Genomic DNA, 891,909 nt, shown 5'->3' with positions numbered 1-891,909 from the left:
CATCGGCTGCCCGTACGCCGGGCCGGAGACCGGCGGCGCGGACATCGGCTGGCCGTACGCCGGACCGGAGACCGGCGGCGCGGACATCGGCTGGCCGTACGCCGGACCGGAGACCGGCGGCGCGGACATCGGCTGGCCGGCGTAGGGCGGGGCGCTGGCCGGGTAGCCCGGCGTCTGCGGGGTTCCGTACTGCGGCTGCGTGGGCGCGGCGGCACCGTACTGCGGCGCGGCCTGACCCGGCGCGTACTGCTGCGGCGGCGTCGGCTGGCCTGGCACGTACTGCTGCGGCGGCGTGGGTTGGCCCGGCGCGTACTGCTGCGGCGCGGGCTGCCCGGCCGGGTACCGCACGGTCGGGTCGGTGCCGGCCGCGTGCTGCACCGTCGCGTCGGTGCCGGCCGCGTGCTGCACCGTCGCGTCGGGGTCGGGCGAGCCGGCCGGCGGAGTCGGGGTGGCGGGCGGGAGACCCTCCGGCCCGGTCGGTGGCTGGGACATGTTCTTCCTCCAGGTGAGCAGGTCCTCCGCCGGTAGGCGCGACGGACCAGGTGCAGCGGCGGGATCGTCCGGGACCGAGGACCCGGATGGGTCGGGGACGGCCGGGGCGGCCGTCAGGCGCGAGCGGCCGGGGAGGCCGTCGGTGGCGGGAGCGGCCGGGCGGCCGTGGGTGGCGCGAGCGGCTGGGGCCGCAGGTCAGCAGATCTTGAAACCGTCGCAGGCGACCTTGATCGGGATGGCGAGCCCGATGCCCTCGGCGTCACGAGCCTTGGCGGTGGCGATGCCGACCACCTGCTTGCTGCCGTTGATCACCGGGCCGCCGGAGTTGCCGGGGTTGATCGGGGCGTCGAACTGGATGGCCGGTCCGGAGCCGCCCTGCGCGGCGCGCAACGCGCTCACCACACCAGTCGTGACGCTGTCCTCCAGGCCGAGCGGAGCACCGACGACGATGATCTGCTGCCCGGACTTCACGGCGCTGGGCGCGGTGACCAGGCCGGCGAACTTGCCGGTCGCCCGCAGGTGCGCCACGTCGTTGGCCTTGTCGACCTTGACGATGGTGGCCGGGAAGCGCTGGTCCGTGCGCTCCAGGAAGACCTGCCGGCCGCCGCTCTCCCAGATCGACTCGACCACGTGGAAGTTGGTGAACAGGTTGGTGCCGCCACCGGCGGCCGGCTTGCCCACCGCGAACGCGGTGCCGGTGAACTGGCCGGCCCGCACCCGGAAGACGCTGGGCAGCACGGCGCTGGCCACCGCCTCGGGGTTGAACGCCGCCCCGGCCTGCTTCTCCAGCGCGTCCGTGCGCTGTTCCAGGCCGTCGAGGCGGGTGCCGTCGCCGTCCTGGGCCTGGGCCAGCCGGCGGTCGGTCGCGGCGAGCCGGTCGCCGAGCCGGTCGAGCTGGTACGCCTGCAGGCCGGCCACGGCGGCCAGCGCGACGACGAGCAGCACGGCGAGCACCACCGGCCAGCGACGCCGGGTGGATCGCGCAGGCGGGGTGACGCCCGGCCAGCCGGGCTGACCGGGGTGACCCGCGGTCGGGAACGGCGGTGCGCTGGCCAGGTCACCGGCGGGCGGATAGCCGCCGGCGCCGTAGGCCGTGGGAGCGCCCGGGGCGTACGGTCCGGCGCCGTACGACGCCGGACCTGCCGCGTACGGCGCTGGCCCAGGTGCGTACGGCGCGGCCGTGCTGTGTCCAGCGGCGGGGCCCGGCGCAGCGGCCGTGGTGTGCGGGCCGGCCGGCACGGGCCCCTGGGGCGCCGCGCCCCACTGGCCGGCGTTGGGTGGGGCCGCCCAGCCGGCACGGGGTGCCGGGACGGCGGCGGAGGGCTCGGCCCCGGGGCCCGGTGCACCGGCCCAGGTGGCGCCGACCTCCGGGTGCGGTTCGATGCGCGGCGGCAGGGGGCCCGGCCGTTCGGCCGCCCGCCCGCTCACGTCGTCAGGCTCGGCGCCCGTTGGCCGTGCGTCCCCCGCACCGAAGCCAGCCGTCATGATCGTCTTGCCCTTCCCCGTGGTCGTGCGCTTGCGGCCACGGCCCAGGATCACCCGAGCGGGGCCGGCGGCTCGATGGACCGTACCTGCGCGAACGGGCTTTGTCTCCCCCAATGTCCGGCATCCGAAGGGACACCTTGCGGACACCTGACCGACACACGCCGGACCGGCTGCACACGCCGGATCACGGCGCGCACTAGGGTTGGCAGGTGACCGACGAACCACCCCTGCGCCGTCGGCCCACCGAAGAACTCCCGGGACACGCACCCCAGCACCCGCCGTCGGCCCAGCCGCAGCCGGCGGGCGAGGGGCCCGACCCGACCGACGGTGGGCCCGTTCCGCTGACCGCCCCCCGCGACGGCACCCCTGATCCGGTGACCACCCCGGCCGAGCTCGCCGAGGTCGTGGCCCGGTTCGCGGCGGGCACCGGCCCGGTTGCCCTGGACGCCGAGCGCGCTTCGGGGTACCGCTACAGCCAGCGCGCGTACCTGGTGCAGCTGCGCCGCGAGGGCGCCGGCACAGCGCTGATCGACCCGCTGCCGCTGCCCGACCTCAGCACGCTGGACGCGGTGATCGGCGAGGCCGAGTGGGTGCTCCACGCGGCCAGTCAGGATCTGCCCTGCCTGGCCGAGGTGGGGCTGCGTCCGCGCCGGCTGTTCGACACGGAACTGGCCGCTCGGCTGGCCGGGTTCGAGCGGGTCGGCCTGGCCGCGCTGACCGAGCAGCTACTCGGATTCACCCTGGAGAAGCATCACTCGGCGGCCGACTGGTCGAGTCGACCGCTGCCCGAGTCGTGGCTGACCTACGCCGCGCTCGACGTGGAGATGCTCACCGACCTCCGCGACGCGCTCGACGCCGAGCTGGCCCGGCAGGGCAAGTCGGCCTGGGCCGCCGAGGAGTTCGCCGCCCTGGTCCGGACCGGCGCCCGGCCGCCCCGGGTCCGCGCGGAACCCTGGCGGCGCACGTCGGGCATCCACCGTGTGCGCGGGGCGCGGGCCCAGGCCCGGGTCCGCTCGTTGTGGTACGCCCGGGACCAGATCGCGGCCCGGCGGGACGCCGCGCCCGGCCGGGTGCTGCCGGACTCGGCCATCGTCGCCGCGGCCGAGCTGGACCCGAAGGACGAGAAGACGCTGCTGACGCTGCCCGGCTTCGGGGGGCGGTCGGTCCGTCGGCTGGCCCGTACCTGGCTGGCCGCGCTCGACGACGCCCGGGAGCTGCCGGACGACGCGCTTCCGGTCATCCCGGCGGTGGAGGGCCCACCACCACCGCACCGGTGGGCCGAGCGGGACCCGGTGGCGGCCGGTCGCCTGGCCCGCTGCCGGGAGGCGGTGGTCCGCATCGCGGGCGAGCACAACCTGCCCCCGGAAAATCTGATCACCCCGGATTCGGTACGCCGTCTGGCGTGGAGCCCGCCGGAGGAGGTCATCGAGGACACGGTGGCGGAGTCCCTGCGCGGCTTCAACGCCCGCGAGTGGCAGATCGCCCTGCTGACCCCCGACCTGACCCAGGCCCTGGCCCCCAACCCCATCCCCTGACCTGCCCCCGCTCTCTGGTGTGGGGTGTGCCACAGCGGGGGGCGGGCGGCAGGTTGGTTACTGGCGAGTAGCATCCGGGGTAACGTGCCCGTTCGGCTAGGAGGCTCAAGTGCCCCGTGAAGTTCGGGATGTCGTCTTCGTCGACGGCGTCCGTACCCCGTTCGGCAAGGCGGGTGGCATGTACGCCAACACCCGCGCCGACGACCTGGTGATCCGCTGTATCCGTGAACTGCTGCGCCGCAACCCGCAGCTGCCGCCGGAGCGGGTCGAGGAGGTCGCCATCGCGGCCACCACCCAGATCGGTGACCAGGGCCTCACCATCGGCCGTACCGCAGCGCTGCTGGCCGGTCTGCCCAAGACCGTTCCCGGCTTCGCGATCGACCGGATGTGCGCCGGCGCGATGACCGCCGTGACCACCGTCGCGAGTGGCATCGCCATGGGCGCGTACGACGTCGCCATCGCCGGTGGCGTCGAGCACATGGGCCGCCACCCGATGGGTGAGGGCGTCGACCCCAACCCGCGCATCATCGCGGAGAAGCTGGTGGACCCGTCGGCGCTGGTCATGGGCGCCACCGCGGAGAACCTGCACGACCTGGTCCCGCACATCACCAAGGAGCGCACCGACGCGTTCGCGCTCGCCTCGCAGCAGAAGACGGCGAAGGCGTACGCCAACGGCAAGCTCCAGGACGACCTGGTGCCGGTGGCCATCCGCGACGCCGAGGGCGGCTGGGGTCTGGCTGGAGTGGACGAGGCCCCCCGCGACACGTCGCTGGAGAAGCTGGCCACCCTGAAGACCCCGTTCCGCCCGCACGGCAAGGTCACCGCGGGCAACGCGGCGGGCCTGAACGACGGCGCCACCGCGAGCCTGCTCGCCGACGAGGCAACCGCCCGCGAGCTGGGCCTGCCGGTCGCCATGCGGCTGGTGTCGTTCGGTTTCGTCGGGGTGGAGCCGGAGGTGATGGGCGTCGGCCCGATCCCGTCGACGGAGAAGGCCCTGCGCCTGGCCGGCCTGACCATCGACGACATCGGACTGTTCGAGCTGAACGAGGCGTTCGCCGTGCAGGTGCTCGCCTTCCTCGACCACTTCGGCATCGCCGACGACGACCCGCGGGTCAACCCGTGGGGCGGCGCCATCGCCATCGGCCACCCCCTCGCCTCGTCCGGCGTACGGCTGATGACCCAGCTGGCCCGCCAGTTCGCCGAGCACCCCGAGGTCCGTTACGGCGTCACGGCGATGTGCATCGGCATCGGCATGGGCGGCACGGTCATCTGGGAGAACCCGCACTGGACGGAGGGCGACAAGTGAAGGCGCCGAACGAGGTCGTCACCAGGGCGCTGCTGCGCTCGGTGACCGTACCGGGGCTGGACCGACCCGCCGCCCTGATCACCCTGGACAACGGCTTCGACCACACGAAGCCGAACACCTTCGGCCCGGCCGGTCTGACCAGCCTGGACGAGGCCATCACGGCCGCGCTCGCCGCCGACCCGGCGTTCATCGCGGTCACCGGCAAGCCGTACATCTTCTGTGTGGGCGCGGACATCGTCGGCCTGCCGCAGCTCGCCGACCGCGCGCAGGCGCTGGAGATCGGCCGGCTCGGCCACCGGGTCTTCGCCCGGCTCAAGGACAGCACCGTGCCCACGTTCGCGTTCGTCAACGGCGCGGCCATGGGCGGCGGCCTGGAGCTGGCGCTGCACTGTCACTACCGGACGCTCTCCGGCGGCGCGGCGGCGCTCGCCCTGCCCGAGGTCTCCCTCGGTCTGGTGCCCGGCTGGGGCGGCACCCAACTGCTGCCGAACCTGATCGGCATCCCCGCCGCCACGCAGGTGATCATCCAGAACCCGCTCATGCAGAACAAGATGCTCAAGCCGAAGCAGGCCGCCGAGCTGGGCATCGCGGACGTGCTGCTGGAGCCGGCCGACTTCCTGGAGCGGTCGCTCGAATGGGCCGCCGGCGTGGTGCGCGGTCAGGTCACCGTGACCCGGCCCGAGGTCGACAAGGACATGTGGGCGGGCGTGCTCTACTTCGCCCGGGAGACGCTGAACCAGCGGCTGCACGGCGCGGTCCCGGCCGCGTACAAGGCGCTCGACCTGTTGGAGACGGCGAAGGACGGCGACTTCGCCGCCGGCACCGCCGCCGAGGACGAGGCCCTCGCGAACCTGGTCTTCTCCGAGGAGCTGCGCAGCGGCCTGTACGCCTTCGACCTCGTGCAGCGGCGGGCCAAGCGGCCGGCCGGCGCACCGGACAAGGGCCTGGCCCGCCCGGTCACCAAGGTCGGCATCGTCGGCGCCGGCCTGATGGCCAGCCAGTTGGCGCTGCTGTTCGCCCGCCGCCTCCAGGTGCCGGTCGTCATGAGCGACCTGGACCAGGCCCGGGTGGACAAGGGCATCGGCTACGTGCACACCCAGATCGAGAAGGCCGTCACCAAGGGCCGGATGGACAAGGGCACCGCCGCCAAGCTGTACGGCCTGGTCAGCGGCACGGTCGACAAGGGCGCCTTCGCGGACGCCGACTTCGTCATCGAGGCGGTCTTCGAGGACCTGGGCGTCAAGAAGCAGGTCTGGGCCGAGCTGGAGAAGATCGTCTCCCCGGAGGCGGTGCTCGCCACCAACACCAGCTCGCTGTCCATCACCGAGATGGCCGCGGAGCTGGAGCACCCGGAGCGGGTGGTCGGCTTCCACTTCTTCAACCCGGTGGCCGTGCTGCCGCTGCTGGAGATCGTGCGGGGCGAGCGGACCGACGACGCCACCCTCGCCACCGCGTTCGCGGTCGGCAAGCAGCTCAAGAAGTCGAGCGTGCTGGTCAAGGACGCCCCGGCGTTCGTGGTGAACCGGCTGCTCACCCGCTTCCTGGGCACCGTCTTCGCGGCCGTCGACGCCGGCACGCCGCTGGACGTGGCGAACAGCGCACTGGACCCGCTGGGCCTGCCGATGCGCCCGCTCGCCCTGCTCCAGCTGGTCGGGCCGGCCGTGGCGTACCACGTGGGCGGCACCCTGCACGAGGCGTTCCCGGACCGGTTCGGGGTCAGCGAGAACCTCAAGCGGATCGCCGACTCGGGCCAGCCGATCGTGGTCGACGACCAGGTCAACGACGAGGTGGCCAAGCTGCTCGTCGTCGGTGACCAGCCGCTGACCGCCGAGCAGGTACGCCAGAACGCGCTCGACGCGCTCGCGCAGGAGATCCGGCTGATGCTGGACGAGGGCGTGGTCGCCGAGGCGCAGGACATCGACCTGTGCATGATCCTGGGCGCCGGTTGGCCGTTCCACCTGGGCGGCGTCACGCCGTACCTGGACCGGACCGGCACCAGCGAGCGGGTCACCGGCCGGCGGTTCCTGCCGCTCGGAGCGGCGAGCCTGCCCGCCTGACACGACCCCAGCACCACCGTCGCGGTGGCCGGACCGTCCCTCGTGGACCGGGCCGGCCACCGCGCTCGTTGGTGACCGGCCCGGGAGCGTGCGGGACCTGCGCGGGGGCAACGCCGGGGGCGGTCGCCGGGTTACGATCACGCGCTTTGCACACCCATCCTGGAGCTGACTGATGTCCCAGCCGCCGGCCAACCCCTTCGGCCCGCCGCACGATTCCCCTCCCCCGCCGCAGCAGCCGGGCCAGCCGGCCGTGCCGCAGCAGCCGGGCCAGCCGCAGCAGCCCGGCGGTTGGCCGCCGCCGCAGCAGCAGGGCTTCCCGCCGGCTCAGCCGGGGCAGCCGTACGGCGACCCGAACCAGTTCGGCGGCCCGCCACCGGCGAAGAAGTCGAACGTCGGCAAGATCATCCTGATCGTGCTGGCCGTGGTGCTCGTGCTCTGCCTCGGCGGCGCGGCGATCACCTGGTTCGCGGTCAAGGACGAGGTGGGCGACGTCGTCGACGCCACCAAGACCCGGGTGGTCGCGCCGGCCACCCTCGCCGGCCGGGCGAAGAACACCGACCCGCAGTTGCAGACGGTCGCCGACCAGATGGTCACCGAGATGAAGACCGAGGTGCAGAACGAGACAAGCACGATCGGCGCGTTCTACGGCGACCCGGCCAAGCAGGACCTCATCATGATCACGGCGGTGTCCGGCGTGATGGCCGACCCGAAGAAGGAGCTGGACGAGGCCGTCACCGGGCTGTCCAGCGAGCTGTCGGTGACCAACATGGCGGTGGTCGAGGCGGGCCCGCTGGGCGGTGACGCGCGCTGCGGCGACGGCAAGACCGAGGGCGTGCCGCTCGGCGTCTGCGTCTGGGCCGACCGGGGCAGCGTGGGCCTGGTGGTCATGTACTTCAAGTCGGCCGAGGAGACGAAGGCCGAGTTCGTCACCATCCGGGGCCAGATCGAGCAGCGCTCCTGACCCGTGCACGACCGGGACCCCGGCCACCTCACGGTGACCGGGGCCCCGCCGTACGTCACGGACCGCTCAGGCTCCGGCCACCGGGAAGTACGCGTTCAACTTGCTCCGCAGGTGGGCCGCGTAGATGAAGCCGAGCGCCGGATTGCCGCGGTACGCGCTGGCCCTGCCGCTGCCGGCGTCCACCGCCACCGGACGGGCCACCGCGGCGAACTTCATCTGCTGGCCCCCCTGCGCCCACGCCGAGGCCGCCGGCTCGACCTGAGTGCCGACCAGGGCGGGGAACACGGCCACGCCGTTCTGAAAGCCACGCAGCTGCCCCTTGCGGGCCAACACGTAGTCCATCGCCGTGGCGGTGAACCTCTGCAGAGCGTCCGCCGTGACCAGCGTCGTCGGCGCGGCGACCGTGAACAGGTGCAGCTTGGTCGCCATCCACCGCATCCTGAAGTCGCCCCGGTAGCCGATCAGCACCGGTACGCCGCCCCAGTCCTCGGTCCGCACCTCGCAGCCGTCGGCCCGAAGCCGCTCGCCGGTCGCGGTGAGGTACGCCTGCACCGGCTCGGTCGCCGTCGTGTCCATATCTGCCCACACATCCTTCATCTGGCTGCTGTGGTCGTTCATCCAACACCACGCCAACCTGTTACGCCGTCCCGTGGATCATGGCGACGCGACAGGATCCCCGGTGGCCGTCTCCAGCGCCTGGACCGGCTCGACGTCACCCGTCGCCGCGACGCCCGCCGGTGACGCGGCCCGCTCGGCCGCGCTGCGCAGCACGCAGAACTCGTTGCCCTCCGGGTCGGCGAGCACCACCCAGCCGGAGCCGTCCGGCCGGATCTGGTCCGCGACGTGCACCGCGCCGATGCCGAGCAGCCGCTCGACCTCGTCGGCCCGCGACCGGTCGGCCGGCTCCAGGTCCAGGTGCAGTCGGTTCTTCACCGCCTTGCCCTCGGGCACGGCGATGAACAGCACCTCCGGCCCGCCCGGCGGCAGGAGCATCGCCTCCGGGTCGCCCGGAAAGTCGTCGGGCTGCCGGGGGCAGTCGAAGACCTGCGACCAGAAACCGGCCAGGGCGTACGTGTCTCGGCAGTCGAAGCTGATGTTGTGGATCGTCGAGCTCACGGTTGGTCCTCCACAGTGGTGATGGCGACACGTTCCCCGGCGCTGCGCAGCACGCAGAACTCATTGCCCTCCGGGTCGGCCAGCACCGCCCAACCCGTCCCGTCGGCATGCCGCCGGTCGGCGACCATCGTGGCGCCGAGGCCGAGCACCCGCTCGATCTCCTCGTCGCGGATTACCGCCTCCGGATCACCCGGGACGTCCTCGCTGTGCCGGGCGTAGCCGAGCACCGCCGACCAGAAGCCGGCCAGGGAGTACGTGTCGTGGCAGTCGAAACTGATGTTGCGGATCCGTGGATACACGGGTGGTCCCTCCATGCGCGGATGGGGACGCTCCGCTGCCCGGGGTCAGCCGGCGACGACCCGGGGTGCGGAGCCCTGACTGGTGGACATCGACGCACCCCCTTCGCCTCCGAGCTGACGCCGTGATCTTGCCACCGGCCGAGCGCCGTGTGCAACCCCGTTCAGCCGGTGGTGGTCACCGCACCGGGCACCGCCGGGGCGTCCGCGGTCGGCAGGGTGACCGTCACCTCCAGGCCGCCGCCGGGCTGGGCGATCACCCGGACGGTGCCGCCGTGCGCCTGGCAGACCGCCCGGACGATGGACAGGCCCAGGCCGGAGCCGCGCGCCCCGGTGCGTTCCCGGCCACCGCGGCGGAACGGCTCGAACAGTCCGGGCACGTCGGCCTGGTCGACCTCGAAACCGGTGTTGCCCACCACCAGCCACGAGCGGTCGCCGTCGGTGCCGGTACGCACCCAGAGCCGACCGTGCAGGTGGTTGTAGCGGACCGCGTTCTCGATCAGGTTGCCGGCCAGCCGGTCGAGCAACCCCGGGTCGCCGACCACCGGCGCGGATTCCAGCGACGTCTGCACGCGCAGGCCGATCCGCTCCACCTCGCGGCGCATCGCCGACAGCGCGTTGGCGGTGCCCGTCGCGAGGTCGCACTCGGTACGCCGGCCCAGCCGCCGCCCGGCCTGCGCCTCGCTGCGGGCCAGCACCAGCAGCGCGTCCACCAGGCTGTTCGCCCGCTCCGAGGCGTCCCGGACGACGGTCGCCATCCGGCGGTACTCGGCGGCGTCCGCGTCGTCGTCGCTGAGCGTCACGTCGATCTCGGTCCGCATCACGGCGAGCGGGGTCCGGAGCTCGTGCGAGGCGTTGGCCACGAAGCGCTTCTGCGCCTCGAACGCGGACGCGATCCGGTCCAGCATCGCGTCGAACGTCTTGGCCAGCTCGGCGACCTCGTCGTCCGCGCCCGAGTAGCCGATCCGCTGGTCCAGCGTCGCCTCGCCGAGCCGCTGGGCGGTCGCGGTCACCTGGTGCAGGGGCCGCAGCGCCCGGCCGGCCACGGCGTACGCGCCGGCCACCCCGACCACGCTGATCGCCAACAGCGCGACCAGGCCCTTGGCCAGCAGCTCCCCGGAGGCGGCGTCGACCAGCTCCCGCTGCCACTGGGCGGCGTCCATCCGCCCACCGTCGGAGAGCAGCACCGTCGTGCCGGGCAGCAGCTCGTCGGTGGGCCGCAGCGCGTCACGGACCAGCAGCCAGGCCAGCAGCACCAGGATCGCGCCCGCGCCGACCAGCAGTACCCCGTTGAGCAGCGTCAGCCGCAACCGCAGGGTGGGTCGCAACCGCCCCGGCCGGCTCACGGCAGGACCTCGGCCGTGCGGTAGCCGGCCCCCACCACCGTCTCGATCAACGGCGGGTCGCCGAGCTTTCGACGCAGCGTCATGACGGTCACCCGGACGATTGTGGTGAACGGGTCGGTGTTGGCGTCCCACACCCGCTCCAACAGCTCCTCGCTGGACACCACCGCGCCCCGGGCCTTGAGCAGCTCACTGAGCACGCCGAACTCCTTGTTCGTCAGGTCCATCGGCACACCGGCGCGGGTGGCGACCCGGCGGGCCGGGTCCAGCACCAGGTCCGCCAGTTCGAGAACCGGCGGCGCGGCCGGGGTGGCCCGCCGGCCCAGTGCCTGCACCCGGGCGACCAACTCGTCGAACGCGAACGGCTTGGGCAGGTAGTCGTCCGCCCCGAGCTGCAACCCCTCCACCCGGTCGGCCACCGTGCCGCTCGCGGTCAGCATCAGCACCCGGGTCAGCGCCCCGGAGGCGGCGAGGTCGGCGCAGATCTGGTCGCCGTGCACGCCGGGCAGGTCGCGGTCGAGCACCACCACGTCGTACCGGGTGACGAACGCCGCCTCGTGGCCGGCGTCGCCGTCGTACGCCACGTCCACCGCCATGCCCCGCTTGCGCAATCCACGCGCGATCGCGTCGGCGAGGTTGCGTTCGTCCTCCACCACCAGTACCCGCATCCCGGCCTCCTCGCTGCTGACCACCGACAACCTAGTGCCGGCGGGCAACAATCCTCCCTCGCCGCCCACACCGACCCGGCGGTGGTCAGCCAGGCAACCGCCACAGCCCGTACGCGCTGTCTCGGCGCCGGCAGAGCAGTCGCCCGGTGAGGGCCTGACAGTCCCCGGTCGCGTCCCGCAACACGTCCAGCATCCGTGCCCGGCCACCGGCGACGTCCAGCTCGGCGACGAGCAGGCCCCCGTCGGGATGGCGGCGTACGCCGATCAGCGGGTCGCCGAGGGCGAACCGGGCCAGCTCCCACCGACCCAGCTCGGCCAGCACCCGGCCGGTCGGTGGATCGAGCACGACGAGTTCCTCCGCGCCCGGCCCGGCGCTGCTCACCGTGGTGGCCACCAGCCGACCGGCGTAGGGCCAGACCCACCCCCAGCGGTCGCTCCCCCAGAGGTCCCGACCGGTGGCGGCGTCGAGCGCCCGCAGCCCGCCGGAGCGGGTCTGCACGCAGATGACGACGCCGCAGTCCGACGCGTACAGCGCCTCGCCGGCGGGCACACGCCACCGCTGGCGCAGGTCGTCGAGCCCATACGCGGTGATCGTGGCCGACGGACCGCCGATGGTGAGCAGCAGGTCGTCCGCCAGTTGCACGGACAGGCTGGACCCACCGCCGGAGGCGCCCAGGTCGGTGCGGGCCAGCACCGCGCCGGTGGTCGCGTCGCGGACCTCGGTCGACCCGCGCAGGCGGACGACGACCACGCGGTCCACCCCGTGCTCGCCGTCGTGAAAGACGAACTCACCGCCGGGGCTGATCGGCACCTGCCAGCGCACGGTCCCGCAGCACGGGTCGACCCCGCGCAGGGTGCCCCCCTGGTCGTCGCTGCCGGCGGACCACATGAGGATGTTGCCGTCGGGAAGCGCGGCGGGGTTGCCGGGCTGCTGCCAGCGGTACGCCCCGGTCCGGCGGTCCAGCGCCATCGTGAGCGTCCCCTGACTGTCCGGGCCGACCTCGTGGCCGGTGACCAGCAGCGTCTCGCCCTGCTGCGCGACTCCCCAGTACCGGCCCTCGGTCGGCAACGGCACCTGCCAGGCCGGCTCGCCGCCGGGCAGCCAGGTGGCGGTGATCCGCCGCTGCCCCGTGCGGCCGAGCGGCTCGACGAGGACGAAGAGGTCGTCGGAGACCAGCGCGTCGGCGCCGAGCTCGGCCTGCACCGTCACCACCTCGCGTCGGTGCAACGGCCCCGAACCGGCGAGGCCGGCGAGCACCAGCAGCAGGACCAGCGCGCAGCGCAGGGGCCGCTGCCGGGCCAGCGGCGGGCGGGGCAGCCGGACGGTGTCGGGGTCCGGCCCGTGCCGCAGCTCCCCGAGATCGATCACCGGACCGGTCACCGGGGCAACCGCCACAGCGCGGTCGAGCCGTCGAGGCGGCGGCAGAGCAGGACGGGCAGCGCCGCCTGGCACCCACCGACCACGCCCGGCAGCACGTCCAGGATCCGCGTCCGACCGGCGGTGAGGTCCAGCTCGGCGACGACGAGCCGGCCGTCGGGAGTCGGCCGTACGCCGATCAGCGGGTCGTCGCGGCGTAGCTGGTCCACCAGCTGCCACCGGCCCAGCTCAGCGCGTTCCCGCCCGGTCTGCGCGTCCCGCACCGCGTACCGTTGCTCGGGCGCGGCCACCAGCAACATGTCCCGCCGGACGTCGACCAACGTGTCCGGCCCCGGGTCCGACCAGCGAACGGCGCCGGTGGCGGGGTCGATGGTCTGGATGGCGCCGGTCTGCTGGACCGTACAGAGCAGGTCCGCACACGGGACCGCCCAGGCCACCAGCGGCACCGACGACGTCCACACCCGGTCCAGTCCGGGCAGCCGGAAGGCGACCAGCCCGGTGCTGCCGGGCGGGACGAGCAGCACGAGGTCGTCCACGACCTGCACCCGCTGGAACGCCGACCGGGCACCGGGCAACGTGTCGACGCTGCGCAGCAGGTCGCCGCTGCCGGCGTCGTACACCTGCAGCTCACCGGTCGGCTGGACGAACACGATCTGGTCGACCTGACCCGCCGGCCCGTGGTAGTCGGGGCTGCCGGACGGGATGGGCACCGACCAGAGCACCCGGCCGGTGTCGGGCACCACCCGGCTCACCGTGCCCGGCCCGTCGCCCAGGTCGTTCGCGAGGAGCAGGCCCCCGTCGGCCGTTCGCCTGGCGATTCCCGGCTGGCGCCAGCGCCGCTGGCCCGTCCCGGCGTCGAAGGCGGTGGTCTCCAGCACCCCGTTCGCGGTGCTGGCACCCACCGCCAGCAGCATCCCGCGGTCGCCCCAGACCGCCAGGAAGTCGCCGCTGCGTTCCAGCGGTGCGCGCCACCGGCGCCGCACGCTGTCCCCGCCCCTCGGCCCGGGACGGCCGTAGGCGGTCAGGTACCGGTCGCCGATGGGAGTCGACGTGTCGACCACGACGATGGCGTCCTCGGTGAGGTACACCGAGGCGCCCGGCGAGGCCGGCACCGACGTCACGATCCGTTGCCGCACCGGGGTCGCGCTGGCCAGCGCGACGAGGGCCAGCAGCAGCACCGCCGCGCTGCGCAGCCGACGGCCGGCGGCGCGCGGTCGGCGGGCCGTCGCCCGCGACTCGGGCTCGTCCCGGACCTCGCCCAGCTCGATGATCGACAACGACCGTCCCTCCATCGCCGGTCGGGTCGGCCGGGGGCGGCCCCGGCAAACCGGCCGTGGGCGTACCGGCCCGGCAAAAGCGACGCATCCTCGCCTGTACGATGGCGCGTCGTGGCTGTGCCGGTGGTAGACCCCTCGCTGAATCCCGTGACCGACGCCGAGCCGGCCGAGGCCGAGCCGACACGGCGGCCTCGACGCCGTCCGGCCCGAGCCGACCTGTTGGCCCTCGGAGCCTATGTGGTGCTGGGCGTCTTCGTCTGCCTCCACTACTGGGGGGACGTGACCGGCCGGGTGTCCTCGCACCTGCCCACCGACCACAGTTGGTTCGAGTGGCTGTTCGCGCACGGCGCGTACTCGGTGCGGCACCTGGAGAACCCGCTGTTCACGGCCCGGCAGAACGCCCCGGACGGGGTGAACATGATGGCCAACACCTCGCTGCTCGGGGTGACCCTGCCGCTGTCGCCACTGACGATGCTGTTCGGTCCGCAGGTCACGTACGCGCTCTACCTGGGTGGCGCTCTGGCGGCCACCGCCGGCACCGCCTACTGGATGCTCTCGCGGCACCTGGTGCGCTCCCGGGCGGCAGCCTTCGTCGGCGGGGCGTTCCTCGGCTTCGCGCCGGGCATCATCCACCACGCCAACGGCCAGCCCAACTTCGTGTCCAACTTCCTGCTGCCGTTGATCGTGGTGCGGGTGCTGCGGATGGGCGAGCCGGGCCGGTGGCGGCGCAACGGGCTGGCGCTCGGGGTGCTGGTGACCTACCAGATCTTCATCAACGAGGAGATGCTGCTGCTCACCGCGCTGGCCTGCCTGGTCGTCGTGCTGGCGTACGCGGTGCAGCGGCCACGGGCGACGCGCGCCGCGGCCGGGCCGTTCCTCGCCGGGATGGGCGTCGCCGGTGGGCTGGCGCTGCTGCTGGCGGCGTACCCGATCTGGTTCCAGTTCAACGGCCCGCAGTCCTACCGCGGGCTGCAGGGTGGCGTGTTCCACAACTGGGGCGAGGACCTGGTCGCGTTCGTGACCTTCGCCCGGGACACCTGGGCGGGCGACCCGGCGGTGGAGCAGACGATCGGCATGACCGAGCAGAACACCTGGTTCGGCTGGCCGCTGGTGCTGCTGTCGGTGGTGGCCCTCGTGCTGCTGGTGCGCCGTTCGCTGGCCGCCCGGATCGTCGCGGTGCTGATCGTGGTCTTCACGGTGGCCGCGATCGGGCCGCGGGTGCGCTTCGACGGCGTGGAGACCGGGGTGCGCGGCCCCTGGTCGTACGTGCCGGACGACCTGCCCCTGGTCGAGATGATGATGCCGACCCGGTTGACCCTGGTGGTCGCCGCCGCGGTGGGCGTACTGCTGGCGCTGACCTGGGACGCGGCGCACCGACAGGGCCGCCCGGTGGCCGCGCCGGGCCGCGTGCCGGCACCGCGCGCCGGGGAGCCGGCGACGTCCGACGAGCCGGCCGCGACCGCGCTGGCCGCGCCGCGGCGCCGGTGGCTGCGCCCGCTGGGGTACGCGGCGGTCGCCCTCGCCCTGCTGCCGCTCTTCCCCCGGCCGCTGCCCGCCCAGCAGATCGACCCGCCGCCGCACTTCATCACCGCCGGCGGCTGGCGACCGTACGTGCCGGAGGGCCGGACCCTCGTGCCGGTGCCGATCCCGAGCAACGTGCACGGCCTGCCCACGCTGCGCTGGAGTGCCCTGACCGGGCAGGAGTTCCCCGTCCCGGGCGGCTACTTCATCGGCCCCAACGAGCTGGGCGAGGGCGTCTTCGGCGCACCGAACCGGCCCACGAGCAGCCTCATCTACTCCACGATGGACGCCAACGCGGTCCCCGTCCTCACCGACGAGAACCGCCGCCAGGCCGTCGAGGACCTCCGGTTCTGGCGGGCGTCGGTGGTGGTGCTCGGCGCACACCCGCGCGAGGCGGTGCTACGCGAACTGGTCACCGCACTGATCGGGCCGCCGCAGCGGGTCGACGACGTCTGGGTCTGGGATGTCCGCGCGCTTGTGGATCAGCGCTAGCCGACCAGCGTCCGGACGTCCCACAGCCACCCGCCGTCGACCGGGCGGCCGGGGCCGAGCAGCTCCTCGACTGTCCGGCGGACCGGTTCGTCGTGCGTCGACCGGCCGAGCACCACCACGGCGGCCCGCCAGTGCCGCAGGTCGTCGACGGCCTGGCGGCGGTCGGCCTCGGTGAGCACCGGCACCGCGCCGGTCTCGGCGACCCGGCGCAGCAGCACGGCGGTGGGCCGGTCCGGGGCGCCCCAGCGGGCCGCCGGGTCGTCCGGACCACTCGGCCCGATGAAGTACCCGCCCGGGGCGCGGAACGCCAGGCCGGTGCGGGCGGACCAGAGCATCACCGGGCTCAGCGCGGCGCCGGTCACCGGGGGCACCGCCACCACGGTCCGGCCCGCAGGCACCAGCGACCGCCACCCGCCGTCGGCGACGAACCCCGGCACCGGCGCGACCGGCACCGCCCGGATCGGCGTCGGCGTCAGCGGCAGCAGCGCGGCGGCCACCGCTCCCGCCCCCAGCAGTCGTACCGGCAGTCCCGGCACGGCCGGTGACCGGCGAGCCGCCCGCACCCGGTCCACGAAGAGCGCCACCAGGACACCCAGCACCGGCACGCAGACCAGCGCGAACCGGGCCGGCACCGCGAGGTCGAGCAGCGGCAACCCGGCGACCAGCCGGTACGGGCCCGCGACGCCGGTGGCGTTGCCGTCCACCCGCAGGTCGGCGCCGAGCGACAGCAGGGCGAAGACGACACCGCAGCCGGCCAGCGCGCGGACCAGCGGCCGTCGCCACAGCCAGATCACGATGACCACGGCGAGCACCAGCAGGCCGGGGCCGAAGAACGAGTTCTCCTCGGTCGGGTTCGGTGAGAGCAGCCCCGGCAGCCAGTCGTCACCGAGCACGGTCTGCCGGGCCGACGCGGTGAACGACGCGGCGTCGAGCTGGAAGCCGTGCGCGGCGAAGGCCATCCCGGTGTAGTGCTGCGGCCCGTGGAACTGGAACCACAGTGGGTACGCCAGCAGCGTCACCGCCACCACGGCCGCCACCGCGAGTCGACCGAGCAGGGCCGGCGCGAGGCGGCGGGCCGCGGCCCGGTCGGCGAGGGCGTAGCCCAGCGCGAACACCCCGGCGGCGAGCGCCAGGAAGACGAGCACCTCCTCGCCGATGAACACCTGCCACACGAGCAGCAGCCCGAGGCCGACACCGGGCCGCCACACCCCGCGCGGGCTCGACCCGGGACGGAACACCAGGGCGAGGATCGCCGGTAGCAGGAACTGGGCGGCCACGTGCAGATGCGCCCCGGCCTGGGCGATCATGCCGGGGGCGAAGCCACAGACCAGCCCGCCGAGCGCCGCCGCGGAGCGGGCGGTGACCAGTCGACGGCGCAGCAGCGCGTACCAGGCCGTGGCGGTGCCGGCGAGGCAGCCGACCACCGCCACGCAGAACGCCACCTGCGAGCCGAACAGCAGCGTGACCGGGGCCAGCGGGACACCGAGGCCGAGCACCGAGGTGTTCGCCATCAGGTTGACCCCGTCCGGCGCGTTCAGGGCGGTGCTGAAGAGCGGGTTCTCCCCCGCGACGACGGCGTGTGCCGCGTGGGCCAGCATCCACTCGAAGAGCACCTGGTCGCCGGCCTGGTGGAACAGCCGCCCGGGGTGGCCCCACTGGGCGCTGGTCAGCAGCACCGCCAGCCCCAGGTAGCCGGCGACGACCAACGCGTCCGGCAGCCACGCCGGCCGGGGTGGGCGCGCGGTGGGCGGACCGACCGTCGCCGTCTCCGTCGGCGACGACGTCGTTCCGGTGGACATCAGACCGAGCGGTCGGTCAGCGTCCGAACGTCCCACACCCAGACGTCCAGCTCCTGGCGACCGGGGCCGACCAACTCCTCGACGGTACGCCGCAGCGGTTCGACGTGCTGCTGACGAACCGGCAGCACCAGGATCGCCGCGTGCCAGTGCCGCAGCTCGTCGGTGAAGCGCCGACGCTGCCGGTCGTCCAGCTTGGGGGTCCGGCCGGTGGTCGCCACCTCCTCCAGCAGTTGGCCCACCCCGCTGGGCCGGCCGCCGAACCGACCGGGGTCGCCGGTGTTGCCGTTGCGGGGGGCGAGGAAGTAGCCACCCGGGATCTTGAAGTCGAGGTTGGTGGCCGCCGCCCAACGCATGCCGTGGGTGTTGCCCATGCTGGGCACCGGGATCGGCACCAGCGTCTGGTCCGGGCCGACGTACGCCCGCCAGCGGTCGGCGGTGATGAACTCCGGCACCGGCGGCCGGGACACCATCCGCAGCGGCATCGGGGCGATCGGCAGCAGCGCGAACGCCAGGCCGGCGGCGGTGAGCGTCCGGACGGTACGCCGGTCGGCCGGGCGCAGCTCCCAGGCCCGCTCGACGGCGAGCGCGAGCAGCAGACCGATGACCACAGTGGTGATCAGGCCGAACCGGGTCGGCACGACCGCGTCCAGCAGGGGCAGGTGCACCAGCAACTCCCACGGCCCGGTGATCAGCTCCCGGTCCCACCAGGAGATCCGCTCGCCGAGGGAGAGCAGGGCGAAGAAGCCACCGGTCGCGGCGAGCGCCCGCACGACCATCTCCCGCCGCAGCCACACCACGACACCGACGGCGAGCAGCGACAGACTCCAGCCGAAGAAGGCGTTCTCCTCGGAGTAGTTCGGGGCCAGGTTGACGTTGGCCCGCTGGTTGCCGCCGAGGGTGGCCGAGCCGGGGGCGAAGAAGGCGGCGATGTCGTTGCCGTAGTCCTGCACCGCGTCGCTGAGCCCGTGGTACGCCATCGGCCCGGCGAACTGCACGTACAGCGGGTACGCCAGCAGCGCCCCGGCCAGCAGCGCGCAGGCGGCGAGGCCGGCGGCCAGCGGTCGCCACGCCGCCCGCCAGCGGGCCGGCTCCTGGGCCACCACCGCGAGCAGGAAGATCCCGCAGGCCAGCGCCGTGAAGAGCAGGATCTCCTCGTTGATGAACGCCTGCGCGGTGACGAGCAGGGCCAGCAGGGCGCCGTCGCGGACCGGCCGGCGCGAGCGGGTGAGCACCAGCACCCGCCAGACGATGAACGGCAGCAGGAACTGGCTGATGATGTTCGGGTGCCAACTGGCGTGCGAGAGCATCGCCGGGGAGAACCCGCAGAACCAGCCGCCCGCCGCGGCCGCGAGCGGCGTCCGCACGACGTGGCGGCGCAGCACGAGGTACCAGGCCATCGCGGTGCCGGCGAGGCCGAGCGTCACCAGCACCACGAAGGACACCGCCGGCCCGAACAGCAGGGTCACCGGCACCATCGGGATGCCCAGCGCCAGCACCGCCGTGTTGGCCATCAGGTTGACGCCGTCGGGGTAGTTGAACTGCTCGGTGTAGAACGGGTACTCACCGTGCAGCACCACCCGCACCGAGTGGGCGAGGAAGAACTGCACCTGGGCCGGGTCTCCGGTGTAGAGCGACGCCACCCGGCCGGCCGGGTCCAGCCAGATCCGGCTGGTCACCCAGAGCGCGGCGAGCAGGAACAGCGCGCCGACCGCCAGGTGCTGCCGTCGCCGGGTCCAGCGGGCCCACCGACGTCGGCGCGGCCCGGCAGTCCCCTCGTCGCCGTCGCCTTGCGCGGGTACGCCAGCCGGGGTGACTTCGACGGGTACGCCAGTCGGGGTGGCTCGGGCCGGCGGCGCTGCCGGGGTCTCGACCGGCGCTGCCGGTGGGGCTTCGGCCGGCGCGGCGGCGACCGCCGTCGTGGCGGGTGCGGGCTCGGGCTCGCGCTGAACGGTGCCCACGCCGGCACCGGCACGGGCGGCCGGAGCAGCGGAGCCGCCGGGAGCGCCGACGGCCCTGGCCCGGGAAGCGGTGGGAGTGTGGTGGCTCACTGTCTCGTCGGGGCCGGCCGCCTCCGGGTGCGGCGCGGACAGGGCGCGGGACTCGGCAGGCGTCACAGTCGGCGGAGTCTACCCGAGCGGCGAAAAGGCACTAAAGCCCCGGTGACGTCCATTGTGGTGGGTGCGGGGCCGGCCAGCGGCGGCGTCGCGTCGGACATCTCGTACTATGGCGCTTTCCCACAACGACGGCGAGGCGATCGGGGGCGGATCAGGTGACTCCGGGCCGCCGGCACGGCAGGGCGCTCAGCGTCCTGCTGACCGCGCTGTTGACCGCCACCGCGTGCGGTCCCGTGGCGGAGCGCACGCCCCGCGACCTGCGGGTGGGGTACGACAGCCTCGACGGCACGCTGGCGGTGTGGCCGCCCCGGGGCGACCTGGCCGGTGACGCGGCGGCGACGGCGGCGGTCACCAGGGCCGTCCGCGACTGGCGCTCGCCGGCTGACGACCGGGCGCACCTGCCCTCGTCCGGCATCCTCTTCTCGGGCCGGGTCGACGGGGCGCCGGTGGCCCTGGTCGCGGCCGACGTGCCCGGTGAGAGCGCCTCCTGGCTGCTGCAACTCACCGGCGACGGCGGCCGGTACGCGATCGCCCGCGCCACCGAGTACACCGACCCCGGCTACCTGGTCTACTCCGACGTCCTGCCGGTGCAGACGGCCGGTGGTCGGCGCTACCTGGTCTCCGCCCGGGTGCAGCAACTGCTCGGGCCGCAGGGCCGGGCGCTGACCGTCGCCGACGGCCTCAGCGCCCCGGTCGACGTGCCGGCCTGCACGGCGGTCGGCGTGACGGCAACCCTGCGGGCCACCGAGTCGCTGCCCCGCGGGCGGGCCGCCGACCGGCTGCTCGACCTGGGCACCGGCACGACCGACCCGCGCTATCCGCTGGTCCGTGACGAGTCCGGCGCGGGCCGGCGGGCGCTCACCGGCCTGGACACCTGCGTGCTGGCCGGCGAGCGGGGTCCGTTCGGCAGTATTCCGCGACGGATCGGCGACCGGGACGCGCCGAAGTCGGTGCCGACGTCCTGGCCGATGGCGAAGCTCTCGGTCCGCTCGCTCGGTGAGGTGGCTCTCGGCGGCGGCGAGCCGGCCGAGTTGCAGCAGCTCAGCTGGGACACCGACGCCGGCACGATGACCGCGGTCGTCTACCGGCCGGCGGACGGGAGCGCGCCGGTGGTCTCACCGGCCGACCGGGCCACGCCGTTGCAGACGTACCAGCTGCCGGTGCCCGGCCAGCCGCTTGTGGTGCTCAGCTGGCGGGCCACCCGGGACAGCTCCCTCTCGGTGCCGCCCGGCACCCCGCTGCTGGTGGAGCGCCCCGGCCTGGTGGTCGTCCCCGAGCCGGCCAGCACCCAGACCTACAGCCTGGCCAACACCGACAAGACCCACTACCGCTCCGTGTCGCCCCGCTCCCGCTAGCCCTCGCGATCGTGCACTTTCTGCCCCGCACGGCGACCGGAAGTGCACGATCGAGGTAGGCGGGAGGGCCGCACGCCGACGGCGGGCGGGCCCGTAGGGGCCGCCCGCCGTCGGTCGAGCCGGGTCAGTTCTGGGCCGGGGTCTTCGTGGGGGTCAGCCGGTCCGGGGTGGCGTCCAGGCCGGAGATCCAGCCGGTGACGTTGCGGGCGACGTCCTGGGCGGTCAGGCCGAGGTCGGCGAGGATCTGCGCGCGGGTGCCGTGCGGGTGCCAGTCGGCCGGTACGCCCAGGTCCTTGAGCGGCACCCGGACGTCGGCGTCCCGCATGGCCTGGCCGAGGGCGTCGCCGACTCCGCCGACGCGGACGCCGTCCTCGACGCTGACCACGAGCCGGTGCCGGGCGGCCAGCTCGACCAGCTCGGCCGGGACCGGGCGGACCCAGCGGGGGTCGACGACGGTGACGCCGTAGCCCTGCTCGGCGACCCGGGCGGCGACCTCCATGCCCAGCTGGCCGAAGGAGCCGACGGCGACGAGCAGCACGTCGGTACGCGCCGACTCGGCCAGCACGTCGACCGGGCCGACCCGGCGCAGCGCCGGCAGGTCCGCGGCGACCGCGCCGGTCGGGAACCGCACGACGGTCGGGCCGTCGTCGGTGGCCAGCGCCTCACGCAGCTCCTCGCGCAGCGTGGCGGCGTCCCGGGGAGCGGCGATCCGCAGGCCGGGAACCACGCCGAAGACCGACATGTCCCAGATGCCGTAGTGGCTGGGGCCGTCCGGGCCGGTGATGCCCGCCCGGTCCAGCACGAAGGTCACCGGCAGCTTGTGCATCGCCACGTCCAGCAGGACCTGGTCGAAGGCGCGGTTGAGGAAGGTGGCGTAGACCGCGACCACCGGGTGCAGACCGCCGAGCGCCAGGCCGGCCGCCGAGGTGGCGGCGTGCTGCTCGGCGATGCCCACGTCGTACACCCGCTCGGGGTACTTGCGGGCCAGCTTGGCGATGCCGGTCGGCTCGGCCATGGCGGCGGTGATGCCCACCACGTCCGGCCGCTCGTCGGCGACGGCCAGCAGCTCGTCGGCGAAGACGTGGGTCCACTTCACCGAGGGGGCGGCCAGCAGCGCGCCGGTCTCCACGTCGAAGGCGCTGCCGGGGCCGTGCAGACAGTCCGCCTCGTCCTCCTCGGCCGGGCGGTAGCCGTACCCCTTGCGGGTGACGGCGTGCACGATCACCGGGCCGCCGAAGTTCTTCGCCGCGCGCAGCGCCGACTCGACGGCCGCCACGTCGTGCCCGTCCACCGGGCCGACGTACTTGATCCCGAGGTCCTCGAACATGGCCTGCGGGGCGACCGCGTCCTTGATGCCCTTCTTGACCGCGTGCAGCACCTCGTACATCGGCTTGCCGACCAGCGGCGTCGAGCCGAGAGCGTCCTTGACCGTGTCGAGGACCTTCTCGTAGCCGGGGTTGAGCCGCAGCGAGGAGAGGTGGTCGGCGAGACCGCCGATGGTCGGCGAGTAGGACCGGCCGTTGTCGTTGACCACGATGACGAGGGAGTTGCCGGCGGTGGCGATGTTGTTCAGCGCCTCCCAGCACATGCCGCCGGTCAGCGCGCCGTCGCCGACCACGGCCACGACGCTGCGCGCCTCGCCCCGCAGGGCGTACGCCTTGGCCAGGCCGTCGGCGTAGGAGAGCGCGGTGGAGGCGTGCGAGTTCTCGATGAGGTCGTGCTCGCTCTCCGCCTGGCTGGGGTAGCCGGAGAGGCCGCCGCGCTGGCGGAGCTTGTCGAAGCCGGCCTGGCGCCCGGTGAGGATCTTGTGCACGTACGCCTGGTGGCCGGTGTCGAACAGGAGCCGGTCCCGGGGGGAGTCGAAGACGCGGTGCATGGCCAGCGTCAGCTCGACCACACCGAGGTTGGGCCCGACGTGCCCGCCGGTGCGGGAGACCTTGGCGATCAGGAAGTCCCGAATCTCCGCGGCGAGCACATCCAGCTCCTCGCCCGACATCCGCTTGACGTCCTGCGGACCGCGTACCGTCCCCAGCAACCGACCGTGGTTGGCCGTGTCCTCTTCAACACTCATGACCGGAGAGTCTATCGGCCGCCCGGTACTCCGCAGCCTGGCCCGAGCCGCTTACACCGGACCAGCCGACTGAGCGCCTGGTCAGGCCGGCGGCAGCAGCAGTCCGACGCACTCGACGTGCTGGGTCATCGGGAACAGGTCGAAGCCGCGCAGCGCGGCCAGCCGCCAGCCCAGCTCGGCGAAGGTGCGCACGTCCCGGGCGAAGGCGGCCGGGTCGCAGGCCACGTACGCGACCGCCCGCGGACCGGCGGCGGTCAGCGCGCGCACCACCGGAGCGCCGGCGCCCGAGCGCGGCGGGTCGAGCACCACCACGTCGACCGGGCCGGTGATCCGTCGACGGGCCAGCGCGGTCTCCACCCGGGCCGCCACCACCTCCACGCGGGGCAGGTCGGCCAGGTTCTCCCGGGCGGCGGCCACGCCCTGCGCGGCAGCCTCCACCAGGGTCACCCGACCGGACGCGCCGACCCGGGCGGCCAGCCCGGCGGCGAACAGCCCGGCGCCGCCGTAGAGGTCCCAGGCCACCTCGCCCGGACGCGGATCGAGCAGCTCCAGCACGGCCGTGGACAGGGTGTCCGCCGCCGCCGGGTGCACCTGCCAGAAGGCGGACGCGGGCAGCGCCCAGTCCCGCCCGGCGGCCACCTCGCGGACCTCGGTAGGCCCGCTCACCGGCGCGGCCACCCCGTCGCGGACCTCGGCGACGCTCACGTCCCCGCCGGTGCTGGCGACGGTCTCCACCGCCTCGGCCGCCGGCCAGCGCGTGCCGGTCGGGGTGAGCACCGGCAGCTGCTGGATGGCCGGGTGGGCGATCCGGCAGCGGTCGATCGGCACGACCTCGTGCGAGCGGTGCTTGAGCAGGCCGGCGCGGTCCGCGGCGTCGACCGCGTAGCGGACCCGCGAACGCCAGCCCAGGAGCCCGCCCGGCAGCGCCTCGACCTGGACGCCGAGCCGGTCCAGCTCGGCGTCGGTGAGCCCGCCGAGGCGGACCAACTGCTCGCGCACCACTGCGGTCTTCCAGGCCAGTTGCGCGTCCGGGGCGACGTGTTGCAGATCGCAGCCGCCGCAGGCGCCCGGCCTCGCGTACGGGCAGGGCGGCTCCACCCGGTCCGGTGAGGGCTCCAGCACGGTCACGGCGTCGGCCCGGACGAACCCCCGGTGCACCTCGGTGACCTCGGCGATCACCCGCTCGCCGGGCAGCGCATGCCGGACGAACACCACCTGCCCGTCCACCCGGGCCACGCAGTGCCCGCCGGGGGCGACCGCGTCGACGGTCAACTCGACCCGCTCCGCCTCCGCCAGGCCACGTTCGGCCCCGACGGGTGGCGAGGCCGCCGCGGTCCGCTCAGTCACGGCCGTTCCCGACCGTTTCGCTGTCCACCGGGCCGGACTCGTCCGGCGGCGGCGCGGTGACCACGGCAGGCACGGTGCCCCGCGGCCCGCGCGCGGGGGTCCGGGAGAGCGTGGCGTCCAGCCGGTCCAGGTTCTTGCTCGCGGTCGAGGCGAGCTGCCACGGAACGCTGACCACCATCACCCCCGGTTCGAAGAGCAGCCGGCCCTTGAGGCGCAGCGCGCTCTGGTTGTGCAGCAGGTTCTCCCACCAGCGTCCCACCACGTACTCCGGGATGAAGACGGTGACGACGTCGCGCGGTGACGTACGGCGGGTCGAGGCGACGAAGTCCAGGATCGGCCGGGTGATCTCCCGGTACGGCGAGTCGACCACGGTGAGCGGGATCGCCATCTCCCGCCGCTCCCAGTCGGCCTGCAGGTCGCGGGTGTCCTTCTCGTCCACGTTGACGGTCACCGCGGTCAGCGTGTCCGGCCGGGTGGCCCGGGCGTACGCGATGGCCCGCAGCGTCGGCTGGTGCAGCTTGCTGACCAGCACGATCGCGTGGTTCCGGGCGGGCAGCACGGCCCGGCCCTCGTCCGGTGGGGTCAGCTCGGTGGCGACCCGGTCGTAGTGCCGGCGGATGGCCAGCATCAGCGCGTAGATCACGGCCATCGCCGCGATCGCGATCCAGGCGCCGAGCAGGAACTTGGTGATCAGGACGATCACCAGCACCGTGCCGGTCAGACCCATGCCGAAGGTGTTGATGGCCCGGGAGCGGTGCATCCGCTTGCGGGCCTCCGGGTCCCGCTCGGTGCGCAGGCGTCGGTTCCAGTGTCGGATCATGCCGGCCTGGGAGACGGTGAACGAGACGAAGACGCCGACGATGTAGAGCTGGATGAGGCGGGTCACCTCGGCCTGGAACCCGACGATCAGCACGATCGCGAAGAGGGCGAGAAAGGTGATGCCGTTGGAGAAGGCCAGCCGGTCGCCCCGGGTGTGGAACTGGCGGGGCAGGTAGCGGTCCTGGGCGAGGATCGAGCCGAGCACCGGGAAGCCGTTGAACGCGGTGTTCGCGGCCAGGAAGAGGATGAGCGCGGTCATCCCGGCCACCACGTAGAGCAGGAACGAGCCGGAGCCGAAGACCGTCTCGCCGAGCTGGGTGGTCACCGTCTTCTGCACGTACCCGTCGGGGCCCGAGACGATCTGCAGGGCCGGGTCCTCGACGAACTGCAGGTGGGTCAGCCGGGCCAGCCAGATGATCCCGACGAGCAGGCTCACCGCGATCGCGCCCAGCAGCAGCAGCGTGGTGGCGGCGTTGCGGCTCTTCGGCGCCTTGAACGCGGGCACGCCGTTGGAGATCGCCTCGACACCGGTGAGCGCGGCGGCGCCCGAGCTGAACGTCCGCAGCAGCAGGAAGACCAGCGCGAAACCGGTCACGCTGTGCTCGGCCTGGATGACCAGGTCGGCACTGGGCGCACGCAGGTCGTCGCCCAGCACGAAGACGCGGAACAGCCCGGTGAGCAGCATCGCGCCCATCACGATCACGAAGCCGTACGTGGGGATGGCGAACGCGGTGCCCGACTCGCGCAGCCCGCGCAGGTTGACCGCGGTCAGCAGGATCACTGCGAGCACCGCGATCATGACCTTGTGGGTGGCCACGAACGGCACCACCGAGCCGAGGTTCGCCACGCCGGAGGAGACCGACACGGCCACCGTGAGCACGTAGTCGACCAGCAGGGCGCTGGCCACCCCGACCCCGAACTTCGGCCCGAGATTGACCGTGGCCACCTCGTAGTCGCCGCCGCCGGAGGGGTAGGCGTGCACGTTCTGCCGGTAGCTGGCCACCACCGTGAGCATCACCACGACCACCGCGAGGGCGATCCACGGGGAGAACAGGAACGCCGACGCCCCGGCGATGGACAGGGTCAGCAGGATCTCGTCAGGCGCGTACGCGACGCTGGACAGCGCGTCGGAGGCGAACACGGGCAGCGCGATGCGCTTCGGCAGGAGGGTGTGCTGCAGTCGGTCGGACCGGAACGGTCGACCGAGCAGCAGTCGCTTCAGCAGCGAGGTGGGTCTGGCCACGAACGCCAAGGGTACGACCACCACGGTGAGAACGCGGGGGTGGGCGATCACCGTCGGCCGACAGGACGCGGTACGGTCGGTCCCGCTGTCGACCCGGACGTGGCAGGCTCGAACTCGGAGCCACCGGCGGCGAAAGGGCCAGCGGCAGCGGTACGCACCTTGGGAGGGACAGCGTGCACGTCGTGATCATGGGATGTGGCCGGGTCGGGTCGACCCTCGCCCACAGCCTGGAGTCCCGGGGGCACTCGGTGGCGGTGATCGACCAGGACGCCGACGCCTTCCGCCGGCTCGGCCCCGACTTCGCCGGGATCACGGTGACCGGGGCGGGCTTCGACGGCGAGGTGCTGCGCCAGGCCGGCATCGAGCGCGCGGACGCCTTCGCGGCCGTCTCCAGCGGCGACAACTCCAACATCATCTCGGCGCGGTTGGCCCGTGAGACGTTCGGCGTGTCCCGGGTCGCGGCCCGGATCTACGACCAGCGCCGGGCCCAGGTCTACGAGCGGCTGGGCATTCCCACGGTGGCGACGGTGCGCTGGACGGCCGACCGGATGCTGCGGCACCTCGTGCCCGAGGGCAACGTGGAGATCTTCCGCGACCCGACGAGCACCGTGTCGATCGTCGAGGTGCCGGTGCACAAGGAGTGGATCGGCCGGCCGGTGCGCGTCCTGGAGGAGGCATCCGGTGCTCGGGTGGCCTACCTGATCCGCTTCGGCATCGGCACGCTGCCCACCGCGTCCACCGTCGTACAGGAGGGTGACCAGGTGTTCATGCTGGTCAGCGACGACATCGTGGCGACGGTCACGTCGGTGGCGGCGACCCCGCCGGAAGGGGGGCACTGAGCCATGCGGATCGCCATCGCGGGCGCCGGCAACGTGGGCCGCTCGATCGCCCAGGAGCTGATCGAGAACGGCCACCAGGTGATGCTGATCGAACGGCAGCCGAAGATGCTCCGGCCGGACCGGGTGCCGGCCGCCGAGTGGGTGCTCGCCGACGCGTGCGAGGTGGCCAGCCTGGAGGAGGCCAACGTCGCCGGCTGCGACGTGGTGGTCGCGGCCACCGGTGACGACAAGACCAACCTGGTGCTGTCGCTGCTGGCCAAGACCGAGTTCGCGGTGCCCCGGGTGGTGGCCCGGGTCAACCGGGCGGAGAACGAGTGGCTCTTCACCGAGCAGTGGGGCGTCGACGTCGCGGTGAGCAAGCCCCGGGTGATGGCCGCCCTGGTCGAGGAGGCGGTCACCGTCGGCGACCTGGTCCGGCTGATGACCTTCCGGCAGGGCGAGGCGAACCTCGTCGAGATCACCCTCCCGCCGACCGCTCCCTACGTCGGTCAGCCCCTGCACGCGGTGCCGCTGCCCCGCGACTCCGCCCTGGTGGCGATCCTGCGCGGCAAGCGCGTCCTGGTGCCCAGCCCGGACGACCCCATCGAGGCCGGCGACGAGCTGATCTTCGTCTGCACTGCCGAGGTGGAGGACGATGTCCGTGCGGTCATCCTCGGCCCGGACAGCGTCGAGCGGACCCGCGGCTCACACTGAGCCGTCGGGCGCGGGCGGCGCGGTCGCTCAGGCGCCGGGCAGCGGGGTGGGTTGCGGCTCCCGGGTGACCCGGCGCACCGTCCAGACGGTGATGAGCAGCAGCAGCGCGTACGGGGGGTAGCCCAGCGCCAGCCGGGCCACGCCCAGCGCGGTGTCCTGGTGGGCCAGGTAGAGCCCGGCCTGCACGCCCACCTTGGCGAGCCACACCACGCCCCAGAGCACGGTCAGCCGGGTGAAGACGTGCACCAGCTTCGGGTCGGCCCGCCACTCGGAGCGGCCCTTGGCGACCAGCACCGACCAGATCCACCCGACGAGGGGCTGCCGGATGGCCGCCGAGATCAGCAGGGCGATGCCGTAGCCGATGCCGTAGAGGATGCCGGGAAGGTAGAAATCCCGCTCGTCACCGGTGCGCCAGGCGATGGCGGCGCCGATGCCCACCCCGAACAGCCCGTTGACCGCGTGCCGGATCGGCCGGCGCTGAGCCAGCCGCAACCCGGCGATCAGCAGCGCGACGGCCACCGAGGCGATCACGGCGGGCCGCAGGTCGCCGATGATGTTGGCGAGCACGAAGACGACCACCGGGATGCTGGACTCGACCAGCCCCCGCCAGCCGCCGAGCTGGTCGGCCATCTGCTCGGCGATCGTGGGCAGCGGCTCGTCGTCCTGCGGAGGATCGGTCTCCGGCTGTGCTGCCCGGTGCTGTCCCGTCGTCATGCCCGGCCTTCCGTCCGCGGTGCCGTCACTTCGGCGAGTCCAGCTCGTAGTACGGGTTGTAGATGACCTTGCGGTCGTCGCGCATGGCCACCCGGCCGCGCGCGGTCAGGTGCCGCCCCGGCTCGATCCCGGAGATGTGCCGCCGGCCCAGCCAGACCAGGGTGACGACGTCGCTGCCGTCGTACAGGTCGGCCTCGAGGGTGGGCAGGTTGGTGCGCGGCGTGTAGACCACGGTGCGCAGCCGACCGGCGACCGAGACCAGCTGGCCCCGGGAGCACTGCTGGGCCAGGACACCGCCGCAATCGGCGCTCTCCTGCCGCAGCTCCTGCGCGTCGATCTCGGCCTCGCTGGCGGTGAACCGTTGCAGGATGCGCCGCAGCGACACCCGGCTCTCGTCGGTCTTCATGACCTCCGCGTCACCCTCTCCACGCTCGCCGGCGCTGGCCGGCACCGGCCCAGCTCCGGCGACGCCGGAACCGTCCCGCCAGCGTACGCCGACGGGGCCGGTTCCGGCGGGCCGGTGGGCGCTCGGTCAGACCTGGCGGGGCTCGGCGGCGGCGGACGTGTCCCCGCCCTCGGCGTCGGCCTGGTCGGCGATCTCGCGGGGCAGTCGCAGCGGCAGCGGCTCACGGACCGGTTTCGCCTCCTGGCCACGGTCGACCACCAGGCCGTCCAGGCACTCGGCGAGCGGCCCGGCGCTGGCCGGGTCGGTGGCCACCGGGCCCTGGAAGACGCCCCGGACCATCCAGCGCGGCCCGTCGACGCCGACGAACCGCAGGTTCGTCGGGCCGTCCGGGGTGCGCACCTGGGCGTGCAGCTCCGGGCCGTACTCGCCCTCGACCTCCTGGGCGGCGGCGCCGTCGCTCAGCAGCGACTGTCGGATCTCCTCGCGCACCTCGTCCCAGATCCCCTCGGACCGGGGGGCGGCGAAGACGCCGAGCTGCAGCGCGTTGTCCCCGTGCACCAGCACCACCTGCTGGATCACGCCCTGCGGGTCGGCCTGCACCCGCACCTCCACCTCGGCCACCGCCGGGATGTGCAGGCTGCCGAGGTCGAGTCGCTGCACGTCGTCGTCGACCTCGGAGATGTCGTACGGCCCGCGCACGAGCGCCGGCGCCGACGTCCCGGTGCCCTCGTCGAGGACCTCGGTGGTCCGCTCGTCGCGGGTGTGCCGCCCGGCATCGGCCCGCTTTCGGGAGAAGATCACTGCGCCCACCCTCCGCTGTTCACAATCACCCTGCCACCTCTTCCGTCTGCCCGTGGCCCGGCTCGGCCGGCCGCTGGTCGGCCCACTCCTGGCCGGCCGGTGACGGCACCAGCCCGGCGTGCCCGCCGGTCGAGCCGTGCCCGCCGGCCCCGCGCGAGGACCCGGGCAGCTCGGCCACCGGCTCGAACCGCGCCCGCGCGACCCGCTGGACCACGAGCTGGGCGATCCGGTCGCCACGGGAGATCTTCGCGGGCGTGTCCCGATCATGGTTGATCAGGTTGACCATGATCTCACCCCGGTAGCCGGCGTCGACCGTACCGGGCGCGTTGAGCACCGTCACGCCGAGCCTGGCCGCCAGGCCGGACCGAGGGTGGACCAGGCCCACGTAGCCGTCCGGCAGGGCGACGGCCACGCCGGTGGGCACCAGGGCCCGACCGCCGGGCGGCAGCTCCACGTCCGCGGCGGCCACCAGGTCGGCCCCGGCGTCGCCGGGATGGGCGTACGTGGGCAGCGGCAGCTCGGCATCGAGCAGCCGTACGGGCACGGGTACGACGTCGGTCACGGGTCCCCTCTTCGTCCGGTTGTCTCCGGTGACCCTGCCATCCTGCCGGTTGGCCGGCCCGCCGTGCGCCGTACCCTCGCAGGAGTGAGCATGTCGCCCTCCCCGTCCGCCGATCGGCCGCCAACCCCGGCCCGTCCGGCGTACGCCGAACGGCTGGACCTGCCCTGGTGGCTGTGGCTGACCGGGCTGGTGGCCGCCGCGCTGCTGGCCGTCGAAATCTGGATGGGCGGCCCCGGCGTCCGGGCCTGGCTGCCCTTCGCGGTGCTGCTGCCGGTCACCGCCGCCGGGCTGTGGTGGCTGGGCCGGATCCGCGTCGCGGTCGCCGACGCCGAGCTGCGGGTGGACGACGCCCGGCTGCCGGTGCGCTTCGTGGCCGACGTGATCCCGTTGGACGTGGCCGGCCGCCGTGAGGTGCTCGGGGTGGGCGCGGACCCACTCGCCTTCGTGGTGCAGCGGCCCTGGATCGGCGGCGCCGTGCAGGTGGTGCTCGACGACCCCGCCGACCCGACCCCGTTCTGGGTGGTGAGCACGAGGCGTCCGGTCGAGTTGGCCGAAGCGGTGCTGGCCGCGCGGGACGCCGGCCGGCCTGCCGACCGTACGGCCGGCGAGCCGGGCTGACCGACGCCGACGACCCCGCTCAGGTGCCCGTCGGCGGGCCGGGCAGGGCCGGCGGTGGCGCCGGCCGGGCGATGCCGCGACGGCGCAGGTCCACCTGGAGCTGGTCGGCCATCTGCCGGGTGGCCCGGCGGTTGAGGAAGCTGGCCACCGCCGCGCCGGTCAGGAACGGCCCGAGCGTGGTGAGGTTGCGCCCGAATCGGCGCAGCAGCATGTCCCGCATCTCCTTGCGGGCGGCGGTGCCGAGCACCGCGCCCACGCCCACACCGGGCACCATCGGGTTGACCCCGCGCTGGGTGGCCCAGGAGTGCACCAGGGCCACCGCTCGTTGGCTGCCGGCGCTTGGCAGCGACACGCCGTGGATCTCGTGCAGCTCACCGATCAGTTTCAGCTCCACCGCCACGACGGCGACCGTCTCGGCGGCGAGCAGCACGGGCGCGGAGAGCAGCGTGGGCGCGACGGTCCATTCGACGGCGGCGACTCCCCCGCCGGCCGCGCCGATCCCGGCGGTGGCGCGGGAGGCGTTGCGGATCAGTCGCTCGGCCAGGGCGGCGTCGTCCAGGCCGGGAAAGTGTCGACGCAGGGTGGCCAGGTCCCGCACCGGTACGTGCGGGGCGATCTCGGCCACCGTGTCGGTCATCCAGCGCACGGCGGCGCGGGGCTTGAACAGGTCGGAAATGCCTCGGCTGCGGGCCTGCCCCACCATCCGGGTGAGCAGTTGCCGCCGCCGGGCCGGCTTGATGTCGTCCGCGGTCAACGCCGCGACGGTGGCGCCGAGATCGTCCGCGCCGTCGTCGGTGGTGTCGCCTCGATCGCTCATGGGTCGGACCTCCCGGTGGTGTGGCTACCCGCTACGAGTCAAACAGGTACCCACCGGCGTCGCACGCCTACACCGGTAGCGGCGGCCCCGATCAGGAGGCCGCCGCCGGTGTCGTGAGTGTCAGACGCACTCTCGGCAGATCAGCTCGCCGTTGCGCTCGACCGCCAGCTGGCTGCGATGGTGGACCAGGAAGCAGCGGGCGCACCGGAACTCGTCCTGCTGCATCGGTAGCACCTTGACAGTGAGCTCCTCGTCGGCCAGGTCGGCACCGGGCAGCTCGAAGCTCTCGGCGACCTCGGCCTCGTCGACGTCCACCGCGCCCGACTGTGAGTCGACGCGCCGTGCCTTGAGCTCTTCCAGGCTGTCCTCGCCGAGGTCGACCTCGTCGCGACGCGGGGCGTCGTAGTCGGTGGCCATCGGATGTCACTCTCCCATATCGATGTTGTCGCTTCCGGTTGTAACGCCGGACGACGCTGTTTCGGTTCCGCTGGCCGGCAACCACTTGTGTCGGGCACCCGACCCGCGGGACCGTACGGGTCGGGACCGCTGGGGCCACTCCCCTGCGAGCGCGGAACCTTACCCCCCCTTGGGCGAGGCATGTATACCGCCCTTGCGGCTGAGATGTACGCCCCCGCACGCGAAGTTGTTCCCAATGTGATTCAGGCGACACGAAGATAGGGGTAGTAGTACCCGGTTCAGGGTCGGCGCGCCGGCATGTCGGACTGTTTCCACGCGACGGCCGGACAACCGTTAACCTCAGCGGCGTATTCGACGGCCGGCGGTCAGTGCGATCGTTGGCGGCCGCCGCCACCCACCTGAGGTCCCGGGAGCGCCCAGATGAGTTTTGCGCGAGTGCGAGCACTCGTCGTCGTCGGCCTGCTGGGGGTCCTGGCCCTGGCGTTCGTGATCACCGCGATCGTCCGCGACAGCCAGGGCGAGGCCGGCGCGGCGGGCGGCTGCCCGGACGGTTGGCCGTTGGCCGACGTCACCCTGCACGAGCCCAAGGACGTCAAGATCAACGTCTTGAACGCGACCGACGAGCCGGGCCGGGCGGGCGCCGTCGCCGACGACTTCCGCAACCGCAAGTTCCAGGTCAAGAAGGTCGGCAACGCGCCCAAGGGCATCGACGACGTCGCCGTGCTGAAGTTCGGCCCCAAGGGCGTCAGCTCCGCCCACCTGCTCAAGGCGTACTTCCTCAACAACGCCGAGCCGGTCTACGACGACAAGCGCACCGACGACACCGTGGACGTGGTGTTGGGCAACGGCTTCCAGCAGCTCGCCACCACCACCGAGGTCAACCAGTCCCTCGGCGACCTGGGCCCACCGGTCGCGCCGGCGGGCTCCTGCCCGTCCCCCGCCGCCAAGAAGTGACGGCGTAACCGGGCCGTCCGCCCCGCGCCGAGCATCCGGGTCCACCCCGGCGGAGCGGTCAGGGGCCGCCGGAGGCGTCCAGGGCGGCCAGCCGGTCGTGCAGCCCGGCGAAGAGGGCGGGCGGGGCCGCGATCACCAGGTCCGGGCCGGGCGGGCGACCGGCCAGGCCGGAGACCCGCACGCCCGCCTCGGCGGCCACCAGCCCGCCGGCGGCCAGGTCCCAGGCGGCCAGGCCCTTCTCGAAGTACGCGTCCAGCCGCCCCTCCGCCACCAGGCAGAGGTCCAGGGCGGCGGCGCCGAGGCGGCGGATGTCCCGCACCGACGCGATCAGTCCGGCCACCACCGACGCCTGGTGCGCCCGTCGGCCGGCGTCATAGCCGAAGCCGGTGCCGACCAGCGCCTGCCCCAGATCCGTCTCGCCGGAACAGCGCAGCCGGACGCCATCGCGCCAGGCGCCGCCACCAGCGGTGGCGGTCCACTCCTCGCCGGTGTGCACGTTGCGCACCACGCCGGCGACCACCACCCCGTCCACCTCGGCGGCCAACGACACCGCGCTGTACGGCAACCCGTAGAGGTAGTTCACGGTGCCGTCGATCGGGTCGACGATCCACCGCACGCCGCCCGGCTCCGCCGGACCGGTGTCCTCCGTGCCGTACTCCTCGCCCAGGACCGCGTCCCCCGGCCGCAGCGCGCGCAGCGCGTCGAGGACCTGCCGCTCGACGGCCCGGTCGGCCGCCGTGACCACGTCGGTGACCGTGCTCTTGGTCGCCGCCACGGAGACGCCCTCGACCCGCATCCGGTACGCGGTGGCGGCGGCGTCCCGCGCCACGTCGAGCGCGATCGCCAACAGTTCCCGCGGTGTCGGCGCCGAACGGTCCATTCCAGGGTCCCTTCCCGTACGACCGGGGCGTTCCGGGCCGTGCGCGAGTATCATCCTTACAAAGTCCACATCTGCGCCGAATCGGCGGTCCCGCTGCCGTTACGCCGTGCGGCGCAGGATGATCGCCGCAGACGGCGTTACAATTCACCCCTGCCCACGCGCCACGGACCGCCGACCACCGGCCGGCCCGGGACACGGGGGTCCCTCAACCACATCGCCCGGCCCGGTTGCCCCACGCTGTGCCGGACGACCCGGCCGTGCCCGCTCTTCGCCTCCGGAAGGTCATTCGTGACAGAACCCCGCCAGCCCGGCGCCGACGTTCGCTCGCTCACCGACACCCTGATCGCCCACGCGCAGAGCGCCGGTGGTCAGCTCACGTCGGCCCAGCTCGCGCGCACCGTTGAGACCGCCGAGGTGACTCCGGCCCAGGCCAAGAAGATCCTGCGGGCGCTCTCCGAGGCGGGAGTGACCGTTGTGGTGGACGGCTCGGCGAGCACCCGCCGCCGGGTCGCCGCGGCCCGCTCGACGACCCCCGCGTCCCGGGCCACCACCGCCAAGACCACCAAGAAGGCCGCCGCGCCCGCCCCGAAGCAGGCGCCCGCCTCCGACGCGGCGCCGTCGACGCCGGCGCCGCGCAAGGTGGCCGCTCGCAAGGCCGCCGGCAGCACCGCCGAGGTCGCCGCCGCCGCGGCCACCCCGGCGAAGGCGACCAAGTCCACCCGCGCCACCAAGGCGACTGTCGCCGCGGCGGCCGGAGCCAAGCCGGTCAAGGCCGGCGGCAAGGCCAAGGGCGAGGGCGCCGAGGGTGAGATCGACCCCGAGGAGCTCGCCGCCGTCATCGAGGACGTGGTGGTGGAGGAGCCGGCCGAGCTGGCCCAGGCCGCCGAGACCGACGCCGCTGCGTCGGCCACCGACAACGACTTCGAGTGGGACGACGAGGAGTCCGAGGCGCTCAAGCAGGCCCGGCGCGACGCCGAGCTGACCGCCTCCGCCGACTCCGTCCGGGCGTACCTGAAGCAGATCGGCAAGGTCCCGCTGCTCAACGCCGAGCAGGAGGTGGAGCTGGCCAAGCGGATCGAGGCCGGGCTCTACGCCGCCGAGCAGCTGCGCGCGGCCGACGAGGGCGAGGAGAAGCTCGCCCGGGAGATGGTCCGCGACCTGGGCTGGATCTCCCGCGACGGCGAGCGCGCCAAGAACCACCTCCTCGAGGCCAACCTCCGTCTGGTCGTCTCCCTGGCCAAGCGGTACACGGGGCGCGGCATGGCCTTCCTGGACCTCATCCAGGAGGGCAACCTCGGCCTCATCCGCGCGGTGGAGAAGTTCGACTACACCAAGGGCTACAAGTTCTCCACGTACGCCACCTGGTGGATCCGGCAGGCCATCACCCGCGCCATGGCCGACCAGGCCCGCACCATCCGCATCCCGGTGCACATGGTCGAGGTCATCAACAAGCTCGGCCGCATACAGCGCGAGTTGCTCCAGGACCTGGGCCGCGAGCCCACTCCCGAGGAGCTGGCCAAGGAGATGGACATCACACCCGAGAAGGTGCTGGAGATCCAGCAGTACGCTCGGGAGCCCATCTCGTTGGACCAGACCATCGGCGACGAGGGTGACAGCCAGCTCGGTGATTTCATCGAGGATTCCGAGGCTGTGGTCGCCGTCGACGCGGTCTCGTTCTCGCTCCTGCAGGACCAGCTCCAGCAGGTGCTGCAGACGCTCTCCGAGCGTGAGGCGGGTGTGGTACGCCTGCGCTTCGGCCTGACCGACGGTCAGCCGCGGACGCTGGACGAGATCGGTCAGGTCTACGGGGTGACCCGGGAGCGGATCCGGCAGATCGAGTCCAAGACGATGTCCAAGCTGCGTCACCCGTCCCGGTCGCAGGTCCTCCGGGATTACCTGGACTGAGCCGGTTTCGTCAACCGGACGTGTCGTTTTGATCACCTGGTGTGCAACACCAGATGGTGATCGTCCGGATGCACGAATGTGATCGTTGACGTGGCACCCTGGGTTCACGGCACACTGTCCCTGCCATGTGTGACCTCGGTCCCCCGCGGGCACACAGGGAAGGCAGTGCCCGGCACGGGTGTTGCACGATAGGTGAGCAACGACCGAAGAGATTGTTCATCGGTGACGACCAGAGGAGGAAGGCGATGAACTCGACCCTCACGCCGCCGCCCGAGACGGTGGTTCCCCCAGCCGCCGATGAACGGTGCGACCGCTGCAATGCTGCCGGCAAGCTCCGGATCACCCTGGCGGGTGGGAGCGAACTGGTGTTCTGCGGGCACCACGCGAACAAGTACGCGGAGGATCTCGTGAAGATCACCGAGCGGTTCGCAACGGAGCCCGACTTCAGCTGGCGTGGCGCCGATCTGATGGCGAACTAAATCCGCAAACCGACATAGCCGGCCGGAGGCACCCCACGGGGCGCCTCCGGTCGGCTTTTCACTTTCTGCCCAACCGCGCCCCGCGACTCACCGGCGTCGCACGCTCGGTGCACGGGGGCTAGAGGGTCTGCACGGTGGCGATGCGTTCCTCGAGCTGCTCGATGGTGGCCTGGGCGCTCGGCGGGCCGCCGCAGAGCCGGCGCAGCTCGGCGTGGATCTTGCCGTGGGGTTGGCCGGTGCGATGGTGCCGGGCGGCCACCAGAGCGTTCAGTTGACGCCGGAGCGCCACGCGGCGTTGGGCGGCACTCATGGGTACCGGCGGTGCCGCGGTGGCCGCAGCGGCCGGCTGAGCGGCCCGCTCGGCGGTACGGCGGCGCTGGGCGGCGAGTTGGTCGGCCTGCCGTTTGGTGAGCAGCAGGGAGACCTGGTCGGCGGTGAGCAGGCCGGGCAGGCCGAGGTACTCCTCCTCCTCGGGGGTGCCGGCCTGGGCGGCGGTCCCGAACGACGCGCCGTCGAAGATCACCTGATCCAGTTCGGCGGTGGCCGAGAGCGCGGCAAACCGCTTCTCCAACTCCCCGCTGGCCTGGTCGTCACGCTGTGCCCGTTCCAGCAGCTCGTCGTCGAAGCCGTCGGAGTCCTTGGGTTTGCCGAGGACGTGGTCCCGCTCGTTCTCCATCTCGCTGGCCAGCCCGAGCAGGTGCGGCACGCTGGGCAGGAAGACCGACGCGGTCTCGCCGGGGCGGCGGGCCCGCACGAACCGGCCGATCGCCTGGGCGAAGTAGAGCGGGGTGCTGGCGCTGGTGGCGTAGACACCGACCGCCAGTCGCGGGATGTCGACCCCCTCGGACACCATCCGCACCGCGACCAGCCACCGCTGGTCGGACGCCGCGAACGTCGCGATCCGCGCGGACGCGCCCTGGTCGTCGGAGAGCACCACGGTGGCCTTCTCGCCGGTCACCTGCTCGATGAGCTTGGCGTAGGAGCGGGCGGTCTGCTGGTCGGTGGCGATGATCAGGCCACCGGCGTCGGGCATGCCGGCGTTGCGCAGCACGGTGAGTCGGGCGTCGGCGGCTCGCAGCACCTGGGGCATCCAGTCCCCCGCCGGGTCCAGGGCGGTACGCCACGCCTGCGCCACCAGATCCTGGGTCATCGGCTCGCCGAGGCGGGCCGCCAACTCGTCCCCCGCGTTGGTGCGCCAGCGGGTCTCCCCGGAGTACGCGAGGAAGAGCACCGGCCGGACAACTCCGTCGCGCAGCGCGTCGGCGTAGCCGTAGACCGAGTCGGCGTGGGAGCGCAGCAGCCCGTCACCGCCCCGCTCGTAGGTGACGAACGGAATCGGGTTGTCGTCGGAGCGGAACGGCGTACCGGTGAGCATCAGCCGGCGTACGGCGGGCTCGAAGGCGTTCTTGACGCCGTCGCCCCAGGAGCGGGAGTCGCCGGCGTGGTGGATCTCGTCGAGGATGACCAGGGTGCGGCGGGTCATGGTGCGCCGCCGGTGCACCTGCGGGGCCATCCCCACCTGGGCGTAGGTGACCACCGCGCCGTGGAAGTCGGCCGCCGAGTGCACGTCGGCGTTGCGGAACGCGGCGTCGAGCTGAATGCCCACCCGGGCCGCGGACTCGGCCCACTGGTTCTTCAGGTGCTCGGTGGGCGCGACCACGGTGACCGCCTCGACGGTGCCGTCGCCGAGCAGTTCGGCGGCGATCCGCAGGGCGAAGGTGGTCTTTCCGGCGCCCGGCGTGGCGACCGCGGTGAAGTCCTCGGTACGCCGTCGCAGGTACTCCACCAGGGCCTTGCGCTGCCAGGCACGGAGTGCCGGGAACGTCTCGAGCACCGGCGTCCGGGCTGCCACGCGAAAGCTCCTCTCCGACCGCACGAGGGCGGACACCGGGCGAGGGCCACGAGTACCGCCGCCCATGAAAACGCCTCCGCGCAGAAGCTGCCGCGAAGGCCGACTCAGCATAACCAGCGCGGGCCCGCGGGCCCAGGCGACACCACGCCTGTCACATTCACCACCGGAGCACGGTCAGCCTCACCACTCCCGGTCGGCGCGCGGATCGGCCCCGTTCGCACGCGGTGGCCGCAGCGTCGCCACCGGGGCGGACCAGCGGCGGCGCAACGCGATCAGGCGCAGCCCGACCACCCCGACAGCGGCGGCGGTGAGTGGTGCCGGCCCGGTGTGGCCGGTGACGTACAGCAACGCCACCGCGACCGATCCGGCCAGGGCGGCCACCGCGTAGATCTCCCGGCGCAGCACCACCGGGATCTCGGCGGTCAGCAGGTCCCGGCCGAGCCCGCCGCCGATCGCGGTGAGCATGCCGATCAGGCAGGCGCCGACCGCCGGCACCCGGGCGTCGAGCGCCTTGAGCGTGCCGGTGACGGTGAACAGACCGAGGCCCGCCGCGTCGAGCACCAGCACCGTGGTGCGCAGTCGGGCGAGCTGTGGGTGCAGCCAGAAGACGGCGAGCGCGGTAATCGCCGCGGTGGCGGCGTACCGCCAGTCGGCGAAGGCGAGCGGCGGTACCTCGTCGATGACCAGGTCGCGGAGGATCCCGCCGCCGAGCGCGGCCACGAAGCCGACGAACGCGACGCCGAACAGGTCGAGTCGTTTGGCCACCGCCGCCGAGGCGCCGGAGGCGGCGAAGACCGCCACTCCGGTCAGGTCGGCGAGGAGCAGGGCGGTGGAGGTGGTCACCGCCGCAGGCTACGTCGCCGGCCGGAGCGCCGGCCGGGGTTCACTCGCGGTACGAGTCGTAGATCTCCTTGCACTTGGGGCAGACCGGCGAGCCCGGCTTGGCCGCCTTGGTGACCGGGAAGGTCTCCCCGCAGAGCGCGACGACGAAGGTGCCCATGACGGCACTCTCGGCGATCTTCTCCTTGCGGACGTAGTGGAACATCTCGGGACCGGTGTCGGCGTCCTTCAGTTCCGGACGCTCGAGAACCTCTGTGCTCACGTCTGCACCTCCAACCGTCAAGTTTGGCAGGTCATCACGGCCGGGTCCACTTGAGCACGGTCGGGGTCCCACCCCGTACCGTGCCGGTGTGACTGACTTTCGCATCAGCTACGGCACCGAGGTGGCCGTTGCCCTGCGCGACGGCCGGCCCGTCGTCGCCCTGGAGAGCACCATCGTCTCGCACGGCCTGCCCCGTCCGCAGAACCTGCGGGTGGCTCGGGAGATCGAACAGGCGGTCCGGGACGCCGGGGCGGTGCCGGCGACGATCGGCATGATCGGTGGCGAGCTGGTGGTCGGCCTGGACGACGCGCAGCTGACCCGGCTGGCCACCGTCGATGGCGTGACGAAGCTCTCCGTCCGCGACCTGGCCGTGGCGGCGGCGACCGGCGCGGACGGCGCCACCACCGTCGCGGCGACCAGCGCGGTGGCCGCCGCCGCCGGGATCGGGGTGTTCGCGACCGGCGGCCTGGGCGGGGTGCACCGGGAGGCGGCGCACACCTTCGACGAGTCGGCCGACCTGGTCACCCTGGCCCAGACCCCGATCACTGTGGTCTGCGCCGGGGTCAAGTCGATCCTCGACGTGGGCGCGACGCTGGAACGCCTGGAGACCCTCGGGGTCGCCGTCATCGGCTATCGCACCCGCCGGTTCCCCGGCTTCTATCTCACCGACGCGGGCTTCGACCTGGACTGGTCGGTGGACTCGCCGGAGCAGGTCGCCGCCGTGCTGGCCGCCCGGGACGGGCACGCCGTGCACCTCGGGGGTCTGCTCGTCGCCAACCCGCTGCCGGTCGACGAGCAGCTCGACCCGGAGCTGCACGACCGGACCCTCGCCGAGGGCCTGGCCCTGCTGGAGCGGGACGGGGTGACCGGCAAGGCCGTGACGCCGTACCTGCTGGCGCACTTCCACTCGGCCACCGAGGGCGCGAGCCTGGCGGTGAACGTCCGGATCATCCTGCGCAACGCCGATTTGGCCGCGCGCATCGCGGTCGCCGCGGTCGCCCGCACCTCCGCCGTCCCGGCATGACCCGTCCGGCCCGTGTGGTCGTCGTCGGGGACGTGATCACCGACGTGGTGGCGGTGCTGTCCGGGCCGCTCGCGGCCGGTTCGGACACCGGGGCCGAGATCAGTTTCGGCGGCGGCGGGCAGGCGGCCAACACCGCCGCCTGGATCGCCGCGCAGGGGGTGGCCGTCACGCTCGTCGGCGCGGTCGGCGACGACGACGCCGGGCGCGACCGGATGGCCGAGCTGGACCACGCGGGCGTGGACTGCGCGGTCGAGCGGGTGGTGGACGCCCCGACCGGCACGGTGATCGTGCTGGCCGCCGACGGCGAGCGGACCATGGTCACGTCGCGGGGCGCGAACCTCGCGTTGAGCGCCGAGCACGTGGAGAAGGCCCTCGCGGCAGTGCCCGACGCGGGGCATCTGCACCTGTCCGCGTACACCCTGTTGGACGCCGGGTCGCGCGGCGCGGGGTTGCGGGCGCTGGCCGCCGCCCGCGAGCGCGGGCTCACCACAAGCGTCGACGCGGCGTCCGCGGCGCCGCTGCGGCGGGTCGGCGCGCGGACCTTCCTGGGTTGGGTACGCGACGTCGACCTGCTGCTGGTCAACGCGGACGAGGCCACGGTGCTGGCCGGCGGGCTGGACCCGGCGGCACAGGGGCGCGCGCTGTCGGCGACGGCTCGGCGGGTGGTGGTCAAACGTGGCGCGGCGGGAGCGGTGTGGGTCGACCGCACGACGCCGGTCTGCACGGCTCCGGCCCGCCGGGTGGCGGTGGTGGACGTCACGGGCGCGGGCGACGCCTTCGCGGCCGGTCTGCTCACCGCGTGGCTCGCCGGCGCCAGCCCGACCGCGGCACTGAGCCGCGCCACCGACCTGGGCGCGCTGGCCGTCTCCACAGCCGGCGCACGGCCGCAGCCGTAAGGGCCGGCGCACGGCCGCAGCCGCAGCACGGCCGTGACGGTCGAGCCCTGGCCCGCTCGCGGGTCAGGGCTCGACGTCGATGACCTTGTGCGGGCGCTCGTCGGCGGTGAGACTCATCGGCGGCGCCTCGTCCTGCCGCCGGGGATGGAACCGATTGGCCAGCCGGTGCTCCTCCTTCGGCGGCCGGTCGTTGGCCAGCAGCACGGCCAGCCACGGAATGAGCACCATGCCGAGGGCGCACAGCGGCAGCCAGACCCAGAGCAGTGGGGCGTTCGCGCCGACCAGGATCGCGCCGGCGATGATGCAGGCCACCCGGATGCCCATCATGAGGACGTAGCGGCGCTGACGGCTGGTGAGCTGATCATTCTGGCTGCGCGAGGCATCGGTGATCAGAATCGGCTGGTACGCCTGACGCTTCACCATGGACCTCCTCGAAGGGATTACGTCCCATCCTGTCACCACGGAGGCGTGATCAGCGAAAATTGACCCAGTCTCCGGTACGTGTTACGCGCGTGGTACGCTGCGCGATGTGGGCAGCAGGTTCAGCTTCACCGACGAGGCGTTGGCCAACCTGAGGGTCTACGACGTCACACCCGGGGAAGTCTGGGAGGCGCTGCACAGCGCGCGGCGGGTCATCCGCCACCTGGGCGACGACGTGATGGTGGTCTACGCCGCCGCCCGACGGGGCCGCCGCCTGGCGGTGCTGCTCGCCGAGGCCGACGGCACCGACAACGACTGGGACATCCTCTCCGCCCGCGAGCTGAGCGACGTCGAGTCGAAGCGCTACGACGAGGCCGTGCGGAGAGATCGCCGATGAGGAGGCCGTGACGATGCACCGTAACGACGCGACCATGCAGTTCCACAGCGGCGACGACCGGCTCGCCGACCTGATCGACGACAGCCCGGCGGTGGACCTGCCCACCCCCGACACCGACGTGCCGATGGTGAGCCGATCAGTGCGGCTGCCGCTGGAGACCTACGAGCGGGTCCGCGCCGCCGCCGACGCCCGGGGCATCGGGGTCACCACGCTGATGCGGCAGTGGATCGAGGCCGGCCTGGCCGACCTGGACGACTCCGCCACCGTCTCCCTCGCCGACGTCCGGCGGGCGCTGGCGTCGCTGGCCCACCCGACCGCCGCCTGAGCGTCAGCCCCCCGCAGCCTTCGCCGCCGCCTTCATCTGCTGCTTGTACTCCCGCACCCGGCGCAGCGAATCGGCGTCGGTGACGTCCGCCACCGACCGGTACGCGCCGGGATCGCCGTACCCGCCGGCCGCCTCCCGCCAGTTCTGCGGGGTCACCCCGAACCGCTTGCCGAGCAGGGCCACGAAGATCTGCGCCTTCTGCTTGCCGAAGCCGGGCAGCCCGGCGACCCGCCGCAGCAGCTCCGGCCCGTCGGCGACGTCGGCCCAGAGCAGCGCGGCGTCCCCGTCGTAGCGCTCCACGAGCACCTGGCAGACCTCCTGCACCCGGGCCGCCATCGCCTTGGGGAACCGGTGCAGCGCGGGCGGCTGGGCGAAGATCGCGACCAGGGCTTGCGGGTCGTAGCCGGCCAGCTCCGCCGCGTCCAGGTCGTGGCCGAGGCGCTGGGCGAGCACGTACGGCGAGGAGAACGCCTTCTCCATCGGCACCTGCTGATCCAGGGTCATGCCGATGAGCAGGGCCAGCGGACTTCGCTCCAGCAGCCGGTTGGCCTCCGGATCGATGGGCAGCACGAGCGTCATGCTCTGATGATGCCGCACCCGATCGGTACTGCCGGTTGGGTAGGTAGCAATCGGAACGAGGTTCGATAGGGTCTGCGGGCTGGTGTGAACAGACGCGCAGGAGTCGAGCTGCCATGATGGCGAACCAAGTGACGGCTCGACGTGTCTGACGGGGTCAGCGTGAGAGACCGATGGATCTATCACTTCACGCACGTGGACAACATCGAAGCAATCTTCAGTTCAGGCCGGGTCGCGTGCGACATCACTGCACGCGAGGGTCTTACCCGCACTGAGGTCGGCGACCGGGCAATCAAGGAGTCTCGCCGACGACGACCAGTGCTCGCCGGGCCAGGTGGACAGGTGGGTGACTACGTCCCGTTCTACTTTGCTCCCAGATCGCCCATGATGTACCGAATCGCCTGCGATCACCGGGACAGCAAGCCGAATTGCTATCCCGGGGGCGATCGGCCGCTGGTCTACCTCTTGACTACCGTCGGATCTGCGGTCGATGGCGCATCAGGATGGGTCGGGACCGACGGCAACGCCGCCACCGCTACCACGGAGTTCACGGCCGACCTCCGGGCGCTGAACGAGATGGTCGACTGGCCGCTCATGACAGCCGAGCGATGGAACAACACCGCCGAAGACATGGACCGCCAACGCAGGCGACAGGCGGAATTCCTCGTTCATCAGGAGTTGGATACGCGGCTGATCAAGTGGGTTGGTGTTCACGATGATCATCACCGGTCGCGGGCGCTGGCGCTCCTAGCAGGGCATCCACTCACGGAGCGCGTTATCGTCAGGCCCAAGTGGTACTACGGGTACGGAAGGAGGTGAGAAGCATGATCGAAGATGGCCACGGCAACCTGCTCACCGCTGAGGTCGACGCTCTCGTCAACACGGTCAACACGGTGGGTGTAATGGGCAAGGGCATCGCTCTGCAGTTCAAACGGGCATTCCCGGCAAACTTCCGCGCCTACCGAGCTGCCTGCGCAAGGGGTGAGGTTCGCTTGGGCGAGGTCTGGACGTTCGACAACGCCATACTCGGCCACCGGCGATACATCTTGAACTTTCCAACCAAGGGACACTGGCGGGGCAGGTCGCATCTAGAGGACATCGCTGCTGGCCTCCGCTCGCTGGTAGAAGTGGTCAACGAGCGAGGTATCACTTCCGTCGCCATACCCGCCCTAGGCTGCGGCAACGGTGGTTTGCGGTGGAGCGACGTTCGTCCGTTGATTGAGCAGGCAGCCGCTCGTATGCCTAACGTACGCGTCGTGGTCTTCGCTCCGGAAGGAGCTCCAGCGCCTGCCGCCATGCCGAACGCAACGCCAGTCCCCGCCCTGACCCCCCTCCGCGCCGTACTACTGATCGCCATCGCCCGATATCTCGACCGTGCTCGACTTCAGGAGGTTCGGGAGGGGATCAGCGAGTTGGAGATCCAGAAGCTCGCCTACTTCCTCCAGGTTCTAGGCACACCGCTGAAGTTGGCGTTCAACCGGGGAACCTACGGGCCCTACGCGCCGACCCTTGGCCACGTGCTGGACAGCCTTGAAGGCCACTACCTGTCAGGCATAGGGGACCGGTCTGCACCGGTCACTCAGTTCGCGCCGATCAACCCCCTTCCGCAGAGCGTTGAGGCAGCCGAAACTGCGCTACGAGGCGAAGATGAGATCGTCCGCCGCGTCAACGAGCTGCTTGAGCTGGTCGACAGCTTCGAAACGCCTTACAGTCTCGAACTACTCGCCACGGTGCACTTCGCCTCTATTCAGGCGCCTCCGACAGCCGAACCGGCCGAATTGGCCGATCGAGTGGCGTCTTGGAGTCTGCGCAAGGCACGCATGTTCACCGACAAGCACGTACGGGTGGCCGCAGCCCGGCTCCAGGAGCATGAGCTTCTGCCAGCCTGACAGGAACGAGTCACTTCCTATGGGCAGGGCAGGCTCTGGTCCAGGGTCATGCCGATGAGCAGGGCCAGCGGACTGCGCTCCAGCAGCCGGTTGGCCTCCGGATCGATGGGCAGCACGAGCGTCATACCTGCCATCTTGCCTGGCGCGCCGATCCGGGCGGCCGCCGACGCTCCGGCAGTCGTCCGGCGGGTGCTGCCGACGCGGGGCGGGGCGAAAGGCAGGATGAGGGCGTGGACGAACACGACATGCTGCTCTCCCCCGCCGGCGTCGACGCGCTGCGGACCGCGCTGACCCGAACGGGGTTCACCAGCCACGGCATCGCCGAGCGGCTGGGCGCGCAGGCCACCGCTGCGGTCTCCCGCAACGACTACCGGGCCGCGCTGCGCGCCACCGAGGACGGCGACCCGCTCGGCACCCTGATCCGGGTGTTCATCTGCGACCAGACCGAGCCGGAGGCCGCGGTGGCTGCCGCGCTGGCGCCGCTCAGCCTTGCGGAGGCGCTGGCGGGCGGGCTGGTCGAGCGGTACGGCGGCGGTCTGCGTGCCGGCGTCGACCTGGAGCCGTACGGCGACGACTGGTGGGTGCTCGCCGACGTGCCGGCCAGCGCCCGGCCGGGTCGTCCGCTGCACGCCGAGCACGTGCTGGGCATCGGCGGCGCCACCCAGACCCTGATCGGCGCGACCGTGCGCCGGCGGGTGGGCAGCGCGCTGGACCTGGGCACCGGCTCCGGCGTCCAGGCCCTGCACCTGGCCACCCACGCCGACACGGTGACCGCCACGGACCTCTCCGAGCGGGCTCTGCGCTTCGCCGCGACCACCGCCGCTCTCAACGGCCAGGACTGGGAGCTGCTGCGGGGTGACCTGGTCGCCCCGGTGGCCGGCCGTCGCTTCGACCTGGTGGTGAGCAACCCACCGTTCGTGGTCGGTCCGGGCACCACCACGCACGTCTACCGCGACTCGGGCCGGGTGGGTGACGCGATCGCCGCCGAACTGGCCTCCGCCGCCCCCGGCCTGCTCACCGAGGGCGGCACCATGCAGTACCTGGCGAACTGGGTGCACGTCGCCGGCGAGGAGTGGGACGAGCGGGTGGCCGGCTGGTTCGCCGGCACCGGCCTGGACGCCTGGGTGATCCAGCGCGAGGTGGCCGACCCGATGGCGTACGTCGACCTGTGGCTCACCGACGTCGGCGAGGGCGCCGACCCGCAGCGGGCGGCCGTCTGGCTGGACTGGTTCGACGCGCACAAGATCGAGGCGATCGGCTTCGGCATCGTGTCTCTGCGCCAGGGTGGGCACGCCGACCCGGTGGTCCGCGTGGAGGACCTGCGTCAGCGGGTCCAGCCGCCGCTGGGCGACCAGATCGGCGCCTGGTTCGACCGCCAGGACTTCCTGCGGGTACGCGACACCGAAGCGCTGCTCGCCGAGCGCTACCGGGCCACCGACGGCCTCCAGCTGCGTCAGGAGGCCACCATGGGCGACGAGGGCTGGGCGGTGGACCGGCAGGTGCTCGCGATGCCGCACGGCCTGCGCTGGACCGAGGAGATCGACCCGCTGGTGCTGGCACTGGTCGGTGGGGCCGACGGCCGGCTGCCGCTGCGCGACCAGCTCGCCCTGCTCGCGGCGGCCCACGACGTCGAACCCGCGGAGATGGCCGAGGCCGCCGGCCCGATCGTCGCGCACCTGGTGGAGCGCGGCTTCATCGAACCGGTGACCGCGTGATCCCGGTGCTGTGCGCGGTGGCGCGCTGATGCGGGCGGTGGTGCAGACCGTCGGGCGGGCCAGCGTGACCGTCGACGGTGAGGTGGTCGGCGCGATCGAGAACGGCCTGCTGGTGCTGCTCGGAGTGACCCACACCGACACCGCGCAGACCGCTCAGACCATGGCGCGCAAGGTGCACGAGCTGCGCATCCTGGACGGTGAACGGTCCGCCGCCGACACCGGCGCGCCGATCCTGCTGGTCAGCCAGTTCACCCTCTACGGCGACGCCCGCAAGGGCCGCCGTCCAAGCTGGACGGCGGCAGCCCCCGCCGAGGTCGCCGAACCCCTGGTGACAGCGGTGGTCGACGCCCTACGCGAACGAGGCGCCAAGGTCGAAACGGGCCGCTTCCGAGCCCACATGCTGGGGGAAAGCCTCAACATAGGCCCCCAAACCCTCCTCCTAGACCTCTAACCCCCGCCCCTCTTCCCGGTGATCAAGAGGTTTGCGTCAGAATCCGGCCCCAAGGTGACGCAAAGCTCTTGATCACCGGGGCAGCCGGGGGTCAGGAGAAGAGGCCTCGGCGGGACAGGGACTGGCGGAGCCAGGTGTCCAGCTCGGCGGTCCAGTCGGTGTTGTCGGCGGTGGCGTGCTCGACCGTGAACCGGCCGAAGGCGTCCCGGCCCTCGGTGAAGACGCCGCCCCGCCTGTCTACCTCCAGCACCACCTGCATCTGTCGCGCGTCGGCGATGAAGGTGACCTCCAACTGGTTGATCGAGCGGGCGTACTGCGGTGCCGGGCTGAACTCGATCTCCTGGTAGAAGGGCAACGTCTGCCGTACGCCGTAGAGGTGTCCACGCTCCACATCGGCGCGCGCGAACCGGAAGCCCAGCCGCAGCAGCGCCTCCAGCAGCCGCTCCTGGGCGGGCAGCGGGTGCACCGACACGGCGTCCAGGTCACCCGTGTCGACGGCGCGGGCGACCTCCAGCTCGGTCCGCAGCCCCATCGTCATGCCGTGCAGGTGCTGCCCGTACAGCTCGGTGACGGGTGTCTCCCAGGGCACGTCGAAGCGGAACGGGAGATCGTGGCGCTGCCCCGGCTCCAGCCGGAACGCACCGGTGACCCGCTGACGGTGGAACTCCTGGGTGGTGTCGTAGTCGTTGCCGCCGCTCTCCACCTCGACCCGGGTGACCAGGCCGAGCGTGACGTCGTCGATGTCGACCTGATGGTCGCCGCCGAGCACCTGGACGTGGCCCTCCAACTGCCCGCCGGGGCGGCAGTTCGGGTTGGCGAGCACCGTCTCGACCGAGGGGCCGCCGACCCCCATCGCCTTCATGAGCCGCTTGAAGACCACACCGTCCTCCATCGTCGGACCACGCCGACCCGGGGCGGCCGACCGTCCGCAACGTAGCCGGGCCGGGCACGCAACCGCCGGGATGACACACCGCGGCAACGATCCGGCCGGATTCCTGTCGGGTGCCCGATCGCCTCACTCCCGTTTCACGCCCTGCCCGCCAAGCTGTGTGTCACACCGGCACCACTGGGCCGGAGACACGGCACAGACGTGGACACGGGGAGAGACAGAGATGGTCCTGCAGATGACGGAACACCGGACGCGCCCGGCCACCAGCACCGAGACCAACGGGGCCGCCGAGGCCCTCGCCGACCTGGACGCCACCGACGAGCGCGGCATCTCCACCGACCTGGTCCGGGCGTACCTGAACGGGATCGGCCGGACGAAGCTGCTGACCGCGGCGCAGGAGGTCGACCTGGCCCGGCGGATCGAGGCCGGCCTGTTCGCCGACGAGAAGCTCGCCACCTGCACCCCGGTCTCCGAGGAGCTGCGGGCCGACCTGGAGCTGATCATCGCCGAGGGCCGCGCCGCCAAGGACCACCTGTTGGAGGCGAACCTGCGGCTGGTGGTCAGCATCGCCAAGCGCTACACCGGACGCGGGATGGCCTTCCTCGACCTGATCCAGGAGGGCAACCTCGGGCTCATCCGGGCGGTGGAGAAGTTCGACTACGCCAAGGGTTACAAGTTCTCCACGTACGCCACCTGGTGGATCCGGCAGGCGATCACCCGTGCCATGGCCGACCAGGCCCGCACCATCCGCATTCCCGTACACATGGTCGAGCAGGTCAACCGGATGGTCCGGGCCCGCCGGGAACTGGCGGTGACGCTGGGTCGCGAGCCAGGAGTCGCCGAGGTCGCCCGGGCCCTGGACATCCCCGAGTTCCAGGTCATCGAGCTGATCTCGTACGACCGCGAGCCGGTCAGCCTGGACCAGGCCGTCGGCGACGACGGCGAGAGCGCGCTCGGTGACTTCGTGGCCTCGGTGGACCCGCGCACCGACCCGGGCGAGGGTGCCGCGCAGGGCGAACTGCGCAACGAGGTGAGCATCGTGCTGGCCACGCTGTCGCAGCGGGAGCAGGCGGTCATCCGGCTCCGGTTCGGGCTGGACGACGGTCGGCAGCGCACCCTGGACGAGGTCGGCCGCGAGTTCGGCCTGTCCCGCGAGCGCATCCGGCAGATCGAGAAGGTGACGTTGCTGAAGCTGCGCGCTCCGGAGCGGGCGCAGCGCCTGGAGGCGTACGCCTGCTGACGCACCGGATGAGCAGGGAAGGTCCCGGCGGTTCGCCGGGACCTTCCCTGCTGTCGGGGTGCTTGACTGTGGCGCCGACCGGCTCCGCGACGAGCGAGGAGAGTGCCATGAACTGGACGTTGGAAGTGGTGATCGTGCCGGTCTCCGATCTGGACCGGGCGAAGACGTTCTACGCCGACCAGCTCGGCTTCGCCGTCGACCACGACACGGTGATCAGCGACGACGCCCGCATCGTGCAGTTGACCCCGCCCGGCTCGGGCTGCTCGATCGTGATCGGCAAGGGCGTCGTCCCGCAGATGCCGCCGGGTTCGCTCAAGGGCCTGCAACTGGTGGTGCCCGACCTGAAGCGGGCCCACGCGGAGCTGGTCGCCCGTGGCGTGGAGGTCAGCGACATCCAGGTGGTGGGCCAGAACCCGAGCCCGGTGCCGGACCCGCTGGACAACGTCGGCTTCATCTTCTTCGCCGACCCGGACGGCAACACCTGGGGCGTCCAGCAGATCTCCAGCCGCGCCTGAGCGGCCGCGGTCAGAGGCGCCGGGGGCCGGTGTCCGGGCGGGCGGCCACCCCGCCCACCCGCACCTGGGCGTGCAGGACCGAGATGCCGTCCGGGCGGGCGAGCACCGGGTTGAGGGTCACCGAGCGCACGCGGGGCTGCTCGTCGGCCAGCTGACCGACCCGCAGCAGCAGGTCGGCCAGCGCCGCCCGGTCCACCGGCGCGGCGCCCCGGTGCCCCCGCAACAGCGGTGCCGCCCGGGGTTCGTCGACCAGCTCGGCGGCGTCGGTGTGGGTCAGCGGCACCGCCCGCCAGGCCCGATCGCCCAGCAGCTCGGTGGCGACCCCGCCGAGGCCGAAGCCGACCACCGGCCCGAACGCCGGATCTTCCACCAGCTCCACCACGCAGGCCACACCGGGCGGGACCATCGGCTGCACCAGCACGTCCGCGCCGAAGCCGGCGGCCATGTCGGCGTACGCGCGGCGGACGCTCGCCTCGTCGGGCAGATCGAGGCGGACCGCGCCCAGGTCGAGCCGGTGTCGCAGCCCCGCGGCCGCGGCCTTGAGCGCCACCGGGTAACCCACCCGCGCCGCCGCGTCGACCGCCGCGTCGACCGAGTCCACGGGCACCGACGCGACGGTCTCGATGCCGTACGCGGCCAGCAGCGCCTCCGCGTCGGTGCCGTCGGCGCGCAGCGCGGCCGCCGCGGCGTCCCGGTCGATCCCGGGCAGCTCGGGCGCGACCCCGGGCGGGCGGCGCAGCCACTCGGCGTACCGGTGCACCCGGGCGAGCGCCCGGACGGCCTCCTCCACGCCGGCGTACGCCGGTACCCCGGCCGGCAACCGACCGACCAGGAACGTCGCCACGGTCGGCTTGCCCAGGGCGAGGGCGGCCGGCAGCGCGGCGGTGACATCGGCGTCCACCTCGGTGCGTTGGCCGGGCAGGGGCGGGGCGAAGACCACGACGAGCGCGTCCACCCGGTCATCGGCGGCCGTCTCGGCGAGGGCGGCGGCGAACTCGTCGGCGCCGGCGCTCGGCGCGACGTCGCGCGGGTAGCCCTCGGCGACGGTCAGGCCCTGCCCGACACAGGCCGTGGCGGCCAGGCCGGTCAGCGCCGACGAGTTGCCGACCACGCCGACCCGGCCGCCGGCCGGCAGCGGCTGGTTGGCCAGCAACACCCCCACGTCGAGCAGCTCCGGCACGGTGTCCACCCGGATCACCCCGGACTGGGCGAACAGCGCGGCCACCGCCACCTCGTCCGGGCCGGCGGTGTCGCCCACACCGGCCGGGCGGGCCGGCGAGGCAAGCGCCACGACCGGTTTCGCCCGGCCGATCCGCCGGGCCAGCCGGGCGAACTTGCGCGGATTGCCGAACGTCTCCAGATACAACATGATCACGTCGGTGCCCGGGTCGTCCTGCCAGTACTGCAGCAGGTCGTTGCCCGACACGTCGGCCCGGTTGCCGGCCGACACGAAGCTGGACAGCCCGAGGCCACGCCGGTCCGCCTCGGCGAGCAGCGCCACCCCGAACGCGCCGGACTGGCTGAAGATGCCAACCCGACCGGCCGGCGGCAGCGCCGGGGCGAGGGTGGCGTTGAGGCGTACCGTCGGGTCGGTGTTGGCCACGCCCAGGCAGTTCGGGCCCACCACGCGCATCCCGGCGGCGTGCGCCGCGCGGACCAGCGCACGTTGCCTGGCCGCGCCCTCCGGGCCGGCCTCGGCGAAGCCGGCCGAGATCACGACCAGGCCGTGCACCCCGGCGGCGGCCGCGTCCGCGACCACCGTGGTCGCCGCCTCCGGCGGGACCGCCACCACCGCCAGGTCCACCGCGACCCCGGCGTCAACCGCCGAGGGGTACGCGGGCAGTCCCGCCACCGTCGACGCGCTCGGGTGCACCGGCACCACCGCGCCGGTGAACCCGCCGTCGCGCAGGTGCCCGAGCACGGCCGCGCCGACGCCCTGGCCGGTGGCGCTCGCGCCGTAGACGGCGATGCCTCGCGGGGCGAGCAGCCGGGCGATCGAGCGGGCCTCGGTGCGGTGCTCCCGGCCGCGCTGCACCTCCAGGGTCGCCTCCGTCGGGGCGATCGGGAAGCTCAGGTGCACCACCCCGTCGGCGTACGCGCGCTGCACCTGGTAGCCGAAGTCGGAGAAGACCCGCAGCATCGTCCCGTTGGCCGGGAGCACCTCGGCGACGAAGCTCAGGATGCCGTTGCGCCGCGCGGCGTCGGCCAGGTGCTCCATCAGCACCGGGCCGATGCCCCGGCCCTGGAAGGCGTCCTCGACCACGAAGGCGACCTCCGCCTCCGGCGCCTGCGGGCCGAGCCGCTCGTACCGGCCGACGGCGACGAGCCGGTCCCCGGCCAGCACCACGAACGCCTCCCGGTCGTGGTGGTCGACCGTGACGAACCGGATCAGATCCCGTTCCGGGATGCGCGGGTACGGCGAGAAGTAGCGCAGGTAGCGGGTGCGCTCGGAGAACCGGCTGTGCATCGCCACGATCGCCGGCGCGTCGTCCGGCCTGATCGGTCGCAACTGGACGGTGCTGCCGTCGCTGAGCAGCACGTCCACCGGCTGGTCCACGGTCGTCACAGGAAACGGCCCGGCTCAGTCCCGCGGGTCGTACGGGTCGAGCCCGAGCAGCGGGAAGACGGTCTTGCGAGTCGCCGCGATCGCCCGGTCCACCGCGTTCGGCTCGCCCGTCGGCTGCCACGGCTCGTACGACGGGTCCGCGTCGTCGGTCATCCGCAGCGGAATCTCCCGGCCCGGCCGACGGGCCGCGGCCAGCTCACGCCAGCCCGGCGGGGTGAGCGTCGCCGGGTCGATCGGGTCACCGGTCGCCACGGCCAACAGGTGGCTCCAGGCTCGGGGCACGACCTCGACCAGCGCGTACCCGCCGCCGCCGGTGGCCACCCAGCGGCCCTCGCACAGCTCGTCGGCGAGCGCCCGCAACGCCAGGTAGGTCGCGCGCTGCCCGTCCACCGTCAGGTTCAGGTCGGCCAGCGGATCCAGTCGGTGCCCGTCCGCGCCGCACTGGCTCACCAGCACCTGCGGCCGGAACGCGCGCAGCACCGACGGCACGATCGCGTGGAACGCCCGCTGCCAGCCGGTGTCGTCGACGCCGGGCGGCAGCGGCATGTTCACCGCGCTGCCCTGCGCGCCCGGCCCGCCGGTCTCGTCCGGGAAGCCGGTGCCCGGAAAGAGCGCGAGCGGCGTCTCGTGCAGGCTGACCGTGAGCACCCGGGGGTCGTCCCAGAAGATCTGCTGCACCCCGTCGCCGTGGTGCACGTCCACGTCGACGTACGCGATGCGCTCGGCGCCCAGATCCAGCAGGCGGGCGATGGCCACCGCCGGGTCGTTGTAGACGCAGAAGCCGGACGCCCGGGCGGGCATCGCGTGGTGCAGCCCACCGGCCACGTTCACGGCCCGGCGGGCGTCACCGCGCCAGACCGCCTCGGCCGCGGTCACGGTCGCGCCAGCGATCAACGCGCTGGACTCGTGCATCCCCTCGAAGACCGGGTTGTCGGAGGTGCCCAGCCCGTACCCGGCGAACAGCGGGTCACGCGGCGCGGCCCGCACCGCGGCCAGGTAGGCCGGGTGGTGCACGCGGGTGAGCAGGGAGTCGTCGGCGGGCTCCGGCTTGACCACGCGCACCCCGGGACGATCCAGGATGCCCAGCTCCCGGGCGAGCGCGACGGTCAGCTCCACCCGGACCGGGTCGAGCGGATGGTCACCCATGTCGTAGGCGAGCAGCGAGGGGTCCCACACCACTACCGTGTCGTCGGACATGAGCTCATCGTCGCACGAGGACCGTCGTCGGCCCACCGCACGCGCTGGTCAGCGGCCGGGTGTCGGCCCGGAGGCGACCGGCCGGGCCGGGTCGGCGACCCAGTTGCTCCACGAACCCACGTAGAGCGCGGCGTCCGTGCGGCCGGCCAGGTGCAGCGCGAGGACCGCCTGCGCGGCGGTCACCCCGGAGCCGCAGTACGCCCCGACCGCCCGCGCCCCGGTCGCGCCGACCGCGGCGAACCGCTCGCGCAGCACGTCGGCGGCCGGGAAGCGCCCGTCGGCGCCCACGTACTCGCCGGCGGGCAGGTTGGCCGCGCCGGGCACGTGACCGGCGACCGGGTCGATCGGCTCGACCTCGCCGGCGTAGCGGGGCGCCGCGCGCACGTCGAGCAGCACGGCGTCGTCGGCGGCAGCCAGCGCGGCGGCCTGCCCGGCATCCAGCACCGGAAGATCACCGGGGCGCACCTCGACGTCGCCGTCGGCCGGGGCGGGCGCGGTGGTGGAGACCCGTCGTCCGGCGGCGACCCAGGCCGGGAAGCCACCGTGCAGCAGGCGCACCGGCCGGTGCCCGGCCCAGCGCAACGTCCACCAGGCGCGCGCGGCGGCCAGGCCGTCACCGCCGTCGTACACCACCACGGGGTGACCGGCGCGGACGCCGGCGGCCCGCAGCGCGGCCTGGAGCGCGCCCGGATCGGGCAGCGGGTGCCGGCCGCCGACCCCGGGCGGCCCGCACAGCGCGGTGTCCAAATCGACGAAGACCGCGCCGGGCAGGTGACCGGCCAGGTAGTCGTCGTGGCCGGGCGGGCCGGTGAGCCGCCAGCGGACGTCGAGGAGGGTGGGCGGGTCGGCGTGGTCGAGTTCGACGGCGAGCTGATCGACCTCGACAAGCAACTCCTCGGTACCGGACATGGCGACCATCCAACACCATCCGGGTCGGCACCACGCGGTTCGGCGGCGGTCGTCGGCCACGCAGCGAGGTAGCATCGTGCACCGGAGGGCCGCTGACGTTATGAAGTCTCACGACCTGGTCGACACGACCGAGATGTACCTGCGCACCATCCTCGAGTTGGAGGAGGAGGGGGTGCCGCCCCTGCGCGCCCGGATCGCCGAACGGCTGCAGCAGAGCGGCCCCACCGTGAGCCAGACCGTCGCCCGGATGGAGCGCGACGGCCTCCTCACCGTCGAGGGCGACCGGCACCTGACGCTCACCGCGCTCGGCCGGGGCAGCGCCGTCTCCGTGATGCGCAAGCACCGCCTCGCCGAGCTGCTGCTGGTCAACGTCATCGGGATGCCCTACGAGGAGGCCCACGAGGAGGCCTGCCGTTGGGAGCACGTGATGAGCGACGCGGTGGAGAAGCGGGTGTACGACCTGCTCAACCGGCCGACCCGCTCCCCGTACGGCAACCCGATCCCCGGGCTTGCGGAGCTGGGGTCGGCCGAGGCGGAGACCACCGAGGCCGCCGAGGGCGAGCGCAACCTGGCCTTCCCCGGCCTCTCCGGGCCGGTCGTGGTGCGGCGGATCTGCGAGAGCGTGCAGAAGGACGCCGACGTGCTGCGCCAGCTGCACGCCGCCGGGGTGGACCCGGGCGCCACGGTGACGGTGGCCCAGGAGCGCGACGGGGTGTCGATCGACCGCTCCGGCGACCGGGTGCGGCTGCCTCGCGAGGTCGCCTCCCGGGTCTTCGTCGCCGCCAACTGACCGGCCGCCCACCCGGGCGTCACAGCGCCCGGGTGTCCACCTTCTTGGCCAGCCCGACCAGGTCTCCGGCCAGCTTGTCGGCGGCCGCGCGGTCGGCGGCACGGGCGCCCGTCCAGGTCAGCGTGGCCAGGCGTCCGTCGGTGCCCAGCCAGCCGACCTCGGCGACCGGGCCGTGCCCGCCGGTCGCGGCGGTGGTACGCCGGTACGCCTGCTGACCCAGCCCGGTGACCTTCGCCGCCTTGTCGGGCACCACGTCCGCGCCGAAGGTGGTCTTGTCGATGGTGGTCTCGGACACACTGAGCATCAGCTCCGGCAGCGCCGCGCGTTCGGCCCGGACCACGCACGTGTGCGTGTCACCCCGCTCGCTGGCCGCCGCCACGTCGAAGCGCACCTTGACGAGCTGCTCGATCACCGCGAAGTCCAACAGCCGGCACGCGCCCCCTGAGGAAGCCGCCGACACGTCCAGGGCGACCGGCGCCTGCGGCGGCACCGCCACCGGCTCGGCCTCGGCGGCACAGCCGCTCAGCAGCAGGCCCGCCAGCCCGGCGACCACGATCCGCCCGCGCACGCTCCACCCTCTCGCCGACCGACGGCGGAGGGGGCCCCGCCGGATGTCCGTCGGACACCGTACGGGGTGTGCGGGTCGGGCGGAAGTCCTCGTGCACGCCTATTCCGACGGTGGATCGTCCACGTACGGGCAGTGCCGGCAGCCCCGGCCGCAGCACGTGCCGCGGCGGGCGAGGAAGCCGGCGCTGAGCACGAAGAGCCCCGTCGCCGGGTCGGGGTAACCGGCTTCACCGGCGGCCAGCGCGGCGGCGTGCGCGGCGAGGATCCGGGCCCGCTCGGGGTGCTCGGGCGGCAGCCGGGACGGGTGCGGCTCGGTGAGCGGCCGATCCGCCAGGGGTCGTCGCTCTCCGCTCACCCGCAGCAGTCTAGGGAGGACCCGTCGGCGGTGGCCCAGCCGTGCCGGGCGGACGGAATTGCGGTGCCGGGTGGGGTGGCGCCTCGGTAGAGTCCGCGGGCCGCCGGCCGGCGGCGCTTACCCGCACGGACAGGCGGCGACGGTGAGTCAGCAGGTGCAGCGGTCCCCGGCGGTCGAGGCGGTCGAGGCGGGGGCGATCCCGTCGCTGCGGCGCAGCCGGAACTTCCTGCTGCTCTGGGGCGGTCAGACGGTCAGCGAGCTGGGCACCCGGATCGCCAATGTCGCAGTGCCGCTGCTCGCCGCCGACACCCTGCACGCCAGCGTGTTCCAGGTCTCCCTGCTGACCGTCCTGGCCTGGCTGCCGTACCTGCTGTTCTCGCTGCCGGCGGGCATCGTCGCCGACCGGCTCGACCAGCGGCGGCTGATGATCGCGTGCGACCTGGGTCGGGCCGCGCTCCTGCTGTCCCTGCCGGTGGCCGCGCTGGTCGGCCACCTCACCCTGCCCTTCCTGTACGCGGTGGTCGGGCTCGGTGGCGTGCTCACCGTGCTGTTCACCGTGGCGTACAAGACTCTGCTGCCCCGGCTGGTGCCGGCGGACCTGCTGGTGGACGGCAACGCCAAGTTGACCATCAGCCAGGACGCCGCCGAACTGGTCGGCCCGACGGTCAGCGGCGCGTTGATCGGGCTGGTCGGCGCCGCCCGCACCTTCCTGGCCAACGGGTTCGCCTTCCTGGTCAGCGCGCTGACGCTGATCCTGATCCGGCAGCCACCGGTACGCCGCGGGCCGGCTCCCCGCGTACCCCTGCGGGTGGAGTTGACCGACGGGCTCGGCTTCATCCGGCGGCAGCCGATCCTGGTCAGCATCCTGGCCTGCACGACGTGGTCGAACCTCTGGGTGATGGCGTCCGCCTCGATCGAGGTGACCTTCCTGGTGCGGGAGCTGCACGCCGCGCCGGTGCAGGTGGGTCTGGTCTTCTCGGTCAGCGCCGTCGGCGGGCTGGTGGTGGGGGTGCTGGCCGCCCGGCTGTCGGCCTGGCTCGGCTCGGCCCGGGTGATCTGGGTGGCGATGACCGCCCCGGGCCCGTTCTATCTGCTGATGCCGTTGGCCCGACCCGGCTGGGGACTGCTGCTCTACGGTGTCGGGCTGGCCGCGTTCTCGGCCAACGCGGTGCTGTTCAACGTGGCATCGATGTCGTACCGGCAGCGGATCACCCCGCCGGCGATCCTCGGCCGGGTCAACGCCGCGTTCCTCTGGATCTGCTTCGGGGTGATCCCGCTCGGCGCGCTGACCGGCGGCGCGCTCGGCACCACGCTGGGGCTGCGCGGCGCGCTCTGGGTCTGCGTGCTGGGCACCTGGGCGGCGTGCCTGTTCGTGGTCTGCTCGCCGCTGCGCCGGATGCGGGACACGCCGCCGGACGTCGGCGTCTGAGAGGGTGGGGCATGCCCACCTTCGCCGCCTGGGACGGCACCACGCTCGCGTATCGGAGTCTCGGCGGGGGCGACCCGCTGATCTGCCTGCCGGGCGGGCCGATGCGCGACTCGGCGTACCTCGGTGACCTGGGCGGCCTGTCCTCGCATCGGAGCCTGGTTCGGCTGGACCTGCGCGGCACCGGCCGGTCGGCGGTGCCGTCGGACGCCTCCTCGTACCGGTGCGACCGCCTGGTCGCGGACGTCGAGACGCTACGCGTGCACCTGGGGCTCGACCGGCTGGACCTGCTCGGGCACTCCGCCGGCGCGAACGTGGCGCTGCAGTACGCGGCCCGACACCCCGACCGCGTGCGCCGGCTCGCGCTGATCACGCCGAGCACCCGGGCCGTGGGGCTGGAGGCGACCGCCGCTCTGCGCCAGGAGGTCATCCGGGCCCGCACCGGTGAGCGGTGGTACCCGGAGGCCGCCTCGGCGCTGGAGTCCATGGTGACCGGACGGGCCACCGGCGACGCCTGGCAGGCGATCGCGCCGTTCTTCTACGGCCGGTGGGACACGGCGGCCCGCGCGCACCAGGCGGTCGAGGCCGCCCAGCGCAACCAGGAGGCCGCCCGGATGTTCGGCGCCGACGGCGCCTTCGACCCGCCGGCCACCCGCGCCGCGCTCGCCGCCCACCCACGCCCGGTGCTGCTGCTCGCCGGTGAGCTGGATCTCGGTGCCCCGCCGGGCCTGGTTGCCCAGCTCGCGGAGCTGATGCCCGGCGCCGAGCTGGTCGTACAGCCGGGCGCGGGGCACTACCCGTGGCTGGACGACGCCGACTCGTTCACCGCCACCGTCTCGGCGTTCCTGGGCTGATGCGGTGGCTTGAGTCTCCACCGGGGGGAGACGCGAGGGTGGGGGCATGAGCGGTGACGAGCGGTACACGATCGGCGACCTGGCCCGACGCACCGGGCTGAGCGTCAAGACCATCCGGTACTACGCCGACAGCGGGATCGTGCCGCCGACCGACCGGAGCCCGGCCGGCTACCGCCAGTACGGCCCGGAGGCCGTCGCGCGACTGGAACTGGTCCGGACGCTGCGCGACCTGGGCGTGGACCTGGCCTCCATCCGTCGGGTGGTGGACCGCGAGGTGCCCCTGCACGAGGTGGCCGCCGCGCACGCCGAGGCGCTGGCGGTGCAGATCCGGGTGCTGCGGCTGCGCCAGGCCGTGCTGACCGTCGCGGCGAGGCGGGAGGCGGGCCCCTCCGAGGTGGACGACCTGCACCGGTTGGCCCAGCTCACCGCCCACCAACGGGGGCAACTGGTGGACGACTTCCTGGACAGCGTCTTCACCGGCGACCCGCCGACGTACCCGGGCGTGCTCGTCTCGATGACGCCGGACCTGCCCGACGACCCCACCGCCGAGCAGGTGCAGGCGTGGGTGGAGTTGGCCGACCTGTGCCGGGACCCTGCCTTCCGGGCGAGCATGCGGCGGCTCGCTCGCCAGCACGCCGCCGACAACGACGTGCCCGGGCTGCCCCGCCCGGACGCCGTCGCCATGGTCCGGGACGGGGTGGCCAACGCCCTGGCCGCCGGTCTCGATCCGGCCGGACCCGAGGCCGGGCCGGTGGTCGCGGCGGTCACCGACCGGTACGCCCGCCTGCACGGCCTCCCCGACGGCGCCGACCTGCGCCAGCGATTGCTCGACCGGCTGGTGCTGGCCAACGACCCTCGCCGGGACCGCTACCTCGACCTGCTATCGGTGATCAACGGCTGGTCGGGCGGTGGCGCGGTCGCGCCGGCGGCGGACTGGTTCATCCGTGCCCTGCGCGCCCGGACGCCCGCGCGGAACCGCTGAACCGGCCGGGTCGGCGTCGGAACGTCAGGCGAACCAGGTCAGCGCCTGGCCGTGCCCCCGGGCCCAGGCCAGCGGCTTGCCGTCCAGCGCAAGGACGTTGTGCAGCGCCGCGTCCGGCGAGTCGGGCAGCCCGTCGTAGGGCAGCACCTCCGGGGCCTCGTTGGCGATCCAGTGCCCCGGCAGCTGACGCACCAGCCGGACGAACGCCTCCCGACGAGCGACGGGCACCTGGTAGAGCACCGAGGTGTGGAAGATGACAAGCGTCGCGCCGGCCGGCGCCCGCGTGGCCAGCGCCGGCAGGTCGTCCACCAGGTCGCCGCGGATCAGCAGCGGCGGATCGGCCGCAGCGACCGCCGCGGCGGCGCGCAGGCGGGCCCGCCGGTGCGCGTGCTCCGGCCAGATCAGGGCGTCCAACCACGACACCGCGTCCGCGTCGGTCACGTCGAGCGGGTTCAGGTCCAGGCCGGCCCGCCACACCACCTGGGGTACGCGCTCAGGCGGCACGAATCCGCTGGCCGCGCACTCCAGGACCGGCTCGCCGGACCCGATCCGGTGCTCCCCGTAGCGGTAGGCGTACCGGTCGGGGTAGAGGCAGAGCCCGGCGGACGCGCCGACCTCCAGCAGGGCCAGGGGCTGCGGCAGCGCGGCGAGCACCGGCAGCAGGACGGCGCAGCGGCCGGCCTCGTTCGTCTGGGTGGCCCTTCGTCGTAACTCCGTCTCGATGACCGGCCAGTGCGTCACCGCGTAGTCCTGAAACGCGGCCGGGTCGTCGACCGGGCCACCGAGCCAGCGGACGACGCCGAACAGCAGATTCGGCTGTCGCTTGGCCGGCGGAAGCGCGTCGAGGAGGGCGAGCAGGTCGTCGTCGTGGGCGACGGCGTCGGACAGTCGCTCGTACGTCGGTGAGACCCCGTGCGCCTCGCGGCGCGCGAACTCGACGTACGCCTCTGCGGTTGTCATGCCCTCATCGTCGCAGCCCATTCCTCGGTGGGTCAGCCCCCGTGCCTGTGCGCTGACCCACCGGCCTTCTCGAGCCCGGCACCGCTCAGGGCAGCTGGCCCGGTCGGTCGACGATGGCGATGCGCAGTAGCGCGACAGCGTTGTACAGGGATTCCTTGCCGTCACGCACCACGGAGTTGCGGGTGCCGAGGTAGACGTGGGAGTCCCGATCGAAGATGAGGTCCAGGTTTCCACCGATCACCCCGGGCATCCGAATCGCCACCCCATGGCGGCCGGCGGCGTCCACCACGTCACCCGAGATGACGACCGCTCCGGGTTGCCGTGCCAGCAGTTCGAACAGCGCCGCGAGCGCTCGGGGTGGCACGTATCCGTCGAGCATCGACCACGCGGTGGTGTACGCCATGCTCTCGTCCCCGTAGACGGCCTCCTCATCGGCGCCTTCGGGTAGATGCAGGTCGACCGGGTGCGCCCGAAGGTAGCGCAGCAGCTCGTCGGGCTCGGTGGGCAGATCGCCGTGGTACGCGGGCGGCTGGAACGCGTCGAGCTCCTTGTCGGGATCGGCGGGATCATCGATGCGGAGCACCTTCAGTTGGCTCCACCCGTTCGGATCGGTCTCCGGTCGATAGCGTGCCTGCGTGTAGGCGACGCCACCGGCCGACTGCCACCGTTGGTTCCGTATCGTCCGGTACGGACCGCTGGTCGGAAGCTCCCGTATCGTCGCCAGGGACTCTGTGAAGACGTACTGGTCGGGGCGGGCGGTGAGCTCCGGCTGCTGCCGGGCGACGTCGGCCGCCAGGTGGAAGACCTCGGACGCGGTGGCCGTGGGCGGCGACTGATCGCCCATCTTCATGGTCTGGACCGCCAGCGCACCGGCGGTCAGCGTCACCGCCATCCCGACCGCTCCGGCGAGGCGCCAACCGCGCAGGAACGGGGTACGGCGTCCGGCCGGACGGCCCGCCGACGCCAGCTCGGCCCGTTGGGCAACGTGTGCGCTCAGGTCCCTGAGAAGCTGCTCCTCGAAACCCTGCGGCGACCGTTCAATCGTGTTCATCGTCAGCTCCGTCTCATCTCAGGCGAGGGTGGCGGCCGGGTGGGCGAGCACGGCACGGACGACGCGACGGGCACGATGCAGGCGGACCCGAGCGGCGACCGGCGACATCCCGAGCACGGTCGCCGCCTCGGCGACGGTGAGGCCGTCCACGGCGACGAGTTCGACAAGCGTGCGGGTGCCCTCGGGTAGCTCGCTCAATGCTCGATAGGTGCGGCGGGCCGCCGACTCGGCGTCGATCCGCTCCTCGATGCGGGCAATGTCATCGGGGCCCAGGTCCCGTCGTCCCGCCAGTCGGCCCGTCACCCGCAGCCGTTGGGCCGCCCGACGTCGCTCGTCGCCGATGACGTTGCGGGCCACCCCGAACAGCCAGCCGATCTGGCTGCCCCGGTCCGGCCGGTAGCCGGCCGCCGATTCGATCACCGCCAGGAACACGTCGGCGGTCAGGTCGGCAGCGAGGTGTGGGTCGTCGACCCGCCGCGCCACGAACCGACCCACCGCCTCCAGGTGCCGCCGGTAGAAGGCCGCGAAGGCCACCGGATCGACCCCGATGCCGGAGATGTCACCCTCCGCTCCGCCAGGCTCATTCACAGGCCGTCCTCTCTCGTAGCCGCTACACCCCTTCTTCGTCAGACGGAGCGCGGGTGTTACCGAGCCATCCGGCACGGAGGTCGAGGCAGCTCATCGTCGGTTGATCCGGGGGCCTCCCTTCGCCGCCGGGAGATCTCCTCCAGCTGCGGGACGTGGGTACAGACGTGTCCGCCAGTGCCATGGTCGGCGTGACTCACCAGGATTGCTGAACGAGTCAGCCGGCGGACCTACCCGAGCAGCGCCGCCGCCGCGGCCAGGGTGGCCAGCGACAGCGTCGTGGTCACCACCACCGCCCGGTTGGCCACCGCCTCGCCGACTCCGTACTCCTGGCCGAAGATGAACGTGTTCTGCGCTGTCGGCAGGCCCGCGCACACCACCACGGCGAGCAACTGTGGCGCCGACAGGTGCAAAGCCAGCCCGGCCGCGTACGCGATGACCGGCTGTGCGACGAGCTTCAGCGCGGTGATCACAGCCAGCTCCAGCTTGGTCGGCTCTGCTCGCGACGGCGCCGTGCGGTGCAGTGACGCGCAGAGCGCGACCAGGGCGGCCGGAACCGCGGCGCCCGACAGCAGGGTGAGCGACGCGCCGGCCGCCGACGGCAGATGCAGGCCGCCAGCCGAGCATGCGACACCGAGCAGCGACGCCAGGATCACCGGGTTGCGTACCGGCAGGGAGGCGATACGGCGGACCCCTACCCGCCCGGCCGGGTCGCTGTGCCGATCCAAGGCGACCAGGATCACGGGCGTCACCACCAGCACCTGCAGCAGGACCACCTCCGCCAGGAACGACACGTCGCCGAGGACCTGCGTTGCGATCGGGATGCCCAGGTTCGCCGAGTTCACGTACCCGGCGGCCATGCCCCAGATCGGCCGTTCGCCGGGCTCGCGACCGAACAGCCAACTCGCGCCGACCCAGCCGAACCCGACGACCGCGGCAGTGCTCAGCCCAAAGGCGAGCAGCGAGCGGCCGGCGAACCCGGAGAGCGGCATTCGGGACAGGGCCAGGAACAGGGCGGCCGGCATCGCAAGATGGAACACGAACCGGCCGAGCACCGACGCCACCGCCTCGCCCAGAAGACCCCAACGACAGGCCGCGTAACCGACCGCGGTAAGGATCCAGATCGGTACGAACGCCGACACCAGGCTCATACGGCCGTCACCGGCGGGCGGGCGTCGCGCCGGCTCAGGGACTGGCGGGCGTCCGGGGCGTACGAGCCGAGAAACCCGGCGACAATCTCCACCTGGGCGAGAATGTCATCGACCTTACGGCCGGGTAGTCGGCCTGGCCGGGTTGACGGCATCCGCTCGTCCCGACGATCGGAGCTGATGGCTCGGCTGCTGTCAGTCCTCGAGTGGATCCCAGTGGTTGCCATAGCGCAGCAGTGATTGGGCCAGGTCGGGGTGAGCGGCCGCCCACACGGTGTCGAACAGAAACCACTGTTGGTACCCGAATGACTGACCACAGTGCATGGTGACTTGGGCGAGATGTTCGTCGACCTCGATGCGCGACGCGTCGGGGCTTCGGCCGTCGACGTATCGGCCCGTTGTAAGAAGCTCCATGGCTTCGCGGTGGGCGGGGCCGTGCTCGTTGGGCAGGTCGGGCCACGGGTCGGCGTTGAGGTTGAAGCCGGGCCATCTGTTGCACCGCTCCAGCGCCGGCCTGATGGCGTCTTCTTCGGGCGCGACGAGTGCTCGCAAGACCAGCAGCTCGGGTGGCCATTCTGCACCGCTGTCGGGGTCCGCGGTCCGGAGATGTCCGGCCAGTTCCCGCAACCCGACCCCCGGGAATACCAGCGGCTGGGAGCAGGCGAGGCTTTCGCTGTCGTAGAACGTGAGGAACACCGCGTACGTGCTGGCGTCACCGGTACTGGCGGGCGTAACGGCTGTCACCGGCACATCGGCGACGAACGACGTCGACTCACCTTCCGCGCCAGGCAACGGCCACGACTGGAACAGGTATGCCAACCGGTCGGGGGCGGTCGCGACCACCTCGTCATCGAGGAAGAAATAGGCCAGTTCCACTTCGTCGTCATCGGTCCGTACCCGGAGGCTGTGGTCGTCGAGGCGGATGAAGTCCTCGTCACCCTCGACGTACAAGTGCTCATGCAGGAGCTCGCGCAGCTCGCTGGTCGTTGCCGCCCGAGACAGGCCGTGCTTCCGTGCCGCCTCGAAGATCGAATCGAGGCCGTAGACGTCACCGCCCAGCTCGTTCTCGACCCAGGACTCCGGATCGTCGCAGTCCCAGCCTCGCCGGAACCAATTCAGCACGGTCTCGTCCGGCAGCCGCCGGACCCGCTTGCTCAACTGGCCCTCGTAGTGAGAGCGATACACGAAATGCACGGCATGACGGTACTGCAGCCGGTCACGCGGATGTGGACGGCCGGAGCACACTCTTCTGCCGCCGTTGGCGCAGCGCCGGTGGGGAGACGGCTATCGGCTGCCTGCCGGCTGGAATAGAGATCTACTCTCAGACCACCCTCAGTGGGGTGGCAGTGGTGCGGCCGGGCGTACCGCCGTGAAGTCGCAGTGCTCGTACCGGGTGGCGGAGAGCAGTAGCAGCCACTCGTCACAGCCCTGCCACGGGTAGAGGTCGGCGGCTCCGCCGCGTACGGTCCGGGGCCCGTCGCCGGTCCGTGGTCGCCGACATTGGATTCTGCCGATGACCATGCACCGCGCCACGTAGTCTTCGACTGTGGACACGACGGCCCTCACACCCCGCGTGCTGGTGATCGGGTTGGATCCGTATCGGGTGCCGGGGCCGTGGGACCCCAAGCCGGTCGCAGACGGCATCGAAGTCGGAAGGGCCCGATTCGTCGAACACAAAGTGGGGGCTGAGTTCTGCCTGTTCGGCTTCGACGGCAGCGACGATGTGGAGGCGGTGGTCACCACTGCCCTGTGCGCCCAGCCCTGGGAGTGCGTCGTCATTGGTGGCGGGGTGCGCAATCAGCCGGAACTGTTCGAGCTGGTGGTCAATCTGGTGCGTCGGCACGCGCCCGAGGCGGCGATCGCATTCAACGCCACCCCGACGGACACGTTCGACGCGGCCGCCCGCTGGATTGAGGTGCCCGGATGATCGCTCATGCCGGGACTTCGCCACCGGCGCTGCCCCGGCCTCCAACGACGGAGACCGGGGCAGCGCCGCGTTACGCGTACGTCAGCTGCAGCCGCTGGTGGAGCCGCAGCCCTCGCAGACGTAGCAGCTACCGGCGGGGCGCATCTTCGTACCGCAGGTGAAGCAGAGCGGCGCGTCGGCGGCCTTGCCGATCACGGCCTCCAGCAGTTCGGTGCTGGAACCCACGCTCGGGGCCGGCTTGGCGACGGCCACGTCGGCCATCTCCTGGGCCGGCTGAGCGACGGCCTCGGTCCTGGCCGGGGCCTCGACCGGTGCCGACGACGCCATCGCGGTGAGTTCCGCGCCGGTGACGGCGGCGGCCTCCGCGTCGGCCTCGGCCCGCAGCTGGGCGGCCCGCTCGCTGGCGGTGAAGATGCCCAGCTCGGCGCGGCGCTCGTAGGGCAGGAAGTCCAGTGCCAGGCGACGGAAGATGTAGTCCATCACCGAGGCCGCCATCCGCACGTCCGGGTCGTCGGTCATGCCGGCCGGCTCGAAGCGCATGTTGGTGAACTTGCTGACGAACGTCTCCAGCGGCACGCCGTACTGCAGGCCGATGCTGATGGCCACCGAGAAGGCGTCCATCACGCCGGCCAGGGTGGAGCCCTGCTTGGACATCTTGAGGAAGACCTCGCCGAGGCCGTCGTCCGGGTAGGACGACGCGGTGAGGTAGCCCTCGGCGCCACCGACGGAGAAGCTGACCGTCTCGGACGTGCGCTTCTTCGGCAGGCGCTTACGCACCGGCCGGTACTCGATGACCTTCTCCACCGCGGCCGGCGCGGCGGCTGCGGTCTCGACGGCGGCCGGCGTGGTGGCCTTCTTGGACTTGGCCACCGAGAGCGGCTGGCCGACCTTGCAGTTGTCCCGGTAGATCGCCAGCGCCTTGAGGCCGAGCTTCCAGCCCTCGAAGTAGATCTTCTCGACGTCCTCGACGGTGGCCGCCTCCGGCATGTTGACCGTCTTGGAGATGGCGCCGGAGACGAACGGCTGGATCGCCGCCATCATCCGCACGTGGCCCATCGGGGCGATCGACCGCTCGCCCATCGCGCAGTCGAACACCGCGTAGTGCTCCGGCTTGAGGCCCGGGGCGTCCACCACGTGGCCGTGGTCGGCGATGTGCTCGATGATCGCCTCGACCTGCTCCTCGGGGTAGCCGAGGCTGCGCAGGGCGCGCGGCACCGTCTGGTTGACGATCTGCATCGAGCCGCCGCCGACCAGCTTCTTGAACTTGACCAGCGCCAGGTCCGGCTCCACGCCGGTCGTGTCGCAGTCCATCATGAAGCCGATCGTGCCGGTCGGGGCGAGGACGCTGGCCTGCGCGTTGCGCCAGCCGAACTTGTCACCGATCTTGTTGCCCTGGGTCCACTGCTTGGTCGCCTCACGGACGATCGCGGTGGCCACCGGGCTGGTCGGCTTGATCTCGTCGTTGGCCGCGGCGTGCTTGCGCATGACCCGCTTGTGCGGCTCGGCGTTGCGGGCGTAGCCGTCGTACGGGCCGACGACGCCGGCCAGCTCGGCGGAGCGGCGGTAGGCGGTGCCGGTCATCAGCGACGTGATCGACGCGGCGACCGAGCGGCCCTGGTCCGAGTCGTACGGCAGGCCGGTGGCCATCAACAGGGCGCCCAGGTTGGCGTAGCCGATGCCGAGCTGCCGGTAGGCGCGGGTGGTCTCACCGATCTTCTCGGTCGGGAAGTCGGCGAAGCAGATCGAGATGTCCATCGCGGTGATGACGAACTCGACGGACTTGACGAACTTCTCCACCTCGAAGCCGCCGTCGGCCCGGAGGAACTTCATGAGGTTGAGCGAGGCGAGGTTGCACGAGGAGTTGTCCAGGTGCAGGTACTCCGAGCACGGGTTCGACGCGGTGATCCGCCCGGTCTCCGGGCAGGTGTGCCAGTCGTTGATCGTGTCGTCGTACTGCAGGCCGGGGTCGGCGCACTCCCAGGCGGCCTGGGAGATGGTGCGGAACAGCTTCTTGGCGTCCACGGTGTCGATCACCGAGCCGTCCAGGCGACCGCGCAGGTCAAAGCCGCCGCCGTTCTGCACGGCGGTCATGAACTCGTCCGAGACGCGGACCGAGTTGTTGGCGTTCTGGTACTGCACGCTGACGATGTCGGAGCCGCCGAGGTCCATGTCGAACCCGGCGTCGCGCAGCGCGCGGATCTTGTCCTCCTCGCGCGCCTTGGTCGCCACGAACTCCTCGATGTCCGGGTGGTCCACGTCGAGGATGACCATCTTGGCCGCGCGCCGGGTGGCGCCACCGGACTTGATGGTGCCGGCGGAGGCGTCCGCGCCGCGCATGAAGCTGACCGGGCCGGAGGCGGTGCCGCCGGAGGAGAGCAGTTCCTTGGAGGAACGGATCCGGGAGAGGTTGACCCCGGCCCCCGAGCCGCCCTGGAAGATCCGCCCCTCCTCCTTGTACCAGTCGAGGATGGAGTCCATCGAGTCGTCGACGGAGAGGATGAAGCAGGCACTCACCTGCTGCGGCGACGGCGTGCCGACGTTGAACCAGACCGGCGAGTTGAAGCTGAACACCTGGTTCAGCAGCATCCAGGTCAGCTCGTGGGCGAAGACCTCGGCGTCCGCCGGGCTGGCGAAGTAGCCGTACTCCTCGCCGGCGGTGCGGTAGGTGGTGACCACCCGGTCGATCAGCTGCTTGAGCGACCACTCCCGCTCCGGGGTCCCCACCGCGCCCCGGAAGTACTTGGTGGTCACGATGTTCGCCGCGTTGACGCTCCACGACTCCGGGAACTCAACCCCACGCTGCTCGAAGTTGATCGAGCCGTCCCGCCAGTTCGTCATCACGACGTCGCGGCGCTCCCAGGACACCTCGTCGTACGGGTGGACCCCCTCCGTCGTCCACACCCGCTCGATCTTCAGCCCCGCGCCTGCCTTGTTCCGTGAACGGCTCGTTGTCACGCCGTCGCCCCCCTCGTCTGCGCGGTCACCCACCGCGCGTCCTGATCTTTCGAAAAACAGTGAAGTCAACTGGTACGGCCGGCGGCCTCAACCGCGTCGGCCCGGCCCTGCTCCCGGGCTCGCGCCACGGCCCGCAACGTCTCGATCTCGCGCTCGAAGTCGGCGAGCGAGTCGAAGGAGCGGTAGACGCTGGCGAACCGCAGGTAGGCGATCTCGTCCAGGTCGCGCAGCGGGCCCAGGATCGCCAGGCCCACCTCGTGACTGGGGATCTCGGCGGCCCCCTTGGCCCGGACGGTCTCCTCCACGCGCTGCGCCAGCAGCGCGAGTGAGTCGTCGTCCACCGGCCGGCCCTGGCACGCCTTGCGCACCCCGCCGATGATCTTCGTACGACTGAACGGCTCGGTCACCCCGCTGCGCTTGACCACCGCGAGGACCGCCTCCTCGACGGTGGTGAACCGCTTGCCGCACTCCGGGCAGGAGCGCCGCCGCCGGATGAGCTGGCCGTCGTCGGCCTCCCGCGAGTCGACCACGCGGGAGTCGGCGTGCCGGCAGTACGGACACCGCATCGCCCAACCTCCAAAATCATGATCAACCGCGGACACTCCGGGCACTTCCGGACACGGCTCGCCACGGCGGCACCACCCTCGGGTGACGCCCGCCGTGATCAACGTTACGGGAGTGCGGTCGGTAGTCGAACCCAACCTGTAGGCAACTTACGCCCGTGTCACTACTACATCTAGGGGTTGACCGTATGTCGCTGGCGAACCCGGGTCAAGTCGACCGGCGTGTCCGGCGCGTCACGGACCATCCGGTCATCCGCACCTGCCACCTCACCGCAGAACCAACGCCGGGAACCCGCCCCGGTTACCGGCCGCACGGCCGGAACGCCCCGGAAAACAGCCACCGATCGAACATCCGTGCTACTCGACGTACCATTTATCAGAACATCCGTACGACCGGAGCGGTTTTTCACCCCGACACGCCGGTGAGAGGTCGTACAGATGTTTGAAAATGACCGATCTCACCTATACGGTCATGAACAACATGGCACCACCGCACGCACCACGAGCCGACGAGGCACCCAGCGCCGACCAGGGAGGACGGACGTGACCGAAGACCGGGCCAGCCGGCCGAAGAGCCCGCAGCAGATCACCGAGGCGGGCCCGCCGGCCACCCGACGCCGCAGCGCCGCGCGCAGCCGGACGGGTCAGCCTGCCGTGCGCCCGGTCACCCCGGTGGTCAGCGCCTTCCCCGACCCCGCGACGGTCGACCTGACCGCCCGCCAGCGCCGCATCCTGGAGTTCATCCGCACCTGGGTCGACCGGCACGGCTACCCGCCGAGCGTCCGTGAGATCGGCGAGGCGGTCGGCCTGGTGTCCCCGTCGAGCGTCGCCTACCAGCTCAAGGAGCTGGAGAAGAAGGGCTTCCTCCGCCGCGACCCCAACCGGCCCCGAGCGGTGGACGTCCGTGCCCCCAGCGAGGCCATCGACGACGAGTTGTCCCGCGCCCAACGGCCCACCCCGGCGTACGTGCCGATGCTCGGCCGCATCGCCGCCGGTGGGCCGATCCTCGCCGAGCAGGCAGTGGAGGACATCTTCCCCCTGCCCCGCGAGCTGGTCGGCGAGGGCGAGGTGTTCATGCTCCAGGTCAAGGGTGACTCGATGCTCGACGCGGCGATCTGCGACGGCGACTGGGTGGTCGTCCGGCAGCAGCCGACGGCCGACTCGGGCGAGATCGTGGCCGCCATGCTCGACGGCGAGGCCACCGTCAAGACCTACCGGCGACGCGACGGGCACGTCTGGCTGATGCCGCAGAACCCCGCCTTCGACCCGATCCCCGGCGACGACGCCACCATCATGGGCCGGGTTGTGGCGGTGCTCCGCCGGATCTGACCGGCCGGCGCGCGGGTGAGTGGCCCCACCGCGCTCACCCGCGCGGCCGGACCGATGGCGCTGACCGTGTCAGTAGCGGTCGCCCCGCTGGCCACGGCCGCCCCCGGGATACTGCCCGTACGGGTCGCCGGGCACGTCGCCGTCCCGCCGACGGCCGGGCCGCTGGCCCCGGTAGTCCGGCTCCTGCCCACCGCGCCGTGGCGGCTCCGCCCGACCGCCGCCGGGCTGACCACCACCGCCGCCGTACACCCCGCCGCCCGGTCGGCCACCGGCACCGCCGGGTCGACCTGCGGGGCCGCCGGCACGGCCGCCACCGTAGACACCGCCACCGACCGGAGCACCGCCGCCACCACCGCCGGGGCGGGCGGGGCCGTAACCGCCGCCACCCCCCTCACCGGCTGGGCGCGCACCGCCGCCGCCGTACACGGCACCGCCAGCAGGAGCGGGACCGCCCCGGCCGGAACCACCGCCGTAGACGCCGCCATCGGCCGCCGCACCGCCGTACACGCCGGTGCCGGGACGGCCACCGCCGGGCGGGGCGCCCTCGTCCCGCCCTGCGCCGCGCCGGTCGTCCCGATCATCCGTCGAGTCCGAATCGTCGGCCGCCGGTGGCCGGCGGCGGGCCCGCAGGATGCCGACGATGCCGGCGCCGACGAGCAGCAGACCGAGCACGCCGACCGCGCCCACGAGGTAGGTGATGTCATCGAGACTGAGCCCGTCGATCCAGGACTTCTCGGCGGCCGGGTTGGCACCCCCGGGAGCGGCAACGGGCGCGGCCACGCTGTTGGACGGCGTGTAGCTCAGAATGTCGACGGGCTCGTCCGCGGTGAGCTGCCCGCCGTCGGAGACGGTGACGAAGGTCTTCCCGTCCGGGGTGTAGGAGATCGCCTCACCGAACGGGTCGGCCAGTGGCGTCACCCGCGGCTTGCCGGTGGTGAGCGCCCCGACGATGTTGCCGTCGGTCACGTCGTACTCGAAGGCGTCCGCGTACGTCCGGACGACGACGCGGCTGCCGTCCGGCGATCGGGCGGCCCCGGTGACCGCGAGCCGCCCGTAGACGCTGAGCGGGTTCTCCGTGGTGGTCTTCGGCAGCTTGATCTCGCCGACCTTCTTCATCGGCACCGGCGCGGTGTCGCCGTTCCTCAGCTTCGCCGTCGGGGTGTAGATCTCCGCGTTGCCGCTCGACACCTTGGTGATGATCAGCGGGAGGCCGTCGGCCCCCACCAGCAACGCCTCGGCGTCGTGCGGCTTGTTCTCGGGGTAGGAGAGCCGGTGCAGCACGGGCTGCTTCGTACCGGTGATCGGCATGGTCCAGACCGCGATCCGCGACCGCCGCTCCTTGTTGGTGGTGTTGTCGCCGATGTCACCGATCCACAGCGTGTCGCCCTTCGGCGACACGGCGAGGTCCTCGGTGTCGAACGGCCCCTGACCCGAGTAGCGGACCGGCTCCTTGACGACCTTGCACTTGCTGTCGAGGAAGAAGATCCGTTTGCGCGCCTCAACCTCGGTGCCGTCGTTGATGACGATGTAGCCGGTCTTGGTCGCTACCAGCCCGGACAGCTCCCGCAGCCGCTCGTCGGTGACCGAGCAGCGCTTCTTGCCGGGGGTGGCGCCGGGCGGCTGGGATGATCCGGGAGCGGGAGCGGCTACGGCGACTCCGGCCAGCGCCACGGTTGCCCCGAGCAGGCCGAGGGCAACCGTGACCGAGGAAACAACGCGGCGCATTCGGCCAGTGTCGCATGCCGCGCGTTTCCGGTGGATGACGCCGGGGCCGCTCAGGGCCGGCTGCCGACCGCCTGGCCCTCGCGCTGCACGTCGAACGGCGCCAGCTCGGCGGCGAGCGCCGCGCTGACCCGAACGTGCAGCAGGGTGCCCTCCGGCAGGTGCGACGTACTGAGCACCTCGCCCGTGCGGTGCACCCGGGACACCAGGTCACCCCGGTCGTACGGCAGCACGGCCCGGACCTCCACGGCGGGTTGCGGCAGCCGCTCCTCGATCGCCGCCCGCAGGGCGTCGATCCCCCGCCCCGAGTGCGCCGAGACGAAGATCGCCTCGGGCCAGAGTCGCTTGAGCCGCAGCAGCGCGTCCTCGTCGGCCGCGTCGGTCTTGTTGACCACCAGCAGCTCGGGCAGCCGGTCCGCGCCCACCTCGGCGAGCACCTCGTGCACCGCCCGGACCTGCTCCTCCGGATCCGGGTGGGTGCCGTCGACGACGTGCACCACCAGGTCCGCCTCCGCGACCTCCTCCAGTGTCGAGCGGAACGCCTCGACGATCTGGTGCGGCAGGTGCCGGACGAAGCCCACCGTGTCGGAGAGCGTGTAGAGCCGCCCGTCCGAGGTGGTGGCCTTGCGGGTGGTCGGGTCGAGCGTCGCGAAGAGCGCGTTCTCCACCAGCACGCCCGCGCCGGTCAGTCGGTTGAGCAGGCTGGACTTGCCGGCGTTGGTGTAGCCGGCGATGGCCACGGCGGGCACGGAGTTGCGGGTGCGACGGGCGCGCTTGGTGACGCGTACCGTGCGCATGCTCTTGATCTCGCGGCGCAGCCGGGAGATGCGGTGACGGATGCGCCGACGGTCGGTCTCCAGCTTGGTCTCACCGGGACCACGCACACCCACACCGCCGCCCGCGCCGCCGCCGCGACCGCTACCACCGGTCTGGCGGGAGAGCGTCTCACCCCAACCGCGCAGTCGGGGCAGCAGGTATTGGAGCTGGGCCAGCTCGACCTGCGCCTTACCTTCCTTGCTCTTGGCGTGCTGGGCGAAGATGTCGAGGATCAGCGCCGTCCGGTCGACAACCTTGACCTTGGTGCGCTGCTCCAGGTTGCGCAGCTGCGACGGCGACAGCTCACCGTCACAGATGACCGTGTCGGCGCCGGTGGACAGCACCACCGCGCCAAGATCGTCGACCTTGCCGCGACCGATGTACGTGGCCGGGTCGGGTCGGGTACGACGCTGGATCAGCCCTTCGAGCACCTGCGAGCCGGCGGTCTCGGCCAGCGCGGCCAGCTCGGTCAGGGAATTCTCCGCGTCGGTGACCGTGCCCTCGGTCCAGACGCCCACCAGGACGACCCGCTCCAGTCGCAGCTGGCGGTATTCCACCTCGGTGACGTCGGTGAGCTCGGTTGACAGGCCCGGAACGCGTCGCAGGGACTGTCGCTCCGACAGCTCCATCTCGCCAGTGGTGACGTCGTCGAACTCGTCCTCGACGGGGACGAAGCTCTCCTGGTCTCGCAAGCGGTTCTCCTGTCCGAAATGATGAGTAGAACGTAATCCTGACATGGCACAACGCCGAACGCACCTGCTATATGCCCGTGCTGGAGGTCGCCAAAAGTGGGGGCGAATACCGGTCGACCTCGACAACCCGGTAGAAATGCGGGGGCGGCGGCCGACCGGCCGCACAGCCGTGACGGAGGGACCCCGTGGCCATCACCCGACTGCCGAGCGCCGGATTCTCGATCACCATCCGGATCGCCGTGACCGCGGACGCGTCCTCGATCGGCCGGCTCACCACCTCCGTCGGCGAGGCCGGAGCGATCGTCACGGCGCTGGACGTGGTGGACTCGGACCCGACCAACGTGATCGTCGACCTGACCTGCGACACCGCCGACGCCGGTCACGCCGACCAGGTGGTCGAGGCGCTGACCGCGCTCGACGGCGTGGACGTGCGCAAGGTGTCGGACCGCACCTTCCTCCTGCACCTCGGCGGCAAGATCGAGGTGACCTCCAAGGTCGCGCTGCGCAACCGTGACGAGCTGTCCCGGGCGTACACCCCGGGGGTGGCCCGGGTCTGCATGGCGATCGCCGAGAACCCGGCGGACGCCCGACGGCTGACGATCAAGCGCAACACGGTGGCGGTGGTCAGCGACGGCTCCGCGGTGCTCGGGCTGGGCAACCTGGGCCCGGCCGCGTCGCTGCCGGTGATGGAGGGCAAGGCCGCGCTGTTCAAGCGCTTCGGCGGGGTGGACGCCTGGCCGGTCGTGCTGGACACGCAGGACACCGACGAGATCGTGCAGATCGTCAAGGCGATCGCGCCCGCGTACGGCGGGATCAACCTGGAGGACATCGCCGCGCCGCGCTGCTTCGAGATCGAGGCCCGGCTGCGCGAGGCGCTGGACATCCCGGTCTTCCACGACGATCAGCACGGCACCGCGATCTGCGTGCTGGCCGCGCTGACCAACGCGCTGCGCGTCGTGGGCAAGCAGCTCGCGGACGTCCGGGTCGTCGTCTCCGGCGCCGGCGCGGCGGGCACCGCGATCATGAAGCTGCTGCTGCGCCAGGGCGTCGGCGACATCATCGCGTACGACCGCCAGGGCGCCCTGCACCGCGGGCTGACCGACCTCAACCCGGCCTGGCAGTGGCTGGCGGAGAACACCAACAAGGAGAACTACGCGGGCGACCTGCCCGGCGCGATCCGGGGCGCCGACGTGTTCATCGGGGTCAGCGCGCCGAACCTGCTCACCGGCGACGACATCGCCGGCATGGCGAAGGACGCCATCGTCTTCGCGCTGGCCAACCCGGACCCGGAGGTCGACCCCCGGGAGGCGCGCAAGTACGCCGCGGTGGTCGCCACCGGCCGCTCGGACCAGCCCAACCAGATCAACAACGTGCTCGCCTTCCCCGGCGTGTTCCGCGGGATGCTTGACGCGCACGCCGAGGAGTTCACCGAGGAGATGGCGATCGCGGCCGCCCGGGCCATCGCCGACGTCGTCGGTGAGGAGAAGATCAACCCGACGGTGATCGTGCCGAGCGTCTTCGACTCGCGGGTCGCCCCGGCGGTCGCCGCCGCCGTCCGGGCCGCCGCGAACAACCCCAGCCCTCTCCCGGCAGCCGACCCGGGCCCCACCGACCTCCCCGAGATCGCGGCCAACGCCAGCGCCACCCCGTAACGCACGAACCGCCGGGCACCCGACCCCGCCCCTCCGTCGATCATGAAGTTAATGCCATGACACGCCGAGCAGGCTGGCAATAACTTCATGATCGACGCGGCGCGCCCGCGATGTGGGCGCGGTGGGTCAGAGGAGGGGGTGGGTTGGGTTGGTCAGCGCGGAAAGGCTGATCTCGCCCGTTGCCACCAGGACGGCGGGGCCGGACAGCCAGCAGGAGTTCTCGGTGACCGTCACCGTCAGGCGGCCGCCGGGGACGTCGACGGCGACCACACCGGTGTCGCGGCCGGCGTCGCGCAGGGCCACCGCGCCCACCGCGCAGGCACCGGTGCCGCAGGACAGGGTCTCGGCGCTGCCACGCTCGTACACCCGCATCAGGGAGTGCCCGTCGGTGCCGTCGACCGGGTCGCCCGCCACGATGAACTCCACGTTGACGCCGGCCGGGAAGACCTCCGGGTCGAACCCGGGCGCGACGGTGAGATCCAGCGCGGCCAACTCCACGCCCGCCGGCAGGACACAGACCAGGTGCGGGTTGCCGATGTCCACAGCCGTGCCGGGCAGGGTCAGCCCGCCCAGGGTGGCGGTCGAGGAGTCGTACACCTGGGGGCGGCGCATCTCGACGGACACGGCGTCGCCCTCGACCAGCGCGCGCACGACGCCGGCCCGGGTGGCCACCGGCAACGCCGCGCCGGCCGGCGTGGCCAGCTCGTTGTCGAGCAGGTAGCGCACGAAGACCCGGGCGCCGTTGCCGCACATCTCGGCGAACGAACCGTCGGCGTTCCAGTAGTCCATGAACCACTCGGCCTCGCCGGCCAGCCCGGCGCCGTCCGGATGCTTGGCCGCCCGGACGACCCGCAGCACGCCGTCCGCGCCGATGCCCCGCCGCCGGTCGCAGAGCGCCGCGACCAGCTCCGGGGTCAGGTCGAGCTGACCGTCCGGGTCGGGCAGGAGGACGAAGTCGTTGCCGGTGCCGTGGCCCTTGGTGAACTCCACGCCCCCATCATCGCGCAGCGGCCGGCACCAGACGCAGCGCGGCCCCGATCAGGTCCGGCGTCGCCGAGTCCAGCCACTGGATCCGCGGGTCGCGCCGGAACCAGGACCGCTGCCGCCGGACGAAGCGCCGGGTGGCCCGGACGGTCTCGTCGTGCGCCTGCGTCTCGGTCAGCTCACCGTCGAGCAGGCGCAGCACCTGCTGGTAGCCGAGCGCCCGGCTGGCCGTTCGTCCCTCGGCCAGCCCTCGACCCACCAGCTCGCGGGTCTCGGGCACCAGACCGTCGGCCCACATCCGGTCCACCCGCAGCGCGATCCGCTCGTCCAGCAGCCCGGTGTCCAGGTCGACGCCGAGCTGCACCGACGGGTAGTACGGGGTCGGCTGCGGCAGTGACGCGGCGAACGGCGCGCCGGTCAGCTCGATCACCTCCAGGGCCCGCACGATCCGCCGGCCGTTGCCGGGCAGGATGCCCTCGGCGGCCACCGGGTCGGCGGCGCGCAGCCGCGCGTACAGCGGAGCCGGGCCGACCTCGGCCAACTCCCGTTCCAGCCGCTCGCGCAGCGCCGCGTCGGTGCCGGGGAACTCGAAGCGCTCCAGCACCGCCCGCACGTACAGCCCCGAGCCACCCACCAGCAGCGGCACCCGTCCCCGGGACAGGATGTCGTCCACGGCCGCGCGGGCCAGCCGCTGGTACTCCGCGACGCTGGCCGGCTCGGTGACCTCCCAGATGTCGAGCAGGTGGTGCGGCACCCCTTCCCGCTCGGCGGGGGTCAACTTGGCGGTGCCGATGTCCATGCCCCGGTAGAGCTGCATCGAGTCGGCGTTGACCACCTCCCCGTCCAGCGCGTGCGCGAGCGCGATGCTCAACGCCGACTTGCCGGCCGCCGTCGGGCCGACCACCGCCACGACCGTGCCGACCGGGACCGCTGCGCCGCCGGTCACGCCCGCTCCCAGGACGCCACGAAGTAGGCCACGCCGTAGGGGGCCGAGTCGTGCAGCAGCTCGCCGCGCCACCCGCCGCCGCTCGACCGGGCCGCCTCGGCGAGCACCTGCCACGACGCCCGGCCGGCGACCTTCAACTGCCCCGACAGACCCGCGTCCAGGTCGCGCAGGGCGTCCAGGTCCGCCTCGGCCAGGGCCGCGGCGACCCGCTTGTCGTACGGCAGGGCGCGCTGGTCGTCGTACCCGGGGGCCTTCTCCCCCCGGCAGGCCGACCCGTCGCCGAGCACCAGCAGTGCCACCCGCTCACCCGCCGCGGCGACCTGCTCGGCGAGCGCGGCCACCTCCACCGGCCCGGCGTCGGCGGTCACCTGCACGGCGGCCACGGCGGGACGCACGGCGTGCCGGGCCAGCAGCCACGCGCCAACCGTCAGGCTCAACGGCAGCACCGCGCCCCGGTCCGGCTGACCGGGGATCAGGGGCACGTCCAGGTCGACGCCCCAGGGCTGCAGGGAACCGGTGGCCGGGGGCCGGATCGGGCCGGTCGACGGGCCGACGCCGAGCAGCACCACCGCGTCCGGATCGGCGGCCAGCAGTCGGCGTACGGCGAGGTCACAGGCCGCCCGCAGGTCGTCCAGTTCGCTGGCGGCGGCACCGGCAACCTCGGGCACGAGCAGGGGCGGATGCGGGCAGACAGCGGCGGCGACCAGTGGCACCCGTTCACCGTAGCGGGAATGCCCGGTGCGTCTCCGCGCCGATCCGGTCAATCAGGCTCTAGGACACCGTATGGTCACGGTCGGCGATAGGCGCTCGACGGGGACCGGGTCGGACCTGTGACAATGCCGGAAGTAACTTGGCTGCGCCGTGGCGGCGACGGGGGACGGCTCCCTCGACGCCGGGAGAACGAGGATGGGCACATGAGCGACTGGACTGCCTTCGGACGGGTGGACGCGGACGGCACCGTTTACGTCAAGACCTCCGAGGGCGAGCGGGTGGTCGGATCCTGGCAGGCGGGAGCACCGGAGGAGGGTCTCGCGCACTTCGCACGCCGCTTCGCCGACCTGGTCACCGAGGTGGACCTGACCGAAGCGCGGCTCAACTCGGGCGCGGCGGACGCCGGGCACTCGTTGAGCACGATTCGGCGGATCCGCGCCACGCTGCCCGAGGCCCACGTGGTCGGCGACATCGACGCCCTGGCCGCTCGGCTGGACAAGCTGGCGACCCTTGCCGAGGAGAAGGCCGGGGAGGCCCGGGCCGCCCGGGACGCCGCACGCGTCGAAGCCCTGGCCCGCAAGACCGCGCTGGTCGAGGAGGCCGAGAAGCTCGCCGCCGAGTCCACCGGCTGGAAGACGGCCGGTGACCGGCTCAAGGAGATCCTCGACGAGTGGAAGACCATTCGCGGGGTCGACAAGAAGGCCGACGGTGAGCTGTGGAAGCGGTTCGCCGCCGCACGGGACGGGTTCACCCGGCGTCGGGGCGCCCACTTCGCCTCGCTGGACGCGACGCGCAAGCAGGCGCAGACCGTCAAGGAAGAGCTGGTCGCCGAGGCCGAGAAGATCAAGGATTCCACCGAGTGGGCGGCCACGGCCAACCAGCTCAAGGAGCTGATGACGCAGTGGAAGGCCGCCCCGCGTGCCTCCAAGGAGGCCGAGCAGAAGCTCTGGGAACGGTTCCGGGCCGCGCAGGACGCCTTCTTCAGCCGGCGCAGCGAGGTCTTCTCCGCACGGGACAACGAGCAGCGCGGCAACCTGGAGCGTAAGCAGGCGCTGCTGGCCGAGGCCGAGGCCCTGGACATCGACGCTGACCCGAAGGGCGCCCAGGCCAAGCTGCGGGAGATCCAGGCCCAGTGGCACGAGGCCGGCCGGGTGCCCCGCGAGGCGGCCGCCGGGCTGGAGCGCCGGTTGCGGGTCATCGACGACAAGGTCCGCGACGTGATGGACTCGGCGTGGCGCCGCACCACCAAGGAGGACAATCCGCTGCTCGCCCAGATGAGGGCCCAGGTGGCGGAGGCCGAGGAGCGGCTGGCCCGGGCGCAGAGCGCCGGGGACGCCCGCCGGATCTCCGAGGCCGAGCAGGCCCTCGCCTCCAAGCGGCAGTTCCTCCAGCTCGCCGAGCAGGCCGGCTGAGCTGACGCTGTCCGAGAGCCCCCGGTCCCCCGCGAGGGACCGGGGCTCTCGCGTGTCCGGGAACGCCGCACGGCACGGGCGGGGCCGCGGGGCCGTGCAGTTGACGCATTGAGGCGGGCTGATGAGAATGGGCGACGGAGCCAGGTAGGGCCACCGGGACGAGGGCGACGACGGCGGGGCTCCGCTGTCGAGGATCGGCCGGTGAGCTTCCGCGAGTGTCCCCGTCCGCGTGACATGGACCGTCGCGCACTGTCCGCGTACCCCCAAGGGGCCGTGACGTGCCGACGGCAGCTCGCCCGCGCGGCCCATGGCCGACGCCGGGCCTTTGAAGTGGAGCTCGAATGGTCCGTCCCAAAGCTCTCGGCGGTGCGCTGACCGCGCTCGCCACCGTCGCGGCCGGCGTGTTCATCGCCACCGCCGTCAGCACCGCCCCGGCCTCCGCCGCGGGCACCGGCACCGGCACCGGCTATCTGCACACGAACGGCAGCCAGATCGTGGACAGCACCGGCGCCACTGTCCGGTTGACCGGCATCAACTGGTTCGGCATGGAGACCGACAACAAGACTTTCCACGGGCTCTGGTCGAGCAATCCGTGGCGGGGGCAGCTCGACACGATGGCCCGGCTGGGCTACAACACGTTGCGGGTGCCGTACTCGAACGACGCGCTGAAGCCGGGCGCGACCGCCACCGGGATCAACGACTTCGTCAACCCGGACCTGATCGGGCTCTCGCCGTTGCAGATCCTGGACAAGGTGATCAACTACGCCGGCAGCAAGGGGATGCGGATCATCCTGGACCGGCACCGGCCGACGTCGGCCGGGCAATCGCCGCTCTGGTACACGTCGACGGTCTCCGAGGCGACCTGGATCAACGACTGGAAGATGCTCGCCCAGCGGTACGCGGGCAATCCCACCGTGATCGGCGCGGACCTGCACAACGAGCCGCACGCCGAGGGGACCAACCCGGCGGCCACCGGCGCGTGCTGGGGCTGCGGCGACACCGCGCGGGACTGGCGGCTCGCCGCCGAGCGGGCCGGCAACGCCATCCTCGGTGTCCAGCCCAACTGGTTGATCTTCGTGGAGGGGGTGAGCTGCCCCAGTGGTGGCCTCTCCAACGTGTGGGACAACGACCCGAGCAACGACGAGGACTGCGGCTGGTGGGGCGGCAACCTGTCGAAGGCCGGCCAGTTCCCGGTACGGCTGAACGTGGCCAACCGGCTGGTCTACTCGCCGCACGAGTACGCCACGTCGGTCTACCGGCAGACCTGGTTCGACGCCCCCGACTACCCGGCGAACATGCCGGCCATCTGGGACAAGTACTTCGGTTACCTCTACAAGCAGAACATCGCCCCGATCATGATGGGTGAGTTCGGCAGCACCCTCGCCGACCCGAAGGACCGGGTGTGGCTGGAGAAGTTGATGGCGTACACCGGCACCGGGGTGACCGGGATGTCCTTCACCTACTGGTCGTGGAACCCCAACTCGGGTGACACCGGGGGCATCGCGCTGGACGACTGGACGAACATCAACACCACCAAGCAGGCGATCCTCCAGCCGTACCTGATCGCGCCGTCCGGTGGCGGACCCACCGGCGGGCCGACCGGCGGGCCGACCAGTGGACCGACCGGCGGGCCGACGACCCCGCCCCCGGGCGCCTGCACGGCCACCTACCGGCAGGTAAACGCCTGGCAGGGCGGCTTCCAGGGTGAGCTGACCGTGAAGAACACCGGTACGGCCGCGGTCAACCCGTGGTCGGTGACCTGGAGTTGGCCGTCCGGCGTGACGCTGGGCAGTGGCTGGAACGCCACCGTCACCCAGTCGGGCACGACGGTCACCGCCGCCGCGCCCAGTCACGCGCCGTCCCTGGCGGCGGGGGCCTCGGTCACCGTGGGCTTCACCGCCAACGGCACGGCCAGCGCCCCGGCAACCGTGAAGCTCAACGGCGCCGGCTGCTGAGTCGCCGGGGTGGCCGGTGCCCACGTCGTGGGCACCGGCCACCCCGGGCATTTACATCCAGGTGCTTCTATGTTCTCATCGGGAAAGCGCTTGCCTCCGCAGTGGCCGGCGTGAGCGCGGGAGCCGCTTTCACCGAACTGCACCGGCGGGCCCGGGAGCCATGGGTCCCGGCCTACCTCGCCGCCCACGGGCATGGGCGTCGCGACGGTCCGTCCGCCTCATCGAGAGGAAGCAGCATGCGCACATCACAGCGTCGGATGACGCTGCTCGCCACCACCGCCGCCGCCACCGCGGCCCTGGTCACCGGCGGGCTCCTGACCGCCGTCTCGGCCCAGGCGGCCGCCGGCTGCCAGGTCGCCTACTCGGTCGCCAGCCAGTGGCCGGGCGGGTTCACCGGCAACGTCACGGTCACCAACCTCGGCGACCCGGTCTCCGGGTGGACGCTGCGCTGGTCGTACGGGGCCGGCCAGCAGGTCAGCCAGGCGTGGGGCGCCACCGTCACACAGAGCGGCGGGCAGGTCTCCGCCACCAACGTCGACTACAACGGCAACCTGGCCACCAACGGCAGCACCTCGTTCGGCTTCAACGCGAGCTGGAACAACTCCAGCAACCCGGCCCCGACCAGCTTCACCCTGAACAACGTCGCCTGCACCGGCGGCACCACCACCCCGACCACGCCGACCACACCGGGCACGCCGACCACCCCGCCGATCCCCAGCGATCCTCCACCGAGCGTCCCGCCGCAGACGGGCCTGGTCGGCTGGGCCACCCAGAACGGCGGCACCACCGGCGGTGGCGGCGCCCCGGCCACCACCGTCTCCAACGCCTCGGCGCTGACCAGCGCCCTGAACGCCACGGGCTCCGCCGTGATCCGCGTCTCCGGAACGATCTCCTGCTCGGGGATGCTGCGGGTCCGGTCGAACAAGACCATCCTCGGCAACTCCGGCGCGACGATCGTCGGCTGCGGACTCAACGTCAGCGGTGACCGCAACGTCATCATCCGGAACCTGACCTTCCGGGACTGGAACGACGACGCGATCAACGTGCAGGAGTCGGCCACCAACATCTGGATCGACCACAACACCTTCAGCAACGGGTACGACGGCGCTGTCGACATCAAGCGCGGATCGGACTTCGTCACGGTGTCGTGGAACCGGGTCTTCAACCACGACAAGACCATGCTGCTCGGCCACAGCGACGACAACGGCGCGCAGGACACCGGCCACCTGCGCGTGACGTACCACCACAACTGGTTCGACGGCAGCAAGCAGCGCAACCCGCGGGTGCGCTTCGGCAACCCGGTGCACGTCTACAACAACTACTACCGGGCCAACACCGGCTACGGCGTGGCCTCCACCGAGAACGCCGGCGTGCTCGTCGAGGGCAACTACTTCGAGAACGTCCCCGACACGTACCACCTCGGTGAGGCTGACTCCGGGCCGGGCCGCCTGGTGGCCCGCAACAACCACTTCGTCAACTCGCCGGCCGGGCAGACCGGCGGCAGCGTCGCCAGCATCCCGTACTCGTACCAACTGGACACGGCGAGCACCGTCAAGTCCATCGTGACGGCCGGCGCCGGCGCCGGCCGGATCACGGTCTGACCGTGGGCCGGTCGGGGTCCGCCGTGCTGGCGGGCCCCGGCCGGGGTCAGTGCGCGGCGCAGCCGGTGGTCGGGGCGGGCGTCGCGGCCGGGGCACCGACCGTGGGCAGGCCCAGCAACACCCCGGGGGTACGCGGGGAGCGCCCCGCCTCGGCGGCGTCGCCGGCCCGCGTGCGCCGGTGCGACAGCGGCGCTCCGTCGGCGTTGAGGTGATGCGGCGCGGCGTACGTGACTGTGGTGTGCACGATGTCGCCGGGCCGGATCGACCCGGCGAAACTGCCGGCGTCGAAGTGGACGAGCCGGCCGTCGCGGGCCCGGCCGGAGAGCCGCCCGGTCCGCTCGTCCTTGCGGCCCTCGCCGACCGCGACCAGCACCTCGACGGGCTCCCCCACCAGTCGCTTGTTCTCCGCCCAGGAGATCTCCTCGACGGCCGCGACCAGCCGCTCGTAGCGCTCCTGCACGACCTGCTTGGGCAACTGGCCGTCCATGGTCGCGGCGGGAGTGCCGGGGCGCTTGGAGTACTGGAAGGTGAAGGCCGAGGAGAACCGGGCCTCGCGCACCACGTCCAGCGTGCGCTGGAAGTCGGCCTCCGTCTCGCCGGGGAAGCCGACGATGATGTCGGTGGTGATCGCCGCGTCCGGCATCGCCGCACGGACCTTCTCGATGATCCCCAGGTAACGCTCGGAGCGGTACGAGCGGCGCATCGCCTTCAGCACGTCGTCGGAGCCGGACTGCAACGGCATGTGCAGCGAGTGGCAGACGTTCGGCGTCTCGGCCATCGCGGCGATCACGTCGTCGGTGAAGTCCTTCGGGTGTGGGCTCGTGAACCGGACCCGCTCCAACCCGTCGATCTCGCCGCAGGCGCGCAGCAGCTTGCCGAACGCGTACCGGTCACCGAACTCGACGCCGTAGGAGTTGACGTTCTGCCCGAGCAGGGTCACCTCCAGCACGCCCTCGTCGACCAGGGCGCGCACCTCGGAGAGGATGTCGCCGGGACGGCGGTCCTTCTCCTTGCCGCGCAGAGCGGGCACGATGCAGAACGTGCAGGTGTTGTTGCAGCCCACCGAGATCGAGACCCAGCCGGCGTACGTGGACTCGCGGCGGGTCGGCAGCGTGGACGGGAAGACGTCCAGCGACTCCAGGATCTCCACCTCGGCGGCGGCGTTGTGCCGGGCCCGTTCCAGCAGCACCGGCAGGGCACCGATGTTGTGCGTGCCGAAGACCACGTCCACCCAGGGCGCCCTGCGGACGATCTCGCCGCGGTCCTTCTGCGCCAGGCAACCACCGACGGCGATCTGCATCCCCGGGTGCTTGTCCTTCACGGGGCGCAGATGACCGAGGTTGCCGTAGAGACGGTTGTCCGCGTTCTCCCGCACCGCGCAGGTGTTGAAGACGACGATGTCCGGGGTGTCGTCGGCCTGGGGCGCGCGCACGTAGCCGGCCTGTTCGAGCAGGCCGGAGATGCGCTCGGAGTCGTGCACGTTCATCTGGCAGCCATAGGTGCGCACCTGGTAGGTGCGCGGGCTGCCCGTCGCTGCGGTAGTCATGACCAGGACAGCGTATCCGGGTCGGCCGGATCACCCCGAACCGAGGAGCACCCGACATGTGCCGAAGCATCAAGACGTTGCGGGAGCCGTTCACCCCGCAGGTGACCGACGCGGACATCGAGGCGGCGGCGTTGCAGTACGTCCGGAAGATCTCGGGCTTCCGGGCGCCCGCCGCGCACAACGCCGCCGCGTTCGAGGCCGCGGTGGCCGCCGTGACGGAGGCCACCCGCACCCTGCTCGACCAGCTGGTCGTGCGGGGTGGCGGGTCGGGCGCCGCCGACCGGCCGGCCACCGCCGCCACCGGGCGCGGCTGACCTCTTCGGCGCACCGGCCTCTTCGGCGCACCGGCCTCTTCGGCGCACCGGCACGGGCACCGGCCCCGGCTCGGCTCGGCTCGGCCCGGCCGGCTGGGCACCGGGTCAGGCCGCGGCGAGCACCGGCGCGACGGTGTCGGGAGCCCAGCGCGAGCGGTGACACTGCGACCAGCCCCGGCAGCCCGGGTCACCCAGCGTGCACAGCCGCTTTCGGCTGAGCACCTCGCCGTCGTCGGTGTCCCGGACGTCGAAGTGCACCGGGCGGACCGTCCCGTCCGGTGCGACGAGCAGGTGCCGGCCAGCGTCGAGCGTGTCGTCGCGCAGCAGGCAGTTGCGGCCCAGCAGCCGGGCCAGCGCGGCGATGCTGGCGTGCTCGGAGAGCCGGTCGGGCACCCCGTAGCAGTCGACCACCGTCGAGAACTCGCCCGGCGCCTGCCAGACGTCACACACCACCGCGTACGCCGGCAGCCGGGCCGGGTCCGCCACTGCCAGCGGCATCACCACCCGACCGAGCGCCTCGGCCAGCGCCGGGTAGACCTCCACGGGTCGTACCCGATCAATTCTCCAGTTCCACAGCTCGGTCATTCCGCCTCCTCGCTGCGTTCGTCCCACCGGCCTCCGGATCGGGCCTTACTGACGATGGTGGGGGGCATTTGACCCCAGCCGGGGGCAAGTTACCGGTCTGTGACCATTCCGGGCAAAATTTCCCTGAGCGGCATTGCTCGGAGTAGCGGGAAGGTGACAGTTTATCGGCTATCGTGCGCCATCCGCACCACCGGGACCGCGTGTCCCGACACTGCGTCCGGGCCTCGCCGCGCTGTCCGTCAGCGCAGGACGACCAGATGCTCCCCGCGGGGCAGCAGCTCGCCCACCACTGGCGCGCCCGGCAGCTCACCGGCGACCAGCAGACCGCCGGAGGTCTGCGCGTCGGCCAGCAGCAACCGCTCACCCTCGTCCGCCGCGCCGAAATCCGTCCAGGGGGTGACCCACTCCAGGTTGCGACGGCTGCCGCCGCTGACGTACCCGTCGCGCAGCGCCTCCCGCGCGCCGGCCAGGTACGGCACCCGGGCGGTGTCGATGGCCACCGTGAGCCGGCTGGCACGGGCCAGCTTCGAGGCGTGCCCGAGCAGGCCGAAGCCGGTCACGTCGGTGCCGCACCGGATACCGGCGGCTACCGCCGCCCGCGCAGCGTCCCGGTTGAGCGCGCTCATCGAGGCGACCGCCTCCGGGAAGCTCTCACCGGTCGCCTTGTGCCGGGTGTTGAGCACGCCCACCCCGAGCGGCTTGGTCAGCGACAGCGGCACCCCGGCCCGGCCGGCGTCCAGAGTGATCAGTTCCTCCGGGCGCACGGTGCCGGTGACCGCGAGGCCGTACTTCGGGCCGTCGTCGTCCACGCTGTGCCCACCGGCCAGGTGACAACCCGCCTCCCGGGCCACGTCCTGACCGCCGCGCAGCACCTCGCGCGCCAACTCGAGCGGCAGCACGTCGCGCGGCCAGCAGAGCAGGTTGAGCGCCACCAACGGGATGCCACCCATCGCATACACGTCGGACAACGCGTTGGCCGCGGCGATGCGCCCCCAGTCGTACGCGTCGTCGACGACCGGGGTGAAGAAGTCCGCGGTGCTGACCAGGCCCGTCCGCTCGTCCAGGCGGACCACCGCGGCGTCGTCGCCGTGGTCCAGGCCGACCAGCAGCTCGGCGGTGCCGGTGGCCGGGCCGAGACCGGCCACCATGACCTCCAGCTCGCCCGGCGGAATCTTGCAGGCGCAGCCACCGCCGCGCGCGTAACGGGTCAGCCGTACCGGTTCCGTCATCCCCCCATGATCTCGACAAGCCGGTCTCGACGCCACCGTTGCGGCCCGGTGGTGACCAAAATCGGACCCCCGACAACGATCGGGACCGGTGTTACCGCTCCGTGACCAACTGAGTTGCGTTCCGCCACATCACGCCGCCTACAGTTGCCCAACCGGGGGTCAACCGACCCCGATCCGGGAGACGACAGGGACGGTGGACGACGTGACGACGGGCGAACCGCTCATCGTGCTGGACGCGGTCAACAAGTGGTTCGGGCCGCTGCACGTGCTGGACGACGTCTCGCTGTCGGTGGGTCGGGGCGAGGTGGTCGTGGTGATCGGCCCGTCCGGCTCCGGCAAGTCGACGCTGTGCCGCGCCATCAACCGACTGGAACCGATCAACTCCGGCACCATCACCTTCGACGGCCAGCCGCTGCCGGCCGAGGGCAAGCCCCTCGCCAGGCTGCGCAGCGAGGTGGGCATGGTCTTCCAGTCCTTCAACCTCTTCGCCCACAAGACCATCCTGGAGAACGTCACCCTCGGCCCGATCAAGGTCCGCAAGGAGAAGCCGGCCGCCGCCCGCGAGCGCGGCCTGGCCCTGCTCGACCGGGTCGGCATCGCCAACCAGGCGGACAAGTTCCCGGCCCAGCTCTCCGGCGGTCAGCAGCAGCGGGCAGCGATCGCCCGCGCCCTGGCCATGCAGCCCAAGGCGATGCTCTTCGACGAGCCGACCAGCGCCCTGGACCCGGAGATGGTCGGTGAGGTGCTGGACGTGATGACCTCGCTGGCCAGCGACGGCATGACGATGGTCGTGGTCACCCACGAGATGGGCTTCGCCCGGCACGCCGCCAACCGGGTCATCTTCATGGCCGACGGCAAGCTCGTCGAGGACGCCTCCCCGGCGGAGTTCTTCGCCAACCCGCGCAGCGAGCGGGCCAAGGACTTCCTCTCCAAGATCCTCACGCACTAGGCGTCCGTAGTGGAGCGTGCCGTACAACGGCGGGCTCCGTCGAAGAAGGAGAAGAGTATGCGTATGAAGCGCGTGGCGGCGGTCGCCATGATGGCCTCCCTCGCCCTGTCCGCCGCGGCCTGCGGCAAGGAGGGTGAGCCGACGCCGAGCGCCGGTGGAAACGCCTCCGGTGGCGCCCAGTCCGACACCTGCAAGAGCTCCGGCGCGACCTTCACCCCGAAGACGGACGCGGCCGTCGCCGGCAGCCCGACCTTCGAGAAGATCAAGGCGGCGGGCAAGGTCTCCATCGGCGTCAAGTTCGACCAGCCGAACCTCGGCTACAAGGACGCCCAGGGCAAGCGGTGCGGCTTCGACATCGAGATTGCCCAGTACGTGGCCAGCACGCTCGGCATCGACCCGGCGAAGATCGAGTACAAGGAGATCGCGTCGGCCAACCGGGAGACCGCGATCAAGGGTGGTGAGGTCGACTACTACGTCGGCACCTACTCGATCACCGACAAGCGCAAGAACGACATCTCGTTCGCCGGCCCGTACTTCGTCGCTGGCCAGGACCTGCTGGTCCGCAAGGACGAGACGTCGATCACCGGCAAGGACACCCTCAAGGGCAAGAAGGTCTGCTCGGCCACCGGCTCGACCCCGATCCAGAGGGTCCGCGACGAGGGTCTGACCGAGGCGAGCAACATCGTCGAGTTCAAGACCTACTCGGAGTGCGTCTCGCAGCTGCTCGACAAGAAGGTCGACGCCGTCACCACCGACGACGCCATCCTCAAGGGCTACGCGGCGCAGAACCCGGACGAGCTGAAGGTGGTCGGCCAGCCGTTCAGCACCGAGAAGTACGGCATCGGCCTGCCGAAGGACGACAAGGCGCTGCGCGACTACGTCAACGACCAGATCGAGGCCGCCTTCACCAACGGCACCTGGCAGAAGATCTACGACGGCACGCTCGGCCTGTCCGGCTCGGCGGGCACCCCGCCGAAGGTCGAGCGGTACTGATCGTCCGGCTCGACACGAGTTGCGGCGCCGGGCGGGGCTCGTCCCCGTCCGGCGCCCGTCCGAGGGACTGAGAGCGAGGCATGGGCGAGTTCTTCCGCGTACTGACGGACAACGGGCAACTGTTCGTCGACGGGTTCACCAACACCGTCAAACTTTTCCTGATCGCCGCGGTCGGCAGCCTCGTCCTCGGCACGCTGCTCGGCGCGATGCGGGTGTCCCCCGTGCCGGCCCTGCGGGCGTTCGGTGCCACGTACGTCAACCTGGTGCGCAACACCCCTCTGACGCTGGTCTTCGCGTTCCTCGTGTTCGCGGTGCCGAAGCTCGACGTCAACATCGACTACTTTCCCAGCGCCGCCATCGCGCTGACCGTCTACACCTCGGCGTTCGTCTGCGAGGTGATCCGCTCCGGCGTCAACACGGTCGCCGCGGGGCAGGCCGAGGCGGCCCGCGCGCTGGGCATGACCTTCGGTCAGGTGCTCACGCTCATCGTGCTGCCGCAGGCGCTGCGGGCGATGGTCCCGCCGATGATGAGCGTGTTCATCGCGATGCTGAAGAACACCACCATCGCCGCCGGTTTCTCGGTGCTGGAAGCCGGAGCGATCCCGGCGTACATGGCCGAGCGGGGCGAGCCGCAGTTCGCCGTCCTGCTCTGGATCACCATCGGCTTCCTGATCCTGATCCTGCCGCTGGTGGCCTTGCAGCGGTTCCTCGAACGCAAGTGGCGGGTGGCCCGGTGAGCCCCGCAGCGGCGAACGGAAGGTGCGCGGTGAGCGCGAGGAGTGAGCTTGCGAGCCCCGCAGTCGCGAACGGAAGGTGGCTGAGTTGAGCCAGGCGTCGATCCTCTACGACCTGCCCGGGCCCCGCGCCAAGCGACGCAACGCGATCCTGGGCGTCGCCTCCACCGCCGGCATCATCGCCCTGCTCGCCTACGTCGGCTACAAGTTCGCCGACACCGGCCAGTTCGAGGCTCGCAAGTGGGAGCAGTTCCAGTACGCCTCGGTGCAACGCGAACTGCTTGGCGGCCTGTGGGCGACGCTGAAGGCGGCCGGCATCGCCGCTGTCCTGGCGCTGCTCTTCGGCGCGATCTTCGCCAGCGGCCGACTGAGCGACAAGTGGATCCTGCGTACCCCGTCGACCTTCGTGGTGGAGCTGTTCCGGGCGATCCCGCTGCTGATCCTGATCTTCTTCGGCTACTACGTCCCACTGCAGTACGGCTGGTCGATCGACAAGCTGTGGGCGCTGGTCATCGGGCTGGTGCTGTACAACGGTTCGGTGCTCGCGGAGATCTTCCGGGCCGGCATCAACGCCGTGCCGTACGGGCAGACCGAAGGCGCGTACGCGATCGGCATGCGCAAGAACCAGGTGCTGCGACTGATCCTGCTGCCGCAGGCGGTCCGGTCGATGCTCCCGGCGATCGTCAGCCAGCTCGTCGTGCTGCTCAAGGACACCGCACTGGGCTTCATCATCACGTACCCCGAACTGCTGTTCGTGGGTAAGCAGATCGGCGGCCGGTTGCCGTTCGGGCTGCCGTACGTGCCGACGTATCTCATCGTGGCGGCGATCTACATCACCATCTGCGGTGCCCTGTCGATCCTGGCCTGGTGGTTGCAGAAGCGGATGGGCCGCACCCCGCGTACCGCCGCCAAGGTGCTGCCCGCCCAGAACGTCGGCGAGGACTCCGCCCGGATGATCTGACGGGACAGCGGAACGAGTGACGGGCGGGTGGCCACAGCCACCCGCCCGTCGTCTGTTCCGGGATCAGCGGGCGATCTCGGTGACCCGGGACTCGCGGACCACGGTGACCCGGATCTGACCGGGGTAGGTCAGCTCCTCCTCGATCTGCTTGGCCACGTCGCGGGCCAGCACGGCCGCCCCGATGTCGTCCACGTCGTCGGGCTTGACCATCACCCGGATCTCCCGGCCGGCCTGCATGGCGAAGACCTTGTCCACGCCGAGCTTCCCGGCCGCGATCTCCTCGATCCGCTCCAGGCGCTTGACGTACGCCTCCAGGCTCTCCCGACGCGCGCCCGGCCGACCGCCGGAACAGGCGTCGGAGGCCTGGGTGAGCACGGCCTCGATGGTCTGCGGCGGCACCTCGTTGTGGTGCGCCTCGATGGCGTGCACCACGTCCTCGTGCTCGCCGTACTTGCGGGCCAGGTCGGCGCCGATGATGGCGTGGCTGCCCTCGACCTCGTGGGTGAGCGCCTTGCCGATGTCGTGCAGGAACGCCGACCGTTTGATGGTGGACACGTCCAGCCGCAGCTCGGCGGCCATGATGCCGGCGATGTGCGCGGTCTCGACCAGGTGCTTGAGCACGTTCTGCCCGTACGAGGTGCGGTAGCGCAGCCGGCCCAGCAGGGTCACCAGCTCCGGGTGGATCTCGGTGATGCCGACCTCGACCAGGGCGTCCTCGGCGGCGCGGAGGCAGAGCTGCTCCACCTCCTGCCGGGCCAGGTCGTAGACCTCCTCGATCCGGTGTGGGTGGATCCGCCCGTCCAGCACCAGCTTCTCCAGCGTGAGCCGGCCGACCTCCCGGCGGACCGGGTCGAAGCAGGAGAGCAGCACCGCCTCCGGGGTGTCATCGATGATCAGGTTGACCCCGGTCACCGACTCGAAGGCGCGGATGTTGCGCCCCTCCCGGCCGATGATGCGGCCCTTCATCTCGTCGCCCGGCAGATGCAGGACGCTGACCACGCTCTCGGCGGTCTGCTCGCTGGCCACCCGCTGGATCGCGTCCACCACGATGTGTCGGGCCCGCTGCTCGGCGGTGTTGCGCGCGTCGGACTCGATGTCGCGCACCAGCAGCGCCGCCTCGCGCTTGGCAGACGTCTCGATCGCGTCGATCAGCTCCAGCCGGGCCGACTCGGCGGTGAGACCGGCCACCCGCTCCAGTTCCCGGCGGCGCAGCTCCTCGGCCTCGGCCAGCTCGGTCTCGCGCTGGGCGAGCGCGGACTCCCGGGCCGCGAGGGCGGCGCTCGCCGCGGTGAGCTGCCGCTCCCGCTCGGCGAACCGTTCCACCTCCTCGGTGTGCAGCCGCTCCCGCTCGTCCATCCGGGCCGCCCGGCGCTCCACCTCCGCGGCCTGCTCCCGGGTCGTGGCGGCGAGCACCGCGACCTCCCGCTCGCCGCTGCGGCGGGCTGCCGTGCGCAGCTGGTCGGCGTCCGCCTCGGCCTGCTTGTGCGCCCGTTCCAGCACGGTGTCCGCCTCGGCGCGGGCGTCGTCGAGCACCCGCCGGGCCTCGGCCCGGGCCGCCTTCGCCTCGGCCTTCGCCGCCGCCGCCTCGGCCCGAGCCGCGGAGGCCGCGGACTTGGCCACGTCGATCGTGCTGTTCGCCTGGTCGGCGGCGTTGCGCAGGGCGGCCAGGGACTGCTCCTGACGGTCCTTCTCCGCGATGAAGGCGGGATCCTCCGGGGCCGGCGCCGTGCCCATCCGACGCAGCGTCCGGATGCCGACCAGCACCGCCCCGACCACGACCACCGCGAGGATCAGGACGGCCGCGAGAAGCACGACGTCGAGGGCGTTCATGCCGGGACCCCGCTGGGTCTACCGGTGAACCTGTGCCGCCGCCCCGCCATGGCCGCCTCCCCTGAACGTCGAGACCGCAGCGACCGTGCCCGAGGCACACTCCTGCGGCTGTGGACGCCCGACCGGAGCGGCTGGCCGTGGATAGCTCTCTCCGCCGGCGGTGCCCTCGGGCATCGTCGGCGACCGGGTGCAGTTGTCGCGGAGTGCCGGACCGGCCAGTCCGGAACTGCCGCCAAAGGCCGCGGAGTCGGCCAAAGTGATGCTGTTCTGTTACGAGATCTATGTTGTGCGCTTAGCCTGCGCTGGTCGGGCAATGTGAGCCTGTATGGCGAGGCTAGGTCGCCAAGGGCGGTCTGGTCAAGGACTCATGATCAAACCCCCCGAACGGAGCGAAGTTGTAGCGTCACCCAAAGCTGATGTCGTGTCGGACACGGAAGGACAAAGGCGGCGAGCCGACGCCCTCGATTCGGATGTCGTGCCTGTTCAGCAGTGGCGGCACCCTGCGCGACGCCGACTTAGTGATACCGGTGACCCTGCAGAGTCGCGAATCTCGCCCGACCGACCCGGTCCCGACGCGAAGCGCCTCAAGATCGTGCTCGATCCTGGATGTAGTGCCCTCACCGGCGCGGTGATGCCCCCACATCCTGGATCGAGCACGATCATCGGCCTCGGTGCGTGCACGATCCCGGCTTCTCAACGGGTCCCTGATGGCACCGACGTGAGCACAGACCGTACCGCCGGTGGATTGTCGATCATCTGGACCTCCCATACCGTCCACGCATGATGCGAAAGTTGCTCCTTTTCGTGGGCGTGCTGGCGCTGTCGTTCGGTGCCGTGGTGGCCTTCGTGAACTGGCGCTCGACCATCGGCCAGGCAAGCCGATCCGAAGACACGACACCACTCAAGCCGGGTGAACGGACCACCACCGCGGACGGGCGGATGAGCTTCACCGCACCGGCGGGCTGGACGGCGCGCCCATGTCCCCCGCTGGAAGACCCGGGCTGTCTCCAGGTCTCACCGAAGGCCGGGGGCGAGGGCGACATAGTGCTGGTGATGGCATTTGCGAGGAACCCGGTGGAGGGCACACCGATGGATCTGATGCTTGTCGACGACCCGGCCGTCGTGCCACCGGATCCGGCAGTCCAGCGGCTCACGCTCGATGGCGCGAAGGCCGTCCGGCTCGACAGCTTCAAGCTCCCCCAGCGGCCAGTGCCGAGCATGACGGAGCTGCCGGGCGTCGATGACGTGATGGTCTACGGCGTCGTCCCCGACAGCACCGACGAATTCATGATCACGTGTCGGCACGGCGTGCTGCCGGCGGCGCAGATGCGGGCGGGCTGCGACATGATCGTGGAGAGTCTGCGCTTTCCCCACTGACCCGACCGCCTCAAGATCGTGCTCGATCCTGGAAGTAGTGGCCTCACCGGCACGACGATGCCCCTACATCCTGGATCGAGCACGATCATCCGAAGCGGCTCAGCCGACGCCAGGGCGGTCAGCCGGCACCAAGGGCTCGGCCGACTTCGGCGGGTCGGCGGCTCAGCCGGCGCCGGCCGCCAGCGCGGCGGTGACCAACGCGGCGTTGCCCGGTGCCGGTACGCCGTCGGGCAACAGGAGCGTGTCCTCCAGCCCGATCCGGGTGTGCAGCCCACGGCTGACCGCCTCGGCGAGCACCGCCCAGGTGGCCGGACCCTCGGCGTGCAGCAACACGGGCGGAGCCACCGCGTCCTCCGGCGGCGACCCGCCCGGCATCCCCGTCGACCGCGGTGGCACGCCGGCGTCGACTGTCCAGAGCCCCACCTCGACGAGCACGCCACGCTCATGTAGCGCGGCGGCGACCGCCTCGGCGCCGGGCTCGTGCGCGTTGACCGAGGCGAAGTCGGGCAGCACCGGCCAGGATCGGACGGCGGCCACCCGGGCGGCCGGATCCGGTTCGATCCAGGCTCCGGTGCTCACCCCCACCGGCAGCCCCGGCCGGGCCGCACGGATCGCGGTCAGCGCGTCGGCGATCACCGCCGGGCGCAGTGACTCGACGCCGGCCGCGTCCCTGGGATGGATGTGCACGGCCGCGACGCCCAGCGCGGCACAGCGGGCCGCGTCGGCCGCCAACTCCGTCGGGGTCACCGGCACGGCCGGGTGGGCGGCACGACCGCGCTGGCCGTTCAGACACGCTTTCAACATCGGGTCACCCCCGCCGCACCCATCGCGCCACTCAGTCGAGCGGGCGGTTGTCGCGCTCCAGATCGCCCTCGGCGTCGGCGAGCGCGTCGGCGTCGATCTGCTCGGCGAACTCGGCCGCCTCGGCGCTCTGCGCGGCGAGCGCGTCCTTCACCGCGCGGATGGCCACGCCGGGCGGATAGCCCTTGCGGGCCAGCATCCCGACCAGCCGGCGGAAGACGGCGTCGGGCTCACCCCGGGCGGTACGCAGTTTGCGCTCCACCAGAGCGCGGGCGGTTGCCGCCTCGGTCTCCTCGTCCAGCTCGCCCAGCGCCTCGGTGGCCACCTCACCGTCGACGCCCTTGCGGCGCAGCTCGTTGGCGAGCGCCCGGCGGGCCAGGCCACGACCGGTGTGCCGGCTGGACACCCAGGCCCGGGCGAACGCCGCGTCGTCGATGATGCCGACCTCGTCGTAGCGGTCGAGCACCTCGGCCGAGACCTGCTCGGAGATGCCCCGCTTGGCCAACGCGTCGGCCAGCTCGGCCCGGGTGCGGGGCCGGACGGCGAGCTGGCGCAGGCAGATCTCGCGAGCCACCTCCGACTCGTCTCGAGGCGGCGCCGAAGGCTCGACGGTGTCGCCTTCCTCGGGGCGCCCACGGCGACCCCGGCGAGGGCGGGGAGGATCGCTGGCGTCGCCCGTACGGGGTGGGCTGGCATCCCAGCCCCGCCCCGTACGGGCGCGTCGTCCTGCCACTGGTCAGCGACCGGTCAGAAGTCGACCGGCGGCAGCTCCGGGCCACCGGCGGCGTCGCTCGCGCCAACCCCGACGCCGAGCTTCTCCAGGATCTTCTTCTCGATCTCGGCGGCCACGTCCGGGTTTTCCTTCAGGAACTCCCGGGCCTTCTCCTTGCCCTGGCCGAGCTGGTCGCCGTCGTACGTGTACCACGCGCCGGACTTGCGGATGATCGCCTGCTCCACGCCGACGTCGATCAGCGAGCCCTCACGCGAGATGCCCTTGCCGTACATGATGTCGAACTCGGCCTGCTTGAACGGCGCGGCCACCTTGTTCTTCACGACCTTGACCCGGGTGCGGTTACCGACCACGTCGGTGCCGTCCTTGAGGCTCTCGATGCGTCGCACGTCGAGCCGGACCGAGGCGTAGAACTTCAGCGCCCGACCACCGGTGGTGGTCTCCGGGCTGCCGAACATCACGCCGATCTTTTCGCGCAGCTGGTTGATGAAGATCGCCGTGGTGCCGGTGTTGCTGAGCACACCGGTGATCTTCCGTAGTGCCTGGCTCATCAGCCGGGCCTGGAGGCCCACGTGGCTGTCGCCCATCTCGCCCTCGATCTCGGCGCGCGGCACCAGGGCCGCCACCGAGTCGATCACGATGATGTCCAGAGCGCCGGAGCGGATCAGCATGTCCGCGATTTCCAGCGCCTGCTCGCCCGTGTCCGGCTGGGAGACCAGCATCGCGTCGGTGTCGACGCCGAGGGCCTTCGCGTACTCCGGGTCGAGCGCGTGCTCGGCGTCGATGAAGGCGGCGATGCCGCCGTTGCGCTGGGCGTTGGCCACCGCGTGCAGTGCCACCGTGGTCTTACCGCTGGACTCGGGACCGTAGATCTCGACCACCCGGCCACGGGGCAGGCCGCCAATGCCGAGGGCCACGTCGAGCGCGATGGAGCCGGTCGGAATGATCGCGGTCTGGACGACCGGCCGGTCACCCAGCCGCATCACCGAGCCCTTGCCGAATTGCTTGTCAATCTGAGCGAGAGCAAGGTCGAGTGCCTTCTCCCGGTCAGGCCCTGCTGCCATGGTTGCCACCCCTGCCTTCGCCGGCGTCTTTGCTGAGCTTCGCGTCACGCGGACACGCTAGGCGCTGGGTCCGACAGAAAACCAGCCGACGGGCCGCGAGCTGTGGACGAGCACCCCGCTGTGGACAATAGCCGAACAGGTGTACGACTCGACAAGCGACACGCGGAACCGGCGAAAAGGCTGCTCAGCGTAGTCGAGCGGGTACGCGGTCGGGGTACGCGGCGCAGACCGCCCGCCACACCACGTGCGTCTGCTCCCCCGACGACAGCGCCTGCTCGATGGTCCGCCCATCGAGCTGGGACAGCACCTGGTCGCGGGCGATGCTGGCCGCGTAGCCCGGCCCGAACGCCTCCTCCAACCGCGCCCAGAAGTCGGTCAGCCGCACGTGATCAACCTTCCTCGCCCGGTGCCCCCGTCGGCACCGGGCGCAACGCTAGCGCCACCAGGGGCACGGTCGCGACCGCCGCGAGCAGGGTGAGCACCGGATAACCGGCGAGCTGCATGACAAACCCGCTGAGCACCGCGGCGCTGGCCCCCGCCAACCCCATGATCAGGTCGGAGAACCCCTGGACGCTGGGCCGCACACCGGCCGACACCGACTCGGAGAGCAGCGTCGAGCCGGCCACCATCGTCCCCGACCAGCCCAGCCCGAGCAGGACCAGACCGATCGAGAGCCGGGGCGTGTGGTGCCCGGCGGTGCCGGCGACCGCGCAGGCGGCCAGCAGCAGCCCGACCCCGCCGAGGATCACCGCCCGCCGGCCGAGCCGGTCGGTGAGCCAGCCGACCACCGGGGCGAACGCGTACATGCCGGCGATGTGCAGGCTCAACACGATCCCGACCAGCCGCAGCACGTCGGCGTCGGCGTGCGACTCACCGAGCCGGACCGGGGTCATCGCCATCACCGCCACCATCACCAGGTGACCGATCGCCACGGCGGTGATGCCGAGCCGGGCGGCTGGCTGTCCGCGTACCACCGACCAGGCCAGCCGCATTCCGGCGGTGCGCGGCGCGCGCGCACGGACCAGCGCGGTGGCCGGCCCGGCCCCACCGCCCGCCGGCGCGGCGTCGGCGGGCGGCCCGGCGGCGGTCGGTGGCGCGTCGGCCGCCGCGAGCCGCCGCGCGGTGAGCAACGGGTCGGGGCGGAGCAACCCGAGGAGTACGACGGAAGCCAGCACGAATGCCGTCGCGCTGAACGCGAAGGGGCCGGCCAGCGGCGGCAGCCCCCAGCCGGTGGTGACCCGGTCGGCCAGGGCGGCGAAGTTCGGCGCGGCCACCGCCCCGATGGTGGTGGCCCAGACGATCAGCGAGAGCTGACGCCCTCGACGGGTCGGCTCGGCGAGGTCCACCGCCGTGTAGCGGGCCTGCAGGTTCGCGGCGGTGCCACCGCCGAAGAGCAGCATGCCGAGAAAGAGCAGCGGCACCGAGCGGGTGGCCGCCGCCACCACCACCAGGACGCCGCCGACGGCGCCCACCGTGTACGCCAGCACCAGGCCGGGACGACGGCCGTGCCGCGCCATGATCCGGGTGACCGGAACGGCGAGCAGCGCCGCACCGACCACCCCGGCGCTCTGCGCGACGCCCGCCACCGCGGTGCCGGCGATGCGGGCGGCGAGCAGCGCGCCGACGGAGATGCCGATGGTCACACCGACGCCGCCGATGATCTGGGTGGTGAAGAGCAGCCGCATGGTGCGCCGCTGGATCGGCGCGACGTCGAGCCCGGCGCCGGTACGCGGCACGGTCAGGTCGGTGGCCATCGGCGCTCCTTGAGGACAGGGGTGACCCCATCCTCGCGCACCCACCCCGAACCCCGACGCCCCAGCCGGGCTGCCCCGCCCGCCGGGCCGCCTCGCCGCGCCCGCGCGGATCTTCGCGGTGCGGATCTTCGCGAGGGCCCGTCGGTCAGCCGGCCATCACCCGCTGGTGCACCGACGACACCGCCGAACGGGCCGCCACGAACGCCCCGTGCTGCCAGGCCACCTCGTGGCTCAGCCAGTCCCCGGCGAAGTAGACCCGCCCGGCCGGCTGAAGCAGCAGGTTGTATCCGGCGGTGCCGTAGCGGGGCGAGGTCCAGGCGCCCTCGATGTAGCGGGTCCGGTCCCAGGCGTGGGAGTACGAGGTGACCAGCTCGCTGCGGTACTTGTCGCCGTGGATCTTCACCCCCTGGCTGACCGCGCGCTCCCGGCGCTGCTCGGGGGTGAGCCCGCTGTACGCCCTGGCGTTCGCCCCGGTGTTGTAGTAGCCGACGACCAGGCCACGCTTGCCGTGGAAGCCGTAGGACGGGTACCAGATGTGCGACAGGTCCAGGTCGGTCTCCGTGATGCCGCCGTAGATCCGCTGGTCGGTCTCCCACCAGCGGCTGCGGTACTCCAGGCCGATCTTGCCGGCGGCGGTGACCGGGAAGTCGGCCAGGGCGGCGGTCACCCCGGCGCCGAGGTTGTGGGGCACCCGGGCCATCAGGTGCGGCGGCAGCGCCGCCACGCAGTAGTCGGCGGCGATCTGCGACTCCCGGCCGCCCTGCCGATAGGTCACCTCGACCCGGCCGCCCCGGTCGGTCACTCCGGTCACCTCGGCGTTGAGTCGGATCCGGTGCCCGCCCACGGCCTTGGCGAGGGCACGCGGGATCTGGTCCATGCCGCCCACCGGCTGGAACATCAGCATCGCCTGGTCGTAGCCGAATTCGAAGGAGAAGTACCGGCCCACGTTGCTGGCGAAGACGTCGGAGAGCGCTGGCGGCGCGCCGAGCAGCGTCCCCACGTCGTTGCCGGCGCCGGGGTACGCGGAGAAGCCGCGACGGTTGGTCCCGGCGTACGCCCAGTCGTTGGCACGCCCGCCGATCGCGCCGAAGCCCTGCAGGAACGACAGCAGCCGGTCCCGGTCCTCGGTGGTGAGCCGCGCGTCCAGCGCGCCCTGGTCGGTGGCCTTGGCGAGCAGCTCCGAGACGTAGCCGTACACATCGGCCTTGGCGGTGCGATACCGGATCGGCTCGGTCATCCCGGCGGACTCGTTGTAGATCCAGGCGTCGGCGTTCTGGTTGGTGAACACCTCGATGGGTACGCCGAGTTCCCGGCAGTAGTCCATGGTGAGCATCCACTGTGCGATCCGGCCGGGCCCGGCGTTGAAGTAGACGCCGTCGGAGAAGCCGGCCCGCTGGGTGTGCCCGTCGAGGTCGGTCTCGACGTCGCCGCCGCGGATGGTCAGGTTCCGCCCACCGACGCGGTGCCGCGCCTCCAGGACCGTGCAGTGGTAGCCCGCCTTGCCCAGCTCGTACGCGGTGGTGAGCCCCGCGATGCCACCGCCGAGCACGACGACACTGGCCCCCGGCCGGCCGGTCAGGGTGAAGTCGGACGGCTCGGGCGCCCGGAATGCCGGGGTCACCGACGCGGCGGCGCTGGGTGCGAGACCCATGGCTCCCATCGTGGCGAGCATCGCACCGGCACCGCCGCTGATCCCGACCGCGCGCAGGAACCCACGCCGGCTCACCGTCGACTGCGTCTGATCGCTCATGAACGCCTCCCCTACAAGATCGACTCACGTGAGTCTGCAGAGGACCTGTTACGCGGATCACGCAACACCGTTTCCGGTAGGTATCGCCTCACCGACCGCCGGCGGTGGCGGTTTTTGTCACCGATCTCGCTACCGGCCGAGCCGACGACCGTGCCGTACCGCCCCCTCACACCCAACCGTTGCTGGCCGCCTGCACGCCGGCCTGGAATCGGCTGGCGGCGCCCAACCGCTCGGTCAGGGACGTCATCATGCGCTGCACACTGCGCAGGGAGATTGCGAGCTTGCGGGCCGCCGACTCGTCGGTGTGCCCCGCGGCGAGCAGCCGCAGCAGCTCGCGTTCCTGCCGGGTGAGACCCTGCTCGTCGGCCGCCGCCTGTTCGCCGAACGGAGTCGCGGCGTGCCACACCTGCTCGAAGAGCGCGATAAGCCCGGCAACAATCCCGCGGCTGCGCAGTTCCAGTGCACCCTGCCGGGGATTGGCCGGGTCGATGGGCACGAGTGCGACCTCCCGATCGACGATGACCATGCGCATCGGCAGCGTCGGCGTCGTGCGTGACTGCCCACCGAGGCCGGCCAGCCAGCGGGCGTGCGCGAGGGTGCCGGGGTCGTTGCGGAAGCTGTCCTGATAGACGTTGCGGATCTGGACACCCCGCTGCAGAGCCTGCTGGTCGAGCGGCGCCTCCGCCTCGAGCGTGTCCGGGCTCTGCGCGCCGCCGCTGCTAAAGGAGAGACACTCGGCGCGGGCGGTGTGGGCCAACTCGGCAAGCCGGTCCCGGACGCTGTCGACCCCTGCGAGCAACCGCCCCTCCGCCACCTGGTGGTAGTCGTCGTGGGCGGTCGCGATGGCGGCGATGGCGGCCTTGGTCGCCTCGACCTGCCGCTGCCGGACCGCGACCTCGGCCTCCACCTTGGTCAGGAGCGCCATCAACCCGGCCTGCGGTCGCACCGGCCGGGCGTGATCGCCCAGGGAGTCGAGCCGAACGAGTGCGAGGTCGGCCAACACGTCCAGTGCCGCCGTCACCTCCCCCGGCGAGACGCCGAGGTGATCGGACAGGCCGGCGACGTTCAGGTCGGGACACTGCAGCATGGCGCGATAGACCGCCTCATGCTGCGCGGACAGTCCCAGCAGGTCGAACATGACCCCTCCCCCGGTAGAACCAATCGACATTCTGCCGCGTATCGAGCGTTCTCGTGGACCCGTTCCGCACCTGGCGTGGTCCCGCCGGGCGGGGTCACGCCAGGCCGAACCTGGTGACAGGGCACCGTGGGCCCGCGATGCTTCTCTCACGGCGGCGACAACGACCACGGAGCCTCCGGAATCGACATTCCAAGCACAGGAGAGACGTCAATGAGCATAACCACTTTTATCAATGCCAATTACCGTACCTCGATCGCCATTCTCGCACTCGGCCTCGCCCTCGCCCTCGCGATCATCCTGAACTCGGAACCGGGTGCGATGGCGGCGCTCGCGGAGGGGTTCGGCTGGGGTGGTCCCGCACAGGACGCCTTGACCGGCCAGTTCGGAGGCCAGGGATTTGGCTGGGGCTCGCCGCCCCCGGTCGACCCGTCGGAGTGGTCCTGATGATCGTGACGCACATCCGTATCGCCCCGCTCACCTCGACGGCCGCCATCGACCCGGCGACGCTGCGAAATCTGATCCACGTGAACGCCACGGCCGGGAGCGGTATCGAACACCTTCGAGTCCGCGCCGGCCCGGACAGCGCCGACATCCTGGCCTTCGTGGACACCGACGATCCGACGGCAGCCGCCGTGACGTTGCGCCGCGTCGTCGACCGCACAATCGCCAGCAGCCCACTGCTCGGCCCGTGGCGAATCGTCTGACCACGGCATCACCTGTTCAATTTTCCCGCCTCCGCCGACGGATACCGTTCGGCGGACGGACGAACCTGCCTTGAAATCGGAATTAATCAGAAAGGAACACCATGCAACGAAATGCGATTCGTCGCCTGACCACAATGGCGCTCGGCGTGGCACTCGCCGCCGGTGCCGGCCTCTCCGGGGGCGTCGCCACGGTGCTGGCGAGCAGTCCCGAGGCAGCCTTCGCCGACTCCAGCGTGGGTGGGTCGATCAGTCCGACCGAGGTGCTCAGCCGCGCCAAGTACTGGTACGACAATCGCGGCAGCATCCCCTACAGCCAGGGCGGCTACTACCGCGACGAGAACGGCAAGAACTACCGCACCGACTGCTCCGGGTTCGTCTCGATGGCCTGGCACCTCTCGACGTCGAAGACGACCTACAACATGTACACGGTGTCGAAGCAGATCAGTAAGAGCGACCTCCAGCCGGGCGACATCCTGAACTCGGCGAGCCAGCACGTCATCCTCTTCAAGCGCTGGATCAACCAGTCGACGGGCACGTTCGAGTACTACGCCTTCGGATCGACCCCGGTGAAGATCGACACCGAGACGCTCAGCGGCGGCGGGGACGGTCTCATCGACTCGCACCCGGCCAGCAACTACGTCGCCCGCCGCTACAACAACATCACCACCGGCGGCCAGGCTCCGGTGAAGGACCCAGGGGTCGCCGACGTGACCGGCGACGGCTATCACGATCTGGTGGCCCGCAAGACTGACGGCACTCTGTGGCTGTACTCGAACAACATCGAGCGCGACAACGGCGTCCCGTACAGCAGCGGCTCGTCCCGGCAGATCGGCAGCGGCTGGAGCAGCGCGGACCGGATCATCAACGCCGACGTCACCGGTGACGGCTTCACCGACCTGATCTCCGTCAAGTCAGACGGAACGATGTTGTTGTACTCCAACAACATCGTTCGTGACGACGGCGCCCCGTACAGCAGCGGCGCGTCGCGGCAGATCGGCAGCGGTTGGGGCGGGTTCGACCGGATCGTCGGCGCGGACGTGACCGGCGACGGTTACACCGACCTGGTGGCCCGCAAGACCGACGGCACCCTGTGGCTCTACCCGAACAACATCGAACGCGACAACGGCACTCCGTACAGCAGCTCGTCGGCGCGGCAGATCGGCCAGGGCTGGAGCGGCTTCGACACGCTGGTCGGCGCGGACGTGACCGGCGACGGTTACACCGACCTGGTGGCCCGCAAGACCGACGGCACCCTGTGGCTCTACCCGAACAACATCGAACGCGACAACGGGGTCCCGTACAGCGGCAACCGGCAGATCGGCAGCGGCTGGAGCGGCTTCGACACGCTGGTCGGCGCGGACGTGACCGGTGACGGCTACACGGACCTGGTGGGCCGCACGACCAGCGGTGCCCTCCTGCTGTACCCCAACAACATCGAACGCGACAACGGCGTCCCCTTCAGCGGCAACCAGCAGATCGGCAGCGGCTGGGGCGGCTTCAACAGCATCATCTGACACCCTCAGTCGACGCGCCCGGCCTCTGGCCGGGCGCGTCGGCGTTGCCTGGGCACCGCCCGACCACCGGCGGGAACACCTGGGTCAGGCGGGCAGGGCGCGGGCGGCGACCGTCAGGTCGGCGACCAGTCCCTCGTACGCCTTGTCCTGGTCGTCGGCGCGCAGGACCGCGGACGGGTGGATGGTGGCCAGCAACCGAGCCGGCGGCGCGTCGGCCCGCTTCCCCGTGTCGTCCACCGGCACCCGTTGGAAGTCCTCTGGGCGCTGGGCCGACGCGGGCCAGGGCAGCAGCTCGCCGCGTTGTCTCGTCACCCGGAAGGACGGGCCGAGCAGCGCCTTCGCGGCGGTGGCGCCGAGCACGACGACGATCTCCGGGCGCAGCCGGGCGAACTCGGCCACCAGCCAGGGCCGGCACGCGGTGATGTGTACCTGGTCCGGGGTCTGGTGGATGCGCCGCTTGCCGCGCGCCTCAAAACGAAAGTGCTTGACGGCGTTCGTCAGGTAGAGCTGCGTCGGGTCCAGCTTGGCGTCGTCGACGGCGCGGCGCAGCAGCCGTCCGGCGGGGCCGACGAAGGGCAGGCCCTTCTGGTCCTCCATGTCGCCGGGCTGCTCGCCGACGAGGACCACGCGGGCGCTCTCGTCCCCCCGGCCGAAGACGGTCTGGGTGGCGTCGCGGTACAGCTCGCAGCCCCGACAGCCACCCGACGCCGCGCGGAGTTCGTCGATGGTGTCGGCGTCGGGCGGGATGAACCGCTGGGCGCCGGGAGCGCTGTCGGTCTGCTCGGCCATGCCGACTGTTATATACCCGTTCGGTATCGCCTGCCGGGTACGCCCCAGGGTGGGCGCGGCCCGGCCGCGTCAGTAGCCGTTGCCGCCCCCGCCACCACCGGACGCGATGGCGATCAGCACAATAATGATCACGATGATGGCGATCGCGATCGCGATCCACAACCCCTTGCGGTTCCCACCTGCAGCCATGATCAGGCACCTCCGGCGGCCCGCATACCCGCCCCAATCGCTCTGAATCGCCGCGATACCCCTTTTGCTTCCGTAAACCCCCTTAATGGGCGTCACGCTCCCAGGTCAGGTGGAGAAGCCCATTTCAGGGGAGGGATGGATGGCGCGGGCCAGGGCGGCGGCCAGGGGGGTCAGCTCCTCGACGGCCAGGGAACTGACGGTGATGCGCAGGGCGGGCGGGGCGGCGATCCGGTAGAGGGCGCCGGGCGCCACCGCCCAGCCGGCGTCCCGCAACGCGGTAAGCGCGCTGGTCTCGTCCGGCACCGGCAGCCAGACGTTGATGCCGCTGCGGCCGTGCGCGGTCAGGCCATGCTCGGCGAGCGCGGCCAACAGGCCCTCGCGCCGCAGGTCGTAGCTCTGCGCCGCCCGCCGCACCAGCTCGTCGACCGCCGGGTCCCCCCAGAGGGCGAGCACCAGCCGTTGCAGCACGGTGGACACCCAGCCGGCGCCGACCCGCGTCCGGCCGGTCACCCGGGCCACGGTGGTCTCGTCACCGGCCAGCACCGCCAGCCGCAGGTCCGGGCCGAACGGCTTGCTCACCGACCGCACGAAGGCCCAGCTTCCGGTCACGCCAGCGAGCGAATGCAGGGGTACGCGGGCCAGCTCGGCGGCGTGGTCGTCCTCGATGAGCAGCAGGTCCCGCCGGCCGGCGAGCAGAGCGCGCAGCTCCTCGGCGCGGGCGGCGGAGACGGCGGCGCCGGTCGGGTTCTGCGCCCGGCTGGTGATCACCAGCGCCCGCGCTCCGGCGCTCAGCGCGGCCGCCACCCCGGCCACCAGTGGACCCTCGTCGTCCAGCGGCACACCGATCGGCCGCAGCCCGAGCGCGGCGACCAGGTCGAGCAGGTTGGCCCAGCCGGGATCCTCCACCGCCACCGCGTCACCGGGACGAAGGTGGGCGCCGAGCAGCCGCTCGATGCCGTCCAGCGCGCCGCCGGTGAGGGTGAGGTCCCCGGCGGGTACGCCGTCGGCGCTCAACCGGGCGCGGGCGGCCTCGGCCAGCTCCGGGAGCACGCCGGCCTGCGAGTAGCCGACCGGAGGACCCGCGTCGGCGGCGAGCGCGGCCAGGTGCGGGCCGATCGGGGGCAGCAGTCGGGGGTCGGGCTCGCCCCGGGACAGGTCGCGGGCGTCCGGCAGCGGTGCGGGGCGTAGCACGGAGCGGCGGGCGGCCACCGGTGGGCGCGGACGGACGCGGGTGCCGTGGCGGCCGGCGGTGGCCAGCACGCCGCGTTGGCGCAGCTCCCGATAGGCGCGGGCGACAGTGGCCGGGCTGACGCCCAGCTCGGCGGCGAGGGCCCGCACCGGCGGCAGGGCGGCACCGGGTGGCAGGGCGCCGGTACGGATGCCCGACTCGATGCTGGCCGAAATCGCGACGGCCGTCGTCCCGCTGAACTGATAGCGTGCTGACACAAACAGGAGATTGTACTAGAACAAAGGGGCGCGCATGTATCCACCCACCGCCCGGACCACTCCCACCCGCTCGCGCGACCGGATGAGCTACGACCGGGAGGCGGCGCACGCCGTGCTCGACGAGGCGTACCACTGCGCGCTCGGCTTCACCGTCGACGGCGAGCCCCGGGTGCTGCCCACCCTGCACGTGCGCATCGGCGACACCCTCTACCTGCACGGGTCCACCGGCAGCCGGCCCCTGCTCGCCGCCCGGGGCGACGGGCTGCCCGTCTGCGTCACGGTGACCCTGCTCGACGGCCTGGTCTACGCCCGCTCGCAGTTCCACCACAGCGCCAACTACCGTTCGGTGGTCGCGCTCGGCACCGCCCGGCTGGTCACCGACGAGCACGAGAAGAGCGCCATGCTCACCGCGCTGGTCGACAAGGTCGGCGCGGGACGCAGCACGGACAGCCGCCCGCCGAACCGCCGCGAACTGGCCGAGACCGCCGTGCTGGCCCTGCCGCTGCGGGAGGTGTCCGTCCGGTCCCGCACCGGCGGGGTCCGCGAGGACGAGGCCGACCTGCACCTGCCGCACTGGGCCGGCGTACTGCCGTTGCGGCTGACCGCCGGCCTGCCGCAACCCGCCGCCGGGGTCACCGCGCCCCTGCCGGCGTACCTGCGGACGGCCCGCACGCCCTGGCACGACCCGGTGTCACTGCGCGGCGAACACGTCCTGCTGGAGCCGCTGGACCTGGCGCACGCCGACGACCTGCACAGCGCCACCGCCGACGACGACGTCTGGCGGCACCTCACCGTCACCCGGCCCACCGAGCCGGCCGGGACCGCCGAGGTGGTCGCCGCGGCGCTGGCCGCCCAGCAGCGCGGCGAGCGGGCGCCCTGGGTGCAGCGCTGCGCGAGGACCGGGGCGGTGGTCGGCACCACGTCCTACTACGAGATCAACCCGGAACGACGGTCGGTGGCGATCGGGTACACCTTCCTCGGCCGGCCGTGGTGGCGTAGCGGGATCAACACCGAGGCCAAGCTGCTGCTGCTCGGCCGGGCCTTCGACGACCTGGGCGCGGTGCGGGTCGTCTGGCACACCGACATCCGCAACGTCCGCTCGCAGGCGGCCATCGAACGACTCGGCGCCACCCGGGAGGGGGTGCTGCGGATGCACTGCCAGCGTCCGGACGGCTCGTGGCGGGACACCGTGCAGTACGCGATGACCGTCGACGAGTGGCCTAACGCACAGGCCAGGCTGCGGGAAAGACTTCTGCGGACGGCGCCGGTGGCGTGATGATGGCGGGCGTGCTGGGGATCACCGACATCTGGACGTACGTGCTGGGCACCGTGGCCATCATCCTGCTACCCGGACCGAACTCGCTCTTCGTGCTGTCCACCGCCGCCAAGCGGGGCGTGGGGGTCGGCTACCGGGCCGCCAGCGGGGTGTGGGTCGGCGACGCGGTGCTGATGGTCCTGTCCGCCGCCGGGGTGGCGTCGCTGCTCAAGGCGTACCCGCCGGTCTTTCTTGTGGTCAAGTACGCCGGTGCCGCGTACCTCGGCTATGTCGGGTTGACCATGCTGCGCGGCGCCTGGCGGCGCTGGCGCGACCGCAACGACCCGGACACGCCGCGGCTCATCGACGCCGCGGAACCGGCGCAGATGCGCAGCCCGTTCCGCAAGGCGCTGGTGATCAGCCTGCTGAACCCGAAGGCGATCCTGTTCTTCATCTCGTTCTTCATCCAGTTCGTCGATCCCGACTACGCCTGGCCGGCGCTGTCGTTCCTGCTGCTCGGCCTGATCGCCCAGGTCACCAGCGCGCTCTACCTGACCGCGCTGATCTTCGCGGGCACGTTCCTGGCCGCCCAGTTCCGCCAACGGCGTCGCCTCGCCGTGGGCGGCACCACCGCCGTGGCAGCCCTCTTCCTCGCCTTCAGCCTCAAGCTCGCCACCGCCAGCGCCGGCTGACCCCCCTCAGGTCCCGTCGCCGCCGCCGGAGCCGCCTCCCACGCCTCCGCTTCCGGCCGTGCCGCCCAGCCCGTAACCGGGTTTGATCGGCTGGTCGGGGTGGCGGCTGACATGGGCGGACCGGCTGATGGTGGCGGACCAGTCGGCGTGCGCGGCAGCCGCGGCGTGCCGGTTGATCGCCTGACGTAGCCAGCCGTCCACGGTGGCGACCCAGTCCCGCTGCCCGGCGTCCGCGTGCCAGACCCGGAACCGGCTGATGCTCTGGTGGGTGATCCCGGCCAGCGACAGCCGACGGTCCAGCCACATGATCACCTCCAGGCCCGCCGAGTTCGTCACGAAGATCAGCTCAAGCTCGGTGATCGGGCCGGCGTAGAGCGGGCCCACCCAGTAGCCCCACCGCTGGTGCAGCGGCAGGGTGTGCTCCACCCCCGGCAGCCCGCCCTCCTGCAACCCGGATTGGCGGATCATGAAGCCGAGCGTGGCCAGCGCCGCCAGCACGTGCTGCTGGGTGGGGATCGGGTGCACGAGGACCGGCACCATGGCCCCCTGGTCCAGATCCGGGTCGACGGACACCTCGGTCCGCAGACCCATCCGCAGGCTCAGCAACGGCACCCCGCCGAACGTGGTCACCGGGATCTCCCACGGCAACGGCAACGCGAAGTCGACCGCCCGCCGGCGACCCGCCGGCACCACGAACCGCCCGGCGATCGGCAGCGAGAAGAACTGCACGAGGCGCCGGGGCGCGGCCGGGTCGTCCGGCTCGACGGTGGTGACCAGGCCGAGCCGGATGTGGCGTACGAGCACGTCGTCCGGCCCGGCGGCGAGGGTCACCCGCCCCGGCAGACGCAGGCCCGGACGGGTGCTCGGGTTCGGCAGCGTGGTCCGCACGGACAGCCCGGTCCAGCCGGAGTCCCGAGACACCCCCGTCAACCGCACCGCGCGCCCCCTCGCGGGACGAGGCCCCCCTGGCCCCGGACCGACCGCGCCTACCCGGTCGCGGTCACCTCACGCCCGCCGCCTCGACCGGATGCTGACGCGCCGACCCGCCGCACCGCAGCAGCGCGGTCGGGTCGGCGTGCACCTCACCGCAACCGCCGGCCCCGCGGCACCGTGTCGGTCTCGTCGTCGAACTCGCCGATGACCTCCTCCAGCAGGTCCTCCAGAGCGACGAAGCCGATCGGGCGGGCCGGACCACCGCCGTTGCGCACCAGCGCGAGCTGGGACTGCCGGGCGCGCATCGCGGCCACCGCCTCGGTGACCGAGGACGTCGCCGGGAGGGTGAAAGCCGGCGTCATCAGCTCCCCGGCGGTGGCGGCCCGGCCGGTGGTGACCACCCGTACCGCCTCCCGGACGTGCACCAGGCCACAGACGTCGCCGCTGGAGTCCAGGACCGCCAGCCGCGACCGGCCGCTGTCCCGGCTGACCTGCTCGATCCGCTCGGCCGGGTCGTCGCGCCGGACGGTGACCATGGTGGCGAACGGCTCCATCACCTGCGCCACCGACGTGCCCTGCAACTCCAGCATGCTGGTGAGCAGCTGGTGCTGCTCAGCGCCGAGCAACCCGTGCTCGCGGGACTGCTCCAGCAGCATCCGCAGCTCGTCCGGGCCGTGCACCTGGGCGAGCTGATCCTGCTGGTTGACCCCGACCAGGCGCAGGATCGCGTTGGCCAGCGCGTTCAACGCCGACAGCACCGGCCGGGACACCCGGGCGAAGGCCCGGAACGGCAGCGCGAGCAGCGTCGCCGAACGCTCGGCGTCGGTGATCGCCCACGACTTCGGCGCCATCTCCCCCACCACCAGGTGCAGGAAGGTCACCAGAGCGAGGGCGAAGACCAGGGCGACCACGTGACTGGCCGCGTCGGGCAGCCCCACCGCGTGCAGCAGCGGGCTGATCAGGTGCTCGATCGCCGGTTCGGCCAGCGCGCCGAGCCCCAGGGTGCACAGCGTGATGCCCAGCTGCGCCCCGGCCAGCATCAGCGACAGCTCGCGGACACCGTCCAGCGCGGCCCGGGCCGCCCGGCCGCCGCTGGCCGCCGCCTGCTCCAGCCGGTACCGCTTGCTGGCCACCAGGGCGAACTCGGCGGCCACGAAGAACCCGTTCAGCGCCAGCAGGACCCCCGAGCTGAACAACGCGATGCCGGGGCTCACGCGGTCACCCCCGGCGTGCTCAGTTGCAGCCGTACCGAGTCGGCGACGTGCCGGTCCACGGCGAGCACCTCGACCAGGGCCCGAGGCTCCGCCTCACCGTCTTCGACCTCGGCACCCTCGGGCAGCAGGCTGATCTCCAGCCGGTCGCCGACCTCCGGCACCCGGCCCAGCTCGCGCATGACCAGCCCGGACAGCGTGTCGTACTCCGGGGCTTCGGGCAGCGCGATGCCGGTGCTGTCGGCGACCTCGTCGATCCGCCAGCGGGCCGGCACCACCCACGAGCCGTCGTCCTGCCGCGCGGGGGCACGCTCCGGCGGGTCGTCCTCGTCCCGGATCGGGCCGACCAGCTCCTCCGCGATGTCCTCCAGCGTGATCACACCGGCGAAGCCGCCGTACTCGTCCACCACGCAGGCCATCTGCCGGTGCCCGGACCGCAGGCGGTCCAGCACCGTGGGCAGGGGCAGGGTCTCCGGCACGAGCAGGGGCGGCCCCGCCACCGCGCTCACCGGGGTGGTGGCCCGCTCCCCCGGCGGTACGCCGAGCACGTCGGCGATCCCGACGATGCCGATCAGGTCGTCGACGCCCTCGGCACCCCGCACCGGGAAGCGGGAGTGGCCGGTGTCCAGCAGCTCGACCACCCGGCTCACCGGCTCGTGCGCCCGGACGGTGTGCACGTCGACGCGCGGCACCATGGCCTCGCCGGCGGTCAGCTCGCGGAAGTCGAGCCCGCGGTCGAGCAGCGTGGACATCTCGGCGTCCAGGCTGCCCTCCTCGCGGGACTCGGCGATGATCTGTTCCAGGTCGGCGGGGGTGGCGCCGCTGGGCAGCTCCTCGATCGGCTCGATGCCGACCCGGCGCAGCAGGCGTATCGACGCGCGGTCGAAGAGCCGGATCACCGGCCCGGCCATCGCCAGGTAGAGGAGGGTGGACCGGCTCAGCGCCCGGGCGAGTGACTCGGCCCGGGCGATGGCGAGGTTCTTCGGGGCCAGCTCGCCGAGGACCATCTGCACCACGGTGGCGATGACCAGGGCCAGCGCCACCGACAGCGGCAGGCTGACCGACTCGCGGAGACCGGCGACGCCGAACAGGTCGGCGAGGCCGCCGCCGAGGTACGGCTCGGCGACGTAGCCGACCAGCAGGGCGGTGACGGTGATGCCTAGTTGCGCACCGGAGAGCACGAAGGAGAGCCGGCTGGTGACGGTGAGGGCCCGGGCGGCGGCCTGGTCGCCGTCGTCGGCGAGCTGGCGCAGCTTGCCCCGGTCCACGGCGACATAGCCGAACTCCTGCGCCACGAAGTAACCGGTGGCGGCAGTGAGCAGGATGATCAAGAGAAGGCCGACGACGATCAACACGGGTCGCTCAGGGCTCCCGGGGCCGTCGGGACGGGAATATGCCGGGCACGACCCGGCTGGCTACTGCTGCCCTCCTGGGCAGAAGAGTCGATCATGCCGCTATTTTATCGGCGTTGCCTGGGACTCCGCTGAGGGTGGGCCGAAGGCGTCGATCGTCCGGTTCACTCCGGCCGGGCGCGGCCGTCGCCGGGTCCGCCGCCCGCCGGGCGCTCGGCCAACTCGTCGGCGTCGAGCAGGCCGCGGTCGAACCGGCCGGACCGGTACGCGGCCCGGCCGATCATCTGTGCCGCGACCGGCGCGGTGGCCAACTGGAAGACCGCCACCAGCAGGATCGTGCCGACGTCGGCCGCGGACCGCAGCCGTAGCGTGATGCCGAGCAGCAGCAGGAGCACTCCCAGCACCTGGGGTTTGGTGGCCGCGTGCATCCGGGACAGGGCGTCCGGGAAGCGCAGCACACCGATCGCGGCGGACAGGGCGAGCAGCGCGCCGGTCACCAGGCAGGCGGCGCCGAGCCAGTCGGCAGCCGTCGCGAGCACACCGGCCGCCGAGTGTCCGCCGGTCGCCACCATCACGCCTGCTCCCGCACGGCGAAGCGGACCAGGGACACCGAGCCGACGAAACCGAGCAGGGAGAGCACCACCAGCACGGGCAGCGTGGTGGCGTGCCGGTTGACCGCCGCCTCCGCGCCCACCGCGCCGACCATGGTGGCGAGGAGCATGTCCGCCGCGATCACCCGGTCCAGCAGCGAGGGGCCCCGGTAGAGCCGGATCAGCGCGAGCAGCGCGGTCACCGACAGCAGGGTGGTGAGGACGACGGCCAGGAACGTGATCATTGGGAGTTTCCCTTCTCGACGGGATGGGGCCCGACGCGGCGCAGTTCGGCGGCGCTGCCCACCGCCCGGACGATCCGTCGCTCGACGTCGAGGGTGCGTTCCCGGGAGAGGGCCAGGTCCGCCGGCCCGTGGGTGTCCAGCACGTGCAGGTAGAGCGTCGCCGACTCCCGGTCCACCTCGAGGATCAGCGTGCCCGGCACCAGCGAGACCGCCTCGGCGGTGAGCGCCAGGTTCAGGTCGGTGGGAACCCGCAGCGCCACGGCGATGATCGCCCCGCGCGGGCGGTAGCCGGGTTGTACGGCGATCCGGGCGATGTGCAGGCTCGCGCTGACGAGTTCGACGGCGAACCGGCCCGCGAACGCCACCAGGGCACCGGGCCGCAGCCGGCCGCCGAAGCTGACCGCCGGCAGCGGGAAGAACACCAGGACCGCGCCGCCCACCAGCAGGCCACCGATGATGTTGGCGAGGTTGATCGAACCCCAGAGCAGGTTCCAGACGAGCACCAGCCAGCCGAGCGCCAACGCCTGGTCCCGCCAACGCCCGAACCGGCTCCGCACCGGCGGGGTCGCGCCCGTCGGGGTCGTCGCGCGCGGGCCGGTCACGGCACGACACCGGGCAGGACGGCCCGCACGTACGGCGTACGCAAGAGCAGGTCGGTGGCCGCGTCGGCGGTGACGTCGAAGAGCGGGCCGGCCAGCACGGTGAGCGTCAACCCGAACGCGACCAGGGCGGCGGTCGCGCCGACCATCACGGTGGGCAGCCGGACGGTGGGCTCGCTGGAGACGGTCCGGGGCGCCCGCCAGAACGCGATGTTCCACACCCGGGAGGCCACGTACAGGGTGAGCAGGCTGGTCAGCGTGCCGGCCGCCACCAGCGTCAAGGGCAGCGCCCCGCCGGCCGCCACACCGGCCTGGAGCAGGCCGAGCTTGCCGAGGAACCCGGAGAACGGCGGCACCCCGGCGAGATTCATCGCCGGTACGAAGAAGAGGACGCCGAGCAGGGGCGCCATTCGGGCCAGGCCGCCGAGACGGCGCAGGTCGGTGCTGCCGGCCCGCTCCTCGACCAGGCCGGCCACCAGGAACAGCGTGGTCTGGATGGTGATGTGGTGCACCACGTAGAAGATCGCGCCGGCGAGACCGGCGGCGGTGCTCAACGCCACCCCGAAGATCATGTAGCCGATGTGGCTGACTAGGGTGAACGAGAAGAGCCGCTTCATGTCCGACTGCGCCACCGCGCCGAGGATGCCGACCAGCATGGTCAGCCCGGCGACGACCATGAGCAGACCGTCGACCTGACCACCCGGAAACAGCAACGTCTCGGTACGGATGATCGCGTACACGCCGACCTTGGTGAGCAGCCCTGCGAACACGGCGGTGACCGGGGCCGGGGCCGTGGGATAGCTGTCCGGCAGCCAGGCCGACAGCGGGAAGACCGCCGCCTTGATCGCGAACGCGAGCAGCAGCATCAGTTGCAGGGTCAACCGGACGTTGTCCGGCAGGTCGTCGAGGCGCTGGGCGAGCTGCGCCAGGTTGAGCGTGCCGGTGGCCGCGTACACCAGCCCCACCGCGGCCAGGAAGATCATCGAGGAGAGGATGCTGACCACCACGTACGTCGACCCGGTGCGGATCCGCGTCTCGGTGCCGCCCAGCGTGATCAGCACGAAGCTGGCCGCCAGCAGGATCTCGAAGCCGACGAACAGGTTGAACAGGTCGCCCGCCAGGAACGCGTTGGTGACACCCGCGGTGAGCACCAGGTACGTCGGGTGGAAGATGACCACCGGCGCGCTCTCGCTGGTCTCGCTGCGGCCCTGGCCGATCGAGTACAGCAGCACGCAGAGGGTCACCGCCGAGGACACCACAAGCATCAGCGCGGCCAACTGGTCGGCCACCAGCACGATGCCGACCGGTGGCGGCCACCCGCCGATCGCGAGCACCACCGGCCCGTGCCGGTACGCCTGCACCAGCAGCACCACCGCGACGGTGAACGTGACGGTCAGGCAGAGCACGCTGACCGCCCGCTGCACCCGGGGCCGGGTGGCCAGCAGCAGGGTCAGCGCCGCGCCGAGCAGCGGCACCACCACCGGCAGCGGCAGGAGCCTGCTCACCACGTCCCCCACGCCCCGCTCACCGCGCCCCGTCCCCTCTGCCACGCCGGAGCCGTCGGCGGGCCGGCTCGGGATCGACCTGCTCCGCGTCGCCGTCCGGGCCCTCGCCGCCGTGGTCGACGGCCCCCACCTCGTTGCGCCCGGCACGGCGGATGATCTGGCGGTCCTCCAGGTCGTCGGGCACCTCGTCGTCGCCGGTGAGATACCAGCTCCGGTACGCGACGGCGAGCAGGAACGCGGTGAACCCGAACGTGATCACGATGGCGGTCAGCACCATCGCCTGCGGCAGCGGGTCACTCATCTGGTCCACCGGCCCGGTGCCCACGACCGGCGCGCCACCGGACCGGCCGCCCAGCAGGATCAGCAGGTTGACCCCGTTGCCGAGCAGGATCACGCCGAGCAGGATCCGGGTGAGGCTGCGCTCCAGCAGCAGGATCACCCCGCACCCGACCAGCACCGCGACGGCGAGCACCAACACCATCGTGGGTCCGGGGCCACTCGCCGTCACGTCCGGCCGCCCTTGTCGACGGCCAGACCGCCGCTCGCCGTGCCGGTGGCCTCGATGTGCCGGTCCACCTCGGCGCCGAGGCTGCGCAGGATGTCCAGCATCAGCCCGATCACGATCAGGTACACGCCGATGTCGAAGAACAGCGAGGTGACGAGGTGGGCGTCGCCGATCAGCGGCAGGGACAGGTCGAGCTTGGCGCTCTCCAGCACCGACCCACCGGCCGCCAGCGCCACCGCGCCGGAGCCCACCGCCACGGCCAACCCCGCGCCGAGGATCAGGCCGGCGCCCACCGGGGCGGCCTCGGTCAGCTCGTACCGGCCGCCGGCCAGGTAGCGGACCGCCAGCGCGAGCCCCGCCACCAGTCCGCCCGAGAACCCGCCGCCCGGCGCGTTGTGCCCGGAGAAGAGCAGGAACAGCGAGAACAGCACCACCGTGTGGAAGATCAGCCGGGTGACCACCTCCAGCACGAGCGAACGCTGCTCCTCGTAGAGGGTCGGGCCGCCCCGCAACCAGACCGGCCGGTTGGACCGGGCCGCCCGATCGGCCGACTCCGGCCGGCGCGGTCGCGGCCCGGTACGGGACCGCTCGAAGATCAGGCTGGCCACCCCGGTGGCGGCCACCACCAGCACCGCCACCTCCCCCATGGTGTCCCAGGCCCGGATGTCGACCAGGGTCACGTTGACCACGTTGCGGCCGTACGCCTCGCCCACCGCCAGGTCCGGGAAGACTGCGGAGATGTCCGGTGCGCGACGGGCCCCGGCCGCGACGAGGGCGAGCCCGCCCGCCGCCACGCCCATCGCCACGCCGATCACCCGGCGGGTCCATCGGCTGCGGCGCAGCGGACGGGCCGAGAAACGCTCCGGCAGGCGGCGCAGCACCAACACGAACACGGCGATGGTCGCGGTCTCCACCAGGAACTGCGTGAGCGCGAGATCCGGTGCGCCATGCAGGATGAACAGCATGGCGGTGCCGTAGCCGGTCATCCCCACCAGCAGCATCGCGGTCAACCGCCGGCGAGCGCCGACCGCGAGCAGCGCGGCCACCGCGATCACCACCACGACCACCGGTTGCAGCGGGTTGTCCCAGAGCGGGAGCCCGGCCCGCCACGGCCCGGCGGCGAGCATCGCCCCACCGGGCAGCAGCACGAGGGTGATCAGGATGATGCCCAGGTACTGCGGCAGGGAGCCCCGCTGGGTCGCGCCGGTGACCTCGATGGCGAGGCGGTCGAACCGGCCGACGGTCCACTCGTACCCCTGATTGCCGCTGACCGGCGCGCGGAGCCGGGCCAACACCGGGGCGAGCGGTCCGCGTAGCGCGAAGAGCAGGCCGCCGCCGGCGAGCGCCAGCACGGACAGACCGAGCGCCGCGGTCGGCCCGGGCCAGAGCGTCAGGTGCCCGTCGACCGCGCCGAGCAGTTCGGCGTACGGGCTGAGCAGCCCGTCCAGCACGCCGGCGGCGGGGCCGGCGAGCAGCCCGACGACGGCGAGCACGGCCGGGGGGACCAGCATCGACGCCGCGATCGGCACCGGCTCGACCGGTTCGACGCCCGGCCGGTCGGCGAACGCGCCCCAGAGGAAGCGGGCGCTGTACGCCACGGTGAGCACCGTCCCGGCGACCAGCCCGGTGAGGAGCACCGGGTCGTCGGTGAACGCCGCGAAGACCGCCTCCTTGGCGACGAACCCGACCAGCGGCGGCACGCCTGCCATCGACGCCGCCGCCAGCACCGCGACCGCGAACAACGGCCGCGACCAGCGCCGCAGCCCGGACAGCTCGCGCAGGTCGCGGGTGCCGGCGCCGTGGTCGATGACGCCGACGACCAGGAACAGCGCCGCCTTGAACAGGGCGTGCGCCAGCAGCATCGCCGTGGCGGCCAGCGCGGCGTCCGGGGTGCCCGCGCCCGTCACCGCGACCAGCAGGCCCAACTGGCTGACCGTCCCGTACGCCAACAACAGCTTCAGGTCGGTCTGCCGCAGCGCCGCCCAGCCGCCGATGAGCATGGTGGCCACACCGGCGATGAGCACCACGGGCCGCCACGGGCCGACCGTGGCGAGCACCGGCGTGAGCAGCCCGACCAGGTAGACGCCCGCCTTGACCATGGCGGCGGCGTGCAGGTACGCGCTGACCGGGGTGGGCGCCGCCATCGCGACCGGCAGCCAGGAGCTGAACGGCAGCACCGCCGACTTGGACAGGGCCCCGGCCAGGATCAGCAGCACCGCCGTGATCAGGTAGCCGCCGCCGGGCAGCGGGTGGGTGGCGATCTCCGACCAGCGGTAGCTGCCGGCGCGCTGGCCGAGCAGGATGAACCCGACCAGCATGGCCAGCCCGCCCGCCGTGGTGACGGTCAACGCCTGCGCCGCCGCCCACCGGCTGGACCGGCGTTCGGTGCTGTGCCCGATCAGCAGGTACGAGAAGATCGTCGTCAGCTCCCAGCCGACGTAGAGCAGCAGCAGGTCGTCGGCGAAGACCAGGACGAGCATCGCGCCGGCGAAGGCGACCAGGACGGCGGCGAACTGCGCCATCCCGGGCGCGCCCGCGTCGAAGTACCGGGCGCTGTAGACCAGCACCAGCGCGCCGACGCCGCCGATCAACAGGGTCAGGAGCCAGGACAGCGTGGTGAGGCGCAGCGCGATGTCCAGGTCCAACTGCCCGATCCACGGGTACGTCTCGACCACCGCGCCGCCGTGACCGACGGCCGGGGTGCGGGCCAGCGCCCAGCCGAACGCGGCGGCCGGCGCGAGCGCCAGCGGATAGCACGCGCGCGGACCCCACCACCGGACGAGCAGCGGCGCGGCGAGGGCCGCCGCGAGGTGGAGGATGAGCAGTACCAGCACCCGCACTCCCGATCGAGGTGGCCGACGCCCGTACAGCGGTGGCGCCTAGCAGCGATCGAACGCCAGTTCTCCGCCCTTCGGGCGGTTTTGCCGGAATCAGCCCGCTATGAGCCCTGGTGTGCGGTCGGCGGTCGACGGTCAGCGCAGCAGGGCGTCGCCGACGGTCAGCTCGTCGTCGAGGTCCGAGCTCTCCAGGTGCAGCTCGCTCAGCAGATCGACGCGGCCGAGCTGGCGGGCGACCTTCGCGACGACCCGCTCCGCGACGACCAGCGACCGCATCGAGAGCAGCCGGCCGCGGCTCTCCCGGCGGAGCACGAAATAGTGCACGGCGACGCGGACCTGCCCCCGGTCGGCGGCGCTGGCCTGGGCGGTGGAGACGACCATCTCGCGCAGGCAACGGGCGAGGCGTTCGGCGAGCTCCAGCTCGGGCCCGTGCAGGCCGCCGCGGAGCGTGGCGAGGTGACTGTCGACCTTGCGGATCAGCACATCGGTGGCGGGTTCGACGTGTCGCGGCTCGCCGGCCATCCGATCCCCTCCACCCGGTTCGCGTTGCGGGTGAAGTTACTTTATGTTGCTCCTTACAAGCAAGCAGTTAAGTGAGACTTAACGTATTAATGGCGCATCCATCGCTTTTCCCATCCAGCTCGGCACGTTCCCCCGTGGGCCGCTCGTGGTTGTCGTACCGGCGGGGCAGGATGGATCGGTGAGCGGGGGAGATGCGGACAAGGGCGGGGTGCTCGACGGCTTCGGCCCGGCCACCCGCGCCTGGTTCGACGCCGCCTTCGCCGCGCCCACCGCCGCCCAGACCGGCGCCTGGCGATCCGTCGCCGCCGGCCGCAACGCCCTCGTCGTGGCGCCCACCGGCTCCGGCAAGACGCTCGCCGCCTTCCTCTGGTCGCTGGACCGGCTGGCCCGCGAGCCCGCACCGGCCGAGGCACGGCAGCGGTGCCGGGTGCTCTACGTCAGCCCGCTCAAGGCTCTCGCCGTCGACGTGGAGCGCAACCTGCGCGCCCCGCTGGCCGGCATCCGGCAGGCGGCGACCCGGCTCGGCGTGACGCCGCCGGACATCACCGTCGGCATGCGCACCGGCGACACACCTGCCGACGAGCGACGGGCCTTCGCCCGCACCCCACCGGACATCCTCATCACCACGCCCGAGTCCCTGTTCCTGCTGCTCACCTCCGCCGCTCGGGACTCGCTGCGCGGCGTCCAGACGGTGATCGTCGACGAGGTGCACGCGGTGGCCGGCAGCAAGCGCGGCGCCCACCTCGCCCTCTCGCTGGAACGCCTGGACGAGCTGCTGCCCACGCCGGCACAACGGATCGGCCTCTCCGCCACCGTCCGACCGGTCGACGCCTGCGCCCGGTTCCTCGGCGGCGCCCGGCCGGTCGACGTCGTGCAGCCGGCCACGGCGAAGACCATCGAGGTCAGCGTGCAGGTCCCCGTGGAGGACATGACCCGCCTCGACGAGCAGGAGCAGCCGCCGGAGGATTCCCTCGGCGGTCCCGGGCCACGCCGTGCCTCGATCTGGCCGGCCGTCGAGGAGCGGGTCTTCACGCTCATCGGTCAGCACCGCTCCACCATCGTCTTCACCAACTCCCGCCGCAGCGCCGAGCGCCTGTGCGCCCGGCTCAACGAGCTGGCCGCCGAGGAGGTCGCCTCCGCCGCGATCGCCTCCGCGTCGGCCGTGGGCGCGATCGACGTACCGGATGGGTTGTCGGTGGGCGACGAGCCGGCGGCCGACGGCGGCCCGGCGCCCGGCGCGCAGCGGTGGGGTGGCCCGGCCGGTCCGGTCCGCAACCGCGCGCCGGCCAACGGCGGCTCGGCGCCCGGTCCGGGCAGCAGTCGCGCGCCGGCCAACGGCGGCTCGGCGCCCGGTCCGGGCAGCAGTCGCGCGCCAGCCGAGGTGATGGCCCAGTCCGGCGCGGCCACCGGCGCCGCGCCGGTGATCGCCCGCGCGCACCACGGCAGCGTCTCGCGCGAGGAGCGCAAGCACATCGAGGAGGCGCTCAAGTCCGGCCAGCTCCCGGCGGTGGTGGCCACCTCCAGCCTGGAGCTGGGCATCGACATGGGCGCGGTCGACCTGGTGGTGCAGATCGAGGCCCCACCGAGCGTCGCCGCCGGCCTGCAACGCGTCGGCCGGGCCGGGCACCAGGTGGGCGCGGTCTCCCGCGGGGTGGTCTTCCCCAAGCACCGTGGCGACCTGCTGTCCTGCGCGGTCGTCGCCGAGCGGATGACCGACGGCGCGATCGAGGAGCTGCACTACCCGCGCAACCCGCTGGACGTGCTGGCCCAGCAGATCGTCGCGATGGTTTCTCTGGAGCCGTGGCGGGTCGGCGACCTGGCCGTGCTGGTCCGCCGGGCCGCGCCCTTCAACGAGCTGCCCGACTCCGCGCTGCACGCCGTGCTGGACATGCTCTCCGGCCGCTACCCGTCCACCGCGTTCGCCGAGCTGCGCCCCCGGTTGGTCTGGGACCGGGCCAGCGACCTGCTCACCGGCCGGCCCGGCGCGCAGCGCCTCGCGGTGACCAGCGGCGGCACCATCCCCGACCGGGGTCTGTTCGGGGTCTTCCTGGCCGGCGCCGAGCGGGCCGCCCGGGTCGGCGAGCTGGACGAGGAGATGGTCTACGAGTCGCGGGTCGGCGACGTCTTCCTGCTCGGCTCCTCGTCGTGGCGCATCGAGGAGATCACACCCGACCGGGTGCTGGTCTCCCCCGCGCCCGGCCAGGCCGCCAGGATGCCGTTCTGGAAGGGCGACCAGCTGGGCCGCCCGGTCGAGCTGGGTCGGGCCATCGGCGCCCGGGTGCGCACCCTCCTGCGGTTGAGCGACGAGGCGGCGCTGACCGCGCTGCGCGACGGCGGGCTGGACGACTGGGCCGCCGCCAACCTGATGGCCTACCTGCGCGACCAGCGGGAGGCCACCCGCTCGCTGCCCGACGACCGCACCATCGTGGTCGAGCGGTTCCGCGATGAGCTGGGCGACTGGCGGCTGGCCGTGCACAGCGTTCTCGGCGCGCGGGTCAACGGGCCGTGGGCCCTCGCCGTGGGCCGCCGGCTGGCCGAGCGGTACGGGGTGGACGCCCAGGTGATGCCCTCCGACGACGGGATCGTGGTGCGCCTGCCCGACACCGCCGACGAGCCACCCGGCGCCGACGTGGTGGTCTTCGAACCCGACGAGATCGCCCAGCTCGTGGAGGAGTCGGTCGGCACGTCCGCGCTCTTCGCCGCCCGTTTCCGGGAGTGCGCCGCCCGCTCGCTGCTGCTGCCCCGCCGCGACCCGCGCCGCCGCCAGCCGCTCTGGCAGCAGCGGCAACGCGCCGCGCAACTGCTCGACGTCGCCCGTGAGTACGCCGACTTCCCGGTCACCCTGGAGGCCGCCCGGGAGTGCCTCCAGGACGTCTTCGACCAGCCGGCGCTGGCCGGGCTCATGCGCGACCTGGCGGCCCGCAAGGTCCGCCTGGTCGAGGTGGAGACCAGCGCGCCGTCCCCGTTCGCCCGGTCGCTGCTCTTCGGCTACGTCGGCGCGTTCCTCTACGAGGGCGACGCCCCGCTCGCCGAGCGCCGGGCCGCCGCCCTCGCGCTGGATTCCACCCTCCTCGGCGAGCTGCTCGGCCGGGTCGACCTGCGCGAACTGCTGGATCCGGCGGTGCTCGCCGAGACCGATCGGCAACTGCGCTGGCTGACCGACCAGCGCCGCCCGCGCGACGCGGAGGACGTGGTCGAGCTGCTGCGGGTGCTCGGCGACCTGAGCGACGCCGAGGTGACCGAGCGGGGTGTGCCGGAGGGCTGGCTGACCGAGTTGGAGGCCACCCGCCGGGTGCTGCGGGTCCGCATCGCTGGCGAGCAGCGCTGGGTGGGCATCGAGGACGCCGCCCGGCTGCGCGACGCCCTCGGCGTGGCGCTGCCGGTCGGGGTGGCCGAGGCGTACCTCGCCCCGGTGGCTGACCCGCTCGGTGACCTGGTGGCCCGCTACGCCCGCACCCACGGGCCGTTCTCCGCCGCGAGCTGCGCGGCGCGCTTCGGGCTCGGGGTGTTCGTCGTCGAGCAGGCGCTGCGCCGCCTCGCCGCCACCGGCCGCGTCGTCTCCGGGGAGTTCACACCGGACACGGCCGGCGCCCAGTGGTGCGACGCCGAGGTGCTGCGGATGCTGCGCCGCCGTTCGCTCGCGGCGCTGCGCCGGGAGATCGAGCCGGTGCCGCCCCGGGCGCTGGCCACGTTCCTGCCGCGCTGGCAGCAGGTCGGCTCGTCCGCCCGGGGCGTGGAGGCGCTCGCCGCCACGGTGGAGCAGTTGCAGGGCGCGGCGGTGCCGGCGTCCGCGCTGGAGCGGCTGGTGCTGCCCGGCCGGGTCGCCGACTACTCCCCCGCCCACCTCGACGAGCTGTGCGCCAGCGGTGAGGTGCTCTGGGCCGGGTCCGGGGCGATCTCCGGGGGCGACGGCTGGGTCACCCTGGCGTACGCGGACGCCGCGCCGCTGCTGCTCCCGCCGCCCGACGAGGCGCTGACCCGTACCCCGCTGCACGACGCGGTACTCGACGCGCTCGGCGACGGGCAGGCGCTGTTCTTCCGCGCGCTGGCCGACCGGGTCGGCTCCACCGACGACACCGCGCTGACCGGGGTGATCTGGGATCTGGTCTGGGCAGGCCACCTCACCAACGACACCCTCGCCCCGCTGCGGGCGGTCCTCGGCGCCGGTGGTGCGCACCGGTCGCGGCCCTCCGCGCCGCGCACCCGCTACCGGCGGCCCGGCCGGGTGGCGCTGCCCACCCGGAGCGGCCCACCGACCGTCGCCGGCCGCTGGTCGCGTCTTCCCGAGCGGGACCTCGACCCGACCAGGCGGGCCGCCGCCCTCGCCGACGTGCTGCTGGAACGGCACGGCGTGGTCACCCGGGGCGCGGTGATGGCCGAGCAGGTGGTCGGCGGGTTCTCCGCCGTCTACCCGGTGCTGTCGGCGCTGGAGGAGCGCGGCGCGGCCCGCCGGGGCTACTTCGTCGAGGGCCTCGGCGCGGCGCAGTTCGCGGTGCCCGGCGCGGTGGACCGGCTCCGCGCGCTTGCCGACCCGGCCGACGGCGCGCGCGGCCGGAGCGGGCCGACCACGGTCCTCGCGGCCACCGACCCCGCCAACCCGTACGGCGCGGCGCTGCCCTGGCCGGAACGCGTCGTCGACTCCGGCGACGGGGCCGCCCCCGCGACCGGGCACCGGGCCGGTCGCAAGGCCGGCGCGCTGGTGGTGCAGGTCGCCGGTGACCTGGTGCTGTACGTGGAACGCGGCGGCCGGACGCTGCTCTCCTTCACCGACGACGCCGAAACGCTCGCGGCGGCCGGCAAGGCGCTCGCCGACGCCGTCCACTCCGGAGCGTTGGGCGCGATGTCGGTGGAGCGGGCCGACGGCGAGGCGGTGCACTCCTCGCCGCTGCGGGACGCGCTGACCGCCGCCGGCTTCCGGGCCACCCCGCGCGGCCTGCGCCTGCGCGGCTGATCCGACCGCGCGACGCCAGCGCGGCGGCCACCTGGCCCACTGGCCGTCCGGCCCGCTTGGGCCACTCGGCGCACCCGGCCCGTCCGGCCCACCGGCCCGCCATTCCCGCCCGGCCCACTTGGGCCACCCGGCCCACCGGGCCCACCCGGCCCGCGCCCACCCGGCCCACTTGGGCCACCAGGCCCACGCGACATGCTGCGCCGGGCGGTGTCGGCCCACCGGCCCACCAGGCCCACCCGGCCCGGGCCCACCCGGCCCACTTGGCCCGCCAGGTCCACCGGCCCACCGGCCCACCGGCCCACCGGCCCACCGGCCCACCGGCTAGCCAATCTCCCGTCGAGCGATATGACTGTGAGTCATATCTATGACTCACAGTCATATCGCTCACGAGACAGACATGCCCCGGCCACCGACGCTAAGGCGATCGGCGATCGGCGATCGGCGATCGGCGATCGGCGGCCGGCGGCCGGCGATCGGCGGCCGGCGATCGGCGGTCGGCGGCGGCGGCTGGTGGCCGAGGCTGGTGGCCGGCGCTTGGTGTCAGTGGAGGCTGTTGAGGATCTTCTCGTAGCGAAGTCGGTCGGCCGCCGGGGTCTTCGCCTCGAGGTAGTTGAGCACCACGGCGCCGCGCCGGTACGACTGGCCGCCCCACGTCTCGGCGATGTCGCCGGCGCTGGTCTCGTCGGGGAACACGTAGACCGTCACGCCATCGGTGGCGACGATCTCGGAACAGCCCAGACCGAGACCGTCCGGTCCACAGTCAACGGAGCGGTCTTTGGGGTGCGTCACTCGCAGACCGGCGGCCTTGAAGGCGTCGACCACCTGGCGGGCACCGGGCGCACCGGCCGGGCGCGGGGGCAGCACCACCGGCGGCGGGCTGGCCGGCCGGCGCTCGACCGGCCCCTGCGGCGGCGCGGGCGGCACGGCGGGCGGCGGGGTCGGCTGAGCGGGGCGACCCGACGGCCCGGCGGCATCGGCCGAACCGGACGGGACCACCGACGGCGTCGGCGCGCTCGCGAGGTCGCTCGCCGCCAGGGTCGCGACGGGCGACGCCGGCGGGGCCGCCCGAGGGCTGTCGTCGTCACTGCCGCAGCCGGCGGTCAGCGCGACGGCGACCAAAAGGATCCCGACGGCGGGCAGGCTCCGATGTGTCACCAGGGCAGTCTGCCGGGCCACGCCCGACGGCGGCAGTGGCCGGTCAGCCACCGCGCTGTCCCATATCCGCCACCGGCGATCGGCCGCACGGCCTGGGTACGCTCCGGCGGGCACCGACGCGCCCGTCGGCTCAAGCCGGAGATCCCACTGGTGGAACCGCGGACCGACGTCGACGGTTAACCTGCCGGCATGGCTGTCACGCCCTGGGTCTCGTTGACCACCGACTACGGCCTCACCGACGGATTCGTGGCCGCCTGCCACGGGGTGATCGCCCGGATCGCGCCGGCCGCCCGGGTCATCGACGTGACCCATCTGGTGCCGCCGGCGGACGTCCGACGCGGTGCCGCCGTGCTGGCGCAGACGGTGCCGTACCTGCCGGTGGGCGTGCACGTGGCGGTGGTCGACCCGGGGGTGGGCACCGCCCGGCGGGGCGTCGCGCTGGCCACCCCGGGTGGGTTGCTGGTCGGCCCGGACAACGGGCTGCTGCCGGACGCCGCTGCCGCGCTCGGCGGGGTGACCGCCGCGGTGGAGCTGACCGAGCCGCGCTGGCTGGCGGCCCGGGTGTCCGGCACGTTCCACGGCCGGGACGTCTTCGCCCCGGTGGCGGCCCGGCTGGCGCTCGGCGCGCCGCTGGCCGAGGCGGGTCCGGCGGTCGACCCGGACGGGCTCGTCCGGCTGCCGCCGGCGGTCGTGGCCCGCGACGCCGAGGGCTTCACCGCCGAGGTGCTGACCGTCGACCACTTCGGAAACGTCCAACTGGCCGCACCGGCCGAGGTGCTCGGCCCGCTCCCGGCCACCGTCCGGGTGGGCCCGCCGGGGCCCGCACCGGCCCGCGGGGCGGTGCGCGGACGGACGTTCGGCGACGCACCGGAGGGCGGCCTGGTGGTGTACGTCGATTCGGCCGATCTGGTGGCGGTGGCGGTCAACGGCGGCCGAGCGGTGGACGTCCTCGGGGTGCGTCCGGGCGACCTCCTGCGGGTGGCCGGGTGACATTCGACTATGGAATGCTGCCCCGGTGGGTGAACACGTAGTTCCCGTGGGCTGTCCCTGTTGTGCCTCTCGGACCGGCGGCGGGACCTGCCCGGTCTGCTTCTGGACCGACGACGGTCAGAGCGACGCCGACGCCGACGCGGTGCGCGGCGGCGCGAACGGCGACCTGAGCCTGTCGCACGCCCGGCTCAACTACGCCGTGTACGGGGCGAGCCACCCGCGTTACCAGGACATGGTGCGCCCCGCCCGCCCCGACGAGCGTCCCTGACGACCCCGCCGGGGTAGGGCCGACTCAGCAGACCGGCACGCCGCCGCCGTAGACGGCGGAGATGTACGCGTGGCTGACGTACTGCCCGGTGGCCAGGCGGTTCCACCTGGTGGTGGTGCGGTACGGGCCGGCGACCGACTGACCGGTGACGTAGCACTGGATCGGCACGTTGGCGAACCGGGCGGCGAGGCCGCGGACCCTGTACGACGTACTGGGCCCGCTGCGGATGTTGAGCGGCCCGTCACCGACGACGCCGCGCGGCCCGCCGCCGGTCCACAGGTAGGCGACGTCCACCCAGGCGTTGGTGGTGAGCTGCAGGCCGTCGGTGAACGTGCCGTCGGCCAGGTCGACGCCGGCCGGGTTGAGCACCGTACGCCCGAACTGGTCCCGCCCGCCGTTGTAGCCGGACTGGTAGGCGGCCTGCGCCTCGGGCCGGCCCTGCGGCAGGTTCTTCCAGTTCTCCCGTACCGCGGACGGGTTCCAGTAGTCGTCGCGGGTGTTCCACGGCCCGACGTCCCAGACCGGGGCGTACTCGCAGCGGGCGCCCGTGGTGGTGCAGACCCGCACGGTGTAGTCGCCGCTGTTGAGCGGGGAGAGGCTCCGGCGCGACGGTAGCGCCGCGAAGTGGTCGCGCGGCTGGATGGTGCGGCCGTTGGCGGTCAGTTCGCCGACCAGCCCGATCCGGGTGGCGTACACCCGGTAGGTGAGGCCGGGCGTGGCGGCGGAGACGGCTGCCGTCGCGTCGGCGGTGAGCTGGACGCCGCGTACCGTCGCGGTGGCGCCGCCGGCCCGCGCGGTCAGCACCACCCGGGTCTGCACCCGGCGGACCGGTCGGTCGAAGACCACGCCGGCGGTCGCGGACCGCCATTCCGTCCAGCCGCTGACCCGCCAACCGCGGACCTGCGCCTCCACGCTGGCGCCGGCGGGGACGTCGGCGCTGATCTCGGCGCGGACCCGGGTGGCCGGTCGGGCGAGGGTGCGTGGTGCGGTCAGCAGCATGCCCTCGGCGACCGCGCTGTGCGGGCTGCGCGGGCTGCGCCCGGCCGTGCGCGCCTCGCGCAGCCGCAGCCCGGCGGCGGTACGCCGGACGTTGACGTCGTCACGGTCGACGACCGACAGGTCGGCGCTCCACCGCTCCACACCGGGCACGGCGGCGGTCAGGGTGAGCGACGTGGCGGTTGCGGGTACGGCGCTGGGGAAAAGGCTGGTGGCGGGCGCGACGGCGGCGGTGAGCGCGAGGGCGAGGGTGGCGGTGAGGGTAGCGGATCGGATACGACAATGAGGTCGCGTCATGGGCATTCTCCTCAGAACCCCCTGACCCTCGCATGTCAGGAGATCATGAGGAACCTGCCTACAAATAGCGACACATGCGAATCTTGCTCGAAAGAGGGAGGATGGCAGGGTGCCCGAAGGTGACACCGTCTGGAACACCGCCCGCGTGCTGCACCGCGCGCTGGCCGGCGCGCGGCTCACCGGGTCCGACTTCCGGGTGCCGCAGCTGGCCACCACCGACCTCACCGGGTGGACCGTCCGCGAGTCGGCCAGCCGGGGCAAGCACCTGCTGCTGCGCCTCACCGCCCCGAACGACGCGCGGTGGACGCTCCACTCCCACCTGCGGATGGACGGCGCCTGGCGGGCGTACGCGCCGGGGGAACGGTGGAGCGGCCGGCCCGCGCACCTGATCCGGGTGGTGCTGCGCACCCCCGGCGCGGTGGCGGTCGGCTACCACCTGCACGAGCTGGCCCTGGTGCCGACCGCCGAGGAGGACGGTCTGGTGGGTCACCTCGGGCCGGATCTGCTCGGCCCGGACTGGGACCCGGCCGAGGCGGTCCACCGGCTCGCCGCGCACCCGGAGCAGAGCATCGGCGAGGCCCTGCTCGACCAGCGCAACCTGGCCGGGGTGGGCAACCTCTACAAGTGCGAGGTGCTGTTCCTGCGGGGCGTGTCGCCGTGGACGCCCGTCGCCGCGGTGCCGGACCTGCCCGCCACGGTGGCGCTCGCCCAGCGGCTGCTGGCCGCCAACCGGGGCCGCTGGACGCAGAGCACCACCGGCTCGCTGCACCGGGGTCAGACCAGCTACGTGTACGGCCGCCGCGCCCAGCCGTGCCGCCGCTGCGGCACCGCCATCCGCAAGGAGGAGCTGGGCGAACGGGTCACCTACTGGTGCCCGGTCTGCCAGCCGGAGCAGCCGCACACCCCACCGCCCGGCTGACCGGGCCCCCACCGACCGGGGCCAGCCCAGATACGGACGATTGGGTAATTCCTATCCGGCCTCCGACGTCGCATGCTGCGGTTGAATGCTCACCGCCCGTCAGCAGAGTGCCGGGGGTCGCCACGCCGGGGTGGCGATCCTCGTGCCCCAACCCCGGGGAGAGTCATGGCGATCTTCCGCAGACTCCGCTCCACCTTCTTCTACCGGCCCACCCCCGACAGCCTCGCCCGGACGGTGTCCGTCCCGGCCGCGCGTACCGCCGAGGAGGCCGCCCCCGCGGCGAGCCTGGACCCGACCGCCGTGCCGCGCTGTTTCGGGCCGGTGCCGAACGTCGCGTACAGTCCCCGCCCGACGCGCGCCCCCGACGGCCGGCCGGTGCCGGGCACCGGGCTGCGGAAGTTCGTCGACGCGCTGCCGATCCCGGGCCGGGCGGGCGGCACCGACCTCGGCGGGCGGTTGCCGGTTGCGGTGCCCGACACGATCAGCTACCCGGGCTGCGACTACTACGAGATCGGGCTCCAGGAGTACACGCAACGCCTGCACCGGGACCTGCCGGCCACCCGGCTGCGCGGCTACCGCCAGCTCAACCTGGGCACCGACGCGTCCGGCCACAACACGGTGGCGCCCCCGGAACGGCCCTGGCACCTCGGCCCGATGATCCACGCCCGGCGGGGCCGGCCAGTCCGGGTGAAGTTCATCAACCAGCTCCCCACCGGCCGGGCCGGCGAGCTGTTCCTGCCGGTCGACGAGACGGTCGAGGGGGCCGGCATCGGCCCGCTGGACGGCCCGGCGCCGTACCCGCAGAACCGAGCGGTGCTGCACCTGGCCGGGGCGCAGACCGGCTGGACCAGCGCGGGCAACCCCGGCCAGTGGATCACCCCGGCCGGCGAGATCACCCCGTACCCGACCGGGACGGGCCTGACGCCCGTGCCGGACATGCCGCCACCTGGTGCCGGCGCCACCACGCTCTACTTTCCCAACGAGCAGAGCGGCCGGCTGCTCTGGTTCCACGACAACACCCTCGGCCTGGCCCGGCTCACCGTCTACGGTGGTCAGCTCGCGCCCTACCTGCTCACCGACCCGGTCGAGGATCAGCTCGTCGCCGACGGGGTGCTGCCGGCCGACCAGCTCCCCCTGGTGATCGAGGACAAGACGTTCGTACCGGACGACACCCAACTCGCCGCCGAGGACCCGACCTGGGACCGGGAACGGTGGGGCGCCCGGGGCAGCCTGTGGCACCCCCACGTCTACCAGCCGCGGCAGAACCCGTACCGGTCCGGCGGGCGCAACCCCACCGGCCGGTGGGACTACGGCCCCTGGTCGCGCAGTCCCGCCCCGGACGGCAGCCGGGCCGACGGCGAGCCCACGGTGAACGGCTGGCCGCTGGCGGAACGGATCACCGGCGGGCCACCGCCGACCGGACCGGGGCCGGTGCCGAACCCGCACCACGACCCCGTCGGCGCGCCCACCGAGCCGCCGCTGCGCCCCGGGGTGCCGCACCCGTCCGCGGTGCCCGCGGCGTACGGCGACACCCCGCTCGTCAACGGCGTCGCCTACCCGTACCTGGAGGTGCGTCCACGCGCGTACCGGTTCCGCATCCTCAACGCCTGCCTGGACCGCAGCCTCAACCTCCAGCTCTACCGGGCCTGCTCGGACGCGCCGATGTGGACCGACGACGGCGTCCTGGCCGACGCGGACGCCGGCGAGGTGCCGATGGTGCCCGCCGTACGCGCGCCGGACCGGCCGGCCGCCTGGCCGAGCGACGGGCGGGACGGCGGTGTGCCGGACCCACGGGCCGCCGGCCCGGAGTTCGTCCAGATCGGCAACGAGGCCGGGCTGCTGCCCGCCCCGGTGGTGCTGCCGAACCGGCCGATCGGGTACCGCTACGACCGGCTCGACCCGACCGTGCTGAACGTGGACGGGCACACGCTGCTGCTCGCCCCGGGTGAGCGCGCCGATGTGCTCGTCGACTTCTCCACCGTGGCGCCGGGCAGCACGCTGATCCTCTACAACGACGCCCCGGCCCCGCTGCCCGGCTTCGACCCGCGCTACGACCAGCACACCGACGCACCGGACCGGACGGCCGAGGGCGGCCCGCCGCCCACCGAGCCCGGGTACGGCCCGAACACCCGCACCCTGCTCCAGTTCCGGGTGAGCGGCGTGCCCGAACCGGCGTACGACCTGGCCCGGCTGCGGGATCGGCTGCCCGGGGCGTACGCGGCCAGCCAGCGCCCGCCGATCGTGCCGCAGCCGGCGTACGACCCGGCCTTCGGCAGCCGGACGGCGGCCGGGACGACGGTGTCGGCGCACGCCGACACCGTGACGTTCACACCGCTGGGCGGCGCCGGCCCGGTGACCCTGCCGATCGAGGTCAAGGCCGCCCAGCAGGTCTTCGAACCCGGTCACGGGCGGTTGGCCGGGCGGCTCGGGGTCGCCCACCCGCACGCCGGGCCGCTCGCCCCGGCGACCCTGCCGCTCGGCCCGACCGACCCGGTCACCGAGGTGCTGTACGCCGCCGACCCGGCCATACCGGTCGGCGCGCCGGCCGACGGCACCCAGCTCTGGCGGATCAGCGGCAACGTCCGGCAGACCGAGCCGCTGCACTTCGGCGGCTGCGACGTGCAGCTCGTCAACCGGGTCGGCTGGGACGGCACGCAGCGCCCCCCGCACGGTGCGGAGCTGGGCTGGAAGCAGATCGTCCGGGTCAACCCGCGGGAGGACGTGGTGGTGGCGCTCCGCCCCGTGGCCCCGGCCCTGCCGTTCAAGTTGGGCGACAGCGTCCGGTTGCTCGACCCCGGCCGTCCACCCGGCGCGCGGGCCGGGTCGACGCCGATCAGCCCGACCGACGGGCGACCCGCGGTGGTGGTCAACCAGATGGTCAACCTCGGTTGGGAGTACCGCTGGCAGAGCCAGCTCGCCGGCCACCGCGACCTGGGCATGAGTCGGCCGCTGGTGCTGCGGGTGACGCCGAGGGCCCCCACCGGGCTGACCGCCACGCCGGTGCCCGGCTCGGCCACCGCGCTACCGGCGATCGCCCTGGCGTGGACCGGCAACGGCGGACGCCCGCCCGCGACCAGCCACCTGCTGCAACGGGCCACCGACGCGACCTTCGGCGGCGACGTCACCACGATCACCGTCGCGGCCGCCGCCACCCGCTACACCGACGCCACGGTCACCCCCGGCACGACCTACCACTACCGGATTCGCGCGGAGAACGACGTCAGCTACTCGTCCTGGTCGAACAGCGTGCCCGCCTCGGTGCACCTCGCCGCGCCGGGCGGGCTGATCGCGGCGATCCCGCCCGCCGCGCCGCTGCGGGTGGCCCTGCGCTGGACGAACCGCTCGTTCGCCACCGGCATCGACGTGCAGCGGGCCACCAACCCGACCTTCACCAGCGGCCCCGGCACCACGGCGATCGGGGTCGGTGACAACCACCTGGACACCACGGCCGCCCCGGACACCACGTACTACTACCGGGTCCGCACCACGTACCTGGGTGCCGCCTCGGCCTGGTCGACGGTGGCCGCGGCGAGCACCCCGCCCGCGCCGGGCACCCCGAGCGAGGTGACCGCCGCCGCGAGCGCGCCGGGGCCGGACACCGCCACGGTGGTGCTGGGTTGGACGGCGCACACGCCCGCCGGTCCGGGGTCCGGGTTCATCGTGCAGCGGGCGCTGGACCCGGCGTTCGGGCAGGAGGTGGCGACCTTCACCGTGACCGGTCGCGGCTTCACCAACACGGGGCTGGCCCGGGGCGTGACCTACCACTACCGGATCCGGTCGTTCAACGTCGTGGGCAGCTCGCCGTACACCGGCCCGATCCCGGTCACGACCCCACCGTGACGGGCCGGGCGGGGCTCAGCTGGTGGGTGCCCGCAGCCCGGAGCCGCCGGCACGCAGCTCGGCCAGGGCGGAGGCCACCCCGTGCAGCAGGTCGGTCGCCTCGGTGAGCCGGTCGGCTGCCGGGTGGGTGGGCTCCGGTCGGGCGTCCTCGGCGAGGTAGCCGGCGGCGGCGACCACCAGCCGCTCGTAGGCCGCCACGCCGCTCTCCAGCTGGGCGGTCAGCGTGCGGTGCGCCTCGGCCAACGGCGCCCGGGCGTCGGTCGGCGCGAGCCGCAGGGCCCGTTCCACGCTGGCCACCCGCGCGGCGAGGTCGCGCAACGACCGGTCGGCGGCAGCGGCCTCCAGCACGGCCGGCTCGGCCAGCCCGGTAAGCCGGGGCGCCATCCCGGCCAGGGTGAGCGACGCCCGGTCCAGTCGGGCCCACTGCTGCCCGGCGGTGGTACCGCGCAGCGCGACCCGGCTGCGGACACGGCGCACCTCGGCGAGCACGCCCGAGCCGACCGGCAGTCGCTCGACGGCGGCCACCAGCCGCGCTCGGGACCGGGCGGCAGCCTCGGCCGGATCCAGCGCCGGGGGCGCCGGGCGGGCGGCCAGCGCCCGCAGGTCGATCCAGCGCCAGGCGGCCAACGCCACCGCGCTGCCCGCGGCGCCGGCCCAGGCCGCGTCCGGCAGACCGAGGCCGGCGTACGGAGTCAGCACCGCCGCGGCGCCGCCGAGCCCACCGGCCAGTACGCTCCACCGCCGGGCGGACCGGCGCAGCCGACCCAGCCGACGGAAGTACCGCGTCCGCTCGTCTGCCACCGAAGACCTCCTCGAACCGTTCAGCCGGCAGCGGTCGGGTCGCCGGTGCCCCGTTCGCGGGCCATGCTGGCGCGCAGCTCGTCCAGCCGGGCCGCGGCGGTCGGGTCGCTGCCCGGACTCGCCTTCTCACCCTGCGGCACCGCCGGGCGCTGCGCCGTGCCGCCGAGCTGCTCCCCCGCCATGCTGGACCGGATCTGCTCCAGCCGGGCCGAGCCCGCCGAGTCGATGGTCGCCTTCTGGATCTCCAGCATCCGGCCCTCGACGGAGTTGCCGGCCAGCTCCGCGCGGCCCATCGCGTTGGCGTACCGCCGCTCGATGCGGTCACGTACCTCGTCAAGCGACGGGGTGGTGCCGGGGGCGGTCATCGACGACATCGACTCCAGCGAGCGGGCCACCGTCTCCTGCATCTTGGCCTGCTCCAGCTGGCTGAGCAGCTTGGTGCGCTCGGCGAGCTTCTGCTGGAGGATCATCGAGTTGTTCTCGACGGCGCGGCGGGCCTGCGCGGCGGCGCCGAGCGCCTGGTCGTGCAGGGTCTTCAGGTCCTCGGTGGCCTGCTCGGCCGAGACCAGCTGGGTGGCCAGGGCCTGGGCGGACTGCTCGAACCGCACCGCCTCGGCCTCGTCGCCCTTGGCGCGGGCCTGGTCGGAGAGCACCAGGGCCTGCCGGGCGTTGCCCTGCAACCGCTCGACCTCGGACATCTGCCGGGACAGCTTCATCTCCAGCTGACGCTGGTTGCCGATGACCGCCGCAGCCTGCTGGACCAGCGCCTGGTGCTGCCGCTGGGCATCCTCGATGGCCTGCTGGATCTGCACCTTGGGATCGGCGTGCTCATCGATCTTGGCACCGAAGAGCGCCATCAGGTAGTTCCAGCCCTTGACGAACGGGTTCGCCATCTCCGCGGTATCCCCTCAGTAGCGTCGCTCCACCGCGATCGGGCCGGGTTCAGCCGACCGACCGCGGACCGGCCGGTCTCCATCGTCCCAGCCGAACGCCACCGAGGCATCCGTACCGGGTGCTCGACGGGAACCGTCGGCTCCTGCGGGCCACCCTACGCGGCTGTGGCCACGTCGCCCATGGTCAACCGCTCGACGGGTTCAGGCGGCGCAGACCACGTCCCGGTCGCGCTCGGTGGGGCGGACCCGGGTGCTGCGCAGGGTTGCCCGCAGCGGCGAGTCCTGCCGGACCGACACGGCGACCTTGCCATCGGAGGTGACCTGACGGACGCCCCGGTTGGCGCCCTTGCGCACGGCGGCCGTCGCGCCGACGGGCGCGGCCTCGGCCGGCTCGTCCTGCATGCCGACGAGCACCCCGGCGGGCATCTGCTCGGCGAGGGCCACGGTGTCGCTCACCTCGCGCAGCAATTCGGACAGGCGGGCGCCGAGCGCGTCGCAGATCGCGGCGAGCAGCTCGCTGGACGGCTCCTTGTGCCCCCGCTCGATCTCGGAGAGGTAGCCGAGGCTGACGTTGGCGGCGGTGGACACCTCACGCAGTGTGCGCTGCTGTCCCTGCCGGCGCGCCCGCAGTGCGTCACCGATCACCCGGCGTAGCAGGACCATCGCACCTCCCCCTGAGGGATACCTCTCGCCCGGCGTCGGGCGGCCGGCCGCAGCGGACCGCGCCGGCTCCGAGCGTCGGAGCCTTCCCGCAACCGTACCCGCTGTGGGGCCCGGCGACATCCCGCCCCGCCCGTTGGTTCGCCCGGGGCGGCTCATCGGCGCCCCGCGCCGGCCGTCCCCAGACCGTCCCGGGCGACCTCGTCGGCCGTCCCCACGCCGTCCCGGGCGACCTCGCCGGCCGTCCCAACGCCGTCCCGGTCGGCCTCGTCGGCCGTCTCCAACCCGTCCCGGGCGGCTTCGTCGGCGGCGTGGATCCGTTCGGCGAGCAGCCGCAGCGCCTCGATCACGGCGGCCGAGCGTACGTGGTCCCGCCCGCCGTCCAGGTCGAGCTGGCGGACCTCGACACCGCTCGGGCCGGCGACCGCGACGTAGACCAGGCCCACGGGCTTGCCGTCCTGCGGCTCCGGGCCGGCGACCCCGGTGGTGGCGAGCCCCCAGTCCGCGCCGCAGCGCCGCCGGCCGCCCTCGGCGAGCGCCGCCGCCACGTCCGGGTCGACCGGGCCGCGCTCGGCCAGCAGATCGGCCGGTACGCCAGCCAGCGTGGACTTCAGCTCGGTGGCGTAGACGACCAGCCCGCCCCGGTAGATCCCACTGACCCCGGCGATCTCCACGATCGACGCGGCCAGCAGCCCGCCGGTGAGCGACTCGACGGTGGCCAGGGTCTCGTGGCGCTGCGACAGACTGTGCACGACACCCGCCGCCGCGCTACCCGTCGCGTTCTCGTCCCGCTCTTCCCGCCGCATGAGCCCGTCCTTCCCCACCCGCCGACCCCCAACCCTCCCGGCCGAACCCCGTCGATCATGAAGTTATCGCCCCGACACGCCGGCCCGGACGGCAATAACTTCATGATCACCGGGGGGGTCAGGGGTGGTGGGGGCGGCGGAGGCGGAGGGCTTGGGTTATGTAGTCGAAGCCCGTCGCCACCGTGACCAGGACGGCGGCACCCATGATCCAGGGGCCGACGGCCACGAGGGCGGCCGGCATCGGCCAGAGGTACCAGGCGATGGCCAGGATCTGGAGCGCAGTCTTGATCTTGCCGCCGCGGCTGGCCGCGATCACCCCGTGCCGGATCACCCAGAACCGCAGCCCGGTGATGCCCAGCTCGCGGACGAGGATCAGCGCCGTCACCCACCAGGGCAGCCGGTCGTACCAGGAGAGCAGCACCAGGGCCGCGCCGGTGAGCGCCTTGTCGGCGATCGGGTCGGCCACCTTGCCGACCGAGGTGACCAGAGCGAATCGGCGGGCGATCCAGCCATCCACCAGGTCGGTCGCCGAGGCCACCGCGAAGATCAGACAGGCCGCCATCCGCCAGCCCGCGTGGGTCATCCCCGACACGATCACGGACGCGGCGAAGACCGGCACCAGCAACAGCCGCAGCGCGGTCAGCGCGTTGGCCGCGTTGAGCACGGGCACCCGCGCGACCACCCGGGCCGGCGTCGACTCCGTCGCCCCGGTCACCGCCTCGCTCCGCTCGGGTCGCCATGGCGTTTCCGGCACCGCACCACCAGGCTCCCCCGCTTCGTCCGGGCCCGCCGTCACCGTGCCGCGCCGGGCGCCGCCGAGATCATCTCATCCGGCACCGCGAGCAGATCCACCCCTTCGGTGCCGGTCACCGTGGCCCGCACCAGGTCACCCGGGCGCAACGCGGCCAGGTCGACCCCGCCGTCGGCAGGTGCGACAAGGGTGGTGGAACCGTCCACCTCCGGCGCCTGGTGCGCCGCCCGGCCCTCCACCACGCCGTCGACGATCGCGTCGACGAGCACCTCGACGGTCGAGCCGAGCCGGTCCTCGGCCCGCTGCGAGCAGAGCTCGTCGGCGAGCGCGCTGAGCCGGTCGTAGCGCCGCTTGATGGTCGCGGCGGAGACCTTGCCGGGCAGGCCGGCCGCCTCGGTGCCGTCCTCGTCGCTGTAGTCGAACATGCCGATCGCGTCGAGTCGGGCCTCGGTCAGGAACCGGGTCAGCTCGTCGATGTCGGCGCGGGTCTCGCCGGGGAAGCCCACGATGAAGTTGCTCCGCGCGCCCGCTTCCGGGGCCAGCGCGCGGGCACTGGCCAGCAGCTCCAGGAACCGGTCGGTGGAGCCGAAACGCCGCATCCGACGCAGCACCGGCTCGCTGGAGTGCTGGAACGACAGGTCGAAGTACGGGGCCACCCCCGGTGTGCCGGCGATCGCCTCGACCAGACCGGGCCGGGTCTCGGCCGGCTGGAGGTAGCTCACCCGCACCCGGACGATGCCGGACACCGCGGCGAGCTGCGGCAGCAGCTTCTCCAACGCGCGGGGGTCGCCGAGGTCCTTGCCGTACGAGGTGGAGTTCTCGCTGACCAGCACCAGCTCCCGTACGCCGGTCTTGGCCAGCCACTCCGCCTCGGCGAGCAGCTCGTCCGGCGTACGCGAGACGAAGGCCCCACGGAACGCGGGAATGGCACAGAACGCGCAGCGCCGGTCGCAGCCGCTGGCGAGCTTCAGCGAGGCGACCGGGCCGGTGTCCAGTCGGCGGCGCAGCACCTGGCGCAGGTGCGCCGGGGTGTGCTCGTCGGTGTCGACGACGGTGCGCGCCACGGTGCCGTGCCCGGGCAGGGACACGGTGGCGCTCTGGCGCTGCACCGGGGTCAGCGGCAGCAGCTCGCGGCGGTCCCGGGGAGTGTGCGCGGTGATCTGCTCCCCGGCGACGACGGCGTTCAGCCGGGCCGCGATGTCCGGGTAGTCGTCGAAGCTCAGCACCGCCTGCGCCTCGGGCAGGCTGTCGGCCAGCTCCCGGCCGTAGCGCTCGGCCATGCAGCCGGCGGCCACCACCTTCGCGCCGGTGCCGGCGGCGGCGAGCAGGGTCTGGATGGAGTCCTGCTTGGCCTTCTCCACGAAACCGCAGGTGTTGACGACCACCACGTCGGCGCCCTCGCCGTCGGTGGTCACCTGCCAGCCGTCGGCGTGCAGGCGGGCGGCCAGCTCCTCCGAGTCGACCTCGTTGCGGGCACAGCCCAGGGTCAGCAGGGCGACGCGACGGCCGTCGGCGTTGTCGGAAGGAGAAGGAGAGGTGGCAGACACCATCCGAGGGTACCGGGCCGGCCGCGGAAGCCCGCGCACGCGGGCCGGGGTGGTCGTCCGGCACACACCTCGCGCGTCGTCGCCGGGCGCCGACCCGTCAGCGCGCCCCGATGCCCACGCGGGTCAGCGCGTCGAGCAGGAAGACCTCCGTGCCGGCCAGGCCCGTGGAGCAGAAGACGGAGAGCTGGTCCGCGGTGGTCCGGCCGGGGACCGCGCCGGCCAGGATGCCGCCCAGGTCACGCAACCGTCCGGCGTACGGGGGCAGGGCCGCGAGCATCGGCGGCTGGTAGTCCGCCGCCTGGGCCGGCGAGTCGGTGACCAGCAGGTCGGCGACGTCCAGCAGGTCGGTGCCGAACTCGCTGCGGTCGTGCTGCTTGAAACCCACCGCGTTGACGTGCGTGCCGGGGCTCACATCGGCGGCGCGCAGCACCGGGGTGGGGCTGGTGGTGGCGAGCACCACGATGTCCCGCCCGGTGACCGCCGCGCCCGGGTCGGCGACCGCGCGGGCCGGCACGCCCAGCTCGGCGCGCACCCGGGCGGCGAAGGCGTCCCGGCGCGCCGCCGAGCGGCTGTGCACCACCACCTCGCGCAGCGGGCGGACGGCCGCCGCGGCCCACACCTGGGTCCACGCCTGCCGCCCGGAGCCGATCACGCCGAGGGTCGCCGCGTCCGGCCGGGCCAGCGCGTCGACCGCCACGCCACCCAGCCCACCGGTACGCCGGGAGCCCAGCTCCTCGCCGACGGCTACCGCCCGGACCGCGCCGGTGCGGGCGTCGTGCAGCACGACCAGCTGCTCGCCCTGCGGGTGGCCGAACGTGTCGTACGAGCGGTAGCCGTACCACTCGCCGACCAGGTGCCCGGCGGTGAGCACCATCCGTCCCCCGCCGAGCGGGGCGGCGGCCCGGGGTGGGGCGACCAGCCGCCCCTCGTACGCGGCCAGCAGGGCGACGCGCATGGCGTCGACGGTGGTGGTGGCGTCCAGGACGGCGGCGATCTCGGGATCGGCATAGAGCAGGGCCATCTCGCCATACTGCAAGTTAGAGCGAGGTAGAGGTCAACGCGTGGTGGCGGGAGTCACCATCCCGGCCGCCGGGCCGGTGCTAGCGTCGGCCACGGTGGCCCCGGATGCCGGTGACCACTCCGGACGAGTGGTGGGCGTACCCGGTCAGGCCAAGACGCCCCACGTGACGACCCGACTCGTCCGGTGCGGCAGCCCGGGCGCTTCTTCGTGAGGTGGACGATGGCCTGGCTGGTGTTGGTGATCTCTGGACTGTTGGAGACGGTCTGGGCGATCGCCCTGGACCGCAGCGCCGGCTTCAGCCGGCTGCTCCCGTCGGCGGTGTTCGTGCTGGCCCTGGTGCTGAGCATGGGCGGGCTGGCGTACGCGCTGCGCGACATCCCGGTCGGCACCGGCTACGCGGTCTGGGTCGGCATCGGCGCGGTGGGGACGGCGCTGGTCGGGATGCTGGCGCTCGGCGAGTCGGCCAGCCTGCCCCGGGTCCTCTGCCTGCTGCTGGTGATCGCCGGCGTGGTCGGACTGAAGATCTTCCACTGAAGAGGTACGCGTGACCAATGTCCACGGTGGGTAGTTGATCGGTCTGGCACGACAGGCTCTCACACCGGAGGAAGACATGGCCGACGTCCCCACCACCGCCCGCCCGCGTAACAACGCCGCCCGCATCCTCACCATCGTGGGCTTCGTCTTCGCCGTGCTCGCCCTGTTGCTCAACCCGATCATCTTCGGTGTGCTCGGCGTGATCGCCGGCGTCGTCGGCGCCGTCCTGGGCGACAAGCCGCTGGGTTGGTACGCCGCCGCGGCCAGCGTCGTCGCCGCGATCATCAGCCTGGTGATCATCGGCGCGCTGATCAACAACTGAGCGTTCTGCTTACACGGGCCCGCCGGCTTCCGGCGGGCCCGTCGCTGTCAGCGGGTCGGGCGGTCCGGCGCGGTCAGTCCACGTCGCCACGCAGGCCGGCCAGGACGTCCTCCAGCTCGTCCGGCTTGACCAGCACGTCGCGCGCCTTCGACCCCTCCGACGGCCCGACCACGCCCCGGGTCTCCATGAGGTCCATGAGACGGCCCGCCTTCGCGAAACCGACCCGCAGCTTGCGCTGGAGCATCGAGGTGGAGCCGAACTGCGAGGTGACCACCAGCTCCACCGCCTGCACCAGCAGGTCGAGGTCGTCGCCGATGTCCTCGTCGATCTTCTTCTTGTTCTCCTGGGCGGGGGCCAGTACGTCCGGACGGAAGTCGGGCTCGCGCTGGTCCTTGCAGAACTTCACCACGTCGGCGATCTCGCGCTCGGTGACCCAGGCGCCCTGGATCCGGACCGGCTTCGAGGCGCCCATCGGCAGGAAGAGACCGTCACCACGGCCGAGCAGCTTCTCCGCGCCGGGCTGGTCCAGGATGACCCGCGAGTCCGCGAGGGACGACGTGGCGAACGCCAGCCGGGACGGCACGTTCGCCTTGATCAGACCGGTCACCACGTCGACCGAGGGGCGCTGGGTGGCCAGCACCAGGTGGATGCCGGCGGCCCGGGCCAGCTGGGTGATCCGGACGACCGAGTCCTCCACGTCGCGCGGCGCGACCATCATCAGGTCCGCCAGCTCGTCCACGATCACCAACAGGTACGGGTACGGACGCATCTCCCGTTCGCTGCCCGGCGGAGCCTTGATCTCGCCGTTGCGGACCTTGCGGTTGAAGTCGTCGATGTGCCGGACCCCGTTGGCGGCGAGGTCGTCGTAGCGCATGTCCATCTCGCGGACCACCCAGTCCAGCGAGTCGGCCGCCTTCTTGGCGTTGGTCACGATCGGGGTGACCAGGTGCGGGATGCCCTCGTAGCCGGTCATCTCGACCCGCTTCGGGTCGATCAGCAGCAGCCGCACCTCGTCCGGGGTGGCCCGGGTGAGGACAGACACCAGCAGGGTGTTGAGGCAGCTGGAGTTGTGGGTGGGGATGCACGCGCGGCTGGCCAGGTACAGATGACTCGGACTGTCGACCTCGATGCACCGGACGGGCACCGAGGCGATTGGTCGTACATCCACGATGTAACGACGGGCAGTCGTGGCACGCCCGCCGACCACCTGGCGGCTCGCTTTGCGTGTCAGCCGGAAGACCTTGTCGGCCGGGGTGAAGTGAATTCGATAGAAGGTGGAGGACGACTCGCTCCGGCCCTTCACCCGCTTGGTCGTCATTGTCGCCCGGTAGCCGAGCCCGATGATCAGCTCTAGAGCATCCTGTGCCAGACGTTGGTTTGTGAGCCCCAGCTCGACTCCGCCCCGAGGGGAAATTGTTCCGTCCGTGTCCAACAGACCAGCCAGCAGAGCCCGCCGCTGCTCCTCCGAGGAGCGCAGGTAGCTGGCAGGAATGTGTTTCGTCCCGATCTCGCGGAACAAGTGCCGCAACGTCCGGTACTGCTCTCGGGGCGCAGAGTCTGGCTCGCGGCGGCCCGGCCGTGCAACCCTGGCCCGACCGCGAGCCGCCAGGCATACAGCGGAAAGGCCGACCCCGGCCTGCCGAGACGCCCGAACGAGGCTTACACCCTGAGCGAACAGATTCACAGCCTCGGCGATTCGCCCGTCCCGTTCTGGTTTGTTGGAGATCGTGTAATGCATCCGGCTGGAGGGGTGTTTCGTCACCACGTACCCGTCCAGCCGAATGTTGTCCAGTAACTCATCCTCGTCGCAGGTGAAGGAGGCCGAGCCGGTCGTGCCATCACCCAGCCAACAACCCATCGTGTACGGAGCGATTGGTAGATCCTGCTCCGGATAGTCGAGTGGTCCACACACCGCAACCGCATGGTTGGCCCAGGACCCGCCACGCCCGACCACCCGCAGCGAAGCTGCGATCTCTTCGGTCGTCACTGGCCGGTCGTCGAAGCTGCGCCTCCGACCCGACCGGCCTGGATCAGCGACGAGTTCGTTCAACGCCTGATAAAGACGGTGGCGGGAATAGGCGGGAACTCGGCGGGCCACCTCGCGTCCGCCCCGCACATAGCTGGTCAGGGTATTGCCGAACTCCTTCGGCAGCCCACGCACCACCTTGTACAGCGCGTTCCGAAACTGCTGGCCGACATCGGAGACAACCTCGTCGGTCGATACCGAACGATCAGGCTCTGCCAACACCTCGTCGGTCTTTGTAGCCAGCCGGTGCCGATCATCCGCCGACCAGTAGGCCCCGTCCCTCCAACGATGGGTTCGCTGGGTCCGGCCAGCTCTGGTCGTCGTCTGCCATTGGTGCTGCGCGTCGGCGACAATCACCGTGCCGTCGGAGAACTCCACTTCGTAACAGGGGCGGTCGTACATCACTGGGGTGGCAGCGACGATGGTGCAGCTACGGCCGTGTTCGTCGAAAACCTTCCCGCCAACCTGGAGGTCGCCCATCGTGGACCAGCCGTCAGGTGTCGGGATCGGCGTGTCCAGGGCCAGCGCCTTGCCCGCGCCGGTGGCCCCGGCGATGAGGATGTGCGGCATCTTGGCGAGGTTGGCCACCACGTAGCCGCCCTCGATGTCCTTGCCGAGCGCCACCACCATCGGATGGTGGTCGCTGGTCGCCGCCCGCGAGCGCAGCACGTCGCCGAGCGCCACGTTCTCCGGGTCGGTGTTCGGGATCTCCACGCCGACCGCGCTCTTGCCCGGGATCGGGCTGAGGATCCGTACGTCCGGCGACTTCACCGCGTACGCGATGTTGCGGGAGAGCTGGGTGATCCGCTCGACCTTGACCCCGTGCCCCAGCTCCACCTCGTAGCGGGTGACAGTCGGGCCCCGGGTGAAGCCGGTGACCGCGGCGTCCACGTCGAACTGGTCGAAGACGCCGGTCAGCGCGGCGATCACCTCGTCGTTCGCCTTGCTGCGGGTCTTCGCGGCGGCACCGGCGCTGAGCATGTTCGCCGGGGGCAGGGTGTAGTCACCGGACAGGCCGGTCAACGCGAGCTGCTCGGCGCGGGTGGGCGCGGGCGAGTGCTCCGGCGGCTCGGCCGGCTTGCGGCTGGCCGGCACCTTCGCCGGGGCCTTGCGCGGCAGGACCATGGTCTCCTGGAGGTCGGCGCCCTCCAGGTCGTCGAAGTCGTCCGGGTCCAGTGGTGGCGGCATCCGCTTCGCCGGTCGCCTGCGCGCCGGGCGGACGGCCGTCTCGTCGACCTCCTCGGCGACGCCGGGGTCCGGTGTCGCGACCAGAGCACCGGCGAGCAGGCCCAGCCGCTCGGGAATCTTGTTGATCGGCGTCGCGGTGACCACGAGCAGGCCGAAGAGCAACAGCAGGACCAGCAACGGTACGGCCACCCACGCGGTGACCGCCCGCTCCAGCAACCCGCCCACGCCGGCGCCGACCAGGCCACCGGCGTAGTCACGCTGCACGGTGTTCGTCGGGTCCTGACCGATCTGGAGCAGCGCGGCGGTCGACACCAGCAGCGAGCCCCACCCGATCAACCCGCGGCCCCGGTGCTCCGGATCGGCCGGCTGGCGCATGAGCCGCCACGCCCCGATCATCAGCAGCACCGGAACCACCACGGAGATCGCGCCCAGGAACAGCCGGATCGTGTCGGCCAGCCGCGCGCCCACCGGGCCCGCTCCGGAGAACCAGAGCGCGACGGCGCTGAGCAGGGCCAGCCCGAACAGCAGCAGCCCGCCGCCGTCGCGACGGTGCTCGGGGTCGAGGTCGCGGGCGGAGGCGGCCTGCCGGCCGGCGGCCCGCACCGCCCAGCCCATCCCGTGCGCCAGCCCCATCCACAGTGCACCGATCGCGCGGCCAACGTAGACGGCCGGCCCCGGGCGGGCGGGTGTGGTGCGCCGCCGTACCGGCGCCCGGGTCTTCTTCGCCGGTTGACGGGCACGGCTGTTGGTGCCACCGCGCGGCGACGCGCCGCGTCGCCGGCTCGCCTGAGAGGTACGGCCCGCCATAGAGTCACGGTAACGGTGGGGCCGGGCAGATCGCCGCTTTTCCGGGTCGTGTCCGCGCGTCGCAGCACTGACCCCGCCGCCGGTCGTGATATCCGCCTCAGAAGGGATGCCCGATGGCGTCGCCGAGACTCGAGGACGATCCGCTGGCCGGGCACCCCGGTAGGTTGCGCCCGTTGACCGACGAGCTGGTCGCCGCGGTGCTCGCCGCGCGTGGCCGGCCGGTCGGCCGCGCCGTGAACGGTGACCTCGTGGGTCGCTTCGACGACAACCTGATCTGGTTCCTGCGTCTCGGGGTGGACGGCGAGTTGCTCCAGGTCCGCACCATGGTCGCGCCCGCTTTCGGGATCGAGCAGGTGCCCGCCCTGTACGCCTTCTGCAACGCCTGGAACCACGACCGGCTCTGGCCGAAGGCGTTCGTGCACGTCGACGACGGCGGTCAGGCCCGGATCTACGGTGAGGTGATCACCGACCTGGAGCGCGGGGTCACACCGCACCAGCTCGACCAACTGCTCGACTGTGGCATCACGGCCGGCTGCCAGCTCGCCGTCGCCGTCGGCCGGCTGCCCGGCGCGGTGTCGGCGTGACCGGGCGGGAGGAGGCGGCGGGCAGCCGCACCGACCGGGCGGACGGCCCCTCCGATGGCCGGGTCGCAGGTCAGCGCGTCCTGGCGCTGGTGGCCGCGCTCGCCGACGCCCGGGACCTGCCCGACGGGCCCGGTCGGCTGGTCGCCCTGGAACGGGTCGCCGAACGGGCCGACGCCGCCGGGGACGTCCGGTCCGCGGTGGACGCCCGGTTCGCCCTGATCGAGGCGTACCTGCTGCACGGCGAGCGGTGGCGGCTGGTGGAGCCGTTGCGACGCTGCCGGGCCGCCGCCGACCGGTGGCCCACGCTGCTCACCGACGCCGAGGCTGAGCTGCTGGCGCGCTACCAGCGCTACGCGGTGGAGGCGCTGCTCGGCACGCCTCGGGTCGGGCTGGACCAGACCCGACTCCTGCTGGACGACCTCACCCACCGGGTGGGGGCGGGCGGGCCCGACGCGCCGACCGTCGCCGAGCTGCGCTGCCGGATCGCCGACCACCTCGGCGACGAACCCACCGCCCGCCGCTTCTTCCAGGGGTGGGCGGGCACGCGTCCCGGCCCGGCCGGTGGATGCCCCGGCTGCGCCCCGGCCCGACGCGCGGAACTGCTCGCCGGCTGGGGCGAGTGGCAGGCCGCACGCACTGAGCTGCGGGCGTACGACGCCGACGCTCAGGAGTGCACCGACCAGCCCGAGCGGGCGCTGGTCGCCGATCTGCTGCCGCTGTTGCGGCTCGGCGAACCAGAGCAGGCAGCGGCGGCGCACGTGCGGGCGTACCGGCGACACCGGCGCGAGCGCTCCGCCTTTCCGTACCTCGCCACGCATCTGCGGTTCTGCGCGCTCGGCGGGCACCTGGAACGCGGGCTGGCCATCCTGACCGAGCAGCTGCCCCGACTGGACCGGCCCACCGACGACCTCGCCGCGATGGAGTTCGCCGCCGCCGGGGCGCTGGTCTGCGGGCTGGCCGAGGAGGCGTGGCTGGGTGACCGGACGGTGCACCGCCCGGCGTACGTCGATCGCCCGGCCACCGAACTGGAGGTGGGCACCCTGGGCGCGCTGCTGCTCGGCCTCGCCACCGACCTGGCGGGCAGCTTCGACGCCCGCAACGGCACCGGTCACCAGTCCGGCCGGATGGCGGCCTGGCTGGCCGAGCGCCCATCCGCGACGGCAGCGCCGCTGCCCGCCGACGACGAGGCCGCCGACGAGGTTGGCGACGAGGTTGGCGACGAGGCCAGCGCGCACGAGGCCGGCGCGCATGAGCCCGGGGCGGACGAGGCCGGCGCGGAGGCGGACTCCGAGCGGGAGGTGATGGCGCTCACCACCGACATGATCACCTCGACGCTGGACAGGCGCGGCGACCGGTACCTGGTCGACGACGGCGGCACCGTGGTCGGCCGGTGGGGTGCGGCCGTGATCCAGTTCCGTCGGGCCGGCGAACGCGGCGAGGTGTTGCACACCCGGGCGATGGCCGCCCGCCGGCTGCCGACCGCGCGCCGCGCCGAGGCGTACGCCTTCTGCAACGCCTGGAACCACGACCGGCTGCTGCCCAAGGCGTACGCGCACGATCTCGACACGGAGATCGTGCTCGCCGGGGACGTGGCGACGGACCTGGCCCACGGGGTGGCGCCGGCGCAGCTGCTGGTGCTGGTGGACGCCGCGATCGCCACCGGCGTCGCGTACGCCGAAGCGGTGGCCGACCTGCCCTGACCGCTCGGCGGCCGACACGGCGACGCCGGCCCACCCCGAACGGGTGGACCGGCGTCAGCGCGACGTGCTCAGACCTCGACGACGGTGGGCACGATCATCGGCCGACGACGGTACTTGTCGTTGACCCACCGCCCCACGGTCCGCCGGACGATCTGCTGGAGCTGGTGCGGGTCGGTGATGCCGTCCGCGGCGGCCCGGTTGAGCGCCTCGGTGACCAGCGGCACCACCGGGTTGAACGCCTCCGGGTCCTCGGAGAAGCCCTTCGCGGACAGCGTCGGGCCGGCGACCACCTTGCCGGTGACCGAGTCGACGACCACGGTGGTGGCGATGAAACCGCCGTCGCCGAGGATCCGCCGTTCGGTGAGCAGCGACTCGCTGACGTCGCCGACGGCGAGGCCGTCCACGTAGACGTACCGGCTCTTCACGTGCCCGACGAGGCTGGCGCGGCCCTCGACGAGGTCGACGACATCGCCGTCCTCGCAGATCACCACCCGGTCGGCGGCGACCCCGGACTCGATGCCGAGCCGGGCGTGGGCGCGCAGGTGACGCCACTCGCCGTGCACCGGCATCAGGTTGCTGGGCCGGACCACGTTGAGCAGGTAGAGCAGTTCGCCGGCGGGGGCGTGCCCGGAGACGTGCACCTTGGCCACGTCCTTGTGCACGACGACCGCGCCGGCCCGGGCGAGCCGGTTGATGACCCGGTAGACCGAGGTCTCGTTGCCCGGCACCAGCGACGACGCCAGCACGACTGTGTCACCGGGGGCGATGGTGATGTGCCGATGGTCGCCGCTGGCCATCCGGCCCAGCGCGCTCATCGGCTCGCCCTGCGAACCGGTGGACATCAGCACGATCTGCTCGGGAGGCAGCGTGGTCGCCTCCTCGATCCCGATGACCAGGCCGGCCGGGATGTTGAGCAGGCCGAGGTCCCGGGCGATGCCCATGTTGCGGACCATGGACCGACCGATCAGCGCGACCTTGCGGCCGTGCTCCGCGGCGGAGTCGAAGACCTGCTGCACCCGGTGCACGTGCGAGGCGAACGAGGCCACGATGATCCGGCCCTTGGCCTTCGCGAAGATCGAGTCGAGCACCGGCCCGATCTCCCGCTCCGGGGTGACGAAGCCGGGGATCTCCGCGTTGGTGGAGTCGGACAGCAGCAGGTCGACGCCCTCGGCGCCGAGCCGTGCGAAGCCGGCCAGGTCGGTGATCCGGCCGTCCAGCGGGAGCTGGTCCATCTTGAAGTCGCCGGTGTGCAGCACCAGGCCGGCCGGGGTGCGGATGGCCACCGCGAGCGCGTCCGGGATGGAGTGGTTGACCGCGAAGAACTCGCACTCGAACGGGCCGAGCCGCTCCCGGCCGCCCTCCCGCACGGTCAGCGTGTACGGCTGGATGCGCCGCTCGGCCAGCTTCGCCTCGACCAGGGCGAGGGTGAACTGCGAGCCGACCAGCGGGATGTCGGGCTTGTGGGCGAGCAGGTACGGCACCGCGCCGATGTGGTCCTCGTGGCCGTGGGTCAGCACGATCGCCTGGACGTCGGCCAGCCGGTCCAGGATCGGGCCGAAGTCGGGCAGGATCAGGTCCACGCCCGGCTGTTCGACGTCGGGGAAGAGCACCCCGCAGTCGACGATCAGCAGTTTGCCGTCGTACTCGAAGACGGTCATGTTCCGACCGATGGCGCCGAGCCCGCCGAGCGGGATGATCCGCAGGCCACCTTCCGGCAGCGGCGGGGGCAGTTCCGCCTCGATGTGCGCCTCGGTCACGCGTCCACCTCATTCTGCGACGCCATCACTCGGCGCCCATCGTGTCGTTCGATCATTCGGGCAGCTCCAGGCCCGCTGCCGCGAAGTCCGCGCGCAGCTGGGCGATCTCGTCGTCGGTGGCGTCCACGAGCGGGGGTCGCACCGGGCCGGCCGGCAGGCCCAGCGACGCCAGGCCCGCCTTCACCAGGATGGTGCCCTGCGTGCGGAAGATGCCGGTGAACAGCGGCAGCAGCCGCCGGTGCAGGGCAAGCGCGGCCGGCATGTCCCCCGCGTCGTACGCCTCGATCATCTGTGCGGTCAGCGCCCCGGTGAAGTGCGTCGAGGTGCCGACCACGCCCACGCAGCCGACGGCCAGCGCCGGCAGGGTGAGCGCGTCCTCGCCGCTGTAGAAGGCGAGGCCGGTCCGGCTGGTCACCCAGCTGGTGGCGGTCAGGTCGCCCTTGGCGTCCTTGACCGCGACGATCCGCGCGTGGTCGGCGAGCCGGACCAGTGTCTCGGTGTCGATCGGCACGCCGGAGCGGTGCGGGATGTCGTACAGCATCACCGGCAGTCCGCTGGCGTCGGCCACCGCGGTGAAGTGCCGCAGCAGACCGCTCTGCGGCGGCTTGTTGTAGTACGGGGTGACCACGAGCAGGCCGTGCGCGCCGGCCTTCTCGGCGGCGGCGGCCAGCTCGATGGTGTGCCGGGTGTCGTTGGTGCCCACCCCGGCGACGACCCTGGCCCGGTCACCGACGGCCTCCACCACGGCCCGGATCAGGCGTTCCTTCTCCGCGTCGGTGGTGGTCGGCGACTCACCGGTGGTGCCGTTGACCACCAGCGCGTCGTTGCCCTGCTCGTCGACCAGGTGGCTCGCCAGTCGGGCGGCGCCGTCGAGGTCGAGCGAGCCGTCGGGGGTGAACGGGCTCACCATGGCCGTGAGCACCCGGCCGAAGGGGCGGGACGCCGGTTGGGCCGCGGCGTCGGGGTGGTCGTGCGTCATACCCTCCAACCTAGCGGACGACCAGCCGGAGCCTGCCGGGGAAGGGCTCAGGACGCCTCGTGCGGGCTGGCCGCCACCTCGGTGCCGTCCGGCAGCGTCGAGATCACGAAGTCGGCGAAGACGTTCGGTGCGACTCCCTGGAGCTGGCGCAGGCACTCCACGGCCAGCTCACGGATCTCCACGTCGGCGTGCTCGGTGGCCCGCATGGCGACGAAGTGCCGCCACGCCCGGTAGTTGCCGGTGACCACGATCCGGGTCTCGGTGGCGTTCGGCAGCACCGCGCGGGCCGCCTGCCGGGCCTGCTTGCGGCGCAGCGTCGGGTTGGGCTCGTCGGAGAAGCGCTGCTCAAGACCCTCCAGCAGCTCGGTGTACGCCCGCACGCTCGCCTCGGCGGCCTCGGTGAACTTCTTGTGCAGCTCGGGGTCGTCGGCGATGACCGCCGGCTCGACCATGGCCGCGTCCCGCTCGGGGACGTAGCGCTGGGAGAGCTGGGAGTACGAGAAGTGCCGGTGCCGGATCAACTCGTGGGTGAAGGAGCGGGACACCCCGGTGAAGTAGAAGGTGACCGAGCCGTGCTCCAGCACGCTGAGGTGCCCGACCTCCAGGATGTGCGCGAGGTAGCCGGCGTTCGTGGCGGTCGCCGGGTTCGGCTTCTTCCACGACTGGTAGCAGGCCCGCCCGGCGAACTCGGCGAGCGCCTGGCCGCCCTCGGCGTCGGTCGACCACGGCACGTCGTCCGGGGCCGCGAACTGGGTCCACGCGATCAACTTGACCTGGGGCTGCACCATCTCCGGCATGCCAGGGACTGTAGTAGCCGGCGGTCCCGCCCCCAACTCGGGCTCGCGGTGTGGAAGCCGCCAACCGCAGCCGAATCACCGGTGCTCGCGGACGCGCCGGCGCCCGGAGGTGTCCAAGATCTCTACGCGCGGATCCGGTGGCTCGCGGGTCTCGCACACCCCCGGTTCCCTGTAGAGCTGCCCCAGAAGTGGGGCAGGCGGCACGACGCCGGGCGCACCACCGCCACGCCCCATATCCGGGGCAGCTCTACAGGACGCGCAGGACCTCACGGCCCGCCCGAGGAAGGCCGAGGAAGGCCGCGCCACGGCACGCCGGGCCGGGGCTGGCAGGCCTCAGACGTAGAGCGAGGTGAACGGCGCCCAGGGCAGGTTGCGCAGCACCGAGAAGGCCAGCCACGCGCCCAGGAACCCGACGATGACCTTCGAGCTGATCCGGAGCTCCGGCAGCCGCCAACCGAACGCCTGGTGGCCCGCCCAGGCGACGAAGAGGTACGCCAGGAAGGGCAGCGCGAAGACGAACAGGAAGTGGTGTCGGGCGGCGGCCGGCAGGTCGCCGTGCAGCACGTACCAGAGCGCGCGGGTGCCGCCGCAGCCCGGGCAGTCCAGCCCCGTGGTCAGCTTGAGCAGGCAGGTCGGCGCGGCGTCCGGGTCGGCGTGGGCCGGGTTGCTCAGCAGCGCGTAGGCGATGCCGAGGCCGACGCACCCGACCGCGGCCAGCGGGACCGCCCAGCGCGGCGACCGCTCGTAGAGCCACAGCACGCCCCGGGTGAGCCGGTCGGGCTCGGGCGCCGGGTAGCCGTAGCCATCCGGCGGGCTCGCCGGCCAGCTCGCACCGGGGGCGGGCTGCGGCTGGTCGACCGGTCCGGGAACGCTCGTCACGCGCTCACGGTACACCGGACACGCCGGCCAACGCGGCGGTGAGCGGACCGGCCAGGTCGCCGGCCGCGGGCGGCGCCACCGCGTCCAACCCGAGCCAGCCGGCGAGCCGGTACAGCTCGGCGGCGAGCGCCACGGCGGTCTCCCCCGGGTCGGCGCCGGGCTCGACCCAGGCGGCCGGAACGAGCAGCACCCCGGCCTTGCGGTCGGCCTTCAGGTCGACCCGGGCGGTGAACCGGTCGCCCTGCAGGAACGGCAGCACGTAGTAGCCGTACACCCGCTGTGGCGCCGGGACGTAGATCTCGATCCGGTAGCTGAAGTCGAACAGCCGCTCGGTGCGGGCACGTTCCCAGATCAGCGGGTCGAACGGGCTGACCAGCGTGTTGCCCCGAATCCACCGGGGCAGCCGGGCGGACGCGTGCAGCCAGGCCGGCTGTCGCCAGCCCGCCACGGTGACCGGCACCAGCTCGCCGGCCTCGGCCAGCTCCGCGACGGCCTGCCGGGCGCCGGCCAGTGGCAGCCGAAAGTAGTCGCGCAGCTCCGGTTCGGCGGCCACCCCGAGCGACCGCGCCGCCAGGGCCACCAGAGCGCGGTACGCCTCGGCGTCGGTCGGGGTGGGCGCGCCCAGCACGGCCGGCGGGAGCACCCGCTCGGGCAGGTCGTAGCGGCGGGCGAAGGACGTGCTGCGCTCGGCGGCGGTCACCTCGCCGGCCCAGAACAGGAACTCCAGCGCCCGCTTCACCGCCGACCAGTTCCACCCCCAGTTGCCGGTCTCCCGGGGCGCGTCGTGCTCGATCTCGGCGGCGGTCAACGGACCCCGCGCGGCCACCTCGGCCCGGACCCAGGCGACCAGCTCCGGCTGCTCCTGTGCGATGCGCCGCATGCCACCCCAGGATTCGCTCTGCGCGCGGGCCATTCGCCAGCGCAGCAGCGGGTGCAGCCCGACCGGCACGAGGGACGCCTCATGGCCCCAGTATTCGAACAGCTCGCGGGGGCGGCGGTAGGCGGCCTGGTCGAGCAGCGCGGTGGGGTACGGACCGAGCCGGCTGTAGAGCGGCAGGTAGTGCGCACGTTGCAGCACGTTGACCGAGTCCATCTGGATCAACCCGACCCGGTCGAGGACCCGGCGCAGATGTCGACGCGTGGGCACCCCGACCGGCGGCGGGTCGGCGAAACCCTGGGCGGCGAGTGCCACCCGGCGGGCCTGGGCGAGTGAGAGTGCTTCCGGTGCGGCCATCGTCGGCGACGATAAATCATCGGTACGACGCCGGTGCGGGAAGCTGGACTCCGACGGCTACGGGGGCATAGAACGGTGCAATGCTGACCATCCGCCGGGAGGAGCCCGACGACGCCGAGGCGGTCGCCCGGGTGCACGTGCACGGCTGGCAGGCGGGTTACGCCGGCTTCATGCCGGACGAGGTGCTCGGACGGCTCAACGTGGGGGCCTGGGCGCAGCGCCGTCGTGACCTGGGCACCGCCGACCCGGAGCACCCGTTCAGCACCCTGCTCGGCGAGGTGGACGGGCTGGTCGTCGGCTTCACCACGTTCGGGCCGTACCGCCGCAACCAGGACCGCGACGATCTGGACCCGACGGTCGGCGAGGTGCTGGCGCTCTACGTCGAGCCGGAGTTCTGGGGCGACGGGATGGCCGCCGAACTGCTCGCCGCCGCCCGCGCCGGGCTCAGCGAACGGGGCTGGACCGGCTACCGGCTGTGGGTGCTGGCGGACAACCGGCGGGCCCGCCGGTTCTACGAACGGGCGGGGCTGTCACCGGACGGTGAACGGTCGACCTACCAGGTGCCGCTCGCCGGCGGGCGCGGGCCGGTCGGACTGGTCGAGCTGCGGTACGCCGGACGCCTCGACGACTGACCTGCCCGGTGTCAGCCACCGGCGAACCGGCAGGAAGGCCAGCAGGGCCAGGCTGATCCAGACGTACGCGTTGCTGCCGGCGAAGCCGTCGACGCCGGTGAAGTCCTTTTCCCAGAACCAGACGGTCCGGCTGATCAGCAGCACGTAGCCGATGGTCGCGGCGGCCAGCAGGACGCGCCGTCGACGTCCGGCCGGCGCGGCCATCGCGTTGTCGACCAGCAGGATCAGCCCGGGCAGCAGCCAGACCAGGTGGTGCACCCAGGTGACCGGGCTGACCAGGCACATCACCGCGCCGGTCAGGGCCAGGCCGGTCGCCTCGTCACCGGCGGCGACGGCGACCCGGGACCGCCAGGCCCAGAGCGCCAGGGCGCCGAGCACCAGCAGCAGCCACAGCAGGGTGCTCGGGTGCTGCGGGTCGAGCCGGGCGACCACCCCGCGCAGCGACTGGTTGGAGACGAACGCCAGCTCCCCGACCCGCCCGGTGTTCCACAGCGCCTCGGTCCAGAACTCCCGGGAGGCGTCCGGAAAGAGCGCGCCGGCCAGCAACGTCACCCCGGCGGCCGCGCCACTGGCGGTGAGCGCCGCCCGCCACCGCCCGGTGACCAGCAGATAGACGATGAAGATGCCCGGGGTCAGCTTGATCGCGGTGGCCAGGCCGATGCCCACCCCGGCCCACCGGTCGCCGACCGGCAGCAGCCGCAGCAGGTCCACCGCCACCAGGAACAGCAGCAGTGTGTTCACCTGGCCGAAGTTGACCGTCTCCCGCATCGGCTCGAAGGCGGCGGCCAGGCAGAGCGCGACGGCGAGGGCGAACCAGGGAGTCCACCCGGCCCGGCGGGCGATCGGGTCGACCAGCCACCAGATCAACACCGTCGTGGTGACCACGCTGGCGAGTACGCTCACCACGATCGCGGCCGACCACGGCAGGTACGCCATCGGCAGCATGACCAGCGCCGCGAACGGCGGGTACGTGAAGCCGTACTGGGTGCCCGGTTTGAGGTAGTCGTAGATCTCCCCGCCGTCGTGCACCCACCACGTCAACGCGCCGTAGTAGACCTTGAGGTCGAAGAAACCGTGCCGGACGGCCGCGACGGCGAGGAACGCGGTGACCGCCGCGGCGAGCACCACCACCCCGACGACCTGCGCGGTCGTCCTGTTGGCACCCTGCGCCACCGTCGCCTCCCTCGCCCTGCGTAGGCTTCCGTCCCATGGCTCTCGGGTACGTCCGCCCGGCGCGTCCCGAGGACGCCGGCGAGATCGCACGCATCCAGCTCGCGACCTGGCGGGTCGCGTACCGCCGCATTCTGCCTCGGCATGTGCTCGACAACCTGGACGAGGCGTTCCTCGCCCGGCGGTGGAGCGCCGCGGTGCTGGAGCCGCCCTCGGGCGCGCACCGGGTGCTGGTCGCCGTCGAACAGGCCGAGCAATCGTATCTGGTGGGGTTCGCCGCCTCCGGTCCGGCCGACGGCGAGGCGCTCGCCCCGGGTGAGCCGGCCGACGCGCTCGGCCCGGACGTGGCGGCGGTGACCGACCTGCTGGTGGAGCCGCGCTGGGGCCGGCGCGGGCACGGCAGTCGGCTGCTCGCCGCGACCGTCGACCTGTGGCGGTCCGACGGCATGAGTCGGGCGGTGGCCTGGGCGTTCGACGGTGACGAGGCGACCCGGAAGTTCCTCACCAGCACCGGTTGGGAGCCCGACGGCGCGGCCCGGGCGCTGGACGTCGACGACATGCTGGTGCCTCAGGTGCGCCTGCACGTGGCCGTGCCGACCGAGAAGGTTCCGGCCGAGTGACCGGTGCGGCGGCCCGGGGCCGCCGCACCGGTACGGTCAACCCTTGTCCGCGCCGTCGCTGGCGTCGCGGACGAAGTAGCGCTGGAACACCACGAAGATGATCGCCACCGGGATGGTGGCGAGCAGCGCCGCGCCCAGCTTGAGCGGGTACTGGGTGCCGCTGCCGAGCGAGCCGCTGACCAGGTCGGCGAGGCCGCGCGGCAGGGTGAACAGGTCCGGGTCCTGCACCGACACGAGGCTGTGCGGGAACTCGTTCCAGGAGCCCTGGAACGACAGGATGGTCAGGGTGATCAGCGCCGGCTTCGCCATCGGCAGCACCACCGACCAGAAGGTGCGGAAGATGCTCGCCCCGTCGATGCGGGCGGCCTCCTCCACGCTCACCGGGATCGACTCGAAGAACTGCTTCATGATGAACACGCCCGCCGCGTCGGCCAGCAGCGGCACCACCAGGCCGGCGTAGCTGTTGTAGAGGCCGAGCTGGTTGAGCACCAGGAACTTCGGGATCAGCAGCACCACGCCGGGCACCGCCATCACCGCGATGACGGCGGCGAACAGCCCGGCGCGACCCCGGAATCGCAGCCGGGCCAACGCGTACCCGGCGAGCGAGTCGAAGAACACCCGGCCGAGGGTCACCAGCACGGTGACCAGCAGCGAGTTGCCCAGCCAGAGCGGAAAGTTGGTGCCGGCGAAGATCCGGTCGAAGCCGGCGAGGCTGAGCGGGTCCGGAATCGGCGAGAGCGGGTTCGCCGCCGCGTCGGGCTCGGTCTTGAGCGAGCTCGCGATCTGGATGACGAACGGGTAGAGGAACACCAGCCCGAAGAAGACCAGCGTGGCGTACCCCAGAAAGCGGGTGACCAGGGTGCGGGCCGCGCGCTGGTCGCCGCGCGCGGGCGCCCCCGCCGGGCGGTCGGTCAGCACGGCCATGTCAGGGCCTCTCCGGTACGCGTCGACGCCGCCAGCCGCGGCGCGGCCGGTCGGTGTCCCGCTCGGCGAGCGCCCGACGCTGGATCAGCGTGAGCACGATGATGATCAGGAACAGCACGAACGAGATCGCCGCGCCGGAGCCGTAGTCGAAGTCCCGGAACGCGGTCCGGTACGACAGGTACGCCGGGGTGACGGTGGTCTTGGCCGGGTCGCCCTGGCTCATGACGTACACCTGGTCGAAGACCTGCCAGGAGCCGATCATGCCGAGGGTGAGCACCAGGAAGGTGGTCGGCCTGATCATCGGCAGGGTGACGTAGCGGAACCGCTGCCAGCGGGAGGCTCCGTCGAGCGTGCTGGCCTCGTCCAGCGTCACCGGCACGTTCTGCAGGCCGGCCAGGAACATCAGCATGAACGTGCCGGAGGTGGTCCAGATGACCAACGTGATGATCGACATCATCGCCACGCTGGGGCCGGCCAGCCAGTCCCACCAGCTCAGCCCGAACGGGCCGCCGTCGGTGAGCGCCGCCGGGGGCGAGTCGACGCCGACCGCGCCGAGGAGCAGGTGCAGCACACCCCGGGAGTCGGCGAACCACTCCGGGCCGTCGATCCCGAGGAAGCCGAGCAGCGCGTTCACCGCGCCGGAGTTGGCGAAGAGGAACAGGAACACCACGCTGATCGCGACCGAGCTGGTGACCGAGGGAAAGTAGAACGCGCTGCGGAAGAAGCTCTTGCCCTTGAGCATCCGGTTGTTGACCACCAGCGCCAGCCCGAGCGCGAGCACGGTCTGCGCCGGCACCACGATCGCCACGTAGTAGATGTTGTTGCGGATGCTGGTCATGAAGTCGCGGCGGGCCAGCCCGTCCTCGGTGAACAACTGGGTGTAGTTGTGCGCGCCGACGAACGGGACGTCGCCGGTGAACGGGCTTCCCTGCCCGTTCCAGTCGGTCAGGCTGACCCAGAGCGCCATCAGGATCGGCAGCAGCAGGAACAGCCCCAGGATGACGATCACCGGTGCGACGAAGAGCCAGCCGGCGAGGTTCTCGTTGCCGCGGACGCCACCCCGCCGTCGCCGAGGGCTCGTCCCGGGCGTGGTGGCCACGGCGGTCAGTGTCTCGGTTGCCATCTCCCCTCCCTCCCTCTCTCGGGCCCTTCCGGGCCGGAGGTGCGGACGGGGGCCCCGCTCGCTGTCGGGGCCCCCGCCGTCACCTCAGCTGCCGCCGAGCGCCGCCTTGGCGTTCTTGTCGAAGTTCTGCAGCACGGTCTTCGGGTCGCCGTTGGCCAGGCTCTGCAGACCGGTGTCCAGGTCCTTGAGGACGCTGTCCATCTTCGGCGCGTTCACCGGGCCCTGGGCGTACGCGGCGCCCTCGATGAACACCTTGTCCGCCGGGGAGGCGGCCGTGTACTGGTCGCGCACCGACTGCCGCGACGGCATGACGCCGACCGCCTTCGCGAACGTCAGCTGCTGCTCACCGCTGGTCATCGCCTCGACGAACTTGATGGCCTGGTCCTTGTACTTGCTCTTCGCCGCGATGCCCCAGCACTGGGTGAAGGAGAGCGTGCCCTGCCCCTTCGGGCCGGCCGGCAGCGCCACCACCTTGTACTTCACGTTCGGGAAGTCGTTCTGCAGCGCGCCCTTGATCCAGTTGCCCTCGATGGTCATCACGGCCTTGCCCTTGCCGAACGCCTCACCGGACCAGCCCGAGTCGAGCTGCTTCGGGTACTTGGCCAGGCCCGAGGTGAGCAGGGACTTGACGTACTGGAGGGCGGCCAGGTTCTCCGGGGTGTCGGCGGTCGGCTGCTTGCCGTCCTTGCTCAGCAGCCAGCCGCCGTTCTGCACCAGGAAGGCGCCGATCCGGTCCCGGGTGTCGCCGAGCGCCAGGGCGACCTGCCCCTTCGCCTTGATCTTCTGGGCGGTCGCGGTGAGCTGGTCCCAGGTGGTCGGCACGTCGGCGTCGGTCAGTCCGGCCTTCGCCCAGAGGTCCGTGTTGATCTGCAGGGCGAGGGTGGAGAAGTCCTTGGGCGCGCAGTAGAGCTTGCCGTCGTACGAGAACGTGGTGCGCAGGCTCTCGTAGAAGTCGTCCGGGTTGGAGATCTTGTCGCCGTACGGCTCCAGCGCGCCGACGCTCGCGTAGTCGGCGAAGCGGGCCGCGTCGACGTAGAAGACGTCCGGCGGGGTGCCACCGGCCAGGCCCTGGCCGAGCTGCTGGGTGAGGTCCTGCGCCGGGGTGACCGTGGCGGTATTGCCGGAGCCGCTGGCCCACTTCGCCGCGGCGTCCTGCACGGCCTTGGTCTCGGCTTCGCCGGAGGATCCGATCAGGATCTGCAGGCTGGCCGGTCCGCTGGACTGGGCGGCGTCGCCGGACGAGTCGTCGAAGCCGCTGCCGCAGGCCGCGGAACCGAGAAGGGCGACGGCGGCGAGGCCGGCCACCGCCGCCCGGGTGAGGTTTCGAGGTGCCATGGGGTTCTCTCCTGGTGGGGGATGGGACTACGCGGTGTGCCGAAGCGCCAGCGAGGGCTGGAGCAGCACGTGGGTGGGGGTCTCGTGGTTGCCGTCGAGGACCCCGGTGAGCAGGTCCACGCAGCGGGCGGCGGCCTCACCGAGCGGTTGGCTGACGCTGGTCAGCCCCACCGCGGCTGCGACCGGCGTGTCGTCGAAGCCGATCACCGACACCGGCGGGTCGGTGCCCCGGATCGCCTGCAGCGCGCCGAGGGCGAGCGAGTCGCTGGCGCAGAGCACGGCGGTCGGCGTCTCGGCGGCGAGCAGGTCCCGCGTGAGCCGTTCGCCCTCGGCGATGCCGTCCTCGGTCTCGCGGTGCAGCCCGGTCGGGTCGACACCGGCGGCGCGCAGCGCGTCGTGCCAGCCGGCCCGCCGGTCGTCGCCCACACCGGACCCGAGGGGCCAGCCGATGAACGCGATCCGCCGGTGCCCGGCGTCGAGCAGGTGCCGGGTGGCGGCGGCGGTGCCGGCGGCGCCGTCCACGTCGACCCAGGGGTGCGCGTCGAGCGCGTCCCACGGGCGGCCGAAGGTCACGAACGGCACGTCCCGGTCGGCGAGCCAGGCGGTACGCGGGTCGCCGTACTTGGTGCCGACGAGCACGAACGCGTCCAGCTCGTACGTGCCGAGCAGGTCGTCGTAGGTGGCGACTTCCCGCTCGTCGTCGGTGGCGGTATAGAGCAGCACCCGGTAGCCGGCGGCGTCGGCGGTCTCGGTGAGGCCGTGCAGGAAGCGGTCGAGAACGGAGCCGTTGATGCCGTCGCGGGTCGGTTCGATCCGGGCGGCGATGAGTCGGGACCGGCCGGTGCGCATCTGTCGGGCCGCCTGGTTGGCCCGGTAGCCGAGCGCGCTGATCGCGTCCTCGACCCGCTGGCGGGTCTCCTGCCGCACGATGTGCGGCGCGTTGAGCACGTTGGAGACCGTCTGCCGGCTTACTCGGGCGTGCCGGGCCACCGTCGCAATGGTTACCTTCTCGGGCACTTAATCCCTCTCGCCGTCTTGAACGATCCAATTCGGATAGTGCAGGATTAGATCGTTCAAGTTTCTGGAATGTTTCGCACTTTGCACCGCCAGGGGCGCGTTGTCAAGATGTCCGCCCCCGCCCCCCCGAGATCTGGAGCCGCACCGTGATCGAACGCCAGCTGCAACCCCTCCTGCACGAGTTGGTGGGGGTGGTGCTCGCCCCGACCAGTGCGCTGGGGGACGCGACCGGGCAGATCCGCCCGACCGGCGTCCAGGGCGTCTTCCACGCCGACGCCCGCGTGCTCTCCCGGGCCGAACTGCGGGTCGACGACCAGGAGCTGGAGGGGCTGACCCGCGGCGCGGACGGCCCGCACGGCGCCCGCTTCGTGGGCCTGGCCCGCTGGCTCGGCGATCCCACGCCCGACCCCACAGTCCGCGTCGACCGGCTCCGTCGGGCCACTCGCAACGGCCTCACCGAGGAGCTGCGGATCGTCTCCACCGCCACGGTCGGCGTACGGGCCACCGTGAGCGTCGACCTCGGCTGCGACCTGGCGCCCATCGAGGTGGTCAAGTCCGGTGGCGCCGCCGCGCCGCTGGAGGCCAAGACCGGCCAGCCGGGCCTGCTCACCTGGTCGGCCGACGGCATCACCGTCACCGTCACCGCGCCCGACGCCGACGTGCTCGCCGCCGACGAACGGGCCACCGCGCCGCGGCTGGCCTGGCCGATCGACCTGCCCCCCGGAGGCGAGACGGTGCTGCGCTGGCAGCTGACCGTCGAGGACCCGCGCGCCGTGGTGATCGGCCCGGTCGGCGAACCGGAGTGGGCCCGACCCGAGGTGACCGCCGACGATCGACGGCTGGTCCGCTTCCTCGACCGCAGCCTGGACGACCTGCGCGGGCTACGCCTGGCCGAGACCGGCGCGCCCGGGGACGTCTTCCTCGGCGCCGGCGTCCCCTGGTTCCTCACCCTGTTCGGCCGGGACAGCCTCTGGGCCGCCCGGATGATGCTGCCGCTCGGCACCGACCTGGCCGCCGGCACCCTGCGCGTGCTCGCCCGCCGCCAGGGCACCCGCGTCGACCCGGCCACCGGGGAGGCCCCCGGCAAGATCCTGCACGAGCTGCGCGGGCAGGAGTTCGCGCTGCCCGGGAACGGGCTGCGCCTCCCGCCGGCCTACTACGGCACCGTCGACGCCACCATGCTCTGGGTCAACCTGCTGCACGACGCGTGGCGCTGGGGCCTGCCGGCCGAGCAGGTCGAGCCACTGCTGCCGCAACTGGAGGCCGCCCTGCGCTGGCTCGGCGAGCACGCCGACCCCGACGGCGACGGCCTCGTCGAGTACATCGACACCACCGGCCACGGGCTGTCCAATCAGGGCTGGAAGGACTCCGGCGACGCCGTACGGTTCCACGACGGCTCCCTGGCCACCGCGCCCATCGTGCTGGCCGAGGTGCAGGGGTACGCGCACGAGGCGGCGGTGAACGGCGCCGCCCTGCTGGACGCCTTCGGCCGCCCCGGTGGGGACCACTGGCGCGAGCACGCCGCCACGCTGGCCCGCCGGTTCCGGGACACCTTCTGGGTCGACGGCCGGTACGGCCCGCAGCCCGCCCTGGCCCTGGACCGGGACAAGCGCCCCGTCGACTCGCTGACCAGCAACATCGGTCACCTGCTCGGCACCGGCCTGCTCACCGTCGACGAGGAGGCCCAGGTCGCCCGCCTACTCACCACCGACACGCTGGCCGGCGGCTCCGGACTACGGACGATGTCCACCGACGACGCCGGCTTCAGCCCGCTGTCGTACCACTGCGGTTCGATCTGGACCCACGACACCGCGATCGTGCTCGCCGGGCTGGCCCGCGCGGGGCACCGCGACGCCGCGCTCGGCCTAGCCGAGGGGCTGCTCACGGCGGCCGAGGCGTTCGACTACCGGATGCCGGAGCTGTACGGCGGCGACGACCGGACGCTGCTCGATCGCCCGGTGCCGTACCCGGCGGCGTGCCGGCCCCAGGCGTGGGCCGCGGCGGGCGCGGTGCTGCTGCTCCAGGCCGCGACGGGCCTCTACCCCGACGTGCCGGGCGGCACGGTCCGGCTGGCCCCGCTGGCCGGCGCGGAGCTGGGCGCCGTCACGGTCAAGGGCCTCCGCGTGGCCGACACACCGGTGACGGTCGAGGTCGACCGCTCTGGCGAGGCCAGGGTCACCAACCTCCCCACCCCGCTCACCCCGACCCTCCCCACCCAACGCCGCGCAGCGGAACACCCGGCATAGCGGGCGCTGCGGCGGGAAATCTTGGACAGTTTCCGTCAGCTAACGGAAACTGTCCAAGATCTGCGAGGAGGGCGGGGTCAGCCGAGGAGGGGGTCCAGGCCCACCGTGAGGCCGGGGCGGTTGCGCACCGCGCGGACGGCCAGCAGCACGCCGGGCATGAAGGACACCCGGTCGTACGAGTCGTGGCGGATGGTCAGCGTCTCGCCGGTGCCCCCGAAGAGCACCTCCTGGTGGGCGACCAGGCCGGTGGCGCGCACCGCGTGGACGCGTACCCCGTCGATGTCGGCGCCGCGCGCACCCGGCACCTCGTCCTTGGTGGCGTCCGGCACCGGGCCGAGACCGGCTTCGGCGCGAGCCTGGGCGATCTGCCGGGCGGTGTGCGTGGCGGTGCCGCTCGGGGCGTCCAGCTTGCGCGGGTGGTGCTGCTCGATGATCTCGACGGACTCGAAGTGCCGGGCGGCCCGCGCGGCGAACTGCATCATCAGCACCGCGCCGATGCCGAAGTTCGGGGCGATGACCACGCCGACCCCGGGCTTGTCGGCGAGCCAGCCGCGCACCTGCTCCAGCCGCTGCTCGGTGAAGCCGGTCGTGCCGACCACCGCGCTGATGCCCTGCTCGATGGACCACTTGAGATTGTCCATGACGACGTCCGGCGTGGTGAAGTCGACGACCACGTCGGCGCCGGAGACGGCGGAACGGCTGTCGCCCTGGTCGATCGACGCCACCAGTTCGAGGTCGTCGGCGGCGTCGACCGCCTTGCAGACCTCGATGCCCATCCGGCCGCGGGCACCGAACACGCCGACGCGGGTCTTCTCCTGCTCGTCAGTCACGCGGCACAACCTATCCCAATCGGGACGTGCCACCGCCGCCGGATCTGGTCCGCTCCACCGACCGGGATGTGCCCCCGGCGCTGCGGGCGACGGGCCTCAGGCGGAGAAGTCGCCCTCGCCGAACGGGCCGACCACGGCCAGCGACATCGGCCGGCTGAGCAGCTCGGCGGCGAGGGTGTTCACGTCCGCGACGCTGACCTCGTCGACCCGCCGGAGCAGCTCGTCCACCGGCATCAGGTCGCCGTAGAGCAGCTCACCCTTGGCCAGCCTGCTCATCCGGGAGCCGGTGTCCTCCAGGCCGAGCACGAACGAGCCCTTGCTCATCCCCTTGCCCCGGGCCACCTCGGCCTCGGTCAACCCGTCGGCGGCCACCCGGGCCAGCTCGGCGCGGGTCAGGGCCAGCACCTCGTCCACCTTGCCCGGCGCGCAGCCGGCGTAGACGGCGAACAGGCCGCTGTCGGCGTACTGGCTGGCGTAGGAGTAGACCGAGTACGCCAGGCCGCGCTGCTCGCGGATCTCCTGGAAGAGGCGGCTGGACATGCCCCCGCCGAGGACGTTGTTGAGCACCCCGAGGGAGAAGCGCCGGTCGTCGGTGCGGTCGATGCCGGGGCAGCCCAGCAGGACGTGCGCCTGCTCGGTCTCCTTCGGCTCGACCAGTGTGGTGGCCGGCTTGGTGCGTACCGCCGGAGTGGCCGCGCGGTGTGCGGCCGGTGCGGCCGGGTCGCTGTCCAGTGGCGTGCCGCGCACGGCCTGCCGGACCAGCTTGACCACCGCGGCGTGGTCGAGGTTGCCGGCGGCGGCGATGACGATCTGCGGTGCGGTGTAGCGACCCCGGTAGAAGGACTGGATCTGCTTGCGGGTCATCGGCGTGACGGTCTCCTCGGTGCCGGAGATCAGTCGGCCCAGCGGGTGGTCGCCGTAGACGGCCCGGGCGAAGAGGTCGTGCACCTCGTCACCGGGTTCGTCGTCGTGCATGGCGATCTCCTCCAGGATCACGCCACGCTCGGTCTCCACGTCGGCCGGCTCCAGCAGCGAGTCGGCGACCAGGTCGCACATCACGTCGATCGCCAGCGGCAGGTCCTCGTCCAGCACGCGGGCGTAGTAGCAGGTGTATTCCTTCGTCGTGAAGGCGTTGGTCTCGCCACCCACCGCCTCGATCTGCGAGGAGATCTCCAAGGCGGTGCGCTTGTGGGTGCCCTTGAAGAGCAGGTGCTCCAGGAAGTGCGCGGCGCCGGCCTGCGGACGGGTCTCGTCCCGCGAGCCCACCGCCACCCAGATGCCGAAGGAGACGCTGCGCATCGCCGGGATCGCCTCGGTGAGCACGCGCAGGCCGCTGGGCAGCACGGTACGTCGTATCGTGCCGCCCAGCGGGTCGTCGCTGAGCGTCCGGGTCACCGCGCGGGCGGCGCCGCCGGAGCGGCCCGCCCCGGTGTCCCGAGACGCAGCCACCCCCCGTCGATCCGGTGGAAACGGCGCACTGAAGGCCCGACTCACGTGTTGCTCCCGGTTCGACGAGGGGTGGGTGTTGCAGGTGCTGGTGGTCAGCTGTGCCGGGTCCGGCGGCGCGGACGCTCGCCGCCCTCGCCACCACCCTCGCCGCCGCCGTTGCCGCCCTCGCCGCCGCGCTCCGGGCCACGACCGCCACGGTCGCCGCCACGCTCACGGTCACCGCGGTCACGCGGGCCCCGGTCACCCCGGTCCCGACCAGCCGGTCGGTCGCCGCCAGCGGCCTCACCGGCGGCCGGAGCCTCGGCGCCCTCCGGGCGAACCTTGTCCAGGTAGATCTTGCCGCGGGCGTCGATGTCCGCGATCTCGACCTCGACCCGGTCACCGACGTTGAGGAAGTCCTCAACGCGCTCGACCCGCTTGCCGTCGCCCACCTTGGAGATGTGCAGCAGGCCGTCGCGGCCCGGCAGCAGCGAGATGAACGCGCCGAACGCGGCGGTCTTGACCACCGTGCCGAGGAACCGCTCGCCCTGCTTGGGCAGCGTCGGGTTGGCGATCCCGTTGATCCGGTCGACGGCCGCCTGGGCCGACGGGCCGTTGGTGGCGCCAACGTAGATCGTGCCGTCGTCCTCGATGGAGATCTCGGCGCCGGTCTCGTCCTGGATCGCGTTGATGGTCTGACCCTTCGGGCCGATCACCATGCCGATCTTGTCCACCGGGATCTTGACGGTGGTGACCCGCGGCGCGTAGTCCGACATCTCGGCCGGAGCCTCGATCGCGGCCTTCATCACACCGAGGATGATCTGCCGGGCCTCGTTCGCCTGCTGCAGCGCGGCGGCCAGCACGTCCGACGGGATGCCGTTGAGCTTGGTGTCGAGCTGCAGCGCGGTGACGAACTCCGGCGTGCCGGCGACCTTGAAGTCCATGTCACCGAACGCGTCCTCGGCGCCGAGGATGTCGGTAAGCGTCACGTACTGCGTCTTGCCGTCCACCTCGTCCGAGATGAGCCCCATGGCGATGCCGGCGACCGGCGCCTTCAGCGGCACACCCGCGGAGAGCAGGCCGAGCGTCGACGCGCAGACCGAGCCCATCGAGGTGGAGCCGTTGGAGCCGAGCGCCTCGGAGACCTGCCGGATGGCGTACGGGAACTCCTCGCGCGACGGCAGCACCGGGATCAGCGCACGCTCGGCGAGCGCACCGTGGCCGATCTCGCGCCGCTTCGGCGAGCCGACCCGGCCGGTCTCACCGGTCGAGTACGGCGGGAAGTTGTAGTTGTGCATGTAGCGCTTGCGGTTCTCCGGGGACAGCGTGTCCACCATCTGCTCCATGCGGAGCATGTTCAGCGTGGTGACACCCAGGATCTGGGTCTCGCCGCGCTCGAACAGCGCCGAACCGTGCACCCGGGGCAGCACGCCGACCTCGGCGGTCAGCGGCCGGATGTCGCGCGGGCCGCGGCCGTCCATGCGGACCTGCTCGCGCAGCACGCGGTTGCGCACCTCGGACTTGGTCAGCGAGCGGAAGGCGGCGCTGAGCTCCTTCTCCCGACCCTCGAACCGAGCGCCCAACTCCTCGGCGACCCGGGCCTTGACCCGGTCCAGGGCTTCCTCGCGGTCGGCCTTGCCGGCGATGGTGACCGCCTCGGCCACCTCGCCGCGGGCCAGGTCGGCGACCGCGTCGTACACGTCGTCCTGGTAGTCCAGGAAGACCGGGAACTCGGTGACCGGCTTGGCGGCGACCTCGGCCAGCTCGCTCTGCGCGCGGCACAGCTCACGGATCGCCGGCTTGGCGGCCTCCAGGCCGCTGGCGACGATCTCCTCGGTCGGGGCGGTGGCACCGGCCGAGATGAGGGCGACGGCGTTCGGGGTGGCCTCGGCCTCGACCATCATGATCGCGACGTCGCCGTCGTCGAGGGTGCGGCCGGCCACGACCATGTCGAAGGTGGCGCGGGCCAGCTCCTCCAGGGTCGGGAAGGCGACCCACTGGCCGTCGATGTGGGCGACCCGGGTCGCGCCGATCGGGCCGGAGAACGGCAGGCCGGAGAGCTTGGTCGACATCGAGGCCGCGTTGATGGCCACCACGTCGTACGGGTGCTGCGGGTCGAGCGCGAGGATGGTCTCGACGACCTGGACCTCGTTGCGCAGGCCCTTCACGAAGGACGGGCGCAGCGGCCGGTCGATCAGGCGGCAGGTGAGGATCGCGTCCTCGCTGGGCCGACCCTCACGGCGGAAGAACGAGCCGGGGATGCGGCCCGCGGCGTACATCCGCTCCTCGACGTCGACGGTCAGCGGGAAGAAGTCGAACTGCTCCTTCGGGTGCTTACCGGCGGTGGTGGCGGAGAGGACCACCGTCTCGCCCAGCTGGGCGATGACGGAACCGGCGGCCTGGCGAGCCAGCCGACCGGTGGAGAAGGTGATCTCGCGGGTGCCGAAGGACCCGTTGTCGATCACGGCGGTGCGGGATTCGGTGCCGAGTTTGGTCTCGGTCATGTGCTGTCGTGCTCCTTCGCGTCGTGGGCCCGCGACGTCGGGGAGCTGCTCAGCCGGCCGGTCTTCGATCGAAGCGCCCGGGTGGCCGGCGTATTGCCGGGTTCCCGGGGGCCACTACCGGAGACCGGTACGCTGACCGGCTCCCTCTCGGGTTGGTCGCGCGGCCCGTGTTCTTCAGGTGGGACGCCGATCGGGGGAGCGGCCGGTGGGCCACTCCCCCGTCACGTCACCGGCGCAGACCGAGCCGCTCGATGAGCGTCCGGTAGCGGGCAATGTCCTTCTTCTGGACGTAGTTGAGCAGCCGACGGCGACGGCCGACCAGCAGCAGCAGCCCACGGCGGCTGTGGTGGTCGTGCTTGTGCACCTTCAGGTGCTCGGTCAGCTCGGCGATCCGCTTGGTGAGGACCGCGACCTGGACCTCCGGCGAACCGGTGTCGCCCTCGGCGGTCGCGTACTCCGCGCGGATGCTGGCCTTGGCTTCCTGGTCGAGCGCCATGTTCTCCCTGTTTCGATGGGTTGATCAAGTAGGTGTCCGTCGTCCCGATGGACCGGGAACGGACCGGTACCTCGCACCCGCGGCGTCGAGCAGGCACGCGAGGCCCCACGCCGGTCACCCGACGTCCCCGCAAGACTACCAGCACCCACGGGTAACAGCCGGCCAAGGGCCCGCGCGGCCCGGTGGATGATCAGCTCAGAGCGCGCCGGGTGCGTGCGACGTCCTGTTCGATCTGGGCGATCAACGGCTCGATCGAGTCGTAGCGGACCTGACCGCGCAGGTGCGCCACGAAGTCCAGGGCCAGCCGCTCGCCGTACAGGTCGCCGTCGAAATCCAGCGCGTACGCCTCCACCCGCCGCTCCCGACCAGAGAAGGTCGGGTTGGTGCCGACCGACACCGCGGACATCAGCGGCTCGGACTGACCGCGACGGATCAGGCGGGCGGCGTACACCCCGTCGGCGGGCACCGCCGCGTACCGGTGGCAGAGCAGGTTCGCGGTGGGGAACCCCAGCACCCGGCCGCGCTGGTCACCGCGGACCACCACGCCCTCCACCCGGTGCGGGCGGCCCAGCGCGGCCGCCGCGGCGCCCACGTCACCGGCGTCGACGCAGGAGCGGATGTACGTGGAGGAGAAGACCGTGCCGTCCGCGGCGACCAGCGGGCCGCCCTCCACCCCGAAGCCGAAGGTCTTCCCCAGCCGCTCCAGCAGCGCCACGTCGCCGGCCGCGCGGTGCCCGAAGCGGAAGTTGCCGCCGACCACCACCAGCGCCGCGTGCAGGTGCTCGACCAGGATGTCGTGCACGAACTGCTCGGGCGGCAGCCGGGAGAACTCCGGGGTGAACGGCACCACGCAGAGCACGTCCACGCCGAGCGCCTCGATCAGTTCCGCCTTGCGGGCCGGCTCGGTGAGCACGGCCGGGTGCGAGCCGGGGCGGACCACCTCGGCCGGGTGCGGGTCGAACGTGACCACCACCGACTGCACGCCCAACTCCCGGGCCCGGGCCACGGCGTGCCCGATGGTCGCCTGGTGCCCCTTGTGCACGCCGTCGAAGACGCCGATGGTGACGACCGAGCGCCCCCAGCCGCCGGGCGCCGCGTCGTACCCCCGCCACCGCTGCATGCCGTTCCTTTCCTGCTGTCCCGCTGGTCGGCGGGTCGACACCGCCGGCCGGAAGCCGGCGGACCTGCGTCCCGCCGTCAAGCCGGGGCGAGCACGATCTCCGCGCGGGCCCGCCCGTCCCGCTCGCTGACGATAGCGATCAGCCCGCCGGTCGGTCCGAAGACGGCGTACGGCCCGGTGATGCCGGCCGGGTCCAGCGGCCCGCCGTGGCCGAGCACCTTCGCCTCGTCGGGTGTCGCCTCCCGGCGCGGGAAGAACCGGTCGGCCGCCGCGTCCAGCGGCAGGTTCACCACGGCCGGGGCGCGCTGCTCCAGCTCGTCGAGCGTGGCCGCCTCGGCGAGGGTGAAGCCACCCACCGCGGTCCGGCGCAGCGCGGTGAGGTGCCCACCGACGCCGAACGCCAGGCCCGCGTCCCGGGCGATGGCCCGGATGTACGTGCCGGAGGAGCAGGTGACGTCCACGTCCACGTCCACCACGTCCGGCTCGGTGCGGCGGATCGCCAGCACCTCCAGCCGGGAGATGGTGACCCGCCGCGCCGGCAGTTCGACGCTCTCGCCGTCGCGCACCCGCTTGTACGCCCGCTGCCCGTCGATCTTGATGGCGCTGACCGCGCTCGGCACCTGGTCGACCTCCCCGGTCAGGGCCGTCAGCGCGGCGCGGATGGCCTCGTCGGTGACGTGACCGGCCGGGGTGCTTGCGATCACGTCGCCCTCGGCGTCGTCGGTGACGGTGGCCTGGCCGAGCCGGATCGTGCCGGTGTAGCTCTTGCCCGCGCCGATCACGTAGGTCAGCAGTCGGGTGGCCCGCCCCACACCGATCACCAGGACACCGGTGGCCATCGGGTCGAGGGTGCCGCCGTGCCCGACGCGGCGGGTCTTCGCCAGCCGGCGGATCCGCGCCACCACGTCGTGCGACGTCATGCCGCCGGGCTTGTCGACCACGATCAGACCATCGGTGCTCACGTCGCCCAAGCCTGCCAGACAGCCTCTCGGCGACCGGAGTCGCCCGGCGCCCTCCGGCCGACCCCGGCCCGCTGTCGCCACGGCGGCGCCCGGGTGCCGGCTGCTGCTGGGCGCGCCGAACGGGACAGCGCCGTCGTCGGCCGAATGCGAAGATCACACGCCCGTTCCCGCCGAACCAGGACTACACGATGACCAGCGAAGACCCCGCCAGCCCGCCGAACACCACCGACCCGTACGCGGTCGCCAGCGAGACCGACGACATCCGGGTGCCGGACTGGATGCGGGGGCCGGCGACCGAAACCCCCGTGACCGGCGCTGATCGGCTGCGGCTGGGCTGGGAGCAGCACGCGGGCAAGCTGCTCGGCGGCGTCGGCGGGCTGGTCGCCCTGGTGCTGCTGGCCGTGCTGGCCTGGAGCGGGTACAGCGCCGTGCAGCGGATCCACGACGGGGAGCCGCTGCTGGGTCAGGGCTCCTCCACGGCGCCGCCCCGGCCGGTCGACGAGAGCGGCAACAGCCTCGGACCGTTCGTCGGCACGCCGGCAGAGACGTTCGCCGTGGGCGCGGCGGCCATCACGCTCCCGGCGGCCAAGGCTGCCGCGCCGTTCACCGCCAAGCAGGTCGGTGACGCGTTGGCGAAGGTCAAGGGGGCGTTGATCCAGAGCCGACTCGACCCGTCCATGCTCTTCGGCGATCCGGACCAGTTCCTCGCCCTGCTGGCCCCGGACGCCCGCGCCGACCTGCGCAAGGACTTCGCGCAGGGGACGAACCTGAACTACGCCACCCTGGTCGACCGCGCCGCCGACCCGAACCTCGACCTCGCCGACGGCATCCGGGCCAGCGGCACCGTGGAGTACCGGTCGACGACCGACAGCGACGGGATCCGGGTGCTGGCGATCACCACCCGGTTCATCTGGGTCTACTCCTTCGACCTGCCCCGCCCGCAGGCGTACGCCCCGGGCGCCGAACTCGTCACCCTCCGGGACCAGGTCGTCTGGCACGTGCCGCACCCCGACGACGTGCGGGCGGGCTCGGCCGGGCTGTGGGTGGACAGCGCCGACGTGACGGTGCTCAACGCGACCTGCGCGGCGATCCGCAAGGGCCGGATCGACCTGGAGATCGCGCCCGAGGTGGGCCTGCCGAACACCGCGCCGACCGGGGACATCTACGACCCGGGTTGGCGTCCCGGCGACGGCGAGGACTGCTGAGCCGGGGGCAGGCCGTCAGCGGATCGCGCCGACCACGGCCCAGGCGCCGCTGCGCAGGCGCAGCAGCAGGGCGACCAGCCGGATCGCCACGAAGAGGGTGAGCCCCGCCCAGATGCCGCCCAGCCCCAGGTCGAGCCCGTACGCCAGCCAGATGGCCGGCAGGAAACCGCCAAGCGCCGCCACGATGGTGAGGTTGCGCAGGTAGCGGACGTCGCCCGCGCCGATCAGCACGCCGTCGAGCGCGAACACCACCCCGGCCAGGGGCTGCATGGCGACGAACCACGGCCAGGCCACCATGGCCTGCTCGCGTACCTGCTCGTCGGAGCTGAACCAGGACGGCACGACGCCGGCGCCGGCGGCGATGAGCAGCGCGAAGGCGACGCCGCAGACGCCGCCGAGCAGGCCGATCCGGCGGGCCAGCGCGCGGGCGTCCGCCGCGTCGCCGGCGCCGAGCGCGGCACCGACCAGGGACTGCGCGGCGATGGCGAGGGCGTCGAGCACCAGGGCCGTGAAGAACCAGAGCTGCAGGGCGATCTGGTGTGCGCCGACGGCGGCGGCGCCGAAGCGGGCGGCGACGGCCGTCGCGGAGAGGAAGCTGGCCTGGAACGCCACGCCCCGGATCAGCAGGTCCCGACTGAGCACGAGTTGCTGGCGGATCACCCGCGGTCGGGGCCGCAGCGAGACCCGTTCGGCGACCAGCGCCGCGGCGAAGAGCCCGCCGGCGATGGTCTGGGCGACCACGTTGGCGACCGCCGAACCGGTCAGGCCGAGCCCACCGGGATAGACCAGCAGCGGGCAGAGCAGCGCGGAGAGCAGGTTGGGGCCGAGCACGAAGAACAGCGGCCGCCGGGTGTCCTGCACGCCGCGCAGCCAGCCGTTGCCGGCGGCGGCGAGCAGCAGGCCGGGGGCGCCGAGCGCCGCGATCCGCAGCCACCCGGCGGCGGCGTCGGCCACGTCGCCGGCACCTCCGGCGAGGGTACGCGCCAGCGCGCCCCCGCCGATCTGCATGCCGATCGCGACCAGCAGCCCGACGCCGAACGCGAGCCACGACGACTGGACTCCCTCGGCCACTGCCGCCGCCCGGTCGCCGGCGCCGAAGCGGCGGGCCGACCGCCCGGTGGTGCCGTACGCGACGACGGTGCCGAGCCAGGCGGTGAGCGTCATCACCGTGCCGCCGACGGCGAGCGCCGCCAGGGGCACCCGACCGAGGTGACCGACGACGGCCGTGTCGACGAGCACGTAGAGCGGCTCGGCGGCGAGGACGACGAGGGCCGGCAACGCGAGGCCGGCGATGCGGCGTGGCGAGGCGGATCGGTCGGTGGTGGCAGGGTGGCTCATCGCCGCCGATCCTGGCACGACGACGGTAAGGATCGCAATCCCGCCGAGGACTTACTCCATCGGCGGCGTCACCGCCCGGCGGAGTGGCTCACTGGCGGGTGTCCATCGACGTCTGCAGCGCGCGGCGGGCCTGCTCGCGGGCGTCGTCGGTGGTGGTCTCGGGCTTGGGCTTGTTCGGCATGGTGGCGCTCCTTCCAGGGTGCGAGCCACCGGCACGCGGCAGCCCTCACGGGCGGTCGTGCTGAGCGCCCCACGGCGGTCCGGGGTTACCGGAGCAGCCGACTGGGCAGCGTGAGCCCGGGTCGGTCCGACCCTGGAGGGAGGCAGCGCGAGGTGTGGCACCACCGCCCACGACCTGCATCACCACGTGATGCCGGCCGCCTCCCAAGTTATCGTTCAGGTCCACATGCTGCTCCCGGTTCCCGCCATTTGGACGGTCGGCAGCCCGGCTCAGCGGGCCAGGAAGTGCCAGCCCAGCCACCACCAGAACCCGAACAGACCGATCCTGCCCACCGGCACCGAACCGACCTCGTAGCGCATCACGTACGCGCAGACCTCGCCCAGGGTCGGTATGCGGGATCCCTCCCGCCGGGCCAGCCACTCGACCCCGACGAACAGGGCCAGGGCGGTGAGGAAACCGCCGATCGCGAGTGCCCGCATCATCGCCGCGCCAGCCCCCAGAACGCGGCCAGCCAGGCGAACCAGGCCGCCGACCGGGTCAGATGATCCTCCAGCAAGGGGTCGGCCAACCGGGAGAAGGTGGGGAAGTCGTCGCCCACGGCCAACACGAAGGTCGCGCCCTCGAAAACCCCGAAGACCACCACCGGCAGTGCCCACCAGGCCGCTCCCGGGCCCAGCCGACGCGGCGCCGGCCGCCGGGGCACCCGGTTGCTCAGACCGAGCCAGATCAACACGCCGCCGGTGCCGAGCGTGTAGAGATTGGCCTCGGTGGAGAACGACGCGAACCGGCCGCCAACGAGGGACAGGCAGAGGAGAACCGGGACGGAGACGGCGGGCCGGTCCCAGGCTCGGGGGGCCTCCACGGTGAGGTCGTGCGGCTGCTCCATCCCGCAATTCTTCCCGTTCTCACGGAGCGCGGCTAGACCGACACCCCCCGGAGCTGACCCTGAACTTCCCGCCCCGGACGGAAACGTGAACGGGCCTGGTCAGCTGCGCCGGACGGCCCGGGAGCGGTCAGGCGTCGCCGGTGATCAGTGCCCCGGCCAGCTCGCCGCGGATCGCCTCGACGACATGCTCGGCGGTCCCCCGGCCGGTGAACCCGGCCGCGAACGTGTGGCCACCCCCGCCCAGCGCCACCGCCACGCGACTGACGTTCACCGCGCCCTTGCTCCGCATCGACACGGCCCACTCGTCGGGGGCGGTCTGCTTCAGCACGCAGCTCACGTCCGCCTCGGCGGTGCAGCGCACCGAGTCGATCAGCGCTTCCAGGACGTACGGCCGCTGGTCGTGGCGGGCCAGGTCGTCGAGCGTGGCGAAGGTCCACACCAGCCCTCGGCCGTCGGCGGCGGCCGGCTCCAGCCGAGCACGGCCGAGCACCTCCCCGAAGAGGCGGACCGCGCCGAAGGGTCGGGTGTCGAACACCCGCCGGGAGATGTCCCCGGGCGAGATGCCGGTGGACAGCAGCCGGGCGGCAAGCTGGTGCACCGCCGGAGTGGTCGCCTCGAACCGGAACGAGCCGGTGTCCGTGGTCAGCGCCACGTACAGGCACTCGGCGATGGCCCGATCCAGCGGTACGCCCAGTCGCGCCAACAGCTGCTCGGCCACCACCGACGTGGCGGCGGCCCTCGGGTCGACCAGGTTGACGGTGCCGAAGCCCGGGTTCGAGGCGTGGTGGTCGAGCACCAGGACGGCAGGAGCCGTCGACAACCGACCGGCCAGCTCACCGAGGCGCGACTCGCTGGCCGCGTCGAAACAGATCACCAGATCCGGAGCCGGGTCCGCGGCGCTCGCCGGGACCAGCAGCTCCAAGCCGGGCAGCCCCCGGAACGGCTCGGGCACCTCCGGCGGCCCGGGAAAGGTCGCCTGCAACCGGTGTACGCCGAGCTGGCGCAGGCCCAGACCGAAGCCGAGCATGCTGCCCAGCGCGTCGCCGTCCGGGTTGACATGGCAGATCAACAGCACCCGGCTGGTCGGCCCGACGGCGCGGATCAGCGCCTGGGCCGCGGCCCAGTCCGCCTCGGCCGGGCCGGCGTCGACCGGCGCGACGAGTTGGGCACCGGCGGCGCCCGTCACCGCGCTGCCCCACCCCGGGGGATCTCCGTGACGTCGGCGGCCACGTCGGCCTCGTCGTCGTCGGTCTCGTCCTCGTTCTCGTCGTCGTCGACCCGGTACGGCTGCGCCTCGCCCGCGTACTCCGCCCGGGCGGCCAGCCGCTGCACCTCCGCGTCGGCGTTGCGGGCGGCGGCGAGCAGATCGTCGATGTGCTTGACCTGGTCCTGCACGTCGTCCAGGACGAAGGTGAGCGTCGGCGAGTGCCGCAGCCCGAGCGCCTTGCCGACCGTGCTGCGCAGCAGGCCCTTGGCGCTCTCCAGAGCCGCCGCGGTGTCCGCCTGGGCCACCGCGTCGCCAAGGACCGTGTAGAAGACCGTCGCGTCGCGCAGGTCAGCGGTGATCCGGGCATCGGTGATGGTGATCATGCCGAGCCGCGGGTCCTTGATCTGGCTCCGCACCACCGACGCGACCAGCTCACGCACCCGTTCCGCGTGCCGGCGTACCTTGGCCGGATCAGACATCTCGCCACCTCCACGGCGTCCTGCTCCCGGCCGACCCGGCGACCCGGGGGCCGCCGGCCCGACCGGCCAACATCTCGAACACTACCTTCGCGGCGGCACCGGTCGCCCGGCACCGCCGGCACCCCGTTTCAGTCGTCGTCCACGCCGTACAGCCGGCGTCGGACCGACAACAACTCGACCTCGGGACGCGCGGCCACCAGGCGCTCGCAGGAGTCGAGCACCTCGCGGACGTGCGCCGCTTCGGCGGCGACCACGGCCACCGCTATCTCCGCTCGACCGTGCAGGTCGAGCGCACCCACCTCGGCGGCCGAGACCTCGAAGCGGCGCAGCGCCGCCACGATCGGCCGTACATATGATCTCTTGGCTTTGAGCGACCGGGAGTCGCCCGGCAGCAGCAGGTCGAAGACCGCGTTTCCGGTGAACATCGCCCCGGACGATACCGGCAACCCGCCCCGCATGATCAAGGGGTTTACGCCGGTTGGCGTAAACCCCTTGATCAGCGTGTCACTGCCGGATCAGGCGCGAGCCTTCTCCCGCATCTCGAAGGTCTCGATGACGTCGCCGACCTGGACGTTGTTGTAACCACCCAGGGTCAGACCACACTCGAAGCCCTCGCGGACCTCCGTGGCGTCATCCTTGAACCGCTTGAGCGAGGTGATCGTGAGGTTGTCCGCCACGACCGCCCCGTCCCGCAGCAGGCGCGCCTTCGCGTTGCGCCGGATGATGCCCGACCGGACGATACAACCGGAGATGTTGCCGATCTTGGACGAGCGGAAGACGTCGCGGATCTCCGCGCTGCCCAGCTCGACCTCCTCGTACTCCGGCTTGAGCAGGCCCTTGAGCGCTGCCTCGATCTCCTCGATGGCCTGGTAGATGATCGTGTAGTACCGGATCTCCACGCCCTCGCGGTCGGCCATCTCGCGGACCTTGTTCGAGGCCCGCACGTTGAAGCCGATGATCGTGACCGGCTCCGACGAGGCACTCGCGAGCATGACGTTGCTCTCGGTGATCGCGCCGACGCCCCGGTCGAGGACCTTGAGCTGGACCTCCTCGGGGATGTCGAGGTTGAACAGCGCGTCCTCCAGGGCCTCCACCGAACCGGAGACATCACCCTTGAGGATGAGGTTGAGCGACGTCTTCTCGCCCTCCTTGAGCTGCTCCATGAGCGTCTCAAGAGTGGCCCGACCACGGGAGTTGGCGAAGGACGCCGCCCGCCGCCGTGCCTGCCGCTGCTCGGCAATCTGCCGCACCGTACGGTCGTCCGCCGCGGCGAGGAACGTGTCGCCCGCGCCGGGAGGCGCGGTCAGACCCAGCACCATGACCGGACGCGCCGGACCAGCCTCGGTGAGCTGGTTGCCGTTCTCGTCGAGCATGGCCCGGACCCGGCCGTGCGCCCCACCGGCGACGATCGAGTCGCCCGCCCGCAGGGTGCCCTTCTGCACGAGCACCGTCGCCACCGCACCGCGACCCTTGTCCAGGTGCGCCTCGATGGCCACACCCTGCGCCGGCCCGTCGATCGGAGCGGTCAGCTCCAGCGACGCGTCGGCGGTCAGCAGGACAGCCTCGAGCAGTTCCTCGATGCCGATGCCCGGCTTCGCGGCCACGTTGACGAACATGGTGTCGCCGCCGTACTCCTCGGCGACCAGGCCGTACTCGGTCAGCTGCTGGCGGACCTTGTCCGGGTTGGCCTCCGGCTTGTCGACCTTGTTGACCGCGACCACGATCGGCACGTCGGCCGCCTTGGCGTGGTTCAACGCCTCGATGGTCTGCGGCATCACGCCGTCGTCGGCCGCGACCACCAGGATCACGACGTCCGTCACCTGGGCACCACGGGCACGCATGGCGGTGAACGCCTCGTGACCCGGGGTGTCGATGAAGGTCACCGCGCGGTCCTCGCCCTCGTGCGGGACGTGGACCTGGTAGGCACCGATGTGCTGGGTGATGCCACCGGCCTCGCCGGCCACGACGTTCGCCTTACGGATCGCGTCGAGCAGCTTGGTCTTACCGTGGTCGACGTGACCCATGACGGTCACGACCGGCGCACGACTGACCAGACGCTCCTCGGCCACCTCCGCGTCGAGGTCGATGTTGAACTGCGCGAGCAGCTCGCGGTCCTCGTCCTCCGGGCTGACGATCTGCACCTCGAAGCCGAGGTGCTCACCCAGCAGCTGCAGGGTGTCGTCAGAGCAGGACTGGGTCGCGGTGACCATCTCGCCCAGGTTGAACATCTCCTGGACCAGCGAACCCGGGTTGGCGTTGATCCTGTCGGCGAAGTCCGACAGCGAGGCGCCGCGGGAGAGCCGGACGACCTGACCCTGACCCCGGGGAGCACCCGAGCTCATGGTCGGAGCCGACAGGTTGTCGAACTCCTGTCTGCGCTGCTTCTTGGACTTGCGGCCACGCGTCGGCCGGCCACCCGGACGCCCGAAGGCACCCGCGGCGCCGCCGCCACGGCCACGACCGCCGGCACCCGGGCGACCGCCGCCGCCCGAGGGAGCGCCCGGACGGAAACCACCGCCGGGAGCACCGCCACCGCCGCCGGGACCGCCACGGTAGCCACCGCCACCGCCGGCACCCGCGCCGCCACCGGGGCCGCCGCGGTAACCGCCGCCACCACCGGCGCCGCCGCCGGGACCACCACGGAAACCGCCGCCACCGCCACCGGGGCGACCCGCGCCGCCACCGGGACGACCGGCGCCACCCGGGCCGGGACGACCGGCAGCCGGACGCTGACTCGGCATGGACGCCGGGCTGGGCCGCGGCGGCATGGAGTTCGGGCTCGGCCGCGGCGGCATACCCGCCGGGCTGTTGGGCCGGGGGCCACCCGCACCCGCGGCCGGCGGCCGCTGCTGCTGGCCACCCTGGATGCCAAACGGGTTGTTACCGGCGCCGCGCGCCGGCGGACGACCGCCCGGTCGGGCACCGGGACCCGGCGCCGGCGTGCTCGGCCGAGCGGCCGGCGAACCGGGACGGGGCGGCATCGCGGCCGGACCCGGCCGCGGACCGGGGCGGTTGCCGTCTGCCGGAGGCTCCCGGCGAACGGGGTTTTCCCGCTGCTGCTGGCGGGCGGCCTGCGCGGCCTTGACCGCGGCCTCCTGCTCAGCCTTCAGCGCGGCGGCACGCGCCTCTGCGGCCGCCACCTCGATGTCGTGGGCACTCGCCGGCTTGGCGACCGGGGCCGCGGACTGCGGCGCACCGGGCACCGGACCCTTGGGCTTCGGACCGGGTGCCGGCGCGGCCGGCCGCCGAGGCGGCATCGGCTTCGCCGAGACCCGGGGGGCGCCCGGGGTCGGAGACGGCGTCGGGGTCGGCGTCGAAGCCGGCGTCGGCGCGGGCGCCGACGGGGCGGCCGGCGCCGGAGCACCGGACGACGCGACGAATGCGTTACGCAGCCGTCGGGCGACGGGCGCCTCGACCGTGCTGGACGCGGACTTGACGAACTCGCCCATTTCCTTCAGCTTGGCGAGAACGGTCTTACTCTCGACCCCGAGCTCTTTTGCAAGCTCGTGTACGCGGGCCTTGCCTGCCACTGCACTCCTCACTCCGAGGTCGTGCGGGCAGCACCCGCAGCGACCTCACTCGTGCACTTGAAGCCTGGTCATTTCAGGGACTTCATCGTGTGCTCATGTCGGTCGTCCTACCCTGCTAGCGACCCTCGCCCGGTCGGGCTGACCGGACGTAGTGGTTGGCGCATCGACGTGCTCTGCCAGCACACCGTGGTCGAGGACCTCGGTGATGCGCAGCGCTCGCCCGAAGGCTCGGCGCCGCACCGCCAGCGCGAAGCAGGCCGGATCCGGGTGCATGTTCGCTCCCCGACCCGGCAGCCTGCGGCGCGGATCAGGCCGGAGGCTGTGACCAGCCTCGTCCCCGATCGCGACGACCCGCAGCAATTCGCTGGCCGGCGCACGTTGCCGGCAACCCACACAGGTGCGCTCCGGCTGCGCGCGTCGTACCACTGGAGGAAGTCTACCCCTAGCTGCCCGAGATCGCGCCGCCCGGCTCCGGCACATGCTCGGCCGCGCCGCGCGCGGCCGGGGCGGTCTGCTCCGCGTCGGACCGGATGTCGATCCGCCAACCGGTCAACCGGGCAGCGAGTCGGGCATTCTGCCCCTCGCGGCCGATGGCGAGCGAGAGCTGGAAATCCGGGACGGTCACCCGGGCGGCCCGACCGGCCAGGTCCACCACCTCGACGCGCAGCGCCTTGGCCGGCGACAACGCGTTACCGACGAAGGTGGCCGGGTCGTCCGACCAGTCGATGATGTCGATCTTCTCACCGTGCAGCTCGCTCATCACCGCGCGCACCCGCTGGCCCATCGGGCCGATGCAGGCGCCCTTGGCGTTCACCCCGGGGGTGGTGGAACGGACGGCGATCTTCGTACGGTGACCTGCCTCACGGGCGATCGCGCCGATCTCGACCGTGCCGTCGGCGATCTCCGGGACCTCCAGCGCGAACAGCTTCTTGACCAGGGCCGGGTGCGACCGGGACAGGGTGATCTGCGGCCCGCGCATGCCCTTGGCCACGTGCACCACCACGCACCGGATCCGCTCGCCGTGCGCGTACCGCTCGCCGGGCACCTGCTCGGACTGCGGCAGCACGCCCTCCAGCTTGCCCAGGTCGACGCTGACGATGCCCTTCTCGGTACGGGTCTCGTGCGCCTGCACCACGCCGGTGACCAGGTCACCCTCGCGGCCCACGTACTCGCCGAAGTGCACCTCGTCGGTGGCCTCCCGCAGACGCTGGAGGATCACCTGTTTGGCGGTCATCGCGGCGATCCGCCCGAAGTCGTGCGGCGTGTCGTCCCACTCACGCACCAGGGAACCGTCGTCGTCCATCTCCTGCGCGTACACCAGGGCCGCGCCGGACTTGCGGTCGATCTCCACCCGGGCGTGCGGCTCGGCGCCGTCGGTGTGCCGGTAGGCGGTCAGCAACGCGGTCTCGATCGCCGCGAGAATCGTGTCGAACGGGATCTCCCGCTCGCGCTCGAGTGCGCGCAGCGCCGCGAGGTCGATGTTCACCTCTCCTCGTCCTCCACATCATCTTCGTCGTCGATGTCGTCTGAATCGTCGTTCTCGTCGGTCTCGTCCGCGTCGTCGAACTCGTCCGGCTCACCCAGCTCGGCGAGGCGGGTGAACTCGACCTGCACGCGGCCCGGGCCCAGCTGGGCGTACGCCCACAGGGTCTGGCCGTCGTCGGTCTCCAGCCGCACGCCCTCGTCGTCGGCCCCGACCACCCGGCCGGTCAGCTGGCGGTCCCCGGAGGGCTGCTCGCCGCGCTGGCCGGGCAGCGCGACCGCGCCCCGGACGGTGACCTTGACCAGCCGGCCCACGTTGCGCCGCCAGTGCCGGGGCAGGGTGAGCGGCCGGTCCACACCCGGCGAGCTGACCTCGAGCTGGTATTCCCCGGCGAGAATGTCGCCGCCGGTCTCCTCGGCGGCGTCCAGAGCGGTCGAGACCGCGCGGGAGACGTCCGCGACGGCGTCCAGGTCGATGCCGCCGTCGGCGTCCACGATCACCCGCACCACGTGCCGGCGGCCGGCCCGGGAGACCGACAGGTCCTCCAGGTCGTAGCCCACGCCGTTGACCACCGGCTCGATCACGGTCCGCAGCCGGGTACGCCGTGCCGCGAGATCACCGCCGCCGCGCGGGGCGGCGCTGTCGCGCGGACCGCGGGAGCCCGCGCCGTCGCGGGGTCGACCCGTCGACCTGGTGGCACGGCCACGCTGCGTCATCTGCGCACCCTCTCCCTGGTCGACCGGGACCCTCGTCCCGCCATGCCGGCACGCCACCGGAGCGGACGCGCCGGTGGCTGCGCAGAGCGTAACGCGCCTGCCCGGCAGCGGACCGGGCGGCGCACCGACGGCGATGGCCCCCGGACCGGCGCGGATGGTGTTCACTGGCTCGGTGGGGATCGGCAGAACGACACCGCGCGACCAAGTATCCGGACATAACCGGCGAAACCTCCTGCGCGTCGGGGCGCTGCTGGCGCTCGGCTGCGCAGCGGCGCCGCTGACCGGCTGTGATCTTTTCGACCGCGACGACGAGCCGGCGCCACCGCCGGACCCGCTGCGCCCGATGGTCGACGAGTCGCTGGGCCTGGCCGCCGCGTACCGGGCGAGCGCCGCCGCCCACCCGGAGCTGGCCGACCGCCTCGGCCCCATCGCCGAGACACACACCGCGCACGCCACCGAGCTGGCCCGGGTGATCGGCCTCGCTCTCCCGTCCACACCCGCCGCCGACCCGAGCGCCACCGCGGCGACCGAGCCGGCGGACGCGCTGGCGGCCCTGCGCGCGCGGGAGAAGACCGCACAGCAGTCCGCCACCGCGGCCTGCGCGGCGGCGCCCGCCGAGCGGGCGGCGCTGCTCGGGTCGATCGCCGCCGCGCGGGCCACCCACCAGGAGGCACTGAAGTGAGGCAGCCCACCGCCGGGGAGGCGCTCGCCGCCGCCCTCTCCGCCGAGTACGCGGCCATCTACGCCTACGGGCGGATCGGCGTCCGGCTCACCGGGGCGGCACGCGAGTCCGCACACCAGGCGGAGGCCGCACACCGACGCCGGCGCGACGCGCTGGTCGTGCAGCTCAGCACCACCGGCGGCACCGTTCCACCGGGCCGGGCCGGGTACGCGCTGCCGTTTCCCGTCACCGACCGGGCGAGCGCGTTGCGGCTGGCCGTCGAGGTGGAGGAGCGCACCGCGGCGCACTGGCGGGCCGCTTTGGCGTCCACCACCGGCCCGGACCGCGACCAGGCGCTGGCCGCCCTGGTCGAGTACGCCGTACGGGCCACGCGGTGGCGCAAGACCGCAGGGGTGACCCCGGCGACTGTCGCATTTCCCGGCCGCCCGACCTGAACCTGGTCCACTCCGGTTGCGGAGCGCATACCAGGTATGCATACTCCGTTGCCATGTCCATCCGTCACGGGCTACTCGCCCTTCTCGAACGCGGCCAGATGTACGGCTACCAGCTGCGCGCCGCGTTCGAGGAGTCGACCGGCTCGACCTGGCCGCTGAACATCGGGCAGGTCTACACCACGCTGTCCCGGCTGGAACGGGACGGTCTGGTGCGCCCGCTGCCGGAGAGCGAGGCCGGGCAGCGCCCGTACGAGATCACCGACGCCGGTCGGGCGGACCTCGCGCTGTGGTTCGCCACCCCGATCAGCCGCACCGACCGCCCCCGCGACGAGCTGGCGATCAAACTGGCCCTGGCGCTCACCACCCCCGGAGTGGACGTCCGCTCGGTGGTGCAGGCCCAGCGCAGCGCGACCATGCGCACGTTGCAGGAGTTGACCCGGTTGAAGTACGGCAGCGACCGCCCGGAGGACCTGCCGTGGCGACTGGTGCTGGACTCGATGGTGTTCCAGGCCGAGGCTGAGGTGCGGTGGCTGGACCACTGCGAGACCAGTCTGGTCCGGCTCCAGCCCAACGGGCCGACGCCGCCCCCGACCCGGCCGCCCGACCCCGGGGCGTCCGACGGCGCGCGGTGGGCCGACGAGGAGGCGCGACGGTGAGCGGAACGGACGACGCGGTGCTGGAGCTGCGCGCCGTCCACCGCACCCACGGGTCCGGCCCGGCGGCGGTCCACGCGCTGCGCGGTGTCAGCCTGGTCGTCCGGCCGGGCGAGCTGGTCGCCGTGATGGGCCCGTCCGGTTCGGGCAAGTCGACGCTGCTGGCCCTCGCCGGTGGGCTGGACCGCCCGACCCGCGGCGACGTCCGGGTCGAGGGCCAGCCGCTCGGGGCGTTGGATCGCCGCGGGCTGGCCCAGCTGCGCCGCCGCCGCATCGGTTACATCTTCCAGCAGCTCAACCTGCTGGCCAGCCTGAGCGCGTTGGAGAACGTCGCGCTCCCGCTGGAGCTCGACGGCGTCGGCGGCCGGCGGGCCCGTGCGGCGGCTCTGGCCGCGTTGACCGAGGTGGGCCTGCCGGCGCTGGGTGACCGCTTCCCGGACCAGCTCTCCGGTGGTCAGCAGCAGCGGGTGGCGATCGCCCGCGCGCTGGTCGGCGAGCGGCGGCTGGTGCTCGCCGACGAACCCACCGGGGCGCTGGACTCGCAGACCGGCGAGGCGGTGCTGCACCTGCTGCGCCGCCGGGTCGACGCGGGCGCCGCAGGCATCCTCGTCACCCACGAGGCGCGCCACGCCGGCTGGGCCGACCGGGTGGTGTTCCTGCGCGACGGCGTGCTGGTCGACACGACGGCCCCGCTGGGCAGCGTCGAGCAACTGCTGTCCGGCAGCGACCGTTGACCCTGCGCCGGACGCCGCTGGCACGCCGCCGCGTCGATCCCCCGGCGGTCGGGCCGGTGACAGCGCCCACGCCCGTCGGGCGGCGGCGGTTCGCCGAACTGACCGGCTCGTGGCGGGCGGCGCTGCGGATCGCCCGACGCGAGTCGCGCCGGGCGCGTCGGCGTACCGCCCTGGTGCTCGCGATGATCGCCCTGCCGGTGCTGGTGCTGGCCTTCCTCGCCACGAGCTACGACATGTCCGAACTGACCCCGCAGGAGCGTGTCGACCGCCGCCTCGGCGTCGCCGACGCGGAGCTGCGGTGGTTCGCCGAGACCCCGGTCATCCAGGACGAGTGGGGCGACAGCTGGTATCCCCGTGACGACAGCCAGTCAGCGATCGGCCGCCCGGCCACCGCCGCCGAGGTGACCGCGTTGCTCGGCCCCGGCAGCCGGGTCACCGAGGTCCGCGCCGGAGGCCCGGTGACGGTGCGGGGCCCGAGAGGCGACGAGACCCTGCAGGGGCGGGTTCTCGACCTCGCCGACCCGCTGGCCCGGAGTCTGGTGCGGTTCCGGTCGGGGCGGGCGCCGCAGCAACCCGGCGAGGTCGCGGTGAGCCCGGCGGCGCTGCGTCGCCTGGACGTACGCCTGGGCGACGCCGTGGCCACCGCCGACCGGGCGAGGACGTACACGGTGGTCGGGGTTGTCGAGTTTCCCGACGACCTCGGCCCGGTGGTGGCGCTGCACCCGGCGGCCGTCGGGCGGGCCGATCCGCAGACGGAGAGCCGCTGGCTGGTCGACGTTCCCGGCGTCGTCGACGCGGCGATGGTGTCGCGGCTCAACGACCACGGGGTGGTGGTCGCGCCGCGCCACCTGCCCGCCTCGGCGACGTCGTCCCGCAGCTGGATCGGCTACGCGGACACCACCGACCTGAGCACCGGCGTGCTCATCGCCGGTCTGGGGTTGCTGGAGGTCGTGCTGCTGGTCGGACCGGCGTTCGCCGTGGGGGTCCGCCGTCGGCGCCGGGACCTGGCGCTGGTCGCCGTGGCCGGCGGGGACGCGGCCCAACTGCGCCGGGTCGTGCTCGCCGACGGGGTGGTGCTGGGCGTGCTGGGCGCCGCGGCGGGGTTGCTGCTCGGTGTCGGCGCGGCGTTCGCCGGTCGTCCACTCATGGAGCAGTACGTCTTCGGCGCCCGCTTCGGCGGGTACCGCTGCTGGCCCTCGGCCCTGGTCGTGCTCGGCGGGGTCGCGGTGCTGGCCGGGGTGCTGGCCGCGCTCGCGCCGGCCTGGACGGCGGCCCGGCAGGACGTCGTCGCCGGGCTCGCCGGGCGACGTACCCCGCCGCCGCCCCGGGCCCGCGCCCTGACCCTCGGGTTGACGCTGGTGGTCGGTGGGGCGGCGCTCGCGGCGTTCGGGGCCACCCGGACGTCGCCGGCGGTGATCCTGACCGGCCTGATCCTCGGTGAGCTGGGCCTGGTCTGTTGCACGCCGACGTTGATCGGCGCGCTCGCCCGGCTCGGCCGGGTGCTGCCGCTGGCACCCCGCATCGCGCTGCGCGACGCCAGCCGCAACCGGGCCGCCGCGGCGCCGGCCATCTGCGCCGTGATGGCGGCGGTGGCCAGCAGCGTCGCGCTCGGCGGATATCTGACCAGCGACGGGGTCCGCGACGCGCGCACCTACCAGCCGATGCTGCCCACCGGTCACGTCCTCATCAACCCCCAGGAGCCGGGCCGGCAGCCGGAGCCGACGTTGGCCCAGATCGACGCCGTCGCGCGGGCGCAGCTGGGCGCCACCGCCGTCGCACCCGTACGCACGCCGCTCTGCTCCTCGACCGACGGCGCGGCGGACTACTGCTCCGTCGGGCCGGAAATCCCGCCCGAGCGCGTCTGCCCCTTTGTGCCCGGGGACAGGCTGTCGGCGACGCAGCGTCGCCAGGCGCGGGCCGACCCGCGTTGCCGGAACCGTGCCGCGGACTACTTCGGCAACGGCGTCGAGACAGTGGTGGACGACGGCAGCGCGCTGCCGCTGCTCACCGGCGCCGACGCGGCGGCGACCGCCGCCGCCACCGCCGTGCTGCGCGCCGGGGGCGTGGTGGTGACCGACCCGCGCTACCTGCACGACGGCCGGGTGACGGTGCAGGTCAACGAGGTGCGGGCCGGGCGGGACGAGCCGACCACCACCCGGCGCGACCTGCCCGGGTACGCGTTGCCGCCCACGGTCGGCCAGCCACGCCTCCTGCTCTCCGCGTCCGCCGCCCGACAACTCGGTCTGAGCCCCGTCCAGGCGGGCTGGGTGGTCGACACTCCGGCGCCGCCCAGCCAGCGCCGGCAGGATCGATTCGCCAAGGACCTGCGGGCCTTCGGGACGTTCTCCCTCCAGGTGGAGCAGGGCGCCGCCCCGCGCGACGACTCACCGCTGCTGCTGCTGCTCGCCGCGGCGGCCGGAATGATCACGGTGGGCGCGGCCGGGATCGCCACGGCGCTCGCCGCCGCGGAGGGCCGCGCCGAACTGTCCACCCTCGCCGCGGTCGGCGCGGCCCCTGCGGTACGCCGACTGCTGGCGATCTGTCAGGCCGGGGTGATCGCCGGTCTCGGCTCGGTGCTCGGCATCGTGGCCGGGCTCGGCACCGCGGCGATCGTGCTGTTCTCGGCCAACCGGGAGTACGCCACGGCCTGGCCGGCACGGGAGCCGTACCCGTACCTGGTGCCGTGGCCGGCGCTGGGCGTGCTGGTGCTGGTGCCGGTGGTGGCGATGCTCGGCGCGGGCCTGTTCACCCGGTCGGGGCTGCCGATCGAACGGCGCCTGGACTGAACCCGGGCCACCCGGGGGCCGGGGGCCGGGGGGCCGGAACCGGACCGTCCGGGGGTGCCGTCGGGGCGGGGCAGCAGGCAGACTGAGCCGCGTGTCAGCGCTCGCAACCCTCACCCGTCGACTCGGCCACCACCGCTGGTTCGGGTCCGCCGCCCGCCTGCTGGTCCCCGCAGACCGGATCGTCGGCCGGCTCACCCGGGGCCGGGTGGTCGCGCTCGGTGTGCTCCCGTCCCTCGTGATCACCACGACCGGTCGCCGCTCGGGCAAGCCGCGCAGCAATCCGCTGCTCTACGTGGCCGACGGCGACGCGTACGCGGTGATCGGCTCCAACTGGGGGCAGACCCACCAGCCCGGTTGGGCGATGAACCTGCTCGCCGACCCGGCCGCCGAGGTGGACGTGAAGGGTCGCCGGTTCCCGGTGCGGGCCGACCCGGCCACCGGGGCCGAACGGGACCGCCTGTGGCACCTGCTGGTCACCGAGTGGCCGGCGTACCGCACGTACGTCGAGCGGGCCGGCGGCCGGGAGATCCGCATCTTCCGGCTGGTGCCGACCGGGCGCGGCGTGCCGGCCGACCCCCCGTCGGCTGGCTAGGCTGACGCCAGTCGCTTCAGGCGGAGGTTGACCCGTGAGCGCGAGGAGTGAGCCGGTCCTGCGAGCCCCGCAGCCGCGAACAAAGGCTGACCAGTGAGCGCGAGCAGTGAGCGGTCGGGTGTCGACCGGAGCCTCGACGATCGACGGTGGACGGTGGCGGAGCGGGTCGCCGAGGTGGTCCGGCGGCGGTTTCCGGCCGACGTGCTCGCGATCGCGGTCCACGGTCCCCTGGCGCACGGCGACGACGACGGTGGCGGGGACGGTGAGGTGGGGATGCTGGTGGTCACCTACCGGCCGGGCGCCGGGCCGCCGCCGGCGACCCGGCGGGTGGACGGGGTGCTTGTCGATCTGACCGTGGCCGCCGCCGACGACTACCTCGGGCAGGCCCGGGTGCTCTCCCCGTTGTGGCCGCTGACGGCCGACCGGTACGTCACCACCCGGTCCCTCTACGACCCGACGAGCTGGCTGCGGACGTTGCGGGACGAGCATCTCGGCCGGCTCGCCCGGGCCCGGCCGACGGAGTTCAGCACCGCGGCGCGGCAGGCCTGGTACCGGGGTAGCGCGGCGCACTCCCGGGCCGCCCGGTTGGCCGAGTGGTACGAGACGGACCAGGCGTTGCTGATGCTCGGTGAGGCGCGGTTGGCCGCGGCGACCGTGACCGGCCTGCTGGGCCGCACCTACTTCCGTGATCCGGGTGACGCGGTGCGGCGCACGGGGTTGGCCGGCGCGGACATGACGGAGGTCGGCGCGGTGCTGGCGCGGCAGGCCGAGGAGTTGGCGGCGCGTGGCCGCCCGGTCGACGGCACGATCGACGAGCTGCTCACCGGTTGACCGGCGTCACAGCCCGCCCTGCACTCCGATCAGTGAGCCGACCAGGTAGGTGGCGCCGGCCGCGGCGGCGCCCAGCACGAGTTGACGCAGGCCGCTGGTCCACCAGGGTCGGTTGGTGAACCGGGCCACCACGGCACCGGCGGCGAACAGGCCGAGCCCACCCACGGCGAGCGCCAGCCAGAGTTCGGTGGCGCCCAGCAGGTACGGCAGCAGCGGGATCAGCGCCCCCACCGAGAAGAGCAGGAACGAGGAGATCGCCGCCGCCCAGGGGCTCGGCTGGTCGTCGGGGTCGACGCCCAACTCCTCGCGGACGTGCACCCGCAGCGCCTCCTCCGGGTCCCGCCGTACCGCCTCGGCGACCTGGGTGGCGAGGTCGCGGGGCAGGCCCCGGGCTACCCACGCGTCGGCCAGCTCGCGGGCCTCCGCCTCCGGGTGCCGCTCCAGCTCGCGCCGCTCCTTGGCCACCTCGGCGGCGACCTGTTCGTTGGCCGAGCGCACGCTCGTGTACTCGCCGAGCCCCATCGAGATCGCACCGGCCACCAGGCCGGCGGACCCGGTCAGCACGATGCTGCGCGGCGACACGCCACCGCCGCCGACGCCGGCGATGAGGGCGATGTTGGTGACCAGCCCGTCCATCGCGCCGAAGACGGCCGGGCGCAGCCAGCCGCCGGAGACGTCCGCGTGGTGTGCCTCGCGCAGGGCCGCGGGAGTGTCGGTCACGGCAGGGTCAGGATCTCGTGGCCGTCGTCGGTGACGACGATGGTGTGCTCGAACTGGGCGGTCCACCTGCGGTCCTTGGTGACCACCGTCCACCCGTCGTCCCACATGTCGTACTGGTAGGTGCCGAGGGTGATCATCGGCTCGATGGTGAAGGTCATCCCCGGCTCCATGATGTCGGTGGGGCGGGGGCTGTCGTAGTGCGGCACGTAGAGCCCGCTGTGGAAGGTCTCGCCGATCCCGTGGCCGGTGAAGTCGCGGACCACGCCGTAGCCGAACCGCTTGGCGTACGACTCGATGACCCGGCCCACCACGTTGATCTGGCGGCCCGGGGCGACCGCGCGGATGCCGCGCATCATCGCCTCGTGGGTGCGTTCGACGAGCAACCGGGCCTCCTCGCTGACCTCGCCGACGCAGAAGGTGGCGTCGGTGTCACCGTGCACCCCACCGATGTACGCGGTCACGTCGACGTTGATGATGTCGCCGTCGGTCAGGACGGTGGAGTCCGGGATGCCGTGGCAGATGACCTCGTTGACGCTGGTGCAGCAGGACTTGGGGTAGCCCCGGTAGCCGAGCGTCGACGGGTACGCGTCGTGGTCGCAGAGGAACTCGTGCACCAGACGGTCGATCTCGTCGGTGGTCACGCCGGGCTTGCAGTGCTCACCGGCGAGCTGGGTCGCCTGGGCGGCGAGCCGGCTGGCGATCCGCATCTTCTCGATGGTCTCCGGCGTCTGCACGTGCGAGCCGCGCCACTGCTGCGGGCTCTTCTTACCCACGTACTCCGGGCGGGGAATGTGGGCGGGCACCGGTCGCATCGGGGAGAGCGTGCCTGGGGTCAGCGGCGGACGGACGGTCATGCCCCAAGCCTATCGCCGGAGGAGCTGGTGACCCGTGCCACGGCCGGGCAGTCCCGGTTGTTGCCCTGCCAGGTCGGCTGTGCCATGGTGTCTGCGTGGATCAAGGGGGAGCACCACCCGTCTTCTCCGCCAGCGCGGAGATCGACGGAGAGCACCTCCGCGTGGTGGTGACCGGCGAGGTCGACATGGCGACCGCCGACACGATGCTCCAGACCGCCCTGCGCGAGCCCGCCCGTCGGATCACCCTCGACCTGCGCGCCGTGACCTTCTTCGACTCGGCGGCCATCCACGCTCTGGTCCGGCTCGCCCAGCAGTTCTCCGGCACGCTCACCGTGCTGCCGTCCCGGCAGGTCCGCCGGGTGCTGGAGATCTCCGGCCTGGGCGACCAGGGCTGGCTCGACCCGGTCTGAGATCGCCGACGCACCCGGCCGCCGGCACCCCGGCCACCGGGTCCGGGGTCAGCCCTGCAACTGCCGGCGCAGCGTCACCTCGGTGCCCTCGTCGGTACGCCGCACCATCAGGTCACCCAGCGCCTTGATCAGTGACAGGCCGCGCCCCCGGAACCCGGAGTCGGTCGACTCCCGCCACTGCCCGGTGTCGCGCACGGTGGCGATCACCGTCCGGTCCTCGATGGCCACCTCGACGCTGATCACCGCCTCGGCGGGTTGGACGGGGTGCTCGATGGCGTTCGCGGCGGCTTCCGACACCGCCACGGTCAGGTCGAACAGGTCCGTCTCGCCGACGTTGTGCGCCACGAGGAAGTCCTCCAGGCGCTTGCGCAGCACGCTCAGTCGGGTCGGGTCCGCCGGCAGCCGCAACGCGAACCGGTTCAGCTCGGCCGCCTCCAGGGCGAGCACCGCCACGTCGTCGCGGCGCGGCCGCCCGGTGACCCGCTCGACCACCGTGTCGATGAGGTCCGCCACGTGTTCGCCGGGGGTGGCGGCGTCGGCGCGCAGCTGCGCCAGCGCGGCGTCGATACCGAGCTGACGGTCCTCGATCAGCCCGTCGGTGTAGAGCAGCAGCCGGCTGCCAGCGGGCAGCTCCCCCTCGACCGTCCGGTACGTCGTGTCGGGGATGACGCCGACCGGCGGGCCGAGCGCACGGTCGTGCAGGAACGCCACGTCGTCTCCTCGGATCAGCAGGGGGGACGGATGACCGGCGCTGGCGTAGCGCAGCCGGGCGGTACGAGGGCTGAACAGCAGGCAGACCACTGTCGCGAACGAGCGCCCCTCGGTGGACCCGACCAACCGGTTGAGCCGGGTCAGCGACTCACCCGGGTCGAAGCCCTCCAGCAGGTACGCCCGCAGCGCGTTGCGCAGCTGCCCCATCGCCGCGGCGGCCTGGACGCCCTTGCCGACCACGTCGCCGATGACCAGCACCAGGTCGTCTCCGTCGAGCCTCATCGCGTCGTACCAGTCCCCACCGACCTCGACGTCGGCGCTGCCCGGCAGGTACCGGCTCGCGACGACCGCGCCCGGCATCTGGGGCAGCGACCTCGGCAGCAGGCTGTGCTGCAACGTGGCGGCGATGCGGTGTTCGGCCTCGTAGAGCTGGGCGTTCTCCAGCCGCACCCCGACCAGCCGGGCCAGCTGGGTGAGCGCGGCCTCGTCGGCCTGCGCGTCGTCGCCGGCAGCCTGCCAGACCCGCAACTCGCCGAGCTGCTCGCGGGTGGTGCCGGTCAGCGCGGCCACGAAGGACGGGTCGGTGGCGGTGACGCCACCGCCGTCGGCTTCGGCGCGGGCGCCGGCCGCGGTGACCACGACCCGGGCGGCCTCGGCGAGGCTGAGCGCGTGCCGGGCGGCGACGTGCAGCACATCGGTGGTGGAACGGGCGGTGTTGACCGCCACCGCCGCGTCGGCCAGCGCCCGAAGCCGACGGATGATCTGCCCGCGCAGCTGGCCCAGCTCGACGTTGGCGCGGACCCGGGCGATCAGCTCCTGCCCGGAGAACGGCTTGGTCAGGTAGTCGTCGGCGCCCACGGAGAGGCCGGCGACCGCCTCGGCGGAACCGGCGCGGGCGGAGAGCAACACGATCGGCACGTCGCGGGTGCGGGGGTCCGTGCGCAGCGCGCCGACCAGGCCGAACCCGTCCAGCCGGGGCATCATCACGTCGGTGAGCACGAGGTCGAACCCGCCCGCACGGGCCAGCGTCAGGGCGGCCAGACCGTCGCTCGCGGTGACCACCTCCCAGGTCGGGGAGAGCAACCGGGTCACGTGCTCGCGCAGGTCGACGTTGTCGTCGACGACCAGGATCCGGCCGGCCGGGGCCGCGTCGGTCGGCCGGGGGTCGGCCGGCCCGGGCGTGTCCTCGTCGGCCCACAGGGCCGTCTCCGCCACGTACAGCCGGGCCTGCTCGGGCTCGCCCGTGGGCAGGGGGGCGAACGCGGCGACCCGGTCGGCGGGCAGGTGCGCCGATCCGAACGGGACGGTCACCGTGAAGGTGCTGCCCTCGTCGATCTGGCTGGTCACACCGACGTCGCCGCCGTGCATCTCGACCAGTTCCCGGACCAGCGCGAGCCCGATCCCGGTGCCCTCGTGGGTGCGGGCGCGCACCCCGGGCACCCGGTGGAACCGCTCGAAGACGTGCGGCAACTCGGCCGGCACGATGCCCACGCCGGTGTCGGTGACCTCCAGCCGGGCGACGGCGTCGTCGGCCCGGATCCGCACCCGGATCTCGCCGTCGAAGGTGAACTTCACCGCGTTCGACACCAGGTTGAGGACGATCTTCTCCCACATGTCCCGGTCGATGAAGACCGGCGCCGGCAGCGGCGGGCAGTCCACCACCAGGCGCAGCCCGGCGCGCTCGGTGGCCGAGCGGAAGGTGCTGGCCAGCCGGGCGGTGTAGCCGGCCAGGTCGGTGGGCTGGTAGCGGGCGGCCAGCCGACCGGATTCCAGTCGGGAGAAGTCGAGCACGGTGTTGACCAGCTTGAGCAGGCGCAACGCGTTGCGGTGCATCACGACGAGCCGGTCGGTGTAGGCGGCGGGCAGCTCCGGGTCGGCCAGCATGTCCTCCAGCGGGCCGAGCACCAGGGTCAACGGCGTACGGAACTCGTGGCTGACGTTGGCGAAGAAGTTGGTCTTCGCCCGGTCCAGCGCGGCCAGCTCGGCGGCGCGGGCGCGCTCCTGCTCGTACGCCCGCTGGGTGCCCACCGCGCGGGAGATCTGCGCGGCCACCAGGTCGAGGAAGTCGCGGTACTCGTCGCCCAGCGGCAGCTGGCGGGCGACGCCGGCGACCAGCGCGCCGACCGTCTCGTTGGCCGCCTTGACGGGCAGCACGAGCGCCACGTCGGCGGCGTCGGCCGGTGGCTGGGCGAGCAGACCGCTCACGTCGATGGTGGCCGGCGAGCCATCGGCGACCAGCTCGCCGACCGTGTCGGACGGGACATTGACCGCGGCCGGGTCGACGCGGCTGGCGGCGGTCAGGGTGAACCGGCCGGTGGAGTCGGCCAGGTAGATCAGCGCGAACGGCACGTCGGCGGAGTGCCGGGCGAGCACGTCGGCGGCGGTCCGGCCCAGCTCGCCCGCGCTGATCACGTCGGCCAGCTCGGTGCCCAGCTCCGACAACGCCCGCAGCCGGCGTTCGCCCACCACCCGCCCGGTGGTCTCGTTGACGATGCAGTAGACGCCGCTGACCGCGCCGTCGGCACCCCGGATCGGGTCGTACGAGACGTCAAAGTAGGTCTGCTCGACGAAACCGGAGCGGTCCAGCAGGAAGGGGTGGTCCTCGCCGCGGTAGGAGAGCCCGGTGCGCCGGACCCCGTCGAGCAGCGGACCGAGGACGTCCCACGTCTCGGCCCAGTGGTGTCGGGCCGGCTGGCCGAGCACGTGCGGGTGCTTGCTGCCGATGGTCGGCCGGTAGGCGTCGTTGTAGAAGGCGAGCTGGTCGTCGCCCCAGAACATGACGATCTGCGCGCTGGAGGAGAGCATCATGCCGATCGCGTTGGAGAGCGCCGCCGGCCAGCCGGACGGCCCGCCCAGGGGGTGGGTGGACCAGTCGAAGGCGCGGAGTCGCTCACCCAGCTCACCGCCGCCCGCGTACGCGGCGGCGAGCAGCGGGGAGATCTCGTGGACGTCCGCGAAGGAATGCCCCGCATCCGCGCCCCCCTGGGCCGAGCTCATGCAGCCTCCCCCGCTTCGGCCGTACCCCGCAGCCGTTGATCTTCACGCGCCGTGCTCCGACTTGTACCCCGGCGGACCAGCAACGTAACGCATGACGCCCCTTGGACGCTGGTTACCCGTGCCGCACCCGTCGCCGACCCGGCAGCGCGGGGGCGTACGCGGGCCCAGGGAGGCCGCCGGGAGCGCCCTGACCTGTCAGAAGACCGGGAGTCCGTCGATGCTCGCGGCGTTCTTGGTGGCGCGGTAGGTCACCAGATCATCGGCCGTACGGCGCGAGTGTGAGGTAAGCAACAGGTCACGCTCCGCGCGGTAGTCCATCAGCGGCACCGCATAACCGCAGGAGTCGCTGACCCGCTCGACCTCCACCGTGATCACGGCCCGCACGGCGTGCACGTCCGGCGGCGCGGGAAACTCGGCGAGCCGATCCGCGTAGCCCGCCTCGGTCACCGCGACGCTGCTGCCCCTGCCGTGCAGGCGCACGATCTTCGGGGGCCCGTCGAACGCGCAGAACATCAGCGTGATGCGGCCGTTGTCGCGCAGGTGGGCGATGGTCTCCGCGCCGCTGCCGTGGTAGTCCAGGTAGGCCACCCGGTGCGGGCCGAGGATCACGAAGGTGCCCGTCATGCCCTTCGGCGAGACGTTGACGTGCCCCTCGGGCCCGGACGGCGCGGTGGCCACGAAGAAGACCGGCTGGCCCGCGATGAACTCCCGCAGACGACCGTCGATCTCTGGATAGACCCTGCCCATGCGGTGATCCTCCCATCGCGCCCGTCCCCCGCCGGGGCGACCTGCGTCACACCGTCGACGACCCCGCCGCGTCCACGCCCTCGTGGCGGACCCGCACCGGCGGGCCGGACGCTCGCCGGCGGGCGGCCCGGACCAGCGCCGTGATCGGACGCGGGTCCGGCTCGTTCTCCGGATGCCACTGCACCCCGAGCACGAACGGACGGTCCGGGTCCTCAACCGCCTCGATCACGCCGTCCGCCGCCCAGCCGCTGACCGCGAGCCGCCCCGGCGTGGCGACCGCCTGATGGTGGTACGAGTTGACCCGGTCCACCCCGGCCAGCGTCCTCGCCGCCAGACTCCCCGGCGCGAACCGCACCGGATGGGTGCCGTAGACCCCCGGGGCCGGACGGTGCGCCTCCGAACCGACGACGTCGGGTAGGTGCTGGTGCAGGGTGCCCCCGTACGCCACGGCGAGCAGCTGCATTCCCCGACAGACACCCAGCACCGGCAGGTCGGCGGCGAGGGCGGCCGTCAGCAGGGTCAGCTCACCGGCGTCCCGGTCCGGCCGGTCCTCGGTCCGCGGGTGCGGCTGCTGGCCGTACCGCCCGGGACCGACGTCGGCGCCCCCGGCCAGCAGGAGCCCGTCGAGGACCGCCAGCACGTCACCGTCGGAGTCGTCCGGGGGCAGCACCACCGCACGACCACCGGCAGCGGTCACCGCCCGCACGTACGCCTCCGGCACCAGCACCGCCCGCACACCGCGCCACACGGCCCAGTCGGCGGGCTCGACGTACGCGCTGATCCCGATCAGCGGCCGCCTCACCAGACGGCCAGCGTTCGCGACTGCGGGGCTCGCAACATCGGCTCACTCCTCGCGCTCACAGGGGAGTCACGTATGCGCCGGTGATCCCGCCGTCGACCACGAACTGCGCGGCGGTCATGAACGAGGCGTCGTCGCTGGCCAGGAACGCCACCGCGGCGGCGATCTCCTCCGGCTGCCCGAAGCGGCCCATCGGCACGTGCACCAGTCGGCGGGCAGCCCGCTCCGGGTCGGCGGCGAACAACTCCAGCAGCAACGGGGTGGCCACCGGGCCGGGACAGAGCGCGTTGACCCGGATGCCCTCGCGGGCGAACTGCACACCCAGCTCCCGGGTCATCGCCAGCACTCCGCCCTTGCTGGCGGTGTACGCGATCTGCGACGTCGCCGCGCCCATCAGCGCCACGAACGAGGCGGTGTTGATGATCGAGCCCTTGCCCTGGCGGCGCATGTGCGGGATCGCGTACTTGCAGCACAGGTAGACGCTCGTGGTGTTGACCCGGAGCACCCGTTCCCACGCGTCCAGGCCGGTGTCCAGGATGGAGTCGTCGTCCGGCGGGGAGATGCCGGCGTTGTTGAACGCGACGTCCACCCGGCCGTGCCGGTCGGCCACCCCGTCGAACAGGTCGCGGACCGCCGACTCGTCGGCGACGTCGGTGCGGACGAACTCGCCGCCGCACTCCTCGGCGGCCTTCTCGCCGGCCGCCTCGTCGATGTCCACGCAGACCACCCGGGCCCCCTCGGCGGCGAACCGCCGCACGGTGGCCAACCCGATGCCGCTGCCCGCTCCGGTGACCACTGCCACCCGGTCCTGCAATCGACCCTGCACAGGCGTCACTCCTCTGTCGCGATGAACACGTTCTTGACGTCCGTGAAGGCGTGCAGCGCGTCCGGGCCCAGCTCACGGCCGAGCCCGGAGCGCTTCATCCCACCGAACGGGGTCCAGTAGCGCACCGAGGAGTGCGAGTTGACGCTGAGGTTGCCCGCCTCGACGGCGCGAGCCATCCGCAGCGCGCGGCCCACGTCCCGGGTCCAGATCGAGCCGGAGAGGCCGTACTCGGTGTCATTGGCGAGCCGGACCGCGTCGGCCTCGTCGTCGAACGGGAGCACCGACACCACCGGGCCGAAGATCTCCTCCCGCCAGTGCCGGTCGGCCGGCGAGTCGGCCAGCAGCACCGTCGGCGCGTGCCAGAAACCGGGGCCGTCCGGGCGGGAGCCGGTAAAGGCGATAGTCGCCCCGGTCACGTAGCCGGCGACCCGGTCCCGCTGGGCCGCCGAGATCAGCGGACCCATCTCGGCGGTGTCCCGGGACGGGTCCTCGACCCGCACCGCGCGTACCGCCGGTTCGAGCAGTTCCAGGAACCTGTCGTACACCGGGCGTTGGACCAGGATCCGCGACCGTGCGCAGCAGTCCTGGCCGGCGTTGTCGAAGACCGCGCCCGGCGCGGTCGCGGCGGCGCGCTCCAGGTCGGCGTCGGCGAACACGATGTTCGCGCTCTTGCCGCCCAACTCCAGGGTGAGTCGCTTCACCTGGGCGGCGCAGCCGGCCATGATCCGGGTGCCGACCTCGGTGGAGCCGGTGAAGCAGATCTTGCGGACCGCCGGATGGCTGACGAACCGCTCCCCCACCACCGCGCCCTCGCCCGGAATGACGGTGAACACGTCGTCGGGCAGGCCGGCCTCGCGCGCCAGCTCGGCCAGGCGCAGCGCGGTGAGCGGGGTCAGCTCGGCGGGTTTGAGCACCACTGTGTTGCCGGCGGCGAGGGCCGGGGCGAACCCCCAGGCGGCGATGGGCATCGGGAAGTTCCACGGCACGATCACCCCGACCACGCCGAGCGGCTCGTGGAAGGTGACGTCCAGGCCGCCGGGCACGGGGATCTGCCGTCCGGTCAGCCGCTCGGGCGCTCCGGCGTAGTAGTCCAGCACGTCGCGGACGTTGCCGGCCTCCCAGCGGGCGTTGCCGACGGTGTGCCCGGAGTTGCGGACCTCCAACGCGGCCAGCTCGTCCAGGTGCGCGTCGACGACGGCGGCGAACCGCCGCAGCAGCCGGGCCCGGTCCCCCGGCGCGACGACCCGCCACGCCTCGAACGCCGTCGCGGCACGCGCGATCGCCGCGTCCACCTCCGCCACCGAGGCCCCGGAAACCTCCCGAAACCCCTCCCCGCTGGCCGGATCCACCACCACGGTCACGCCGCTACCCCCTACCCCTGCGAAATCTTGCAGGTGCTGCACGAACCACCGACACAACGTGCGAGATCGCGGAGGACGGAGCCTGGGTCAGAGACGCTCGAAGCCACGGGTCAGCTCCCAGTCCGTCACCGCCGCGTCGAAGGCCGCCAGCTCCACCCTCGCCTGGTTGGCGTAGTGGGCGACCACCTCGTCGCCGAACGCCTCCCGGGCCACCGTCGACGCCTCCCAGAGGGCCAGTGCGTCGCGCAACGTGCCGGGGACCCGCTCGGCCTGCGGGTCGTCGTACGCGTTGCCGGTGCACTCCTCGCCCAGCTCCAGCTCCCGCTCGATGCCGTGCAGCGCGCCCGCGACCAACCCGGCGATCGCCAGGTACGGGTTGACGTCGGCCCCCGGCACCCGGTTCTCCACCCGCATGCCCTGCCCGTGCCCCACCACCCGCAGGGCGCAGGTGCGGTTGTCCACCCCCCAGCGCAGTGCCGTCGGGGCGAACGAGCCCGGCTGGTAACGCTTGTAGGAGTTGATGTTCGGGGCGAAGAGCAGGCTGAACTCCCGCATGGTGGCGAGCAGCCCGGCGAGCACCCGCTGCCCGGTCTCCGACAGGTGCGCCGGCCCGTCGCCGAGCATCGCCGAGGCGCCCGTCCGTTCGCGCAGCGAGAAGTGGATGTGGCAGGAGTTGCCCTCCCGCTCGTTCGGCTTGGCCATGAAGGTGATCGCCATGCCCTCCTGGGCGGCGATCTCCTTGGCCCCGTTCTTGTAGATCACGTGGTGGTCGGCGCAGGCCACGGCCTCGTCGTAGCGGAAGGCGATCTCGTGCTGGCCGAGGTTGCACTCGCCCTTGGCGCTCTCCGGCGTCAGCCCGGCGCCGGCCATCTCGGTGCGGATCCGGCGCAGCAGCGGCTCCACCCGGGCGGTGCCGAGCAGCGAGTAGTCCACGTTGTACTGGTTGGCCGGGGTGAGGTCGCGGTAGCCGCGCCGCCAGGCGTCCTCGTACGAGTCGCGGAACAGCACGAACTCCAGCTCGGTGCCGGCGTACGCGGTGAGCCCGTGCTCGGCCAGCCGGTCCAGTTGCCGGCGCAGGATCTGCCGGGGCGAGGCGACCACGTCACCGGAGCCGTCCAGCCAGGTCAGGTCGGCCAGCAGCAGGGCGGAGCCGGGCTGCCAGGGCACCCGACGCAGGGTGGCGAAATCCGGCACCATCGCGAAGTCGCCGTAGCCGCGCTCCCAACTCGACATCGCGTACCCGTCGACGGTGTTCATGTCGACGTCCACGGCGAGCAGGTAGTTGCAGCCCTCGCTGCCGTTGGCCACCACCTGGTCGAGGAAGAACGGCGCGTGGAACCGTTTGCCCTGCAGGCGGCCCTGCATGTCGACGAGGGCCAGCACGACGGTGTCGATCTCGCCCTCGGCGACGGCGACCCGCAGTTGTTCCAGCGTGAGCGGAGCTTTCGTCATTCGCGGGCCTCCATCACCAAGGTCTACTGGCAAACCGGATCACCGTCAATGCCCCCGAGGCCGAGGGCGGCAAACCCGGTGACCGCACCGGCGGGACGGCCGCGATGACCGTCCCGCCGGGCGGGTGTCAGGCCGGGCCGTCGACCGGCGCCGGGTCGGCCGCCGGCGCGGGTTCCTCGACGGTACGCACCGGGCCGGCGAACCACTTCCGGGCCGAGGCGTACCACCAGACCGCGACCACCAGCAGCACCCCGCCCACGGCGAGCGGCGCGTAGTTCACCGCCGACCAGGTGAAGTCGTCGTTGCCGGGCACGCCGGCCGGCACGATCGGCAGCACGAAGTACACGGCGATGACCGCGATCTCGATGACCGCGATCCAGCCGAGCAGCTTGTACTTGCGCCCCAGCGTCCACGGGCCGGGTACGAACCGGTCGCCGAGGCGCAGCCGCAGCGCGATCGGGATGAGGAAGGACAGGTAGAGGCCGATCACCGCGACGGAGACCACCGCGTAGAAGGCGATCGGGATGCCGGTCGAGCTCTCGTAGAGCGCCGGCAGGGTCAGCACCAGGCCGGCGATCGTGGTGCCGATGATCGCGTTGACCGGGGTGCCGTTGCGGTTCACTCTCGACCAGAGCCGCCAACCCGGCACCGCACGGTCCCGACTGAAGGCGTACGCCATCCGGCTCATCGAGGTGATGCAGCTCATCCCGCAGAAGAACTGCCCGATCGTGGAGATGATGATGACGATCTTGAAGAAGACCGGAGTCAGGGCGGACTCGAAGATGGCGCCGGAGAAGCCGCCGGCGGCGTTGACCGCCTCGACGTCGGTGGCCGCGAACAGGAACGCCAGCAGCAGGATCCAACCGCCGACCGCCGAATAGAAGATCGACTGCCAGAGCCCGCGCGCGGCGGCCTGCGAGGCGCCCCGGGTCTCCTCGGAGACGTGCGCGCAGGCGTCGAAGCCGGTGATCGTGTACTGGGTGAGCAGGAAGCCCAGCGGCAGCACGTAGAACCAGAACGTCAGCCCGCCGGTGTCCCCGTCCCCGAAGCCCGAGTTGTTGAACCGCTCGGTGAACACGAACTGGAAGCTCTGGTGATCGTCCGGAACGAACACCAGGATGGCCACCACGACTGCCGCGCCGGCCACGTGCCACCAGACCGAGACGTTCTGGAGTACGTCGATGATCCGGTGCCCGAAGATGTTGATGAGGCCGTGCAGCGCCAAGATGATCACGAAGAGGACGAACGCCTGCCGCAGCGTCCCGGCCCAGCCGTCGAAGAGCGCCGACAGGGTGAGGTTGAGGAAGGTCGCGCAGCCGTAGTCGACCGAGGCGGTGACCGCGACCAGGCCGATGAGGTTCAACCAGCCGGTGAACCAGCCGTGCACCGGGCGGCCCATGGTCGCCGCCCACCAGTAGATTCCGCCCGCCGTCGGGTAGGCCGACACCAGCTCGGCCATGCAGAACCCGATGATCAGGATGAACAGTGAGATCAGCGGCCAGCCCCAGGAGATGGCGACCGGCCCGCCGTTGTTCCACGCCTGGCCGAAGGTGGTGAAGCAGCCGGCCAGGATCGAGATGATGGAGAACGAGATGGCGAAGTTGGAGAAGCCACTCCACTTGCGGCGCAGCTCCTGCTTGTAGCCGAGTTCGGCGAGTCGTCGGGCGTCGTCGTCGATCGGTTGCTCTGCGGTCGGCACGGGCGTCGTGGCCACTGCACACCTCCCTGAGGTGGTTCCGCGAACGAGTGCGCAAAGTGTCGTCCCGCCGATCAAGACAGGTCAATACAGCGCCGGTGGGAATCTCACCGCCGTCCCGGCTAATTGCGTTGCCGCCCGTCCAGCCCGCCCGCATGCTTGACCTCGTGACCAGGCCCGATCGCGACGGGCCACCACCGGGCGCTCGGACCGCCCGGCACCGCGGCGGCGCGGGGCACGCCTCTCTCTCCGTACGGCAACCGCCGTACCCACAAATGCCCCGCGCCGCCCCCTCCGCTCCCGGGTGCGGGGGGTGGGTCAGGTTAGTAGGAGGCCGGTTACCCAGAGGGCGCCGATGGTCAGGCCGGCCAGGAATTCCACCAGCATGGACAGGCCAGCCGCCTTGAGCGCCTGCACGGTGGACGGCCAGGCGAGCCGGTTGCTGCCCAGCCGCAGCCGCTCCGCGGCCCACACTCCCGCGACGAAGCCCAGCAGCAGACCGATGACGGGGATCACGAAGAACCCCACCAGGCCGAGCGCGCCCCCGGCCAGCAGGGACCACGTCGGCACGCCGGTGCGTTTGAGGTTCCTCCCCGGCCACAGGTACTTCACGACGATGCCTCCGACCGCGACCAGTGTCGCGGCGGCGAACACCGCCCAGCCACCCGGGCCGGCACCACCGAAGATCGCCCAGACCAGTACCCCACCCCAGCACAGCGGCAGCGCCGGCAGGCCGGGCACCACCACGCCAGCCAGCCCGGCCAGGATGGCCAGCGCGGCCACCACGGTCACCACCGTCTGCGAGTCGTTCAGGCTCACGCCGTCGCCCGCCGCAGCCGGGCGGTGATCTCCTCGGCCGGCGACGGTGCGCCGAAGTACCGCCCCTGCCCGGTGTCGCAGCGCAGCGCCCGCAGCCGCTCGGCCTGCACCGGGGTCTCCACCGCCTCGGCGGTGACCCACAGCTCCAGCGCGTGCGCCAACCGGACCAACGCGTCGACGATCCGCTCGTCGCGGTGGTCCGCCACCGCGTCCGTCCCGTCGGCGCGGATGCCCTCGACGAACGGGCCGGCCAGCTTCAGGCAGTGGATCGGCAGCCGCCGCAGGTACGCGAGGTTGGAGTACCCGGTGCCGAAGTCGTCGACCGCCAGCCGGATGCCCAGCGCCGCGAGTCGGTGCAGGCTGCGCAGCGGCTCGCCGGCGCTGCCCATCACGGCGCTCTCGGTCAACTCCAGCTGCAACAGCTCCGCCGGCAGGCCGCTGGTGGCCAGCGCGTCCGCCACCGTCGCGACGATCGCCGGGTCGTCGGCCTGCCGGGCGGCCAGGTTGACGCTGACCACCAGCCGGGCCTCGGGGAACTCCCGCCGCCAGCGTTCGGCGTCGTGGCAGGCCCGCCGCAGCACCCACTCGCCGAGCCGGACGATCAGGCCGGTCTCCTCGGCGAGGCCGATGAACCGGTCCGGGCCGATCAGGCCCAGCTCCGGGTGCTCCCAGCGGACCAGCGCCTCCACCGCGAGCATCGTGCCCTCCAGCAGCGACACGATCGGCTGGTAGTGCAGCACGAACTCGCCCCGGTCCAGCGCGGCCGGCAGCCCGGCGACCAGCGCCGACCGGGCGAGGTCGCGGGCGCTGCGCTCCGGGTCGTACACCGCCCACCGGCCGCGGCCGGCCGCCTTGGCCCAGTAGAGCGTCGTGTCGGCGGCCTTCATCAGCTCCGAGGCGGTGGTCTCCGCGGCCGGGCAGTCCACGATGCCCACGCTGGCGGAGACCGCCAACTGCTGGTCGCCGAGATGCACCGGGGCGGCGACGGCGGCAAGCGCGGCCTCCGCCACGGCCACCGCGTCGTCGACGTCGTCGCCGCCGTCGACCAGGATGACGAACTCGTCGCCGCCCATCCGGGCGACCAGGTGGCCGTGGTCGGCCACGCACTCGGCGAGCCGCCTGCCGATCGCCACCAACAGCCGGTCGCCGAGGTCGTGGCCGAGGCTGTCGTTGATCGCCTTGAAGCCGTCCAGGTCGAGGAAGCACACCCCGACCCGTTGACCGGGCCCGGCGGTGTCGAAGACCCGGCCCAGCGTCTCGAAGAACAGGGTCCGGTTGGGCAGCCCGGTCAGCGGGTCGTGCAGCGCCTGGAAACGCAGCCGCTGCTGGAGTTCGTACCGCTCGGTGATGTCCTCGATCATGGCGACGGTGAACCGGGGTCGCCCGTCGTCGTACCGGATCAACGAGACGGCCAGGTCCGTCCAGACGACGCTGCCGTCCTTGCGGTGGTAGCGCTTCTCCACCCGGACCGAGTCCTGCTTGCCCTCGATCAGCTCCTGGTACAGCTCCCACATGCCGGCGGCGTCGTCGGCGTGGAACAGCTGCGCCACGTTCATCTCGCACAGCTCTTCGATCGAGTAGCCGAGCATGTCGGCGAACGCCGTGTTGACGTCGATGATCTGGCCATCCACCCCGGCGATCCCGATCCCGATCGCCGCGCCGGTGAAGACCGCCCGGAACCGCGCCTCACTGTCCCGCAGCGCCTGCTCGACCTCGTCGCGGGCCTGCCAGGCCGAGCGGGCGATGCGCTCCTGCTGGGTGAAGGTGCGGTCGCGCAGCGCGCGGGCGAACCCGGCGGCCAACCCGCCCTGCACCGCCGCGATCCGCTCGCCCAGGTCGGCCGGCCGGTCGCCGGACGCCAGGACCCGATCGGGGAAGTCGTCGCCGAGCGCGCGCAGCGACCACTCCAACGCCCGCGGCTCGGTCAGGTGCGCCTCCACCAGCGCCCGCCCGACCTCCTCGGCGGGACGGGTGCTGAACGGCTCGGCCCGCACCACCTGGGCCAGCCGGACGGTGTGCAGCAGCAGCAGCCGCTCGGTCTCGGCCGCGCTGAGCGGCACGAAACCGATGCGGCGTACGGCGCGGGCCCAGTCGGCGGCGTAGCCCTGGGCGCCGCCCCGGCCGACGTCGACCCCGGTGGGGTCCGGGACGGCGGCCACTGGAATCAGCCGGCGGGCTGGTCGTACCGGGCCACGCCCCCGAAGGCGCCGAACCGCTCGGGGTGCTCATCCACGTCGGCCGGCGAGTCGGGACGCCACAGTGGCATGTGCACCACGCCCGGTTCGAGCACCGTCCAGTCGCCGAAGAAGCCGGTGACCTGCGCGCGGGAGCGCAGGGTGATCTCGGTGGCCGTCCGGGCGGAGAGTCGCTGGGCGTCCAGCATCTCCTGCGGCTGGTCCTCGAAGGTCGAGTGCGAGATGACCAGGAAGCTGCCCGGCGCGGCGGCGGCCCGCAGGGTGGACAGGATCTCCTCGGGACCGTCGGCGTCCGGGATGAAGTGCACCACCCCGGCCAGCAGGATGCCCATCGGTCGACTGAAGTCGATCAGCCCGAGCCGCCGGGTCTCGGCAAGGATGCGCTCCGGCTCGCGCAGGTCGGCGTGGATCACCCCGGTCAGGTCATTGCCGGCGAGCAGCTCACGGCTGTGCGCGACGGCGACCGGGTCGATGTCGACGTAGACCACCCGGGCCTTCGGGTTGGCCGCCTGGGCCACCTCGTGCACGTTGCCCACGGTCGGAATGCCGGAGCCGATGTCGAGGAACTGGTCGATGCCGGCGTCGAGCAGCACCCGGACGGCTCGGCGCAGGAACTCCCGACCGGAGCGCATGGTGGCGGCGAGATTCGGGGTCATGCTGGCGATCTGCTCGGCCAACTGCCGGTCGACCTCGAAGTTGTGCGCCCCGCCCAGGAAGTAGTCGTACACCCGGGCCGCGCTCGGCCTGGTCAGGTCAATCTCGGTCGGCAGTGCGTCCGGCATCGGTGTGCTCCCCAGTTCGTCGCCGCGGCGCGAGGCGGCACCGGCGTCGACGAGCGCGCGCGACCGCCGGCCGACCCCGCGGGTCGTGTGGTGTGGACCACTCTAGGCCGACAACTCCCACGTACGGCAGATCCCTTCACGTAACTTTCCGCGCTCAGGCGGCCGACTCCAGCAGCAGCGAGATGCCCTGCCCGACGCCGATGCACATGGTGGCGAGGGCCCGGCGGCCGCCGCGACGGCGCAGCTCCAGGGCGGCGGTCAGCGCCAGCCGCGCGCCGCTGGCGCCCAGCGGATGCCCGAGCGCGATCGCGCCACCGTTCGGGTTGACGTGCTCGGCGTCGACCGGCAACCCCAACTCGCGCAGCACCGCCACGGACTGCGCGGCGAACGCCTCGTTCAACTCGATGACGTCCACCGCGCCCAGCTCCACGCCGACCCGGTCGAGCAGCTTGCGGGTGGCCGGCACCGGGCCGATTCCCATGATCCGCGGCGGTACGCCTGCCGTCGCCGCGCCGCCGATGCGGGCCAGCGGGGTGAGGCCGTACCGCTGCACCGCCGCTTCACTGGCAACCAGCAGCGCGACCGCGCCGTCGTTGACGCCCGAGGAGTTGCCGGCGGTCACCGTGCCGCCGTCGCGGAACGGGGTGGGCAGCGCGGCCAGCTTCTCCAGCGACGTCTCCCGGGGGTGCTCGTCGACCTCGACCAGTCGGGTCTCCCGGCGACCGGCCGGCACGGACACCGGCACGATCTCCTCGGCGAACCGGCCGTCGGCCTGCGCCTTGGCGGCGCGCTGCTGCGAGCGGTACGCGAAGGCGTCCTGCTCGGCCCGGTCGACGCCGTACTCGGCGGCCACGTTCTCCGCCGTCTCCGGCATCGAGTCGACCCCCCAGCCGTCACGCATCAGCGGGTTGACCAGCCGCCAGCCCAGGGTCGTGTCATACATCTCGGCCGAGCGGGAGTACGCCGAGGTCGCCTTCGGCACGACGAACGGCGCCCGGCTCATGCTCTCCACCCCACCGGCGACCGCCAGGTCCGCCTCGCCGGCCACGATGGACCGGGCGGCGGTGGCGAGGGCGTCCAGGCCGGAGCCGCAGAGCCGGTTGACGGTGCTGCCCGGCACCTCCTCGGGCAGGCCGGCGAGCAGCGCCGCCATCCGGGCCACGTTGCGGTTGTCCTCGCCGGCCTGGTTCGCGCAGCCGAGCACGACGTCGTCGACGCGGGCCCAGTCCACCGACGGGTGCCGGGCGACCAGCTCGCGGATCACGTGTGCGGCCAGGTCGTCGGGGCGGACGCCGGCCAGCGCGCCGGCGTACCGGCCGATGGGGGTACGGACACCGGCCACCAGGTATGCCACGGTCATCGCGAGTCCTTCGGGGGTGGGAAGGGTGGGGGTGCGGGCGTCCACCGGGTCGCGGGGGGACTCCCCAGCCGCCAGGATATCCACGCTCCCAGCGGATAGGTTGGCGGCATGGCCCGGGCCCAGTTCAGCGCAGAGACCAGCCGTGGTGGCGCTTTCGTCCGCCAGCCCAACCGCTTCACCGGTCGGGTCACCCCCCACTCGACCTCCCCGCCGGGTGGCGGCCCGGACGAACAGGACCGCTGGCCACTGGAGGCCGGCCGGTACCGGCTGATCTGGTGCCGCGCGTGCCCGTGGGCGCACCGGGCGAGGATCGTGCGCGGCCTGCTCGGGCTGGACGACGCGATCTCGCTGGGCACCGTCGACCCGATCCGGGACGAGCGGGGCTGGGCGTTCGCCCTCGACCCGGACGGCTTCGACCCGGTCCTCGGTGTCAGCTTCCTCTCCGAGGCGTACCTGGCCACCGACGAGGACTACACCGGCCGGGTGACCGTGCCGGCGCTTGTCGACACGCTGACCGGACGGGTGGTCACCAACGACTACCCGCAGCTCACCCTCGACTTCTCCACCGAGTGGCGGTCGCTGCACGCGCCCGGCGCACCCGACCTGTACCCGGTCGCGCTGCGCCCGGAGATGGACGCGCTGATGGCCGAGATCCACCACGACGTCAACAACGGCGTCTACCGGTGCGGGTTCGCCACCTCGCAGGAGGCGTACGACGAGGCGTTCCGGGCGCTCTTCGCCCGACTGGACGCGCTGTCCGAACGCCTGGCCGGGCAGCGCTACCTGATGGGAGACGCGATCACCGAGGCCGACGTGCGGCTGTTCACCACGCTGGTGCGCTTCGACGCCGCGTACCACGGGCACTTCAAGTGCAACCGCAGCAAGCTGACCGAGATGCCGGTGCTCTGGGCGTACGCCCGGGACCTGTTCCAGACCCCGGGCTTCGGCGAGACGGTGGACTTCGACCACATCAAGCGGCACTACTACGGCACCCACCGGGAGATCAACCCGACCGGCATCGTGCCGCTGGGGCCCGACGAGTCCGGTTGGACGACGCCGCACGGGCGTGGCTGAGCCGGGGCGGGCCGGCACCGCGACGGCACCCGTCGCCCGCGGGGACGTCGCCCGCCGGGTCGCCGGGTCCGCCGCAGCCGGCTGCGCGGTGGCCGGCGCGGTCGCGGTGACGGTCGCGGTCGTCGCCGGTCCCGGTCCCGGTCTCACCGGGTACGTGAGCGAGGCGGGCATCGCTGGCAGCGCGCACGCCGTGACGTACCGGATCGGGGTCCTCGCCCTGGCCGGCGCGTTGCTGCTGATCGCCGCGGCGCTGCCTCCCGGGGTGCGGGTGGCGCCGGCGCTGCTCGCCACCGGCGCGGTGCTCACCGCGGTGTCCGGGGCGGTGACCTGCTCCGCCGGCTGCCCACTGCCGCCGTTCGAGCGCACCACGGTGGCCGACCTGGTGCACGGGGGCGCGAGCATCGCGGCGACGGCGGCGGTGGTCCTCGCCATGATCGCGCTGGCCGTGTCCGGGCCGGCCGGGCCGGTGGTCCGCCGGTTGGCGGCCGGCACGGCCGCGCTCGCCCTGCCGCTGTGCGCGACGGTCGGCCTGGCCATGCTCGTGGTCGGCCGGGGCGCCCTGGTCGGCGTGGTGGAGCGGCTGGTTCTCGGGCTCGCGGTGCTGTGGGGCGTGGCCACCGGCACGGCCCTGGCCCTGGCCCGCCGCGAGCGGGGCTTGTAAGGAGCGTCACGGCCGCCGTTCCTTGCAGATCGCGCTGATCGGCGTACTGTCGGCGAGCGATGACCAATGTCTGGGGCCTCACCGTTCGCCTGTATGTCGATCTCCGACTGCAGGCCAGCGGCATCTGTCCGGCGTAGCCGCCCTCCTCGCGCCTACCCCGACCAGAACAGACAATTGGACACTTCATGCCCTTCGGCCTGCGCAAAATTCCGTTCTCTGTGCAGATCCTGCTCGGCCTCGTGCTCGGCGTCGCGCTCGGCTTCCTGGCCCGCAGCAACGACCTGAGCTGGCTGACCAGCACCCTGCACACCGTCGGCAGCCTCTTCATCCAGCTCCTCAAGCTGGCCGTGCCGCCGCTGGTCTTCACCGCCATCGTGGTCAGCGTGGTCAGCCTGCGCGGCGTGGCCAACGCCGCCCGGCTCGCGCTGAAGACCCTGATGTGGTTCGGCATCACCGCACTGATCGCGGTGAGCATCGGCATCGGCCTCGGCCTGCTCGTCAACCCGGGCCGCGGCGTGAGCCTCGACCTGGGTGGCGCGGCCCCGCCCAAGAACACCGGCTCCTGGACGGACTTCCTCACCGGCATCGTGCCCACCAACCCGGTCGGCGCGTTCGTCGAGGGCAACGTCCTCCAGATCGTCTTCCTCGCCCTCGTGGTGGGTGCCGCGGCCCTGCTGGTCGGCGACGCCGCCGAGCCCTTCGTGGCGCTGAACCGCTCGCTGCTGGAAATCGTGCAGAAGGCCCTGTGGTGGGTCATCCGACTCGCCCCGATCGGCACCCTCGGCCTGATCGGCAACGCCGTCGCCTCGTACGGCTGGGACCTGCTGGCACCCCTCGCGAAGTTCACCACCGCCGTCTACGTCGGCTGCGCCATCGTGCTGTTCGTGGTCTACCCGCTGGTGCTGATCCTCGCCGGCCGGCTCAACCCGCTGCGCTTCTTCGCCGGCGCCTGGCCCGCGATCGAGCTGGCCTTCGTGTCCCGCTCGTCGGTGGGCACCATGCCGGTGACCCAGCGCTCCGTCGAGCGGCTCGGCGTCCCGCGCGAGTACGCCTCGTTCGCGGTGCCGTTCGGCGCCACCACGAAGATGGACGGCTGCGCCGCGATCTACCCGGCCCTCGCCGCGATCTTCGTGGCGCAGGTGTTCGGCGTGCACCTCGGCGTCACCGACTACCTGCTCATCGCGTTCGTCTCGGTGGTCGGCTCGGCGGCCACCGCCGGCCTGACCGGGGCGATCGTCATGCTCACCCTCACCCTGAGCACGCTGGGTCTGCCGCTGGCCGGCGCCGGCCTGCTGCTGGCCATCGACCCGATCCTGGACATGATCCGTACCGCCACCAACGTGGCCGGCCAGGCGCTCGTGCCGACCGTGGTCGCCGCCCGTGAGGGCACCCTCGACCGGGCCGCGTACGAGTCCGCGGGCCGCCGGGATCTCGTCGACCCGGAGCCGGTCGCCGACACCCGGCCCGAGCTCAGCCCCGTCCCTGCCTGACAAGTCACTGCACGGCGACGGGCCCCTCTACCCGGGGTCCGTCGCCGTTTCGGAGAGGATGACCTGATGAGTTCCCTGTTCACTCCCCTGGCCCTGCGCGGGGTCACCCTGCCCAACCGGATCGCCATGGCGCCGATGTGCCAGTACTCGGCCGGACCGGACGGCCTGCCCACCGACTGGCACCTCATCCACCTCGGCAGCCGCGCGGTCGGCGGGGCCGGGCTGGTGCTGACCGAGGCGACCGCCGTACTCCCCGAGGGTCGGATCACCCCGCAGGACACCGGGCTGTGGTCCGACGCGCACGTGGACGCCTGGCGACCGATCACCGAGTTCGTCGCCGCCCACGGCGCCGTGCCGGCCGTCCAGCTCGCGCACGCCGGTTTCAAGGCCTCCACCTACCGGCCGTGGGCGCCGGAGCGCGGCGGAGTGCCGGACGCCGAGGGCGGCTGGACGCCCGTCGCCCCCGGGTCCGAGCCGTTCACGCCCGGCTACCGGACGCCGACCGCCCTCGACGCGGCCGGCATCGCCAGGGTGGTCGAGGCGTTCGCCGTCGGCGCCGAGCGGGCCCTCGCCGCCGGCTTCGCCGCCGTGGAGATCCACGCCGCGCACGGTTACCTGCTCAACGAGTTCCTGTCGCCGCTGACCAACCACCGCACCGACGCGTACGGCGGCGACCGGGCCGCCCGGATGCGGCTCACCCTGGAGGTCGCCCGCGCCGTGCGCGCCGCGGTCGGCGAGAGCGTGCCGGTGCTGACCCGGATCTCCGCCACCGACTGGGTCGAGGGCGGCTGGACGGTCGAGGACAGCGTGGTGCTCGCCGGTGAGCTGGCCGGCGTCGGCGTCGACCTGGTGGACGCCTCCTCCGGCGGCGTCAGCCCGGACCAGCGCATCCCGCTCGGCCCCGGCTACCAGGTGCCGCTGGCCGCCCAGATTCGCCGTGAGGCGGGCGTGCCGACCGGCGCGGTCGGCCTGATCGTCGAGCCGGAGCACGCCGAGCAGATCGTCGCCAACGGCGAGGCCGACCTGGTGCTGCTGGGCCGGGAACTGCTGCGCGACCCGTACTGGCCGCGCCGCGCCGCCGCGAAGCTCGGCGTCGCGTACAGCGGACCCGCCCAGTACGCCCGCGCCTGGTGATTCCCGCCGGTCGGGCGGCTGCCGTTGCCGGCAGCCGCCCGAACGTCAGCCGGCCAGGTGCGACCAGTCGCCCTCCAGCTCCCGCCAGGTGCCCTGCGCCGCCACCGCCCCGGCGTGCAACACCACCACGTGGTCGGCGCGGACCAGCGCGGCACGCTTCGCGGTCGACCCGACCACGGTCACCCCGTGCGCCCGCAGCGCCCGCCACAGCGCCAGCTCGGTGGTGACGTCCAGCGCCGACGACACGTCGTCGGCGACCAGCAGTTCGGTACGCGGTGCCAGCGCCCGGGCCAGCGCCAGCCGCTGTAGCTGGCCGCCGGAGAGCCGGGTGCCCTTGTGCCCGATGAGCAGACCCAGCCCACCGCCGGCGGCGGCCAGGTCGTGGTCGAGCTGGGCGGTGCTGACCGCGCCGGCCGCGTCCACCTGGTGGCCGAGCGCGATGTTGTCGGCCACCGTGCCGGAGAGCACCCGGGGCAACTGGCCGACGTAGCCGACCTGGTTGGGGCGCAGGAACAGCTCGGGCTCGGTGACCGGGTCGCCGTTCCACGACAGCTCGCCGGTGTGGTGCACGATGCCGGCCAGCGCCCGCAGCAGCGAGGATTTGCCCGACCCGACCGGCCCCACGACCAGCACCAACTGCCCGCGCTGCACCGTCAGGTCCACGTCCCGGACGGCGACCGTGCCGTCGGAGTGCACCACCGAGAAGCGGCGCAGCTCCAACCGGCGCAGCGGGTGCCGGGGCGGCGACGTCGGCGCGGGCGCGGTCCCGGCGGCCAGGTCGACCGCCGGCACCGCCGCCGTGTACGCGCCCACGCCAGTCATCGCCACCGTCCGGCGGGTCCACACCCGCGCCGACGGCAGCTGGGAGATCAACGACGCGGTGGTCCAGGCGAACCACCGGGCCGCGCCCAGCGTGGAGACGGCCACCAGCACCGCGCCGGCCGACAGCTCGCCGCCCAGGTAGAGGGCCCACGCGCCGATCGGCAGCAGGCCACTGGCCACCGACGGCGTCGACCGCGACCACACCTGCACGGAGATCTCCCGTCGCTGCCGGTCACTGCGCAGCGCGTCCAGGACGGCGAGGTGACGCAGCACCGCCGCCGTGGCGCCGGCGAGCTTCACCGTCCGCGCCGCGGAGAGCGCGGAGACCAGGGCGGTGGCGAACGCCGCCCGCGCCGTCACGGTCGCCCGGGCGGCACGCTCCAGCTTCGGACCGAACAGCGTCGCGGCCAGTCCGGAGACGACCATCGTGCCGAGGAAGAACAGCCCCGGTACGACGCTGCCGGTGACCGCCGTCATGGCGACCACCAGGACCAGCGCGACGGACTGGTCGAGCACGTTGTCGGCGAGTTGCACCACGCGCTCGGTGTCACCGCCCTGCGCCACGACCTCGGCCGGGGTGTGCGAGCTGACCCGGCGCGGGCCGGTCTGGCCGTGCACCAGACGCAGGCCGATCCGCAGCATCTGCCGCACCCACCAGTGCGGGAACCAGACGTGGGTGTAGTACGGCAGCGGCAGGGTGACCAGCAGCCCGGCCACGATGCCCAGCGCCGGCAGGTACGGGCTGCCGGTCCCGTCGACCAGGTCCGCCCAGAGCCACGGCAGCAGCGGGCCGTCCAGCCCGAGCAGACTGAGCCCGAGGAACAGCGCGATCGCCGCCGCGCCGTACCGAGGGTCGTTGGTGCAGAGCCGGATGATCTCCCGGAACGTGCGGGCCGGCGGGGTCGGTGGCAACGGCGGCGGCTCGGCCCGCGCCGCCGGGCCCGGCTCACCCGTCACGGCCGGTCCGACCGGACCAGCGCCCGGCCGGGTGCCGGCGGTCTCGGAGCCGGTCAACAGGTCGGCGCCAGCGGCGTCCGGGCCGGTCAACAGGTCGGTGCTGGCGGTCTGCGGTCCGGTCAGCAGGTCGCTACCGGCGTTCTGCGGGCCGGTCAGCAGGTCGGTGCCGCCGCCGGACCGGAACGCCGACGCCCCGCCGGCGTACACGGCGGCGTGACTGGTCGCCAGCAGCTCGGCGAAGCGCGTCGACGTCTCCAGGGGGCCGGCCTCGACCACCGCGCCGTCGGCCAGCACCACCACCTCGTCGCAGCGGCGCACCGAGGAGAGCCGGTGGGCGATGACGATGCCGATCCGGTCGCGCAGCAGCCGTTCGGTGGCCCGCTGCACCCGCGCCTCGGTCACCGGGTCCAGCCGCGCGGTGGCCTCGTCCAGGATCACCACGTGCGGATCGCGCACCAGGATCCGGGCGAACGCCACCAACTGCTCCTGGCCGGCGGAGAGCACGTGCCCGCCCTCCCCCAGCCGGGTCGCCAACCCGTCGGGCAGCTCGGCGATCCAGCCGGCCAGGCCCAGCTCGTCCAACGCCCGGGCGGCGGCGTCGAGCAGCTCCGGGTCGTAGAGCGCGACGTTCTCGGCGAGCGTGCCGGCCAGGATCTCGGTGCGCTGCGGCACCAGCGCCACCCAGCGGCGCAGCTCTTCGACGTCGAGGTCACACAGGTCGGTGCCGCCGAGGAACACGGTGCCCGACGGCACGTCCACGGCCCTGGTGAGCACCTTCGCCAGGGTCGACTTGCCCGACCCGGTACGCCCGATCAGGGCGTACGACCGGCCGCGCGCGAAGGTCAGGCTGAGCCCGCGCAGGGCCGGACCCCGCCCGCTCTCCGGGCCGCTCACCTCGTATCCGAACGTCAGGTCCCGGATGCGCAGGTCACCCTCGGCCGGACTGGCCCCGCCGACCGGCTCCTGCCGGGCCTTCTGGAGCAACTGCACCCGGGCCCACGCGCCGAGGGCCTCCTGTAGCTCGGGCACCATCCGGCTGACGTGTTCGGCGGTGGCCCCGAAGGCCAGGGCGAGCAGCCAGATCGCGGTGAGCCGGGCGGCGTCGACCCGGTCGGTGGCCAGGGCCCAGGCGCCGCCGAGCACCACCACGCCGACGCCGGCCCGGATCGTCGCGGTGGCGACCGTCGCCACCCGGGCGGACAGCACCCAGACCCGGTGGCCGCGGGACAGCACGGCGGCGGCGCGCCGGGCGTACAGCCGCAGCACGTACGGCTGGGCCAGGCTGGTCCGCACGTCGTCCTGACCGTGCACCGCCTCCTCCATCACGGCGGCCAGGTCCGACCAGGCCTCCTCCTCGACCATCCGGGCGGGGCCGATCCGCGCCGTGGGCCGGCGCAGCCCCACCCCCAGCAGCACCGTGAGCAGCAGCATCGCTATCCCGGCCGGCCACCACACGGCCAGCGCCACCACCATCGACAGCAGGCCGACGCAGAGCCCCTGGGCGAGGCGCGAGCCTTGGTTACGTACCGCCGACGCCACCTGGTAGACGTCCCCGTCGATGCGGTCGAGCAGCTCGCCCACCGGCGTGGTCTCGAGGCTCGGCAGGTCCTGCCCGAGCGCGACCCGGCAGAGCCGCCGACGGACGTCCGCGGACCAGTCGGCGGTCAGCCCGGCCATCAACAGGCTCACCACGAGATCGCTGAGCACCACGGCGGCCAGCGCCGCGGCCAGGACCGCGAAGGAGCTCGTCGACCGGTGTACCAGCACGGCGCCGGCGAGCGCCGACGCGCCCGCCTGACCGGCGGCGCCGAGCACGATCAGGACGGCCACGAGCGTCAGACGGCGCGGCGAGGTGCCCCACAGATCACGGAGCAGGCGCATCGGAGTTCCTCCGGACGTGGGTGGCGGAACACCCAGCGTGCCGGCAGCAGCCCCGTCGACTCAACCGATTTACCCGCCCTGAGCAGGACTTGCGGTCAGGTCTGAGCGACCCGGCGCACGATGCCGAGCAGCGCCTCCTGCACGTCGGCGATGGGCCGGTCGGGCTGGAACACCAGCCAGTCCACGGCCACCACCAGGCCCACCCCGAACAGCGCCGAGGAGGCGGTGGGCACGTCCAGATCGGCCGGCAGGTCCCCGCTGTCCACCCCGGCCCGCACGGTCTCGGCGATCACCGCGATCGCCTCACCGCGCAACAGCCGCAACGTCTGCTGCCACTCCCGGTTGGTCCGCCACATCTCCGACAGCAGCAGTTGGGCGAAGGCCCGGTACCGGCGGATGTACTCCAGTTCGGCGCGGACCAGGGCCGCCAGCGCGGCGCGCGGCGGCTGCCCGGCGACCGCCGCCCGGAACTCGGCGGTGAGCAGGCCGATGCCGTGGCGCAACAACTCCTCGAAGAGCACCGTCTTGGACTCGAAGTTGTAGTAGACCGTGCCCTTCGCGACACCGGCCCGGGCCGCGATGTCGTCCACCGTGGTCGCGGAGAAACCGCGCTCGGCGATGAGGTCCACCGCGGCGACGAAGAGCCGCTGACGCGTGTCCTCCCGCCGCCTCGACCGTCCGTCCGTCACCGGCCCATCCTCACATGGTCAGCTCGGGGTGCAGCTTCGCCGGGGTGAGCCGGCGTGAGCGACGGGCCGCGCCGGCGGTCAGGGCCAGCGCCGCCACCGCGAAGCCGAGCAGCACGAGCGCCGCCGTCACCACCGGGCCGGCCGGGCCGCCGTTGATGGTGTGCCGCAGCCCCGCCACCACGTAGCTCATCGGCAACCAGGGGTGGATCGCCTGGAAGAAGCCGGGCGAGGTCTGGACCGGGTAGGTGCCGCCCGAGGACGTGAGCTGGAGCATCAGCAGGGCCAGCGCGGCGAGCCGCCCGGCGGGGCCGAGCTGGGCGCCCAGCCACTGCATGATCGCGGTGAAGGCGAGCGAGACCAGCGCCAGCAGACCCAGCGTCGCGGCGGGGTGCACCGGGGCCAGCCCCAACACCAGTGTCACCACGGTGAAGAGCACACCGGCCTGGGCCAGCCCGACCGCCGCGGCGGGCAGAAACCCGGCCAGCGCGACCCGCCAGGCGGGTGCGCCGGACATGACGTGCCGCCGGTTGACCGGCCGCAGCAGCATGTACGTGATCATCGCGCCGACCCAGAGCGCCAGACCGAGGAAGTACGGCGCGAAGCCGACCCCGTACGAGCCGGCCGGGTGGCGGGCCGAGCGGTCCAGTGACACCGGATCGCCGAGGATGCCGGAGCGGGCGTCCGCGTCGTCGTACCCCGGAATCTTCTTCTCGCCGTCGGCCAGGCCGTCGGCGAGGTCGCCGGCCCCGCCGCCCAGCCGGGTCAGCCCGGAGGCCAACTCGCCGGCGCCGCTCTCCAGTCGGATCAGGCCGTCGGCGAGCCGGTCGCCGCCGGCGCTGAGCCGGTCGAGCCCGCCGTCGAGCTCGCGGGCCCCGGTGGCCAGGCGGAACAGCCCGCCGCGCAGCTGCGCGGCCCCGGTCGCCGCGTCGCCGAGACCGTCGCGCAGCTCGGCGCTGCCGTCGGCGAGGGTGCCCAGCCCGGCCGCCAGCTCGTCGACCTTGCTCCGCGCGGCGGCCACGTCGTCGGCCAGGTGCGGCGCCGCGGCGGCGATCTGCCGCGCCGTGGCGGCCACCGCGCTCATCCGCTCGCGCAGCGCGGTCAGGTCGGCCTGGTCGAGACCACCGACCACCGACCGCGCCGCCTCGACTCCGGCCACCGCGGCCGCCCTCGCGGCGACGACATCCGGATCGTCGGCCAACTCCGGGTGCGCGGCGACCAGTGCGTCGAGCCGATCGCGCACCACCTGGGCCTGGGCCTGGGCCTTCTGCGCACGCTGCGGCAGCGCGTCCAGGCCGTCGGCGAGCGCCTGCGCCCCGTCGGCGATGGCCGTCGCCGACCGCTCGATCCGCTCGGCGTTCTCCCGCAGGACCGGCTCGATCCTCGCGGCCGCACCGTCCACCCTGCTGGCCACCGCGCGGGTCGCCGTCGCGGCCCGCGCGGTGCCGTCGGCGAGCTGCGCGGCGCCGGTCCGCAGTTGATCCAGCCCGGTGGCCAATTCGTCGGCGCCCCGCGCGCTCGCGTCCAGGCCGGCGGAGAGCCGGCCGGCCCCGGCGGCGGAGCTGTCCAACCCGTCGGCGACCTGTCCGGCACCGTCGGCCGAGCTGTCCAACCCGTCGGCGATCCGACCCGCGCCCGCCTCGGAGCTGCCCAGCCCGTCGGCGAGCTGACCGGCGCCGTCGGCGGCCCGACCCGTCTCGGCCTTGGCATCGGTGAAGCCCACCAGCATCCGGGCGAAGTAACCGGACGCGGCGCTCTCCGCCGCGGCGGCCCGGATCTCGCTGAACGCCGAACGGGCGAGCAGACCCGACAGGTAGTTGGTGGCGTCGTCGTTGACCACCTTCAGCTCGCCCCGATGGGCCGGCTGGCCGGGCTCGGGGCTCGCGGCGAGCGTGGCCGAGAAGTCCGCCGGAATGGAGAACACCAGGTGGTACCGGCCGCTGCGCAACCCCGCGTCGGCGTCCTCGGCATCGGTGACCTGCCAGCCGAACACCCGGCGGTCGATCAGCTCGTCGGTCAGGTCCTGCCCGGCGTGCACCACCGACCCGTCGCTGGCCGTCGCCGGCCGGTCGGCGTTCACCAGGGCGACCGGAATCCGGTCCATCTTCCCGTACGGATCCCAGAAGGCGTAGAGGTAGAGCGCCCCGTACAGCAGCGGCACGACGGTCAGCACGGCCAGCGCGGCGCGCGGCAGCCGGCCCCGGGTCATCCGGCGCAACTCGAACCAGGCCAGTCGGACAACACTCATCGGTTCACCTCGGTGTACTGGTCGGCAGCCGCCCCGACGGCAACGGCGGTTTCGGGTGGGCCCAGTCGGTGCACGATCGACGGCGAATGCGGTTCCACCTCGCGGGCGGTCACCACCACCGCGATGCCCCGGTCGGTCAGTCGACCGAGAAGGTCCCAGAGCAGGGCGCGGTCCGCGCCGTCCGTACCCGCGTCGATGTCGTCGGCGAGGATCAACCCCGGCCCCGCGAGGGTGGCGAGCACCAGCCCGAGTATCTGGCGCTGCACCGGGGTCAAGTCCCGTCCTCGGCTGGCCGGGTCGAGCGGGACGTCCGTGCCCAGTCCGGCGCCTTCGATCACGGCGGCGACCGCGTCCCGCCGGCCCTGCCTCGGCGACCGGCGCCGGCCAGTCGGTCGACCGCCCACCGTGCCGTTCCCGAAGATCCCTCGACGACCCGTCGACCGTCGGTCGGGCCCGCCTCCGCCTCCGGCTTGGCCTTCGGCTTCGGCTTGGCCTTCGTCTTCGGCTTGGCCTTCGGCTTCGGCTTCGGCTTCGGCTTCGGCTTCGGCTTCGGCTTCGGCTTCGGCTTCGGCTTCGGCAGCGTCGGCAAGCTCGGCAGCCGGGAACTCGCCTGCCGCACCGGGACGAAGGGCCGTCGGCCCGGCACGGTCAGCTCGCCGCCCGAGCAGCGACAGTCGTTCCGAGATGTGCTCGGCGACCGTCAGCTCCGGGTCGGGCTCGTGCACCCCGGCCACCTGACCGAGCGCCGCCACCGCACGGCGCTCCAACTGCCCTTCGCTCGTGGGGAAGCGGTTCGCCAGGGCGAGGAGCAGAGAGGTCCGTCCGCTACCGGGCGCCCCGACGATCGCGTGCAGCTCACCCGCGTTGACCGCAAGGTCGACACCCCGAAAAACCCACCCCCGAGAGGTACGCAGGCCAAGACCCCTCGCCTCGACGACCACGACGCCCACCCCGATCACTGTACTGACTGGTCGGTCTAAAAACATGACCCAGCATAGGCGTGATGGTCGGGTTCGCGCCCGTCTGGGACGCGTGATCCCGGTCATCACGGGAGCGTGGATGCGTGCCACCGGGCGGCTCCGCCGCTCCGGCTTGATCAACACGAGATCGGCGATGTCGGGGTGTCAACCCGTCCCGGACACCCCGATATCGGCGATCCCGAGTCGATCACCGCCCGGACGCACCCCGTCGACCGTGTCCATCGCGTCGACCGGGCGAGATGACCGTTCCCGGAGGCCGCCGTGGTGAGATGTCCGCTTCCGGGCGGCCGCCGTGGTGAGATGTCCGCTTCCGGGCGGCCGTCGGGGCGGGATGTCCGCTTCCCGGCGGCCGTCGGGGGTGAGATGTCCGCTTCCGGGCGGTGTCGGGGTGTGACCGGTCGCATCCGTGGGCTGGAATCGTGGCGGGCCGGGGTTCGTTACATACCCTGACGATCGCAGGACCACGGCCAGCCGCCCCGCCCGCTCAACCGGGATGGGAATGGCCGGCCCGGCCGGGTCGTTGCAGACCCCCGAACGACCGTGGGCTCGCCCCCGGGGTCCGCTATTTGGCCCCGGTGAGGGCCCGGGAATGACTCCGGCCCGGCAGCCGTTACACACGGTTCGGCGCCACGAGCCCCACTCGCGGCCCGCCCCGGGAATGACCCCGGCCCGACGGTCGTTACACACGGTCCCGGCGCCACGAGCCCCCCGCTCGCAGGCCGCCGCCCCCGGCGCCACGAGCGATCAGCCCGTAGGCCGCCCCCAAACTTTCCCCGCTTGATAGTGCAGCGCCCGACGAGGTGCTCACACCCGCGTCACCCACCCCCGGTGGTGGCGTGTGGTGTTCCTACCCCCGAAGGAGCTACCCCCATGAACACGATCTTCCGTAAGAGCATGCTGTCCGTTGCTGGTCTCGCGTTCGCCGGTGGTGTCTTCGCCGGCCCGATCGCCGCCCACGCCAACCCCGCTGTTGACGCCAAGCCCGTCGCGGCCGTGCAGACCGTGTCGAAGCCGCAGGGCAACCAGTCGCACATCAGCCTCAACGACGAGCAGACCGCCGACGCCAAGGCGATCATCGCCGCCACGAAGAAGGCCGGCCTGCCCGAACGCGCCGCGGTCATCTCCATCGCGACGAGCCTGCAGGAATCGAAGCTGGAGAACCTCGGCCACCTCGGCGACATGAACGACCACGACTCGCTGGGTCTGTTCCAGCAGCGCCCCTCCAGTGGTTGGGGCACCCCGGAGCAGATCACCAACCCCGAGTACTCCACCACCGCGTTCCTCAAGGGCCTCAAGCAGGTCGACGGCTGGCAGGACATGCCCCTGACCCAGGCCGCGCAGACCGTGCAGGTCTCGGCCTACCCGGACGCCTACGCCCAGTGGGAGCAGCAGGCCACCGACCTGGTTGGCCAGCACTGGAACAGCTGACCGCACGAACCAATGGCCGGCACCCCGAACCCGGGGTGCCGGCCATTGGCATGCCCAGCCCCGGCTCGGGTCAGAACAAGACGGTGGCGAGTGTGCCGACCGGTTGGAAGCCGCAGCGCTCGTACACCCGACGAGCCGGCAGGTTGAAGTCGTTGACGTACAGGCTGACCGTGGGGGCGACCCGGAGCAGCGCGTCGCGTACAACGGCGGCCATCGCGGCGGCGGCGATGCCGCGGCCCCGCCACTCCGGCGCGACCCAGACGCCCTGGACCTGGGCGGTCCGTTTGGTCACCACGGCCAGCTCGGCCTTGAACACGACCTTGCCGTCGACGAACCGGGCGTACGCGCGGCCGGCGCGGACCAGGTCGTTGACCCTGCGGCGGTAACTGCGGCCGGCGTCCTCGGCGAGCGGGGAGACACCGACCTCCTCGGTGTACATGGCGACCGCCGCCGGAAAGAGCCGGTCGACCTCGCCGGAGCGGACGCGGCGTACCTCTGGATCGGCCGGTACGGCCGGCAGTGTGTCGGTGGCCAGCAGCGGCTGGTTGGGGCGGACGTCGCGGGCCGGGCCCCATGTGTCGGAGAGCCGGTCCCAGAGGCCGAGGACGGCGTCGGCGCGGCCGACGATGGAGGAGCAGAGCCGCTCCTCCCCCGCGAGCAGGTCGGCGAAGGCGGACACGGCGGCGTCGCTGGCGAGCACCGGCGTCAGGTTGCCACCGAGCCAGCACAGCGATTCGAGGTTGCGCCGGGCGCCGTACCCCAGGATCCGCCCTTCGGCGCGCCACCAGGAGAGCCCGCGCGCGGCGATGCGCTCCGCGACCTGCGCGCCCGCGAACGGGTCACGGTCGAGCAGGCGCTCGACCGCGCGGCGCTCCGATTCCCCCAGTTGCCGTACCGGCACCGTCAGCACGACTACCAGCCTGCCAGATCGACCCCCCGCCCCGCCGGCCGAGTGGCGAGCCCGCCGTCACACGGTCATCGGCTCGGCGACCGGGCTGGTCGGACGGGTCCGGCCGGCCCACCGGACGACCGGGGGCACCAGGGCACCGAGCAGGAGGAACAGCCCACCCAGCGCGAGCCATCCCGGTACGCCCCAACCGAGGGCGAGGCTGGTCACCACGACGGGCGCGAGCATCTTGCCCAGCTCGTAACCCATGCCGTACGTCCCCTGGTACTGCCCCTGCGCGTCGGCGGGCGCCAGCCCGAAGGAGATCCCCCATCCGGCGGCGGAGTGCCACAGCTCCCCGATCACGTGCGCCAACGACCCGCAGCAGAGCAGGCTGATGGCGCCCGGTGTGGGCAGCGCGCCGCTGGCGGCGAACAGTACGCAGGCCAGGGCGATGACGACCCCCGCCCGGCGGGACGCGCGGGCGGCCCCCGGCAGGGTGACGGCGCTGCGTGCCGCGCGTACCTGCAGGAGCACCACCAGCGCGGTGTTGACAAGCGTCAACACCGAGATCATCCAGGCCGGTGCGGTGGTGTGCCCGGCGATCCACAACGGCAGAGCGAGGGTGAGCAGGCTGAAGTGCATGGACATCAGCCCGTCGAGCAGGGTGAAGGCGAGGAACGGGCGGTCCCGTAGGGCGACCAGCCGGGGTCCTCGCGTCGGGGCGGCGACGGGTGCGACGGTGGGCAGCCGGACGGAGATCGCCGCTGCGGCCAGCGACGCCGCCGCCGTGGTCAGGATCAGCGCGAGGTAGCCGGCGCGAGTGTCGGCGGCGATGGCGAAGCCGCCCAGGACGGCGCCGACGGAGATCCCGACGTTGGTGGTGGCCCGCAGGTAGGCGCGGGTGTGCACCCGCTGGTCGGCCGGGATCGCGCCGGCGATGAGCGCTCCCCGGGCGCCGCGGTCGACCGCGTCGGCGAGCGCCGTGGCGGCGCCGACCAGCAGGAAGGCGGGAAACGATCGGACGGCGATCAGGCCGGCGGTCAGGACGCCGGCCGCGATCAGCCCGCCGACCTGTGCGCCGCGCGGCCCGACGCGATCGGCCAGGTAGCCGCTCGGTGCGCTCGCGAGCACGCCGACGAGCGCCGAGATGGTCAGGCCGACACCCACCTGGGTGGCCGAGAGGCCGACCGAGCGGGTGAGGAAGAGCGCGCTGGCGACCAGCCACAGGCCCCGCCCGACGGTCTTGACCAGGGTGCCGAGGGTGAGGATCCGGGCCGGACCGGGCGGTGGGAGCAGGCGCATGCCGGACACTCTAACAAGACGTACGTACGGTTTGTAGACAGGAGCTTGTCGGCGATGCATTGCCGATATATCGTTGATGCATCAGCGACAGTACGAAGAGAGGAAGAACCTCATGAGGTTCCATCGACAGCACCACCCGATGCACGAGGCCCGGATGCGGGGCTTCGGCTTCCCGCCGGTCCCGCCCGGCCCGCATGGTCACGGCCACGAACACGGCGGCCCCTGGGGCGGACGCGGTCGCGGACGGGGCAGGGGCCGACGCCCCAACGTCCGTGGCGCGGTGTTGGCCCTGCTCACCGAGCGGCCGATGCACGGCTACGAGATGATCCAGGAGATCGACTCCCGCACCGGCGGCGCCTGGCGGCCCAGCCCGGGTTCGATCTACCCCACCCTTCAGCTCCTGGAGGACGAGGGTGTGATCGCCGCCAGCACCGAGGAGTCCAGCGGTGGGCGCAAGCGGTTCACGGTCACCGAGGCCGGGCAGGCGGAGGCCACCGCGGCCGCGCAGACCCCGGCGTGGGCGGACGTCGCCCAGGGCACCGTGAGCAGTTGGCACGACATCCGCGACTCCGGCGCGCAGGCGATGAACGCCCTGCGTCAGGTGATGATGAACGGCACCGACGACCAGCGTGAGCGGGCCGCCCAGGTGCTCGACGAGACCCGGCGCAAGCTGTACGCGATCCTCGCCGAATCCGAGTGACAGGCGGCAGCGCCCGTACGAGAAGAGCGGCCGTCTCCCCGAGGGGAGGCGGCCGCTCGTCGGCAGGCAGCAGAGATCAGTGCACGGTGACGGTCGGGCCGGTGACCAGCCCGCGCAGCTCCTCGGGAAGCTCGGCGCCCATCTCGTCGGCGATGCGCAGCGCCTCCTCGATCAGCGTCTCCACGATCTGCGACTCGGGCACCGTCTTGACGACCTGGCCCTTGACGAAGATCTGGCCCTTGCCGTTGCCGGAGGCGACGCCGAGGTCGGCCTCGCGGGCCTCGCCCGGGCCGTTCACGACGCAGCCCATCACGGCGACCCGCAGCGGCACCGGCAGCCCCTCCAGGCCGGCGGTGACCTCCTCGGCGAGCTTGTAGACATCCACCTGGGCCCGCCCGCAGGACGGGCAGGAGACGATCTCCAGACCGCGCTCGCGCAGGCCCAGCGACTCCAGGATCTGGTTGCCGACCTTGATCTCCTCGACCGGCGGGGCGGACAGCGACACCCGGATCGTGTCGCCGATCCCCTCGGCGAGCAGCGCACCGAACGCCACCGCCGACTTGATGGTGCCCTGGAAGGCCGGCCCGGCCTCGGTGACGCCGAGGTGCAGCGGGTAGTCGCACTGCTCGGCGAGCTGCCGGTACGCGCGGATCATCACGACCGGGTCGTTGTGCTTGACCGAGATCTTGATGTCGCGGAAGCCGTGCTCCTCGAACAGCGAGCACTCCCACAGCGCCGACTCGACGAGCGCCTCGGCGGTGGCCTTGCCGTACTTGCTCAGCAGGCGCTTGTCCAGCGAGCCCGCGTTGACGCCGATCCGGATCGGCACCCCCGCATCCCCCGCGGCACGAGCGATCTCCTTGACCTTGTCGTCGAACTGGCGGATGTTGCCCGGGTTGACCCGGACCGCCGCGCAGCCCGCGTCGATCGCGGCGAAGACGTACTTGGGCTGGAAGTGGATGTCGGCGATCACCGGGATCTGCGACTTCTTGGCGATCGCGGGCAGCGCCTCGACGTCGTCCTGGGACGGCACCGCCACCCGGACGATCTGGCAGCCGGACGCGGTCAGCTCGGCGATCTGCTGCAGGGTCGCGTTGACGTCGGAGGTGAGGGTCGTGGTCATCGACTGCACGGACACCGGCGCACCGCCGCCGACGGGCACCGAACCGACCATGATCTGGCGGCTGGCCCGGCGGGGAGCGAGCGGCGGGGGCGGCACGGCGGGCATACCGAGACTGATAGCGGTCACTTCAGGCACTCACCTTGAGAAGAGCGTGATGGGGTTGACCACGTCCGCGGCGATGGTGAGCAGCGTGAACGCGCCACCGATCAGGATCACCGCGTACGTGAAGGGCATCAGTTTGAGGTAGTCGACCCGGCCCGGGTCGGCCCGGCCGATCCGCGCGTAGACCCAGGAGCGGGCCCGTTCGAACCAGGCGATGGCGATGTGGCCGCCGTCCACCGGGAGAAGCGGCAGCAGGTTGAACACCCCGATGAAGAAGTTCAGCGACACGAAGAGCATGAAGAAGACCAGCCAGGCGTTGTTCTGCACGGCCTCACCGCCGAGCCGGCTGGCGCCGACCACGCTGATCGGGGTGTCCACGTCCCGCTCGCCGCCGGTGAGGGCGGTCCACAGGGCGGGGACCTTCTGCGGGATGCGCTGCAACGCCTGCGCGGTGCCGACGGCGAGTTGGCCGGTGAAGTCGGCGGTGGCCCCGAAGGCGCCGACCGGCCCGTACGTCACGCGGGTGGGGGTGCTGGGCACGAGGCCGACGCCGAGCGCGGCCACCGGCGCGGCGGCGCCCTTCGGGTCGTCCAGGGGCGGACGCTGGGTCTGCGCGAGCACCGTGCTGGTGCTGCCCGCCTGCCCGTCGCGGACGTACTCGATCCGCGTGGTGTCGCCCGGCTTGAGACTGCGCAGCGTGGTCAGCAGGTCGCCGTAGTTGCTGATCGGGGTGCCGTTGATCGAGGTGATCCGGTCGCCGTCGCGCAGTTGGGCCTGAGCGGCCGGGCTGGCCGCGTCAGCGGGGGTGCACTCCCGCAGCGTGTTCTCCGGCACCACGCAGGGGCTGAGCTGGATGACCGCCGGCTCCTTGCGGGCCTGCGCGTCAGTGGTGGGGAAGTCCGGGTTGGGCAGGCCGGCGGAGACGGCGAGGATCCAGATGGTGATCAGCGCGAGCGCGAAGTGCGTGATCGACCCGGCGGCCATCACGATGGTGCGCTTCCACACCGGGTAGCGCCACATCACCCGCGACTCGTCGCCCGGCTCGACGTCGTCGTCCTGCGGCGTCATCCCGACGATCTTGCAGAAACCGCCGAGGGGAATGCCCTTGAGGCCGTACTCGGTCTCGCCCCGTCGGAACGACCAGATGGTGGGACCGAAGCCGACGAAGTACTTGGTGACCTTCATCCCGAACATCTTGGCGGTGAGCAGGTGCCCCGCCTCGTGCAGACTCACCGAGATGAGGATGGCCAGGGCGAAGAGGACCACCCCGAGCAGGTACGACATCAAGCTCCTTCCACCGAACCCGCGATGATCTCCTGCGCGTGCGCGCGCGCCCACGACTCGGCCGCGAGCACGTCCTCGACGGTACCTGGTTCGGCGAAGTCCGGAGCGTCCTCCAACACGCGTTCGAGGGTGTCGACGATGCCGAGGAACGGCAGTCGGCCCGCCACGAACGCCGCCACGCACTCCTCGTTGGCCGCGTTGTAGATCGCCGGGCGGCAGCGCCCGGCCTCCCCGGCGGCCTTGGCCAGGGCCACGGCCGGGAACGCCTCGTCGTCGAGCGGCGCGAACTCCCAGGTGTGCGCGGCCGTCCAGTCGACGGCGGTGGCCGCCTCGGGCACCCGGTGCGGCCAGCCGATGCCCAGCGCGATCGGCAGCCGCATGTCCGGTGGGCTGGCCTGGGCGATCGTCGACCCGTCGGTGAACTCGACCATCGAGTGGATCACCGACTGCGGGTGCACCATCACGGTGATGTCGGCGTACGGCACGTCGAACAACTCGTGCGCCTCGATCACCTCAAGGGCCTTGTTGACCATGGTCGCCGAGTTGATCGTGACGACCGGCCCCATGTTCCAGGTCGGGTGCGCGAGCGCCTGCTCGGGTGTGACCTGCGTCAACTCGTCGCGCCGCCGACCCCGGAACGGGCCACCGCTGGCCGTGACGATCAGCCGCCGCACCTCGCCGCGCGACCCGGACCGCAGGCACTGGGCCAGCGCCGAGTGCTCCGAGTCGACAGGCACGATCTGCCCCGGCCGCGTCACCGCAGCCTTGACCAGCGGGCCGCCGGCCACGAGCGACTCCTTGTTGGCCAACGCGAGAGTACGACCACCGCGCAGCGCGGCCAGCGTAGGAGCGAGGCCCAGCGAGCCGACCACGCCGTTGAGCACGACGTCGCACGGCCACTGCGCCAACTCGGTCATGGCGTCCGGCCCGGCGACAATCTTGGGAAGTTTGAAGTCGCCGGTGGCCCAGCCCCGGCGGCTCGCCTCCGCGTAAAACGCGAGTTGCAGGTCCTGCGCCGCGGATGCCTTGGCCACCCCGACCGCCTCGACGCCCAGTTCGAGGGCCTGCGCGGCGAGCAACTCGACGTTGCCACCGCCGGCGCCGAGCGCCACCACCCGGAACCGGTCCGGGTTGCGCCGGACGATGTCGATGGCCTGCGTGCCGATCGAACCGGTGGACCCGAGCAGAACAAGGTCGCGGGGGGAAGTCACGAGGCCATTCTCCCCCACCGCCGCTGTACGCCCGCTGGGAGCCTCAGCCGCCGCCGCGCGGCGCTCGCGGCATGATCAACTCCAGATCGCCGATGTCGGGCTATCCGCAGCTCTCGGATACCCCGACATCGCCGAAACCGTGTCGATCAAGCGGTGCCGGACTCTTCTGGGACCGCCTCCTCGTCCAGCAGTTCGGCCGGATCGATGGAGAACTCGAAGGGCTCGCGCATCGCGAAGGTGCTGCCCGCTGCTGCGGCGGCCACCGGCCGGTACTCCCCGTTGACCAGCTCGAACAGAGCCAGTGTCGGTACCCGATTGCGCAGGTCCACCCGGAGGAAGAACGGAACTCCGGCAGCCGCGTACTCCCGGGGCCGGTCGATCACGTCCTTGCGTCGGTTGCCCGGCGAAACGATCTCCCCCAGTAGCACCGCCTCGACGATGGGAACCGTCGTGCGGCCACCCCCGGAGCTGCGCAGCACAACGATGTCTGGAATAAAGAGATCATCCCCGGAGAGGACGTTGATCTCCGGATAGACCCAGAAGCCGGCCTTTCGCGCAGCACGGTGCAGCACGTAGGGCAGTTCCCTCTCGACCGACTGGTGGTCGATTCCCGCGTGTGGTGTCACGATCACGCTTCCGCTCAGGACCTCAACCTTGGGGCCGTTGGTCTCCGGCAACAGGTCGAGGGCGAGCTGCGCGGTCCACGGCTCGTCATGCCACCGCAGCACGTCGAACGACGGCTCGGTGTGCTGCGGCGCCGGCTCCGGCGCGAACGCTGCCTCGGCCATCCGGGCTCACCCCCTCAGCGGACCATCATGCTCAGGTCAGCCTAGCCACCGCAGCCCCCGCAGCACGTCATCGCACACCGAGTCCGCCGCCGCTCGATCCGCAGCATCCCGCACGGCACGAATAGATCTTGGACAGTTTCCGTTAGGTCCGAACGGAAACTGTCCAAGATCTGCGGCTGACAGGGCGCGGTCATCGCGAGGGTTGGCTGACCACCGTGAACTCGATGAAGGCGGCCCAGGCCGAGGGGGTGAAGGTCAGCACCGGCCCGTGCCGGTCCGTGCTGTCGCGTACGCCGACCAGGTGCGACAGATTGGTGGCCACCTCCACACAGGTGGAGCCCCCGTTGTCGCTGCGGGTGGACGTGCGCCACACCGCACCGGTCAGGTCCATGACTTCGCCAGCTCCCGCACGAGATCCCGTGAGGCCCGCCGGGGCAACGCCTCGCCCCGCAGGCTCTCCCACCTGCGCTGAAGGTTATCAACGTCCTCCGGGCGATCGGTCACGTGCGCGCGCACCGCGGTGTCGAGGTGCGCGACCTCACCGCTGTCCGGTGTCCGGGCCAGGATGAACGGACCCGCCAACCCGGCATGCATGCCCGCCCCGGCCGGCACGACGTAGAGGTCCACGTGCGGCTGCTCGGTGATCTGGAGCAGGTGCTCGAACTGCGCCACCATCACGGCCGGTGCGCCGATCCCCCGCCTCAGCACCGCCTCGTCGACGACGGCCACGAACTCCGGCGGGTGCTCCCGGCTCAGCACCGACTGCCGGTCCAACCGTGAGCCCACCCGTTGCTCGACCTCCGGCTCCCGCAGCATCCTCCCGCCGCGCAGCACCGCCCGGGCGTACGCCTCGGTCTGCAGGAGGCCGGGGATCAACGACGGCTCGAACCAGCGGATCATGGTCGCCTCCCGTTCGACGGTGATCCACTCACGCAACCACGGCGGGGCGGCGTCGGCCCGGACCAGGGTGAGCAGTCGCTCGAACAGCCCACCGGCCTCCAATATCCCGTCGACCCGGGCGATGAAGTCCTGCGAGGGGGTGCGGTGACCGATCTCCACCATCCCCACCAGCGACGACGAGTAGCTGATGCGCTGCGCCAGCTCCTCCTGGCTCAGCCCACGCTCCCGGCGAGCCCGTCGCAGCTCCGCCCCGAGAAACTCCAGCGTCGACACCGGGCCGCTGTCCATCACACCTCCACCACATCTCGCCCACCAGTCACCACCAGCCATCACCGCGTCTCGGCGGATCGGCACACCCGGCGCTGAGGGCGCTCGCCACCTTCCGACGGTAGTCGCGTCCACACCAGAGTGTGAACAGGCACGAGGAAGGTGGACGTGATGGGCAAGCAGGTCGGGTTGGTGCCAATGACACCGAGGCATCGGCGCAACTGGGCACGGTGGGGTCGGTACTGCACCTGCGGGCTGCGCTGGCCCTGTCCGGACCGGCAGCGTCGTGCGGCCCGGCCGCTGTGGCCCTGCCGGTGGACGCGGTGACCGCGCCACGGTGGATCGTCCACCTACCGACCACCCTGACCAGTCTCGACGACGCCACCGCCCTGGCCGTGGCACTGTGCGACTCGCTCGGTCACCTCGCCGTCGTCGACTTCGGGGAGACGACGCTCAGCGAGGAGGACGCGCAGTTCCTGCGTACCCGAGTGTTCTGTGACGCCCGGCTCGGCGGCGCAGGCCGGTGCCGGCGTCCCGACGCCCACGACGGCCCCTGCGGGCCGGCCCGAAACCGCGGGTGACCCGACGCCGACCCTGGCCGACCGTCATGATCATGCGTCTGATCGACGGATGGCCCGGGGGTGTCCTGCTCCGCGAGCATCAGCGGCGATCACGGTCAAACACGGAGGGGACCACATGAACCAGAAGCTTCAGGCGCGCGCGTTCGAGCGGGTGGCGTCGATCCTGCAACCCGGGGAACAGCCGGTCAGCGCGACCCGGGCGATGGTCGGCAGTTTCTCGGCCGGCCGACTCGGGACGGTCGTCTCGCAGGGACTGATCACCGCGGGCGCCGGGGCGGTGGGCCACGCGCTGTCACGGACCAAGAAGCAGTTCGTCGTCCTCACCGACCGGCGGCTGATCTTCCTGCCGCAGACCTTCCTCGGCGGGCCCGGCACCGGTGTACTCGGCGAGGTGCCCCGGGAACACGTCGCACTCGCCGAGGCGAAGATGGGCATCGTGAGCCTGCTGCGCCTCGCCTTCGGCGCCGGCGGGGACGGCGTCACGCTGACGTTCCCCCGGGTGGACAAGAAAAACGCCGAGGCCCTCGCGGCGGCCCTGGCACCGGCGCCGACCGCCTGACCAGGCCGCGCTGATCGACTCGGGTTCATGGAAGTCGGGGTGTCCGCGGGCCGCGGACACCCCGATTTCGGTGAAAGCGTGTTGATCAGGCGATGGGTGGAACGGTCGGGGGCCACCGGAGCGGCCCCCGACCGGGACTAGCCCCCGTTGATGACGAACTGTGAGCCCGGCTCGACGACGATGTTGCCGTCGGCCGAGTTGGTGATGGTCACGTTGGTCAGGTTGGCGTTGCCGCGCGCCCCGCCCATCGCGAGGATGCCGGCGCCGTTGTTGGATTTGTCGATCCGCACGTTGGTGATGGCGACGTTCGGCATGTTGCCGCCGCCGTTCTTGAACTGGATGCCGTCGTACGTCGAATCGATGATGTCGGTGTCGCGGATGGTGACGCCGGTGATGTCCCGGGTTGCCGGGAAGAGCGTGATGGCGCCGAACTCCTGGTCCTCGTTCCAGAACGCGCCGCCGGTGCGGTAGAGCCCGTTGTTGGCGATCAGCGTCGTTCCGGAGAAGGGCAGCGGGTCGTGGTCGGTCGCCAGCATGATGCCCGGGTAGTTCGCGGTGTCGTAGATCAGGTTGTTCTCGATCGAGTTGTCGTAGCCGCCGTAGATGGCGATGCCGTTGGCCCGCCAGGGCAGTTGGACGGTGTTGTTGACGAAGTGGTTGTCGTGGGCGATGTCGACGCTGCGGTCCTTGACGTACGGGTTGGCCCAGACGGCGAGCGCGTCGTCGCCGGTGGTGCGGAAGGACGAGTTGAACACCCGCGAGTTGCGCGTGCCGTTGCTGAAGTTGATGCCGTCGGCGTACGTGTCGCGGATCCGCATGCCGCTGAACTCCAGCCCGTCGGCCGGGCCCCACAGCTCAGGGATGTTGTCGTAGTCGCGGCCCACCCAGACACCCACGTTGGCGTGCTCGATCCAGACGTTGCTGATTTTGGTGCCGGTGCCGAAGCGACCGTTCAGACCGACGCCGCCCTCGGCGTTGCCGTCACCCCCACGGATCCGGCCCGAGCCGAAGATGGCGATGTCGGAGATCTGGGTGTTCTTGTCGATGTCGAAGCCGAAGTTGCCCTCGTGCGGGTGGTTGATGCCGCCCACCACGTTCTGCGGTTCGGTCAGCGTGTAGAGCTGCGAGTGCCACATGCCGGCACCCCGGATCGTGACGTTGCTGATGCCGACCTGGTTGTACATACCCCGGTTCTGCGGGTCGTCGGTCAGGATCTTCTGCTCCTGCCGCCACTGCCCGGCGGGGATCCAGACGCAGCCGATGACACCGTTCTGGTCGTCGGTCACGGCCCGCTGGATGGCGGCGGTGTCGTCGAGCCCGTCGTTCGGGACCGCGCCGTACGCGGTGATCGAGGTGCAGCCGGCGGGCTGGCTCGCCGGCGGGGCCACCTGCTCCAGGTCGATCATGTCGATCACGTAGAACGAGGCGGTGTCACCCGAGTCGCGCTGCAACTTGAACCGGGTGCCGGCCGGGTACGACTGCGCCAGCAGCGCGTTCGACTCGTCGAAGAGCCGTCGGGCGTCGGCCTGCGGGGTGTTGGTCAGCGCCTCCGGCCCGTCGGTGTTGCCGTAGAGCCAGCTGTGCTTCGACGACAACGTCAGCTTCCGGGAGAACACGTCGTTGACGTAGAGGCTGATGGTCGCCTCGATGCCCCCTCCACCGGGCGCGTCCGGGATCGAGTTGCGCACCACGATGGAGTTGGCCTGGTTGGCCGAGGTGAACTCGACGAACTGGCCGGTGCTGGTGAGCCGTACCGACTTGCGGCCGGAGGACTCGCTGGCGAAGTTGGTGTGCCCGAAGGTGCGCAGCGGGTCGGTCTCCAGCAGCGTGCCCTGGTAACGGCCGGCCTCGGCCTCGTAGGAGACGTACGGGACGGCGGCCCCGCGACCGACCACTATCGACTGGCTGAACGCGTTGTTGCTCTCGTTGGTCTCGGTCACCACGTTTGTCGCGTCAGCGGTGGCGGTGATGGTGGCACCGCCGCTGGTGGCGGTCCAGCTGCCGGTGACGGCCACGGTGACCGTCGCGCCAGCCGCGATCGAGGCGGTGCTGGTGTTGAGCGTGGTGCTGCCCACCACCAGCCGGGTGACGGTGGTGGCGCCGGTCGCGGTGGTGCCCCGGTTGCGGACCGCCACGGTGAAGGTGACGGACGCCCCGACGGCCGGGTTCGGCGGGTTCGAGGCGATGCTGAGCACCTGGAGGTCGGGCCCCGGTGCCTGCGCGATCACCAGCGGCGACGCCGCCGTGAGGCTGTTGTTGCCGTTGTTCTGCTCGACGATCGTGTTCGTCGGGTCGACCACCGCCGAGACGGCGTAGCTGCCCATCGGCCGCGTACCGGCGTTGAACGACACGGTGGTCGAGCCGCCCGCGGCGAGCGCGCCCACCGTGGCGCTGCCGACGACCGCGCCGGCCAGGCTGAAGTTGACAGTGGTCGCGCCGGCGGCGGCCGACCCGATGTTCTGCACGACGGCCGAGAGGGTGACCGCGCTGGCCTCGGTGGGCGACGTGGGTGACCAGGTCACCGAGCTGACGACCAGGTCCGGGTTGGGCGCCGGGGTGCCGCACACCTCCAGCTCGGCCACCTGGCCGGACGGGGCGCCGGTGTTGCCGGTGAACCGCAACTGCACGTCCGCCGTGGTCGCGGTGACCGGGATGGTCACCACGTTGGCGCCCTGGACGAACTGGTAGGCCGCCGCCGACACCAAACTGGTGTACGCCGACGACGCCTGGTCGCGGCCGAGGACCTGGATGGTCTGGGTGCGGGTGCCCCAGGCCGGGTCGGGGTTGAGCTTCACAGTGACGCCGGAGATCGAGTGGTTCGCGCCCAGCGCCACGGTCAGGTTCTGCGGGTAGCTCGCCGCGCCCTCCCAGTAGGTGCTGAGCTGCCCGTCGTTCGCCTTGTCCGGGGTGAAGCTGAAGGTGGAGCCGCTCGCGGTCATGCTCTTGCCCTGCGCCACGTTGGTGCAGGCGGGCGGGTTGCTGCCGGTCCGGGTCACGGTGTTGCTGGTGCCCGACAGGTTGCCGGCGCCGTCGCGGGCACGGACGTAGTACGACACGGTCGCCGTCGCGGGCTGGGTGTCCTGATAGGTGAGGACGGTGCTCAGCGTCGCGATCAGGTTGCCGCCCCGGTAGACGTTGTAGCCGGCCAGGCCGCTGCCACCGGAATCGGTCGACGCGCCCCAGGTGAGCGTGATCGTGCTGCCCGACGTGCTCTGCGACAGCGTCCCCGGGACGCTCGGCGCGGTGGTGTCACCACTGCCGGTACGGGTGACCGTGTTGCTGTTGCCGGAGAGGTTGCCGGCGGCGTCGCGCGCCCGGACGTAGTACGACACCGTCGCCGTGGCCGGCTGGGTGTCGGTGAAGGTGGTCACGTTGCCGACGGACTGGAGGAACGCGCCGTTGCGGTAGATGTCGTAGCCGGCGATGCCGCTGCCGCCCGCGTTGTCGGTGGACGCGACCCAGTTGAGGGTGATGGTGGTGCCCGACTGGGTGTACGAGAGGTTGCCCGGGACGCTCGGCGCGGTGGTGTCCGGGGTGGTCGTGCCGCTGCCGTACACCTCCAGCTCGGAGAGCTGCCCGGCCGGCCAGCCGCTGTTGGCGGTGACGGTGATCCGCACGTAGCGGGTGGAGGCCGAGCTGAAGTTGATCGTGACGGTGCTGCCGCTCGCCGGGTTGAAGGTGTACGTCTGCGACCCGACCAGGTCGGTGAACGACGACCCGGCGGCGCTGCCCTGCACGCTCAACGTCTGCGTACGGGTCGCCCAACCGGAGGTCGGCAGCTTCAGCACGACCTGGTTGACCGACTGCGACGAGCCGAGATCGACCTGCACCCACTGGGGAAACGAGTTGTTGAGGCTCTCCCAGTAGCTGCCCACGTTGCCGTCGACGACCTTCGACGAGTCGTAGACGTCGGCGTGGCCGCTCTCCTGGGTGGGACGACCCTGGGCGAGGTTGGTGGCGGCCGGGGCGAAGGCGCTGCTGGCCGGGGCGGCGGGGCGGGCGGCGCCGGCCGGGCTCGCGATCGCGGTCGCCCCCGCCGTGGCCATCAGCGTGGCCGCGGCCATGGCCGCCACCATCCTGAACAGATTCGTTCGTCTCATCACTGTCCTTGTCGTGGGGGACGGTTGCCGCGGCGGCGTGACCACGGGGGTGCGTCGAGAGAGACGGGGGTGGTACGGACGGCGCGGGGCACGACCAGCAACGGACCCCAGGGAGACCCGTTGAATCTTCCGGATACGTGCTCGGAATCGTGCACGTCTTTGTCGAAATCTTGCGTTACTTTGGCCAAAGGTTACTGACGTGCTACGGGAGCGTCAACACTTCGACCGCTGTGACTATTGATGGGCTTGCCTGCCCGGTCAGGTATCTGGTGCCGCCAGGACGTAGGTCTCCAACAGCTCTCCGCCGTACCAGTCGGTGCGCTGCCCCACGTGCGCCATGCCGAGTCGCCGGCAGACCGCCATCGACGGCTCGTTGCCCGGCGACACCACCGCGTAGATCTCCGGGGTGCCGGCGGCGAACTCCCGCGCCACGACCGCACGCGCCGCCTCGGTGGCGTAGCCGTGACCCCAGGAATCCGGGTGCAGGTGCCAACCCACCTCGATGTCTGACGTACGGCGCGTCTCGTCCCGCCCCGGGAGCGGCTTGAGCAGCACCGTGCCCGCCACCAGCCCGCTGTCGCGCACCTCGATCGCCCACGTGCCGTACCGGCCGCGGTCGGCCGCGTGCCGGTCCCGCCAGAGTCGCAACCGCTCGGCGGCCTGCGCCGGATCGGTCAGCGGCAGCCCGGGTGCCATGCCCAGCCAGCGGGTGATCTCGCTGCGGGAGTAGATGTCGTAGATGCGGGCCAGATCGGCCGGATCGTCGGTCCAATCGCGCAGGATGAGACGTTCGGTGGTGAGAACAGTCATGACCGGCGATCTTAAGGAGTGACCGCACCGAGGACAGGGAAGGAAAACCCGGTGGGCAACGGATGGCAGCGCGCGAAGCGGATCACCAGTGCCGCGTTCCGTCCGGTGCGCGGGCGGGACCTGTCGCTGCACGCCGCCGCGATCACCTTCTACGGGGCGATCGCCGTGGTCCCGGTGGCGCTGCTGGCCCTCTGGCTCACCTCGCTGATCGCGGGAGCCGATCGGGTACGCCGGCTCACGTCGTACGCCGTGGAGGCCCTGCCGACGGCGATCGGCGCGCCCCGGGCGGTGGCCGCGCTGGTCGACGCCGGGGTGGAGTTGACCCCGGTGCTGGCCCTTGCGTCGCTGCTGCCCGCGTCGCTGTACGGCGAGGGGCTGCGCCGGGCGTTCGTGTCGGTGGCGGCTCCGCGCAGCGACGAGCACCTGGTCGGTTGGCGAGGTCGGCTGCTGCTGCTGCCGTTGCTCGCACCGGCGCCCGCGCTGCTGCTGTCGATCCTGCTGGCGCTCCCGCTCACCACCCACCTGGTCACCCAGGGCGGCTGGGTCGGCGCTCTGGGCGTGGTGCTGTCGTTCCTGGCGGTGTGGCTGGTGCTCACACCGGTGCTGGTGTGGGTGTTCCGGGTGGTGGGGCCAGCATCGCCGGACTGGCTCTCCACCCTCGTTGTCGGGTCGTTCACCGCGGCGAACCTCTCCGGGTTCCTGCACGGCTTCGTGCTCTTCGCGTCCCTGCCGCTGGATCTGGGAGCGCCGTTCGGCGGCTTCGACGAGATCGGCGCCGGCGTGGCCGTGCTCCTGTGGCTGTACCTGTTCCACGTGATCGTCCTGGCCGGCTATTCCGCCACGCTGGCCCTCTCCCGCTGGCGCGCCCAACGCACCCCTTCGCAACGCGGGGTGGGCTGACCCGGCGGGGTGGTGGGGCTAGGCTGCGGCGGCATGAGCAGTGAACTTCCCGGCCGGACCGACGTCGTGATCGTCGGTGCCGGGCACAACGGTCTGGTCTCCGCCATCCTGCTGGCCCGCGCCGGCCTGGACGTCCTGGTGCTGGAGGCGGCCGACGTGATCGGCGGCGCCACCCGCACCGAGAACCCGTTCCCGAAGGTGCCGGGGCTGCGCCACTCCACCGGCTCGTACCTGCTCGGGCTCATGCCGCCGGAGCTGCTCGCCACCCTCGACGTGCGGATCCCGGTGCTGCGCCGCGACCCGCACTACTTCCTGCCCACGCCCGGCGGCCTCGGCTCGCCGTACCTGCTCTTCGGCAGCGACACCGCCGCCACCCGGGCACAGCTCGCCGAGTTCTTCTCCCCCGCCGACGTGGCCGCCGACGACTCCATGCAGGCCGAGCTGGCCGCGCTGCGCGAGGACCTCGCCCCGGCCTGGCTGGCCGAGCCGCTGACCGCCGAGGAGACCGCCGAGCGGCACGTCCGTCCGGCGCTGCGGCAGGTCTTCGTCGACCTCGTCCGGGGCTCGGTCGCGGACTACCTGGCCCGGTTCGAGTTCCGCTCCGAACTGCTGGTCAGCATGTACGCGGTCACCGACGGGCTCTCCGGCCTCAACGCCGGCCCGGACGACCCCGGGACCGGCCACAACTTCCTCGTGCACAACATGTGCCGGCTGCCCGGCTCGGGCGGCACCTGGATGATCGCCGAGGGCGGGATGGGCACCGTCTCCCGCACGTTCGCCGACGCCGCGCGCGCCGCCAGAGCCACCATCGCGACCGGTACGCCGGTGCGCGCGGTGACCCTCGACGGCGGCGCGGCCAGCGGAGTCGTGCTGGCCGACGGTCGAGAGGTCGCAGCGAGGGTGGTGCTCGGCGCGTGTGACCCGTACCGGCTGATGGACCTGGTGCCCGACGGCGCGCTCCCGGCGCGACTCGGCGAACGGATGGCGGCGGTCCGCCGCCCCGGCACCACCCTCAAGCTCAACCTGGCGCTCAGCGGCCTGCCGCGGTTCTCCTGCCTGCCGGCGGGTACGCCGAGCCCGTTCGGCTCGACCATCCACCTGCTGCCCGGGTCCGCGTCGCTGGTCGGCGGCGACGCCACCTCGCCGATGACCGCGCTGCGGGACATGTGGGCGGACGTGCAGGCCGGGCGGCTGCCGGCGGAGCCGACCATCGAGTGGTACCTGCACACCACAGTCGACCCGTCGCTCTCCGACGCCGCCGGGCACCACTCGTCGGCGCTGTTCGTCCAGTCGGTCCCCTACGAGCTGGCCGGCACCAGCTGGGACGCGGAGCTGCCCGGCTACGTCGACCGGCTCGTCGAGATCGTCGAGCGGTACGCGCCGGGCACCGCCGACCTGATCGCCGACGCGGTGCCGCTGCCCCCGCCGGGCATCGAGAAGCACTTCGGCATCACCGGCGGTCACATCCACCACGTCGACAACACCGTCTCGTTCACCGACCGCATGCCGTACGCCACCGGCATCGACGGCGTGTACGCGGGCAGCGCCGGCTGCCACCCGGCGGGCAGCGTCATCGGCGCCGCCGGCCACAACGCCGCCCGACGCATCCTCGCCGACCTAGGGCGCTGACCGGTCCCCGCTCGGCCCGGCGGACGGCCGGAGGTCACCCGGGCCGCCGATCAGGTAGTAGCCGACCAGCAGGAGGTACGCGCAGAGGCTCAGGATGGGGTCGATGAAGACGACGGCGAAGGCGACGAGGTAGAGCAGGGGCTTGAGCAGCACCCGACGTGCGATCGCCCGGGCCAGCCGGGGATCCAGGTCGGGGTGCAGCAGCCCGCGCCTGCGGGCCCACCACCAGCTCAGGTTGACGAAGATCGCCTCACCGAGCACGGTGCCGAGGTACAGGGCGGCGGTCAGTCGCTGCTCGGTCGCCCCACCCCGCAGGTTGTCCGACAGCAGGTCGGCGGTGAACGGGATGGTGGCGATGAAGAGCAGGACGCCGAGGTTGAAGACCAGCAGCATCTGATCGACCCGGACCACGTACCGCCACAGGTTGTGGTGGGCGAGCCAGACCTGCCCGGCGAGCGCGAAGGTGATCACATACGCCAGGTAGGACGGCCAGGCGTGGGCCAGGGCGTCCGGAACCTCTCGTCCACTGTCCCTGGCGGGGCCGGTCTGGAGCAGCTCGACGGCCATCACCGTCAGGACGACCGCGAAGACGCCGTCGCTGAACGTCTCCACCCGGGCGGCGTCCCGGGCCTTCTCCCGGCCGCGTTCGTACCGGTACTCCTCCTCCTGCGCGTCCGCCCCCGCCACGCCTGCCCCGCTCCCGGTGGTGCGTCGCTCGCGCACCCCTCCCCGCGATCTTGCGCTTCCGGTCGCCGTTCCGGGGCGATTGCCGAACTTTGCTGCCGCCGGAAGTGCAAGATCGCGGGGACGGGGGTCAGCTCAGGGCTTCGCCCGCCGGGGCCGGGGTCTCCGCGTCGACGCGGTGGGCGCGGACCTTGTGGCCGACGCTGGTCAGGCAGCGGCCGCTGGGCAGGTCGAAGCGCCAACCGTGCAGCTGGCAGGTCAGCTGGTCACCCTCGACGATGCCGAACCGGGTCAGGTCCGCCTTCAGGTGCGGGCAGCGCCGCTGCACCACCCAGTCGCCAAGCGTGATGTCCTCGGCGTCGGTGCTGCGCTCGTGCTCGTCGTACCAACCCTCGGCGTACTGGAGGCGCTCCTCGGAGAGGCACTTGAAGAACGCGTAGACGAACTCGTTGTACTGGCCGATCCGGGCCGCCGAGAACCGGCAGGACAGGAAGAGCGAGTTGACCCAGTCCACCTCGTCGATGAAGAGCAGGTGCTCGATCAGCGACCGGTCGGTCCGGAAGCGGTAGCGGACCTTCTCGTCCGCGTACGGCCGGACCTCCTTGCCCGGGAAGTCCACCACGATGGATTCAATGGTCTCCCCGCCCGAGTCGTCGGTGCCCACCAGGTCGAAGCGGACCGGGCCGCCGACCCCCTTGGCCAGGTAGATCGATTCGTCGAGCAGCGGCTCGATGCGGCGCTTCATCTCGCCGAGCACGTCCACCTCGGGGTGCCGCCAGGACGCCTTCTCCGCCTCGATGATCGGGCGCTTGCGCTCGCGCATCTCCTCCAGGTGGGCGACCTTGTTCGCGAAGAACTCCTCCACCGGCACCGGGTGGGTGGTGCTCGCGCCCTCGGTGGTGACCTCGGCGACGCTGCCCGGCAGCAGCACGATGCCGTTGGTGCCGCCGACCTTCGCGTACTCGCTCAGGAAGACCGACTGGTCCGGGAAGATGTTGCCCTCGTCGCCGTGGATGTCGTTGAACTGCCACAGCGCGTCGTCGAGGAAGCACGGCGGGCCGGCGATCGGGAAGACGTGGTCGGCCTTCAGGTCGTCGATGTAGCGCCACGTCCGGTCGAACTGCCGGTCGCGCTTCTGCTTGCCGAACGCGGTCTTCGCCGCCTGCGGCAGCTCGTAGACCATCGGGTACCAGATCGCCCCGGAGAACTGGAGCAGGTGCGCGTGCACGTGCCCCAGCTCGGCGAAGACGCTCAGGTCGGTGGGGCGGGCGTCGTTCTGGTTGAGCAGCCGCACACCGTCGTACTCGACCCAGAGCGAGGAGTCACCGATCGGGCCGTCGGTGGGGCTGGTCAGCGCCTGGATCATGATCTTCAGGCCGCCGTCCAGCTCCACGACCTGCTCGTTGGGCGCCTTGAGGAACTTCGTGAAGCCCAGCGCCCGGAACTCGTCCTCCATCTCCGAGGTGGGGAACTCGGGGAGCAGGACGGTGGCGTCCTTCGAGACGAAGTCCCGCAGGTGCTTCGCGTCGAAGTGGTCCCGGTGCAGATGGGAGACGTACAGGTAGTCGACCTGGCCCAGCGTCTCCCAGTCGAGCAGGGAATTGTCCGGGAAGGGAAACCACGAGGCGAAGTAGGCCGGGTTGACCCACGGGTCGCACAGGATGCTGCCCGCGGCCGTGTCGATCCGCATGCTGGCGTGCCCGGTTCCGGTCACTCGCACCGCACAGTCCCCCTCAAACAGACAATCAGGTGTACGCCAAACGCTACCGGAGGGAGTCTGACCGCCACCCCGCGACGCCCGTAGTGCCGTCCGGCCTGGGCGGGCAGGGCCAGAAGGCGGGGAAACCCCCACCGCACCGCCCCGTGCGGGAGGCGTGCCAGACTAACCAAAGATCCGATCGCGAGGGAAGGACCGACAGTGGCAGGAAGCGAGCCGGTAACGTCGCCAGACCAGCACAAGCCCGGGCACCGGAAGGCCGGGCGCATCGGCGCGGTGCTGTCCGCGCTGGCGCTGCTGGCGATGGTCTGCGGCAACCACGAGGGCAGGGTCGAGGACATCTGGCTGGTCGGCCTGGCCGCGCTGCTGCTGGTCATCGTGATCGGCGACGCTGTGCTGCGGCGCAACGGTCTGCGTTCCTGACCTCGCCGGACAACCCGGTCGACGTACGAGGGCCCGCCCCCACCCGGGGGACGGGCCCTCGTTCGCGTACGTGTCGGGGTCAGCGCCCGAAGAGGATGTCCTGCACGTCCTTGAGCGCGGCGTCGACCTCGGCCTCGAAGTAGCCGCCGGGCACCAGGCCGAACCGGAGCGTGTCCAGATCCTTCGGGTCGACCGGCATCGGGTTGCGGCGCTGCATGCCGCCGAGCAGGGTCTCAAAGAACCGGTCCACCTGGTCCGGGTCGTACCCGCTGCCGAAGCGGCGCACCTGGAAGCTGCGGCGGATCTGGTCGACCCGGTACAGGTCGCTGCCGGGCGGGCCGGCCATCGGCGGGCCGGCCATCGGCGGGCCGGCCATCGGCGGGCCACCCATCGGCGGGCCGGCCACGGCGGGCGGACCCGCCATCGGCGGGCCACCGAGGCCCTGCTGCGGCATCGGGGGCGGGCCGGCCGGGCCACGGCGCATGTCGCGCAGATCCCGTTCGGGCATCCGGATCTCGGCGGTCATGTCGGCGCGACCGTGCCGACCGGCCTCGAAGCCGTCGAAGCGGGGCTCCTCCGGCGGATAGCCGCCACCGGGCCCACGCTGGTCGTCGGGCGGGCCGTAGCCGCCGGGCATGCGCTGGTCGTCGGGCGGACCGTAGCCGCCGGGCATGCGCTGCTCGTCGGGCGGGCCGTAGGCTCCCGGACCGGCGGGCAGACCGCGCGGCGGGACGCCGTGGCCACCCATCGGACCACCGGGCCCCATCGGGCCGGGGCCGCCGGGGCCGCCGGGGCCGCGCTGCGCGTCGTAGCCACCGCGGGGGGCGTCGTACCCGCCGGCGAAGGCGCCGGTGGGCTCGTCGTACCGGCCGTAGCGGTCGGCGGGCGGACCGGCCTGCGCGGGCATCGGCCGGGGCGGCATCGGCTGCGGAACCATGCCCCCACGGTCGTCGCGCAGCGGCGGGCCCATCCGATCCGGAGGGCCCAACCGGTCACCCATCCGAGGGTCGCCGCCGCGCCCGGCGCTCGTGCGCTCCTCCAGCTCGGCCAGTTGCCGCTCGACCCGGTCCAGGTGCAGGTCGACCTGCCACTCGTCGTAGCCGTTGAACCGGACCCGGAAGACGACGTCGTGGACCTCCTGGGAGGCCACCGGCGCACCCACCTGCCGGCCGTCGAGCGTCGCCTCGACCCGGTCGAGGAAGGCATCCACCTCGTCGACCTTGTATCCCCGGCGGAGCGCCTTGCGCCGGAAACGCTGACCCTGACTCGCCACTATGTCTCCTGGTCTCGTTCGCCACGCCCGGTCACGCCGGTGCCTCTCCGGCGCGGTCGGTGAAGGTGTCGGTGTCCTCGGCGGCGGCGAGCTGGCCACACGCGCCGTCGATCTCGCGACCCCGGGTGTCCCGTACGGTGGTGGAGACTCCCGCGTCACGCAAGCGCCGGACGAACTCCCGCTCGACCGGCTTCGGGCTCGCGTCCCAGCGGCTGCCCGGCGTCGGATTGAGCGGGATGAGGTTCACATGCGCCAACTTGCCGGCCAACAGCCGCCCGAGCAGGTCAGCTCGCCACGGCTGGTCGTTCACGTCCTTGATCATTGCGTATTCGATGGACACGCGACGGCCCGTCCGGGCGGCGTAGTCCCACGCTGCGTCCAGCACCTCGGCTACCTTCCAGCGCTGGTTTACCGGCACGAGTTCGTCGCGCAGATCATCATCGGGCGCGTGCAGCGACAACGCAAGGGTCACAGAGAGGTCTTCGCTGGCCAGTCGGCGGATGGCCGGAACCAGGCCGACCGTGGAAACGGTGATGTGCCGCTGGGAGAGGCCCAGGCCCTCCGGAGCGGGGCTGACCAGCCGACGGATCGCCGCGATGACCCGGTTGTAGTTGGCCAGCGGCTCGCCCATGCCCATGAACACGACGTGCGACAGCCGCGGCGGTGAGCCGGCGACCGCGCCCGAGGCCGCCACCCCGGCCAGGTAGACCGCCTGGTCGACGATCTCCGCCGTGGACAGGTTGCGGGTCAACCCGGCCTGGCCGGTGGCGCAGAACGGGCAGGCCATGCCGCAGCCCGCCTGGCTGGAGATGCAGACCGTGACGCGGTCCGGGTAGCCCATCAGCACGCTCTCCACCAGCGCGCCGTCGTGCAGCTTCCAGAGCGCCTTGCGGGTCGCGCCGTCGTCACAGGCCAGCTCGCGCACCGGATTGAGCAGCGTGGGCAGCAACTGGTCGGCCAGCCGCTCACGCGTCGCCGCCGGGAGATCGGTCATCGCCTGCGGGTCGCGAACCAGCCGCCCGAAGTAGTGGTTGGAGATCTGCTTGGCACGGAACGCGGGCTCACCCAACCCGGCGACCAGCGCCTGGCGGCCGGCCAGATCCAGGTCGGCAAGGTGCTGCGGCGGCATGGAGGCCCGGCGCGCGGCGGGGGCTTCCGAGATGGCGGGGATCAACGGCAGGCTCGTCATGGCTGGTCCAGTGTGTCACGCCTCCGGCGCCGGGCACCCCTCCGGAGGTGTGGAACCGCTCCCGGCCGGCGGTCGCGAACGCTCGGGCCACGGTGATCCATGCCTCACCCCACCATCGGCACGAAGATCGCCAACAGCAGGTACGCGGTCGGCACCGCGAACAGGATCGAGTCCAGCCGGTCCATCAGGCCACCGTGCCCGGGCAGCAGGTTGCTCATGTCCTTGACCCCGAGGTCCCGCTTGATCATCGATTCGGCGAGATCGCCGAGGACCGCCGCACAGGAGACGGCCACCCCGAACACGGCACCCCACCAGGGGGCCACCTCGAACATCAGCCACAGCAGCAGGGCACTGCCCAGCGCCGCCGCGGTGACCGAGCCGGCGAAGCCCTCCCAGGACTTCTTGGGGCTGATCGACGGGGCCATCGGGTGGCGGCCGAAGGAGACGCCGGCCGCGTACCCGCCGGTGTCGGAAAGGACCACCGCGATCAGCGTGGCCAGGATGCGCAGCCGGCCGTCGTCGGGGGCCGCCGCCAGCAACGCCGCGAAACCGCCGAGGAACGGCACGTAGACCGCGATCAGGGTGGCCGCGGTGAGATCCCGCTGGAAGCCGGCCGGGCCGTCGCCCAACCGCCAGACCATCGTGCCCAGCACGGTGACCAGCAGGCCCAGGCTGAGCGCGTCCGGGCCGGCGAACCACGCCAGCCCGATGGTCAGCACGCCACCGGCGAGCAGCGGCACCAGCGGCGGGTGGGCGCCGCTGCGGCGGACCGCCCGGGCCATCTCCCAGATGCCGACCGCGATGGCGGCGGCGATCACCGGCAGGAACGCCAGCGGGTAGAAGACCAGCGGAACCACGATCAGCGCGCCGAGGCCGAGCCCGACCCCGATCGCCGCCGGCAGGTTCCGGCCGGCCCGCCCGGTGCCCACCTGCTGGGTCGCCGGCCGGTCGAGGCTGGCCCGTCGCCGGCCTTTCGGCCGCCGGCCGCTCGGCGGCTCCGGCTCGGTCACCGGATCGTCGTCCGGCAGGATCTCGGCGCCGATGGGCGCGAGCTGCGCGGTCGGGTAACCGGCATCGTCATCGAAGCGTGGCGGAACGTCCCGGTCGTCGAAGCGGGACGGCGCGTCACGGTCGTCGAAGCGGGACGGCGCGTCACGGTCGTCGTAACGCTGGCCGGCGCCGGGGTCGGCATAACGTGGCGAAGCGTCACCCGCTGGCGGGCGGTCGCCGTAGCGGCCGGGGCGACCCCGGTCGTCGTACCGGTCGGCCTGGTTGCCGTCCTCGTAGCGGTCCCGGTCGTCGAAACGGTCGCGCCGGTCCCGGTCGTCGAAGCGGTCCCGGTCGTCCGGGCGGACCGTCCGGCCGCGCTCGTCGTACGGGTCCGCCGGGTACGGATCGGCGTACGGGCGGCTGCGGGGCTCGGCGTACAACTCGGGCCCGGCGGCCGGACGGCGGCTCCACTGGCCCGCCTCAAGCTCCTGCTCGGGCCAGGGCAGGGCCACCGGGCGCTCGGGCCGGTCCCAGCCGCGCGGCTCGTCGGTGTAGGGGTCGGGGTGGGACATCACGCACCGCGACGCGGCACGAGTACCACCACATGACGCAAGACCACAAGCATCCCCTACACGCGCGACTGTGTTCCTCCGGCTCGACCGCCCCGACGGTCGGTCGATTCCCGGTGTGCACCGCCCGGTGGCCGGGAATCCTGCCGAGCCTACTGCACCCGCCGCCGGGGCGAGGCGGACGATGGCGCCCCTGACCGCCGGGGCCCCTCCGGGGGTCGCGGTGAGCGAGATCCGGCGAGTCGCCGCGCTGCCACGACGGCGGCGGCCGCACGGCGGCCCGAGAACCGCGCCCACCGTCCGCACGAGCACCGGCGGTGCATCGACGCCTATCCGACCGAGCATCCGGGCGAACAGGGGATGACCCGCGCTACCCGTCGGTGGTCGGCTGTCGGTGTGCTGGCGTCCGCCGGCGGTTTCCACCACAGCAGCGGGGAGGAACGTTCGTGCGCAGAATCAGCCTGGCGGTGCTGACGATGGTCGCCCTCGTCCTGACGGCGGCTCCACCGGCCACCGCGGCGACGCGGAACGCCAGCATCAGGATCGACCACCGCACCAGCGAGATCTACCTGTACGACGGGAGTCCCGACGGCACCGGGCCGGCGTTCCCGGCCGCCACCGCCCGGGGGGAGGTGCGCAACTGCCCGACCGGCGTGTACTTCCTGTCGGCGTCGCTGACCCAGGACGGCCTGCCGACCTACTGGGCCACCGGCGGCCTCGGCGCCGGCGAGATCGTCTGCGACGGTGGCACCGCCAGCATCTCGATGGGCTTCTACCGGGGCGGCCCGGTGCTGCACCCGGGTCGGGCCACCGTGCGCTTCGAGCTGCACGACGCGTACGTCGGAACGACCCTGACCGAGACGACCCGTACCGTCCGGATCCCCCGCTGACGCGCAGACGGCACGAGGCCCGTCCCCGGATCGGGGGCGGGCCTCACGTCGGCTGCTCACCCGGCGGACGCCGGGTCGGGCCTCAGACCTCCAGCAGCTCGGTCTCCTTGTGCTTGACCAGGTCGTCGATGCTGGCGACGTAGCGCTGCGTCAGGTCGTCCAGTTCCTTCTCGGCGCGGCGACCGTCGTCCTCGCCGGCCTCGCCGTCCTTGACGATCCGGTCCAGCTCCTCCTTGGCGCGGCGGCGGACGTTGCGGATGGCCACCTTGGCCTCCTCGCCCTTGTGCCGGGCCACCTTGATCATGTCGCGGCGGCGCTCCTCGGTCATCTGCGGGAGCAGGATGCGCAGCTGGTTGCCCTCGTTGTTCGGGTTCACCCCGAGGTCCGAGTCGCGGATCGCCTTCTCCATCGCGTTGATCTGCGAGTTGTCGTACGGCTTGATGATGGCCATCCGCGGCTCGGGAACCGCGATGGACGCCATCTGCGTCAGCGGCGTGGGCGTGCCGTAGTAGTCGATGATGACCTTGGAGAACATGGCGGCGTTGGCGCGACCGGTACGGATGGCGCCGAACTCCTCCTTGGCGTGCTCAACCGCACGCTCCATCTTCTCCTCGGCCTCGAGGAGGGTGTCGTCGATCACCGGTCTCCTCGCCTCCTTCTGTGCTCGTCGTGGGCCTTGCTGAAAGTCGTCAGACCGCTGCTGCCGTCGCCACCGGCGGGGCTCAGGCGGTGATCAGGGTGCCGATCTTTTCGCCACCCACCGCGCGGATGATGGTGTCGTCACCCTGCGCGCCGAAGACCAGCATCGGCAGGCCGTTCTCCATGCATAGGCTGAACGCAGCGGCGTCGGCCACCCGCAGGTTGCGGCGCAGCACCTCGGAGAAGGTGATCGAGTCGAGCTTGCTGGCGGTGGGGTCGATCCGGGGGTCGGCGGTGTAGACGCCGTCCACGCCGTTCTTGCTCATCAGCACCACGTCGGCCCGGATCTCCAGCGCCCGCTGGGCGGCCACGGTGTCGGTGGAGAAGTACGGCATCCCGGCGCCGGCGCCGAAGATGACCACGCGGCCCTTCTCCAAATGCCGGATCGCCCGCAGCGGGATGTACGGCTCGGCGACCTGGGCCATGGTGATGGCGCTCTGCACCCGGGTCTCGATGCCCTCCTTCTCCAGGAAGTCCTGGAGGGCGAGGCAGTTCATCACGGTGCCGAGCATGCCCATGTAGTCGGCGCGGGCCCGGTCCATGCCGCGCTTCTGCAGCTCCGCGCCGCGGAAGAAGTTGCCGCCGCCAACCACGACGGAGACCTGTACGCCGCGGCGGACCACGGTGGCGATCTGTCGGGCGATGGCCTGGACGACGTCCGGGTCGACGCCTATCGCGCCGCCACCGAACACCTCACCGGAGAGCTTCAGCACCACCCGGCGGGCCCGTCCCGGCGGCGGCGCCGTCGGATCGTCCACCGCCAGCGTCCGGTCACTCACAACCTGCGTCATCCGCCCCGCCTTCCCCCACGCGCACGCCCCGCGCGACGCGTTACCGCGAACCTGCCGCTGCCGACCCTATGTGACGAGGAGGCCGCGGTGCCTGTCACGTACACCGGCGGCCTCCTCGTCGACGTCTTGCGCCCACGGGCGCGCGCGGCGCCCGGTGGCGGCTCAGGCCTGGCCGACCTCGAACCGCACGAAGCGGGTGACCTCGATGCCGGCCTCGGCCAGCACCTGCTTCACCGTCTTCTTGTTGTCAGCCACGGACGACTGCTCGATCAGGACGTAGTCCTTGAAGAAGGAGTTCACCCGACCCTCGACGATCTTCGGCAGGGCCGCCTCGGGCTTGTTCTCCTCGCGGGCGGTCTGCTCGGCGATGCGCCGCTCGGACTCGACGACCTCGGCCGGAACCTCGTCCCGGGTGAGGTACTTCGGCCGCATCGCGGCGATCTGCATCGCGACACCACGGGCGTCAGCGTCGCCCGCCTCGTCCGACTTGCCGGTGTACGACACCAGCACGCCGACGGCCGGCGGCAGGTCCTGCGCCTTGCGGTGCAGGTAGACCGCGGTGGTGCCCTCGACCTTGGCGAACCGGTTGAGCACCAGCTTCTCGCCGATCTTGGCGGACTGCTCCTGGACCAGGTCCGCGACGACCTTGCCGTCCAGCTCGGAGGCGAGCAGCTCCTCGGCGTTGTTCACGCCGGAACGCTCGCCGTGCTCCACCAGCTGCTGGGCCAGCGCGATGAACGACTCGGTCTTGGCGACGAAGTCGGTCTCGCAGTTGAGCTCGAGCAGCGCCTTGCCGGAGTGGGCGACCAGGCCGTTGGCGGCCGTACGGCCGGCCCGCTTGCCGACGTCCTTGGCGCCCTTGACGCGCAGGATCTCGATGGCCTTGTCGAAGTCGCCCTCGGCCTCGGTCAGCGCCTTCTTGCTGTCCATCATGCCGGCGCCGGTGAGGTCGCGGAGCTTCTTGACGTCCGCGGCGGTGATTTGGGACATGGCTCTCTCTTCGGTGTTGAGACGGCGTGTGGATGGTCAGAGGTGCCGGTTACCCGGATCCGGGCGGATCGTGCCCGGCGTACCGCCGCTGCCCGCCGTCTTCGGAAAACGGACGGACGGGCAGCGACGGTGCGGGTCACTCCGCGGTGGCGGCCGCCGGCTGCTCGGTGGCGGCCTGCGCCGGCTGCTCCGCAGCGGGCTGCTCGGCGGCGGCAGCGGCGGGCTGCTCGGCGGCGGCAGCGGCGGGCTGCTCGGCCGGGGCGGCCGACTCGTCGGCCTTCTTCGGCTCCAGCAGCTCGCGCTCCCACTCGGTCAGCGGCTCGTCGCTCGCGACACCCTCGGGCTTCTCGTCGTTGCCCCGACGACGGCCGGAACGCGCGATCAGACCATCCGCGACGGCGGCGGCGACGACCCGGGTCAGCAGCTCGGCGGAGCGGATGGCGTCGTCGTTGCCCGGGATCGGGAAGTCGACCTCGTCCGGGTCGCAGTTGGTGTCGAGAACGGCGATCACCGGGATGCCCAGCTTGCGGGCCTCGTCGACGGCGATGTGCTCCTTCTTGGTGTCGACGATCCAGACCGCGGCCGGCAGCTTCTGCATGTCCCGCAGACCACCCAGCGTGCGGGTCAGCTTGATCTTCTCGCGGGAGAGCTGCAGGGTCTCCTTCTTGGTGTAACCGGCGGCGGTGCCGCTGAGGTCACCCAGGCCCTCCAGCTCCTTCATCCGCTGGAGCCGCTTGTACACCGTCTGGAAGTTGGTCAGCATGCCACCGAGCCAGCGGTGGTTGACGTACGGCTGACCGACCCGCGTCGCCTGCTCGGCGATGGCCTCCTGGGCCTGCTTCTTGGTGCCGACGAAGAGGATGCTGCCACCCTCCGCGACGGTCCCACGCACGAACTCGTACGCCTTCTCGATGTAGTCGAGAGTCTGGCGCAGGTCGATGATGTAGATGCCGTTGCGCTCGGTCATGATGAAGCGCTTCATCTTCGGGTTCCAGCGCCGGGTCTGGTGCCCGAAGTGGACACCGCTCTCCAGCAGCTGACGCATGGTCACGACGGCCATGGTTGGGGTACTCCTCAAGATCCCTGGTTGTCACGCCCGGCCGGTGGTCGGGCGTCCTGGCGCCTGGTCGCCGGCCCATGGTGGGCCCGATCAAGATCGGGACCAGGGAGGCCGTCGCTTCACGACGATTCGTGAAGAGGGCGCGCGAGGTCGACCGCGCGAGGCGGTCGCCAGTTGGCCAGTGTACGCCCCTCCCCCGCCCGACGGCCCCCGGGTGCGCGCGAGCGGGGCTGCCGGGCCGGGCTGCCGGGCCGGGCTGCCGGGCCGGGCTGCCGGGCCGGGCGTGGCGGCCGGGCGGGGATCAGCCGGCGGCGAGGGCGGCGGCGACGAAGAGCACCAGGCCGACGGTCAGGTACGCCGTGGGAGGGCGCAGCCAGCCCCGTCCGCTGTCGGAGAGCGCCATTCCGCCGGTTTTGAGCCCGTACAGTCCCGATGCGAAGATCGGCAGCGCGGCGACCAGGCAGATGCCCACCACGACGTTGCCGGCGTCCAGCGGGTCGCCGGTCACGCCCGCCAGCAACACCCGCAGCGCGGGGACCTCGAAGATCAACGCCAGCAGGGCGAAGAGCGCGGCCAACGCCGGGCGACGGGTCCGGTAGACACCGTCTGCCGGCTGGGGGTAAACCGGCGGCTCGCCGGCGGGCAGGTCGGGCCGCGGGCCGATCCCCGGCATCGGGCCGGTCGGCATCTCCAGCGGGTGCGGCTGCTCCCCGCCGCCCCGGTTCGGCTCGATGATCGGATATCCGGCGAGCGGTGCGGGCCGCGCCTGGTCGGCGAGCACACCGGCCGCTGGCCCGGCGTCTCTGCCGGCCGCTGACCCGGCGTCTCGGGCGGCCGCTGGCGTGGCGTCGCGCGCCACCTCGGGCGTGGCGGGGCTCAGCGACTCTCGGGCGGCTCGGCGGCCGGGCAGCTCCCCGGAGATCTCCGAGGGGTCCCGATCCGCCCTGCGCGAGCGGGTCGCCCGGTAACCGTCCCCGTCCGTACGCACGTCACCCAGCGGGTCGACCGCGCCGAAGCGTCCAGAGTCGGCCTCGCCGCTGCCGAACATCCCCGCTTGGGCGTCGACGGCGCCGAACCGCCCGGAGTCCGACTCGGGCGGGCCACCGAAGCGGCCCGCGTCCACCGCGCCGAATCGGCCCGAGCCCGGCTCCGGGGTTGCGCCGAAGCGCGTCGAATCCGGCTCCCGGCGTCGGCCGACGCCGGTGTCCTCGACGGATCGACCGTCTTCGCCGCCGCGCTGCTCGGGGATCTCGCTGTCCCGGTATCGCGGCTCACCCGCACCGCGCCACTCGGAATCGCCGTAACCGCGACCCCGCTCGTCGGGATACCAGCGCGACTCCTGATCTTCCGGAAAGCTCCGTCGTCCGTCCACGTCAGGCACCGTATGCGACCGGCCACGCCCGCGCCATTTCGGCCCGGCCGGCCGCCAGCGATCAGCGGGGAGGCGTGCGGCACGGCGTCCGGGTCGGGGTCGCCGCATAGCACAGCCCGGGCTTGATCGTCCGGTTGTCCACAGGACACCCGTCGTCCACAGCCGGGCCGTCGTGGGGTCGCGACGCCCGCACTCGGACGGGCACCGTCGCGGCCATGACGAAGCGGAACCAGGCGGTCGGCGCGTACGGCGAGCGGTGCGCCGCCCGGCACCTGAGCGAGGCGGGGCTACGCCCGATCGTCCGGAACTGGCGCTGCCCGCAAGGCGAGATCGACATCATCGCCTGGGACGGGCCGGTGCTCGCGTTCTGCGAGGTGAAGACGCGTCGGGGCGATGTGTTCGGCACACCGGCCGAGGCTGTCGTCCCGGCCAAGGCCCGTCGCCTGCGCGGGCTCGCCGCGATCTGGCTCGCCGAGACCGGAACGAGCGCCGACGAGGTGCGGTTCGACGTGCTGTCGGTACGACTGCCCGCCGCCGGTCCCGCGCAGGTCGATCACCTCAAGGGCGCGTTCTGAGATGCGCCGCCGACGGATCGGTGACGCGTCATGAGCTACGCGAAGGTGCTCTGCGTGGGGCTGGTCGGCGTCACCGGCCACCTCGTCGAGGTCGAGGCGGACCTGGCCGCCGGCCTGCCGGCCGTGGTGATCTCCGGCCTGCCGGACACGGCCCTGCACGAGGCCCGCGACCGGGTCCGGGCCGCCGTGGTCAACTCCGGCCAACGCTGGCCGAACCGGCGGATCACGCTGAACCTGCTGCCGGCCACGCTGCCGAAGTTCGGCTCGGCGTTCGATCTGGCCATCGCCGCCGCGCTGCTGGGCGGCTCGGGTGAGCTACCGCTGCTTCCGCTGGAGGGGGTCGTGGTCCTCGGCGAGTTGGGACTGGACGGGACGGTCCGGCCGGTGCGCGGGGTGCTGCCGATGGTCGCCGCCGCGGCCAGGGCCGGCGTCGAACGGGTCATCGTGCCGACCGGCAACGCCGCCGAGGCCGCGGTCATCCCCGGCGTACGGGTGCGGGCGGTGGACACGCTGCACCGGCTGGTCGCCTTCGTGCGCGACGGCAGCCCGCTGATCGAACCACCGCCGGACGCCCCGGCACCGGTTCCCGGCGGCCCCGACCTCGCCGAGGTCGCCGGGCAGGAGCTGGGCCGGCGGGCGCTGGAGGTCGCCGCGGCGGGCGGGCACCACATCGCGCTGCTCGGCCCTCCAGGCGCCGGCAAGACGATGCTGGCCGAGCGGCTGCCGTCACTCCTGCCCGAGCTGGACGACGACGCGGCGCTGGAGGTGACCGCACTGCACTCGGTCGCCGGGCTCCTGCCACCGGGTGGTCAACTGCTGCGCCGCCCGCCGTTCCAGGCACCGCACCACACGGCCACGATCCCGTCCCTCGTCGGCGGCGGTTCCGGGCTGGCCCGCCCCGGCGCGGTGTCGCTGGCCCACCGCGGGGTGCTCTTCCTGGACGAGGCGCCGGAGTTCAGCAAGGGCGCGCTGGAGGCGCTGCGCCAGCCACTGGAGCACGGCCGCATCCAGCTGAGCCGCAGCGGGGGCGGCACCGAGTACCCGGCCCGGACCCAACTGGTGCTGGCCGCCAATCCGTGCCCGTGCGCGAAGCCGTCCGGCGACGCGTACTGCGAGTGCTCGCCGCTGGTCCGCCGTCGCTACCTGGGCCGGCTCTCCGGGCCGCTGCTCGACCGGATCGACGTGCAGGTGCGGCTGATGCCCGTACGGGCGGCGGAGCTGATGGCGTCCGTCGGCGACGCCGAGTCCTCGGCCACGGTCGCCGCCCGGGTCGCGGCGGCCCGCCGCGCGGCGGCCAACCGCTGGGCCGGCCTCGGGCGGCGACTCAACGCCGAGGTGGACGGCCCGCTCCTGCGCCGCCCGCCGTGGCGGCTACCGGCGCTGGTCACCGCCGAGCTGCGCGGCCGACTCGACTCCGGCTCGCTCTCGGCACGGGGCTTCGACCGGGTGATCCGGATGGCCTGGACCATCGCGGACCTGGACGGCCGGGACCGGCCGGACCGCGACGACGTACGAGAGGCGATCCAACTACGGACGGGGGAGGCGGCATGAGCGCCGACGAGGAGAGCAGACTGGCCCGGGTGGCGCTGACCTGGTTGGCCGAGCCGGGCACCCGGGCGGTGCACCAGCTGGTCGACCGACTCGGTCCGGTGGCGACACTGGATCTGTTGCTCGACGGCGGCAGCCCCGACGGCTGGCTGCACAGCACGGTGGCCGCCCGGTCGGCCGCCGGTGACGCGCGGGCGGTCGCCGCCGAGGCGTTGGAGAGGGCCGACCGGCTCGGCGCCCGCCTGGTCACCCCCGACGACGCGGAGTGGCCGGCCCGGGTGGCCGGCCTGAAAACGCTCCGGCTGCCGGACGCCACCCGCCGGGTGGACGGTGAGACCGCGCCGCCGCTCTGCTTCTGGGTACGCGGAGCCTGGCCGCTGGGCGAGGCGCTGGAGCGCTCGGTGGCGGTGGTCGGCGCGCGGGCGGCCACCGGTTACGGCCAGCACGTCGCCACGGAACTGGGGTACGGGCTGGCCGAGCGGGACTGGACCGTGGTCTCCGGCGGCGCGTTCGGCATCGACGCGGCAGCCCACCGGGGTGCCCTCAACGCGGGCGGGTTGACCGTCGCGGTGCTGGCCTGCGGGGTGGACCGGCCGTATCCCATGGGCAACACCGCGCTCTTCGACCGGATTGCCGACACGGGGCTGCTGGTCAGCGAGTGGCCACCCGGCGCCGAGCCGCTACGCCCCCGGTTCCTGATCCGCAACCGGGTCATCGCCGGGGGCACCCTCGGCACCGTCGTGGTGGAGGCGTCGGCGCGCAGCGGCGCGACGCAGACCGCCCGACGGGCCATCCACACCGGACGCGTCGCGATGGTCGTGCCCGGGCCGGTGACCTCGGCGATGTCCGTCGGCGCACACGAGTTGCTCCGCGAGTGCTCCGAGGTGCGGCTGGTCACCGGGGTGGCGCACGTGCTCGAGGAGGTGGGCCGGGTCGGCGCGGACCTGGCCCCGCTGGCCCGTGGCCCGCAGCGGCCGACCGACGCGTTGGACGACGACGCCCGATCGCTGCTGGAGGCGTTGCCCCGCCGGGGCGTACGGGGAGTGGACGCGCTCGCCGCCCGCGCCGGCGTGAACGTGCGTACCGCGCTGCGCAAGCTGTCGCTGCTGGAGGAGCTGTCCATGGTGGTGCGCCGCGACGACGGCTACGCCCTCGCCCCGGCCACCACACCGAAGGGCGGCGGATAAGCAACGAACCGCCACGGCGCACGGTCATGGGTGTGGCGACACCGGCACCAGTGTGGACTGCGGCGGCGGATACTCGGCCGTGCGGGGGCCATCTCCGCCGTCCGACGGATATGCGTGAGTCCCCGACCGGAGGAACGAAAGCTCGGCGTTACTGCGCTATAGCGGGAACCGGCCGGCATTGCGGAACCGGTTGATCGCGAGGTGCCGGACCCAGCCGAGGAAGCGGGCGTACATCTCGACTGGGTTCGGGGGCTCCGGGTAAAGCCCGCACAGGTCCCGGGTCGCCTCCCCCAAGCAATCAGCCATGTCGACCGCCAGTAACCGGGGCTCGTCGGCGTATTCGCCGGCCAGATCGGCGCGGGCTCGACCACACGGCCAGGGCTGGGCATCCGCCGCGCAGAACCAGAACGGTCGGACCGGGGCGTGCCGCTGAAGGTCGCTCACCGCTGGATTCCCCGGTACCGAACCGGCGACCAGCGGCTCAACCGGCGCAGGGGTGGGTGCGCGTTGTTCAGGACCGAGTTCACCGAGCCGAAGACCACCCCGGGTGCCCGCTGGGACCCGCTCAGTTAGTCGGTTTAGTTCGTCGTCTGGTGCCACGTCAACCTCCCGGGTCGGGGTCGGAGGGGCACCCCCGCCCGCCGCGAAACTCGCCACCGGGCGGGGGGCCTCGCCCTAGGGGACCCCAGTCACTACCGAGTTGTCAATCTGTAAGTGACGATCGTAAACGACGTGTCGTGCATACCTTCGGCTTGTGAAGCGACCGCGCTTGTACGGGCCTGGCGAGCTGGCCGCCCTGTTCAACGTGTCGCGGCAGCGGGTCCTACAGATCACCCGCAGACCCGGCTTCCCCGAACCCCTCGCCCGCCTGATCGGCATGAACGTTTGGGACGCCGACGAGGTTGACGAGTGGGCCCGGCACAACCGCCCGCCCCGCCCGACCGACGGGGACGAGGAGTAGGTCCTTCCGCCCGTCCGGAGGCCCTCCCGAGACACGGAGCGGCCCCGGGGCGGTAGCCGCACCCGGGGCCGTCTCCCTGCCTTCGGGGGACCGAAGCGGCGGCCGGGCTTCCCGCGCTCCGTCACGGCGGGGATCAGCCACTCCACGCCGCCGCCGGCTATCTGCCGCTTCAGGCGGACCAGCTCCAGGTCCGTCCCGCCACCTTCAGGCCTAGACAAGTAATTCCTAACCTTTGCTGCGGCGGTTGGCGCAGCCGGCGGCCGGCGGTGACCCTCGGTCACCTCCGTGGGGGCGGATGCGGTCGTAAGCGGTATACCTCAGAGTCATATTCATACCTCTGAGGTATACCGCTCAACAGCACATCGACACGACGGGCAGCCACAGCGGATGACCGGCGCCCTTCGCCGCAGCCCCAGCCCCGTCTTGAGTTAGGACTTATTCGTCTAGGCGAAAGCTGTCGTTGCTGAAGGAGCCGTCCATGGTGGTGGCCGCGACGGCGGCTGCGCCCTCGCCCCGGCCACCAAGCCGAAGGGGCGGCGCATAAACAGACGAACTGCCCCAGTGCACGGGCGTGGTGGCGACACCGGCACCATCGTGGCGAACGCTGCGCGGCTCTCGGCCGTACGCTGGTGCCGTGCCAACTGTCAGTGGGGGTGCAGCCATCGCAACGCCGCCATCGGCGCGGCGGCGGTGAGCCGGTCCACCCGGGGCACCCGGGCCACCCACCAGGAGCTGCCGCCGGCGCTGCGGGACGCGGTCGACGACTTCGCCGAGCACCTCTCCCGGGTCCGCAACCGGTCGGCCCACACCGTCCGCGCGTACGTGACCGATGTGGTCGCCTTGCTCGACCACGCCGTCCGGATGGGCTGCCTGGAGGTGGCCGAGCTGGACCTGTCGGTGCTGCGGAGCTGGCTGGCCCGGCAACGGACCACCGGCGCCGCCCGTACGTCGCTGGCCCGTCGGGCCGCCTCGGCGCGGGCGTTCAGCGCGTGGGCGCACCGCGCCGGGCTGCTCCCCTCCGACGTGGGCGCCGCACTGGCCAGCCCTCGTGCTCACCGGGAGTTGCCCAGCGTCCTGCGCGCCGACCAGGCCGCCGCCCTGGTGGAGGCACCGGCCCGGCAGCCGACGACCGCACCCGCCACGATCACGACGGAAGCCATGACGGTTGCGGCGCCGGACGCGGCCGCCGCCGAGGCGGTGCTGTTGCGCGACCGGGTTCTGCTGGAGCTGCTCTACGCCACCGGCGTGCGGGTCAGCGAGGCGTGCGGGCTGGACCTCGGGGACGTCGACCACGGTCGCCGGGTGATCCGGGTGTTCGGCAAGGGCGGTCGGGAGCGCTCGGTGCCCTACGGCGTGCCCGCGCAGCGGGCGTTGGACGAGTGGTTGCGCCGGGGCCGACCGCTGTTGACCGGTGCCCGCTCCGGCGACGCGCTGCTGCTCGGGGCTCGCGGTGGCCGGCTCAACCCGACGACCGCGCGACAGATCGTCGGCGGGTACGCCGAGACGGCCGGCCTTCCCCGGACCAGCCCGCACGGGCTGCGCCACTCGGCCGCCACCCATCTGTTGGAGGGCGGGGCCGACCTGCGCGCCGTGCAGGAGCTGCTCGGCCATTCGTCGTTGGCCAGCACGCAGATCTACACCCACGTCTCGGTGGAACGGCTGCGCGCCGCCTACCGGCAGGCACATCCCCGCGCCTGATCAAGGGCCGAGGGGTCGGGTCGCTCGACGGTTACGATCATCGGGTGAGCGTCCCGCAGCCCCCCGAGCCGATCCCGGGCGCCCGCCTGCTGTTCTCCCTGGACCCGGCGGTCAGCCATCTCAACCACGGATCGTTCGGCGCGGTGCCGATCGGCGTGCAGCGAGCCCAGCAGCGGCTGCGCGACGAGATGGAGGCCAACCCGCTGCGCTTCTTCACCCAGGGGCTCGTCGACCGGATCGAGCACACCCGCCGGCACCTCGCCGGGTTCCTGGGCGCCGACCCGGACGGCAGCGCGCTGATCGGCAACACCACCACCGGCGTCGCCGTGGTGCTTCAGTCGGTGGGCCTGAAACCCGGTGACGAGGTGCTCAGCACCGACCACGGGTACGGGGCGGTGAGCCTGGCCATCCAGCGGGAGTGCCGGCGCACCGGCGCGGTCAGCCGCGTCCTGCCGATCCCGCTGGCCGCCACCGACGAACAGATCGTGCAGACCATCCGGGCCGGCCTGCGCCCGGGGCGGACGCGGCTGCTCGTCGTCGACCAGCTCACCTCCGCCACCGCCAGGCTGTTTCCGATCGCCGCCATCGTCGGGGTGGCCCACGAGGGCGGCGTGCCCGTCCTGGTGGACGCGGCACACGCCCCCGGGATGCTGGCCACCACGGTCGCCAGCATCGGCGCGGACTTCTGGGCGGGCAACCTGCACAAGTGGGGGTACGCCCCGCGCGGCACCGCCCTGCTGGCGGTGGCCCCACAGTGGCGGGAGCGGATCGAGCCGCTGGTGGTCTCGTGGGAGCAGGAAGCCGGCTTCCCGGCCCGGCTCGAATGGCAGGCCACCCTCGACTACACCTCCTGGCTGGCCGCCCCGGCGGGACTGTTCACGCTGCGCAGCCTCGGCGTCGACCGGGTACGGGCGCACAACGCCGCGCTCGCCGCGTACGGTCAGCGGGTGGTGGGGGACGCGCTGGGGGTGGCCCCCGCTGATCTGCCCGACCCCGGCGGACCGGGGGTGGCTCTACGCCTCATTCCGCTGCCGTCCGGCACGGGCACCACGATCGACGCGGCGCGGGCGTTGCAGGCGCGGATCGGCGAGCGGCTCGCCGCCGAGGTCGCGGTGATGAGCTGGAACGGTCGCGGATGGCTGCGGCTCACCGGTCAGGTCTACAACGCCGCCGACGAGTACGAACGGCTGGCCGTGCGGCTGCCGGAACTGCTCGCCCAGCGCTGACCGTCTCCCGCCCGACCGAGCGGAGGCGGGCGCACCGGGAGCAGTCGCACCGGGCCGAGGCCGAGCAGGGCCAACGGGTCGAGATACTCCTCGCCCCGCCGCAGGCCCCAGTGCAGGCACGCCTCGGCCGGGCAACCCGGATGCCCGGGCAGCAGTTCGCCCAGCGGCGTGCCGGCGGTGACCGCCTGGCCGACGCGTACGACGGGTTGGACCGGCTCGTGGGTGGTCCGCAGCCCGTCGGCGTGCCCCACGGTGACCACCGGTCGACCGGCCACCAGGCCGGCGAAGAGCACGGTGCCCGGCCCGGCGCTACGGACCACCGCTCCGGCCGGCGCGGCCAGGTCGACGCCGCGGTGGCCAGGCAGCCACGGTCGGGGCGGCGGGTCGAACCGGCGCACCGGACGAGGTGGCCCGTCGACCGGCCAGCGGAACCGCTCGGCGGGCGCTGAATCGGCGGGCGGGTCGGTCACGGCCGCGACCGGCACTGTCGGCGTCGGTGGTTGGCCGGGCACCGCCGCGACCAGCACCGCCAGCCCGCAGAGCTGGACGGTCAGTGCGAGCGGGAGCGCGGCGCACAGCAGCAGCGTGCGGCGGATCGAATCGACGGGTGGCGGTCGCATGACGGCAGCCTCCGGCCGAGGCCGACTCGTCCGCCAGCCCGGCCGACGAAGCTGTGGACAACCGGAGGTGCTGTGGACGACCACCGAACGGCTCGATGATCTGTTATGTGAACGCTGTCCCCGGCCCGACCCAAACCGGCCCAGGTCACCACCACCGGGCCGCCACGAAGGGCCTAGGCTGGGCCGCGTACGGCGGGTGCCGCCGTCTGCACCGGGGAGGCATCGCATGACCACTGTCGATGACCGGGGGCCGAGGGCGGCCGACGTGAGCGGCCCGTCGCGGCTCGCCGAGCCCGACGAGGCGATCAGTGCCGACGAGTTGCAGCTCGCCGCCCGCAACCACGGCCTTCCGCTGGAGGCGCTGCGGTACGACGTCACCCCGGCCGGGCTGCACTATCTGCTGATCCACTACGACATTCCGGAGCTGGATCCGGCGGCGCACGCGCTGACCCTCGCCGGCGCGGTCGACCGGCCGCTGACCGTCACGCTGGCCGACCTGCGCGAGCGACCCCGGGTCACCCACCGGGTCACGATGGAGTGCGCCGGCAACGGCCGGGCTCTGCTGCACCCCCGGCCGGTGAGCCAGCCCTGGCTGGTCGAGGCGGTCGGCAACGCCGAGTGGACCGGCACCCCCCTCGCGCCGCTGCTGCGCGAGGCGGGCCTGGGCGCGGACGCGGTCGACGTGGTCTTCACCGGCGCCGACCACGGGGTCGAGCGCGGCGTCGAGCAGGACTACCAGCGGGCGCTGCCGGTGGCCGACGCGCTGCGCGAGGAGGTGCTGCTGGCGTACGAGATGAACGGCGCTCCCCTGCTGCCGCAGCACGGGGCCCCGCTGCGGCTGATCGTGCCGGGCTGGTACGGCATGGCGCACGTGAAGTGGCTGCACTCGATCGAGGTCCGGACGGAGCCGTTCGAGGGCTACCAGAACGCGGTGGCGTACCGGCTGCGTCGCGACGCCGACGACCCGGGCGTGCCGGTCACCCGGATCGAGCCACGCGCGCTGGTCCGCCCGCCGGGCTTTCCCGACTTCATGACGCGCCGCCGGGTGCTGCCGCCGGGACCATGCACTCTGGACGGTCGGGCCTGGTCGGGGCATGCCCCGGTGGTCGCGGTGGAGGTGAGCGTCGACGGCGGGGCGAGCTGGGCGCCGGCCGAGCTGGACCCGGCGACGGGCGGGGAGTTCGCCTGGCGGCGGTGGCGGCACGAGTGGACGGCGACGCCGGGTCGGTACGTGCTCAGCGCGCGGGCGACCGACGCGTCCGGGCGGACCCAGCCGGTCGAGCAGCCGTGGAACCGTGGCGGCTTCGCCAACAACCTGGTGCAGCGCGTCGAGGTCGTGGTGCCGGCCGAGTGACCGGCGCGGCGGGCCGCGCCACGGATGGGGGGACCGTGGCGTGGCCGAGGGTCGTCAGCCGCCGAAGCCGGAGTCGGCGGGCAGCGAGATGTCGGGCTTCTCCAGCTCTTCGACGTTGACGTCCTTGAAAGTCATCACTCGGACGTTCTTCACGAAGCGGGCAGGACGATACATGTCCCACACCCAGGCGTCGTGCATCTCGACCTCGAAGTAGACCTCGCCGTCGGAGTTGCGCACGTGCAGGTCGACCTGGTTGGCCAGGTAGAACCGGCGTTCCGTCTCCACCACGTAGGAGAACTGGCGGACAATGTCGCGGTACTCCCGGTAGAGCTGCAGCTCCATCTCGGTCTCGTACTTCTCGAGATCTTCCGCGCTCATCGCACTCCGCCTTCCATGACCACATCTTCCCCCACCGGCGCCGGAGGCCGAGGCTGCTCGCCCGACGCCACGCCGACGGTACCCCCTGACGCCCAGGAGCGCTCCATCGGCTCGTCCGACGCCGGGCCGACGGGCCGTCGGGCGCGCGGCGGCCGGCCGTCGCGGCCGGAGACCGCTGCGACATTGACGTACGAGAAGCGGTGCTCCCGGCACGGCCCGTGCTCCCGCAGCGCCGCGCTGTGCTCCGGGGTGATGTAGCCCTTGTGCTCGGCGAAGCCGTACGCCGGGAACACCCCGTCCAGCTCCACCATGATCCGGTCCCGGGTGACCTTGGCGAGCACGCTGGCCGCCGCCACACAGGCGGCCACCCGGTCGCCCTTCCACACCGCCAGCCCCGGCACGCCCAGGCCGTCCACGCCGAAGCCGTCGGTCAGCACGTACTCCGGTCGGGTGGTGAGTGAGGCGAGCGCCCGGCGCATGGCGGCCAGGTTGCACACGTGCAGACCCCGGGCGTCGACCTCGTCGGCCGGAATGACCACCACGGCGTACGCCAGGGCGCGGTCCACGACCTCGGCGTACACCCGCTCCCGGCTGGCCGGGGTGAGCAGCTTGGAGTCGGCCAGCCCGTCGATCTCGCCGCGTCGCCCCTCCGGCAGCACCGCCGCGGCGGCGACCAGTGGGCCGGCGCAGGCGCCCCGGCCGGCTTCGTCGGCGCCGGCCACGTGCCGGAACCCGCGCCGTTGCAGCGCCCGTTCCAGCGCGTAGAGGCCGGCCTCCCGGCGCACGACGGTGCGCGGCGGGGTCAGCACGACGCCTCGACGGCCGGCGGCAGGAGCCGGGCCAGCAGGTCGGGCAGCTCGGGCGGGTAGTACCGGTCGCCGCTGGCGGCCAGCTCGGCCGGCAGCCACCAGCGGTGACCGGCGATGCTGCGCTGCTCGACGTCGTTGAAGCCAACGGTGTCGACCTGCCACGACGGCACCCGGAGCAGGAAGAAATCCTGCTCCTGGCGGTACCAGTCGCCGTCGAACGGAAACTCGGTCGTGTCGGACCAGACGGGCTCGCCCAGCTCGGCGGGATCGACCCGCAGCCCGGTCTCCTCGGCCAACTCCCGTGCCGCGCCGGTCGACGGGGACTCCGCCTCGTCGAGCCCGCCGCCGGGAGTGAACCAGTAGCGGTGCTCCGGGCGGGCCGGGTCGAAGCCCTGGAACAGCAGGACCCGGCCGGCCGCGTCGACGAGCAGCACCCGCGCCGCGCGTCGAGGGGTGTAGACGGTCACCGCACCAGCCTGCCAGACGTGCGGCCGATCGCCCATGCCCCCGCCGGTTCTACGGCTTTCCGATGCCGTCGAACTGATCGGGCACTGTCAGCCAGGTGGCCCGGTTGACGGGCCAGAAGACGGTGAACGCCCGCCCGACCACCTCGCCCTCGGGAATCGTGGCCTCGGTGATGTTCTGGTTGGACTGCTGCCAGTGCTCCAGCGAGTCACCCGAGGCCGACCGGTGGTCGCCCATCACCCACAGCCGCCCCTTCGGCACGGTGATGTCGAACTCCTGGTCGGCCGGCTTGTCACGGACCCCGTCGATGGAGAAGATGTACGGCTCGTCGAGCGACTTGCCGTTGATCATCAGCCGTTCCTGTGCGTCGCAGCAGACCACGTGGTCGCCACCGACGCCGATCACCCGCTTGATGAAGTCCTCGCCGTCGGGGTTGCCGCTCCACTCGGTGGGCGCCTTGAAGACGATCACCTCGCCGCGGTGCGGTGATCGGAAGTCGTAGACCAGCTTGTTGACCAACACCCGGTCATCGATCTTGAGAGTGTTCTCCATGGACGGAGAGGGGATGAAGAAGGTCTGCAGCACGAAGGCGCGGACCAGCACCGCGACCAGGATCGCCACACCCAGCAGGATCGGCAGCTCCTTCCAGAAGGAGCTGCGGGGCTTGTCGGTCTGCTCGTCAATCACGCCAAGGAGCCTACGTTGCCGGGCCGGACGGCACCGTCCGGAACGCGCGGGAACCCCTCAGCGCGGCCATCAACGGGAGAATCAGCAGCACACCGCCCTGCGGGGACGGACGGACCGGGGGCGCCCCGGGGGAGGCGGCAGCCGGCGCGGCCACGTCGTCGAAGGTCGAGGGCACCGACAGCGGGGCCCAGCGCGACGACGGCCAGACCACCATGAACGCCCGGCCGACCACGTTGTCGATCGGCACCGGCCCCTGGCAGCGCGCGTCCTGGGAGACCTCGCGGTGATCGCCCATCACGAAGATCTGACCCGGGGGTACGACCACCTCGTCGAAGCGTCGGGAGCGGCACTCCTGCGGATTCGGTGGCAGATCCAGCGGGGAGTCGCGCAGCACGTACGGTTCGTCGAGCGGGGTTCCGTTCACGGTGACCCGACCCTGGGAGTCGCAGCACTTGACCCGGTCACCGGGCAGGCCGATCACCCGTTTGATGAAGTCCTTCTCGCCGGGACGGCTCACCCCGACCAGGTCCCCGACGGTGCGGGCGACCTTGCCGGCGAACCCGGGCTGCGGCTGTTCGTCGACCTGCGGCGCCCAACGGTCGGTGCCCCGGAACACCACCACCTCGCCGCGCACCGGGTCACGGACGTCGTAGACGACCTTGTTGACCAGCACCCGGTCGCCGATCAGGAGGGTGTCCTCCATCGAACCGGACGGGATGAAGAACGCCTGGAGCAGGAATGTGCGGATCAGCACCGCGAGGCAGAACGCGACCACCAGCAGCAGTGGAAGCTCCTGCCAGAGGGGCATCTGCCGGCGGCCGCGGCGCACCCGCCGGCGCCACGGATCGACGGTGCCGTCCTCGTCAAGCGTCTGCACCACGCCACTCCCCGGTCCGCAGAAACACCACCGCCCGGGAGCCTCGTCGAGGCTCCACGGGCGGTAGTGGACAGCTGCCCGCCACGAAGGCGGGGCCGCCGCCTGGCTGCGCCCGTACGACCAGGGTAGTGCGGTCTGGTCGGTACGGCATACGTGCAGCTCAGGCGGCGTGGCGAGCGGGAAGTCAGCTGGGCTGCTTCTCCCGCTTCTCCTTGATCTTGGCCTTCTTGCCGCGCAGCTCGCGCAGGTAGTAGAGCTTGGCGCGACGCACGTCACCGCGGATCACGATCTCGATCCGGTCGATGCCCGGGCCGTTGAGCGGGTAGGTCCGCTCGACGCCGACGCCGAAGCTGACCTTGCGGACCGAGAAGGTCTCGCGCAGACCGTCACCCTGGCGGCGGATCACGACGCCCTGGAAGATCTGGACACGGGACCGGTTGCCCTCGACGACCCGCGCGTGCACCTTGACGGTGTCACCGGCACGGAAGTCGGGAAGGTCGGTCCGCTTCGACTGGGCGTCAAGGGCGTCCAGGATGTTCATCGCTGCGTCCTCGTAAGGCTCACGGCGCACCGTCACTCGGTGCGCGGGTGGGTGATTCTGATTCCCGGGTGGTGGTCGGCGGGCCGACCCCGGTCGGGGATCCTCGCAGCCGCCCGCGGGCGCGGACGGATGCGGCAACCCCCCTACTTTGCCACATCCCCCGGCGGTGGCCGAAATCCGGCCCGCTCCAGCGCCGCGATGTCCCGTTTGTCGAGCCGCTCGGGCGGCAGCGCGGCCAGCAGGTCCGGGCGCTGGGACGCGGTCCGCAGCAGCCCCTCCTCGCGCCGCCAGCGCGCGATCTTGCCGTGGTCGCCGGAGCGGAGCACCTCCGGAACGTCGTGCCCGCGCCAGCTCGGAGGCTTCGTGTAGATCGGGGCCTCCAGCAGCCCGTGCGCGTGCGACTCCTCGTCCAGCGAGCCGGCGTTGCCCAGCACCCCGGGCAGCAGTCGGGTGACCGCCTCCAGGATCACCAGCACCGCGACCTCGCCGCCGAAGAGGACGTAGTCGCCGAGCGACACCTCGGTGACCGGCATCCGGGTGGCGGCGTGCGCCAGGACCCGCTGGTCGATCCCCTCGTACCGGCCGCACGCGAAGAGCAGGTGCGGCTCGGCGGCCAGCTCGTGCGCCATGGCCTGGGTGAACGGCACGCCGGCCGGCGACGGCACGAGCAGCCGGGGCGGCGGGGCCTCGGCCGGGGCGAGCGCGTCCAGCGCCGCACCCCACGGCTCGGGCTTCATCACCATGCCCGGGCCGCCGCCGTAGGGGGTGTCGTCGACCGTGCGGTGCACGTCGTGGGTCCAGGTCCGCAGGTCGTGCACGGCGAGCTGGAGTACGCCGTTGGCCCGCGCCCGTCCGATCAGCGACAGGTCCAGCGGGGCGAAGTACTCCGGAAAGATCGACACGACGTCGACGCGCATGGGGTGGTCCTAAAGATCGAGCAGTCCGGCCGGCGGGTCGACGATCACACGTCCACCGGCCAGGTCGACCTCCGGAACGATCGCCCGGACGAACGGGATCAGCGCGGTACGTCCCTCGGGGCGCCGCAGCACCAGCAGGTCGGACGACGGCGCGTGGTCGATGCGGGCCACCTCACCCAGCTGCTCACCGGTCGGGGTGACCACGGCCAGCCCGACCAGCTGGTGATCGTGGAACTCCTCCGGATCCTCCGGAGGCTCCACGTCGGCGCTGTCCACCACGAGCAGCGTCCCGCGCAGCGCCTCGGCGGTGTTGCGGTCCAGGATGCCCTCGAACGCGATCAGCACCCGACCCTGGTGGAAGCGGGCTTCCTCGATGGTCAGCTTCGCGGGAACCCGGAACGGCACGCCCGGCTCATCGGCGGCTGAAGGGGGCGTCGCCCCCGGCTCAGTGCGCAGCACTGCACCGGGGGCGAACCGTGCTTCGGGCTCGTCGGTCCGCACTTCCACGGTGACCTCACCGCGGACGCCGTGCGGCTTGCCGATCCTTCCGACGACGAGCTGCATCAGTACGAGTCGACGATGTCGACGCGTACGCCGCGCCCGCCGATGGAGCCGATCACCTGGCGCAGCGCCTTGGCGGTCCGGCCGGACCGCCCGATCACCGTGCCGAGGTCCTCGGGGTGCACGCGGACTTCCAGCCGCTTGCCCCGACGGGAATCGACCATCCGCACCCGGACGTCATCCGGGTGATCGACGATGCCCTTGACCAGGTGCTCCAACGCCGGACGCAGAGGCATGTCAGGCCTGCTCACCGGCGTCGGCGGTGGCAGCCGGAGCCTCGGCCGGAGCCTCGGCCTTCGGCGCCTCGGCCGGAGCCTCAGCCTGCGGGGCCTCGGCGGGCGCCTCAGCCTTCGGAGCCTCGGCGGCCTTCGCGGCCTTCTTGGCCGGCTTGGCCGGGGTCTCCGGGGCCAGCCCGGCGGCGGCCTTCGCCTCAGCCTCGTACGCGGCCCTGCGGTCGACCTGCTCGGCCTTGACCTTCAGCGGCGGCGGGGCCGGCAGGCCCTTGTACTTCTGCCAGTCACCGGTCAGCTCCAGCAGCCGCTGCACCGCCTCGCTCGGCTGGGCGCCGACGGACAGCCAGTACTGGACCCGCTCCGACTTGACCTCGATGATCGAGGGGTCTTCCTTGGGCTGGTAAACCCCGACGAACTCGATCGCCCGACCGTCACGCTTGGTGCGCGAGTCGGCGATGACGATGCGGTACTGCGGGTTGCGGATCTTGCCCATCCGCAGGAGCCGGATCTTTACGGCCACAGTTGTTTCGCTCCTGTTGCGATCTCACCGGCCCGTACGGGGCGGTGTGCATGGGTGAGCGCCGACCGGACCCGTGGGGTTGGGCCGGAGACTACTCGGTGGACTGGCAACGCGCCCGGGTTAGAGGGCGCCGAACGCGCGCCGGATACCAGCGACCCATTCTGCCAGATCCGATGCCGATCGCACGCATCGGACCCGGACACCGCGTCACCGGTGACCCGGAACACCTCTCACCGCACCGGTGGGCGGTCCCACCCGGGCGGAAGTTCGTCCAGTACGTCCCAGTCTGGCGGCGGTGCGAAGTCGCACCAGGTGCCGTCGAACGGGAACTCACCCGCCTCGGCGAGCGCGATCACCCGCTCCCCCTCGGCGCGGACCGCCTTCTCGTCGGTCACCCAGTAGTCCTCACCGAAGGCGAGACGCTCGACGAACTCGTCCTCGTCCTTCCACTGCCAGGTGCGGTCCGCGGCGACCAGCACGTCGAGATCCTGGTCGATCACGTCGACGCCGGCCACCGCCCCGTCGTCCCAGCGCACGCCGGGCTCCTCCAGATTGACGTACCAGTGGCTGAACCGGCCCGCCGCGTCGCGGAACCACCAGACGGAGTGCGCCGCGCCGGTGGGCAGGAACTTCAGCAGCGGTGGTCCGTTCCAGCGCACCTGTGCGAGCTGGTACGTCGGCGTGATCCAGTCGGCGAACGGCAGCCCTCGCATGGTCAGGCCGACCTCGTTCACCTCGTGGGCCACCGGCGAGCCCTTCGCGATCCAGAGCAGCAGCCCCCGCTCGTCGTCGAGGACGACCCGCGCCGGCCGGACCCACCCGATCCGCCCCCGCCGCACGTTGCGGTGCAGGATCAGCCGACCCGGCTCGAAGCGGTCGACAGTCACCTCAGTAGGCGCGAGCGAGGATGGCGACCAGGTCGGGCTCGTCCTCCGAGTCCGGCACCGAGCCGTCGGCGCGCAGCAGACAACGCACCGTCACGCCCTGGCCGTTCGCCTCGGCCTCGCCGGCCACGCCGACCGCCGACCACGGCACCTTGGCCCAGCCGGTGGCCGCCGCCTCGATCGCCTCGGCAAGCGTCGACACCTCGACGGTGCGCGACTCGCGGTGCGCGAGGGCCTGGTCGTGCAGCGTCTGCTGATCGGCCTCCAGCGCCGCCAGCACCGCGCCGACCACGTCGGCCACCGGCGTCGGGGACTTCGACCCGTCGGTACGGCGGACCACCGTCGCGTTGCCGACGGCCAGGTCGCGAGGGCCGACCTCGACGCGTACCGGATAGCCGCGCAGCTCGGCGTCGACGGCCCGGCGGCCGAACGCGGTGTCGGTCCGGTCGTCGAGCGCGACCCGGACACCGGCGTCGCGCAGGCCGTCGCGCAGCTTGGCCGCCGCCTCGGCGACGCCCTCGCCGTCCTTGACGATCATGATGTACGCCTGGATGGGCGCCAGCCTCGGCGGCACCCGCAGGCCGTTGTCGTCGCCGTGCGCCATGATCAGCCCGCCGAGCATCCGGGTCGACGTGCCCCAGGAGGTCGTCCAGGCGTGCTCGCGACCGCCCTCCTTGGCGGAGTAGCTGATGTCGAACGCCTTGGCGAAGTTCTGGCCCAGCTCGTGGCTGGTGCCCAACTGCAACGCCTTGCCGTCACCCATCATGCCTTCGCAGGTGTACGTGGCGGTGGCCCCGGCGAAGCGCTCACGGGCCGTCTTCAGGCCCACCACCACCGGAATGCCGAGCACGTTGACCATCAGATCCTCGTACGCCTCGTGCAGGATCCGCCGCGCGTAGGCGCGGGCATCCTCGCGGGTGGCGTGCGCGGTGTGCCCCTCCTGCCAGAGGAACTCGCTGGTCCGCAGGAAGATCCGCGGGCGCAGCTCCCACCGGACCACGTTCGCCCACTGGTTGAGCAGCAGCGGCAGGTCCCGGTACGAGTCGATCCACTTGGCCATGAACTCGCCGATCACCGTCTCGCTGGTGGGGCGCACCACCACCGGCTCGGCGAGCTGCTTGCCGCCACCGTGGGTGACCACCGCCAGCTCCGGCGAGAAGCCCTCGACGTGCTGGGCCTCGCGCTTCAGGTAGCTCTCCGGGATGAACAGCGGGAAGTACGCGTTCTCCGCGCCGGCCGCCTTGATCCGGGCGTCCATCTCGGCCTGCATCCGCTCCCAGATGGCGTAGCCGGCCGGGCGGATGACCATGGTGCCGCGGACCGGGCCGTTGTCGGCCAGCTTCGCCTTGGCGATCAGGTCCTGGTACCAGCGGGGGAAGTCCTCCGCACGGGGAGTGAGCACGCGTGCCATGACCGCACATCCTATGCGCCACGCGGGGCCCCGCCGCGCCCGGGAGGCGCCGCGCCGCGCGACGTGCCCTCCGCGCGGCGGCAGGGCCCGGCACCGGCCGGTCCGGCGACACGCGCTGGGCAGGCGCTGAGCGGAGCCCACGGCGAATGCCGGTCGAGTCGACAGCGCACGCCGGACAGGTCGGCGGCGCGCGCCGGACAGGGCCCGCCGAGGGCGCTGGGCGGGTCGGCGGGGGGACCGTAGAATTCGACCACCATGACTGCGACGACCGACTCACCACGCCAGCGACTGCGGGACACGATCGTGGACGCCGCGCGCGCACGGACCATCGCCGCCGGTTGGGACGCGGTCCGCATGGGTGGCGTGGCCACCACGGCGGGGGTCAGTCGGCAGACCGTCTACAACGAGTTCGGCAGCAAGGCGGGTCTCGCCGAGGCGCTCGCCCGGCGCGAGGTGGACCGGTTCGTCGGCGACGTCCGAGAGGCGTTGCTCGCGCACGGCGCCGACGTACGGGCCGGCGCGTACGCCGCGATCGCCCACACCCTCGCCACGGCGGCCGACAACCCGCTGGTCAAGGCCATCCTCACCAGCGCCCGGGGCGGCTCGGACGAACTGCTTCCGTACCTCACCACCCGGGCCGAGGTGGTCCTCACCGAGGCGTCCGGCGCGCTGATCGAGTGGGCCGGCGACCACCTGCCGGGAGCGGACCAGGAAGCGTTGGCCTTCGCCGCCGACACGATCGTCCGCCTGGTGGTGAGCCACATCGTGCTCCCCCGCTCCCCGATCGACCAGACCGCCACGGCCCTGGCCGACCTGGCCGTGCACCTCTTCACCGCCGCCGCCACCCGCCCGTCCCGCTGACCCTCCCACCCCGCGTCCCAGCGCCCCGCGCCGCACCGTCCGTCGCGCGCCGCATCTGGCCCCTCCACGCGCCGCACCCTCGCGTCGTCGCGTCGTCGCGCCCACGCACCCCCGACGCCCCCGACGCCCCCGCGCCACGCGCCAAGATCCGCACAACATCAGTGATGTTGCTGCCTCCGGCGAGCGTGAGGCAGCAACATCAGGGAAGTTGCGCGGATCTTCCCTCGTCGACCTCTCCGCCCGGCAAGATCGTGCTCGATCCTGGTTGTAGTGGCATCCCCACGACGCCGAGGCCCCTACTTCCTGGATCCAGCACGATCTTGCGGTGGGCGGGGCACACGGCCCGGCACGGCGTGACGCCGCCCGGCACGGCGTGACGCGGCCCGGCACCGCCCGACGCGGCCCAGCGTGACGCGGCCCGGCGCGGCGCGGCGTGGGGTCAGCGGAGGACTCGGCCGCGCAGGATCGTGCGGGACGGAGCACGAACGACGCGTAGGTCGTGGCGGGGGTCCTCGGGGTAGACGGTCAGGTCGGCGAGGCCGCCCTCGACCAGGCCGGGGAAGCCGAGCCATTCGCGGGCGCCCCAGGACGCGGCGGCGAGCACGTCGATCGGCGCCAGGCCGGCGCGCTCGTGCAGCAGCAGCATCTCCTCGGCGGCCAGCCCGTGGTCGATGCCACCACCGGCGTCGGTGCCCACGTAGATCGGCACGCCCGCCTCGTGCGCGGCCCGCACCACCTCCGGGAAACGGTCGCGCAGCGCGAGCATGTGCTCGGCGTAGCCGGGGAACTTGCCCCGCGCCTGCTCGGCGATGCCCCCGAAGGTGGCGATGTTGATCATTGTGGGGACCAGCGCGGTGCCCTGGCGGGCCATCTCGTCGATCAGGTCGAGGCTCAGCCCGGTGCCGTGCTCCACCGAGTCCACCCCGGCCCGCACCATGATCTCGACGGCCGACTCAGAGAAGGTGTGCACCGCGGCGCGTACCCCGGCGTCGTGCGCGGCCCGTACGGCGGCGGTGAGGGTGTCGGCGTCCCAGGCGGGCGCGAGATCGCCCACGCCCCGGTCGATCCAGTCACCGACCAGCTTCACCCAGCCGTTGCCGGCTCGGGCCTGCGCGGCCACCGTCGCGGCCACCTCGGCCGCGCCGACCTCGACGCCGATGTCACGCAGGTAGCGCTTCGGAGGCGCGACGTGCCGGCCGGCGCGGGCCAGTCGCGGCAGGTCCGGTTCGTCGTCGAGTTCGGGGTACGGGTACGGCGAACCCGCGTCACGGATCGTCAGCACACCGGCGTCCCGGTCCACGCGGGCCAACTCGCGGGCCTGGTCGAGGGAGGTGATCGGGGCGCCACCGCGGGCGATGCCGATGTGGCAGTGCGCGTCGACCAGCCCCGGAAGGACGAACCCGCCGTCGACGACCGTCTCCGCCCCGGGCACCGGGGTGAAGGTCACCCGGTCGCCGACCAGCCAGAGATCCCGGACCTCGTCGTCGGGGAGCAGCACGCCGCGCACATGAAGAGCCATGCGCACAGTCCTACCCGATCACCTCTTTGCCCGTTCGAGGACCTCCTGTCGGCGGCGCGTCCACGCCGGCAGGTCCAGTGTCACCTTCCACGGGCGGTCGATCGTGACGAGGCCATCGGTCTCCACGCTGGGCTCGTAGCCGCCCTTGGGGCTGAGCAGCAGTTCGGTGAAGGTGACCTTCTCCCGCAACGGGTCGATCACCCAGTATGCGGCGACGCCTGCATTGGCGTAGATGCGCACCTTCTCGTGCCGATCACGAATAGTGGAATCGGGCGAGATCACCTCGACCGCGAGGAGAGCGTCCTGCACCGGCACGGGTGACCTGTTGGCCTGCTCGACGCGGATGACCACCACGTCCGGCCGTGGCTCGTTGCGGCGGTCGATCGAGAGCGACTGGTCCATGCTGACGAAGAAGTCGTCCGGGCAGGCGAGTTCCAGGGCGAACATGACTCGACCGCAGATGAACTGGTGCAGCGGCGTGGGGGACGGCACGATCAACCTTCCGTTGATCAGTTCGTACGGAAGGTCCTTCGGCAGATCACCGAGGTCGTCGACCGTCCACTCGTGCCGTTCGGGCAGGATCGGGGCAGCGGTCATGACATCTCCTTCCAAGGGGCGACGTCACCCTAAGCGCCGGAAACGTCGCCCGCCGTCACCGACACGCGTCAGCGCGGGCCCTTGTCGCCACCCTTGCCGAGCTTGTTGAAGTCGATCTTCGGGAGCTTGAAGCCGGGCGGCAGGCCCTGGCCACCCGCGAGGTCGTTCGGGTCCATCCCCGGCGGGAGCTGCGGCATGCCACCCGGGAAGCCGGCCGGCATGCCGGCGCCCGTACGCGGACGACCGCCACCCTTGGTGCCCTTGCGCTTGTTCTTCGGGGACTTCGTCGCCTTGCGCCGGCCACCGCCGGGCAGGCCCATCATGCCGCCCATCTGCTTCATCATCTTCTGCGCGTCGGCGAAGCGGTTGAGCAGCTGGTTGACGTCCATCACGGTGACCCCGGAGCCGTTGGCGATGCGCGCCCGGCGGGAACCGTTGATGATCTTCGGGTTGGTCCGCTCACCCGGGGTCATCGACCGGATGATCGCGGTGACCCGGTCGAAGTGACTGTCGTCCAGCTCGGCGAGCTGGTCCTTCATCTGCCCCATGCCCGGCATCATGGCCAGCACGTTGGCGATCGGACCCATCCGCCGCACCGCGATGAGCTGGTCGAGGAAGTCGTCCAGGGTGAACTGCTCGCCGCCCATCAGCTTGGCGGTCATCTTCTCCTTCTGATCCGAGTCGAAGGCCTGCTCGGCCTGCTCGATCAGAGTGAGGACGTCGCCCATGCCGAGGATCCGGCTGGCCATCCGGTCAGGGTGGAAGACGTCGAAGTCCTCCAGCTTCTCGCCGGTGGACGCGAACAGGATCGGCTGCCCGGTCACCTCGCGCACGGAGAGCGCGGCGCCACCACGGGCGTCGCCGTCGAGCTTGGAGAGCACCACGCCGGTGATGCCGACGCCGTCGCGGAACGCCTCGGCGGTGCGGACGGCGTCCTGACCGACCATCGCGTCGATGACGAAGATGACCTCGTCCGGCGAGACGGCGTCGCGGATGTCGGCGGCCTGCTGCATCATCTCGGCGTCGATGCCGAGGCGGCCGGCGGTGTCGACGATGACGATGTCGCGGGCCGCGCGCTTCGCGTGCTCGATCGAGGCGCGGGCCACCTGCACCGGGTCACCGGTGCCGTTGCCGGGCTCCGGGGCGTACACCTCGACGCCGGCCCGGCCACCGAGCACCTGGAGCTGCCCGACGGCGTTGGGGCGCTGGAGGTCGGCGGCGACCAGCAGCGGCTGGTGCCCCTGGGCCTTGAGCCAGCGGGCCAGCTTGCCGGCGAGGGTGGTCTTACCGGAGCCCTGGAGGCCGGCCAGCATGATCACCGTGGGCGGCTGCTTGGCGAACTGGAGCCGCCGGCCCTCGCCGCCGAGCACCTTGATCAGCTCTTCGTTGACGATCTTGATGATCTGCTGGGCCGGGTTGAGCGCCTGGGAGACCTCGGCGCTGCGGGCGCGCTCCTTGACGGCCGCGATGAAGCCCTTGACCACCGGCAGCGCGACGTCCGCCTCCAGCAGCGCGAGGCGGATCTCGCGCGCGGTGGCGTCGATGTCGGCGTCGGTGAGCCGCCCCTTGCCGCGGAGCTTGGTGAAGATCCCGGACAGGCGGTCACTCAAGGTGTCAAACACACGAACATCCCGTTTGTCAGTGTTCCGGCGGGCACAACGCGGCCGGCACTGCGGAGTCCGGCCACCGCTAGGATAACCGCCCAGCCGCGGGGTTGCTTCCGCCCGGCCCGGCCCGCTTCCCGGGCCTCACCCCGACACCAGACCCGACTGGTACGCGAAGACGACGAGCTGGGCCCGGTCCCGGGCTCCCAGCTTGCCCATCGCCCGGCTGACGTGGGTCCGAGCGGTCGCCGGGCTGACCACCAACCGACCGGCGATCTCCTCGTTGTTCAGTCCCTCACCGACCAGGCCGACGACCTGGCGCTCCCGGTCGGTGAGGGTGTCCAGCCGCGGGTGCGGACGGGGTGCCCTCGACGGCCGGGTGGCGAACTCCCGCACCACCCGCCGGGTCACCGACGGGGACAGCAGCGCCTCTCCCTCGGCGACCAGCCGGATGGCGCGCAGCAGCTCCGGCGGCCGGGTGTCCTTGGTGAGGAACCCGCTCGCGCCGTGCCGCAGCGCGTCGAAGACGTACTCGTCCAGCTCGAAGGTGGTGAGCACCACCACCCGCGTGCCGGTCAGCTCGGGGTCGGCGACGATCCGGCGGGTCGCCTCGATCCCGTCGATGCCGGGCATCCGGATGTCCATCAGCACCACGTCCGGCCGAACCTGGCGGGCCAGCTCCACCGCCCGCAGCCCGTCGGCCGCCTCGCCGGCGAGCGCCAGGTCGTCCTCGCTCTCCACCAGCGCGCGCAGCCCAAGGCGGACCAGATCCTGGTCGTCGGCGATCAGCACCCGGATCACGAGGGCGGCTCCACGGGCAGCCGGGCCCAGACGCGGAATCCGCCGTCCGGGCGCGGTCCGATGGTCAGCCGCCCGCCCAGCGCGGCCACCCGCTCCCGCATACCGGCCAGACCGTGCCCTCCGGTCTGGCCGTCGGCCGCGTCGAACGGGCCGGCGGCGGCGCCGACGCCCCGGTCGGTGACCTCGACGGTCACCTCGTCGGCCCGGTAGCCGACGGTCACCTCCGCGCTGGTCACCCCGGCGTGCCGCAGCACGTTGGTCAGCGCCTCCTGCACCACCCGGTACGCGGCCAGGTCCACCGCCGCCGGCAACTCCCGAGGGTCGCCGTCACGGCGCAGGTCGACGGCGAGACCGGCACCGGCCAACCGTTCGCACAGCGCCGGGAGCCGGGCCAGTCCCGGCACCGGTTCGCGCTCCGCGCCCCGGCGCACCGCGCCCAGCGTGACCCGGAGTTCGTCCAGCGCCTCCCGACTGGTGCGACCGATCGCGGTCAGCGCGACCTCCGCCTGCTCCGGCCGTTTCGGCAGCAGATGGAGGGCGATCTCCGCCTGCATGCTGATCGCGGCCAGCCCGTGCCCCACCACGTCGTGCACCTCCTGAGCGATGCGCAGCCGCTCCTCGTCGGCCTGCCGCCGGGCCTGCTCGACACGATCGCGGGCCTGCTCGGCGCGGCTGCGGGCGGCGGCCTCGCGGTTGACCCGCACGACCACGCCCGCAGCGAAGGGTACGACCGCCCAGGCCGACGCGGGGAGCACTCCGGCCCAGCCCGGCGCCGGCCCCCGGGACCAGAAGACGTGCGCCAGCAGCACCACGAACGCGCCGGCGGTGGCGAGTGCCGCCGGGCGCACCGGCAGCCGCACGGCCACGGTGTACACCGCGATCAGGAAGGTGAGCAGAATCGGCCCGTACGGATAGCCGAGCACCAGGTACGTCGTGGTGGCCACGGTGACCACGACGAGGGTGCTCACCGGGGCGTAGCGGCGGCCGACCAGGGCCAGCGCGGCGACCGCCATGAGCACCCGGCAGAACCCGTCCACCGGCGTCGACCCCGGCTGGTTGACCCCCGCGAGCCCGGTGGCGAGCTGCCCGAACCCGAGCAGCGCCAGGGCGAGCACGGCGTCACCCACCGCGCCCGGCCACGCCCGCCGCCCGTTCCATCGCATGGCCGTCATTCTGCCCGCGCCGACGCCCCCTGACGTGCGTCCACGAGCGGCACCGCCGCTACGCCCCGGGACGTACCCACCCACTCAGACGGCGGCGAGGACGGCGGCCTCCAGGCGGGCCCGGGTGGCGTCGTCCGGCCAGCCACCCACCAGGTAGAAGGCGTCGACCACGTCGGCGCCGAGGGTGGAGATGCGCGCGGCGCGGACCAGGGCTCCCGCCTCGTCGAGCGCGCAGGCGACCCGGTAGAGCAGCCCGGCGGCGTCGGCGGCGCGAAGTTCGAGCAGCACGGCGTCGGTGGCGGCCTCGCGGTGCCAGACGACCCGGGGAGCGGCACCGCTGCCCCGGGCGGCGAGCGCACGGCCGCGCAGCCGTTGGGTGACGGACACGTCGCCGGCGACCGCGCGACGGAGGTCGGCGCGCAGCGGGACCGGGTCGGCCGGCAGGCCGTAGCGGGGTTGCACCCGGCACTCGACAAGGGCCCGGCCATCGACCACGGAGGCGTCCGCGGAGAGCACCTCCAGGCGGTGCAGGGCCAGGCAGCCGGCCACCGTGGCGAGCAGTCCCCGCCGGTCGGCGGCGGCCACCGCCACCCGGTCCCCGGTGAGATGGACGACCGGCAGCGGCCCGGCCAGCAGCGCCGGATCGGGCGCGGGTGGCTCGGGCAGCACGCCGGTGTCCAGGGCGGTACGGACGCGGGCGACCAGCTCGGCGACCAGTCGTCCCTTCCAGTCCGACCAGGCGGCCGGGCCGGTGGCCGCGGCGTCCGCACGGACCAGCGCGTGCAGCAGGTCGAGTGTGCCGGTGTCCCCCACCGCCTCGGCGACCGACGCGATGGTGACCGGGTCGGCGAGGTCCCGGCGGGTGGCCACGTCGGGCAGGAGCAGGTGCAGCCGGACCAGCGTGCCGATCAGCTCGACCTCCGGGCCGGGCAGCCCGACCCGGGTCGCCACCGTCTCGGCGAGCGGCACGCCGACGGTGCTGTGGTCACCGGGCAGGCCCTTGCCGATGTCGTGCAGCAGGGCGCCGAGCAGCAGCAGGTCGGGGCGGTCCACCTCGCGGGCGTGCCGGCTGGCCTCGTGGGCGGCCTGCACGAGGTGCCGGTCCAGGGTGTAGCGGTGCACCGGGTTGTGCTGGGGCAGGCTGCGCAGTCTGGTCCACTCGGGCAGCCAGCCGTCCACCAGCCCGTACCGGTCGCAGGTCTCCCAGGCCGGCACCAGGCCGGGACCGGCGCCCAGCAGCGTGGTCAGCGCGGCCCGGGCCTCGGCCGGCCAGGGCGCGGGCAGCGGGGGGCAGTACGCCGCCAGCCACTCGCAGGTGGCCCGCGCGATCGGCAGCCGGGTCGTGGCCGCGGCGGCGGCCACCCGCAGCGACAGGCTCGGGTCGGGGCGCGCGCCGATCGCCGTCCGGGCCAGCACCAGCTCCCCGTCGTGCTCGACCACGTCCCGGGCCACGGGCCGGCGGACGGGACCGCCGTTCCCGCTCCGGGAGCGGCCGGAGCGCAGCCGGTCGGCGGCGCGGAAGGCGTCGTCGAGGGCGTGGCTGACCGTGCGTGCGTCCCCGGCCACCCGACGCAGGAGGGCGTCGCCGTCCTCCACCCCGAGCAGCGCGGCGACGCCCTCGCGTTCCTGAGCGACCAGCCGGTCGACCCGGCGACCGACCTGCTGGTGCAGGGCGTCGCGGGTGTCCAGCAGGCGCAGGTGGGCGGCGCGGACGGCGGGGCGCAGCGCGTCGGTGATCCCGGCTGCGGAGATGGCGCGCAGCAGCCCGACGTCGCGTAGCCCGCCGGCGGCCTCCTTCAGGTCGCCTTCGAGGAGGAAGGCCAGCTCGCCGTGCGCCTGCCAGCGGGCGACGGTGACCTCCCGCAGGCCCGGCAGATGGCGGACGGCGGTACGCCGCCAGTGATCGGCGGCGGTGCGGATCAGGGCGTCGGCGAGCGCCTGGTCGCCGACCACCAGGCGCGCGTCGAGCAGCCCGAGGGCGACCTTGACGTCGTCCTGGGCCACCGAGAGGGCCTCGGAGACGGTCCGCACCGAGTGGTCCAGGCGCAGGCCGGCGTCCCAGATCGGGTACCAGACCGAGGCCGCCAACTCGTCCGTGCCGGGCACCCCGGCGTGCAGCAGCACCAGGTCGAGGTCGCCGTAGGGGGCACACTGCCGCCGCCCCAACCCCCCGACGGCTATCAGGGCGACCCCGTCGCGCGCCGGCAGCAACCCGCGCAGAAACTCGTCGTACGCGGCCGCCCGGGCCCGGCGGGCGGCCTCCCCGATCCCCCCAGGTACGCCGACGACCTCGTTGATCAAGAGGTTCGCGTCGCCGTCACCGGCGTGCCCTGACGCGTTCTTCTTGATCAACGAGGTCATGTCGTCGTGGCCCGGATCAGAGGGCGTCGAGGCCGCGCTCGCCGGTACGCACCCGGACGACCTCCTCGACACCGGTGACCCACACCTTGCCGTCGCCGATCTTGCCCGTGCGGGCGGCGCCGACGATGGCGTCCACGATCTTTTCCACGTCGATCTCGTCGGTGAGCACCTCGACCCGGATCTTGGGCAGGAACTCGACCGTGTACTCGGCACCCCGGTAGACCTCGGTGTGCCCCTTCTGCCGTCCGTACCCCTGAACCTCGCTGACGGTCAGCCCGGCCACGCCCAGGGCGTGCAGAGCCTCCTTCACCGCGTCCAGCTGGTACGGCTTGATGACCGCGGTCACCAGCTTCATGTCCAACCCCTCCATCCCAGGAACGTTAACCGGCGACCTTGGCGCTGACCGGCTCGGTGGACTCCGCCTCCGGCGTGGCACCGCTCGGCGCTCCGCCACCAGGGGTGCCGATGCCGGCCATCGCGAACGCGCTGCCCGTGCCGCCGCCGGCCGGGGACAGGTCGTAGCTGCTCTCGGCGTGCTCGGCGATGTCGATGCCCTCGACCTCGGCCTCACCCTGGACGCGGAAGCCGATCGTCTTCTCGATGACGAAGGCGAGCACCCAGGCGATGCCGAACGACCAGGCGGTGACGATCAGGCCGGCGAGGGCCTGCCGACCGAGCTGGGTCGCGCCGCCGCCGTAGAACAGGCCGTCGGAGGCGCCCACCACGTCGCTGATCGCGGCGTTGACCGAGTTGGTGGCGAACAGGCCGAGCCAGAGCGAGCCGATCCAGCCACCGACGAAGTGCACGCCGACCACGTCGAGGGAGTCGTCGTAGCCGAGCCGGTACTTGAGGCTTACCGCGAGCGCGCACACGACCCCGGCGACGATGCCGAGCAGGACGGACGCCCAGGGTGCGATGAAACCACAGGCCGGGGTGATCGCGACCAGGCCGGCGACCGCGCCGGACGACGCGCCGACCATGGTCGGCTTGCGGTCCTTGACCCACTCGACCGCGATCCAGCCGAGCACCGCGGCCGCGGTGGCGAGCTGGGTGTTGATGAAAGCGAGACCGGCGACCGAGTCGACGGTCAGTTCCGAGCCGGCGTTGAACCCGAACCACCCGAACCACAGCAGACCGGCGCCGAGCGCGACCAGCGGGATGTTGTGCGGCTTCATGCCCTCGCGGGGCCAGCCGAGCCGCTTGCCGAGCACCAGCGCCACGGCCAGGGCCGCCGCACCGGCGTTGATGTGCACCGCGGTGCCACCGGCGAAGTCCAGTGCGTGGATGTCAGCGCCGATGATGCCGCCGCCCCACACCATGTGGGCGACCGGGAAGTAGACCAGGGTGGCCCAGCCGAAGGCGAACAGCAGCCAGCCGGCGAACTTGGCCCGGTCGGCGATGGCGCCGCTGATCAGCGCGACGGTGATCACCGCGAAGACCATCTGGAACGCCATGAACACGTAGAGCGGAATCCCGATGCCGCTGGGGTTCTCCGCCGTGGCGCCCCACAGGTCGGTCTCGGCGAGGAACGTCTTGGTGCCGAGGTACGCGCCCGGGTCACCCCAGAAGCCGTTCACGTCGGTCCCGAAGGCGACGCTGAAGCCGTAGAACCACCACAGAACAGAGATGAGCCCGATGGCCGAGAAGCTCATCATCATCATGTTGAGTACGCCCTTGGCCCGGTTGAGGCCGCCGTAGAACAGCGCCAGTCCGGGGGTCATGAGCAGCACGAGCGCGGTCGAAACCAGCAGCCACGTGGTATTGGCGCCGTCGATCGTCGGTGCTTCAGGCACGCTGGCCTCCTAAAGGTGAAGTCCTCCTTCGCGGCTTTCCGGGGCAGCGTCGCCCGTAGGCCGGTTGCGCGGAAGCCTCGCGGCCGGCTGTTTCACCCAGGGTCCCGTGCGGGTTTCCGTTTCGTGACGGGTTGTTTCGTACGTGTCACGAAGTCCGCACACCAGGCGGCATGGACAGGGGTTGATCGCCCGGACGGCGGACGTCGATGGCTGACCGGGTGGAGCCATCGACCGACCGCCTTCCGGAACCGACCGGTCGGCGCTCAGCGGAGGGCGTTCTCCAGGGCGTGCCGCTCGTAGTCGAGCAGCCGCAGGTCGCGCATCGGCCGCCGCAGGTGCCCCTTGTGCACGATCCGGACGAACGCCGGCTCACCGGCGGCGGCCATCCGGCGGATGCCCTCGACGTGGTCCACGATCCGCTTGCGGATGGTGCGGATCAGCCGGTGCCGGTCCCGCGGGATCAGCCCGTACGCGTCGGCGAAGAGGCGCAGCCGGCGCGGCCGGTCCGGATGCTTCCAGCCCAGCGTGATCGAGTCCCGGTCGGCGAAGATCGGCACCCACGTCCACGCGGCGTACGCCACGTCGTAGATCCGGGCGCCGGGCGAGGCGAGGTCGAAGTCGATCAGCCCGAGCGTGCCGTCCGGCCGCCAGATCACGTTGTGCGGCGCGGCGTCGTGGTGGCAGATCACCTCGGTGTCCGGTGGCGGGGGCCCGAACGAGCGCCAGACCGCCCCCGGCGGCGGGGCGAAGCCGTACTGCGCGTCGTGGAACATCCGCAGCATGGTGGCGACGGTGACCAGCGCCTCGTCGGTCACCCAGTGCGGGGCGAGCGGGTACTCCCCGCACTCCCCCTCCAGGTACGACAGCACCTCCCGGTTGCGCTCGTCCATCCCGAGCGCCCGGGGGGCGCCGGTGAACCCGACGTACTCCAGGTGGCGCAGCAGGGCGTGCACGGAAGGGGTCCACGGCCCGGCGTTACGACGGACCGTGTCACCGACCCGGACCACGGTGCTCACGTTGCCGCCGTGCAGCGGGATCTCCTGCGAAGTCACGTACGGTCTCCCGAGGCGCTGCGAAGGGTGGCCGGGGTCGCGCCAGCCCGCGTACGCGCGATCGTCAGTGGTCACCCGAGACTACGCGTCCCGTCCGGCGGGCTCGGTGCCCAGCAGCGCGTCGACGAACTGCGCCGGGTCGAACGGGGCGAGATCGTCCTTGCCCTCACCGAGGCCGACGAGCTTCACCGGGATGCCGAGCTTGCGCTGCACGGCGATCACGATGCCGCCCTTCGCGGTGCCGTCGAGCTTGGTCAGCACCAGACCTGTCACGTTGACGACCTCGGTGAACACCCGGGCCTGCTCCAGACCGTTCTGGCCGGTCGTGGCATCGAGGATGAGCAGTGTCTCGTCGATCGGCCCCTGCTTCTCCACCACGCGCTTGACCTTGCCCAGCTCGTCCATCAGACCGACCTTGTTCTGCAGGCGGCCGGCGGTGTCGATGAGCACGGTGTCCACGCCGGTGTCGATACCCCGGCGGACCGCGTCGAACGCGACGCTGGCCGGGTCGGCCGCCTCCGGGCCGCGGACGGTCTCCGCACCGACCCGTTCGCCCCAGGTCTGCAACTGGTCGGCGGCGGCGGCCCGGAAGGTGTCGGCGGCGCCGAGCAGCACGGTCCGGCCGTCGGCGACCAGCACCCGGGCGATCTTGCCGCAGGTGGTGGTCTTGCCGGCGCCGTTGACGCCGACGACCAGCACCACCGCCGGCACGCCGTCCTTCGGGGCGGTCCGCAGCGAACGGTCCATCCCGGGGTCGAGGGCGTTGACCAGTTCGGCCGCGAGCAGCGCGCGCAGTTCACCGGGCGAGCGGGTGCCCAGCACCCGGGTCCGCTCGCGCAGCCGGTCGACGATCTCGCGGGTCGCGTCGACGCCCACGTCGGCGCTGATCAGGCTGTCTTCGATCTCCTCCCAGACGTCCTCGTCGAGGTGGTCGCGGGCGAGCAGGCCAAGCAGTCCCTTGCCGAAGACGTTCTGCGAACGCGACAGCCGCGAGCGGAGTCGGACCAGGCGGCCGGCGGTCGGCTCGGGCACCTCCACGGTCGGGGCGGGCGCCTCGATGACCGGTGGCGGCTCGACCAGGACGCCGGTGGACAGATCAGACTCCGGTGCCTCGACGGGCGGGCCGGCGAGATCCTCCTCGGCGCGGGTGTCGACCTCGGTGCGCGGAAGCGGGGGCTCGGGCCGCCGCCGCAGACGCGGCACGACCAGCCCGACTGTGCCGGCGATCAGCACACCGAGCAGGACCAGAGCGAGGACGAGATATTCGGCCATGCCGGAATCCTGTCAGATGCCGGCGACGGCGTCCCAGCCACCGCACCCGGCCGGCCTCACGAACCGGCGGTAGGCTCGCCGCATGCCCGCCGCACACCTCCTGATCGGCCCACTTCTGCGGCGAGTGGTCGACACCCGGGCGACGATCTGGGTGGAGACCGCCGCGCCCGCCGTGGTCACCGTCCGCACGGCCGACGGCGCCAGCGGCACCGCACCCACCTTCTCGGCGTACGACCACCACTACGCCCTCGTCGTGGTGGAGGGGCTCACCCCGGACAGCACGACGACCTACGAGGTGCTTGTCGACGACGAGCTGGTCTGGCCGGTGGAGAGCAGCGGCTTTCCGCCCAGCGTGATTCGCACCCGGGCGGCCGACGACCGGGACCAGCCGGTCAGCCTGATCTTCGGCTCCTGTCGGGAGACCACTCAGCACGCCACCACCCGCAAGCTGCCGCCGGACGCCCTGGACGCGTACGCCCGCCGGTTGATGGCCGACCCCGAGTCGAACGCGCTGCCCGACCTGTTGGTGCTGCTCGGTGACCAGGTCTACGCCGACGTCACCTCCCCGACCGTGCGGCGGCTGCTGCGCCGACGCCGGCGGCGGCCCAAGGGCGCCCCGGCCGACCAGGTGGTGAGCTTCGACGAGTACACCAAGCTCTATCTGGAGTCGTGGCGCGATCCGGAGATCCGCTGGCTGCTCTCCACCGTGCCGAGCGTGATGATCTTCGACGACCACGAGATCATCGACGACTGGAACACCTCGGCGGCGTGGCGCGCCGAGATGCGCGAGCAGCCGTGGTGGGCCGAACGGATCGGCAGCGGGCTGGCCTCGTACTGGGTCTACCAGCACCTGGGCAACCTCTCCCCGGACGAGATCGCCGCCGACCCGGTCTTCGCCAAGGTCGCCGCCGCGGAGGACGCCACCGGCGTGCTGCGCGATTTCGGACACCGGGTCGACCAGGAGTCCGACCTGGCGCACGACACGGAGCGCTGGCGCGCGGTGCAGTACCAGTGGAGCTACGCGATCGACCTGGGGCGCACCCGGCTGGTCATGCTGGACAACCGGTGCAGCCGGGTGCTCGAGCCGGGCAGCCGGGCGATGCTGCCGCCGGGTGAGTGGTCGTGGTTCCTCGACCAGGCGCACGGGGTCTACGACCACCTGGTGGTCGGCGCGTCGCTGCCCTGGCTGCTGCCGCAGGGCATCCATCACATCGAGGCGTGGAACGAGAAGCTGGCCGACTCGCGCCGGCCGTGGGTGGCCCGGGGGGCCGAGAAGCTGCGCCGGGCACTCGACCTGGAGCACTGGGCGGCGTTCCGACGCTCCTTCGAGGCGCTCGGGGAGACCTTCGCCCGGATCGGCACCGGCACCCCGAAACAGTCCGGCGCCCGGGTCGGCGCCGGACCGGCGTACGCCCCACCGGCGTCGATCAGCGTGCTCTCCGGGGACGTGCACCACTCGTACGTGGCCCGGGCCCGGTTCGCCGACCCGGCGGTGGTCACCCCGGTGCACCAGCTCACCTGCTCGCCGATCCACAACCAGGTGCCGGCCGGCATCCGTCCGCTGATGCGGCTGGGCTGGTCGTCCGGGCCGGCGGGTGCCACGCGGGCGCTGGCCCGCTCGGCGGGTGTCCGACGCCCGGGGGTGCGCTGGCGCAAGCTGGCCGGTCCCTACTTCGGCAATGCCGTCGCCACCCTGACCCACCGGGGCCGGCGGGCCGAGGTGACCATCGAGGGCACCACGAGCGACGGGCACCTACGGCCGGTGATGAGCCGCCGCCTGTCCGGCGACGACTGACCGGGCCTCGCCGTACTCTCTAGCCCGTGGACGAGCACCTGCCGGAGCCGATCCGGGTTGTCGAGCACGAGCTGACGGCGTTGCTGCGCCGGGGACGGGCGGTTTCGTGGGAAATCGCCCGGGAGGTGCACCCGACCCTCGAACCGAACACGTACGGGCTGCTGCTCTGGTTAAGGCGCAGTGGATCGATCCGGTTGACCGAGCTGGCGGCGCGGCTCGGCGTGGGCAAGGGCACGCTGAGCCGGCAGATCAACGGGCTGGAAGCGCTCGGTCTGGTGCACCGCGACCCCGACCCGAGCGACCGGCGGGCGGCGCAGATCAGCCTCACCGAGGAGGGCCAGCGCCGGTTCGACGTCGCCCGGTCCGCCCGCCTGGGCGAGTTCCTGCGTGCCCTGGACGACTGGCCGGCCCGGGACGTCGAGGAGTTCGCCCGGCTGCTCGGCCGGTTCAACGATTCCTGGAGATGACCTCCGACGGTGGGAATGCGGCCACCGTGCGCCCAGTTGTTGCTTGAGGCAACCGAACCGTACGGTTGCTTCAGGCAACTCCCAGGCGGGACCCGCGGTGCGGCCCGCCGCCCACCACCTCTACTCCGCTCGGAGGCAGTAAACGATGAGCCAGGCGACAGCGTCCCGGGCGCCCGCCGTCGACATGACCCACCGGCAGATCCTGGAGGCTCTCTCCGGCCTGCTGCTGGGCATGTTCGTCGCGATCCTCTCCTCCACGGTCGTCTCGAACGCGCTGCCGCGCATCATCACCGAGCTGCACGGCGGCCAGTCCGCGTACACCTGGGTGGTCACCTCGGCTCTGCTCGCGACCACCGCGACCACCCCCATCTGGGGCAAACTCGCCGACCTGACCAGCAAGAAGACGCTGGTCCAGCTCGCCCTGGGGATCTACGTCCTCGGGTCGGTGCTGGCCGGCGCCGCCCAGGGCACCGGCGAGCTGATCGCGTGTCGGGTGCTCCAGGGCGTCGGCGCCGGCGGCCTCACCGCCCTGGCCCAGGTGATCATGGCGACGATGATCGCGCCGCGCGAGCGGGGCCGCTACAGCGGCTACCTCGGCGCCGTGATGGCCGTCGGCACCATCGGCGGACCGCTGATCGGCGGCGTGATCGTCGACACCTCGTGGCTCGGCTGGCGCTGGTGCTTCTACGTCGGCGTGCCGTTCGCCATCGCCGCGCTGGTCGTGCTCCAGAAGACCCTGAAACTGCCGGTGGTCAAGCGCAAGGCGCAGATCGACTGGTGGGGCGCCACCCTGATCACCGCGGCCGTGTCGGTGCTGCTGATCTGGGTCTCCCTCGCCGGCGACAAGTTCGCCTGGGCCTCCTGGCAGTCCGTCGCCATGGTCCTCGGCGCTCTGCTCCTCGGCGCGCTCGCCATCCGGGTGGAGACCCGGGCCGCCGAGCCGATGATTCCGCCGCGGCTGTTCCGCAACCGCACGATCAGCCTCGCCGTCGTCGCCAGCATCGCGGTGGGCGTGGGCATGTTCGGCGCGTCGATCTTCCTCGGCCAGTACTTCCAGATCAGCCGGGGCGAGACCCCGACCATGTCCGGCCTGATGACCCTGCCGATGATCCTCGGCCTGCTGGTCGCCTCGACGGTGGGTGGACGGATCATCACGAGGACCGGCCGCTGGAAGCGGTTCCTGGTGCTCGGCTCGGCGCTGCTCACCGTCGGCTTCGCGCTCATGGGCACGCTGCGCGCGGACACCAGTTTCACCCTGCTCAGCGTCTACATGGTGCTGATCGGCGTCGGCCTGGGCCTGACCATGCAGAACCTCGTGCTCGCCGTGCAGAACACCGTCGGCCCGCACGAGCTGGGTGCCGCCAGCTCCGTGGTGGCGTTCTTCCGCAGTCTGGGCGGCGCGATCGGCGTCTCGGCCCTCGGCGCGGTGCTCGCCCACAAGGTCAAGGACTACACCGCCGACGGGCTGTCCCAGCTCGGCATCCGGGCGTCCAGCTCCGGCAGCGGCGGCACCCTGCCTGACGTGCACACCCTGCCCGGTCCGCTGCGAGCGGTGGTGGAGAGCGCGTACGGCCACGGCGCCGGCGACATCTTCCTGGCCGCCGCTCCCTTCGCGCTGATCGCGCTGATCGCGGTGAGCTTCATCAAGGAGGTGCCGCTGCGGCAGCACAACGGCAGCCCGGTTTCCGATGCGGTCGACGGGGAATCGAACCTCGTCTCCGGCGCGGTCCAGACCGGCGAGCAGAGGTGAGGTAGAGCCATGAGCGTGGGAGCGCCGGACCGCGAGGAGTACGGCCCTCGGATCAGCCCGCTGCCCTTCGAGCGGGGCACGGACGGCCCGCGGGTGGTCATGGTGGGGGTGGACGGCACCCGTACCTCCGGGCGGGCCGGCGCCTACGCCGCCGGGCTGGCCCGCCGGCAGGGCGCCGCCCTGGTGGTGGTCTTCGTCAGCTCGGCGAGCGGGCTCACCGCCCTGGTGCCCGGCATGGACGCCGGCGCGGTCCAGCGCACGTACGACGAGTTGGCCGACGAGCTGCGCCGGGAGTGCCGGCGTGGGGCCGAGCAGTTGGGCATCCCGGTGACCTTCCTGTGCCGGCGCGGCGACGCGTACGCCGAACTGTGCGCGGCGGCCGACGAGTTCCAGGCCGACATGGTGGTGGTGGGCGCGTCCGAGCAGGCCGGTCACCGGCTGGTCGGCTCGGTCGCCACCCGGCTGGTCCGCAAGGGTCACTGGCCCGTCGTCGTGGTGCCCTGAATAACCCGTCGCGTCAGGTCAGTGTGCCGGGCAGGATGCGCGCCATGACGTGGATCGCACCGGAGATCACCCGGAACCCGGAACCGTACGTCGGCGACGAGCGCACCATGCTCGACGGCTGGCTCGACTACCACCGGCAGACACTGCTGCTCAAGTGCGCAGGTCTCACCGAGGAGCAGTTGCGCACTCCGAGCGTCGAGCCGTCCGGGCTGACCCTGCTCGGCCTCGTCCGGCACCTCGCCGAGGTGGAGGCGTGGTGGTTCCGGGAGAACTTCGCCGGCGAGCGCGTCGACTACCCGTACTTCACGCCGGAGAACCCGGACGCCGACCACGACGTGAGCGCCGCCGACGCCGAGGCGGACTTCGCCATTTTCTACCGCGAGGTGGCCCTGGCCCGCGCGGCCGCCGCCGGGCACTCGCTCGACGAGACGTTCACCGAGGTCAGCGCGAAGAAGCGCACGTTCAACCTGCGCTGGGTGTACGTGCACATGATCGAGGAGTACGCCCGGCACAACGGCCACGCCGACCTGATCCGGGAACGCATCGACGGCGTCACCGGCGAGTGAACAGGCCCGGTCAACCGGTTCCGGCACCGTACGGTAGAACGGTCACCCTCGGTCACCTCCGCCGGGGCGGATGCGGTGGTGAGCGGTATACCTCAGAGACATATTTATGTCTCTGAGGTATACCGCTTGTCAGCATGTCGGCCTCGCGGGTCAGCCGAGGCGCCCCTCCTACCGCACCGCTCAGTAGTCCAGGGCCGCCCGCAGGTAGCGCAGGTCGGCGTGGCCGCCCCAGCGGTGCGCCGACAGCCCGGCGGACCGGGCGCCCCGCACGGCCCAGTCCTCGTCGTCGACGAAGAGCACCCGGGCCGGCGGGGTGGCCAGCGCCTGGCAGGCGGCCTGGAAGTACTCCGGTGCCGGCTTGTGCACGCCGAGCGTGGACGAGTTGACCACCACGTCGAACTCGCCGACCAGGCCGAGCGCGGTGAGGTCGGCGTCGAGCAGGTCGGTGGCGTTGGTGCCCAGGCCGACGGGAATGCCGGCGGCGCGCACTTCCCGGACGAAGTCGAGCACCTCGGTGTCCACCTCACCCCGGTAGCGCTGCCACTGCTCGACGGCCGCGCGGGCCCGCTCCGGCCCGCCGGCCGGCTCGGCGAGCGCGTCGGCCACGCTGCTCACCCACTCGGCGTGACTGACCTGGCCGGTGAGCACCGGCTGGAGCCGCCCCCACTGCATGGCGATGTCGCCGAGCACCCCCTCGGCGAGGCCGTACTCTCGCTCGACATCGGCGGCCACCGCCGGGTCCCACCGGCGCAGTACGCCGTCGAAGTCCAGCAGGAGCGCCGTCGCGCGTTCCCGAGCCACTACCCGTTCTCCTCGCCGCGGCCGGGCCGCTGGTCGTCCTCGTCGGCCCGGTTGAGCCGTTGACTGATCACCTGGGTGACCCCGCTGCGCATGGTCACCCCGTAGAGCGCGTCGGCGATCTCCATCGTCCGCTTCTGGTGCGTGATGACGATCAGCTGGCTCTTCTCCCGCAACTGTGCCAGCAACGTGATCAGCCGACCCAGGTTCACGTCGTCCAGGGCCGCTTCCACCTCGTCCATGATGTAGAACGGGCTCGGCCGGGCGCGGAAGATCGCCACCAGCATGGCCACCGCGGTCAGCGACCGCTCGCCACCGGAGAGCAGCGACAGCCGCTTGATCTTCTTGCCCGGCGGTCGGGCCTCGACCTCGACGCCGGTGGTCAGCAGGTCCTCGGGGTCGGTGAGGATCAGCCGACCCTCGCCGCCGGGGAAGAGCACCGTGAACACCTGCTCGAACTCCCGGGCCGTGTCCTCGAACGCGCTGGCGAAGACCTCCAGAATCCGCTCGTCCACGTCCTTCACGACGGTGAGCAGGTCCCGCCGGGTCGCCTTGAGGTCCTCCAACTGCTCGGAGAGGAACTTGAAGCGCTCCTCCAGCGCGGCGAACTCCTCCAACGCGAGCGGATTGACCTTGCCGAGCAGGGCCAGTTCGCGTTCCGCCTTGGCGGCCCGCTTCTCCTGCACCGGCCGCTCGTAGCGGACCGGCTCGGGCACCGGCAGACCGTCACGCTCGGCCGCCGCCACGTCCGCCTGGGTGGGCGGAACGGGCTGGGTGGGGCCGTACTCGGCGACCAGCGTCTCCACGTCCAGCCCGAAGTCCTCGGCGGCCTTCGCCTCCAGCTGCTCGATGCGCAGGCGCTGCTCCGCGCGGGCCACCTCGTCGCGGTGCACCTGGCTGGTCAGCCGCTCCAGCTCCGCGCCGAGCCGCTTGGCTGCCCCGCGTACCTCCTGGAGCTCGGCCTCGCGGGCGGCGCGCTCCCGCGCGACGGCGTCGCGGTGCTCCTCGGCCGCCGCGATCGACGTGGTGAGTCGGGTGAGCGCCTCCCGGGCGCCGCCGGCGACGGCCCGGGCGATGCCCGCGCCCCGGGTGCGCGCGGCCCGCCGGGCCGCGGCGCGTTCGCGGGCGGCCCGCTCCGCGGTGGCCTGCCGGGCGAGGGAGTCGGCCCGGCCGGCGATCGAGGAGACCCGCTCCTCGGCGGTACGCACGGCGAGCCGGACCTCCATCTCGTTCTGCCGGGCCTGCGGCACCATGGCGGCGAGCTGATCCCGCTCCTCGGTGGAGGGCTCGGCGTCGACCGGGGTCTCCTCGGCCAGCCGCAGCCGCTCCTCCAGCTCGTCGAGCGTGTCGAGGTCCCGCTGCCGGGCCGCCTCGGCGCGGGCCCGGGACTCACCCAGCCGGTCGGTCTCCGCCTTGGCCGAGCGGGCGGCCGCGCCCAGCTCGGCGAGCCGGCGGGCGGCGGCGTTGCGGTGGCTCTCCGCTTCGCGCTTCTCGGCGGCGGCGTGCTGCACGGCCTCCTTGGCGGCGGCCACCTCGGCACGCGCCTCGACGAGCTGGTCGCGCAGCTCGGCGCCGGCCCGTTCAGCGGCGAGCCGATTGGTGCGGGCCTCCTCGACGGCCGCCTGCACCTCGATGTAGCTGGGCGCCTTGGCCGACCCGCCGGCCGCCGCGTACGCCCCGACCACGTCCCCGTCCGGGGTGACGGCCCGCAGCTCGGGGTTGCCGGCGACCAGCTCGGCCGCGGCGGCGAGGTCGTCGACGAGCGCCACGTCGCGCAGCGCCCGGTGCACCGCCGGACGAATGTCGGGCGTGCACTCCACCAGGTCGGGGGCCCAGCGGGCGCCGTCGGGCAGCTTCGGGCGCAGCGCGTCGGCCGAGCCCGTCATGCCGGGCCCCGCCGGGCTGCCGACCAGCAGGCCCGCGCGACCGGCGTCGGAGATCTTCAACAGCCGCATCGCCTCGACGGCCTCGTCCACCCCGCTGACGGCGACCGCGTCGGCGAGTCCCCCGAGCGCGGCGGCCAGCGCGGCCTCGTGCCCCGGCGCGACGGTGAGCAGCCCGGCGAGACTACCGAGCAGGCCGGGCACGTCGCCGGCGCGGGCGAGCAGCGCTCCCGCGCCGTCCTTGCGCCGCAGCCCCAGGGCGAGCGCCTCCTCGCGGGCCTTCCAGGTGGCGGCGTCCTTCTCGGCGGCCCGCTCGGCGTCGGTAAGCGACCGGACCGTTGCCTGCGCCCGGTCCTGGACGGCGACCGCCTCGGCGTGCCGGGCGTCCAGGTCGGCGTTGTCCCGGTCCGCCTCGGTGGACTGCGCGGCCACCGCGTCCAGGTCGGCCTGCGCCTGCTCGGCGCGGCCCAGCGCGTCGGCGTGCGCGACGGCGAGGCGTTCGATCTCCTCACCGGCGCTCGTGGTCCGGGCTCGTGCCGAGTTGACCTGGCCGGTGAGCCGGGCCATGCCCTCGCGCCGGTCGGCGATGGCCTTGGCGGCGGCCACCAGCTCCCGCTCGGCGGCGGCGAGCTGCCGTTCCAGCTCCTGGCGGTGCTCGACCGCCTCGGCCAGCCTGATCTGGTCGTCGGTGAGCGCCGCGCGCAGCTCCTCCTCCTGCTCACGGACGCGTTCCGCCTCGGCCTCCAGCTGGTCGGGGTCGCGGCCGGGCCGCTCGTCGTCGCCGGTGGCGCTGAGGTGCCGCAGCCGCTCGCGGGCCAGTTGCTCGATCGAGCGGAAGCGTTCCTGCAGGGCGGAGAGCTTGTACCAGGTGTCCTGCGCGGCGGCGAGCAGCGGCGCGTCCTCGGCGAGGGCGCCCTCCAACTCGCCGAGCCGGCCCTGCACCTCGGTGTGCTCGCCCTCGATCTGCTCGCGTCGCTCCCGCAACGCGGTCTCGTCGGCGATCTCCCGGTCGAGGGTGGTCCGCAGCGTGGCCAGGTCGTCAGCGAGCAGTCGCAACCGGGCGTCGCGCAGGTTGGCCTGGATGGTGGCGGCACGCCGGGCCACCTCCGCCTGCCGGCCCAGCGGCTTGAGCTGGCGGCGCAACTCGGCCGTGAGGTCGGTGAGCCGGTTGAGGTTCACCTGCATCGCGTCGAGCTTGCGCAGCGCCTTTTCCTTGCGCTTGCGGTGCTTGAGGACGCCGGCCGCCTCCTCGATGAACGCCCGGCGGTCCTCCGGCTTGGCGTGCAGCATGCCGTCGAGGCGGCCCTGCCCGACGATGATGTGCATCTCCCGGCCGATGCCGGAGTCGGACAGCAGCTCCTGGATGTCGAGCAACCGGCAGGTGTTGCCGTTGATCTCGTACTCACTCTCGCCGGAGCGGAACATCCGGCGGGTGATGGAGACCTCGGTGTACTCGATCGGCAGCGCGCCGTCGGTGTTGTCGATGGTGAGGGTGACCTCGGCGCGACCCAGCGGCGCCCGGCCGGCGGTGCCGGCGAAGATGACGTCCTCCATCTTGCCGCCACGCAGGGCCTTGGCGCCCTGCTCGCCGAGGACCCAGGCGATGGCGTCGACGACGTTGGACTTGCCCGAGCCGTTCGGGCCCACCACACAGGTGATCCCCGGCTCCAGCTTCAACGTCGTGGCGGAGGCGAAGGATTTGAAGCCCTTCACCGTCAGGCTCTTGAGATACACCTACTCGATCCTCGTCCGGTGGCCGCCGTACCGTCGCCGGCTGCGCGGACCTGGGTGAACCCGCAGACTAACCCGATGGCGGGACCGACCCGGCACGCGACCCGCCCCGGGTGGTCCCGGCGGGCGGCGCGGACGGTGACCGCGGGCCGACCGCGCTGGTGTAACGGCAGGGCCGAGAAAGACAAACAACGCTCATGATCGGCCCGCCGCCCGGCTTGTTTCGGTGAAACTGTGCTGCGGTTATCACGGAGCCGGTTACAAGATCACAAATGGTCGGGCACGAAAGGTGCCGGACAGCGTTGCGCGCCGGCACAGAGGTGTCGGCGCGCATTTTTGCGGTGGTGCTGCGATTCAGTTTTCCGCCCCGAAGATCAGGTCAGCGCCGGCTCGGCGAGACGGAGCAGGTCGTCCGCTTCCGCCGCAGCCGCCGCGAGCCGATCATTGTCGGCACGCAGACGCGTGATCTCGAACTCCAGTGCCTGAACCCTGGCACGCAGTCGGGTGACCTCGTCGAGCAGACGCCGGTCGGGCGCTGCACCTACGTGGCCGTAGAGGGCCTTCGCCATGCTGACTCCTTGATATGCGCTGCCGGAAAGGCCGGCCAACGCGCGCCCAATTTTGTACGCGGCTGTCATTCCAGGTGTATCTGGGCATGACCGGGCGCGACTGGCGACACCTATATATTGAGCCGCAAACCCCTCCTCCGTCAAGTTCTCGCAGGCCGTAGATCATCTCCACGTCGACCTGTCCACTTGTCGGGGGGCTGCCGCAAGGCACGGACACGCTCTGTCCGGACTCCTTTACTGTACGCCGGGATTCGGGGAAGTCAGCGCCTGGACGTCCGACTTCCTCTTAACTCTTCCTTAGCCACGTTGCCGCAGGTCGCGGGCGAGTCGTAGCGTCACCCCGGCCCGCAACCGACCCCGTGGAGGCAGAGCCGTGTACGGCTGGACCGACCCGATGGACCCGAACGGCGCCCCCCGGCGCGCCGAGCGGCCGACCGACGAGCCGGACTGGCTGCGCGACCGTCCGGAGCCCCGCTCGACCTACCTGTTCGGCGACGACCCCGACCAGCCCGGCGACGAGTGGCACCGCGCGGAGCCCACCGCCCGCTGGCAGCCCGCGCCCGTGGAGGCACCGACCACCGAATGGCCGGGCCTCGGACGAGGTGAGGAAGCGACCGGCGGCTGGCACGACGACGCCCGGCCCACCGAGGTCAGCGACGGCTGGCGTACCGAGTCCGACGCGGAGACCACCGGCGGCTGGAGCACGGAGGCCGCCGGCAACGGACGGACCGGCAGCGGACGGCACCGCTCACCCCGGCGCTGGCGTCGTCCGCTGATGATCGGCGGCGCCGCCGCGGCAGCCACCCTCGTGGTGAGCGTCGGCGTCGGCGCGCTCGCGATGCCCGGCGGGAACGGCCCGACCGACGAGCCGGCAGGTGACGCCCTGGTCGCCCCCTCCCCGACCAGCTCGCCCAGCCCGGCACGGCCGAGCCCGTCGCCGAGCAAGGTGGTCAAGCCCACCCCGGCCGCGTCGCGGACCACCGCCACGTCCCGGCGCAGCGCCGAGCGCAGCAAGGCCCCGAGCAGCACCAGCGGCTCCGGAGGCGGCAGCGGCACCGTCAGCGCCCAGGCCCAGGAGGTGGTGGACCTGGTCAACGCCGAGCGGGCCAAGGCCGGCTGCAAGGCGCTGAGCGTCGACGACAAGCTGATGACCGCCGCGCAGCGGCACAGCCAGGACCAGGCCGACCACCAGAACATGTCGCACACCGGCAGCGACGGCAGCAACACCGGCGTCCGGCTGGGCCGCGTCGGCTACGCCTGGCGCACCTACGGCGAGAACGTGGCGTGGAACCAGAAGACGCCGGCCGCCGTGATGGACGCCTGGATGAACAGCTCGGGGCACCGGGCCAACATCCTCAACTGCGCGTTCACCGAGATCGGCGTCGGCATCGCCAGCAGCAACGGGCCGTACTGGACGCAGGTCTTCGCGGCGCCGCGCTGAGGGCGCGTCGCCCACGCCCCCGCGCTCGTTGGACCCGGTGAGGCACGCCGGACCGGACGTGGGGGCGGCGTGCCGGTGTGGGCGGCGACCAGCCGCCCAGGACCCGGGAGCTGCCGATGCGGATCCGGCTGCGGCGACGTGCCGTCGCACGCCCGCTGCGCAGGATCGTGTCGGCCGGTGTCGCGCTCATCCTGGTGGTGCCGGCGTACGGGTGCCGCCGCGAGCTGATCCCGCCGGGCGCGCCCACCCCGTGGCCGGCCACCCAGGCCCGTCACTGGCAGTGGCAGTGGCAACTCGACGGCCCGCTCGACCCGACGGTGGACGCCGACGTCTTCCTGCTCGACCCGGTGGCCACCACCGCCGCGCAGACGGCCGAACTACGCGCCCGTGACCGACGGCTGATCTGCCAGGTGCCCGTCGGCTCGCTGCGCTCGACCGACCCGGACGCCAGCCGGGTGCCCGCCGCCGTGCAGGGTGCGGCCGGCCCACAGCCCGGCAGCCGGTGGCTGGACGTACGGGGGTGGGACGCGTTGGAGCCGGTGCTGGCCGACCGGTTCCGGCTGTGCCGGGGCAAGGGCTTCGGCGCGGTCGCCCTCTCCGACGCCGACGGGTACGTCCACCGCAGCGGCTTCCCCCTCGGCTTCGACGACCAACTGCTGTTCAACCGCCGGCTGGCCCAGCTGGCCCGCACACTGGACCTCTCCCCCGGGCTGGTCAACGACGTGCCGCAGCTCGCGGCGCTGGCGCCGGACTTCGACTTCGTGGTCAACGAGGAGTGCGTCCGGCTGGACCAGTGCGCCAAGCTGCTGCCGTTCGTGGACGCGGGCAAGCCGGTCTTCCACGTCGAGTACACCGGGTCGACCGACGACTTCTGCGTCACCACGGTCGGCTACGGCTTCGCGTCGATACGCAAGGACCGGGCGTTGGACGCCTGGCGGGAACCCTGCGCGCTGCCGTGACGCCCGATCGCGCTGGGGGTGCAGACGGTCGGTGTCGCCCGGACGGCACGTGCCGGGCCGCGAGTCGCGGCCCGGCACGAGAGACGACCGGCTACTCAGGAGACGGGCACCAGCTCCGGCGCGGGCGCCGGCGGGTCGGTGGGCGCGGGCGCCGGGCGTCGCCGCAGGAACCGCGGGGCCCACCAGTTCGCGTCGCCGAGCATGGTCATCAGGGCGGGCAGCACCACTCCCCGGATGATCGTGGCGTCCAGCAGGATCGCCGCCGCCAGGCCGATGCCGAGCTGCTTCATGTCGATCGTGCTCAGCGTGGCGAAGATCGAGAACACCCCGACCATGACGATCGCCGCGCTGGTCACCACCCCGGCCGACGACGTGATGCCGTATGACACGGCGTCGCGGTTGGACATGCCGGCCCGGACCCCCTCGCGGATCCGGCTCACCACGAAGACGTGGTAGTCCATCGAGAGGCCGAAGAGCACCACGAACAGGAACAGCGGCAGCCAGGAGACGATCGCGCCCATCGAGGTGAAGCCGAGCAGCCCCTCGGCCCACTCCCCCTGGAAGACCAGGACCAGCAACCCGTACGCGGCGCCGGCGGAGAGCAGGTTCAACGCGATGGAGCTGGCCGCCACCACCACCGAACGGAAGGTGAAGGCCATGACCAGGAACGTGAGCACCAGCACAAAGCCCATCACCAGCGGCAGCTTGTCGCGGACGTGCGACGCGTAGTCCTCACTGTCGGCCACGCTCCCGCCGACCGCGTACTCGATCCCGGGGATCCCCCGCAGCTCGGCCGGGACCAGGTCGGCCCGCAGCTTCTCCAGCGACCGCACCGACCGGTCGTCCCGGCTGGCGTACGGGGTGGCGACGTCCAGCACCGACACCCGCCGGTCGGCCGACACCTTGATCTTGGGGCCGTCCGCCTCGGTGGGGGCGAACAACGGGTCACCGCCGGCGCGGGCGGCGAGGTCGGTGAGCGCCGCGTTGACCCGGTCGGCCTGCTCGGCCGGCGCCCGGACGGCCACCACGTGGCTGGTGCCGGTGCTCGGGAAAGCCGCGGTGAGCCGGTCGTACGCCTGCATGGCCGGCGTGGTGCGCGGCAGGTCCTCCATTCCGGGGAACTTCAGCTTCATGCCGAGCGCCGGCGCGGCCAGCGCGAGCAGCAGGCCGACCGAGATGACGAGCGTCGCCACCGGGGCGCGCAGCGCGGGCCGGAGCACCGCCGGCCAGAGCCGGGGCGTACGCGGCTCGCCGTGCCGGCCGGTGCGCGGCGCGGTCAGCCGCCAGAGCAGCGGCACCCGGGGCCGGTCGACCCAGCGGCCCAGCCTGGCCAGCAGGGCCGGCAGCACGGTCAGCGAGCCGGTCACCGCGACGGCGACCACCAGGATCGAGCCGACGGCCAGGGACGAGAAGACCACGTCGCCGGCGAGGAACAGCCCGGCCATCGCGATGATCACGGCGAAGCCGGAGACCACCACGGCGTGCCCGGAGGTCTCCGCGGCGATCTCCACCGCGTCCAGGCCGGAGCGGCCCTTGGCCCGTTCCTCCCGCTCCCGGCGGATGTAGAACAGCGAGTAGTCGACCCCCACCGCCATGCCGATCAGCAGGATCACCGGTGACGTGGTGTCCGTGGCCGGCACGAGGTGCGAGGCGAGGGTGGACAGGCCCATCGCGGCGGCGACCGAGGAGAGCGCCAGCAGCACCGGCACGCTGGCCGCGATCAACGCGCCGAACGCGATGATCAGGATGGCCAGGGTGACCGGCAGACTCAGCAGCTCGGCGCGCTCGAAGTCCTTGCCCAGGGTGTCGTCGAGCGCCTGGCCGATCGACGGCCCGCCGACCTGCTCGACGCGGAGCTGCGGGTGCGCGCCCTGCACGGTGGCGGTGACGTCGCGCAGCGGCTGCACCCGGTCCGACGCGGTCTCCGGGTCACCGGACATGGTGATCGGCAGCAGCAGCGCGGACCCGTCCCGCGCGGTGACCGGCGGGCCGACCTCGGCGACCCCGGTGACCGTACGCAGCCGGGCGGCCGCGTCGTCGGCGGCCGCCTTCGCCGCCGCCGGGTCCAGGGCGCCACCCCGGGAGGTGATCAGGACGTTGTCCACGGCCGGGTCGTCGAAGGCCCCGTCGTCCACGATGATGCTGGCCCGTCCGGCCTCGCCGATCGCCTGGTCCCCGCTGGTGGCCTCGGTGAGGCCGGCGGCGTTGCCACCGACGAAACACACCGCCACGAACACGACCCACAACGCGATCGCCCGCCACGGATGCTCGGCGCTCCACCGCGCCATCCGCACGGTCACCGGTCTGTTGCCCATCTCGCGTCCCCCTGTCACGTCGACCCCCTGTCAACGGTGCTGACGTTAGGGGCGTGACGAGGCGGTCACATCGGGGAACGGCCCCCGTCCGCCCCGGAGTCGGTCCGTCGAGGGCGGCGGGCCCGCCGGACGGGCATCAACCCGCGATTCGGGCGTACGCCGGGGTGTGGCCCGGAGCGTCCGGCCGCGACCCGCCGGTGCCGACCCGGAGCCAGCTCCGGGTCATCCCCGAAGGGCACCCCGAGGCCGGGGCTGGCAGCGCGGGCAGCTGTACGAGGAACGGTTCATGAACGACTCGCGGCGGATCGGCGCTCCGCACCGCCGGCACGGCTCGCCCTCCCGGCCGTAGGCGTTCAGTTCCCGGTCGAAGTAACCGCTCTCGCCGTTGACGTTGACGTAGAGGGCGTCGAAGCTGGTGCCGCCCTCCTTGATCGCCTCAGCGAGCACATCGCGGACGTGACCGAGCAGGCGCTGCGCGGCCGGGCCGGTCAGCGCGTCGGTGGGGCGGGCGCCGTGCAGCCCGGCGCGCCAGAGCGCCTCGTCGGCGTAGATGTTGCCCACGCCGGAGATCAGCGTCTGGTCGAGCAGGGCCCGTTTCACCTCGGTCCGGCGGCGGCGCAGCGCGGCGACGAACGCCGCGTCGGAGAACTCCGGGTCCATCGGGTCGCGGGCGATGTGCGCGATCTCCGCGGGGAGGTCCGCGCCGCCCTCGCTGACCGCGAGCCCGCCGAACGTGCGCTGGTCGACGAAGCGCAGCTCGGGCCCGTCGTCGGCGAACCGGAACCGCACCCGCAGGTGGGTCTCGTCGGGGGTGCCGGGCGGCTGGAGCAGCAACTGACCCGACATGCCGAGGTGCCCGATCACCGCGTCGCCGCTGTCCAGCGGGAGCCACAGGTACTTGCCGCGTCGGCGCACGTCCACGATGGTCCGGCCGGCCAGCACGTCGGCGAAGTGCGCGCCGCCGGGGACGTGCCGCCGGACGGCGCGCGGGTGTCGCACCTCGACCGAGGCGATCCGCCGGCCGGTGACCCACTGGGCCAGCCCCTGCCGGACGGTCTCCACCTCGGGCAGCTCAGGCACGACGTACACCCGTCTCGTGGCCACTCGGGGCCTCGGCGTCGCGGGCCTCGGTCGGGCCGCCGCCGTTGGCGGACGTCTGCCGCTCGGGCGGGGCCTGCTGCTCCGCCACGTCGGCCGGCATGGCCTGCGCCAGGTGGTCGGCCACCTCGGCCCGGGCCGCCTGCTCGGCGCTGTCGGGCGGCCCGAACGACTCGTCCTGGTCGGACCTGTTCTGCTGGTCCTGCTGGGCGTTCTGCTCGTGCTGGTCCGTGAGCATCCGCCAGGCCGCCTCGGCGGCCCGCTGCTCGGCCTCCTTCTTGCTGCGCCCCTCCGCGCCGCCGTACCGGTTGCCGGCCACCACGACCCAGGCGGTGAACGTCTTGAGGTGGTCCGGTCCGGTGCCCTCGATCCGGTACTCGGGCACGCCGAGACTGAGCGCGGCGGTCAACTCCTGGAGGCTGGTCTTCCAGTCCAGGGCGGCGCCCCGGCCGGCCGACTCGGCCATCAGCGGGTCGAAGAGCCGGTGGATCACGATCCCGGCGGTGTCCAGCCCGTACTGGAGGTAGATGGCGCCGAGCAGCGCCTCCAGGGTGTCGGCGAGGATGCTCGCCTTGTCCCGGCCACCGGTGGTCTCCTCGCCCTTGCCGAGCAGCAGGTACGCGCCGAGGCCGTCCGGGCCCAGGCCGCGGGCCACGTCGGCGAGCGCCCGCATGTTGACCACGCTCGCCCGCAGCTTCGCCAACTGCCCCTCGGGCAGGTCCGGGTGGTTGTGGAACAGCGCCGTGGTGATCACGACGCCGAGGACCGAGTCGCCGAGGAACTCCAGCCGCTCGTTCGTCGGCAGGCCGCCGTTCTCGTACGCGTACGAGCGATGGGTCAGCGCGCGTTCCAGCAGGTCCGGCTCCAGGCTGACGCCGAACGCGGCTTCCAGGTGACCGACGGACGCCCGCCGCCGCTTGTCGTTGCTCATGATGTGCGTACCTCGGTGTCGGTGGAGCGGTCGGTGCGGTCCGTCGCGGCGTCGCCGTCGAGCAACGCGGAGACCAGTTCGGTGGCACGCCGTCGCCACAGGTGGGCGGCGAGAGCGATGCCGGAGGCGACGTCGTCGGCGCGAGCGGAGCCGTGACAGACGACCACCGTCCCGGCGACGCCCAGCAGGGCGGCGGCCCGGGGCGCGCCGCCGACGACGGGCGGGCCGCCGGCCATCGCGTACGCGCCCTCGATCGCCTTGAGCAGCACGTTACCGGTGAAGCCGTCGGTCACCACCACATCGGCGCGCGCGCCGAGAGTCACGTCGTACCCCTCGACCAAGCCGACGTAGCGTGCCCCGCAGGGCAGCGGTTCGACGGCGAGCAGGGGGTCGGTGGCACGGCGTACCCGGTCGCCCTTGCCGGCCTCGGTGCCGACTGAGAGCAGGCCGACCCGCGGCGCGACGACCGAGTGGGCCACCGCGGCGTACGCGGCGCCGAGCACGGCGTGCCGGGCCAGGGTGGCGGGGCGGGGCTCCAGCGAACCGCCGACGTCGAGCAGCACCACCGGCCCGGCGACCGCGGGCAGGGTGGCGACCAGGGCGGGTTGGCGGATCTCCGGCCAGCGTCCGAGCCCGAGCACGGCGGCGGTGACCGTGGCGCCGGTCGCGCCGGCCGAGACGAGGGCGTCGGCGGTGCCGTCGCGGACGGCGGTGACGGCGGCTCGGACGGTGCTCTCCGAGCGGGCCGCGCTGGGATGGTCGGCCATGCCGACGGCGGCTCGGACCGGTCGGACCGTGATCCGGGCCCGCTCGGGCGGGGCGAGGGCAGCGATCAGCGCGTCGGCGACCTCGGTCGGGCCGACGAGCAGCAGGTGCAGATCGGGATCGGCGCGCACGGCCCGCAGAGCGCCGTCAACCACGACGGCGGGAGCGTCGTCCCCGCCGAGGAGGTCAACGGCGATCCGCGCGGTGCCCGGCTCCATCGGTACGCCGGCCGGATTGGGCCGGCCGGCGTCGGAGGGAGCCGGGGCACCGGGCGTTTGCCAGGGTGCGCGCGCCGCCCGACCTGGGGTCGGGGGCGTCACTCGGCGTCCAGGTCAGACCTCGAGAACCTGGCGGCCGTTGTAGGTGCCGCAGACGGAGCAGGCGGCGTGCGGCAGCTTCGGGGACTTGCACTGCGGGCACGCGACGGTCGCGACCACGGTCGCCTTCCAGTTCGCCCGGCGGGACCGGGTGTTGCTGCGCGACATCTTGCGCTTGGGGACGGCCACGGTTCTTACTCCTCTGTACGGGTCAGTTGCGACAGGCCCGCCCAACGCGGGTCGATCTGCTGGTGACTGTGGTCGGCCGGCAGATCGTCCCAGTGCGCCCCGCATTCGGGGCACAGTCCAGGGCAGTCCTCCCGGCAGAGCGGGTTGGTCGGCAGCGTGAGCACCAACGCGTCCCGCAGCGCCGGCTCCAGGTCGATCAGATCGCCCTGCATCCGGCCCACCTCGTCCTCGTCGGTCGTGGCGTCCGTGGTGCTGTTCTCGTACGCGTACAGCTCCTGGATCGTCACGGCCATCGATTCGTTGATCTCGCGCAGGCAACGCCCGCACTCGCCCCGGATGGGACCGGTGATGGTCCCGGAGACGAGCACACCCTCGGACACCGACTGCAACCTCAGATCGAGGTCAAGGTCCGCGCCCTCCGGCACGCCGATCAACTCCACACCGAGGTCCGTCGGTGCCGGCACGACCCGCTGGACCTCACGCAACGCGCCAGGGCGACGCGGCAGGTCCCTCGTGTCGAGGACCAGCGGCGACCTGGGGTCGAGTGTCGATGGCGAGTGCTTGGGCATAGTCAGACTCCGGCCGGTGAGAGGCCGACAAAAAAGGTTACCTGGGCGACCGCCGGACCGTCGAACCGGGGGGACGCCTGTGGCGAGAATGTCGGCTGGTGAAGTGCCGCTCAGAAGGGTAGCGGGCGTTCCGCCTCATCCCCACCGAAGGTGCCGATCTCCCGCAGCGCGTGCATCTTGTCGCGGCCCCGCTCTATCGAGGCGAGAGCCCGGGTGAGGAACTGTTCGAAGTTGGCCAGCGCGGTGTCGACGTAGTCGTCGACCTCCTCGCGCAGGCGCTGCGCCTCGGCGCGGGCCTCGGCGATGATCCGGGCGCCCTCGTGCTCGGCCGATACGGTGATCTCGTTCACGGAGACGAGGCGGGCGTGTTCTGCCTCACCCTCGCTGATGATCCGGTCCGCCTCGCGCTTGCCGGCGTCCATGATCTTGTCGCGCTCCTCCAGGAGCGCGGCGGCTCGACGCAGGTCGGCGGGGAGGTCGGCGCGCATCTCGTCCAGGGCGGCGATCATCTCGCCCCGGTCGACCATGCAGTTGTTGCGCGACATCGGGACGGAGCGCGCCTGCTCCACCATGGCGATCAGTTCGTCGATGCGATCGAGCGGGTCCACCGGTACCTCACTCCTGTCGTTCGTCGGCCGACCTCCATGATGCGGGCCACGGCCGGGTTCCTGCTCGACCAATCATGTCGTGCCCGCCCCACCGCCGCCCCACTCACCCCAACCCGGCGAGTCGCGACATGGTCACTCCCCGCCCCCCGCACTCCCTCCCCCGCGCCGACCTTGCACTTTCGGTGGCGGCAAAGCAGCGCGAAAGGGGGCGAACCGGGAACGGTACGTGCGAGATCGGCCGGGTCAGGTCAGGGGCGGGGGGCCCAGGCGGGACTGGAGGGCCTCGCGGACCGGGTCCGGGACGTGGGCGGAGATGTCGCCGCCCCACTTGGCCACGTCCTTGACGAGGCTGGAGGAGAGGAACGAGTAGAGCGGGTTGGTCGGCATGAAGAGCGTCTCGACCCCGGCCAGCCCGATGTTCATCTGGGCCATCTGCAACTCGTAGTCGAAGTCGCTGACCGCCCGCAGCCCCTTGATCAGCACGCTCGCCTGCTGGGCGCGGCAGAAGTCGACGAGCAGCCCCCGGAAGGACTCGACCCGCACGTTACCGTACGAGGCGGTCACCTCGCGGAGCATCTCGATCCGTTCTTCGACGGTGAACAGGCCGCTCTTCGACTGGTTGATCAGCACGCCGACGATCACCTCATCGAACAGCCGGCTCGCGCGGCCGATGATGTCGAGGTGTCCGTTGGTGACCGGGTCGAACGAGCCGGGACACACCGCACGTCTCATGATCGGCGACCGTACCAAAGGGTGGTCTCGCCGTACCGGCGACTGCGCTCGGGGGTGATCCCCTCCACCCACTCGAACTGCCTGGTGCGGCGGGACCGCTCCACCACCACCAGCGCGTCGGGCGCCAGCCAGCCGCCGTCGACAAGCGTCGTCAGCAGCGCGGTGATCTCCGCGTCCGGCACGGCGTAGGGCGGGTCGGCGAAGACCACGTCGTACGGGCCGCCGTCCGGGCCAGCGGCCAGCACGGTCGCCACCTTGCCGGCGACCAGCCGTACGGCCGGGCCGGCTCGCAGGGTCGCCACGTTCTCCCGGATCACCCGGGCCGCCCGCGGATCGGACTCGACCAGCAGGACGTGTCGGGCGCCCCGGGACAGCGCCTCCAGCCCGACCGCGCCGGATCCGGCGTACAGGTCGGCGAAGCGGGCGCCGTCGAGGTCGACCTCGGACTCGACAGCGCTGAACAGCGCCTCCCGGACCCGGTCGGACGTGGGTCGGGTGCCGGCGCCGGGCGGCGCGGCGATCCGCCGGCCACCGAGCGTCCCGGCCACGATCCGGGTCACCGTTTCCTCCTGCTCATGACCCCGACGCTACGCGACCCTTCGGGGCCGCTCTCGACACGGTCGGTACCGCCAGGAGAATCACGTGATCACTTCTCGTATATCAATGATCTCAAGTTCATAACATCATTCTTAGCAAATCCTGAGCGCTGTATCACGCGCGGCGATATCGCTAGGGTCTGCCGGGTGCCGACGGCCAACCCGCCGGCCCACGGCTCGGGAGGGCGCCTCTCCGATCGGACGTGCAGCGACCGTCCACTGTCACTCTCGTGCCACACCCCCAACGCTTCAGCACTCCAGGAGTACCCGTGATCCGTCCCAAGCTGTCGCTCCGGCGACCGCTGGCCATCCTGGGAGCCGCCCTCGTCGGCCTCACCGGGGTCGCCGCGGTGGCCACCCCAGCCAGCGCCCACCACACCACCATCACCGCCACCGCCGACTGTGACCAGCTCACGGGCGAGCGCGTGATCACGTGGAAGGTGGAGAACAGCGAAGCCAAGAAGGACGCGACCATCCAGAGGGTGACCGCTGACCCGGCCACCCCGGTGACCTCGCTGGTCGAGGGGGCGAAGGAGGCGAAGCCGCTGCAGGGGCTGGTCATCCCCATGGCCTCCTCCAAGCTGGCCGTCCAGCGCGTGCCCGGCAACACCACCAAGGCTCACCTCCAGGTCTACGCCGAGTGGATCAAGGAGGGGAAGGTCACGGCGAACAACACCGCCGACGGTGACATCAACCTCGCCGCCGACAAGTCCTGCACCCCGGCTCCGAAGTGCGTCGAGGTCGACAAGGCCAAGTACAGCCACACGTTCGACGGCCCGAAGGGCACCGCCACCATCAAGCTCGACGGTGACCTGCCGCTCTGCGGCGAGGGCAAGCAGTGGTTCACGCTGGTGTCGTACTTCGCGCCGCGTCCGCAGTTCGCCACCCCGCAGTACGTGTACGGCACGCCGGACAGCAACTGGATCGGTGGCACCCAGACCGAGATCACGCTGAACGTCGAGATCCCGGACTGCCACACCCAGGTCGACCTCATCTGGGGCGACAAGGACCAGGTCATCGACGAGATCGTCGACGGCGGCAAGCGCTACGACAACAAGAAGCTCGGCTCGCCGGGCGCCCCGGGCAATCGGTCCAAGGGCCCGCAGGGCTGGTACAACGGCGGCAGCAAGAGCTGCGTCACCCCGGCCTCGACCTTCGCGTCCAACTGCGACGGTTCGGTCGGCGTGTCGCTGAGCAACGACGGCAAGATCAGCAAGTACGCCGTCGAGTTCGAGGTCAAGGGCGAGAACGGCTTCACCAAGAAGGTCTCCGTCGCGCCGGGTAAGGCCGACACCAGCATCGTGGTGCCCGCCGCCGACGCCGGCAAGATCGAGGTCCTGGTCGACGGCAAGGTCATCGAGAACGGCACGTACTCGTGGACGCGTCCCGAGGACTGCCCGCTGCCGGCCGTCACCACCAAGGCCGACTGCAAGGAGTTCGCCCTCACCGTCACCAACCCCGAGGGTGGCCTGCCGGTGAAGACCACCTTCACCTACGGCGACAAGACCGAGACCCGCACGGTCGCGGCCGGCGCGTCGGAGACGGTGACCTTCAAGGCTGGCAAGGACAAGACGGCGATCGTCGCACTGCCGGACATGGACCTGGAGCTCGAAGCCATCTACACGCCGGAGGGCAACTGCGGCGGTGGCGCCGGTGGCGGCGGCAAGGACGAGCCGGGCCTCCCGGTCACCGGTGCGGCTGCGGGCGGCATTGCCGCCGGCGCTATCGCCCTGCTGATCGCGGGCGCGGTGCTCTTCGTCATCGCCCGTCGGCGTCGGGTGACCTTCACCGCCTGACCTGACCTGAGCTGAAGCCTGAGGGCGCGTCGACCACCCGGTCGGCGCGCCCTCGGTCTGTGTGGGAGATCGACTCGGGAACCAGAAAACCGGGGTGTCACCGTGGCCGGGACACCCCGGTTGGAGCGCTCAGCCCTTCTCCAGGTACTCCGCGCGGTCCTCGTCGACGAGCGCGGCGACCGACGCGGCCAGCGCCGGGTTGCGGATCAGCTCCGGGTCCTCCTCGACCAGGGTGATCGCCTCGGCGCGGGCGTCGCGGATCAGGTCGGCGTCGCGTTTCAGGGACAGCAGCCGCAGGTGCGAGCGGTGCCCGGACTGGGTGGCGCCCAGCACGTCGCCCTCGCGGCGCTGCTCCAGATCCAGCTCGGCGAGCTTGAAGCCGTCGCTGGTGGACGCCACCGCGTCCAGCCGTTCGCGCGCCGACGAGCCCTCGGCGGCCTCGCTGACCAGCAGGCAGAGCCCGGCGGCGGCACCCCGGCCGACCCGACCACGCAGCTGGTGCAGTTGGGAGACACCGAACCGGTCGGCGTCCAGCACGATCATCACGGTGGCGTTCGGCACGTCGACGCCGACCTCGATCACCGTGGTCGCCACCAGCACGTCCAGGTCACCGGCCGCGAAGGAACGCATCACCGCGTCCTTCTCGTCGGCGGGCAGCCGGCCGTGCAGGACCCCGATCCGCAGACCGTGCAACGGCCCCTCGGCCAGCAGCGGGGCCACCTCGGTCACGGCGAGGGGCGGCCGGCGGCCGTTGTCGTCCTCGGGCGGCGGCTCCTCGTCGGACGTCGGGCCGTCACCAATTCGCGGGCACACCACGTACGCCTGGTGGCCGGCGGCCACCTCCTCGCGCAGCCGCCGCCACGCCCGGTCGAGGAAGGCCGGCTTCTCGGCGGCCGGCACCACGTGCGAGGCGATCGGCGACCGGCCCCGGGGCAGCTGGGAGAGAGTGGACACCTCCAGGTCGCCGTAGACGGTCATCGCCACCGTGCGCGGGATCGGGGTGGCCGTCATCACCAGCGTGTGCGGCGGCTGGTCGGCCTTGGCGCGCAGCGCGTCGCGCTGCTCCACGCCGAAGCGGTGCTGCTCGTCGACCACCACGAGGCCCAGGTCGGCGAAGTCCACCCCCTCGTAGAGCAGCGCGTGGGTGCCGAGCACGATGCCGGCGTTGCCGCTGGCCACCTCGCCGAGCGCCCGTCGGCGGGCTGCCGCGCTTAGCGAGCCGGTGACCAGCTCCACCCGGGTCGCGTGCTCGGCGGAATCCAGCTCACCGGCCCGCCCGAGGGGCCCGAGCAGGTCGAGCATGCCCCGGTGGTGCTGCGCGGCCAGCACCTCGGTAGGGGCCAGCAACGCGGCCTGCCCGCCCGCGTCGACCACCTGGAGCATGGCCCGCAACGCCACCACCGTCTTGCCCGAGCCGACCTCGCCCTGCAGGAGCCGGTGCATCGGATGCGCGGCCGCCAGGTCGGTGGCGATCTCCACGCCGACCTCGCGCTGACCGGCCGTCAGCTCGTACGGCAGTCGGGCGTCGAAGGCGTCCAGCAGCCCACCCGTGCGTGGTGGGCGGGGCCGGGCCGGCCAGTCGGCGGCCCGGTGCTTGCGCTGCACCAGCGTCAGCTGGACGGCGAACGCCTCGTCCCACTTGAGTCGTCGCCGCGCCCGGTGCAGCGCCTCCTTGGTGGACGGCCGGTGGATCTCCCGCAGCGCGGGGCCCAGGTCGACGAGGTTGCGGCTGGCGCGGACGGAGGACGGCAGCGGATCCTCCGGCGGGGTGAACGTGTCCAGCACGACCCGTACGCAGCGGGCGATCACCCAGGTCGGGACGGCCGCCGCCGCCGGGTACACGGGGATCAGCGCGCCGGCGAACTCCTCGATCTCGTCGCTGACCGCCGCCTCGCCCTCGCCGCCCTCGCCGAGCAGCACGTACTCCGGGCCGTTGAGCTGACGTTTGCTCCGGAACTCGGTGACCTTGCCGGCGAACAGCCCCCACCGGCCCGGACGCAGCTCCCGTTCGCGCCACGCCTGGTTGCCGAAGAACGTCAGCGTCAGCAGGCCGCCGGAGCCGTCGCCGACGGTCACCTCCAGCAGGTTGCCCCGGCGCTGGCGCATCGGCCGTACGGCGGTGCGCTGCACCTGGGCCAGCACGGTGACCTGCTCACCGACGTCCAGCGACCGGATGTCGGTGTGCTCGCCGCGCTCGTCGTAGCGACGCGGGAAGTGGTAGATCAGGTCCCCCGCGGTGTGCAGGTCGAGGTGGGCGGCCAACGCCTTGGCCGTCTTGTCCCCGACGAGCTTCTTCAACGGGGTGTCCACCGTGGCCGGCTCGCTCATTCGACCCCCACCAAAAGCGGATAGAACGGCTGGCCGCCCGGGTACGCCTGCACCTCGACGAACGGCCAGCGCCGCGCGACGTGCGCGCGGACGGCATCGGTGAGCCCGGCGGGGGCGTCCACCCCGGCCAGCAGGGTGACCAGCTCCCCGCCGCCGCCGAGCATCCGGTCGACCACTGCGGCGCAGGTGTCGGTGAGGTCGGTGCCGATCAGGTGCACCTCCCCCTCGACCAGCGCCAGCACGTCACCGGGGCGGCACGGGCCGGCGACCGTCAGCGCCTCCCGACTGGCGTGGCAGACCTCGGCGTAGCGGCAGGCGCCGGCCGCCTCGGCCATCGCGATCACGTCGTCCTCGAAGCGGCGAGTGCCGTCGCGGACCGCCAGGGCGGCGAGGGCCTGCACCGGCGAACGGGTCGGCACCACGCTCACCTTGATGCCGTGCCGGTGCGCCTCGCGGGCCGCCGCGCTCGCGACCGCCTCCGTGTTGGGGTCGTTGGGCAGCACCACCACCCGGGCCGCCCGGGTGCTGCGCACGGCGTCCAGCAGCTCACCCGTGGACGGGTTGCCGGGCACCACCGTCGCGCCCTCGGCGGCGAACAGCTCCGCGATCCCGCGGCCGGTGGCCACCACCACGGCGGCCCGACCGTCCTCGGTCGGGCCGGCCGACGGCTCCGGCTGGTCGGCGAAGCGGGTCACCGAGATCCGGTACGGGCGGCCGGCGGCGACCCCCGCCTCGACCGCCGCGCCCACGTCGTTGACGTGCACGTGCACGTTCCAGGTGCCGCCCGGCTCACGCCCGTCACCGACGACGACCAGCGAGTCACCCAGCGCCTCCAGGGTCCGGCGCAGCACGGCCACCGCGTCGGCGTGGGCGTCGAGCAGGAACTGCACCTCGTAGGCGTACTCCTCGGAGCCGGTCTCCCGCGCGACTGTGGCCGCCGGGCGGGCGGTGCGCGGCGGCGGCGCGAGCCCTGTGGCGCCCTCCCCGGTGAGCACCTCGACCAGGGCGTCGAGCAGGACGCAGAGCCCCCGCCCGCCCGCGTCGACGACCCCCGCGCGGGCCAGGGCCGGCAGCTGCTCGGGCGTACGGGCCAGGGCCTCGGCCGCCGCCCGCGCCGCGCCGCGGGCCACCGCGGGCAGGTCGTCGCCGCCCACCTGCTCGGCCCCGGTGGCGGCCGCGGCGACGACGGTGAGCAGGGTGCCCTCCACGGGACGGCCGACCGCCGTGTACGCGGCGGCGGTCGCGGCCCGCAGCGCGACGGCCAGGGCCTGCCCGCGCACCACCGGCACGGCCACGACGGCGTCGGCGAAGCCGCGCAGGATCTGCGAGAGGATGACCCCCGAGTTGCCCCGGGCGCCGAGCAGCGCGCCCTGTGCCATCAGCCGCAGCGCGTGCCCGTGGGCGGTGGGGCCGCTGTCGGGGAGGGTGTCCAGGTCCATCGACAGGGCCTGCTGGGCCGAGGTGAGGGTGAGCACCAGGTTGGTGCCGGTGTCACCGTCGGGCACCGGAAAGACGTTGAGCTCGTCGATCTCGCCCTGGTGGCGCTTGAGCGCGGCCAGCCCGCTCGCACACCAGCGGCGGACCGCGGCGGCGTCGAGGGTGTCCAGCACGGCCAGAAGCCTACTGTTGCGCACCGACACGCGTCGGACTCGTCCGGCGTGTCCGTCCGCGCCCGGTCCGACGGCGCTCCCGGGCCGGGTCGACGCCTCCGGTACGGTTGCCGCCGGGCCGGCCCACCGGCCCACCAGCAGGCCCGGGCCGGGCCGTGCACGACCGCCCGACCGGGCCGGTTGGCCGGGTCGGCGGGTCATCGGGTAACCTGACCAGGTTGCCCGGGCAGCGCCTGCCGGCGACCTCATGAACGTTTCAATCCCAGGAGTATCCCGTGGCTAGCGTGTGCGACGTCTGTGGCAAGGGACCGGGCTTCGGCCACAACGTGTCCCACTCGCACCGGCGGACCAACCGCCGCTGGAACCCGAACATCCAGTCGGTGCGTACCCCGGCCGGTGGCGGCAACACCAAGAAGTTGCAGGTCTGCACCTCGTGCATCAAGGCCGGCAAGGTCACCCGCGCCTGACGCGGCAGCACCAACTCTTCTCGTTCGGCTCAGCCGGCGGCCCCCTGCGGTCCGCCGGCTCTGTCGTGTCCGCCCCCGGGTGGGCGGCGACCGCTCAGAGCGTGCGGCCGAAGGAGAGGCAGCCCTCCGCGTCCTTGTAGAAGCCGAAGTTCGGGATCCGGTCATAACCGGCGGACACGTACATGGCGATCGCCTCGGGCTGTTTGTCACCGCACTCCAGGACCATCCGCTTGCGGCCCTGCTCGCGGGCCGAGCGCTCGACGGCCGCGAGGACCGTCCGCGCCACGCCGCGACCGCGGGCCGCCGGGGCGGTGTACATCCGCTTCAGCTCGGCGGTGCCCGCACCGTGGCTGCGCCAGCCACCGCAGCCGACCGGCTCACCGGCCAGGTAGGCGACGAGGAACGCGCCGTCCGGCGGCTCGAACTCGCTCGCGGCGACCGGGGTGTCGTCGCCGGTGCCTCCGTAGCGGGCACCGAGGTCGGCCAGCGCGGCCCGGATCAACTGCTGCGCCACCGGCGCGTCGAACCGCACCACTCGGATCTCGATCTCACTCACGGTGTTCAGGATACGGCTGGCGCGCGGCGTCACCGGAAGTGGTCCCAGCCCCGCGGCCCGTCGTAGGCGCCGCCGTCGACAGTCACTCCGGCACCCTCCGTGACCAGGCCGATGGGCCGCCACTCCGGCGGCAGCGCCACCGTCGCGGGGAAGGTCGCGGCCAGCGCGTGGTCCTCGCCACCGGCCAAAATCCAGGTGTACGGGTCGACGCCGAGCGCCCGCGCGGCGTCGGCCATCTGCCGGGGCACCTCGAACGCGTCGCGGCGCACGTCGATCGCCACACCGCTGGCCTGCGCCACGTGCCCGAGATCGGCGAGGAGCCCGTCCGAGACGTCGATCATCGAGGTCGCGCCGAGCTGGGCGGCCTGCGGCCCGGCCGGGTAGGCGACCTGCGGCCGTCGGTACGCCTCGACCAGCAGTCGGGGGGTGCGAAAGCCCCGGGTGAGCACGGTCAGCCCGGCCGCCGCGTACCCGATGCGGCCGGCCAGGGCCAGCACGTCCCCGGGGCGGGCGCCGGAGCGCACCACGGGCGCCCGGCCGCCGAGGTCACCCAGCGCGGTGACCGCGATGGTCAGGGTGGGGCTCGCCGACATGTCCCCGCCGACCACGCTCGCGCCGACCGTGGCGGCCTCCGCGGCCAACCCGTCGGCCAGGCCCTCCGCCCAGCTCGTCTCCAGGTCGGCGGGCATGCAGAGGGCGACCAGCAGGGCGGTCGGGGTGGCGCCCATCGCCACGACGTCGGCCAGGTTGGCCGCCGCGGCCCGGTGACCGACGTCGCGCGCCGAGCACCAGTCCCGCCGGAAGTGCCGCCCGTCGACCAGCACGTCCGTGCAGGCGACCACCCGGGCGTCCGGCGCGGCCACCACCGCCGCGTCGTCACCCGGGCCGAGCAGGGTCGTCGGGCCCATCGCCAACCGGGCGGTGATCCGCCCGATCAGCCCGAACTCGCCGATCCCGGCCACGCTGGCGCCACCGCCGGCGTTCGGCCCGTACCGCCCGGCACCGCCGCGCTCGCTCACCGCTGCTCCTTGACCACCGATAGGGATCAGACCTGGTCCGTAAGGTAGTTTCACCCTTCGGGCCGCTCCCGGGCGGCGACGGACGGAGGTCGAGTCGTGGTACAGGCGTACATCCTCATCCAGACCGAGGTCGGCCGCGCACGTGACGTGGCGGGTCTCATCGCGGACATCGCCGGCGTGGTACGCGTCGACGCCGTCACCGGGCCGTACGACGTGGTCGTCCTCACCGAGGCGAACACCGTCGACGAGCTCGGCAAACTCATCGTCAGCAAGGTGCAGATGGTGCCCGGCATCACGCGCACCCTCACGTGTTCGGTGGTGCGGCTGTAAGTGGACGAGATGACGACCTCCTCGGCTGCTCTGGACGACGACGGGAAGCACGAGCCGGCTGACGGGACGCGTGAGCCGGTCGACGGGACGCCCGAGCCGGCTGACGGTATCCGCGACAGCGCCGACCCGGGCGCCGACGCGCCGGCCGGCCGGGACCGGACCATCCGGGGCGCCGCCCTGCTGGCCACGTTGATCGCGCTGCCGATCACGCTGCTGGTGGCCGTGCTGGCCTTCGCCAAGCTCGCCCCGGACACGCCCGCCGCCGCGCCGAGCCCTTCGGCGAGCACCGCACGGGCGCAGTCCACCGCTCCGGTCGAGATGGCCGCCCCGGCGCTGGCCGAGCGTCCGGCCACGGTCTGCCGCGCGCTGCTCTCCCAGCTGCCGCAGACCATCCGTGACCTGGCCCAGCGCCCGGTCACGGCGGGCCCGGAGCAGAACGCCGCGTACGGCGACCCCGCGCTCACCGTGGCCTGCGGGGGCGCCGAGCCGACAGTCCCGGCCACCGACGAGGTCTGGACGGTCAACCGGGTCTGCTGGCACCCCGTCGAGGAGACCGACGTGACCGTGCTCACCACTGTCGACCGGGAGACGTCGGTCACCGTTCGCATCCCACGCTCGTACGAGCAGCCGCTGCAGTGGGTTTCGCCGATCTCCAGCGCGATCGTGGCGTCGGTGCCCTCGGGCGGCGCCATCCCCGCCGGCTGCCAGCGCTGATCCGCTGACGCGCGGCCCGTACGGCGGGCCGCGCGTCGGGGCCGGCTGCTCAGTGCAGGCCGACGCCGCGCCGCTGGGCGGTACGGATCAGCCGGTTGACCAGCTTGGGGTACTCCAGGCCGGAGGCAGCCCACATCCGGGGGAACATCGACGTCGGGGTGAACCCGGGCATCGTGTTGATCTCGTTGAGGTAGACGTCCAGCTCGGGGGTGACGAAGAAGTCGGCCCGGGCCAGGCCGGCGCAGTCCAGCGCGGAGAACGCGCGGACGGCGTACTCCTGCACCTGGCGGGTCACCCGGTCCGGCAGGCCGGCCGGGATGTCGTACTCGCAGGAGTCGTCGAGGTACTTGGCCTCGAAGTCGTAGAAGTCGTGGTCGGCGGCGACCCGCACCTCGGCCAGCACGGATGCCTCGGGGGCACCGCCTGCCTCGCCCTCCAGCACGCCGCACTCGATCTCGCGGCCGACGATCGCGGCCTCGATGATGACCTTCGGGTCGAACTGCCGGGCGGTGGCGACCGCCGTGTCCAGCTCGGCCCAGTCGGTGACACGGGTGATGCCGAACGACGAGCCGGCGCGGGACGGCTTGACGAAGACCGGCAGTCCGAGCCGCTCCTTGTCCTGCTCGCTCAGCGTCATCCCGTTACGCAGCACCGCGTACGTGCCGACCGGGATGCCCTCGACCGCGCAGAGCTTCTTGGTGAACTCCTTGTCCATGGCGGCGGCGGAGGCGAACACGTTCGCCCCCACGTAGGGGATGCCGGCCATCTCCAGCATGCCCTGGATGGTGCCGTCCTCGCCGTACGTGCCGTGCAGGACCGGGAAGACCACGTCCACGTCGGCCAGCGCCCGGGGGCCCTCGGTCGGGTCGAGCACCATCAGCCCGTTCCCGGTCGGGTCGGCGCGCAGCACGATGTCCTCGCCGGACTCGGCGGTGATCTCCGGGAGCTGGCGGGCGTTGATGGCGAGCTGGGCGGGGTCCCCGCTGGTCAGCACCCACTGGCCGGCGCGGGTGATGCCCACCGGCACGACCTCGTACTCGTCCGGGTCGAGTGCGGCGAACACGCTGCCGGCGCTGACGCAGGAGATGCCGTGTTCCGGGCTGCGGCCGCCGAAGACGATCGCCACGCGGGTCTTGCCTGGGGTGGTCACTCCGGTCACCTCTTCGTACGCGACTGCGGCTGGTCGTGCTCGCCGGTGGCGCTCACCCGGTTGACCTTACTGTGCGTGGCGATCAGGCGCGGCGATACCCGGCGAGCCCCGAAGCGACACGGCAATCGGTCAACAGAGCATATACGGTGCGTGACGGAATGTTCGAGGCCGGTCAGTCCCCGGCGTGCCGGCGGCCGACCGCGATCACCTTGACCCGCTGCCGCCCGGCCCGCACCATGCCCAGCGCCATGAAGGCTCCGGCGATCCGGTCGGCGGCCTCCCTGCTGCTGGCGCCGACCACCTGGCGGCGGCGTTCGGGAGCGACGCGTTCGTTGCGGTCGATGCCCTCGACGGGACGCACGTCGGTGAGAACGACCAGAAAGCGGGTCATCGCCGACCCTCGCGCTGCGGGGCGAGAGACTTCGAACCGGTATGCACGTCGTCTCCTTCCGGCGGGCTGCAACGGACGGCACGCGACGATCGGGTACGGGGGAGAAACCCGATCGCCGCGCGCCCTATCCCCTCCGGTCGCTCACCACCACCGTCGCCACGACAACCGGCGGTGAGGACGCGATGACAGATTGACACGTCTACAGCCATGAATGCAACTCTCATCCACCTTCTCTCATGTACCCGTTCCCATAAATGTGTGCGACCATCGATGCATGGCCCCGAAGACCGCCCGCGCCCGCCGACTCGGCATCGCCCTGCGTCAATACCGGGAAGCCGCCGGGCTGACGCTGGAGACCGCCGCGGATGAGATCAACAGCACCCGCAGCACCCTCTCCCGCTATGAGAACGCCCAGACGCTGATCAACCCGGCCACCGTGCGCGCCCTGCTCACCTCGTACGGAGTGGGTTCCGAGGAGGTGGCCGCCGCGGTGCAGCTCGCCAAGGACGCCCGCAAGCCGGGCTGGTGGGTGTCGTACTCGTACCTGCTCGACCCACGCACCATCGACTTCATCGCCCTGGAGGCGGAGGCCACCGCCATCGCCAACTTCGAGCCCTCGGTGGTGCCCGGCCTGCTGCAGACCGCGGACTACATCCGCGGCGTGATGCGCGGCGGCCCGCACACCCTCGGCGACGAGCTGGTGGAGCAGCGGGTCAAGGTCCGACTCGACCGCCAGGTGCGGCTCACCGCCGACACTCCACCCATCCTCGACGCGATCATCGACGAGGGCGCGCTGCTGCGCCCGGTCGGTGACCAGTCGGTGATGAACGGCCAGCTACGGCACCTCGTCAAGATGGCCGAACTGCCGAACATCACCGTCCAGGTGATCCCGCTCTCCGCCGGTTACCACCGGGGCACCCGGGGCTCGCTGCACATCCTGGAGTTCGCCGACCCGGAGGACCCCATCATCGCGTCGGTGGAGACGGTCGCCGGTCAGATGATCCTCGACCGCGCGGGCGAGACGCGTACCTGCACCAAGATCATGGAGCATCTGCGCAGCGTGGCGCTCAGCCCGGCGGACAGCCGGGCGATGCTCCTGTCAGTCCTGAAGGGACGGTAGGACCGATGACACCGACGATCACAGCGGCGTTGGCCACGGCGGCGTGGCGCAAGAGCAGCCGCAGCGGCGATGAGGGCGCCTGCGTGGAGGTGGCCACGATCCCCCAGCTGGTGGCCGTCCGCGACTCCAAGGACCCGGCCGGTCCGGCCCTGCTGTTCCCCCCGGCGGCCTGGGCCGCCTTCGCCCAGGCCCCGCCGCGCGGCTGACCGGAGCGCGACCACCCCGCCCCCGCGCTCCGCTGACCGGGCTGTCACCGCCGGTCAGCGGGGCGCGGGCGGGGAAGGGGACGCTCCGGCGAGCGGGCACGGCCGACGAGCGGGAGAGAACTCAGGCGACCAGCGGGCGGGGCTCCGGCACGGCGCGCAGCGCCTCCAGGGCGGCGATCGCCACACCCCTGGCGCCGGCCATGTCGCGGTCCGGAACCAGCGCGAAGGTGGCCACCGCGGCCTGCTCCTCCCGGAGGACGGTGTGCTCGCGGACCGTCGCCAGGAACCAGTCGCGGAACTCCGGCGCCGCCTCCACCACCCCGCCCCCCACGAAGTACGCGTGGGGATCGGTGAAGTTGGCCGCCACGGTGAACAGGCGGCCCAGCGCCATCGCCTGCTGGGTGAAGAGATCCCGGGCCAGCGCGTCACCCCGCTCGCCGTAGCCCCGCACGAGCTTCGCCGCCCGCGCCGCCGGCTCGGCGGTCAGCGGGTGGTCGGGGTGGCGGGTCAGCCAGTACGGCAGCAGGTTGCGCTCGATGCCGGTCAGCGAGGCGACGCTCTCGACGTCGCCGGTGAAGCCGCAGGCGCAGGTGGGCTCCGGCTGGCCCGGGCCGAGCAGCCCGTTCAGCGGGATGTGCACGTGACCCAGCTCGCCGGCCATGCCGGCGGCGCCGGCGATCACCTTGCCGCTCTCCACCACCCCGCCACCGAGGCCCGTGCCGACGATCGCCGAGACCGACGATCGCGCCATCGCCTCGTCGCCGAAATACACGTGGTGGGCGTAGAGCGCGGCGGCGTTGCCGTCGTTGTGGTAGATCACCGGCAGGCCGAGCCGTCGCTGGAGCGCGCCCCGCACGTCGAAGCCACGCCAGGCAGGCTGGGAGAAGTTGGTCGAGCCGCGCGACGAGATGACGCCGGTGGCGCTGGCCGGGCCGGGCGTGTCCAACCCGACCGCCCGGACCAGGTCACGAGGCACGCCGGTCTGCGCCAGAGCCCCGTCCAGCGCCCGGGCCAGCGCTTCGATCGCCGCGTCCGGGCCGGCGCGCACCTCGCTCGGGATCTCCAGCAGCCCGTCCACCAGGAACCGGCCGTCCACCGTCAGGACTGTGGCGTTGTTGCTGGTGCCGCCGTTGTCCAGGCCGACGACCACCGGCACACCTGCGCTGCCCACCGCAACCGCCTCCCGCCCTCATGAGTGTGAGCCGAGGCTAGTGCCAACCCCGCTCCCCCGCCACGCCCGCCCACTGAAACTGGGGTTGGGGGTACCAGCCGAGCTCCGGTGACATCCGGAGTTACTGTCCCCGGTGCCCCGGACTGCTGTCGCGCGTCCTTTGCTCTGCTTCACTCCGCGCAACACCAATCGGCCGCGAGTGTTGCGCCGGTTGAAGCAGAGCAAAGGACGCGAACAAGTGGGTCGGTCGACCAGGCATCTCCGCCGCAGCGCTGATGGGGGGGCGGATCAGCCTGGGCGGCGGGCGATTACCGCAGTGGCGTCCAGGTCCTCGTCGTGTCGTACGGTCGGCGACAGTCCGGCTGCGTGGAACGCCGCGCACAGCGCGTCGGTCTGCGTCTCGCCAGCCTCGACCACCAGGTGCCCACCGGGCACCAGCCAGTGCGCCGCGTCGACGCCCACCCGGCGCAGCACGGTGAGCCCGTCCGGCCCGCCGTCGAGCGCAACCGGGGCCTCGTGCAGCCGCGCCTCCGGCGGCATCAGCGCCACCGCCTCGGTCGGCACGTACGGGGCGTTGGCCACCACCAGGTCGAGCCGCCCCCGCCAGTGCGCCGGCAGCGGAGCGAACAGGTCACCCTCGTACACCTCGGCGGGTAGCCCGGCGAGGTTGCGGCGGGCGCAGGCCACGGCGGCCGGGTCGATGTCGGCGGCGGCCAGCCAGCGCGGCGCGAGCCGGCGGGCCAGCGCGACAGTGGTGGCCCCGGAGCCGCAGCAGAGGTCGACCACGGCCGGCGCCGGGCCGGTCAGCTCGACGGCGGCCTCGACCAGCAGGGCCGTCCGACCGCGCGGCACGAAGACGCCCGCGTCGACGGCGATCCGCAGACCGCAGAACTCGGCCCAGCCGAGCAGGTACTCCAGCGGCTCGCCGGCGACGCGCCGGGCGGTCAGGTCGGCCAGCGTCGCCGGGGAGTCTGCGGCGGCCAGCAGCAGCTCCGCCTCGTCCTCGGCGTAGACGCAACCGGCGGCGCGCAGCCGGCCGACGAGGGTGGTGCGGTCGGTGAAGGACGGCTCTGCCACGAAGCTCAGACCGGACCGGCGGCGTCCAGGGCGGCGGCGATGTCGGCCACCAGGTCGGGAGTGTCCTCCACACCGCAGGAGAGCCGGACGAAGCCGGGGGCGGTGTCGTCCCCCCACTGCGCCCGCCGGTCCGCCGTGGTGTGCAGACCGCCGAACGAGGTGGCCGCCGCCACCAGCCGGGCGGCCTCGACGAAGCGGGCCACCCGGTCGGCGTCGCCCAGGTCGAACGAGAGCACCCCGGGCATCCGGCGCATCTGCGCCGAGGCCACCGCGTAGGCGGGATCGTCCGGCAGCCCCGGCCAGCGCAGACCGGTCACGTCCGGCCGGCCCGCCAGCAGGTCGGCGACGGCTGCGGCGTTCGCGCTCTGCCGGGCCAGCCGCAGGTCGAGGGTCGCCAGCGACCGGTGCGCCAACCAGGCGTCGAACGCTCCCGGAATCGAACCGGTGCCGGTACGCCAGAGCGTCACCGCCTCGATCACCTCGGCGGACCGGCTGGCCAGGTAGCCCAGCAGCAGGTCGGAGTGGCCGGTGAGCGCCTTCGTGCCGGAGGCCACCACCAGGTCGGCGCCGAGGTCCAGCGGGCGCTGCCCGAGCGGGGTGGCGGTGGTGTTGTCGACCGCGAGCAGGGCGCCGGCGGCATGTGCCCGCTCCGCCAGGGCGGCCACGTCGACCACGTCCAGACCCGGGTTGGCCGGGGTCTCCACCAGCACCAGCCGGACGCCCTCGAAGGACGGGTACGGCCCCACGGTCGGCACGAAGAGCACCCGTACGCCGATCGTCTCCAGCACGGCGGTGGCGAACGCCCGGACGGGGAAGTAGCCGTCGGAGGGCAGCACCACGGCGTCCCCCGGGCGCAGCAGGGTGAGCAGCGTCCCGGTGATGGCAGCCTGACCGCTGGCGAAGACCCGGCAGTCACCGCCCTCCAACTCGCCCACGGCGGCCTCCAACAGCCGCCGGGTCGGGTTGTCGGGGCGGCCGTAGCCGTTCGGCGACGCGTCCGGCCCCTGCCACGGGTCGAGGTGGTACGGCGCGGCGAAGACCGGACCCGGCAGGAACGCATCACCCGGCGCCGGCTCGGGCAGGCCGGCGCGCACGCAGCGGGTGCCGTCTCCCAGTTCGCTCATCGGTTCCTCACTCGTACGACTCGGGCTTGGCGGTCCGGCTCATCAGGGTGTCCACGGCGAGCCGCGGGTCCATCCCCTCGTGACAGATCCGTTCGACCTGCTCGGTGATCGGCATCTCCACCCCGTGCGCCCGCGCCAGATCGCGGATCGCGAGGCAGCTCTTGACGCCCTCGGCGGTCTGTCGGGTCGCGGCCTGGGCCTGCTCCAGCGTCTCGCCCCGGCCCAGGTGCTCGCCGAAGGTGCGGTTGCGGGCCAGCGGGGACGAGCAGGACGCGACGAGGTCGCCCATGCCCGCCAGGCCGGCGAAGGTGATCGGGTCCGCCCCGAGGGCCACACCCAGGCGGGCCGTCTCGGCCAGCCCTCGGGTCATCAACATGGCCCGGGTGTTGTCGCCGAAGCCCATCGCGGTGGCGATGCCGTACGACAGCGCGATCACGTTCTTGACCGCGCCGCCCAGCTCGCAGCCGATCACGTCGTCGTTGGTGTACGGCCGCAGGTACGGCGTCCGGATCGACGACTGCACGAGCGTGGCGCGGTCGGCGTTGGTGCCGGCGACCACCGTGGCGGCCGGCTGCTCGGCGGCGATCTCGGGGGCGAGGTTCGGGCCGGAGACCACCACCACCCGATCGGCGGCCACCCCGGCGGTCTCGACGATGACCTCGCTCATCCGCTTGGTGGTGCCGAGTTCGATGCCCTTCATCAACGACACCAGGGTGGCGTCCGGGTGCAGGTGCCCGGCCCACTCGGCGAGGTTGCCGCGCAGGGTCTGCGAGGGCACGGCCAGCACCACCACCTCGGCGCCGCTGATCGCCTCGGCGGCGTCGGTGGTGGCGGTGACCCGGGCCGGCAGCAGCAGGTCCGGCAGGTACTCCGGGTTGCGACGCTCGGCGCGGATGCTCTCGGCCACCGGGGCGCGGCGGGCCCACACGGTCACGTCCCGCCCCGCGTCGGCCAGGATCTTGGCGAAGGCGGTGCCCCAGGAGCCGGCGCCCAGCACCGCGACGTGGCCGCTCATGCCGCTTCACCGGGGTGGCGCTCGACGGACGGTCGGGCCGGCCGTTCCCACAGTGGCGGCGGGGTGCCACCACGGATCTCGACGAGCATGTCTCGCAGCCGCAGCATGATGGCGTCCGTCATCTCCTCGAGGGTCTCCCGGGTCGGTGGGGCGCCCGCCCAGCGGCTCAGGTCGACCGGCTCGCCGGCCACCACGGTCACCGGGATCCGGGGGCGGGGGTTCAGCCGGCTGGTCCGCGGGTCGAAGATCCGCTCCGGACCCCACATCACCAGCGGCACCACCGGGGCGCCGGTGGCCAGCGCCAGCCGGGCGGCGCCGGTCTTGGCCTTCATCGGCCACAGGTCCGGCTGTCGGGTGGTCGTGCCCTCCGGGTAGATCACCACCGCGCCACCCTCGTCGAGCGCGGCGACCGACTTGTCCAGCGAGCGGACCGCGTCCACGCTGCCGCGCTCGACCGGGATCTGCCGACAGCGGTGCAGGATCCAGCCGATCACCGGCACCCGGAACACGCTGGCCTTGCCCAGGTACTGCGGCCACCGCCCGGAGTCGTAGATGAAGTGCGCGGAGACCAACGGGTCGGCGTGCGAGATGTGGTTGGCGACGATGATCATTCCGTCGTCACCGGCGAGGTGCTCCTGGCCGCGCCAGGTCCGCCGGGTCCAGACGGTCATCACCGGCTTCACCAGCCCCACGGCGAACCGTTGCCAGAACCCCAGCCTCCGCCGTGCCACTGTGCCTCCTCGTCGCGCCCCGACCCGCCGCGAGCCCCACCCGCGACACCCGCAGCGGAAATCATGCCTGCTCGCCCCCGGTACGGCCAGCGAGGGTCCCGTCGTCCGGCTGGCAGGATTGCGGACGTGAGTCAGCCGAGGTGGGCCGTGGTGGTGCCGGTGAAGCGTCTGACCGCGGCCAAGAGCCGGCTGCGGGGCGCGCTGCCCGGCGTACCGCATGAGGAGCTGGCGCTGGCGCTGGCGGCCGACACGCTCCGCGCGGTGCTGGCCTGCCCGGCGGTCGCCGAGGCCCTGGTGGTGACCGACGACACCCGGGTGGCGGCCGCGGCGCGGGCCGCCGGGGCGCGGACGGTGCCCGACCTGCCGGACGCCGGCCTGAACGCCGCCTTCCGGCACGGCGCGGCACAGATCCCCGGGCGGTGGGTGGCCGGGCTGACCGCCGACCTGCCGGCGCTGCGCCCGGCCGAGCTGGCCGACGCGCTGCGCGCGGCGCAGCACGACACCGAGGGGGTACGCCGGTTCGTGGCGGATGCCCCCGGTGGTGGGACGGTGCTGCTCGCCGGGCCGCCGGGCGTCGACCTCGACCCACGGTTCGGGGTGGGCTCGGCGGCGGCGCACGCGGCGAGTGGGGCGCTGCCGCTGACCGGTGACTGGCCCAGCCTGCGGCGGGACGTGGACACCGCCGAGGACCTGGCCGCCGCCGCCCGGCTGGGGCTGGGCCCACGCACCGCGGCGCTGCTCGCCGCCGGCTGCCCGGCGCGCTGAACAAGCTGACCCGGCCGGTGTACGGTGCGAGCATGCAGGGCACGGTGGCCAGTTACGACGCGGCGACACGCAGCGGTGTCCTACTGCTCGACGACGGCACCGAGCTGCGTTTTCCCGCCCGGGCGTTCGACGCCTCCGGCCTGCGGTTGCTCCGGCTCGGCCAGCGGGTGCGCATCGACACCGATCCCGACGGCGAGGTCGTCCGGGTGACATTGCCGACGATGCACTGAGCTGGCGGGGCCAAGTTCATTTTGCGTTAACTCTAATCGGGTGATTATGAGCGGGTGAGCACCCCTCGCGAGCATCCGGTCACCCCTCCCGCCACCGACCCCCGCAACGGCGCCCGCGTTCGCGGCACCGACGGCCGTTTCCGCCCGTCCCGGGCCGAACGGGCCGGCGCCGCCCGTGCCGACACGCTCGCCGACGACCCGGGCGCGGCGTCCTCCGGGCTCGACGAGGTCATCGAACCCGGCGTGCCGCCCACGGAGACGGACGGCCCGGCGACCGGCGCGGCCCTGCCCGGCACCTCCGGCGGCCTCGCCACCGGCCTCTCCGCGGGCGGTGCGGGGGACGACGAGCCACCGGCTGCTCCCCCGCTGCCGGAGGACCGCTTCCTCAACCGGGAGCTGTCCTGGCTCGACTTCAACGCGCGGGTGCTCACCCTCGCCGAGGACCAGCGCACCCCCCTGCTGGAGCGGGCCAAGTTCCTGGCGATCTTCGCCAGCAACCTCGACGAGTTCTACATGGTGCGGATCGCCGGCCTGAAGCGGCGGCTCTCCGCCGGCCTGCCGGTGCGCGGCGGCGACCGGCTGCCCCTGCGCACACAGCTGGAGCTGATCGCCGAACGGACCGCCGAGCTGGTCGCCCGGCACGCCGCCTGCTTCGTCGACGACGTCCTGCCCCGGCTGGCCGAGGAGGGCATCCGCATACTGCGCTGGGGTGACCTGGGCGACCCCGAGCGGGAGCGGCTGCGCACCTACTTCCGGGAGCACATCTTCCCGGTGCTCACTCCACTCGCGGTGGACCCGGCGCACCCGTTCCCGTACATCTCCGGGCGGTCCTTGAACCTGGCGGTGGCGGTCCGGGACCCGGACGGCGGGTCCGAGCTGTTCGCGCGGGTGAAGGTGCCCAACAACGTCCCGCGCTTCGTACGGGTCGACCGGGACCAGCCGGGCGTGCGGATGCTGCCGGTGGAGGACCTGATCTCGGTGCACCTGGGTCAGCTGTTCAGCGGCATGCAGGTGGTCGAGTGCCACCTGTTCCGGGTCACCCGCAACGCCGAGGTGGAGGTCGACGAGGACCGCGACGAGGATCTGCTCCAGGCCCTCGAACGGGAGCTGGCCCGCCGCCGGTTCGGCCCGCCGGTCCGCCTGGAGGTCGCCGCGTCGATCTCCGACCACATGCTGGAGCTGCTCGTCCGCGAGTTGGACATGGACGACCAGGACGTGCTGCGGGTGCCCGGCCTGCTGGACCTTTCCGCGCTGTGGCAGGTGTACGGCGAGGCCGACCGCCCCGATCTCAAGGACCCGCCGTTCGTGCCGGCCACGCATCCCCGGCTCGCCGAGGGCGAGGTGCCGCGCAGCGTCTTCTCCACCCTGCGGGACGGGGACATTCTGGTGCACCACCCGTACCACTCGTTCGCCACCAGCGTGCAGCGCTTCATCGAGCAGGCCGCCGCCGACCCCAACGTGCTGGCCATCAAACAGACCCTCTACCGCACCAGCGGTGACTCGCCGATCGTGGACGCGCTCGTCGACGCGGCCGCCGCCGGCAAGCAGGTGGTGGTCCTGGTCGAGGTGAAGGCCCGCTTCGACGAGGTGGCCAACATCGGCTGGGCCCGCACCCTGGAACGCGCCGGCTGCCACGTGGTGTACGGCCTGGTGGGGCTCAAGACACACTGCAAGACCGCCCTGGTGGTCCGGCAGGAGGGCAACCAGATCCGCCGGTACTGCCACATCGGCACCGGCAACTACCACCCGAAGACCGCCCGCCTGTACGAGGACTTCGGCATGCTCACCGCCGACCCGGAGATCGGGGCGGACCTCACCGACCTGTTCAACGTGCTGACCGGCTACAGCCGGCAGACCGCGTACCGGCGGCTGCTGGTCGCCCCGCAGGGCATCCGCAGCGGCCTCATCGAACGCATCGAACGGGAGATCGCGCACGTCCGGTTGGGCATGCCCGGCCTGGTCCAGTTCAAGGTCAACTCGCTGGTCGACGAGGGCGTGACCGACGCGCTGTACCGGGCGTCCCAGGCCGGCGTGCACGTCGACCTGCTCATCCGGGGCATGTGCACGCTGCGTCCGGGGGTGCCTGGGCTGTCGGACAACATCCGGGTGCGCTCGATCCTCGGCCGGTTCCTGGAGCACTCCCGGGTCTTCCGCTTCGGCAACAACGGCGAGGCCGAGTTCTGGATGGGCTCGGCGGACCTGATGCACCGCAACCTGGACCGGCGGGTGGAGGCGCTGGTGCAGGTGAGCGATCCGGTCGCCCGCGCCGAGCTGGACTACGTGCTGACCGCCGCGATGAGCCCGGACGTGGACGCGTTCGAGCTAGCCGGCGACGGCACCTGGACGCGGCGTACCGACGGTGACGACGCGGCCCGGGTGCACCTGCAGGATCTGCTGCTGCGCCGCGTCGGTGGCACGGCCGGCTGACCGTTCGCGGCATAGGCTGAGCTGATGGTCGAGGAGGAGCAGAAGTACGAGGTGGACGACACCTTCGTGCTGCCGGACCTGTCCGCCACGTTCCCGGCCGGCGGCCGGGTCCGGGCGCTGCCGCCGGTGACGCTCGTCGCCCGCTACCTCGACACGGTCGACCTGCGGCTGGCCCGCGCCGGGGCGTCCCTGCGCCACCGCAAGGGTGACGAGCTGCCGTGGACGGTGAAGCTGCCCACCGGCACGCCCGGCGTCCGGCACGAGATCTCCCGTCCCGGGCCGGTCGGGCAGCCGCCGCCGGAGCTGGTCGAGCTGGTCACCGTCCTGCATCGGGGCGCGTCGCTGGCGCCGGTGACTGTGGTACGCACCGTCCGGCACGCCCACGAGGTGTGCGACCGGGCCGGAACGGTGCTCGCCGAGGTGGTGGACGACCGGGTGACAGTCCGCGACGACGCCGGCGCCACCACCGGCGCGTTCCGCGAGGTGGAGGTGGAGCGCAAGGCCGGCGACCGCAAGCTGCTGGAACGAATCGGCGAGGTGCTGTGCGAGGCCGGGGCCCGGGCCGGCTCGTTCACCCCGAAGCACGTACGGGCGCTGGGGACGGTGGCGCAGGCCGAACCCGACCTGGTCGGGCCGGGCGGACTGACGGCCGACCCGACCGCCGGGGACATGGTCACCGAGGCGGTCCGCAAGGAGGTGGGCCGACTGTTGGCGCACGACCCGCTGGTGCGGCTGCGCACCTCGACCGACGGCGGCGACAGCGCCGTACACCAGATGCGGGTGGCCTGCCGACGGCTGCGCAGCGACCTGCGCACCTTCCGGCCGCTGGTGCGCCGCAGCTGGGCCCGGCCCCTGCGCGACGAGCTGCGCTGGCTGGCCGGGGTGCTCGGCGGGGCGCGCGACGCCGAGGTGCTCCGCGACCGACTGCGGCGCACCGCGACCGCCGACCCGCTCAGCCCGCTCGACACGGGCGCGGTGGACCGACTGGACGAGGCGCTCGCGCAGCGGCAGCGGCAGGCGCTCGCCGCCATCGACGAGGCGCTGCGCTCGCCGCGTTACCTGGCCCTGGTGGACGCCCTGGTGCTGGCCGCCCGCGCGCCCCGGCTCACCCGACGGGCGGCCACCCCGGCGGCGCGCACGCTACCGAAGCTGGTGGCCCGCCCGTGGCGGCAGCTCACCGGCCCCGACGGCGTGGACGGGCTCGACCCGCTGGCCCCCGACGACCGCTGGCACGCCGTCCGCAAGGAGGGCAAGCAGGCCCGCTACGCGGTCACCGCAGTGGTCCCGGCCGTCGGCAAGGACGCGCGGCGGCTGGCCCGCGCGTTGGCCCGCGTCCAGGACGTGCTCGGCGAACACCAGGACGCCGCGGTGGCCGCCGAGACCTGGCTCGCCCTCGCCGCCGACCGACCGGCCGACCACGAGCTGGCGGTCACCGCCGGGCGGCTGGCCGAGCGGGAACGCGACACGGTCCGCCTGATGCGGGCCCGGTTCCCCGCCGCGTGGCACCGGGCCACCCGGCGACGGCGGACCAGATGGTTGCCGTGACGGGCATCCGCGCTGCCGGCGGGGTCTGCTGGCGACCGACCGCCGACGGCGTACGGGTCTGCGTCGTGCACCGCCCGCGCTACGGGGACTGGACGCTGCCCAAGGGCAAGCTCGAACCGGGCGAGCATCCACTGGTCGCGGCGGTCCGGGAGGTGGCCGAGGAGGCCGACGTGCGGGGCGTACCGCAGGTGCGGCTGCCGTCGGTGCGCTACCGCAGCGAGGGGCAGGCCAAACTGGTCGACTACTGGTCGATGCTCGCGGTCGCCGAGGGCGGGTTCCAGCCGGGCACCGAGGTCGACGACATCCGGTGGCTGGCCGTGGACGACGCGATCCGCCTGGTCAGCTATCCGCACGACGCCGAGGTGCTCGCCGGGTTCGCCGCGCTGCCGCCGGTGACCGCGACCGTCGCGGTGGTCCGGCACGGGCACGCCGGCAAGCGGGCCACCTGGTCCGGCCCGGACACCGCCCGCCCGCTCGATCGCGAGGGATGGGCCCAGGCGTACGCGCTGGCGCCGCTGATCGCCCTGGTGCGCCCGGCCCGGCTCCTGTCGGCCTCGCCGCGCCGCTGCGTGCAGACCCTGGACCCGGCCGCCGCGTTGCTCGACCTGCCCATCGAGATCTGCGGCGACCTGGACGAGCCGCAGCCGGGTCAGCAACAGGACGAGCGGGTGCTGGCCACCGCCGCCCAACTGCTGGAGCTGGCCTGCGCCGGCGGGCAGGTGGCGGTGTGCAGCCAGGGCAAGGTGCTGCCGGGCGCGTTGGAGCAGCTGACCGGCCGCGCCGACGAGGACTTCATTACCCCGAAGGGCGGCGGCTGGCTGCTGGCCTTCAGCGGCGAGCGGCTGCTCGCGGCCGACCGCCTGTGAGGCCCGCCCGGCGCTTCGGCGGTTGATCCCCCCTTCAGGTCGCCGACGTGGCGGTGTCCGGCTGGCCAGATACCGCAGCATCGGCGATCCCGGCGCGGGGTCAGCGGGACGGCAGGGTGAGGGTCACCGCCACCGGCAGGTGGTCGCTGGCCTCGCCGCGCGGCGCGACCGGATCCGTCGCCGTCAGGCCGGGCGAGACGAAGACGTGGTCGATCTGCTGGCGTGGATCGTCCGCCGGGCTCGTCGCCAGCGGACGGGCGACCGCCAACGCGTCGACCAGCCCGGCCGCGGTGAACTGCTCGAAAGCCTCGTCGCCCGGCTCGGTGTTCAGATCGCCGGCCACCACGAGCGGCCGGCCGGCCGCGTACCCGGTGGCGAAGTCGGCCACCGCGCGAGCCTGCGCCACCGGGCCCGCGTCGGGTGGCGGTTGCAGGTGGGTGCTCACCACGGCGGCACGGACACCGTCGCCGAGGTCCAGGGTGACGGCGAGAGCCTGCGCTCCGGTGGGCGCCCCGAGAGACGGCAGCGGCCGGGACCGTGGGTCGGTGACCGGCCACCGGCTGAGCACCGCGTCACCCCAGACCGGGTCGGCGGCCGGCCCGAACACGTACGGCATGCCGAGCCGGTCGGACAGCAGGTCCAGCGTGTCGTGGCCGCCGTTGAGCAGCCAGCCCCGGTCCACCTCGCTGAGCAGCACCACATCGGGCCGCTGCCGGTCGATCGCCGCGGTCAGCCCGGCCAGGTCGAACCGGCCGTCCAGCCCGAAGCCCATCCGGATGTTGTACGCCACCACGGTCAACCGCTCCGGCGGACCCTCCCGGTTGCTCGCCACCGCCACCTCGTCGGCGAGCAGCGGCGCGAGCAGAGCCAGCGCGGCGACCCCGCCGGCGGTCCGCAGCGGCGGAAGCGGGCCGGGACGCCGGTGGCCGGACGGACGGGCGGCCAGGGCCACGGCGGCGACCACCCCGGCCACCACCACCGGCACCACCGCGTTCGGGTAGCCCAGGTCGTAGGCGGAGTAGTAACCCACCGCCCCCAGCACGAAGAGCAGCATGCCGGCGGCGACGGCGTACCCCCGGCGGGCCGCCGTTCGGCGGCTGTCGTCCGTGCCCGTCGCGCCCTCACCGCCAGCGTCAGCGTCGACGGCGGCGTGGGCGGCGCCGTCGGCGTCGGCGCGACCCGGAGCGTCGGTGAGGGCGAGGCAGGCGCCGAGTCCGACGGCGGTGAGCAGGATGGCCGCGACGAGCAGGTCGCCACTGTCGAGGGCGAAGAGCACCACGCCCACCAGCAGGGCCGCCGGCCCGAGCGGCCGGCCCCACCCCCGGGTCGGGCCCGCCAGCGCGGCCAGCAGGAACCCGGCGACCGCCACCGGCACCGGCGCCAGGCCGAACAGCGGTGAGCGAGCGACGTCGCCACTCGCGACCAGGTACGACATCCCGGCCTGGGCCAGGGCCGGCGCGAGGGCCACCATGCCGGCCAGCAGCAGCACCGGCCCGGCCAGCAGCCACGATCGGGCGCCACCGGGGCCGGGCGGCGCGGTGGGCAGCGTCGTGCCGAGCAGGAACAGCACCACCGCGACGGCGCTGAGCAGCCAGGCCACCCAGCCGCCCCGCCAGACGAGGTCGTAGGTGTCCAGCAGCGCGTGGATGGCGGCGTTGACCGCCAGCCCCAGGGCCAGTCCCGGCACCGGACGGTCGGTGCCGCCGGCGACACCCACCAACCAGACCAGACCGGCGAGCAGACCGGCGGTGGCCAACCAGAGCTGCGGACGGCCGCCGGGGGCGCTGGTGAGCGCGAGCCGGGCCACGGCGAGCAGCACGGCGGCGACGACGGTGACCCGGCGGGCGCCCACCCGCCGGACCAGAGCCGGCGCGGCCATCGCCAGAACGAACCAGCCGAGCGCGAACGCGCCCATCAACTCGGCCGGGGTGGACGCGGCCTGCCCGAAGATGGTGATGATGCCGGGCAGCCAGACGCGCAGCACGTCGATGAGCAGAATGACGCCCAGCGCGAGCGATCCGGTGGTGAGCTGGCGGTAGCGCACCGGCGCCCCATTTCGTCGGCGGACCGGTCCGCAAGGGGGGGGCCGGCACGGCGATTCTGCGCGTACGGCCCGGCCGGGTCAACGGTCCGGCACGCGCAAAGGGCGCCCACCGCGAGGGTGGACGCCCTTTGGCCAGTCGGTCAGCGCTTGCTGGCCGCCTTCTTGGCCGGAGCCTTCTTCGCCGGCGCCTTCTTGGCCGCCGTGCTCTTGCTCGCCGCCGCGGTGGTCTTCTTCGCCGTGGCGGACTTGGTCGCCGCGGCGGTCTTCTTCGCCGGGGCGGTCTTCTTGCTGGCGGCCGTCTTGGTCGCCGTGGTGGTCTTGCTCGCCTTGGCCGGGGCGGTCTTCTTGCTGGCCGCCTTGGTGGCGGCGGCGGTGGTGGTCTTGCTCGCCTTGGCCGGGGCGGTCTTCTTACCGGCCGCCTTGGTGGCGGTGGCCTTGGTGCCCTCCGCCTTGGCACCGGCGGTCTTGGCCGTGGCGGCGGCGGTCTTCTTCGCCGCCACCGTGGCCTTCGGCACCTTGCCGCTGGCCACCATCTCCTTGAACCCGGCGCCGGGGCGGAAGGTCGGGACGGACGTCTTCTTGACCTTCACCGCCTCGCCGGTACGCGGGTTGCGCGCTGTTCGTGCGCCACGCACACGCTTTTCGAATGCTCCGAATCCGGTGATCGCCACCTTCTCGCCCTTGGTGACCGCTGCCTGGACCTCAGTGAGGACCGCGTCGAGCGCGGCCGTCGCCGTCTTCCGGTCCCCCAGGCGAACGGCGAGCGCCTCGATGAGCTCGGCCTTGTTCACGACTTCCTCCCGATTGTGCAACTGACTCGACGCGAGCCATTCTGCGCGCACCGTATGCCCTGCGCTGCCTGGACACAAACATTCGGTGGAAAAAAGCCCTTGTGTCGTAACGGATTCGCCCCCACCGGTTGGACCGGTGGGGGCGAAATCCGATGTGCGGGTGGGCGTACGGCTATGCCACCGAGGGCAGGAACGGCAGTCGAGACGCCTCGTAGGAGGCGATGTCATCGGCGTGCCGGAGGGTGAGTCCAATGTCGTCCAGGCCCTCCAACAGCCGCCACCGGCTGAAGTCGTCCAGTGGGAACGACCAGGTCGCGTCCCCGGCCCGGAGCTGTCGGGCGGTCAGGTCGACGGTCACCGGAGTGGTCGGGTCGGCCTCGACGAGATCCCACAACTCCTCGACGGCTTTCAATTCCAACTCGACCGGCAGCAGGCCCTCCTTGAGTGCGTTGCCCCGGAAGATGTCACCGAAGCGCGGGGCCACCACGGCGCGGAAGCCCCAGTCCCGTAGCGCCCAGACGGCGTGCTCCCGGGAGGAGCCGGTGCCGAACTCGGGACCGGCGATGAGGATCGACGCACCGGAATAGGATTCATCGTTGAGTACGAATGCCGGGTCTTCCCGCCAGGCGTTGAACAGCCCGTCGGCGAAGCCGGTGCGGGTCACCCTCTTGAGGTACACGGCCGGGATGATCTGATCAGTGTCCACGTTGGACCGGCGCAGCGGCACGGCGGTGCCGGTGTGGGTGGTGAACTTGTCCATCTCCTCGGTCCCTTCTACAGATCGGCGGGGGCGGCCAGCCGCCCGACCACGGCGGTGGCGGCGGCGACCGGCGGGGAGACCAGGTGGGTACGACCGCCCCGGCCCTGCCGGCCCTCGAAGTTCCGGTTGGAGGTGGACGCGGAGCGCTCGCCGGGCTTGAGCGTGTCGGGGTTCATGCCCAGGCACATCGAGCAGCCGGCGAACCGCCACTCGGCGCCGGCGTCGGCGAAGACCTTGTCCAGCCCCTCGGCCTCGGCGGCCTCCCGAACGGCGGCGGAGCCGGGCACCACGAGCATCCGGACGGAGTCGGCGACCCGGTGGCCGCGCAGCACGTCGGCCGCGGCCCGCAGATCCTCCAGGCGGCCGTTCGTGCAGGAGCCCACGAAGACCACGTCGATGGGCAGCTCCCGCAGCGGGGTGCCGGGGCGCAGATCCATGTACTCCAGCGCACGGCGGGCGGCAGCGCGCTCCGAGTCGGTGGTGAACTCCTCCGGGTCGGGCACCGGCGCGCTCAGCGGCGCGCCCTGCCCGGGGTTGGTGCCCCACGTGACGAACGGCGTGATCCGGCTGGCGTCCAGGGTGACCTCGGCGTCGAAGCGCGCGCCCTCGTCGGTGGGCAGCGTCCGCCACCAGGCCAGCGCCGCGTCCCAGTCGGCGCCCTGCGGCGCGTTCGGCCGACCCTTGAGGTACGCGAAGGTCGTCTCGTCCGGCGCGATCATGCCGGCCTTGGCGCCCCACTCGATGGACATGTTGGCGATGGTCATCCGCCCCTCCATGGAGAGGGCCTGGATGGCGTCGCCGCGGTACTCGACGATGTGCCCGCGCCCACCACCGGTGCCGACCTGGGCGATCAGCGCGAGCACCAGGTCCTTGGCGGTGACGCCGGGGGCGAGCTGGCCGGTGACGTTGACGGCCATGGTCTTCGGCCTGCTCTGCGGCAGCGTCTGGGTGGCCAGCACGTGCTCCACCTCGCTGGTGCCGATGCCGAAGGCGAGCGCGCCGAACGCGCCGTGGGTGGCGGTGTGCGAGTCGCCACACACGATCGTCATGCCGGGCTGGGTCACCCCGAGCTGCGGGCCGATGACGTGCACGATGCCCTGGTTCTCGTCGCCGAGCGGGTGCAGCCGCACGCCGAACTCGGCGCAGTTGCGGCGCAGCGTCTCGATCTGCGTACGCGACGTCGGGTCCGCGATGGTGAGCAGGTCACCGCGGCGGAGCCGGAACGCCGGATCGGCGTACCCGGTCGGGGTGTTGTGGTCCTCGGTCGCGAGGGTCAGGTCGGTACGGCGCACCCGGCGCCCGGCGAGCCGCAGCCCGTCGAACGCCTGCGGGCTGGTCACCTCGTGCAGCAGGTGCAGGTCGATGAAGAGCAGGTCCGGCTCACCGGCGGCGGACCGTACGACGTGCGCGTCCCAGACCTTCTCGGCCAGGGTCCTCGGCTCAGGAGTGACTCCCACCATCTGGACATCCTAAATTCTGGGAGGTAAGTTTCGGCTTGTGGGACACAGTATGAGCGGTGTCGGCGTTCTCGACAAGGCGGTGGTCATCCTGGCCGCCTGTGTCGACGGCGCCAGCCTGGCCGAACTCGTTGAACGCACGAAGCTGCCCCGGGCCACCGCGCACCGGCTGGCACAGGCACTGGAGATCCATCGGATGCTGGTCCGGGACACCCAGGGGCGCTGGCGTCCCGGGCCCCGGCTGGGCGAGCTGGCCAACGCCGCTCCGGACGTCCTGCTGACCGCCGCCGAGCCGCTGCTGGCCGCGCTGCGCGACGCCACCGGCGAGAGCGCGCAGCTCTACCTGCGCCGCGCCGACGAGCGGATCTGCGTGGCGGCGGCGGAGCGCGCCAGCGGCCTGCGGGACACCGTTCCGGTCGGCTCGGTGCTGCCGATGACGGCCGGCTCGGCGGCCCAGATCCTGCTCGCCTGGGAGCCTCCGGAGGCGGTGATGCCGCTGCTGCCGCGCAGCAAGTTCACCGGCCGCACCCTGGCCGAGGTCCGCCGCCGCGGCTGGGCGCAGAGCGTGGCCGAACGGGAGGCCGGTGTGGCGAGCGTCTCCGCCCCGATCCGCGACCGCACCGGCCGCGTGATCGCCTCGGTCAGCATCTCCGGCCCGATCGAACGCCTGGGCCGCCGCCCCGGCGAACGCCACGCCATGGCAGTCGTCAGAGCCGGCCAACGCCTCTCCGGCCTCTAACCCACCCCCGCCCCCACCCTTGTTGATCATGAAGTTATTGCCCGGACACGCCGTGGCGGAGGGCAATAACTTCATGATCAACGGGGAGGTGGGTGGCCGGGCGAGGGCCGGGCGGGTGGGGGTGGGTACGGGAAAGGCTCACCTCGCGGGGCGAGGTGAGCCTTTGATCTGTAGCCCCGACCGGATTCGAACCGGCGCTACCGCCTTGAGAGGGCGGCGTCCTGGGCCACTAGACGACGGGGCCAGAACTTCCTGTTCACCGCCCTCGCAGGCGGTGCCGCTGTAGTCTAGCGGCACCGTCCGTCGGGGCGAGCGTGGGGTCTGGGCACCGTGGACGGCCGTGCGTAGCAACGAAACAACCCGCCTCACCAAGGTGAGACGGGTTGTGCACAGATGTAGCCCCGACCGGATTCGAACCGGCGCTACCGCCTTGAGAGGGCGGCGTCCTGGGCCACTAGACGACGGGGCCAGAACCACTTTCGCTCCCCCACCCTCGCGGGCGGAGGAGCTGCACTCTACCAGAGACCACTCTCCGCCCCCGGAGGGGCGGAGTCGAACTCCGTCAGAATCCAGCGTCCGGGATTCTCGCGAATCCCAGCTGCGCTGGGGTACCAGGACTCGAACCTAGACTAACTGAACCAGAATCAGTCGGGCTGCCAATTACCCCATACCCCATTGGCCCCTTGCGGCGCCGGGAGTGAACATTACCCTCCCGGTGCCGACAGGCCAAATCCGATCCCCCCGAACCGCCCGTGAGCTGCGGAAACAGGGGCATCGGACGGATCAGGCGACGGGGACCACCGGGTTGCTGAGCTCGCCGATGCCCTCGATCCGCACGGTGACCGTATCCCCCTCGACGAGAGGGCTAACCCCCGCCGGAGTGCCGGTGAGCACCACGTCGCCGGGCAGCAGGGTCATCACGTGCGAGATGTACGACACCAGGCCGGCCACGTCGAAGACCATGTCCTTCGTGCGGCCGAGCTGGCGTACCTCCATCTCGTCGGGGTTGCGACCCACCTCACAGCGGATCTCCAGGTCGGAGACGTCCAGCCCGGTGGTGATCCACGGACCGATCGGGCAGAACGAGTCGAAGCCCTTGGCGCGGGTCCACTGCCCGTCCGAGCGCTGCAGGTCCCGGGCGGTCACGTCGTTGGCGCAGGTGTAGCCGAAGATGGCACGTTCGGCGGCGGCCCGGTCGGCCCGGCGGGCGCCCGGCGCGCCGATCACGACCGCCAACTCCGCCTCGTGCTCGACCTGCTTGGAGAAGATCGGCAGCCGGATGGCGTCCCGGGGACCGATCACCGAGGTGGACGGCTTGAGGAAGAGCAACGGCTCCTTGGGCACCTCGTTGCCGAGCTCGGCGGCGTGGTCGGCGTAGTTGCGGCCCACGCAGACCACCTTGCTGGGCAGGATCGGCGAGAGCAGCCGGACGTCGGAGAGGGCCCAGCGGGCCCCACTGAAGGAGAGCTGGCCGAACGGGTGACCCTCGATCTCGGCGATGGTCAGGCCCTGCGGCCCGGCCTCCGGCTCGCCCTCGACGGCTCCGAACGACATTCCCTTGGCATGAGCGAAACGAGCGATACGCACCCAGCCAATCTAGCCCCGCCGACCCGTTCACCGGCCACAACCGGCCGCCGGGTGTGCGCAACCCGTCAGCGTCGCGGCACCTTAGCGCAGGTCTGGGCGGCCGGGGCGGGTTTCTCGACTTCGTACCCGCACGGAGGGCGCGCACCCCTAGCGTCGGCTCCGGAGGTTCGTTCGTATGCCTGCATCGACACGACACCACAGAGCCCTCGCGGTGTTCGTACACTGCCTCGGCATCCTCGCCGCCGTGCCGGCCCTGCCCGCGGCGGCCCCGGAGGCGGCGGTCGCGCAACGACCAGCGGCCGCCACGCCACAACCAGCCGCGCCCGTGCCACGACCAGCCGCGCCGACGCCACGTCCGACGGCACCAGCGCCCGGAGCGACGGCGGTCACGCCGCCCGCGTCCGTCAGCCCGGCGCCGCCGGCGGTGGCGGTGGCCGCGCGGGTGCCCGTGGCGGCGAGCGCGGAGCCCACCCCGCCCTCGGCGCCACCGGCGGTGGCACCGCCGTCGCGGGTGCCGGTGTCGGCGCCCCCGCCTCCGGTCACGGTGGCGGTCGCCTCGGAGAGCAGCCCGGCGCCCCGGTACCGGATCCACGTCCGCAATGTGGGCAACTCGCCACTCGACACGACGGTGCGCCAGGAGCTGCCGTCCGGGTCGTCGCCCACCGCGATCAGCGGGGGCGGGCGGTCCAGCCGCTCCGGCGGGTCCACGGCCGAGGTGACCTGGCGGTTGCGGCTGCCCGCGCACAGCACCACCACCCTGGGCACCGCGCTGACCGCGGTCGCGCCGGGCCAGCCGCTGGCGGCGCCGGCCTGCGCGTTCACCAGTGACGGCAGCCGGCCGTACGACTGCGCCACCGCCACCTGGCAGGCGGCCGCAGCCCCGGCGGCCAAGGTCACCGAGGCGCCGCCCTGGCGGCGGTATCCGGTGCTGCTCGCCGGGTTGGGCGTTCTGCTGCTGCTCAGCGCCCTCGTGGCGTGGGTGTGGCGTCGACGGCGCGGACGGCGCGGGCGGCGGGTGACCGCCGCCGCCCTGGCCACCAACGCGACGCCGGACGATGGACGCGGGACGATCTACCCACGTCCGGCGACTCCCGGCCCGCGCCGACGGCGGCGTACGCCGCCGGTCTGGCTGCTGGTCGGCGCGGCGGTGGTGGTGCTGGCGGGCGTGATCGGCACGGCCGGCTGGACGGCGACCCGGCAGGTGTCGTCGATCGACACCCAGAAGCAGCCGACCAGCGGCGCGTGGATGGGCACCGGGGTCTCCGGGCCGGTGGGCGTGCCGCTGCAGGAGTCCGCGTTCGAGTTCACCGTCTACCGGATGACCTGTGGCGCGGCGGACGCGGCCAGCGGGACCGGCGCGGCACCCGCCGGGGGTCGGCGCTGCCAGGCCACCGTGGGTGTGCGCAACGTCACCGGCACCCCGCAACCCTGGCACGGCCAGTTGCAACGCGCCTACCTGCCGGGTGGCCGCTGGGTGAGCACGGACGAGCCGGCCACCCGGGCGGCCAACCTGGGTCGGGACGTCTTCGCCAACCCGGTGGCCGCGGGCAGTCGGGTGGTGCTCCCGCTGGTGTTCACCGTCGACGGGCGGGACCCGCCCCAGCAGCTGGAGCTGCGCAGCGGCGTGTTCTCCGCCGGCGTCCGGGTGCACATGCCCTGACCGCCGATGGGGCGGCGGTCGTACCCTGGGGTCCGTGACCGCCGCCCTCGCCCCCGCCGTGCTCGACGTGGCGGCCTGGCGTGAGCGCCGCCGGGCCCACGAGGAGCGGGTGGACGGGTGGCTGACGCCGCACCTGGCCCGCCGACGTCGCGGTGAGCGGCACCCGGTGGCCGACTTCCTGTTCACCTACTACTCGCACCGGCCGGCGCAGCTGCGCCGCTGGCACCCGGGCGCGGGGGTCGAGCTGCGCGACGCGGACCCGGCCGAGTTCGGCCGGGACTACCGCGCCACCACCGCCGGGGTCACCCTCGACACCGAGGCGGTACGCGGGCGACGCGGCGAGTCGATCGCGTGGATCCGCTCGCTGTTGGCGGCCACGGCCGGACGACCGGCGCACTTCGGCTGCTTCGGAATGCACGAGTGGGCGATGGTGTACCGGCAGACCCGCGAGGAACTGCGGCACAACGCCTGGCCGTTGCGGCTGGATCCGGAGCGCACCGCCGCGGTCGTCGAGGAGCGCGGGGTGCGGTGCAGCCACTTCGACGCGTTCCGGTTCTTCACCCCGCCGGCCCGGCCGTTGAACCTGCTCACCCCGACCCGGGAGACGCAGCACGCGCACGAGCAGCCGGGCTGTCTGCACGCCAACATGGACCTCTACAAGTGGGCGTACAAGTTGTCGCCGCTGGTGCCCTCCGAGCTGGTCGCGGACTGTTTCGAGCTGGCCCGGGAGATCCGCACGTTGGACATGCGGGCCAGCCCGTACGACCTGGCGGCCCTCGGTCACCCGCCGGTACGGGTGGAGACCCCGGAGGGCCGGGCGGAGTACGCCGCGGCGCAGCGCGGGTTCGCCGACCGTGCGGCGGTGCTCCGCGACCGGCTGCTGGCCGCCGTTCCCGGCTGACCGTCGACGGCCCTGCGCGCCCGGGCGGCTGACCCGTCCCGTCGCCCGGCCCGGCGTCAGCGCGAGCGGGCTCGCAGGCCGTCGAGGAGCAGCGCGACCACCGCGGCCAGGTCGTCGTCGAGGCCGGGCTCGTTCCACTCCGTCCGGTGCGACGGGTGGTGGAACCGCGCGGTGGCCTGCAGCAGCGCACGGCCGGCCACCGCCGGGTCGGGCACGGTGAACTCGCCGGCGGCCACTCCGTCCGCGACGATCAGGCTGAGCTGACCGGCGAGAACCTCCAGGTGGTTGGCGACCGCCCCCTCGGAGAGCGTGGCGAGCTGGTGGAAGTTGTCGAACAGCTCCGGGTCCTCGCGGGCCATCCGCCGCTTGGTGCCGCTCAGCTCGGCCAGCCACCGGCGCAACCGCTGGGGGGCCGGGTCGGTGCCGGTGGCGACGCCGATCAGCGGGGTGGAGACCCGGGCCAGCCAGCGTTCGGCGACCGCCTCGCGCAGCGCGGCCTTGCTGGCGAAGTGCCGGTAGACGCTGCCGTGGCTGACGCCCAGCGCGCGGGCGACGTCCAGCACGGTGGCCTTCGCCGGGCCGTACCGGCGCAGCACCTCCTCGGCGGTGTCGAGGATGCGGTCGGCGGTCAGGGCGGTGGTGTCGCTCATCGTCCCAGCCTCCCTGACCGCGCCGCCGGTCGTGGCGCGACCCCCGGCCGGCGGTCGCGCCACGACCGGGTCGTCATGACCGCTCGCTGTCCAGGAACGCCATCTGCGCCTCGTCGTACCGGCTGCCGGCCACCGCGTCGGCGGGGACGGCGGCCTCGATGGCGGCCAGGTCCGTCTCGGTCAGCGTGACCGCAGCGGCGCCGAGGGCCTCGGTGAGCCGGTCCCGGCGGCGGGCGCCGATCAGGGGTACGACGGTCTCGCCCCGGGCGAGCACCCAGGCGATGGCGATCTGCGCCACGGTGACGCCCCGCGCCTCGGCGATGGCGCGCAGCGCGTCCACGAGGGCGAGGTTGCGGTCCAGGTTCGCGCCGGCGAAGCGCGGCAGATGGCTGCGGAAGTCGGTGCCGGCGGTCTCCCGCCCCGCCGTCCAGTGGCCGCTGATCAGCCCTCGGGAGAGCACCCCGTACGCGGTGATCCCGACGCCCAGCTCACGCGCCGTCGGCAGGATCTCGGCCTCGGGGGCGCGGGAGATCAGCGAGTACTCGATCTGGAGGTCGCTGATGGGGTGCACGGCGTGCGCCCGGCGCAGCGTCTCGGCGCTCACCTCGGACAGGCCGATGTGCCGGACGTGACCCGCCTTGACCAGCTCGGCCAGGGTGCCCACGACCTCCTCCACCGGCACGTCCGGGGCGAGCCGGGCGGGGCGGTAGATGTCGACGTGGTCCGTGCCGAGCCGGCGCAGCGTGTACGCCAGGAAGTTCTTGATCGCGACGGGTCGGACGTCGTTGCCGTTCCAACCGCCGTCGACGTCGCGCAGCGCGCCGAACTTCACGCTGATCACCGCGTTGTCCCGGTTGCGGCCGCGCAGCGCCTCCCGCAGCAGCATCTCGTTGTGGCCCATCCCGTAGAAGTCGCCCGTGTCGAGCAGGGTGATGCCGGCGTCCAGTGCGGCGTGGATGGTGGCGACGCTCTCGGCCTCGTCGGCGGGGCCGTAGAGGTCCGACATGCCCATCAGGCCGAGCCCGAGCGCGGAGACGGTGGGGCCGGAGGTGCCGAGGGTGCGGGTGTCCATGAGGTCTTCCTCTCCTGGGTGACCTGCCGACCATACACACTTCAGCTGACAGATTCCGGATTCTGTCACTCGCCAGTCAGAGGGGTCACTCACACGGCTCGGTGACGATGACTACTCGCCGTCGACGCGGCGGTCGCGCTTGCGCTGCGACTGGCGCTTCTTCTCGGCCAGCCGACGTTCCTTGGCGCCCCGGGACGGCCTGGTCGCCCGACGCGGCGGCGGGGGCGGGGCGGCCGCCTCGCGCAACAGCGCAAGCATCCGCTCGCGGGCCGCCTCCCGGTTCGCAAGCTGCGCCCGGTGCTCGCTGGCCGCGATCGTCAACACACCGTCCACCAGTCGGTTGGCGAGCCGTGCCAGCGCCCGCGCCCGCAGCGACTCGGGCACGGCCGGAGAGTTGGCCAGGTCGTAGCTCAGCTCGACCCGGGAGTCGGCGGTGTTCACGCCCTGCCCGCCGGGGCCGGACGAGCGGGAGAAGCGCTCCCGCAGCTCCCCGGCGGGGACGACCCACCGATCGGTCACCCGCAGTCCGTCGTCCACGCCCCGAGGCTAGCCCGCTGCGGCCCGCCCCGGGTCACCGGCGCGGAGGCTCACTCTGCGTGGTGGACGGGCTCGGCGCCGGACCGGCGGTCTCGTCGTCCGAACCGACCGCGGCGTACGCCACGGCGCCGAACAGCAGCAACCCGATCACCGCGGCCTTCAGCGCGACCCCGCGGATCAGCACCCACGCGCCGCGGCGAGCGCCGGGCACCGATTTCTTCGCGGTCTGGTAATCGGTCCACCCGCGTCGCGCCCGGGCGTACGCCGACCCCACCGCACATCCGATGACCAGGCCCACCAGCAGGAGGACCGTGAGAAGAGGACGCTCCACCTCCGCCAGTATCCATATCGAGCGTCATATTTCCATGGCCCGATGACGTGTGGCCGGATATCCGACAATGGAGGCGACCCGACGGGCCGTCCGGGCAGCTCAGCCGCCCTTGCCGATGATCGTGTCGGCGGTCTGCTGCACCTGATCGATCGGGATGGCGAAGCCGATGCCGATCGACCCGTTGCCGTCGATGGTGGCGATCGCGGTGTTCACCCCGACCACCTCGCCTCGGGCGTTGACCAGCGGCCCGCCCGAGTTGCCGGGGTTGATCGACGCGTCGGTCTGCACCGCGCGGTGCCGGTTGTTGCCCAACCGCACCTGGCGGTCCAGCGCGCTGACGATGCCCGCGGTGACCGTCCCGGACAGCCCCAGCGGTGAGCCCACCGCCAGTACCGGCTCACCGACCCGGGTGGCGCCCGGCTTGGCCAGCGGCAACGGGGCGAGGCCTGCCGACGGTGGCACCTTCAGCACCGCCAGGTCGCTGCGCGGCTCCCTGCCGATCACCTCGGCCTCGTACCGGCGGCCGTCGGGCAGCTCCACCGTGACCGGCCCACCACCGGCCTTGGCCAGGATGTGGTCGTTGGTGACCAGGTGCTGCTGGTCGTCGATGGCGAACCCGGAGCCGGTCGCGGACGCGCCGTTCGCGCCGCCGGCGAGCACCGACACCACACCGGGCACGGTCCGCTCGGCGGCGGTGACCAACTCCGCCGGCACCGGTGCGGCGGACGCCGCTGACGGCCCTGCGCCGTCCCGGCTGGCCACCACGCCGCCGGCCACGGCGCCCGAGACGGCCGACACCGCCACGATCGCCAACGCGGCGAGCAGCCGGCCGGGGCGTCGCCCGCCGGGGTCCCGCCCCGAGCCGGGCGCGTCCCACCACCCGCGCCCGTCCGGGTCGAGCTCCGGCGAGATGAACCAGGGACCGCGCGGTTCGCCCAGTCCGGTCTGCACTGCCATGCGTACTCCTCACGGTCGACGTCGGCGCGGTGGATCAGGGCAGTCGGGAGAACCAGCGCATCGAGCCAGCGGCGGCACCCATCGCGAACACCAGTCCGAGGCCGATGAACCGGGCCGAGACGTCCTGACGTTCGGTGCGGTAGCCGACCGAGCTGCCGATGTCGTCGTAGACGGCGCGCAACTCGTCGACGGTGCTGGCCTCGTGGAACATTCCGCCGGTCTCGTCGGCGACTGCCTTGAGGGTCTGCCCGTCGACCGGCACCTGGATCGGCCGTCCGCCCCGGTCCACGAATCCCGACGGTGTGCCGAAGGAGATCGCGTGCACCGGCACCTTCGCCGCGACCGCCTCCGCCGCCGCCTCCATCGGGTCCATCCCCGACGTGTTGGCTCCGTCGGAGAGCAGGATGATCCGGGCCGGCGGTGGCTCCTTGGCGGCCTCGCTGTCCAGGCTCTTGACCGCGCCGAGCGAGGTGTTGATGGCCTCACCGATCGCGGTGCCCTGCACCCCGGTCACCCCCTCGGCGAGGCGACCGATGCCCTCGTCCAGGGCGTCCCGGTCGGTGCCGGGCGGCACCAGGACGGCGGCGCTGCCGGCGAACGCGACAAGCCCCACGTTGAACTCGTCGGGCAGACCCTCGACGAAACGTCGGGCCGCCTGTTTGGCCGCCGCCAGCCGGTCCGGCTCCACGTCGGTGGCCAGCATGGAGGTGGACACGTCGACGGCCACCATCACGGTGGCGCGTTCCCGGGGGACCCGGACCTCGGCGGTGGGCCGGGCGAAGCCGACCACGAGCAGCGCCAGCATGGCCAGGAACAGCCCGGCCGGAACGTGCCGGCGCCAGGCCGGACGAACGGGTGCCACCCGGTCCAGCAGCCGCAGGTTGGTGAAGCGGACGGCGTATTGGCTGCGTCTGCGCTGCATCACCAGGTACGCGCCGACCAGCGCGAGCACGCCGATCAGCAGCCAGAGCCGCAACGGGGACTCCCAGGTCACGCGGCACCTCCCCGGACGGCTCCGGCCGGCGCGGCGGCCATCCGCCGCTGGGCGTGCACGTGTCGGACGATGTCGGCGCTGAAGTCCCGGTCGGTGCGCAGCGCCAGGTGTGTCGCCGCGCTCCGGCGCAACGCCTGGCGGACCTGGTCACGCTGGACGGCGGCGGCCGCGGCGTAGCGCTCCCGCAGGCGGCGGTCCGATGTGCACACCTCGCGGCGACGGCCGGTCTCCGGGTCGACCAGCGTGATCAGGCCGACGTCGGGAAGTTCCAGTTCGCGCGGGTCGGTCACCTCGATCGCCAGCACCTGGTGGCGGGCGGACAGCCGACGCAGGGTCCGCTCCCAGGGCGGCGGCTCGTCGGGGTCGTCGGGCAGGCCGTCGAGGAAGTCGGAGACCACCACGACCAGCCCGCGCTGGTTGGCGACCCGGTGCACCGCGTCCAGCCCGTCCGCCAACTCCGCCGCCGCGACCGGCTGCGGGGTCGCCAGCCGGGACCGGGGCCGGTCGTCGGGCTCGGTCGCGCGCGGCGCGGTCAGCAGCGCGCGGAGCAGACCGAGCAGATGGGTACGCCCGCTGCGGGCGGGAAAGCGTCGTACCCCGTCGGCGCCCAGCACCTGGGCGCCCAACCGGTTGCCGATGCCTGCGGTCAGGAAACCCACCGCCGCCACGGCGGCCACCGCCAGCTCCCGCTTGTCCAGCTCGGCGGTGCCGAACTCCATGCTGGCGCTGGCGTCGACGAGCAGCCAGGTGGTGAGTTCCCGGTCGGCGTCGACCTGTCGGACGTGCGGCACGGCGGTCCGGGCGGTCACCGCCCAGTCCATCCGGCGGACCTCGTCCTCCCCCGGCCGGTACTCGCGGCTGCCGGCGGGTTCGCTGCCCGGCCCGGGGAGCAGGCCACGGTACTGGCCGTGCAGCAGACCGTTGAGTCTCCGGGTGACGGTCAGTTCCAGTCGGCGCAGCCGCTGGTCGGGGGTCAGCTCGGCCAGGCCCGGGTCGGGCGGCGTGGCCACCGAGGTGCGGCCGGCGCGTCTCACGCCGCCGCCAGGTCGGGGGTCTGCTGGGGGTGCCCGGTGGCCACCCGGGGCGGCGGCACCGCCTCCACGAGCCGCCGGACCAGGCTCTCGGCCGAGACCCCGTCGGCCACGGCGTCGAAGGAGAGCACCAGCCGGTGGGAGAGGACGTCCACCGCCAATTCCCGGACGTCCTCGGGCAACACGTACTCCCGTCCCCGCAGCAGCGCCTGCGCGCGGGCGGCGGCGACCAGACCGAGCGTCGCCCGTGGGCTGGCGCCGTACGCCAGCAGCGGCGCGATCTCAGCCAGCCCGAACCGGCCCGGGTCGCGGGTGGCGAGGATCAGCCGGACCACGTACTCGGCCAGGGCGTGGTGGACGAAGACCCGCTCGGCGTGCGTCTGCAGGAGTCGCAGGCGTTGCGGGTCGAGCACCTGACGCGCGCTGGGCCGGTCGGTGCTCATCCGGTAGAGGATGGCCAGTTCGTCGGCGTCGCTGGGATAGTCGACGACCACCTTCATGAGGAACCGGTCGCGCTGCGCCTCGGGGAGCTGGTAGACCCCCTCGGACTCGATCGGGTTCTGGGTGGCCAGCACCAGGAACGGCGTCGGCACCGGCCAGCTGCGCCCGCCGATGGAGACCTGCCGTTCGGCCATCGCCTCCAGCAGCGCCGACTGGACCTTGGCCGGCGCCCGGTTGATCTCGTCGGCGAGCACCAGGTTGGCCATGATCGGGCCCAGCTCGATGTCGAAGGTCTCCTTGGAGGCCCGGTAGATCCGGGTGCCGACGATGTCGGAGGGGACCAGGTCCGGGGTGAACTGGATCCGGGAGAAGGTGCCGCCGACCACGGTGGCGAGAGTCTGCGCCGCGAGGGTCTTGGCCACGCCGGGCACGCCCTCCAGAAGGCAGTGCCCGTTGGCGATGAGTGCGGTGAGCAGACGTTCGACGAGCCGATCCTGCCCGACGATCACGCGTTTGACCTCGAAGAGGGTCTGTTCCAGCTCGGCGCCGGTCGGCTCGGGATCGACCGAGGTGGGCAGGCTGGCCAGGGTGTCCGAGATGTCCGTCACGGTGCTTGCTTCCCGGGCCGGGGCCCCGGCAAACGTGGGATTGTCGGGGCCGGACCGGGCCGTTGTGGTCCGCACGGGGATGGGTCGCCCGAAAGAGGAGCACCGGCACGAGCAGGCCGAAGCGGGACGCCCGGGCCGGGACGTGGACCGGCCCGCACGCGCGGGCATGGGGGCCGGTCCGGTCGGTTCGGTCAGAAGGTGTGCGTGAGCAGGGTGAAGCCCCGGTCGGCCGGGGTGCCGGACGAGTTGCGGGTCTGGATGAAGACCGAGTTGGGCGTGCCGAGGCGGGGCGCGACGGAGATCTCGCCAGCGGGCGGGATGCAGCAGGAGTCGGACCGCGAGATGGTCGCCAGGAAGGCGCCGGTCGAGACGTTCACGCCGAGTTGCACCTCGTACTGGCCGGGGCCGAACTTGATGACCGTGCCGTCGCCGCGGGCCTTGGTGCCGTTGGCGTTGACGACCGTGTAGAAGTTGGCGGTCGCCAGCGTGCTGGCCTTGCCGGCCTCCAGCGCCGCCTTGGCGCTGCGGGCCGACTGGGCCGTGACCGGCGGCTGCTGGGCGTCGCCCGTGGCGCGGGACGCCGGCTGGACGGCCTCCTGCGGTGCCTTCGCCGACGGCTGGGCGATGGCGATCCCGCCACCGGCCAGGGTGAGCGCCAGGACAGCGAACGTGACCGCCGCCGCCTTACGTCGGAAGGATGTGTTCATGACAGGTCCCCCTTGTGTGACCGGGTGAATTCGGCCGACCCGCGGGGCGGGACGGATAACTGCCGAAAATGAGATGTACGGCGGTGCTGAGAGCCCCGGGAGATTCGGTTTCTGGACGATCTATACCCATCTTGAACTGGGATTACTACTCAGCGTTGCGTCGTTTTGACCAGGTGGAACGTAGCACCGCAAAAAGCTTGACGTCAATAGTTGACCTCGCATTATGGCGGTGTCTTCCACCCGTCAGATAATTGCGAAAGGTGAGCCCATCGGCATTCACGAAATATGCGCGACGCCGACCGCTAGGCTGAGCGCCGTGATCATCGACGTGCCACCCGCACCCACCCGCCGTCGGCTGCCGATCGGCACGGCGCTCTGCTGGGCGGCCGTCGGGCCCACGGCCGCCTGGGCCACCGTGCGGCTGGCCGGGCTGGACCGGGGGCCGCTTGTGCAGGCGCTCGCCTTCACTCCGTACGTCGCCGGGTTCAGCGTGCTGGCCCTCGGCCTCACGGTCGCCCTGCGGCGCTGGTGGCCGGCGGCGGTCGCGGCCCTGGCCGCGGTGGCACTGCTCGGCGTGGTGGCGCCCCGGGCGCTGGCCGCGCCACAGCCGGCGGCGACCGGCCCGACGATCCGGCTGCTCACGGCCAACCTGCTCGCCGGGGCCGCCGACACGGGGGCGCTTGTCGAGCTGGTCCGGCAGCACCGGGTCGACGTGCTCACCGTGCAGGAGTTCACTCCGGAGGCGCAGGCGAGCCTGGACCGGCTCGGCCTCGACCGGCTGCTGCCCTACCGGCAGCTCAACGCGCACGTCGGCACGCCCGGTTCCGCGCTCTACTCGCGGTGGCCGATCACCGACGTCGGCATCCGCAACAACCGCGGTGGCTGGGGGTTCACCCAGGCGTACGGCACGCTCGCCGTCCCCGGTGGCCCGCCGGTACGGGTCGAGTCGGCCCACCCCGCGGCGCCGTCCGCGCTGGACCAGGTTGGCGCCTGGCGTGCCGACCTGGTCGCCCAGCCACCGGCCACCCCCGGCGGTGGCCTGCGGATCCTCGCCGGGGACTTCAACTCCACCCTGGACCACGGGCCGCTGCGCGCACTGCTGCGCACCGGCTACGTCGACGCCGCGGACGCCACCGGCGAGGGCCTGACCGGCACGTGGGGGCCGTACGACGGTGACCTCATCCCCCCGGTCACGATCGACCACGTGCTTGTCGACCGCCGCATCGCCGCCGACAAGGTGACCGTGTTCGACCTGGCCGGCAGCGACCACCGCCCCGTCCTGGCCACCCTCCGCCTGCCCGCGGCCTGACCCCTACCGACCCGTCCCGACGTCCGGGGCACAAGCCGCAGACCGTCGACACACCGTGCAGGATCGCGGAGGTCAGGGCGTTGGCGTCGTGGCGGAGGCGGGGGCCAGGCCGTAGGTGAGGGCGTCGACCAGGGCATGCCAACTGGCCTCGACGACGTTGGGGTGCACGCCCACCGTCGTCCAGTCGCGGCCGCTGTCGTCGGCGGTTTCCAGGAGCACCCGGGTGACGGCGCCGGTGCCGTGGCTGCCCTCCAGGATGCGCACCTTGTAGTCGGCCAGCTCGAACTCGCGAAGCCGCGGATAGTGCCGCGCCAGCCCCACCCGCAGCGCCTCGTCCAGGGCGTTGACCGGGCCGTTGCCCTCCGCGGTGGCGATCACCCGCTCGCCGCGTACCCGGATCTTCACGGTCGCCTCGGAGACGACCGCGCCGTCCTCCCGGTGCTCGACCAACACCCGGTACGACTCCAGGGTGAACGGCCGGGCCGGGCCGCCCTCCGGCAGCTCGGAGCGGACCAGCAGCTCGAAGGAGGCGTCCGCCGCCTCGAAGGACCAGCCGTCGGCCTCCAGCTCCTTGACCCGCTTGGTGACCCGGGTCAGCGCCTCCGGACGGTCGGTCAGGTCCAGGCCGAGCTCACGGCTCTTGAGCTCGACGCTGGCCCGACCGGCCATCTCGGTCACCAGGATCCGCATGTCGTTGCCCACCACCGACGGGTCCACGTGGTTGTAGAGCAACGGGTCGACCTTGATCGCGCTCGCGTGCAGCCCGGCCTTGTGGGCGAAGGCGGCGGCCCCGGCGTACGCCTGGTGGGTGTCGGGGGCGATGTTGGCGATCTCGGCGATGGCGTGCGAGACCCGCACCATCTGCGCCAGGCAGCCCTCCGGTAGGACGGGCATGCCGAGCTTGAGCTGGAGGTTGGCGACGACCGCGAAGATGTCGGCGTTGCCGGGGCGCTCGCCGTACCCGTTGGCGGTGCCCTGCACGTGGCGGACACCGGCCTCGACGGCGGCGATCGTGTTGGCCACGGCGCACGCGGTGTCGTTCTGCGCGTGCATGCCGAACAGCGCGGGGTCGACGCCGAGTCGGCTGGTCAGGTCGACGATCGCGGCGGTCACCTGGGACGGCAGCATGCCGCCGTTGGTGTCACAGAGGACCATCCGCTCGGCGCCCGCGGCGAGCGCGGTCTGCACCACTGCCGCGCCGTACGCCGGGTCGTGGCGGTAGCCGTCGAAGAAGTGCTCGCCGTCGACGAACACCCGGCGCCCCTCGGAGACAAGGTGGCTGACGGTGTCGTGGATCATCGCCAGGTTCTCCGCGCCGGTGGTGCGCAGCGCACGCTCGACGTGGCGGATGTCGGCCTTGGCAACCAGCGCGACGGCCGGGGTCTGCGCGTCCAGCAGAGCACGCACCTGGGGGTCGTCGGCGACCGCGAGGCCGGCCTTGCGGGTCGCGCCGAACGCGACGAGCACCGCGTGCCGCAGAGTCAGTTCGGCGCGCGCCCGGCGGAAGAACTCGGTGTCCTTGGGCACCGCGCCCGGCCAGCCGCCCTCGATGAAGCCGACACCGAACTCGTCGAGCAGCCGGGCCACCGCCAGCTTGTCGACCACCGAGTAGGTGAGCCCCTCGCGCTGGGCGCCGTCGCGCAATGTCGTGTCGAAGACCTGGAACGTCATCAGGATCCTTTCTCGGAGCAACAAAAAGACCTCCCGCGGATGCGGGAGGTCTGCGCGCTCGGCGGAGGGAGAGCCGGCGCGCTAGGTCGCAATAATCAGGATGGTGCTGGTCACGGCCTTTATTCTGCCACCGTCCCCTGGTTTTGGGAGAACCTATCCACATCGCGGGATGGTGACGGAACGTGGCCGTCCGCGCCGGTCGCGCCGCTCGTGATCGACTTCACAAGTCACCTGACCACTGACCGGCAGAAACACGCGTACGGGAGCATCTGGAAACGATCCAGTTACCGGCCCTCGTGCCGCTCTCAAGGAGGACATGTGCTCACTGTCGGTGACCGCTTCCCCGAGTACGAACTCACCGCCTGCGTGTCGCTCGACGCCGACAAGGCATTCGAGACGATCAACCACAAGTCCCACGAGGGCAAGTGGCGGGTGGTCTTCTTCTGGCCGAAGGACTTCACCTTCATCTGCCCGACGGAGATCGCCGAGTTCGGCCGGCTCAACGGCGAGTTCGCCGACCGGGACGCGCAGGTCCTCGGCGCGTCGGTGGACAACGAGTTCGTCCACTACGCGTGGCGCAAGGACCACCCGGACCTGCGGGAGCTGCCGTTCCCGATGCTCAGCGACATCAAGCGCGAGCTGTCCGAGGCGTGCGGCATCCTCGGCGCGGACGGCGTGGCCCAGCGCGCGACGTTCATCGTCGACCCCGACAACGAGATCCAGTTCGCCATGGTCACCGCCGGCTCGGTCGGCCGCAACGTCTCCGAGGTGCTGCGGGTGCTCGACGCCCTGCAGACCGACGAGCTGTGCCCGTGCAACTGGAACAAGGGCGGCGAGACCCTCGACGCCAACGCGCTGCTCGCCGGCGCCGGGGTCTGATCGTGGGCCTGGATGCGATCAAGGCGGCCCTGCCCGAGTACGCCAAGGACATCAAGCTCAACCTGGGCTCCACCGTCGGCACGTCGACGCTGACCCCGACGCAGGCGTGGGGCACGGCGCTGGCCTGCGCGGTCACCGCCCGTAACCCGCTGGTGCTGCGCGAGATCGCCGCCGAGGCGGTCGAGCACCTCGGGCCCCAGGGCGTCGAGGCGGCCAAGGGCGCCGCGGCCATCATGGCGATGAACAACATCTACTACCGGGCCAAGCACCTGATCGGCGACGAGCAGTACGCCTCGATGCCGGCCCGACTGCGGATGCAGATCATCGCCCGACCGGGTGTCGACAAGGGCGACTTCGAGCTGTGGTGCCTCGCCGTCTCCGCGGTCACCGGCTGCGGGGTCTGCCTGGAGTCGCACGAGAAGGCGTTGCGCGGCAGCGGCTTCACCCGGGAGCAGGTGCACGAGGCACTGCGCATCTCCGCCGTGGTGCACGCCGCGGCGGTCACCCTGGACGCCGAGGCGGCACTGGCCTGAGCCAGGTACGCCCCGACGGGCCGACGCCGTGCCACGGCGTCGGCCCGTCGCCGTTTCCGGACCCCGACCGCCGGGTAGCTCCTGCGGGGACGCACCCAGCGACGCCGAGACGATCGGCGACAGTCAGGAGTGAACGGCATGGACAGGATCGACCCGCACGCCGCCCACGCCGGGCCCGACCCGCTGCACGGCGGTGATCAGGGCGCTGTGGCGGGCGGCGCACCGACCGGCACCTTCGACCCCTGGCGCTACCGGGATGCGGCCGGAGTGGCCGACGCCGACCTGGTCGGCTACAAGGTCGAGGCGACCGACGGCGGAGTCGGCAAGATCGACAGCGCCAGTCACGAGGTCGGTGGCAGCTACCTGGTCGTGGACACCGGGCCGTGGATCTTCGGCAAGAAGGTGATGCTGCCCGCCGGCACCGTCAACCAGGTCGACCACGACCAGCGCACCGTCTCCGTCGACCGCACCCGGGACCAGATCAAGGCAGCCCCGGAGTACGACGAGACCAGCCACAGCGACCCGACGTACCGGGACCAGCTGGGCGGTTACTACGACGAGACGTACGGCGCGCTCCCGCCGGGCACCGCGCGCTGACCGATCGGACCCAACGGCCGGTGGGGCGAAAAGCCCGCCGGCCGTTACCGTGTGAACGTGGACGCCATCGACGACACACGACCCATCCCGCTGCCCGCGACCTTCAACTTCCGCGACGTCGGCGGCTACCCCGGCCACGACGGCCGCACCGTACGCCGGGGTCGCCTCTACCGCTCCGACTCCCTGCACCGCCTCGACGAGCAGGACCGGGACGCGTTCGCCGCGATCGGCATCCGCACCGTCATCGACCTGCGCCGCCCCACCGAGGTGGAGCGCGACGGTCGGGTGCCGGCATACCAGGGGCTGACCTACCGGCACATCCACCCGGAGCACGAGGACTGGTCGGGTACGCCGCACGAGAGGGGCACCGACCTGGCCCGCTACCTCGCCGACCGGTACGCCGACCTGGCCCAGACCGGCACCGCGGGGCTGGCCGAGGCGATCGGACTGATCGCGGACTCCGCGAATGCCCCGGTGGTGGTGCACTGCGTGGCCGGCAAGGACCGCACCGGCATCGTCTGCGCCCTCACCCTCGCCGTCCTGGGCGTCGACGACGCCGACATCACCGCCGACTACGCGCTGAGCAGCGAGGCGTCGGCCCGGTTCAGCGCCTGGCTGGCCGCCACCATGCCGAACGCGGCCGAGGTGCCCGCGCCGTTCTTGGCGTCACCCGCCGAGGCCATGCAGATGTTCCTGGACGAGCTGCGCGAGGGGCACGGCTCGATCGAGGCGTATCTGCGCCACGCCGGGGTGACCGACGAGCAGCTCGCGGCCCTGCGCGACCACCTGCTCGACGAGGTCTAGCGGGCCGCGCTGACCGGCCCGTGGGAACGGGCCGGTCAGCGCCGGACGTCAGAGGACCTGGTGCACCCAGCCGTGCGGATCGGCGGCCTTGCCCCGTTGGATGTCGACCAGTTGCTGGCGCAGCGACATGGTGACCCGGCCGGGCTCGCCGCCCCCGATCAGGAACTCGCCGTCGGGGAAGCGCACCTGACCGATCGGGGTGATCACCGCGGCGGTGCCGCAGGCAAAGACCTCGCGGAGCCGGCCGCTGGCCGCGTCGGCCTGCCAGTCGGCGAACGTGACCGGCCGCTCCTCCACCCGGTGCCCGGCCTTGCCGGCCAGCGTCATGATCGCGTCCCGGGTGATGCCCGGCAGGATCGTGCCGGTCAGCGGCGGGGTGACCACCGAGTCGTCGTCGTAGACGAAGAAGACGTTCATGCCGCCCAGCTCGTCGACGAAGCGGCGCTCCACCGCGTCGAGGAAGACCACCTGGTCGCAGCCGGCGTCGATGGCTTCGGCCTGGGCCGCCAGCGACGCGGCGTAGTTGCCGCCGCACTTGGCCGCGCCGGTGCCGCCGGGCGCCGCCCGGGTGTAGTCCGGAGAGACCCAGACCGTGACCGGCTTGACCCCGCCGCTGAAGTACGCACCGACCGGCGAGGCGATCACCATGTAGAGGTATTCGTTGGCCGGGCGGACGCCGAGGAAGACCTCACTGGCGAACATGAACGGCCGCAGGTAGAGGCTGCCGTCCTCGCCGGTGGGGATCCACTCCCGGTCGATCTCGATGAGCTTGTGCAGCGAGTCGACGAACACCTCGGGCGGCAGCGCCGGCATCGCCATCCGCTGCGCCGATTCGACGAACCGGGCGGCGTTGGCGTCCGGCCGGAACATCGTCACGCCACCGTCCGCGGTCCGGTACGCCTTCAGCCCCTCGAAGATTTCCTGCGCGTAGTGCAGCACCGCGCTGGCCGGGTCCATCGGGATCGGCCCACGCGCCTCCACCCGGGCGTCGTACCAACCCTTGCCGTCGGCGTACCGCACGGTGACCATGTGGTCGGTGAAGACGCGGCCGAAACCCGGGTTGGCCAGCAGGGCGGCCCGGTCGGCGGCGGATACCGGCGCGGGATTCGGACGGATCTCGAAGTCGAGCTTGTCACCACCGCTCATCGCGCTGACCTCCCTGGGGAACAACGGCATGCGGGATCGCACACCGACATGGTTGTGCCAGAAACTTACCCCGAACGGTCGTTCAGCGGGTAGGGCCGCTCGGGACCGGGTGGACTGCCCGGACCGGCGGATGCCGCCGGTGACCCTGGCGGGTCGGAGCGGTCAGGCTACGGCGTGGGCGGCGAGCCGGTCGCCGACCTCGGCGGTGCGCAGCGCCGCGCCCGGGGTGCGGCCGGCCAGCTCGGCGGCGACCGCCGCGTTGACCCGGGCCGCCGCCTCGGCGTGCCCGAGCTGCTCGAGCAGCAGCGCGACGGAGAGCACCGCGGCCACCGGGTCGGCAACGCCCTGCCCGGCGATGTCCGGCGCCGAGCCGTGCACCGGCTCGAACATCGAGGGGTACGCGCCCTCGGGGTTGATGCAGCCGCTGGCAGCCAACCCGATCCCGCCGGTGACCGCGGCGGCGATGTCGGTGAGGATGTCGCCGAACAGATTGTCGGTGACCACCACGTCGTAGCGCTGCGGCTGGGTCACCAGGAACATCGCGGCCGCGTCGACGTGCTGGTATTCCGTCGTGACGTCCGGGTGCTCGGCGGCGACCGCCTCGAAGGCGCGCGCCCACAGCGACCCGGCGTGGGTCAGCACGTTGGTCTTGTGCACCAGGGTGACCTTGCGCCGCTCCCGGCGGTCGGCGCGGGCGAACGCATCACGGATGACCCGCTCCACGCCGTGTCGGGTGTTGAGGCTCTCCTCGGTGGCGACCTCGGCGGGCGTGTCGCGGTGCAAGGAGCCGCCGGCACCGGCGTAGAGCCCCTCGGTGCCCTCGCGCACCACCACCAGGTCGACCTCGCCGGGCTTCACGTTGCCCAGCGGACCGGCGACGCCGGGCCAGAGCCGCGACGGGCGCAGGTTGACGTACTGGTCGAAGGCGAACCGGAGCTTGAGCAGCAGGCCTCGTTCCAGGACACCCGGCGGAACCGTGGGGTCACCGACCGCGCCGAGCAGGATCGCGTCGTGCCCGGCCAGCTCGGTCAGCACCGAGTCGGGCAGCACCTCGCCGGTACGATGCCAGCGGGCGGCGCCGAGGTCGTACTCGGTGGCCTGCACGCCGGGGAGCACCGCGTCGAGGACCTTCCGAGCCTGCGCGACCACCTCGGGCCCGATGCCGTCCCCGGCCACCACAGCGATCCGCGCCACGCCCGTACTCCCCACGCTCGACTGCCCCGTCTCGGCAACGGTACGTCGGTGTCCCGCAACCCGGTACGATGCTTCCAACATTTGGGACAGCCGGATGCACAGCACCCTCTCAGCTGGGATTCATGGGGCGATCATCTCCGCTGCCTACGGTGGGGGCAGCGGGTCAGGGGGCCCGCGAACGGTGGTCGTGACGACGCGACGTCAACTGCGAGGGGGCAGGTGCCATGCGCATCGACGAGCAGCCGCGGACCCGCTGGCCGGATCCTTCGGCGTTCCGGAACCGCCGGCCGGACCTGCGGCTCGGCAGCCGCCGGCACCGGATCGACCCGACCGCCGCCACCGATGGCCGGATCGCCGTGCAGCACACCGTACGCACCGCGACCGCCGAGTACACCCTGCTGCTCAACGCCCCCGAGTGGCTCGGCCGTCGAGGCGTCGGCGAGGCGCTGCGGGACAGCGTCGCGGAGCTGCGCGCCGTCGACCTGACCTACGGCCCGAACCGCCCGGAGAGCCTGGTCTCCATGCTGCGGCGGGGAGAGGTCAACCCGGAGTCGTACCCCCCGCTGGCCGACCTGGTGGACCGCTGCACGGCCATGCGGGCCGCCACCGACGGCTGGTTCGACGCCTGGGCGGTGCCCGGCGGCTTCGACCCGGGCGGCCTGCTGGGCGGCTGGGCCGTGGAACGTGCCGCCGCCCGGCTGCGCGCCGCGGGCATCCACGACTACGCCGTACTCGCCGGCGCCGACCTGGTGGTCCGCGGCCGGGCGCCGCACGGCGGGCCGTGGCGGGTGGCGGTGCACCACCCGACGGCACCCGAGCGCGCGCCACTGGTGCTGGAGATGACCGCGGGGGCCGTCGGCACCTCGGGGGTGACCGGGCGTCAGGGGCACGTGGTCGACCCGCACACCGGCGAGCCGGCCAACCAGCTCGTCGCCGCGACGGTCGTCGGCCCGGACCTGACGGTCGCCGACGCGTACGCCACCGCGCTCTACGCCGCCGGGCCCACCGGCCTGGCCTGGTTCCGTGGCGGCTCCGACTATCGCGCGCTCTTCGCCCACCGGCGCTGAACCCGTCGCACGGAACTCCGGCTCGATTCGCACCTCGGCCGCCCGGATGGTCGGCTGGTCGGGCCGCTGCGATCGGCCCCCACGGCCTCGGCAACGGCCGTGGGGGCCGATCAGCGACGAGTGCGCGTGGCTCGCACAATCGAGGGGTGCGGACCGGTCGGGCCGGACGTCGGCCGCGCCACCCGAAGACGGGCCGGCGTCGCGACCTGCGGCCAGTAACCGCAGTCGTACGCTAGCGAATCGACGCAACTCGACGCAAGAGTCTCCACAGCGGACTCTCCCGACCGGAAAGCGGCGGGTCGGCGATTGGCCTGCGGCGAGGCAGTTTCGACATGGTGAACGACGGATGGCACGCTGTCCGCCGTGAGTTTCGATCTGAGTGTGTGGGCCCTGGAGGACGGGGCGACGCCCGAGGACGTGCGGGCAGCGGTCGACGGTTGCCGGCAGGGGCGGCACGTGGACCGTTACCCGGACCCGCGCGTTGTCGGCTTCTACCGGGCGATCACCGCGTCCTATCCGGACCGGCACCCCGGTCCGGACAGCCCGTGGGCCGTGGCGCCGCTGCACGCCGCCCACGACCACGTCGAGCTGAAGCTGCACCCGACCTGCGCGGACCAGGTGCTGCTGGACATCGAGCGACTGGCCGGGGAGCACGGGCTGATGCTCTTCGACCCGCAGGACGGCTCGGTCTACCCGCCCCCGGCCCGACTGCCCCACTGACCCCGGGGTACGACAGGGGGGCCCGGCGCGTCGCCGGGCCCCCCGTGGTGCTGCCGTCTGTGCCGCCACGGCCGGTCGTGCGCGGCCGGTGGCGTGACCGCCGACTACTCGTCGCGCAGGTCCGCCGCGCTGGCGGCGGTCGCGCCGATCGAGTCGGCCGCCGAGGTGAGCAGGTCGGCGCCGAGCGCCTGGTCGACGGTGAGCGTCATCAGGGTCTCGCCGCCCGCCTCACGCCGGGCCACCTGCATCGCGGCGATGTTGATGCCCGACTCGCCGAGCAGGGTGCCGACGGTGCCGACGACGCCCGGCCGGTCGGCGTAGCGCAGGAAGAGCAGGATGCCCTCCGCGGCGATCTCCACGTCGAAACCGTCCACCTCGGTCAGCCGGGGGACGTCGCGGGCGCCCGAGTGGGTGACCGTACCGGAGACGCTTACCGTCCGGCCGTCCGGCAGAGCGCCGCGCACCGTCACCAGGGTGGGCTGGTCGGCCGTCTCGGCCAGGCTGTCCAGCGTGACCTCGACGCCGCGCTCGGCGGCCAGGTGCGGGGCGTTGACGTAGGTGACCTGCTCCTCGACCACGGAGCTGAACAGGCCCTTCGTCGCGGCGAGCTTGAGCACCGACACGTCGTGGCCCACGATCTCGCCGCGCACCTCGACGGCGACGCTGGCGGCGACCCCACCGGCGACGGCGGTGAACGCGCGGCCCAGCTTCTCGGCCAGCGGAAGCAGCGGCCGGACGTCCTCGGCGACCACGCCGCCGGCCTGGACGTTTACCGCGTCCGGGACGAACTCGCCCTGCAGCGCCAGCTTCACGCTCTTGGCAACGGCGAGGCCCGCCTTGTCCTGCGCCTCGTGCGTCGAGGCCCCCAGGTGCGGGGTGGCCACCACGTTGTCGAAGGCGAACAGCGGCGAGGAGGTGCAGGGCTCCTTGGAGTACACGTCCACGCCGGCGCCGGCGACCCGGCCTTCGGCGATGGCGTTCGCGAGCGCCTGCTCGTCCACCAGGCCACCGCGGGCGGCGTTCACGATGCGGACGCCGGGCTTGACGATCGCCAGCTCCTTCTCACCGATCAGGCCCACCGTCTCCGGCGTCTTGGGCAGGTGGATGGAGATGAAGTCGCTCTCGCGCAGCAGCTCGTCCAACCCGACCAGGCGGACGCCGAGCTGCGCCGCGCGGGCCGGCTGGATGTAGGGGTCGTACGCGATCAGCCGGGTGCCGAAGGCGGCGATGCGAGACGCGAAGAGCACCCCGATACGACCGAGCCCGACCACGCCGACGGTCTTGCCCTGCACCTCGACACCGGTGTACTTCGACCGCTTCCACTCCCCCGCCTTGAGCGCGGAGCTGGCGCTCGCGGTGTTGCGGGCCACGGCGAGCAGCAGTGCGACGGCCTGCTCGGCGGCGGACACGATGTTGGAGGTGGGCGCGTTGACGACCATGACGCCCCGGGCGGTGGCGGCCGGCACCTCGACGTTGTCCAGCCCGACGCCGGCCCGGGCGACCACCTTGAGTCGCGGCGCGGCGGCGATCGCCTCGGCGTCGATCTGGGTCGCGCTGCGCACGATGACGGCGTCGGCCTCGGAGAGCGCCGAGAGCAGGGCCGGACGGTCGGTGCCGTCGACGTGCCGGACGTCGAAGTCGTGGGCGAGCACCTCGATGGCGGCGGGGGCGAGTTCTTCGGCGATCAGTACGACAGGATTCATCGGTCCTCGTAGAGGTCGTGTTTGCGATCGGCCCGGGCGGCGGGGCGCCGCACTGCGCCCCACGCTGATCCGTGCCGTGGCCGTCAGGTGCCGGCTCAGCGCACCTACCCGCGATCGTAGGGGCCGCGCTGGCCGGCGTGTTCGGGTCTTCAGGGTGAGTGCCCTCACACGCGCGGTCGAGCGATGGACATCACCCGTTCACCACAGCGAAACCGCCGTCGCGCGCCGTGCGCACGGGTCGTGCTTACCACTGCGGTGAGCGACATACCTCAGAGGTATGAATATGACTCCCAGGTATACGGCTCACCAGCGACACTCCCACCCGAGCACGTGCCGAGGCCGCTACCGGCGTCGGCGCATTGCCGACGGCCCCGGGTCGCGCTGGGGAGAGCGCGGCCCGGGGCCGTCGGAGACTGTCGTCTGGCCGAGCGATCAGGCGGTCTCGGTGATCGGGCGGTCGACCCAGCTCATCATGCCGCGCAGCTTCTTGCCGGTCTCCTCGATCGGGTGCGCCGCACCCTCGGCCTGCCACTTGGTGAAGTTCGGCCGGCCGGCCTCGTCCTCGGCGACCCACTCGCGAGCGAACTCGCCGGACTGGATCTCGCCCAGGATCTTGCGCATCTCGTCCTTGACCCGGGAGTCGATGATGCGCGGGCCACGGGACAGGTCGCCGTACTCGGCGGTGTCGGAGATGCTGTACCGCATCTTCGCGATGCCGCCCTCGTACATGAGGTCGACGATCAGCTTCAGCTCGTGCAGGCACTCGAAGTAGGCCACCTCGGGGGCGTAACCCGCCTCGGTGAGCACCTCGAAGCCGGTCTGCACCAGGGCCGCCGCACCGCCGCAGAGCACCGCCTGCTCGCCGAAGAGGTCGGTCTCGGTCTCCTCGGTGAAGGTGGTCTTGATCGCGCCGGCCCGGGTGCCACCGATCCCCTTGGCGTACGCGAGGGCGAGCGCGAGCGCGTTGCCGCTGGCGTCCTGCTCGACGGCGACGAGGCAGGGCACGCCCTTGCCGTCGGCGTACTGGCGGCGGACCAGGTGACCCGGGCCCTTCGGTGCGACCATCGCCACGTCCACCTCGGCCGGGGGCTTGATCAGGCCGTACCGGATGTTGAAGCCGTGACCGAAGAAGAGCGCCTTGCCCGGGGCGAGGTGCGGCTCGATCGACTCGGTGTAGAGCTTGCGCTGGGCGGTGTCCGGCGCCAGCACCATGATCACGTCGGCCTCGGCGGCGGCCTGTGCCGGCGTGAGCACCCGCAGGCCCTGCTCCTCGGCCTTGGGACGGCTCTTCGAGCCCTCCGGCAGACCGATCACCACGTCGACGCCCGAGTCCCGCAGCGACAGCGCGTGGGCGTGACCCTGGCTGCCGTAGCCGATCACCGCGACCTTCCTGGCCTGGATCAGGCCGAGGTCGGCATCATCGTCGTAGTACACCTCAACGCTCATGAGAAACTTCCCTTTCGTACGACGGCCTGAGTGGCCCGTCGTGGTCTGTGCGGATGGGTCAGGCGGCGCGCAGCGCGGGGCCGGCGGTGATCGAACGCGAGCCGCGCCCGATGGCCACCAGCCCGGACTGGACCATTTCCTTGATGCCGAAGGCCTCGAGGTCGCGCAGCAGCGCGTCGAGCTTGTCCGGTGTGCCGGTGGCCTCGATGGTCAGCGTGTCCGGTGCGACGTCGACCACCCGGGCACGGAACAGGTTGACCGTCTCCAGCACCTGCGACCGCGCGGACCGGTCGGCGCGAACCTTCACCAGCAGCAGCTCGCGGGCAACCGAGACCTGCGGATCCAGCTCAACGATCTTGAGTACGTTGACCAGCTTGTTCAGCTGCTTGGTGACCTGCTCCAGCGGGGACGACTCCGCGTTGACCACGATGGTGATCCGGGAGACGTCCGGGTTCTCGGTCTCGCCGACGGCGAGGCTGTCGATGTTGAACCCGCGCCGGGAGAACAGGCCGGAGACCCGGGCGAGCACGCCGGGCTTGTTCTCCACCAGCACGGACAGGGTGTGCATCGTCATTAAATGTCATCCTCGTCGAAGACCGGGCGGACGCCACGGGCGAACATGATCTCGTCGTTGCTGGTGCCGGCGGCGACCATCGGCCAGACCATCGCGTCCTTGCCGACCACGAAGTCGATCACCACGGGCGCGTCGTTGATCTCCATGGCGGCGGCGATGGTCTTGTCCACGTCAGCCGCGCTCTCGCACCGCAGCCCGACACAGCCCAGGGCCTCGGCGAGCTTGACGAAGTCCGGAATGCGGTGCTTGTGGGTGCCGAGCTCGGTGTTGGAGTAGCGCTCGTTGTAGAAGAGCGTCTGCCACTGTCGGACCATGCCGAGATTGCCGTTGTTGATGACGGCGATCTTGACCGGGATGCCCTCCAACGCGCAGGTGGCCAACTCCTGGTTGGTCATCTGGAAGCAGCCGTCCCCGTCCACCGCCCAGACCACCGTGTCCGGCTTGCCGACCTTGGCGCCCATCGCCGCCGGAACCGCGTAGCCCATCGTGCCGAGACCGCCGGAATTCAACCAGGTGTACGGCTTCTCGTAGGAGATGAACTGCGACGCCCACATCTGGTGCTGGCCCACCCCGGCCACGAAGATCGCGTCCGAGCCGACGATCTCGCCCAGCCGCTTGATCACGTACTGCGGGGACAGGGTCCCGTCGACCGGCTCGTCGTAGCCCAGCGGGTAACGGTTGCGCAGGTCGTCCAGCTGCGTCCACCAGTCACCGAGGTCGGCGGTGCGCCCCGCCGACCGCTCAGCGGTGACCGCGGCGATCAGCTCATCGATGACGTGCTTGGCGTCGCCGACGATCGGCACGTCCACGTGCCGGTTCTTGCCGATCTCGGCGGGGTCGATGTCCGCGTGCACCACCGCCGCGTCCGGGGCGAACGAGTCCAGTTTGCCGGTGACCCGGTCGTCGAAGCGTGCGCCCAGCGCGACGATCAGATCCGCCTTCTGCAGGCCGTAGACCGCAGCGACCGTGCCGTGCATGCCGGGCATCCCCAGGTGCTGCTGATGCGAGTCGGGGAACGCGCCGAGCGCCATCAGCGTGGTGACCACCGGGATGCCGGTCAGCTCGGCCAGCCGGCGCAGCCCGTCGGTCGCGCCGGCCTTGAGCACCCCGCCGCCGACGTAGAGCACCGGCCGCCGGGCCGCGGCCATCAACCGCGCCGCCTCCCGGATCTGCTTACCGTGCGGGTGCAGGGTGGGCCGGTAGCCGGGCAGGTCCAGGGTGGGCGGCCAGGAGAAGGTGGTCGACGCCTGGAGCACGTCCTTGGGGATGTCGACCAGCACCGGGCCGGGCCGGCCGGTGCTGGCCAGGTGGAACGCCTCGGCCAGCACCTGCGGGATCTCCTCGGCGGTCTGCACGAGGAAGTTGTGCTTGGTGATCGGCAGCGTGATGCCCTGGATGTCCGCCTCCTGGAAGGCGTCGGTGCCGATCGACGGGCGGGCCACCTGGCCGGTGATCGCCACCATCGCCACCGAGTCCATGTACGCGTCGGCGATCGGCGTGACCAGGTTGGTCGCACCCGGGCCGGAGGTCGCGATGCAGACGCCGACCTTGCCGGTGGCCTGCGCGTAGCCGGTGGCCGCGTGCCCGGCGCCCTGCTCGTGGCGGACCAGGATGTGCCGGACGGTGGAGTCGTAGAGCGGGTCGTACGCCGGCAGGATCGCGCCGCCCGGGATGCCGAAGACGACGTCGACGCCGAGCGCCTCCAGGGACCGCACCAGCGAGCTGGCACCGGAGACCTGGGCCGGGGCGGCTGTCCGTACGGCCGGGACAGCCGGGGTGGCCGCGGCGCGCGCGGCGGCGGGGTCGACGGTGCCGGCCGGGTCGGCGGTCGCGCGGGCCCGCCGGGCGGTGTGGGCGAGGGTCTCGGGCGTGGGTCTCGTCATGGTGGTTCTGGCCTTCGGCTGGAGTGGCTGGGGCTTGTTCAGCGATGCGAGGCGGGCGTGGGCCCGTCGCGACAGGTTCCGACGGCAATAAAAACGGCCCTCGTGCAGATGCACGGGGCCAGCGCACTCTCGATGAGGGAGAGTGCGCTCAGGTAAGTACTCGCAGCGACCGGTACGACGACATGCGGCTAAGCCTGACGCATCTCACGCGATGAGTCAACTGATCCCACATGTTGGTTGACGGAGGGCGGCGAGTCGGCTGACACCGCGCCACCACCAGACGGCGTGACCTGCCCGGACCCGCCGGCAACCCGGCGCGGAGCGGGCAGCGGGGAGGGCCGCGCACCCGGCGAGGTGGCCGCCTCCAGCATCGCCTCCAGGTGCTCGGCCGGCACTCCCCAGCCGAACAGCGCGCCCTGCCCGAACCGGCAGCCCGCGGCGACCACCGCGGCCAACTCGGTAGGCGTGGTGACCCCCTCGGCGATGACCTCCAGGCCCAACTGGTGGCCCAGCCGCATCACGATGTCGACCATGGGCGCGAACGCCGGACCGTCCTGGCCCACCGGGCGGACCGGCTCGTGCTCGGCGACCAGGCTGTGGTCGATCTTCAGGATGTCGATCGGCAGTCGGCGCAGCTGCCCCAGGGACGAGTAGCCGGCGCCGAAGTCGTCCAGCGCGATCCGTACGCCGGTCAGTCGCAGCGCGGTCAGCCGCCGGATCAGCTCGTCCAGGTCGGTGGCGACCGCGTGCTCGGTGACCTCCAGCACCAGCCGCTGCGGCGGCACGTGGTGGGCCCGCAGGGCCTCGGCGACCTGGACCACGTACTCCGGGGCGTGCAGCTCGCGCGGCGAGACGTTCACCGAGACCCAGACGTCATGCCCGTCGGTCAGCCAACGGGAGAGCTGGTAGCAGGCCTGGTGCAGCACCCAGGCGCCGAGGGTGGCGATCATCCCGCACTCCTCGGCGAGCGGGATGAACTCGTCCGGGCGGATGTTGCCCAGCTCGGGGTGGTGCCAGCGCAGCAGCGCCTCGGCGCCGACCGGCCGCACCGACGGCAGCGAGGCCACCGGCTGGAAGGCCAGCCGCAGCTCGTCGCGCTCGATCGCGCCCCGCAGCTCGTGCTCCAGCGTGGTGCGGCGGCGCAGCAACTGGTCGTACGCGGCGTCGTAGCGCTCGATCCGGTTCTTGCCGCGTTGCTTGGCGTAGCGCAGCGCCAGGTCGGCGTGGCGCAGCAGCAGGTCCACGTCGGGTTCGCCGGCCCACCCGGCCACGCCGATGCTCACGGACAGGAAGACCGGGCCCTCCGGCTGGTCGTACGGCCGGTTGAGCACGCCGAGCAGCCGCTCGGCCACCCGGTCCGCCTCGGTCGGTCGGGCCGGCATGAGTACGGCGAACTCGTCGCCGCCGAGCCGGGCCGCCACGTCACCCGGGCGCAGGTTGCCGCGCAGCCGGCGGCCCACCTCGGCCAACACGGCGTCGCCCACGTCGTGGCCCCGCATGTCGTTGACGTTCTTGAAGCCGTCCAGATCCAGACCGAGCAGCACGCACGGGGTGCCGGCCGCCGCGCCGTCGTGCAGCGCCCGCAGCAGCCCTCGCCGGTTGGCCAGCGACGTCAGGGGGTCGGTGTGCGCCAGCTCACGGAAGTGCGCCTCCCGCTCGGCCAGCCGGCCGGCGTAGTCCCGGACGTCCTTGAGGGTGAGGTACTGCCGGGCCACCAGGGCGAAGCCCTCGACGCTGCCGGCGACGATGCCGGGCGCCGTGAACCGCCCGTCCTGCAGGAGGTGGTACATCGCCGAGGCCGCCATGGCCAGCATCGGGGCGATGGCGTACTCGCCGTCGCGACCGATCAGGTCCAGCTCGACGTGCCCGGGCCGGTCGGCCTGGTGGACGGCGAGCGCGACGGTCAGCAGACCGGCGGCCAGCACCGCCGCGCCGGCGAGCGCCATGGTCGGCCCCGCCTGGCAGAGCCCGGCGCTGAGGCCCAAACCGCCGCAGCTCACCGCGCTGATCCCGGCCGCGAGCACGGCCAGCCGCTGACGCGGGGCGGCGGCCCGGAAGACGACGATCACGGCGAGGCCGGCGCCGAGCGCCGCGCTCACCGTCGCCACCAGGATCGCCGGGCAGGCCATCGGCGTGGCGGCGCCGAGCAGCCGGGTCGGCTCGGAGAAGAGCACCCAGCCGACGAACCACAGCGCCGCCGCCATGGTCAGACCGTCCAGGGCGAGCCGGGCGGTCCCCGCGGCGGTGGCGGCGACCCCCGGCAGCCGGAGCAGCCCGGCCGCGAAGGCCAGCCCGCTCACCGCCGTACCGATCGCCGCCACGGTGGCCCAGCCGGTGCGCTGGCTCTGCTCGTGGGCCCAGTGCTCGTTGGTGGAGAGCACCGCCACCAGACCGACCAACAGGCTGGCCAGGGACGTCCCGGCGGCCGCCGCGAGCAGCAGGTGCGCCGGCCGGCGCGGCCCGCTGCGCCGCCGCGCGACCATGGTCAGCAGCACGGTGGCCGCGGCTGCGACCACGCCGCTCAGCGCCGCGACGGCGACCATGCCCGGGGGGAGATGCACGCCATCAAGAGTGCCGGATGAGTGCACGCCGTGGGAGACCGGATGTGCATCTGTTGGGACACGGCGGATACTCCGGATGCCTGACGCGGCGGCGGTGTCATGCTGGTACACATGCCTGAGCTGCGATCGAGGACTTCCACACACGGTCGGACGATGGCCGGCGCCCGGGCCCTCTGGCGGGCCACCGGGATGACCGACGACGATTTCGGAAAGCCGATCGTCGCCATCGCCAACAGTTTCACCCAGTTCGTGCCCGGTCACGTCCACCTGAAGGACATGGGCGGTCTGGTCGCCGACGCGGTGGCCGAGGCCGGCGGCGTCGGGCGGGAGTTCAACACGATCGCGGTCGACGACGGCATCGCGATGGGCCACGGCGGCATGCTCTACTCCCTGCCCAGCCGCGAGTTGATCGCCGACGCGGTGGAGTACATGGTCAACGCGCACTGCGCGGACGCCCTGGTCTGCATCTCGAACTGCGACAAGATCACCCCGGGCATGCTGCTGGCCGCGCTGCGCCTCAACATCCCGACCGTCTTCGTCTCCGGCGGCCCGATGGAGGCCGGCAAGACGACGGCGATCGAGGGCGTCGTGCACAGCAAGATCGACCTGATCGACGCGATGATCGCTTCCTCGAACGAGGCGGTGACCGACGAGCAGCTCGGCGAGATCGAGCGCTCCGCCTGCCCCACCTGCGGCTCCTGCTCCGGGATGTTCACCGCCAACTCGATGAACTGCCTCACCGAGGCCATCGGGCTGGCGCTGCCCGGCAACGGCTCGACGCTGGCCACCCACGCCGCGCGCCGGTCGCTCTTCGTCGAGGCCGGCCGCACCGTCGTGGACATCGCCAAGCGGTGGTACGACGGCGACGACGACTCGGTGCTCCCCCGTACGGTCGCCTCCAAGGCCGCCTTCGAGAACGCGGTCGCCCTGGACGTGGCGATGGGCGGCTCCACCAACACCGTGCTGCACCTGCTCGCCGCCGCCCGCGAGGCGGAACTGGACTTCGGTGTCGCCGACATCGACGCCATCTCCCGGCGGGTTCCGTGCCTGGCCAAGGTCGCCCCGAACTCGCCGAAGTACCACATGGAGGACGTGCACCGGGCCGGTGGCATCCCGGCGATCCTCGGCGAGCTGGACCGGGCCGGGCAGCTCAACCGGAACGTGCACGCCGTGCACTCCCCTTCGCTGGCGCAGTGGCTCTCCGACTGGGACGTGCGCGGCGGCTCGCCGACGCCGACGGCGGTCGAGCTGTTCCACGCCGCTCCCGGCGGGGTCCGCACCGTCGAGCCCTTCTCCACCACCAACCGCTGGTCGACGCTGGACACCGACGCGACCGAGGGCTGCATCCGCGACCGCGAGCACGCGTACTCCGCCGACGGCGGCCTCGCCATCCTGCACGGCAACCTGGCCCCGGACGGCTGCGTCGTGAAGACCGCAGGCGTGCCGGACGACTGTCTGACCTTCCGCGGCCCGGCGAAGGTCTACGAGTCGCAGGACGACGCGGTGACGGCAATCCTCGCCAAGGAGGTCGTCGCCGGCGACGTCGTGGTGATCCGCTACGAGGGCCCGAAGGGTGGCCCCGGCATGCAGGAGATGCTCTACCCCACCTCGTTCCTCAAGGGTCGCGGGCTGGGCCGCTCGTGCGCGCTGCTCACCGACGGCCGCTTCTCCGGCGGCACGTCCGGCCTCTCCATCGGCCACGCCTCCCCCGAGGCCGCCTCCGGAGGGCTGATCGCCCTGGTCCGCGAGGGCGACGAGATTGTCATCGACATCCCGGGCCGGTCGATCTCCCTCAACGTGGCGGAGGACGAGCTGGAGGCGCGACGGGTGGCCGAGGAGAAGCGCGACAAGCCGTACACCCCGACCAACCGGCAGCGGCCGGTGTCGGCGGCGCTGCGCGCGTACGCCTCGATGGCCACCTCAGCCAGCGACGGCGCCTACCGACGCGTCCCCGAGTAGCCCCCGCACCGCGCCGCCGGCGCTTGATCAACGCGACTTCGGCGATATCGGGGTATCCCATCGACCCGGATACCCCGATATCAGCGATCTCGTGTCGATCAAGGCCGCCGGACAGTCCTCACGTCACCCAGAGATGGCGCAGGTCGGTGGCTTGGGCGACGAGGCGTACGCCGTCATCGTCGTGTCGGTGCACGGCGCAGCCGGCGCGGGTGAAACGCACGGTGACCGCCTGCCCGGCGTGCCGGGCGGCAAGCCGGAGCAGGTCCGGCTCGGGGTCGGCGACGAGGTCGCGTGGCGCCGACCAGGGTGCCGGGATCGGGACCGCCGGGTCGGTCGGGGCGGCCCCGGCGACGGCGTCGGTCAGGCATTCCCGGCACCAGGCGAGGGCGGCGGCCAGGCTCGGCCGGTAGGGCAGGTCGTCGGGGCGCACGGGTGCGTCAGACGGCTGCACCTCGACCGACCAGCGCAGGCCGTCGGCCAGCAACGGGTCACCGCTGTGGTGTCGCAGGTCGCGCACGGCCACCACCAGGGCCAGGTCGAGGCCGAGGGCGAGTCGCAGCAGCTCGACCAGCGGCGGCGCGTTGGGAGAGGCAGCCACCACGATCAGACGGCCGGCGGCAGTGCCACGCCCGGCACCGCGCACGTGCTCTCCCACCGGGTCGGCCCCGGCCCAGGGCAGGGTCACGTACCCGTCGCGCAGGTCCCGGTCGATGTCGAGCCCGCCGTCGGCGTCGCGGAGGTCCTCAGGCCGCGCGCCGAGGACGGCCGACCAGGAGCCGAGCCGGTAGCGGTCGGGGAGCCGTTGGGCTGGGTGGCGACCAGCGGCGCGACCTCGGGCGTGCCGGCCTGCCAGGTCAGGTGCATCACCCGGTGCCGCAGGTCGGTGACGGTGACCAGCAGGGTCTGGTGCAGGCGGTGGGTGCCCCCGCAGGTGAAACAGTGCAGGGCCGACGGGCGCAGGCCAGCGCCACAGCAGTCCGGGCAGTCGGGTTCGGCAGGCCGATCGCCGAGCCGGCAGTCACAGGTCCGTAGCCGGTTGTGCGGTCGGCAGTCCGGGCAGGGCCGCCAGTCGACGGGTTCGCCCAGCCAGGACGGGTCGGGTGGTTCGTAGCCGCGGCTCAGTGGCACCCGCACGCGGCGGACCACCTGGCCGGTGGGCTGCTCCGCGAGGATCTCCACCGGCTCGCCGGGGCGCAGCGTGGTGTGCCACCAGCGGCCGTCGCGCCAGAGGGCCTGCGCGCCGGGTAGCTCGTCGCCGTGGGTCGCGTCGACGCAGTCGGCGAGGACGCGGCGTTCGAGCTGGTCGACGTCCGCCCTCGGCGCGACGGGTGGGCGCGGCGAGTCGGGGCACAGCAGCCGGGCGGGGGCCGCCAGGCCGCGCTCCGCGAGACCGGTGAGCGCCGTGGACACGTCCGTGTGGGTCAGCACCTCCGGCAGATCCCGGTACCAGCCGGGCGACCCGGACGGCACCGGTGACCCGGGCACCTCGTACCGAAGGGCCCAACCGAACCCCGCGCCCTGCTGGCGGGCCTCGACGACCAGGTCGAGCAGCAGCAGGTCGGCCAGCGCACAGAGCCGGGCCAGCCGGGCGGCCGGGTCGACGGCGGGCGCGGCGCTTGACCGCCCCAGCACCAGCCGCCAGGGAGCGTGATCGGCGCGCAGGATGGCATGGGCCTCCAGCTCGTGCCGAAGCGCTGCCGGCAGGTCGGGCCGCCACTGCCGGTCCAGCCACAGCGAAGGCGCGTCGGCGTCGGCCACGACCGCGCCGACGGTGGCGGCGAGTTCGCGTACCCGGGAAGCAAGGTCGACCACCCAATGGCCCGCCGGGTCGCGGAGGGGGTCGAGGCCGCCGGGCACGACCTGGTGGGACGCGACCGCGCCGGTGTCCAGGTTGGCGACGGTGACCACGAGCTGCGCCCGCCGCCGGCCGCGCCGCCCGCACCGACGACAGGGGTACGCGACGCTGCCCGCGCCGCGACACTGCTCGCAGTTCCGGTACGCCTCCCGGCGCGGCCCGAGCGCGTCGGCGTCGGCGAGGAACCGGTCGCCGTAGGTGGTGCACCGGCACGGTTCCAGCGTGAATGTCATCCCGTCGCAGTCGGGGCAGGCGACGACGGGCACGGTGGTCACCGACACCGCCGGGCCGTGCAGTCACCGTCGTGTTCCACGCGCCGCACGCATCGCCGACCGCCGTCGAGCGGCAGGTCGCAGAAGACCCGATGGCGTACGCCCTGAGCATCCTCGGCGGACACGGTGGTCTCACCGGCGTCCACTTCGGTGAGGAAGGTCAGTGAGCGGGCCAGGGTGCCGGCGAAGTGCTGGGCTGCCGGCAGGTCGGCAGCGGTGAACGGCAGGTGCGCCACCCAACGGGCGCTCACCGGCGGGCCTCTCGGTAGGACGCCAGCCGGGATGGGTCGACTCGAAGAATCGCGCGCACGCCTTCTCCTCACTGACGGATTCGATCGGCAATTGACAGGCGAATGGAATTGCGCGGTCATCGCCTTTGTCGGACCCATCTTGTAAGGTCAGAGGCGCTATCACAATGAATGTCGACGCACACTGTTCCAGTATTTGTGGGCAACATTCCCCTGTTGCAGAACGGCCGTCGGGATGTTGCAAAACTCAACAGGAAGGAGAGCCGCGTGGCCGACGACATGGGCTCGACGGTGCCCCGACGCCAGCTCGGCAGAGCGCTGCGTGACCTGCGCACCGAGGCGGGGGCGACCCTCGACGCGGTCGCCGAGGCACTGGAGTGCAGCCGGCAGAAGGTGTGGCGGATCGAGAGCGGGCTCGGCTCGGTGCGCGGCGTCGACGTCCGAGCGATGTGCGAACTGTACGGGGCGACGGGCGAGCTGACCCGGGCTTTGACCTCCCTGGCCGGCGAGACCAGAGCCAAGGGGTGGTGGCATGCGTACGGCGATGCGGTCCCCGAATGGTTCGAGCTGTACGTCGGCCTCGAATCCGCCGCAAGCCGGATCCGCCGCTACGACGAATCGTTGATTCCCGGCTTGTTGCAGACCCGAGGCTATGCGCTCGCCGTCTACCAACACCGATCTGAGGTTGACGACGACGAACGCGAGCGACTGGTTCAGGTGCGGCTTCAGCGACAGTCACTGCTGGCGCGTCGCCTACCGGCGGCACCCAAGCTTGACGTCGTGATCTCCGAGGGCGCACTGCTCCGCATCGTGGGCGACCGGAGCACGATGGCCGAGCAACTACACCACCTGCTTCATGTCGGCGCGCGGGAATCCGTGACCATCCGAGTTCTGCCGCTGGCGGTCGGCCTTCATCGCGGAGTCGAGGCCGGCACCTTCGTCATGTTGGAGTTCCCGCTGGGCAACCGGGCAACACCAGAACCCCCGATCATCTACAGCGAGTCGTGGACCGGAGCGCTCTACCTCGACCGTCCTGAAGAGTTCGCCGCCTACGAGAAGGTCTGGGCAAGCCTGGATCAGCTTGCCCTCGATGAAGGACAATCGAGGCACCTGATCAACAAGATCATCGGGGAGGTACACCATGGCTGATCTGACCGACGCCCGATGGCGTAAGAGCACCCGTAGCGGCAGCAACGGCGGCGACTGTGTCGAGGTTGCCGACAATCTGCCCGGCATCGTCGCGGTCCGCGACAGCAAGGACCCGCACGGTCCGACTCTCACCTTCACCCCTACCGCCTGGGCCAGCTTCGTACAGACGACCAGCACCTTCCGCTGAGACACCGGCGGGTGTCTCGGGGCCGCCCGAGACACCTGTCCAGGTTGACTTGGCATCCGTGCAGGGGCCGCGGTTTGCTCATGACCCCGTGGCTTCCGCTCGCTGTCCACTCCCGGGGCACTCCTCGGGCGGGGCGTAGGCACGAATGGTGCCGTTGTGCCGCGCAACTCTTCCGTCAGCGGTGAGGGCTACGACGCGTTTGCAGACGGCGCACCGGCCCCGCTGGTGCTGCGAGCGCTGAGTCACCTTGCCTCCCCAGGTAGATCGTTGCACGCCTTCAGTCCACGGAACAGGACTACTTCAACGGCCTCAACCAGGAGGCATGGGTACGGCCTCGGGTGGTCGTCGTTACAGAACGCGGCTCGCCGGTCAACGTGGTTGTGCTGATCGACCGGGGCTGACGGAATGGCTGCCGAGCGACAGAATGGGTTCGTGAGAGCCTATGTCGGAGTCACCGATGGGGACTGGTTCCGGTTTCTAGCGGCTCGTCCGCACCTCGCCGAGGTCAACTTCTGGCGTCCCGCGGGCTCTCGGGCCTTCCGCGCGCTGTCACCCGGCGAGCCCTTCTTCTTCAAGACCCACCACCCGCACAACCGTGTGGTGGGCGGTGGCTTCTTCAGTGGCTTTGCGCAGTTGCGCGTGTCGGAGGCTTGGGACCTGTTCCAGGAAGGCAACGGAGTCTCGGACCTCGCCGGGATGCGGCGGATCATCGGGAGATACCGGTCGGGACCAATCCCCGCCTCCGAGGATCCGCTGATCGGCTGCGTCCTGATCCGCGACACCGTCTTCTTCCCCGCCAGTGAGCCCACCGGGCCACCGCCAGACTTCGCCTCGAACATCGTTCAGGGCAAGGGATACGTCGTCGCGAACGAGACGCCCTTCGGCTACTTCGAGGTGTTGATAAGACGGCTGCTCGGTACCCCCATCGAGCTCGATTTCAACGAGCCCTGGCACCGACCCGGGCCGGTGTTCGGAGACCCGCGCCTCAGGCCGAACCGGTTGGGGCAACAGTCGTTCAAGGCAGTGGTCCTCGACGCCTACGGCCGGCGGTGCGCCATCACCGGTGACCGGATTCAGCCGGTGCTCCAGGCGGCGCACATCAGACCTCTCCCTGCCGGAGGTGAGCACAGGCTGGACAACGGGATGCTGCTCCGGTCCGACGTGCACACCCTCTTCGACCACGGCTATCTCGGCATCGACCCCAAGCATCGGCTGATGGTCAGTCCGCGCCTGCGGGCCGAGTTCGGTAACGGCGAACAGTTCTACGCCCGAGCTGGCACGTCGATCACCGTCCCGACCGCCACTCGCGACCGTCCGCATCGCGAGTTCCTGGAGTGGCACCTCGACGAGGTGTACCAAGCAGCATGAGATCCCGGGGTACCCAACCCGCAGTTCCTCCCGTATTGCGCCAGGCATTGCCCCCGACTGCGAGCGCTGATTGCTCCGCCGTCGAGGTGACCATCGGCGGACTGCGGAGAGCGTGATGCCGCTGAGTCATCAAGATGACTGTGGTGCATCACGCTCATCGCAAAATCCGTCGCCGGCTGCGAGGCTGCTCGATCAACACGACTTCGCCGAAATGGCGGTATCGGGGCCGCCGGACACCGTCAAATCGGCGAAGTCGTGTTGATCAGGCGGTGAACGGCTCAGTCCGGCTGGATGTCGTTGACGCAGCGCAGCACCGGTCGGGCGGTCAGCGCCACCGGGTCCAGCGGCCCGTCGGCCCGCACGATGAACGTCGCCGACTCGTCCGGGAGCAGGGTGACCAGGGCAACGTCCACGGTGGCCGAGGCGTCCAGTCGATCAGGGAAGAGAACAAGGTCGCGCAGCACCGTGCGCGCCGTCACCCGCACCCGCTGCCCACCGTCGAGCGGCTCGACCGTGGCGTCCCAGGCCGCCGCCGGCCAGTCGACGTCCCGGTCCTCGGCGAAGAACCACAGCGCCCGCTCGACGCCCGCCTCGACCACGAGCAACTCACGCCGGGCCTCGTCCGGTCGGGCCAGATCCGCCGGCAGTGCCAGCGTCACCGCCGAGTACGCCGGGACGTCGAGGTCGACCGAGGTCTTCGCCCTCGGCTCCCCGGTGAGGGTGGCGCGCGTGACCGTGGCCGGCGCGCTCCATGCCTCGGCTGTCTCGTTCACCGCGACCAGGGCCAGGCCGCCGTCGCGGGGCTGCACGGTGAGCAGCCGGTCGGCGTACGCGTGGCGCAGCGCGTACCACAGGGGTTTGCGGCGGCCGTCGCCGTCGACGGCCGACCAGGAGGTGACCGGCCAGCAGTCGTTGAGCTGCCAGACGATGGTGCCCGCGCAGACGTCCCGGTGCGACCGGAAGTGCTCGACCCCCAGTTGGATGGCCCGCGCCTGGTTGAGTTGGGTCAGGTAGTGCCAGTCGTCGAAGTCCGCCGGGGCGGGCAGGTGTGCGTCCAGGCCCCGCTGGAGCTTGGCGTCGCCGTCGGCGGCCTTCTGGTGGTGGGCCATGCCCGGCGAGTCGGAGGCGAGGGGTTCGTCGCTCAGAGCCCGGCGCAGGGTGGCGTACGCCGGTGGGGCCTGGTAGCCGAACTCGGCGACGAAGCGCGGGACGTACTCCCGGTATTTCGTGTAGTCGTCGGTGTTCCACACGTCCCAGATGTGGGTGGTGCCGTGCGCCGGGTCGTTGGGGTGGATCGTCTCGGTGCCCGACCAGGGGCTGCCCGGCCAGTACGGACGGGTCGGGTCCAGCTCGCCGACGATGCGGGGCAGGACGTCGAGGTAGTAGCCGCGTCCCCAGGTGCGGCCCGCCAGGGGTTCCTGCCAGTCCCAGTCGTGCCAGCCCCAGATGTTCTCGTTGTTGCCGGTCCACAGGACCAGCGACGGGTGGGGCGTCAGGCGGGTCACCTGCTCGGCGGCCTCGGCGGCGACCTCGCTGGCGAACGGCTCCTCCTCGGGGTACGCGGCACAGGCGAAGAGAAAGTCCTGTTGGACGAGCAGCCCGCGTTCGTCGGCGAGGTCGTAGAAGTCCTCCGACTCGTACCGGCCGCCGCCCCAGACGCGCAGCAGGTTGACGTTGGCCCCGATCGCCTGGTCGAACCGCCCGGCCAGCCGATCCCGCGTGATCCGGGTGGGGAAGACGTCGTCGGGGATCCAGTTCACGCCGCGCACGACGACCGGAACGTCGTTGACCGACAGCACGAACGGGGTGCCGTGTTCGTCGGGGGTGGTGTCCAGTCGCACCGAGCGGAAGCCGACCCGCCGCGACCAGCCATCCAGGGTCTCGCCGTCCGGCGCGTGCAGGGTCACCTCCAGCAGGTGGCGGGCCTGTTCGCCGTACCCCCGTGGCCACCACAGCGCGGGCTCGCGGACGGTGAGGCTCAGCACGGCCGTGCGCTGCCCGGCCGGGACGACCACGTCCGCGCTGACGCCGGCGACGGTGGCGCGCACGGTCAGCGGGACGGCCGCGACGCGCTCGACCTCGACGTGCACGTCGACCCGGCCGTCACGGCCGGCGAGGGTGACCAGCGGGCGGACGGTGGCCAGCCGGGCGGTGGACCAGGCGTGCAGGCCGATGTCCTGCCAGATGCCGGCGGTCACCAGCGTGGGCCCCCAGTCCCAGCCGAAGTTGCAGGCCATCTTGCGGACGAACTGGAAGGGCTCCGGATACGCGTTGGGGCGGTCGCCGAGGCGGTCACGCTGCGCCTCGGCGTAGCGGTAGGCGGAGTCGAACGCGACGGCCAGGTCGTTGTCGCCGTCGCGCAGCAGCGAGGAGACGTCGAAGCGGTGGCCGCGGTGCATGTTCTCGGTACGGCCGACCTCGACCCCGTTGACGCTGATGGCGGCGACCGTGTCCAGGCCGGCGCAGACCAGGTCGATCCGGTCGTGGTCGCCGGGTGGGCGGCGAAAGGTCGTCCGGTAGTGCCAGTCGGTGCGCCCGATCCAGGTCAGGGACAGCTCGTTGTCGTCGAGGTACGGGTCGGGGATCAGCCCGGCGTCGAGCAGGTCGGTGTGCACGCAACCGGGCACGGTCGCCGGCACGGCCTGCCCGGCGATCGCGGCCGGCACCTGCGCTCCGGGTGCCGCCCGCAGGGTCCAGCCGTCGTGGAGTGCCTGTCGACTCAAGACTTCACCGCGCCTTCCATGATTCCGCGGACGATCTGTCGTCCACCGAGAAACAGCATGATCAGTAGGGGGATGGTCGCCACGAACGCCCCGGCGAGCACCCGACGGTAGATGACGTAGTTGCCGCTGGCCAGGTCGGAGATGGCCACCATCGAGGTCGGGAAGTCGGTGCCGCTCAGGGTGATCAGCGGCCACTGGAAGTCGTTCCAGGTTGCCACGAAGGTGAGCAGGCCGAGCACCGCGAGGGCCGGTCGGATCGCCGGCAGGACGATGGAGCGGTAGACCCGCATGGTGGTGGCCCCGTCCATCCGCGCCGACTCGATCAGCTCGTCGGGCACGGTGTTGAGGATGAACTGCCGCATGTAGAAGACGCCGAAGGCGGTGACCAGGCCCGGCGCGATCACGGCCAGCAGGGTGCCGTTCCAGCCCAGCTTGCCCATGACGATGTAGAGCGCGACGACGCCGAGCTGATTGGGCACGGTGAGGGTGAGCACCACGAACAGCATCAGCCACCGGCTGCCGGCGAAGCGCAGCTTGGCGAACGCGAACCCGGCGAGCGAGCAGAAGAACAGCATCGAGGCGGTCACCACGGTCGCGACGATGACGCTGTTGACCAGCGACGCGGCGAAGTACACGTCCTGCAGGGAGAAGACCTCGTCGAGGTTGACGAGGAAACGGTCACCGGGTATCACCGTCGGCGGGAGCTGCGCCAGCGCCTCGTCGTCGCTGGTGGCGATGACGAACATCCAGTACAGCGGGAACGCCGCGAACAGCATGGTGGTGGCGAGCAGCAGGTACGTGCCGAGGCCGGCCGGGGTCTCCTGCGGGGCGCGGCCCATCAGGGCGGCCCGCCAGCGGCTCTTCGCGGCCGTCGGGCGGGGCGGTGCGGTGTCGACGGCGCTCACCTGGATCGCCCTCCGGAGAGTCGGTTGGTCAGCAGGGTGTTGATCCCGGCCACGACCAGGATGATCAGGAAGAGTGCCCAGCTCATCGCGGCCGCGTACCCGAGATTCAGGTCCTTCCAGCCGACCTTGTAGATCAGCTGGGCGATGGTCTGCCACTCGCCGTTCGGCCCGCCGGTGGCGGCCTGAGCCTGGAGGTCGAACAGCATGGGCTCGACGAAGAGCTGGAACCCGCCGATGGTGGACAGGATGACGGTGAACACGACGACCGGCTGGATCATCGGCACGGTGATCCGCCAGAGCTGCCGCCACGGGCCGGCGCCGTCGACCGCCGCGGCCTCGTAGACGTCCCGCGGGATGGACTGCATGGCGGCCAGGTAGAGCAGCGCGTTGTAGCCGATCCACTTCCAGTTGACCATCGTGGCGATGGCGATCCAGGAGTGCACCTTGTCGGCCCGCCAGTCGATCGGGTCGTCACCGCCGACACCGAACAGGCCGAGCGCCCAGTTGGCCATCCCGAAGTCGCGGGAGAAGAAGACGCTGAACACCATCGTCGAGGCGACGATCGGTGTGACGTACGGCAGCAGCACGCCCACCCGCCACCAGGTCTGCGCCCGCAGCCGCCGGTTGAGCAGGGACGCCACGATCAGCGCGAGCAGCAGCTGGGGCACCGAGGACAGCAGGAAGATGCCGAAGGTGTTGTAGAGGGCGTTCCAGAAGTCCTCGTCGCCGAGCAGCTGCTGGAAGTTGCCCAGCCCCGCCCAGCCGGTCGCGTCGGGGTCGTCCAGCCGGTAGTTCCGTAGGGCCACCACGCCGTTGAAGATCAGCGGGAACAGCCCGAACGCCAGGAAGAGCAGGAAGAAGGGCGCGATCAGCACGTACGGCATGTAGCGCGAGTCGAACCGGTGCAGCCGGTCGCGCCAGGCGAGTCGGGGGCGGGCCGGGCCGGTGTCGTGGCCGTGCCGCCCGGCGGCTGGTCGGGCCGACGGCTCGGGCGCGGCGCGGGTCGTGGACATCGGGGCACTCCAGGGCCGAAGAGACAGGGGTACGACTGCGCGGAGGCGGGCCGTGTCCGGCCCGCCTCCGCAGCGGGCTCAGGAGCTGCTGGCCTTCTCGGCCTCCTTGACCGCCTCCGCCCAGGCGGCGTCGGACCTGAGGGATTTGTTCTCCACCCGGCGGATCACGTTCTCCACCGCGACCCGGGTCGGGCCGTTCTTCCTGCCCAGGTACTGCGGGGTCAGGCCCTGCGCCATCTTCGGGAAGATCTGCCCGACCGGCGCGTTGGTGAAGAACGGGTTCTTGAACTCGGCGATGGCCGGGTCGCTGTAGAGGGCCGGCTGCGAGGGCAGGTTGCCGACCTTCTTGAAGATCTCGATCTGCTGCTCCGGCTGGACCAGCCACTCGACCAGCTTGTACGCCTCGTCGACGTGCTTGCCCTGCTTGGGGACGGTCAGGAACGAGCCGCCCCAGTTGCCGCCACCGCCGGGCACCGCGGCGATGTCCCACTTGCCCTGGGTGCCGGGGGCGGTGTCCTTGATGTGGCCGAGCATCCACGCGGGGCAGGCGAGGACGGCGAAAGCGCCGCTGGTGAAGCCCTTGTCCCAGTCGGCCTGGAAGCTGACCAGGTTGGCCGAGAGCCCGGCGTCGATGGCCTTGGTGGTGTAGTCGAACGCGACCTTCGGGCCCTGCTCCATCTGGAGCTGGTCCTGCTCGTTGTAGAAGCCGACCGGCTGCTGGCCGAGGATCGGGTTGAACAGGTTGGTGCCGGCGTCGATGAACTTCTTCCTGGTCTTGCCGGTGTACTGCTGGCCGACCTCGATGAACCTGTCCCAGGTGGGCCAGAGGGCGGATACCTGGTCGCGGTCGGTGGGCAGGCCGGCGGCCTTGAACAGGTCGGTGCGGTAGCACATGGCCAGGCCGCCGGTATCGGTGCCGAGGCCGATCTGGGTCTTGCCGTCGGCCGACAGCGACTGCTTCCACTTCCAGGGCAGGTACTTGCTCTCGTACGAACCGGCACCCTTGTCGAGCAGGTTGACGAACTTGTCCGACTGGCCGCGGAACTGGACCATGAAGCCCTCGTCGATGGCCGCGATGTCCGGTGCGCCGGAGCCGGCGACGAGCTTCTTCTGCAGGTCCTCGTGCTGGGCGTTGTACTCGCCGGAGTTGAGCTGGATCTTGACGTTGGGGTTGGCGGCCTCGTACTTCGTCTTGAGGTCCTGAAGGCCGAAGTCACCCCAGAAGTTGATTTTCAGGGTGACCTGCCCGTCGGCCGCGTCGGATTCCTGCCCGCTCCTGCCGCTGCACGCGGCGACCAGGGCGAGGCCGACAGCACCTGCGGCGACCGTGCGGGCCCACCGGGTCCAGGACCGTTTCATGTCATCCCTCCGAAGGTATGGAAACGCTCCCGACATCGAGAGACGTTGACTGAACCGGATAAGTTCCGTCACCGTACGGTCCGGTTCCAGGAGTGTCAACGGGTGGTAAGCCGCGACGAGCGTGGATGCGCAATGCGGCGTGTGGGAGCGCGATCATGCGTGGTGGAGCGCGTTCTCCCACAGTTTCCGGCGGGCTCGGGACAGCCCAGCGCCCTCCCGCGCGGGTACGCTGAACCGGGCAAGCTTCCGCCGGCCGCAGCCGTTTCGGGACGATGCGCGGTCGCCGTCGGTCGCCGACGCCGGCTGCGCTAGGTTGAGGCCGCCAACGGGGGCCACGGGCCGGCCCCGGCCGTGGCAGTCAGCCGACCCCCGACCCGGGGCGAGAGTGGAGGAGCACGCCGGTGAAGCGGCCGACAATCGCCGACGTCGCCCGTCGCGCGGGCGTGTCCAAGGGTGCCGTGTCGTACGCGCTGAACGGGCAGCCCGGGGTGTCGGAGGCCACCCGGCAGCGCATCCTCGCCATCGCGACCGAGATCGGGTTCAGCCCGAGCAGCGCCGCGCGGGCGCTCTCCGCCGCCACCGCCGGCGCCGTCGGCCTGGCCCTGTGCCGGCCGGCCCGGACGCTGGGCGTCGAGCCGTTCTTCATGGCGCTGATCAGTGGCGTGGAGGCCGAACTTTCGGCCCGCTCGTACGCGCTGACCCTCCAGGTGGTGGCCGACCACGACGCCGAGATCGCGGTGTACCGGCGTTGGTGGGGCGAGCGCCGGGTGGACGGGGTGCTCGTCTGCGACCTGCACACCGACGACCGCCGCATCGCCGCCCTGCAACAGCTCCAACTGCCGGCCGTGGTGATCGGCGGGCCGGGCGGCACCGGCGAGCTGGCCAGCCTCTGGTCCGATGACGCGGTCGCGCTGACCGAGGCGGTGGAGTATCTGGTGGCGCTCGGCCACCGCCGCATCGCCCGCGTCGGCGGCCTGCCCGACCTGCGACACACCGAGATCCGTACCGACGCCTTCGCGGCGGTGTGCCAGCGCCTCGGCCTGGCCGAGGCGGTCACCGTCTTCTCCGACTACAGCGGCGAGGAGGGTGGGCGGGTCACCCGCCGACTCCTCAGCTCCGCCGCGCGGCCCACGGCGGTCATCTACGACAACGACGTGATGGCCGTCGCCGGGCTCTCGGTCGCCCAGGAGATGGGCCTCACCGTGCCGGACGACCTGTCCATCGTGGCCTGGGACGACTCGCCACTGTGCCGGCTGGTGCACCCGCCCCTGACGGCGCTGGGCCGCGACATCCCCGCGTACGGCGCGCACGCCGCCCGCCACCTGCTCGCCGTCATCGGGGGGCAGCCGGCGACGCGCGTGCAGGACGAGAGCCCCCAGCTGACCCCGCGCGGCAGCACGGCGCCGCCACGCGGGAAGTGAACCGGTTCAGTGATTCAGCGGGACGCCGAGGGGAACTCCTCGAAGTACGCCTCGACCCGTTCGGCGGTGGCCGGACGGGCCAGCGCGAAGCCCTGCCCGTAGCGGCAGCCGGCCCGACGCGCCCCCTCGACCTGGGTCGGTGACTCCAACTCCTCGGCGACGATCTCCACACCCAACCGCTCGCCCACGCTGACCACCACGTCGATCAGCGGCGGCTGCCCCGCCGGCTGCGCCCCCACCAGCTCGGGGCCCACCTTCAGCAGGTCGATCGGCAGGCGGCGCAGCTGCGCCAGGGACGCATGCTCGGCCCGGAAGTCGTCAAGCGCGGTGCGGACGCCCAGCGACCGGAGCCCCGCCAGCCGGGCCACCACTGTCGACAGGTCAGCGCCGATCCTCGGCTCGGCCACCTCCACCACCAGCCGCTCCGGCGACACCCCGTACGCGGCCAGCACCGCGGCGGTGCGCTGCACGAAGTCGGGGACGGTCAGCTCCCGGGTGGTCACGTTGACCGCCATCCACAGCTCACGGGGGCCCGCCGACCAGTCGGCCAGCTGCCGGCAGGCCCGGTCCAGCACCCACCACTCGAACTCGCCGACCAGATCCAGATCCTCGGCGACCGGCAGCAACTCGGCCGGAAGCACAGTGCCCAGCACCGGGCTGCGCCAGCGCAGAAGCGCCTCGGCGCCCACCGGCTGCCGGTCGGTCAGGTCGAGCACCGGCTGATAGACCAGGTCCAGCTCGCCTCGCGCCACCGCGCCGGGCAGCTCACGTTCCAGGTCGAGCCGGCGCACCAACTGCTCCTCCAGGAACGCGTCGTACCACTCGACCCGGTCCCGGCCGAGCTGCACCGCCCGCCGCCGGGCCAGCTCGGCCTGACGGAGCACGTCGGCCGGTCCGGATCCACTCACCTCGGCCAGCCCGATGCTCGCCTGCACGCGCAGCACCGACCCGGCCGGTTGGTACGGCGGCGTGAGCGCGGTCAGCAGCCGGGTGCCCAGCGCGTACGCCAGCACCGGCCCGGCGCCGGTGACCACCGCGAAGCCGGTGCCGGTGCAGCCGGTCACCAGGTCGTCGGGCCCGACCACCGCGCGGGCCCGCAGGACCGCCTCGGCCAGCACGTCCTCGCGCGCCACCGGGCCGAGCCCGTCCGCGCCGTGCAGCTCCACCAGCAGCAGCGCACCGGCCGGCGCGGGCACGTCGCCGATGGCGGCGAGGGCGTCCAGCAGCGCCGCCCGCTCCCCGGCCGAACCGGACCGGTGGTCGAACGTCGACCAGGCGACACCCGCGTCGGGCCACGCCGCGTCGAGGCCGGTCGGCGCGGCGGCACCACCGTCGGGGGGCCAGGCTTCGTCGACGCCGGAGGCGGCGGTCGCGCCCCCGTCGGACGGCCACGGCGCGGCGTCGGGGCACCTGTCGTGCGCGGGCGCACCCTCGGTCGTACCGGGAAGGGGCGGTTGCGCCGTCCGGCGGCGCCGGACCGCGTGGTCGGCGCGTCGGCGGTGCGCGGCGTGTCGCTCCCCGGCGCCCGCGTCGCCGCCGCGCAGCAGCTCCCGCAGGACCAGTGGTGGCACCGCCGCCAGGGCGAGCAGCACACTCGTCCGGTCCGGAGTGCGGCCGGATACAACCTGCAGGCCCGCCGCCAGCAGCAGCACCGACGCCGGGAGCACCACCCGTGGCCAGGTCGCGGCGGGCGGGCCGGTCACCGGCTGCGCGCTGGCCGTCGCCACCGCGGACTTCGCGCCGAGCGCGGTCAGCAGCATCCCGAGCACCAGCGGCGGCACCGCCAGCAGCGCCGCCCGGCCCGTCGCGACGGGTGGCAGGACCGCCAGCAGCGCCAGCCCGACCAGGGTGAGCAGGACGCCGCCCCGGCAGATCGCGCCGCCCGAGCGCCGCCCGGACCCGGTGAACGCGCTGAGCGCGGCCATGCCCAGCCCACCGAGCACCAGCGCCGCGACCAGCCGGGCCGGCGCCGGCAGGGTGTCGGAAGGGAGCAGCAACCAGCCGGCGAGGGTCAGAACGAGCGTCGGGCCGGTCGCCTCGACCAGCCCTCGCAGCCGCGCCGCTCGCGACGGCCGAGCCGGAAGCCGAAGCAGCCCGGCCACGGACAGGACCGCCACGGTCAGCGATCCGAGCAGCGCGGCAGCGCGGTGCCCGGCGTCGACCAGCGGCAGCGCGGCGGCGACGCACCCGGCCGCCACCACCGCCGCGTCGAGCAGTACGGCGGCCGTCCGCCACGAGGGGTCGGTGGACGGCGGCTCGCTGGATCGGTGGCTGGCGAGCCGGGAGAGTCGTACGCCGGCGAGGGTGGCGCCCGCGCCGCCGGACAACGCGATCACCACCGGGGTCGGGACCAGATCGGCGGCCCCGGCGAGGACGAGCAGCGCCACGGCCGTGGACACGGCGACCTCCGGGGTCGCCCGGCGGGAGACGAGAACATGGAACGGGTACGCGAGGAGCACGGCGGTCGCCTTCGTGAGGGGGCACGGGGCGGTGCGGCGGTGCGGGACGGCGGACGTTGCGGGTCCGCTGCCCAACAGTGGGGAACGACCGGCGACCAGATTGGTTACGCGTCGGCCACCGGCGTGAAGCAGTGACCCGTGTCACTGTACGGCGTCCGGGGCTCCGTGCGCCGCCCGCCGCGACCCGCGTCGACCAGGGGTGGGATCATCGCAGGGTGAGTACGCCCGACACGGTCCGCTTCCGGTACAACCAAGCCATCCTGGCCGCCGCCGTCATCGCCTTCATCGGCGCCCTGCCGCTGGCCAACGCCCGGGCGTACCTGCTGCCGGTGCTGCTCGTCCCGCTCGCTGTCGGGGTGTGGGCCTGGCGGGCCGGCACCGACGCCGACTCCCGGGAACTGCGCCTGCGGGCGCTGTTCGGGCAACGTCGGATCGACTGGGACCGGGTCGTCGAGCTGGCCACCGACGCGCGCGGGCGGGTCGTCGCCCGCCTCGACGACGGCCAGCAGGTCGGTCTGCCGGCGGTCCGCGGCACCGACCTGCCCCGACTGGTCTCGGCCACCGGCCAGACACTGCGGGACGAGGCCGCCGAAACACCCGGCCCGTGAGCCCGGGCCGGACCGCGCGGCCCGGTCAGTAGCCGTCGACCACCGTGTTGATCAGCGGCTGACCGGCGGCGAACCGCCGCACCTGGTCGCCGACCAGCCGGTACGCGCGCGGCAGCAGCCCTCGCACCGACCCGGCCACGTGCGGGGTGAGCAGCACGTTCGGCATCGTCCACAGCGGGGAGTCGGCGGGGAGCGGCTCCGGGTCGGTGACGTCCAGCGCGGCCGAGATCCGACCGGTGGCCAGTTCGGCGACGAGCGCCTCGGTACGGGCCACCGGACCGCGGGCCGCGTTGACGAGCAGCGCCCCGTCGGGCATCGCGGCCAGGAAGTCCTCGTCGATCAGGCCGCGGGTCTGGTCGGTGAGCGGCACCAGCACGACCACCACGTCGGCGTCGGGCAGCAGTCGGGGCAGCTCCGCGACGGCGTACACCCCCTGCTCGGGCCGGGCCGTCCGGGCGACCAGGGTGAAGCTCACCTCGAACGGCGCGAGCCGGTCGCGCACCGCGGTGCCGATCGAGCCGGCCCCGACGATCAGCACCCGCTTGCCGGTCAGCTCGTCGGTCGGCGCGTTGCCGTCGTACGCCCACCGCCGCTCGGCCTGCGCGCGGGCGAAGGCTCCGAAGGCCCGCAGCTGGGCGAGGATCGCGGTGACCACCCACTCGGCGGTGGACGGGTCGTGCACCCCCCTGGCGTCGCAGAGCGTGACCCCCTCCGGCATCCGGCCGACCCAGGCGTCCGCCCCGGCGGAGAGCAGCTGCACCGCCTCCAGATCGGGGAGCTGGTGCAGCAGCGCGGTCGCGTCCGACCCGCTCAGGAACGGCGGTACCCAGAAACGGACGTCGGCCGGGGCGGACGGCAACCGGTCGGCGGTTTCGGCGACCTCCACCGTCACGTCCGGGGGCAGCTCGCCGACGAGGTTCAGGCCGGCCGGATGCGGGATCCATACCTTCACGTCCGCCGACGATAGCCTCCGGCGCGACGGCCGGTGCGGGCACGGCGGCGATCCGGCGTCACGGGGGATGGCGCGCGGCGGCGGGGCGGGCGAGACTCGGCACACCGATGTTCGGTCCCGGCCATGACGAGGTATAACCAAGGGTCGGAGGGCCGGTCGGCCCCCGCCCCGGCAGACAGGTGCTCGATGACCGACGGCTCCCCCGCCAGCCCGCGACGTTCGACCGCCCCACCCCCGGCGCTCGGCGACGCGGCGCGGCTGCGTGCGCTGGCCGACACGGGCCTGGACGCCGTACCGGACGAGGCGTTCGACCGGTTCGCCCGGCTGGTCAGTGACCTGCTGGAGGTTCCGGTCGCGCTGGTCTCCCTGGTCTCCGCCGACCGGCAGTTCTTCCCGGGCGCGGTGGGTCTGCCGGAGCCGTGGTCGCAGCGGCGGCAGACCCCGTTGAGCCACTCGTTCTGCCAGCACGTGGTGGACATCGAGGTGCCGATGGTGTTGCCGGACGCCCGGCTCTACCCCCGCGTACGCGACAACCTGGCCATCGACGACCTCGGCGTCGTCGCGTACGCCGGGATGCCGTTGACCGACCTCTCCGGCCGAGTGCTCGGCTCGCTGTGCGCCATCGACAACAAGCCCCGGGCGTGGACCGCCGGGCAGCTGCGGACGCTTGCCGACCTCGCCGCCGCCTGCTCGTCGGAGCTGCGACTGCGGATCGCGCTGGACGGCGCGCAGGAGGCGCGGCGGCGGGTCGTCCGGGCGCATGAGCGGCTGGAGCTGCTGGCCGGGGTGAGCGAGACGCTCGCCGGCACGCTGGACGTGGGCACCTCGCTGCGCCGGCTCGCCGCCACCATGGTGCCGCTGCTCGCCGACTGGTGCCTGCTCACGCTGGTCGGGCCATCCGGACAGCCCCGGGAGGTGGTCGCGGTGCACCGCGACCCGGCCCGGACGCCGGACGTCGACCGTTTCGCCGAGCTGCTGCGGACGGGGCTGAGCCAGGAGTCCATCATCCGGGCGGTGCTGCGCACCGGCCAACCGCGGCTCGGCGGCGTGGCGTCGCTGACCGACGTGGCCCGGGGCACCACCGATCCGGAGATGTCGGCGATCGCCGAGCGGCTGGGCATCGCCTCCTACCTCAGCGTGCCGGTGCGGGCCGTCGGGGGCACCGTGCTGGGCGCGATCACCCTGGTCAACGCCCCCGACCGTCAGCAGTTCGACGACCGCGACCTGCTCACCGCCGTGGACATCGGCCGCCGGGCCGGGCAGTCCGTCGGCAACAGCTCGATGTACGGGGAGCAGCGGCACGTCGCCGAGGTGCTGCAACACAGCATGCTGCCGCGGCTGCCGCTCGTGACGGAGCTGGAGCTGACGGCCCGCTACCAGCCGGCGGCCGACCGGGTGGAGGTGGGCGGCGACTGGTACGACGCCTTCGTGCAACCCGATGGTGACCTGATCGCGGCTATCGGGGACGTGGCCGGGCACGACATCGAGGCGGCGGCGACCATGGGCCAGCTACGCAACCTGGTGCGTGGCAACGCGTTCGGCCGGCCGGACGCGGTCGGAGCGCTGATGAGCCACCTGGACAGCGCCATCCGTGGCCTGCGGCTGCCCATCGCGGCCACCGCGACGCTGGTGCGCATCTGTGGCCGGCGCTCCGGCGTCCGCGAGGTGACCTGGTGCAACGCCGGGCACCCGCCGGCCCTGGTGGTGCGGGCCGGCGGTGCGGTGGAGGTCCTCGAAGCGACACCGGAGCCCTTGCTCGGCCTGGCCCGGCCCACGCCGCGGACCAGCCACTCGACCAGCCTGGCCACCGGCGACACGCTGCTGCTCTACACCGACGGGCTGATCGAGCGTCGGGACCGGTCCATCGACGACGGGCTCGCCGAGCTGGTGCACCGGTTGACCGGCACCGACAACGTCCCCCTCGACGACCTGTGTGACCTGCTGCTCGCCTCGATCCAGCACCGCGAGGACGACACGGCGCTGCTGGCCGTCCGGGCCCGCTGAGCGGTTGCGGCACGAGCCGAGGCCCACGTGTCGCGGGCCCGGCCGGGCAGTCCGGCGGGCTACCCTGGGCCGGGTGAGAGCCCGTCTCCCGTACCCTCGCGTCCGCCGCCTCCGGGTGGTCCTCGCGGCGTCCTGCGCGACGCTGCTGCTCGCCACGGGTTGCAGCTTCGGCGAGCCGGAGCCCGACCCGGCCGGTGAGCCGCCCAACCTGCCGACCCCGTCGGCGCCGGCGAGCCCTGGCGGCGCGGGCCAGCAGGCGGTGGCAACCGTCCTGGCCAAGGGGCTGCGGGTGCCGTGGGCCATCGCGTTCCTGCCCGACGGCGGCGCGCTGGTCACCGAACGGGACAGCGGCCGGATTCTCCAGGTCGGCCCGGACTCCGGCCCGGACGGGCTGCGGGTCCGGGTCGTGCAGACGATCAGCGACGTGGCGGCGGCGGGCGAGGGTGGCCTGCTCGGCATCGCCGTCTCCCCCGGCTACGCCCGGGACCGGACGGTCTTCGTCTACTACACGGCCGAGCAGGACAACCGGGTCGCCCGCCTGCAACTCGGCGGGCAACCCACCCCGATCCTCACCGGCATCCCGAAGGCGAACGTGCACAACGGTGGCGGGTTGGGCTTCGGCCCGGACGGCCAGCTCTACGTCAGCACGGGCGACGCGGGCGAGCGCCCCAACGCGCAGGACACGAAGAGCCTCGGCGGCAAGATCCTGCGGATCACCGCCGATGGCAAGCCCGCGCCGGGCAATCCGTACCCCGGTTCCCCGGTCTGGTCGCTGGGTCACCGCAACGTGCAGGGTTTCGCCTGGGACGACGCCAAGCGGATGTACGCCGTCGAGTTCGGCCAGAACACCTGGGACGAGATCAACCAGATCACCAAGGGCGGCAACTACGGCTGGCCGGAGGTCGAGGGGCGGGCCGGCGACAAGCGGTTCACCGACCCGATCACGCAGTGGGCGACGTCCGACGCGTCCTGCTCCGGGCTGGCCGCGACGGACCGGCTGCTGGTCACCGGCTGCCTGCGCGGCAAGCGGCTCTGGGTGATGGAGTTGACCGACACCGGCACGCTGCTCGGGCAGCCCAGCGATCTGCTCACCAACCGGTACGGCCGGCTGCGCGCGGTGGCCGCCGCGCCGGACGGTTCGCTCTGGGTGAGCACCTCCAACCACGACGGGCGGGGTGATCCGGCGGCCGACGACGACCGCCTCCTGCGGGTGGTCTTCGCCGGCGGCGACGGCGGTCGCAGCTGACCTGCGTCACCTTCCGCGCAGGTTTGCCAAGATCTTTGGGCGGGCAGGTCAGAATCTCAGCATGGACGGGCAACGCGACGAGCAGCACGACGACGCCGAGGACCGGGGCGACCCGGTGACCGGCGGCGAGCCGTCGCGGCCGTCGCGCCGGCGGATCGGCCGGCCCGGTGGACCGGTACGGCGTACGGGCGTGATCCTCGCCGTGCTCGTGGTGGCCCTGGCCGGGGCGGTGCTCGGGGTGCTGGCCGGTGGTCGGGTGGACACCGACATCGGGCCGTTCCGGGCCAACCTCACCCTCTCCCCGGCCCGCGAGGGCGGGACGACCATCGACGTGCCACCGCTCGGCGCCCTGCTGCTCGACAGCCACAGCGGGCCGACCCACCTCACCGTGCGGCTGGGCGCGCTGGACCAGGGGCGCACCGAGGCGCTGCTCGACGACCCGGCGAGCATCAACCGAGCCAGCCAGAGCGCAGTGGAGGACGTCCGCTCCGGGGTGATGCGGCTGGGCCTGCGGACCCTCGCGTCGGCCGTGCTGGTCACCCTCATCCTGGCCGGGTTGATCTTCCGCGATGTGCGGCGTACCGCCTGGGCGGGCGGGTTGGCGCTGCTGGTCACCGCCGGCAGCCTCGGCACGGCCGCGGCGACCCTGCGCCCCCAGGCGATCGAGGAGCCGCGCTACGAGGGCCTGCTGGTCAACGCCCCCGCCATCGTCGGCGACGCCCGCCGCATCGCCAACGACTACACCAAGTACGCCGAGCAGCTGCAACGCATCGTCGGCAACGTCAGCCAGCTCTACACGACGGTGTCGGCGCTGCCGGTGTTGGAGCCGGCGCCCGGCACCACCCGGGTCCTGCACGTCTCCGACATGCACCTCAACCCGACCGGCTGGCAGCTGATCCGCACGGTGGTCGAGCAGTTCGGCATCGACGTGGTCATCGACACCGGGGACATCACCGACTGGGGCAGCGAGCCGGAGGCCTCCTTCGTCGGCTCGATCAGCCTGCTCAAGAAGCCGTACGTGTTCATCCGCGGCAACCACGACTCGGGCAAGACCGCCGCGGCGGTGGCCCGCCAGCCGAACGCGATCGTGCTGAACAACTCGACCACCACGGTCGCCGGGCTGACCATCGCCGGCATCGGCGACCCGCGCTTCACCCCGGACAAGAACACCTCACCGGCCGGCAGCGGGCTGACCCAGGAGGTGGCCAACCAGGTGATCGGGGTCGGTACGCAGCTCGCCGCGACGGTGCGCAGCTCGCCACGGCCGGTCAACATCGCGCTGGTGCACGACCCGGCGTCGGCCGGGCCGCTCGCCGGCACCTGCCCGCTGGTGCTGGCCGGGCACACCCACGCCCGGCAGGTCTCCAAGCTGCCGCAGGCACCCGGTCAGCAGCCCACCGCCCTGTTCGTGGAGGGCTCGACCGGCGGGGCCGGGCTGCGCGGCCTGGAGGGTGAGAAGCCGACCCCGCTGTCGATGACAGTGCTCTACTTCGACCAGCAGAAGATGCTCCAGGCGTACGACGACATCACCGTCGGCGGCACGGGCCAGGCCCAGGTCAACCTGGAACGCCACATCGTGCAGAACCCCAGCGCCGGCGCGCCCGCCTCGGTCACCCCCACCCCGACCCGCTGAGCGCGAGCTGCCCCCTGCCCACCCGCCGACTCGGCGGTGCCCACCCGCCTGTGGAGCCCGAGCCGGAGCCCGGCCCGAGCCGAGCCCTCCGAGCCGGAGCCGGAGCCGAGCCCGACGGTGCCTGCGCAGCCTTTGCTCTGCTTCAACGGACGCAACAGTTACGTCGGGTCACTCCGCTCAGCTGCGCGCACCCGAATTTCTGCAGCTCAGCAAGGTGTTGCGCATATTGAAGCAGAGCAAAGGGCGAAGAGAACCCCATCGACAGGCGGACGCTCCTCACTCTCAGCGGCGGCGGCAGTGAGACACGAAGGCTGGCGCACGCGATCCGGCGCACGCAGGCAAGCGAGCGGAGCGCACCCCTCGAGGGCAAGGTCAGCGAAGGGCGAGGTCAGCGAAGGGCGAGGTCAGCGAAGGGCGAGGTCAGCGGAGGGCAAGGTCAGCGGAGGGCGAGCGCGGCCAGGGCGGCGTTGACGATGCTGCCGGGCATCAGGTCGTGCAGGTCGTACAGGTCGGCCACGCTGCCGGACTGGCCGAACTCGTCCACCCCGAGCGGCACCGCCGGGGCACCGAGCGCCGACCCGAGCCAGGCCATCGCGTGCGACGCCGCGTCGTGCACGGTCACCACCGGCACCCGATCGGCGAACGCGGACCGCAGGGCACCCGGCACGCTGGGCACGGTCGCGGTCCGTACGCCCTGACGCAGGGTGCGCTGCCACGCCCGGTAGAGCCGGTCCAGCGAGGTCACGTCCACCACGTGCGCGGCGACGCCCTCCTCGGCCAGCTCCGCCGCGGCGGCCAGCACCTCCGGCAGCACCGCGCCGGACGCGGCGAGCTGCACGACCGGGGCGTCGACCAGATGCGGGTACGCCTGGTGCGCGTCGACGAGCCGGTACGCCCCGGCGACCACCTGCCGGCGCAGCACCGCGTCGCCGAGCCGGGCCCGGGCCGCCTCGAACGGCGCCTGGTCCAGCGGTCGGGTGCTCAGCCGGAAGTAGTACGCGCCGTCCTCGGTCGGCGCTGCCGTCGCGGCCGGGGTTGCCCCGCCCGCGATCTGCCCGAGGGCGTCGCAGAGCAGCCAGTCGAGGCTGCCCGCGTACGCCGGTTCGAGGAACGTCACCCCGGGCAGCTCCAGGCCGACCGACGCGGTGATCGTGGACTGGTGGGCGCCGCCCTCGGGGGCCAGGGTGATGCCCGACGGGGTACCGGCCACCACGAACCGCGAACCGGAGTACGTGCCGTACAGGAACGCGTCCAGGCCGCGCAGCACGAACGGGTCGTAGACGGTGCCCACCGGCAGCAGCGGCTGCCCCGACAGGTCCCAGGACAGGCCGAGCTGGCCCAGCAGCAGGAACAGGTTCATCTCCGAGATGCCCAGCTCGATGTGCTGCCCGGCGGGGCTCTCGGTCCAGCGCAGCATCCGGTCCTCGGTCCAGGAACGCTGCTCGGTGGGGGCGAACACCCCGGTCTTGTTGATGAACCCGGCCAGGTTGGTGGAGGTGGCCACGTCCGGGGCGGTGGTCACCAGGTAACGGCCGACCTCCCGGTCCCGCGCCAGATCCACCAGCACCCGGCCGAAGACCTCCTGCGTGGAGATCGGCTTGTTGGCGCGTACTCCCGTGCTCTCCGGAACGGTGACCCCCAGCGCGCGCTCGCGCGGCGCGCGGGACAGCGCCTCCCGGCGGGCGCCGGCCCGGATCCCGGCCGGTGACGCCGGGTCGAGACGGTCCCACTCGGTCTCGGAGGTCAAGCCCTGCGCGGCCCGCAGCGTGTCGACCTGCTCGGTGCTGAGCAGCGCCGAGTGGTTGCGCGGGTTGCCGGCGATGGGCAACCCCCAACCCTTCACGGTGTACGCGAAGACGACGCTGGGCCGGTCGGTGACCGCGTCGCACTGGGCGTACGCGTCGAGCATCGCGGACAGGTCGTGCCCACCCAGGTCGGTGACGAGCGGACGCAGCTCCTCGTCATCGATGCCCTCCACGAACGCGCCCACCTCGGCCGGCGCACCGTCCAGGAACTGCTTGCGCAGGGCCGGGCCGGCCAACCCGAACAGCGACTGGTACTGCTCGTTGGGCATCGCGTCGATCCAGTCGCGCAGCGCCTCGCCACCCGGCCGGGCGTACGCCTCGGCGAGCCGGCGGCCGTACTTGACCTCCACGACGTGCCAGCCGGCCGCCTCGAACTGACCGCGCCACTGCTTGATCCGGATGCCGGGCACCACCCGGTCCAGCGACTGCCGGTTGAAGTCGACAAGCCACATGACGTTGCCCAGGCCGGTGGTGGCCGGATCGGCGACCGCCTCCCAGATGTTGCCCTCGTCCAGCTCGGCGTCACCGATCAGCGCCACGAACCGGGAGCGCGGCCGGGCGCCGAAGTGCGCGTCGACGTAGCGGCGGGTGGCGGCGGCGAAGAGCGGCGCCGCCGCGCCGAGACCCACCGAGCCGGTGGAGAAGTCCACCTCGTCGGGGTCCTTGGTGCGCGACGGGTACGACTGGAGGCCGCCCCGGGCCCGCAGCCGGGGCAGGTACGAGCGGTCCAGGTTGCCCAGCAGGTACTGGATGGCGTGGAACACCGGCGAGGCGTGCGGCTTGACGGCGACGCGGTCCTCGGCGTCCAGGTGCGCGAACCACAGCGCGGTCATCGCCGTGACGAGGGACGCGCTGGACGCCTGGTGGCCGCCGACCTTCACCCCGTCGCCGGTGGCCCGGTCGTGGTTGGCGGCGTCCACGATCCGGGTGGCGAGCCAGAGCACCCGCCGCTGGATCTCGTCGAGGACATCGAGGTCGTGCTGGTTCACGGTGGCTCCATCCGGGCGTCGCCGTTGACGCCCTCGCGAGGGGATGCGGTGTGCACGGCGAACACCGCTGGCGCAGCACGCGCCAGCGGTGTTCGATCGGGCGGATCAGCCCTGGACGCCGAGGCGCTCCAGGATCAGCTCACGGACGGTCTTCGCGTCGGCCTGACCACGGGTGGTCTTCATGACCGCGCCGACGAGGGCGCCGGCCGCCGCGACCTTGCCGCTACGGATCTTGTCGGCGATGCCGGGGTTGGCTGCGATCGCCTCGTCCACGGCGGCGGTGAGCGCGCCGGTGTCCGAGACGACCTCCAGGCCACGGCTGGTCATGATCTCGGTGGGCGAGCCCTCACCGTCGACCACGCCCTCCAGCACCGTACGGGCCATCTTGTCGTTGAGCTTGCCCGCGTCGACCAGGCCCTGCAGCTCAGCGACCTGCGCGGGGGTGGCGCCGATGTCGGCCAGCTCCACGCCGCTCTCGTTGGCCCGCCGGGACAGCTCGCCGAGCCACCACTTGCGGGCCGCCGCCGGGGTGGTGCCGGCGGCCACGGTGGCCTCGATCAGCTCGACCGCGCCGGCGTTGAGCACCGACTGCATGTCCAGGTCGGACAGGCCCCACTGCTGCTGAAGCCGACGCCGGTGCACCCGGGGCAGCTCCGGCAGGGCGGCCTTCAGCTCGGCGACCCAGGCCGGGTCCGGTGCGATCGGCACCAGGTCCGGCTCCGGGAAGTACCGGTAGTCGGTGGCCGTCTCCTTCGAGCGCCCCGGGGTGGTGTCGCCGGTGTCCTCGTGGAAGTGCCGGGTCTCCTGGGTGATCCGGCCGCCCGCGTCCAGCACCGACGCCTGCCGCAGCATCTCCGAGCGGACCGCCCGCTCCACCGAGCGCAGCGAGTTGACGTTCTTGGTCTCGGTGCGGGTGCCCCACTCCTGACCCGGCAGGTTGAGCGAGGTGTTCACGTCACAGCGCAGCGAACCCTCCTCCATCCGCACGTCCGAGACCCCGAGCGTGCGGATCACGTCCCGCAGCTCGGTGACGTACGCCTTGGCCACCTCGGGGGCGAGCGCGCCGGTGCCCGGGATCGGCTTGGTGACGATCTCGACGAGCGGAATGCCGGCCCGGTTGTAGTCGACAAGCGACTCGGTCGCACCGTGGATGCGGCCGGTCGCGCCACCGACGTGCAGCGTCTTGCCGGTGTCCTCCTCCAGGTGCACCCGCTCGATCTCGATGCGCACCGTCTCGCCGCCCACCTCGACGTCCAGGTAGCCGTCGACGCAGATCGGCTCGTCGTACTGGCTGATCTGGAAGTTCTTCGGCATGTCCGGGTAGAAGTAGTTCTTCCGGGCGAACCGGCACCACTGCGCGATGGAGCAGTTCAACGCCAGGCCGATCCGGATGATCGCCTCGATGGCCGCCTTGTTGGCCACCGGCAGCGAGCCGGGCAGCCCCAGGCACACCGGGCAGACCCGGGTGTTCGGCTCGCCGCCGAAGTCCGTCGGGCAGCCGCAGAACATCTTGGTGTTCGTGCCCAGCTCGACGTGGGTCTCCAGGCCGATCACCGGTTCGTAGCGTGCGACGACCTCGTCGTACGCGGGAAGCGTCGTCGTCATCTGGGCTCCTGCCTCACAGTGCCGGTGGGGTGAACGTGCCGACCGCGGACTCCAGCGCGGCGGCGACCCGGTACATCCGGTCGTCGGCCATCGTCGGGGCCATCACCTGCAGGCCGACGGGCAGCCCCTCGGAGAGGCCGCAGGGCACCGAGATGCCCGGCCCGCCGTACAGGTTGGTCGGGATGGTGAACAGGTCGGCCAGGTACATCTGGTACGGGTCGGCGGTGCGGGCGCCGATCGGGAAGGCCGTGAACGGGGTGGTCGGCGAGATCAGCGCGTCGACCCGATCGAACGCGGCCGTGAAGTCGCGCGTGATCAGCGTCCGGACCTTCTGCGCCTGCCCGTAGTACGCGTCGTAGTAACCCGACGACAACGCGTACGTGCCGACCATGATGCGGCGCTTGACCTCGGGGCCGAAGCCGGCCTCACGGGTCAGCGACATGACCTCCTCCAGCGACCGGTTTCCGTCGTCGCCGACCCGCAGGCCGAACCGGACGCCGTCGAACCGGGCCAGGTTGGAGGAGCACTCGCTCGGGGCGATCAGGTAGTACGCCGGCAGCGCGTACGCGAACGTCGGGCAGGACACCTCGACGACCTCCGCGCCCATCTTGGTCAGCGCGTCCACCGACTCGCGGAACGCGGCCATCACGCCCGGCTCGGCGCCCTCGCCGACGAATTCGCTGACGATGCCGAGCCGCACGCCGGTCAGGTCGCCGGTCGCGCCGAGCTTCGCCGCCGCCACCACGTCCGGCACCGGCTGCGGGATCGAGGTGGAGTCACGCGGGTCGTGCCCGGCGATCACCTGGTGCAGCAGGGCCGCGTCGAGCACCGTACGGGCGCACGGGCCGGGCGTGTCCAGCGACGACGAGAAGGCGACCAGCCCGTAGCGGGAGGTGCCGCCGTAGGTGGGCTTCGCGCCCACGGTGCCGGTGACCGCGCCGGGCTGGCGGATCGAGCCGCCGGTGTCCGAGCCGATCGCCAGCGGCGCCTCGTACGCGGCCAGCGCGGCGGCGCTGCCACCGCCCGAGCCGCCCGGGATCCGGCTCAGGTCCCACGGGTTGTGCGTCGGGCCGTACGCCGAATATTCCGTGGAGGAGCCCATGGCGAACTCGTCCATGTTCGTCTTGCCGAGCATCACCGTGCCGGCCTCGCGCAACCGCTGCACGATCGTCGCGTCGTACGGCGGGCGCCAGCCCTCCAGGATCTTCGAGCCGACGGTGGTCGGCACGCCACGGGTGGCGAGCACGTCCTTCACCGCGACCGGCACACCCGCGAGGGGGCCCAACTCCTCGCCGGCGGCCCGGCGCTCGTCCACCGCGCGGGCCGCGGCGAGCGCGCCGTCGGTGTCGACGTGCAGGAAGGCGTGCACCTGCTCGTCGACCGCGGCGATCCGGTCCAGGTGTGCCCGGGTCACCTCGACGGCGGAGGTCTCGCCGCCGGCGACCAGCGCGGCGATCTCCGTCGCGGTCATTCTGGTCAGATCGCTCATGCCGTCACTCCGCTCCGCTTCGCGACGCCAGTCGCCCGTGCACGTCCGCTCATGAGGCCACGTCCTCGGTCAGGATCCGCGGTACGCGGAACCGCTGGTCCTCGGCGTCCGGCGCGCCCGACAGCGCCTCCTGCGGGGTCAGGCACGGCGTGACGACGTCCTCGCGGAAGATGTTGGTCAGCGGCACCGAGTGCGAGGTCGGCGGGATGTCCGCGGCGGTGACCTCGCCGACCTGGGCGACCGCCTGGAGGATCACGTCGAGCTGGCCGGCGAAGGTGTCCAGCTCCTCCTCGGTGACGGCGAGCCGCGACAGGCGCGCCAGGTGCGCGACCTCCTCGCGGGAGATGGCGGCCATCCGTGCCCCCTTCTGATGTCCTGCTGGTCGGGCGGTGTGCCGGCCGCGCGACGCGTGCGGCGTGACGCGCGGTGACCGGAGCGAGTCTATTGTTCCGCCCCCTCCGCCGGCTGCTCGGGTGGGTCAGCGGGTCGACCGGCGGCCGACCTCCGGCTCCGGGCCACCCGCCGGGCGGACCGGCCGGTAGCGGGCCAGCCAGGTGACCAGCTCCTCGGCGGGCATCGGACGGGCGTAGAACCAGCCCTGGGCGGCGTCGCAGCCGGCCGCGTACAACATCCGCCAGGTCCGCTCGTCCTCCACGCCCTCGGCGACCACCCGCAGCCCCAGCGCGCCCGCCAACTCGATCATCGACCGGACGATCGCCGCGTCGTCGGCGTCCTCGGCCATGCCGAGCACGAACGACCGGTCCACCTTCACCTCGGACAGCGGAAGCCGGCGCAGATGTTGCAGGGACGAGTAGCCGGTGCCGAAGTCGTCCAGCGCGATGGCCACCCCGATGCGGTGCAGCCGGGAGATGGTGGCCAACACCCGGCGCGGATCGGCCATCAGGGCGCCCTCGGTGATCTCCAGTTGCAGCCGCTCGGCCGGCACCCCGTAGCGGGCCAGCCGGTCGGCGATCTGGTCGGCGATCTCGCCGGTGTGCAGATCGCGCACGCTGACGTTCAGCGCCGCACGCAGCCCGATGCCGGCCGCCGACCACTTGGCGAGCTGCTCCACCACGTCGTCCACCACTCGTCTGGTGAGCAGCCGCATCACCGCGCTCTGCTCGGCGACCCGGATCAACTCCTCCGGGTCGACCATGCCCCGGCGCGGGTGCCGCCAGCGCAGCAGGGCCTCGACGCCGACGACCTCGCCGGTCGCGATGGCGATCTGCGGTTGGTAGTACATGGTGATCTCACCGGCGTCGTCGGCCGGCTCGCCGTCGTCGCGTACCCACCCGGTCGACTCGATCGCCTGGGCCTCGGGAACCGACCCGCCGTCGCGCCCCGGACGGTCCCTGCCCGGCGGCGACACCGCACCGCCGTTCGGCGACCGCCGCCCGTGGCCGCCGGCATGCCGGTCCCGCAACGGGCCGGAACGGGTGCCGGGGATCGTCGCGCGGCTGTTGCGACCCCGGATCGGGTCGGCGCCGGTGGCGATCCGGTTGATCAGCTCATCGGCGTCCACCAGCTCGGCGCCGGCCCGCCGCCGGCGGCCCCACCACCGCCCGGCCGCCGACGACGCCGGCGTGATCACCGGCGCACCGCCCGGATGCGGCGTGGCCGTGGCCGCCGCCGGAGTGGGCAGCGCCGCACCGTCACCGCCGCGCACCTCGGCCTCCACAGCGAGGGGTACGTCTGCCGTCCGCTCGGACTCACCCGGCTTGGCGGCCGACGGGCCGGATTCCAGCACCCGGCGGAGGTCGGCGAGGAGACCGAGACGCTCGGCCGAGTTGTGGTCCGACTCCGGGGCGTACACGGCGACCGTGTCGTTGCGGTGCTTGGCGTCGTACATCGCCACGTCGGCGTGCCGCATCAGGGTGGCGAAGTCCTCGCCGTGCTCCGGAAAGAGGGCGATCCCGATGGAGCCGCCGACGTCCAACGGCAGCCCGTCCAACGGCACCGGCTCGGCCAACACCCCGACCACCCGGTCGGCCAGCTCACGCGCCTGGCTGACGTCGGTCAGCCCGGTCATCACGATGGCGAACTCGTCCCCACCCAGCCGGGCGATCATCTGCGGCCGAGGCTCCACGTCGGTGAGCCGGGCGCTGACCTCGACCAGCAGCCGGTCGCCCACCGCGTGCCCGAGCGCGTCGTTGACGTTCTTGAAACGGTCCAGATCGATGAGCAGCAGCGCCAGGTGCCCGCCGGGCTCGCCGCGGGCGGTCCGCTCGGCGTGCAGGTGCACCTGCTCCGCCACCTCGGCCAGCAGCGCCTTGCGGTTGGGCAACCCGGTCAGCGGGTCGGCGGCGGCGAGGTGCTGCTGCTCGACGGTCAGCCGGGCCATCCGGTACACGGCGAAGAGCGGCACCAGCACCAGCGGGATCAGCGCCGCGCTGAGACGGGCGGCGGCGACCAGCACCGGGGCGAGCAGCAGCAGCGAGCCGGTGGAGAGCAGTTCGAAACCGACGCCCTGGCGGACGGTGGGCCACCAGCGGTCGCCGAAGCGCAGCCGCACCGCCCAGCTCACCAGGCCGTAGTTCACGACGAACCAGGCCAGCGTCGCCCCGCCGACGGCGGCCACGTCGGTGGCGTGCAGGCGACCGCCGTCGAAGACGGTGCCCGGCCCGAGTTGGATGACGCCGTACGCGGCGGCGAGGGCGCAGGCGTACTGGCCGACGTTGAACGCGGTCCGCCAGGCGGCGTGGCGCATCCGCCATCCCGAGACGATCACCCCCACGGCCTGCACCGCCACCGCCGGGCCGAGCCCCCAACCGAGCAGGATCGCGAAGGTGAAACAGGTGGACGGGAAGACCGCCGAGGTCTGCCGTCGCCCCGGCGGGACGAACGGGCGCGCGTCGCAGACCACCGCGAGGGCGGCCATCGTCCAGAACGCCACCGGCAGGCGGGGCAGCTCGTCGGGGAGCGTCGTGAGTGGACCCGTGGCGGTCAGCGCCGCGACCACCAGGATGCCGACGACGAAGGCGGTGAACGGCGTCACCCGCCCAGGTGGGACGGAGTTGCGCGGGTCGGCGACCTCCATCACACCTCCCGAGGAACGGTCGACGTGCCGATGAGCACGCCGTGACCCAATGAAACGCCCTCAGCCCCGGGTTTCCCGGTATGACAGTCACGAATCGGTCGTAGTCGTAATTAAGTTGGTATACGCGACGGGCCGCCACGTCGGCACGCCGCTGCGGTCAGCCCTCCACGCGGGCGACGTCCCGTGCGGCGTCCGGACCCGCCTCCAACAGCACCCGGAATCCGTCCTCGTCGAGCACCGGCACCTTGAGGCTGGCCGCCTTGTCGGCCTTGGAGCCCGGGTTGTCCCCCACGACGACGAAGCTCGTCTTCTTGGAGACCGACCCGCTGACCTTGCCGCCCCTGGTCTGCACGGCCTCGGCGGCCTGGTCCCGCGAGAAGCCGGCGAGGGTGCCGGTCACCACGACGGTCAACCCCTCCAGCGGGCGCGGGCCCTCGTCGACGGCCTCCTCGGCCATCCGTACGCCCGCCTCGGCCCACTTGCGGACCACCTCGCGGTGCCAGTCCACGGCGAACCACTCCCGGATGCTGGCCGCGATGGTCGGCCCGACCCCGTCGACCGAGGACAGCTCCTCCTCGCTGGCGGCGTCGATGGCCTCCATCGAGCGGAAGTGCCGGGCCAGCGCCTGGGCGGCGGTGGGGCCGACGTGCCGGATGGAGAGCGCCACCAGCACCCGCCACAGGTCACGTTCCCGGGCGACGGCCAGATTGTCGAGCAGCTTGACCGCGTTGCTGCCGAGGCTGCCGTCCTTGTTGACGAAGAACGGTGACCGGGACAGCTGCTCGGCGTCGAGCTGGAAGAGGTCACCCTCGTCGGCGATGATCTCCGCGTCCAGCAGTGCCGCCGCGCCCTTGTAGCCCAGCACCTCGATGTCGAACGCGCCACGACCGGCGAGGTGGAACACCCGCTCGCGCAGCTGGGCCAGGCAACTGCGGGTGTTGGGGCACCGGATGTCGACGTCGCCCTCCTTGGACGGCGCGAGCGGGGTGCCGCAGGCCGGGCAGGTGGTCGGCATGACGAACGGGCGGGCGTCGGCGGGCCGCAGGTCGACCACCGGGCCGAGCACCTCGGGGATCACGTCGCCGGCCTTGCGCACCACCACCGTGTCGCCGATCAGCACGCCCTTGCGCTCGACCTCGCGGGCGTTGTGCAGGGTGGCGAGCGCGACGGTGGAGCCGGCCACCCGCACCGGTTCGAGGACGGCGAACGGGGTGACCCGACCCGTGCGCCCCACGTTGACGTCGATGTCGAGCAGCTTGGTGGTGACCTCCTCCGGCGGGTACTTGAAGGCGATCGCCCAGCGTGGGGCACGGCTGGTCGAGCCCAGGCGACCCTGGATGGAGACCGGGTCGACCTTGACCACCACACCGTCGATCTCATGCTCGACGTCGTGCCGGTGCTCGGCGTAGTAGGCGATGTACTCCGCCACGCCGGACAGATCCGGGACGACCCGCCACCGGTCGCTCGTCGGCAGCCCCCACGCCTTCAGCGCGGAGTACGACTCCGACTGCGCGGTGGGCTGGAACCCTCGGCGGGCGCCGATGCCGTGCACGACGAGACGCAGCGGTCGGGAGGCGGTGACCCGAGGGTCCTTCTGCCGCAGGCTGCCGGCGGCGGCGTTGCGCGGGTTGGCGAACGGCGCCCGCCCCTGCTCGACCAGGCTCGCGTTGAGGTCGGCGAACGCGGCCACCGGGAAGTAGATCTCGCCCCGGACCTCCAGCAGCTCGGGCACCGTCGGGAACTCGGCGGACGGCGCGAGCTGGCTGGGCACGTCCCGAATGCTGCGCACGTTGGCGGTGACGTCCTCGCCGGTGCGGCCGTCACCACGGGTGGCCGCCCGGACCAGCCGGCCGGCCTCGTAGGTCAGGTTGATCGCCAGACCGTCGACCTTCAACTCGCAGAGGTAGGGCACCGGCCCGCCCGCGTCCCGCTCGACCCGCTCGGCCCAGGCCGCCAACTCCTCGTCGGCGAAGGCGTTGTCGAGCGAGAGCATCCGCTCGGCGTGCGTGACCGGGGTGAATTCGGTGGAGAACGTGCCACCCACCCGCTGGGTCGGCGAATCCGGCGTCCGCAGCGCCGGGAACTCGTCTTCCAACGCCTCCAGCTCGCGCAACTGCTTGTCGAACTCGGCGTCGGTGATGATCGGCGAGTCGAGCACGTAGTAGCGGTATTGATGCTCGGTCAGCTCACGGCTGAGGGTGGCGTGCCGCTCCCGCGCCTGCGGCGTCGGCTCCGCGCCGGCCGCCGCCTCCTGAGCCGGGCTGACCTGTTGACCGATCTGCTCCTCGGACACCCCGCCACCTTCGGACACGCCTGCGACCTCCCTGATCACGCTACTAAGGCACGGTATCGGTCCGGGGTGACAATCCGATGCCCACCTGCGCCACCGGTGACGCCCCACGCAGCCCGTTCCCGTGCTGCGCGTCGGCCCGGACGGCGATGAGGCGACGACCGACGCCGCTGAACGCCGATGACGTGGCAACCAACGCCGGACTCGCCGACCCCGCGGTCGGTGGCACCGAGGAGAGGCTGCGACCCGGGGCACAAAGGCAGCCGAATCGGACAGATCGGCGTCACCCGGGAGCACGCGGGACTCGCGGGCCGTTGATCAACTCCAGGTCGCCGACACGGGGGTGTCCGCGCACCCGGATGCCCCCACACCGGCGATCTGGAGTGGATCACCGAGCAGGGGCCCGGTCGTCGGCCCAACTCACGGGAGCGCCCACGCCGTACCGGCCCCCGACCGGTCGACGCAGCCGCGCGGGGAGCGGCCGTGCGGCTGCGGGCTGGGATGTCGTCAGGCTGCGATGTCGTCGGGCTGCGATGTCGTCGTCGGGCGGCAGGGGCGGCGACGTGCGAGGATCGCCGAACGAAGCGGCCGGCGTGCCGCCCTGACGCGGAGGTGGCGATGACCGAGGCGCTGCTCTGGGCGGCGGCGATCCTGCTGGCGGTGGCCGCCGGCTGGGCGTGGAACAGCTGGCGGCACCGGGCGAACAGCCGACGCTCGGCCGACCGACCCGGTCGCGGCGCACCGACCCGCACGCGTGGTCGTCGTCCCGCCCCGCCTCGGCCACGCGGCACCGACCGGCCGGCCACCACGCCGCGCTCCCGCGACACCGATCGGGCGGCCGGCACTCCGGTGGCCGGCGAAATCTGGTGGGCCGACGTGCCGTACGTCGACGGCAGCGGCTCGAAGGTGCGGCCCTGCCTGGTGCTGCGCGCCGACTCCCGGGGCGCCGACGTCCTGAAGATCACCAGTCAGGACAAGAGCGACCGCGACGACCACGTCCGGATTCCAACCCGGGACTGGGATCCCGGCGCCGAGCACGACAGCTACCTGAACCTGACCGAGCCGATCCGGATCAGCTCGGCCGACTTCGCCGACCGCGCCGGTCGCTGTGACGCCGACCTGTGGCGGAAGGTCCGCAGCCTGCGCCACCTGCCCACCAGCTGACACCGGCCCACAGGCCGCAGGCCACCCCGACCCCCGGCCCCCGACCCCCGGCCCCCGGCCCCGGCCCCGGCCCCGGCCTCTGCCATGATCCACTCGGGTTCCAGGAATCCGGGGTGTCCGAGCCGCCGCAACACCCCGCCTTCCAGGAACCCGAGTCGATCACCGCAGACAGGCCGGGCCACGCTGGCAGGCTGCGCCAGGCTGGACCGGGCCCGGCCACGCCAGACCAGGCCACGCCAGGCCACGCCACGCCAGGCCACGCCAGACCAGGCCACGCCAGACCACGCCAGACCAGGCCACGCCAGGCCACGCCAGGCCAGGCCACGCCAGACCAGGCCAGGCCAGGCCAGGCCAGGCCACGCCATGCCATGCCAGGCCACGCCATGCCAGGCCACGCCAGGCCACGCCAGGCCACGCCGGGCCGGTCAGTCCCAGGCTGCGCCGAGGGTGGCGAGCTGGTCGGCGTACTCGATGCGGTCGGCCCAGCCAGGCGGCCAGGCCGCCATCCCGGTGGCCGCGCCCACGAAGGCGCCGGCCAGGGCGGCGATCGAGTCGGAGTCGCCGGCGGTGGTCGCGCCCCGGGCCAGCGCCGCGACCGGGTCGTCGGCGTGGCGCACGGCGCAGAACAGAGCGGTGGCCAGCGCCTCCTCGGCCACCCAGCCCTCCCCCGTGGCCCGGCACGGGTCGCCGCCGTCGTCCGGCTCGCCGAGGGCGACGGTCAGCCGGCGCAGCGCCACCAGGCATTCGTCCCAGCCGCGGGCGATGAACTCCTCCGGCGTGTCGACCCCCGGGCGCTGCCAGAGATCGCCCAGCCACTCGCGGCGGTAGACGCGGTGCTGGGACCGCGCCCGCTCGGTGAGAATCGCGGGAAGCTCCGCCAGCGGGACGCCCCCACGCACGGCGAAGACCGCGTACGCGGTGAGTTCGCTGGCGGCCAACCCGGTCGGGTGGCCGTGGGTCAGCCCGGCCTGCAACTGGGCCAGCCCGGCCAGCGTGTCGAGGTCAGCGTCCAGCAACCCCACCGGCGTCACGCGCATGTTGGCGCCGCAGCCCTTCGAGTCGGCGATCGTCGCCTCCTGCCAGGGCAGCCCTCGGGCCAGGTCGGCGCAGGCGCGTAGGCAGGTCATCCCGGGGGCGCGGTTGTTGTCCGGACTGACCGACCAGGCCACGAAACGCCGTCGCAGCAGCGGCTCCACCACCTCCGGAGTCAGCGACGGCGCCTCGTGCAGCGCCCAGCCCACCGCCAGCGCCATCTGGGTGTCGTCCGTGACCAGCGCCGGCTCGCCGGTCAGCTCACGCGGGCCGGTCGGGCCGTAGCGGCGCTGGATCTCGGCGACGGTCAGGAACTCGGTGGGCTTGCCCAGGGCGTCGCCGTAGGCGAGGCCGAAGAGCGAACCGGAGGCGCGCAGCGGAGAGAAGTGGATCACGGCGGCCATGATGCCGGGCCGCCGCAACCCACGCCATGTTCAGTCCCAGCAGAGGCAGAACGGGTGGCCGGCCGGGTCGGCGTAGACCCGGAAACCCTCGCCCTCGCCGGGCAGCCGCCGGGCACCGAGCGCGAGCGCCGCCTTCTCCGCGCTGTCGATGTCGTCCACCGTCACGTCCAGGTGGAACTGCTGCGGACGCTCCGGGTCCGGCCAGGCCGGCGGACGCAGGTTGAGCGCCCGCTGGAACGCCAGGCGGGGCTGGTGCCCGGGCGGGCCGCCCAGCACCACCCACTCGTCATCGGGCTCGCCCTCACCCTCGACCAGGGGGATGCCGAGCAGCTCGGAGTAGAACGCGGCCAGCGCCCGCGGATCGGGGCAGTCGATCACCACTGAACGTAGCTGTCCAATCATGACCGTCATCCTGCCCACGGGGTACGACAGAAAAACGTCACTCCTCGGTGAACCGGCGACCGGCGTCCCGGCAGGCCGCGAGCACCGCCCGGGCGTACTGGGGAGTGGCTCCGGCCAGGCCGCACGCCGGGGTGACGACCACCTGCTCGGCGAGCTGCCGACGGGGAAAGCCGAGGCGGTCCCAGATCTGGCGTACCCGATCGGCGATCTGCGCGGAGGTCGGTGCGCCACCGGCCGACGGCGGTCGGGTCGGCGCGGCGCCGGCCAGCAGCCCGAGGCCCGCGTCGATGGCCTCGCCCAGCGGGTCCAGGTCGGTGACCAGGTCGAGGTCGAGGGCGACCGCGACGGCGCCGGTGGAACGGATCAGCTCCAGCGGCACCTGCGGGGCGCAGCAGTGCACCACAGTGGGTACGCCCACCGCGTCGACGACCGTGCGCAGCAGAGCGGCCGCGTCCGCGGACTCCACCGCCCGGTACGCGCCCAGCCCGCTCTCGGTGGGCACCCGCCCGGCCAGCACGGTCGGCAGCGACGGCTCGTCGAGTTGCAGCAGCACCGAGGCCCCGGGCAGCCTCCGGGCGACCGCCGCGACGTGCCCGCGCAGCCCTTCGGCGAGGGAGCCGGTGAGGTCGCGGACCGCGCCGGGGTCACGCAGCAGCCGGCCGCCGATCGGCAGTTCCAGCGAAGCGGCCAGGGTGAGGGGGCCAGCGGCCTGCACCTTGATCGGGCCGGCGTACCCCTCGGCCTGCTCGGCGAGCTGATCCAGGTCGCGTTCCATCAGGTCCCGGGCCCGGCGCAGGTCACGGCCGGGGCGGGGGGCGACCCGCCAACGCCCGGCGTACAGCTCGACGGGCAGCTCCACCAGCAGCCCGGCGCTGCGGCCGATCAGGTCGGCCCCGGGGCCGCGTGCCGGCAGCTCGGGCAGGTGCGGCAGCTCGGGAAGCTCACCGAGGACGACCCGCTGGGCCTCGGCGATGTCGGTGCCGGGCAGCGAGCCGATACCGGTCGCCGCGCCGGCCGGCCAGGGCCACGCCTGATCTGTCACGGCCGAAGGCTATCCCGCTGGCCGCGCCGGCCGCTCGGCGACCACGCGCAGATCGCCCGGTCAGCCGGTGATGGTCGCGGAGCCGAGGACGATGTCGCCGGCCGGGTCCGGCCGGTACGCCACCACGGCCTGACCGGCGGCCACACCACGGACCGGCCGACGCAGCTCGGCGTGCAGCGTGTCGCCGTCGAGGTCGAGGTCGACGGTCGCCGGCACCACGTCACCGTGCGCGCGCAACTGCACCTCGCACTCGACCGGCGCGGCCGGACGGGGGCCACCGGTCCACACCGGGCGGGTGGCCCGCACCGTCGACACCTCCAGCGCCTCGGCCGGACCGACCGTCACCGTGTTGGTCTTGGGCGTGATGGAGAGCACGTAGCGCGGCCGACCGTCCGGGGCGGGTCGGTCCAGGTGCAGACCGCGACGCTGCCCCACCGTGTAGGCGTACGCGCCGGTGTGACTGCCGACCACCGCGCCGGTGCTCGCGTCGACGACGTCGCCGGGCGCCTCGCCGAGCCGGCCGGCGAGGAAGCCGCGGGTGTCGCCGTCGGCGATGAAGCAGATGTCGTGGGAGTCCGGCTTGTCGGCCACCGCCAGGCCACGCTCGGCGGCCTCCGCGCGGACCTGCGCCTTCGTCGAGTCGCCGAGCGGGAACATCGACCGGTCCAGCTGCTCGCGGGTGAGGACCGCCAGCACGTACGACTGGTCCTTGGCCACGTCGACGCTGCGGCGCAGCAGCCCGTCCGGGCCGAGCCGGGCGTGGTGGCCGGTGACCACCGCGTCGAAGCCCAGGGCCACCGCCCGGTCCAGCACCGCCGCGAACTTGATCTTCTCGTTGCAGCGCAGGCACGGATTCGGCGTACGACCCGCGGCGTACTCGGCCACGAAGTCGTCGACCACGTCCTCGTGGAAACGGTCGGCCATGTCCCACACGTAGAACGGGATGCCGATCACGTCGGCGGCCCGGCGGGCGTCCCGGGAGTCCTCCAGGGTGCAGCAGCCGCGCGCCCCGGTCCGGTACGTCTGCGGGTTTCGGGCCAGCGCCAGGTGCACGCCTGTCACATCATGCCCGGCCGCCACCGCCCGTGCCGCCGCCACGGCCGAGTCCACCCCGCCCGACATCGCCGCCAAAACCCTCACCAGCAGACTCCCTTCCCCACCAACCCTATCCACCTGCCCGGCCCAGCCCCCACCCCCACTCCGGCGCCAAACGGGGCGACCCGGTCGGAGCACCGCGTCGATCATGAAGTTATTGCCACGACGCGCCGATACGGTCGGCAATAACTTCATGATCGACGGGGTGGGGCGGGGGCCGGCCGGGGACCGGCCGGGGGGGTGGGGGGGGTTAGCGGGGGGTGCGGGGGGCGGCGGCTCGGCGGGCCCGTTGCACCGCTGCTGGTAGGGCCGCGACGAGGGCGTCCACGTCGGCCTGGGTGCTGGTGTGGCCGAGGGTGAAACGCAGCGAGGAACGGGCGCGGTCGTCGTCGGCGCCCATCGCCAGCAGCACGTGCGAGGGCTGGGCCACCCCCGCCGAGCAGGCCGAACCCGTCGAGCAGGCGATGCCCTGGGCGTCCAGCAGGAGCAGCAGGGCGTCGCCCTCGCAGCCCGGGAAGGAGAAGTGCGCGTTGCCGGGCAGCCGGTCGGTCGGATCACCGTTGTAGACCACCTCGGGCACCGCCCGGCGGACCCGCTCGATCAGATCGTCGCGGAGGGCGGCCACCCGGGCCGCGTACTCCTGCTGACCCTTCACGGCGGTCTCGACGGCCACCGCGAAGGCGACGATGCCGGCGGTGTCCAGCGTGCCGGAACGGACGTCGCGTTCCTGGCCGCCGCCGTGCAGCAGCGGGACGGCCGCCACGTCCCGGCCGAGCAGCAGCGCGCCCACCCCGATCGGGCCGCCCAGCTTGTGCCCGGTGACGGTCAGCGCGGCGGCCCCGCTGGCGGCGAAGTCGACGGGCACCTGGCCGACGGCCTGGATGGCGTCGGTGTGGAAGGGCACGCCGTACTCGGCGGCGACGGCGGCCAGCTCGGCCACCGGCTGCACCGTGCCGACCTCGTTGTTGGCCCACATGGCGGTGACCAGGGCCACCCGGTCGGCGTACGCGGTCAGCTCGGCACGCAGGTCCTCCGGGTCGAGACGGCCCGTGGAGTCCACCGGCAGCCAGCCGACCTCGGCTCTCTCATGCTCGACCAGCCAGTCGACCGAGTCCAGCACGGCGTGGTGCTCGACGGCGCTGGAGATCACCCGTCGGCGGTCGGGGCCGGCGCCCCGGCGGGCCCAGAAGATGCCCTTGACCGCGAGGTTGTCGCTCTCCGTGCCCCCACCGGTGAAGATCACCTCGGACGGCCGGGCGCCCAGTACCGCAGCCACCCGCTCGCGCGACTCCTCGACCCGACGACGGGCACGACGACCCGCCGCGTGCAGGGAGGACGCGTTGCCGACCTCGCGGGCGGTAGCGACGTACGCCTCCAGTGCCTCGTCGAGCATCGGAGTCGTCGCCGCGTGATCCAGGTAAGCCATCACCGTTCAGCGTACGGCCGAGTTGTCGGGGGCCGGAGGGCGGAGTGGGCTCCATGCGACGGTGCCGGGGTGGGATTCCCCCACCCCGGCACGTCGCGACCGCCCGGTCAGGCGGGCACCGCCGTGACGACGATGTTGTCGCGGTACTTGCGGGCCTTGGCGTCGAACGGCCCGCCGCAGGTGATCAGCGTCAGTCGCGGCTTGCCGTCGCGGGCGAAGTACCGCTCCAGCGGGATCTTGGTCTTGGCGTACTCCTCCCGGGCGACGACCCGGTACTTTCGCGCCTTGCCGTCGCTGCCGGTCGCGGTCAGGGTGTCGCCCTGGTCCAGCTCGCGCAGCCGGAAGAACGCCCCCCGGCCCTGCTTGGCGCTGTCCACGTGACCGGCGATGACCACCGAACCGGCGCCCGCCTCCAGGCCGGGGCCGTAGCGGTACCAGCCGATTTGATCGACGCTGGGCGGCACCTCGAACTCGTTGGTCCGCTTGTTGATGCCGACCGCGTTGACCGTGGCGGTGACGTCGATCCCGGGGATCACCAGCCGGACCGGAGGGACGACCCCGGCGCCGGCGGGCAGCTCGCCGGCGGTCACCGGCACCGACGGGTCGCCGCCGACGGCCGAGGGGGTCGCGCTGGCGGCCAGCGTGCTCGCCTCCTCGGCGCCGACGTTCTCGGCCGGCTGGGAGTTGCACGCCACCAGGGTGGCGACGGTGAGCGCGGCAACGCCGGCGGCCAGGGCCGCCAGCGCGCCGCGGTTGCGCACCGTCACTTGCGACCGGTCCGCGCGGTCGCCATCCGCACCCCACCACCAAGCAGCAGGAGTACGCCGGCACCGGTCAGCGCGTACCACCAGGTCTGCACGCCGGTGCCCGCCTGGCCGCCGTCACCGCTCGGCACGCCACCCGGGGCGGAGTGCAGGCCGGTGATCGTCTGGGCCACCACGTCGAGGGTCTTGTCCTCGGCGGAGCCGATAGCGTAGACGATCGTCGCGGTGCCCTCCTTGAGGTTGAGGTCCGCCGGGCCGATGGCCACGGTGTCGGTGCCGGCCAGCACCACGTCCGCCTTCACCGTGCCGGCGTCGACGTCGCCCTTGGCCTCCTTCGGGTTGGTCAGGCCCTTGAAGACCGGGGTGCCACCGGCACGCACGTCGACCGCCGGGGCGGCGGCGGTGTGCCGGACGATCAGCCGGGCCTTGCCAGCGTCGACCTTCGAGACGTCGTTCACGAACGGCGTGATCTTCGGCTTGCCGGCGGCGTCGAGGTGCGCGGCGAGGCTGATGTTCGCCCCGCCCGGCACCTCGGCGTTGTCGACCTTGAGGATCGCGCTGCCGATCGGCTCGCCCGGCTTGGTGAGAGCGATGTCGTACTCGCCCTCGGCCAGGTTCAGCGGGCCGGCCACGTCACCGGGCTTGAAGTTGTTGAGCGTCTTCTTGCCGTTGACGTAGACGTCGACCGGGGTGTCCGGGATGCCGTGCACGACCGAGACCTTCGAGGTGGCGGCGTACGCGGGGCTGGCGGTGAACGCGGCGACGCCGGCGAAGGCCAGCGCGGCGACGGCGCCGCCCGCGGCGACCCGACGGAAGTACGAGAGCTGCATGTCTGCCTCCTGGTGATTGGTGCTGATTCGTCAGGCCTGGCTTGCAGAACGGGTTACGCCGGCTCCGCGACGGCTGGATGCGCCTTCGACGCGATTTCTTTTTCCGGCCACGACCGCATCCGGATCGGGCCCGGCGGACGAAGAGCTGGTGAGATGACATCGACCGGGAGAGTGGGGCGAGGGCTGTGGCAGCTACAGTCGGGTATGCCCCATCGAAGGCTGGACGCCCGATGACGGCGCTACCACAACAACCCGACCCACCGGTGGACGACCTCGCGCCCCGGTTCCGGTCCGGCGACGAGGTGGCGCTGCGCGAGGCGTACGACCGCTACGGCCGTGCCGTACTCCACCTGGCCACGTCCATGCTGGCCAACCGCGCCGACGCCGAGGACGTGACGCAGGCGACGTTCGTGGCCGCCTGGCTGGGAAGGGACACCTTCGATCCGGCCAAGGGGTCGTTGATCGGCTGGCTGCTCGGCATCGGCCGGCGCAAGGTGATCGACCGGATGCGGGCCACGGCGCGGGAGACCCGCGTGGTGGAGACGGTCCGGCAGTTGCCCGAGCCGGCACAGACGACGCCGGACCCGGACCGGGTGGTGGACCGGCTGGTCATCGCGGACGAGCTGGCACGCCTGCCCGACGACCAACGACGCATGCTGGAGTTGGCCTTCTACGACGACCTGACACACCAGCAGATAGCCACAGTGACCGGGGTGCCGCTGGGCACCGTGAAGAGTCACATCCGGCGCGGCATGGCGAGCTTGAAACGCAGATGGGAGGTGGACGGTGCAGCACCTGGAGCACGAGCGGCTGGTTTTTCTGGCGCTCGGTGAGAGCGATGCGGACAACGGGGAGAGCACCCATCTCGACACCTGCGGGCACTGCCGCACGGAGCTGACGGCCCTGCGGCAGGTGGCCGGGCTCGGCGTGGAGACGCAGAGCCTCGGTGACCTGCCCGACCCGCCGGAGCACATCTGGCAGGGCATCGCCGCCGAGATCAGGGCGGCCGAGGCCGTGCCGTCGCTGACCGAGGCCCGCCTGCAGCAGGCCGCCGAACAGGCGACGATCGGGCAACGGCCGAGCGGCTCGCCGGCCGGGCCTACGGCGTCGGGTGTCGCGGGCCCCGAATCGGGCGGCAGGTCACGGGCCGGTCGGCGTGCCGGTTGGTCGCGCTGGGCGGCCACCGCGGTGACCGCTGTCGCGGCGGCGGCGATCGGCGTGGTGGGCACGGTCTCGGTGCTGCGCCCGGACGAGCCGGCGCCCGCTCCGACGCCCGCGGTGCTGGCCAGCGCGCCCCTGGCTGCCTTCGGTTCGACGCCGAAGTCGGCCCAGGGTGACGCGCGGATTCTGCAGAACGGCCAACTGCATCTGCACGTCGCGAATCTCCCGCGCGTGCCGGGGTACTACGAGGTCTGGCTCATCAACCCGACGAACATGGAGATGTTCTCGATCGGCACCCTCGGTGGTGACTCGGACGCTCTGCTGCCCCTGCCTCCGAACGTCGACCTCAAGAGCTACTCGGTGGTCGACGTCTCCGCCGAGAAGTACGACAACAACACCCGCCACTCCGGCGACAGCCTGTTGAGAGGCACCCTGACGGGCTGATCGGCGGGCCGGCTCAGCTCCCCGGCCCGCCGATCAGCTCCCGACGAAAAAGTGGCCGCCCGGCGCCGGGCGGCCACTTTTCCTTGTCTCACGGTCACTTACGCTTGCGGATCTCCTCGGCGGCCTGCGGGACGATCTTGAACAGGTCGCCCACCACGCCGAAGTCGGCCAACTCGAAGATCGGGGCCTCGCCGTCCTTGTTGACGGCGACGATCGTCTTCGAGGTCTGCATGCCGGCCCGGTGCTGGATGGCGCCGGAGATGCCGAGCGCGACGTAGAGCTGCGGGGAGACCGTCTTGCCGGTCTGGCCCACCTGGAACTGGTGCGGGTAGAAGCCGGAGTCGACCGCCGCGCGGGACGCGCCGACGGCGCCGCCGAGCAGGTCGGCCAGCTCCTCCACCAGCTTGAAGTTGTCGGCGTTGCCGACACCACGGCCGCCGGAGACGACCACGCCGGCCTCGGTCAGCTCGGGGCGGGAGCCCTTCTGCTCGGCGACCCGCTCGACGACCTTGGCCAGCTTGTCGGTGTCGGTGACCGACACGGTGAGCTGCTCGATCGCCGGGCTCGCGGCGGCCGGGGCCGGGGTGACCGAGTTGGGCCGGACGGTGACCAGCGGCAGACCCTTGGTGACCTTGGACTTGACGATCGTGGAGCCGGCGAAGGCGACCTGGGTGGCGGTGCCGTCGGCGGCCAGGCCGACCACGTCGGTCAGGATGCCGTTGTCGAGCTTGACGGCGAGCCGGGCGGCGATCTCCTTGCCCTCCTGGGCGGACGCCAGCAGCACGGCGGCCGGCTGCACCCGCTTGACCAGCTCGGCCAGCACGGTGGCCTTGGGGGCCACCAGGTAGCCGTCGATCTCGTCACCCTCGGCGGCGTAGATCTTCTCCGCGCCGTACTCGCCCAGCTTGGCGCTCAGCGCCTCGGCTGCGCCGACGCCACCGAGCACGACAGCGCTCGGGGTGCCCAGCTCACGGGCGAGGGTGAGCATCTCCAGGGTGACCTTCTTGACGCCGAATTCCTTGGTGGCTTCGACGACGACGAGAACCTCAGACATGTCCAGACCCGCTCTCACACGAACTTTTCGGTGGCGAGGAACTCGACCAGCTTGACGCCGCCCTCGCCCTCATCGGTGATCTTGGCGCCGCCGGAGCGCGGCGGACGCTTGGTGTGCTCGACGACGGCGCTGGTCGCACCGTCGAAGCCCACCTCGGTCGGTGCGACGCCGAGGTCGGCCAGGGAGAACGTCTGCACCGGCTTCTTCTTGGCCGCCATGATGCCCTTGAACGAGGGGTAGCGCGGCTCGTTGATGGTGTCCCACACGGAGACCACGGCCGGGGTGGAGGCGGTGACGACCTCGTAGCCCTCCTCGGTCTGCCGCTCGACGGTCAGCGTGGCGCCGTCGACGGTGAGCTTGCGGGCGCCGGTGAGCGCCGCGACGCCCAGCCGCTCGGCGATCATGTGCGGCATGACCTGCACCCGGCCGTCGGTGGACTCGGCGCCACAGATCACCAGGTCGGCGTTCAGCTGACCGAGGGCGGCGGCGAGCACCTTCGAGGTCGCCACGGCGCAGGAACCGTGCAGGGCGTCGTCCACCACATGCACGGCCTTGTCCGGGCCCATGGAGAGCGCCTTGCGGATCGACTCGGTCGCCCGGTCCGGACCCATGGTCAGGATGGTGACCTCGCCACCGTGCGCCTCCTTGATCTTCAGCGCCTCCTCGATGGCGTACTCGTCCATCTCGTTGATCACGTTGTTCGCCGAACCGCGGTCGACGGTGTTGTCGTCATTGCGCAGGTTGCGGTCCGCGCCCGAATCAGGCACCTGCTTGACGAGTACGACGATATTCATCGCGCTTCGACGACCCTCCTGTGTGGTGTTGCGATTGGCTCGCCCGGTTGGGCCGCAGCCTCGCGCGTCGGTCGACGCCCGGTCAACCGCGGGCTGCTGTGCAGTTGCCCACGACGCAATGTTACCTGCCAGTAGGTTGAGGCCACCGGGCACTCAGAGTGACACAGCTCACCGACACGCGGCGCGGTCAGGCCGGGTCGGCCAGCGCACCCCGGATCTGGTCGAGGGCGGCGGCTTCCGCCGGGGCCACCCCGTCGTGCGCGCGGGCCACCCGGTCCGCCGCGGTCAACACCACCGACCGGTACGCCTCGACGTCGGCCGGCGACTTCTCCCGCAGGATCCGCACCGCCCGGCCGAGCGCCGGCAACACCACCGACTCGATCTCCAGCTGGGAGTCCCGGGGCAGCCGGGGCAGCGGGCCGGTGGTCAGCGCCTCCTTGACCACCCCACTGGCATCGGCCAACGCGCCGGAGGCGGCGACGCTCTCCCGGATCACGCCCAGCATCCCCGGGTCGGCGTTCGAGACCAGGAAGACCGCGCCGAAGGCGCCCGTCTTGAGGGTCAGGCGCTCCTCGTCCGTCAACCGCTGCTCCATGATCACGGAGTGTAGACGTACGGGGTGGTGGTGGTGACCGGGACGAGGCCGAGTCGCTCCAGGATCGGCCGGCTGTCCTCGGAACAGTCGACCTGCAACAGCGTCCGGCCCCGCTGGTCGGCCAGCCGGGCCCGGTAGGTGACCAGCGCCCGGTAGATGCCCCGGTGACGCCACTGCGGCAGGGTCGAGCCACCCCACAGGGTGGCGAAGCCGGTCTTCGCCGGGAAGCGCACCCAGCCGGCGCTCACCACCGTGCCGTCCGCCTCCGCCACCACGATGGTGATCGAGTGCGGGTCGGCGTCGATCTCCTTGGCCAGACCCCACACGAGGTGCGAGCGATCCTCCTGCCAGACCTCCTCCTCCATGGCGGCGATCCGCTCCAGGTCGGCGCGCGCGGTCACCTCACGAAGGCGTACCCCCTCGGGGATGACGGGCAGCGCGGCGGCCAGCGGCGCGACCGGCCCGACCACGACGGTCTCCCGGTCCTCCGGCACGAAGCCGGCGGCGCGCAGCCGGTCCGCCAGGTCCGCCGGTTCGTCGTGCCCGTTGAGCTTCCACTCGACCGACTGGCCGCGCTCGCGGAACAGCGCCACCTGCCGGGCGATCAGCTCGTCCAGCGCGTCGCCGGTCAACCCGCCCAGGTCGCGGTAGGTGAGGAACCCCCCGGCGTCGAGCCCGATGATCCGGACCAGCGGCCCGTCCCGCTCCACCGTCACTCCCGCCGGAACCGGGTCGGGGATCTCCGGGCGGAGCTGGTTGTCGTAGGCGGTGCGCAGCGTGGTCACATCAAGATCCGTCACCACACCAGGCTAAGGCCCTGGGGAAGCGGATAATCTCCCAGCATGTGGGAGGTGATCAGGCGGTGGTTCGACCCGGCCGAGGCGCGCGCCGTCGGTGAGACACCGGACTACCGGTTCTCGCTGGCCAACGAGCGAACCTTCCTGGCCTGGCTACGCACCAGCCTGGCGCTCGTCGGTGGCGGGCTGGCCGCCGCGCAGTTCCTGCCGCAGCTGCCGATGAGCCACCTGCGGGAGGTCATCGCGGTCGCGCTGCTGCTGCTCGGCGGCGCCGTCGCGATCCGCGCGGTGGACCACTGGGCTCGTACCGAACGGGCCATCCGGCTCGGCCAGGAGCTGCCCGCCTCCCGCTTCCCCGCCGTCCTCGCCCTCGCCGTGGGCGCCGGCGCGGTGCTGCTGGTCATCGCGGTGCTGGCGCGCGCGATCGGCGGACGGTGAGCGCCGGACGCGATCCCGGGCTGCAACCGGAGCGGACCCGGCTGGCCTGGCGGCGCACCCTGCTGACGCTGACCGTGGTGACCGCGCTCGCCGTCCGCTTGGCGTCGAACGGCGGCCCGTTCGGAGCGCTGGTCGCCGGTGCGGCCGTGCTGCTCTGGGGCGGCGTGCTCGTGCTCTGCTGGCCCCGCGGCACCGGCACGGGGGCGGCCCGCACCGGCGGCCGGACGTTGCCGCTGGTCGCGCTGGGCACCGTCGGGCTCGCGCTGCTCGGCGTGCTGGCGACGGTTCGCGGACTGTGGTGACGCGACGCGGTGCGCCATGATGGGTGCATGGCCCGGCTGTACGTTCTCCTCTTCCTGGTGCAGATTGTCCTCGCCGTCTGCGCGCTGATCAGTTGCCTCTCCGCCGAGGAGGGTCAGATTCGCGCCCTGCCCCGGATCGCCTGGGTGCTGATCATCCTGTTCTTCCCCCTGGTCGGCTCGATCGCCTGGTTCGTCGCCGGCCGGGAGCCCGGCCCCGCGGCCCGCAGGGCGTGGCCGGCCGGCGGCGGCTCCACCGAACGGCAGCCGCGCCGCCCACTCGCTCCCGACGACGACCCGGAGTTCCTCCGCTCCGTGCAGGACCGCGCGCGTCAGCAGGACCAGGAACTCTTCCGTCGCTGGGAGGAGGACCTGCGCCGGCGGGAGGACGACCTGCGCCGCCGCGACGGTGAGCCGCCCCGTGAGGGTGACCGGCCGGAGGTGTGAGACGCGGCCCGGCCGGTACGCCACTCAGACTCGACGCCTGAGGCCGCGTACGGCCAGCGGCGCGAAGATCACCGCGATGCCGGCGCCCCACAGCAGCGTCTGGAGCACCGGGCCGGCCACCGGCCCGCCGACCAGCAGGCCCCGCAGCGCGTCGGCCACCACGGTCACCGGGTTGACCTCCACCCAGTTCTGCAACCAGCCCGGCATCCGGTCGGTCGGTACGAAGATGTTGCTGGTGAAGGTCAGCGGGAAGATCACCATGAAGCCGAAGATCTGCACCTTGTCCGGTTCGCTCACCAGCACCCCGACCAGCACCGAGATCCAGGACGCGGCCAGCGTGAACGCCAGCAGCAGCGCGAACGCCCCCACCACGCCGAGTACGCCGTTGCCAACCCGGAAACCGAGGATCGACCCGACGCCGAGCAGCAGCGCGATCGACCACGCCTGCTTGACGGTGTCGGCGAGGATCCGGCCGGCCAACGGCGCCCACCGGGCGATGGGCAGCGCCCGCAGCCGGTCGAAGACCCCCTTGGTGAGGTCGTTGTTCAGCCCGAACCCCGTCGTCATCGTGGCGAAGAGCGCGTTCTGCACCATGATGCCGGGCAGCATGAAGGTGAGGTACTCGCCGGACGAGCCGGCGATGGCCGTGCCGAAGACGTAGGTGAACAGCAGCACGAACATCACCGGCTGGATGCTCAGGTCGAGCAGCTCCATCGGGTTGTGTTTGATCTGCACCAGGCTGCGCCAGGCCAGCGTGAAGGTGTGCCGCAGCCCGGCGGCGACGCTGAGTCGACGGGTCGGTGCGAGCGCGGGGCTGAGGGTCACGGCGCTCATGCCGGGGTCCTTTCCAGGTCGGTGTCGGCCGGGGCGTCCTCGGCCCGGTGGCCGGTGAGGGAGAGGAAGACCTCGTCCAGGCTCGCGCCGCGCAGCGCCAGCTCGGCGACCGGGATCTCGGCCGCGTCGAGGCGGCCCACCATGACGGGCAGCACGCGAGGGTCGTTCACCGCGACGGTGACCGCGCTCTGCGCGACCTCGGGGGTCACACCGGCCACCTCGCCGGCGATGGCGACCACGGTGCCGAGATCGGCGACGTCGGCCGGGCGCACGGTGAGGGTCTGCCCGCCGATCTTCGCCTTCAGCTCCTCCGGCGTGCCCTGGGCGATCACCCGCCCGTGGTCGACCACGGCGATCTCGCCGGCGAGCTGGTCGGCCTCCTCCAGATACTGGGTGGTGAGCAGCACCGTCACCCCGTCCGCGACCAACGTGCGGACGATGTCCCACAGGTCGTTGCGGCTGCGCGGGTCCAGGCCCGTGGTCGGCTCGTCGAGGAACAGCACCTGCGGCCGGCCGACCAGGCTGGCGGCGAGGTCCAGTCGCCGCCGCATCCCGCCGGAGAACGTCTTCACGGCCCGATCGGCAGCATCGCTGAGCCCGAAGTCGTCGAGCAGTTGCCGGGCCCGCCGCTTGGCGTCGGCCCGGCTGAGACCGAGCAACCGCCCGATCAGCAGCAGATTCTCCGCGCCGGTCAGGGTCTCGTCGACCGAGGCGTACTGGCCGGTGAGGCCGATCAGCTGACGCACACGGTGGGCGTCGCGGACCACGTCGAAGCCGCCCACCGTGGCATGTCCCTCGTCGGCGCGCAGCAGGGTGGCGAGGACCCGTACCGCAGTGGTCTTGCCGGCGCCGTTCGGCCCGAGCAGACCGAAGACCGTCCCTGTCGGTACTGCCAGGTCAACTCCGGCGAGGGCGGTGGTGGCGCCGAAACGCCGCACCAGACCCTCGGCGCGGATCGCGTGGTCCATCGCAACTCCTGTCGTCTGCGGGTGATGACACCACCATGGGCGACAGGTCTGACATCCCGCCGTTCCCGCGCTGACGTTACGTCGACCGACGCTGACATTCCGCGTATTTAACTGCGGGAAGACGCCGCACCGCCGCCGCCCGCGAGGGGCGACGGCGGCGGGTGCGACTCAGGCCAGGTTCGACGAGCGGGGGTACGCGTCGGTCGGGTCGGTGAGCACGTTGACGAGGTACGGCACTCCGGCGTCGAACGCCCGCTGCAGGGCCGGCTGAAGGTCGGCGGCCTTCGTGACCGTCTCCCCCGCGCCGCCCAGCGCGCTGACCACCGTGTCGTAGCGCAGCTCGGGCTGGAGGTCGGCGGCGACGTCGTAGCCGTACATGGCCCGCATCGGGTGCTTCTCCAGCCCCCAGATGCCGTTGTTGCCGACGACGATCACGACCGGCAGCTTCTGCCGGACCAGCGACTCGACGTCCATCAGCGAGAACCCGGCCGCGCCGTCGCCCATCAGCACGCAGATCTGCCGGTCCGGGTGGCTGACCCGGGCGCCCATCGCGTAGCCCATGCCAGTGCCCAGGCAGCCGTACGGGCCCGGGTCCAGCCAGGTGCCGGGCTGGGCCGGCTCCAGGTACCGACCGGCGTACGAGACGAAGTCGCCGCCGTCACCGATGGTGATCGCGTCGCTGGCGAGCACCCGGCGCAGCTCGCCGTAGACGCGGGCCGGTCGGATCGGGTCGGTCTCGGCGGCCATCTCGGCGGCGTCGCGGGCGCGGGCGGCGTCCTCGGCGGTGCGCAGGTCGGCGATCCAGCCGCTGTGGTCGGCCCGGTCACCGGCGTGGTCGGCCAGCGCGGAGAGGATCAGGCGCAGGTCACCGGCGGGGGCGACGGCCGGCTGCACGTGCGTGGCGCGCTGACTGGGCGCGTCGACGATGTGCACGACCTTGGCGTCGCCGAAGTCGCCGAAGCTGAGCCGGAAGTCCAGCGGCGTACCGACCACCACGACGACGTCGGCGCCGGAGAGCGCGGCGCGGCGGGCCTTGGCGAAGGCGAGGGGGTGCTCCGGGGGCAGGGAGCCGCGGCCCATCCCGTTGGTGAAGACGGGCACCTGCAACGCCTCGGCGGCCTCGCGCAGGGCCGCCACCGCGTCGCCCGCGTACACGTCCGAGCCGGCGATGATGACCGGCCGCTGCGCGCCGGCGATCAGCGTCGCGGCCCGGCTGACCTCGTCCGGGTCCGGCTCGACGGCGTCGACGCCGGACGGCGCGGGCAGGTCGGTCTCGGCGACCGAGAAAACCGTCTCCAGCGGGAAGTCCAGGAAGACCGGGCCCCGGTGCGGGGTGAGCGCGGCGGTGAGGGCGGCACCCACCGCACGCGGGATGTCGTCGGTGCTGAACACCGTCTCGGCGTGCTTGGTGACCGGGGCGACCAGCGGCAGGTGGTCCATCTCCTGGAGGCTGCCCGAGCCCCACCGGAAGGCGGGTGCCCGGCCACCGAGCACCAGCACCGGGGACGCGTTGAAGAAGGCGCTGGTCATGCCCGAGATGCCGTTGGTGACACCGGGGCCGGCGGTGAGCACGGCGAGGCCGGGACGGCGCTGGAGCTTGGCCACCGCCTCGGCGGCGAAGACCGCGGACTGCTCGTGCCGGACGTCGTAGATCGGGAAGTCGGCCTTGTGCGCGGCGTCGTACAGCGGGAAGACGTGCCCGCCGGACAGCGTGAACATTTCCCGTACGCCGTGCGCGCGTAGTGCCGCGAGGGCCAGCTCTCCGCCGTGACCCTCGATCCGCTCCGTCATTCGCCGCTCCCCTTCGTCGCTCATGACCGAGGCCCCACGCTACTGGCCGGTAGGAGCAATGTGAACCGTTCTCGGCTAATCGTCAGCGGCCGGTGAAGTCCGGCTTGCGCTTCTCGACGAACGCCGCCATGCCCTCGCGCCGGTCGTCGGTCGCGAACAGCGCCGCGAAGAGCTGACTCTCCCAGGCCAGGCCGGAGTTCAGGTCCATGTCCAGGCCGCCGTCGACCGCCAGCTTCGCCGCGCGCAGCGCCTGCACCGGCCCATTGAGGTACGGCGTGATGAGCGCGACCGCCGCGTCGTACACCTCGGCGGCCGGGGCGACCCGGTCGGCCAGGCCGATCCGCAGCGCCTCCTGGGCGTCCACCATCCGCCCGGACATGATCAGATCCTTCGCCCGCGCCGGCCCGACCAGGCGGGCCAGCCGCTGGGTGCCGCCCGCACCGGGGATGATGCCCAGCTTGATCTCCGGCTGGCCGAGCTTGGCGTCCTCGGCCACGACCCGCCAGTCGCAGGCCAGCGCCAGCTCGCAGCCCCCGCCGAGGGCGTACCCGGTGATCGCGGCGACCACCGGCTTGGGGATCCGCGCGATCGCGCCGAGGGCACTGGACAGGGCAGCCGCCCGGTCGGCCATGTCCACGTAGGACATCTCGGCCATCTGCTTGATGTCCGCGCCCGCGGCGAAGACCTTCTCCCCGCCGTACACGATGACGGCACGGACCTCGGGGTCGGCGGTGGCCGCCGTGGCGGCGGCGCGCAACTCCTCCTGCACCTGGGTGTTGAGCGCGTTCATCGGCGGCCGCTCCAGCCGGATGGTGCCGATGCCGTCAGTGGTCTCCAGCCGAACGAACTCGCCCACGCTGCCCTCACTTCCTCGTCGAAGTCGCGTGCCAACCTTACGACCCGGCTCGTTGGGGTAAGTAGTGTGGTGTCAGCCCCGCGGGCGGGAGTCCAGCCATGATCACGTATTACGACGACAGGTCGGTGCAGGTCACCTCCACCGCCGTCCAGGTCGACGGCCGCAGCTACTCGCTGGCCGAGATCACCATGGTCTGGCACCGCCGGGGCAGCCGCTCCTGGCGGGTGCTGGTCGGGCGAGGCGCGCTCGGCGCCGCGCTGGCCGGCCCGCTGGTCGCGGCCGTGCTCGGCATCGGCCTGGCCGTCTGGCTGCACCGCTCCCCCACCGTGACGATCGCGATCGTCGGTGCCTCGGTGCTGGTCGGGCTGGCCGTCGGCCCGGTCGCCGACTTCCTCTTCGAACACCTGGACCGCTCGTACGCCAGGGGCAGCCGGCAGATGGAGATCTGGGCCCGCTGGCGGGGGCAGCCGGTGCGGTTGCTGCACACCGGCGACGCGCTGCGCTTCGGGCAGATCTACCGGGCGGTGCAGCGCGCGATGGAGCACACCCAACCCGCCGCCCGCCGCTAGCCCGCCTCCCTTCGCAGATCTTGGACACTTTCCGTCAACCGTTGACGGAAACTGTCCAAGATCTCGTTCGGGGTCGCGGCCGTTGTCGCCGCCGCGCAGGCGCGCGGGTTGCCTGTCGGTGGTTAGGCTTAGTGATGACCCTCTATTACCGGGACGACGCGGTGCAGGTGACCTCCGAGTCGATCCGGGCGGGCGGTCAGGTGATCGCCCTGCCCGACGTGACGTTCGTCTGGCACGAACGAGGGCAGAAGACCCTCGCCGTACGCGGCCGGGTGCTGGGTCGCGGTGTGCTGGTCCTGCTGCTGTCGCTGCCGCCCCTCGTCGCGCTGGTCTGCGTCGTCTCGCTGGCCTGGTCGGCGCAGGATCGGGGCAACTGGCAGCTGGCGCTGATCATCCTGGCCGCCTGTGCGGTGGGGGCGCTGGCACTGGCCCCGTTCCTGGAGATTCCCCTCGGCTGGCTGGACCGCTCGTACGAGCGCGGCAGCCACGTGCACGAGCTGTGGGTGCAGCACCACGGTCAGGAGCACATGCTGCTGCGCACGCCGGACGCGCTACGGTTCGGGCAGATCTACCGGGCCGTGCAACGCGCCGTCGAACAGCAGGGGGACCATCGATGACCACCCGTCGCGGCGAGGCCGTCGCGCTCGCCGGGCTGCTCGCCACGGCCGGCGTCACCCACCTGCTGCGCCCCGGCTTCTACGACCCGATCGTGCCGCGTGCGCTGCCCGGGCCGGCCCGCTTCTGGACGTACGCCAGCGGGATCGCCGAGCTGACGGTGGCGGCGGCGGTGGCGCACCCCGCCACCCGACGGGCCGGCGGTCGGGCCGCCGCCGCGCTGTTCGTCGCCGTGCTGCCGGCCAACGTGAAGATGGCGGTGGACTGGCGGCACCGGCGGCCGTCGAAACGGGCCATCGCCTACGGCCGGGTGCCGATGCAGGTGCCACTGATCTGGTGGGCGCTGCGCGTCGCCCGCGCCGGCCGCTAGACCCCCCGCCGGGCGGAGCATCTGGTCAGCGCAACGGCAGGGTGGTGGCGATCGGCCAGCCCACCAGGACGGCGCCCACGAGGGCCGGCAGCCAGCGCGGGGTCGCGTACCGGCGCAGCACCGCCGCCCACAGCACGTGCCAGCCGAGCAGCACGGCGAACAACGGCACCACCAGCAGCACGAACCCGGGTGCCGGGCCGAGCACCGCCGACGTGCTCAACACGAGCACGGTGACCGCGACGACCAGCAGGCGACGCCAGGTCCGGCCGGCCGCGACCTGCTCGACGCCCAGCAGGAACAGCAGGCACGCGGCGATCACGACCGGGAGCAGCCACCAGCGGGCACCGACCGGCAGCGCCGAGGTCAGTCCGAGGTGGATCGGCAGTGCCACGGCGAGAATCGCGTACGCCGTCAGCGCCAGCGCCGCGACCGCGGTCCGTGCCGGCGTACGACGACCGGTCTCGTCGACGGCCACGCCGGGCGCTCGCGTCGCGGCGGGCAGCCAGCGTTGGCCACCGCCCACCAGTACCCCGCTGACCAGCAGGAAGCCCGTGACGTAACCGCCGACCGCGAGCGGGAGACGGTTGGTCGGCAGGACGGCCGCGACGGCCGCCGCGAGACCGCTCGCGAGGACGGCCAGCCCGAGCAGGGCGAGACCACGCAGCGGCGCCCCGCCTCCCGCCGCCGCCGTTCCCCCGCCGGCCCGCCGGCCCAGGAGCAGGGCCGCCAACGGGACGACGCCGACGGCGAACGCGAACACCAGCAGCCCCGCCCCGGCGAGCCGGACGAGCGGTCGGGGCGACGCGGCCCCGTCGACGCTGGGCAGCCAGTCGGCGATCTCCTCGTGGGTACGCGGGGCGAAGAGCACCGAGATGTGCTCCACACCGGGCACCACCACCGCTGGCCGTCGGCCCACCGCCGCCCCGCGCCGCACGGCGTCGTCGGCCGCGCGCCGGAACGCGGGAAACTCCGCGCCGCCGACGATGAGCAGCAGCTCCGCCGGTTGGCCCGGAGGCAGTTCGCCGGCGTCGGGCAGCGAGATCGCCACGGTCCGGGCGATCTCCGGGTGCCCGGCCGCGTACCGGGTCACCGCGCCCGCGCCCATCGAGTGTCCCACCAGCATGATCTGGGCCGGGTCCACATCCGGCTGGGCGCGCAGGTATCCGACCGCGGCGTCCAGGTCGGCGGCGAGCGTCGCGGGTGGCATGTCGGGGCCGAGTCGGGCCGGATTCGCGCCGTGCCCGGCGAAGTCGAACAGCAGCGCCACCGCTCCCCGGCGGGCCACGGTGTCGGCGATCGGGCGCATCAGCCGCGCCGAGCCGGCGAATCCGTGCGCGATCACCACGCCGGGCCGCCGCGCGTCAGGTGTCGGCGGGCCGGCGCGTACCTCGGTCATCGACACGCCGCCGACGGTGACCTGCCGCACGGAGAGGCCGGCGTCCGCGCGGACCAGCACCGCCGTGCCGAGCGCGGCGGCCATCGCCGCGAGCACGGCGAGCAGGACGGCCGCCCGGGTGCTCGGCGGGTGGTGCGGCGAGGGGGCCGACATGCCGGCACCCTACCGCCGCAGGCCGTGCCGACGGTCGCCCGCGAGCGGTTGTGGCGGGGCCGACGCACACTTGGTCCCATGGCGATTCCCCTCCCCACACCGACCGCCGTGGTCGGCCTGACCCGCTCCGCCCTCGACCAGGCGCTCGGCTCGGCAGCCTCGTTCGCCGCCGTGCCCGCCCGCGCGTTCGCGGTGCTCGACGGGGTGGAAGCGCTGCTGGCCAGGATCAACGGCGTGGTGGATCGGATCGAGACGACCCTGGACCGGACCGATGCGGTGCTCACCGACGCCGAGGCGGCGGTCCGCGAGGTCGCGGTGATCAGCGCCGCCGCGACCACCGCCATCGACACCGCCAGCGAGGTGGCGACGGCCGCCGCCGTGCTGGTCACCGAGGCCGAGAAGGTCGCGCACGTCGCCGGCACGGTGGTCACCGAGGCCGAGGCGGTGGCCGGCAGCGCCGCGGTCACCGTGGGCACCGCCGCGCAGGCGGCGACCACGGCGGCGGAGTTGCTGGCGGCGTACGAGCCGGCGCTGCGGCGGGCCGCGCCGATGACCGGGAGGTTCGTCGAGGAGCTGAGCCACGAGGAGATCACCGCGGCGATCCACCTGATCGACGAGTTGCCCAAGCTCAAGGAGCACCTGACCGCCGACATCCTGCCCATCCTCGCGACGCTGGACCGGGTCGGGCCCGACCTGCACGACCTGTTGGACGTCACCCGTGACCTCAAGCTCGCCGTGGCGGGCATCCCCGGCCTCGGCATGCTGCGGCGACGCGGCGAGAAGCTCAGCGACGAACCCGCCGGCTGAACCCACGCCCGGTCGGGGCAGGCCGGTAGCCGGATCAGCAGTCGCAGGTGATCGTCGCCCTCGGTGCGGTCAGATCGTCGACGGGACGTCGGGTCACCCCGGTCTCCGTCTCCACCGGCAGCCCCTCCCGTACCCAGTACTCGAACCCGCCGAGCATCTCCTTGACCGAAATACCGAGCCGGGCGAACTCCAGCGCCGCCCGGGTCGCCCCGTTGCAGCCCGGCCCCCAGCAGTAGGTGACCACCGCCGTACCCGTGGGGATCAGGCCAGGCGCCCGGGCGGCGATCTCGGCGGTGGGCAGGTGCACCGCTCCCGGCAGGTGCCCCTGCGCCCAGCCGGTCACCCCCCGGGAGTCGACCACAGCGAGCCCGGGGGTACGGGCGGCCAGGTCGGCGTGCACGTCACTGACATCGGTCTGGACGCTGAGTCGGGCGAGAAAGTGGGCGGCTGCGGCGTCCGGAGCGGCTGGCGGGACGGCGAAGGTGAAGGTCATGACACTGATCGTGGCCGTGCCCGGCGGCCGGGACGAGTGGCGGGAACGACGTCCTGCGCTAACATCCCGCCATGCCGAACAGTGCGCGCCGGCTGCCGACGCCGCGACAGCCGGCCGTCGGTCACCGCGTCGCCGTGCTCGCGTACCCGGGAATGTCGGTGTTCGAGACCGGCATCGTCACCGAGGTGTTCGGGCTGCCCCGCCCCGAGTTCGACGTCGACTGGTACGACCTGGTGATCTGCGCCGAGAAGCCGGGGCCGGTCCCGGTGGTCGGCGGAGTCAGCCTGCACACCCCGTACGGCCTGGCGGAGCTGGCGGCGGCGCGGACGGTGATCGTGCCCGGCGTGCCGGACGTGACCGCCGACCCGTCGCCCGCGCTGGTCGCCGCGCTGCGGACGGCGCACGCACGCGGTGCCCGGATCATGTCAATCTGCTCGGGCGCGTTCGCGCTGGCCGGCGCCGGGCTGCTGGACGGGCGGCGGGCCACCACCCACTGGCGGTACGCGGAGCTGCTGGCACGGCGGTACCCGCGCGTCGAGGTGGACCCGGACGTGCTCTACCTCGATGACGGCGACCTGCTCACCAGCGCCGGCAGTGCCGCCGGACTCGATCTCAGCGTGCACGTGGTGCGGCGTGACCATGGCGCGGCTATCGCCAACGCGGTCGCCCGCCGGTTGGTGATCCCTCCGCACCGCGACGGCGGACAGGCCCAGTTCGTCGAGGCGCCGGTGACCGCCGACCCGGGCGACGACCGGATCGCCGCCAGCATCGAGTGGGCGCTCGCGCACCTCGCCGAGCCGCTGAGCATCGCCCGGCTCGCCGGGCGGGCACACATGTCACCGCGCACCTATCTGCGGCACTTCACCCGAGCCACCGGGACCAGCCCGATCCGGTGGCTCATCGACCAGCGGGTCCGGGCCAGTCTGGCGCTGCTGGAGGAGACCGAAGCCCCGATCGAGCAGATCGCCGGCGCGGTGGGCTTCGACACCCCGGTCACCTACCGCCACCACTTCGGGCGGATCATGCTGACGTCACCGTCGGCGTACCGGCGGGCCTTCCGGACGGGAGCCGGCCGGCCGGCGTGACGTGGCCGGGCGCGTCGACATCGCGGTGCTCGACGACGGGTCAGCCCGGCGCGTACAGCGCGTCGATCTCGGCGCGTTGCGGCAGTGCCACCGAGGCGCCGAGCTTGCGTACGCAGGCCGCGCCGGCCGCCGCCGCCCAGCGCACCGCGTCGACGACGTCCCGCCCCTCGCCCCAGCCGACCGCCAGCGCGGCCGTGAACGCGTCGCCGGCCGCTGTGGAGTCGACCACGTCGACCCGGACCGCGGGCACGTGCACCTCGGCGCCGTCGCGGTCGACGTACCAGGCGCCCGCGTCACCGAGGGTGAGAACGGCGCGGGGCACCAGGTCGAGCAGCGCGCGAGGCTCCTCGCGGCCCCGACCGGTGAACGCCTGCGCCTCGCCCTCGTTGACGACCAGCAGGTCCACCGCCCCGAGCAGCTCCGGTGGGAGGTCCCGGGCCGGTGCGGCGTTGAGGATCACCCGGGTGCCGGCGGCCTGGGCGGCCAGCGCGGCGGCGGTCACCGTCTGCACCGGGATCTCCAGCTGGGCGACCAGGACGTCCGCCCCGCGTACCGTCGCCAGTTCCTCGTCGGTGAGGCCGACCAGCGCGTCGTTCGCGCCGGGGGTGACCAGGATGGCGTTCTCCCCCTGCGCGTTGACCATCACGAGCGCCACACCGGAGGTGCCGTAGACCACCCGCAGGTGGCCGGTGTCCACGCCGGCCGCCGTGATCCGGGCCCGCAGCGTCACGCCGAACGCGTCGGAGCCGATCGCGCCCAGGAAGGCGCAGGAGGCGCCGGCCCGGACCGCGGCGATGGCCTGGTTGGCGCCCTTGCCACCGGGCACCATCACGAATTCGGTGCCGAGCATGGTCTCGCCCGGTCGGGGCAGTGACGGCGCCATCGCGACCAGGTCCATGTTGGCGCTGCCGACCACCACCACCCGGGTCTGCGACACGGTCACCCGCTCAGGCGGCGCGCGCGGTGTAGCGGTCGCCGGACCGCTCGACCACCAGCGGCAGACCGAAGGTCTTGGAGAGGTTGTCGCCGGTCACCGTCTCGGCGAGCAGACCCTGGGCGACGACGGCGCCCTCGCGCAGCAGCAGCGCGTGGGTGAACCCGGGCGGGATCTCCTCAACGTGGTGGGTGACGAGCACCATGGCGGGGGCGTCCGGGTCGTACGCCAGCTCGGCCAGCCGGGTGACCAGGTCCTCGCGGCCACCCAGGTCGAGCCCGGCGGTGGGCTCGTCGAGCAGCAGCAGCTCCGGATCGGTCATGAGTGCCCGGGCGATCTGGACGCGCTTGCGTTCGCCCTCGGAGAGGGTGCCGTAGCGGCGCTCGGCGAGGTTGCCGACGCCGAGCTGGCTGAGCAACGCCCGGGCACGCGCCTCGTCGCCGCGGTCGTAGCTCTCCCGCCAGCGCCCGACCACCGACCAGGCGGCGGTCACCACCACGTCGCTGACCTGTTCGTCGGCGGGCACCCGCTCGGCGAGCGCGGCGGTGGAGAGCCCGATGCGGGTACGCAGCTCGTTGACGTCGGTGCGGCCGATGCGCTCACCGAGCACGTGCGCGACGCCGGTGGTGGGGTGCAGCCGGCCGGCGGCCAGGTTGAGCAGGGTGGTCTTGCCCGCGCCGTTGGGGCCGAGCACCACCCAGCGCTCGTCCAGCTCGACCCGCCAGGTCAGGTCCTGCAGCAGGGCGGTGCCGGAGCGGCGTACGCCGACGCTGTCGAGGCTGACCACCAGATCCGGGTCCACGGGTGCGGCGGCAGGCGCGGCGCCGGCAGCGCCGGGGATCAGGTCACCAGTCACCCGACCATCCAACCACGCAGCGCCGGGGCGCCCCCCATGGGCGGCGCCCCGGCCATAGGGTGAGGCACCGTGTCGTTGATCACCACAGCCGGAGGACGACCCATGCCCGATCGACGTACGAAGCCGCGCGGATGAGCGCGGTCATCGAGATCGAGGGTCTGCGCAAGACCTTCCGCAGCGTGCGCCACGGCAGAAGGGTGGCGGTCGACGGGTTCGACCTGCTGGTCGAGGCCGGGCAGATCCACGGCTTCCTGGGGCCCAACGGCTCCGGCAAGACGACCACGCTGCGCGCCCTGCTCGGGCTGGTGCGGGCCGACGGCGGGCGGATGACGGTGTTCGGCGAGCCGTCGCCCGAGCTGCTGCCCCGGGTGGCCGGTCGGGTCGGCGCGATCGTGGAGAGTCCGCAGTTCTTCGGCAACTTCACCGGGCGCCGCACGCTGCGGCTGCTGGCGCGCGCCGGTGGGGTGTCGATCTCCCGCGTGGACGAGGCACTGGAGCTGGTGGGCCTGCGCGACCGCGGCGACGAGCGGGTGAAGGGTTACTCGCTGGGCATGAAGCAGCGCCTCGCGGTGGCGTCCGCCCTGCTGAAGGATCCGCAGCTGCTCATCCTGGACGAGCCGGCGAACGGCCTCGACCCGGCGGGCATCCGCGAGATGCGCGACCTGATGCGGTCGCTCGCGGCGGCCGGGGTGACCGTCCTGGTGTCCAGCCACATCCTGGGCGAGATCCAACTGATCTGCGACCACGTCACGATCATCTCGCGCGGGCAGCGGGTGGCGGCCGGCCGGGTGGACGAGGTGCTGGCGGGTCACGACCGGCACGAGTTCCTGGTCCGGGTGGCCGAGCCGGTCCGTGCCGCCGAGCTGCTGCACGCGGCGGAGCTGACGGCTGCCGTCGAGGGTGACGCGCTGGTGGTGAGCGGGGCGACCGATCCGACGGTCATCAGCCGGGTGCTGGGCGAGCAGGGGCTGTGGGTGGGCGAGCTGACGCCGCTCCGGCCCGATCTGGAGAGCGTCTTCCTGGAGCTGACCGGCGCCGGCGAGCATCCGTCGGTGCCCCGCCAGGTCGACGACTGGGCGCCGCCGTCCGGCGCCGACGGCGCCATGATCGATCTCGACGTACGGGGAGTGGACGCGTGAACCTGGTCCGGGCCGAGTTGGAGCGGCTGTTCGCGCGCCGCTTCGTGCAGCTCATGGTCGTCCTGCTGGCGCTGGCGTTCGCCGTCACCGCGGCGACCACCCTGGCCGGCTCGCACCGGCCGAGCGCCGACGAGCTCAGCTCGGCGCGGGCGCAGGCCATCGAGGCGCGGCGGAACATGGAGGTCACCCACCAGCAGTGCCTGGCCCGGCAGGACGCCGGGAGTTCGCCCGACGACATGGGCGACTACTTCCCGGACGACTGCTCGGAGCTGGACCCCATCCGGCAGGACCGGTTGCCGATCGCGGCCGACTACCTGCCCGGGGTGTTCAGCTTCGCCCAGCAGGCCCGCCCGCTGCTGTACTTCCTCATCGCGTTCCTGGTGCTGTTCGGGTTTCTGGTGGGCGCCTCGTACATCGGGGCGGACCTGAACTCCGGTGGGGTGGTGAACCTGCTGCTGTGGCGACCGCGCCGGCTGACGGTGCTCGGCGCGAAGCTGGGCACCCTGCTCGGCACGGTGTTGGCGCTGGCCGTGGCGGCCTCCCTGGCCTACCTGGCCACCTTCTGGGTGATCGGGCAGACCGCCGGGCTGGCCGGCCAGCTCAGCGGTGACTTCTGGCGCTCGCTGGGCGCCGTCCACGGCCGCGGCCTGGTGCTGGTGCTGTTGGCCACCGCAGTGGGCTTCGCCATCGCGACGCTGGGCCGGCACACCTCGGCGGCGCTCGGCGCGGCGGCCGCGTACGCGGTGGTCTGGGAGCTGGGCGCCCGGCTGGTGCTGGAGATCGTCGATGCCCGACGGCCGGACCAGCTGATGCTCTCCAGCCACATCGGGGCGTGGCTCACCGGCGAGGTCCGTTTCTGGGACGCGCAGCGCTGTCGGGGCGACAGCGGGAACGGCTACTGCGAGGGCTTCTACAGCCTGACCTGGGGGCCCGCGCTGGTGGTGCTGCTCGTGATCACCGGCGGGTTGACCATGGCGGCGTTCGCCGTGTTCCGTCGCCGCGACCTGATCTGAGAGGGCGGGCCGGGTCACCCGTACCGCGCCGGGTGACCCGGCGGCTCGCCGCACGGTGGCCCGGCGATAGCCGGCAAGAGCTTGCAGCTCGACGGGCTGCGGTGAAATATTCCTTCACATGACCGCCCCAGCGGGCTCAGCCGACGGTGGAGCCGAACACCTCGTCGCGGACGGCGTCCAAGGCGGTGCGCAGCGCGCCGCGCAGGATCGGCTCCTCGGTGAGGCCGGTGGGCACCACCCGTGGCCGGACCAGGGTGATCGCCGCGACCTCCCGCTGCACCCGGTCGGCGAGCGCTGCCCCGCCGGCCTGGCCAACCTCGCCGGCCAGCACGACCAACGGCGGGTCGAGCACCACGCAGGTGCTGGCCACGCCGAGCGCGAGCCGACGGGCCAGCTCGTCGAGCATCGGGCCGCCCGCAGCGCCGTCGGCGACGGCCGCGCGGACGGCCTCGGCGGCGTCGGTGTCCGGGTAGCCGTGCTCGCGGGCCACCGCGCGGACCGAGTCGCCGCCGATCACCTGCTGGAAGGCCGGCTTGGCACGCCGCGAGACGTCGCGCGGGATCGGCGCTCCGGGCACCGGCAGGTAGCCGATCTCGCCGGCCGCGCCGCTGCTGCCGTGGTGCAGGCGACCACCCAGCATGATCGCCAGGCCGACGCCGGCGCCCACCCAGACGAGGACGAAGTCGGCCACGCCCTGTGCCGCGCCGGACTGCGCCTCGGCCACCGCGGCCAGGTTGACGTCGTTCTCGAAGACCACAGGCGTGTGCAGGTCGTCGCGCAGCGCGGCGAGCAGACCGCTGTGCCAGCGCGGCAGGTTGAAGGCGAAGGTGATGTCGCCGGTGTGCGGATCGACCAGGCCCGGCGTGCCGAGCACGATCCGGCGGACGCTGCTGAGCTGCGCCTGAGCGCTGCTGGCGGCCTGCACCACGGCGTTGTGCACCACGCCCACCGGATCGTCGGTGTCCCGCGTCGACTGCTCCACGCGGCCGATGACGGCGCCGGTGATGTCGGCGCAGGCGGCCACCACGCGGTCCGGCCCGACGTCCACCCCGACGACGTGGGCGCTGCTCGGACGCACCGCATAGAGCTGGGCGTTCGGCCCTCGCCCGCCGGCCTGCTCGCCGACCCGGCTGACCAGGCCGCGCTCCTCCAGCCGCTCGACGAGTTGCGAGGCGGTGACCTTGGACAGCCCGGTCAGCTCGCCGAGCCGGGCCCGGGTGAGCGGTCCACGCTCCAGGAGCAGTTCCAACGCCGCGCGGTCGTTGAGCGCCCGCAACAGGCGGGGGGTGCCGGGCAGCCGGGTCGCACTCATGCCACGTCCTCTAGTTTTAGTAAACTTTGCTAACTGTAAACCGACCTGCGAACGGGTAGCCGTAGCGTAACGGCCACCCCGAGGCAGAGTGCTCGGCCGACCCGGCAGGGCGACGACCACCGCGGGTACGACGTTCGTGCCCGGGGGACCGAAGGGGGAGATCACGTGGGGCTCGATCCAGGACTGCGCCGGCTCGCGCTGGGCACGCTGCTCGCCGCGTACCCGGGACCGGTCCCGCCGGACTGGGCGGTCGACCTGGTGGCCGACGGGCTGGCCGGGCACACCCTGTTCGGCACGAACGTGCACGACCCCGCGCAGGTGGCGGCGGGCACCGCCGCGCTGCGCGCCGGCCGGGCGGACGTGCTGATCGCCATCGACGAGGAGGGTGGCGACGTGACCCGGCTGGCACATGCCACCGGCAGCCCGTACCCCGGCAACGCCGCACTCGGCGCGGTCGGCGACGTGGCGCTGACCCGACAGGTCTACCAGTCGATCGGCGCCGAACTGGCCGCGCTCGGCATCACCGTCAACCTCGCCCCCACCGTCGACGTGAACACCGCCGACGACAACCCGGTGATCGGCACCCGCTCCTTCGGCGCCGACCCCGTCCGGGTGGCCGCCCACTCGGCCGCCGCCGTGAACGGCCTGCAGTCCGCCGGCGTCGCGGCCTGCGCCAAGCACTTCCCCGGCCACGGCGCCACCAGCACCGATTCCCACCACGAACTCCCCACTGTGGACGTACCGCTGGAGTTGCTGCGCCAGCGGGACCTGCCGCCGTTCGCTGCGGTCGTCGCCGCCGGGGCACGTGCCGTGATGACCGCGCACATCCGGGTGCCGGCGCTGACCGGTGACGACCCGGCCACCTTCAGCCGGGCCGTCCTGGTCGACCTGCTGCGTACCGAGTACGGCTTTACCGGCACGGTGATCACCGACGCGCTGGAGATGAAGGGGGCCGCGGTGGCCGCCGGAGGTGTCGGGCCGGCCGCGGTCCGGGCCCTGTCGGCCGGCGCCGACCTGCTCTGCATCGGCGCGAAGGTCGACGCCGCGCTGGTCGAGCGGGTGGCCGCCGAGATCGTCGAGGCGACCGCCGACGGTCGGCTGCCGATCGCCCGGGTCGAGGAGGCGGCCGGCCGCGCCGCCGCGCTCGCCGCCTGGACCCGGGCCGCCGGCGGGTCACCGACCGCCGCAGACTCCGATCTGGGGTACGCGGTGGCACGCCGGGCGGTGCAGGTGGAGGGGGTGCTCACCGGCCTGGATGAGCCGCTGGTGGTGCAGTTGCACACCGAGTCCACCATCGCCGAGGGACGGGTGCCGTGGGGCCTCGGCCCGCACCTCGACGGCACGCGGGAGATCCGGGTGATCGCCAGCGAGACCGACCCGGCCACGCTGCGCGGGTTGGCCGGGGATCGTCCCATCGTGCTGGTCGGACGGCACCTGCACCGGCTGTCCGGCGGCCCGGAACTGATCGCCGACCTGGCGGCCCAGCACCCGGTGACCGTGGTGGAGATGGGCTGGCCGGCCCAGTGGCGCCCAGTGGGCGTACGCGCCTTCGTCACCACCTACGGCGCGAGCCACGCCAACGGCCGCGCGGCGGCCGAGGCCCTCGGCCTGGCTCACTGAGCCTCGACGCCGTCCGGTCGGGCTCCAGGGCTCGACCGGACGGCGCGCTCAGCGCCGCGCCACAGTGTCCACAGTCACTGATCGCCACTTCTTGAACATGTTCAATACCCGCTCTAGGCTGACGTCGTCGGTAGTTGAACACGTTCAAGGAAGGCGTCCACATGGACATCAAGGTCTGGATGTACGTGATCTACCTCGCGGTCAGCGTCGGCCTGACCATCTGGGTGGCGCGGGCGCTGTCCCGCAACGGGCAGGTCTTCCTGGAGGAGGTGTTCGCCGACGAACGACTCGCCCGAGCGGTCAACAGCCTCCTGGTGGTCGGCTTCTATCTGCTCAACCTCGGCTACGTCACGGTGGCCATGAAGCATCCCGACCCGGTGCTCACCACAAGTGAGGCCATGGAGGAGCTGTCCCTCAAGATCGGCCTGGTGCTGCTGGTGCTCGGCGCGCTGCACTTCTTCAACGTCTTCGCGCTGGGCCGCTACCGGCGCAACCGACTCCGCCAGCTCGCCACGCACCCGCCCATCGCACCGATCGGCCGGCTCCCCATGCCGCCCGCACCGCACGGCGCACACCCGACCGGGCCCTACCCGGTCGGAGCGCAGCCGGTCGGGCCCTACCCGACCGGACCCCAGCCGACCGGACCACAGCCGGTGGGACCACAGCCGGGCCCCGCACAGCCCCGCGCGGCGCAGCCCGGCGCCGACGGGCCGGGGACCAACCCCGTGACCCGATGACCGCCGGACCGGTCGGCGGGCCCGCCGGGCCTCCGGATCCCACCGCGTTCTCCGGCGGTGGGGTCCGGGGGTTCACCGTCCTGTTCGACGCGAACTGCCCGATCTGCCGGGCCGCCCGCCGGTGGCTCGCGTCCCGCGCCCAGCTCGTACCCCTGGAGTTCGTGCCGGCCGGCTCGACCGAGGCCCGGCGGCGCTTCCCCGGCCTGGACCACGACGCGACGCTGCGTGACCTGACCGTCGTGGCCAACACCGGCGAGGTGTACGCGGGCGACGGCGCCTGGTTCGCCTGCCTCTGGGCGTTAGCCGACCACCGGTCGGCGGCCGAGCGGCTGTCCCGGCCGCATCTGCTGCCGCTGGCCCGGCAGGTGGTGGCGACCGCCTCCGCGATCCGGGAGCGGGTTCGCGATCCGTGGGCCGAGCCGATGGACGAACCGGCGGGATACCGTGACCCCGATGACCGAGCAACCTGCGCCGACGACCACTGCGGGTGAACCTGCGACCGCCCGGGGCGAGCAGACCCGGCAGCTGATCCGGGACACCGCGATGCGACTGTTCCGCGAGCGCGGCTACGCCCAGACCACGATGCGGGCGATCGCGCAGGAAGCCGGCGTCGCGGTGGGCAACGCCTACTACTACTTCGGCTCGAAGGACCACCTGATCCAGGAGTTCTACGCCCAGTCCCAGGTCGAGCACCGGGCGAAGGCCCAACCGGTGCTCGACCGGAAGGAGGCGTTCGCCGATCGGCTGGCCGGGGTGCTGCATGCCGGGATCGACGTGCTGACCCCGTCACACGCGTTCGCGGCGACCTTCTTCAAGACCGCGGCCGAGCCGACCTCTCCGCTCAGTCCCTTCTCCGCCGAGTCGTCCGGCCCCCGGCAGGCGGCGATCGACCTGTTCGCCGAGGTGCTGACCGGCTCGACCGCCAAGGTCGACGCGGAGTTGCGCCCGCAGCTGCCCGAGCTGCTCTGGCTGGCGTACATGGGCGTCGTCCTCTACTGGGTGCACGACCGGTCACCCGGTCAGGTCAAAACCCGGCAGTTGATCGACGGCGTGGTGCCGCTGATCGACCGGCTGGTCGCGTTGTCGCGGCTGCGGGTGCTCCGCCCGGTGACCCGACAGGTGCTCGACCTCATCCGCACGCTGCGTCACTGACCGGTTCACACCCGCGACCCGGCTCCGCCGCAGGTCAAGTCCGCTATTCGACACTCCGACCCAACAGCTCGCACCTTGCACCGGGCAGATTCGATACGTAGCGTGATCGACATCGGATCGACCCGTCAGCGACGCGGCCGATCGCCCGAGAACCGGGGCCTGGGGGCAGGTTGCGGACCGTGGATCCGGCCCGGGATCCACGGTCCGCGCACTGAGACCGGCGCCCGACGGCTGCCCGTCTCACCGCGGATAGACCCCGTACGCCCGCCAGCCCCGGTCCGGGAAGCCCGCCGCCTCCGCGACCCGGGCCGAGGCGTGGTTGTCCTTCTCGTGCAGGTACGTCGGCACCGCGCCCTCGTCCAGGACCCGCCGTGCCGCCTGCGCCACCAGCCGACGCGCGAGGCCCCTACCCCGAGCCGCTGGCGCGGTGCCGATGGCCAGTTCGTGCCCGTACGCGTCGTGACGTTTTATCCCGGCGCCGGCGAGGTAGGCGCCGTCGGCGTCGCGGACCACGAGCACCGGCCGGTCGAACAGCCGGAGCCAGGGCGGCAGGCCGGGTGCGGTCGACTCGGTCCACTCCCCCACGTCGGGCAGTGGCGCGGGAGAGAGACTCCAGCGGAACGGGCCGTCGTGCACACAGAAGGTGGGCAGTCCGACGGCCTCCGGCAGTGCCGCGAGCATGCGCTCCGGAGCGCGCTTGACCAACGCCCGGATCGCCGCCACCCGGTCCGGCGCGACGGAGAGCACCGCGCTCCGACCGGTGTCGACGGCGAGGGCCGGACGCAGCCGGCCGTCCCAGGCCGGCTGGAGCCGGCGATGCGAGGCGACCACGTGCAGCCCCGGGCCGGCCGGCCACTGGCCGAGCCAGGAGGCCAGGTGCAGCTGCAGCAGCCGGTTGAGCATGCGTACCTCCCGTCGCCGGACACGTCGTGGATCACCGTACGCGCAGCGGCCCGACCGGGCGGGCCTTCCCGTCGGGGCCGGATGGCCCGGGGTCACGAATGCGCCGGGCGCCGTGCTGCCCGAGATGCGGGAACCGGGTAGCGAGATCGACCGTCATAGGTATTTCCATACATGGACACCTTTCTTTGGGACGGTATGGTCATGCCGATTCAGCCGAACGACCGCTTCCACCAGGACCCCACGCGACTCTGGCGAGCAGCGGAGGCCGCCGGAGCCCCTCCGGCCCAACCGCGCTACCGGGTGACCCGCACGACGGGCGCCCTGTCCTGGGCGAAACTGAACAAGCTGCCGGCCGGCAGCTCCAGCCGGCACGGCCTCAACACCCGCTGAGGCGCCGGCCGGGCCCGGACTGCGCCGAAGGGCGGCCTCTGCCGGTGGTTGGGGACGACACACCGCAGGAGGACCAGCGGCGGTATTCGCACACCTGTCGGGTAATTTCTTCCAGGTCCGGCACCCCGGCCTACGACAGGAGAAGCTCCGCGCATGGGCAAGAAGACGATCCAGGTCTCCGACTTCACCGGCACCGTTCTGCAGCAGGACGACGAGGTGGTTCGTGTCGTCGTCCTGGAGCACCCGGACCTGGTCGCCGGGCCCGTGCAGCTCGACGCCACCCCGGGCGAGGTGGAGAGCATCGACGACGCCGCGTTGGACGTGGCGGTGGTGGAGATCCACGACCGGCACGGCGGCGGGGAGCCTCGACGGGTGGTCCTCACCGCCAGCGAGTTCGACGCGATGGCCACCGACGTCCCGATGGCGCAGTTGCTGAAGACGGCCGAGCGGGTCCGCCCGCCCAAGGCCCGCAAGAGCGTCGAGAAGATCGACTACGGCACGCTGGAGCACGCCGGCAGGCCGCACCGGGGCCGGGTCACCGAGGAGGAGGCCCGACTGGTCCGCGAGCAGCTCGACGAGGTCAACAAGCGACTCGCCGACGCGGGCGTACGCCAGATCGACCCGACCGATCCGGAGCACGCCCTGCGTTACGGCTTCCCCGAGGCGTCCTGACCCCGGGTTCTCACTTCTTACCGACGGCGGCGGCGAGGGCGGCGGACAGGTCGGCCTCGACCGCCGCCTTGTCCAGGCCGAGGTTGGTGAGCACGCCGGCGCCGTCCTCCTGCTCCAGCAGGGCGAGCAGGATGTGCTCGGTGCCGATGTAGTTGTGCCCGAGGCGCAGCGCCTCCCGGAAGGTCAGCTCCAACGCCTTCTTGCCGCGCGCGTCGTACGGGATGAGTTCCGGAACCTGCTCCGCCCGCGGTGGGAGGACGGCACCGACCGCCTCCCGCACCGCCTCGGGGGTGGCGCCCCGACCAGCCATCACCCTGGCGGCAAGACCGTCCGGCTCGGCCAGCAGGCCCAGCACCAGGTGCTCGGGGCCGATCTCGGCGTTACCGCTGGCACGGGCCTCCTCCTGCGAGGCCACCACCACGTTGCGGGCCCGGGGGGTGAACCGGGCGAAGCCGGCGTTCGGGTCGAGCGCCGCCGCCTCGGTGGAGCCCTTCGCGACGAAGCGCTTCTGCGCGGCCTGCTTGCTGACCCCCATGCTGCGGCCGATGTCGGTCCAGGAGGCGCCGGAGCGCCGGGCCTGATCGACGAAGTGCCCGATCAGGTGGTCGGCGACCTCACCGAGGTGATCGGCGGCGATCACCGCGTCGGTGAGCTGGTCGAGCGCGTCGGTGTGCGCCTTCTTGATCGCCTGGATCAGGTCGTCGAGCTTGACTTGGTTGTTCATCTGGAAAGGCTCGGTCATGCGTCAACCATAGGTTGACGCCCTCTCCCCGTCAACCCTGAGTTGACGACGAATGTGAACGACGACGAGCCCTGCGGGGCGGCGGTCGGCCGCCGCACAGACGGGTGTCCCGAGCTGCCACGGGGCGCGTATACGGTGGGCGCGGTTTCACCAGAGGAGGGGCGGTCATGCGGCTGCACGTGGGATGCGCGATGTGGACCCACCGGTCGTGGCCTGGTCGCCTGCTGCCGCCAGCGGAGCGCCTGCGGCACTACGCGAGCTGGTGCGACGCCGTCGAGGGCAACACGACGTTCTATGCGACGCCGGCCCGGGACACCGTCGCGTCCTGGGCGGCGCAGACCGATCCCAGCTTTCGGTTCGTCCTCAAACTTCCCAAGGTCGTCACGCACGAACGCCGGCTCATCGATGTCGGCGACCCGCTGCGCGCCTTCCTGGACGCGATCGAGCCCCTCGGTCCACGCGCCCACGCTCTCTGGATCCAGCTGCCGGGGTCGTTCTCGCCCGCCGACGTGCCCGCCCTCGACCGGTTCCTCGGCCAACTCCCGCGCTCCCACCGGTACGCCGTGGAGGTCCGCCATCCCGCGTTCTTCACCGACCCGCACGCGATCCGGCTGCTCGAGGAGACGCTCACCGCGGCCTCGGCCGAATGGATCCCCTTCGACACCACCGCGTTCTTCACCAGTCCGCCGACCAGCGACGCGGAACGCGACGCCTGGACCAAGAAACCACGGGTGCCGCTGCGGTCGGTCGCGCTGACCGACCGCCCGATCGTCCGTTACCTGGGCCGCGACGACAGCGCCCGGACGGCCCAGGGGTGGCAACGCTGGGTCGAGGTCACCGCCGACTGGCTGCGCGAGGGTCGCTCCCCCACCGTGTTCGTCCACACGCCGGACAACGCCGACGCGCCGCGGCTCGCCCGCCGCTTCCACGACGAGGTACGCGCCCGCGTGCCGGGCCTCGCCGCACTGCCCGCACCGATACCGGTCGAACCACTGACCCTCTTCTGACGGGTACGCCCGCGGTCACCCCTTTCCGTCGAGGAGGGCGTTGAGGTGGTGGGCCGTGCTGATCAGCGAGAGGTGGCTGAACGCCTGCGGGAAGTTACCGATCTGCTCACCGGTGGGCGCGATCTCCTCCGAGTAGAGCCCCAGCGGCGTGCTGTACGTCAGCATCTTCTCGAACGTCAGCTGGGCGTCGTCGAGCCGGCCGGACTGGGCGAGAGCCTGGACGTACCAGAAGGTGCACATGCTGAAGGTGCCCTCGGAGCCGGCGAGCCCGTCGGGCGAGGCGTTCGGGTCGTAGCGGTAGACGAGGCTGTCCGAGACCAGGTCGTTGTCCACCGTCCGCAACGTCGACAGCCACATCGGATCGTTCGGCGCAATGAAGCCCACCCCGGGCATCGCGAGCAGCGAGGCGTCGGTGATGTCGGTGCGGTAGTGCTGCACGAAGGCCTGTCGTTCCGGATGGAATCCCCGAGCGATGACCTGCTCGTAGACGGCGTTGCGTTCGTCCGCCCAGCGGGTGATGCTCGCGGGACGCCCACGTGCGTGCGCGATGCGGATCGCGCGGTCGAACGCGAGCCAGCACATCATCCGCCCGTAGGTGAAGTCCTGCCGCCCGGAGCGGGTCTCCCAGATGCCGTCCTCGGGCTGGTCCCAGTGGTCGCAGAGCCAGTCCATCAGGCCGGCCGTCTTGCGCCACCCGTCGTACGACGTCATCAACCCGCTCTGGTCGGCGAGATGCAGCGAGTTGAGCGCCTCGCCGTAGATGTCCAGCTGCACCTGGCCCGCCGCGCCGTTGCCGATCCGCACCGGCGCCGAGCCGCGGTATCCCTCCAGGTGGCCCAGCACCTCCTCGGGGAGGTCCGGCGAGCCGTCGATGCGGTACATGATCTGCAGAGGCACGTTGCCGTCGCGGGCGTCCCGGATGCGCGCTTCGAGCCAGGTCAGATACTTCTGGGCCTCCTCGGTGAAACCGACGCTGAGCAGCGCGTGGACCGAGAACGAGGCATCACGGATCCACGTGTAGCGGTAGTCCCAGTTCCGTGGTCCACCGATCTGCTCCGGCAACCCCGCCGTCGGGGCGGCGACCACGGCGCCCGTCGGGGCGTACGTCATGAGCTTGAGCGTCATCGCCGACCTGTCGACCATCTCCCGCCAGCGACCGGTGTAGGACGAACGGCCCGCCCACCGACGCCAGTGGTCCCGTGTCTCGGCCAGCAGTTCGCACGCCTCCTGCGTGCTGAGGGCCCGGGGTGGGTGGGGGCAGGCCGTCTCCAGGACGACTCCGCCGCTGTCGCCGACGTGCAGCTCGTTGCGAAAGTAGACGCCCTCGGTGTCGCGCTGGATCGTCCGCCTGTCGACGAGCCGATCCGCGTCCGAGAAGGGGGTCAGGGTGAGGCTGAGGGTCGAGCTGCGGAAGACGTCGCCCTCCGGGTGCACCTCCAGCTCGTACGGATCCCGCCCGTAGTTGAACCGCGGCCGGCAGTCGAAGCGGAACGGCATGTGTCCCCGGACCATCCGGATCAGCCGGATCAACCGGTGCCGGTCGGTGGCCTGCTCGCCCGTGACGGGCATGAAGTCCAACAGCTCCCCCACCCCGTCGGCGCTGTGGAAACGGGTGATCAGGATCGGCGTGCCCGGTAGGTAGAGCTGTTTGCTCGAATACTCGATGCCGTCGGGTGAGAGCTGGAAGTGGCCACCTTTTCGACGATCCAGCAGGGCGGCGAAGACGCTCGGCGAGTCGAAGCGCGGCGCACAGAACCAGTCGATCGTGCCGTCCTTGCTGATCAGCGCGGCGGTCTGCAGGTCACCGATCAGGCCGTGCTCCTCCACCCCCGGTTACGTCGTCTCCACGTTGGCTCCCGCCGCTCGTCGGGCTGACGGCGGCGACTACCCGGGATACCGCGCGCTACACGGCTGGCCGTATCCGTGTCGGGACGAAGCTGTCGGTGCCCGCCGATAGCGTGACCACCGGACGACATCGACGAGAGGACACCAGGTGAGCCTGCGCGGATTCGCCACCCTGAACATCTGGGCCGACGACGTGGCGGCGGCCACCGACTGGTACGCCCGGTTCCTGGGCCAGGAGGCGTACTTCTCGCGGCCCGGCCCCGACGGGCGTCCGGCCTACACCGAGTTCCGCCTCGGCGACTACCAGGCGGAGCTGGGCATCATCGACCGCCGCTACGCGCCTCCCGGTGCGGCCACCGGCCCCGGCGGCGCGGTCATGCACTGGCACGTCGACGACCTCGACGCCACCGTGGAACGGCTCCTCGCGATGGGTGCCACGGAATACCAGCCGATCACGCCCCACGGGGACGCGGGGTTCGTCACCGCGGCGGTGGTGGACCCATTCGGCAACGTGTTGGGTGTCATGACCAACCCGCACTACCTCGACATTCTCGCGTCTTCCAGGCCAGCCTGAGGCGGTTGTCGACGTCTGCTGTACTCGACAGCGAGGATTCCCCCTCGGCGAAGGAGGCCCACTGGCATGTCCACCTCCGAGTTCAGCCCCGACGCTCTGCGTACGCTGATCCGCGCCGGCGCCTGGATCGACCGCCCGGAACCAAGAAGGCCGCCGTACACCTGCTGACCTTCACCAAGCTGCCGGAGCAACCAGGCTTCGCCGAACTGGTCGAGGTCGTACAGATCCCCGAGTACGACGACGGTCACGACATCCAGGTGGCGGTCATCCGCGACTGGCCGGCGCTGCTCGCGCTACCGGCGGTCGAGCAACTCTCCGACGACGACCAGCGGCTGGTCGCCCTTGCCGGCAGCCTCGCCACCGGGCAACCGGTCGACCTGGCCGCCAACGCCGCCGTCAAGGGCCACGAGCACGCGGCGAAGGTCGCCGAGGCGATGGTGATCGCCGCCGGCTACCACCTGAAGTACACGGTCAACCCGACCGAGCGGCTCACCACGAGGTTCGCCAAAAAGCCTGAGTAGGCGCTCAGTGTCGGCGCTGCGGCAGGACGAGCAGCGTCACGGAGTTCGCCGGGTACGTCGCGCTGACGCCGCCCCGGGCCACCCGGAGATCCTCACCCCGGACGATCGAGGTGAGATCGGCCGGGCCGTAGGTGAACCGCTGCGCCCGGTCCCCGCCCTGAAATCCGGAGAGCGCCAACCGTGAGGTCAGATCGCCGCCCGTCTTGTTGACCACCATGACGGTGAGTGCCTTGTCGGACGAGCGTTGCGCGGCGTAGACCGAGAGCTGCGCCTGGTCGCCGCTGACCGCCGACACGCTCACGTCGCCGAACCTGCTCCCGGCTCCGTCGTAGTTCCGGTACATCCGGAACGCGTACGCGCCGGGGTCGGTCGGCTTCGGTTCGCCCCAGATGGTGGCCAGGTCCAGACCCTCGCGCCCGAAGATGCCGAGTACGTCGGCCTGCGCGAGCGCGCCGTTGATGTCGTCCAGGGCGCCCCAGTTGTATTCGGTGATGGCGACCTTGGTGCCGGGGTAGTACTGCGCGACCCATGCCTTCATCTGGCGGATGAACTGCAACGGCGGAGCGTTCACCCCGCCGGGGCCGATCCACGACTCGTCGACGTACGTCGGATCCCACAGCGACCGGGTCGACCGCAGCCGCAGCGCGTTGGCATCCGCGTCCTTGCCGCCGCTGATCTGCGGGTAGTAGTGCTGATCGAAGTAGTCGAGGAACCGCTTCCCGCCGTGGGCGTCGCTGAAGTCCTTCATGTTCTTCAGATACCACTGGGACAGGTTGAGCCCGCCGTGCGCCGCCGCGTCGGCACCCGGCGCGCATCCGTCCACGCCGGACGCCACCCATTCGCAGTAGCCCCAGCCGGACGGGCCGAGCACCGCCGCGCGCGGGTCGGCGGCCTTGATGGCCGCGGCGGTCGCCGTGCCCTTGCCGCCCAGTTCGTCGTAGCTCACCGGGTCGGGATGCACGTCGCGGTGGGTGGAGTTCCACAGCACCGGCTCGTTGTCGAGTTCGTAGATCGGTACGCCGCCACGTGACGCCGGGCCGAACTGGGTCACCAGATGGGACACCATCTCGCCGGCGAACGACGCGTCGGCCGGGATCGAGGTGTCCGTGGGGACCGCCCCGGTCAGGTTCACATCGGCGTGCCGGCCGTTGCCACAATTGGGGTCCCACTGGTCGAACGAGTCCTGCTCGGGGAAGCGGGTGGCCGGGAAGCCGCAGGCGAACGGGTGTGACGAGGGCGAGTCCTTCGCCACCCATCCGATCAACGGCACGGTGACCACCTGCCTGGTCCCGTGGTCCCGGTTTCGCTGGACGAACGCCTCGACCGTGTTGTCGGGCCCGGCCACGATGTTCTCGAAGTACCAGTCGCTGCCGGTGTTGTAGGTGTGGTTCTTGAAGTTGTAGCGGCTGCTCGCGTTACCGCCCCAGCGCGCCACCGGGGTGCCGAGTTCGGCGACGAGCGCGGGGTCGCCGCCGTTCATACCGTAGATGTCGGGGCTGATCTTGTGGCGGGCGGCGGACACGTCCACGGTCAGGGCGAGCCCGGCGGCGGCCGCCGCCGGGCCGGCGACGGCCTGGGTGGTTAGCAGCCCCGCCACGAGAGAACCGACCACACCGATCGCCGTGGCCGGACGTGGCTTGCGCCGTCGTTGCACACCCATCAGAAACTCCTGCCGCCGATCAGCCCGGGACGGACCGAACCCAAAAATATTACCGATTGTCTATATCAACTCAATTGATACTTGTCAATTGATGCTGCCATGACTGCCGTACCTCGACCGGGACGCCGAGCCGGTCCATCTCGGCGTCGGTGAGCCCACCGAGGCGGACATCCAGGGTGTACGTGCCGCACGCCGGCAGCACTGCCGGCCCGCTGTCACCGACCCCGTCGACCACGCTGCCGCCGGTGATCGTCGCCGCCCGATCACGGCGCCTCAACGACCTGTTCGCGCTCCGGGACGGGCTCATCGCCCGCGTCGAGTCGTACGTCGTCCCGCTGCCCTGAGACGGGCGGCACGGCCGGAAGACGGGCGCGCCCCGTCACCGTCCCTCCTATCCACGCGCGATGGCGGCGACCGCTGGCCGGAACTGCTGGCGCAGCGCGGCCTCCAGCGTGTCGAACGCCTTCTGCAACGACTGCGGGTCGTGCTCGGTGGCCACGTCGCGGGCGTTCTGGAGGATGTCGAGGCGGAGTGCGGGCAGCACCTGCTCAGCCGTCGGTTCCGTGCCCTCCTCCGGCCACCGCAGTACGGTGAGCGGCAACCGCAGCGGCCCCTCCACACCGCGGCGTCCGCGATCGTCGAGGATGCGGGCGCACTCCTCCTCGACGATCCCCACCGCCTCGCCTTCGGCAGAGGTGATCGCGGACCGGAGGTTGTTCCACGCCTTCCTGTGCGCCACCAACTCGCTCCGGGCGGCATCGGTCAATGCTCTGGACAGCTTGTCCAGGTCGTCGACGTCCTTTGCCACTTCTTCGGTCCTGTCGGCGTACGGATTGTGAGAGAGCACCTTGACGGCGATGGCCGAAACGCTCAGCAGCATCAGGAGGCCCACGAAGACCAGCTGGAAGCTGGCCAGAGCGCCGAAGGCAGCCGCCTGCGTGGATCGCACGTAGGCACCCGCGGCGAGCACGCCGACGGTCAGGACCGCGAGGATCACCGGCCCGGCCAGCCGAGCCCACGGCAGATCGTCCTCCTCCCGGGTCTGCTCCTCGGGTCGCCAGTGCCAGAACACCCGGCGCAGCAGCAACCACGGGTTGAGCGGCCCGCGTCGGCGGGACCGGGTCACCCGAATCCGGTGTCGGAAGAGGTGCTCGGCAAGGCTGTGTCCGGCGGCCAACAGGCAGAGAGCCATGCCGATACCGGGCAGATACGCGATCCAGTAGACGAGGTCGGACGGGCCCGCCCCGAAGATGCGCTGCACCACGTTGCCTACGAAGGCCACGTCGAAAAACGCAGCGAGCGCCAGGACGCCCCAGACCACCCACCGAGGAAGGGCCCGCCGACGGCGGCTCTCCGCCCCGTCCCCGACATGCGACCGGGTGACCGCATGCTCCGCGCTACGTGCCTCAGCGACCCGTTCCCGGGCAACGAGGCGGTCGACCTCGTCGAGCGCCGCCCGCGCCGTGTGGTATCGCTCGACCACCAGGACGCCGGCTTCGTCCAGAGCGGTCTGGGAAGCCACGAGAGCCGCGTTGCCCCTGCCGAACGCACGCAGCAGGGCCGCCGCCTCGATGTCCTCCAGCCGCTGTTCCGCCGCCGGCACGACGGGGTTGCCGAGCAGAACGCCGGAGGCCGGACACGGGACCGGCGCCTGCCATCGCCGGCCGTTGTTCGCCACTTCGTCCATCGTCATGTCCCTCCTTGCGCTCGAGAGGCCAGGATGTCGACCCGGCGGGCACACTGCGTCTCGTCGTCGGATGTCGCGGTGGCCGGAAAGCCGGTTCCATCGGCACACGTGTTCGTCTCGCCTCTCCCCTCCGCCAGGACGCTCGGCACGCCTTCCCTCCGGAGGAACTCGGCGACCGCCTCCGCACGGCCCATGGACAGCGCCCGGTTGTGGGCGCCGTCGCCGCGCGGGTCCGCGAAGCCGACCACCTGCACCCGCGCCATCGCGCCGGTACGCAACGTCACCGCGAGTTCGGTGAGCATGGGACCGGCGTCCGACCGGAGGACGGTCTGGTCGGTGTCGAAGAGCGCGGCCGCCGGAAGGCTGTACCGCTGTACCGCACTCCCGTACCGAACGACCGGGTCGCCGACCTCGGCGACGGGCGCCGACCCGGGGTCCTCCGGGTCACGACCCACCGAGGCGGCACGTACGTCACAGTCACCACCTTGGAACTCGCAGAACTCCGTCCAGAGACGGGTGAGCCACTGCGCCTGGGCCGGGGCGGGCACCGGCTGACCTGCGGCGGGATGCCCGATGCCGACGAACGTCACAGTGATGCCGTCGAACACGTCCGGCCGGAGTTCCTGCGCCGGTTCCGCCGAGCACGCGGCGGTCATGGCGGCGATCTCCTCGCTGCCGGTGAAATCCGACCTCACCAGGCTGGCACAACCCTCCGTCACGAGGCCGTCGGTCGCGACGACCAGGCGCTTGGCGCCCTTGCCCTGACGGAGCCAGTCCGCCGCGGTGGCCGAAGGACGCAGGATGTCGGTGCCCGGCGCGGCCGGGTCGGTCGTCTGGGCCGCGTCGACCGCATCCTCAAGACAGTCCCCCGCCTCCCGCTCACGGTCCCTCTGGTTGTCCGGGTTGTTGTCGTCCCTCTTCCAGTCCGTCGACTGCTCGAAGACGGTCCATGACAGGTCCGCCGCGGTACCGCTGAACGCGCCCACGGCCACGGTGTCCCGGTCCCGGGCCGCCTGGCGGACGAACTCGCTGAGGGCCCGCCGATAGTCGGGGGCACCGATGCCGGTGCCGACCGCACGGGTCGAGTTGGTGACGTCCACCAGGAACGCCGTCCGACCGGTCGTCTCCCCGGGCTCGTCCATCCACGCACAGGGCTCCGGGCGCCGGGGCGGATCGATCGGGTCACAGCCGAACAGCGATGGTGTCACCAGGACGGCGACGGCCATCAGGACCTGCCGAACGCGTGATGCGCGCGTCATGAGCCGTCACCGCCCTCGTCGGAGAGGCCCTGGCTGCGCCGGAACGCGTGCAGTGCGGCCTCGTACGACTCGGCGAACTCGAACAGGCCCACGCGAGTGTGGCTCTTGGCCGCCCGGTCCAGTACGTCCGCCAGGTCGTTGCGGGCCTGGTCACGAGCGTTCTCCAGCCCGGTCACCGAGGCCGCGAACGGCTTGTCGGCCAGCTGCGCGGCGTACGGCAGCACCAGGTCGCCGACCTCCTGGCCGGCGAACCCGGTCAGGATGTCCCGCCACCGGACCGCCACCGCCTCGACGTTGTCCGCCCGCACCCGCATGAGCGAGTACGGCAGCAGGACCTCCACCACGCGCGCGTCCGGACGCACCCGTAGCCTCACCTGGCAACGCAGCGAGACTCCGGCGTCGGTGAAGCAGAACTCGGCGGGCAATGCGCGGCCCATGGCGCGCTCCGCATCGAGTGCCCGATGCGGCGCGAAGTCCCGCCCCACCTGCCAGACCACCTCCCGCACAGCACGGCGGACGCTCTCGGTGTGCCGGTCCGCGCGGGTCCTCAGGTCACCGAGATCGGTCACCGCAGCCGACCAGGTCGCCTCGACCTGCACCTGGAAGTCGTACGCCTCCCCCATCGCCGGGATCGCCAAGGGCGCTCCGGCGTCGATCGACTCGGTCAGCGGTGAAACCGGAGCACCAGCGGGCGGGGGCGACGCGGGCTGCTCGCCACGGGGCTCCGAAGCCCTTCCGGTCAGCCGGTCCCAGAGGCGGCGCCAGAAGCCGGGTTTCCTGTCGGTGTCGTGCGTCGTCATCGGGCTCGGTCCTCCGTCAGTCGGTCGATGATTTCCTTGAGCAGCAGGTCTCCCGGTCGACGGCCCTGCCACAGCCGCAGGTGCCAGAGACCACGCTTGCGGAGCCGTGGGTCGGCCAGCGCCTCCCGCACGAGGTCGGAGAGCGCCCGGGACAGGTCCTCGTGCGGACCACCGGGGCGGTACGGCAGTTCCAGCCACTGGCGCAGCAGGTCCCAGGCCGTGTACGCGGTCGCCGGATCGGCGAGGGCGGCCGTCCACATCCGGACCAGCACGGGCAGCCGTTCGGGTACGAGGACTGCGTCGACCAGGAGCTGTGGCCATTCCGGACGGTCGCGGCCGAGTTGACGGGCGAGGAAGAGGACCGTCCAGGTGGCATGGACGTTGACCTCCGACGCCGCGTCGGCCAACCAGGCGTCGACGTGGTCGTAGACCACGTCCGCCGAGCCGGCCAGGTAGATGCTCGCGACGGCCCGGCTGACGCTCCGGTACGGCCGCTGCCGCGGATCGGTAGCGATGACCCGGAGGTCGTGCAGGGCCACGCCCGGGATGGTCCTGCCCAGTTCCGTCCCGTAGACCTTGGCCGCGGTGTCGTGCAGCTCGGGGTCGGTACTCCGCACCCAGTCGCTGATCTTCCGGCGTACGCGGATGACGAACCGTTCGTTCCGGCCCACCTGCTCCAGCGCCCATGCCGCCGCCTGCCGACGCATGCCGTTGATGTCCAGCGCCCATGGCCGAATCAGGTCGGCCATGATCTTCTCGAAGTCGTACACGGCCAGCTTCCCCGCCGCCTGCGCGGCACGGAGACGCATGGCGGGACGACCGCTGGTCACAACCCGGTCCAGCCAGTACAGCAGCACCTCGCGGGTCGTGTCGTAGTCGTTCCACGCGACGTCGAGGAAGGCGTCCGACAGCGCGGTGTTCCGCAGCTGGGCACGGCGTGGTGACTGCTCCTTGCCCGTGCCGAGGTCGCCCAGCATGTCTGTGTACAGGAGCTTGTCCAGTCCGTCGTCGAAGACCGGTCGGGCAGGTGTGGAATCCGGCGCCTCGATGAGTCGCAACATGCCGAGCAGTTGCTCGGCGGCGCTGAGCACGTCCACCAGCTCGATGCCGTCGAAGATCGCGTACGCCGTACGCAGGGCCTGTCGCCGCGGACCGCCGAAGGGGTCGGAGACCGAGGACGTCCTGAGCGCGTCCTCGAACGCCCGACGGGCCACAGTCCGCCAGTCCGGCTCCAGGGAAGCGACCACCGCTGCGGGCGTCTTCTCCTGCCGGAGGCCCTCGACCAGAGCCCGGGCCAGCTTGACGACCTGGCCCGGACGGCGGCTGTTGGCGATGTACTCCGTGACCGACTCGTCGGCCAGCACGGTCACCGGCGCGGGGGAAGACGCCGGCTGTTCCGTCTCCAGGTAGCGCTCCAGCACCGCGGCGGGGTCCGGCCAGTCGTGCCTGACGGCGTACCGGCTGGTCTCGGCCTCGGCCGCCGGCGGCCCGAGCAGTACGACGTACCCGCGAGCGCCGTGCCCCACCGCTGTTCGATACGCCTCCACGGTCGACTCGTCGGCGAGGTCCGCGCCGTCGCGGAGTTCGAGGACGAGACCCCAGCCCGCGGGGAAGAACAGCTCGGACTGCGACAGGACGTCGCCGGCGACGACGCCGTCGGGCATCACCAATCCGCCCACGCGCCCTATGCGGCCCTCGGTGCGCAGCCGATCCAGGAGGGCGTGGCCCGCGGCCCGCCGCCCGCTGCCGTCAGGGCCGAGGACGATCACCAGACCCTCGGTGCGGAGCGTCGAGAGGGCCGCCGCGAAGGTGTCTCCCTTCACGTACCGCCGACGCTGTTGCTCCAGGTCGATGCTCGTCAGCTCGTACCGGGTGAGGGTGACCTGCTCCTCGCCCACCTTGACCATGACCGAGACGGCATTCGCCCCGACCGCCACCGGACCGTTGACCGTGTCGACGCGAGTCCGGTACTCGTCACCACTTTGAAGGAGGAAGTCGTCCGCCGTGGACTCCGCCTCGTCAGCTGCCTTGTCCGAGGGGGCCGATTTGCCCAACTGCTGCCTGGGCAGTAGGTCGTGCAGAGTTTCCGGCCGGCGCCCCTCGCCCGTACCCGTGGACTTGTCAGCGGCTTCCCTCCGGGCCGCCGCCGCTTCGTCCGTCGCCGGGGCCGGCGTCGGATCCACTGGTGTGTCGGACGGCGGCCGTGGTGGGTCGTCCCGACCCTCCGAGCCCTCCGCCCCTTCCGCCGTCGGGGCACCGCCGACATCGTCGGCCACGACCTGCTCCGGCGGTGCCGCCGCGGTGCCCGCATCATCGGGGCGATCGTCACCGGCCATGGGGAGTTCCCGTGTGCGAGGTGGCGCCCTTGCCTACGACGAACGGACCGTTCACGGTCCCGACCCTGGTGTCGTACACGTCGCCGACGATTCGCCTGCCGGCGTCGCCGTCCGGCACGTCGGAGGCGTCCGAACGCGGGCCCGGTTCGGTGGGACCGGTGTCCGGGCCGTCAGGGGCACCCTCCGCCGGCAACTCGGCGCCCCACAGTCGAATCCACGCCGGCTCCCGGTACTCCTTCGCCTCCGCGACGACCTTCCGGTAGGCCTGCGGCATCAACGCGGGGTCGCCCTCCAGCACGGACGTCCGGTACACGTGATCGGCCAGCACGAGGCCGACGAAGGCTCCCGGTGCCGCGTTCATCGCGCGGCGCAACGGTGCGATGTCCCGGATCCGTGCCGCCTCCACCAACGCCGGCCCGCCGATCAGATCGTCCTCGTCGACCACGACGTCGCCGTGCGTGACAGCCATCCGGATCCGGAGTCGAGCCTCCGGCGTCAGCCTGGCGTTCGACCTGCGGAGTCCCCGGTCGACCCTGGGCGGGAACTCACCGATCACCTCTTCCTTGCTGACCGCAGGCGGCACGACAATCGTCATCCCATCGCCGTCCTTGCGGATCACCCACTGACCGCCGAGCGGACACTCCTGGAGTGCCTCGGCCACCACCGCCCGAAGGTCACCAACGAGCAGCCTGTGACGCCATGAGCCACCGGCGCTCGAATCCACGATGTCGATTGATATGACCGAGTACGAACGAGCGGGACGGTACATCCGCTGTGTCTCCTCTTCTGGCTGGACGCACATCGGCGACGATCGGCGTCCGACATGTGTTCACGGCCGGTGAACGCGGTGCAGGAATCGACGTGCCTCAGAAGGTGAGTGCCGCCAGACTCACGAACGACAGACACAGGCAGGCGAGGCCCCACCTGATGAAGCGGTACTTGACGATCACGATTCGACTGGTCCAGTGGAGTTCGCTGATCAGGCCGACCAACGGCTGTGTGGCGGCCTGCCGCAGGGCCGCGGTCAACTGCCCGCGGTCCAACGTCCCGACGTGACCGAAGAAGGCAACCTGACCGTCGTCGCGGTCACCGCGCACGCGCGGGTAGAGGGCCAGTAACAGGCTCACGGTGCCGACGATCCACAGCGCACTCGCCGCCCACCAGAACCACGAATCGGCCGACCCGAGCTGCTGCCGGGACCCCGCACCGCCGAGCACGAAGCCGACGGCTGCGCCGACCGCCGTACCCGCGATGGCCAGACCGTGCACGGCCTTGCCGTCCGCCCTGTCGATCTCTTCACGGTTGTGCGCGAGAAGTCGCTCTGCGAGTCGCTGTTCTTCCATGCTGGACACGCTCCGCCCTTCCGTTTCGGAGATCGACGGCTTCAGACACACCCCCTATGCGTCATGCGACACAGAGCTGGCGAGGGATCGCAGGACGGTCACCTGTACCAGGACGATGCGCTGCCGGCTCGTCCGTACGAGCCCGCGTTCGCGCAGCATGCGCAGCGTCCGGGCCGCCACCTCGCGCGACGTCGCGGCCGCCTTGGCCAGTTCCTGCTGGGTCAGGGGAAGGTCGATGACGACCCCGTCGGGCGCTCGCCTGCCCTGCCGCTCGGCGAGGTCGAGCAACAGCGAGATGATCCTGCCCGAACCGGACGTGGAGACGTACCGCAGCCGCTCGGCATCGGACTCCCGAAGGCGCGCGGTGACGTGCTGAAGCATCGCGAACATCACTCCCGGGAAGTCCTGCAGGTGCCGAAGGAATTGTTGTTCAGGAATGATTCGTGCACGGACCGGCACCAGCGCCGTGACCGTGGCCGAGCGAGGTCGGTCGTCAATGGCGGACAGTTCTCCGAGAATGTCGTCCGGTCCCCTGATGGCCAACAGCACCTCGTCTCCTCGTCGGGACTGCACGGAAACCTTGGCCCATCCGGTGAGTAGCAACGCCACGTGCTGAGTGGGCTCACCCTGATGGAAGAGAGTTGCTCGGCTCGCGTACCGACGCTCGGTACCGAGCGCGAGCAGGCCCTCCACCTCGTCGGATGAAACAAGATCCAGAAACGGACGTGCCATCACCGTCCCCAATTCAGCGACCACCTCTCCGGAGATGCAACCATTCGAGTCCGGTCCACTTGAGCTGTTGGAGAGCGAAGTTTATCGACGTCATCTATCGGCACCACATCGTCGAACGCGTCGGCCTTTCGCATCCGGCCAGAGGGTGAACAAGGGCTTGAGGTCAACCGGATCCACCCACATGGGCACGCACGACCGCCGTCGACGATCCTGCAATGCTCGAATCAGGCAGTGCCGGTGTCCGGACACTGACATCGGCATTCCGGTGAAACGGCCGCGCCGTTAGCTGAGCTCAGATCAGCCGGCTCGGTAGCCGACCGCCACCAGGCGCTCGAAAGCCGCCCGTACCTCGCCCGGCATCCCCTGCGGGATCGCCCGCGTGATCCTCCGCGACCAGACCGGCCGGGTGCTGCTGGTCCACCCGGCCTGCACGCACGAGGCCCGGGAAGAGCTGGGCCTGTCGATACCCGCAGGGGCGCTGCTGCGCGTCGACTGGGTGCCGGTGAGCCCGCCGTGGACGGCGGGCTCATGTTCGTGTTCGATGGCGGAATGCTGCCGGCGGACCAGGTCGCGGGGGTCACCGCGGCGATCACCGCGATCGGACGGGGCGGCGTCTACCTTGAGGATGGAGTCGCGACCTCGAACAGTTAGTCGACCGGGTTGAGCCACGGCCGCAGCCCGGTGCCAGGAGATAGAGGTCCCCGTGCACGCGAAAAAGGCCCCGACCCGGTGTTAACCACCAGGTCAGGGCCTTGTTCGTTGGTGCGCCGCCAGGGACTCGAACCCCGAACCCGCGGATTAAGAGTCCGCTGCTCTGCCAGTTGAGCTAGCGGCGCTCGCTGACAACGACGAGCACGCTAACACGCCTCTGATCCGGCCCTCGGACCCGACCCGGGCCCGGACGCGGTGCGCTCAGTGCGCGGGGTTCGGCGTGTGCGGCAGTTTGCCGAGTTGGCGCCAGTCCGTCTCCGCGACGTCGACGCCGTAGTGCTTCGCAGCGGCGAGGATGTTCTGGAACGCCAGGTCGCGGTCCTTGTCGGTGACGCCCTGCACCTGATCGAAGCGAGCGATGGCATTACGGACGTGGCTCGCGTCGGTCATCGGCTCCTTGCGCTTGTCGGGGAACGCGAAAACGCTCTCCGGCAGCTCCCGCTTGTCCTTCTCCGACAGGCCGCCGTGCTTCTCGTAAGGCTTCCAGGTCGTCTTCATCACCCACCATTACCCACTTGTTGTCCGGTAGCACATGCTGCCCCGACGAGGCGTGGGCGGTGACGCGGACGGCCCGGGGCCGGGCCGCCATCGGCCCGGCCCCGGTGTGGTCGGTCGGTCAGCTCCGCAGGCTCCACTGCTGGTTCGGGCCACCGTTGCACGACCAGAGGATGATCTTCGTGCCGTTCGCGCTGGCGGCGCCGTTGGCATCCAGGCAGAGCCCGGACTGGCCGTTCGTGATGGTGCCGTTGGCGTTGACGTTCCACTGCTGGTTGAGCCCGCCGTGGCAGTCCCAGATGATGACCTGGGTGCCGTTGGCCGTACCGGCCCCGGAGGCGTCCAGGCACTTGTTGCCGTACACCATCAGTTGCTTGCTGGCGGTGGAGGTCCACCGCTGGTTCGTGCCCCCGCCGCAGTCCCACAGCTGCACCTGGGTGCCGTTGGTGGTGGAGGAGTTGGGAACCTCGACGCAGCGACCGGACTGGCCGCCCACGAGCTGCCCGCCCTGCTGACTGCCGCCGCCGCTCTGCTGCCGGACGATCGAGGTCGATTCGGCCGACCGGTTGCCCTGTGCGTCGACGACGTAGAGCCGGTACTCGCCCTGACTCGTCGGCACGGCGATGGACGTGGCGGTGCCGGAAGCCCTGGTCATCGTCGGCCCGGCGGTGAAGGTGGTCGTGCCGTACGGAGCCAGCCAGACCGACTTGGTGGCGTCGCCGGTGCTCCGGATCGGGATCGACGCCGTGGCACTGGTGACGAACGTGCTGGCCGGCAGCACATAGTTCGGTGCGGAGAAACTGCTCGCCGGGATGATGTCCCGGTAGGCGTCCTCCAGGCCGGAGTTGGCCGCGATGCTGTACGCCGCCGCCGGCCAGACGTAGTCGGAGGAGACGATGATGTCGCCGATCGTGCTGTTCGGCAGGTTCTTGTTCGAGACCTTGTTGATCGGGCCGTAGATCTGCGTGATGGTCAGATCGTGCTTCCGCCCGAAGTCGTCCGAGTTGATCATCCAGGTGACGTTCTTGTCGATGCTCAGAACGTTGTCCCGGAAGGTGATGTACGCCGACCCCTCGTCCGGGTGCAGTCCGTACTTGTGGCCCGAGGGCACGCCCTGGAGGTAGTTGTTGGTGATCGTGGTCCCGGGCTGGCTGCCCAGCGTGTAGATCGGCGCCGTGTCGCTGAGGCGCTGGACGGTGTCGATGATGTGGTTGTAGCTGATGGTGTTGTTCCGCGCCGTCGTGGTCGGCCGGTTGGGCACGATCGAGCCCGATGACCCGTCGAAGTTCCACCAGCCCCAGCCCATCGTGATGCCGGACCAGGGGGCCTTTTCGATCCGGTTGCGCGAGATGGTGAGGGTGTCGGCGAAGTACGCCGAGATGGGGCTGTGCCCGTTGAACAGGACGGCGCTGTCGTAGATGTAGTTGTTCTTGATGTCGATGTTCTTCGGCAGCCCCTCGACCTGCGGGGAGTACTTCTCCCGGTTGGTCGACGTGCCGTCTCCGATGTAGACGTGCTGGGGATGGCCGACGTTGACGGCCGACCCCGCGATGTCGTTGGTGTAGTTCCCGATCAACTGCGTGCCCTGCACGTCGTTGACCATGCTGATGCCGTCGGCGCCGGTGTGTTGGATCCGGTTGCGTTGCAGGAGGATGCCGTCGGCGTTCTGCACCTGGACGATGCCGGGAGTGACGTCCACGTTGCGGTAGTAGTAGACGTGGAAGTTGCCCTTGGCGTACACCTGGGCGCCGAGGTTGCCTTGCTGCGCCTGCTTGAAGGACGAGCCGGCGACGTTGAACAGGTTCCAGTCGGAGTGCTGCACCGTCAGGCCGGAGAACGTGATGTTGCGCGCGTGGCTGCTCGTCGAGGTGCCGGCGACCCGTAGCAGGGTGGTGACGTTGTTCGGCGCGTAGACCGCGGCGGTCGACATGTTCTCGGCGCTGGCCTTGTAGTAGTAGACCGTCTTGCTGCCCTTGTCGAAGTAGAACTCACCGGGCGTGTCCAGGAACTCGTACGCGTTCATGACCTTGTGGCTGCCACCCACCTGGGCGTTGCCGTTGAACGCGCCCTGCGCGATGGCCGCGCCCGGTTGCTGGAACAGGGCCACCCGGCTCGCGCCGTCGGAACTCGTGGTCACCTGGCGGACTCCCACGATGGCCGTGGTCCAGGTCGTCCCCGTCTCGATCTCCAGGTCGTCCTGGTTGCGGGCGATGGCCGGGAAGTCGTTCAGGTTGTACTTGGCGCCGTCGCACTGCGAGCCCGACTCCCACGCCCAGGCGGCCTGGCCGGCCGTGATGGTGTAGGTGCCGTAGCACCCGCCCGAGCTGATCGTCTTCGACGCCATGTACGCCCGCTTGTCGTTGACGTAGAGCGCCCGCAGCTTGGTGGAGCGGTCCAGCGGCGCCTTCCAGATGTTGCCGCTGTGCTGGGTCCAGCCGGTCACCTGGACGCCACCGTCCAGGACCGGGGCCTCGCCGGGATAGGCGGCGTAACTGATCCGGTACCCGTTGGTGCCGGAGTCGCTGGCGCCGAACTCGACGGTGCTGGTGACCGGATATCTGCCGCCGCGCAGGTACACGTTGATGTCGCCGGTCATGTTCGCGTTCACAGTGCGAACGGCGTCCCGTGCGCGTTGCACCGTCTTGAACGGCGACTGGAGGGTCCCCGCGTTGCTGTCGTTCCCGTCCGGGGCGACGTAGTAGGTCTCCTGAACAGCGGCCGCGGCCGGGCGCTGCTGTGACATCACGGCCGGCACCGTGGCGGCGATGAGCATCGCCGCCGCGATCAATGCCGTTCGGGTGGTGGATGCGGCTGTTCTCACGTGCTGTCCTTCCTGGTCGTCGATGTGGTGCCTGAGGCGTGTATCGAGCGACGAGCAGGGAACAGCGACGCCACTTAGGACCGGCGGGGGCACCTGCCGCCCGGCCGCACTCTTTGCCAATCGCTACGAACTCTCTCCCGGAGCGTAGGTCACACGTGTGACGACTGCAATACGAGATTGTAACCTGTCTATGCGTAAATGCGGTCCAAATAGGGCAAAGCAACCAGCCTGCCCATGTCCCCTCATCGGATCATCCGATGAATTCATCGACAGGACGCTCCCGGCAGGGCAGCACGATCTGGGACGGCTCGGACCGGGGGCGAACGCCACCCCGGCCCGAGCCAACTCGTCACCTGAGGGAGAAGTCCGCCAGCCGCAGCGCGGAGTTGAACACCAGGTACACGTCGTGGGTGCCGGCGGTCCGGGCCACCTCGGCGCTGACGTTCACGTACCGGTAGTCGTCGCCGGTGCTGGGCACGGTGGCCGTACCGAGCAGCCGGCCGGTGGGCGAGCCCAGCCGGACCTGGATCGTGCCGGCGCCCGCCACCGCCCTGGCGACCCTCGCCGTGAACGTGCGGGCACCCGGGCGCAGCACGGAACCGGCGAAGGAGATCCACTGACCGGCGGCGGTGGCGCCGACGGCCGTACCCTGTGCCTTCGTCTCGTCGACGAGCCGGACCCCCGCGTACCGGTCGAAGTTCTCGGCCCGGGTGGTCCGCGAGAGGTCCCGGGCCGGGATCGTCTCACCGCGCACCGCGACCGCCGTCCGGGCCCGGATGTCCTGCGCGTTCGCGCCGACCAGCAGGTCGTACGTGGACGACTCGACCACCCACCGGCTGCGGGTGACGTCCCAGTTCGCCAGGTCGGCGACGGGCAGCCGGAGCGTCACGGCCCGGGTCTGCCCCGGTGCGAGCTGCACCCGCTGGAACGCCTTGAGCGCCCGGATCGGGGTCTTCACCCGGGAGGTGCGCTGGTGGGTGTAGAGCTGGACGACCTCGGACCCGGCTCGGCTGCCGGTGTTGGTCACGTCGACGCTGACAGTGATGGTGCCGTCGGCCGCGACCGAGCGGGCGTCGGTGCGGGGCTGGCCGTACCGGAACCCGGTGTACGACAGCCCGTGGCCGAACGGATAGAGCGGCTTCGCGCTGCTGTAGAGGTAGGTCTGCCCGGACGAGATGATGTCGTAGTCCAGCAGGTCCGGCGGTAGTTGCCGGTCCGAGCGGTACCAGGTCTGGGTGAGCTTGCCGGACGGGTTGCGGTCGCCGAACAGGACGTCGGCGACGGCGTGCCCGGTCTCGGCGCCCGCGTGGGTGGTCCAGACGATGGCCGGGACGTGCTCCTGCTCCCATCCGATGGTGACCGGGTAGCTGGTCTGCAGCACCAGCACTGTGTGCGGGTTGGCCTTGGTCACGGCCTTGACCAGCGCTTCCTGGCCGGCGCTCAACGCCGTCGAGGTCCGGTCGTGCGCCTCGCGCCCGTTGATGAACGGGTTGCTGCCGACGACCAGGACGGCGGTGTCGGCCGCCCTGGCCGCCGCGACGGCCCGGTCGACGCCGCTGCTGATCACCTCGCGGTCGAAGTGGGTCGCGTCCGCCGCGGTGGACGCGCCGAGCGTGAGGGCGCCGTCGTCGCCGACCGTGACGTACGTGTTGGCGCCGAACCAGCTCTCCTGGGTCTCGTAGCCGGTGTAGCGCAGCGCGACCGTACCGTCGGCCTGCGGTTCCAGCGTGAACTGCTGCTGGACGTACCAGCCGTTCGGCTGCTCGTCGCGGGTGATGAAGGGCCCCCAGTTGTAGCCGAGGTAGCGGCCGTTGGCGGCGTTGCGCAGCGTCACCACACCCTGACCCCAGTCCACCGCGTCGAACTGGGCGGCGAGCGAGGCGGTGGCACCGGTCGCGGCGACCGGGTCGGCGTCGGTGGTGCCGGTGGCCGTGACGTACCGGCCGGTCGCCGGGTCCTTCAGGGCGATCCGGTCCGCGCCGTCGAGCCCGCTGACGCTGGCGGAGCCGCCCAGCCGCTCGCGGATGCCGTCCAGCGCGGTCACCTCGTACGGCAGGTCGCCGCCGTACCAGTCGGAGTAGAGGGTGTCGGCCAGCGGACCGAGCACGGCCACCTTGCGGGTCCGGGACGGGTCCAGCGGAAGAGCCTGCCGCGAGTTCTTGAGCAGCACCATCGCCTCGCCGGCGGCCTGACGCGCCAGCCGTTGGTGTTCGGGGCTGTTGATGACGTCCGGGGTGATGCCGCCGTAGCGACCGCCTCCCGGGTCGAACTCGCCCAGGCGGAAGCGCACGTTCAAGGTCTCGCGGATCCGGGCGTCGATGTCCGCCTCGGTGAGCAGGCCGGAGGCGAGGGCCTGCTTGATGGCGGTGACGGTCGGCAGCGCGTTGGTGTCGTCGGTGATGAAGCTGTTGAGGCCGGCCTTGATGATCGCGGCGTTCGCCTCGGGCTGGGTGGCGTAGTAGCCCTGCGAGGCGACCAGGTTGTTCGGCGCCCAGGCGTCGGTGACATTCATCAGCGGCTGGTCGGTCCAGCCGCGCACCACCGTGGCCAGGTCCGGGTCAACCGTGGCGGGACGGCCGTTGACCAGGTTGTACGAGGCCATCACCCCGGTCGCCGCGTCGGCGGCGATGGCCGGCCGGAAGGCCGCGCGGTCGTACTCGTTGAGCACCCGCGGGGGCACGTTGGACGAGGTGACGTCGCGCCGGACCTCGTTGTTGTAGGCCAGGTAGTGCTTGAGGGTCGGCGCGCTCTTGAGGTGGTCCGGGTCCCCGCCGGTCATCCCCGAGCCGTACGCGGTGGAGATCTTCGCGGTGAGCAGCGGGTCCTCGGAGTAGCCCTCCTCGTTGCGGCCCCACCGAGGGTCGCGGAGCAGGTTGACCACCGGCGCCCAGAGGTTGAGACCCCAGACCCGGGGGTTCTGCGCGTGGTAGCCGCGCGCCTCGTCGCCCACGGCCGAGCCGACCCGCTGGATCAGGTCGGTGTCCCAGGTGCTCGCCATGCCCACCGGCTGCGGGAAGGACGTGCCGCGAGCCTTCACGACCGCGCCGTTGTTGTCGATGTCGGTCGACCAGGCGACCCCGTGCAGCGCCTCGGTACCGGTCTTGAACAGGCCGATACCCAGCCGGGGAACGGCCGGCTGGTACTGGTGCAGCCACGAGATCTTCTCGTCCAGGGTGAGCCGGCCGAGCAGGTCGTCGACCCGGGCCTGCACGGGCAGGTGTGGATCTCGGAACGGGTAGGTGGGTTCGGCGTGCGCCGCGCCGGGGACGGCCGGTAGGACGAGCAGTGCGAGCGCGAGCGCGGTGATTCCGCGCCGAAGGCGCCTGTTCCGCATGCGGTTCTCCTCATGTCGTACGACAGGCGCCAGGGGGCGCCGAGACCGGCGTGGCCAGGCTCGACACCCGGCTGACGGGCCTGAACGACGAATCGTCGAAGCGCTTCGACGACCCGGCCGCGTTGACCACGGCCATGAATGTGGTGATCGCCAGACTATAGACGTACACCTATGGGCGAGCAATACCGGCCAGCGGACCCGGCCGGGTCACCCCCAACGCCGACCGGGGCTGGGTTGATCTAGCGGGTACGCTCGTCACCGCTGGTGCGGCCCGCGCCGCGCGCCGATCCAGGGGGACGTCACCAGGTGAGCGCCCATTCGATGGTGTTGTTCGTGCTCGCTGCCGTCGCGGTCATCGTCGCCGTGCGGTGGGTGGCGTCGCGCACCGGCCTGCCGGCGGCGGCGCTGCTGCCGCTCATCGGCATCGCGTACGCGCTGCTCCCCGGCCCCAACGTCAGCCTCGACCCCGAGCTGGTGCTCATGGTCGTGCTGCCGCCGCTGCTCTACAGCGCCGCACTGGACTCCTCGCTGCTGGACATCCGGCGGAACCTGCGCATCGTGGTCAGCCTGTCCGTCGTCCTGGTGCTTCTCACCGGAGTGCTCGTCGGCATCGGGTTCCACCTGTTCGTCGCCGGGGCGACGCTCGCCGCCGGAATCGCGGTTGGCGCCGCGATAGCTCCGCCCGACCCGGTGGCCGCCCTGGCGGTGGGCCGGCGCGTCAACCTGCCCCCGAAGATGGTCACGATCATCCAGGGCGAGGGGCTGCTGAACGACGCGACGGCGCTGACGATGCTCAGCGTGGCGGTGGCCGCCGCCGTCGGCGGGACGTTCTCGTTCCCCGCCGCCGTCGCGCAGTTCGTGCTGGCGGCAGTCGGTGGCGTCGCTGTGGGTGCGGCCGTCGCCTGGGCGAAACGGCTGGCCCGACCTCTCACCGCGGACCCGTTGCTGTCCAACGCGATCTCGCTGGCGACACCGTTCGTGGCCTACCTGCTGGGCGAGGCGCTGCACGTCTCCGGCGTGCTCGCCGTCGTGATCGCCGGGCTGATCGTCGGTCACCAGACGCCGCAGGTTGGGTCCGGGGCCGCCCGGCTGCAGACCAGCGCCGTGTGGCGGCTGGTCGACTTCCTCCTCGAAGGCTTCGTCTTCCTGCTGATCGGCCAGCAGCTTCCGGAGGTCGTCAAGGGACTGCGCCAGTACGACACGTCGACCATCATCATCGCCGTCGCGGTGTCCGTGGGCGTGGTGCTGCTCCTGCGCCCCGCCTGGCTGGTGATGACGCAGTCGCTCCCCCGCTCCCTGCACACCCGCCTGGGTGGCATCTCCGAGCAGGACGACACCGACGAGCCGAGCACCGCACGGCAGATCGCCCGGGCCGACCGCAACGCCCGCCGCCTCACCTCCCGGGAGGTGGTGGCGCTGAGCTGGTCCGGTACGCGCGGCGTCATCAGCCTGGCTGCGATCTTCACACTGCCGCTGACCACCGACGACGGGTCACCCTTCCCCGACCGCGACCTCCTGCTGTTCTGCACCTTCGTGGTCGTGCTCGTCACGCTCGTCGGGCAGGGCCTGACCTTCGCACCGCTCGTGCGGATGCTCGGCCTGCGCGCCAACGAGACGGACCAGGCCCGCGTACGCAACGAGGCCCGTTCGGCGGCGGTGGAGGCCGCCCTGGCCCGCCTCGACGAGGTCGCCGCCGCCGAGCCGGACAGCGCGGTGGCCGTCAACACCACCCGGACCCAGTTGCTGGCCCGCCTGGCGCGCTACCGCGGGCGACTCGACCTGCTCGAGCAGAGCGGGTCAGAAGAGCTACCCACCTCCCCGCAGTACGAGACGGCGCTGCGGGTCCGCCGCACGGCCCTCGACGCGCAGCGCGAGGAGTTGGTGCGCTGGCGGGACTCCGGTCGGCTGCCGGACGAGGAACTGCGGGTCCTGGAGCGGGAACTCGACCACGAGGAGCTGCTGCTCCCGAAGCGGCAGTAGCCATCCCGGCCGGTCGGTTCGCCGGCATTCGTTCCACCTTCCACCCCGGGGGTAGGGCCTGCCCCACCGGCGACCTTCCCGCTCACCGGCTGTCACCTGGACAGGCCGTTTCATAGCGTCACGGAGGAGCCATCGAAACGATTTCCTGTTCGCCACGGGGTGGTCGCGTGACGTTCTCCATCGAAGACCCGCCAGCCGTGGATGACGGGTCGCCCGGGACGTTCTCCCGGATCGCCGACGTCGACGCGCTGCGCGCCGTGGCGCTGCTCCTCATCCTGGTTGTCAACATCGCCTTCTTCGCCTCCGGCTACCCCTTCCATCTGGTCCCCGATCCCGCCCACGACTCGTGGGGCGACCAGGCGGCCCGGTGGGTGGTCGAGGCGCTCCTCGCGATGAAGGCGTACCTGCTCTTCTCCTTCCTGTTCGGCTACAGCTTCACGCTCCAGCTCGACTCCGCCGCTCGGCGGGGCGTCGACTTCGCTCCCCGGTTCCGGCGACGGCTGGCCGGGCTCTTCGTGCTCGGGATCCTGCACGCGGTGCTGTTGTTCCAGGGCGACATCCTGACCACGTACGCACTGCTCGGCCTGGTCCTGCTCGCCACGCGAAGAGTCGCCGTCGGGACCGCCCTGCGCGCCGCCGTACTGCTGACCGGCGGAATCGGTTTCGTCCTCGCGCTCGCCGGCTCCTCACCGACGTCGTCGGGAACCGGCGGCTCCTGCGTCGGGTGCAGCAGCTGGGCTATCCGATCGGCCTGGCCGGTGCGGTGGTCTTCGCCTCGGGTGGGGGCACCGCCAACCTGACCGGACTGACGGTGGGCGTACTCACCGCGCCGCTGCTCGCGGCCGCGTACGCCGCCACCCTTCTTGAGTTCTTCCAGACCGACCGAGGACGGCGGGTGGTCGCCGTACTCGCGCCGGCCGGACGGATGTCCCTGTCGAACTACCGGGGCCAGTCACTGCTCTGCGTACTGGTCTTCACCGGCGTCGGGTTGGGTCTCGCCGGTGCCGTCGCACCCCCGGTCGTCCTCCTCATCGCGGTCGCGATCTACGGCGTGCAGCTCGCCGCCAGCGCGGCGTGGATGGCCCGGTTCCGGTACGGACCGGTGGAGTGGCTGTTGCGGGCCTGGACCGAGCAGCGGTGGCCACGGCTGCGGGCCACGGGCCCGGCCTGACGGGCCCGCCCTGGCCGTCCGGACAGGACGGTCAGGGCCGTCTGTCGGTCGTCTGCGCTGGCTGTGCGGCGTCGGCGAGAGGCTGGGACGACGAGGGGAACGTGATGGCGAACAGCGTGCCGTGGTCGAGGTGGCTCGTGACGTCGATCGTGGCGCCGTGCGCCCCCCGTCACTGCCCCTCGCGCTGGGTGGCGTGCCGCCGGTTCAGCCTCGCAGGGCGTCGTCGACGCCTGTCTCGTACCGGCCCAGGTACACCGGGTCACGCCCGGACAGCACGTCCCACGCCGCCTTGTCGGCGGCGCCGTACTCGCGCGCGACGCCCCGGCGCCACAGCGGCGCGTACCGCTTGGCCGTCTCGTCGCCCACGCCGTTGGCCTCGACGCCGAGGGCCCGGCAGAGCGTGACAGCCCGGTCCAGGTGAAAGGACTGGGTGACTACGGTGGCCTGGCGCACCCCGAAGATCTGCATGGCCCGGGCGCAGGAGTCGTACGTGTCGAAGCCGGCGTGGTCGAGCACCACCTTCTGGTCGGGCACCCCCCGGTCGACCAGCCACTGCCGCATTGCGCCCGGCTCGTCGTACCCCCAGTTCATGTGGTCACCGGAGACCAGGATGGCATGGACCTTGCCGGCCGTGAGCAGTTGCCGCGCGATCTCCAGCCGGGCGGCCAGGAACGCCGACGGCTGCCCGCCGGGGTCGACCTGGGCGCCCAGCACCAGGGCCACCGGCGCCTCGGGAACGTCCTCGACGGTGAAGGTCCGGCCCTCCGCGCCAGAGCGGACCCACACCACGCTGCCCCCGGTGACCGCGCCGGCCAACACCGCCCCGAGCGCCGCCACCAGCAGGGCGCGGCGCAGCCAGCGTGCCCGGTGGGCGCCACGAATCGCACTGAGCACTCGACGAAGACTCGACACGGCCCCAGTATCGCGGCTCGGGCAAGGACGGTGGGTGTCCATCCACGGCCGACGCGGGGTCGGACCCGACCGGTACGGTAACCGGATCGAATCCCGTCGGTCCCACGGGCCGGCTCGGGTGTGGGGAGGGTGCGTGACGTCCAGGGCTGCCGAGATCGCCGCCGAGCAGGCGTACTTCGATGCGGCGGCGGCGCACCGGAACCGACGTCGCGATGACCTGCGGCACCTGCCGTCCGCCGCGGCCCACTCCGGCGCCGCCGCGCACCTGCGCCGGTACGCCGACGCGGCGCGGCGGGCGTTGGGTGCGGCCGACGAAGCGGTGGCGTTCGGCCGGGTGGACGCAGAGACGGGCGACACCTGGTACGTCGGGCGGCACCTGATCCGGGACGCCGAGGGCGAGGTGCTGGTGGTCAACTGGCAAGCGCCGGCCGCCGCAGGCTGGTTCGAGGCCACCCCGGAAAACCCAGCGGGGGTACGTCGCAAGCGCGCCTTCATCTGCGCCGGGAACACGATCGAGGAGGTCGCCGACACCATCCTCGCCGAGATCGCCGAGGCGGTGGACGCGCAACTGCTGGCCGATCTGGCCCGGGGGCGTACCGGCACCATGCGGGACATCGTGGCCACCATTCAGGCCGCCCAGTTCGCCCTGATCCGCGCCCCGCGCGACCAGGTGCTGGTGATCGAGGGTGGTCCCGGCACCGGCAAAAGCGCCGTGGCACTGCACCGGGTGTCCTGGCTGCTGTTCCAGCACCGGGACGACATGTCGGCGCAGGATGTGCTGGTGGTCGGGCCGCACCCGACCTTCGTCCGGTACATCGGCCAGGTGCTGCCGACGCTGGGCGACGACGGGGTGGAACTGCGCGACGTCGGCCGGCTCGGCCCGGATGTGCCGCGGGGCCGCACCGAGCCCGACGCGGTCGCCCGGATCAAGGGCGAGGCCCGGATGGCGGGTCTACTGGCCCGCGCGCTGGACGCCCGGATCGGCGCCCCGGACCCGGCCGAGCGGCTGCTGGTCGGCGGCCGTTTCGTCACCCTGCCCGGTGTCGAAGTGGCCGAGGCGCTCGCCGCGGCACGGGCGGCGACCCTGCCGTACGGGGGCCGCCGTGGGCTGCTGCGCGACCGGCTCACCGCCCTGGTCGCCGCCCGGACCGGGCTGGACCCGGCCCGTTCGGAGGCGGTAGGCAATCTCACCGACCGGCTCTGGCCGCCGCAGACCCCGGCCGGCTTCCTGCGTGACCTGCTGGGCTCCACCGCGCGGCTGCGGGCAGCCGCCGGGGACGAGTTCACCCCGGCGGAGGTGGCTGCGCTGCACCGGCGTGGCGCGGACCGGTTGTCCCGGGAGACCTGGTCGGCAGCGGACCTGCCGCTGTTGGACGAGCTGGCGCACCTGATCGACGGGCCGGGCCGGCGGTACGCGCACGTGGTGGTCGACGAGGCACAGGACCTGTCCCCAATGCAGTTGCGCGCGGTGGCCCGACGCAGCGCCACCGGGTCGCTGACGGTCGTCGGTGACCTCGCCCAGTCCACCGGCAACTGGGCGCGCGACTCGTGGGACGAGGTGCTCACCCACCTGCCGACCGTGCACCCGGCGAGGATCACCCCCCTGCGGTACGGCTACCGCGTACCCCGCCAGGCGTACGAGACGGCGGCGCCGCTGCTGCCGGTGGCCGCGCCGGGCGTGACACCGGTGGAAGTGGTCCGGGACGGGCCGGCGGACACCGGCGTGCACCGGGTGGGCCTGGCCGAGCTGGCCGGCCGGGCGGTCACGGTGGCGCGGGGGCACGCCGAAGCCGGCCGGTTCGTCGGCATCGTCTGCCCGCCCCGGCAGCGGCGACCGGTCGAGGCGGCGCTGGCCGCGAACGGGATGACCTGGAGCAGCGCCGACCGGGGCGAGTTGGGCGGCGCGGTCAACCTGATCAGCCCGCAGGAGGCCAAGGGCCTGGAGTTCGACGCGGTGGTGGTGGTCGAACCGGTGGAGATCGTGGCCAGTGACGAACGCGGCCACCGGCTGCTGTACGTGGCGCTGACTCGCACGACCGGGCACCTGGACATCGTCTGCACGGGCGACCCGGTGCCGCTGGACGCGCCAGTCCGGCCCCGGCCGTCGATGGACGACCCGGCGGACGCGACGTTCACCCGGCGGGAGGCGCACCGGCTTGCCGAACATCTCGCCGGTCAGCTCCGCGGCGCGGCGCCGCCGGCGTTCTGGGCCGACGTGCTGGCCGAGCTGCGGGCCAGCCTGCTGCCGGAGGACGCGGTCAGTTCCGGGCGGCCGACGGACGGCTGATGGCGGCCGAATCCAGCCGTCGGCCCACCGTCCACTGCAGGATGTCCTGCTCGATGTCGGCCTTCTTGGCCTTGCTGGGCACCGCGATGCCCAGCTCCCTGGCCAGCGCCCGCAGCTTCACCACGGTGAGCTTCAGGTCGGCGAGGTAGCGGGCGCCGGCCGCCCGGTCGCCGATCGCCGCGAGGTCGGTGCGGACCCGGTTGGTGTCCACGCCGGCCGAAGCCGCCGTCGTCGTCCGGGCGGCGGGCCGGGCCTTGTCGACGACGGCGAGCTTCGCCGCGCCGTCGGCCAGGGCGGCGAGCTGGTCGGCGGGCAGCGCGCGGACGAACTCCGCCACCCGCAGGAGTACGGCGTGGGCGAGGTCGGCGGGGTCGGACACCGGTGGCTCTCCTTCTAGGGGCGGGTGCGGGCCAGGAACTCGCTGGCCAGCTGCTGGAGCTCGTACTGCACCTTGTCGTTGGCGTTCGGCACCAGCACGGCGGGCAGGTGCCGTTCACCGGCCGTGCCGAACAGGGTCTTGTTCTCCCGGATGGTCTGCCGGAACACCGGGACCTCCAGGTTGTCGGTGAGCCGCATGTAGTTGCGGGACGCGGTGATCGGACCACCCGCGGCGTACTGGATCATAGTGAACACCACGCCCAGGTACTGCGGGTCGATGGTCGGGCCGGGGGCGGCCACCCGGTTGAAATCGCGGACCAGCTCGGAGACCTTGCTGCGCAGGTAGTCGATGCCGAGTGTGGACAGGTAGTCGGGCTTCGCCGGGGTCAGGATGTGTTCACTGGCCACGATGGCCGTCCGGGTGACCATGGTGAAGTTGGGCGCGCAGTCGATCAGGATGTCGTCGTACCCGGCGAACTCGTCGGTGGCGAGCGCGTCGGCGAGCGCCCGGTGCAGCGGCAGGAAATGCGGGCTGCCGTGCTGAAAGCGTGACCCGCCGAGGGCCGCGGCGAGGTCCAGATCTACGTCGACGAGCTGAAGGTGGGAGGCGATCAGGTCGAGCCGGCCGCCGTCGGGCAGCAGCGCGTTGACCGGCTCCGGGGTGAGCACGTACGGGTGCAGCGCGCCGGTGGGCTCGTCGGCAAGCACCGAGCCGAACCACTGCAGGATGGTCCTCTCGTACGCGAGGTCGGTCTCCCACTCGGCGGCCGGATAGAACGAGAAGGTGAGGCTGGCCTGCGGGTCCAAGTCGATCAGCAGCACCTTGCGGCCACGGGCGGCGAGCTCGGCGCCGAGGTTCATGGTGATCGTGGTCTTACCGACCCCGCCCTTGTAGTTGATGACGGACGTGATGCTCATGCCGGTCCCCGCATCGCGACATGATCTCAGGAACGGGTAGCCCCGGTCGAGGTGAGCACCGGCGTCTCCGAGCAGGACGACACCGACGGGCCCGGTAGCGCCCGGCAGGTCGCCCGCGCCGACCGCAACGTACGCGAAAAAGGCCCCGGCCTGGTGTGAACACCAGATCAGGGCCTTGCTCGTTGGTGCGCCGCCAGGGACTCGAACCCCGAACCCGCGGATTAAGAGTCCGCTGCTCTGCCAGTTGAGCTAGCGGCGCTCGTCGGCAACGGAGAGAACATTAGCACCCCGCCAACTCGGGCTCCAATCCGGTTACCCGACTCCCCCCTTCGGTCGAGCTTAAGGGACATACAGTCATAAACCGAACGCCAGCTCCGGGGCAGGGGCATGGGTCGGGGCACTGATGGGGCACGATGTCCGCCAGGTACGCGAGAACAGAGGTGGGGATGGCACGGTTCACGCGAGCCGGGGCGGTGGTGGGCGCTCTGACCCTGGCGGCGTCGCTGGCACTGACCGGGTGCGGCGACGAGCAGAAGAAGCCGGAATTCGTCGGCGGGACGTCGACAGATGCAAGTGCCGTACCCGAATCGGCTGCGCCGTCAGCCCCGGGTGGGTCGAGCGCGCCCAGTGGGCCGGCACTGACGCTGAGCCCGGCCAACGGCACGAAGAACAAGCCCGTGAGCACGGAGATCAGCGCCAAGCTCCCGGACGGTGGCAAGGTCGCCTCAGTCACCCTGGCCGCGGCCGGCGGGGGTGCGGTGGAGGGCAAGCTGCGCACCGACGGCTCCGCCTGGGTGCCGTCCGCTCCCCTGAAGTACGGCACCAACTACACCGCCACGGTGACCGCTACCGGGCCCGACGGCACGACCAGCCAGGGCACCAGCACCTTCACCACGATGGCCAAGCCGAAGTCGACCATCGGGTCCGGCCTGTACCTCTTCGACGACAAGAGCTACGGGGTCGCCATGCCGGTGGTCACCGAGTTCCACCCGGGCATCCCGAAGAAGGACCGGGCCGCGGTCCAGAAGCGGATGTTCGTCAAGACCGACCCGCCGCAGCCGGGCGCCTGGCACTGGGTCGACAACGGCACCCAGGCCTACTACCGCGCACCGGAGTACTGGCAGCCGGGCACCACCATCACCGTGCGGATCGCGCTGGCCGGCGTGCCGCTGAGCAACGGCAAGTACGGCGACGTCGACCGCAAGGCCACCGCCAAGATCGGCCGGTCGTTCGTGATGAAGGTCGACAACGCCACGAAGAAGATGTCGGTGTACGAGAACGGTGCGCTGTCGCGCACCATCCCGGTGAGCCTGGGCAAGAAGAGCACCCCGTCGTCGAGCGGGACGATGGTCGTGATGGAGAAGAAGGAGTCCACGGTCTTCGACACCCGCGACGACCCGGACCCGGCCAACCGCTACGTCACCGAGATCGACTTCGCTCAGCGGCTCACCTGGGGTGGCGAGTACATCCACGCCGCGCCCTGGTCGGAGCATGTGCAGGGGCGGTCCAACGTCTCGCACGGCTGCGTGAACGTGTCGACGGCGAACGCCAAGTGGCTGTTCGACAAGACGCGGATCGGCGATCCGATCACGATCAAGGGCACCGAGCGCAAGATCGTCGCCGGCAACGGCTGGACGGCATGGAGCCTGAGCTGGTCGGAGTTCGTGAAGGGCAGCGCTCTGCCGGTGCCCAAGGGTGGGTCCGGCCCGGCGCTCTGACGGTTCGGCTCCTTTGCGCCGGCCCTGCCGATGGCACAGGCCGGCGCGTACCCTTGCACTGCCCGCGCCGTGACGACGGCGGCGGCGACCCTCAGTCCCGGCACAAAGACGAGCCCGAATCACGAAACGCCGGATGGTACCAAGATTCCGGCATCCTGATCGGCGTGTTCCGGTTCACCCTCGGCAACCGAGGCCGGTTCTGGCGCGTCATTAGGAGACGATGGGTCAGGGACCACGACTGTGAGGACATCATGCGAGCTAGCCAGGACCAGCTGATCCGGCCCCGTGGGCGACGCCGCGTGCTCGCGGCGGGGCTGCTCGCCGTGGCGCTGGCCTTCACCTCCGCCTGCACCAACGGCGACGGCGGCAAGCCGTCCTCGTGGCAGGGCGGCGACGAGAGCCCGGCCCCCAAGGCGGCGGCGACCATCAGCGAGCCGGCGGCGGACGCCAAGGACGTGCCGGCGTCCACCGGCATCACCTTCACCACGAAGGACGCCGAGGAGACCACCGTCGACCTCAAGGACGCGTCCGGCAAGGCCGTCGAGGGCACCCTCGCCAAGGATGGCAAGACGTGGCTTCCGAACGGGGCGCTGGAGTACGCCACCAGCTACACCGCCACGGTCACCGCCACCGGCGACGACGGCCGGCCGGCCACCGCGACCAGCACCTTCACCACGATGGCCAAGCCCGACAAGCAGGTACGGGTGAGCAGCTTCCTCGGCGACAACCAGGTGGTCGGCGTCGGGATGCCGCTGATCGTGAAGTTCAGCCGTGCCGTTCCGGAGGACTACCGCGACGACGTGCAGCGCCGGATGACGGTGACCTCGACGCCGGCCCAGGAGGGCATCTGGCACTGGGTCAGCCCCACCGAGATCCGGTACCGGCCGAAGGAGTTCTGGAAGGCGAACAGCAAGGTCTCCTACCGCGTTCAGGCCGGCGGCCTGCCGATGGGTGACGGCTACTACGGCCGCTCGGACCTCTCCGTGGACGTCAAGATCGGCTCGTCGCTGATCATGACCGTGGACAACAAGACCAAGCGGATGACGGTGACCCGCGACGGCTCGGTGATCAAGACCATCCCGGTCAGCCTGGGCAAGAAGAGCACCCCCTCGTCCAGCGGGACGATGGTCGTGATCGAGAAACTGCGCAAGACCGTGTTCGACACGATGGAGGAGCTGGGCCCCGAGGAGGGCTACCGCACCAAGATTGACTTCGCGCAGCGGCTCACCTGGGGTGGCGAGTTCATCCACGCGGCCCCCTGGTCCGAAGGGCAGCAGGGCAGCGTCAACGTCTCGCACGGCTGCGTGAACGTGTCGATGGCCAACGGCGACTGGCTGTTCAAGAACACCCAGATCGGCGACCCGATCACGGTCAAGGGCACCGAGCGCAAGCTCCAGAACGGCAACGGCTGGACCGACTGGAACATGAGCTGGGACGAGTACGTCAAGGGCAGCGCCCTGCCGTACGAGCCGCCGGCCGACCCGGACGCTTCGCCGACCCCGGACGGCGCCGTCACCCCGTCCGCCACGCCGACCGCCTGAGCTGCCAGAACGACGAAAGCCCCCTCCACGGAGGGGGCTTTCGCGTGCGACTCCCCGACCCAGCGGTTGATCCACTCCAGGTCGGCGAGGTTGGGGTGTCCGGACGGCCGAACACCCCCAGATCGGCGACCTGGAGTCGATCACCCAGTCGCGTGACAGAAAAACAACTCAGGCCCCCTCGTGGAGGGGGCCTGAGATATGGGGTGACTGATGGGAATTGAACCCACGACAACCGGGACCACAACCCGGTGCTCTGCCAACTGAGCTACAGCCACCACGCCTCCGACGCCCGGTCGATCGCCCCGGGCGGGGTGCGGACCAATAATAGCCACACCACCGCTCACGGCGTCCAGCGGGTTCCCCGCCGACCGCGCCGAGCGCCGACAGCAGGGCCGGCGAGCGCCGCCCCCGCAGGGGGCGGGCGCCGTCAGAGGTCGGCGGCGATGGCCTTGGCGGTCTCGACGTCCGGGCCGGGCAGCGGGACGAAGATGGTGCGCCGGTAGTACTCCAGCTCCCGGATGCTCTCCCGGATGTCGGCGAGCGCCCGGTGCGCCAGGCCCTTCTGCGGCTGACCGAAGTACACCCGGGGGTACCAGCGGCGGCAGAGTTCCTTGATCGACGAGACGTCGATCATGCGGTAGTGCAGGTGCGCGTCGAGGCGGGGCATGTCCCGGGCGATGAAGCCACGGTCGGTGGCGATCGAGTTGCCGCACAGTGGCGCGGTGCGCGGGTCCTTGACGAAGGTGCTGATGTACTCCAGCACCCGGTCCTCGGCCTCGGCCAGGGTGACCGCCGAGCGGCGGACCTCCTCGGTGAGGCCGGACTTGGCGTGCATGGTCTGGACGATCTCCGGCATCGCCTCCAGCGCGGCCTCGTCGGCGTGGATCACCACGTCGACACCATCACCCAGCACGTTGAGGTCGGGGTCGGTGACCAGTGCCGCGACCTCGATCAGCTTGTCACTGCCAAGGTCCAACCCGGTCATCTCACAGTCGATCCAGACGAGGAGATCAGCCACCGGGACAGCCTACGCGCAGCCCACGCCCCACGGCTGCGCGCTCTGGACCGGACGGACCGCTAGGGTTTCTCAAGTGCCAGCCGAACCCGTCGCACCACCCGCCGTCACCGACGACGATCCCGGTGGCCGTACGGTCCGTCGGCTCGTCGCGATCGTGGCGCTGATCGCCGTGCTGCCGGCGCTCTACCTGCCCGGTCTGGTGCACAACTTCTTCGACCTGAAGATCTACATGTCGGCGATGGACTGGTGGACGGCGGGCCACCCGCTCTACGACTACGTCCAGCCGGACCGGGTGCAGGGTGAGCTGTACTTCACGTATCCACCCTTCAGCGCGCTGCTGCTGTGGCCGTTCGGGCTGATCCGGCTCGGCGCCACCGTGGTGATCTTCACGGTGCTCACGGTGGTGGCCGTGGTGGTGACCACCCGGTGGCTGGTGACGCCGGTGATCGCCCGGCACCACCTGCCGCGAACGTTCACCCTGACCGTGGCCGTGCTGCTGGTGCTGGCGGTGGAGAGCACCCGCGAGACGATCACGTTCGGGCAGATCAACATGCTGCTGGTCGTGCTGATCCTGGCCGACCTGCTGTTCGCCGTACCGCAGGCGCGGCGCTGGGCCGGGGTCGGCGTGGGGCTGGCGACGGCGCTCAAGCTCTTCCCGGGCATCTTCATCGTGTACCTGCTGGCCACCCGACGGTGGCGGGCCGCCGCGGTGGCGAGCGCGACGGCGGCGGCGGCGACCCTGCTCGCGGCGGCGGTCGCGCCCGGGGACTCGTGGCGGTTCTGGACGCAGGAGCTGTGGGACAACGACCGGGTGGGTCGCACCGACTACACCGGCAACCAGTCGCTCTTCGGGCTGCTCAGCCGGTTCACCGCGCCGGAGAAGCCGGACCGGCTGCTGTGGCTGCTGGTGGTCGCGGTGGTGGCCGGTTACGGCCTGTGGCGGGCGGTCCGCGCCGCGCGTGCCGGTGACGCGCTGACCGGCCTGACCCTGACCGGTCTGGTCGGCGCTCTGGTCAGCCCGATCACCTGGACCCACCACATCTACTGGTTCGTGCCGGCGGTGGTGCTGCTCGCCGATGCGGCGTTGAGCGCGAACCGGCCGGAGGAGTTCCGCCGACGGCGGTGGCTCGCCGGGCTCGCCGTGGGCACCGCCGCAGTGATCATCTACGGCGTGGTGTCGTTCCACGACTGGGGGGTGGCACCGGTCCGCACCGACGACCCGGTGGACTTCGTGCTGCGCAACGGCTACGTGCTGCTCAGCCTGCTGCTGCTGGTGGTCCTGCCGGTCCGGGTGGCCCGCCCGATCCGGACTGAGGAAAAGTCGCACCAAATGGACACAAGTCCCCAGTAGCCACCATCAGCGCTAATCTGGACTCACCTACCTCAAGCGTCGCTCGGGTAGCACCGATCCCCCGGTGAGAGTGGCCCTCCGCGTCGGCAGCGCGGAGGGCCACTCGCCGCTTCAGTCCGTCCGCACCGGCCGTGCCGTGGGCTCGGTGCCGGTGGGCGGCCACGCCAGGCTCAACGCCACCTCCGGCGGCCGGGGCAGCCGCGCCGGAGCGTCCAGGTCGGCGAGGGTGACCGGCCGGATCGGTTCGACGCCGGACGCCGACCGCTGCCACTCGGCCGCGCCGGAGCCGACCGGGGCGAGCTGTCGCACCGCCGGCAGCGGCGGGGCCGCACCGGGATCCCGGGCGCCCAGGCCACTGAGCGACGTGACCCCGAGCCGGCCGGCGAGCACCGGCACCTGGTCCGGTTCGACCACGAAGACCACCTCGCGCGGACGCGGCGGGCGCAGCAGGAGCAGCACCGCGCACGCCACCAGCAGCACCCCCGCCGCCAGCAGGCCCCAGGCGACCGGACCGACCCAACCCGCGCTCAGTTCGGCGCGCAGATCCAGGCTCAGGTCGGCGCGACCGTCCGGGCGCATCACCACCAGGCTCATCGACTCGCCGCTCAGCTCGTCGGCGCTCCACTCGAGGGTGCCGACACCCTCGCGTACCCAGAACGGGCGACCGAGCGGGGTGGGGGCCGCACCGGCGGTCGGGGCCGCCGCCGGGACCGCCGGGTCCGTGCGAACCGGCAGCGGACCTCGGGCCAACGCCACCCGGCGGACCGAGGCGTACGGCACGGACTCCAGCCACCGGCGCACCTCGGCGGTGGGCGCCAGCCCCACGAAGGCCGGGCCATCGGGCGTACGGGCGTCGAGCCGCAGGCGGGTCTGCGCGCCACGCGCGAAGGGCGCCTCCCGCCGCAGCAGCCGGTCGAGATCGGTGACCACGACCGCGTGGCCGGGTGTGCGGACCGTCTCGAACCGGGCGGCGAAGGTCCCACCGGGGTCGGCGTGCCGGGTGACGAGCCACAGCCCGCCGCCGGCGAACAGCGCCGGAATCCCGATGACCAACAGCAGCAATCCGGTGATCACCCGCACGAACCGCATTCGCAGCGTCCCCCTCCGTAGCCAGATACCCGGCCGACCTTACCGACGTACACCGGCTGATCAGGGGATATCCACGGCACGGCCGACTTCGGTCCCGGGAAGCACGCTGGCCCGCCGGATTGTCCGGCGGGCCAGCGGGTGAGCGACGGGGTCAGGGCTTGACGACCGGGCCCCGGCGGGTCCGGGCGAACGCGAGCCCGCCGAGCACCAGACCGGCCAGGCCGGCGACCAGGCCGGCGATGCCGAGGCCGATCGCGGTGCCCTCGCTCTCGTCGTCGTCATCGTCTGCCGCGGCGACGGCCGTAGCGGCCGGGGCGGCCGACGCCGACGGCCCCGCGGCGGTGAGGGTGAGCACCGGAGCGGGCTTCTCCGGCTCCTCGCCGCCCGGCTGCGGCTCGTCGATCCAGCGCACGATGTTGCCGTCCGAGTACGTCTGCAGGGTCTTGAAGACCATGGACTCGACCTTCGGCAGCGGCCCCATGGAGACGCCGAACTCCTGGAACTGGCCCGGCTTGACCGCCGCGTCACCGGTCGCCGTCCAGGTGATCTTGGAGACCGCCTCGGTGAGCTGACTGCCGTGCACGTCGATCGGCGGGTCCACCTTGCGCTTCTCCGTCGCCACCGTCCAGCCGGGCACCGGGATGGTCGACACCGAGCCGATCGGCGCGTTCTCCGGCAGCACGACCTCCAGCTTGGTGGTCGACGCGGTGTCGCTCTCGTTGGGCACCCGGAACGCCACCCGGGCGTAGCCGCCCTGGGTCGCCTCCTTCGGGTTCACCGTCACGTGGGCGGACGCCGGCCCGGCGAAGCCGAGCACGGCGGTGGCGACGGCGGTGAACGCCAGGGCGGCAGCGGCGGTTGCGGTACGCCGGAAACGGGTCATGGGCTTGGGGAACCTCTCTAACGGATGGGCACGGTGGCGGTCACCGTGGCCTGGTCGATGTCGGACGTGCGAACGGTGATCTTCAACTGCCAGTCGCCGGCGGCCGGCAGGCTGATGTCGCCGTAGGAGTGGTTGTCGGTCAGCGGCAGCAGCGGCAGCTCGATCGGCTCGATCCCGGCCGAGGGCAGCGCGGCGGTCGCCCGCCACTCCGCCACCGGCTGCGGCTGGTTGTCCTTGGTGTACGCGTACAGGTGCACCGAGTTGTTGCCCCGCTCGGCCGGGTCCAGCTCGACCTGGAGGGTGAACAGCGAGCTGGTCAGGGTGGTGGAGAAGAGCCCGGCCTGGGTGCCGGACGGCCCGGCCACGGCGGTGCGGGCGGGCGTGGTCTGCACCAGCGTCGCCGACAGCCCCAGCACCACCACTGTGACGGCCAACTCGACCAGGACCGCCCGGCGCACCGGCGCCGGTCGCTGGGCCGCCGTGCGTCGACGGACCAACTGCCGGGAGTACGCGGCCACGGCGATCACGATCGCGAACAGCCCGATCTTGGCGAGCAGCAGCCGCCCGTACGTGGTGTTGAACAGGGCGTCCGGGGTGGCCACCTCGATCAGCGCCTGGACGGTGCCGGCCAGCAGCAGGGCCGACACGGCGAGCGCCGCCCAGCGTGACCAGATCGGCAGGATCGCGCCCAACTCCCGCTCGTCGGCCTGGCGCAGCAGGAAGACGGCGAGCATCAGCAGGCCGCCCAGCCAGACCGCCATGCTGCCCAGGTGCACCGCGTCGACCACCACGGAGACCGCCGGCGCCGGGGAGGCCGCCGGGTGCCCGGCCAGCGGCCAGGTCAACAGGGCCGCCCCGCCGAGCACGGCCAGGATGATCGCGTCGGCCCGGCCGGCCGGGCGGGCCAGCAGCGGGCGCAGCAGGAACGCCGAGGCCGCCAACAGGCCGAGCCGGACCAGGTGGGCGGCACCGAAGGCACTGCCGAACACGCTGCCGAACCCCTCGCCGGTCACCTCGAAGAGGCCACCACCGGCGGTGTAGGGCACCTGCAACCACAGGTCGGCGAGGGTGGCCACGGCCACCAGAGAGAGACCCACCCAGGCCAGCCGGGTGGGACCCCGCCGGGAGAGCCGGCGCGGCCACAGCGCGGCGAGCACCAGCGCCGGCCCGACCAGCAGCACCAGGCCGGCGTAGCCGAGGAAACGGGCCACCTTCACGGCGTTCTCCACCACCGGGTCGGCGCGGCTGTCGTTGCCGGAATCGACCGGCGGCGCCGACGGCGCGCCCACCGAGTAGGTGAACGCGCCGGAGACCGGGTGGCTGTCGGCGGAGATCACCCGGAAGGTCACCAGGTAGGTGCCGCGCTGACCGGCCGGGTCGACCGGAATGGTGACCACGGCGCCCTCGAAGGACGGCTCGCCCCGGTCGGCCCGGGCGCCGTCCGGCGCGATGACCCGGATCTTGTCGGGGACCTTGCGGACCGACTCGCTGAAGGTGAGCACCACCTCGGCCGGCCCGCTCGGCACCACCGACGAGGCGGCCGGGCTGCTGCTCGACAGCACCGCGTGGGCGCTGGCCGGGGTGGCTGGCGCGATCAACAGGGCGACGACGGTGACCAGGAGGCCGGCGGCGGCCAGCCGGGCGGTCCAGCGGCGGGGTGCGACAGTCATGCCGGCCATGGTCGCCGACGGACCTGGATGTCGGCGACCCGAGGCGGAGGATCGGCTCACCTGCGGCCAGCCGCCAGCGCCGCGCAGGAGAGGTCGCGTGTCATGAGCAGGTAGTCGGCCGGCGGCGGGGAAAAGTTCCCGACGTGGTGCAGACCATCCAAGGGCCGAAGGACCCTGACGTCACACCCGGCGGCGCGTAGCCTGGTGTGTCGTGATCCCCGTCCCGCGTGACTCCGGTGCCGCCGGTGCGACAGGTGACGTCGCCCGGGACCCGGCGACCGAGTCGGCCCTGAGCGCGCGCGCCGGTGACGCCGCAGCCCAGGCCGTGTTCGTCCGGCTGACCCAGGCCGAGGTGTGGCGCTTCGCGGCCGCCCTGGTGGGCCCGGACAGCGCCGACGACCTCACCCAGGAGACGTACCTGCGGGCGTTTCGGGCCCTGCCGGCGTTCGAGGGCCGGTCCAGTGTCCGCACCTGGCTGCTCGGCATCGCCCGGCGGGCCTGCGCCGACCACCTCCGGACGGTGATCCGGCGTCGCCGTCTCGACGAGCGGCTGGCCGCGAACGCGTACACCGACCGTCCGCATCCCGACCCGGCCGGGCAGCTCGGCGCCGCCGACCTCGTGCGCCGGCTGAGCCCCGAGCGACGGGCGGCGTTCGTGCTCACCCAACTGCTCGGCCTGTCGTACGCCGAGGCCGCCGACGTCGAGGGGGTGCCGGTAGGCACCATCCGCTCCCGCGTCGCCCGGGCCCGCGACGAGCTGGTCGAGGCCGTCGGCGACGCCCTCACCGGTTGAGCCCGGAACCTCCGGAGCAGACGGGACGACAAATGACCGTGACCGCACCCCCCATCCGGGCCGGCCGTTGGGCGGCCGTGCGCCCCTGGCTCAGCACGGCGGCCCGCCTCGGCCTCGCCGCCGTCTGGTTGGTCGCCGGGGCGTCGAAGGTCGGTGACCTGGCCGCCTCCGGCCGGGCCGTGAACGCCTACCAGGTGCTGCCGTACGACGTGGCGACCGTGATCGGCGCCGCGCTGCCGTTCGTCGAGCTGACCCTGGGCGTGCTGCTGCTGCTCGGTCTGGCCACCCGGCTCAGCGCGGCCATCTCCGTCGCGCTGCTGCTGGTCTTCATCGCGGGGATCTCCTCGGCCTGGGCGCGTGGCCTGGCCATCGACTGCGGCTGCTTCGGCAGCGGCGGGCAGCTCGCCGAGGGACAGGCCCCGAGTTACCTCCCGGAGATCCTCCGGGACCTGGGATTCTTGGTGCTGGCCGGATTTCTGGCAATCTGGCCGCGTACGCCCGTCTCGGTGGACGGGTGGCTGTCCGCCGAACCGGCCGTGGAGGACGAGGATGAGTAGTCGCAAGGGGCAGCGGGACGCGGCCCGGGTGGTCCGCGAGCAACTGGCCCGCGAACGACGACGCCGCCGTACGCTCTGGGTCTCCGCCGCCGCCGTCGCCGTGCTGGTCATCGCCGGCCTGATCGGCTGGAGCGTCTGGTCCAGCCAGCGCTCGGACACCTTCACCACCCCGCCCGGCGTCAACGAGGCCGGCACCGGCATCGTCACCGGCGGCGGGCCGGTCACCGTCGACGTCTACGAGGACTTCCTCTGCCCGGTCTGCAAGCAGTTCGAGCAGAGCAGCGGCGCGACGCTGGAGCAGCTGGTGGCCGAGAACAAGGCGAAGGTGGTCTACCACCCGGTCGCGTACCTCAACCGCTTCTCCACGACCGAGTACTCCACGCGCTCGTCGGCCGCCTCCGGCTGCGCGGCGGCCGGCGGAAAGTTCCGCGAGTACGCCAAGGCGCTCTTCGCCAAGCAGCCACCCGAGGGCAGCGCCGGGCTCAGCGACGACGAGCTGACCGACACCGGCGTCGGCGTGGGGCTGGACCGGGGCTCCTTCGGGGGCTGCGTCTCCGATGGCACGTACAAGACGTGGACCGAACACGTCACCGAGGAGGCCAGCCGCAGCGACGTCACCGGCACGCCCACCGTCCTGGTCAACGGCCAGCCACTCGCCGACCACAGCCCGCAGGGCCTCACCGCGGCCGTGGCGGCGGCCGGCAGGTGATCCGTACCCTGCTGGCGCGCGCCACTCTGATCGCCGCCGCCGCCTGCGCGACGACCCTGCTCACCGCGGCGCCCGCCGCCGCGCACGGCGCGGACGCCCCGGACGGCTCCGACTACCGCACCCGCGTCACCGGCGTCACGCCGGCCCGGCCCGGCCTGACGGTACGGGTGATCGAGGCGGGCGCCCGACTGGAGCTGACCAACCGCACCGGCCGGGCGATCGAGGTGATCGGCTACTCCGGCGAGCCGTACCTGCGGGTCGGTCCGGACGGCGTGTACGAAAACAGCCGGTCCCCCGCCACGTACCTCAACCGCACCCTCGCCGGGGACACCGCGCTGCCGGCCGACGCGGACCCGGCCGCCCCGCCGTCCTGGCAGCGCGTCGACGACGGGGCCACCGTGCGCTGGCACGACCAGCGGGCCCGGTGGCAGGAGTCGGCACCACCCGACGCGGCACGCGTCGCGCCGGAGCGTGAGCACCGGGTCCGGGACTGGACGATCCCGCTGCGCGACGGCGCCGACCCCGCGCAGATAGCCGGCACGCTGGACTGGGTGCCGCCGCCGGACGCGTACACCTGGTGGGCGGTGACCATCGTCGGTCTGCTCGCGGTGGGCGCGCTCGGCCTGCTCGCCGCCGCCTCCACGGCCGGCGCCCGGGCGCTGTCCGCGGTCGGCGTGCTGCTGGTCGTCGGCGGCGCGGTCGCCGTGCTCTACCCGGTGGGGCGGGAGCTGGACGCTGGCGCCCAGGGCGTCGGCGGAGTGCTCGCCGGGCTGCTGGGCGGTCAGGTCTGGGCACTGCTCACCGGCCTGGGCGCGCTCGCCGCCGGTGGTTACGCGCTGGCCCGCCGCCCGGCGGCCGACTTCGCGGTGGCGCTGGCCGGCGCCTGCCTGGCCCTCTTCGCGGGCGTGGCGAACGCCGCGGTGTTCAGCCGGTCGGTCGCCCCGGTGCCGTGGTCACCCGAGGTCGCCCGCGCCATGGTGGCCGCAGTCCTGATCACCGGCGTCGGCGCGACAGCAACCGGAGTCCTCCGCCTACACGCCGCCTCCCGCGCCGCGACAAAAGTCCCCACCCCCTGACGTGCCCGCGATGCGGCCCTCGCGACAGTAAGTGCACGATCCGCCGAGGGGGGGTTACGTGCGCGGGGTGAAGCCGTAGGGGAGTTCCAGGCGGTGGCGGGCCAGCAGGGGCTCGTTGCTCAGCAGGTCGACGGTGGGGGCGTCGGCGACGATCCGGCCGCCGTCCAGGATCACCGAGCGTTCGCACAGCTCCGCCGCGTACGGCAGGTCGTGAGTGACCATCAGCAGGGTCACCGGCAGGCCGCGCAGGATCTCGGCCAGCTCGCGCCGGGCCGCCGGGTCCAGGTTCGACGAAGGCTCATCCAGCACCAGGATCTCCGGGTGCATGGCCAGCACGGTCGCCACCGCCACCCGTCGGCGCTGCCCGAACGAGAGGTGCTGCGGCGCCCGGGCCCGATGCTCGCTCATCCCGACGGCGGCCAGCGCCTCGTCCACCCGGGCGGCCAGCTCCGCGCCGCGCAGGCCCAGGTTGGCCGGCCCGAACGCCACGTCCTCGGCCACCGTGGGCAGGAAGAGCTGGTCGTCCGGGTCCTGGAAGACGATGCCCACCCGGCGACGCACCTCGGCCAGGGTCGCCCGATCCGGCGTGACCGTCAGCCCGCCGACACTCACGCTGCCCTCGGTCGGGGTGAGGATGCCGTTGAGGTGCAGCACCAGCGTCGTCTTACCGGCGCCGTTGGGCCCGAGCAGCGCCACCCGCTCGCCGCGCGGCACCGTCAGGTCCACCCCGTGCAGGGCCACGTGCCCGTCCGGGTACGCGTACCGGACGCCACGAACGTCCAGCGAGAGGGCGGTCTGCACGACACCGATCATGTCAGCACGACGGCGGTCGCGGCGATGGAGGCCGCCACCACCGGCACGGTCGCCGCGACCAGCCACTGCCCGGCGGTCGCCGCGCCGTCGCCCTGCCACACCGCGGGCATCCGCCCCGTGTAGCCCCGCGACAGCATCGCCAGGTAGACCCGCTCGCCGCGCTCGAAGGCACGCAGGAACAGCGCCCCGATGCCGGCGGCGAAGCCACGCAGCTGCCACAGGAAACGCGGGTCGTCACCCCGCGAAATCCGCGCCACCCGCATCCGTCGCGCCTCGCCGACCAGCACGTCGAGGTAGCGCAGCATGAACGTGGCGATCTGGGTGAGCACCTGCGGGCAGCGCAGCCGGTCCAACCCGACGATCAGGTCCCGGGTGGTGGTGGTCGCCGCGAGCAGCAGCGAGGCGAGGACACCGAGGGTGCCCTTGGCCAGGATGTTCCACGCCCCGTGCAGGCCGTCCTCGGACAGCCGCAGCCCCAGCACCTCGACCCGCTCGCCGGTGCCCAGAAACGGCAGCGCCACCGCGAACAGCACGAACGGCAGCTCGATCAGCGCGCGACTGAGCAGCCAGCGCGGCCCCACCCGGGCCAGCGCCGCCACCGCGGCCACCAGCAGGGCGTACGCGCCGAAGGCCCAGAACGCCTCGCGCGGGGTGGCCACCACGGCGATCGTGAAGACCACCATCGCGACGATCTTGACCTCGGGCGGGAGCCGGTGCACCGGCGAGGTCGACTCGCGGTACAGCACGTGCCCGTGACCGGCACCCATCCGCGTACCTCCTGCTCAGCCGGCCGCGCCGGCGCGGCGCGCGGCGGTGACCGCGTCGCCCGTCGCGTCGCCGTCGCCGGTGGTCGACACGGTGGACGTGTCGTCGCCCCTGGTCGACGCGGTGGACGTGTCGTCGCCGGTGGTCGACGCGGTGGACGTGTCGTCGCCGGTGGTCGACACGCCGCCCCGGCGGCGCAGCAGCCAGAAGCCACCGCCGCCGATCGCGAAGGTCACCAGCACCCCGAGCACCCCGGAGAGGCCGGTGGAGACGAAGCCGTTCTGGATGCCCCGCACGCCGTAGTCGGCGAGCGGACTGTCTCCCAGCTCGTGCTCACGGGCCTGTTGCGCCGGGCAACTGCCACCGACGATGTTGTCGTCGGCGTCGACGGTGCAGCCCTTGAGCAGGGAGGAGTCCAGGCCGTCCGGGTGCGACGAGGCGTAGTTGCTCACGACACCGGCGAGCAGCAGGGCGACCAGCAGACCGCCGGCCAGGAACGCCCAGGAACGGTTCTTCATCGGACACCTCCGGAGACCGGGACGGCGGGGGTGGCGGGAGTGGGCAGCGCGCGCAACGCGTACACCAGGTCGGGGCGCACCTTCGCGACGGTCAGCACGGTGGTGGCGGTGATCAGGCCCTCGCCGATGCCGATCAGCAGATGCACGCCGGCCATCGTGCCGGCCAGGCCGGCGAGGTTGCCGCCCAGGTCGGTGGTGCCGCCCAGCCAGTACTCGACGACGAAACCCTGGGACGCGACCACCACGCTGAGAAGCGCCGCGACGAACGCGGTGACGGCCAGGCCGGCCCGCGTGCGGGGCAGCACCCGCAACAGCACCGCGATCAGCAGGTACGCCGCGGCGGTGCCGAGCAGCGCCATGTTGGTGATGTTCAGGCCGAGCATCGCCACACCGCCGTCGCCGAAGATCAGCGCCTGCACGACGAGCACCACGGCCACGCAGAGCGCGCCGACCCACGGCCCGACCAGCATCGCGGCGAGCGCGCCACCGAGCAGGTGACCGCTCACCCCGGCCGTGAAGATCGGAAAGTTGAGCATCTGGACGGCGAAGATGAACGCCGCGACCAGGCCGGCCATCGGGGCGAGCCGATCGTCCAGGTCCCGCCGGCCGCGCAGGACGCAACCGGTGAGCGCGGCGAGCGCCAGGGCCGCGAACACCGCCGCGACGGGACCGTCGATGATCCCGTTCGAGATGTGCATCGCCAGTGTTTCCACGCGACCTCCCACGCGTCAGCGGACCCGTCCGGGACCGGCGGGGGTCAGCCTATTTCCTAGGAGTTGTTGTTGCCAGACTCTGGCAACAACGCATGGTCTTGATCACCTTTGGCAGGCCTCGACGTCGCGGGCCGACCCGTTGATCGACTCGCCGTGCCTGATGTCGGGGGTCCGCGTGACCGCGTCGGCGCTGCACGCCCAACCGGCCGTCCGCTCCGAGATCTTGGACAGTTTCCGTCAGCGGCTGACGGAAACTGTCCAAGATCTGCTCATGCCGCTGCCACAGGATGGCGCGGATCCGACAAATCGTCCTGCCGACGCCGACGAGCGGCGTGTCCACGGCTCGGGGACCCGCCGGGTTTACCGTAGGCGAGTCGATCAACGGGCCGGCGCGCGCCGCCGACGTCGACACCGGCATGTCCGGCGGTAGGGTCGGGTCATGACCGCGCCCGACCGCCTCTCCCCCGGTGACCCCGCGCCCGAGTTCACCCTCCCCACCGATACCGGCGACCAGCTCTCCCTGGCCAACCTGCGAGGCCGCAAGGTCGTCCTGTACGCCTACCCGGCGGCGATGACCCCCGGCTGCACCAAGCAGGCGTGCGACTTCCGCGACTCGCTCGCCTCGCTCCAGGCGGCCGGCTACGAGGTGGTCGGCATCTCCCCCGACAAGCCGGAGAAGCTGGCGAAGTTCCGCGACCGCGACGCCATCACCTTCGGACTGGTGTCGGACGTGGACAGGTCGGTGCTCACCGCCTACGGCGCGTACGGCGAGAAGCAGCTGTACGGCAAGACCGTCACCGGCGTGATCCGCTCGACCTTCGTCATCGACGCCGACGGCAAGATCGAACGGGCGCTCTACAACGTCAAGGCCACCGGGCACGTCGCCAAGCTCCGCCGAGACCTCGGCCTGGACTGAACCTGTCGCACGGTCTCGTTACCGTGCGTGAATGGTTCGGTACAAATACACGCCGGAGGCGCTCGCTCAGGCAGCAGCCGCAGCGCGCAACATCACCGAGGTGATGCGACTGCTCGGCGTCCGGGTCAGCGGTGGCTCGCACGCGCACATCAGCCGGCAGCTCAAGAGATTCGGCATCGACACGTCGCACTTCACGGGCAGCGCCCACAACAAGGGGCAGCGCGGCGCACGACGCACGACCTCATCACAGCTCTTGGTTCAAATGCCCGAGGGGTCCCGACGGACGCCGGGCGTGCGGTTGAAGTGGGCCCTGGCCACGCTCGGCGTGCCGGAGGAGTGCGAAGCGTGCGGGACAGGGCCGGTCTGGCGAGGCGCACCACTGGTCCTGCACGTCGACCACATCAACGGGGACTTCCTCGACAACCGGCCACCGAACCTGCGGCTGCTCTGCCCGAATTGCCACAGTCAGACCGAAACATTCGCCGGCCGGCGGAACCGGGCCCGCGATCCCGCCATCGTCGTCCGCACGGCGGGCGGTGGCGAGGAACGCTCGCACGAGACAGCGGGTTCCGATCGCCGAACGGCAACGCGGGAGCAGATCGTCGACCTGTTCGCCCGGGTCGACGCGCAGCAGATGACGGCCCTGGAAGCGGCACAGCACCTGGGCTGTGACCCGTCATACCTGCACAAGGTCCGGCGACTCCTCGAGCAGGAGGGCGTGTTGACACCGCCTCCGGGCCGCAGCTGGCGTTCGAGGGCTCATCGTGACGCGGTGATCGAACAGGCGCTGGCCAATCCGGATGTCGGACCGAAGCGGCTGTCGGGGATCCTGCGCAACCTGCCGACGGGAAGCGCACGGTAGGCCATGGCACGATCCCCACCATCCTGAAGGAGGCCGGGCTCAACACCGTCGAAGCCAGACGCTCTAGACTCTCCGATGTACGCGGGAGTGGCGTAACTCGGCAGCCGCGCAGGTCTTAGGAACCTGTATCCGAAAGGATGTGGGGGTTCGAATCCCCTCTCCCGCACAACTCAACGCAGATCCCGTGCGCGGGAGCCTGCTGTCAGACGCGTCACGGTCGCGGGCCACGAGCCTGGTCGAGCAGCCAGGATGGGCGCCGTGAGTCTGCGCTTCGTCCTTGATCCCGAACTGACCCCACGGCTGCGCGCCGACATCGTCGCCCTCTGGGTGGACGTCAGCAACGCCGGTGGCGCGGTGGGTTTCGTACCGCCGGTCACCGCCACCGATGTCCGTACGATCGCCGACCCGACGTTCGCGGGCATCGCGGAAGGGCCGGACCGGCTGCTGGTCGGCTACGACGGCGACCGGCTTGTTGCGGTACTGGTCTTCAGCGACAACCGGTTCGGCCTCAAGGCGCACTGGTGTGTGCTGAAGCGGGTGATGATCCACCCGGACACCCAGGGTGCGGGCCACGGGTCGGCGCTGATGCGCGAGGCCGCCCGGCTGGGTCGGGAGTTGGGCCACGAGGCGCTGCACGTGACGGTGCGCGACGGGTTGGGGCTGGACAATTTCTACCGTCGTCTCGGGTATCGGGAGATTGGTCGGCTGCCGGGCGCGTTGCGGGTGGCGCCGGGCGACGACCGCGACGAGATCCTCATGTGGCTCGACCTGACACCAACCGGCTGAGCGGCCGGCCGCACCAGGCCGCCAGCGCACCAGGCCGGACAGCCACACCGAGCCGTCCGGCCGCACCACGCCAGTCCGCACCAAGAAGGCACCACGCCGGCCAGCCGCACCACGCCGGCCGGCACCAAGAAGACCGGCAACAAGAAGGCCGGTAACAAGAAGACCGGCAACAAGAAGGCCGGTCAGCCGCACCAGCGGGCGGTTGCCCCGGCCGGTCGGGTGGAGGGCCGGTCGGCGACCGGGGTGGCCGGGGCGTTCGCCTTCGCCACCTCGGCCGGCCGGCGTGCCGATGTCGGCGTACCGCTGGGTCGGGCTGCCGGCGGGCGGGCCGTCGCGGACGGGCGCGACGTCCTGGCCACGACGCCACGCTCGTACATCCGCACCACACTGGACTGCACCTGACCGGGTGCCATCCGGATGCCGGACACGGTGACCCGGTGTCCGTACACGTCGCTGACCCGCACGCTGTACGGGCCGGGGCCCGCGCCGGAGGCCAGCAGCCAGTAGTTGTAGTCCTGCCGGGCGGTTGCGCGCCACGGGCCGTCGTCGCCCTGGCGCACCTCGACGGCGCGCAGCGGATTGCCGTGGTTGCCGATCCGGACGGCGAACCAGAACTGCGACGCGCCCTCCTTGATCCGGAAGCTCAGCGGGCCGGGCAGGGGCGGGTTGACCACAGCGCGGTAGGTGACCTGGACGAGGCCCTGCACCGGGTCGGCGATGCGGGCGAACGCTTCCCGGGACAGGTCGAGGTGTCCCGGCTCGCACTCCGGGCACTGGTCCATGATCAGGACACGGACGGTGCCCTTCGGGCCGGTGACGTCGAGGAAACCGCCGCAGGCGGCGCCGGCGGCGTACTCGGTGGGGCCGAGCGCGACGTAGAGCCGGTTGGCTGGCGCCGCTGGGTTCGAGCAGTTGCCGCCGGCGCCCTTCGAGTCGTAGAAGGTCGCCTTGCCGCTGTGGGTGGCGGTGCCGGTGGGTGGCGCGGCGGCGAGCGTCCGGCCGGCGGCGCAGGCCGGGGAGGAGCCGGACCGCAGGGCCAGGGTGAGCCCGAGCACCGCCGCGAGCACGGTGACCCCGGCTGCGACCAGCCAGGGCACCGGGCCGGACGGGGACGCGAGCCGCTCGTCCGGAGCACGGTCCAGGTCGAGTTCGATGTCGACGTCCTTGACGCCGATGGCGGAACCGTCGATGCCCCTGCTGTCGACGCCGCCGGGAGCGCTTCCGTCGGTCACGTCGGCGATGCTGCCGGACGCGCGTGCGGCCGGACAAGCCGGCTAAGCGAAAGCTAAGACAGCATCGACGGACGGTGACGGCCGGGACGCTGGCCGGTCAGGGTTCGATGACGACCGGGTCGCCGATCCGCAACGGGCCACTGTCGACGGGCACCAGGTGCAGTCCGAAGAGGAGCTTCTGGCGGACGTTTCGGTAGCGGCCGAGTGTGCGCAGCGGTTCCTTCGCGCGTACCCCGGTTTCCTGGTCGGTCGTGGTGACCACGCAGCGATCGCACGGCCCGGCGGCGCGCAGCCGCAGGTCGCCGATGCGCAGCGACCGGCCGGCCCAGCCGTCCTCGGCCCAGGCCGGCGCACCGTCGACGACCAGGTTGGGGCGGAACCGGGTCATCGGCACCGGCTCCTCCCCCGCGTCGGCGAGCCAGCCGTTGAGGGCGTCAAGGGAGGCGGCGTTCGTCAGCAGCAGCGGGTAGGCGTCGGCGAAGCTGACCTGGTCGCCGGTGTCGTGTTCGCGCGCGTCGGCGGCCACGTGCCGGGCCGGCTTGGCCAACCAGACGAGCCGGACGGGCCGGCCGAGCAGCGCGCCGAGCCAGGCATCGGCCGCCGCGCCGGCGGGCAGCGCCCAGACCGTGATCGTCCGGCTGCGGAAGGTTCGTACCGCCACCGGGTCGCCGCCGGCCGGCTCCGGCACGTCGAGGTCGGGCTGCCCGTCCGCGCGCAGCACCAGGCCGCCCGGTCGCACGACGGCGCGCAGGCCGACCAGCCGCGTGGTCTCCCGCTGGGTGACGCCGACGCCGTCGGCGTCCACCACCATCCAGCGTCGGTCGCCGGCCAGGCCCCACGGCTGCACGAACGCGCCGTCGTGGTCGAGCCGGTGACAACCCTTGACGGGGTACGTGTGAATCGAGGTCAGCCGCACCCGGCCACCATGCCATGCCGATGCCGTCGCCCACGATCCTCCCACCATCGGTGGGCTTTCCTGGCCGGACGAGGGTACGCGGGACGGAACGTGAATCAGTAGCATCGCCGTTATGGCGCGTGCAGACCAGACCGCAGAACTCAATCTCCCGACGAACAGGGGGCCGGTCGATCCTGGGCAGCCAGACGGTGGCGAACAGGCCACCTCCCCGTCGCCCCGACCCCGGCGACGGTGGAAGCGGATCGTCCTGATCACCCTCGTGGTCGTGGCGTTGCTCGCCGGCGGCGGTGTGGTCGCGAGCGGTCTCTACTTCCGCTCCATCAACTCCGACATCGAACGGGTGGACGCGTTCGACGGTGTGCCGGAGGAGTCGCGTCCGCAGCCCGTGGCGACCGGCGCGATGAACATCATGATCCTCGGCAGCGACTCCCGCGACACGGAGAACACCTCGGGCTCCCGATCGGACACGATCATCCTGGCGCACCTTCCCAAGGACCGGTCCAGCGCTCAGCTGATCTCCATTCCCCGTGACACCTGGGTGCACGTGCCCAAGTCGAAGGAGGGGCGCGGCGGCACCGACGCCAAAATCAATGCCGCGTACGCGTGGGGCGGCGTTCCGCTGATGGTCCAGACGGTGGAAGAGTTCACCAACGTCCGCATCGACCACGTGGCGATGGTCGACTTCTCCGGCTTCAAGGAGATCGTCGACGCGCTCGGTGGTGTGGAGATCGACGTGGAGCAGAGCTTCACCTCGACCCATTCGCTGAACCCCGATGGGCGGCGCGAGTTCACCAAGGGGAGGCAGACGATGGACGGGGCCGCCGCCCTGGACTACGCCCGTGAACGTTACGCCTTCGCCAATGGCGACTTCACCCGGATCAAGCATCAACAGCAAGTCATCAAGGCCATTTTGGACAAGGCGGTCTCCGGTGGGGTGCTCGCCAATCCCGCCAAGCTGAACTCGTTCGTGAAAGCCACGGCCAACTCGGTCGCCGTCGACCGTTCCCTGTCCCTGGTCGATCTGGCGATGGAGCTTCGTCACCTCCGGGGCGGCAACCTCGCGTTCTTGACCTGCCCCACCAAGGGGACGGGCATGATCGGCAGTGAAAGCGTCGTGCTCGCGGACAAGGGCAAGGCACAACGCGTCTTCGACGCCGTTCGCCGCGACGCGGTAGCCGACATCGCGTCCGCCGCAAAGTAGGAGACAGGAATGCCGTGCCGGCTCTGGTGGTGTAACTGACTCGGTCGTAACCTGCGATCGCCCCCTGGCATGAATTACGCCGGAGGGCTCACGGGGGAGGATCACCATGTCGAGCCAACCGGTCATGAGTTACCCGGGTGCGAGACGGACGGAGTTCGGCGACGCGCCACCGCAGGCGACGGCGCAACAGGCCGGCGAGAGCAGCCCTGTCGCCGAGCCGACGAGGGTGTCGGCGACAGCGTCCGTGCGCTCCGGTTTGGACACCACGGCGGTTTTGCCGTACGCCGGGTCCCGGGCCTCGAAGCGGACGCGCTGGCTGCGGGCCTGGATGTTGACGGCGCCCATCGACGTCGTCGCGCTGCTCGTTCCCCTGCTGCTGAGCCAGAACTACTGGCGGGGGACCCTGTCCAACGCGGCGCTGACCGTGGCCATCTTCGCGTCCGGCGGGCTCTATCGTGCCCGGCGGCACGTCGGCATCCTGGACGAACTGCCGAGCATCTGCGGACGGTTGCTGGCGTCCGCCGCAGTGGTGGCCATCATCGCGGCCGAACGTCACGACTCGGTGCACTACGTGGGCGGGTTCATGCGCGGCGTCGCGCTCTCCGCCGGCCTGGTGATCGTCGGCCGGGCCTTCAGCAGGGCATTCACCATCGTCGCCCGCAAGCGCCGATGGGTGGAGCACAACACGATCATCATCGGCAGCGGACCGGTCGGTCTGGAACTCGCCCGGCTGCTGCGGCGTTACCCGCAGTACGGCCTGCGATTCGTCGGTTGCGTCGACGTAGCACCGCACGAGGGCGTCGGGTCCGTTCCGTTGATCGGTACCTTGGACGATCTCGAAAAGCTCACCGAGATGTTGGAATGCGACGTCCTGGTCATCGCCGACCCGGATTGTTCCGAGTCGGCGCTGATGGACGCCCTTTTACGGGCGGTCGCTTCGCGCCCCGACCTCTGGGCGGTACCGCGTCTCTGGGGCTCCCGGTCCCTGGGTGGATATCCCGATCACATCGGCGCAATACCGATCGTCAAGATCGGAGATACCAAACTCTCCGGCCCACGCTGGGCAGTCAAACGGGCGTCTGATGTGGTCTTCGCCGCGGCGGCGTTGCTCGTCCTCAGCCCGGTGTTGCTGCTCTGCGCGATTGCGACGTTCCTCGCCGGCGGCCGGGGCATCTTCTTCTACCAGGAACGGATTGGTCGGTACGGCAAACCATTCAAGGTCATCAAGTTCCGCTCGATGCAGCCCGTCGACGAGAGCGAGTCGCAGACGAACTGGTCCATCGCACACGACCAGCGGGTGGGGGTGGTCGGTCGGTTCATGCGCCGGACGTCGCTCGACGAACTACCTCAGCTCTGGAACATCCTGCGCGGCGAGATGAGCGTGGTCGGCCCCCGGCCGGAGCGGCCGCACTTCGTGGAGAAGTTCTCGGTCGAGTACCCCACCTACGCGATGCGCCACCGGGTGCCCGTCGGGCTCACCGGGCTCGCACAGGTCAGTGGCCTGCGCGGCGACACCCCGATCTCCGATCGGGCGAGGTTCGACAACTACTACATCGAGAACTGGTCGCTGTGGCTCGACATCAAGGTCGTGCTGCGTACTGTCGCCGAGGTCCTGCGGGGTGGTGGCCGATAGTCCGGGCACGCCGAGGGTGGCCACACGGCTCGCGCCGCCCGCTGCTGTCAAGCGTCGTTCGCGCGCCGGCCGTCGGTGGGCAGTTGGTCGCCGAGCGCCACGGCGCGCAGCACCCGTGCGTGCCCGGCCAGGGATTCGTCCGGGGAGAACAGGCCGATCGCCTCCTCGCGCAGTCGCTCGCGGGCCGCGGCCCACGCCGCACGTTCGCGGATCATCGACGACATAGCCGCGACCAGGTCGGCCCGATTGCCCTGCGGCCGATACCGCAGATCGTTGATCACCTGCCAGTCGACGAGCTCAGCGTCCCCGGCCGGGTTGGCGACCAGGTGCCCGCGTCGGCCGTTCGCCAGCTGCTCTCGGGCGCCGCCGACGTCGGTCAGCACGACGGGCACCCCGGCAGCCAGCGCCTCCATCGATGCCAGCGACCAGCCCTCGAAGAAGGAGTCGAGGACGAACGCGTCCGCCGCCGCCAGCAGCGCCATCGGGTTGGCGCAGTGTCCACGCAGGTGGATGCGGCCAGCGCCCGGCACCGCCATGGCGGCCTGCCGGGTCTGCTCGTAGTACAGCAGGTCGTCGTTGGCGCGGCCCGCCACCAGCAGGTGGGCCCCCGGATGCTCAGCGGCCACCTCGGCGAAGGCCGTCACCAGGCCGTACGTGTTCTTCTGTAGGCAGTACCGCGCCAACGAAACGAAGAGGAACTCGTCGGTCAACCCCAGCGCGGCGCGGGCCCGCGCCCGGTCCACGCGCTGGACACGCGAGCCGTCGACGCCGTTCGGCACGGTGATCAGGCGGTCTTCGGGGTAACTCGGGTTTCGGGCGAGGTACTGCTGGCGGACGAGGTCACTGACCGCGACCTGCGCGGTGATCCGCTGTGCCCGCCGGCCTTCCGGCGCCCAGGAATCGGGGTGATAGAAGCGGTGCATGTCGTGCAGCGTCTCCACCCACGGGACGCCGACCTCGGTGGCCGCGTCGAGCAGCCAGTCGTCCGCGTTGTGCCCGCTGAACACGTCGGGGCGCCAGGAGCGCATCCAATCGGCAGCGTCGTCCGGCGACACCAGGTGGGTCGCGACTCCCTCATCGGCGAGGGCCCGGGCCAGCCGACCTCCCGTGCCGTCCTGCCCGGGCAGCCGTGTGCCGGTGTAGATGACCGCGGTGTCGACACCGTGGACCGGGAGCCGCCGGGCCAGGAACGCAGCCACCTCCTCCGCACCGCCGACGTCGAGCACACCGGTGGCGATGGCGCATCGCACCCGCCGGGAACCGGTGACCTCGACGGCGCGCGGCGAGACCGGCGGATGTGAGCCGGCGATCATCGGCCGAAGCGCTTCCAGGTCGCCCGCGCCCCCGCCCGGCACCAACGGCACCGACCAGTCCTCGCTGGGGCGGGACCTCTGCTCGCCCGGGTTCGCGAGCCGGCGCAGGGTACGGCCACCCACGCGGCGCAGTGGCGCCGGCACGACGTGGGCCTGGCGCTGTGCCCACAGGGCGAACCGCAGCGCGCGGCGCGACATGTCACTCACTCGGCTGCCCTTCGCGCTGGCCTCGGCCGAGGAAGATCGGGACGACGATTCCCGCGGCGATGCCCAGCACCAGCGGCCACCGGCTCGTCTCCGACAGGAACGGCGCGGTCATCAGGCACAGCGGCGCGATCAGGCAGAATGCCGCCGCGGACCGGACGACCACGTCGCTCCCGGGATCACGGATGGCCTTCAATGCCGCCAGCGCGGCCGCCGCGAGGAAGAGGATGACGAGCAGGGGTGCCAGCGGGCCGTACCGGAGCCAGTCCTGCAGTAGCTCGTTGTGGACGTACACCCGCTCGGAGTTGTTGGCCGCCAGACCCGGGAGCTGAGGCGCGAGAGGGCCGACGCCGGTCCAGAGGTTCGCCCGCACGTAGTTCCACCCGAGGCGCAGGTCGCTGAGGTGTCCACTCGTGGACGCCGCCTGGTGTTGGGCGCTCGCCTGAGCCGGTGGGGTCTGCGCCGGCCGACTCGGCGTCGTGGAGGCGTTGGCGGATCGGCTCGGACTGCCACTCGCACTCACACCACCGGCCGGGCGTGGGCTGCCGGTCACGCTCGGCGTGCCGGCGGCGCGGGGCTTGCCGGTCGCAGTCGGGCTGACGCCTCGGCTCGGCTGGCCACTCGCGCTCGGCTTGGCACTGACGCTCGGTGGGCCACTCGCGCTCGGCTTGGCGCTGACGCTCGGCGGGCCACTGACGCTCGGCTTGGCACTGGGGCTCGGTGCGCCGCTGGCCAGGTCGAAGCTGCCCGCGCTGCGCAGGCCGAGATCCGCGGCGAAACCCGGTGCGGCCAGCACGACCACGGCCACGACCAGGGCCGCGAACCCGAACTGCCGGATCATCCGCTGCCACCGTCGCCACGTGAGGACGAGGACGACCACGAGTGCGACAAGCGCCGCGACCCAGACGCTCCGGCGGAAACTAATCAGGATCAACAGTGGTGTGGAGGCAGCCAGGACCATGTGCCGCCAGTCCCAACGCCACCCGTTGTCCCCGAGCATGCCGATGAACACCGCCGCCGCGATCGCCGGGAGTGCCGAGTCGTAATAGATGAAGTAGGCGCTGAGACGGTCGTCGGCGGCCTCACCGAGCGGAATGGCGACGGCCGCCGCGACCAGCAGGCCGACCAGTGCGGCCCAGACCGTCGCTCCGGTGACTCGCTGGTCGTCCCGCAACCACCGGAAGCTCATGCCGATGAAGAGGCCCAGCACCAGCAGGACGAAGGGGCGGGCGTTCTGATTGACGGCCGAGAAGGCCGACTGCCCGTGGAACAGGCCGCTGCCGACGGCCAGCACGATGAGGCCGACGGCCGGTCCGAGCAGTGCGGGGCCGACCGAGCGGAGCTGCGGGCGTGCCGGTGGCCACCACCGTGCGGCGGCCGCGAGGACCGCCGTCACCGCGAGCGGCAGGATGATCGGGGCCTTGCCGGGGCTGATGAACGCCGGATAGCCAAGAGTGGTCAGCTCACCGAAGCGCCCGTTCGGTTTGATCTCCTGGGCGAGCACTGCCACGAGCACGATCCCGCTCATGGGGAGCCGGCGCACGAGCAGCGGCAACGCGACGGCGGCAACGACGCCGAGGAGCGTCGGCACCGTCCAGGCGATGTAGAGGGCCGACAACGCGGCGCACGCCCAGGACGCCCACCAGACCAGGCGTGGGCCGGCGGTGGCGGGCGGACGGGGATCGAGCACCCAGCCGAGGACACGGGTCAGGTGGGACGCCCGGTCCACCTCGTCGGCCGTGTCCCGCTCGGGGGCCTGTTCAGGGCTACGGGTGCCCGTGTCGTCCGTGCCGGAATCAGTCACAGTCCCTCTGGAACCCATCGCTGCCTTTGCCCCGAGATCGGGTTCGGCCCGCCTCCGCTGACACCGAACCCTGCCGACAACAACGCCGAACCGGCTGCCGTGACGACCGCGGGCGGCCACAGCCAGGGGCAGCCCGGTGACCAGCACGGCCGTACACTGTGGTAGGTCGCACGGCACTGCGCGTCGGCCGCCGCGGCACACAGTATCAGCAGGGGCGGGCGTGAGCGTCGCCGGAATCTCGCCCTGGACAACCCCGGCCAGCGCGGTGAACGGGGATCGCCGGTCGGATGATTGCCGGGCCATTAGTACGATGCTTATCGTTTTCGGTCGGACAGTTGACACGGCGTACGCCTAGCCGGCGGCCGCCACCCGGTTTGGTCACCCGGGATCACCCCCGGAGCCGCAGATGATCACCCGCCGCACCTTGCTCGCCGCTGCCAGCGGCATGGTCCTCGCCGGTGACGCCCCACCCCCGGAGCGCACCGTCTTGCTACCACCCCCGTCCGGGGGCGATGACACCGCTGTCCTCAACGCCGCCCTGGGTGGGGCGGCGGGCGGCCTGATACGCGGTGCCGACAACGCGCACTACCGGGTCAGCGCGCCCCTCGTGGTGCCCAGCGGCACGACGCTGATCATGTCCGGCTGCACGGTCACTCTGGCGGCCGGCAGCGCCTGCAACCTGCTCACCAACACAGCGGTGACCGACGGCGGTCGGGACAGGGACATCACCATCATCGGCGGCACCTGGGCCCGCGCGAAGGGGGTCGGTGGCACGGGTCCCGATCTACACACCCTGCGGTGGCGCAGGGTGGACGGCCTGACCCTCAAAGGGCTCACGGTGCAGACCGCCAGCGACAAGTACGCCATCTCCCTGGGCGACGTCGTCGATGCCACCGTCACGGAGATCAGATTCGCGGTGCACTCCGACGGCGTACACATCCAGGGGCCTGCCGTGCGGACCCGGATCTCGGGAATCCGCGGCTCGACGGGTGACGACACCGTCGCCATCACCCCCCGCGACTGGCAGGCGTACGACGACGTGTCGGGGCCGGTGACCGACACGGTCATCGAGGACGTCGGCGCTGCCTCACTCGCGGCCCTGGTCAAGGTGCTCGGCGGATCGCCGGAGACCGCCGCGCTGCGGACGACCGTCCGGGGTGTCACGGGCCTCGCCGGCAACAATGTCATCTGGATCGGTGACGACACCGCCGACTGGCGCACTACCGGTGGCCGCGTCGACGATCTGGTCGTCGAGCAGGTAGCGGCCGCTACGCTGCCTGGTCGGGGCGGCATGGTGCACCTCAACGGCTCCTCGGTGGGTCGCGTCCAGCTTCGCGGGTTGCGGGTCCAGGGGCCGCGCGGAAACGAGCCGCTGGTGCGGGTCGCGCCCTTCCGGCCGGCCACCCTTGACCGTCTCACCGTCGAGGACGTGGACGCTGAACAACTCGACGCCGCGCCGCTGCTGTCGATTGCCCGGACGGCGACGATCGGCCAGCTACTGGTGAGCGGGGTAACCGTCGCGGGCACGTCCGCCGGTACCGCCGTCGCCCAGATCGCGGGGGTGGTGAACGACCTGACCGTTCGCGCGGTCAGCCTGACCGCGAGCGGCGACAGCTACCTGCTGGAGCTGCCCGGATGGGCGACGCACGCCGCGGTACGACGTGCGAGCCTCTCGGACGTGCGGATCGTCGGCCGGGGCGGCGCCCTGGTCACCGCTCCGGCAGCCACGCACGTCCTACCGCGGGTGGCGGTCAGCCAGACGCGGACAGTGGGAACGCCCTGGCTGGTCGATCTCAACACCGCCACCGAGCTGACGGTGTCGAACGTGACCATCGACGACACGGGCGGCGGGGTGGCACGGGTGCGCAACTCGGGCGCTGCCGTGGTCCGCGGGGACGGGCTGCGGTCCGGGCGGGGTTCGCGGGGGGCGACGGTCGCCACCGGAGGATCGTTGGTCTCGTACACCCTGGAGTTGGCCGTCGACGTCAGCGAACTCGTGCGGGCGGACGGCAGCCGGGCGACCAACACGAACGCCGCGTTGTCCTGCGGCACCGGGCCGGTCGAGTGCACCGGCCTGACCTGGCAACACCTCCGGACCGGGGCGACCTGGTGACGCGCCAGCAGGCCCTCAGATGGCCTTGCGGGACAGGACCCGCCTGAGGTCCGCCATGGTGATCGCCCGCGTGGCCAGAACCGACACACCGAACACGGCGGCGGCCAACGCGCCCTCGACCTGCCACGGAAGCCGCACCAGCCACAGCATCAGAACCGTGGCGGCGCCCACGGCGAGGACACTCGCCAGCTCCCGAACGGGCAGCCGTGAGGTCATCGCGCGCGCGGCCAGCAGGCACGTGGTGGCCCCGATGACGAACTCGGTCGCTGCGGCGACGGCAGCCGCGCCGGTGGCGCCCCACCGGGCACAGGCCCAGAACTGCGCCGCGAGGTTAGCCACCGCCACCGAGACGGTCAGCACCGCGATCGGCCGTACCATGCCCAGCGCGGAGCAGATCGTCGTTCCGACGTAGCCGAGGGTGACGCCGACGAAGGCGACCGCCAACAGGAGCAGGGGCGTGACCGCCGGGCCGAAGTCGTCGCCGTAGAGGTAGGTGACGAGGGCGGGGGCCAACGCGATCAACAGCACCGCCGTACCCGTACCGATCACGACGCCGGTACGGGTCGCCAGACTGAAGATCAGCGTTCGGCGGTGCGCGTCCATGCTCAGACTCGTTGCCACGATCGGCAGCAGCGGGGCCACCAACATGGCCGGCCCGAGCTGGGCGACGTCGAGGAACTTGTAGGCGGCCGAGTAGTAGCCCAACTCGGCCGCCCCCTGCAGGTGGAAGAGGATCACCGAGCCCAGTCGGTAGTAGGCCATGACCGCCAGCGAGCTGATCGCGAGTGGCCAGCTCAGCGCGAAGATCCGGCCCGCCTCCGCCCAGGACGGTCGGCCCAGTGGCACCAACCTCCGGTTGATCGCGACCCCGATGCCGGTCTGCACCGCCACGACGGCCACGAAGAACCACGCGAGCAGGACGACGTCACCGCCGGTCCGGGCGATGAAGACGACCGCCACCAGCCAGAGGACGCCCTGGACGAGAGCGAGGACCGCCGACACCTCGGGCCGGAAACGGGCGGTGGCCCCCGCGGTGAGGATGGACGCCGCGGACAACGGCGTCGCGATGGCGATGACGCTCACGACGGCGCTGGACTCCCCGAACAGCCCTCCGGCGGCGGCGGCGAGCAGGGCGACTGTCGCGAGCAGCGCCACCGATGTACGGATGAGCAGGCCGGTCGTCAGGATGCGGCCGGCCGCCGCCTTCTCCCGCGCGATCCGGGAACTCACCGTGATCGTGGTGCCCATGTCGGCGACCTGCGCCGCCGCCGTGCCGAGGGTGAGCGCGAGGGCGAAGACGCCGTAGCCGCCGGGGTTCAAGTACCGGGCGAGCACGGAGGTGGTCGCCATGCCCACGACCATGCCGAGCAGACGAAGACCCAGGGACACGGCGGTGGCGGTACTGAGCCCGCGCGCCGACCGGGTGGCGTCCGCCGGGCCGGTCGTCGCGAGAACGCCCCGGTCGGCCGGCTCGGTCGTCGTCTGCCCCGGTGAGGTCATCGACGGCACTCCCCGAAGGTCCGTTCGTACGCGTCGAGCCACCTGTCGCGCCCGTGCCGCTGCTCAACGTAGGCGACACCGGTCCCCCGCCGCTTGAGCATCGCCGACACCGCGTCGGCCGTCAGCTCGGCCGGCTCGCCCAGAACGAGGCCCCCACAATGCGGAATCAACTCCGTACCAGGATCACCGCGAAACGCCACGATCGGCAGCCCGCCAGCGGCAGCCTCGAGGATGCAGGTCGGCGTGCCGTCGGTCTCCGCGCCGCAGTAGAGGTAGAAGTCGCTGGCCGCGAGGAGGTCGGGCACGTCGTCGCGGTGGCCGGTGAAGTGCACGTCGGCGGTGCCGGATGCGAGCCGCTCCAGCCGCTCGCGGTCCGGGCCGTCGCCGACGACGACCAGGGCGCTGCCGCTGGCCACCGCCGCCGCGACGGCCCGGTCGTGCCGCTTGGCGCCGTGCAGTCGCGCCGCGAGGACGGCGACCCGGCGGTCGTGGAAACGGCTCGGCAGCAACCGCTGGCGCAGAGCCGCCCGGGTCGCGGCCGGTGGCGCGGCGTAGCGGCGGGTGTCGATCGCGTTGGGGATAACCACCAGCTTGTCCCGGCCGACGACCGGTTCAAGGTCGGCGGCGACGGCATCGCTGACGCAGACCACTCGGGAGACGTGCTCGGCTGCGCGCGCGTAACCGGTGAGAAGCAGGCGACCGACCGGTCCGCCCATCCACCGTCCGTGCTCCGTCCATACGACGGGGGCCCGGCGCGACAACGGCGCGGTCAGCGCGATCTGTTCCCGCTTGAACTGCAGGTAGTAGACGGACGAGTCGGCGATGGCCCGGGTCCGGTGCCGCTCCATGGGCACCCGCAGCAGGCCGGCGGCCATCGTCCGGCGGGACCACTTCGGCCCGAGGCGGATGTCGCTGCGGACGAGACCCTGCTCCTCCCACCCTGGGCACCGGCCGTACAGGGCGACGTCGTGGCCACGGTCGCGTAGCCCTCGACCGAGCGAGACGGTGTGCGCCTCGGCACCGCCGGCTGTGTCCGATACCGAGACCATCGTGACGATCATGACGCCCGGCCTTGCTGGGCGGCGGTGTACGCGGCGAGGAACCGGCCCGAGGCGTCCGTCGTGTCGACCGGTTTCACGCCGCGTTCGTGGGCGAGGGCGATGGCGTCCGAGATCGCCGCGACACCGGTGTCCCGGGCGACGGCGGTGGCCAGCTCGCCCAGACCACCGCAGGGGGCAACCGCGGTCGGCACCCCCAGTCGGGCCGCTACGGCGAGGACGCCGGACTGGCTGGCGACCTCGTACGGCGCGACGACGACATCGGCCGCCGCCACCAGCGCGGTGAACTCGTCGACGCTCAGGTACCGGTACGCCGTCGTCACCGCCGCCCCGGTCCGTTCGATGAGCGCGTCGACGCGCCGGCCCGGCCCGAGGTCTTCCCCGACCACCGCGCCCCGCCAGCCGGGCAGCTGCGCGACGGCCCGAACGAACAGCTCGGGATTCTTGTCCGCCCGGACCTGGCCGGGCAGCAGTGCGAGCTTGACCGCGCCCGGGTTCAGCTCGGTCCGCCACCGGTCGACGAGCGCCGGCTGCGGAGGCGGTGTCCACTGCGTCAGCGGCACCCGCTCGACGTTCGCCACACCTCGGTCGAGGAGGCGTTGCCGATCGGCTTCCGAGTAGACGAGCACGTGGTCGGCGTCCCGCAGCGCACTTCGCAGCGCCCGCCCGCCGCCCGGGGCGTTCGACCGGACGAAGGTGTTGTGCGGGCTGGCAACGACGGTCGCATGACGCCGCCGGGCGATCGAGATCAGCTCCGGGGTGAGCGCGAACAGCCCCTGGATGTGCACGACATCCTGCGGGCCGATCAGCCGGTGCAGGTGCGGCAGCGTGCGAAGCAGGTAGCGCGTCGACGTCCGGGCCTGGCGGACCTGCCGGTGGGGCGAGGTGCGGTGCCAGATCACGCATCGACAGAGGTTCACCGAGGTCGGTGCCGCGTCGCAGTCGTCGGCGGTGTGCACGACCACGTCGAGGCCCAGTTCGTGCAGGCCGGCAGCGACCTCGACGGTGTGGTTGAAGACCCCGCCACGACCGCCGGACTCGATGAGGTGTACGCGGCGGATCACGGTGTGGCCGTCCCCTCGGCGAGCACGGAGATGGCGGCAGCCAGTTCGCGGACGGTCTCGGGCCAGCCGAGGGTCGCGCTCCGTTGCCAACCTGCCAGTTCCTGGACGTGTCGGGCGGACGTGTCCCGCAGGACGTCGACGACCTCGCCGGCGAAGGTGTGCGGGTCGTCGGCCACCCGATGGGACTCGGCACCGTGTACGGCGGCCGGAAGACCCCGCGCCGCGAACGAACTCATGACGACGCATCGGCCCCGTGACATCGACTCGGTCAGTTTGAGCTGGGCGCCGCCGCCGGTGGTGGCGGGAGCGACGGTCAGGGCGGCTCCGGCGTACGCGTCGGTCACGTCGTCGAGCGTGCCGAGGACCGAAACCCCGGGTACGTCGGCGAACTCCTGCGCCAGCGCGTCGCTGCGCCGGCCGGCCACCACGAGCCGAGCGACGGGGAGGGCGGCGCGGACGAGTGGCCAGGTTTCCCGCAGGAACGTGCGCAGCGCCCGCACGTTGGGCTCGTAGTCGTAGGACGCCAACGCGAGGACGTACCCGTCGGGTGGCGAGGGATGGTACGGCCAGACGTCCACACCGTTGGGGGCGAGGACGACGTCGCTGGCCCACCCGCGCAGCACGTCCAGGTCCGGCGGGGACAGCGCGACGCACAGGGCGGCACGCGCGGCCACCCGGGGTTCCCAGAAGGCTGCCTTGGCGGCCTCAGCGCGGCGGGCCACGCGCTGCCACCCGTGGGCCGACCTCACCATCGTCGCGAGTCGTCGGCTCTCGATGTTGGCGAATTCGACGACCTGCGGTGCCTGCCGCGCCGCCGGGGGCGCCCAAGCGGCCAGGTAGGAGTGCGACCAGTAGACGACTTCGGGTCGGAACTTGTCGCACAGCCCCACCAGGGAGTCGGTGACCGGCGCCAGGTAGTGCCCGCCCAGGTGAGGCCGGCCCGACGCCCGGGTGCGGACGGCCGGCGGCGGTGACCACGGCAGCGGACTGGTCGCGACCGGGGCGTCCGGCTGCCGATCGCCGTGGTCGGGGAAGGTGACCAGCACCTCGGCGTCGCGCCCCAGCGCCTCGGCGACCCGCGCGGTGCGAATCCGGCCACCGTGCTGGGCCGGCCAGGGCGGCTCGACGGTGACGACCAGCACGCGGGTCACGGCGCGACTTCGGTCAGCAACAGGTTGCGCAGCAGCGCGCCGCGCCCCTCCCACCCGTGTTCGGCAGCGCTCGCCATCCGGGCGTCGACGACGGTGTCGGTGACCGGTTGCAGCAGGCCGGGCAGGTGGGTTGGCAGGTCGTCCGCGTCGGCCACGGTCACGTGGGGGTTGGCCCGAGCGAGTTCGGCCACCGCCGGCAGGGGGCTGCTCAGCACGGCCAGCCCGGAGGACAGGTACTCGAAGCACTTGAGCGGGCTGACGCCACGGGTGTAGTCGTTGATCGCGTACGGGATGACGCCTACGGCGCAGGTGCCGGCCACCTCGGCGAGCTGATCGGGGGAGAGGACGCCGAGGTGGCGGGCGCCCAGAGCTTCCAGTTGCCGCAACTCCGCGTCGAAGCTGCCCCCGCCGGCGGCGAGCGGCCCTGCCAGCAGTAGCTCGCCCCGGCCACGTACGGCGGTGGCGATCGATTCGAGGAGCCGCAGGTCGAGCTTGTGGACGGTGAGATTACCGGAGAAGAGGACGTCGGGTCGGCGTTGCGCCGCCGGCCTGCTCGCCGCCGTGAACACCGACACGTCGGCGACGTTGGGCAGGAGTTCGACGCGGGGAAAGCCGATGGCGGCGAGATGCTCCCGGACGGCCGTGCTGGTGGCGACTGCGACAGCGGTACGCGTCGACAGCGAACGCTCGCCGCGGGCTACCGCTACGGCGTCCACGCCGGGAAACGTCGCCAGCAGGTCGACGCAGTGGTAGACGACGAGGTCGGCAGCCTCTTCCAGGCCGTAGGTGACAGGCGTGAACGTCCAGAGCACACGGGGGCGTTCGCTCCGGAGCCAGTCGCCGGTGGCCCGCCGCAGCAGGGCGCGGTTGACCGGATAGGTGGGCGTGCGGTGCACCGGCAGCACGAGCGGCGACACGATCCGCGTACCCGCCGGGCGAGGTCGCTGCGCCGGGATCTCTTGGTCGCTCAGTGCGCGGCGAACCCGGGACGCCATCCGGACGACGTCGTCGCGACGCAGCGTGGGCCGGCGCAGGCCCAGTGACTCGACGAACGTGACATTCGCCGTGCGGGCCAGCTCCCGCGCGACGTAGTGCTGGTTCGTCGCGATCGGAGAGTCCCACTCGGCGGTGCCCAGCATCAGCACGTTCGCCATCGGAGCTTCGCCCGCCCCGGCACGCTCCGGTGCTGACCCGGTCACGATGATGCCTGCTCGTCCAGCCACACGGCCATGGTCTCCCGAAAGACCTGCGGCGTGAATCGTTGGGCGTTGGTCATCGCCGCCTGCGCCGACAGCTGCGACGCCCGACGGATCGGGTCCACGTATGCGCCCGGGCCGTCGGCGTCGAGGAGGAAGCCGGTCTCGCCGTTCACCACTGTTTCGAGCAGCCCGCCACGCGCCCAGCCCACCACGGGTGTCCCGCAAGCCTGGGCCTCGACCGGGATCATGCCGAAGTCCTCCAGAGCGGGATACAGCAACACGCTCGCGCCCCAGTACAACTCGCGGAGCCGCTCCGTGGTCGGTCTGACCTCGAACTCGACCGGCACGTCGACGCGGGCGGCGAGCCGGCGCAGATTGTCCTCCTCGGGGCCTCCGCCGGCGATCACGAGCGGCAGCCGGGCCGCCGCCGCGATCTCGATCATCAGATCGAAGTTCTTGTACGGAATCCAGCGGCCGACGCCGAGCAGATAACGGCGTTCCTGGTCGCGTACGGCCGGCGGGGCGGCCGCGAAGTAGTCCACCTCCACCGGCGGGTTGATCACCGTGGCGTCCCGGGCCCAGTAGCGGCGGATGCGTGCCCGCACCTCCAGCGAGTTCGCCGCATAGCCGTGCACGTGACGGCTCAGCCGCTTGTCGCCGGCCTGTAGGGCGACACGCATCGGCGCGAGCGCGGCGCTGGCACCCCGCTGGTCGAGGCCGGGGCTCCACACGTAGCGCGCGGGCGAGTGGACGTAGCTCAGGTGGCGGGTGCGCTCCGGATCGCCGATCTTCACGGTGTGCGCGAACGCGTGGCTCGACGAGAGGACCACGTCGTACTTCCGGCGGGTCAGCGTCCGCCAGGTGAGCGGCATGAGTGGGAGCGCGAGGGCCTTGCTGTGCCGCAGCGGGGTCTTCGCCAGCCAGGATTCGTGGATATCCCCGTCCACCGTCGCGTCGTGGTCCTTCCAGAGCACGAAGCGATCGGCGTGCGGCACGAGTTCGGCCATCTGTAGGAACACCTGCTCGGATCCGCCGGTGGCACCGAACCACTCGTGGATCAGCGCGACCGAGCGGTCGGCGAGAGGTCGAGGATCGGTGTCTGGTGTGGACGGCACGCCGCTCGTCTGCGCCTGCCCGCTCGACCTGATCAAAAGACGACCACGTCGCGGATGTAGCTGGCGAAGCGCCGCAACTGGTACGCCTCGGGCACGGGCGAGGTCATCCGGATCACGAGTTGACGGTTGATGGCGCCGTCCTCCCCGCTGCGGAAGTAGGCGACCACGACGAGGCCGTGCCGTTGCGTGCCGTCGACCTCGATGATCTGCTCGGCGTAGCTCGCGTACAGGCCGCTGCGGATCCACTGCGCACCCCACGCCTCCTCGACCGAGCGCATGGCGTTCTGCCACTGGCCGGTGCATGGCTGCGGGCATTCGCGCACGATCACCTCACCGCCGACCGCCTGGTTGCCCGAGGCGGTGGTGCCGCACTGGTACTTGACGAACCCCTCGGCGCGAGCGGCGAGCGTGCACTGCCAGGTCGTCGGGACCTTCACCGGGAAGCCCAGGCCGTCGAGATCGGTCAGCGTCCGGACGGTGTCCCGCTCGGTGAACCGTGGCCACTGCGTCGGCCACGCACCCGGCTTGGGCGGTTCGATACCGGGCGACTGCGGCGGCGTCGTCGGGATCGCCGGCGACAGGATGCTCGTGGTGGGCGCGGTCTGCGGCGCACCGGGATCGTCCGACCCACCCCAGAGCACCAGACCGCCCGCCGCGGCGAGCACCACCAGGACCAGCGCGGCGGCTCCGACCCACAGCCGGGTACGCCGCGGGCGTGGCTCGGAGGGCTTGATGCGGCGCACGGGCGCGACGAACGGATCGGCCGGCGGCACCACCGGGCGGGTCTGCGCGATCGGCGGTCCCGGGACCTCGACGGGCACGCCCCCGGTCGTGTCCGTCGCGGAAGGCGACGTGGGCGCACCCGAGACCGGCTGCGGGGCCGCGGACACCGGGTTCGCGTGCACGGCCCAGGGTGCGTGCGGCATGTCGGCCGCCGGCCGGGGCGCGCCGGACACCGGCGGCGGGCTGGACACCGGAGTACTCGAGACCGGTGTGCCGGAGACCGGCGAACTCGACACCGGAGAGGCGGAGACCGGAGGCGCGGAGACCGGCGGGAGCTGGGCGGGTGTGTATTCGACGCCGAGGGCCCGGAACAGTTTTTCGGCACCGGGGCCCGCTTCGGCGGGATACGCGACCCAGGGCGCGGCGGCCGAGAAGTCGGCGTACGCGAACGACATCGAGCCGGGGCCCTGGGCGAGGGAGTTGGCCGTCCCGGCGAACGCTTCCCGCCAACCGGCAGTGCCGGCGACGGCGGCGTCCAGCACCGCGACCGTCACGAGTCGGCCGTGCTCGTCGATGGCAGCCCACGCCTTGCCGACCGGAGATCCACCCAGCGCGTGGGTGAACCGGTAGGGGCTTTCCGGCTGCATGCGCAACTCCTCTGTCCAACCGCCGTGCGGATCCTACAATCACCGCTCCAGCGCGTTGGGTCACCGTTGGGACCACCAACCAGGGCAATAGCCATCGAAGCGGTTGATGTCCCATCGCCGATCGTCGGCGATGTGTCTACTCGGCCGACCATTGCCTCTGAAAGTTTTCATGCATACAGTCGCGGAGTGAATGACGGAGCGGTCCAGGCGTCGGCCGAACAGGTGTTCAACCTGTTCGACGGCGTGCGGCTCACCCCGACCCAGCGTCGGATCGCGCACTGTCTCGTGCAGCACGCCCCGGCCGTGGCGTACCTCTCCGCGGCGGAGGTCGCCGAACTGGCCGGGGTCAGCCAACCCTCGGTCACCCGGTTCGCCGTCGCGCTCGGCCATGACGGCTATCCGGCGCTGCGCCGCCGGCTGCGCGACCTCACCAGCACGACACCCGGCGGGCCGACGGACGCCGGCAACGAACTCCAGCAGGCGGTACGCGCCGAGATGGGCAACCTGGACCGGCTGGCCGGTCAGCTCGCCGACACCGACCGGATCGCCGAGACCGGGCGGCTGCTCGCGACCAGCCGCCCGCTGCCGGTGCTCGGCCTGCGCGCCGCCGCGCCGCTGGCCGCGTACTTCGCCTACTTCGCCGCCAAGGTGCACCCGGACGTACGGGTGCTCGACGACGGCGGCAGCCTGCTCACCGACCGCCTGGAGCAGGCCGCCGAGGCCGGGGCGTCCGCCGTGCTCGCCTTCGTGCTGCCCCGCTACCCCCGGGAGACCCTGGACGCGCTGCGCGACGCGCGTGCCGCCGGACTGACCGTCGTGGCGATCACCGACTCGCCGGTCAGTCCGGCCGCCGAACACGCCGACGTGCTGCTGCCGGCCGCCGTCGGCGCCCAGCTCGTCTTCGACCTGCACACCGCCCCGATGACCCTGGCCATGGTGCTGTTGCAGGCGATCTGCGACGCCGCGCCGGCCGACACCCAACGCCGTCTGGAGGCGTTCGAAGCCTCCGCGGCCCGCCGACAGTTGTTCCTCGGTTGACCGGAGGAGACCGCAGATGACCCAGCCTATCCGTGCCGCACGGGGCAGCCAGCTCACCACCCGCGGGTGGCAGCAGGAGGCCGCCCTGCGGATGCTGATGAACAACCTCGACCCGGAGGTGGCCGAACGCCCCGACGACCTGGTCGTCTACGGCGGCACCGGCAAGGCGGCGCGGGACTGGCCGTCGTACCACGCGTTGGTCCGTACGCTGACCGACCTGCGCGAGGACGAGACGATGCTGGTGCAGTCGGGCCGCCCGGTCGGGGTCATGCGCACCCACGAGTGGGCGCCCCGGGTGCTGCTGGCCAACTCGAACCTGGTCGGTGACTGGGCGACCTGGCCGGAGTTCCGCCGCCTCGAACAGCTCGGCCTGACCATGTACGGGCAGATGACCGCCGGCTCGTGGATCTACATCGGCACCCAGGGCATCCTCCAGGGCACCTACGAGACGTTCGCGGCGGTGGCCGCCAAGAGGTTCGACGGAAGTCTCGCCGGCACGCTGACGCTGACCGCCGGCTGCGGCGGAATGGGGGGCGCGCAGCCCCTCGCGGTCACCATGAACGACGGCGTCTGCCTGATCGTGGACGTGGACCGCACCCGGCTCGACCGTCGCGTGCACGACCGCTACCTGGACGAGGTCGCCGACTCGCTGGACGACGCCGTCGAGCGGGTCCTCGCGGCGAAGCGGGACCGGCGGGCGTTGAGCGTCGGCGTCGTCGGCAATGCCGCCGAGGTCTTTCCCGAGCTGCTCAGCCGGGGCGTCGAGATCGACATCGTGACCGACCAGACCAGCGCGCACGACCCGCTGGCGTACCTGCCGGTGGGGGTCGAGCTGGCCGACGCCCGCGACTACGCCGCCGCGAAGCCGGCCGAGTTCACCGACCGGGCCCGAGCGTCGATGGCGAAGCACGTCGAGGCGATGGTGGGCTTCCTCGACGCCGGTGCCGAGGTGTTCGACTACGGCAACTCGATCCGGGGCGAGGCTCAGCTCGGCGGCTACCAGCGGGCCTTCGACTTCCCCGGTTTCGTGCCCGCGTACATCCGGCCGCTGTTCTGCGAGGGCAGGGGCCCGTTCCGGTGGGCGGCGCTCTCCGGCGACCCGGCCGACATCGCGGCCACCGACCGGGCCATCCTGGACCTGTTCCCGGAGAACGAGTCGCTGGCCCGGTGGATCAAGCTGGCCGGCGAGCGGGTCGCCTTCCAGGGCCTGCCGGCCCGGATCTGCTGGCTCGGTCAGGGCGAACGGGACCGGGCGGGTGTGCGGTTCAACGACATGGTCGCCTCCGGTGAACTCTCCGCCCCGGTGGTGATCGGCCGCGACCACCTGGACACCGGCAGCGTCGCCAGCCCGTACCGGGAGACCGAACAGATGGCCGACGGCTCCGACGCCATCGCCGACTGGCCGCTGCTCAACGCGCTGGTCAACACGGCCAGCGGCGCGTCCTGGGTGTCGATCCACCACGGCGGTGGCGTCGGCATCGGGCGGTCGATCCACGCCGGGCAGGTCTGCGTGGCCGACGGCACCGCACTCGCGGGGCAGAAGATCGAGCGGGTGCTCACCAACGACCCGGCGATGGGCGTCATCCGGCACGTCGACGCCGGCTACGACAGCGCCCGCGAGGTCGCCGAGCGCACCGGGGTACGGGTGCCGATGGCCGAGGGTGGCAACTCGTGACGGACCACCTTCCCGGCCGGTTCCGGGCGTTGTGGGACGAGATCGCGCCGGTCGGACGGGACGCCGGCAGCGGCGGCTACCTGCGCTACGCGTTGACCGAGCCGGAGCAGGAGCTGCGGTCCTGGTTCCGTACGCAGGCGCAGCGGCGGGGCCTGCCGGTCACCGAGGATGGCAACGGCAACCTGTTCGCCCACTGGGGTGACCCGGAGGGCTCCGACGCGGTGCTGACCGGCAGCCACTTCGACTCGGTGCCGCACGGCGGGGCGTACGACGGGCCGCTCGGCATCGTCAGCGCGTTCCTGGCCGTGGACGAGCTACGCGCCGCCGGCGTCACCCCCGTCCGACCGCTGGTGCTGGGCGCGTTCGTCGAGGAGGAAGGCGCCCGTTTCGGCGTACCCTGTCTGGGCTCGCGGCTGCTCACCGGCGCGCTGGCGGCCGACCGCGCGGCCGGCCTGCGCGACGCGGCCGGGGTGAGCTTCGCCGACGCGCTCGGCTACCGGCCGGCGGGCGCCCGACCGGAGCTGCTGGGCCGGTTCGGCGCCTTCGTGGAGCTGCACGTCGAGCAGGGCCGCGCGCTGATCGACACGGACGCGCCGGTCGGGGTGGCCAGCGCGATCTGGCCGCACGGCCGCTGGCGCTTCGACGTGGTCGGGGAGGGCAACCACGCGGGTACGACCCGGATGGCCGACCGCCGCGACCCGATGCTCACCTACGCGTTCACGGTGCTGGCGGCCAACAAGGAGGCCCGGCTGCGCGGCGCGCACGCCACCGTGGGCCGGGTCGCCGTCGAGCCCAACGCCACCAACGCCATTCCGTCGAAGGTGACCGGCTGGCTGGACGCCCGGGCCGCCGACCCGGAGACGCTGGCCGGGCTGGTCGACGCGGTCCGGGGCAAGCTCACCGAGCGGGCCCGCCGCGACGGTACGGAGGTGACCGTCACCGAGGAGTCGGTGACCCCGCTGGTCGCCTTCGACGGCGGGCTGGCCAGACGCCTGGCCGCGCTGCTCGACGCGCCGGTGCTGCCGACCGGCGCGGGGCACGACGCCGGGGTGCTCGCCGCGCACCTGCCCACCGCGATGCTCTTCGTGCGCAACCCGACCGGGGTGTCGCACTCCCCCGCCGAGGCCGCGACCGACGACGACTGCGCCGCCGGGGTACGCGCGCTGGCCCGCGTGCTGGAGGAGCTGACATGCCGCTGACCCCGACCCGCTGGCTCGCCGAGTACGCCTGGCTGCCCGATCTCGCCCAGCCCACGCCCGACGTGCTCATCGAGACCGACGCAGGGGTGATCACCGGTGTGACCGCGTTGGCCGCGCCCGGCCGGCCGAGCGCCGGTGTGGACGTGTACGCCGACGCCGTGCCGCTGCCCGGCCTGACCCTGCCCGGCCTCGCGAACGTGCACTCGCACGCCTTCCACCGGGCTCTGCGCGGGCGTACCCACGGCGGCCGGGGCGACTTCTTCAGCTGGCGGGACCGGATGTACGCGGTGGCGGACCGGCTGGACCCGGACACCTACCTGGCGCTGGCCCGCGCCGTCTACGCCGAGATGGCCCTCGCGGGCATCACCTGCGTCGGCGAGTTCCACTACCTGCACCACCGACCCGACGGCGGCGCGTACGACGACCCGAACGCGATGGGGGCGGCGCTTGTCGAGGCCGCCGCGCACGCCGGCATCCGGCTCACCCTGCTGGACGCCTGCTACCTGAGCGCCGGAGTGGACGGCCGGCCGCTCGCGGGGCCGCAGCGGCGCTTCGGCGACGGCGACGCGGCCCGCTGGGCGCAGCGGGTGTCGGCGTTCCAGCCGGCGGACTCGCACGCCCGGGTGGGCGCGGCCGTGCACTCGGTGCGGGCGGTCCCGGCGGAGCAGTTGCGCGCGGTCGCCGACTGGGCCCGGGAGCGGCGCGCACCGCTGCACGTACACCTCTCCGAGCAGCCGGCCGAGAACGACGAGTGCCGGGCCGTGCACGGGCGTACGCCCACCGCGCTGCTCGCCCAGCACGGCGTGCTCGGGCCGGAGACCACCGCCGTGCACGCCACCCACCCGACCAGCGGAGACCTGACGCTGCTCGCCGACAGCCGGACCGGGGTGTGCCTCTGCCCCACCACCGAACGCGACCTCGCCGACGGCATCGGCCCGGCCCGGCGGATGGCCGACGCGGGGATCCGGCTGAGCCTGGGCAGCGACAGCCACGCCGTGATCGACCTGTTCGAGGAGGCCCGGGCGGTGGAGCTGGACGAGCGGCTGCGCACCCGCCGGCGCGGCCACTTCACGCCGGCGGGCCTGCTGACCATGGCGACCGCTGCCGGGCACGCGGCGCTGGGCTGGGCCGACGCCGGGCGGATCGCCGTGGGCGCCCGCGCCGACCTGGTCACGGTACGACTCGACAGCGCCCGCACCGCCGGGGTGCCGCCGGTGGGGGCGTTCTTCGCAGCCGGGGCGGCCGACGTCGACCAGGTCGTGGTGGACGGCCGCGTGGTGGTGGCCGAGGGCCGGCACCTGAGCGTCGACGTGCCGGCCGAACTGTCGGCGTCGATCGAGGCGGTGATCCGCTCATGAGCGCTCTGCTGGTCGACAACATCGGCGAGCTGGTCACCAACGGCGTCGGCGAGGGCCCGCTGGGCATCCGCCGCGAGGCGGCCGTGCTGATCGAGGAGGGCCGGGTGGCCTGGGTCGGGCCGGCCGCGTACGCGCCGGCCGCCGACCGGCGGATCGACGCCGGTGGCGCCGCCGTGCTGCCCGGCTTCGTGGACAGCCACGCGCACCTGGTCTTCGCCGGGGACCGGGCCGCCGAGTTCGCCGCCCGGATGGCCGGCGAGCCCTACACCGGCGGTGGCATCCGGACCACTGTCGGCGCGACCCGGGCCGCCAGCGACGACGAACTGCGGGCCACCGTGCGCCGGCTGCGCGGGGAGGCGCTGCGCCAGGGCACCACGACCATCGAGATCAAGAGTGGGTACGGGCTGACCGTCGCCGACGAGGCCCGCTCGCTGCGGATCGCCGCCGAGTTCACCGAGGACGCCACCTTCCTGGGTGCCCACGTGGTGCCCGCCGAGTACGCCGACCGCCCCGACGACTACGTCGGACTGGTCTGCGGGCCGATGCTGGCCGCCGCCGCGCCGCACGCGAAGTGGATCGACGTCTTCTGCGAGCGGGGCGCCTTCGACGTGGACCACGCCCGCGCCATCCTCGCCTGCGGGCAGGCCGCCGGGCTGGGCGTACGGCTGCACGCCAACCAGCTCGGCCCCGGCCCGGGTGTGCAGCTCGGGGTGGAGCTGGACGCGGCAAGCGTGGACCACTGCACCCACCTGTCCGACGCCGACATCGACGCGCTCGCCGGCACGGCCCACAGCGACGGGTCGGGCACCCGCACGGTCGCCACCCTGCTGCCCGGTGCCGAATTCTCCACCCGCTCGCCGTACCCGGACGCCCGCCGGCTGCTCGACGCCGGAGTCACCGTGGCCCTGGCGACGGACTGCAACCCCGGCTCGTCGTACACCTCGTCGATGCCGTTCTGCATCGCCCTGGCCGTCCGGGAGATGCGGATGACCCCGGCGGAGGCGCTGTGGGCGGCGACCGCCGGCGGCGCACGGGCCCTGCGCCGCGACGACGTCGGCGTGCTCACCCCCGGCGCACGGGCCGACCTGGTCGTCCTGGACGCGCCGTCCTACCTGCACCTGGCCTACCGGCCCGGTGTCCCCCTGATCCACCAGGTAATACGCAACGGAGTTCCACAGTGACGACCGTGATCATTCAACCCACCGGTATCACCGCCGACGACGTCCTCGCGGTGGCGCGCGGCACCGCGACGGTGACCCTCGACCCGGCCACCCGCGACGCGATGGCGACCAGCCGCGCGATCGTGGACGGGATCGAGGCCGCCGGGCGGCCCGTGTACGGCGTGTCGACCGGGTTCGGCGCGCTCGCCAACACGTTCGTCGCGCCGGAGCGGCGGGCCGAGCTGCAACACGCGCTGATTCGCTCGCACGCCGCCGGGGTGGGCGCCCCGATGCCGCGCGAGGTGGTCCGGGCCATGATGCTGCTGCGGGTACGCTCGCTCGCCCTGGGCCGCTCCGGGGTCCGCCCGCAGGTCGCCGAGGCGCTCGTCGACCTGCTCAACCACGACATCACCCCGTGGGTGCCGGAGCATGGTTCGCTGGGCGCCTCCGGCGACCTCGCGCCGTTGGCGCACTGCGCGTTGGTGCTGCTCGGTGAGGGCTGGGTGCTCGGCCCGGCCGGCGAGCGGCAGGACGCCGCCGAGGCGTTGACCGCCGCCGGGCTCAAGCCGATCGAGCTGGCCGCCAAGGAGGGGCTGGCGCTGATCAACGGCACCGACGGCATGCTCGGCATGCTGCTGCTGGCCATCCACGACGCGGCGCACCTGTTCGCCATGGCGGACGTGACCGCCGCGCTGGCCATCGAGGCGATGCTCGGCTCGGAGCGGCCGTTCCTGCCCGAGCTGCACGCCATCCGTCCGCATCCCGGCCAGGCGGCGTCGGCGGCGAACATCCACCGGCTGTTGCAGGACTCCCGCGTCATGGACTCGCACCGTGACGACCTGGCGCACGCCGTGCAGGACGCGTACTCGATGCGCTGCGCGCCGCAGGTGGCCGGCGCGGCCCGGGACACCCTGGACTTCGTCCGAACGGTCGCGGCCCGGGAACTGGTGTCGGTCGTGGACAACCCGGTGGTGCTGCCCGACGGCCGGGTCGAGTCCACCGGAAACTTCCATGGCGCGCCGCTGGGCTTCGCCGCCGACTTCCTCGCCATCGCCGCCGCCGAGGTGGGCGCGATCGCCGAGCGGCGGGTGGACCGGCTGCTGGACGTCACCCGCTCCCGGGAGCTGCCGGCGTTCCTCTCTCCCGACGCCGGGGTCAACTCCGGCCTGATGATCGCCCAGTACACGGCGGCCGGGATCGTCGCGGAGAACCGTCGGCTCGCCGCGCCCGCCTCGGTGGACTCGCTGCCCACCAGCGGCATGCAGGAGGACCACGTCTCGATGGGCTGGGCGGCGGCCAAGAAGCTGCGGACCGTGTTGGACAACCTCACCAGTCTGCTCGCGGTGGAGTTGCTGGCCGGCGTACGCGGGTTGCAACTGCGCGCGCCGCTGGTGCCGTCGCCGGCCGGCCGGGCCGCCGTGGTCGCCCTGGGCACGGCGGCTGGCGAACCCGGCCCGGACGTGTTCCTCGCCCCGGTGCTGGAGGCCGCCCGCGCGGTGCTGGCCGGGCCGGAGCTGCGCGCCGCCATCGAACGGGAGGTCGGCCCACTGGGCTGACCTTCGCGGGTCGCTGTCGTCCGCCGCGGGTCAGGCGGCGGGCGGCAGCACCTCCGCGACCGTCAGGCGGCGGGCGGCAGCACCTTCGCGACGAGCTTGGCCAGCTCCCGCAGCGCCTTGCCCCGGTGGCTGACCGCGTCCTTCTCCTGCGGGGTCAGCTCGGCGTTGGTCCGGTCCTGCCCGTCGCCGAGGAAGATCGGGTCGTAGCCGAACCCGCCGTCGCCGCGCGGCGCGCGCAGCACCCGACCGGACTGCCGGCCGTCGACCAGGTGCTCCTTGCCGCCGGGCAGTACCAGCGCCACCGTGCAGACGAAGGACGCGGCCCGGTGCTCGTCCGGCACGTCGGCGATCTGGTCGAGCACCAGGTGGAGGTTGGCCCCGTCGTCGCCGTGCCGACCGGACCAGCGGGCGCTGAACACGCCCGGCATCCCGTTCAGCGCGTCCACGGCGAGCCCGGAGTCGTCGGCGATCGTCGGCAGCCCGGTACGCCGGCAGCCCTCCCGCGCCTTGATCAGCGCGTTCTCGCCGAAGGTGAGGCCGGTCTCCGGCAGCTCCGGGTACTCGTCGACGTCGTCGAGGCCGAGCAGGGCGATCCGGTGCGCGCCGAGCGCGCCGTCCAGGATCCGCTGAAGCTCCACCAGCTTCTTACGGTTACGGGTGGCCAGCAGGACCTTGTTCATGCCAGTGCCTTCCGCTGGGCTTCGGCCAGATCCGCGCACCCGGCCACGGCCAGGTCGAGCAGGCTGTCGAGCTGGTCGCGGGCGAACACGCCCGCCTCGCCGGTGCCCTGCACCTCGACGAAGTCGCCCGCGCCGGTGCACACCACGTTCATGTCCACCTCGGCGGCCACGTCCTCCTCGTAGCAGAGGTCCAGTCGCGCCTCGCCGGCGATGATCCCGACGCTGACCGCCGCGACCGACCGGTGCATCACCTTCTCCGGCTTGCCGGCCAACGCCTTGCGGGCGGCCAGCCAGCCCACCGCGTCGTGCAGCGCCACGTACGCGCCGGTGATCGCGGCCGTGCGCGTGCCGCCGTCGGCCTGGAGCACGTCGCAGTCGAGCACGATCGAGTTCTCGCCGAGCGCCTTGAGGTCGATGCTGGCCCGCAGGCTGCGCCCGATCAGGCGGGAGATCTCGTGCGTGCGGCCACCGACGCGGCCCTTGACGCTCTCCCGGTCCGAGCGGGTGTTGGTGGCCCGGGGCAGCATCGCGTACTCGGCGGTCACCCAGCCGAGCCCGGAGCCCTTGCGCCAGCGGGGCACGCCCTCGGTGACGCTCGCCGTGCAGAGCACCCGGGTGCCGCCGAACTCGACGAGCACCGAGCCCTCCGGATGGGTGCTCCAGCCCCGGGTCAGGGTCACCGGTCGGAGTTGAGAGGGCCCTCGCCCGTCAGGTCGCGCCATGCCCTGCACCCTATGCGGTGCGGCGATCCGCCTCCCCCGGGGTGTCCCGAGCAGCGTCCGCGTCGTGCACCCGCAGGAATCCGGCGACCGCCGCCGGCCAGCCGAACTCCTCGGCCCGAGCGCGGGCGGCCCGCCGCCGCGCCGCCTCCGGCCGGGCCACGAGGCGGGTCACGGCCTCGGCCAGCGACGCCCCGGAGCCGTACGCGGCCAGCCCGGCCGAGCCGACCACCTCGGGCAACGCGCTCGCGGCGTTCACCACCACCGGGGTGCCGCAGGCCAACGCCTCCAGCCCGGCGAGGCCGAAGGTCTCCACCGGGCCGGGCGCCAGCACCACGTCCGCGCTGGCGAGCAGCGCGGCCACCGTCGCGCGGTCGGGCAGGTGACCGGTGAACGTGACCGGCAGGCCGGCGGTCCGGCGGGCCAGCGACGCGCGCAACGGGCCGTCCCCGGCCAGCACCAGCACCGCCGGCACGCCCGAGCGGCGCAGCTCGACGAGGGCTTCGACCGCCAGCTCCGGCCGCTTCTCCGGAGACAACCGGGCGCAGTGTACGAGCAGCAGTTCGGTCGGGTCGGCGTAGCGCTCACGCATCCCCGGGTCGGCCCGGTCCGGTCCGAAGGTGTCCAGGTCCACCCCGAGCGGCACGAGATCCACATTGTCGGCGCCGACGCGGTCGAACTCCTCGGCCGCCCACCGGGTCGTGCACACGATCCGGTCGTACGCCCGGCTGGTGGCCCGGTTGAGCCGGTCGGCGATCGGCCGCCGCAGCACGTCCGGCACACCCCACTGGCCGAGCAGCCCGGTCAGCGACTCGTGCGAGACCAGCACCGACGGCACCCCGTGCGCCTTCGCCCAGCCGCCCGTCCAACGCAGCGACGACCGGTCGGACACCTCCAGCCGGTCCGGCGCCAGCTCGGCGAGCACCCGGGCCAGCCGCTGCCGGCCGGCCAGCAGCCGGTAGCCGCCGGTGCCGGGCAGCTCCACGCCGGGCAGGGTCACCACCCGACCCCACGGGTGCCACTCGTGGGCGTCGCGTCGACCGGGCACCACAAGCACCGGATCGTGCCCCGCCGCGCGGTAGCCCTCGCCGAGGTGTCGCAGCGCGGTGCGCAGGCCACCGGAGCGCGCGGTCACGAAGTTCGCGAGCCGGACGATCCGCAGCCCGCCGGCCGTCCCCGTCACGACGCGGCCGGCAGGCCCACGGTGGCGGCCTGGGCGCGTACCGCGGCATAGTGTCCGACCAGCTCGTCGCCGACGGCCGCCCAACTGCGCCGGCGGACCGCGGCCCGGGCGGCCACCCCGTACGCCCGCCGCCGGTCGGCGTCCCCGGCCAACTCGGCCACCGCGGCGGCGAGGGCGTCCCCGTCGTCCGGCGGGACCAGCAGCCCGGTCGTCCCCGAGTCGACCAGATCCACCGGCCCGCCACTGGCCGGCGCGACCACCGGCACCCCGGAGGCCAGCGCCTCCTGGAGGGTCTGGCCGAACGTCTCGTGCGGCCCGGTGTGCACGAACACGTCCAGGCTGGCGTAGAGCCGGGCCAGGTCCTCGCCGTGCTGCACCCCGAGGAAGTTCACCCCCGGCAGCGCCCGGGCCAGCTGGCGGCGGGCGGGGCCGTCACCGGCCACCACGACCCGCACGCCCGGCAGCCGGGACGTCGCCGCCAGCAGCTCCACCCGCTTCTCCGGGGCCAGCCGGCCGACGTAGCCGACCAGCAGCTCCCCACCGGGGGCCAGCCGGTGCCGCAGGTCCGCGCACCGCTTGGCCGGGTCGAACCGGACGGCGTCCACGCCCCGGCCCCACAGCCAGATCCGCTGCACCCCGTTGGCGATCAGGTCGGCGGCCGCCCGGGTCGACGGCGCGAGGGTCCGCTGCGCCAGATTGTGGATCTCCCGAAGCCGCCGCCACGCGGCGGCCTCACCCCAACTCACCCGGTACGCCCTGGCGTAGGCCGCCACGTCGGTCTGGTAGACCGCCACCATGGGCAGCCCGTACCGGCTGGCGAGGGTGGCCGCGCGAGCCCCGAGGATGAACGGGCTGGCCAGGTGCACCACGTCGGGCGCGGCCGACAGCAACGCCCCCGCCAGCCGGGTGGTGGTCGGCACGCCCAGCCGGAAGCCCTGGTAGCGGGGCAACGGCACGCTCGGGATACGCACCACCGGGTAGGGCAGCCCCTCGATGTCCCGCCGCCCCGCCCCGGGCGGTGCGGGCGCGATGACGACCGGCTCGTGGCCCCGGGCCAGCAGGTGCTCCGCCGTGCGCACCACGGAGTGCGCGACGCCGTTCACGTCCGGCGGGAACGACTCGGTCACGATGGCGATCCGCATGCCCACACCGTGCGGGTGCCACGGGTGCCCCAGGCGACCGGCCGCTGACCGGCCGGCGAACAGTACGGCACAACACCGCCGCGTGGCGGTCAGATGTCGTAGCTGGCGCCGGCCCGGACCACCTCGAGCGGCCCGGTGTACGCGGCGGCAGCCGACTCCAACGTGTGCGCCTCGCTGCCCCACGCCGCGACCAGGTGGGTGAGCAGCAGCCGGCCCACCACCGCCTTGGTCGCCGTCTCGCCCGCCTCCCGGCCGGTCAGGTGCAGGTCCGGAGGATTGTCCACGCCGTCGAGGTAACTGGCCTCGCACAGGAACACGTCGGCATTCTGCGCCAGGCGCAGCAACGCGTCGCAGGGCGCGGTGTCCGACGAGTAGCACAGCGACCGACCGCCGTGCTCCAACCGCACGCCGTACGTCTCGACGGGATGGTTGACCCGGTCGACGGTGACGGTGAACGGCCCGATCGGGAAGGTGCCCGGCTGCAACGCGTAGAACTGGTAGACGTCCTCCACCGTGCCGTCGTCGCCGTAGGCGGCGCTGAGGCGGTCCGGTGCGCCGGACGGCGCGTACACCGGCAACGGCGGGTAGGGGCCGTCCGGGGCGTACCGGCGGACCACCACGTACGACACGGCGTCGAGGATGTGGTCACAGTGCAGGTGGGTCAGCAGGATCGCGTCGGGGGCGTGCAGCCCGACGTAGCGCTGGAGGCTGGACAGCGACCCCGAGCCGAAGTCGACCAGGAGGCGGAAGCCGTCCGCCTCGACGAGATAGGCGGAGCACGGCGACTCGGGGCCGGGGAAGCTACCGGCACACCCCAGGACAGTCAGTCGCATCGGGTCGTCTCACTGTCACTGTCAGTAGCATCCATGCCGGCGGTCGTCCCGGCCATGATCTCTACCGACGCGTACGCCACGCTGCGCAGCCTACGCTGGGGTGCCCGAGGACAAGAATCATCCGTTGGAAGTTGTCACGAACGTGACACCTGCTCACAGCGGCGCGGGCGACGAACGGGCCACCGACGCGTACGCCGATGGCCCGTTCGCGCAAGACCCCTGCGGTCAGGCCCAGAGCTGCCCCTCCAGCGCGTCCTCGGCATCCGCGAGGGTGCCGCCGTACGCGCCGGTGGACAGATACTTCCAGCCGCCGTCGCAGACCACGAACGCCACATCGGCCCGCCGGCCGTCGCGGACCGCCTCGTGCGCCACCGCGAGCGCGGCGTGCAGGATCGCGCCGGTCGAGAAACCGGCGAAGATGCCCTCCACCTCGACGAGCTGACGGGTCCGCAGCACCGCGTCCCGGGTGCCGACCGAGAAGCGCCGCGACAGCACCGAGGCGTCGTACAGCTCCGGCACGTACCCCTCGTCGATGTTGCGCAAGCCGTAGACCAGCTCGCCGTAGCGCGGCTCGGCCGCCACGACCTGGATGCCCTCGACCTTCTCGCGCAGGTAGCGCCCGGTGCCCATCAGGGTGCCGGTGGTGCCCAACCCGGCCACGAAGTGCGTGATGGTGGGCAGGTCGTGCAGCAGCTCCGGGCCGGTCGTCTCGTAGTGCGCCCGCGCGTTGGCCTCGTTGCCGTACTGGTAGAGCATCACCCAGTCCGGGTGCTCGGCGGCGATCTGCTTGGCCGTCGCGACGGCCTGGTTGGAGCCGCCCGCCGCCTCCGAGAAGATGATCTCCGCCCCGTACATGCGGAGCAGCTGGACCCGCTCGGTGGAGACGTTCTCGGGCATCACGCAGACCAGCCGGTACCCGCGCAGCTTGGCCACCATCGCCAGCGAGATGCCGGTGTTGCCGCTGGTCGGCTCCAGGATGGTGTCACCCGCCCGGAGTCGGCCGGCCTCCTCCGCCGCGCGGACCATGAACAGCGCCGCGCGGTCCTTGATGCTGCCCGTCGGGTTCCGGTCCTCCAGCTTCGCCCAGAGCCGCACCGGCGGCGCGCCGTCGGGCACCGTCGGCGAGAGCCGGGGCAGACCAACGAGCGGCGTGCCCCCACAGGCGTCGAGCAGGCTGTCGTACCGCGCCATGGCGGCCGCCCTCAGCGCGCGGCGACGGCGGTCGCCGCGCGGTGCGAGCTGATCGCCGCGGCCGCGGCGCTGTGCGAGCTGATCGCCGCGGCCGCGGCGAAGCCGAACGCGCCGCCGGCCACGGCCGGCAGGATGGTGACGCTGTCGCCGTCGGAGAGCTTTGCGTCGAGCGCACCGAGGAAGCGGACGTCCTCGTCGTTGACGTAGACGTTCACGAAACGGTGCAGCGCGCCGGCCTCGGTGACCAGGCGGCCACGCAGCCCGGCGTGCCGGGAGTCCAGGTCGGTGAGCAGGTCGCCCAGGGTGTCGCCGGCGCCCTCGACGACCTTGGCGCCGCCGGTGTAACTGCGCAGGATGGTGGGGATGCGAACCTCGATGGCCATGATGTCGTGCTCCTCAAACGGGTGTGCCAACGGTGACGGGACGGAACGGGTGCGAACGCTGACGGGTCAGCGGCCGGAACACTCGTAGTCGACCGTCGCCGGGCTCTGCCCGAACATGTAGGACTGCACGGCGTGCGGGTCGACCCCGGCCTCCACGATCTGGACCGGCTCCTCGGTCACCACGCCGTCGACGATCCGGAACGACCGGATCTCCTCCGAGTCGGGCTCACGGGTCGAGACGAGCAGGTAGTGCGCGCCTGGCTCGCCGGCGAAGGAGACATCGGTGCGGGACGGGTACGCCTCGGTGGCGGTGTGCGAGTGGTAGATGACCACGGGCTCCTCGTCCCGGTCGTCCATCTCCCGCCACACCCGCAGATGCTCCATCGAGTCGAACTCGTAGAAGGTCATCGACCGCGCGGCATTGTCCATCGGGATGTGCCGGGTCGGGGTGTCGCTGCCGACGGCACCGGCGACGACGCCGCACGCCTCGTCGGGGTGGTCCCGGCGCGCGTGGGCGACGATCGCGTCGATGATCGACCGGTCGATGCTCAGCACGTGCACCAGCCTAACGCCTACCGGGCAGGCCCTGAAGTGGTGCCGGTCACGCCTCGTCGATCAAGGCGTTGAGCAGCGACTCCTGTAGATACCCGAGGTACGCGTAGACCGAAAGTTGGAACACCCGGCTGGAGCCGGGATCCTCGGTCACCGCGTCGTCCAACTCCTCACCCAGGTCAGTGCCGTCCTTGATCTCCAGCCGGACGCCCATCGCCAGCCGCGCGTCGTTGAGCGCCCGCAGCCACGCCTCGGCCGCCTCGGCGTCCAACCGCACCTCGCCGCCGGCCTCGTCGGGCAGCGCGGCCAGGATGGCCCCGGCCTGGTCGATCTTGGCAGTCTTCAGATCACCCTCGGTGTAGCGGCGGAACTCGGCGGTGCCGCTCGCATCCTTCGGGTAGACCGCCGGGAACAGCCGGCCCACGACCGGGTCCGTGTGGTCGAAACCGTCGGTGAGCAGACCGACCACCTCGGAGGCGACCTTTCGCAGCACCCGCACTTCGTCCACGGCGAAGGTGGCGACATAGCGGCCGGCCTGCCGCCGGAACATGCTCACGCTGCCCGCCCCGTTCGCGACCGCGGGGCTCGCAGACCCGGCGTACTCCGCGCGCTCACGAGCGGTCCACCGTCGCCCACAGCCCGTACGCGTGCAACTGCGACGCGTCGTGCTCCATCCGCTCCCGGGCCCCCGTGGAGACCACGGCGCGGCCCTTGTGGTGCACGTCCAGCATGAGCTGCTCCGCCCTCTCCCGGCTGTAGCCGAACAGCTTCTGGAAGACCCAGGTCACGTACGTCATCAGGTTGACCGGGTCGTCCCACACGATCGTCACCCATTGCCGGTCGGGCGCCGGCACCTCGTCAGTGGCCGGCGTCTCGACCGGTGCAACCTGTGGAGCCGCCATGCCCCCCATCGTGCCACCGGTTTCCCGGAACCGAGGAACCGGAACGCCGGGCGAACCAGGATCACCCGCCGTGGCCACCCCGGAGCCGGCCCGCACCCCGTCGGACGCGAGGCGCGGGGCAGGCCCGAGCCGGGAGATGGCCACGCCGTCAGGCGAGCAGGATGCCGTGGTCGACTGCATCGGAGAGCACCACGCCCAGCGAGAGGCGGATCACCTCGAACCGTCGGGAGATCTCCCGGGAAAGCTCCAGCTCGACCTCCCGCAACGCCCGCTGGGACCAGGCCCGCGCGGCGCTGTGGTCATCGTTGCCCGGGGTACGCCACTGCTGCCAGCACCCGCCGGAGAGCGCCACCGCGACCGGCGGAAGCACCTCGTCACGGGTCACCGTCGGATAGCCGGCGAGCGCGTCGATCGCCTCCGCGCCGGTCAGCCCGGCGACACCCGCCGTACTCGTGATCAGCAGGACCCGGTCCAGGTCGCGCCCGGAGCGGTGGTCGGCCAGGCCGTACTGCACGGCGGTGGCGATCCGGCGGCTGACGCCCTCGGTCGGTGTCGCGCCGAGCACCTGGGCGGCGGTGTCGGCCACGATGCCCCGCACCGCGTGGTCGCACTGCGCGGTGGCCAGCAGCGACAGCGCCGCCATCTCCCGGTCGAGCAGGTCCGGCAGGCCGGCGCAGCCGACCCCGAAGACGATCTCCTGGACGGCCCGGAGATGGACGTTCGCCAACTCCAGTGCCAGGTGCTGGCGGATCCGCTGGGAGCAGGAGCGGACCTGTCGGTCGAGCCGCTCGGACCAGTCCCCCGGGTCGGCGGACACCGCCACCCGGTCGTGCTGCCCCGGCAGCGCCGGCGGATCGGCGCTGGCCCGCTGCAACCCCTCGTTCGCCGACCAGCCCACCAGCGCCCGGCGCAGGTCGGCGGCGGAATCGGCGCCGTCGACCGGGAACCACCGCGCGCCGGCCAGGGAGGGGACCGCGGCCAGCAGCGCCGCCCGGTGCGCCTCGACGATCACCGCCACCGGGTCCACCTCATCCGGCCGGCCGTCGGGCGGCGAGACGGACGCCCCCGCGTCCTCCGTCAGCACCCCGCCGTCGGCCGGCGGCGCCCAACCGGCCGCACCCGGGGTCACCACGAAGACGACCTCCACCGGGGCAGCGGCCACGTCGGCGAGCAGATTCAGCTCATGGGCCGTGAACGCCTGGTCGGCCGCGATCACGAAGAGCAGCGCGCCGGCCCGGCCGACGGCCTCGCGCAGCACCCGGACGCCGGCCACGCCGAGCGCGCCCGTGTCCGGTGTGTCGACCAGGGTGAAGTGGCGCAGCAGGGGCTCGGGCACGCTCAGCTCGACCCGCCGGGGTGGGCGGGCCAACGCCGGGCCGGCGGCGTCCCGGTCCGCGCCGTACGAGTGCGGCTGGCGGTAGCCGGGGACGAAGGCCGCCCGCGTGGGCACCTGGGCGTGCCGGACCAGCAGCCAACTGCCCGCCGGCACGGTGAGCATCACCGGGTCGAGCCCGACGAGGCTGGCGAGGACCGCACGCCGGTCGGCGCCGGCCGGGCCGACGGCGACCACGCCGAGCGGCTCGTCCGCCCGGGGACGGGGCACGCCGAGGTCGGTGGGCAGCGGGCTGCAGCTCGGCAGGTCGGCTGAGCTGGCCATGTCACCGGGCGAGTCGAGCGAAGGGAGAGGGCCCTGCTGCATCGGGTGGCCTCCCGGGGCAGGCGACCGGCGCGCCGGTCGCGTGGAATTCCGGTAACACTACCCGGATGCCGGAAGAGTACGTTCGGCCGGCCGACCAGGCGGAACAGTTCGGATACTCACCGGTAATTGTGCGACTACTCAACTTCGGTGCGTGACGGTGCGGGCGCGGACGGAATTCGATGGATATGCTGCGCGGATGAGTCGATGGAAGTTCGTCGGCCGAACCGATGAGCTCAACCGCCTGCTGGCGGCGGTGACCGGCGAGGCCGGCCGAGGGCTCTTCTTCAGCGGCAGCGCGGGCATCGGCAAGAGCCGGCTGCTACGCGAGGGCGTCAACACCCTGCCCACCGACCGGTACGCGATCTGGTCCATCGCGGCCAGCGCCACCACGGCGGCGCTGCCCTTCGGCGGGCTGGTGCAGGTCCTCCCGGCGGAGCAGCCCCAGGGCCTCTCCCCCGCCGGCATACTCCGCTGGGCGCTGGGCGTTCTGCAACAGCAGGCCGCCGGCCGCCGGATCGTGCTCGCCATCGACGACGCGCACCTGCTCGACCCACCCTCCGCGGCGCTGGTGCATCTGGTCGCCCGCGCCGACAACGCCACAGTCGTGGGCACCCTGCGCGACGGCGAACAGATCCCGCTGCCGATCCGCGCACTCTGGACCGACGACCTGGTCGAGCACGTCGAGCTGACCCCCATGCCACCGTCGGAGACCGCCGGCCTGCTGGCGGCGATCCTGGGCGGCCCGGTCGACGCCGGCTCCGCCGACCGGCTCGGCCGGCTGTCGGCCGGCAACCCGCTGCTGCTGCGCGAGCTGGTGCACGCCGCCAGCGGCAGCGAGGAGTTGAAGCGCACCTACGGGATCTGGAAGTGGACCGGGCGGCTGGAGCTGGCACCCAGCCTCACCGAGCTGATCGACACCCGCGTCGGGCAGCTCACCGACGGCGTTCGCACGGTCGTCGAGCTGGTCGCCTTCGGCGAGCCACTCGGCCTGCACCTGCTCAACCAGGCCGCCGAGCAGTCCGATGTGGAGTACGCCGAGGAACGCGGCCTGATCACCGTCGTCCAGCACGACCGGCGGACCAACGTACGCCTGGCCCACCCGCTCTACGGCGAGGTGATGCGTCGCCGGTGCCCGGTCAGCCGCACCCGACGCCTCCAGGCGCACCTCGCCGAGCTGCTGGAACAGGTCGGCAAGCGCCGCCGCGACGACCTGCTGCGGGTGGCGGTCTGGCGGCTCGACTCGGGCACCGCACAGGACGCCGCCCTGCTCGTGGACGCCGCGATGCAGGCGTTCACCCGCTACGACGTACCGCTGGCGACCCGGCTGGCCCGGGCCGCGCTGAACGCCGACGGCGGCTCGGACGCGGCGGAGCTGCTGGCCACGATTCTGATGTTCGCCGACCGACCGGACGAGGCGATCACCGTTCTCGACGCGGTGACTCCAAAGGCCGGGGACGAGCGGCGGCTCTGCCGGTGGCTGACCGTCCGCGGCATGGTCAGCTACTGGGGGCTCAGTCAGGAGTCCACGGTGGAGGAGATCGCGAGCCGGGTCGAGGAGCTCGGCGACTCGGCCGACCGCGCCCGGGTGCACGCCTTCGAGGCGATCATGCGGCTGCACCGGCTCGACACGGTCACCGCCGTACGGCTCAGCCAGACCGTGCTCGATCGGCCCGCCGCCGGCATCGCCGCGCGTGAACTGGCCCGCAGCACCATCGCGTACGTCCAGGCCGCCCAGGGTCAGCTGTCGCGCAGCGGCGCGGCCATCGCGCAGGTGCACTCCGCCGCGGCCAGCTGGCGCACCGACATGCCGTACCTGCAACTGGCCCTGGAGCTGGCCCGCGGCACCCGGCTCATGCTCACCGGCGACCTCGTCGGGATCGACGCGATCGTGGCCGACGAGTTCGCCGACCTGGCCGGTGCCGGTGACTTCCGGCTCGGCACCGGATACCTGGCCATCCTCCAGGCGTACGCCGCGCGGCTGCGCGGGCAGAGCGACTCGGCGATGCGGACGTCGTTGGGCGCCTGCGCGGTGCTGGCGACCAGCCGGGTCTACGCCGGTCTGGCCCAGGCCGAGCGGGCCCAGGCGGCGGCGCTGCGCGGAGACGCGGCGCAGGCCGCCGAGGCGATGGCCGAGGCCGACCGCACCCACGCGCCGGGCATGGCGGTGCTCTACCCGTGGCTGGAGCAGGCCCGGGGTGCGGTGCTCGCCGCGTCGGGTGACCTGCCGGGCGCCGTGAAGCAGCTCAACGACCTGGCCGACCGGCTGCGCGCGGACGGTTTCGCCGGGCACGAGGTGCACGTTCTGCACGACCTGGTCCGGTTGGAGCAGGCCGGCGCGCCCGTCGGGCCCACCTGCTCCGACGGTGGGCGGCGCACCGTGGCGCAGCGCCTCGCCGAGCTGTCCGAGCAGGTGGACGGGGTGCTCCCACCGCTGCTGGCCCGGCACGCCCGGGCCGCGGTGACCGACTCCGCCGCGGATCTGCTCGCGGTCGCCGACGACTACGCCGCGCTGGAGCTGACGGTGTACGCCGCCGAGGCCACCGCACAGGCTCTGCACCGGCTGCGCCAGCAGCACTCGGTGGCGGCCGGCGAGGCCCGCGAGCGTCTGGCGGGGCTGCTCAGCCGCTGCGACCTGATCCGCACGCCGGCGCTGCGGGCCGGGGCGCCGGTGCTGACCGAACGCGAGTGGCAGGTGGCCCGCCTCGCCGCGCACGGTGCGACCAGCAAGGCCATCGCCGAGCGGCTCTACCTCTCCGCCCGCACCGTGGAGAACCACCTGCAGCGGATCTACACCAAGCTCGGCGTGACCGGCCGGTCCGAGCTGTGGGCCGCGCTGCGGTCGATCCCGGGCCACGAGGGCGGCGGCGCGGGCTGAACCTTAGGCTGGGGCGGTGAGCACCCTCCGCCCCGCGCTGCTGACCGACCACTACGAGCTGACCATGGTCAGTGCGGCACTCAAGGACGGCACCGCCGACCGCCGCTGTGTCTTCGAGGTGTTCAGCCGTCGGCTGCCCAGCGGCCGGCGCTACGGCGTGGTCGCCGGCACCGCGCGGCTGATCGAGCTGATCCGCGACTTCCGGTTCGACCCGGCGGAGGTCGATTTCCTGCGCCGCACCGGAGTGGTCGACGAGGCGGCGGCGGCCTGGCTCACCGACTACCGCTTCACCGGCGACATCGACGGGTACGCCGAGGGTGAGCTGTTCTTCCCCGGTTCGCCGATCCTGACCGTCTCCGGCGGCTTCGCCGAGTGCGTGGTGCTGGAGACGCTGGCGCTCTCCGTGCTCAACCACGACTGCGCGGTGGCGGCCGCCGCGGCGCGGATGGTCACCGCCGCCCGGGGCCGGGCGCTGATCGAGATGGGATCGCGCCGGGCACACGAGGAGGCGGCGGTGGCGGCGGCGCGGGCCGCGTACCTGGCCGGTTTCCGGTTCACCTCCAACCTCGCCGCCGGCGAGCGCTACGGCATCCCGACGGCGGGTACGGCGGCACACGCGTTCACCCTGCTGCACGACGACGAGCGGGCCGCGTTCGCCTCGCAGGTGGCCACGCTGGGCAAGGACACCACGCTGCTGGTCGACACGTACGACATCAGCCAGGGCATCCGCAACGCGATCGCGGTTGCCGGGCCGGAGCTGCGGGCGATCCGGATCGACTCGGGTGACCTCGCGGTGATCGCGCAGCAGTCCCGGGAACTGCTGGACTCACTCGGCGCCACCGAGACGAAGATCATTGTCTCGGGCGACCTGGACGAGTACTCGATCGCGGCGCTGGCCGCCGAGCCGGTCGACATGTACGGCGCGGGAACGGCAGTGGTCACCGGCTCCGGGGCGCCCACGGCGGGACTGGTCTACAAGCTCGTCGAGGTCGAGGGCCGCCCGGTGGTGAAGCGCTCCGAGCACAAGGCGACCATCGGTGGGCGCAAGGTCGCGGTCCGCCGGCACAAGCCGACCGGCACCGCCACGGAGGAGATCATCGTCCCCCAGGGTGTGCCCGACCGGCAGGCCAACGACCGGATGCTCCAGCGCTCGTACGTGATCGACGGCGAACCCGTGGGTCTGCCCACCCTCGACGAGTCCCGGGAGCACCTGCGCGAGTGCCTCATCTCCATCCCGTGGGAGGGGCTGAAGCTCTCGGCCGGCGACCCGGCCGTGCCGGTCACTGTCGTACCCGCCGCCTGAGCCCGCCGATCCGACCTCGAAGGGACCCCCGATGGCCGACGCGCTGATCATCGTGGACGTGCAGAACGACTTCTGTGAGGGCGGCTCGCTGGCCGTCCCCGGCGGCGCCGGGGTGGCCGCCGGCATCTCCCGCCTGCTCGCCGCCGAGCCGGGCCGCTGGCGGCACGTGGTCGCGACGAAGGACTATCACATCGACCCGGGCGCGCACTTCGGCGATCCGCCGGACTTCGTCGAGTCGTGGCCCCGGCACTGCGTGGTTGGCACCAGCGGCTCCGAGTTCCACCCCGAGCTGGAGACCGGTCGGGTCGAGGCGATCTTTCACAAGGGCGAGCACGCGGCGGCGTACTCCGGATTCGAGGGGCACGCCGACGACGGCGAGTGCCTGGCCGACTGGCTGCGTCGGCACGACGTGGACCGGGTCGACGTGGTCGGCATCGCCACCGACCACTGCGTCCGCGCCACCGCGCTCGACGCCGCCCGGGAGGGCTTCGCCACCACCGTCCTGCTGGAGCTGACCGCCGCGGTCGCTCCGGAGACCACCGACGTGGCGCTGCGGGCGATGGACGGCGCCGGCGTGATCCTGCACGGCGAGCCTGTGATCAGGGCCGCATGAGGCGGTAATTTATTGGCCAATGGTCCACCCTCCGTCGAGGATGTCGCCGGAGGTACGGACCAACGTGAACATGAAGCCTTACCGCGCAGCTCTCGCCCTGCCCGGCCTGCGGTCGCTGCTGCTGGTCGCCGTCCTCGCCCGCATCCCGCTCACGGCGACCGGGGTCACGCTGACCTTCCACGTCGTGCTCGACCTCGACCGGGGCTACGGCGCGGCCGGCCTGGTGGGCGCTGCCATCACCGTGGGCGCGGCGATCGGTGGGCCGCTGCTCGGCCGACTGGTCGACCGGCGTGGTCTGCGTCCGGTTCTGGTGCTCACCGCCATCGCCGAGGCGATCTTCTGGTCCACCGCGCCCACGCTGCCGTACCCCGTGCTGCTGCCGGCCGCCTTCGTGGCCGGCTCCTTGGCTCTGCCCATCTTCTCGGTGGTCCGCCAGTCGATCGCCGCGCTGGTCCCGGAAGATCAACGACGGCCGGCGTACGCGTTGGACTCCATGTCCGTCGAGCTGTCCTTCATGATCGGCCCGGCGCTGGCGGTGGCCCTGGTCACCGCGATCTCGGCGCAGACCACCATGTACCTCGTCGGCGGCGGCATTGTCGCCGCCGGGATCGCCCTGTGGCTGGTGAACCCGCCGATCCGCGGCGCCGCCGAACCCGCCGGCCCACGGCGCCAGGTGCCTCGGCGGGAGTGGCTGACGCCCCGACTGCTCGCCGTGCTGGCGCTCAGCGCCGCCGCCACCCTGGTGCTCGGCGGCACCGACGTCGCGGTGGTCGCCGTCCTGCGGGCCAGCGGCGAGGTCGGCTGGACCGGCGTCGTGCTGGCCGGCTGGGCGATCGCCTCCCTGGCCGGCGGCTTCGCCTACGGGGCGGTACACCGCTCGCTCTCCCCGCTGGCCCTCACCGCCGCACTCGCGCTCTGCACCATCCCGGTCGGGTTGGGCGGCGCGCACTGGTGGCTGCTCTGCCTGGCGCTGATCCCGGCCGGCGCGCTGTGCGCGCCGACCATCGCGGCCTCCTCCGACGCCGTCAGCCGTCTGGCCCCGGCCGAGGTACGCGGCGAGGCGATGGGCCTGCACGGCTCGGCGGTCACCGTCGGCATCGCGGTCGGCGCACCGCTCGCCGGCGCGGTGATCGACGGCAGTGCGCCGCTCTGGGGCTTCGTGGTGACCGGAGCGCTCGGCGCGCTGGTCACCCTGATCGTGCTCCCCGGCGAGCTGCGCCGCCGTCGCCACGCCGACGCGGCCACCCCGCCGCCGGTCGAGGCCGACCTCGCCCCCGCCGCCCGCTGACTGCCGCTGGCTACCTCGGGCGACGGCCAGGGGCGGCAGGCGGGTGAAGGCGGTGGTCGGCGTCCCTGGCCGCTTTCCACCCGGCGCTGTCTGACTGCGGAGGCGGCGCTACGGCGGGCCGCCCCAGGCCGGGCCGGGCCACGCCGGGCCTGAGCGGCGCGCCGGTACCGGTGGCAGGACCCCCTGGAACCTTGGTTGACGGCATGCATACACACACGGATATACCTGTGAGGCATAAATATGACTCACAGGTATATCGCTCGTCAGTACGGTCGCCTCCGGAAGTCGGCCGAGAGGTGCGACGCAGGTCGCGCAAGGCCTGCGGGAAGCAGAGCGGCCTTGGGGGGCGGGGGTTGAGCCCGGCCAGAGCAGGCCATCGCCGAGCGGGGCCATCAGCGCCGAGCGGGCAGCACGGTAGGGCGGGACCGTCGGAGCCGGGTCGGACCGGGGCTGGGCCAGCCAGGGCGGGACATGGCGAAGGGCGCCGCTCCCGGTGGTCCCGGGGGCGGCGCCCTTCGTACGGTCGAGCGGGTGGAGCGTCAGTGCCGGTCGACGTTGCTGGCGGTGTCCTCGGTGTAGGTAGCGCCGCCGTCCGACTCGCTGGTGAGCGGCTTGGAGCCACCCTCCGGCGGACCGGCCAGGCTCTGACCGGCGGCCAGCTCCGGGAACTTCGCGTCGAACGCCGGCCGCTCGGAGCGGATCCGGGGCATCCGGTCGAAGTTGCGCAGCGGCGGCGGGCTGCTGGTCGCCCACTCCAGCGAGTTGCCGTGACCCCAGGGGTCGTTCACCTCGACCACTGGACCGGTCTTGTACGACTTCCAGCAGTTGTAGATGAACGGCAGCGTGGAGATACCGGTGATGAACGCGCCGACCGTGGAGATCGTGTTCAGCGTGGTGAAACCGTCGCCGGGCAGGTAGTCGGCGTACCGGCGGGGCATGCCCTCAGCACCGAGCCAGTGCTGCACCAGGAAGGTGGTGTGGAAGCCGATCATGGTGAGCCAGAAGTGCACCTTGCCCAGGCGCTCGTCGAGCATCCGGCCGAACATCTTCGGGAACCAGAAGTAGATGCCGGCGAAGACGGCGAACACGATGGTGCCGAAGAGCACGTAGTGGAAGTGCGCCACCACGAAGTACGAGTCCGACACGTGGAAGTCGAGCGGCGGGCTGGCCAGCAGCACACCGGTGAGACCGCCGAAGAGGAAGGTGACCAGGAAGCCGACCGCCCACAGCATGGGCGTCTCGAAGCTGATCTGGCCCCGCCACATGGTGCCGATCCAGTTGAAGAACTTCATGCCGGTGGGCACCGCGATCAGGTAGCTCAGGAAGCTGAAGAACGGCAGCAGCACCTGGCCGGTGGCGAACATGTGGTGCGCCCAGACGCTCATCGAGAGCGCGGCGATCGCGACGGTCGCGGCGACCAGACCCTTGTAGCCGAAGATCGGCTTGCGGGAGAAGACCGGGATGATCTCGCTGATGATGCCGAAGAACGGCAGCGCCACGATGTAGACCTCGGGATGCCCGAAGAACCAGAACAGGTGCTGCCAGAGCATCGGCCCACCGGTCGCCGGGTCGTACACGTGGGCGCCGAGGATGCGGTCCGCGGCGAGCGCGAACAGCGCGGCGGCCAGCAGCGGGAAGACCAGGATCACCAGGAGGCTGGTGACCAGGATGTTCCAGGTGAAGATCGGCATCCGGAACATGGTCATGCCGGGCGCACGCAGGGTGAGCACCGTGGTGATCATGTTCACCGCGCCGAGGATGGTGCCCAGGCCGGAGATGGCCAGACCCATGATCCACATGTTGGCGCCGACGCCGGGCGAGTGCTCGACGCTGCTCAGCGGCGCGTACGCGAACCAGCCGAAGTCGGCGGCGCCGCCCGGGGTGATGAAACCGGCGGTCGCCATCGTGCCGCCGAACAGGTACAGCCAGTAGGCGAAGCTGTTCAGGCGGGGGAAGGAAACGTCGGGCGCGCCGATCTGGATCGGCACGATGTAGTTCGCGAAGGCGAACACGATCGGCGTCGCGAAGAACAGCAGCATGATCGTGCCGTGCATCGTGAAGAGCTGGTTGTACTGCTCGGGCGACAGGAACTGCAGCCCGGGTCGGGCCAGCTCAGCCCGCATGATCAGGGCCATCAGGCCGCCGACCATAAAGAACACGAACGCGGTGACCATGTACATGATCCCGATCTGCTTCGCGTCCGTGGTACGCAGCAGCCGCGCGATGGCCGACCCCTTGACCGGCTCCCGGACCGGCCAGGGCCGGGTCACGACCGGCTTGGGTGCGACGGTGGTCACGAGTGGCCTCCGGTTCTCGGTTGTCCCGCTCGGCACACGCTGTTTATCGGCGGGCCGTCATCCGCAAGGAGGATAGTCCCCGGCAGGTCGCAGCGCCGCGTGGGGTGGCGTGACACGATCTACTACGGGCCTACAGCGGGCCGACCAGCAACCGGTAATGCTCCCCGAAGATCCGTCCGCCGCGTCCGCGCAGCAGCGGGTCGCGCAGCGCCGGCGGCACGTCCCTGGTCCGGTTGCGGTCGCGGGTCCGGTCGGCCACCCAGCGGGTACGCGGGCGACGACGACTCTCGTACGCCACCAGCGCCGCCTCCACGCTGCCGGCGGCGCGCAGCGACTCGGCCAGCACCACGGCGTCTTCCAGGGCCATCGCGGCACCCTGGGACAGGGTCGGCGCGGTGGCGTGCGCGGCGTCGCCGACCAGCAGCACCCGCCCCCGGTACCAGCGGCCCAGCTCGACCTCGTCGGTGATCCCGGCGTGCACCCGGTCGAGCATCTCCAGCACCTCGGGCACCGGGCCCCGGTAGTCGGCGAAGAGTTCGCGCAGCCGGGCCAGCGGGTCGGCGGGCGGCTCGGTGCCCGCCTCGTCGGCGTAGCAGTGCAGCCGCCCCTCCCCGATCGGCACCAGCAGCAGACCGGAGCGCTGCCCGAGCAGGGCGGTCCAGTCGGTGACGGGGGGGCCGTCACGCAGGACGGCCCGGTAGACCACATGCCCGGCCGGGCGGGGCGGCCCGCCGAGCGCGGCCAGGGCACGGACCGAGGAACGCGGCCCGTCGGCGCCGATGACCAGGTCGTACTCGGTGCTGGTGCCGTCGGTGAAGGTGACCCCGACGGCGCGCGGGAGCAGATCGAGGGTGCGGACCTCGGCGCCGTGTCGGACGGCGCCGCCGGCGCCGCTGAGCAGCACCCGGTGCAGGTCCGCCCGGGGCAGCGCCCGGCACTCGCCGACGCCGCCCCAGAGGGCGTCGAGGTCCACCTCGCAGAGGGGCAGCCCAGCGGCGTCGAAGAAGCGCTGCCGGTGGATCACCTGCCCGAGCGGTCGGACCGGGTCGTGCAGGTCCAGCTTGTGCAGCGCGCGGGCGGCGTTGCCGGGCAGGTACAGGCCGGTCTCGGTCGACTCCCCCGGCGGCAGTTTGTCGGTGACGTCCGGCCGGAAACCCGCCAGGCGCAGGGCCCGAGCCACGGCCAGGCCGGCGATGCCCGCGCCGACGATGAGAATGCGCAGGGGGGAGCTACGCATGGTGGTGTACGCCTCCGGAGGGGGAACGGCACGCGTCGGAGGCAACACGCTACTCGGAGCGATCGGCGCACACCAGAGCCCGATCGGCCCGCCGGATCCGCTCGTCGGCCGTCGGCGCGGTTCAGCTGGCCGCCCTTGGACGCCCGTTCGGCAGCCGGATGGCAATCGTCACAATTCACCAGTTTGACGCGGGCGGTTGCGCCACAGTTTCAAGCATGTAAATGTGTCGTTGAGCGTGGGAGCGCTCCCGCACCACCCCACCACAGCCGGCGCCCGGCACGCGCCGAGTCAAGGAGCGTCATGAAACGTCAACTTCGGGCCCTGGCCGCCGCCGGGCTGCTGGTCGCCAGCTCGCTCGTCGCCGTGGCCCTCGGCGGCAGCGCCTCCGCCGACACGCAGATCTGCGAACAGTACGGCTCGACCGTGATCCAGGGTCGCTACGTCGTGCAGAACAACCGCTGGGGCACCTCCGCCCAGCAGTGCATCAACGTCACCAACAACGGCTTCGAGATCACCACGCAGAACGGCAGCAGCCCCACCAACGGGGCGCCCACGGCGTACCCGTCGATCTTCTTGGGTTGTCACTACACCAACTGCTCCCCCGGCACGAACCTGCCGATCCAGGTGAGCCAGATCAGCAGCGCCACCAGCAGCATCTCCTACCGGTACGTCAGCGGCGCCACCTACGACGCGGCGTACGACATTTGGCTGGACCCGTCGCCCAAGCGGGACGGGGTGAACCAGATGGAGATCATGATCTGGCTCAACCGTCAGGGCCCGATCCAGCCCATCGGCTCGGTGGTCGGCACGACCAACCTGGCCGGCCGGACCTGGGAGGTGTGGCGCGGCAGCAACGGCTCCAACAACGTCATCTCCTACGTCGCGTCGTCCGCGGTCTCCAGCCTGAACTTCAGCGTCATGGACTTCATCAACGACACCCGCAACCGGGGCGCGATCACTAACTCCTGGTACCTGACCAGCATCCAGGCCGGCTTCGAGCCGTGGCAGGGGGGCGTCGGTCTCGCGGTGACCTCGTTCTCGGCCAACGTCAACGGCGGCGGCACCCCGCCCACCAACCCGCCGCCGACCACCCGGCCACCGACCACGCCCCCGCCGGGCGGCAGCTCGGGCTGCGCGGTGAAGTACACGGCGAACTCGTGGAACAACGGCTTCACCGCCGACGTGCAGATCACCAACACCGGGTCCAGCGCGATCAACGGCTGGACGCTTACCTACAACCTGCCCGGCGGGCAGACGGTCACCAACGCCTGGAACGCCACGGTGAGCCAGAGCGGGTCCGCGGTGACCGCCCGGAACGTCAGCCACAACGGGTCGATCGCGCCCGGCGGCACGGCCAGCTTCGGCTACCAGGGCACGCTGAGCGGGTCGTACTCGTCCCCGACCAGCTTCTCGCTCAACGGCGCCACCTGCTCGCGCGCCTGAACGGAATCACCACCGACAGGGGGCGTGACCAGCTGGTCACGCCCCCGTCTGGATGGGCTCGTCGACGAGGTCAAACAGCAGGCTGTCCCCATCGCGCAGCCGAGCGCCCCGCGCGCTCAATCCACGCAGGGCGCCCAGCTCGGCGTTCAACCTCTGGACGTCAGTCAACGCCTCGCAGTCCCCCACTCCGCTGAGATCCACTCGGGTTCCGTGATGTCGGGGCATCATCGCACCTGGACACCCCGACTTCCGCGAAGTCGAGTCGATCAAGGCGGAGCGGGAGAGTTCAAACCCGGGTCAGGCGTACGGCGTCGGCGATGACCAGGCCCGCCGCGTTGCTCCAGCGGCTCACCGCCACCCGGTTGGCGTCGCCTGCCGGCAGGGTGAACGTGCCGAGGACGCGCCACTGCCCGCCGGTCACCCGCTGGTCCACGTACACCGTCCGGTTTCCGGTGGTGGTGGCGACGATGTACGGGGTGGCGCTGTTGTAGCCGCTGTTCGTCGGCCACCAGGCCTCGACCCGGTAAGTGCCGGTCGCCGGCACGTTGAACCGGTACCAGGCCGGATCGCTGGCCGCGACCGGATCGGCGTAGCGGTAGTCGGCGCCGTACCGCTGGCTGGAGAACGTCGACACACCCCAGTTGGCGCTGGCGGTGAACCGACCGGAGGTTGTGTTGTCCACCGTGGAGGACCACGCCGTTCCGCCGCCGGCCATCTTCGCGGCGACGTCGGCGCGCATCACGTTCAGGTCGATGAAGGACGGGTCGATCTTGCCGGTGGTGCTGGTCTCCCGGTGCCCGCGGGCGTAGCTGCTGTCGCGGCCGAGGCGGGTAAGCACGGCGGCGGTCGCGGCGATCGACGCGCTGTACTGCGCGGCGGTCATCTCCTGGTCGACGCCGTTGTAGTCGATCTCCCACCCGATCATCAGGGTGTTGCCGTCACCGGCGGGGATGGGTCCGCTGCCACCGCTGACCCCGGCGTGGTTGCAGCGGCCGGCGGAGATGACGTGGAAGACGCCGTTGTAGTCGACGAGCGCCTGACAGAGCGGGCCGGCCAGGTCGGAGCGGCCGTTGATGCAGATACCGAGCGCGGGGTGCGGGTTGCTGGCGCTGGAGGTCGAGGCGGTGTGGTGCCAGAGCACCCCGATCGGGTCGAAGGAGCCGGGCCGCATCCGGTTGAGCCAGTCCCCCTCGACGACGACCTGGACCCCGGCGCCGCGCAGCACGTCCACGAGCCAGGGGATCGTCGCCATCAGGAGTCCCGCAGCAGGTCGGCCAGGCACTCGGCCTTCGGCGCGGCGCTCGCCGGGGCGGGTCGGACGGCGAGGGTGGCCAGCGCGGCGGCCACCAGGGCGGGGATGCCGAGCACCCCACGACGGCGCAGACGGACGGACGGGGATCGGGCCATGGCGGTCCTCCAGCGGCGACGGGTTCACACGCATCGACGAGCGTGATGACGGCACGCTATACCGTCATGAGCGTCGATGTCGATACCCTTCACGACCGGGCCGGGCCTTGAAGGAATCCGCCGATTCAGGCGTCGCCGAGCGCGTCGATGTCGCGCATCTCCTCCGCCGTCAGCGAGAAGTGGAAGACGTCGAAGTTGGCGCTGATCCGCTCCGGGGTCACCGACTTCGGGATCACCACAATCTCGTGGTCGATGTGCCAACGCAGCACCACCTGTGCCGGGGAGACGCCGTGCGCGGCGGCGATCCTGGTCAGCACCGGATCGCTGAGGTCGCTGTTCTTGAAGGGGCTGTACCCCTCCAGCACCACGCCCCGGTCCCGGTGCTCGGCGTGCCGCTGCCGGTCGTACAGCGCGGGGCTCCACCGGATCTGGTTGACCGCCGGGTTCTCCTCCGTCGACTGGATCAACTCGTCGATGTCGCCCGTGCTGTAGTTGCTGACCCCGACGGCGCGGGTCAGGTTCTCGTCCCGGGCGGCCAGCAACTCCCGCCACATCGGGATGCTGGCACTGGCGGACGGCGGCCAGTGGATCAGCCAGAGGTCCACCTGGTCGACGCCGAGCGCCTCCAGGCTGGCCTCCAACGTCTCGCGCTCCCGGCCCGTCCGGTCGGGCGGGAGCTTGGTGGTGATGAAGATGTCCTCGCGACGCAGCCCGCTCTCCTGGACCGCTCGGCCGACCTCCCGCTCGTTGCCGTACATGGTGGCGGTGTCGAGGTGCCGGTAGCCGGTGTCGAGCGCGGCCAGCACGGCGTCGTAGCCCGCCTGGCCGGTGGCCTGCCAGGTGCCGAAGCCGAGCAGGGGGATCCGCACGTCACCCGGGAGCAGGGCGGTGGGCTGGTCGCTGAGGTCCATGAGGTCCGTTCTACCCCGCCGCGCCCCCGGACGCCGAGCGAACCGGACACTCCGGCGACCAGCGCACTGGCCCGGTTTGCCGGAGAATGCGGGTGTGACGGACCGGCTGGAGGAGTACCGCCGCCGGCGCGACGCGGCCCGTACGCCCGAGCCGGTGCCGGAACGCGCCCCGACGGCGACCGGGCCCGACGAGGGCGCCGGCCGCTTCGTCATCCAGCAGCACCACGCCCGCAGCCTGCACTGGGACCTGCGACTGGAGCACGAGGGTGTGCTCGCGTCCTGGGCGGTGCCGCGCGGTCTGCCCCGCGATCCGGGCCGCAACCACCTCGCCGTGCACACCGAGGACCACCCGATGGAGTACCTCGACTTCTCCGGCGAGATCCCCGCCGGCGAGTACGGGGGCGGCCGGATGGTCATCCACGACCGGGGCACGTACCGCTGCGAGAAGTGGCGCGACGACGAGGTCATCGTGACCCTCTCCGGTGACCGCACCGCCGGCCGCTACGCACTGTTCGCCACCGGCGGCCGGGACTGGATGATCCGCCGCACCGATCCCGCGCCGCCGGGCTGGACGCCGATGCCCGAGCTGGTCCGCCCGATGCACGCCACGCCCGCCGCCCGGCTGCCCCGCGACCGCGCCGAATGGGGATACGAGTTGCGCTGGGACGGAGTCCGGGCGATGGCGTACGTCTCCGGCGGGCGGTTGCGGCTGCTCTCCGAGACCGACGAGGAGATCACCGGCGGTTACCCGTGGCTGCGCGCGATGGCCGAGGCGCTGGCGCCCACCGAGGCGGTGCTCGACGGCGTGCTCGTCCGCATCGACGGCTCGGGTCGGGTGCGTCCCGCCCGCCCGGCCAGCGGTGGCCGGGTCCCGGCCGGCGCCCAGTTCCTGCTCGTCGACCTGCTGTGGCTGGAGGGCGTGAGCAGCGTCGACGTCCCGTACGCGCAACGCCGGGAACTGCTCGATGGGCTGGCGTTGGCCGGTACGCACTGGCAGACTCCGCCGTGGTTTCCCGGTGCCGGCGACGAGGCCCTGCGCACCGGGCGGGAGCAGGGGCTGCCGGGTGTGGTCGCCAAGCGGCTGGACTCGGCGTACGAGCCGGGCCGGCGCAGCCGACGGTGGCTGAGCATCGACGCGGCCTGACGGCGAGGAGCGACGTGTACCTGACCCACCTGGACTGCCCACGCTGCGGCCTGGAGTACGCCGCCGACAAGCTGCAGAACCTCTGCGAGTGCGGCTCGCCGCTGCTGGCCCGCTACGACCTGCCGGCGGTGGCGAAGGCGGTCACCCCGGAACGCTTCCCGCTGCGCCCGGCCGACCTCTGGCGGTACCGGGAGCTGCTGCCCGTCGCCGATCCCCGGCACGTCATCACGCTCGGTGAGGGCTGGACGCCGCTGCTGCGTGCCCCGTCGTACGGCGCCGAGATCGGCATCGCGGACCTGATGGTCAAGGACGAGGGGTTGATCCCGACCGGCTCGTTCAAGGCGCGCGGCGCCGCGGTCGGCGTGAGTCGGGCTCGCGAGTTGGGCGTCGAGCGGATCGCGATGCCCACCAACGGCAACGCCGGTTCGGCGTGGGCGACGTACGCGGCACGTGCCGGGATGGGCGCCACCATCGTGATGCCGCTGGCGGCGCCGACCATCTGCCGGCGCGAGTGCGTGGCCGCCGGAGCCGATCTGCGTCTGGTGGACGGGCTGATCAGCGACGCGGGCCGCCGGGTGGCCGAGTTGATCGCCGAGTCCGACGGGACGATCTTCGACGCCGGCACGCTGCGCGAGCCCTACCGCCTGGAGGGCAAGAAGACGATGGGGTACGAGATCGTCGAGCAGCTCGGCTGGCAGGTGCCCGACGTGATCATCTATCCGACGGGTGGCGGGGTCGGCCTGATCGGCATCCACAAGGCTCTGCACGAGATGCGCGAGCTGGGCTGGGTCGGCGACAAGCTGCCCCGGCTGGTGGCGGTGCAGTCGACCGGCTGCGCGCCGATCGTGCGGGCCTTCGCCGCCGGTGAGTCCCGGGCCCAGCCGTGGGAGGACGCGCATACGGTGGCGTTCGGCATCACCGTGCCGTCCCCGTTGGGTGACGAGCTGATCCTGGCCGCGCTGCGGGCGTCCGCCGGCACCGCGATCGCCGTCGACGACGCGGAGATCCTGGCCGACCTGCGGGCCTTCGCCGCCCGCGAGGGTTTGCTGCTCTGCCCGGAGGGAGCGGCCTGCCTGACCGCGGCGCGGCAGCTACGCGCCGGTGGCTGGATCCGCGCCGGGGAACGGGTGGTGGTGCTCAACACCGGCGCGGGGCTGAAGTATCCGGAGACGGTCGACGTCTCCGGCGTACCCCTGCTGGCCTGAGCCGGCACCCCACCGAGGGTGGGGTGCCGGCGGCCGGGCCTACTGGTAGGTGATGTCGGACGGCGTGTAGAAGCAGTTGACGCCGTCGGCGCCCTCGCCGATCTTGGTCGGCTCGCTGCCCTTGGGTACGCCCTTGTACTTGACGCAGATCGAGGTCTCCCGGTCCGGGTCGCCGACGATGGTGATCCGGCTGAACCGGGCGGTGTCGCCCCAGTTGGTGTTGATGCCGGCGATCGCGTCGGTGTCCCGGACGACCACGTTGTCGATCACCACGTGCCGCTGGTACGACGTGGAGCAGTTGCCGCAGGCCCGGTAGAGCTTCCCGGCGTTCTCCACCCGGAAGTTCTTGATGTAGACGGTGCCCGGGCCGTTGTGCTGGAAGACCTTGTCGCTGGCAGACCGGGCGCCACCGCCGTCGACGGTGTACGTGCTGCCGCCGCGGAAGGTCGCGGCGTCCTCGCCCACGTCCTCCCACCAGACGTTGACGAGGGTGCAGTCGCCCTCGCAGTGCACGCCGTCGCCGGCCGGCGCACCGATGATCACGTTACGCAGGGTGGCGCCTGCGGCCAGCTCGAACATCGGGTCCTGGCTCTCGCTCTGCCCGCCGTCGCCGATGCCGTAGTAGCGCTTGAGCCCGCCGTCGAAGGTGCCGGTGACTCCGATCGTCGCGTCCACCTTCTGGCTGCTGGTGGGCGTCGGCCAACCCGCGGGCGGTGGGGTGGTCGGGCCCGACGTGGTGGGCGGCGGCGTGCTCGGCGGTGCGGTGGTCGCCGGTGGCGTGGTCGGGGTGCCGCCGCCGGACGAGTCGACCACCACGTCGTCGAAGCCGCCGCTGGCGTACGCGGTGACCAGGCCGATCCGGCCCGCGCTGGCCAGGCTGTTGCTGCCGGAGGCGATCTGGGTGCCGTTGACGAAGCCGCGGATGGTGCTGCCGCTCGCCTCGATGCGCAGGGTGTACCAGGTGCCGGCGGCGACGCCGAGCGACGCGGAGCCGATCGCGGTGATGCTGCTGCCGTTGACGGCCTGCAACTCGGCCCGGCCGGAGCCGAGCAGGGCCAGTCGGTACATCTTGGTGCTGCTGGTGGACCGGGCGGCCAGGCCGACCAGGGCGCTGGACGAGCCGAAGCTCGCCGGCCGGACGCGGGCCTGTACGGAGTAGTCGGTCCAGCTGGTCTGACCGGCGAACTGCCGGGCCAGCTCGCTGCCGGCGTTCGACTGGTTGAGCACGCCCGAGCCGTCGACCGCCCAGGTGCCGCCGGACTTGGACCAGCCGGAGGCGTCGCCGTCGTTGAAGGTGTCGGTGAAGATGGTGGCCGCGAAGGCCGAGGTCATGCCGACGGTGAGCGCCGCCGCCGTCACGCCGGCGCCCACCGCCAGCACCAGTGGTCGTCGGCCGGGGTGTCGTCTCTTGTGCACGGTTGTCCTCCTTGACGCGTGTGGTGGCGATCCCTGGATCTGGCCGCGCGGGGACGTGCCGGCACGGCGCGCTGCCTCGAAAGCGGGGATCGGTGTGCCCGTCGGATGCCCGGCTCCGACAGCGGGGTGAAGCGGGATGAAAGCCGTGGGAAAGGGCTTTCCCGTCTCTTCGAGGCTAGGACTGCGCACGCATCAGCGTCAATGCCTGGCGCTTGCAGGTCTGTTGCAGGATTCCGGCGGGCCGATCAGAAGCTGTTCGGCTCGGTCAGCCGCCAGGCCGCGTTGATGAGCCCGATGTGGGACAGCGCCTGCGGCGTGTTGCCGAGCTGCGCACCTGTGGTCAGGTCGATCTGCTCGCTGAACAGACCCACGTCGTTTGCGTGACCCACCACGCGCTCGAACAGCTCCTCGGCCCGACGCGTCTCACCCGCCATCACCAGGCACTCCACCAGCCAGAACGAGCACAGCAGGAACCCGGCCGGGTCGGTCGTCCACCGCCGGAGCAGCCCGTCGTCGGTGCCCAGCTCCCGCTCCACCATCGCGATGGTCGACCGCATCCGGGGATCGGTCGCCGGCAGGAAATACGCCACCGGCAGAGTGAGCACCGAGGCGTCCAGCTCCGGCGACCCGAACGCGCCGGTGAACGCCCCGATCCGGTCGTTCCAGCCCTCGCGCAGCACCGCCGCGCGGATCTCGTCCCGGACGCCGGCCCAGCGCCGTGGGTCGGCCCGTTCACCGAGCCGGTCGGCGAGCCCCACTGCCCGATCCATGGCCAGCCAGCAGGAGACCTTGGAGGAGAGGTAGTGCCGCTCCTCGTCCCGGGTCTCCCACATCCCCCGGTCCGGCAGGTGCCACGTCGCGGCCACCTGCTCGGTCAGCCCGAGCACCATCTCCCGCAGCTCCTCCTCGAAGGGGGCGCCGAGGTAGTCGCGCAGCCTCCACACCGCCGACAGCACCTCACCCGGTACGTCGAGCTGCCGCTGCCGCCAGGCGTCGTTGCCGACCCGCACCGGGCGGCTGTCGCGGTATCCGCGCAGGTGATCGCAGTGGTGCTCGGAGAGATCACGTTCGCCCTCCAACCCGAAGAGGACCGGAACCGGTTCGTCGCCGAACCGGCCGATCGACCGGGCCGCCCAGGCGAACAACCGCGACGCCTCGTCCGGGCAGGCCGCCACCCAGAGCGCGCGCATGGTCAGTGAGAAGTCCCGCAACCAGGAGTAGCGGTAGTCGTAGTTGCGGTCGCCGCCGATCTGCTCCGGCAACGAGCTGGTCAGCGCCGCGGCCACCGCGCCGCTGCGGGCGTACGTCAGACCGGTCAGCACTGTCGCGCTGTGCCGGACCAGCTCGGGGTACCGGCCGTCGTACCGGTGCGTCTCCCGGTACGCCTCCCACGCCCGCGTCGTCTCGGCGAGGGCGACCAGCGGGTCCATCCGGGGCGGCGGGGCTCCGTACGCCTCTCCGAAGGCCACGTCCATCCCGATCACCTGACCGGCGGAGACCTCGAACTCCTCGGTGACCCGGTCCCGGCCCGCCCGCAGCGGCAGGTCGCCGGCGCGCAGCACCAGCACCACCGGGCCGGCGTCGGCCCGCACCCCGCCGCCCGGCTGCTCGTGCAGGTACGGGGTGAGCAGCCCATACTCCGGACGGGGCGCGAAGTCCAGCTCCATCCGGACCCGCCCGGACAGGCCCTCGACCACCCGGATGAGCACGGCTGGCGAGTTCATCCCCACATCGTGGGCGCGCGCGCCGGTCTCGGCGGCGAGCGCGTCGGTGACCGCCACGCTGCCCTGCGGCGTGTGGTGCACCCTGCGCAACACAAGCGTGTCCGGCCGGTACGAGCGCTCCACCCGAAAGCCGGGGCCACCGGCGCCGACCGGCGCCAACCGGAAGTGCCCGGCGCGCGGGTCGAGCAGCCGCCCGAAGACCGAGGCGCCGTCGAACCGGTGCGGGCACCACCAGTCGATCGAGCCGTCGATCCCCACCAGCGCGCCGGAACGGGAGTCCGAGAGGAACCCGTAGTCGGAGATCGCCGGCTGCGTCACCCGCCGCGCGTACCCGGATCGGCCCGGTTCAGGCCGCCGCCGTCACGACGTCGGAGGCTCGTCCTCGCCGGCTGCCTCGGCCTTGTCGGCCTCCTCCTTGGTGTGGTGCACGGCCTGGTCGGCGTGCTCCGGAGGGCCGTAGACGGTGTAGAGCACCAGCGGGTTCGGGCCGGTGTTGACGAAGTTGTGCTTCGTCCCGGACGGCACGACGACCAGGTCGCCCGCGACGACCTCCCGCTTCGCACCGGCGACCCGGGCCTCGCCCGTCCCGCTGACGAAGGTCAGGATCTGGTCGATCCCCTCGTGCACCTCCTCGCCGATCTCCCCGCCCGGCGGAATGGTCATGATCACCAGCTGGGTGTGCTCGCCGGTCCACAGCACCCGCCGGAAGTCCGGGCTCTTCTCGGCGACGGTCGCGATCGTGAAATGCTCCATGGCCCGCTCATACCCCGTTCGGTCGCGCGTCACGCCGGGACTGGCAGATGGTGGAATTCCCCACGGTCGGCAGGTTTGGATCCGCCCCGACCGGGGATCGACAACGCTGACCGGCGCGAGCGGCCGGTCGAGCCAGGTCCCCGCTGGCGTACCGCCGAACGGCTGCGGTGGTGGGAGACGGCCAGAGCGCGGCGACGTTCCGACCACGGTCGAGGCGGCGCCGCGCGCTCGTCTGCGCACCCTCAGGCGTCGCGGTGCAGCCAGGCGAGCAGGTCGGGCGGGGCCAGGGCCCTCGCCCGTTCCTCGTAGCGGGCCAGACCGGCCGCGTCCAGCAGGCTGCGCCCCTGCCCCGAGCCACCCTGGCGGAAGAACGCCCGGCGGTCCCGCAGCACGCCCAGCAGGTCCGGGGCGAGCTGGTCGGCACGTTCCCGCATCCGGCCGAACGTGGCCGCCTCGACCAGCGCCGGCCAGCGCTCGGCGGACACCGGGACCCCCCACCGGTCGGCCAGCCGGCGCATCTGGGCACCCAGGTCGGCCTGGAGGTCGTCGTAGTGCACCAGCTCGACGTTCGGCTCGTGTCGGCGGGCCCAGGCGTCGCTCAGGTGCCAGAGAACCCCGGGCAGCGAGTCCAGCTCGGCGCGCGGGTCCACCTCGTGGTCGACCCAGCTCGGCAACCACTGCCGCACCGACGGACGGGCCCGGGGCGGTCCCGCCGGCACGGGCTGGCCGGTCAGCTCAGCCATCCGGACCCGGTTCAGGTTGGCGGACTGGTGATAGAGGGACACCGCCATGTCCAGCGGATGCCGCGCCACCACCACGTAGTGCGCCCGAGGGTCGAGCGGCACCCCGTCCAGCGGGGTGTGCGTCTTGATGAACCGGCGGTGCGGTTGGGAGGCCAGCCGCTGGTACACCGCGTCGCGCGGCTCGCCCAGCCAGTCCAGCCAGGGCGACAGCTCGGGCAGCGGCGCCGGCAGCTCCGCGGTGCCGAGCACCAGCAGCGCGCAGATCATCTGCATCCAGGTGGTGCCGCTCTTGGACCGGGTGCTGATCACGATGTCGCCGTCGCGGAACGGGAACCCGACCCAGCGGGCGCTGTCCTCGTCCACGGAGCGGTAACGGTGGGGTGACGCGGACATCGGGCGAGCTTAGTCGCCGAAGCGACAGCCAGGCAGCAGATTTTCGGCCCGGATCGTGTGGACGCATGCGAATGCCTGACTAGATTGAAGTATGGTGCCCGCCCACGGGGGCCGGGCGGCGGAACCGGTCTACCGCCCCATCCTCGCCAGCCGCCGACGCGGTGAGCTGGAAGCGTTGAACCACCTCGACCCCGCAGTCGCCCCGCTGCTCGCCCCGATCCTGGAGGTCAGCGCCGTCGACCGCTCCACCACTGACGCGCTGCGCCGCCTGCCGTCCGGCCTGCTGCCGGCCGTCGACGTCACCGCCCTGCCCGACTCGGCCGACACGGAGCTGGCCCGGTGGGGCGTACCGCTGATGCCGGTCATCGGCCTCGCGGAGAGTGACCGCCGGCTGGTCGCGCACGGCACGGCGGCCCGGGCGTACGCACGGCGGGCGCTGGCCCGGCTGCGCGCCGCGCAGGACCGGGCGGGCCCGGACGCGGACACGACCGCCGTCGAGCGGATCTGGCGGCTCACCGGCCTCGCGCCGGAGGAGTGCGACCTGCTGGTGGACGCGGGCGACGTCTGCTGCCCGGCGGACGTGCGGGTGGCCGAGCCGCGGGTACGCCGGCTGCTGGACTGGGCCCGCCGCCACGCCTGGCGCTCGGCGACGGTGGCAGCCGGCGGTATGCCGCCGACGCTGTCCCGGCTGCCCACCGACGAGCCGGTCCGGCTGGAGCGCTGGGACTGGCAGCTCTGGCAGCGGCTGGCCGACGTCGGGGTGGACTACGGCGACTACGGCGTCGGTCCGGCGCGCTCCGACCCCGGCGACCCCGGCGACCGGACGCCCACCGTGCGGTACACCGCCGACGACGGCTGGTGGGTCTACCGCTGGTCGCGCCGTGGCGGCCGGGGCGACGACCGCTTCGCCGACCTGTGCCGCACGCTGGTGGCGGCGCCGCACTGGTCGAGCGCCGGAGCGGCGTTCTCCTGGGGCGACCACGAGTTGCTGCGCCGCGCCCGTCGGGGCGCCGGCGCCGGGTCGATCGCCAACTGGACGGCGTGGAGCACGTCGCACCACCTGGCGCACGTGCTCGCCACGTTGGTGCGACCGGACGACGCCGCAGGGCCCGGGCGGAACCCTCGGCCGGGCCCGCCGCAGCGAGGGCGATCGCTGCGGTGAGGACCGCCGTGAACGTGCTACCGCAGCCCGATCTACCTGCTACTGCCGCTCGGTGAAACCGAACTGGATGATTCCCTCGTCGTCGACGGTGGCGTCCACCGAGGCGTCGCCGAGCAGCTCGGCGGCGTCCGGATCGAGGAAGATCCGGGCGCCCTGGTTGTCGACGACGTGGTCGCCCTGCTCCGGCTCGGGCACCAGTTCCACGGTGAGCGATCCGGCGTCGGCGTCGGCGGCGATCCGCACACCACCGTCCTCGGCCACGTCCTGCTGGTTGGCGAGGTCACGGATGACGAGCACGGCGTTGTCGGTCATGGTGAGCATTGGCGGAACTCCTCGTGGATTCTCGGCTCGCGGTCGGTTGTCGCGCAGACCGGACAGTTGGCCCGCGTACGAGCACGCGTGGGAGGCGACGGGAGGGACGGACGGTCATCGCCGTCGCATCGAATCGGGGCAGCTGACGGGCCCCGTCCCTGCCCACGGTGCCCGCTGCCGGGCGATCCGTCAAATAGAGCCGGATCAGTCGAGCACGGGGGCGGGGGCGAGCAACGAGCGGATCTCATTGACTGCCGCGCGGCCCGCCCGGTTGGCGCCGATGGTGCTCGCCGAGGGGCCGTAGCCGATCAGGTGGACCCGGTCGTCGGCGACCACGCGGGTGCCGTCCATGACGATTCCGCCGCCCGCAGCGCGCAGCCCGAGCGGTGCCAGGTGGTCCAGCGCGGCGCGGAAACCGGTGCACCACAGGATGATGTCGGCGGGGACGAAACGCCCGTCGGCCCAGGCCACCCCGTCGGGTGTGATGCGGTCGAAGACGGGTAGCCGATCGAGCACACCACGCTCGCGCAGCCGGCGGATCTCGGGGGTGACCGGCAGCCCGGTCACACCCACGACGCTGCCCGGCGGGCGTCCGGCCCGTACCGCCGCGTCCACCCGGGCCACGGCGGCCCGGCCCAGCTCCGGGCCGAACTCGCCGTCGCTGAACTGCGGTGGCCGGCGGGTCACCCAGGTCGTGCTGGCCGCGACGGTCGAGATCTCCGCGAGGAGCTGCACCGCGGAGGTGCCGCCTCCGACCACCACCACCCGGCGGCCGGTGAACTCGGCCGGCCCCTGGTAGTCGGCGGTGTGCAGCTGTCGCCCGCCGAACGACGAGCGACCCGGGTAGTACGGCCAGAAGGGCCTGGTCCACGTGCCGGTCGCGTTGATCAGGGCCCGCGCGGTCCACCTGTCGTGGCCGGCGTCGACGTCGAGCCGGCCGTCCGGGCGGGAACGCACGGCACGGACCCGCACCGGCCGGCGGACCGGCAGGTCGAAGGTCCGCTCGTACGCGGCGAAGTAGGCGCTGACCGCTTCGGCGGCCGGACGCTGGGGGTCGGCGGGAGGGAAGGGCATCCCGGGCAGGTCGTGGAAGCCGTGCACACGCTCCAGGCGCAGGGTCGGCCAGCGGTGCCGCCAGGCCCCACCCGGGCCGTCGTCACCATCGAGGACGACGAAGCCGTCGCCGGGAGCGAAACCGGTGCGGCGCAGGTGGTGAGCGGCGCTCAGGCCCGCCTGACCGGCGCCGATCACCACGACGTCGACGGAGTGGGTGTTCACGCGTTGTGTAACGCGATGTCCGGCTGCGCTGTGCCCACCGCGGGTCGTCGCCCTGCTCACAGCGCCGATTCCCCCATCGGTTCGCCCGAATTGTCCATACGCTGAGTGAATGGATGATGCCCGTCGCGCCGCTGCCGAGTTCCTCGGCACCCTGCTGCTGGTCTTCTTCGGCGTGGGCGCGGCCGTCGCCGCCCGGGTCCAGGGCGGCGTGGTGGTCGTCGCGCTGGCCTTCGGGTTCGTCATGCTGGCCCTCGTCTACACGATCGGCCCGCTCTCCGGCAGTCACGTCAACCCGGCGGTGACGCTCGGCGTGCTGCTGTCCGGCAAGATCTCGGTGATCGGCGCGGTGGCCTACTGGATCGCCCAGTTCGCCGGCGCGACCGTGGCCGGCTTCCTGCTCTGGGCGCTGACCCGCTGGGGTGACGTGGCGGACCAGACCGGGGCGCTCGGCTCGAACGGGTACGGCGCACACATCAACCGGGGCGGCGCGGCCGTGCTGGAGATCGTGCTGACCTTCCTCTTCGTGCTGGTCATCCTGGTCGTGACGAGCCGCAGCGAGAACCCGGGCGTCGCGGGGGTGGCCATCGGCCTGGCCCTGGCGGCGACCCAGCTGGTCGGCGTGACGCTGACCGGCGCCGCGGTCAACCCGGCCCGCGCCTTCGGTCCGGCCGTCTTCGAGGGCGGCACCGCGCTGCGTCAACTCTGGGTGTTCATCGTCTTCCCGCTGCTCGGCGGGGCGCTCGCCGCGCTGGTGGCGCCGCTGGTGATGGGCGCGCAGCGGCACTACTGGGGCGGGCACGACAGGTCGGTCGGCCGACCGGGTAAACGCGAGCGGCAATAACCTTCGGCCGAGGCTCTTCTCTGGCGATTATCTTCGTGACAGCATCGACGCATGCATCGTCGTCTCTTTCCGCGCGCTGTCGCGCTGCTCGCGCTGGCCGTCACCGCGGCCACCGTCGGCGCGTCCGGCGCCACCGCCGAGTCGCCCACCCCCGCGACGACCCGACTGCGCGCCACCATCGACACGATCCTCGCCGACAGTCGGCTGGCCGGCGCACAGACGTCAGTGGTCGTAGTCGACACCAGCACCGGGCAGACGCTCTACGACCGCAACGGCGACCGGCGGTTGGTCCCGGCCTCCAACACCAAGTTGCTGACCTCGACCGCCGCCCTGGAGCTGCTCGGCCCCGGGCACCACTTCAGCACCGACGTCCACACCACCGGCAAGCGCCGCGCCGGTCTGCTCTCCGGCAACCTGTACCTGCGCGGCGGCGGTGATCCGACCATGCTCGCGGCCGACTACGACGCCCTGGCCGCGCAGGTCGCCGCCGACGGCGTCCGGGTCGTGACCGGCAACCTGATCGCCGACGACACCCGCTACGACAGCACACGGCTGGGCCCCGACTGGACCTGGGACGACGAGCCCTACTACTACGCGGCGCAGGTCTCCGCGCTGACCGTCGCGCCGGACACCGACTACGACGCGGGCACCGTGATCGTGCACGCCGCGCCGGCCGACCGGGCCGGCGCCAGGCCGGTGGTCAGCACCACGCCGCCCACCGGCTACGTCCGCATCGACAACCGCGCCGAGACCGTCAGCGAGGGCGAGACCTCGATCTCCATCGAACGCGAACACGGCGGCAACACGATCGTGGTGACCGGTCAGATCGCCCTCGGCGACGCGCCCGCCAGCGACTGGGTGACCGTCTGGGAGCCCACCGGCTACGCGGCCGACGTCTTCCGGGCGGCGCTGCACCGGCACGGCGTGCGGGTGCTCGGCCGGACGGTGCTCGGCCAGCCCACCCCGGAGACGGCCCACCCGGTGGCCCGACACGACTCGATGAGCCTCGGTGAGCTGATGACGCCGTTCCTCAAGCTCTCCAACAACGGGCACGCCGAGGTCCTGACCAAGGAGATCGGCCGCGTGCTCTCCGGCGCCGGCACCTGGTCCGCCGGCCTCACCGCGATCAGCGAGTACGTCGCCGACACCGGGATGGACACCGGAACGCTGCGCCAGCGCGACGGCTCGGGGCTGTCCCGGCGCAATCTGGTGCCGGCGGCGGAGTTCGTCGACCTCCTGGCCGCCGTCCGGGCCGAGCCCTGGTTTCCCACCTGGTACGCGGCGCTGCCCATCGCCGGGCAGCCGGAACGGTTCGTCGGCGGCACGCTGCGCAGCCGCATGGCCGGCACCCCGGCGGCGGGCAACGTGCACGCCAAGACCGGCAGCCTCACCGGCGTCTCCGGGCTGTCCGGCTACGTCACCAGCGCGGACGGCCACCTGCTGGCGTTCTCCATCCTGCTGAACAACTACCTGACGGCGTCGGTCAAGCCGCTGGAGGACCAGATCGCCGTGGCGCTGGCCGGCCATCGGGACGACGGCGCGAGTGCGGCACGGGTCGCGCCGCCCGCGGTGCCGGAGACGCCGCGTACGCCGGAGGGCGTGGAGTGCTCCTGGGTCAAGCCGATCACCTGCTGACCGAGGGCCGGGAATCGGCCCGGCCTGACTGCGGGGTCAGGCCGGGCGGTTCGGTGTGGGGGGCACCGCCGCGGGGTCGCCGCGCTCGATGAGCGCGGCGATCTCGGCGGCCCGCAATCCACGCAGCGCCAGCACCCGGGTGCCCCAGCGGTGCAGCCGGCACGGGTGCGGGCTGGCGTCGTTGCGGCAGACCACCCCGCCGGACCAGCGCCGGGGCGCGTGCACCACCACCGCGCGCACCGCGAACTGGGCGTCCTCGCCCGTCACGTACGGCGGCAGGGGAATGTCGCGGAGCCCCTCGCCGGGCAGCTCATCGGCGCCGGAGGAGACGGCGGGACGGACGCGGTGGGCGGTACTGCTGCTCATCTGCGCTGCCTCCACAGTGGAAGGTGAGACGGGGACAGCAGAAAGTTACGTCGCTGTCGACCGAGGGCGACGGACAAACTGTCCCGCCACGTGGACGGGTCAGCGCAGCGCGACGGCCTGGAGGCCGACGTTGCCGCAGTGCTCGGTGAAGACCTTCTCGACGGTCCAGGTCAGCACCAACCGGGCATTCTTCGGCAGCTCGAAGCGGATGGTGAACTGGGCGCTCTGGCTGGTGTACGGATCCTCCAGGCGTACGGTGCTGACCGGCCCCCCGGTGGACAGCCGGGCGTCCAGCCGACCCCGTGCCATCCAGATCCCGGCGTAGAGCTGGACGGTGCGCGGCGCCCCGCTGCCGGCGACCGTCAGCGTGAACCCGTTGCCCACGCCACAGGTGTAGACGCCGTTGGAACTGCCGCGATCGGACCGCTCGGGTGCGCCGTCGGACCAGCGGACGACCTCCTGATTGCCGTCCCAACCGACCCGGGTGCCCTTCCCACCACCGTCGACGATCTCCCCGGAGCCGGCGCGCTTGCGAACGGTCGAGTTGCCGCCGCGCAGCCCCCAGTGCATCCAGTCACGGGTGCCCACGGCGGTGAGGTCGACCTCGGCGGGCACCTCGGCGCGGCTCACCGACAGCGGCGACGCCCCCGGCTTCTTCGGCGGCGGGGCGGGCGCGCTCGTCGACGGTGGCGGCTCGGGCGAGGGCGGCCGCTCCCGGGGGCGCAGACCGGGCTGCGCCGGCCCGGCATCGGTGGCGTGCCCGTCGGCGGCCGGAAGGGCGGACGGTCGGGTGGCTCCGGCGGGCACGCCACCCGAGCCACCGACCGGACCATCGTCCGACTCCGGGCCGGACCGAGTGCCGACGTACGCGACGAGCAGCACGAGGCAGACGAGTGCGCCAAGCCCTTCCAGCGCCCAGAGCCGCCGCTGTCGGGCGCGGGCGAGCCGGCGCAGCGCCCGGTGGTTCAGCCCGAGGGCGACGGCCCGCGGCCGGTGCGACGGCGGTCGGCCGGTCGACTCGTCCCCGGCCCGCGAATCCGCCCGCGTACGGTCCTCGTCCGCCACCGACCCCTCCAGTCCGCCGCCCGGCCACCACCGCACGCGACGGGATCGACCGTCCACTGTGGGTCGCTTCACGTTTGCACGGGCGTGGTCGACACGCTAAATCGGGACAGGCTGGCGTGTCCAGTCCGGATCGGGACGGTATGGGACGGCCGGCGATCCCGCGATCGATCGACCGGGAGCGACCCCGCGTCAGCCGATCCGGAAGCCGAGCGCCTGCGCGATGACGAGGGCCTGCTCGGCGTCCACGATGGCGCCGGCCCGTTCGACCGACGTCGGATCCAACGCGGTGAGGTCGCTGCGCCGCAGGTCGGCGCCGCCGAGGCGGCAGTTGTGCAGCTGTGCCCCGGAGAGGTCGACGCCGGTCACCGTGGCACCGGTCAGGTTGGCCCCGGTGAGGTCGGCCTCGCGCATCCGCACGCCGCTCAGCCAGGCGGCGCGCAGGTCCGCGCCGGGCAGCGCGACGAACGACCAGTCGCCGCCGTCGACCCGCAACGGACGAAGCTCGCACTGGACGAAGCTGCTCCCGACCAGCTTGCAGCCGGTGAACTCGGCCTCGAAGAAGTTGCAGCGTCGGAACACACAGCGGGTGAACGCCGAGTCGAGGTGCCGGGACGCGTTGAACTGCACGTTGCCGAACGTGCAGCCGGTGAAGACCGCACCACGGGTGACCGCTTCGGTCAGGTCCACGTCGAAGAACTCGCACGCCACGAACTGGCGGTCGGCCAGCTCCTCGGCGTACCAGTCCTCGTGGCGGAAGGTCATGTCCTCGGTCAACTCCGGCATCCGGCCAGGCTAGTGCCGCCCACCGACGCCTCGGGACGGCCCGGTGGGGGCGGCCCCTTCCGGCGGGGGCGTACCGGCGAGTAGGTTCGGCGACGTGAGTGTGGCGCGGAGCAAGGACCCCGATCAGATCGGCTTCGACCCGGCGCGGCTGGCGCGGATCGACGAGCACTTCGGCGGGTACGTCGACGACGGCCGGCTGGCCGGCTGGCAGGTGGTGGTCACCCGGCGCGGCGAGGTGGCGCACTCCTCGACGTACGGCCTGCGAGATCGGGAGTCGGGCGCCCCGGTCGAAGCCGACACGCTCTGGCGGATCTACTCGATGACCAAGCCCGTCACCTCGGTCGCCGCCATGATGCTGTGGGAGGAGGGCCGCTTCGAGCTGACCGACGAGATCAGCCGCTGGCTGCCCGAGTTCGCCGACCTGCGGGTCTACTCGAAGGGCTCGGCGCTCAAGCCGTACACCGTGCCGGCGACCGAGCCGATCCGGGTCTGGCACCTGCTCACCCACACCGCCGGCCTGACGTACGGCTTCATGCAGACCTCGGTGGTCGACGGGCTCTACCGGGCGGCCGGCTACGACCTGTACCCGCCGGCGGACGTCGACCTGGCCACCGCCTGCGCGGCCTTCGGCGAGCTGCCTCTGCTCTTCCAGCCCGGCACGGCCTGGGGTTACTCGGTCGCCACGGACGTGCTCGGCCGGCTGGTCGAGGTGGTCTCCGGGCAGAGCCTGGACGCCTTCTTCGCCGATCGGATCTTCGGCCCGCTGGGCATGACGGACACCCGCTGGTGGGTCGAGGGCGACGAGGCCGAGCGGCTGGCCGCGCTCTACGCACCGGATCCGCGTAGCGGGCGGGCGGTCCGCTACGACCGGCTCGGCACGCTCGCGCACCACAAGCCCGGCCTGCTCTCCGGTGGCGGTGGCCTGATCTCCAGCGCCGCCGACTACCACCGGTTCACGCAGATGCTGCTGCGCGGCGGCGAGCTGGACGGCGTACGCCTGCTCGGGCCGCGCACGGTGCGTTTCATGACCCGCAACCACCTGCCCGGCGGGCAGGATCTGGGCACCCTGTCCACCGGCGGCTTCGCCGAGACCACCCTCGACGGGATCGGCTTCGGCCTCGGCTTCGCGGTGGTCGAGGACCCGATCCCGAGCCGGGTGCCGAGCAGCGTCGGCGAGTACTACTGGGGTGGGGTCGCCAGCACGGCGTTCTGGGTGGACCCGGCCGAGGAGATCACCGCACTGCTGTTCACCCAGCTCATGCCGTCGAGCACGTACCCGCTGCGCTCCCAGCTGCGCCAGCTCGTCTACGCCGCCCGGGTCGACTGACCGGTGCGGGCCCGTCGACACGGCGGGCCCGCACCGCGGCTCAGCCGAGCTGCTGCGCCTGGATCGCGCGGATCTTCGCCGGCCGGGTGGCGGAGAGGTTCGAGATCAGGTACGCCCGCACACTGCCGTCCGGGGACACCGCCCACAGATCAACCACGCCGTCGGCGTTCAGGTCGGCGGCGACGAGGCTGCTGATCGCGGCACCGGTGTTCCAGCCCGAGGCGAGCCGGTACTGGGTGTAGGCGAGCGTGCCGGTCCCGTCGCCGTTGTCGGCCATCGTGACGCCGTGCCACAGGTACAGGTCGCCGGTCGTGGCGTTGCGCAGCACCAGTGCCACCCCCGAAGCCAACTCGGTGCTGGCCAGGGTCCAGTTCTGCCAGTCACTGCCGCCGGTCGGGGTGGCGGTGTTCAACGCCACCCTGAAGTAGAGGCCCGCCGCCCAGACGCTCGGGTAGTAGGCCAGTCGGTAGCCGTTCGTCGTGTCGCCGACGATCCCGAGCAGGTCAGGGATGTCGTCGCCGACGCCGTCCGCCACGTACCCGTTGACGAGCTGGATCGGAGTGTTGCCGTAGTCGTCGGCCAGGAATTCGCGCGCGAGACTGACCGAGGCGTTGTAGGGCTTGGCCATCGTTCCGTCGCCGACACCCTTGATGATGACGCCGCCACCGGCGTTGTCGCCACCCGGGTAGTAGGCCAGGAAGTCCTGGTTCGCGGTGCCCCAGAACCTGCCGGTGATCATTTGGGCGCCGTCGAAGTCGGCCGGCGATTCGTTGCCGGTGACGCCGTTGCCGTAGATGCCGATGTTCACCGCCGGGACCTTCACCCGGCCGGTGCCGACGCCGGTGGTCGCGTTGATCCGGCCCCGCGCCGCCCAGACGCCGGAGTCGAGGCCCGTCGTGGTGCCGCCGGCGGTCACCAGGTCCGGTACGCCGTCACCGTTGAGGTCCTTGTCGACCGGGCCGGTGATGGCGGTGGTCGGCGTGTTGACCGGTGCGGCCTCAGCCGGCAGGGCCGGGACGACGGCGAGCGCCAGGGCGGCAGGCACTGTCCAGGCGAGCAGCCGGCGACGGGCGGAGAGGTGCTTCATGGATTCCCCGTTCAGGTCAATGGATCATGCTCGGCTCACCGTAGTCGATCCACGCCAGTCCGACGTTCCCCCGAACGCCCCGCCGGGTTCGCCATTACGGCATCTCCGGGGCGAGTCGGCCCTAGCCTGGGCTGGTGAGCACCATCGTCGTGTTTGGCGCGGGCGGCACCGCCGGGTCGCGGGTCACCGCCGAGGCGGCCGACCGTGGGCACCGGGTGATCGCAGCGGTCCGCCGCCCGGAGGCCACGTCGTACCTGCCGGCGGGGGTGCGGACGGTCACCGGCGACGCCACCAGCGAGCGCAGTGTCCGGGACCTGGCGCCGGAGGCGGACGCGCTGGTGGTGGCGATCGGCGGCGGCGAGCGCGGGCTGTGGCGCAGCGCCGCCGAGAACCTGGTGACCACCCTGCGGTCGATGCCGGCCGCACCGCGGATCATCCACCTGGGCGGCGGGTCCACCCTGCTCACGCCACGTGGCACCCGCATCCTCGACGAGCCGGACTTCCCGGAGCAGTATCGGGACGCGGCGCTGGGCCAGGCCGACGCCCTGGACTACTACCGCACCGCCGCCGACGGGGTGAGCTGGACCTACGTCTCACCGCCGCCGCTGGAGTTCCACCCCGGCGAGCGCACCGGGCATTACCGCACCGGCACCGACCAGCCGGTCACCGACGACCAGGGCCGGTCGGTGCTCACCTACGAGGACCTGGCGGTCGCGATCGTCGACGAGATCGAGCAGCCCCGGTACGTCAACGCGCGGTTCACCGCCGCGTACTGACCATTGCGGCAACCGACGGTCGAGCCGCCGAACCGACCTCCCCTCGCCCCCTGTAGAGCTGCCCCAGATATGGGGCACGACGGACGCGCCGCCGCCATCGCCCGCCCCATATTCGGGGCAGCTCTACAGCACGCCAACCCATCCGGCGGGTGCGGGCGCGCTCAGGGGTTCGAGCGCCGCCGGACCTGGGGTGGCGGCCACCGCCGCGTACTGAATAGGCGCGGTCAGTCGGCGAGGCGGGCCGGGAAGCCGCCGGTGGCGATGGGGCCCCAGGCGTCGATGGTGACCCGGATCAGCGACTTGCCCTGGCGCACCATGGCCGCCCGGTAGTCGTCCCAGTCCGGGTGCTCGCCGGAGATGCTGCGGAAGTACTCGACCAACGGCTCCAGCGCCTCGGGCAGGTCCAGCACCTCGGCGGTGCCGTCGAGCTGCACCCAGGGGCCGTTCCAGTCGTCGGACAGCACACAGGCCGAGACCCGGGGGTCACGACGGATGTTGGTCACCTTCGCCCGCTCGGGGTAGGTGGACACGACGAGCCGGCCCTGGCCGTCGATGCCGGCGGAGACCGGGGAGGACTGCGGGCGGCCGTCGGCCCGGGTGGTCATCAGCACGACACGGTGCCGAGGCCGGAGGAAGTCGAGCAGGGTGTCCCGGTCGACCCGGGTGTTCTTCGCGATGCTGGGCGCCATCACTCGTTCCTACCAGGGTGGCCACCGACCAGCGGCGGCAGGTCGGCCGGGCGGCAGGTCGGCAGGTCGGCCGCGGCGGATCAGCGGGGGCCGGCGGCGGCGCGGGGCACCGCCTGGGTGGGCACGCGGGGCCGACCGGCCGGGCGCCAGGCCCGGCCGTTGGCATAGATCACCCGAAAGCCGAGGTACGACGCCAGCGGCGCCCAGTGCGCGGAGCCCATCCGCAGTTCGGCGGCATTGTGCCGCTGCCCGTTCGCCAGCACGTCGAGCAGGACGGTTTCGAAGGCGGCCGATTCGACCCAGTCGACGTCCCGGGTGAAACCGCAGATCAGGGCGGCCCCGGTGACCTCCAGGAACTCGCGCAACACCGCGTCCGACGCGCGGAGGACCGAACAGCTGCCGAAATAGAGCCGGCGTCCCTCGCAGCGGCCGGCCATCAACTCGGCCACCTCGTTCAGCTCCACCGACTGCCAGTCGGTGAGGCAGAGCCGGCTCGGCTCGCCGTGCATGGCGAAGAAGCCGACGCGGTGGTCGGCGTACTGCTTGAGCAGCCAGCGGTCCAGGAAGTAGAACAGCTCGTCGCGGGTGGCCGCGTCCTTGTGGATGAAGCGGATCTTGCCCAGCCGCTCCAGCAGTTCGAGGGTGGGCAGCACGGAACCGCGTTCGTTGAGGTCGCGGTGCCACTGACCCTCGACACAGAAGACGCCACCGCGTGCCACGTGCACCTCCGCCAGTCCGTCGCCCGGGGCTGACGTTACCGGCCCCCGACGGGCGAGGAACATCACCCTGGGTGTGGCCGAATGCGACGTTCGGTGTGGTTCTTGCGCCACCGGGTCGATCAGGGGGAAATGGCTGTTTCGCAAATCAGTCGAATTCACAGCCGACGCCCAGAAACAACGAATCGTGAGGACAATTCCCGTTAATCGCCGCGTAGCGCACGGATCAGTGCGAGGGTGGAAATCACGGGACGTCCCGGTCGATGTCCCGAAGCAACCCCATTCGCTCTCCTATCGGGAGGACTTCTGTGCGCGTAAACACCTTGAAGCGAGTTGCTGTCGCTTTCGCCCTGGCACTGCCCGGGGCAGCGATCGCGTCGGTGGTCGCCGCGCCGGCAGCGTACGCGGACGGCTGCTACACGTGGAACCGCAACCTCTACCAGGGGCGCTCCGGCGACGACGTCCGTCAGCTGCAGATCCGGGTCGCCGGCTGGGCCGGCTACCGGGACATCGTGGAGAACGACGGTCGCTACGGACCGAAGACCGCCGCCGCGGTCAAGCGGTTCCAGCAGGCGTACGGGCTACGCGCCGACGGCATCGCGGGGCCGCAGACCTACGCCAAGCTGTACCAGCTCCAGGACGACGACTGCACACCCGCGCACTTCACCTACAACGAGTTGGACAACGGCTGCGGCGGCAGCGGGTGGAGCGGCGGTCCGCTGTCGGCGGACCAGACGAAGCAGAACGCGCTGCGCACCATGTGGAAATTGGAGGCGCTGCGCAAGAGCCTCGGCGACAAGCCGCTGAACGTGTCGAGCGGATTCCGCAGCCGCGCCTGCAACAACCAGGTCGGTGGCGCGTCGGACAGCCAGCACCTGTACGGCAACGCCGCCGACGTCACCTCGCGGACGTCCTCGCTCTGCCGGGTGGCCAAGAGCGCCCGTGACAACGGCTTCAGCGGGATCTACGGACCGGGCTACCCCGACCACGACGACCACGTGCACGTCGACTCGCGGCGCGAGAACAACAGCGACCGCAGCTCGAACACGACGAGCTGGTCCGCGCCGGACTGCGGCGTCGGCGCCGGTAACGACTGAACGAGCCGGCCGGTGTGACGTCGGCCCGGCGCGGGTGGGGAATCTCCGCGTCGGGCCGACGTCGTGTCGCCCCGGACAGGGCGGGCGGGGGTAACGCCGTTCAGCTAGCCCGGGGCCAGCGCGGCGCGGTGACGGGGGGAGTCACCGGCCGGCCGGCAGAGGCAGGTCGTACCCCCGCAGGGGTGACCCGCGCGGCCTGGTGTCGCGCCGGCAGCCCAGCGCGGCCCGGAGCCGGCGCCGGATAGCCGGCGGTCGCCGCCGGCCGGGCGCCGGCGGGACGCGCGGACGACGGCCCGGTCGCGGTGAACGGGAAGGGCACGTGCACGAACGGGTTGCCGTGCTGGATCAACGCCTCGATCTGCCGCTCGTTGAGCCCGTGTGTCTCCAGAACCCGACGCCCCCACCGGTGCAGTCGGCACGGGTAGGAGGCGCCGTCGTTGCGACACAGCGGCCCGGTCGGCCACTCCTCGGCGGTGTGCACGACCACCGCCCGGACCGCGAGCCGGACATCCTCGGGTGTCAGTGGCGCCGGCAGCGGCACCTCACCCAGCACCTGGTCGATGGGATCCGTCGACTGCTCACCAACACGCACGGCAGGCCTCCCGCAGCTCGGCAGCGGTACGGCGGATTCACCGCACCGACATCCTCGGGCAGTGGTACGGCCGGCATCGGATGAAAGTTCAACCCCCGGCCCCCTAATCGTCCCCCTAACGGGCGCTCAGACGAGGTCGGCGTCGTGCACGAGCAGGGCCACCTGGACCCGGTTGTTGAGATCCAGCCGGGCCAGCAGCCGGGAGACGTACGCCTTCACCGTCGCCACGCTCATGAACAACTCCCCCGCGATCTCCGCGTTGGTGCGGCCCCGCCCCAGCGCGACCGCCACCTGACGCTCCCGCTCGCTGAGCCCGCCGAGCAGCCGCAGCGCCCGCTCGCGACGCGGATCCGGGCCGGCAAGACCCGGGGCGGCGGCGGTCACGTGGTCGATCAGCGTGCGGGTCACCGTCGGGGAGAGCGTCGCCTCCCCCGCGGCCACCCGGCGTACCGCGTGCACGATGTCCGCTGGAGGGGTGTCCTTGAGCAGGAAACCGGCCGCGCCGGCGCGCAGCGCCCGCAGCACCTGCTCGTCGGCGTCGAAGGTGGTCAGCACCAGCACCTCCGGCGGGTTCGGTCGCGCGCGGAGCGCCTCGGTGGCGGTGAGCCCGTCGACCCGGGGCATCCGGATGTCCATCAGGACCACGTCCGGGGCGTACGCGGCGATCGCCGCCGGAACCTCGCCGCCGTCGGCCGCCTCGCCCACCACCCGCAGGTCCGGCAGGCCGCCGAGGATCATCGAGAGCCCCGCCCGGACCAGCGCGTCGTCGTCCACGATCAGCACCCGCACCGGCGCGGTGGCCTCCCCGGCCCCGCCGGACGGCCCGGTCACGCCGGCCACGGCAGCCAGGCGGCCAACCGGAAGTCGCCAGCCTCGTCCCGCCCGTGCGCCAACCGGCCTCCGGCCAGGGTGACCCGCTCGGTGATGCCGACCAGCCCGGTGCCGGCGCCCGGCAGACCGCCGGCACCCGGCGGTTCAGCCCCGGCCGGCGTGCCCAGCGGCCACCGGTTGGAGATCGCCACGGTCAGCCCGGCGCCCGGACCACCGGCCACGTCCACGGTGACGGCCGCGCCGGCCGCGTGCTTGCGGGCGTTGGTCAGGCCCTCCTGCACGATCCGGTACGCGGCCCGCCCCAGCGCCGCCGGCACGGCCGCCGGCGCGACGACGGTGTCGGTGACGTTCACCCGCATCCCGGCCGCGCGCGACTCCGCGATCAGGGCGGGCAGGTCGGCGAGGGTGGGCTGCGGCGGCTCGGGGGCGTCGCCGACGTTGCCGCCGTCGGCGCGGAGCACACCGATGACCTCCCGCAGGTCCTGCAGGGCGGCGTGGGCGCTGCCCCGGATCACCCCGGCGGCGCGGGCGACCTCGTCGGCCGGCGCGTCGGGGCGGAACTCCAACGCGCCCGCGTGCAGGCTCAGCAGCGAGATCCGGTGGGCCAGCACGTCGTGCATCTCCCGGGCGATGCGGGTGCGTTCGAGGTGCCGGGCCTGGGCGACCCGCAACTGCTGCTCGGCCTCGGCCCGCTCGGCCCGCTCCCGCAGCGACACGATCAACTGTCGCCGGGCCCGGACGAACATCCCCCAGGCCAGCACGGCGATCGTGATCACCGCACCCCACGCCACGGTGGCCCAGTACGGCCAGCTCGGGTCCGGGCGCGTCCAACTGAAGACCAGGTTGGTGACGAGGCCGGCACCGGTGAGCGCGATCGCGACGGCGGTGCGGCGGTGCACCACGACGGTGAAGTAGAAAATCAGCAGCGGGACGGCCGCGGCCAGCGAGAACGCGCTCAGCGGCAGGGTGGCCACCGCCAACCCGAGCGGCCACCGTCGCCGCACCCAGAGCAGCCCGCAGCAGGCCAGCCCGAGCAGCGCGTCCACGCCGACCATCCAGTCGTGCGGCAGCGGAATCGCCGTCTCCGGGGCGGGCGACAGGGCGTCCACGGTGGTGAACAGCACCCAGAGCAGCCCGGCCAGGAACGCGAGGCCGTCCACGACCCAGTCGCGGGTGGTGCGGCGCGGGTGTGCCCGGTCACGTTCGCCCGGCACGACCAGCTCCCCCGGCAGCAGCCAGGGGTGTTCCGGTACGGCGAGGCTGGTCACGCGCCCATGCTAGGCAGCAACGGGCACCGGCAGCCAGCTACCAAAGTATCGACCGGAGCGTCGACCAAGGTCGGTACGGCACCGACCGGCGGCCGCAGCGGATGGCCGGGTGGCGCGGGCACGCTCGTCGGCATGATCACCGTGGAGAACCTCACCAAGCGATACGGGCCACACCCGGCGGTGGACGACGTGTCGTTCCAGTGCGAACCGGGCACGGTCACGGGCTTCCTCGGCCCCAACGGCACCGGCAAGTCGACCACCATGCGGATGATCTGCGGGCTCACCGCGCCGACGGCCGGCCGGGCCACCGTCTCCGGGCGCCCCTACCGCGACCTGCCCAACCCGGGGCGCGAGGTCGGGGTGCTGCTGGACGCCTCCGCCCAGCACGCCGGGCGCACCGGCCGCGAGGCGTTGACGCTGTCCGCGTACACCATGGGGTTGGACGGGCGCGAGGTCGCCGCGAAGCTCGACCTGGTCGGGTTGAACGCGGTGGCGGCGAAGCGTCGGGTACGGGCGTACTCGTTGGGCATGCGCCAGCGGCTCGGGCTGGCGCACGCGCTGCTCGGCGACCCCCGGGTGTTGATCCTCGACGAGCCGGCCAACGGCCTGGACCCGGAGGGGATCTTCTGGATGCGCGGCCTGTTGCGCGACTTCGCCGACCGGGGCGGCACCGTGCTGCTCTCCTCCCACCTGCTGCGCGAGGTGGAGGCGGTCGCGGACCGGCTGGTGGTGATCGGGGGCGGCCGGATCGTGGCCCAGGGCGACAAGAACGAACTGCTCGCCGGCGGCGGCACGCTCGTGCGGGCCCGCGACGGCGCGGCACTGCGCCGGGCACTGGGCGCGGCGGGTCTGAGCGCCACCGACGGCACCGACGGGCTGCTCGTGCAGGCCGACGCCGAGACGGTCGGCCAGGCCGCCGCCGACGCGGGCGTCGCCCTGGCCGAGCTGCGCCCCGCCGGCAGCGGTGGGCTCGAACAGCTCTTCCTCACCCTCACCGCAGGCGAGTCCACCAAGGAGGCCGTCCGATGACCACCACCACCACCACCGCACCCGCCGCCGGCGCCGTCGCGCCCCGGCAGCACCCGGCGGTACGCCGTCCGTCGCTGCTCCGGCTCACCGCCGTGGAGCTGCGCAAGCTCGTCGACACCCGGGCCGGCCGTTGGCTGCTGATCACCATCGGCCTGGTCACCGCCGTGATCGTCACGCTCCAGTTGATCTACGCCAAGGACGCCGACCAGACGTTCCTCAACTTCTTCGTCCCGTCGCTGCTGCCGGTGTCGGTGCTGCTGCCGGTGCTGGGCATCCTGTCGATCACCAGCGAGTGGTCGCAACGCACCGCCCTCACCACGTACGCCCTGGTGCCCCGCCGTGAGCGGGTGATCGGGGCGAAGCTGATCGCCGTGCTGCTCACCGCGCTCGCCTCGGTGCTGGCCAGCCTGGCCGTCGCCGCCGTCGGCACGCTCGTGGCGTCCGCCACCGGCGGCGCGGGCACCTGGCAGTTCGACTGGTCGCTGCTGCTGAACGCGGCGATCCTCCAGGTCGCCAGCGTGCTGATGGGTGCGGCCTTCGGTCTGTTGCTGCTCAATCCACCGCTGGCGATCGTGGGGTATCTGCTGCTGCCCACCCTGTGGGCGGTGCTCGGCGAGATGGTCCGGCCCCTGCGCGGCCCATCCGGCTGGCTGGACACCAACAAGACGATGGAACCGCTGTTCAGCAGCGACGCGCTCACCGGTGAGCAGTGGGGGCGGATGGCGGTGTCCCTGCTGGTCTGGATGGTCCTGCCACTGGCCGTCGGCCTGGTCCGGACGCTCCGCCGCGAGGTGTCCTGACCATGGACCTGGCCGGCTACCGTCCGCGCACCACGGTCAGCGGCGGGCCGCTGGAGCTGGCGGTCCTGTGGGGTGGTTTCCCGCTGCTCGGCGCGGGGGCCGGATGGCTCCTCGCGGCGACGACAGGCTGGCTCGCCCGGCTGCCCTGGGTGCCGTTCAGCGACCTCGTCGAGTGGCTGGACCGGCTGCCCGAGCCGCAGGCCACCGCCGGCACGATCGCCGTGGGCGCCCTGGCCGGCCTGGTCCTCGCCGGGATCGGCACCGCCGAACGGCTGATCGTCAGCGTCGACGCGGCGCAGGTCCGGCTGCGCCGCGCCGACCAGAACCGGACCGTCGCACGCGCCGACACCCGGGTCGTCTTCGTCGCCGACAAGCACCTGGTGCTGCTCGACCCCGACGGGGCGGAACTGGTCCGGGAGTCGACGGACCTGCCCGCCGCCCGGCTCGCCGCCGCGTTCCGGGCGCACGGCTGGGCCTGGGCGGACGACGATCCCCACCGGTCGGCGTATCGGCTGTGGGTGCCCGACCTGCCCGGTCTGCCCGCCGGCGCGGACGCGCTGCTGCGTGCCCGGGAGCGCGCGATCGAGCGGGACCGCCGCGACGACGCCCGGGAGCTGTGGCGGGAGCTGGGCCGGCTCGGGGTGGTGCTGCGCGACGAGGGCAAACGCCAGTACTGGCGGGTCGTCGTCCCCGGTGCGGGACAACCGACTTCGGCCGAGCGGGAGCGGGAGGGGCGGTAGCGTCTGTCCCAGGAGATCCTGGGAGCGCGCGATGACCGAGCAGCAGCCGTACCGGGTGGTGTCCCGACACCCCGGCTTCGAGCTGCGCCGCTACCCGGCTCACCTGGTGGCCGAGGTGCAGATCCAGGCGTCGTTCACCCGGGCCCCGATCGAGGCGTTCCGGCCGCTGGCCGCCTACATCGGGGGCGCCAACCGGGCCCGGCACCCGATCGGCTCGGCCGGGCCGGTGATGTCGGCGGCCAGCGACTCGGAGAAGATCGCCATGACCGTGCCGGTGGTCCAGATCGAGGGTGAGCGGCCGGGCGCGTACCTGATCCAGTTCGTCATGCCGGCCACCTTCACCACTGCCACCCTGCCCGAGCCGGTGGACACCCGGGTGCGCATCCGCGAGGTTCCGGCACGCCTGGCGGCGGCGATGCGGTTCTCCGGGCGGTGGACGGAGCAGGCGTTCAGTCAGCGGGCCACCATGCTCGGCCGGTCGGTGACCGCGGCCGGGCTGCAACCGACCGGCGCGATCCGGTACGTGCGCTTCGACCCACCGTGGAAGCCGTGGTTCCTGCGCCGCAACGAGGTCGTGCTGCCGGTCGTGGAGTAGCTAGCGGCGACGGTTGTCGACGGTCGGCCAGGCCAGCAGCAGCGCCATTCCCAGCCCGGCGAGCAGCCCGGCCAGCGAGAGCAGCAGATCGGAGTCGGCGGAGTTGATCGGGCTGTTGCCGGCCAGCGCGGTGAACGTCGCGCCGACCGGGAGCAGGACCATCATGGCAACGGTCGCGACCAGCAGCATCGACACCGGGCCCACCAGGGCGGCGAGACCGGCGAGCGCGTGCCGCCGCCACACCGGCCGACCGCCCGGCCAGTCCCACGCCAGCAGGGTGACGCCGGTGAGCAGCACCCCGCCGAGCGCGATCATCGGCAGGATGCGCGGGCCGGGCGGGACCGTCCGGCCCAGCGCGACACCGCCGATGGCGACCGCGCCGAGCCCGACGGCCAGCAGGCAGCGCCCCCGGGTGCGGGCCGGTGCCGCCGCCAGGGCGACGACGACGGTCAGGGCGACCAGGAGTACGCCGGTGGCGAAGGCCGCCGGCGTCAGCTCCGGCTCCCGGTCGGTCGGTGACTCGATGCCGGCGGCCACCACCGCCAGCACCCCTGCCACGCAGGCCGTGCCGGTCAACACCCGCCGGTCGGTGGTGGGGGGCCGGCCGCGGTCCCGCCACGAGAGGACGGCCGCCAGCACCCCGAGCACCGCCGCACCGTAGACGGCGAGCAGGATGGTCGACCCCGTGCCGCCCGGGTCGGCCCGGTCGATCGCCACGTCGGCCGCGATCCAGAGCCCGCCGAGCACGACCGCCGGAGCGCTCCACCGGAGCTGCCCCCGGCCGGCCAGCAGCAGCCCGAGCACGATCGCGACGATCGCCACGAACCGCAGATCCCGTGCCCAGTAGGCGTTGTTGCCCGGCAGCCGCTCCGACCACGGGCCGATCGGCTCGGTCAACGGTTGCCACACCGTCATGCCGACCGCCCAGAGCAGCACGGCGGCGGCACTCAGGAGCAGCCCGACCGGGCGCGCGAATCGCATCCATCGACGGTAGCGGCCAGAGCGGCCTGTCGGGGGGCGCCGCTTGTCGTACACGAAACGGGCCTGGTGGCTCCCGGCGGACCGTGGCCGCCCGACCTACGCTGAGCCGGTCGGCCGTGCACCCAGGAGGAGCCATGACCCGGTACGTCGCGCTGCTGCGCGGAGTCAACGTCGGCACCACCCGCCTCGCCATGGCCGACCTGCGCCGGATCGTCACCGACCTCGGGCACGAGCACGTCGAGACGTACCTGCAGAGCGGCAACGTGGCCTTCGGCAGCACCGTGCGCGACGCGGAGAAGCTGGCCGCCGGCATCGAGCGGGCGCTCGCCGACGAGCTGGGGCTGACCGTGCCGGTGCTGGTCCGCAGCGGCCGGGAGTTGGCGGCGGTGGCGGGTGGCAACCCGTACGCCGAGGTCGAGGACGATCCGAAGCTCCTGCTGGTGGCCTTCCTGGCGACCCCTCCGGCGAAGGCCACGGTGGACGCGCTCGCCGTGCCCGGCGGTGAGAACGTGTCGTTCACGGTGACCGGCCGGGAGGTCTTCCTGCACTTCCCCGACGGCGGCTACGGCCGGACGAAGTTCACCAACGCCTACCTGGAGAAGAAGCTCGGCGTGGTGGCCACCACCCGCAACTGGAAGTCGGTGCGCGCCCTGGCGGAGCTGGCCGCCGGCTGACCGGGCGGGCGCGGACGCCCGCCCGGGACCGGTCAGAAGTGGTACGCGGTCTCGTACTCGGGCACCAGCACCCGGCTGCGCGGCGAGATCCGACGCACCGCCGCGATCATGTCGTCGAGCCGGTCACGGTCGGCCGGCGCGACGACCGGCGGGTTCCGCAACGGCGTCTCGAAGTTGTCCCAGTGCACCGGCACCACGACCTTCGGGTAGTCGAGACCGGCCAGCAGCCGGGGCAGGTAGTCGCCGGTGGTGGTGGCGCTCTGCATGGCCACCATCGCCACGTCCGGCGCCAGGCCGGTGAGGTTGCGCTCGGCGACGTCGCTGGCTCCGGTGAAGTAGACCGACGGGCCGCGCTCGACCCGCAGCAGGTAGCCCAGCGTGTCGCCCTCCGGGAGGTCGGCGATGGTCGCCGGCCGCGCCGGCTGGCTCACCCGCACCCCGGGGAAGGCCACGGAGTACGACGCGTTGCGGCTGTGCAGCGAGCCGACCACCTCGACGCTGTGGTCGCCGAAGTCGAGCACCTCCCCGCCCTTCACGGCGCTGAGCTGCGTCGACGGCACCCCGGAGGCCAACCCCAGGTGGTACGCGGTGAGCGTGCCGAACACCCGGGCGCCGGTACGCGCCGCGATGTACGGGACGTCCATGTAGTGGTCCCAGTGGGTGTGCGTGACCAGGATGGTCGTGGCCTTGTCGACGCGCGGGTCGATCACGTCGGCGCGCACGGTCAACGGGGTGTCCGTCGTGAACGCCCCGGTGAACAGCCCGGTGTCGATCCGGCTGAGGAACGGGTCGACCAGGACGGTCCGGTCGGCGATGTCGATGCGCCAGCCGGCCGTACCCCACCAGCGGAAGCTGACCGCGCCGGTACGGCGGCTGGCGGGCGTCGGCGCGGCGGCCGGCGGCGCGGCCTGGGCCGGGGTGGTCGAGGTGGCGGCGAGGCCGCCGGCCGAGACCAGGGCGGTGGTGGCTGCGGCGTCCCGCAGGAAGCGACGGCGGTCGAGGTTGGGCATGCTGATCTACTCCCCGTGCTCGGGTGATCGGTCGGCACGAGCCAACCAGCGTCACCGCGTCCCAGTCCAAGATCGAAGGCTGTCAGCTCCCATACGTCATGGCATATCGTGCCTGCTCAGCGACTGCTCTTCGGCGCTCGGACGCCCGGAAACTCACTCGCCGCGCAACGCCTCGACGGCCGTACGGGCGGCTTCTCCCGTCGCCAGGTCCACGTCGATCCGGCGCGGGGTCAGCTCGTCGGCGCGGGCGAAGACGGCGATGGCGTACCGGCCGCCGTCGGGATATTCGGCGACGCCGGCCTCCAGGTGCAGGCCGGGCAGGGTGCCGGTCTTGCCGGAGACCCGGACGCCAGGCGGGAAGCCGGCGGCCAGCCGGGTCCAGAAGAGCTGCCGGGCCATCCAGCCGCGGACCATCGCGCAGGCCGCCGGCGGCCCGGCCTCGTCCCGCCAGATCAGGGTGAGCAGCCGGGTGATCTCCCGGGCGGTGCTGCTGGTGGTGTGCGCGGGGTCGAAGACCCGCATCGCCTGGACCCGCTCCGCCGGCAGCGTCGGGAAGATCCGGGCGAACTCCGCCTCGGTCCGCGCCCCCACGTCGGCGAGCATCATCTCGACCAGCTCCCGAGGACCGCCGAGAACGCGGGTGCGGGTGAGGCCCAGCTCGGCGGCGAGCATCGGCAGCAGGTCCGGGCCGACCCGGCGCAGCAGCAGGTCGGCGGCCGTGTTGTCGCTGACCGACATGGCGAAGTACGCGAGGTCGCGCAGCGACACCTCGGCGTCGTCGACGCAGCCGGCCAGCCCCCACCCGCCGAGCCGGTCGGCGGCGGTGACCAGGACCCGTTCGGTGGGGTCGAGCTGGCCGGCGTCGACCTGCCGGGCGAACTCCAGCACCAGCAGGATCTTGAAGATCGACGCGATCACCACCTGCTCGTCGGCCCGCACCCCGACCTGCCGGCCCACCGCCGCCGGGTCCACCGCGTCCACGTCCACCGCGTCCAGGTCCACGGCGTGCAGGCTGGCGGTCACCCCGACGCCCGCGAAGATGGCCTCGATCCGCTCCCTGACGTCCACCCGGGCACGGTATCCAGTGGCGATGTTCCGCCGCTGGCGTAGGGTCCGGGCCGTGGACCTGCTCCGGCACCTGCGGCACTTCGTGGTGGTCGCCCACGAGCTGCACTTCGGGCGGGCGGCGGATCTGCTCGGGATGGCCCAGCCGCCGTTGAGTCAGTCGATCCAGCGGCTGGAACGGGAACTCGCGGTCGAGCTGTTCGACCGCTCCCGCCGCCAGGTGCGGCTCACCACCGCCGGCGGTCTGCTGCTCGCCGAGGCGGAGGAACTGCTCGCCGGCGAGGGCCGGCTGCGCAACCTCATGGGGCAGGTCCGCGCGGGCGAGCTGGGCATCCTGCGTGCGGGTGTGCCGCCGGAGACCCCGGCGGTGACGCTGCGCGCGCTGCTGGACCAGCTCACCGGCCGGGCGCCCGGCCTGGACGTGGAGTTGCACGAGCTGACCACCGCCGAGCAGGTGCGGATGCTCACCGAGCGGCGGTTGGACGTGGGGCTCGTGCACCATCCGGTCGAGGCGGACGGGCTGCGCTTCGGCGCCCCGGTGGACGTACCCCTGGGGGTGTTGCTGCCGCGGACCTCGCCGCTGGCCCGAGGCCGGGAGGTGCCGCTCGCGGCGCTGGCCGGCCTTGACCTGGTGGCCGCGCCCCGGGCCACCGCGCCGGGCTGGCACGACCACCTGCTCACGGTGTGCCGGCGGCACGGGTGGCGGCCGGCGCGGGTGCGGCCGGCACGCAACCCGGAATTCCTGTTCGGGCTGGTGCTGGCCGGCGGTGGGGTGGCCGTGGAGCCGGCGACGCTGGCCCGCCGGGAACCCCGGATCGCGTGGCGACCGATCGCCGACACCTCGCTGACGAAGCGCACCTCGGCGGTCTGGCCGCAACGGTCGGCGCATCCGGCGGCCCCGATGGTCGGGCAGCTCGCCGCCGAGGTGCTGGCCGTCGCCGAGCCGGCACCGCCCACGCCGCCCTCGGTGCCGGCGGCACGGCCCTGGCCGGTGTTGTTCGACACAACCGGGTGAAGCGGGCCGACGTTGCGCTCGTCACCTCGCGTTGGACGGTGAATCGTCCACCCGCGCGGGTATGGATGATGGGTAACGAAGACGCGAAGGAGCCGCAGTGGCAGTCACGATTCCTGATATCAGCCTGAACGACGGCACCACCATCCCGCAGCTCGGCTTCGGGGTGTTCCAGATCGAGCCGAAGGACACCGTCGCGGCGGTGACCACGGCCCTGGAGACGGGCTACCGGCACATCGACACCGCCGAGATGTACGGCAACGAGGCCGAGGTCGGCGAGGCGATCCGCATGTCCGGCCTCGACCGGGGCGACGTCTACGTGACCAGCAAGCTGAACAACGGCTTCCACCTCCCGGACGACGCGCGCAAGGCGTTCGACTCGACGCTGGCCGCGTTGAAGATGGACTACATCGACCTGTTCCTGATCCACTGGCCGCTGCCGACGCTGTACGACGGCGACTACGTCTCGACCTGGAAGGTGCTGGAGGAGTTCCAGCGCGACGGTCGGGCCCGCTCGATCGGCGTGTCGAACTTCCAGGTGCCGCACCTGCAGCGGCTGGCCGACGAGGCGAGCGTGGTGCCGGCGGTCAACCAGATCGAGGCGCACCCGTACTTCACCAACGACGAGGTCCGCGCCTACGGCCGCGAGCACGACATCGCCACCGAGGCGTGGTCGCCGATCGCGCAGGGCAAGGTGCTGGACGACCCGACCATCGTCGACATCGCCGAGCAGGTGGGTCGCACCCCGGCGCAGGTCGTGCTGCGGTGGCACGTGCAGCGCGGCGACATCATCTTCCCGAAGTCGACCACGCCGAAGCGGATCGAGGAGAACACCCGCATCTTCGACTTCGAGCTGGACGACGCGGCGATGGAGCGGATCACCGCACTGAACAAGGGTGAGGCCGGGCGGCAGGGCCCGAACCCGGACACCTTCGCCTACGTGCCCCGCTGATCTGAGCCCGCCGCCCGGCGGGCACCTGTCCTTCGAGCGCCATACCGCAGAGCCGTCCGGACGACTCTGCGGTATGGCGCTCTTCGCCCGGGTCAGGAGCCGTCGGCCGGCGGGGCGGTCAGGTCGAGCTGCCAGTCGTTGGCACGCATCAGGTGCCCGGGTGGGTACTCGAAATCCGTCTCGCCCAGCAGAATGAAGCCCGCCTTGCGGCAGACCGCGTTCGAGGCGGGGTTGTCGACGGACGGGTACGCGTGCGCGTAGCGCCGGTCCCGTCGGGCGCGGACCACGTCGAGAGCCGCGCGCACCGCGGCGGTGGCCAGCCCCTGCCTCCGGTACGCGGGCAGCACCGCCCAGCCCAGCTCGTACACCGGTTGGTCGCGCCACTCGCGGGCCCAGTAGCCGACGCTGCCCGCCCGCGCGCCGTTCGGCAACACCAGGGTGAACATGCACCCCTGGCCGCCCTCGGCGAAGTGCACGTACCGGTCGTGCCGGGCGAGCACCTGCTCGTCGGTCTCCGGGCCGCCGGTGTGTCTGCGCGTGTCCGGTGAGTTGAGCTGCCGCAGCAGGTCGAGGTCGTCCTCGCGCCACGGCTGGATGCGTACCTGCGCCATTCCGTCCCCTTCGTCGACCCCAGTCAAGCCGATCCCACCGACATTCCGGCCCGGAACGGCGCCCGCTAGTTCCGATCTAGCGGGCGGTCGGTCCTCACCTCGCGCCTTGTGGTGGGGGCGTCGTTGCTCTCACCAACCACGACGTCCCGGCCATCGGACGAGAGGTACGGATGATGAACAGACGCTCCACCGGCCTGGCCATCGAGGCCGAAGGGCTCACCCGCTCGTTCGGGGAGACCCGGGCGCTGGCCGGCATGGATCTGCGGGTGCCCGCCGGCACCGTCTACGGCCTGCTCGGCCCGAACGGGGCGGGCAAGACCACCGCGGTCCGGGTGCTGGCGACGCTGCTGCGCCCCGACGGTGGCACCGCGCGGGTGTTCGGGCACGACGTGGTGACCGAGGCTGACCAGGTCCGCAGCCGGGTCAGCCTCACCGGCCAGTACGCCTCCGTCGACGAGGACCTGACCGGTACGGAGAACCTGGTGCTCCTCGCCCGCCTGCTCGGCCTGCGCAAGCCGGCCGCCCGCGAGCGTGCCGCGGCGCCTCGACCTCCGCGGCGCGGTACGTGCCGATCAGCAACAGCCGCTCGAACCAGGTGTGCTGGGCGGCGAACGCCAGCAGCCGCAGCGAGGCCGGGTCGGCCCAGTGCAGGTCGTCCAGGACGACCACCACCGGCCGGTGCGCCGAGACCGCGACCAGCGCGGCGGTCACCGCGTCGTACAGGGCGAACGCCTCCTGCTCGGCGACGTGGCTGCCCTCGTCCGGAGCGGTCCAGGTGGCGGCGAGGCCGGGCACGTCACCGGTGCCGGTCTCGCCGAGCAGGGCGGCGAGGGCCGGCTCGGCGTCCGGTCGGGCGAGCGCCCAGTCGTCGGCGGAGCGGCGCAGGGCGCGCAAGACCTGCACCCACGGCCAGTAGCCGGGGGCGCTGTCGGAATCCCAGCAGGCCGCGCCGAGCACGAGCGCGCCACGCCGGCGGGCCTCCCGCGCCACCGACGTGACGAGGGTTGTCTTGCCGATGCCCGGCTCACCGGTGACCAGGACGAAACCGCCGTGACTCGTGGCGGCCCGATCCAACTCGGCGCGCAGCAGAGCCGCGGGGTGATCCCGCCCGATGATGGCGTCGCCGACCCGCGCGTCCATGGTTCCCAGACGGTACTGGACCCCACCGACGCTGGGCGTCGAGATGTGACAGCCGACGGCGCATAATTCCGCATGGTTCCCTGTAGAGGTAGGATAGGGAACGATGATGGAAGAAATGTACTCGGTTGAACAGGTTGCCGACCAGCTCGGCCTGCACGTGCGGACGGTGCGCGGCTACATCCGCTCCGGCCGGCTGCGCGCCGTGCGGATCGGCAAGCAGTACCGGATCGCCGCCAGCGATCTCGACGTGCTCACCGGACGGCCGCCCGCCGCCACCGTGGCCGGCCAGGCCGAGGTGTCGAGCATCGTGCAGATCGACGGTGTCGACCGGGCCGCCGCCGACCGGCTCGGCACGCTCGTGCTGGCCAGCGTCAACACCGGGCACGATCCGGCCCGGCCGTTGCGGGTGCAGACCGTGCACGACGATGACCGCCGCCGCCTGAAGATCATCATCCTCGGTGATCCCGCCGGCACCGCCGAGGTGCTGCACCTGCTCGACGCCGTCCTCAATGCCGACAACGGCCTACTCGACCGGGAAGTCCACGATGCCTGACGAGATCCAGGAACGCGCCGGGGTGCCGGTGCTGGTCTGCGACCCGGCCGGCCCGACGGTCGCCACCGAACAGGACGCGCTGGACCTGATCGGCGCGGCCTTCGCAGGCGCGCAGGTGGTCGCGGTGCCGGCCAACCGACTCGACGAACGCTTCTTCTCGCTGGGCACCCGCTTCGCCGGCGACGTGATGCAGAAGTTCGTCAACTACCGGCTGCGGCTCGCCGTCGTCGGTGACATCTCGGCGCACCTGGACGGCAGCTCGGCGCTACGGGCTCTGGTGCACGAGTCGAACCAGGCCGGGCACATCTGGTTCGTCCCCGACCTCGACGCCCTCGACGCCCGCCTCCGCGCTGTGTCGTAGCCGTCTCAGTGGTCGTTGACGACGGCCATCTCGACCGCGTCCGGCTCAACGCCTTTAGCCTGCGCCTGGTCGGCCGCCCAGCGTAGGTACGCGAGCCACTCCTCCGACAACCAGCCGAAACGACGGCCGACGCCGGCCTCGCTGGGGAGACGGCTGGCCACGACGCGGTCGAGGATCAGCGGCTGCACGCCGCCAACCCCTCGCCGGTAGCCGGCGAAGTAGAGGACCTTGGTAAACAATCCCGGCCCCAACCACGGCAGGCGAGCGTGGTTGGGGTCGCGGAAGCGGCGGTACGCGGTGCGCAACGCGTCCTCGTCGGGTGCTGACGCGGACACCTCCTCAAGCGCGTACGCCAGGCGTTTGCCATCGGGGTCGGCGCCGAGCGACCTGGCGGTGCGCCACGGCCCGTACCCGATGGGTCCGTAACCCCAGACCAGCACAGCGGTCAGCAGTTGCCGGGCGGTGGCCGAGCCGGCTCGGTACGCATCGGCCACCGCGAAGGCGTCGCGCCGCCAGACCTCGCCGCTCGATGGGAAGTTGTCGGGCCAGGCGTCCGGCGGCAACCCCGCCCGCCACCGGTCCAGCTTTACGGTGATCGGGGCCTGCTCCCCCGGTAATGGCCTGGGCATGTTTACCTCCCTCAAGTCGCGGAGCAGTCCGCCCTACGTGGGGATCTCCGCTGCCCGCAGGTTATGGCCGGCCTCGACCATCCGGCGGCCGAGAACGCCATGTCGGGGTATCGAGGGGCGCAAACGCCATCTAGATCCGTAATGTCGATTCGCTACGGTCGAGACGTAGAGCAAGGGCGCGTGCGATTATCGCACCATGACCGAAACCGGCGACTGGACGACGGTCGGCGAGCAGGTGCGCCAGACCCGACTGGGGGCTGGCCTCTCTCAGGCCGAACTGGGTGCTCAACTCGGCCTCGATCGAACGATGATCGCCAAGATCGAGTCCGGCGTTCGGCGGGTAGACGCCTTGGAACTCATCAGGCTCGCGGCCGCACTCGACGTACCTATCGATCACCTGCTTGAGCGACGATCGGCGGTGATCTCGCGCCGCTCGGAACTCATGGCCGAAGACAACGACACAGACGTGGCGAGGCGTTCTCAACGACTGGAGATCACACTCGCCTCCTGGCTCAGGGACGTCCGCCAGCTACTTGACGCCGGCACCCTCACCCTCGTCAGTCCCGTCCGGTACGAGGGGAGTGTCACCTCCGATGATGACGCCCGTATCGCTGCTCGATGGCTGCGTGACAGGCGGGGGATTGGTACGGAGCCGATTGACACCCTGATGGAGTTCTGTGAACGCAGCGGCCAGTACGTCCTCGTCAGTGACCTTCCGGGAGAAGGCGCATCGATGGTGGACGGGGACCTGGCAGTGTCGGTCGTCAGCATGGAGGGAGATCCTGGCCGGCGTCGAGCTACCGCCGCCCACGAGCTGGGCCACCTGGTTCTGGGCGACGAATACTCCAGCGATCTGGCGGTACACGTTTCCCGCGCCGATCGGGAAAGTCTGATCAACGCTTTCGCCGCCGAGCTGCTCCTTCCGGTCGCCGCGTTCGGCGATGTCAACAGCCGTCCAGCCTCCCGCGAAGAGATGATCCAGCTCACCGCGCGCTACCGCACGTCATGGTCCCTGACCGTGCGCCAGGCGGAACGCGCTGGGTGGCTCGATGCGTCAGCGGCGCGCTGGAGCCGAACCACCCCAACCCGGGCGGAGATCATGGATGCGGTTGGCTGGGCCCCCCAGCCAGATCTCGACGCCATTCGCGTACCGCCGGGTTATTCGCACGCCGTCATGGAGGCGTGGCGCCGGTATCTCGTATCGGACGCCCGCGCGGTCGAACTCCTGCATGGCCAGATCGGGCTGGACGACCTGCCGGCACGCGATGAAACAGACCTGGCACCGTGAGCAACGCAGGTCAGGATTGCGAGCCACTGCTCGTCTTCGACACCACCGTGCTGCACCATTTCGCCCTCGCCGACCGGCTCGACGTGCTGGCGGCCTGATCGTTGGAAGGCGCGCGGCTACCACCGCCGTCGTGCTCGATGAGCTCCGCACCAGTGCGCAGCGGGAGCCGGCTCTCACCGCGGCGCTGAAGCTTGCCTGGATCGACGTCATCGCACTCGACACAATCACCGAGATCCGGTGCTTTTCGGATTGGGTACGCCGTATCGGCGCCGACAGACGAGACGTCGGTGAGGCGAGCGTCTTCGCAGCGGCCGAGATACGCGGCGGTACGGCGGTCACCGATGACCGCATTGCCACCAAAGTGGGCCGTGCCTACGGGCTGGAGGTGCACGGGACGATCTGGCTTCTCGCAGATCGGTGCCGATCCGGCAGGCTCACCGAAGTCAACGCCGGTGCCATCATCGACGCACTGCGCGAGACACAGCACCGACTGCCGTGTACCGGGGCGGAGTTTCCCTCATACGCACGAAAGGCCGGGCTGCTCCAGATCGGCCGTCCGCCCTACATTCCAGGTCCGACACGGCCGCCGACCTGGGTCCATGACTAGCCGCAGGGTGACCGGGTACGCGCAAGCCATGGGTAGCCACAAGCAGAACAAACACGACAGCGGCGGCGAGTCGGCACGAGGCCGGCGCCATCCGGGCAGCGGCGCTCCGGGCCGCCAGGGTTCGCCCGTGGAGCACTCGCCCGACCAACGGCACCGCCGTACCGCGACCGGCCCCGCCGGCACTGAACGCGACCTGGGTCGGGCCAAGGTCTCCGGCGACGGACGGGTCCAACGCCAGGGCGGCGCCTGAGCCGACCGGTCAACGGTGCAGCCGCTCCGCGGACGCGCGGGGCGGCCACACCGGATGAGTGACTGCTACGCCGTGGCGCAGATGGCGTACGCCGTGTCGGACCAGTGCCGGCGAACGCGTCCTCCTCGTACGCACCCGAGGCGGCCGACGTCGGGGCGGTCACGGGACCACCGCTGGGGCGGAAGCCGTCCACGATGCCCTCGCCGGTGACCCGTTCAGCTCGTACCCGGCACCGGTCAGCACCTTCCCGACCGGGCAGGTCGCCGTGGCGCTGTGAGAGTCGGTGGAGTTGCTGACGCTGGTGGCGCAGACTCGCACCAGGCCGGGGACCGCCGCGGATGCCGGGCTCGCCGGGGCGATCACCGCTCCGGCCACGACGAGACCGAGCACGCGTACGGACGCTCGGGACCGCCCCGCTGGGCTTATTTCTTGGTACGCATGTATTTCTCTCCCGGAAGCGTTCAGATCCGGCGCCACCTCGACGCTTAACGGTGTCCCTTCTGCTCCCGACGCATCATCGCCACTTGGGGACCTGTCGGTTGAAGCGGGGTTTCAAGGCCACTACCAGGGATTCCTTCGCGCCCTCCGGGTTGTCGGTTTCGTGCCAGCGGACCTCGCGCTGAGCCAACAGTCCGCAACGTCGGAGGCGGTCGCCTCGGTGCCTCGCTTGTCGAGTTCGTGGCCGACCTGTTCGTGCAGGACCGACGCGATTCGGTCTCCGGTCAGATGCTGCCGAAGGCGCTCCCGGAGATTTTTCGTTCGTCCCACATAGATGACCACACCGTGCTCCAGGACCACATGCACGCCGGGTGAGCGGGGAGCGCGGGCAACCGTGTCCCTGGTGTACGGCTGCGGTGCGGTGAAGTCGGCCAGCAGATCTACGGCATCGGGCATCCCCGAACGCTACCGATGCGAATCCGTTTCCGTGATCCCGTCAGCGCCGGGGATGCCCGTCGTCATACCGTCGGAGGCAAATGACTCGACGTCACCGCCCGTAGGTGGTCACGGTCTTCGGTCGAGACTTCTTGTAGTAGAGCAAGCCATATACCGGCAGCCAGCATCCACCGGTGAGCACGGAGAGCGTGATGTGGGCTACGTGGAACCCGGTGCCGATGTAGTCCCTGGTATAGACGGGTGGAGGCATCGGCGCGGCGAACTGCGGCGGATAGGGCGCCTGCTGAGCCGGGTACGGGTATGCCTGGTAGGGCGGAATGGGCGGTTGGGGCGCGTACGGCCCCGGCGGATACGCGGCCGGATGGCCGGAGTAGGGCACAGCCGACTGCGGCGGGTAACCCACCGGCGGGCCCGAGTACGGCACAGCCGACTGCGGCGGGTAACCCACCGGCGGGCCCGAGTACGGCACAGCCGACTGCGGCGGATGAACGGCGGGCGGGCCGGAATACGGCGCGGCCTGCGGCGGTGGATATTGGCCGGGCGCGGTCGGGTACGACGCGGTCGGTGAGATCGGCTGGGTCGGGTCCGATGGCTGCGGGTAACCATTGCCCGCGTCAGGTGACGGATTGGGTTGCACAGGAACACCCTCGGTGGTCCGATCCTGAATGGGCCATCGCCTGGACGGTTGACCATAATCAGCAATCAGCCAACCCAGGGCCTTGATCATTTGTGCGGTGGTACCGAATAGTTGGACCGACATGCTCGGCTCGTGGTGCCCGAATGGGCCTTAACGCCTCCGGATTCGGCTCGGCAGCGATCCGAAGCTCCTCCCACTGGCCATCGGCGTACGCCTCCCAACGGGGGCTGCCCGGCTCGCGAAACGTCTGGGTCCGCTCGCTCTTGAGGATGGGGCCGTCGGTCGACTCGACGGTCGCGTAAAAGTCGGCGTCGTACTCGGCAAGACTGAGCCGCTGCCGCGTCGCCGCATCCAGCAGCTCACGCATCCGGACCTCCTGCAACGTCCGGCGTACGCGACATGTCGTGCCGGGTCCTGGTCTGTCGGGTCTGCCAGGTGCGCAGGGCGTTCTTGATGCGGTGGTTCTCGGCTTGGGCGAGGTCGAGTTGGCGGCCCTGTTCGTGCAACTCGTGGGCGAGGCGGTGGAGCAGCGCTTTGACGTGTTCGGGTTCGTAGCCACGGCGTCCGAGTCGGGTGCGGGGCAGGTCCAGGGCGGCGACCCGGTCGGGGGTGAGCGGCCCGGTCAGGGTGTGTCGACTGCGGTAGACGGCCATCAGCGGGTGAAGCTCTCCGGCAGGTGGATGCGGGCGGCGGGGACACCGAGGGCGAACAGCCGTGGTCGCGCGGCAGCCAGCATCGCGGGCGGGCCACAGAGGTAGATGTCCTGGTCGGATCGGTAGTGGTCGAGGGCGATGGTGAGGGCGTCGCCCTGCTCTGCCGGCTCGGCGCAGGGGTCGTCGGAGAACGCCGGCACGATCGTCAGCCAGTCGTGGGCGCATTGCAGCTTGTCGAGCGCTATCGCGTCGTACAGGTCGACGAAGGCGCGGACGCCGACGATCAGGGTGACCCGTCGGCCGTCCGGTGCGGCGGCGACCTGTTCGACCAGGGCGCGTAGCTGTGCCAGGCCGGTGCCACCGGCGACGAGCAGCAGGTCGCCGGTACGCGTCGGGTCGAGGCGTAGGCCGGTGTTGCCGGGTGGGCCGAGCCAGAGCAGCTCTCCGGGGCGTACCTCATGGACCAGGCGGTGGGAGACGGCGCCGGCGGGTACGGCGCGGACGTGCAGCTCGACGGTGCCGTCGGCGCGTGGGAGGTTGGCCGGGGAGAGCCAGCGCCAGCGGCCGGGCAGGCGTGGTGTGCAGACGGGGACGGCCTGGCCGGGGTGGTGGGGCAGCCGCCGCCAGGGACGTACCGTCAGGATGGCGATGCCCGGCGACGGCCGATCGTGGCCGATCACCTGGGCGGGCCACCAGGCCGGGCCGTCGCCGACGCGGGCGGCGGCGCGACGGACGGCGTGCGTGGCGCGGTCCACAGCTCGCTCCCCGACGGTCGTCCACAGGGGATGCGGTGCGTGCCGGGCCAGGGTGGCGAGCAGCGCGTCGCCGATGGTGGTGGCGTGTGGGAGCAGGTCGTAGCGACGGTACGCGCGGCCGAGCACCATGAGCAGCGCCGCGCGGCCCGCCCGGTCGTCATCGCCGGCCACGAGACCGCCAAGCGCGGCGAAGAACAGCGCCGCCTCGCGCTGCGGCAGCAGCCCGGGGCGGCGGTCCTCCAGGGTGCACCAGAAGTCGGCGGCCGCCCGGTCGGCGGCCGACGCCCAAGCGGCGGCGAGGCTCATGCGGCCACCTCGAACGCCCGCCTGACCTGGGCAATCCGGCAGTCCGGCAGCTCGGCCGCCCGCAGGACGCCCTCCAGGTAGTCGACGACCCGCCGATGCTGCGCCTCCGACAGCCCCAGACCGCACCATTGAGTTGCGTTCCCGTCGAGCACGGTGACCAGGTGCGCGGCGAGCCGGCCTAGATCAACCCCGATGAGGTACGGCGACAGCTCCGCGTCCGCCGCGACCAGGCGCAGCCAGCGGGCGACCAGGTCGGCCGGTGTCGTGGGTTGCTCAGGGGTGGTCATGGCGGCTCCGAGACGTCGACGGATGGAGTGGCGCCGGGGCGGGCGGGTGCGGGACTGCGCCGTTGAGGGCCGGCGCAGCTCCGGAGCCAGCACCCGCCCCGGGCCATGCGTCCACCCTGGCCAGGCCCTTGGCTTCCCGGTATGACTACTCGCTGTATCTGCGCTGTACCTACGCTGCACCGGGAGCCGATAGGCTGCCGGAAGCGGCCATGATGCGATGGGAGGCGAGAGCTTTGCCGACTGTCGAAGCGTGGACAGGCCGCGAAACCCGTGCGCTGCGCCAAGCGCTGCGGATGAGCATTCGCGACTTCGCGGAGAACCTCGGTGTCAGTGAGCGCACCGTCTCCAAGTGGGAGGCAGGCCGAGAAGCGGTTCATCCTCGACCGGAGATGCAGGCCGCTCTAGACACTGTGCTGAGTAGAGCCGACAGCCAGGTGGCAGATCGCTTCGTCAGCACCACCAGCAGAGCCGCCCCCCAGCCCAGCACGGTCAGTACGGGTTACAGGGTCCAGTCCCACAAGTTCATTCCGGCCTATGTGGGCGCAGCCGCAGCCGCGGAGTTGGTGGCGCAAGGAGCCTTCCAGCCACGTCACCACGAGTGGCTGGAGGTCGCAGTCGCGGGGTTACCCCATCCAGGGGGAATGTGTACCGCTCACGTCTTCGCCTGCGGTGTCATAGTGCTGCACATCGCGCAGCAGCTGCACTTTTCTGCTCTGGCCGCCCTGGCGGCATGGCGATACGCCAGCTACGAGAATGACGTGCCCTGGGCAGCCGAGCAGGTTGCGAGACTTCTCTCGCCTCTTCCCTCCTCCGCCAACGTCGGGCCCGAGTACGTGCTGTCGATGTACGTCCTGGAGGAGTCGGCCTGGACCGGGGACGAGCTTGAGAACGCCCTGCGCTTGATGAGCCTGCCGTCCGTGCTGGTCAACCGTCACGCAAAGTCCTGTCCCGAACCAGTGGGTGACCACGTCGAGCGCCGGTTGCTAGCCCTAGGCTTCGATCAGCCCTCCCTTCAGCCCTTCGGCGTGCAGGGAGTCTCGGTCGGCTACGCCAGTTGGGCAGGAGTCGCCTACCATGCCCTGTCACCCGAGCGGGCGCTCATGGTTGACGACCTGGTGTCCTGTGAGGTGGACGTGCAGATGCTCTGGGCCTACTGCCGCCACATCGAGCGCCAGGTCGAAGACGGGCGAGACCCGGTCATGCCGCCCGAGTTCGGCTGGCGTTTTCTGCGCGCTGCCCACTCCCGATTGACGACAGCCAGGGCCCGCGAGACGGCGCAGCACTGCATGATGCGCGAGGCGACGCTCTCAACGAGCGGCCTACCGGCACGTCTGATGCAGGCGCAGGTCGCCCTTCGCGAGACTGCGGCGTTGAGTGGCAGAGTCGGCGAATGAGTGAGAGACGCGCCGCGCTGATCGTCATCGACATGCAGAACGGCTTCATCAACGATCGAAGCCGGGGCGTCATCCCCAAGGTCGTCGAGCTGGTCGAGCATTGGGAGGCGACCGGGCGGCCGGTGGTGTTCACTCGCTACCACAACTACCCCGGCAGCCCATTCGAACGACTGATCCATTGGTCCTCGGTGCAGCATCCTCCCGAGACGGAGATCGTGCCCGAGCTGGCGGATCATGCGAGCCGTGCCAGAGCGGTGATCGACAAGAAGATCTACTCGTACTTCTCAGCCGACGGCGCTGCCCTGACGGAACAGGAGGGATGGACCGACCTGCTGTTCTGTGGTGTAGCGACGGAGAGTTGCGTGTTGAAGTCAGCGGTCGACGCCTTCGAGCGTGACCTGACACCGTGGTTCGTGACGGACGCGTCCGCCAGCCACGGAGGACAACCCGCACACGAGGCGGGCCTGTTGGTTGCCCGCAGGTTCATCGGAGCCGGGCAGCTCATCAGCACCGACGACGTGCGCGTCAAATTCTGAGAGACGCCACGACAACCCGGCTCGTATCCAGTCGATCGCACGTCGTCCGACTCGGGCAGACTGCGGTCATGACGGAACGCCCGGTGCTGTATCTGGTCGTCTGCGCCGCCGGCCCCGCGGAGTACATCGACGAGTTGGTCGACCTGCTGATCGCCGACGGCTGGCAGGTGTGCATGATCGTCAGTCCCACGGCCGCGCCGTGGCTCGATCGGGCGGCGTTGCAAGAAAAGACCGGCTACCTCGTACGCGTCGAGTGGCGCATGCCCGGCGACCCCGAGCCGCACCCACCGGCCGATGTGGTGGTGGCCGCGCCGGTCACGTTCAACACGGTGACGAAGTGGGCGCTGGGCATCAACGACACGCTGGCGCTCGGTGTCCTCAACGAGTCGTTGGGCGCGGGCCTACCGATCCTCGCCTTTCCGCACGTCAAGGCGGAGCTGGCCGCCCATCCGGCGTATGCAAGCCGCCTGGCGGTGCTGCGCGCCGCCGGTGTTGTCATCGCCGACGGGAGGACGCTCACTCCAGCCCCGGGTCGTTGGAACGCGGTTATCGAGCGGGCGCGCTGCGCACGACGCTCCTGACGCCATTGCTTGCTGGCGGCCGACTACGGTGAGCCGCCCAGTGCAGAGCCGCGTCGAGCAACGGGTCATGGCCCGGTGCCGGTGCCGTGAGGTACTTGCCGTGCCACAGCCGCACCAGCCCTTCGGCGAAGCCGGTCACCGACTCTTCAGTTGCGGCGGCCAAGAGCAGGGATCCGCGCAGCCCAAGCCTCGGCGTCGGCCGGCGTGTGACCGGCGCGAACAAGCCCGAGCCATGCGAACGGACAGCCGAGTGAAAAGCTGGTCGAAGACGAGGTAACCACCAGCACCTCGGCTCGACGCCGGTTAGATCAGCAAGACATACATGGAGACAGGCGCGGCCTCTGAGCCTATCGAAGACAAGCCTCCGCGAGGACGTCCGCGCCTCTCACGCAAACGGTCTTCGTCCGAACAAGTCAACTCGGAGATCACGTTGAACCGAAAAACAAGACAAATACGAGCAAAACACCCGGCTATCGGTGCAGGCTGGCTAGAACCTATGATCGAATCAACACATCAGCGTGTGGTTGACCGTCGCCTCGAAGCCCGAGCTATAGGGTCAGCAGAGACGGGCGAGGGAGGACGCATGAAGGTCGCACCCATCCGGGCCGCGGAGTTCTTCGCGGGAATCGGCCTAGTCCGTACCGCACTCGAGCCGCTTGGCGTGGACGTCGTCTGGGCGAACGATATCAAGCACGCCAAGTACAATGCCTACGCTGCGAACCATCCCAATGCCTCCGAGCATTTCCAGGTCGGAGATATTCGAGATGTGATGGCAAGCGACCTGCCTGAACGCATCGAGCTTGCCACGAGCAGCTTCCCCTGCATCGATCTTTCGCTGGCAGGCAATCGGAAGGGACTAGTTGGCGCGCAGTCTGGGATGTTCTGGCAATTCGCCCGCGTCCTGCAAGAGATGGCAATACGCCCCTCGGTCGTGCTGCTAGAGAATGTGCACGGGTTTGCCACTAGCCGTGGCGGCCAAGATCTCTCCGATGCCCTTCACTGCATGTCAAACCTTGGGTATTCACTGGACGTTCTTGCAATCGACGCCCGGCACTTCGTGCCGCAGTCTCGGCCCCGCATGTTCATCGTTGGCGTCAAGAAGCAAGATCTGCCGAAAGATGCTCTCCTCGGGGTGCCAGAGGTGAGTGACATTCGGCCAACCTGGATCCAAGCGATCCATGCACGGCACCGTGACCAGATTGATATGCATTATCTCAGCCTGCCACCTCTCCCCAAGGGACCGGAGAACCTCGACGGCATCCTTGAGGAGGTCCCAGACGAGCTGTGGTGGAAACCGGATCGAGTGCAAGCCTTCGTCAGCTCTCTAAGCGAAGTTCAGTTGACTCGCTTCGAAGCGCTGCGCACCGCCGATACCGTCACTTATCGGAGCGCTTACCGCCGCACTCGGCAAGGGGTCTCAATGTGGGAACTGAGGAGAGACGCTATCGCCGGCTGCCTGCGAACCACTGGAGGTGGTTCAAGCAAGCAGGCTCTCGTGAAAGTCGGCAAAGGACGCGAACCTCAGATTCGCTGGATGACGCCACGCGAGTACGCGAACCTCATGGGAGCAGGGTCCTACAAGCTCGTTGCCGGAACGCCCAACCAACAGCTGTTCGGGTTCGGCGACGCTGTAGTCGTAGATGTTGTGAGGTGGATCGGGGAGCATTACCTTCTGCCAGTGCTGAGGCCAGACGTCGAAGTCGATGTCGAGTAAGCTCTCTTCCTTTCGGCCACACGGACATGGAGGCGGAGTGGAGCTACGAAAAATCGATTTGACGACAAACGAACTCCCGCGCGAAGTCAAAGCGATCCGAACCGCTATCGGCCTGGCACTCAAGACTCCCGATCCAATGAGGCCTAGCCAAACGATCGGCCAAGCCAAGGCGGGAATCTACGCCTTCTACGACTACGACGGTGAACCGATCTATGTTGGTCAGACGGCGGAGGGTATCGGCGCGCGAATCGGCCGCCATCTGACGGGCCAACGATCAGATGCGGTAGCGAAATACGTTCTTGATCCTTTCGAGGTTCACACCGTCTCGGTGTGGTCGCTGCCGCATATCGGTGACATGCCTCCAAAAAAGCGGAAGGCAGCCCTAGATCCTTTCGAGTACACGGTTTATCGGCAGTTGCTCGAGAGCAGCGCATTTGGCGCTATCCTAAACGAAGGCGACATCGCTGCAAGCGTATATCAGGAGCTGCCACCTGCAGTAACTCGGGTAATCATTCCCGATGAGATATTTCCTGACCGCAGTCATCCGGATATCCGGATCGCTCGGCGAGCGCAGACCATCTCGCTACTCGCCAAAAACATTAGCGAGCGCAAGGTTTCGAAGGGGCTCCGGCGGGCGCTTGTCACTCAAACCGAACGACTGAACGCTCTCACCCGGAAGCGTTTCGAAGCACTTGGCGGCACCATCGAGATCGAAGGTCGCGAGGGCGAGGTAGAAGAGCCTGATGGTCTTTTCTAGCTTAGACCAGAAACAGAGGCTGCCTTCAACTCCCCCACCTTCCGCCGCTTCCCGCACAATGCGATCGAACCGAAGCCGTGACACCAAGCCGGAGCTCGCTGTTCGACGTGCTCTCTTTGCGAGAGGAAAGCGTTACAGAGTTGGGATGCGGCTGACGCTTCCACAAAGAGCTGTACGTCCGGATATAGTCTTCACTCGCCAACGCTTAGCCATCTTCATTGATGGCTGCTTCTGGCATGGCTGCCCGGAACATGGCAGAATGCCAAAAGACCCCACCGGCTACTGGCATAGCAAGATAGACCGCAACCGAAACCGGGATATGTTGACAGACGCGGCCCTGCAGCAATCCGGCTGGAGGGTCGCGAGAGTCTGGGAACATACCCCGGCGAACGAGGCGGTCGACCTTATCGTCGCCATCCTTGACAGCGACCCCGTCAAGGTTCGCTCGGCCTCAGCGACTTCGGGCACTGATTAACTGCCGCAAATACTACCAACGAGGGAGCCGCGGCAAATGAACCACTGCCGGGGATAGCCGAGGATTTCTCGCTAGCAACACTGCCAGATGACCGCGGGCAGAAAGCTGTCGGAAATCCGATATTGACATCCGTAAGGTCTTGACAAGAAGCCTTTGCGAATGCGAAAGTCCGTAGCCGCCCGCATTCCCGCCAGTTGGCATTCCCCACGCGGGCCACGGAAGGCAGCGCTTTGCCTAAATACGAATACCAACTCGCCCCTCACCGCCTCGAGCTGGTTGACGAATTCCCCCTTGCAGATCTCAAGGTGCACAAAGATGCCCAACGGATGCTTAACTCAAGGCGCGCACAGAAGCTCGCCGAGAAATTTATTCGTGAAGCTGCCGGAGGGATCGCCGTAAGCAAACGTGACAATGGCGAATGTTACATAGTAGATGGACAGCACCGTGTCCACGCCGCTCGCCTCGCGGGTATAACGACTTTACCAGCTGAGGTTCATCACGGACTCACGGTGCAGGGCGAAGCGACCCTCTTCCTCCTGAAGAATCGCGAAGGCGCCAAGCCTGGCGCTCTCGATGAATACAAAGTCGGCCTAACTGCAGCGCTTCCGCTTTTCACTGACACAGAGGCCGTTTTAATTCAGCGAGGGTTAAGAGTCGGAAGCACAAGCACGAACAGCATTGGCGCAGTGTCTGGGATCCTCCGAATCACCGATCAGTACGGCCCAGAGATTCTGGCTCGCACGCTTGACGTTGCCGCAGAGGCGTGGGGTCGAGATGAGGGCCGCTGCTGGGACGGCACGCTAATTGGAGGCCTGGGCACGTTCCTCGGCCGACACGGCGAGCACGTCGACGACAAGGCACTATCGGCCAAACTTGCAAAAAGGGGAAACGCGACACGCTGGATTGGCGAATGCAATTCGTTCGCCAGCGGCTTCGGCACCCAGCAGGCAGGCGGAGGTGGTCGCGTGAGTGCTTGTTATAAGCTAATTCTCGCTGCCTGGAACAGCGGTCGACGCAAGACGCGAGTACCTGAGCAGATTAACTCTTAGAGGATGGCTGGTTCCAGGAGGCTCAAGCAAAATCCCGGAACCAGCTTCTTCGGCACTGACGACGGGGCGGCGCTACACGTCGCGCGGCTCAATTATGCACCTGTTCATAAGACTCGATGGCCGACCTGGGCGCGCGCCGCCGTACCTCTACGCCGGGATCATGACGTACGAGTCACACACCCGGCGCCCGATGCGGATTCTCTGGCGGCTCCACCACGCCTTACCCGCCGACGTCTACGCCACGGCCCGCATCATCGCCGCGTAGCCAGCGCGCCGCGCCCTCGGCCAGCGTCACGTGACGCTGGCCGAGGGCGCGGCAATCGACCGGCGGCTCCGCTCCGAGCCGCACGACGCGCGCTCACCACCGACGACTGCTCACGAGCGGGCGCAGGTCGGTGAGGTGGCGGCTGGCGTACCCGAGCTGAGGAAGCCGAAGGTCGTCGTGCCGCCGGGGGCGAGCGACCCGTTGTAGGAGACGTTGCGGACCGTCGCGGTGGAGCCGCTGGTGCTCAGGGTGCCGTTCCAAACTTGGCTGATGCTCTGGCCGTTGTTGAGGTTCCACGTGACGGTCCAGCCGTTGATGGCGGCGGTGCCCGCGGTCACGGTGACCTCGCCCTGGAAGCCACCGGACCACGAGTTGACGGTGCGGTACGTCGCGGTGCAGGCAGCGCCGGATGGTGGCGGCGTGGTCGGCGCACTCGTGGTTGGCGGGGTGGACGTGGGCGGAGCGGACGTGGGCGGCGTGGTCGTGGGTGGTGACGTCGGCCCGTCCGGCGGAACCAGGGGGCAGGTGGCGTTGTACCGCGAGACGCCGGTGCTGTCGGCCAGTGGGCAGAGGAACTGGGTGTAGCGGCTGTCGTTGTCCAGGAACGTCTTGAGCCAGGGGATCAGGAGTCGCATCACGGTCGGGTTCGACCTGGTGAACGAGAGGTGGTCGTTGCCGGCCAGCTCCGCCCAGGCATGTTCCACGCCGGCGGGCAGAGTGTTGTAGATGCCCTGCACGTAGGAGGGCGTGACCGTGCCGTCGTTCTGTCCCGACAGGAGCATGGTGGGGACCTGGGTGGTGGCCATGTTCAGGTTGTTGCCGGGCGTACCGGGTGCGAGGCCGACCGCCGCCTTCAGGGTCGGCCGCCGGAGGGCGGCGAGGAGGGTTCCGGCCCCGCCCGCCGAGTGGCCCATGACGCCCAGCCGGTTGGGATCGACCCGGTTGCGGATCGGGCTGGTTCGGGTGAGGTAGTCCAGTGCCGCGAGCAGCTGGGTGGCGCGGGCGTCGGCGCCGTCGGTGCGGCTGTTGGTCTCGATGCCGATCACCACGAAGCCGAAGGACGCCAACCAGGGCCCCATCCAGGCTTCCTCGTTGGCGAACAGGGCGGAATAGCCGGGAACGATCGCTACCGCGCCCCAGGTGCCCAGGCTGGTGTCGGTCGGGTAGTAGACGTACCCACCGTTGAAGCCGTTGCCGGCGGGCACTGTCGCCTGTGTCGTGGCGAACGGACCGCGGGTGGCGGCGACGCTGGCCGGGGTCGGATCCGGACCCCGCTGGTACGGGCTGTCCGCGGCGGCCGCGTCCCGTGTCGCTGTCGCCATCGCCAAGCCGAGGACCAGCGCGAGCGCGGCCGTCAGCCATCGTGTTGGCTGCTTCATCTGCGGCTCCACTGCTGGTTGGCCTGGCCGGTGCAGGTCCAGAGGACGAGCTTCGTGCCGTTGGCGGTGCCCTGGTTGTACGGGTCCAGGCAGAGGCCGGACTGCACTCCGGTGATGGTGCCGTTCGCGTTGACGTTCCACTGCTGGTTCGTCCCGCCGTGGCAGTCGTAGATGGTGACCTGGGTGCCCGGGGAGGTGCCGTAGCCGGCGGCGTCAAGGCACTTGTTGCCGTACACGGTCAGCGCCTTGCTGGACGTGTAGGTCCACTGCTGGTTGGTGCCGCCGTGGCAGTCCCACAACTGCACCTGGGTGCCGTTGGTGGTGGAGGAGCCGGGGACGTCGACGCACCTGCCGGACCGGGTGCCCACGATCGTGGTGGTCTGTCCGCCGCCGCTGCTCGGGTTGCCGATGCTTCCGGGCACCGACTGCAACGCGCTGTACCAGCGGGCGGCCATCTTGTCGTAGCCGCCGGCCGTGGGGTGGACGCCGTCGATCAGGTCGGCGGTGGTGAGAGCGCTGTGCATGTCGACCAGGTGCACCCGCTTGCCGGCGTTCACCTTGCTCTGCACGATGCCGGGGATCGCCGCGTTGAAGGTGCGGGCGGCCGCATCCTGGCCGCTGTTGGAGAGCGGAATGAGCTGCGCCACGAAGACCTCGGCGGTGGGCACGGTGCTGGTGATGCGGTCGATCAGCGTGGAGAGCCGGTTCGGCGCGGTGCTCACGTTGTAGTTCTGCAGGATGTCGTTGGTGCCGATGTGCAGCAGGACGGTCTGCGGTCGCTGGGTGTTCAGCCAGCCGACGATGTTGGCGTCGATCTGGTCGATACGCCAGCCGGGATGCCCCTGGTGGTCGTGGTCGCCCAGGCTGGCCGGCCCGTTGAACTGCGATCCGACGAAGTCCACGGTGTACCGGCCGGCGGCGAGACGCTGCCAGAGCCCGATGCGGTACCCGCCGGGCACCTGGGTGCCCTCGGTGATGGAGTCGCCGAGCGGCATCACCCGCACCCCGCCGTTGGATTCCGCGTTGGCCGGCCCGGTGGGTGTCACCACTCCGGCGACCACGACACCGAGCGCGGCGAGCGTCGCGAGCCATCGTGCCCTCGTTCGCATAGCTTTCTCCCCTGGGTTGGTCGAGCTGGCCGAGGGCATGGGCCGACCGGTGGGGTCGCCACGGGCAGCCGGCAACCGTCTGGGAGCGGGGCCGGCCGGACCGAGCAGCCGCCGGCTGCCGGGCGTTCACCCGGCGCGCGCCGATCGTCACATCGGCACGGCGTCACTGCCTCAGCACTGGGACGAGTGTGAGCGTTAACAGCGATGATTGTAGATACATTGGATTGCTCTGGTCTACCGGCAACGTCGGGGCCGGCTGCCGAGGGCTCCCGCGTTAGGTTACGAAGATGGAGCAGCGGATCAGCCTGATCACCCTCGGCGTCTCGGACCTGCCACGCGCCAAGGCGTTCTACGAGCGCCTCGGCTGGCGCGGCCAGGAGGTCGAGGGGACGATCTTCTTTCAGGCCGGCGGCCTGGCCCTCGTCCTGTGGAGCCGCGACAAGCTGGCCGCCGACGCGGACGTCCCCAACCCGGACACGGGTGGCTTCGGCGGAATCACCCTGGCCCAGAACGTCCGCTCACGCGCGGAGGTCGACGAGGTGATGGCCACCGCGAGCGAGGCCGGGGCCGAGGTGACCCAGCCGGCGCGGGAGACGTTCTACGGCGGCTACGCCGGCTACTTCGCCGACCCGGACGGTCACGTCTGGGAGATCGCCTGGAACCCCGGCTTCACGCTCGGCCCGGACGGCTCGCTCACCCTGCCCGACTTCGGCGCCACGACCTGACCCGACCGCAGCAGCAGCCCGAGGTCACGGCCCGGCCGGCGGGCAGAGCAGGCGGTCCACCAGCGGTATCAGCGGATCCAGGCACACCGTCAACAGCGTGGGATCGGGCGTCGTGGTGGGTGACGGGGACGGTTCGGCGGGCCGGGCTGCCGTGGGCGGGGCCGTCGGCGTCGGAGCGGACGTCGGCGACGCGCTGGCCGACGGGGCGGGAGGGCTGGAGGGCACCGGCTCAGCGGGGGGCGCCGCGGCGGTGGTCGGGACCGGAGCGGCAGCAACAACGGCGGACGGGACGGGCGCGGCGGGCCGGGGCGGGGCGGCCGCCGGTGCCCGCGCCGGCTCGGTCGGACGGGCGGGCGGGACCAGGGCCGGCGGTGCCACCAGGACGGCGGGCGCCCGTAGCGGGGCGAGCACACTGGTGTGCCGTACGGCCGGCTCGATGGGCACGATGGTCGCCGCCTCCGCCCGCCGCAGGGGGACGGTCTGCGACGGTCCCACGGCACCGGGGCCCAGCGCCGCGAACACCACCGCCGCGACGGCGGCGACGGCGAGCGCCCGGCGGTCGGGGCGTACCGCCGTCAGCGGCGCGTCGGCCGGCCCGACCGCCGGCAGTGGCACGGGCGGGGATGCCTGGTGCGCGGCCAGCAGGGCGTCGAGCTGCGCGGTGACGGCGGCACGATCCCCGGCAGCCGAAGCAGCCGCGAGGGTGAGATAGAAGCGGACGTTCACGGCGGTGCTGGCCGGGACCAGCAGCCCGGAGAGTCGACAGTCGTCGTGCAGCAGGGTGACGGGCACGCCGGGGTGGTGGGCGGTGCCGCGCAGGTCCGCGTACCGCCACTCGCGCCGGTGCTCGCGGCCAGCGAAGGCCACGCGGTGGCTGGTCACGACGGCCATGCCACTGTCGACGCTCCGCAGGCCCGCAGGCAGGGCCGCGTCGGGTGTCTCGGTGAAGGCGCAGCCGCCGGGCGTGGGCAGGCCGGCGACGTGCCGGGCCTCCGCCTCGACCAGCTCTGCGACGGGTACGACCCGGAAGACGAGTTCGTCGACGTCGAGGTCGACGGGGAGGCCGGTGCGTGGCTGCGTACACCCGAGGAACCCGGCGGCTTCGATGCGTAGCCGAACCAGGTGGTCCCCGCGTAGGCGCCAGGCGGCGGTGGCGTCGCGGTACGCGCGCTGACGCCGCTTGTTCTCGCGCTCGGCCCAGGCGAGCCGCCAGGAGGGAGGTGCCAGCAGTGCGGTCACGGTCACACGCGGTACAACCGCTCACGTACGTGACAGGCAACGCTCGTCGAATCGATGTCTCCCGTTGCGCCCGAAAGGAGAGAATTGACGGGCGCCGACGGCTGCTCCGGCAGAGAACCGGAGCAGCCGCCGATCAGGACGGCAGCGGCAGCCCTACGAGCGCAGCGAGGTGAAGAAGTCCCTCAGCTCAGCGGCGAGCAGGTCCGGCTCCTCCAGCGGCATGAAGTGCCCGCCTCGGCCGGGTTCGCTCCAGTGCCGGATGTCGGTGCAGGCCCGCTCGGCGATCTCCCGCGGGAAGTTGGCCTGCGAGGGTTCGGTGCTCACCGTGAACGCGGCGGGCACGGTGATGTTCGGCCGTGGCGTGTTGTGGCCGAAGTCGACGTACTGCCTGAACGACGAGCCGATCGTGCCGGTCACCCAGTAGAGCGTGATGATCGTGAGCAGCGTGTCGGTGTCGAAGCTGTTCGACAGGTCGCCGCGGTTGTCGCTCCAGTCCCGGTACTTGTCGACGAGCCAGGCGGCCAGCCCGGCCGGGGAGTCGGCCAGCGCCGCCGCGAGGGTGTCCGGCCGGGTGCCCATGATGGCGCTGTAGCCGCCGTCGGTCTCGTCGTACGTGGACTCGGCGTCCAGAAACGCCCGCTCGGCCGCCGAGGGCGGTCGGTCGTCGAAGCTGGCCGGGAACGGTGGATGGATCATGTGGATGCCGGCCACCTGCTCCGGATACAGGGCACCGAGCCAGCCGGTGACCACACCGCCGATGTCGCCGCCGAAGGCGCCGTACCGCTCGTAGCCGAGCACGTCGGTCATCAACTCATGCAGCGTCCGGGCGAGGACCGCCCGGGTCAGCGGCACGTCGGGCAGCTCCGAGTAGCCGAAGCCGGGCAGTGACGGCACCACCACGTCGAACGCGCCACCGAGAGGGCTGGTCAGCCGGTCGACCAGGGGCAGCATCTCGACGAAGCTGCTGGGCCAACCGTGGCTGAGGAGCAACGGCGGCGGCGCGGGCGTACCGGCCGGGCGGGCCGCGCGGACATGCAGGAAGTGCAGCTTCCGGCCGCCGACGAGCGCCAGATACTGGGGGTACGCGTTGAGCGCCGCCTGACGGGCACGCCAGTCGAACCCGTCGTGCCAGTAGGACACCAGGTCCCGCAGGTAGTCGGGATCGGTGCCGCCCTGCCACGGTCGGTCGCCGCTGCGGTCGGTGAAGCGGGTACGGGCCAGTCGGGCCCGCAGGTCGTCGAGGACCGCATCGGAGACGTCGATGCGGAACGGTGAAACAGACATGTGTCCTCCGATGAAGGAGGGCGCACTCCCCGACGCGAAGACGTCAGCTGAGGGGGACGGACGAGAAGGGCGCCCAGACGTGACAACTGGTGTTCACGGGGCTCACCTCCTTCTCGTCGCTGACGCGGAACACCGTACCCCGGTCAGCCCGCGCGCCGCCGATGGGGCAGGGGGCCGAGCAGTGGGCCGTCGGCCGGAAACCGCGACCGGGTACGCGGCGGGTACGCCTCGCAGTGCCCGGCCCACTGGTCGGCGGCGACGGCGAGGGCGTCCGCGGAGACGGTGAGGACCAGCGGATAGACGGCATTGGTCGGCCGGCGCATCCACGGGGGCAGCGACTCGGCGGAGAACTCGACGGTCAACTCCAGCCGGCGGCGGCGGATCGCCCGGGTGCGCAGGGCCAGGTTGGGCTCGGTGAAGCGGACCATCGCCGGCGGCGGGGTCGGCCCGCCGGCCGCCGTCGCCTGACCGTGCAGCCAACTGCCCAGCGCGCGGGCCTCCTCGACCATCAGGCTCGGGTAGTGGTGCGACCAGGTCTGGCCGTCGGCGGTGCGGGCGTCCACCTCGATGAGCAGCCAGTCCTGCCATCCCGGCGCGGCCCGCTCGGGATCGTCGGGCGGGTCGATGCCAGGCTGGTAGCCGACCGGGCGGATCCGCACCCGGGCACCATCATCGGACCGGATCTCCACCCGATCATTCTGGCCGACCGAAGCGGACAATAACCCCCAAATCACGTTACTGAGTGATGGCCCGCCGGACGCCTCGATGCTCGGCGCACGCGCCCGCCCGGCCACCGGCAAGGCTGACCGAGCCGTCCCGGCACTGCACCAGATAGCCCCGGCCCGCCCAGAACTGCGGCACGCAGTCGAACCAGTCGCAGACCTCGGCGGCCGGCCGGCGGATCCGGGTTCCGGCACAGAAGTCGTACCCCAGGGGATTTTCCGGCGCGCCGCAGCGCGGCCCGGCGGTCGCGGTGGACGACGGGCGCGGCGACGACGGCCGCTTCGGCGCGGTGGTGCGCGCGGGCGGCGGGGACACCGGGCGCAGCAGCGCGGGGAGCGCGCTGGGGGTCGACGCCGGAGTGGCCGCCGCCGCGACCTCCGCGCCGCGGGTCGGGCCCGACGGGTTCGAGTCGAGAAGCGCCGCCGGCACCAGTAGGGCGATGCCCGCGGCGACCGCGATGGTCCGACGGCCACCGGGGACGAGCGAGGAGAGCCGGGCCTGCGCCGGCGTGGTCACCGCTGGCCGGAACGGTTTGAGCTGGTCGTGCTCCGCGATCAGCTCGTCGAGCTGGGCGAGCACCGCGGCGCGCTGCTCGATCGCGTCGGCGAAGGCCAGCGTCAGCTTGAACCGGAAGTCCGCCGCCGCGTCGGTGGGCAGCAACAATCCGGAGGTGCGCCGCCGGTCCAGCACCTGGATCAGGGTCACCGGCGCCGCCGGGTCGTGGGCCAGGCCGGTCATCCGGCCGTACGCCCAGTCGCGCCGGCCGCGTCCGCCGAGCAGGACCAGCCGACGGCTGGTGATGACGGCCATGCCGGCATCGGTGACGCGTACGCCGTCGGGCCGGCGTGGGCGCAGCGGCGCGGCCGGCGCGGCTACCGTCAGGTCCGGCGCGGGCAGCACTGTCGTGTGTCGTACCTCGACCAGTTGCGCGGCGGGCAGGGCCCACAGCACGACCTCGTCGTCGACCAGCTCAAGGGGGAGGCCCGCGCCGGCCGCCGCGGAGCCCTGGAAGTCGGCGGCCAGGGCGCGCAGCCGCCGTAACTCGTCGTCGCGTCGCCGCCAGGCCGTCTCCGCGCCGCGGTACGTGCTGACCCGCCGCACGTTCTGCCGCTGCGCCCAGCGGTACCGCCACGTGGAACCCGTCGATTCAGTCTTTGCCACGCCGACTCCTTCGCCGCGCAGGCCACCAATCCGGGGTGCACTCGGATTAACAGTGTTGACGGTCGGCCGGGACACGCCAGGACGGGCGAACTATCCGAATGGCGGAGCAACCCGGACGATAGGGCGATACTGCTGCGTCGATTCACCTTCCGTCGTGTCGTGCGGGGCGGTCGCTGTCTCGGTAACGTCAGCCGCAGCCGGGTGGCGACGCCGCCGCACCGCCCGCACGGAGGGGGTGAGGGTCATGCCGCCAGACACCCTGCCCGGTGTGGTGGTCGGGGTCGACATCGGCACCACGAGCACCAAGACCATGGCGTACGACACCGACGGGCGGCTGCTCGCCAGCCACTCCGCCGGCTACCCCCTCGACGACCCGCACGCCGGGTACGCCGAGCAGGACCCGGAGGTGATCCTCGCCGCCGTCGTCGAGTCGATCCGGGCCGTGGTGACCGAGCTGACCGTCCCGGTCTCCGGCCTGGCCTTCTGCTCCGCCATGCACAGCCTCATCGGGCTCGACGCGGCCGGCAACCCGCTCACGCCGTCGGTGACCTGGGCCGACTCCCGGGCCACCCGCCAGGCCGAGCGGCTGCGGGCCGTGCCGTCCGGGCTGGCCCTGCACCGACGCACCGGTACGCCCATGCACCCGATGTCGCCGCTGCCCAAGCTGCTCTGGTTCGCCGAGCAGGAACCCAAGCTCTTCGAGCGCGTCGCGCACTGGGTCGGCATCAAGGAATGGGTGCTGCTGCGACTCTGCGACGCGCTGGTCACCGACCACTCGATCGCCTCGGCCACCGGCCTGATGAACATCCACACCCTGGAGTGGGACACCGAGGCGCTGACCATCGCCGGCATCACCGAGGAGCAGTTGCCCCAACTGGTCGCCACCACCGCCGTCCTGCCCGGCCTCGCCCCGCGGGCCGCCACCGCCCTCGGCCTGCCGCCGCGCACCCCGGTGGTGGTCGGCGCCGGTGACGGGCCGCTGGCCAACCTGGGCTTGGGCGCGGTGCACCCTGGCATGGTGGCCTGCTCGATCGGCACCAGCGGCGCCATGCGGGTCATGGTCGAACGCCCCGGCGTGGACCCGCTGGGCGGGGTGTTCTGCTACGCGCTGACCGAGGATCGCTGGGCGGTCGGCGGCGCGATCAACAACGGCGGCATCGTCCTCAAGTGGGCGGGCGCGGCGCTCGCGCCGGAGTTGGGCGAGCACCCCGAAGAGGAGCTGGTAGCCCTCGCGGCCCGCGCCCCGGTCGGCTCGGGCGGGCTCATCATGCTGCCGTACCTGCACAGCGAACGCGCTCCACACTGGAGCGCGCTGCCCCGCGGCGCGTACGTCGGGTTGACCCACGGGCACCGCCGCGAACACCTCGTCCGGGCCGCGATGGAGGGGGTCTGCCAACAGCTCGCTCTGGTGCTCAGCTCCGTGCGCGCCGCCGGCAACGAGGTCCGCGAGATCCGGGCCGGTGGCGGTTTCGCCCGCAGTGGCCTGTGGCGGCAGATGCTCGCCGACGTGCTCGGCATGCCGGTGAGCTTCCCGGCCGGCCGCGAGGGGTCGAGCTTCGGCGCCGCGCTGCTCGGCATGCAGGCGCTGGGCCTGATCCCCAGCATCGACGTGGCGGCCGACCTGGTCCGCATCGAGGAGGTCATCCGCCCCGACCCGGCCGCCGCCGCCACGTACGCGGCGCTGCTGCCGCTCTTCGCCGAGCTGTACGACGCGCTGGTGCCCACCTTCACGTCGATGCGTCGGCTGGCACCCGGCCTGCCCGCCGAGCCGGCCACCCCCGCAGGACCACCGATGTAGGCCCTTCGGCCGGCCCCGCCCAGGGCCGACCCCCGTCCCGAAGGTCGTGATCGCCGTGCTCCCACCCCTCGCCCTCGCCGAACCGCTGACCTCTCTCGCCACGCCGGCCTGGCTCACCGCGCCGGCCCCTCTCGCGACGCCGCCCTCGTTCGCGGCCCCGGCTTCGTTCGCGTTGCCGGCCTCGTTCGCTGCGCCAGCCGAGCCGGTCACCACCGCCGGCGACGGCCAACTCGTCGTCGCCGCACTGCTCGGCATCGTCGCCGTGGTGCTGCTGATCGCCTGGGCCAAGGTCCACCCGTTCCTGTCGCTGATCCTCGGCGCGGCGGTGCTCGGCGTGGTCGCCAGCGTCGCGCCCGACAAGATGATCACTTCGTTCACCGGTGGCGTCGGCACCACTGTCGGCGGCGTCGGGCTGCTGATCGCGCTGGGGGCCATGATCGGCGGTCTGCTCGCCGAGTCCGGTGGCGCGGACGGCATCGTCAACCGGGTCGTCGGCCGGGTGTCCGGCCGCGCGCTGCCCTGGGCGATGGCCGGGGTGGCGGCGCTCATCGGGTTGCCGCTCTTCTTCGAGGTCGGCGTGGTGCTGCTGGTGCCGATCGTGCTGCTCGTCTCGATGCGGACCGACGTGCCGCTGATGAAACTCGGCATCCCGGCGTTGGCCGGCCTGTCGGTGCTGCACGGCCTCGTGCCACCGCACCCCGGCCCGCTGGTGGCGATCTCGTCGCTCAACGCCGACCTGGGCCTGACGCTCGGGCTGGGCCTGCTGGTGGCGATCCCCACGGTGATCATCTCGGGGCCGGTCTTCGGCAACTTCATCGCCCGGTACGTGCCGGCGACCGCGCCGGCCGCACTGCTGCCCACCCGCCGCCAGCCCGCCACCCCCGCGGGCACAACCGAAGCGACAGGCACCGCCGGAACGACGGGCACGGCCGGGACGCCGGCTCGGCGCGATGTGGACGGTGACCTGCTCACCGACGACGATCTCGTCAACCCGGGCGGCGGTCGACCGGGCGAGCCGGTGGACGACAGCGGCACGGAGACCGCCCGGCGTACCCCGGCGTTCTGGCCCGCGGTGATCACCGTGCTGCTGCCGGTGGTGCTGATGCTGCTCCGCGCGGTCGGCGAGCTGACGCTGGACGAGGGCACGGCGGGCCGCAAGACGCTCGACATCGTCGGCACGCCGATCGTGGCGCTGCTCGCCGGGGTGATCCTGGCGATGTTCACCCTCGGCTACCAGGCCGGATTCAGCCGGTCCCAGGTCTCCTCGGTGCTCGGCGGTTCGCTGCCCCCGATCGCCGGCATCCTGCTGATCGTGGCGGCCGGCGGCGGGTTCAAGCAGGTGCTGGTGGACGCCGGGGTGGGCAACCTGGTCGCCGACGCCGCCAAGGACGCGAACCTCTCCCCGCTGCTGCTGGGCTGGCTGGTCGCGGTCGGCATCCGGGTGGCCACCGGCTCGGCGACGGTCGCCACCATCACGGCGGCGGGCATCGTGGCACCGCTCGCCGCGACCCTGGACCGGCCGGGGGTGGCGCTGCTGGCACTGGCCATCGGCTGTGGGTCGCTGTTCTTCTCGCACGTCAACGACGCCGGGTTCTGGCTGGTCAAGGAGTACTTCGGCCTGACCGTCGGCCAGACCATCAAGAGCTGGTCGGTGATGGAGACGCTCATCTCGGTGGTCGGCTTCGCTGGCGTACTCCTGCTCGATCTGCTGGTGTAGCGCCCGGGGCGGGGGTCAGGCCGCCTCGACGCCGGAGATCAGATAACGGTGCACGTCGGCGTCGAGGATGGCCGCCGTCTGGGCGTCGCTCGGCCCGGCGCCGCGGAACGCCGCCAACTGCTCCGGGGACTCCCAGCGCTCGAAGACGTGGATGCGGCCCGGGTCGAGTGGATCCGCCGCGAGCAGGAAGTCGAGGCAGCCGGCCGCCGCGCGGGCCTGTTCGATGACCTGCCGGCAACCGGCGAGGTAGTCGTCGCGGGCGTCCGGCTCGACGAGCAGACTGCCGGCAATGATCAACATAGGTGCCTCCCCGGGCCGGGTATCGCTGATGCCCTTGATACCGCAGAGTCATCTTTATACCTCTGAGGTATGTCGCTCCCGGGGACATCGGCGCCCGGACGGGTGACGGCGGTCCCGGCCGCCCAATCCGCCTCCCACGCTTCTTATCGTGCAAACGTGAGAAAAAGCGACAAGAAGTGCTCATCTTCCCTGTTCGCGCCGCACCCCCACGTACCCCTCGGGTGGCTGGCGGCGGCGGTCGCCCTGGTCGTCGTCGCGACGACCGGGCCGGCCACCGCCGACGGCCCCGGCCCGGACCGCCAGAGCACGCCGGGGTACGGAACCGAGCCAGCCAACGACGGACCGGCGGGGAACGACGGACCGGCCGACGGCGGACCAGCCGACGGGAACGGGCCGGTGGACGGGGGCGGGCGCAGCGACGAGCCGGGCGTGGAGCCCGCGCCGGAGCGGGCGCCGACCAGTGAGGTGTCCTGGCTGTCGTTTCCCGGCGGTGCGTTCGCGGTGGACTCGCTCGGGCACACCGTGCGATACCGGGCCTGCGACGGCGACACCGGCCGGGTCGCCGATCCGGACATGCTGGTCGCCGCCGGGGTGGCCAGCGGTGAGGTCACCGTCGAGGGCAGGAGCTTCCGCTACCGGGTGCCGCTGATCGGGCGCAGCGCGGGCACGCTCGTGGTGTCCGGGCCGCAGGCTCAGCCGGTGGAGCTGACCGGCGTGGTGGTCACCAGCCCGCAGCCACCCACCGACCCGGTCGAGGGCGCCCGGCTGTTCCCGCTCAGCGGGCAGCTCGCCCGGGTGGTCGCCGACGCCAGCCTCAACCCGTCCGGGGCCACCGTCCGGGACCTGTCCGGCCGGTACGGCGACCAGCAGGTCTCGGTCAACGGCGCGCTGCGCCCCAAGGCCGCCAGCGTCATCAAGCTGTGGATCCTGGTGGAGCTGCTGCGCCGGGTCGACTGTGGACAGGTCTCGCTCGACGACGGCGTGCTGGTCACCCCGGCGGACGTGGTCGGCGGCACCGGCCAGCTCCAGTTCGAGACGTTCCCGCAGGTGGTCACGCTGTACCGGCTCGCCCGGTACCTGATCAAGTACAGCGACAACGTCGCGGCCAACGTGCTGATCACCTACCTGGGCGGGTTCGCCCCGGTCAACGCGCTGATCGACTCGATGAACCAGCGGTCCACCATCCTGGCCCGCCGGATGCTCGACAGCGCGGCGGCCCAGCGCGGCGAGGAGAACTACACCAGCCCGGACGACGTGGTGTCGCTGCTCGGCGCGGTCTGGGACGGCGAGATCCTCACCCCGGCCTCCCGCGACCTGATGATCGGCTTCATGCGGGAGCAGACCCTGAACACCAAGATCCCGGCGGCGCTGCCACCCGGAGTTCCGGTGGCCCACAAGACCGGCGACCTGCCGGACGCCTCCCACGACGTCGGCTACTACCTGATCCCCGGCACCGAGACCGCCGTCGCGTTCCTCACCGCCGGCCCGATGGCGACCGGCGACGAGACCGTCCGCCGGATGGCCCGGACCGTCTACGACTTCCTGGTCACCCCGAGCGACGGATCGGTGGAGGAGTGAACCGGCGTCAGGCGCCGGGGATGTTCGCCGGCGGGTCCTCCCCGACCAGGTCGGCCGCCGGCGGATCGGCCGTCACCGGCAGCCCGAAATCCGAGTACGTCAGGTCGAGTTGAGCCGTCTTCTCCTGCTCGGTGGCCAGCTCGATCCGGTAACGCACCAACCGGCCCTGCTCGTCCACGCTGGCGGTGAAGGGCACCTTCGCGGCCCGGTCGCCGAGCACTCCGCCGATCCCGCCGCCCAGGACGGCGGCGCTGTCGCGCAGGTCCAGCGTGCCCGCGTACTCCCGGGTGCCGGTCTGGCGGACGGCGGCCGGTGCGGTCAGCGTGCTGGCCAGCCGGGTGTTGTCCAGGCCCTTGTTGGTGACCGGCCGACCCGGCCTGCCGACGTGCCACCAGGTCTTGCCGTCCCAGACCGGGATCCGGCGGTCCGGGGCGCTGACCCGCACGTAGACGTCCGGACCGGTGCTCAGCCGCTCGATCTTCACCTCGCCGTTGGGCACCTTGAGCGAGGTGGTCTCCGTGCCGCGTCGCGCCTTCGGGTCCCACACCAGCACCGTGGTGTCCCCCTCGGCCGTCCCGCCGCTGCCCACCGTCAACCGGTACGGCTGTTCGTCGACCTTCGCGGCGGCGGCGACCAGCACACCGGCCGGATCGGTCGGGGCCGGAGCCGCGCCGGTCGCCGCGGTCGACGTGCCGGCGGACGGGCGGCCCGCGTCCGGCTCGTCACCGGCGGCGACCAGGGCCCACACGCCGGCCGCGACCGCCACGACGAGGACAGCGCCGACGGCGACCAGCTTGGGTTTCTGCACGGTCATCTCCCCTGAGCGGGGCGCGCCCGCCGGCCGGTCGCCGATCGACGCGTACCGCGGTGCGGTCCGGCCAGAGTAGCCGGACCGCACCGACCGCCGTTTCCGGCCGGCCACCTCGTCGATCAGGCGCGGCTGATCGCGTTGGCGTGGATCGCCTCGTGCAGGTACGCGGCCAGGCCGGGGGCGATGTTCTCGTAGTACGCGGTGAACCGCTCGTCGGCCAGGTACATGTCGGCCAGCCCGGTGTGCATCTCGTAGGAGCACTCGTAGAACCAGCGGCTGATGAGCTGCCGGTGCTCCTCGGCCAGATCCATCGCCTCCGGGCCGTCCGCCGGTGCGCCCGAGGCCAGCAGCGCGACGATCCGCCGGCCCCAGTCCTCGTTCTCGGCCCTGTGGCGCAGCCAGTCGTCCTTGCGGTAGCCGGCGACCCGCCGGTTCGACTCCCGGTACGCGTCGGTGTCACCCCAGCGCCGCTCCGCCTCGGCCTCGTGCTCCTCGGCCTGAAGTCGCCGAAGACCTCGAACCGTTCCTCCGGCGTGAGTTGGATGTTCAACTTGCTCGCCTCCATCGCGAACTCGACCGCCGCGACCATCTCCTGCAACCGCTTGATCCGTACCGTCAGCAGCTCGTGCTGTCGGCGCAGGTGCGCGGCCGGGTCGGCCGCCGGGTCGTCGATGATCGCGGTGATCTCCTCAAGTGGGAAACCCAGCTCGCGGTAGTACAGGACGAATTGCAACCGCTGCAGGTCCGCGTCGTCGTAGCGGCGGTAGCCGGTCGGCGTCCGGCCGCTCGGCGAGAGCAGGCCGATCTCGTCGTAGTGGTGCAGCGTCCGTACCGTCACGCCGGCGATCTTCGCCACCTGACCCACCGTGTACGCCATGGTTCCCCTCCCTTCCGGGAACCAGGCTCCCGCCTGCCGTTACGTCAGGGTCAAGGCCGATTCTGACCCACCGTGGCGGGGCTGTCCGGACGCCCGTACAGATAGCCCTGGCCGCGTGGGCAGCCGATCGCGGTGACCGCGTCGTGCTGGCGTTCGGTCTCCACGCCCTCGGCGACCACCGCCAGGTCGAACGCGCCGGCCAGCCGGGTGACCATCTCCACGGTGGCGTACGCCCGGTCGTCCGTGCCCAGCCGCGCCACGAACGACCGGTCGATCTTCAGCTCGGTGGCCGGGATGCGGTGCAGGTAGCTCAACGACGAGTAGCCCGTACCGAAGTCGTCGATGGCGATCTGGATGCCCAGCTCCCGCAGCTGGTGCAGCCGTTCGAGCACCGCGTCGGTCCCCTCGATCAACGCCGACTCGGTCAGCTCCAGCGTCAGCGCGCGCGGCGCCAACCCGGCGCTGGCGGTGGCCGCCGTGACCGTGGCGATCAGGTCGGGCCGGCGCAGGTGTGCCGCGGCGATGTTCACCGCGACCGTCGCCTCCGGCGCGCGGGCCCGCCAGGTCGCCGCCGCCCGACACGCCTCGTGGATCACCCAGCGGTCGATCGGGAGGATCAGCCCGGTCTCCTCGGCCAGCGGCAGGAACTTCGCCGGCGGCAACATCCCGAGTCGAGGGTGCCGCCAGCGCACCAACGCCTCGGCGCTGCGGACCGCGCCGCTGGACAGGTCGACGATGGGCTGGAACTCCAGGTGCAGTTGCTCCTCGTCGACGGCCCGGCGCAGGTCGGCGATCAACTCCGCCCGGGACACGGCCGACTCGCGCAGGCCCGGGGTGCACGTCCGGTACGCGGACTTGCCGGCCGCCTTCGCCGCGTACATGGCGATGTCGGCGTCGCGCAGGAGGTCGGTGTGCGAGGCGTGCTGCGGCCCGTACTCGGCGATGCCGATGCTCGCCGACGGGTGCACGCCCACGTCCTCGTCACCGTCGGAGGGCCGCAGGGCGTCCAGCAGACGTTCGGCCAGCCGCTCCGGCGACACCGGCCCCTCCCCCTCGACCAGCACCGCGAACTCGTCCCCGCCGAGCCGGGCGATGGTGCCGTCGCCACCCACCGCCGTCCGCATCCGAGCCGCCAAGCCGGTCAGCAGGGTGTCGCCGGTTGCGTGCCCGAACCGGTCGTTGACCTGCTTGAACCCGTCGAGATCGAGCAGCAGGACGGCCACCGGCCGACCGTCGCGCAGAGCCAGGCGCAGCAGCCTGTTGAACAGCAGCCGATTCGGTAGGCCGGTGAGCTGGTCGCCGTACGCGAGCCGACGCAGTCGCGCCACCAGGCGCAGGTTCTCGTTGGCGGCCAGCCCCTGACGCACGGCGAGAGCGGCGAGCAACGCCATCATGGACACGAATACCAGCGGCGGGGTCTGGCCGGTGGGCCGGCGGGCCAGCAGCACCGCGATGATCGCTCCACCGACCGGCAGGTACGGCAGCGCCACCCGCCACCACGGTGGCAGCGGCGACTCCGCGGTCTCGTCGGTGCCGTCGCAGTCCGGCGGCGGCCGGTTCCCGGTGGCCAGGCCGATCAGCAGGTAACTCAGCGGCCAGCACAGGTCGATGGGGTGACCAGCGGCGTAGTCACCGCGGGCGACCAGCGAGACGTAGACGACGTCGGCGACCACCCGGATGGTGAGGCTCACCGCGAGCACGCTCATCGGCCGCCACAGTGGTCGCGTCGGCCCGGCCACCGCCACCAGGATGGTGAGCTGCATCAGGTCGAACATCGGGTAGAGCAGCCCCAGCGTGCGCGCCGGGTCGGCCAGCTCGGCGGCGGCCACCCCGCGGAACACCAGCACCCAGCCGATCGGCACCAGGGCCAGCGCGACGATCACGCCGTCCAGCAGCGTCCGGGCCCGCCCCACCCCGGTCCGGGGCCCGGACGGCGAGCTGAGCAGCGCCGCGGTGCCGGTGAGGATGCCGGCGGTGAAGACCACCCCGACCAGCGGGGTGTGCGGCAGGTCGCCGCCGACCAGCCGCTGCGCGGTCCAGATCGCCCGGCCCAGCGCGGCGAGCGCCATGGTCACGGCGAGCAGCGTCCAGAACCTGCGCAGCGCGGTCGGGTGTCGACGGGCCACGCCGGCACAGGCGACGGTCGCCCAGCCGGCCACCAGCAGCGCGCCCACGTCGCTGACCAGCGCGGCCCCGGGCAACGCCGTGACCAGCCAGAACGCCTCCAGGAGAACCACCGAGCCCGCGGCGACCAGCCCGACGCGGCTCAGCCGGGCCGGCGCGACGCCACTGGTCCGCGCGGCCTGCTTCACGTCCTGTCGCGACACGGTCGCTCCGGCTCTTCGTCGTACGTGCACCCTCGGCGGACCTGTCCACGGCAAACCCCGAAAGCCTAGCCAGCGCCCCGGGTGCCCGCCAAGGTCCGGACGGCCGCGCGAGTCGAGCCGGTCCGGCCATGTAGGACGGTCCTTCCGGAACGGTCCGCCTCCGCGTGGGGTCGCGACGCTCCGAGTACCCCCGCCGCCACCCGTTGCGCCGTACCATCTCCGCGGTGACCTCTCCCCGCCGACGGCTGGTGGCCGCGTCCGTCCTCCTGGTGATCGAAGCGCTGCTGTTCGCGCTTGTCGTCACCGAGTCCCTGGTGGGTGCCATCGTCGTCGTCGGCATCACCTGCCTGTCGTTGTGGGTGCACACCGTCCTGCACGAGTGCGGGCACCTCGTCGCGGCGAAGCTGCTGCGCCTGGAGATCGTCGCGGTCCGTGTCGCACCGTTCACCGGGTGGCGCAACAACGTGGCGATCCGGCCGGCGCCGTCGACGACCGCGTTGCCGCTGCGGCTGGTGCTGTTCTACCTCGCCGGCCCGGTGGTCAACCTGTGCACCGCTGCGGCGCTCGGTGCGGCGACGGCGTCGGCGACCACAGCGGCGACCCGTCTCGCGCTGTTCGGCACGGCGCTTCTGGCGGCGCTTCGCGGCCTGGTCAGCCTCGTCCCCTCGCCCCACAGCGACGGCCGCAACCTGCTCCACTGGCTCCGGGCGCCGACCGCCACCGGCGCGGCGCTGCGGGCTGCCTACTACGAGGAGGAGATAGCCCGGACGCTGCGGACGATCAGCCCCGTGGAGGCGGCCGACGGTCACCGCGCGGATCCGGATCGCTTCGGTGACGAGCCGCGGCTCGCGCTCGCCGCCTTCCAACGGCGCTGGAGCACCGGCCACGGGCGCTCCCCGACGGACTTCGTGGCCGACGCCGAACGACTCGCGGCGATGGCTCGCGCCGACAGCACCGATCCCCCGACGGCCGCCGCGATCGGGCAGGTCCTCAGCGTCCAGTTCGGCTTGTGGTACCTGCACGCGGCGGTGGTGGCCCGATCGCCGGTCGCGCACCGGGAGGTGGTGGAGATCTGGGAACTGGCGGAGCTCGGCTCCCGGGTGCGGCCACAGAGCTTGGCCGCCCGTGTCGCGATGAGCCTGGCGTACCTGCTCAACCAGCGGCCCGAGCAGGCGCGGTCGCTACTTCTCGACGTCCGGCCCGGTGTCGACCCGCCGGACCTGTGCGGCGTCGCGTCTCTCCTGCGGGCCATCGCCGAGTGCCACCTCGGCAACCGCGCCGACGCGGACGCCCACATCAGGGCGGCCGGCGGCGGCTACCCGCAACTGACACAGCTCGTTGCCACGATCCAGGCGGCGGATCCGATGCCCCCGCTGTTCGCCCCGGCACCGATGGCTGACACCTGACAGGTGCGGCGCCAACCACCGGCACGGGCGTACGTCAGCGGCCGGCGGAGCGGTTCCACGGCGAGCGCGGCAGCGTGGTGCCGGCCAGCGGTCGACGCGCGCGTCGGCGCTTGCGCCGGCCCGGGGTGCAGGGCGGGCGGCGAACGGTGTGCACCGGAGGGCCGGCGGGCCGGGGTTGCCGGCCGATCAGCCAGCACAGGAAGCGGGCCATCTGCGGCTCAGCCGACCGGAAGGCGCTGGGCGTCGGACTTGGCGATCTCGTACTGCGCCCCGCAGAACGTGCACTGCTGCGCGTACCGGGTGCGGATCGGGATGAGCGGAATGAAGAAGAGGGTGAACCTGGTCGACCGGCGGGTGATGACCTGCGCGGCGTGGTTGCCGCAGTGGCGGCAGACCTGCTGCACGACGCCGGACCGGTCGACCTTCGTACGCAGACCGAAGATGAAGAACATCGCCCGCCAGTACCCACTTGGCCCCGGGAAGTCACCCGATCCCACCGGCAGATCGTGCTCGATCCAGGATGTGGTGGCCTCCGGTGTCAACGAGGCCACCACATCCCTGATCGAGCACGATCAAGGCGCGACGGTCAGCTGGCGGGCTCGGGCTCCAGGCCGGGCACCTCGGTCGAGATCCAGATCGGCTGCCAGCCCGGCACCTCGTGGAAGCGGCGCAGCTCGGCCAGGCCGGACACCGACCCGCTCCAGGCAGCGTACGGGGGGTTGGTCTCGTCGAATCCGCTCTGCACGAAGGTGAGCGTGGTCCGGCCGTTGGACTCGGCCAGCTCCCAGTTCGTGACGCCTGTCGGTCCCCAGTCCACGGACATCTTCCGGCCCGGCTCCAGGTCGACGATCTTGGCCGCGTACCCGGTCTCGAAGCCGCCCATCGCGTACCGGCCGCCGACCCACGGCTCGATCCCGATGGGGTAGCCGAACCAGGCGCTGGCCTGCTCGGAGTCGGTAAGCGACTCCCACACCTTGTCCATGGGGGCGGCGATGACCAGCTCGCCGCGCAGGTCGGCGGAGGTGAAGTCGGTACGCGGCAGGAGCGGCCGACCCTCCAGGTGGGCGGCCAGGTTGGCGATGGACAGCGCCCAGAACGTCTGGAGCACGCCCCGGATGCTGGAACCGCTCATCGCCTCGGCGAAGTCGAAGTGGCTCTGGGTCAGCGTCAACACCGTGCTGTCCGTGCTCTCGGCGGTCAACTGGAGCTCGGTGGTGGTCTCCACCCCGTCGAGCAACCAGCCGAAGCGCAGCGTGTCGTCGTCGGCGTGCAGCAGGCGCTGGTGCGGGGCGTCACCCTCGGGCGTGTAGCGACCCCAGAACTCGTACCGCTGAGGCAGCTCGACCTCGGCGTGCTCGGCCAGCCAGAGTCGCAGCTCGGCCGGGTCGGTCAGGGCCTCGCGGACGCGCCCGACGGGCGCGGAGAGACGGGCCTGGACCTTCAACGCTTCACTCATTGTCGTTTCCTTTCGGATAGCAGGCGACGGCGAGCTTGAAGGCGTCTCCTTCACTGCCGCCGTAACGGGCGAACAGGTCCTGAAGTGCGGTTTGCAGGTCGTGCAGGAACTGCGGGCGCTGCTCCGCGGGCACCCGGATCTCCCCGGAGACCCCGATCGATGGCAGCTCGGGCGCGGCCCGGTCCAGGGCGGCGACGTCCGCCTGGACCTCCTCCATCAGGTCGAGCAGGTAGCCCAGGCTCAGCTCGTCGCGGGCCCGGCGCAGCCCGATCCGGCCGACCAGCCGCGGGGAGAGCCAGTAGGACCGGGCGGCGGCCTGGTAGATGCCTTCGGTGATGCCGCGGACCTTGCGCTCGTTGACCAGCTCGACCAGGCCGGCCGCGACGAGCTGCTTGACGTGGTAGTAGACGCGCTGCGGCGTCTGGTCGAGTCGGGCCGCGACCTCCGTGCAGGTGCGCGGTTCGGCGAGTTGCCGCAGCACCTCGACACGCTGCGGCTTGAGCAGGACTTCGGCCTGCTCGATCTGCTCCAGGTACAGGACGTCTCTCATGGCAAAATCAGTTTGTACGTACAAAATTCGTTTGTCAATCGCTTCGCGAGAAGCCGCGCCGACTTTCTCGACGCGGCTTCAGGCGGCGTTCAGTAGATGATCAGGGCAACCAGTCGGGTCGCAGCGGGTAGCCGTTCACACCGTCCGGGCCGTTGTGGGTGGCCAGCACCTGGTGCAGCTGGATGCCGTTGCGCTCGAAGGCCATCCGCGAGCCGGCCATGTAGAGGCCCCACACCCGGGCGGTCCCCGCGCCCACCTCCGCGACGCAGAAGTCCCAGTGCTCCACCAGGTTGCGACACCACGCGGCAAGCGTCAGCGCGTAGTGCTGGCGCAGGTTCTCCTCGTGGTGCACCTCCAGCCCGGCGTCGTGCACCTCGCTGATCAACCGACCCGGGCCGGCCAACTCGCCGTCCGGGAAGACGTACCGGTCGATGAACGCGCCCGAGCGGTGGGGCGCCCGGTTGTCGGCCCGCGTGATCGTGTGGTTCAGCAGCCGTCCACCCGTACGCAGCCGCGACCGCAGCGCCCCGAAGTAGGACGGGTAGTTGCGCACCCCGATGTGCTCGGTCAGACCGATCGAGGAGATGGCGTCGAACTGTTCCGCCGGCGCGTCCCGGTAGTCCAGGTGCCGCACCTCGGCCAGCTCGGTCAGCCCCTCCCGCTCGATCGCCGCCTGCGCCCACTGCGCCTGCGCCTTCGACAGGGTCACCCCGAGCGCCTTCACGCCGTACTCCCGCGCGGCGTGCCGGACCATGCCACCCCAGCCGCAGCCCACGTCGAGCAGCCGCATGCCCTTCTTGAGCGCCAGCTTGCCGGCGACCAGGTCGTACTTCGCCGCCTGGGCCTGCTCCAGCGTGTCGTCCGGGGACCGGTAGACCGCGCAGGTGTACGTCATCGACGGGCCGAGCACCTTCTCGTAGAAGGCGTTCGAGACGTCGTAGTGGTGCGAGATCGCGGTGCTGTCGCGCACCCGCGAGTGCCGCAGCCCGTTCATCACCCGCTTCCAGCGCGGCAGGGCCTCCTGCGGAGGGGCCGGCGGGGGCAGCAGCCGCTCCCAGCCCAGCCCGCGCGCCAGCGCCACCCCGTCGGCCACCGACGGTGGGCGCAGCCGCAACTCGTCCTTGAGCACCCGCAGCGCCTCGTACGGGTCACCCGGGTGCACCCCCTGCAACGCCAGGTCACCGCTGACGTAGGCCCGGGCCATGCCCAGGTCGCCGGGGGCGGTGAGCAGGTACGACAAACCCCGCTCGGAACGGATCGACAGGGTGATGCCGGCGTCGGCCGGGCCGACGGCGCTGCCGTCGTACCCGGTGATCCGCACCGGCAGCGGCCCGGCGGTGACCGCGCGGACGACGTCCGCCACGGTCGGACCGGTGCGCCGGCCCCCCGCCGGCGGGGTGGCGGGAACGCTCGCCGCCCCCTGGTCTCGATCGGTCAGGCTCATGCTCGTGCTACCGCCTTCTCGTACAGTCCCGTCAGCCGGTGGTCCGGGTCGTAGCGGTCCTTCACCGCGCGCCAGGTCTCGCCGCCATAGAGGCGATCGAAGGCGTCCCGGTCGTAGTACGCGTCGGAGTAGAGCGACTTGTGCCCGCCCGACTCCGACACCCTGCGTTCGATCGTGCGGTTGACGTCGCCGTCGGCGGCGCCGGGCGCGATCGGCACGCTCCCCCAGAAACCAATGTTGACGTAGTCCTGTCCCGCGTGGAGCGGATACAGCGGCCACGACCGCGCGGAACCGGGACCCTCCGGTTCGCGCAACCGCAACGGGCAGAGCCACACCGGGGTCATCCCCACGCTGTCCGCGAACCAGCGCAGGAAGTCGGCCGTGCGGTCCAGCGGGATCTCCACGTCCTGCACGACCCGCTCGCGGGCCGGCTGGCCGCGCAGCCGGTCGATCCGGGCCGCCACCTGGTGCCGGTGCTCGAGGCGGACCAGTCGGTGGTAGACGTCGCTGCGCCGGTAACGCGCCGGCCAGAGCCTGCGCACGACCGGGTGCTGCGCGCCGAACGCCGCCGAACACCAGAACCAGTCGGTGTCCCAGCGCCACAGATAGTCGTACGCGGTCAGCACGTCCCGGGTGCGCCGGCGCAGCGACCGGTAGTAGATCTCCTGGCCGGTGTAGTCGCTGGGCGGGTCGGCCGCGTCGGTGAAGGTGCCCAGGATCAGGTACGCCTCACCGGGGCTGAACATCACGCCGTCCATCACGTCGACCGGTTCGCCGGCCCAGGACCGGGTGGCGGTCACCTCGGCGATCGCGTCGGTGAGCGCCTCCAGTTGGGTGAACCGGATGTTGCGCAACGCCACGTACCGGCCGACCGGCTGCAGCTCGATGCGCAGCCGGGTGGCGTACCCGAGGCTGCCCAGCGAATTGGGGAACGCGGTGAACAGGTCGGCGTGCTCCCCGTCCGGCCGGGCGGTGACGATCTCGCCGGAGCCGGTGAGGATGTCCATCTCGCGTACCGACTCGTGGGGCAGGCCGTTGCGGAACGAGGTCGACTCGATCCCGAGGCCGGTCACCGCCCCACCCAGGGTGATGGTGCGCAGTTGCGGCACCACCAGGGGCATCAGCCCGTGCGGCAGCGTCGCGTCGACCAGGTCCTCGTACGTGCACATGCCCTGCACGTCGGCGGTCCGGGCGGTCGCGTCCACCGCGAGCACCCGGTTGAGGCCACTCACGTCGAGGCCCGGGGTCCGAGGAGCGGACCGGGGGCGGAACAGGTTGGAGGTGCGTTTGGCCAGCCGGACAGGCTCGCCCGTGGGCACCGCGGCGTACGACCGCCGCAGCGTGTCCACCGCTTCATCATGGTCAATGGGGTGATCCACACGCTCAGCGCGCATGTGATCACCTTACGCCCGGACCCCGAAAACGGTGGGATGTCGACGCCTGCTGTTTCCCGTCCGACGCCAACTTCGACGGTTACCGTGGCGGGCATGCCGTCGCCCGCGATCGCCGCCCTGGACTCCGCCGGACTGCCGTATCGGCTGGTCAGCCACGGTGCGGTCGGCAGCCTCGCGGAGGCCGCCGCGGCCCGGGGCGTGGCCGTCCCGGATGTGGTCAAGACCATCGTCGTCCGCCGGGGTGCCGACGATCACCTGTTCGTGCTCACCCCGGGCGACCGGGTCGTCTCCTGGCCCAAGCTGCGCGCCCTGCTCGGTGTGCAGCGCATCTCCATGCCGGACGCGGCGGGCGCCCTGGCCGCCACCGGGTACGAGCGCGGCACGATCACGCCGTTCGGCGCGAGCACCGCGTGGCCGGTGATCGCGGACAAGCGACTGCGCGGCCGGGAGATCACCCTCGGCGCGGGCGAGCGCGGTCTCGCCGTCGCGCTCGACGCCGACGCGGCGATCACCGCCCTCGGCGCGACTGTGGCCGACGTCACCGATCCGCAGCCCACCCGCTGATCGCACCGGGCTGGCTGCGGCCGGCCGGCGTGGCTGGGCTGGCCCCGGCCCGCCGTGGTGGGTGAGGATGGCCCGTATGTCCCTGCCCGAGGAACGCCCCGATCCCGCCGGCACCGTCTACGGCGGTCGGCGGAGAGCTCGTTCCGGGCCGCTGGCCGACCCGCTGCTGCGGGTGGCGTTGGCGGTCGGGCTGGTGGGCGTACTCCTCGGGTTGGTCTTCGCCACCGGCCTCCTCGACGGCGACGACGAAGCGGTGGTGCCCGCCGCGGTCACCGCGCCGTCCAGCGTGGCCGAGCCGACCATCCCGGCGGCCGAGCCGAGCCCGACCCCCTCGGTCGAGCCGTCGCCGACCCCGTCGGCCACCCCGGCCGTCCCGACCACCGGGCCCCGCGTGCTGCGGTCGCCCTCCGGGCTCTGCCTCGGGCTCGACGGTGACGGTGAGAAGGCGCAGGCCGAGTTGGCCGCCTGCACCGGCGGCCCGGAGCAGCAGTGGGTCGTCAACCCGATCGGAACGGACGCGGTGACGTTGACCAACGCCGCCCACGGGCAGTGCCTCGACGTCGAGGGCGGCAGCGGTGACGACGGGGCGACGGTGCAGCAGTTCCCGTGCCATGGTGAGGCCAACCAGCAGTGGCGGCTGAGCCCGACCGGCACCGGCCCGGTGCTGGTCGTCGCGGTGCACAGCGGCAAGTGCGCGCAGGCCGACGACGACGGCGCCGAGGTTGGGGACGAGATCCGGCAGCGGCCCTGCGACGGCCGGCCCGCCCAGCAGTGGACGCTGAGCTGACTCAGCCCCGGAAGCTCCACGCCCGGGGTGCGGTCGCGGCGACCAGGACGGCCTCCGGCACCGGCCGGCCCGGCCGTCGCCGCAGCAGCAACGACAGCCCGGCGGCGCCGATCGACAAGGCGCCGGCCACGTACCAGGCCAGCGCGTAGTCGCCGAGCCGGTCGCGGACCAGCCCCGCGCCGGTCGCCGCGATGGCCGCCCCGAACTGGTGCGCGGCGAACACCCAGCCGAACACCACCGCCCCGGCGCCGCCGAAGTACTCCCGGCACAGCGCGACCGTCGGCGGCACGGTGGCCACCCAGTCCAGGCCGTAGAAGACGATGAACACCAGGATGCTCGGCTCGGCCGTCCCCGCGAACAGGCTCGGCAACACCAGCAGCGACAACCCGCGCAGGGCGTAGTAGGCGCCGAGCAGCAACCGGCTGTCCACCCGGTCGGTGAGCCAGCCCGAGGCGATCGTGCCGACGATGTCGAAGAGCCCCACCAGCGCGAGCAGCCCGGCCGCCGTGGTCTCGGCCATGCCGTGGTCGTGCGCGGCCGGCACGAAGTGCGTACCGACGAGGCCGTTGGTGGTGGCGCCGCAGATCGCGAACCCGCCGGCCAGCAGCCAGAACGGCCGGGTCCGGGCCGCGGCGGCCAGCGCGCCCAGCGCCCGGGTCGCCGCGCCGCCGGTCGGCGGCGGCGCCGCGACGATCTCGGTCGCGCCGTAGGCGGGCAGGTCGAGATCCGCCGGGTGTTCGCGCAGCAGCCACACCACCAGGGGTACGACCGCCAGGGCGGCTCCGGCCACGACGAGCGCCGCCGTGCGCCACCCGTGGTCGCGCACCAGCACGGCGATCAGCGGCAGGAAGATCAGTTGGCCGGCCGCCCCGCCCGCGGTCAGCACCCCGGTGACGAGGCCCCGTCGTCGGACGAACCAGCGCCCGGTGACGGTCGCCACGAACGCCAGCGCCATCGAGCCGGTGCCCAGGCCGACGAGGACGCCCCAGCACAGCAGCAACTGCCAGCTCGCGGTCATGAAGACCGTCAGGCCACTGCCGGCGGCGACCAGCAGCAGCGCCACCGAGACCACCCGGCGGATGCCGAACCGGTCCATCAGCGCGGCGGCGAACGGCGCGGTGAGCCCGTAGAGGAGCAGGTTGACCGAGACCGCCGCGGAGATGGTGGCGAGCGGCCACCCGAACTCCGCGTGCAACGGGTGCAGCAGCACCGACGGGGTGGCGCGGAAGCCGGCCGCGCCGACCAGAGCCACGAAGGCAACGGCGGCGACGAGCCAGGCGGGGTGCAGGCGACGGTTCTTGGTCACGCTGATCAGTCTGGGTGGCGTCCTCGCTGGCGACGAGTGGCCGGAAAGCCATCAGGCGCAATAATCGGGCCATGAGCACTGGCCCGCACCGGATCGCCGTCCTCGCCCTCGACCAGGTCGTCGGCCTCGATCTGGGCACCCCGTCCCAGGTCTTCAGCACCGCCCGGGGCGCGGACGACGAGTACCGCTACGACGTGCGGGTGTGCACCCCGGGTGGGCGGCCGGTCCGCAGCACCGCCGGCTTCCAGGTGCTCCCCGACCATGGGCTGGAGCTGCTCGACACCGCCGACACGGTGATCGTCCCCGGCATCCACGACGGCGCCGCGCTGACCTCGGGCTGCATCGATCCGGAGGTGGCCGAGGCGCTGCGGTCGGCGTACGACCGGGGCGCCCGGATCATGTCGATCTGCACGGGGGCGTTCGTGCTGGCCGCGGCCGGCCTGCTCGACGGACGCCGGGCCACCACCCACTGGGCGTACGCCGAGCGGTTCCGCCGCCTGTACGACCGGGTGGACCTCGACCCGGACGTGCTCTTCATCGTCGACGACCGGGTGTTCACCTCGGCCGGAGTGGCCGCCGGCATCGACCTCTGCCTGCACGTCATCCGCCTCGACCATGGCAGCGAGGTCGCCAACCGGGCGGCCCGCCGCTGCGTGATGCCGCCATGGCGCGACGGTGGGCAGGCGCAGTACATCGAGCAGCCGGTGCCGAAGGCGACCGACACCAGCACGGCGGGCGCCCGGGAGTGGGCGCGGCAGCGACTGCACGAGCCGATCGCGCTGCGCGACCTGGCCGAGCAGGCGCGGATGAGCGTGCGCACCTTCACCCGACGCTTCCGCTCGGAGACCGGCCTGAGCCCGGCCCAGTGGCTGCTGCAACAGCGCACCGACCACGCGCGACTGCTGTTGGAGACGACCGACCTCTCCGTCGACCAGATCGCCCACCGCTGCGGCTTCGGCACGACGGCCGCGCTACGCCAGCAACTCCACCAACGCATCGGCGTGGCCCCGTCCACTTACCGCCGCACCTTCCACCCCCGCCCCGAGCTGGTCGACACGTCGCCCGCGGTCCGCACCCCGGTCTGATCGCCGCCGGCCCGGGCGCGGCGTCGGCTGCCGGCCGCTGTCGCCGCCGCTCTTCACCCAAAGACGACACGACGGTCCTGCGGGAGGCATCGCTGCGAGAAGCGGTATACCTGTGAGTCATAGAAATGACTCACAGGTATACCGCTCAGCAGACCGACACCCCGGGGAACGCCACCAACAGCCGACCGCGGGCCGGGCCGGGCCGACCGAGGCCGGGGCCGAGGCGGCTCAGGTGCGGAGCAGGTGCAGTTGGGCCTGGTGTTTGGGGAGGTGGACACGGGTGTGCAGGTCCAGGGTGCGGGACCAGGGCAGCGGCTCGTCGACGATGAGGTCGAAGCCCTCGCGGAGGTGCGTCTCGACCGGGGTCTCCGCTGCCAGGCCGAGCTGATCGACGAGCCCGCACAGCCGGTCGCTGGTGCCGTGCAGCAGCGCGGTCAGGCCACGCAGACCACCCTGCTCGGCGGCGAGCGCGTCGAGCTGCGGACGGTGGATGTCCTCTTCCATCTCGTAGTAGGCGAACGGCGACCCGGCCAGCAACGCCTCGGTGGCCTGGATCATCAGCTCGTCGTTGGCGACCAGATGCGCGACGATCTGCTCGGCGCTGAGCTGCCCCTCCGGAGCCGGACCGAACCCGCCAGCGTCCACCTCTGCGAACAGGGCGCCGTAAGCCCGCCGCAATCCCCCGCTCTCCATCCCCCCAGTCAACCCGCCCCACCGGGGGTTAGCGGCGGGATTGGCGGGAGCGAAGGTAGTCGCTGACCACGTACTCGCCCAGGTCGTCGGTGTCCGGGGTGAACATGCGGCCCCGGCTGCGCCGGGCCACCGCGTCGACGAAGCGGCGCAGACCCGGGTCGTCGCCGAGCATGAACAGGTTGAGGGTGGCGCCGTAACGGCTGAGCTTGTCCACCTCGCGGACGGTCGCCTCGATCGTCTCCGGCAGCGGCGGCCAGTGGAACAGCGCCTCACCGTCGTCCGGGTCCAGGTGGGCGGTCGGCTCCCCGTCGGTGACCACCAGGACCACCGGCTCGGCGTCCGGATGGCGGCGCAGGTGCCGAGCGGCCAGCCGCAGCGCGTGCTGAAGGTTCGTGCCCTGCTCCATGTCCGGCTCCACCGCCGCCAGCTCCTGCTGGGTGAGGGTCATCGCCTCCCGGCCGAAGCCCACGATCTGCAGGGCGTCCTGTGGGAAACGGGTCTCCATCAGGTGCGCCAACGCCAGCGCCGTCTGCTTCATCGGCCCCCAACGACCCTGCGAGATCATCGAGTACGACAGGTCGACGCAGAGCACCACCGCCGCAGAAGCCCGCTTCTCGGTCTCCACCACCTCGAAGTCGTCCACCGCGAGCTGAAGCGGAACTGTCGGACCAGCCCGGCGGACCGCCCGGGTCAGCGTGCGGACCACGTCCAACGGCTGCTCGTCGCCGTACTCCCAGGGGCGGGACGCGCCGCTGACCTCGCCGGCGGCGCCCGCCGAGCGCAGGTCGTGCTGGCCGCGCGGCCCGGCGGTCAGCTCGGCGAAGACCCGCCGCAGCGCGGTCCCACCGAGGCGGCGGAGCGCCTTCGGACTCAGCGTGAGCCCGTCCGCGTCCCGGCTCACCCAGCCCTGCCGGCGCAGCTCCCGCTCCAGCTCACGCAACCGGCGGACGTCGTCGGCGGCGTCGCGGCCCAGCGTCCGGGCCACCGCGTCGACGTCCACGTCGTCCAGCGTGGCCCCGGGGTGTTCCTGGTCGAGCTGGTCCAGCAGGTCGTCCAGCTCGCCGATCTCACCCAGTGCCCCGGCCGCGTCGGCGTAGTCCAGCGGCTGCTCGCCCCGGACCCGCTCGCCACGCCCCCACCGCAGATCCGGTCGCAGCGCCCGCAGGTTCGCGTCGAGCGCGGACAGCTCCCCGGCGAGACGGTCGCCGAGTGACTGCTGCATCAGGCCGGCCAGCTCGGCGCGCTGCCGCTCGGAGAGCGAGTTCATCAGCCGCTCACCGGCCGCCGAGCGACGGGCCAGCACGTCGATCAGCTCGTCAACCGTCTCCGGCCGCTCCGGAAAGAAGTCACCGTGCCGGCGCATGAACTCGGCGAACGCGTCGGTGGTGTCCTCCGCGCGGCCGTGCCGGGCCAGCAGGTCGTTCAGGTCCCGCATCATCTCGGCGAGTCGCTGTTGTGCCGCCGGATCGGCGGACGCGCGCACCGCGTCGCGCAGCCCGGCGAACCGCTGACCGAGTACGTCGTCGCGGAGCTGGTCGAGGATCTGCTGGTACGAGCGGCGGGCGGCCTCGCTGGCCCACTGGTAGCCGGACAACTCCTCGACCGCCCGGGCGGTGGAGCGGGGCAGGTTGTCCAGCACCGACTCGGCGAACCGCGCGCCGTCGTCGTCGCGGCCCCGCAGCTCGTCGCGCTCGGCGGCGAGGGCCTGGTCGAGCAGCGCCTGGGCTCGGGTCAACGCGCCGTCGAGATCGCCACGGCGCAACGCCTCGCGGCGCAGCCGTCGCGCTCGGGCGGCCAGGTCGTCGAGCCCGCCACGCCCCTGCGGGCCACGGCGCAGCAGGTCGCGCAGCGCCTCCCGCAGGCTGCCGCCGGCCAGCACCTCGGCGCCGACCGCGTCCACCGCCTCGCGCACGTCGTACGGGGGTGCGAGCGGGTCGGGCCCGCCGTTCCACTGCCCGTACCGGAACCGGTTGCCGGCCATAGTCAGCCCCGGCCGCCGTAGACGGTACGACCCGAGTCGGTCACGTCCTTGCCGAGCCGGCGGGTCAGATGCAGCCCCTCCAGCACGAACTCGACGGCGGCGGCGGCCTCCTCCGGGGTGGGCGCGTCGCCCAGACCGAGCCGGTCCAGCACCTTGGCCAGGCCGGGCACGGTGCCCACCTGGCGCAGCAGCTCGGTGGAGCCGACCAGCTCGCCGGTCTCGATCGCCGTCCCGTCCTCGACCAGGGCGGTGAACCCGGACAGGTCCAGGCCGGCCAGGTGGGCGCGGAACGTCTCGGCGGTGGCGGTCCGCAGCAGGTGGGCGAGGATCTCGATCTCCCGCCCCTCCTCGCCGCTCTCGAACTCCACCTTGCCGCGCAGCGTGCTGGTCACCGACACCGCGTCGCCGACCCGCGCCACCGCGGCCTCGGGCCGACCGTCCGGGTTGCCGGAGGCGGCGAGCAGGCCGGCGCGACGCAGCGCGGCACCGGCGACCGTCTCGGCGGCGGCGATCGCGAACCGGGCGGAGACGCCCGAGCGCGGGTCCACCGACGGGGACTCCCGCACCGCGCGGGCGAACCGGGCCAGCACCTCCAGCACGTGCTCCGGGACGGTGGCCACCAGGTCGGCCTCCTGGCGGATCAGCGCCAGCTCCAACTCCAGGTCGACCGGGTAGTGGGTACGGATCTCGGCGCCGAACCGGTCCTTGAGCGGGGTGATGATCCGGCCCCGGTTGGTGTAGTCCTCCGGGTTGGCGCTGGCCACCAGGAGCAGGTCCAGCGGCAGCCGCAGCTGGTAGCCGCGGACCTGGATGTCCCGCTCCTCCAGCACGTTGAGCAGCGCCACCTGGATCCGCTCGGCCAGGTCGGGCAGCTCGTTGACGGCGAAGATGCCCCGGTTGGTACGCGGCACCAACCCGAAGTGGATGGTCTCCGGGTCACCGAGGGTGCGTCCCTGGGCGATCCGGATCGGGTCGACGTCACCGATCAGGTCGCCGACGCTGGTGTCGGGGGTGGCGAGTTTCTCGCCGTAGCGCATCGAGCGGTGCAGCCAGCCGATCGGCAACTCGTCGCCGGCCTCGGCGACCTGGGCGACCGACGCGGGGGTGAGCGGGTGCATCGGGTGCTCGTTGAGCACCGAGCCGGGAATGACGGGGGTCCACTCGTCGAGCAGCCCGCCCAGCGCGCGGATCAGTCGGGTCTTGCCCTGGCCGCGCTCACCGAGCAGCACCATGTCGTGCCCGGCGAGCAGAGCCCGCTCGACCTCGGGCAGGACGCTGTCGTCGTAGCCGACGATGCCGGGGAAACGGGTCTCGCCGGAGCGCATCCGGGAGAGAAGGTTGTCGCGGAGTTCCTGCTTGACGGTGCGGTACTGGTGACCGGCCGCGCGCAGCGCGCCGAGCGTGCCGGGCAGGTCGGCCGGTGGAACCGGGATTACCGGGGTAGGCGCAGTCACCCGAGTAACGCTAGCTCACATTCGCGGGGGCACCCCGGGCATCGAGGGGCACCCCCGCTGCCACCCTCAGCCCCGGCCGCAGCGCCCGCAGGCCCCCCGGCGGCGCAGGTGGTACGCGTAGGTCGCCGCGGCGAGCGCCACGCCCCACAGCGGCCAGAGCAGCATCGGCGCCCCGGTCAGGCTGACGCCGCCGCCGGTGAGTTCCCAGAACCTGGGGTTGCTGAGCAGCCCCAGGCTGGCCGCGGTCACCGCGATGGCGACCAGGGTGGCCGGCACCACGGCCAGCAGCACCGGCACCCGGCGACCGGCGAGCCCGACCATCCAGCGCGGGAACCGCTCGCCCCAGCGCTGGACCAGCCCGAGGGTGAGGATCGCGCCGACGGTGGCGAACGCGCCCAGCCCGAACCCGGCCCAGACCAGCCCGCTGTCCTGCATCTCGGTCAGGAACTCGCGGGAGATGCCGAGCGGGATGCCGGCCGCCCAGGCGAACCGGGTCGACGCGTACGTCAGGGGAATCGCCGCCGCGATGCCGGCGGCCCACCGACCCCAGCGCGCGGCGGCGGCCGGGGTGGTCCACCCCCGGTCGGTGTCGTCCCGCCCGCAGCCGACGCAGGCCCCGGCGGTGCGGCGCTGCCAGACGAGCACCGTCCCGGCCAGCAGCAGCCCGCCGGCCAGCGCGGCGAACCGGCCGAACAGCGCCCAGTTGAAGATGTCGGAGTACTCGACCGGCGGCCAGCCGAAGGGCGCACCTACGATCAGGATCGGCAGGTAGCCGAGGACGATCAGCACCCGCGCGTCCGGGACGACCACGGCGAGTCCGAACGCCACCGCCCAGCCGTAGCCGGCGAGCAGCGCCCGCAGCGGACCGGGCGGGCGGACCGCCGGGCGGCTCATGGCCAGGGCGGCCACCGCGGCGGTGAGCAGGACGCCGGCGAAGAGCGGGGTGGCCAGGTCCACCGGCACCAGGCGCAGCAGGTTGACGTCGCCGCCGTGCGTGTCGTTCGCGCCGAACGGATAGCCGGCGCCGGTGAGTGTGCCAACCAGGGCGAGTACGCCCCACAGGCCGAGCCAACCGGCGGCCAGCGGGGCGAGCCGGTCCGGCCAGCGGGAGTCGGAACGGGGTCGGGATGCAGTGATCGTCGTCATGCTCTCAGCCTCGACCGACAGCCGGTCGAAGCCCTCCCGGCCGGCGGTGAACCCGCTCCCCCGGGTGGGGGACCGATCAGCCGGACGGGGTGACGAAGCCGGACTCGTAGGCGGCGATCACGGCCTGCGTGCGGTCCCGGACACCCAGCTTGGCCAGCACGTTGCCGACGTGCGTCTTGACCGTCTCCACCCCGACCACCAGGTGCGCGGCGATCTCCGGGTTGGACCGGCCGGTGGTCATCAGCCGCAGCACCTCGGCCTCCCGCTCGGTGAGCCGGGCGGCACGCAGTCGGTCGCCACCCGCCGGCCCGTACGCCCCGACAAGCTGGCGGATCGCGGCCGGGAAGAGCAGCGACTCGCCCGCCGCGACGACCCGGACCGCCTCGACCACCTCCGCCGGCCGGGCCCGTTTGAGCAGGAAGCCGGAGGCGCCGGCGCGCAGCGCCTCGTAGACGTACTCGTCGTTGGCGAACGTGGTGACCACCAGCACCCGGGGCGGGTCGGCGGAGGTGGCCAGCAGGTGCCGGGTGGCCTGAATGCCGTCGATGCCGGGCATCCGCACGTCCATCAGCACCACGTCCGGGCGGTGCCGGGCGACCAGGGGCGGCACCTCGGCGCCGTCGGCGGCCTCGGCGAGCACCCGCAGATCGGGTTGGGCGTCGATGATGGCCCGCAGCCCGACCCGGATCAACTCGTCGTCGTCGACGATCAGCACACCGGTGGTCATCGCACGTCCTCGTAGGGCAGGCGGGCCCGGATCAGCCAGCGGTCGCCGTCCGGCCCCACGGTGAGTCGGCCGCCGAGCAGCAGCACCCGTTCCCGCATGCCGTCCAGGCCCCGGCCGGACCGCCCCGTGTCGGCCCGGTCGGGGCGGCTCATCGTGTTGACCAGTTCCAGCTCCAGCGCGTCCGGCCGCAGGTCCAGGCGCAGTGTCACCGGCCCGTGGCCGTAGCGGGCGGCGTTGGTCAGTCCCTCCTGGACGATCCGGTAGCCCTCCCGGGAGACGATCGCGGGCAGTCGCGCCGGGTCGCCGACGCGCTGCGCGTGCACGGTCAGCCCGGCCGCGCGGGTGTCGGCGACCAGCCGGTCCAGGTCGGCGAGGGTACGTTGCGGCGCCACCGAGGGGCGGTCGCCGCCGGTCTCGCGGAGCAGCCCGAGCACGTGGTCCAGCTCGTCCATCGCGGTCCGCCCGGCCTCCTCGATCGCGGTGAGCGCCCGCCGGACGAACTCCGGATCGCTGTCGAGCACCTCGCGGGCCGCGCCGGCCTGGAGGGTGGCCACGGTCAGCGCGTGACCGACCGAGTCGTGCAGTTCCCGGGCCAGCCGGTTGCGTTCGGCCAGTCGGGTGGCCCGCGCCTCCAGCGCGGCGATCCGCTCGGCCTGCGCGGGGCCGAGCAGCACCGGCGCCATCGAGACGGCGAGCGCGCCGAGCCCGGCGACGGCGTAGCCGAGGCCGACCAGCAGGGCCACCCCGGTCAGCGTCAGCCAGCCGCTGTCCCGTCCGTCCAGCGGACCGAACCGCTCCTGGCTGGTCAGCTCGGCGCCCACACCGAACTGCTGGGCGATGAACGCCAGCGCCATCGGCAGGGCACCGAACAGCGCGATCATCACCAGCGCGCCGATGATGAGGTGCGTGGCGATCCAGAGCGCGCTGCGCAGGCGGCTCTCCCGGTCGCCGCGGCGCCCCGGCGCGGGGTCGGGCAGGTCGACGCCGAGCAGCGCCCGCGCGGCGGCGATCTCCAGTGCCCGGCTGCCGTCCAGCAGCAGCGGCACCACGGCGATCAGCGCCGCGATCAGCAGGAGGGCGTAGACCAGTGGGCGGGGGATCGTCGAGTCGGTGAGCAGTTGCGCGAAGGTCACCGCGAGGACCCCGTACGGCAGCGCCAGCACACCACCGAGCAGCAGGAACACGCCGCGTCGCCAGGTGCTGCCGGCCACCAGCGGGGCCAGTGCCGCGCGGAAGGTCATGCGGTCATTCTGCTGCCGTCACCCCGAGGTGCGACTCCCCCGCACCGGGGAGATCTCAGCGGTGGTCGGCGACGTACCCCTGGGGGTCCTTGTCGCGGAACCGCAGGTCGCGGCCGTTCTTGTGCTCGCCGTAGAAGGTCAACCAGCGCTGGCCCAGCTCGGCGCGCAGTTCGAAGCTGGCGTGCCGGCGGAAGTCGGGCAGCGCCTCGTCCTCCTCCTCGGCGAGGTGCTCGCTGTTCTCCCGGCGGGCCGTGCCGACGGCCTCCCACCAGGGCTTCGAGCCGACCGGGTGCAGCTTGGACTCGGCGATGGCGTCCCGGATCTTGTTGTGGTCGCCGATCGCGTCGGCGGTCTCGTCCTCGCCGTCGTCACCGTGCTTGACCAGGTGCGGGTAGAGGATCGCCTCCTCCGCCTCGGCGTGGATGTCCAGGTGCAGGGCGAGTGCCTCCCAGATGGCCAGCAACTCCTGCTCGTCGCGGGCGTCGTCGAGGCGGGCGAAGCCGCGCCGGAAGGAGGCGTGGTCGTCCAGGATCAGTGCGGTGATGTCGTCCACTGTGCTCATTTCTCCGTCGGGCCGGCGATCCGGTTACGCAGCATCCGGGGCAGCGCGGCGAGCCCGGTGACCGGGCGGAACCGCTTGGCGGCCTCGGCCAGGGCCGCGTACTCGTCGTCGGTGAGGTCGAGGTCGGCCGCCGCGGCGTTGCGTTCCATCTGCTCCACGCCTGACGCGCCGGGAATGGCAAGCACGTTTGGGTGACGCAGCAGGTACGCCAGCGCGATCTGGCTGGGGGTGGCGCCGTGTGCCTCGGCGACCTGGCGCAGCGTGTCGATCAGGACGGCGCCCCGCTCCAGGTTCTCCGGCAGGAAGTACGGGTTGGCGCGGCGGACCGCGCCGGTCGGCGGGTGCTTCGCGTCGTACCGGCCGGACAGGAAGCCCTGCGCCAGCGGGCTGTACGCGATGACGACCCGGCCGGTCTGCCGCGCGTACGGCAGCAGGTCCTGCTCGGGCGCGCGGTCCAGCATGCTGTAGCGGACCTGGTTGCTGAGCACCCGCCGGCCGAGTGCGGCCTCGGCGACCTGCCAGCGGCGCAGCCCGTAGTTGCTCACCCCCACCTCACCGACCAGCCCGACGTCCTGCAGGGCCCGCATGCCGCGCATGGTGGTGTGGTCGGCGACCAGCGGGTTGGGCTGGTGCACCTGGTAGAGGTCGATGCTGGTGACGCCGAGGCGGGCCGCCGAGGCGACCGCCCGCTGCTGCACCACCGCGGCCACCGGCAGCACGGGGAAGATCTTGCTGGCGACCACGACTGTGGGCCGGTCGTCGCCGAGCGCCGCGCCGAGGATCCGCTCACTGCGCCCGAACCCGTAGATCTCCGCGGTGTCGAAGACGGTCACGCCCAGCTCGACGGCCCGCCGGACGATCTGCGCGGCCCGCTGCTCGAAGTCGGGGCCGTAGCCCCACTCGCGGGAGCCGAACTGCCAGGTGCCGAGGCCGATCTTGGAGAGCGGTTTCGGGGTGTCGAGGGCGATGAACCGCATGGCCTCGAAACTACCCGGTTGTCCCGGTTTTCACGCCCGATCCCCGGCACCACCGGCCGGAGCTACGCTCATGATCGTGACCTACCTCGCCGCGGATGACCGCTACGACACCATGACCTACCGGCGCAGCGGACGCAGTGGCCTGCGGCTGCCCGTCGTCTCCCTCGGGCTCTGGCACAACTTCGGCCCGGACCGCCCATTCGACCGCCAGCGCGACATCGTGCGACGCGCCTTCGACCTGGGCGTCACCCACTTTGACCTGGCCAACAACTACGGCCCGCCGCCGGGTTCGGCCGAGGAGAACTTCGGCCGGCTGCTCGCCACGGACCTCAAGCCGTACCGGGACGAGCTGGTCATCTCCAGCAAGGCCGGCTACCTGATGTGGCCCGGCCCGTACGGCGAGTGGGGCTCGCGCAAGAACCTGATCTCCTCGCTGGACCAGTCGCTGGGCCGGATGGGCCTGGACTACGTCGACATCTTCTACTCGCACCGCTTCGACCCGGACACCCCCCTCGAAGAGACGATGGGTGCGTTGGACGCGATCGTCCGCTCCGGCAAGGCGCTGTACGTGGGCGTCTCGAACTACAACTCGGAGCAGACCGCGCGGGCCGCCGCGATCCTGCGCGAGCTGGGCACGCCGCTGCTGATCAACCAGCCGTCGTACTCGATGCTCAACCGCTGGACCGAGGCCGACCGCCTGCTCGACACGCTGGAGCAGGTCGGGGCCGGCTGCATCGCGTACAGCCCCCTCGCTCAGGGTCTGCTGACCGACCGCTACCTGGGTGGCATCCCGGCCGACTCGCGGGTGCGCACCAGCGTCTTCCTCAACGAGAGCGACCTCAGCGACGAGAAGATGGCCACCATCCGAGGGCTCGGCACGGTCGCCGAGCGGCGCGGCCAGTCCCTCGCGCAGCTCGCGCTGGCCTGGGCGCTGCGCGACCCACGGATGACCAGCCTCATCATCGGTGCGAGCAGCGTCGAGCAGTTGGAGACCAACATCGCCGCCGTGAACAACCTCGACTTCACCGCCGAGGAGTTGGCCGAGATCGACCGGCTGCTGAGCTGAGCGCCGTCGGGTCGAGCGGCGGGCCGGATCACCAGATCCGGCGCCGCCCGGCCCGATGGTTGCGGACCTCGCACTGCCGTCCCACCGGTGCCGCCGCGCCGCGTCGTCGCCGGCCCACGCCGACCAGCGCCAGGACCAGCACGACGGCCGCACCGGCCAGCACCGGCCACCGCCCGCCGAGGTCGGTCACCGACGCCACCGGCACGCCCGGGTCGGCCGCCGCCGCCACCGCCGCCGGGTCGGTGGCGGCCGGCTGGCTCGCGGCGGTACGCGGAGCAGCCGGGGCCGCCTTCGTCGCACTCTTCGTCGCGCCGCTTCGCGCCGTGCGGAACACGACATCCGAGCAGGAGTAGTAGGTGTCCGGGGTGTTCGAGTTCTGCCAGATCGTGTAGATCAGGTGCCGGCCGCTGCGGTCCGCCGGCAGCCGGCCCGCCAGCTGGTACGCCCCGCCCCGCACCGGCGGGTCGGTCCGGGTCAGAAACGGACGCGACTCCAAATCCGACCAGGTCAGCGGCTTGCGGGGGTCGTAGTCGGGCTTGGTGACGTAGAGCCGGAAGGTGCCCCGGTGCTCGATCGTCGTCCGGTATCGGAAGGTGAACGTCGCGCCCGTGGTCAACTCGGTGCTCGGCCAGTCGGTGCGGGGCAGGTCCAGCCCCCGGTACGCGGACAGCCCACCGCTGCACAACTCACCGTCCGGGATCCGTTCCCGGTCCCGACCGTTGATGGCCGCGACGCGTACGTTGTCCCATTCCCGTACCGCCGCGCCCGCCGCCACCGCCGCCCGACAGGCCGCACTGGCGGCGTGCCGGCCCTCGGGCCCACAGGCCGCCGCCCGGCTGATCGGGTCGGTGGGGGCGCCGTGCGCCCAGGCGGGCGCCGCGCCCAGCGGTGCGGCCGCCACCGCGACCAGCACAGCGGCGAGCACTCGACGCACGCTCATGGCTTGACCTCCCGCGCAGTGGTACGGACGCGGGACGCCAAAGGTTCGACCGCCCGGGGCCCGGGAATCGTCCGGCGGGCCTCGGCGTTTCGATAGGCGGTACGGATTTCAGGCCAGACCCCCAGGCCGAGGAGGCAGACATGAAGGTACGTAGCTCGTTGCGTGCGCTGAAGCAGAAGCCGGGTTCGGTGGTGGTCCGTCGTCGCGGCCGGGTGGTCGTGGTGAACCGCGCGAACCCGCAGTGGAAGAGCCGTCAGGGCTGATAACAGACTTATCGGATATACCTCCGCCGGGGCGGATGCGGCACGATTACCGCATCCGCCCCGGCGCTGCTTACTTGACGGCGTACGCGCGGATCACGGTCACCGTGGCGGTGTTTCCCGTGCGGTCGGTGGCGGTCACGCGCAGGGAGAGGTAGCCGGCTGCCGGGTTGGTGACCCGCAGCGTCCGTCGGTCGGCGCTGACCGAGGCGGACCGCCAGGTCTTCCCGTCGTCGACCGAGAACTGCGCGGTGAGCGTGCGGTTGGCGGTGGCCGCCGAGCCGGCCAGCGGCGTCACGGTGACCGGCACGGTGAAGGTGCCGGCCGGCGCGGCGTTGTTGCTGTCCAAGGACGGGCTGAACCGTACCGTGGACAGCGGCAGCCGCGTGTCGCCGTTCGCCGAGGAGAACGTCCACGCACCGCTGACCACGGTGCTCAGCCGGTGCGGCGCAGGACTGGTCGCGGACATCTCCAGCCGGTAGTCGCGTCGTTCCGCCGGCACCATGAACGTGCCGTCCAGGGATGCGGTCTCGCCGATCACGGCACCGCCGGCGTACAGGGCGGTCCGGGCGCTGTCCGTCAGGTATCGCTGGCCCCAGTGTCCGGCGCCCTCGCCGAACAACGGGATGCTGGCCTCGATCGTGTCGCCCTTGCGGAAGACGGTGTCAAGGTCGCCGTCGGCGACACCGGGATCCAGGGGCGCGAAGACGGCCCTGTTCCAGTCCTGCTGGTAGACCCGACCGGCCGTGAACGCCTGCGCCGGTCCGGCCGTCTGGCTGACCCGCTCCGGCCCGTACTCCGGGTCGGTCTGCACCTGCTGCTCGAAGGTGGTGCTCCACTGCACGCCGCCCTGCGTGCCGAGATATTCGGTGCGCTCGAACGGCAGCGAGAACGGCAGGCCGACGGTGCCGCCACTGACCGTGCCGACGACCGGCCAGTTGTACTTCGCGCCGGTGGCGCCGTCGGCCTCGCGGGCATAGTGAGCCTTCACCGTGGCCAGTTCGGCCGCGGTGACCTGCTTGTCGAAACCGGTGTAAAAGACCCCCTGGCGGGTGTACGAGGTTTCGTACGTGTAAGGGCTGTCGAGGAACCCTTCGGCGTCGTTCTTCCACCGGGCGAAGACGCTGGAAATCGAACTCTGGAACCCGGTCACCGCGGTCGCGGGGCCGATCTGGCCGACGTGCAGGTCGCCGGGCACCACGGATTCCGTCGTGAAGCCGGCATTCCGGCCCGTCCAGTACGCGTCGACCTTGGCCGTGGCCTGCCGGGCGTCCGCGCGAGGAACTCTGATGGTGACCGGACCGGCCTGGCGGGCGTCCAGCGTCACGGTCCTCGTGGCGTCGGCCACGAAGCTGGTCTGCACCAGCATGGTGGTGTCCGTCTCGCCGTAGACATTGCCGATCAGGCCGTACCTGCCCTTGGGCAGCCGCACCGTCTGCGCCTCCTCGCCGTCAAAGAGCTGGTACGACTGAGGGGTGTCCAGCCCGATGAGGAGGTCCCAGTAGTTGAGGTTCAGCAGCCCGTCCCGGCCGAGGTGGCGGAACGTGACGTCGTAGCTCTCCACCTCGCGCTCGACCGCCGTCGGGGTCTCGACCCGGACGTCGCCGGGGGCGGTGGCCACGACCCGGGCGCTCCGGATCCCGTCCGGACCCTCGCCGCGGGTGTCGGACGTGACGGTCGTCGTCGCGGTCCCGCCGGCCGGCACGGTCAGGCTGGTCGCGGCGACCGTGAAGGTGTCCGCGTCGCCGTCGACGGCCACGGTCAGGGTGACCGGCGTGGTTCCGCCGTTGCGGTAGGTGAGGGTCTTCGTGACCGGCGTGTCGTCGGTGTGCGGCCACTCCTGCTCGCCGAAGCTGACACTGCCCTCGTCCACCGAGATCGTCTGACGCACCGCCCGGGCAACGTCGAGCCGCCCGGCGCCCTGGGCGAACACGTCGATCCCCTCGCCCGGTTGCGCGGCGCCCATCAGCAGCGTCTTGCGCTGACGCGACGACCAGCCGGGGTGCTGCTGGGTGACGATGGCGGCCGCGCCGGCAACCATCGGTGCGGCCATCGACGTGCCCGACAGACTCGTGTACCGGTCGGAGACCGGGGCACCCGCATGTCCGGCGGCGGCCCGCGCCGCCACGATGCCCACACCGGGTGCGGTGATGTCCGGCTTGATCGCCCCGTCACCGAGGCGCGGACCACGGCTCGAGAAGCCGGCCAGGTGATCCTGGTCGTCGACCGCGCCGACCGCCAGTCCGGAGTCAGCGGCGGCCGGCGATCCGATCGTCCGACTGCCGAGCAAGCCTTGATTGCCGGCCGAGAGGACGAACAGCGTGCCGTATGCCGCGGTGAGGTCCTCAACCGCCTGCTCCAGCGGGTCGACCTCGGGGGAGTCGGGGCCGCTCAGGCTCATGTTGACCACCGGGGCCTTCTGGGCGGCCCACTGCATCCCGGCCAGGATCGCTGACTCGTCGCAGTAGTTGCCCTCGCACACCTTGCCCACGGCGAGCTTCGCGCCCGGCGCCACACCACGGTACTTGCCGCCTGAGGCGGCGCCGCTGCCGGCGATGATCGAAGCGACGTGCGTGCCGTGGCCGTCGATGTCGTCCGCCGCGGAACCCTCGAGGAAGTTCTCGTTCGCCACGATCCTGCCGGCGAAGTCCGGGTGTCCGGCGTCGATTCCGCTGTCGAGCACCGCCACCGTCACGCCGGTGCCGTCCAGGCCCTGCTGCCAGGCCGCCGGCACGCCGACCTGCGCCACGGCGGTGTCGAGGGCGAGCGTGCGCTTACCGTCCAACCAGACCTTGTCGACGCCCGGGCTCAGGGACCGGTCAGTGGCGGCACCCCGGGTCAACGAATTCCACAGGTCGGCCTTCTTGGCGCGCGACGCACGCACCGCCAGCATCCCCAGCCCAGAAATGTCACGACTCACTCGGGCGCTCGCATCGACTGCTGCCCGCGCGTTCGCGCTCTTCTCGTACGAGAGAAGCAGGGGCAGGTCCCGGTCGCCGGTGTAGCCGAACTCGGTCAGTGCCGTGAGGTCGAACAACCGCTTGTCCAGCCGACCCTGGCGCAGCAACGGCAGCGCGTCGACCGGGATCACGAGGCGGTGACCCTCGCTGGTCTGGTTCACGAAGCGGACTCCGGCACGACCGGGCGCGCGCTCGATGGCGGTGCCGCCCTGCGCGGAGACGACGACCCGGTCACCCGTGATCAGCGTGATGCTGACCGACTCCGACGCGCGACTCCCCTTCTGCGCGGGGGCCGGTGCCGCCTCGGCGCCGGCGGGCGTGGTGGCACCGAGTACCGCCGCGATGGTCCCGGCCAGCAGAGCGGCTGCGACGTTGCGTCTACGAATCACGAGTTCTTCACCGACAGGTCACACATGGGCTTTCCTCTCAGGACTCAAGGAGATGGTGAAACGCGAAAACGCCGGTCCGCTACGGATCGAGTCCGTAACGGACCGGCTCTCGGGCTCAGCTCACGACGGACCGGCAGTTCATCGGGGCGTCCTTGGGCACCAGGGCCCAGGCCACCTTCGCGTAGCCCTCGCCCTTGTGCACCGGGAAGACACTGAAGTACAGGACGCTGCCCTTCGGCATCTTCGACGGCGCGATCACCCACTCCGAGTCACCGGACACGCCGTCCTCGTCGACCCCGGGGATCCGCTCGAACGTCAGGACGTCCTTGATCTGGGGCAGTTCCCTGCCCTTTGGCGTACACAGGAGATCCGGCTTGACGACGGCCGGAACGCCGGCGTCGGCCAGCGCCTTCTCCAGCGCATCGGGATCGATCACCTGCTTGGACCTCAGGCGCAGCTGCACCGAGCCGTCCGCCTGCCTGACCACCGAGAACGCCGCCGGTTCCATGGCCGGCGCCGTGGCGTCACCCGCCGAGGCCGCCGGCGCCGCGGTGCCGCCGGCCGGTGACGAGCCGGAAGGGCCGAAGCCGATCGGCAGGGCCAGCGCGATGGCGGCCAGGGCGGCGAGTCCCCCACCGGCGGCCACACCGAACACGCCACGGTTACGCCGGCGGGCCCGGCCGCGCTTCTCGATCGCCTCGACCGGACGGTCCATCCGCACGCCGGAAAGAGTTTTTCTCATCGCGTTGAGCACCTCATCCTCGTTCATTTCGAGTCCTAACTGGTCACGGGCACGAATTGCGCCCGCAGGGTCGCTGTGGCGCGAGACAGGTGGACGGCTACGGTCCGCGGTGAGATGCCCAGTTCGTCGGCCACGGTGTTGGCGTCCAGGTCAAGCCAGACCCGCAACACGATCACTTCGCGTTGCCGTTTCGGCAGCCGACGAATGGCGCTCAGCATCGCCTGGTCGACGTCGTGAACGTCGTCATCCGGCCGGGGCAGGTCGTGGCCGTCGAAGGCGACCTCGCGCCGACGCCGCCGCCACCAGGACACCCGGACGTTGAGGGCGGTACGCACCACCCACGCCGTCGGTGCCGGATGCCGACTCACCTTCCGCCAGGATGCCCAGGCCCGCGCGAACGCCTCAGCGACCAGATCCTCCGCCAGCGCACGATCACCCGTACTGGCCAGTACGGCACGCAGGCAGTTGTCCCGGCAGCGCTGGTAGAAGTCCGCGAAGTCCTTCCGTTCTTGCTCCACACCTGGCACACGCATGAGCACCGTGATTCATTTACCGCAGCCGGAAAAAGATTTGCACGAGGTCCGTCGACGGGGCCCGGTGGTCGCGATGGTCCGCAGGCCCCGCAACACCGCCGCCTGACCGGCGCGCGGTGGAGCTGGTCGATGGCATCATGCCCTGGACTGAGCATGTTCATCGATTTCAGGGGGCGACGGTGCGCGGAGAAGACAGGTCAGCGACCCGACGGCGTACGCGCAGGTTCGTGGCCGGCGCGGTTGGGTGTTCGGTCGCTCGCTCTCCAGCGCCGGCACCCTCGGCACGGTGACAAGGCTCGGTGTCGGCGACTGGCCGAAGGTCACCCTGGACGACGACGGGGACGGCCTGGTCACGTGGAACGCCCGGGTAAAGCCGAACGCCCTGGCAGGGAATGATCCCCGCCAGGGCGTTTCGCAAGGGTGGAGCCGAGGGGACTCGAACCCCTGACCCCCACACTGCCAGTGTGGTGCGCTACCAGCTGCGCCACGGCCCCTTGCTGTCGTCCCGGTCGCCCGGGCACTGGGAAACTATACACAGACCGGCCGGCATGGTCATCTCGCGGGGGTCCCCGCCCAAGCGGGTCAGTTGAGGGCCACGTCCGGCGGGAAGTGGGCGACGGCGGCCATCATGCCGCCCTGCCGGCGCAGCACCATCGGCCACAGGTCGTCGGGGCGGTCGACGAAGGCGTCGCCGGGCAGAGCGTCCAGCAGGAACCAGGACCCGTCGGCGATCTCCTGCTCCAACTGCCCGCTGCCCCAGCCGGAGTAGCCGGCGAAGACCCGGATCCCGCCGATGCTCTCCCGCAGCTTCTCCGGGTCGACCGAGAGGTCGATCGTGCCGACCGCGCCGGAGACCTGGTGGAAGCCCTTGAGCCGGCGCAGCGGTTGCCGCATCCGGGCCAGGCAGATCGCCGAGTCGGGCTGCACCGGGCCGCCCTCGAAGAGCACCGCCGGGTGGCGGGCCAGGTCACTCCAGTCACCCAGCACCTCGGCGACCGGCACCTCGGTGGCCCGGTTCAGGACCACGCCGAGCGCGCCACCCGGCTCGTGGGCGACCAGCAGCACCACCGTACGGTCGAAGTTCGGGTCCTTGAGCGCCGGAGTCGCGACCAGCAGCCGCCCGGTCATCGACTCCATCGCTCGTCCGCCGATCGCCTGGCCCTCTCCCTGCATCTCACCTACCCGTCAACCGTGAGCCCGCACCGGGGATCCGTCATTCGCCGGATCCGCACGGTGCATCGGGATCAGCCGCGCTGTCAACGCCATGCCTGGCACCATAGCCTGCGTCCCCGGTGCTGGCTAAGGTCTGACCGGCGGGTGATCGGACAGTTGCGACGGAGGCTCCATGACACCGACGGCGGACCTCGCGGTGATCGGCGGCTCCGGCCTCTACGCCCTCCTCGACGGCACCCCTCATGAGCTGGCCACCCCTTACGGTCCACCCTCGGACGCGGTGACCATCGCGGAGGTGGCCGGGCGGCGGGTGGCGTTCCTGCCCCGGCACGGTTCCGACCACCGGTACCCGCCGCACCGGATCCCGTACCGGGCCAACATGTGGGCGCTGCGGTCCCTCGGCGTACGCCAGGTTTTGGCGCCGTGCGCGGTCGGTGGGCTGCGTCCGGAGCTGGGGCCGGGCACGTTCGTGGTGCCGGACCAGCTCATCGACCGCACCAGCGGGCGGGTGCAGACCTACTACGACGAGGGCGCGGTGCACGTGCCGTTCGCCGACCCGTACTGCTCGCGGGGCCGCCACGCCCTGCTCGCCGCAGCGGCCGGCCGGGACGTCACGGCTGTGGACGGCGGGACGGTGGTGGTGGTCGAGGGCCCGCGGTTCTCCACCCGTGCCGAGTCCCGCTGGTTCGCGTCGATCGGCGGCACTGTCGTGAACATGACTGGCCACCCGGAGGCGGTGCTCGCCCGGGAGATGGCGCTCTGCTACTCCTCCATCGCGTTGATCACCGACCTGGACGCCGGGGTGCAGGCGGGCGAGTCGGTGACCCAGGACGAGGTGTTCCGGGTCTTCGCGGCCAACACCGAGCGCCTGCGGGACGTGCTGCTCGACGCCGTGGCCGCGCTGCCCGCCGAGCAGGACTGCGCGTGCGGCCGGGCGCTGGACGGCATCAAACTGCCCTTCGCGCTGCCCTGACCTGCGCCGCACGCGGAACGGTGGGCGAGCCGGACCCCCGACGGCCGGGAAACGCCCGAAAGGTCCGTCACATCCCGATAGATTCGGCTGATCGGGAGGGCGGCCACGGTCGCCCCTGCGCGCGACACGGAGGCAGGTGACGATGGCAACGGTCCGGGACGCGACGTACGACGTGCTCCGCACCCTCGGCATGACCACCGTCTTCGGCAACCCCGGCTCCACCGAGGAACCGTTCCTGCGGGACTTCCCGGCCGACTTCCACTACGTCCACGCGCTGCAGGAGGCCACTGCGGTGGCGATGGCCGACGGGTACGCCCAGGCGGCCGGCAGGCCCGCGCACGTCAACCTGCACACCGCCCCGGGAATGGGCAACGGCATGGGCAACCTGGTCACCGCCTGGCACAACAAGACGCCCCTGATCGTCACCGCCGGCCAGCAGACCCGGGAGATGCTGCTGCTGGAGCCTCGGCTGACCAGCCGACGGGCGGTCGAGCTGCCCGAGCCGTACGTCAAGTGGAGCTACGAGCCGGTCCGCGCGCAGGACATTCCGGCGGCGCTGCTGCGGGCGTACGCGACCGCCGTGCAGCCGCCCGTCGGGCCGGTCTTCCTCTCCCTGCCGATGGACGACTGGGCCCGGCCCGCCGAGGCGCCTCCCGCGTCGCGCACGGTGGCGACCCGCTTCGGGCCGGATCCGCAGCGGTTGGAGACGTTCGCGCGGGTGTTGGCCGACAGCCGCGACCCGGTGCTGGTGTTCGGGCCCGGTGTGGACCGCTCCGGCAGTTGGCCGGCGGCCGTCGCCCTGGCCGAGCGGCTGGCCGCACCGGTCTGGTCGGCCCCCGCACCGGAACGGGCCGTGTTCCCGGAAGATCACCCGCAGTTCCGCGGGGTCCTGCCGTTCGCCATCGGGCCGCTGGCCGAAGCGCTGCGGGGGCACGACACCGTCCTGGTCGTCGGCGCCCCGGTGTTCCGCTACTACCCGCACGTCCCGGGCGACCACCTGCCCGAGGGCGCCCGCCTGCTGCACGTCACGGACGACCCGGACGAGGCCGCCCGAGCCCCGGTCGGGGACAGCCTGCTCGGCGACCCCGGGCTGACTCTCGCCGCGCTGCTCGACCTGGTTCCGGCCGCCAACCGACAGCCGCCGACGCCGCGGGCCGCTCCGGCGCCGCCGGAGGTCACCGTGCCGCTGAGCGCCGACGCGATGTTCGCCGCGCTGGCCGCGCACTGGCCGGCCGACGGCGTGCTGGTCCAGGAGTCACCGTCCAACCTGTCCGCACTGCGCCGCCATCTGCGCATCACCCGGCCGGCGTCGTACTTCACGATGGCCAGCGGCGGGCTCGGCTACGGCCTGCCGGCCGCGATCGGGGTGGCGCTGGCCGAGCGGGACACCGGGCGTCGCCGGCCGGTGGTGGCGGTGATCGGCGACGGCTCGTTCCACTACTCGGTGCAGGCGCTGTGGACCGCCGCGCGCCTGGCACTGCCCGTGGTGGTCCTCGTCCCGGTCAATCAGCAGTACGCGATCCTCAAGGCGTTCGCCGAGTTCAAGGACACTCCCGGAGTGCCCGGCCTGGACCTGCCAGGGCTGGACATCACCGCCATCGCGGCCGGCTACGGCTGCGCCACCGAGGTGGTGCAGACCCCCGACCAGCTCGGTGCCGCCCTCGCCACCGGGCTGCGCGCCGAGGGACCCACGGTGCTGCCGGTACCGATCAGCACCGACGTTCCCACGATCCTCTGACCGAGCCCGCGCGGGCGGTCAGCGGCAGAGGCCCGGCGGCCGTCACCGGGCGGCGATCGTCAGCGGTGCGCCGGTGAAGACGTCCAGCACCGGCCGCGCCCCCAGCGGGGCGGCCAGGGTGACGGTGACCGGCTCCAGCTTGAGCACGTCGGTGCAGACGCCGGTGGACCGGGTGACCGCGCCGCCGACCACGACCACGTCCGGCCGTTCCAACACCACCGGGGTGATGTCGGTGTCGCAGGCGCCGACTCCGAGCCGGGCGGTCAACCGTGCGCCGTCCACCGCCACCATGTCCTGGGCGGCCACCAGACCCTCCGGCAGTGGCTGGGTCGGCGTGGGCGCCGGGGGGACGGGCGTGACGGCCGTCGGCGCGACGGCGAGCTGGGCCACCGGGGTGGCCAGCTCCTCCACCGTGAACAACCAGGCCGGGACCTGCGCCTCACCTCGACTCGTGCGGACCGGCACGGCACCGAGGGTCACCCCGGTGACGGTCAGCGGAAGGCAGGCTGTCTCCGTCGTGCTGGTCGCCCAGCCGTCCGGCCCGGGCTCGACGGTGGGACCGCCGGGAGTCGGCAGCCCGGGCCGCTTCGGCCGCCCCGGGCAGGGCAGCGGGTCACCCCGGTCGAGCTGCCGGTACGCCTCGACCGCGCTGACCAGCGGCAGGGTCAACCGCCCGTCCGGGAACCGGATCTCGGCACCGACGCGGGTGGGCGGGATGGCGACCTGGGCGCGGTACCAGCCGGACCGGAAGGCCGTCTCGGTGTCCGGCGTGAAGCGCGGGTCGCCGGTGAGCACCGTCGGCCCCTGCAGGGGGACGTAGCCGTCACGCCAGCCGGGACCGGGCCGCCACGCCGCGGCGACCGCGCTGGCCCGCTGGTCGAAGGCGCGATGCGCCGTTGTGGTGGGTCCGGCGGCGGGCTCGGCGCCGGTCGCGGCGCAGCCCACCATGGACAACAGCGGCAGTACGAGCAGCAGAACCGGTCGACGCATGCCAGGTTCGACGGGACCGCCGCCGGGCGGGTTCCCGCCCCGGCTCAGGTCTCGCCGCCCAGATCCGTCTGGTACGCCTGCCAGAGCAGATTGGCACCACGCCGCCGATGCCGGGCCAGCGTCCGCAGCAGGTGCCCCGCCCGGCGGCGCAGTTCGTCGGGGCCGGCCTCGGACCGCTCGGCGACCCGCTGCACGGCCAGGATCGCGGCGACGATCGCGGTGTGCTCCCGGGTCAGCAGCCGGATCCCGTGGTCGAGGCGGGGTGAGTGGGTGAGCAGTTCCCGATAGAGGCCGGCCGGCCCTTCGGTGACCCGGACGTGCTCGGCGAAGCCCTGCCCGACCGGACGCAGGCGGAGCAGCACGATCTCCCGCCAGCGCGGCTCGGTCGTGGCGACCGCGACGGCACGGGCCAGGGCGTGCAGGTCGCCGGCGAGCCCGGCGGGCCCCGGCTCACCGGGGAGCCCGGCCGGATGCGTGCGGGCGGCGGACGGCCGGGAGGTGACTGACGGCTGCTGGACTCCACCGGTGACCATGGCACCTCCCGCGCGGGTCTGCTAACCCATACCGTGATGGTGAACCCGCCCGTTCGCCCTGTCCAGAGGCGTTTCCTGCTCATCCGTCCCACTGGTAACACCGGCCCCACCGGGACGTCGGACACCGCCGTCAGCGGGCCGCTCAGGCGTCCGCCAGACGCCGCAGATCGGCGGCGACGGCGCGGGCCTCGTCACTGGGCTCCGCACCGGGTCGACCTGCCGCGAACGCGTCGGCGAGCGCGCGCAGCTCGGACGGCGGCAGGACGGGCAGACCCATCCCCCGCAGCGGGATGGTGACCCGATGCCCACTGGCCCGATCGGTGACGACGATCCCCGGCGATCGACCCGCACGAGCCGACGGGTCGGCCCCCACCTCCCCATGGGAACGGGAGTCGACGCGGGCGATGGCGAGATCGACGGTACGACTGCGGATGGCGCCCCGCACCCGCACCCGGCTGCCGTCCAGCCAGGCGGCCGTACGCAGCACCCGCAGCACCAGGTAGACGCCGAGCAGGACGAACGGCAGCCCGCACAGCCCGAGGAACGGTCCGGGCCCTTCCGAGCCGCTCGTGGACTCCCGCAGCGCGGGCGGCAGCATTCCCGGCGGCAGATCGCGGGCCTCCTCGTAGGAAGCGAACCCGTCTCCCGGGCCGGTGAGGCGGCGCACCAGCCCGCCGGCGAGCAGGGGCACCAGCACGAACGCCGCACCGATCGCCGCGACGAGGACCCCCGTCACCACCGCGACCGTGCGCTGGCCGGCTGACGCGCCGACCGACAGGCGCAGCTGCTGGTTCGTCACAGCGGCAGCGTAGGCGGCGCCGACCCCCCGCAGTGCCCGGCGTCGGTGTCGCGGCGCGGCGGGCAACCCAGCGCGACGGGCAGCCCGCGCGACGGGCAGCCCAGCGCGGCGGCCCAGCGCGCGGTGATCCACTCCAGGTCGCCGATGTGGGGGTGTCCGGACGTCTGGACCCCCGCAGGTCGGCGATGTGGAGTGGATCAACCGCCTCGGCTTCCGAGGTCGCCCGGCGGATACGACGATGCGCCCCGGCCGGTGGGCCGGGGCGCATCGTTTCGAGGTGGTGGAGGTGCCGGGAATCGAACCCGGGTCCTTCGCCGGTTTGTCAGGGCTTCTCCGAGCGCAGCTCGCTGTGCCTCTACTCGGCCCCACCGCTCACGCGAGCAAGTTGGTGTGACGGGCCCAGTCGCTGATTGATCTCGCCGCACGGACCCCGCGACCGGGTCCGATTGGCCAGCCTTCTAGCTGATGCCGGCTACTGGGACGAAGGCGTTCCCAGGCCGACAGACTTAGCTACTCGCCTCAGGCGGCGAGAGCGAAGTCAGCGCGATTGTTCTTGGCGCTTATAAGTTTCCGACGACCGATTCTCGAGACGACGTCGGCTTCCTCGGCTCGCTTCCCCTGTCGCTGCGTACGAAGTCGAAACCAGTCACCCCCTCGACAGGCCGCCTTTGCGGCGGCACTGACAAGACTAACGCCTGCCGCAACGGGTTTCATCCCGAGCCCCGGGTCGGCGCGCCGACCCGGGCAAAAAGGATGAATCAGTCGCCCATTCCCTTGCCACGTCGACCGGACACCCGGGCGATCTCCCGGTCCGCGTCGCGCTTGGCGAGGTCCTGGCGCTTGTCGTATGACTTCTTGCCCTTGGCCAGGGCGATCTCGACCTTGGCCCAGCCGTCGGAGAAGTAGACCTGCAACGGGACGATGGTCAGACCACCCTCGCGGGTCTTGCCGACGAGCTTGTCGATCTCGCCCCGGTTGAGCAGCAGCTTGCGCGTACGCCGGGGCTCGTGGTTGGTCCAGGTGCCCTGGGTGTACTCCGGGATGTGCATCGCGTGCAGGTACAACTCGCCGTCGCGCTCCTGGGCGAACGCGTCGACCAGCGACGCCCGCCCGGCCCGCAGCGACTTGACCTCGGTGCCGGTCAGCGCCATGCCCGCCTCGTACGTGTCGAGGATCGCGTAGTCGTGGCGGGCCTTCTTGTTGGAGGCGACCACCTTGCGCCCCTTTTCCCGTGGCATCGGCGCCACCCCCTCTCCCGGAAACGTCCGTCGCCGGGCTCACCCCGGCCGGACAACCGATCATGCTACCCGAATGACAAGGACCCTCCCGCGCCGTTTATTCCGGCCGCGGGAGGGTCCCCGAGTGACGACGGGACGACCCGTACGCTGCCTAGACCCGCAGGTAGAAGCGCAGGGTGATCCATGCGGTGGCGGCGCTGACGAGGCCACCGACGCCGGCCATCAGCGGGAAGATGAACAGGATGTCACCCCAGCTGATCGGCGACAGCAGGCCCTGCAACGCCTTGAGCGACCCGTCGAAGAGCAGATACTTCGCCGCGACCAGGGCCACCAGGCCGAGCAGTGAGCCGATCAGGCCGGCCACCACGGCCTCCAGCACGAACGGCGCCTGGATGAACCAGTTGGACGCGCCGACCAGCTTCATGACCGCCACCTCACGCCGCTTGCTGTACGCGGCGACCTGGATGGTGTTGGCCACCAGGAGCAGTGCGGCGATGGCCATCACGATCGCGGCGGCCAGGGCGATGTTCTGGATCGCGGTGAGGACGTCGAAGATCTTGTCCAGCAGTCGACTCTGGTCGACGATCTCGTCGACACCCTCGGTGTCCTTGTACTGGTCGTAGATGTTCTTGTACTGCTCCGGGTTGTTCAGCTTGAGCCGGAACGACTCCGGCAGCTGGTCCGGCTTGACCGCGTTCACCAGGTCCGGCGCGTCCTGGTACATCTCCTGGAACTTCTTGTACGCCTCGTCCTTGTTGACGTAGATGACGTCCTTGACCAGGGGGTCGTTCTTCAGCTTGGCGTCCAGGTCGGTTCGCTGCTGCTCGCTCACCTCCTGACTCAGGAAGATCGAGACCTCGATGTTCTTGTAGTAGAGGTCCTTCATGTCGTCAACCTGGCGGTACATGAGACCGCTGGCGCCGAGCATGGTCAGCGAGACCGCCATCGTGATGATCATCGCGATGGTCATGGTCACGTTGCGCCACAGTCCGACCAGTACCTCGGACAGGACGTATTTCACGCGCATCGGGATTTCCTCCGGGTCTCCGGCATGAGGTGTTCGTCGTCAGGCTGCGCAGGGGCGGAGCGCCGGCTCACCCGTAGACGCCGCGGGCCTGGTCACGCACGATGCGACCGCTCTCGATCTCGATGACGCGGCGGCGCATCTGGTTCACGATGTTGGAGTCGTGGGTGACCATCACGACGGTCGTGCCGGTGCGGTTGATCCGGTCCAGCAGGCGCATGATCTCGATCGAGGTGTCCGGGTCCAGGTTTCCGGTGGGCTCGTCCGCCAGCAGGATCAGCGGACGGTTCACGAACGCCCGGGCGACGGCGACCCGCTGCTGCTCACCACCGGAGAGCTCGTGCGGATAGCGGTGCTCCTTGCCACCGAGCCCGACCAACTCCAGCACCTCCGGCACGACCCGGCGGGCAACCGCCTTGGTCTTGCCGATCACCTCAAGGGCGAACGCCACGTTCTCGTACGCGGTGCGGTTCGGCAGCAGCCGGAAGTCCTGGAAGACGCAGCCGATCGAACGCCGGAAGTGGGGTCGCTTCCAGGAGCGCATCGACGTGACGTCCTTGCTGTTGACGAGGACCCGCCCCTTGTTGGGGGTGACCTCGTGCAGCAGCATCTTGATGATTGTGGACTTGCCGGAGCCGGATGGACCGATGAAGAAGACGAACTCGCCCTTCTCGATCGAGACGGACACGTTGTCGAGCGAAGGCCGGGACGCCTTCGGGTACGTCTTCGTCACTTGCTCAAGCTGAATCACGGGTGGTGAGTCTACGCGGTGTAACAACTGAGCCAAGCCCCACGCCCCGCAGAAGCGGCGCGCGTCGTCGAATCAGGCCCTCACCTGGAGATCGACGAAGCGCTCCGCCCGCGAGTCGTCACGCACCGTCGCCGGCGAGCTGCCGCTGCTTACGCCAACGGATGCCGGCCTCGATGAAACCGTCCAACTCGCCGTCAAAGACCGCGCTCGGATTGCCGGTCTCCTGCTCGGTTCGGAGATCCTTCACCATCTGATACGGGTGCAGGACGTAGGAGCGCATCTGGTCGCCCCACGAACCGGCCGCGTTCTCCTTGAGGCCCTCCAGCTTGGCCTGCTCCTCCTGGCGCTTGCGCTCCAGCAGCCGGGCCTGGAGCACCCGCAGCGCGGAGGCCTTGTTCTGCAGCTGGGACTTCTCGTTCTGGCAGGTCACCACGATGCCGGTCGGGATGTGCGTGAGCCGGACCGCCGAGTCGGTGGTGTTGACGCTCTGCCCACCGGGCCCGGAGGAACGGTAGACGTCGACGCGTACCTCGTTCTCCGGGATGTCGATGTGGTCGGTCTGCTCGGTCACCGGCAGCACCTCCACGCCCGCGAAGCTGGTCTGCCGGCGGCCCTGGTTGTCGAACGGGCTGATCCGGACCAGCCGGTGGGTGCCCGACTCGACGCTGAGCGTGCCGTACGCGTAGGGCACCTTGACCGCGAAGGTGGCCGACTTCAGGCCCGCCTCCTCGGCGTACGAGGTCTCGTAGACCTCGGTCGGGTAGCCGTGCCGCTCGGCCCAGCGCAGGTACATCCGCAGCAGCATCTCGGCGAAGTCCGCCGCGTCCACGCCGCCGGCGCCGGCCCGGATGGCGACCAGCGCCTCCCGGGAGTCGTACTCGCCCGAGAGCAGGGTGCGGACCTCCATCTCCTGGATGGATTTGGTCAGGCCGGTGATCTCCGTCTCGACCTCGGTCAGCACGCCCGGGTCGGACTCGGCCTCGGCCAACTCCAGCAGCACCCGGGCGTCGTCGAGCTGGGAGCGCAGACTGCCCAGCTTGCTGATCTCGCCGTTGACGTACGACAGCTGCGAGGTCACCTGCTGCGCCTTGGCCTGGTCGTCCCACAGATCGGGGGCGGACGCCTCCTGCTCCAGGCGGGCCTTGTCCTCGTGCAGCCGGTCCAGATTGAGGACGGCCTCGATGTTGCGCAGGGTCGCGTCGAGTTCCTTGAGCTGTTCGGCGTAATCGGCAGCGGTCACGACAGACAAGCGTACTGTGCCGGGAGCAGCACAGCTCGTTCCGTGTCGGCGAACCCGCCGGAGATCACCCGACGGGGGCGGACTTCAGCCACGACAGGGCCGCCCGGTGGTAGGCGACGGCGAACTCCAGCGCGCTGGCGTCGTACGTCTCGCCGTCCCGTTTGGCGTTCTTGACCTGTTCGCGTACCTGAGCGAGGGCCTCGGTGTGGTATTCGTTGGCCGAGGCGTACAGGCTCTTGAGCTGGCTGGACGAGTGCAGGTTGCCGAAGGCCATCCGGAGCGCGATCGGGTTGCGGATGGTGTCCCGCCCCGGGTTCTCCGCCAGCCAGCGGGAAAATGTCCGTTTCCCGCTTGCGGTGAGCGCGTACGGCTGGCTCATACGTGGGCCCGGCTTGCCGAGCCGCACGTACCCCCGCTCGGCCAGCACCGGCAACTCGCGGTAGACCTGACTGCGGGTCATCGACCAGTAGGGCGCCAGTCGGCGCTCTGCGGCGGCCATCAACTGGCCGCCTGTCATGGGACCCTCGTGGAGCAGCCCGAGCAGGGCCGCCGCCGTGGGGTTGACTCCGGATTCCGCCATGGCCGTTACGCTGCCACTTTGCGCTGCCGGCGTCCAGGATTTGGCAGTTTGCCACCCGACAGGACTTCCTATGTGCACTGTCGGCGGCAGACTGTCCGTTGAGGACTATCGATGGATTGCGGCCCCTCGGCCGACCGCTGGCGGCGCTACGCACGCCGCCAGCGGGTCGCCGCAGGTCAGCCCATGTGGGGGTACGTGTGGTCGGTCGGCGGCACGAAGGTCTCTTTGATCGTCCGCGGCGAAACCCAGCGAACCAGGTTGAGCCAGGAGCCCGCCTTGTCGTTGGTGCCGCTGGCCCGCGCGCCGCCGAACGGCTGCTGCCCGACCACCGCGCCGGTCGGCTTGTCGTTGATGTAGAAGTTGCCGGCCGCGTAGCGCATGCGCTCGCCGACCGAATCGATCACCCGGCGGTCGGTGGCGAACACCGACCCCGTCAGCGCGTACGGGGCGATCGACTCGGCCTGCGTGACCACCTCGTCGAAGCGCGCGTCGTCGAACACGTGCACGCCCAGGATCGGCCCGAAGTACTCGGTGGTGAACGTCTCGTGGGCGGCGTCGGAGCACTCGAAGAGCGTCGGCCGGACGAAGTATCCGACCGAGTCGTCGGCCGTGCCGCCGGCGAGCACCCGGCAGGTGTCGTCACCGGCGATCAACTCCAGCGCCGCGGTGTGCCGGGCGAACGCCTTGTCGTCGATCACCGCGCCGCCGAAGTTGCTGAAGTCGGTGACGTCGCCGTAGGTCAGCGAGTCGGCGGTGGCGGCCAGGCGGTCCCGCAGGCCACCCTCCCAGAGCGAACGCGGCACGTACGCCCGTGAGGCCGCCGAGCACTTCTGGCCCTGGTACTCGTACGCGCCGCGGATCAGCGCGGTGTGCAGGGCGTCCACGTCGGCGCTGGTGTGCGCGACCACGAAGTCCTTGCCACCGGTCTCGCCCACCAGCCGCGGGTAGCCCCGGTAGCGGGAGATGTTGTCGCCGACGGTCCGCCACAACTGCTGGAAGACCTTGGTCGAGCCGGTGAAGTGGATGCCGGCCAGATCCGGGTCGGCGAGCACCACGTCGGAGACCTCCTCGCCCCGACCGGTGACCATGTTGATCACACCGGGCGGCAGGCCGGCGGCCTCGAACAGCCGCATGGTGAAGTGCGCGGCGAACTGCTGGGTGGGGCCCGGCTTCCAGATCACCGTGTTGCCCAGCAGCGCCGGCGCCGACGGCAGGTTGCCGGCGATGGCCGTGAAGTTGAACGGGGTGACCGCGTAGACGAACCCCTCCAGCGGGCGGTGGTCGAAGCGGTTCCAGACGCCCGGCGAGGACGCGGGCTGCTCCTCGAGCAGGCGGCGGGCGAAGTGCACGTTGAACCGGAGGAAGTCGATGAACTCGCAGGCGGCGTCGATCTCCGCCTGGATCGCGGTCTTCGACTGGCCGAGCATGGTGGCGGCGTTGAGGGTGTCCCGCCAGGGGCCGGCGAGCAGCTCGGCGGCGCGCAGGAAGATCGCGGCGCGCTCCTCGAACGGCAGCGCCCGCCACATCGGGGCGGCATCCTTGGCTGCCTTGATCGCGGCGCGGGCATCGTCGTGGGTGGCGTGTGCGGTCACGCCGAGCACGTGGGCGTGCTTGTGCGGCTGCACCACGTTGATCGGGTCGCCGGCCGCCATCCGCTGCTCGCCGCCGATGGTCATCGGCAGGTCGATGCGCTCGGCGGCCAGCTCGGTCAGCCGCCGCTGGAGCCGGTCCCGGTCTCCGCTGCCCGGCTCGTAGTTGCGAACCGGCTCGTTGCGCGGCTCGGGTACGGAGAACACGGCATCCATCAAGGCTCCTGGCGATCTCGACAGCGGTGGCGAAACCGGACCCGCGGGCACCGACCGGACGGCCGGACACCGGACGCCGCGCGGGAGGGCCGAGCAGCGGCGGGACCTCCCCCGATTGTTTCATGCGGGGGTGCTCGACTCACCTCCACCACCACCCGGTTGCTCAGGACCGGCTGCCCTTTCTCTCCTTACCGACGCGTCGTGGTGGGGCTGGGCGACCGCCCCAGCCCCTGACGTTGGTCGCCGTCCGTGGGGCCGTTGCGGTTTCTTCGGAGGTACGCCTCGATGCGCCGCCCGTTCTGCGGAGATGCAGCCGTGTCCCTGGGCAGTCTGATGCCACTCGACTTCGTCGGTGTGGCTCGGCTGCGCCGGCTCGGCGTACTCGTGGGGTGTGGCTGGTCCGGCAGGGGTCGCGGCGGTCCGCGTACCCTGAATGGTCGGTGACCTGGCGCCTCGAAGGGGAGACGATGACCAAGCAGCCCGGCCGCGTCCCAGCCGCGGAGTCGGACCAGCCGGCGGTCGACGCGGCCTCCCCCGGCGGCCGACCGGTGTTCGCGCCCGGCGCGGCCGTGCTCGCGCTGCTGGCGCTCGGCTGGCTGGCCGCCATGCTCTGGTCGACCCGGGAGGCCATCACCTCGGCGGCGGCCGGCATCACCGCGATCAGCCTCTCCGCCTTCGCCCTGCCCGGTGTGATCTCGGCCGCGCTGGTGGCCGGGGCCGCCACCGCCCTGGCCGGCGGCAACCTGCTGACCCGGCGGTACGGCGACGGGGCGACCCTGCGCTTCGTCGGTGCGATCGGCGCGGGCATGGTGGTCGGGCTGATCGCCGCGCTGGCGATCAACCTCACCTACTTCGACACCTCGACCACCAACGTGATCGCCGGGACCACGGCGGCCGCCGCGATCATCGGCGGGGCGATCGCCGGCGCGCGAACGGCCCCGGCGGTCGGTGCGGTGGTGACCGCCGCGCTGGGCGCGCTGGTCTTCGTGGTGGCGTTCAGTCGTGCCCGGGACCCGCTGTTCGACCTGTTCGGCGCGGGCGACAGCCAGCAGTCGCTTGTCGACGCGGCCAAGTGGGTGTCGCGCACCGAGTCGCTCATCGCCGGTCTGCTGGCCGGGCTGCTCGCCTTCGGCTACCTCACCTGGGCACGGCGGCGAGCCCTGCGGCGCGATCCGCAGACGCCCGCGCTGCGCTGGCCGGCCTACCTGCTCGCCGGCGCCGGGCCGGGCCTGCTCCTGCTGCTCGCCGAGGTGATCATCCGGATCGGCGGCCGGTCGCTGCTGGACCTGGCCAGCGCGCTCAGCGAGGCGGACGCGGTGGCGCAGACGTCGCTGGGCACCTCGCGGGTGGACAACGGCATCTGGATGCTCTTCGTGGGGGCGCTGACCGCGCTCATCGCGTTCGGCCGCACGCTCGGCCCGGCGCATACCGATGACGACCCGGCCGTGGTCGACGATTCCGGCACCACGCCGCCGGCAGCCGAGAACGAGACCAACGCCGGCACTGGCACTGGCGAGGGCGAGGACGAGGACGAGGCGGACACGACCGGTCACGAGGCCGTCGACGTCGACCCGGCTCGGGCCGACCCGGCCCGCTGACCGCTGCCGGCTGGCCTGATCGCTCCCTGCCCGCTGACCAGGGCCGGCCCGCCTGATCGCTGGCGGCTCGCCTGATCGCTGCCGGCCTACTGATCGCCGCCGGCTCAGTCGGTGGCGCGGAGCAGCAGGTCCAGCTCGGTCACGTCGTACCACTCCAGCTCGTGATCCTCGGCCCCGTCGACGGTGAACTGGGCGTCCGGGTCGCCGGCAGCGGCCTCGGCCACCACGTCGGCCGCGGCGGCGACCTCCTCGACGGCGTCCGCGCCGTCCACGTGGATCGCCGCGACCGCGCCCACCGGCACGGTGTCGGCCAACGTCACCAAGCTGGACCCCAGCTCACCATCGCCACGGCCGAGCGCGGCGGGCGGCAGGTCGACCGAGACGACCACGCGGCGGCGGGGCGCGGCCGGATCGGCCCTGAGCAGGTGCAGCGCGTCCTGGGCAGCCCGGGTGAACGCGACGTACTCCAACTCCTCCTCGTCACCCTCGGCGTACCACTCGCGCAGCGCGGGCGTCACCGCGTGCGCCCGGTCGGCGGTCAGCCCCTGCTCGCGCAGGCGGGCCAGCATGGGCACGGTCGCCGGCACGTACACCCGGACAAGCTCGTCGGTCACCGGTCGTCTCCCCGCTCGGTCCTGTGCCGGCGGCAGCCGGCACGGGCGCAGATCATGCCGCACGCCGTGACCGTCATACACCCCGCCTCCGGCCGGTGGAAGTTTCCCGCCGGTGTGTCCGGCGCCGGTTGGCCCGCCGCCGGGCCGGGGACGCTGGGCGGTGAGCCCTACCGATGGCAAACTGATGCAAACGACGTCAACCCCGGGAGTTTTCGTGGAGCCGAGGTTCCTGCTGCTCTCCGACGTGGCCGCCGAGCTGAACGTGTCGGACTCGCAGGTCTACCACATGGTCCGCAGCGGGGAACTGCCGGCAATCAAGATCGGCGGACGCGGTCAGTGGCGGGTCGAACGCGCCCGGCTGGAGGAGTACATCGCGCAGAAGTACGCCGAAACCGCCGACTGGGTACGCGGTAACCCCCTCGTCGACCGCGATCCGGAGTAGGTCCGGGCAGCGCCGCCCGACAGGCGTGCCACCTGCGGCCCCGACCCGCGTGATCCACTCCGTATCGCCGAAATGGGGCTGTCCGGCCCGCCGGGATACCGCGATGTCGGCGAACCCGAGTGGATCATGCCAGTGGGCGACGCGTCCGTCGCCGCAGGCATTGACCGATGCCGTTCTGTCGCGCAGAATCGAGTCAGTCGGAGGCAAACGAAGGCAAACGCAAGATCAAAGGGAGCAGCGATGAGCGAGCGGCGACCCGGTCCCTCCCGGCCACCTGTGCGCCTGCGCCCCGTCCCGCCCATCGATCCGCCGTACCCGGACGAGACGTACTGGCCGGGGCCGACCCACGGCCAGCTCGCCCTCGACCTGTTCGCCTCGACACGACCGGATCCGGTCCGGCCGGCGGAGCGTCGCGCGGCCCCACGCCGTACGCCTTCGCGGCCGGCCAGCCACCCGGGTGCGCCACTCCCACCGGCGACCGCCCCCGAGGCGACCCGGGCCGCACACCGCTTCGTCGGCACCTGCCTGGAGGTGGTCAACGGCTACCGCTCGCCGGCCCAGGTACGCCCGCTGCTCGACCCGGGTCGGGCCGTCGAACTGCTCACCGAACTCGCCCGGGCGACCGGGCGGGCCGGGCCGGCTCGCCGTCGGGCAACCCGGCCGGCTCTACGGCTGCTCCGGATGCGGGTGTGCGAGCCTCGGGAAGCCGCTGTGGAAGCGGCTGCCGTGGTGAGCGGCGCCGGTGGCCGGAGCTGGGCCATGGCGCTACGCCTGGAACACCGGCGAGGCCGCTGGCTGTGCACGGCCCTGCACGTCCTCTGACAACCCGCCGCTTGCTCTGCGTTGATCGACTCAACTTCCAGGAAGTCGCGGTATCAACCTGGCGCTGACACCCCGACTTCCAGGAAGCCGAGTTGATCTCCCGCCATCCCGCCATCCCGCCATCCCGCCATCCCGCCATCCCGCCGCAGGCCACGAGCCACGCGGCCACGGGCCACCCGGCCACGGGGGTCGGAGGACGGACGTGGCGGGATGCGGGGGTGGGGACGCCGATGGGCCCCGGCCTCGTCGGCCAGGGCCCATCGGGACGTGCGGTCGGTCAGTTGCCGCCGTTGGGGGCGCCGTGGCAGCGCTTGTACTTGCGGCCCGAGCCACACGGGCACGGCGCGTTGCGGGACGGGCCGTTGCCGGCGTCGGCCTGGTTGGGGACCGGACGTCGGGACCCGGCGGTCGGAAGCGTCGGGCCACGCAGCCCGGAGGCCGGCCGCTGCGGGGCCGACGGCGCGCTCCGCCCGGGGGCTGCCGGCGCACTCTGGACCGGCCGGCCCACACCGAGCGCCGGTGCCTGCTGCTGCTCCTGTTCGACGTTGACGGCGCCGGGGCTGGCTTCACCGTCGATGGTCGGAGCCGAATACTGCAGACCCTGCCGCTGCGGCGAGCGGTTGAGACCCTTGGCCCGGATCTCCACCGGCTTGTCGAGCAGCGTGACCTCTTCCGAGTCGGCGGCCGGCTCCGGCTCGTTGACCTGGACGTCCACGTTGTAGAGGAAGCCGACGGTCTCCTCCTTGATGCCCTCCATCATGGTGGCGAACATGTCGAAGCCCTCGCGCTGGTACTCCACCACCGGGTCGCGCTGGGCGTACGCCCGGAGGTTGATGCCCTCCTGGAGGTAGTCCATCTCGTAGAGGTGCTCGCGCCACTTGCGGTCGATGACCTGGAGCAGCACCATCCGCTCGAGCTGGCGCACCCCCTCGGTGCCGAGCTGCTCCTCGCGGCGGTCGTACGCGGCGTTCGCGTCCTCCTTGAGGCGGGCGACCAGGAAGTCGGCGTCCATGCCGGCCCGTGAACCGCCGGCCTCCTCCTCCAGCTCCTCGATCGTCACGCCGACCGGGTAGAGCTGCTTGAGGCTGGACCAGAGCTGCTCGAGGTCCCAGTCCTCGCCGTAGCCCTCGGAGGTGGCGCCCCGCACGTACGCCTCGACGGTGTCGTCGATCATGTTGCGGACCTGGTCGGAGAGGTCCTCACCGTTGAGCACCCGCAGCCGCTCGGCGTAGACGACCTGGCGCTGCTTGTTGAGCACCTCGTCGTACTTCAGAACGTTCTTGCGGATCTCGGCGTTCTGACCCTCGATCTGGGCCTGGGCGCTCTTGATCTGACGGGTGACCATCTTCGACTCGATGGGCACGTCCTCGGGGATGTTGAAGCGCTCCATCACCGCCTCGACCGCGCCGGCCCGGAAGCGTCGCATCAGCTCGTCCTGCAGGGACAGGTAGAAGCGGGACTCGCCCGGGTCGCCCTGCCGGCCGGCGCGACCGCGCAGCTGGTTGTCGATCCGCCGGGACTCGTGCCGCTCGGTGCCCAGCACGTACAGGCCACCGGCGGCGGCGACCTCGTCCGCCTCGGCGTCGCAGGCCTGCTTCCAGGTGGGCAGGACCTCCTCCATCGCCTTGGCGTAGTCCTCCTCGTTCTCCAGCGGGTCGAGACCGCGCTGGCGCAGCTCGTTCGCCGCGAGGAACTCGGGGTTGCCGCCGAGCAGGATGTCGGTGCCGCGGCCGGCCATGTTGGTGGCCACGGTGACCGCGCCCTTACGCCCGGCCTGGGCGACGATCTCGGCCTCCCGGGCGTGGAACTTGGCGTTCAGCACGTTGTGCGGGATGCCCCGGCGGCGCAGCAGCTGGGAGAGGATCTCGGAGTTTTCCACCGAGACGGTGCCGACCAGCACCGGCTGGCCCATCTGGTGCCGCTCGGCGATGTCCTCGATGACGGCGTTGAACTTGGCCTTCTCCGTCTTGTAGATGACGTCCGGCCGGTCCTCGCGAACCATCGGCCGGTGGGTCGGAATGCTCACGACGCCGACCTTGTAGACCTTGTTGAACTCGCTCGCCTCGGTCTGCGCCGTACCGGTCATCCCGGACAGCTTGTTGTAGAGGCGGAAGTAGTTCTGGAGGGTGATGGTGGCCAGGGTCTGGTTCTCCTGCTTGATCTCCACCCCCTCCTTGGCCTCGATCGCCTGGTGCATGCCCTCGTTGTAGCGACGGCCGTGCAGGATGCGCCCGGTGAACTCGTCGACGATCAGGACCTCACCGTCGCTGATGATGTAGTCCTTGTCGCGCTTGTAGAGCTCCTTGGCCTTGATGGCGTTGTTGAGGTAGCCGACCAGCGGGGTGTTCACCGACTCGTACAGGTTGTCGATGCCGAGCCGGTCCTCGACCTTGGCGACGCCGCGCTCGGTGACCGCGATGGTGCGCTTGGAGTGGTCGACCTCGTAGTCGCCCTCGCCGTCCGTGCCGGGCTGGAGCCGGGCCACGACGCCGGCGAACTCGCCGTACCAGCGGGCGGAGTGCTCGGCCGGGCCGGAGATGATCAGCGGGGTGCGCGCCTCGTCGATGAGGATGGAGTCGACCTCGTCGACCACCGCGAAGTTGTGCCCGCGCTGCACCAGCTCGTCCTTCGACCAGGCCATGTTGTCGCGCAGGTAGTCGAAGCCGAACTCGTTGTTGGTGCCGTACGTGATGTCGCACTCGTAGGCGGCCTTGTGCTCGCTGGCCGGCCGGTTGGGCAGCACCACACCGACGGTCAGCCCGAGGAACTCGTGCACGCGACCCATCCAGGCCGCGTCGCGCTGGGCGAGGTAGTCGTTGACGGTGACCACGTGCACGCCGTCGCCGGAGAGCGCGTTGAGGTAGACGGCCATGACCGAGGTCAGCGTCTTGCCCTCACCGGTCTTCATCTCGGCGATGTTGCCGAAGTGCAGCGCGGCGCCGCCCATCACCTGGACGTCGTACGGCCGCTGGCCGAGCACCCGGGCGGCCGCCTCGCGGGCCACCGCGAACGCCTCCGGCAGCAGGTCGTCGAGGGTCTCACCGTCGGCGAGCCGCTCCCGGAACTGCTCGGTCATACCGCGCAGTTCCTCGTCGGTGAGGTTGACGTAGTCGTCCTCGATCGAGCTGACGGCGGCGGCGATGGCCTTGAGCCGGCGCACCATGCGGCCCTCGCCCGCATTAAGGACCTTTTCCAGAATCGACACGGATCAACGCTCCCCTAGACAGTCTCGAACCATCGTAGGCGCTCCATCGGCGCGATGGTCACTGGTGGCGGCGGTCCACCCCGCCGAACCCGACATAATTCGCGCACGGGGTCCGCCCGGGACGTAATCCGGTTACGCCTTCGGCGAACGTTCCGGCACGATGCACGGGTGGAGCCTGTGGAGATCGTCGAGGACGGCGTGCTGCTGCGACCCTGGCGGGAGGCGGACGCCGACGGCGTACACCGCGCCTGCCAGGATCGGGACATTCAGCGTTGGACCACCGTACCGCGCCCATACCTTCGCGAACACGCCCGCGGTTTCGTCACGGAGCTGAGCGCGCAAGCCTGGGCGGACGGCACCGGGGCGCCGTTCGCGGTCTGCGACGCGGCCACCGGCGACCTGCTCGGCTCGTGCGGGCTGATCTCCATCGACCGTGCCGGCACCGGTGAGATCGGCTACTGGACGGCCCCGTGGGCGCGCGGCCGGGGCGTGACCGTCCGGGCCACCCGGGCGGTCGCCCGCTGGTCCTTCGAGAAGCTGGGGCTGCGCCGGCTGCTCTGGCAGGCCGAGGTGGGTAACCACGCCTCCCGGCTGGTCGCGCTCCGGGCCGGGTTCCGGATCGACGGCCGGCTGCGGCAGGCGAACCCGGCGCCGGACGGCGGCTCGGACGGCTGGATCGGCTCGCTGCTGCCCGGCGAGGTGCCCGAACCCGGATCGACCGGGCCGGCCGGCCCCGGCACCCTGGTCGCCCGCCGGGCCGCCGTCTTCGGCCGCCCACAGCCGACCCTGTTCGCCACCTCGGCGGCCGCTGAGCTGCGGCTGCGACCGATGGAGGAGCGCGATCTGGACGCCGTGGTGCAGACCTGCCGGGACCCGGAGACGATCCGGTGGACCACCGTTCCGGACCCGTACGACCGCTCCGACGCGCAGGGGTACCGGGGCTACGCCCAGGACGCCTGGGCCCGGGGGGACTCCGCCTGCTTCGTGATCGCCGACCCGGACGACCGGTACGTCGGCACTCTGGACCTGCGGCTCTCCCCCGCCGACCCGCTGCTCGCGGACGTGGGCTTCATGACCGCCCCGGCAGCCCGCGGGCGGGGTAACCTGCCGGCCGCCCTGATCGCGCTGAGCGCCTGGGGTTTCACCACGCTGGGACTGGCCCGGATCGAGTGGAAGGCGAACGTGGGCAACACCGCCTCCCGGCGGGCCGCCGAGAAGGCGGGCTTCACCTTCGAGGGGACCGCCCGGGGCGGGGTCCAGCACCGGGGCGAGCGGGTCGACACCTGGGTGGCCGCGCTGCTCGCCGGGGATCTGGCATGACCGGGGCACCGCCGGTCGTCGAGGCGCACGGGGTGCGGCTTCGGCCGTTTCGAGCCAGCGACATCGCGGACCTGGTCGAGGGCTGCGCGGACCCGCTCAGCCAGCGGTTCGTGTCCAGCATGCCGGCCCCGTACACCGAGGTCGACGCCCACTGGTGGGTCGAGGCCGGCGCACCGGCGGTCTGGGCCGGCGGCGGCGCCGCGTACGCCATCGCGGACCCGGCCACCGACCGGCTGCTCGGCGGGGCCGGGTTGAGCAACCCGGTGCCCGGCCGGAGTCAGGCGGAGATCGGCTACTGGCTGCGGCCTGCGGCGCGGGGGCGCGGGGTGGCCACGGCCGCGACCCGCGCGCTGAGCGAGCACGCCTTCGGCGCCGGGACGCTCCGGCTGGAGCTGCTCACCGAGCTGGAGAACGCGGCGAGCCAGCGGGTCGCGCTGGCCGCCGGCTTCCGGTACGAGGGCCTGCGTCGGTCGGCCGGGCAGCGCCGGGACGGCGGCCGGCACGATCTGCTGACCTGGGTACGCCTCGCCGACGATCCCCCCGGCCCGACCCCCCGGCTGCTGCCCGACCTGCCCGACGGGGTGCTCACCGATCAGGTGGTGGCGCTGCGTCGCCTCGCGCCGGACGACGCGGAGATGATGTACGGGCTGCACAGCCGGCCGGAGGTGGTCGCCAACCAGGCCCCGCCGGTGCCACCGACGCCCGAGGCGATCGAGCGGCGCTGCCGGCTCGCGGAGAGCGCATGGCTGACCGGCGACATCGCCCGGCTGCTGATCGTCGACGTGGCCACCGGCGAGCCGGCGGGCAGCTGCGGTCTGTCGTACACCGAGGTGACCAGTGGTGAGGCGTCGATCGGCTACGCGCTGCTCCCGCGCTGGCGGGGGCACGGCTATGCCACCCGGGCGGTCCGGCTGCTCGCCGACTGGGCGTTCGGCCTGGCCGGCATCGCCCGGCTGACCGCCGGCACCGTGCCGGAGAACACCGCCTCGCATCGCGTGCTGGAGCGGGTCGGCTTCCAGCGCGAGGCCCTGCTGCGCGGTCGCCTGCCCGGCCTGGCGGGTGCTCGCCTCGACGACCTGACGTTCGCCCTGCTGCCGGCCGACCTGCGCTGACGAGACACGGGGTTGTGGCGGTCGCCCACCACAACTCCGTGCTCGGCGCGGGTCAGGCCCGGCTCAGGTGTCGAGCGAGATGATGCCGTAGTCGTAGGCGTGGCGTCGGTAGACGACGCTGGGGCGGCCGGTCTCCTTGTCCTGGAACAGGTAGAAGTCGTGGCCGACCAGCTCCATCTGGAACAGGGCGTCGTCGATCGTCATCGGCTCCGCCGGGTGCACCTTCTCCCGGGCGATGTGCCACGGCTGGTCGTGCTCCTCCTCGACCCGCTCCGCCACGGCGGTGCCGGCGCGGGCGCCAGCGCCCGGCGCGGACAGCGGGGCGGCCACCAGATCCGTGACCGGCAGGTCGGCGGTGGCGGCGGCGACGGAGATCGGCGCGTGCCGACCACGGTGTACGCGGCGGCGGTCCGCCGCACGGCGTAGCCGGGTGTCGAGCTTCGCGATGGCGGCGTCGAGCGCGCTGTAGAAATCGTTCGTGCAGGCCTCGGCCCGAATCACGGGGCCCCGGGAAATGCAGGTGATCTCCACCCGCTGGCAGTGGTCGGCCTGGCGCGGATTGCGCTCGTGAAACAGCTCGACATCGACGCGGATAATCTTATGGTCGTAGCGTTCGACCTTTGCGAGTTTCTCGGCTACGTGTACCCGGTAATGGTCCGGCACTTCGACGTTGCGGCCCTTGACCACGATGTCCACGTGACCTCCCTTGTTCGGACGTCTTCGATCCGGTGGCCCGGCCGCGCGCCGTGGGGAGACCCGCTGGCGTCGACCGGTCAGTACGGCTACGCCTCCTCTCACCGCCGGGGGCGGGATGGAACGACCTCCTACCCCTGACAGCGAAACGCTAACTCCTGTTCGCCTGGCAGTCACCCCATGTTGCCAAGACCGCCCGGGATTTTTCGCACCTCATACACCAACGGGTGAAACGGAAACACGGTCGGTTACAACTGGTGCCTTTTCTCGGTCGCGGCGAGCACCGCAGCGACGCCCGGTGGCCGCCCGCTCGCGGTCAGCATCCGGGCCGCCGCGGCCAGGGTCACGCCGGTGGTGACGATGTCGTCCAGCAGCACCACGACGGGGGCGCCGCCCGCCCGGCGACGCCCAGCCGACGCGCCGGACCGGGGTCGGAACGCCGCCTCGGCCGCTGCGGCGCGGCCCGCGCTGTCCAGCGTCACCGAGTCCGGCCGGGGCAGCGCGCGCAGCGGACGGTGCACCCGCGCCGGCCAGCCGCCCCGGCGCAGCCGGCTCGCGCAGTGCCGGGCCAACCGGTCCAGGTGGTCGCCGTAGCGGGCGCGGGCCGCCGCGGCGGTGTCGGGCACGGGCACCAACTCCAGCGGGCGGATTCCGCCGACCGCCGCAACGACCACCTCGGCCAGCAGCGCGCCCAGCGGGCGGGCCAGACCGTGCCGGCCGTGCTCCTTGTACGCCAGCAGGGCCTCACGCAGCGGGCCGGCGTACGGGCCGAGGGCGACGCAGGGCGGCAGCCCCGCCGGGGCGGGAGTGGGGCGGACCGTCCGGGGACGCAGCAGGCCCAGCGCCGTCACGCAGGCGGGGCAGAAGCCGTGCCGCAGGACCGCGTGCCGCTCCCGGCAGCCGGCACAGTCCGCGGGCAGGACCAGGTCGGCGAGGTCCGCCCAGAGCCCCCGCACGGCGTCAGTAGAGGAAGAACGGGGCAGACGGGTTGCTCGGCCGGACCCCGGCCGGCGGCGCGGGGACGTCGCGCACACTCTCCGGCTCGATCCGTTCGAACGGGCTGCTGCGGTACGCCACCTTGTTCGCCTCGTACATGTACGCCCCGGTGGGCACGCGCACGCTGCGGTTGGTGGGGTACGCCGTCAGGTGGTTGACCTTGGCGCCCACGTCGGTGCGCAGCGGGGTCTCCAGCGCCCCGTCGACGCTGATCTCGTAGATCGCCGGCTGGCCGGCCGACCCGGCCACCACCAGCCGATCCTCGCCGATCCAGTCCACCGCGGTCAGACCGGTCAGCGAGGTGACCAGGGCCCGGGGCGGGCCGACGGACATCCCGCTCCCGGCGCCGTCCAGGTTGATCGCCGCGACGTAGAGCCGGCCGCCGGCGACCAACGCGACCCGCTGACCGTCCAGCGCGGCGGCGACCGCGGTGACCTGCGGCGAGGGCAGGTTCAGCGGCACCTCCGACATGCGGGCGGCCTCGTCGAAGCGGTAGAGGCGACCGTCGGCCACCACCAGCCCCTGCGCCGGGCGGGAGTCGACGGTACGCAGCCACACCGGGCGGCTGATCGAGGCGTACTCCGTGTCGCCGCGGTTGAGCGCGGCCACCGTGTCCGCGCCGGCGCCCACCGCGAGTCGCTGCCGGTCCTTGCCGCTGGTCACCACCATCGCGGCGAGGACCCGGTTGGCGCCCCGCGCGAGGCCGGCGGACACGATGTTGCGGTTGACCTCGGCCGCCAGGGGCACGACACCGCCGGGCTCGCCGACGAAGTCGAGCGGACGGATCGCGCCCTCGTAGACGCCGAACCGCTGCGGGCCCTCCCGCACCGGGTAGAGCGGCTGGGCCAGCCGGCGCTCGTTGAGGTCCTGTACGGGCTGTGAGTTGTTGCGGATCTTCAGCTCCAGCTCGCCCGGCAGGTCACCCAGCGACCAGGCGAGCTGCGTGATCACCTGGTCGACCCGGTTCTGGTCGTCGCCGGACATGTCCAGGTTGACCTCCCAGCGGTTGTTCGCGCCGGTGGCGTTGTTGATCAGCTCGGTGCCGTCGGGCAGACCGACGACGCCCGGCCGCAGCCAGTCGGACGGGCCGCCGACCAGCCAACGCACGACCTCGTTGACCCGGCGCTCGTCCGGCACCGCGAACGGCAGATACCGCTGGTCGGGCACCAGCCGGGTGCGGTCGGAGCTCCAGAAGTAGATCGACTCGTCCTGGTAGTACTGCTGCAGGGCGACGTCACTGAGCAGCAGCACGTTCGGCGGGTCGAGGACGTACTGGCCGGCGCGCTCGTCGTTGTCGGCGCCGCCGAGCGAGGCGCTGCGCAGCCGGAACTCGTACTCGGTCTCGGTCGCCACCGGCGGCGCCAGAGTGCCGTTGGTCCGCAGCACACCGATCTGCTGCACCGAGATCTTGACCGTGGTGGTCGAGTCGCTGTTGAAGGTGAAGACCGATTCCCGCAGCCGGACCACGGTCAGCGCGACCTCGCTACCCTTCTTGTCCTGCAGGCGGAGCCTGTGCTCCGGGGCGATGAACGCCTTCACCCGCTCGTACGCCCGGTCCGGCTCGCCGGCGGCGGCGGACAGGAAGTTACGCACGAACGCCTCGTTGTCGCTGCCGCTGGCCGTACGCGACGGGGGTTCGCTGCTTCGGCCGTTGCTCGACCCGGCCTCGGTCGCCGTGCCGGCCTTGCCGTCCACCCGCACGTCGGACGACGCCGGGATGCCGCAGCCCGCGCTGAGCAGCAGCGCCGCGCCGAGGGCGCCCAGCAGTGGTCGAGCCCTCACGAGCGCACCTCCGCCCGCTGGCCGCCCCCCGCTGGCGCGGGGCCGATCGCCAGCGCTCCACCGGTGCCCGGCCCGATGGCCAGCGGGCCGCCGTCGCGGGGGCCGCCGAACGGCAGCGCCGCGTCGGCGGGCACCAGCCGCAGCGGCGACGTGGTGAGCCGGTCACCGGCGCGGGCCGGCAGGGTGAGCCGGAACTGGGCGCCCTGCCCGGGCGCTCCCCAGGCTTCCAGCCAACCACCGTGCAGGCGGGCGTCCTCCAGGCTGATGGACAGACCCAGCCCGGTGCCGCCGGTCTGCCGGGCCCGGGACGGGTCCGCCCGCCAGAACCGGTTGAACACCAGCTTCTCCTCACCCACCTTCAGCCCCACCCCGTGGTCGCGGACCGTGATCGCCACCGCGGTGTCGTCGATGCCGAGGGTGATCAGCACCGGCCGGGCCTCGCCGTGCTCGACGGCGTTGCCGACCAGGTTGCGCAGCACCCGCTCAACCCGGCGGGGGTCGACCTCGGCGATCGCCGGCGTGCTCGGCAGGTCCAGTTCGATCTCCACGCCCACCCGCTCGGCCAGGCCGGTCAACCGGTCGACCACCCGGTGCACCACCGGCACCAGGTCGGTCGGCTCGGCGTCCAGCATGGCGAAGCCCGCGTCGAACCGGCTGATCTCCAACAGGTCGGTGAGCAGCTCCTCGAAACGGTCCAGCTCGGCCTGGAGCAGTTCGGCGCTGCGGGCCACCGCCGGGTCGAACTCGTCGCGCTCGGCGAAGATCAGGTCGGCGGCCATCCGGACCGTGGTCAACGGGGTCCGCAGCTCGTGCGAGACGTCGGAGGTGAACCGGCGCTGCAACCGGGACATCTCCTCCAGGCGCAGGATCTGCCGTTGCAGGTTGGTCGCCATCTGGTTGAACGAGGCGGCCAGCAGCGCGAGGTCGTCCTCGCCGTTGACCACCATCCGCTGGTCGAGAAGGCCGGCGGAGAGCCGCTGGGCGGTACGCGCGGCGACCCGGACCGGGTTGACCACCAGCCGGGTGACCAGGGCGGCGAGCAGACCCAGCAGGACCACCAGGGCGATGCCGGTGGCGACGACGGTGGCTCGGGCGTCCGCGGCGGTGGCGTCTTGGCGGGTCAGCGGCACCAGGTAGTAGAGCTCGATCTGCCCGAAGCGGGTCGGCACCGGCGAGCCGTAGACCAGGTACTTCGTCGGCTCGCCGGTGAGCCGACCGGTCTGGATCTGGCTGGCCACCTTGCCACTGGCGACCGCGGCTCGCAGCTCCTTGCTGAGCAGGGGCTGGACGTTGACCGCCGGCGCTGTGCGGGTCTGGATCACGGTCGGGTAGTCGGCGGCGGTGATGGCCACCACCACGCCACTGGTCTGCTGTGGGTCGCCGCCGGCCAGGTAGTTGACCGTGCCCTCGATGGTCTCCTGAAGCTGCGCCTCCTGCGGCTGACCGTAGAGGGAGACCTGCTTGGCCGCGTAGCCCGCGCCGCCCTTGACCCGCAACTGGACGTCGGTGCGGGCGTTGTCGAGCAGGATCGTCGTGATCTTGTCAGCGATCAGGTACGCGAAACCGCCCACCAGCAGGCTGGAGGCGACCAGCGTGATGGTCACCACCCGAACCTGGAGCGAGCGGCGCCAGGTCTGGTGCGCCCGGGCCACCAGCCGCGCGCCCCGGCCACTCAGCGCGCGCCACAGGTCCCGGCCGGCGTTGAGCCGGCGGGCTGCCGTGGTCTGGGGGTGCGGGGGCGGCGAGGTCGACACAGTGTGACCAGGCTATCCGGTGCCCGCCTTGTAGCCCACGCCCCGCACGGTGAGGATGATTTCCGGCCGCTCCGGATCTGGCTCGATCTTGGCGCGCAGCCGCTGCACGTGCACGTTGACCAGTCGGGTGTCGGCCGCGTGCCGATAACCCCAGACCTGCTCCAGCAGCACCTCGCGGGTGAAGACCTGACGCGGCTTGCGGGCGAGCGCGACCAGCAGGTCGAACTCCAACGGCGTCAGCTTCACCTCCTCGTCGTTGCGGCTCACGGTGTGGGCCGGCACGTCGATGGTGATCTGGTTGCCGGGCGGGCCGATGGTCAGCATCTCCGGCGCCACGTCCTCGCCACGGCGCAACCGGGCCCGCATCCGGGCCACCAGCTCCTTGGGCTTGAACGGCTTGACCACGTAGTCGTCGGCACCGGACTCCAGGCCGAGGACGACGTCCACGGTGTCGCTCTTGGCGGTCAGCATGACGATCGGCACGCCGGATTCGGCACGGATCGACCGCGCCACGTCGATACCACTCATTCCGGGCAACATGAGGTCAAGCAGGACGATATCCGGCCGACTGTCACGAAAGGCGGCCAACGCCCGCTCGCCATCGGCCACGAACGAGGGCAGGAAACCCTCACTGCGCAGCACGATGCCGAGCATCTCGGCGAGTGCGGGGTCGTCGTCGACCACCAGTACCCGGGCTCTCATGGGATTAATATTGCATCCCCGTTCAGTTCGGTGGGACCGGCGTCAGCCGGCACGGATAGTGCCGCCGGCAAACCAGTCACCGCGACCCGCGGCGGCGGCGCCACGTGGTGCGAGGTCCAGCGCAGGGATCGGTTCCCGGGCCGGCTGCCACCATGATCCCCCCTCGGCGCCGTCCGGCGCCACCGTAGCCCCGGCCGGCCGCGCTGTCGCCATCCGGACGACGGGTCGCCGTCGCGATCCGGCGGGCGCTCAGCCGAAGAGCGCGCGGCCCCAGTGGTCCCCACCGTCGCGCACTCCGGGCGGGCAGGCGAACAGGCCGCTGGAGACGTGCCGCAGATATTCGTTCATCACGTCATGGCGGGCCAACTGGGTCTGGATCGGCACGAACTGCCGGCGCGGGTCCCGCTGGTAGGCGATGAAGAAGAGGCCGGCGTCGAGCCGGCCGAGACCGTCCGAGCCGTCGACGAAGTTGTAGCCCCGCCGCAGCAGGTGCGCGCCGTTGTTCCGGCTCGGGTGGGCCAGGGCGACGTGGGCGTGCTCGGCGATCAGCGGCTTGCCGTCGTCCCCGCGTGCCGCGAAGTCCGGCTCGTCGAATTCCTTGCTGCGCCCGAGCGGGGCGCCGCTGCCCTTGGTCCGACCGACGATCTCCTCCTGCTCGGCCAGGGAGGTCCGGTCCCAGGTCTCCACGAGCATCCGGATCTTGCGGGTGACCAGGTACGACCCGCCGGTCATCCAGTCCGGCCCGTCGCCCGGCTGCACCCACAACTGGTCGCGGAGCAGGTCGGTCTCCTCGGCTTTGAGGTTGGCCGTGCCGTCCTTGAAGCCGAACAGGTTGCGGGCGGTCGCCTGGTCCCGGGACGTCGACGACGTACGGCCGAAGCCGAGCTGCGACCAGCGGACGCTGACCACCCCCATGCCGATCCGCGCCAGGTTGCGGATCGCGTGCACCGCCACCTGGGGGTCGTTGGCGCACGCCTGCACGCACAGGTCGCCACCGGAGATCGGGGCCTGCAACGCGTCACCGGGGAACCTGGGCAGCTCGGCCAGGGCGGCCGGCCGGCGGTCGGCGATGCCGAACCGGTCCCGTCCGTCGGCGTCGCGGAACAATGTCGGGCCGAAGCCGATGGTCAGGGTGAGCTGCGACGGCGGGAGGCCGAGCGCCTCACCGGTGTCGTCCGGCGGGGCCTCCGGCATGCCACCGACCGCGCCGAGCACCCCGGCGTCGCGGCCGGCAGTCATGCGCACGGCGGCGGCCGTCCACTCCTGGAGCATCTCGACCAGGCGGGCCCGGTCCTTGGTGATCACGTCGAAGGCGACGAAGTGCAGCCGATCCTGCGCCGGGGTGACGATGCCGGCCTGGTGCTCCCCGTGGAACGGGACCGCGCCCGCCGGGTGGTCGCTGGCCGCCGCCGGGCCACGGGAGTCGCCCACCAGCGCGCCCGCGCCGGCGGCCACCCCGGCGACTCCGGCCACTCCCGCGCCGGCGAGCGTGATGGCCCGTCGGCGCGTCAACCTGCTTGCGCTCATCGACTCGACTCTCCCTGCGTCCCGGTCACCGTGCGACGACTGCGGCGACCTTGCTGATCGGCTCGGCGAGCGCGTTGATGCCGTCGGAGAGCTCCTTGAGCTCAGCCTTGCTCAACGCGGTGTGCAGCTTCCACCCGTCGCCGTCGCGGTGCTTGCCGAGCTGCGCCTCGACGTTCGCGAACTCGGTGTCGAGCTGCTTGACCAGCTCCGGCGAGCGCTGCTCCAACGCGGGCCGGAGGGCGGACAGCGCCGCCTTGGAACCGTCCAGGTTGGCGGCGAAGTCCCACAGGTCGGTGTGCGAGTAGCGCTCCTCCTCGCCGGTGATCTTGCCGCTGGCGACCTCGTCGAGCAGCTCCTTCGCGCCGTTGGCGAGCTGGAGCGGGGAGAGCTTCTCGGCGTTGGCCTTCGCCACGACCTCCTTGACGTCGACCAGCAGCCGGTCCGCGATCGGGCCGTCCTTGCTGATGTCGCCGGACTGCCAGAGGTCCTTCTCGATCCGGTGGAAGCCGGTGAACTCCATCCCCTCCTCGATGACCTCCTCGCGGCCGTCGATCTTGGGGTCGAGGTCGCCGAAGATCTCGGCCACCGGCTCGATCCGCTCCCAGTAGGTGCGTGCGACCGGGTAGAGCGCCTTGGCCTTCGCCACGTCGCCGGCCTTCACCGCGGCGACGAACTCCTCGGTCTTCTCCAGCAGCGCGCCGGTCTGGCTCTTGACGTAGCGCTGGTAGTTGTCGGTGGCCCCGGCCAGGGCGGCGTCGGCGGTCAGCGGCTGCGCGGACCCGCTGACCTTGAGCGCGCCCCGGATGCCCTTGCCGCTCATCCCCGGCTTGCAGGCCGTCTCGTACGTGCCCGCCGGCAGCTCGACGTGCAGCTCGCGGCTCAGCCCGGGGGCGATGTTCTCCACCTCGCCCATCACCCGGTCGCCGGAGGCGTACACGTAGAACTCGGTGACCTTCGCGCCCGAGTTGGTGATCTTGAAGGTGGCGGTTCCGGCGCCGAGGTCGGTCGTGCCGACCTCGCAGGCGGTGTCGGTGGCCTTGACCACGATCGCGCCGCCGGCCGCGCCCGCCTCATCCTTCTTGGAGTCGGAGCACGCGGCGACGCCGGTCGTCGCCAGCACGCCGGCAGCGGCCAGCGCGAAGAATCGGGTGGTACGCATCTGGGCTGTCTCTCCTCGTGGGGTCAGGCACGCTGCGGCGTTGCTGCCGCGTCGGCCTCGGCCTCGGTGCCGGTGTCGGCCCCGCGCTCGGTGACGGTGGTGGTGCTCGTGGCGTCCGGAGACGTCGACTCGGCCGCCGACGCGGCGACGGCGGGCGCCGAGGCCGCGGGGGGTGCCGCCGCGGAGGGCGCGGCCGGCACCGCGGTGGCCGCGGCCGGTGCGGGGGTACGCCGGGTCGGGCGCAGGAAGAGCGCCAGGACCGGCACGGCGTACGCGATCCAGGCGATCGTCTCGAGCACGGTGGGCGCGGGGGTCACGTTGAACATCCCGGCCAGCAGCGCCGCGTACCAGGTGGTCGGGTCGAGCGTGCTGGTGATGTCGAAGGCCAGGTCATTGAGGCCGGGCAGGACACCGGATTCCTGGAAGTCGTGCACGCCGTACTTGAGGATGCCGGCGGCGACCAGGATCAGCAGGGCACCGGTCCAGGTGAAAAACTTGCTGAGGTTGATCCGCAGGGCGCTCGCGTACAGCAGCACGCCGAGCACCACGGCGGTGAGGATGCCGCCGATCAGCGCGAGCAGCGGCCCGCTATCGCCGGCCGCGCCCTGGGCGGCGGAGTAGAAGATCAGGGCGGTTTCGAGGCCCTCCCGGATCACCGCGAGGAAGGCCATCCCGGCGACGGCGAGCGACCCGACGGCCAGTGCCTCGGTGAGCTTGCCGCGCAGCTCGCCCGCGATGGTGCGGGCCGCCTTGCGCATCCAGAAAATCATCCAGGTGACGAACACCACGGCCGCGACGGAGGTGATGGCCTCGAACAGCTCGCGGTCCTCGGAGCGGGACAGCAGCGAGGTCGAGGTGTACTCGATGAGCCAGCCGAAGAGCACCGAGAGCGCCACGGCAAGGCCGACGCCCGCCCACACCTGCGGCAACCGGTCCCGGCGCTGCGACTTCACCAGGAAGGCGACCAGGATGCTGACCACCAGGGTCGCTTCCAGGCCTTCCCGCAGGCCGATCAGGTAGGTGGCGAACATCCTGGCTCCGTGTTCATTAGGCACGCCTCAGCTAACTTAGGGCAGCCATACCTTCCTCCAGTTCCGGGACCTCGTCAAGTCGTTCATGACAAGCTCACTCTCGCTGTGACCTGGTCTTCGGCGGCCGCCACGAACGGGTCACCGTCCGAGCGTGGGAGGATCCCTGCCGTGAAGGCTTTCCTGCCGTGGCTGGCGGTGCTCGCCGTGGTGCTGCTGCTCAGCGCGCTGCGCCTGCGGGCACTGGCCACCGTCGTGTCCCTGGGATGGCTGGCCTGGTGCGCGTGGACGTGGTTCCGCCCCAGCCGCCGCGACTCCCGCTCCGGCTGACGTCCCGTCCCGCCCTGGCGGGAACGACGAACCGGGCCGGCTGTGAAACAGCCGACCCGGTTCGGAGAGATGTCGATCAGTAGCGGTAGTGGTCCGGCTTGAACGGCCCCTCCTGCGAGACGCCCAGGTACGCGGCCTGCTCCTTGGTGAGCTTGCTCAGCTTGGCGCCGAGCGCGCCCAGGTGCAGGCGGGCCACCTTCTCGTCCAGGTGCTTGGGCAGCACGTAGACGCCGACCGGGTACTCCTCGGTCTTGGTGAACAGCTCGATCTGCGCGATCGTCTGGTTGGCGAACGAGTTCGACATCACGAAGCTCGGGTGCCCGGTCGCGTTGCCCAGGTTCAGCAGACGCCCCTCGGACAGCACGATGATGGCGTGCCCGTCGGCGAAGCGCCACAGGTCGACCTGCGGCTTGATGTTGATCCGCTCGACGTCCGAGCGCTTGGCCAGGCCGGCCATGTCGATCTCGTTGTCGAAGTGGCCGATGTTGCCGACGATGGCCTGGTGCTTCATCCGGGCCATGTGCTCGTTGGTGATGACGTCGAAGCAGCCGGTGGCGGTGATGAAGATGTCCGCCTGCTCGACCACGTCGTCCAGGGTCGCGACCTGGTAACCGTCCATCGCGGCCTGCAGGGCGCAGATCGGGTCGACCTCGGTCACCACGACCCGGGCGCCCTGGCCGCGCAGCGACTCGGCGCAGCCCTTGCCCACGTCGCCGTAGCCCATCACGACGGCCATCTTGCCGCCGATCAGCACGTCGGTGGCCCGGTTGAGGCCGTCGATCAGGGAGTGGCGGCAGCCGTACTTGTTGTCGAACTTGCTCTTGGTCACCGAGTCGTTGACGTTGATGGCCGGGAAGAGCAGCGTGCCCGCGCGGTGCATCTCGTAGAGGCGGTGCACGCCGGTGGTGGTCTCCTCGGTGACGCCCTTGATGCCGGCGGCGATCCGGGTCCAGCGCTGGCCGTCCTCGGCGAGCGAGCGGTGCAGCAGTTCGAGGATGACCCCGTACTCCTCGGAGTCGGCGGACTCGACCGGCGGCACGACGCCGGCCTTCTCGAACTCCGCGCCCTTGTGGACCAGCAGGGTGGCGTCGCCGCCGTCGTCGAGGATCATGTTCGGGCCCTGCCCGTCCGGCCAGACGAGCACCTGCTCGGTGCACCACCAGTACTCCGGAAGGGTCTCGCCCTTCCAGGCGTACACCGGGACGCCGGCGGGGGCCTCGGGGGTGCCGTTCGGGCCGACGACGATCGCGGCGGCGGCGTGGTCCTGGGTGGAGAAGATGTTGCAGGACGCCCAGCGGACCTGCGCGCCGAGGGCGACCAGCGTCTCGATCAGGACGGCGGTCTGGATGGTCATGTGCAGCGAACCGGTGATCCGGGCGCCGGTGAGCGGCTGCGCCTCGGCGAACTCCCGCCGGATCGCCATCAGGCCGGGCATCTCGTGCTCGGCGAGCTGGATCTCCTTGCGCCCGAACTCGGCGAGCGACAGATCCGCCACCTTGAAGTCGCCCTCGGCGAGCGTGCTCGGCCGGGCCTCGGACGGCGTACCGCTGGCGGCCGCCGGGAGGGTGCTGGTCATGAAAGCTCCTGTCGAACGATGTCTGCGCCGATCCTCCACCTTACGCGCGCTGGCGACGGGCGCCGGGGGACGGGCTGCGGACAGCGCACGGGGCGGTCGGTGGTGGACAGACCCGCTGCCCACTTCCGCCCGCCCCGTGCATCCCCCCGGTTTGGTTCCCCGCACGTTGTCGGACCGTCGTCGCGATAACGCTGCGTACTCATAGAGTCACATTCAGCCAGGGGCGCGTCAAGCTATTCCGGGAAAGTCGGACTTGTGTCGGGCTCAGCGCAGCCCCGACGTCGCCACGTACGCCTCACCGTCGCCGCCGACCCGCAGCGGCTCACCGGACGCCGTGCCGATCGCCGCCTGGCCGGACGCCAGCGTCAGCGCGCCCGTCCCGTCGTCGACCGTGACCGAGCCCGCAGCGCAGAGCACCACCCGGGGGCCGGGCAGCGCCACGGTGACCTCCGGCACGGCCGCGCCGACCCGCACCCGGTGCAGCGCGAAGTCGTCCACCGGCACCGGCCAGCAGTCCACGCCCGGGGCGATCGGCTGCGCGGCACGTACCGGATCGTCGAGCACCTCGAAACGCAGCACCCGCAGCAGCTCGTCGACGTCCACCCGCTTCGGGGTCAGACCCCCGCGCAGCACGTTGTCGCTGGCCGCCATGATCTCCACGCCGCAGCCGCTCAGGTACGCGTGCAGGTTGCCCGCGGGCATCCAGATCGCCTCTCCCGGCACCAGCCGCAGGTGGTGCAGCAGCAGCGCCACCAGCACGCCCGGGTCGCCCGGATAGGCGGTCGCCAACCGGCGGGCCAACTCCGCGTCCGGGCCGTCGGCCGCCGACGCCAGGGCGGCACGCAGCAGCCCGTCGCGCTCGGCGACCGGCCAGCCGAGCAGTGTCCGCACGGCCGTGCGCAGCCCCGCCGGCCCGGCCCGCAGCGCGTCGACCACCGGCGCCAACGCCGGTACGCCGAACGCGGCGAGCGCCTCGGCCGACTCCACCGGATCCCGGAAGCCGCACAGCGCCTCGAACGGGGTGAGCGCGACCAGCAACTCCGGCTTGTGGTGCGGGTCGGAGTAGTTGCGCTCCCCCGCCGGCCGGCCCGCCTCCGCCGCGAAACCCACCCGGGCCTGCTCGGCGTCCGGGTGGGCCTGCAGGCTCAGCGGCGCGTCGGCGGCGAGGACCTTGAGCAGGAACGGCAGCCGGGTGCCGAACCGGTCGGTCACCCGCTGGCCCAGCCACTGCCCCGGCTCGTCGCGCACCAGGTCACAGAGGCTCACCCGCAGGCCGGCGCGCTCCACCCTGGCCGGGGCGCCCGGGTGGGCGCCCAGCCACAGCTCCGCCTCCGGGCCGGTGCTGGGCACCGGTCGACCCTGCAACATGGCGATGGCTGAGCGGGACCCCCAGGCGTAATCCCGGATCGGTCCGTACAGCGGTTCCACCGTCTCAGCCCCCGGGCCGCCCGACCGCCTCGCCCGACGCGTCCTCGGGCTGCGGTACGGCGGTGTCGGCGGCGGTGCCGGTGCCGGCCGCCGCGGCGGCGGCGCTGTAGATGTCCGGCTCCAGGTAGATCACCCGGGCGATCGGCACCGCGGTGCGGATTCGCGCCTCCACGGCGTTGATGCCACGGGCCACGTCGTGGGCGCTCTCGCAGGCCGGCACGCCGATCTTCGCGGCCACCATCAGCTCTTCCGGGCCCAGGTAGAGCGTCTTCATGTGGATGATCCGCTCCACCTCGGGGCCCTCGGTGATGGCCCGCTCGATGGCGGCCAGGTCCTGCTGCTCGGCGCCCTCACCGAGCAGCAGGCTCTTGGTCTCGATGGCCAGCACGATGGCGATGACCACCAGCAGGATGCCGATCATCGCGGTGCCGGCGGCGTCCCACCGGCCGTTGCCGGTGATCAGCGTCATGCCGACGCCGAAGAGCGCGAAGACCAGACCGACAAGCGCGCCGAAGTCCTCCAGGAGCACCACCGGCAGCTCCGGCGCCTTGGCCCGCCGGATGAAGCGCACCCAGGACTGGTTGCCCCGGATGTGGTTGGACTCCTTGATCGCCGTCCGGAAGGAGAACGACTCCATGGCGATCGCCGCCAGCAGCACCGCCACCGGAAGCCACTGCCACTCGGTGATGCCCTCCGCGTGCGACCACTTGTGGTACGCCTCGTAGAGGGCGAACAGGCCGCCGATGCTGAACAGCACGATCGACACGATGAACGCGTAGATGTAGCGCTCCCGGCCGTACCCGAACGGGTGTTCCGGGGTGGCCGCGCGCTTCGCCCGCTTCCCGCCGAGCAGCAGCAGACCCTGGTTACCGGAGTCGGCGACCGAGTGGACCGCCTCGGCCAGCATCGACGAGGACCCGGAGAGCAGGAACGCGATGAACTTGGTGACGGCGATGCCGACGTTGGCCAGCAGGGCGGCGACGATCGCCTTCGTCCCGCCGTTCGCGCTCACGCCGCCACTCCGCTTCGCGTCGTGGTGACGTACGTGACGCGCCGCCCCCTGCGTACGTTCACTGGTTCGACAGCTCCTTCATCTCGGTGATGGCCGGGACGGCCATCGGGTCCAATCCGTGTGCCAGAGCAAGGTAGATCGAGGCGAAGTCCGGTACGGCGATCAGGGAGGCAAGCCGCTCCAGAGCCGACCCACCCTCGGCGGTCACCACGTCGCAGCGCACACCACGGCGCTCCGCGAGGGTCTGCACCGCGTCCGCGCGGCGCTCCTCGACCGCGAGCGGCTCGTCCGTGTCGTCCTCGGCGTTGAGGCCGCCGTCGCGCAGCAGGACCAGCCGCAGCCGGGTGCCCTCGCCGTCGTCCTCCGCCGGGTCGGCGAAGATGTCCCGCTCCCCCTCGGCCAGGCCGCCGAAGACGCCGTCCAGCAGCCCGACCCGGCCCCGCCCGGCCTCGCCCAGCGCCCCGGTGACCACCGGGTAGCGGGCGTTGGCGGACAGGGTGTCGCCGAAGCGGCGGGCCGCCACGGTGGCCAGCGGGGACGAGCCCCACACGATCGGGATCGAGCCGGCCAGGCCCAGCGCCAGCGACTTGGCCGGGTTGACGAACGACTCGGCGGCGGAGCGGCAGCGGTCGGCGTCCGCGTCCAGCCGGGCCGCCGTCTCCGCCAGGTCCGCCTCGTTGACCTTCACCAACCCGAGCGAACGCGCGGCGAGCAGCACCGGCACGGTGAGCGCCCAGAGACTGGCCCGGGCCGGCGCGCGGCGCGGCACCGGGATGAACGGCGCGCGGGCCCGCTCGGCCACCGACTGCAACTGCGAGTCCGGGGCGCCCACCGCGACCAGCCGGGCACCGCGACGATGCGCGGCCTCGGCGGCGCCCAACGCCTCCGGGCTCCGACCGGACGCGCTCACCGCGATCACCACGTCGGCGGCGCCCACCCAACCGGGTACGCCCGCGCTGCGGTGCCCGATGATCGGAACCGGGCAGCGCGGCCCGGCGACCGTGGCCAGCACGTCACCGGTACGCCCGGCGGTGCCGATGCCGGCGATCACCACGGCCCGGGGACGCCCGTCGTCGGCGAGCACCGCCAGGTTCGCCTCGGCGGCCAACGCCGCGCTCTCGCGCACCTGGGCGCCGGCCGACGCGGTGTGCCGCAGCATGCCGCCCGGGTCGTGCTCGGCCAGCGCGTCCGGGTTGTCGAGCAGGGCCTCGTCGGCGTCACGACGCCCGCTGACCCCGGCCGTACCGTCGATCATGACTGCAGTCCGGGGCCGCCACGCGCCTCGTCGAGCAGCAGCACCGGCACGTCGTCGCGGACCTCGAAGATCCGGCCGCACTCCGTGCAGGTCAACGTCTGCGCCTCCGCGTCGTACGTGAGCGGGGCGTGGTGCGTGTCCGGGCAGGCAAGGATCTCGAGCAACTGCGGATCCAGGGCCATGGCGCGGCTCCTTCCACGAGTGCGGGGTCACCGGCGGCGGTGCCGACCGGCGCAGGCGATCTTATCGGCGAACGCGGCCGAGCACCTCGTCCCGCAGCGAGACCATCCGCTCGCGGGTGGGCGCCTCGACGTTGAGCCGCAGCAGCGGCTCCGTGTTGGAGGCACGCAGATTGAACCAGGCGCCGTCGGGGAAACGCAGCGTCAACCCGTCCATCTCGTCGGCCGTCGCGTCCGGGTACGCGGCACGCACCTCGGCCACCGCCGCGGCCTGGTCGGCGACCGTCGAGTTGATCTCGCCGGAGGCGATGTAGCGCTCGTACTCGCCGGCCAGCACGGACAGCGGCTGCGACTGCTCGCCCAGGGCGGCCAGGGTGTGCATCGCGGCGAGCATTCCGGTGTCGGCGAACCAGAAGTCCCGGAAGTAGTAGTGCGCGGAGTGCTCGCCGCCGAAGACCGCGTTGGTGCGGGCCATCTCCGCCTTGATGAAGGAGTGCCCGACCCGGGCAACCACCGGCTCCCCACCGTGCTCGCGGATGATCTCCGCGACCGCACTGGAGGTGATCAGACCGTGGATCACCGTGGAGCCCGGGTGCTTGGCCAGCTCACGCGCCGCGACCAGCGCGGTGATCGCCGACGGCGACACCGGCTCGCCGCGCTCGTCCACCACGAAGCACCGGTCGGCGTCCCCGTCGAAGGCCAGGCCGATGTCGGCCCCGTGCTCGACCACGGCACGCTGGAGGTCGACCAGGTTCGCCGGGTCCAGCGGGTTCGCCTCGTGGTTGGGGAAGCTGCCGTCTAGCTCGAAGTAGAGCGGCGCGATCTCCAACGGCAGGGGCGACAGGGCGGCGTCGCCGAGCACGGTGGGGACGGTGAAGCCACCCATCCCGTTGCCGGCGTCGACCACCACCTTCAGCGGCCGGATGCCGGAGAGGTCGACCAGCTTGCGCAGGTACGCGGCGTAGTCGGGAAGCAGGTCCCGCCGCTCGGCCGGGCGGGTCGGCTCACCCGCCGGGCGCGACGCCCCGGAGTCCAGCAGGGCCTGCGCCCGCTCCCGGATCTCCGCCAGCCCGCTGTCCTGGCCGATCGGCCGGGCGCCGGAGCGGCACATCTTGATGCCGTTGTACTGCGCCGGGTTGTGACTGGCGGTGAACATCGCGCCGGGCAGGTCGAGCGAGCCGGAGGCGAAGTAGAGCAGGTCGGTGGAGGCGAGCCCGATCTCGATCACCGAGCGGCCCTCGGCCCGCACCCCGGCGGCGAACGCGGCGGCCAGGCCGGGCGAACTGGCCCGCATGTCGTACCCGACGACAACCGCGTCGCCAGGCTCGTCACTGGCGTTGAGCAGCTGGGTGAAGGCGGCCCCGAGCGCCTCGGCGACCCGTTCGTCCCACTGGTCCGGCACCGTCCCTCGGACGTCGTACGCCTTCACGATCTGGGACAGATCAGACACTAGTTCCGCTCCTTGGCCGCAGGTTTCCAACGAACCTGAGCGTATCGGAGCGTCCGGGCCCGGCCCCGGTCAGCCGGGGAGCCGAGGCATGAACACGGTGTGATCGCCACCGTCGGGCGGCGTGGGCGGGTCACCGGGCAGCGGCCGGGCACCCGGACCAGCCGGAGCACCCGGCATCGGTTGCGTGGCGTCCGGAGTCGGCGGCACGGGTCGCGCCCCGTAGACCCCTCCGCCGGCGGGGCGGGGCGAAGGAACCTGGCCGGCGGTCGACGGCTGCTGGCCGTACACCGGGCCGGGTTGACCGGGCACGGCGGGTGACCCACCGCCGGAGCGGTAGGTGGTGCCACCGGGGTTGCCCGGCAGCGGGCCGGGCTCGTCGGACGGCGTGCGGTCCTGCCGGGAGCGGCGCACCAGCAGCACGATGAGCAGCAGGCCGACCGCCACCATCGCGATGCCGAAGAACATGATCGGCGAACCACCGCCGGACTCGGCGGCCACCGCGGTCACGCTGGGCGCGGCGGACGTCGGGCCCAGCGCGGCCGGGTTCACCACCTCGCCGGCCGCCGCGACCTCGGTGGGACTGGGGGTCGGGGTCGGCTTCTTCGACGGCGTCGGGGTGAGCGACGGGGAGAGCCGCCCGGTGACCTTCGCCGTGTCGGCGCCCTGCCCCAACTGCTGGCCGGCAGCGGTCAGAGCCACACCGGTCACGTAGAGCTGGCCGCCCGGCGCGTCGGCGGCGAACGCCACCCGGTACCGCACGGTGATGCCCTTGCCCTTGCACAGGGTCGGCTTCGCCGGTGCGGTCTGCCCGGTCTCCACGTTGCCGTCACCGCCGCCGACGGCCACCGGAACCCAGTGCCCGCCCGCGTTCACCTGGACCGCCACCTGGCTCGGCTGGAGACCCTCAAGGCGCAGACCCAGGGCGGTACGCAGCAGGACGCAGCCGCCGGAGCGCTTGCGCACCGCGACGTTCACCCCCTGGGCCGAACCCCCGGCGGCGAAGCTGCTGGCCGACCCCACACGGACCGAGTCCTCGTCGGCCAGCGCGGGTGACGCACCGAGCATCACCAGGCCGACCAGCAGACCGCAGACCGTCGCGAGCCGTGCCGCGCGTCGACGCACCGTCATGATCACCTCACCGTTCTCCCCGGGTGGGGTCCGCGGCCAGGCTACTACCGGCCTACCCCCGCCACCGGTCATAGAGCGGCCCGCATGTGTTCGGCGTTACGGTTTACGACCGGCCCGGCGGCCACCGAGCCTTGATCCACTCGGTATCGGCGATGTCGGGGTGTCCCACGGCCTCGGACACCCCGATATCGCCGATGTCGAGTCGATCACGCTCGGCGATCTCCGTCGGCAGGGCCGAGGGCTCCACCGCCCGATTCGTCCAGGTTGGAGCGTGTGATCCCGGCGAGGGCGTCGCGGCAGAGCCGGTCGGCGGTACGGGTCGTCTCGGGGAGGCGGTAGCGCGGAGTCAACGCGAGCACCTGCGCGGTCGCGTTGTCCAGGCTCATCCGGTGCCCGACGCTCACGAAGACCGGCTTCACCCCGTCCCGGGTCCGTAGCACCCGGCCCACGACCTCACCCCCGTCGCGCAGCGCCGACCAGGCACCCCGCTCGGCGGCCGGTGGATCCCACTCGCCGACCAGCGGCGTCTTGCCCACGCCGATCGCAGGCAGGCCGGTGACCACCCCGAGGTGACAGGCGAGCCCGAACCGGCGCGGATGGGCCACGCCGTGCCCGTCACAGACAAGCAGGTCCGGGCTGGTCGTCAGCGTGTCCAGCGCGGCGAGCAGAGCCGGCAGCTCGCGGAAGGCGAACAGCCCCGGCACGTAACCGAACGAAGGCCGGCCCACACTGACCGCCGAATCCACCACCGCCAACGTCCGGGCGTCCAGCACGGTCACGGCCGCCGCGAGGAGGTCGCCGCTCTCGGCGTACGCGACGTCCAGGCCGGCCACCGTCGCGGGCGCGGCCGGACCCGGCCCGACCAGGTCGACGAGCGGCCGCAACTCCTCCTGTACGGCCACCGCCTCCGCCTCGCTGCGCGGCACGTACACCAGGTCCGGCGTTGATCCACCAGACATCAGCGCCCACCCTTGATCCACACCGGCCCCCGGCCTTGATCCACTCGGTTTCGGCGATATCGCGGTATCCCACGTCCTCGGACACCCCCATATCGGCGATGTCGAGTCGATCACGCTCGGCGAAGCCCGTCGGCGAGGGCGTCGGTCACCTCGTCGGCTACTTGTCCTACTCGTGATCAGGCAAGTTTCAGCTCGTCGCGGGCCTCCTGCACCCACCGGGCAACACCGTGCGCACCGCTGCCGGCCGCGAGCTCGGCCGCCTCGTCGAGCAGCTCGCGGGCGGCATCCCGGTCACCGTCGGTCGCCGCCAGGTCCGCCAGACCGATCAGGTTCGCCGCGACCCCCGGCGTGAAGGACAGCTCCCGGCGCAGCCGGGTCGACTCCGCCAGCAACTCCCGCGCCGCGTCGACCCGACCGGCGGCCTGCTCACCGAAGCAGAGGTGCCGCAGCACGTACGACAGGGTCAGCTCGTCGCCCGCCTCGGTCGCCAGCTCACGCGCCCGCGCGAAGGCCGGGTCGGCGGTCGCCTGGTCCTGGCGGATCACCTGGTGGACCGTGCCCACCCAGAACAGCGACTCCCCCTCGCCACGAGCGTCACCCAGCTCGCGGTAGAGCTGCGCCGCCCGCTCGAAGAGCCGCAGCTCGGCCGCGTCCTCCGCACCGGTCTCCAGGAAGCGGGCATGCAGGAGCCGGCCCCGGGCCAGAGCCGTGTCCGCCTCCAACGCCACGAGATCCCGCTCCGCCTCGTCCAACGACGTCGCGTCGCCGCCGAAGACCGCCTGCTCATAGCGCTCCTGCGCCCGCGTCAACCGGATGTCGGACCCTTCGGCCATCACTGACCCACCCTTCCGTCGATGCGCTCGCGCAGGAGATCGGCGTGGCCATTGTGCCGCGCATACTCCTCGATCATGTGCACCAGCAGCCGACGAAGCACGATGACGTTGCCGTCCCGCTGCCGTCCCTGCACTCCCAGATCCGCTGCCTCGGCGACGAAGCGCTCGGAGAACTCGACCTCCGTACGCCAGGTGAGGTACGCCTCGTCCACCACAACCGGATCGGCCACCGCGCCGTCGAAGTCGCCGTCGGGATCGTCGTCCGAGCAGTACAGCTTGGGCGCGACCTGGCCGGCCATGGTCCTGCGGAACCAACCACGCTCCACTTCGGCCAGATGTCGGATCAGCCCGAGCAGCGACATCGTCGACGGCGGCACCGCCCGCCGGGCCAACTGCTCGGCGTTCAGGCCGTCACACTTGAGTTCGAACGTGAGGCGCTGGTCACGCAGGTACTCGACGAGCACCGTCCGCTCGTCGGCGAAGTTGCCATCCGAGCGCGGGTCGTCGTCCGGATGAACGAACAGGTACGACCAACCGAAGGTCCGCGTGGGTTCGCCGTCGGAGGTCGTCGCCTCGGCGCGTGAGTCAGCCATACGACGACTCTTGTCGATAACCGTCCACCTCGGCAACCGCCGCGCGCCCGTCAGCCTGCGCCGACGGCACCGTGGGTCACGTCGCCAACTCGGGGTCGGCACCCGGATCGCCGGCTGCGCGAAGCTGCTCCTCGAACATCACGAACGTCCGCTGGCGAATCCCCCGGATCAGAGCCTGTTCCTTCGGAGTCAACGGTCGCCCTTCCGCCTCCGCCACATCCCGGAGTGCCTGCACGGTCTCGTAGAGGGCGAAGATCGGACCTTCGCCGACCAGATAGTGCGCCCGGAAACGCTCAACTTCCTGCACGAACTCTTCCGCAGTTTGGCGAAATACCTCTCCTCCGACGTCGAAGACAATCTCGCCAAAGAGGTCATTATTTTCCTGCCAACCCCCGGTGTCGATGGATACCCGCCATACCCTGGCACCGCCGTCGGACGTCTCCACGATCTTCACTGGCGACTGGTAATAGAGGTAGTAAGCCGGGAGCACCAGACCTGGCATGTGCGCCATCAAGCGTTCCCCTCGTAGGCCGACAGCAGTGCCTCCCAGAACAACTGTTGCTCGCGGCGGAGGATGCCATCTGCGATCGCGCTCTCGCGACTGTTCATGGCTCGACCCTCGGCCCGGGCCAGGGCGTCCACGTCACGGCGCACCTCATACAGCGCATGCTCCCAGACCGCCACCGCGTCGAGCGCGGCCAGGTGCAGGCGGAACTCGGCGAGATGGCCGTCCCGGGTCCGCAGTACGAGTTGTACGTCCCGGTAGCCGCTGTCCTGGGGAGACATGAACCGGTCCTGACAACGCACGATCACGACGTCAGGATGGTCGCGTATTCGTCCGAGCGCCGCGTAGAGGTCGTCGGGCCTGCGAAATTCGACCTTGGCGGCCGCGAGATCGAACAACTTGGACGCGTCGCCCTGGTACTTGTTCACCTTGTCCTCGGCTCGGCGGCGGTCCTTGGGTTGGGAGCGCCAGCCGGGCTCACCGACACGACGGTCACCAACCTGGGCGAGCGACATCGCCAACTGATTCAGCTCCACCTGAGCGACAGCAGCCGCCAAGTAGAGGTCGTCCAGGTAACGCTCGCGGTAGGACCGGTCACCTCGTTGACGCCTGTCGAATCCTGGCTGAGTCGGCGGATCGCCGGGCACCTGAATACTCGCGCTGATCCGTCGCTGCTCGTCGGTCAGAGGTGTCGGCTGCGGCTGGGATGCCCTCCGGTCGGCCGCAGCCGGACCTGCCGTCTCCTGCTGGGCGATGTCGTCGAGCACGTCGGCGAGGGCATCGATGGCCTGTTGGTGGCTCGCCAGGTGATGCAACGTCAACGGCCGCGCCGTCAGTGACGTCGCCAACTCGGGGCTGGCCAGGATGATCCGCGCCAGGTCCGGCGCCTGCGCCAGTTGCCGGGCCAACGTCTCGGCCAGCTTCGGCTCGCTGGCGGGTGGCTCTCGCAGGGCGGTATCCAGCATGTCGCGGACCCGGGCATCCGTGAGTAGCCGCGACACGTCCTGCGCGGCCGCGTCGTCGAGGCTGGGCACCAGCCGCCGCAGGGTCGGTGGATCCACCGCCCTCGCGAACTCACCCGGGCTCACCCCGGCCGAGAAGACCTCGTCCAGACTGTCGGCCAGCGCGAGCACCTCAGCCGGGTCGCGGCCCGCCGTCGGCCTGTCCGCAGCCGGACCGGGCGACCCACTCGGGGCACCCGCCACCGAGCCCGGCCCGTCGAGCAGCAGGTACATCCGGTTGATGTACGGGTCGCCATGGCCGCCGTCGTCGTACGCCGGTGGGTGGGTCGGCAGGTCGGGACGTTCACTGAACCGGCCTCGGGGCAGCCCGCCGAGTGGCATCGGCCGGCCGTCCCCGCCCAGCACGAGTGCGTCGATGCCGACCACGTCGGGGTAGAGCGGCCGGTCCCGCACGAGGCCGGTCTGCGGGTCGACGTAGAGGACCGTGCCGTTCTGGTTGAGCGCCACCCAGGCGTGCGAGCCGCCGCCCGCCCACTCGGTGATCAGGAACGCGTAGCTGCCGTGGCCTCCCAGCAGCAGTTGGTCCTGCAGATTGGCGTACCCCCGGTCGGCGGCCTGCCGCGCCTGCGCCGGGTGTGCCCGTTGGTCGGATGGCGAGGCGAGGACGCGTAGGAAACGTCCGCCGGTCACGTCCTCCACCCGGCCCGGGCCACCCGCCTCACCGCGGATCGGGCGTCGGGTGTCGCCGTCCAGGTAGCCGTCGAAGGTGCGCGGCGCGGACACCCGCGGCCGCCCGTGCACCCAGGTCTCGAACAGCGACAGGGTGCAGTCCAGGCAGTTGATGCCCCGGGTGGCGTCGGCCTGGGGGCCGCCGTCGTTCAGGAGGCGGAACCAGCCGCCCCGACGGGGGTCGGCGGTACGCAGGACAGCGCCGTCGAGGTCGCGGGGCATCTGCCGTTCGACGTCGACCTGGTGCAGGGCGAGCGGCGGCCGGAGCCCGCCCGGCTGCCCGTACGGCCGGGAGTCGTCGATCGGCGGGGGTACGTCGTCGCCGGTGAGCCGGGACGGGCCGGCGGTCTCCACCGCGCCGAGCGCGAGCGCGCCCACGTCGCTGTTGGCGTGTGCGAAAGCGCCGTCGGCGAGGTCCACGACCGCCGGCGCCCTGATGCCCGCCAGCACGTCGTCGGCCAGGTCACGCCATTGGGCGTACGCGCGTGTCTCGTCGTTCGCCGCCCGCTGCCAGCCGTCGGCCCACTGCCGGTGCCCCGCCTGGTGCAACTGTCGGGCGTAGTTCGCGTACTCGACAGCCCTGCGGTCGTGCTCCGCGGCGCGGGTCCGCAGGCGGGCGGCCTCCGCCTGCCGGCGATTGTTCTCGAACCCGGTCCGCTGCGACTCGTAGTGGCCCTGGTAGCGCCGCCGCTCGGCGGCCTCCGCCTCGGCCACCCACCGAGCGGCGTACCCGTCGCTCTCGGTCACGGACACCGACGGGTCGCCGAACGCGAGCACGTCGACGGGAACCGAGGCCCGGCCGCGAGCCCGTTGACGGGGTACGCGGGCCGGCGCGGGCGCCTCCCGCGTCGAGAACCGCGTGGGTACGGCGTGCCGGCCCACCGCCGCACCGGTGACCGCGCCACCGCCGGTCTCGGTCACGCCCCCACCGGGCCTGCCGGCGGCATCGGGCGTCGTACCGGCCACCGGGCCGGTGGACGTGAACGGAAACGCCGTTCCGGGGGCGACGGTCGACGCGGGACCGGCGGACGCGACCGGCGTCGCCAGCCCCACGGTGCTCGCCGCCGCCGACGGGGAAAGGCCCCCCGCTAACGGGCCGGTCGACAGCGGCACCGAAGCCGACGACGGCGGGGTCGACGGAGGCACGGAGGCCGACGGCAGGGTCGACGGGGGCACGGAAGCCGGCGACGGGCCGGTCGACGGGGGCACGGCAACCGTGCCGTTGGTGCCCGGGGCGACCGCACCCGAGGCGATCCCCGGCGACGCGCCGACCGCCGGCCCAGCACCCGCCACCGGCCCGCCGTTCGGGTCAACGGCGCCGGCCACGGGCGCGGTGACCGCCGAGAGCAGGGGATCCGCCGCGACAGCAGGAAGCCCCGGGGCCGCGACGGCAGAGAGCGTGGGATCCGCCGCGACAGCGGAGAGCGCCGGACTCGTGCCGTGCCCAACGCCCGACGACGTCGCGTCGGGTGCCGCCGGCACCGGCGAGCCGACAACGTCCGCCCCCGCCTGCTGGGCGACATCCGCCACCGGATACCCCGGGGAGGACGCAGCCCCAGACAGCGGCCCCAGGGCTGAAGACGACGCAGACGCAGGCGAGGACGCCGCGAGTTCCGGGGGCGAGGCATCCAGCGGAGGCGCGGTGGGGATCGGAAGGGACGGGCCGGTGAAGGACGCTCCGGCGAGGGCGTTGGCCTGCGCGTGCAGCCGGGCCTGCAGGGCGTGGTCGGTCTGCCCGGTCGCCGATCCGGTGGCCCCGGACGCGGCGGCGCGTACCGCGTCCTCCACCGAGGTCAGGCCCTGCCCGGTGGCGATGCTGGCGGCGCTCTCGGCGAACATCTCGCCGGTCATCTCCCGACCCAGGTGCTCGCCGATGCGCGCCGCGCGGCCGGTCGCGTGACGGCCCAGGCCGGCCAGTGGCGCGACCGCTCCCCCGGCGAGCCCGCCGACCGCCGACGCGCCCAGGTCGGTCAGGTCCACGCCGTGCGCCCGGCCCGTGGAGTTCTGGTACGCCTGGGTGGCCAGGCTGATCCCGGACTCCTCGGCCGCCTCCTCCAGCCCCTCCCGGGTGGCTCGCTTGGCGAGGCCGCGCACGCCACCCTTGGCGACCTCCTTGGCGGCGCGCTCGCCGGCCTCCTTGAGCCCCCGCCGCAGCGCCTTGCTCGCCAGTTGGCCCATCAGACGCTTGAAGATCTGCTGGATCAGCAGCCGGGTGGCGGTGATGGCCGCGCCGGCGGCCGGGGATGCGGCACCCGCGGTGAGCAGCGCCGCCACCGCCACCGAGAGCAGCTCGATGACGAGGATGCCCAGCTCGATCCAGACTTCGAGCTTGGCGCCCTCGATGTCGCAGCCGCACTCCTCGACCAGGCGACCCAGATCGGCGGTGACCGCGAGGAGCACCGGCAGGGGCGCGTCAGCACCCTCGGCGATCCCACGCCAGGCCGCCTCGAACGCGGCGTCGACGGCTCCGACACCGCCGTATCCGCTGCGTACCTCGGTGGCGGCCGCTGCGGCGTCGGCGTGCGGACCGGCGAGGACGCCGGCGACCGCGTACCACCGGTCGGCGACGTCCCAGACGGCCCGTTCGTTGCCCTCGGGCCACTGCACGCCGACCGCCCAGTCGAGGGCCTCGTAGATCCAGCCGGGAACGTCCCAGGGCGCGTAGTCGAGCGGGTGCGGGATCGGGCTGGGCAGCACGCTCATCCGGATCGACCCGCCGTCAGCGCTGGTCGGCGGCCCGGTCGAGCCGGGCGGCGCTGCTCTGGTCGGTCTGCACGCTCGCGTCGACGGCGCTGACCACGTCGGCGCCCAGCTCGGTGAGCCGCTGCCCGACGCCCGCCCAGGCGCGCAGCACGGTCTGCTCGATGCCGCGGTAGCTGCGCTCGAACGCGGCGCCGATGTCGTCGCGCCCCCACGGGCGGGCGCCGCTGGCGGCCTCGATCTCGCCGCCCTCCGCTGCCCGGCTGGCCGTCACCGCCTCGCCGGACAGGGCCAGGTCGGCGCCACCGCGCCGCGCGCGGGACGCGTCGAGCCAGAGCTGGCCGTCGGTCATGCCGGCCCCTCGCCGCGGCCGAGCACGGCGTCCGCGCGGCCGAGCAACGCGCCGAAATCGCCGGTACGCAGGAACTCCGCCGAGCCGGTGCCGGCCGGCATGGTCTCGGCGACCAGGTCCTGGGTGGCCTGGGTGGCGGCGGCCACGGCGGCGTGGACCGTTTCGGTGACTTTCCGGCTCAGCGCCTCCGCGTCGCGGTCCCGGTAGATCGCCGGGGCCAGGACGACCTCGACCAGCTGACCCTGCGCGCCGACGGTCGCCGTGACGTGGCCGTCCGGCGAGCGCCGGGTCACCCGCAGTTGGGCGAGCCGCGCCTGCAGAGTGTCCAAACCGGACCTGAGCTGCTGATACTGGCCGTACACGTCGTCGAATCGGGCCCGTAGCTCGCGATTGGCGTCCCGGTCCACGCGTTCGCTCACCGCCGCTCCTCCCGTCACCGTCGGTAGGGAAGACCATACCGGCCGCCATCGATTCGTGTAGTCCGGTAGTTTCGATGTGTGATCGACCGTCAGCAGGCCGAGCAGCTCGCGTCCGCGTGGGCGCGCCGGGATTCGCAGCGCCTCGGCCACGAGTGCACCCCGGTGGTCGACGAGTTCGACCTCGGCTTCGTCGTCACCTCGATCGTGTCGAGCGAGGTGCGGGCGATCCCCGGCGATCTGCCGACGACCGTCATCGACAGGCGGACCGGAAAGATCACCACCTGGCCCCGCGTGCCCACCGAGGTGGTGGCGGACCTGTACCGACGCAGTCAGCCCAGCGGGCCGACGGCGCCCCGCACCGTCGACGCGTCGAGCCTGCTGATCCGGGAGATCCGTCGCGCGCCGACGCCGAACACGGTGGCACACCTGACCCTCGACGGTCGCATCTGGACGGCCCAGGGCACGAAGGGCGCCGTCGCGCTGAACCACCACCCGCTCGTCCGCAGCTACCTGGACGAGCGGCCTCCGGGCGAGCTGGTCCGCGGCGCCGAGTGTCACGCCGAGCTGATCGTGGTCTCCGACGTGCTGCACGAGTACGACCACCGCCGGGCCGCCGAGGGCATCGAGCCGATGGGGCGGGCCGAGGCGGCAGCCCTGCTGGAGGCGGCGCGCTTCGAGATCTTCCGGATCCGCGAGCCGGGTGACCCGGCCGGTGGCGCCGCGGAGCGACCCTGCGACTCGTGCACCTCTTTCCTGGTGAGCGCCAACGTTCTACCGGAGTCGGCGCGGGCCTACACCGAGACGTGGCTCGCACCGGCGGAGCCGGACCCGGACCCGGGCCGCTTTCCGCCCGAGGTGGCCAACGCGCTGGTGGCGGCGGGCTGGCGACCGCACATCGGTGACCAGATCATGGCCGCCGCCGGCGTGCGGGACGTCACCGCCGTGCCGGGGGCCGTCCACCAGCACGAGGTCTTTCCCGCCGCCGTGGAGGCGCTGACCGCGTTCCCCAGCCTGGTCGGCGCGCGGCGGGGCCCGGGCGCGCAGGTGTGGATCTCGCGCTTCGACATCCGCCCGCACACCATCGCGCACACCGCCGACACCCTCGCGGACTTCGGCGCGGTGCTCGGCGTGCGACTCTTCCCGATCGGCACCGAGCAGCAGGACAGCATCCTCGCCGTCGACGAGCGCGGCCGGGTCTTCGCCCTCGACCAGGCCGGCGAGTGGTTCCTCGGCGACACCATCGACGCCGCGCTCACCACGTTGCTGCTCGGCCGCGCCCCCGCCCGGGTCGGCGACGACGGCGCCTGGCCTGCGGACCCGAGCTAGAGCGCCAGCCCGGTCAGCACCATGACCCGCACCTCGGTGTAGTCGTCCATCGCGCTGCGTAGCCCCTCCCGACCGACGCCGCTGCCCTTCACCCCGCCGTACGGCATCTGGTCGGCCCGGTACGACGGCACGTCGCCGACGATCACGCCGCCCACCTCCAGGACCCGCGCGGCGGAGAAGGCCACGTCCAGGCGCCGGGTGAACACGCCGGCCTGCAACCCGTACGCCGAGTCGTTGACCGCGGCGAACGCGGCCTGGTCGTCGGCGACCGGGGTGACCACCAGCACCGGCCCGAACACCTCCTCGGCGACGACCTTGGCATCGGCGGGCACACCGGTGAGCACGGTCGGGGGGTACGTCGCGCCGTCCCGCACGCCGCCCACCTCGACGGTGGCGCCGGCCCCGACAGCCTCGGCCACCCACGTCTCGACCCGGCGGGCCGCCTCCTCGGACACCATCGGCCCGACGTCGGTCAGCTCCGAGGCGGGATCTCCGGTGCGCAGGGCGCGGACCGCCGCGACCAGCCGGGGCAGGAAGTCGGCATGCAGCGCGTGGTGCACGTACACGCGTTGCACGGCGATGCACGACTGGCCGGCCTGGTAGTTGGCGAAGGTGGCGATGCGCTGCGCGGCGAAGTCCAGGTCCTCGTCCGACGTCCAGTCCGCGCAGATCACCGCTGCCGCGTTGCCGCCCAGCTCCAGCGTCACGTGCTTCTCCGGGACCTGCCGGCGGATGGCCGCGCCGACCGGCCCCGACCCGGTGAACGACACGACCGGCAGCCGGGGGTCGGCGACCAGTTCGGCGGCGCGGTCGTTGGGCAGCGGCAGCACCGAGAACATGCCGGCGGGGAGGTCGGTCTCGGCCAGCAGCTCGCCGAGCAGCAGCGCGGACAGCGGCGTGGCCGGGGCCGGCTTGACGATGATCGGCGCACCGACCGCGATGGCCGGCGCGACCTTGTGCGCGACCAGGTTGAGCGGGAAGTTGAACGGCGCGATGCCGAGCACCGGCCCTCTCGGCACCCGCCGGACCAGGGCGATCCGCCCGCTGGCGGCCGGGTCGGTGTCGAGGCGTTGCAGCTCACCGGAGAAGCGCCGGGCCTCCTCGGCGGCCCACCGGAAGGTGGACACCGCCCGCCCGACCTCGGCGCGCGCCCACTTCACCGGCTTGCCGTTCTCGGCGGTGATCAGCGTCGCGACCTCGTCGGCGCGCTCCGCGAGCCGCCGCGACACGTGGTCCAGGGCCGCCGCCCGGGCGTGCGCGGGCAGGGCCGCGGCCTGCGCGGCCACACCGGCCGCCGCCGCGACGGCGGCGTCGACCTGGTCGCGGGTGGCAAAGGTGGTACGCCCCACCGTGCGGCCGTCGTACGGATGGTGAACGGTCAGCTCGCCCTCACCGGAGGCGGGACGGGAGGCGACGAAGAAGTCTGCGGGCTCCACGCCGTGCAGCGTAGACGAGACAACCGCCGACGGAAACAGTCGCCGTATCCCTTGTCTGCCGCGAATTCAGTAGCGAAGATGGCAGGAAGATTGCGATAACCTCCGCACACCGCATCCCCGGCCCCCCTCGGAGTGATCCCGTCATGAGTGACCAGCAGCAGCTGCGCAACTTCGTCAACGGCTCCTACGTCGAACCGGCCGACGGCGGGTACGCCGATCTGGTCGACCCCTGCACCGGCGAGGTGTTCGCCCAGGCGCCGGTCTCCGGGGCCGCCGACGTCGACGCGGCGATGACCGCCGCCGCCACCGCGTTCGAGAGCTGGCGGGAGGTCACCCCGGCCGAGCGGCAGAGGGCGATGCTCAGGCTCGCCGACGCCGTGGAGGCCCGCGCGGCCGAACTGGTGGACGCCGAGGTCCGCAACACCGGCAAGCCGCGCCAGCTCACCGCCGAGGAGGAGCTGCCGCCGGCGGTGGACCAGTTCCGGTTCTTCGCCGGGGCAGCCCGCCTGCTGGAGGGGCGGTCCGCCGGCGAGTACCTGGCGGGGCACACCTCGTACGTGCGGCGCGAGCCGATCGGTGTCTGCGCCCAGGTGACCCCGTGGAACTACCCGCTGATGATGGCGGTGTGGAAGATCGCCCCGGCCCTCGCCGCCGGCAACACGGTGGTGCTGAAGCCGTCGGACACCACGCCGGTGTCGACGCTGCTGCTCGCCGAGATCGCCGCCGAGTTCTTCCCGCCGGGGGTGTTCAACGTGGTCTGCGGCGACCGGGACACCGGTCGTACCCTCGTGTCGCACCCGACTCCGCAGCTCGTGTCGATCACCGGCTCGACGCGCGCGGGCATGGAGGTGGCCGCCGCAGCGGCCCCCGACCTGAAGCGGACCCACCTGGAGCTGGGCGGCAAGGCCCCGGTGGTGATCTTCGACGACGCGGACGTGGCGGCGGCGGCCGAGGCCATCGCGCTGGGCGGCTACTTCAACGCCGGTCAGGACTGCACGGCGGCGACCCGCGTGCTGGCCGGGCCGGGCATTTACGACGACTTCGTGGCGGCGCTGGCCGAGCAGGCCCGCAACACGAAGACCGGCGCACCGGACGACGCGGACGTGCTCTACGGCCCGCTGAACAACGCCAACCAGCTCGCCCGGGTCAGCGGCTTCGTGGACCGGCTGCCCGACCACGCGGCGATCCAGACCGGCGGCTCCCGGCAGGGTGAGCGTGGCTACTTCTACGCGCCGACGGTGGTGTCCGGGCTGCGCCAGGCCGACGAGATCATCCAGGACGAGGTGTTCGGGCCGGTCATCACCGTGCAGCGCTTCTCCGACGAGGACGAGGCGGTGCGCTGGGCCAACGGCGTCGACTACGGCCTGTCGGCCTCGGTCTGGACGCGGGACCACGGCCGGGCGATGCGGATGACCCGGCGGCTGGACTTCGGCTGCGTCTGGGTGAACACGCACATCCCGTTCGTCTCCGAGATGCCGCACGGCGGCTTCAAGCACTCGGGGCACGGCAAGGACCTCTCGGTCTACAGCCTGGAGGACTACACCCGGATCAAGCACGTCATGCACAACATCGAGGGCTGAGGCGATGACATCCTCCGAAGAACTGCACAAGCGGCGCGGTGGTGCCGTCGCCCGGGGCGTGGGCAGTGTCATTTCGTCCTACGTGGACTCCGCGTCGGGCGGCACGCTCACCGACGTTGACGGGCGGGAGTGGATCGACTTCGCCGCCGGCATCGCCGTCACCAGCGTCGGCAACTCCGCGCCGAGGGTGGTCGAGGCGGTACGCGCACAGGTGGAACGGTTCACCCACACCTGCTTCATGGTCGCGCCGTACGAGTCGTACGTGGCGGTGTGCGAGCAGCTCAACGCGCTGACACCGGGCGGGTTCGAGAAGCGCTCGGCCCTGTTCAACTCCGGGGCCGAGGCGGTGGAGAACGCCGTCAAGATCGCCCGGCACGCCACCGGGCGACCGGCGGTGGTGGTGTTCGACCACGCGTACCACGGCCGGACCAACCTGACCATGGCGTTGACCGCGAAGAACATGCCGTACAAGCACCGGTTCGGGCCGTTCGCCGGGGAGATCTACCGGGTGCCGATGTCGTACCCGCTGCGCGACGGCGGCCTCTCCGGCGCCGAGGCGGCCGCGCGGGCCATCGAGATGGTCGAGAAGCAGGTCGGCGCCGAGAACGTCGCCGCGCTGCTCATCGAGCCGATCCAGGGCGAGGGCGGCTTCGTGGTGCCCGCGCCCGGTTTCCTGCCGGCGCTGCGAGCCTGGGCGACAGCGGCTGGCGTGGTGTTCGTCGCCGACGAGATCCAGACCGGCTTCTGCCGTACCGGCGACTGGTTCGCCTGCCAGCACGAGGGCGTCGAACCGGACCTGGTCGCCCTGGCCAAGAGCATCGCGGGTGGCCTGCCCCTCGCGGCGGTGACCGGTCGGGCCGAGCTGATGGACGCGGTGCACGTCGGCGGGCTCGGCGGCACGTACGGCGGCAACCCGATCGCCTGCGCCGCCGCGCTGGCCACCATCGAGACCATGCACGAGCTGGACCTGGCGGGCGCGGCCCGTCGGATCGAGTCCGTGCTGGCCCCCCGGCTCCGCGCCATCGCCGAGCGGGACCCCCGCATCGCCGAGGTACGCGGGCGCGGCGCGATGCTCGCCGTGGAGCTGGTGCAGCCCGGCACCCTCGTCCCCGACCCGACCGCCACGGCGGCCATCTCGGCCGCGTGCCACGCCGCCGGCCTGCTCACCCTGACCTGCGGCACGTACGGCAACGTGCTGCGCTTCCTGCCCCCGTTGGTGATCTCCGACGAGCAGCTGACCAGAGGTGCCGACATCCTCGACGCCGCCTTCGGCTGACCGAGGGAAGGGCCCCTTCCCGAGAAGGGGCCCTTCCGCACGGCAGGGTCAGCGAAGCACCTCGACGGTGTTGCGGCGGACCAGATTCTTGCCCGGCTCGCGGATCTGGTCCATCGCGGCGGTGTTGAGCAGCACGCAGCTGCCCGACGGGCCGGTCACCGTGACCGTGGTGACCTTGTTGTTGTCCAGGTTGGTCACCCGCAGCCGGGTGCCCACCGGGAACTGCCCGCTGGTCGCCGCCGGCGCGGCATTCTCGGCGAAAAAGGTGATCGCCCCCGAGCAGGCCGAGCGGGGAGCCGGGCCGGGCGCTCCGGGAGACGCTGCGCCGGGTCGGACCGTGCCGGCGGCCGGCGGCGCGGCGGGCGGCGCGGCCTCGCCGTCGAGCCGTTGCACCACGTTGCGGCGGATCACGTTCTTGCCCGGCTCCCGCACCAGCTCCATCGCGGCGGCGTTGAGCAGCACACAACTGCCCGACGGGCCGGTCACCGTCACCGTGGCCGCCCGGTTGTTGTCCAGATTGGTCACCCGCAGCCGCGTGCCCACCGGGAACCGGTCACTGGTCGCCGCCGGGGCCCCGCCCTCGGCCGAGAAGGTGACCGAGCCCGAGCAGACGGACTGCTGCGCGGGTGCGGTGTCGGCGAACCCGAACCCGGTCCCCACCGCCACTCCCGCCGCGGCGAGCACCGCCACGGTCGCCGCCAGCACGTGCTTGCGCTGCACCCTCATCGCCGTCACTCCCGTCCTCGGTGTGTTCTTCACCGCGTGGTACGGACGGGAGGGACCTACCGTTCAGCCGACACGGGCACCGATCGCCGTGGCGGCCAGTTCGACGGGTCCGCACCTGGTGTGGTTGGCGATCGAGGGTGAGCTGCGTCACGATGGGGGCCGAGGAGGTCGCCCCATGGCTGACCCGTGGCTCGCCCTGGAATTCGGCGTCGATCCGGCCGAGCGGATCGCGCAGGTCGGCGCGGCCCACGAGGCGTTCCTCGCCGCCGGCGCCGCGCCGCACCGGGTGCGGGAGGTGGTACGCCGGTCGTGGGAACGGTCCGCCCGACTCGACCCGGAGGCCACTCCGCCGGTCGACCTGACCGACGACGCGCTGGCGAGCTACCGGGCCGCGCATCCGCTGGCCCGGGTGCTGCCGCTCTTCCGGGACCTGCTCGGCGGCATCGCCCAGGACGGCGCGCACCTGATGGCGGTCTGCGACGCGTACGGGCGGCTGCTCTGGGTGGAGGGCCACCCGGGGGTGCGCCGGCACGCCGAGCGGATGAACTTCGTGCCCGGCGCCCTGTGGGACGAGAGGCACGCCGGCACCAACGCCCCCGGCACCGCACTGGCCGTCGACCACAGCGTGCAGATCTTCGCCACCGAGCACTTCATCCGGCCGGTGCAGCGCTGGACCTGCGCGGCGGCGCCGATCCACGACCCGGCCACCGGGCGACTGCTCGGCGCGGTCGACATCACCGGCGGCGACCACCTGGCCAACCCGCACAGCCTGGCGCTGGTCCGGGCCACCGCCCGGGCCGCCGAGGCGCAGCTCGCCACCGACCGACCGGTGGAGCCCGGCGTCGTCACCGTGACCGCGCTCGGCCGCGACGAGGCGGAACTGCGGGTCGACGGGCGGCGCATCCGGCTGGGCCGCCGGCACAGCGAGCTGCTGGTGCTGCTGCTGCACCATCCCGAGGGGCGCACCGGCGAACAGCTCGGCCTCGACGTGTACGGAGACGACCGGCTCCTGCCGGTCACCCTGCGCGCGGAGCTGTCCCGGTTGCGCCGGGTGCTCGGCCCCGAGCTGCTCGACTCCCGCCCGTACCGGCTGCACGGCACCGTCCGCGCCGACTTCACCACGGTCGCCGACCGGTTGGACCAGGGCGATCCGGCGGGCGCGCTCGACGCGTACTCCGGGCCGTTGCTGCCCGGGTCGGACGCGCCGGGAGTCACGCGACTGCGCCGGCTCATCGACGGCCAGCTCCGCGCGGCCGTGCTGGCCGCCGCGGACCCGGCGCTGCTCGCGGCGTGGACCGCGACGCCCGCCGGCGCCGACGACCTGACCGCGTGGCAGGCCCTGGCGCGGGCGTTGCCGGTGGGCGCGGCCCGCCGGCCGCTCGCGCTCGCCCGCATCCACCAGCTCGCCACGGAGTACGACCTACCACGCGCAACGTTGCTGCAACGTCCCCGAAACTAGCCTCGCCGCCGACACCGCACCACGACGGCGGAGGTAACCATGACGCGCTACGACGCGCCCACCCACTGGCAGTCCCGTTACGACCACTTCATCGGCGGCGAGTACGTCAAGCCGCACGGCGGTGGCTACTTCGAGAACCCGACCCCGGTCACCGGGCAGACCTTCACCGAGGTGGCCCGGGGCACCGCCGCGGACGTGGAGAAGGCCCTGGACGCCGCGCACGGCGCCGCCGACGCCTGGGGGCGCACCTCGGTGGCCGAGCGGGCGCTGATCCTCAATCGCATCGCGGACCGGATGCAGGACAACCTGGAGTCGCTGGCCATCGCCGAGACCTGGGAGAACGGCAAGCCGATCCGCGAAACGCTGGCTGCCGACATCCCACTGGCGATCGATCACTTCCGCTACTTCGCCGGGGCGATCCGGGCGCAGGAGGGCTCGCTCGGCGAGATCGACGACGACACCGTCGCGTACCACTTCCACGAGCCGCTCGGCGTGGTCGGGCAGATCATCCCGTGGAACTTCCCGATCCTGATGGCCACCTGGAAGCTGGCGCCCGCGCTGGCCGCCGGCAACGCCGTGGTGCTCAAGCCGGCCGAGCAGACCCCGGCCTCGATCCACTACTGGCTGTCGCTGGTGGCGGACCTGCTGCCGCCGGGCGTGCTCAACATCGTCAACGGCTTCGGCGTGGAGGCCGGCAAGCCGCTGGCGTCCTCGCCACGGGTGGCCAAGGTGGCGTTCACCGGTGAGACCACCACCGGGCGGCTGATCATGCAGTACGCCAGTGAGAACATCAAGCCGGTCACCCTGGAGCTGGGCGGCAAGAGCCCGAACATCTTCTTCGACGACGTCAGCGCGTCCCGTGATGACTTCTTCGACAAGGCGCTCGAGGGCTTCACCATGTTCGCCCTCAACCAGGGCGAGGTCTGCACCTGCCCGTCGCGGGCGCTGATCCAGCAGGGCCACTACTCGGACTTCCTCGCCGCGGCGGTGGAGCGGACCGGCCGGATCGTGCAGGGCCACCCGCTGGACACCGACACGATGGTCGGCGCGCAGGCCTCCAACGACCAGCTGGAAAAGATCCTGTCCTACCTGGACATCGGCCGCCAGGAGGGTGCGAAGGTGCTCACCGGTGGATCCCGGGCGGAGTTGGGCGGCGAGTTGTCGGGCGGGTACTACGTCCAGCCGACGATCTTCGAGGGCGACAACTCGATGCGGGTCTTTCAGGAGGAGATCTTCGGACCGGTGGTCTCGGTGACCTCCTTCGCCGACCTCGACGACGCCGTGAAGACCGCGAACGACACCCTGTACGGGCTGGGCGCGGGCGTCTGGACCCGGGACATGAACACCGCGTACCGGGCGGGGCGGGCGATCCAGGCCGGGCGGGTGTGGACCAACTGCTACCACGCGTACCCGGCGTACGCCGCGTTCGGCGGGTACAAGCAGTCCGGCATCGGCCGGGAGAACCACAAGATGATGCTGGAGCACTACCAGCAGACCAAGAACCTGCTGGTCAGCTACTCGACCCAGAAGCTCGGCTTCTTCTGATGTCCGTCGTCTCCGTGACTCCCGCGGCGGCCGATCTGATCCGGTCGCTGCGGGAGCGGCACGGGCCGCTGATGTTCCACCAGTCCGGCGGCTGCTGCGACGGCAGTGCCCCGATGTGCTACCCGGCAGGCGAGTTCCGCACCGGATCGTCCGATGTCCTGCTCGCCTCGCTCGCCGTGGACGGTGTGCCGGAGCCGGTCGAGTTCTGGATGTCGTCGGCCCAGTGGGAGTTGTGGAAACACACGAGGCTCACCGTCGACGTGGTCCCGGGCCGAGGCAGCGGCTTCTCCCTGGAGGCCCCCGACGGTCTCCGCTTCCTCATCCGCTCCCGCCTCGCCGCCTAGGTCACTCGCGACCGGTGCGTGTGGGCCGCCCCCGCCCCGTCGATCATGGAGTTGTGGTGGGCAGCAAGGGATGCTTTACACCTTTCGTCAGCCACCACAACTCCATGATCGGCCCTGGGGAGCGTGGGGCGGGGAGGGGGTTAGGGGTGGAGGAGGGGGACCAGGGTTTTGATGATGTGGTTGGGGCGGCGGTAGAGGTCCAGGTCCGTGAAGTGGCGGATTTTCCAGCCGTTTGCGGCTAGCCAGTTCGATCGGGAACGATCATGCCGGAGACGGTCGCGGTCCAAATGGGACGATCCGTCATACTCGACGCCGACCTTGCGGCGCCGGTAACCGAGGTCGAGGCGGTAGAGCGGCACTCCATGACCGTCCGGGACCCAGACCTGTGGCTCCGGCGGTGGCAGGCCGCCATCTATCAACACCAGGCGAAGCTGACTCTCCTGCCGGCACTCCGCCCGCGGGTCGGCGCGTGGCACGAGTTCACGCGCCTGGCAGACGCCACGGAGGCGTTTGTGCCGAGCGACCTCCGCCCTGAGTTCCTCGGATCGGCAGGCACCCACGCGAAGGCACAGGTCCAGCAGCGGCATCGCGTCCATTCGGCGCAGTGACCGGGCTAGGTCGACCGCGCAACGGGCGGCCGGGGCACAGGGCACTCCGCCCAGCAGCACCGTATCGCGTACCGGCAGCACCGCCTCGTGGGCGACGACTCCCCGCATCTGCGGGACGTTCTCGCCGGCCGGCACAATGATGTGCACGTCGAAACTGCGGACGTCGCCGAAGCCGTGCAACTGTGCACCGGTATGGAAGCCGACGACGGCAGTCTCAGGCAACCGCCGAAAGATCGCCGGCAGTCGCGCGGCTGGGTCGGGCGAGGGCGTGTAGACGCTCCGCGTCAACCGGTGCAGGCGGGACAGCCCAACCAGCCTGCGCACCTGCTCCCGACTGAGGCCGGCGGCGAGTAACTCCGCGTATCGATACTGATCCTGTGCCATGCGGCAGAGACTGCCGCGCCCCGCCCCAGGCATTCCGCCCCGACCCAGGAATCTGTGGATACCCGAGCGCCCTGTGCACAACCCCCAAACAAAGCCCACCCGTGCTATGCGCATCGACCTCCACCACAGCGTTGATCAAGGAGTTGTGGTGCCGGACAGAACTCCTGAACCATCGTCTACCGGGCACCACAACTCCATGATCGACTCGGTTCAGGGCACGCGGGGCAGGGCTGACGCGGCGCGGTTAGTCGCAGCCGTAGCCGTCGTTGTCGCGGTCGAGGTCGTAGATGTCGGTGCCGATGACCTTGACCGGGCCGCGAACGTAGGCGGGGCCGTTGCCGCTGCCTGGCAGGCAGTCGACGTCGCTGGCGATCGGGACGCAGGGGCTGTAGTTCGGGTCGCACTTCGCCTGCGCGGCCTTCTTGGTGCCGACGGCGACGACCTGGGTCACCGGCTGCTTCGTCACAACGGATTTCACCAGCTTCCGGGCCGTCCGCACCCCGTCCGTGGTGGTCACCTCGTACGGCAGTGTCTTCGTACCGTTGACGCCCTTGGTTCGGACGACCCGCTTGCCCTCGGCCAGGGAGGAGTCCTTCACGGTCCGCTCGGCGTACCGGATCGTGGCCCGCTCCGTCACGGTCGTCACCTGCACCACCGGCGCGGCGCTGGACGGGCTCGGCGAGACCGACGCGGTGGAGGGTGCGGCGACCGGCGACACCTCCTGCGCGGGGGCCTCCTCGGTCGGCTCGGCGGGTGCCGCCACGATGGGCTGCTGCGGTTGCTCGGCCGCGGTGCCGGTGCGGGTGGGCTCCGGTTCGCCGGCCAGGGCGCTGACAATCGCGGTGCCGGCGCAGCAGAGCAGCAGGAACGACAGGGCCACCGAGCCGAGGATGACGGCGACGCGGCTGGCGGGACTGGCCCGGCGGAACCAGCTCTGGGCGGCGGGCAGGCGGGGCCCAGGGCCGAACGGCGGCACGTGCGGCGGGCCAGGATTCGGCGGTGGTTGCATCGTCACGTCGATGAGTGTCGTCGCAAACACTGCGTGCAATATCCACCATCGCGCTCGTGACCGGCGACGGGACGACAGGTCAGGCAACCACTTGGCCGGACCGGGCACGGCTGATCGTGCCGCGCATTCAGGCAGCAAATCCGCGAATCACCAATTATTGGCCACGATAACGACCGCTCCACAGAGGAGGTCCGGGTCCGGCGTCGACGTGTCGAGTTGCCGTCAATGCGCTGGTCAGCGGGCGTCCAGGAGGGGTTGGTGGGGGTTCCACGGTGACCCGCCCGCGGCGTCGCGCCGGCGTCGGGCGATCGCCGACAGCGCCTCCAGGACCACGCGGTTGCCCAGGTAGGCGGTGATGTCGGCGTGGTCGTACGGCGGCGCGACCTCGACCACGTCCACCCCGACCACCGGCAGCTCGTAGCAGACCCGGCGGACCGCGTCGAGCAGTTGCCGGGAGGTCAGGCCGCCCGGTTCGGGGGTGCCGGTGCCGGGGGCCATCCCGGGATCGACGACGTCCACGTCGACGGAGAGGAAGACCCCCTCGCACTCGTCGACCGCGATCGTGAACGCCTCGGTGAGGCACGTGTCCAGCCCGCGGGCGACCAGCTCGGTCATCTCGTACGAGCGCATCCGCTGCTCGGCCATCCAGGACAGGATGTCCGGGCCGGGCCAGTAGCCGCGCAGCCCGATCTGGAGGAACCGGTCGCCGCGTACCGCGCCAGACTCGATGAGGCGACGCATCGGCTGGCCGTGCCCGTGCAGCGAGCCGAACTCGATCTCGCCGGTGTCCGCGTGCGCGTCGAAGTGCACGAGCGACACCCGACCGTGCCCGTGCTGGCGGGCCACGCCGGTCGCGTCGGGCAGCGCGATGGAGTGGTCCCCGCCGAGCACGATCGGGATGGCGCCGGAGGACGACACTGCGTAGACGGCCGCCTCCAGAGCGGCCAGTGACCGTTCGATGTCGCCGGAGAACATCTCGACGTCGCCGGCGTCGTACACCCGGAGGTCGCGCAGCGCGTCGACGCGCAGCGCGAGGGACGGGCGGGAGCCGTCGTGGGCCAGGTAGCACGCCTGGCGAATCGCCGACGGCCCGAACCGGGTGCCGGGCCGGTGCGAGGTGCCGCCGTCAAAGGGTGCGCCGACGATGACGATGTCGGCGTCCGCGTACGACGACGGATCGTCGAGTGCGCACCGGTCCACCCCGAGGAAGGTGATGTCCGGCCCGTACATGGCACCGTAGCGGCTCATCGCTCCTCCATCCCCCAGGGCGAGCCGTAGCTGCTCAGCAGGTCGAGGAAGGGCACCGGGGGCAGGGCCTCCGGGCCGAGCACGCCGACGCCGGACCACGCGCCGGTGGCGAGCAGTTCCAGCGCCACCACCGGGTTGACCGCGGTCTGCCAGACGACCGCCTGGTGGCCGTACTCGCGCATCGACCACTCGTTGTCGACCACGTGGTAGAGGTACACCTCCCGGGGCTGCCCGTCCGGGCCCAGGCCACGCACCCAGGTGCCGGCGCAGGTCTTGCCGCGCATCCGGTCGCCGAGGGTGGCCGGGTCGGGCAGGCAGGCCGCGACCACGTCCCGCGGCGACACCTGCACGCCGCGCACGCTGACCGGCGTCGTCGAGTCCAGGCCGAGCTTGTGCAGCGTCTTCAGCACGTCGATGAACTCGTCGCCGAGGCCGTACTTGAAGGTGACCCGCTTCGCCTTCACCCAGCGCGGGATCAGCAGCACCTCCTCGTGCTCGACGTTGACGCACTCGACCGGGCCGATCCCCTCCGGGAAGTCGAAGACCTCCGGCTCGCTGAACGGCTCGGTGGTGTACCAGCCGCGGTCGGCCTCCCAGACCACGGGCGGGTTGAGACACTCCTCGATCGTGGTCCAGATGGAGAACGAGGGCGCGAAGTCGTAGCCGTCGACGGTCAGGTTCGCCCCGTCCCGGACGCCGATCTCGTCGATCTCGCTGAACAGCTCGTCGGCGGCGTACCGGGCGAAGATGTCGGACAGGCCGGGCTCGATGCCGATGCCGCCGAGCGCCAGCCGGCCGGCCGCCGCCCACCGGTCGGCGACGGCGAACTGGTCGTCGCCGAGCTTCACCCCGGTCTCGGCGTAGGGGCGGGACGGGTGCGGGTGGGACAGCGACATCGCCATGTCGAGGTAGTCCGCGCCGGCCGCGAACGCGCCGTCGAAGATGGGCATGACGAAGCGCGGGTCGACGGCGTTGAGCACGTGGGTGATCCGGTGCTCCCGGCACAGCGCGGTGACCGCGTCGGCCGAGGAGGCGTCCACCTGGGCGGCGACGAAACGGTCGCCGTGCCCGGCCACCGCGCGGGCGGCGCGGTCCGGGTCATGGTCGGCGACCACCATCGTCTCGAAGAAGGAGCGTCGGGCGGCGATGGCTACGGCGGCGGAGCCGACGCCACCGGCGCCGACGAGCAGGACACGCATCAGGAATCAAACCCCAAACCAAGACGATCGAGAGTACGGAGCCACAGGTCGCGACGGCCCTCACGCGCATCGGCGCGGGCCATCGACCGGCGGGTGAGATTGATGCCGACCGCGCGGACGGGTTCCGGCGGGAACGGCAGGGGCTTGCGGCGGACCAGATCGAGCCGGGTCAGCGGGGTGTCCCCGCCGGCCAGCAGGTCGAGCAGCACCCGGGCCGAGAAGCGGGTGGCGCCGACGCCGAGGCCGGTGTAGCCGGCCGCGTACGCCAGTCGACCGCCGAACGCGGTCCCGTAGAACGGGCAGAACCGGGTGCAGGTGTCGATGACGCCGCCCCAGCGGTGGCTGAAGCGCACGTCGGCGAGCTGCGGGAACGTGGTGAAGAAGTGGTTGGCGAGAGCGGTGAAGGTGGCCGGGCGCTGCTCCAGCTTCGGGGCGACCCGGTTGCCGTAGTGGTAGACGGCGTCGTAGCCGCCGAAGAGGATCCGCCCGTCGCGGGTGATCCGGTAGTAGTGGAACTGGTTGCCGGTGTCGGCCAGGCCCTGGCGGTTGCGCCAGCCGATCGCGTCGCGCTGCGCCGGGCTGAGCGGCTCGGTCATCAGCACGTGGTCGTAGACGGGCACCACGTACGCGCGCAGCCGGCGCAGCAGCGGCGGAAACGCGTTGGTGGCCAGCACGACCCGGCGGGCGCGTACCGAGCCGGGCGCGTTGTCCAGCCCGCCGGCGGTCGCCGCGCGCAGGGCCGGGCCGTCGGCGCGCAGCCCGGTGACCCGGGTGTGCTCGTGCACGCGTACGCCGAGGTCGACGCAGGCGCGGCGCAGACCCCACGCCAGCTTCGCCGGGTCCACCATGGCGACCCGGTCGGCGTCGACCATGCCACCCAGGTACGTCGGCGAGTTCACCTCGGCACGCACCTCGTCGGTGTCGAGCAGCCGCACCCGGTGGCCGTACCGGCGGGCCAGCTCGGCGTCGGCGGCCAACCCGTCGAGCTGGTACGGCTCGACGGCGACGGCCAGTTCGCCGGTGCGCTCGAAGTCGCAGTCGATGTCGAACTCCGCGACGGTGGCGGCGATCGCGTCCAGGTTGGCGCGGCCGAGGCGTTCCAGCTCGCCGATCTCACCGGGGAACCGGTCGACGCCGTTGGCCAGGCCGTGGGTGAGCGAGGCGGCACAGAACCCGCCGTTGCGCCCGGAGGCGGCCCACCCGCAGGTCCCGGCGTCGACGAGCAGCACGTCACGGTCCGGCTCGGCCCGCTTGGCCTCCAGGGCGGCCCAGAGCCCGCCGTACCCGCCGCCGATCACCAGCAGGTCGGCGGTCTGCGCGCCGGTGAGCGGCGGCAGCGGGTCGGGGCGCTCCGGGCGGTCCAGCCAGTACGGCACGGGCGCCGCGTCGGCCAGCGCCCGGCCGGTATGCGGGAGGGTCATGACGGCGGCCCGGTCGGGCGGACCGCATCCGGGGCGGTCATGACGAGCGACGCGCCTGCGGCACCGGGCCGGCCAGCAGCGCGGCGCGGCGAGCACGCCGCCCGCGCAGCGAGCTGAGCCCGACCAGCAGCAGCGCGATGGCGAACATCGCGGTGCCGATGACGTTGACCTGCGGCGGGATGCCCCGCTGGGCGGCGCCCCAGACGTACATGGGGAACGTGACTGTCGTGCCGGCGTTGAAGTTCGTGATGATGAAGTCGTCGAAGCTCAACGAGAACGCCAGCAGCGCGGCGGACACGATGCCGGGAAGCACCAGCGGCAGGGTGATCCGCCGGAAGGTCTGCCACTCGTTGGCGTAGAGGTCCATGGCGGTCTCCTCCAGCCGCCGGTCCATGCCGGCGAGCCGCGCCTTGACCGTCACCACCACGAACGACACGCAGAACATCACGTGCGCGATGACGATGGTCCAGAAGCCCTGCGGCACCCCGGCCGAGACGAACAGGGCCAGCAGCGACGTGCCCATCACCAGCTCCGGGGTGGCCATCGGCAGGAAGATCAGCACGTTGATGCCGGACCGGCCGCGGAAGCGGTGCCGGACCAGCGCGAACGCCATCAGGGTGCCGAGCACTGTGGCGACCACCGTGGCGATGAAACCGATCTGCACGCTGCGCACGACCGCGTCGCACATGTCGGAGGTGGCGCAGGGCTGCCGCCAGTTGTCCAGCGTGAACTCGTTGAAGTCGTACGACAGGCGGCTCGACGGGCGGTTGAACGACAGCCCGGCCACCACCAGGATCGGCAGCGCGAGGTAGCCGAGCACCAGCAGCGCCACGATCATCACCCAGCGATCGGCCAGCCAACGGGAGACCCGCATCAGAGCACCTCCTCCGTGCCGGCCCTGCGCAGGTAGCCGAAGACCACCGCGAGGATCGCCGCCATCAGCAGGAACGACAGCGCGGCGCCCTGCGGGTAGTCCAGCCGGACCAGGAACGCCGAGTCGATGACGTTGCCGATCATGTATTCGTTCGGGGTGCCGAGCAGTTCGGCGTTGATGTAGTCGCCGCTGGCCGGGATGAAGAACAGCAGCGTGCCGGCGACCAGGCCGGGCATGGACAACGGCAGGGTCACCCGGCGGAACGCCTGGACGCCGCTCGCGTACAGGTCGCTCGCCGCCTCCAACAGCCGGGGGTCCAGCCGCTCCAGGCTCGCGTACAGCGGCAGCACCAGAAAGGGCAGGAAGTTGTACGTCAGGCCGAGCACCACAGCGAACGGCGTGGCCAACAGCCGGCCGTCCGGCGCGAGCAGGTGCACGTCACGCAGCAGGCCGACCAGCGCGCCGTTGTCCGACAGGATCGTCTTCCAGGCCAGCGTGCGGACCAGGAAGCTGGTGAACATCGGCGCGACCACGCACACCAGCAGCAGGTTCTTCCACCGGCCGGCCTTCTGCGCGATGGCGTACGCCAGCGGGTAGCCGAGCAGCAGCGCCAGCACCAGGGCCAGCCCGGCGTAGCCGAACGAGCGCAGCAGCTGCGGCCAGTACGCCTGCACGACGTCCGGGTAGTTGCCGAACGCCCACGTCATCGCGTACCCGGTGGAGAGCGAGCCGCTGGGGTCGTAGAGGCTCGCCGCGGCGAGTTGCAGCAGCGGCACGCCGAAGAACACCAGCAGCCAGACCGCGCCGGGCAGCAGCAACAGGTACGGCAGGAGCCGGAACCGCCCGGACCGAGCGGCCGGTGGCGGCGGCAGCTGCCCCGGTTTGGTGGGGGCCAGGAGGGTCATGACGACGCGCCCACCGGCTCGTCGAGCACCGGCGTGGTCCGGTCGGTGTCGGCGGCGTCGCGGGCCAGCAGGAACGCGTGGCGCGGATCCCAGTACGCCACGGCCTCGCTGCCCACCGGCACCCGCGCCTCCGCGCCGTTGTTCGCCACGAAGACCGACAGCTCGGTGCCCCAACCGGTGCGCAGCAGGTACTGCGTGCTGACCCCCACGTAGGAGGCGTCGGTGACCACCCCGGTGACCAGTTGGTGTCCTTGGGGGACCTGGTCGGCGGAGCCGACCAGATGCAGCTTCTCCGGGCGTACCCCCAGGTGGACCGGACCCCGGTCGGCGCGCGACCGGCCGGCGGGCACCGAGAAGCGCGCGCCGTGCGCCGTCACCGCGACCTCGCCGCCGCTCGTGCCGGCGGCCTCGCCGGCGAGCAGGTTGGACTGGCCGAGGAAGTTCGCCACGAACGCGGTGGCCGGGAACTCGTAGAGGTCGGCCGGGGCGCCCTGCTGCTCGATCCGGCCGGCGTTCATCACCGCGACGGTGTCGGCCATGGTCATGGCCTCCTCCTGGTCGTGGGTGACGTGCACGAAGGTGATGCCGACCTCGGTCTGGATGCGCTTCAGCTCGATCTGCATCTGCCGGCGCAGCTTGAGGTCGAGCGCGCCCAGCGGCTCGTCGAGCAGCAGCACCTGCGGCTGGTTGATCAGAGCGCGGGCAAGCGCGACCCGCTGCTGCTGGCCACCGGAGAGCTGCGCCGGGCGGCGCGGGCCGAAGCCGTCGAGCTGCACCAGCGACAGCATCCGCCGGACCTGGTCGTCGACCGAGCGGATGCCGCGCCGCCGCAGCCCGAAGGCCACGTTCTCGAAGATGGTGAGGTGCGGAAAGAGCGCGTAGCTCTGGAAGACCGTGTTGACCGGCCGCTTGTACGGCCGCAGCCGGGCGATGTCGGTGTCGCCGAGCAGCACCTGGCCGCTGGTCGGCTCCTCCAGCCCGGCGATCATCCGCAGGGTGGTGGTCTTGCCGCAGCCGGACGCGCCGAGCAGCGCGAAGAACGAGCCCTGCGGGATCGTCAGGCTGAGGTCGTCGACGGCGGTGAAGATGCCGAACCGCTTGGTGAGGTCGGCCAGGCGCAGATCGCCGGCGGGTGTCTCGCGTGTCATCCCCGTCACGCCCCGATGACCTGCTGGAACTTGCCCTCGTACTCCTTCTCCTGCTTTTCGTCCAGGGCCATGAACACCTTGGACTTCGCCAGCAGCGTTTCGTCGGGGAAGATCAGCGGGTTGGCGGCCAGCTCCGGGTCGATCTTCTCCATCTCGGCCTGGGCGCCCTTGACCGGGCAGATGTAGTTGACGTACGCGGCGAGCTTCGCCGCGGCCGCCGGCTCGTAGTAGTAGTTGATCAGCGCTTCGGCGTTGCCCTTGTGGGTGGCCTTGTTCGGGACCATCATGTTGTCGCTGAACAGCATCACGCCGGAGTCCGGGGCGACGAACTGCACCTTCTCGTTCTCACTGGAGAGCTGGATGACGTCCCCGGACCAGCCGATGCACGCGGCGATGTCGCCCTTGGCCAGGTCGGGTGCGTAGTCGTTGCCGGTGAACTTGCGGATCTGCCCGGAGTCGACGGCCTTCTTGAGCTTGTTGAGCGCGTCGTCGAACTGGGCGGCGGTGAAGTTCGACGGGTCGTGCCCGTTCGAGCCGAGCAGTAGGCCCATGGTGTCGCGCATCTCGCTGAGCGCCGTCACCTTGCCCTTGAGGTCGGGGCGGGTCAGCAGCTCGTCGACGGTCCGCAGCTCCTTGGTGACGCTGCCGTTGTACGCCAACCCGGCCAGGCCGGACTGCCACGGGATCGAGATCCGGTTCTCGGTGTCGAACGAGCGGTTGAGCAGCGACGGCAACAGGTTCGCCTGGACGTTCGGGATCTTCGCCACGTCGAGCTTCTGGATCCAGCCGAGCCGGATCATCCGCGCGGCCATCCAGTCGGTCAACACAATGATGTCCCGGTCGGTGCTCTGGCAGGCGGCCAGCTGGTTCTGCACCTTGCCGAAGAACTCGTTGTTGTCGTTGATGTCCTCGGTGTAGGTGACCTGGATGCCGGTCTTCGTGATGAACTCGTCCAGGCTCGGCCGCTTGGACTCGTCCTTCTCGTCGACGTCCATGTACTGCGGCCAGTTGGAGAAGGCAAGCTTCTTCTCGGTGCCGGACAGGTCTTCGCTGACGCAGCCGGCCTCGGTCTGCTGGGCGCCCTTGGTGCCGCAGCCGGCGAGGCTGCCGCCCGCAGCGAGCAGGGCGGCCGATCCGAGAGTGCCGGTGAGCAGTCCACGCCGGGAGAGGGGCCGGAGGGGAGTACGCATGACGACTCCTAGGGGTCATCGTCGGCGGGCGGGACGGGGGAGGCGCGCGCCGGCGGGAATGTCGGGAGGCTCAAGTACCAGGGACGACTGATCCTGACATGAGAGACCCTCTCTCACAAGGGATTCCGTTGCGGGGTTAGCGATGCACGACGAAATACGCCAGACTGCGCGGGGACACACGCACGACATCACGATTCGGGACATGGGGAGCGCACGATGACGAACCGGCAGCACGAGAACGGCAACGGCGGTCGACGCGTCGCCGTACGTGAAGGTGCCAGTCACGCTCTGCTGGACGACGTGGCCAAGCAGATCATCGAACAGCTCCAGGAGGATGGCCGACGGCCGTACGCGACGATCGGCAAGGCGGTCGGCCTCTCCGAGGCGGCGGTCCGCCAGCGGGTCCAGCGGCTCCTCGACTCGGGCGTCATGCAGATCGTCGCGGTGACCGATCCGCTCCAGCTCGGCTTCCCCCGCCAGGCGATGATCGGGCTGCGTACCGACGGCGACCTGGAGGCGGTGGCCGACCGGCTGGCCGAGCTGGACGAGGTCGACTACGTGGTCATCACCGCCGGGTCGTTCGACCTGCTCACCGAGGTGGTCTGCCGCAACGACGACCACCTGCTGGAGATCCTGCAACGGCTGCGCGCGGTGCCCGGCGTGCTCGCCACCGAGGCGTTCGTGTACCTCAAACTCCGCAAGCAGACCTACACCTGGGGTACGGCCTGACGCGCTTTTGATGGCGCTTGATCGACTCGGGGCTTGATCGACTCGGCTTTCAGGAAGTCGGGGTGTCCCTGCCGCTCCGATACCCCGGTTTCCGTGAACCCGAGTGGATCAGCGTGCCGTTGCCCGGACTGCGTCGACGAACGACGTCCAGGCGGTCGGCGCGAAGGTCAGGGTGCCACCGTCGCGGTCCTTGCTGTCGCGCACCAGCACCCGACCGGGCAAGTTGTCGGCCACCTCGACGCAGTCGCCACCGTTGTTGCTGCTACGGGTCGCAGTGCGCCAGCGCGCGTCGGTCATGTCCATGTCGCAGCCACTTCCCTGATCAGCTCGATCGACTGACGTTGGGGCAACGCCTCACCGGTGACGCTCTCCCACCTGCGTCCCAGGTTAGCGACGTCGAGAGGATCGGTCACGATCTGACCGCGGAGCTGGTTGTCGAGATACGCCAATTCGGTCCCGTCGGGCAGCCTGCCCAGCACGAAGGGGCCGGCCAACCCGGTGTGCCATGGGTTCTCGGCGGGAATGACCCGGACCTGCACGTGCTCCCACTCCCCCGCCGAGGCGAGGTGCCGGAGCTGCCCGGCCATCACCGAGCCGTCGCCGACCGGCCGGCGGAGCACCACCTCGTCGAGCACCGCGACGAGCTGGGGTGGGGCGTCGCGGCGAAGCACCGCCTGGCGGTCGATGCGGCTGGCCACGATCTGGTCCACTTCGGAGGGCGGGACCAGTCCGCCGGTGTTCAGGATCGCGCGGGCGTACCCCTCGGTCTGGAGCAGGCCCGGCACGAGCAGCGGCTGGTAGGAGCGGATCGAGGTGGCGTCCTGTTCCAGCTCGGCCCACGGTCGGAACCACGGCAGGTATCGACGGCGGAACGGCTCCGGCCAGAGATCGGCCGCGTCCCGGCGCAGGACCTCGGCCACCGCGATCCGGGTACGCGGATGCGGGATGTGCCCCGCGGCGAGCCACCGCGCCGCCGTCTTCGGGTGGACGTCGACCTTCTCGGCCAGCGACTCGACCGTCTCCCCTGCCACGGCCATCGCCACCCGCAACGCCTCGTTCGCCACCGGATCCTCCCGCCCGCCGGGTGCACACTGCGGCGCACGATAGCCACGCTGCGTGTCGCTGTCCGCCGCCTACCGGCGTGTTGCGGTGGACGTGTTGACGCGCATCCAGAACGCTCCGCAACTGCCCCCAGGGCGCCCCACCCCCGTCCCGGCTGCTCGACCCGTTGCTCCACTCCTCTGATCGACTCACTTGATCCACTCGACATCGCCGATATCGCGGTATCAACTCCGCCCCGACACCGCGACATCGGCGATACGGAGTGGATCGTGGCCGGCGAGCCGGGCCGGCAGGGCATCGCTCGCGTCCTTTGCTCTGCTTCAACCGGCGCAACACCCCGCGTCCGGATACCGGACGTGCACTGTTGCGTCCGTTGAAGCAGAGCGAAGGAGGCCGACCAGGGGTCAGCGGGCAGCCCGGCGCGCCCGCCGGGCACGACGAGCAGGGCCGACGCCCGTGCGGATTCCGTCGCGGCTAGGGCAATTTCTCGCCGAATCCGTCGTCCTTAGGCTTAGGCACTACCGATCACACTTGCTTTCCTGGGTCGTGCTGTGCGATAACCGTTGGCAGAGCGGCCGGCTTCACCCCTTTGACCGGCCCGACGACCGATGGGGCTGACATGGCCAACGCCACCGACCACCTCTGGATGCACTTCACCCGGATGGCGAGCTACTCCGCCGGCGAGGTGCCGACCATCGTGCGCGGCGAGGGCGCGTACGTGTGGGACGCGCAGGGCCGCCGCTACCTCGACGGGCTCGCCGGGCTGTTCGTCGTCAACGCCGGTCACGGCCGCACCGAGCTGGCCGAGGCCGCCGCCAAGCAGGCCGGTGAGCTGGCGTACTTCCCGCTGTGGTCGTACGCGCACCCGAAGGCCGTCGAGCTGGCCGAGAAGATCGCCTCGCTCACCCCGGGCGACCTCAACCGGGTCTTCTTCACCACCGGCGGCTCGGAGGCCGTCGAGGCGGCGTGGAAGCTGGCCCGGGCCTACTTCAAGCGCACCGGTCAGCCCAACAAGCACAAGGTGGTCAGCCGCTACATCGCCTACCACGGCACCTCGATGGGCGCGCTGTCGATCACCGGCCTGCCCGGCATCAAGAGCGACTTCGAGCCGCTGGTGCCCGGTGGGATCAAGGTGCCGAACACCAACTTCTACCGGGCGCCCGAGCACGGCGACGACGCCGAGGCGTTCGGCCGCTGGGCCGCCGACGAGATCGGCCGGGCCATCGAGCGCGAGGGGCCGGACACCGTGGCCGCGGTCTTCCTGGAGCCCGTGCAGAACTCCGGCGGCTGCTTCCCACCCCCGCCCGGCTACTTCGAGCGGGTCCGGGAGATCTGCGACGCGTACGACGTGCTGCTCGTCTCCGACGAGGTGATCTGTTCCTGGGGTCGGCTCGGCGAGTACTTCGGCGCCGTGCGCTACGGCTACCAGCCGGACATCATCACCACCGCCAAGGGCATCACCTCGGGGTACGCCCCGCTCGGCGCGATGATCGCCAGCGACCGGCTGATGGAACCGTTCCTCACCGAGACCGGGATGTTCGCCCACGGGGTGACGTTCGGCGGACACCCCGTGTCCTGCGCGGTGGCCCTGGCCAACCTGGAGGTCTTCGCCCGCGAGGATCTCGTCGGGCACGTACGGGCCAACGAGGACGCGTTCCGCGCCACCCTGGAGAAGCTGCACGACCTGCCGATCGTCGGCGACGTGCGGGGCGACGGCTACTTCTACGGCATCGAGCTGGTCAAGGACAAGACGACCCGGGAGACGTTCGACGAGGCCGAGTCGGAGCGGCTGCTGCGCGGCTTCCTGTCGACCGCGCTGTTCCAGGCCGGTCTCTACTGCCGGGCCGACGACCGGGGCGACCCCGTCATCCAGCTCGCCCCGCCGCTGATCGCCGAGCAGCAGCACTTCGACGAGATCGAGCAGATCCTCCGCACGGTGCTGACCGAGGCGTGGTCGCGGCTCTGACCATGGGCTACGAGAATCTGTCGTACTGGCTGTCCAGCCTGGACGAGCCGCTCACGCCGCGGCCGGCGCTGCCCGGCGACACGGACGCCGACGTGGTGATCGTGGGCGCCGGCTACACCGGGCTGTGGACGGCGTACCACCTGGCCCAGGCCGATCCGACGCTGCGGGTCGTCGTCCTGGAGCGGGAGATCGCGGGGTACGGGGCGTCGGGGCGCAACGGCGGCTGGTGCTCGGCGCTCTTTCCCACGTCACTGACCGGGCTGACCCGCCGGCACGGCCGCGACGCGGCTGTCGCCATGCAGCGGGCAATGCACGACACCGTCCGTGCGGTGGGCAGGGTGGTCGCGGCCGAGGGCATCGACTGCGACTGGGCCGACGGCGGCACCGTCACGCTCGCCCGCACCGGCCCGCAGCTCGCCCGGGCCCGGGCCGCCGTGGACGAGGCCCGCGCGTTCGGCTTCGGCGCGGACCACCTGGCGCTCCTCGACGCCGACGAGGCCGCGGCCCGGTGCGGCGCCGAGGGGGTACGCGGTGGGACGTACACCCCGCACTGCGCGGTCGTGCACCCGGCGAAGCTGGTGCGTGGTCTGGCGCGGGCGGTGGAGCGACTCGGGGTGCGGATCCACGAGCAGACCACGGTGACCGCGATCCGGTCCGGCGCGGCGGTCACCGCGTCGGGGACGGTGCGGGCGTCGGTGGTGGTACGGGCCACCGAGGGGTACACGCCAATGCTGCCCGGCCTGCGACGCACGGTGGCGCCGGTGTACTCACTGATGGTGGCCACCGAACCGCTGCCGGCGCAGACCTGGGAGCGGATCGGCCTGGCGGATCGGGAGACGTTCTCCGACCACCGACACGTGATCATCTACGGCCAGCGGACGGCGGACGGTCGGCTGGCCTTCGGCGGGCGCGGTGCTCCGTACCATTTCGGGTCCCGGGTCTCTCCCGGCCAGGACCGGGAGCCACGGGTCTTCGCGGCGCTGCGGCGGACGCTGGGTGAACTGTTCCCGGTGCTCGGGCCGGACGTTCCGGTGACCCACACCTGGGGTGGCCCGCTCGGGGTGACCCGGGACTGGGCAGCCTCGGTCGGATTCGACCGGGCCAGCGGGTTGGCCTGGGCGGGCGGCTACGTCGGGGACGGGGTGGGTTCCAGCAACCTCGCCGGCCGCACCCTGGCCGACCTGATCCGCGGCGAGCGCAGCGAGCTGACCAGCCTGCCCTGGGTCAACCACCGCTCGCCCCGCTGGGAGCCGGAACCGTTGCGCTGGCTGGCGATGAACACGGCTCTGCGCGTCATGACCAGCGCCGACGCCAAGGAGATCCGAACCAACCGCCCCTCCCACCGCGCCAAAACCCTCTCCCGCCTCCTGGGGCACTGACCGCGCTGGGCGGGCCGGGTGGGGGGTTAGTGGTTTGGGGGGATTACTCGGAGGTGGCCTCGGCGGCCCGTCTGGTGGGGGCCTTCCGGGTGGGCCTGGTCGTGCTCCGGGGGGCGGGGGGCCGGGCGGGCGGCCTCGCGAACCGCCTCGGCCAGCGCCACCAGGTCGTCCGTGGTGGGCGGGGGCGGCTCGAACTCACCCTCGTGCCGCACCACGTCCCAGCCGCGCGGCGCGGTGAGGCTGCGGGCGTGCTGCTCACACAGGTCGTACGTGTGCGGCTCGGCGAACGCCGCCAACGGGCCCACCACGGCGGTCGACTCGTTGTAGACATAGGTCAATGTGGCGACCGCTTGCCGGGGACAGCCGTTACGGGAGCAGCGCCGTGGTGACCTCACGGCGGCAGGGTATCTCCATTACCGGGTCCGGCGCATCGCTTCGCGTTGCGACACGCCCGTCGCGGTGATCACAATTCCCGGTTCGGGTCGCGCCGCGCCAGAGGAGTGCCGCTGCCGCTGGCCGGCCCGGCACGGGGACTACCCTTTGCGTCATGACGAGCCCGGAACACCGCCGCCCCGGCCCCGGCCGGCGGGCGCACCGCGACCGGCACGGGCGTGGCCTGCGCGGGCGTCTGGTGCCGGCGACCGTGCCGTTGGCGCGGACCAAGGCCGAGGTCTTCGACGATCTGGTGTTGGACACCGTCGAGACGTTGGAGCGGCGGTTCGCCAAGGAGCTGGCCGGTGTCGAGTTCGCCGTCGAGGACGTCCCACCGGATCTGAACGTCTACGACTCCGACGTGCTGGAGGACGGCGAGGTGCCGCTGGCCCGGCTGCTGCCCGGCCGCCCCGGCCGCCAGGAGGTGCCGCCGCGCATCGTGTTGTACCGGCGACCGCTGGAGTTCCGCGCCATGGACCGCGAGGATCTCGCCGACCTCGTCCACGACGTGATCATCGAACAGGTGGCGAACCTGCTCGGGGTCGACCCGGACGAGCTTGCCTGAGCCGTACGCGCCCGTACGACGGCTGAGCCGGGCGGCCCCCACCGCCCCGACCCTGCACCGCTCAGGCGGCCCGCCGCTTCAACTTGCGCCGCTCCCGCTCGGAGAGCCCACCCCAGATGCCGAACCGCTCGTCATGGCCGAGAGCGTATTCGAGGCATTCGGTCTTGACCTCGCAGCGCGAGCAGATTCGCTTCGCCTCGCGGGTCGAGCCGCCCTTCTCGGGAAAGAACGCCTCGGGGTCGGTCTGCGAGCACAGGGCCCGCTCCTGCCACTCCGGCGCGTTTCCGAGCAGGTCGGCCACCTCAAGCTGGCCGTCCATCAAATGCCTCCTTGTCGCGCACCGGCGTCATCGCCGCTGCAACCCCCCACGCGAAAGGCGTGTTTGTTCGTCCGGTCCCTTTTGTTGCGTTCCGTGCGAACAACCCCATTCAAATTACACGCGTGTAATGCGTGCGCCGTCAAGCCAAACTTGATAATGGAGTCGCCCTCCCGACACCCCTGGTCGGCCACCAGGACCGTCCCAGCCTCGCAACCTGCCCTATCGATTCAGACCCCGGCCGAGTAACGCCCTCTCCGGCGAGTTGCCCGACTTTTCTGCCGTGGCGCTCCCCCCGACGGGCCACCGCCGGGAGAGCACCAGCCCCCTCTCGCAAAGCTGATCTTGGTGGGGGACAGGTTAACGCGGCGCGGCGCAGACCGCCCGTCGAGCCGTGGACAGCACTCGCACCCCGCCCACATTGTGGATGGGGTGCGAGTGAAAAGTGGCGCTTCGAGGTCAGCCGGCGGCCCCAAAACCGCTGCTGGGCCACACGAACTCGGCTATCCCTCCACCATGGACAGAAACGACGCCCGAGGACGTGTCCTCGTCCCACCAGACGGTATACAGACCGGCGGGCAGATCGGGATAGACCGCACTGTGGAACGACCCGTCCCGCACCCGGCGCTCCCGTACCGCCGAGTGGACCCGCCGATCATCGCCGCGGCTGATCTCGATCTCCCGGCCGTGCAACTCCCGACCGGTGTAGACGATCAGGGCACCGGTGTCACCACCCAGTTCGAGGACGACACTCCCCGTCTCCGACGGCCCGTACGTGTGCTCGTGCATCCGCTGCTCCCCTGCCGAAGATCAGGACGACGCCGGCGGGTTGTTGAACCCGTCGTACGGCGTACCGAGGTAGGGGAAGCTCGCGAGGAACGGGGCCGTCACGTCGGCGGCGCTCAACCCGGGGGTGACCGCGGCGGCCGCCGCGTCCGGGCGGAACGTCTTGTCGACCAGCGGGACGGTCACCCCGGCGATCGCCCGCAGCGCGATGCTGACCACGTCGTCGCCGACCCGCCGCCCGTTGGGGAAGCCGGCCAGGTCGCCGCCGAGCACCCCGAACCGGTCCGGCCGTTTGGTGGGCGCGATCGCCGTGTTCAGCCGCAGCATGTCGGCCTGCACGTCACCGGTCGCGTTGGTGAAGCCGTCGATCAGCCCAGCCGGTACGCCGGTGAGCAGGATCGCCACCAGGTCGGCCCGGGCCTTCTTCGACTTGTTGAGCTTGTCCAGGTTGGGAAAGACGTCCGGGTAGAGGGCCGGCAGCAGCGCGGCCAACTCGGGCCGCTCGACGAACTGCGCGAACCGCTTGTCCTCCGACGGTGGCAGCGAGTTCCACAGGTCCTTCTTGGACATCGGCACGATGACCTCGTTGAACAGCGGATTGCCCAGCCGGGAGACCTGGGTGAACGGGCCGGTGGAGGTGTCCTGCGCGACCCGGTCGCCGAGCACCCGGACCTGCCGGCGCGACGCCGACGTCCACACACCGAGCACCGACGCCTGGTCGGCCGCGCCGTACCGGCTGGCGCGGCGGCGCACCTGCTTCAGCGGCACCTGCACGGCGAGGCTGTGCACGTTCATCCGGTCGGTGGCGTTGACCGGCTCCCCCTCGGCCTTGAAGATCTTCTTCCCGGCGACGTGCAGCTGCTGGAACGGCCGCAGCGTGCCGAGGTCGAAGATCGCCCCCAGGTCGACGAAGAAGCCGTCCGCGCGCTGGCCGGCGAAGACCCGCTCCCCGGTCGACAGGGTGTAGGTGGCCTGCCGGACGAGGTCGGCGTACTTCGGGGTGGACAGCGGGCCGACGTTGCACGGCGGGCAGGGCAGCTTGTGCGCGAGCCGGTGCTCCCGGCCGTCGGTCACCCGGGTCAGGCTGTAGAACTGCCGGCGGTTCCAGTTCTTGCTGTCCAGCGAGTCGATCGGCCCGGTGTTGTAGAGGAAGCTGTTCGGGTTGGTGATCTCGGTGGTGAACTCGAACCGGTAGGTGACGTCGGGCTGGCCGTCACCGTCGTTGTCGATGTGGATCTCGTAGCGCACGTCGTCGCCGAACTCGAAGAAGTTCGGCCCCCCGGACGGGAGCTGCAAGGGCACGTAGTTGGCGATCAACGTGACCGTGTCGGCCTTGTCGGGGCTGACGAACGCGTAAAGGTCGGAGCTGTCGGCGACCGGATCCTTGGCAATCTCCGGAGCCTCGCGGTGGGAAGACATGGCGGACCAACCTCACTGGGCGGGGACTGATGGCGGGCGGAGCGTGCGGGTCAGCGCCGGGCTGCGCGCCGCAGTCGGTCCGCCAGGCCGCGGTCGCGTACCTCGATCCGGGATTCACCGACGAAGACGTCCATCGTTCCGGACGCGGCGTCGCGCAGGTGCACGACGATCGGTTCGTCGTCCCGACCCGCCGCGCCCGGCGCGTTCTGCGCGGCCGACAGACCCGGCACGGTGAGTGCGGCGGCGCCGAGGGTGGCGCTGGCCGCGGCGGTCAACGTCTGCCGGCGGGTCAGTCGCGGCCAGGGCCGCTTCCGCTGATCACTGGTCATGGGCAACCTTTCCGGCGGCGGCGCGTACGCGCCCGCGGTGACGGACGGGTCCGGTGCCGTCGAGGTGACGCCGCCGGGCCCCTGAGGGAACACCGGCGGCGGTCCTCGCCGCGACCGCCGCCGGCACCGCTTGGTACGGCCGACGGCGGGAAAAGGTTCGACTTCAGCGCGGAGCGTGACCGTACGCAGTCGATCGCTTGCGCGCCGGACGACCGGCGGCCTTCGCGATGGCCCGCAACTGCTCCTCGGTACGCGCCGACCCGTTGCCGGAGCCGGCCATCCGGGAGATGGTCTCCTCCATCAGCGTGCCGCCCAGGTCGTTGCAGCCACCCTGGAGCATCGCCACGGTGCCCTCGTCGCCGAGCTTCACCCAGGAACACTGGATGTTGTCGATCCGGCCGTGCAGCAGCAGCCGCGACATGGCGTGCACCACGCGGTTCTCCCGCCAGGTCGGCCCCGGGCGGGCGATGCCGGCCAGGTAGATCGGTGCGTTGGTGTGCACGAACGGCAGCGCCACGAACTCGGTGAATCCGCCGGTACGGTCCTGCACGCCGGCCAGCACCCGGAAGTGCGCCAGCCACTGTCCGGGGTGGTCGACGTGGCCGTACATCATGGTGGAGCTGGACCGGATGCCCAGCTCGTGGGCCGTGCTGACGACCTCGACCCAGGCGGCGGCCGGCAGTTTGCCCTTGGTGAGCACCCAGCGCACGTCGTCGTCGAGGATCTCGGCGGCGGTGCCCGGGATGGTGTCCAGCCCCGCCTCGCGCAGCTGGGTCAGCCATTCGCGCACCGGCACACCGGCCTTCGCGGCGGCGGTGACGATCTCCATCGGGGAGAACGCGTGCACGTGCATCTCCGGCACGCGGGCCTTGATCGCGCGCACGATGTCGGCGTACCCGGTGACCGGCATCTTCGGGTCGATGCCGCCCTGGAGGCACACCTCGCTGGCACCGGCCGCCCACGCCTGCTCGGCCCGGTCGGCGACCTGGTCGACGGAGAGCCGGTACGCGTCGGCGTCCCGCTCACGCTGGGCGAACGCGCAGAACCGGCAGCCCACGTAGCAGACGTTGCTGAAGTTGATGTTGCGGTTGACCACGTAGGTGACGTCGTCGCCGACCGCGTCGCGGCGTACGTCGTCGGCGAGCCGACACAGCTCGTCCAGCGCCGGCCCGTCCGCGCCGAACAGCGCCAGCGCCGCGTCGGTGTGCCGGGGATCGAGCAGGGCCGCCGGGTCGTCGGCCGCCAGCCGCAGCCCGGCCGCCAGGTCACGGTCCGCACCACTGCCGGCCAGCGCCGGGGGTACGCCCGCTCGCTGCGCCGCCGCCTCGGGGGTGACCTTGCCGGCGACCTCGGACCAGTCGCCGTAGACGCTGTCGAAGTCGCCGCGCCGGTCGTCGGTGCGGCCGGTGGTGTCGATGGTGGCGTGCAGGTCGGTGCGCCCGCCGAACGTCTCCTCCGGCTCCTGCCAGGGGCGCCCCTGCGGGAGGGCCGACTCGACCGCCATGCCGGTCGCCGGGTCGGCGAGGGCGTTCACGTGCGGCAGCAGCCGCGGGTCGAGCCACGGGTCACCGGCGCGCACGTACTCCGGGTAGATCGTCAACCGCTCCCGCAGCGTGAACCCGGCCAGCTCGGTGTGCCGGGCCAACTCCTCGATCTGCGGCCACGGGCGTTCCGGGTTGACGTGGTCCGGGGTGAGCGGGGAGACGCCTCCCCAGTCGTCGATGCCGGCGCGCAGCAGCAGAGCGTACTCGCCGGCGATGAGGTTCGGCGGGGCCTGGATGCGGGCCTTCGGGCCGAGCAGCAGTCGGGCCACCGCCACCGTGGCGGCCAGGTCGTGCAGTTCCGCGTCGGGCATGCCGCGCATCGCCGTGTCCGGCTTGGCGCGGAAGTTCTGCACGATCACCTCCTGGAGGTGGCCGTACTCCCGGTGCGCGCGGCGGATCGCGAACAGCGCGTCCACCCGCTCGGCCGGGGTCTCCCCGATGCCGATGAGGATGCCGGTGGTGAACGGCACCCCCACCCGGCCCGCGTCGTCGAGCACTCGCAGCCGGACCGCCGGCTCCTTGTCCGGCGAGCCGTAGTGCGGGCCGCCCGGCTCGGACCACAGGCGGGTCGCGGTGGTCTCCAGCATCATGCCCATGCTCGGGGCGACGGGCTTGAGCCGTTGCAGCTCCGACCAGGACAGCACGCCCGGGTTGAGGTGCGGCAGCAGGCCCGTCTCCTCCAGCACGGCCACCGCGCAGGCGCGCAGATAGTCCAGAGTGGAGTCGTAGCCGCGCTCGTCGAGCCAGCTCCGGGCCGCCGGCCAGCGCTCCTCCGGCCGGTCACCGAGGGTGAACAGGGCCTCCTTGCAGCCCTGGGCGGCGCCCTCCCGGGCGATGGCCAGCACCTCGTCGCGGTCCAGGAACGGCGCCGGCAGCCGGTGCGGCACGGTGGCGAACGTGCAGTAGTGGCAACGGTCCCGGCAGAGCCGGGTCAGCGGAATGAAGACCTTCTTCGAGTACGTGACCACGCCCGGCCGCCCGGCGTCACGCAGCCCGGCGTCGCGGATCCCACCGGCGGTCCGGAGCAGCTCGTCGAGCGCGTCGCCACGGGCGGCGAGCAGCGCGGTCGCCTCGTCGACGTCGAGCGCGCGCCCGGTCGCGGCCCGGCCCAGGGCCCGCCGCACGCTCGCCTCGCTCGGACCGGAGTGGGTGCGATCAACCATCCACTCAGCCTATGCGCAGCGCGAGCCCGAGCCACCAGACCCAGCCCGCAGCGTGGGAAACCGCACGCCATGATCACTTGATTCGTCGGTGGAGGGGGCGGGCACCACCTGCGGCTCCTTTGCTCTGCTTCAACCTACGCAACACCGCGCGTCCGATATTCGGACGCCGGGCGTTGCCTCGGTTGAAGCAGAGCAAAGGAGGACCCGAACATCACCAGCCCGGAGGGCTGGCGGCTCAGCGGGGCTGGTCGGGGTGCTCGCCCGGGTTGATGTGTTGGGTGCGGTCGGCGTCGGGGTCGGCCGGGCGCGGGATGGCCTGGGTGGGGTCGGCGGAGGCCGGCTCGGCGGACTGGCGCGGGATCGTCTGGGTCGGGTCGGCCGACGGCGGCTGCCCGAACGGCGGCGCGGGCGGCGCCGACTGCGGGGCCGGGTTGGCCGGGGGCGCGGACTGCGGGAACGGCGGCGCGGACTGCGGAGCGGCCTGGAACGGCGGCGTGGACTGCGGGGCGGCCTGGAACGGCGGGGCGGACTGCGGGTGCGGCGGCGCGGACTGCGGAGCCTGGAACGGCGGGGACGGCTGGCCGTACTGGCCGGGGAACTGCGCCGGCGGGTAACCGCCCGGCTGGCCGGCCTGCGGGTATCCGCCCGGCTGGCCGGGAGCGGGCCATCCGCCGTGCGGCTGGCCACCGGGCTGACCCGGAGCCGGCCAACCGCCCTGCTGCTGCGGCCAACCCGGCTGCGGCTGGCCGTAGACGCCCGGCTGCGGCTTCGGCTTGGGCACGTAGTAGAACGCCCGCCAGATCGTGAAGACCACCCAGGCGGCCACCGCGAAGATCACCAGCCAGGCGAACCGGGTGAGGAGGCCGAGCAACGCGTCGAGGATCTCGGCCTCGGCGAGGCGGCCCACCGTCCAGATCAGCATGGTGAGGGTGCCGAGCACCGCGCTGACCGCGTACTCACCCAGCGCCACCTGCGTGATCAGCTTCGCCTTCGGCAGCACCGGCGCGACGTGGGTGGCCAGCAGGACGGCCAGCAGCGGCAGCGCCACCGACTCCACCCCGATGAACGAGAAGAACTGATCGCCAGCTCGGTCGGTGAAACCGCGGTAGTCGTTCGGGGTGAGCAGCCGGAGCAGCCCCACGAAGAGGAACACGGCGTTGGCGCCGAGCAGGGCGAGCGCACCCAGTTCGCGCAGTGGCTTGGTCAGCTGGCGGGCCTGCGTCGCGTCGGCGGACGCGGGCTCGGCGGGGCTGGTCACGAACTCCCCCTCGGGGCATGGACGGACAGGGCGCACGTGAGCCTAGTCTCCCCGGCCACCGGCGGACCGGAGGCGTCGCGTACGCGAGGATGGTCGACATGCGCATCGTGGTTCTGGCCGGCGGCATCGGCGGCGCCCGGTTCCTGCTCGGCGTCCGGGCGTACGCCCGCGAGGTCGGCGCCGAGGTGACCGCCGTGGTCAACGTCGGCGACGACCTGTGGCTGCACGGGTTGAAGATCTGTCCCGACCTGGACAGCGTCATGTACACCCTCGGCGGCGGCGCCGACCCCGAGCGGGGCTGGGGCCGGGTCGGCGAGAGCTGGACGGTCAAGGAGGAGCTGGCCGCGTACGGGGCGGAGCCGACCTGGTTCGGCCTTGGCGACAAGGACATCGCCACCCACCTGGTGCGCAGCACCATGCTCAACGGCGGCTACCCGCTGAGCGCGGTCACCGAGGCGTTGTCGACCCGGTGGCAGCCCGGCGTACGCCTGCTGCCGGCGACCGACGACCGGCTGGAGACCCACGCGGTCGTCGACGGTGACGAGGGCCAGCGGGCGATCCACTTCCAGGAGTGGTGGGTGCGGTACCGGGCCGACATCCCCACCCACCGTTTCGTCTTCGTCGGCGCGGAGACGGCGACGCCGGCACCCGGGGTGCGGGAGGCGATCGGCGCGGCCGACCTGGTGTTGATCGCGCCGAGCAACCCGGTGGTGAGCATCGCGCCGGTGCTGGCCGTACCGGGGATGCGCGAGGCGGTGACCGACGGCCCGGCGCCGGTGGTGGGTGTCTCGCCGATCATCGGCGGCGCCCCGGTCCGGGGAATGGCCGACCGCTGTCTCGCCGTGCTCGGGGTCGAGTGCAGCGCGGCCGGGGTGGGCCGGCTCTACGGCCCTCGGGCGGCGGGTGGGCTGCTGGACGGCTGGCTGGTGGACGAGGAGGACGCCGACACGCTGGTGCCGGAGGTGACGGTCCGCGCGATGCCGCTGCGGATGACCGACGAGGCGGCGACGGCGGCGATGGTCCGCGCCGCGGTGGAGTTGACGTGAGGCTGGAGATCCTGCCGGTGCTGGGCATCGGCCATGTGACCGAGGGTGACGACCTGGCGGCGCTGATCGCCACCGCCGCGCCATGGCTGCGCGACGGCGACGTGCTGGTGGTGACCAGCAAGATCGTCTCGAAGGCGGAGGGGCGGCTGGTCGACGTCCCGGCGGACGGGCCGGAGCGGCTCGCCGCGCGCGAGGAGGTGCTGGCCGGCGAGACCGCCCGGGTGGTGGCCAGCCGGGGGCCGACCCGGATCGTGCAGACCCACCACGGCTTCGTGATGGCCTCCGCCGGGATCGACGCGTCGAACGTCGACAAGACCCGGCTGGTGCTGTTGCCGGTGGATCCGGACGCGTCGGCCCGGGAGCTGCGCGCCGCGCTCCGGGAACGGTACGACCTGGATGTCGCCGTGATCATTAGCGACACCATGGGCCGGCCCTGGCGCAACGGGCTGACCGACGTGGCGCTCGGGGTGGCCGGGATGCCGGCCATCCGCGACCATCGGGGCGAGGTGGACCCGTACGGCAACGAGCTGCAACTGACCCAGATGGCGGTGGTGGACGAGCTGGCGGGCGCCGGTGAGTTGATCAAGGGCAAGTGTGACCAGGTCCCCGTCGCCGTGGTGCGCGGCTACCTCGCGGCCACCCGCGCGGACGACTCCGACGGCGCGCGGGCGCTCATCCGTGATGCCGCGCAGGACCTGTTCTCGCTGGGCACCGCTGAGGCTCGGGCGTCCGGGCTGGCCGAGGCCGCGACCCTCGCCGAGGCGATCGGCCCCGAGCCGGCCGACCCGGCCGCGGTGCGACGGGCGCTCGACGCGGTCGCCGAGGTGGTCACCCCCGGCACGGTCTTCACCCTCGTCGACGAGGCGGAGGTACGCGCCGGCCTGGTCGCCGAGGTGCCGGGCTGGCCGGCCAACGCCAGCGCGCTGGTGCTCGGCACCGCGCCGGCGCCGGTCGACCCGATGGACCTGGTCCGATTCGGCGCCGACCTGCACCGGCTGCGCGTCGCCCTGACCGCCGAGGGTGTCCGGTCGACGCTGCTGCCTCCGCCGGCCGGCAGCCCGGCCAGCGCCGCACTCGCCCTGTGACCCCACGGCCGGGCCAGACTCACGCGTCCAGGACGGCCCGGCCCAGCGGGGTCAGCGTGTGCAGCACGGTGTTGCGGTCGCGGTGACTGACGAGCAGGCCGGCGTTGCGCAGCACGGTGGCGTGCTGGCTGGCCGCCGCCGGTGAGATGTTGAGCCGGCGGGCCACCTCGCCCGTGGTGCAGCCGTCGTGGCTGGCCTCCAGCACCGCCGCCCTGGTCCGGCCGAGCAGCGCGGCCAGCGAGTCGCGGCCGGCGCTCGACGCGGCCAACGCGTCGCCGTCGGTCGCGGCGATCCCGCCCAGCCGGTCCACCGGATAGACCAGCACCGGCGGCAGCGCCGGGTCGAGCAGGGCGACCGGGGTGCCCGCGCAGAAGAACGACGGCACCAACAGCAGCCCTCGACCGTCCAGGTGCAGCTCCCGGCTGTGCGGGTAGTCGCGCACCTCCAGCACCCCGCTGTCCCAGCGCATGCGCGGGCGAAGGCTGGCCAACAGCCCTTCGACGCCGCCGTCGAGCAGGGCCCGCGCGCGGAGGGTGCGGTCCGCCGCCACCGCCGACTGGATCCGGCTCCAGTACGGGCCGATCGCGAGCGACCGGTACTGCTCCATGGACTCCGCGAGGTGGCGCAGCATCGCCCCGTCACCGCGGGCCAGCGCGGTGGCGGAGGCCGGCAGTTGGTTCTCGGCGGCCAGCAGGTTCAGATCCCGCTGGAGCAGCTGGGTCGGCGTGCTGCGAACCGCTTCCAGCCCCGCCTCGAAACCCTCGACGCTGGCGTACGGGGTGAGGAAGTCGGGGAAGTAGCCGCGCGGCGGGTTCAGGGCGAAGAGCAGTCGGAGCTGGTCGGAGGCGGCGTCCTGGCGCAGACCGCGAGTCACGGTGCGCCGCCAGGTCGACGTCAACGGATCGCGGTTGCGGCCCTGCAACACGTGCAGGCTGAGGACCAGCTCCCAGACCGGGTCGGCCGCCGGCGCCACCCGGGTCCGGAGAATGTCCTCGCCGGAAAAGTGGATCTTCAGCATGGAGCGCTCCCGTGTCGCCGGCAGAGGGATGCCGGGCGACCGTTCGACTCTACCCGGCCGGCAGTTATCTCCATCTTTAAGCCTGGGCTGAAAAACCTCGACGTCCCCGGGGCCGGTTAGGCATGCTTCCAGTGCCCGAGCACGGCACCGACACGTCATGGACGTAACCGGCGCCGGGGCACCGGGGACCGGGGAGGGACCGGTGATCGGGCGGCACCACGAGGGTCTGCGGCCCTTGCTCCGCAGAGGTGCCGTCCGGTCATCCCATCGCTGCGGAAACGCCTGCCCCGCTCAGCCGACCCAGAGCGCGACCCGATGGTCCTCGTCCGTGACGTAGAACGGCCGTCCGTCCAGCTCGGCCAGCCCCTCGACGTGGTGAAACGGCGCCAGGTCGGCCACCGGCTCCCCGACCAGTCGGCACGAGTCGCCCGTCCGCCCCGCCGGGAACCGGAACCGCACGTGCCGGGACGTGACCGCGCCCCCGCCCGGATGGTCGTCGAGCAGCACCGACCCCTTGCCCAGCGCGTCGATCGAGCCGATCACTGCCGCGTACCCGCCGTCCGGCGTCGGCGCGATCGCCCGGAAGCCGGTCAGCTCGCCCGGCGGGGTCACCCCGGTCACCGCGTACGCCCCCAGCGCCCGGGGCCACACCGGCTCCGCGGCGAACATGCCCGGCACCCCGGACACCTCCACCAGGATCGGCTCGCCGGCCTCGGTGACCGGAAAACGCAACCCGAGCAGCACCGTGCCGGCCGGGGTGAAGGCCGCGGCCTCCACGTTCAACGGCAGGTCGTCCGGGGCCAGCCGACTCACCCAACTCTTCGCCCGACTGGTCCCCCGCGCCAGCGTCTCCACGATGAACCGGTCGCGCACCCGCTTCCCGGGCGGCAGCAGGGTCAGCGGGGACGCGGCGAGGGCGTCGTTCACCGCGCGGTGCAGCCGGAACCGGTTGCGCACCACGTGCACCGGCAGCGGGCCGGCCGCCGCGTCGTCCTCGCGGAACCGGGCCACGAACGCCCGACGGGGGCGCAGCGGGCCCGCCTTCGAGCCGAAGTGGGAGCCGAAGACGTACACCCAGCCGTCGTGGTGGGCGAGCGCCTCACCGTCCTCGGTCCGGCCGTTCTCGACCCCGGCGTCCGCCGTGACGTGCCGGGCCGTCCACTCACCGTCGTCCAACTCCAGCAGCAGGGCCAGGCAGCGCTCCACCGGGCCCTCGTCCAGCACCGTCCAGAAACCCCGCCGAGCACCGTACGACCGCAGCAGCGCGGACGATCGCACCGGCAGCAGATCGCTTGCCTCGTTGCCGGCCACCACGAATTCGACGAGTCGCAGGGTCACCGCGCCAGCGTACGGAGGGCACGCTCGTACAGTGACGGGGTGCCTGACACCGCGCTCACCGGACCCGCCGTCGACCCCACCGATCCCGCGTCGTACGCGACGCTGCACGCCGACGCCGTCGCGCTGCTGCAGGGCTGGCAGCCGACCAGCCCGGCGGCGGCCGACGCGCGGGACCGGACCCTCGCGCTGCTCGCCGCCGGCCCGGTCGCGATGAGCCGGCAGCACCGCCCCGGCCATGTCACCGCGAGCGCGCTGGTGCTGGACCCGACCGGCGCACGGGTGCTGCTCTGCCTGCACGCCAAGTTCGGCCGCTGGGTGCAGCTCGGCGGACACTGCGAACCGGTCGACCAGACCCTGGTCGGAGCCGCGCTGCGCGAGGCCACCGAGGAGTCCGGCATCGACGGCCTGCGCATCGATCCGGTGCCGATCGACATCGACGTGCACGAGGTGCTCTGCCAGGGCGGGTCGCGCCACTACGACGTCCGGTTCGCCGTGGTCGCCCCGCCCGGCGCCGTCGAGCAGGTCAGCGACGAGGCCGAGGAGCTGGGATGGTTCCCGCCCGATCGGCTGCCCGAGCCGCTGGCCGGCGGGACGGCGCAACTGGTCGAGCCGGCCCTCGCGGCCCTCAGACGTAGCCCTCTTCGCCCCGCTCCTTCAGCTCGTCGACGAGGAGCTTGACGTCCTGGGCCCGTTCACGCGGGCAGACCAGCACCGCGTCCGGAGTGTCCACCACGATCAGGTCGCGCACACCGAGGACCGCCACCAACCGGCCCGACTGCGGCACCACCACCAGATTGGCGGTGTCCCGCAGGAGCACGCCCGGCTTGGCGTCGGTGCCGAGCACCACGTTGCCCGCGTCGTCGGCGGGCAGCACGTCACCCAGGGTGTGGAAGTCACCGACGTCGTTCCAGCCAAAATCGCCCGGCACCGTGGCGACCCGACCCGCGGTGGCCGCGCCCTCCATCACCGCGTAGTCGACGGAGATCTTCGGCAGCGTCGGCCAGACCGTGCCGAGCACGTCGTCCTGCTCAGGGGTGCCCCAGGCGGTGGCGATCGCGGTGACCCCCGCGTGCAGCGCGGGCTGCTGGCGGGCCAACTCGGCGAGGAACACGTCCACCCGCCAGACGAACATGCTCGCGTTCCACAGGTGCCGGCCCGAGCGGACGTACGCCTCGGCGACCTCGGCGGCCGGCTTCTCCTTGAACTCGGCCACCTGGCGCCACGGCGTGCCCTCGGTCTCGTCGCCGGTCTCCAGGTAGCCGTAGCCGGTCTCCGGCCGGGTCGGGGTGATCCCGACCGTCATCAGCATGCCCTGCTCGGCCCCCCGGACCGCCTCCCGCACCGTGCGCACCCAGCTGTCCGGGTCGCGGATCAGGTGGTCGGCCGCGAAGCTCCCCATGACCGCGTCCGGGTCACGCTGCGCGATCACCGCCGCGGCCAGCGCGATCGCCGCGCAGGAATCCCGGGGGGACGGCTCGACCAGGATGTTCTCCTCCGGCAGCCCGGTCAGCTGTCGGGCGACCGCCGCGACGTGCGCGGCGCCGGTGACCACGAGGGTCCGATCCGGTGTGGTCAGCGGCGCGAGCCGCTCCACGGTCGCCTGGAGCAACGAGGCGCTGGTACCGGTCAGCGGGTGGAGGAACTTGGGGTGGCCGGCGCGGGACAACGGCCACAACCTTGTGCCGCTGCCACCTGCCGGGATGACCGCATAAAGCATCCGCACATCATGCCCGACGCATCCGCCCGCAGTGGCACGGGTCACCACGAGAGGCCCGAAGGGTTACGACCGGGCGCGACTCCAGGCGGCGATGTGCACCTCGGCGCTGGACTCCCAGGTGAACTCCTTGGCTCGGTCGAAGCCCGCCTTCGCCAGCGACAACCGGCGCTGCTCGTCGTCGAGCAGGGCGGCCAGGTCGGTGGCGATCTGGCCCGGGTCCTCCGAGGTGTACGCCACGGCGTCGCCGCCCACCTCAGGCAGCGAGAGCCGGGGGGTGGTCAGCACCGGGGCGGCGCACGCCATCGCCTCCAGGATCGGCAGGCCGAACCCCTCGCCGTACGACGGGTATGCCGCGACCAGCGCGCCACCGAGGAAGCCGGGCAGGTCGGCGTAGCGCAGGTAGCCGGGGCGCAGCAGCCGCAGGTGGGACGGGACCTCGGCCACCGCCCGGTCGATGTCGTCGTCGTGCCCCTGCCCACCGGCGATCACCAGGGCCGGCGGGTCGACCCGGTCGGCCACCGCGCGGGCCCAGCCGCGGATCAGGTTGGGCACGTTCTTGCGCGGCTCCTTGGCGCCGAGGAAGGCCACGTACGTGCTGTTGCCCAGCCCCAGCCGGGCGCGCACGCGGGCCTTCTCCTCCTCGCTGGGCGCGTGGAAGGCGTCGTGGTCGACACCGTGGTAGGCCACGTCGATACGGGTCGGGTCGGCGTCGAGCAGCCGGATCAGCTCGTCCCGGGTGGCCTTGCTGGGCACGATCACCCGGTTGGCGCGGCGCATCGAGGTCTTGATGGCGCTGCGGAAGAACGTGCGGCGGGACTTGTCGTAGTGCTCCGGCTCGGTGAAGAACGTCGCGTCGTGCACGGTGACCGTGACGGGGCACCCGGCCCGCAGCGGGCAGGTGTAGAAAGGCGAGTGCAGCACGTGCGCGCCGACCTGCTGGGCGAGCAGCGGCAGGCCGGTCTGCTCCCAGGCGAGCCGGGCCGGGCGGTGCGCCACGGCGGCCGGAGCGGGGATGATCTCCGCGCCGGGCAGCATCCGGGTGTAACGCTCCAGGTCGGTGCGGAGGCTCACCACGGCCAACTCCACCCCCGACCCGCACACCTTGCCGAGGGCACCGAGCAGACCGTCGACGTATCGACCGACGCCACCACGGTCGGCGGGGACACTCGTGGCGTCGATGAGCACGCGGGGCGGGCGACCGGCGGTCACGGGGCGACTCCTTGAGGGTGGGTCTGTGGGGAACAACACTCCGGGGTAAAGCCTACGCCGGAGTACGGGGCCGACGCTGACTGCGACCCGACGGTACGCCGACTTGTCATCGTCATCGAGTACGGGCGGCGGAGGCGTATCGTTCGCGCCGATGGCCGACAACATTGCCCGGGTGTTCGCCGACGCGATCGCGACCGACCCGACCCGACCGCTGCTGACCTGGTACGACGACTCCACCGGCGACCGCACCGAACTCTCCGGCGCGACCCTGGCGAACTGGGTGTCGAAGACCGCCAACCTCCTCGTCGACGAGGTCGGCCTCGCGCCGGGCACAGCGGCCGGCGTGCTGCTCCCCCCGCACTGGCAGACCGCCGCCGTCCTGCTGGGCTGCTGGTCAGCCAAGGTGACCGTCGCCGACACCCCGGGCGCGGTGGACGTTCTCTTCGCCGCCGCCGACCGGCTCGACGAAGCACAGTCCTGGCCCGCCGACGAGCGGTACGCCCTGGGCCTCGCCCCGCTCGCCGTCCCGCTGCGGCAGGTGCCGCCCGGCTTCGCCGACTACGTGGTCGAGGTACGCGGGCACGGCGACCACTTCACCCCGCAGTCCGGTCCCGGCCCCGCCGACGCGCACCTGCTGGCCCGCGCCGAGGCCCGCGCCGACGAGCTGGGCATCGAGCGTGGGGCACGTGTCCTGGTCGACGCCAGCCGCTACCCGGATCCGGTCGACTGGCTCCTGGCCCCGCTGACCCGGGCCGCCACAGTCGTCCTGTGCGCCAACCTGGCCCCGGCCAACCTCCCCACCCGCCTGACCACGGAGAAGGTCACGCACGCTCTCCCGTGACCCACCCGCCGGCGCCCCGGTGGCGCGGCAGCGCGGCACCACGGGGATCCCCGTGGTGGGCGCCCGGCACGGCCAAGGGCCGGTGGGTACGCGTCCGTCCTTTGCTCTGCTTCAACCGGCGCAACAGAAAGCGGCCCGGACTGTTGCGTCCGCGTAAGCAGAGCAAAGGACGCGTATGCCGGGGCACACCCCAGTCACCACCATGCGCTCCGACGGGGCGGAGACGAGTCGCCACGCGGCCAACTGTCAGGCGGGCGTCCTGTTCGCAGGGCGGCGTTGGGCCAGGGCGGCGAACGCGGTAAGCGACTCCGGGTTCACCAGCGCGCCCTTGGCCGCGGCCTGGTCGACCGGGGTGCCGGTGAGGATCTTCTTGACCGGCACCTCCAGCTTCTTCGCCGAGAGGGTGCGGGGCACGGCGCGTACCTGGTGGATCTCGTCGGGCACGTGCCGGGGTGAGAGGGCGGTCCGCAGCTCGCGGCAGATCTTCTTCCGCAGCGCGTCGTCCAGCGTCAGCCCGTCGGCCAGCACCACGAAGAGCAGCAGTTCACCGGCGCCGCCCTCGTCGTCCTCCAGGTGCACCACCACCGAGTCGACGACCTCGTCGAGGCCCTCGACCACCGAGTAGAACTCGGCGGTGCCGAGCCGCACCCCGCCACGGTTGAGGGTGGCGTCGGAGCGCCCGGTGATCACGCAGCCGCCCCGGGAGTTGATGGTGATCCAGTCACCGTGCCGCCAGACGCCCGGGTAGACGGAGAAGTACGCCTCGGCGTAGCGGGTGCCGTCCGGGTCGTTCCAGAAGCCCACCGGCATGCTCGGCATCGGCTCGGTGATCACCAGCTCGCCCAGCTCGCCGATCACCGGGGTGCCGTCGGCCGAGCGGGCCTCCACCTTGGCGCCCAGCGCGCGGCAGGCGATCTCACCGGCGTACACCGGCAGCAGCGGCACCCCGCCGACGAAGCCCGTGCACACGTCGGTGCCGCCCGACAGCGACTGGAGCTGCACCTGGTCGCCGACGGTGTCGTACACCCAATGAAAGCCCTCGGCGGGCAGCGGCGCACCGGTGGAACCGACACCGCGCAGCGCGGACAGGTCGGCGACCTCGCGGGGCACCAGGCCGGCCTTGCGGCAGGCCAGCAGGAACGGCGCCGAGGTGCCGAAGTACGTGGTGTTGGTCTCGGCCGCCAGCCGCCACAGCGCGCCGAGGTCGGGCTCGGCCGGCTGGCCGGGCTCCGCCCGGACCCCCGGGTTGCCGTCGAACAGCACGATGGCCGCGCCCACCGCCGGCCCGGAGACCAGGAAGTTCCACATCATCCAGCCGGTGGTGGTGAACCAGAAGAAGCGGTCGGCCGGGCCGAGGTCGTGGTGCAGGGCGAGCATCTTCAGGTGTTCCAGCAGGATGCCGCCGTGGCCGTGCACGATCGGCTTCGGCAGGCCGGTGGTGCCCGAGGAGTAGAGCACGTACAGCGGGTGGTCGAACGGCACCGGCGTGAACGTCGACGGCTCGTCGGTGGGCGCGGCCAGCTCCGCCCAGCTCAGTGCGCCCTCGGGCGCGGAGCCCGTCGGGTCGAGGTAGCCGATGCTCACGGTGTGGCGCAGCGACGGCAGGGCCGCCCGGATCGCGGCGACCTCGGCGCGGCGGTCCACCGGCTTGTCGCCGTAGCGGTAGCCGTCCACGGCGACCAGCACGGTCGGCTCGATCTGCTGCCACCGGTCGGTGACGCTGCGCGTGCCGAACTCCGGCGCGCAGGACGAGAAGATGGCCCCCAGGCTGGCGGTGGCCAGCAGCAGGACGTACGTCTCGGGAATGTTGGGGGCGTACGCCGCCACCCGGTCCCCGGCGGTGACGCCGAGGCGGCGCAGACCAGCAGACACCCGGCGGACCTGCTCGCGCAGCTCCCCGGCGGTGAGGGTGACCGGCCCCCGGGTCTGGCCGTGCGCGATGACCACGGGGTCGTCGTCGGCGCGGCCCGGCATCCGCAGCACGTTCTCGGCGTAGTTGAGGGTGGCGCCCGGGAACCAGCGGGCCCCGGGCATCCCCCGCTCGGCCAGAGTGGCGGTCGGCGGGGTGTGCGCGATCACCTCGAAGTGGTCCCAGATCGAGCGCCAGAACGCGTCCAGGTCGGTGACCGACCACCGCCACAGCGCGTCGTAGTCGGCGAAGTCCAGCCCGCGGTGCTCGCGCAGCCAGCGCAGGTAGTCGCCGATCCGGGACCGCTCCAGCACGTCCGCCGGCGGCGTCCACAGCACGTCACCCACTGCTCCACCCTCCCCTGGCCCCGCACGACACTGTGAATGGGCCGTGGCGCCATCTTGCCCTACCTCGAAGCGCCATTCTGCGCACCGGGTACGCCGATCGACGCGTGCCCGGCCCACACTCCAGCCCACCCACCCATGTGGTTCAGCCCGCCCGGTGCGCCTGGATGGCCCGGCGGCGGGCCAGGCGGTGTGCACGCCGGATCTCGGCCTCCCGGTACCGGCGCTCGTCCTCCGGCGTCTCCGGCAGCACCGGACGGACCATGCGCGGCGCACCGCCGACGTCCACCCCGACGAAGACCAGGTACGCCGTGGCCACCCGCACCGGCGCGTCCTCGGCCGAGTCCCACCGCTCGGCGACCACCCGCACGCCCACCTCCATCGACGTCTGCCCGGTCCAGTTCACCTGGGCGTGCGCGTGCACCAGGTCACCGACCCGCACGGCCTCGGAGAAGACGATCTCGTCGATCGCCGCGGTGACCGCCGTTCCGCCGCTGTGCCGGGCGGCGGCGGCGCCCGCCACGTCGTCGACGAACTTCATCAGGACCCCGCCGTGGACGGTTCCGTAGAGGTTCACGTCCACCGCAGTCATGATCTTGCTGAGGGTGACGCGCGAGTACGACGTCGGCTTGCCGGTCGGAGCGGCGGAGAGGTGCTCGGTCATGCCGGAAACGGTACGGTGCGCGGATGCGACATCTCTGGAGCTTCCTCGCCGGGTTGGTGGTGGCACCCATCACGTGGGCGCTTGTCACACTCGGGCAGGACGGGTCGAGCCGGACGGTCGACCGCTGGGTGGAGATCGGCACCTTCAACACCGCCAACCTGATCGAGCCGGCCGTGTACCTCGGTGTCGGCGGTGTCCTGCTCGGGCTGCTCGGCACACTGCGCTTCTCACCGGCGGGCCCGCTGGTGGCCGGGCTGCTGCTGGTCACCCCGTACGTCGGGATGTTCGTGGCGCCGTTCGAGGTGCGCGACGCGATCCCGCAGGGGTGGAAGGTGTTCGGTGACCCGCTGCCGCTGGCGCTGCCGGTGCAGAACGGCACGCTCTTCCTGATCGGCCTGCTGCTGCTCATGGCGACGTTCAGCGGTCAACGCTGGCGGCAGTGGCCGCAGGCCGCCACCGCGCCGGCCCTGACGCCGGCGCCGGCCGACGGCCCGCGCGGCGACGACTTCACCCTCACCGACTGGCCGTCGCCCGAGCCCGCGGAGCGCGACACCGCCCCGCTGACCCTGGGTTACCCGGCCGATCCGACGCCGACCGAGCCGCTGCCCCGCCGGGTGGGCGGCGAATCGCCGTGGTCCGCCCCGCCGCGCGGCCAGTCGCGCCCCGAGGACACCACCGAGATCCGTTGATCGTCGGGCGGGCCGGCAGGCCCGGCCCGCCCGACCAGACCCGCTGCGCGAGGGGCGCGAGTCGCGCTAGTGCACGGCGACGGCCAGGTCCGGGTCGACCGCGCCGAGGGTGGCGCGGGGCACGACCAGGACCATGACCGCCAGCGCCGCGGCCATGCCGCCCGCGATGACGATCGCCATCGGTACGCTCCCCGTGCCGAACAGGCCGGCCAGGGGCGCCGACAACGCGCCGACGCCGAACTGCACGGCCCCGAGCAGCGCCGCGGCTGTGCCGGCGGCCTCGCTGTGCCGGCTCATGGCCAGCGCCGGAGCGTTCGGCAGGGCCAGGCCCGCCGCGGCCAGCACGAGCCACAGCGACGCGAGCAGGGTGCCAAGGCCACCGACGCCGGTGGCGGCGAACACGACCAGCAGCAGCCCGGCGGCCGTTCCGGCGATCAGCGCGCTGATGAGGATCTGCTGCGGGGTGTAGCGCCGCAGCAGCCGGATGTTGAACTGGGTGGCGCCGATCAGGCCGACGGCACCGGCCCCGAAGGCCAGGCCGAACTGCTGCTCGTCGAGGCCGTACTCCCGCTGGAGCACGAAGGACGACCCGGAGACGTACGCGAACAGCGACGCCATGGCCAGCCCGGCGACGAGCACCAGGCCGACGAAGGCCCGGTCGTTGAGCAGCCCCCGGTAGTCGCGCAGGGTCGCCGCCACTCCGCCGTGCCGGCGGCGTGCCACCGCGAGGGTCTCCGGAAGCTGCAACGCCGCGATGACGATCAGCAACGCGCCCAGCACGGCCAGCGCCGCGAAGACGCCCCGCCACTCGGTCCAGCGCAGCAGCCCGCTGCCCAGCGTCGGCGCGAGGATCGGCGCCAGCCCCATGACCAGCATCAACCGGGAGAAGATCCGCGCGAACGAGGCGCCGCTGAACAGGTCGCGGACGACGGCCGTGGCGACCACGGTGGCGGCCGCCACGCCGAGGCCCTGCAGGACGCGCAGCACGCCGAGCACGGCGATGTTGGGCGCGAAGACGCACAGCACGGAGGCCACGATGTGCACGGCGAGCCCGGCGAGCAGCGGCAGACGCCGCCCGACCACGTCGGAGAGCGGCCCGATCAGCAACTGGCCCAGCGCGAGGCCGAGCAGCGTGCCGGTCAGCGTCAACTGCACGGCCGTCTCGGTGGTCTGCAGGCCGGCCGTGATGGCGGGCAGCGCCGGCAGGTACATGTCGATGGTCAGGGGGCCGATCGCGATCAACGCGCCGAGCACCAGCACGAGCCGCGCCCGCTGGCGGTTGGTCATCAGGTCGCCGGGCAGCACATCCTGCTCGGGGGCGGTCTTCTCCACCAGCTGCTTCATCATCTCGATCTCTCTGCGGAGGGTCGTGCGTCGTGGGGCGAGCGGTGGGGGATCGTGTTCGGTGATTCTCACTTGGCGACAACGTCGCAGACCCCTGTGACATCGCCACTGTGTGGGGGCTCACGCAGACGACGACAGCCCCACCGCCGGCGGGCGGTGGGGCTGTCGGGGTCGATCAGGCGGCGGTCAGACGACGCCGGCCAGCAACTGCCGGGCCATGACGATGCGCTGCACCTGGTTGGTGCCCTCGTAGATCTGGGTGATCTTGGCGTCACGCATCATCCGCTCGACCGGGTAGTCGCGGGTGTAGCCGTAGCCGCCGAGCAGCTGCACCGCGTCGGTGGTGATCTCCATGGCGGCGTCGGAGGCGAAGCACTTGGCCGCCGCGCCGAAGTAGGTCAGGTCGGCGTCGCCCCGCTCGGACTTGCCGGCGGCGGCGTACGTGAGCTGCCGCGCCGCCTCCAGCTTCATGCCCATGTCGGCGAGCATGAACTGGATGCCCTGGAACTCGGCGACCGCCTTGCCGAACTGGCGGCGCTCGGCCACGTACCCCTTGGCGTAGTCGAGCGCGCCCTGCGCGATCCCGACGGCCTGCGCGGCGATGGTGACCCGGGTGTGGTCCAGGGTCTTCATGGCGGTGGCGAAGCCGGTGCCCTCGGCGCCGATCATCCGGTCGGCGGGGATCCGCACGTTGTCCAGGTAGACCTCGCGGGTCGGCGAGCCCTTGATGCCGAGCTTCTTCTCCGGAGCGCCGAAGCTCACCCCGGCGTCGGACTTCTCGACCACGAAGGCCGAGATGCCCCGGGAGCGGGCGGCGGGGTCGGTGACGGCGAAGACGGTGTAGAACTCGGAGACGCCGGCGTTGGTGATCCACCGCTTCACGCCGTTGAGCACCCAGTGATCCCCGTCACGCACCGCCCGGGTCGTCATCGACGCCGCGTCGCTGCCCGCCTCCGGCTCGGAGAGGCAGTACGAGAACATGGCGTCGCCCGCCGCGACCGGGGTCAGGTAGCGGCGCTTGAGCTCCTCGGAACCGGACAGCAGCAGCGGCATCGTGCCGAGCTTGTTCACCGCCGGGATCAGCGACGAGGACGCGCAGGCGCGCGCCACCTCCTCGATCACGATGGCGGTGGCCAGCGCGTCCGCGCCCGCGCCGCCGTACTCCTCGGGGATGTGCGGCGCGTGGAAATCGGCTGCCCGCAGCGCGTCGTAGGACGCCTTCGGGAACTCCCCGGTCTCGTCGGCCTCGGCGGCGTGCGGAGCCACCTTGGCGGCACAGACCTCACGGACCGCCTGCCGGATCGCCTCATGCTCCTCGGGCAACCGGTAGACGTCGAACGACTCCCCTGCGGCCATGTCGGCCCCTCCCCTTCACCGCTATCATGCGCAGTCTGTGGCCTCCCCTGACCGCCGACCGCGCAGACTGAAGGATAGCGACTGCAGTTCAGGTGATGTTACCGGCGCGTAGGTATGGGCATGACGGAGCACCCGCGCCGCTGGGCGATGATGGAAGGCAGACAGTTGAGCCACCCCTCCGGTGCCCGGCCAGGCGCCGCAGCAGAATGCGACGCGACGACGCGCCGCCAGTGCGAGCGGAGAAGACAGGCGTGACGATCCCCTACCCCACCATCCAGCCGACCCCCGCCATCGCCGCGGTGACGCCGCCCTCGGGCGCGCCTCGGCCGCGGGTGACGTTCCTGGGGACCGGCTACCTCGGTGCGACGTACGCCATCTGCTACGCGGAACTCGGCTACGAGGTGCTCGGGTTCGACGTCGACGCGGACAAGATCGCGATGTTGAACGCCGGCGAGGTGCCGATCCACGAGCCCGGCCTGGACGAGCTGCTCAAGCGCAACCTGGCCGCCGGTCGGCTGCGGTTCTCGACCGACATCGCCGAGACCGCCGAGTTCGGCGACGTGCACTTCATCTGCGTCGGCACCCCGCAGCGGGCCGACGGGATGGGCGCCGACCTGTCGTACGTCGAGGCGTCGGTGACCAGCCTCGCCCAGCACCTGACCCGCAAGGCGCTGATCGTCGGCAAGTCCACCGTGCCGGTGGGCACCGCCGACTGGGTCGAGCAGCTGGTCGGCAAGCACACCCCCGGCGACCTGGGCGTCGAGGTGGCGTGGAGCCCCGAGTTCCTCCAGGAGGGCTTCGCCGTCGACGACGTGCTGCGCCCCAACCGGATCGTGGTCGGCGTGAAGAGCGAGTGGGCCAACGGCATGCTCTACGCCGCGCACAAGGGCGTCTTCGACCTGGCCGCCACCGAGGACCGCGAGGTGCCCCTGGTGGTCACCGACTTCGCGACGGCCGAGCTGGTCAAGGTCGCGGCTAACGCGTTCCTGGCCACGAAGATCTCCTTCATCAACGCCATGGCCGAGGTCTGCGAGGCCAGCGGCGGCGACGTCACCCAGCTGGCCCGCGCGATCGGGTACGACCCCCGGATCGGCAACCGGTTCCTCCAGGCCGGCCTCGGCTTCGGTGGCGCCTGCCTGCCGAAGGACATCCGCGCCTTCCAGGCCCGCGCGCAGGAGCTGGGCGCCGGCGAGGCGCTGCGCTTCCTGCACGAGGTCGACCTGATCAACCTGCGCCGCCGGACCCGCGTGCTCCAGCTCGCGGCGGACCTGCTCGGCCGCCGCTCCGGGCCGGCCGGCCCGGACTTCTCCGGCACCCGGATCGCCGTGCTGGGCGCGACCTTCAAGCCCAACACCGACGACGTCCGCGACGCCCCGGCGCTCGCCGTCGCCGCGCTCCTGCAGAAGGCCGGCGCCGACGTGCACGTGTACGACCCGCAAGGCACCGAGAACGCCCGCCGCGCGGTGCCCGAGCTGACCTACGAGGCCGGCATCAACGAGGCGGTCGCCGGCGCCGACCTGGTCTGCGTCCTCACCGAATGGGCGGACTTCCGCAACGCCGACCCGGTCGCCCTGGGCGAGCTGGTCGGCGGCCGCAAGGTCGTCGACGGGCGCAACTGTCTCGACTCGGCACTGTGGACCCAGGCCGGCTGGGAGTACCGGGGCATGGGCCGCCCCTGAGGGTTCGCCACTCACCGGCCGGTCGCGAAGCACTCTGCGCGGCCGGCCGGTGATGTTGTTTGCCCCGGACCCGCCGACAAGTGTCGAAATCCGCGCCAGCTTTGGGCATGCTGCGACAGTGGGAGTCCACAGTGCGGGTGGAGGGGTGTCGTGGCGACCTTTCAATGCTCCTCGTGCGGTCGGGAGATCAAGCCGGCCGTACGCTGCCCGCACTGCGGGGCCGACCAGCCCCAGTGGGTCGAACATCTGGCGGACATCGAGCGCTCGATCGCGGAGATGAAGGCACGCGACGCCGCCATCGCCAGCGAACAGCGGCAGATCGCCGCCAAGATGCAGGCCGCGCTCTTCCAACGGGACATCCTCGCCCACGCCGGTGAGGAGCGGATCAAGCAGGCCACCCGGCCCCGCCGGGTGCTGCGCCGCCGCCCCGGTCGCCGCCCGCCGACGGCCACCACCGGCGCGCCGCCGCCCCGGGTTCCGCGCCAGGGCACGCCGCACGTCCCGGACGATCCGCCGCCGCCCCCGCCCCCGGGGTCCTGGCTGGACGCCGACGACCCCGAGCACCCGCCGGAGGCGTCCTCGCGGGAGGTGCAGAACATCCCTCTCGGGCTGGGCGCGCTGCTGCTCGCCGTGGCCGCGGTGGTCTTCGCCGCCGTGGCGACGAGCTCGATGGACGCGCTGGCCCGCCTCGGCGTCCTGCTGGTCGCCACGGTGTTGATGCTGCTCGCACCGCCGGCGCTGGCCCGGCGCGGGCTCACCTCCACCGCGGAGACGATCTCGGCGGTGGGTCTGCTGCTCGTGCCGCTGGCCGGGTACGCGCTGTGGGCGGTGGACCGGATCGGCGACGGCGTCACCTCCGGCGCCGTCTTCGCCGGATTGATCTTCGCGGCCACCGCCGCCGTGTCCGTCGGGTACGCCGCCTGGACCGGGCTGCGCGCGCCCCGCTTCGCGACAGTGGTCGCCGCGCAGCCGGTGCTGCCGCTGCTCGCGTACGACCGGATCACCGGGCCGGGCGGCTGGGCGCTGGTGCTGACCCTGGTGGCCCTCCTCGACCTCTGGCTGGCCCGCTCCCCGATCGTGGTGGAGCGCCCCGTCCGGCAGGACCTGCCGGACGCGGCCACCGGATCGGCGGCGCCCCGGCAACGTGCCGCCGAGGCGCGACCGGAGGCCGACCCGGAGGAGGCCGGCGAGCTGATCGACGCGGGCGCGGGCACCGTCGACGCCCGGCCCGCCCGCGCGGTTCCCGGGCTGCGCGAGCTGACCTGGTCGCTGCACGCGGTGGCCGTCGCGGTCGCCCTGGCGTACGCGGTCACCGCCCTGCTGCGGGCAGAGGCCGTACCGACGGCGACCGGTGCCGGACTGGTGCTCCTGCTGGCCGCCGCCGTCGGGCTGGCCGGCGCGCTGGTGCTGCGCCGCCCACCGCTGCCGGACGTGGCGGCCGGCATCCTCACCCTGGCCGTGATCGGCGCGTTCGGCCGGATCGTCTCCGTGGCCCTGCCCGGCCAGGCGTTGCTGCTGATCGCGGCGGTGATCACGGTGACCGGGCTGGCGGTACGCGCGGTCCCCGAGACCGCCCGACGCGGCCCGCAGATCGCCTCGGCGGTCGCCCTCACCGTCAGCGGACTGGTGGTCGCCGGAGGAGCACTGCGCGCCGGGGTCGCCCCGGTCCGGGCGGCACTGCCCGCGTGGAGCGCCGACCTGGACAGGTACCCGGCCGAGCTGGCCGCCGCCGTCGGCCCGACCACGTGGCAACTCGCCGCCGCCGCGTTCCTGCTCACCATCGCCGCGGTGCTGGCCCTGCCGCCGGAGATCCGCCGCGAGTTCGCGGTCGCCGGGGCCGCGCTGACGGCGCTCGCCGTACCGGCGTCGTTCGGGCTCGGCTGGGCCTCGGCGCCCTGGCCGATGGTGGTCACCGCGATCGGGATCGGGGTCATCGGCCTCTCCGCGCGTACCACCCGGGCCGCCCTGGCCCACGCGGCCGGCGCCGCCGTGGTGGGCCTGTTCGGCGCGGGCGCCGGCCTGTCCCGTCCGGCGCTCACCGCCGCGGTCCTGCTCACCCTCTTCGCGGCCGGCGCGCTGGTCGCGCTGGCGCCCCGGGTCCGGATCGCGTCGGCCGCCGCCGACACCGTCACGGACTGGGCCGCCGGAGGGGCGGCCTTCGCGCTGCCCGGAGCGGTGGCCGCGTTCGTGGCCGCGACCATGCCCGTCGATGAGACCCCCACCCCGGCCAGCCTCCGCGAGGCGACCGTCCCGGTGCTGGCGGCGAGCTTCCTGGCCGTCTGTGTGACCCTCGGGTACGCCGCCATGGTGCAGGTGTCCCAGCGGCGCATCCCGGCGCCCCTGTCGGTCGGCACCGGGCTGGGCGCGCTCGTCGTCACCGCCGCCGCCTTCGGCGCACCCGGTGCGACGGTCGCCGACGCCTGGGTCGGGGCGCTGCTGCTGGTCGCCGCGGTGCTGCTCTTCCTGGCCCCGTCGATCGACGCCGGCCGCCGCTCGGACCTCACCCTGGACGGGTCGGACCTGGCCGCCGCGGCGGTGACCACCGCCCTGATCGCCACGATGGTGCGGATCGCCGCGGTCCTCGCTCCGGGTGGGCAACTGGCGGTGGCCGCCGGCCTGGTCCTGGTGGTGGCCGTGGGCGCCCGTGCCATGCCCGAGGAGTGGCGACGCGGCCCGATCCTCGGCATCGCCGTCGGCGGCCTGCTCATCGGCGTGCTCGCCGGCTGGACGGCGCTGCGCGGTGGGGTCGGTGTGCTGGCCACCCCCGGGCCGATCTGGGACGGCGACCTGAGCGGCTGGCCGGCCGCGCCGACCGGCGGCGCGACCTGGCAGGCGCCGATCGCGCTGGTGCTGTTGGCCGTCGCCGCCGGCCTCCTGCTCCCGCCGCCCTGGCGGTGGGACGCGTCCGGCGTGGCCGTGGTGCTCGCCACGATCGGCGCACCGGCCGCGTTCGACCTGCCCTGGTGGTCGCCGGTGCTCGTCGGGGCCATGGTCGCCACCGTCTACGGGATGGCGGCGGTGGCCAGCGAGGAGGCTCGGGCCGGGCTGTCCCGGGCCACCGTGGCCGGGGTGGTCGCGCTGCACGGGGCCGGTGCCGGCCTGGTTCGCCCATGGACCACCGCGCTGGCGCTGGGCAGCATCGCGCTGATCGGCATCGTGGTGGCCGCGCTGGCGCGCGTCCTGGCCGGGCCGCAGGTGACCGACCTGGAGACCGAGGGCATGCCGCCGCACCTGGCGCAGATCGGTGGCGCGGCGGCCGGCGCCGCGCTGCTCGCGCTGCCCGGCGCGGTGGCGGCGCTGGCCGTCGAGTTCCAGCACTCGGCACAGGTGGTGCTGACCGCCGCGCTGGCCGCGTCCAGCCTCGGTCTGGCCGGCGTCGCCGCGGTACGCCGGCACGTTCCGCAGTACCTGCCCTGGGTCAGCGTGGCCGTGGTCGGCGGTGCCAGCATCAGCGCGCTCGCCGCCATCCCCACCGGGCTCCCGGCCGGGGTCTACGCGGCCGCCGCCGCGTTGCTCGGTGTCCTCGCCGAGCTGATCCGCGCGGCGACCGTGCCGCCCACCGGTTCCGCCCAGCCGGTCCGCCGCTGGGCGGTGCTCCTCGACGGTGCGCTGCGGCGACTGCCGGACGACCCGGACCGGCGGCGGTGGCGGGTCAGCCCCTCCGCCGGGGCGCTCGCGGCCGCCGCGTTGCCGACCGCCCTGGCGGTCGCGTCGATCGCGCCCGCCCTGGTCGTCGCCCTCGTCGAGCCACACCGCACATTGAGCCGGATCTGGCAGGGTCCGCCGCCGGAGCTGCTCACGCCGCCGGCGGACGTGGTCAACCCGACCCACGTGCTGACCGCGCTGCTGCTCACCGCGACGGCGGCCCTGGCCGCTACCGGGTTCAGCGGCGGACGGCGGTCCCGTGCCGTACCGGTGGTGCTACCCGGCGCTGCCGTCACGCTGCTGATCGCGCCCATCGCGCTGGGCAGTGGGTGGCCGGCGAGCACGCTCGCCGCGCTCTCCGTCTTCACCATCTCCATGCTCGGCCTCGCCCTGACCCCGCCACCGCCCCTCGTCGAGCCGGCCCGTTCGCTGCGGCTGGCCCGGGTGCTGGTCTTCGCCATCGGCCTCGCCGCCGGTGGGGCCGGCCTGGCCGGCAGCCTGGCCGACCGGCAACTGACCCTGTTCACCCTCGGGGGCGCGGTCGGCGTGGGCGTGGTGGCGGCCCTGTTCGGCACCACCCAGCGGGCGCGCATCCTCGGCTGGCTCTTCGCCTCGCTGATGGCCCAGCTCTTCGTGCTCACCGCCGGCCTGATCGTCGGGCTGGCAGCGGTCTGGTCCGCGTTCGGGGTGCTCGCCGTCGGAGCGGTCCTGCAGGTGTTCGCCGCGACCCTGCCCCGACTGCGCCGCCCGGAGGCGCAGCGCGAGGCCGCCACCGTGCAGTGGAGCGGGTACGCGGCGGCCCTGATCGCGCTGGCGCTCGCCTTCGACTCCCCCCGGCACATCGCCGCCCTGCTGGCCGCCTGGGGAGCGGTCCTCGGCGTGGCGGCGACCCGTCCCGGCCGACGGCCGGTGGAACGCCGAATCCTCTTCTGGGCGGTGGTGTTCTGCGAGATCACCGCCTGGTGGATCCTGATGCGCGTCGCCGACGTGGCGCTGCCCGAGGCGTACACGCTGCCGTTCGCCGCGCTGGCCCTGCTGGTCGGCGTGCTCGAACTACGGCACCGACCGGATCTGAGCAGCTGGGTGGCGTACGGGCCGGCGTTGGTCGCCGCGTTCCTGCCGACGCTGGCGATCGTGCTGGCCACCGATTCCAGCACGTTGCGGCAGATGCTGCTGCTGCTCGGTGCGGTGGCGGTGCTGATCTTCGGCTCGTCCAGCCGGCAGCAGGCCCCGGTGATCGTCGGCGCGTCGGTCACCGCGATCGCCGCGATCCACGCGCTGTTCAGCCTCGGCCCGTGGCTGGCGCTGATCCCCGTGGGGCTCATGCTGCTCGTCCTCGGGGCCAGCAACGAACGCCGCCGCCGCGCCCAGGAACGCCTCCAGACCGCGCTACGCGGCATGAGATGAAACGGAGGGTCACGGCGGCGTGGGTGGGTGGAGACGGTGAGTGGGCCGGGTTCGTGCGCCGGTCACCGTCACCCGGCCGGGTTGGCCGCAGGGGTTACGGGAGGGTGGCTTGGAGGGCTGCGTCCTTGGTCTTGATGAGCTGCTCCAGGTCCCGCTGGTACGTCGCCATCCGGGCGCGCAGGGTCTCGTCGGAGGCGCCGAGGATCCGGACGGCCAGCAGGCCGGCGTTGCGGGCGTTACCGATCGACACGGTGGCCACCGGAATCCCCGCCGGCATCTGCACGATGGACAGCAACGAGTCCATACCGTCGAGGTGCTTCAACGGCACCGGCACGCCGATCACCGGCAGCGGCGTCACCGAGGCGACCATGCCCGGCAGGGCGGCGGCGCCACCGGCACCGGCGATGATCACCTTGAGCCCCCGGTCGGCGGCGTCGCGACCATAGTCGATCATCGCGACCGGCGTCCGGTGTGCCGAGATGACCCGCACCTCGTAGGACACCTCGAAGTCGTCCAGCACCTCGGCGGCGGCCCGCATCGTGGGCCAGTCCGAGTCGCTACCCATGATCAGTCCGACCGTGGTCACCGGGGTCCTCCTTGGTTCGCGGCCGCCCCGGTCACTCATGCCCCATGCGCAGCCAGCGTGCGGCCCGCGCCGCCCGCGCCCGTACGTCGTCCAGGTCGTCGCCGAGCACCGTGACGTGCCCGATCTTGCGGCCGGGGCGTACCTGCTTGCCGTAGAGGTGCACCTTGGCCCCCGGCTCGGCGGCGAAGAGGTGGTGCAGCCGCTCGTCGATCGACATTCCGCCCGGCTCGCCGCCGAGGACGTTCGCCATCACGACCACCGGCGCGGTCAGCGCGGTGTCACCCATCGGGTAGTCCAGCACCGCCCGCAGGTGCTGCTCGAACTGCGAGGTCCGGGCGCCCTCAATGGTCCAGTGCCCCGAGTTGTGCGGGCGCATGGCCAGCTCATTGACCACGATTGCCGGCCGGCCCGCGTCGTCGCGCACCTCGAACAGCTCCACGGCCAGCAGGCCGACCACGCCGAGTGCGGTGGCCAGGTCGATGGCGAGCTGCTGAGCGGCGACGGCCAACTCCTCGTCCAGGCCGGGCGCCGGGGCCAGCACCTCGACGTTGATGCCGTCGCGCTGGACCGTCTCGACGACCGGGTACGCGGCCACCTGCCCGAACGGCGAGCGGGCCACCTGCACGGCGAGTTCGCGACGCAGCGGCACCCGCTCCTCGACGATCAGCCGGGTGCCTCCGGCGAGCAGCGTGGTCGCCAGCTCGGTGGCCTGGGTGGCGTCGTCCACCATCCAGACACCCCGACCGTCGTAGCCGCCCCGGGCCGCCTTGAGCACCACCGGCCAGCCGACCTGCTCACCGAAGCCGACCAGGTCGGCGGGCTCGCTGACCGGCCGCCACACCGGGTTGGGAGCGCCCAGCTCGGTGAGGCGTTCCCGCATCACCCGCTTGTCCTGGGCGTGCAGCAACGCGTCCGCCGGCGGGTACAGGGTCACCCCTTCGGCCGCCAGGGTGCGGATGTGCTCGTTGGGCACGTGCTCGTGGTCGAAGGTGACCACGTCACAGCCCTTGGCGAAGGTGCGCAGGGCGGCCAGATCGGTGTGGTCGCCGTACTGGACGTCGGCGGCGACCAGCGCCGCGCCGTCGTCGGGGGCGCTCGCGAGCACACGCAGTGACTGGCCGAGGGCGATCGCGGCCTGGTGGGTCATCCGGGCCAACTGGCCGCCACCCACCATGCCGACAACAGGCAGACCGGTACGGGAATCCATAGCGCGGCCAGCCTATCCGGGCGGCCGCCGTGCCGATCCGCAGGGCCGGTGACCCACCTCGACAACGCCGCGCCGACCGCCCGGTGCGCGGCGCCGGCAACTACCGGGCGCTACAACTCAACCCAGCTCGGCGACCAGGTCCTCGACCGAGGTGACCGGTCGCTGGCAGACGAAACCCCGGCAGACGTACGCGGCGGACCGTCCGTCGACCAGCGGCCGGTCGGCGAGCAGCGGCACCCCGGGCTGGTCCGGGCGACCGGCGACCACCACCGCTCCGGGCGGGGCGTGCCGCCGAGCCGCGGCCACCAGCGGATCGCCGGCCGGGTCGTCGGTCGCCACAGCGATCTCGTACGGCCCGGAGAGCAGCGCCTCGCCGACCATGGCCGCGTACCCGGCGAACCGGGCGTGTCGCCCGACGATCGGCGCCACGGTGGCGAGCGCGGTCTCGGCGGCCTCCCGATAGTGCGTCTCCCCGGTCAGCGCGGCGTACGACACGAGGCCGGCGATCAGCGCCGACCGACCCGACGGGGTGGCGTTGTCGGTCGGGTCGGCCGGCCGGGCGACCAGCCGCTCCGCGTCGTCGGCCGTGTCGTAGTACGCGCCCCCGGGCGCGGCGAAGTGCTCCAGCGCGGTGTCCAGCAGTTGACCGGCCAGGCTGAGCCAGCGACCCTCGCCGGTGAGCTGGTGCAGCGCGCAGAACGCCTCGGCCACGCAGCCGTAGTCCTCCAGCACCCCGGCCGGCTCGCCGACCCTGCCGTCGCGCGAGACCCGGCGCAGCCGGCCGCCGACCAGGTGCACGGTGGCCAGGTGCTCGGCGGCGTCACGCATCGCGCCGTCGGCGACGATGGTGACGCCCTCCATCAGGTTGGCGTCCTCGTCCTGCGGCGACGCGTACAGCGCGGCGACCTGGAGGAACTCGGCGATCGCGGTGATCGCCAGCCCGTTCCAGGCGGCCACCACCTTGTCGTCGCGGGACGGCTGGGGCCGGGTGTCGCGGGCCGCGAGCAACTGCCCGACCACCCGCTGCCAGCGGGCCCGGATCTCGGGCGCGACGTCGTCGACGTCCCGGGCGAGCCGGAGCACGCTCATGCCGTGCTCGAACGTGCCAGCCTCGGTCACCGTGAACAGGTCGGCGGCCCACCGGCCGTCCTCGTCGCCGAGCGCCTCGACGAGCTGCGCCGGCGTCCAGGCGTAGGTGAGCCCCTCGACGCCCTCGGTGTCGGCGTCCAGCGCGGACGCGAACCCCTCCCCCGGCCGGTGCAGCTCGTCGGCGAGAAACCGGGCCGTGTCCCGGGCGACCCGACGGGCCAGCGGGTCGCCGGTCAGCCGCCAGAGCTGCGTGTAGACGCGCAGCAGCAGCGCGTTGTCGTAGAGCATCTTTTCGAAGTGCGGCACCGTCCAGTGCGCGTCCACCGAGTAGCGGGCGAAGCCGCCGGCCAGCTGGTCGTAGATGCCGCCCCGGGCCATCGCCTCGGCGGTGTGCCGGACGATCTCCAGGCTGCGCGGGTCGCCGGTGCGCTGGTGGTGGCGCAGCAGGAAGAGCAGGTTCATGTGCGGCGGAAACTTCGGGGCGCCCCCGAAACCGCCGTTCGTCGCGTCGTACTCACTCGCGAGGTTGGCGGCCGCGGCATCGAGCAGCGGGGCGTCCAGCGGGGCGGTGGGGCCACCCACGGCCTGTGCGCCGCCGATCGCCTCGACCACGGCGGCACCCTGGCGCAGCACCTCGTCCCGCTGGTCCTTCCAGGCGGTGGTGACCGACTGGAGCAGGCGGGTGAAGTTGGCGCGCGGGAAGTAGGTGCCGCAGAAGAACGGGGTGCCGTCCGAGGTGGCGAAGACCGTCATCGGCCAGCCGCCCTGCCCGGTCATCGCCTGGGTGGCGGTCATGTAGACGGCGTCGACGTCGGGGCGCTCCTCACGGTCCACCTTGATCGACACGAAGTTGTCGTTCAGCAGGGCGCCGACCTGTTCGTTCTCGAACGACTCGTGCGCCATGACGTGGCACCAGTGGCAGGCCGCGTAGCCGACCGAGATGAGCACCGGGACGTCCCGTCGCTTCGCCTCGGCGAATGCCTCGTCGCACCAGGGCCACCAGTCGACCGGGTTGTCGGCGTGCTGGAGCAGGTACGGGCTGGTGGCGTCGGCGAGTCGGTTCACCCGACGACCATAACCACCCCGGCCGGGACGCGCCGGGCGGTCAGGAGGCGCCGTCGGCGCGTAGCCGGAAGACGTTCGACTCGGCCGAGTCGCGCAGCGACCCGAGCACCGCGCCGATCTTGTCCGCCGGCATCGGCTTGAAGAAGTGGTAGCCCTGCGCCGACGTGCAGCCCAGCTCGGCCAGGGCCAGCCGCTGCTCGGCCGTCTCCACGCCTTCGGCGACCACCCGCAGCCCCAGCTCGTGGGCGAGCCCGACGGTGGTCCGGACGATCGCCGCGGCCTCCGGCGAGTCGGTCATCCGGATCACGAACGAGCGGTCCACCTTCAACTCGTCCACGGCGATCCGGGTGAGGAAGGTCAACGAGGAGAAGCCGGTGCCGAAGTCGTCCACCGCGAGCTGCACACCCATCGACCGGAGCGTGGCGAGCACCTCGTCGATGATCTCCAGCTCGCTCATCACCACCGTCTCGGTGATCTCCAGGACCAGCCGGTGCGGCGGCACCTGATGTCGGCGCAGCGCGTCGGCGATCTCCGCCGGCAGGCGCGGGTCGAGCAGACTGCGCGCGGAGAGGTTGACCGAGATCGGGACGTCCAGCCCCTCGCGGGCCCAACCGGCGGCGACGCCGAGCGCCTTGTCCAGCACGTAGCGGGTGAAGGTGCCGAGCTGCTCGCTGTTTTCCACCGGGCGGATGAAGTCGGCCGGGTTCAGCCAGCCACGGCGGGGGTGCTGCCAGCGGATCAGCGCCTCCACCCCGGTGGGCGCGCCGGTGGCCAGGTCGACCGCCGGCTGCAACGCCAGCACCAACTGGTCGTCGACCTTCAGCGCCTCGCGCAGCTCGGCCAGCAGTGCCAACTGGTCGGTGCTGGCCGCGTCCCGGGTGCTGTCGTACGCGGCGACGCTGCCGCCGCCCTCCTTGGCCTGGTACATCGCGATGTCCGCGCGGCGCAGCAGCTCGGTCAGGTCGGCGGTGCCGGCGTCGGCGACCACCACCCCGACGGAGACCTCGATGGACATCCGCACCCCGGCCACCTCGGTCGGTGCGGCCAGCCGCTCGGCGATCTCGCGAGCCTGCCGCAGAGCGTGCGCCATCGGCGCGGCCCGGTCGCCGAGCACGGGGACCGAGGTGAGCAGCAGCGCGAACTCGTCGCCGCCGAGCCGGCCGAGCAGGTCACCGGGGCGGGCCAGCGCGCTGAGCCGGTTGGCGGTCAGCCGCAGCAACTGGTCGCCGGCCGCGTGCCCGAGGGTGTCGTTGACTTCCTTGAACTGGTTGATGTCCAGCAGCAGCAGCGCAACCGGGTGGTCGTGGGCGAGCTGCCGCAGCGACTGGTCGCCCTTGCCGAGCATCGCCGTACGGTTCGCCAGCCCGGTGAGCGGGTCGTGCACCGCCTCGTACGACGATCGGGCGGTGACCAGCCGCAGCTCGCGATGGGTCGCGGCGTCGTGCAGGGCGGCGGCGAGCGCGTCGCCGAAGGCCGCCACCGCGTCCCGTTCCCGGGTCGCGGGTGGAGCGGAGCGCGGGAACCGGACCCGTAGCTGGCCGACCGGCGCGGTGCCCACCGACAGGGGACGGACCAACTCGTACTCGTCGGGCTCCGACCGGTCCGGAGGGCTCACCTCCCGGTCGAGCAGCTGACCGCCGGCGTCTCCCCGGTAGCGACGCCACCTGCCGTCGGCCCGGGCCACGTCGACGTCGACCAACTCGGCGTTGAACAGCGCCAGCGCGCCGGTCACCGCCGCGCTGGCCACGCCCCGCTCGTCGAGCTGGTTGAGGGCCGCGGTGGCCTCGGCGAAGGCACGCCACGTCCGGCGTTCCTGGTCCGCGCGCAGCCGGTAGCGGTAGGTCTGTTGCAGCAGCCAGAGCAATGGCGGGAGCAGCAGCAACCAGCGCGGATCCAGTTCCAGCAGCGCGACCACGACCAGGCCGACCGCCACGTTGCCCACGAACATCAGCAGCTTGCCGCGCAGCGCGGCGAGCAGCGGCGGCCCGATGGGCAGCCCGTGCCGCAGACCCAGCGTCACGCCACCGAGCCACGCGGTCACCAGGAGGTAGGTCACCGAACCGGCGATCACGGCCAGCGCCAGCATCGGCGTCGGCGAGGCGAGCAGCGGATGCCCCAGGGCGGTGGTCACGGTCACGGCCAGCGCCGACGCGGCAGTCAGCGACGCGGCGATCCGGACGATCTCCAGCGGCGGGCGACGGTCGCTGTGCAGCGACAGCGCCGTCCAGGCCAGCCCGGTGCCGAGCAGGGTGGCCGACGGCAGCCAGCCGGCCGGCGCGAGGTAGAGGCAGACGATCAGGGCGGCCTCGCCCCAGGTGATGCTGACCATGCCGGCGGAGGTGCGGAAGCGAAGCCGGGCGAGCTGGGCCACGGCGAGGACGGCGACGGCGATGCCGAAGCGGGCCGGAGCACCAAGAGGATCATCGGACGGCAGCCCGGCCGGAAGGGTCAGACCGACCACGGCGGCGGCCAGAGCCGTCACCGTCACCGCAGCCGTCAGCACGAGCAGCCGGGCTGGCATGCCGTGCACCCCGAGACGGTCGAACGGGTCGCCGCCCGTGCCGGAGGTCATCGACCTCCCCCGTCAGCCGACCGACCGACGGTACGGCGGGCGGCCGGTGCTGTGACGGTCATCGGCGCCCCCTTCCGCGCACGGCTCGGGGACTTTTGGTCCCCCCGGCGGAAGGCTAAGCCAAACCGGGTGGTCGCAACAGGGGTCCACCACCCGGTTCGGCGTGAATCATGCGCGGACTACCCGTTCCGCTGCTGCTGGTGCCCATTGGGAGCGCGCGTGGATGAATCATGCGCGCTGGTCCCGTCTGTCGGATCGACGACTGAAGCGTCGGCCCTGGTCGCATCGGTCGGCCGCCCCTGCTGGGGAAACCGGTCGGGCAGACGCCGCAGCCGGGCGTTCATGTTACGGATCAGCAGGATGGTCGCGGCGGACAGCAGCAGGATGAGGAAGAGGCCCATCGGTCCGGCCAGACCACCCGTGCGGGTGTCACCGAAGTTGTTCTCCGCGAGCACCTGGGCAGCGGTCAGCATGGCGTTCCTCCGTTGTGCGACTGCCTACCAGGGTAGCCCCGGCCGGAATCAACCCGCGTGCGCCGTCTCCCGCACTCCGGCGAAGAGGTCGGACTCGGGCAGCGGGCTGTCCACCACGGTGCGCGCCAGCTCGAAATCCTCCGTCGGCCAGGCACGCTGCTGCAGCTCCATGGGCACGTGGAACCAGAAGCCGTCCGGGTCGACCTGGGTGGCGTGGGCGCGCAGCGCGTCGTCCCGGACGGGGAAGTATTCGGCGCAGTCCACCCGGGTGGTGATGCGGGGGCCCTTGTCCGGACGCTCGTCCCAGCGCTTGAGCCAATCCTCGTACGGCGACTCGGCGCCGGTGGCGAGCATGGCCTCGTGCAGGGCCATGATCCTGGCCTTGGAGAAACCGATGTCGTAGTAGAGCTTCAGCGGCTGCCAGGGGGCACCCAGCTCCGGGTAGCGCTCCGGGTCCCCGGCGGCCTCGAACGCGGCCACGCTCACCTTGTGGCACATGATGTGGTCGGGGTGCGGGTAGCCACCCTCCTCGTCGTACGTGGTCACCACGTGCGGACGGAACTCACGCATCAGGCGCACCAGCGGGCCGGCCGCCACCTCGACGTCCTGGAGCGCGAAGCAGCCCTCGGGCAGCGGCGGCAGCGGGTCACCCTCGGGCAGGCCGGAGTCGACGAACCCGAGCCAGGCCTGGTCGACGCCGAGGATCGCCCGCGCGGCGTCCATCTCGGCGCGCCGGATCTCCGCGATGTTGGCCCAGACGTCGGGCCGGTCGAGCTTGGGGTTGAGCACGCTGCCGCGCTCACCACCGGTGCACGTCACCACCAGCACGTCCACCCCCTGGGCGACGTACTTCGCCATCGTCGCCGCACCCTTGCTCGACTCGTCGTCCGGGTGCGCGTGGACGGCCATGAGACGCAGCTGCTCTGCCAACTTCGGCGCTCCTCGTCTGTGCCGGCCGGTGGACCCGACCGGGCTCGACCGGCTGACCTGCCGGGACCCTCCTCGCCCCGCTGCCGGTCGGCACCGCGGGGCCCGACCTGCCATTCCTGCCGTTTGGCCGGGCTGGGAGGATGGACTTCTGCCATTCTTGCCGATGCCGCCGACAACAACGCCAGGAGATACCCGCCGGTGACCGAGACGCACGCCACAATTTCACCGGGCACGCCGGTTTTCCCCGCCGGCCGCTACGGTCGCCGCCGGGCGCCCGGCGGGGGCCGCCGCCGTACGCTGCTGGCCGCGCTGGTCCTCCTGGTGCTGGTGACGGTGCTGAGCCTGATCTCGCTACGGCTCTACCGGCAGTACGGCGACCCGGTCTACGACGCTCAGGTGATCACGTACACCGACATCACGGACAGCCAGGTGGTCGTCGACTTCCGGGTGACCGTGCCGTCGGGCGGCTCGGCGGTCTGTGTGCTGCGCGCCCGGGACCGCGCCGGCGTCGAGGTGGCCCGCGAAGAGGTCACGGTGAGCGCCGCACCCGGCGACCGGCACGTCACCACCCGGCACCGTCTGAGCACCTCCGCCCGACCGTTCATCGGCGAGGTGCTGCGCTGCCGGCCTCCTGCCTGAGCTGCGCAGACGTCACTCCGCAACGCCTGCGGGCAACCCGTCGCGGCGCGTCGACCGCGAGTGCTGGAGGCGGACACCGGCGGTGATCGCCGCCACGCTGTGTCGTACCGCACTGGTAACTTGGTAGTTCACCTGTCAGCCAGCCACGCACAACTGAGGAGAACGCCTGTGTCCACTGGCAACGAGGCGCCCGCCACCTGGCTGTCCCAGGACGCGTACGACCGCCTCCAGGCCGAGCTCGACGAGCACATCGCCAACCGGCCGGCGATCGCAGCCGAGATCAACGCTCGGCGCGAGGAGGGCGACCTGCGCGAGAACGGCGGCTACCACGCCGCCCGCGAGGAGCAGGGCAAGGCCGAGGGTCGCATCCGCTACCTGCAGGAACTGCTGCGCACCGCCAAGGTCGGCGAGGCCCCGACGGCCGACGCGGTGTCGCCCGGCATGGTCGTGACGATCTACTTCGACGACGACGCCGACGACACCGAGACCTTCCTGCTCGGCTCACGGGAGATCGCCGCCACCACCGACCTCACCGTCTACAGCCCCGAGTCGGCGCTCGGTAAGGCGATCCTGGGTGGCCGCTCCGGGCAGACCTGCACCTACACGGCCCCGAGTGGCGCCGACATCAAGGTGACCGTGGTCAGTTTCGAGCCGTTCTCCGGCTGAGCGTCACGCGGCTCTGCGCCGCGGTCGCCGAGCGGCTTTTCAGGGCACAGGGCACCTGAGCGCCGTCTGACGTGTGCCGCCGCCGAGGCGTGACACCCACCCGTGTCACGCCTCGGCGGCGAAGACCACCTGGTAACCACTGGCCCGCAAGGCGCTGATCAGCGTGTCGGAGTGCTCCACACCACGGGTCTCCACCGACAGCGCCACCTCCACCTCCCCGAGGCCCAGGTGCGGATTGGCCCGCTGGTGTTCCACGTCCACCACGTTGGCCCGGTGCTCGGCGATCTGGCTGAGCAGCGACGCGAGTTGCCCCGGCCGGTCCGAGCAGCGCACGGTCACCCGCAGGTAGCGACCCGCGGCGGCCAGCCCGTGCTCGATCACCCGCATCATCAGCAGGGGGTCGATGTTGCCGCCGGAGAGCACCGCGACCACGGGCGTCTCCACCTCCACCACGCCGGCCAGGAGCGCGGCCACGCCGACCGCCCCGGCCGGCTCGACGACCTGCTTGCCCCGCTCCAACAGCATCAGCAGGGCCCGGGAGATGTCCTCCTCGGTCACCGTGACGATCTCGTCGACGAGCTTGCGGACATGGTTGAACGTGATCTCCCCCGGTCGCCCGACCGCGATGCCGTCCGCGATGGTGGCGAAGGCGGGCAGCCGGACCGGTTCCCCGGCCACCAGGGAGGGCGGGAAGGCCGCCGCGCCGGCCGCCTGCACGCCGATGATGCGGACGTCCGGCCGCAGTGCCTTGGCGGCCACCGCCATGCCCGAGATCAGGCCACCGCCGCCCACCCCGGTGATGATCGTCCGCACGTCCGGGCACTGTTCGAGGATCTCCAACGCCACCGTGCCCTGCCCGGCGATCACGTCCCGGTGGTCGAACGGGTGGATGAGCACCGCGCCGGTGCGCTCGGCGTACGTCTGCGCCGCCACCAGCGACTCGTCGACCGTGTTGCCGGCCAGCTCGACCTGCGCGCCGTACCCCTTGGTGGCGGCGACCTTCGGCAGCGGCGCGTTGACCGGCATGAAGACCGTCGCGTGCGTGCCGACCAGCCCGGCGGCGAGAGCCACTCCCTGGGCGTGGTTACCGGCGCTCGCCGCGACCACGCCGCGTTCGCGCTCGGCCGCCGACAGCCGGGAGATCCGCACGTACGCGCCGCGCACCTTGTACGAGCCGGCGCGCTGCACGTTCTCGCACTTGAGCCAGGTCGGTCCGCCCAGTGCCGCGCTCAGTGGCCGGCAGGGCTCCAGCGGGGTGGTCCGGACGACGTCGGCGAGCAGTTTCCGCGCAGCCCGTACGTCGTCGAGGCCGACCAGTTCCGTCATGCCCCCGATCGTGCCATCCGGCCCCGGCGTCCCCTGCGGCGACACCGGGTTGATCCACTCGACATCCCCGATGTCGCGGTATCAACCGCGCCCGGACACCGCCACATCAGCGATCCCGAGTGGATCACGGTGTCGGCGCGGCCTCCGGTGCGGCAGGGCCCGCGGGGGCCGCCGGGGCCGCGGCAGGACCCGCCGGGGCCGCGGCAGGAGCCTCTGGCGGGGCAGGGGCCGCCGGGGTCGCCATCGTCGGAGCCGGACCGGCCGAGGGCGGAGCGGACGCGGGCCACACCGGCGCCGCCGGCCACACCGGCGCCCCCGGCCAGACCGGGGCGGTCGGCCACACCGGGGCGGCGCGGGCGATCCGGGCCTCCTGCGCGGCGGAGATCCGGTGGATCAGCAGGATCAGCGTCACCGCGGCGATTGCGCAGCCCAGCGCGGGCAGCGTGTTGCGGAGCAGGGAGTCCCGGTAGTAGTCGACGTACGCCTGGTAGCCGGCGTCGGTGAACGGGGTCTCCGGCAGCCGGTTGTACGCCTGCTCGTCCACGCGGCTGCGCACCCGATCGCCGACGCTGAACACCAGCCAGGCGCACCACCAGACGACCACGAGGGTCGGGGTGAACCGCCGCCAGAGGCTGTCCCGCGCCACGCCCGCCACCACCCGGGCCGGCACCACGAAGTTCGCGAAGGGCACCAGCCAGCCGGCGATCGCCCAGCCGGCCCCCAGCGTTGGCAGGGCGCCGGGGAAGGCGTCGGTGTTCTTCCGCGCCCGCCACGTCCAGATGATCACCAGTACGGCAGCGGTGAGGTGCGCCACCACCATGGGCAGCGACAGCAGCCCTCCGACGATCGCCGCGCCGAGCAGCAGGTCCACGTCGTCGTTGGCCCTGGCCTGCCGGGCCATCGCCATCCCGATCAGCGGAGACAGCGCCACCACCAGGTAGAGCAGGGCGGTCGCGCCGACGGCGATGTTCGCCGCCAGGCCGATCCCGCGTACGCGGTAGGTCGGCAGACCCGGCGTGACGGCGGGCTGGCCCAGCGGCGTGTAGCAGCGCTGGCAGTCGTTGTGCTCGGGGGACGTGGGGTCCCCGCAGGTCTGGCAGCGCATTGGTGTCCCCCGGGTCCGCGCGACGTTGCGCGCACACGGTAGACGATCATGCGGCGGCCGGCGACCCCGTTCCGACGAGGGGATAACCGGGGGCGTGACGCGACCACGGGGCGGCCATCTCGAACTGACCGGCCACGCCGAGCAGCAGCAGTTCCGAGCCGGGCGGGCCGACGATCTGCACGGCGACCGGCAGGCCGTCGGGCCGGCGGCCCACCGGCACCACGATCGCCGGCAGGCCGGCGATGTTCCACGGTGCGGCGTACGGGGCGTACCGGATGTTGGCCGACATGTTCGCCCGCCAGGACCGCTCGGACCAGCGCCCGGCCTCCGGCGGCGCGCTGGCCAGCGCGGGGGTGAGCAGCAGGTCGACCGAGTGGTCGGTGAAGAAGTCGACCGACCGCTGCCGCCAGGCGGCCCGGTCGGCCTCCCGGACGTAACCGCGACGCTGCGCCCACTCGCCCAGCGCGACGTGCCGCCGGGTGCGGCGCTGCAGGCCGCGTCGGTCCAGCCCGGCGGCCCGGACGTCGGTGGCGGCCGCGGCGAACCAGGTGGCGATGCCCTGCAGGCCCAGGGCCGTGGGGTAGACCGGATCGGCGGGTACGGTGTCGTGCCCGGCGGCGGCGAGCAGCCGGCCGGCGGTGGCCACCGCGTCCCGGTTGGGCGCGTCCGGGGAGACGCCGCGCACCGGGGAGCGCAGTGACACACCCACCCGCAGCCGCTGCGGCGGGACCAGCTTCTCCGCTCGCCGGCCGGCGAGCACCGAGAAGCCGACCGCAGCGTCCGCGACGGTGCTGGTCAACATGCCGTGCTCGGTGAGACCGAACCAGTCGTCCGCGCCGAGCTGGCAGGGCACCACGCCCCGGCCGGGCTTGAGACCGACCAGGCCGCAGCAGGCCGCCGGGATCCGGATCGAGCCGAGCCCGTCGTTGCCGTGCGCGATCGGCACCAGACCGGCGGCGACCGCGGCGGCGGCGCCGCCCGAAGAGCCACCGGGGGTACGCGTGTTGTCCCACGGGTTGCGGGTCACCGCGCTGTCGTCGTCGGTGAGTGCCCACAGCCCCAGCTCCGGCATCCGGGTGACTCCGAGAATCACCGCGCCCGCGCCGCGCAGCCGACGCACCACCTCGTGGTCGGCCTCCGCGACGTCGGTCCGCACGGCTGCCGACCCGTTCCAGGTGGGCAGGCCGGCGACCGGGGTGTTCTCCTTGACCGCCACCGGCACCCCGGCCAGGGGGAGGTTGGCCAGGTCCTCCTGCTCGTCGACCTTCTCGGCCTCGGTGATCGCCTCGCCGCCGCGAACGGCGCGGAAAGCCGCCAGCTCGCGGTCGGCCGAGGCGATGTACTCCAGGTGGTCGGCGACGACCTGGGTGGCCGAGACGTCACCCCTGCGTACGCCCCGGGCGATCTGCTTGGCGGTCGCCCCGACCCAGGTCGACATGATGTCCTGCACGGCCATCCTCCCCAGCGGTCAGCCCAGCGCCTGCTCCAGATCGGCGAGCAGGTCGTCGACCGTCTCGATGCCGACAGACAGTCGCACGAGATCGCCGGGAACTTCAAGCGGCGAGCCGGCAGCACTTGCGTGTGTCATCCGGCCCGGGTGCTCGATCAGGGATTCCACGCCGCCGAGCGACTCGGCGAGCACGAAGAGCTTCGTGCGGTTGCAGATCTGGACGGCGTGGTCCTCACCGCCGGAGGCGCGGAACGAGATCATGCCGCCGAACCGACGCATCTGCTTCGCGGCCACCTCGTGACCAGGGTGCGAGGGCAGCCCGGGGTAGATCACCTCGGCCACCTGGGCGTGCCCGTCCAGGTACGCGGCGAGCCGCTCGGCGTTGTCGCAGTGCCGGTCCATGCGTACCCCGAGGGTCTTGATGCCGCGCAGTGTGAGCCAGGCGTCGAACGGGCCGTTGATCGCGCCCATCGCGTTCTGGTGGTAGCGCAGCTCCTCGCCGAGCCCGGCGTCGGCGACGACGAGCGCGCCACCGACCACGTCGGAGTGCCCACCGATGTACTTGGTGGTGGAGTGCACCACCACGTCCGCGCCGAAGGCGATCGGCTGCTGGAGGTACGGCGAGGCGAAGGTGTTGTCGACAACCAGCAGCGCGCCCGCGTCGTGCGCCACGGCGGCCAGGGCGGCGATGTCGGCGATGCCGAGCAGCGGGTTCGTCGGCGTCTCCACCCAGACGATCTTCGTCCGACCGTGCTGCACGGCGGCCCGGACCGCGGCCGCGTCGGAGACCTTGGCGGGGGTGAACTCCAGGCCCCAGCGCTGGGCCACCCGGGCGAAGAGCCGGTAGGTGCCGCCGTACGCGTCGTCCGGGATGATCACGTGGTCGCCCGGCTGGCAGACGGCCCGCAGCAGGGTGTCCTCCGCGGCCAGGCCGCTGGCGAAGGCGAGGCCCACCGGCCCGCCCTCCAGCGCGGCCAGGCACTCCTGGAGGGCGTCGCGGGTCGGGTTGCCGGAGCGGCTGTACTCGTAGCCGAGCCGGGGCGCGCCGACGGCGTCCTGGGCGTACGTGCTGGTCTGGTAGATCGGCGGGATCACCGCGCCGGTGCGGGCCTCAGGGTCCTGACCGGCGTGAATGGCGAGCGTCTCGAAGCCGTGACTCATTCTGGTGAGGCTAGTGCCCCCGTCCGGCGGGCTGGAACGGAACCCGCGCTCCGGGTGGGGACGGGCCTGTCCGGCCCGGCCCCCACGTGCCGGCCAGGGGGCGGCGGGCCGGTCAGCCGGCGACATAGCCTGGGGCGATGAGCGGGTGCGTGTTCTGCGGGATCGTGTCGGGTGACGTGCCGGCGTTCCGGGTCGCCGACGAGCCGGACGGGGTGGCATTTCTGGACACCCGGCCGGTGTTCAAGGGGCACGTGCTGGTGGTGCCCCGGGCGCACCTGGTGACCCTGGCCGAGCTTCCGGCCGACCTGCTGCCCGGCTACTTCGCGCTGGTCCAGCGGCTGGCGGTGGCGGTGGAGGCCGCTCTGGGGGCGGGTGGGACGTTCGTGGCGGTGAACAACAAGGTGTCCCAGTCCGTCCCGCACCTGCACACCCACGTGGTGCCGCGAACCAAGGGCGACGGGCTGCGGGGTTTCTTCTGGCCGCGCACCCGGTACGCCGACGACACCGACGCACAGACCTACGCCGACCGGATCGCCGCCGGCCTGGGTGGCGGGGCCTGAGTCACAGTGGCACGGGTAAGGAAGAAAGACCCACCGGTGTTACACGCTGGGAGAGGTACGAGAGGAGTCCCACCGTGTTCCTGCGCCGTATGAACGCCGAGATGATTTCGCCCGAGCAGGCCCTGCCGGGCCGGCCGATCGCCATGCCGGTCGCCGACCGCCACGAGGTGCTGGGCACCCCGCTGAAGGGCCCGTTCCCGGAGGGTCTCCAGGTCGCCGTCTTCGGCATGGGCTGTTTCTGGGGTGCCGAGCGGCTGTTCTGGACGCTGCCCGGCGTCTACACCACCTCCGCCGGCTACGCGGGCGGCATCACCAAGAACCCGACGTACGAGGAGACGTGCTCCGGCCGGACCGGGCACGCCGAGGTCGTCCAGGTGGTGTACGACCCCAGCAAGATCACGTATGAGGACCTGCTGAAGGTCTTCTGGGAGAACCACGACCCGACCCAGGGCATGCGCCAGGGCAACGACGTGGGCACCCAGTACCGGTCGGCGATCTACACGACCAATGACGAGCAGCGGGCCATCGCGGAGTCGTCCCGGGACGCCTTCCAGCCGATCGTGAGCCGGGCCGGCAAGGGTGAGATCACCACCGAGATCGCCCCGCTCGGCAGCTACTACTTCGCCGAGGACTACCACCAGCAGTACCTCGCCCCGACCAAGAACCCGAACGGGTACTGCAACCACGGCCCGAACGGGCTGAGCTGCCCGGTCGGCGTGGCGCGTACCGCTGGCTGACCCACCTGCTTGAGCGCGATGCCCGGCCGCCGACGAGGTGGCCGGGCATTCCCGTCTGGCCCTGTGATCGAAATCCGTTGCCGCGCCCGGCGAGAACTCGATAACGTGGCCGTACACGTGAAAGGAGGTGGTCCAGACTTGTATAGCAATCGGACTCGTGAGGTGGCTGTCAGCTAGCCGCTGTCCTCGACAGTGATCCGTCCGCCGCGAGGCGGGCAACCAGTACGACCGTCGAGACCGTGTGGCAGCGGTGCGGCGAATCCACGACAGCCACCCGACCCCCGGGGTGCCGGCCAAGTCCAGCCGGCCCGCGCGACAGCGCGGAGCGCCCCGGGGGTCGCTCCATATCTGTGGGAGATCAGCGTGTCGATGCGCGAGCTGGTGATTCTCGGGACGGCCAGCCAGGCCCCCACCCGGCAGCGCAACCACAACGGGTACGTGCTGCGCTGGGACGACGAGGTGATCCTCTTCGACCCGGGCGAGGGCAGCCAGCGGCAGCTCCTGCACACCACGGTCACCGCGACCGACCTGACCCGGATCTGCGTCACGCACTTCCACGGCGACCACTGCCTCGGCCTGCCCGGCACCATCCAGCGACTCTCGCTGGACCGGGTGTCGCATCCGGTCGCCGTGCACTTCCCGGCGGGCGGCGCCGAGTACTTCGCCCGACTGCGGCACGCCACCTCCTTCTACGAGACCGCCGAGCTGGCGGTCACCCCGATCGAGACCGACGGTCAACGGATCGCCCTGAGCTGCGGCACGCTGGAGGCCCGCCGGCTGCGGCACCCGATCGAGACGTACGGCTATCGGCTGGTCGAGCCGGACGGCTGCCGGATGCTGCCGGAGAAGCTGGCCGCGTACGGCATCGCCGGTCCGGCCGTCGGCGCGCTGATCCGCGACGGGCACCTGGACCTCGACGGTCGTCGCGTCACCCGCGACGAGGTGAGCGTGCCCCGGCCGGGGCAGCGGTTCGCCTTCGTGATGGACACCGGCCTGTGCGACGGGGTGTACGCCCTGGCCGAGCACGCCGACCTGCTGGTCATCGAGTCGACCTTCCTGGAGTCGGAGGCCGCGCTCGCCGCCGAGGTCGGCCACCTGACCGCGGCGCAGGCCGCGCGGGTGGCGACCGAATCGGGGGTACGCACGCTGGTGCTCACGCACTTCTCGCAGCGTTACCCCGACCCCCGCCGGTTCTTCGACGAGGCCCGCGGGCATTTCGACGGCGACCTGGTCATCGCCGAGGATCTGACCACCGTGCAGGTCCCGCCGCGCCGGGTAGCCTCGGCCGGATGACCGTCACGCTCCGCCCCGCCACCGACGACGACCTGATGGGGATCGGCGCCCTGCACCAACGCTCCCGGGTGGCCGCTTACTCGTCGTTCCTGCCGGCGGAGGCGCTGGCCGAGCCGACCGGGGAGGCGATGGGACGGTACTGGACCGAGCGGTGGGCCTGGGAGCGCGACAACCACCGGCTGACCGTGGCGGAACGCGTCGGCGTGCTGGTCGGCTTCAGCTACGTGGGCCCGGACGACGAGGACGACCCGGCGACCGGACTGCTCAACGCGATCCACCTGGACCCGGCCGAGCAGGGGCGGGGCACCGGCCGCGCGTTGATGGTGGACGCTTTGGACGCCATGCGGGCGCGGGGCTGGCAGCGGGCGGTGCTCTGGGTGCTCCGCGACAACGCCCACGCCCGCGCCTTCTACGAGCGCGGCGGCTGGACCCCGACGGGAGCGGAACGCGAGGAACACATGGGCACCGCCCCCGCGCCCCAGCTCCGCTACACCCGCCCCCTCTGACGCCCTGCTGCCCGACGATCGTGCGTTTCGTGGGGCGCTCGCCCACGTGCGGTTCGTGCGGCGTCCACCCCGCCCCGCCCTGCCTCACGGCCTTTGCTCTGCTTCAACATACGCAACACCGAGTGTCCGGTAATCGGACACTCGGTGTTGCGTGGAGTGAAGCAGAGCAAAGGACCGGCAGAGGTGCCCGTGCCGCCCCGGAGGCGAGCATGCGGACAGGCGGGGGCGAGAACTAGTGGGCGCCGAGGTGAGCCAGGAGGTCCTGGCGGGTCAGGACGCCCTTGGGCTTGCCGTCGACCAGGACCAGCGCGGCGTCGGACTTCTCCAGCAGGCCGACGGCCTCGCTCACCGGCTGGCCGCCACCGATCATCGGCAACGGGTCGCCCATGTGCCGCTCGATGGTGTCGTGCAGGTGGGCCTGACCGGTGAACAGCGCGTCGAGCAGATCCCGCTCGGCGATCGAGCCGGCGACCTCACCGGTCACCACCGGCGGCTCGGCCTTGAGCACCGGCAGCTGCGAGACGCCGTACTCACGCATGTAGTCGATCGCGTCCCGGACCGTCTCGGTCGGGTGCACGTGCACCAGCTCGGGCAGGCCGCCCGGCTTGCTGGCCAGCGCGTCGGCCACCGTCGGCTCGTGGCCGGAGTTGTCCAGGAAGCCGTACCGGGCCATCCACGAGTCGTTGAAGATCTTGGAGAGGTAGCCGCGACCGCCGTCGGGCAGCAGCACCACCACGACGTCGTCCGGGCCGGCCTTGCGGGCCACCTCCAACGCGGCGACCACGGCCATCCCGCAGGAGCCCCCGACCAGCAGGCCCTCCTCGCGGGCCAGCCGCCGGGTCATCTCGAAGGACGCCTTGTCGGAGACCTCGACGATCTCGTCGGCCACACCCCGGTCGTACGTCTCCGGCCAGAAGTCCTCGCCGACGCCCTCCACCAGGTACGGCCGGCCGGTGCCGCCGGAGTAGACCGAGCCCTCCGGGTCGGCCCCGATGACCCGCACCCGCCCCTCGGACGCCTCCTTCAGATACTGCCCGATGCCGGAGATCGTCCCGCCGGTGCCGACGCCCGCCACGAAGTGCGTGAGCCGGCCCTCGGTCTGCTTCCACAGCTCCGGGCCGGTCGTCTCGTAGTGCGAGCGCGGGTTCGCCGGGTTGCTGTACTGGTCGGGCTTCCACGCGCCGGGAATCTCGCGGGTCAGCCGGTCGGAGACGTTGTAGTACGAGCGCGGGTCCTCCGGCGCGACGGCGGTCGGGCAGACCACCACCTCGGCGCCGTACGCCCGCAGCACGTCCTGCTTGTCCTGACTGACCTTGTCCGGGCAGACGAAGACGCACTTGTAGCCCTTGAGCTGGGCCACCAGGGCGAGCCCGACGCCGGTGTTGCCGCTGGTCGGCTCGACGATCGTGCCGCCGGGCCGCAGCAGGCCCGCCGCCTCGGCGTCCTCGACCATGCGCAGCGCGATCCGGTCCTTGACCGAGCCGCCCGGGTTGACGTACTCGACCTTGGCGAGCACGGTGGCCTGGATGCCCTCGGTGACGTTGCGCAGGCGGACCAGCGGGGTGTTGCCGATCATGTCGACGACGTTGTCGTAGTACTGCACGGTGTGCCCTTCGTTGCGGCGCCGGCGACGGCGGCCGGGCAGACGTATCCTCGCCGACCAGCGTACGTGCCGTCAGGGCACCAGCCCCCCGGGGATGACCGAGCTGCGTCGGGCCTCCCATTCGAGGAAACGGTCGGTCTCGGCGAGCACGCTGCCGGCCAGCCAGGTGATCATCACCGCGTCGTCGGCCAGCCCGAAGATCGCCAGTGGGATCTCCGGCAGCAGGTCGATGGGCGAGACGATGTACGCCGTGGCCGCCGTCATCAGGGCCAGCCGGAGGCCACCGTCGTACTCCCCCCGGGTCGTGGCCCGGATCATCCGGGGCAGCGCCGCCAGTCGGCTGCCCAGCGAGGGCCCGCCGCGCGCCCCCGCCGCCAGTGCCCGCGCCAGGGCCGTGAACGCCGCGCTGCGCTTCAGTGTCTTCCCCATCGTCGCGCTCCTCTCCGCCGGATCAGCGTGGCGGGTCGGCGCAAGTCGGCCGGCCTCCACCGGACAGGTACCCCGTCTCGTCGGTTTCCAGGCACTCCCGAGCCGGGACGACGACAGCGGCGTGTCGGGCCGGCGCGATAATGTCGGCATATGGGGGTCGCTGGTTCTGTCGTACCCGTTGGTCCGCGCTGGCGGCAGGCCTGGCGGATCGCCCGGCTGGCGGCTATCGGGACGGGCGCGACCGCGGCGGCCGCGATGGCGACCGGCGGGGTGCTGCTCGGCCAGGCCCGCCAGGCCCGGCGCACCATCCCGATGGCCGAGGCCCCGCCGCCGCGCTGCGACGGGATGTACGGCGCGAAGTTCCCCGGCCCCCCGCTCACCATGGTCGTGCTCGGTGACTCGTCGGCGGCCGGCTACGGGGTGCACCGCCGCCGGGAGACACCGGGGGCGCTGCTCGCCACCGGGCTGTCCCGGCGTTTGCACCGGCCGGTCCTGGTGCGCCGTTTCGCGGTGGTCGGCGCCATCTCCGCAGCGCTCCGGCACCAGGTGGAGGCGGCGTTGGAGTGCGCGCCGGACATCGCGGTGATCCTGATCGGCGGCAACGACATCACCAACCGCACGCCGCGCGGCCTGGCGGTGCGCTACCTGGTCGAGGCGGTCCACGCGCTGCGCGACGCCGGTTGCGAGGTGGTCGTTGGCACCTGCCCCGACCTCGGCGCGATCCGGCCGATCCAGCCACCGCTGCGCTGGCTGGCGCACCGGTGGAGTCGCCAGCTCGCCGCCGCCCAGACGGTGGCGGTGGTCGAGGCGGGCGGCTCGACGGTGTCCCTCGGCGACCTGCTCGGCCCACGGTTCGCCGCCGAACCGCACCGAATGTTCGCCTGGGACCGGTTCCACCCCTCCGCCGAGGGGTACGCGATGGCCGCCGCCGCTCTGCTGCCGACGATGCTCTCGGCGCTCGGCTCCGGGCCGGAGCGACGGGCCACACTGGCGCGGGGCGAGGGCGTACGGTCGCTGCCAAAGGCCGCGCAGGAGGCGGCCCGGCACGCCGGCACCGAGGTCAGCGGCACCCAGGTCCGGGGCCGCGACCGAGGACCGGCCGGCCGGTGGGCGCAGCTGCGTCGCCGGGCGTTCTTCGGTGTCAACACGGTGCCGCAGTCCGGCTCCGCGACGGACACCTCGACAGTGGAGGGACTGGCATGAACGAGCGCAGCGAGCGGGGCGTGACCGCCGGTCTTCCCGGCCGCCTGGGTCGGGCGGCGGCGCTGTCGCTGCTCGCCGGCACGGTGGGCGGCGCCGCCGTCCTGGCCGGTGAGGCGTTCGTCGCCCGGCACCGGCGCTACGCCGAGCCGGAGCTTGGGCTGGCGTTGCGGGCGACGATCGGCCGGGCCGACGCCGCGCCGCTGCGGCTGGTGCTGCTCGGTGACTCGTCGGCGTTGGGCGTGGGCGTCGACCGCCTCGAGGACACCATCGGCGGACAGTTGGCCAACCTGCTCGCCGAGGGCCCGACCGGCCGCCGGGTGCACCTGTCCAGCGTCGGCGTCTCCGGGTCCCGCTCGACGGACCTGGCCACCCAGGTCGCCCGGGCCCTGCTCGGCGAGCGGCCCGACGTGGCGCTGATCCTGATCGGCGCGAACGACGCCACCGGGCTGCGCCGGCCCGCCGACGCGTCCGCCTATCTCGGGGCGGCGGTGCACCGGCTGCGGGAGGCGCGCGTCGAGGTGGTGGTGGGCACCTGCCCCGACCTCGGCGCCGTACGCGCCATCGCGCCGCCGCTGCGTCAGCTGGTCGGCTGGTCCGGGCGGCGGATGGCCCGCGCGCAGACCACCGCGGTGTTGGAGGCGGGCGGTGCGGTGGTCGACCTGGCCACCGAGACCGGGCCGGTCTTCCGGGCCGACGCGGGGACGCTCTGCCACGACGGCTTCCACCCGTCCGCCGACGGCTACCGGGTGTGGGCGCACGCCCTGCTGCCGGCCGTCGCGGCCGCGGCGGCGGTCGCCTCCCGGCGCTAGAGCACGCCCGGCCGGGGTGACATTTCCCGCCGCGCCTGCTTCTTCCGTGCCATGTTACCGGCGGGTTAACGTTGGCTCATGCCGATTGAGTCGTCCCGCGACGCCGTCATCGTCGCTACCGCCCGCTCCCCCATCGGCCGGGCGCACAAGGGGTCCCTGCGCGATGTCCGCTCCGACGACCTCGCCGCGACCATCGTCCAGGCCGCGCTGGACAAGATCCCCGAACTCGACCCGACCACCATCGACGACATCTACCTCGGGTGCGGCCTGCCCGGCGGTGAGCAGGGCTTCAACATGGCCCGCGTGGTGGCCACCCTGCTCGGTCTGGACACCGTTCCCGGCGCCACGCTGACCCGCTACTGCGCCTCCTCGCTGCAGACCACCCGGATGGCGCTGCACGCGATCCGCGCCGGCGAGGGCGACGTGTTCGTCTCCGCCGGTGTCGAAATGGTCTCCCGCTACGCCCGCGGCAGCTCCGACGGGCTGCCTCCCGAGGCGCAGGCCCTCGTCGGCGGCGGCTGGGAGAACCCGCGCTTCGCGGCGGCCGCTGAGCGCTCGAAGCGCCGCGCGCAGGGCGGCGCCGAGGTCTGGACCGACCCGCGCGAGGCCGGTGAGCTGCCGGACATCTACCTGACCATGGGGCAGACCGCGGAGAACCTCGCCCAGGTGTACGACGTGACCCGCGCCGACATGGACGAGTTCGGTGTGCGCAGTCAGAACCTCGCCGAGAAGGCCATCGCCGACGGCTTCTGGGCCCGGGAGATCACCCCGGTCACCACGCCGGACGGCACCGTGGTGAGCACCGACGACGGCCCCCGCGCAGGCGTCACCCTGGATGCGGTGGCCGGCCTGAAGCCGGTGTTCCGTCCGGACGGGCGGATCACCGCGGGCAACTGCTGCCCGCTCAACGACGGCGCCGCCGCCGTCGTCGTGATGAGCGCCCAGCGGGCCGAGGAGCTGGGCCTGACCCCGCTGGCCCGGATCGTCTCCACCGGCGTGACCGCGCTGTCGCCGGAGATCATGGGTCTCGGACCGGTCGAGGCGTCCCGGCAGGCGCTGCGCCGGGCCGGCATGACCATCGACGACGTCGACCTGGTCGAGATCAACGAGGCGTTCGCCGCCCAGGTGATCCCCTCCTACCGGCAGTTGGGCATCCCGGAGGAGAAGCTGAACGTCATGGGCGGCGCGATCGCGGTCGGCCACCCGTTCGGCATGACCGGCGCCCGGATCACCGGCACCCTGCTCAACGCGCTGGAGTGGCACGACAAGACCATCGGTCTGGAGACCATGTGCGTCGGCGGCGGCCAGGGCATGGCCATGGTGCTCGAACGCCTGAGCTGACCCGACGTCAGAGCGCGCCGCGGGTCGCCGTCACCTCGGCGGCGGCCCGCGCCAGCGCCTCGGCGTCGGCCCCGGCGGCCAGCAGGTCAGCCGTCACCACCCGCAACTGGTCGGGTAGGGCCAGGTCGTTGTCCAGCCGGGGCACGGTCCGGCGGGGCTGTCCCTCGGCGTCGGCGGCCAGATTGGCGATCTCCTGCACCAACCGGTGCATCAGGTCGGCGCGGGGCACGTTGCCGGTGGTCGCGGCCGCCGCCCAGCGCGGCTGCTCCCAGTGCCCGACCTGGCGGACCAGCAACTGCACGGCCCGCTCCAACTCCGCTGCGCTCATCGCCGCCGAGTCTACGGCCGGCGCCGACCCCGACATTCCGGGCCACTCAGCGGCGCAGGTAGCTGAGCAGCCGTAGCAGCTGCCAGTAGAGGAAGACCAGGCCGGTGAGCAGGCCGAACGCGCTCAGCCACGCGTACCGGCGGGGTCGGCCGTCGCGCACCGAGCGCTCGACGAGGTCGAAGTCGAGGATGAAGCTGAACGCACCGGCGATGATCGCCACGACCGAGAAGGCGTACGGCAACCAGCCGACCTCCCCGCTGACGCTGTAGACCGCCAGCCCCGGCCGTCCGGAGATCAGGTACGACACCAGGTTGACCACGCTGAGCACGGCGATACCGAGCAGCGTGCCGATCACCAGGCGGGCCAGCCGGGGCGTCGCGCGGATCACCCGGGCCCGGTACAGCGCCGCCATGCCGAGGAAGACGCCGAAGGTGCCGGCCACCGCCTGCACCACGATCCCGGGGTAGACCTGCTGGAAGGTCCGGCTGGCGACCCCCAGCAGCAGCCCCTGGAGCACCGCATAGCCGATGATCGGCACCGGGTTGGTGATCCCCCGCAGCGAGATGACCAGGACCAGCACGATCGAGGCCAGGGCGCTGCCGGCCAGGGCCGCCCCCAACCACACCGCGTCGGGCACCACCGCCCAGGACACCGCGGCGGCCGCGCCGGTGAGCAGGAGCAATCCGACGGTACGCACCACCACGTCGTCGACGGTCATCGGCTCGACGTCGCGGGAGCTGACCACCCGGGACTCCAACCGGCCGGTCTCGTCCAGCCGGTTGAGCACCGGGTTGTTGCTGCGCACCGTCGCCTCCTTCGCCCGCGTACCCCTCGCAGTCACTCTGCCCCGGACGGCCCGGCGGCGGCGGCGAAACGGCGCGGACGACGGCGCCCGCCCCCGCGAGAGCGGGAGCGGGCGCCGGTCAGCGGGACGGACGAGATCAGTCGTCGCCCTGGAAGTAGCTCAGCAGGCGCAGGATCTCGATGTAGAGCCAGACCAGGCTGACCAGGATGCCGAACGCGGCCACCCAGGAGTAGCGCTGGGGCAGGCCCATCCGGACGCCGTCCTCGATCTCCTTGAAGCTGAGCACGAAGCTCAGCGACGCGACCACGATGCAGACGAGGCTGAAGCCGATGGCGAGCGGGCTGCCGTCACGCAGACCCGTGTTGATGCCGAACAGCGCCAGCACCAGGTTGATCAGCATGACCGCGGCAAGGCCGATGATCACCGAAGTCATGACCTTGACGAAGACCGGGGTGGCCCGGATGATCTTCGCCTTGTAGATCATCGTCATCACGAAGAAGATGCCGAAGCTGGCCACGGCGGCCTGGAGCACGATGCCGTCGTAGGCGGACTCGAACGCCTTGCTGACCATGCCGACGAAGACACCTTCGACGACCGCGTACGCGATGACGAGCGCCGGGTTGGCCATCCGGGAGAACGAAATGATCAGGCCGAGCACCAGGCCGACGACCGCCGCGCCGATCCAGGCGGTGCCGACCAGCGCGTCGGGCACGAGCACCCAGGCTGCCGCGGCGGTGATGCCGAGGATGCCGAACAGCGCGACCGTCTTGACGACCACGTCGTCGACGGTCATCGGTGCCACGGCGGGCGGTGCGGCCGGGTAGCCGGCCTGGGACGGGTACTGCTGCGGAATGCCGGGCTGTCCGTACGGCCCGGCCGGTGCGTACCCGGCGGAGCGCTCCCGCTCGGCCGCCTGGCCGAGCCGGGCGAGCACCGGGTTCGAGGTCTTCACTGTCTGGCCTCCCTCAGGGGGTCGTTTGCACGTGAACGTGCACCCCAAGAGTAAACTGCCCGGCCCACTCCTGGTGATCACGATGGGAACGCGGACGCCGTGGCGGCTGGGTGCCCGGGGCGGGGGTCGAACCCGCACGCCTTTCGGCAGCCGCTTTTAAGGCGGCCGTGTCTGCCGTTCCACCACCCGGGCGGGTGGCACCCGCGCGCCGACACGCACGGTGCAGTGTCACCGTAGCCGGTCCGCGGCGACCCGGCGTACCCCGCCGGGCTGGCCACATTAGGGTCGATGCCGTGAGCAGCGCAGCCCCAACGGCCCCCGACGCCGCCCCTGACCAGGTCTTCCGTCTCGACGATCAGGTCAGCCGCCGACCCCGGGCCGTCCGGCTGCTGGCCGCCGTCCGCCGCCACCGGGCGGATCTGCTGATCGCGGTGGTCTGGGTGGCGCTCGCCGGCTGGCTGACCCACGGCCTGTGGCCCGACCCGGGTGGGCGGACGTTGGCGCTCAACCCCGAGGACCAGACGCTCTACGAATGGTTCCTGGCGGTCGACGCGAGGGCGCTGCTCGGCGACTTCCACCTGCTCACCGACCGGCTCAACGCCCCGGACGGCGTCAACCTGATGGCCAACACCACTGTCATCGCGCTCGGCGTCGTCTGCGCGCCGATCACCCTCCTGCTCGGCGCGCCCACCACCTTCGCGCTGCTCGCCGCCGCCAACCTGGCCGGCACCGCCCTCGCCTGGTACCTGCTGTTCCACCGGACGCTGCGCGCCCACCGCCTCGCCGCCGCGCTCGGCGGCGGGTTGTGCGGCTTCGGCCCGGGCATGATCTCGCAGTCCAACAGCCACCTGCACATGACGGCGCAGTGGCTGGTGCCGGTGATCGTCTGGCTGGTGCTCCGGCTGCTCCGCGCGTCCGACCCCGGCCCCACGACACCCGACGCGACGGGCCGCGCCCGATCGGTCGGCCCGGACCGACGACGGATGATCAGCTCCGCTGCCGGGCTGGCCGCGGCCGTCACCGCGCAGGTCTTCATCGGCGAGGAGGTCCTCTTCCTCTGCGCCGTCACACTGCTGGTGATGGCGATCAGCTACACCGTCGCGGACCGGGACCTCGCCCGGCGCGCTCTGCCCGGATTCGCCGGCGGGCTGGCGATCGCCGCCGGCCTGGCGCTGCTGGTGCTCGGCTACCCACTGTGGTTCCAGTTCGCCGGGCCGCAGGGCGTCGCCGACGGGATGTTCAGCCCGGCCTACTTCTCGGCCGACCTCAGCAGCTGGTGGGCGGTCTCCCCGTTGTCGGTCGCCGGCAGCGACGAGGCGTCCCGGCTGACCACCGGCCCCGCCGAATACAACACCTTCCTCGGCTGGCCGCTGCTGCTGGTCACCGCCGCCTGCGCGGTCTGGGCCGGCCGGCGCCGGCTGGTGCTCGCCTGCGTGGTGGCGGCGCTGGTGATGGGCGCGCTCTCCCTCGGCCCGGAGGTGGTGCTCGGCGGCACCCGCACCGCGCTGCCCGGCCCGTACGCCCTGCTGGCCGGGTTGCCGGTGGTGGACGGCGCGCTGCCGATGCGGTTCGGCCTGGCGCTGCTCCCGATCGTGGCGACGGTGCTCGTCGTGGCCGTCGACCGGGCACTGCGCGGCACCGGCCGGGCGCGGCGGCTGGTGCCGCTCGCCGTCATCGCAGCCCTGCTGCCGATCTTCCCGACCCCACTGCCGACCGCCGAGCGGCCCGCCGTGCCGGAGTTCATCACCGGCGGGCACTGGCGGCAGTGCGTCCGCCCGGGCGGGGTGCTGGTCCCGGTGCCACTGCCCACCCCCAAGGAACCGTGGCCGATGCGCTGGGCAGCCGCCGCCGACGCCGGGTTCGGCCTGCCCGAGGGGTTCTTCATCGGCCCGTACGGGCGCGGTGGCACCGCCGCCATGGGCACCTTCAAGCAGCCCACCTCGGCTTTGCTGGCCGACGTCGCCCGCCGCGGCGACCAGCCGGCCATCGGCGACGAGCAGCGCCGGCAGGCCGCCCGGGACGTCGACTTCTGGGGCGCGTCCTGCGTGGCGCTGGCCGACGACGCGCCGCACGCCGACAGCCTGCGGGCGACCCTGGAGCAGTTGTACGGCCCGGCCACCCGCATCGCCGACGCCTGGATCTGGCGGGTCTGACGCCGAGTATCGCGAAAGGGCCCCTCCTGAGCAGGAGGGGCCCTTTCGTCCAGTTTGCTCAGACGGGCGGCGCGCCCACCGGCTGGGATGCCTCGACGAACTCCTCGCGCGGGTCGTGCAGCTGGCCCAAGGCGACGACCTCACGCTTGAGGAAGAACGCCAGCGACCAGTCCACCACCACCCGGACCTTGCGGTTGAACGAGGGGATCCGGCTCATGTGGTACGTCCGGTGCATGAACCAGGCCGGCCAGCCGGTCATCTTGATGCCGTACACCTGGGCGACGCCCTTGTGCAGGCCGAGGCTGGCGACGCTGCCGGCGTGCTTGTGCTTGTAGTTGACCGGCTCGCGGCCGCGGATCACCGCGACGATGTTGTCGGCCATCCGCGCCGCCTGACGCACCGCGTGCTGCGCGCTCGGCGAGCAGAAGTTGCCCGGTTCCTTGGTCAGGTCCGGCACGGCGGCGCAGTCACCCGCGCTCCACGCGCCCTCGATGACCCGGTCACCGTCGACCACCTGGAGGGTGGGAATGCAGGTGACCCGCCGGCGCTCGTCACGCGGGAAGTCCGTCGCGTCAAGCATCGGCGACGGCTTCACGCCGGCCGTCCAGACGATCGTGTCGGACCGGAAGCTGTCCCCGTCGGAGAGCTTGACCACCCCGTCGACGCAGGACTCCAGGCGGGTGTCCAGCCGGATGTCCATGTTGCGCTTCATGAGCTGCTGCACCGTGTAGGCGCCCATGTCCCGGTCGACCTCGGGCAGCACCCGCTGGGTGGCCTCGACGAGCACCCAGCGCATGTCCTCCGGCTTCAGCTCCGGGTAGTAGCGCAGGGCATCCCGGGCCATGTCCTCCATCTCGGCGAGCGCCTCGATGCCCGCGTAACCGCCACCGACGAACGTGAAGGTCAGCGCCGAGCGGCGCACCTCCGCATCCGGGGTCACGGCCGCGACGTCCAGCCGGTCCAACACGTGGTTGCGGAGGTAGATCGCCTCACCGATGGTCTTGAACCCGATGCCCTGTTCGTGCAGGCCCGGAATCGGCAGCGTCCGGGACACCGAACCCGGCGCGACGATCACGTGGTCGTACGCGATCTCCCGGGCCGGGCCGACGATCGGCTGCACGGTGGCCACCTTGCGGTCGTGCTCGACCCGCGTGACCGTTCCCGCCACCACCTTGCACCGGCGCAGCTCCCGGCGCAGCGGCACCACGGAGTGCCGGGGGGAGATGTTCCCCGCCGCGGCCTCGGGCAGGAACGGCTGGTAGGTCATGTGGGGCTGGGGGTCCACGACGATGACCTCAGCCTCACGGGAGCTGAGCTTCTTTGACAGGCGCAGGGCCGCGTAGAGACCGACGTGCCCGGCACCCACCACAAGGATCCGCTTCGGATTCACGTCATCTATCTTTCCCCGCCGGGCTCAGGTAATCCCGCTCGCGCCCCCCATCTGTGACGGAACACAACCCCTGTGACCTGCATAACTCTGTCGCCTCAGGGGTTCACCTACGCCGCAGCAGCCAACCCAGCAACGCGACGAGACCCACCGCCACCACCAGCCCCAGCACGGTGACCCACTGATGACCGGCCTCCCCGCCCAGGCCCGCCGCCTGCAACAGCAGCACCCCCAGCACGGCCGTACCCAACAGCACCGCCGCCACCCGCAGCAACCACCGGGTGACCAGCTCCGGATCCACCATCGCGTCGTACGGCAGCAGCGCCGCCAGCGCGCACAGGGAGTGCCCCAGGTACAACAGCGCAGCGACGGCGAGCAGCCGCCACAACGCCACCGGTCGGCCGTATCCGTCGGTGGCGAGCAGCCAGCCGCCGGCCATGACCAGCGCCACGAAGGTCGGCCACAGCCGCCGCGGACCCACCGCGGGCAGCAGCGCCGCCACCGCCAGGAGCAGCAGCGGCCGACCGGTCAACACCTCGGCGGGAAACGCCAGCGCCAGCCCGGCCAGCGCGGTGACGAAGATCGCGGCCCGGACCATCAGCGGAACGGCACTGATCCGTGCAACAGCATCCTGAGCAGCCCGCACCCGCCCGGTGATCGCGTCGATCATCTGCCCACACCCTCGATCCTCACCGGGAACCGACCCTTGGGGCCGTCGCCAGCCGCGCCACGTCCCGCAGCACCTGGTCCAGGCTGCCCGCGCCGGCCCAGCGCACGACGGGCACGCCGTGCTCCCGGAGCTGCCCGATCATGGTTTCCCGGTCCAGCCGCCACAGGCGGTACGCCACCTCGGCCCAACCCCGATCCTTCGGCGGCGTCAGGTTGGCCGGCAGCGTGTCGACCGCCACCACGAACCGGCCGGAGCGGGCCAGCCGCGCCAGCATCTGCGCCGACCGCTCGTCCAGCAGCGGGGTGAGGACCACCACCAACGCGTCCGAGGAGAGCTGCTGCGGGCCGAAGACCTGGTCGTACGGTTCGTGCTGGGACGCTTCGGCGCGCACGTCGAGCAGCCACTCCAGGACGGTCAGGTACTGCCGGCGGCCGGCGGCCGCGCGTAACCGGCGGGCACCCGGCCCGTACTCCACAAGCGACACCCGGTCGCCCCGGTGCAGGTAGTGCTCGGCGATCGCCGCGGTGGCCCGCACTGTGGTGTCCAGCACCGAGGCGGAGCCGTCCACGCCGCCGGAGCGCCCCGCCTCGGCGAGCACGTCGAGCAGCACCACCACCTCGGCGTCCCGGTCGGAGAGGGTGGCCGCCACGTGCAACTGCCGGGCGCGCAGCGACACCCGCCAGTCGACGCGGCGGAGCCGGTCGCCGGGGGCGAAGATCCGTACGCCGGCCAGCTCGCCGCCCTCACCGGGCCGGCGGGAGTGGTGCGCGCCGACCAGGCCGGCGGCGCGGGGCATCGCCTCCACCGCCTCGAACGGTTCGGTGCGCGGATAGACCCGCACCCCGACCGGCTCGGTGAACACCGCTCGGGAGACCAGCAGGCCACCCGCCGTGGCGACCCGCGCGCCGGCCGGACCGACCGGGTGCCGGCCCCAGCGCAGAGCCCGGCCGGCCAACTCGAGGTCCACCGCCGCCGCGGCGGGCACTGAGGTCACGAACGGCCGATCGGCGACGGAGCGGCCGGTGCGGGCGGACGCGCCGGCAGCAGGCGGGGCGTCGGCGGGCGGGGCGTCGTCGGCCGGGCCGGTGCCGGCGAAACCGGCACGGGTGATCCGCAACCACGGCGAGACCCGGGACCGCAACACCACGAGGTCGTAGTCGACCGCGTCCGGGTTGCCGACACTGACCGCGGCCGACACCTCGCCACCCTCGACGAGCGGTCCGTCGTCCCCGGCGGTGATCCAGACCTGCGGCAGCGTCGTGGGCCGGCGGCGCAGCGCGTACGCGGTGCCCAGCGCGAACGGGGCCGCCAGCACGACGAGATCGACCCGCCCCAGCAGGACCCCCGCCACCAGCAACAGGCCGGCGAGCAGCACCGCGCGGCCGAGCGCCGGGGTGGGCGCCCAGCCGGCGGCCGACTCCGGCTCGGTGGATCGCGGCGCGGGCGCGGTCGGGCCGGTCATCAGCGCCGGAGCCCGCCGGCGGCGTAGCTGGGCAGCGCACCGCTGGCCGGGGCGGGCGTGGCCTCCAACACCTCACCCACCACGAAGGCCGGGTCGACGCGGCGCAGCCACATCTCCGGGCGCAGGGTGATCCGGTGGGCCAGGGCGGGCGCCGCCACTTCCTTGACGTCCTCCGGCACCACGTAGTCCCGGCCGCCGAACACCGCGCGCACCCGGGCCAGCAGCAGCAGCGCCAACGAGCCACGCGGCGAGGCGCCGACCAGCACCGACGGATGTTCCCGGGTGGCCGCGGTCAGCGACACGATGTACCGGCCGATGGAGTCCTCCACCACCACGTCCTCCAGGGCGGCCTGCATCGCCCGCAGGGTGGCGGCGTCGACGACCGGTTTGATGTCCGCCTCCTCGCGGCGGCGGCCCATCCGACGGCGCAGCACCTCCCACTCCTCCTCGTGCTCCGGATAGCCGAAGGAGACCCGCAGCAGGAACCGGTCCAGCTGCGCCTCGGGCAGCGGGTAGGTCCCCTCGTACTCGATCGGGTTGGCGGTGGCCAGCACGTGGAACGGCTCGTCCAGCTTGTACGTCACGCCCTCCACCGAGACCTGCTTCTCCTGCATCGCCTCCAGCAGCGCGGACTGGGTCTTCGGCGGCGTCCGGTTGATCTCGTCGGCGAGGAGCAGGTTGGTGAAGACCGGCCCGGCGCGGAAGGTGAAGTCGCCGTTGCGCTGGTCGTAGAGGAAGGAGCCGGTGACGTCGGCGGGGAGCAGGTCCGGGGTGAACTGGAGCCGGCGGAAGTCCAACCCGAGCGCCTGGGCGAAGGAGCGCGCGGTGAGCGTCTTACCCAGGCCGGGCAGATCCTCCAGGAGCACGTGCCCACCGGCCAGGATCCCGGCGAGGACCAGCTCCAACGCGTCCCGCTTGCCGACCACGACGGTGCCGACCGCGTCCAGGACGGCCCGGGCCAGGCGACCGACCTCGGCGGCGGGCATGCTCCGGTCCACGTCGTTCATGAGATCTTCTCCAGTTCGGCGACGATCACCGCGAGATCGCGCGGCGACGGGGGGCGGCGGGGCGGGGATTCCAGGAACGTCCACAACCGATCGCCCAGCAGGGCACGGGCACGGGTCGGATCCGACTCGCGGGTCACGGCGTGCTTCAGGCGCAGCCGCTCGTCGGCCAGTTCCGCGAGCCGGGGCAGGATGACCCCGGTGAAGCGTTCGGGTCGCGTCGTGGACCAGTCCAGCGGGAGTTCCCAGCCGTTGATGGCGGCGCGCAGCGCGTCCCGGGCACCCCAGTTCCAGGTGCCGTCGTCGTCGTACTGGTGAAGCGGAGGACGGGACCTCGCCGCCGGTGGCGGCGCGAGCGCGGCAGCGACCCGGCGCACCGCGGACACCGCGAACACACCGGCCACCAGGATCACCAGCGACACCTGCAGACCGACCGCCCGCAGACCGACGACCAGCACGGCGACCAGGGCGGCGTTGCCGGCCAGAGCCCGGAAGACGCGCCCGGCGCGGCCACCCCGCTCACGCTCGGCCTGCCTCGGCCGCTCCTCCTCGAAGGTGAGCAGGTCGTCGATGCTGGCACTGCCGCTCACCGTCGCACCGTCCCCAGCCCGTTCACGACGGCACCTCGGAAGCGCCAGTCGTCACGATGGTGAGTTCACCGCGTAGCCGCCGCAGCGCGGCGCGGGCCTGGTCGCGGGTGCCCTCGTCGACCTCACGCGTGGCGTACCGGGCCTCGCGGTAGACGTGCGCGAACTCGGCCAGCACGTCGGCGCTGACGATCGCCGGGACCCCGGTCGACGGGTCACCCCGCAGCAGCCGGGTGACCAGGTCGGTCGGGGTGTCGCCGGGATGCCGGGGCACACCGGCCGCGGCGGCGGCCTCCTCGAGGCGTACCCAGCAGGCGATCACCGCGACGCGGGGATCGGTGGCCTGGTCGTCCAGCTCCACCAGGCCGGCGTCCAGGGCGGCGACCACTTCGCGGGCGGTGCCCTCGGCCGTACGCCGGGCCCGCTGCGCCGGCAGCGCCCGCGAGGTGCGGCGCAGCGCGCCACGGAGCAGGAGCCAGCTGAGATAACCCAGCACCGCGAGGATGGCCAGCCCGAGCAGAGCCATCGCCACGGTGGCGATCCACTGCGGGATGTGCGCCTGGGTGGCCTCGCCGGCGTCCCTCGGCTCGACCGGGATCGACGGCGGCGGCGACGGCATATCCGTCGGGTACTCGGGCACCCAGGGGACGTTCTCCGCGGCCGGCGGGATCTGACTGGCGCCGATCGACGAGTGCGCCGAGGCCAGTGCGGCGGCCGCGAGCAGCGCCGCCACCGCACCCACCGGCCACCACCGGCGCAGCAGGCCGAGCACCGGGCGGACCACACCCGACCCGGCGACCGGGGACGGCGTGGGCGGGCGCGTTCCGTTCGTCATCGCCACCACCCCACGCGTTCTCAGTCCACTTCGGCCAGCTGCTTGGCCCGGCCGAAGACATCGTCCAACATCCCCGGTGTCAGCCGCCCGGTGAAGGTGTTCTGCTGGCTGACGTGGTAGCAACCGAGCAACTCCGGCACGGCCGCGCCGGACCAGTGTGCCCCATGACCGAACGCCGGTCGCGGGCTGGGCGGGCGCTGCCCGTACACCTGGCGCAGCACCGGCCACCACGCGGCCCAGGCGAACGCGCCCAGCGCGACCACGACGCGCAGGGTGGGCCGGATCAGCGTGACCTCGCGGTGCAGCCAGGGCGCGCAGGTGTCCCGCTCGTCCGGGGTTGGTTTGTTGTCCGGCGGGGCGCAGCGGACGGCCGAGAAGATGCGGGTGTCGCGCAGCGCCAGCCCGTCGTCAGCGGCGACGCTGGTCGGCTGGTTCGCCAGCCCGGCCCGGTGCAGGGCCGCGAAGAGCACGTCGCCCGAACGATCGCCGGTGAAGATCCGGCCGGTGCGGTTGCCACCGTGCGCGGCGGGCGCGAGCCCGAGGATGGCGATCCGCGCGTCGGCGGGGCCGAAGCCCGGCACCGGTCGACCCCAGTACTCCTGGTCGCGGAAGGCGGCCCGCCGGGTGCGGGCCACCTCCTCCCGCCACCGGACCAGCCGTGGACAGGCGAAACAGTCACTGACCGCCGCGTCGAGGTCGGCCAGGTCCGTCGCCCGCGCGGCGCGGGCGACGACCTGGTCGGGCGTACGCGGCTCAGCCAAGCTTGGCCCGGAAGAGTTCGAGGGTACGGGCCCAGGCGCTGGCGGCGGATCGCTGGTCGAACGCCTCCGGCCGGTCGTCGTTGAAGAACGCGTGCGAGGTGCCCGGGTAGTCGTAGAGCTGGCAGGTGCCGCCGGCCTCCTCGATGGCCCGGCGTGCGGTCTGCACACCCTCGGCGGCCGAGGTGCCGTCCTCTTCGGAGCAGTGGATGACGGCCGTCTTGCCGGCGTAGTCGACCCAGTCGGGGCGCATCGACTCCCAGGGCAGCACGGGATAGAAGCCGGCGGTGGCGACGATCCGCTCGGAGAGGGTCGCCGACCAGAGGGCGAGGCTGCCACCGGCGCAGAAGCCGACGGCGCCGACCTTGCCGGTTACCTCCGGCCGCCCCGCGAGGTAGTCGGCGGCGCTGGCGATGTCCTTCGCCGCCTCGTCCATCCGCATCGCCAGCAGCAGACGCTGCGCTTCGTCCGGCTCGCTGGTGGTCTCACCGTGGTAGAAGTCCGGGGCGAGGGCGACGAAGCCGGCCTCGGCGAACCGGTCCGCGACCGACCGGATGTGCGGGACTAGACCCCACCGCTCCTGGATGACGATGACGGCGGGGCTGGCCGTGCCGCTGGCGGGTATCGCGAGATACCCCTCGCTCGTACCCCCGTTGCTGCGGTAGCTCACCATGTCGCCCATCGGCCGTCCTCCTAGCGGTCAGTCATCGTTGGCTGGTCGCCCAGTGGTCCTACGTGCCGGTAGCCTGCCATGCCGCGCCTCCGCCGGGAAGACGCCGGAACAGTGGCATTCACCTCCTGTTCGCCGGACGGTGACCGGGGTATGCCGACGGCGGCGGGGAACGCTCCCCCGCCGCCGTCATCGGTCTCTCAGCTCGGTCTGACCTTTTCGGTCAGGCCTTTTCGGTCAGGCCTTCTTGGTCAGGCAGAGCACGTAGCCCTTCTTGCCCGACTCAATGCTGGAGAAGACGTACCCGTCCTGGCCTTCCTTGAAGAACTCGTTGCAGGTGGTGTCGGCCTTGGCCTGGGCCTCGGTCTGCCCGTCGATCCGACCGACCACGTTGTACGCGGCGTCGGTGGAGGTGCACTCGACGACCTTGGCGCCGTCGACCTTCTGCTGCTTGTCGCCCTTGATCTCGGGCAGTTCCGCGATGCAGTCGCCGGCCTTGGCGTCGGCCGTCTCGTCCTTGTTCAGGAAGTTGCCGATCGCCGCGCCGAGACCGAACTTCAGGCCGGCGACGACGAGAAACACGACGATCGCGCCGATGATGCCCAGCGCCTTCTTCCCACCGGACTTCTTCGCCTCCGGCTCGGCCGGGGGCGGCGTCTCGACACCCGGCTGGGCGGGCGTCTCGACGGCCGGCTGCTGCGGCGCGGCGTCGGACGCGGGGGGCGGTGCGACCTGCTCTGACACGGGGGTTCCTTCCGAGGGGTGGATGAGCAGACGACACCGTAACGATCATTGATTTCCGGTGTCGTCCCGCTCGCCTCGTCCGTTCAGCTATTTCCCAGCATCGTGTGCATGATCTGGTTCACATCACCCGTCAGCTCGTCGCGGTCGGGCTCGGGTCGCCACTCGGCGTGGCACTCGGCGTCACACTCGGGCTCGCCGTGGTCGGCGCCTGGGTCGGAACCGACGGGGTCTCGCTCGGCGTCGACGTGCCGGTCGGCTGCGGCCCGCTCGTCGGCCGGCCGGGCATGCCCGGGCCTCGCGGCCCGAAGGGCGCCTGGTCCGGGCAGTACGGGTAGGCCCGCAGCAGCGGATTGCCGTAGGCCGCGGCCGGGTCGGCGCAGTCCGGATAGCCGAGTCGGATGGGGTTGCCGTTCTCGTCGAAGAGCCGGGCGTTCTCCACCAGGCGACCCTCGCTGTCGTAGACGAAGACGTCCCTGATCCGGTCGTACGGGTTGTCGACAGACGTCGGGTCGTAGCCGTAGTCGCCGTAGCGCATCCGGTTCTCGGCCTGCATCAGGGCCGAGAGCGCGAACACCACAAGCACCGCGCTGCCGACCTGCAAGGCGGACCTCGGCCAGCGGCTCAATTGACCGGATCGGCGACCGAGCCAGATCGAGGCGAGCACGAAACCGACGAGCATGATCAGGCCGGCCAGCAGCTCCCCACCGAACCGGGGCAGCAGACCGAAACTCCCACCCGTGGTGATCACGGTGACCAGCATCGCCGCCAGATAGCCGCGCGCTACCCACCAACCCGGGCGCAGCAGACGGAGGAAGTCGCTGGCCGTCGCGTACCCCAGGGGTGGGCCGAGCCGGGTGTCGATCGCGCGCAGCCGGCCGCGGAGCCGGACCACGACGGTGGCGACCCGCTGGTCGAGGTTGCGCCCACCGCCCACGCCGACGCCGGCAGCGGCGCGCAGCTCGGCGGCGTACGTCTCCGGCTCACCCAGCCGCTCGACGAGGGTGCCCTCGGCCTCGGCGGCGACCTCGGTGAGATGGTCGGCGAGATCCTCGGTCAGCTCGGTGAGCCGGTCGGGCGGCAGGTCGGCCAGAGCGGCCCGGACCCGCGCCACGTAGTCGGTGATCTCCTGCTCCGTGACGGTCATGCCGCCAGCCCCCGATCGTCGAGCAGAGTGTCCATTGTGGTGGCGAACGAGCGCCAGAGCTTGCCGGAGCGGGTCAACTGGTCACGCCCGGCGGCGTTGAGTGAGTAGTACTTACGGTGCGGGCCGGTCTCGCTCGGCACGACGTAGGTGGTGAGCAGGCCGGCGGCGAAGAGGCGGCGCAGCGTGCCGTAGACCGAGGCGTCGCCGATCTCCTCCAGGCCGGCCTCGCGGAGCCGGCGCAGGATGTCGTAACCGTAGCCGTCCTCCTCCTTCAGGACGGCCAGGACGGCCAGATCGAGCACGCCCTTCAACAACTGTGTGGTGTCCACGCATTGCACACTAGTGCGCAATGCGAAGTAGCGTCAACGATTCCGGCCCTCGCCGCGCCGAGCGGGACCCGGGCGCTTGATCCACTCCAGGTCGGCGATGTGGGGGCATCCGCCCGACGGGACACCGCAATATCGCCGACATTGAATCGATCACCGAGACAGCGGGGGTCCATCCCGGCCTGCGGGATCAGTCGGCACAACGCCCAGGGTGGTCGGGGCGGACTCGGACCCCCTGGCGGTCCAGCCCACGAACCTGGCGAACAGGTCGGCCGGGGATGGCGCCGGGTTCGGATTGAGCTTGATCAGATCTGCGGTGGCCTCAAACAACAGGCCAGCCATGTAGATGCTCAGGCCGACCCGGTCACGTCGGTACTCCATGGTCAACAACAGCCGCGCCGGCTGACATGGCCAAGCGGCAGCGCACACCCGGCACAGCCACAGAGGTCGCATCGGCAGATGTGGGCGCATCGCCCGACGCTGGCGGTCGTGAACTGGGGAAACGTTGGACGCTGCCATTACTTAAGGGTGATCGCATCGTAGCCCCTAGTCAAGGCCCTAGTAGGGTGTTGCCCAACTAGGGCCTTGACTAGTAGGGGCATGTCTAGCCTCCGAGGAATGGGCCGGAATCTCATGGGTGCATACGAGATTCGGATGCGGCTGGGCGTCAGCAGGCAGCGCGTGGAGCAGCTCATGAAGCGTCCCGACTGGCCGGAGCCGTATGAAGCGTTGGCCACGGGGCGAATCTGGCGCACCGAGGACATCGAGGCTTGGATCCGCGTGCACCGCCCTAATCTGGACGACGAAGACTGAAGAACGGCCCTACTCAGGCCGCTTACTGCCTGAAGGCGACGCCAAGCGCTTAGATCAACACGAGATCGCCGATATCGGGGTGTCCAAGTGTCCCGGATACCGCGATATCGGCGATGCGGAGTCGATCAAGGCCGCGGGTGGCCTACTGGAGGCTCCAGGCGATGCCGTCCAGGATGTCGTGCTCCGAGGCGACCACCGAGGGCATCCCGGCCCGCTCCATGATCACGCGGAGCACGAGCGCGCCCGCCGCGATCACGTCGGCCCGGCCCGGGTGCATCACCGGAATCTCCAGCCGCTGCGCGCTGGTCCGCGAAAGCAGATCCTCGGTCACCTGGGCCACCGCCTCGTACGACACCCGGGCGTGGTGGATGCGCTCCGGGTCGTACTCCCGCAGGCCCTGAGCGATGGCGACCACTGTGGTGACCGAACCGGCGAGGCCGACCAGGGTGGCCGCCTCGCGGCCGGGCACCGCCGCGAGCGCCCGGTCCACCACGGCGGCGATGTCGGCCTGCGCGGCGGCGATCTGCTCGGCCGTCGGCGGGTCGCCCGCCAGGTGCCGCTCGGTCATCCGGACGCAGCCGATGTCCACGGAGATCGCCGACCGCACGCCGGCCGCCCGGTCACCGACCACGAACTCGGTGGAGCCACCGCCGATGTCGACGACCAGGAACGGCTCCAACGCGTCGGCGGGCAGGCCGCGCACCGCACCGGTGAACGACAGCCGGGCCTCCTCGTCGCCGCTGACCACCTCGGGCGGCACCCCGAGGGTGCGCTGCACCATCTCCGTGAACTCGGCGGCGTTGGCAGCGTCGCGGGAGGCCGAGGTGGCGCACATCCGCACCCGCTGGGCGCCCAACTTCTCGATGTCGGCGGCGTACGACGCCAGCGCCACCCGCGTCCGCTCGATCGCCTCCGGCGCCAGCCGCCCCGTCCGGTCCACGCCCTGCCCGAGCCGGACGATCTCCATCCGCCGGGTCACGTCGGTCAGCGGGGCCTGCGGCCCGGCCGACTCGTCGGGCAGGTCGGCGACCAGCAGTCGGATCGAGTTGGTCCCGCAGTCGATGGCCGCCACACGCGTCGTCACCCGGCAACCCTACGACAACCGGCGACCCGCGCCGCTCACAGGCGCAGCAGCATCCGGGTGTTGCCCAGCGTGTTCGGCTTGACCCGCTCCAGGTCCAGGAACTGCGCGACACCCTCGTCGTACGAGCGCAGCAGTTGCTCGTAGACCGGCTGCGGCACCGGAGCGCCGTCGATCTCGCGGAACCCGAACGAGCCGAAGAAGCGGGTCTCGAAGGTGAGCGCGAAGATCCGCGCGACGCCCAACTCCCGGGCCGCGTCGATCAGCTCACTCACCAGCCGGTGCCCGATCCGCCGGCCCCGGCAGGACGGGTCGACGGCCACCGTGCGGATCTCGGCCAGGTCCTCCCACATCACGTGCAACGCCCCGCAGCCCACCACGACGCCGTCGTCGGGCCGGACCGCCACGCGGAACTCCTGCACGTCCTCGTAGAGGGTGACGGTGGCCTTGCTCAGCAGCCGCCGGTCGTCGGTGTACGTGTCGACCAACCGGCGGATGCCCCGTACGTCCCCGGTGCGGGCTGGCCGCACCAGGATCTGCCCCTCGGTCTGGGCTGTCATTCGGCCGGGGGGACGTCGACGCACGGGCCGCTCGTCCACCAGGGCTCGACCAGCGCCAACGTCTCGTCACCGAACGGGTTCACGCCGGGGCCGGCGCCCAGGGCGTGACCGAGGTGCACGTGCAGGCACTTCACCCGGCCCGGCATCCCACCGGCGGAGATGCCCGCGATCTCCGGCACCTCGCCAATCGCCTCCCGGCGGGCCAGGTAGTCCTCGTGCGCGGTGCGGTAGTGGGCCGCCAGCTCGGGATCCGTCGTCAGCCGGTCGGCCATCTCCCGCATCAGCCCGGCCGACTCCAGCCGGCTGCACGCCGCGGTGGCCCGGGGGCAGGTCAGGTAGTACAGCGTCGGGAACGGGGTGCCGTCGGCGAGGCGGGGCGTCGTCTCCACCACGTCGGGCAGGCCGCACGGGCAGCGGTGGGCCACCGCCCGGGTGCCCCGGGGCGTCCGGCCGAGCTGCGCCGCCACCGCGGCCAGGTCGGCCTCGGTGGCCGGCTCCCGCTGCGGCAGGGGTACGGAATCCGCCGCCGACTCCGGCGGTGGTGCGACAGTCACGGTGCTCGTCTCTCCTGGTGTGCTGGTCGGTGGTTCACTTGCCCGGCTGCTGGCTGTCCGCCGCCCGCACACTCGACCAGAGCGTGTCGTACCAGGTCGTCGGACCGGCCGGGGCGCCCGAGCCGGGCGACTTGCCGGCGTCGCGGGCAGCGCCCTCCGGGTCGTTCAGCACCACCATCATCTTCTCGCCCGGCCGGCCCATGAAGAACCGCTCCCGAACCTGCGTCGTGATGTACTCGTCGTCCTTCCACTTCGCGGCCTCGGCGGCGAGCTTGGCGATCTCGGCCTCCTGCGCCGCCTGGGCGGCCTCCATCCGCTCGATGTCGGCCTGCTGGTCCAGGTAGACGCGCACGGGATAGGTGTACGCGAGGGCGAGCGCGATCAGCACCGCGCACAGCACGGTGGCCCGGCCGGTGAAGCGACGGGGATGGGGTGCGGCGAGCCGCTTCACGGCGCCGCCGGCGGCGGTACGCCGAGCGGCGGCCGGACGGTTCGCCGAGCGCACGCCCTCGGCGCCCCGGACCGCGCCCGGCGCCCGGCCGGCGGCGCCGCGCGGTTCGGCGCGTACGCCGGCGTCCCGGAGCGACCCACGGGTGGCCCGGCCAGCACCCGGCCGGCCGGACTGACCCGGTCGACGGGCGGGACGTTGACCACCCGGTGTGCGGCGCTGCATCGTCACACCCCTCCCCCGAGGCTCCATGCGTTACAGAGATTGCCGGAAGCCCCGCGGTGGGGCTTCCCGACCACGTCTCAGGCCGAACGGTAGCGCGGGAACGCGCCGGCGCCCGCGTAGCGCGCCGCGTCGGCCAGCTCCTCCTCGATCCGGAGCAGCTGGTTGTACTTCGCGACCCGGTCCGAGCGGGCCGGCGCGCCGGTCTTGATCTGGCCGCAGCCCGTCGCCACCGCCAGGTCGGCGATGGTGGTGTCCTCGGTCTCGCCGGAGCGGTGGCTCATCATGCACTTGAAGCCGGCCCGGTGGGCCAGGTCCACCGCGTCCAGGGTCTCGGTCAGCGAACCGATCTGGTTGACCTTGACGAGGACGGCGTTGGCCGCCTTCTCCGCGATGCCGCGGGCGATGCGCTGCGGGTTGGTCACGAACAGGTCGTCGCCGACGATCTGCACCCGGTCGCCGATCGACGCGGTCAGCGTCTGCCAGCCCGTCCAGTCGTCCTCCGCCAGCGGGTCCTCGATCGACACGATCGGGTACGCGTCGGCGAGCTTGGTGTAGTAGGTGCTCATCTCCTCGGCGGACTTCGCGGCGCCCTCGAAGGTGTAGGTGCCGTTGTCGAAGAATTCCGTGGCCGCCACGTCGAGGGCGAACACGATGTCGGTGCCGAGCCGGTAACCGGCCTTCTCGACCGCCTCGGCGATCAGGTCCAGGGCGGCCGCGTTGGTGGGCAGATTCGGCGCGAAGCCACCCTCGTCACCGAGCCCGGTCGACAGGCCCTTCTTCTTCAGCACCGACTTCAGCGCGTGGTAGACCTCCGCGCCCGAGCGCAGCGCCTCGCGGAAGGTGGGCGCACCGATCGGCGCGACCATGAACTCCTGGATGTCGACGTTGGAGTCGGCGTGCGCGCCACCGTTGAGGATGTTCATCATCGGCACCGGCAGCAGGTGCGCGTTCGGGCCGCCCAGGTAGCGGAAGAGGCTCAGCTCGGCGCTGCCGGCAGCCGCCTTCGCCACCGCCAGGGAGACCCCGAGGATGGCGTTCGCGCCCAGCTCCGACTTGCTGTCGGTGCCGTCGATGTCGAGCATCTTCTGGTCGATGAGCCGCTGCTCGCTGGCCTCGTACCCGATGATCTGGTCGACGATCCTGTCTTCGACGTTGGAGACCGCCTTCTCCACGCCCTTGCCCTGGTAGCGGTCGGCGTCACCGTCGCGCAGCTCGATCGCCTCGAACGCGCCGGTGGAGGCGCCGGAGGGCACTGCGGCGCGGGCCACCGTGCCGTCGTCCAGGCCGACCTCGACCTCGACCGTCGGGTTGCCCCGCGAGTCGAGAATCTCCCGGGCGACGATTCCCTCGATGGTTGCCACTGAGTCGCTCCTCGTTGTTGTGATCCGGTCCGTGGGTGGGCCGCGACGGTGCGGCTGAGGCAGGTGTTGAACGCAGCGTATCGGGCGGCGGGATCGGGCACGGCGTCGCCCGCGCACCCGAGTCGCCCCGCACTGACGGACATTCCCGGATTTCCGGGCGTCAACCGGCAACGGGTTTGCGCTGCGCCGACTTGATCCACCAGGCTGGTCGTCATGCCCGCCGCCTCGACCACCCTCCGCATGCTCGCCGTGTCGGTCATCGCGTCGCTCACGGTCACCGGCTGTCAGACATACGAGGACGCCGGACGCGCCATGGGTCGCTCGGATCTCGTCAACGACCTCGCCGCCCGCCTGGACCGGGCGCTGGAGTTGACCTACTCGGCCAACTACCAACTGCCCGGCGGCCAGACCGCCGCGATCGTGCAGGCGCAGGATCCGGCCCGCTCCGCGTACACCTACCCGGGTGGGCGGCTCACCGTCACGCCGGACGCCGTCACCCGCTGCACGGCGACCGGCGGTCGGATGGCGTGCACGCTCGTGGCGCCACCCACCCCGGGCAGCAAGCCCACCGTGGCGCTCTTCACCGAGGCGAACCGGCAGGGCCTCGTCACCCCGCCGGTGGTGGTCGGGCTGCTGACCGCCGCCGCACTCGACCCGCAGGCGGTGATCAAGCAGAGCGACACCACAGTCGCCGGGCATCACGCCGCGTGCGTCGAGGTGCAGCGCTCGGACGGCGACTTCAGCGCCTGTGTGACCACCGAGGGCGTGCTCGGCAACTTCCTCGGCGCGGTCGACGGCAAACCGATGGAGCTGGCGTTGAGCAGCTACTCCGAGACGGTGGAGACGAACGCCTTCGACCCGCCCGCCGGAGCCGGCGTGGTGGACCGTCGGCCGGGCGGCTCCTGACCGGCTCGACCGAGCCGGGTCAGACGCCCAGCAGGGTGCGCAGGTGGCGCGGGGGCGGGCAGTCCTGGGCGAGCATCGCGTCGTGCCAGTCGCGCACCGACACCCCGTCCGGGCGGGCTGCGGCGATCTCGGCCATCTCGCTGTACCCGACGAAGTAGGTGGAGAGCTGCGTCGAGGTGAGCAGCGACCGGCGCCACTTGCCGGCCGCCTCGCCTTCCTCCTGGAAGCCGCGCCCGGTCATGAGCGCCATCGCCTCGGCCTCGGGCAGCTCCTCGGCGTGCACCAACTGGTCGAGCAGCGCATTGATGGTCATCCGGAGCTGCATCTTGAGCTGCTGCAACCGCACCGGCAGGCCACCGAAGCCGAGCCCGGCCATCAGCTCCTCGGCGTACACCGCCCATCCCTCGACGAACGGACCGGAGCGGGCCAGCGCCCGCACCCTCGTGCCGCCGACGTGCCGCCGGGCGTGGGCGAGCTGGAGGAAGTGGCCGGGCATCGCCTCGTGCACGGTGAGGTTGCGGACCATGTGGTCGTTGTATTCGCGGTAGAAGGAGTCCACGCGCAGCGCCGACCAGTCCGCCGGGGTGGGCGCGATGCAGTAGAAGGTTGGCAGGGCGGCGGTCTCCAGCGGGCCGGGCGCGTCGCAGTAGGCCACCGCGACCCCCCGGGCGAACTCCGGCATCTCCTGGATCACGCACCGGTCGTCGACCACTGTCACCAGGTCGTGCAGGCGGACGAAGTCGGTCGCCTCGTCCAGGGTCACGCCGGCCAGCTCGACGATTGTCGAGTCGTCCGGGTGCTCGGCGGCGAGCACGTCCAGCGCCCGGCGTACCGTCGCGTCGTCGGCCGGCCCGCCGACCAGCTCGACGGCCGCCGCACGGATCTCCGCGGTGACCCGGTCCAGGTTGGCCCAGGCGCGGCGCTGGATCTCGGCGGCTCCCAGCTCGGTGTCGAGGGTGTGCCAGAGCCGCGCCTCCCAGCGGCGGCGGCCCAGTCGCGGGTCGCGGCCGGGGCCCGCGTCGGCGGCCAGGCCGACGCGCAGCCAGGCGACGAACTCCTCCAGCGCGGCGATCGCGGCGGTGGCCGCCGGCTCGACCTTGTCGAGGCTGCCCGGCGCCTGGGCGATCAGCGGCGGCAGCTCGTCGCGGATCAGAGCGGCCGTGCCGGTGAACTGCCCGACCGCCGTCTCGGCGTGGATCCGCGGCATGTCCCGCAGCGTCGCGCGGGCGGTGGCGAGGGCATCCGGTACGGCGGCGAGCCGGCCGGCCAACTGCGTCAACCGCACCTCGGCCGGGGCGTACGGACGGGCCAGCAGCGGGTGCAGCAGCGGACCGGGGTTGTGGTGCAGCGGATCCCACTCGTGCGACCGGATCTCGGTCAGCTCGAACAGCTCCCGGTCCACGAAGGAGGTGAGCAGCGCGTGATCCACCTGCTCGTCGACGTCCAGCGAGTCGGGGTCCAGTTCGGACAGCGCGTTCGCCGCGTCGGAGAGCATCACCCGATCGGCGGCCAGCGCGTCGGCGGACAGATCCGGAAGCCGGTCGTCGAACCGATGATCCCCGGCCGAGGTGGCGACCCCCGGCCGCGACTCCAGCAGAGCCTCAACAACCCGCTCCGCGAGTACCCCAAACTCCTCCACCGGCCCCACCCTACCCAGCCCCCCGCGCCCACCTCGGTGATCAAGAGGTTTGGGTCGGATCCGAGCCGGATCCTGACGCGAACCTCTTGATCAACGCGGGTCGACGGGTGGGGGTGGGGGTGGGGGTGCGGGCTGGGTTTCGGCGGCTCGGACGGCTTGGGCGTACGCCAGGGTGACCCGGCGGAGGGCCGCTTCGGGGTCGATACCCGCCTCGCGGGCCGCGACGACGGTTGCCAGCAGGCTCGCGCCCAGTCTCGCTTCGGCGTCCACCTGCGTGGCGGCCAGCGGAGGTGGGACCTCGATGCCGTTGCGGGTGGCGCGTTCCAGGATCTGCGCGGCCAGGGCCAGGGCGGGTTGGCTCAGCGCCACACCGTCCAGGACGGAATCGCGCGCCTTCTCGACCCGCTTGATCCGCTCCCAGTTGGCGGTGATCTCCTCCAGCGTGCCCGCCTCGGCGCCGGCGAAGACGTGCGGATTGCGCCGGATCATCTTGTCGACCAGGCCACCCGCCACGTCGTCGATGGTCCACCGCTCGCCCTCGGGCAGCTCCTCCGCGAGCCGGGCGTGCAGGACCACCTGCAGCAGCACGTCGCCCAACTCCTCACGTAACGAGTCGGTGTCGTCCGCGACCATCGCGTCGTACGCCTCGTAGCTCTCCTCCAGCAGGTAGCCCGCGAGGCTGCGGTGCGTCTGCGCCCGTTTCCACGGGTCGCCGCCCGGCGAGGCCAGCCGGTCCAGTACGGCCACCGCGTCGAGCAGCCGGGCCCCCGGCGGGTCCCACGAGCCGTACATCAGCTCCAACTCGGCAAGCCCCGGCTCCCGGGCCAGCCGCAGACCCAGCTCCCGGGCCAGGGCCTCGTCGCCGGCCGGGCCGGCCAACCAGACCGCCGTGCCGTGCGCCGCGACCGTGTCGAGCAGCGGCTGCGTCGCCGGGCCGTCCACGATCCTCACCTCGGCGCCCGCCTGACGCACGGCCGTGGTCAACTCGCTCTCCGCGCCGGCCAGGACCGGATGCTGGCGTACGACGTCCCAGGCGGCCGAGGTCAGCAGGCCGGCCGGCAACCGGGGTGAGGTGACCAGCAGGACGATCCGTGCCGTCATGCTCAGCTGGCCGTGCCCTCGGCGTCCGGGTTCGCGCTCGACGGCACCGCGTCCGGGGTGGAGACGTCGGTGACAGTTCCGGAGCCCGCCTCGCCCAGCGGCACGCTCACCGCGGGAGCGTTGCCCTCGAAGGTCAGCACCGGGAACTCCAGCGGCCGGTACCGGGGGTTGACGGTCACGTCGTGGCTCTCGACCGCCTCGACCAGCGACCTGCGGGTCGCGAGCGCGGCGCGCAACTGGTCGCGCGACTGCTCGCCGTCGAGCTGACGGGCGGCGTCCTCGTCGCTCACGTTGGCCGGGATCTTGGCGGCCTTGCGACCCGCCGCGACCACGTCGGCCAACTCCTTGTCGGTCGGGGCGACCGCCTCGCCGGAGGGCACCCCGGACAGGCAGGTGTAGAGCTCGGCGACCGAGCGCACGTACCGGGTGTCGGGCGAGAGCCCGAACTGCTGGGCGGCCTGCTCGGGCGACACCTGGGCGCGCGGCTGGTAGTTCTTCTCCTTGGACACCCGCCCGCACACCTCGCCGAGCACCAGCACGCTGGCCACCTCGGCCGGGCCGGGCAGCCGCGGCTGCGCAGCGGCGGACGGGTCCTCCGCGGGGGGCGTCGGGTTCTTCGCCCGCAGGTCGTCCAGCATGGCGGTCACCGCATCCTGGGTGATGCGGTGATCCCCGACGTAGGCGGCGACACCGGGCTCGGCACGGCAACCGGAGAGGGCGACGATGCCGACCGCCACGGTGGCGACGGCGACAAGACGGCGAGCACGCATGACCGTCACTCTCTCACGCCATCACCGGGCGCTGTGACGCCCCCCACCTCCACCCGCGCGCTCGGGCGCGCGCTTCCGTCGTACCGGCACGTGCCGGTACGACGGAAGCGCCGTGCTCACCCGGCCGCGGCGACCAGCGGGGCGGGGGCGCCCAGCACGTCGGAGAGCAGTTGCGCGCACCACTCGAGCAGCGCCTGGTCACGCAGCGGCTCGCCGCCGATCCGACGGGTGGTCGGTCGGGGCACGCTTACCTGGTCGGTGGCCTGCTTGTAGACGGCGTCCGGGTGGTAGCGCTTGAGCCGCATCTGCTTCGAGTCGGGCAGCGGCAGCGGCCCGAACCGGATGTGCTTGCCCTGCATGGTCACGTCGCTCAGGCCGTACCGGCGGGCCAGCAGGCGGAACCGGGCCACCGCCACCAGGTTCTGCACCGGGGCCGGCGGCTCGCCGTACCGGTCGGTCATCTCGGCGACGACCTCGCGCAGACGCTCCTCGTCGCGTGCCTCGGCGAGCTTGCGGTACATCTCCAGGCGCAGCCGCTCCACACTCACGTAGTCGTGCGGCAGGTGGGCGTCGATCGGCAGGTCGATCTTGACGTCGGCCTCCTCCTCCGGCCGCTCACCCTTGAACGCGGAGACGGCCTCGCCGACCATGCGCACGTACAGGTCGAAGCCGACGCCCTCGATGTGCCCCGACTGCTCGCCGCCGAGCAGGTTGCCGGCGCCCCGGATCTCCAGGTCCTTCATGGCCACGTACATGCCGGCGCCCAGCTCGGTGTGCTGCGCGATGGTGGCCAGCCGCTCGTGGGCGTGCTCGGTGAGCGGCTTCTCCGGCGGGTAGAGGAAGTAGGCGTACGCCCGCTCCCGACCCCGGCCGACCCGGCCGCGGATCTGGTGCAGCTGGGCCAGACCGAGCAGGTCGGCCCGCTCCACGATCAGGGTGTTGGCGTTCGGGATGTCGATGCCCGACTCGACGATCGTGGTGCAGACCAGGACGTCGAACTCCTTCTCCCAGAAGCCGACCATGACCTTCTCCAGGGCTTCCTCGCCCATCTGGCCGTGCGCCACCGCGACCCGCGCCTCGGGGACCAGTTCCCGCAGCCGCCGTGCCGCCCGGTCGATCGACTCGACCCGGTTGTGCAGGTAGAAGACCTGCCCGTCGCGGAGCAGCTCACGGTGGATGGACGCGGCGACCTGCCGGTCGTCCTGCGCGCCGACGAAGGTGAGCACCGGGTGCCGCTCCTCCGGCGGGGTGGCGATGGTGGACATCTCCCGGATGCCGGTGATCGCCATCTCCAGGGTGCGCGGGATCGGGGTGGCCGACATGCTCAGCACGTCGACCGAGGCCCGCAGCGTCTTGAGGTGCTCCTTGTGCTCGACGCCGAACCGCTGCTCCTCGTCGACGATCACCAGACCGAGCTGCTTGAACCGGGTCGCGGTCTGGAGCAGCCGGTGGGTGCCGATGACGATGTCGACGGTGCCGTCGGCGACCATCTCCAGCGTCCGCTCGGTTTCCTTCGGGGTCTGGAACCGCGACAGCTGCCGGATCTGCACCGGGAACTGGCTCATCCGCTCGGCGAAGGTGTTGTAGTGCTGCTGCACCAGCAGCGTCGTCGGCACCAGCACCGCCACCTGCTTGCCGTCCTGCACGGCCTTGAACGCCGCCCGGACCGCGATCTCGGTCTTGCCGTAGCCGACGTCGCCGCAGATCAGCCGGTCCATCGGGACGGTCTGTTCCATGTCCCGCTTGACCTCGTCGATAGCGGCGAGCTGGTCTGGCGTCTCCTGCCACGGGAACGCGTCCTCCAGCTCCCGCTGCCACGGGGTGTCCGGGCCGAACGAGTGGCCCTTGGACGCCTTGCGGGCGGCGTACAGCTGGATGAGCTGCGCGGCGATCTCCCAGACCGCCTTGCGAGCCCGCGCCTTGGACTTCTGCCAGTCCGAGCCGCCCATCTTGTGCAGCGTCGGCTGCTCGCCGCCCACGTAGCGGGAGAGCTGGTCGAGCTGGTCGGTCGGGACGAACAGCCGGTCGCCGGGCTGGCCACGCTTGCTGGCCGCGTACTCGATGACCAGGTATTCCCGGCTCGCGCCGTTGACGGTGCGCTGCACCAGCTCGACGTACCGGCCGATGCCGTGCTGCTCGTGCACCACGAAGTCGCCGGCCTTGAGCTCCAGCGGGTCGATGGTGTTGCGCCGACGGCTCGGCATCTTGCGCATGTCGCGCGTCGAGGTGCCCCGGCCGCCGGTGACGTCGTTGCCGGTGAGCAGCACGAAACGGGACGCCTCGTCGACGAACCCACTGCCCAGCGCGCCGCAGGAGACGACCAGCTCGCCGGGGGCGGGCGCGGTCGGCACCTCCTCGGTCAGCCGGGCGCCCAGCCCGGCGTCGCGCAGCACCTCCACCGCCCGCTGGGCGGGGCCGTGGCCCTCGAAGACCAGCGCGATCGACCAGCCCTCGCCGGCCCAGCGCTTGAGGTCGTCGACCACCCGCGCGGTCTCGCCGTGGTAGAGCGGGGCCGGCTGCGCGGCGAGGGTCACCGCGATGGCGTCGTCCGGGGTGACCACGGCCTGCTCGGGCGCGTCCTCCCAGGGCTGGCGCGCCTGCGCCGTCTCGGCTTCACCCAGACCGAACGGGGACAGCGTCCACCACGGCTGGCCGAGGTCGGCGGCGGTGGCGCGGACCTCGCCCAGGGTGCGGAAGGCGGCGGCGCCGACGTCCACCGGGGCCTGGCCACCGACCGCGGCGGCGGCCCAGCTGGCCTGCAAGAACTCGTCCGAGGTACGCACCAGGTCGTGCGCCCTCGTGCGGATGCGCTCCGGGTCGCACAGCAGGACGTGGGTGCCGGCCGGCATGGCGTCCAGCAGCAGCTCCAGCGAGTCGGGGCCGACCAGCACCGGCGCCAGCGACTCCATCCCCTCCACCGGGATGCCCTCGGCCAGCTTGTCCAGGATCTCGGCCAGCTCCGGGTGCTGCTCGGCCAGCGCGGCGGCCCGCTCGCGGACCGCCGGGGTGAGCAGCAACTCGCGGCAGGGCGGCGCCCAGAGCAGCGGAACCTGCTCGATGGTCCGCTGGTCGGCGACGGCGAAGGTGCGGATCTCCTCCACCTCGTCGCCCCAGAACTCGACCCGGGACGGGTGCTCGTCGGTGGGCGGGAAGACGTCCAGGATGCCGCCGCGCACCGCGAACTCGCCGCGCTTGGTGACCAGGTCGACGCGGGCGTACGCCATGTCGGTCAGCCGGCGGGCGACCTCCTCCAGGTCCGCCTCCTCGCCGGCGGCGAGCTGCACCGGCTCCAGGTCGCCGAGCCCCTTGAGCTGCGGTTGCAGCAGTGAACGGACGGGTGCCACGACCACCCGCAGCGGCCCGGTGCCGCCGTGTGCGTCGGTCGACTCGGGGTGCGCGAGGCGGCGCAGCACGGCCAGCCGGCGGCCCACCGTGTCGGAGCGGGGAGAGAGCCGCTCGTGCGGCAGCGTCTCCCAGGAGGGGAAGACCACCACCTGCTCCGGCGGCAGCAGCGCACCCAGCGCGGCGGCCAGGTCGTCGGCCTCCCGGGTGGTGGCGGTCACCGCCAGCACGGGTCGCCCGGCCCCGCCACCGGCGCCGTCGGGGTCGGCCGCGACGGCGGCCACCGCGAACGGGCGCAGCGCCGCCGGAGCGGTGATGTCGAGGCCGTCGACCTGGGCGGCACCGGAGCGCGCCAGGTCACGCGCCCGGGTCAGCCCGGGGTCGGCCAGGGCGGCGGAGAACAGACCGGTGAGCAAGGGATTCCTTCCAGGGGAGTCGGCGCACACCACTTCGGCCCCTCGTCCAGCCGGACGGGGGGTGCACGCCAACAAGCCTATCCCCGTGCACTGACAGCCACCCCGTTCCGCCCAGGTCGCGTCGCCCCGCGCCGCGCACCCCCGCCCGGGTCCGCGCCCCCGGCACCGGTCCGCTCCCGCGCAGGCCACCCCTCGTCCCAAGATCCACACAACTTCCCGGAAGTTGTTGCTTCCGGGGCGCGGGAGGCAGCAACTTCCCTGATGTTGTGCGGATCTTGCCGCAGAGGGCGGCGGGCGAGCGCTGACCGGGCCCCGAGGCGGTCGGAAACGGGAAAGATCTTGACCGCCGCCGGCAGGCGTGGTCGGGTTTCGGGATGGGTGAGCAGTGGCGCGCACAGTTCGACGCGGAGGTGAGCTTCGCCAACGGCGGCGGGCTGCGCACCGAGGGCTTCCGGCTGGACATTCCGGGTCGGGAGATCACCGACGACGATCTGGCGGCGTTGTTCGTCCGGCACCTCGGGCTGCTGATGGTCGCCGAGGTCCGGATCAGCGCGAAGACGATCATCGAGGAGCCGCACAAGGGCGGCCGGGGCGTCGACGCCTCCGGCACCGATCGCCGGCTGGTCGAGCTGAGCCACGTGATCCGCGACGGGATGACCACCCTGCCGGGGTGGCCCGCTCCGCGGCTCACCGACTGGTTGACCTTCGCGGCATCCCGCGAGCGGTACGCGCCGGGCACCGAGTTCCACGTGGCCCGGATCGACATGATCGCCAACACCGGCACGTACGTGGACACTCCCGCCCACCGCTGGTCAGGCGGCGACGACCTGACCGGGGTGTCGCTGGACCGCCTCGCCGACCTGCCCGGGGTGCTGGTCCGCGTACCGGCCGGCACCCGAGCCGTGGACCGGCTGATGCTGGCCCCGTACGAGGTGGCCGGGCGCGCGGTGCTGCTGCACACCGGGTGGGATGCGCACTTCGGCACCGAGCGGTACGGCGGGCCGGAGGCGCCGTACCTGACCGGGGACGCCGCCCAGTCGCTGGTCGACGCCGGCGCGGCCCTGGTCGGCATCGACTCGATCAACATCGACGACATGAGCCCCGCGGCCGGAGGCGTACGCCCCGCGCACAGCACCCTGCTCGCCGCCGGTGTCCCGATCGTGGAGCACCTGACCGGCCTGGGCGCGCTGCCGCCGAGCGGGTTCCGCTTCACCGCGGCCCCACCGATGGTGGCCGGCATGGGCACCTTCCCGGTCCGCGCCTTCGCCGTCGTCAATCCCTGATCCACGCCAACTCTCCGACCCGCGGACCCCGGCCGACGAGCCTGGCGACCGAACCGGCCCAGGTCGGCCGGCACGGGCCGGACGAACCCGCAGAGCCGGGTCGGAGCGATCCGCCGCTCGGGGTGGACCAGGGGTTGGCGAGTGACCAGAATCGAGCCGGGTAGTGACGAGGTCGCCGTGCCAAGGGGGGACGATGCCCGCTGAGGGAGTCGGCAGTGATCCGCGTCGCCGCACAACGCCCGCCGGTGGCGGGTGCTGGGGCATCCGGACGGAATGCTGATCTACCAGGTGCGCTGCATCGTGGAGAACCACGGCTGGACGGAGACGGTCGCGGAGGACCGGCACAAGATCGTCCTGGGGCGCTCCTTCAGGCGCGCACGAAGCGGCCCGCGACAGGTCCGGCCCAGGCGTCGGACCTCCCCGAATAGGCCCGCGTGCCCCGATCCGGCCACCCCGGACGGGTGGCTTCCGGACCAACGGAGACCATCCTTGCGAGAGACACCCCGGACGGTCTTGAAGAAAATTGCTCACCTTCGCCGCTCGCCGGGAAATGCCGCAAACAGGTTGAATGTCGCCCTAGGCTGACGTGGTGGACGAGGCGCCGGAGGTCCGGGTACGCGACTGGCTCCCCCGCACCGCAGGCCTGCTGCTCGGCACCCTCGCGCTGGCCGCCGCCTTCATCGCCGCGTACGTCGGCGCCCTGCACCAGCCGCACCCCCGGGACGTGCCGGTCGGGGTGGCGACGAGCGACCAGCCCGCGCGCACGGTCCTGGCCGCCGTCCGCGACCGGACCGACAAGATCAAAGCCATCGAGTACGCCGACCCGGGCGCCGCCGACGACGGCCTGACCGGCCGCGAGGTGTACGCGGTGCTCAGCTCCGCCCCCGACGGCGGGCTCGTCCTGACCACCGCCAGCGCCAGCGCACCGTCCGCCACCGACCTGGTCATCCAGGTGCTCACCAGCGCCGCCCAACAGGCCGGACTGCCGTTGCGGGTGACCGACGAGGTGCCGGTCGCCGGCACCGACCCCCGCGGCCTGGTCCCCTTCTACCTGGCCATCGGGTACGTCCTCGGCGGATACCTGGCCTCGACAGTGCTCGGCATCTCCGCCGGCACCGCCCCGCGCACCCTGCGCCGCGCCGGACTGCGCATCGGGGCGCTCGCCGTCTACAGCGTGGCGCTCGGCATCGTCGGGGCGGTGATCGTCGGCCCGGTGCTGGACGTCTGGCACCACGACCTGCCGGCCGTCGCCGGTGTCGGCATGCTGGCCGCCTTCGCCGCCGCGATGGTCGCCGCCGCGGTCCAGGGCTGGCTGGGCGTGCTCGGCACCGGGCTGGTCATCCTGTTGCTGGTGGTGCTCGGCAACCCGGGCTCCGGTGGCATCTACGCCCCCGAGTTCCTGCCCACCTGGCTGCGCGGAATGCACCGGTGGAACGTGCCCGGCCTGGCCACCGACCTGATCAAGTCGGCCGTGTACTTCGACCGGCGCTCGATCGGCTGGCCGGTGACCGGTCTGGTGCTCTGGGCGGTGCTCGGGCTGGCCGCCCTGCTCGGCGCAACCCGGGTGCGGGGCCGCCGGGCGACCGACCGCGCAAGGCCCTGAAGTGATCTCCGAGGTGTTCCGTGTCACGGCACGGCATGCGGAGAGCCCCTCCTGCCAGCCGGCCCGACGCGGATACCATCCAGGGAGTCGGACAGCGCTGTCCTTCGTACTCACGTAAGGAGCGCATCGTGACCGACCAGCACGACCACGACGGCCCGGACGCCGCGCTGCGCGCTGACATCCGCCGACTCGGCACCCTCCTCGGCCAGACCCTGGCCCGCCAGGAGGGCCGCCCGCTGCTCGACCTCGTCGAGGAGATCCGCGCCCAGGTCCGCTCCGACGTCCCGGCCGCCGCCCAGCGGCTCGGCGGGCTCGACGTGACCACCGGCACCAAGCTGGCCCGCGCCTTCTCCACCTACTTCCACCTGGCCAACATCACCGAACAGGTGCACCGCGCTCGGGACCTGCGTCGCCGCCGCGCCGTGCAGGGCGGTTGGCTGGACCAGGCGGCGAAGATGATCGCCGAGCGGGGGGTGCCGGCCGAGGAGATCGCCGCCGCGGCCCGCCGGCTGGCGGTCCGGCCGGTCTTCACCGCCCACCCGACCGAGGCGGCCCGCCGCTCGATCCTGTCCAAGCTGCGGGCCATCGCCGACGAGCTGGACACCGAGACCGCCAACGCGATCCTCTACGGCGCCAGCGACGAGGGCCCGGCCAACCGCCGGCTGGCCGAGTTGCTGGACCTGATGTGGCAGACCGACGAGCTGCGGCTCGACCGGCCCGACCCGACCGACGAGGCCCGCAACGCCATCTACTACCTGCGCGACCTGTACGCCGAGGCCGCCCCGCAGGTGCTCGACGACCTGGCCGACACGCTGCGCACCCTCGGCGTGGAGACGTCGCCGACGGCCCGCCCGCTGAGCTTCGGCACCTGGATCGGCGGCGACCGGGACGGCAACCCGTTCGTCACCCCGGCGGTCACCCGCGAGGTGCTGACCATTCAGCACGAGCACGGCATCGCGGCCACCGAGAAGGCGATGGACCACCTGATCAACGAGGTGTCGGTGTCCCGCCGACTGCGTGGGGTGTCGCTTGACCTCTCCGCCAGCCTCGCCGCCGACCTCGACGCGCTGCCCGAGGTGGCCCCCCGGTTCCGTCGAGTCAACGCCGAGGAGCCGTACCGGCTCAAGGCACGCTGCGTGAAGGCGAAGCTGGCCAACACCCGGCAGCGGCTCCGCCAGGGCACCGCCCACGTCCCGGGCCGCGACTACCGCGGCTCCGCCGAGCTGATCGCCGACCTGGACCTGCTGCGCGCCTCGCTGGCCCGCAACTCCGGGCAGCTCACCGCCGTCGGCCGGCTGGCCTCCACCATCCGGACGGTCTCCGCGTTCGGCCTGCACCTCGCGACCATGGACGTCCGGGAGCACGCCGAGGCGCACCACGCGGTGCTCGCCCAGCTGTACGAGGCCGTCGGCGAGGTGTCCGACTACCCGGCGTTGAGCCGGTTGGAGCGCACCAAGCTGCTCGCCGACGAGCTGACCGGCCGCCGGCCGCTGTCCACCCTGGACACCCCGCTGACCGAGCCGGCCCGCAAGACGTTCGACGTGTTCAGCACGATCCGCGAGGCGCAGGACCGATTCGGCACCGAGGTGATCGAGTCGTACATCATCTCGATGACCCTCGGCGTGGACGACGTGCTCGCCGCCGTGGTGCTCGCCCGCGAGGCCGGGCTGGTCGACGTGCACAGCGGCCGGGCCCGGATCGGTTTCGTGCCGCTGCTGGAGACCCCGGGCGAGCTGAACGCCGGCGGCGAGATCCTCGACGAGCTGCTGTCGCTGCCCGCGTACCGGGCGCTCGTCGCGGCCCGGGGCGACGTGCAGGAGGTCATGCTCGGCTACTCCGACTCCAACAAGGAGGCCGGGATCACCACCAGCCAGTGGTCGATCCACCGAGCCCAGCGCGCGCTGCGCGACGTGGCCGCCCGGCACGGCGTACGCCTGCGGCTGTTCCACGGTCGCGGCGGCACGGTCGGCCGCGGTGGCGGCCCGACGCACGAGGCGATCCTGGCGCAGCCGTACGGCACGCTTGACGGCGCGATCAAGGTGACCGAGCAGGGCGAGGTGATCTCCGACAAGTACACCCTGCCCTCGTTGGCGCGGGAGAACCTGGAGCTGACCCTCGCCGCGGTGCTCCAGGCGACGCTCCTGCACACCGCGCCCCGGCAGCCGGCCGAGATGCTGGAACGCTGGGACGCGACCATGGACGTGGTCTCCGAGTCGGCGTTCCGGTCGTACCGGTCGCTCGTCGAGGACCCGGACCTGCCGGCGTACTTCTGGGCGTCCACCCCCACCGAGCTGCTCGGCGCGCTGAACATCGGCTCCCGGCCGGCGAAGCGCCCCAACACCGGCGCCGGGCTGTCCGGGCTGCGGGCCATCCCGTGGGTGTTCGGCTGGACGCAGACCCGGCAGATCGTGCCGGGCTGGTTCGGCGTCGGCTCCGGCCTGGCCGCCGCCCGGGAGGCCGGTCTGGCGGACGTGCTCGCCGAGATGCACCGTAACTGGCACTTCTTCCGCACGTTCCTGTCGAACGTCGAGATGATGCTGACCAAGACCGACCTCAGCATCGCCCGCCGGTACGTCGAGACCCTCGTGCCGAAGAAGCTGCACCCGATCTTCGAGCAGATCGAGCGGGAGTACGAGCTGACCAAGCGCGAGGTGCTGGCGGTGACCGCCTCCCCCGCCCTGCTGGAGAACTCGCCGGTGCTCCAGCGCACCCTGGCCGTCCGGGACACCTACCTGGAGCCGCTGCACCACCTTCAGGTGGCGCTGCTGCGGCAGTACCGGGAATCCGGCGCGGCCGGCCGTGCGGTGGCCACCGCCCCGGGTGGCCGACGCGCCCCGAGCGACGGCACGGCCCTGGAGCGGGCGCTGCTCACCACGGTGAACGGCATCGCCGCCGGCATGCGCAACACCGGCTGATCAGGCAGCACGGCAACGGGCCCCGGTCGCCACGACCGGGGCCCGTTTCGCATGTCAGCCAGCGGGTTCAGAGGTCAGCGGCCCGCCGCTCACCAGTCACCGCTCTCAGTCAGCGCCCTCGGCGCTCACCAGTCGCCGCCGCCGAAGTCGCCACCACCGAAGTCACCGCCGCCGAAGTCACCGCCGCCGAAACCTCCGCCACCGAAGTCGCCGGCGGCATAGTCACCGCCGCCGAAGTCGCCCGCCTGGTCGGCGCCACCGAAGTCGCCGCCCTGGTCGCCGTAGTCGCCGCCCTGGTCGCCGGCGTCGCCGCCCTGGCCGTCGGCGTAGTCGGCGCCGTCGCCGAAGCCCTCCTGGTAGCCCTCGTCGTACCCGTATCCCGGGTCGGCGAAGGCCGGCGAGAACAGCGCGTCGGCGATCAACATGCCGCCGAGCACACCGGCCCCCGCGCCCAACGCGGTCTTCCACCACGGCGTCGAATACCAGCCCGCCGGCACCGGCCGACCCTGGTAGCGGCCACCGGGGTAGTAGTAGGGCGTCTGCCGACCGGGCTGCGGGCCGGCCCGGAAGGTCTGCCCCTGCACATCGACCTCGCGCTCCTTGGTGAGCTGCCCGACGCCCCGCGCGGCGGCCAGCGCCGGCACCTCGGGGCCGGGATCGATCCCCAGCGCGGTCCGCGCCGCCCGGATGTACGCCAGTCCCTCCAGCGCGGTCTCCCGGGCGAGCGCGAACTGGTGCGGCGTACGCGCCTGCTCCAACTGCGAACCCGCCGCGTTGTACCGCTCACCGGCGTCGGCCAACGCCTGACGGACCGCCGGCTCGTCGCCCTGGAGGGTCAACAGCTGACCACCGAGGCGCTCGTACCAGCGGTGCGCCTCGGCGCGGGCGTCGCCCAGCTCCGTACGCCGACGGGCGGTGCCCTGAGCGCGGATGAGCGCCGCGGCACCGAGCGCGCCGACCAGCACGATCGCGAGGCACAGCACAAGTTCCATGTCATCGAACGTACCCCCGGGTGTCACGTCGTACCCGTCTGGCAAGCTCCGGTGATGGACGTCTCGACGCTGCTGGTGGTGATCGTGTGCCTCGGTGCCGGCGGGGCGGTGGGCTGGCTCGCGGCCCGGTCCCGGTCAGCGGCCGACATCGCCAGGCTGGATGCCACCCTGACGGCGACCCGCGAGGGCGAGGGGCGGCTGGAGCAGTCCATGCGGGCGTTGAGCTACGAGGCCACCGCGCAGTCGCAGGAGGCGGTGGCCCGTGCCGTGGCGCCGCTGCACGACAGCCTGCGCCGCTACGAGCAGCGGGTCGCCGAGCTGGAGCACGACCGGGTCGACGCCTACGCCGAGCTGCGCGAGCAGGTCCGCTCGATGAACGCGGTCTCCGGGGAGCTGCGCACCGAGACCAAGCAGCTGGTCGCCGCGCTGCGCGCGCCGCAGGTGCGGGGCCGCTGGGGCGAGCACCAACTGCGCCGGATCGTCGAGGCGGCCGGCATGTTGGAGCACTGCGACTTCTCCGAGCAGGTCACCGCCGCCACCGACGACCAGGTCGTCCGCCCGGATCTGGTGGTCCGCCTGCACGGCGGCCGGTCGGTGGTGGTGGACGCGAAGGCGCCGTTCGACGCGTACCTCACCGCGATGGAGGCCCGCGACGAGCGCGGCCGGGACACCCACCTCGACGCGCACGCCCGACACCTGCGGGGGCACGTCGACGCCCTGGCCGCCAAGTCGTACTGGACGGCGTTCGACAGCTCGCCCGAGTTCGTGGTCCTGTTCGTGCCCGCCGACCCGTTCCTCGACGTCGCGCTCCAACGCGACCCGACGCTGTTGGAGCACGCGTTCGCCCGCAACGTGGTGCTGGCCACGCCGGCCACCCTGGTCGCCCTGCTCCGCACGGTGGCCTACTCGTGGCGGCAGGAGGCGCTGGCCCGCAACGCGGTGGCGGTGCACACCCTCGCCCGGGAGCTGTACGGCCGGCTCTCCACCCTCGGTGACCACGTGGGCAAGCTCGGCTCGTCGCTGGCCGGCGCGGTGACCGCGTACAACCGGGCGGTCGGCTCGCTGGAGGCGCGGGTGCTGGTCAGCGCCCGCAAGCTCGCCGAGCTGGGCGTCTCGGACGACGAGCTGGCGACCCCCGCCCAGGTCGAGCTGACCCCCCGCCAGCCGCAGGCGCCGGAACTGCTGAACGACGCCGACCGCTGACCGCTGATTGGGCGCCGAGGTCGCTAGCTGCGATTGGCGTTCTCGACGACGAACGGCGTGCCCTGCTGGCAGGTGGTCATCATGCCGGTCTCCACCCGGCCGGTGACGGTGACCCGGGCACCGGCGGCCAGCACGTCCCGCGGGCCGCCCACCAGCAGGTAGCCGTCGAGCAGCAGGCAGTTCGGCTCGACCCCGGCGGTGATCGTGCCGGTGAGTTCGGTGGCGCCGACCGGTGGCGGGACGCTGGGCCCGCCCGGCGACTTGAGCGGCGGGGAGGGCGTGATCGCCGGGGCGGGGCTGCTGGGTGACGCGGGGGTGGGTTGCCCAACCGTTGCCGACGGCGCTCCGGGGGTGGTGGAGCCGTCCGTCCCCCCGCAGGCGCTCAGCGCCGCGCAGACGACCAGGGCGGGGACGACGAGCCGAAAGGTCCTCATGCCGCCTTCGACGCACCGGGACGACGCGGCGTTCCCACAGTGATCCGCGCGCTGGACCACCGGCGGCACGGCCTGCCCGCCGTGATCCGGCACCCGAACGTGCTCAGCCGCGGGTCGCGGCGGCCTTCATGTCCCGCTTCAGCTCCTGCGGAAGCGAGAAGGTCAGCCGCTCGTTGGCGGTGGTGATCTCCTCGACGTCGGCGAACCCGCGTGCGGCCAGATGCGCCAGCACGTCGTTGACCAGGTCCTCCGGGACGCTCGCGCCGGAGGACACCCCGACCGTGCGGGCGTCGGTCAGCCAGGCGTCGTCGATCTCGTGGGCGAAGTCGACCAGGTGACCGGCGCGGGCGCCAGCGTCCAGGGCGACCTCGACCAGCCGGACCGAGTTGGAGGAGTTCGTCGAGCCGACGACGATCACCACGTCGCACTCGGGGGCGATCTCCTTGACGACGTGCTGCCGGTTGGACGTGGCGTAGCAGATGTCGTCGCTGGGCGGGGACTGAAGCAGCGGCAGCCGGGACTTGAGCCGGGCGACCGTCTCCAGCGTCTCGTCCACCGAGAGCGTGGTCTGGGAGAGCCAGACGACCTTCTCCGGGTCACGAACGGTGACCTTGTCGACGCCGTCCGGGCCGTCCACGAGCTGGATGTGCGCGGGAGCCTCACCGGCGGTGCCGATGACCTCCTCGTGCCCCTCGTGGCCGATCAGCAGAATGTCGTAGTCCTCGGCGGCGAAGCGCTTCGCCTCCTGGTGCACCTTGGTGACCAGCGGGCAGGTCGCGTCGATGGCCTTCAGCGAGCGCTCCCGGGCCTGCTCGTAGACCTCGGGCGCCACGCCGTGCGCCGAGAAGATGACGGTGGCGCCCTCGGGCACCTCCTCGTTCTCCTCCACGAAGATCGCGCCCTGGGCCTCCAGCGTCTGCACGACGTGCTTGTTGTGGACGATCTGCTTGCGCACGTAGATCGGGGCGCCGTAGAGCTTCAGCGCCTCCTCGACGGTCTGCACGGCGCGATCAACACCCGCGCAGTAGCCGCGGGGCTTGGCCAGGAGCACGCGCTTGCCGGTCCGGAGATCAGTCACCCCCCCATCGTACGTGCCCGCCGACAACCCACCACGGCCCACAACCCCCCGCTGCATCCCGTTGATCATGAAGTTATTGCCACGACACGCCGCCACCCAGCGCAATAACTTCATGATCAACGGGGTCCAGCGGGGGTGGTCGTAGGGTGGGCGGGTGAGTGGGGTTGGTGGGGACGCTGCGCGGAGCAGCGCGGAGGAGCCTTGGCCGGTTCGGGTCGTCTCGCAGAAGGTCGGGGCGTGGATCGCCAAGCTCGGCTGGGTGTGGGTGGACGGGCAGGTGGCGCAGATCAGCCGCCGTCCCGGGGCCACGACTGTCTTCCTCACCCTGCGTGACCCGTCGGCCGACCTGAGCCTGACCGTCACCACCAACCGCGACGTGCTGGACGCCGGCGCTCCGGAGCTGCGCGAGGGTGCCCGCGTGGTGCTGCACGCCAAGCCGGAGTTCTACGCCGCCCGGGGCACGCTGAGCCTGCGGGCCGACGAGATCCGGCAGGTGGGGCTCGGTGAGCTGCTGGCCCGGCTGGAGAAGCTCAAGAAGCTGCTCGCCGCCGAGGGGCTGTTCGACCGGGCGCGCAAGCGCCGGCTGCCGTTCCTGCCCGGCCGGATCGGACTGATCACCGGCCGCGCGTCGGCCGCCGAGCGGGACGTGCTGACCAATGCCCGGCGGCGCTGGCCGGCCGTGGAGTTCCGGACGGTCAACGTGGCCGTGCAGGGCCCGTCCGCCGTGCCGCAGATCGTCGACGCACTCAAGGTGCTGGACGCCGACCCGAGCATCGACGTGATCATCATCGCCCGGGGCGGTGGCGGCATCGAGGACCTGCTCCCCTTCTCCGACGAGGCGCTCTGCCGGGCCGTGTTCGGCTGCCGTACGCCGGTGGTCAGCGCGATCGGCCACGAGACGGACGCGCCGCTCGTCGACTACGTCGCCGACCTGCGGGCCTCCACCCCGACCGACGCGGCCAAGCGGGTGGTCCCCGACCTCACCGAGGAGGTACGCCTCATCGGTCAGGCCCGGCACCGACTCGAGCGGGCGGTCCGCAACCTGGTCGACCGGGAGTCCCACCGCCTCGACGGCCTGCGGTCCCGGCCGGTGCTAGCCCGGCCCCAGGTGATGGTGGAGCACCGCGCGACGGAGCTGGCCGGGCTGCGTCAGCGCGCCGGCCGTTGCCTGGACCACCGGCTCGCCGGCGCCGACGACGATCTGCGGCACACCCTGGCCCGGCTGCGCGCCCTCTCCCCCGCCGCCACCCTGGACCGGGGGTACGCGATCGTGCAACGCGCCGACGGGCACGTCGTACGGGCGGCGGCCGAGGTCGGCAAGGGCGACCCGCTGCGGGTCCGCCTCGCCGACGGTGAGCTGGCCGCGACGGTCGACGGCGACGTGGCGACGCGGTGACCCGGACGGGGGTGTGCTGAGATGGACGCGATGACTGACGACACGAAGGCCGGGCCGGACGAGCGGCTCAGCTACGAGCAGGCCCGCGGCGAACTCGCCTCGGTGGTGGAGCGGCTGGAGGCCGGCGGCACATCCCTGGAGGAGTCGCTGGCGCTCTGGGAGCGCGGCGAGGCACTGGCGGTGATCTGCCAGCGCTGGCTGGACGGCGCTCGGGCGCGGATCGACGCCGCCCGGCAGGACCCCGCGTCCTGACCGCGGACGGGGTGGCCGGAACCGCCGGTGGGGCGGCCGGAGCCACCCCACCGGAGTACGACGATCAGTTGAACAGGCTGTAGAGCTCGGCCGGCGCCTCGACGACCTGGTCCGCCGGCGGCTTCTGCGCGGCGGTGGCGGAACCGTAGTCGGAGTACGTCATCTTGATCTCCTGGGCGGCGGTCTGCCCAGCGGCCGGGAGCTGCAGCACCAGCTCGCTGAGCCGGCCCTGCGGGTCGACCTTCGCGGTGAACGGGACCGTCTTCGCCTGGGTGCCCAGCGCGGCGATCGTGGCGGCGTTCAGCGAGCCGGCCTCAGCGGCCTTGGTGACGTCGATGGTGCCGGCGTACGTGCCGGTGCCGGTGCTGCGGACCTCGGTGATGCCCTGGGTCAGCACCGCGCTGCCGGCCGGGTCGACCTTCTCGAAGTCGAAGCCGAGGTTCTTGTTGCCCTTGATGCGGGCCTGGTCGAGGTGCTGGTACTTGCCGAGGTTGAGCTGCTTGATGGCGGGCAGGCTGTCGGCCGTGGGGCCGGTCAGCTCCAGCTTCACCCAGCTGTCCGGCTTGGCGTGGATTACGTCGAGCTTCATCGCCAGGTCGGAGGAGGGGCCGCCGATGGAGAACTTCATCGCGGCACTCTGACTCGGCTGGTGCACCTGCCCCTCGGCGGTCGAGCCGGCGCCGGAGAGGGTGAACCGGAAGTTGCCGTTGCTGATCTCCTTGGTGGAGTCCAGCAGCGCCTGCTTGGCGTCGCCCGGCACGGGCGTACCGGCGGACGCGCTGGGTACGCCGGACGCGCTCACCGTGGGGGACGCGGTCGATCCAGCGGTGCCGGTCGTACCGCCGGCGCAGGCGGCCAGGGCGGGCGTGAACAGGGCGGCGGCTACCAGGCCGGCACCGAGTCGTCGAACAGTCATACGTGTCTCCCAAGGGGGTCACCCGACGGCCTGGTCGGCGCCGGAAACCGGGCGACGCGGCAGCCCTTCGGCCACGCCGCGCGATCCGGGCCGAGCAGCTCGCCCGGATCACTCCCTCTTTGTTCCCTGTCGACGCGTCCGACAATCGTCCTTGACGTCCGGTTGTTCGCGGTGACCGGTGCGGGAAAAGCAGGATCGGGGCGACCCCTGGGCCACCCCGATCCGTCGTGCCGACCTACTTGAACAGCTCGTACGTCTCGGCCGAGGCCTCGATGACCTGGTCCGCCGGCGGCTTCTTCGCGCCGGTGCCGGTGCCGTAGCCCGCGTACCCGATCTTGATGTCGTGCGCGGCGGTCTCGCCGGCGGCCGGCACCGAGATGACCAGCTCGGTGAGGCGGCCCTGCGGGTCCAGCTTGGCCGTGAAGGGCAGCACCTTGGCCTGCGCGCCCAGCGCCTTGACCACGTCCTCGTCGAGGGCGACCGACTCGGTGGAGGCGCTGATGTCGATCTTGCCGGCGTAGGTGCCCTCGCCGGTCTTCTGCACGTCCGTCACGCCCTTGACCAGCGTCTCGCTGTCGACCGGGTCGAGCGTCTCCGGGTCGAGCTGGAGGTCCTTGATGCCCTTGACCTTGGTCTTGTCGAGGTGCTGGTACTTGCCCTTGTTCTTCGCCATCTCGGGCACCATGGCGGCCATGGCACCGCCGATGTCCATCTTCACCCAGCTCTCCGAGTCGATGTAGATGAGGTCCATCTCCATCGACACGTCCTGGGAGGCGTCACCCAGCTTCATGGTCAGCTGCGCGCTGTTGCTGGGCTTGTGCACCAGGCCGCCGCCGGTCAGGTCGGCGCCGGTCAGGGTGAAGGTGAAGTCGCCCTTGGCCGCCTCCTTCGTGGAGGCGAGCAGCGCCTCCTTCGGGTCGGCCGGTACGGCCGGGGCGGACGGGCTGGGCGCAGCTGCCGGCTCGGCAGCGTCGGACTTGCACGCGGCCAGGCCGGGGACGAGCAGGGTTGCGGCGAGGAAGCCGAAGCTCCACCGTCGAATGTTCACTGAGTTCTCACTTCACAGAGATGGACATGGCCCGGCCGCAGCGTGCGGACCGGACCGAGCCGAGGGAGCCTAACGGATACGCCCACCGGCGATGCGTTGGGCGTATCGATGTCGGACTGTCAGCGCAACGCGCCGGCGAGGTCGCGCAGCTCGTTGTCCCGGGCGTCACCGACGACGAGCACCGTGCGGGTCGGTTCCAGCAGCACCAGCGCCTGCTGGTTCCCCCGGGCCGTGTAGCGCTGCCAGGTGCGCCCGGCCAGCTCCGTCGGGCCCTGTGGCTGGCTCTGGTCGGTCAGCTCGGCGGGGAGCAGTTGCTCCGCGGGCACGTTGCTCTGTAGCAGCTGGACACCCCGCCCCTCCGGCGTGAGGTAGCCGATCCGCAGGTTCGCGCCGCCCTCGACGGTCTGGTAGCGGGCGCTGACCGTACGCCAGCCGGAGCCGAGCCCCTGCGGCTCGCTCACCGGGAAAATGTTCGCCGACCGTGCCTGCTCGATCGCCGGGGCCGGATCGACAGTGGTGGCCTGATCGCCGCCGAGGAAACCCCGGTAGAACGCCAGCAGCAGCGCGATCGGGATCAGCAGCACCAACAGCGAGATCGCCATGTCCTTGGGCGACCGCTCGGCCTTGGTCGCCGCCGCTGCCACCCGTGGCGGCGGCGCGGACCGCTCACCGGTCCCGGTGGCGTCGTCGGGCCCACCGGCGGCGTCACCCGGCACCGGCCGGGCCACCGAAGGCTGCACCGACGGGTCCGGCGCCGGCTCACCGGCAGCCGACGCCGGCTCACCACCGACGAGGGCCGGCTCGCCGGTGGCCGGCGCCGTCGGGCCGGTCGCGGCGGGCTCGGTGCCGGCGGGTTGGTCGACCGGCGGCTGGCCACCGGGCGGCGTGCGGTCGGCGGGTACGCGGTCGGCAGGCTGTGCGGGTTCCACCCTGCCATCTTCGCAGCCGCCCGACCGGCGGTATCCGGCCCATCACCGCCCCGCGCCGACGCCCGGTCGGCCATCGTGTGAGGATCAGCGACAAAGCCGGCAGCGGGACCGCTCCGCCGCCGGCCGTCCCCGCACCGTCGCGAGGAGGAGCAGCCGTCATGACGAACACCAGGACGCGGATCCCACAGGATCTCGACCGTAACCTGGCCCTCGACCTGGTCCGGGTCACCGAGGCCGCGGCGATGGCAGCCGGCCGCTGGGTCGGCCGGGGCGACAAGGAGGGCGGCGACGGAGCCGCCGTCGACGCCATGCGCAAGCTGATCAACTCCATTCAGATGCGTGGCGTCGTGGTGATCGGCGAGGGCGAGAAGGACAACGCCCCGATGCTCTTCAACGGCGAACACGTCGGCGACGGCACCGGCCCCGAGGTGGACGTCGCGGTCGACCCGGTCGACGGCACCACCCTGATGAGCAAGGGCATGCCGAACGCCCTCGCGGTGCTCGCCGTCTCCGAGCGGGGTGCCATGTTCGACCCGAGCGCGGTCTTCTACATGGAGAAGCTCGCCGTCGGTCCCGCGTACGCCGACGTGATCGACATCAACGCCGGGGTGGCCGAGAACGTGCGCCGGATCGCCAAGGTCAAGGGCACCGACGTGTCCGAGGTGACGGTCTGCGTGCTGGACCGCAGCCGCCACGACGACCTGGTCACCCAGATCCGCCGGACCGGGGCGGGCATCCGGTTCATCTCCGACGGCGACATCGCCGGCTCCATCGCGGCGGCCCGGGGCGAGTCGGACGTCGACGTGCTGATGGGCATCGGCGGCACGCCGGAGGGCATCATCTCGGCCTGCGCGTTGAAGTGCATGGGCGGGGCGATGCAGGCCAAGCTCTGGCCGCGCGACGACGAGGAGCGGGAGAAGGCGCTCGCCGCCGGGCACGACCTGGACCGGGTGCTCAGCACCGACGATCTGGTCACCGGGGACAACTGCTTCTTCGTGGCGACCGGGGTCACGTCCGGGGACCTGCTGCGCGGGGTGCGGTACCGGGCCGGCGGCGCGTACACCCAGTCGATCGTGATGCGCTCGAAGAGCGGCACCATCCGGGTGATCGACTCGTACCACCGGCTGGAGAAGCTGGCGCTCTACTCCGCCATCGACTTCGACGGTCGACCGCTGGCCGAGCAGGAGTGACCACCACCGGCACCGCGACACCGCAGACCCTCTCCGCGACCCGTCGGACCGCCGGTGTCGCGCTGGCGTCGGTCTCCGGGGTCGCGGTGGCGGTGCAGTCCCGCATCAACGGCGAGTTGGGCGTACGCCTGGCCGACGGCTTCGCCGCCGCGGTGGTCTCGTTCGGGTTGGGCCTGCTGGTGCTGCTCGTGCTGGTACCCGCCACTCCCGGCGGGCGACGGGGGCTGGTCACGCTGCGGCGTGCCCTCGCGGCCGGCGCGCTGCGGCCGTGGCAGTGCCTGGGCGGCATGTGCGGCGCTTTCCTGGTGGCCTCGCAGGGGCTCACAATCGGCACGTTGGGCGTGGCGGTCTTCACCGTGGCCGTGGTCGCCGGCCAGTCCGGCAGCAGCCTCGCCGTGGACCGGGCCGGCATCGGCCCGACCGGCCGGCAGCCGATCACCCGGCAACGGCTGGCCGGCGCGGTCCTCACCGTGCTGGCGGTCGGCCTGGCGGTCGGTGACCGGCTGAGCGCGCCGGGCGCGCTGGCGCTGGCCCTGCTGCCGCTGCTGGCGGGGGTGGGCACCGCCTGGCAGCAGGCGGTCAACGGCCGGGTCCGGGCGGCGGCCGACCACACGCTGACCGCCACACTCGTCAACTTCGCCGTCGGTACGGCCACCCTGCTCGTCGCGTTCGCGATCGACCTCGCGGTACGAGGTTGGCCGACCGGTCACCTGCCGAGCGAGCCGTGGCTCTACCTGGGCGGCCCGATCGGCATCGTGTTCATCGCGATCGCCGCGGCGATCGTGCGGTTCACGGGTGTGCTGCTGCTCGGCCTGGCCACCATCGCCGGTCAGATCGTGGGCGCGGTCCTGCTGGACCTGGTACTGCCCACCGCCGCCTCGCACCCCGGCGTGAACACCCTGCTCGGGGCCGCGCTGACCATGGTGGCCGTGCTGATCGCCGCGCTGGCACCACCCGCCCGCCGCTGACCGACGCCGGGGTGTCGGCTCAGTCCTGGTTGGGTCGGTGCTCAGCGATCCAGCGGGATGCCCGGACCAGAGGCGCTGTTCACTCGGTTCGTCGGGTGGACCAGGCGCACACCGTTCACCTGAATGACCCATCCCAAACGACCAGATGCTCCCCCGCGCGGCACGACCCCGGGCCGCTTCACCCGCCATCGCTGGCGATCTTGGACACTTTCCGTTAGCTGCTAACGGAAAGTGTCCAAGATCTACCCTGTCGGCGTGCTCGTTCCGGGCGTCAGTGGAGCGGCACCCGTGGCGGCAGGGGTTGGTACGGCGGGTAGGGCGGCGTATCGCGCCGGTTCTCCTCACGGGTCGGGTCGGCCAGGCTGGCGAGCCGGCCGCCCAGCAGCAGTCCCGGCACGGTGGCCAGCAGGGCCAGCGGGACCGCGACCCGGGCCTGTTCCGGGGTCCCGTTGAGCCACCCGACCATCGGCAGCCCGGCCAGGATCACGGTGAGCAGGAAGCTGACGACGGTCCACCCCACCCAACGGTCCGGCGCGGGGCCGAGCCACGGTACGAGGAGCAGCACCGCCACCGCCACCGCGCCCAATGGCACGACGACCAGCACGGTGACCACGCCGGTGCCGTCGACCTGGGACCAGGAAGCGTTCAACACGAGTCCGGTCAGCAGGAGCGTGAGGGCCCCGGCGATCCCCCAGCCGCGCCCGCCGCCACCACGTCGGATCGCCAGATGACCGGCGACCACGGTGACCGCGCAGCCAAGCAGCAACGCGAGCGCGATCGCGAGCCACACGTCGATCGTGCGCTGGACCCGCCCGCCGTCGTACACGGCGGGCAGTTCGGGCGTGTCAGCCATGTACGACTGGAGGCTGAGAAAGCCCTCGCGCCGCCATCCGCCGTCCGACAGACGGCGCAGGAATCCGTCCCGGCCGTTGGCGACCAGCACCTCGTGGCCACCCCCGGCGTGTGGGTAGACGACCAGTTCCCGTGCGGAGAAGTGGCGACGGGGGTCACCGGGGCTCTCGTACCGGCGGGCCAACTCGTCGCGCCGGGCGTCCGACACCTCCCAGGCCACCCGCCAGGTCACTCCGGCGTCGTCACTCTGCTCCACCCGCAGGTGTCCGGCGACCACCCGGTAGCAGCGTCGGGAGTCGTCCGGCGCGCACGCCTGCTGGCGCGGGGAGTCCTGACTGTTCAGCCGGCTCGCCTCGTCGTCGGTGGCCTCCCGCCAGGTGGTCGCGCCGTCCTCGCTGACCCGCCAACGGCCGTCGGCCGGCTCGTCCGGCATGTACGGATCCTCGAAGCCCGCGCCGATCGAGATCGCCGGGCGGCCGTCGAGCGTCGTGGTGCCGAGCGCGTAGGGGTAGTCGACCGCGCTGGTGGCGGCCACCGCCAGCACCGCCGGTGGCAGGACCACCAGCAGCCGGACCAGCCGAGCCGTCCGGCGCCGCACCGGTCGCCGCCGGGCCCGCGTCCACGCCCACCACGACACGCCGAGCGCCGGCAGGGTGAGCAGATCGGTCCCATCGGCCCGGACCAGCGACGGCCCCGCCAGCGCGGTCCACGCCGAGGAGGCCAGCTCAGCGGCGTACCCACTGGATTTGACGACCGCGAACCCGGCGCCCACCGCGACCAGGCCGACCAGCGCGGCCGCCCGGGCCGGCAGCCGCGGCACCACGAGAGTCAGCAGCACCGCCACCAGCGGCGGCGCGAGCACCAGGCCGGCGACGTCGCTCAGCTTGCCGGTGAGCAGGCCGGGAAACGCCGCCTTCAACACGTGGTCGTTGACCAGCAGCACGACCAGGGCCAGGAGAGTGGCCGGGTGGCAGAGCCACGCCAGCGTCGTGGGTGCGCCGTCACGCGATGTCTCGGGCCCCGTCATAACCTCAGGATCGACCCGGCGCGTCTCGGTCCGGACACGCGCCGGTGTGTGTCCGATACCGACGGTCAGCCCGCGTCGGAGGAGTGCCCGGGGAACAGGTGCGCGTCCGGGTCGATGGCCACCGCCGCGTTGTTGACCGCCGTCGCGGCCTCCCCGAAGCCGGTGGCGATCAGGCGCACCTTGCCCGGGTACTCGGTGATGTCGCCGGCCGCGAAGACCCTCGGCAGGTTCGTCGCCATCGCGCTGTCCACCACGATGTGCCGGCGGTCGAGCCGGAGGCCCCACTCGGCGAGCGGGCCCAGGTCGGCGGTGAAGCCGAGGGCGGCGACCACCGTGTCCACCGGAAGGGTCTCGGCCGCCCCACCGCGCACGGTCACCTCGGCGCCGGTCACCGTGGCGTCCCCGATCAGGCGGGTGACCTCGGCGTTGACCACCACCCGCACCGGCAGCGACAGCACCCGGGCGACAGTCGAGGCGTGTGCCCGGAACTTCTCCCGCCGGTGCACAAGGGTCACCGAGCGGGCCAGCGGTTGCAGGGCCAGCGCCCAGTCGAAGGCGGAGTCGCCGCCGCCGACAATGAGCACGTCCCGGTCGGTCAGCTCGGCCGGGTCGGTGACGAAGTAGACGATGCCGGCGCCGGGAGCGCCGTCGGCGCAGGGCAGTGGCCGTGGGCTGAAACTGCCGAGCCCGCCGGTGACCACTACCGCGCCGCAGCCGAGCTGCTCGCCGCCGGCCAGGCCGAGCACCGGCCGGTCATCGGCGTACGAGAGCTTCTCGGCTCTCGTGCCGAGCAGGTACTGCGGGTTGAAGGGCGCCGCCTGGGCGACCAGGTTGGCGACCAGGTCGCGGCCCTTCACGGCGGGGAAGCCTGCCACGTCGAGGATCAGCTTCTCCGGGTACATGGCGGTGACCTGGCCGCCCGGCTCCGGAAGCGCGTCGATCACCGCCACGGACAACCCTCGGAACCCGGCGTAGTACGCGGCGAAGAGGCCGGCTGGACCGGCCCCGATCACGGCGACATCGACCTCGCGCATGGCGTACCGTCGCTTTCCGCTCACGGATCAACGCTTGCTGATCTCGACGGTAGGCGGGGCGCAGCGGTCGGGCAAGCATGTCCCAGGGGCGCGCCGAGGAGCAGGTCAGGGCAGGCTGAGGGTGGACCCCGAGTAGTCCGGGCCGTCCACGGCCGGCCGACGACGGCGGAACAGGATCGCCGCCACCACGCCACCGAGCAGCCCGAACAGGTGGCCCTGCCAGGAGATCCGCTCGTCGGTGGGGAGGATGCCGACCAGTTGCCAGCCGTAGAGCAGACCGACGAGCAGGAAGACGGCGAAGTTCCACCAACTGCGCTCGACGATGCCCCGCGTGAGCAGGATGCCCAGGTACCCGAAGATCACCCCGCTGGCGCCGACCACCACCGAGTTGGGCGAGCCGGTGAACCAGACCCCGAGCCCGCTGACCAGGATGATGATCAGGGTCGACCAGAGGAACCGGCGGGCACCGGCGGCCAGCACGAAGGTGCCCAGCAGGATCAGCGGGATGCTGTTGCTGTAGAGGTGGTCGAAGCCGTGGTGCAGGAACGGGGAGAAGAAGACCCCGTCCAGGCCGTCGATGCGGTGCGGGATGATGCCGGCGGTCGCGTCCAGGCCGAACGCGAGCCCCTGGTCGACGGCTTCGATGAGGAAGAGGAACGGGACCACCGCGCACATGGCGACGAAGGCCCGGCCGAGCGCGGCGTAGAACGCCTCGGTGCCGAACCGGTAGGGGTCGCCGTTGGGCGGGTGCAGGGTCACCCCCCAACTGCTATCAGCAAAAGGGGCCGACCGCCACTCGCGTCCCGCCCACGTGTCCGGCGTACGCGCGACGGCGGGGCGGGTGGTCGCCCACCCGCCCCGCCGTCGACAACGTCAGTAGTGGCCGTTGTTCTGGAAGTAGCTCCAGGCACCGCAGGGCGTGTCGTACCGGCCCTTGATGTAGCCCAGCCCCCACTTGATCTGGGTGGCCGGGTTCGTCCGCCAGTCGTCCGCGATCGAGCCCATCTTGCTGCCCGGTAGGGACTGCGGGATGCCGTACGCGCCCGAGGAGGAGTTGCTGGCCTTGTGGTTCCAGCCGCTCTCCTTGGTCCAGAGCTTCTCCAGGCAGGGGAACTCGGCGATGCCGAAGCCCGCCTCGATCATCAGCGCGCAGCCGATCTTGCGGTTGCCGCTGTACTCCTCGCAGGACGCCGGGATCTCCCCGTCGTACGGCTTGGCGACCTCCTTGGCGGCGGCCTCGCGCTCGCGCTTGCGCGACGCGGCGGCGGCCTCGGCGCGGCGGGCCCGCTCGGCGGCCTCCTTGGCGGCCTGAGCCGCCCGCAGCTTGGCCTGGTATTCGGCGGCCCGCTGCCGAGCGAACGCGACCTGGTGGCTGGCCTGGCGCTCGCGCTGGTAGGCGAAGTCGATCCGGTCGACCTCGACGCTTTCCTGCGCGGCCAGGCCCTGTTGCTGGGTTTCCCGGTCTTGGCCCAGATAGAAGCCACCGGCGACGCCCACGGAGAGCAGCGCGACAGCGGCCGTACGGGCGCCCAACCGGCTCCACAGCCGACTCACGAAGTGGTCCCTTCGTTGGGGGCAAGGACACGACGCGGCGCCAGGCCAGGTGGCCCTCAGCCGTGCCGTGAGCGCCCCGACCGGTGAGCCGGTCGCGCCGACGCACCGACCGTCACCGATGCCGCCCAGAGCCTGGACGAACGATCACCAACGATGCCTGTGGTGCGTGGGCGCTCGTGGGACACCATCGCGCACAGTGAGACTGATGGGAAACCAACCGGCACGTTTGTGATCTGCGCCACACTCAGAATCTGGACGAAAGCCCACAAAGCTCCCATCACAACGGGATGTCCTCCAGAAGGTCAGTCACCATCGCGGCGATCGGCGAGCGCTCCGACCGGCTGAGCGTGACGTGGGCGAAGAGGGGGTGACCCTTCAACGCCTCGATCACCGCCGTCACGCCGTCATGTCGGCCGACCCGCAGATTGTCCCGCTGGGCGACGTCGTGGGTGAGCACCACCCGGGAGCCCTGCCCGATCCGGGACAGCACGGTCAGCAGCACGCCGCGCTCCAACGACTGGGCCTCGTCCACGATCACGAAGGCGTCGTGCAGGCTGCGCCCCCGGATGTGGGTAAGCGGCAGCACCTCGAGGATGCCCCGCGAGGTGACCTCCTCCAGCACGTTCTCGTGCACCACCGCGCCGAGCGTGTCGAAGACCGCCTGCGCCCACGGCGACATCTTCTCCGACTCCGACCCGGGCAGATAGCCCAGCTCCTGACCGCCGACGGCGTACAGCGGGCGGAAGACGATCACCTTCTTGTGCCGGCGACGCTCCATCACCGCCTCCAGCCCGGCGCAGAGCGCCAACGCCGACTTGCCGGTGCCGGCCCGCCCACCCAGCGAGACGATCCCGATCGTCTCGTCGAGCAGCAGGTCGAGGGCGACGCGCTGCTCGGCCGAGCGGCCGTGCAGGCCGAACGCCTCCCGGTCGCCCCGAACCAACCGGACGGACTTGTCCGGCAGCACCCGGCCCAGCGCGGAGCCGCGCGACGAGTGCAGCACCAGACCGGTGTGGCAGGGCAGACCCGCCGCCTCGTCGACGTCGAGCGTGTCGCCGGCGTACAGCGCGGAGATCTGCTCCTCGCCCAACTCCAGCTCGGACATGCCGGTCCAGGTCGGGTCGCTGGCCTGGCCGTGGCGGTACTCGTCGGCGCGCAGACCCACCGAGGCGGCCTTGACCCGCAGCGGCATGTCCTTGCTGACCAGCGTGACGTCCCGGCCCTCGGCGGCGAGGTTGAGCGCCACGGAGAGGATCCGGGCGTCGTTGCTCTCGGTGCGGAACCCGGGAGGCAGCACGCCGTCGTCGGTGTGGTTCAGCTCCACCCGCAGCGTGCCGCCGGCGTCGTTGGCGGGCACCGGCGTGTCCAGCCGGCCGTGCCGGATCCGCAGCTCGTCCAGCATGCGCAGCGACTGCCGGGCGAACCAGCCCAGCTCCGGGTGGTGCCGCTTGCCCTCCAGCTCGGTGATGACCACCAGCGGCAGCACCACCTCGTGCTCGGCGAAGCGGTGGAACGCCGCCGGATCGGACAACAGCACGGACGTGTCCAGAACGAACGCCTGGCCCGCTGGTCGCGGCTCCTTGGGGTCGGCCGGCGCGGTTGCCGCGCTACGGCGGCTCCGGGGGGCACGGCGGGTCGTGGCAGTCGCGGCCGGGGTCTGGTCGGCACCGGCGGTGGTACGGCGAGTCGTCACAGGCCTGCTCCGACGGATGGGCACCCGGCCACCCGTGTTCCGCCTCGTCCGGTGCCCGGGGACACGGGGTCGGATGCGGAACCCCGTGCGCGAGGTCGCAGATCCGGGCGGACCGGCTGGCTCGGGAGAACCCCGTGCCATGCCTAGACGCTAGCGGCGGCGGACCGTCCCGGCTAGGGGCGATCGTGGATCTCCGGCAACGGCGACCCGCGGAGCCGGCGGCGCGGCGCGGCGAGCCGGCCGGGATGCATGCCCCCTGCGCGCATCCCGGCCGGCGGGGCCACCGTCACCGGTCTGACGTGGCCCCGACGGTGCGTGTCCGCCGCGGACGACGCACCGCGTTCCTCGGCGCCGGTCGGCGGGACCGCTCGCGGCGGCCCGCCGGCCGGCTCAGCCGGTCCGTCGAACGAGCGTGCCGGTCGGGTGCCGCCCGGTGATGGGGGCGGCCGGCGCGGTGAACGACGAGCCGGTGTACGTGGTGCCGGGGCGGGCCACCGTGCCGGCGGAGCGGACGGCCCCCGCCGAGGAGACCGACAGGGCCGAGGCGATCGCCGCCTGGGCGTCGCGTCGACGCCGGTTCCAGGCGCCCCGGTCACCGTCGAAGTAGCCCTGCCGGTAGCCGAAGCGGTAGCCGATGCGGTAGCTGAGCTGCCCGTGCAGCCGGCCGGCCGCGTAGCTGGTGGCACCGAGCACCAGGACGAGGAAGACCACGAGGAACGGGCTCATCGGGCGGCCCCGACCCGGCCCGGACGCCGCATCATCGTTCCTCCGGCTCGACCGCGGTGGGGTCGGCGGTGGGATCCGCGACCAGCAACCGGTCCAAGTCGTCCGTGCTGACCTCCTCGACCAGTTCGACGCTGATCCGGCAGCCGTCCACCACGACCTCGGCGACGGAGGAGCGGCGAATCTCCCCGCCGGCGTCGTAGACCCGGACGCTCAACTCGGGGCAGCCGAGGTGGGTACGCCAGGCGTTCCACTCGGTGCGGTCGCCCACCCTCAGCGACAGGTATCGGCAGCCTCGGGCGAGATAGAGGCGCCACGGGGCACTCAGCCCCGCGGCCACTCCCTCGGCGATCAGCCCGAAGGCCTGGGCTCGGGTGGCGAGCTCGGTCACCACACCCCCTTGGCGCCGGGGGCGTGACGCATGCGAGCACCAGTCGTCTCATGCACGTGACACACCGTAGATTGTCCCATGAGCGTGACAGTATCAGCTTTTCGTCCGCTTACATTCGCCACTACGGGCATCTATTCTGCCCGGGTGACACCCCTCCAGAGCGACGCTGGATCGTTTACCGCGAATCCGAGAGAACCGTCACGTCTGCGTGACAGCAGCGTGCCTGGGCGTACGCCCGAGCCAGGCTGGCCGTACCGTCACGGGGTGACCGAGACGGCCAATGCGCGAAAGATCGCCTTCGCCACCTTCGTCCGGCGCGCCCTCGACGAGGCGCGGGCGACGCGGGCCTGGAGCGGCACCGAGGTGTCCCGACGTACCGGCGTCTCCCGGCAGACCATCAACCGGTGGGTCCGTGGGGACTGGGCCAGCGACCCCGAGGCCGAACGCGTCGTCGCCTTCTGCGAGGGCCTGGGCCTGAACCCGGCCGCCGCCTTCGCCGCGCTCGGCTGGGACCGCACCGCGACCGGCCCCCGCGCCGGTCAGCCGGCCCCACCGATGGACCCGGACGTGGAGGCCCTGCTGCGCCGCCTCGTCGACCCGAACGTGTCGGACGCGGAGAAGTTCCACATCCGCGAAACCATTAGATACCTCGCATACCGCCCAACGTTGCCGGTCGATGTCCGAAATAGGGGCAATCAGGCAGGCTAGTTCCTCAGATGGCGAAAGAACGCCTGGTCAGGTTCATTCGTTTCGCTCCGGGGTCGGAACGGGCACGCTAGCGTCCGTACTCGTACTGCTTGGGCTCGTCATCGGCGGGGGGACGGGACAAGGCCGAACCCAGCCCTGCGGGACATAAGGAGGGGTCTGTCCATGACCCTGAAGTGGTGGGCAGTCGTGGTCGCCACGGTGTCGATGACACTGTGGGCGACCGGCAACGTGGTGACCCTCGCGGTCAACGGTGGGCAGCTGCCGCTGCTCGTCAACCTTCTCGCGCTCATCAGCGCCGGCACGGCGGTCATCCTGGCCGTCGTCGCGGAGCTGCACGAACGGCTCAACGACCGGATCAGCGCACTCACCGAGTTCCTGGTGGCACGGCTCACCGAGATCGAGACCCGCACCGGGGACCGCAACACCGGCTTCGTGGAGGGCTACCTGCTCAGCCACGGGCAGGACGCGGCGGTGGTGCCGTTCGGACGCCGCGGACGAGGAGCCGCCGAACGCTGATCGCGCGCCGCCGAGCGGTGGTGCTCGGCCAGGAATGAGCCCTCAACGCCGGGGTACGCTGACGCGCGTGCCGCCGTTGAATCTGGGCAACCACCAGCCGAGGACCCCGTTGAACGCCGATCAGGCATGGCAGGTCACTGCCGGCCGGGCGGCGGGGACCGTGCTCTTCTTCGACTTCGACGGCACACTCGCGCCCGTCGACGACGACCCGACGGCGGTCCGCCCCGCGCCCAACGCCCTCGCCGCGATCGAGGCGCTGGCCCCGGTGGTGCAGCGGATCGCGATCGTCTCCGCGCGGCCCGTGGAGTTCCTGCGGGACCGCCTCGGCGAGCTGAGCGGCGTCGACCTCTACGGTCTCTACGGGCTGGAGCACAGCCACTCCGGTGGCGAGACCGTCACCGAGCCCACCGCCCTGCCGTGGGTGCCGACCATGGCCGAGCTGGCCGACCTGGCCCGGGCGGAGCTGCCACCCGGCACGCTCGTCGAGTTCAAGCGGCTCTCGGTCGCGCTGCACTGGCGTACCGCGCCGCAGCTCGGCCCGACCGTGCAGCAGTGGGGGCAGGCGCAGGCCGACCGGCTGGGGCTGCGGGTGCAGGCCGGGCGGATGGTGCTGGAGCTCAAGCCACCCGTCGACCGGGACAAGGGCATGGTGATCGGCGAGGTGGTCCAGGGTGCCACCGGCGCCTGGTACTTCGGCGACGACGTCTCGGACATCAAGGCGTTCGCGGCGCTACGCGCCCGCGCCGAGGCGGACCCGGACTTCTTCGGCGTCTGCGTGGCCGTCGCCAACCCGGAGACGGGTCAGGAGGTGGCCAACGCCGCCGACCTGACCATCGAGTCCCCGGCCGCACTGGGCGACTTCCTCACCCGAGCCCTGACCCGGCTGCCCTGACCGGGCTCTCCTGCGCCCGCAGCAGGGTCAGGCGCCGTACCGGCGCTGGCGGGTGGCGTACGAGCGCAGCGCGCGCAGGAAGTCGATGTGCCGGAAATCCGGCCAGTTGAGCTCGCAGAAGTAGAACTCCGAGTGCGCGGACTGCCAGAGCATGAAACCGGACAGCCGCTGCTCCCCGCTGGTGCGAATGACCAGGTCGGGGTCGGGCTGGCCGCGGGTGTAGAGGTGCTCGGCGATGTGCTCGACGTCCAGCACCTCGGCCAGTTCCTCGATCGTGCCGCCCGAGGCGGCGTGCTCCAGCAGCAGCGAACGGACCGCGTCGGTGATCTCCCGCCGGCCGCCGTAGCCGACGGCGATGTTGACCTCCGCGCCGCCGCTGCGGTCCCGGGTGCGCTCCTCGGCGCCCTTGAGCGCCGCCGCCGTCTGGGCGGGCAGCAGGTCCAGCGCGCCGACGATGCGCAGCCGCCAGGGGTTGCCCTCCTCGGCCAACTCCACCACCAGGTCCTCGATGATCTGCAGCAGCGGGTCCAGCTCGCTGGCCGGGCGGCGCAGATTGTCGGTGGCCAGCAGGTAGAGGGTCACGTGCCCGATGCCGGCCTGGTCACACCAGCCCAGGACATGCTTGATCTTCGCCGCGCCGACCCGGTGCCCGTCGTTGGGGTCGACGAAGCCCATCTCCCTCGCCCACCGGCGGTTGCCGTCGCACATCACCCCGACGTGTCGGGGCACCGGCTTGCCCGCGAGCTTCGCCGTGAGCCGGCGCTCGTACACGGAGTAGATAAGGTTCCGCAGCGTCATCACCTAGCAGCGTAGCGACCCGCCAGCGGGATCACCCCTTCGGAGGCCGATCCCCGCCGGACAGTTCGATGCCGATCATGCCCAGCGTACGGGCGGTGAGCCGCCCGTCGCCGAGTCCCAGCTCGACCACATCGTCGAACACGCGGTCGTCCCGGCGGGCCGCCCGGACCGCCGCGTCGACCACCCGCCGCCGTCGTGCCAACCATGCGGCGACCGAGCTGTGCCGCAGATGGGTGCCGAGGCGACGACGCAGGCCAACGGCGTAGCGACGCGCCGCCGCCTCGGGCGCACGGGCCGCCGCGGCACCGGCCAGCGCACCGGAGAGCAGCGCGTAGAAGATGCCCTCACCGGTGAACGGGTTGATCAGCGACAGGGCGTCGCCGGCCAGCAGGGTGCGGTCCCGGCCCGGTGCCGGCCGGTGCGTGGACAGCGGCAGGTGATGGGCGCGCAGCGCGGTCACCGTCGACAGGTCGGTGCCGGGCAGCAGCGCGGCCAGCCGGTCCAGCAGGTACGCCCGGCTCAGAGGCTCGCCGCGCAGCACCTCCCCGTACCCGACGTTCGCCCGCCCGTCGCCGATCGGGAACGACCAGGCGTACGCCGGCCAGCGTGCCTTCGAGGTGACGATGAGCTGCTCGGGTGGGCCGGGCAACGCCGGGGCGTAACCCCGGATGGCCAGTGCCAGGTGCCGGTCGGGGTTCACCGGGTGGCCGAGGGCCCGGCGCACCACCGACCCGGCGCCGTCCGCTCCCACCACCACCCGGCCGGACAGCTCCCCGTCGAGCACCACCCGGTCGGAGCGCGGCTGGACCCGGCGGACGCTGTGCCGGCGCAGTTGCGCGCCGGCTGCCACCGCAGCCGCCACCAGCCGCGCGTCGAAGACCTCCCGAGGCACGGTGTACGCCGGCCGGGGCAGCGCCCGAGCGACCGCCTGGCCGCCCGGGGAGACCATCCGCAGCGCGGGCAGCGCGGCGTAGCCGGCCACCGCCTCGGTCACGCCCAGCTCGGCGAGCACGTCCACCGAGTGCGCGGCGATCCCGTCGCCACAGGCCTTGTCCCGGGGAAAGTCGGCCCGGTCCAGCAGCAAGACACTGGCACCCGCCCGGCGCGCCGTCAGCGCCGCGGCCGCCCCGGCCGGCCCCGCCCCCACCACCACCACGTCGAACTCGTCGCTCACCGCGCGCCTCCCTCCGACCGGGGCGGCGCGGCTCGTACCCGTCCCGCCCGGCGATCACCTGGGCCGTCGACACCGGCCACGGTGACCGACATCACCCGCCATCCTGCCCCCTGCCCGGCCGCCCGCACCGCTGCCGCACGGCCGGGCCGCACCGAAGCCGAACGATCTCGCCGAGCCGAACACCCCAAGCCCCGAAGGCAGCCACGAACCGGCGGTCACGGTCGCGCGGCCACGACCCGGCGGCCCCAGACCGACAGGCCCCAGACCAGCGGACCCAAACCGGCGGCCCCAGACCGACGGCCCCAGACCGGCGGCGACGGTCGCGCGGCCACTAACTGGCAGCCCCGCAGCGACGGCCACAAAACCGGTGGCGACGAAGCGGACGCCTGGAGCGGCGAGTCCGGAGTGCCACCCCCTCGCCGCCTGCTGCGTTGCCTGTCGAGCTGCCCCGTTAGTGGGGCAGAGTGGCTCCGATGGCTGCCGTCAGGCATTGATCGACTCGGGATCGCCGATATCGGGGGTCCACGTCGCCCGATCACCCCGACTTCGGCGATCCCGAGTCGATCACGGCCGGAGCCACGCCCGCCGCCCACCCAGGCGCCAGATCCCCGCCACTGCCGGATCGGCATGCACGGGGTACGGATATAGCCGGCCCATATCCGGGGCAGCTCGACAGCACCCGCCAAACCCCCGCCAGCCGCAAAGCCAGCCCACACCCGGGGCAACCCGACAGCACCCGCCGACCCCCGCCAACCACAAAGCCAGCCCACACCCCGAGGCAACCCGACAGCACCCGCCGACCCCCGCCAACCACAAAGTCAGCCCACCCCCCGAGGCAACCCGACACCACCCGCCAAACCACGCCAACCACAGAGCCGGTCCATATCCGGGGCAGCTCGACAGTGCCTGCCAACCCCCTCTCAGGTCGCGCACCGCTCGAACCCGGGGCTTAGTCTGCCGGGCTCTCAGACCGGGGCGGCGGCGTCTGGGGCGCGGGCCGCCCGGCGCAGGCCGTACAGGGCCAGCGCGGCGGCGGCGAGCAGCGGGGCGCCGTCGCGGATCAGGCCGTCCACGCCCAGCAGCCACCAGCACAGTGGCAGGTCCACGGCCAGGACGGCCAGCGTGACGACGACGAGCAGGCCGCGTGCCCAGTCCTTGCCGCGCATCAGGAACGCGGTGCAGAACAGCACCGCGTAGCTGGCCGCGATGCCGGCGCCGAACCAGAACAGCACGGCCGGTACGGCGGACAGACGGTCGTCCAGGATCGCGCCTCCGGCCACCAGCGCCGGCACCAGCATCAGCGGGCTGTAGGTGAACGCCGCGACTCGGCTGGTCAGCAGCCAACCGCTGGCCTGCGGCCGACGCGGCGGGGTCTCCCGCCAGGAGATGCCGGCCTTGTCGATGACGAGCCGCGGCCGGTGCCGGACGAGATGCCCAGCGAGCGCCGACGAGCGGTAGAGCATCCACACCACCGCCACACAGAGCGCGGTGAGCACGCCGAAGCCGAGCAGCCCGGGCAGCGGCGGCACCCCCTGCCGGGGCACGATCAGCCGGCCGACGGCGAAGATCGTGGTGACCCCGAGGATCAGCCCGAAGGGACGGGCCACCGTGCGGCCCCGGCGGACGTGCCCGATCAGCAGCAGGAAGCCGAACGAGCGCAGCATCGCCCAACCGGTGCGCACGGCCAGGCCGAAGCCCTGCTCCGGGGCGTACCACCAGTTGAGCAGCTCGACCACGACGGTGGCCGCCGCCGTCGTCGCGAGCAGGAAGGTGAGCACCCGGACGGCGGACGGCCGCCGGACCTCGGTCTCGGCGGCCGTCCTCATGGGATTCCTTGTTGCCCGCGGCGGGCGATGTTCACACCTAGCGCTGCGGCTGTACGGCATCCAGGCGGGCGCGCAGCGCGTCCAACTCGGCCCAGAGCACGCCGGGCAGCTTGTCACCGAACTTCTCGAACCACTCGGTGATCAGGGGCAGCTCGTTGCGCCACTCCTCCGGGTCGACCTTCAGCGCGATCCGGACGTCCTCCGGGGTCATGTCCAGGCCCTCGACGTCGAGCGCGTCGGCGGTCGGCACCATGCCCACCGGGGTCTCCACCGCGTCGGCCGTGCCCTCGATCCGCTCGACGACCCACTTGAGCACCCGGGAGTTCTCCCCGAAGCCCGGCCAGAGGAACGAGCCGTCCGGGTCCTTGCGGAACCAGTTGACGTAGTAGATCTTCGGCAGCTTCGCCTCGTCCCCGTCGGCGCCCTTGCCCATCTCGATCCAGTGCCGGAAGTAGTCACCGGCGTGGTAGCCGATGAACGGCAGCATCGCCATCGGATCCCGCCGAACCACGCCGACGGCGCCGGACGCGGCGGCGGTCGTCTCCGAGGAGAGCGTGGCGCCCATGTAGACGCCGTGCACCCAGTCGCGGGCCTCGGTCACCAGCGGGACGGTGTCCTTGCGGCGTCCGCCGAAGAGGATCGCGTCGATCGGCACGCCGTTCGGGTCGAAGTACTCGTCGGCGAGGATCGGGCACTGGGTGATCGGGGTGCAGAACCGGCTGTTCGCGTGCGAGGACAGGCCGTCGCTCTCCGGCGTCCAGTCGTTGCCCTTCCAGTCGATCAGGTGCGCGGGCGGCTCACCCATGCCCTCCCACCAGACGTCACCGTCGTCGGTGAGGCCGACGTTCGTGAAGACGGAGTTGCCCCGGTCCAGGGTGCGCATGGCGTTGGCGTTGGTCTTCCAGTCGGTGCCGGGCGCGACGCCGAAGAGGCCGTACTCCGGGTTGACCGCGTAGAGCCGGCCATCCGGGCCGAACCGCATCCAGGCGATGTCGTCGCCGATCGTCTCGACCTTCCAACCCGGGATGGTCGGCTCCACCATGGCCAGGTTGGTCTTGCCGCACGCGGACGGGAAGGCGCCGGCGATGTGGTGGACCCTGCCCTCGGGGGAGGTGATCTTGAGGATGAGCATGTGCTCGGCGAGCCAGCCCTCGTCCCGGCCCATCACGCTGGCGATCCGCAGCGAGTAGCACTTCTTGCCGAGCAGCGAGTTGCCGCCGTAGCCGGAGCCGAAGGACCAGATCTCCCGGGTCTCCGGGAAGTGCGAGATGTACTTGGTCTCGTTGCACGGCCACGCCACGTCCTGCTGACCGGGGGCGAGCGGCGCGCCGATCGAGTGCAACGCGTGCACGAAGTCCGCGTCGTCCCCCATCGCGTCGAGGACCTTCGCGCCCATCCGGGTCATGATGCGCATGGACGCGACCACGTACGGGCTGTCGGTGATCTCGACGCCGAACATCGGGCTCTCGGCCTCGACCGGGCCCATCACGAAGGGGATGACGTACATGGTGCGCCCGCGCATCGAGCCGCGGTACAACTCGTTCATCGTCCGCTTCATCTCGGCCGGCGCCATCCAGTTGTTGGTGGGGCCGGCGTCCGCCTCGTCGACAGAGCAGATGTAGGTGCGCTCCTCGACCCGGGCGACGTCCGTCGGGTCGGTGCGCGCGTAGAACGAGTTCGGCTTCTTCTCCGGGTTCAGCCGGATGAGGGTGCCGGCCTCGACCAGCTCATCGGTGAGGCGACGCCACTCCTCGTCCGACCCGTCCACCCACACGACCCGGTCGGGGGTGGTCAGTTCCGCGACCTCACGGACCCAGGCAAGCAGTTTCGGATGGGACGTCGGGGCCTGATCGATACCCCGCACTACAGCCGGAGCAACCATGACACATCTCCTTGTGGTCGACGCTGACCGATCTATGGGATGCACGAGTGTCAGCGACGCCATGCGCCGCCTTCGTGGAAACCTGGGATTGGCCTCAGCGTAAACCGGGCAGCCTTCCGAGTCAGTGGGACTGGTTGTGAAGAACTGCACAAGGTACGGCCACGCTGCGGCATCACGATCTGATACCCGCTTTCCTGCGCAGTTTCACGCAAATCTTGTCGTGCACCCCCGGTCGACGCGCTTGGCGGTCGGGCCGCCAACCCGCCCGGCCGACCGGTGCGGGGATTCCCGTTCCGGGGCGCGTCAGTCCTCCCCTCTGGTCACGCTGCGTTCAACTGCGGCGTACCGGGCGAAAGAGCCGGCACGAGCGACGATGTCCGGTCGCCGTTGCTACCCCGCCGACTGGCCGACAGCCGGTAGGCTCGCCCCGTGGCCGCCACGATGACCGGGGAGCAACCGGGTCCCCGGCAGACCCGACCGGGTCTGGTCCGCGGACTGCTCGACCGTTTCGGTCACCTCGTGCGCGAGCTGAGCAAGTTCGCCACCGTGGGCGGGATCGCCTTCCTCATCGACTTCGCGCTCTTCAACTACCTGACCACCGCGCGCGGCATGGAGCAGCTGACGGCGAAGACGATCTCGACCGTGCTCGCGGCGACCTTCGCCTTCCTCGGCAACCGGTTCTGGACCTGGCGGCACCGCCAGCGCAGCAACCCTGCGCGGGAGTACGCGCTGTTCTTCTTCTTCAACGCCGTCGGCCTCGGCATCGCGGTGGCCTGCCTCGCGATCAGCCGGTACGGGCTCGGCAGCATCTGGCCGGGCGTGTTCCAGACGCAACTGGCCGACAACATCGCCAGCTTCGTCGTCGGCACGGGCCTCGGGACACTGTTCCGATTCTGGTCCTACCGGCGGTTCGTCTTCGTCGAAGCGGGAACTCCGACCGTTCCGCAGGCGGAGCACGACCGAGACCACGGTGCGTGACCTGCCGCCCACCTCGTCCGGCCGGTGATCGCCGGCTTCACCGACTGCCCTAAGGTGTTTCGCATGCGTCTTGTCCGTCTGCTGCCTGAGCGTTGGCAGAAGTTCATCCACGAGGCGCTCAAATTCGGCATCGTCGGCGGCATCAACACCGTCATCAATTACGCGGTGTTCAATGTCCTTGCACTTACCGTTTTCGTCAACGGTCAGTTGAAGGCGACCGTGATCGCGACCGTCGTCGCAACGATCACGTCGTATCTGATGAATCGCCACTGGACGTACCGGGATCGCCCGAAATCGGCGCTTCGTCGGGAGTACGTCCTGTTCTTCCTGTTCAACGGGGCCGGCCTGCTCATCGAACTGGGTGCCGTGGCCGCAGCCAAGTACGGGCTCGGCGTGCACGGTCTGCTGGCGCTGAACGTGGCGAAGACCGCCGGTGTTCTGCTGGCCACGCTCTTCCGGTTCTGGTCGTACCGGACCTTCGTCTTCCAGCCCGTCTCGCCGACCGAGGACGAGACGAAGGCCGAGCCCACCTGGCATGACATCCCCCGCGACGAGTGGGACACCATGGCCGAGATGGACCCGGTCGCCGAGCTGGCCGAATCCGTCTCCGAGCTGGAAGAGGCGCAGTCCAGCGACCGCCCCGACGCGACTACCGCCGCTCCCGCCCAGCAACGGCCCACACCGATGACCGCCGGCCTCCCCGCCGACCTGGACGCGGAACTCGCCGCGGAGCTGCACGCCGGCACCCGTCGCGCGCCCCGCCGGTGACGCCTCCCGCCATCCGCTCCGGCACCGGGGCGCCCGCCGAGCTGTTCTTCGAGGATCTCGTCCCCGGGCTCACCGTCGACCTCGGGACGGTCACCGTGGACGGCGACGAGATGCTGGCCTTCGCTCGTCGCTTCGACCCGCAGTGGTACCACGTCGACCCACAGCTGGCCGAGGCCAGTCGGCACGGCGGCGTGATCGCCAGCGGCTTCTACACGGTCAGCCTGTTCATGCGGGCGTACGTCGATCACCTGCTGTCCCGCGCGGCGGCGGACGCCTCCCCCGGTCTGGAGGAGCTGCGGTGGCTCGCCCCGGTACGCGCCGGTGACCGTCTCGCCGTCCGGGTCGACGTGATGGGCGCCCGCCCGTCGGACGCCCGCCCCGGGCTCGGCACCGTCATCCTCACCGGCACCATGCTCCGCCTCGGCCCGGACAACCGGCCCGATCAGGAGGTGCTGCGGACCCGCTTCCGTGGCTGGTTCGCGCTACGCCCGGTCGAGACGAACCCCGAGGCCACACCAGGCGAGAGCGGCCCGCCGGAAAACGGACCAGCCGAGGCCGGAGCGGCGGAGGTCGGACCGTCGGAGAACGGGCCAGCCGAGGCCGCGTCGTCGAAGGGCGGGCCGTCCGAGGCCGGACGGCCGTCGGCGGCCGCAGGGCCCGTGGTCGAACAACGCGCCTGACCGCCCCGGCGCTCGGGCCGGGACGGTCAGCGCTGAGCGGGATCAGGTCGTGGTGTCGCGCAGCGGCTTGCCCTCACGCATGTCGGCGAGGATGTCGCGCATCTCCCCGTCGCCCAGCGAGTGCTTGTCGTGCTGTGCCTCGACCAGCTCGTAGAGGGTGGTCTGCACCCGGCTGACACCCGGCACGTCGGCGAGCACCGACTGGCCGCGTTCACCAGCTGACTCGATCGTGAGGGTGCCGCAGCCGAGCAGCCGCTCGAAGAAGTGCTGGTTCATCGAGTGGTCGTTGATCCGGGTGAGCGGAAGGTCCCGCCGGTCCCGGGAGAAGACACCCTGCTGCAACAGCACGCGCTCGTTGGTGAACAGGTAGTGGGTGGTACGCCAGACCAGGAACGGCCACAGACCGAGCCAGAGGACCGCGACCAGGGCGATCACCCCGATCACGGCCAGCGCGATCGAACCACCGCTGCTCTCGGGCAGCAGGAGCACGCCGACCACCACCGCGGCGATGGCCAGCACCAGCACCGCGATCGGCCGGATCAGCGCCTTCCAGTGCGGGTGCAGGTGCAGCACGACGTGCTCGTCCTTCGTGAGCACGTCTTCGGGAAACGCCACGACAACCTCCAACGCCTTTTACTCGACGCGCCGACCGTAAACCCCCCAAGCCCCGCCACAACATCCGCCACGCGGCCCCACTCCGCCTTCCGCGATCTTGCACTTTCGGTCGCCGTCACGCGGCCTGAGACCGTCACGCCACGACAGAGACCGCACGATCGCGGGGGCGGAGGGCTCGGGGCGGGTTAGCGCAGGTGGAGCACGTCTCCTGCGGCGACGACGCGGGTTCCGGTGGGGGTGGTGAGCTGGAGCTGGCCGTCGTTGTCCACACCGGTGGCGGTGCCGGTCAGGTCGTCGCCGCCGGGAAGCAGGACGCGTACCTCGCGGCCGATCGTCGCGCAGGCCGCCAGGTAGGCGTCGCGCAGGCCGCTGGCCACGGCGTCCCCACCGGCGGCACGCCAGCGGTCGTACCAGTCGGCCAGTGCCCGCAGCAGAGCCCGCAGCAGCGGATCCCGGTCGGTGGCCGCCGCACCGGCCAGTTGCAGCGAGGTGGCCGGCAGCCCGGTCGGGTTCACCGGCAACTCGTCGGCGCGCAGGGTCACGTTGAGGCCGACGCCGAGGACGATGGCCGGCGGTTGGGCCGAGGAGCGCCCCGGCACCGCCTCGGCCAGCACACCGGCGCACTTCGCGTCGCCGATGAGCAGGTCGTTGGGCCACTTGAGGGTGGCCTCCAACTCGGCCAACCGGGCCACCGCCTCGACCAGCGCGACGCCGGCGAGCAGCGGCAGCCACCCGTACCCCGTGGAGGGCACCGCGGCCCAGCCTCGGTCCGGCACGGCCTCGCCGGGCCGCAGCAGCACGCTGGTGGCGATTCCCGCGCGCGGCGGTGACTGCCAGACCCGGCCGCGCCGACCGCGGCCGGCGGTCTGCCGCTCGGCGACCACCACCAGGCCCTCCGGCTCGCCCGCCGCGGCGGCCTCGGCCACGTCCGCGTTGGTGGAGCCGGTCTCGGCGTACAGCTCCAGGCGGGCCCACGGCCCGTTCGGCGCGACCAGCGCGCGCCGCAGCCGGGCCGCCGACAGCGGCGGTCGGTCCAGGTCGGTGTACGGGGAGCCCGGCATCCCGTCAGCCTACGGCGGTGGCCACGGGAGGTATTGAGGCGTACTGCACAGCAGCACCGACCTGAACCATCGTTATATTCCCTGGGTGACTACCGAGACCGGGACCAACATCCACAGCACCGCGGGCAAGCTGGCGGACCTGGAGCGCCGGGTCGACGAGGCGGTGCACGCCGGGTCGGCGCGTGCGGTCGAGAAGCAGCACGCCCGGGGCAAGAAGACCGCCCGCGAGCGGATCGAGATGCTGCTCGACGAGGGCTCCTTCGTCGAGCTGGACGAACTGGCCCGGCACCGGTCCACGGCCTTCGGGCTGGAGCGCAACCGCCCGTACGGCGATGGAGTGGTGACCGGCTACGGCACGGTGGACGGCCGGCAGGTGTGCGTCTTCGCCCAGGACTTCACGGTCTTCGGCGGCTCCCTCGGCGAGGTCTTCGGCGAAAAGATCGTCAAGGTGATGGACCTCGCCATGAAGATCGGCTGCCCGGTCGTCGGCATCAACGACTCCGGCGGCGCCCGCATCCAGGAGGGCGTGGTGTCGCTCGGCCTGTACGGGGAGATCTTCTTCCGCAACGTCCGCGCGTCCGGGGTCATCCCGCAGATCTCGCTGGTGATGGGGCCCTGCGCCGGCGGCGCGGTCTACTCCCCGGCCGTCACCGACTTCACCGTGATGGTCGACCAGACCTCGCACATGTTCATCACCGGCCCCGACGTGATCAAGACGGTGACCGGCGAGGACGTCGGCATGGAGGAGCTGGGCGGAGCCCGCACGCACAACACCCGCAGCGGCAACGCGCACTACCTCGCCACCGACGAGGACGACGCGGTCGACTACGTCAAGGCCCTGCTGTCGTACCTGCCGTCGAACAACCTCGACGAGCCGGTCGTCTTCGAGGCCCCCGCCGACCTGACGATCACCGACGAGGACCGCGAGCTGGACACGCTCGTCCCGGACTCGGCGAACCAGCCGTACGACATCCACACCGTCATCGAGCACGTCCTGGACGACGGGGAGTTCCTGGAGGTCCAGCCGCTCTACGCGCAGAACATCGTGGTCGGCTACGGCCGGGTGGAGGGACGCCCGGTCGGCGTGGTGGCCAACCAGCCCATGCACTTCGCCGGCACCCTGGACATCGCCGCCAGCGAGAAGGCCGCCCGGTTCGTGCGCACCTGCGACGCGTTCAACATCCCGGTGCTGACCTTCGTGGACGTTCCCGGCTTCCTGCCCGGCACCGGCCAGGAGTGGGACGGCATCATCCGCCGGGGCGCCAAGCTCATCTACGCGTACGCCGAGGCGACCGTCCCGAAGGTCACCGTGATCACCCGCAAGGCGTACGGCGGGGCGTACGACGTGATGGGTTCCAAGCACCTCGGCGCGGACCTGAACTTCGCCTGGCCGACCGCGCAGATCGCCGTGATGGGCGCGCAGGGCGCGGTCAACATCCTCTACCGCTCGGAGCTGGCCGGCGCCGAGGACCCAGCGGCGGTCCGGGCCGAGAAGATCGCCGAGTACGAGGACACCCTCGCCAACCCGTACGTGGCCGCCGAGCGCGGGTACGTCGACTCGGTGATCCCGCCGCACGAGACGCGCACCCAGATCGTCCGGGCGCTGCGCGTCCTGCGCACGAAGCGCGAGACCCTGCCGCCGAAGAAGCACGGCAACATCCCGCTCTGAGGCGCTTCTGCTCTGCTCGGCTTGATCCGCGCAACTTCGGGGAAAGTGCCTCCCGGCCCCGGGAGGCAGCGACATCCCTGATGTTGTGCGGGTCAAGAAGGGTCAGCAGGCCGGGTTCGCGGCGGCACACATTCGGGCCGCCGCCGCCTCCGCGAGCTGGACGAGATCCGATTCGGTGCCGTCGTACCCGGGGCGAAGCACCGAGACGGTGTCGCCGACCCGGACGACGGCCAGGAGGAGGGGCGTCGGCTCGCCGCTCAGCGCTTGCCCGGTCTGCACGTCCCGGGCGGCGGTGAGCGAATCCCGCAGGATCGCGGCGTCATCCCCGGCGAAACCCCGCCGGGCCACCGACCACCGGTGGATCACCTCTGTCGTTTGGGTGGTCCCGTTCACCTCCGCCTGCCCGACGGTCCGCCACCGGGCGCACGGGGCGACCACGTCGTCCAGGCCGGCGACGAGTTGTCTGGCCGTCTCGGGTGCCAGCCGGAAGAGATCCTGCATGAGCAGGACGTCGCCCTCCACCAGGTTGTCCGGGGAGTGCTTACGCATGAGGGTCTGCGATCGGGACAGGTTCGACGTCTGCCATCCGTCGGACAGTCCCTGGCTCGTCCGGCAGTCGCCGAGCGTCTCCTCCAGCCGGACCGGCTCACCCAGCCCTGACTGGCTGAGCTGCGTATAGACCTGCTGCCGGAGATCTGCCGGCTGCAGGAGTGCGTCGAGGGGAATCTCGTGCCGGGTCGGCGCGGCCGGTAGACCCGGTGCGGGGGACTTTCCCGGGGCGGCGACCGCCGCGGCGGAGGCACCGGTGAGAGCCAGCACGACGGTGGCCACCACGATCCGGCGTTGGCTGCGACGACGGGCCCGGGCGCGGATCTCCTCCGAGGATGCCCAGCGCACGCCCTGCAACTCCCGGTGGATCTGTTCGACGAATGCCAGGTCGTCGTCACGCATCGGTTGCCTCCTCCAGATCAGAGACGGCGAGCAGACCGGCGAGCGCGGTACGCCCCCGGGAGAGTCGGGCTTTGACCGTGCCCACCGGGGCGGCGGTCTCCCGCGCCACCTCGGCGACCGGCATGCCCATCAGGTAGTACAGGGCGATGGCGGTGCGCTGCTCCTCGGGCAGTCGACGCAGCGCGGCGACCACCTCGACCGTGTCGGTGCCCGGCCCGGGCACGGTCTCGGTCGCCCCGTGGCGCAGGTACGCGCGGGCGCGACTGCGCAGGCTGCGCCAGCGGCTGACCGCGATACGGCTGGCCACCACCCGCACCCACGCCTCCGGGTCGTCGTACCCGCTGATCGTCGACCAGCGCTGCCACGCCCGGATGTACGCCTCCTGCACCGCGTCCTGGGCCTCGACCCGGTCGCCGGTGAGGGCGTAGACGAAACCGAGCAGCCGTTGTCGGCTCCCCCGGTAGAACTCGTCGAACCCGTCGACGTCCGGCACCCGCTACCTCCCCGTGTCGGTCGCAGGGAACACGCGCCGGGCACGGCCGTCGGTTGCCCGGGTCAGGCGATCATCTTCTCCAGCTCGGCGAGCGGGAACGCGCCGGCCGCGATCCGCTCCCGGGCGGCACGCCGTACCGCCCGCTGCACGGCCACGTTGGCCGGCGTCGGTACGCCGTGCAGCCGGCCGAGCAGCGCGATCTCTCCGTTGAGGTGGTCGACCTCGGTCGAGCCGGCGCCCCGGGCGAGGCTCTGCCAGGTGGATCCACCGGAGCGGCCCGCGCCGTCGACCGGGCGCTGCTGGACCAGGTCGCCGCGTTCGGCCTTCTCCTCGTCCGGGGAGGTGTGCGGGATGCGCGCGGCGGCGAGCGCGGCGACGCCCTCGGCGCGTACCCGCTCGGCCAACGCGTCCGGGATGTCCTGCCCGAGCAACGCCTGGAGGCCGTTGCCGAGGTTGCTGAGCAGCTTGCCGTACTTCCAGCGCAGCACGTCCTCCCGCACCGGCGCGACGAAGCCGGCGGCGGTCAGGTCGGCGGCGATCGCCCGGTCGGCGTCGTCGGCGCCGCCCGGGTACCGGCCGATGTGGAGCATCCCGGGGTGCGGGTGCCCGTTGGCCACCACCACGCCCGGGTCGAGGTGGGTGGCCGGCAGCCAGACGCAGATCGGGTGCACGTCGGCGAAGAGCCGCAGGGCGGCCCGCTCGTTCGCCACCCCGTTCTGCGCGGTGACCAGTGGCAGCCGCTCGCCGGCCGTGCCGCCACCGGCGACCGGCGCGTCCACCCACGTCGCCAGCGCGGCCTCGGTGTCCTGCGACTTGACGGTGAGCACCAGCACCGTGTCGGCCGGCAACGGTCGGTCGCCCGGGCCGTCGACGGCAGCCAGCCGGGCGGTCACGTCGCCGTCGGGCTGCCGCAGCGTCAGACCGCGCTCCCGGATCGCGTCCAGGTGCGCGCCGCGCGCCACCACTGTCACGTCCCGGTCGGCCTGTGCCAGCCGTACGCCGATGGTCCCGCCGACCGCGCCCGCCCCGATGATCACGTATCGCATGGCCTCATTCTGCCCCGGCAGGGTCAGAGCGTGAGGCCGGCGTCGGTGAGGATGGAGCCGGTGAGCAGAAGCGCGCCGGCGACCAGGGCGGCCAGGTTGACCAGGGCGAAGAGGACCACCCAGAAGAACGCCGGGAACGGGGTCAGCCCGGCGAGCTGGTCGGCGTCGGAGGCGGGCATCCGGCCGCGGGAGCGCAGCCGTTGCAGCTCCACCACCGGCCGCACCCCGCCCAGCAACAGGAACCACACCCCGGTGTACGCGAACGCGGCCTGCACCTGCGGCGTGGCGTACCACGAGACGGCGAGCACCAGAGCCCCGGTGACCAGCAGCGACACCACGCCGAAGGCGTTGCGGATCATGACCAGCATGGCGAGCAGCAGCGCCACCGCCACCCAGAGCAGCAGCGTGATCCGGTTGCCGCCGAGCAGCCAGGCGCCAGCCAACCCGACCAGCGGCGGGGCGACATAGCCGGCGAGCAGCGTGAGGATCATGCCTGGCCCGGTGGGCCGACCGGCGGAGAGCGTCAGGCCGGAGGTGTCCGAGTGCAGCCGGATGCCGCGCAGCTTGCGGCCGGTGAGCAGGGCGACCAGCGCGTGCCCGCCCTCGTGCGCGATGGTGATGGCGTTGCGGGCGATCCGCCAGGGCAGCCGGGTGGACACCACCACCAGCGCGACTGCGGCGGTTATCAGCACCAGCAGCGGGGGCGGGTCCGGCTGAGCGCCGAACAGCGTGTCCCACTTCTCGCCCAGCCCGTCGATCGACATCATGGGGCGCGAGCCTACCGGCGGCGTTCCGTGTCGTTCCCGAGGCACCGGCCCGTCACGCTCGAAACTGATCGGATGACAAGCGAAGCCGGAGGATTGGTGTCCTTGGAGCACCACCTCGGCCCCTGGACCGAGGACGATTATTTTGCCCTCGGTGAGACCCCGGACCGGATCGAACTGCTCGACGGGAGCCTGCTGGTGAGCCCGGTCCCGAGCAAGCGGCATCAGTTGGTCTCACGTCGACTGGCGAACCACGTCGAGCGTGCTGCCGCTGGCCTCGCGGTTTTCAGAGCGGTCAACGTCAGGCTCGGGGTGGACCGGATCGCCATCCCGGACCTGGTCGTCGCCGACACCGACGACGAGGGCACCGCGGTGGAGGCCGTTGAGGTGGTCCTCGTCGGCGAGGTCCTGCCGCCCGGCAATGCGGCTGCCGATCGCCTGCTCAAGATGCAGCTCTACGCCATCGCGGGAATCCCCTGGTACCTGCTGGTCGAGCAGGACGGCGACGGTCACTCGCTGCGGCTCTACCGGCTGGACGGCGAGCACTACGTCGAGGAGCAGGTGGCCAAGGCCGGCGAAACGTTGAGCATCGTTGAGCCCTTCCGTTGGCAGCTCGACCCGGCCGCCCTGCGCTGATCGTTTCCGCACCGCAATCCTCGGGAGCCACCGACAGTCGTCGATGAAAGTTTCCTCGTCAGCTCTTGCGATCAAGGGCACTTACCTCCAAAGATGGGCGTCAATAGACCGGCGTCCCTGGAGGCACTCATGGCCCGTACCCGATCATCGCTGCGCCGCGCGCTCGCGGCCGGCCTCACCGTCCTCGCCGCCGCGGCGGCGACCCTGGTCGCGACCTCCGGCCCGGCGGCGGCAGCCACCACCGCCGGCGTCGACGTGTCCAACTACCAGGGCAGCATCAACTGGACCAGCGTCCGCAACGCGGGCATCGAGTTCGCCTTCATCAAGGCAACCGAGGGCACCAGCTACAAGGACCCGAGCTTCAACGCGAACTACGTCAACGCGTACAACGCCGGGGTGATCCGCGGGGCGTACCACTTCGCCCGGCCCAACATCTCCGCCGGCTCGACCCAGGCCAACTACCTGGCGTCCAACGGGGGCGCCTGGTCGGCCGACAGCCGCACCCTCCCGGCCGCGCTCGACATCGAGGCCAACCCGTACAGCGGGGGCTACTGCTACGGGTTGAGCACCACCGGGATGCGCAACTGGGTGCAGGACTTCCTGAACACCTACCGCTCCCGCACCGGCCGGTACGCGGTCATCTACACCACCACCAGCTGGTGGAACCAGTGCACGGGCAGCTGGACCGGCCCGTGGGCCAACCACCCGCTCTGGCTGGCCCGCTGGTCGAGCACGCCGGGTGCCCTTCCGGCCGGTGCGCCGGTGTGGAGCTTCTGGCAGTACACCAGCAGCGGCGCCGTCTCCGGGATCAGCGGCAACGTGGACCGCAACTACTGGAACGGTGACCGGAGCCGACTGATCGCGCTGGCCAACAACACCTGATCGGGCGGTTGGCGGCAGCGGGATCGACGGTCACCTCACGGTCGACAATCGGTCCGGCTGCCGCCACGCCACCGCGTACGGGTCAGGCCCGCCGACGGCTCAGGGCCGGCATCTGGGTCTCGCTCAGGGCCTGCGCCCGAGCCTCCTCGGGAGCAAGCGCTCCCCGCCGGCTCAGCCGCCAGGCGCCCACCCCGCAGACGGCCACGGTCACGACACTGAGCAGTGCGATGAACGCCGGAACCCCCGCAGCGACCAGCAACAGGACCGCGTCGCCGAACGCGACGAGCATCCACAGTGCCAGCCGGGGCTTGGCGTCCCTCCGTCGGTAACCCATGTCGTACCTCCTTCCGTCGTCGAAGGTCAATTACCCCGGACGACGCAAGGTCATGCGAATGAGTTTCAGTCCTGGCGGTCGGGCACGAAGCCCTTGGCGATCCGGTCGAAGTTCGGCAGGTTGGCCTGCCAGTCCTTCTCCGCGATCTCCCACCGCAGGGCGTAACCCCGGTTGGTGGCCGTCACGAACCCGCGGTTACGGACGTGGATCCGCGTACCGTCCCGGGTCTCCAGCCACTCCCAGTCCGCGCAGGTCTTCCAGAAGTTGCAGTGCGTGATGTTGATGTACTGGTAGTTCTTGACTTCGTTTTTTCGGCCGCCTTCGATGCTCTTCCAGTCCGCGTACGCGTCCTTCTTCGGCGTCGGCGTCCACTGCACGAGCAGCTCGCCCGGCCCGTTGGCCTCGTCGAAGACGACCGTGTTGCCGTCGGGCTGCCTGCGGACCCATCCGTCGGGGATCGGCAGGGAGAAACCCGCCGGGTCCTTGTGCAGCTTCCAACCCGCCGGCAGCGCGTTCGGGTCGGCCGACGGCGTGGCCGAGGGCGTCGCACTCGGTGCGCCCGTGGTGGGTGCAGGCGCCGCCGGAGCGGAGGATTGCGCCGGGGCCGACGACGCGGCCGCCCCGGTCGTCGCGTCGGCCTGCGGGCTCTCGTTGTCGTCGCCCTTGGTCAGCATCGGCACGATCACCACGAGGCCGACCAGCAGCAGGGCCACCAGCGCCCCGATCAGCACGTTACGCCGGGTATTGGTCGGCTTCGTACCGTCGAAGGGCGGCACCGCGGCGCGCCCGGCCGGACTCACTGGGGGCATGACCGACGTCGGGGTCGATGGTTTGCGCTGCTCCGGAGCCACCGGCGGACCGTCGACGGCCGTCGGCTCGTCGTCGTCGGCTTCCGTCGTACCGTCATCGGCTTTGCCGTCGGCGGCCGCCACCGTCGCGGTCGGCTCCGCCTCGGACGGGCGGTCGATCTTCGCGGTCGGCTCGGCCGGCACCGCCGCCGTCGGGTCGGCGTCGGCCGGCACGACCTCCGTGGGCGAGGCGTCGACCGCTGCCGGCCCGGCCGCGGTCGCGGCGACCGGCGGCGGGGTACGCGGCGCAGGCGGCGACACCGGGCGAGCGGCGCTCTCCTCGGCGGGGCGCGGCGCCGGCACGAGCGGCGGGCGCGGCTCACGTGGACCGTTCGGCCCCGGCCGGCGTACGCCATCGAGCAGTGAGATCCCCCGCGCCCGCTTGCCTCCGGCGCGGCGCAGCAGCCGCTCGGCCACCTCGGCGGTGATCCGCTCGTTCGGGTCCTTCTGGAGCAGCCCGGTGAGGACCGCCTTGAGCGGGCCGGCGTTCTTCGGCGGCGGCATCGGCTCGGTGGCCAGCGCGGCCAGCGTGGCGATCGCGGACGGCCGCGCGTACGGCGACTTGCCCTCGACCGCCGCGTAGAGCGTCGCGCCCAACGACCACAGGTCGGCCTCCGGCCCGGCGGTGCCCTCCCGGGCCCGCTCCGGCGAGATGTACGCGGGCGAACCGAGCACCATGCCGGTGCGGGTGACATTCGGATCGCCGGGGATCGTGGCGAGACCGAAATCGGTCAACACGACCCGGCCGTCGTCGCCCAGCAGCACGTTGCCCGGCTTGACGTCGCGGTGCATGACGCCCGCCTTATGGGCCGCGTTGAGGGCACCCAGCACGCCGAGACCGATCTCGATGGTCCGGGCCACCGACACCGGCCCGTCCTCGGCGAGGGTGTCCTGCAACGACTTCGACGCCACGTACTCCATGACGATCCACGGGTCGCCATCGGTGCGCAGGACGTCGAAGATGCGTACCACGTTGACGTTGTTGAGCCGGGCGATGGCCCGCGCCTCGCGCAGCGAACGCTCCCGCATCTCGCGGCGTTCCTCGTCGGTGAGGCCGGGGGGCGGCACCAACTCCTTGATGGCGACGTCGCGGTGCAACACCTCGTCGCGCGCCTTCCACACCCGACCCATGCCGCCCTGGCCGAGCGGCGACAGAAGCCGGTATCGGTCAGCGACGAGTTGGGGGAGCGCGTTCGACATCGCTGAGACGGTACCCGGAGCCGCCGACGCTCACACCGCCGGCACGCCACTGTTCGCTTCCCGTGACTTCGAGCCGCGTACCCTGGCGGCATGTCTGCCGAAGAGCCGCTGTTCCGGGTCGTTCGCGGCGTGCCCACCGCCGAGGAGTTGGCCGCTCTGGTCGGTGCGGTCATCGTGCGGTCCCGCCCGGCCGCCGCCCCCGCGCCACAGACCGCGTCCGCGTGGGCCCGCAGCGGCCGGCCGGCCCGCCCCGACACCTGGCGTGCCTCCGGCCTTCCCCGCCTTCCTCGCTGACCCGGGCCGTCCCGGTGGGGGCTGCCAGGATGGCGTCCAGCCGTTAATCTCACTCAGGGAAACGGTGCCGTGACGGATAGGGAGGATCGATGATCCCCGAAGAGGACCAGCCGGCGCCCTGGCTGCACAGCTACGGCGGCATCGAGGCCGACATCCGCCAGCTCCGCGAGTTCGCCGACCGGCTCGCCGCCGAGGTCGAACGCAACTACGCGCCCCACCTGTCGTACATCGCCGACGACATGTCCGCGAAGGTGCCCAACCCCTGCGACGCGTTCATCGAGCTGGTCACCTTCCTGCACGCCCACCACGAGACGCAGCAGGCCACCGCCGACATGGTGTACGCCGTTCGGGGCGCAACCGGCCACCTCGCCGCCGTCGCCGACCGGGTCGCCACCCAGTACGCCGACAGCGACGCCTTCTCCGCCGCCCGCGCCGTGGACGTTCAGCGGGCCCTCGCCGACCCCGGCACCGTTCTGCCCGGCGGCCGGACGCCGACGCTGACCGACCCCACCGGTCCCGAGAGCCAGAGGCCGGTGGTCCTGCCATGATCGAACGAGGTGGCGGCCGCACCTCCGGCCAGACCGACTGGCACCTGATGGACGTCAACAGCATGTGGGCGTGCCTCCAGGACCACGACACCACCAACCACTGGAAACAGGTCGCTGGGTGGCGCAAGGTCTGCGACCTGGCCCAGATCCACCTAGGCCGGCTCCAGGAGTACCGGCGCGGGCTCGCCGAAGCGTGGCCCCCGGAAACCAGCGCGGCCTCCGGCACGTACCTCGCCCAACTCGACGACCTGATCGCCAAGGTGCGGCACACACACGACGCGGCCGCCGCGAACTACACCGCGCTGTCCGCCGCCACCCAGGCCATCGGCACCACCCGCGCCGAGCTTCGCAAAATTTACGAGGAGTACGCGACCAAGCTCCAGCAGAAGCAGGCGTACGACGCCACAGCCGCCGACCCCAAAGCGATCATGGGCAACCGGGTCGTCGAGTCACCGGTGACAGACAGCGACCTGGAACGGCTGAACGTGCAGGCGCGGGCCATGATGTTCAACCTCAGCGGCGAACTCCAACAAGCCCAAGCCACCCTCCAAAAACCCCCGCCGCCACCCCCGAGGTTTAGGCGAGACCCCTCCAGCACAGACGCTTACGATGCCAGCACCGGACCGACGATTCCGCCGATTGTTCCAGTGCCAATCGCCCCCGACACAGCCGTCCGCCCACCCTCGCCAAATCCAGCTGGCAGCTCGCATCCCGTTCAGACAGCCGCCGTGGGGCCAGTACTTGGCAGTGCTGGTGCTGGCGTTGCACCAGCACTGCCAAACGGAGGGTTATCGGGAGTTACACCGAACATACCGGCGACGGGCTTCGGGACGGCACCTTCACTACCACCCACCTCTCTCGTTCCGCCGCAGGTGCCGCCGCAAGGGCAAACCGACGCTATCGGGCGGTCCGCGAGCGGAGCGGCCAAGGGCGTTTCCCAAGTTCCGACGGCCCCGCAGGCGCGATCGACGCCAACTAACGGCCTTATCGGTGGTACGCCTGGCTCCGGACTCGGCTCGCCTGCGTCCGCTGGGAATCCAACGCGGAAGGTTAATCCGATCGGCGGCGTAATTGGCGGTGGCGGTGCCGGCACCACGCCGACCGGCGGTGCCGGCTCGCGGCCGGGCAGTGGCCGTAGTGCGGCCGGAGGACACGCCTTCTCGCCTATCGGTGGCGCCCCTGGTACAAGCGGCAATTACGGCACAAGCTACCCCCCTGGCCGTCCCGCTAAAAACGGATATGAAGAAGAGGGGCACGCCTGGGATCCCGACCATCCATGGAAGACCGACCAGGGCGTCAACCCTGTTGTTCGTTCGCCGGAGGAGCCTGGCCCACCTGACCCAGGACCGGCCATCGGCCTCGATCGGTGAAACACTTCAGCCGGCAGAGCCTGACAGCATTTGCCGCTCTTCTGTCGCTAATCGCACCAACAGCGTTACCTACGAGAGGCAGCCCTGGCCAGCCGAACAGCGAACCCAGCGAGGCCGAACGGGTCCGGGCGGATCAATGGCATTTGGAATACCTCAGAGCTTCCGACGCGCAACAGATCACACACGGTGCGGGGGTAATCGTCGCAGTTCCAGATACGGGAGTTCAACCGCACCCTGATTTGCGGAACAACCTGCTTCGTGGGATCGATATCGTCCCAGACGGTAACGGCGATGGCCAGAATGACCAGAATAGCCACGGCACCGGCATGGCAGGCTTGATCGCAGCCCACGGACAAGGAGGCACTTTGGGTGCCTTGGGACTAGCTCCCGATGCAAAGATACTCCCGATCCGCGATACTCCTACCGACGGCCAAGGGGAGGCGGACGCCTTGGCCGCCGGCATTGATTATGCTGTTCGCCAAGGCGCTGATGTGATCTGCATATCTTCGGTCGGCGGTGCCGGTATCCCGTTGCAACGATCCATCAAAGCAGCACTCGCCGCGAATATCGTGCTGGTCGCCGCTGCCGGCAATAAGCCGGACGATACCAAGGTTGGGTACCCAGCATCAGAGGATGGAGTCATCGCGGTTGGAGGGATAGGCCGGGATGGCACTCATGCTGATATCTCCGTGACCGGGCCAGACATTGACGTTGTTGCACCTGCAGTCGACATTTACAGCACGAGCATTAACGGCAAGTACCGCAAAGGCACAGGCACTTCCGACGCGACGGCGATTGTCGCTGGGGCGGCGGCGTTGATCAGGTCGAAGTACCCCTACCTGCCGGCCCAGGAGGTAGCCCATCGGCTTACGGCCACGGCCATCGACAAGGGTCCGCCAGGCCGGGACGACGAGTACGGGTATGGCGTGATCGATCTTGTGGCAGCGCTGACGGCAGACGTACCCCCGTTGGGGTTTGAGTCGGTGAGCGCTCCGGCCGCGACTGGCTCGACCGCGGCGGCCGGCGATCGGCCTGGTGAGGGCGGTGATGGCGCGACAGCTCGCGGCCTGGCCACTCTCGCCGTGATCGTGGCCGTCGGGGTCGGATGGGCGCTGGTGGCGCGGCGTCGGCGGCGCGGTGATGATCCGCCGCCCAGAATCAGTCGCTGATCGAGCCGGGGCGCGTTGATCGACTCGGTATCCTTGATATCGGGGTGTCCGGGCGAGCGGGATACCCCGATATCCATGAAGTCGAGTCGATCACGGTGGTGCCGGCAGGTTGATCGACTTTATATCGGCGATGTGGGGCTTTTGTGGCTGATTGATAGGCCGATGTCGGTGATGTGGAGTGGATCAAGGGCGCGGGGCCAGGTGGGCCTAACGGGCACGGCGTCGAGAGCGGCGCGGCCGGGTGGACCGGTGTGGTGGGTGGTGAGCCGGTAACGTCGGGCTGGTGTCTGATTCTCTGCCGCTCCGCCTCGTGCTCGCCTCGGCCAGCCCTGCCCGTCGTAAGTCTCTCCAGGCCGCCGGCATTGAGCCGGACGTGCTGGTCAGCGGGGTGGACGAATCCCTGGTGGTGACCGATCGGGCCGAGGACCTGTGTCTGGAGTTGGCTCGGCTCAAGGCAGAGGCAGTGTTGAGCCGGCTGAGTCCGGCCGCCACGGCAACCGCGCCAGCCGGCACCAGCACGGAAGCAGGCACCAGTCAGCGGACCCTGATCATCGGCTGTGACTCGGTGCTCGCGTTCGACGGGGAGATCCTCGGCAAGCCGGCGGATCCGGCGGACGCCACCCGGCGTTGGCTGCGGATGCGGGGGCGCAGCGGTGTCCTGCACAGCGGGCACTGTCTGATCGACGGTGTCAGCGGGCGGCGCGCCGAGGCGGTTGCCTCGACGACCGTCCATTTTGCGGACATCAGCGACGACGAGATCGCCGCGTACGTCGCCACCGGTGAGCCGCTGGCGGTGGCCGGTGCGTTCACGATCGACGGGTTGGGCGGGCCGTTCGTGGAACGGATCGAGGGCGACCCGGGGACCGTGGTCGGATTGTCGATGCCGCTGCTGCGTCGGCTCCTCGCCGAACTGGGGCTGCAGATCACGGACCTGTGGACAAAGGTCGCGCCGGGCGGCCAATCGGTCGAGCCGCTGGGTAACGTCCGCTCATGACCACGAAGTCGATCCCGCTCACCGACGAGTTGCACGCCTACCTGGTCGCGCACGGCGCCCCACCGGACGAGATCATCCAGGATCTGGCCGAGGAGACCCGGTCGGTGCTGCCCGAGCACGCCTCCATGCAGGTGGCGCCGGAGCAGGCCGCGTTCCTGACGTTCCTGACCCGACTGCTGGACGTACGGCAGGCCGTCGAGGTTGGCACGTTCACCGGCCTGTCGGCGCTGGCCATCGCCCGGGGGTTGCCCGAGGGCGGGAGGCTGACCTGCTTCGACATCTCCGAGGAGTTCACCGGCATCGCCCGGCGATACTGGGCCCGGGCCGGCGTGCACGACCGCATCGACCTGCGGATCGGCCCGGCCGGCGAGACGCTGCGGGAGTTGCCGCACGAGCGTCACCTGGACTTCGCGTTCATCGACGCGGACAAGACCGGGTACCCGGTCTACTGGGCCGAGCTGGTGCCCCGGATGCGGCCGGGCGGGGTGATCGCCGTCGACAACGTGCTGCGCGGCGGGCGGGTGATCGCCCCACGGGACGCCAACGACCGGGCGATCGCCGCCTTCAACGACGAGGTGCTCGCCGACGTACGGGTCGACCCGGTGATGCTGCCGATCGCGGATGGCCTCACCCTCGCCCGGGTGCGCTGACCGCCGCCACCGCTGACCGCCCCACCGCTCAGCGCCCCCACCGCTCAGCGCCGTCACCGCTCAGCGCCGCCACCGCTGAACGCCGCCACCGCTGAACGCCGACGAAACGCCGGCAGCCCACCGAACGCGCAGCGCCGACAGCACGAATTCGGGGTGCCCCCTCAGGAGGGGGCACCCCGAAGCCAGCGTCAGCGGACGCTGCGGGCGAACTGGCGGGCGGCCCAGAAGACCCCCAGCGCGGCGAGAACCGCTGTGATGGTGAGGCCCTGCCAGACCTTGTCGCTGGCCAGGTCGCCGGCGAAGAGCGCGCGCGTGCCGTCGACTGCCCAGGAGAACGGGTTCCAGTCGGCGATGCCCTGCAACCAGCCCGGTGCGAAGGTCAGCGGCAGCAAAATGCCGGAGAGCAGCAGCACCGGCTGCGCCACGGTGTTCATCAGTGGGGCCAGCGCGTCCTCGCTCTTGACCTTGAGTGCGACGCCGTACGAGACGGCCGAGGTCATGAGCGCGATGAGGGCGAGCATGAGGTACGCCAGCAGCAGGTCACCGATGAACACCCGCAGGTCGAACAGGAGCGCCAGCAGGGTGATGATGACCGCCTGCACGATGAGCGAGACCACGTCGCGCAGCGAGCGGCCGAGCAGCAGGGCGAGTCGGCTGATCGGGGTGACCCGGGACCGTTCGATGACGCCGGCACGCAGCTCGGCGATCAGGCCGAAGCCCTGGAACAGGCCGCCGAAGATGGCCAGCAGCACCAGCAGACCCGGCACGAAGATCTTGTAGGCGGCGGCCTGGGTGGGCGCGTTCAGGGCCGGCTTGAGCAGCGGGGCGAAGAGCAGCAGGTACATCACCGGCTGGAACACGCCGACGAAGACCCAGACCGGGTTGCGCAGCAGGAGCTGGATCTGCCGTTGGAAGATCAGCCACGTGTCGCGGGCGAATTTCATGGGTCGTCTCTCCGGTGGTCAGGACTCGCGCAGCGAGCGGCCGGTCTTGGTCAGGAAGACGTCGTCCAGGCTGGGCCGGTGCAGCTCGATCGAGCGCAGCTCCAGCCCGGCGTGGTCGAGTCGGCGCAGCACCTGGGGAATGGCGGTGGCGCCCTCGTCGACGTAGAGGCGCAGGCCGCCCTCGTCGGCGGTCTCCAGCTTGTTGACGTACGGCTCGCCGTCGAGCGCCTGGGCGGCCTGCGGGGTGGCGGCCAGGTCGAGACCGACGAGCACGACGTCGCCGGAGATCTCCCGCTTGAGTTCGGCCGGGGTGCCCTCGGCGACGACTTCGCCGTTGTCCATGATCGCGATGCGGTCGCAGAGCGCGTCGGCCTCGTCCAGGTAGTGCGTGGTGATGAAGACCGTCATTCCGTCGCTGCGCAGTCGCCGGATCTCGTCCCACATGTGGGCGCGGCTCTGCGGGTCGAGGCCGGTGGTCGGCTCGTCCAGGAAGACGATCTTTGGCTCGTGGATGATGCCGAGCGCGATCTCGACCCGCCGGCGCTGGCCGCCGGAGTAGGTCTTGCACTTGCGGTCGGCGTACTCGGTGAGCTGGAAGGCGTCCAGCGCGCGGGCGGCGCGCTGCTGCGCGTCGGCCTTGCCGATGCCGTACATCCGGGCGTGCAGGACCAGTTCCTCACGGGCGGTGGACTCGTCCCACGTGCTGCCGCCCTGCGGGACGTACCCGATCCGGCGGCGGACCTCGGCCGGATCCTTGCGCAGGTCGGCCCCGGCGATGGTGGCCTCGCCGCCGTCGGGCTCGATCAGCGTGGCGAGCATCCGCAGCGTGGTGGTCTTGCCGGCGCCGTTGGGGCCGAGGAAGCCGAAGATCTCGCCCTCGGCGACCTGGAGGTTGACGCCCCGCACGGCGTCCACCGTCTTCGTCTCTCGACCCGCGCGGGAGCGGAACGACTTCCGCAGCCCCCTGGTCTCGATCATTTCTGCTCCTGGTCGGTCGGGCCGGCCGTGCCGGCCGTCGAGTGGGACGACGCCGGACGGCGCACTCCCCCGCTGTGCCGCCAGCAGGCTAACGCGATATAACTCTTTTAGTCAACGTTGATTATTCCGCCTCGGTCGACGGCCTCGACTCCTGGCGCTCTTTCCACCCCGACCAGCCCTCGACGTTCTCCAGCTCAGCAGGCAGGTACGACACCCCAGAGTCGATCCGCTCCGCGATCCGGTCGCACCACCCCATCTCCGCCTCCGCCCGCACCGCCCACAGCTCGAACATCCACCCCACGTGCACCGGCTTGCGGTTTCGCACCCAGTCCGACTCCAGGGAGGCACGCATCGACTCGACACCGGCGCGCAGCAGATTGGCCCGGTTGCGCAGGGCCGCGGCGGCCTCGGCGCGCGGCATGGCGGGCAGGAAGGAGAAGGCCACCGCGAAGGGGTCGGACGGCTCGCTGAGGTTCCACCAGAAGTTGCGCAGCAGCGTCTCGAACTCGTCCTCGCCCTTGGGGGTCACCTCGTAGGTGGTCCGGGCCGGACGGGCGCCGACCTGCTCGGTGGCGACGGCACGGAGCAGCCCTTCCTCGGTGAGCTTGCGCAGCGCGTGGTAGATCGAGCCGGGCTGCACGTTCGCCCACTTGTCGGCGCTCCAGCTCAGCAGCTCGCGGCGCACGTCGTAGCCGTGCACGGGCTGCATCCACCGCACCAGGCCGAGAATCATCATCCGAGTCGCAGACACCACACAAGCGTAATAGCCAAGTTTGACTAAGGTCAGTGCCACATCCCACACTGAGCGATCGTTAGGGCCATCACGGGTGGCCGATACACTCCCGGTCAGTAACTTCCCGGGAGGAGCCACGAGGTGCGCAAGGTACTCATCGCCAACCGCGGCGAGATCGCCGTCCGGGTCATCCGTGCCTGCCGCGACGCCGGCCTCGGCAGCGTCGCCGTGTACGCAGACTCCGACCGGGACGCCCTGCACGCCACGCTCGCGGACGAGGCGTACGCGCTCGGCGGGGACAGCGCGACCGAGACGTACCTGCGCATCGACAAGCTTCTCGACGTCGCCGCCCGGGCCGGCGCCGACGCCGTACACCCGGGTTACGGCTTCCTCAGTGAGAACGCCGACTTCGCCCAGGCGGTCATCGACGCGGGGTTGACCTGGATCGGCCCCACCCCGCAGGCGATCCGCGACCTGGGCGACAAGGTGACCGCCCGGCACATCGCCCAGCGCGCCGGCGCTCCGCTGGTCCCCGGCACGCCGGACCCGGTGGGCAGCCCGGACGAGGTGATGGCGTTCGCCGTCGACCACGGGCTGCCGGTCGCCATCAAGGCCGCGTTCGGCGGTGGTGGGCGCGGCCTCAAGGTCGCCCGGACCATGGAGGAGATCCCCCAGCTCTTCGAGTCGGCCACCCGCGAGGCGGTCGCGGCGTTCGGCCGGGGCGAGTGCTTCGTCGAGCGCTACCTGGACCAGCCCCGGCACGTCGAGGCGCAGGTCCTCGCCGACCAGCACGGCAACGTGATCGTGGTGGGCACCCGGGACTGCTCGTTGCAGCGGCGTCACCAGAAGCTCGTGGAGGAGGCCCCCGCGCCGTTCCTCACCGACGCCCAGCGTGCCCAGATCCACGACAGCGCCAAGGCGATCTGCCGGGAGGCCGGCTACCACGGCGCCGGCACGGTGGAGTACCTGGTCGGCAAGGACGGCACGATCTCCTTCCTGGAGGTCAACACCCGACTTCAGGTCGAGCACCCGGTCACCGAAGAGACCGCCGGCATCGACCTGGTCCGGGAGCAGTTCCGGATCGCCGACGGCGAGAAGCTGCGGATCACCGAGGACCCGACGCCGCGCGGGCACGCCATCGAGTTCCGGATCAACGGCGAGGACCCGGGCCGCAACTTCCTGCCCGCGCCGGGCACCGTCACCACGCTGCGCCTGCCCAGCGGCCCGGGCGTCCGGGTGGACACCGGCATCTCGGCCGGCGACGTGATCGGCGGCAACTTCGACTCGCTGCTCGCCAAGGTCATCATCGTCGGTGAGACGCGGACCGAGGCGTTGGAACGCGCCCGCCGCGCGCTGGACGAGATGGTCCTCGACGGGATGGCCACCGCGCTGCCGTTCCACCGCCTGGTCGTGCGGGACGCGGCGTTCACCGCCGAACCGTTCACCGTGCACACCCGGTGGATCGAGACCGAGTTCCACAACACCGTGCCGCCGTTCGCCGCCGCCGCCGGCGCCGCCGAGACGCCGGCCGAACGCGACACCGTCGTGGTCGAGGTCGGCGGCAAGCGCCTCGAGGTCAGCCTCCCCGCCGGCTTCGGCGGGAGTACGACCACCGCGGCACCCGCCTCCCGTAAGCCGACCCGGCGCGGGGGCGGAGCCAAGGCGGGCGCCCCGGTCGGTGGCGACGCGCTCACCTCTCCCATGCAGGGCACCATCGTCAAGATCGCGGTCGCCGAGGGCGACACGGTGGCCGAAGGCGACCTGGTGGTGGTGCTCGAGGCGATGAAGATGGAGCAGCCGTTGCACGCCCACAAGGCGGGTACGGTCAGCGGGCTCACCGCCGAGGTCGGTGCCGTGATCACCGCTGGCGCCGCCATCTGCACCATCGCCTGAGGGGCGAGCGCGAGACCCCTGTTGCTGGCGAGGCAGCCGCGAGGCTGGCTCGGCGCGGAGTCCGTTATGCGGTCTGCGGCAGCGGCGTGCGCACGTTCCGGACGGCGTATCGATGGAGCGTGACACCCTCGTCGAAGCGCGCCTGCTCCAGCAGGTCCAGCTCCAGCGGCTCGTCGTGGCTGTCGAACAGTGGGCGGCCGGTACCGAGGATGACGGGGTGCGTGAAGAGCAGCAGCTCATCGAGCAGCCCTGCCCGGAGCAGCGCCGTAGCCAGTGTGGCGCCACCGACGCCGATGTCACCGTCGGTGCGCCGCCGTAGCTCCGCGAGCTCGCCGACGGCATCGTCGCCGCCGATGATCTCGGTGTTGTGCTCGGCGCTGATACGCGTGCGGGAGACCAGCACCTTGGGCTTCGAGGTCCAGATCTCGCCGTACTCGCGCAGGTAGCCGGGCGACGAGTCGTCGTCGCGCGCTGCCGGCCAGAATCCCTCCATCGTCTCGTAGATCGTGCGCCCCTGGACCATGAGCGACAGCGCCCGCGCCCGCGCGTTGAACTCGTGGTGCAGTGACTCCCCGATGCGCATCCAGGTGCCGCCGCCCTGCTCGCCATGAGCACGCTCGATCAACAGATCGGCGGACACGTTCATCCAGTACACGAATCGCCCCGACATGGCCCCTCCCTCAGTGATAGCGATATGTAACTGCTTCGACCTACCCTAGGATGGGGTGATAGCAAGATGCAATCACTTGCGAGGAGGGCTTGATGGATTCGGCGCCACGCTCGGGTTGCCCGATCAATCAGGCGGTGGAGGTCCTGGGCGATCCGTGGGTGATGCTCGTGCTTCGGGACATCATGTTCGGCAATCGGCGGCACTTCCGCGAACTGCTCGCCGGCAGCGAGGAGGGCATCGCGCCGAACATTCTCAGCAGCCGCCTGCGGCGCCTCACCGACGCGGGCCTGCTCACCCGTGAGGACGCCCGACGGGGGCAGCGGGCGGCCTACTCGCTCACCGAGGCGGGCATTCAGACACTGCCGATCATGGCAGCGCTCGGCTCGTGGGGGCTGGCCCATCGCGGTGGCGACCGTCGCCTGCGGGTGCGCGCCGAACTGCTCCGCGACGGCGGCCCGGAACTGCTCACCCGCTTCATGGACGACCTGCGCGAGGTGCACCTCGGCGTCCCCCGGCCCGACCCGCACGCCCGGCGAGCGGTCGACGAGCTTCGCTCGGCCTACGAGGCAGCCACCCGCGACTGACCCGATCCGCCGGGACCGCCCGCTTCGCGACGGACCGGCCCACGACGGACCGGGCCCACGACGGACCGGGCCCACGACGGACCGGGCCTACGGCGGACCGGGCCTACGGCGGTGCCGGCGTAAGCGGCGGGCCGGGCCCACGACGGTGCCGGCGTACCCGACGGACCGCAGCCCACGGCGGCGCCGGCCGCGCGACGGCCGACACCGTCGGCTGGTGACCCGCCGCACAGGACCGGGCGGTGGGGGTGGTTTGGGCCACCAGCGGCGGCGGGAGTGGGCGCGAGCAGGAATGATGTTCGGGTGCGCTTCCTTCACGGCGCGGTTCCCGCGCACGACCTGACCTATACCGACGTCTTCATGGCGCCGGCCCGCTCCGACCTCGGCTCCCGGCTGGACGTCGACCTGTCCACCGGTGACGGCACCGGCACCACCATCCCGCTGGTGGTGTCGAACATGACGGCGGTCGCCGGGCGGCGGATGGCCGAGACGGTGGCCCGGCGGGGCGCGATCGCCGTGATCCCGCAGGACATCCCGATCGAGGTCGTCGCGAACGTCGTCGCCTGGGTCAAGCAGCGGCACCTGGTCTACGACACACCCATCACCCTGGGCCCCACCGAGACCGTCGGGGACGCCATCCACCTCCTGCCGAAGCGGTCGCACGGCGCGGTGATCGTGGTCGACGAGGCCGGTCGGCCGATGGGCGTGGTCACCGAGGCGGACACCACGGGCGTGGACCGGTTCGCCCAGCTGCGGCACGTGATGTCCACCGAGCTGCACACCGTCCCGGCGGACGCGGACCCGCGTACCGGCTTCGATCTGCTCTCCGCCGGCCGGCGCCGGCTCGCCCCGGTGGTGGACGCCGACGGTCGGCTGGTCGGCGTGCTGACCCGGCAGGGCGCGCTGCGGGCCACCCTCTACACACCGGCGGTGGACGACCGGGGGCGACTGCGTATCGCCGCGGCGGTCGGGATCAACGGTGACGTGACCGGCAAGGCCGCCGCGCTGCTGGAGGCAGGTGTGGACACGCTGGTCGTGGACACCGCGCACGGCCACCAGGAGCGGATGATCTCGGCGTTGCGGGCGGTGCGCAAGCTGGACCCGGGCGTTCCGGTGGCGGCCGGCAACGTGGTCACCGCCGAGGGGGTACGCGACCTGGTCGAGGCCGGCGCGGACATCATCAAGGTGGGTGTCGGGCCGGGCGCGATGTGCACCACCCGGATGATGACCGGCGTGGGCCGGCCGCAGTTCTCCGCCGTGCTGGACTGCTCGACGGCGGCCCGTCAGCTCGGCCGGCACGTCTGGGCCGACGGCGGGGTGCGACACCCTCGCGACGTGGCGCTCGCGCTCGCCGCCGGCGCGTCGAACGTGATGATCGGCTCCTGGTTCGCCGGCACCTACGAGTCCCCCGGTGACCTCTACACCGAGCCGGACGGTCGGCGGTACAAGGAGAGCTTCGGGATGGCCTCGGCGCGGGCGGTAAGCGCCCGTACCGCCGACGACAGCCCGTACGACCGGGCCCGCAAGGCGGTGTTCGAGGAGGGCATCTCCTCGGCGCGGATGTATCTGGACCCGACCCGACCCGGCGTCGAGGACCTGATCGACGAGATTATCGCCGGGGTACGCAGCGCCTTCACCTACGCCGGAGCGCGGGACCTGACGCAGTTCCACGAACGAGCGATCGTCGGCGTGCAGAGCGCCGCAGGCTTCACCGAAGGAATGCCCCTCCCCACCAGCTGGTGAGTCCCACCGGGTCGATCATGGAGTTGTGGTGCCTCGCAGAACGGGCAGCGCCGGGCGAACCGCCCACCACAACTCCATGATCGACGCTCTGGAGGGGTGGGGGTTACCGGGTCAGGCGGCTCAGGACCCTGCGGGCCGCTTCTCGGGGGTTGTCGCCTATGCGGTCGGGGAGGGCGCCGGCCAGCCAGAGGGTGGCGAAGCCGTGGGCGATCGACCACGCGGCGAGGGCGTCCCGGCCGGTGTCGGCGGGGGTACCGCCGTCGGGTAGGGCGGCCACCTGAGAGCGGAGTGCCGCGCCGGCACGCTCGCGTGCGGCGGTCAGCTCGGGGTCGTCGGGTCGGTGCAGCTCGGGCCGGAACATCACCTCGACGTAGGCGCGGTGCCCGACGGCGAAGTCGACGTACGCGACTCCGGCGGCCAGCAGGTCGTCTCCGGCCGCGCTCAACGTCTGGGCCAGCAGGTCGAAGCCCTGAGCGGCGAGGGCGGTGAGCAGGCCGGCCTTGTCGCCGAAGTGGTGGGCGGGCGCGCAACTCGTGTTCGTTGCCACGGCTGCTGCTGTTTCGTTTGGCCCCTGACTATCAGGGGGCTAATGTACTCCCGTGGAACTCGTCACCCTTCAAGATGTGCCGCTCGGTCGGCTGCTGGTGGTGGCCGGGCACCTCGTCGGGCAACGGTGGAACCGCTACCTCGCCGAGGAGCACGGCCTCACCCAGGCCGGCATGATCACCCTGATGACGCTCGCCCGCCACGGCGAGCTGCCCCACCGCCAGGTCGCCGAGAAGGGGTTCGTCCGACCGGCGACCCTGACCGGCATCGTCGACACGCTCGAACGTGACGGTCTCGTCGAGCGGCAGCGCGACGACAACGACCGACGCAGCATCCGACTCGTTATCACCCCCGCCGGGCGGGAGCGGGTGGCCGCGCTCGGCGCACTCATGCACTCCGGACGTCCGCTCACCTCGGTCGACGCCGACCCGGCGAAAGCCCAGGTGATCCGGGAGTTCCTGCTCGAGGTCATCAGCAGTGGGGACGAACCACGGATGACCGGACGACCTACCGACGCGAAGGAACCGTCGTGCTGATCAGACTGCTGCGCGGTCAACTGCGCCCGTACCAGAGACCGCTGCTGGCGGTGGTGCTGCTCCAGTTCGTGGGCACCATGGCCTCGCTCTACCTGCCCAGCCTCAACGCCGACATCATCGACAAGGGCGTGGCCCGGGGCAACACCGACTACATCGTGCACACCGGCGGCTGGATGCTGCTGGTCAGCCTGGTCCAGATCGTCTGCTCGATCGCCGCCGTCTACCTCGGCGCCCGGACCGCGATGGGCTTCGGCCGGGACGTCCGCGCCCGGCTGTTCGCGCACGTCAACCTCTTCTCCGCCCGTGAGGTGGCCCGGTTCGGCGCACCGTCGCTGATCACCCGCAACACCAACGACGTGCAACAGGTGCAGATGCTCGTGCTGATGAGCTGCACCATGCTGGTCGCCGCACCGATCATGAGCGTCGGCGGCGTCTTCATGGCGCTGCGCGAGGACATCGGGCTCTCCTGGCTGATGCTGATCAGCGTGCCGGTGCTGGCCGTCGCGCTGAGCGCGATCATCCGGCGGATGGTGCCGGGCTTCCGGCTGATGCAGACCCGGATCGACACGGTCAACCGGGTGCTACGTGAGCAGATCACCGGCATCCGGGTGGTCCGCGCCTTCGTCCGCGAGCCGTACGAGACGGACCGCTTCGGTGTCGCCAACGCCGACCTGACCGCCACCGCCCTGCGTACCGGGCGGCTGATGGCGTTGATCTTCCCGGTGGTCATGCTGGTGCTGAACGTGTCCAGCGTGGCGGTGCTCTGGTTCGGCGCGCAGCGGGTCGACTCGGGCGCGATCGAGATCGGCGCGCTCACCGCGTTCCTGCAATACCTGATGCAGATCCTGATGGCCGTGATGATGGCCACCTTCATGCTGATGATGGTGCCCCGGGCGGCGGTCTGCGCCGAGCGGATCGTCGAGGTGCTGGACACCGACTCCTCGGTGGTCCCCGCCGCCGCGCCGGTCACCGAGCTGCCCACCCGGGCCGAGCTGGAGCTGCGCGGGGTGCGCTTCCAGTACCCGGGAGCGGTCGAGCCGGTGCTGCGCGACATCTCCTTCACGGCCACCGCGGGCACCACCACCGCGATCATCGGCAGCACCGGCGCGGGCAAGACGACACTGCTGTCGCTCGTACCCCGCCTGGTCGACGTCACCGGCGGCGCGGTGCTGGTCGACGGGGTGGACGTCCGCGAATTGGAACCGGACGAGCTGTGGCGACGCATCGGCCTGGTGCCGCAGCGGCCGTACCTGTTCACCGGCACGGTCGCCAGCAACCTGCGCTACGGCAACCCGGACGCCACCGACGAGGAACTGTGGGCGGCGCTGGAGATCGCGCAGGCCCGCGACTTCGTGGCCCAGATGCCCGGCGGCCTGGACGCTCCGATCGCCCAGGGCGGCAGCACCGTCTCCGGTGGGCAGCGGCAACGCCTGGCCATCGCCCGGGCCCTGGTCCGGCAGCCGGAGATCTACCTCTTCGACGACTCGTTCTCCGCGCTCGACCTCGGCACCGACGCGCGGCTGCGGGCGGCACTGCGCCCGGTCACCGCGCAGTCGGCAGTGGTGATCGTGGCCCAGCGGGTGTCCACGATCGTCGACGCCGACCAGATCATCGTGCTCGAGAACGGAGGGGTCGTCGGAGTGGGACGACATGCGGAGTTGGTGCAGACCTGCCCGACGTACGCCGAGATCGTGGCTTCCCAGCAGACGGCGGAGGTGGCGGCATGAGCGAGCCCGACGAGTCGCGGACCGCGACCGTACCCAGTCAGAAGCCGGGCGGTGACACGCAGCAACCCGGCGGCGGCGCGGCGACGCCGAAGCGGCTGCCGGCCGGCCGGCCGGCCGGCGGCCCGCCCTGGATGAGCGCGGGGATGCCCGCCGAGAAGTCGATGAACTTCGGGCCGTCGGCCCGACGGCTGCTTGGTCGGCTGCGCCCGCACCGCCTGCACCTGACCGCGATCATCACCCTCGCCGTGGTGAGCGTCGGGTTCAGCGTGGCCGGCCCGAAGATCCTCGGCCACGCCACCGACCTGATCTTCAGTGGGGTGATCGGTCGGCGACTGGCCCCGGGCACGACCACCGAACAGGCCGTCGCGGCGGCGCGGGCCAGCGGCAACGAGAGCTTCGCCGACATGCTGGCCCGGATGGACGTGGTGCCCGGCGTGGGCATCGACTTCGGCGCCCTGGGCCGGGTGCTGCTGTTGGCGCTCGGGCTCTACCTGGCGGCGAGCGTGCTGTCGTGGTGGCAGGGCTGGCTGCTCAACGGGGTGGTCCAGCGCACCGTGCTGCGGCTGCGCGCCGAGGTGGAGGAGAAGCTCAACCGGCTGCCGCTGCCCTACTTCGACCGGCAGCCCCGCGGTGAGCTGCTCAGCCGGGTCACCAACGACATCGACAACATCTCGACGAGCCTCCAGCAGACCTTGAGCCAGCTGCTCACCTCGCTGCTGACCGTCATCGGCGTGCTGGCCGTGATGTTCTGGATCTCCCCGCTGCTGGCCCTGGTGGCTCTGGTCGCCGTCCCGCTGTCGGTGCTGGTCACCCAGCGCATCGCCAAGCGCTCGCAGAAGCAGTTCATCGCCCAGTGGAAGCACACCGGCGAGCTGAACGGCCAGATCGAGGAGGCGTACACCGGTCACGAGCTGGTGAAGGTCTTCGGCCGGCAGCGCGAGGTGGAGGCCGCGTTCCACGCGAAGAACGAGGAGCTGTTCCGGGCCAGCTTCGGCGCCCAGTTCATCTCCGGGATCATCATGCCGTCGATGATGTTCATCGGGAACCTGAGCTACGTGGCCATCGCCGTGGTCGGCGGACTGCGGGTGGCCTCCGGGACGATGAGCCTGGGCGACGTGCAGGCGTTCATCCAGTACTCCCGCCAGTTCACCCAACCGCTGACCCAGCTCGCCTCGATGGCGAACCTGCTCCAGTCCGGGGTGGCGTCGGCCGAGCGGGTCTTCGCGGTGCTCGACGCCGACGAGCAGAGCCCCGACCCGGCCCAGCCGACCCAGGTCGTCGACCCGCACGGCCGGGTCGAGTTCGAGCACGTCTCCTTCCGGTACACGCCGGACAAGCCGCTGATCGACGACCTGTCGCTGGTCGCCGAGCCCGGGCACACGGTGGCCATCGTCGGCCCGACCGGCGCCGGCAAGACCACCCTGGTCAACCTGATCATGCGGTTCTACGAGCTGGACGCCGGCCGGATCACCCTCGACGGGGTGGACATCACCACGATGCGCCGCGACGACCTGCGCGGACGGATCGGCATGGTGCTGCAGGACACCTGGCTCTTCGGCGGCACCATCCGCGACAACATCGCGTACGGCCGGCCGGACGCGACCGAGGAGGAGATCATCGCCGCGGCCCGGGCCACCTTCGTGGACCGGTTCGTGCGCAGCCTTCCGGACGGCTACGACACGGTCATCGACGAGGAGGGCAGCAATGTCAGCGCCGGCGAGAAGCAGCTCATCACCATCGCCCGGGCGTTCCTCGCCGAGCCGTCCCTGCTGATCCTGGACGAGGCGACCAGCTCGGTGGACACCCGCACCGAGGTGCTGCTCCAGCGGGCGATGGCGGCGCTGCGCTCGGACCGGACCAGCTTCGTCATCGCGCACCGGCTCTCCACCATCCGCGACGCCGACCTGATCCTGATGATGGAGAACGGCCGCATCGTCGAGCAGGGCACCCACGAGCAGTTGCTCGCCGCCCACGGCGCTTACCACCGGCTCTACCGCTCGCAGTTCACCGGCGCCGCGGTCGACGAGGAACCAGCCGCGCCCGCCGGGGCCCAGCCGGCCTCGGTCTGAGGGCGGACCGCCGTGCGCGCCACACGATCGACGGTCCACCTCAGCCCGGTGGGCGGCTCAGTCCGCCGGGAGCAGGTCGGCGGCGCGGGCGGCGACCTGCCGGCCGATCAGGGCGAGCGCGGCGGCCGCGGGCATCGGGGCCAGGGCGCGGCCGTCGCGCAGGCGCAGCGCGAGTGCGCCGTCGGCCGCCTCCCGGGCACCCAGCACCCCGAGGTACGGGACGCGGCGGCGGGTCGCGTCCCGTACCCGGGCGCCCAGCGAGCCGGCGGTGTCGACCTCGACCCGCAGGCCGGCGTCGACGGCCCGCCGGGCCAGTTCCGCCGCCGCGTCGGCCTGCCCGTCGTCCACCGGCAGCAACACCAACTGGACGGGCGCGTACCAGGCCGGGAACGCACCCTCGTGCACCTCGATGAGGTACGCGAACAGCCGCTCCATGCTGCCGACCAGGCTGCGGTGCAGCAGGACCGGCCGACGCCTGCTGCCGTCGGAATCGGTGTACGACAGGTGGAACTTCTCCGGTTTGTCGAAGTCCACCTGGATGGTGGAGATGGTCGACTCGCGGCCGGCCGCGTCGACGATCTGAATGTCGATCTTCGGGCCGTAGAAGGCGGCCTCTCCGGGGGCCTCGACGTACTCCACCCCGGCCAGCGCGCCGCGGAGCAGGTCCTGGGCGCGGGCCCACTGGGCGTCGTCGCCGACGTACTTCCCGCCCGGCCCGCGCAGCGACAGCCGGAACCCCGCCGGACGGACGCCGAGCGCGGCGTGCGCGGCGCGCATCAGCCGGAGGATCTCGACGACCTCCGCGCCGACCTGGTCCGGGGCGCAGAAGGTGTGCGCGTCGTTGAGCGAGATGGCACGTACCCGGGACAGCCCGCCGAGCACGCCGGAGCGCTCCGAGCGGTACATCCCGCCCAGCTCCGCGATCCGCAGCGGCAACTCCCGGTAGGAGCGGCCCCGGGAGCGGAACACCAGCGCGTGGTGCGGGCAGAGCGCCGGGCGGAGCACGAACTCGTCGTCGGCGCTCAGCCGCATCGGCGGGAACATGTCGTCGGCGAAGTAGCCCAGGTGGCCGGAGAGTTCGAAGAGTTCGCGCTTGCCCAGCGGCGGCGAGTAGACGTGCTGGTGGCCGGAGCGACGCTCCAGGTCCCGGACGTACTCCTCGACGGCGTGCCGGGCGGCGGCGCCGGCCGGCAGCCAGATGGGCAGGCCGGCGCCGGCCAGCGGATCGGAGACGAACAGCTCCAGCTCACGGCCGAGCTTGCGGTGGTCGATCATGTCGGGCTCCTGGATCGGGGACGACCCGGAGGCGACCTGGACACCGAACGCCGCGCGGCCCTCGGGGGCGGATCGCCCCGGGGCCTGGTCGACGGTGGTTACGTCAGAGCGGCACGCCGGGGACACCCGGCGTCGTCGTCATCACTACCGCGCTGCGCATATGGCGACGTTATTCCTCGGGCGGTCGAGGACGCACCCGGATTTGCGGCGGTGGGAGAGGGGACGGGCCGCCGGCGCGGGACCCGCCGGCGGCCCTGGGCGACCCGAATCGTCAGGAACGGGGGACCCGACGTGCTGGGCCGCGCCGCCCACGGTACGCCGAGGGACGCCGATCCGCCGACCGCCTCGGGCCGCCGTGGGACAGCCGCCGAGCCGTCACCCGAGGGCGGTTCGCCTCGTTGGAACGGGGTGGCCCCGTGGTGTCGACGGTCACGACGGGACGGGGCTGTCCACGGTGACGCCGGACACGCCGTCAGGCTCGAGACACCCAATCGGCCGCATCCGGCGAGGTGGCAGGCGTGCCCGAACTACTGACTGACGTCGCGTCGCCGACGTGGGCGTACCTGGTGCTGCTCGGCCTGCTGATCGCGGACGCCTTCGTGCCGGTGATCCCCACCCAGATCGTCATGATCACCAGCGGCGCGCTGACCGTGTACGGCGGCCTCAGCCTGCCGGTCACCATCGCCGTCGGCGCGCTCGGCGTGTTCGCCGGAGACCTCGCCTGCTACCTGCTCGGCCGTGGCGCACCGGACCGGCGGGCGCCCCGGCACGCCGAACCCAGCCGGGCCCGCCGGATGGCGAGCCGGGTCACGCAGGGATTACGCCAACCCGGCCCGCTGGTCATCCTGCTCTGCCGGTTCGTGCCCGGTGGGCGCATGGCGGCCTGCTTCTCGGCCGGCCGCAGCCGGTATCCGTACCGGCTGTTCGCGCTCTACGAGACGATCGCCGCGCTGGGCTGGGCCACCTACGGGGCGCTGGTCGGGCACCTGGGCGGCACCGCGCTGACCGAGTCGGCCTGGCGGCTGGCCATCATCGCCACCGCCGCGGCGGCCGGCTTCGCCGCAGCCGGATGGGCGATGACCCTGGTCAGCGCCCGCCACGCCCGCACCGCCGCCGAAGTCCCGCTCGACTGAGTGTCGCGAGACTGGCCGAGTATAAGCTGGACTTATATTGACGCCATGTGGGAGGTCAAACTTCATCCCGAGGTCGAGAAGTGGTTTCTCCACCTCTGCGAGACGGAACCTGCCAGCGCCGACCTCGTCAGCGAGGCCATCGACCTCCTCGCCGAACACGGCCCCGCTCTTGGACGCCCCCTGGTCGACCGCCTCAAAGGCAGCATCTTCCACCACATGAAGGAGTTGAGGCCAGGCTCGGCCGGTTCCACCGAGATCCGCATGATCTTCGCTTTTGATCCGATTCGGGAAGCAGTCTTCCTGGTCGCTGGCGACAAGTCAGGCCAGTGGCAGAGTTGGTACAAGGCGGCGGTCCCGTTGGCGGATGACCGATTCCAGGAGCACCTCTCGAGGCTGAAGGACACACAGAGATGACCGACGGAGTGGACTGGCGGGACGTCCGGGCCAGGGCTCGAGAACTTGATCCGTCCTGGGAACATCCGGACCGGGTCGCCCGCCGGGCTCAGCACCGTGAACATATGTTGGCACTGGTCAGCGGCGCGCAACTGGCGGAGATCCGCAAGCACCTGGGGATGACCCAGGCTCAACTGGCCGAGGCCGCAGGGTTGACCCAGGCCAGGATCAGCCAGATCGAGAACGGCGAGCACACCAGCCTGGACACCCTTCGTGCATACGTCACTGGCCTGGGCGGCCACCTCGACGTCGTCGCCCGGATCGGGAACATCCAACTGAACGTCGCCTAGGTCCGATCCACCGAGGCCGGCCCGCCAGTGGTAGCGCGAGACGCTCGGCGGGTAAATCTTGGACAGGCCGCGGGGGCCTCTAGGGGTGGGGTTTGGGGGCCAAGTCAGTGACGGTCCCGGATCTGGCTGGGGTGTTCGCCGCGACAGGCTGAGGCATGCCTGGAACCCGGAACACCGGTGTGGTGGCCCTCAGCGGGATCGCCGTGGCGGCGCTGCTCACCGTCATCGGTCATCTGGAAGTCAACGACGACCTCAACCCGTGGGCGTTGACCATCAGCGACTTCGCGGTCTCCGACCGGGGCGGCGTCATCGACGTCGCCATGGTCGTGCTGGCGCTCGCCACCGTGGCAGTGATGTACGGGCTGCGCCGCACCGGCCCGCCGCCCAGTCGAGCGGTCGAGCTGCTACTCGGCGCCTGGGTGGCGGGGCTGCTGCTGGCCGCCGTGGTGCCGACGAACGAGCCGGGCACCGCCATGACCACCGCCGCCTACCTCCACCGGTACGCGTCGGTGGTCGCCTTCCTGGCGCTGCCGGCCGGCGGCTGGCTGCTGGCCCGCCGGGACCAGCTGACACCGGCCGCCCGGTGGCTGCGCGGGTTGGCAGTGGCCAGTCTCGTCCTGGCCGCAGCCATGATGTGGTCGGCCTACCCCGGGGAGCGCGTGTTGATCGGACTGGCCGAGCGGCTGCTCATTCTCACCGAGGTCGGTGTGCTCACCGCAGTGGCACTCGTCCTCGCGCGCTCCGGATCATCGACCCGGGTCGTCGCCGGCTAAGCTCCCACGCCCAGACGACGAAGGGTGGGCGTGGTGGGCATCAGGGACCGGCCGATCGGCCTTGCGATCGCTCTACTGCTCCTTGTCAGCGCGGGCGTGGGCTGCGCTGCGGCCGAGCCGGACGCCGCCCCTCGAACCGTCAGCGCGCCGAGCATCACCGCGACTCCAGCGGTGGTTGAACGTCCGCCACTCTGCGACGGGCCCACCCCTGCCGAGGTCGACGAGTTCCGGTTCAACCGCGATGCCGGCCGACGGGACCTGCTGGTCGGCATCGAGCCGACGACCTACCAGGGCGGCATCGCGTCCTTCGACGACCTGGACGCCGGCGGGTTGGCCGAGCTGCTCGGATCACGGTTCGTCGACCCGTACGACCGTCAGAACGCCGCGCCGACGGTGTGGGAGATCTTCCGCTTCCTGTGCGCCCATCCTGAGGTCCGGGCCGCCGGTTACGTGGTCAGCGCGGACCGCGACGACTACCGGACCTCGATCGAGAGCATTTACGCGTCACGCGTTGACGCCGCTCTGAGCGCCGACGCAGCGGCGTTCTGCACCGAGGCCGACGCGGTCGTGCTCGATGGGCAGCTGGAGTGCTTCTGGGACTGAGCGCCCGCCGCCGTCACTCCAGCTCGTGGAGCATGAGCTGGCGGGCTGCCTCGGTGATCGAGCCGGACAGGCTCGGGTAGATGGTGATCGTCTGCGCCAACTCGTTGACCGTCAGGTTGTTCTCCACGGCCATGGTGATCGGCAGGATCAGCTCGCTGGCCTTCGGGGCGACCACCACGCCGCCCACCACCTGGCCGCTCGCCGGCCGGCAGAACAGCTTCACGAAGCCGTCGGAGAGGTCGTCCATCTTGGCCCGCGCGTTGCCGGACAGCGGCAGCATCACCTGCCGGGCCGGCACCTTGCCCGCGTCCACCTCGTCCTGCGAGACGCCCACGGTGGCCAGCTCCGGGTCGGTGAAGACGTTCGCCGCGACGGTCCGCAACCGCAGCGGACGGACGGCCTCGCCGAGGGCGTGCCACATCGCGATCCGGCCCTGCATGGCGGCCACGCTCGCCAGCAGCAGCACGCCGGTGCAGTCACCCGCCGCGTAGATGCCGGGCACGTTCGTCCGGGAGACCCGGTCGACCGTGACGTAGCCGCCCCGGCCCAGCTCCACGCCGTACTCGGCCAGGCCCAAGTTCGCGGTGTTGGGGATCGAGCCGACCGCGATCAGCGCGTGCGAGCCGGTGACCTTGCGACCGTCGGACAGCTCCACCTCCACCCCGTCGGCGGTACGCCGGACCGCGTCGGCGCGGGAGTTGTTGAGGATGTTCATGCCCCGGTTGCGGAACACCCGCTCGATGGCCGACGCCGCGTCGGCGTCCTCGTGCGGCATCACCCGGTCCCGGCTGGAGACCAGGGTGACCTCGACCCCCATCGCCAAATACGCGCTGGCGAACTCGGCGCCGGTCACGCCGGAGCCGACCACGATCAGGTGCTCGGGCAGCTCCGGCAGGTCGTACACCTGACGCCAGGTCAGGATGCGCTCGCCGTCGGGCACGGCGGTGGGCAACTGGCGGGGTGTCGAGCCGGTGGCCACCAGCACGGTGGACGCGGCGATCGAGTACTCCTCGCCGCCGTCGGCGGGGGTGACGACGACCCGGTGGGTGTGCCCGAGGGCATCCTCGCCCAGTCGGGCGGTGCCGGCCACGAAGGTGACCCCGGCCTTGAGCAGCTTGGCGTGGATGTCGGCGGACTGCGCCAGCGCCAGACGCTTGACCCGGTCGTGCACGGCCTGCGCGTCGACGGTGACCGCCTCCAGGCCGTCCGAGTGCACCCCGAACTCCTCGGTGTCCCGGTAACCGGTGACCACCTGAGAGCTGGCGATGAACGTCTTCGACGGTACGCAGTCGGAGAGCACGCAGGCCCCGCCCGCGCCGTCGGCCTCGACCACGGTGACATCGGCGTCCAGTTGGGCGGCGACCAACGCCGCCTCGTACCCGGCCGGCCCACCGCCGATGATCACGATCCGGCTCACAGCGTTCGCCCTTCGTTGATGCTCACAGTGACTTTCTTTTCCCGAACGCGTCCGACACGCACGGTCGTATTCTCCCCCACCGGCCCGCCGGGCTATCGTCATCGCCGTGCGTCATCACGCCGCCTACGGCTCAAACCTCGACCCGGCCCGGATGCGGGCCTACTGCCCGCACTCGCCCATGGTGGGCACCGGCTGGCTGGAGGGGTGGCGGCTGACCTTCGCCGGAGCGGACGTGATCGGCTGGGAGGGCGCGGTGAGCACCGTCGTCGAGTCCCCCGGCGACCGGGTGTTCGTGGCGATCTACGACATCCACCCGTACGACGCCGCCCAGCTCGACGAGATCGAGGGGGTGACCGCCGGCACGTACCGCAAGCTGCACGTGCGGATCTCGACCCTCGACGGCGACGTGACCGCGTGGGTCTACGTGTTCGACGGGTACGAGGGCGGCCTGCCGACCTCCTGGTACCTGTCCGAGATCGCGAACGCCGCCGAGAAGGCGGGTGCGCCGGACGACTACGTCACCGAGCTGCGGTCCCGTCCCACCGCCACCGCGTCCCCGTAGCGCGTATCCCACGCCCCCAGTCTGCAACCGTCGCCGACCCGAGTGCCCGTCGGGCCCGGCCGGCGTCGTCAATCACACACCGGCGGTGGGGACGACCCGTTCGTACATGTCGGTCCACAGGGTTTCCCGCAGGCCCACCGACTCGTACAGCGACAGCGGGGTGGTCGGGTTGGTGAGGTCCACTCCCAGACCGGCCGACTCCCGCCCCTTCTGGGCGTAGCGGGCGAACGCGCGGCGCAACAGCGCCGCACCCACACCCCGCCGACGGTACGCGGGCAGCACCGACAAACGCTTCACCCAGCCCTGCTGCTGGTCGAGCGCCTGGTCGGAGGACTGCAACGCGCCGGCGAGCACCCCGTCGACCTCGGCGACGAACCACTCGTCCCAGGCGGTCGCGTCACCGATCCGGGCCCGCCACCGCTCGTACGACAGCGGCTCGTGATCCGGGGTGTCGCCGAACGCGACGTCGTGGATCCGGTGGAACTCCCGCAGCTCGGCCTCGTCGTCCGGGCGGACCGTCCGCACCGTGACCCCGGGCGGCGGCGACGGCTCGGTCGGCAGGTCGGCCAGCGGGCGGCGCATCCGGACGTACCGCTTGGCCACGGTGAACCCGACGGCGCGCAGGTCCCGGGCCCATTCGCGTTCCGGGGCGAACACCGCGCACCGGACGGTGAGCGCCGGCAGTCGCCGCTCGGCGGCGCGCTCGGCGACCCGGTCGAGCTGACGGGCCAGCAGTGGCGCGCGGAGGGTGGCGGCCCGCTCCGGGTCGACGTAGACCTCCACGAACTCCCGGCCGACCCCGGTCGGGTTGTCCACCGTCGCCCAGGCGACCACGGTGCCGTCCGGGTCGAGCGCCAGCCAGGAGTCCCGGGTCGGGTCGAAGCTGGGGGCCGTCAGCGACTGCTCGACGTCCTCGGCGTCGAAGTCGGGGTGGCCGATGGCGAAGGTGTCGGCCGCGTGCACCACCGCGAGGATCGCCGGCACGTCGTCGAGGGTGGGGCGGCGTGTGGTCCAGTCAGCGGGAAGAGTCACGGCAGAACATCCTGGCAGCTGCCGGCCGACGCCGCCGCCCATTTTCGCTCCGGGACGCTCAGCCGGCGAGGCCGGCGCGGGTGCGGTGCAGCAGCTCCACCAGCTCGGCGCCGTCGGCGGGACCGAGCGCCGCGAACGCCGGTGCGGCCAGCCGGTTGGTCACCGCCTCCGCCCAGAGCCGCCGACGCACCAACGGCCCGACCGGCGGGTACGGCGGCGGCCAACCGCACGCCACCGCGCCGGCCTCCCCCTCCGGCCCGGCCAGCACCGCCTCCAGCGGGGTCATGCCGGCGGCGCGCACCGCCAGCAGGTAGGCGCCGGTGAAGTGTTCCCGCAGCAGTCGCAGCCCGGCGGCGCTCCGGGCGCCCGGGGAGAGATCTGGCAGCGGCATGGCTCGCCACGCGGCGAAGAGCGGCATGCCGCTGGCGTCCGCGGCGGCCACCGCCCGCTCGACGAGGCCGGCCAGGCGCTCGGCCTCCGGCAGCACCGCCAGCTGCTGCGTCCCCCACCGGCAGCACTCGACGAGACTCGCGGCGGCCACCTCGGCCGGCCTCAGGACCCGCGCGGCGGCGTCCCAGCCGTCGGCGACGGCGTCCGGTGCGACGAAGCCGATGGCCGCGGCGGCCGTCTCCGCCCGTACGTCACCGAGTGCGCCGGCCCGACCGGTGATGTAGAAGGCCCAGCCGGAGATGCCGAGCTGCCGGGCCCGGCGCAGCGTGCTCGGGCACCTGCTGAACCCGTCGCCGAGATCGAGGATGACGGGTTTGCTGGCGGCGGCGATCTGCTCCGGCGTCATCGAGGCGCCGCCTGCGGGGGTCGCGGCACGGCGGCGGCGTTCCGGTCGGGGACGGCCGGCCCCGGACGGCCCGCCCGCTCGTCGTCGTCCATCGATGGTCAGTCTGCCGCGCCACCGCCCGCGTCCGCATCCCCCTCTTCGGCCGCCAGTGCCTCGACGGCGGCCTCGACCTCGCCCGAGCGCCGCCGGGCCACCGTCACCGCCCGCTCGGCCGCCCGCCGGGCCAGCTTGGCCCGGCTGAGGTCCTGCTCGGCGACCGCCCGCCGTCGCTCCAGCTCGGCCAGCTCGGTCTCGATCCCGTCGAGTACGGCGGCGCCGTCGCGCTCCTGCCCGGTCGCCTCGGTCAACTCGTCCTCGGCCCGCTGCTGGTCGGCCCGGGCGCGGTCCAACTCGCGGTCCAGTGCCCGGCGGCGTCGGGCTCGCTCGGCCCGAGCCGCCCGCTGCGCCGCACGCTCGGCCTGCGCGGCCCGCTCGCCGGCCCGGTCAGGGGCCGCCTCGCGGCCCTCGCGCTGGGCGCCCGGCCGGCGGGCAGGGCGCTGGGCCTCCGGCTCCTCCTCGTCGCCGGTGACCAGCCGCAGCTGCGGCCGGGGCACCTCACCGAAGCCGGCGTAGCTGGCCGAGCGGAGCAGGCGCCCGGTCCGGACCTGCTCGGCGACCTCGGCGTCGGAGAGCGCCGCGTTCAGGGTCGCCTCCACCTCGGCCAGTGGCAGTCGGCCGGCCGGAGGGGCCTCCGGCTCCGCCGCGGCGAGCTTGCGGACCTCGGCGACCAGGGCCCCGACCACCGCCCGGCGTTGGGCGGACAGCTCCCGCAGTCGGGGCCCGCGCAGCTCCCGCTGGGCGGCTCGCAGGGCGTCGGCGAGGTGGACCAGGTCGGCGACCAGCTCGGGGCGTCGGATGGCGAGCAGGTTCACCAGCCAGGCGGCGACCGTGGGGCGACGCAGCCGGGCCAGCTCCCGGGCGGTGGTCGGGTCGCCGGCCCGGCGGGCCTCGGCCACCGCGGCGTCCCGGGCGGCCACGAACCGGTCCGGTGGAGTGCGGTAGAGCTGCTGCACCAGCTCCGCGGAGGGGCCCGGCATCGGTCAGACGTCCACCCGGCTACCGGGCTCCAGGCGCTGGTAGTCGGTGCCGGACAGCGCGGCGTACTGCCGGTCGAGCACGGCCAGCCCGTTGTCGTTGAGCAACGCGTCGTGCAGCGCGTACGCGCGCCGCGGCGCGACCGCGCGGATGAAGTCGACCACCTCGGAGAACTTCGACCAGGGGGCGTGGATCGGCGCGAACAGCGTGTCGACGGGCGTCTCGTCGGGCACCACCAGGGAGTCTCCCGGGTGGTAGACCACGTCATTGATCAGGTAGCCGAGGTTGTCCACCACCGGGATGTCGGGGTGGATCACCGCGTGCCGCCCGCCGTACGCGCGGATGGCGACCCCGGCGGCGGTGAACGACTCACCGGCGCTGACCGGGCGCAACACCTCGGCCGCGTCGCCGAGGGCCTCGGCGAGCGAGGCGGGGCCGTGGATCGCGAACGGCTGCCGGTCCAGTTGCAGGCGCAGCGCGGCGAGGTCGAGGTGGTCGGGGTGTTGGTGGGTGATCAGCACCGCGTCCACACCGTCCAGCGCCGTCGCGGGGTCGCTGAACACCCCGGGGTCGACGACGAGCACTCCCCCGTCGTGTTCCACCCGGAGGCAGGAGTGGGCGTACTTGGTGAGCCGCATCGTGACTCCTCGGCTGTCGAATCGTGATGTCCTCAGCGCAGTCTGCCGGAACCAGCCGGCGGGCGCGTCGCGTCCGAGCTATCGCCACTGAAGCTGACGACGATGGGAGCGGGGATGGACGGACGAGAAGGACGACGCCGCGGCGCACTACTGGCGGCGGTCACACTTGCGGCGGCGCTGGCCCTGGCGGGATGCGGTGCCGGCGACAGCGGCTCGGCGGACTCGGCGGGTTCGGCGGCCGAGGCGCCCGCCGCGGCGGGCGGGGCGGCTGACAAGGACAGCGGCGCGGACGCGGCGGGGGCGGCCGGCGCCGGCGCCGGTGCTCCGGACCTGCGGGTCGACCAGCGGGCGATCATCTACACCGGATCGATGCGGGTGCAGGTCGCCAATGTGGACGACGCCGCCCGTGAGGTCAGCGCCGTGGTCACCCGGGCCGGTGGTTTCATCGGCGGCGACCAGCGGCGCAGCGCCGAGGCCGACGCCGTGGCGGAGTTGCAGCTGCGAGTCCCGGCGGCGAAGTTCGCCGGGGTCGTGGAGGAGGTCGCGAAGCTCGGCCGGCAGCAGAACCGGGAGATCAACACCCAGGACGTCACCGAGGAGACCGTCGACCTGGAGGCCCGGATCATCACTCAGCGGGCGCGCGTGGACAGCGCACGGCGGCTGCTCGCCCGCGCCAACTCGATCACCGACCTGGTGTCGTTGGAGAACGAGTTGGGTCGCCGGGAGGCGGACCTGGCCTCGCTGGAGGCCAAGAAGCGGCGGCTGGCCGACCTGACCGCGTTGTCCACGATCACGGTGTCACTGGCCGGGCCGGCGGCGAAGACCAGCGAGGAGAAGGCCGAGACCGGCTTCCTGGTCGGGCTCAAGGGGGGCTGGGAGGCGTTCGTCTCCTCGATGACGATCCTGCTCACCGTCCTGGGCGCGCTGCTGCCGTGGCTGGTGGCGTTCGGCGTACCGCTGGCGGTCCTGCTGCTGGTGCTGAGCCGGCGACGGAAGACGCCAGCGCTCGTCGCTGGAGTCAGCGCGCCGCCGCCAGTGCCCGCAGCGCGGTCTGCACCATGACGCGTACGCCGGCCGGGATGGCCCGCTCGTCCACGTCGAAGGACGCGCGGTGCAGGTCGACGTTGGGCCCGGTACGGCCCACACCGAGGCGGGCGAGAGCGCCGGGGACGTACTCCAGATACCAGGAGAAGTCCTCGCCGCCCATGCTCTGGGGCGTCTCGGCGATCCCCTCCGGCCCGAGCGCGGCACCGGTGGCGGCGGTCAGCACCTGGATCGCCCGGGAGTCGTTGCTCACCGGCGGCCTGCCACGCAGGTACTCCAGGTCGACGGTGGCGCCGGTCGGGGCGATCACGTCCCGCACCACCTGAGCCACGATCTTGGGAGCCTGCTCCCAGGTGTCGCGGTCCATGACGCGCAGCGTGCCCGAGGCGGACGCCTCGGAGGGGATGACGTTGTAACGGGTGCCGGCCGAGGCGTGGCCGAACACCAGCAGCAGCCCGCTGTTGGCCGGCACCCGGCGGCTGACCAGGGCCGGCACCTCGGTGATCAGCCGGCCGAGGGCGTCGACCAGGTCGACGGTCAGGTGCGGGCGCGCGGTGTGCCCACCCGGCCCGGAGAGCCGGACGGTGACGTTGTCGGCGGCCGCCGTGATCGGGCCGACCCGCAGGCCGACCTGGCCCACCGGCAGGTTCGGGTCGCAGTGCAGCGCGAAGATCTGCACGACGTCGTCCAGGCCGCCGGCCTCGATGACCTCCAGCGAACCGCAGGGCAGGATCTCCTCGGCCGGCTGGAAGATGAGCCGGACCCGGCCGTCCAGCTCGCCGAGGTCGGCTAGCTGGGCCAGCAGCATGCCGACGCCGAGCAGGATCGAGGTGTGCACGTCGTGGCCGCAGGCGTGGCAGACGCCCTCGACGGTGGAGCGGTACGGCACGTCCTTGGGGTCGTCGAGTGGCAGGGCGTCGATGTCGGCGCGCAGCGCGATGATCGGGCCGTCGGGACGGCCGTTGACGTCGCAGATCACGCCGTTGCCCTTGGGCAGCAGCCGAGGGTGCAGGCCGGCCAGGGAGAGCTCCCGGGCGATGAGGGCCGCCGTCTCGAACTCCGTGCCGGACAACTCGGGGTGCGAGTGGAGGTGACGGCGCGTGGCGATGAGCCCCGGTACCCGAAGGGCGAGGAGATGGTCCAGGTCGCGGGGCAGGGGCTGGGACCCGGGCGGAGTCTCCGGCCAGGACGACGCCAGCTGGCCGCCCGTGGGCAGCGTCAACGCACTCGTCACGTCGAATTCTCGATCACTAGAGATGGATGGATCATCGGGGACAGCAGACAGCCTAGACCTCCGGCGGTGACGCTGCGCAACCTCGTTACGGTGATGATCGGACCGCGTAGCGTCACGTATGCCCTGCTGAGGGCGCACGTCAAGGTGCGGGACCGCAGGTAGATCGCGTTCGAACGCCGTCATCTGCCCCCTCACCTCCTACAACGCGTAACCAGACCGGGCGGCCACGAATCGCGCTACGGCCCCTGGACCCGCTCTGCGAATTGTCGCATTAGTCGGGGTGATGAACTGACACTCCGACAATAAGACGACCACGCTCCGCAACGGGCCGGACAAGGACGCTCACATACGTCCGCCCATCCCGACCGCACACTGTGTGCGTTGCGGCACGCATCCCGTCGGCGTACCCCCAAAGCCGGGCGGACACACCCGGGGGCGTTCCGGTCAGAACCGGTCGGTGGGCCGGTACAGCCCCCACACCTCGCGCAGCGTCCCGCAGACCTCGCCCACCGTGGCCCGGGCCCGCAGCGCCTCCTTCATCGGGTACAGCACGTTGTCCGAGCCCTCGGCGGCGGCCCGCAGCTCGGCGAGGGCACGCGTCACCGCGTCGGCGTCCCGCTCGGCACGCAGCCGGGCCAACTTCTCGGCCTGCGCGGCCTCGATCGTCGGGTCGACCCGCAGCGGCTCGTACGGCTCCTCCTCGTCGATCGTGAACCGGTTGAGCCCCACCACCACCCGCTCGCTGGAGTCGATCTCCTGGGCGATCCGGTACGCGGACTGCTCGATCTCCCGCTTCTGGAACCCGGCCTCGATCGCGTCGACGGCCGAGCCGTGGTCGGCCACCCGCTCCATCAGCTCCACCGCGGCGGCCTCGAGCTCGGCGGTCATCGCCTCCACCACGTACGAGCCGGCGAACGGGTCGACGGTGGCGGTCAGGTCCGTCTCGTACGCCAGCACCTGCTGGGTGCGCAGCGCGAGCCGGGCGGCCTTCTCGGTGGGCAGCGCGATCGCCTCGTCGAAGCTGTTGGTGTGCAGCGACTGGGTGCCGCCGAGCACCGCGGCCAGGCCCTGCACCGCGACGCGGACCAGGTTCACCTCCGGCTGCTGGGCGGTGAGCTGCACACCGGCGGTCTGGGTGTGGAAGCGCAGCATCATCGACTTCGGATCCTTGGCGCCGAAGTCGTCACGCATCAGCCGGGCCCAGATCCGCCGGGCGGCGCGGAACTTCGCCACCTCCTCCAGCAGCGTCGTACGGGCCACGAAGAAGAACGACAGCCGGGGCGCGAAGTCGTCCACCGCGAGCCCGGCGGCCAGCGCGGCCCGGACGTACTCCACGCCGTTGGCCAGCGTGAACGCGATCTCCTGCGCGGGCGTCGCGCCGGCCTCCGCCATGTGGTAGCCGGAGATGGAGATCGTGTTCCACTTCGGCACCTCCTTGCGGCAGTACGCGAAGGTGTCGGCCACCAGGCGCAGCGACGGCTTCGGCGGGAAGATGTACGTCCCGCGGGCGATGTACTCCTTGAGGATGTCGTTCTGGATGGTGCCGTTGAGCGCCGAGCCCGGCACCCCGTTCTCCTCGGCGACGATTTGGTAGAGCAGCAGCAGCACCGAGCCGGGAGCGTTGATCGTCATCGAGGTGGACACCTTGTCCAGTGGGATGTCGGCGAAGAGCAGCCGCATGTCCTCGATGGAGTCGATGGCCACCCCGACCTTGCCGATCTCGCCGTGCGCGATCGGGTCGTCGGAGTCGTACCCCATCTGGGTCGGCAGGTCGAAGGCGACCGAGAGACCCATGGTGCCGGCCCGCAACAACTGGTGGTAACGAGCGTTGGACTCGGTGGCGGTGCCGAAGCCGGCGTACTGGCGCATGGTCCACGGGCGGGAGGTGTACATCGTGGGGTAGACCCCTCGGGTGTACGGGAACTCGCCCGGGCCGCCCAGCCGGGAGTCCAGGTCCTCCGGAAGGTCGGCCGCCGTGTAGACGCCCTTGATCGGGAAACCGGACTCGCTTGACCGCCGTTCACTCATCCCCGGATGGTAGGACGCGCCGGCTCATGGTCGGGTGAGGGATACCGCACAGTGCGTCCCGACACCTCGACGGGAGGTGAACGGTTGGGCACGATCTGTGGACTTCGGTAAACGTCCGCCGCGTCGGCTTTCGCATCGGGCGTCGGAACCAGCAAGATAGGGGGGTTGTGTCCCAGCCCCCCTCGATTTCCCCCGGTGGCTTTTCTGTGACTCAGATCCCGACGTGGAGCGGCGGACAGGTAAGTCCCGCCAGCGGACGAGCAGCGCCCGGCACCACCATCGGTGGCCGGTACTCGCTGCGGTCCGCGGTGGGCAACGGCGGCATGGGCACGGTGTGGCGTGCCACAGACACCCTGCTGCGCCGCGACGTGGCGGTGAAGGAGGTCGTCCTTCCCCCGGGCCTGGCGCCCAGCGACCGCGACGCCATGTACGAGCGGACGCTGCGCGAGGCCCGCGCCGCCGCCGCCATCCAGCACCCCGCCGTGGTGCAGGTGTACGACGTGGTCACCGAGGCCGGTCGGCCCTGGATCGTCATGGAGCTGCTGGACGCCCGCAGCCTCGCCGACATGGTCATCGAGGACGGTCCGGTCGCGCCCCGCGCGGTCGCCAAGATCGGCATCGCGCTGCTCGGCGCGCTGGAGGTCGCGCACGCCATCGGCGTGCTGCACCGCGACGTCAAGCCGGCCAACGTGCTGATCTGCTCCGACGGGCGCTGCGTGCTGACCGACTTCGGTGTCGCCCGGATGCCCACCGACGTGCAGCTCACCACCCCCGGCATGGTGCTCGGCTCACCGCACTTCATCTCGCCCGAGCGGGCCATGGGCCAGGAGTTCGGCCCGCCGAGCGACCTCTTCTCGCTGGGTGTGACGCTCTACACGGCCGTCGAGGGGCGTCCGCCGTTCGACAAGGGCGACCCGATCGAGACCATGCACGCCGTCGTCGAGGACCCGCCGGCCCCGCCGCAGCGCAGCGGCGCCCTGACCCGGGTGCTGATGGGTCTGCTGGAGAAGGACCCGGCCCGCCGACTGGACGTGCACACCTCCCGGGCCATGCTCCGCGAACTGCTCGCCGGCCCGCTGGGCAGCACCGCCACCGCCGTGCACTCGGTCACCGACCCGTACGCCGTGGTGCCCGTGCAGCAGCGCCCGGCCCCCGTCCACCAGCCGGCCCAGCCGGAGCCGAAGCCGGAGGACCAGATCGGCGGCCGGGCCATGCTGGCCCCGGGCGAGTCGCTGACCAACCGACTGGCCGCGCTGCGCCGGGGCGAACGTCCGCAGCCGGCCAGCGCAGCCGCCACCGCTGCCGCCGCGCTGGACGAGACCAGCGCCGACGCGCTCGCCGGTCCGCTGCACACGCCGACCGGCGCGATGCCCACCGCCGGCCGTCCCGCCGCCGGGCGCACCTATGGCGGCAGCGCGGACGCCACCCAGCGGGTGGATGCCGGCGCCCACCCCGATGCCACCCAGCGGGTCACCTACGGCAGCCGGCCCGACGCCACGCAGCCGGTCGGCTACGGCACGCCCGACGCCACCCAGCGGATCGGCGGCAGCACCTACGGCGGCGGCAACCAGTGGTCGGTGCCGGGCACCGGCCAGCCCTGGACGACGCCGTCCACCGCTTCCGGCGGCGGCGCCCTGGACAAGGTCCGCGCCACCGGGGGCCAGCTCGTCACCACAGTGAAGGGCTGGCCGCGCAAGGTGCAGCTCGCCGCGGCCGGCGGCCTGGCCGTGGTACTGCTGATCAGCATCGTGGCGCTCTCCAGCGGCGACGACCCCGCCCCGAGCGCCCCGCAGGCGCAGCCCACCCCGTCCGCGCCCGCAGCCTCGGGCGTCGAGATGCAGGAGCACACGGCCCGCGGCATCCAGGTCATGGTGCCCAAGGGCTGGAAGAAGGCCACCGGCGGCTCGTACACCGACTACATCGACCCGGAGGACAGCGGCCGCAAGGTGCGCATCATCACCGAGAAGTGGTCCAGCAGCTCCACCCGGTGGGCCGAGACGGCCGAGAACGGCCTGAAGACCCGGAGCACCTCCTGCGTGAAGCCGTACGCGCAGGTCGCGTCGACGGAGACCAAGCTGGCCGACAAGCCGGCCGCCGAATTCGAGTACACCTGCGGCACGGGCGACGCCATGCGGCACGGCATCTGGCGCGGCGTGGCGCAGGACGGCAAGGCGTACTCGTTCTACCTCACCGCGAACGACGCCAAGTTCGCCGAGAGCAAGCCGATCTTCGACGAGATGGTGCGCACGTTCCAGCTCACCGGCGACGGCTGAGCCGAGGGAACCGACAGCGGTGATCCGCCGCCGTGCTATCAAGAGGCATGGCGGCGGACACCACTGACATCGACGACATTCGCGAGCAAGCCCGACGTTGGCTGGCCGACGACCCCGACCCCGCCAGCCGGGACGAGCTGACGGCGGTGCTCGACCGGCTGCCGGCGAGCGCACCGGAGCTGGCCGACCGGTTCGCCGGTCCCCTGACCTTCGGCACCGCCGGCCTGCGCGGCCCGCTGCGCGCCGGCCCGAACGGCATGAACCTCGCCGTGGTCACCCAGGCCGCCGCCGGGCTCGTCGGCTGGCTCGCCGCCCAGGGCGGCACCGGCCCCCTGGTGATCGGGTACGACGCCCGGCACGGCTCCCGCCAGTTCGCCGAGCGCACCGCCCAGGTGGCCACCGGCGCCGGCCGACCGGCGCTGCTGCTGCCCCGCCCGCTGCCCACCCCGGTGCTGGCGTACGCGGTGCGCCAGCTCGGCGCGGTGGCCGGCGTCATGGTCACGGCCAGCCACAACCCGCCGCAGGACAACGGCTACAAGGTCTACCTCGGTGCGGAGCTGGGCGGTGAGCTGGGCGCCGGGGCGCAGATCGTGCCGCCGGCCGACGCCGGCATCGAGGCCGCGATCCGGGCGGTCGGTCCGCTGACCCAGGTGCCGCTGGGCCGGCCCGGCGAGGTGCTCGGCGACGACCTCGTCGCCGCGTACGTGGAGCGGGCCACCGCCGTGATCGACCCGGACGGGCCGCGGGACCTGTCGGTGGCGTACACCCCGCTGCACGGAGTGGGCGCGGCGGTGCTCACGGCGGCGTTCGCCCGGGCCGGTTTCCCGATCCCCGGCGTGGTGCCCGACCAGGCCGAGCCGGACCCGGAGTTCCCCACCGTGTCGTTCCCCAACCCGGAGGAGCCGGGGGCGGTGGACCGGCTGATCGCGCTGGCCGACACCACCGGCGCGGACCTCGCCATCGCCAACGACCCGGACGCGGACCGCTGCGCGGTGGTCGTCCGGGAAGGCGAAGACGGGCAGGGCTGGCGGATGCTGCGCGGCGACGAGGTGGGCGTGCTGCTCGCCGACCACCTGATGCGACGCGGAGTGACCGGGCTCTACGCCACCACCATCGTCTCGTCGTCCCTGCTGCGGGCGATGTGCGCGGCCCGGGGCCTGCCCTACGACGAGACGCTCACCGGGTTCAAGTGGATCGTCCGGGCCGGCGGCGGGAGCGCGCCGCTGGTCTTCGGCTACGAGGAGGCCCTCGGCTACTGCGTCGCCCCGGAGCACGTCCGGGACAAGGACGGCATCACCGCCGCGCTGACCGTGGCCGAGCTGGCCGCCGGCCTCAAGGCGCAGGGTCGTACGCTGACCGACCGGCTGGACGAGCTGGCCGCCGAGTTCGGCGTGCACCACACCGACCAGCTCTCCGCACGGGTGGACGACCTGCGGGAGATCGCCGACGCGATGGCCCGGATCCGGGCGGCCACCCCGACCACGCTGCTGGGACAGCCGGTCGACAGCGTCCGGGACCTGCTGCCCGAGGCGGACGTAGTGATCCTTCGCACCGCAAGGGCCCGGGTGGTGATCCGGCCCTCCGGCACCGAGCCGAAGCTCAAGGCGTACCTCGAGGTGGTGGAGCCGGTGCCCGACGGCGATGTCGCCGCCGCCCGGAGCAGGGCCGGCGCGGCGGTCGCGCAGCTGCGCGCCGAGATCGCTGCGGCCCTCGGCATCTGACCGCGATCGACCCCACCCACCTGCCACGTTCCCTTTGCTCTGCTTCAACCCGCGCAACACTCGGCGGCAGATTGTGTTGCGCGGGTTGAAGCAGAGCAAAGGGCGTCAGGGGGATGGGCCGGCCCCGACGGTCAGGCGCGCTTGCCGAGCGCCGCGTCGACCGCTGAAGCCAGGGCGGCGACGACCAGACCGACCGACGGGCGGACAACCGAGTCGTCGGTGCTCACCTGACCGGAGAAACCCGCGCCGGTGGCGATCTCCTCCAACCGTCGGCGGGCGGTGGCGGCCTCCTCGCCGCTCACGCCCAGCGCGGACTCCATCCGCAGCACCACGACCAGGGTGGCCAACGCGGCGGTCCGCTCGTCCGGGGCCGCCGCGCCGGTCAGCGCCTCGGTCAGCCGCTGGCGGGTGTCCGCCTCGACGGAGGCGTCCACGACCGGATACCGGTGTACGTGGATGAAGCCCAACTCGGTCTCGTCGACGTCCTGCACGACGCCCTGGGCGCACAGGTCACCGAGGATGCGGTCGCGCAGGCCGTGCCGCAGGCGCTGCACCCACGAGGCCGGGGTGTGCGGGGTGTCGGCGGCGATCCGGCCGAGCACCTCGTCGGTGACCGGCTCGCCGGTGGGCGTCGGGTCGACGACGGTCAGGTTCCCGTCGGCGTACGCGATCCGGCCGGCCAGTGCCAGCTCGACCAGCACCGCGGCCGCCATGCCCAGGTCCAGGCTGATCCGCGGCATGGTCGCCTTGCCGGTCGAGTCGTCGTAGGCGAGGAGCAGCAGCTCCTCGGCGAGCGCAACACCAGTCATGGCCCGAGACGGTAGCGGGTCCGCGCACCACCGCGCGCGGACCCGCCGTTACCCGGCACGGACCGGGTGGAAGATCAGAACCGGGGCATGCCGCCGAACTGGCGGTCACCGGCGTCACCGAGCCCGGGAACGATGAACATGCGGTCGTTGAGGCCCTCGTCGATCGCGGCGGTGACCAGGCGCAACGGCAGGCCGGAGCGCTCCAGCCGCTCGATGCCGACCGGCGCGGCGAGCACGCAGAGCACGGTGATGTCGGTGCAGCCCCGATCGGCCAGCAGCCGGCAGCAGTGCTCCAGCGAGCCGCCGGTGGCCAGCATCGGGTCGAGCACCAGCACCGGCAGGCCGGTCAGGTCGCGCGGCAGCGACTCCATGTAGGCGCGCGGCTCGTAGGTCTCCTCGTCGCGGGCCAGGCCGACGAAGCCCATCGAGGACTCGGGCAGCAGGCCCAGCGCGGCGTCCGCCATGCCCAGGCCGGCCCGCAGCACCGGCACCAGCAGCGGCGGGTTCGCCAGCCGGGTGCCCTCGGTGGCGGTGACCGGCGTCTGCACCGGGTACCGCTCGACGGGGAAGGTGCGCGCCGCCTCGTACACCAGCATGGTGGTCAGTTCGTGCAGCGCCGCCCGGAACGTCGAGGAATCGGTGCGCGCGTCCCGCATGGCGGTCAACCTGGACTGGGCCAGCGGGTGGTCAATGACGTGTACGTCCACGATCGCTCAACCTACCGGGCCGTTCGGCGTGCTGGTGCGGGTGCGGTCGTACCGGCGACGCCGCTCACGTCGGGCCCACCGTGACCAAGATCACTCAGCGGTTCCGTGCGTAGACTTCTCGGCATGACGGCGACAACGACGTCGGCCCGGTCGGACCTCTCCGAGCTGGGACGATCCGAGACCGCTCTGCGGACCTTCCTGCACGGCCTGCCCGGCGTGGACCAGGTCGGCGCGGAGCAGCGGGCGGCACAGCTCGGCACCCGATCCATCAAGACCACCGCCAAGGCCCAGGCGATCGACCTGGCGATCCGGATGGTCGACCTGACCACCCTGGAGGGGGCGGACACCCCCGGCAAGGTGCGCGCGCTGGCCGCGAAGGCGCTGCGCCCGGACCCGGCCGACCCGTCCTGCCCGCACGTCGGCGCCGTCTGCGTCTACCCCGCGATGGTCCCGTACGTGGCCGAGGTGCTGGCCGGCAGCGGCGTGCACCTGGCCAGCGTGGCGACCGCGTTCCCGTCGGGTCAGGCGCCGCTGGAGATCAAGCTGGCCGACACCCGGGCCGCCGTCGCGGCCGGCGCCGACGAGATCGACATGGTGATCAACCGGGGCGCGTTCCTGGCCGGGCGCTACAAGGAGGTCTACGACGAGATCGTGGCCACCAAGGAAGCCTCCGGGGACGCCCACCTCAAGGTGATCCTGGAGACCGGCGAGCTGGCCACCTACGACAACGTGCGCCGGGCCTCCTGGCTGGCCATGCTGGCCGGCGGCGACTTCATCAAGACCTCCACCGGCAAGGTCCCGGTCGCGGCGACGCTGCCGGTGACCCTGGTGATGCTGGAGGCGGTCCGCGACTTCCGCGAGGCCACCGGGCGGCAGGTCGGCGTGAAGCCGGCCGGCGGCATCAAGAACACCAAGGACGCCATCAAGTACCTGGTGATGGTCAACGAGACCGTCGGCGCGGACTGGCTCGACCCGGACTGGTTCCGCTTCGGCGCGTCCAGCCTGCTCAACGACCTGCTCATGCAGCGCACCAAGCTGACGACCGGGGTCTACTCCGGTCCCGACTACTTCACCCTGGACTGATAGCCGATGTTCGAATACGCCCCCGCCCCCGAGTCCCGCTCGGTGGTGGACCTCAAGCCCTCGTACGGGCTGTTCATCGACGGCAAGTTCGTCGATCCGACCGATGGTGGCAGCTTCAAGTCGATCAATCCCGCCTCCGAGGAGGTGCTGGCCGATATCGCCGAGGCCGGCGCCCAGGACGTGGAGCGCGCGGTCCGCGCCGCCCGTCAGGCGTACGACAAGGTCTGGGGTCCGATGCCGGGCCGCGACCGGGCGAAGTACCTGTACCGGATCGCGCGGCTCATCCAGGAACGCTCCCGCGAGCTGGCCGTCCTGGAGTCGCTGGACAACGGCAAGCCGATCCGCGAATCCCGCGATGTCGACCTGCCGCTGGTCGCCGCGCACTTCTTCTACTACGCCGGCTGGGCCGACAAGCTGGGCCATGCCGGCTTCGGGCCCGACCCGCAGCCGATCGGCGTGGCCGCGCAGGTAATCCCGTGGAACTTCCCGCTGCTCATGCTCGCGTGGAAGATCGCCCCGGCGCTCGCCGCGGGCAACACGGTGGTGCTGAAGCCCGCCGAGACCACCCCGCTGACCGCGCTGCTGTTCGCCGAGATCTGCCAGCAGGCCGACCTGCCGGCCGGCGTGGTCAACATCGTCACCGGCGCCGGCGACACCGGCCGGACGCTGGTCGAGCACCCCGGCGTGGACAAGGTCGCCTTCACCGGCTCCACCGAGGTCGGCCGGGCCATCGCCCGGTCCGTCGCCGGCACCCGCAAGAAGCTCACCCTGGAGCTGGGCGGCAAGGCCGCCAACATCGTCTTCGACGACGCGCCGATCGACCAGGCCGTCGAGGGCATCGTCAACGGCATCTTCTTCAACCAGGGGCACGTCTGCTGCGCCGGCTCCCGCCTGCTCGTCCAGGAGAACGTGGCCGACCGCGTGCTGGAGTCGCTGAAGCGGCGGATGGCTCAGCTCCGCGTCGGCGACCCGCTGGACAAGAACACCGACGTCGGCGCGATCAACTCCGCCGCCCAGTTGGAGCGGATCCGCGAGCTGTCCGACGCCGGCTCCGCCGAGGGCGCCGAGCGCTGGTCACCGCCGTGTGAGCTGCCCGACCGGGGCTTCTGGTTCGCGCCCACCATCTTCACCGGGGTCACCCAGGCGCACCGGATCGCCCGCGAGGAGATCTTCGGCCCGGTGCTGTCGGTGCTCACCTTCCGCACGCCGGCCGAGGCCGTCGAGAAGGCCAACAACACGCCGTACGGGCTGTCGGCGGGCATCTGGACCGACAAGGGCTCGCGCATCCTGTGGATGGCCGACCGGCTGCGCGCCGGCGTCGTCTGGGCCAACACGTTCAACAAGTTCGACCCCACCTCGCCGTTCGGCGGTTACAAGGAGTCGGGCTACGGTCGCGAGGGCGGCCGGCACGGGCTGGAGGGGTACCTCAATGTCTGAGCGGGTCGCGGTACGCAAGACGTACAAGCTCTTCATCGGCGGGAAGTTCCCGCGCAGCGAGTCGGGACGGTCGTATCTCGTGCAGTCCTCGAATGTGTCACTGGCCTCCCGCAAGGACGCCCGGGACGCGGTGGTCGCCGCCCGCGCCGCCGTCAAGGGCTGGGCCGGCGCGACCGCGTACAACCGGGGTCAGATCCTCTACCGGGCCGCCGAGATGCTGGAGGGCCGCCGCGAGCAGTTCGTCGCCCTGGGCATCCCCGGCGACGAGGTGGACGCCGCGGTGGACCGCTGGGTCTGGTACGCCGGCTGGGCCGACAAGCTGGCCCAGGTGTACGGCGGCGCCAACCCGGTCGCCGGCCCGTACTTCAACATCTCCGCGCCGGAGCCGACCGGCGTGGTCGCCGTGGTCGCCCCGGAACGGCCGGCGCTGCTCGGCCTGGTCAGCGTGATCGCCCCGGCGATCGTCACCGGCAACACCGTGGTGGTGGCGGCCTCGCCGTCGGAGCCGCTGGCGGCGGTGACGCTGGCCGAGGTGCTGGCGACCTCCGACCTGCCCGGCGGGGTGGTCAACATCCTCACCGGCGCGATCACCGAGACCGCGCCGGCGCTGGCGGCGCACATGGACGTCAACGCGATCGACCTGACCGGGGTGACCGACGCGTCGCTCGCCACCGAGCTGGAGGTCAAGGCCGCGGAGAACCTCAAGCGGGTGCTCCGACCGGCCGAGGCGGACTGGTCCGCCGATCCGGGCGTGACCCGGATGACCGCGCTGCTGGAGACCAAGACGGTGTGGCACCCCAAGGGGGTGTGATTCGTTCCCGGCCTTTGGGTTTTCCGGGGGAGCCCGCCCACTCCGGGCGGTCAGGCTTGATCCCTGCGTGGGCGGGCTCCCCCGGAAAACCTGACTCGGGCCGGGTTCGTCGGGTGGGTCAGCTTGCGGGTTTTGCCCGACGTTGAGTCGCCGGTCAGCGGGGCGATCGGCGGGGCCGGCGCGTCCGGCGGCGCGATCGGCGGGGCAGGCGTCGCGACCGGCGCGATCGGGCACGGCCGGCGGCGCCGATCGGGCGCGGCCGGCGGGGCGATCGGCGCGATCGGGCGGGGCCGGCGGGGTGGTCAAGATCTGCGCAACTTCAGGGATGTTGCTGCCTCCGGGGCGATGGAGGCAGCAACATCCCTGTTCTTGTGCGGATCTTGCGCCAGCCTGCCCGGTTCCGGGGCCGTCTTGATCATGGGTTCGCGAGGGATCGGTCTTCCGGGCCGGGTGACTCGTGATCGGGCTGGTCGGGTGGGTGGGGGGTCTACTACCGGGGGTAGGATTGGGGGGTGACTCGGTTGGGCGATCTTGAGCGTGCGGTGATGGACGTGCTGTGGGACGTGGTCCCGGGCACGTCGGACGGTGTGACCGTGCGCGAGGTGGCCGACGCGCTCGACGGCCGCGAACTGGCGTACACGACGGTGATGACCGTTCTCGACCGGCTCGCCGGCAAGGGCATGGTGCAGCGGGAACGGGAGGGCCGCGCCTGGCGGTACCGGCCGGCGGCCAGTCGTGAGGCGCACATCGCCCAGCTCATGCTCGACGCCCTCGACCTGGGCGGCAGCCGCGACGCCGCGCTGGTGCGCTTCGCCCGCTCGGTGACCGGCACCGAGGCCGAGGTGCTGCGGGCCGCCCTGGGCAGCGAGGCCGGGCTGGCCGGGCCGAGTTCCGCCGACGGCGCCACGGGCGGGGCCGACGCCCTGACCGACCGGGTGGATCCGCCGGCGGGCCGGCGGCCGGCCGGCGAGGCAGCGGAGCGGTAGGGCGCGCGCCATGGCCTACGCCGTGCACTTCGCCGCCACCATGCTGGCCTGCTATCTGACCGCGCAGGTGCTGGCCGGCTCCACCTGGACCTGGCGCAGCCCGCGGGTGGCGATCGTCTGCTGGCAGGCCGTCGGGCTGGCCTTGGGCCTCTCCGCGATGGGCCTGCCGATGGCCCTCGGGCTGACCGCGTACGACCTGCCGACCGGCAGCGCACTGCTCGCCCTGACCACCGACCTCGCCCACGGCAGCCTGCCGATCGGCGTGACCGCGTTCCACCTCGCCGGCGTCGGGGTGGGCTTCGGCATCGGAGCGGTGCTCGTCACCACGACCGTCCGCAGCATCCACGGGACCATCCGCGCCCAGCGCCGACACCGGGACCTGCTCACCCTGGTGGCCCGGGACGACCCGGCCGCGCCCGGGGCGCTCGTCCTGGACCATCCGAGCGCCGCCGCGTACTGCCTGCCCGGGGTGAAGCCGCAGGTGGTGGTCAGCGCGGGCACGCTGAGCCTGCTGGACCGCGCCGAGCTGGCCGCCGTGCTCTCCCACGAGCGCGCGCACGCCCATGAGCGACACGATCTGGTGCTGCTGCCGTTCACCGCGCTCTGCCGGGCGCTGCCGTGGTTCGGCTGGGTCCGCGACGCGCACGAGCGGGTCGCCCTGCTGGTCGAGATGCGCGCCGACGACAAGGCACGCGAACTGCACGCCGAGGCGCCGCTGGCGGGCGCGCTTCGTCGTTTCGCCGCCGCCGGGCACCGGGTCACCCCGGCCGGAGCCCTGGGCCTGGGCGACCGCGACCTGGACGTACGCGTACAGCGCCTACTGGTTGCCGACCGGCCGCCTCTGGCCCTCGGCGCCACGGCCCTCGCGGTGGCCACCACCCTGGTCGCCCTCCCGATCACGCTCTTCCTGAGCTGACGCCCCAGCCCCACGCCTCGTACGTCCCTCGCGCCTCGCTCCGCGGCGCGCTCCCTCGCATGATCGCGCTCGATCCAGGATCGAGGGGCATCCGGATGGCGCGAGGGCACCACATCCAGGATCGAGCGCGATCATCTCCCGGATCCCACTACTACTACGGCTCGTCGTAGGATTTCCTACGACGGTCCGTAGTAGTAATTACATGTAGGCAAGCTACGTGTAGGGTTGCTACTACATGGGAGCCAACAGCTAGGGAGAGCCGGCCATGGACACGCTGCTCCTCGCCCGCCTGCAGTTCGCCACCACCACGTCGATCCACTTCCTGTTCGTGGTCGTCACGCTCGGGCTGGTCACGCTGCTGGTCGGGATGCAGACCGCCTGGGTGCTCACCGGCAACCCGAAGTGGGAGCGGCTGACCCGGTTCTGGGGCCAGCTCTACGTGATCAACTACGTGCTCGGCATCGCCACGGGCATCGTGATGGAGTTCCAGTTCGGGCTGAACTGGAGCGGCCTGTCGCGCTACGTCGGCAACGTCTTCGGCGCGCCGCTGGCGATCGAGACGCTGGTGGCGTTCTTCCTGGAGTCCACGTTCCTCGGGATGTGGATCTTCGGTTGGCACCGGCTCGGCAAGGGCGTCCACCTCGCGCTGCTGTGGGGCGTGGCGCTCACCGCGTACGCCTCGGCGTTCTGGATCATGGTGGCCAACTCCTGGCTGCAACACCCGGTCGGGTACGAGGTCCGCGACGGGATCGCCCACCTCACCGACTTCGGCGCGCTGCTCACCAACCCCAGCCTCGGCATGGCGTTCGGGCACGTGGTCTCCGCGGCGCTCCTGGTCGGCGGGATGCTGATGGCGGCCGTCAGCGCCTGGCACCTGATCCGGCGTACGCCCGACTTCGCGCTCTTCCGCACCTCGCTGCGGATCGGCCTGGTCACGGCGGCACTGGCGATCACGATGGTGCAGGGCTTCGGCTTCGCCCAGTTCGGCCCGGTCGGCGCGGTGCAGCCGACCAAGTTCGGCGCGGACAGCCCCGAGGCGCAGGCCCTGATCGGCGAGTGGACCACGCGGTTCGGGCCCGGCGACTACACCCCGCCGGTCCTGGCCAGCGTCGGGCTGGGCTTCATGATCCTGGTCGGCTTCACCCTCGGCTGCGTGTGGTTCCTGCTGCCCCTGCTCTACCGGGACTGGATCATCCGGCTGCGTTTCCCACTCTGGCTCATCCTGCTCGCCGTGCCGTTGCCGTTCGTCGCGGTGATCCTCGGCTGGATCGCCCGCGAGGTCGGCCGCCAGCCCTGGGTGGCGTACGGCCTGCTCCCCACCGAGCAGGCGGTCTCCCCCGTCGGGACGCCGGTGATGCTCGCCTCGCTGATCGGCTTCAGCGTGCTGCTGGGCACCCTCGCCGTCACCAACTGGGTGCTGCTCGCCCGGCACGCGGGACGCGGCGCGGCCGACCCGGCTCTCGGCCGCCCACCGGCAGCGCCCGGCGAGCCGGCCCACCCCGAACCCGCCCTCGCCTGAGCGACTGAGGAGACTCACCCGTGGATCTCGCCTGGTACGTCCTTCTCGGCCTCTTCTTCGCCTGCTACCTCGTGCTCGCCGGTTACGACTACGGCGTCGGGTTGCTGCTCGCCCGGGGCGGCGCCCCGGCCGGGCGGCGGGCCGCGCTCACCGCCCTCGGCCCGTTCTTCCTCGGCAACGAGGTCTGGCTGGTCGCCGCCGTGGGCATCCTGTTCGGCGCCTTCCCGGTGCTGGAGGGTGAGCTGCTCGCCGGCTGCTACCCGGCGTTCGCCGGCGCGCTGGTCGGCGTCATCCTGGTCACCGCCGGAGTGCAACTGCGCAGCCGGCCGAGCGACGAGCGGGTCCGCGCCCGCTGGGACCGGGTCATCGTGGTCGGCAGCGCGCTCGCCGCGCTGGGCTGGGGCGTGGTGCTGGCCGCGCTGTTGCAGGGCGTGCCCCGCCAGGCTGACGGGCACGTCGCCGGGGTGTCGCACCTGGCCACCCCGTTCGCGGCGACCGCCGGGCTGACCATGGTCGCCCTGGTCGCGGTGCACGGTGCGACCTTCCTCACGCTGCGACTGCCGGCCGACGCCGCCGCCGTGGCCGGCCGCACGGCCCGCCGGCTGGTGCCGGTGGCGCTCTGCGCGGTCGCCGTGGCCACCGTCGCGGGCCTGCTCTCCTGGCGGGTACGCGACGCCGTCGGGCGACCGGCGGTGGCCGTACTCCTGCCGGTGTTGCTGGTGGCGGCGCTGCTGGCGGCCCGCGCGGCGCTGGCGCGGCGGCGGCCCGGGTGGGCCCTGATCGCCACCGGCGCGGCAATGGCGCTGCCGGTGGCGCTGGTCGGCGCGGCTCTCTGGCCCTACGTGCTGGTGTCCACGACCGACCCGGGCGCCTCGCTGACGGTGGCCGACGCGGCCGCCAGCGCGCCGACGCTGCGGCTGCTTGGCTGGGTGGCGCTGCCGCTGCTGCCGGCCCTACTAGGCTTCCAGGCGATGTGCTGGTGGGTTTTCCGGGGACGGACCGACGGCAGGGCACCGGTGTACTGGTGAACCGCCGTCCCTTCGACCCGCGTCTGCTGCGTCGGGTCCCCGCGGCCCGGCGCGATCTTGCCGTGCTCGCGCTCCTCGGCGTGCTCGCCGCCGCGTTGATCGTCGCGCAGGCCACCGCGTTGGCTGCGGTGCTGGCCACCGCCTTTGACGGGCGGCTGAACCGGCCGGCGCTGTTGGGTCTCGTGGTCGCGGTCGCCGCCCGGTCGGCGCTGGTCTGGGCACAGGGCACGGTCTCCGCGCGGGTCGCCGCCACGGTCAAGGCCACGCTGCGGGCCGACCTGCTCGGTGCGGTGGGGCGGCACGGGCCGGGCTGGGTGGCGGGGCAGCGGGCCGGTGAGCTGGCCACCCTGGCCGGGCGTGGGCTGGACGCGCTGGACGCCTACTTCACCGGGTATCTGCCGCAGTTGGTGCTCAGCGTGACGGTGCCCGTGGCCGTGCTGGCCCGGATCGTCGTCGCCGACTGGGGCTCGGCGCTGATCATCGCGTTGACGCTGCCGCTGATCCCGGTCTTCGGCGCGCTGCTGGGCTGGCAGGCGCAGGCCGCCACCGAGCGGCAGTGGCGTCGGCTGGCCCTGCTGGGCGGACACTTCCTGGACATGGTGGCCGGGCTGCCCACCCTGCGCGCGTTCGGCCGGGCCCGGGCGCAGACCGAGGTGGTCCGCCGGATGGCCGACGGGCACCGGGTCGCCACCATGAAGACGCTGCGGATCGCGTTCCTCTCTGCGCTGGTGCTGGAGCTGGTCGCCACTCTCTCGGTGGCCCTGGTCGCGGTGCCGGTCGGCATCCGGCTGCTCGGCGGCGGGCTGGCCCTGCACACCGCGCTGCTGGTGCTGCTGCTCACCCCCGAGGCGTACCTGCCGCTGCGGGCCGCCGGCAGCCGCTTCCACGCCAGCATGGAGGGGCTCACCGCGCTGGACGAGGCGCTCACCGTCTCGGCCGCGCCCGCCACCCCCCGCGCCGCCGAGGGCGCGACCATCCCGGACGGTCGCGGTGAGATCCGGTTCGAGGCCGTGACCGTGGCGTACGAGCGGACCACCGCGCTGCGCGACGTGAACCTGAGCATCCGACCCGGCGAACGGATCGCCATCATCGGGCCCAGCGGCGCCGGCAAGAGCACCCTGCTCGGTCTGCTGCTCGGCTTCGTGACCCCGACCAGCGGCCGGATCACCGTCGACGGCGTCGACCTCGCCACCGCCGACCCGGACGCCTGGCGTCGGCAGCTCGCCTGGGTGCCGCAGCGCGCCCACCTCTTCGCCACCTCGCTGGCCGACAACATCCGGCTCGGCGCACCGGACACCCCGCCCGAGGCGCTCGCCGCCGCGGTGCGCGCCGCGGCCCTCGACGACGTGGTGGCCGGCCTGCCCGAGGGGCTGGACACGCTGCTCGGCGAGCGCGGGCACGGCCTGTCCAGCGGCCAGCGGCAGCGGGTCGCACTGGCCCGGGCGTTCCTGCGCGACGCCCCGGTGGTGCTGCTCGACGAGCCCACGGCGCGGCTGGACACGGCCGCCGAGGCGGTGGTGCTGGACGCCACCCGCCGGCTCGTCGCCGGACGGACGGCGCTGCTGGTGGCGCACCGGCCGGCGCTGCTGACCGACGCCGACCGGGTCCTGCGCATCGAGGACGGCCGGGTCACCGAGCTGACGCCCGAACCGATCGGAAAGGCGGCCCGATGAGCACGGAACACGGGCCGGAGGTCGCGGCTGGGGTGCCATCGGCTGGCGTGGCATCGGCCGGGCGGGCCGGCGCCGAGCGCGCGGTGCTGCGGCTGGCCCGCCCGTACCTGGGTCGACTGGCCGGCGCCGGGCTGCTCGCCGCCGCCACCGAGTTCGCCGGGATCGCCCTGATGGCCACCGCGACGTGGCTGCTGATGAGCGCCGCCGGGCGGCCTCCGCTGGACCGGCTCACCGTGGCGATCGTCGCGGTCCGGGCGCTGGCGATCAGCCGGGGCGTGTTTCGCTACACCGAACGGCTCGCCGGGCACGACGCGGTCCTCCGCATGATCACCGACGTGCGGGCCCGGGTCTTCGCCACCCTCACGGCCCGCCGCGACACGCGACACCGCTCGGGGGACGTCCTGAGCCGGCTGGTGTCCGACGTCGAGGCGGTCCAGGATCTGCTGTTGCGGGTGCTGGTGCCCGGCTCGGCGGCGGCCCTGGTCGGGGTGCTGGCGGTGGCCGGGGCGGCGCTGATCTCGCCGCCGGCCGCCGGTGTGCTCGCGCTCGGGCTGGTGGTCGCCGGTGTGGCGCTACCGGCGCTGGCCACCGCGGTCACCCGGCGCAGCGCGGCCGAGGTGGCACCGCTGCGCGGCGCGCTGGCCACCGACGCCGTCGACCTCACCCACGGCGCCGCCGACCTGGCCGCGTTCGGGGCGACCGACGCCGCGCTGCGCGCCGCCGAGCAGCGGGCCGACCGGCTCGCCCGCCTGGAACGCCGGCTGGCCGCCACCGGCTTCGCGGTGGACGCCGCAGGGGTGCTGACCGCCGGACTGACCGCCGCCGCGGTGGTGCTGGTCGCGCTGGCCTCCGACGTGCCGGGCGTCCTGGTCGGGGTGCTGGCCGTCGGCACCCTGGCCGCCGTGGAGGTGGCGCTGGCCCTGGTCTCGGCCGCCCGGCAGTGGACCCAGCTGCGGCCCGGCCTGGCCCGGGTGGCCGCCCTCCTCGACGTCGACACGCCCAATGCCCCGCCCGCTCCCCGAGTGACCGACCGGGCCGACCCGCAGGACCTGCGCTTCGACGAGGTGAGCGTGCGGTACCGGACCGGCGCCGCACCCGCGTTGGACCGGGTGAGCCTGGACCTGCCCGCCGGCCGGCGCATCGCCGTCGTCGGCCCGAGCGGCGCCGGCAAGAGCACCCTGGCCGCCGTGCTGACCGGGGCGGTCCGACCCACCTCCGGCCACGTCACCCTGGCCGGCCGCGACCTGGGGACGTACGCCGAGGAGGAGCTGCCCCGCAGCGTCGGCGGGCTGCTCGCCGAGGCGTACGTCTTCCATGCCACGGTCCGGGAGAACCTGCTGCTCGGGCGGGCCGGCGCCGACGAGGACGAGTTGACCGCCGCGATGGCGGCCGCCGGCCTGCTGGACTGGGTACGCGCCCAGCCGGCCGGCTGGGACACCCTGGTCGGCGAGGAGGGCGGCCAGCTCTCCGGCGGCCAGCGGCAACGGCTCGCGCTCGCTCGGGCCCTGCTCGCCGCGCCACCGGTGCTGGTGCTCGACGAGCCCACCGAGGGGCTGGACCCGGCCGCCGCCGACGCGGTGCTCGCCTCCGCCCTCGCGGGAACCCCCGCCGGGCACTCGGTCCTGCTGATCAGTCACCGGCTCAGCGGGCTGGCCGACCTCGACGAGATCGTCGTCCTCGACGGCGGCCGGGTGATCCAGCGCGGCCGGCACGCCGAGTTGGTCGCGACCCCCGGCTGGTACCGGGACCAGTGGCTTCTCCAGGAAGCCGCCGAGCGCGGGTACCTGGCCCTCGCTCCCTGACCCGCTTCGGGGACGGACCAGGGTTCTCCCCGACGTGAGGGCGCTCGCGTCCGTGGCAGGGTGGTGCCATGCGGCATGCTGAGGACTTCCTGGTCGAGGAGCACCTGCGGGCGCTGGAGTCCCGGCTTCAGGGGCCGGCGCGGCTGAAGTCCGACCTGCTCACCGAGGCGCGGCACGACCTGCTGGACGCCGTCGACGCGTACCGCGAGAGTGGTGTGCCGCCCACGGAGGCGCAGCTGCGGGCGGTGGCCGAGTTCGGCTCACCGGCGCAGTTGCTGCCCTCCTGGCAGGCCGAGCTGGCGGTGGCCGCCCTGCGCGGCCTGTCCCTGCGGATGCTGGCCGTGGCCGGGGTTCTGGTGGCCGCCGGCGACCTGACGTGGCGCGGGTCGAGCTGGAGTGCGGGTCCGCAGCCGCCGGCGCTCTACCGGCTGCTGTCCGCCTCGGTCGACTGGATCTGGCTCGGCGCGCTGCTGCTGGCCGTGACCGGCCTGCTGGTGGTCTGGGCGAGCGCCCGGTCGTCGCGACCGGGCCTGGCGGCGGCGCAGCGCGCGGTGGGCGCCGCCCTGACCGGCACGCTGGTCCTCGGCATCGTGGCCGGCGGGTCTCTCTTCGTCTGGTCGATCGATCTGTGGGACGCGGCGCTGACGTGGCCGCCGATGATCGTCGGCATGGTGGTGGTGGGTGGGGCGTACTTCTCGCTGACCCGCGCCGCGCGCGGCTGGCTGCGGGCCGCCGCCCGCTGAGCGGGCGGCAGGCGCTCAGGCCGGGGTGCCGGACGGGCTGCCGGGGTCGAGGAACCGGCCGACAGTCGCGCGGAACTCCTGCCATCCGGCGCGCTCGCCCGCCAGCGCGCGGCGGCCGGAGTCGGTGAGCTGGTAGGTCCGCCGCTCCCGACCGTTGACCGTGCTCCAGGTGCTCGCCACGTGGCCGGCGCGCTCCAGCCGGCGCAGCGCCGGATAGATCGTGCCGGTGGGCAGATCGAGATTGCCGTCACTGCGCGCCCGCAGGGACTCGATGATGGCGTACCCGTGCAGCGCGCCCTGTTCGAGAACGGCGAGCAGAAGGGCGTCGAGGTGGCCGTGCAGCGCCTGGGCCTTCATGTGTAGTTACGCTACTTGTCGAACGCCCCGATCGCCACCGTCGCGCCCGCGCAGGCCCGAGACGTTTCTCGGCCGGCCACCGGGGTGCGGGCTCCGGGCTTCCCGAGCCGCCGACTAGGGTATGTGCCCAGAGTCACTCGCCGGCCGGAGACGCCGGCGGGTGGGCAACCCGAAGCACACGGAGGTCAGCGTGGCCCGCCAGTCGCCCCAACGGCCCGACGCCGACGAGCCCGAGCTCGACGACACCACCGGCCCGGCCGAGCCAGACGAGGCCGACGAGGCCGACGACACCACCCGCGCGTCGGCCGACCGGTCGCTCTGGGACGAGCTGCGGATCGACCCGGTGGAGATCGCCCTGCCCGCCGGCACCGGCTTCACGCTGCGGGCGTACCGGCCGGCCGGGTCACTGACCCCGACCGACGTGACCGAGCGCGACCAGGACGACCCGTTCCTCGCCCGCCGGCAGGTGATCGAGGAGGAGGACGACGAGAGCGTCGTCATCCTCGACGAGGAGCTGGCCGAGGAGTTCGTCGACAGCGACGAGGACGAGCCGTCCCGCCGTCGCCGCGACAGCGCCACGGACGCCGACGCGACCGCGGACGACGACGAGGCCGAAGCCGAGGACGTCGCCGACGAGGCGGACGACGAGGAGGTGCCGGTCTTCCTCAGCCACCGCGGCAAGCTGCTGCTGTTCAAGACCCCCGAATCGCTTGTCAGTTTCATCCGCTCCGGCGCACCCAATGATCTGTCCCAACTGGACAGCTGGAATGAATTGGCCGAACGGGTGGAGCCGGCCGACATCGCGCCGCTCGACGAGGACACCTACGAACTCGACCTCGTCGTGGAGAACCTGCGCGGCGGTCACGACAGCTGGGATTCGACCCTGCTGATCGAGGCCGGCGAGGTCGCCCGCGACCTGTCGTACGCGTTGCGCCTGCCTGCGGTTCTGGACATGCTCTCCGCCGGCTCCAGCCTCGACGACCTGGACGAGGCTCTGCGGGCCACGGCCAACGGCGGGATCGGCGCCTTCATGGGCCGGCGACGGTTGAAGAAGATCGGGGCACAGACCGCGAGTTTGGGTTGGCGCACCATTGTCGGCAAGATCTCTGCGGTGGTGGACTGGCGCGACTGACCCGTACCGGGGAGCATCAGTTGCTGGCAGTAGGAAGACCTGTCCCGGGAGGAGGACGACGCCGTGGCGCTCGTGCGCGTGTACTGCGGTCTGGCCTCGGCGGATCCGGCTGACCGACCGGCCTCGGCCGGTTCGACGCTGACGTCCGCTGTGGTCGACGACGCAGGCCGTCTGCTGCATGTCAGCGAGATCGGCGACGACGCGGCTGGCTACGCCCAGCTCGTCGCCCTGCTCGTGGAGCGGTCGGGCGGACCGAGCGGTGCGGCCATCGCCGCCGACAGCGACGACCACACGGTCACCTCGCTGTTGAGCGCGGCGGGTCGTCCCCTGGCGATCGCCGACGACGACTCGGTGGACGACTTCGCCGAGCGGTTCGCCGACGACGACTCGCTTGAGGAGATGCAGTCGCCGCCGGCCGAGCGCCGGGCCGTCGGTCTGGCCCGCGCGTTGCAGGCCGGTGCGCTCTCCGCCGTCACACTGCCGGCTCCCCGGGACCTCGCCGGCTACAAGCAGGTGCTCGCCGCGCACGCCGCCCTGGCCAGCGGCCGGCACTCCGCCGCCGTGGCGCTGCGCGAGGTGCTGCGGGAGCTCTACCCGGCGGCGCTGCGCGCCTATCCGGACCCGGCCGAGCCGGTGTCGCTGGCCGTGCTGGACGCGCTGCCCGAGCCGGGCATGCTCGGCGGCACCATCGCCCGTGGCCGCGAGGTGTCCGTCGCCGCGGACGCCATCGCCGCGCATCTCGCGGCGGACGGGGTCGCCGACGCCGAAGAGATCAACGAGGCGGTCACCGCGCTGCGGGTCGCCATCTCGGAGACGCCGCGCCGCGCCGCCGTCAACCGGGCGCTCACCTCTGCCGTGGCCGAGACCGTCCGGCAGGCCGTCGCCTCCGTACGGGCCTGCGACGCCGGCTGCGAGGCACTCGTCAGCGCGCTCAGCGCCCGGGTCAGCACGCCCGCCCCGGCCCCCGGCCGACGGGCCGCCGCCCGTCGTGGCGAGTCGGTCGGCGAGCTGACCGGCCTCGCCGGCACCGGCGCCGGCCTGCGCTCCGTCCGACCGAACCCGGTCACCGCCGAGCCCACACCCGTCACCGGCCGACGCAGCCGACCCGAGCCGGCACCGGGCAGCGCCCCGCTGGCGTCGCCGCGCCCACTCGGACCGCCGCCGGTCGCCCCCGCTCCGGTCACCCCTCCGCCGATCGCACCCGCGCCGATCGCACCGGCCGCGGTCGCCGGCCCGCCGGTGTCCGCGCCTCCCGGGCGTACCGAGCCCATCCCGAGCCGGATCGACGGCCCGACCAACCGGCCGGTCTCGTCGCCGCCGCCCCCGCCGCCGGGGATCACCCCCATCGCGCCGGCTCAGCGGGGCACCGTGCCGCCGGCCGAGGCGGGCGAGCCGTTCCGGCCGACCCTCACCACCGCCGCGATCAACCACGCGCGGGCCGAGCGGCAGCGTACGGTCATTCCGCCCCGCCCGAAGACCAACGGCGAGCGGCAGAGTCACGTGCAGCGGCCGGTCGAGGAGCCGCCCACCGGCGGGTTCAGCGCCACCGACCTCAGCATCCCGGTGCCCGCTCCCCGGCCGGGTCAGGAGCCGGCGGCGCCCCCGGGTTCCCGGGCGAACTGGCCCCTGGTCAACAACCCGGAAGACCCGGCCGACAGCTCGCCGAACAACCCCGTCGCCTACTCGTACGGCGGCAACCGCGTCGACGCCCCGACCGACCCGGGTCGGGCCGATGGTCGGGTCACGCCGCCCTGGCTGGCCGACGACCTGCCCCAGGAGCCGCCCATGCTGCGGCTGGTCGAGCCGCCGCCGCTGGCGGACCGGGCACTGCGGGAAGGGCTCAACCCTCCCCCCGGTGACCCCCGCCTGGAGACGCCGCCGCTGCGGCTGGTCGACCGGGAGCAGGCCGCCCGCAACAACCGCCTCGCGCCCCGCGTCGAGCGGGCCGCCGAGCACCGGCCGCCTCCCCCGGTCGAGCACCGGCCGCCTCCCCCGGTCGAGCACCGACCCCCGCCGGTCGAGCACCGGCCGCCGCCGGTGGCCGACGAGGGCGACGGTGATCTGCTGATCTTCGCGCAGGCCAAGTCGGCGTGGTTCGTCGGGCACACCGAGGAGGAGTCCGACCTGGACTGGTCGACCACCGCCGACACCGGGTGGCAGGCCGCCGAGCAGGCAGCCCGCCCCGCGGTGGGCGCCGAGACCAACGCCGGGCTGCCGAAGCGCGTCCCGCAGGCCAATCTGGTCCCGGGTTCCCCGCTGCGCGAGGAGCGTCCACTGCGGATAGTGCGCGACGCGGCGAGCCTCGCGGAGAACACCACCGGCTACTTCCGCGGCTGGCGTCGCGGGCAGGAGATCGGCGGGTTCGCGGTGGGCGGCCGGCCGGGCCGGGAGGCCGCCGGCGGCTGGGACTTCAGCCGCGACCACGGGGACCGCGACGACGACCGGGAGTACGAGTACCGCTCCGCCGGCTACCAGTCCTGAGCGACTCTCTCCCGTACGCGTTCCTTCCGCCCTCAGCCGTTACACCGGCTGGGGGCGGAAGTGCGTTCAGGGGCCAACCAGACCGGCCCGCGCACACGCGGGTAGGGCGGCCCGAACGACCGCGCGCCAACGCAAGAGATCCTGGAAGGAACCCGCCCCGAAGGGCCGGACACCTTCCAAGATCTCTTGGGCGGAGCCGTACCCGCCCCGGGCAGCATTCAGCGCCCGGTGGCGGCCAGGGCCACCACCGGGCGCGAGAGCGTCCCGATCAGGCCGGGGCGACGGCGCGCGTACGGCGCATGGTGAGCACGTACTCGACCAGCGAGATCAGCACGTGCTTCGTCGACTCCCGGTTACGGGCGTCGCAGGCCACGACCGGCACGTCGCTCGAGATCGCCAAGGCGTCCCGGACGTCCTGCGGGTCGTGGTACTGCATCCCGTCGAAGCAGTTGATGGCCACCAGGTACGGCAGCCGCCGGTGCTCGAAGAAGTCGATCGCCGCGAAGCAGTCGGCCAGCCGGCGGGTGTCCACCAGCACGACCGCACCGATCGCGCCCCGCACCAGTTCGTCCCACATGAACCAGAATCGGGTCTGACCCGGCGTACCGAACAGGTACAGGATCAGGTCACGGTCGATCGAGATCCGGCCGAAGTCCATGGCCACCGTGGTCGTCGTCTTGCCCGGCACCTGCCGGGTGTCGTCGACGCCCACGCCAGCGGAGGTCATGATGGCCTCGGTGGTCAGCGGCGTGATCTCCGAGACCGAGCCGACCAGCGTCGTCTTACCGACGCCGAATCCACCGGCGATAACGATCTTCGCCGACGTCACGCGCCCACTCGGGTTCGGTGGGCGGTGCGACATGTCAGAGCCTGCGAAGTCCACTCAGCACCCTCTCCAGCAGTTCAGTGCCCACCGCGTCGTCGGAGTCGTCCAGGATGGTCGGCTCGTGGACCGCGACCAGGCCGTCCGTCGCCATGTCGGCGATGAGCACCCGGGCCACACCGAGCGGGAGCTGCATCCGCGCCGCGATCTCGGCGAGCGATTGCACGCGTCCGTCACACAGCGCGGCGATGTACTGGTGTTCGCGGCCCTGGCCGCCGTTGCCATTGGCAGCGGCCCGACCGCGCACCGTCGTCTCGACGAGCGCCTCCAGCGCGATGTCGAGCCGGGGACGGGTTCGACCACGGGTCACGGCGTATGGACGGACCAACGCTCCGGTCGGTTCGTCACGATCGGCCATGTCGCCGCTCACCTCCTTCGCACCCCGTACCGGCTCCCACCGGTGGAACTCGTCGTTCTTGTCGTTTTAGTTGCGCCGACCACACGATCGGCGAGGCGTCAGCCCAGCATGCCCGCGGCCGCACGCGGCTGCGGGGTCAGGGCGTCGCCCACCCGGTCGACCAGTAGTGCCATCTCGTAGCCGACCTGCCCGACGTCGGAGCTGCGGGCCGCCAGCACGGCGAAGGACGAACCATCCGAGATGGACATCAGGAACAGGAAGCCATTGTCCATCTCCACGACGGTCTGGAGCACCGCGCCTCCCTCGAAGCAGCGGGCTGCCCCCTGGGTGAGGCTGACCAGACCGGACGCGATCGCGGCGAGCTGGTCTGCCCGGTCCCGCGGCAGGTCCCGTGACGACGCGAGGAGCAGGCCGTCCGCCGAGACGGCGACCGCATGTGCGACACCGGGCACCCGGTCGGCGAAGTTGGCCAGCAGCCAACCAAGATCCTGCGTAGTTGTCATCCTTCTTGCTCCTTCTGCCCGCTCCCGGCCGCTGGGCCTGAGCCAGACTGCGAGGATTGCTGCCCTCCCGGAGTCGCCTCCGGGCTGGTCGGGTTGTCCGAGGTGCTACGCCCTCGCTGCACGCCCCGGTGGTAGGCGGAGAGCAGGCCACGGACCGCCTCCGGGGAACGTCGCTGGACCGAGGTGGTGGGCTTCTCCACCGCGCCCGGCACCAGCTGCGCCATCGGCTTGCGCTTCGGCAGACCGGTCGTGGTGGTCTCGTTGACCGGCGCCGCCGTGGCCGCTGCCGAGGCGGCACGCCAGCCGTCGTCGGCGGCGGTCTGCCAGCCGTTGGTCTGCGATTGGGGCCGGCGGTTCGGCAGGCTCTCGGCGAGGCCGGGGCGTGCGCCCCCGTTCGCTGTCGACCCGTTGTCCTGCGGCGCTCCTCCGGCCGTCGGAGTGTCTGCCATCGGCGTGTTACCTGTCGTCCCGGGTGATGTCTTGTGGACTGCCCGACCGGTGGCCTCGACCGCCGCGAACTGCTGGGTCGCGTCACCGCCACCGCCGTTCGCCGCCGGCTTGTCGCCGGCCGCGGCCTCCTCCGGACCCGGACGGCGGGTACGGAACCAGGCGGACTCGAGCTCCCGGAAGATCGGCAGCTCCATGGTCTCGTCCGCGTACCGCTGGCGGTTCTGGGCCTGCGGCTGCTGCGGTGCCGGGCGGGTCTGCGCCGGCGGACGCGACGCCTGGGCCTGCTGAGCCTGGGCCTGCGGGGCCGGAGCCTGCTGAGCCGGAGCCTGCGGGGCGCGGGCCTGCTGAGCCTGGGGCGCCGGAGCCGGCGGCTGGGCCGCGGTGCTCGGCTGGTCGCCGGGGCGCGGCACCCGGGGCAGCTCCGTCGTCATGTCCAGGGCGGCGGCGAGCCGCTCGGGCACCGGCGGGGTCTGCGTGTCCCGCTCGCCGCCGGGCACCGGCGGCCAGGCCGGCGGCGCCGGGGCGCTGGGCGCCGGAGCGGGCGGGGCGGACCGGGGCGTGAAGCCGCTGAACGACTGGCCGGAGGCCGGCGGCGCCGAGTACGGCTGGCCGGACGCCGGGGAGGCCGAGACCGGCGACGCGGACACCGGCGGACCGGCGTACGGCTGGCCGGAGGCCGGAGCGGCGGACACCGGCGGGCTGCCGTACGGCGCACCCGAGTAGGGCTGACCGGAGTACGGCTGACCGGAGTACGGCTGACCGGAGTACGGCTGACCGGACGCCGGCGAGGCGGAGACCGGCGCACCGGAGTAGGGCTGCGCGGAGACCGGCGGCGCGGAGTACGGGTGCACCTCCGGGCTGCTGGGCAACTGCCGGGGAATGGCCGGCTGCTGGCCGGTGGTCGTCGGCTCGTCGCCGGCCCGCCGCTGCGGCAGCGGGTCGATGGGCTGGCCGTTGGCCGTCCGGGGCGCGAACCCGTCGCCGCCGTTGACCCCGTTGCTCGCGCTCGCGCCGGTCAGGTCCGACCAGGCGGGCATCGAACGGTACGCACCGGTGTTGGCGGGCGTGCCGGCGCCGTTGCGCGAGGCCGGGTCGAACGGCCGGCCGCCCAGCGTGACCTGGTTGCCGGACTCGCCGGGGCGGGGTCCGTTGCCCAGCGCGGGCAGCGCGCCGAGGACCGGCGCGGGCCCACCGTGCTGCGGGCCGGCCGCGGGCAGGGCCGGCGGCTGCTGCACCCGGCCGGCGAGCGCGCGGGGCACCAGCACCGAGGTGGGCAGGGTCACGTCGGCGACCGTGCCGCGGTCGGCGCCGGGGCGCAGCTCGACGCGGACGCCGTGCCGCGACGCCAGGCGGGCGACCACGACCAGGCCCATCATCCGGGAGACAGCCACGTCCACCTGCGGCGGCGTCGCGAGCTTGTCGTTGAGCTCGTGCAGCTGCTCGCGGCTGATGCCGATGCCGCGGTCCTCCACGTACAGCGAGGCGCGGTCACCGACCCGGCGGGCCTCGACCATGACCTGCGAGTCCGGAGGGGAGAACGCGGTGGCGTTGTCGAACAGCTCGGCGATGAGGTGCACCAGATCGTTGACCGCGTGCGCGGCGACCTCGATGTCGCGGTCGATGACCCCGAACTCGATCCGGGTGTAGTGCTCGACCTCGGACTGCGCCGCGCGCAGCACGTCGATGAGCGCGGCCGGCTCACGCTGCACGCGGGTGGAGTCGGCGCCCGCGAGGACGAGCAGGTTCTCGTCGTTGCGGCGCATCCGGGTGGCCAGGTGGTCGAGCTGGAACAGCTCGGCCAACCGGTCCGGGTCCTCCTCGCCGCGCTCCAGTCGGTCGAGGTGCCCGATGAGGCGGTCGACCAGGATCTGCGAACGACGGGCCAGGTTGACGAACATGGTCGCGACGGAGGCGCGCAGGGCCGCCTGCTCGGCGGCCGTCCGGACGGCTTCCAGGTGAACGGCGTTGAACGCCTCGGTCACCTGGCCGAACTCGTCCTTGCTGCGGACCGGCAGCGGCTCGGCGATCTGGTTGGCCAGCTGCACCGGGGAGAGCTGCCCGACGACCTGCGGGTCACGGAGTCGGGCCACCGCCTGCGGCAGCCCGTACTGGGCGACGGAGAGGGCGCCCTGACGCAGCTCACGCAGCGAACGGGCCATCGAGCGGGCGACCAGGTACGCGAAGAGGATGGCCAGCAGCAGCATGCTGAGCAGCAGGCCGGTCTCCAGGAACACCTGGCGCTGGACGTCCGAGCGCAGGTTGTCGGCCTCGGCGACCACGTCCCCGTCGAGCTTCGTCTCGACGGCGCGGATCAGCTTGGCGTTGGCCGTCATGGCCGAGTCCCACTGGTCGGGGCCGAACGGGGCGCCACGCATGTCGCCGGTGGTGTTGCCGTCGATCCAGCCGGTGTAGTTCTGCGCCTCGCGGCGGTCACCGCCGGCGACCGTCTGGTCGTGGAACTTCGCCTCGTCGGGGCTCGCGACCGCCTTGAAGCTCTGCAGAGCCTGCTGCTGGCCGGTGCCGCTGGCGATGTAGTCGGTGCGCAGCGCCGGGGTCAGCCGCTGGCCGCCCTGCACGCCCAGCGCGCGGTGGACGACGACCCGGCGGACGGCGAGGAACTCCTTCTCCCGGGCGACCGCCGCGGCGGCGCGCATCCGGTCGCTCAGGTCGTTGTCGCCGGCGAGCTGGGTGGCCGAGTCACGGATGGCGAGCAGGTCGTTGATCAGACCCTCGTACGCCTGGATGGCCTCGGCGAGCTTCAGCTTGCCGTTGAACACCTGACTGCGGACGCCCGGCAGCTCCTGCAGGTTCTGGTCGATGCCGTCGAGCAGACCCTCGAGGCTGCCCGGCAGGTCCTCGACGTCGCCCCGTTGCTGCCGGTACGGGCCCGTCGCCTGGTCGACCCGGGAGTTGACCCGGTTGTAGGCCTCCTGGTACTGCGCCTTCGGCTGCGTCCCCGTGGCCTGCAGCAGCAGCACGGCGGTGGTCCGCTCGTCCTGCAGCGTGTCGACCAGGTCACCCGAATAGCTCGACAGGTTGGCCAGGTCGCCGGCTCGGTTGGCATTGTTGAGCGTGTCCAGGTGGTCGACGAGACCACTGGTGCCCACCACGACCGTGGCGATGGTCGGCACGATCATGATGAGACCGAGCTTGGACCAGATCGGCATGTCCCGGAGCCGACTGGCCGGCCGGCGCAGCCGCGACAGGAAGGAGCCCGCCGTCTTTGGCCGTTTGCTCACGTCACCGCCCTCGCGATTACAGCTTGAACGCGTTGCCCCGGGCAACGCCCAGCGACCGACCCGGCGGGTCGGACCCCCGAGATTCCATCACGCCGGTCGGCAAGAAGAAAGCCCAGGTTGTCACCGGCCGAAGGTGTGATGAGATGTTGATGCGATTTGATAGCAGTCCGTCTGGCCGGAGTAACTGAAGGTAATGGAACATCCCCACCGCGTCGTCCTGCTCGCCGGCCCCTCAGGCTCCGGAAAGTCGTACATAGCGCAGCAAACCGGCCTGCCGGTGCTGTGTCTGGACGACTTCTACAAGGACGGCGATGACCCTACGTTGCCGCGCCGAAACGGCCAGGTCGATTGGGAATCACCGCAGTCCTGGGACGCCCTGACCGCCGTCGAAACGATTGCTCGACTCGCCCGCGAGGGCCGTGCCGATGTGCCGGTTTATGCGATCGGCGCGGATCGACGGGTGGCCACCCGGCCATTTGATGTCGACGGATCGCCACTTTTCGTGGCCGAAGGGATTTTCGCCGCCGAGATCGTCGAGGAGTGCCGCCGCCGCGGGCTGCTCGCCGGGGCGTACGCGCTGCGCCGTCCGCGCGGGGCGACCTTCCTGCGCCGGCTGGCCCGCGACCTGTCCGAGCAGCGCAAGGCGCCCCGGGTGCTGGTCCGGCGCGGGGTGGCCCTGCTGCGGGCGGAGCCCGCGGTGCTGCGCCGGCAGATGGGGCTGGGCGCCGAGGCGGCCCGAGCCCGGGAGGTGCTGCGCCGGGTGGCCGGCCTGCTCGCCGGCCACCACCCGCACGGCCGCAAAGGCCACCCGCGGGGCTGAGGGCGCCCGCAGAGCCGAGGAGGCCACCCGCAGGGCCGAGGCCCCCTCAGGGCAGCAGCTTGGCGTACGCCGGCTTGATCACCTCGTCGATGATCCGCAGTCGCTCGTCGAACGGGATGAAGGCGCTCTTCATCGCGTTGATGGTGAACCACTGCAGCTCGCGCCAGCCGTAGCCGAACGTCTCCACCAGCAGCGACATCTCCCGCGACATGGAGGTGCCGCTCATCAGCCGGTTGTCGGTGTTGACGGTGGCCCGGAACCGCAGGTCGCGCAGGAGCCCGATCGGATGGTCGGCGATCGAGGCCACCGCGCCGGTCTGCACGTTCGACGAGGGGCAGAGCTCCAACGGGATCCGCTTGTCCCGCACGTACGCGGCCAGCCGGCCCAGCGCGCCGTCGGGGGCGATGTCGTCCACGATCCGTACGCCGTGACCGAGCCGGTCCGCGCCGCACCACTGGATCGCCTGCCAGATCGACGGCAGCCCGAACGCCTCACCGGCGTGGATGGTGAAGTGGAAGTTCTCGCGCTGCAGGTATTCGAAGGCGTCCAGGTGCCGGGTGGGCGGGAAGCCCGCCTCGGCGCCGGCGATGTCGAAGCCGACCACCCCCGCGTCGCGGTGCCGCACGGCCAACTCGGCGATCTCCTGTGAGCGCGCCGCGTGCCGCATGGCGGTGAGCAGGGTGCCCACCCGGATGGTCAGGCCGGCCTCGACGGCCTGGGCGGTGCCCTCGGCGAACCCGGCCAGCACGGCTTCGACCACCTCGTCCAGGCTCAGGTCCCGTTCCAGGTGCTGCTCGGGGGCGAACCGCACCTCGGCGTAGACGACCCCGTCGGCAGCCAGGTCCAGCGCGCACTCCCGCGCCACCCGGCGCAGCGCCGGCCCGGTCTGCATGACCGCCACGGTGTGCGCGAACGTCTCCAGGTAACGCTCCAGCGACCCGGAGTCGGCGGCTTCGACGAACCAGCGTCCGAGCGCCTCCGGGTCGGTGGTGGGCAGCTCGTGCCCCACCTCCGCGGCCAGCTCGACGATCGTCGCCGGCCGCAGCCCGCCGTCGAGGTGGTCGTGCAGCAGCGCCTTCGGGACCTTGACGATGTCCTCGTACCGGATAGTTGCGACCATGCTCAGACCCTAGTCAGCCTGCCGGGGCCGGCCACGCCAGCCCGCTCATCCGGGCCAGCCGTAGACGCGGTCGACGGCGAGCCGCAGGACCACCCGCCCGTCGGCGACCATGGCGGCGCGGTAGTCCGCCCAGTCCGGGTGGGCACCGCGGATCCCCCGGTAGACCTCGACCAGCTCGTCGACCACCGCGTCGCCGATTGCCGCTGCCGGCTCGGTGAGCGTCACGGTCCCCTCGGCTACCGCGTACGCGCCGCCGTCCGGCGTGGTCACGTGGAAGCTGGCCCGGGGGTCGCGGCGCAGGTTGCGTACCTTCGCCCGGTCGCCGGTGGTGGAGCAGCGGAGCAACCCGGGTTCGGCCAGGTAATCGAGGTTGGACAGTTGGGGTCGGCCGTCGCGGCGCAGGGTGACGAGCACCCCGCGTCCACGGGTGCCGAAGAGGTCCCACAGCGGATTCGTTGACATGTCATCGACCGTAGGAGGCGATTCGATGACATGTCAACCAAGACGCTAGGCTGACCGGCATGGAAGCGACCCGGTGGCTGGACGAGCGGGAGGACCGCGCCTGGCGGGGCTACCGCCGGATGCGTCGCCTGCTCGACCTGGAACTGGCCCGGGAGCTGACCCAGGACGCCAGCCTGTCCGAGCCGGACTACGACGTGCTCTCCGACCTGTCGGAGACGCCGCAGGGCCGGCTGCGCCTCAGCGAGCTGGCGGACCGGATGCTCTGGTCCCGCAGTCGGCTCTCCCACCACCTGACCCGGATGCAGCAGCGCGGCCTGGTGACCCGGGAGGAGTGCCCGGACGACGCGCGCGGCGCGATCGTCGTGCTCACCCCGGCGGGTCGGAACGCCATCGAGGCCGCCGCCCCCGGCCACGTGACCGCCGTCCGTCAGCACTTCCTCGACCTGCTCACCCCGGCCGAGGTCGAGGCGCTCGGCGCGTTCACCCACCGGGTCGTCGACCACCTCGCGCAGAGCCGCGCGCCCCGCCCCCGACGCGGCCGGGAGTCCTGACGTGGACCCGCGCGTCCTCGACCGGCTGCGCTGCCCGGTCTGCGGCGAACCGCTGGCCGAGACGACCGCCGGCACCGCCCGGGCGCTGCGGTGTCCGCGCGGGCACAGCTTCGACGTGGCCCGGCAGGGGTACGTCAACCTGCTCGCCGGCCGCGCACCGCACTCCGGGGACAGCGCCGAGATGGTGGCCGCCCGCGCCGACTTCCTCGCCGCCGGGCACTACGACCCGGTCTCGGACGCCCTGGCCGCCGCCGCGACGCAGGCCGTGCAGCACCTGCGCGACGTGTCGTCGCTCGACGCGTACCCCCTGGTGGTGGATGCCGGCGCGGGCACCGGCCGATACCTCGGCGCGGTGCTGGCGGCGCTGCCGGACGCCGTGGGTCTGGCCCTGGACGTCTCCAAGCCGGCGCTGCGTCGCGCGGCCCGGGCGCATCCCCGGGCGGCCGCGGCGCTCGCCGACACCTGGCAGCGACTGCCCCTCGCGGACGGCTCGACGGCCGTGCTGCTGAACGTGTTCGCCCCGCGCAACGGCGCGGAGTTCCACCGGGTGCTCGACCCGGCCGGCACGCTGCTCGTGGTGACGCCCGCCGCCGACCACCTCACCGAGCTGGTGGACGCCCTCGACCTGCTGCGGGTGGACCCGGACAAGGCCGACCGGGTGGCCGCCAGCCTGGGCGGGCACTTCACGCCGGTCAGCTCCACGGTGCACCGCGCGGAGCTGGCGCTGACCCGGCCGGAGGTCGCCACGCTGGTCGGGATGGGTCCGAGCGCCTGGCACACCAACCCGGTCGCCCTCACCGAACGGCTGGCCGCGCTGCCCGAGCCGGTCCGGGTGCGCGTGGCGGTCCGGCTGGACGCCTACCGACGCCGCTGAGGCTCAGGTGGAGAGGTCGACCTCTTCCCAGCCCGGCGGCTCGTCATGGTACGGCCCGCGCAGGATCACCGCCCACTCCAGCGCCCAGCGTCGCTGCCCGATCGCGTTGGCGTCGACCAGCCCCGGCGCCCGCCGGCCGCTCCGCTCGGTCTCCAGGTAAGCCCAGTCCAGGCAGTAGTGCAGATCGAGCAGGGCCGCCGCGTCGGCCGGGTGCTGCGGCGCGGCGAGGATCCGGGACTGCCAGCGGCCGAAGGTCTCCCCCTCGGCGATGTGCGGCAGCCGCTCGACCAACCGCTCGTCCACCGCCAGGGTGGGATCGAGCTGTTTGCTCAGCCCCAGCACCCAGGCCAGCGCGAAGAGCGCGTCGTGGTGCAGCACGAACGACCGGTGGTCGCCCTTGCCGCCCATCACGAACTGCCACTCCGGCGGGGTGACCATCTCGACCAGGTGCGAGCCGAGCAGCCAGCTCATCGCCGCCTGCGGGGGCATCCCGAAGCAGCGCGCCAGGATGAGGTGCAGCACGGCGATGCGCGCCTCGATCTCCGCCCTGGGTCGCAGCTCGATCGCATCACCCGGCTCCCACACGAGCGGGAACTGGGCCGGCGGCAGCGGCAGGCCGAGCCGGGACAGCTCGTCCAGGCTCGCCTCGCGCACCTCGCGCGGGTCGGGGGCAGGTACGGTCACGGGGCAACTTCCTGTCTGCTCGCGACGGCTCAACGCCGGCTGTCCCCCCTTGGCCTGCGAGAATAGCGCTCCCAGGTGACGGGCACCACGCCGCCCCGACCTCCGCCCCGGTCAGCCGATCCGCTCGATGACCAGGGGCGTCGCGGTTGGCGCGGTCGGTGCAATGTGCACCGCGCGACTTGCCTCCGCCAGGGCCGCCGGAATCCGCGACGGGTCCTCGGCGCGCAGCTCGTAGAGGGCGTCCCCGACCCGCACCGGATCGCCCGGCCGCTTGTGCAACACCACCCCGGCCGGCACGCTGACCGGGTCCTCCTTGCGGGCCCGGCCCGCGCCGAGCCGCCAGGCCGCAACCCCCATGGCGTACGCGTCGACGGCCGCGACGTGCCCGTCCTGCTCGGCGCGGACCACCTCGACCTCCGGCGCGGTCGGCATCGGCGCGTCCGGGTCGCCGCCCTGCGCGCGGATCATCGCCCGCCAGGAGTCCATCGCCCGCCCGTCGCGCAGCGCCGCCTCGGGGTCGGCGTCCGGCAGGCCGGCGGCGTCGAGCATCTCCCGGGCCAGGGCGAGCGTCAGCTCCACCACGTCGGCCGGCCCGCCCCCGGCCAGCACCTCGACCGACTCGGTCACCTCGACCGCGTTGCCGATGGCCAGGCCGAGCGGGGTGGACATGTCGGTGAGCAGGGCGACCGTCCGCACGCCGTGCGCACCGCCCAGCTCGACCATCGTGCGGGCCAGCTCGCGGGCCTGGTCGACGGACTTCATGAAGGCGCCCGAGCCGACCTTGACGTCGAGGACCAGCGCGCCGGTCCCCTCGGCGATCTTCTTGCTCATGATCGAACTGGCGATCAGCGGGATCGCCTCCACGGTGCCGGTCACGTCGCGCAACGCGTACAGCTTGCGGTCGGCCGGAGCGAGCCCGGCGCCGGCCGCGCAGATCACCGCGCCGACATCACCGAGCTGGGCGATGAACTCGTCGTTGCTCAGCGAGGCCCGCCAGCCCGGGATGGACTCCAGCTTGTCCAGCGTGCCGCCGGTGTGCCCGAGGCCGCGCCCGCTGAGCTGCGGAACGGCGGCACCGCACGCGGCCACCAGCGGGGTGAGCGGCAGGGTGATCTTGTCACCGACACCGCCCGTGGAGTGCTTGTCGACGGTCGGGCGACGGACCGCCGAGAGGTCGAGGCGCTCACCGCTGGCGATCATCGCGGCGGTCCACCTGGCGATCTCCGGCCCGGTCATGCCGTTGAGCAGGATCGCCATGGCCAGCGCCGACATCTGCTCGTCGGCGACAACACCCCGGGTGTACGCGTCCAGCACCCAGTCGATCTGCGCGTCCGACAGCACACCCCCGTCCCGCTTCACCCGAATAACGTCAACAGCAGCAAACCCACTACTCATCAGAAGATCTTCCTAGTCGATTGCAGATCCCGCCCACGGCCCGTGACCACGTCGGGGCGGGGGCCGACCGTGCCCGGCGCAGGGATCAAGCCTGACCGCCCGGAGCCGGGCACGGTCGGCCCCCGCCCCCAACCTCAGCCACCCGACCACCGCACCGGGATCTCCAAGGGCGGCTCCCCCTCGCCGGCCCAGAAGATCGTCCCGGTCTCGTCGACCACGACCACGCGGGGCGTGCGGGCCATTCCCCAGGTGATCGCCTCGGCCGGATCGTCCCAGCTCGGGGCTTCCTCCAGCACGCCGGTCTCGGCGCTCGCGTCGTCTCCCGCCGAGCGCTCCCAGTACGCCGTCCAGACCTGCTGCCCGTCCGAGAGGTCCGGGTGCACGAAGACGGTGCCGCGTCCACGCCAGGCGGCCAGCCGCTCCGGGACCACCGGCACCGGGGTCTCCCCGGTCACCGCCTCCAGGTCCTCCACGCCGAAGGCGTGCGGCAGCAGTTCCGCCATCCGCAGCGGGCGGGTCTTCGTCTCGATCAGGCACTCCGGCCCGCCGTTCTCCCAGAGCAGCTGCCGGCACCGGCCGCACGGCATCAGCGGCTCACCGGTCGCGTCGACGCAGGAGAGCGCGACGAGGCGCCCGCCACCGGTGGCGTGCAGGCTGGACACCACTCCGCACTCGGCGCAGAGCGTCACCCCGTACGCGGCGTTCTCCACGTTGCAGCCGACCACGACGCGGCCGTCGTCGACAAGCGCGGCCGCGCCGACGGGGAACGTCGAGTACGGCGCGTACGCGTGCCGCATCGCCTCGGTGGCGGCGGCCCGCAACCGCGCCCAGTCAATGTCGGTCATCCCATCATTCTGCCGAAGCAGCCCAGGTCAAAAGCAGGCAGGGCGGCAACCCCACCCACCCCGCCGCCCTAGCGCGGTGATCAAGAGGTTTGCGTCAGGAAAGTCGTCGATCCTGACGCAAACCTCTTGATCACCAGAGGGGTGGGTGGGGGTCAGCCCTTGATGTACGGCTTGCCGTCGGCGGCGGGTGCCCGGACCCGGCCGACCAGGCCGGCGACCGCCAGGATCGTCGCCAGGTAGGGCAGCATGGCCAGGAACTGGCTCGGGATCACACTGTTGATGGCACCGAGATAGGTGGCGAGCTGGTCGGCGAAGCCGAAGAAGAGCGCGGCGAGCAGCGCCCCGGTCGGGTTCCACCGACCGAAGATCAGCGCGGCCAGCGCGATGAAGCCCTTGCCGCCGATCATGTTCTTGGTGAACGAGTAGAGCGCCAGCGTGTACGACGCGCCACCGATACCGGCGACCACACCGGCCAGCAGCACGTTGCGGTAGCGCAACCGGAGCACCTTGACGCCCAGCGTGTCGGCGGCGATCGGGTGCTCGCCCACCGACCGGGTCCGCAGCCCCCACCGGGTACGGAAGAGCCCGATGTGGATCACCAGCACCAGCAGCAGGCCGAGGTAGAGGAAGATGTTGCCGCGGAACAGCGCCGGCCCGAGCACCGGGATGTCCTTGAGCAGCGGGATCTCCCAGTTGCTGAAGCGCGGCGCGCTGTTGTACCTCTCCGCGTCGGTCTGCATCAGCCGCTCGTAGAGGAAGCCGGTGATGCCGACCGCCAGCAGGTTCAGCACGATACCCATGACGACCTGGTCCACCAGGTAGCGGATGGCGAAGACGGCCAGCAGCAGCGAGATGAACGCGCCACCGATGGCGGCGGCGACCAGACCCACCCAGACGCTGCCGGAGATGCTGCCGAACAGCGCGCCGCTGAACGCGCCCATCAGCAACTGCCCCTCGATGGCCACGTTGACCACGCCGGACCGTTCGCAGAGCACGCCGGCGAGCGCACCGAAGATCAGCGGCAGGGCCAGGATGAACGTGCCCCGGATGATGTTGACCAGCGGCATGAAGTTCTGCCCGGCGGGCGCGGCGGAGACCTGCCAGCAGAGGAAGGAGAGCACGAAGGCGACCAGCCCGACGCCGAGCACCGGCAGGAACCAGCGCTTCGGCACGCCGGCGAGCAGGGCCGCGCCGGCGGCGATCGCGATGATCCCGAACAGGATCGCGCCGATCGTGCCGTTGATCTCCAGCGCGGCACCGGCCGCGTCGTCGCTCAACGTGAACCGGGCCTCCTGGTCGGTGGCGAGCGCCCCGAACAGCACCGCCGCCAGCAGGCCGAGCGCCGTCAGCGTGAGGCCGACCTTGCGGGTACGGGTCCAGAAACCCTCGTCGACGCCGACCGCGACGTCGGGGACAGCCATGGTGGACATGCGTTACCAGCCCTTCGCCAGGCTCGTCTGCAACCGGGCGGCCCGTGCGGCCCGGAGCTGGAAGATCGCCTTTACCAGGGCGGGTGCGGCGATGAAGATGACGATCAGTGCCTGGAGCACGGTCACCAGCTCCAGCGAGATGCCGGAGTACGACTGCATCCGGTTGCCGCCGGCCTGGAGCGCACCGAACAGCAGCGCGGCGAGCAGCACCCCCCACGGCTTCACCCGGCCGAGCAGCGCCACCAGGATGCCGTCGAAGCCGATCTGCGCCACCACCAGCGGCGTCAGCGCGCTGGCGGTCGAACCGAGCACCATGTTCGAGCCGCCGAGACCGGCCAGGACCCCGGAGAAGACCATGATCAGGATGTACGTCCGGGTGACGCTGATGCCGGCCGTCCGCGCGGCGTCCGGGTTGGCGCCGACCGCGCGCAGCTCGAAGCCGAGCGTCGACCGGTTGAGCAACCAGGCCACCGCCCAGGTGGCCAGCACGGCGAGCAGGATGCCGGCGTGCACCCGCAGGTTGTCGCCGAGCAGGCGCGGCAGCTGGGCGGAGGTGTCCACCGCCTTGCTGATCGCGTCGGTCCGGGTCGGGTCCTGCACGCCGTTCTGCACGATGAGCCAGGTCAGGAAGTACGTGGCGACGTAGTTGAGCATGATCGTGTTGATCACCTCGTGCGCCCCGGCGCGGGCCTTGAGGATGCCCGGGATGAAGCCCCAGATCGCCCCGCCCAGCGCGCCGGCCAGCACCGCCACCAGCAGGTGCAGGCCGGGCGGCAGCGGCAGCAGGAAGCCGGCCAGCGCGGCCAGGATCACGCCGATGGTGGCCTGACCCTGCGCGCCGATGTTGAACAGGCCGCCACGGAAGGCCAGCGCCACCGCCAGGCCGGTGAAGACCAGCGGCGCGGCGTACGTCAGCGTCTCGGAGATCGGCGCGAGCACGGCCTGCCAGCCGTTGCTGCCGTTCACCCAGCCGGAGAACGCCTCGGGGTCGAAGATCGAGCCCTTGAACAGGTTCGCGTACGCCTCGCTCACCAGCGTCCAACTCGAGTTGAGCGCGTCGGCCGGCCGGGCGGTGATGTAGGTGTAGGTGTGCAGCACGTCCGGGTCAGAGACGATCATCAACACCGCGCCGACGACGATCGCCAGCACCAGCGACAGCAGGGTCACCGTGAAGGTGTTGGCCGCCCAGAGGTTGTCCAGGAAGAGCCGGCCCAGGGACGGCTTCGGCTCCGGCGTCTTCTCCGTCGTGGTCGTGCCGGCCCGCTCGGTGTTGCCGAGCGCGTTCTGCGCCGCCTGCGCCTCGCTCGCCGGCTCCTTGTCCGGAGAGCCCGACTGCGGATTGGGGTTGGTGGTCATGCCTCGTCCTCGCTCGCGGGGCCGTCGGCGCGCGCCGGACCCCCGTCGGCCGTGCCGGCCGCGTCCGGGTGGATGCCGGCCATCAACAGACCGATCTCCTCACGCGGGGTGTCCGGGCCGACGATGCCGATGATCCGTCCGCGGTACATCACCGCGATCCGGTCGGCCAGCCCGACCACCTCGTCAAGCTCGCTGGACACCACCATGACGGCGGTGCCGATGTCCCGCTCGTGGATGATCTGGCTGTGGATGAACTCGATCGACCCGACGTCCACGCCACGGGTGGGTTGGGCGGCGATGAAGAGCTTCAGCGGCCGGGACAGCTCCCGCGCCACGATCACCTTCTGCTGGTTGCCGCCGGACAGGGTGCCCACCGCCGCGTCCGCCGATGAGGTACGGACGTCGAACTGCTCGATCCGCTCCCGCGCCGACGACGCGATGGCGTCCGGCTTGAGGGCGAGCCCGGCACCGAACGGCGGCCGGTCGTAGATGTCCAGCACCAGGTTCTCGGCGACGCTGAACTCCTTGACCAGGCCGTCCACGCTGCGGTCCTCGGGCACGTAACCGACGCCGGCGCGGAGCACCTTCTTGGTCGTCCAGCCGTCGATCCGGTCGCCGCCCAGGCTGACCGTGCCGGCGAGCACCGGGCGCAGGCCCATGATCGCCTCGATCAGCTCCGTCTGGCCGTTGCCCTGCACGCCCGCCACGCCGAGCACCTCGCCCGCGCGGACGGTCAGGTCCACGCCGTCGACCGCCCGGACCTGCCGGTCGTCGTCAACGACCAGCCCGGCCACCTCCAGCACCGGCTCGCCCGGTGCGGCCGGCGACTTGTCGACGGTCAGCCGCACGCTGCGGCCGACCATCAGCGCGGCCAGCTCGTCCCGGCTCGTCTCCGGCGAGGCCGTGCCGACGGTCTTTCCGCGCCGGATCACCGTGATCCGGTCGGCGATGGCCTTGACCTCGCCCAGCTTGTGGGTGATGAAGACGATCGACTTGCCGGCCGCCTTCAGCGACCGCATGACCGTCAGCAGGTCCTCGGTCTCCTGCGGGGTGAGCACCGCGGTCGGCTCGTCCAGGATGAGCAGGTCGACGTCGCGGGTGAGCGCCTTGACGATCTCCACACGCTGCTGGATGCCGACCGGCAGATCCTCGATCACCGCATTCGGGTCGACCCGCAGGTTGTAGCGCTCGGACACCTCGGTGACCTCGCGCCGGGCCCGCCGCCGGTCCAGGAAACCGGCGATGCCGCCCCGGACCTGCTCGGCGCCGAGCATGATGTTCTCGGCCACGGTGAAGACCGGCACCAGCATGAAGTGCTGGTGCACCATGCCGATCCCGGCCGCGATGGCATCGGACGGGCCCTTCAGCTTCAGCGGCGTGCCGTCGACCAGGATCTCGCCCTCGTCGGGCTGGTAGAGCCCGTAGAGCACGTTCATCAGGGTCGACTTGCCCGCGCCGTTCTCGCCGAGCAGGGCGTGAATCTCTCCAGGCTCCACCGTCAGGTCGATGTGATCGTTGGCGACCAGATCACCGAACCGCTTGGTGATGCCGCGCAGTTCGAGTCTCAGCGCAACCTCCTGGAGTGCGAGCGATGGTGCAGCGTAGCTGCCGGTCGACCGGGCCGGACCAGGCCGGTCACCGTGGCGCGCGATCCGGCCGCTCCGGCCCCACGGGTGGTCACCCGCGGGCCGGAGCGGCCGGATCGGTCGTACCTGTACCCCGCCGCTCCTGCGATGATCTCACCGGAGCGGCCGGGCGGTTGTCACTTGGTCGGCTGGGCCTTCGAGGTGACGGTGATGGTGCCGGCGGCGATGTCCGCCTTGATCTTGTCAACCTCGGTCTTCAGCTCGGCCGGAACCTTGCCGTCGAAGTCGTGGTACGGGGCGATCGAGACACCGGTGTTGGCCAGGGTGCCGACGAAGCCCGGGTTGGCCTGCAGCTTCTCGCCACCGGCGGCCTTCACCACCGCCTCCTTGACGGCCTCCGGGATGTTCTTGACCACGGTGGTGATGATCGCGGCGCAGTCCGGGGTGCTCTCGCAGCCGTCGACGTCCACCCAGATGGTGCTGTACTTGCCGCCCGAGGCCTTGGCCGCGGCGGTGGTGCCGAGGCCGGAGCCGCCGGCGACCGGCATGATGATGTCCGCGCCCTGGGCGACCAGCGCGTCGGAGACCTTCTTGCCCTCGTCCTGCTTGGCGAAGTCGTTGGTGAAGGAGCCCTTCTGGGTCTCCTTGTTCCAGCCCAGCGCCTGGACGTTCTTGCCCTTGGCGGTGTTGTAGTACTTCACACCGTCGACGAAGCCGTCCATGAAGATCGTCACCGGCGGGATCGGCAGACCACCGTAGGTGCCCACCTTGCCGGTCTTGCTCATCCCGGCGGCGAGGTAGCCGGCCTGGAACGCGGCCTGGGCGGTGTCGAACTGCATCGGGTAGACGTTGGCGTCACCCGGGTTGGCATCGACGATGCCGAACTGCTGGTTCGGGTTCGCCTTGGCGATCTTCGAGGTGGCGTTGGCCATCAGGCCGCCGACCGCCAGGATGAAGTCGCACTTCTGGTTGACGAACTGCGTCAGGTTCGGCTCGTAGTCGGGCTCGGACTTCGACGCGACGTACTTGATGTCGATGTTGTCGTTGGCGGCCTTGGCCTCCTGCAGACCCTTCCAGGCCGAGGTGTTGAACGACTTGTCGTCGATGCCGCCGACGTCGGTCACCATGCAGGCGCTGTACTTCTTGGCGCCACTGCCGGCGTTCTTGTCACTATCGGGGGCCTCGCCACACGCGGCGGCGCTGAGCACGAGCCCACCTACCGCGAAGATCGAGGCGATCCGCATCCCACGCACCGAGCGCAAGACGTCTCCTTCCCATTGCACACCGCGCCTAGTGCGGTGGCAGCCCATCAGCCGACCTGCGGGTGTGCCGCCGGCTGTCCCACGTTACGGACGGGAGCGTACGCCCGCGCCCACCCACCGGCCGACAATCGTGCACGACTGTTGAGCGCCTGTTACCCGGGTGTAACCCTTGCGTGGGGCACATCACTCTTCGTGCTGGTAACCGAGCATCGAGGCGTCCCGAACGTCCGGTTCGCGGAGGTCATCCCCTCTGCCGGACGTTACCGCCAAAAGACCGCGACCGCCGCGTTGACCAGGGTCAGGCCGACGATCGCGAGGAAGTGGCCGCGGTTGACCACGTCCCGCTTCCGGGAGAAGAAGACCATGACGAAGATCAGCAGCGCGATCACCAACTTCGTCACAAGTTTCGCCGGGTCCGGCTCGTCGTCACCACCGCCACGCAGCGGCGCGGAGAGACCGAGCCCGGTCAGCAGCTGGATCACGGCGCCCCAGAGCATGGCGGAGTTGATGCGCAGCTTCCCGCTGACGTACTGCGCGATCGAGCCGCCGAGCAGCAGGGCGAAGCCGATCAGATGGACATAGAGGAGAATGAGTCGCAGTGCTTCCACGCCGCCCATCCTCCCCCATCAACGACAGTTCGTAGTAGGGGGTCGGCCGGTCGGCGCGTCGAGCCCGGTCACCACAGCCGCCACACCTGGAAGGTGGGGCCGTCGCCGGACAGGGTCGACACCCCGTCCGGCCCGGGCCGGAGCGCGGACGCCCCGCCGTACACGTTGTCGGCGGCCGGCAGCCCGGTCAGCCGCACCGGCGTGCCGGGCGCCCGGCGGGCCAGCACCAGCACCGAGCCGGCCGGCGCCTCCCGCAGGAAGACCAGCGTGTCCGGGTCGTGGTGCAGCCACCGCAGACCGCCGTGGCGCAGCGCCGGCTCCGCGCGACGCAACGCGATCAGCGACCGGTACGTGGCGAACGTGGCGGCGTCCCAACTGCCCGGCCGGCGCCACGGCATCGGGGTACGCGAGGACTCGCCGTTCGTGCCGGTCAGCCCCAGCTCGTCCCCCGCGAAGATCATCGGAGTGCCGGGCATCGTGGCGAGCAGACCGGCGGCCACCTCCTGCCGGGCGGCGTCGCCGACCACCGTCCGGATCCGCGCCGAGTCGTGCGAGCCGAGCAGCTGCCAGGAGTGCACGTACGAGCGCCACGAGACCAGCGACCGGTACGCGCCCATGGTGGCCAGCACCGCTTCCGCGTCCCGCCGGGGCACCCCGCCCGGGGTACCGAGGAAGTTCGGCACCGGCTGGTCGCCGTGGCGCAGCCAGGACCAGATCGGGTCGGTGAAGCCGACGTAGTTCATGGTGCCGTGCCAGCCATCGCGGTCCAGGTCACCGGTGTGGTCGTGGCCGTGCTCGGCCATCAGCAGGGCGTCCGGACGCTCCCCGACGACCACCGAGCGCAGCAGCGCCGCCACCTCGTGGGTGTACGCGTCGACGCCCCGCCGGCCGGTCATGTTCGCCACGTCGACCCGCCACCCGGAAAGGCCGTACGGCGGGCGCAGCCAGCGGCGCAGCGCGGCGTCCTCGGCGGTGGCGAAGCGACGGCGCAGGTCGGCGCTGCCCCAGTTCAGCTTCGGCAGCGACTTGACGCCGTTCCAGGACTCGTACGAGCCGGAGCTCTCGTCGAAGTAGTACAGCCCCCGCTCGGGCGCGCGCACGTCCGAGGAGGCCGACGCGAACCAGTCGTGGCCGTCGCCGGTGTGGTTGCTGGTGATGTCGCCGAGCAGCCGCCAGCCCCGGGCGCGTACCGCCTCGGCGAGGCGGGCCAGCGCGGCGTCCCCGCCGAGCAGCGGATCGACCCGGTCGAAGCTGGCCGCGTCGTAGCGGTGGTTGGAACGGGCCGGGAAGATCGGGGTGAGGTAGACGGTGTTCACCCCGAGCCGGTCCAGATGGTCCAGCCGCTCGGTGATCCCGTCCAGGTCGCCGCCGTAGAACTGGTACGGCGTCTCGGGGCCCCGCCCGATCACCGGGGTGTCCCAGTCGCACGGGATCGCCCAGTCCGGCAGCGGCCGATCATCCGCCGCCGCCGAACGGGCGAACCGGTCCGGGAAGATCTGGTAGATCACCGCGTCCCGTGCCCAGGCCGGCGGCGCGGCGTGGGTGACCAGCTTGAAGTCGCCGTGGTCGGGCACGTCGTGGTCGGCCACACCGGCGGCGGTCAGCCACCGGGGACCGTGCCGCCCGGAGAGCAGGAAGCGGTAGTTGCTCACCGGGTTGCGCGCCTCGACCTCGGCACGCCACCAGAGGACGTCGCCCTCGGCACGGTCCACGGTGGCCGCACGGAAGTGTGGCTCACCGTCGCCGGTGGTCCGCACGTGCACCTGCCGGACGTCGGCACCGGCCGGAACCCGGACGAAGACGTCGACGGTCTCGCCGAGCGTCGGCTCCTGCTGCGGGACGTAGCCGACGGATCCGTCGTGGTGCGGCTGCGGCGTGGTCATCCCTTGACCGCTCCGGCGGTCAGGCCGGAGACGATGTAGCGCTGCAGGAGCTGGAAGACCAGCACCGTCGGGATCGCGGTGAGCAGGGTGCCGGCCGCGAAGATCCCGAAGTTGTTGTTGCGCTCGTTGCCCTGCAACAGGCCGTACATGCCGACCGCGAGGGTCTTCGAGTCGCTGCTGGTGAGGAACACGTTGGCCATCAGGAACTCGTTGATGGTGCCGATGAACGCCAGCAGCCCGGCCACCGCCAGGATCGGCGCCACCAGCGGCAGCATGATCCGGAAGAAGACCTGGGCGTGCGACGCGCCGTCCATCGTCGCCGACTCGTCCAGTTCCCGGGGCAGGGTGTCGAAGAAGCCCTTCATCAGCCAGGTGTTCACGCCGAGCGCCCCACCCAGGTAGAGCAGCAGCAACCCCCACGGGGTGTTGAAGCCGATCGACGGCCACAGGTCGGTGATCGTGCCGAAGATCAGGTAGATCGCCACGATCGCCAGGAACTGCGGGAACATCTGGATCAGCAGCAGCGACAACAGCCCCACCCGCCGTCCCCGGAAGCGCATCCGGGAGAAGGCGTACGCGGCCAGCGCCGACAGGAACACCGACGCGAACGAGGCCACCCCGGCGATCAGCAGGGAGTTGAGGAACCACCGTTCGAAGGCGGTCCGCTCGAACAGCCCGCTGAAGTTGCCGAGCGACACCCCGTCGGTGGGCACCAGCTCGCTGGTGGAGAGCGTGCCGAGCGGATTGAGCGCGGCGGAGAGCACGAACACGATCGGGAAGAGGCTGAACAGCACGGCGAGCATGGCGACCAGGTGCCGCCAGCCGACCTGGGCGAACCAGCGGTTACGCCGCCTACCACTGATGTTCCGGTTCGCGGCCGGGCGGCCGGCCGTGTCGCCGGTACGCGCGGTGAGGGTGCTCACGAGTACACCTCCTCCTGCTTGCGGGTCCGCCGGAAACTGACCGCCGAGACGACGGCGACGATGGCGAAGATGAACAGCGAGATCGCGGCGGCGAAGCCGAACTGCGCGCCCTGCCCGCCGAAGGCCAGCCGATAGGTGTACGTGATGAGCAGGTCGGTGGCGCCGTTGGTCGGGTTGTCGGCCGGGAAGGGCGCGCCCTCGGTGGTCAGGTAGATCGCGTTGAAGTTGTTGAAGTTGTACGCGAACGACGAGATCAGCAGCGGAGACAGCGCGACCAGCAGCAGCGGCAGGGTGACCGCGCGGAAGGACTGCCAGGGCGACGCCCCGTCGACCGACGTGGCCTCGGTCAGCTCCCTCGGGATGGCCTGCAACGCGCCGGTGGCCACCAGGAACATGTACGGGTAGCCGAGCCACAGCTGCACGAGGATGACCGCGAAGCGGGCCGTCCACGGTTGGCCGAACCAGTCCACGTCCAGCCCGAACAGGTTATTGATCAGGCCGAAGTCGGCGTTGAACATGTCCCGCCAGGCCAGCAGCATCGCGAACGACGGCATGGCGTACGGCAGGACCAGCAGCACCCGGTAGAGGTTGGTGCCCCGCATCCGGGGCGAGTGCAGCACGAGCGCGATCAGCATGCCGAGCAGGAACGTGCCTGCGGTGGAGGCGATGGCGAACGCGAAATTCCAGATCAGGGTGCCCAGGAACGGGCCGGAGATGTTCTCGTCGGTGAGCACGCGGGTGAAGTTGCGCAGCCCGACGTTGATTTTCCAGCCCTGGGCCAGCCGCTCGCCGTCGGCGGCGACGAAGGCGCCCACCTCCTCGTCGGCGGTCCAGGTCTGCCCGGTTCCGGTGTCCCGGACGCAGTCGCAGCCGGCGTCGTACGCCCGCACCGCCTTGCCCTCGTACGCCCGGGACAGGCCGCTGGACCGCAGCGCGCCACCGGCGGTCGGGACGACCAGGTCGGTGATCTCCTTGCTGCGGGCGCTGGCCTGGCCGAAGTTCAGCACGGTGTAGCCGTCGGCGGCGGTGACCTTTCCGCCCGTGCCGACGGTGACGTCGGCGGCGTCGAGTCGGCGCAGCCCGCCCGCGTCGCCGGCGGAGACCGCCCCGGTGGTGGGGTCGGTGACCAGGAAGACCAGTGGCGCGGTGGCCGGGTCGCCCTTGGTGGCGACCGACAGGGCGTACTCGGCGGAGCCGGGCACCTGGGTGACCGACGAGGTCTGGATCGCGACGATCGCCTCGTCCTTGCTGCCCCGGTGCCCGTCACCGAAGTTGGTGAAGGCGGTGCTCGCCGTGTAGAGCACGGGGAACACCTGGAAGGCGATGAGGAACAGGGTGCCTGGCACCAGGTACTTGGCCGGGATGTGCCGCCGGGTGAGGTAGAGGTAGAACAGCCCGGCGGTGGTCGCCGCCAGCAGGGCCAGGCCGGCCCACTTCTCCCCGTCGATGAGCGGGAATGCCGCCCAGAGGGCGATGCCGGCGGTGAGGCCGAGCAGGAGCACCTTGCCGGCGAGGCCGGTCAGGGTGATCGGCGCGTGGTCACGCGAGCGCGGGGGTCGGGAGCCGACGGGCCCCCGGCCCGGGGTCTGCGTGGCAGACCCCGGGCCGGACAGCGGCGTACTCATTACTTGATCTGGCCGGAGATGGTCTTGCCGGCGGCGGTGATGGTGCTGGTCGGGTCGGCCCCGCCGATGACGGCGGCCTCGGCCTTGCCGAACGGGTCCCAGATGGCGGCCATCGCCGGGATCGCCGGGAGCACCTGGCCGTTCTTGCCGGCCTCCTGGAACTTCGCCAGATCCGGGTCACTGCCCTTGACCTGGTCGAGGGCGGCGGTCAGCGCCGGCGGCCGGGGCTCGGCGTTGTAGAGCGCGACGGCCAGCTCGGGAGTGGTGGTGTAGTTGGCGACGAACTCCTGGGCCAGTGCCTTGTTCTTGCCCTTGGCGGCGACGTAGAACGCCTGCACACCCACGAACGGCTGGGCTTCCTTACCGCCGGCGAAGCCGGGGATGGCGGAGATGTCGTACTTGACGTTGGCCTTCTTGACGTCGGCGATCGCCCACGGCCCGGAGACCAGGTACGCGCACTTCTTGCCGGTGAAGGTGGCGATCGAGTTGGTGTCCGCGATGGAGCGCTTGAGCACGCCCTCGCCCTTCTCGCCCAGCGCGCTGATCTTCTTGAACGCCTCGATCGACGCGGGCTTGCCCACGCCCAGGTCCTTCGGGTCGTAGTCCCCGTTGGCTCCGGTGCCGAAGAGGTAGCCGCCGGCCGAGCTGTAGAGCGGGTAGATGTGGTACGCGTCGCCGTTCTGGCCGACCTGGAGGCAGAGCGTCTCGGTGGCCTTCTTCGACGCCTTGAGCTGCTTGCCCGTGGCGACCAGGTCCTCGATGGTCTTCGGCGCCTCGGGGGCCAGCTCGGTGTTGCGGATCAGCGCCAGGTTCTCCTGCGCGTACGGCACACCGTAGAGCTGACCGTTGAAGGTGACCGCCTTGATGGCGGTCGCGTTGAACGCGCTCTTCTGCTCGGCGGCGAGCTGCACGGGGTCGATGGCGCCGTTCTGCACCAGGTTGCCGATCCAGTCGTGCGCGCCGACCACCACGTCGGGGCCGCTGCCCTGCTGCGAGGCGGTGACGAAGTTGGTCTGCAGGTCCTTGCTGACGGCCTGGACCTCGACGGTGACGCCGTTCTCCTGGCCGAACTTCTCGGCGAACGGCTTGAGGGCAGCGGTGCGCTTGTCGTCCGCCCAGATCACCAGTTTGCCGCCGGCCGCCTTGGGGGATTCCTTCGCGGCCGGCTTGTCGCTGTCGCCACCACAGCCGGAGGCGGCGAGCGCCAGGGCGAAGAGGGCGACCACACCCGCGGTACGGATGCGCATCGGTACTCCTGTCGTCATGGCGGATCCGCCGGGGGAAGGACGGTCCGCCAGTGGGAAAACTGAAAGTTTTTGCCAACCGGCGCAGCGATGCTGCGCCGCTGCTCGCGTATGTTGCGGGGACGTTAGCAAGAGGTTGCAGATAATGGAAGGGCTTGCAGAGAGCCCCGCAAGAACTTGCCGGTGGGCTAAAGTGCCGCCATGCGCGCTCGACTGTCCGACATCGCCCAGCAGGCCGAAGTCAGCGAGGCCACGGTGTCGCGGGTGCTCAACGACCGCCCCGGCGTGGCCCCGGAGACCCGACAGGCCGTCCTCACCGCCCTCGACGTCCTGGGCTACGAGCGACCGGCACGACTGCGCAAGCGCAGCGCCGGCCTGGTCGGCCTGGTGGTGCCCGAGTTGGACAACCCGATCTTCCCGGCGTTCGCGCAGGTCATCGAGTCGACGCTGGCGCAGAGCGGGTTCACCCCGGTGCTCTGCACCCAGACCGCCGGCGGCGTGACCGAGGACGAATACGTGGAGATGCTGCTGGACCGGCAGGTCTCCGGGATCGTCTTCGTCTCCGGCCTGCACGCCGACACCGCCGCCAACCACGACCGCTACCGGGCGCTGATCGCCCGGCCGCTGCCGGTCGTGATGATCAACGGGTACGTCCCCGGCATCGGCGCCCCCTTCGTCTCCTGTGACGACCGGGAGGCCGCCGACCTGGCCGTGGCCCACCTCGTCGCGCTCGGGCACCGGCGGATCGGCCTGATCACCGGCCCGGACCGGTTCGTGCCGGTGCAGCGCAAGGTGGCCGGCTGGCGGGCGGCGATGACCCGCCTGGCCGGCGTCGCCGAGGCCGACCTCGGCCCGCTGGCCGAGCTGACACTGTTCGGTGTGGAGGGTGGCGAGGCGGCGGCCGGCCGGCTGCTCGACCGGGGCGTCACCGGCCTGGTCTGCGGCTCCGACCTGATGGCGCTCGGTGCGGTGCGGGCGGCCCGGCAACGCGGTCTGACCGTTCCGGGCGACCTCTCCGTGGTCGGCTACGACGACTCACCGCTGATGGCTTTCACCGACCCGCCGCTGACCACGGTGCGGCAGCCCGTCATCGCCATGGCGGTGGCGGCGGTCCGGGCCCTGGTGGACGAGATCAACGGGCACGGCGCCCCGCACTCGGAGTACCTGTTCCGCCCCGAGTTGGTCGCGCGGGGCTCGACCGCGGTCGCCCCGGCCGCCGTGCGGTTTCCTTACGCAAGATCTGCTTGACTCTTGCAGAGGCGGGCGGCATATTGCTCAGACAGCCGCGCCCGAGCCTGAGACAGACGGGGAAACATCACCAATGACCGTCAGCACCATCACCCCGCCCCGCACCGACGACGACTGGTGGCGCTCGGCGGTCGTCTACCAGGTCTACGTGCGCAGCTTCGCCGACAGCAACGGTGACGGCGTCGGCGACCTCGCGGGCATCCGGGAGCGGCTGCCGTACCTGCGCGACCTCGGGGTGGACGCGCTCTGGCTGACCCCCTTCTACACCTCCCCGATGATCGACGGCGGATACGACGTCGCCGACTACCGCGACGTCGACCCCCTGTTCGGCACCCTCGCCGACTTCGACGCGATGATCAGCGACGCGCACGCCCTCGGCCTGCGGATCATCGTCGACCTGGTGCCCAACCACACCTCCAGCGCGCACCGCTGGTTCGTCGACGCCCTCGCCGCCGGCCCCGGCTCGCCCGAGCGGGCCCGCTACCTCTTCGCCGACGGCCGGGGCGAGCACGGTGACCTGCCCCCCAACGACTGGGAGAGCATCTTCGGCGGCCCGGCCTGGACCCGGATCGCCGACGGCCAGTGGTACCTGCACCTGTTCGACCCGGCCCAGCCGGACCTGAACTGGCGGCACCCCGAGGTCCGCGCCGAGTTCGAGGACGTCCTGCGGTTCTGGCTCGACCGGGGCGTGGACGGCTTCCGCGTCGACGTGGCCCACGGCATGATCAAGGCCGAGGGTCTGCCGGACGTCGGCTTCAGCACGGCGACGACCGGGCAGCGCCAGGTCGACCTGCTCGGCAAGGCCCGCCTGCCCTACTTCGACCAGGACGAGGTGCACGAGATCTACCGCGCGTGGCGACCCATCCTGGACAGCTACCCCGGCGGTCGGATGGCGGTCGCCGAGGCGTGGGCCGAGACGCCGCAGCGGCTGGCCCGCTACATCGGCCCGGACGAGCTGCACCAGGCGTTCAGCTTCGACTTCCTCGACGCCACCTGGTCGGCCGACTCGTTCCGCAAGGTGATCGACACCGCCCTCGCCGAGGCGACAGTGGTCGGCGCGCCCACCACCTGGGTGCTGTCCAACCACGACAAGCAGCGGCACGTCACCCGCTACGGCGACGGCGCCGAAGGGCTGCGCCGGGCGCGCGCCGCCAGCCTGCTGATGCTCGCCCTCCCCGGCAGCGCCTACCTCTACCAGGGCGAGGAGTTGGGCCTGCCCGAGGTTCTCGACCTTCCCGACGAGCTGCGCCAGGACCCGGCGTTCCTGCGGACCGGCGAGAGCCGCGACGGCTGCCGGGTGCCGATTCCCTGGAGCGGTGAGCTGGCGCCGTACGGCTTCGGGCCAGCCGGCAGCGAGCTGAGCTGGCTGCCCGCCCCGACGACCTGGGACGCCCTGTCGGTCGCCGCGCAGGCCGGTACGCCCGACTCGACGCTGGAGCTGTACCGGGCCGCCCTGCGTATTCGTCACGAACACCCGGCGCTGGCCGTCGACGCCGGCGAGGTCACCTGGTTGCAGGCCGAACCGGGCGTGCTGGCCTTCTCCCGCACCGCGGGCACCACCGCGCTGACCTGCGTCGTCAACCTCAGCGGAGCGCCCGTGGCCCTCGACGGGTACGGCGAGCTCATCGTCGCGAGCGCGCCGCTCACCGATCGCCTGCTGCCCGTCGACGCGGCCGCCTGGTTGGAACGGCGCTGAGCGGGTAAGCCCAACTCGACCTGGTCGTCCGTCGTGCCCCGCGCCAACGGGCGACTGGGCTACCGGCCCCTTGTGGTGGGGGGTGAGGTGCACCGGCGTCACGCGGAGTCCACTCCGCGCGGCGCCGGTGTCCGTGTGTGACAGGTGGTGTGCCCCGGTGCACGGCACGTCGACTCGGCCAGACCGAGAACGAACGGTTCACCGTGCTCGCCGACCCCGAGGGCAACGAGTTCTGCGTGCTGGACGGGCCGCCGACCCGCTGAGCGGTCGCGTCACTTCGCGGTGAGCAGCGCCGCGATCCGGGTGAAGCCGGCGCGCACCTCGGCCTCGTCCGGCGGCTCGGCGGGCTCACCGTGGCCCGCCTCGTCGGCAGCCGCGTCCAACTCCTCGTCGATCACGTCCTCGAAGTCCCCGTACAGGTCAGCCCCCTCGACCTGCCGGGCCTCGTCCTCCGCTGCCACCTGCGCGGCGGCGATCTCGCTGCGGATCTCGTCGGCCGACAGCGCCGGCAGCAGCGGCTCGACCACGGCCATCAACTGCTCATCGGCCACCACCGCCTCGGCCAACGCCAACGCGTGCGGCCGTTCGTACGGCCCGCAGACCACCGGCTCCCACTCGTCGAGGTCGCCCAGCGGCCCGAAGGTGATGATCCACGGCAGGCCGAGCATCGGCGAGTCGGCCGGCAGGTCCAGTGTCATGAGTGCGCCCACGGGCTCATCATGGTCCGCGAACGCGAGCATCGGTGCCGTTCCGTTCAGTTACCGCCCGTCCGGCGCCCGATCGGCCGTTCAGCGGCCCGGCGCTATACCGCCGCGAATCAACGCGCGTACAGGGTGAGCGCGAAGTTCTCGTCGGAATTGTGGTTGGCGTTCAGTTCGTACTCAGAGGTCCGCCGGAGCTGATAGGTCGGAGCGGAGAAGTCCACGCCGACCAGCCAGTTGAGCACCGCCTTGCGTTCCTCCGCCTTGAGCACCGGACCGATGCAGCCCTCGACCAGCGACTGCAACAACGGCCGCTGCACGGCACCACCCAGCTTGACCATGCAGAGGACCTGGGCCACCTCGTTCGTGCGGTCCTTCGAGGGCTGACCGACCGCGGCCGACAACTGGCCCTGCTTACCGGGCAGGGTCACCCGGATGATGTGCAGCGCGCCGTCCACCGTCACCGGGACGGGCCACCGCCCGGCCCAGGCGTCCATGACCTTGCTCGGTGTCATGCCGGGGAACGCCGCCATCGGTCCGGAAGGAGTGACGGCGGGTGAGCTGTTCACGTCCTCCCCCGGGTTGCCTCTGGTGCCCTGCGAGGCGGCGGGAAGCGCTCTCCCATCCTGGTCGCGCGACACCACGACACGCACGAGCGCCGCTAGCATCAGCGCCACGGCAGGCACCGCCAGCAGGAGCCATCTTCGCGATGTCGTCCTGCGGCCCACCGCAACCGATTCGGCTTCCCGTGCGGTCTCGTTCACATTGCGCTCCCCGTGTCACAGCTCATGCGGCAGCGACGTCGCAACCCGCCGCAGACCGCCTCGCAGGGTACGCACAGCCGCAACATCGGTCAATATTGCGCATTCATTGACATCTCTGGAGCCGGTAGCCCTCGGCAACACAAGCAATAACCACGGGGGGAACGTTGATCGACCTGCAGGGCTCAGTCGTGCCGGGTGGCGTCGACGGCGGCGCGGACGAGAGCGACAGCACGGTCCGGGGGTACGCCCAGCCGCCGGGCCTCGGCGGCGTACTCGACGGCGGCCCGGTGCAGCCGGTCGACGGCGTCGTCGCGGCCGGGTGCGACGAAGGTGCCGTTGCGCCCCCGGGTCTCCAACAGCCCCGCCACCTCCAGTTCCCGGTACGCCCGCGCCACCGTGTTCGCGGCCAGCCGCAGGTCGGCGGCGAGCTGCCGGACGGTGGGCAGTCGGCTGCCCACCGGCAACCGGCCGTCGCCGATCAGCTCGGCGAGCTGCACCCGCACCTGCTCGTACGGGGGCACCGGCGAGTCGGGATCGACCGTGATCAGCACGTCAGGCACCTCCGCCATCAGCCCGCACCGCCCGGCGCACCGGGATCGGTGTCCTCGTCGAGATCCACCGGAGGGGCGCCCTCCGCCAGATCCACCACCCGCCCGCTCGTACTGGTCGCGAGCAACGCCGCCCCGAACAGCACCAGTTGGTTGAGCAGGTAGAGGTAGAGCAGCAGACCGACCGCGCCGGCCACCACCGTGTACGCCGGGTTGCGCTCGGTGCGCACCACGTAGTACCGCCCGACGGTGTTGAGCAGCGTGATGCCGATCGCCACCAGCAGCACCACCGGGCGCAGCCGGGACCGGCTCATCCGCAGCCGGGGCACCGCGAGCAGCAGCGCGGTGGCGAGCACCGCGTTGACCAGCACGCTGAGCACCGCGCTGACCGTGGTCAGCCCGACCGACCCGGTGCTGCGCAGCAGGAAGCGCAGCAGCGACTCCAACGCGTCCACCGCCGCCACCGAGAGGCCGAGCAGCACGAAGACGCCGATCATCACCCCCAGGTCGACCAGCCGCCGGACCACGAGGTTGCCGGGTTGCTGGTTGAGCGCGTACATGAGGCGCTGAGAGGAGCGGATCGCCTCCACCCAGCCGATGCCGGTGAAGACCAGGATGACCAGGCCGACCACGCCGACCGTGCCGCTGGAGTTGGCGATCTGCTGCGCGTCCAGGAACGGCAGGTTCTCCTTCAGGAACCTGGCCGCCGCCGTGGAGACCTCGTCGTTGTCCTCCAGGATCGCGCCGAAGATGGAGTACGCGACCAGAGCCAGCGCGAAGACGGCGAAGAAGCCGTAGTAGGCGATCGCCGCGGCGAGCCGCCCGGCCAACACCTCGGCGTAGAGCGCCCCGGCACGCCACACGTGGTCGAACAGGCTCGACCGGCTGCGCGCGGCACCCACCCAGCGGTCGATGCCCGCCTCGATACGGCCGATCACGTTCACGCGATCATCCTCGCCGATCTTTCACCGCCGCCGTCGCAACCGGCGCAATAGTGCTCGCCGCCCGGCGGGTCGCCGACCGTCAGTCGCCGAGGCGGAAGTCCCGGCGGGGCTGCCACCGGGCCTGCCCGCTGTGCGAGAAGAGGGTGAACCCGTCGACCTCGAACATCGCGGAGAAGTCGGCCAGATCCTCGTACACCTTGTCCAACGCCTCGCCAGGGACGTCCTGCGCCACGGTGACGTGCGGATGGTACGGGAAGCGGGTCTGGCGGTGCAGGCCCGGCGCGGCCGCGATCGCGGCGGCCAGCAGTTCGCATTCGCTGATCCCGGCGGCCACCGCGACGAACACCACCTGCGTCACGGGCCGGAACGTGCCGGTGCCCCGCAGGTGCAGCGTGAACGGCAGATGCGCGGCGGCCACAGCGGCAAGGTGCCGCTCGACGCCCGGCAGGACGGCGGTCGGGATCTCGGTCGGACCGAGCAGCGTCACGTGTGCCGGCACCGCGAGGGGATCGCCCGCCTCGACCCGGCGCCGGGTGAGCTGGGCCCCCCACGGCTCCGGGATGTCCACCGCTATGCCGATCTGGACGGTGTCGCCGGACGGCGGCACCCCGCCACTGCGATCCACGCTCCGTGCCGCCACGTCGGCCACCGACCCGCCCACCCGTCCCGCAGCGCTATTCGCCGCGCACCGGCGGGAAGAAGCCGACCCGCTCGTACGCGGACCGCAGGGTCGCGCCGGCCACCGACCGGGCCTTCTCCGCACCGGCGGCGAGCAGCTTGTCCAGCTGCGCCGGGTCGTCGAGGTAGGTGCGCGTGCGCTCCTGGATGGGGCGGACGAACTCCGCCACGACCTCGGCCAGCTCCTTCTTGAGGTCTCCGTAGCCGCGGCCGGCGAACGCTGCCACCAGCTCGTCGATGCCACGCCCGCTGAGCGCCGAGTAGATGGTCAGCAGGTTGGACACGCCCGGCTTGGTCTCGGCGTCGAAGACGATCTCCCGACCGGTGTCGGTCACCGCGGAGCGGATCTTCTTGGCCGACCGGGCCGGGTCGTCCAGCAGGTCGATGATGCCGGCCGGCGAGGACGACGACTTGGACATCTTCGCCGTCGGGTCCTGCAGGTCGGTGATCTTCGCGGTGTCCTTGACGATGTGCGGCGCGGGCACCGTGAACGTCGCGCCGAACAGCGAGTTGAACCGCTGGGCCAGGTCGCGGGAGAGCTCCAGGTGCTGACGCTGGTCCTCGCCGACCGGCACCGCGTTGGCCTGGTAGAGCAGGATGTCGGCGGCCTGCAGGACCGGGTAGGTGAACAGCCCGACGCTGGCCCGCTCGTTGCCCTGCTTCTGCGACTTGTCCTTGAACTGGGTCATCCGGCTGGCCTCGCCGAAGCCGGTGATGCAGCCGAGCACCCAGGCCAGCTGCGGATGCTCAGGCACCTGCGACTGCACGAACAGGGTGCTGCGCTCCGGGTCGAGACCGACCGCGAAGAGCTGGGCGGCCGCCACCCTGGTCCGCTGGCGCAGCAGCGCCGGGTCGTGACCCGCGGTGATGGCGTGCAGGTCCACCACGCAGTAGAACGCGTCGTGGGTGTCCTGCAGGGCCACCCAGTGCCGCACGGCTCCCAGGTAGTTGCCGAGGTGGAACGAGTCGGCCGTCGGCTGGATGCCGGAGAAGACGCGGGGTCGCTCGGAAACGTCGGGCATGGCGATAATTCTGTCAGCAAGCAGGCGGGGCCGTCATGACGGGCCGGCGCGTCGGCCCCGGCCGGCCGGTGTCGGGGCGCTGACCTCGCGTGGCACGCCCACGCGCCGCTGCTCCGGCACGCGCAGCGCCGACACCGCGAGCCGGGCGACCCGACG

The 891,909-nt window shown here is 72.3% G+C and carries 810 protein-coding genes, 9 tRNA genes, 1 other RNA gene, 11 pseudogenes and 1 riboswitch (1 of these 832 running past the window's edge); of the genes and pseudogenes, 304 read left to right on the top strand and 527 right to left on the bottom strand.

The genetic code is table 11. From position 1 onward, the window contains the following. Together ABZT87_RS04755 and ABZT87_RS04750 are read right to left on the bottom strand one after the other, a co-directional pair. Positions 1–492, bottom strand: a pseudogene (locus ABZT87_RS04755) (hypothetical protein); the annotation flags it as partial. Positions 493–687: 195 nt separating this feature from the next. Further along, positions 688–1,977: a trypsin-like peptidase domain-containing protein gene (locus tag ABZT87_RS04750; protein WP_355133622.1), complete on the bottom strand. Its 1,290-nt coding sequence runs from the start codon at positions 1,975–1,977 to the stop codon at positions 688–690. A gap of 209 nt (positions 1,978–2,186) precedes the next feature. Between ABZT87_RS04750 and ABZT87_RS04745 the strand changes: the two genes are divergently transcribed. The 4 genes from ABZT87_RS04745 to ABZT87_RS04730 all read left to right on the top strand — a co-directional run bounded on the left by ABZT87_RS04745 (position 2,187) and on the right by ABZT87_RS04730 (position 7,836). Next, entirely contained in the window at positions 2,187–3,512 is a 1,326-nt protein-coding gene (locus ABZT87_RS04745) for a ribonuclease D (RefSeq protein WP_354858146.1), read from the top strand. A 109-nt stretch (positions 3,513–3,621) separates the two neighbouring features. Further along, positions 3,622–4,818, top strand: coding sequence for a thiolase family protein (locus ABZT87_RS04740; protein WP_355063967.1), 1,197 nt, complete (start codon positions 3,622–3,624; stop codon positions 4,816–4,818). After that, a complete protein-coding gene (locus ABZT87_RS04735; protein WP_355133620.1) occupies positions 4,815–6,875 on the top strand; it encodes a 3-hydroxyacyl-CoA dehydrogenase NAD-binding domain-containing protein in 2,061 nt (686 codons plus the stop codon). Before ABZT87_RS04740 ends, ABZT87_RS04735 begins: the two co-directional genes overlap by 4 nt. A 172-nt stretch (positions 6,876–7,047) precedes the next feature. Further along, positions 7,048–7,836 carry a hypothetical protein gene (locus tag ABZT87_RS04730; RefSeq protein WP_355133618.1) on the top strand — a complete coding sequence of 263 codons (789 nt, stop codon included), beginning with the start codon at positions 7,048–7,050 and terminating at the stop codon, positions 7,834–7,836. Positions 7,837–7,902: 66 nt separating this feature from the next. Here the strand turns inward: ABZT87_RS04730 and ABZT87_RS04725 are convergent, their stop codons facing one another. The 7 genes from ABZT87_RS04725 to ABZT87_RS04695 all read right to left on the bottom strand — a co-directional run bounded on the left by ABZT87_RS04725 (position 7,903) and on the right by ABZT87_RS04695 (position 13,914). Then, complete coding sequence (locus ABZT87_RS04725) at positions 7,903–8,454, bottom strand: levansucrase (RefSeq protein WP_355133616.1); 552 nt, start codon at positions 8,452–8,454, stop codon at positions 7,903–7,905. A 36-nt stretch (positions 8,455–8,490) separates the two neighbouring features. After that, a complete protein-coding gene (locus ABZT87_RS04720) occupies positions 8,491–8,952 on the bottom strand; it encodes a VOC family protein (protein ID WP_355133614.1) in 462 nt (153 codons plus the stop codon). After that, a complete protein-coding gene (locus tag ABZT87_RS04715) occupies positions 8,949–9,251 on the bottom strand; it encodes a VOC family protein (protein WP_355064051.1) in 303 nt (100 codons plus the stop codon). Before ABZT87_RS04715 ends, ABZT87_RS04720 begins: the two co-directional genes overlap by 4 nt. Positions 9,252–9,412: 161 nt before the next feature. Beyond that, complete coding sequence (locus tag ABZT87_RS04710) at positions 9,413–10,594, bottom strand: HAMP domain-containing sensor histidine kinase (RefSeq protein ID WP_355133612.1); 1,182 nt, start codon at positions 10,592–10,594, stop codon at positions 9,413–9,415. After that, positions 10,591–11,259, bottom strand: coding sequence for a response regulator transcription factor (locus ABZT87_RS04705; RefSeq protein WP_039907546.1), 669 nt, complete (start codon positions 11,257–11,259; stop codon positions 10,591–10,593). Before ABZT87_RS04705 ends, ABZT87_RS04710 begins: the two co-directional genes overlap by 4 nt. Before the next feature lie 85 nt (positions 11,260–11,344). Then, positions 11,345–12,640 (bottom strand): PQQ-binding-like beta-propeller repeat protein, encoded by a 1,296-nt coding sequence (locus tag ABZT87_RS04700; protein WP_355133610.1) that lies wholly within the window; start codon positions 12,638–12,640, stop codon positions 11,345–11,347. Then, entirely contained in the window at positions 12,637–13,914 is a 1,278-nt protein-coding gene (locus tag ABZT87_RS04695; protein ID WP_355133608.1) for a PQQ-binding-like beta-propeller repeat protein, read from the bottom strand. The genes ABZT87_RS04700 and ABZT87_RS04695 overlap by 4 nt, the downstream gene beginning before the upstream one ends. 117 nt (positions 13,915–14,031) lie before the next feature. Here ABZT87_RS04695 and ABZT87_RS04690 point away from each other — a divergent pair, with 117 nt between their 5' ends. Continuing rightward, complete coding sequence (locus ABZT87_RS04690) at positions 14,032–15,927, top strand: hypothetical protein (RefSeq protein WP_355133704.1); 1,896 nt, start codon at positions 14,032–14,034, stop codon at positions 15,925–15,927. On the opposite strand, the gene ABZT87_RS04685 is transcribed toward ABZT87_RS04690, so the two are convergent. Further along, the gene (locus ABZT87_RS04685) at positions 15,924–17,726 is read right to left on the bottom strand and encodes a hypothetical protein (RefSeq protein WP_355133606.1); all 1,803 of its coding nucleotides are present in this window, start codon (positions 17,724–17,726) and stop codon (positions 15,924–15,926) included. The two genes, ABZT87_RS04690 and ABZT87_RS04685, sit on opposite strands and share 4 nt — an antisense overlap. Further along, on the bottom strand, positions 17,726–19,441 hold the full coding sequence (locus ABZT87_RS04680; RefSeq protein ID WP_355064055.1) for a hypothetical protein: 1,716 nt from the start codon (positions 19,439–19,441) through the stop codon (positions 17,726–17,728). Before ABZT87_RS04680 ends, ABZT87_RS04685 begins: the two co-directional genes overlap by 1 nt. Positions 19,442–20,034: 593 nt before the next feature. Between ABZT87_RS04680 and ABZT87_RS04675 the strand changes: the two genes are divergently transcribed. Further along, positions 20,035–21,195, top strand: a complete 1,161-nt coding sequence (locus ABZT87_RS04675; protein WP_355133702.1) for a hypothetical protein — start codon at positions 20,035–20,037, stop codon at positions 21,193–21,195. A 124-nt stretch (positions 21,196–21,319) separates the two neighbouring features. On the opposite strand, the gene dxs is transcribed toward ABZT87_RS04675, so the two are convergent. The 3 genes from dxs to ABZT87_RS04660 all read right to left on the bottom strand — a co-directional run bounded on the left by dxs (position 21,320) and on the right by ABZT87_RS04660 (position 26,675). Beyond that, a complete protein-coding gene (dxs, locus tag ABZT87_RS04670) occupies positions 21,320–23,266 on the bottom strand; it encodes a 1-deoxy-D-xylulose-5-phosphate synthase (RefSeq protein ID WP_355063976.1) in 1,947 nt (648 codons plus the stop codon). Positions 23,267–23,347: 81 nt separating this feature from the next. Continuing rightward, positions 23,348–24,613: a TRAM domain-containing protein gene (locus ABZT87_RS04665; RefSeq protein WP_355133604.1), complete on the bottom strand. Its 1,266-nt coding sequence runs from the start codon at positions 24,611–24,613 to the stop codon at positions 23,348–23,350. Next, positions 24,606–26,675 (bottom strand): APC family permease, encoded by a 2,070-nt coding sequence (locus ABZT87_RS04660; RefSeq protein WP_355133602.1) that lies wholly within the window; start codon positions 26,673–26,675, stop codon positions 24,606–24,608. Before ABZT87_RS04660 ends, ABZT87_RS04665 begins: the two co-directional genes overlap by 8 nt. Positions 26,676–26,848: 173 nt before the next feature. Between ABZT87_RS04660 and ABZT87_RS04655 the strand changes: the two genes are divergently transcribed. Both ABZT87_RS04655 and ABZT87_RS04650 read left to right on the top strand, forming a co-directional pair. After that, positions 26,849–27,514 carry a TrkA family potassium uptake protein gene (locus ABZT87_RS04655; RefSeq protein WP_266251020.1) on the top strand — a complete coding sequence of 222 codons (666 nt, stop codon included), beginning with the start codon at positions 26,849–26,851 and terminating at the stop codon, positions 27,512–27,514. A 3-nt stretch (positions 27,515–27,517) separates the two neighbouring features. Beyond that, positions 27,518–28,207, top strand: coding sequence for a TrkA family potassium uptake protein (locus ABZT87_RS04650; protein WP_234587936.1), 690 nt, complete (start codon positions 27,518–27,520; stop codon positions 28,205–28,207). Positions 28,208–28,234: 27 nt separating this feature from the next. On the opposite strand, the gene ABZT87_RS04645 is transcribed toward ABZT87_RS04650, so the two are convergent. The 4 genes from ABZT87_RS04645 to dut form a co-directional block, all read right to left on the bottom strand. Then, complete coding sequence (locus ABZT87_RS04645; RefSeq protein WP_354862494.1) at positions 28,235–28,921, bottom strand: DUF3159 domain-containing protein; 687 nt, start codon at positions 28,919–28,921, stop codon at positions 28,235–28,237. A 25-nt stretch (positions 28,922–28,946) separates the two neighbouring features. Continuing rightward, positions 28,947–29,327: an OB-fold nucleic acid binding domain-containing protein gene (locus tag ABZT87_RS04640; RefSeq protein WP_354862496.1), complete on the bottom strand. Its 381-nt coding sequence runs from the start codon at positions 29,325–29,327 to the stop codon at positions 28,947–28,949. Positions 29,328–29,453: 126 nt separating this feature from the next. After that, a complete protein-coding gene (locus tag ABZT87_RS04635) occupies positions 29,454–30,128 on the bottom strand; it encodes a DUF3710 domain-containing protein (RefSeq protein ID WP_354862498.1) in 675 nt (224 codons plus the stop codon). Positions 30,129–30,153: 25 nt separating this feature from the next. Next, on the bottom strand, positions 30,154–30,690 hold the full coding sequence (gene dut, locus ABZT87_RS04630) for a dUTP diphosphatase (protein WP_354862500.1): 537 nt from the start codon (positions 30,688–30,690) through the stop codon (positions 30,154–30,156). Positions 30,691–30,780: 90 nt separating this feature from the next. On the opposite strand from dut, the gene ABZT87_RS04625 reads away from it, so the two are divergent. Next, positions 30,781–31,308: a DUF3093 domain-containing protein gene (locus tag ABZT87_RS04625; RefSeq protein ID WP_354862502.1), complete on the top strand. Its 528-nt coding sequence runs from the start codon at positions 30,781–30,783 to the stop codon at positions 31,306–31,308. 19 nt (positions 31,309–31,327) lie between these two features. Here ABZT87_RS04625 and ABZT87_RS04620 read toward each other — a convergent pair whose 3' ends face one another. Then, positions 31,328–32,125 carry a hypothetical protein gene (locus ABZT87_RS04620; protein WP_354862504.1) on the bottom strand — a complete coding sequence of 266 codons (798 nt, stop codon included), beginning with the start codon at positions 32,123–32,125 and terminating at the stop codon, positions 31,328–31,330. Between the two features lie 120 nt (positions 32,126–32,245). Then, positions 32,246–32,542, bottom strand: coding sequence for a DUF4193 domain-containing protein (locus ABZT87_RS04615; protein WP_007075406.1), 297 nt, complete (start codon positions 32,540–32,542; stop codon positions 32,246–32,248). Positions 32,543–32,977: 435 nt separating this feature from the next. Here ABZT87_RS04615 and ABZT87_RS04610 point away from each other — a divergent pair, with 435 nt between their 5' ends. Further along, positions 32,978–33,496, top strand: a complete 519-nt coding sequence (locus tag ABZT87_RS04610) for a LytR C-terminal domain-containing protein (RefSeq protein WP_354862507.1) — start codon at positions 32,978–32,980, stop codon at positions 33,494–33,496. Between the two features lie 58 nt (positions 33,497–33,554). On the opposite strand, the gene ABZT87_RS04605 is transcribed toward ABZT87_RS04610, so the two are convergent. Beyond that, complete coding sequence (locus ABZT87_RS04605) at positions 33,555–34,376, bottom strand: inositol monophosphatase family protein (protein ID WP_354862506.1); 822 nt, start codon at positions 34,374–34,376, stop codon at positions 33,555–33,557. Between the two features lie 288 nt (positions 34,377–34,664). Between ABZT87_RS04605 and ABZT87_RS04600 the strand changes: the two genes are divergently transcribed. Both ABZT87_RS04600 and ABZT87_RS04595 read left to right on the top strand, forming a co-directional pair. Then, the gene (locus ABZT87_RS04600) at positions 34,665–36,281 is read left to right on the top strand and encodes an RNA polymerase sigma factor (RefSeq protein WP_355133600.1); all 1,617 of its coding nucleotides are present in this window, start codon (positions 34,665–34,667) and stop codon (positions 36,279–36,281) included. Positions 36,282–36,526: 245 nt separating this feature from the next. Further along, entirely contained in the window at positions 36,527–36,760 is a 234-nt protein-coding gene (locus tag ABZT87_RS04595) for a hypothetical protein (RefSeq protein ID WP_234587953.1), read from the top strand. A gap of 118 nt (positions 36,761–36,878) precedes the next feature. On the opposite strand, the gene ABZT87_RS04590 is transcribed toward ABZT87_RS04595, so the two are convergent. From ABZT87_RS04590 to ABZT87_RS04580, 3 genes are all read right to left on the bottom strand, one after another. Beyond that, positions 36,879–38,612, bottom strand: coding sequence for a DEAD/DEAH box helicase (locus tag ABZT87_RS04590; protein WP_355133598.1), 1,734 nt, complete (start codon positions 38,610–38,612; stop codon positions 36,879–36,881). Between the two features lie 180 nt (positions 38,613–38,792). Next, on the bottom strand, positions 38,793–39,455 hold the full coding sequence (locus ABZT87_RS04585) for a trimeric intracellular cation channel family protein (RefSeq protein WP_354863159.1): 663 nt from the start codon (positions 39,453–39,455) through the stop codon (positions 38,793–38,795). Positions 39,456–39,495: 40 nt separating this feature from the next. Then, a complete protein-coding gene (locus ABZT87_RS04580) occupies positions 39,496–39,714 on the bottom strand; it encodes a DUF3039 domain-containing protein (RefSeq protein ID WP_007456912.1) in 219 nt (72 codons plus the stop codon). An 88-nt stretch (positions 39,715–39,802) separates the two neighbouring features. Here ABZT87_RS04580 and ABZT87_RS04575 point away from each other — a divergent pair, with 88 nt between their 5' ends. After that, positions 39,803–40,738, top strand: a complete 936-nt coding sequence (locus tag ABZT87_RS04575) for a pseudouridine-5'-phosphate glycosidase (protein ID WP_355133596.1) — start codon at positions 39,803–39,805, stop codon at positions 40,736–40,738. Next, complete coding sequence (locus tag ABZT87_RS04570) at positions 40,735–41,634, top strand: PfkB family carbohydrate kinase (protein ID WP_355063986.1); 900 nt, start codon at positions 40,735–40,737, stop codon at positions 41,632–41,634. Before ABZT87_RS04575 ends, ABZT87_RS04570 begins: the two co-directional genes overlap by 4 nt. Before the next feature lie 63 nt (positions 41,635–41,697). Here ABZT87_RS04570 and ABZT87_RS04565 read toward each other — a convergent pair whose 3' ends face one another. Continuing rightward, entirely contained in the window at positions 41,698–42,057 is a 360-nt protein-coding gene (locus ABZT87_RS04565; protein ID WP_354861180.1) for a DUF3099 domain-containing protein, read from the bottom strand. Between the two features lie 106 nt (positions 42,058–42,163). On the opposite strand from ABZT87_RS04565, the gene ABZT87_RS04560 reads away from it, so the two are divergent. Both ABZT87_RS04560 and ABZT87_RS04555 read left to right on the top strand, forming a co-directional pair. After that, positions 42,164–42,451 carry a hypothetical protein gene (locus tag ABZT87_RS04560; protein ID WP_124771959.1) on the top strand — a complete coding sequence of 96 codons (288 nt, stop codon included), beginning with the start codon at positions 42,164–42,166 and terminating at the stop codon, positions 42,449–42,451. 13 nt (positions 42,452–42,464) lie between these two features. After that, complete coding sequence (locus tag ABZT87_RS04555) at positions 42,465–42,776, top strand: hypothetical protein (RefSeq protein ID WP_355133700.1); 312 nt, start codon at positions 42,465–42,467, stop codon at positions 42,774–42,776. 3 nt (positions 42,777–42,779) lie between these two features. Here ABZT87_RS04555 and ABZT87_RS04550 read toward each other — a convergent pair whose 3' ends face one another. Beyond that, a complete protein-coding gene (locus ABZT87_RS04550) occupies positions 42,780–43,355 on the bottom strand; it encodes an HhH-GPD-type base excision DNA repair protein (RefSeq protein ID WP_355133594.1) in 576 nt (191 codons plus the stop codon). A 141-nt stretch (positions 43,356–43,496) separates the two neighbouring features. Here ABZT87_RS04550 and ABZT87_RS04545 point away from each other — a divergent pair, with 141 nt between their 5' ends. The 4 genes from ABZT87_RS04545 (at position 43,497) to dtd (ending at position 47,407) form a co-directional block, all read left to right on the top strand. Continuing rightward, on the top strand, positions 43,497–44,171 hold the full coding sequence (locus tag ABZT87_RS04545) for a DUF4433 domain-containing protein (protein ID WP_355133592.1): 675 nt from the start codon (positions 43,497–43,499) through the stop codon (positions 44,169–44,171). A 5-nt stretch (positions 44,172–44,176) separates the two neighbouring features. Then, positions 44,177–45,241, top strand: a complete 1,065-nt coding sequence (locus ABZT87_RS04540) for a macro domain-containing protein (protein WP_354861186.1) — start codon at positions 44,177–44,179, stop codon at positions 45,239–45,241. A 230-nt stretch (positions 45,242–45,471) separates the two neighbouring features. After that, positions 45,472–46,956: a methyltransferase gene (locus tag ABZT87_RS04535; protein WP_355133590.1), complete on the top strand. Its 1,485-nt coding sequence runs from the start codon at positions 45,472–45,474 to the stop codon at positions 46,954–46,956. Positions 46,957–46,984: 28 nt separating this feature from the next. Next, the gene (dtd, locus tag ABZT87_RS04530) at positions 46,985–47,407 is read left to right on the top strand and encodes a D-aminoacyl-tRNA deacylase (protein ID WP_355133588.1); all 423 of its coding nucleotides are present in this window, start codon (positions 46,985–46,987) and stop codon (positions 47,405–47,407) included. A gap of 91 nt (positions 47,408–47,498) precedes the next feature. Here dtd and ABZT87_RS04525 read toward each other — a convergent pair whose 3' ends face one another. Continuing rightward, positions 47,499–48,287 carry a sporulation protein gene (locus tag ABZT87_RS04525; protein ID WP_355133698.1) on the bottom strand — a complete coding sequence of 263 codons (789 nt, stop codon included), beginning with the start codon at positions 48,285–48,287 and terminating at the stop codon, positions 47,499–47,501. A gap of 232 nt (positions 48,288–48,519) precedes the next feature. On the opposite strand from ABZT87_RS04525, the gene sigB reads away from it, so the two are divergent. Both sigB and ABZT87_RS04515 read left to right on the top strand, forming a co-directional pair. Then, positions 48,520–49,536, top strand: a complete 1,017-nt coding sequence (gene sigB / locus ABZT87_RS04520; RefSeq protein WP_355133586.1) for an RNA polymerase sigma factor SigB — start codon at positions 48,520–48,522, stop codon at positions 49,534–49,536. Positions 49,537–49,643: 107 nt separating this feature from the next. Beyond that, positions 49,644–50,051, top strand: coding sequence for a VOC family protein (locus tag ABZT87_RS04515; protein WP_355133584.1), 408 nt, complete (start codon positions 49,644–49,646; stop codon positions 50,049–50,051). 10 nt (positions 50,052–50,061) lie between these two features. On the opposite strand, the gene ABZT87_RS04510 is transcribed toward ABZT87_RS04515, so the two are convergent. From ABZT87_RS04510 to ABZT87_RS04500, 3 genes are read right to left on the bottom strand one after another with little or no spacing between them, the layout of a single operon-like run. Further along, the gene (locus ABZT87_RS04510; protein WP_355133582.1) at positions 50,062–52,617 is read right to left on the bottom strand and encodes a GNAT family N-acetyltransferase; all 2,556 of its coding nucleotides are present in this window, start codon (positions 52,615–52,617) and stop codon (positions 50,062–50,064) included. Between the two features lie 15 nt (positions 52,618–52,632). Then, positions 52,633–53,814 carry an acetoin utilization protein AcuC gene (locus ABZT87_RS04505; protein ID WP_355133580.1) on the bottom strand — a complete coding sequence of 394 codons (1,182 nt, stop codon included), beginning with the start codon at positions 53,812–53,814 and terminating at the stop codon, positions 52,633–52,635. 48 nt (positions 53,815–53,862) lie between these two features. Continuing rightward, a complete protein-coding gene (locus ABZT87_RS04500) occupies positions 53,863–54,723 on the bottom strand; it encodes a sulfurtransferase (protein ID WP_355133578.1) in 861 nt (286 codons plus the stop codon). Between the two features lie 100 nt (positions 54,724–54,823). Here ABZT87_RS04500 and ABZT87_RS04495 point away from each other — a divergent pair, with 100 nt between their 5' ends. After that, positions 54,824–55,513, top strand: a complete 690-nt coding sequence (locus tag ABZT87_RS04495) for a metal-dependent transcriptional regulator (RefSeq protein ID WP_355133576.1) — start codon at positions 54,824–54,826, stop codon at positions 55,511–55,513. Positions 55,514–55,532: 19 nt separating this feature from the next. Here ABZT87_RS04495 and ABZT87_RS04490 read toward each other — a convergent pair whose 3' ends face one another. Together ABZT87_RS04490 and ABZT87_RS04485 are read right to left on the bottom strand one after the other, a co-directional pair. Beyond that, on the bottom strand, positions 55,533–56,081 hold the full coding sequence (locus tag ABZT87_RS04490) for a hypothetical protein (protein WP_355133574.1): 549 nt from the start codon (positions 56,079–56,081) through the stop codon (positions 55,533–55,535). Positions 56,082–56,180: 99 nt separating this feature from the next. Continuing rightward, positions 56,181–56,435, bottom strand: a complete 255-nt coding sequence (locus tag ABZT87_RS04485; RefSeq protein ID WP_355133572.1) for a DUF5522 domain-containing protein — start codon at positions 56,433–56,435, stop codon at positions 56,181–56,183. 142 nt (positions 56,436–56,577) lie between these two features. Between ABZT87_RS04485 and ABZT87_RS04480 the strand changes: the two genes are divergently transcribed. The 3 genes from ABZT87_RS04480 to ABZT87_RS04470 are packed head-to-tail and all read left to right on the top strand — an operon-like array spanning position 56,578 to position 59,697. Further along, the gene (locus tag ABZT87_RS04480) at positions 56,578–57,864 is read left to right on the top strand and encodes an MFS transporter (protein ID WP_355133571.1); all 1,287 of its coding nucleotides are present in this window, start codon (positions 56,578–56,580) and stop codon (positions 57,862–57,864) included. A gap of 11 nt (positions 57,865–57,875) precedes the next feature. Next, positions 57,876–58,715, top strand: coding sequence for an alpha/beta hydrolase (locus ABZT87_RS04475; protein ID WP_355133569.1), 840 nt, complete (start codon positions 57,876–57,878; stop codon positions 58,713–58,715). A 46-nt stretch (positions 58,716–58,761) separates the two neighbouring features. Further along, positions 58,762–59,697 (top strand): MerR family transcriptional regulator, encoded by a 936-nt coding sequence (locus tag ABZT87_RS04470; protein ID WP_355133567.1) that lies wholly within the window; start codon positions 58,762–58,764, stop codon positions 59,695–59,697. A 24-nt stretch (positions 59,698–59,721) separates the two neighbouring features. Here the strand turns inward: ABZT87_RS04470 and ABZT87_RS04465 are convergent, their stop codons facing one another. The 6 genes from ABZT87_RS04465 to ABZT87_RS04440 form a co-directional block, all read right to left on the bottom strand. Next, the gene (locus ABZT87_RS04465; RefSeq protein ID WP_355133565.1) at positions 59,722–60,657 is read right to left on the bottom strand and encodes a DUF2332 domain-containing protein; all 936 of its coding nucleotides are present in this window, start codon (positions 60,655–60,657) and stop codon (positions 59,722–59,724) included. An 85-nt stretch (positions 60,658–60,742) separates the two neighbouring features. Then, the gene (locus ABZT87_RS04460; protein ID WP_355133563.1) at positions 60,743–61,708 is read right to left on the bottom strand and encodes a CU044_5270 family protein; all 966 of its coding nucleotides are present in this window, start codon (positions 61,706–61,708) and stop codon (positions 60,743–60,745) included. Positions 61,709–61,726: 18 nt separating this feature from the next. Beyond that, positions 61,727–62,296: a sigma-70 family RNA polymerase sigma factor gene (locus ABZT87_RS04455; protein WP_355133561.1), complete on the bottom strand. Its 570-nt coding sequence runs from the start codon at positions 62,294–62,296 to the stop codon at positions 61,727–61,729. A 227-nt stretch (positions 62,297–62,523) separates the two neighbouring features. After that, on the bottom strand, positions 62,524–63,444 hold the full coding sequence (locus tag ABZT87_RS04450) for an AEC family transporter (protein ID WP_355133559.1): 921 nt from the start codon (positions 63,442–63,444) through the stop codon (positions 62,524–62,526). A gap of 192 nt (positions 63,445–63,636) precedes the next feature. Further along, positions 63,637–64,635: a hypothetical protein gene (locus ABZT87_RS04445; RefSeq protein WP_355133557.1), complete on the bottom strand. Its 999-nt coding sequence runs from the start codon at positions 64,633–64,635 to the stop codon at positions 63,637–63,639. A gap of 138 nt (positions 64,636–64,773) precedes the next feature. Continuing rightward, on the bottom strand, positions 64,774–64,995 hold the full coding sequence (locus ABZT87_RS04440) for a hypothetical protein (protein ID WP_355133708.1): 222 nt from the start codon (positions 64,993–64,995) through the stop codon (positions 64,774–64,776). Between ABZT87_RS04440 and ABZT87_RS04435 the strand changes: the two genes are divergently transcribed. After that, a complete protein-coding gene (locus ABZT87_RS04435) occupies positions 64,988–65,368 on the top strand; it encodes a hypothetical protein (RefSeq protein ID WP_355133555.1) in 381 nt (126 codons plus the stop codon). The genes ABZT87_RS04440 and ABZT87_RS04435 overlap by 8 nt on opposite strands. Positions 65,369–65,449: 81 nt before the next feature. Here the strand turns inward: ABZT87_RS04435 and ABZT87_RS04430 are convergent, their stop codons facing one another. Beyond that, positions 65,450–68,356 (bottom strand): vitamin B12-dependent ribonucleotide reductase, encoded by a 2,907-nt coding sequence (locus tag ABZT87_RS04430; protein WP_354862362.1) that lies wholly within the window; start codon positions 68,354–68,356, stop codon positions 65,450–65,452. Positions 68,357–68,388: 32 nt separating this feature from the next. Beyond that, positions 68,389–68,889, bottom strand: coding sequence for a transcriptional regulator NrdR (gene nrdR, locus ABZT87_RS04425; RefSeq protein WP_234587987.1), 501 nt, complete (start codon positions 68,887–68,889; stop codon positions 68,389–68,391). Positions 68,890–69,429: 540 nt separating this feature from the next. Between nrdR and lexA the strand changes: the two genes are divergently transcribed. Continuing rightward, on the top strand, positions 69,430–70,215 hold the full coding sequence (lexA, locus tag ABZT87_RS04420; protein WP_355064023.1) for a transcriptional repressor LexA: 786 nt from the start codon (positions 69,430–69,432) through the stop codon (positions 70,213–70,215). Between the two features lie 69 nt (positions 70,216–70,284). On the opposite strand, the gene ABZT87_RS04415 is transcribed toward lexA, so the two are convergent. Together ABZT87_RS04415 and hflX are read right to left on the bottom strand one after the other, a co-directional pair. Beyond that, positions 70,285–71,940, bottom strand: coding sequence for a hypothetical protein (locus ABZT87_RS04415; RefSeq protein ID WP_355133553.1), 1,656 nt, complete (start codon positions 71,938–71,940; stop codon positions 70,285–70,287). A 50-nt stretch (positions 71,941–71,990) separates the two neighbouring features. Beyond that, positions 71,991–73,445 (bottom strand): GTPase HflX, encoded by a 1,455-nt coding sequence (gene hflX, locus ABZT87_RS04410; RefSeq protein ID WP_355133551.1) that lies wholly within the window; start codon positions 73,443–73,445, stop codon positions 71,991–71,993. A 185-nt stretch (positions 73,446–73,630) separates the two neighbouring features. Here hflX and ABZT87_RS04405 point away from each other — a divergent pair, with 185 nt between their 5' ends. Then, positions 73,631–75,097: an NAD-dependent malic enzyme gene (locus ABZT87_RS04405; RefSeq protein ID WP_354862368.1), complete on the top strand. Its 1,467-nt coding sequence runs from the start codon at positions 73,631–73,633 to the stop codon at positions 75,095–75,097. Between the two features lie 126 nt (positions 75,098–75,223). Here ABZT87_RS04405 and dapF read toward each other — a convergent pair whose 3' ends face one another. The 3 genes from dapF to ABZT87_RS04390 are packed head-to-tail and all read right to left on the bottom strand — an operon-like array spanning position 75,224 to position 77,740. Beyond that, the gene (gene dapF, locus ABZT87_RS04400) at positions 75,224–76,087 is read right to left on the bottom strand and encodes a diaminopimelate epimerase (protein WP_354863191.1); all 864 of its coding nucleotides are present in this window, start codon (positions 76,085–76,087) and stop codon (positions 75,224–75,226) included. Positions 76,088–76,094: 7 nt separating this feature from the next. Beyond that, entirely contained in the window at positions 76,095–77,027 is a 933-nt protein-coding gene (gene miaA, locus ABZT87_RS04395) for a tRNA (adenosine(37)-N6)-dimethylallyltransferase MiaA (RefSeq protein WP_355133549.1), read from the bottom strand. Further along, the gene (locus ABZT87_RS04390; protein ID WP_355133547.1) at positions 77,024–77,740 is read right to left on the bottom strand and encodes a hypothetical protein; all 717 of its coding nucleotides are present in this window, start codon (positions 77,738–77,740) and stop codon (positions 77,024–77,026) included. Before ABZT87_RS04390 ends, miaA begins: the two co-directional genes overlap by 4 nt. Before the next feature lie 201 nt (positions 77,741–77,941). On the opposite strand from ABZT87_RS04390, the gene ABZT87_RS04385 reads away from it, so the two are divergent. From ABZT87_RS04385 to ABZT87_RS04375, 3 genes are all read left to right on the top strand, one after another. After that, a complete protein-coding gene (locus ABZT87_RS04385) occupies positions 77,942–79,150 on the top strand; it encodes a DUF349 domain-containing protein (protein WP_355133545.1) in 1,209 nt (402 codons plus the stop codon). A 341-nt stretch (positions 79,151–79,491) separates the two neighbouring features. Further along, positions 79,492–81,105, top strand: a complete 1,614-nt coding sequence (locus ABZT87_RS04380) for a cellulase family glycosylhydrolase (protein WP_355133543.1) — start codon at positions 79,492–79,494, stop codon at positions 81,103–81,105. A 236-nt stretch (positions 81,106–81,341) separates the two neighbouring features. Further along, a complete protein-coding gene (locus tag ABZT87_RS04375) occupies positions 81,342–82,706 on the top strand; it encodes a cellulose binding domain-containing protein (protein ID WP_355133542.1) in 1,365 nt (454 codons plus the stop codon). A 46-nt stretch (positions 82,707–82,752) separates the two neighbouring features. Here ABZT87_RS04375 and miaB read toward each other — a convergent pair whose 3' ends face one another. Then, on the bottom strand, positions 82,753–84,252 hold the full coding sequence (gene miaB, locus ABZT87_RS04370) for a tRNA (N6-isopentenyl adenosine(37)-C2)-methylthiotransferase MiaB (protein WP_355133540.1): 1,500 nt from the start codon (positions 84,250–84,252) through the stop codon (positions 82,753–82,755). Positions 84,253–84,308: 56 nt separating this feature from the next. Here miaB and ABZT87_RS04365 point away from each other — a divergent pair, with 56 nt between their 5' ends. Beyond that, a complete protein-coding gene (locus ABZT87_RS04365) occupies positions 84,309–84,566 on the top strand; it encodes a DUF2277 family protein (protein ID WP_355133538.1) in 258 nt (85 codons plus the stop codon). A gap of 105 nt (positions 84,567–84,671) precedes the next feature. Here ABZT87_RS04365 and ABZT87_RS04360 read toward each other — a convergent pair whose 3' ends face one another. Both ABZT87_RS04360 and selD read right to left on the bottom strand, forming a co-directional pair. Beyond that, positions 84,672–85,151, bottom strand: a complete 480-nt coding sequence (locus tag ABZT87_RS04360) for a hypothetical protein (RefSeq protein ID WP_354862858.1) — start codon at positions 85,149–85,151, stop codon at positions 84,672–84,674. 239 nt (positions 85,152–85,390) lie between these two features. Beyond that, a complete protein-coding gene (gene selD / locus ABZT87_RS04355) occupies positions 85,391–86,380 on the bottom strand; it encodes a selenide, water dikinase SelD (protein ID WP_355064034.1) in 990 nt (329 codons plus the stop codon). Positions 86,381–86,573: 193 nt separating this feature from the next. Here selD and ABZT87_RS04350 point away from each other — a divergent pair, with 193 nt between their 5' ends. The 4 genes from ABZT87_RS04350 (at position 86,574) to ABZT87_RS04335 (ending at position 90,017) form a co-directional block, all read left to right on the top strand. Continuing rightward, positions 86,574–87,329, top strand: a complete 756-nt coding sequence (locus ABZT87_RS04350; protein WP_355133536.1) for an amino acid ABC transporter ATP-binding protein — start codon at positions 86,574–86,576, stop codon at positions 87,327–87,329. A gap of 57 nt (positions 87,330–87,386) precedes the next feature. Beyond that, entirely contained in the window at positions 87,387–88,322 is a 936-nt protein-coding gene (locus ABZT87_RS04345; protein ID WP_355133535.1) for a glutamate ABC transporter substrate-binding protein, read from the top strand. 80 nt (positions 88,323–88,402) lie between these two features. Further along, positions 88,403–89,059, top strand: a complete 657-nt coding sequence (locus tag ABZT87_RS04340) for an amino acid ABC transporter permease (RefSeq protein WP_234590776.1) — start codon at positions 88,403–88,405, stop codon at positions 89,057–89,059. A gap of 85 nt (positions 89,060–89,144) precedes the next feature. After that, entirely contained in the window at positions 89,145–90,017 is an 873-nt protein-coding gene (locus tag ABZT87_RS04335; RefSeq protein ID WP_355133533.1) for an amino acid ABC transporter permease, read from the top strand. A 63-nt stretch (positions 90,018–90,080) separates the two neighbouring features. Here the strand turns inward: ABZT87_RS04335 and rny are convergent, their stop codons facing one another. Next, on the bottom strand, positions 90,081–91,847 hold the full coding sequence (rny, locus tag ABZT87_RS04330) for a ribonuclease Y (protein WP_355133531.1): 1,767 nt from the start codon (positions 91,845–91,847) through the stop codon (positions 90,081–90,083). A 780-nt stretch (positions 91,848–92,627) separates the two neighbouring features. Here rny and ABZT87_RS04325 point away from each other — a divergent pair. Next, the gene (locus tag ABZT87_RS04325; RefSeq protein WP_355133529.1) at positions 92,628–93,224 is read left to right on the top strand and encodes a hypothetical protein; all 597 of its coding nucleotides are present in this window, start codon (positions 92,628–92,630) and stop codon (positions 93,222–93,224) included. Between the two features lie 162 nt (positions 93,225–93,386). Here the strand turns inward: ABZT87_RS04325 and ABZT87_RS04320 are convergent, their stop codons facing one another. The 7 genes from ABZT87_RS04320 to ABZT87_RS04290 all read right to left on the bottom strand — a co-directional run bounded on the left by ABZT87_RS04320 (position 93,387) and on the right by ABZT87_RS04290 (position 100,461). After that, positions 93,387–94,028: a 3-keto-5-aminohexanoate cleavage protein gene (locus tag ABZT87_RS04320; RefSeq protein ID WP_355133527.1), complete on the bottom strand. Its 642-nt coding sequence runs from the start codon at positions 94,026–94,028 to the stop codon at positions 93,387–93,389. Between the two features lie 31 nt (positions 94,029–94,059). Next, a complete protein-coding gene (locus ABZT87_RS04315; RefSeq protein ID WP_355133525.1) occupies positions 94,060–94,758 on the bottom strand; it encodes a regulatory protein RecX in 699 nt (232 codons plus the stop codon). A gap of 14 nt (positions 94,759–94,772) precedes the next feature. Further along, positions 94,773–95,819, bottom strand: a complete 1,047-nt coding sequence (gene recA / locus ABZT87_RS04310; protein ID WP_354859959.1) for a recombinase RecA — start codon at positions 95,817–95,819, stop codon at positions 94,773–94,775. A gap of 184 nt (positions 95,820–96,003) precedes the next feature. After that, positions 96,004–96,204 (bottom strand): DUF3046 domain-containing protein, encoded by a 201-nt coding sequence (locus ABZT87_RS04305; protein WP_354859956.1) that lies wholly within the window; start codon positions 96,202–96,204, stop codon positions 96,004–96,006. Positions 96,205–96,208: 4 nt separating this feature from the next. Further along, entirely contained in the window at positions 96,209–97,573 is a 1,365-nt protein-coding gene (locus ABZT87_RS04300) for an MFS transporter (RefSeq protein ID WP_355133523.1), read from the bottom strand. A gap of 145 nt (positions 97,574–97,718) precedes the next feature. Further along, positions 97,719–99,323: an FAD-dependent oxidoreductase gene (locus ABZT87_RS04295; RefSeq protein ID WP_354859952.1), complete on the bottom strand. Its 1,605-nt coding sequence runs from the start codon at positions 99,321–99,323 to the stop codon at positions 97,719–97,721. Positions 99,324–99,489: 166 nt separating this feature from the next. Next, entirely contained in the window at positions 99,490–100,461 is a 972-nt protein-coding gene (locus ABZT87_RS04290; RefSeq protein ID WP_355133521.1) for a LuxR C-terminal-related transcriptional regulator, read from the bottom strand. 210 nt (positions 100,462–100,671) lie between these two features. Here ABZT87_RS04290 and ABZT87_RS04285 point away from each other — a divergent pair, with 210 nt between their 5' ends. The 3 genes from ABZT87_RS04285 (at position 100,672) to ABZT87_RS04275 (ending at position 102,679) form a co-directional block, all read left to right on the top strand. Next, positions 100,672–100,905: a hypothetical protein gene (locus ABZT87_RS04285; protein ID WP_355133519.1), complete on the top strand. Its 234-nt coding sequence runs from the start codon at positions 100,672–100,674 to the stop codon at positions 100,903–100,905. Continuing rightward, positions 100,905–101,165 (top strand): hypothetical protein, encoded by a 261-nt coding sequence (locus ABZT87_RS04280; protein WP_354859945.1) that lies wholly within the window; start codon positions 100,905–100,907, stop codon positions 101,163–101,165. The genes ABZT87_RS04285 and ABZT87_RS04280 overlap by 1 nt, the downstream gene beginning before the upstream one ends. Before the next feature lie 101 nt (positions 101,166–101,266). Continuing rightward, the gene (locus ABZT87_RS04275; protein ID WP_354859943.1) at positions 101,267–102,679 is read left to right on the top strand and encodes an FG-GAP-like repeat-containing protein; all 1,413 of its coding nucleotides are present in this window, start codon (positions 101,267–101,269) and stop codon (positions 102,677–102,679) included. 84 nt (positions 102,680–102,763) lie between these two features. Here ABZT87_RS04275 and ABZT87_RS04270 read toward each other — a convergent pair whose 3' ends face one another. Both ABZT87_RS04270 and ABZT87_RS04265 read right to left on the bottom strand, forming a co-directional pair. Then, positions 102,764–103,468 carry a UdgX family uracil-DNA binding protein gene (locus tag ABZT87_RS04270; protein WP_354859940.1) on the bottom strand — a complete coding sequence of 235 codons (705 nt, stop codon included), beginning with the start codon at positions 103,466–103,468 and terminating at the stop codon, positions 102,764–102,766. Positions 103,469–103,762: 294 nt separating this feature from the next. Then, on the bottom strand, positions 103,763–105,103 hold the full coding sequence (locus tag ABZT87_RS04265; RefSeq protein WP_355133517.1) for an aminotransferase class I/II-fold pyridoxal phosphate-dependent enzyme: 1,341 nt from the start codon (positions 105,101–105,103) through the stop codon (positions 103,763–103,765). Positions 105,104–105,137: 34 nt separating this feature from the next. Here ABZT87_RS04265 and ABZT87_RS04260 point away from each other — a divergent pair, with 34 nt between their 5' ends. Next, positions 105,138–106,379 (top strand): bifunctional pyridoxamine 5'-phosphate oxidase family protein/GNAT family N-acetyltransferase, encoded by a 1,242-nt coding sequence (locus ABZT87_RS04260; protein WP_355133515.1) that lies wholly within the window; start codon positions 105,138–105,140, stop codon positions 106,377–106,379. Continuing rightward, positions 106,379–107,050, top strand: a complete 672-nt coding sequence (gene leuE / locus ABZT87_RS04255; protein ID WP_355133513.1) for a leucine efflux protein LeuE — start codon at positions 106,379–106,381, stop codon at positions 107,048–107,050. The genes ABZT87_RS04260 and leuE overlap by 1 nt, the downstream gene beginning before the upstream one ends. A 6-nt stretch (positions 107,051–107,056) precedes the next feature. Here the strand turns inward: leuE and ABZT87_RS04250 are convergent, their stop codons facing one another. From ABZT87_RS04250 to ABZT87_RS04205, 10 genes are all read right to left on the bottom strand, one after another. Continuing rightward, complete coding sequence (locus tag ABZT87_RS04250) at positions 107,057–107,986, bottom strand: sporulation protein (RefSeq protein WP_355133511.1); 930 nt, start codon at positions 107,984–107,986, stop codon at positions 107,057–107,059. Positions 107,987–108,132: 146 nt separating this feature from the next. Beyond that, the gene (locus tag ABZT87_RS04245) at positions 108,133–109,197 is read right to left on the bottom strand and encodes a hemolysin family protein (protein ID WP_354859928.1); all 1,065 of its coding nucleotides are present in this window, start codon (positions 109,195–109,197) and stop codon (positions 108,133–108,135) included. After that, positions 109,194–110,549, bottom strand: a complete 1,356-nt coding sequence (locus ABZT87_RS04240; RefSeq protein ID WP_355133509.1) for a hemolysin family protein — start codon at positions 110,547–110,549, stop codon at positions 109,194–109,196. Before ABZT87_RS04240 ends, ABZT87_RS04245 begins: the two co-directional genes overlap by 4 nt. A 161-nt stretch (positions 110,550–110,710) precedes the next feature. Next, positions 110,711–111,118, bottom strand: coding sequence for a monovalent cation/H(+) antiporter subunit G (gene mnhG, locus ABZT87_RS04235; protein WP_354859970.1), 408 nt, complete (start codon positions 111,116–111,118; stop codon positions 110,711–110,713). Beyond that, positions 111,118–111,381, bottom strand: a complete 264-nt coding sequence (locus tag ABZT87_RS04230; protein ID WP_354859923.1) for a monovalent cation/H+ antiporter complex subunit F — start codon at positions 111,379–111,381, stop codon at positions 111,118–111,120. The genes mnhG and ABZT87_RS04230 overlap by 1 nt, the downstream gene beginning before the upstream one ends. After that, positions 111,378–111,983, bottom strand: coding sequence for a Na+/H+ antiporter subunit E (locus tag ABZT87_RS04225; RefSeq protein WP_354859921.1), 606 nt, complete (start codon positions 111,981–111,983; stop codon positions 111,378–111,380). Before ABZT87_RS04225 ends, ABZT87_RS04230 begins: the two co-directional genes overlap by 4 nt. Next, the gene (locus ABZT87_RS04220) at positions 111,980–113,485 is read right to left on the bottom strand and encodes a Na+/H+ antiporter subunit D (protein ID WP_354859919.1); all 1,506 of its coding nucleotides are present in this window, start codon (positions 113,483–113,485) and stop codon (positions 111,980–111,982) included. The genes ABZT87_RS04225 and ABZT87_RS04220 overlap by 4 nt, the downstream gene beginning before the upstream one ends. 19 nt (positions 113,486–113,504) lie before the next feature. Continuing rightward, positions 113,505–113,966: a Na(+)/H(+) antiporter subunit C gene (locus tag ABZT87_RS04215; RefSeq protein WP_355133508.1), complete on the bottom strand. Its 462-nt coding sequence runs from the start codon at positions 113,964–113,966 to the stop codon at positions 113,505–113,507. 23 nt (positions 113,967–113,989) lie between these two features. Continuing rightward, a complete protein-coding gene (locus ABZT87_RS04210; protein WP_355133506.1) occupies positions 113,990–116,824 on the bottom strand; it encodes a Na+/H+ antiporter subunit A in 2,835 nt (944 codons plus the stop codon). Positions 116,825–116,962: 138 nt separating this feature from the next. Beyond that, a complete protein-coding gene (locus tag ABZT87_RS04205; RefSeq protein ID WP_355133504.1) occupies positions 116,963–117,349 on the bottom strand; it encodes a hypothetical protein in 387 nt (128 codons plus the stop codon). Positions 117,350–117,527: 178 nt separating this feature from the next. On the opposite strand from ABZT87_RS04205, the gene ABZT87_RS04200 reads away from it, so the two are divergent. Then, positions 117,528–122,300, top strand: a complete 4,773-nt coding sequence (locus ABZT87_RS04200; protein ID WP_355133502.1) for a DEAD/DEAH box helicase — start codon at positions 117,528–117,530, stop codon at positions 122,298–122,300. A 540-nt stretch (positions 122,301–122,840) separates the two neighbouring features. Here the strand turns inward: ABZT87_RS04200 and ABZT87_RS04195 are convergent. Continuing rightward, the gene (locus ABZT87_RS04195; protein WP_355133500.1) at positions 122,841–123,455 is read right to left on the bottom strand and encodes a hypothetical protein; all 615 of its coding nucleotides are present in this window, start codon (positions 123,453–123,455) and stop codon (positions 122,841–122,843) included. 189 nt (positions 123,456–123,644) lie between these two features. On the opposite strand from ABZT87_RS04195, the gene ABZT87_RS04190 reads away from it, so the two are divergent. Together ABZT87_RS04190 and ABZT87_RS04185 are read left to right on the top strand one after the other, a co-directional pair. Further along, entirely contained in the window at positions 123,645–124,445 is an 801-nt protein-coding gene (locus tag ABZT87_RS04190) for an SAM-dependent chlorinase/fluorinase (protein ID WP_354859227.1), read from the top strand. 25 nt (positions 124,446–124,470) lie between these two features. Continuing rightward, positions 124,471–124,713 carry a CPCC family cysteine-rich protein gene (locus tag ABZT87_RS04185; protein ID WP_039905669.1) on the top strand — a complete coding sequence of 81 codons (243 nt, stop codon included), beginning with the start codon at positions 124,471–124,473 and terminating at the stop codon, positions 124,711–124,713. Positions 124,714–124,737: 24 nt separating this feature from the next. On the opposite strand, the gene ABZT87_RS04180 is transcribed toward ABZT87_RS04185, so the two are convergent. Further along, complete coding sequence (locus ABZT87_RS04180; RefSeq protein WP_355133498.1) at positions 124,738–126,006, bottom strand: hypothetical protein; 1,269 nt, start codon at positions 126,004–126,006, stop codon at positions 124,738–124,740. 109 nt (positions 126,007–126,115) lie between these two features. Between ABZT87_RS04180 and ABZT87_RS04175 the strand changes: the two genes are divergently transcribed. After that, positions 126,116–126,925 carry a DNA-formamidopyrimidine glycosylase family protein gene (locus ABZT87_RS04175; RefSeq protein ID WP_355133496.1) on the top strand — a complete coding sequence of 270 codons (810 nt, stop codon included), beginning with the start codon at positions 126,116–126,118 and terminating at the stop codon, positions 126,923–126,925. A 165-nt stretch (positions 126,926–127,090) separates the two neighbouring features. Continuing rightward, a complete protein-coding gene (locus tag ABZT87_RS04170; RefSeq protein WP_355133494.1) occupies positions 127,091–130,765 on the top strand; it encodes a hypothetical protein in 3,675 nt (1,224 codons plus the stop codon). A 15-nt stretch (positions 130,766–130,780) separates the two neighbouring features. On the opposite strand, the gene ABZT87_RS04165 is transcribed toward ABZT87_RS04170, so the two are convergent. From ABZT87_RS04165 to ABZT87_RS04135, 7 genes and pseudogenes are all read right to left on the bottom strand, one after another. Next, the gene (locus ABZT87_RS04165) at positions 130,781–131,566 is read right to left on the bottom strand and encodes a hypothetical protein (protein ID WP_354859216.1); all 786 of its coding nucleotides are present in this window, start codon (positions 131,564–131,566) and stop codon (positions 130,781–130,783) included. A 20-nt stretch (positions 131,567–131,586) separates the two neighbouring features. Then, a complete protein-coding gene (locus ABZT87_RS04160) occupies positions 131,587–132,459 on the bottom strand; it encodes a PspA/IM30 family protein (RefSeq protein ID WP_354859215.1) in 873 nt (290 codons plus the stop codon). A 201-nt stretch (positions 132,460–132,660) separates the two neighbouring features. Beyond that, a complete protein-coding gene (locus ABZT87_RS04155) occupies positions 132,661–133,122 on the bottom strand; it encodes a helix-turn-helix transcriptional regulator (RefSeq protein WP_007456752.1) in 462 nt (153 codons plus the stop codon). 311 nt (positions 133,123–133,433) lie between these two features. Then, a pseudogene (locus ABZT87_RS04150) lies at positions 133,434–133,925 on the bottom strand (CinA family protein); the annotation flags it as partial. Positions 133,926–134,043: 118 nt separating this feature from the next. Further along, a complete protein-coding gene (gene pgsA / locus ABZT87_RS04145; RefSeq protein WP_355133492.1) occupies positions 134,044–134,640 on the bottom strand; it encodes a CDP-diacylglycerol--glycerol-3-phosphate 3-phosphatidyltransferase in 597 nt (198 codons plus the stop codon). A 77-nt stretch (positions 134,641–134,717) separates the two neighbouring features. Next, the gene (gene rimO, locus ABZT87_RS04140; protein ID WP_354859208.1) at positions 134,718–136,226 is read right to left on the bottom strand and encodes a 30S ribosomal protein S12 methylthiotransferase RimO; all 1,509 of its coding nucleotides are present in this window, start codon (positions 136,224–136,226) and stop codon (positions 134,718–134,720) included. 94 nt (positions 136,227–136,320) lie between these two features. Then, positions 136,321–137,244, bottom strand: coding sequence for an ornithine cyclodeaminase family protein (locus tag ABZT87_RS04135; protein WP_355133490.1), 924 nt, complete (start codon positions 137,242–137,244; stop codon positions 136,321–136,323). 93 nt (positions 137,245–137,337) lie between these two features. Continuing rightward, positions 137,338–137,408, top strand: a riboswitch (guanidine-III (ykkC-III) riboswitch). 55 nt (positions 137,409–137,463) lie between these two features. Between ABZT87_RS04135 and ABZT87_RS04130 the strand changes: the two genes are divergently transcribed. After that, on the top strand, positions 137,464–137,778 hold the full coding sequence (locus ABZT87_RS04130; protein WP_354859204.1) for an SMR family transporter: 315 nt from the start codon (positions 137,464–137,466) through the stop codon (positions 137,776–137,778). A 76-nt stretch (positions 137,779–137,854) separates the two neighbouring features. After that, positions 137,855–138,100 carry a hypothetical protein gene (locus ABZT87_RS04125; RefSeq protein WP_354859203.1) on the top strand — a complete coding sequence of 82 codons (246 nt, stop codon included), beginning with the start codon at positions 137,855–137,857 and terminating at the stop codon, positions 138,098–138,100. Positions 138,101–138,173: 73 nt separating this feature from the next. Here the strand turns inward: ABZT87_RS04125 and ABZT87_RS04120 are convergent, their stop codons facing one another. Then, positions 138,174–140,651, bottom strand: a complete 2,478-nt coding sequence (locus ABZT87_RS04120) for an FtsK/SpoIIIE domain-containing protein (protein WP_355133696.1) — start codon at positions 140,649–140,651, stop codon at positions 138,174–138,176. After that, positions 140,637–142,121, bottom strand: a pseudogene (locus ABZT87_RS04115) (DNA translocase FtsK 4TM domain-containing protein); the annotation flags it as partial. The pseudogene ABZT87_RS04115 and the gene ABZT87_RS04120, both read right to left, overlap by 15 nt. A gap of 113 nt (positions 142,122–142,234) precedes the next feature. Between ABZT87_RS04115 and ABZT87_RS04110 the strand changes: the two are divergent. Both ABZT87_RS04110 and ABZT87_RS04105 read left to right on the top strand, forming a co-directional pair. Then, the gene (locus ABZT87_RS04110) at positions 142,235–142,705 is read left to right on the top strand and encodes a YbjN domain-containing protein (RefSeq protein ID WP_355066841.1); all 471 of its coding nucleotides are present in this window, start codon (positions 142,235–142,237) and stop codon (positions 142,703–142,705) included. Positions 142,706–142,785: 80 nt separating this feature from the next. Next, positions 142,786–144,405: a YbjN domain-containing protein gene (locus ABZT87_RS04105; RefSeq protein ID WP_355133694.1), complete on the top strand. Its 1,620-nt coding sequence runs from the start codon at positions 142,786–142,788 to the stop codon at positions 144,403–144,405. 68 nt (positions 144,406–144,473) lie between these two features. Here the strand turns inward: ABZT87_RS04105 and ABZT87_RS04100 are convergent, their stop codons facing one another. The 5 genes from ABZT87_RS04100 to ABZT87_RS04080 all read right to left on the bottom strand — a co-directional run bounded on the left by ABZT87_RS04100 (position 144,474) and on the right by ABZT87_RS04080 (position 150,051). Further along, positions 144,474–146,162 carry a ribonuclease J gene (locus tag ABZT87_RS04100; protein WP_124854118.1) on the bottom strand — a complete coding sequence of 563 codons (1,689 nt, stop codon included), beginning with the start codon at positions 146,160–146,162 and terminating at the stop codon, positions 144,474–144,476. A 52-nt stretch (positions 146,163–146,214) separates the two neighbouring features. Next, a complete protein-coding gene (dapA, locus tag ABZT87_RS04095; protein ID WP_355133487.1) occupies positions 146,215–147,141 on the bottom strand; it encodes a 4-hydroxy-tetrahydrodipicolinate synthase in 927 nt (308 codons plus the stop codon). A gap of 47 nt (positions 147,142–147,188) precedes the next feature. After that, positions 147,189–147,929, bottom strand: coding sequence for an FAD-dependent thymidylate synthase (gene thyX / locus ABZT87_RS04090; RefSeq protein ID WP_145785820.1), 741 nt, complete (start codon positions 147,927–147,929; stop codon positions 147,189–147,191). A 342-nt stretch (positions 147,930–148,271) separates the two neighbouring features. After that, on the bottom strand, positions 148,272–148,817 hold the full coding sequence (locus ABZT87_RS04085; RefSeq protein ID WP_355133485.1) for a DUF2752 domain-containing protein: 546 nt from the start codon (positions 148,815–148,817) through the stop codon (positions 148,272–148,274). A gap of 4 nt (positions 148,818–148,821) precedes the next feature. After that, positions 148,822–150,051 (bottom strand): crosslink repair DNA glycosylase YcaQ family protein, encoded by a 1,230-nt coding sequence (locus ABZT87_RS04080; RefSeq protein ID WP_355133483.1) that lies wholly within the window; start codon positions 150,049–150,051, stop codon positions 148,822–148,824. A gap of 80 nt (positions 150,052–150,131) precedes the next feature. On the opposite strand from ABZT87_RS04080, the gene ABZT87_RS04075 reads away from it, so the two are divergent. Beyond that, complete coding sequence (locus tag ABZT87_RS04075) at positions 150,132–150,683, top strand: GNAT family N-acetyltransferase (RefSeq protein WP_355066845.1); 552 nt, start codon at positions 150,132–150,134, stop codon at positions 150,681–150,683. Here ABZT87_RS04075 and ABZT87_RS04070 read toward each other — a convergent pair. Then, entirely contained in the window at positions 150,582–151,856 is a 1,275-nt protein-coding gene (locus ABZT87_RS04070; RefSeq protein WP_355133481.1) for a glycosyltransferase family 87 protein, read from the bottom strand. The genes ABZT87_RS04075 and ABZT87_RS04070 overlap by 102 nt on opposite strands. Positions 151,857–151,891: 35 nt before the next feature. Here ABZT87_RS04070 and ABZT87_RS04065 point away from each other — a divergent pair, with 35 nt between their 5' ends. Further along, positions 151,892–152,473 (top strand): GNAT family N-acetyltransferase, encoded by a 582-nt coding sequence (locus ABZT87_RS04065; protein WP_354859186.1) that lies wholly within the window; start codon positions 151,892–151,894, stop codon positions 152,471–152,473. Between the two features lie 36 nt (positions 152,474–152,509). On the opposite strand, the gene ABZT87_RS04060 is transcribed toward ABZT87_RS04065, so the two are convergent. The 4 genes from ABZT87_RS04060 to ABZT87_RS04045 all read right to left on the bottom strand — a co-directional run bounded on the left by ABZT87_RS04060 (position 152,510) and on the right by ABZT87_RS04045 (position 156,872). Then, positions 152,510–153,397, bottom strand: coding sequence for a carbohydrate ABC transporter permease (locus ABZT87_RS04060; RefSeq protein ID WP_355133479.1), 888 nt, complete (start codon positions 153,395–153,397; stop codon positions 152,510–152,512). Between the two features lies 1 nt (position 153,398). Further along, on the bottom strand, positions 153,399–154,520 hold the full coding sequence (locus ABZT87_RS04055) for a sugar ABC transporter permease (RefSeq protein WP_355133477.1): 1,122 nt from the start codon (positions 154,518–154,520) through the stop codon (positions 153,399–153,401). An 84-nt stretch (positions 154,521–154,604) separates the two neighbouring features. Beyond that, positions 154,605–155,855, bottom strand: coding sequence for an extracellular solute-binding protein (locus ABZT87_RS04050; RefSeq protein WP_354859180.1), 1,251 nt, complete (start codon positions 155,853–155,855; stop codon positions 154,605–154,607). A gap of 27 nt (positions 155,856–155,882) precedes the next feature. Next, the gene (locus ABZT87_RS04045; protein WP_355133475.1) at positions 155,883–156,872 is read right to left on the bottom strand and encodes a LacI family DNA-binding transcriptional regulator; all 990 of its coding nucleotides are present in this window, start codon (positions 156,870–156,872) and stop codon (positions 155,883–155,885) included. Between the two features lie 146 nt (positions 156,873–157,018). On the opposite strand from ABZT87_RS04045, the gene ABZT87_RS04040 reads away from it, so the two are divergent. Further along, the gene (locus ABZT87_RS04040) at positions 157,019–159,118 is read left to right on the top strand and encodes a glycogen debranching N-terminal domain-containing protein (RefSeq protein WP_355133473.1); all 2,100 of its coding nucleotides are present in this window, start codon (positions 157,019–157,021) and stop codon (positions 159,116–159,118) included. Positions 159,119–159,195: 77 nt separating this feature from the next. On the opposite strand, the gene dapB is transcribed toward ABZT87_RS04040, so the two are convergent. The 6 genes from dapB to truB form a co-directional block, all read right to left on the bottom strand. After that, positions 159,196–159,948: a 4-hydroxy-tetrahydrodipicolinate reductase gene (gene dapB, locus ABZT87_RS04035; protein ID WP_355133471.1), complete on the bottom strand. Its 753-nt coding sequence runs from the start codon at positions 159,946–159,948 to the stop codon at positions 159,196–159,198. 96 nt (positions 159,949–160,044) lie between these two features. Then, on the bottom strand, positions 160,045–161,442 hold the full coding sequence (locus ABZT87_RS04030) for a pitrilysin family protein (protein ID WP_355133469.1): 1,398 nt from the start codon (positions 161,440–161,442) through the stop codon (positions 160,045–160,047). Positions 161,443–161,489: 47 nt separating this feature from the next. Further along, a complete protein-coding gene (locus tag ABZT87_RS04025) occupies positions 161,490–163,880 on the bottom strand; it encodes a polyribonucleotide nucleotidyltransferase (protein WP_355133467.1) in 2,391 nt (796 codons plus the stop codon). A 226-nt stretch (positions 163,881–164,106) separates the two neighbouring features. Then, entirely contained in the window at positions 164,107–164,376 is a 270-nt protein-coding gene (rpsO, locus tag ABZT87_RS04020; protein WP_007456699.1) for a 30S ribosomal protein S15, read from the bottom strand. A 190-nt stretch (positions 164,377–164,566) separates the two neighbouring features. Then, positions 164,567–165,496 (bottom strand): bifunctional riboflavin kinase/FAD synthetase, encoded by a 930-nt coding sequence (locus tag ABZT87_RS04015; protein WP_355066853.1) that lies wholly within the window; start codon positions 165,494–165,496, stop codon positions 164,567–164,569. A gap of 77 nt (positions 165,497–165,573) precedes the next feature. After that, positions 165,574–166,458: a tRNA pseudouridine(55) synthase TruB gene (truB, locus tag ABZT87_RS04010; protein ID WP_354857669.1), complete on the bottom strand. Its 885-nt coding sequence runs from the start codon at positions 166,456–166,458 to the stop codon at positions 165,574–165,576. A gap of 188 nt (positions 166,459–166,646) precedes the next feature. Here truB and ABZT87_RS04005 point away from each other — a divergent pair, with 188 nt between their 5' ends. Continuing rightward, positions 166,647–167,663 carry a hypothetical protein gene (locus tag ABZT87_RS04005; protein ID WP_354857666.1) on the top strand — a complete coding sequence of 339 codons (1,017 nt, stop codon included), beginning with the start codon at positions 166,647–166,649 and terminating at the stop codon, positions 167,661–167,663. Positions 167,664–167,678: 15 nt separating this feature from the next. On the opposite strand, the gene ABZT87_RS04000 is transcribed toward ABZT87_RS04005, so the two are convergent. The 10 genes from ABZT87_RS04000 to rimP all read right to left on the bottom strand — a co-directional run bounded on the left by ABZT87_RS04000 (position 167,679) and on the right by rimP (position 177,483). Further along, entirely contained in the window at positions 167,679–169,001 is a 1,323-nt protein-coding gene (locus tag ABZT87_RS04000) for an MATE family efflux transporter (protein ID WP_354857665.1), read from the bottom strand. A gap of 450 nt (positions 169,002–169,451) precedes the next feature. Beyond that, entirely contained in the window at positions 169,452–169,661 is a 210-nt protein-coding gene (locus ABZT87_RS03995) for a DUF6186 family protein (RefSeq protein ID WP_234588302.1), read from the bottom strand. Next, positions 169,661–170,068, bottom strand: coding sequence for a hypothetical protein (locus ABZT87_RS03990; protein WP_355133465.1), 408 nt, complete (start codon positions 170,066–170,068; stop codon positions 169,661–169,663). The genes ABZT87_RS03995 and ABZT87_RS03990 overlap by 1 nt, the downstream gene beginning before the upstream one ends. A gap of 127 nt (positions 170,069–170,195) precedes the next feature. Then, on the bottom strand, positions 170,196–171,254 hold the full coding sequence (locus tag ABZT87_RS03985) for a bifunctional oligoribonuclease/PAP phosphatase NrnA (protein ID WP_354857660.1): 1,059 nt from the start codon (positions 171,252–171,254) through the stop codon (positions 170,196–170,198). Further along, positions 171,251–171,754, bottom strand: a complete 504-nt coding sequence (gene rbfA, locus ABZT87_RS03980; RefSeq protein ID WP_355133463.1) for a 30S ribosome-binding factor RbfA — start codon at positions 171,752–171,754, stop codon at positions 171,251–171,253. The genes ABZT87_RS03985 and rbfA overlap by 4 nt, the downstream gene beginning before the upstream one ends. 128 nt (positions 171,755–171,882) lie before the next feature. Further along, complete coding sequence (locus ABZT87_RS03975; RefSeq protein ID WP_234588255.1) at positions 171,883–172,179, bottom strand: DUF503 domain-containing protein; 297 nt, start codon at positions 172,177–172,179, stop codon at positions 171,883–171,885. Between the two features lie 90 nt (positions 172,180–172,269). Further along, the gene (gene infB, locus ABZT87_RS03970; RefSeq protein WP_354857655.1) at positions 172,270–175,284 is read right to left on the bottom strand and encodes a translation initiation factor IF-2; all 3,015 of its coding nucleotides are present in this window, start codon (positions 175,282–175,284) and stop codon (positions 172,270–172,272) included. A gap of 93 nt (positions 175,285–175,377) precedes the next feature. Continuing rightward, the gene (locus ABZT87_RS03965) at positions 175,378–175,710 is read right to left on the bottom strand and encodes a YlxR family protein (protein ID WP_266251254.1); all 333 of its coding nucleotides are present in this window, start codon (positions 175,708–175,710) and stop codon (positions 175,378–175,380) included. Positions 175,711–175,726: 16 nt separating this feature from the next. Further along, positions 175,727–176,770: a transcription termination factor NusA gene (gene nusA / locus ABZT87_RS03960; RefSeq protein WP_354857652.1), complete on the bottom strand. Its 1,044-nt coding sequence runs from the start codon at positions 176,768–176,770 to the stop codon at positions 175,727–175,729. Continuing rightward, entirely contained in the window at positions 176,767–177,483 is a 717-nt protein-coding gene (gene rimP / locus ABZT87_RS03955) for a ribosome maturation factor RimP (protein ID WP_355133461.1), read from the bottom strand. The genes nusA and rimP overlap by 4 nt, the downstream gene beginning before the upstream one ends. A gap of 154 nt (positions 177,484–177,637) precedes the next feature. Between rimP and ABZT87_RS03950 the strand changes: the two genes are divergently transcribed. The 7 genes from ABZT87_RS03950 to ABZT87_RS03920 all read left to right on the top strand — a co-directional run bounded on the left by ABZT87_RS03950 (position 177,638) and on the right by ABZT87_RS03920 (position 184,195). Further along, positions 177,638–178,165 (top strand): hypothetical protein, encoded by a 528-nt coding sequence (locus tag ABZT87_RS03950; protein ID WP_355133459.1) that lies wholly within the window; start codon positions 177,638–177,640, stop codon positions 178,163–178,165. Further along, positions 178,162–178,599, top strand: coding sequence for a ferritin-like domain-containing protein (locus ABZT87_RS03945; protein ID WP_355133457.1), 438 nt, complete (start codon positions 178,162–178,164; stop codon positions 178,597–178,599). The genes ABZT87_RS03950 and ABZT87_RS03945 overlap by 4 nt, the downstream gene beginning before the upstream one ends. 53 nt (positions 178,600–178,652) lie before the next feature. Further along, entirely contained in the window at positions 178,653–179,255 is a 603-nt protein-coding gene (locus ABZT87_RS03940) for a PadR family transcriptional regulator (RefSeq protein ID WP_355066858.1), read from the top strand. After that, positions 179,252–179,986, top strand: a complete 735-nt coding sequence (locus ABZT87_RS03935) for an ABC transporter ATP-binding protein (RefSeq protein WP_355066859.1) — start codon at positions 179,252–179,254, stop codon at positions 179,984–179,986. The genes ABZT87_RS03940 and ABZT87_RS03935 overlap by 4 nt, the downstream gene beginning before the upstream one ends. Before the next feature lie 56 nt (positions 179,987–180,042). Continuing rightward, positions 180,043–182,772, top strand: a complete 2,730-nt coding sequence (locus ABZT87_RS03930; RefSeq protein ID WP_355133455.1) for an FtsX-like permease family protein — start codon at positions 180,043–180,045, stop codon at positions 182,770–182,772. Positions 182,773–182,863: 91 nt separating this feature from the next. Beyond that, entirely contained in the window at positions 182,864–183,364 is a 501-nt protein-coding gene (locus tag ABZT87_RS03925; RefSeq protein WP_354857637.1) for a nitroreductase/quinone reductase family protein, read from the top strand. A 93-nt stretch (positions 183,365–183,457) separates the two neighbouring features. Continuing rightward, complete coding sequence (locus tag ABZT87_RS03920) at positions 183,458–184,195, top strand: nucleotidyltransferase domain-containing protein (RefSeq protein ID WP_355133453.1); 738 nt, start codon at positions 183,458–183,460, stop codon at positions 184,193–184,195. A gap of 6 nt (positions 184,196–184,201) precedes the next feature. On the opposite strand, the gene ABZT87_RS03915 is transcribed toward ABZT87_RS03920, so the two are convergent. Both ABZT87_RS03915 and map read right to left on the bottom strand, forming a co-directional pair. After that, complete coding sequence (locus ABZT87_RS03915) at positions 184,202–184,915, bottom strand: VIT1/CCC1 transporter family protein (RefSeq protein ID WP_355133451.1); 714 nt, start codon at positions 184,913–184,915, stop codon at positions 184,202–184,204. After that, a complete protein-coding gene (map, locus tag ABZT87_RS03910) occupies positions 184,912–185,769 on the bottom strand; it encodes a type I methionyl aminopeptidase (protein WP_355066861.1) in 858 nt (285 codons plus the stop codon). Before map ends, ABZT87_RS03915 begins: the two co-directional genes overlap by 4 nt. A gap of 95 nt (positions 185,770–185,864) precedes the next feature. On the opposite strand from map, the gene ABZT87_RS03905 reads away from it, so the two are divergent. Then, on the top strand, positions 185,865–186,179 hold the full coding sequence (locus tag ABZT87_RS03905; RefSeq protein ID WP_354857627.1) for an STAS domain-containing protein: 315 nt from the start codon (positions 185,865–185,867) through the stop codon (positions 186,177–186,179). Positions 186,180–186,227: 48 nt separating this feature from the next. On the opposite strand, the gene ABZT87_RS03900 is transcribed toward ABZT87_RS03905, so the two are convergent. The 11 genes from ABZT87_RS03900 to pcaF form a co-directional block, all read right to left on the bottom strand. Continuing rightward, positions 186,228–189,887, bottom strand: coding sequence for a SpoIIE family protein phosphatase (locus tag ABZT87_RS03900; RefSeq protein WP_355133449.1), 3,660 nt, complete (start codon positions 189,885–189,887; stop codon positions 186,228–186,230). A 195-nt stretch (positions 189,888–190,082) separates the two neighbouring features. Then, positions 190,083–190,634, bottom strand: coding sequence for a pyridoxamine 5'-phosphate oxidase family protein (locus tag ABZT87_RS03895; RefSeq protein ID WP_355133447.1), 552 nt, complete (start codon positions 190,632–190,634; stop codon positions 190,083–190,085). A 46-nt stretch (positions 190,635–190,680) separates the two neighbouring features. Further along, positions 190,681–191,436 carry a gamma-glutamyl-gamma-aminobutyrate hydrolase family protein gene (locus ABZT87_RS03890; RefSeq protein ID WP_355133445.1) on the bottom strand — a complete coding sequence of 252 codons (756 nt, stop codon included), beginning with the start codon at positions 191,434–191,436 and terminating at the stop codon, positions 190,681–190,683. 55 nt (positions 191,437–191,491) lie between these two features. Further along, positions 191,492–192,259 carry a 3-oxoacyl-ACP reductase gene (locus ABZT87_RS03885; protein WP_354857619.1) on the bottom strand — a complete coding sequence of 256 codons (768 nt, stop codon included), beginning with the start codon at positions 192,257–192,259 and terminating at the stop codon, positions 191,492–191,494. A gap of 5 nt (positions 192,260–192,264) precedes the next feature. Next, positions 192,265–193,620, bottom strand: coding sequence for an aldehyde dehydrogenase family protein (locus ABZT87_RS03880; protein ID WP_355133443.1), 1,356 nt, complete (start codon positions 193,618–193,620; stop codon positions 192,265–192,267). A gap of 87 nt (positions 193,621–193,707) precedes the next feature. After that, the gene (locus ABZT87_RS03875) at positions 193,708–195,072 is read right to left on the bottom strand and encodes a glutamine synthetase family protein (RefSeq protein ID WP_355133441.1); all 1,365 of its coding nucleotides are present in this window, start codon (positions 195,070–195,072) and stop codon (positions 193,708–193,710) included. Positions 195,073–195,199: 127 nt separating this feature from the next. After that, entirely contained in the window at positions 195,200–196,786 is a 1,587-nt protein-coding gene (locus ABZT87_RS03870) for an amino acid permease (RefSeq protein WP_355133439.1), read from the bottom strand. 300 nt (positions 196,787–197,086) lie between these two features. Next, entirely contained in the window at positions 197,087–197,587 is a 501-nt protein-coding gene (locus ABZT87_RS03865) for a DUF456 domain-containing protein (RefSeq protein ID WP_355133437.1), read from the bottom strand. After that, entirely contained in the window at positions 197,584–199,746 is a 2,163-nt protein-coding gene (locus ABZT87_RS03860; RefSeq protein ID WP_355133435.1) for an EAL domain-containing protein, read from the bottom strand. Before ABZT87_RS03860 ends, ABZT87_RS03865 begins: the two co-directional genes overlap by 4 nt. A gap of 5 nt (positions 199,747–199,751) precedes the next feature. Next, positions 199,752–200,564 (bottom strand): SAM-dependent methyltransferase, encoded by an 813-nt coding sequence (locus ABZT87_RS03855; protein WP_234584262.1) that lies wholly within the window; start codon positions 200,562–200,564, stop codon positions 199,752–199,754. A 154-nt stretch (positions 200,565–200,718) separates the two neighbouring features. Next, entirely contained in the window at positions 200,719–201,924 is a 1,206-nt protein-coding gene (gene pcaF, locus ABZT87_RS03850) for a 3-oxoadipyl-CoA thiolase (protein ID WP_355133433.1), read from the bottom strand. A gap of 108 nt (positions 201,925–202,032) precedes the next feature. Here pcaF and ABZT87_RS03845 point away from each other — a divergent pair, with 108 nt between their 5' ends. The 4 genes from ABZT87_RS03845 (at position 202,033) to ABZT87_RS03830 (ending at position 206,283) form a co-directional block, all read left to right on the top strand. Beyond that, positions 202,033–202,998 (top strand): glutathione S-transferase C-terminal domain-containing protein, encoded by a 966-nt coding sequence (locus ABZT87_RS03845; RefSeq protein WP_355133431.1) that lies wholly within the window; start codon positions 202,033–202,035, stop codon positions 202,996–202,998. Continuing rightward, positions 202,991–203,659 (top strand): DUF998 domain-containing protein, encoded by a 669-nt coding sequence (locus ABZT87_RS03840; protein WP_354857598.1) that lies wholly within the window; start codon positions 202,991–202,993, stop codon positions 203,657–203,659. The genes ABZT87_RS03845 and ABZT87_RS03840 overlap by 8 nt, the downstream gene beginning before the upstream one ends. A 197-nt stretch (positions 203,660–203,856) precedes the next feature. Continuing rightward, positions 203,857–205,149, top strand: a complete 1,293-nt coding sequence (locus ABZT87_RS03835; protein ID WP_355133692.1) for a dicarboxylate/amino acid:cation symporter — start codon at positions 203,857–203,859, stop codon at positions 205,147–205,149. A gap of 66 nt (positions 205,150–205,215) precedes the next feature. Then, a complete protein-coding gene (locus ABZT87_RS03830; protein ID WP_355133429.1) occupies positions 205,216–206,283 on the top strand; it encodes an NADH:flavin oxidoreductase/NADH oxidase in 1,068 nt (355 codons plus the stop codon). A 45-nt stretch (positions 206,284–206,328) separates the two neighbouring features. Here the strand turns inward: ABZT87_RS03830 and ABZT87_RS03825 are convergent, their stop codons facing one another. The 4 genes from ABZT87_RS03825 to ABZT87_RS03810 all read right to left on the bottom strand — a co-directional run bounded on the left by ABZT87_RS03825 (position 206,329) and on the right by ABZT87_RS03810 (position 213,827). Continuing rightward, on the bottom strand, positions 206,329–209,943 hold the full coding sequence (locus tag ABZT87_RS03825) for an ABC transporter ATP-binding protein (protein ID WP_355133427.1): 3,615 nt from the start codon (positions 209,941–209,943) through the stop codon (positions 206,329–206,331). A gap of 95 nt (positions 209,944–210,038) precedes the next feature. Further along, positions 210,039–210,632 carry a TetR/AcrR family transcriptional regulator gene (locus ABZT87_RS03820; RefSeq protein ID WP_354857591.1) on the bottom strand — a complete coding sequence of 198 codons (594 nt, stop codon included), beginning with the start codon at positions 210,630–210,632 and terminating at the stop codon, positions 210,039–210,041. Between the two features lie 10 nt (positions 210,633–210,642). Next, positions 210,643–212,877, bottom strand: a complete 2,235-nt coding sequence (locus ABZT87_RS03815; protein ID WP_355133425.1) for a YhgE/Pip domain-containing protein — start codon at positions 212,875–212,877, stop codon at positions 210,643–210,645. After that, a complete protein-coding gene (locus ABZT87_RS03810) occupies positions 212,874–213,827 on the bottom strand; it encodes an ATP-binding cassette domain-containing protein (RefSeq protein WP_355133423.1) in 954 nt (317 codons plus the stop codon). Before ABZT87_RS03810 ends, ABZT87_RS03815 begins: the two co-directional genes overlap by 4 nt. Before the next feature lie 900 nt (positions 213,828–214,727). On the opposite strand from ABZT87_RS03810, the gene ABZT87_RS03805 reads away from it, so the two are divergent. Beyond that, positions 214,728–215,285 carry a hypothetical protein gene (locus ABZT87_RS03805; protein WP_355133421.1) on the top strand — a complete coding sequence of 186 codons (558 nt, stop codon included), beginning with the start codon at positions 214,728–214,730 and terminating at the stop codon, positions 215,283–215,285. Positions 215,286–215,355: 70 nt separating this feature from the next. Here the strand turns inward: ABZT87_RS03805 and ABZT87_RS03800 are convergent, their stop codons facing one another. Continuing rightward, positions 215,356–216,195 carry a GNAT family N-acetyltransferase gene (locus tag ABZT87_RS03800; RefSeq protein WP_355133419.1) on the bottom strand — a complete coding sequence of 280 codons (840 nt, stop codon included), beginning with the start codon at positions 216,193–216,195 and terminating at the stop codon, positions 215,356–215,358. Positions 216,196–216,252: 57 nt separating this feature from the next. Beyond that, positions 216,253–217,476: an MFS transporter gene (locus ABZT87_RS03795; RefSeq protein ID WP_355133417.1), complete on the bottom strand. Its 1,224-nt coding sequence runs from the start codon at positions 217,474–217,476 to the stop codon at positions 216,253–216,255. 112 nt (positions 217,477–217,588) lie between these two features. On the opposite strand from ABZT87_RS03795, the gene ABZT87_RS03790 reads away from it, so the two are divergent. Beyond that, positions 217,589–218,176 carry a PadR family transcriptional regulator gene (locus ABZT87_RS03790; RefSeq protein ID WP_139586621.1) on the top strand — a complete coding sequence of 196 codons (588 nt, stop codon included), beginning with the start codon at positions 217,589–217,591 and terminating at the stop codon, positions 218,174–218,176. Between the two features lie 76 nt (positions 218,177–218,252). Here the strand turns inward: ABZT87_RS03790 and ispG are convergent, their stop codons facing one another. From ispG to ABZT87_RS03760, 6 genes are all read right to left on the bottom strand, one after another. Then, the gene (ispG, locus tag ABZT87_RS03785) at positions 218,253–219,425 is read right to left on the bottom strand and encodes a flavodoxin-dependent (E)-4-hydroxy-3-methylbut-2-enyl-diphosphate synthase (RefSeq protein ID WP_355133415.1); all 1,173 of its coding nucleotides are present in this window, start codon (positions 219,423–219,425) and stop codon (positions 218,253–218,255) included. Between the two features lie 9 nt (positions 219,426–219,434). Further along, positions 219,435–220,685: a site-2 protease family protein gene (locus ABZT87_RS03780; protein ID WP_354856336.1), complete on the bottom strand. Its 1,251-nt coding sequence runs from the start codon at positions 220,683–220,685 to the stop codon at positions 219,435–219,437. Next, a complete protein-coding gene (gene dxr, locus ABZT87_RS03775) occupies positions 220,685–221,896 on the bottom strand; it encodes a 1-deoxy-D-xylulose-5-phosphate reductoisomerase (RefSeq protein ID WP_355133413.1) in 1,212 nt (403 codons plus the stop codon). Before dxr ends, ABZT87_RS03780 begins: the two co-directional genes overlap by 1 nt. 146 nt (positions 221,897–222,042) lie before the next feature. Further along, entirely contained in the window at positions 222,043–222,684 is a 642-nt protein-coding gene (locus tag ABZT87_RS03770; RefSeq protein ID WP_355133411.1) for a Uma2 family endonuclease, read from the bottom strand. 190 nt (positions 222,685–222,874) lie between these two features. Further along, the gene (locus tag ABZT87_RS03765; protein WP_354856341.1) at positions 222,875–223,075 is read right to left on the bottom strand and encodes a DUF397 domain-containing protein; all 201 of its coding nucleotides are present in this window, start codon (positions 223,073–223,075) and stop codon (positions 222,875–222,877) included. Beyond that, positions 223,066–223,872, bottom strand: coding sequence for a helix-turn-helix transcriptional regulator (locus tag ABZT87_RS03760; RefSeq protein ID WP_355133409.1), 807 nt, complete (start codon positions 223,870–223,872; stop codon positions 223,066–223,068). The genes ABZT87_RS03765 and ABZT87_RS03760 overlap by 10 nt, the downstream gene beginning before the upstream one ends. Positions 223,873–224,081: 209 nt before the next feature. Here ABZT87_RS03760 and ABZT87_RS03755 point away from each other — a divergent pair, with 209 nt between their 5' ends. Together ABZT87_RS03755 and ABZT87_RS03750 are read left to right on the top strand one after the other, a co-directional pair. Beyond that, complete coding sequence (locus ABZT87_RS03755) at positions 224,082–224,432, top strand: hypothetical protein (protein WP_354856344.1); 351 nt, start codon at positions 224,082–224,084, stop codon at positions 224,430–224,432. A 115-nt stretch (positions 224,433–224,547) separates the two neighbouring features. Next, positions 224,548–224,991 (top strand): hypothetical protein, encoded by a 444-nt coding sequence (locus tag ABZT87_RS03750; protein ID WP_355133407.1) that lies wholly within the window; start codon positions 224,548–224,550, stop codon positions 224,989–224,991. Positions 224,992–225,128: 137 nt separating this feature from the next. Here the strand turns inward: ABZT87_RS03750 and ABZT87_RS03745 are convergent, their stop codons facing one another. Continuing rightward, positions 225,129–229,091: a CARDB domain-containing protein gene (locus ABZT87_RS03745; RefSeq protein WP_355133405.1), complete on the bottom strand. Its 3,963-nt coding sequence runs from the start codon at positions 229,089–229,091 to the stop codon at positions 225,129–225,131. A gap of 258 nt (positions 229,092–229,349) precedes the next feature. Beyond that, the gene (locus tag ABZT87_RS03740) at positions 229,350–229,901 is read right to left on the bottom strand and encodes a GNAT family N-acetyltransferase (RefSeq protein WP_355133403.1); all 552 of its coding nucleotides are present in this window, start codon (positions 229,899–229,901) and stop codon (positions 229,350–229,352) included. A 51-nt stretch (positions 229,902–229,952) separates the two neighbouring features. Here ABZT87_RS03740 and ABZT87_RS03735 point away from each other — a divergent pair, with 51 nt between their 5' ends. Then, positions 229,953–230,801 (top strand): YhjD/YihY/BrkB family envelope integrity protein, encoded by an 849-nt coding sequence (locus tag ABZT87_RS03735; protein WP_354856349.1) that lies wholly within the window; start codon positions 229,953–229,955, stop codon positions 230,799–230,801. Positions 230,802–230,834: 33 nt separating this feature from the next. Then, positions 230,835–232,430: an NAD(P)/FAD-dependent oxidoreductase gene (locus ABZT87_RS03730; protein WP_355133401.1), complete on the top strand. Its 1,596-nt coding sequence runs from the start codon at positions 230,835–230,837 to the stop codon at positions 232,428–232,430. Here the strand turns inward: ABZT87_RS03730 and ABZT87_RS03725 are convergent. Continuing rightward, positions 232,419–233,117 carry a TMEM175 family protein gene (locus ABZT87_RS03725; RefSeq protein ID WP_355133399.1) on the bottom strand — a complete coding sequence of 233 codons (699 nt, stop codon included), beginning with the start codon at positions 233,115–233,117 and terminating at the stop codon, positions 232,419–232,421. The two genes, ABZT87_RS03730 and ABZT87_RS03725, sit on opposite strands and share 12 nt — an antisense overlap. A gap of 127 nt (positions 233,118–233,244) precedes the next feature. Continuing rightward, positions 233,245–234,834: a Rieske 2Fe-2S domain-containing protein gene (locus tag ABZT87_RS03720; protein WP_354856354.1), complete on the bottom strand. Its 1,590-nt coding sequence runs from the start codon at positions 234,832–234,834 to the stop codon at positions 233,245–233,247. Between the two features lie 198 nt (positions 234,835–235,032). Here ABZT87_RS03720 and ABZT87_RS03715 point away from each other — a divergent pair, with 198 nt between their 5' ends. Then, positions 235,033–235,254, top strand: coding sequence for a DUF2631 domain-containing protein (locus ABZT87_RS03715; RefSeq protein WP_355133397.1), 222 nt, complete (start codon positions 235,033–235,035; stop codon positions 235,252–235,254). Between the two features lie 79 nt (positions 235,255–235,333). On the opposite strand, the gene ABZT87_RS03710 is transcribed toward ABZT87_RS03715, so the two are convergent. From ABZT87_RS03710 to ABZT87_RS03700, 3 genes are all read right to left on the bottom strand, one after another. Continuing rightward, positions 235,334–236,527: a DivIVA domain-containing protein gene (locus tag ABZT87_RS03710; protein ID WP_355133395.1), complete on the bottom strand. Its 1,194-nt coding sequence runs from the start codon at positions 236,525–236,527 to the stop codon at positions 235,334–235,336. 31 nt (positions 236,528–236,558) lie between these two features. Further along, positions 236,559–237,716: a 23S rRNA (adenine(2503)-C(2))-methyltransferase RlmN gene (gene rlmN, locus ABZT87_RS03705; RefSeq protein ID WP_354856357.1), complete on the bottom strand. Its 1,158-nt coding sequence runs from the start codon at positions 237,714–237,716 to the stop codon at positions 236,559–236,561. A gap of 104 nt (positions 237,717–237,820) precedes the next feature. After that, positions 237,821–239,278: a phosphatidate cytidylyltransferase gene (locus ABZT87_RS03700; protein ID WP_355133393.1), complete on the bottom strand. Its 1,458-nt coding sequence runs from the start codon at positions 239,276–239,278 to the stop codon at positions 237,821–237,823. Positions 239,279–239,721: 443 nt separating this feature from the next. Here ABZT87_RS03700 and ABZT87_RS03695 point away from each other — a divergent pair, with 443 nt between their 5' ends. Next, a complete protein-coding gene (locus ABZT87_RS03695; RefSeq protein ID WP_355067876.1) occupies positions 239,722–240,165 on the top strand; it encodes a hypothetical protein in 444 nt (147 codons plus the stop codon). A gap of 82 nt (positions 240,166–240,247) precedes the next feature. Here the strand turns inward: ABZT87_RS03695 and frr are convergent, their stop codons facing one another. The 5 genes from frr to ABZT87_RS03670 all read right to left on the bottom strand — a co-directional run bounded on the left by frr (position 240,248) and on the right by ABZT87_RS03670 (position 245,077). Beyond that, entirely contained in the window at positions 240,248–240,805 is a 558-nt protein-coding gene (gene frr, locus ABZT87_RS03690) for a ribosome recycling factor (protein ID WP_354856362.1), read from the bottom strand. Positions 240,806–240,887: 82 nt separating this feature from the next. Next, on the bottom strand, positions 240,888–241,655 hold the full coding sequence (gene pyrH, locus ABZT87_RS03685) for a UMP kinase (RefSeq protein ID WP_354856364.1): 768 nt from the start codon (positions 241,653–241,655) through the stop codon (positions 240,888–240,890). A 162-nt stretch (positions 241,656–241,817) separates the two neighbouring features. Further along, positions 241,818–242,645: a translation elongation factor Ts gene (gene tsf / locus ABZT87_RS03680; RefSeq protein WP_354856366.1), complete on the bottom strand. Its 828-nt coding sequence runs from the start codon at positions 242,643–242,645 to the stop codon at positions 241,818–241,820. A 136-nt stretch (positions 242,646–242,781) separates the two neighbouring features. Next, positions 242,782–243,705 carry a 30S ribosomal protein S2 gene (gene rpsB, locus ABZT87_RS03675; protein WP_355133391.1) on the bottom strand — a complete coding sequence of 308 codons (924 nt, stop codon included), beginning with the start codon at positions 243,703–243,705 and terminating at the stop codon, positions 242,782–242,784. Positions 243,706–244,006: 301 nt separating this feature from the next. Continuing rightward, on the bottom strand, positions 244,007–245,077 hold the full coding sequence (locus ABZT87_RS03670; protein ID WP_355133389.1) for a hypothetical protein: 1,071 nt from the start codon (positions 245,075–245,077) through the stop codon (positions 244,007–244,009). Between the two features lie 215 nt (positions 245,078–245,292). Between ABZT87_RS03670 and ABZT87_RS03665 the strand changes: the two genes are divergently transcribed. The 3 genes from ABZT87_RS03665 to dprA are packed head-to-tail and all read left to right on the top strand — an operon-like array spanning position 245,293 to position 248,387. Further along, a complete protein-coding gene (locus ABZT87_RS03665; protein WP_354856371.1) occupies positions 245,293–245,652 on the top strand; it encodes a YraN family protein in 360 nt (119 codons plus the stop codon). A 30-nt stretch (positions 245,653–245,682) separates the two neighbouring features. Next, positions 245,683–247,203, top strand: a complete 1,521-nt coding sequence (locus ABZT87_RS03660) for a YifB family Mg chelatase-like AAA ATPase (protein ID WP_355133387.1) — start codon at positions 245,683–245,685, stop codon at positions 247,201–247,203. Further along, on the top strand, positions 247,200–248,387 hold the full coding sequence (gene dprA, locus ABZT87_RS03655) for a DNA-processing protein DprA (RefSeq protein WP_355133385.1): 1,188 nt from the start codon (positions 247,200–247,202) through the stop codon (positions 248,385–248,387). The genes ABZT87_RS03660 and dprA overlap by 4 nt, the downstream gene beginning before the upstream one ends. Positions 248,388–248,543: 156 nt before the next feature. Here the strand turns inward: dprA and ABZT87_RS03650 are convergent, their stop codons facing one another. Continuing rightward, on the bottom strand, positions 248,544–248,831 hold the full coding sequence (locus ABZT87_RS03650) for a flavin reductase (protein WP_354856377.1): 288 nt from the start codon (positions 248,829–248,831) through the stop codon (positions 248,544–248,546). A 310-nt stretch (positions 248,832–249,141) separates the two neighbouring features. On the opposite strand from ABZT87_RS03650, the gene ABZT87_RS03645 reads away from it, so the two are divergent. The 3 genes from ABZT87_RS03645 to ABZT87_RS03635 all read left to right on the top strand — a co-directional run bounded on the left by ABZT87_RS03645 (position 249,142) and on the right by ABZT87_RS03635 (position 252,272). After that, on the top strand, positions 249,142–249,348 hold the full coding sequence (locus ABZT87_RS03645; RefSeq protein WP_355133383.1) for a DNA-binding protein: 207 nt from the start codon (positions 249,142–249,144) through the stop codon (positions 249,346–249,348). A gap of 690 nt (positions 249,349–250,038) precedes the next feature. Beyond that, positions 250,039–251,046 (top strand): tyrosine recombinase XerC, encoded by a 1,008-nt coding sequence (locus ABZT87_RS03640; protein WP_355133690.1) that lies wholly within the window; start codon positions 250,039–250,041, stop codon positions 251,044–251,046. Between the two features lie 44 nt (positions 251,047–251,090). Next, positions 251,091–252,272: an aminotransferase class V-fold PLP-dependent enzyme gene (locus tag ABZT87_RS03635; protein WP_355133381.1), complete on the top strand. Its 1,182-nt coding sequence runs from the start codon at positions 251,091–251,093 to the stop codon at positions 252,270–252,272. Positions 252,273–252,307: 35 nt separating this feature from the next. Here the strand turns inward: ABZT87_RS03635 and ABZT87_RS03630 are convergent. After that, positions 252,308–252,892, bottom strand: a pseudogene (locus tag ABZT87_RS03630) (peptidoglycan DD-metalloendopeptidase family protein); the annotation flags it as partial. Positions 252,893–253,118: 226 nt separating this feature from the next. Here ABZT87_RS03630 and ABZT87_RS03625 point away from each other — a divergent pair. Then, complete coding sequence (locus tag ABZT87_RS03625) at positions 253,119–254,246, top strand: sulfite oxidase (protein ID WP_355133379.1); 1,128 nt, start codon at positions 253,119–253,121, stop codon at positions 254,244–254,246. A gap of 54 nt (positions 254,247–254,300) precedes the next feature. On the opposite strand, the gene ABZT87_RS03620 is transcribed toward ABZT87_RS03625, so the two are convergent. The 12 genes from ABZT87_RS03620 to proS form a co-directional block, all read right to left on the bottom strand. Further along, on the bottom strand, positions 254,301–254,624 hold the full coding sequence (locus tag ABZT87_RS03620) for a DUF2469 domain-containing protein (protein ID WP_007075222.1): 324 nt from the start codon (positions 254,622–254,624) through the stop codon (positions 254,301–254,303). Beyond that, positions 254,621–255,433 carry a ribonuclease HII gene (locus tag ABZT87_RS03615; protein ID WP_355133377.1) on the bottom strand — a complete coding sequence of 271 codons (813 nt, stop codon included), beginning with the start codon at positions 255,431–255,433 and terminating at the stop codon, positions 254,621–254,623. Before ABZT87_RS03615 ends, ABZT87_RS03620 begins: the two co-directional genes overlap by 4 nt. Continuing rightward, entirely contained in the window at positions 255,427–255,900 is a 474-nt protein-coding gene (locus ABZT87_RS03610) for an NUDIX domain-containing protein (RefSeq protein ID WP_354856384.1), read from the bottom strand. The genes ABZT87_RS03615 and ABZT87_RS03610 overlap by 7 nt, the downstream gene beginning before the upstream one ends. Positions 255,901–255,949: 49 nt before the next feature. Further along, positions 255,950–256,585, bottom strand: a complete 636-nt coding sequence (gene lepB / locus ABZT87_RS03605; RefSeq protein WP_354856385.1) for a signal peptidase I — start codon at positions 256,583–256,585, stop codon at positions 255,950–255,952. 10 nt (positions 256,586–256,595) lie between these two features. Further along, positions 256,596–257,465: a signal peptidase I gene (gene lepB, locus ABZT87_RS03600; RefSeq protein WP_355133375.1), complete on the bottom strand. Its 870-nt coding sequence runs from the start codon at positions 257,463–257,465 to the stop codon at positions 256,596–256,598. Between the two features lie 181 nt (positions 257,466–257,646). Next, the gene (gene rplS / locus ABZT87_RS03595) at positions 257,647–258,003 is read right to left on the bottom strand and encodes a 50S ribosomal protein L19 (RefSeq protein ID WP_355133373.1); all 357 of its coding nucleotides are present in this window, start codon (positions 258,001–258,003) and stop codon (positions 257,647–257,649) included. A gap of 143 nt (positions 258,004–258,146) precedes the next feature. Continuing rightward, positions 258,147–258,920, bottom strand: a complete 774-nt coding sequence (gene trmD, locus ABZT87_RS03590) for a tRNA (guanosine(37)-N1)-methyltransferase TrmD (RefSeq protein ID WP_355067856.1) — start codon at positions 258,918–258,920, stop codon at positions 258,147–258,149. 9 nt (positions 258,921–258,929) lie between these two features. Next, a complete protein-coding gene (gene rimM, locus ABZT87_RS03585; protein WP_354856392.1) occupies positions 258,930–259,484 on the bottom strand; it encodes a ribosome maturation factor RimM in 555 nt (184 codons plus the stop codon). Beyond that, positions 259,484–259,717, bottom strand: a complete 234-nt coding sequence (locus ABZT87_RS03580; RefSeq protein WP_013284588.1) for an RNA-binding protein — start codon at positions 259,715–259,717, stop codon at positions 259,484–259,486. The genes rimM and ABZT87_RS03580 overlap by 1 nt, the downstream gene beginning before the upstream one ends. A 1-nt stretch (position 259,718) precedes the next feature. Next, positions 259,719–260,234 carry a 30S ribosomal protein S16 gene (rpsP, locus tag ABZT87_RS03575; RefSeq protein ID WP_355133371.1) on the bottom strand — a complete coding sequence of 172 codons (516 nt, stop codon included), beginning with the start codon at positions 260,232–260,234 and terminating at the stop codon, positions 259,719–259,721. Between the two features lie 230 nt (positions 260,235–260,464). Next, positions 260,465–261,121, bottom strand: coding sequence for a DUF402 domain-containing protein (locus tag ABZT87_RS03570; RefSeq protein WP_355133369.1), 657 nt, complete (start codon positions 261,119–261,121; stop codon positions 260,465–260,467). A gap of 1 nt (position 261,122) precedes the next feature. Beyond that, positions 261,123–262,529: a proline--tRNA ligase gene (gene proS / locus ABZT87_RS03565; protein WP_355133367.1), complete on the bottom strand. Its 1,407-nt coding sequence runs from the start codon at positions 262,527–262,529 to the stop codon at positions 261,123–261,125. Positions 262,530–262,784: 255 nt separating this feature from the next. On the opposite strand from proS, the gene ABZT87_RS03560 reads away from it, so the two are divergent. After that, on the top strand, positions 262,785–263,390 hold the full coding sequence (locus tag ABZT87_RS03560; protein WP_355133365.1) for a TetR family transcriptional regulator: 606 nt from the start codon (positions 262,785–262,787) through the stop codon (positions 263,388–263,390). Between the two features lie 439 nt (positions 263,391–263,829). Here ABZT87_RS03560 and ABZT87_RS03555 read toward each other — a convergent pair whose 3' ends face one another. From ABZT87_RS03555 to ftsY, 10 genes are all read right to left on the bottom strand, one after another. Then, positions 263,830–264,909: an amidohydrolase family protein gene (locus tag ABZT87_RS03555; RefSeq protein WP_355133363.1), complete on the bottom strand. Its 1,080-nt coding sequence runs from the start codon at positions 264,907–264,909 to the stop codon at positions 263,830–263,832. An 18-nt stretch (positions 264,910–264,927) separates the two neighbouring features. Beyond that, positions 264,928–265,506, bottom strand: a complete 579-nt coding sequence (locus ABZT87_RS03550; protein ID WP_354856403.1) for a Uma2 family endonuclease — start codon at positions 265,504–265,506, stop codon at positions 264,928–264,930. 68 nt (positions 265,507–265,574) lie between these two features. Continuing rightward, positions 265,575–267,128: a signal recognition particle protein gene (gene ffh / locus ABZT87_RS03545; protein WP_354856405.1), complete on the bottom strand. Its 1,554-nt coding sequence runs from the start codon at positions 267,126–267,128 to the stop codon at positions 265,575–265,577. Between the two features lie 126 nt (positions 267,129–267,254). Next, positions 267,255–267,911: a response regulator transcription factor gene (locus ABZT87_RS03540; protein WP_355133361.1), complete on the bottom strand. Its 657-nt coding sequence runs from the start codon at positions 267,909–267,911 to the stop codon at positions 267,255–267,257. Continuing rightward, positions 267,908–269,074, bottom strand: coding sequence for a sensor histidine kinase (locus ABZT87_RS03535; RefSeq protein WP_355133359.1), 1,167 nt, complete (start codon positions 269,072–269,074; stop codon positions 267,908–267,910). The genes ABZT87_RS03540 and ABZT87_RS03535 overlap by 4 nt, the downstream gene beginning before the upstream one ends. 84 nt (positions 269,075–269,158) lie before the next feature. Continuing rightward, positions 269,159–271,435 (bottom strand): [protein-PII] uridylyltransferase, encoded by a 2,277-nt coding sequence (locus ABZT87_RS03530; protein ID WP_355133357.1) that lies wholly within the window; start codon positions 271,433–271,435, stop codon positions 269,159–269,161. 16 nt (positions 271,436–271,451) lie between these two features. Further along, positions 271,452–271,790, bottom strand: a complete 339-nt coding sequence (locus tag ABZT87_RS03525) for a P-II family nitrogen regulator (protein WP_007456507.1) — start codon at positions 271,788–271,790, stop codon at positions 271,452–271,454. A 25-nt stretch (positions 271,791–271,815) separates the two neighbouring features. Then, positions 271,816–273,228 carry an ammonium transporter gene (locus ABZT87_RS03520; protein ID WP_354856412.1) on the bottom strand — a complete coding sequence of 471 codons (1,413 nt, stop codon included), beginning with the start codon at positions 273,226–273,228 and terminating at the stop codon, positions 271,816–271,818. A 263-nt stretch (positions 273,229–273,491) separates the two neighbouring features. Continuing rightward, positions 273,492–274,355, bottom strand: a complete 864-nt coding sequence (locus tag ABZT87_RS03515; protein ID WP_234590129.1) for an aminoglycoside phosphotransferase family protein — start codon at positions 274,353–274,355, stop codon at positions 273,492–273,494. A 6-nt stretch (positions 274,356–274,361) separates the two neighbouring features. Further along, positions 274,362–275,552, bottom strand: coding sequence for a signal recognition particle-docking protein FtsY (gene ftsY, locus ABZT87_RS03510; RefSeq protein ID WP_354856414.1), 1,191 nt, complete (start codon positions 275,550–275,552; stop codon positions 274,362–274,364). 82 nt (positions 275,553–275,634) lie between these two features. Here ftsY and ABZT87_RS03505 point away from each other — a divergent pair, with 82 nt between their 5' ends. The 5 genes from ABZT87_RS03505 to ABZT87_RS03485 all read left to right on the top strand — a co-directional run bounded on the left by ABZT87_RS03505 (position 275,635) and on the right by ABZT87_RS03485 (position 280,634). Next, on the top strand, positions 275,635–277,347 hold the full coding sequence (locus tag ABZT87_RS03505) for an alkaline phosphatase D family protein (RefSeq protein WP_355133355.1): 1,713 nt from the start codon (positions 275,635–275,637) through the stop codon (positions 277,345–277,347). Positions 277,348–277,373: 26 nt separating this feature from the next. Further along, entirely contained in the window at positions 277,374–277,814 is a 441-nt protein-coding gene (locus ABZT87_RS03500) for a MarR family transcriptional regulator (protein ID WP_355133353.1), read from the top strand. A gap of 145 nt (positions 277,815–277,959) precedes the next feature. Next, positions 277,960–279,564, top strand: a complete 1,605-nt coding sequence (locus ABZT87_RS03495) for an MDR family MFS transporter (RefSeq protein WP_355067835.1) — start codon at positions 277,960–277,962, stop codon at positions 279,562–279,564. Positions 279,565–279,573: 9 nt separating this feature from the next. Further along, positions 279,574–280,068 carry a universal stress protein gene (locus ABZT87_RS03490; protein WP_354856421.1) on the top strand — a complete coding sequence of 165 codons (495 nt, stop codon included), beginning with the start codon at positions 279,574–279,576 and terminating at the stop codon, positions 280,066–280,068. A 44-nt stretch (positions 280,069–280,112) separates the two neighbouring features. After that, positions 280,113–280,634, top strand: a complete 522-nt coding sequence (locus tag ABZT87_RS03485; protein WP_355133350.1) for a DinB family protein — start codon at positions 280,113–280,115, stop codon at positions 280,632–280,634. Positions 280,635–280,814: 180 nt separating this feature from the next. Here ABZT87_RS03485 and ABZT87_RS03480 read toward each other — a convergent pair whose 3' ends face one another. The 3 genes from ABZT87_RS03480 to ABZT87_RS03470 form a co-directional block, all read right to left on the bottom strand. Next, positions 280,815–281,435: an HAD-IA family hydrolase gene (locus tag ABZT87_RS03480; RefSeq protein ID WP_355133348.1), complete on the bottom strand. Its 621-nt coding sequence runs from the start codon at positions 281,433–281,435 to the stop codon at positions 280,815–280,817. Then, a complete protein-coding gene (smc, locus tag ABZT87_RS03475) occupies positions 281,435–285,049 on the bottom strand; it encodes a chromosome segregation protein SMC (protein ID WP_355133347.1) in 3,615 nt (1,204 codons plus the stop codon). Before smc ends, ABZT87_RS03480 begins: the two co-directional genes overlap by 1 nt. A gap of 371 nt (positions 285,050–285,420) precedes the next feature. Further along, a complete protein-coding gene (locus ABZT87_RS03470) occupies positions 285,421–285,615 on the bottom strand; it encodes a hypothetical protein (protein ID WP_007456482.1) in 195 nt (64 codons plus the stop codon). Between the two features lie 394 nt (positions 285,616–286,009). Here ABZT87_RS03470 and ABZT87_RS03465 point away from each other — a divergent pair, with 394 nt between their 5' ends. Beyond that, positions 286,010–287,056 carry a CAP domain-containing protein gene (locus tag ABZT87_RS03465; protein WP_355067027.1) on the top strand — a complete coding sequence of 349 codons (1,047 nt, stop codon included), beginning with the start codon at positions 286,010–286,012 and terminating at the stop codon, positions 287,054–287,056. Between the two features lie 116 nt (positions 287,057–287,172). Beyond that, positions 287,173–288,015, top strand: a complete 843-nt coding sequence (locus ABZT87_RS03460; RefSeq protein WP_354856428.1) for an endo alpha-1,4 polygalactosaminidase — start codon at positions 287,173–287,175, stop codon at positions 288,013–288,015. Between the two features lie 95 nt (positions 288,016–288,110). Here the strand turns inward: ABZT87_RS03460 and ABZT87_RS03455 are convergent, their stop codons facing one another. From ABZT87_RS03455 to rsmD, 9 genes and pseudogenes are all read right to left on the bottom strand, one after another. After that, on the bottom strand, positions 288,111–290,330 hold the full coding sequence (locus ABZT87_RS03455; protein WP_355133344.1) for an MMPL family transporter: 2,220 nt from the start codon (positions 290,328–290,330) through the stop codon (positions 288,111–288,113). Positions 290,331–290,552: 222 nt separating this feature from the next. After that, positions 290,553–291,410: a bifunctional DNA-formamidopyrimidine glycosylase/DNA-(apurinic or apyrimidinic site) lyase gene (gene mutM, locus ABZT87_RS03450; RefSeq protein ID WP_355066980.1), complete on the bottom strand. Its 858-nt coding sequence runs from the start codon at positions 291,408–291,410 to the stop codon at positions 290,553–290,555. Positions 291,411–291,642: 232 nt separating this feature from the next. After that, a pseudogene (rnc, locus tag ABZT87_RS03445) lies at positions 291,643–292,359 on the bottom strand (ribonuclease III); the annotation flags it as partial. Further along, positions 292,356–293,342 (bottom strand): phosphate acyltransferase PlsX, encoded by a 987-nt coding sequence (locus tag ABZT87_RS03440; protein WP_354863221.1) that lies wholly within the window; start codon positions 293,340–293,342, stop codon positions 292,356–292,358. The gene ABZT87_RS03440 and the pseudogene rnc, both read right to left, overlap by 4 nt. 114 nt (positions 293,343–293,456) lie before the next feature. Then, positions 293,457–293,630 (bottom strand): 50S ribosomal protein L32, encoded by a 174-nt coding sequence (gene rpmF, locus ABZT87_RS03435; RefSeq protein ID WP_030335284.1) that lies wholly within the window; start codon positions 293,628–293,630, stop codon positions 293,457–293,459. A 5-nt stretch (positions 293,631–293,635) separates the two neighbouring features. Next, positions 293,636–294,199 (bottom strand): YceD family protein, encoded by a 564-nt coding sequence (locus ABZT87_RS03430; protein ID WP_139587729.1) that lies wholly within the window; start codon positions 294,197–294,199, stop codon positions 293,636–293,638. Positions 294,200–294,309: 110 nt separating this feature from the next. Next, the gene (locus ABZT87_RS03425) at positions 294,310–294,807 is read right to left on the bottom strand and encodes a hypothetical protein (RefSeq protein ID WP_234590503.1); all 498 of its coding nucleotides are present in this window, start codon (positions 294,805–294,807) and stop codon (positions 294,310–294,312) included. Between the two features lie 243 nt (positions 294,808–295,050). Continuing rightward, positions 295,051–295,539 carry a pantetheine-phosphate adenylyltransferase gene (coaD, locus tag ABZT87_RS03420; RefSeq protein ID WP_354860053.1) on the bottom strand — a complete coding sequence of 163 codons (489 nt, stop codon included), beginning with the start codon at positions 295,537–295,539 and terminating at the stop codon, positions 295,051–295,053. Then, positions 295,536–296,099, bottom strand: a complete 564-nt coding sequence (gene rsmD / locus ABZT87_RS03415) for a 16S rRNA (guanine(966)-N(2))-methyltransferase RsmD (protein WP_355066981.1) — start codon at positions 296,097–296,099, stop codon at positions 295,536–295,538. The genes coaD and rsmD overlap by 4 nt, the downstream gene beginning before the upstream one ends. A gap of 305 nt (positions 296,100–296,404) precedes the next feature. On the opposite strand from rsmD, the gene ABZT87_RS03410 reads away from it, so the two are divergent. Continuing rightward, positions 296,405–297,931, top strand: coding sequence for a cell wall anchor protein (locus ABZT87_RS03410; RefSeq protein ID WP_355133342.1), 1,527 nt, complete (start codon positions 296,405–296,407; stop codon positions 297,929–297,931). A 129-nt stretch (positions 297,932–298,060) separates the two neighbouring features. On the opposite strand, the gene recG is transcribed toward ABZT87_RS03410, so the two are convergent. Beyond that, on the bottom strand, positions 298,061–300,259 hold the full coding sequence (gene recG / locus ABZT87_RS03405) for an ATP-dependent DNA helicase RecG (RefSeq protein WP_355133340.1): 2,199 nt from the start codon (positions 300,257–300,259) through the stop codon (positions 298,061–298,063). Then, positions 300,256–301,869 (bottom strand): DAK2 domain-containing protein, encoded by a 1,614-nt coding sequence (locus tag ABZT87_RS03400; RefSeq protein WP_354860062.1) that lies wholly within the window; start codon positions 301,867–301,869, stop codon positions 300,256–300,258. Before ABZT87_RS03400 ends, recG begins: the two co-directional genes overlap by 4 nt. A gap of 275 nt (positions 301,870–302,144) precedes the next feature. Here ABZT87_RS03400 and rpmB point away from each other — a divergent pair, with 275 nt between their 5' ends. Beyond that, positions 302,145–302,336, top strand: a complete 192-nt coding sequence (gene rpmB / locus ABZT87_RS03395; RefSeq protein ID WP_007456456.1) for a 50S ribosomal protein L28 — start codon at positions 302,145–302,147, stop codon at positions 302,334–302,336. Between the two features lie 94 nt (positions 302,337–302,430). Here rpmB and ABZT87_RS03390 read toward each other — a convergent pair whose 3' ends face one another. Both ABZT87_RS03390 and ABZT87_RS03385 read right to left on the bottom strand, forming a co-directional pair. Continuing rightward, the gene (locus ABZT87_RS03390; RefSeq protein ID WP_355133338.1) at positions 302,431–302,892 is read right to left on the bottom strand and encodes a GNAT family N-acetyltransferase; all 462 of its coding nucleotides are present in this window, start codon (positions 302,890–302,892) and stop codon (positions 302,431–302,433) included. A gap of 29 nt (positions 302,893–302,921) precedes the next feature. Then, positions 302,922–303,911 (bottom strand): thiamine-phosphate kinase, encoded by a 990-nt coding sequence (locus ABZT87_RS03385; protein ID WP_355133336.1) that lies wholly within the window; start codon positions 303,909–303,911, stop codon positions 302,922–302,924. A gap of 96 nt (positions 303,912–304,007) precedes the next feature. Here ABZT87_RS03385 and ABZT87_RS03380 point away from each other — a divergent pair, with 96 nt between their 5' ends. Beyond that, entirely contained in the window at positions 304,008–304,241 is a 234-nt protein-coding gene (locus tag ABZT87_RS03380; RefSeq protein WP_007456453.1) for an Lrp/AsnC ligand binding domain-containing protein, read from the top strand. Then, the gene (locus ABZT87_RS03375; protein ID WP_355133334.1) at positions 304,242–304,955 is read left to right on the top strand and encodes a DUF3515 family protein; all 714 of its coding nucleotides are present in this window, start codon (positions 304,242–304,244) and stop codon (positions 304,953–304,955) included. A gap of 49 nt (positions 304,956–305,004) precedes the next feature. Here ABZT87_RS03375 and ABZT87_RS03370 read toward each other — a convergent pair whose 3' ends face one another. Both ABZT87_RS03370 and ABZT87_RS03365 read right to left on the bottom strand, forming a co-directional pair. Continuing rightward, entirely contained in the window at positions 305,005–306,105 is a 1,101-nt protein-coding gene (locus ABZT87_RS03370; protein ID WP_355133332.1) for a D-alanine--D-alanine ligase family protein, read from the bottom strand. 172 nt (positions 306,106–306,277) lie between these two features. Continuing rightward, the gene (locus ABZT87_RS03365) at positions 306,278–306,496 is read right to left on the bottom strand and encodes a hypothetical protein (protein ID WP_354860075.1); all 219 of its coding nucleotides are present in this window, start codon (positions 306,494–306,496) and stop codon (positions 306,278–306,280) included. A 274-nt stretch (positions 306,497–306,770) separates the two neighbouring features. Between ABZT87_RS03365 and ABZT87_RS03360 the strand changes: the two genes are divergently transcribed. Then, the gene (locus tag ABZT87_RS03360; protein WP_354860077.1) at positions 306,771–307,616 is read left to right on the top strand and encodes a helix-turn-helix transcriptional regulator; all 846 of its coding nucleotides are present in this window, start codon (positions 306,771–306,773) and stop codon (positions 307,614–307,616) included. A gap of 5 nt (positions 307,617–307,621) precedes the next feature. After that, the gene (locus ABZT87_RS03355; protein WP_354860080.1) at positions 307,622–307,822 is read left to right on the top strand and encodes a DUF397 domain-containing protein; all 201 of its coding nucleotides are present in this window, start codon (positions 307,622–307,624) and stop codon (positions 307,820–307,822) included. 121 nt (positions 307,823–307,943) lie between these two features. Here ABZT87_RS03355 and ABZT87_RS03350 read toward each other — a convergent pair whose 3' ends face one another. From ABZT87_RS03350 to ABZT87_RS03330, 5 genes are all read right to left on the bottom strand, one after another. Beyond that, positions 307,944–308,993: an ROK family protein gene (locus tag ABZT87_RS03350; RefSeq protein WP_355133330.1), complete on the bottom strand. Its 1,050-nt coding sequence runs from the start codon at positions 308,991–308,993 to the stop codon at positions 307,944–307,946. A gap of 288 nt (positions 308,994–309,281) precedes the next feature. Further along, a complete protein-coding gene (locus tag ABZT87_RS03345; RefSeq protein WP_355133328.1) occupies positions 309,282–310,070 on the bottom strand; it encodes a putative protein N(5)-glutamine methyltransferase in 789 nt (262 codons plus the stop codon). 5 nt (positions 310,071–310,075) lie between these two features. Beyond that, a complete protein-coding gene (locus ABZT87_RS03340; RefSeq protein ID WP_355133326.1) occupies positions 310,076–311,194 on the bottom strand; it encodes a cystathionine gamma-lyase in 1,119 nt (372 codons plus the stop codon). A gap of 7 nt (positions 311,195–311,201) precedes the next feature. Then, complete coding sequence (locus ABZT87_RS03335; protein WP_354860089.1) at positions 311,202–312,209, bottom strand: NAD(P)H-dependent glycerol-3-phosphate dehydrogenase; 1,008 nt, start codon at positions 312,207–312,209, stop codon at positions 311,202–311,204. Next, positions 312,206–312,940, bottom strand: coding sequence for a lysophospholipid acyltransferase family protein (locus ABZT87_RS03330; RefSeq protein WP_355133324.1), 735 nt, complete (start codon positions 312,938–312,940; stop codon positions 312,206–312,208). The genes ABZT87_RS03335 and ABZT87_RS03330 overlap by 4 nt, the downstream gene beginning before the upstream one ends. Before the next feature lie 126 nt (positions 312,941–313,066). On the opposite strand from ABZT87_RS03330, the gene cofC reads away from it, so the two are divergent. From cofC to ABZT87_RS03305, 5 genes are read left to right on the top strand one after another with little or no spacing between them, the layout of a single operon-like run. Further along, complete coding sequence (gene cofC / locus ABZT87_RS03325; protein ID WP_355133322.1) at positions 313,067–313,705, top strand: 2-phospho-L-lactate guanylyltransferase; 639 nt, start codon at positions 313,067–313,069, stop codon at positions 313,703–313,705. 32 nt (positions 313,706–313,737) lie between these two features. Further along, positions 313,738–313,935, top strand: a complete 198-nt coding sequence (locus ABZT87_RS03320) for a cold-shock protein (protein ID WP_354860096.1) — start codon at positions 313,738–313,740, stop codon at positions 313,933–313,935. Between the two features lie 54 nt (positions 313,936–313,989). Next, positions 313,990–316,362, top strand: coding sequence for an RNA degradosome polyphosphate kinase (locus ABZT87_RS03315; protein ID WP_354860099.1), 2,373 nt, complete (start codon positions 313,990–313,992; stop codon positions 316,360–316,362). 24 nt (positions 316,363–316,386) lie between these two features. Then, positions 316,387–317,907 (top strand): CYTH and CHAD domain-containing protein, encoded by a 1,521-nt coding sequence (locus ABZT87_RS03310; RefSeq protein WP_355133320.1) that lies wholly within the window; start codon positions 316,387–316,389, stop codon positions 317,905–317,907. After that, a complete protein-coding gene (locus ABZT87_RS03305; RefSeq protein ID WP_355133318.1) occupies positions 317,895–318,773 on the top strand; it encodes an NUDIX hydrolase in 879 nt (292 codons plus the stop codon). The genes ABZT87_RS03310 and ABZT87_RS03305 overlap by 13 nt, the downstream gene beginning before the upstream one ends. Before the next feature lie 100 nt (positions 318,774–318,873). Here ABZT87_RS03305 and ABZT87_RS03300 read toward each other — a convergent pair whose 3' ends face one another. From ABZT87_RS03300 to leuC, 4 genes are all read right to left on the bottom strand, one after another. Further along, positions 318,874–320,817, bottom strand: a complete 1,944-nt coding sequence (locus ABZT87_RS03300; RefSeq protein ID WP_355133316.1) for an endonuclease/exonuclease/phosphatase family protein — start codon at positions 320,815–320,817, stop codon at positions 318,874–318,876. 140 nt (positions 320,818–320,957) lie between these two features. Continuing rightward, a complete protein-coding gene (locus tag ABZT87_RS03295) occupies positions 320,958–321,608 on the bottom strand; it encodes an HU family DNA-binding protein (protein ID WP_355133314.1) in 651 nt (216 codons plus the stop codon). Positions 321,609–321,780: 172 nt separating this feature from the next. Next, a complete protein-coding gene (gene leuD / locus ABZT87_RS03290; protein WP_354860107.1) occupies positions 321,781–322,368 on the bottom strand; it encodes a 3-isopropylmalate dehydratase small subunit in 588 nt (195 codons plus the stop codon). A gap of 14 nt (positions 322,369–322,382) precedes the next feature. Next, on the bottom strand, positions 322,383–323,828 hold the full coding sequence (leuC, locus tag ABZT87_RS03285) for a 3-isopropylmalate dehydratase large subunit (RefSeq protein WP_355066997.1): 1,446 nt from the start codon (positions 323,826–323,828) through the stop codon (positions 322,383–322,385). 49 nt (positions 323,829–323,877) lie between these two features. On the opposite strand from leuC, the gene ABZT87_RS03280 reads away from it, so the two are divergent. Continuing rightward, positions 323,878–324,564: an IclR family transcriptional regulator gene (locus tag ABZT87_RS03280; RefSeq protein WP_007456408.1), complete on the top strand. Its 687-nt coding sequence runs from the start codon at positions 323,878–323,880 to the stop codon at positions 324,562–324,564. Between the two features lie 171 nt (positions 324,565–324,735). Here the strand turns inward: ABZT87_RS03280 and ABZT87_RS03275 are convergent. The 4 genes from ABZT87_RS03275 to ABZT87_RS03260 all read right to left on the bottom strand — a co-directional run bounded on the left by ABZT87_RS03275 (position 324,736) and on the right by ABZT87_RS03260 (position 326,151). After that, a tRNA-Glu gene (locus ABZT87_RS03275) sits at positions 324,736–324,808 on the bottom strand. A gap of 152 nt (positions 324,809–324,960) precedes the next feature. Next, positions 324,961–325,033, bottom strand: a tRNA-Glu gene (locus tag ABZT87_RS03270). Between the two features lie 134 nt (positions 325,034–325,167). Beyond that, a tRNA-Gln gene (locus ABZT87_RS03265) sits at positions 325,168–325,239 on the bottom strand. Between the two features lie 108 nt (positions 325,240–325,347). After that, positions 325,348–326,151: a fumarylacetoacetate hydrolase family protein gene (locus ABZT87_RS03260; RefSeq protein WP_234591312.1), complete on the bottom strand. Its 804-nt coding sequence runs from the start codon at positions 326,149–326,151 to the stop codon at positions 325,348–325,350. A gap of 175 nt (positions 326,152–326,326) precedes the next feature. Here ABZT87_RS03260 and ABZT87_RS03255 point away from each other — a divergent pair, with 175 nt between their 5' ends. Then, on the top strand, positions 326,327–327,811 hold the full coding sequence (locus tag ABZT87_RS03255; protein ID WP_355133312.1) for a hypothetical protein: 1,485 nt from the start codon (positions 326,327–326,329) through the stop codon (positions 327,809–327,811). Positions 327,812–327,845: 34 nt separating this feature from the next. Then, on the top strand, positions 327,846–328,712 hold the full coding sequence (locus tag ABZT87_RS03250; protein ID WP_354863246.1) for a 3-methyladenine DNA glycosylase: 867 nt from the start codon (positions 327,846–327,848) through the stop codon (positions 328,710–328,712). A 56-nt stretch (positions 328,713–328,768) separates the two neighbouring features. Here ABZT87_RS03250 and ABZT87_RS03245 read toward each other — a convergent pair whose 3' ends face one another. The 9 genes from ABZT87_RS03245 to ABZT87_RS03205 form a co-directional block, all read right to left on the bottom strand. Then, positions 328,769–329,362, bottom strand: coding sequence for a TetR family transcriptional regulator (locus ABZT87_RS03245; RefSeq protein ID WP_355133311.1), 594 nt, complete (start codon positions 329,360–329,362; stop codon positions 328,769–328,771). Between the two features lie 73 nt (positions 329,363–329,435). Next, positions 329,436–330,434 carry an aldo/keto reductase gene (locus ABZT87_RS03240; RefSeq protein ID WP_354858735.1) on the bottom strand — a complete coding sequence of 333 codons (999 nt, stop codon included), beginning with the start codon at positions 330,432–330,434 and terminating at the stop codon, positions 329,436–329,438. Between the two features lie 111 nt (positions 330,435–330,545). Then, positions 330,546–330,971 carry an alternative ribosome rescue aminoacyl-tRNA hydrolase ArfB gene (gene arfB / locus ABZT87_RS03235; RefSeq protein WP_354858732.1) on the bottom strand — a complete coding sequence of 142 codons (426 nt, stop codon included), beginning with the start codon at positions 330,969–330,971 and terminating at the stop codon, positions 330,546–330,548. A 34-nt stretch (positions 330,972–331,005) separates the two neighbouring features. Continuing rightward, positions 331,006–331,302, bottom strand: a complete 297-nt coding sequence (locus tag ABZT87_RS03230) for a hypothetical protein (protein WP_354858729.1) — start codon at positions 331,300–331,302, stop codon at positions 331,006–331,008. 99 nt (positions 331,303–331,401) lie between these two features. Next, positions 331,402–332,259, bottom strand: a complete 858-nt coding sequence (locus ABZT87_RS03225; RefSeq protein ID WP_355133309.1) for a trypsin-like peptidase domain-containing protein — start codon at positions 332,257–332,259, stop codon at positions 331,402–331,404. Between the two features lie 34 nt (positions 332,260–332,293). Continuing rightward, a complete protein-coding gene (locus ABZT87_RS03220) occupies positions 332,294–333,253 on the bottom strand; it encodes a VWA domain-containing protein (protein ID WP_354858724.1) in 960 nt (319 codons plus the stop codon). Continuing rightward, positions 333,250–334,287: a DUF58 domain-containing protein gene (locus ABZT87_RS03215; protein ID WP_354858722.1), complete on the bottom strand. Its 1,038-nt coding sequence runs from the start codon at positions 334,285–334,287 to the stop codon at positions 333,250–333,252. The genes ABZT87_RS03220 and ABZT87_RS03215 overlap by 4 nt, the downstream gene beginning before the upstream one ends. After that, complete coding sequence (locus tag ABZT87_RS03210; protein WP_354858720.1) at positions 334,284–335,333, bottom strand: MoxR family ATPase; 1,050 nt, start codon at positions 335,331–335,333, stop codon at positions 334,284–334,286. The genes ABZT87_RS03215 and ABZT87_RS03210 overlap by 4 nt, the downstream gene beginning before the upstream one ends. Positions 335,334–335,524: 191 nt before the next feature. Further along, complete coding sequence (locus ABZT87_RS03205; RefSeq protein ID WP_354858719.1) at positions 335,525–336,040, bottom strand: hypothetical protein; 516 nt, start codon at positions 336,038–336,040, stop codon at positions 335,525–335,527. A gap of 322 nt (positions 336,041–336,362) precedes the next feature. On the opposite strand from ABZT87_RS03205, the gene ABZT87_RS03200 reads away from it, so the two are divergent. Further along, the gene (locus ABZT87_RS03200; RefSeq protein ID WP_355133688.1) at positions 336,363–337,349 is read left to right on the top strand and encodes an endonuclease/exonuclease/phosphatase family protein; all 987 of its coding nucleotides are present in this window, start codon (positions 336,363–336,365) and stop codon (positions 337,347–337,349) included. 72 nt (positions 337,350–337,421) lie between these two features. Here the strand turns inward: ABZT87_RS03200 and cimA are convergent, their stop codons facing one another. After that, complete coding sequence (gene cimA / locus ABZT87_RS03195) at positions 337,422–339,020, bottom strand: citramalate synthase (protein ID WP_354858716.1); 1,599 nt, start codon at positions 339,018–339,020, stop codon at positions 337,422–337,424. A gap of 318 nt (positions 339,021–339,338) precedes the next feature. Between cimA and ABZT87_RS03190 the strand changes: the two genes are divergently transcribed. The 4 genes from ABZT87_RS03190 to ABZT87_RS03175 all read left to right on the top strand — a co-directional run bounded on the left by ABZT87_RS03190 (position 339,339) and on the right by ABZT87_RS03175 (position 341,833). After that, entirely contained in the window at positions 339,339–339,899 is a 561-nt protein-coding gene (locus ABZT87_RS03190) for a peroxiredoxin (protein WP_355067001.1), read from the top strand. 2 nt (positions 339,900–339,901) lie between these two features. After that, positions 339,902–340,432, top strand: a complete 531-nt coding sequence (locus tag ABZT87_RS03185) for a carboxymuconolactone decarboxylase family protein (protein ID WP_355133307.1) — start codon at positions 339,902–339,904, stop codon at positions 340,430–340,432. A 138-nt stretch (positions 340,433–340,570) separates the two neighbouring features. Further along, positions 340,571–341,029, top strand: a complete 459-nt coding sequence (locus tag ABZT87_RS03180; protein ID WP_234581286.1) for a PRC-barrel domain containing protein — start codon at positions 340,571–340,573, stop codon at positions 341,027–341,029. A gap of 57 nt (positions 341,030–341,086) precedes the next feature. Next, on the top strand, positions 341,087–341,833 hold the full coding sequence (locus ABZT87_RS03175; protein ID WP_355133305.1) for a tyrosine-protein phosphatase: 747 nt from the start codon (positions 341,087–341,089) through the stop codon (positions 341,831–341,833). A 48-nt stretch (positions 341,834–341,881) separates the two neighbouring features. Here ABZT87_RS03175 and ABZT87_RS03170 read toward each other — a convergent pair whose 3' ends face one another. Together ABZT87_RS03170 and ABZT87_RS03165 are read right to left on the bottom strand one after the other, a co-directional pair. After that, positions 341,882–342,979: a branched-chain amino acid aminotransferase gene (locus ABZT87_RS03170; protein WP_355067004.1), complete on the bottom strand. Its 1,098-nt coding sequence runs from the start codon at positions 342,977–342,979 to the stop codon at positions 341,882–341,884. 162 nt (positions 342,980–343,141) lie between these two features. Further along, on the bottom strand, positions 343,142–344,173 hold the full coding sequence (locus ABZT87_RS03165) for a 3-isopropylmalate dehydrogenase (RefSeq protein ID WP_355133304.1): 1,032 nt from the start codon (positions 344,171–344,173) through the stop codon (positions 343,142–343,144). Positions 344,174–344,397: 224 nt separating this feature from the next. On the opposite strand from ABZT87_RS03165, the gene ABZT87_RS03160 reads away from it, so the two are divergent. Both ABZT87_RS03160 and ABZT87_RS03155 read left to right on the top strand, forming a co-directional pair. Then, a complete protein-coding gene (locus tag ABZT87_RS03160) occupies positions 344,398–345,240 on the top strand; it encodes an FAD:protein FMN transferase (RefSeq protein WP_354858702.1) in 843 nt (280 codons plus the stop codon). A 363-nt stretch (positions 345,241–345,603) separates the two neighbouring features. Next, the gene (locus ABZT87_RS03155; RefSeq protein ID WP_355133303.1) at positions 345,604–345,960 is read left to right on the top strand and encodes a hypothetical protein; all 357 of its coding nucleotides are present in this window, start codon (positions 345,604–345,606) and stop codon (positions 345,958–345,960) included. A 104-nt stretch (positions 345,961–346,064) separates the two neighbouring features. On the opposite strand, the gene serA is transcribed toward ABZT87_RS03155, so the two are convergent. From serA to ABZT87_RS03130, 5 genes are all read right to left on the bottom strand, one after another. Beyond that, positions 346,065–347,663 (bottom strand): phosphoglycerate dehydrogenase, encoded by a 1,599-nt coding sequence (gene serA, locus ABZT87_RS03150; protein WP_355133301.1) that lies wholly within the window; start codon positions 347,661–347,663, stop codon positions 346,065–346,067. Positions 347,664–348,095: 432 nt separating this feature from the next. Then, positions 348,096–349,109, bottom strand: coding sequence for a ketol-acid reductoisomerase (gene ilvC / locus ABZT87_RS03145; RefSeq protein ID WP_355133300.1), 1,014 nt, complete (start codon positions 349,107–349,109; stop codon positions 348,096–348,098). A gap of 58 nt (positions 349,110–349,167) precedes the next feature. Next, entirely contained in the window at positions 349,168–349,683 is a 516-nt protein-coding gene (ilvN, locus tag ABZT87_RS03140) for an acetolactate synthase small subunit (RefSeq protein WP_088946549.1), read from the bottom strand. Beyond that, complete coding sequence (locus ABZT87_RS03135) at positions 349,683–351,566, bottom strand: acetolactate synthase large subunit (protein ID WP_355133298.1); 1,884 nt, start codon at positions 351,564–351,566, stop codon at positions 349,683–349,685. Before ABZT87_RS03135 ends, ilvN begins: the two co-directional genes overlap by 1 nt. 188 nt (positions 351,567–351,754) lie before the next feature. Further along, positions 351,755–354,127 carry a bifunctional diguanylate cyclase/phosphodiesterase gene (locus ABZT87_RS03130; RefSeq protein WP_355133296.1) on the bottom strand — a complete coding sequence of 791 codons (2,373 nt, stop codon included), beginning with the start codon at positions 354,125–354,127 and terminating at the stop codon, positions 351,755–351,757. A 111-nt stretch (positions 354,128–354,238) separates the two neighbouring features. On the opposite strand from ABZT87_RS03130, the gene ilvD reads away from it, so the two are divergent. After that, positions 354,239–356,086 (top strand): dihydroxy-acid dehydratase, encoded by a 1,848-nt coding sequence (gene ilvD / locus ABZT87_RS03125; protein ID WP_355133294.1) that lies wholly within the window; start codon positions 354,239–354,241, stop codon positions 356,084–356,086. A 118-nt stretch (positions 356,087–356,204) separates the two neighbouring features. Here ilvD and ABZT87_RS03120 read toward each other — a convergent pair whose 3' ends face one another. From ABZT87_RS03120 to ABZT87_RS03110, 3 genes are read right to left on the bottom strand one after another with little or no spacing between them, the layout of a single operon-like run. Beyond that, a complete protein-coding gene (locus ABZT87_RS03120) occupies positions 356,205–356,771 on the bottom strand; it encodes a hypothetical protein (protein ID WP_355133292.1) in 567 nt (188 codons plus the stop codon). Continuing rightward, complete coding sequence (locus tag ABZT87_RS03115) at positions 356,768–358,216, bottom strand: hypothetical protein (RefSeq protein ID WP_355133290.1); 1,449 nt, start codon at positions 358,214–358,216, stop codon at positions 356,768–356,770. The genes ABZT87_RS03120 and ABZT87_RS03115 overlap by 4 nt, the downstream gene beginning before the upstream one ends. After that, on the bottom strand, positions 358,213–358,464 hold the full coding sequence (locus ABZT87_RS03110) for a hypothetical protein (RefSeq protein WP_151490554.1): 252 nt from the start codon (positions 358,462–358,464) through the stop codon (positions 358,213–358,215). Before ABZT87_RS03110 ends, ABZT87_RS03115 begins: the two co-directional genes overlap by 4 nt. A gap of 264 nt (positions 358,465–358,728) precedes the next feature. On the opposite strand from ABZT87_RS03110, the gene ABZT87_RS03105 reads away from it, so the two are divergent. The 3 genes from ABZT87_RS03105 (at position 358,729) to ABZT87_RS03095 (ending at position 361,165) form a co-directional block, all read left to right on the top strand. Next, complete coding sequence (locus tag ABZT87_RS03105; RefSeq protein WP_355133287.1) at positions 358,729–359,610, top strand: helix-turn-helix transcriptional regulator; 882 nt, start codon at positions 358,729–358,731, stop codon at positions 359,608–359,610. Next, the gene (locus ABZT87_RS03100; RefSeq protein ID WP_355133285.1) at positions 359,603–359,797 is read left to right on the top strand and encodes a DUF397 domain-containing protein; all 195 of its coding nucleotides are present in this window, start codon (positions 359,603–359,605) and stop codon (positions 359,795–359,797) included. The genes ABZT87_RS03105 and ABZT87_RS03100 overlap by 8 nt, the downstream gene beginning before the upstream one ends. Positions 359,798–360,229: 432 nt before the next feature. Then, positions 360,230–361,165, top strand: a complete 936-nt coding sequence (locus tag ABZT87_RS03095) for an HNH endonuclease (protein WP_355133283.1) — start codon at positions 360,230–360,232, stop codon at positions 361,163–361,165. Positions 361,166–361,443: 278 nt separating this feature from the next. On the opposite strand, the gene ABZT87_RS03090 is transcribed toward ABZT87_RS03095, so the two are convergent. The 4 genes from ABZT87_RS03090 to ABZT87_RS03075 all read right to left on the bottom strand — a co-directional run bounded on the left by ABZT87_RS03090 (position 361,444) and on the right by ABZT87_RS03075 (position 367,165). Continuing rightward, on the bottom strand, positions 361,444–363,888 hold the full coding sequence (locus ABZT87_RS03090) for a glycoside hydrolase family 2 protein (protein WP_355133281.1): 2,445 nt from the start codon (positions 363,886–363,888) through the stop codon (positions 361,444–361,446). Then, positions 363,885–364,727 carry a carbohydrate ABC transporter permease gene (locus tag ABZT87_RS03085; protein ID WP_354858738.1) on the bottom strand — a complete coding sequence of 281 codons (843 nt, stop codon included), beginning with the start codon at positions 364,725–364,727 and terminating at the stop codon, positions 363,885–363,887. The genes ABZT87_RS03090 and ABZT87_RS03085 overlap by 4 nt, the downstream gene beginning before the upstream one ends. Before the next feature lie 62 nt (positions 364,728–364,789). Further along, positions 364,790–365,806, bottom strand: a complete 1,017-nt coding sequence (locus ABZT87_RS03080) for a sugar ABC transporter permease (protein ID WP_354858687.1) — start codon at positions 365,804–365,806, stop codon at positions 364,790–364,792. Positions 365,807–365,884: 78 nt separating this feature from the next. Then, a complete protein-coding gene (locus ABZT87_RS03075) occupies positions 365,885–367,165 on the bottom strand; it encodes an extracellular solute-binding protein (RefSeq protein WP_355067020.1) in 1,281 nt (426 codons plus the stop codon). Between the two features lie 401 nt (positions 367,166–367,566). Between ABZT87_RS03075 and ABZT87_RS03070 the strand changes: the two genes are divergently transcribed. After that, a complete protein-coding gene (locus ABZT87_RS03070; protein WP_354858684.1) occupies positions 367,567–368,586 on the top strand; it encodes a LacI family DNA-binding transcriptional regulator in 1,020 nt (339 codons plus the stop codon). A gap of 14 nt (positions 368,587–368,600) precedes the next feature. Here the strand turns inward: ABZT87_RS03070 and ABZT87_RS03065 are convergent, their stop codons facing one another. Further along, positions 368,601–371,045 carry an EAL domain-containing protein gene (locus ABZT87_RS03065; protein WP_355133279.1) on the bottom strand — a complete coding sequence of 815 codons (2,445 nt, stop codon included), beginning with the start codon at positions 371,043–371,045 and terminating at the stop codon, positions 368,601–368,603. Between the two features lie 215 nt (positions 371,046–371,260). Here ABZT87_RS03065 and ABZT87_RS03060 point away from each other — a divergent pair, with 215 nt between their 5' ends. Continuing rightward, on the top strand, positions 371,261–371,653 hold the full coding sequence (locus ABZT87_RS03060) for a PH domain-containing protein (protein ID WP_354858679.1): 393 nt from the start codon (positions 371,261–371,263) through the stop codon (positions 371,651–371,653). A 25-nt stretch (positions 371,654–371,678) separates the two neighbouring features. On the opposite strand, the gene ABZT87_RS03055 is transcribed toward ABZT87_RS03060, so the two are convergent. After that, a complete protein-coding gene (locus ABZT87_RS03055; protein ID WP_355133277.1) occupies positions 371,679–372,605 on the bottom strand; it encodes a 2-hydroxyacid dehydrogenase in 927 nt (308 codons plus the stop codon). 186 nt (positions 372,606–372,791) lie between these two features. Between ABZT87_RS03055 and ABZT87_RS03050 the strand changes: the two genes are divergently transcribed. The 3 genes from ABZT87_RS03050 to ABZT87_RS03040 all read left to right on the top strand — a co-directional run bounded on the left by ABZT87_RS03050 (position 372,792) and on the right by ABZT87_RS03040 (position 377,488). Further along, positions 372,792–374,609 carry a SpoIIE family protein phosphatase gene (locus ABZT87_RS03050; RefSeq protein ID WP_355133275.1) on the top strand — a complete coding sequence of 606 codons (1,818 nt, stop codon included), beginning with the start codon at positions 372,792–372,794 and terminating at the stop codon, positions 374,607–374,609. Positions 374,610–374,682: 73 nt separating this feature from the next. Continuing rightward, positions 374,683–375,855 carry a PQQ-dependent sugar dehydrogenase gene (locus ABZT87_RS03045; protein WP_355133273.1) on the top strand — a complete coding sequence of 391 codons (1,173 nt, stop codon included), beginning with the start codon at positions 374,683–374,685 and terminating at the stop codon, positions 375,853–375,855. Positions 375,856–375,916: 61 nt separating this feature from the next. Continuing rightward, positions 375,917–377,488 (top strand): metallophosphoesterase, encoded by a 1,572-nt coding sequence (locus ABZT87_RS03040; RefSeq protein ID WP_355067023.1) that lies wholly within the window; start codon positions 375,917–375,919, stop codon positions 377,486–377,488. Between the two features lie 436 nt (positions 377,489–377,924). Here the strand turns inward: ABZT87_RS03040 and ABZT87_RS03035 are convergent, their stop codons facing one another. The 6 genes from ABZT87_RS03035 to ligA all read right to left on the bottom strand — a co-directional run bounded on the left by ABZT87_RS03035 (position 377,925) and on the right by ligA (position 388,706). After that, positions 377,925–380,282 (bottom strand): pyruvate dehydrogenase, encoded by a 2,358-nt coding sequence (locus ABZT87_RS03035; RefSeq protein ID WP_355133271.1) that lies wholly within the window; start codon positions 380,280–380,282, stop codon positions 377,925–377,927. Between the two features lie 105 nt (positions 380,283–380,387). Then, positions 380,388–381,887 carry an Asp-tRNA(Asn)/Glu-tRNA(Gln) amidotransferase subunit GatB gene (gatB, locus tag ABZT87_RS03030; protein ID WP_354861243.1) on the bottom strand — a complete coding sequence of 500 codons (1,500 nt, stop codon included), beginning with the start codon at positions 381,885–381,887 and terminating at the stop codon, positions 380,388–380,390. Between the two features lie 13 nt (positions 381,888–381,900). Next, complete coding sequence (gene gatA, locus ABZT87_RS03025) at positions 381,901–383,376, bottom strand: Asp-tRNA(Asn)/Glu-tRNA(Gln) amidotransferase subunit GatA (protein ID WP_355133269.1); 1,476 nt, start codon at positions 383,374–383,376, stop codon at positions 381,901–381,903. A gap of 49 nt (positions 383,377–383,425) precedes the next feature. Then, complete coding sequence (gene gatC / locus ABZT87_RS03020; protein ID WP_354861239.1) at positions 383,426–383,731, bottom strand: Asp-tRNA(Asn)/Glu-tRNA(Gln) amidotransferase subunit GatC; 306 nt, start codon at positions 383,729–383,731, stop codon at positions 383,426–383,428. 123 nt (positions 383,732–383,854) lie between these two features. Then, complete coding sequence (locus tag ABZT87_RS03015; RefSeq protein WP_355133267.1) at positions 383,855–386,413, bottom strand: bifunctional diguanylate cyclase/phosphodiesterase; 2,559 nt, start codon at positions 386,411–386,413, stop codon at positions 383,855–383,857. A gap of 157 nt (positions 386,414–386,570) precedes the next feature. Next, entirely contained in the window at positions 386,571–388,706 is a 2,136-nt protein-coding gene (ligA, locus tag ABZT87_RS03010; protein WP_355133265.1) for an NAD-dependent DNA ligase LigA, read from the bottom strand. Between the two features lie 615 nt (positions 388,707–389,321). Between ligA and ABZT87_RS03005 the strand changes: the two genes are divergently transcribed. Further along, the gene (locus ABZT87_RS03005; RefSeq protein WP_355133263.1) at positions 389,322–389,867 is read left to right on the top strand and encodes a type II toxin-antitoxin system PemK/MazF family toxin; all 546 of its coding nucleotides are present in this window, start codon (positions 389,322–389,324) and stop codon (positions 389,865–389,867) included. A 425-nt stretch (positions 389,868–390,292) separates the two neighbouring features. Here the strand turns inward: ABZT87_RS03005 and ABZT87_RS03000 are convergent, their stop codons facing one another. The 7 genes from ABZT87_RS03000 to ABZT87_RS02970 form a co-directional block, all read right to left on the bottom strand. Continuing rightward, positions 390,293–391,303, bottom strand: coding sequence for an ADP-ribosylglycohydrolase family protein (locus ABZT87_RS03000; RefSeq protein WP_355133261.1), 1,011 nt, complete (start codon positions 391,301–391,303; stop codon positions 390,293–390,295). Between the two features lie 30 nt (positions 391,304–391,333). Continuing rightward, positions 391,334–391,705, bottom strand: coding sequence for a VOC family protein (locus ABZT87_RS02995; RefSeq protein ID WP_354861225.1), 372 nt, complete (start codon positions 391,703–391,705; stop codon positions 391,334–391,336). Positions 391,706–391,742: 37 nt separating this feature from the next. Beyond that, a complete protein-coding gene (locus tag ABZT87_RS02990; RefSeq protein ID WP_355133259.1) occupies positions 391,743–392,747 on the bottom strand; it encodes a methionine synthase in 1,005 nt (334 codons plus the stop codon). A gap of 60 nt (positions 392,748–392,807) precedes the next feature. Continuing rightward, positions 392,808–393,887, bottom strand: coding sequence for a tRNA 2-thiouridine(34) synthase MnmA (gene mnmA / locus ABZT87_RS02985; protein WP_355133257.1), 1,080 nt, complete (start codon positions 393,885–393,887; stop codon positions 392,808–392,810). A 205-nt stretch (positions 393,888–394,092) separates the two neighbouring features. After that, complete coding sequence (locus tag ABZT87_RS02980; protein ID WP_355133255.1) at positions 394,093–395,268, bottom strand: cysteine desulfurase family protein; 1,176 nt, start codon at positions 395,266–395,268, stop codon at positions 394,093–394,095. A gap of 107 nt (positions 395,269–395,375) precedes the next feature. Further along, entirely contained in the window at positions 395,376–396,035 is a 660-nt protein-coding gene (locus ABZT87_RS02975) for a class F sortase (protein WP_354863261.1), read from the bottom strand. Next, the gene (locus ABZT87_RS02970; protein ID WP_355066974.1) at positions 396,032–396,862 is read right to left on the bottom strand and encodes a DUF4397 domain-containing protein; all 831 of its coding nucleotides are present in this window, start codon (positions 396,860–396,862) and stop codon (positions 396,032–396,034) included. Before ABZT87_RS02970 ends, ABZT87_RS02975 begins: the two co-directional genes overlap by 4 nt. Positions 396,863–397,092: 230 nt before the next feature. Here ABZT87_RS02970 and ABZT87_RS02965 point away from each other — a divergent pair, with 230 nt between their 5' ends. Together ABZT87_RS02965 and ABZT87_RS02960 are read left to right on the top strand one after the other, a co-directional pair. Beyond that, positions 397,093–397,695, top strand: a complete 603-nt coding sequence (locus ABZT87_RS02965) for a sigma-70 family RNA polymerase sigma factor (RefSeq protein ID WP_355066973.1) — start codon at positions 397,093–397,095, stop codon at positions 397,693–397,695. Beyond that, positions 397,649–398,467 carry an anti-sigma factor gene (locus ABZT87_RS02960; RefSeq protein ID WP_355133253.1) on the top strand — a complete coding sequence of 273 codons (819 nt, stop codon included), beginning with the start codon at positions 397,649–397,651 and terminating at the stop codon, positions 398,465–398,467. The genes ABZT87_RS02965 and ABZT87_RS02960 overlap by 47 nt, the downstream gene beginning before the upstream one ends. Positions 398,468–398,561: 94 nt before the next feature. On the opposite strand, the gene ABZT87_RS02955 is transcribed toward ABZT87_RS02960, so the two are convergent. The 4 genes from ABZT87_RS02955 to ABZT87_RS02940 form a co-directional block, all read right to left on the bottom strand. Further along, positions 398,562–399,521 (bottom strand): electron transfer flavoprotein subunit alpha/FixB family protein, encoded by a 960-nt coding sequence (locus ABZT87_RS02955; RefSeq protein WP_355133251.1) that lies wholly within the window; start codon positions 399,519–399,521, stop codon positions 398,562–398,564. Between the two features lie 14 nt (positions 399,522–399,535). Then, positions 399,536–400,315, bottom strand: coding sequence for an electron transfer flavoprotein subunit beta/FixA family protein (locus ABZT87_RS02950; protein WP_344357351.1), 780 nt, complete (start codon positions 400,313–400,315; stop codon positions 399,536–399,538). Between the two features lie 187 nt (positions 400,316–400,502). Next, positions 400,503–400,916: a hypothetical protein gene (locus tag ABZT87_RS02945; RefSeq protein WP_355133249.1), complete on the bottom strand. Its 414-nt coding sequence runs from the start codon at positions 400,914–400,916 to the stop codon at positions 400,503–400,505. After that, positions 400,913–401,710, bottom strand: coding sequence for a GNAT family N-acetyltransferase (locus ABZT87_RS02940; protein ID WP_355133247.1), 798 nt, complete (start codon positions 401,708–401,710; stop codon positions 400,913–400,915). The genes ABZT87_RS02945 and ABZT87_RS02940 overlap by 4 nt, the downstream gene beginning before the upstream one ends. A 42-nt stretch (positions 401,711–401,752) precedes the next feature. Between ABZT87_RS02940 and ABZT87_RS02935 the strand changes: the two genes are divergently transcribed. The 3 genes from ABZT87_RS02935 to ABZT87_RS02925 are packed head-to-tail and all read left to right on the top strand — an operon-like array spanning position 401,753 to position 402,891. Then, entirely contained in the window at positions 401,753–402,145 is a 393-nt protein-coding gene (locus ABZT87_RS02935; protein ID WP_354855211.1) for a DUF202 domain-containing protein, read from the top strand. Beyond that, complete coding sequence (locus tag ABZT87_RS02930) at positions 402,142–402,447, top strand: DUF202 domain-containing protein (protein WP_355133245.1); 306 nt, start codon at positions 402,142–402,144, stop codon at positions 402,445–402,447. The genes ABZT87_RS02935 and ABZT87_RS02930 overlap by 4 nt, the downstream gene beginning before the upstream one ends. Positions 402,448–402,474: 27 nt before the next feature. Further along, entirely contained in the window at positions 402,475–402,891 is a 417-nt protein-coding gene (locus tag ABZT87_RS02925; protein WP_354855209.1) for a PLD nuclease N-terminal domain-containing protein, read from the top strand. A 24-nt stretch (positions 402,892–402,915) separates the two neighbouring features. Here ABZT87_RS02925 and ABZT87_RS02920 read toward each other — a convergent pair whose 3' ends face one another. The 4 genes from ABZT87_RS02920 to ABZT87_RS02905 form a co-directional block, all read right to left on the bottom strand. Further along, positions 402,916–403,725 carry an ABC transporter permease gene (locus ABZT87_RS02920; RefSeq protein ID WP_355066968.1) on the bottom strand — a complete coding sequence of 270 codons (810 nt, stop codon included), beginning with the start codon at positions 403,723–403,725 and terminating at the stop codon, positions 402,916–402,918. Beyond that, entirely contained in the window at positions 403,722–404,693 is a 972-nt protein-coding gene (locus ABZT87_RS02915; protein WP_354855207.1) for an ATP-binding cassette domain-containing protein, read from the bottom strand. The genes ABZT87_RS02920 and ABZT87_RS02915 overlap by 4 nt, the downstream gene beginning before the upstream one ends. Before the next feature lie 168 nt (positions 404,694–404,861). Further along, the gene (locus ABZT87_RS02910; protein ID WP_355133243.1) at positions 404,862–406,484 is read right to left on the bottom strand and encodes an acetolactate synthase; all 1,623 of its coding nucleotides are present in this window, start codon (positions 406,482–406,484) and stop codon (positions 404,862–404,864) included. A gap of 82 nt (positions 406,485–406,566) precedes the next feature. Further along, on the bottom strand, positions 406,567–407,340 hold the full coding sequence (locus ABZT87_RS02905; RefSeq protein WP_354855205.1) for an enoyl-CoA hydratase-related protein: 774 nt from the start codon (positions 407,338–407,340) through the stop codon (positions 406,567–406,569). Between the two features lie 98 nt (positions 407,341–407,438). Between ABZT87_RS02905 and ABZT87_RS02900 the strand changes: the two genes are divergently transcribed. The 3 genes from ABZT87_RS02900 (at position 407,439) to ABZT87_RS02890 (ending at position 408,894) form a co-directional block, all read left to right on the top strand. Then, a complete protein-coding gene (locus ABZT87_RS02900) occupies positions 407,439–407,909 on the top strand; it encodes a DUF6232 family protein (protein ID WP_355133241.1) in 471 nt (156 codons plus the stop codon). A gap of 134 nt (positions 407,910–408,043) precedes the next feature. Then, complete coding sequence (locus tag ABZT87_RS02895; protein WP_234581355.1) at positions 408,044–408,526, top strand: DUF6232 family protein; 483 nt, start codon at positions 408,044–408,046, stop codon at positions 408,524–408,526. Further along, positions 408,523–408,894 carry a hypothetical protein gene (locus ABZT87_RS02890; protein WP_354855203.1) on the top strand — a complete coding sequence of 124 codons (372 nt, stop codon included), beginning with the start codon at positions 408,523–408,525 and terminating at the stop codon, positions 408,892–408,894. The genes ABZT87_RS02895 and ABZT87_RS02890 overlap by 4 nt, the downstream gene beginning before the upstream one ends. Before the next feature lie 25 nt (positions 408,895–408,919). Here ABZT87_RS02890 and ABZT87_RS02885 read toward each other — a convergent pair whose 3' ends face one another. Beyond that, positions 408,920–410,443 carry an alpha/beta fold hydrolase gene (locus tag ABZT87_RS02885; RefSeq protein WP_355133239.1) on the bottom strand — a complete coding sequence of 508 codons (1,524 nt, stop codon included), beginning with the start codon at positions 410,441–410,443 and terminating at the stop codon, positions 408,920–408,922. A 78-nt stretch (positions 410,444–410,521) separates the two neighbouring features. On the opposite strand from ABZT87_RS02885, the gene ABZT87_RS02880 reads away from it, so the two are divergent. Next, entirely contained in the window at positions 410,522–411,250 is a 729-nt protein-coding gene (locus ABZT87_RS02880) for a hypothetical protein (RefSeq protein ID WP_355133237.1), read from the top strand. A gap of 34 nt (positions 411,251–411,284) precedes the next feature. Here the strand turns inward: ABZT87_RS02880 and ABZT87_RS02875 are convergent, their stop codons facing one another. Then, the gene (locus tag ABZT87_RS02875) at positions 411,285–411,743 is read right to left on the bottom strand and encodes a rhodanese-like domain-containing protein (RefSeq protein WP_355133235.1); all 459 of its coding nucleotides are present in this window, start codon (positions 411,741–411,743) and stop codon (positions 411,285–411,287) included. A 71-nt stretch (positions 411,744–411,814) separates the two neighbouring features. On the opposite strand from ABZT87_RS02875, the gene ftrA reads away from it, so the two are divergent. Next, a complete protein-coding gene (gene ftrA / locus ABZT87_RS02870; protein WP_355133233.1) occupies positions 411,815–412,828 on the top strand; it encodes a transcriptional regulator FtrA in 1,014 nt (337 codons plus the stop codon). Between the two features lie 40 nt (positions 412,829–412,868). On the opposite strand, the gene ABZT87_RS02865 is transcribed toward ftrA, so the two are convergent. Continuing rightward, positions 412,869–413,765, bottom strand: coding sequence for a ribokinase (locus tag ABZT87_RS02865; RefSeq protein ID WP_355066961.1), 897 nt, complete (start codon positions 413,763–413,765; stop codon positions 412,869–412,871). A gap of 10 nt (positions 413,766–413,775) precedes the next feature. Further along, the gene (locus ABZT87_RS02860; RefSeq protein ID WP_234581363.1) at positions 413,776–414,618 is read right to left on the bottom strand and encodes an ABC transporter ATP-binding protein; all 843 of its coding nucleotides are present in this window, start codon (positions 414,616–414,618) and stop codon (positions 413,776–413,778) included. 131 nt (positions 414,619–414,749) lie between these two features. Between ABZT87_RS02860 and ABZT87_RS02855 the strand changes: the two genes are divergently transcribed. Both ABZT87_RS02855 and ABZT87_RS02850 read left to right on the top strand, forming a co-directional pair. Further along, entirely contained in the window at positions 414,750–415,757 is a 1,008-nt protein-coding gene (locus ABZT87_RS02855; RefSeq protein ID WP_355133231.1) for an ATP-binding cassette domain-containing protein, read from the top strand. Continuing rightward, complete coding sequence (locus ABZT87_RS02850; RefSeq protein ID WP_355133229.1) at positions 415,754–416,770, top strand: ABC transporter permease subunit; 1,017 nt, start codon at positions 415,754–415,756, stop codon at positions 416,768–416,770. The genes ABZT87_RS02855 and ABZT87_RS02850 overlap by 4 nt, the downstream gene beginning before the upstream one ends. A 136-nt stretch (positions 416,771–416,906) precedes the next feature. Here ABZT87_RS02850 and ABZT87_RS02845 read toward each other — a convergent pair whose 3' ends face one another. Further along, complete coding sequence (locus ABZT87_RS02845; protein ID WP_354855196.1) at positions 416,907–418,082, bottom strand: ROK family transcriptional regulator; 1,176 nt, start codon at positions 418,080–418,082, stop codon at positions 416,907–416,909. 165 nt (positions 418,083–418,247) lie between these two features. Between ABZT87_RS02845 and ABZT87_RS02840 the strand changes: the two genes are divergently transcribed. From ABZT87_RS02840 to ABZT87_RS02825, 4 genes are all read left to right on the top strand, one after another. After that, positions 418,248–419,702 (top strand): glycoside hydrolase family 3 N-terminal domain-containing protein, encoded by a 1,455-nt coding sequence (locus ABZT87_RS02840; RefSeq protein ID WP_355133227.1) that lies wholly within the window; start codon positions 418,248–418,250, stop codon positions 419,700–419,702. Between the two features lie 134 nt (positions 419,703–419,836). Beyond that, positions 419,837–420,439 carry a hypothetical protein gene (locus ABZT87_RS02835; RefSeq protein WP_355133225.1) on the top strand — a complete coding sequence of 201 codons (603 nt, stop codon included), beginning with the start codon at positions 419,837–419,839 and terminating at the stop codon, positions 420,437–420,439. Then, positions 420,436–420,930, top strand: coding sequence for a DCC1-like thiol-disulfide oxidoreductase family protein (locus ABZT87_RS02830; RefSeq protein WP_355133223.1), 495 nt, complete (start codon positions 420,436–420,438; stop codon positions 420,928–420,930). Before ABZT87_RS02835 ends, ABZT87_RS02830 begins: the two co-directional genes overlap by 4 nt. After that, complete coding sequence (locus tag ABZT87_RS02825) at positions 420,893–421,591, top strand: TetR family transcriptional regulator (RefSeq protein ID WP_354855192.1); 699 nt, start codon at positions 420,893–420,895, stop codon at positions 421,589–421,591. Before ABZT87_RS02830 ends, ABZT87_RS02825 begins: the two co-directional genes overlap by 38 nt. Positions 421,592–421,831: 240 nt before the next feature. On the opposite strand, the gene ABZT87_RS02820 is transcribed toward ABZT87_RS02825, so the two are convergent. Further along, positions 421,832–422,494, bottom strand: coding sequence for a GNAT family N-acetyltransferase (locus ABZT87_RS02820; RefSeq protein WP_355133221.1), 663 nt, complete (start codon positions 422,492–422,494; stop codon positions 421,832–421,834). Between the two features lie 201 nt (positions 422,495–422,695). On the opposite strand from ABZT87_RS02820, the gene ABZT87_RS02815 reads away from it, so the two are divergent. Next, positions 422,696–422,884 (top strand): DNA repair protein, encoded by a 189-nt coding sequence (locus tag ABZT87_RS02815; RefSeq protein WP_355133219.1) that lies wholly within the window; start codon positions 422,696–422,698, stop codon positions 422,882–422,884. Between the two features lie 153 nt (positions 422,885–423,037). Next, a complete protein-coding gene (locus ABZT87_RS02810) occupies positions 423,038–423,556 on the top strand; it encodes a hypothetical protein (protein WP_354855189.1) in 519 nt (172 codons plus the stop codon). A gap of 10 nt (positions 423,557–423,566) precedes the next feature. On the opposite strand, the gene ABZT87_RS02805 is transcribed toward ABZT87_RS02810, so the two are convergent. Then, positions 423,567–424,298: a Clp protease N-terminal domain-containing protein gene (locus tag ABZT87_RS02805; RefSeq protein WP_355133217.1), complete on the bottom strand. Its 732-nt coding sequence runs from the start codon at positions 424,296–424,298 to the stop codon at positions 423,567–423,569. Between the two features lie 191 nt (positions 424,299–424,489). Between ABZT87_RS02805 and ABZT87_RS02800 the strand changes: the two genes are divergently transcribed. Further along, positions 424,490–425,305: a DUF72 domain-containing protein gene (locus tag ABZT87_RS02800; RefSeq protein WP_355133686.1), complete on the top strand. Its 816-nt coding sequence runs from the start codon at positions 424,490–424,492 to the stop codon at positions 425,303–425,305. Positions 425,306–425,320: 15 nt separating this feature from the next. On the opposite strand, the gene ABZT87_RS02795 is transcribed toward ABZT87_RS02800, so the two are convergent. Further along, on the bottom strand, positions 425,321–427,132 hold the full coding sequence (locus tag ABZT87_RS02795; protein WP_355133215.1) for a glycoside hydrolase family 15 protein: 1,812 nt from the start codon (positions 427,130–427,132) through the stop codon (positions 425,321–425,323). A 166-nt stretch (positions 427,133–427,298) separates the two neighbouring features. On the opposite strand from ABZT87_RS02795, the gene ABZT87_RS02790 reads away from it, so the two are divergent. Together ABZT87_RS02790 and ABZT87_RS02785 are read left to right on the top strand one after the other, a co-directional pair. Beyond that, positions 427,299–427,724, top strand: coding sequence for a VOC family protein (locus tag ABZT87_RS02790; RefSeq protein ID WP_355133213.1), 426 nt, complete (start codon positions 427,299–427,301; stop codon positions 427,722–427,724). Positions 427,725–427,729: 5 nt separating this feature from the next. Beyond that, positions 427,730–428,245: a hypothetical protein gene (locus tag ABZT87_RS02785; RefSeq protein WP_355133211.1), complete on the top strand. Its 516-nt coding sequence runs from the start codon at positions 427,730–427,732 to the stop codon at positions 428,243–428,245. A 4-nt stretch (positions 428,246–428,249) separates the two neighbouring features. Here the strand turns inward: ABZT87_RS02785 and ABZT87_RS02780 are convergent, their stop codons facing one another. After that, positions 428,250–429,905, bottom strand: a complete 1,656-nt coding sequence (locus tag ABZT87_RS02780) for a glycoside hydrolase family 44 protein (protein ID WP_355133209.1) — start codon at positions 429,903–429,905, stop codon at positions 428,250–428,252. Positions 429,906–430,081: 176 nt separating this feature from the next. On the opposite strand from ABZT87_RS02780, the gene ABZT87_RS02775 reads away from it, so the two are divergent. Then, the gene (locus tag ABZT87_RS02775) at positions 430,082–430,249 is read left to right on the top strand and encodes a hypothetical protein (protein WP_355133207.1); all 168 of its coding nucleotides are present in this window, start codon (positions 430,082–430,084) and stop codon (positions 430,247–430,249) included. Between the two features lie 47 nt (positions 430,250–430,296). On the opposite strand, the gene ABZT87_RS02770 is transcribed toward ABZT87_RS02775, so the two are convergent. The 11 genes from ABZT87_RS02770 to ABZT87_RS02720 form a co-directional block, all read right to left on the bottom strand. Then, positions 430,297–431,598, bottom strand: a complete 1,302-nt coding sequence (locus ABZT87_RS02770; protein ID WP_355133205.1) for a hypothetical protein — start codon at positions 431,596–431,598, stop codon at positions 430,297–430,299. After that, entirely contained in the window at positions 431,595–432,734 is a 1,140-nt protein-coding gene (locus ABZT87_RS02765) for an OmpA family protein (RefSeq protein WP_355133203.1), read from the bottom strand. The genes ABZT87_RS02770 and ABZT87_RS02765 overlap by 4 nt, the downstream gene beginning before the upstream one ends. A 113-nt stretch (positions 432,735–432,847) precedes the next feature. Next, positions 432,848–433,651: a hypothetical protein gene (locus tag ABZT87_RS02760; RefSeq protein ID WP_355133201.1), complete on the bottom strand. Its 804-nt coding sequence runs from the start codon at positions 433,649–433,651 to the stop codon at positions 432,848–432,850. Further along, positions 433,648–435,558 (bottom strand): hypothetical protein, encoded by a 1,911-nt coding sequence (locus ABZT87_RS02755; RefSeq protein ID WP_355133199.1) that lies wholly within the window; start codon positions 435,556–435,558, stop codon positions 433,648–433,650. The genes ABZT87_RS02760 and ABZT87_RS02755 overlap by 4 nt, the downstream gene beginning before the upstream one ends. A 418-nt stretch (positions 435,559–435,976) precedes the next feature. After that, positions 435,977–436,582: a hypothetical protein gene (locus tag ABZT87_RS02750; protein ID WP_355133197.1), complete on the bottom strand. Its 606-nt coding sequence runs from the start codon at positions 436,580–436,582 to the stop codon at positions 435,977–435,979. 271 nt (positions 436,583–436,853) lie between these two features. Continuing rightward, on the bottom strand, positions 436,854–437,330 hold the full coding sequence (locus ABZT87_RS02745) for a Pycsar system effector family protein (protein ID WP_355133684.1): 477 nt from the start codon (positions 437,328–437,330) through the stop codon (positions 436,854–436,856). A 54-nt stretch (positions 437,331–437,384) separates the two neighbouring features. After that, complete coding sequence (locus tag ABZT87_RS02740) at positions 437,385–438,062, bottom strand: Crp/Fnr family transcriptional regulator (protein WP_355133195.1); 678 nt, start codon at positions 438,060–438,062, stop codon at positions 437,385–437,387. A gap of 760 nt (positions 438,063–438,822) precedes the next feature. Continuing rightward, positions 438,823–438,898: transfer RNA gene (locus ABZT87_RS02735), tRNA-Lys, on the bottom strand. Positions 438,899–438,974: 76 nt separating this feature from the next. Continuing rightward, a complete protein-coding gene (locus ABZT87_RS02730; RefSeq protein ID WP_355133193.1) occupies positions 438,975–439,271 on the bottom strand; it encodes a DUF6582 domain-containing protein in 297 nt (98 codons plus the stop codon). A gap of 118 nt (positions 439,272–439,389) precedes the next feature. Then, the gene (locus tag ABZT87_RS02725) at positions 439,390–442,089 is read right to left on the bottom strand and encodes an RICIN domain-containing protein (protein WP_355133191.1); all 2,700 of its coding nucleotides are present in this window, start codon (positions 442,087–442,089) and stop codon (positions 439,390–439,392) included. A 349-nt stretch (positions 442,090–442,438) separates the two neighbouring features. Further along, positions 442,439–445,423, bottom strand: a complete 2,985-nt coding sequence (locus ABZT87_RS02720) for a glycoside hydrolase family 3 C-terminal domain-containing protein (protein ID WP_355133189.1) — start codon at positions 445,421–445,423, stop codon at positions 442,439–442,441. A gap of 321 nt (positions 445,424–445,744) precedes the next feature. On the opposite strand from ABZT87_RS02720, the gene ABZT87_RS02715 reads away from it, so the two are divergent. From ABZT87_RS02715 to ABZT87_RS02705, 3 genes are all read left to right on the top strand, one after another. Then, complete coding sequence (locus ABZT87_RS02715) at positions 445,745–447,403, top strand: Na+/H+ antiporter (protein ID WP_355133682.1); 1,659 nt, start codon at positions 445,745–445,747, stop codon at positions 447,401–447,403. Between the two features lie 167 nt (positions 447,404–447,570). After that, on the top strand, positions 447,571–448,203 hold the full coding sequence (locus ABZT87_RS02710; RefSeq protein WP_355133187.1) for a hypothetical protein: 633 nt from the start codon (positions 447,571–447,573) through the stop codon (positions 448,201–448,203). Beyond that, entirely contained in the window at positions 448,128–448,574 is a 447-nt protein-coding gene (locus ABZT87_RS02705) for a DUF418 domain-containing protein (RefSeq protein ID WP_355133185.1), read from the top strand. The genes ABZT87_RS02710 and ABZT87_RS02705 overlap by 76 nt, the downstream gene beginning before the upstream one ends. A 204-nt stretch (positions 448,575–448,778) precedes the next feature. Here ABZT87_RS02705 and ABZT87_RS02700 read toward each other — a convergent pair whose 3' ends face one another. Continuing rightward, complete coding sequence (locus tag ABZT87_RS02700; protein ID WP_355133183.1) at positions 448,779–449,468, bottom strand: ElyC/SanA/YdcF family protein; 690 nt, start codon at positions 449,466–449,468, stop codon at positions 448,779–448,781. Between the two features lie 151 nt (positions 449,469–449,619). Between ABZT87_RS02700 and ABZT87_RS02695 the strand changes: the two genes are divergently transcribed. Next, on the top strand, positions 449,620–451,773 hold the full coding sequence (locus ABZT87_RS02695; protein ID WP_355133181.1) for a UvrD-helicase domain-containing protein: 2,154 nt from the start codon (positions 449,620–449,622) through the stop codon (positions 451,771–451,773). On the opposite strand, the gene ABZT87_RS02690 is transcribed toward ABZT87_RS02695, so the two are convergent. The 3 genes from ABZT87_RS02690 to ABZT87_RS02680 all read right to left on the bottom strand — a co-directional run bounded on the left by ABZT87_RS02690 (position 451,745) and on the right by ABZT87_RS02680 (position 453,328). Then, on the bottom strand, positions 451,745–452,152 hold the full coding sequence (locus tag ABZT87_RS02690) for a hypothetical protein (protein ID WP_355066943.1): 408 nt from the start codon (positions 452,150–452,152) through the stop codon (positions 451,745–451,747). The genes ABZT87_RS02695 and ABZT87_RS02690 overlap by 29 nt on opposite strands. A gap of 14 nt (positions 452,153–452,166) precedes the next feature. Then, positions 452,167–453,069 carry a ParA family protein gene (locus tag ABZT87_RS02685; RefSeq protein ID WP_354855172.1) on the bottom strand — a complete coding sequence of 301 codons (903 nt, stop codon included), beginning with the start codon at positions 453,067–453,069 and terminating at the stop codon, positions 452,167–452,169. Between the two features lie 183 nt (positions 453,070–453,252). Then, a tRNA-Lys gene (locus tag ABZT87_RS02680) sits at positions 453,253–453,328 on the bottom strand. A 187-nt stretch (positions 453,329–453,515) separates the two neighbouring features. Between ABZT87_RS02680 and ABZT87_RS02675 the strand changes: the two genes are divergently transcribed. Further along, positions 453,516–454,787 carry an Ig-like domain-containing protein gene (locus ABZT87_RS02675; RefSeq protein ID WP_355133179.1) on the top strand — a complete coding sequence of 424 codons (1,272 nt, stop codon included), beginning with the start codon at positions 453,516–453,518 and terminating at the stop codon, positions 454,785–454,787. 251 nt (positions 454,788–455,038) lie between these two features. Then, positions 455,039–456,328, top strand: a complete 1,290-nt coding sequence (locus ABZT87_RS02670; RefSeq protein ID WP_354855170.1) for an Ig-like domain-containing protein — start codon at positions 455,039–455,041, stop codon at positions 456,326–456,328. A 199-nt stretch (positions 456,329–456,527) separates the two neighbouring features. On the opposite strand, the gene ABZT87_RS02665 is transcribed toward ABZT87_RS02670, so the two are convergent. Beyond that, a tRNA-His gene (locus ABZT87_RS02665) sits at positions 456,528–456,603 on the bottom strand. A 152-nt stretch (positions 456,604–456,755) separates the two neighbouring features. Beyond that, positions 456,756–457,346 (bottom strand): oligoribonuclease, encoded by a 591-nt coding sequence (gene orn, locus ABZT87_RS02660; protein ID WP_354855169.1) that lies wholly within the window; start codon positions 457,344–457,346, stop codon positions 456,756–456,758. Between the two features lie 73 nt (positions 457,347–457,419). On the opposite strand from orn, the gene ABZT87_RS02655 reads away from it, so the two are divergent. Then, the gene (locus tag ABZT87_RS02655) at positions 457,420–458,697 is read left to right on the top strand and encodes a glycosyltransferase 87 family protein (RefSeq protein WP_355133177.1); all 1,278 of its coding nucleotides are present in this window, start codon (positions 457,420–457,422) and stop codon (positions 458,695–458,697) included. 282 nt (positions 458,698–458,979) lie between these two features. On the opposite strand, the pseudogene ABZT87_RS02650 reads toward ABZT87_RS02655, so the two are convergent. The 3 genes and pseudogenes from ABZT87_RS02650 to ABZT87_RS02640 form a co-directional block, all read right to left on the bottom strand. Beyond that, positions 458,980–459,258, bottom strand: a pseudogene (locus ABZT87_RS02650) (hypothetical protein); the annotation flags it as partial. 679 nt (positions 459,259–459,937) lie between these two features. Beyond that, positions 459,938–460,669, bottom strand: coding sequence for a YcnI family protein (locus ABZT87_RS02645; protein WP_354855167.1), 732 nt, complete (start codon positions 460,667–460,669; stop codon positions 459,938–459,940). 17 nt (positions 460,670–460,686) lie between these two features. Beyond that, positions 460,687–462,348, bottom strand: coding sequence for a copper resistance protein CopC (locus ABZT87_RS02640; RefSeq protein ID WP_355133175.1), 1,662 nt, complete (start codon positions 462,346–462,348; stop codon positions 460,687–460,689). Positions 462,349–462,550: 202 nt separating this feature from the next. Between ABZT87_RS02640 and ABZT87_RS02635 the strand changes: the two genes are divergently transcribed. From ABZT87_RS02635 to ABZT87_RS02620, 4 genes are read left to right on the top strand one after another with little or no spacing between them, the layout of a single operon-like run. Continuing rightward, positions 462,551–463,132: a sigma-70 family RNA polymerase sigma factor gene (locus tag ABZT87_RS02635; protein WP_355066939.1), complete on the top strand. Its 582-nt coding sequence runs from the start codon at positions 462,551–462,553 to the stop codon at positions 463,130–463,132. 32 nt (positions 463,133–463,164) lie between these two features. Continuing rightward, complete coding sequence (locus ABZT87_RS02630) at positions 463,165–463,689, top strand: MauE/DoxX family redox-associated membrane protein (RefSeq protein WP_355133173.1); 525 nt, start codon at positions 463,165–463,167, stop codon at positions 463,687–463,689. Then, positions 463,682–464,398: a thioredoxin domain-containing protein gene (locus ABZT87_RS02625; protein WP_355133171.1), complete on the top strand. Its 717-nt coding sequence runs from the start codon at positions 463,682–463,684 to the stop codon at positions 464,396–464,398. The genes ABZT87_RS02630 and ABZT87_RS02625 overlap by 8 nt, the downstream gene beginning before the upstream one ends. After that, entirely contained in the window at positions 464,395–465,474 is a 1,080-nt protein-coding gene (locus ABZT87_RS02620; protein WP_355133169.1) for a hypothetical protein, read from the top strand. The genes ABZT87_RS02625 and ABZT87_RS02620 overlap by 4 nt, the downstream gene beginning before the upstream one ends. 54 nt (positions 465,475–465,528) lie before the next feature. Here ABZT87_RS02620 and ABZT87_RS02615 read toward each other — a convergent pair whose 3' ends face one another. Genes ABZT87_RS02615 through ABZT87_RS02600 form a run of 4 tightly spaced genes read right to left on the bottom strand, consistent with a single transcriptional unit; the run spans position 465,529 to position 468,283 of the window. Next, positions 465,529–466,287, bottom strand: coding sequence for an ABC transporter ATP-binding protein (locus ABZT87_RS02615; RefSeq protein ID WP_355133167.1), 759 nt, complete (start codon positions 466,285–466,287; stop codon positions 465,529–465,531). Then, positions 466,284–467,054, bottom strand: a complete 771-nt coding sequence (gene cbiQ, locus ABZT87_RS02610; protein WP_354855160.1) for a cobalt ECF transporter T component CbiQ — start codon at positions 467,052–467,054, stop codon at positions 466,284–466,286. The genes ABZT87_RS02615 and cbiQ overlap by 4 nt, the downstream gene beginning before the upstream one ends. A gap of 15 nt (positions 467,055–467,069) precedes the next feature. After that, a complete protein-coding gene (locus ABZT87_RS02605; protein WP_355133165.1) occupies positions 467,070–467,570 on the bottom strand; it encodes a PDGLE domain-containing protein in 501 nt (166 codons plus the stop codon). Further along, entirely contained in the window at positions 467,567–468,283 is a 717-nt protein-coding gene (locus tag ABZT87_RS02600; RefSeq protein ID WP_354855158.1) for an energy-coupling factor ABC transporter permease, read from the bottom strand. The genes ABZT87_RS02605 and ABZT87_RS02600 overlap by 4 nt, the downstream gene beginning before the upstream one ends. A 439-nt stretch (positions 468,284–468,722) precedes the next feature. Between ABZT87_RS02600 and bcp the strand changes: the two genes are divergently transcribed. The 4 genes from bcp to ABZT87_RS02580 all read left to right on the top strand — a co-directional run bounded on the left by bcp (position 468,723) and on the right by ABZT87_RS02580 (position 470,847). Next, positions 468,723–469,199, top strand: coding sequence for a thioredoxin-dependent thiol peroxidase (gene bcp / locus ABZT87_RS02595; RefSeq protein WP_355133163.1), 477 nt, complete (start codon positions 468,723–468,725; stop codon positions 469,197–469,199). A gap of 100 nt (positions 469,200–469,299) precedes the next feature. Beyond that, positions 469,300–470,061, top strand: coding sequence for an HNH endonuclease signature motif containing protein (locus tag ABZT87_RS02590; RefSeq protein ID WP_355133161.1), 762 nt, complete (start codon positions 469,300–469,302; stop codon positions 470,059–470,061). Between the two features lie 81 nt (positions 470,062–470,142). Further along, positions 470,143–470,227 (top strand) — tRNA-Leu (locus tag ABZT87_RS02585). Between the two features lie 92 nt (positions 470,228–470,319). Next, a complete protein-coding gene (locus ABZT87_RS02580; protein ID WP_354855155.1) occupies positions 470,320–470,847 on the top strand; it encodes a GNAT family N-acetyltransferase in 528 nt (175 codons plus the stop codon). Positions 470,848–471,029: 182 nt separating this feature from the next. Here ABZT87_RS02580 and ABZT87_RS02575 read toward each other — a convergent pair whose 3' ends face one another. Together ABZT87_RS02575 and ABZT87_RS02570 are read right to left on the bottom strand one after the other, a co-directional pair. Beyond that, positions 471,030–472,079 (bottom strand): expansin EXLX1 family cellulose-binding protein, encoded by a 1,050-nt coding sequence (locus tag ABZT87_RS02575; RefSeq protein ID WP_355133159.1) that lies wholly within the window; start codon positions 472,077–472,079, stop codon positions 471,030–471,032. Between the two features lie 97 nt (positions 472,080–472,176). Next, entirely contained in the window at positions 472,177–472,995 is an 819-nt protein-coding gene (locus ABZT87_RS02570; RefSeq protein ID WP_355133157.1) for an MOSC N-terminal beta barrel domain-containing protein, read from the bottom strand. 112 nt (positions 472,996–473,107) lie between these two features. On the opposite strand from ABZT87_RS02570, the gene ABZT87_RS02565 reads away from it, so the two are divergent. Together ABZT87_RS02565 and ABZT87_RS02560 are read left to right on the top strand one after the other, a co-directional pair. Next, a complete protein-coding gene (locus ABZT87_RS02565; RefSeq protein WP_355133154.1) occupies positions 473,108–474,196 on the top strand; it encodes an LCP family protein in 1,089 nt (362 codons plus the stop codon). A gap of 106 nt (positions 474,197–474,302) precedes the next feature. Beyond that, positions 474,303–475,829 (top strand): sugar transferase, encoded by a 1,527-nt coding sequence (locus ABZT87_RS02560; protein WP_355133152.1) that lies wholly within the window; start codon positions 474,303–474,305, stop codon positions 475,827–475,829. A gap of 47 nt (positions 475,830–475,876) precedes the next feature. Here the strand turns inward: ABZT87_RS02560 and ABZT87_RS02555 are convergent, their stop codons facing one another. Further along, the gene (locus ABZT87_RS02555; protein WP_355133680.1) at positions 475,877–477,340 is read right to left on the bottom strand and encodes a glycosyltransferase; all 1,464 of its coding nucleotides are present in this window, start codon (positions 477,338–477,340) and stop codon (positions 475,877–475,879) included. Position 477,341: 1 nt separating this feature from the next. Continuing rightward, on the bottom strand, positions 477,342–479,150 hold the full coding sequence (locus ABZT87_RS02550; protein WP_355133150.1) for a hypothetical protein: 1,809 nt from the start codon (positions 479,148–479,150) through the stop codon (positions 477,342–477,344). 406 nt (positions 479,151–479,556) lie between these two features. Here ABZT87_RS02550 and ABZT87_RS02545 point away from each other — a divergent pair, with 406 nt between their 5' ends. Further along, positions 479,557–481,263 carry a hypothetical protein gene (locus ABZT87_RS02545; RefSeq protein WP_355133148.1) on the top strand — a complete coding sequence of 569 codons (1,707 nt, stop codon included), beginning with the start codon at positions 479,557–479,559 and terminating at the stop codon, positions 481,261–481,263. Between the two features lie 15 nt (positions 481,264–481,278). Here the strand turns inward: ABZT87_RS02545 and ABZT87_RS02540 are convergent, their stop codons facing one another. The 7 genes from ABZT87_RS02540 to ABZT87_RS02510 are packed head-to-tail and all read right to left on the bottom strand — an operon-like array spanning position 481,279 to position 489,720. Further along, a complete protein-coding gene (locus tag ABZT87_RS02540; RefSeq protein WP_355133146.1) occupies positions 481,279–482,763 on the bottom strand; it encodes an oligosaccharide flippase family protein in 1,485 nt (494 codons plus the stop codon). Beyond that, on the bottom strand, positions 482,760–483,812 hold the full coding sequence (locus ABZT87_RS02535) for a glycosyltransferase family 4 protein (protein ID WP_355133144.1): 1,053 nt from the start codon (positions 483,810–483,812) through the stop codon (positions 482,760–482,762). Before ABZT87_RS02535 ends, ABZT87_RS02540 begins: the two co-directional genes overlap by 4 nt. An 8-nt stretch (positions 483,813–483,820) precedes the next feature. Then, on the bottom strand, positions 483,821–484,885 hold the full coding sequence (locus ABZT87_RS02530) for a glycosyltransferase (protein ID WP_355133142.1): 1,065 nt from the start codon (positions 484,883–484,885) through the stop codon (positions 483,821–483,823). Next, positions 484,882–486,036 (bottom strand): glycosyltransferase, encoded by a 1,155-nt coding sequence (locus ABZT87_RS02525; protein ID WP_355133140.1) that lies wholly within the window; start codon positions 486,034–486,036, stop codon positions 484,882–484,884. The genes ABZT87_RS02530 and ABZT87_RS02525 overlap by 4 nt, the downstream gene beginning before the upstream one ends. Then, positions 486,033–487,190 carry a glycosyltransferase gene (locus tag ABZT87_RS02520; protein WP_355133138.1) on the bottom strand — a complete coding sequence of 386 codons (1,158 nt, stop codon included), beginning with the start codon at positions 487,188–487,190 and terminating at the stop codon, positions 486,033–486,035. Before ABZT87_RS02520 ends, ABZT87_RS02525 begins: the two co-directional genes overlap by 4 nt. A 41-nt stretch (positions 487,191–487,231) precedes the next feature. Further along, positions 487,232–488,350: a glycosyltransferase gene (locus ABZT87_RS02515; RefSeq protein ID WP_355133136.1), complete on the bottom strand. Its 1,119-nt coding sequence runs from the start codon at positions 488,348–488,350 to the stop codon at positions 487,232–487,234. Positions 488,351–488,382: 32 nt separating this feature from the next. Continuing rightward, complete coding sequence (locus ABZT87_RS02510; RefSeq protein ID WP_355133134.1) at positions 488,383–489,720, bottom strand: hypothetical protein; 1,338 nt, start codon at positions 489,718–489,720, stop codon at positions 488,383–488,385. A gap of 186 nt (positions 489,721–489,906) precedes the next feature. Here ABZT87_RS02510 and ABZT87_RS02505 point away from each other — a divergent pair, with 186 nt between their 5' ends. From ABZT87_RS02505 to hutH, 6 genes are read left to right on the top strand one after another with little or no spacing between them, the layout of a single operon-like run. Further along, complete coding sequence (locus ABZT87_RS02505) at positions 489,907–490,758, top strand: MurR/RpiR family transcriptional regulator (RefSeq protein ID WP_355133132.1); 852 nt, start codon at positions 489,907–489,909, stop codon at positions 490,756–490,758. Positions 490,759–490,774: 16 nt separating this feature from the next. Next, positions 490,775–492,433, top strand: a complete 1,659-nt coding sequence (gene hutU, locus ABZT87_RS02500) for a urocanate hydratase (protein ID WP_355133130.1) — start codon at positions 490,775–490,777, stop codon at positions 492,431–492,433. Beyond that, positions 492,430–493,632, top strand: coding sequence for an allantoate amidohydrolase (locus tag ABZT87_RS02495; protein WP_355133128.1), 1,203 nt, complete (start codon positions 492,430–492,432; stop codon positions 493,630–493,632). Before hutU ends, ABZT87_RS02495 begins: the two co-directional genes overlap by 4 nt. Continuing rightward, the gene (locus tag ABZT87_RS02490; RefSeq protein WP_355133126.1) at positions 493,623–494,990 is read left to right on the top strand and encodes a formimidoylglutamate deiminase; all 1,368 of its coding nucleotides are present in this window, start codon (positions 493,623–493,625) and stop codon (positions 494,988–494,990) included. Before ABZT87_RS02495 ends, ABZT87_RS02490 begins: the two co-directional genes overlap by 10 nt. Then, complete coding sequence (gene hutI, locus ABZT87_RS02485) at positions 494,987–496,171, top strand: imidazolonepropionase (RefSeq protein WP_355133124.1); 1,185 nt, start codon at positions 494,987–494,989, stop codon at positions 496,169–496,171. Before ABZT87_RS02490 ends, hutI begins: the two co-directional genes overlap by 4 nt. Continuing rightward, the gene (hutH, locus tag ABZT87_RS02480; RefSeq protein ID WP_354855135.1) at positions 496,168–497,706 is read left to right on the top strand and encodes a histidine ammonia-lyase; all 1,539 of its coding nucleotides are present in this window, start codon (positions 496,168–496,170) and stop codon (positions 497,704–497,706) included. Before hutI ends, hutH begins: the two co-directional genes overlap by 4 nt. A 62-nt stretch (positions 497,707–497,768) precedes the next feature. Here hutH and rdgB read toward each other — a convergent pair whose 3' ends face one another. From rdgB to ABZT87_RS02425, 11 genes are all read right to left on the bottom strand, one after another. Then, positions 497,769–498,386 (bottom strand): RdgB/HAM1 family non-canonical purine NTP pyrophosphatase, encoded by a 618-nt coding sequence (gene rdgB, locus ABZT87_RS02475; protein WP_355133122.1) that lies wholly within the window; start codon positions 498,384–498,386, stop codon positions 497,769–497,771. Further along, positions 498,383–499,108, bottom strand: a complete 726-nt coding sequence (rph, locus tag ABZT87_RS02470) for a ribonuclease PH (RefSeq protein ID WP_179782378.1) — start codon at positions 499,106–499,108, stop codon at positions 498,383–498,385. Before rph ends, rdgB begins: the two co-directional genes overlap by 4 nt. Before the next feature lie 10 nt (positions 499,109–499,118). Then, positions 499,119–500,288 carry a glycosyltransferase gene (locus ABZT87_RS02465; RefSeq protein ID WP_355133120.1) on the bottom strand — a complete coding sequence of 390 codons (1,170 nt, stop codon included), beginning with the start codon at positions 500,286–500,288 and terminating at the stop codon, positions 499,119–499,121. Beyond that, complete coding sequence (locus ABZT87_RS02460) at positions 500,285–501,430, bottom strand: glycosyltransferase family 1 protein (protein WP_355133118.1); 1,146 nt, start codon at positions 501,428–501,430, stop codon at positions 500,285–500,287. The genes ABZT87_RS02465 and ABZT87_RS02460 overlap by 4 nt, the downstream gene beginning before the upstream one ends. Positions 501,431–501,519: 89 nt before the next feature. Continuing rightward, positions 501,520–502,263 (bottom strand): MBL fold metallo-hydrolase, encoded by a 744-nt coding sequence (locus tag ABZT87_RS02455; RefSeq protein ID WP_354855133.1) that lies wholly within the window; start codon positions 502,261–502,263, stop codon positions 501,520–501,522. A gap of 225 nt (positions 502,264–502,488) precedes the next feature. Beyond that, positions 502,489–503,454, bottom strand: coding sequence for a cysteine synthase (locus ABZT87_RS02450; RefSeq protein WP_354855132.1), 966 nt, complete (start codon positions 503,452–503,454; stop codon positions 502,489–502,491). 11 nt (positions 503,455–503,465) lie between these two features. Then, on the bottom strand, positions 503,466–503,837 hold the full coding sequence (locus ABZT87_RS02445; protein WP_355133116.1) for a MoaD family protein: 372 nt from the start codon (positions 503,835–503,837) through the stop codon (positions 503,466–503,468). A 66-nt stretch (positions 503,838–503,903) separates the two neighbouring features. After that, complete coding sequence (locus ABZT87_RS02440) at positions 503,904–504,392, bottom strand: M67 family metallopeptidase (protein WP_354855130.1); 489 nt, start codon at positions 504,390–504,392, stop codon at positions 503,904–503,906. Positions 504,393–504,438: 46 nt separating this feature from the next. Further along, positions 504,439–504,939: a DUF2017 domain-containing protein gene (locus tag ABZT87_RS02435; RefSeq protein ID WP_354855215.1), complete on the bottom strand. Its 501-nt coding sequence runs from the start codon at positions 504,937–504,939 to the stop codon at positions 504,439–504,441. Between the two features lie 61 nt (positions 504,940–505,000). Further along, on the bottom strand, positions 505,001–505,291 hold the full coding sequence (clpS, locus tag ABZT87_RS02430) for an ATP-dependent Clp protease adapter ClpS (protein ID WP_234581506.1): 291 nt from the start codon (positions 505,289–505,291) through the stop codon (positions 505,001–505,003). 148 nt (positions 505,292–505,439) lie between these two features. Continuing rightward, positions 505,440–506,948, bottom strand: coding sequence for a hypothetical protein (locus tag ABZT87_RS02425; protein WP_355133114.1), 1,509 nt, complete (start codon positions 506,946–506,948; stop codon positions 505,440–505,442). Positions 506,949–507,186: 238 nt separating this feature from the next. On the opposite strand from ABZT87_RS02425, the gene ABZT87_RS02420 reads away from it, so the two are divergent. Genes ABZT87_RS02420 through ABZT87_RS02405 form a run of 4 tightly spaced genes read left to right on the top strand, consistent with a single transcriptional unit; the run spans position 507,187 to position 513,069 of the window. After that, on the top strand, positions 507,187–509,865 hold the full coding sequence (locus ABZT87_RS02420; protein WP_354855128.1) for a LuxR C-terminal-related transcriptional regulator: 2,679 nt from the start codon (positions 507,187–507,189) through the stop codon (positions 509,863–509,865). A 16-nt stretch (positions 509,866–509,881) separates the two neighbouring features. Continuing rightward, positions 509,882–511,168: a nicotinate phosphoribosyltransferase gene (locus tag ABZT87_RS02415; protein ID WP_354855127.1), complete on the top strand. Its 1,287-nt coding sequence runs from the start codon at positions 509,882–509,884 to the stop codon at positions 511,166–511,168. Between the two features lie 31 nt (positions 511,169–511,199). Further along, positions 511,200–511,781, top strand: coding sequence for a nicotinamidase (locus ABZT87_RS02410; RefSeq protein ID WP_355066916.1), 582 nt, complete (start codon positions 511,200–511,202; stop codon positions 511,779–511,781). Positions 511,782–511,821: 40 nt separating this feature from the next. Then, on the top strand, positions 511,822–513,069 hold the full coding sequence (locus tag ABZT87_RS02405) for an MFS transporter (RefSeq protein ID WP_354855125.1): 1,248 nt from the start codon (positions 511,822–511,824) through the stop codon (positions 513,067–513,069). 539 nt (positions 513,070–513,608) lie between these two features. Here the strand turns inward: ABZT87_RS02405 and ctaD are convergent. Together ctaD and ABZT87_RS02395 are read right to left on the bottom strand one after the other, a co-directional pair. Continuing rightward, complete coding sequence (gene ctaD, locus ABZT87_RS02400; protein WP_355133112.1) at positions 513,609–515,366, bottom strand: cytochrome c oxidase subunit I; 1,758 nt, start codon at positions 515,364–515,366, stop codon at positions 513,609–513,611. Positions 515,367–515,496: 130 nt separating this feature from the next. Continuing rightward, positions 515,497–516,603, bottom strand: coding sequence for an FAD-dependent monooxygenase (locus tag ABZT87_RS02395; protein ID WP_355133110.1), 1,107 nt, complete (start codon positions 516,601–516,603; stop codon positions 515,497–515,499). A gap of 300 nt (positions 516,604–516,903) precedes the next feature. Here ABZT87_RS02395 and ABZT87_RS02390 point away from each other — a divergent pair, with 300 nt between their 5' ends. Continuing rightward, complete coding sequence (locus ABZT87_RS02390) at positions 516,904–518,046, top strand: cellulose binding domain-containing protein (RefSeq protein ID WP_355133108.1); 1,143 nt, start codon at positions 516,904–516,906, stop codon at positions 518,044–518,046. 36 nt (positions 518,047–518,082) lie between these two features. Here ABZT87_RS02390 and ABZT87_RS02385 read toward each other — a convergent pair whose 3' ends face one another. The 4 genes from ABZT87_RS02385 to ABZT87_RS02370 all read right to left on the bottom strand — a co-directional run bounded on the left by ABZT87_RS02385 (position 518,083) and on the right by ABZT87_RS02370 (position 520,364). Further along, positions 518,083–518,247 carry a hypothetical protein gene (locus tag ABZT87_RS02385; RefSeq protein ID WP_355133106.1) on the bottom strand — a complete coding sequence of 55 codons (165 nt, stop codon included), beginning with the start codon at positions 518,245–518,247 and terminating at the stop codon, positions 518,083–518,085. Between the two features lie 85 nt (positions 518,248–518,332). Beyond that, the gene (locus ABZT87_RS02380) at positions 518,333–519,298 is read right to left on the bottom strand and encodes an N-acetylmuramoyl-L-alanine amidase (protein ID WP_355133104.1); all 966 of its coding nucleotides are present in this window, start codon (positions 519,296–519,298) and stop codon (positions 518,333–518,335) included. After that, positions 519,298–519,453 (bottom strand): hypothetical protein, encoded by a 156-nt coding sequence (locus ABZT87_RS02375; protein ID WP_355133102.1) that lies wholly within the window; start codon positions 519,451–519,453, stop codon positions 519,298–519,300. The genes ABZT87_RS02380 and ABZT87_RS02375 overlap by 1 nt, the downstream gene beginning before the upstream one ends. A gap of 125 nt (positions 519,454–519,578) precedes the next feature. Beyond that, positions 519,579–520,364, bottom strand: a complete 786-nt coding sequence (locus tag ABZT87_RS02370) for an aldo/keto reductase (RefSeq protein WP_355133100.1) — start codon at positions 520,362–520,364, stop codon at positions 519,579–519,581. Between the two features lie 94 nt (positions 520,365–520,458). On the opposite strand from ABZT87_RS02370, the gene ABZT87_RS02365 reads away from it, so the two are divergent. Next, positions 520,459–521,508: a DNA polymerase ligase N-terminal domain-containing protein gene (locus ABZT87_RS02365; RefSeq protein WP_355133098.1), complete on the top strand. Its 1,050-nt coding sequence runs from the start codon at positions 520,459–520,461 to the stop codon at positions 521,506–521,508. A gap of 14 nt (positions 521,509–521,522) precedes the next feature. Then, complete coding sequence (locus ABZT87_RS02360) at positions 521,523–522,713, top strand: threonine synthase (RefSeq protein WP_355133096.1); 1,191 nt, start codon at positions 521,523–521,525, stop codon at positions 522,711–522,713. A gap of 39 nt (positions 522,714–522,752) precedes the next feature. Here ABZT87_RS02360 and ABZT87_RS02355 read toward each other — a convergent pair whose 3' ends face one another. The 4 genes from ABZT87_RS02355 to ABZT87_RS02340 form a co-directional block, all read right to left on the bottom strand. Beyond that, positions 522,753–524,129, bottom strand: coding sequence for a pectate lyase (locus ABZT87_RS02355; protein WP_355133094.1), 1,377 nt, complete (start codon positions 524,127–524,129; stop codon positions 522,753–522,755). A gap of 245 nt (positions 524,130–524,374) precedes the next feature. Then, on the bottom strand, positions 524,375–526,171 hold the full coding sequence (locus ABZT87_RS02350) for a glycoside hydrolase family 15 protein (protein ID WP_355133092.1): 1,797 nt from the start codon (positions 526,169–526,171) through the stop codon (positions 524,375–524,377). 42 nt (positions 526,172–526,213) lie between these two features. Then, the gene (locus ABZT87_RS02345; protein ID WP_354855826.1) at positions 526,214–526,606 is read right to left on the bottom strand and encodes a cupin domain-containing protein; all 393 of its coding nucleotides are present in this window, start codon (positions 526,604–526,606) and stop codon (positions 526,214–526,216) included. 242 nt (positions 526,607–526,848) lie between these two features. Next, on the bottom strand, positions 526,849–527,742 hold the full coding sequence (locus ABZT87_RS02340; RefSeq protein WP_355133090.1) for a sulfotransferase domain-containing protein: 894 nt from the start codon (positions 527,740–527,742) through the stop codon (positions 526,849–526,851). A 91-nt stretch (positions 527,743–527,833) separates the two neighbouring features. Between ABZT87_RS02340 and ABZT87_RS02335 the strand changes: the two genes are divergently transcribed. Next, positions 527,834–528,904 (top strand): hypothetical protein, encoded by a 1,071-nt coding sequence (locus ABZT87_RS02335; protein WP_355133088.1) that lies wholly within the window; start codon positions 527,834–527,836, stop codon positions 528,902–528,904. Positions 528,905–528,943: 39 nt separating this feature from the next. Here the strand turns inward: ABZT87_RS02335 and ABZT87_RS02330 are convergent, their stop codons facing one another. Together ABZT87_RS02330 and ABZT87_RS02325 are read right to left on the bottom strand one after the other, a co-directional pair. Further along, positions 528,944–529,225, bottom strand: coding sequence for an adhesin (locus ABZT87_RS02330; RefSeq protein WP_354855829.1), 282 nt, complete (start codon positions 529,223–529,225; stop codon positions 528,944–528,946). Between the two features lie 195 nt (positions 529,226–529,420). Next, positions 529,421–530,494: an NAD(P)-binding domain-containing protein gene (locus ABZT87_RS02325; protein ID WP_355133086.1), complete on the bottom strand. Its 1,074-nt coding sequence runs from the start codon at positions 530,492–530,494 to the stop codon at positions 529,421–529,423. 109 nt (positions 530,495–530,603) lie between these two features. Between ABZT87_RS02325 and ABZT87_RS02320 the strand changes: the two genes are divergently transcribed. Both ABZT87_RS02320 and dacB read left to right on the top strand, forming a co-directional pair. Beyond that, positions 530,604–531,335 (top strand): aquaporin, encoded by a 732-nt coding sequence (locus ABZT87_RS02320; RefSeq protein ID WP_355133084.1) that lies wholly within the window; start codon positions 530,604–530,606, stop codon positions 531,333–531,335. A 51-nt stretch (positions 531,336–531,386) separates the two neighbouring features. Continuing rightward, a complete protein-coding gene (gene dacB, locus ABZT87_RS02315) occupies positions 531,387–532,970 on the top strand; it encodes a D-alanyl-D-alanine carboxypeptidase/D-alanyl-D-alanine-endopeptidase (RefSeq protein ID WP_355133082.1) in 1,584 nt (527 codons plus the stop codon). Positions 532,971–533,006: 36 nt separating this feature from the next. On the opposite strand, the gene ABZT87_RS02310 is transcribed toward dacB, so the two are convergent. The 3 genes from ABZT87_RS02310 to ABZT87_RS02300 all read right to left on the bottom strand — a co-directional run bounded on the left by ABZT87_RS02310 (position 533,007) and on the right by ABZT87_RS02300 (position 535,184). Then, positions 533,007–533,336: a hypothetical protein gene (locus ABZT87_RS02310; protein WP_355133080.1), complete on the bottom strand. Its 330-nt coding sequence runs from the start codon at positions 533,334–533,336 to the stop codon at positions 533,007–533,009. Between the two features lie 99 nt (positions 533,337–533,435). After that, positions 533,436–534,401, bottom strand: coding sequence for a hypothetical protein (locus ABZT87_RS02305; RefSeq protein ID WP_355133078.1), 966 nt, complete (start codon positions 534,399–534,401; stop codon positions 533,436–533,438). A gap of 189 nt (positions 534,402–534,590) precedes the next feature. Then, on the bottom strand, positions 534,591–535,184 hold the full coding sequence (locus ABZT87_RS02300) for a pentapeptide repeat-containing protein (protein ID WP_355133076.1): 594 nt from the start codon (positions 535,182–535,184) through the stop codon (positions 534,591–534,593). 94 nt (positions 535,185–535,278) lie between these two features. Here ABZT87_RS02300 and ABZT87_RS02295 point away from each other — a divergent pair, with 94 nt between their 5' ends. After that, positions 535,279–536,511, top strand: coding sequence for a serine hydrolase domain-containing protein (locus tag ABZT87_RS02295; protein WP_355133074.1), 1,233 nt, complete (start codon positions 535,279–535,281; stop codon positions 536,509–536,511). Positions 536,512–536,551: 40 nt separating this feature from the next. Here ABZT87_RS02295 and ABZT87_RS02290 read toward each other — a convergent pair whose 3' ends face one another. Then, positions 536,552–537,598, bottom strand: coding sequence for a hypothetical protein (locus ABZT87_RS02290; RefSeq protein WP_355133072.1), 1,047 nt, complete (start codon positions 537,596–537,598; stop codon positions 536,552–536,554). A gap of 134 nt (positions 537,599–537,732) precedes the next feature. On the opposite strand from ABZT87_RS02290, the gene ABZT87_RS02285 reads away from it, so the two are divergent. After that, the gene (locus ABZT87_RS02285) at positions 537,733–538,374 is read left to right on the top strand and encodes an NAD(P)H-binding protein (RefSeq protein ID WP_354855838.1); all 642 of its coding nucleotides are present in this window, start codon (positions 537,733–537,735) and stop codon (positions 538,372–538,374) included. 224 nt (positions 538,375–538,598) lie between these two features. On the opposite strand, the gene ABZT87_RS02280 is transcribed toward ABZT87_RS02285, so the two are convergent. Both ABZT87_RS02280 and ABZT87_RS02275 read right to left on the bottom strand, forming a co-directional pair. Continuing rightward, a complete protein-coding gene (locus ABZT87_RS02280; RefSeq protein ID WP_354855839.1) occupies positions 538,599–539,063 on the bottom strand; it encodes a PPOX class F420-dependent oxidoreductase in 465 nt (154 codons plus the stop codon). 80 nt (positions 539,064–539,143) lie between these two features. Further along, positions 539,144–539,782 carry a hypothetical protein gene (locus ABZT87_RS02275; RefSeq protein WP_354855840.1) on the bottom strand — a complete coding sequence of 213 codons (639 nt, stop codon included), beginning with the start codon at positions 539,780–539,782 and terminating at the stop codon, positions 539,144–539,146. Between the two features lie 305 nt (positions 539,783–540,087). Between ABZT87_RS02275 and ABZT87_RS02270 the strand changes: the two genes are divergently transcribed. Then, entirely contained in the window at positions 540,088–540,876 is a 789-nt protein-coding gene (locus tag ABZT87_RS02270) for a D-Ala-D-Ala carboxypeptidase family metallohydrolase (protein ID WP_355133070.1), read from the top strand. 100 nt (positions 540,877–540,976) lie between these two features. Here ABZT87_RS02270 and ABZT87_RS02265 read toward each other — a convergent pair whose 3' ends face one another. The 3 genes from ABZT87_RS02265 to ABZT87_RS02255 all read right to left on the bottom strand — a co-directional run bounded on the left by ABZT87_RS02265 (position 540,977) and on the right by ABZT87_RS02255 (position 543,567). Further along, positions 540,977–541,468, bottom strand: coding sequence for a hypothetical protein (locus tag ABZT87_RS02265; RefSeq protein ID WP_355133068.1), 492 nt, complete (start codon positions 541,466–541,468; stop codon positions 540,977–540,979). A gap of 126 nt (positions 541,469–541,594) precedes the next feature. Beyond that, positions 541,595–542,308, bottom strand: coding sequence for a response regulator transcription factor (locus ABZT87_RS02260; RefSeq protein WP_355133066.1), 714 nt, complete (start codon positions 542,306–542,308; stop codon positions 541,595–541,597). Continuing rightward, positions 542,296–543,567, bottom strand: a complete 1,272-nt coding sequence (locus ABZT87_RS02255; RefSeq protein WP_355133064.1) for a histidine kinase — start codon at positions 543,565–543,567, stop codon at positions 542,296–542,298. Before ABZT87_RS02255 ends, ABZT87_RS02260 begins: the two co-directional genes overlap by 13 nt. Positions 543,568–543,699: 132 nt before the next feature. On the opposite strand from ABZT87_RS02255, the gene ABZT87_RS02250 reads away from it, so the two are divergent. From ABZT87_RS02250 to ABZT87_RS02235, 4 genes are read left to right on the top strand one after another with little or no spacing between them, the layout of a single operon-like run. Then, positions 543,700–544,596 (top strand): ATP-binding cassette domain-containing protein, encoded by an 897-nt coding sequence (locus tag ABZT87_RS02250; RefSeq protein WP_355133062.1) that lies wholly within the window; start codon positions 543,700–543,702, stop codon positions 544,594–544,596. Continuing rightward, entirely contained in the window at positions 544,593–545,396 is an 804-nt protein-coding gene (locus ABZT87_RS02245) for an ABC transporter permease (RefSeq protein ID WP_355133060.1), read from the top strand. Before ABZT87_RS02250 ends, ABZT87_RS02245 begins: the two co-directional genes overlap by 4 nt. Positions 545,397–545,398: 2 nt before the next feature. After that, the gene (locus tag ABZT87_RS02240; protein ID WP_355133058.1) at positions 545,399–546,136 is read left to right on the top strand and encodes a hypothetical protein; all 738 of its coding nucleotides are present in this window, start codon (positions 545,399–545,401) and stop codon (positions 546,134–546,136) included. 31 nt (positions 546,137–546,167) lie between these two features. Beyond that, positions 546,168–546,731: a heme-binding protein gene (locus ABZT87_RS02235; protein ID WP_354855848.1), complete on the top strand. Its 564-nt coding sequence runs from the start codon at positions 546,168–546,170 to the stop codon at positions 546,729–546,731. Here ABZT87_RS02235 and ABZT87_RS02230 read toward each other — a convergent pair whose 3' ends face one another. Then, positions 546,732–547,712, bottom strand: a complete 981-nt coding sequence (locus tag ABZT87_RS02230; RefSeq protein WP_355133056.1) for a hypothetical protein — start codon at positions 547,710–547,712, stop codon at positions 546,732–546,734. Between the two features lie 134 nt (positions 547,713–547,846). Here ABZT87_RS02230 and ABZT87_RS02225 point away from each other — a divergent pair, with 134 nt between their 5' ends. Then, the gene (locus tag ABZT87_RS02225; protein ID WP_355133054.1) at positions 547,847–548,386 is read left to right on the top strand and encodes a DUF1697 domain-containing protein; all 540 of its coding nucleotides are present in this window, start codon (positions 547,847–547,849) and stop codon (positions 548,384–548,386) included. Positions 548,387–548,418: 32 nt separating this feature from the next. On the opposite strand, the gene ABZT87_RS02220 is transcribed toward ABZT87_RS02225, so the two are convergent. Next, positions 548,419–549,396 carry an MBL fold metallo-hydrolase gene (locus ABZT87_RS02220; protein WP_355133052.1) on the bottom strand — a complete coding sequence of 326 codons (978 nt, stop codon included), beginning with the start codon at positions 549,394–549,396 and terminating at the stop codon, positions 548,419–548,421. Positions 549,397–549,549: 153 nt separating this feature from the next. Then, entirely contained in the window at positions 549,550–550,464 is a 915-nt protein-coding gene (locus ABZT87_RS02215) for a serine hydrolase (RefSeq protein WP_355133050.1), read from the bottom strand. Positions 550,465–550,516: 52 nt separating this feature from the next. Between ABZT87_RS02215 and ABZT87_RS02210 the strand changes: the two genes are divergently transcribed. Together ABZT87_RS02210 and ABZT87_RS02205 are read left to right on the top strand one after the other, a co-directional pair. Beyond that, positions 550,517–551,476 (top strand): LysR family transcriptional regulator, encoded by a 960-nt coding sequence (locus tag ABZT87_RS02210; RefSeq protein ID WP_355133048.1) that lies wholly within the window; start codon positions 550,517–550,519, stop codon positions 551,474–551,476. Positions 551,477–551,573: 97 nt separating this feature from the next. After that, a complete protein-coding gene (locus tag ABZT87_RS02205; RefSeq protein ID WP_355133046.1) occupies positions 551,574–552,425 on the top strand; it encodes an aldo/keto reductase in 852 nt (283 codons plus the stop codon). A gap of 92 nt (positions 552,426–552,517) precedes the next feature. On the opposite strand, the gene ABZT87_RS02200 is transcribed toward ABZT87_RS02205, so the two are convergent. Next, entirely contained in the window at positions 552,518–553,036 is a 519-nt protein-coding gene (locus ABZT87_RS02200) for a GNAT family N-acetyltransferase (RefSeq protein ID WP_355133044.1), read from the bottom strand. Between the two features lie 173 nt (positions 553,037–553,209). Here ABZT87_RS02200 and ABZT87_RS02195 point away from each other — a divergent pair. After that, positions 553,210–553,572: pseudogene (locus ABZT87_RS02195) on the top strand (ATP-binding cassette domain-containing protein); the annotation flags it as partial. A gap of 7 nt (positions 553,573–553,579) precedes the next feature. On the opposite strand, the pseudogene ABZT87_RS02190 reads toward ABZT87_RS02195, so the two are convergent. Beyond that, positions 553,580–554,122, bottom strand: a pseudogene (locus tag ABZT87_RS02190) (ATP-binding protein); the annotation flags it as partial. A gap of 157 nt (positions 554,123–554,279) precedes the next feature. On the opposite strand from ABZT87_RS02190, the gene ABZT87_RS02185 reads away from it, so the two are divergent. Next, the gene (locus ABZT87_RS02185) at positions 554,280–554,729 is read left to right on the top strand and encodes a helix-turn-helix domain-containing protein (protein ID WP_355133042.1); all 450 of its coding nucleotides are present in this window, start codon (positions 554,280–554,282) and stop codon (positions 554,727–554,729) included. Further along, positions 554,722–555,090: a DUF4180 domain-containing protein gene (locus tag ABZT87_RS02180; protein WP_355133040.1), complete on the top strand. Its 369-nt coding sequence runs from the start codon at positions 554,722–554,724 to the stop codon at positions 555,088–555,090. Before ABZT87_RS02185 ends, ABZT87_RS02180 begins: the two co-directional genes overlap by 8 nt. Positions 555,091–555,095: 5 nt before the next feature. Here the strand turns inward: ABZT87_RS02180 and ABZT87_RS02175 are convergent, their stop codons facing one another. Then, positions 555,096–555,719: a hypothetical protein gene (locus ABZT87_RS02175; RefSeq protein ID WP_355133038.1), complete on the bottom strand. Its 624-nt coding sequence runs from the start codon at positions 555,717–555,719 to the stop codon at positions 555,096–555,098. Between the two features lie 196 nt (positions 555,720–555,915). On the opposite strand from ABZT87_RS02175, the gene ABZT87_RS02170 reads away from it, so the two are divergent. The 3 genes from ABZT87_RS02170 (at position 555,916) to ABZT87_RS02160 (ending at position 557,864) form a co-directional block, all read left to right on the top strand. Continuing rightward, a complete protein-coding gene (locus tag ABZT87_RS02170) occupies positions 555,916–557,007 on the top strand; it encodes an XRE family transcriptional regulator (protein WP_355133036.1) in 1,092 nt (363 codons plus the stop codon). A 130-nt stretch (positions 557,008–557,137) separates the two neighbouring features. After that, positions 557,138–557,614: a hypothetical protein gene (locus ABZT87_RS02165; protein WP_355133034.1), complete on the top strand. Its 477-nt coding sequence runs from the start codon at positions 557,138–557,140 to the stop codon at positions 557,612–557,614. Between the two features lie 127 nt (positions 557,615–557,741). Next, a complete protein-coding gene (locus ABZT87_RS02160; RefSeq protein ID WP_355133032.1) occupies positions 557,742–557,864 on the top strand; it encodes a hypothetical protein in 123 nt (40 codons plus the stop codon). Between the two features lie 561 nt (positions 557,865–558,425). Here the strand turns inward: ABZT87_RS02160 and ABZT87_RS02155 are convergent. From ABZT87_RS02155 to ABZT87_RS02130, 6 genes are all read right to left on the bottom strand, one after another. Continuing rightward, a complete protein-coding gene (locus ABZT87_RS02155) occupies positions 558,426–558,758 on the bottom strand; it encodes a GIY-YIG nuclease family protein (RefSeq protein ID WP_355133030.1) in 333 nt (110 codons plus the stop codon). Between the two features lie 91 nt (positions 558,759–558,849). Beyond that, the gene (locus tag ABZT87_RS02150; protein ID WP_355133028.1) at positions 558,850–559,485 is read right to left on the bottom strand and encodes a hypothetical protein; all 636 of its coding nucleotides are present in this window, start codon (positions 559,483–559,485) and stop codon (positions 558,850–558,852) included. Then, on the bottom strand, positions 559,454–559,762 hold the full coding sequence (locus ABZT87_RS02145) for a hypothetical protein (protein WP_355133026.1): 309 nt from the start codon (positions 559,760–559,762) through the stop codon (positions 559,454–559,456). Before ABZT87_RS02145 ends, ABZT87_RS02150 begins: the two co-directional genes overlap by 32 nt. Continuing rightward, on the bottom strand, positions 559,755–560,048 hold the full coding sequence (locus ABZT87_RS02140) for a hypothetical protein (RefSeq protein WP_355133024.1): 294 nt from the start codon (positions 560,046–560,048) through the stop codon (positions 559,755–559,757). The genes ABZT87_RS02145 and ABZT87_RS02140 overlap by 8 nt, the downstream gene beginning before the upstream one ends. Then, complete coding sequence (locus tag ABZT87_RS02135; RefSeq protein WP_355133022.1) at positions 560,048–561,109, bottom strand: FAD-binding oxidoreductase; 1,062 nt, start codon at positions 561,107–561,109, stop codon at positions 560,048–560,050. The genes ABZT87_RS02140 and ABZT87_RS02135 overlap by 1 nt, the downstream gene beginning before the upstream one ends. After that, a complete protein-coding gene (locus ABZT87_RS02130; RefSeq protein ID WP_355133020.1) occupies positions 561,106–561,396 on the bottom strand; it encodes a hypothetical protein in 291 nt (96 codons plus the stop codon). Before ABZT87_RS02130 ends, ABZT87_RS02135 begins: the two co-directional genes overlap by 4 nt. 209 nt (positions 561,397–561,605) lie before the next feature. Here ABZT87_RS02130 and ABZT87_RS02125 point away from each other — a divergent pair, with 209 nt between their 5' ends. From ABZT87_RS02125 to ABZT87_RS02095, 7 genes are all read left to right on the top strand, one after another. Beyond that, on the top strand, positions 561,606–562,790 hold the full coding sequence (locus ABZT87_RS02125) for a helix-turn-helix domain-containing protein (protein WP_355133018.1): 1,185 nt from the start codon (positions 561,606–561,608) through the stop codon (positions 562,788–562,790). Further along, on the top strand, positions 562,787–563,326 hold the full coding sequence (locus ABZT87_RS02120) for a cysteine hydrolase (protein ID WP_355133017.1): 540 nt from the start codon (positions 562,787–562,789) through the stop codon (positions 563,324–563,326). The genes ABZT87_RS02125 and ABZT87_RS02120 overlap by 4 nt, the downstream gene beginning before the upstream one ends. A 68-nt stretch (positions 563,327–563,394) precedes the next feature. Continuing rightward, the gene (locus ABZT87_RS02115) at positions 563,395–563,907 is read left to right on the top strand and encodes a flavoprotein (protein WP_355133016.1); all 513 of its coding nucleotides are present in this window, start codon (positions 563,395–563,397) and stop codon (positions 563,905–563,907) included. Between the two features lie 583 nt (positions 563,908–564,490). Continuing rightward, on the top strand, positions 564,491–565,621 hold the full coding sequence (gene dcm / locus ABZT87_RS02110; RefSeq protein WP_355133014.1) for a DNA (cytosine-5-)-methyltransferase: 1,131 nt from the start codon (positions 564,491–564,493) through the stop codon (positions 565,619–565,621). A 37-nt stretch (positions 565,622–565,658) separates the two neighbouring features. Then, entirely contained in the window at positions 565,659–566,378 is a 720-nt protein-coding gene (locus ABZT87_RS02105; protein WP_355133012.1) for a GIY-YIG nuclease family protein, read from the top strand. After that, complete coding sequence (locus ABZT87_RS02100) at positions 566,365–566,853, top strand: very short patch repair endonuclease (RefSeq protein ID WP_355133010.1); 489 nt, start codon at positions 566,365–566,367, stop codon at positions 566,851–566,853. The genes ABZT87_RS02105 and ABZT87_RS02100 overlap by 14 nt, the downstream gene beginning before the upstream one ends. Before the next feature lie 230 nt (positions 566,854–567,083). Further along, complete coding sequence (locus ABZT87_RS02095; RefSeq protein WP_355133008.1) at positions 567,084–567,902, top strand: DUF6551 family protein; 819 nt, start codon at positions 567,084–567,086, stop codon at positions 567,900–567,902. Between the two features lie 375 nt (positions 567,903–568,277). Here ABZT87_RS02095 and ABZT87_RS02090 read toward each other — a convergent pair whose 3' ends face one another. Both ABZT87_RS02090 and ABZT87_RS02085 read right to left on the bottom strand, forming a co-directional pair. Next, complete coding sequence (locus ABZT87_RS02090; protein ID WP_355133006.1) at positions 568,278–569,546, bottom strand: cellulose binding domain-containing protein; 1,269 nt, start codon at positions 569,544–569,546, stop codon at positions 568,278–568,280. After that, positions 569,543–570,655 carry a ricin-type beta-trefoil lectin domain protein gene (locus ABZT87_RS02085; RefSeq protein ID WP_355133004.1) on the bottom strand — a complete coding sequence of 371 codons (1,113 nt, stop codon included), beginning with the start codon at positions 570,653–570,655 and terminating at the stop codon, positions 569,543–569,545. The genes ABZT87_RS02090 and ABZT87_RS02085 overlap by 4 nt, the downstream gene beginning before the upstream one ends. Positions 570,656–570,942: 287 nt before the next feature. Between ABZT87_RS02085 and ABZT87_RS02080 the strand changes: the two genes are divergently transcribed. Next, on the top strand, positions 570,943–571,380 hold the full coding sequence (locus tag ABZT87_RS02080) for a VOC family protein (RefSeq protein WP_355133002.1): 438 nt from the start codon (positions 570,943–570,945) through the stop codon (positions 571,378–571,380). Between the two features lie 24 nt (positions 571,381–571,404). Here ABZT87_RS02080 and ABZT87_RS02075 read toward each other — a convergent pair whose 3' ends face one another. The 4 genes from ABZT87_RS02075 to ABZT87_RS02060 all read right to left on the bottom strand — a co-directional run bounded on the left by ABZT87_RS02075 (position 571,405) and on the right by ABZT87_RS02060 (position 575,787). Beyond that, on the bottom strand, positions 571,405–572,619 hold the full coding sequence (locus ABZT87_RS02075) for a hypothetical protein (RefSeq protein ID WP_355133000.1): 1,215 nt from the start codon (positions 572,617–572,619) through the stop codon (positions 571,405–571,407). A gap of 153 nt (positions 572,620–572,772) precedes the next feature. After that, positions 572,773–573,903: an epoxide hydrolase family protein gene (locus ABZT87_RS02070; RefSeq protein WP_355132998.1), complete on the bottom strand. Its 1,131-nt coding sequence runs from the start codon at positions 573,901–573,903 to the stop codon at positions 572,773–572,775. A 143-nt stretch (positions 573,904–574,046) separates the two neighbouring features. Next, positions 574,047–574,592 (bottom strand): hypothetical protein, encoded by a 546-nt coding sequence (locus ABZT87_RS02065; protein ID WP_355063125.1) that lies wholly within the window; start codon positions 574,590–574,592, stop codon positions 574,047–574,049. A 46-nt stretch (positions 574,593–574,638) separates the two neighbouring features. Next, on the bottom strand, positions 574,639–575,787 hold the full coding sequence (locus ABZT87_RS02060; RefSeq protein ID WP_355132996.1) for a hypothetical protein: 1,149 nt from the start codon (positions 575,785–575,787) through the stop codon (positions 574,639–574,641). Positions 575,788–576,031: 244 nt separating this feature from the next. Between ABZT87_RS02060 and ABZT87_RS02055 the strand changes: the two genes are divergently transcribed. Beyond that, positions 576,032–577,585, top strand: coding sequence for a gluconokinase (locus ABZT87_RS02055; RefSeq protein WP_355132994.1), 1,554 nt, complete (start codon positions 576,032–576,034; stop codon positions 577,583–577,585). Positions 577,586–577,757: 172 nt separating this feature from the next. Then, the gene (locus tag ABZT87_RS02050) at positions 577,758–579,302 is read left to right on the top strand and encodes an SLC13 family permease (RefSeq protein WP_355133678.1); all 1,545 of its coding nucleotides are present in this window, start codon (positions 577,758–577,760) and stop codon (positions 579,300–579,302) included. Between the two features lie 15 nt (positions 579,303–579,317). Here the strand turns inward: ABZT87_RS02050 and ABZT87_RS02045 are convergent, their stop codons facing one another. Then, positions 579,318–579,602, bottom strand: a complete 285-nt coding sequence (locus tag ABZT87_RS02045; RefSeq protein WP_354855893.1) for an antibiotic biosynthesis monooxygenase — start codon at positions 579,600–579,602, stop codon at positions 579,318–579,320. A 156-nt stretch (positions 579,603–579,758) separates the two neighbouring features. Between ABZT87_RS02045 and ABZT87_RS02040 the strand changes: the two genes are divergently transcribed. After that, the gene (locus tag ABZT87_RS02040) at positions 579,759–581,180 is read left to right on the top strand and encodes a serine hydrolase (protein WP_355132992.1); all 1,422 of its coding nucleotides are present in this window, start codon (positions 579,759–579,761) and stop codon (positions 581,178–581,180) included. Positions 581,181–581,187: 7 nt separating this feature from the next. Here the strand turns inward: ABZT87_RS02040 and ABZT87_RS02035 are convergent, their stop codons facing one another. The 3 genes and pseudogenes from ABZT87_RS02035 to ABZT87_RS02025 form a co-directional block, all read right to left on the bottom strand. Further along, positions 581,188–581,988 carry a hypothetical protein gene (locus ABZT87_RS02035; protein ID WP_355063120.1) on the bottom strand — a complete coding sequence of 267 codons (801 nt, stop codon included), beginning with the start codon at positions 581,986–581,988 and terminating at the stop codon, positions 581,188–581,190. Positions 581,989–582,110: 122 nt separating this feature from the next. After that, a pseudogene (locus tag ABZT87_RS02030) lies at positions 582,111–582,868 on the bottom strand (MerR family transcriptional regulator). Positions 582,869–582,918: 50 nt separating this feature from the next. Further along, positions 582,919–585,195, bottom strand: a complete 2,277-nt coding sequence (locus ABZT87_RS02025; RefSeq protein ID WP_355132990.1) for an EAL domain-containing protein — start codon at positions 585,193–585,195, stop codon at positions 582,919–582,921. Between the two features lie 224 nt (positions 585,196–585,419). Between ABZT87_RS02025 and ABZT87_RS02020 the strand changes: the two genes are divergently transcribed. After that, entirely contained in the window at positions 585,420–586,601 is a 1,182-nt protein-coding gene (locus ABZT87_RS02020; RefSeq protein ID WP_355132988.1) for a hypothetical protein, read from the top strand. A gap of 34 nt (positions 586,602–586,635) precedes the next feature. Here the strand turns inward: ABZT87_RS02020 and ABZT87_RS02015 are convergent, their stop codons facing one another. From ABZT87_RS02015 to ABZT87_RS01990, 6 genes are all read right to left on the bottom strand, one after another. Next, a complete protein-coding gene (locus tag ABZT87_RS02015; protein WP_355132986.1) occupies positions 586,636–586,812 on the bottom strand; it encodes a hypothetical protein in 177 nt (58 codons plus the stop codon). A gap of 7 nt (positions 586,813–586,819) precedes the next feature. Further along, positions 586,820–587,053: a zinc-ribbon domain-containing protein gene (locus ABZT87_RS02010; protein ID WP_355132985.1), complete on the bottom strand. Its 234-nt coding sequence runs from the start codon at positions 587,051–587,053 to the stop codon at positions 586,820–586,822. Between the two features lie 134 nt (positions 587,054–587,187). Further along, complete coding sequence (locus ABZT87_RS02005; RefSeq protein ID WP_355132983.1) at positions 587,188–588,057, bottom strand: SRPBCC family protein; 870 nt, start codon at positions 588,055–588,057, stop codon at positions 587,188–587,190. Beyond that, entirely contained in the window at positions 588,050–588,607 is a 558-nt protein-coding gene (locus tag ABZT87_RS02000; protein ID WP_354860773.1) for a helix-turn-helix domain-containing protein, read from the bottom strand. Before ABZT87_RS02000 ends, ABZT87_RS02005 begins: the two co-directional genes overlap by 8 nt. Before the next feature lie 100 nt (positions 588,608–588,707). Further along, positions 588,708–590,051, bottom strand: coding sequence for a class I SAM-dependent methyltransferase (locus ABZT87_RS01995; protein WP_355132981.1), 1,344 nt, complete (start codon positions 590,049–590,051; stop codon positions 588,708–588,710). Beyond that, positions 590,048–591,445, bottom strand: coding sequence for an FAD-binding oxidoreductase (locus ABZT87_RS01990; protein ID WP_354860777.1), 1,398 nt, complete (start codon positions 591,443–591,445; stop codon positions 590,048–590,050). Before ABZT87_RS01990 ends, ABZT87_RS01995 begins: the two co-directional genes overlap by 4 nt. Positions 591,446–591,538: 93 nt before the next feature. On the opposite strand from ABZT87_RS01990, the gene ABZT87_RS01985 reads away from it, so the two are divergent. Next, complete coding sequence (locus tag ABZT87_RS01985; protein WP_355132979.1) at positions 591,539–592,009, top strand: YbaK/EbsC family protein; 471 nt, start codon at positions 591,539–591,541, stop codon at positions 592,007–592,009. A gap of 67 nt (positions 592,010–592,076) precedes the next feature. Continuing rightward, complete coding sequence (locus tag ABZT87_RS01980) at positions 592,077–592,796, top strand: RICIN domain-containing protein (RefSeq protein ID WP_355132977.1); 720 nt, start codon at positions 592,077–592,079, stop codon at positions 592,794–592,796. A 1-nt stretch (position 592,797) separates the two neighbouring features. Here ABZT87_RS01980 and ABZT87_RS01975 read toward each other — a convergent pair whose 3' ends face one another. After that, positions 592,798–594,102, bottom strand: a complete 1,305-nt coding sequence (locus tag ABZT87_RS01975; RefSeq protein ID WP_355132975.1) for an MFS transporter — start codon at positions 594,100–594,102, stop codon at positions 592,798–592,800. Between the two features lie 71 nt (positions 594,103–594,173). Here ABZT87_RS01975 and ABZT87_RS01970 point away from each other — a divergent pair, with 71 nt between their 5' ends. Next, entirely contained in the window at positions 594,174–595,187 is a 1,014-nt protein-coding gene (locus tag ABZT87_RS01970; protein ID WP_355132973.1) for a helix-turn-helix domain-containing protein, read from the top strand. A gap of 228 nt (positions 595,188–595,415) precedes the next feature. Here the strand turns inward: ABZT87_RS01970 and ABZT87_RS01965 are convergent, their stop codons facing one another. The 8 genes from ABZT87_RS01965 to ABZT87_RS01930 form a co-directional block, all read right to left on the bottom strand. Next, entirely contained in the window at positions 595,416–595,880 is a 465-nt protein-coding gene (locus tag ABZT87_RS01965) for a hypothetical protein (RefSeq protein WP_354860783.1), read from the bottom strand. Between the two features lie 28 nt (positions 595,881–595,908). Further along, positions 595,909–597,861 carry a VWA domain-containing protein gene (locus ABZT87_RS01960; protein WP_355132971.1) on the bottom strand — a complete coding sequence of 651 codons (1,953 nt, stop codon included), beginning with the start codon at positions 597,859–597,861 and terminating at the stop codon, positions 595,909–595,911. 2 nt (positions 597,862–597,863) lie between these two features. After that, positions 597,864–599,315 carry a sigma 54-interacting transcriptional regulator gene (locus ABZT87_RS01955; RefSeq protein ID WP_354860784.1) on the bottom strand — a complete coding sequence of 484 codons (1,452 nt, stop codon included), beginning with the start codon at positions 599,313–599,315 and terminating at the stop codon, positions 597,864–597,866. Positions 599,316–599,381: 66 nt separating this feature from the next. Continuing rightward, a complete protein-coding gene (locus tag ABZT87_RS01950; RefSeq protein WP_355132969.1) occupies positions 599,382–600,461 on the bottom strand; it encodes a hypothetical protein in 1,080 nt (359 codons plus the stop codon). A 76-nt stretch (positions 600,462–600,537) separates the two neighbouring features. Then, positions 600,538–601,188: a response regulator transcription factor gene (locus ABZT87_RS01945; RefSeq protein WP_266249167.1), complete on the bottom strand. Its 651-nt coding sequence runs from the start codon at positions 601,186–601,188 to the stop codon at positions 600,538–600,540. Then, positions 601,185–602,429, bottom strand: coding sequence for a histidine kinase (locus ABZT87_RS01940; RefSeq protein ID WP_355132967.1), 1,245 nt, complete (start codon positions 602,427–602,429; stop codon positions 601,185–601,187). Before ABZT87_RS01940 ends, ABZT87_RS01945 begins: the two co-directional genes overlap by 4 nt. A 55-nt stretch (positions 602,430–602,484) precedes the next feature. Then, on the bottom strand, positions 602,485–602,991 hold the full coding sequence (locus ABZT87_RS01935; protein WP_355132965.1) for a hemerythrin domain-containing protein: 507 nt from the start codon (positions 602,989–602,991) through the stop codon (positions 602,485–602,487). Next, positions 602,988–603,968 (bottom strand): aldo/keto reductase, encoded by a 981-nt coding sequence (locus ABZT87_RS01930; protein ID WP_355132963.1) that lies wholly within the window; start codon positions 603,966–603,968, stop codon positions 602,988–602,990. The genes ABZT87_RS01935 and ABZT87_RS01930 overlap by 4 nt, the downstream gene beginning before the upstream one ends. Positions 603,969–604,038: 70 nt before the next feature. On the opposite strand from ABZT87_RS01930, the gene mgrA reads away from it, so the two are divergent. Then, the gene (gene mgrA, locus ABZT87_RS01925) at positions 604,039–605,034 is read left to right on the top strand and encodes an L-glyceraldehyde 3-phosphate reductase (RefSeq protein WP_354860792.1); all 996 of its coding nucleotides are present in this window, start codon (positions 604,039–604,041) and stop codon (positions 605,032–605,034) included. A 28-nt stretch (positions 605,035–605,062) separates the two neighbouring features. On the opposite strand, the gene ABZT87_RS01920 is transcribed toward mgrA, so the two are convergent. Further along, the gene (locus ABZT87_RS01920) at positions 605,063–605,974 is read right to left on the bottom strand and encodes a lytic polysaccharide monooxygenase (RefSeq protein WP_355132961.1); all 912 of its coding nucleotides are present in this window, start codon (positions 605,972–605,974) and stop codon (positions 605,063–605,065) included. A gap of 140 nt (positions 605,975–606,114) precedes the next feature. Between ABZT87_RS01920 and ABZT87_RS01915 the strand changes: the two genes are divergently transcribed. Next, a complete protein-coding gene (locus tag ABZT87_RS01915) occupies positions 606,115–606,237 on the top strand; it encodes a 50S ribosomal protein L36 (RefSeq protein WP_030490864.1) in 123 nt (40 codons plus the stop codon). A 70-nt stretch (positions 606,238–606,307) separates the two neighbouring features. Here ABZT87_RS01915 and ABZT87_RS01910 read toward each other — a convergent pair whose 3' ends face one another. The 5 genes from ABZT87_RS01910 to ABZT87_RS01890 all read right to left on the bottom strand — a co-directional run bounded on the left by ABZT87_RS01910 (position 606,308) and on the right by ABZT87_RS01890 (position 612,031). After that, positions 606,308–609,583, bottom strand: a complete 3,276-nt coding sequence (locus ABZT87_RS01910) for a S8 family serine peptidase (RefSeq protein WP_355132959.1) — start codon at positions 609,581–609,583, stop codon at positions 606,308–606,310. 115 nt (positions 609,584–609,698) lie between these two features. Next, complete coding sequence (locus ABZT87_RS01905; RefSeq protein ID WP_355132957.1) at positions 609,699–610,352, bottom strand: hypothetical protein; 654 nt, start codon at positions 610,350–610,352, stop codon at positions 609,699–609,701. An 8-nt stretch (positions 610,353–610,360) separates the two neighbouring features. Then, on the bottom strand, positions 610,361–610,843 hold the full coding sequence (locus tag ABZT87_RS01900) for a sigma-70 family RNA polymerase sigma factor (RefSeq protein WP_354860799.1): 483 nt from the start codon (positions 610,841–610,843) through the stop codon (positions 610,361–610,363). A gap of 436 nt (positions 610,844–611,279) precedes the next feature. Beyond that, positions 611,280–611,352, bottom strand: a tRNA-Ala gene (locus ABZT87_RS01895). Between the two features lie 88 nt (positions 611,353–611,440). Continuing rightward, positions 611,441–612,031, bottom strand: coding sequence for a YqgE/AlgH family protein (locus ABZT87_RS01890; protein WP_234583082.1), 591 nt, complete (start codon positions 612,029–612,031; stop codon positions 611,441–611,443). Between the two features lie 172 nt (positions 612,032–612,203). Between ABZT87_RS01890 and ABZT87_RS01885 the strand changes: the two genes are divergently transcribed. Continuing rightward, positions 612,204–613,004, top strand: coding sequence for an S-methyl-5'-thioadenosine phosphorylase (locus ABZT87_RS01885; RefSeq protein ID WP_355132955.1), 801 nt, complete (start codon positions 612,204–612,206; stop codon positions 613,002–613,004). A gap of 142 nt (positions 613,005–613,146) precedes the next feature. Then, complete coding sequence (gene mdlC, locus ABZT87_RS01880) at positions 613,147–614,742, top strand: benzoylformate decarboxylase (RefSeq protein WP_355132953.1); 1,596 nt, start codon at positions 613,147–613,149, stop codon at positions 614,740–614,742. Between the two features lie 42 nt (positions 614,743–614,784). Here the strand turns inward: mdlC and ABZT87_RS01875 are convergent, their stop codons facing one another. The 10 genes from ABZT87_RS01875 to pruA all read right to left on the bottom strand — a co-directional run bounded on the left by ABZT87_RS01875 (position 614,785) and on the right by pruA (position 623,702). Continuing rightward, complete coding sequence (locus ABZT87_RS01875) at positions 614,785–615,732, bottom strand: hypothetical protein (RefSeq protein WP_355132951.1); 948 nt, start codon at positions 615,730–615,732, stop codon at positions 614,785–614,787. Positions 615,733–615,776: 44 nt separating this feature from the next. Further along, positions 615,777–616,265, bottom strand: coding sequence for a hypothetical protein (locus ABZT87_RS01870; RefSeq protein ID WP_355132949.1), 489 nt, complete (start codon positions 616,263–616,265; stop codon positions 615,777–615,779). 142 nt (positions 616,266–616,407) lie between these two features. Further along, positions 616,408–617,064, bottom strand: a complete 657-nt coding sequence (locus ABZT87_RS01865; protein ID WP_355132947.1) for a hypothetical protein — start codon at positions 617,062–617,064, stop codon at positions 616,408–616,410. Positions 617,065–617,342: 278 nt separating this feature from the next. Continuing rightward, positions 617,343–617,718, bottom strand: a transfer-messenger RNA (tmRNA) gene (ssrA, locus tag ABZT87_RS01860). A gap of 104 nt (positions 617,719–617,822) precedes the next feature. Then, positions 617,823–618,302: an SsrA-binding protein SmpB gene (smpB, locus tag ABZT87_RS01855; protein ID WP_354859076.1), complete on the bottom strand. Its 480-nt coding sequence runs from the start codon at positions 618,300–618,302 to the stop codon at positions 617,823–617,825. A gap of 151 nt (positions 618,303–618,453) precedes the next feature. Further along, a complete protein-coding gene (ftsX, locus tag ABZT87_RS01850; RefSeq protein WP_355132945.1) occupies positions 618,454–619,329 on the bottom strand; it encodes a permease-like cell division protein FtsX in 876 nt (291 codons plus the stop codon). A 67-nt stretch (positions 619,330–619,396) separates the two neighbouring features. Continuing rightward, entirely contained in the window at positions 619,397–620,077 is a 681-nt protein-coding gene (ftsE, locus tag ABZT87_RS01845) for a cell division ATP-binding protein FtsE (protein WP_354859071.1), read from the bottom strand. Between the two features lie 118 nt (positions 620,078–620,195). Beyond that, positions 620,196–621,317, bottom strand: a complete 1,122-nt coding sequence (gene prfB, locus ABZT87_RS01840) for a peptide chain release factor 2 (protein WP_354859069.1) — start codon at positions 621,315–621,317, stop codon at positions 620,196–620,198. A gap of 64 nt (positions 621,318–621,381) precedes the next feature. Further along, positions 621,382–621,897, bottom strand: a complete 516-nt coding sequence (locus tag ABZT87_RS01835) for a PadR family transcriptional regulator (protein ID WP_007455856.1) — start codon at positions 621,895–621,897, stop codon at positions 621,382–621,384. 176 nt (positions 621,898–622,073) lie between these two features. Next, positions 622,074–623,702, bottom strand: coding sequence for an L-glutamate gamma-semialdehyde dehydrogenase (pruA, locus tag ABZT87_RS01830; RefSeq protein WP_354859066.1), 1,629 nt, complete (start codon positions 623,700–623,702; stop codon positions 622,074–622,076). Positions 623,703–624,169: 467 nt separating this feature from the next. On the opposite strand from pruA, the gene ABZT87_RS01825 reads away from it, so the two are divergent. Beyond that, complete coding sequence (locus tag ABZT87_RS01825) at positions 624,170–625,300, top strand: hypothetical protein (RefSeq protein ID WP_355132943.1); 1,131 nt, start codon at positions 624,170–624,172, stop codon at positions 625,298–625,300. A 104-nt stretch (positions 625,301–625,404) separates the two neighbouring features. Here the strand turns inward: ABZT87_RS01825 and ABZT87_RS01820 are convergent, their stop codons facing one another. Further along, positions 625,405–625,914, bottom strand: a complete 510-nt coding sequence (locus ABZT87_RS01820) for a hypothetical protein (protein WP_355132941.1) — start codon at positions 625,912–625,914, stop codon at positions 625,405–625,407. 214 nt (positions 625,915–626,128) lie between these two features. Between ABZT87_RS01820 and ABZT87_RS01815 the strand changes: the two genes are divergently transcribed. Together ABZT87_RS01815 and ABZT87_RS01810 are read left to right on the top strand one after the other, a co-directional pair. Further along, positions 626,129–626,356: a helix-turn-helix domain-containing protein gene (locus tag ABZT87_RS01815; protein ID WP_053657286.1), complete on the top strand. Its 228-nt coding sequence runs from the start codon at positions 626,129–626,131 to the stop codon at positions 626,354–626,356. A 240-nt stretch (positions 626,357–626,596) separates the two neighbouring features. Next, positions 626,597–627,178 carry an Rv3235 family protein gene (locus tag ABZT87_RS01810; RefSeq protein ID WP_355132939.1) on the top strand — a complete coding sequence of 194 codons (582 nt, stop codon included), beginning with the start codon at positions 626,597–626,599 and terminating at the stop codon, positions 627,176–627,178. Positions 627,179–627,455: 277 nt separating this feature from the next. Here ABZT87_RS01810 and secA read toward each other — a convergent pair whose 3' ends face one another. Next, positions 627,456–630,383: a preprotein translocase subunit SecA gene (gene secA, locus ABZT87_RS01805; RefSeq protein WP_354859054.1), complete on the bottom strand. Its 2,928-nt coding sequence runs from the start codon at positions 630,381–630,383 to the stop codon at positions 627,456–627,458. 168 nt (positions 630,384–630,551) lie between these two features. Here secA and ABZT87_RS01800 point away from each other — a divergent pair, with 168 nt between their 5' ends. Both ABZT87_RS01800 and ABZT87_RS01795 read left to right on the top strand, forming a co-directional pair. After that, a complete protein-coding gene (locus ABZT87_RS01800; protein WP_355132937.1) occupies positions 630,552–631,703 on the top strand; it encodes a GNAT family N-acetyltransferase in 1,152 nt (383 codons plus the stop codon). Continuing rightward, positions 631,700–632,815: a GNAT family N-acetyltransferase gene (locus ABZT87_RS01795; protein WP_355063075.1), complete on the top strand. Its 1,116-nt coding sequence runs from the start codon at positions 631,700–631,702 to the stop codon at positions 632,813–632,815. The genes ABZT87_RS01800 and ABZT87_RS01795 overlap by 4 nt, the downstream gene beginning before the upstream one ends. A gap of 63 nt (positions 632,816–632,878) precedes the next feature. Here ABZT87_RS01795 and raiA read toward each other — a convergent pair whose 3' ends face one another. The 8 genes from raiA to efeU all read right to left on the bottom strand — a co-directional run bounded on the left by raiA (position 632,879) and on the right by efeU (position 642,459). Then, positions 632,879–633,511, bottom strand: coding sequence for a ribosome-associated translation inhibitor RaiA (raiA, locus tag ABZT87_RS01790; protein ID WP_354859047.1), 633 nt, complete (start codon positions 633,509–633,511; stop codon positions 632,879–632,881). 245 nt (positions 633,512–633,756) lie between these two features. Beyond that, on the bottom strand, positions 633,757–634,464 hold the full coding sequence (locus ABZT87_RS01785) for a ComF family protein (protein ID WP_355132935.1): 708 nt from the start codon (positions 634,462–634,464) through the stop codon (positions 633,757–633,759). A gap of 4 nt (positions 634,465–634,468) precedes the next feature. Further along, entirely contained in the window at positions 634,469–636,286 is a 1,818-nt protein-coding gene (locus ABZT87_RS01780; RefSeq protein WP_354859043.1) for an LpqB family beta-propeller domain-containing protein, read from the bottom strand. Further along, positions 636,283–638,040, bottom strand: a complete 1,758-nt coding sequence (gene mtrB, locus ABZT87_RS01775) for an MtrAB system histidine kinase MtrB (protein ID WP_355132933.1) — start codon at positions 638,038–638,040, stop codon at positions 636,283–636,285. Before mtrB ends, ABZT87_RS01780 begins: the two co-directional genes overlap by 4 nt. 12 nt (positions 638,041–638,052) lie before the next feature. Continuing rightward, positions 638,053–638,742, bottom strand: a complete 690-nt coding sequence (mtrA, locus tag ABZT87_RS01770; protein ID WP_007455837.1) for an MtrAB system response regulator MtrA — start codon at positions 638,740–638,742, stop codon at positions 638,053–638,055. Positions 638,743–638,991: 249 nt separating this feature from the next. Next, positions 638,992–640,269: an iron uptake transporter deferrochelatase/peroxidase subunit gene (gene efeB, locus ABZT87_RS01765; RefSeq protein WP_355132931.1), complete on the bottom strand. Its 1,278-nt coding sequence runs from the start codon at positions 640,267–640,269 to the stop codon at positions 638,992–638,994. A gap of 25 nt (positions 640,270–640,294) precedes the next feature. Beyond that, the gene (gene efeO, locus ABZT87_RS01760; RefSeq protein WP_355132929.1) at positions 640,295–641,428 is read right to left on the bottom strand and encodes an iron uptake system protein EfeO; all 1,134 of its coding nucleotides are present in this window, start codon (positions 641,426–641,428) and stop codon (positions 640,295–640,297) included. 23 nt (positions 641,429–641,451) lie between these two features. Beyond that, complete coding sequence (gene efeU / locus ABZT87_RS01755; RefSeq protein ID WP_355063066.1) at positions 641,452–642,459, bottom strand: iron uptake transporter permease EfeU; 1,008 nt, start codon at positions 642,457–642,459, stop codon at positions 641,452–641,454. Between the two features lie 168 nt (positions 642,460–642,627). Between efeU and ABZT87_RS01750 the strand changes: the two genes are divergently transcribed. Further along, positions 642,628–642,786 (top strand): hypothetical protein, encoded by a 159-nt coding sequence (locus tag ABZT87_RS01750; protein WP_354859030.1) that lies wholly within the window; start codon positions 642,628–642,630, stop codon positions 642,784–642,786. Between the two features lie 76 nt (positions 642,787–642,862). On the opposite strand, the gene ahcY is transcribed toward ABZT87_RS01750, so the two are convergent. The 14 genes from ahcY to ABZT87_RS01680 form a co-directional block, all read right to left on the bottom strand. Next, positions 642,863–644,362, bottom strand: a complete 1,500-nt coding sequence (gene ahcY / locus ABZT87_RS01745; protein WP_354859028.1) for an adenosylhomocysteinase — start codon at positions 644,360–644,362, stop codon at positions 642,863–642,865. 264 nt (positions 644,363–644,626) lie between these two features. After that, entirely contained in the window at positions 644,627–645,790 is a 1,164-nt protein-coding gene (gene manA, locus ABZT87_RS01740) for a mannose-6-phosphate isomerase, class I (RefSeq protein WP_355132927.1), read from the bottom strand. A gap of 4 nt (positions 645,791–645,794) precedes the next feature. Beyond that, the gene (locus ABZT87_RS01735) at positions 645,795–646,802 is read right to left on the bottom strand and encodes a cation diffusion facilitator family transporter (RefSeq protein WP_354859023.1); all 1,008 of its coding nucleotides are present in this window, start codon (positions 646,800–646,802) and stop codon (positions 645,795–645,797) included. A gap of 58 nt (positions 646,803–646,860) precedes the next feature. Further along, a complete protein-coding gene (locus ABZT87_RS01730) occupies positions 646,861–648,057 on the bottom strand; it encodes an SIS domain-containing protein (RefSeq protein WP_234587712.1) in 1,197 nt (398 codons plus the stop codon). Continuing rightward, positions 648,054–648,239, bottom strand: coding sequence for a Trm112 family protein (locus ABZT87_RS01725; protein WP_354859020.1), 186 nt, complete (start codon positions 648,237–648,239; stop codon positions 648,054–648,056). The genes ABZT87_RS01730 and ABZT87_RS01725 overlap by 4 nt, the downstream gene beginning before the upstream one ends. Before the next feature lie 61 nt (positions 648,240–648,300). Beyond that, a complete protein-coding gene (locus ABZT87_RS01720) occupies positions 648,301–649,686 on the bottom strand; it encodes a phosphomannomutase/phosphoglucomutase (RefSeq protein WP_355132925.1) in 1,386 nt (461 codons plus the stop codon). A gap of 69 nt (positions 649,687–649,755) precedes the next feature. Continuing rightward, positions 649,756–650,814 carry a hypothetical protein gene (locus ABZT87_RS01715; protein ID WP_354859016.1) on the bottom strand — a complete coding sequence of 353 codons (1,059 nt, stop codon included), beginning with the start codon at positions 650,812–650,814 and terminating at the stop codon, positions 649,756–649,758. A 206-nt stretch (positions 650,815–651,020) separates the two neighbouring features. Further along, complete coding sequence (gene nfi, locus ABZT87_RS01710; RefSeq protein ID WP_355132923.1) at positions 651,021–651,773, bottom strand: deoxyribonuclease V; 753 nt, start codon at positions 651,771–651,773, stop codon at positions 651,021–651,023. A gap of 176 nt (positions 651,774–651,949) precedes the next feature. Beyond that, positions 651,950–652,606: a tetratricopeptide repeat protein gene (locus tag ABZT87_RS01705; RefSeq protein ID WP_355132921.1), complete on the bottom strand. Its 657-nt coding sequence runs from the start codon at positions 652,604–652,606 to the stop codon at positions 651,950–651,952. Beyond that, entirely contained in the window at positions 652,606–653,199 is a 594-nt protein-coding gene (locus ABZT87_RS01700) for a DinB family protein (RefSeq protein ID WP_355132919.1), read from the bottom strand. The genes ABZT87_RS01705 and ABZT87_RS01700 overlap by 1 nt, the downstream gene beginning before the upstream one ends. A gap of 76 nt (positions 653,200–653,275) precedes the next feature. Then, positions 653,276–653,710, bottom strand: a complete 435-nt coding sequence (locus tag ABZT87_RS01695) for a hypothetical protein (RefSeq protein ID WP_355132917.1) — start codon at positions 653,708–653,710, stop codon at positions 653,276–653,278. After that, a complete protein-coding gene (locus tag ABZT87_RS01690) occupies positions 653,710–658,098 on the bottom strand; it encodes a toxin glutamine deamidase domain-containing protein (RefSeq protein WP_355132915.1) in 4,389 nt (1,462 codons plus the stop codon). The genes ABZT87_RS01695 and ABZT87_RS01690 overlap by 1 nt, the downstream gene beginning before the upstream one ends. A 16-nt stretch (positions 658,099–658,114) precedes the next feature. Next, entirely contained in the window at positions 658,115–658,447 is a 333-nt protein-coding gene (locus ABZT87_RS01685) for a hypothetical protein (RefSeq protein WP_354854288.1), read from the bottom strand. Then, positions 658,444–658,866, bottom strand: coding sequence for a YbaB/EbfC family nucleoid-associated protein (locus ABZT87_RS01680; protein ID WP_355132913.1), 423 nt, complete (start codon positions 658,864–658,866; stop codon positions 658,444–658,446). Before ABZT87_RS01680 ends, ABZT87_RS01685 begins: the two co-directional genes overlap by 4 nt. Before the next feature lie 78 nt (positions 658,867–658,944). Between ABZT87_RS01680 and ABZT87_RS01675 the strand changes: the two genes are divergently transcribed. Continuing rightward, positions 658,945–660,192: an SUKH-3 domain-containing protein gene (locus ABZT87_RS01675; protein WP_355132911.1), complete on the top strand. Its 1,248-nt coding sequence runs from the start codon at positions 658,945–658,947 to the stop codon at positions 660,190–660,192. Here ABZT87_RS01675 and ABZT87_RS01670 read toward each other — a convergent pair. Continuing rightward, positions 660,189–661,628 (bottom strand): aldehyde dehydrogenase family protein, encoded by a 1,440-nt coding sequence (locus ABZT87_RS01670; RefSeq protein WP_355132909.1) that lies wholly within the window; start codon positions 661,626–661,628, stop codon positions 660,189–660,191. The genes ABZT87_RS01675 and ABZT87_RS01670 overlap by 4 nt on opposite strands. Positions 661,629–661,771: 143 nt before the next feature. Here ABZT87_RS01670 and ABZT87_RS01665 point away from each other — a divergent pair, with 143 nt between their 5' ends. Further along, on the top strand, positions 661,772–663,208 hold the full coding sequence (locus ABZT87_RS01665; protein ID WP_355132907.1) for a gamma-aminobutyraldehyde dehydrogenase: 1,437 nt from the start codon (positions 661,772–661,774) through the stop codon (positions 663,206–663,208). 4 nt (positions 663,209–663,212) lie between these two features. Continuing rightward, positions 663,213–664,484 carry a 4-aminobutyrate--2-oxoglutarate transaminase gene (gabT, locus tag ABZT87_RS01660; RefSeq protein ID WP_355132905.1) on the top strand — a complete coding sequence of 424 codons (1,272 nt, stop codon included), beginning with the start codon at positions 663,213–663,215 and terminating at the stop codon, positions 664,482–664,484. Between the two features lie 48 nt (positions 664,485–664,532). On the opposite strand, the gene ABZT87_RS01655 is transcribed toward gabT, so the two are convergent. Beyond that, positions 664,533–665,210 (bottom strand): hypothetical protein, encoded by a 678-nt coding sequence (locus ABZT87_RS01655; RefSeq protein ID WP_355132903.1) that lies wholly within the window; start codon positions 665,208–665,210, stop codon positions 664,533–664,535. A gap of 175 nt (positions 665,211–665,385) precedes the next feature. Between ABZT87_RS01655 and ABZT87_RS01650 the strand changes: the two genes are divergently transcribed. Genes ABZT87_RS01650 through ABZT87_RS01640 form a run of 3 tightly spaced genes read left to right on the top strand, consistent with a single transcriptional unit; the run spans position 665,386 to position 668,558 of the window. Further along, positions 665,386–666,669, top strand: a complete 1,284-nt coding sequence (locus tag ABZT87_RS01650) for a GAF domain-containing protein (RefSeq protein ID WP_355132901.1) — start codon at positions 665,386–665,388, stop codon at positions 666,667–666,669. Between the two features lie 39 nt (positions 666,670–666,708). Next, positions 666,709–668,214 (top strand): aldehyde dehydrogenase, encoded by a 1,506-nt coding sequence (gene adh, locus ABZT87_RS01645; protein WP_355132899.1) that lies wholly within the window; start codon positions 666,709–666,711, stop codon positions 668,212–668,214. Further along, complete coding sequence (locus tag ABZT87_RS01640; protein WP_355133676.1) at positions 668,211–668,558, top strand: DUF779 domain-containing protein; 348 nt, start codon at positions 668,211–668,213, stop codon at positions 668,556–668,558. The genes adh and ABZT87_RS01640 overlap by 4 nt, the downstream gene beginning before the upstream one ends. Positions 668,559–668,698: 140 nt before the next feature. Here ABZT87_RS01640 and ABZT87_RS01635 read toward each other — a convergent pair whose 3' ends face one another. The 9 genes from ABZT87_RS01635 to ABZT87_RS01595 all read right to left on the bottom strand — a co-directional run bounded on the left by ABZT87_RS01635 (position 668,699) and on the right by ABZT87_RS01595 (position 678,544). Continuing rightward, entirely contained in the window at positions 668,699–669,550 is an 852-nt protein-coding gene (locus ABZT87_RS01635) for a DUF559 domain-containing protein (RefSeq protein ID WP_355132897.1), read from the bottom strand. A gap of 244 nt (positions 669,551–669,794) precedes the next feature. Next, positions 669,795–670,559 (bottom strand): G5 domain-containing protein, encoded by a 765-nt coding sequence (locus ABZT87_RS01630; RefSeq protein ID WP_355133674.1) that lies wholly within the window; start codon positions 670,557–670,559, stop codon positions 669,795–669,797. 234 nt (positions 670,560–670,793) lie between these two features. Then, positions 670,794–671,807, bottom strand: coding sequence for an agmatinase (gene speB, locus ABZT87_RS01625; RefSeq protein WP_354854269.1), 1,014 nt, complete (start codon positions 671,805–671,807; stop codon positions 670,794–670,796). Then, on the bottom strand, positions 671,804–673,006 hold the full coding sequence (locus tag ABZT87_RS01620; protein ID WP_355132895.1) for a saccharopine dehydrogenase C-terminal domain-containing protein: 1,203 nt from the start codon (positions 673,004–673,006) through the stop codon (positions 671,804–671,806). The genes speB and ABZT87_RS01620 overlap by 4 nt, the downstream gene beginning before the upstream one ends. Then, the gene (locus ABZT87_RS01615; RefSeq protein WP_355063036.1) at positions 673,006–674,427 is read right to left on the bottom strand and encodes an FAD-dependent oxidoreductase; all 1,422 of its coding nucleotides are present in this window, start codon (positions 674,425–674,427) and stop codon (positions 673,006–673,008) included. The genes ABZT87_RS01620 and ABZT87_RS01615 overlap by 1 nt, the downstream gene beginning before the upstream one ends. A gap of 37 nt (positions 674,428–674,464) precedes the next feature. Next, a complete protein-coding gene (locus ABZT87_RS01610; protein WP_355132893.1) occupies positions 674,465–675,301 on the bottom strand; it encodes an ABC transporter permease in 837 nt (278 codons plus the stop codon). Beyond that, positions 675,301–676,206, bottom strand: coding sequence for an ABC transporter permease (locus ABZT87_RS01605; protein WP_354854261.1), 906 nt, complete (start codon positions 676,204–676,206; stop codon positions 675,301–675,303). Before ABZT87_RS01605 ends, ABZT87_RS01610 begins: the two co-directional genes overlap by 1 nt. Further along, entirely contained in the window at positions 676,203–677,354 is a 1,152-nt protein-coding gene (locus tag ABZT87_RS01600) for an ABC transporter ATP-binding protein (RefSeq protein WP_355063032.1), read from the bottom strand. The genes ABZT87_RS01605 and ABZT87_RS01600 overlap by 4 nt, the downstream gene beginning before the upstream one ends. A 5-nt stretch (positions 677,355–677,359) precedes the next feature. Beyond that, positions 677,360–678,544 (bottom strand): spermidine/putrescine ABC transporter substrate-binding protein, encoded by a 1,185-nt coding sequence (locus tag ABZT87_RS01595; RefSeq protein WP_354854257.1) that lies wholly within the window; start codon positions 678,542–678,544, stop codon positions 677,360–677,362. A gap of 216 nt (positions 678,545–678,760) precedes the next feature. Here ABZT87_RS01595 and ABZT87_RS01590 point away from each other — a divergent pair, with 216 nt between their 5' ends. After that, positions 678,761–679,273: an Lrp/AsnC family transcriptional regulator gene (locus ABZT87_RS01590; RefSeq protein ID WP_354854255.1), complete on the top strand. Its 513-nt coding sequence runs from the start codon at positions 678,761–678,763 to the stop codon at positions 679,271–679,273. Positions 679,274–679,381: 108 nt separating this feature from the next. Here ABZT87_RS01590 and ABZT87_RS01585 read toward each other — a convergent pair whose 3' ends face one another. After that, complete coding sequence (locus ABZT87_RS01585; protein ID WP_355063030.1) at positions 679,382–679,576, bottom strand: DUF397 domain-containing protein; 195 nt, start codon at positions 679,574–679,576, stop codon at positions 679,382–679,384. Then, positions 679,567–680,310, bottom strand: coding sequence for a DUF5753 domain-containing protein (locus ABZT87_RS01580; RefSeq protein WP_355133672.1), 744 nt, complete (start codon positions 680,308–680,310; stop codon positions 679,567–679,569). The genes ABZT87_RS01585 and ABZT87_RS01580 overlap by 10 nt, the downstream gene beginning before the upstream one ends. A gap of 644 nt (positions 680,311–680,954) precedes the next feature. Here ABZT87_RS01580 and ABZT87_RS01575 point away from each other — a divergent pair. Then, the gene (locus ABZT87_RS01575) at positions 680,955–682,301 is read left to right on the top strand and encodes an aspartate aminotransferase family protein (protein ID WP_355132891.1); all 1,347 of its coding nucleotides are present in this window, start codon (positions 680,955–680,957) and stop codon (positions 682,299–682,301) included. Positions 682,302–682,303: 2 nt separating this feature from the next. Then, positions 682,304–683,680 (top strand): FAD-binding oxidoreductase, encoded by a 1,377-nt coding sequence (locus ABZT87_RS01570; RefSeq protein ID WP_355133670.1) that lies wholly within the window; start codon positions 682,304–682,306, stop codon positions 683,678–683,680. Between the two features lie 26 nt (positions 683,681–683,706). On the opposite strand, the gene ABZT87_RS01565 is transcribed toward ABZT87_RS01570, so the two are convergent. After that, entirely contained in the window at positions 683,707–684,075 is a 369-nt protein-coding gene (locus tag ABZT87_RS01565) for a DUF3499 domain-containing protein (RefSeq protein ID WP_354854249.1), read from the bottom strand. Between the two features lie 152 nt (positions 684,076–684,227). Here ABZT87_RS01565 and ABZT87_RS01560 point away from each other — a divergent pair, with 152 nt between their 5' ends. Next, positions 684,228–684,677 carry a metallopeptidase family protein gene (locus ABZT87_RS01560; RefSeq protein ID WP_007455785.1) on the top strand — a complete coding sequence of 150 codons (450 nt, stop codon included), beginning with the start codon at positions 684,228–684,230 and terminating at the stop codon, positions 684,675–684,677. 61 nt (positions 684,678–684,738) lie between these two features. On the opposite strand, the gene ABZT87_RS01555 is transcribed toward ABZT87_RS01560, so the two are convergent. The 6 genes from ABZT87_RS01555 to ABZT87_RS01530 all read right to left on the bottom strand — a co-directional run bounded on the left by ABZT87_RS01555 (position 684,739) and on the right by ABZT87_RS01530 (position 691,492). Beyond that, positions 684,739–684,996, bottom strand: coding sequence for a WhiB family transcriptional regulator (locus ABZT87_RS01555; RefSeq protein WP_007455784.1), 258 nt, complete (start codon positions 684,994–684,996; stop codon positions 684,739–684,741). A 456-nt stretch (positions 684,997–685,452) separates the two neighbouring features. Further along, complete coding sequence (locus ABZT87_RS01550; protein ID WP_355132889.1) at positions 685,453–685,782, bottom strand: phospholipase; 330 nt, start codon at positions 685,780–685,782, stop codon at positions 685,453–685,455. 21 nt (positions 685,783–685,803) lie between these two features. Further along, positions 685,804–687,198: a DUF4331 domain-containing protein gene (locus ABZT87_RS01545; RefSeq protein ID WP_355132887.1), complete on the bottom strand. Its 1,395-nt coding sequence runs from the start codon at positions 687,196–687,198 to the stop codon at positions 685,804–685,806. A gap of 50 nt (positions 687,199–687,248) precedes the next feature. Then, positions 687,249–687,527, bottom strand: coding sequence for a hypothetical protein (locus tag ABZT87_RS01540; RefSeq protein ID WP_354854243.1), 279 nt, complete (start codon positions 687,525–687,527; stop codon positions 687,249–687,251). A 163-nt stretch (positions 687,528–687,690) separates the two neighbouring features. Further along, positions 687,691–690,234, bottom strand: coding sequence for a bifunctional FO biosynthesis protein CofGH (locus ABZT87_RS01535; RefSeq protein ID WP_355132885.1), 2,544 nt, complete (start codon positions 690,232–690,234; stop codon positions 687,691–687,693). 235 nt (positions 690,235–690,469) lie between these two features. Continuing rightward, positions 690,470–691,492: a hypothetical protein gene (locus ABZT87_RS01530; RefSeq protein WP_355132883.1), complete on the bottom strand. Its 1,023-nt coding sequence runs from the start codon at positions 691,490–691,492 to the stop codon at positions 690,470–690,472. A 98-nt stretch (positions 691,493–691,590) separates the two neighbouring features. On the opposite strand from ABZT87_RS01530, the gene cofD reads away from it, so the two are divergent. Then, on the top strand, positions 691,591–692,538 hold the full coding sequence (cofD, locus tag ABZT87_RS01525; RefSeq protein ID WP_354854238.1) for a 2-phospho-L-lactate transferase: 948 nt from the start codon (positions 691,591–691,593) through the stop codon (positions 692,536–692,538). After that, positions 692,535–693,623, top strand: coding sequence for a coenzyme F420-0:L-glutamate ligase (locus tag ABZT87_RS01520; RefSeq protein ID WP_355132881.1), 1,089 nt, complete (start codon positions 692,535–692,537; stop codon positions 693,621–693,623). Before cofD ends, ABZT87_RS01520 begins: the two co-directional genes overlap by 4 nt. A 19-nt stretch (positions 693,624–693,642) precedes the next feature. On the opposite strand, the gene ABZT87_RS01515 is transcribed toward ABZT87_RS01520, so the two are convergent. Both ABZT87_RS01515 and ABZT87_RS01510 read right to left on the bottom strand, forming a co-directional pair. After that, positions 693,643–694,641 (bottom strand): winged helix-turn-helix domain-containing protein, encoded by a 999-nt coding sequence (locus ABZT87_RS01515; RefSeq protein ID WP_355063017.1) that lies wholly within the window; start codon positions 694,639–694,641, stop codon positions 693,643–693,645. Positions 694,642–694,932: 291 nt separating this feature from the next. Continuing rightward, the gene (locus ABZT87_RS01510) at positions 694,933–695,979 is read right to left on the bottom strand and encodes a hypothetical protein (protein WP_355132879.1); all 1,047 of its coding nucleotides are present in this window, start codon (positions 695,977–695,979) and stop codon (positions 694,933–694,935) included. 102 nt (positions 695,980–696,081) lie between these two features. Between ABZT87_RS01510 and ABZT87_RS01505 the strand changes: the two genes are divergently transcribed. After that, on the top strand, positions 696,082–696,657 hold the full coding sequence (locus ABZT87_RS01505) for an NUDIX hydrolase (protein ID WP_355063221.1): 576 nt from the start codon (positions 696,082–696,084) through the stop codon (positions 696,655–696,657). On the opposite strand, the gene ABZT87_RS01500 is transcribed toward ABZT87_RS01505, so the two are convergent. Both ABZT87_RS01500 and ABZT87_RS01495 read right to left on the bottom strand, forming a co-directional pair. Continuing rightward, positions 696,605–697,696 (bottom strand): sugar phosphate nucleotidyltransferase, encoded by a 1,092-nt coding sequence (locus ABZT87_RS01500; protein ID WP_354854232.1) that lies wholly within the window; start codon positions 697,694–697,696, stop codon positions 696,605–696,607. The two genes, ABZT87_RS01505 and ABZT87_RS01500, sit on opposite strands and share 53 nt — an antisense overlap. 63 nt (positions 697,697–697,759) lie before the next feature. Then, positions 697,760–698,905 (bottom strand): glycosyltransferase family 1 protein, encoded by a 1,146-nt coding sequence (locus ABZT87_RS01495; protein ID WP_354854230.1) that lies wholly within the window; start codon positions 698,903–698,905, stop codon positions 697,760–697,762. Positions 698,906–699,056: 151 nt separating this feature from the next. Between ABZT87_RS01495 and ABZT87_RS01490 the strand changes: the two genes are divergently transcribed. Beyond that, the gene (locus ABZT87_RS01490) at positions 699,057–699,746 is read left to right on the top strand and encodes a TIGR03089 family protein (RefSeq protein WP_355132877.1); all 690 of its coding nucleotides are present in this window, start codon (positions 699,057–699,059) and stop codon (positions 699,744–699,746) included. A 246-nt stretch (positions 699,747–699,992) separates the two neighbouring features. Here the strand turns inward: ABZT87_RS01490 and ABZT87_RS01485 are convergent, their stop codons facing one another. Together ABZT87_RS01485 and ABZT87_RS01480 are read right to left on the bottom strand one after the other, a co-directional pair. Continuing rightward, on the bottom strand, positions 699,993–702,002 hold the full coding sequence (locus tag ABZT87_RS01485; RefSeq protein WP_355132875.1) for an acetoacetate--CoA ligase: 2,010 nt from the start codon (positions 702,000–702,002) through the stop codon (positions 699,993–699,995). Between the two features lie 142 nt (positions 702,003–702,144). Then, positions 702,145–702,663 (bottom strand): hotdog domain-containing protein, encoded by a 519-nt coding sequence (locus ABZT87_RS01480; protein WP_328423667.1) that lies wholly within the window; start codon positions 702,661–702,663, stop codon positions 702,145–702,147. A 23-nt stretch (positions 702,664–702,686) separates the two neighbouring features. Between ABZT87_RS01480 and ABZT87_RS01475 the strand changes: the two genes are divergently transcribed. Beyond that, positions 702,687–703,352 carry a hypothetical protein gene (locus ABZT87_RS01475; RefSeq protein WP_355063011.1) on the top strand — a complete coding sequence of 222 codons (666 nt, stop codon included), beginning with the start codon at positions 702,687–702,689 and terminating at the stop codon, positions 703,350–703,352. A gap of 66 nt (positions 703,353–703,418) precedes the next feature. Here the strand turns inward: ABZT87_RS01475 and ABZT87_RS01470 are convergent, their stop codons facing one another. Then, the gene (locus tag ABZT87_RS01470) at positions 703,419–704,699 is read right to left on the bottom strand and encodes a Bcr/CflA family efflux MFS transporter (protein ID WP_354854223.1); all 1,281 of its coding nucleotides are present in this window, start codon (positions 704,697–704,699) and stop codon (positions 703,419–703,421) included. A gap of 183 nt (positions 704,700–704,882) precedes the next feature. Then, positions 704,883–706,052 carry an acyl-CoA dehydrogenase family protein gene (locus ABZT87_RS01465; protein WP_354854221.1) on the bottom strand — a complete coding sequence of 390 codons (1,170 nt, stop codon included), beginning with the start codon at positions 706,050–706,052 and terminating at the stop codon, positions 704,883–704,885. Between the two features lie 251 nt (positions 706,053–706,303). On the opposite strand from ABZT87_RS01465, the gene ABZT87_RS01460 reads away from it, so the two are divergent. After that, positions 706,304–707,731 (top strand): UDP-glucose/GDP-mannose dehydrogenase family protein, encoded by a 1,428-nt coding sequence (locus ABZT87_RS01460; RefSeq protein ID WP_354854219.1) that lies wholly within the window; start codon positions 706,304–706,306, stop codon positions 707,729–707,731. A 150-nt stretch (positions 707,732–707,881) separates the two neighbouring features. Continuing rightward, a complete protein-coding gene (locus tag ABZT87_RS01455; protein ID WP_355132873.1) occupies positions 707,882–712,783 on the top strand; it encodes a permease in 4,902 nt (1,633 codons plus the stop codon). 94 nt (positions 712,784–712,877) lie between these two features. Here the strand turns inward: ABZT87_RS01455 and purE are convergent, their stop codons facing one another. From purE to mca, 6 genes are all read right to left on the bottom strand, one after another. Beyond that, complete coding sequence (gene purE, locus ABZT87_RS01450) at positions 712,878–713,369, bottom strand: 5-(carboxyamino)imidazole ribonucleotide mutase (RefSeq protein ID WP_355063003.1); 492 nt, start codon at positions 713,367–713,369, stop codon at positions 712,878–712,880. A 31-nt stretch (positions 713,370–713,400) separates the two neighbouring features. After that, positions 713,401–714,576: a 5-(carboxyamino)imidazole ribonucleotide synthase gene (locus ABZT87_RS01445; protein WP_354854214.1), complete on the bottom strand. Its 1,176-nt coding sequence runs from the start codon at positions 714,574–714,576 to the stop codon at positions 713,401–713,403. Positions 714,577–714,693: 117 nt separating this feature from the next. Beyond that, entirely contained in the window at positions 714,694–716,730 is a 2,037-nt protein-coding gene (locus ABZT87_RS01440; protein WP_355132871.1) for a thioredoxin domain-containing protein, read from the bottom strand. Positions 716,731–716,770: 40 nt separating this feature from the next. Further along, complete coding sequence (locus ABZT87_RS01435; RefSeq protein ID WP_354854309.1) at positions 716,771–719,251, bottom strand: bifunctional diguanylate cyclase/phosphodiesterase; 2,481 nt, start codon at positions 719,249–719,251, stop codon at positions 716,771–716,773. Positions 719,252–719,481: 230 nt separating this feature from the next. After that, a complete protein-coding gene (locus ABZT87_RS01430) occupies positions 719,482–719,775 on the bottom strand; it encodes a hypothetical protein (RefSeq protein ID WP_354854204.1) in 294 nt (97 codons plus the stop codon). A gap of 48 nt (positions 719,776–719,823) precedes the next feature. Beyond that, complete coding sequence (gene mca, locus ABZT87_RS01425) at positions 719,824–720,705, bottom strand: mycothiol conjugate amidase Mca (protein ID WP_354854202.1); 882 nt, start codon at positions 720,703–720,705, stop codon at positions 719,824–719,826. Between the two features lie 198 nt (positions 720,706–720,903). Between mca and ABZT87_RS01420 the strand changes: the two genes are divergently transcribed. Together ABZT87_RS01420 and greA are read left to right on the top strand one after the other, a co-directional pair. Further along, positions 720,904–721,344: a DUF4307 domain-containing protein gene (locus ABZT87_RS01420; RefSeq protein WP_355132869.1), complete on the top strand. Its 441-nt coding sequence runs from the start codon at positions 720,904–720,906 to the stop codon at positions 721,342–721,344. Positions 721,345–721,512: 168 nt separating this feature from the next. Then, positions 721,513–722,010: a transcription elongation factor GreA gene (gene greA / locus ABZT87_RS01415; protein ID WP_354854199.1), complete on the top strand. Its 498-nt coding sequence runs from the start codon at positions 721,513–721,515 to the stop codon at positions 722,008–722,010. 105 nt (positions 722,011–722,115) lie between these two features. Here greA and ilvA read toward each other — a convergent pair whose 3' ends face one another. The 4 genes from ilvA to ABZT87_RS01395 all read right to left on the bottom strand — a co-directional run bounded on the left by ilvA (position 722,116) and on the right by ABZT87_RS01395 (position 727,052). Beyond that, the gene (ilvA, locus tag ABZT87_RS01410) at positions 722,116–723,336 is read right to left on the bottom strand and encodes a threonine ammonia-lyase (protein ID WP_354854197.1); all 1,221 of its coding nucleotides are present in this window, start codon (positions 723,334–723,336) and stop codon (positions 722,116–722,118) included. Positions 723,337–723,460: 124 nt separating this feature from the next. Further along, positions 723,461–724,441: a DUF4328 domain-containing protein gene (locus tag ABZT87_RS01405; protein ID WP_355132867.1), complete on the bottom strand. Its 981-nt coding sequence runs from the start codon at positions 724,439–724,441 to the stop codon at positions 723,461–723,463. A 46-nt stretch (positions 724,442–724,487) separates the two neighbouring features. After that, complete coding sequence (locus ABZT87_RS01400) at positions 724,488–725,897, bottom strand: amidase (protein WP_355062990.1); 1,410 nt, start codon at positions 725,895–725,897, stop codon at positions 724,488–724,490. Positions 725,898–725,909: 12 nt separating this feature from the next. Further along, positions 725,910–727,052: a cystathionine gamma-synthase gene (locus tag ABZT87_RS01395; RefSeq protein ID WP_355132865.1), complete on the bottom strand. Its 1,143-nt coding sequence runs from the start codon at positions 727,050–727,052 to the stop codon at positions 725,910–725,912. A gap of 137 nt (positions 727,053–727,189) precedes the next feature. Between ABZT87_RS01395 and ABZT87_RS01390 the strand changes: the two genes are divergently transcribed. The 4 genes from ABZT87_RS01390 to ABZT87_RS01375 all read left to right on the top strand — a co-directional run bounded on the left by ABZT87_RS01390 (position 727,190) and on the right by ABZT87_RS01375 (position 730,148). Next, a complete protein-coding gene (locus ABZT87_RS01390) occupies positions 727,190–727,612 on the top strand; it encodes an HIT family protein (protein ID WP_355132863.1) in 423 nt (140 codons plus the stop codon). A 74-nt stretch (positions 727,613–727,686) separates the two neighbouring features. Then, complete coding sequence (msrA, locus tag ABZT87_RS01385; RefSeq protein ID WP_354854188.1) at positions 727,687–728,349, top strand: peptide-methionine (S)-S-oxide reductase MsrA; 663 nt, start codon at positions 727,687–727,689, stop codon at positions 728,347–728,349. A 363-nt stretch (positions 728,350–728,712) separates the two neighbouring features. Next, entirely contained in the window at positions 728,713–729,642 is a 930-nt protein-coding gene (locus ABZT87_RS01380; protein WP_355132861.1) for a ribonuclease Z, read from the top strand. Next, a complete protein-coding gene (locus ABZT87_RS01375; protein WP_355132859.1) occupies positions 729,639–730,148 on the top strand; it encodes a GNAT family N-acetyltransferase in 510 nt (169 codons plus the stop codon). The genes ABZT87_RS01380 and ABZT87_RS01375 overlap by 4 nt, the downstream gene beginning before the upstream one ends. A gap of 232 nt (positions 730,149–730,380) precedes the next feature. Here ABZT87_RS01375 and ABZT87_RS01370 read toward each other — a convergent pair whose 3' ends face one another. Then, positions 730,381–731,751, bottom strand: coding sequence for a cystathionine beta-synthase (locus tag ABZT87_RS01370; protein ID WP_355062980.1), 1,371 nt, complete (start codon positions 731,749–731,751; stop codon positions 730,381–730,383). 72 nt (positions 731,752–731,823) lie between these two features. Then, a complete protein-coding gene (locus ABZT87_RS01365) occupies positions 731,824–732,180 on the bottom strand; it encodes a YkvA family protein (RefSeq protein WP_354854181.1) in 357 nt (118 codons plus the stop codon). Positions 732,181–732,330: 150 nt separating this feature from the next. Here ABZT87_RS01365 and ABZT87_RS01360 point away from each other — a divergent pair. The 3 genes and pseudogenes from ABZT87_RS01360 to ABZT87_RS01350 all read left to right on the top strand — a co-directional run. Beyond that, positions 732,331–733,403: pseudogene (locus ABZT87_RS01360) on the top strand (SGNH/GDSL hydrolase family protein); the annotation flags it as partial. Then, positions 733,380–734,192 carry an SGNH/GDSL hydrolase family protein gene (locus tag ABZT87_RS01355; RefSeq protein ID WP_355133668.1) on the top strand — a complete coding sequence of 271 codons (813 nt, stop codon included), beginning with the start codon at positions 733,380–733,382 and terminating at the stop codon, positions 734,190–734,192. The pseudogene ABZT87_RS01360 and the gene ABZT87_RS01355, both read left to right, overlap by 24 nt. A gap of 78 nt (positions 734,193–734,270) precedes the next feature. Further along, the gene (locus ABZT87_RS01350; RefSeq protein ID WP_354854179.1) at positions 734,271–735,533 is read left to right on the top strand and encodes an acetyl-CoA C-acetyltransferase; all 1,263 of its coding nucleotides are present in this window, start codon (positions 734,271–734,273) and stop codon (positions 735,531–735,533) included. A 7-nt stretch (positions 735,534–735,540) separates the two neighbouring features. Here ABZT87_RS01350 and ABZT87_RS01345 read toward each other — a convergent pair whose 3' ends face one another. The 4 genes from ABZT87_RS01345 to ABZT87_RS01330 form a co-directional block, all read right to left on the bottom strand. Beyond that, complete coding sequence (locus ABZT87_RS01345) at positions 735,541–735,861, bottom strand: hypothetical protein (RefSeq protein ID WP_354854177.1); 321 nt, start codon at positions 735,859–735,861, stop codon at positions 735,541–735,543. A gap of 46 nt (positions 735,862–735,907) precedes the next feature. Then, positions 735,908–736,666 carry a Bax inhibitor-1/YccA family protein gene (locus ABZT87_RS01340; RefSeq protein WP_355132857.1) on the bottom strand — a complete coding sequence of 253 codons (759 nt, stop codon included), beginning with the start codon at positions 736,664–736,666 and terminating at the stop codon, positions 735,908–735,910. 136 nt (positions 736,667–736,802) lie between these two features. After that, a complete protein-coding gene (locus tag ABZT87_RS01335; protein WP_354854173.1) occupies positions 736,803–737,618 on the bottom strand; it encodes a Bax inhibitor-1/YccA family protein in 816 nt (271 codons plus the stop codon). Positions 737,619–737,729: 111 nt separating this feature from the next. Then, a tRNA-Leu gene (locus tag ABZT87_RS01330) sits at positions 737,730–737,810 on the bottom strand. 101 nt (positions 737,811–737,911) lie between these two features. Between ABZT87_RS01330 and ABZT87_RS01325 the strand changes: the two genes are divergently transcribed. Continuing rightward, positions 737,912–739,771, top strand: coding sequence for a hypothetical protein (locus tag ABZT87_RS01325; RefSeq protein WP_355132855.1), 1,860 nt, complete (start codon positions 737,912–737,914; stop codon positions 739,769–739,771). Positions 739,772–739,829: 58 nt separating this feature from the next. Here ABZT87_RS01325 and ABZT87_RS01320 read toward each other — a convergent pair whose 3' ends face one another. From ABZT87_RS01320 to ABZT87_RS01270, 11 genes are all read right to left on the bottom strand, one after another. After that, positions 739,830–741,161 (bottom strand): NAD(P)/FAD-dependent oxidoreductase, encoded by a 1,332-nt coding sequence (locus ABZT87_RS01320; protein ID WP_355132853.1) that lies wholly within the window; start codon positions 741,159–741,161, stop codon positions 739,830–739,832. 103 nt (positions 741,162–741,264) lie between these two features. Beyond that, entirely contained in the window at positions 741,265–741,828 is a 564-nt protein-coding gene (locus ABZT87_RS01315; protein ID WP_355062975.1) for a hypothetical protein, read from the bottom strand. Positions 741,829–741,847: 19 nt separating this feature from the next. Next, on the bottom strand, positions 741,848–743,290 hold the full coding sequence (locus tag ABZT87_RS01310) for a DUF58 domain-containing protein (protein WP_355132851.1): 1,443 nt from the start codon (positions 743,288–743,290) through the stop codon (positions 741,848–741,850). Beyond that, positions 743,290–744,297 carry a MoxR family ATPase gene (locus tag ABZT87_RS01305; RefSeq protein WP_354854163.1) on the bottom strand — a complete coding sequence of 336 codons (1,008 nt, stop codon included), beginning with the start codon at positions 744,295–744,297 and terminating at the stop codon, positions 743,290–743,292. The genes ABZT87_RS01310 and ABZT87_RS01305 overlap by 1 nt, the downstream gene beginning before the upstream one ends. Next, entirely contained in the window at positions 744,294–744,884 is a 591-nt protein-coding gene (locus tag ABZT87_RS01300) for a hypothetical protein (protein WP_355062971.1), read from the bottom strand. Before ABZT87_RS01300 ends, ABZT87_RS01305 begins: the two co-directional genes overlap by 4 nt. 22 nt (positions 744,885–744,906) lie before the next feature. Further along, positions 744,907–745,644: a DUF4129 domain-containing protein gene (locus tag ABZT87_RS01295; protein ID WP_355133666.1), complete on the bottom strand. Its 738-nt coding sequence runs from the start codon at positions 745,642–745,644 to the stop codon at positions 744,907–744,909. Between the two features lie 92 nt (positions 745,645–745,736). Further along, positions 745,737–746,477 carry a uracil-DNA glycosylase gene (locus ABZT87_RS01290; RefSeq protein ID WP_355062969.1) on the bottom strand — a complete coding sequence of 247 codons (741 nt, stop codon included), beginning with the start codon at positions 746,475–746,477 and terminating at the stop codon, positions 745,737–745,739. Further along, positions 746,470–747,156, bottom strand: coding sequence for a dienelactone hydrolase family protein (locus ABZT87_RS01285; protein WP_355132849.1), 687 nt, complete (start codon positions 747,154–747,156; stop codon positions 746,470–746,472). The genes ABZT87_RS01290 and ABZT87_RS01285 overlap by 8 nt, the downstream gene beginning before the upstream one ends. 225 nt (positions 747,157–747,381) lie before the next feature. Further along, a complete protein-coding gene (locus ABZT87_RS01280) occupies positions 747,382–747,888 on the bottom strand; it encodes a hypothetical protein (RefSeq protein WP_355062967.1) in 507 nt (168 codons plus the stop codon). Between the two features lie 130 nt (positions 747,889–748,018). Further along, entirely contained in the window at positions 748,019–749,032 is a 1,014-nt protein-coding gene (locus ABZT87_RS01275) for a hypothetical protein (protein ID WP_355132847.1), read from the bottom strand. Next, positions 749,029–749,361, bottom strand: a complete 333-nt coding sequence (locus ABZT87_RS01270; RefSeq protein WP_234584103.1) for a PadR family transcriptional regulator — start codon at positions 749,359–749,361, stop codon at positions 749,029–749,031. The genes ABZT87_RS01275 and ABZT87_RS01270 overlap by 4 nt, the downstream gene beginning before the upstream one ends. A 615-nt stretch (positions 749,362–749,976) precedes the next feature. Between ABZT87_RS01270 and ABZT87_RS01265 the strand changes: the two genes are divergently transcribed. Beyond that, positions 749,977–750,171 (top strand): DNA-binding protein, encoded by a 195-nt coding sequence (locus tag ABZT87_RS01265; protein WP_354854151.1) that lies wholly within the window; start codon positions 749,977–749,979, stop codon positions 750,169–750,171. Between the two features lie 142 nt (positions 750,172–750,313). On the opposite strand, the gene ABZT87_RS01260 is transcribed toward ABZT87_RS01265, so the two are convergent. The 5 genes from ABZT87_RS01260 to eno form a co-directional block, all read right to left on the bottom strand. Next, the gene (locus ABZT87_RS01260) at positions 750,314–751,243 is read right to left on the bottom strand and encodes a Ppx/GppA phosphatase family protein (protein ID WP_355133664.1); all 930 of its coding nucleotides are present in this window, start codon (positions 751,241–751,243) and stop codon (positions 750,314–750,316) included. A gap of 47 nt (positions 751,244–751,290) precedes the next feature. Beyond that, positions 751,291–751,812: an amino-acid N-acetyltransferase gene (locus ABZT87_RS01255; protein ID WP_355132845.1), complete on the bottom strand. Its 522-nt coding sequence runs from the start codon at positions 751,810–751,812 to the stop codon at positions 751,291–751,293. Continuing rightward, on the bottom strand, positions 751,809–752,366 hold the full coding sequence (locus ABZT87_RS01250; protein ID WP_355132843.1) for a DUF501 domain-containing protein: 558 nt from the start codon (positions 752,364–752,366) through the stop codon (positions 751,809–751,811). The genes ABZT87_RS01255 and ABZT87_RS01250 overlap by 4 nt, the downstream gene beginning before the upstream one ends. A gap of 34 nt (positions 752,367–752,400) precedes the next feature. Beyond that, positions 752,401–753,039 (bottom strand): septum formation initiator family protein, encoded by a 639-nt coding sequence (locus ABZT87_RS01245; RefSeq protein WP_355132841.1) that lies wholly within the window; start codon positions 753,037–753,039, stop codon positions 752,401–752,403. Positions 753,040–753,116: 77 nt separating this feature from the next. After that, positions 753,117–754,400, bottom strand: coding sequence for a phosphopyruvate hydratase (eno, locus tag ABZT87_RS01240; protein WP_355132839.1), 1,284 nt, complete (start codon positions 754,398–754,400; stop codon positions 753,117–753,119). 213 nt (positions 754,401–754,613) lie between these two features. On the opposite strand from eno, the gene ABZT87_RS01235 reads away from it, so the two are divergent. Beyond that, complete coding sequence (locus tag ABZT87_RS01235) at positions 754,614–755,306, top strand: hypothetical protein (RefSeq protein WP_355132837.1); 693 nt, start codon at positions 754,614–754,616, stop codon at positions 755,304–755,306. Positions 755,307–755,325: 19 nt separating this feature from the next. Here the strand turns inward: ABZT87_RS01235 and ABZT87_RS01230 are convergent, their stop codons facing one another. The 4 genes from ABZT87_RS01230 to mfd form a co-directional block, all read right to left on the bottom strand. After that, positions 755,326–756,945, bottom strand: a complete 1,620-nt coding sequence (locus ABZT87_RS01230; protein WP_355132835.1) for a DUF885 domain-containing protein — start codon at positions 756,943–756,945, stop codon at positions 755,326–755,328. Between the two features lie 90 nt (positions 756,946–757,035). Beyond that, positions 757,036–758,046: a nucleoside triphosphate pyrophosphohydrolase gene (locus tag ABZT87_RS01225; protein WP_355132833.1), complete on the bottom strand. Its 1,011-nt coding sequence runs from the start codon at positions 758,044–758,046 to the stop codon at positions 757,036–757,038. Positions 758,047–758,048: 2 nt separating this feature from the next. Next, positions 758,049–758,816 carry a hypothetical protein gene (locus tag ABZT87_RS01220; RefSeq protein ID WP_355132831.1) on the bottom strand — a complete coding sequence of 256 codons (768 nt, stop codon included), beginning with the start codon at positions 758,814–758,816 and terminating at the stop codon, positions 758,049–758,051. Positions 758,817–758,932: 116 nt separating this feature from the next. Further along, on the bottom strand, positions 758,933–762,574 hold the full coding sequence (gene mfd / locus ABZT87_RS01215) for a transcription-repair coupling factor (protein WP_355132829.1): 3,642 nt from the start codon (positions 762,572–762,574) through the stop codon (positions 758,933–758,935). Between the two features lie 374 nt (positions 762,575–762,948). On the opposite strand from mfd, the gene ABZT87_RS01210 reads away from it, so the two are divergent. The 3 genes from ABZT87_RS01210 (at position 762,949) to ppc (ending at position 768,375) form a co-directional block, all read left to right on the top strand. Continuing rightward, complete coding sequence (locus ABZT87_RS01210) at positions 762,949–763,857, top strand: cyclase family protein (RefSeq protein ID WP_355062949.1); 909 nt, start codon at positions 762,949–762,951, stop codon at positions 763,855–763,857. 589 nt (positions 763,858–764,446) lie between these two features. Continuing rightward, complete coding sequence (locus tag ABZT87_RS01205; RefSeq protein WP_355132827.1) at positions 764,447–765,460, top strand: hypothetical protein; 1,014 nt, start codon at positions 764,447–764,449, stop codon at positions 765,458–765,460. Between the two features lie 128 nt (positions 765,461–765,588). Then, entirely contained in the window at positions 765,589–768,375 is a 2,787-nt protein-coding gene (ppc, locus tag ABZT87_RS01200) for a phosphoenolpyruvate carboxylase (RefSeq protein WP_354854130.1), read from the top strand. Positions 768,376–768,500: 125 nt separating this feature from the next. On the opposite strand, the gene ABZT87_RS01195 is transcribed toward ppc, so the two are convergent. Continuing rightward, positions 768,501–769,367 carry a hypothetical protein gene (locus ABZT87_RS01195; RefSeq protein WP_355062946.1) on the bottom strand — a complete coding sequence of 289 codons (867 nt, stop codon included), beginning with the start codon at positions 769,365–769,367 and terminating at the stop codon, positions 768,501–768,503. A gap of 54 nt (positions 769,368–769,421) precedes the next feature. On the opposite strand from ABZT87_RS01195, the gene ABZT87_RS01190 reads away from it, so the two are divergent. Next, positions 769,422–770,570 carry a DNA recombination protein RmuC gene (locus ABZT87_RS01190; RefSeq protein ID WP_355132825.1) on the top strand — a complete coding sequence of 383 codons (1,149 nt, stop codon included), beginning with the start codon at positions 769,422–769,424 and terminating at the stop codon, positions 770,568–770,570. Positions 770,571–770,593: 23 nt separating this feature from the next. Here the strand turns inward: ABZT87_RS01190 and ABZT87_RS01185 are convergent, their stop codons facing one another. Together ABZT87_RS01185 and ABZT87_RS01180 are read right to left on the bottom strand one after the other, a co-directional pair. Beyond that, positions 770,594–771,004, bottom strand: a complete 411-nt coding sequence (locus tag ABZT87_RS01185) for a hypothetical protein (protein ID WP_355132823.1) — start codon at positions 771,002–771,004, stop codon at positions 770,594–770,596. Positions 771,005–771,107: 103 nt separating this feature from the next. Next, positions 771,108–772,151, bottom strand: a complete 1,044-nt coding sequence (locus tag ABZT87_RS01180) for a 4-hydroxy-3-methylbut-2-enyl diphosphate reductase (protein WP_355132821.1) — start codon at positions 772,149–772,151, stop codon at positions 771,108–771,110. A gap of 85 nt (positions 772,152–772,236) precedes the next feature. Here ABZT87_RS01180 and xseA point away from each other — a divergent pair, with 85 nt between their 5' ends. Further along, positions 772,237–773,478 (top strand): exodeoxyribonuclease VII large subunit, encoded by a 1,242-nt coding sequence (gene xseA / locus ABZT87_RS01175; RefSeq protein ID WP_354854122.1) that lies wholly within the window; start codon positions 772,237–772,239, stop codon positions 773,476–773,478. 30 nt (positions 773,479–773,508) lie between these two features. Further along, entirely contained in the window at positions 773,509–773,730 is a 222-nt protein-coding gene (locus tag ABZT87_RS01170; protein WP_354854120.1) for an exodeoxyribonuclease VII small subunit, read from the top strand. Positions 773,731–773,794: 64 nt separating this feature from the next. On the opposite strand, the gene ABZT87_RS01165 is transcribed toward ABZT87_RS01170, so the two are convergent. The 3 genes from ABZT87_RS01165 to ABZT87_RS01155 all read right to left on the bottom strand — a co-directional run bounded on the left by ABZT87_RS01165 (position 773,795) and on the right by ABZT87_RS01155 (position 776,623). Continuing rightward, the gene (locus tag ABZT87_RS01165) at positions 773,795–774,646 is read right to left on the bottom strand and encodes a hypothetical protein (RefSeq protein WP_354854118.1); all 852 of its coding nucleotides are present in this window, start codon (positions 774,644–774,646) and stop codon (positions 773,795–773,797) included. A 235-nt stretch (positions 774,647–774,881) separates the two neighbouring features. Then, complete coding sequence (locus ABZT87_RS01160; protein ID WP_355132819.1) at positions 774,882–775,694, bottom strand: hypothetical protein; 813 nt, start codon at positions 775,692–775,694, stop codon at positions 774,882–774,884. 119 nt (positions 775,695–775,813) lie between these two features. Beyond that, on the bottom strand, positions 775,814–776,623 hold the full coding sequence (locus tag ABZT87_RS01155; RefSeq protein ID WP_355132817.1) for a DUF4245 family protein: 810 nt from the start codon (positions 776,621–776,623) through the stop codon (positions 775,814–775,816). Between the two features lie 158 nt (positions 776,624–776,781). Here ABZT87_RS01155 and glpX point away from each other — a divergent pair, with 158 nt between their 5' ends. Next, positions 776,782–777,813 carry a class II fructose-bisphosphatase gene (gene glpX, locus ABZT87_RS01150; RefSeq protein ID WP_354854110.1) on the top strand — a complete coding sequence of 344 codons (1,032 nt, stop codon included), beginning with the start codon at positions 776,782–776,784 and terminating at the stop codon, positions 777,811–777,813. Further along, positions 777,810–778,781, top strand: a complete 972-nt coding sequence (locus tag ABZT87_RS01145; RefSeq protein WP_354854107.1) for a DMT family transporter — start codon at positions 777,810–777,812, stop codon at positions 778,779–778,781. The genes glpX and ABZT87_RS01145 overlap by 4 nt, the downstream gene beginning before the upstream one ends. A gap of 271 nt (positions 778,782–779,052) precedes the next feature. Here the strand turns inward: ABZT87_RS01145 and ABZT87_RS01140 are convergent, their stop codons facing one another. The 7 genes from ABZT87_RS01140 to ABZT87_RS01110 form a co-directional block, all read right to left on the bottom strand. Next, positions 779,053–780,660, bottom strand: coding sequence for a hypothetical protein (locus tag ABZT87_RS01140; RefSeq protein WP_355132815.1), 1,608 nt, complete (start codon positions 780,658–780,660; stop codon positions 779,053–779,055). Between the two features lie 65 nt (positions 780,661–780,725). After that, on the bottom strand, positions 780,726–781,694 hold the full coding sequence (locus ABZT87_RS01135) for an NAD(P)/FAD-dependent oxidoreductase (protein ID WP_355133662.1): 969 nt from the start codon (positions 781,692–781,694) through the stop codon (positions 780,726–780,728). Between the two features lie 105 nt (positions 781,695–781,799). Next, positions 781,800–782,453, bottom strand: coding sequence for a rhomboid family intramembrane serine protease (locus ABZT87_RS01130; protein ID WP_355132813.1), 654 nt, complete (start codon positions 782,451–782,453; stop codon positions 781,800–781,802). Positions 782,454–782,567: 114 nt separating this feature from the next. Continuing rightward, entirely contained in the window at positions 782,568–783,248 is a 681-nt protein-coding gene (locus ABZT87_RS01125) for a lytic transglycosylase domain-containing protein (RefSeq protein WP_355132811.1), read from the bottom strand. Between the two features lie 277 nt (positions 783,249–783,525). Beyond that, on the bottom strand, positions 783,526–784,941 hold the full coding sequence (locus ABZT87_RS01120; protein WP_354854096.1) for a PhoH family protein: 1,416 nt from the start codon (positions 784,939–784,941) through the stop codon (positions 783,526–783,528). Between the two features lie 390 nt (positions 784,942–785,331). Beyond that, positions 785,332–785,667: a hypothetical protein gene (locus tag ABZT87_RS01115; protein ID WP_007455629.1), complete on the bottom strand. Its 336-nt coding sequence runs from the start codon at positions 785,665–785,667 to the stop codon at positions 785,332–785,334. A 31-nt stretch (positions 785,668–785,698) separates the two neighbouring features. Next, positions 785,699–786,055 carry a hypothetical protein gene (locus ABZT87_RS01110; RefSeq protein WP_355132809.1) on the bottom strand — a complete coding sequence of 119 codons (357 nt, stop codon included), beginning with the start codon at positions 786,053–786,055 and terminating at the stop codon, positions 785,699–785,701. A 264-nt stretch (positions 786,056–786,319) separates the two neighbouring features. On the opposite strand from ABZT87_RS01110, the gene ABZT87_RS01105 reads away from it, so the two are divergent. The 3 genes from ABZT87_RS01105 to otsB all read left to right on the top strand — a co-directional run bounded on the left by ABZT87_RS01105 (position 786,320) and on the right by otsB (position 788,171). Continuing rightward, on the top strand, positions 786,320–786,763 hold the full coding sequence (locus tag ABZT87_RS01105) for an XRE family transcriptional regulator (RefSeq protein WP_204943358.1): 444 nt from the start codon (positions 786,320–786,322) through the stop codon (positions 786,761–786,763). Between the two features lie 162 nt (positions 786,764–786,925). Then, the gene (locus tag ABZT87_RS01100) at positions 786,926–787,279 is read left to right on the top strand and encodes a hypothetical protein (protein ID WP_354854091.1); all 354 of its coding nucleotides are present in this window, start codon (positions 786,926–786,928) and stop codon (positions 787,277–787,279) included. Between the two features lie 67 nt (positions 787,280–787,346). Continuing rightward, positions 787,347–788,171, top strand: a complete 825-nt coding sequence (gene otsB / locus ABZT87_RS01095) for a trehalose-phosphatase (protein ID WP_354854088.1) — start codon at positions 787,347–787,349, stop codon at positions 788,169–788,171. A 27-nt stretch (positions 788,172–788,198) separates the two neighbouring features. Here the strand turns inward: otsB and ABZT87_RS01090 are convergent, their stop codons facing one another. From ABZT87_RS01090 to ABZT87_RS01075, 4 genes are all read right to left on the bottom strand, one after another. Continuing rightward, positions 788,199–788,969 (bottom strand): isoprenyl transferase, encoded by a 771-nt coding sequence (locus ABZT87_RS01090; protein ID WP_234589120.1) that lies wholly within the window; start codon positions 788,967–788,969, stop codon positions 788,199–788,201. A 31-nt stretch (positions 788,970–789,000) separates the two neighbouring features. After that, a complete protein-coding gene (locus tag ABZT87_RS01085; protein WP_354854085.1) occupies positions 789,001–790,143 on the bottom strand; it encodes a geranylgeranyl reductase family protein in 1,143 nt (380 codons plus the stop codon). A 965-nt stretch (positions 790,144–791,108) separates the two neighbouring features. After that, entirely contained in the window at positions 791,109–791,969 is an 861-nt protein-coding gene (locus tag ABZT87_RS01080; protein ID WP_354854082.1) for a hypothetical protein, read from the bottom strand. A gap of 37 nt (positions 791,970–792,006) precedes the next feature. Next, on the bottom strand, positions 792,007–793,851 hold the full coding sequence (locus ABZT87_RS01075; protein ID WP_355062925.1) for a phosphoenolpyruvate carboxykinase (GTP): 1,845 nt from the start codon (positions 793,849–793,851) through the stop codon (positions 792,007–792,009). A 136-nt stretch (positions 793,852–793,987) separates the two neighbouring features. On the opposite strand from ABZT87_RS01075, the pseudogene ABZT87_RS01070 reads away from it, so the two are divergent. The 3 genes and pseudogenes from ABZT87_RS01070 to ABZT87_RS01060 all read left to right on the top strand — a co-directional run bounded on the left by ABZT87_RS01070 (position 793,988) and on the right by ABZT87_RS01060 (position 796,277). Continuing rightward, a pseudogene (locus tag ABZT87_RS01070) lies at positions 793,988–794,829 on the top strand (GtrA family protein). 63 nt (positions 794,830–794,892) lie between these two features. Continuing rightward, positions 794,893–795,597 (top strand): GtrA family protein, encoded by a 705-nt coding sequence (locus ABZT87_RS01065; RefSeq protein WP_355133660.1) that lies wholly within the window; start codon positions 794,893–794,895, stop codon positions 795,595–795,597. Next, the gene (locus ABZT87_RS01060; protein WP_355132807.1) at positions 795,594–796,277 is read left to right on the top strand and encodes a MaoC/PaaZ C-terminal domain-containing protein; all 684 of its coding nucleotides are present in this window, start codon (positions 795,594–795,596) and stop codon (positions 796,275–796,277) included. The genes ABZT87_RS01065 and ABZT87_RS01060 overlap by 4 nt, the downstream gene beginning before the upstream one ends. 42 nt (positions 796,278–796,319) lie before the next feature. On the opposite strand, the gene ABZT87_RS01055 is transcribed toward ABZT87_RS01060, so the two are convergent. Together ABZT87_RS01055 and ABZT87_RS01050 are read right to left on the bottom strand one after the other, a co-directional pair. Then, positions 796,320–796,892, bottom strand: coding sequence for a PH domain-containing protein (locus tag ABZT87_RS01055; RefSeq protein WP_354854073.1), 573 nt, complete (start codon positions 796,890–796,892; stop codon positions 796,320–796,322). A gap of 185 nt (positions 796,893–797,077) precedes the next feature. Next, entirely contained in the window at positions 797,078–797,953 is an 876-nt protein-coding gene (locus ABZT87_RS01050; RefSeq protein ID WP_355132805.1) for a biotin--[acetyl-CoA-carboxylase] ligase, read from the bottom strand. A gap of 85 nt (positions 797,954–798,038) precedes the next feature. On the opposite strand from ABZT87_RS01050, the gene ABZT87_RS01045 reads away from it, so the two are divergent. After that, a complete protein-coding gene (locus ABZT87_RS01045) occupies positions 798,039–799,622 on the top strand; it encodes an acyl-CoA carboxylase subunit beta (protein ID WP_234589112.1) in 1,584 nt (527 codons plus the stop codon). 102 nt (positions 799,623–799,724) lie between these two features. On the opposite strand, the gene ABZT87_RS01040 is transcribed toward ABZT87_RS01045, so the two are convergent. The 4 genes from ABZT87_RS01040 to ABZT87_RS01025 all read right to left on the bottom strand — a co-directional run bounded on the left by ABZT87_RS01040 (position 799,725) and on the right by ABZT87_RS01025 (position 802,879). Next, complete coding sequence (locus tag ABZT87_RS01040; protein WP_355132803.1) at positions 799,725–800,573, bottom strand: hypothetical protein; 849 nt, start codon at positions 800,571–800,573, stop codon at positions 799,725–799,727. Continuing rightward, positions 800,566–801,066, bottom strand: a complete 501-nt coding sequence (locus ABZT87_RS01035; protein ID WP_266248870.1) for a SigE family RNA polymerase sigma factor — start codon at positions 801,064–801,066, stop codon at positions 800,566–800,568. Before ABZT87_RS01035 ends, ABZT87_RS01040 begins: the two co-directional genes overlap by 8 nt. Positions 801,067–801,128: 62 nt before the next feature. Then, a complete protein-coding gene (locus tag ABZT87_RS01030) occupies positions 801,129–802,112 on the bottom strand; it encodes a 2-dehydropantoate 2-reductase N-terminal domain-containing protein (protein ID WP_355062922.1) in 984 nt (327 codons plus the stop codon). A gap of 23 nt (positions 802,113–802,135) precedes the next feature. Next, a complete protein-coding gene (locus ABZT87_RS01025; protein ID WP_354854061.1) occupies positions 802,136–802,879 on the bottom strand; it encodes a M50 family metallopeptidase in 744 nt (247 codons plus the stop codon). Between the two features lie 72 nt (positions 802,880–802,951). Here ABZT87_RS01025 and ABZT87_RS01020 point away from each other — a divergent pair, with 72 nt between their 5' ends. Beyond that, positions 802,952–803,512, top strand: coding sequence for a Uma2 family endonuclease (locus ABZT87_RS01020; RefSeq protein WP_355133658.1), 561 nt, complete (start codon positions 802,952–802,954; stop codon positions 803,510–803,512). A gap of 129 nt (positions 803,513–803,641) precedes the next feature. Beyond that, on the top strand, positions 803,642–804,394 hold the full coding sequence (locus ABZT87_RS01015) for a GH25 family lysozyme (protein WP_355063211.1): 753 nt from the start codon (positions 803,642–803,644) through the stop codon (positions 804,392–804,394). 82 nt (positions 804,395–804,476) lie between these two features. Here ABZT87_RS01015 and ABZT87_RS01010 read toward each other — a convergent pair whose 3' ends face one another. Both ABZT87_RS01010 and ABZT87_RS01005 read right to left on the bottom strand, forming a co-directional pair. Next, a complete protein-coding gene (locus ABZT87_RS01010; RefSeq protein ID WP_234589102.1) occupies positions 804,477–804,728 on the bottom strand; it encodes a hypothetical protein in 252 nt (83 codons plus the stop codon). A 65-nt stretch (positions 804,729–804,793) separates the two neighbouring features. Beyond that, the gene (locus tag ABZT87_RS01005) at positions 804,794–806,776 is read right to left on the bottom strand and encodes a protein kinase (protein WP_355132801.1); all 1,983 of its coding nucleotides are present in this window, start codon (positions 806,774–806,776) and stop codon (positions 804,794–804,796) included. Between the two features lie 90 nt (positions 806,777–806,866). On the opposite strand from ABZT87_RS01005, the gene ABZT87_RS01000 reads away from it, so the two are divergent. The 6 genes from ABZT87_RS01000 to ABZT87_RS00975 all read left to right on the top strand — a co-directional run bounded on the left by ABZT87_RS01000 (position 806,867) and on the right by ABZT87_RS00975 (position 811,801). Then, positions 806,867–807,070 (top strand): acyl-CoA carboxylase subunit epsilon, encoded by a 204-nt coding sequence (locus ABZT87_RS01000; protein ID WP_355132799.1) that lies wholly within the window; start codon positions 806,867–806,869, stop codon positions 807,068–807,070. An 89-nt stretch (positions 807,071–807,159) separates the two neighbouring features. Then, positions 807,160–807,618 (top strand): hypothetical protein, encoded by a 459-nt coding sequence (locus ABZT87_RS00995; protein ID WP_354854047.1) that lies wholly within the window; start codon positions 807,160–807,162, stop codon positions 807,616–807,618. Further along, a complete protein-coding gene (locus tag ABZT87_RS00990) occupies positions 807,615–808,988 on the top strand; it encodes a hypothetical protein (RefSeq protein ID WP_355132797.1) in 1,374 nt (457 codons plus the stop codon). The genes ABZT87_RS00995 and ABZT87_RS00990 overlap by 4 nt, the downstream gene beginning before the upstream one ends. Further along, positions 808,985–810,157: a S8 family serine peptidase gene (locus ABZT87_RS00985; RefSeq protein WP_355132795.1), complete on the top strand. Its 1,173-nt coding sequence runs from the start codon at positions 808,985–808,987 to the stop codon at positions 810,155–810,157. Before ABZT87_RS00990 ends, ABZT87_RS00985 begins: the two co-directional genes overlap by 4 nt. Before the next feature lie 283 nt (positions 810,158–810,440). After that, positions 810,441–811,151: a Maf family protein gene (locus tag ABZT87_RS00980; RefSeq protein WP_355132793.1), complete on the top strand. Its 711-nt coding sequence runs from the start codon at positions 810,441–810,443 to the stop codon at positions 811,149–811,151. Then, positions 811,148–811,801 (top strand): O-methyltransferase, encoded by a 654-nt coding sequence (locus tag ABZT87_RS00975; protein ID WP_355132791.1) that lies wholly within the window; start codon positions 811,148–811,150, stop codon positions 811,799–811,801. The genes ABZT87_RS00980 and ABZT87_RS00975 overlap by 4 nt, the downstream gene beginning before the upstream one ends. A 188-nt stretch (positions 811,802–811,989) precedes the next feature. Here ABZT87_RS00975 and ABZT87_RS00970 read toward each other — a convergent pair whose 3' ends face one another. The 3 genes from ABZT87_RS00970 to ABZT87_RS00960 all read right to left on the bottom strand — a co-directional run bounded on the left by ABZT87_RS00970 (position 811,990) and on the right by ABZT87_RS00960 (position 814,459). Further along, positions 811,990–812,745, bottom strand: a complete 756-nt coding sequence (locus tag ABZT87_RS00970) for an ABC transporter permease (protein WP_354854032.1) — start codon at positions 812,743–812,745, stop codon at positions 811,990–811,992. Between the two features lie 18 nt (positions 812,746–812,763). Beyond that, entirely contained in the window at positions 812,764–813,723 is a 960-nt protein-coding gene (locus ABZT87_RS00965) for an ATP-binding cassette domain-containing protein (RefSeq protein WP_355062909.1), read from the bottom strand. Between the two features lie 121 nt (positions 813,724–813,844). Then, positions 813,845–814,459, bottom strand: coding sequence for a PadR family transcriptional regulator (locus tag ABZT87_RS00960; RefSeq protein ID WP_355133656.1), 615 nt, complete (start codon positions 814,457–814,459; stop codon positions 813,845–813,847). A 138-nt stretch (positions 814,460–814,597) separates the two neighbouring features. Here ABZT87_RS00960 and ABZT87_RS00955 point away from each other — a divergent pair, with 138 nt between their 5' ends. Next, on the top strand, positions 814,598–816,349 hold the full coding sequence (locus ABZT87_RS00955; protein WP_355132789.1) for a biotin carboxylase N-terminal domain-containing protein: 1,752 nt from the start codon (positions 814,598–814,600) through the stop codon (positions 816,347–816,349). A gap of 64 nt (positions 816,350–816,413) precedes the next feature. Here the strand turns inward: ABZT87_RS00955 and ABZT87_RS00950 are convergent, their stop codons facing one another. Further along, positions 816,414–817,019, bottom strand: coding sequence for a dihydrofolate reductase family protein (locus ABZT87_RS00950; protein ID WP_355132787.1), 606 nt, complete (start codon positions 817,017–817,019; stop codon positions 816,414–816,416). Between the two features lie 92 nt (positions 817,020–817,111). On the opposite strand from ABZT87_RS00950, the gene ABZT87_RS00945 reads away from it, so the two are divergent. Then, entirely contained in the window at positions 817,112–817,603 is a 492-nt protein-coding gene (locus ABZT87_RS00945) for a helix-turn-helix domain-containing protein (protein ID WP_355132785.1), read from the top strand. 300 nt (positions 817,604–817,903) lie between these two features. Further along, complete coding sequence (locus ABZT87_RS00940) at positions 817,904–819,343, top strand: GuaB1 family IMP dehydrogenase-related protein (RefSeq protein WP_354854018.1); 1,440 nt, start codon at positions 817,904–817,906, stop codon at positions 819,341–819,343. 103 nt (positions 819,344–819,446) lie between these two features. Here the strand turns inward: ABZT87_RS00940 and ABZT87_RS00935 are convergent, their stop codons facing one another. Beyond that, the gene (locus ABZT87_RS00935) at positions 819,447–819,890 is read right to left on the bottom strand and encodes a TetR-like C-terminal domain-containing protein (protein ID WP_355132783.1); all 444 of its coding nucleotides are present in this window, start codon (positions 819,888–819,890) and stop codon (positions 819,447–819,449) included. A gap of 52 nt (positions 819,891–819,942) precedes the next feature. Here ABZT87_RS00935 and ABZT87_RS00930 point away from each other — a divergent pair, with 52 nt between their 5' ends. The 3 genes from ABZT87_RS00930 (at position 819,943) to ABZT87_RS00920 (ending at position 824,221) form a co-directional block, all read left to right on the top strand. Beyond that, the gene (locus tag ABZT87_RS00930; RefSeq protein WP_355132781.1) at positions 819,943–820,425 is read left to right on the top strand and encodes a MarR family transcriptional regulator; all 483 of its coding nucleotides are present in this window, start codon (positions 819,943–819,945) and stop codon (positions 820,423–820,425) included. Continuing rightward, on the top strand, positions 820,419–822,152 hold the full coding sequence (locus tag ABZT87_RS00925) for an ABC transporter ATP-binding protein (RefSeq protein ID WP_355132779.1): 1,734 nt from the start codon (positions 820,419–820,421) through the stop codon (positions 822,150–822,152). Before ABZT87_RS00930 ends, ABZT87_RS00925 begins: the two co-directional genes overlap by 7 nt. A 143-nt stretch (positions 822,153–822,295) precedes the next feature. Continuing rightward, complete coding sequence (locus ABZT87_RS00920) at positions 822,296–824,221, top strand: ABC transporter ATP-binding protein (protein WP_355063207.1); 1,926 nt, start codon at positions 822,296–822,298, stop codon at positions 824,219–824,221. Between the two features lie 57 nt (positions 824,222–824,278). Here the strand turns inward: ABZT87_RS00920 and thrS are convergent, their stop codons facing one another. After that, positions 824,279–825,496 (bottom strand): threonine--tRNA ligase, encoded by a 1,218-nt coding sequence (gene thrS, locus ABZT87_RS00915; RefSeq protein ID WP_355132777.1) that lies wholly within the window; start codon positions 825,494–825,496, stop codon positions 824,279–824,281. 518 nt (positions 825,497–826,014) lie between these two features. Here thrS and ABZT87_RS00910 point away from each other — a divergent pair. The 5 genes from ABZT87_RS00910 to ABZT87_RS00890 all read left to right on the top strand — a co-directional run bounded on the left by ABZT87_RS00910 (position 826,015) and on the right by ABZT87_RS00890 (position 828,748). Then, on the top strand, positions 826,015–826,629 hold the full coding sequence (locus tag ABZT87_RS00910) for a DedA family protein (RefSeq protein WP_354854003.1): 615 nt from the start codon (positions 826,015–826,017) through the stop codon (positions 826,627–826,629). A gap of 45 nt (positions 826,630–826,674) precedes the next feature. Then, a complete protein-coding gene (locus ABZT87_RS00905; protein ID WP_354854000.1) occupies positions 826,675–827,043 on the top strand; it encodes a type II toxin-antitoxin system RelE/ParE family toxin in 369 nt (122 codons plus the stop codon). Then, positions 827,040–827,372, top strand: coding sequence for a helix-turn-helix transcriptional regulator (locus ABZT87_RS00900; protein ID WP_354853998.1), 333 nt, complete (start codon positions 827,040–827,042; stop codon positions 827,370–827,372). Before ABZT87_RS00905 ends, ABZT87_RS00900 begins: the two co-directional genes overlap by 4 nt. A gap of 155 nt (positions 827,373–827,527) precedes the next feature. Next, positions 827,528–828,145: a DUF998 domain-containing protein gene (locus tag ABZT87_RS00895; protein WP_354853995.1), complete on the top strand. Its 618-nt coding sequence runs from the start codon at positions 827,528–827,530 to the stop codon at positions 828,143–828,145. A gap of 171 nt (positions 828,146–828,316) precedes the next feature. After that, complete coding sequence (locus ABZT87_RS00890; protein ID WP_355132775.1) at positions 828,317–828,748, top strand: hypothetical protein; 432 nt, start codon at positions 828,317–828,319, stop codon at positions 828,746–828,748. A gap of 13 nt (positions 828,749–828,761) precedes the next feature. Here ABZT87_RS00890 and ABZT87_RS00885 read toward each other — a convergent pair whose 3' ends face one another. After that, a complete protein-coding gene (locus ABZT87_RS00885) occupies positions 828,762–830,165 on the bottom strand; it encodes an NAD(P)H-quinone dehydrogenase (protein ID WP_354853992.1) in 1,404 nt (467 codons plus the stop codon). Between the two features lie 106 nt (positions 830,166–830,271). Here ABZT87_RS00885 and ABZT87_RS00880 point away from each other — a divergent pair, with 106 nt between their 5' ends. Beyond that, positions 830,272–830,727, top strand: coding sequence for a gamma-glutamylcyclotransferase (locus tag ABZT87_RS00880; RefSeq protein ID WP_354853990.1), 456 nt, complete (start codon positions 830,272–830,274; stop codon positions 830,725–830,727). 72 nt (positions 830,728–830,799) lie between these two features. Here the strand turns inward: ABZT87_RS00880 and ABZT87_RS00875 are convergent, their stop codons facing one another. The 4 genes from ABZT87_RS00875 to ABZT87_RS00860 all read right to left on the bottom strand — a co-directional run bounded on the left by ABZT87_RS00875 (position 830,800) and on the right by ABZT87_RS00860 (position 834,267). Further along, positions 830,800–831,759 carry a GNAT family N-acetyltransferase gene (locus ABZT87_RS00875; protein WP_355132773.1) on the bottom strand — a complete coding sequence of 320 codons (960 nt, stop codon included), beginning with the start codon at positions 831,757–831,759 and terminating at the stop codon, positions 830,800–830,802. Between the two features lie 58 nt (positions 831,760–831,817). After that, entirely contained in the window at positions 831,818–832,555 is a 738-nt protein-coding gene (locus ABZT87_RS00870; RefSeq protein ID WP_354853984.1) for a hypothetical protein, read from the bottom strand. 98 nt (positions 832,556–832,653) lie between these two features. Further along, positions 832,654–833,631 (bottom strand): hypothetical protein, encoded by a 978-nt coding sequence (locus ABZT87_RS00865; RefSeq protein ID WP_355132771.1) that lies wholly within the window; start codon positions 833,629–833,631, stop codon positions 832,654–832,656. Positions 833,632–833,634: 3 nt separating this feature from the next. After that, positions 833,635–834,267 (bottom strand): MBL fold metallo-hydrolase, encoded by a 633-nt coding sequence (locus ABZT87_RS00860; RefSeq protein WP_355132769.1) that lies wholly within the window; start codon positions 834,265–834,267, stop codon positions 833,635–833,637. 93 nt (positions 834,268–834,360) lie between these two features. On the opposite strand from ABZT87_RS00860, the gene ABZT87_RS00855 reads away from it, so the two are divergent. Then, positions 834,361–835,329: a DUF4349 domain-containing protein gene (locus ABZT87_RS00855; RefSeq protein WP_355133654.1), complete on the top strand. Its 969-nt coding sequence runs from the start codon at positions 834,361–834,363 to the stop codon at positions 835,327–835,329. Here ABZT87_RS00855 and ABZT87_RS00850 read toward each other — a convergent pair. Beyond that, the gene (locus ABZT87_RS00850) at positions 835,286–836,545 is read right to left on the bottom strand and encodes an amidohydrolase (RefSeq protein ID WP_354853975.1); all 1,260 of its coding nucleotides are present in this window, start codon (positions 836,543–836,545) and stop codon (positions 835,286–835,288) included. The genes ABZT87_RS00855 and ABZT87_RS00850 overlap by 44 nt on opposite strands. Positions 836,546–836,989: 444 nt before the next feature. Further along, a complete protein-coding gene (locus ABZT87_RS00845; protein ID WP_355132767.1) occupies positions 836,990–838,573 on the bottom strand; it encodes a methylmalonyl-CoA mutase family protein in 1,584 nt (527 codons plus the stop codon). 206 nt (positions 838,574–838,779) lie between these two features. Between ABZT87_RS00845 and ABZT87_RS00840 the strand changes: the two genes are divergently transcribed. Next, complete coding sequence (locus ABZT87_RS00840; RefSeq protein WP_355132765.1) at positions 838,780–840,846, top strand: serine/threonine-protein kinase; 2,067 nt, start codon at positions 838,780–838,782, stop codon at positions 840,844–840,846. Between the two features lie 47 nt (positions 840,847–840,893). Beyond that, complete coding sequence (locus ABZT87_RS00835; protein WP_355132763.1) at positions 840,894–842,567, top strand: phospho-sugar mutase; 1,674 nt, start codon at positions 840,894–840,896, stop codon at positions 842,565–842,567. A 131-nt stretch (positions 842,568–842,698) separates the two neighbouring features. On the opposite strand, the gene ABZT87_RS00830 is transcribed toward ABZT87_RS00835, so the two are convergent. Both ABZT87_RS00830 and upp read right to left on the bottom strand, forming a co-directional pair. After that, the gene (locus ABZT87_RS00830; protein ID WP_355132761.1) at positions 842,699–843,376 is read right to left on the bottom strand and encodes a GPP34 family phosphoprotein; all 678 of its coding nucleotides are present in this window, start codon (positions 843,374–843,376) and stop codon (positions 842,699–842,701) included. Between the two features lie 74 nt (positions 843,377–843,450). Beyond that, positions 843,451–844,083, bottom strand: a complete 633-nt coding sequence (gene upp, locus ABZT87_RS00825) for a uracil phosphoribosyltransferase (RefSeq protein ID WP_354853962.1) — start codon at positions 844,081–844,083, stop codon at positions 843,451–843,453. Between the two features lie 123 nt (positions 844,084–844,206). Between upp and deoC the strand changes: the two genes are divergently transcribed. The 10 genes from deoC to ABZT87_RS00775 all read left to right on the top strand — a co-directional run bounded on the left by deoC (position 844,207) and on the right by ABZT87_RS00775 (position 856,081). Then, positions 844,207–845,166, top strand: a complete 960-nt coding sequence (gene deoC / locus ABZT87_RS00820) for a deoxyribose-phosphate aldolase (protein ID WP_355132759.1) — start codon at positions 844,207–844,209, stop codon at positions 845,164–845,166. 6 nt (positions 845,167–845,172) lie between these two features. Then, entirely contained in the window at positions 845,173–846,603 is a 1,431-nt protein-coding gene (locus tag ABZT87_RS00815) for an aldehyde dehydrogenase family protein (protein ID WP_355132757.1), read from the top strand. Further along, a complete protein-coding gene (locus ABZT87_RS00810; protein WP_354853953.1) occupies positions 846,596–847,414 on the top strand; it encodes an aldehyde dehydrogenase family protein in 819 nt (272 codons plus the stop codon). The genes ABZT87_RS00815 and ABZT87_RS00810 overlap by 8 nt, the downstream gene beginning before the upstream one ends. 512 nt (positions 847,415–847,926) lie before the next feature. Continuing rightward, a complete protein-coding gene (locus ABZT87_RS00805) occupies positions 847,927–848,400 on the top strand; it encodes a BlaI/MecI/CopY family transcriptional regulator (protein WP_354861578.1) in 474 nt (157 codons plus the stop codon). Positions 848,401–848,410: 10 nt separating this feature from the next. Beyond that, complete coding sequence (locus ABZT87_RS00800; protein WP_355132755.1) at positions 848,411–849,316, top strand: M56 family metallopeptidase; 906 nt, start codon at positions 848,411–848,413, stop codon at positions 849,314–849,316. Between the two features lie 265 nt (positions 849,317–849,581). Next, positions 849,582–850,835: a cytochrome ubiquinol oxidase subunit I gene (locus tag ABZT87_RS00795; protein WP_355132753.1), complete on the top strand. Its 1,254-nt coding sequence runs from the start codon at positions 849,582–849,584 to the stop codon at positions 850,833–850,835. Positions 850,836–850,855: 20 nt separating this feature from the next. After that, positions 850,856–851,863, top strand: a complete 1,008-nt coding sequence (locus ABZT87_RS00790; RefSeq protein ID WP_355132751.1) for a cytochrome d ubiquinol oxidase subunit II — start codon at positions 850,856–850,858, stop codon at positions 851,861–851,863. Next, on the top strand, positions 851,860–853,536 hold the full coding sequence (gene cydD / locus ABZT87_RS00785; RefSeq protein WP_355132749.1) for a thiol reductant ABC exporter subunit CydD: 1,677 nt from the start codon (positions 851,860–851,862) through the stop codon (positions 853,534–853,536). The genes ABZT87_RS00790 and cydD overlap by 4 nt, the downstream gene beginning before the upstream one ends. After that, positions 853,533–855,338 (top strand): thiol reductant ABC exporter subunit CydC, encoded by a 1,806-nt coding sequence (gene cydC, locus ABZT87_RS00780; RefSeq protein ID WP_355132747.1) that lies wholly within the window; start codon positions 853,533–853,535, stop codon positions 855,336–855,338. The genes cydD and cydC overlap by 4 nt, the downstream gene beginning before the upstream one ends. A 68-nt stretch (positions 855,339–855,406) precedes the next feature. Continuing rightward, on the top strand, positions 855,407–856,081 hold the full coding sequence (locus ABZT87_RS00775; RefSeq protein WP_355132745.1) for a permease prefix domain 1-containing protein: 675 nt from the start codon (positions 855,407–855,409) through the stop codon (positions 856,079–856,081). Positions 856,082–856,096: 15 nt separating this feature from the next. On the opposite strand, the gene ABZT87_RS00770 is transcribed toward ABZT87_RS00775, so the two are convergent. Beyond that, positions 856,097–856,438 carry a helix-turn-helix transcriptional regulator gene (locus ABZT87_RS00770; protein WP_355132743.1) on the bottom strand — a complete coding sequence of 114 codons (342 nt, stop codon included), beginning with the start codon at positions 856,436–856,438 and terminating at the stop codon, positions 856,097–856,099. A gap of 160 nt (positions 856,439–856,598) precedes the next feature. Here ABZT87_RS00770 and ABZT87_RS00765 point away from each other — a divergent pair, with 160 nt between their 5' ends. Together ABZT87_RS00765 and ABZT87_RS00760 are read left to right on the top strand one after the other, a co-directional pair. Continuing rightward, entirely contained in the window at positions 856,599–857,570 is a 972-nt protein-coding gene (locus ABZT87_RS00765) for a DNA primase (protein ID WP_355132741.1), read from the top strand. Between the two features lie 39 nt (positions 857,571–857,609). Then, on the top strand, positions 857,610–860,051 hold the full coding sequence (locus ABZT87_RS00760) for a transposase (protein WP_355133652.1): 2,442 nt from the start codon (positions 857,610–857,612) through the stop codon (positions 860,049–860,051). Between the two features lie 268 nt (positions 860,052–860,319). Here ABZT87_RS00760 and ABZT87_RS00755 read toward each other — a convergent pair whose 3' ends face one another. From ABZT87_RS00755 to ABZT87_RS00740, 4 genes are all read right to left on the bottom strand, one after another. Next, positions 860,320–860,913 carry an ATP/GTP-binding protein gene (locus ABZT87_RS00755; RefSeq protein WP_007455465.1) on the bottom strand — a complete coding sequence of 198 codons (594 nt, stop codon included), beginning with the start codon at positions 860,911–860,913 and terminating at the stop codon, positions 860,320–860,322. 1 nt (position 860,914) lies between these two features. Beyond that, a complete protein-coding gene (locus ABZT87_RS00750) occupies positions 860,915–861,292 on the bottom strand; it encodes a DUF742 domain-containing protein (RefSeq protein WP_030329021.1) in 378 nt (125 codons plus the stop codon). 98 nt (positions 861,293–861,390) lie between these two features. Then, positions 861,391–861,795 carry a roadblock/LC7 domain-containing protein gene (locus ABZT87_RS00745; protein ID WP_007455462.1) on the bottom strand — a complete coding sequence of 135 codons (405 nt, stop codon included), beginning with the start codon at positions 861,793–861,795 and terminating at the stop codon, positions 861,391–861,393. Then, the gene (locus ABZT87_RS00740; RefSeq protein WP_355132739.1) at positions 861,792–865,484 is read right to left on the bottom strand and encodes a nitrate- and nitrite sensing domain-containing protein; all 3,693 of its coding nucleotides are present in this window, start codon (positions 865,482–865,484) and stop codon (positions 861,792–861,794) included. Before ABZT87_RS00740 ends, ABZT87_RS00745 begins: the two co-directional genes overlap by 4 nt. Before the next feature lie 502 nt (positions 865,485–865,986). On the opposite strand from ABZT87_RS00740, the gene ABZT87_RS00735 reads away from it, so the two are divergent. Continuing rightward, positions 865,987–866,304: a hypothetical protein gene (locus ABZT87_RS00735; protein ID WP_355132737.1), complete on the top strand. Its 318-nt coding sequence runs from the start codon at positions 865,987–865,989 to the stop codon at positions 866,302–866,304. Between the two features lie 46 nt (positions 866,305–866,350). On the opposite strand, the gene ABZT87_RS00730 is transcribed toward ABZT87_RS00735, so the two are convergent. Both ABZT87_RS00730 and ABZT87_RS00725 read right to left on the bottom strand, forming a co-directional pair. Further along, positions 866,351–867,424 (bottom strand): adenosine deaminase, encoded by a 1,074-nt coding sequence (locus tag ABZT87_RS00730; RefSeq protein WP_355132736.1) that lies wholly within the window; start codon positions 867,422–867,424, stop codon positions 866,351–866,353. Positions 867,425–867,469: 45 nt separating this feature from the next. Further along, positions 867,470–867,886, bottom strand: a complete 417-nt coding sequence (locus ABZT87_RS00725; RefSeq protein ID WP_355132734.1) for a PPOX class F420-dependent oxidoreductase — start codon at positions 867,884–867,886, stop codon at positions 867,470–867,472. Positions 867,887–867,945: 59 nt separating this feature from the next. On the opposite strand from ABZT87_RS00725, the gene ABZT87_RS00720 reads away from it, so the two are divergent. Continuing rightward, positions 867,946–868,437: a MarR family transcriptional regulator gene (locus ABZT87_RS00720; RefSeq protein ID WP_355132732.1), complete on the top strand. Its 492-nt coding sequence runs from the start codon at positions 867,946–867,948 to the stop codon at positions 868,435–868,437. A gap of 1 nt (position 868,438) precedes the next feature. Continuing rightward, entirely contained in the window at positions 868,439–869,311 is an 873-nt protein-coding gene (locus ABZT87_RS00715) for a putative RNA methyltransferase (protein WP_355132730.1), read from the top strand. Between the two features lie 3 nt (positions 869,312–869,314). On the opposite strand, the gene ABZT87_RS00710 is transcribed toward ABZT87_RS00715, so the two are convergent. The 12 genes from ABZT87_RS00710 to ABZT87_RS00655 all read right to left on the bottom strand — a co-directional run bounded on the left by ABZT87_RS00710 (position 869,315) and on the right by ABZT87_RS00655 (position 884,155). Then, a complete protein-coding gene (locus tag ABZT87_RS00710; protein ID WP_354863209.1) occupies positions 869,315–869,995 on the bottom strand; it encodes a DUF4272 domain-containing protein in 681 nt (226 codons plus the stop codon). Between the two features lie 111 nt (positions 869,996–870,106). After that, positions 870,107–871,390, bottom strand: a complete 1,284-nt coding sequence (locus ABZT87_RS00705; RefSeq protein ID WP_355068411.1) for a thymidine phosphorylase — start codon at positions 871,388–871,390, stop codon at positions 870,107–870,109. A gap of 134 nt (positions 871,391–871,524) precedes the next feature. Continuing rightward, positions 871,525–872,235, bottom strand: a complete 711-nt coding sequence (locus ABZT87_RS00700) for a cytidine deaminase (RefSeq protein ID WP_355132728.1) — start codon at positions 872,233–872,235, stop codon at positions 871,525–871,527. 152 nt (positions 872,236–872,387) lie between these two features. After that, the gene (locus tag ABZT87_RS00695; protein WP_355132726.1) at positions 872,388–873,665 is read right to left on the bottom strand and encodes an ABC transporter permease; all 1,278 of its coding nucleotides are present in this window, start codon (positions 873,663–873,665) and stop codon (positions 872,388–872,390) included. Between the two features lie 3 nt (positions 873,666–873,668). Further along, positions 873,669–875,021: an ABC transporter permease gene (locus ABZT87_RS00690; protein ID WP_355132724.1), complete on the bottom strand. Its 1,353-nt coding sequence runs from the start codon at positions 875,019–875,021 to the stop codon at positions 873,669–873,671. After that, on the bottom strand, positions 875,018–876,529 hold the full coding sequence (locus ABZT87_RS00685) for an ABC transporter ATP-binding protein (RefSeq protein WP_355133650.1): 1,512 nt from the start codon (positions 876,527–876,529) through the stop codon (positions 875,018–875,020). The genes ABZT87_RS00690 and ABZT87_RS00685 overlap by 4 nt, the downstream gene beginning before the upstream one ends. 254 nt (positions 876,530–876,783) lie before the next feature. Next, positions 876,784–877,851 (bottom strand): BMP family ABC transporter substrate-binding protein, encoded by a 1,068-nt coding sequence (locus ABZT87_RS00680; protein WP_354860524.1) that lies wholly within the window; start codon positions 877,849–877,851, stop codon positions 876,784–876,786. Between the two features lie 278 nt (positions 877,852–878,129). Then, a complete protein-coding gene (locus ABZT87_RS00675; RefSeq protein WP_234585695.1) occupies positions 878,130–878,477 on the bottom strand; it encodes a hypothetical protein in 348 nt (115 codons plus the stop codon). Positions 878,478–878,545: 68 nt separating this feature from the next. Next, positions 878,546–880,360 (bottom strand): glycoside hydrolase family 13 protein, encoded by a 1,815-nt coding sequence (locus tag ABZT87_RS00670; RefSeq protein WP_355132722.1) that lies wholly within the window; start codon positions 880,358–880,360, stop codon positions 878,546–878,548. Then, positions 880,357–881,163 carry an ABC transporter permease subunit gene (locus ABZT87_RS00665; RefSeq protein WP_354860526.1) on the bottom strand — a complete coding sequence of 269 codons (807 nt, stop codon included), beginning with the start codon at positions 881,161–881,163 and terminating at the stop codon, positions 880,357–880,359. Before ABZT87_RS00665 ends, ABZT87_RS00670 begins: the two co-directional genes overlap by 4 nt. 116 nt (positions 881,164–881,279) lie before the next feature. Then, on the bottom strand, positions 881,280–882,908 hold the full coding sequence (locus tag ABZT87_RS00660; protein ID WP_354860489.1) for an ABC transporter permease subunit: 1,629 nt from the start codon (positions 882,906–882,908) through the stop codon (positions 881,280–881,282). Continuing rightward, positions 882,908–884,155 (bottom strand): maltose ABC transporter substrate-binding protein, encoded by a 1,248-nt coding sequence (locus ABZT87_RS00655; RefSeq protein ID WP_354860491.1) that lies wholly within the window; start codon positions 884,153–884,155, stop codon positions 882,908–882,910. The genes ABZT87_RS00660 and ABZT87_RS00655 overlap by 1 nt, the downstream gene beginning before the upstream one ends. 198 nt (positions 884,156–884,353) lie before the next feature. Between ABZT87_RS00655 and ABZT87_RS00650 the strand changes: the two genes are divergently transcribed. The 3 genes from ABZT87_RS00650 (at position 884,354) to ABZT87_RS00640 (ending at position 887,359) form a co-directional block, all read left to right on the top strand. Continuing rightward, positions 884,354–885,400 (top strand): LacI family DNA-binding transcriptional regulator, encoded by a 1,047-nt coding sequence (locus ABZT87_RS00650; RefSeq protein WP_354860493.1) that lies wholly within the window; start codon positions 884,354–884,356, stop codon positions 885,398–885,400. Between the two features lie 73 nt (positions 885,401–885,473). Next, the gene (locus ABZT87_RS00645; protein ID WP_354860495.1) at positions 885,474–887,096 is read left to right on the top strand and encodes a glycoside hydrolase family 13 protein; all 1,623 of its coding nucleotides are present in this window, start codon (positions 885,474–885,476) and stop codon (positions 887,094–887,096) included. Between the two features lie 137 nt (positions 887,097–887,233). Beyond that, the gene (locus tag ABZT87_RS00640) at positions 887,234–887,359 is read left to right on the top strand and encodes a VOC family protein (protein ID WP_354860496.1); all 126 of its coding nucleotides are present in this window, start codon (positions 887,234–887,236) and stop codon (positions 887,357–887,359) included. Positions 887,360–887,368: 9 nt separating this feature from the next. Here the strand turns inward: ABZT87_RS00640 and ABZT87_RS00635 are convergent, their stop codons facing one another. The 7 genes from ABZT87_RS00635 to ABZT87_RS00605 form a co-directional block, all read right to left on the bottom strand. Next, entirely contained in the window at positions 887,369–887,806 is a 438-nt protein-coding gene (locus ABZT87_RS00635) for a hypothetical protein (RefSeq protein WP_354860498.1), read from the bottom strand. A gap of 107 nt (positions 887,807–887,913) precedes the next feature. Further along, positions 887,914–888,561, bottom strand: a complete 648-nt coding sequence (locus tag ABZT87_RS00630; RefSeq protein ID WP_355132720.1) for a hypothetical protein — start codon at positions 888,559–888,561, stop codon at positions 887,914–887,916. A gap of 182 nt (positions 888,562–888,743) precedes the next feature. Then, positions 888,744–889,130 carry a GntR family transcriptional regulator gene (locus ABZT87_RS00625; RefSeq protein WP_354860500.1) on the bottom strand — a complete coding sequence of 129 codons (387 nt, stop codon included), beginning with the start codon at positions 889,128–889,130 and terminating at the stop codon, positions 888,744–888,746. Continuing rightward, positions 889,130–890,053, bottom strand: a complete 924-nt coding sequence (locus ABZT87_RS00620) for a YhjD/YihY/BrkB family envelope integrity protein (RefSeq protein ID WP_355132718.1) — start codon at positions 890,051–890,053, stop codon at positions 889,130–889,132. Before ABZT87_RS00620 ends, ABZT87_RS00625 begins: the two co-directional genes overlap by 1 nt. A 79-nt stretch (positions 890,054–890,132) precedes the next feature. Continuing rightward, positions 890,133–890,702 carry a 2'-5' RNA ligase family protein gene (locus tag ABZT87_RS00615; RefSeq protein WP_354860503.1) on the bottom strand — a complete coding sequence of 190 codons (570 nt, stop codon included), beginning with the start codon at positions 890,700–890,702 and terminating at the stop codon, positions 890,133–890,135. A 25-nt stretch (positions 890,703–890,727) separates the two neighbouring features. Beyond that, positions 890,728–891,753 carry a tryptophan--tRNA ligase gene (gene trpS, locus ABZT87_RS00610; RefSeq protein ID WP_354860505.1) on the bottom strand — a complete coding sequence of 342 codons (1,026 nt, stop codon included), beginning with the start codon at positions 891,751–891,753 and terminating at the stop codon, positions 890,728–890,730. A 33-nt stretch (positions 891,754–891,786) separates the two neighbouring features. Next, positions 891,787–891,909 carry the end of a hemolysin family protein gene (locus ABZT87_RS00605; RefSeq protein ID WP_354860507.1) on the bottom strand. 918 nt of this gene lie beyond the right edge of the window, so the window shows 123 of its 1,041 coding nt (coding positions 919–1,041); its start codon lies beyond the right edge, outside the window; it ends in the stop codon at positions 891,787–891,789.

The organism is Micromonospora sp. NPDC005237, from assembly GCF_040607775.1.
GTDB lineage: Bacteria > Actinomycetota > Actinomycetes > Mycobacteriales > Micromonosporaceae > Micromonospora.
This window is presented reverse-complemented; position numbering and strand designations above follow the sequence as displayed.

Bases quoted from the DNA above. Each gene is read 5' to 3' on its own strand.
- ABZT87_RS01630 (WP_355133674.1), bottom strand. From the start codon at position 670,559: ATGCAACCACCGCCGAATCCTGGCCCGCCGCACGTGCCGCCGTTCGGC.
- ABZT87_RS04685 (WP_355133606.1), bottom strand. From the start codon at position 17,726: ATGTCCACCGGAACGACGTCGTCGCCGACGGAGACGGCGACGGTCGGT.
- ABZT87_RS04135 (WP_355133490.1), bottom strand. From the start codon at position 137,244: ATGGCCCTGCTCTATGCCGATCCCGAGATCGCCGCCGTCCTGGACGCC.
- ABZT87_RS00680 (WP_354860524.1), bottom strand. From the start codon at position 877,851: ATGCGGATCGCCTCGATCTTCGCGGTAGGTGGGCTCGTGCTCAGCGCC.
- ABZT87_RS04275 (WP_354859943.1), top strand. From the start codon at position 101,267: ATGCAACGAAATGCGATTCGTCGCCTGACCACAATGGCGCTCGGCGTG.
- ABZT87_RS02815 (WP_355133219.1), top strand. From the start codon at position 422,696: ATGCCGATTCAGCCGAACGACCGCTTCCACCAGGACCCCACGCGACTC.
- ABZT87_RS00870 (WP_354853984.1), bottom strand. From the start codon at position 832,555: ATGACGCCGGAGCAGATCGCCGCCGCCAGCAAACCCGTCATCCTCGAT.
- ABZT87_RS01545 (WP_355132887.1), bottom strand. From the start codon at position 687,198: ATGTCTTCCCACCGCGAGGCTCCGGAGATTGCCAAGGATCCGGTCGCC.
- ABZT87_RS02675 (WP_355133179.1), top strand. From the start codon at position 453,516: ATGGCACGGTTCACGCGAGCCGGGGCGGTGGTGGGCGCTCTGACCCTG.
- ABZT87_RS02370 (WP_355133100.1), bottom strand. From the start codon at position 520,364: ATGGACCTCAGCGACCAGCCCACCGCCCTGCTCCCGGGTGACGTGCGG.
- hutI (WP_355133124.1), top strand. From the start codon at position 494,987: ATGAGCGCTCTGCTGGTCGACAACATCGGCGAGCTGGTCACCAACGGC.
- ABZT87_RS01100 (WP_354854091.1), top strand. From the start codon at position 786,926: ATGACCCTGAAGTGGTGGGCAGTCGTGGTCGCCACGGTGTCGATGACA.
- ABZT87_RS01140 (WP_355132815.1), bottom strand. From the start codon at position 780,660: ATGACGGGGCCCGAGACATCGCGTGACGGCGCACCCACGACGCTGGCG.
- ABZT87_RS03455 (WP_355133344.1), bottom strand. From the start codon at position 290,330: ATGGGCAACAGACCGGTGACCGTGCGGATGGCGCGGTGGAGCGCCGAG.
- trmD (WP_355067856.1), bottom strand. From the start codon at position 258,920: ATGCGCGTCGACGTCGTGTCGATCTTTCCGGAGTACTTCGCCCCGCTG.
- ABZT87_RS04300 (WP_355133523.1), bottom strand. From the start codon at position 97,573: ATGGCCACCGACCTGACCGTGCCGCGTACCGGCGCCGGGCTCGACGTC.
- ABZT87_RS02055 (WP_355132994.1), top strand. From the start codon at position 576,032: ATGCCGCCAGACACCCTGCCCGGTGTGGTGGTCGGGGTCGACATCGGC.
- miaB (WP_355133540.1), bottom strand. From the start codon at position 84,252: ATGACTACCGCAGCGACGGGCAGCCCGCGCACCTACCAGGTGCGCACC.
- ABZT87_RS00950 (WP_355132787.1), bottom strand. From the start codon at position 817,019: ATGTCGGGGCGATTCGTGTACTGGATGAACGTGTCCGCCGATCTGTTG.
- ABZT87_RS03505 (WP_355133355.1), top strand. From the start codon at position 275,635: ATGCCCGCCGCACACCTCCTGATCGGCCCACTTCTGCGGCGAGTGGTC.
- ABZT87_RS00995 (WP_354854047.1), top strand. From the start codon at position 807,160: ATGATCCCCGAAGAGGACCAGCCGGCGCCCTGGCTGCACAGCTACGGC.
- ABZT87_RS04320 (WP_355133527.1), bottom strand. From the start codon at position 94,028: ATGTTGAAAGCGTGTCTGAACGGCCAGCGCGGTCGTGCCGCCCACCCG.
- ABZT87_RS04005 (WP_354857666.1), top strand. From the start codon at position 166,647: ATGACCAGCGAAGACCCCGCCAGCCCGCCGAACACCACCGACCCGTAC.
- speB (WP_354854269.1), bottom strand. From the start codon at position 671,807: ATGAGCCGCTACGGTGCCATGTACGGGCCGGACATCACCTTCCTCGGG.
- ABZT87_RS04645 (WP_354862494.1), bottom strand. From the start codon at position 28,921: ATGACGACGGGACAGCACCGGGCAGCACAGCCGGAGACCGATCCTCCG.
- ABZT87_RS01405 (WP_355132867.1), bottom strand. From the start codon at position 724,441: ATGCGCTGCCAGACCTGCGGGGACCCCACGTCCCCCGAGCACAACGAC.
- ABZT87_RS04190 (WP_354859227.1), top strand. From the start codon at position 123,645: ATGGCTGTCACGCCCTGGGTCTCGTTGACCACCGACTACGGCCTCACC.
- ABZT87_RS02925 (WP_354855209.1), top strand. From the start codon at position 402,475: ATGGCCCGGCTGTACGTTCTCCTCTTCCTGGTGCAGATTGTCCTCGCC.
- ABZT87_RS01345 (WP_354854177.1), bottom strand. From the start codon at position 735,861: ATGAGCGCAGCGGAGTTGGAGCGGGCCGTGCAGTTGCTGGTCCGCCAG.
- ABZT87_RS00905 (WP_354854000.1), top strand. From the start codon at position 826,675: ATGTGGGAGGTCAAACTTCATCCCGAGGTCGAGAAGTGGTTTCTCCAC.
- ABZT87_RS01555 (WP_007455784.1), bottom strand. From the start codon at position 684,996: ATGGACGGCCAGCTTGAGGTGGCCGACCTGCTCGGAAACGCGCCGGAG.
- ABZT87_RS03460 (WP_354856428.1), top strand. From the start codon at position 287,173: ATGCGGATCCGGCTGCGGCGACGTGCCGTCGCACGCCCGCTGCGCAGG.
- rimM (WP_354856392.1), bottom strand. From the start codon at position 259,484: ATGCAGCTCGTCGTCGGAAGGATCGGCAAGCCGCACGGCGTCCGCGGT.
- ABZT87_RS03085 (WP_354858738.1), bottom strand. From the start codon at position 364,727: ATGGGCCGCGCCCCGCAGGAGACCCCGGCCGGCCTCGGCACGTACCTG.
- ABZT87_RS01185 (WP_355132823.1), bottom strand. From the start codon at position 771,004: ATGAGGACCTTTCGGCTCGTCGTCCCCGCCCTGGTCGTCTGCGCGGCG.
- ABZT87_RS03365 (WP_354860075.1), bottom strand. From the start codon at position 306,496: ATGACCCGCTTTCTGGTCGTTCTCACCGACGTGCGTCCCGTCGAGGGC.
- ABZT87_RS00835 (WP_355132763.1), top strand. From the start codon at position 840,894: ATGGCGGCGGACACCACTGACATCGACGACATTCGCGAGCAAGCCCGA.
- ABZT87_RS01195 (WP_355062946.1), bottom strand. From the start codon at position 769,367: ATGGAACTTGTGCTGTGCCTCGCGATCGTGCTGGTCGGCGCGCTCGGT.
- ABZT87_RS02640 (WP_355133175.1), bottom strand. From the start codon at position 462,348: ATGGCCGGCATGACTGTCGCACCCCGCCGCTGGACCGCCCGGCTGGCC.
- deoC (WP_355132759.1), top strand. From the start codon at position 844,207: ATGACGGCGACAACGACGTCGGCCCGGTCGGACCTCTCCGAGCTGGGA.
- ABZT87_RS02760 (WP_355133201.1), bottom strand. From the start codon at position 433,651: ATGACGACGCACGACACCGACAGGAAACCCGGCTTCTGGCGCCGCCTC.
- ABZT87_RS03495 (WP_355067835.1), top strand. From the start codon at position 277,960: ATGAGCCAGGCGACAGCGTCCCGGGCGCCCGCCGTCGACATGACCCAC.
- ABZT87_RS00945 (WP_355132785.1), top strand. From the start codon at position 817,112: ATGGATTCGGCGCCACGCTCGGGTTGCCCGATCAATCAGGCGGTGGAG.
- ABZT87_RS01210 (WP_355062949.1), top strand. From the start codon at position 762,949: ATGGGTGAGCAGTGGCGCGCACAGTTCGACGCGGAGGTGAGCTTCGCC.
- ABZT87_RS01350 (WP_354854179.1), top strand. From the start codon at position 734,271: ATGCCGATTGAGTCGTCCCGCGACGCCGTCATCGTCGCTACCGCCCGC.
- ABZT87_RS03805 (WP_355133421.1), top strand. From the start codon at position 214,728: ATGAACACGATCTTCCGTAAGAGCATGCTGTCCGTTGCTGGTCTCGCG.
- ABZT87_RS02825 (WP_354855192.1), top strand. From the start codon at position 420,893: ATGACCGAGCAACCTGCGCCGACGACCACTGCGGGTGAACCTGCGACC.
- ABZT87_RS01890 (WP_234583082.1), bottom strand. From the start codon at position 612,031: ATGCAGGGAGAGGGCCAGGCGATCGGCGGACGAGCGATGGAGTCGATG.
- ABZT87_RS04260 (WP_355133515.1), top strand. From the start codon at position 105,138: ATGTATCCACCCACCGCCCGGACCACTCCCACCCGCTCGCGCGACCGG.
- ABZT87_RS02120 (WP_355133017.1), top strand. From the start codon at position 562,787: ATGAGTGAGAGACGCGCCGCGCTGATCGTCATCGACATGCAGAACGGC.
- ABZT87_RS02180 (WP_355133040.1), top strand. From the start codon at position 554,722: ATGCCTGACGAGATCCAGGAACGCGCCGGGGTGCCGGTGCTGGTCTGC.
- ABZT87_RS04180 (WP_355133498.1), bottom strand. From the start codon at position 126,006: ATGACGCGACCTCATTGTCGTATCCGATCCGCTACCCTCACCGCCACC.
- ABZT87_RS03790 (WP_139586621.1), top strand. From the start codon at position 217,589: ATGAGGTTCCATCGACAGCACCACCCGATGCACGAGGCCCGGATGCGG.
- ABZT87_RS02250 (WP_355133062.1), top strand. From the start codon at position 543,700: ATGATCACCGTGGAGAACCTCACCAAGCGATACGGGCCACACCCGGCG.
- ABZT87_RS02225 (WP_355133054.1), top strand. From the start codon at position 547,847: ATGACCCGGTACGTCGCGCTGCTGCGCGGAGTCAACGTCGGCACCACC.
- ABZT87_RS01535 (WP_355132885.1), bottom strand. From the start codon at position 690,234: ATGGTTGATCGCACCCACTCCGGTCCGAGCGAGGCGAGCGTGCGGCGG.
- ABZT87_RS01945 (WP_266249167.1), bottom strand. From the start codon at position 601,188: ATGACCACCGGTGTGCTGATCGTCGACGACGACGAGTTGATCCGGGTC.
- ABZT87_RS02145 (WP_355133026.1), bottom strand. From the start codon at position 559,762: ATGCGTGAGCTGCTGGATGCGGCGACGCGGCAGCGGCTCAGTCTTGCC.
- ABZT87_RS03740 (WP_355133403.1), bottom strand. From the start codon at position 229,901: ATGACTGTTCTCACCACCGAACGTCTCATCCTGCGCGATTGGACCGAC.
- ABZT87_RS01695 (WP_355132917.1), bottom strand. From the start codon at position 653,710: ATGGCGCACATGCCAGGTCTGGTGCTCCCGGCTTACTACCTCTATTAC.
- ABZT87_RS01075 (WP_355062925.1), bottom strand. From the start codon at position 793,851: ATGGTTGCTCCGGCTGTAGTGCGGGGTATCGATCAGGCCCCGACGTCC.
- ABZT87_RS01875 (WP_355132951.1), bottom strand. From the start codon at position 615,732: ATGCGTCGACCGGTTCTGCTGCTCGTACTGCCGCTGTTGTCCATGGTG.
- ABZT87_RS01990 (WP_354860777.1), bottom strand. From the start codon at position 591,445: ATGCGCGCTGAGCGTGTGGATCACCCCATTGACCATGATGAAGCGGTG.
- ABZT87_RS02345 (WP_354855826.1), bottom strand. From the start codon at position 526,606: ATGGAGCATTTCACGATCGCGACCGTCGCCGAGAAGAGCCCGGACTTC.
- ABZT87_RS03745 (WP_355133405.1), bottom strand. From the start codon at position 229,091: ATGAGACGAACGAATCTGTTCAGGATGGTGGCGGCCATGGCCGCGGCC.
- ABZT87_RS03795 (WP_355133417.1), bottom strand. From the start codon at position 217,476: ATGCGCCTGCTCCCACCGCCCGGTCCGGCCCGGATCCTCACCCTCGGC.
- ABZT87_RS04060 (WP_355133479.1), bottom strand. From the start codon at position 153,397: ATGGCCGTGCTGACCGACCGCCCGGCGGGGGCGCCCGCGCGCGGCGAC.
- ABZT87_RS02900 (WP_355133241.1), top strand. From the start codon at position 407,439: ATGATCACGTATTACGACGACAGGTCGGTGCAGGTCACCTCCACCGCC.
- ABZT87_RS02805 (WP_355133217.1), bottom strand. From the start codon at position 424,298: ATGACCGAGCCTTTCCAGATGAACAACCAAGTCAAGCTCGACGACCTG.
- rbfA (WP_355133463.1), bottom strand. From the start codon at position 171,754: ATGTCTGATCCGGCCAAGGTACGCCGGCACGCGGAACGGGTGCGTGAG.
- rimO (WP_354859208.1), bottom strand. From the start codon at position 136,226: ATGGTGTCTGCCACCTCTCCTTCTCCTTCCGACAACGCCGACGGCCGT.
- ABZT87_RS03335 (WP_354860089.1), bottom strand. From the start codon at position 312,209: ATGAGCGGCCACGTCGCGGTGCTGGGCGCCGGCTCCTGGGGCACCGCC.
- ABZT87_RS01445 (WP_354854214.1), bottom strand. From the start codon at position 714,576: ATGGATTCCCGTACCGGTCTGCCTGTTGTCGGCATGGTGGGTGGCGGC.
- ABZT87_RS00625 (WP_354860500.1), bottom strand. From the start codon at position 889,130: ATGGCGGAGGTGCCTGACGTGCTGATCACGGTCGATCCCGACTCGCCG.
- ABZT87_RS03855 (WP_234584262.1), bottom strand. From the start codon at position 200,564: ATGCCGGACGCACTGCCGACCGAGATTGACCTGACCAGGCCGAGCGCG.
- ABZT87_RS03750 (WP_355133407.1), top strand. From the start codon at position 224,548: ATGAACCAGAAGCTTCAGGCGCGCGCGTTCGAGCGGGTGGCGTCGATC.
- ABZT87_RS01395 (WP_355132865.1), bottom strand. From the start codon at position 727,052: ATGAGTCACGGCTTCGAGACGCTCGCCATTCACGCCGGTCAGGACCCT.
- ABZT87_RS02280 (WP_354855839.1), bottom strand. From the start codon at position 539,063: ATGGCGCCCAGCATCGCGAAGAACACCCGGGTCGACCGGGACACCCTG.
- ABZT87_RS04230 (WP_354859923.1), bottom strand. From the start codon at position 111,381: ATGATCACGTTCCTGGCCGTCGTCCTCACCACCCTGCTGTCGGTGACC.
- ABZT87_RS04325 (WP_355133529.1), top strand. From the start codon at position 92,628: ATGATGCGAAAGTTGCTCCTTTTCGTGGGCGTGCTGGCGCTGTCGTTC.
- ABZT87_RS02560 (WP_355133152.1), top strand. From the start codon at position 474,303: ATGTCGAGCCAACCGGTCATGAGTTACCCGGGTGCGAGACGGACGGAG.
- ahcY (WP_354859028.1), bottom strand. From the start codon at position 644,362: ATGACCAGCACCCTCCCGGCGGCCGCCAGCGGTACGCCGTCCGAGGCC.
- recA (WP_354859959.1), bottom strand. From the start codon at position 95,819: ATGGCAGCAGGGCCTGACCGGGAGAAGGCACTCGACCTTGCTCTCGCT.
- ABZT87_RS03700 (WP_355133393.1), bottom strand. From the start codon at position 239,278: ATGTCCCACCCCGACCCCTACACCGACGAGCCGCGCGGCTGGGACCGG.
- ABZT87_RS04130 (WP_354859204.1), top strand. From the start codon at position 137,464: ATGGCCTGGCTGGTGTTGGTGATCTCTGGACTGTTGGAGACGGTCTGG.
- ABZT87_RS01315 (WP_355062975.1), bottom strand. From the start codon at position 741,828: ATGATCGACGCGATCACCGGGCGGGTGCGGGCTGCTCAGGATGCTGTT.
- ABZT87_RS02235 (WP_354855848.1), top strand. From the start codon at position 546,168: ATGACCGAGCAGCAGCCGTACCGGGTGGTGTCCCGACACCCCGGCTTC.
- adh (WP_355132899.1), top strand. From the start codon at position 666,709: ATGACGCGCTACGACGCGCCCACCCACTGGCAGTCCCGTTACGACCAC.
- ABZT87_RS00965 (WP_355062909.1), bottom strand. From the start codon at position 813,723: ATGATCGAGACCAGGGGGCTGCGGAAGTCGTTCCGCTCCCGCGCGGGT.
- ABZT87_RS01685 (WP_354854288.1), bottom strand. From the start codon at position 658,447: ATGACCGACGGCCAGCTCTGGCTCGACGCGTCCCGCGCGCGGCGCGGT.
- ABZT87_RS01825 (WP_355132943.1), top strand. From the start codon at position 624,170: ATGACCAAGCAGCCCGGCCGCGTCCCAGCCGCGGAGTCGGACCAGCCG.
- ABZT87_RS01965 (WP_354860783.1), bottom strand. From the start codon at position 595,880: ATGGAGAGCGGGGGATTGCGGCGGGCTTACGGCGCCCTGTTCGCAGAG.
- ABZT87_RS01730 (WP_234587712.1), bottom strand. From the start codon at position 648,057: ATGATCGACGGTACGGCCGGGGTCAGCGGGCGTCGTGACGCCGACGAG.
- ABZT87_RS00690 (WP_355132724.1), bottom strand. From the start codon at position 875,021: ATGACCACCAACCCCAATCCGCAGTCGGGCTCTCCGGACAAGGAGCCG.
- ABZT87_RS03430 (WP_139587729.1), bottom strand. From the start codon at position 294,199: ATGCCCAAGCACTCGCCATCGACACTCGACCCCAGGTCGCCGCTGGTC.
- nrdR (WP_234587987.1), bottom strand. From the start codon at position 68,889: ATGCGGTGTCCGTACTGCCGGCACGCCGACTCCCGCGTGGTCGACTCG.
- ABZT87_RS01265 (WP_354854151.1), top strand. From the start codon at position 749,977: ATGGGCCGGAATCTCATGGGTGCATACGAGATTCGGATGCGGCTGGGC.
- mnhG (WP_354859970.1), bottom strand. From the start codon at position 111,118: ATGGTGGCGACCGGCGGACACTCGGCGGCCGGTGTGCTCGCGACGGCT.
- ABZT87_RS03990 (WP_355133465.1), bottom strand. From the start codon at position 170,068: ATGGAGCAGCCGCACGACCTCACCGTGGAGGCCCCCCGAGCCTGGGAC.
- ABZT87_RS00970 (WP_354854032.1), bottom strand. From the start codon at position 812,745: ATGAAATTCGCCCGCGACACGTGGCTGATCTTCCAACGGCAGATCCAG.
- ABZT87_RS01310 (WP_355132851.1), bottom strand. From the start codon at position 743,290: ATGACCGGCCCGACCGCGCCCGCGCCGCGATCCACCGAGCCGGAGTCG.
- ABZT87_RS01580 (WP_355133672.1), bottom strand. From the start codon at position 680,310: ATGGCCGTGGCAGGGGAGACGGTCGAGTCGCTGGCCGAGAAGGTCGAC.
- ABZT87_RS03815 (WP_355133425.1), bottom strand. From the start codon at position 212,877: ATGAGTGTTGTCCGACTGGCCTGGTTCGAGTTGCGCCGGATGACCCGG.
- ABZT87_RS02565 (WP_355133154.1), top strand. From the start codon at position 473,108: ATGGCGCGTGCAGACCAGACCGCAGAACTCAATCTCCCGACGAACAGG.
- proS (WP_355133367.1), bottom strand. From the start codon at position 262,529: ATGGCACGCGTGCTCACTCCCCGTGCGGAGGACTTCCCCCGCTGGTAC.
- ABZT87_RS03255 (WP_355133312.1), top strand. From the start codon at position 326,327: ATGCCTGCATCGACACGACACCACAGAGCCCTCGCGGTGTTCGTACAC.
- ABZT87_RS01355 (WP_355133668.1), top strand. From the start codon at position 733,380: ATGAACGAGCGCAGCGAGCGGGGCGTGACCGCCGGTCTTCCCGGCCGC.
- ABZT87_RS04475 (WP_355133569.1), top strand. From the start codon at position 57,876: ATGCCCACCTTCGCCGCCTGGGACGGCACCACGCTCGCGTATCGGAGT.
- ABZT87_RS00700 (WP_355132728.1), bottom strand. From the start codon at position 872,235: ATGACCGACATTGACTGGGCGCGGTTGCGGGCCGCCGCCACCGAGGCG.
- ABZT87_RS02090 (WP_355133006.1), bottom strand. From the start codon at position 569,546: ATGAAGCAGCCAACACGATGGCTGACGGCCGCGCTCGCGCTGGTCCTC.
- ABZT87_RS04075 (WP_355066845.1), top strand. From the start codon at position 150,132: ATGCTGACCATCCGCCGGGAGGAGCCCGACGACGCCGAGGCGGTCGCC.
- ABZT87_RS02845 (WP_354855196.1), bottom strand. From the start codon at position 418,082: ATGAGTGCGACCCGGCTGCCCGGCACCCCCCGCCTGTTGCGGGCGCTC.
- ABZT87_RS02445 (WP_355133116.1), bottom strand. From the start codon at position 503,837: ATGGCCATCGAGGTTCGCATCCCCACCATCCTGCGCAGTTACACCGGC.
- ABZT87_RS03995 (WP_234588302.1), bottom strand. From the start codon at position 169,661: ATGCGGGCACTCGCGATCGGCGGTTTCCTCACCGCCCTGGCCCTGTTC.
- ABZT87_RS00660 (WP_354860489.1), bottom strand. From the start codon at position 882,908: ATGAGTACGCCGCTGTCCGGCCCGGGGTCTGCCACGCAGACCCCGGGC.
- leuE (WP_355133513.1), top strand. From the start codon at position 106,379: ATGATGGCGGGCGTGCTGGGGATCACCGACATCTGGACGTACGTGCTG.
- ABZT87_RS04605 (WP_354862506.1), bottom strand. From the start codon at position 34,376: ATGGACCGTTCGGCGCCGACACCGCGGGAACTGTTGGCGATCGCGCTC.
- ABZT87_RS04640 (WP_354862496.1), bottom strand. From the start codon at position 29,327: ATGAAGACCGACGAGAGCCGGGTGTCGCTGCGGCGCATCCTGCAACGG.
- ABZT87_RS02130 (WP_355133020.1), bottom strand. From the start codon at position 561,396: ATGACCACCCCTGAGCAACCCACGACACCGGCCGACCTGGTCGCCCGC.
- ABZT87_RS02875 (WP_355133235.1), bottom strand. From the start codon at position 411,743: ATGACCTTCACCTTCGCCGTCCCGCCAGCCGCTCCGGACGCCGCAGCC.
- ABZT87_RS02920 (WP_355066968.1), bottom strand. From the start codon at position 403,725: ATGAGCGCCGTGACCCTCAGCCCCGCGCTCGCACCGACCCGTCGACTC.
- ABZT87_RS00860 (WP_355132769.1), bottom strand. From the start codon at position 834,267: ATGCGGCTCACCAAGTACGCCCACTCCTGCCTCCGGGTGGAACACGAC.
- ABZT87_RS02425 (WP_355133114.1), bottom strand. From the start codon at position 506,948: ATGGCCAGCTCAGCCGACCTGCCGAGCTGCAGCCCGCTGCCCACCGAC.
- ABZT87_RS04380 (WP_355133543.1), top strand. From the start codon at position 79,492: ATGGTCCGTCCCAAAGCTCTCGGCGGTGCGCTGACCGCGCTCGCCACC.
- ABZT87_RS03485 (WP_355133350.1), top strand. From the start codon at position 280,113: ATGACGTGGATCGCACCGGAGATCACCCGGAACCCGGAACCGTACGTC.
- ABZT87_RS01940 (WP_355132967.1), bottom strand. From the start codon at position 602,429: ATGACCTTCCGCGCGGCACTGGCCCCGCTGGTGGCCGGCAGCACCTGG.
- ABZT87_RS04470 (WP_355133567.1), top strand. From the start codon at position 58,762: ATGAGCGGTGACGAGCGGTACACGATCGGCGACCTGGCCCGACGCACC.
- ABZT87_RS03245 (WP_355133311.1), bottom strand. From the start codon at position 329,362: ATGAGCGACACCACCGCCCTGACCGCCGACCGCATCCTCGACACCGCC.
- ABZT87_RS01245 (WP_355132841.1), bottom strand. From the start codon at position 753,039: ATGCAGCGCCGCACACCGGGTGGTCAACGTCCCGCCCGTCGACCGGGT.
- ABZT87_RS01590 (WP_354854255.1), top strand. From the start codon at position 678,761: ATGACGAACCGGCAGCACGAGAACGGCAACGGCGGTCGACGCGTCGCC.
- ABZT87_RS04155 (WP_007456752.1), bottom strand. From the start codon at position 133,122: ATGGTCCTGCTACGCCGGGTGATCGGTGACGCACTGCGGGCGCGCCGG.
- ABZT87_RS02510 (WP_355133134.1), bottom strand. From the start codon at position 489,720: ATGCAGCCGGAAAGCCCCTACCGGTTCACCCACGCGCTGGGTGGATCT.
- ABZT87_RS02100 (WP_355133010.1), top strand. From the start codon at position 566,365: ATGGTCTTTTCTAGCTTAGACCAGAAACAGAGGCTGCCTTCAACTCCC.
- ABZT87_RS01165 (WP_354854118.1), bottom strand. From the start codon at position 774,646: ATGACTGTTCGACGACTCGGTGCCGGCCTGGTAGCCGCCGCCCTGTTC.
- map (WP_355066861.1), bottom strand. From the start codon at position 185,769: ATGACCGTCCGTCCGCCGCTGACCCCAGGCACGCTCTCCCCGATGCGA.
- dprA (WP_355133385.1), top strand. From the start codon at position 247,200: ATGAGCGCCGACGAGGAGAGCAGACTGGCCCGGGTGGCGCTGACCTGG.
- ABZT87_RS02450 (WP_354855132.1), bottom strand. From the start codon at position 503,454: ATGGCGCGGTACGACAGCCTGCTCGACGCCTGTGGGGGCACGCCGCTC.
- ABZT87_RS04620 (WP_354862504.1), bottom strand. From the start codon at position 32,125: ATGAGCGATCGAGGCGACACCACCGACGACGGCGCGGACGATCTCGGC.
- ABZT87_RS00730 (WP_355132736.1), bottom strand. From the start codon at position 867,424: ATGGTCGCAACTATCCGGTACGAGGACATCGTCAAGGTCCCGAAGGCG.
- ABZT87_RS02720 (WP_355133189.1), bottom strand. From the start codon at position 445,423: ATGCGGAACAGGCGCCTTCGGCGCGGAATCACCGCGCTCGCGCTCGCA.
- ABZT87_RS01550 (WP_355132889.1), bottom strand. From the start codon at position 685,782: ATGCACGAGCACACGTACGGGCCGTCGGAGACGGGGAGTGTCGTCCTC.
- ABZT87_RS01985 (WP_355132979.1), top strand. From the start codon at position 591,539: ATGCCGTCGCCCGCGATCGCCGCCCTGGACTCCGCCGGACTGCCGTAT.
- ABZT87_RS01950 (WP_355132969.1), bottom strand. From the start codon at position 600,461: ATGACGACGATCACTGCATCCCGACCCCGTTCCGACTCCCGCTGGCCG.
- ABZT87_RS01475 (WP_355063011.1), top strand. From the start codon at position 702,687: ATGCGACATCTCTGGAGCTTCCTCGCCGGGTTGGTGGTGGCACCCATC.
- ABZT87_RS04730 (WP_355133618.1), top strand. From the start codon at position 7,048: ATGTCCCAGCCGCCGGCCAACCCCTTCGGCCCGCCGCACGATTCCCCT.
- ABZT87_RS02910 (WP_355133243.1), bottom strand. From the start codon at position 406,484: ATGACGGAGCGGATCGAGGGTCACGGCGGAGAGCTGGCCCTCGCGGCA.
- ABZT87_RS04465 (WP_355133565.1), bottom strand. From the start codon at position 60,657: ATGACAACCGCAGAGGCGTACGTCGAGTTCGCGCGCCGCGAGGCGCAC.
- ABZT87_RS01605 (WP_354854261.1), bottom strand. From the start codon at position 676,206: ATGACCCTCCTGGCCCCCACCAAACCGGGGCAGCTGCCGCCGCCACCG.
- ABZT87_RS04415 (WP_355133553.1), bottom strand. From the start codon at position 71,940: ATGCGCCGCGTTGTTTCCTCGGTCACGGTTGCCCTCGGCCTGCTCGGG.
- ABZT87_RS01905 (WP_355132957.1), bottom strand. From the start codon at position 610,352: ATGAACGAGGATGAGGTGCTCAACGCGATGAGAAAAACTCTTTCCGGC.
- ABZT87_RS02615 (WP_355133167.1), bottom strand. From the start codon at position 466,287: ATGATCGGTGTCGTGCAGACCGCCCTCTCGCTGGACGTTCGTGGCGTC.
- ABZT87_RS03760 (WP_355133409.1), bottom strand. From the start codon at position 223,872: ATGGACAGCGGCCCGGTGTCGACGCTGGAGTTTCTCGGGGCGGAGCTG.
- ABZT87_RS00900 (WP_354853998.1), top strand. From the start codon at position 827,040: ATGACCGACGGAGTGGACTGGCGGGACGTCCGGGCCAGGGCTCGAGAA.
- ABZT87_RS01560 (WP_007455785.1), top strand. From the start codon at position 684,228: ATGACGAGCCCGGAACACCGCCGCCCCGGCCCCGGCCGGCGGGCGCAC.
- ABZT87_RS04170 (WP_355133494.1), top strand. From the start codon at position 127,091: ATGGCGATCTTCCGCAGACTCCGCTCCACCTTCTTCTACCGGCCCACC.
- ABZT87_RS02625 (WP_355133171.1), top strand. From the start codon at position 463,682: ATGAGTAGTCGCAAGGGGCAGCGGGACGCGGCCCGGGTGGTCCGCGAG.
- ABZT87_RS01690 (WP_355132915.1), bottom strand. From the start codon at position 658,098: ATGAGCGTGCTGCCCAGCCCGATCCCGCACCCGCTCGACTACGCGCCC.
- ABZT87_RS04340 (WP_234590776.1), top strand. From the start codon at position 88,403: ATGGGCGAGTTCTTCCGCGTACTGACGGACAACGGGCAACTGTTCGTC.
- rdgB (WP_355133122.1), bottom strand. From the start codon at position 498,386: ATGAACAAGGTCCTGCTGGCCACCCGTAACCGTAAGAAGCTGGTGGAG.
- ABZT87_RS01115 (WP_007455629.1), bottom strand. From the start codon at position 785,667: ATGAGCCCGTTCCTCGTGGTCTTCCTCGTCCTGGTGCTCGGTGCCACC.
- ABZT87_RS03825 (WP_355133427.1), bottom strand. From the start codon at position 209,943: ATGCGCCTGCTCCGTGATCTGTGGGGCACCTCGCCGCGCCGTCTGACG.
- ABZT87_RS03550 (WP_354856403.1), bottom strand. From the start codon at position 265,506: ATGACCGCTGCCCCGATCCTGCCCGAACGGCACGAGTGGACGGTCGAC.
- ABZT87_RS04595 (WP_234587953.1), top strand. From the start codon at position 36,527: ATGAACTCGACCCTCACGCCGCCGCCCGAGACGGTGGTTCCCCCAGCC.
- ABZT87_RS01650 (WP_355132901.1), top strand. From the start codon at position 665,386: ATGGCTGACCCGTGGCTCGCCCTGGAATTCGGCGTCGATCCGGCCGAG.
- mdlC (WP_355132953.1), top strand. From the start codon at position 613,147: ATGGCAACGGTCCGGGACGCGACGTACGACGTGCTCCGCACCCTCGGC.
- thyX (WP_145785820.1), bottom strand. From the start codon at position 147,929: ATGGTGCAGCCCCAGGTCAAGTTGATCGCGTGGACCCAGTTCGCGGCC.
- mtrA (WP_007455837.1), bottom strand. From the start codon at position 638,742: ATGAGAGCCCGGGTACTGGTGGTCGACGACGACCCCGCACTCGCCGAG.
- ABZT87_RS01285 (WP_355132849.1), bottom strand. From the start codon at position 747,156: ATGGGCGACATGGTGAGCTACCGCAGCAACGGGGGTACGAGCGAGGGG.
- tsf (WP_354856366.1), bottom strand. From the start codon at position 242,645: ATGTCCCAAATCACCGCCGCGGACGTCAAGAAGCTCCGCGACCTCACC.
- ABZT87_RS02895 (WP_234581355.1), top strand. From the start codon at position 408,044: ATGACCCTCTATTACCGGGACGACGCGGTGCAGGTGACCTCCGAGTCG.
- ABZT87_RS00845 (WP_355132767.1), bottom strand. From the start codon at position 838,573: ATGAGTGAACGGCGGTCAAGCGAGTCCGGTTTCCCGATCAAGGGCGTC.
- ABZT87_RS03135 (WP_355133298.1), bottom strand. From the start codon at position 351,566: ATGACGAGACCCACGCCCGAGACCCTCGCCCACACCGCCCGGCGGGCC.
- ABZT87_RS04375 (WP_355133542.1), top strand. From the start codon at position 81,342: ATGCGCACATCACAGCGTCGGATGACGCTGCTCGCCACCACCGCCGCC.
- ABZT87_RS01190 (WP_355132825.1), top strand. From the start codon at position 769,422: ATGGACGTCTCGACGCTGCTGGTGGTGATCGTGTGCCTCGGTGCCGGC.
- ABZT87_RS02955 (WP_355133251.1), bottom strand. From the start codon at position 399,521: ATGTCTGAGGTTCTCGTCGTCGTCGAAGCCACCAAGGAATTCGGCGTC.
- ABZT87_RS02750 (WP_355133197.1), bottom strand. From the start codon at position 436,582: ATGACGATTGTCGTGCCGCCTGCGGTCAGCAAGGAAGAGGTGATCGGT.
- ABZT87_RS01180 (WP_355132821.1), bottom strand. From the start codon at position 772,151: ATGATCAACGGGATGCAGCGGGGGGTTGTGGGCCGTGGTGGGTTGTCG.
- ABZT87_RS03900 (WP_355133449.1), bottom strand. From the start codon at position 189,887: ATGAGCTCGGCCCAGGGGGGCGCGGATGCGGGGCATTCCTTCGCGGAC.
- ABZT87_RS00745 (WP_007455462.1), bottom strand. From the start codon at position 861,795: ATGACAACTACGCAGGATCTTGGTTGGCTGCTGGCCAACTTCGCCGAC.
- selD (WP_355064034.1), bottom strand. From the start codon at position 86,380: ATGACGGAACCGGTACGGCTGACCCGTTACGCGCGCGGCGGTGGCTGC.
- ABZT87_RS04290 (WP_355133521.1), bottom strand. From the start codon at position 100,461: ATGTTCGACCTGCTGGGACTGTCCGCGCAGCATGAGGCGGTCTATCGC.
- nfi (WP_355132923.1), bottom strand. From the start codon at position 651,773: ATGTCTGGTGGATCAACGCCGGACCTGGTGTACGTGCCGCGCAGCGAG.
- ABZT87_RS03625 (WP_355133379.1), top strand. From the start codon at position 253,119: ATGACCACTGTCGATGACCGGGGGCCGAGGGCGGCCGACGTGAGCGGC.
- serA (WP_355133301.1), bottom strand. From the start codon at position 347,663: ATGAATCCTGTCGTACTGATCGCCGAAGAACTCGCCCCCGCCGCCATC.
- ABZT87_RS00920 (WP_355063207.1), top strand. From the start codon at position 822,296: ATGCCCGCCGAGAAGTCGATGAACTTCGGGCCGTCGGCCCGACGGCTG.
- ilvA (WP_354854197.1), bottom strand. From the start codon at position 723,336: ATGACGGAACTGGTCGGCCTCGACGACGTACGGGCTGCGCGGAAACTG.
- pcaF (WP_355133433.1), bottom strand. From the start codon at position 201,924: ATGACCGTGGCATACCTGGTGGCCGGTGTCCGTACCCCCATCGGCCGG.
- ABZT87_RS04205 (WP_355133504.1), bottom strand. From the start codon at position 117,349: ATGGCCGGCGAGCCGCGACACGTCGAACCCGCCACCGATGTGCTGATC.
- ABZT87_RS03310 (WP_355133320.1), top strand. From the start codon at position 316,387: ATGGTCGAGGAGGAGCAGAAGTACGAGGTGGACGACACCTTCGTGCTG.
- ABZT87_RS00725 (WP_355132734.1), bottom strand. From the start codon at position 867,886: ATGTCAACGAATCCGCTGTGGGACCTCTTCGGCACCCGTGGACGCGGG.
- ABZT87_RS01930 (WP_355132963.1), bottom strand. From the start codon at position 603,968: ATGCGGTTCATCGCCCTCGACACCCCGAAACCGCTCTCCAAGATCGGC.
- ABZT87_RS02380 (WP_355133104.1), bottom strand. From the start codon at position 519,298: ATGGCGACGATCCCCTGGCTCGTGGACGTGCTGCGCGGCGCCGGGGTC.
- cbiQ (WP_354855160.1), bottom strand. From the start codon at position 467,054: ATGGGTGCCGGTCACGGGCACGTGCTGTACCGCGAGTCGACCTCGCCG.
- ABZT87_RS03040 (WP_355067023.1), top strand. From the start codon at position 375,917: ATGGACGGGCAACGCGACGAGCAGCACGACGACGCCGAGGACCGGGGC.
- ABZT87_RS01170 (WP_354854120.1), top strand. From the start codon at position 773,509: ATGACTGACGACACGAAGGCCGGGCCGGACGAGCGGCTCAGCTACGAG.
- dtd (WP_355133588.1), top strand. From the start codon at position 46,985: ATGCGGGCGGTGGTGCAGACCGTCGGGCGGGCCAGCGTGACCGTCGAC.
- ABZT87_RS04505 (WP_355133580.1), bottom strand. From the start codon at position 53,814: ATGTCCGACGACACGGTAGTGGTGTGGGACCCCTCGCTGCTCGCCTAC.
- ABZT87_RS03100 (WP_355133285.1), top strand. From the start codon at position 359,603: ATGGCTGATCTGACCGACGCCCGATGGCGTAAGAGCACCCGTAGCGGC.
- ABZT87_RS02890 (WP_354855203.1), top strand. From the start codon at position 408,523: ATGACCACCCGTCGCGGCGAGGCCGTCGCGCTCGCCGGGCTGCTCGCC.
- gabT (WP_355132905.1), top strand. From the start codon at position 663,213: ATGACATCCTCCGAAGAACTGCACAAGCGGCGCGGTGGTGCCGTCGCC.
- ilvN (WP_088946549.1), bottom strand. From the start codon at position 349,683: ATGACGATGCACACCCTGTCCGTGCTGGTGGAGAACAAGCCCGGCGTG.
- ABZT87_RS04495 (WP_355133576.1), top strand. From the start codon at position 54,824: ATGAAGTCTCACGACCTGGTCGACACGACCGAGATGTACCTGCGCACC.
- ABZT87_RS01025 (WP_354854061.1), bottom strand. From the start codon at position 802,879: ATGATGTCGATCGACGGGCTGGGCGAGAAGTGGGACACGCTGTTCGGC.
- ABZT87_RS01960 (WP_355132971.1), bottom strand. From the start codon at position 597,861: ATGGCCGGCAACCGGTTCCGGTACGGGCAGTGGAACGGCGGGCCCGAC.
- ABZT87_RS02855 (WP_355133231.1), top strand. From the start codon at position 414,750: ATGAGCGCGGTCATCGAGATCGAGGGTCTGCGCAAGACCTTCCGCAGC.
- ABZT87_RS01365 (WP_354854181.1), bottom strand. From the start codon at position 732,180: ATGGGGAAGACACTGAAGCGCAGCGCGGCGTTCACGGCCCTGGCGCGG.
- ABZT87_RS02085 (WP_355133004.1), bottom strand. From the start codon at position 570,655: ATGCGAACGAGGGCACGATGGCTCGCGACGCTCGCCGCGCTCGGTGTC.
- ABZT87_RS04365 (WP_355133538.1), top strand. From the start codon at position 84,309: ATGTGCCGAAGCATCAAGACGTTGCGGGAGCCGTTCACCCCGCAGGTG.
- ABZT87_RS00720 (WP_355132732.1), top strand. From the start codon at position 867,946: ATGGAAGCGACCCGGTGGCTGGACGAGCGGGAGGACCGCGCCTGGCGG.
- ABZT87_RS02115 (WP_355133016.1), top strand. From the start codon at position 563,395: ATGACGGAACGCCCGGTGCTGTATCTGGTCGTCTGCGCCGCCGGCCCC.
- ABZT87_RS03305 (WP_355133318.1), top strand. From the start codon at position 317,895: ATGGTTGCCGTGACGGGCATCCGCGCTGCCGGCGGGGTCTGCTGGCGA.
- dxs (WP_355063976.1), bottom strand. From the start codon at position 23,266: ATGAGTGTTGAAGAGGACACGGCCAACCACGGTCGGTTGCTGGGGACG.
- ABZT87_RS01995 (WP_355132981.1), bottom strand. From the start codon at position 590,051: ATGAGCCTGACCGATCGAGACCAGGGGGCGGCGAGCGTTCCCGCCACC.
- rpsO (WP_007456699.1), bottom strand. From the start codon at position 164,376: ATGGCGCTCGACCAGGAAGCCAAGGCCAGCATCCGCGCGGAGTACGCG.
- ABZT87_RS03005 (WP_355133263.1), top strand. From the start codon at position 389,322: ATGACCGAGGCGCTGCTCTGGGCGGCGGCGATCCTGCTGGCGGTGGCC.
- ABZT87_RS02770 (WP_355133205.1), bottom strand. From the start codon at position 431,598: ATGACGATGGACGAAGTGGCGAACAACGGCCGGCGATGGCAGGCGCCG.
- ABZT87_RS01920 (WP_355132961.1), bottom strand. From the start codon at position 605,974: ATGAGCGTGCGTCGAGTGCTCGCCGCTGTGCTGGTCGCGGTGGCGGCC.
- ABZT87_RS00670 (WP_355132722.1), bottom strand. From the start codon at position 880,360: ATGACCACGCCGCAGCCGCACCACGACGGATCCGTCGGCTACGTCCCG.
- dcm (WP_355133014.1), top strand. From the start codon at position 564,491: ATGAAGGTCGCACCCATCCGGGCCGCGGAGTTCTTCGCGGGAATCGGC.
- ABZT87_RS01050 (WP_355132805.1), bottom strand. From the start codon at position 797,953: ATGCCGGGCTCCCCGTACACCGACCTGGACCGACCGCCGCTGTCGGCG.
- ABZT87_RS00655 (WP_354860491.1), bottom strand. From the start codon at position 884,155: ATGCGCATCCGTACCGCGGGTGTGGTCGCCCTCTTCGCCCTGGCGCTC.
- gatA (WP_355133269.1), bottom strand. From the start codon at position 383,376: ATGAGCGATCTGACCAGAATGACCGCGACGGAGATCGCCGCGCTGGTC.
- efeO (WP_355132929.1), bottom strand. From the start codon at position 641,428: ATGCGTACCACCCGATTCTTCGCGCTGGCCGCTGCCGGCGTGCTGGCG.
- ABZT87_RS01700 (WP_355132919.1), bottom strand. From the start codon at position 653,199: ATGGCTGACTCACGCGCCGAGGCGACGACCTCCGACGGCGAACCCACG.
- ABZT87_RS04360 (WP_354862858.1), bottom strand. From the start codon at position 85,151: ATGACCGAGCTGTGGAACTGGAGAATTGATCGGGTACGACCCGTGGAG.
- ABZT87_RS01435 (WP_354854309.1), bottom strand. From the start codon at position 719,251: ATGCCAGCCCGGCTGCTCGTGCTGACGGCTGCGGTGACGGTGACGGCT.
- ABZT87_RS04725 (WP_355133616.1), bottom strand. From the start codon at position 8,454: ATGAACGACCACAGCAGCCAGATGAAGGATGTGTGGGCAGATATGGAC.
- ABZT87_RS02410 (WP_355066916.1), top strand. From the start codon at position 511,200: ATGGCCGACGCGCTGATCATCGTGGACGTGCAGAACGACTTCTGTGAG.
- ABZT87_RS03555 (WP_355133363.1), bottom strand. From the start codon at position 264,909: ATGGCTCTTCATGTGCGCGGCGTGCTGCTCCCCGACGACGAGGTCCGG.
- ABZT87_RS02320 (WP_355133084.1), top strand. From the start codon at position 530,604: ATGGATGATGCCCGTCGCGCCGCTGCCGAGTTCCTCGGCACCCTGCTG.
- ABZT87_RS02375 (WP_355133102.1), bottom strand. From the start codon at position 519,453: ATGGCCCGATCCCCGTCCGTCCGTCTGCGCCGTCGTGGGGTGCTCGGC.
- ABZT87_RS04000 (WP_354857665.1), bottom strand. From the start codon at position 169,001: ATGAGCCACCCTGCCACCACCGACCGATCCGCCTCGCCACGCCGCATC.
- ABZT87_RS02730 (WP_355133193.1), bottom strand. From the start codon at position 439,271: ATGAAGACGACCTGGAAGCCTTACGAGAAGCACGGCGGCCTGTCGGAG.
- ABZT87_RS04160 (WP_354859215.1), bottom strand. From the start codon at position 132,459: ATGGCGAACCCGTTCGTCAAGGGCTGGAACTACCTGATGGCGCTCTTC.
- ABZT87_RS03080 (WP_354858687.1), bottom strand. From the start codon at position 365,806: ATGTCCACGACCCGCGCCGCGCCCGAGCCGTCGGCCCGACCAGCCGCC.
- ABZT87_RS04385 (WP_355133545.1), top strand. From the start codon at position 77,942: ATGAGCGACTGGACTGCCTTCGGACGGGTGGACGCGGACGGCACCGTT.
- leuD (WP_354860107.1), bottom strand. From the start codon at position 322,368: ATGGACAAGTTCACCACCCACACCGGCACCGCCGTGCCGCTGCGCCGG.
- bcp (WP_355133163.1), top strand. From the start codon at position 468,723: ATGACCGCGCCCGACCGCCTCTCCCCCGGTGACCCCGCGCCCGAGTTC.
- ABZT87_RS00695 (WP_355132726.1), bottom strand. From the start codon at position 873,665: ATGTCCACCATGGCTGTCCCCGACGTCGCGGTCGGCGTCGACGAGGGT.
- ABZT87_RS00865 (WP_355132771.1), bottom strand. From the start codon at position 833,631: ATGCCGGGCCCCTCCGCGGAGCTGGTGCAGCAGCTCTACCGCACTCCA.
- ABZT87_RS02935 (WP_354855211.1), top strand. From the start codon at position 401,753: ATGTGGGAGGTGATCAGGCGGTGGTTCGACCCGGCCGAGGCGCGCGCC.
- ABZT87_RS01570 (WP_355133670.1), top strand. From the start codon at position 682,304: ATGGGCTACGAGAATCTGTCGTACTGGCTGTCCAGCCTGGACGAGCCG.
- ABZT87_RS00750 (WP_030329021.1), bottom strand. From the start codon at position 861,292: ATGGCCGATCGTGACGAACCGACCGGAGCGTTGGTCCGTCCATACGCC.
- ABZT87_RS01715 (WP_354859016.1), bottom strand. From the start codon at position 650,814: ATGACGGTGCGTCGACGCGCGGCACGGCTCGCGACGGTCTGCGGTCTG.
- ABZT87_RS00775 (WP_355132745.1), top strand. From the start codon at position 855,407: ATGCGGCATGCTGAGGACTTCCTGGTCGAGGAGCACCTGCGGGCGCTG.
- ABZT87_RS01005 (WP_355132801.1), bottom strand. From the start codon at position 806,776: ATGTCGAACGCGCTCCCCCAACTCGTCGCTGACCGATACCGGCTTCTG.
- ABZT87_RS02045 (WP_354855893.1), bottom strand. From the start codon at position 579,602: ATGTTGATCATTGCCGGCAGTCTGCTCGTCGAGCCGGACGCCCGCGAC.
- ABZT87_RS02010 (WP_355132985.1), bottom strand. From the start codon at position 587,053: ATGTTCTTCATCTTCGGTCTGCGTACGAAGGTCGACCGGTCCGGCGTC.
- ABZT87_RS01705 (WP_355132921.1), bottom strand. From the start codon at position 652,606: ATGGCCGAAGGGTCCGACATCCGGTTGACGCGGGCGCAGGAGCGCTAT.
- ABZT87_RS02335 (WP_355133088.1), top strand. From the start codon at position 527,834: ATGGTGCCCGCCCACGGGGGCCGGGCGGCGGAACCGGTCTACCGCCCC.
- ABZT87_RS02300 (WP_355133076.1), bottom strand. From the start codon at position 535,184: ATGCCGGAGTTGACCGAGGACATGACCTTCCGCCACGAGGACTGGTAC.
- ABZT87_RS00990 (WP_355132797.1), top strand. From the start codon at position 807,615: ATGATCGAACGAGGTGGCGGCCGCACCTCCGGCCAGACCGACTGGCAC.
- ABZT87_RS04025 (WP_355133467.1), bottom strand. From the start codon at position 163,880: ATGACCGAGACCAAACTCGGCACCGAATCCCGCACCGCCGTGATCGAC.
- pyrH (WP_354856364.1), bottom strand. From the start codon at position 241,655: ATGACGCAGGTTGTGAGTGACCGGACGCTGGCGGTGGACGATCCGACG.
- ABZT87_RS04280 (WP_354859945.1), top strand. From the start codon at position 100,905: ATGATCGTGACGCACATCCGTATCGCCCCGCTCACCTCGACGGCCGCC.
- ABZT87_RS04565 (WP_354861180.1), bottom strand. From the start codon at position 42,057: ATGGTGAAGCGTCAGGCGTACCAGCCGATTCTGATCACCGATGCCTCG.
- ABZT87_RS02240 (WP_355133058.1), top strand. From the start codon at position 545,399: ATGGACCTGGCCGGCTACCGTCCGCGCACCACGGTCAGCGGCGGGCCG.
- ABZT87_RS04015 (WP_355066853.1), bottom strand. From the start codon at position 165,496: ATGCAGCGGTGGCGGGGGTACGACGCGGCGCCCGGCGGCTGGGGGCGC.
- ABZT87_RS02155 (WP_355133030.1), bottom strand. From the start codon at position 558,758: ATGCCCGATGCCGTAGATCTGCTGGCCGACTTCACCGCACCGCAGCCG.
- ABZT87_RS00770 (WP_355132743.1), bottom strand. From the start codon at position 856,438: ATGAAGGCCCAGGCGCTGCACGGCCACCTCGACGCCCTTCTGCTCGCC.
- ABZT87_RS00800 (WP_355132755.1), top strand. From the start codon at position 848,411: ATGGCCTACGCCGTGCACTTCGCCGCCACCATGCTGGCCTGCTATCTG.
- rplS (WP_355133373.1), bottom strand. From the start codon at position 258,003: ATGAACATCCTGGACGCCCTTGACGCCCAGTCGAAGCGGACCGACCTT.
- ilvC (WP_355133300.1), bottom strand. From the start codon at position 349,109: ATGAGCGTTGAGGTGTACTACGACGATGATGCCGACCTCGGCCTGATC.
- rny (WP_355133531.1), bottom strand. From the start codon at position 91,847: ATGAACGCCCTCGACGTCGTGCTTCTCGCGGCCGTCCTGATCCTCGCG.
- ABZT87_RS03830 (WP_355133429.1), top strand. From the start codon at position 205,216: ATGAGTTCCCTGTTCACTCCCCTGGCCCTGCGCGGGGTCACCCTGCCC.
- ABZT87_RS02185 (WP_355133042.1), top strand. From the start codon at position 554,280: ATGATGGAAGAAATGTACTCGGTTGAACAGGTTGCCGACCAGCTCGGC.
- ABZT87_RS02175 (WP_355133038.1), bottom strand. From the start codon at position 555,719: ATGCCCAGGCCATTACCGGGGGAGCAGGCCCCGATCACCGTAAAGCTG.
- ABZT87_RS03525 (WP_007456507.1), bottom strand. From the start codon at position 271,790: ATGAAGCTGGTGACCGCGGTCATCAAGCCGTACCAGCTGGACGCGGTG.
- ABZT87_RS02765 (WP_355133203.1), bottom strand. From the start codon at position 432,734: ATGGACGAGCCCGGGGAGACGACCGGTCGGACGGCGTTCCTGGTGGAC.
- ABZT87_RS02540 (WP_355133146.1), bottom strand. From the start codon at position 482,763: ATGACCTCACCGGGGCAGACGACGACCGAGCCGGCCGACCGGGGCGTT.
- ABZT87_RS03000 (WP_355133261.1), bottom strand. From the start codon at position 391,303: ATGGCCGCCGTGATCCACTTCTCTCCGCTGCGCGCCTCCGGTTCGCTC.
- recG (WP_355133340.1), bottom strand. From the start codon at position 300,259: ATGAGCGAGCCGGCCACGGTGGACACCCCGTTGAAGAAGCTCGTCGGG.
- gatC (WP_354861239.1), bottom strand. From the start codon at position 383,731: ATGGCCGCCATCTCCCGCGAGGAGGTCGCGCACCTGGCGCGCCTGTCG.
- ABZT87_RS03050 (WP_355133275.1), top strand. From the start codon at position 372,792: ATGACCGACGGCTCCCCCGCCAGCCCGCGACGTTCGACCGCCCCACCC.
- ABZT87_RS03205 (WP_354858719.1), bottom strand. From the start codon at position 336,040: ATGAACACATCCTTCCGACGTAAGGCGGCGGCGGTCACGTTCGCTGTC.
- ABZT87_RS01795 (WP_355063075.1), top strand. From the start codon at position 631,700: ATGACCGGGGCACCGCCGGTCGTCGAGGCGCACGGGGTGCGGCTTCGG.
- ABZT87_RS04215 (WP_355133508.1), bottom strand. From the start codon at position 113,966: ATGGTGTTGGTGCTCGCCGTCGCGGTGCTGGTCGGGTGCGGGGTGATC.
- ABZT87_RS01655 (WP_355132903.1), bottom strand. From the start codon at position 665,210: ATGAGGGTGCAGCGCAAGCACGTGCTGGCGGCGACCGTGGCGGTGCTC.
- ABZT87_RS04110 (WP_355066841.1), top strand. From the start codon at position 142,235: ATGGCGTCGCCGAGACTCGAGGACGATCCGCTGGCCGGGCACCCCGGT.
- ABZT87_RS02080 (WP_355133002.1), top strand. From the start codon at position 570,943: ATGGAGCAGCGGATCAGCCTGATCACCCTCGGCGTCTCGGACCTGCCA.
- ABZT87_RS03340 (WP_355133326.1), bottom strand. From the start codon at position 311,194: ATGAGCGAACTGGGAGACGGCACCCGCTGCGTGCGCGCCGGCCTGCCC.
- ABZT87_RS01540 (WP_354854243.1), bottom strand. From the start codon at position 687,527: ATGACCAGTGATCAGCGGAAGCGGCCCTGGCCGCGACTGACCCGCCGG.
- ABZT87_RS02390 (WP_355133108.1), top strand. From the start codon at position 516,904: ATGAAACGTCAACTTCGGGCCCTGGCCGCCGCCGGGCTGCTGGTCGCC.
- ABZT87_RS04705 (WP_039907546.1), bottom strand. From the start codon at position 11,259: ATGCGGGTACTGGTGGTGGAGGACGAACGCAACCTCGCCGACGCGATC.
- ABZT87_RS01515 (WP_355063017.1), bottom strand. From the start codon at position 694,641: ATGCTGAAGATCCACTTTTCCGGCGAGGACATTCTCCGGACCCGGGTG.
- ABZT87_RS00650 (WP_354860493.1), top strand. From the start codon at position 884,354: ATGCGCGCTCGACTGTCCGACATCGCCCAGCAGGCCGAAGTCAGCGAG.
- ABZT87_RS01980 (WP_355132977.1), top strand. From the start codon at position 592,077: ATGGCCCGTATGTCCCTGCCCGAGGAACGCCCCGATCCCGCCGGCACC.
- ABZT87_RS03770 (WP_355133411.1), bottom strand. From the start codon at position 222,684: ATGGCCGAGGCAGCGTTCGCGCCGGAGCCGGCGCCGCAGCACACCGAG.
- ABZT87_RS02245 (WP_355133060.1), top strand. From the start codon at position 544,593: ATGACCACCACCACCACCACCGCACCCGCCGCCGGCGCCGTCGCGCCC.
- ABZT87_RS01470 (WP_354854223.1), bottom strand. From the start codon at position 704,699: ATGATGAAGCAGCTGGTGGAGAAGACCGCCCCCGAGCAGGATGTGCTG.
- ABZT87_RS01810 (WP_355132939.1), top strand. From the start codon at position 626,597: ATGAGCGAGCGGCGACCCGGTCCCTCCCGGCCACCTGTGCGCCTGCGC.
- ABZT87_RS04270 (WP_354859940.1), bottom strand. From the start codon at position 103,468: ATGGCCGAGCAGACCGACAGCGCTCCCGGCGCCCAGCGGTTCATCCCG.
- ABZT87_RS02000 (WP_354860773.1), bottom strand. From the start codon at position 588,607: ATGAGAGACGTCCTGTACCTGGAGCAGATCGAGCAGGCCGAAGTCCTG.
- ABZT87_RS01615 (WP_355063036.1), bottom strand. From the start codon at position 674,427: ATGACCCTCCCGCATACCGGCCGGGCGCTGGCCGACGCGGCGCCCGTG.
- trpS (WP_354860505.1), bottom strand. From the start codon at position 891,753: ATGCCCGACGTTTCCGAGCGACCCCGCGTCTTCTCCGGCATCCAGCCG.
- ABZT87_RS04450 (WP_355133559.1), bottom strand. From the start codon at position 63,444: ATGAGCCTGGTGTCGGCGTTCGTACCGATCTGGATCCTTACCGCGGTC.
- ABZT87_RS01480 (WP_328423667.1), bottom strand. From the start codon at position 702,663: ATGACCGAGCACCTCTCCGCCGCTCCGACCGGCAAGCCGACGTCGTAC.
- ABZT87_RS01220 (WP_355132831.1), bottom strand. From the start codon at position 758,816: ATGCGTGCTCGCCGTCTTGTCGCCGTCGCCACCGTGGCGGTCGGCATC.
- ABZT87_RS04570 (WP_355063986.1), top strand. From the start codon at position 40,735: ATGACCCGTCCGGCCCGTGTGGTCGTCGTCGGGGACGTGATCACCGAC.
- ABZT87_RS02830 (WP_355133223.1), top strand. From the start codon at position 420,436: ATGACCGCCGGACCGGTCGGCGGGCCCGCCGGGCCTCCGGATCCCACC.
- ABZT87_RS03845 (WP_355133431.1), top strand. From the start codon at position 202,033: ATGGCCCGGGCCCAGTTCAGCGCAGAGACCAGCCGTGGTGGCGCTTTC.
- ABZT87_RS01600 (WP_355063032.1), bottom strand. From the start codon at position 677,354: ATGACACGCGAGACACCCGCCGGCGATCTGCGCCTGGCCGACCTCACC.
- ABZT87_RS03535 (WP_355133359.1), bottom strand. From the start codon at position 269,074: ATGCGATGGAACGGGCGGCGGGCGTGGCCGGGCGCGGTGGGTGACGCC.
- ABZT87_RS02715 (WP_355133682.1), top strand. From the start codon at position 445,745: ATGGTGTTGTTCGTGCTCGCTGCCGTCGCGGTCATCGTCGCCGTGCGG.
- ABZT87_RS04625 (WP_354862502.1), top strand. From the start codon at position 30,781: ATGTCGCCCTCCCCGTCCGCCGATCGGCCGCCAACCCCGGCCCGTCCG.
- ABZT87_RS00960 (WP_355133656.1), bottom strand. From the start codon at position 814,459: ATGATGATTCTCGGCCTGGTGCGGTGGATGCAGCCCGTGCACGGCTAC.
- ABZT87_RS02125 (WP_355133018.1), top strand. From the start codon at position 561,606: ATGATGCGATGGGAGGCGAGAGCTTTGCCGACTGTCGAAGCGTGGACA.
- ABZT87_RS02555 (WP_355133680.1), bottom strand. From the start codon at position 477,340: ATGTCGCGCCGCGCGCTGCGGTTCGCCCTGTGGGCACAGCGCCAGGCC.
- ABZT87_RS04500 (WP_355133578.1), bottom strand. From the start codon at position 54,723: ATGTCCGGTACCGAGGAGTTGCTTGTCGAGGTCGATCAGCTCGCCGTC.
- ABZT87_RS02980 (WP_355133255.1), bottom strand. From the start codon at position 395,268: ATGGCTTACCTGGATCACGCGGCGACGACTCCGATGCTCGACGAGGCA.
- ABZT87_RS02535 (WP_355133144.1), bottom strand. From the start codon at position 483,812: ATGGTCTCGGTATCGGACACAGCCGGCGGTGCCGAGGCGCACACCGTC.
- leuC (WP_355066997.1), bottom strand. From the start codon at position 323,828: ATGGTGGGAGTCACTCCTGAGCCGAGGACCCTGGCCGAGAAGGTCTGG.
- ABZT87_RS04540 (WP_354861186.1), top strand. From the start codon at position 44,177: ATGATCGAAGATGGCCACGGCAACCTGCTCACCGCTGAGGTCGACGCT.
- ABZT87_RS01915 (WP_030490864.1), top strand. From the start codon at position 606,115: ATGAAGGTACGTAGCTCGTTGCGTGCGCTGAAGCAGAAGCCGGGTTCG.
- cofD (WP_354854238.1), top strand. From the start codon at position 691,591: ATGCGCATCGTGGTTCTGGCCGGCGGCATCGGCGGCGCCCGGTTCCTG.
- ABZT87_RS01225 (WP_355132833.1), bottom strand. From the start codon at position 758,046: ATGACGGCACGGATCGTCCTGCTGGTCACCTCACCCCGGTTGCCGGCC.
- ABZT87_RS01935 (WP_355132965.1), bottom strand. From the start codon at position 602,991: ATGAGCACAGTGGACGACATCACCGCACTGATCCTGGACGACCACGCC.
- ABZT87_RS03180 (WP_234581286.1), top strand. From the start codon at position 340,571: ATGGACAGGATCGACCCGCACGCCGCCCACGCCGGGCCCGACCCGCTG.
- hutU (WP_355133130.1), top strand. From the start codon at position 490,775: ATGACCCAGCCTATCCGTGCCGCACGGGGCAGCCAGCTCACCACCCGC.
- ABZT87_RS01610 (WP_355132893.1), bottom strand. From the start codon at position 675,301: ATGCGGGTCTCCCGTTGGCTGGCCGATCGCTGGGTGATGATCGTGGCG.
- ABZT87_RS02645 (WP_354855167.1), bottom strand. From the start codon at position 460,669: ATGACCCGTTTCCGGCGTACCGCAACCGCCGCTGCCGCCCTGGCGTTC.
- ABZT87_RS01000 (WP_355132799.1), top strand. From the start codon at position 806,867: ATGTCTGCCGAAGAGCCGCTGTTCCGGGTCGTTCGCGGCGTGCCCACC.
- sigB (WP_355133586.1), top strand. From the start codon at position 48,520: ATGGTCCTGCAGATGACGGAACACCGGACGCGCCCGGCCACCAGCACC.
- ABZT87_RS03975 (WP_234588255.1), bottom strand. From the start codon at position 172,179: ATGTTCACCGGAAACGCGGTCTTCGACCTGCTGCTGCCGGGCGACTCC.
- ABZT87_RS01465 (WP_354854221.1), bottom strand. From the start codon at position 706,052: ATGGCCGCAGGGGAGTCGTTCGACGTCTACCGGTTGCCCGAGGAGCAT.
- ABZT87_RS03665 (WP_354856371.1), top strand. From the start codon at position 245,293: ATGACGAAGCGGAACCAGGCGGTCGGCGCGTACGGCGAGCGGTGCGCC.
- ABZT87_RS02885 (WP_355133239.1), bottom strand. From the start codon at position 410,443: ATGTCGGCCCCCTCGCCGCACCACCCGCCGAGCACCCGGGCGGCCGTC.
- ABZT87_RS02880 (WP_355133237.1), top strand. From the start codon at position 410,522: ATGGCGATTCCCCTCCCCACACCGACCGCCGTGGTCGGCCTGACCCGC.
- ABZT87_RS02150 (WP_355133028.1), bottom strand. From the start codon at position 559,485: ATGATCAAGGCCCTGGGTTGGCTGATTGCTGATTATGGTCAACCGTCC.
- ABZT87_RS04750 (WP_355133622.1), bottom strand. From the start codon at position 1,977: ATGACGGCTGGCTTCGGTGCGGGGGACGCACGGCCAACGGGCGCCGAG.
- ABZT87_RS01885 (WP_355132955.1), top strand. From the start codon at position 612,204: ATGACACCGACGGCGGACCTCGCGGTGATCGGCGGCTCCGGCCTCTAC.
- ABZT87_RS03730 (WP_355133401.1), top strand. From the start codon at position 230,835: ATGAGCAGTGAACTTCCCGGCCGGACCGACGTCGTGATCGTCGGTGCC.
- ABZT87_RS04055 (WP_355133477.1), bottom strand. From the start codon at position 154,520: ATGGCAACCGAGACACTGACCGCCGTGGCCACCACGCCCGGGACGAGC.
- cydC (WP_355132747.1), top strand. From the start codon at position 853,533: ATGAGCACGGAACACGGGCCGGAGGTCGCGGCTGGGGTGCCATCGGCT.
- mgrA (WP_354860792.1), top strand. From the start codon at position 604,039: ATGATCGTGACCTACCTCGCCGCGGATGACCGCTACGACACCATGACC.
- ABZT87_RS02435 (WP_354855215.1), bottom strand. From the start codon at position 504,939: ATGTTCCGGCGGCAGGCCGGCCGCTATGTCGCCACCTTCGCCGTGGAC.
- ABZT87_RS04065 (WP_354859186.1), top strand. From the start codon at position 151,892: ATGGCTCTCGGGTACGTCCGCCCGGCGCGTCCCGAGGACGCCGGCGAG.
- ABZT87_RS03875 (WP_355133441.1), bottom strand. From the start codon at position 195,072: ATGACGAAAGCTCCGCTCACGCTGGAACAACTGCGGGTCGCCGTCGCC.
- ABZT87_RS02995 (WP_354861225.1), bottom strand. From the start codon at position 391,705: ATGATTGGACAGCTACGTTCAGTGGTGATCGACTGCCCCGATCCGCGG.
- ABZT87_RS02780 (WP_355133209.1), bottom strand. From the start codon at position 429,905: ATGGGTGTGCAACGACGGCGCAAGCCACGTCCGGCCACGGCGATCGGT.
- ABZT87_RS03895 (WP_355133447.1), bottom strand. From the start codon at position 190,634: ATGGGCAGGGTCTATCCAGAGATCGACGGTCGTCTGCGGGAGTTCATC.
- ABZT87_RS01255 (WP_355132845.1), bottom strand. From the start codon at position 751,812: ATGACAGCCCAGACCGAGGGGCAGATCCTGGTGCGGCCAGCCCGCACC.
- ABZT87_RS02460 (WP_355133118.1), bottom strand. From the start codon at position 501,430: ATGCGGATCGCCATCGTGACCGAGTCGTTCCCGCCGGACGTGAACGGC.
- ABZT87_RS02310 (WP_355133080.1), bottom strand. From the start codon at position 533,336: ATGAGCAGCAGTACCGCCCACCGCGTCCGTCCCGCCGTCTCCTCCGGC.
- ABZT87_RS02405 (WP_354855125.1), top strand. From the start codon at position 511,822: ATGTCGCCGGAGGTACGGACCAACGTGAACATGAAGCCTTACCGCGCA.
- ABZT87_RS01135 (WP_355133662.1), bottom strand. From the start codon at position 781,694: ATGCGCGAGGTCGATGTCGCCGTGATCGGGGCCGGTCCAGCCGGCCTC.
- ABZT87_RS04125 (WP_354859203.1), top strand. From the start codon at position 137,855: ATGGCCGACGTCCCCACCACCGCCCGCCCGCGTAACAACGCCGCCCGC.
- ABZT87_RS02755 (WP_355133199.1), bottom strand. From the start codon at position 435,558: ATGGTCAAGGTGGGCGAGGAGCAGGTCACCCTCACCCGGTACGAGCTG.
- ilvD (WP_355133294.1), top strand. From the start codon at position 354,239: ATGCCTGAGCTGCGATCGAGGACTTCCACACACGGTCGGACGATGGCC.
- ABZT87_RS03490 (WP_354856421.1), top strand. From the start codon at position 279,574: ATGAGCGTGGGAGCGCCGGACCGCGAGGAGTACGGCCCTCGGATCAGC.
- ABZT87_RS00645 (WP_354860495.1), top strand. From the start codon at position 885,474: ATGACCGTCAGCACCATCACCCCGCCCCGCACCGACGACGACTGGTGG.
- ABZT87_RS02605 (WP_355133165.1), bottom strand. From the start codon at position 467,570: ATGAAGAACCGTTCCTGGGCGTTCCTGGCCGGCGGTCTGCTGGTCGCC.
- ABZT87_RS01430 (WP_354854204.1), bottom strand. From the start codon at position 719,775: ATGCTGACCGCTGCCCAGGTGCTCGCGGAGAACAACTTCGGTGACACC.
- ABZT87_RS00830 (WP_355132761.1), bottom strand. From the start codon at position 843,376: ATGACTGGTGTTGCGCTCGCCGAGGAGCTGCTGCTCCTCGCCTACGAC.
- ABZT87_RS03170 (WP_355067004.1), bottom strand. From the start codon at position 342,979: ATGAGCGGTGGTGACAAGCTCGACTTCGAGATCCGTCCGAATCCCGCG.
- ABZT87_RS00705 (WP_355068411.1), bottom strand. From the start codon at position 871,390: ATGAGTAGTGGGTTTGCTGCTGTTGACGTTATTCGGGTGAAGCGGGAC.
- ABZT87_RS03620 (WP_007075222.1), bottom strand. From the start codon at position 254,624: ATGAGCGCGGAAGATCTCGAGAAGTACGAGACCGAGATGGAGCTGCAG.
- ABZT87_RS01020 (WP_355133658.1), top strand. From the start codon at position 802,952: ATGACAAGCGAAGCCGGAGGATTGGTGTCCTTGGAGCACCACCTCGGC.
- ftrA (WP_355133233.1), top strand. From the start codon at position 411,815: ATGCCGAACAGTGCGCGCCGGCTGCCGACGCCGCGACAGCCGGCCGTC.
- glpX (WP_354854110.1), top strand. From the start codon at position 776,782: ATGACGAACACCAGGACGCGGATCCCACAGGATCTCGACCGTAACCTG.
- ABZT87_RS03225 (WP_355133309.1), bottom strand. From the start codon at position 332,259: ATGGCAGTGCAGACCGGACTGGGCGAACCGCGCGGTCCCTGGTTCATC.
- ABZT87_RS04650 (WP_234587936.1), top strand. From the start codon at position 27,518: ATGCGGATCGCCATCGCGGGCGCCGGCAACGTGGGCCGCTCGATCGCC.
- ABZT87_RS04460 (WP_355133563.1), bottom strand. From the start codon at position 61,708: ATGAACACGATTGAACGGTCGCCGCAGGGTTTCGAGGAGCAGCTTCTC.
- ABZT87_RS02220 (WP_355133052.1), bottom strand. From the start codon at position 549,396: ATGCCCAACCTCGACCGCCGTCGCTTCCTGCGGGACGCCGCAGCCACC.
- ABZT87_RS01725 (WP_354859020.1), bottom strand. From the start codon at position 648,239: ATGGCCCTGGATCCGCAGTTGCTCGAGATCCTTGCCTGCCCGGACACG.
- ABZT87_RS02420 (WP_354855128.1), top strand. From the start codon at position 507,187: ATGAGTCGATGGAAGTTCGTCGGCCGAACCGATGAGCTCAACCGCCTG.
- ABZT87_RS03940 (WP_355066858.1), top strand. From the start codon at position 178,653: ATGTCCATCCGTCACGGGCTACTCGCCCTTCTCGAACGCGGCCAGATG.
- ftsX (WP_355132945.1), bottom strand. From the start codon at position 619,329: ATGCGCGTGAAATACGTCCTGTCCGAGGTACTGGTCGGACTGTGGCGC.
- dacB (WP_355133082.1), top strand. From the start codon at position 531,387: ATGCATCGTCGTCTCTTTCCGCGCGCTGTCGCGCTGCTCGCGCTGGCC.
- ABZT87_RS00975 (WP_355132791.1), top strand. From the start codon at position 811,148: ATGACCACGAAGTCGATCCCGCTCACCGACGAGTTGCACGCCTACCTG.
- ABZT87_RS01595 (WP_354854257.1), bottom strand. From the start codon at position 678,544: ATGCGTACTCCCCTCCGGCCCCTCTCCCGGCGTGGACTGCTCACCGGC.
- ABZT87_RS03530 (WP_355133357.1), bottom strand. From the start codon at position 271,435: ATGACCTCGTTGATCAAGAAGAACGCGTCAGGGCACGCCGGTGACGGC.
- ABZT87_RS01665 (WP_355132907.1), top strand. From the start codon at position 661,772: ATGAGTGACCAGCAGCAGCTGCGCAACTTCGTCAACGGCTCCTACGTC.
- ABZT87_RS03660 (WP_355133387.1), top strand. From the start codon at position 245,683: ATGAGCTACGCGAAGGTGCTCTGCGTGGGGCTGGTCGGCGTCACCGGC.
- ABZT87_RS02490 (WP_355133126.1), top strand. From the start codon at position 493,623: ATGCCGCTGACCCCGACCCGCTGGCTCGCCGAGTACGCCTGGCTGCCC.
- ABZT87_RS02135 (WP_355133022.1), bottom strand. From the start codon at position 561,109: ATGAGCCTCGCCGCCGCTTGGGCGTCGGCCGCCGACCGGGCGGCCGCC.
- ABZT87_RS01400 (WP_355062990.1), bottom strand. From the start codon at position 725,897: ATGGCCGTGCAGGACATCATGTCGACCTGGGTCGGGGCGACCGCCAAG.
- efeB (WP_355132931.1), bottom strand. From the start codon at position 640,269: ATGAGCGCAAGCAGGTTGACGCGCCGACGGGCCATCACGCTCGCCGGC.
- ABZT87_RS03470 (WP_007456482.1), bottom strand. From the start codon at position 285,615: ATGGCGAAGGCCCTCTACGGCCACGTAGGTGCAGCGCCCGACCGGCGT.
- ABZT87_RS03280 (WP_007456408.1), top strand. From the start codon at position 323,878: ATGAGCGGTGTCGGCGTTCTCGACAAGGCGGTGGTCATCCTGGCCGCC.
- ABZT87_RS04050 (WP_354859180.1), bottom strand. From the start codon at position 155,855: ATGGCACCTCGAAACCTCACCCGGGCGGCGGTGGCCGGCCTCGCCGCC.
- ABZT87_RS03160 (WP_354858702.1), top strand. From the start codon at position 344,398: ATGCGCATCGACGAGCAGCCGCGGACCCGCTGGCCGGATCCTTCGGCG.
- ABZT87_RS01585 (WP_355063030.1), bottom strand. From the start codon at position 679,576: ATGGACATGACCGACGCGCGCTGGCGCACTGCGACCCGTAGCAGCAAC.
- ABZT87_RS04515 (WP_355133584.1), top strand. From the start codon at position 49,644: ATGAACTGGACGTTGGAAGTGGTGATCGTGCCGGTCTCCGATCTGGAC.
- ABZT87_RS00755 (WP_007455465.1), bottom strand. From the start codon at position 860,913: ATGTCGCACCGCCCACCGAACCCGAGTGGGCGCGTGACGTCGGCGAAG.
- ABZT87_RS01620 (WP_355132895.1), bottom strand. From the start codon at position 673,006: ATGCGTGTCCTGCTCGTCGGCGCCGGTGGCGTCGGCTCCGCCGCCGTA.
- rph (WP_179782378.1), bottom strand. From the start codon at position 499,108: ATGGCGCGACCTGACGGGCGAGGGCCCTCTCAACTCCGACCGGTGACC.
- thrS (WP_355132777.1), bottom strand. From the start codon at position 825,496: ATGATCGACCACCGCAAGCTCGGCCGTGAGCTGGAGCTGTTCGTCTCC.
- ABZT87_RS02950 (WP_344357351.1), bottom strand. From the start codon at position 400,315: ATGAATATCGTCGTACTCGTCAAGCAGGTGCCTGATTCGGGCGCGGAC.
- ABZT87_RS03360 (WP_354860077.1), top strand. From the start codon at position 306,771: ATGGCCCCGAAGACCGCCCGCGCCCGCCGACTCGGCATCGCCCTGCGT.
- ABZT87_RS03465 (WP_355067027.1), top strand. From the start codon at position 286,010: ATGGACCCGAACGGCGCCCCCCGGCGCGCCGAGCGGCCGACCGACGAG.
- ABZT87_RS01835 (WP_007455856.1), bottom strand. From the start codon at position 621,897: ATGGCGGAATCCGGAGTCAACCCCACGGCGGCGGCCCTGCTCGGGCTG.
- ABZT87_RS01375 (WP_355132859.1), top strand. From the start codon at position 729,639: ATGACCGTCACGCTCCGCCCCGCCACCGACGACGACCTGATGGGGATC.
- ABZT87_RS02630 (WP_355133173.1), top strand. From the start codon at position 463,165: ATGACCGTGACCGCACCCCCCATCCGGGCCGGCCGTTGGGCGGCCGTG.
- ABZT87_RS02005 (WP_355132983.1), bottom strand. From the start codon at position 588,057: ATGAGTGAAGCGTTGAAGGTCCAGGCCCGTCTCTCCGCGCCCGTCGGG.
- ABZT87_RS03015 (WP_355133267.1), bottom strand. From the start codon at position 386,413: ATGGAGGTCGCCGACCCGCGCAACTCCGTCCCACCTGGGCGGGTGACG.
- ABZT87_RS02970 (WP_355066974.1), bottom strand. From the start codon at position 396,862: ATGCAGCTCTCGTACTTCCGTCGGGTCGCCGCGGGCGGCGCCGTCGCC.
- ABZT87_RS00895 (WP_354853995.1), top strand. From the start codon at position 827,528: ATGCCTGGAACCCGGAACACCGGTGTGGTGGCCCTCAGCGGGATCGCC.
- ABZT87_RS02200 (WP_355133044.1), bottom strand. From the start codon at position 553,036: ATGGCGCAGGTACGCATCCAGCCGTGGCGCGAGGACGACCTCGACCTG.
- gatB (WP_354861243.1), bottom strand. From the start codon at position 381,887: ATGACGACGACGCTTCCCGCGTACGACGAGGTCGTCGCACGCTACGAA.
- ABZT87_RS04080 (WP_355133483.1), bottom strand. From the start codon at position 150,051: ATGGCCGCACCGGAAGCACTCTCACTCGCCCAGGCCCGCCGGGTGGCA.
- smpB (WP_354859076.1), bottom strand. From the start codon at position 618,302: ATGCCACGGGAAAAGGGGCGCAAGGTGGTCGCCTCCAACAAGAAGGCC.
- ABZT87_RS02290 (WP_355133072.1), bottom strand. From the start codon at position 537,598: ATGAAGCACCTCTCCGCCCGTCGCCGGCTGCTCGCCTGGACAGTGCCT.
- ABZT87_RS01065 (WP_355133660.1), top strand. From the start codon at position 794,893: ATGCGTCTTGTCCGTCTGCTGCCTGAGCGTTGGCAGAAGTTCATCCAC.
- ABZT87_RS00810 (WP_354853953.1), top strand. From the start codon at position 846,596: ATGTCTGAGCGGGTCGCGGTACGCAAGACGTACAAGCTCTTCATCGGC.
- ABZT87_RS02545 (WP_355133148.1), top strand. From the start codon at position 479,557: ATGATCACCCGCCGCACCTTGCTCGCCGCTGCCAGCGGCATGGTCCTC.
- ABZT87_RS02740 (WP_355133195.1), bottom strand. From the start codon at position 438,062: ATGGCACGTCCGTTTCTGGATCTTGTTTCATCCGACGAGGTGGAGGGC.
- ABZT87_RS02395 (WP_355133110.1), bottom strand. From the start codon at position 516,603: ATGCGTAGCTCCCCCCTGCGCATTCTCATCGTCGGCGCGGGCATCGCC.
- ABZT87_RS01575 (WP_355132891.1), top strand. From the start codon at position 680,955: ATGGCCAACGCCACCGACCACCTCTGGATGCACTTCACCCGGATGGCG.
- ABZT87_RS03580 (WP_013284588.1), bottom strand. From the start codon at position 259,717: ATGCCTCTGCGTCCGGCGTTGGAGCACCTGGTCAAGGGCATCGTCGAT.
- ABZT87_RS04285 (WP_355133519.1), top strand. From the start codon at position 100,672: ATGAGCATAACCACTTTTATCAATGCCAATTACCGTACCTCGATCGCC.
- clpS (WP_234581506.1), bottom strand. From the start codon at position 505,291: ATGGCGGCTCCACAGGTTGCACCGGTCGAGACGCCGGCCACTGACGAG.
- ABZT87_RS02070 (WP_355132998.1), bottom strand. From the start codon at position 573,903: ATGTCTGTTTCACCGTTCCGCATCGACGTCTCCGATGCGGTCCTCGAC.
- ABZT87_RS02965 (WP_355066973.1), top strand. From the start codon at position 397,093: ATGACGGCGCTACCACAACAACCCGACCCACCGGTGGACGACCTCGCG.
- ABZT87_RS01015 (WP_355063211.1), top strand. From the start codon at position 803,642: ATGGCCCGTACCCGATCATCGCTGCGCCGCGCGCTCGCGGCCGGCCTC.
- ABZT87_RS02820 (WP_355133221.1), bottom strand. From the start codon at position 422,494: ATGCTCAACCGGCTGCTGCAGCTGCACCTGGCCTCCTGGCTCGGCCAG.
- ABZT87_RS04555 (WP_355133700.1), top strand. From the start codon at position 42,465: ATGCACCGTAACGACGCGACCATGCAGTTCCACAGCGGCGACGACCGG.
- ABZT87_RS01235 (WP_355132837.1), top strand. From the start codon at position 754,614: ATGCCCGCCGCCTCGACCACCCTCCGCATGCTCGCCGTGTCGGTCATC.
- ABZT87_RS00815 (WP_355132757.1), top strand. From the start codon at position 845,173: ATGTTCGAATACGCCCCCGCCCCCGAGTCCCGCTCGGTGGTGGACCTC.
- ABZT87_RS03560 (WP_355133365.1), top strand. From the start codon at position 262,785: ATGACTGCGACGACCGACTCACCACGCCAGCGACTGCGGGACACGATC.
- ABZT87_RS04550 (WP_355133594.1), bottom strand. From the start codon at position 43,355: ATGACGCTCGTGCTGCCCATCGATCCGGAGGCCAACCGGCTGCTGGAG.
- efeU (WP_355063066.1), bottom strand. From the start codon at position 642,459: ATGTTCGCCACCTACCTGATCGGCCTGCGGGAAGGCCTGGAAGCGACC.
- coaD (WP_354860053.1), bottom strand. From the start codon at position 295,539: ATGAGACGTGCGGTGTGTCCCGGCTCGTTCGACCCGGTCACCAACGGA.
- ABZT87_RS03950 (WP_355133459.1), top strand. From the start codon at position 177,638: ATGGTGTTCACTGGCTCGGTGGGGATCGGCAGAACGACACCGCGCGAC.
- ABZT87_RS02230 (WP_355133056.1), bottom strand. From the start codon at position 547,712: ATGCGATTCGCGCGCCCGGTCGGGCTGCTCCTGAGTGCCGCCGCCGTG.
- ABZT87_RS02330 (WP_354855829.1), bottom strand. From the start codon at position 529,225: ATGCTCACCATGACCGACAACGCCGTGCTCGTCATCCGTGACCTCGCC.
- ABZT87_RS02340 (WP_355133090.1), bottom strand. From the start codon at position 527,742: ATGTCCGCGTCACCCCACCGTTACCGCTCCGTGGACGAGGACAGCGCC.
- rpsB (WP_355133391.1), bottom strand. From the start codon at position 243,705: ATGGCCGTCGTGACCATGCGTCAGCTGCTGGAGAGCGGTGTCCACTTC.
- pruA (WP_354859066.1), bottom strand. From the start codon at position 623,702: ATGGATGCCGTGTTCTCCGTACCCGAGCCGCGCAACGAGCCGGTTCGC.
- ABZT87_RS03440 (WP_354863221.1), bottom strand. From the start codon at position 293,342: ATGGAGCCGGGCACCGCGCGGATCGCCGTTGACCTCCTCGGCGGGGAC.
- ABZT87_RS04345 (WP_355133535.1), top strand. From the start codon at position 87,387: ATGCGTATGAAGCGCGTGGCGGCGGTCGCCATGATGGCCTCCCTCGCC.
- ABZT87_RS02745 (WP_355133684.1), bottom strand. From the start codon at position 437,330: ATGGAAGAACAGCGACTCGCAGAGCGACTTCTCGCGCACAACCGTGAA.
- ABZT87_RS02140 (WP_355133024.1), bottom strand. From the start codon at position 560,048: ATGGCCGTCTACCGCAGTCGACACACCCTGACCGGGCCGCTCACCCCC.
- ABZT87_RS00795 (WP_355132753.1), top strand. From the start codon at position 849,582: ATGGACACGCTGCTCCTCGCCCGCCTGCAGTTCGCCACCACCACGTCG.
- ABZT87_RS02685 (WP_354855172.1), bottom strand. From the start codon at position 453,069: ATGAGCATCACGTCCGTCATCAACTACAAGGGCGGGGTCGGTAAGACC.
- ABZT87_RS04615 (WP_007075406.1), bottom strand. From the start codon at position 32,542: ATGGCCACCGACTACGACGCCCCGCGTCGCGACGAGGTCGACCTCGGC.
- ABZT87_RS02170 (WP_355133036.1), top strand. From the start codon at position 555,916: ATGACCGAAACCGGCGACTGGACGACGGTCGGCGAGCAGGTGCGCCAG.
- ABZT87_RS01030 (WP_355062922.1), bottom strand. From the start codon at position 802,112: ATGCGATACGTGATCATCGGGGCGGGCGCGGTCGGCGGGACCATCGGC.
- ABZT87_RS01500 (WP_354854232.1), bottom strand. From the start codon at position 697,696: ATGCTTTATGCGGTCATCCCGGCAGGTGGCAGCGGCACAAGGTTGTGG.
- ABZT87_RS01275 (WP_355132847.1), bottom strand. From the start codon at position 749,032: ATGACCGTCACGGAGCAGGAGATCACCGACTACGTGGCGCGGGTCCGG.
- ABZT87_RS02520 (WP_355133138.1), bottom strand. From the start codon at position 487,190: ATGGCGAACGTGCTGATGCTGGGCACCGCCGAGTGGGACTCTCCGATC.
- dapA (WP_355133487.1), bottom strand. From the start codon at position 147,141: ATGACGCACGACCACCCCGACGCCGCGGCCCAACCGGCGTCCCGCCCC.
- ABZT87_RS02800 (WP_355133686.1), top strand. From the start codon at position 424,490: ATGTGGACCCACCGGTCGTGGCCTGGTCGCCTGCTGCCGCCAGCGGAG.
- ABZT87_RS01870 (WP_355132949.1), bottom strand. From the start codon at position 616,265: ATGGTCACCGGTGGAGTCCAGCAGCCGTCAGTCACCTCCCGGCCGTCC.
- ABZT87_RS01040 (WP_355132803.1), bottom strand. From the start codon at position 800,573: ATGCGTGACGACGACCTGGCATTCGTCGAACAGATCCACCGGGAGTTG.
- ABZT87_RS01490 (WP_355132877.1), top strand. From the start codon at position 699,057: ATGGCCGACAACATTGCCCGGGTGTTCGCCGACGCGATCGCGACCGAC.
- ABZT87_RS03240 (WP_354858735.1), bottom strand. From the start codon at position 330,434: ATGGACACCCGCACCCTCGGCACCTCCGGCCCCACCGTCTCCGCGCTC.
- ABZT87_RS01090 (WP_234589120.1), bottom strand. From the start codon at position 788,969: ATGACGCTGCGGAACCTTATCTACTCCGTGTACGAGCGCCGGCTCACG.
- ABZT87_RS03320 (WP_354860096.1), top strand. From the start codon at position 313,738: ATGCAGGGCACGGTGGCCAGTTACGACGCGGCGACACGCAGCGGTGTC.
- ABZT87_RS03355 (WP_354860080.1), top strand. From the start codon at position 307,622: ATGACACCGACGATCACAGCGGCGTTGGCCACGGCGGCGTGGCGCAAG.
- ABZT87_RS02455 (WP_354855133.1), bottom strand. From the start codon at position 502,263: ATGCGACTGACTGTCCTGGGGTGTGCCGGTAGCTTCCCCGGCCCCGAG.
- ABZT87_RS03075 (WP_355067020.1), bottom strand. From the start codon at position 367,165: ATGAAACGGTCCTGGACCCGGTGGGCCCGCACGGTCGCCGCAGGTGCT.
- ftsY (WP_354856414.1), bottom strand. From the start codon at position 275,552: ATGGCCGAATATCTCGTCCTCGCTCTGGTCCTGCTCGGTGTGCTGATC.
- ABZT87_RS01080 (WP_354854082.1), bottom strand. From the start codon at position 791,969: ATGAGGACGGCCGCCGAGACCGAGGTCCGGCGGCCGTCCGCCGTCCGG.
- ABZT87_RS02915 (WP_354855207.1), bottom strand. From the start codon at position 404,693: ATGGACCACGCGATCCGCGCCGAGGGTCTGGTGCGGCGTTTCGGCGCC.
- ABZT87_RS01010 (WP_234589102.1), bottom strand. From the start codon at position 804,728: ATGGGTTACCGACGGAGGGACGCCAAGCCCCGGCTGGCACTGTGGATG.
- ABZT87_RS02015 (WP_355132986.1), bottom strand. From the start codon at position 586,812: ATGGCCCGCTTCCTGTGCTGGCTGATCGGCCGGCAACCCCGGCCCGCC.
- ABZT87_RS01970 (WP_355132973.1), top strand. From the start codon at position 594,174: ATGAGCACTGGCCCGCACCGGATCGCCGTCCTCGCCCTCGACCAGGTC.
- ABZT87_RS01305 (WP_354854163.1), bottom strand. From the start codon at position 744,297: ATGAACGACGTGGACCGGAGCATGCCCGCCGCCGAGGTCGGTCGCCTG.
- ABZT87_RS01390 (WP_355132863.1), top strand. From the start codon at position 727,190: ATGAGCGGGTGCGTGTTCTGCGGGATCGTGTCGGGTGACGTGCCGGCG.
- rlmN (WP_354856357.1), bottom strand. From the start codon at position 237,716: ATGACGAGCCTGCCGTTGATCCCCGCCATCTCGGAAGCCCCCGCCGCG.
- ABZT87_RS02670 (WP_354855170.1), top strand. From the start codon at position 455,039: ATGCGAGCTAGCCAGGACCAGCTGATCCGGCCCCGTGGGCGACGCCGC.
- ABZT87_RS03780 (WP_354856336.1), bottom strand. From the start codon at position 220,685: ATGTCGTACCTGCTCGGGGTGGTCCTCTTCGCCCTGGCCATCCTCATC.
- ABZT87_RS00665 (WP_354860526.1), bottom strand. From the start codon at position 881,163: ATGCTCGCCGTGCTGTTCAGCCTCTTCCCGATCGTGTTCGTGCTCTCC.
- ABZT87_RS01635 (WP_355132897.1), bottom strand. From the start codon at position 669,550: ATGGCACAGGATCAGTATCGATACGCGGAGTTACTCGCCGCCGGCCTC.
- ABZT87_RS04295 (WP_354859952.1), bottom strand. From the start codon at position 99,323: ATGAGCGATCAGACGCAGTCGACGGTGAGCCGGCGTGGGTTCCTGCGC.
- cimA (WP_354858716.1), bottom strand. From the start codon at position 339,020: ATGACGTTCCAGGTCTTCGACACGACATTGCGCGACGGCGCCCAGCGC.
- ABZT87_RS02810 (WP_354855189.1), top strand. From the start codon at position 423,038: ATGGGCAAGAAGACGATCCAGGTCTCCGACTTCACCGGCACCGTTCTG.
- rimP (WP_355133461.1), bottom strand. From the start codon at position 177,483: ATGACGCAGCGTGGCCGTGCCACCAGGTCGACGGGTCGACCCCGCGAC.
- ABZT87_RS03765 (WP_354856341.1), bottom strand. From the start codon at position 223,075: ATGGACCTGACCGGTGCGGTGTGGCGCACGTCCACCCGCAGCGACAAC.